Origin of the sequence: Streptomyces sp. NPDC014733, from assembly GCF_043083385.1 — a bacterium.
In the GTDB taxonomy this organism is placed as follows: domain Bacteria; phylum Actinomycetota; class Actinomycetes; order Streptomycetales; family Streptomycetaceae; genus Streptomyces.
In genome coordinates this window covers 138,139-852,810 of sequence record NZ_JBIBYO010000002.1, presented here as the reverse complement: position 1 = coordinate 852,810, position 714,672 = coordinate 138,139, and the positions used below count along the sequence as shown (strand labels likewise).

Genomic DNA, 714,672 nt, shown 5'->3' with positions numbered 1-714,672 from the left:
GCTTTCGCTTTCCGGCCTTTCCGACTCTATCAGATCCGTTTCTCGCCGTTTCCGGTCCGAATTCGTTTCCGATTACCCGTCGGAGGGGTTTGCCTCGGGCTGCTTACTTTCGTTTGCGGCGCCTTGGCGTGGTCACTACTTTAGCGGAATTCCTCGGTGACGCATAATCACGTCGCGGTGTGAAATTCGGGCATGCCGAAATTCGTCCCGGTGAGGAGTCGTGCAGTAGTGGTGTGCCGCGATGCGGCGGACGGCTGCCGTGGAGACCTGTCGGCTCGTGGCAACTCGAACAACTTACACGACCCCGTAGGCACCCCACGACCGGGGGTGCGTCCGCGGAGATCCGGGCCCTCCCGGACCGCCGGGCCCGCACCGCCCGGCCATCCGTACGCGTCCATACGTATCCGTACGCCTCCGTACGCATCCATACGTAAAGGAATCCGTGACGGCCTCGGGGAGAGCCGGTGTCAGCGTTCGCCGGCGACGTCCAGATCGGCGGTGCGCGGCTCCGCCGCGACCTCAGCGGCCCGCGGGCGGCGCCACGGATGGGCGATCGGATGGGACACCGCCCGCCACCACGGCTCCCCGGGCAGCTTTCCCCCCGGCTCGAACGGCTCGCCGGGGCGCGGGAAGGCCACCGCCTGGCCGACCTCCTCGGCCGCGTCCTTCGTCCACTCCGCGGGCTCCGCCCACGGGTGCGGGGCGAGATTGAAGGTGCCCCAGTGGATCGGCAGCAGCGCGCCGGCCGGGCCGCTTCCCTGGAGGTCGAGGTGGGCCTGGACCCCCTGGGCGGGAGTCATGTGGATGTCGGGCCATGCGCCGGGCAGTGGGGTGTGGTCCGGGTGGTTCCTGGGCCAGAATTCGCTGTACGCGCCGATCTGGACCATGGTCAGGTCGAACGGGCCGTGACGTTCACCGATCTCGGTGAAGCCGGGGAAATAGCCGGTGTCGCCGCTGTGGTGGATGCGGTGCTCGGGCCCGGCGACGGCCCAGGAGGCCCACAGGGTGTGCTGGAGTCCGCGCAGACCCCGGCCGCAGAAGTGCTGGGCGGGGGTGGCGGTGAGGGTCAGCTCGCCGACCCGGGTGGACTCGTGCCAGTCCAGCTCCGTGACGCGGGACGGCGGTACGCCCCAGAACTCCAGGTCGGCGCCGACGCCCAGGGGCACCACGAAGGCGGCTCCGGTGGCGGTGAGGGCCTGGATCGTTGCCATGTCGAGGTGGTCGTAGTGGTCGTGGGAGATCACCACGGCGTCGACGGGCTCCACCGCGGCCAGCTCGACGGGGGCCGGGTGGAGCCGCTTGGGACCGGCCCAGGCGAAGGGGGAACAGCGCTCGCCCCACACCGGGTCGAAGAGCAGCCGGTGACCGTCGATCTCGGCGAGCACGCTGGAATGCCCCATCCAGGTGACGCGTAGTCCGGTGCGCGGGGGCCCGGCGGTCTCCCCCGGGGCCGGGCGGTGCAGCGGTATCGGGGCGGCGGGGGCGCGGCGCAACCGTGCCTCACGGTTCAGCTGCGAGCGGGCCATCGGCAGTGCGGAGCCGCGCAGCAGCCGGCTGATCGGTGTCGGGTTGCGGAACTGACCGTCCACGAACTGCGGTGACCTGCGCATCCTGGCCAGTCGCTCGCCGGTGGGTGCGGCGCCGAAGCTCGCGGGGCGCAGCGCACGCCACGGCGTACGGCGGGGGCGGGGACCGGTCACGGAACCTCCAATGTCGGGCGGTCGCCACGTTGAACGGATCGAGCGGACCGCAGGTTCCGCCCCCGGCCCACCCAGGAGGCCGCGGCGCCCGGGCACTTCCACAGCCTCTCTCCGCGCCCGGGACGGCGCGACCTGCGGCCTCCTGTACGGTCCGGGTGGGGTGCGCGGTCCGGGTCCGGCGGGACGCACGCCGCGACCGGGCGTCAGACCTGGGCCCGGGGAGCCCGCCGGGCACCGCAGCCTCGCCTCGGACTCCCCTTCACCCGGATGTGGCCCCCGTCTCCGCCAGGTCCGCCCCGCTGAACTCCACGACCACCCGGTCCCTCACCGACTCGTACCCCAGCCGCTGGTACAGCGCGTTCGCGGTCGGGTTGGCGAGGTCGGCGAAGAGCAGGACCTCGTGGGCTCCGGTGTCGCGGGCCGTCCGGGACAGGGCCGCTGTCACGGCGCCTGCGTAGCCGCGGCCGCGGAGTCCGGGTGGGGTGTAGACGGGGGCGACGCGGGTGATGCCGTCGTCCGCGCCGGTGTGGGCGGCCATCGCCACGGGGCGTCCGGCGTCCTCCCAGAGCAGCACCCGGCCGTGCGCGATCCGGTCGTCGACCGTACGGGCGTCGCGCGGCGGGGCGACCCCGGCGTCGGCGGCGAAGGCGGCGAACCACTCCAGGACGAGGGCGCGGTCGGCGGTGGTGGCCGGGCGGGCGGCGCCCGGCGGGCCGGGGTGCGGGGGCACGAGCGTGCCGAGGCGGTGGAGGCGGCTGCGTTCGACGGTGTCGGCGGTGCCGCCGTGGTGGCGCAGCCAGGTGGCGGCGAAGGCGTCGACGGCCGTGTGGTCGCCGCCGACGCCCGGGACGGGCCGCCGCTCCCGGGTCAGGGTGTCGGCCAGGGCGCCCGCCGCCCGCGCGGACATGGCCGAGAGCAGCACCGGGCGCGGCGGTGTCCAGAGGAAGGCGGCGTCCACCTCGCCGCCCTCGTGCCTCCAGCCGTACCGGGGCGGTTGGTCGCCGTAGGTGTCGGCGCCGCTCGCGCGGACGGTCGCGGCGACGGAGAGGAGCATGGTGTGCTCGACCGGCCGTGCCCTCAGGAAGGCTCCGGCGGCCGCTTCGAAGGCGTCGGGGTCCGTGGTCGTGGTCCAGGTCATGCCCCAGTTTCCGGCAGGGGCCGCCCGTGGTGCACCGCATTTTCCGGGCCGTCCGCCGGGCCCGTACGGGTCGTCGCGTACGGGGTCAGACCCCTGCTCCCGTACGCCGGGCCGGCTCGGGTGCCGTCGGCGGGGCGGGCAGGGCGGGGCGGCGGGGCAGCAGGACGGTGCGGGCGGCTATCCGGGGGCCGAAGAGGCGGGGCAGCGGGGCGGTGAGGCAGAAGACGTCGCGGAAGGCGGCGCCGACGACCGGGTCGAGGGCCGCGCGGGCGGCCAGCCGGTCGAGGTACCACGCCGTCAGCCGCTCCCCGGCCGTCCGTTTCCCGTCGGCGTCGCGGAGGTAGGGCAGGTCGGCGCCGACCGCGGTGATCCACGCCGGGTCGGTGACGGCGGCGATCTCCCGCTGGACCGTGGCGGCGGTGTCCGGCAGCAGTCCGCCGGTGCGCTCCACGGTCTCGCGCAGCGCGTGGGCGCCCAGGGCGGCGACCGACATGCCCTGGCCGTAGACCGGGTTGAAGGTGCAGTGCGCGTCCCCGAGGACGAGGAAGCCCTGCGGTGAGGCGCCGGGACGCTCGTAGCGGCGACGGCGGTTGCGGGTGTCCTGGAAGCCGTGGACGGGGGTGAGCGGTTCGGCGTCGGAGACCAGGGAGTGGAGGTACGGGTCGCCGACGGTGGCGCAGAAGGCCAGGAACTCTGCCGGGTCCGTGGGCGGGTGGTCGCCGCGCATGCCGGCGAGGGTCAGCATCCAGATGCCGTCCTCGACGGGGAGGTAGCAGCCGCCGCGCGGGGAGCCCGGCCAGTTGGGGATGTTGACGCCGGTGTCCGGGGGGCCGGCGGGGCCGGGTCGGTACTGCCGGGTGGCGTAGCCGAGGCCGGTGTCGACGATCTCCTCCTGCGGGGCGGCCAGGCCCAGTTCGGCGTACCAGCGGGGGGCGCGGGAGCTGCGTCCGGAGGCGTCCACGACGAGGGCGGCGGTGAGGGTCCGCGGGGCGCCGCCGTCGCGTGGGCGGACGCGGACGCCGGTGACCCGCCCGGCGTCGCCGATGAGTCCGACGGCCTCGGTGGCCTCCCGTATCTCCACGTGGGTGGCGGAGTCCGCGAAGGCGGCCCGGGCCCGTTCGGTGACGACGGCGTCGAGCACCGGGCGGGTCACGCTGAGGGTGTGGTGGCGGCCTTCGTCGAACCGGCGCGGCCAGCCGGTGGGGGTGCGGGTGAGGATGTCGCGCGGCAGGTCGAGGCGGTGGGCGCCCGCCTCGGCGAGGGCGGTGCAACTGCCCGGCAGCAGGGCGTCCAGGGCGCGTTGGCCGCCGGTGAGCAGGATGTGGGTGTGGCGTGCCTGGGGGACGCCCTTGCGGAAGCCGCGGTGTTCGGGGTAGCGGTCGCGTTCGATGACGGTGACGGTGTCGGCGTGGCCGAGCAGGGCGGTGGCGGCGAGCATGCCGGCCAGCCCTCCGCCGATCACTATCGCGTCCCGTGCGCCGTCGGTGTGGTGCTGTTCCATTCCCGCTCCCCTCGGTCGGCCGCCGTCCGGCCGCCCGCCCCAAGTGATCAACTACGGTTCCGGAGGCCAGACTTCAACGCTCGCCACCCCTTGTCAACGCCTTCCCGGAGGCTGTCCCCGGCGGCGGCGCGGAGGGGCTCCGCCGTCGTCCGGCGCACCGTCGCACATGTTTTCCCCACCCTCGTCAGCCCTCCGGGATCCTGTACCTGACGCCCCGTTTTGCGGCATCTTGGGGCTACAATCCGGGCCTGCGGACGTGGCCTGTCCGCAGACCGCCGCCACCAGCCAGGGATGCGCCTGTGACACATCAGCCGGGAACCGAGCCCTACGACGTCCTGGTCGTCGGCGGATCGGGGGTGGACACCGTCGTACGGGTCCCCACCCTGCCGATCCCCGCGGCCGATTCCGTGCCGGTGCCGCCGGTCCTGGAGTACGCGGGCCACACCGGCACCGGTGTCGCCCTGGGCTGCGCCGCGCTCGGACTGCGCACCGGATTCCTCGACTTCATCGGTGACGATCCGCAGGGCACGCTGGTCCGGGAGCGGCTGGCCGGCACCGGTGTCGACTTCCGGCCGTTGATCTCTCCGCACGGCACCCGTCGTTCGGTGAACCTCGTCGCCCCGGACGGCCGCCGCACCTCGCTCCACGACGCCCGCGATCCGCTGGATCTGCGGATGCCGCCCGAGCACTACCTCCCCGCGCTGCGCCGGGCCCGGCACGTCCATCTGTCGATCACCCACTTCACGCGGTTCCTGTACGACGACATCGCCGCGCTGGGGCTGCCGGTCTCCACGGATCTGCACGACTGGGACGGACTCACCTGCCACCACAAGGAGTTCGCGTTCCGTTCCGACCTGGTGTTCCTGAGCACCGCGGGGGCGGGTGAGCGGATCGGGGCGGTGATGCGGGAGATCCTGCGGGAGGGCCGGGCGTCCGCGGTGGTCGCGACGGCGGGTGCCGGCGGCGCGTACCTGCTCACCCCGGAGGACCGCACCCCGCGTCATGTCCCGGCGGCCGTGCCGCCCGGCCCTGTGGTGGACAGCAACGGCGCCGGGGACGCGTTCACCAGCGGGTTCCTCCACGGGCATCTCGCCGGGCTGGAGTTCGGGGAGTGTGCGCGCCGGGGCGCGCTGGCCGGGGCGCACGCCTGTGTCGCGCACGGGACGCACACCGCGCCCCTGGACACGGAGGCTCTGGCGGCGGCCGCCGAGGAGCCACAGGCGGGGGCGGCGGACACCGTTCCGGTCTGAGCGCGGGGCCGTCGGCCGCCGCCCGCGCGTCAGTCCTTCCGGCCCATCCCCCCGTAGAAGATGGTGTTGTTCAGCTCCTCGGCGTCCGGGATCTCGCCGTCCGGGCGCCACAGCGGAACGCGGACGACACCGGGCTCCAGCAGCGTGAACGGGCCGAAGAGTTCGGTGATCCGGGCCCGGGAGCGGAGGTTGAGGGTGGCGGTGGCGTTCTTGTAGACGTTGACGACGCCGTCGCGGGCGGTGACGTCGACGCGTCCGCCGGGGTACTCCTCGTAGGGCTCCTCGGTGGCGTGCGAGAGCACGAGGTGGCTGCCGGCGGGCAGGGCGTCGGCGAGGGCGGTGACGACGGCCGCCGGGTCCTCGTCCTCGCGGACGAAGTGCAGCACCGCGAGGAGGAGGACGGCGACCGGGCGGTCGAAGTCGATGAGCCGCCGTACGGTCGGGTGTGCCAGGACGGCGCGGATGTCGCGGACGTCGCCGAGGACGAAGCCGGTGCGGTCGGCATCGGTCAGCCGGGCCCCGGCGTGGGTGGCGACGATCGGGTCGTTGTCGACGTAGACGACCCGGGTGTCCGGGGCGCTCGCGCGGGCCACCTCGTGGGTGTGGGGTGAGGTGGGGATGCCGGTGCCGAGGTCGAGGATCTGGCGGATGCCGCCGTCGACGAGGGTGCGGACCGCGCGGCCGAGGAACGCGCGGTTGGCGCGGGCGCTGAGCCGGACCTGCGGGTGAACCTCGATGACGCGGTCGGCGGCGATCCGGTCGACCTCGTAGTTGTCGCGGCCGCCGAGGTAGTAGTCGTACATCCGGGCCGGGTGCGGGGTGCCGGTGTCGATCTCCTCGGGGCGGAAGCCGCCGTGGCCGGTGCCGTCGGGCAGCGGCGGGTGCAGCGGCCCCCGGGCGATCTCGGCGTCGCTCATACCGTTCTCCGTTCGGGGTGGCGGTGCGGTCCGCCGGTCAGCAGGAAGTCGGCGTCACCGGCCTTGGCGCCCTCGATGAAGCTGACGATCTCGTGGTGGGTGTAGATCAGCGCGGGGCCGTCGGGGTCGGTGGACTGGCGCAGTGCGACGCGGCCGTCACCCAGTCTCATCGCCTCGACGCACTCGCCGCCGTTGCCGCCGCTCCAGGGCTTGTGCCAGCCGTCGGTGCCCAGTTCCTTGGCGGGCATGCCGTTGTAGATGCGTATGCGATCCATGGTTCAGATCTCCTTGCGAAAGCCACCCAGGATGTCCTCGGTGGCGTGTGCCGGTGCGGCCTGCGCACACATCCGGTCGAGGGCCTCCAGAAACTGCGAGACGTCGTTGCGCTGGTCGAAGTACTGGGCTCCGACGAGGCTCTCCGCGTACGCGATGTCCGGCAGCTCCGGAATCGGGAAGCGGAAGATGTGGAACGGTCCGTACATCGCGGGGTGCGGGCCCGCGGCGAACGGGATGATCTGCAGCCGGACGTTGGGCAGCGCGGTGGCCTCCGCGAGACGGGCGATCTGGTCGCGCATCACCTGCGGGTCGTCGCCGATCGGACGGCGCAGCACGGTTTCGTCCATGACCACCCAGAGCGTCGGCGCGTTCTCGCGGGTGAGCAGGGACTGCCGCTCCATGCGGAGGGCGACACAGCGGTCGATGTCGTCGGCGGCGGCGTGCGGCATCCCGGCGCGCAGCACCGCCCGTGCGTACTCCTCGGTCTGCAGCAGCCCGGGAACGTAGGCGGGCTGGTAGCCGCGGATGAGGGTGGCCTCGCTCTCCAGGCTGACGTAGGCGCTGAACCAGTCGGGCAGGACGTCGCGGAAGCGGTGCCACCAGCCGGGGCGGTTGGCCTCGCGGGCGAGGGAGACGAAGCCCGCAATCTCGGTGGGGTCGGTGATCCCGTAGGTGGCCAGCAGCTTCTCCACGTACGGGATCTTCAGGCCGACCTCGGCCTTCTCCATCCGCCGTACCGTCGCATGGGTGACGTCGAGGGCCTCGGCGGCCTGCTCGAAGGAGAGGCCGGCCTTCTCGCGCAGGTCCTGCAACCGTTTCCCGAGCACCACCCGCAGGACGGTCGGCGCCCCGCCCGACCGTGCTTCCACCACGTCCGATCCCTTCTGCCTGCTTCCGGGCAGCAGTGTGTCATGCCGTCAGTTACGCGAACAGACTGCATAATCCGATTCTGTAATTTGCAGATTGATCCTTGCCATCGATCGTCGGCATCGCACATAGTTGCGTAGTGGCTTCCTCCAGCAACGCCCCTTCGTTGGCGCCCCGCGGCTGTTCCGCCGGGCGCCGGGACGCGTTCCATCTGCCGGCGTGCCGCACCTCCGTCCCCGAGGCACGGCGGCGGGTCACCGCGCTGCTGCACGCCTGGGGCACCGCGCCCGGCGTCCGGGACGACGTGGAGCTGGTGGTCTGCGAGCTGTTCACCAACGCGCTGCGGCACACCGCCAGCCGGCGGGTCGGCTGCGAGCTGTCGCTGCACGCGGGGTACGTACGGATAGCCGTCACCGACGAGGGCGGCGCGGGCGCGTCGGCGCCGCGGGTCCGCCCGGGCAGCGTGGACAAGGAGTGCGGCCGCGGCCTCTTCCTGGTCGGCGCGCTCTCACGGAACTGGGGCACCCGGCCCGACGAGCACGGCGGCCGGGTGGTGTGGGCCGAGGTCGGGCGCCAGGGAGCCACCGGCTGACTCCGGGCGGCGCAGGCCCGGACACGGCGACGGCCCCGGATCCCGTCAAGGGATTCCGGGGCCGTCGCGCTTGCCCTGGAGCGGAACTAGAGCGGAAGCAGGTCCGGGCGCTTCGGCTCGACGTGGTCGCCGGAGGACTCGCCGCGCAGCCGGCGGCCGATCCAGGGCACCAGGTGTTCGCGCGCCCAGTGGATGTTGTCGCGGCGGGCGTCGGCGGCCGACCGTTCCGCCTCCGGGGGCCAGGGCTGGTCCGGGTCGGCCGGGACCTGGAGGCCGAGCACCTGACCGGCGCGGAGCGCGACGCGGGTGTGGCCGTCGGCGGACAGGTGCAGCCGGTCGTCGCTCCAGGCGCGCCGGTCCTGGACGGACTTGAGCGACCAGAGGTCGAGGACCGGGCAGCCGTGCCGGTCGGCGATGGCGCGGACGTGTGCGGTGTACGTCGCGATCTTGCCGCGCAGATGCTTCAGGACGGGGATGCCGCGGGTGTCGAAGCCGGTGCAGAGCAGGACCGTGCCGACGGTTTCGCGCAGCTCCGCGACGGCCGCCTCGTACCGCTCGGCGACGTCGTCCGGGTCGGAGCCGGGGCGCAGGATGTCGTTGCCGCCCGCGCAGAAGGTCACCAGCTCGGGGGCCAGCTCCTTGGCGCGGGGCACCTGCTCCTCGACGATCTGGTCCAGGAGCCGGCCGCGGACCGCGAGGTTGGCGTAGCGGAACTCCCCCTCCGCGCACTGGTCCGAGAGGAGAACCGCGAGGCGGTCCGCCCAACCGATGTACGCCCCGTCACGGCCCGGATCCCCGACTCCCTCGGTGAAGCTGTCCCCGACGGCTGCGTACGACCCGATGGCGCGCACGGCGCCGCTGCTGATGTTTTTCGAATCGTCTCCCACGTCAGGACATACTTCACCGTGAGAAGTGACCTACGCCACCGTAACCAGGGGTTGACGGGAGGTGATTAATGCCACCCGGTCAAATTCTCTTCAAGTTGGAATACACAACGATCGCCCGGTGTCGCCCGAGGAGGGCCCACCGTGTCGGTATCGGTCGGCTCCCGGCCCGGAAGCATCATTTCCCCACCATGGTTGCCTGCGGCACCCGTGTCGTATCGTCAGGGACGGCCACGTCTCGCCGGCGACCGCGCCGGCGACCGAACCGAGGAGCGCCCGTGACGCAGACGCCGCAGGTCCCACCGGCCGATTCCCCTCTCGTGGAGGTCCGCAACTTCCGCGACGTGGGCGGGCTGCCGACCGTGGACGGGCGGCGGGTGCGGACGGGACGGCTGTTCCGCAGCGGCCACCTCGCGCACGCGACCGACGCCGACGCCGCCTTCCTCGGCGGTCTCGGCCTCCACACCGTCTTCGACTTCCGCAACGCCGCGGACATCTCCCTCGAAGGCCCGGACGTCACGCTCCCCGGCGTGCGGAACGTCAACATCCCGCTGACCGACCCGGCCGACGGCGCGGAGTTCTGGACCATGGTCCGCGACGGCGCGCTGGACCAGCTGCGCCAGATACTCGGCGACGGCAAGGCAGCCGCACGGATGGCCAAGAGCTACCGCCACATCATCACCACCCGAACCGCCGACCACAGCCGGCTGCTGCACGCCCTCGCCGAGGACAGCACGCCCGCGCTGCTGCACTGCGCCGCCGGCAAGGACCGCGCCGGACTGTCGGTCGCCGTCACGCTGCTCGCCGTCGGCGTCGAACGGGACGCGATCGAGGCCGACTACCTCAAGTCCAACGACCCGCACCGGCGCTACAAGATCCGCCGCTCGGACAACTCCCCCGCCGCGATGTCCCCCGAGGTCATGGAGCTGCTGTCGCCGCTCTTCGGCGCCGACGCCGGCTACCTCGCGGCCGCCTACGACGCGATCGCCGCGACCTGGGGCTCGACCGATGCCTACCTCACCGAGGGCCTCGGCCTGACCCCGGCCGTCCGCGAGCGGCTGTGCGACCGGCTCCTGGAGGGCTGAGGCCCCACGCCCCGGCGTCCGCCCCCGGCCTCACACCGCCGGGTACGGATCGGGGTCGGTGACCCACCCGGCGACCGGCACCAGACCGCTCGCCCGGTGCACCGCCAGAAAGCCGAACGGCCGCGTGAAGCGCGCCGTCACCAGCCGGGAGCGGAGCGGCGGCGGCAGCGCCATGCCCGCCGCCCGCATCCCGATCGCGGTGACCGCCGCCGCCCGGAAGCCGAGCGGCCCGAACGTCGCCGTCGCGGTCTGCCGCGCCGCGGAGACCGCCAGCAGCCGCGTGGCCATCCCCGGGAAGTGCCCGGCCGACGCCCGCGCCGCCGCGCCGAGCCCGAACACCTCGGGCCACCGCAGCAGATCGTGATCGGCATCGACGGTCCACCGCGCGGTGCACACCTCGGTCAGCGGGCGGCCGTGCGGGGACGGCACCGAGGAGACGGCGAGCCCCGGCCCGTTCCCGTCCGCGCCGGGCGCCATCGGATACGCCCCGCCGAGCGCCGCCACGCCGTGCGCCAGCACCTCGCCGCCCGGCAGCCGCTCCGGGCCGAGCAGCAGATGGACGTCGAGGCCGTTCGTGCCGGCGACCCGGGCGTCGGTCAGCGGACCGTCCGGCGTGTGGTGCACCCGCAGCTGCGCGCCGTCCTCCGTGCGGCGGTACAGCTCCGTCAGCGTCCGCCCCGCCCACGGGCCCTCGACGACGCGCAGCGGGCGCTCGGCGAACGGTGTCTCCCAGGCGGTCCGCAGCAGCAGCGCGCTGGCCAGGACCAGCAGCGTCCCGGGGCCGACCGCCACCGGCATCCGTTCGATCATGCCGTCGGTGCCGCGCCGCGCCCAGTCGTCCAGCGCGGCGCGGTCGGCAGCCGCATCGCCGGTCAGCTCGCCGAGCGCGCCCTCCGGCAGCCGCGCGCACCACTCCGGGCGCAGCCCGGCGGAGCGGGCGGCCCACACCCCGGCGGCCGCGTCGGTGCCGTCCATCGCGTCCAGCGTGGCGAGCAGCGCGCGGGCCTCGTCCATCGCGTGCTCCGGGGCGGTACCCAGGGCGGCTGCCAGCTCCGTACGGGCCGGGCCCGCGGCCGGGGTGGTGAGCAGGGCGAGCAGCGGCCAGACCCCGGCCGCGGCCAGGACCGTGCCCCGCTCCCCCACGGCCGACCGCGCCCAGCGGGCCGTCATCGCGTTGACGGCCCGCACCGTGGCGTCCTCGCTCATCTCTCCCCCTCCTGTGGGCCGTCCCGTCAGCGGTGCGCGACCGCCTGCTTCACCAGCGTCCGGCCGAAGTCCCACATCAGGCCGGAGCCCGCGTGCGCCTCGTCCATGACGGCGGTGAACGCGTCGACGAACCGGTCCACCTCCCGCTCACCGATGATCAGCGGCGGGAGCAGCTTGATGACCTCCAGACGGTCGCCGGAGACCTGGGTGAGGATCCGGTGGCGCTGGAGCAGCGGCACCACGACCATCTGCGCGAACAGGCCCTTGCGGGCCGCCTGCAACATCGTCCAGCGACCGCGCAGCCCCAGCGACGCCGGCCGGCCGAACTCGATGCCGATCATCAGGCCCCGGCCCCGTACCTCGTGCAGCAGCTCGTACCGGTCGGTGAGCGCGGCCAGCCGGGTGCGCAGCAGATCGCCGGTGCGCCGGGCGTGGGCGACGAGCTGTTCGTCCTCCATCACGGCGAGGACCGCCAGACCCGCCGCCATCGCCTGGGCGTTGGCGCCGAAGCTGGCGGAGTGGACCAGCACCCGGTCCATGGACGAGTAGACCTTCTTGAAGATCCAGTCCTTGCCGAGCGTCGCGCCGACGGGCACGTACCCGCCGGACAGCGTCTTGGCTACGCAGACCAGGTCCGGCTCGACGCCCGCCTCGTGCTGGTAGGCGAAGAAGTCGCCGGTGCGGCCGAGGCCGGTCTGCACCTCGTCGGCGATCAGCAGGGCCTTGTGGCGGTGGAGCAGTTCCTGGGCGGCGGCGAGGAAGCCGGGCGGGGCCGGCAGTACGCCCTTGCCCTGGATCGGCTCGACGACCAGCGCCGCCACGTCCCCGCGGCGCACCTCGCGCTCCAGCGCCGCCAGATCGCCCAGCCCGATCGCGGTGTCCGGCAGCAGCGGGGCGAAGCCGTCGCGGAAGCCGTCCTCGCCGTTGACCGACAGCGAGCCGGTCGTCAGACCGTGGAAGGCGTGGGTGCAGTACAGGACGCGGGGTTTCCCGGTGGCGTAGCGGGCGAACTTCAGGGCGGTCTCGACGGCTTCGGTGCCGCTGTTGCCGAAGAACACCCGGTCCAGATGGGGTGTGTGGGACAGCAGCTTCTCGGCTAGCAGACCGGGCAGCGGCTGGCAGTCGAAGCGGGTGAGGTCCGCCAGCTGCGCGTCGAGGACGTCGTGGAGCGCCTGCCGGACGACCGGGTGGTGACGGCCCAGGCCCATCACGCCGAAGCCGGCGAGCATGTCGAGGTAGTCCTGCCCGTCGGCGTCCCAGAAGTACGCGCCCTCGGCCCGCTCGTAGACCTTGTCGAAGCCGAGGGTGTGCAGCATCCGCGGCAGTTGGTGGTTGAGATGGCGGCTGTGCAGGTCGTAGCGTTCGCCGCCGCGCTCGGCCAGCAGCGCGCCCAGATCGAAACCGGTCACCGGTGGCTCCCCTCCCCGTCTCGTCCCGCGGCCCGGGCGGTGCGCGCCCGGGCCGCTCCGGCGGGCGCGTCAGTCACGGTTGCCCGCGATGGTCTCGCGCGCGGCGCGCAACGACTCCTTGAGCGACCCCATGGTGGCCAGCACGGCGGTCGGCTCGTAGCCGCAGTGCGCCATGCAGTTGGCGCACCGCGGGTCCTTGCCGCGGCCGTACTTCTCCCAGTCGGTCTCCTCGATGAGCTCGCGGTACGTGGGGACGTAGCCGTCGCTCATCAGGTAGCAGGGGCGCTGCCAGCCGAAGAGGGAGTAGTTGGGGATCGCCCACGCGGTGCACGGGAAGTCCGCCTTGCCCTCCAGGAAGTCGAGGAAGAGCGGGCTGTGGTTGAGGCGCCAGCGGCTGCGGTTGCCCCCGGCGAACGCCTTCTTGAACAGCTCCCGGGTCTGCTCGACGCCGAGGAAGTGCTCCTGGTCGGGCGCCTTCTCGTACGCGTAGGCGGGCGACAGCATCATCTCGTCGACCTGGAGGTCGTCGTTGAGGAAGTTCAGCACCTCGATGATGGTCTGCGGGGTGTCGGTGTTGAAGAAGGTGGAGTTGGTGGTGACCCGGAAGCCGCGCCGCTTGGCCTCCTTGATGGCGGCCACCGCCTCGTCGAACACGCCCTCCTTCGCGACGGACTCGTCGTGGCGTTCGCGCATCCCGTCGATGTGCACCGCGAAGGCGAAGTACCGCGAGGGCGTGAACTTCTCCAGCTTCTTACGGAGCAGCATCGCGTTGGTGCAGAGGAAGACGTATTTCCGTTTGGCCACCAACTGGCGGACGATCTCGTCGATCTGCGGGTGCATCAGGGGCTCGCCGCCGGCGATGGAGACCATCGGGGCGCCGGACTCCAGCACCGCCCCCACCGCCTGCGCCACCGGCATCCGCTGCTTGAGGACGCCCGCGGGGTGCTGGATCTTTCCGCACCCCTCGCACTTGAGGTTGCAGGCGAACAGCGGCTCCAACTCGACGATCAGCGGAAACTTGTCGCGCCTCCGCATCTTCTGTTCAAAGAGATAGGTCCCGACCCGGATGGACTGGCGGAGCGGCATGGCCATCTGGCTCACCTCCAGGGGAGCAGCAAAGAACGGTGCCATTCGAAGAAAACAGGAAGGACGGACCGCAGGACGCGGAAGGCCGATATTCCTCCGCGCAGGGTCGCCAGGCGCAGCAGCTCATGTTCTGGAGCGTCCACGACCACCCGGACGGCCGCAACCGGGCGCTCGCCGGTCCGCCGCGCCGCGCCCAGCGTCGCGGCGGACTCCATGTCCACCGCGACCGCGCCCGCGGCGTGCAGCGCCGCCCGCTCCGCACCGCGCACCACGTGGTCGCTTCCCTGGAGCAGCCCGGTGTGGACGGTCAGTCCGCGCGAGCGCAGCGCCTCGGCCAGCGGGCCGCCGTGACAGATCACGTCGGCCGCGTCCGGTCGGTGGTCGCGGGTCCGCTCGGCCACCACCACGTCGCCGGGGCGCATGCCCGGGGCGAGCCCGGCGCAGAAGCCGCTGGCGATCACCGGGGAGTGCGCGGTGGCCGCGCCCGGGGCGAGCGCCCGTTCCATGGCGCGTTCGGCGGCGCCCGGCCCCATGCCGGTGCGCAGCGTGACACGGGCCCCGGCGGCGTCACGGCCCCCGCCGCGCAGCGCGAACCGCTCGATGCCGAGCGCACAGGCGACCAGCAGCGGCGGCGCGCCCTCAGGCGGGGGCCGTCCCGTCATCAGACCCCCAGCGGTGCGGCGGCCGGCCCGCCGCCCACGTAACGGCCCAGCGCCGTCAGCGGGAAGACCTGGCGGTACAGGTGGTAGTTGATGGAGAAGTCCCAGGGGAAGCCGGTGCCGGTGAAGTACGGCTCGTCCCAGGAACCGTCCGGCAACTGGGTGCCGGCCAGCCAGCGCACCCCGCGCCGGACCGCCTCGTTCTCCCGCTCCCCGGCGGCCAGCAGCGCCATCAGCGCCCACGCGGTCTGCGAGGCGGTGGAGGCGCCGCGGCCCGTCCAGGTCTCCTTGTCCTGGTACGAGCGCTGGTCCTCGCCCCAGCCGCCGTCGGTGTTCTGCACCCGCTCCAGCCAGGCGACGGCGCGCCGGACGGCCGGGTGCGAGCGGGGGATCCCGGCCGCGGCGAGGGCGGGCAGCACCGAGCCGGTGCCGTAGAGGTAGTTGGTGCCCCAGCGGCCGAACCAGGCGCCGCAGGGTTCCTGCTCGGCCAGCAGCCAGGCGAGGCCGCGGCGGGCGCGCGGATGGTCCGCGCGGCCGGTGTCGGCGAGCATCTCGACGACATGGGCGGTGACATCCGCCGACGGCGGGTCGATGACCTCGCCGAAGTCACAGAACGGCAGCCGGTTGGGGAACGGGCTGGTGTTGTCGGCGTCGAACGCGGCCCACGCGCCGTTCTTCGACTGCATCCCGGCGCTCCAGCGCACCCCGCGCGCCACGGCCTCCTCGATCCGGTGCGGTTCCGGGTGGTCGACCCGGCGCAGCGCGAGGACGACCTCGGCGGTGTCGTCGATGTCCGGGTAGTTGTCGTTCTCGAACTCGAAGCCCCAGCCGCCGGAGGCGAGACGCGGACGGCGGACGGCCCAGTCGCCGGGCCGGTCGATCTGCTCGGCGAGCATCCAGTCGGCGGCCCTGACCAGCGCGGGGTGGTCGGCGGGGAGTCCGGCGTCGGCGAGGGCGATGGTGGCCAGACAGGTGTCCCAGACCGGCGACTGGCACGCCTCGATCATCCGGGAGCCGTCCTCGCGCCACACCGCGAAGCGGTCGAGTGAGGCCAGGCCCGCCTTGAGGACCGGGTGGTCGAGGTCGTAGCCGAGCAGGTGCAGGGCGATGACGGAGTAGACGGCGGGCGGCTGGATGCCTCCCCAGCAGCCGTCGTTCTCCTGGCGTTCGATGATCCAGCGGGCCGCGGAGCGCATCGCGGCGGCGCGCACCGGGCGGACGGCGACCTTGTGGTAGAGGTGCAGCGCCTTGTCGAGGCGCTGGAAGAGGCCGTCCCAGCTGGTGGCCGGCGCGAGCGGGCGCGGCGGGTTGGGCACGGCCGGGTCGGTGTGCAGCTCGTCGAGGCCGAACGGCGCGGGGCGCACCGGGCGCTTGGCCGAGACGATGGTCAGCGGCACGATCGTCTGCCGCGCCCAGCACCCGAAGTCGTAGATGTTGAGCGGGAACCACTTCGGGAGGTGGATCAGCTCCGGCGGGAGTTCGGGGAGGTCCTCCCACTTCCACCAGCCGAAGAGGGACAGCCAGATGCGGGTGAAGACGCGGGACGCGGCGATCCCGCCGGCCTCGCGGACCCTCGCCGCGGCGCGGGCCATGTGCGGGGCGTCGGGGGCGTCCCCGGCGAGCCGCAGGGCGACATACGCCTCGATGGTGGCGGAGAGGTCGCCGGGCCCGCCGTGGAAGGTGGCCCAGGCGCCGTCCTCGCCCTGCTTGCCGCGGATGTACCGGGCGGCGGCCTCGGTGGTCCGCGCGTCCCTGATCCCCAGGAACTGCCGGAGCATCAGGTCCTCGGCGTCCATCGTGACGTTGGTCTCGAGGTCGCCCTTCCACCATCCGGCGGGGTCCTGGACGGAGAGGAGATATGCGGTGGCGCGCTCCGTCGCACGCCGGGCCTGCTGTGCGATGCCCGCCGGATCTCCGGTGGGACCGGCGGCATCACTGGCCGAGGGGGCCCGGGGCGGCAGGGCCCCGGTGCTTCCGTCGGTCGTCGCTGTCATGGCTTCCCCTTCTGCAGTGAACTGTGAAGCGTGCTCAGGGATTCCGTCGGCCGGCGCCCGGCTGGCACCGGCCGGCGACTGCGATCAGTTCGTGTCGATAGCGCTCATCTCTGTCGTACGACAACGAAGTCCGCGAGCGCGACGAGCTGCGCGCGGACCTTCTCCGGCATCTCGACCTCGTCGAGTGCGGCGATGGCCGTGGCGTGCTGGCGGCGGGCCTCCTGCGAGGTCCACTCCCGGCCCCCGGCCTCCTCGATCAGTGCGGCGCGGGAGGCGAACTCCTCCTCGGTGAAGTCGGCGATCTCGTCCTCGGACTTCTTCGCGTCGGCCGCCAGGATCTCGGCGAGCCGGCGCGAGGCCGGGCCGTCGGCGTCCAGCGCGGCGACGACCGGCAGCGACTTCTTGCGCTGACGCAGGTCGCTCCAGGTCTGCTTGCCGGTGGACTCCGGGTCGCCCCAGATGCCGAGCAGGTCGTCGACGGCCTGGAAGGCGAGGCCGAGGTGGTAGCCGTAGCGCTCCAGGGTGTCGGCGGTGCGGTCGTCGGCGCCGCCGAGCACCGCACCGATGGAGACGGCACAGGCCAGCAGCGCACCGGTCTTGTTGCCCTCCATCTCCAGACACTCCGCGACGGTGACCCGCTCGCGGTGCTCGTACGAGATGTCCTGCGCCTGACCGTCGATCAGCTTACGGGTGGCGGTGGTCAGACGGCGGGTGGCACGCCCGGCCTCGACGGTGCCGAGTTCCAGCAGCAGCTCGTTGGCGAGGGCGAAGAGCGCGTCGCCGACCAGGATCGCCTGGGCCGGGCCGTGCACCTTCCAGACCGTGTCGCGGTGGCGGCGCTGCTCGTCGCCGTCCATCAGGTCGTCGTGGAGCAACGAGAAGTTGTGCACCAGCTCGACGGCGACCGCGCCGGGGATGCCGACCTCCGGCGCCGCGCCCGCGGCCTCGGCGGACAGCAGGGAGAGCGCGGGGCGTACCGCCTTGCCGCCGTCGCCCGCCGAGGGGTGCCCCGCGGCGTCGATCCACCCGAAGTGGTAGGCGGCGACGGTGTCCATGGGAGGGGCGAGTCTGTCCACGGCGGCACGCAGCACGGGAGTGGCGAGCGTGCGCCCGCGCTCCAGCAGCGCGGTGACGCTCTCGGTGTCGATAGCTGGGGAAGCCGGGTTCACGGTTTCTCCTCTGTTTCCGATGCTCGTGCTCATGCGAGCGCTGGTGCGCGTTGTCATGCTGCCTCCCGGGGCAGCCGGCCCCGGGGGAAGCCGAGTTCGGTGAGCGCGTGACGCGCGGCCTCGTGACCGCTGCGCACAGCGCCTTCCATGGTCGCGGGCCACCCGGTGGCGGTCCACGCGCCGGCCAGGTACAGGCCGGGGGTACGGGTGCGGGCGGCGGGGCGGAGCCTGCCGACGCCCGGGGTGGGGGCGAACGTCGCGGTGCGTTCGCGGGTGACGAAGAAGTCGCGGACGCGGGCGCCGCGCGCCGCGGGCAGCAGCCGCTCCAGCTCCGGGAGGTAGCGGGCGCGCAGCTTGGCGACCGGCTGCCCGATCTCCTCCTGCGCGGCCGACTGGGACACCGCCAGATACTGGCAGCCCGCGCCCTCGGGGAGGGCGGCCAGGCCGGAGGTGTCGGTGCGGTCGAAGACCCACTGGACCGGCGAGCCGATCGCGGTGAAGAACGGGCGGCGCAGCACCTTGCGGTCGTAGACGACGTGGAGGTTGAGGATCGGCGCGGTGCCGATGCCGAGCAGCCGGTCCTGGTCGTCGAGGGTGCCCGCGGGGAGCAGCGCGTGGGTCTCCCGCTGCGGCAGCGCCGTGACGACGGTGTCGGCGTCGAGCACGTCGGTGGCGTCCGGCCCGTCGGCGACGGCGACCCGCCAGCCGGACTCCGTACGGGTGAGGCCGGTGGCGCGGGTGCGCAGCAGGACGCGGACCCCGGCCTTCTCCAGGGCGGTGCGGGAGAGGGTGTCGTGGACGTCGCCGAGCGGGACCCGGGCCCAGCCGATGTCGGCGGCGCCGCGCGCGGAGAGCAGCCCGGTCTTGAAGACCTTGGCGGCGAGTCCGAGGGAGGCGTCGGCGGCGGGGGCGTTGAGGGTGGCGACGCCGACGAGGTCCCACAGCGCCTCGACGGCGCGGGCCGACTGGCCGTGGCGCCGCAGCCAGCTGCCGAAGTCGACCGCGTCGAGCGCCGGGTCGTCGAGGTCGAGGCGCTGGAGCGCGAGGGTGGCGCGGACCACCGAGGCACGGTCGGCGGCGGTCAGGTGCGGGTAGCGGGCGAGGCTGCCCGCGAGGTGCAGCGGGACGGGCAGCGCGGTGCGCCGCAGCCGGCCGAGACGCATCCGGTCGGCGTCGAGGACGGGCACGTCCATCCGGTCCTGGAGCGGGACCAGGTCGGTGGCGCCGAGCCGGTCCAGGAAGGCGCTGTAGGCGGTGCAGCAGCGCAGGAAGACGTGCTGGCCGTTGTCGATGCTCAGCTCGCCGCCGCCGAACTCGCGGCGGAAGGAGAAGACCAGTCCGCCCAGGCGCGGGCGGCCCTCGACGAGGGTGACGCGTGCCCCGGCGTCGGCGAGCGCCAGCGCGGCCGCCGTACCGGCCAGCCCGCCGCCGACCACCACCGCGCCACCGGTACGCCCTGCTCCGGCTGTCATGTGTCCTCCCCCGTCGCCGACCACAGGGACGCCATGATCACCGGAAGGGTTGCCCCCGGTGCCGCGGGGCGCGTCGGCCGGGTCCCCGGGGAGCCGGGCCGTGCGGGGGTGCGGTCGTACATCAGCGCCTCCCGGTGGTGCGGCGGCCCGCCGCGCGGGCGTCCAGGCCGGACAGGCCGCGCACCGCGACGAACGCCTTCTCCCGGCCCGGCAGGGACACCCGGCCGCGGAGCACGGCCTCCGGGTTGTCGGCGATCCGGGTCAGCAGCCGGTGGTAGATCCCGGCCATCGCCGCGACGCAGGCGCCGCTGCGGCGGTCGAGCATCGGCAGCAGCCGGAAGCCCTCGGCGAAGAGCGCGCGGGCGCGGTTGGCCTCGAAGTGCACCAGACCGGCGAAGTCCGCGCCGGGCGGCGGTACCGGCGCGTCGAACCCGGCCGAGCAGCCGAACTTCGCGAGGTCCTCGGCGGGCAGGTAGGTACGGCCGTTGGCGGCGTCCTCGCGGACGTCGCGCAGGATGTTGGTGAGCTGCAGGGCGAGGCCGAGGGTGTCGGCGTACTCGGGGGCGCGCGCGGCGTCCGGCGCGCCGGGCACCGTGCCGAACACGCCGAGCGAGAGCCGGCCGATGGCCCCGGCGACGCAGCGGCAGTAGAGCTTCAGCTCGTCCCAGGTGCGGTAGGTCTCGCCGCGGACGTCCATCAGGACGCCGTCGATCAACTCGTCGAGCCCGACCAGGGGCAGCGGGAAGCGCCGGGCGGCGTCGGCGAGGGCGACGGCGACCGGGTCGGTGTCGTCCTCCTCGATCTCACCGTCCTTGATCCGGCCCAGCAGCGCCCGGGTGTGCTCCAGCCGGACGCGCTTGGCCTCCGGCTCCAGGGCGCCGTCGCCGATGTCGTCGACGCGGCGGGAGAAGGCGTACAGCGCCGACATGGCCTGCCGCTTGGCGGCCGGCAGCAGCCGGATGCCGTAGGCGAAGTTCCGGGCCTGGTGTCCGGTGACTGCCTCGCAGTAGCGGTATGCGGCGAGCACCGGCGCGGATGTCTGTGCGGTTTCCTCCACGGTCCGACTCACCCCTCTCTTCGCAATGTCGCCCCCACCGCGCGCAGCAGGCTGAGCTTGGTCGGCTTGGGCGGTCCGGGGAGTACGTCGTGGCCGGCGTCGGCGACGGCCTGCAGGGCGGCGCGCCCGCCGCCGACGAAGCCGGCGAGCAGCAGCCGCAGCCGGCCGTGGACGCTGCCCACCAGCGGGGCTCCGGCGTCCAGCAGCCGGTTGGCGCGGTCCGCCTCGTGGACGATCAGCGCGCGCACGGCGGGAGAGGCGTGCGGGGCGGCGAGGTCGGCCTCGGTGACGCCGAAGCGCTTCCGGTTCTCCTCGGGGAGGTAGATCCGGTCGCGGGCCAGGTCCTCGGCGACGTCCTGGAGGTGTTCGACGATCTGCAGCGCGGTGCAGATCTCGTCGGAGCGCCGGACGCGTTCGGGGCTGGTGGTGCCGGTGATGCCGAGGACGAGGCGGCCGACGGGGTTGGCGGACAGCTCGCAGTACGCGTCGAGGTCCGCGGTGGTCGCATAGCGCGAGATCCGCTGGTCCTGGCGGTTCGCCTCGATCAGGCCGAGGAAGGGCTCGGGGGTCAGTCCGCAGCGGCGGACGGTCGGGCCCAGGCGGCGCAGGAGCGGGTGGCGGGGGCCGGGGGCGCGGTCGCTGAAGACGCGGAAGAGGTCCGCCTCCAGGGCGTCGAGCAGCGCGAGGCGGTCGTCGGCCTGTTCGCGCTCCAGCCCGAGGAGGACGGCGTCGCCGCCGCCGGGGGCGAGGTCGCCGTCGCCGATGTCGTCGACCAGACGGGCGTAGCCGTAGACCGCCATGAGGTCGCCGCGCCAGGCGCGGGGCAGGAAGAAGGGCGCGACCGGGAAGTTCTCGTGAGCGGCCTGGTCGAGGACGGCGCGCGAGGGATCGTCCACCGGCCGGCCTGCGGGGGCCTGGGCCGTTTCTCGGCTCACCGAAGTCTGCCCGGCGCGTTTCGGAGCCGGAGCGGTCCAGTAGCCATTGCCGTCACGTCTCCCGTTCTACACCGCCAAGCCAAAACATCCCATTTCGGACACGCCACGCCCGACAGGACCGTTCCATGCTCACAAATGGCGAGCATTGCCCGACTTATACCACTTATTCTGATCAGTACCTGTACAGCTTACGCGGTAGATCTTCGCGACGGATGACCGGGTCCCGCACCTCCAGGGCCCGCCCGTCGGGGCACCGCAGGGGGCCCAACCCCCGTCCGGCCCGCGGAAGTTGACAGGCCCATGACGGCCGTCGGGCCCCCGCGAGCGGTCTCGCGGGGGCCCGGGCCGGAGGCGGACTACTTGCCCGACTCCTTTTCGTACGCCTTGATGACCTCGTCGGTCGGGCCGTCCATCAACAGCTCGCCCTTCTCCAGCCACAGCACCCGGTCGCAGGTGTCCCTGATCGACTTGTTGTTGTGGCTGACCAGGAAGACCGTACCGGCCTCCTTGCGCAGCTCACGGATGCGGGCCTCGGAGCGCTTCTGGAACTTGCGGTCGCCGGTGGCCAGCGCCTCGTCGATCATCAGCACGTCGTGGTCCTTCGCCGCCGCGATGGAGAACCGCAGCCGGGCCGCCATACCGGACGAGTACGTCCGCATCGGCAGCGAGATGAAGTCACCCTTCTCGTTGATCCCGGAGAAGTCGACGATGCCCTGGTAGCGGTCGCGGACCTGGTCGCGGGACATACCCATCGCCAGCCCGCCCAGCACCACGTTCTTCTCGCCGGTCAGGTCGTTCATCAGTGCCGCGTTCACGCCCAGCAGCGACGGCTGGCCGTCGGTGTAGACCTTGCCGCGCTCGGCCGGCAGGAGACCGGCGATCGCCCGCAGCAGCGTCGACTTGCCCGAGCCGTTGGAACCGATCAGCCCGATGGCCTCGCCGCGGTACGCGGTGAAGGTCACGCCCTTGACCGCGTGCACCTCGCGGACGCTGCCGCCCGGCTTGCGGCGGATGATCCGGTTGAGCGCCGCGGTGGCACTGCCCTTGCCGCTGCTGCCGCCGTAGACGCGGTAGACGATGTGCAGATCGTCGGCGATCACGGTGGGGGTGGCCGGGGCCGCCTGCGCGGTGGCGCCGGTGTCCTGCTGCTGCTCAGCCACGGCCGTAACGCTCCTCAGCCTTCCAGAAGTACACAAAGCCCAGGGCGCCGACGAGCAGCGCCCAGCCGAGGGCCAGCGCCCAGACGTGCGGCGGCAGATCGGCGTGGTTGAAACCGTGACCCAGCAGCGAGTACCGCATCAGGTCGATGTAGACCGACGCCGGGTTCGACGCCAGGAGGTTGATGAGCCACTCGGCGGCGTGCTTGTTCCGCAGCTGCTCGGTCAGGTTGTACATGACGCCGGACGCGTACATCCACGTCCGCATGATGAACGGCAGCAGCTGCGCCAGGTCCGGGGTCTTCGCGCCGGCGCGGGCCATGATCATGGCCAGACCGGTGTTGAAGACGTACTGGAGGACGAGCGTGGGGAACACCAGCAGCCACGAGAGCGACGGGTAGTGCCCGAACCCGAGCAGGACGATGACCAGCACGATCATCGAGAACAGCAGCTGCTGGAGCTGCTGGAGCGCGAACGAGATCGGCAGCGAGGCACGCGGGAAGTGCAGCGCGCGCACCAGCCCGAGGTTGCCGGAGATCGCCCGGACACCGGCCATCGCCGAGCTCTGGGTGAAGGTGAAGACGAAGACACCGGTCACCAGGAACGGGATGTACACGTCGTTCGTCATGCTGCCCCGGCCGCCCATGAGCAGACCGAAGATGAAGTAGTACACCAGCGCGTTGAGCAGCGGCGTCGCCACCTGCCAGACCTGGCCCAGCTTCGCCTGGCTGTACTGCGCGGTCAGCTTGGCGCTGGAGAAGGCGGCGATGAAGTGGCGCCGGTCCCACAGCTGCCGGACGTATTCGAACAGGCCGGGCCGGGCACCGCTCTGCGACAGCCCGTACTTCTGGGCCAGCTGGGCAGGGGTGAGCCCGTCGTCGGGGGATGGCGGGGCACTCATGGCGACCGCACTGTCGTGCGTGGTCTCGCTCACAGTTGACACTTTCGTCCTCAAGGTGCGCTGCCGGGGCCACGCCCCGGTTCGCGCCTGATGCTCTCAGATATTGAGCTTGTCAGATGACGGGAGGGCGACCCAGCCGGGTCAGGCGCCACACGGTACGCCACTTCATGGGCCGCCTGGGGCCGCAAGGGGTCGTCCAGCCCTCCTTGAAGCCCGCCAGCCAGACACGCAGCGCCGGCAGGGAGGGGCGCCGGGCCAGCGTCAGCAGGAACCAGACACCGAGATAGACCGGAACCAGCGGGACGGGCAGATTGCGCCGGGCCAGCCAGACGCGGTTGCGGGCCACCATCCGGTGGTAGACCGCGTGCCGGCTCGGCGCCATCGTCGGGTGGAGCAGCAGCATGTCCGCGCGGTAGTCGACCAGCCAGCCCGCGTCCAGCGCCCGCCAGGCCAGGTCGGTCTCCTCGTGCGCGTAGAAGAAGTCGTCGGGCAAGCCGCCGACCTGCGCGAACACCGCCGTGCGGGCCGCGTTGGCGCCGCCGAGGAAGGTGGTCACGCGCGAGGAGCGCATCGGGTCGGAGGCACGCAGCCGCGGGACGTGGCGGCGCTGGGTCTCCCCGGTGTCCGGGTCGGCGATCCGGAAGCTGATGATGCCCAGCTTCTCGTCCGCGGCGAACGCCTGACGGCACAGCTCGGCGGTGTCCGGCCGGGCCAGCAGCCCGTCGTCGTCGAGGAAGAGCAGGATGTCGACGTCGGTGCCGCCGGGGCCGAACGCCTCGATGCCGACGTTGCGGCCCGCCGGGATGCCGACGTTCTCCGGCAGCTCGACGGTGCGCACCGTCAGCCCGGGGACGTCCAGCTCGGGCAGGGGTGAGCCGTTGCCGACCACCACCACCTCGACCGGATCGCCCTCCTGCTTCGCGACCGAGTCCAGCAGCGCGCGCAGTTCCTCGGGGCGGTTGCCCATGGTGAGGACCACCGCGCCGACCGTCATCTTCTGAGGGGTCTTCGTCACTTGAGCCTGCTGGAAGCGAGGATGGACACGAGATGGAGCACGGTCTGGAGCAGCGCGATACCGGCGAGCACCGCGACGCCGAGCCGCGAGAAGAACAGATCGCCCCGGACGGAGTCCACGATCGCGAGGGCCAGGATCAGCAGGGACGCCTCGACGCCGAGGACCAGCCGGTGGAACTTGAGGGCCGCGGCGGCCTTGCGGGCCAGTGCCATGCCGGAGGAGCGCGGTTCGGACGCCGCCTCCTTGACCGGCGGCAGACCCTGCTGGTGCCGTGCCACGCCGACGAGGTCCGTCTCCGCCTTGATCAGGATCGCGCCGAGGGCGGCGAGGGTGCCGAGGAAGGCCCACAGCCAGTCGATGCGGCCGGTGCCCCACAGGTCGGCGGCGCGCAGGCCGAAGCCGACCAGGACCGCGGCGTCGCACAGATAGGCGGCGACACGGTCCAGGTAGACCCCGGACATCGAGTACTGCTTCTTCCAGCGGGCGATCTCACCGTCGACGCAGTCGAACAGCAGATACAGCTGGACCATCACCACGCCGAGCACGGCGCCCCAGATCCCCGGCACCAGCAGGGCCGGGGCGGCGAGGGCGCCGGCGACGGTCATCACGTAGGTCAGCTGGTTGGGCGTGACCTTCGTGTTCACCAGGTGCCGGTCGATGCGGAGGGAGACCTCGCGCATGTAGAGCCGGCCGGCCCAGTGCTCGCCGCTCCGCCGGTCCTTCACGCCCGGAGGGTGAACGACCGGCCGGAGCTCAGCTACGGATGGTTTTGGCATAGTCGGCGTATGCGTCCCTGATCTCGTCGGTGGACAGGTCCAGGTGTTCCAGGATGGTGTACCGGCCCGGCCGGGTCTTCGGGGCGAACTCGACGACCTGGACGAACTCCTCGTCCGTGAAGCCGATCTCGCCCGGCGTGACCGGCAGGCCGTGCCGCTGGAGCGCCTCGACCATCAGCGCGGACGTCTCCGCGTCGCCGCGCAGGTGGGTGGCGAAGGCGGCGCCGAGGCCGCACTGTTCGCCGTGGCTCGCCGCCCGCTTGGGGAAGAGGATGTCGAAGCCGTGGTTGATCTCGTGGCAGGCACCCGAGGCCGGCCGGCTGTCGCCCGCGACGGACATCGAGATGCCGGTGAGGACGAGGCCCTCGGCCAGCACCTGGAGGAAGTTGTCGTCGCCGACACCGCCGGGGTGGCGCAGCACGGCCTCGCCGGCCTGGCGCGCCATCGCGGCGGCCAGCCCGTCTATCGCCTCGCCGTTCTCCTGGTGGGCCAGCTCCCAGTCCGCGACCGCGGAGATGTTGGAGATGGCGTCACCGATGCCGGAGCGGACGAAGCGGACGGGCGCCTCGCGGATGATGTCGAGGTCGATGACGACGGCGATCGGGTTCGGCACCCCGTAGGAGCCGCGGCCCGCGTCGTTGTCGAGCGTGGCGACCGGCGAGCAGAGGCCGTCGTGCGACAGGTTCGTCGCGACGGCGACCAGCGGCAGGCCGATCCGCGCCGCGGCGTACTTCGCGCAGTCGATGATCTTGCCGCCGCCGAGGCCCACGACGGCGTCGTAGTGCCCCTTCTTCATGGCGTCGCCAAGCTTGATCGCGTCGTCGAGCGTGCCGCCGCCGACCTCGTACCAGTCCGCGCCGGGCAGCGCGGGGGACAGCCGCTCCCGCAGCCGGGCGCCCGAACCGCCGGAGATGGCGATCGCGAGCTTCCCGGATGCGGAGATGCGCTGATCGGCCAGGAGGCCCGCCAGGTCGTCCAGGGCGCCGGCGTTGATGTCGACGACGACCGGGGACGGAATGAGGCGGGTCAGTACTGGCATGCGATCTCACGGCCCTTCGCGAGGTCGTCGTGGTTGTCGATCTCGACCCACTTGACGTCGCCGATGGGGGCCACGTCGACCTGGAAGCCGCGGTTGACCAGCTCCTGGTAGCCGTCCTCGTAGTAGAGGTCGGGGTCCCGCTCGAAGGTGGTCTTGAGGGCGTCGGCCAGCTCGTCGGCGGCGGAGCCCTCGATGAGGGTGACGCCGATGTACTCGCCGGTCGCCTCGGCCGGGTCCATCAGCTTGGTGATCTTCTGGACGCCCTTGGCCGGGTCGGTGACGACCTTCATCTCCTCGTCGGCCAGCTGCTTGACGGTGTCCAGCGCGAGGATGATCTTCTGGCCGTTGCCGCGGGCGGCGAGCAGCGTCTTCTCGACGGAGACCGGGTGCACGGTGTCGCCGTTGGCGAGGATCACGTCGTGCTTGATGGCGTCACGGCCGCACCACAGGGAGTAGGCGTTGTTCCACTCCTCGGCCTTGTCGTTGTCGATCAGCGTCAGCTTGAGACCGTACTTCGCCTCCAGGGCGGCCTGGCGCTCGTAGACGGCTTCCTTCTTGTAGCCGACGATGATCGCGACCTCGGTCAGGCCGATCTCGGCGAAGTTGCCGAGCGTCAGGTCCAGGATGGTCGTGTCCCCATCAACCGGCACCAGAGCCTTGGGCAGGGTGTCGGTGTAGGGGCGCAGACGCCGTCCGGCGCCGGCGGCCAGCACGAGGCCGATCATGCGGGTTCTCCTTCATCGTGTACGGCGGGTGCGCCGGTCTTCGCGGCACGCACCCAGAAGCGGATGCTCTCGACGAGCACCAGCAGACCCAGCACGCCGGCGAGGACCGCGAGCGCGAGGGGGAAATCGGAGGGGGACAGCGCAGCGGCGAGGACGGTGACCACGAGAATCCGCCCCTCGCTGCCACCGGCGGCCCGCACCAGCCACCGCGGCGGCGCGCCGCTGCCGCCACGGATGCGGTAGACCGCGTCGTAGTGATGGTAGGCGACCGCCGCGACCAGCCCGAACGCCGCGGGCAGCGCGCCGTGCGCGCCGCTGCGGGCGGCGAGCACGAGGATCGTGACGTACTCGGCGACGCGCAGGAACGGCGGCACCAGCCAGTCCAGGGCGCCCTTGAGCGGACGGGCCACGGCGGCGCCGGTGAGCAGCGCGGCGCAGCAGGCCAGGCCGACGGTGAGCCAGGAGGCCGGGTGGTCCGCGAAGACCACCGCGACCAGCAGGACGGCGGCGGCGAGGAAGGCCATGGCCGGGGCGAGGAACGAGCCGGTGCGGCCGCGGCCGCGCATGGGGCGGGCGATCAGCTCGGCGACGGCGCCGGTATCGGCGAGGTCGGCCAGCGCACGGGCGGCGCGGTCGGTGCGCCGGGCCCGGCGGGTCAGCGAGCGCAGTACGCGTCCGGCGGTGGTGTAGCAGGCGGCCAGCGCGCAGCCGATGAGCAGGACGGAGAAGACGATGCGGGGCGTGGTGCAGGCGGTGAGCACGGCGATCAGCGCCCAGCGCTCACCGATCGGCAGCACGATCATCCGGCGCGCCCAGACCGTCCAGCCGACGCCGTCGAGCCGGTCGGAGAGGGCGGCGGTGGGGCTGGTGTTGGCCGTCGCGTCGTGGTTGGCCTCGTTGAACGAGAAGTCCACGACGTGCCGGCAGGTCTGGAGGATCATCGCGCCGAGCGCCAGCGCCCAGACGTCATCGCCGCCGCGGGCCGCGCCCAGCGCGAGACCGGCGTAGTAGGCGTACTCCTTGGCCCGGTCGAAGGTGGCGTCGAGCCAGGCGCCCATCGTCGAGTACTGCAGGGAGTAGCGGGCGAGCTGCCCGTCGGTGCAGTCGAGGACGAAGGAGAGGAGCAGCAGGACGCCGGCGGCGACGAAACCGCCGCGGGTGCCGGTGGCCGCGCAGCCCGCCGCGATCAGCGCGGTGAGCAGCGAGGCGGTGGTGACCTGGTTCGGGGTCAGACCGCGCCGGGCGCACCAGCGGGCGAGGTAGCGGGAGTACGGGCTGATGCAGTGCGTGGTGAAGAACCCGTCGCGGGACTTGACCGCGCTGCGCAGCCGGACCGCTTCCTCGTCGACCGCGGCGACGGCCTCCCGGGCCTCCTCGCGGGTGGCCGGGGTGAGCGGGACGGCGGCGACCAGGGTGCCGGGCTCGATGCGCTGGAGGCCGACGTCGGCGCGGTCCAGGGCGTCGGTCAGGGTGCCGGTGAGCACGTCGGTGAGGTGGGCGCTCCCGGCGCCGACCGGGATCCGGGCGGCGGCATGCTCCAGCGCGGCGCGGGCCGCGGGCTGCGCGGTGAGCGCGCCCTCGACGGCGGCGGCCGGGAAGCGGGGGTCGGTGAGCGCGAGGCGCAGGGTGTGCCGGTGGCCGACGAATCGGGGGTCCACGACGGCGATCCGCTCATGGGCGGGGACCGCGGCGATCAGCTCGGCCGCGGACGCGGGGTCCTGCGCCGTACGGATGTCGAAGCCCAGCGCGCGCAGATCGCCTTCGAGCGGCGACCCGGCGACCGGCGGACCGGTGAGGATGGCGGTCGACAGACGAACTCACTCCTTGAAAGCTGACAAGGCCGCGCCGTCCGGTCCGCATTCGGCACGGACTACCCGGGCAGTGGGCGCGGCACACCTCGCCCCGTGGGGCCGGTGGCACATCGGCAGAGGCTATCGGATGCGGGTTGAGGCCGTTCACCGCGGATTCACCGCACGATCGGGTGACCGACGGCTGCGCCTGCCGCGATCATCATGGTGGATCGGGCGGTGCCGGAACAACTGGCGCCCGGGGCGGCGGCACGATTCGGCGCCGGTTATGCGGGGGCTGGTCACGGGTGGTGCGGGTTGATCCGTGACGCGTCCGGCACTCCCGGGCCGATGCGCAGCTGCGCTGGTCACAGGCGTACGCCTGGCGCCGGCCGGGGCGCGCGGGCTGTGGACCTTCTCACGGGCCGGACGGAGCCGGACGACGCGCCGGGCGGCGCGGCACCCGGCACACCACCGCGCGGCGCCTGAACCGTGCCCGGCACCACGGTGGGGCAGACTTGGCGTCGAAGACCGACGACAAGGATGGGCATGCCGATCACACCTGCCAACGGACAGACCGCCGAGCACGCGGCGGTGAACGCGCCGGACGGTGCCGCCGGGCCGATCATGCTGGAGCTGGTCGACGAGGACGGCGCGACGATCGGCACCGCGGAGAAGCTCGCCGCCCATCAGGCCCCCGGTCAGCTGCACCGCGCGTTCTCGGTCTTCCTCTTCGACGAGCAGGGCCGGCTGCTGCTGCAGCGCCGGGCGCTGGAGAAGTACCACTCCCCCGGCGTGTGGTCCAACACCTGCTGCGGCCATCCGTACCCGGGCGAGCAGCCGTTCGCGGCGGCCGCGCGCCGCACGGCGGAGGAGCTGGGGCTGGCGCCGTCGCTGCTGGCCGAGGCGGGCACGGTGCGTTACAACCACCCGGACCCGGACTCCGGGCTGGTGGAGCAGGAGTACAACCACCTCTTCGTCGGTCTGGTGCGCCAGACGCCGGCGCCGGATCCGGCCGAGATCGGCGAGATCGCGTTCGTGACGCCGCAGGAGCTGGAGAAGCGGCACGCCGAGGATCCGTTCTCGGCGTGGTTCATGACCGTGCTGGATGCGGCGCGTCCGGCGGTGCGGGAGCTGACGGGCTCAGCGGCGGGCTGGTAGGCGGCGCGGCGGCCGGCCGGGCCGCCAGCGGGAACTCCACCCAGATGATCTTGCCGCCGCCGGGGGCCGGGGCGACGCCGCAGGCGCCCCCGGCCTCCGCGGTGACGGTCTTGACCAGCCACAGCCCCCGGCCGCCGAGGTCACCCGCGCCGGCTTCGAGCGCTTTCGGGCAGGAGGGGTGCAGGTCCGCGACGGCGAGGCGCAGCCGTCCGTGGCCGAGGTCGAGGTGGACCGCGACCTCCGCGGAGAAGCGGGCGGCGTGCCGGACGGCGTTGGTGACGAGTTCGGAGACGATCAGCAGCAGACCGTCGAGGGCGGCCGGGGCGAGGGGCACCCGCCCTTCGGTGAGCAGGTCCCGGACGGCGTGCCGGGTCCGGGGTACCGATGCCGTTTCGAGCGGTGCGGTGAAGCGCCAGGTGCCGTGGGAGGCGGGCGGCGCGGTCAGTTCCTCGGGGGATTCGGCGGGTGGTCCGGGAGGGGTCCTCACAGGTCGAGTGTGGGGACAGGGGCCGGTCCGGTCCGGCCTACTGAACGTAAGTCAGCATCAATCGACGCTTCCCGACCGATTCGGCGAGTTTTCCTTACTCGGATGACCGGTCCTGTCGCTTCTGCTTCTTCGTCAGGGAACTCCAGGGCGCGGTGGACGATCGTTCCGAGCCATTCGTGACGCCGTACCCCGCCGCTCCCGGCCCGCGGCGGCCCTCCTCGACCATGCCGACGATCCGGCGGCCGCCGAACCCCATCGCGAAGAGGCCGAGCCCGTCGAAGAGCAGCGCGAGGGAGATGAAGATGCCCAGCACATAGCGGCTGCTGTGCGGCCAGTCGGTGAGCACCAGGATGCCCAGCAGGAGGTCGAAGGCGCCCTGCACCAGCGTCCAGCCGAACTGCGGCCCTCGTACCACCACCCCGCCGACCAGCCGGAAGACGCCGCCGGTGAGGAAGAGCAACGCGGCGAACATGGTCAGCGCCGCCGCGGCCACATCGGGCCGGACGATCACCACGACACCGGCGGCGAGGTTCAGCGCCGCGACGATGACCGCCAGCCACACGAAGTTCGTCCCCCGCGACTGGAGGGCGTGCAGCAGCCCCACCGCGCCGCCGACCAGCAGCAGCCAGCCGAAGAGCAGCATCGAGGTGAGGGTGGCGACCCCGGCGTACACCAGACCCACCGCGCCCGCGACGACGAGGACGATGCCGAGCGCCATCAGCCGGCCGAAGCCGCGGCCCAGCTCGTCGGTGTGCCGCTGCTCGGGCGTACGGTCACGAGCGGATCTGCGGGTCATGGCCGCCTCCTCGAAATGCCTGATTCGTCCGTGTATACCGCGTTTCGGCGGAGGAGGCAGTGCGAACGGGCGACGACATACGGAAACGACGGAGGCCCGGTGCCATGAGCACCGGGCCTCCGTCATGAGTAGCGGGGACAGGATTTGAACCTGCGACCTCTGGGTTATGAGCCCAGCGAGCTACCGAGCTGCTCCACCCCGCGTCGGTTCGTCCCACCATACGGGCCGCCCGGCGCAGGGCCAAATCGGCGACCGGGGCCGCCCGGCCGCCGCGTCACACCGCCCGGTCGGTGACCGTCCCGGCGTCGACCTCGATCCGGCGGGTGGTGTGCACCGCGTCCAGCATCCGCCGGTCGTGCGTGACCAGCAGCAGCGTGCCGCCGTACGAGGCGAGCGCGGACTCCAGCTGCTCGATGGCCGGCAGGTCGAGGTGGTTGGTCGGCTCGTCCAGGACGAGGAGGTTGACGCCGCGGCCCTGGAGGAGGGCGAGGGCGGCGCGGGTCCGCTCCCCCGGCGACAGGGTGTCCGCCGGGCGCAGCACATGCGCCGCCTTCAACCCGAACTTCGCCAGCAGCGTCCGTACGTCGGCGGGGGCCATCTCCGGGACGGCGGCGCGGAAGGCGTCCATCAGCGGGGCATCGCCGAGGAAGAGGCCGCGTGCCTGGTCGACCTCGCCGACCACCACACCGGGGCCCAGCGCCGCCGCGCCCGCGGTCAGCGGCAGGCGGCCGAGGAGCGCGGCGAGCAGCGTCGACTTGCCGGAGCCGTTGGGGCCGGTGATCGCGACCCGGTCGCCCCAGTCGATCTGGAGGTCCACCGGGCCGAAGCGGAAGGTGCCGCGCTGCGCCTCGGCGCCGCGCAGGGTGGCGACGACGGCTCCGGCGCGGGGCGCGGCGGCGATCTCCATCCGCAGCTCCCACTCCTTGCGCGGCTCCTCGACGACGTCGAGCCGGTCGATCAGGCGCTGGGTCTGCTTCGCCTTGGCCGCCTGCTTCTCGGTGGCCTCCACCCGGCCCTTGCGGGCGATCTTGTCGTTGTCGGGAGCCTTGCGGCGGGCGTTGCGGACGCCCTTCGCCATCCAGTTGCGCTGGGTGTGCGCCCGGGTCTCCAGGGACGCCTTGGTCTCGGCGTACTCCTCGTACTCCTCACGGGCGTGGCGCCGGGCCCGCTCGCGCTCCTCCAGATACGAGGTGTAGCCGCCGCCGTAGGTGTTGACCTGCTGCTGGGCGAGGTCCAGTTCGACGACGGAGGTGACGGTGCGGGTCAGGAACTCGCGGTCGTGGCTGACCAGGACCGTGCCGGCGCGGAGACCGGAGACGAACTCCTCCAGGCGGCGCAGTCCGTCGAGGTCGAGGTCGTTGGTCGGCTCGTCGAGGAGGAAGACGTCGTAGCGGGAGAGGAGGAGCGAGGCGAGGGAGGCGCGGGCGGCCTGGCCGCCGGAGAGGGCGGTCATCGGGTGGTCGAGGCCGGTGGCCAGGCCCAGCTGGGCGCAGGTCTCCTCGGCGCGTTCGTCGAGGTCGGCGGCGCCGAGGGCGAGCCAGCGCTCCAGCGCGGTGGCGTACGCGTCGTCGGCGCCGGGGCGTTCGTCGACCAGCGCCTGGGTGGTGGCGTCGAGGTCGGCCTGGGCGCGGGCGACGCCGGTGCGGCGGGCGAGGAAGGCGCGGACCGACTCGCCGGGGCGCCGGTCGGGCTCCTGCGGGAGGTGGCCGACGGTGGCGGTGGGCGGGCTGAGGGCGAGTGTGCCCTGCTCCGGGGTGTCCAGACCGGCGAGCAGGCGCAGCAGCGTCGACTTGCCCGCGCCGTTGGCGCCCACGAGTCCGATCACCTCGCCGGGGGCGACGACCAGATCGAGGCCGGAGAAGAGGACGCGCTCACCGTGGCCGGCGGTGAGGTCTTTGGCGACGAGAGTGGCTGACATCAGACCGTCGATCGTAGCGGCCCGGCGACCGGCGGTCGCTCTAATATCCGGGCATGGAACCGGGCCTGGACACGCATGTCAGCGACGGCACAGCGACCGTCGTCCTCAGCAATCCCGCCAAGCGCAACGCGATGACGCCGCGGATGTGGCGGGAGCTGCCCCCGCTGCTGGCGCGGCTGGCCGCGGACGGCGCGGTGCGGTCACTGGTGCTGACCGGCGCGGGCGGGACGTTCTGTGCCGGTGCGGACATCGCCTCGCTGCGTGAGCACGCGGGCGAGGCGCAGCGGCTGGCGGTCGCGGCGGAGGAGGCGGTGGCGGCGTTCCCCCGGCCGACGCTGGCGGCGATACGGGGGCACTGCGTGGGCGGCGGCGCGCAGTTGGCGGCCGCCTGCGATCTGCGGTTCGCCGAGGAGGGCGCGGTGTTCGGGGTGACGCCTGCCAAGCTGGGCGTGGTCTATCCGGCGTCGGCCACCCGGCGGCTGGTGCGGCTGGTGGGCCTTTCGGCCGCCAAGTACCTGCTGTTCTCGGGTGAGTTGATCGACGGGGCGCGGGCCCTGCGGACCGGTCTGGTCGACGAGGTGTGCCCGGCGGGCGGGCTGGCGGCGCGGGTCGCGGAGTTCACCGCGGTGCTGGCGAGCCGGTCGCCGATGACGCAGGCGGCGGCGAAGGAGCTGGCCGACGGCGCCTGGGACGTCCCGCCGGAGGAGGCCGTCCGCCGGGCCGCGCACTGGGCGGCCCGGGCGCGGGCGAACGGTGACACGGCGGAGGGCGCCGCGGCTTTCCTGGAGCGGCGGAAGCCGCGGTTCGGGCCGGTGGGCTGAGCGGCCCCGCCGGGCGGTCCGTCCGCGGAGCACGCGAGCGGGCCGTCCGGCCGGGGCGGACCACGGAACGGACGCCGGGCCACCGAGCGGGCGCCGGGCACCGTTCGGCGGCGCGGAGCGCCTCGCCCGGTCAGGCCCGCAGAGCCCCGTGGCCGTGCGCCCCACATGGCCGGTGGCGCCCGCCCCGCGCGCCTCTCCACCACCGCCCTTTCCGCCATACCAACGGGTCGGTAACCTGCCGGGCATGACCTCTGCGACCACACCGGACCCGCGCGCCGGACGGCACTGCCACAACGTCGTCAACCCGTTCCACTCGACGCACTACTTCTCCCCCGACCTCGGCGACGAGCTGGCGAAGCTCGGGGTCGAGGACCGCAGCGCCGGGTACTTCGCCATCCGCTCCGCCGCCATGGGAGCGGTCGGCCCCGGCACGGTCACCGCGACGTTCTACAACTTCAGCCACGCCCTGGTCGCCCGGCACGTCCCCGCCGTCTGGGACACCGTCACCCCCGAGGCCGCCCTGGCGGCGCGGCTGCGGGCGGCCGACCGTACGCTGCGGCGGCTGCTCGGCGAGGAGACGCTGGCGTCTCCGGAGATGGCCGAGGCCGCGAAGCTGGCGCTGCGCGCCGCCGAGGCGGGCGGCCGCAGCGCCCGGCCGCTGTTCGCCGCCCACGCCGATCTGCCGGTGCCGGACGCCCCGCACCTGGCGTACTGGCACGCCGCGACGCTGCTGCGCGAACACCGCGGCGACTCCCACCTGATCGCGCTGCTCGACGCCGAACTGGACGGCCTGGAGGCGCTGGTCACCCACAACGCCGGCGGCCGCGGCATGAGCTATCTGGGCATCATGCGCACCCGCGGCTGGTCCGCTGAGGAGTGGTCCGCGGCGCAGGAGCGGCTGCGCGGGCGGGGACTGCTGGACGCCGACGGCGAGTTGACCGAGGCCGGGATACGGCTGCGCAAGGAGCTGGAGGACACCACCGACCGGCTGGACCGGGCGCCGTACGCGCACCTCGGCGCCGAGGGCGTGGCGCGGCTCACCGCGCTCGGCGGGGCGTTCACCCAGGCCGCGATGGCGGCGGGCGCGTTCCCCGCGGAGCTGTTCGGCCGGTGAGCCCCGGTGAGCCACTGCCCCGGGCCCACGCCCGTCCGCCGTTCCCGTACGGGGGCTCCGGGCGGGCGTGCGCCTTCTCACAACCCGGCGCTCCCGGCCGGGTGGTGCGACACCGCGACCGCCGAACCTGCACAATGCAGGCTCAAGCGAGCGCTGGAAGGCGGGTCTGGTTCAACGTGACGGCATCCACCGAGGTCATGGTGTCCATCGAAGCGAGGATCGCCGGGGAGCTCGGCGTCAAGGAGCGGCAGGTGAGCGCCGCGGTCGCGCTGCTGGACGGCGGCTCGACGGTCCCGTTCATCGCGCGCTACCGCAAGGAAGCCACCGAGATGCTCGACGACGCGCAGCTGCGCGCGCTGGAGGAGCGGCTGCGCTATCTGCGGGAGCTGGAGGAGCGGCGCACCGCGATCCTGGAATCCGTCCGCTCCCAGGGCAAGCTGGACGAGGCGCTGGAGGCGCGGATCCGGGGCGCGGAGTCCAAGGCGCGCCTGGAGGACATCTACCTCCCGTACAAGCCCAAGCGGCGGACGAAGGCGCAGATCGCGCGGGAGGCGGGGCTGGAGCCGCTCGCCGACGGGCTGCTGACGGACCCGTCGGTTGCGCCGCAGGCCGCCGCGGCGGCGTTCGTCTCCTCCGACAAGGGCGTCGCCGACCCCGCGGCGGCGCTGGAGGGCGCGCGGGCGATCCTCACCGAGCGGTTCAGCGAGGACGCGGACCTCATCGGTGAGCTGCGGGAACGGATGTGGTCGCGCGGCCGGGTCGGTGCGAAGGTGCGCGAGGGCAAGGAGGAGGCGGGCGCGAAGTTCGCCGACTACTTCGACTTCGCGGAGCCGTTCACCGAGCTGCCCTCGCACCGGGTGCTGGCGATGCTCCGCGGCGAGAAGGAGGAGATCCTCGACCTCGCGCTGGAGCCGGACACGGAGCCCGTCGAGGGCCGTACGTCGTACGAGCAGGCCATCGCCGCGAAGTTCGGCATCGCCGACCGCGGGCGGCCGGCCGACGGCTGGCTGCTGGACACCGTCCGCTGGGCCTGGCGCACCCGCGTCCTGGTCCACCTCGGCATCGATCTGCGGCTGCGGCTGCGGCAGGCGGCCGAGGACGAGGCGGTCCGGGTCTTCGCCTCCAACCTGCGCGATCTGCTGCTGGCGGCGCCCGCCGGGACGCGCGCGACGATGGGCCTCGACCCCGGTTTCCGTACCGGGGTGAAGGTGGCCGTGGTGGACGCGACCGGCAAGGTCGCCGCGACGGAGACGATCTACCCGCATGTGCCGCAGCAGAAGTGGGACGCGTCGCTGGCCACGCTGGCGCGGCTGGCGAAGGAGCACGGTGTCGAGCTGATCGCGATCGGCAACGGCACCGCCTCCCGCGAGACGGACAAGCTGGCCGCCGACCTGATCGCCGCGCAGCCGGAGCTGAAGCTGACGAAGGTGATGGTCTCCGAGGCGGGCGCGTCGGTGTACTCCGCCTCGGCGTTCGCCTCGCAGGAGCTGCCGGGGATGGATGTGTCGCTGCGCGGCGCGGTCTCGATCGCCCGGCGTCTCCAGGACCCGCTGGCCGAACTCGTCAAGATCGACCCGAAGTCGATCGGCGTCGGCCAGTACCAGCACGACCTGTCCGAGGTGAAGCTGTCGCGGTCGCTGGACGCGGTGGTCGAGGACTGTGTGAACGGCGTCGGCGTGGACGTCAACACCGCCTCCGCGCCGCTGCTCTCGCGGGTCTCCGGCATCAGCTCGGGCCTGGCCGAGAACATCGTGGCGCACCGCGACGCCAACGGCCCGTTCCGCTCCCGCAAGGCGCTCAAGGACGTGTCGCGGCTCGGCCCGAAGGCGTACGAGCAGTGCGCCGGCTTCCTGCGGATCCGCGGCGGCGACGACCCGCTGGACGCCTCCAGCGTGCACCCGGAGGCGTACCCGGTGGTGCGCCGGATGGCCTCCGCGGCGGGCGGCGCGGTGGGCACGCTGATCGGCAACACCACGGTGCTGCGGTCGCTGCGGCCGGCCGATTTCGTCGACGACTCGTTCGGTCTGCCGACCGTCGGCGACATCCTGCAGGAGCTGGAGAAGCCGGGCCGCGACCCGCGTCCGGAGTTCCGGACCGCGACGTTCAAGGACGGTGTGGAGAAGATCGGTGACCTCACGCCGGGGATGATCCTGGAGGGCGTGGTCACCAACGTCGCCGCGTTCGGCGCGTTCGTGGACGTCGGTGTCCACCAGGACGGTCTGGTGCATGTCTCCGCGCTGTCGAAGACGTTCGTCAAGGACCCGCGTGAGGTGGTCAAGCCCGGCGACATCGTGCGGGTCAAGGTCCTCGACGTCGACATCCCGCGCAAGCGGATCTCGCTGACCCTGCGGCTGGACGACGAGCCCGGGCGCGACGGGCGGACCGCGGGTGAGCGGCGCGGCGGCGGGGAGCGGCGCGACGGTCAGCGGCCGGACGGCCGGCGCTCCGGCGGGCGCGGCGGCGCGCCCCGGTCGGGCGGCGGGCGCGGCGGCGACCGCCGGGGCGGCCAGGGCCCCGCGCCCGCCAACGACGCGATGGCCGACGCGCTGCGCCGGGCCGGTCTGCTCGGCGGTGGCGGCGAGGGCGGCGGCAAGCGGCGCTGAGCCGGGCCGGGGCCACGGCCCCGGCGCACGGGAGCGGGGCTTCGCGGGGTTTCCCGCGGGGCACCGCTCCGCGTCGTGGCACCCGCGTACGGGGCCCGCTCCGCGGGGCACCGTCACGCCGGGTCCCGGCCGTGCGGCGCCGCTCAGAGCGCGCCCGTGTGGCCCCGCATCCGTTCCAGTTCGGCCGCGACGTCGGTGAGCGTGGCGCAGTCGGGGACGGGCGCGACCGGGCGGTCGGTCAGGTGCGGCAGCCGGTGGCCGGGCTCGGCCAGGGCGCCGGCCATCGCGGACAGCGCCTCGCCGAGCCGGGCCGCCTCCTCGGGGCTGGGACGCCGCGCCCCGTGGTCGATCCGGATCGCGGCGGCGGTCGCGGCGTCGACGATGCGTTCGGCGGCGGCGAGGATCGCGGGCCAGTCCGGGGTGCGGTCGCGGGCGGCGAGGAGTTCGGCGGCGGCGGTCTCGGCCGCCGTCCGGGCCTGGCCCAGGGCCCGGTAGGCGTGGCGGCGCAGCGCCAGCCGCTCGGCGGTGCTCCCGGCGCCGGGCCCGGCCGCCAGGACGTGCCGCAGATACGCCTCCGTGGCGCGCAGCGCCGCCACCGCGCGCTGCGCGATCCGGCGGCGCGGATCGGCCAGCCGCGGCAGATGCCCGACGACGAGGACGATGCCGCAGGCGATGGCGGTGTCCGCGATCCGCTCCCCCGCCGCCTGCGGGTCGCCGCCCACCCAGACGAACGCCAGCACCATGAAGGTGATCGCCGAGGTCTGGAGCGCGAAGTGGCGGGTGGCGAACGGCAGCACCGCGCCCCCGATCCCGGCGGCCAGCGCCGGCCACCAGGAGCCGGGCAGCACCGCGCTGCCCAGCGCGAAGACCAGGACGCCCGCGACGGTCCCGGCGAACCGGTTGACGGTCCGCGAGAACAGCGGGCCCAGATCGGGCTTGACCAGGAAGGTGGCGGTGGCCGGGAGCCAGTACCAGTGCACGGGGTGGAGCAGCAGCGCGACCGCCGTGCTGGCACCGATGCAGACGGCGACGCGCAGCCCGTAGTCCCGGGCCGCGGGGCCCAGCAGATCGCGGCCCCGCCGGGTACGCCGGTCCAGGAAGCCGCGGACCCGGCCGGGCAGAGCGCGCCACCGTCCCGCCGCGCGCGGGGACTCCGGGGCGGGCGGGCCGGCCGGCTCCGCGGGCCCGGGCGGCGCGGGGACCGTACCCGGCTCCGCCCCGTACGCCGCCGACGGCTCGGCGCGGGCGAAGACGACGGCCGCGGCCAGCAACGCGCGGTCGAAGGCGCCGCGGGCGGCCGAGCTGTTCGCGGGGGCGGAGAGGCGGCCGGGGGCCTGGCCGGTGCGGAGCGCGGCGGCGAACCGGCGGGGGCTCTCCGCGACCGCGGCGGGCAGCGGCCGGCCCTCCCACAGGAGCGCCACGCTCGCCTCACAGAGCGCGGCCGCCGCGGCGAACCGCTCGGCCAGCAGCGCCTCTTCGGTGCGGACCGCGCGGCGCAGCAGCCGGTCGGTGAGGCGGCGCAGCCGCAGCGCCTCGTCGGCCCGGTCCAGGGCCGATGTCAGGCGGCGGCGGGCCGGTTCCGCGCCCTCGCCGCCGACCGCGGCGAGCGCGTCGGCCAGCGCGTCGAAGACGGCGGCGACGGCGGCCCGCTCCCCGCCGAGCGGCCCCCCGGGCGGCCGCGGCGAGCGCAGCACCAGCCGCAACAGCAGCAGCCAGGCACACCCGGCGAGGACGTAGAGGCTCTTCGCCCAGGGTGAGCCGGGCAGCGGCATACCCGCGCCGAGGACGGCGGTGGCCAGCATCTGCACCCCGGCGGTCGAGCGGACCGGTCCGGCCACGCTCGCTGCGCCGGAGACGAAGGCGACGGCGCAGAGCGCGGGCACCGTCCACCACCCGGCGTGCGCGGACTGCAACGAGGCGCCGATCAGCGTGCCGAGGCCGCAGGCGAGGGCGGGCAGCCCGATGTGGACCATGCCGGTGCGCCGGGTGCCGGGCCGGTCGTTGACCCCGGCCATCATCGAACCGAGCCCGGTCAGGACGCCGGGCGCGGGATGGCCGGTGGCGATCCCGGCGCCGAGCAGCGGGCCCGCGCAGAGCGCGCCGCGGACGACGGCGGGCCACGGCACGGGCAGACGCTGCCAGCGGAACGGGTGGGCGAGCCAGACGGGAACGGCCCGCGGGGCGCGGGGCATGTGCCTCCTCAGTCGACGGATGACGAACACGATCCGAGGGGCGACATCGGCCGACGGTGCTGCTCTCCAGCCTAAGGTCTGCCCCGGACCTGCGACGTTCCCCCACCGCGCGCCGCCGTGCCGGGCGTCGTCCCGGCGCCCGGTCACCCGCTCGCGTAGGCCGTCCGTGGGCGGGCCCGCTCTCGCCCGTTCGAACGGCAGCCGATAGCGTCCAGACATGACGAGCGAGGCGAACGACATTCTGGTGATCGGTGGCGGTGTCATCGGTCTGACCTCGGCCATCACGCTGGCGGAGGGCGGGTACCGGGTGCGGCTGGTGAGCCGGGATCCGGCCGCCGACTCCACCTCCGCGGTGGCCGGCGGGCTGTGCTGGCCCTACCGCATCCGGCCCCACGCCCCGGCGGCGCGGTGGTCGCTGCGCGGCTTCGAGGTACTGGCACAGCTCGCCGAGCGGCCGCGGGAGACCGGGGCGCGGATGGTGGCCGGGACGATGACGGAGCCCGCGGCCCCCGGCGGACCGGACGCCGACGCCGATCCGTTCGCCGCCTGGTACTCCGCGGTGCCCGGTCTGCGCCGGGCCCGCCCCGACGAGGTGCCGGAGGGCCACACCGGCTGGCGGGCGCGGACCCCGCTGGTCGACATGCCGACGCATCTGCACTACCTGGAGCAGCGGTTGCGCGCCGCGGGCGGTGTGGTGGAGCGCGCCACGTTCACCTCACTCGCCGAGGCGGGCCAGGAGGCCGCGGTGGTGGTGAACTGCTCCGGCCTCGGCGCCCGCGAGCTGGTGCCGGACCCGCAGGTCCACCCGGTGCAGGGCCAGTTGGTCGTGGTGGCCGACCCGGGCATCGAGGAGTGGTACGTCTCCGCCGCCCCGGGCGCCACGGACACCACGTACGTCCTGCCGCAGCCCTACGGCGTGGTGGTCGGCGGCACCGCCCACGAGCACGCCTGGTCGACGGAGCCGGATCCGGCGGTGGCCGAGGCGATCGTGGCGCGCGCCGCCCACCGTTTCCCCGCGCTGGCCGGCGCCGAGATCCTGGCGCACCGGGTGGGCCTGCGCCCCGCCCGCGCCGCGGTCCGCCTGGAGGGCGAACGGCTGCCCGGCGGCGCCTGGTGCGTGCACAACTACGGCCACGGCGGCGCGGGCGTCACCGTGGCCTGGGGCTGCGCCGACGAGGTCGGACGGCTGGTGCGGGAGGCGCCGGTCGCGTGACGGGGGTGGCGTGGGCGCCGGGTCCGGCCCGGCGGTCACGCGGCGCACCGGGATCCGGGACCGCCCGACGGCACCGCCGCACCGCGCCCGTATGTCGTTCCTGTGTCATCTGAGGCCATGGACATGACGAGGGACAGGGGCGTACATAGGGTCGGAACGGTTCCACCACCCCTACGAGTTGGAGGACTCGGTGCGTCACAGACTCCTCGTCCCGGGCGCGGCCGCGCTCAGTCTGCTGCTGGCGATCCCGGCATCGGCGGCGAGCTTCACCCCCGGCGCGCCCGGTGCGGGCGACTCCTACTACCCGGAGAGCGGGAACGGCGGCTACGACGTCTCCCACTACGACCTGCGCCTGAAGTACCAGCCGAAGACGGACCTCCTGGAGGGCACGGCGACGTTGCTGGCCAAGACCACCCAGGACCTGTCCCGCTTCAACCTCGACTTCGCCCTGAAGGTCAGCGAGGTCCGCGTGGACGGCAAGAAGGCGGCGTTCACCACCTCGGGCGCCCATGAGCTGGAGATCACCCCGGCGGCACCGCTGGAACGCGGCAAGCAGATCAGCGTCGTGGTGCGGTACGCGGGCAAGCCCTCCGAGGTGAAGATCGACGGCTGGACCGCGTGGGCCCGTACGCCCGACGGCGGCGTGGCGGCGCAGGAGCCGGATTCCGCCGTGTGGTGGTACCCGAGCAACGACCACCCCACCGACAAGGCGACGTACGACATCTCCGTCTCGGTGCCGGACGGCACCCAGGCGATCAGCAACGGCGTGCTGGCCTCGCAGACCTCCAAGCTCGGCTGGACGCGCTACAACTGGCGCTCCGACAAGCCGCAGGCCACGTATCTGACGACGCTCGCCATCGGCAAGTTCGACATCACCACCGGCACCACCGAGGGCGGCGTGCCCGTCATCAACGCCGTCAGCAAGGACCTCGGCGCGAACGAGGGCGCCGCCCGCGCCAGCATCGAGCGCACCGCCGAGATCACCGGCTGGCTGGAGTCGGTCTACGGCCGCTACCCCTTCAACGCCGTCGGCGGCTACGTCCCGAATGTCCCGGCCGGATACGCGCTGGAGACCCAGACCCGCCCGTTCTACGGGAAGAAGGCGTTCGACCGCGGCGCCAACGTCTCCGTCGTCGTCCACGAGCTGGCGCACCAGTGGTACGGCGACAGCGTCTCGCTGAAGGACTGGAAGGACATCTGGATCAACGAGGGCTTCGCGGCGTACGCGCAGTGGCTCTGGTCCGAGAAGGAGGGCGAGGGCACCGCGCAGGAGCTGGCCGACTACGTCTACGACCAGCACCCGGCCGACGACCCGTTCTGGACCGTGAAGCCCGGCGACCCGGGCCCGGACAACCAGTTCGACGACGCCGTCTACGACCGCGGTGCGGTGGCCCTCCAGGCGCTCCGCAACAAGCTCGGCGACAAGGTCTTCTTCGGTCTGCTCAAATCGTGGCCGCAGGAGCACGCGTACGGCAACGCCTCCGTCGCCGACTTCGTGTCCTTCGCCGAGAAGAAGTCCGGCAAGCCGCTCGCGGACTTCTTCGACACCTGGCTGTTCCAGCAGTCCAAGCCGTCGGCGGGCGCGGCCCGGCAGGCCCTCGGCGCCCGCGGCGCGACCCCGGCGCCGCGCCCCGCGTCGTGGCCGAAGATCGCGGCCGCGCACGCCGCCCACCAGGGCTGAGCGCGGACGGCACGACAGGGGCCGGGGGCGCGCGGTGGTCGCGCCCCCGGCCCCGCCCCCCCGCGGGACGGGTCCGTCGCCGTCGGGGAACCCCGTGCACACCCAACGGTTACCAAGAGGTAACCGCGGCTGGTTGGATGGGCGGCTCCGGGTCATGTCCCCATCCCCCAGGGAGATTCCGTGTCGTACCTCTCGCCGCGCGTCCGCCGGTCCGCCGTGATCACCGCGGCGCTGACCGCCGCCGCCCTCGCCGCCACCGCACCCGGCGCCTCGGCCGCGGCGGCGCCCCCGCGCCTGAAGGTCCTCACGTACAACACGTTCCTGATGAGCAAGACGCTCTACCCCAACTGGGGCCAGGACCACCGCGCCCAGGCGATACCCGACGCGGACTTCTTCCGGGGCAACGACGTCGTGGTCCTGGAGGAGGCGTTCGACAACTCCTCCTCGGACGCCCTCAAGTCCCGGGCCGCCGCGGAGTATCCGTACCAGACCCCGGTGGTCGGCCGCACCAAGGACGGCTGGGACGCCACCGGCGGCGCCTACTCCGCGGTGACTCCGGAGGACGGCGGGGTGACGCTGCTGAGCAAGTGGCCCGTGCTCCGCAAGGAGCAGTACGTATACAAGGACGCCTGCGGCTCGGACGCCCTCTCCAACAAGGGCTTCGTCTACGCCGTCCTGGACGTGAACGGCACGAAAGTGCACGTGGTGGGCACCCACACCCAGTCGACGGACTCCGGCTGCAAGGCGGGCGAGGCGGCCGCGGACCGCGCCTCCCAGCTGACGGAGATGGACGCGTTCCTGGACGCCAAGAAGATCCCCGCCGACGAAGAGGTGATGGTCGCCGGCGACTTCAACATCGACTCCCGCTCCCCCGAGTACGACGCCCTCCTCACCAACGCGGACCTGGCACCCGCCGACAGCCGCACCGGCCACCCGTACTCCTTCGACACCCAGGAGAACTCGATCGCCAAGGACCGCTATCCGAACGACCCCCGCGAGGACCTGGACTACGTCCTCCACCGCAACGGCCACGCCCGACCGGCCGGCTGGAACAACACGGTCGTCAAGGAGGAGTCGGCCCCCTGGACCGTCTCCAGCTGGGGCACGCAGTACACGTACACCAACCTCTCCGACCACTATCCGCTGATCGGCGGCTGAGGCGGGGCCGGGCGCGGGCGAGTACGTCCACGTCCCGGCCCGCCGGCCGGTCCCGGGGAGGGAGAGAAGGCGCCTCCCCCCCGGGTCAGCCCTGCCCCGGAGCCTTGCGCTCCCACCACCGCCCGTCGCGGCCCGCCTGGCCTGAAGCAGGGCCACCGCGGCGCCCACGCGGGCTGCGGGGCCGTGCTACTTCGCCGTCTCGGCGTCCCGCTCCGCGGCGATGCGGCCGACCCGGCCGCGGACCGCGAACCAGCCGCCGGTCAGCGCCAGCGCGAGGACCGGGATCAGCATCACGGTCTGCCGGCCGACGCCGTCGTCGAACCACATCAGCACGATGACGCCGAGCAGGAACGCGATGGTCACCAGGTCCGTGACGGGCGTGCCGGGGAGCCGGAAGCGGGGCCGCTGGACCACGCCCTCCTTGGCGCGGCGCACGAAGACCATGTGGCAGACCATGATCGTGCACCAGGTGCTGATGATGCCGAGCGCCGCGATGTTCAGCACGATCTCGAACGCCTTGCCCGGGACGACGTAGTTCAGCACCACGCCGAGCACACAGACGGCGGAGGTGAGCATGATGCCGCCGAACGGGACCTGGTTGCGGTTCATGAGCCCGGCGAACTTCGGCGCGGAGCCCGCCATGGACATGGAGCGCAGGATGCGGCCGGTCGAGTAGAGGCCGGAGTTGAGGCTGGACATCGCGGCGGTGAGCACGACGAGGTTCATCACATCGCCGGCGGCCGGGACGCCGACGTTGGAGAGCACGGTCACGAAGGGGCTCTCCCCGCCGACGTACTTGTTCCACGGCAGCAGCAGCGTCAGCAGCAGCACCGAGCCGACGTAGAAGACGCCCACCCGCCACATGATCGAGTTGACCGCCTTGGGGACGATCTTCTCGGGCTCGCTGGTCTCACCGGCGGTGACGCCGACCAGCTCGACGGCGGAGTACGCGAAGACGACGCCCTGCAACACGATCACCACGGGCAGCAGACCGGTCGGGAAGAAGCCGCCGTTGTCGGAGAGGAGATGCAGGCCCGGGGTGTGGCCGCCCACCGGGTGCTGGGTGGCCAGCAGGAAGATGCCGATGAACATGAACACGACCAGCGCCGCGACCTTGATGATCGCGAACCAGAATTCCAGCTCACCGAAGATTTTGACCGAGATGAGGTTGACGGTGAGCACCACGGCGAGGGCGATCAACGCCATCACCCACTGCGGAATGTCGGTGAAAAGACTCCAGTAGTGGGTGTAGAGGGCGATCGCGGTGATGTCGGCGATACCGGTCGTGGACCAGTTGACGACATACATCCAGCCGGCGACGTAGGCACCCTTCTCGCCAAGGAATTCCCGGGCGTACGAGACGAACGAGCCGGACGACGGGCGGTGCACGACCAGCTCGCCGAGGGCACGGACGACGAAGAAGGCGAAGAGGCCGCAGACCGCGTAGGCGATGGCCAGCGCCGGTCCGGCGGAGTGGAGGCGACCGCCCGCGCCGAGGAAGAGCCCCGTTCCGATGGCCCCGCCGATGGCGATCATGTTGATGTGGCGGCTCTTGAGGCCCTTGCTGTATCCGGCATCCCCCGCGTCCTGCCGTCCGCCGCCGCCCCCACCCGGCGACTGCGGTACTTCTTCCGTAGTGGTCTCTGTACTCACTGGTGGTTCAACTCGCTTTCAGGCAGGCGCCGGGAACCGTGGCCGAATCCCACGGCTCGCACGAATGGCCGATGGCACACCTTCCCCGAACCCGGACCCCTCGTCTGTGGTGCAGATCACAGGGGTTATCAGCCAATCTGAAGTTCGGCCCGTTTGCCCACTGTTGCCCCCGCCGGGACATTTTGAAATCGCTGATCCGTACGCACTCGGATGAATTCCCGGCGATCTTCACGGGAAATGACGACGGACGGGCGCATCGCTCCCGAAACCACACCGAAGAGGCCGCGCGCGGCGCCGCGCGGATTCCGATGAGACGTTCGCGAGGTTTCACACTATTGGTGAGACAGCAATACTGTTCCGCATGGAAGAGTCCGCCACGGAGGCCGGAACCGAGCCCGGCACCGCCCTGACCGTCGACGAACTGGCCGCCCGCGCCGGCGTCACCGTCCGTACGATCCGCTTCTACGGCACCCGGGGACTGCTGCCGCCGCCGGAGATCGGCCCCCGCCGCGTCGGCCGCTACGGCCCCGGCCATCTCTCACGGCTGGCGCTGATCGAGGAGCTGCAGCACCAGGGCATGACGCTCTCCGCCATCGAGCGCTATCTGGAGCAGCTGCCGCCCGATCTGAGCGCCCAGGACCTGGCCATTCACCGGGCGCTGGTGGCGAGCTGGATCCCGGACACGGCGGAGGACACCACCCGTGAACAGCTGGAGCGCCGGGTAGGCCGGGAGCTGACCGAGGACGATCTGGACCGGCTGGCGGCGATGAGTGTGCTGGTCCGCACCGACACCCCGGACGTCTTCCAGGTCGATCCCGGGCTGCTGCATCTGGGCGTCCGGCTGCTGGACGTGCCGATCGCGCTGGAGACGATCCTGGCGGCGCGCACCGTCGTGCTGGAGCACTCCCGGTCGGCGGCGCGGGAACTGAGCCGGCTCTTCAAGGACGAGGTCTGGGAGCCGTACCGGGAGGCCGGCCCGGACGCCGAGGACGTCGCCCGGATCAAGTCCCTCTCCGCCCATATGCAGCCGTTGGTGGTGCAGGCGCTGGTCACCGCGTTCCAGCGCTCGATGAAGGAGGAACTGCGAGAGGCTTTCCAGGAGGGGTAGGTAGGCCGTTCGGAGGGTGGCGCGGCTCCCTTGGGGCCCAGGGCGGCCGTGGGGGCTCGGGGCGGCCGGGCTGTCGGGGCTCTGGGGGGCTCTCGGGGGCGAGCGGGGCTCGGGGTGGCCGGGGGGGGGCAGGTGGACGCGGGGCTTCCCGGCAGGCCGGGCTGTCGGGGCTCGGGGGCTGACCTGGTGCTTGCGGGCTCCGGTGCCTGCCGTGCGCGCGCGGGACCCGGGCACCTGTCCGGCACCGGGCGGGGCGAGGCTCGGACGGGTGTGGCAGCGACGGGCCGGGCGGGCGGCGAGGCCGGGCGCGGCAGCCGCGGAGTCGCCCCGCCGTGCCCGGTCCCGCCGCCCGTCCGGCCCTTTCGGTCAGGCGTCGCGGAAGGTCTCTCCCCTCTCCGCCTTCTCGACCAGCAGCGCGGGCGGTGCGAAGCGCTCGCCGTACGCCGCGGCCAGCTCCCGGGCGCGGGCCACGAAACCGGGCAGGCCACCCTCGTAACCGTTGATGTACTGGAGCACGCCGCCCGTCCAGCCGGGGAAGCCGATGCCGAGGAGGGAGCCGATGTTGGCGTCGGCGACCGAGGTCAGCACGGCTTCCTCCAAGCAGCGGACGGTGTCCAGCGCCTCGGAGAACAGCATCCGCTCCTGCATGTCGCGGAACGGGACGGCGGCGTCGGGCCGGGTGAAGTGCTCGCGCAGCCCGGGCCACAGGCCCGCGCGGCTGCCGTCCTCGGCGTAGTCGTAGAAACCGGCGCCGCCGCTGCGGCCGGTGCGGCCGAACTCGTCGACCATCCGGTCGACGACCGCGTCGGAGGGGTGCGGCGCCCAGGTGCCGCCGGCCGCCTCCGCGGCGCGCTGCGTCTCCCGGCGGATCTTGCGCGGCAGGGTCAGCGTCAGCTCGTCCATGAGGGAGAGCACCTTGGCCGGGTACCCGGCCTGGGCGGCGGCCTGTTCGACGGAGGCCGGGTCGAGACCCTCGCCGACCATCGCCACGCCCTCGTTGATGAACTGGCCGATGACCCGCGAGGTGAAGAAGCCCCGCGAGTCGTTGACCACGATCGGGGTCTTGCGGATCGTGCGGACCAGGTCGAAGGCGCGGGCCAGCGCCTCGTCTCCGGTGCGCTCCCCCTTGATGATCTCCACCAGCGGCATCTTGTCGACCGGCGAGAAGAAGTGCAGGCCGATGAAGTCGGCATCGCGCTGCACACCCTCGGCCAGCTGCGAGATCGGCAGCGTCGAGGTGTTGGAGCAGAGCAGCGCGTCGGGCGCCACGATGTGCTCGATCTCCTGGAAGACCTTGCGCTTGAGCGCGGCGTCCTCGAAGACCGCCTCGATCACGACGTCGCAGCCGGCGAGGTCCTGCGGGTCGGCGGTGGGGGTGATACGGGCGAGCAGCTCGTCCCGCTTGCGCTCGGTGGTGCGGCCCCGGGCCAGCGCCTTGGCGAGCAGCCCCTCGGAGTACGCCTTGCCCTTGGCGGCGGCCTCCGGCGAGACGTCCTTGAGGACGACCTGCAGCCCCGCCCGGGCACAGCTGTAGGCGATGCCCGCGCCCATCATCCCGGCGCCGAGGACGGCGACCTTCCCGACGGTGCGGGGCTCGATGTCCTTCGGGCGGCTGGCGCCGGAGTTGACGGCCTGGAGGTCGAAGAAGAACGCCTGGATCATGTTCTTCGAGATCTGGCCGGTGACCAGCTCGGTGAAGTACCGCGCCTCGATGGTCTGGGCGGTCTCGAAATCGACCTGGGAGCCCTCGACCGCGGCGGCGAGGATGTTGCGGGGCGCCGGGTAGGACGCGCCGTTGAGCTGCTTCTTGAGGTTGGCGGGGAACGCCGGGAGGTTGGCGGCGAACTTGGGCTGCGCGGGGGTGCCGCCCGGGATGCGGTACCCCTTGACATCCCAGGGCTGCTGGGATTCGGGGTGGGCGTCGATGAACGCGCGGGCCTTGGCGAGGAGTTCCTCGGGCGTGGCGGCGACATCGTGGATCAGCCCGGCGTCCCTGGCCCGTACGGCGTTGTACTGCGTGCCCTGGAGGAGGACCTTCAGCAGGGCGTCGGCGATGCCGAGGAGGCGGACGGTGCGGGTGACGCCGCCGCCCGCGGGCAGCAGGCCGAGGGTGACCTCCGGCAGGCCGATCTTGGTGGCGGGGGTGTCGAGGGCGATGCGGTGGTGGCAGGCGAGCGCGATCTCGTAGCCGCCGCCCAGGGCCGCGCCGTTGAGGGCGGCGACGACGGGCTTGCCGAGCGTCTCGATACGGCGCAGATCGCGCTTGATGCGCATGCCGGCGTCGAACGCCTGCTGGGCTCCTTCGGGGGTGACGGCGATCAGTTCGCGCAGGTCACCACCGGCGAAGAAGGTCTTCTTGGCGGAGGTGACGATGATGCCGCGGACGGTGTCCGCCTCGGCCTCCAGGCGGTCGGCGACCGCGCCGAGGGAGGTCTTGAAGGCATCGTTCATGGTGTTGGCGGACTGGCCGGGATCGTCCAGGACCAGGGTGACCACGCCGGTCTCGTCCTGCTCCCAGCGGATGGTCGACATCGCAGAGGTCTCGCTCACTGTGGATTCTCCGTAAGGGGTGGGACGGGCGGTCAGAGGCGCTCGATGACGGTGGCGATGCCCATGCCGCCGCCGACGCAGAGGGTGGCCAGGCCGTACCGCTTGTCCTGGCGCTCCAGTTCGTCGATGAGGGTGCCGACGAGCATGGCGCCGGTGGCGCCCAGCGGGTGGCCCATGGCGATGGCGCCGCCGTTGACGTTGATCTTGTCGAGGGAGAGCCCCATGTCGTCGGCGAAGCGCAGGACGACGGCGGCGAAGGCTTCGTTGATCTCGACGAGGTCGATGTCGTCGATGGTCAGTCCGGCCTTGGCGAGCGCCTTGCGGGCCGCGGGCGCGGGGCCGGTCAGCATGATCGTCGGGTCGGCGCCGGAGACCGCGGCGGCGGCGATCCGGGCGCGGGGCGTGAGGCCGTGGCGCTCGCCGACGGCGGCGTTGCCGATGGCGACCAGGGCGGAGCCGTCGACGATGCCGGAGGAGTTGCCCGCGTGGTGCACGTGGTCGATCTTCTCGACCCAGTGGTACTTCTGCAGCGCGACGGCGTCGAAACCGCCCGCGTCGCCGATCGTCGCGAAGGACGGCTTGAGACCGGCCAGCGACTCCGCGGTGGTGCCGGGGCGGAGGTGCTCGTCGCGGTCGAGGACGACCAGGCCGTTGCGGTCGCGCACCGGGACGACGGAGCGGTCGAAGCGGCCTTCCTTCCACGCCCGGGCGGCGCGTTCCTGGGAGAGCGCGGCGAAGGTGTCGACGTCGTGCCGGGTGAAGCCGCCGAGGGTGGCGATGAGGTCGGCGCCGACACCCTGCGGGACGAAGTCGGTCTCGAAGTTGGTCATCGGGTCCAGGTGCCAGGCGCCGCCGTCGGAGGCCATCGGCACCCGTGACATGGACTCGACGCCGCCGGCCAGCACCAGGTCCTCCCAGCCGGAGCGGACCTTGGCGGCGGCGAGGTTGACGGCTTCCAGGCCGGAGGCACAGAAGCGGTTCTCCTGGACTCCGGCCACGGTGTCGGGGAGTCCCGCGGCGATGGCCGCGATCTTGGCGATGTCGGCTCCCTGGTCGCCGATCGGGCTGACCACGCCGAGGACGATGTCGTCGATGGCGGCCGGGTCCAGCCCGGGGAAGCGGCGGCGCAGTTCGTGGATGAGACCGACGACGAGGTCGACGGGCTTGGTGCCGTGCAGGGCGCCGTTGGCCTTGCCGCGGCCGCGCGGGGTGCGGATCGCGTCGTACACGTACGCTTCGGTGCTCACGTCAAGCAGCCTTTCGGAAGAGGGAGAAGTCACGGCGGGGCGGGCCGGGCGGCGCCGGGTCAGCCGAGCAGGGAGCGGCCGATGATCTCTTTCATGATCTCCGTCGTCCCTCCGTAGATGGTCTGGATGCGGCCGTCGGTGTACGCCTTGGCCACCGGGAACTCGGCCATGTAGCCGTATCCGCCGTGGAGTTGCAGACAGCGGTCGGCGACGCGTTTGTGCAGTTCGGTGGCCCACCACTTGGCCATCGAGGCATGTACGGCGTCCAGCTCGCCGGCGGCGTGGTCGGCTGTGCAACGGTCCAGGAAGGCGCGGGTGACGGCGCATTCGGTGGCCATCTCGGCGATCTCGAAGCGGATGTGCTGGAGCCGGGCGAGGGGGCGGCCGAACGCCTCGCGCTCCTTGACGTACCGGGTGGTGATCTCCAACAGATGCTCGGCGCCCGCGATCGCGGCGACGGCGATGCCCATCCGCTCCTGTGCGAGGTGGGTCATCAGATGAAGGAAGGCGCCGTTCAGCTCGCCGAGGAGGTTCTCCTTGGGCACCCGGACGTCGTGGAAGAAGAGTTCCGCGGTGTCCTGGGCCTTCTGTCCGATCTTGTCGAGGTTGCGACCGCGCTCGAAGCCGTCCATGCCGCGCTCGACGACGAGCAGGCTCAGACCGTGGGCCCCGCCCTCGGGGGTGGTGCGGGCGACGACGATGACGAGGTCGGCGAGGATGCCGTTGGAGATGAAGGTCTTGGAACCGTTGAGGATCCAGTGGTCGCCGTGGTCGGTGGCGGAGGTGCGGATGCCCTGGAGGTCGGAGCCGGCGCCGGGCTCGGTCATCGCGATGGCGGTGATGATCTCGCCGCTGCAGAAGCCGGGCAGCCACCGGCGCTTCTGTTCGTCGGTGGCGAGGGTGGTGAGGTAAGGGCCGATGATGTCGTTGTGCAGTCCGACGGCGAGGCCCGGCGCTCCGGCGCGGGTGAACTCCTCGGCCAGCACGGCGCTGTAGCGGAAGTCGCTGTTGCCTCCGCCGCCGTACTCCTCGGGGACGGCCAGGCCCAGCAGGCCCTGCCGTCCGGCGGCCCGCCAGGCGTCCCGGCTGACGATGCCGTCCTGCTCCCACTGTGCGTAGTGCGGGGTGACCTCCTTGGCGAGGAAGGTGCGTACCGTCTCGCGGAAGGCTTCGTGGTCCGCGGTGAAGATCTGGCGCTTCATGGTGTGCTGGCCCTCCTGGGAGCCGGATTGCGGTGGGCGACGAAGGGGCGCGCGGCCGTCAGCGGGCCTCCCGCGTGCCGCTGCCGGGCTCCGGGGCGGGGTCCGTCGCGGTCGGTTCCGGGGTGGGCGGTCGAGCGTCCGGCGGGGCGGGGAGCAGCCCGGGGACGGCCCAGTCGCGGGCGATCTCCTCGGTGTCGGCGCCCGGTTGGGCGGGCGGGCGGCGGACGGCCGCGGGGGTGCGGGAGAACCGTGGCGCGGGGGCGGGCTGGGTGAGCCCTCCGTGGTCGAGGAAGGTGCCGCGGGCGGCCAGATGCGGGTGGTGGGGGGCCTCGCGGAGCGACAGCACCGGGGCGACGCAGGCGTCGGTGTCCTCGAAGACGGCGGTCCATTCGGCGCGGGTGCGGGATCTGAAGCGGGCGGCGATGGTGTCGCGCAGCGCGCCCCAGGAGGCGAGGTCGTCGCGTGCGGGCGCCTCTGCCTCGATGCCGAGCAGGCGGATGAACTCGGCGTAGAACCGCGGTTCCAGCGCGCCGACCGCCATGTGGCCGCCGTCCGCCGTCTCGTAGGTGCCGTAGAAGGGCGCGCCGCCGTCGAGGAGGTTGCTGCCGCGCCGGTCCTGCCAGCCGCCGCCGGCGAGCATGCCGTGGATCATCGAGGAGAGGTGGGCGGTGCCGTCGACGATGGCGGCGTCGACGACCTGCCCGCTGCCGCCGGGGGCGGTGGCGTGCCGGAGTGCGGCCAGGAGACCGATGACGAGGTAGAGCGAGCCGCCCGCGTAGTCGCCGAGAAGATTGGCGGGGACGGTGGGCGGGGCGTCGGGGGCGCCGATCATGCCGAGGGCGCCGGTGAGCGCGATGTAGGAGATGTCGTGTCCGGCAGTGTCGGCGAGCGGGCCCTGCTGGCCCCAGCCGGTCATCCGGCCGTAGACGAGCCGTGCGTTACGCGCCAGGCAGGCGTCCGGGCCGACGCCCAGGCGTTCGGCGACGCCGGGGCGGTACCCCTCGATGAGGATGTCGGCGCGCTCGGCCAGCTCCAGCACCCGCTCCGCGCCTTGGGGTGTCTTGAGGTCGATGACGACCGAACGTTTGTTGCGGTTGGTGAGGTCGTACGCCGGGTCGATGCCCAGTGCGGCGCCGCCGGGGCGGTCGACGCGTACGACGTCGGCGCCGAGGTCGGCGAGGGTCATGGCGGCGAAGGGGCAGGGGCCGATGCCTGCCAGCTCCACCACGCGCACCCCGCTGAGCGGGCCGTGGCCTGACTCCGTCATCACGCTCCTCGCGCACTGTGACACTTCTGATGTAACACTCGTGATGTTAAGAACGTGTTCCACTTTCCACAAGCCCCCTGGGCATCGCTTCCGCGCCCCTGGAACGGCAACGGCGGCGAGGCTCAACCGCCTTCGCCGCCACGGGTCTTGCGCGCTGCGCCGCGCGCCGCTATCCCCCGTCGAACCCGGCGATGGGCCACGGCAGGGCTATGCCGCGGTACGGCCCCGCCGCCCGGCCGCGCATCCACACTCCACGTGACTTCGCCATGCCGCCCTCCCCTTCCGTTCCGCCCGGCCCCGCCGGACGTGCCCGTCTCGCTGCGTTCCGGTCCTTCCGGCGCCTTCCGGGACGCTTCCGCCCCGCGTCGGCGCCCTCGTCCGACCTCGGCACCCACGCTAACGGCGACCACTGACAACGGCCGCGGAGCCGCTGTGCGGAGGCTCTCCCGGGAGGACAATGCAGGCATGTCTCACCTTCCTCTCGCCACGCCGCTGTTCGCCCTCCATCCGGGTCAGGGCCCGCGACAGTTCGCGGAGTTGGCGCTCGCGTTGCTGCTGTCGTCACTGATCGGGATGGAACGGGAGGCCCGGCAGAAGAGCGCCGGGCTACGGACCCATACGCTCGTCGGGGTCGGCAGTGCCCTCTTCATGGAGGTGTCGATCCACGGCTTCGGGGCGATGCTGGGCGTGGACGGCGTGGCGCTGGACCCTTCCCGCGTCGCCGCGCAGGTCGTCTCCGGCATCGGCTTCATCGGCGGCGGTCTGATCTTCGTGAAGAAGGACGCGGTCCGGGGCCTGACGACCGCCGCCACGATCTGGTTGACCTGCGCCATCGGTATGGCGTGTGGCGGCGGGCTGCCACTGCTGGCCCTCGGGGCGACGGCGGTGCACTTCCTGATCGTGCGCGGGTTCACGAAGGTGTCGGAGCGGATCGGCACCATGCCGTCGGCGGAACGGTTCGATCTGCGGCTGGCCTACCGCCCCCGGCGGGGGCTGCTGGGCGGGGTCCTGGAACTGTGCACCAGCAGCGACTTCGTCGTGTCCGACGTGCAGGTGGAGACCGGGCCTCCGGAGGGCGCCGTCTCCGCGGAGGTCCTGCTCCGGCTGGAAGGTACCGGGTCGGCGCTCGCCCTGGTGGAGGCGCTCGCCGACCTCGACGGGGTACGCGGGGTGCAACTGGGGCGGCAGGCGGACGCGACCGAGTGACGGCCGCCCCCCTCAGAGCAGTTCCGCCTCCTCCAGCAGACGGCGCACCGCATCGCGCGCGGCGCCGTCCAGCGGGATCTGCGGCGGCGCGGTGTCCGGGCAGCCGATGACGTCCAGGAGGTGCAGCGCCGCCTTGAGCGCCCCCAGGGCGGACGAGCCGCGCCCCATCGCCGTCGCGTCGCCGGCGTCGGTGAGCGCGAACAGCGCGGCGAGCCGGTCCTGTTCCGCGGCGGCGGCCCGCCAGTCCCCCGCGCGGGCGTGCTCGTAGAGTCGCACATAGGCCGCGGGGTCGACGTTGCCGAGCCCCGGGACGACGCCGTGCGCCCCGGCCAGCAGGGCTCCGTCGACGGAGAGTTCGCAGCCGGTGAGCACGGAGAACGGCCGGTCGAGAGCGGGCAGCCGCACCAGGAGGCGGCGCAGGGCGCCGGTGTTGCCGCTGCTGTCCTCGATCCCGTCCAGGACACCGTCCGCCGCCAGGTCGAGCACCGTGTCCACGGGGAGTTCGGCGGGGAGGGAGGCGGGGGCGTTGCAGGCGAAGAGCGGCAGGTCCACGGCGGCGCGGATGCGGCGGTAGTGGTCGGCGATCTCGGCCGGGTGGGTACGGGTGCAGAGGGGCGGGGTGGCCACGATGCCGTCGGCGCCCAGGGCCTGGGCGGTGCGGGCGTGGTCGAGGACGCGGCTGGTCGCCATGTCGAGGGCGCCGGCCAGTACGGGGAGCCGTCCGCGGGCCGCCGCGACGACGGTTTCGATGACGGTGCTGCGCCTGCCGTCCGACAGGCAGGCCGCCTCCCCGGTGGAGCCGAGCACGAACAGGGCGTTCACCCCGGCGTCGATGAGGCGCTCGGTCAGGGCGGCGAGTGAGTCGACGTCGACGCGACCGGACGCGGTGAGGGGCGTGCACACGGGCGGCACGACGCCCGTGAGTGGTGCGGGGAGGGGCATGCAGGTCCAGCCTTCTGCCGTACGGGGCCGGTGGCGCGGGTGCGCTGCGGGGCACACAGAGCGGTGGGGGCCCGTACCCATGCCGCCGTCCGGACATGGGACGTCCCATGTCATCGGTGAATGTGGACCAGGCCAGGCGGGGTGTCAAGACCGCGCGTCTCGGGGCACTTCCCCAACGGACGGGAAACAGAGGCCGGACTCCATGAGTACGGGGCCTCGCCAGGTCACCCGGAAGTGGCGGCCGTGCCCGCGAGTTCGGGGAAGACCGCCATATCTTCGGGCTCGCCGGGAAGAGGATTCCGGGCCCCTCGGGCGTCCCGCGGCCCCGCCGAACGGCCTGGCGGCTGGGCCGGAAATACGCCCCGGACGCGCCTGCCCCGGCCCAGCCTTGAGGGAGGCGGTTTCTCAGCCGGCGGCCAGGGCCCGGCGGCAGAGGGCGTCGGCCGCGCGGGTCGTCTCCGGGAGCCGGTACTTCGGCGCAAGCCGGAGCGTGTGTGCGCAGGCACCGTCGAGGCCGGTGCGGTGGCCCACGGAGACGAAGACGGGCTTGACGCCCTGTTGGGTGCGGACGGCCCGGCCCACCTCTTCCGTGGTGCCGTCGAGGTCGTCCAGGAGCGGCGAGGTCGCCCCGCGGCCGTCACCGGGGGCGTCGTAACGGAAGGTGAAGGGGTTCTTGGCGACGCCGATCGTGGGCAGGCCGGTCAGGACACCGAGGTGGCTGGCGAGGCCGAAGCGCCGCGGGTGCGCCCGGCCGTAGCCGTCGCACACCACCAGGCCGGGCGCCTGTGCAAGAGCGGCCAACGCGTCGACGACCGTCGGGATCTCCCGGAAGGCCAGCAGCCCCGGGACATAGGGGAAGGAGATCCGGCCGACCGCGGTGGCCTCGTCCACGACCTCCAGGGTGCGGGCGTCCAACGCGACGGCTGCGGCCGCGACGACGTCCCGCTCATCGTCGTACGCCACGTCGACACCGACGACGGTGCCCTCGAAGTCCGGCGGCGGGCCGGGCTCGTCGAGGCGTACATGACGCCGCAGCCGGTCCTGGACCGCGCGCGCCTCGGCCTCGTCGGTCGGCCAGTTCCGCAGTTCGTCATCGAGGGAGACGGGGCTGGTGGTGTCCATGATGACGCCACGGTACCGAACGGGCGGAGCAACGATCTCACCGCCGTCCGGACCGCCATGACCGGCGGTCCGGGTCGGCGTCCACGGGGTCAGCGCACCACCTCCGGGGCGGGCGCGGGGGCGGAGGGGCCGGTGGGCCAGCGGCCTCCGTTGCTCCAGTAGCTCTGGATGTCCTCCAGCGGGCGCCCCTTGGTCTCGGGTGCGGTGAAGGAGGCGAAGACCAGTGCGCCCAGCGCCAGTACGCCCAGCCCGGCGAAGGTCAAGGAGGCCCCGACCCAGGCCATCAGCGACGGGAAGAACTGCGCGATGAGGAGGTTGGCGACGAGATCGGCGGTGAGCATCACCGAGGCGCCGGTCGACCGGAGCTGTGCGGGGAACGCCTCGCTCGCGTAGACCCATATCAGCGAGCCGAAACCGAAGTTGAAGGCCGCGGTGAAGAGCAGAATCGCGCCGAAGCCGATCCAGGTCACGGCACCGTGCGGATCTCCCATGGCGAAGACGGTTGTGAGCACGGCGAGCATGACGACCATCGTGCCGATGCCGGTGAGCAGGACCACGCGGCGGCCCAGCCGGTCGATGATGAGTATCGCCAGCACGGTGGCGGCCAGCGAGGCGAGCTGGACGAACGAGGGCAGCAGGAAGTTCAGTCCGTTGCCGGTGAATCCCATCTGCGTGAAGATCTGCGGGCTGTAGTAGGTGACGGCGTTGATGCCGGTGATCTGGCAGAAGAAGCCGAGTCCGATGACGAAGACCGTGGCACGGACGTAGGGCTTGCGCAGCAGCGAGCGGGCGGAGCCGCCGCTCTCCGCGGTGAGCGCCGCACCGACCGCCGCCACCTCGGTGCGGGCGTCGACCTCCGGATCCGTCAGCGCCATGACCTCGACCGCGCGCTCGGTCCGGCCCTTGAGGACGTACCACCGGGGCGTGTCCGGAAGCCGGAACAGCGGAATCATGACCAGCGCCGCGGGGATCGCCGACGCCCCCAGCATCCAGCGCCAGTGACCACCGTCCGACAGGCCCCAGTTGACGAAGTACGTGATGACGATGCCGGTGACAGTCGCGACCTGGTAGGCGGCGACGGAGGCACCGCGGATGCGCGCGGGTGTCGATTCCGCGATGTACAGCGGGGCGGCGACGATCGATATGCCGATCGCGACCCCGAGCAAGAAGCGCACCGCGTCGAGCACGACGACATTGGGCGCGAGCGCGGAGAGCGTGACGAAGAGGGCGTACGAGCCCGCGACGATCAGCATCGCGGCCTTGCGGCCGAAGGCGTCCGCGAGCTTGCCTCCGAGGAGCGCACCCACGATGCAGCCACCCACGAGAATGCTGTTGACCAGGCCTTTTTCCGCCTCGGTGAGCTGGAAGTCCCGACTGAGGAACACCAGCGCGCCGGAGATACTGCCGGAGTCGTAGCCATAGATGACGCCGACGAAGGCCCCCGTCAGCGCGAAGAGCCGCCCCGTGCGGCGGGCCTTCCCGGGCGGTGGCGGCTGGGGCGTCCCGGAGAGCGTTGCAGTGGACATGGCGGGTCCTTCGCGCAGCGTGCCGACCTACTCATGACTGATCATGCAAGTATCGAAGTCCTTTCGCGCAACTGTCAACACTCCTCAGTGAACCTCGCCCGTCCGACATTCACCGCCCAAAAGGGCCAGTCGAGCGACATCACACCCCACACCCTTCGAACACTTCACTCGCACGAGGGATGGCCCGACCCACCCACCATGCGTAGAGTTGATTGCAACAGCCGAGAAGAACGCACTTTCACTCACTTTCCCGGCAGGCGATGAGTCGAGCAGTCCAATCCACCGTTCACGAAGGGTGTGCCATGAGCGAGACGTCCTACATGGAGCAGGAGCTGCGCAGTCAGCCGGAGACCTGGGCCGAGGCCGCCGGCATCGGCGCCGCGGGCGGCCCGCTGCCGGAGCCGGGCCGGCGGGTGGCGGTCGTCGGCTGCGGGACCTCCTGGTTCATGGCGCAGTCGTACGCCGCGCTCCGCGAGAGCTCCGGAGCCGGGGTCACCGACCCCTTCGCGGCCTCGGAGGCCTTTCTCGGTCATGCGCGCGACTACGACGCAGTGGTGGCGATCACCCGCTCCGGCACCACGACCGAGGTACTGCGCATCCTGGAGGCCGTCCAGGGGCGCATCCCGACAGTCACGATTCTGGGCGACCCGGACACCCCGGCGAAGGAACTCTCGGACGCGACCGTCACCCTTCCCTTCGCCGACGAACGCTCGGTGGTCCAGACCCGCTTCGCCACCACCGCCCTGACGTTGCTCCGCGCCCACCTGGGCGAGGACCTGACCGAGGCGATCAACGACGCGCATGACGCCCTCACCGCTCCGGTCGCACCGGAGTGGGTGGAAGCCGAGCAGTTCACCTTCCTGGGTACCGGATGGACCTACGGCCTGGCCAACGAAGCGGCCCTCAAAATGCGGGAGGCATCCCAGAGTTGGACGGAGTCCTACCCGGCGATGGAGTACCGCCACGGCCCGATCGCCATAGCCGCCCCCAACCGTGTGACCTGGCTCTTCGGCACCGCCCCGGCGGGCCTGGAGGCGGAGGTGACCCGCACCGGTGCCCGCTTCATCCGCCACGATCGCGACCCGCTCGCGGACCTGGTGCTGGTGCAGCGGGTGGCCCTGGAGCGGGCCCGCGCCCGGGGCCTGGACCCCGACAGTCCCCGCAGTCTCACCCGGTCCGTGATGCTCACCGTTCCGGCAGCCCGATAGGCAGCGCCCCACCCGACCTGTACACAAGGGAGTCAGCGTCCCATGCCTCTCGTTTCGACCTCCTCACTCATCGACGCCGCGCGGGTGAACGGCGTCGGCGCCGCGGCCTTCAACGTCATCCATCTGGAGACCGCCGAGGCGCTGGTCACCGCCGCCGAGCGCGCCGAGGCGCCACTCATCCTGCAGATCAGCGAGAACTGCATCCGGTACCACGGCAGTCTGCGCCCGATCGCTCTGGCCACCCTCGCGCTCGCTGAGGATTCATCCGCCGCCATCGCCGTCCATCTGGATCACCTCACCGACCCGGAATGGGTCCATGAGGGCGCGGCCGCCGGAGTGCGTTCCTTCATGGTGGACGCCTCGGCACTCCCCTACGACCAGAATGTCGCGACCACCGCCGCGCTCACCGCCTGGTGCCATGAGCTTGATGCCTTCGTCGAGGCGGAACTCGGCGAGGTCGGCGGGAAGGACGGCGTACACGCGCCCGGTGCGCGGACCGATCCGGACGAGGCACTGGCGTTCGTCGAGGCGACGGGCGTCGATGCGCTGGCGGTCGCCGTCGGCTCCTCCCATGCGATGCGGGAGCGGACAACGGTGCTGGACAAGGAGTTGATCTCCCGATTGCGGGAGACACTCCCGGTACCGCTGGTGCTGCATGGCTCATCCGGTGTGCCCGACGACGAGTTGCAGCGCGCCATCGCGGCCGGAATGACGAAGATCAACATCTCCACGCATCTGGTGTCGGTGTTCACCCGCTCCATACGGGAGACGCTGGGAGCCGATCCCCGGCTCATCGACTCGCGTAAGTACCTGAAGCCGGCCAGGGAGGAGGTGGCCAGGGAAGCCGCCAGATTGCTGGAGGTGGTGAACACGGCTCCCGACCTGCCCGAGCAGTACGTCGCGCAGGCGCCGGCGGCGCGGGGGTGAGCGACGGGAACGCGCAACCGCAGCGCGGCTAGGCTCGCCGCATGAAGCGCCATGAACGGATGAACGCACTGCTTGAGCTGCTCGGTGAACGGGGCCGGGTGGACGTCGAGGAGGCGGCGACCGCGCTGGAGGTCTCCGCCGCCACGATGCGGCGCGACATGGACGCACTCGCCGAGCAGCAGTTGCTGACCCGCACCCGGGGCGGGGCAGTGCTCAGCTCGGTGGCGTACGACCTGCCGATCCGCTACAAGCACGCGCATCGGTCCGAGGAGAAGGAGGCGGTGGCGCAGGCGGCGGCGCGGTTGGTCGAGCGCGGCGACGTGGTCGGTCTGAGCGGAGGCACCACCACCACGGCCATCGCCCGAGCGCTGGCCGTCCGCCCGGACTTCGCCGAAGCCGGTCCGCAACCCCATCTGACGATCGTCACCAACTCGCTCAACATCGCCAACGAGCTGGCGGTACGCCCCCAGATCAAGATCGTGCTGACCGGTGGCGTGGCGCACTCCCGCTCCTTCGAGCTGGTGGGCCCGTTCAGCGAATTGGTGCTCCAGCAGATCTCGGTGGATCTCGCGTTCATCGGCGCCAACGGGATGGACCCGGTGATGGGGGCGACGGTTCACGACGAGGCGGAGGCCCGGATCAACCATCTGATGGCCGAGCGGGCGCGGCGAGCGGTCGTCGTCGCCGACTCCTCGAAGATCGGCGAGCGCTGCTTCGCCCGGATCGGCGGGGCGGACGTGTTCGACACCTTCATCACGGACGGCGGCGCGCCAGAAGAGGCGCTACGGGAGTTCGCCGAACGCGGCCTGAAGGTCGTGACGGCGGGCACTGTCGACGCCGGGTGAGCTGCGGGGCCGGTGGCGGCCTGGTGGTGGGGGGCCAGGGTGGGGTGGGCCAGGTTCGCTCAGGACCGGGGTGGCCCGGCGGGAGGGGAGGGCGGGGCGGGGGGATGGTGCGGGGTTCCAGGTGGGCCGGTTGCCCGGTGTAGCCGGAATAGGGGCGGCGGGTGGCTGGAGCTGATAGCCGTTGTCGCGTGTGGAGAATGGAGAATGAGTGGACGAAGCGAGCTGAGCCCCGTTGGCGGGAGAAGTATCGCGGGCCTGATCCGGGGGAGAGTGTAGTGATGCGGAAGTTGCTGGTCACCGCGTTGGCCGCGGTGCTGTGCGGGGGCACGTTGAGCCTGACGACGGCGTCCGAGGCGGCCGCTGCCGGGCCGCCCGTGCAGTGCGTGAAGGTGCGGAAGTTCTACACGAAGGGCCATCAGCGGTATGTACGGCTGACGAATCTGTGCAGTCGGCGTCCGGCGTGTTACGTCATCGTGGTCCCGCATCATGCCGATCCTCGGGGGCGGCTCGCCAAAGGCGCGACGAAGAATGTGCGCTACGCCAAGACCAGTTCGGCGCGTGCTCTGTACGTGAAGAACGTGCGCTGCTGATCCGGGGAGCGGAGACCTGCGGCGGGCCGGGCGGATAGCCCACGCAGAGCGCCTGGTAGCCCGCCCGGGGCGCCTGGCCGGCTCGGAACCACAGGCCATCTGGTCAGCTGGACGGGCGGGGGGCTGCAGGAGTCGCCGGTGGGACGGCCTAGGCACTCCAGGCACCACTTCCGCCGCCCCTCAGATCTCAGCTACGCCTCGCCCCATATCCAGGCGTCCGGTCGGGATACGCGGTTCTGGTGCGGATGCACGCGTCTTGCCCGGCGGTACAGAGCCAGGCGCCCCGCTTCGCTTCCATCCGGCGGACGCCGTGCCGCCGCACGCACGCGCTCCCCTCACCTGTCAGGGGAGCTGAACGCGCCCTCCCCTGACAGGCAGGACAGCCGTACGGCCCGAGCACCTCGCACCACCACCCGCCTCCGGTCACCCGCCGCTCGCCGCTCGCCTCCCAGCAGGGGCTGAACACCGAACAGCAACGCATCAGCACCTGCACAATCAGCCACCCCGAGCCTGTCCTCCCTATTGGGCCGCGCCCGGCCGATACCCCAGGGCCGACCGATGGCTCGGCGCCGCCCACAGCAGCCGCCCTCCGCCTCCCAAAAGCCCCGGCCCGCCCCCGCCACCCCTACGTGATCCGCGGCATACCTTTTACGAGTAAAACACCTGTTAATCTTCTTGTATGGGTAAGCACGTCAAGGTGGGTGGGAAGCGTGGGGGCGGGGCGCTGTTGAGTGGGGTGCGGCCGTTGCCGGTGCGGAGTTCCGTGCGGTTGCGGCGGCCGGTGGACATCTGGCACAAGCCGGCGTTGAGCGCGGTGGTGGCGCTGGCGATCCCGGACTTCACGCTCCTCGCGCTGGGCCGGATGGACCTGGTGCTGTACACCTCGGCCGGGGCGATGTGCGCCCTCTACGGGCACGGTCTGCCGTATGCGGCGCGGGCCAGGACCCTGCCGTGGGTGGTGCTCGGCATGGTGGCGAGCCTGGGGGTGGCGCTGACGGCGGCGTCGTTGATCTCGTCGGCCGTGGTGCTGGTGGCGGTGGCCTCGGTGCTTGCCGCGGTGCACAAGGTGGTCTGCGATGCGACGCGGATCGGGCCGCCGGGGAATTTGATCTTCACCTTCATCGCGGCATCGGCGTTCTTCGTGCCGCAGCGGATCTCTGAGGTACCGCTCCACCTGGTGCTGGCGCTGGTGGCCGGAGCCGTGGCGTGGCTGGTCGGGATGGCGCCCGCCCTGGTACGGCCGCGGGGGCCGGAGCGGATCGCCACCGCTCGGGCGCTGGAGGCCGCGGCGGCGCAGCTGCGCGCCGAGGCGGCGGCCGGCGCCGAGGCGGCCGGGAGCGCCGTGGCGCGGGCGCGGCAGGCGACGGCGGCCGCGGTGAACGCCGCGTGGCACACGGTGTTCCTGGTTCCCGCGCGTACGCCTGCGAAGGCCGAGGCGCGGGCCGGTCTGGAGCGGCTGCTCATCCGGGCCGAGGCCGTGCTGAGCGGGGCGGCGGACGGGGAGGACGGTGCCGGCGCGCCCGTCGAGGCGGACCTGTTCGGGCAGTGGGCGCAGGAGGTCCGGGGCGGTGGGCCGCTTCCCGTGGTGGCGCTCACGCCGTCGCAGCAGGCGGAGCTGGCCGGCGTCGAGCTGGACCACCAGCAGGCGGAGCAGCGGGGCGCGTACCGAGTCGACCGGCCCCTCGTCTCCGCCGTGACCTGCGCTTCCCCTGACTACGGCCCGCGACGGCCGGCGCCCGGGCGGACGGGGGGATGGCGGACCTTGGGGGCCGCGTTCCGGAGCGGTTCGCCGTTGTTGCCGGTGGGGGTCCGGACCGCCGCGGGGTGTGCGCTGGCCGGGTGGGCGTCGATGGCGCTCGGGGTCGGGCATCCGTACTGGGCCGTCGTCACGGCGGCGTCGGTGTTCCAGGCGAACACGACGCTGTCCTGGCAGCGGGCGTTGCAGCGGTCGGTGGGGAATCTGCTGGGGCTGGTGGTGTTCGCCCTCCTGCTGCCCGTGATCCACACCGGTCATCTGGCGATGATCGCGCTGGCGCTGGTGTTCCAGTTCGGTGCGGAGGCGTGGATCACCCGGAACTACTGGCTGGGGTCGGTGTGCGTCACGCCCATGGCGTTGCTGCTGACGGAGTTCGGCAACCCGTTGCCGGCCCGGGTGCTCGTCGCCGACCGGTGGATCGACACGGTGGTGGGGGCCGCGCTGGGGCTGGTCTGCTGTGTGGTGGTCACCAATCGGCGGGCCGGTGACCGTATCGGCGCGGCGTTGGAGCGGACCGCTGCGGCGCAGCTCGCGGCCGGGCGGTTGCTCGCGGCGGACGCGGTCCCCGGCGCGGCGCACGCGCAGGAGACGGGCTGGGCGCGGGACCGGCTGGCAGGGGCGTTGGCCGAGTTGCGGGAGGCCGTCGAGGTGGCCTCGGGTGAGTGGTGGCAGCGGGCGTTGCCGGAGGAGCGGGTGGCCCGGGCCGAACAGCACGGTCACCGCACCCTGGCGCTGCTCGCGCGGCGCCTGTCCGGCACTGCGCCGTCCGTCCGCCCCGTGCCGGAACCGGCGGCCGCGGCAGGCACAATTGACGGCGTACGACGGTGATACGACGGTGAGCTGAACCGGGCCGACGCCGTACGAGGGCGAGAGGAGAGCCGGGTGGCCGAGGACATCGTCGCGGGGGTGCTGCGCCAGTGGCAGCAGGTGCACCCGGGGCTCGACACCGGCCCGATGGCGTTGATCGGGCGGCTCAACCGCTGTTCGGCGCTGTTGCAGCAGGCCGCCGACGCGCCGCTGCGGCGGGCCGGGCTGTCCCGCCCGGAGTTCGACATCCTGGGCACGCTGCGCCGGATGGACCGTGAGCTGACGCCGGGCCGGGTGGCGCGGGAGACGTTCGCGTCGGGCGCCGCGGTCACCAAGCGGCTGCGGCAGTTGGAGGCGCGCGGGCTGATCAGCCGCCGGGTGGACGACCGCGACCGCCGGGTCGCCCATCTCTCCCTCACCGACGAGGGCCGCGATCTGATCGACCGGATCCTGCCGGAACAGCTGGCGTACGAGGCGACGTTGCTCGGCGGGGTCGGTGAGCGCCGCCGCGACGAACTCTCCGAGGGGCTGGGCGAACTCCTCGTCGTCCTGGAAGGCCGCCTCGGCAGCCTGATGGATTGAGGGCGAGGTCCCGGGGCGCGGCAGACGTGTGGTGGCCGACGGTGACACATGCGGCCGTCGCGCCGTCCGCCGCCCCACCGTGGCCACCGCCCGCACGGTGACGGACCGGCCCCCGCCCCGCCCTACCGCTGCCGCTGCCGCTGCCGCTGCCGCTGCCGCGCGATCATTCCCCGCCCGGGGTGGCACCTCGGGCCGCGGTCACCCCGAGCAGTTCCACACCCACTTCGAGCCCGTCCAGTGCCAGCCGCAGCGGGAGGTGGACGACGGGCTGGGCGAGGCCGTGGGCTGCGTGAACGTGGGTGACGGGGTCGGCGTGGGTGTCGGGGTCGGTGTTTCCGTCGGGGTCGGCGTGGGGGTCGGGCTCGGGCTCGGTGAGGTCGTGGGCGTGGGCGTCGGACCCGGCGTCGTGGGGGTGCCGGACGGAGCCGTGGGGCCGGGTGTGGGCGGTGCGGTGGTGGGCGACGCGGACGGGGATTGCGACGCGGACGCGGACGGGGATTGTGACGGGGAGGGCGACGGTGCGGCCGGAGTACCCGGGGCGGGCGGTACCGCGGGCGGCGCCGGGGACGGCGCCTGCGGGCTGTGCGGCGGGGCGTCTGAGGAGGCCGGGGCGGCGGGCGTCCGCGGTGCGGCGGCTGCCGCCTGCGATCGGGCCTTCGGGGCGGGGGTGTCGTCGGTGAGGACGTATCCGGCGGCCATCGCGGCTCCGGCGACGGCGACGACCGCGACACCGGCGGCCGTCGCGGCGGCCGGGCCGGAGCGGATGCGCAGCAGTCGGCGCAGCGCACCGAGGACGCTGCCGGGGGCCGGGGTGGTGCCGGACGCGGCGGCGGCCGCTCCCGCACCGGCTCCGGCGCCGAGCAGCGGGAGCAGGAACTTCGCCGAGCCGCCGGCCAGGAACACCAGCAGTGCGGGGCCGGTGAGCGCGGGCAGGCGGTGGTTGGCGCGGGTGAGGAGGGCGAGCCGGTCGCGGCAGTCGGCGCAGTCCGGGAGGTGTGTGGCGATGCCGTCGGCCTGCCGGGCGGTGGCCTCGCCGCGCAGGTAGGCGGGCATCCGTTCCCAGTGGGTGCCGCAGGCGTCCGCCTCGGGGCTGCCGGGCAGTCCGCGCAGGAACGCCTGGCGCATGCCTTCCCTGGCGCGGTGGAGGAGGACGGCGGTGGCGCCCTTGCCCGCGCCGATGGCCTTGCCGACGGCTTCCAGCGGCTGGCCTTCGGCCTCGGCGAGCCAGAGCGCCTTCACCCAGCGGTGCGGGAGTTGGTCGAGGACGCGGGCGAGCTGGTCGACGTAGGCGACGCGCTGTGCGGGGTCCTCCGGCGGGGTGGCGCCGCCGACGGTGACGGTCTCGGGCCAGGCCTGGCCGTCCTCGGGGTCGCGGGGGACCTCGCGGGCGGCGTCCGATCCGGCGCTGGAGGCGAGGTGGCGGATGGTGGTCCGCAGATAGGCCGGGACGTTGTCGATGTGGTGGCCGCCGTTGATGCGGCGCCAGACGCGGAAGTGCGCCTCGGCGACGACGTCTTCGGCGAGCCAGGCGTTGGCGATCAGCGAGCGGGCGTAGCCGACCAGGCGCGGATGCTCCTGGGCGTACAGCTCGGTGTAGACGTCCACGGCGGAGGCGCCGGGTTCCTCGGGGGCGCCGGCCTGTGCGGGAACCGACACCGTGGGGGTGAGCCGGTCCTCGGGCCACGCGGGGTCCGCGGGGGCTTCAGACATGGGGGGCAACCTTCGGAGTTCGCCCCGGGGCGTGCGGTGGTGGCCGCGCGTTCCGGGGAGGGTCGGTCCGGGAGCTGGCCCGGAGGAGTTCGTCCACCTAGGAGCCTTGATTCTCCCATCTGTCGGGCCATGACCGGCACGTGGCTTTGGTGAAAGGCGTCACGGCGCGCTCCCGTGCGCCCCGTGTGAGGCGCGGCGCCCCGCCCGAAAGCGATAAGTATGGGTAATTCAGAGTGGATAAGGGTAGGTAGGGGAATTCGCGTGTTCAGTGCGGGCCGGGAGGCGCTCGCCCCGGAGGCCGCGTATCGACTTGACGCACCATCAGGGCGTTCGGTGGGCACCAAGCCCCCGTTGGCCGCCGTTGGTCACTCCCCCGCCTCCGCCGCCGCCTCGAAGAGTTGTCCCAGATGGAGATCGAGCAGGCGCAGCGCCTGTTCCCGGGTGTGGACCTCCAGGAGGAGGTAGGTGGAGAGGCCGTCGACGAGGCTGATGAGGAGCATCGCCTCGTCGTCCGTGGCGCGGGCGGGCGGGAGTTCACCGCGGTCGGCGGCGCGGCGGAGTTGCCCGGCGAAGAAGTCACGGAGGCGGGGGATGCCGTTCTTGGCCTCGGCGCGCAGGTCGGCGTCGTGGACGGCGCGGACGAAGTAGGCGGCGCCGACGAGGGCACCGGTGCGACTGCGGTCATCCAGCGGCAACATGCCGACCAGGCAGGTCCGGAGGACGTCGCGTGGGGTGGGCTCGCCGTCCAGGGCCTCGATGCGGTCGCGGATGCGGCGGTCGGCGAGGGCGTTGATGTGGCGGAGGGCGAAAGCCAGCATGTCGTCCTTGGTGCGGAAGTAGTGCTGCAACCGCCCGAGGGAGATGCCGGCTTCGGCGGCGACGTCGCGCAGTCCGGCGCCGCCCAGGCCGCGGGTGCTCGCGATCCGCCAGAGCGCCTCCGCGATCTCGCGTCGTCTGGCCTCGTGATCGACCTTCTTGGGCACGCCCTGCCTTCCGCCGTCGGGCCGGTCCCGGCCGACCCGTTTTTACAAGTCACTCGTACGGTATAACGTGACCGCGTCCAATACAGTTGACTTGCCAACGGGGGATCGCCATGCCCGGATCCGGAACCGCACCACCCCTTCCCGCCGTGCCGGCGCTGCGGCCGCCACGGCACCGCGTCGATCCGCGGGCGCGCCGCTGGTGGACGGTGCGGGCGCTGCTGACGGTGGGCGGCCCGGTGCTGCTGACCGCGGTGGCGCTCACGGTCTGCGCCCTGCTCTTCTTCCCGGGGGCGCTGCCGTGGCTGGGCCCCCTGCTGGCGGCAGCCGTCGCCCCGGCGCTCACCTTCGCCGCGCTGATGCCGCGGGTGCGGTACGCGGTGCACGCCTGGGAGTTGGGGGAGCGGGCGGTGTACGCGTCCGACGGCTGGTACCGGCAGCGGCGGCGGATCGCGCCGCTGTCGCGGGTGCAGACGGTCGACACCGTCCGGGGCCCGCTGGAGCGCCGGTTCGGGCTGGCGACGGTCACCGTCACCACCGCCTCGACCGCGGGCGACATCAGGATCCGCGGGCTGTCCGCGGCGGGGGCGGACGAGCTGGCGCGGCGGATCGGCGCGGCGGCACAGCTGGTTCCGGGGGATGCGGCATGACGCGCCCCACTCCCCCGGCCCGGGGCGGCGGGTGGCGCCGCACCCATCCGCGCACCCTCCTGGTGCACGCCACCTGGCCGCTGCCGCCGCTGGCCTCCCTCGCGGCGGCGGCCGTGGTCACCGGTGGGCGGATCCCGCCCGGCACCTGGATCGCGCTGGCCGCGCTCACCGTGTCGTTCGCCGTGGTCACCGCGGTGGGCGCGGTGCGGTGGGCGCGCACGGAGTTCCGGGTCACCGGCGCCGCGCTGGAGGTGCGGACGGGGGTGGTGACCCGGCGGCTGCACACCGTGCCGCTGGAGCGGATCCGTACCGTCGATCTCACCGCGACGCCCCTCCACCGGGTGCTGCGGCTCACCGCGTTGCGGGCCGGGACCGCGGGCGACGGGAGCGGCGTGCCGGCGCTGGACGCACTGCCGGTCGCCGAGGCCCGGCAGGTGCGGGGCGCGCTGCTCGCCCGGGCCTCGTCCGGGGCGGGGGCGGACGATCCGGTGCTGGCGCGCTTCTCGCCGCGCTGGTTGCGGTATGCGCCGCTGACGTTCTGGGTGGTCGGCGGGGTGCTGATCGCGGCCGGTACGGTCCACCGCGTGCTGCACGGCATGGGCGTCGACTTCTGGGAACTGGACGTCGTCCGGCGGGCGTTCGCGGCGTTCGGCACGGTGTCGCCGTGGCTGACGGTCCCCGCGGCGCTGCTCGTGCTGCTGGTCGCCGGGGCGGTCGGGGCGGTCGCGCTGTACGCGGAGAACTGGTGGGGTCTCCGCCTGGAGTGGGCCGACGGTGCGACGCTGCGGGTGCGGCGCGGCCTGTTCACCACGCGTACGGTCACGATCGACCGGGCCCGGCTGCGCGGGGTGCTGCTCCGGGAGCCGTTGCTGCTGCGAGCGGGCGGCGGGGCGTCGGTGCGGGCGGTGGCCGGCGGGCTCGGTGACCGCGACGAGAACCGCGCGCGCAGCGGACTGCTGCCGCCCGCGCCACGGGCGCTGGCGGTGCGGGTGGCCGGCGGGGCGCTGGGCGCGCCGTTCCCCGACGCTCCGCTGCCGGGGCGGGGCGTCCCGGGCACGCTGCTGCGCCATCCCCGGGCGGCGCTGCGCAGGCGGCGGCTGCGGGGGCTGGGGTGGGTGACGCTGCCGGGCACGGCGGCCCTGGCCGGCTGCGGGGTGACCTTCGCGCCGGCGCTGCTCGTGTGGGCGGGGGCGTACGCGGTGGTGTCGGCGGCGGCGGTGTGGTGGGCGGCGCGGGAGGCGTACCGGGCGCTCGGGCACGGGCTGTGCGGCGGCTCTCTCGTGGTGCGGTCGGGCGTGTTCAGCCGGGACACGCTGGCGTTGGAGCGGTCGGCGGTCGCGGCGTGGACGTTCTCCAGCACCCCGTTCGGCCGCCGGGCCGGGCTGACGACGCTGACCGCCGCGTTCGCCGCGGGCGAGGGGCGGCACCGGATCCCGGATCTGGCGGCGGCGCGGGCGCCGGGTTTCGCCGCGGCCGCCGCGCCGGGCATCGTCGAGGAGTTCCTGGTGGGGACGGCGGGAACGGGAGACCGCTGAGGGGCGGGACCGCGGCGAACCCCGGCGGCTACCCGCTTCTCCCCCGCCGATGCGCGCCATGACACAGATCACACCCCTTGTGCGTGCACGACCGGGGCCCGTCGTTCGTCCTAAGGGATGAGCGATGCCGTGAACCGACAGTTGTGAGGAGCCGCCGCGATGCCCGCCGCCATCGACCACGCCGTCCAGGTCCGCCTCCTCGCGACGGCCCCCGGGCCGCACACGGTCCCCGCCGTGCTGCGGTACCACCCCCGCGATCCGCTGGCGGTGCGGATGTCGTTCCCGCCGGAGATCTCCCTCGACGGGGCCGCGGTGGACTGGGCGTTCGCGCGGGAGCTGCTGGCCGAGGGCGTGCACTCCCCCGTCGGCCGGGGCGATGTGCGGGTGCGGCCGGCCGGTCCGGAGCGCACGGTCATGGAGTTCCACGCCGACGAGGGCGTGGCGATGGTGCAGCTGCGCACGACGGATGTACGGCGCTTCCTGGCCCGGTCGTACGCGGCGGTCCCGGCCGGTCAGGAGCCGACCCACCTCGATGTCGACCGTGGTCTGGCCGCACTCTTCGGCGCGGCCTGAGCGCCCGGCTTCCGCTCCCCCACGCGTCCCCGGCGGGCACCGTTCCGTGCCCGCCGGGGACGCCGTGTCAGTGCTGGGGGAAGCCGAAGCCGTAGCCCTGCTGCCGCAGCCACGGCAGCAGGTGGTCCAGCGCCTCGACGGTGCGGGAGCGGTCGCCGCCGCCGTCGTGGAAGAGGACGGTCGGACCGTTCGTCAGCTCGCTGCGGACTCTCGCCTCGATGGTGGCGACGGAGCCGCCCTCGAAGTCCTTGCTGTCGATGTTCCAGCCCAGCGGACGCATCCCGTGCTCGGCCGCGAGGGTACGGCTGTAGGGCGTGAACGCGCCGCCGGGCGCCCGGTAGTAGCGCACCGGCACGCCCGCGGCCTTCTCGATCATCTGCTGGGCGGGGAGGATCTGGTCCGACTGGTAGCGCTCGGGCCGGTGGTCCATACCGGTGTCGTGGCTGATGGTGTGGTCGCAGAGCCGGTGGCCGGCGGCGACGACCCGGCGGACGAGGTCGGGGTGGGCCGCGGCCTGCGGTCCGATCATGCAGAACACCGCCTTGACGTGGTGGCGTTCGAGGACGTCGAGGACCCTCGGGGTCCACACCGGGTCCGGGCCGTCGTCGATGGTGATGTTGAGGCTGCGGCCGGGGCGGTCGGAGGCGTGCACGATCGACGGGTCCACCGGGCGCTCGGTCGGGCGGTGCTCGGCCGACTGCGTCGCCTCGGGGGTGTCCGCCTCCGCGCTGCTGGGGCCGCCGGGCCAGGTCAGGGCGAGTGCCCCGGCGGCGCCGAGCGCCACCACCGTCGCGGTGACCGTCTTGAGAATGCCGCGCCCGCTCCCGAAGCGCCCCGCCCTGTTCATGCCGTCCCTCGCACCGTTTCGTGGGTCTGTCCGTGGTCTCGTACGGTCCGGGCGATTTCTGACTTCCGGCCGCACCCTCACAGATGCGAAGGAAACCGATCAGGATGCCTCTGTTACCGATCCATCATGAAAGTTCTTGATACTGAACCCATGCCACGTGTACTTCTGATCGAGGACGACGCCGCAGTACGGGACGGGGTGTCCCTCGCCCTGCGGCGGCGCGGCCACGACGTCGCGGCGGCGGGCAGCGGCGAGGAGGGACTCGATCTGCTGCCCGGCTTCCGGCCCGACATCGTCCTGCTCGACCTCATGCTGCCGGGCAAGGACGGCTTCGAGGTCTGCCGCCTGATCCGCACCGAGCGGCAGCTGCCGATCATCATGCTCACCGCACGCGGCGACGACCTCGACGTGGTCCTCGGCCTGGAGGCGGGCGCCGACGACTACATCGTCAAACCGGCCCGCGGCGAGGTCCTGGAGGCCCGCATACGGGCGGTGCTGCGCCGCACCGCGCCGCCCGCCGACGGTACGGCCGCCGTCGAGCCCGGCCCCGCGCCCGTCGAGTCGTACGGCGCGCTCGCCATCGACCGCGCCGGGCTCGTCGTCGCCAAGGACGGCCGGGACCTCGCGCTGGCGCCCTCCGAGATGAAGCTGCTGCTCTTCCTGTCGGCCACGCCCGGACAGGTCTTCAGCCGCCAGCAACTGCTGGAACACGTCTGGGAACACAGCTACCACGGCGACGCCCGGCTGGTGGACGCCTGTGTGATGCGGCTGCGGACGAAGATAGAGGACACCCCGCGCAGCCCCCGTTTCGTCCAGACCGTGCGCGGCTTCGGCTACCGCTTCGGCCCCCTGTGAGGCGCCGCCGGCTGCTGCCACCGGGACGGCTGCGGGGCCTGCGGGTCCGGCTGGTCGTGGCGTTCCTGCTGGTCGCCGCGGTCAGTGCGCTGACCACCGCCGGGCTGACGTACCGCGAGGCGCGCAACGCCATCCTGCAGCGCTCCCAGGACATGGCCGTCAACGACCTGCGCACCCAGATCAATTCGCTCGCCCCGGAGCTGACCGTGCCGCCCACCCGCACCGATCTGGAGGCCCTCCGCCTCCAGCTGGAGCGCTCCGGCACCTCCCGCGACTGGGACGTCCGGGTCCGCTACCGCGGCGTCCCCGGCGGCGACGACGCCCCGGCGGCCGGCCCGGTCCACCTCCCCGCCGAGCTGGAGAAGTCCGTCGAGCAGCGTCATGTCCCGGCGTTCCAGCGGGTGGTGCGCGACGGGGCTCCCTGGCTGCTGATCGGTATGCCGGTGCGCCAGTCCGACGGTGCGCCGTCCGCCCTGTCGGTCTACGCCCAGCTCCCGCTGAACGCCGAGGAGGCCAACGTCGAGGCGCTGGTCAGCGCGGCGCAGCGGGGTGCGCTGCCGGTGCTGGCGCTGTCGGTGCTGCCCGCGCTGCTCGCCGCGCGGGGTGTGCTGCGGCCGGTGCGGCGGCTGCGGCAGGCGGCCGGGCGGCTGGCCGAGGGCAAGCTCGACACCCGGCTGGAGGTCAAGGGCACCGACGAACTCGCCGGGCTCTCCCGGTCGTTCAACGACATGGCGGAGGAGCTGGAGGCGAGCGTGGCGGAGCTGCGGCGGCTGGAGGCCAACGCCCGCCGGTTCGCCGCGGACGTCTCACACGAGCTGCGCACCCCGCTCGCCGCGATGACCGCGGTCACCGACGTGCTCGACGAGGACGCGGCGGCGCTGGACCCGGACACCGCGTCCGCGGTCCGGCTGATCAGTCAGGAGACCGGGAAGCTGACGCGCATGGTGGAGGACCTGATGGAGGTCTCGCGGTTCGACGCGGGCGCCGCCGCCCTCCACCTCGACGAGGTGGACGTCGCCGAGACCGTCCGCAAGTCGCTCCAGGCCCGCGCCTGGCAGGACGAGGTCGGCGCGGAGCTGCCCGACGGCGTCCGCGCCCGCGTCGACCCGCGGCGGCTGGACGTCGTCGTCGCCAACCTCGTCGGCAACGCCCTGCACCACGGCGGCAGCCCCGTCCACGTCCGGCTGGAGGCCCCCGGGCCCGGCGCGGACCGGCTGTTGCTGGAGGTCCGCGACAGCGGCCCCGGCATCGACCCGCAGGTCCTGCCGCACGTCTTCGACCGCTTCTACAAGGCGGACTCCTCACGCGCCCGCTCCGAGGGCAGCGGTCTCGGCCTGGCCATCGCCCGGGAGAACGTCCGGCTGCACGGCGGCACCGTCCGCGCCGCCAACGCGCCCGGCGGCGGCGCGGTGTTCACCGTGGAGCTGCCGGTACGGCCGCCGGACGGTACCGGCGCGGACGGTTCCGACGCCCCGGCACCCGATGGCCCGGCACCCGAAGGCCCGGACGGGGACGCCTCCGCCGGACCGGCGCCGGGCCGTCCCGCCGGCTCCGCCCCGGACCCCCTCGGCAAGGAGGCCGCCGCATGAGCGCGCCCCGCCCCCGTACCACCCGGGTGCTGGCCACGACCGCGCTGGTCTGCGCCGCCGTGACCGTGCCGGCCGGCTGCGGTGTCGAGCCCAGCGATGTGATCGACGCGGGCGCCCCGGCCTCCGGGGTGCAGGCCCCGGGCCGCCCGGAGACCGGCGTCCAGCTGTTCTTCTACGGACCGGCCGGACTGCGCTCCGCGACCCGCCCGGCCAAAGCACCCGCCGACCCGCAGGCAGCCCTCGACCTGCTGCTCGGCGGACCCGACCACGCCGAACGGCAGCGCGGTCTCTCCAGCGCGCTGCCCGAGCTGTCCGGCCCGCTGCGGGCCCGTACGGGCCCGGGCCGGGTCGACATCGGGCTGCCCGTCCCCCCGCGGAAGCTGGACACCGCCGCCCTGAGCCAGCTGGTCTGCACGGCGGCCAACGCCGACGTCCCCGGCGGCCACCCGCCGTCCTCGGTACGGGTCACCCTGACCGGCTCCGGCTCCCGTGTCGGCCCGATGCTCTGCGGCGGCGACACCGCGCTGCCGGTGGTCCAGCCGTCCACGGTGCCGCCGCGCCCCTGAGTCCGCCGCCGGCCGCGGCGGGCGGGCTACCGTGGAGGGGCGCCCCCGCACGCGGCAGCGCGGCGCGGCGCGGTCCCGCAGGCCGGAATTCCCGCGAGAGGCATCCGATGACCGAGCGCAAACCCCCCGGCGTCGACTTCGAGTCCTGGATCGACAGGCAGATCCGCGAGGCGCAGGAGCGGGGTGACTTCGCCGGGCTGCCCGGCGTCGGCAAACCGCTTGCCGGTCTCGACAAGCCGTACGACGAACTGTGGTGGGTCAAGGAGAAGATGGCCCGCGAGGACCTCTCCTACCTGCCGCCGTCGCTCGCCCTGCGCAAGGAGGCCGAGGAGGCGGCGCGGGCGGCGGCCGACGCGCCGAGCGAGGCGGCGCTGCGCCGCATCCTGACCGCCGTCAACGAGAAGATCCGCGCGGCCCTGCGCGCCCCGCTCGAAGGACCGCCGCTGGGAATCGCCCCGTTCGACATCGAGGCCCGGGCCCGGCAATGGCGCCGGGAGCACGCCGGCTGAGGTGCGGCAGCAGGCGGCCGGAGCCGCCCCGAGGTGCTCCGACCGCCTGCCGGCGCGCCGTTCCACCCGCACGGATCAACGAGTTCAAGGTCACAGCGAGAGCCCCTGCTCCAGCTAACGGTCGTTCGCCTAGCCTGCTGCCATGACCGCCGAGTCCCCCGAACTCCCCCTGGCCGCCGCGTTCCCGGACGCCGATCGCGCGCAGTGGCAGCACCTCGTCGCGGGGGTGCTGCGCAAGTCGGGCGCCACCCCGGCGGCGGACGCCCCCGAGGACGCGCTCGCCACCGATCTGCCGGACGGCATCCGCGTCCGCCCCCTCTACACCGCCGACGACGCCCCGGCCGACGCCGACGCCGCGGGGCTCCCCGGCTTCCCGCCGTTCGTCCGGGGCAGCCGCCCCGAGGGCGCGACCGTCGCCGGATGGGACGTACGCCAGCGCCAGACCCACACCGACCCCGCCCTCGTCAACGAGGCGGCCCTGACCGACCTGGAGAACGGCGTCACCTCGCTGTGGCTGCGCGTCGGCGCGGGCGGCGTGCCTCTCGGTGCGCTGCCGCGGGCCCTGGTCGGCGTCCATCTGGACCTCGCCGCCGTCGCGCTCGACGCGGGCGAGGAGTTCGCCGCGGCTGCCGAGGCGCTGTTCGCGCTGGCCGCCGACGGCGGCGTGGCCCCGGCCGCCCTCACCGGCACGCTCGGCGCCGACCCGCTGGCGCTCGTCGCCCGCGGCGGCGACGCCACCGCGCTCGACGACCGGCTGGCGGCGGCCGCGTCGCTGGCCGAGCGGTGTGCCGCCCAGGCGCCCGGGCTGCGGGCGCTGACCGTCGACGCGCTGCCGTACCACGAGGCGGGCGGTTCAGCCGCCGAGGAGCTGGGGTGCTCCCTGGCCACCGGCGTCGCCTATCTGCGGGCGCTGACCGCCGCCGGCCTGGACATCGACACCGCCTGCGGTCAGCTGGAGTTCCGGTACGCGGCCTCCGCCGACCAGTTCCTGACCATCGCCACGCTGCGCGCCGCACGCCGCCTGTGGGCGCGGGTCGCCGAGGTCTGCGGCGCCTCGCCCGAGGCCCGGGCGCAGCGGCAGCACGCGGTGACGTCGCCGGTGATGATGACCCGCCGCGACCCGTGGGTGAACATGCTGCGCACCACCGTCGCCGGGCTGTCGGCCGGGGTCGGCGGTGCGGACGCGGTGACGGTGCTGCCGTTCGACGCGGCGCTCGGTCTGCCGGACGCGTTCGCCCGCCGGATCGCCCGCAACACCCAGGCGGTGCTGCTGGAGGAGTCGCATCTGTCGAAGGTGATCGACCCGGCCGGCGGCTCCTGGTACGTCGAGGAGCTGACGGACGAGCTGGCGCGCGCCGCCTGGGCGTGGTTCCAGGAGATCGAGGGCGCGGGCGGTCAGGCCGCCGCGCTCGGCTCCGGACTGATCGCCGGCCGGCTCGCGGCCACCTGGGAGCGCCGTTCCCGTGAGCTGGCGACCCGCCGCGAACCGATCACCGGTGTCAGCGAGTTCCCCCATCTGGCGGAGGCCCCGGTGCACCGCGAGGCCGCGCCGGTCCCGGCCGGGGGCGGGCTGCCCCGGGTGCGGCGGGATGATGCGTACGAGGCGCTGCGGGCCAGGTCGGACGCGCATCTGGCGGCCACCGGCGCCCGTCCGAAGGTGTTCCTGGCGGCGCTCGGTCCGGCCGCCGCGCACACCGCGCGGGTGACGTTCGCCGCCAACCTCTTCCAGGCGGGCGGGGTGGAGACGGTGCACGAGCCCGCGTCGGTGGACGCGGCGACGGTGGCCGCGGCCTTCACGGCGAGCGGTGCGCGGATCGCCTGCCTGTGCGGCAGCGACACGCTCTACGCGGAGCAGGCGGGCGAGGTCGCGGCGGCGCTGAAGGCGGCCGGTGCGGTGCGGGTGTATCTGGCGGGTGCGCCCGGTGCGCGACGCGAGGAGTTCGGGCAGGCCGGGGTGGACGCGTACGTCTTCACCGGCTGCGACGCGGCCGGGGTCCTCGCCTCGGCCCTGGAAGTCATGGAGGTGGCGTGATGGCCGGGACAGAGCGGCCGGGCATCCCGGATTTCAGCGGGGTGCCGCTGGACGGCGCGGCGGACGGCGCGGATCCGGCGCGGTGGGCCGAGGCCGTGGAGAAGGCCACCGGCGCGAGCGTCGCGGACCTGACGTGGGAGACGCCCGAGGGCATCGGCGTGAAGCCGCTCTACACCGACGCCGACCTCGACGGTGTGGACTTCCTGCGGACGTACCCGGGCATCACACCGTATCTGCGCGGCCCGTACCCGACGATGTACGTCAACCAGCCGTGGACCATCCGGCAGTACGCCGGTTTTTCCACCGCCGAGGAGTCCAACGCCTTCTACCGGCGCAACCTCGCGGCCGGTCAGAAGGGCCTGTCGGTCGCCTTCGACCTGCCCACCCACCGCGGCTACGACAGCGATCACCCGCGGGTGACGGGTGACGTCGGCATGGCGGGCGTGGCGATCGACTCGATCTACGACATGCGCCGGCTCTTCGAGGGCATCCCGCTCGACCGGATGACGGTGTCGATGACGATGAACGGCGCGGTGCTGCCCGTTCTCGCGCTGTACATCGTGGCCGCCGAGGAGCAGGGCGTGCCGCCCGAGAAGCTGGCCGGGACCATTCAGAACGACATCCTCAAGGAGTTCATGGTCCGCAACACCTACATCTATCCGCCGCAGCCGTCGATGCGGATCATCTCCGACATCTTCGCGTACACCTCGCAGAAGATGCCGCGGTACAACTCCATCTCGATCTCCGGGTACCACATCCAGGAGGCGGGGGCGACGGCCGATCTGGAGCTGGCGTACACGCTCGCCGACGGGGTGGAGTATCTGCGGGCCGGTATGGCGGCGGGGATGGACGTGGACGCGTTCGCGCCGCGGCTCTCCTTCTTCTGGGCGATCGGCATGAACTTCTTCATGGAGATCGCCAAGCTGCGGGCCGCCCGGCTGCTGTGGGCCAAGCTGGTGCAGCAGTTCGGGCCCGAGAACCCCAAGTCACTGTCGCTGCGCACCCATTCGCAGACGTCGGGCTGGTCGCTGACGGCGCAGGACGTCTTCAACAACGTGACGCGTACGTGTGTGGAGGCGATGGCGGCGACGCAGGGCCACACCCAGTCGCTGCACACCAACGCACTGGACGAGGCGCTGGCGCTGCCCACCGATTTCTCCGCGCGCATCGCCCGTAACACCCAGCTCTTCCTCCAGCAGGAGTCGGGGACCTGCCGGGTCATCGACCCGTGGGGCGGCAGTGCGTACGTCGAGAAGCTGACGCAGGATCTGGCGCGGCGGGCGTGGCAGCACATCGAGGAGGTGGAGGCGGCCGGCGGGATGGCGAAGGCGATCGACGCGGGCATCCCCAAGCTCCGGGTGGAGGAGGCGGCGGCCCGTACCCAGGCGCGGATCGACTCCGGGCGGCAGGCGCTGATCGGGGTGAACAAGTACCGGGTGGAGACCGACGAGGAGATCGAGGTCCTCAAGGTCGACAACTCCGCGGTCCGCGCCCAGCAGATCGAGAAGTTGAAGCGGCTGCGGGCCGAGCGGGACGAGGACGCCTGCCGGGCGGCGCTGCGGGCGCTGACCGACGCGGCGCGGTCCGGTCCCGGTGAGGGGCTGGAGGGCAATCTGCTGGCGCTGGCGGTGGACGCGGCGCGTGCGATGGCGACGGTCGGGGAGATCTCCGACGCCCTGGAGGAGGTCTACGGCCGTCACTCCGGTCAGATCCGTACGATCTCCGGTGTGTACCGAGACGAAGCGGGCCCCTCCTCCGGTGTCGGCCGCACCCGGGATCTGGTGGCCGAGTTCGAGCGCGCCGAGGGGCGCCGGCCGCGCATCCTGGTGGCCAAGATGGGGCAGGACGGCCATGACCGCGGCCAGAAGGTGATCGCCACGGCCTTCGCCGACCTGGGTTTCGACGTCGATGTCGGCCCGCTGTTCCAGACCCCGGCCGAGGTGGCGCGGCAGGCGGTGGAGGCCGATGTGCACATCGTCGGCGTGTCGTCGCTGGCGGCCGGCCATCTGACACTGGTGCCCGCGCTGCGCGAGGCGCTGGCGGCGGAGGGCCGGGAGGACATCACGGTCGTGGTGGGCGGGGTGATCCCCCCGCAGGATGTGCAGACGCTGCGGGACATGGGCGCGGCGGCGGTCTTCCCGCCCGGCACGGTCATCCCGGACGCCGCGTACGACCTGGTCCGGGACCTCGCGCGGGCCCTCGGCCACGAGCTGTGAGGCGCTGATGCCCGCGAGGATCGATGTCGAGCGGTACGCGGAGGGGGTCCGGGCGGGTTCCCGGGCCTGGATCGCGCGGGCCGTGACGCTGGTGGAGTCCAGCCGCGCCGACCACCGCGCGGCGGCCCAGCGGCTGCTCGTCGCGCTGCTGCCGTACTCGGGGGCGGCGCGGCGGGTGGGGATCAGCGGGGTGCCCGGGGTCGGCAAGTCGACGTTCATCGATGCGCTCGGCTCGCAGCTGACGGGCGCCGGGCACCGGGTCGCGGTGCTCGCCGTGGACCCGTCGTCGTCGCGTACCGGCGGTTCCATCCTGGGCGACAAGACCCGGATGGCGCGGCTGGCGACCGATCCGGCGGCGTTCGTCCGGCCCTCCCCCACGTCCGGGACGCTGGGCGGGGTGGCGCGGGCGACCCGCGAGTCGATCATCGTGATGGAGGCGGCGGGGTACGACGTCGTCCTGGTGGAGACGGTGGGCGTCGGGCAGTCCGAGACGACCGTCGCCGACATGGTCGACACGTTCGTGCTGCTGACGCTGGCGCGGACCGGCGATCAGCTCCAGGGCATCAAGAAGGGCGTCCTGGAGCTGGCGGATCTGGTCTCCGTCAACAAGGCCGACGGTCCGCACGAGCGGGACGCCCGCGCGGCGGCCCGGGAACTGTCCGGCGCGCTGCGTCTGTTGCAGCCGCCGGACGCCGCGTGGACGCCTCCGGTGCTCACCTGCAGCGCCCGTGAGGGTACGGGCCTCGTGGAGCTGTGGGAGCGCGTGGAGCAGCACCGTGCGCTGCTGGAGTCGACGGGTGCGCTCGCCGAGCGGCGCCGGGCGCAGCAGGTGGAGTGGGTGTGGACGATGGTCCGCGACCAGCTCGTGGACCGGCTGCGCCACGATCCGGAGGTGCGGCGGATCGCCCCGGACGTCGAGCGGGAGGTCCGTTCGGGCACGCTCACCGCGACGCTGGCCGCCGAACGTCTGCTGACAGCCTTCGGGCTCCCTCCCGAGGAACACTGAGGGGTGCGGCGTGGCGGTGCCCGGGCGGCCGGTGACCGGCCCGCCCGGGCACCGCCGTGTCCGGGGCGCCGCGCCGGAGTTTCCCGGCGCGCCCTGGGTGTCAGGGGCGGGGCGAGAGGGTGGCCCAGACGGTTTTGCCGGAGCTGTCCGGCAGCGTCCATCCCCAGGCGTCACTGAGCTGTTCGACGATGCTGAGACCGCGGCCGGACTCGGCGAGCGGATCGGCCGTGCCGATCACCGGGGCGCCCTCACCGCCGTCGGAGACCGCGCACATGACGCCGTCGTCGCGCCGGGTCAGGGCGAGCCAGGCGGGGGTGACGACGGGGCCCGCCACCCGGCCGCCGCCGGCTTCGCCCACGGCGTTGCGGACGCCGTAGCGCAGGGCGTTGCTGACGAGTTCGGAGACGATCAGGGCGGCGTCGTCGGTGAGGGCCGCGCATATCCGCCAGCCGCGGAGCGTGGCGAGGGTGAAGCGCCGGGCGTCGGCGACGGTGCGGGCGGAGGCGCTGAGCGCGCAGGCGGCGAAGGAGTCGGGGCCGGGCAGCCACCAGCCGTCGTCGTGCGCTCCGTTGCGCGGTGTTGCGTACACGGGCACTGCCGGATGTGTCGTCATCACGTCTCCGCGAAGGGGCGCTTCTGGTCTGGGCTGCACTGCTCGGGACAGCTAATATCCTCGTCAGCCGCCCCCCGCTGCAAGTGCATCTGCAATTACATCGGTAAGGACGGTCACGCAGGGGCTGGTTCACGCCATCGTGGACAACGGCCCGGGAACGGTAGGAGGCCGCGCCTCCAGCAAGGGAGCGACAGTGATGGAGACGGTGCCCAACGGCATTCAGTCGACCCGTATCGAGCGGGCCCAGTGGCGCAAGAGCCGCCGCAGCAACCCCAGCGGCAACTGCGTTGAGCTGGCGGTTCTTTCGGACGGCGGGGTCGCGGTGCGCAACTCCCGGCACGTCGGCGGACCGGCCCTGGTCTACACGCGCGACGAGATCGCGGCGTTCGTCCAGGGCGCCAAGGACGGCGACTTCGACGATCTGATCGGCCGCGGCTGACGCATATGTCGTCCGGATAATCGGTCCGCTGTACGTATCCTTTTCGCAGTGGGACACTTGGCGCTCGCCCAACCACCCAGGGGAGTCAGCATGACCGCCGCGCAGCCGAGCCGCGAACCCTCACTGCGCCACTACCTCGACAATCCGCGGGGCGGGCCGACGGTGCTGCGCATCGTCCTCGGCACCCAGCTGCGCCGGCTGCGGGAGGCCGCCGGCGTCTCCCGCGAAGCGGCGGGTGACGCGATCCGCGGCTCCCACGCCAAGATCAGCCGCCTGGAGCTGGGCCGGGTGAGCTGCAAGGAACGCGACATCTCCGATCTGCTGACGCTCTACGGCGTCACCGCCGAGGCGGATCGCGCCGACTTCCTCGCACTCGCCCGCCGCACCAGCACCCCGGGCTGGTGGCACCGGTACAGCGACGTACTGCCCAGCTGGTTCGAGACGCACATCGGCCTCGAAGAGGCGGCGTCGGTGATCCGGACGTACGAGGTGCAGTTCGTCCCGGGGCTGCTGCAGACCCCGGACTACGCCCGCTCGGTGGCCAGGCTCGGGCATCCGCGGGCGTCGCAGGAGGACATCGACCGGCGGGTGGCGCTGCGCGTGGAGCGCCAGAAGCTGCTGACGGCGCCGCACGCGCCCCGGTTGTGGGCGGTGATAGACGAGGCGTCGCTGCGGCGTCCGCTGGGCAGCCCGCAGGTCATGGCCGACCAGCTGCGTCATCTGCTGGAGATGGCGAAGCTGCCCAACGTCACGCTGCAGATCGCACCGTTCAGCCTCGGCGGACTCGCGGCGGCGGGTGGACCGATCACGATCCTGCGGTTCCTGGAGCCGGATCTGCCGGACATCGTCTATCTGGAGCAGCTGACCAGCGCGCTCTACCTGGACAAGCGCGACGACGTGGACCACTACCTCGCCGTCATGGACCGGCTGAGCGCCCAGGCCGAATCACCGCGCGGCTCGCTGACGATCCTGGAAAAGCTGCTGCACGAGCTGAGTTGAGCCCTCGCACGGCAGCACGGATGAGGGAGGCGGGGCCCGGCGGCCCCGCCTCCCTCATGTCTGCCGGGCGGATCAGTTCTTCCGTGCCACGCCGCCGTACTCGATCCACTCCAGCGTCGTCTGCTTCGGCCCCATGGTGCCGTCCGGCTTCCAGGTGGAGACCTCGACGAGACCCGGCTCCAGGATCTCCAGCCCCGCCAGGATCTCCTCCACCTCGCCGGCCCGGCGCACCCGCCCCCAGTTCCCCTGGGTGGAGGCCCGCATGAACTCCGTGACGAAGTCCCGGGTCGCCTGGTCCTCACTGACCAGGTGGCAGACCACCAGGAAGCTGCCGGGGCAGAGCTTCTCGGCGACGCGGGTTATCAGCGCCTTGGGGTCGTCCTCGTCCGGGATGCAGTGCAGGACGGAGACGAAGAGCGCGGCGACGGGCTGGTCGAAGTCGATGAGCCGCTCGACCTCGGGCCTGGCGAAGATCCCGTCGGTGTCGCGCATGTCCGCCTGGATCACGGCGGTGCGGTGGTCCTCCTCCAGCAGCGCCCGGCCGTGCGCGAGGACGATCGGGTCGTTGTCGACGTAGACGACCCGGGACTCCGGGTCGACCGCCTGGGCGACCTGATGGACGTTGTCCTGCGTCGGCAGGCCGGAGCCGTGGTCGATGAACTGGCGGATGCCCTGCTCCTGCGCGAGCCAGCGCACGGCCCGCTGCAGGAACCGGCGGTTGTTGATGGCCAGCGCCTTGGTGCTGGGCGCGACCCTGTCCAGCTCGTCGCACGCCTCCCGGTCGACGGAGTAGTTGTCCTTGCCGCCGAGGTAGTGGTCGTACATCCGGGCCACGCTCGGGATGCTGACATCGACGACCGTGGACAGCGGCTGGGGCTCTTGGCTCATGACTAACGTTCCCGTCGTTCGGCACCACCGGCATGGTTCGGCGACCGCCGTACGAACGGACGGCCGGGCCGGGCTCCCCCCAACATACCTACGGATGTGCGGTTGTTGCAGTTGGGAGCGGGTTTCGATTGCTCAGCACGCCTACGGAAGAGGGTATTTGACGGACCGTGGTGCAGCGGCGGGCGGCCGGGGCGGAACGGGCGGCGCCGCGCGGGCCGTACCGCCGCCCGGTGTGGCCGGGAATCGTCCCCCCGTTCGGGGGCGGGCCGCCGCCACGCCACTCGAGGGCGGCGGCCCGTTCCCTGTCCCGGCGTCACCCGTGCCGGGTGCGCCCCGCGGTACGGACCGGCCCCGCGCGGGGGCAACACCTGATCCGCACCGGCTCCCGGCGGCGCCCGGTCACCCGAAGACCGGCCGCCGCAGGAGGGAGCGCGCACCGGGCGCCTACCACTCCCGGCGCGTCCTACACCTGCCGTCTCCGGCCGGACGGCGCGGGGGCGCCGTGGCGGGGTCAGGCCCCGGGGATGTCGAAGTAGCGGTGGAGCCCGGCGGCGAGGGTCAGATCGCCGCCGGCCGCGATCTTGCGGGTGAGGAACATCGTCACCGGATTGCCGTTGCCGGAGACCAGCTTGAGGAAGGCGGCGTCCCCCATCACCAGGGTCAGCCGGGCATCGGCGGCCGACCGGCCCTCGGTGACCGTGCAGCGCCCGTCGGCGATGACGGTCTCGTACACCGCCTCGGACTCCCCGGTGATCCGCCACCGGATCAGCGCCCGCAGCTCCCCGGCGGCCGCCGGACGGAACTGCTCGCCCATCCGCCCGAAGATCTCCCCCAGCACCCGCGTGCGCAGCTCCCCGGTGGCGATCTCGGTGATCTGGCGAGAGCTGAGCCCCTTGACGATCCCGGCGAACTCCGCGGGGGTGACCCCCGCGAAGTCCAGCCCCGCCAACCGTTCCCGGACGTCGTCGGCCACGGAAAACTCCCTACCAATCGGTAAAATCCACTGATAAGCGAGGTTACGGGGCGGGGAGCGCCGCAGGCAACAACATCCCTGGTCACAGCGGGTGGCACGGTCGGCGGCCCGGGAACCGGCCGTCATCCTGGCGGCTTCTGTCATCCCACCCGCCACACCGGGTAGGCACTCCCCCATGACCACACAGATGCGCGAGCCGGAGCAGAGCGGCACACCGCCGCGGAACGGGCCGACCGTGGCGGACATGGTGAAGGCCAACGAGGCCAACTGGGACGCCCGCACCCCCGTCCACGTCGCCAGCGAGTTCTACGGACTGGACGGCTCCCGCACCGCCGAGGACTGGTTCGCCCCCTTCGAGTGGCAGGACCTGGGCGACCTGCGGGGCCGTGACCTCCTCCACCTCCAGTGCCACCTCGGCACCGAAACCGCCGCCTTCGCCGACCGCGGCGCCCGCGCCACCGGCCTCGACTTCTCGGCCGCCGCCCTCACCGAGGCGCGGCGGCTCGCTGCCGAGGGCGGCCGGGACCTCACCTTCGTCCACTCCGACGTGCACCGCGCACCCGAGGCCCTCGGCGACCGCCGCTTCGACGTGATCTACACCGGCAAGGGCGCCCTGTGCTACCTCCCCGACCTCACCGCCTGGGCCGGGATCATCGCCTCGCTGCTGCGCCCGGGCGGCATGCTCTACCTCGTCGAATTCCACCCGCTGCTCGACGCGCTCGGCCCCACCCCGACCCCCGACAACCAGGACCTGCTCCTGCGCCACGACTACCTCGCCGGACGCGGCCCGCTGCGGAGCGACAGCCCGCACACCTACACCGACGGTCCTGAGCTCGCGGACGCGCGGACGAGTTACGAATGGCGGCACGGGATCGGCGAGGTCGTCACGGCGGTGTCCGCCGCCGGGCTCCGCGTCGATGTGCTGCGGGAGACGGAACAGGCCCCGTGGAAGCGGTTCGACACGATGGTCCCCGGCGACAACGGCTGGTGGCGGCTGCCGCCCGACGAGCCGATCTTCCCGCTGCTCTACGCCCTGCGCGCCACCAAGGTCTGACGCCGTGCCGGGTCCGCGCGGGTGTGCGCGCCGGGCGTCCGGTGCCGCGCCCGGTCTACCGGCGGCGGTAGACCGAGCGCAGCACCGCCTCCTTGGCCGGTCCCTCGATCCGCCACTCCAGCTCCCAGGTGTCCGGCCCGGTCACGGTGAACGTCGCGGCGTAGCGGTCGGCGGCGCACGGATGGACGGTCCGCCAGAGCCCGGTCCGCAGATCGAGGTCGTGGAAGGGGCGGCCGTCGGCGAACTCCACCGCGGCCGTACCGTCCGGCCGGGGCCGCAGCCACAGCGTCCGGCCCGCCGGATGCACCGCGTCCGCCCAGGTCAGCTCGCCCTCCTCGACATGCAGCAGCGCACCGTCCACGCCCTCGGGCCGGAACTCCGCGATCCCCCGGAAGCTGCCCTCGGCCCCGGCCCGCATGTCGAGGACGCGCCGCTCGATGCTCCAGCGGCCGGTGAGGTAGGCCGCGACGTCGGGCACCGGGCGGCAGGGCCGGGCGGCGCAGAGCGGGACGGGCGGGGGCTGCGGACGGCCGCCGGGTGCGGTGGGCATGACCCGATTCTCCCCCGCCCGGCGCGCCGCCGTTCCCGTACGGGCGGCCGGCCGGCTCCCTTACGGGGCGTGAGCGGCGCCGGGTCCCGTCATTCCGGGGCGAAAGAGGCAGACGCGCCCCGTCCGCGGGCGGACCGCCCCGGGATGGACCGGCCGGGTGGCCCGGCACCCTTACGGGCTGTCGCCGCGACGCTCGGGGGAAAGCCCGGGGTGCCGTGCCGTGCGGAGCGGCACCGCCACGCCTACGCTCGGTACCGAGATCATCACCCGGGTGCGGATCGCCGGGCCGCGGTCCGCGGCGCCCGCACCCCGGCGGCAGGCGGCGCCTCGCCCACCGCCGGCCTGGTGCGACAACCGGAGACCGGAGGCATCCCCATGCCGGACCTGTTCATCGGCGGCCGCTGGACCACAGCGGCCGACGGCCGGCGGCGCGAGATCCGCTGCCCGGCGGACGGCACCCTGGTCGCGACAGTCGACGAAGGCGGCCCCAAGGACGCGGCCGCCGCCGTCGGCGCCGCCCGCGGCGCGTACGACGACGGGCCCTGGCCGCGCACGCCCGCCGCCGAGCGCGGCGCCCTGCTGCTGCGCGTCGCCGAACTGCTGGTGCGCGACACCGACGCACTGGCCCGCGCCGAATCGCTGGACACCGGAAAGCGGCTGGTCGAGAGCGTCTACGACATGGGCGACATCGCGAACTGCTTCCGCTACTTCGGCAACCTCGCGGCGTCCGGCGGCACCGACCGGGTGGTGGACACCGGGCAGCCGGGGATCGAAAGCGTCGTCCGCCACGAGCCGGTCGGTGTCTGCGCCCTGATCACCCCGTGGAACTACCCGCTGCTGCAGACGGCGTGGAAGGTCGCCCCCGCGCTCGCCGCCGGGAACACCTTCGTCCTGAAGCCCAGCGAGCTGACCCCGCACACCGCGATCCATCTGATGCGGCTGCTGGCCGAGGCGGGTCTGCCGGACGGCGCCGCCAACCTCACCCTGGGCACCGGCCCGCTCGTCGGCGCCCCGCTGACCGAGGACCCCCGGGTGGACCTGGTGTCCTTCACCGGGGGCCTGGTCACCGGGCGCCGGATCATGGCGGCGGCCGCCCCCACCGTCAAGAAGATCGCCCTGGAGCTGGGCGGCAAGAACCCGAACATCGTCTTCTCCGACGCCGAGTTCGACACCGCCGTCGACCATGCGCTGACCGCGGTCTTCCTCCACTCCGGCCAGGTCTGCTCGGCGGGCGCCCGGCTGCTCGTCCAGAACGGTCTGCACGACAGGTTCGTCGACGAGCTGGTGGCCCGCGCCCGGCGGATCCCGCTCGGCGGCCCCTTCGACGAGCATGCCCGCACCGGCCCGCTGATCTCCGCGGCGCACCGCGACAAGATCGCCGCGTATGTCCGGACGGGGCTGTCCGAGGGCGCCGTCCTGCGCTGCGGCGGCGGGCCACCGCAGGACCCGGCGCTGCGGGACGGCTTCTACTACCTGCCGACGGTGCTGGACGAATGCACCCCGGACATGTCGGTGATCCACGACGAGTCCTTCGGCCCGGTGCTGACCGTCGAGCGGTTCCGTGACGAGGACGAGGCGGTCCGGCTCGCCAACGACACGGTGTACGGCCTGGCCGGCGCGGTCTGGACGCAGGACGCCGAGAAGGCGCACCGGGTGGCGTCCCGGATGCGGGCCGGCACGGTCTGGATCAACGACTTCCATCCGTATGTTCCGCAGGCCGAGTGGGGTGGCATGAAGCAGTCCGGTGTCGGACGGGAACTGGGGCCCGCGGGCCTCGCCGAGTACCAGGAGGCCAAGCACGTGTGGCGGAACACCGCGCCCCGGCCGCAGAGGTGGTTCGAGTGAGCGAGGCGGGCTCGCCGTCCCCCGGCACCCGGGACGACGGTATGCAGGACGACGACGCTTCGCTGGCCGAGTTCGGCTACAAACCGGAGCTGAAGCGCACACTCGGCAATTTCCACACCTTCGCCGCCGGAATCAGCTACATCTCCATCCTCACCGGCACCTTCCAGCTGTTCTACTTCGGCATCACCCACGGCGGACCGGCGTACTGGTGGTCCTGGCCGATGGTGTTCTGCGGCCAGCTGATGGTCGCGCTCTGCTTCTGCGAGCTGGCCGCCCGCTATCCGGTGGCCGGGTCGATCTACAACTGGGCGAAGCGGATGGGCGGTCCGCACGTCGGCTGGCTCGGCGGCTGGATGATGCTCACCGCCACCATGGTGTCGCTGGCCGCGGTGGCGCTGGCCTACCAGGTGACGCTGCCGCAGATCTCGTCGTGGTTCCAGTTCATCGGCAACGGCAGCGGCCGGACCGACGCCGCGGCCAACGCCGTCCTGCTGGGCAGCATCCTCATCCTGTTCACCACGCTGGTGAACGCGTTCGGCGTCAAGCTGATGGCGCGGATCAACTCCGCGGGCGTCGCCATCGAGTTGATCGCCGCGATCGTGCTGATCATCCTGCTCGCCGCGCACATCACCCGCGGCCCGTCCGCGGTGACCAAGACCTTCGGCCTGGGCGCCGGCCAGAGCCTCGGATACTTCGGTGCCTTCCTGACCGCCTCGCTCGCCTCGGCGTACGTCATGTACGGCTTCGACACCGCGTCCTCGCTGGGCGAGGAGTCCAAGGACCCCGGCCGCAACGCCCCGCGTGCCATCCTGCGGGCCCTGACCGCGTCGTTCCTCATCGGCGGTCTGATCCTGCTCTTCGCCCTCCTCGCGGTGCCCGATCTGCACGCCAAGGAGCTGTCCGTGGACGGACTCCAGTACGTGGTCCTCTCCACGCTGGGTTCGACGGTCGGTCAGATCGTGCTGTGGTGCGTGGTCATCGCGATCACCGTCTGCGAACTGGCGGTCCACACCGCGGGCATCCGCCTCGCCTTCGCCATGGCCCGCGACAACAACCTGCCCGCCGCCTCCCTGCTGGCGAAGGTCAGCCCGCGGTTCCAGACGCCGGTACTGCCCGCGATCATCATCGGCCTGGTCGGCGTCGCGATCCTGCTGATCAACGTCAACCAACCGCAGATCTTCTCGGTGATCACCAGTATCGCGATCATCATGATCTACCTGGCCTATCTGATGGTCACCGTCCCGATGCTGGTCCAACGGCTCCGCGGCCGCTGGACCCCGGCCGAGGGCACCTTCTCGCTGGGCCGCTTCGGTCTCCCCGTCAACATCCTCGCCGTCCTGTGGGGCCTGGCGATGTCCCTCAATCTCGCCTGGCCCCGCGCCGCCGTCTACAACGCGACGGGCCCCCAGCACTGGTATCTGCGCTGGGGCGCCTTCCTCTTCATCGGCGTCGTCGCGGGCGGCGGCTTCCTCTACTACTGGTTCGTCCAACGCAAACGCACGGGGGTGCTGGAAGGACATGCCGCGGGGTCGTGAGCCCCGGGCCCGGTCGGGTGCGCACACCGTTCGGGCCGCGCACCCGACCGGAGGTGGTGGCGGCGCCCGGAGGCCGGACGCCGCCACCACGCGCCGTCAGGCCGGTGAGACGGCTGCCCCGCCGAGGTGCCGGGCGAAGAACCGGACCGCGCTGTCGGCCTCGAAACGGGGCATCTCCAGGTGCTTGCCCGCGTTGGCGTGCAGGGTCTTCTCCTGCGAGGCGAAGGCGTCGAACAGCGCCAGACCCGCCTCACGCGGGACGCGTTCGTCGTCCCACTGGAGGGCGAACTCGATCGGCACGGTGATCTGCTGCGCCTTCTCGATCAGGACGTCGGGCCAGGTGCAGGTGTAGACCGCGGCCGTGATCCGGGGCTCGGCCGCCACCAGCGGCACCCCGATCGCGGTGCCCAGGCCGATGCCGACGTAGCCCACCGGACCGTCGGCGCCGATCTCGGGAAGTTCCTGGAGCGCGTCCAGGGCCGCCTGCCACTCGGGGACTGCGGTCTCCGCCAGGCGGGCGTTGTACCGGACGACGACCGGGCCTTCCGGTTCACCCGCCGCCTGGGCCGTGCGCAGCGCGGCGATCTCGCGCTCGTCGTGGGCGCTGCGCGGCCGGTCGCCGTGGCCGGGCGCGTCGAGGACGGCGACATGGAAGCCGCAGCCGGTCACCAGGCGCTGGGCCCGGCCCGCCATCGCGGGATGCTTCTTGTGGTGGCCGCCGCCGTGGCCCATCAGGACCAGGGGCGCGCGATCGGCGCCGGACGCCGGTGACCAGAGAACTCCGGGGACGCCGCCCACGGTGAAGTCACGTTCGCGGATGCCGTTCGACGAGGAGTCGGCGGTGAAGTGCAGGGAGCGCATGAGGTGTGGCCTTTCGGGAGTGCCTGGTGATCGAGGCGCTCCCGGCGACACCTACGTCAATCGCCGGCCGTGACGGAAAGGGGGAGCACCCACGTCGATACTGCGTTCATGGGTCTCACCTCCTCGGGCGGTGTCACGGTCGAAAGACAAGCTAACACGCCGGTCATCGCCCTTTCCCCCGCCTTTTTCCCCGCCGCCGGTCGTCGAACACCGCCGGTCGTCGACCACTGCCGGGTGCGGGCCCGCACCGCGTGGGTGACGGCCGGGGCGTGCTGCGGCAGGCCCCGGCCGGCCGTCAGCCGAAGAACCTCTGCGCGGCGCGCACCCCGTCGGCGAGGGCTTCGACCTCGTCCGTCGTGTTGTAGACGTAGAAGCTCGCCCGGGTGGTCGCGGGGATCTTGTACCGCTGTGTGAGGGGGCGGGCGCAGTGATGCCCGACGCGGACCGCCACACCGTGCTCGTCCAGCACCTGGCCGACGTCGTGCGGATGGATGCCGTCGACGGTGAAGGCCACGGTGGCGCCGCGGTCCCGCAGTTCGGTGGGGCCGACGAGGCGCACGCCCGGGATCTCCGCCAGCAGTTCCAGGGCCCTGGCGGTCAGCTCCCTCTCGTGCCGCATCACACGCTCCATGCCCAGCGCGTTGAGATAGTCCACGGCCGCAGCCAGCCCGACGGCCTGGGTCGTCATGGGCACCCCGGCCTCGAACCGCTGCGGCGGCGGCAGATAGGTCGAGCGCTCCATCGTGACGTTCTCGATCATCGAACCGCCGGTCAGGAAGGGCGGCATGTCCGCCAGCAGCTCCCGACGGCCCCACAGCACGCCGATCCCGCTGGGGCCGAGCATCTTGTGCCCCGAGAAGGCCAGGAAGTCGACCCCCAGCCGGGAGACGTCGACCGGTCGGTGCGGCACCGACTGCGCGGCGTCCACCAGCACCAACGCGCCTACCTGATGGGCGCGTTCGGCGATCATCTCGACGGGGTTGAGGGTGCCGAGCACATTGGACTGGTGGGTGAGCGCGACCAGGGCGGTGTCGTCGGTGAGCAGGTCGTCGATCGTCGTGAGGTCGAGCCGGCCGTCGTCCGTCAGCGGGAACCACTCCAGTGTGGCCCCCGTCCGCCGTGCCAGTTCCTGCCAGGGCACGAGATTCGCGTGGTGCTCCATCTCGGTCACCACGATCTTGTCGCCGGCCGTGATCCAGCCGCCGTTGCCCAACGCGTACGCGACGAGGTTGATCCCCTCGGTGGCGTTCTTGGTGAAGACCACCTCGTCCTCGCCCGCGCCGATGAAGGCGGCGATGGACTCGCGGGCCGCCTCGTACGCCTCGGTGGCCTCCTCCGCCAGCTGATGGGCGCCCCGGTGGACCGCGGCGTTGTGCTGGAGGGAGAAGTCGCGTTCGGCGTCCAGCACCGGAAGCGGTTTCTGGGTCGTGGCCGCGGAGTCGAGGTAGATCAGCCGCGAGCCGCTTCGCAGCACGCGCTGAAGGATCGGGAAGTCCCGCCGGATCGTCTCGGTGTCGAGGCCGGCGGCGCTTGGCAAGGTACTCACTCACGCATCCCTTCGTGGCACTTGTCTCACGATGGTAGCGGGGATTCTCCGTTAGAAACGACGAGAGTGGGGCGGCGATCGCTGCGGTAGCCGCGGCGGACGACGATTGGCCGAGGCGACCCGGCCCTCCTCAATCGCCTTAGGCAGAGGTGTTGTTGACCCATCCCACTCGCCCTGACTGGGCGTCAGGCCCGCCTGCGCCTGCGGGCGCCCCCCATGACCGGCACCCCGCAGCCTCTTCCCCTCGGAGCTGCTCAACCGCCCCTGGAACGGGCAGAGACGGAGCCCAAGGCATCCGCCCGGGCGCCGGCTACCGGTCGCCGCCGCGTCCGGCGTAATGACGGGCGGCCCGGACGCGGTTGCCGCACCGGTCGGAGCACCAGCGCCGGGCCGCATGGGAGCGGAGGAACAGTCGGACGCAACCACGCGCGCCACAGCGGGCGAGCTTGCCCGCCTCGCCTCCGGACAGCAGGTCGACGCCGTCCTCCGCCAGCCGCGACAGCGCGGCGGCGACGGGGTCCGCGCCGGGGCGACGCTCCGCCACCACCAGGCCGACGCCGTCGGTCCAGTGGACCGTACGCACACCGGGAGCCTGCGCCAGTGCGGCGTTGACCGACTCCAGCGCCTCCGCTCCCGGGGCAGCCTCCTCGATAAGGGCCTCGAAGAGTGCGCGCAGCGCCTCGCGCAGTGCGCACAGGCGCGCCGACTCGGGCTCCCCGCAGGCCACTTCGGGAGCGAGCAGATCGCGGCCGACCAGCCATGCGCGGGCGGCACCGGCGTCCGACAGCTCGTCGAAGGGGCCGCTCGGCCGCGGGAACGCCGTGTTGATCAGGGCGAGCGACAGATGACTGTCCTCACCGGGGGCCACGGTGCGGGGCGGGGGATGTCGTCGGGCAGCGTCCACGACCTAACGGTATCACTCACAATTCGCCGTTACGTGGCACCCGCACCCACCTGACGCGGACGCCTCACCCTTCCTCAACAGGCCCTCGGCCGACGGGGCCGGTGCGCCCAGCGCCCCGCCTCGGGGTGCTCCCCCGCGAGCCGGCGGTACACCGACGCAACCGCTTTTCCGGTGCGCCGCACCTGCGCGACGGGCCCGGCCGGGCCTCAGGTCGACAGCGCGGCTCCGGGCGGGGCGGTGCGCTCCTCGCCCCGTTCGATGAGCCTGGTCGCGACGGCGGAGGAGAGCAGGCCGAGGACGAGGAAGCCCAGTCCGAAGAGGCTGAGCCGGTGCGCGCCCACCAGCGCGATGCCCGCCGCGCCGGTGAGACCGGACACGGAGACCGCGAGGTAGGTGGCCGCCGCGTTCAGGCCGATGGTCACGGTGGCGTGCGCCGGGTGGACGGTGATGAGCCGGTGCTGGAGCGGGACCAGCGAGGCCCAGCCGCACACGCCCCACACGAAGACGGCGACGACGGCGGCGGGCAGGTGGCGGTTGGTCAGCGGCATCAGTGCGAAGTCGATTCCGGCGACGGTCACCGCGGTGGCGATGATCCACCGGGGAGAGACCTTGTCGGTGAGGCGGCCCGCGCCGAGGTTGCCGGCGGTGGCGCCGAGCCCCCAGACGAAGAGCAGCCCGGCCAGGACCGTTCCGCTACCGCCCGTGGCCCGGTCGTAGGACTCGGCGACGTAGCTGTAGTTGGTGTAGAGGCCGGTGAAGACCAGCACGGTGGTCAGCAGGGTGAAGCCGATACGCGCGTCCTTGAGAGGCGCCAACCTCTTGCGCAGCCCGATCGCGGGCACCGGGGGCACGGCGGGCAGCAGGACGCCGATGCCGAGGGCCCCGAGCACCGCGAGCGCCGCGACGAACCACAGGGTGGCCTGCCAGGTGGCCTCACTGCCGATGACCGTGCCGAGGGGGGCGCCCAGTGCGGTGGCGCCGCTGAGGCCCGCCATCACGACGGCCAGCGCCCGGCCGCGCTTCTCGGGCGGCACCAGCGAGGCGGCGGTGGCACTGGCCGTCGGGGTGAACATGGCGGCCCCCAGACCGGCGACCGCCCGGCTCGCCAGCACCGGACCGTACGAGGGCAGTAAGGCGGTGAGGGCGTTGCCGAACGCCAGGAGGAGGAGGCCGCCCAGAAGGAGCCGTTTGCGCGGCCAGTGTGCGGTGGTCGCGGCCACGACGGGCGACAGCACCGCATAGGAAAAGGCGAAGACGGTGATCAGCATTCCGGCGGCGGAAATGGTCACACCGAGCGTATGGGCGATGTCGGGAAGAATTCCCGCGATGACAAAGCTGTCCGTCCCCACCGAGAACGTGCCCAGGGTGAGGATCAGCAGGCGGCGGTACATGATTCCTCGTTTCACACAGGGGCCTACAGTTTGATGCGCGTCATACTAGAGACGTCGATCTTCACACTGTCAAGACATAGTTTGATGAACGTCCAACAGAGCGTCCGGATACAATCGCGCCGTCCAGCAGGAAGGAGGCCCCGTGGCGCGTTACCTCACGGAACCGGATGCGGGCGACGCCACGTTCACCGATGTCATGCGCGCACTGGCGGACCCCGTACGGCTGCGCATGCTCACGGTGCTGGCCGACGGCGAGTACCACCCCTGCTGGCCGGAGGAGTTCCTGGTCGGCGTGCACAAGTCGACGCTGTCGCACCACTTCCGTGTGCTGCGCGAGGCGGGCATCACCAGGACGCGCCTGGAGGGACGCAACTACTTCGTCCAACTGCGCAAGGAGGAGGTGGACGCCCGGTTCCCCGGACTCCTGGACGCCGTCCTCAACGGCGCCCTCGAAGAGCCGGAACCGGCCGAGGACTGACCTCCCCGGCCCACCGCAGACCTCGGGAACGACACACGCCCGCCCCGGTCGGAGGCCGGGAGCGGGCGTCGATGTCCGGTGCGCGAAAATCGCACAGCCGGCGCGGCGAATAGTGTCGGCGCCATTTCACCTCGGGCGATTTCCTTCAGACGGTGAACGTGGTCGCGGCCGTGCCCGGATGACGATGCCGCGGCGAATTCCTCGCCCGGAACGGCCGGCCGTTCGATGCCGACGGGCGTCCTCGCCGTGGCACTCCGCTCGCGCGGCGGCTCCACAGACCGAAGTTGTCCCGGTACGCCCCGGAACTGGAGGCCCATTGACTCCCGCATCCCGGCATGCGAGGTTGACGCCGTCAACCTGATCGCACACCGGGAGGTCCCGCCAGTGGGAACACGCGACGCCCTGGTGCGGGCCGCCGCCGAACTGATGGACAGCGGCGGGCTGGAGGCGGTGACCCTGCGCGACGTGGGGCGGCGCGCCGGTGTCTCGCACAACGCGCCGTACAAGCACTTCGCCGGTAAGGAGGCCCTGCTGGCCGCCGTGGCGGCGCGCGAACTCACCTCCCGTGGCGCCGCGTTGCACGAGATCCTGGCCCATGGCAGCGCAGCGGGCGCAACGCTGCGCGCGGCGTTGCGCAGTTACGTGGACTGGGCCCTGGCCCGCCCGGTCCGCTTCAAGCTGATCTACGGCGCATGGTCGACGGGCACCCCGGAGCTGGAGGCCGCGGCGACGTCGACCCGCGCCCTGCTCACCCGGATCGTCGCCGGCGCGCAGGACGAGGGAGCCCTGCCCGAGGGGGAGCCGGAGCGGCTCACCGCCCTGCTGCTGGCCCTCGCCCACGGGGCGGTCGACCTGTCGCTGGCCGGGCATCTCTCCCCGCCGGGCACACGCCCGCTGACCGCCGCGGACATGGTGAACGACCTGCTGGAACGGCTCAAGAGCGCCGGCCCCACACCCGGCTGAGACCGGGACGCCGCACGCTCCGATCGCCCGCGCCACCCGTGCGCACACGCACCAGGCACCAGGCACCAGGCACCAGGCACCAGGCACCAGGCACCCCAACTCACCACCAGAGGAAGCCGTTTCATGACAGTCCAGGTGGACAACACCAATCCCCTTCCCCTCGGCATCCGGGGCGACCGGCTGACCGGCCGGCGGATCCTGGTCGTCGGCGCGTCGAGCGGCATCGGCGCCGCGGCGGTCCGGCGCTTCGCCGAGGAGGGCGCCTCGGTGGTCGCCATGGCGCGCCGGGAGGACCGGCTCGAAGCCCTGTGCAAGGAGGTCACCGCCGCGGGCGGCAACGCCTCCTACGTGACCGGCGATGTGACCTCCGAGGAGTCGGTGGCGGCGGGCGTGGACACCGTCGTACAGCGGCTCGGCGGCCTCGACGGCGCGTTCAACGTGGCCGGCGTCGGCGGCGCCGGGAAGCTGCACGAGATGGAGACGGCCGACTTCGACCGGGTGGTCGCGGTGAACCTCCGCGGCACGTTCCTGGCGATGAAGTACCAGATCAAGGCGATGCTGGAGAGCGGCGGCGGCGCCATCGTGAACACGTCCTCCATCGGCGGACTGGTCGCCGCCCCGGCGCTGCCCAGCTACGGCGCGACCAAGATGGCGGTCAACAGCCTCACCAAGAGCGCCGCGGTGGGCTACGCCGGCGACAACATCCGGGTGAACGCCATCGCCCCCGCCGCCACCCTCAGCGAGATGCTGGAGCGCTGGCTGACGACCGACGAGGCCAAGCGGAACATGGCGGCCCAGACCCCGCTCAACTTCATCGCCCTGCCGGACGACATGGCGCGGGTGGCGCTCTTCCTGCTCTCGGACGAGTCCCGCTGGATCACCGGCACCGTGCTCCCCGTCGACGGCGGCGCCTCGGCCACCTGACGCCCCGACCACGGTCACCGACCCGCTGACCGCACCACCCCCGAAAAACCAGAAAGACCCCAGATCAACTGGGGTCTTTCGTCGGTGTCCGAGGGGGGACTTGAACCCCCACGCCCGATAAAGGGCACTAGCACCTCAAGCTAGCGCGTCTGCCATTCCGCCACCCGGACCAGGTGGTCTTCGCGGGGTGTTCCCCGCGGCGACATGGACAACAATACCAAGGTTTCGGAGCGCCTTTCACCTGCGTATCCGCTGGACAGATCGGTGCGTAGCGAGGGATAGGGAACAAAGCGTGCGCAGGTGAGTGGTCGTCCCGTGCGGATCAGTCGCCCCAGGCGCCCCGGATGGCCCGGAAGTCCGGCCGTCACCCCTGACCGCGGGGTTTCCGTGTGCGCGGGGTGCGCATGACCAATCCTTGGCTCGATCACCACCCTTCTCCCCCTGGACAGCGGGCGGGCGATGCGGGATAACGGGTTCATACAGTATTCGTCGACTGTATGCAATCCACATCCGACCACGTCAGGGCCCGTCTGCGGGCGGTCCCATGAAGGGAAGCGATGCCCCATGCCCGAGGAAGCGCAGCACCTCATATCCGGCGGGCACCTGGTTGCGAAGGCGCTCAAGGCGGAGGGAGTGGACGTCGTCTACACCCTCTGCGGCGGGCACATCATCGACATCTACGACGGCTGCGTCGACGAGGGCATCGACGTCATCGACGTACGGCATGAGCAGGTCGCCGCGCACGCCGCCGACGGGTACGCACGGATCACCGGGAAGCCGGGGTGTGCGGTGGTCACCGCGGGGCCCGGGACGACGGATGCGGTCACCGGGGTCGCCAACGCCTTCCGGGCGGAGTCGCCGATGCTGCTCATCGGCGGGCAGGGGGCGAGCACCCAGCACAAGATGGGCTCGCTCCAGGACCTGCCGCACGTCGACATGATGGCGCCGATCACCAAGTTCGCCGCGACCGTGCCGGACACCGCGCGCGCCGCCGACATGGTCTCGATGGCGTTCCGCGAGTGCTACCACGGTGCGCCCGGGCCGTCGTTCCTGGAGATCCCGCGGGACGTGCTCGACGCCAAGGTGCCCCGGGAGCAGGCGCGGGTGCCGCAGCCCGGGCGGTACCGGGCCTCGACGCGGTCGCCGGGCGACCCGGACGATGTGCAGAAGCTGGCCGATCTGCTGGTACGGGCCGAGCGGCCGGCGATCCTGCTGGGCAGTCAGGTCTGGACGACGCGCGCCACCGATGCGGCCACCTCGCTGGTGCGGACGCTGAACATCCCGGCGTACATGAACGGCGCCGGACGCGGAACGCTGCCGCCCGGGGATCCGCACCACTTCCAGCTCTCGCGGCGGCACGCCTTCTCCCGGGCCGATGTGATCGTCATCGTCGGCACCCCGTTCGACTTCCGGATGGGGTACGGCAAGCGGCTGTCGCCGGACGCGACCGTCGTGCAGATCGATCTGGACTACCGCACCGTCGGCAAGAACCGCGATGTGGATCTGGGGATCGTGGGCGATGCGGGGCTGGTGCTCAGCGCCGTGGCCGAGGCCGCGTCCGGGCAGCCGGCGGGCGGCTCCGTACAGCGCAAGGAGTGGCTGGAGGAGCTGCGGGGCGTGGAGCGGGCGGCGCTGGAGAAGCGGTTGCCGCAGCTGCGCTCGGACGCGCACCCGATCCACCCGTACCGGCTGGTCAGCGAGATCAACGACTTTCTGACCGAGGACTCGGTCTACATCGGGGACGGCGGCGACATCGTCACCTTCTCCGGGCAGGTGGTGCAGCCGAAGGCGCCGGGGCACTGGATGGACCCGGGGCCACTGGGGACGCTCGGGGTCGGGGTGCCGTTCGTGATGGCGGCGAAGCAGGCGCGGCCGGAGAAGGAGGTCGTGGCGCTCTTCGGGGACGGCGCGTTCTCGCTGACCGGGTGGGACTTCGAGACGCTGGTCCGCTTCGACCTGCCGTTCGTCGGGATCGTCGGCAACAACTCCTCGATGAACCAGATCCGTTACGGGCAGCGCGCCAAGTACGGCGACGCGCGCGAGCGGGTCGGCAACACCCTCGGGGACGTCCCGTACGACCAGTTCGCGCGGATGCTCGGCGGTTACGGCGAGGAGGTGCGCGATCCGGCGCAGATCCGGCCGGCGCTGGAGCGGGCGCGGGAGAGCGGCAAGCCGTCGCTGATCAATGTGTGGGTGGACCCGGACGCGTACGCCCCCGGAACGATGAACCAGACGATGTACAAGTGAGGTGAACCCGTCGTGACCAAGGCACTTGAGGGCGTTCGCGTCCTCGACATGACGCATGTGCAGTCCGGGCCCTCCGCCACGCAGTTGCTGGCCTGGCTCGGTGCGGACGTGGTCAAGCTGGAGGCGACCGGTGGGGACATCACGCGGCGGCAGCTGCGCGATGTGCCGGACGCCGACTCCCTCTACTTCACGATGCTCAACTGCAACAAGCGGAGCATCACCCTCAACACCAAGAGCCCGCGCGGCAAGGAAATCCTCACGGAACTGATCGCCCGCAGCGACGTCCTGGTGGAGAACTTCGGCCCCGGCGCCGTCGACCGGATGGGATTCCCCTGGGAGCGCATCCAGGAGATCAACCCGCGGCTGGTCTACGCCTCCATCAAGGGCTTCGGCGACGGCCCGTACACCGCGTTCAAGGCGTACGAGGTGGTGGCCCAGGCAATGGGCGGGGCGATGGCGACGACCGGGTTCGAGGACGGCCCGCCGCTGGCGACCGGTGCACAGATCGGCGACTCGGGGACCGGTGTGCACTGCGTCGCCGGCATCCTCGCCGCGCTCTACCAGCGTGAACGCACCGGCCGGGGGCAGCGGGTGAACGTCGCGATGCAGCATGCGGTGCTGAACCTGTGCCGGGTCAAGCTCCGCGACCAGCAGCGGCTGGCGCACGGCGCGCTCGCCGAGTACCCGAACGACAGCTTCGGCGAGGAGGTGCCGCGCAGCGGCAACGCCAGCGGCGGCGGGCAGCCCGGCTGGGCGGTGCGGTGCGCGCCCGGCGGCCCGAACGACTACGTGTACGTGATCGTGCAGCCGGTCGGCTGGCGGCCGCTGACCGAGCTGATCGGGCGGCCGGAGCTGGCGGACGATCCGGAGTGGGCGACGCCGGAGGCGCGGCTGCCGAAGCTGGCGAAGATGTTCCAGCTGATCGAGGAGTGGAGCGCCACGCTGCCCAAATGGGAGGTGCTGGAGCGGCTCAACGCCCACAACATCCCGTGCGGTCCGGTGCTGTCGACCAAGGAGCTGATCGAGGACGCCTCGCTGGTCGCCGACGGGATGGTGGTGACCGTCGACCATCCCGAGCGCGGCGCGTTCACCACCGTCGGCTCGCCGCTGAAGCTGTCCGACTCCCCCGTCGAGATCGACCGTTCGCCGCTGCTGGGCGAGCACAACCAGGAGGTGTACGGCGGCGAGTTGGGGCTCGCCGACGAGGAACTGCGACTGCTCAAGGCGAACGGAGTGATCTGATGGCGGAGCACGGAGAACACCGGCCGCTCGACGGCCGGGCGGAGCTGGTACGGGCGGTGCTGGCGGCGGCGCGGGCCGAGGGGCGTACGGCGCTGACCGCGCCCGAGGGCCGGCGGGTGGCCGAGGCGTACGGCATCGCGACGCCGGCCGAGGGGCTGGCGGAGACCGTGGACGACGCGGTGGCGCTGGCCGACCGGATCGGCTTCCCGGTGGCGTTGAAGATCGTCTCGCCGGACATCGTGCACAAGACGGAGGCGGGCGGGGTGCGGACCGCGCTGGCGTCCGCCGCCGAGGTGCGCGCCGCCTACTGCGACATCGTCCGCGGCGCGCGGGCGCACTCCCCCGGGGCGCGGATCGACGGGGTGCTCGTCCAGGAGATGGTCTCCGGCGGCCAGGAGGTGATCGTCGGGGCGGTGACGGACCCGACGTTCGGGAAGGTGGTGGCGTTCGGGCTCGGCGGGGTGCTGGTGGAGGCGCTGGGCGACGTCACCTTCCGGTTGGCGCCCGCGGGCGAGGCGGACGCCGCGTCGATGCTGGATTCGATCCGGGCGGCCGAGGTGCTGCGCGGGGTGCGGGGCGCGCCGCCGGTGGACCGCGCGGCGCTGACCGAACTGATCGTGCGGACCTCCGAACTGGCCGCGGACTTCCCGGAGATCGCGGAGATCGACCTCAACCCGGTGTTCGCGTCGGCGGACGGGGTGCGCGCCGCGGATGTACGGATCCTGCTGGCGCAGGGCGCGCCGGCGCCGCGGCGGCGGCGTTCGCGGGAGGAGATCCTGACCGCGATGCGGCGGCTGATGCGGCCGCGGTCGGTCGCGGTGATCGGGGCGTCGGCGGAGTCCGGCAAGATCGGGAACTCGGTGATGCGCAACCTCGTCGACGGCGGTTTCCCCGGCGAGATCCATCCGGTGAACCCGAAGTCCGACGACATCCTGGGCCGTAAGGCGTACCGCTCGGTGGCGGAGGTGCCCGGTGAGGTCGATGTGGCGGTGTTCGCCATTCCGGCGCCGCTGGTGCCCGCGGCGCTGGAGGAGGCCGGCCGCAAGGGCATCCCGAACGCCGTGCTGATCCCGTCCGGCTTCGCCGAGACCGGTGAACACGCCCTCCAGGAGCGGCTGGTGGAGATCGGCGAGGAGTACGGCATCCGGCTGCTGGGGCCGAACATCTACGGCTACTACTCGACCTGGCAGGACCTCTGCGCCACCTTCTGCACGCCGTACGACGTGCGCGGCGGGACGGCGCTGACCTCGCAGTCCGGCGGGATCGGCATGGCGATCCTGGGGTTCGCGCGGGCCACCGGTACGGGCGTCTCGGCGATCGTCGGGCTCGGCAACAAGGCGGACGTCGACGAGGACGATCTGCTCACCTACTTCGCCGAGGACGAGCGCACCGACTGTGTGGCGATGCATCTGGAGGACCTGAAGGACGGCCGGGCGTTCGTGGCGGCGGCGCGGGCGACGGTGCCGCACAAGCCGGTGGTGGTGCTGAAGGCGGGCCGGACCGGCGCGGGCGCACGGGCCGCCGGTTCCCACACCGGGGCGCTGGCCGGGGACGACGCGGTCTACGACGACATCCTGCGGCAGGCGGGCGTGATCCGGGCGCCGGGGCTCGCGGAGATGCTGGACTACGCGCGAGCGCTGCCGGTGCTGCCCGCGCCCGCCGGGGACAACGTCGTGGTGATCACCGGTGCGGGCGGTTCGGGGGTGCTGCTGTCGGACGCGATCGTCGACAACGGGCTGCGGCTGATGGACATCCCCGCCGATCTCGACGCGGCGTTCCGGCGGTTCATCCCGCCGTTCGGGGCGGCCGGGAACCCGGTGGACATCACGGGCGGGGAGCCGCCGTCGACGTACGAGGCGACGATCCGGCTGGGCCTTGAGGACCCCCGCATCCATGCGCTGGTGCTCGGCTACTGGCACACCCTCGTCACCCCGCCGATGGTCTTCGCGGAGCTGACGGCGCGGCTGGTCGCGGAGTTCCGGGAGCGCGGGATCGAGAAGCCGGTGGTGGCGTCGCTGGCCGGGGACACCGAGGTCGAGGAGGCGTGCGCGTACCTCTTCGAGCGGGACGTCGTGGCGTATCCGTACACGACGGAGAAGCCGGTGGCGGTGCTCGGGGCGAAGTACCGCTGGGCGCGGGCCGCGGGGAAGCTGCCGTGAGAGCGGGCACGGGAACGTGCGGAGTGCGGACAGGGGGGAACTGACGGCATCCATGCGAGGGGCAGGCGACGGACGATGAGCACGGAGACGGAACGGGACGAGGGCAAGAACGAGGACGACAGGAACGGGGACGGCGGGAACTGCGGCGGGGCGGCCCGGCGGGCCGGGTACCGCAACGTCACGGACGGCAAGGGGCGGGTCTACCGGATCGGCGAGAGCGACCGGGATCTGCTGGGGCATTCGCGGAAGCTGATGGTGTATCTGCCGTGGATCGCGATGATGGCGATCAGCGTGTCGGAGTACGCGTACGGCTCCGCCGAGGACACGCTCTCGCGGGCGCACGGCTGGTCGCAGAGCGACACCTTCTGGATTCTGAGCGTCTGGGTGTTCTTCCAGGCCGGTATCGCCTTCCCGGCCGGGTGGTTACGGGAGCGGGGGGTGCTCACCGCGCGGCGGGCGATGTACCTCGGTTCGGTGCTGTGCCTGGTGGGCTTCGTGGCGCTGGCGCATCTGGAGAGCGTGGCGGCGGCGCTCGTCGGCTTCGGTGTGGTCGGCGGTCTCGGTTCGGGGCTGATCTACGCGACCTGCATCAACATGGTCGGCAAGTGGTTCCCGGAGCGACGGGGCGCGAAGACCGGCTTCGTCAACGGCGGCTTCGCGTACGGCGCACTGCCGTTCATCTTCCTCTTCAACTACGCCTTCGACACCTCCGACTACGACGAGGTGCTGGATTCCATCGGGGTGTACGTGCTGGTCGTGGTGGCGGTCTGCGCGTGGTTCTTCCGGGACCCGCCGCCGAATTGGTGGCCGGCGCACATCCCGCCGCCGACCGGGACGCCGGCGGGCGCGGCGCCGGCGGGCGACCGGCGGAGTACGGCGAGCCTGGCGAAGAACCCGCCCGCGGTACGGCAGTTCACCCCGGTGGAGGCGCTGCGCAGCGGGATGCTGCCGCTGATGTGGCTGTTGGTCGTGCTGACGGCCGGGGTGTCGATCTTCGGGATCTCGTTCCAGGTGGACTACGCGCGGGAGGTCGGCTTCGGCCCGCTGGTGGCGGCCTCGTCGATGGGCGTGATGTCCGTCGTCAACGGCGTCGGGCGGGCCGTCGTGGGATGGCTGTCGGACCTGTGGGGCCGCCGGACCACGCTGGTCGTCGTCATCGTCGTGCTGGGGCTGGCGCAGTTCGGGGTGATCTGGGCGGGGAACGTCCACAGCCAGTGGCTGTTCCTCGTCTTCGCGTTCCTCTCCGGCTTCGGCGGCGGCGCGTTCTACCCGTTGTTCGCGGCGCTGACCCCGGACTACTTCGGGGAGAACTACAACGCCACCAACTACGGGCTGGTCTACAGCGGCAAGCTGATCAGCGGGCTGTTCGGCGGCGGGCTCGGCTCGATGGTGGTGGGCGCCTGGGGGTACGACGGCGCCTATGCGCTGGCCGGCGGGGTCTCGCTGCTGGCGGCCGGGTGCGCGCTGCTGCTGCGGCAGCCGGGCCGGGAGCGGTCGCGGCCGGCGGCGGCCGGGGAGCGGGCGGTCAACCGTGAGCTGATCTGAGACACCCGGCGGGAGCGGGCGGGGCGGGCGGTGCCGGGGAGGCGCCGCCCGCTCCGGTCATCCGCCGGTGGGGGTGCCCGGCGCCTCGTGGGTGCCCTCGGCGATGGCGCGGTGGTGGCGGACCACCTCGCTGATGATGAAGTTGAGGAACTTCTCGGCGAACGCCGGGTCGAGCCGGGCGTCCGCGGCGAGCGTGCGCAGCCGCTCGATCTGGGCGGCCTCGCGGGCCGGGTCGGCGGGCGGCAGGCTGTGCCGGGCCTTCAACTCGCCGACCTGCTGGGTGCACTTGAACCGCTCGGCGAGCAGATGCACCAGCGCCGCGTCGAGGTTGTCGATGCTGCTGCGCAGGTAGAGCAGCCGCTCCCGGGCCGCCCGGTCGGAGACGGCCGCCGCCTCGCCGGCCTCGGGTGCGCTCTCCTCGCTCATACGTGTCTCGCCATTCGTCATCGGTGGTGCGTGATGGGGTGCAGATTACCGGTCCGCCGCGGCGCCGGTCAGGGGCGTCTCGGGGAGCGGAACGGGCGAGGCGGCCGGGGCGCGCCGGCGCTCAGGGGCGCCGTTCGTCCGGTCCGTCCCCGCGGGCCCGCTCGTGGTAGGTCCGGCGGGTGTGCTCGGTGTGGGCGCGCATCACGGCGGTGGCGCGGGCCTCGTCGCGGTCGGCGATGGCGGCGATCAGCTCGCGGTGCTCGATCCAGGACTGCGCGCCGCGCTGCCGGGCCACCGGGGTGTAGTACCAGCGCACCCGGCGGCCGACCTGTGCGGCCAGCTCGGCGAGGACGGCGTTGCCGGCCAGCTCCATCACCTTGGCGTGGAACGCGGCGTTGGCCGCCACCGCGCCGTCCACGTCGTCCTCGCGCACCGCGCGCTCACCGGTGACGCACAGCTCCTCCAGGGCGGCGATGCCCGGCGACCCGGTGTGCGCGGCGGCCAGCCGGGCGGCCTCGGCCTCCAGCAGCGTACGGACCGTCAGCAGCTGGTCGGCCTCCTCCTCGGTCGGCTCGTGGACGAACGCGCCCTGGGCGGGCCGCAGATCGACCCAGCCGTCGGTGTTCAGTCTCTGGAGCGCCTCGCGGACCGGCTGCCGGGAGACGCCGAGGTGCCCGGCGAGTTCGCTCTCCACCAGGTGGGCGCCGGGGCGCAGGGCGCGGGTGGTGATGAGTTCGAGCAGGGCCTCGTAGACCCGCTCGCGCAACGGGCCGGGCCGTTCGAGCTTCGGGACGGCTCCGTGCGGCAGTCCGCTGGACAGCATCGGGTCCCCCTTGGTGTGGTGGCCGGGGCGCGGCCCTCGGGGGCGGAACCGGACGGCCCGCCCATTGGCTATCGTCTACAGTTTACCGAGTACGTTGTACGGTTGTCCCCGTTCCGCCGCGCCCTCAACCGGCGACGGCACACCGGGGCGCCGTACGGCGGGTGGAGGCAGACATGGGACGGGTCACCGAACGGCGCCGCGTCATCCGCGTGCGGGACGGCTCCGTGGGGGCCCGGCCGGACACCCTGGTCGTCGAGGAACCGCTGGAGATCCGGCTCAACGGCAAGCCGCTGGCGATCACCATGCGCACCCCGGGCGACGACTTCGCGCTCGCGGCCGGTTTCCTCGTCAGTGAGGGCGTGTTGGCCTCCGCCGCGGAGCTGGCGAACATCGTCTACTGCGCCGGCGCCACCGACGACGGCGCCAACACCTACAACGTCGTCGACGTCCGCCTCGCGCCCGGCGTTCCGGTGCCGGACATCAGCCTGGAGCGGAACGTCTACACCTCGTCGTCGTGCGGGCTGTGCGGCAAGGCGAGCCTGGAGGCGGTGCGCACCACCGCGCGCTGGGCGCCGGACTCCGGCCCCGCGGTCCGTCTCACCCCGGAGCTGCTGAGCACCTTCCCCGACCGGCTGCGCGCCGCCCAGCGGGTCTTCGACCGCACGGGCGGGCTGCACGCGGCGGCGCTGTTCGCCCCGGACGGTGAACTGCTCGACGTACGCGAGGACGTCGGACGCCACAACGCCGTCGACAAGGTCGTCGGACGCGCGCTCCAGGACGACCGGCTGCCGCTGTCGTCCTGTGTGCTGATGGTCTCCGGCCGGGCCTCCTTCGAGCTGGCGCAGAAGGCCGTGATGGCCGGGATCCCGGCGCTCGCCGCCGTCTCCGCACCGTCCTCGCTCGCCGTGGACCTCGCCGCCGAGACGGGCCTGACGCTGGTCGGCTTCCTGCGCGGCAGCTCGATGAACGTCTACGCGGGCGCGCACCGCCTCGGTCTGGACGAGGCGGACACCGGGAGCTGAGCCGGGCGCCGGTCAGCCGCCCGCGGCCGGGCCGCCGGTGCCGTCGGAGGGCTGCACGATCCGGGTGAGCAGCGCGACCAGCTGTGCCCGCTCGGCGGGGGTCAGCGCCGCGGTCAGCTCGTCGTTGGCGCGGTCGCCGAGCCGCTGCGTACGGCGCAGGACGCGCCGCCCCGCCGCGGAGAGCTCGACGGCGTTCTTCCGGCGGTCCTCGGGGTCGGGCGTCCGCGTGACCAGCCCTTCCCGTTGCAGGTCGTTGACGACGGTGACCATGTCCTTCGGGTCGATGCCGACCCTGCGGCCCAGCTCCGCCTGGGAGATCGGACCGCTCTCGGCGACCGCGGAGAGCACCGCGTGGTGCATCATCCGCATGCCCTCGGTGGCGAGCGCCTCGGCGACCAGCCGGTGCCCACGGGCCGCGGCCCGCCCCAGCAACCAGCTCGGCAGCACACGGATACGGCGGGGGGCGTAGGGGGCGTCGGCCATGGGTCCACCGTAGCGCCGGTCCATGGGAATCCCCAACGAAAATCCGTTGGCCTCCCCCATGAATACGGCTACCGTTGGGGGCCCCAACGAATTCTTGGAGGTGTGAGCCCGTGCGCCGCATCCGTCACGACATCCACGGCGGCCCCGAGGTCCTGCGCGTCGAGGAGGCCGAACCGCCGGTGCCCGGCCCCGGCGAGCTGCTGGTGCGCACGGAGGCGATCGGCGTCACGCTGCCGACGGTGCGCCGGGTGCGCGGCGGCGCCCCGCTGCCCGGGCTCCCCGGTGACGAGGTCGCCGGGGAGGTCGTCGCGCTCGGCCCGGACGTCACCGGCTTCGCCGTCGGTGACCGGATCGCCTCCTTCGGCCTCCCGGGCGCCTACGCCGAACTCGCCCGCACCCCGGCCGCGTTCGCCTCCCGCCTTCCCGACGGGGTGAGCGCCGCGCAGGCCGTCGCACTGATCCGGGGCGGGCATGTGGCGCTGGCCGCGCTCGACACCGCGGCACCCCGGGGCGACGAGTCGGTGCTGATCACCGCGGCGGCGGGCGCCACCGGCCATCTCGCCGTCCAACTCGCCAAGGCACGGGGCGTACCGCGGGTGGTGGCCGCCGTCGGCACCCCGGAGAAAGCGGAGTTCGTCCGGGCACTCGGCGCCGACGAGGCCGTCGTCCACGGCCAGGAGTCCTGGGGCGCGCCGGTCGATGTCGTACTGGACGGCGCCGGCGGCGACCTGCTGCCGCGCGCGCTCGGCGCGCTGGCACCGGGCGGGCGGCTGATCCATTTCAGCTCCGGCGGCGGCACGCTCGCCGCGTACGACCTGCTGGCCGGGGCGAAGACCGTCACCGGGCTGACGATGCGCCACTTCGCCGCCACCCGGCCGGAGCGGTACGCGCACCACCGCGCACAGCTGTGGGAGTGGGCGTCGTCCGGGCGGCTGCGGGCCGTGATCCACGCCGAGCTGCCGCTCTCCGGCGCCGCGACGGCCCACCGCCTCATGGAGGCGCGGGCGAACCTCGGGAAGATCGTGCTGCGGCCGGACGCCGGTACGGCGCGGTAGCCGCCGGGGCGCGGCGCCGCCGGCATCCCGGCCTCCGGCCCCGGAGGGCCGCGGGCCGGACGGGTGAATCCGGCGGGGCCACGGGCGAACGGCCGCACCCTTCTTGTCGGGGTGTAGTGACGGCAGTACGTTCCGTCACACACGACATGGGACGTGGGATGTCCTGTGGATGACGCCGATGCCTCGAAGGGCAGGCCGGACCATGACGTCACTTCTCCGTGCACCCTCCCGCCCCCACCCGAGACCCCGGCGGCACCGCGCCGTCGCCGCCCTCACCGCCCTCGCCGCCCTGGCGCTCGCCCTGCTCCCCGCCGCCCCCGCGGGCGCCGCGGGGAGCGGCGCCGCACCGCCCGGCGGATTCGACCAACGGGTCCTGTTCAGCGCGGCCCAGGACCCGGGCTACGCCTGCTTCCGCATCCCGGCGGTCGTCCGCTCCGTCCGGGGCACCCTGCTCGCCTTCGCCGAGGGCCGGGCGCACGACTGCGGCGACGCCGGGGACATCGACCTCGTCCTCAAACGCTCCACCGACGGCGGCCGCACCTGGGGCCCGCTCCAGATCGTCAACGAGGGCGGCGGCGACACCCACGGCAATCCGGCGCCGGTCGTGGACCGCCGCACCGGCCGCATCGTCCTCGCCGAGACGTACAACAAGGGCCGGACCGACGGCCTCAGTTGCGCCACGCCCTGCAACCGCACCCCGCACCTCCAGTACAGCGACGACGACGGCGCCACCTGGTCGGCGCCGCGCGATCTGACCCGCGCGCTGCGCCCCGCCGGGTGGAACTCCTGGTACGCGACGGGGCCGGTGCACGGCATCCAGCTCACCCGGGGGCACCACGCCGGGCGGCTCGTCCTGTCGGTCAACGCCGAGAGCTACGCAGGCGGCCGGGTCACCGCCAACCACGCCGCGCTGGTCCACAGCGACGACGGCGGCGCCACCTGGCGCATCGGCGCCGTCGACACCTGGCCGGTCGCCCCCGACGGCACGTTCCGCCAGAAGCCCTCCGAGATGACGCTGCTGGAGCGCGCCGACGGGTCGGTCTACGTCAACGCCCGCGAGCAGGACGGCACCGACCTCGGCAACCGCACCGCGGCGGTCAGCCGCGACGGCGGCGCGTCCTTCACCCACCCGTTCCGCACCCTGCCCGGCTTCCTCGCACCGATGGTGCAGGCATCGGTGCTGCGGCTGCCCACCGCCGGGGGCGGCAGCCGCACCCTCCTCGCCGCCCCCGCCGACCCGGACCGCCGCCGCACCATGACGCTCCACTCCTCGTACGACGAGGGCCGCACCTGGGAGGCGGCCGACCGGGGCGCCCGCGTCACCGGCGACTGGTCCGGCTACTCCGACCTGGTCCCCGTCTCCCCCGGCGTGACCGGACTCTTCTACGAGGCGGGCGCCGCCGACGCCCGGGACGAGATGCGGTTCGCCCGCTTCACCGACGCCTGGCTCGGACCGCGCCGCGGCCCCGGCCCCACCACCCCGGACGGCGCACCCGGCGCCCGCCCGGCCACCGTCCTCGGCGGTGCCCGCACCACCTCCGGCGTCCTGGGCCGGGCACTGGCCTTCGACGGCACCGACGACGCCGTCGACGTCCCGTTCCGCACCTCGCTCCCGCTGGGCGACGCACCGTTCACCTGCGCCCTGTGGTTCCGCTACGACGCGACCGGCGGGGAGCAGCCGATGCTGTGGCTGGGCGGCTCCGGCAGCAGATCCCCGCAGGTCACCCTGGTCGGGGACCCGGCGCACGGCCGGATCACGGCGACGGTGACCACCGTGGCGGGCGCCGCGCCGCCGGTCACCACGGTGCTGTCGACGGCGGGCGCGTACCACGACGGCCGCTGGCATCTGCTGGCGCTGCGCCGCGGCGGCGGCCGGTTACGGCTGACGGTGGACGCCGCCGCGGCCACGGCAGCGCCGGACACCCCGGGGTCGGTCAGCCGCGGCACGGCCTTCGGCGTCCGCCTCGGCGCACGCCTCGACGGCCGCGCCCACTTCACCGGCGCCCTCGACGAGGTCGGCGTCTACCGCCGGGCGCTGTCCGACGCCGATCTGACCGCGCTGCGCACCCCGGGCCGCCCGCCGGCCGGGCCCGTCGTGCTCCGCCTCGGCCTGGACCGGGTGACGGGGCCCTGACGGGAGCGGCCCCGTGCGGCAGGGGCCGTCACCGGGACTCCCCGGCGCCCACCGGCTCGCCGTCACGGGCCGGCGCCGGGGCGTCCGCCGGGCCGGCCTCCCCGGGGGCGCCCTCCCCGGTTGCGTCTTCCCCGGAGACCTCCGCCTCCGCCCGCGCCGCGAACCGCTTCGCCAGCACCGCACAGACCATCAGCTGCATCTGGTGGAAGAGCATCAGCGGCAGCACCGCGAGACCGGCCTGGGCGCCGAAGAGGACGCTGGCCATGGGCAACCCGGCGGCCAGGCTCTTCTTCGACCCGGCGAAGGTGATCGCGATCCGGTCGGCCCGCCCGAAGCCCAGCTTCCGGGAGCCGTACGACGTCAGGGTCAGCATCACCGCGAGCAGCAGCCCGAGGACGCCCAGCAGGATCAGCAGGCGCAGCGGGGAGACCTGGTGCCAGATCCCGGCGGTCACCCCGGCGCTGAAGGCGCTGTAGACGACCAGCAGTATCGAGCCGCGGTCCACCAGGCCGAGAACCTTCTTGTGCCGGGTGAGGAAACCACCGATCCAGCGGCGCAGCACCTGACCGGCCAGGAACGGCAGCAGCAACTGGCAGACGATCGAGACCAGCGCCCCGCCCGAGACGCCGGGCCCTTCACCGTCCAGGAGGAGCGCGGCGAGCAGGGGGGTGACGACGATGCCGATGAGGGAGGAGAACGATCCGGCGCAGATCGCCGCCGCGACGTTGCCGCGCGCGATGGAGGTGAACGCGATGGACGACTGGATGGTCGACGGCACCAGGCACAGGAACAGCACGCCGGTGTACAGCCCGCCCGGCAGGACGTACGGCACCAGGCCGCGGGCGGCCAGGCCGAGCAGCGGGAAGAGCACGAATGTGCAGGCCAGGACGGTCAGATGGAGTCGCCAGTGGCGGAGTCCGGCCATCGCCTCGGCGGTCGAGAGGCGGGCGCCGTAGAGGAGGAAGAGGAAGGAGACGGCCCCGGTGGCGGCGCCGTCCGCGACGGTGGCGGCGGAGCCGGTTGCCGGGAGGAGCGCGGCCAGTCCGACGGTGGCGAGGAGCGCCAGGATGTATCCGTCCACGGGGAGCCAGGAGGGGAGGGCGAGGGCAGGGCGGCGCATGATCTCACTTCGGTCGGGGGCGGTACGGACGGCGGCATGGACGGTGCCCTCTCCAGAGTGCCGGTCCCCACGGATATCAGGAACCCCGTTCGCCACACTCACTGTGATGTCGGAACGTGATTACCATGGCCGCATACCGGCCCGTTCCGGCCACGCCGCTCCCCCTGGGCGCGGTCCCGCGGTGGCCGGACCACCGCCCACCCGAGGTGTCCCGTGTTCGATCCCGCGCAGTTGCGTACGTTCCTGACCGTCGCGCAGACCCTGAGCTTCACCCAGGCCGCGCACCGGATGGGGCTGCGGCAGTCCACCGTCAGCCAGCACGTACGGAAGCTGGAGGAGGCGGCCGGGCGGCGGCTGTTCGCACGCGACACGCACGGGGTGGAGCTGACCGAGGACGGCGAGGCGATGCTCGGCTTCGCCCGCACGATCCTGGAGGCGAACGAGCGCGCCGCCGGGTTCTTCACCGGGACGCGGCTGCGCGGACGGCTGCGGTTCGGCGCGTCCGAGGACTTCGTCCTGACCCGGCTGCCGGAGATCCTGGAGGGGTTCCGGCACGCCCACCCCGAGGTCGATCTGGAGCTGACCGTCGAACTGTCAGGAACCCTCCACGAACTTCTCGCCGCCGGGCGGCTCGACCTCGTCCTCGCCAAGCGGCGCCCCGAGGGGCCCGCGGGGCAGCTGGTGTGGCGGGACCGGCTGGTGTGGGTGGGCAGCGACCGGCTGCGGCTCGATCCGCACCGCCCGGTGCCGCTGGTGGCCTTCCCGCCGCCCGCGGTGACCCGCGCCCGGGCGCTGGAGTGCCTGGAGGAGCACGGGCGGGCCTGGCGCATCGCGTGCACCAGCGGGAGCCTCAACGGGCTGGTCGCCGCCGCCCGCGCCGGGCTCGGGGTGATGGCGCACACCCTCGGCATGATCCCGCCGGGCCTGGTGCGGATGGCGCCGCGCGCCGGGCTGCCGGAGCTGGGCGGGGTGGACTTCGTCCTGCTGCACGGGCGGCGCGCCTCCGCCGCCCGCGGGCCCGCGGAGGCGCTGGCCGGCGCGATCCTGGCCGGGGGCGACCGGCTCCAGCTGCCGTGACCGCCGGTGGGCCGGGCGCCGGATTTCCGCCGCGGACGGCCTGCGGATTCACCCTTCCGGTGCAGAGATTCGGTGCAGATACGGTCCCCAGGCGGTGATCGTTCCGCCGATGGGTGACCGGTACATGTCCACTCTTCCGGGGAGTGGTCCGTTTCCTCCGGATGGTCTGCGGGCGCCCGGCGCCGTCCGGAACCCGGCAAGGCCCTCCCACCGGGCGCGACCGTGGGGTACGGTCGCGGCCGTGTGAGGAGTACCACAAGGAGCTGGGTCAGTGCGCGAGTTCACCGTGGAGCCGTTGGCTACCGGGCCCCGGGTCGGTGGGCTGGCGGACACCGTTTTCGACCACGCCGCCCGTGACCCGGACCGGGCCGCGCTCGCCCGTAAGGACGACGACGGGCGCTGGATCGACGTCAGCGCCGCGCAGTTCCGGGACGAGGTCATGGCGCTGGCCAAGGGCCTGCTCGCCCAGGGCGTCCGCTTCGGCGACCGGGTCGGGATCATGTCGCGCACCCGCTACGAGTGGACCGTCTTCGACTTCGCCGTCTGGGCGATCGGCGGCCAGTCCGTACCGCTGTACCCGACCTCCTCCGCCGAGCAGGTCTTCTGGATGCTGCACAACGCGGGCGTGACGGCGTGTCTGGTGGAGCACGAGGACCATGCGATGACCGTCGGTTCGGTCATCGGCCGGCTGCCGCGGCTGCGCCGGCTGTGGCAGCTCGACGCGGACCCGGTCGCCGAACTGACCGCGGCGGGCGCACATCTCGACGACGACGTGGTGCACCGCCACCGGATGGCGGTCACCCCGGACGCCATCGCCACCGTCATCTACACCTCGGGCACCACCGGCCGCCCCAAGGGCTGCGTCCTGACCCACGCCAACTTCATGGCCGAGGCGGACAACGTCCTCGAACGGTACGACACCGCGTTCCACTCCCGCCCCGGCGACGAGGCGTCCACCCTGCTCTTCCTGCCGCTGTCGCACGTCTTCGGCCGGATGGTCGAGGTCGCCGCGCTCCGCGGCAAGGTGAAGCTGGCCCACCAGCCGGAGCTGAGCGCCCGCGCCCTCCTGCCCGACCTGCGCAGCTTCCGGCCGACCTTCGTCCTCGCGGTGCCCTACGTCTTCGAGAAGGTCTTCGCGGCGGCACGGCGGCAGGCGGAGGCCGAGGGGAAGGGAGGGCCGTTCGACAAGGCCGTCGATGTCGCGGTCCGCCACGCCGAGGCCATGGAGCACAAGGCGTTCGGCACCGGCTCCGGCCCCGGCGCCGCCCTGCGGATGCAGCACCAGTTCTTCGACAAGGTGGTCTACAGCAAGGTCCGTGAGGCGCTGGGCGGCCGGGTGCGGCACGCGATGTCCGGCGGCTCCCGGATGGAGCGCCGTCTGGGCCTGTTCTTCGCCGGGGCGGGGGTGCGGATCTTCGAGGGGTACGGCCTGACGGAGTCCACCGCCGCCGCGACCGCCAACCCGCCCGAGCGCACCCGGTTCGGCACGGTCGGCACGCCCATCCCCGGTACCACCGTCCATGTCGCGGACGACGGCGAGATCTGGCTGCGCGGCGGGCAGATCTTCCAGGGATACCTGGGCGACCCGCAGGGCTCCGGCGCCGTGCTGCACAACGGCTGGTTCGCCACCGGTGACCTCGGCGCCTTCGACGAGGACGGCTACCTGACGATCACCGGCCGCAAGAAGGAGGTGCTCGTCACCTCCGGCGGCAAGACGGTCTCGCCGGTGGTCCTGGAGGACCGGGTCCGGGCACACCCCCTGGTCGCGCAGTGCCTCGTGGTCGGCAACGACCGGCCGTTCGTCGCCGCGCTGGTGACGCTGGATCCGGAGGCCGTCACCCACTGGCTGACGATGCGTGGCAAACCGGACATGCGCCCCATGGAGCTGGTGCGCGACCCGGATCTGGAGTCGGAGATCCGGCGGGCCGTGGTCGCCGCCAACACGCTGGTGTCGAAGGCCGAGTCGATCCGTACGTTCCGGATACTGGCCCATCAGTTCAGCGAGGAGCAGGGGCTGCTGACGCCGTCGCTGAAGCTGAAGCGGAAGGCGATCGAGACGGCGTACGCGACCGAGGTGGAGGCGCTGTACCGGAGCTGAGCCGGATCACTACGCCACCCGGGTGGACCAGGGCGCTTTCTCCTTCCGCGCGGGAATGCGGAACGGCGGGTGGGCGTTGTCGTCCGTGGACATGCACGACGACGTAAGGATCGATTCCCCGTGAGCCAGGTCCCGACCATCACGCTCAACAACGGCGTCACGATGCCGCAGCTCGGATTCGGCGTCTGGCAGGTGCCGGACGACGAGGCGGCCGCCACCGTCGGCCACGCCCTGGAGGCCGGCTACCGCAGCATCGACACCGCAGCGATCTACGGCAACGAAGAGGGCACCGGCCGGGCGCTCGCCGCCTCCGGCATCCCCCGCGGCGACCTCTTCGTCACCACCAAGCTCTGGAACGCCGAGCAGGGCTACGACGCCACGCTGCGCGCCTTCGACGCCTCCCTCGACAAGCTCGGCCTGGAGTACGTCGACCTCTATCTGATCCACTGGCCGCTGCCGGCCAAGGACACCTACGTCGACACGTACCGCGCCTTCGAGAAGATCTACGCGGAGGGCCGCGCCCGCGCCATCGGCGTCTCCAACTTCCTCCCCGCCCACCTGGAGCGGCTGATCGGCGAGACGTCGGTCGTCCCGGCGGTCAACCAGATCGAGCTGCACCCGTACTTCCCGCAGGCCGAGTCCCGGGCGGCGCACGCCCGGCACCACATCGCGACGGAGGCGTGGTCGCCGCTGGGTCAGGGCAAGGACCTGCTGGCGGAGCCGGTGCTCGGCGAGATCGCGGCCAAGCACGGGGTGACGCCCGCCCAGGTGGTGCTGCGCTGGCACCTCCAGCTCGGCAACGTCGTCATCCCGAAGTCGGTGACGCCGGAGCGGATCGCCGCCAACATCGACGTCTTCGGCTTCACGCTGGACGACGCCGACCTCAAGGCCGTCGCCGGTCTCGACAACGGCACCCGGCTCGGCCCGGACCCGGCGACGTTCGACGTCGTCTGAGCCCGGCAGCACGGCGCGCCGCCGCCCCCGTCCGGTCGGGGCGGCGGCGCGCCGCGCTGCGGGCGGGGCTACGGCCGCGGGTTCGGCGGTTTGCGGTGATGGCCGCTGCCGGGTTCCTCCGCCGGGGCGGGGCGCGGCGGCGCGGGAGGTTCGATCTGGCGCACCAGTTGATGGAACGAGAGCAGGGCCGTGATCGGCGGCAGCCCGGCGACGCTGATGGCGGAGAGCGTCAGCGGGGCGTGCGCGACGCACAGCACGACGGCGAGCGCGGAGAAGAGGATCACCACGCACCACGAGTGCGCGACCCGGCGGCCGTTGGCGGAGGCGCGCAGGATGGCGAGGGAGGCCACCATCCAGGGGCCGTAGATCAGCAGCGGCCACAGGTCGGCGAGGCCGCCGGAAGCCCCCTGGGAAGCGAGGGCGCGCAGCGGCGCGTAGCAGACCATGGCGCCCAGCACGCTGATCATCACGGCGGTGAGGGCGGCGACGACGGCGCTGATCCGCCGCGCCCAGCGGCGCAGCCGGACGGCGCCGGCGCGGTGCGCCCCGGGCCGGTGCTGCCGGGTGCGGGCATGGCTGACGGCGGGTCCGGTGGGTGGTGGCGCCGGATATCCGTCCCCCGCGTGCGGGTCCTGGGGCGCCGGACCGTCGGTCTCCCACACCGGGACGTTCGCCCAGGCGACCGCGTCGAACCCGTAGGGGTCCGGCTGCGGTGCGAACAGCGGGATGTCCACCCGGGGGTCGGTGTCCCGGACCGCACGGGTGAAGGTGCCCTGGCTCGGCACGAATTCGTCGGTCTGCTGCGCCGGGATGTAGGTCTGGGTCTCGTGCACGTCATGTCTTTCGGGAGAAGGACCCGGCCGGGACGCGCGTGCCCCGCGGGCCCGCCCGCGGCGCAGCCGCCGGGGCGGGCCCGCAGGGGCGGGGCCGGGTCGGGTGATGGACGTGGTCGCAGGGGGACGTTCACGCGCGGCGCACGGGGCCGGGCCGCCCGGGGGCCGTGGTGCCGGGCACCGGGGGACGCCCGGGGGCCGTGGGGCGGCGCATGCGTATGCGCCGGGCGCGGACCGGCGTACGGCGGGCGGACGGTGGCCCCGCGCAGGCGGCGCGGCGGCCGGCGGGACGGCGGCCGGGCGGGCCGCCGGGTCCTTCGGCTCGGCGCGCGGCGGGGCCACCCGGCCGCGCGCGGTCACGGGCGCGTGCTGACGTCACGCCCGGTCCAACGAACAAACCGGCCAGTCGTACATGCTGCATTCGAGTGATGCGGAAGCACCCGTATTCGCGAACGGGTTCGGCCGTTCGGCCCAGTCTTCCGTGTCGCGCGTGGACCGTCCGGCCGAACGCCCGGCGGGAGCGGGCGCCGGGCGGTTCAGCGGCGGCAGCGGCGGCGGCGCCTGCGGCAACAGCCCCAGCGTGCGCCGGAGCCGAGCAGGCCCAGGCCGATGCCGAGCATCCAGGTGTCCTTGGCGAGCGGGATGCCGTTCTGGGTGGGGCGCAGGCTGCCGGGCTCGCGCATCCCGGGGGTGCGGAGGTAGAGACCGACGAGCCCGGCGGAGAACCCGGTGAGCGCGGCGCCGGCGAGGCGGCTCGGTACGACCGGGGCCAGCAGGGCGCTGCCGACGGCCACCTCCGACCAGGCCAGCAGCCGGACGAAGGCGCGTGGTTCGAGCTTCTCCAGGAACGGGTACGCGGTGCAGGCCATGCCGTGGATTCCGGCGGCGGTCTCGTCGTCGGCCTTCAGTTTGCCCAGACCGGAGTTGAGGATGAACGCGCCGGTGGCGAGGCGCGGGGCGACGTCACGTGGTTCGGGCGCCAGATGCATCGGAGCCTCCCTGGATCGGGTCCTCGGCCCCCCGAATGAGCTTAACCAGGGGGTACCGGGGCTGCCATGTCACCGGCGCCGGACCGCGTCCCCCAGGCCGGGCGGGGCGTTCCGGGCCGGCGGCTACCGGGCGCGGGCCGCGTGCACGGTCTGGGCGGCGAGCAGGAAGACGTCGGGGCGGCGGGCGAGCCCGGCCGGGTCGTCCGGGTCGAGGAGGCGGGTGACGGTGGCCAGGTCGTCGGGGGCCAGCTCGTCGCCGAACGCCTCGACGGCGCGGGTCAGCCCGGCGGCGACGTACGCGCGGCCGGCGGCGGACAGCGGGGCGGGCAGGTCGACGAGGAAGGTGCGGCTGTGCGGGGTGTCCAGGCCCGCGTCGGCGAGGAAGGCGGGCCAGTCCTCGACGGTGTCCGCGGCGCCGGGCAGCGCGGCCCGCATCCGCGCGAACCACTCCTCGGTCACCGCGTCCAGCCGCGCCTGGAGACCGGGGCGGCCCAGCCCGATGTCGCGGGGCAGGAATCGCTGCGGCAGCCCGCCCTCGGAGAGGGCCAGCACACCGCCGGGGCGCAGATGGCGGGCGAGCGTGGCGACGGCGCGCCGCTGGTCACCGACGTGGTGCAGGGTCCGGCTGGACCAGATGAGATCGGCGTCGCCGACCGGCCCGGTGGGGTGACCGCCGCCGTCCGGGGCCGCGGCGCCGTCCAGTCCGTCGGGGAGTTCGGCGCGGTGGGTGGTGACGCGGTCGGCGAGGCCGAGGGCGGCGGCGCGGGCGCGGGCGCGGTCCAGCAGCGCGGGGGTGGGGTCGACGGCGACGACCTCCGCCTCGGGGAAGGCGCGGGCCAGCAGGCAGGTGGCGACGCCCGGGCCGCTGCCGACGTCCAGGATGCGGCGTACGGGGGCGGCGGGCCGGCCGGTCTGCGGGGTGAGGAGGGTGCCCAGCCAGGCGGCGGCCTGTTCGAAGACGGCGGAGTGCAGTTCGGCACCGCTCTCCAGGAGCGGGCCCATCACCTCCCAGTCCATGTCGGCGTCGCCGTGGTGGTGTCCGGGGGCGTGCGCGCCATGGCCGTGCGCCGGGGTGTGCGGGCGGGCGTCGTCGTGAGTCATGGGGTGAGCCTGGACCGCTCCCCGTCCGGGGGCAAGCTTCGTTGCCGGTCCGGCAAGGCGGCCGGTGATCCGCAGGAGACGCCCTGGTGACGGCGGGTCGGGGCGGGCGCCGTAAGGTCGGGCGGGTGGGTACTCCGGTGTGGATGCCGCCGACGGACACCGAGCGGCGGCTGTGTGAGGCGACGGCGCGTGGCGACGTGATGGGTCAGGTCGCGGCCCTGGCGGGCGAGGATCTCTATCTGGTGGCGCCGCAGCCGGGTCAGGACCCGCTGCCGGTCTACGACGACCCGGTGGTCGGCGGGACGTGTCTGCCGGTGCTGACGCGGGGGATGCTGCCGCCGTGGCAGCCGCAGCAGTTCTTCGACCGGGTCTCGGTCGAAGAACTGGCGCAGGACTGGCCGAACGACAAGTGGCAGCTGGCGGTCAACCCGGGGACGCCGTCGGCCGCGTACCTCATGGCGACGCCCGCGCACCGGGCGTCCTGGCTCCAGGCGCGCGCCCACTTCGGCGTCCGCCCGGGCGGGCTGCTGACCACGCTCGCGACCGGGCCGCTGCACGGGCCACCGGCGCAGGGGCTGGCCTGCGGGGCGCCGCTGGCGGTGCACCACAGCGTGCCGTGGAACGAACTGGGCACCGTCTTCCTCGACCATGCCTCGGACGCGCAGACGCTGCGTGAGCAGTGGTCGGTGACGGATCCGGTCTCCTTTCAGGAGCGGCTGGAGCAGTTGCTCGGCGGCGGTTTCCTGCCCGCGGAGACCGAGGCGGCGCTCCGCGCCCGCCGGAACGGCGACGCCGCGGAACAGGAAGCGGCCGAGGTGCCGGAGCTGGTGACGCGGTACGAGGAGCGGTTCCGTACGGACGGGTTGCTGCCGGCGGACGGGCGCGTGGGGTCGGTGCTGGCGCTGGATCTCGCCCATGCGGTGAACCTCGTCCGCCGGGGTCTGGGGGCGCGGCTGTGCGCCCCGCCGCAGGCCGAGCAGGCGGTGCAGCGGGCCGGTGCGCTGGCCCGGGAGGCGTACGACTCCTGGGAGGCGTACGCGGCCGGGTACGCGCTGGGCCGGATGCTCGCCTTCGACAACGGCTGGTTCGGCGCCCCGTACGCGGAGGCGCTGCATGTGCACCGGGTGCTCACCCAGGATCCGGCGTCGCCGTGGCGGGGGTTGGCCTTCGCCTGACGGCGGGTGCGTCGGCGGCCCGGGGCGCGGCGGATGCGCCAGGGTGGGCACATGGATGTCGCGGTGTGTCTGTTCACGTCCGATCTGCGGGTGCACGACCAGCCGGTGCTGCGGGCCGCGGTGCGGGCCGCGACCCAGGTGGTGCCGCTGTTCGTCGTGGACTCGGGGGTGGCCGCCGCCGGTTTCGTGACGGCGAACCGTGCCGCGTTCCTGGCGGCGGCGCTGGCCGATCTGGACGCCCGACTGCGGTCCCGGGGCGGTCGGCTGATCCTCCGTACGGGGGAAGTCGTCGCGGAGACCTGCCGGGTGGCGGCGGAGTGCGGCGCCGGGGAGGTGCATCTCGCGGCGGGGGTGTCCGGGTACGCGGCGCGCCGGGAGCGGCGGTTGGCGGCTCGGCTGGCCGCCGAGGGGCGGCAGTTGGTGGTGCACGACGCGGTGATCACGGCGGTGCCGCCGGGGGCGGTGGTCCCGTCGGGCGGGTCGCGGGCGGGGACGGGAGCCGGTGCGGGGCCCGGATCGAGGCCGGGCCCGGGCACGCGGACGGGCCCCGGCAAGGACCATTTCGCCGTGTTCACGCCGTACTTCCGGCGGTGGCGGGCCGAGGGGACGCGTGCGGTGGTGGCCGCGCCGCGCACCGTCGCGGTGCCGGAGGGGGTGCGCTCGGCGGCGCTGCCCACCGGGGCGGAGCTGTGTCCCGGCGGCCGTCCGTCCCCGGCGCTGCCCGAGGGCGGCGAGACGGCCGGGCGGCGGCGCTTCGCGTCCTGGCGGCGCACCGGGCTGGCCGCCTACGAGGACCGGCACGACGATCTGCCGGGCGACGCCACCTCGCGCCTCTCCCCCTATCTGCACTTCGGCTGCGTCTCCCCGGTGGAGCTGGTCCGTACGGCGGCGGACCGGGACGACGCGGGGGCGCGCGCCTTCGTCCGGCAGCTGGCCTGGCGGGACTTCCACCACCAGGTGCTGGCGGCGCGTCCGGCGGCGGCGTGGCAGGAGTACCGCCCCCGCGGCGACCGCCGGCGGGGCGACGGCGCGGAGGCGGCGGCGTGGCGGGCGGGGCGGACCGGCTATCCGGTGGTCGACGCGGCGCTGCGGCAGTTGCGGCACGAGGGGTGGATGCACAACCGCGCCCGGCTGCTGGCCGCGAGCTTCCTGGCGAAGACGCTGTACGTGGACTGGCGGATCGGCGCCCGGCACTTCCTCGATCTGCTGGTGGACGGCGATCTCGCCGACAACCAGCTGAACTGGCAGTGGGCCGCGGGCACCGGCACCGACACCCGCCCCAACCGGGTCCTCAACCCGGTCGTCCAGGGTCGCCGCTTCGATCCGGAGGGCGTGTACGTGCGGCGCTGGGTCCCGGAGTTGGCGGGCCTGCCGGGCGCCGCCGTCCACCGCCCGTGGCTGCTGGACGACCGGGAGCGGGCCGCGGTGGACTACCCGGCGCCGGTGGTGGAACCGGACGAGGGGGCGGCCCGGTTCCGGCGGGCCCGGGGGCTGGCGTAGGAGCGGCGGACAGGGGGCTCGCGGCAGGTGCGCGCACCCCGGTGCGTACGCTTCGGGTGTCCCCTCCGAGCGCACGGACCGCGCGCTCCCGGTCCGCCGACCGGTCCCGGGGCGAACCGACCGAAAGCTGATGCCGTCGTGCGCCGCCCGTTCCGCCGCTCCGTGCCGCTGCTCGCCCTGCTGTGCGCGGTGACCGCCGTCCCCGGCTGCTCCCCCGCCGCCGACGGCCCGCCCGACGCCCGGCCCACGGCCGCGTCCCCCGCGCCCGGAAAGGTGCGGCTGCCGCCCGCCGACGCCGTCTTCGACTACCAGTTGGGCGGCGCGTACCCGCCGCGGGACGGCGTGCGGGTGGTCTCCCGCGACCGCACGGCGAAGCCGGCGGCGGGCCGCTACACCGTCTGTTACGTCAATGCGTTCCAGACCCAGCCCGGTGGGGCGGTCGGCTGGTGGCGGCGTCACCACCCGGATCTGCTGCTGCACGAGAAGGGCGACGACGGCCCGTTGGTGATCGACGAGGACTGGGACGAACCGCTGCTGGACGTGTCCACGCCCGCGAAGCGCACGGCCGCCGCCGAGGTCGTGGGCGGCTGGATCGACGGCTGCGCCACGGCGGGCTTCGACGCCGTGGAGGCCGACAACCTCGATTCGTACGAGCGCTCCGGCGGGCGGCTGGACGCGGATGACGCGGCGGCGTTCGCCCGGCTGCTGGCGCGGCGGGCCCATGCGCGGGGGCTGGCCTTCGCGCAGAAGAACACCGCCGATCTGCTGGACGAACGGTCCCGGATCGGCTTCGACTTCGCGGTGACCGAGGAGTGCGCCCGCTACCAGGAGTGCGACCGCTATCTTTCCGCCTACGACGGCCGGGTCCTCGACATCGAGTACCGCGCCCGGGACTTCACCACCGGCTGCCGCCGCTGGGGCGACCGCCTCTCCCTCACCCTGCGCGACCGCGACGTGCGGCCCGAGGGGGAGCCCGGGTACGTGTACCGGCACTGCTGACGGCGGTCCCCCAGGGGGCCGGGGCTCCGCCCCCTGACTCCTCGGGGTCCGGGCGCGCGGGGGCCGGCGGATGAGGTTGACTTCCACACAACAGTGGGCAGGCGAGAGGGGCGGGCGCGATGCCGGAAGTGTCCGGTGGGGCGGGCGGGACCGTGGCGTACAGGGCGGGTGCGGTCGCTGCGCTCCCGCGGAGCGGCAGGGTCCCCGCGTGGTGCGCGCCCGCCGTGCGGCCGGGCCCGGAGCGCGGCGTGGCTGCCGCGGATCCGGAGCGGTGGGCCCCGGACGGAGCAGGAGCGGGAACGAGGAGGACGGCGATGGAGCGCGCGGGACGCCGGTGGCGGGCGGTGCTGACGGCGGGTGCCGTGGTGCCGTGCTGTGCGGCGTTGACGGCGGCGGGGGCCGGGCGGCGACCCGGCCTGGCGGGGGTTCTCGCCGGGCTGCTCGACGGGGCGGTGTCCACGGTGCGGCTCACCGACGGATGGCTGGTGGCGGGCGGCGCGGTGGTCGCGCTGCTGGGCGTGGCGATGGTGGCGCTGGCGCTGGTGCCGGGCCGGCTGCGGGAGGGCTCCGGGGCGCGGCTGCTGCCCGGCGCGGACGCCGCCCTCGACCGGCGCGGGTTCGGCGCCCTGCTGCGGGACGCCACCTTGCGGGTGCCGGGCATCGCGCGGGCCCGGGTGCGGGTGCGGGGCCGTCGTGCCGTGGTCCGGGCGGTGCTGGTGTTCGGCGATCCGGCCGAGGCGCGGGCCGCGCTCACCGCGGAGCTGCGCGCCCTGCGCGACCGGCTGGGCCTGGTCCGGCCGCCGCGTCTGGTGATCCGGATCGCCCCCGCGTAGCGTCCGGCGCCGCCCACCGACGTACACCCCGATCACGTAAGGACGGACAGAGATGGCCGGGAGCGGTATCCGCCGCGGGCCGTACCGCACGCCGCCGGGTCTGCGCGGGAGGTCCGGGTGAGCGCCCCGGCCGCTCCGCGCCGCGGCCGGTCGCGGCGGGCACTGCCGACGGCGCGACAGTGGCGTACGGCGCTGCGCCGTACGCCACTGTCGGTGTGGCACGACGACGTGACGGACTGGGCGGCGAGCCTGACGTACTACTCCGTGCTGGCGCTGCTGCCCTCGACGATCGTGACGGTGTCGCTGATCGGGCTGGCCGATCCGCCGGCCACCGAGCAGCTGATCAACCACCTGACGTCGCTGGCCCCGGCCGACTCCGGCCCCACGCTGCGGCGGGCGCTGGTGGGCATGGCGCATCAGCGGACCGCCGCGTGGATGGTGGTCGGCGGTGCGCTGGTCAGCGCGGTCTGGTCGTCGTGCAGCTATCTCGCGGTGTTCCGGCGGGCGCTGCACGCCATGAACCGTACGAAGGACGACCGGCCGCCGTGGCGCAAGGCGCCGCGCATCCTGGCCACCGCGCTGCTGCTGATCGCGCTGCTCATCAGCTCGGCGGTGGCGCTGCTGGTGAGCGGGCCGGTCGCGACGGCGCTGGGCCGGGCGCTGGGGCTGGGCGAGGCCGGTGAGGAGACCTGGAACCTCCTCCAGTGGCCGCTGCTGTTGCTGCTGGCGGTGGTGTTGGTGATGGTCCTGTACCGCTCCGGGCCGCCGCCCTCACGCGGGGTGCCGCACGCCGTGCCGGGCGGGGTGGTCGCGGTGTTGATGTGGCTGGTCTCGTCGGCGGCGTTCACGTTCTACGCGTCGTACGTCGGTACCTTCAACCGGCTCTACGGCTCGCTGGCCGGGCCGGTGGTCTTCCTGATCTGGCTGTGGTTCTCCCACCTGTCGCTGCTCTCGGGCGCCCAGTTCAACGTGGAGCTGCGACGGGCGGGGTGGCAGGGGGACGGCGACGGCGCCTGCGGGGCCGGGCCGGAACCGGAGCCCGCGGCTGAGCCTGCGGAGCACGGGCCGACGCCGGAGCCCTCGGAGCACGGGCCCGGGCCGCGGTCGGGCCCCGGGCCGGAACCCGGCCCCGGCCCCGGCCCGTCCCCGGAGCCCCGGGTGCGGCCGGACGCCACGGTCCCGCGCCCCGGCCCCGGAGTCACCCGCCGGGCGGGCTGACGGCACCCTCCGTGGCGGCTCAGTCGGCCCCGTGCGCCGCGGCGACGGCCTCGATGCGGTGGGCCAGGCCGAAGTCGAGGGCGGTGATCCGGCCGCCGACGCTGTGGGTGTTCACGGCGATCGCGAGCCGGTTGTAGCCGAGGGTCAGGTCGGCGTGGTGGCCCAGCTCCTCCTGGATCTGGGCGATGTGGATGACCATCGCGGCGGCCGGGAAGTGGCCCGCGAAGTGGTAGCCGCGGCGCAGCAGGCCCTCGGAGACCGTCCAGCCCGGCAGTTCCCCGAGCCGTGCGGCGATGTCCTGGTCACTGAGCGGTTCCGGCTGGGGCATCCCGGTCCTCCCTCGTCGTCTGCCGGCGCGGCCGCTCCGCCCCGGGCGGGCCGGTACGGGTTTCCGTGCCCGTACCGGCTTCCAGCGTGGCACGCGGGCCCCGGCGGGCGCCCGGCGGCGGGGCCGGGCGTCCGGTCACGGCGTGGGGGCGTCCCCGGAGTGCGCCGGTACCGCCTCCGCGGCGTGCGGGCCGCGGCCCTTGCGCCGTGCGGCCATCCAGGCGTAGACGAGGATCCCGGCGAAGAGGAACAGCACGCCCTGGTAGATCGCGGCGTATCCGGCCCCGGCGACGAGCCAGAAGGTGAAGGCGAAGGCGGCGAGCGCCATGGCCAGGTCGCGGGCGAAGCGGCCCGGGCGGACCCGGTCGCGTTCGCCGATGAGCAGGAAGTAGATCTGCGCACCGGCGGCGAGGAGGTACGGGACGGTGGCCGAGAAGGTGGTGATGAGCACCAGGATCTCGAAGACGCCGCCGGAGCCCAGCAGGTAGTTGATCACCGTCAGGCCGCTGGCCAGCACCGCGGCGGCGAGCACGCCGAAGGTCGGCACCCCGCGCCGCTTGGTGAGGAAGGCGCGGGGGAAGAGACCGTCCTGCGCGGCGGCGTACGGGGACTGGGCGCTCATCAGCGTCCAGCCGTTGAGCGCGCCGACGATCGAGATGACGGCGGCGGCGGCGATGAGGGTGCCGCCCCAGTGGCCGCCGAACATCGCGTTGACCGCGTCCGAGAACGGCGCCTTGGAGTGGACCAGCCTGTCGTGGGAGACGGTGCCGAAGACGGCGACGGTGCCCAGCAGGTAGACGAGGGCGGCGCCGAGGGTGCCGAGGACCGTGGCACGGCCGACGTTGCGCCCCGGGTCGCGGACCTCGCCCGCGCTCATCGCCGCGGACTCCACGCCGACGTAGCTGTAGAGCAGGATCGCGGCGGCGGCCGACAGCCCGCCGAGGGTGCCGGTGGTGCCCTCGGTGAACGAGCCGAGGTTGTCCGGGTCGAAGAAGAACAGCCCGACGATCGCGATGAACAGCAGCGGGACGAACTTCAGGACCGTCGAGACCAGCTGCACGGCGCCGACGTAGCGGGTCCCGGCCAGGTTGGAGAGGGCCGGGAGCCACAGGGCGGCCAGCGCGATGACCAGGTCGGTGCCGCGCCCCGCGTGGCCGGGCAGCAGGACGTGGACGTAGCCGACGGCGGCGACCGCGAGGGCCGCGTTGCTGACCCAGGTGAGCGTCCAGTACGACCAGGCCGACAGGAACCCGGCGAAGTCGCCGAACGCCTCCCGGGCGTAGACGTAGGGCCCGCCGGTGTCCGGATGGCGGCGGGCCAGCTTGCCGAAGACCAGGGCGAGCGCGATCGCGCCGAGGGTGAGGACGCCGAAGGCGACGAGGCTGACGGTGCCGTACGGGGCGACGGACGCGGGGAGCAGGAAGATGCCGCCGCCGATGATGTTGCCCATCACCAGGCAGGTGGCGGTGGTGAGACCGAAGCGGCGGACCGGCGCGGAGGCGTCGGTGGCCGCACCCGTCCCGGGGTACCGCTCGTCGGGGCTGGGGTGCATGGAGTGGGTGTCTCTCGTCGTGCGGGGTGTCCGGTGTGCCGGACTGGTGCACATCGTCACCGGTTCGGGGCACGGCGCAAAATCGCCGCGAATGCTCCCGTCAACCGTTCGCCGGGACGGAGGATCTGCGGCCCGGCGGGTGGCGGACGGAAATCCCGTCACCCCGTCCGAACGGGTGTCTTCGCTGGTCCTGGGCGTGCGGGGTGGCCGGCGGGGGCCGTTCCCCGGGGAGCTCCGGCCGCCACACCCGCGACCCGCCCTCGGCCCCCTCCGCTGCCCCCGGCACCCGGGAACAGTCACGCTTCCCATCCTCTTGCATACCCCCCAGGGGTATGCAACTCTGAGGCGGAGACATACCCCGCAGGGGTATGCATCACGGAAAAGGAGTACCTCCATGTGCGGAGGCGCCTGCGAATGCGACACCACCACGAGCACGGCGAGCGGCCCGGCGGACACGGCCACCGGGGAACACGGCCTGGTCCGCTCGGTGCTGGAGGCCACGGCCGAGGCGGGCCCCGGCTCGGGCACGGCGCCCACCCGGGACTGGCGGCTGCGCGGCGAGTGGTTCGACGTGTGCAGCTGCGGACTCCCGTGCCCCTGCACCTTCGCCCAGGCGCCCACCCACGGGGACTGCCTGTTCACGCTGGCCTGGCAGGTGCACGAGGGACACTTCGGCGACACCGACCTGTCCGGACTCGGTGTGGTGGCCGTCGGCGAGTTCACCGGCAACATGTGGATCGGCGACCCCGACGCCACGATGTCGCTCATGTTCTACCTCGACGCCAAGGCCGACGCCGCCCAGCGCGAGGCGCTGGAACGCCTCTTCACCGGCAAGGAAGGCGGCTGGCCCGGCACGTTCGGGGCGCTCATCGGTGAGCTGCGCGGCATCGAGTACGCCCCGATCCGCTTCGAGGCCGCGGCCGATCTCGCGTACTGGGAAGCCGAGATCCCCGGCAAGGTCAAGGTCGGGGCCAAGGCCCTCACCGGCCCCACCGCCGACCCCGGCCGCCGCGTCCAGACCGTCAACGCCCCCGGCGCCGAGGTCGGCCCCGGCCAGGTCGCCACCTGGGGCGTGGTCCGCGACGACCACGCCACCGGGTTCGACTTCTCCCACCCCTACCGCGGCGGCTCCAGCAAGCACTTCCCCTTCGACTGGCGCCCCGCGTAGAGCTCCGGCCCGCCCGGGGCCCGGCGCCGGGCCCCGGCAGCGGGGGCTCCCGGAGCGGCGGCGGGCTCACGCCTCCCCGGCCACCCGGACGCCCCCGTCGGCCGGAACGCCCGCCGGGCGGGTCTCCGCCGCCTCGCGCAGCCAGCGGCGCAGGACCTGGTGGACCTCCGCGGCGCCGGTCAGGGGCGGGGCGCCGGCCGGGACCGGGGGTGAGAGCTCGGCGGGGGCCAGCAGGAACGGGCGGCTCTGGTCGCCGCCGAGACCGCCGTGCGAGCCGATCTGTTCCTCGAAGGCGTGGACCTCGCCGGTGGCCGGATCGTAGGCGGAGTTGACCATGATGTCGGCGACGTGCGGGAACCCGTCGGTGCGGCGCACCGCGTCGGCGGCGCCCGGACCGAACGGCGCGAGCGGGTCGGCACCGATGATCCGGCCGGTGTCGAGGTGGTGCTCGGCGCCCGCGCGCCCGAGGACCACCGCGCCGTGCTCCGCGGAGCGGATCAGCAGGAAGCCGATGCCGGGGTGGTTGGCGAGGGTGCCGAGCAGCGCCGGGTTGCGGCGGTCCAGCTCCTCGCGGGTGACCCGGCCGGGCATGTCCGGGAACGACACCAGGCCGAGGTTGCCGGAGGCCAGCACCACCGGCTGGGAGGTGGCGTGGCCGTCGGTGTCCTCGGGCCGGTGCAGGGCCACCCGCGCGGACTCCCGCGCCTCGGCGCCGCTGCGGGTACGCCGCACCCGGCGCGGCACCGGCAGCCCGCACCCGGCGCGTACCAGGTCGCCGAGGCTCAGCCCGTAGCGCTCCAGGAAGGTCTCGCCGGGGCTCTGGCCGTGGTCGGAGAGGAGCACGATGCGGTACGGGCGCGGGGCGTGCCGGGCGGCCTTGGCGAGGAGGGCGAGGGCCCGGTCGAGGCTGCGGAGCACCTGGTGGGTGTCGCGGTGGCGGGGGCCCGAGTGGTGGGCGACCTCGTCGTAGGCGACCAGGTCGGCGTAGACGGCGGTGCGTCCGGCGAGGAGGTCGCCGACGATCGCGGCGACCACCACATCGCGTTCGACGACGGTGGCGAAGGCGCGCAGCACGGGGTAGAGGCCGCCGCGCCCCACCCGCGGGTTCTCGCTCCGCAGCCGGCTGCGGAGCGCCTGGCCGGTCTCGCGGAGGAGTTCGGCGACGAAGGAGACGGCGGTGCGGGTGGCGTTGGCCGGGTCGGAGAAGTAGGCGAAGTATCCGGCGCGGGAGCGGGTGTCGCGGCCGCGGCGGGCGGCGACCGACATGACGAGGGCGACCTGGTCGGCACCGCCGCTGAAGAGGTTGCCGCGGCTGGCGCCGTCGTCGGCGAGCAGCCCGGGGTGGCCGGTGCGGGCCACCGCCCGGCGCTGGAGTTCGGCGGCGCTGCTCGGGCGGTTGCTGACGAGGGTGTGCCCGGTCTCCTTCTCGTACCAGCGGAAGGCGGGCAGGTCGTGGTTGGTGCCGTGCAGGATGCCGAGCTGACTGGCGCCGGTCTGGCTGGACCAGTCGGTGCGCCAGGGCGTGAGGTGGTGGCCGTCGGCGCGCCAGCGGGCCACCGTCGGCATCAGCCGCCGCTCGCCCTCGGTCGCGTCGCGGAGCAGGTCGTGGCCGACGCCGTCGAGCTGGACGAAGAGGGTGCCGGGGGTGCGGGGTGCGGCGGCCCCGGCGCGGCGGGCGCGGCGTCCGGCGAGCCGCACCAGCCGCCGGCGGTACGCCTCGTCGTTGCGGACGGCGAGGAAGGCGGAGGTGGCCGAGGAGGTCGCGGACATCGCCGCGGCGACGATCACCGCGGTCTCCAGGGCGACCTGGCCGCGCCCCTCCGGGAGCAGCCCGAGGGCGACGAGCAGCAGCGAGCCGTTGAGGAAGAAGACCAGCAGGCCCAGGACGAGGGCGGGGACCAGCAGAAACGCGCGGACCAGCAACGGCCAGACCAGCGCGCCGAGGAGGCCGAAGGCGCCGGCGCCGAGGACGGCGGTCAGCGCGGTGCGGGTGAGGCTGTCGCCGCCGGGCGACTGGAGGCGGAAGTCCGGCAGCACCGCGGCGAGCACCAGCAGGGTGAGGCTGGACACGGCCCAGACGGCGAGCACACGCAACACGGCGCCGCCGAAGGATCTCCACCGCCCGGTCACGGTCTCCCTCTCGCTCCTGATCCGCTCCCGGGCCGGCGGCACGGGCATCCGCTCCAGCGTGTCATATACGCGACGGTCTCCGACCTTGGCCCCGTGATGGGCGGGAATGGAAGGATGTGCTGCCTTCTGTCGTGTTGGCCCCGGGGCCGGGGACGGGCCGGGGATGAGGCAGGATCGACGGGCGGCGCGCGGGAGTCGGCCCGGCGCCGGGAGTCGGGAGGTCCGCGGTGGCGGTGGAGATCACCTGGTGGGGGCATGCCACCGCGACGATCGAGGATTCCGGGGTGCGGGTGCTCACCGATCCGCTCTTCGCCCGCCGCCTGGCGCATCTGCGGCGCCGCCGCGGCGCCCTGCCGCCGCCCGAGGCCGCCCGCGCCGATCTCGTCGTCGTCTCCCATCTGCACGCCGACCATCTCCACCCCGCCTCCCTCGCCCGGCTCGCGCCCGGCACCCGTGTGGTGGTGCCCCGGGGCGCGCCCGCCGCGGTGCCGGCCCTGCGCCGGGTCGCGCTCGCGCGCGGGCTGCGGCTGACGGAGGTGGTGCCCGGCGACACGGTCGCGGCGGACCCCGCGGGCGCGGTCACCGTCACCGCGGTCCCGGCCGCCCACGACGGACGGCGGCTGCCGTACGGGCCGCACCGCGTGCCCGCCCTGGGCTATGTCGTACGGGGCGCCGCGCGGACGTACTTCGCGGGCGACACCGGGCTGTACGACGCGATGGCGGAGGCGGTCGGGGCGTGTGAGGTGGCGTTGTTGCCGGTCGGCGGCTGGGGGCCGTTCCTGGGGAGCGGGCATCTGGACGCGCGGCGCGCGGCCCGGGCGGCGGCGCTGCTGGGTCCGGTGTGCGCGGTGCCGGTGCACTACGGCACGTACTGGCCGATCGGCCTCGACGCGGTGCGGCCGCACGAGTTCCATGCGCCGGGCCAGGAGTTCGAGCGGCAGGCCGCGCTGCTGGCGCCCGGGGTGCGGGTCCACCGGCCCGCGCACGGCGAACGGGTCCGGCCGGTGGTCACGCGATGACGCTCGCCGGGGTGGTGGCGGCCACGGTGCCGCCGGAGTCGACACAGCAGGCGGTGGGCTATCCCTCGCTCTTCCTGCTGGTGGTACTGGGATCGCTGGTGCCGGTGGTGCCGACGGGTGCGGTGGTCAGCTCGGCGGCGGTGGTCGCCTTCCACCACACCTCGCCCGTCGCCCTGCTCGGCGTCTTCGTGGTGGCGTCGGCCGCGGCGTTCCTCGGCGATCTGGGCCTCTACCGGCTCGGCGCCCGCGGGCTGCGCGCCGGGAGCGGTTCGCGGTGGCCGGAGCGGCTGCGCGACCGGGCGGCGCCCGAGCGGCTGGCCCGGGCTCAGGAGCAGCTGCGGACACACGGGGTGCTGGTGCTGACGGTGTCGCGGCTGGTGCCGGCCGGGCGGATCCCGGTGATGCTGGCGTGCCTGCTCTCGCGGATGCCGCTGCGCACCTTCGCCCGCGGCGACGCGCCCGCCTGCCTGGCCTGGACGGCGACGTACCAGCTGATCGGCCTGGCGGGCGGTTCACTGTTCGGCAGCCCGTGGCAGGGCGTGGCGGCGGCGGTGGCGCTGACGGTGCTGGTCGGTGCGGTCCCGGCACTGTGGCGGCGGGCGCGGGCCCGGGAGCCGCGCAGCCAGAGCTGAGGCGACGTCAGTCCTCGGGCAGGACGCGGGAGGCGCCGACCGGCAGGTCCCAGAGGTCCTCACGGGGCCGTCCGGTGGCCTGCCAGGCGGCGCGGACCCGGTGCAGCGGCTCCATCGGCGGCTCCCCGGAGAGCAGGAACGTCGACCAGTGCATGGGGGCCAGCGCCCGCGCACCGAGATCCCGGCAGGCGCGGACCGCCTCCTCGGGGTCGGTGTGCACCGGCCGCAGCATCCACCGCGGGTCGTACGCGCCGATCGGCAGCAGCGCCACGTCGATGCCCGGGTAGCGGCGGCCGATCTCCTCGAACCAGTGGCCGTAGCCGGTGTCCCCGGCGAAGTACACCCGGCGGCCGTCGGGCGCGGTGAGCAGCCAGCCGCCCCACAGGGTGCGGCAGGTGTCGAGGAGGGTGCGCTTGCTCCAGTGGTGCGCGGGGACGAAGTCGACGCGGACGGGGCCGCCGGGCGCGGGCAGTTCGACCGCCTCCCACCAGTCCAGCTCGGTGACGGCGGTGAAGCCGCGGCGCCGGGCCCAGGGCGCGAGGCCCGCCGGGAGCAGCAGCGGGGTGGTGCGCGGCAGCCGCTTGAGGGTGGGGGCGTCGAGGTGGTCGTAGTGGTTGTGGCTGATGACCACCGCGTCGATCGGCGGCAGATCCTCCCAGCGGACGCCGACGGGCGTGACCCGGGCGGGGGTGCCGAGGATCTTGCGGGACCAGACGGGGTCGGTCAGCACGGTCAGCCCGCCGATGCGGACGATCCAGCTGGCGTGTCCGGCCCAGGTGACGGCGACGGTGGCGGGCCCGGCGGCCGGCAGCGGTCCCGGCGCGAACGGCAGGTCCTGGATCTGCGCCAGCGTCTCCGGCGCGGGCCGCAGCTTGCCCTCCCGCGCGATCCGGGCCAGCGCCCGGACGCCGGGCAGCGGCGCGGTCAGCCGATCGGTGAAGTCCCGTGGCCAGGTACGGGGTTCACCCGGCGGCCGGGGTGCGGTGAGCGGTGGGGCGTCCGGGCGGACGGGTGCGACGGGGCGCCGGACGGCGGACCGGGCCACCGCGGACGGTCCCGGGGGCGCGGTCTGCGGGGACGCGGGGACGGAGCGCTCGGTCTGTTCGGTCATCGCGGGGCTCCCTTTCGGGCGGGGCGTCAGCCGGTGGTCAGGACGGTCAGTGCGTGGTCGAGCCGGGCCAGTGACGCGGCGACCGGGGTGGTGCGCAGCGGGTCGGGGGCGGCCAGGGCGGGGCGGCGGGCGTCCGGGTCGGGGCCGAGGAGCGCGTCGGTGCTCAGGCGGACGCGGAGCGCGCCGGGGTCGTCGCCGAAGCGGTGCCCGCCGCGCGCCGCCCACGGCGCCAGCTCCCGCTCCAGCGCCGCCGCGCCGGTGACCCCGGCGGCGGCCAGCGGGCGGCGCAGCGGTTCGAGGTCGGCGTAGAGATGGGTGCCGGAGTGTGGGGGGCGGCAGAGCGCCCCGGCGGCGGTGAGGACGCGGTAGAGGGCGGCGGCGAGGGTGCCGTGCAGCCGGGCCGCGGCCGCGGTACGGGCGCGGACCGCGGCCGGTTCGCCGAGTGCGTACCCGGTGGCGTCGGCGAGCGGCCCGGGCAGCGGGGGCGCCGCGGCGGTCAACGCGCCCAGGGCGGCGGCGTGCAGCGCGGCGCCGCGCTCGCCCGCGGGGAAACGCGCGACCCCGACCGGCCAGGACGCGGGCAGCAGGGTGGCCCGCAGATCGCTCAGCACCACGACGCCCGCGGGCAGCATCTCGGCGGGGCCGATCACCACGGTGTCGTGCGGATCGTGCAGCAGATCCCGGCGCGTCTCGTCGCTGACCACCCACATCCCCTCCCCCACGGCCGCCTCGCAGACCTCGTGCAGCTGCTCGGGCGGCGGGCAGGTCCCGGTCGGATCGTCGGCGACGGACAGCACCAGCACCCCGGGCTCCGCCCCCTCCATCCGCGCCCGCCGCACGGTCTCCAGAAACGCGAACGGGTCCGGTGCCCCGCCCGATTCGGCCGGTACGGGCGCCAGATGCACGGCCCGGCCGAGCAGCCGGGCGGGCGGCGCGTACCAGGCGGCGCAGGGCCGGGGCAGCACCACCGCGCCGCCCACCGCCGCGTACAGCGCCAGCAGCAGGGCGGGCGCGCCGGGGCCGACGAGCAGACGGTCGGGGGCGGCGGCCGGGCCGCGGCGGCCGGCGTACCCGGCGGCGGCGGCCCGCAGCTCCGGGGAGCCGCCGGACGGCTCCGGTCCGGCGCGTCCGGCCGCGGCGGCGAGGCGGTCGGCGAGCTCGGGGAGCACCGGGAGGCCGGACGGTTCCGGGGCGGGCTCCGGCCGCGGATCCGGGGCGGTCCGCTGCATCCGTACCTCCACAGTGCACACGACGGGACGGTGGGCCGCCCGACGGCCGGACGCGGCATCGGCCGTGCGCCGACCGGACGTCGGCCGCGCGGGTCGTTCGTGGGCCCATCACATGAATCAGGCCCCGCCCACCTTGGCAGATCCCGGGCCCCGGACACCCCCGACACGTCAAGGGAGCCCGCGCCCCGCCCGCCCGGCCGGACCCGACGACACCGTCACCATCCGAATGGGGCAACGGCGGGGCGGGCGTACGAGGCGGAGCGCCGGACCGGTGGGCGCGGGGCGGGCCGGCGGGCCGGGGGGGCGGCGGGATTCCGGGCGGGCGGGGTCCTGGCGGGACCGGGGCCGCCGGCGCCCGCCCCGGTCCCGCAGCCGGACCGCCTCCCTCAGCCGTCGCGGCCCGCCGCGTAACGGTGGATCACCACCCGCTCCCCCGGCCGCCACTCCTGTTCCTCGGTGGCGGTGCGGGTCCAGCCGTGGCGTTCGTACAGGGCGACGGCCGCGTGGTCGGTGGCCTTGACCTCCAGGACCGGTGGGCGGCCGTGGGTGAGCGCCGTGTCGTGGGCGGTGCGCAGCAGCAGGCCGCCGACGCCGTGCCCGCGGGCGGCGGGGTGGACGTAGAGGCGGCTGATCTCCGGGCCGCACAGGGCGGCGTGACCGACGATCACACCGGACCGCTCGGCCACCCAGGCGCCGGTGAGGCCGTCCGGGGTGAGCCAGCCCGCGGGGTCGGCGGGCCAGTGGTGGGGGTAGCCGCTGTGGCGGTGCACCTCGGCCAGCACCGCCGCGCAGGCGTCGAGGTCGGCGGCGTCACGGTTTCTGATCATCCGGGAAGAGAAGCACACCGGGGCCCGGCAGGCGCCCGGTTTTCGGCGACCGTCTTTGGCCGGGAGCGCCCGGGCGCGACGGGCCACCCGCCTTCCGGACCGCCCGGCCCGCACGGCCGAACGGCGGCCCCGCCCCGCCACGGCGGCGCCCGTTCCGGCAACCTCCCCGTATCGCGCCCCGCACCTGGGGTACAAGAGGCCGCATGCGCTCTCTCCTGTCCCGTGTGGACCGACGGCTCTTCGACACCATCGCCACGCGCGAGTGGCCCGGCGCGCAGCGGGTGCTGCCGCGGCTGACCCGCGGCGCGGACCACGGACTGCTCTGGCTGGGGCTCGCGGCCGGCGCCGCGACGCTCGGCGGCCGGCCGGCCCGCCGCGCCGCCGTCCGCGGCGTCGCCTCCCTCGCCGTGGCGTCCGCGACCGTCAACACCCTGGGCAAACGCTCCGTACGGCGGGCCCGCCCGCTGCTGGAGGCGGTGCCCGTCATACGCCGGCTGCGGCGCCAGCCCTTCACCTCGTCGTTCCCGTCCGGGCACGCGGCGTCCGCGGTCGCCTTCGCCACCGGGGTCGCGTTCGAGAACAAGTGGTGGGGGCTGGCGCTGGCGCCGCTCGCCGCGTCCGTGGCGTTCTCCCGCGTCTACACGGGGGTCCACTACCCCGGCGATGTGCTGGCGGGCGCCGCGCTCGGCGCCGGGGCCGCCTTCGCGGTGCGCGGCCTCGCCCCGACCCGGGCCCAACTGGCGCCACCGGCCCGGCCGCGCGCCGACGCGCCCGCGCTGCCCGGCGGCCGCGGGCTGTTCGTGGTGGCGAACCAGGGGTCGGGGCAGCGCGGCGAGACCCGCCCGGACCGGGCGCCGGAGGTGCACGGGGTGCTGCCCCGCGCCACGGTCGTCACCTGCGGCGGGACGGACGCCCCCGATCTGGACAAGGCGCTGGAGGAGGCCGCGGAGAGCGCCAAGCGGTGCGGTGGCGCGCTGGGCGTGCTCGGCGGCGACGGCACCGTCAACGCGGCGGCCGCCGTCGCGGTCCGGCACGGGCTGCCGCTGGCGGTCCTCCCCGGCGGCACCCACAACCACTTCGCCTACGACCTGGGCATCGAGACGCTCGGTGAGGCCGCGCGCGCCGTGGAGGACGGCGAGGCGGTCGCCGTCGACCTGGCGCGCTTCCACGCCGCGCCGCACCGCGAGGGGCAGCACTTCCTCAACACCTTCGCCATCGGCGCCTATCCGGAGCTGGTCCGGCTGCGGGAGCGCTGGGCGGGCACGATCGGCGCCTGGCCCGCGGGGGTGCTCGCCGCCTGGCACGTACTGCGGACCGCGACGCCGGTGTCCGCCGAGATCAACGGCCGCCGGATGGAGCTGTGGATGCTCTTCGTCGGCAACTGCGCCTACCGCGGCCTGGGGCTGACGCCCGTACGGCGCCACGATCTGGCCGACGGGGTCCTGGACGTGCGGGTGGTGCGGGCCGGACGGCTGGCCCGCACCCGGCTGCTGGTGGCGGCCCTGACCGGCACCCCGCGCTCCTCCCCCGTCCTCAAGGAGGCCCGGCTGCACAGCCTGCGGATCGGCGGCCTGCCGGACGGCACCGATCTGGCGTACGACGGCGAAGTCACCACCACACCGGGCCCGTTGACGCTGACGAAGGAGAACGAGGCGCTGACGGTCTACCGCCTGCTGCCCGCATCCTGAGATGCCTCTCTCGTGATGCGAGATGGCGGCGTACGGTGGATCCACCACGCCGCGAGGGCGCCCGCGTCGCCGCGGTGCGGGCGCCCCGGGGGCATCCGGGGCGGTCCGCGGCAGCGCGGAGCCGCCGCCCGACGCCGCGAAGGAGACCCGCATGCCACAGGAGACCGCCGTCTACACCCACGGCCACCACGAGTCCGTCCTGCGCTCGCACACCTGGCGCACCGCCGCCAACTCCGCCGCTTATCTGCTGGATTCGCTCCGCCCGCACATGAAGGTGCTGGACATCGGCTGCGGCCCCGGCACCATCACGGCCGATCTGGCCGCGCTGGTGCCGGACGGGCAGGTCACCGCCCTCGACCGGGCGCCCGGGATCCTGCAACAGGCCCGCGCCACCGTCGAGGACCGGGGCCTGACCAACGTCCGCTTCGCGGTCGGCGACGTCCACGCGCTGGACCACCCGGACGACACCTTCTGCGTGACCCACGCCCATCAGGTGCTCCAGCACGTCGGCGACCCCGTCCAGGCACTGCGGGAGATGCGCCGGGTGACCAGGCCCGGCGGCATCGTCGCCGTGCGCGACGCGGACTACGCGGCGATGACGTGGTACCCGGAGGTCCCCGGCATGGACGCCTGGCTGCACCTCTACGAGCGGGTGACGCGCGCCAACGGCGGGGAGCCGGACGCCGGCCGGCGTCTGCACGCCTGGGCGCGGCAGGCGGGCTTCGCCCCGGAGGCGGTCACCGCGACCGCCGGCACCTGGTGCTACCGCACCCCCGAGGAGCGTGCCTGGTGGAGCGGGCTCTGGGCGGACCGCACGGTCTCCTCGGGCTACGCGGAGCTGGCGGTGGACGGCGGCCACGCCACCCCGCGGGAGCTGACGGAGATCGCGGCGGCCTGGCGGGCGTGGGGCGCCGAGGAGGACGCCTGGTTCGCGGTGCTGCACGGCGAACTCCTCTGCCGGGTCTGACGCCCCGGGAGGCGCCGGCGCGGGCCGCCGCGCCCGCCCGGCCGATCTCCCCCGTCCGGCGATCGCGCACCGCCCACCTGCTCAACTACCCTGCCCCGTATGGACATTCTGGGGACCTCCTTGCGGGTGTGCGTCGGCGATCTGGACGCCGCCGTCGGTGTGTACGAGCGACTGACCGGGACCGAGGCCGTGCGCTTCCAGCGCGGCCCGGTGGCGGTCGCGGCGGTGGGCTGTTTCTTCCTCATGAGCGGGCCGGAGGCGGAGCTTTCGGTGCTGTCGAAGGTGACCGCGACGCTGGCCGTCAAGGATGTGGACGAGGCGGTGGCGGATCTGCGGGCGGTCGGCGCGGAGATCATCGCGGGCCCGCTGCCCACACCGATCGGCCGCAACCTCATCGCCCGCCACCCCGACGGCTCGATCTTCGAATACGTCGACCGGCAGGGCGGCTGACGCGCCGGGGGCGGACCGGCAGACGAGCGGACGAGACGGAGCAACGGACAGACGGACGGGCGGTGCGGCCCCGGCCCCTCGCGCCGACGGCCGCACCGCCCGCACGAGATCGCCCGTGCCCGCCGTCACCGCGAGGCCACCCGCGCGGCGCCGGCCCCCGGCCCGCCCTGCCGGCCTACGCCGCCCCCTCGCCTCACTCCTCTCACTCCCCCTCCCTCACCCCACCTCCAGAACGATCTTTCCGCGGACATGACCGGCCTGGCTCAGGCGAAAGGCGTCGGCCGCCTCGGAGAGCGGAAAGGTGGCCTCGACCGGGACCGTCAGCCGGCCGGCGTCCGCCAGCGCGGCGAGAGCCGTGAGATCGGCGCTGTCGGGCCGCACCCACACCAGGTGTCCGCCCCGGGCGGTCACCTCGCCGTCGACGATCGACGCCACCCGGGACCGGTCCTTGAGAAGCTCCTGTGAGACGGCCACCACTCCGCCGCCGACGAAGTCCAGCGCCGCGTCCACTCCGTCGGGCGCCAACTCCCGCACCCGCTCGGCGAGCCCGGGACCGTAGGCCACCGGTTCGGCGCCCAGGGAGCGGAGGAAGGGGTGGTTGCGCTCGCTCGCGGTGCCGATGACGCGGGCGCCCTCCGCCACGGCGATCTGCACGGCGAGCGAGCCGACACCGCCGGACGCCGCATGGACCAGCACCGTCTCACCGTGGCGCAGCCCGACCCGGCGGATCGACTGATAGGCGGTCAGCCCGGCGAGCGGCAGCCCCGCCGCCTGCTGCCGGCTGAGCGCCGCCGGGCGCCGGGCGAGGGTGCGCACCGGTGCGGCGACCAACTCGGCGTAGGTGCCGTGCTGGACGGCGTCCTTGCGGACATAGCCGATGACCTCGTCGCCGACCGCGAATTCGGTGGCGTCGGCGCCGACGCCCACCACCACTCCGGCCACGTCCCAGCCCGGGATGAGCGGGAAGTACGCGTCCATCATCGGATCGAGCGCACCGGCGACGACCTTCCAGTCGACGGGGTTGACCCCGGCGGCCCGCACGCGGACGAGGACGGAATCGGGGCCGACCTTGGGGTCGGGGCGGTCGGCGAGCGTGAGAACCTCGGGGCCGCCGTAACTGTTCGCGATGATTGCCTTCATATTCGTCACAACGAGTAACCATCCGAGAAGATTCCGTGTCCGGCTGGTCTCTCCGGAGGAATTTCCGGACGCCGCGGCGGACGGGGCGGCGGGGCCGGGGGCGTCCCGTCCGCCCGCCGCCGGGAAATTCGCGCGCGGCGCCGCCCCCGCCCGTCTACGCTGACCGCGCCTCCCGGCGGCGCCGGGGCGGTACGGATACGGGGCGGCCGGCGCCCCGCACCGCACGGAACACGGAAGTCGGGCCGATGGCAGCGCAGCACACCTACCGAGTGATCGTCCGCGGCAACTGGGACCGCCTGTCGGAGGCGTCCCGCGCCACCCTCCTCGCGGAGGTGGACGACCACGGGATGGCGCAGCTGCGGTTCACGCCCGAGGGGTCGCTGGTCTACGACACCGCGCTGGTGTCGTTCAGCTACCGCTACACCATCGTCTCGGACGCCGAGGACGGTGAGGAGATGGCCGCGGCGCTCGCCGAGGAGAAGGCGGAGGCGGCGCTGCGGGCGGCCGGGCACGGCTACCGCAATCTGCGCGCCAAGGCCACGGACATGGACACCATGAAGATCAACCGGAAGGGCCGCTGACGCCCGCAGGACGCCCCGCCGGCACACCTCGTCAGGACGCCTCGTCCTCCGGCACCATCTCGCTGGTGATCGCCCAGCGTTCGTGATCGCGCCAGGCGCCGTCGATGAAGAGGAAGTCCGGCGAGAACCCCTCCAGGCGGAAGCCGGCCCGGCTCACCAGCGCGAGGGACCGCTCGTTGCCGGGCTGGATGTTGGCCTCCAGGCGGTGCAGCCCGAGGTCGTCGAAGGCGTACCGCAGGACCAGCCGCAGGCCCTCGCTCATCAGGCCGCGTCCGGCGGCGTGCGCGAAGCCGCCGTAGCCGATCGCCCCGCAGCGGAAGGCGCCGTGGACGATGTTGTTGATCGTCAGATATCCGGCGATGCCCCCGCCGTCGCGTTCGCAGATCAGGAAGCCCTCGCGCAGCGGCTCACGGAGCTTGGCGGCGTACCCGGCGTAGGCGTCGTCGTCGGCCGGCGGCTGCAGCCACGGGTGGTGCAGCGCGACGCTCTCCCGTGCCCGGGCGGTGAACTCCGCGCAGTCGTCCGGGGTGAAGTGGCGGATGCCCACCCGGGGCCCCGTCGCGAGGTAATGATCAGCGGTCATCGGCCGATCCTACGGAGCCGCGGGCGCGTCCGGCCAGGCCCGTCCGGACCGTGGCCCGGCGGTCAGCCGTCGCGCCACCGGGGCGCGTCCGCACCGCACGGTCCGGGCGGGGTGGCCCAGTCCGTGGGCCCGCCGTCGAACATGACGGGCGGGGCCGCGTACCGCAGCCGTCCGACCGGGCTGTCGGTGCTCCGCAGATGGCGTTCCGGGTCGTACGAACCGTCGGCCGCGGGCCCGGGCGGGGTGTCCTGGGCCATGCCGTGCACCAGCCAGCGGGCGGTGCGGGCCAGCGACACCGTGGCGAGCTGGGCGCCGCCGGTCCCGGCCTGTTCGGTGAGGGAACGCAGCACCGCCGCGGCCAGCAGATAGCCCGTGCCGTGGTCGAGCGCCTGGGCGGGCAGGGCGCCGGGCGTGCCGTCGGCGTCCGCCTCGACGAGGGCGATGCCGGTGGCCACCTGGACCACACTGTCGAAGCCCCGGCGGCCGCCCCAGGGGCCGTCCTCGCCCCAGGCGGAGAGGCGGGCCAGGACCAGCCCCGGACGGCGTTCGGCCAGCGCCTCGGGGGCGAGACCGAAGCGGTCGAGGGAGCCGGGGCGGTAGCCGGTCACCACCACGTCCGCGGCGGACAGCAGCTCCTCGAAGACGGCCCGGTCGATGCGGGAGCCCAGGTCGAGGGAGGTGGAGCGCTTGCCGAACCCGGTGTCGTCGTGTGCGTCCTGGCTCTCCGGCAGCTGCGGCGCGTCGATCCGCAGCACATCGGCGCCGAGCAGCGCGAGCGTCCGGGTGGCGACCGGGCCGGCGATGACGCGGGTGAGGTCGAGGACGCGCAGCCCCGCGGCGGGCAGCAGCGGGTCGCCGGCGAGCGGCGGCAGGCGGCGCGGCGGGACGCTCGCGCCGAGGCGCTGGCGGGTGACGAGCGGATGGGTGGCGACGGTCGCGCCCTGGCCGTGGACGGCCCACTCCTGGGGCGTGCGGGCGGCGACGGCCAGCCCGCCCGCCGCGTAGACCGTCTCCTGGACCTCCTCGGCGCGCCGTCCGGCGAGTTCGGAGGCGACGTCGGTGACGTCGGCGGTGGCGGGCAGGCCGAGGGCGTGCAGCAGCCGTTCGCGGTGGTGCGGGTAGTTGGCGTGGGTGCGGACCCAGCCGTCGGCGGTGCGCCAGAAGCGGGAGAGCGGGGCGAAGCTGGACGGGGCGCGGCCGTCGATGCGCAGATGGCGTTCGCTGATGAAGGCGGTCGCCACCGCGCCCTCGTCGACGCGGACGGCGGGGACGGGGCGCCCGGTGCGGCGCGCGGTGAGTTCGGCGGCGGCCAGCGCGCAGCAGGCGACCGTGGCGCGGGCCAGCTCCCGCACCGGCAGCCGGGCGGGCAGCAGCCCTGGTGGTCCGGTGTACCGGATACGGTCCGTCAGCTCCGGGGCGCCGCCGAGCGCCGCCCATGCCTGCGCGGTTTTCCCGCCGTGTCGTTGCCCCATGGGCGCAGTCTGGCACCGCGTTCCGGGTCAGGGGTAGCCGGGGGCGGACGGTGACCGGAGCGCCGCGGTCGTGGTGGGGCGGGTGGGACGGCGGGGACGGCGCCGGGCCGGAGCCGGGAGCGCCCGCTCGGTGTCACGGGACGCGCCGCCCGGCGCCGCCGGGGCGGCGGTGCGGGCGGCGCGCGCGGTCCGCGGTGCGCGCCCCCGTCGCTACCGCACGCCCCCTTGAACGACGGGGAGTTCGAGGACTCCGGTGTCGCCGGGCGCGCTGGTGACCGTCACCGGCTTGATGCCGCGGTTGCCCTTGTACGCACCGTCGCTCGCGGCGACGGTGAACCGCAGCCGGTGGCCCGGGGCGTAGCGGTGGACGATGCCCGGCAGCTGGACGGTGAACGCCCGGGTGACGTCCGGCACCCGCACCGGCGCCACCAGGCGGTGCACCAGCGTCTGCGAGCCGTCCGGCGCGACGTCGTAGAGCTTGGCGAAGAGCACCAGCCGGTCGGCGGCGTCGGCGCTGTGCTGCGTCCGCTCGGCCTTGGGCGAGATCACCTTCAGTGTCGCCCGGGGGATGCCCGCGACGTCCAGCGGGCCGCCGGTGACCGGGGCGGACGTCCAGTCCAGGGCGGTACCGCGGATGTCGTACGGCGCGGGGTCGGCCATGCCCAGCACCCCGGCGAGGGAGCTCTCCGAATGGCTGGTGGGCACCAGCCAGTTGCGGTACTCGCGGCTGCCGCGGACCACCTTCGCGCGGCTGTCGACGAGCCTGCCGTCGCCGGAGAGGTAGAGCTTGTGCGCACCGCCCGCCGGGAAGGCGTCCGCGGTGCCGTAGGGGTCGCCGTCGGCGGCCCAGTCGCGGTAGTAGGCGAAGGCCGGGCCGGTGTCCGTGGCGGTGCGGTGGTGGAGGTAGCGGTCGAACCACGCCAGGATGCGGCGGCCGACGTAGCTGGTCTCCAGATTGCCCTTGCCCAGGTCGAGTTCGCCGGGTGCGGGCTTGTCCATGCCGCCGCTGTGGCCCCAGGACTGCCAGATCATCTTGGTGTCGGTGCCCTGGCCCTTGAGGGTGCGGTAGGTGGCGGTCGCCTCGTTGAGGTTGAAGAGGGTGTCGGCCTCGCCCTGGACGAGCAGGGTCGGCGCCTTGACCGACTTCAGATACGAGACCGGGGAGACGCCGCGCGCGTACTTCAGCATCTCGGCGGTGCGGTCGGCGGGGTAACGGCCGGAGTCCAGCAGCCGCTTGGTGCGGCAGGCGTCGGCGACGAAGTGCAGACAGCCCGCGCCGCCGGTCCGGGACGGGTCCAGGCTCGGGTGGAGCAGCCCTTGCGCCTCGCCTATCAGGAAGAACCCGCCGGTCCACTCCTTCTTGTACGCACCGGGGACCGGTCCGGTCACGCCGGCGGTGCGGCCCGCGTTGTTGGGGTCGAGGGAGTACGAGAGGTCGTTCCAGGTGATGAGGGGGACGAGCGCGTCGACGCGGTGGTCGACGGCGGCGGTGGCCAGCTGGATCGCGCCGCCGTAGGAGCCGCCGATCATTCCGACGCGCGGGTCCGGGGTGCCGTCGGCGGTGCGGTCCTTGGTGACGTAGTCGACGCGGGTGCCGTCGTCGGCGGCGCGGACCCCGGCGAGGAAGTCGACGAGCCGGCTCGCCGCCCGGCCGTCGATCTCCGGGTCGTCCAGCGAGATCGGGCAGCCGGATTTGCCGAAGCCCAGTCCGGAATAGGCGAGGGCGACGTAGCCGCGGGACGCGAACGCCTTGGCCGTCGCGGCGGTCGAGCCGTCGGACTTGCTGCCGCCGAAGCCGTTGGTGGTCATCACGGCGGGCGCCGGATGCGCCGCGTCGACGCCCGCGGGGCGGTAGAGGTCGGCGTCCACGGTGCAGGTGCGGTCGCCCGCGGGGACGGTGAGTTTCAGCGCGGTGGCGGTGTACGGAGCGGTGGACGCGGCGGTGGCCGGGGCGGCGAGGGCGAGCGGGGCGGTGAGCGCCGTGGCGGTCAGCACGGTCAGGGCGGTGCGGAGCGCGGGACGGGTGGCGCGGCGGTGCGTGGGGCGGAAGACGCTGGGCACGAGGACCTCCACGAGACATGCCGTACCCACCAGTCGGTACGGCGCGCTCATGCTCGGGGATGGTCAACAGGCGTGTCAACGGCGGGAACAGAGGAATCCGCGGGCACCCGGAAAGACGCCGCCGCACGCCCCCGTGTCCGCGGTCCGCGGGCCGCCCCCTCGGCGGGAGCGGCCCGGCGGCCGGAGGTCAGTGCCGCAGGTCGAGCGTCGTCAGATCCTGGCGGTCCACCCCGAACGCGTACGCGTACAGGGCGAGTTCGGACTCCAGGGCGCGGATCATGGTGTCGGCGCGGCGGAAGCCGTGGCCCTCGCCCTCGAAGGCGAGGTAGGCGTGGGGGATGCCGCGTCCGGCGACCTCGGTGAGGAAGCGGTCGCACTGCGCGGGCGGGCAGATGACGTCGTCCAGGCCCTGGAGCAGCAGGAACGGCGCCTTGATGTGGTCGGCGCGGTGCAGCGGCGAGCGGTCGCGGTAGCGGTCGGGGACCGCCGCGAGCGGGCCGATGAGGGACTCCAGGTACTGGGATTCGAAGTCGTGGGTCTCGCCGGTCGCCCAGCCCGCGAGGTCCAGGATCGGGTAGCTGATGGTGCCGCAGGCGTACAGGTCCGTGGTGGTGAGCGAGGCGGCGGTGGTCCAGCCGCCGGCGCTGCCGCCGCGGATGGCGAGCCGGGCGCGGTCGGCGGTGCCCTCGTCGGCCAGCGCCCGGGCGACGGCGGCGCAGTCCTCGACGTCGACCACGCCCCACTCGCCGCGCAGCCGTTCGCGGTACTCCCGGCCGTAGCCGGTGGAGCCGCCGTAGTTGACCTCGGCGACGCCGATGCCGCGGGAGGTGAAGTAGGCGATCTCCAGGTCGAGGACGAGCGGCGAGTGGCCGGTGGGACCGCCGTGGGCCCAGACGACGTACGGCGGGAGTTCCCCGTCCGGCGCGGTGTGGTCCGGGTTGTGCGGCGGGTAGAGGTGGGCGTGGACGTCGCGTCCGCCGGGCCCGGTGAAGGTACGGGCCTCGGGCCGCGGGTAGTAGGCCGGATCGACGGCGTCGGTGTGCTGGTGGGCGAGGACGCGGGCGCGACCGGTGCAGGTGTCGAGTTCGACGATCTCGTAGCCGGTGTGCGGACCGGCGGCGACGCCGATGACGCGGCTGCCGTGGACGGCGAGTGCGGGCGCCCACTCCGTCCAGGGGCCGGCGGTGTCGACGAGGTCGCCGCTGACCGGGTCGAGGATGCCGAGGGTGGTGGTGCCGTGACCGTGGAGGGTGGCGAGGGTGCCGCTCTCCAGGGGCAGGAACCACCGGGAGCCGATGTTCCACAGCGGGCCGCCGAACTCCTCCCGGCGGGCGGCGCACAGCCGCCGGGGCTCCTTGGCCCGGCCGTCGGCGATCTCGGCGCGGTACAGCTCCCACCAGCCCTCGCGGTCGGAGGCGAAGAGCAGGGCGCCGTCCGGGGACCATTCGATCTGTGCGACGGACTCGCCGCGCTCGCCGGGCGCGGGGACGTCGGGGCCGAGGTCGCCGAGTATCGGGCGGACGGCGGTGAACTCCCCGTCGGCGGTGGTGTCCGCGAGCATCACGAGGGTGCCGTCCCAGGGCATCCGGGGATGGTCCCAGGCGAGCCAGGCGGTGTGGCGGCCGTCGGGCGACCGGCGCGGGCCGGTGACGAAGCGGTGGCGGTCGTCGCTCAGCTCCCGGACGGCCGCGCGGTCCCCGGCGGCGGAGCCGTCGAGCGGGACGGCGGCGACGAGGCGGCGCACGTCGGTGGGCCCGTCGCCGGTGAACTCCTCCAGGACGCACCACACCTCGTCGCCGACGAGCACCGGGTCGGCCCAGCGCAGTCCGTCGCCGACGGGCGAGAGCGGGGTGAGGGGGCGGGGCGCCGCGTCGCGGTCGGGGGCGTAGGCGTAGAGACGCTGGTCGGCGAAGTGGCTGAAGACGACGAGCGGTCCGTGGTCGGTGACGGTGCCGGCCCAGGGCTGGCCGCCGTACTCGTGGACGCGGCTGCGGACGTTCCAGGGCGCGGGCAGCACGGATTCCTCCGTGCCGTCGGCGCGGCGGCGGACGAGCGCCCGGCGGCCGCCTTCGGCGGGGCGCGGCGCGGTCCACCAGACCTCGTCGCCGATCACGCCGACGAAGGCGGGGCGTCCGTCGTGGGCGGCGACGGCCTCGGCGTCCACGGGGGACGTCCAGGCTCCGTAGGGGGCCGTGGTCACCATGCGGGGTCTTCCTCCTTGTGCACCGGCGGGGCCGGGTCGTGGGTGCGCGGACGACGGGACGTGGCGGGCCCGCGCGGCCGGCCCCCGGGGCGGGGCACCGGCCGCGCGGCGGCGGTCAGGCGCGGAGCAGGAAGTGGTCCAGGACGCGGACGCCGAAGTGCAGGGCGTCGACCGGGACGCGTTCGTCCACGCCGTGGAAGAGCGCCTGGTAGTCGAAGCCCGGCGGGAGCTTGAGCGGGGAGAAGCCGTAGCCGGTGATGCCGAGCCGGGAGAACTGCTTGGCGTCGGTGCCGCCCGACATGCAGTACGGCACGACGTGGGCGTCCGGGTCGAAGCGCTCCAGGGCGGCGCGCATCCCCGCGAAGGCGGGCGAGTCGACGGGGGCCTGGAGGGCGACCTCGCCGTGGTCGACGGTCCAGTCGACGTCGGGGCCGGTGAGGCGGTCCAGCGTGGCGCGGAACTCGTCCTCGCCGCCGGGCACGACCCGGCCGTCGACCTGGGCGGCGGCGCTGCCGGGGATGACGTTGACCTTGTAACCGGCGTCCAGCATCGTCGGGTTGGCGCTGTTGCGGACGGTCGGCTCGACGAGGGCCGCGGCGGTGCCGAGGCGGGCGAGGAGGGCGTCGACGTCGAAGTCCGGTGCGTCCGGGTCGGCGTCGATGCCGTGCAGGGCGGCGAGTTCGCGGAGCGCGGCGCGGACGGTGGGGGTGAGGCGGACCGGCCAGCGGTGCTCGCCGATGCGGGTGATCGCGGCGGCGAGGCGGGTGACGGCGTTGGCGCGGTTGACCTTGGAGCCGTGTCCGGCGCGGCCGTGGGCGGTCAGCTTGAGCCAGGCGGTACCGCGCTCACCCGCGGCGACGGGGTAGAGGTGCAGCCCGGTGTCGGTGTGGAAGGAGAACGCGCCGGATTCGCTGATGCCCTCGGTGCAGCCCTCGAAGAGCGCGCCGTGCCGGTCGGCGAGGAAGCCCGAACCGTCCTCGGCGCTGGCCTCCTCGTCGGCGGTGAAAGCGAGGACGATGTCGCGGCGCGGGCGGACGCCGTCGCGGGCCCAGCGGCGGACGGTGGCGAGCACCATCGCGTCCATGTTCTTCATGTCGATGGCGCCCCGGCCCCAGACCACTCCGTCGCGGACCTCACCGGAGAAGGGGTGCACGGTCCAGTCGGCGGGCTCGGCGGGGACGACGTCGAGATGGCCGTGGACGAGGAGGGCGTCGGCCGACGGGTCGGTGCCCTCGATACGGGCGACGACGTTGGTGCGGCCCGCGGTCCGCTCCAGCAGCGTCGGTTCGAGCCCGGCCTCGGCGAGGGCCTCGGCGACGTACTCGGCGGCCGGGCGCTCCCGGCAGGCGCCGTCGCCGTGGTTGGTGGTGTCGATGCGGATCAGGTCCGAGGTGAAGTGGACGACCTCGTCGAGGGCCTTGTCGTCGACGGGCCCGTGGTTCTGCTCAGCCATACTGCTCCTCCACTGCGGACGAGGCGAGGGTGGTGACCGCCTTGAAACAGCGGATCGCTTCGTACATGTCGTCGCTGGTGTAGGCGACGCGGCGCTCCCCGCACCGCTCCACGCCCGGGACGCAGGAAGCGGCGCCGACCAGGTGCTCGGCGTCGAACTCCATCTCCACCCGGAACGGGCCGCCCCGCACGGGCTCGTGGCGGGCCGCCAGCGCGGTGGCCTCGCGGGCGGCCGCACGGATGTCGGCGGCGGTGCGGGCCGGGGGCCGGCAGACGGCGGCGTAGCGGGAGACGTAGTCCTTGACCGCGACGGTGCGGGCCTCGGGGGCGTATCCGCGGGCGTCCACGCAGGTGCGGTCGTCGCCGGTGACGAGGACGACGGGGACGCCGTACTCGGCGACGACGAGGGCGTTGAGGTACCCCTCGCTGGCGCGGGTGCCGTTGACCCAGACGCCGGTGAGGGAGTTGGCGAGGTAGGTGTGGGCGAGGACGCCCTCGGTGCCGGCGCCGGTGTGGTAGCCGATGAAGGCGATGCCGTCGACGTCGCCGTGCTGGACGCCCTCGACCATGCTCAGGGACTTGTGGCGGCCGGTGAGCATCTGGACGCGTTCGTCGAGCTGTTCCAGCAGGAGGTTCCGCATCGACCAGTGCGCCTCGTTGATCAGCACCTCGTCGGCGCCGCCGGCGAAGAACCCGGTGGCCGCGGCGTTGACGTCGGAGGTGAACAGCTGGCGGCAGCGCTCCCATTGGGGCGTGCCCGGCAGCACGTCGGCGGGCCAGGTGACGCCGGTGGCGCCCTCCATGTCCGCGCTGATGAGGATCTTCATGTGGTTGCGCCCTCTCGCCGGTCGGAAGCTGTCCGTGCCCGTCGTGGGGCCCGGCGGCCGTTCTTCCCCAAGAGGTACCGCCAGGTCCCGTGTTCGACCGGCCCATCCAAGCATCCTCGCCGTCCGGCCTGCGCCTCCCCTCCCCGTTCGGCGGCCGTCAGGCGCGCCGCACCCCGCGCCGCGGGCCGCCCTCGGCGCTCCTGACGGCGCGGTGCACCGGTACGCCGCGTGCGGGCGTCCGGCTCCCGGGGGCCGTTGTCGGCCACAAGGAAAACCGACCCGCAGGTCGGATACGTTGCGGGCCGGGCGGTGAACTTCGTATGAACACGGCACAGTTCATCCGGCGGCGTCGCAGGCCGGAGCCGTACCGGCGCGCGGAAGGCGGTGCGGGACGGCCGGATCGGCACGGATCATGGCTGCACACTTCACGTATTCTGTGAGAAGTTCAGAGGGTCCCTTGAGGTTGCCGGGCCGGACTGTGCGTCAAGCTCACGACGTGTCCGGCGCGCTTCCCGGGATGACCACCCGAGGCGGGAGCAGTTCACTGCCGACCGGGACCGGGGAACCCCACCCCCCGTCACCTTCCTGCGCCCCGCGCCGAGAAAACGCCACATACCGGCTGCACGAGTTCTGTGCCCGGTTCGTGCCCTGTCCGAGGAGGAGTGCCCGTTTTGCGAACGGCCCACCCGTCCACACCTCGCGCAGACGGCGGCCGCTCCGGCGGGGCGCACCCGCCTGCCGATGCGGACGCTCTGCTGCGCGGCGCGATGGAGCGCCACCGCCCCGCCCTGCTGCGCTACGCCGCCCGCCTGACCTCGGGCGACCCCTACCGCGCCGAGGACATCGTGCAGGAGACGTTCCTGCGCGCCTGGCTCGCCGCCGACCGCCTCGACCTCGCCGACGAGGACCTCCACGACCTCCGCGCCGCCGAAGAGCCCCACGGACCCGGCGCGTTCCGGGCGGGCGGGACCGGGTGCGTACCGCCGCCCGAGATCCGGGTGCCCGGCCCCCGTACGGACCACGAGGGCGACCGCCGGTGCGGCGGGCACGGAGAGGGCCCGCACCCGGACGCCGGGCGGGGCCGGTGCCGGGCCGACGGCGGACGGGGCACACCCCGGCTCGGGGCCTGGCTGTTCACCGTGGCGCACAACCTCGCCGTCGACGCACACCGCCGGGAGCGGGCCGTGCCGGTGGGCACGGCACCGGCCGAGGCGCTGGCCCGGCCGACGGGGACCGACCTGGCCGACGCCGTCGTGGACCGCCAGGTGATCACCCAGGCGCTGTGCCGGCTGAGCCCCGAACACCGCGACGCCCTCGTCCACGTCCATCTGCTGGACCGCTCCGGCGCCGAGGCCGCGCAGGCCATGGGCATACCGCGCGGCACCGTCAAGTCCCGTACGCATTACGCTCTGCTGGCGATGCGGCGGGAACTCGCCGCCCCGCCCAGGCCCACCGTCCCGCGCCCCCGGCTGCGGAACACGACCCCGAGGACCGCCACGAACGCACCGCCCCCGCACCCCGCCGACCGTACGACCGCGACGCCCCCTCCCTCCCCCGCCGAAAGCGCCGCCGCATGAGCCGTTCCGGCGATCCGTTCGCCTTCATCAGCGCCCATCAGAACCTCATCTTCACCGTCCTCGGCATGCTCGGGATGGTCCTGCTGCTCTTCTTCCTGATCCGGATCCCCGTCCAGCGGGCCGGCGGCTGGAAGGCGTCCAGGGAAGCGGTACGCCGTGAGGCCGCCGCCACCCTCCACGCCTTCGGCGCACCGCTGCGTGCGCTGCGCGCCCACCGCAAGGCGCTGCGGCTGCTGGTGCGCCATCTGAGGTCCCCGCACACCTGGCGCGACGCCGAGCGCGCCGTGACCGCCGCCCGGCAGGCGGCCGCGCCCGGCGCCGCCGCGGACCGCGCGCCGCGGCCGTACGCGGCGCTGGTCGACGGCGCCACCGTCACCGTGCTGTTCGCCGGGACCGCCGCGGACGCGCCCGGCGCCCCGTGGTCGCAGGACCCGGCGGACCCGCGCCGCTGGACGGTGCGGCGCGAGGACCTGCCGGCCGTCGCGCCGTCCCGGGACGACGGCCCGCCGCTGCTGGTCGCCGTCGGCGTCGTGGCGGGCCGCTGCGCCTTCCTCGACCTGGCGCCGGGGCCCGCCGTCACGGCGGTGGAGGGCGACGCCCGCACCGCCCCCGTCCTGGTCCGGGCGCTCACCGCGCAGCTCGACGCACGGCTGCCGGCGGGTCTGGTGACCGTCGCCGAGGGGGTCCACCCGCGGCACCCGGGCGCGCCGGTCCGCGAGGCGTACCGCGCCGCCCGGGAGACCGGGCCGCGGCACGGCATCGCGCCGGTGCTCGCCGCCGCCGAGCTGCCCGATCCGCTGCCCGACGACTTCGGGCACAGCCCCGACGGCCCGCCCCGGCTGCGGATCGTGGTGCCCGGCCGGCCCCGCGGCCACGCCCGGCGGCTGCTGACGGACCGCCACGGTCAGCTGCTGCTCACCGGCACCTCGCTGCTGACCTCGGCGGGCGCGTTGGGCCGGGCGCTGTCCCGGGTGCTGGCCGACCTGCCGCCGGTGCTGCCGCCGCCGCCCGCCGCGGGCACCGCCGACGGCCACCCGGACGCGCTGTTCGACGAGGACGACGAAGACGCTGCCGAGGCGACCGCGGCGGTCGGCAGCCGCGACCCGGCACCCGCCGCGCGGAGCGCCGCCACGGCGGAGGAACCGGCGGCCCCGGGCGCCTCCGCCCGCAGCGGTGCCGCCGGTGCGCCCGGCGTCTCCGCGCGCGCCACCGCGACCGACACCGCGGCGCAGGACGCCGCCGACGGATTTCCCGGTCAGGCCGCGCCCGCCGACCGGGTACAGGAAGCGCCCAGCGGCGCCGCCCGGCCCGCCGCGCGTTCCTGACCCGGCCCGCCGCACCGCCGGGCGGCCGCCACCCGGCGGCCGCCCGGCACGTCCTCGCCCCGTACCGCCCCTTTGACGGCACCGATCAGTGGGACCCCCGTGAAACTGACGCTCACCACCTCCGACGCCGGACGCCTGACGGACCATCTGCTCGATGTGCCCGAGCAGGCGACCGTCGCCGACCTCGCCGCCTCCCTGGCCCCGGCGCCGCCGGACACCGGCGACCCGCACTCGTCCCCCGCCCCGCCCCCGCAGGTCTACCTCGGTGACCGTGCGCTGGACGGCGCGCTGCCGCTGCGCGGCTCCGGCATCCGGGACGGCGCCGTTCTCGGTCTGGGCGCGCCGTGCGCCACGGACCACCCCTCCCGGGCGTGGAACCCGGCGCCGGGCGACCCCGTTCTCGTCGAGGTCCGGCACGTCGGCGGGCCCGGCGCGGGCCGGGTCTGGCGGCTCGGCGCCGGCAGCCACGAGATCGGCACCGCCCGCGGCTGCGCGCTGCGGCTGTCCGGCGGCGGCGCCCCCGACCACGGTGTCTGGCTCACCGTCGGCCCGGACGGCGAGGTGACGTACCTGCTGCCGGACGGTGCCGACGAGGACAGCTGCGGGCTGCGCAGTCTGACGCCCCCGCCGCCGGTGGACCCCGAGACGGGCACCCCGCTGACGGCGGAGGAACCGGCCGGGACCCGCGACGGCGGCACCGGCGGCCACTCGGTCGCGCCCGGCCCCGACGGACTGCCGCCGGCCGAGCCGCCGCGGCCGCCGGGCCACCGGCCGCCGCCGAGCGACGGCTCCGCGCAGTGGCCGGCCTTCGCCGATCTCTCCCTGGGCGAGCATCTGCTGCGGCTGGCGGCGCCGTTCCAGCCGGACGCGGCGGTGAACCCGTCGGCGGACGGCATGGCGGTGGAGTACAACCGCCCGCCGCGGATCGCCCCGCACCTGGACGCCGAGACGATGCGGATGCAGGGCCCGCCGTCGCGCCCCGGACCGCGCGCCTTCCCGCTGCTGTTCGTGCTGGCGCCGCTGATGATGGGCCTGATCATGATGGGCCTCTTCCGGTCCTTCTACTTCATGATCTTCATCTTCTTCAGCCCGATGATGGCGATCAGCAACTGGATCATCGGCCGCCGCACCGGCCGCAAGCAGTACGAGGAGTCGCTGCGCATCTACCGGCTGCGCCGCGCCTCCCTCGAACTGGAGCTGCGCGAGGCCGCCGTCGAGGAACGGCAGCTGCGGAACACCACCTTCCCCGACCCGGCGACGGTGCTGCTGACCGCCACCGGCCCGTCCGGCACCCTCTGGGAGCGGCGCCGCCGCGACCCTGACCGGCTCACCGTGCGGCTGGGCACGCTGACCCGCCCGTCACTGCGGCGGATCGAGGACCAGGCCCGGGACGCCAACCACCGCACCGTGCACTGGCGGCTCGCCGATGTGCCGTACGGGCTGGAGATGGCCGACCTCGGCGTCGTGGGCCTCGCCGGGCCCGGCGCCGTCACCCGCTCGATCGCCGCCTGGACGGTCGCCCAGAGCGCGGTGCTGCACAGCCCCCGCGATCTGCGCATCGTGGTCCTCACCGGCGACGAGAACGCCGAGGCCTGGTCGTGGGTGCGGTGGCTGCCGCATCTGGACACCGGCCGCGGCACCAGCGTCGTCGCGCTCGGCAACGACCCCGAGTCCACCGCGCACCGCATCAACGAACTCGTCGCCGACATCCAGGCCCGCACCGCGGCCGCCGCCTCCGCGCTCGGCCGCACCCTGCTGGACGAGCCGGACGTGCTGGTCATCGCGGACGGGGCGCGGCGGCTGCGTGACGTGCCCGGCATGGTGCAGGTCCTCAAGGCCGGACCGCCGGTGCACATCTACAGCCTCTGCGTGGACGAGCAGGAGCGGCTGCTGCCGGAGGAGTGCACCTCCGTCGTCACCGCGACCGGCAACCGCCTCGCGGTGCGCACCACCGGCTCGCCCAAGGTCAGCGGCGTCCGTGCGGACCTGGTGGACACCGCCTGGTGCGAGGAGGTCGCCCGGGCGCTCGCCCCGGTCCGGGACGTCACCCTCGACGGCGACTCGGGGCTGCCGGACGGCGTCAAGCTGCTCGGACTGATCGGCCAGGAGCCGCCGAACGTCGAGGCGCTGCTGCGGTCCTGGGAGAAGCGTCCCGCCTCCACGACGTTCGTGCTGGGCGCCGGGTACGACGGGCCGCTCCGGCTGGACCTGGTGCGCGACGGGCCGCACGGGCTGGTCGCCGGCACCACCGGCTCCGGCAAGTCCGAGCTGCTGCAGACCATGATCGCCTCGCTCGCCGCCGCCAACCGGCCCGACGAGCTGGCGTTCGTCCTCATCGACTACAAGGGCGGCAGCGCGTTCCGCGAGTGCGCCGAACTGCCGCACACCCTCGGTATGGTCACCGACCTCGACGGCCACCTCGTGCAGCGGGCGCTGGCCTCGCTCGACGCGGAGCTGCGCCGCCGTGAGCAGCTGCTCGCGGACGTCGAGGCCAAGGACCACGCCGACTACCGCGCCAAGCGGTCCCGGGACCGCGAACTGCCGGCGCTGCCGCGGCTGCTGATCGTCATCGACGAGTTCGCGACGCTGGTGCGCGAGGTGCCGGACTTCGTACCGGGCCTCATCAGCCTGGCGCAGCGCGGCCGTTCGCTCGGTCTGCATCTGATCCTCGCCACCCAGCGGCCCGGCGGTTCGGTCTCGACCGACATCAAGGCCAACACCAATCTGCGGATCGCGCTGCGGGTCACCGACAAGAGCGAGAGCCAGGACATCATCGACTCCGGCGACGCGGTGAGCATCTCCTCCGCGACGCCGGGCCGCGCCCTGGTGCGCCGCGGCGACCACGCGCCGACACCGTTCCAGACCGCCTGGGTGGGCGCCGCCCGCGCCGGTGCCGAGCCCGGTGCGGACGAGGAGCCCGCGCAGCCGGGCGACGTCACCGCCGCGGCCCGCAACGTCCGCGGGGTGGAGCTGTCCTGGAACCGGCTGGGCCGCCCGGTCGAGCTGTTCGACGAGGACGAGGACACCGGGGCGGCGGCCGCGGCGCCGGAGACCGCGACCGATCTGCTGGCCCTCGTCGAGACGATCCGCAAGGCGACCGCGGCGCTCCCGGACCACAGCGAGCAGGCCAGCCCGTGGCTGCCGGCGCTGCCGGACACCGTCACCCTCGACGACCTGCCCGAGGCCCCGCCGACCCCGCCCGGCCGTCCCGCGGCCGTGCCGTACGCGCTGCTCGACCTGCCGAGCCAACAGGAGCGCCGGGTCTGCTGCCTGGACTTCTCCACCTTCGGCCACCTCTACGTCGTGGGCGCGCCGCGCTCGGGCCGTACGCAGGTGCTGCGCACCCTCGCCGGGTCGGCGGCGCGCACGCTGTCCGCCGCCGATCTGCACCTGTACGCGATCGACGCGGCGGGCGGCGGGCTGTCGGCGCTGGAGGCGCTGCCGCACTGCGGTGCGGTGGTCTCGCGGTTCGACACCGAGCGGCTGGCGCGGCTGCTGGGCCGCCTCGTCCGGGAGCTGACCGCGCGCCAGGAGAAGATGTCGGCGCACGACTGCGCGAGCCTGACCGAACTGCGCGCCGCCCTGCCGGCCGCCGAGCGTCCGGCCCATCTGATGCTGCTGATCGACGGCTGGGACGGTATCTCCCAGATGCTCGACGAGTACGACGGCGGGCGGCTGTTCGAGGAGGTCACACGGTTGCTGCGGGAGGGTGCCGCGGCCGGCATCCACCTGGTGGCGTCCTCCGAGCGCGGGCTGCTCGGCGGGCGGCTCTCCGCGCACAACGACTTCCGGCTGCTGCTGCGCCAGTCGGACAAGGGGGACTACTACCTCGCGGGGATGTCGCCGAACCGGGTGCCGGGCCACATCCCGCCGGGCCGCGGCTGGCACACCCCGGCGGCCGTCGAGACGCAGATCGCGCTGCTGCCGACCGCCGGTGACGGTGCGGCGGGCCGGGGCAGCGCCGATCAGGCCGACGCGCTGCGGGAGATCGGCCGCCTGGCCACCGAGCGGGATGCCGCGCTCCCCGCCCAGCGGCGGCCGTTCCGGGTGGCGGAGATGCCGAAGCTCATCGGCTTCCAGGAGGCGATGGAGCAGGTCCCGGAGACGTCGCGCCGCCCGATGTGGGCGCTGCTGGGCATCGGCGGGGACGAGGTGCGGCCGCTGGGCTTCGACTTCCTCTCCGGCGGCGGCAGCTTCGCGGTCGTCGGCCCGCCCGGGTCGGGCCGCTCCACCACCCTCGCGGCGATGTCCGTCTCGCTGATCACCGGCGGTACGTCGCTGGTGGTGCTCGCCCCGCGCGAGTCGCCGCTGCGCAAGCTCGCCGACCACGGGCTGGCGCAGGTCATCACGGACACCGACCCGTCGGCGAACACCGTCGAGGAGGCGCTGCGCGCCGTCGGCGACAAGCCGGTGGTGGTGGTCGCCGACGACAGCGACCTGCTCGCCAGCTGCGGTGCGGACAAGGTGCTGCGGAAGATCGCCTCGTCGGGCCGCGACCGCAACCAGGGCATCCTGATCGGCGGTCCGTCGGAGGGGATGAGTTCGATGGGGTGGATCGGCATGGTCCGCCGCTCACGGCGCGGGCTGCTGCTCGGGGCGCGGGCGATCGGTGACGGCGACATCATCGGCGCGCGGATCAGCGCCGAGCACATCCGGACCCGGATGAACCCGGGCCGCGCCTGGACGGCGGGCCCGTCCGGCAGCGTGGTGCCGGTGCAGGTGCCGCTGACGGTCCTGGAGAGCTGACGTACCGCTCCCGGTACGCGGACGGGCCCGGCACCCACGGTGGGTGCCGGGCCCGTGCGCGTGGGGCCGTCAGCCCTTGGAGCTGCTGCGGACGCCGGCGGCGATCTGGCTGTCGGAGTCCGTCATCGACTTGACGATGTCGGTGAAGGACTGCGCGAACACCTTGATGTTCGCCGAGGACTCCTTCATCTGCTTGCTGAACGCCTGGTACGCCTCTTCGAGCGCCGGGCTGGACTGCTCGAAGACGAGACCGTCCTTGAGCAGCGCGCTCACCGTGTTCTCCAGATCGCCCAGCTCGTTGGCGATGTCGGTGAACTTGTTCTCCATGGTGTTGGCGACACGCTTGATGTCGTCGTAGTCGAGAAAGACGTCCTGCGCCATGTGTTCCTCCGGGAAATGCGGTCGGGTTGCGGGGTGCCGCGGGGCGGCGGGGCGTCAGCCGCTGGAGCGGATCTTGTTCGCCATCTCGTCGTCCATGTCCCGCATCGACTGGACGATCTTCTCGAACTGCTCCGCGAAGTCCTTGATGCTCTGCGTCGCGTCGGTCAGCGACTGCGTGAGCTTCTCGTAGGACTGCTGGAGGGCGGGGCTGGAGTTGTTGAACTTCAGCGTGGAGTTGAGCATCGTGTCGACCTCGTTCTTGGCCTCCGTCATCCGGGGCACAAGGGTGTTGTCGGCACTGTTCTTGAGAAGGTTCGAGACGCGCTCGATCTCCGCGAAGTCGAGGCTGATGTTGGCGGCCAAGATCTCTCCTTGGTGACGGGATGTCGTACGGGGGCTTCGGATCGCGGGGCGGGGCCCCGGGGGCGGACGGACGGCGCGCGGGGCGCGGCTCAGTCGTCCTTCTCCTTCCATTCGGCGCCGTCGCCGAAGGGGGAGGAGCGGGTGTAGGTCGTGGTCTCGTCGTCCGTGGTGACGGTCATGGTGCCGCTGCCGTCGTCGTTGATGACGTAGCGGCTGGTGGTCTCCGAACCGTCCGGCCCGGTCGTCACCGTGGTGTAGTCACGGGCGTCGAAGGTCTTGCCGTTCTTCAGGGTGATGGGTTGCGGCGCGGAGTCGTACGTCGTCTTGTTCGTGTACTTCTGCTCGTCGGCGCCGGAGCCGATCGTGACGGTGGACTCCTCGGTCATGACGTTGTTGTCGTCGTCGAGGGTCACCTTGACGTGGGTGCTGCCCGAGTCGGTGGTGATGGTCTTCTCGGTGGGCGGGGTGTCGCCGGGCCGCTCGCCCTCGGGGTGGTCGCCGGGCTGCGGGGGCACGTCCTTGTCGTTGTTGTACCGCTCGCACCAGGCGGGGGCGCCGTCGACGGCGGAACACACCTCGTTGATGTCGGCCTTGGGGTGCTCCTTGAAGTAGTCGGACGCGCCGATCTCCTTCAGGTAGTCGTTCCACGCCTTGGTGTCCTCGTCCCACTGGTCCCAGGCGGCCTTCTTGTGCTTCCAGTCGTCGAGGCCGAGGCTCGCGCCCATCACCCCGGCGCTGTCCGCCATGCCCGCGTCGACCTGGAAGTAGTTGTCGGACACCGACTCGAAGATGTCGGCGAGCTTGTTGAGGCCGTCCTTGGCGTCCTTCGCCCGGCTCGCCGAGCGGTGCGAGAAGGCGTACATCGCGGCGCCGAGGTCGCTGAAGCCCATGACGCTCCGGGCGTCGTCGGTCGACTCCGTCAGGGTCTTGAGCGCACCCTTGGCACCGCCGGAGTCGGCGGTGTCGGCCAGCTGACGCATCCGGGTCTGTACCTGGTTGAGCAGCTCGTAGTCGATGGAGAAGTCGGGCATGGGCACCTCTGGGGCCTGCGGCCGGGCGGCGGGAAGCAATACCTTGCACTCCTCCCACGCACGGGCCGGCCCGATGGTTCACCCCGAAGCGGAATTACCGCGCAGGACGGTGAACCTCCCGGGGCCGTGGTGCGTGTAATGCGTACAGGCCCTTCTCCCCGCCGGGCCGCCCGCCGGCGGACCCGGGCCCGAACTGCCCGCACCCCACCCTGCCGCGCCGCCCGCGGCAGCCGTCCAAGGAAGGCCGGTACGTCGTTGCCCCGCGAAACGGACTGGAGCGCCCTGGGCCTGGACTCGGACCCGACCCCGGGTGACGCGGCCAGGATCCGGGAGGTCATCGCGTCCCAGCAGGAGCTGGTCGATCTCGCCGACAAGATCGACGACGGGCTCACCGAGGTGAAGAACACCACGGACGGCGCCTTCGTCGGCAAGACCGGTGATGCGCTGCGCGAGGTCATCGACGGCAAACTGCGCAAGTTCGTCTCGACGTTCCGCGAGGCGCAGGAGGACGTGCAGAGCGCGCTGCGCACGTACCAGGCCGTCATGGAGGAGCAGCAGGGCCGGGCGGACGCCGCGCTCCAGCAGGCCAAGGGGCTGGCCGAGGACGACGAGGACGGCCGGGACTCGCTGAAATCGACGGCGAAGGACGCCGGGGACATCCAGAAGGAGGCGTCCAAGACGGCGGCGCGTGCGGTGCGCGCGGCCGGTGACAAGATCGCCTCGCCGATCGACGCCTGCGACGAGATCATGAAGGCGCTCAGCTGGCTGGCGATCATCCTGATCATCCCGGCGATCATCGTGGGCGGTCCGGTGGCGCTGTTCGCCGTCGCGCTGAACGTCGCCATCTTCATCAAGACCGCGGTGGACTTCGCCAACGGCGACGCCAGCGCGCTGGACCTGCTGCTGGCCGGACTCGGCATGATCGCGCCCAGCACCAAGGGCCTGCAGATCACCAAGGTGTTCCAGAGCCTGCGCGGGCTGGCCGCCAAGGGCATCAGCGGCGTCAAGACGGCGTTCAGCTCGTTCAAGAACGTCTTCACCGGGCGCAACATCCTCAACATGTCGCTGCATCTGTTCTTCGGCGCGAAGGACTTCGCGCGGGGTGCGGCGAGTTGGAGCCGGGGCCTGAACGGCCTGTGGACGCACACCCCGTTCACCAAGATCCCCGGCTTCGGCGGCCGGATCTTCACCGGCATGAACGGCACCTTCCACATCGTCACGCCGTTCAAGGCGCTGCCGCTGATGCTGCCCGCGGGCATCAACGGGCTGCACCTCGCCGGGGCGTTGGCGTACGGCGGGATGAAGGGCATCGGCAACGCGGCGAAGTGGATCGGCTCCGGGCTGGTCGCGGGCGGCAGGTCGGTGGTCAACGGGTTGTCCGGCTTCAAGGCGCTGCGGCTGATCCTGCCGGTGGACGCCGCCGAGATCCAGGCGCTGGGCATCGGCAAGGCGCTCAAGATCGGCTTCATCGACCGCGGTGTGTTCGGCAAGTACCGCTTCGGCGCGGTCGGTGCGGGCGGGCGGCTGCTGGGCGGCGCCGGTCCGATCAACCATCTCGCGGGCGCGGGCGGCGGTTCCGTCCCGTCGGTGCACATCGACCCGATCGGCGATCTCACGGTGATGCGGACCGGGAACTTCGCCGGTCCCGGATCGTTCTCGCCGTCGCTGTCGATGCACGGCGTGGGCGCCCCGCCGACGATGCACTTCGACGGTTCGATGGGCGGGCTGAGCACCCCGCATCTGTCGATGCCGAAGCTGGAGGGCATGGGCGCCGGGCTGCACGGCGGGATCTCGATGCCGTCGGTGCAGGGCCTGGGCGGACTGCACGGCGGGCTGAACCTGCCGTCGGTACAGGGGCTCGGCGGGCTCGACTCGTCGCTCGGCGGGCTGTCGAACCTCGGCCACTCCGGCGTGCTCGGCGAACTGCCGACCGCGGGCCCGGTCTCGCACCTCTCGCCGCAGGGCGGGCTGTCCGGCGTGACGGCGCCGGGCGGGGTGACCGGGCTGGGCGGGCACGGCCTGGGGTCGGTCTCCTCCGGGCACCTCAACGTCTCGCAGGGGCTGGGCGATCTGGGCGCCATCGGCTCGGGTGCGCGGATCGCGGACGTCCCGGCGCTGCGCTCCTTCGATCTGCCGTCGGTCTCGGCCTCGGTGCCGCACGGCTCGTCCGCGGGCCTGGTCGATCTCGGCCACGTCGAGACGCCGAGCGTGCCGGCGGTCGGCACCGTCGATCTGCACACCGGCTCCCTGACGCCGGGGGCGATGCCCACCGTCGGACACCTCGACATCCCGGCCACCGGGGCGCACACCCCGGTGCCTGCGCCGTCCGTCGGCCGTCTCGACCTGCCCGCGACGGGCACCACCGCCCCCGCGGTGACCGCGCCGGGCGAGATCCACCTCCCGGCCACCGGCTCGGTGACGCCGGGTCCGGTGCACGGGCTGCCCCACAGCGAGCTGCCGTCCGCCGCCGTCAACGCGGGCGCCGGGCGGATCGCGGACATCGGCGCGGGCCGCGGTATCGGCGCCGGGGTGGACGTCTCCGGCATCACCCCGCCGACCGTCGCCACGCACGGCGTCACCCCGCCGGTGACGGGCGCCCACGGCATCACGCCGCCGGCCGCCGCCACCCACGGCATCACCCCGCCGGGCACCGTCACGCACGGCATCACCCCGCCGGGCACCGTCACGCACGGCGTGGACGTGCCCGCGGCCGGGACCACCGGCGTCACCCCGCCGCCCGCCGCGCGTGGGGTGACGCCGCCGGCTGCCGGGGAGCACCTGGCCCCGCCGGCCGTGCGGCCGGGCGCCACCGCGCACGGCATCACCCCGCCGCCCGCCGCCGCGGCGCACCCCGAGGTGCCCGTGGTGGGCGGTCCGGTGCGCACCCCGCAGGGCGGGTTCGTCGGGGACCTCGGCGGGCCGGTCGGGCGGACCGTACCGGCGCCCGGCCACGGCGCGCTCGACGGACCGGGCGCCGTGCCGGGCCACGTGGAGGCCCCGGCCGCCGGGGCGGTGACCGCCGCGGTGCCGGAGCCGAAGCTGCCGGAGGTGCCCGGCGCCGGTACGCCCGGCCACGGCGCCACCGCGCCGGACGCCGCGGCCACGCCGGTGGTCGCGCACGGCGCGGGCGGTATCGATGTCCCGGGCGCCGGGGTCGTCCGCCCGGGCACCGGGCACATCGCCGTGCCGGACGCACCGCACGGCCGGACCGACGGCCTCGGCCTCGGCGGTCCGGACGGGGCCGGGACCGGCGGGAAGGGGAAGGGCAGGGCGCCCGATCCGTTCGCGCGCTGGAAGGACGAGTCGCTCGCCAAGATGGACGTGTTCCGCAGGCCGGGCGATCTCCCCGGCGACCTGGAGGCACGGCTGGGCGCCTGGGACCGGGTGCAACAGGCGCGGATCGACCATGCGGCGGCGGAGGGGCGGCTGGACGCGGTCGGCGGCCGGATCGACGGTCCGTCGTCCGGCCCGTCCGTCGGTGAGCAGGCGCTGGCCGACTTCCGCGCCACCGAGCAGGCGCTGGGCGACGCCGAGGACGCGTTCCGGGCGCACGGCATGGACCCGCACGACGTGACCCGGAAGCTGGACGCGCTGGATGCCGCGTCGCTGAAGGAGCGTCCGCGGCTCCTGGGCGGTGCGGTGCCGAGCAGCCGGTTCGAGCGGCCGCTGCCGGGCATCGAGGGCGCGGTGGTGAGCGCGCCGCGCGGCAAGGTCCCGGAGATCCTCGACGCCGGTGCCCTCGGGGACCGGCTGGTGGTCCACGGCGGCGCGGCCGACCGGGAGTTCACCGTCCAGCTGCTGGACGCGCCGGGCGGCAGCCCGGTCCGCGGCTGGCGCTACCAGCGCGGCTTCGGGCCGCTCGCCTTCAGCGGCGAGGACGTCGTCCTGCGCGGCGGTTTCTTCGACGGCGCCACCCTCCCCACCACCGCGAAGCCGACCGGGGCGGTCGCGGCGCCTCTCGGTTCGGACGGGCACACCTGGCTGGTGCGGATCGACGGGGACGAGATCACCATCGCCTCGCCCGCCGGACCGCAGACCTACCACTGGTCGGGCGCCTTCCGGGAGGGCCCGCCGCTCCCGGCGCCGCACACCGACCCGCCGCCGGCCGCCGCGGGCCTGACCGGCGACGCCGCCGCCAACTGGGGCAAGCTCGTCGACCTGGCCCGGGTGCATCTGGACGAGGCGGCCGTCAACAAGACGGTCGAGGCCATGATGAACAAGGTCATGGGCGGCGGTTTCACCGGCAAGCGCGGCTACGGCGGTTTCGTCGACCCCGAGGCGCTGGTCCGCGGCGACCTGGTCGGCCACACGAAGAACTTCCACGACGTCACCCAGGGCCTGCTGTTCAAGGGCGCCAACTCGCGGATCACCGTCTACCGCGGTGTCTCGATGGAACCGGCGGCCCAGACGGTGGACACCTTCATCGAGCGGCTGCCGATCTCGACGTCCAACACCTTCGAGTTCCAGCCGCAGTGGGCGAAGAACGGGGTGGTGAGCAACCGCGTCGTCTTCGAGATCGACGTCCCCGCCGACCACGGCAAGCTCGCCATGTCCTACCCGCCGCACTACGACCACGCCGGGGCGGGCGCGGCGCCGCCCAAGAGCGACCAGTGGGAGGTCACCCTCCCGCCGACGACACTGGTGCGTACCGGGCCCAACCGCATCGACCCCGCCAGCGGCCTGACGATCGTGCCGGTGCGGGCCGAGGCCATCGCGCCGGACGACTTCGCCAAGTTCATCGAGGAGGAGTGGTCCGGCTTCCCGTCGGGCACCGCCTTCGACGACTTCGGGCGCGCCTTCGAACCGGGCTCCGTCGGCCGCTGGGAGGGGCTGGAGGGCGCCGTCGCCCGCTCCGAGCTGAGCGAAAACGGCCTGGTGCGGACGGTCACCATCTCCAAGCCCGGCCACTCCGGCGATCTCACCCTCTCGATCACCCACCTGCCGGAGCAGGAATCCGTCCGTCTCACGTTCACCGACGCCGACGGCAAACTCCTCTCCGACCGGACCTTCGACCAGCAGCAGTTCCGCGGTCTCGGGCAGGACCTGCGGGGCGGGGTGCTGCACAACAACGAGGTGATGAAGCCGCTGCCGCTGCCCGACGGCTGGCACGGCTCCGCGGATGCGCAGGTGCCGCGCTCCCCCGGCGCCGCCGAGGCGCACGGTGCGCCGGGCCGGCTCCCGGACCCCGCCGTACACGCCTCCCGTCCCTCGGGCGCGGAGCTGGACGCGATCTGGGCACGGGAGTCCGACGCCCGGCTCGACGTCTTCCGCGGCCCCGGCGCCTCCGACGACGTGGTCGAGGCGCGGGTCGGCGCCTGGGGCGAGGTGCAGCGCGCGCAGCGGGAGTTCGACCGGGCACAGCTGGACTTCGATCTGCACGGCGGCCGCGGGGACGGCGGTTCGGGCGGCCCGACCGTCGGCGAGCAGGCCCGGATCGACCTCGATGCGGCGGCCAACCGGCTCGGCCACGCCCGGGACAGCTTCCGGCAGCTCGGCATGGACCCGGACACCGTCGCGCACGAGCTGCGCGCCCTGGACGACCTCTCGCTCGCCGACCGCCCGCGGCTGCTCGGCGGCGCACAGGCGAGCGGCCGGTTCGAGAAGGACCTGCCGGGGCTGGACGGGGTGGTGGTCCAGGCCCCGCGCCGCCAGGTGCCGACGCTCGCGGGCGCCGAGGAGTTCGGCGACCGGCTGGTCGTCCACGGCGGCGCCGCCGACACCCGGTTCAGCGTCCAGCTGCTGGACGCACCGGGCGGCAGCCCCGTCCGCACCTGGCACTACCAGCGCGGGCTGGGCCTCACCCTCGGCGGGGAGGACCTCGCGCTGCGCGGCGGGCCGCTCGACGGGCTCACGGTCGCGACGACGTCGAAGCTGGGGAAGTCCACGGCGGCACCGGTGGTGGACGCGGCGAGCGGGCACGCCTGGCCGGTGAGGATCGAGGACGGGCATGTCGTCGTCGCCTCGCCGTCCGGTCCGCAGCGCTATCTCTGGTCCGACGGCACGTTCCACGACGCCCCGCCGGTCCCCGCGCCGCACACCGGCGCGCCGCCCGCGGCCGCCGGTCTGACCGGGCGGTACGCGGAGAACTGGAACGCCCTCATCGACGTGGCCCGGCTGCACCTCGGGCGGGCCGACACCGACGGCACGGTCGCGGCGCTGATGCGGGACGTCATCGGCGGCTCGTTCACCTCCAAGCGCGGTTACGGCGGTTTCGTCATCCCGTCGAAGCTGGAGGACGGGGCGCTGCTGGCGAAGGTGGAGAACTTCCACCGCGTCACGCAGGACCTGCTGTTCGAGGGGCCCAACAAGGAGCTGACGGTCTACCGCGGCGTCTCCATGGACCCGGCGAGCCAGGCGGCCGACACCTTCACCGAACGCCTGCCGATCTCCACGTCCAACACCTTCGACTTCCAGCCGGAGTGGGCGAAGAACGGTGTGGTGAGCAACCGCGTCGTCTTCGAGATCCAGGTCCCGGCCGATCACGGCAAGCTCGCGATGGCGTACCCGCCGCACTTCGACCACGGCGCGAACCCGGCGCCGCGCAGCCCCGACCAGTGGGAGATCACCCTCGCCCCGACGACGCTGGTGCGTACCGGGCCGAGCCGGGTCGATCCGGGCAGCGGCCTGACGATCGTGCCGGTGCGCGCCGAGGCCATCGCGCCGGACGACTTCGCCGCCGTCATCAAGGCGGAGTGGCCGGGCCTGCCGTCGGGCACCGCCTTCGACGACTTCGGCCGCGCCTTCGACCAGCCCTCGATCGTCCGCTGGAGCGGCTTCGAGGACGTCACCGTGCGCCCCTCGCTCAGCGAGGACGGGCTGGTGAAGACCTTCACGGTCGGCAAGCCGGGGTACGCGGACGAGTTGACCGTCACTGTCACCCACAGCCCGCGGAGCAACAGCGTCGGGGTGACGTTCACCGGCCCCGGCGGCGAGAAGCTGCTCGACAAGAGCTGGAGCGGCACCGGCTTCACCCATATCGCCGCGGATCTGCGCGGCGGGGTGCTGCACAACGCGGAGGAGTTCAGCAACCTGCCGAAGCCGGGGAGTTGGGACCGCCCGCCCGGCGCGGCCGGCGACCTCCCCTCCGTGGGCGGCCTCCACCTGGACGACGCCCCCGCCGGTGGGCTCAGCGCCAAGGCCGCGGGCAAGCTCCCGGAGGGCACCGTCCCCTCCGTCCACGCCTCCCGCCCGACCGGCGCGGAGCTGGACGCGCTCTGGGCCCGGGAGTCCGAGGCCCGGCTCGACGTCTTCCGGCGCCCCGGCGACTCCGAGGACGCCGTCCGGGCCCGCGTCGACGCCTGGACGGAGGTCGAACGGGCGCAGAAGCAGCTGGACCGGGCGCGGTTCCACCTCGATGCCGAGGGCGGCAACGGCGCCGGTGGCTCCGACGGCTTCACCGTCGGCGAGCACGCGCGGCTCGGCCACGAGGCGGCGGTACAGCGCCTCGATCTCGCCAAGGACGCCTTCCGGGCGCACGGTATGGACCCGGACGCGGTCGGCGCCCGGCTGGACGATCTGCTGAGCGCCTCACTCAAGGAACGCCCGCGGCTGCCCGGTGGCAGCGGCGACGAGTTGGGGCCCCACCAAAAGGAGCTGCCGTTCGGCAAGGGCACGGTCGTCGAGGCGCCGCGCGGCGGAATGCCGCAGTTCCGCGGCGGGGACGACGCGGGCGGTCTGCTCGTGATGCACGCCGAGGACTTCAGCCCGCGGAACAAGCAGTTCCATGTCGATCTGCTGGACGCGCCGGGCGGCGCCACCGTCCGCACCTGGCACTACCGGGTCGGCTTCGGCAACCGGCTCACCCCGGCGGGCGAGGACATCGTCCTGCGCGGCGGTCCGCTCGACGGGTCCACCGTCACCACCACACCGCACCTCGACGGGCCCCGCCCGGCGCCGCTGACGGACCCGGCGGGTGGCCACGGCCTGCCGACGAAGGTCGAGGACGGCCACATCGTCGTCGCCACCTCCTCCGGACCGCAGCGCTATCTCTGGTCCGACGGCGCCTTCCACGACGCGCCGCCGGTCCCGGCGCCCCGCACCGACACCCCGCCGGCCGCGGCCGGGCTCAGCGGCGCAGCCGCCGAGAACTGGACCGCCCTGGTCGACGTCGCCCACCGCCACCTCGCCCGCGCGCAGGCCGACGGGGCGCTCGCCGCGCTGATGCGGGACGTCATCGGCGGCTCGTTCACCTCCAAGCGCGGCTACGGCGGCTTCCTCAAGCCAGGGGCGGCGGACGACAAGCTCCTGAACAGCGTGCGGAATTTCCACCGCGCCACGCAGGACCTGCTGTTCGAGGGGGCCGACAAGGAGCTGACGGTCTACCGCGGCGTCTCCATGGACCCGGCGAGCCAGTCGGCGCACACCTTCACCGAGCGGCTGCCGATCTCCACGTCCAACACCTTCGAGTTCCAGCACGAATGGGCCAAGGGCCTGGAGCTGGGCAACCGTGTCGTCTTCGAGATCCAGGTCCCGGCGGGCCACGGCAAGCTCGCCATGGCCTATCCGCCGCACTTCGACCACGTCGCCTCGGGTGCCCCGATCCCGCGCAGCCCCGACCAGTGGGAGATCACCCTCCCCCCGACGACGCTCATCCGCACCGGCCCCACGCGCGTCGAGAGCGGGCTGACCGTCGTGCCGGTGCGCGCCGAGGCGATCTCCCCGGACGACTTCGCCGCGGTCATGCGTCAGGAGTGGCCCGGACTGCCGTCGGGCGATGCGTTCGCCGACTTCGGCCGCGCCTTCGACCAGTCCTCCATCGTCCGGTGGCGGGGCTTCGAGGACGTCACCGTGCGCCCGTCGCTCAGCGAGGACGGGCTGGTGAAGACCTTCACCGTCAGCAAGCCCGGCTCCCCCGACGAACTGACCATCACTGTCACCCACCAGCCGGGCGACAACCGCGTCGGCCTCACCCTCACGGGCCCGGACGGCGCGAAGCTGATGGCGAAGAGCTGGAGCGGTACGGACTTCCGCGCCATCGCCGCGGACCTGCGCGGCGGCGTGCTGCACAACGCGGACGAGTTCACCAACCTGCCGAAGCCCGCCAGTTGGGAGCCCTCGCACAGCGCACCGTCCGCACCCGCGACCGGTGCCGTGGACGGCCTCACGCCGTCCACCGGCGGCCACCACCCGGGCGACGGCCCCGCCGGCGGCCTCAGCGCCAAGGCCGCGGGCAAGCTCCCGGAGGGCACCGTCCCCTCCGTCCACGCCTCCCGCCCGACCGGCGCGGAGCTGGACGCCGCGTGGGTGCGCGAGTCCGAGGCCCGGCTCGACGTCTTCCGGCGCCCCGGCGACTCCGAGGACGCCGTCCGGGCCCGCGTCGACGCCTGGACGGAGGTCGAACGGGCGCAGATCGACCTCGATCAGGCGCGGTTCCACCTCGACACGCAGGGCGGGCGCACCGACGGTTCCTCGCACGGCCCCAGCGTCGGCGAGCGGGCCCGCGCCGATCTGCACACCGCGCAGACCCGGTTCGACGAGGCCCGGGACGCGTTCCGGGCGCACGGCATGGACCCGGACACGGTCCGCACCCGGCTGGACGACCTCCTGGACGCCTCCCTCAAGGAACGCCCCCGGCTGGTGGGCGGCGCCGGACGCTCGACCCGGCCGGGCGAGTGGCACGAGATGCAGCCCCTGGACCAGGCCGGTGTCCCGGCCGTCCACACCCCGCCGCCGGCGCCGGCCGTGCACCAGGCGCCGCCGCCCGCCGCGCCGCCGCACGGCGCCCCGCCGCCGGGGGCGCCCGCGGGCACCGGCGCCCCGCGCGCGGTGTCGCTGCACACCCCGGAGGGGCTGACGCTCTACCGCACGGTGGTGGAGACGCCCCACGGCCCTGTCCTGCGGTTCGGCGACGGCACACCGGTGCCGGGCGCCCGCGTCGAGGCGTACGGCGACCACCTCCGCGTCTCCACGGCCCAGGGCCACCAGGTCTTCGACCGGCAGGGCGGTCACCTGCACGACCTGGTGCGGCTGACCGACGCGGACGGCGCGACGCGCTTCGTCCACCGGCCGCTCACCCGGCCCGGCGGCGCGGCGCCCGCCCCGTCCGGACCGCTGCACACCGCCGACGGCACCCCGCTGCCCGGCACCGACGTCGCCGTGCACGGCGACGGCTTCCGGGTGACCGACGGCACCGCGGTGCACGTCTTCGACGCCTCCGGCGCCTTCGAGTTCCGGGCGCTGCGCCTCCCGGACGCCCCTGGCGCCGCCGGGCAGTCGCTGCGGTCGTACGCGCACGGCGCGGTGGATGTCCTCGGCGCCGACCTCCGGCGGGCCGAGGGCTTCACCGCCCGCGCCCGGCCCGGCGGCGGCTTCCGGGTCGAGGACGGCGACGGCGGGTTCCGGCTGGTCGCCGCGGACGGCACGGTGACCCGTGTCGTCACCCCGGAGGGCACCACCTTCCACGTCGCGGACGGCGCCGGGAACCACCTGTACGACGCCGTGCGGCTCGCCGACGCGCCCGGCGGCCGGTTCCTGCGCGCGGGCTCCGACGAACTGCTCGACGCCCACCTCGACGCCACCGGCGTCCACGTCGTCCGGCAGCCCGGTGGCGGGTTCCGCGTCAACGGCTCCGGGCCGCTGCGCCGCGGCGAGTTCACCCTGTACCGGGCGGACGGCAGCCCGGAGAAGATGCGGATCAATGTCGTCCACCACGGCGCACCGCTCCCCGGCCACCATTTCGAGGTGGACTTCCCGGCGCCGCCCGCCGACCGCGCGGACGCCGCGAAGGCCACCTGGAAGCGGGTCGTGCCCGGCGCCGCGGAGCGGGCGGACGGTGCCACCGCGAGGTGGTTCGACTCCGGCACCGTCGGCGAGAAGGGCCTCGGCGAGGGCCGGGTGCAGCTGCTCAGCCACAGCGGCGCCGAGGTCTTCGAGCGGCGCCCGCTGCCCGGCGGCGGCCATCTGGACGCCCAGCGGCCCACCGGCGCCACCGGCTTCGCCCGCTTCGGCCACCAGCGCAGCGACTGGCAGGAGATCCTCGCCGACGGCACCGCCGGCCGCCACGGCCACCGCCACTTCGGCACCAGCGGCCGCAGTTGGTACGACATGGACGGCACCACCCGCGTACGGCACTGGCGGGAGAACCCCGACGGCGGCCATGTCCTCGCCGAACTGGACCGCAACCCGCTCACCCAGGGCCTGACCGGCCGCCCCACCACCTGGCACCGCTACGACGCCGAGTACCGGCACCTCGCCCAGGGCGAGCGGACGTGGAGCCCGGGGCGCGGCTGGACCGATACCCTGACCGACCCGCGGACCGGGCTCACCGAGACCGTCCACGAGCGGTTCGGGCGGCTGCACGCCGACAGCAACCGCCGGTACGTCCAGCGGGAGATGGCGGCCGACGGCACCCTGAAGCGGGACTGGGTCTCGCACTCCGCGCACGGCAAGGAGAACGCCGCGGGCACCACCTTGAAGGACGGCGGTTTCCTGGAGACCCACCGCCTCATGGAGCAGCGCCCGCCGTCGTGGGTCCGTCAGCTGCTCTCCTCCGTCGAGCACCGCACCTTCGCCGGGAAGGGCTGGCTCAGCGCCGACAACGGCTTCCAGGTGCACACCTGGAAGTCCACGCCGGCCGGTGCCGACGCGCCCGCGACGACCGGTGTGCGGCTGGTGGGCCGGGACGGCTCGACGCTCGACGTGGCCTCGGACGGCACCGTCGTCCGCGCCACCTCCACGCTCTCCGACGGCTCGAAGCTGACCGTCGGCGATGTGGAGCTGCCGGCCGGCGCCACCGCCCGGGACGGCTATCTGCCCTGGTCGGCAGGGGACGACGGGCTCAAGGGCCACCGCACCTTCCACCCCGACGACTTCACCGGCACCGGCGGCGGCGACCGCGGGCACGGCGGGCTCGTGTGGCAGGACCGCTACCGCCCCGGCGCGGCCGACGGCGACTGGTTCACACCGGGCGCCGGGGAGTGGCGCGTGGCGCGGGAGGGCTTCGCCGACGGCACCGTCGTGGAGTACCGCACCCCGCCCCGCGCCGCGGCCGACGACGCGGTGGCGGCCGGGCCCGGCGACGACTGGATCCGCACCGACCAGCACGGCGAGATCGTGGCGCGCCGCGACACCTGGCCGGGCGGCGACGGCGGCGCGGGCATCGAGGTCACCGCGGGCGGCCGCCCCGGCGCCGCAAAGATCACCTGGGAGGCGGGCGGCGAGTCCGGTGTCCGGGTCCAGTCGGCGGGCGGGGGCACCGGCCGGTACTGGGACGGCTCCTCGTACCAGGACTTCGACGCCGCGGGCCGGCTGATCCGCGATCACCGGGTGCTCGACGACGGCACGTTCGTCGACGCCTGGCGGGTGGCCGGACGCGACGGCGAGCCGCCGGTGTGGCACTGGAACAAGACCGGCAAGGACGGTCACATCCTGGAGTTCGGCGACGGTACCGGCGGCCGGATCCGCACCTGGACCGATGCCCGCGGCAACCCGCTGGACGACTGGCGCAAGGGCGCGCTGTGGCGCGACAGCGCCGGTGGCGACGTGGTCCAGGAGATCCCGCCGGTGCCGCGCTCCGGCTCGGCGTTCCAGGACCACTTCGGCGACCCGTCCCTCCGCGTCCGCGAGCACCGGGCGACACCGGACGCGGAGTACAAGGCAGGTGAGTGGCGGGAGTTCGACAACGGCGTGGCGGTGCGGACGCGTACCGCGCTGGACGACGGGACGTTCCTGGAGTCCGACGCGTGGAACAAGCAGTGGCGGCGCTACGGCGGCGCCGACGGCACCACGCTGCTGTCGGAGCGGACGATGGCCGGGTACGTCTGGGAGAAGGACAGCTTCGGCCGGATGACGCTGGCCGGCCGGGAGAACGACTTCCGCGGCTGGGCCGCCGAGTTCCGAGGCGGCAGCCGGATGCTGCGCGAGCCGAACCGCTTCGAGTGGTCGAAGACCGTGAACGGCGAATCGCTGTACACGCCGTTCGTCCAGAAGGCGGCGACGCAGGCGCTGGTGGAGTTCATCCAGGAGTTCACGCTCGACTTCACCGTCGGCCTGATCGTCAACGCCGTCGCGGCGGAGATCTCGGGACGGGAGTTCAGCTGGACGGACGTGGCCAAGGCGGCGTTCGGCGCGGCGGTCGGCTCCACCGTGAAGATCGGCGTGAGCGGGCTGCACAACATGGCCGGGCGCGGCGGCACCCTCAAGACCGGGATGAGCAACGTCGATTCCGGCAAACCGTTCGCCCGGCCCCCGGCCTCCGACGACACCTGGTCGACGGAGTGGGCGGGCAACGAGAAGGTCACCCGCTGGCGCGCCGGTACGTACGACTTCAGCGTCGGCATCGCCTCCGGTCTGGTCTCCGGTTTCGTCACCGGCGCCGCGAGCGCCGCGATCTTCGGGGTGTACGACGCCAACGGCAACCTCGTCCATCTCTCGGGGGCGGACGCGCTGCGCGAGGGCGGGCTCGGGATGGCGTCGGGGCTCGCGGGCGGCCTCACCTTCGGGGCGGGCAAGACACTGCTGCAGCAGTCGGCCGCGGGCAGGTTCTACCATCGGCAGGGCCTGGCGGACCTGTTCCTGGTGGGCGGCATCAGCAAGTTCGCCGACAAGATGTTCGGCGGGCTGGTCCTCACCCCCGCGCTGCGGGACGCCGATCCGCCGTGGTGGCGGCAGCCCGCCCCGGAGCAGCCCGGTCCCGCCCCGCACGACCCGCAGGAGAGCACGTCATGACGAACCCCGTGTACCGCGTCGCCGCCCGGGGGCGCGGTGCCCACCGGACGATCTCCGACGCGGTGGCGGCCGTCCCCGCGGGCGCGGTGATCGCCGTCGCGCCGGGCGCCTACCCGGAGAACGTCCGGCTGGAGCGCCGGGTGGTGCTCGTCCCCGAACAGGGGCCCGGCACCGTCGAGATCCGTCCGGCGCACGGCCCGGCGCTGAGCGTCGCCGCACCGGACTGCGCGGTACGGCAGCTGACGCTCCAGGGCACCGATCCGGCGGAGGCGCTGGTGCGGGTCGAGGACGCGGCCGGGCTGGTGCTGGAGGAGTGCGCGCTCAGCCACGGCCGGATCGAGGTGCTGGGCCGGCCCGACGCGCCGGAGGCGCCGGAGGCGCCGGAGGCGCCGGAGGCCGAACCGGCCGAGGAGGCCGCCCGGTTGGCGGCGCTGCACGGCGCGCTCGGCGCGGATCTGGTGGAGGATCTCCAGGATCCGACGACCGGCGGGGTGCTGCTGCTGCGCCGCACCCGGCTGCACGGCGCCCGCCATGCCGCGCTGCATGTCAGCGGCGACGGCCGGGCGCGCCTGGAGGACACCGTGATCACCTCGGTCGACGGCATCGGTGTGGTGCTGTCGGGCACCGCACGGGTGGTCGCCGACGGGCTGCGGATCACCGGGAGTTCGGGGTCGGCGCTGCGTGCCCGGGGCGCGACCCGGCTGGCGGTGCGCGCCGCCCGGCTGACCGGTCCGGGCCGTCATGGCCTGCTGGCACAGGACACCGCGCAGGTGCTGCTGGACGACTGTCTGGTGGAGGGCGCCGCGGGCTCCGGCGCGCAGGCCGAGCACGAGGCGCGGGTCGACATGACCGGCTGCCGCATCGCGACGCCGGGCGGCAGCGGCCTGGTCACCGGCGGCGGCGCCCGGCTGACCGCGCGGGACTGCCGGGTGGTGGCCCCGGCGGCCAACGGCGCGCTGGCGCTGGGCGACAGCGCGCTGGCCCTGGCGGACTGTGCGGTCTCCGGCAGCGGTTTCAGCGCGCTGCACCTGGGCGAGCGGGCCCGCGGTGAGCTGACCGGCTGCCGGATCACGGGCAGCGAGGAGCATGCGCTGGTCGTCACGGACGAGGCGCGGGTGCGTGCCGCGGACACCACGCTGAGCGACGCCGCGATGTGCGGGGTACAGGTGGCGGTGGCCGGTGCGGTGGCCCTGACCGGCTGCCGGATCACGGGCGGTGAGAGCGGCGTACGGCTGCTGTCGGCCGAGGAGTCGGAGCTGACGGAGAGCACGGTCGCCGGACAGCGCAAGGCCGGTGTGGAGCTGGGGCCGGGCGCGCGGGCGCGGCTGACCGGCACCCGGATCGCGGACGTCGGCAGCGCGGGCGTGACGGTCGCGGGCGGTGCCCGGCTGCGGATGGACGGCGGCGGGGTCTTCCGGGCCGGCGGCACCGCGCTGGTGCTGTGGAAGGACACCGACTGCGCGGTGACCGGCGTGCGCATCGACACCGCCGGGAAGAACGGCGTCCTCGTCGGCGACGACGCGTCCGGCACCTTCACGTACTGCGACATCCGCGCCACCGCCTTCCCCGCGCTGCACATCGGCGAGCGGGCCGAGCCGCGCTTCGTCCGCTGCCGGGTCTTCGACTGCGCCCAGGACCTGGGCACCGCCGAGGGCGCCGCCCCGGTGTTCGAGGACTGCACGGCGCACGGTGTGGAGCAGTCGGCGTTGCCGACCGCGACGGCCGCGGGCCCCGGCCCGGCGGCGCCCGCCCGGCCCGGCGCGTCCGGTCAGCCGCCCGGCCCGGCGTCCGGCGCCGGGCAGCCGGAGGAGACCGAGGAGCTGGCCGACGAGGGCGCGCCCGAGGCGGAGCCGGAGTCGCTGGAGGACCTGCTGACCGAGCTGGGCGAACTGGTCGGGCTGGAGCGGGTCAAGCGCGATGTCGGCGGCATGGTCAAGCTGATGCAGACGGTCCGGCGCCGCCGCGAGGCCGGGCTGCCGGCGCCGCCCCTCAGCCGCCATCTGGTCTTCGCGGGCAACCCCGGCACCGGTAAGACGACGGTGGCGCGCCTGTACGGCAGGTTGCTGAAGGCGCTGGGGCTGCTGGCCGTCGGGCATCTGGTGGAGGTGGACCGCTCCGCGCTGGTCGGTGAGTACGTCGGCCACACCGGTCCGAAGACCACCGAGGCGTTCAACCGGGCGCGCGGCGGGGTGCTCTTCATCGACGAGGCGTACTCGCTGGCCCCGGCCACCGCCGGGAACGACTTCGGTACGGAGGCCATCGCCACGCTGGTGAAGCTGATGGAGGACCAGCGCGACGAGGTCGTCGTCATCGCGGCGGGCTACCCCGACGACATGGACCGCTTCATCGGCTCCAACCCCGGTCTGTCCTCGCGGTTCTCCCGCACCCTGCTCTTCGAGGACTACAGCTCCGACGAGCTGGTGCACATCGTGGAGCACCACGCGGAGCGGCACGCGTACAAGCTGACCGACGAGGCGCGCCAGGCGCTGTCGGGCCACTTCGCGGCGATCCCGCGGACCGTCCGCTTCGGCAACGGCCGCACCGCGCGTCAGGTCTTCCAGGAGATGACCGAGCGGCAGGCGATGCGCGTCTCCGAGCTGGCGGCGCCGGACGCCGACGTCCTGATGCAGCTCTCCCCGCTCGATCTCCCGGAGAGCGCCCTCACCCTCTGAAGCCTTCCTCCCTCCCCGTCCGTTTCTACTCGGAGGTCCCCGTGCCACCGGACAACCCCCGTTCCCCCAACCCCCCGTCGAAGGAGCCGCCCGGCGGCTTCTCCCGTACGTTCGCCCGCGACCCGGGCCGGACCCGGATCGGGCTGCTGCCCGAGCGCCGGGTGTGGATCGCGCTCGGCTCGACCGTCGCGCTGGTCGCCGGAGCCGTGGTGCTCGGGCCGCTGGCCCAGCGCGGGCTGCAGATGAGCGCCGACGACACCCGGGTGGCCGCCGCCGCGGTGCCCACCCCGTCGCCCGAGGCGTCGAAGAAGGCCGAGCCGTCGCCGAGCGCGACGAAGAAGGCCGAGGCCACGGAGACGCCCGGCAGGAAGCACGACGACGCGCCCCCGGCCGGGCGGCCCGCGCGCCAGGCGCCCCCGCCGCACACCCAGGACACCCCGAACCCGCCGGCGCCTGGCCGGAACGGCGGGGTGGCTGCGGACCCGCCGTCCACGGGCGGGGCGAAGCAGCACCCGGCGCGGTCGCCGAAGGTCACCGGCCCGACCGGGACCATCACCGGGATGAACGGCATCTGCCTGGACGTCGCCAACGGCAACCGCGCCAACGGCACGCCCATCCAGGTCCACGACTGCAACGGCATGCCCGCCCAGCGCTGGACGATGGCGTCGGACGGCACGGTGCGCGCGTACGGCAAGTGCATGGACGTCGCGGACAACGCCACGTCGGACGGTTCGCTGATCCATCTGTGGGACTGCAACGGCCGTCCGTCGCAGCAGTGGATCTTCTCCGGCGCCCCGCACGACCTGGTGAATCTGCCGGCCAACAAGTGCCTGGACATCCGCGCCGCCAACGCCTCGAACGGCACGCGCGTCCAGATCGCCAACTGCTCGGGCAACCCGGCGCAGAAGTGGAGTGTGCCGACCTGATCCGGCCACCGGGCGGCACCGCCCGACGCACACCGGGCGCGGGGGCCCCTCCGCGCCCGGTGGCGTACGGCCCCCGGTCAACTCCCGTGTTTTTACGTGCTCTTGGCCGACCGGGGGTGGTTCGCTGGCCGGGCTCCGGGCCTTGCGGGGGTTCGTAGGGTGAGGGCGTGCCCAGACGCAGCGAACAGGCCGGGCCGGCGCGCGGTGGCCGCGCGGCGGGCCCCGCACCCGACGTCTTCGTCCCGCGCGGCGGTGTCAACGACGGCCCCCGCCACGACGATCCGGTGCCCCTGCACCGCCTCGATGTGCCCACGCCGCACCTCCTCCCCTTCGCGATCGGCTCGTTCGACACGATCGGCCCGCTCGCCCGCGCGAGCTTCCCGCACCGGCACTCGTTCCACGAGATCGCCTACGTCACCGGGGGCCGCGGCGCCCATGTCGTGGACCTGGTCCGGCGACCGCTGCGCCCCCCGGAGCTGAGCGTGATCGTGCCGGGGCAGGTCCATCACTGGGAGCAGGTGGCGCAGTTGCACGGCTGGGTCATCCTCTTCACCGAGGACTTCCTGCTGGCGCACCCGGGCGACCGGGACGCGCTGGCGACGCTCGGCGGCTGCCCGGGGCTGCGGGTGACGGCCGGTGCGGCGCCGCGGATCGCGTCGTTGGTGGCGGAGATGGTCCGGGAGCACGGCGAGCGGGCCGACGGCTTCACCTCGGTGCTCCAGGCGCAGCTGCACATCCTGATCGCCCAGGCGCTGCGGCTGCCCGGCGCGTCCGGCCCGGCGCCGGGCACCGGCCGGACGCCGCCACTGGCCCGGGAGTTCGCCGCCCTGCTGGCCCGCCCCGGCGCCGCGGGCCGCACGGTCCGCTCGTACGCCGAGGAGCTGGGCGTCTCGGTGGGCCATCTGACCGAGGTGGTCAAGCGGAGCACCGGGCGGACGCCGGGCGGTCTGATCCGGCACGCCCAGACGGTCGAGGCGAAGCGCCTGCTGTCCGGCAGCGGCCTGAGCGTGGCCCAGGTCGCCGCCCGGCTGGGCTTCGCCGACCCGGCCTACTTCTGCCGCTTCTTCCGCCGCGAGACCGGGGTGAGCCCCGGAGACTTCCGCCGCGCGACGAGCGGTACGGCGCGGGGCCGGGCCACCGGCGGCACGACGGCGCCGGAGGGCGCGGAGGCGTGACCCCGGCCGGGGGCCGGGCCGGTGGCGTCCGGAACGGAGCGGGGACACGGCGGGCCGCGGTCCGGGGGGACCGAGCTGCGGAATTCACCATGACCCCCGCGTCCAGTCCCTCGAACGCCCCGCGCCGTCTGCCCTACCGTCTGTCGTCATCGGCCCGCACCACATGGTCCGGACCATGTGGCGGGACGGCGGGGACGCCCGCCGCCCGCAGCGATCCGTTCCGTACGGCCCTCGCCGTCACCCCCACCGGACTCCCCTCTCCCCCACCCCTCTCCCCCAGGAGCGCGCGATGGAAGACGACCGCAGTCAGGACCTCCGGCCGGACGCCGCACCGGACGGTGGTGCCGACCGGCCCTCGCGTCCGATCAGCCGGAAGAACGTGCTCAGGGCCGCCGTCGCGGCCGTACCGGCGACGATGCTGCTCGGCGGGGTCGCGCTGGCCCGCGACCGCAAGCCGGCCGACGGCCCGCTCGCCCCGACGCCCTACTGCGACGACGGGGACGACCCGACGCCGCCGCAGATCGAGGGCCCGTACTTCAAGCCCAACTCCCCGCTGCGCGACTCACTCGTCGAGCCCGGCACCCAGGGCACACCGCTGACGGTGAGCGGCTTCGTCTTCGGGCTGTCCTGCACCCCGCTCGCCGACGTCCTGCTGGACTGGTGGCAGGCGGACGACGGCGGCGCCTACGACAACACCGGATTCCGTTTCCGGGGCCACCAGTTCACCGACGCACGCGGCGGGTTCACCCTGACGACGATCGTGCCGGGGCTCTACCCGGGCCGCACCCGCCACCTCCATGTGAAGGTCCAGGCACCGGGCGGCCCGATCCTCACCACGCAGCTCTACTTCCCGGGCGAGCCGCGCAACAACACCGACCCGATCTTCGACCCGGCGCTCCTGATGAACGTGCGGGACGCGGGCGACGGCAAGGAGGCGACGTTCGACTTCGCCCTCCAGGTGTCCGGGGCCGCACCCCGGCCACGCGGCTGACCCGCGGCGGCGTCCGGCCCGGACACCGCACGGAAACCGGCGGTGGGTTCCCGCGCCCTGCACGAGGCGCGGGAACCCACCGCCGGAGCGTGGTGCCCGGCGGGCCCGTGCGCGGGCCCGCCGGATCAGCGGCAGCGTACGCCGCCGGAAGCCGTGTCGCTCACTTCTCCGTCTCGGTGGCGAGATTGGCGAGAATCGCGTCGTAGATCCGGCCGAGGCCCTTGGGGGCGAAGGTCCGCTCGAAGAAGCCGCCGATACCGCCGGCGCCCTGCCAGGTGGTGGTGACGACGACCTTGGCCCGCTTCTCACCCGCCGGGGTGACCACCCAGGTGGTGACCATGGAGGAGTTGCGGTCCTTCTCGACGAGTTGCCCGTCGGTCGGCTCGTCGACCTCCAGCAGGCAGTCGCGGACCCGCTTGCTGGTCGCCTGGAGCTTCCAGTGCACCAGCGTGCCCTTGCCGTCGCCGCCCTCACGGACCTCGTACTCGCTGAACTGCTCGGGCAGCAGCTTGCCGCGGGTGCCGGTGTAGTCCGCGAGCGCGTCGAACACGTCCTCCGGGTCCGCAGCGATCTCCCGCTCGGTGACGGCCTCGACCTGACCCATGTGTGCTGTCCTCCACTTTTCGGCGCGGTCCTGCCCAGCGCGGTCCCGCGGTGCGCGCTCAGCCAACCATCCCGGGGCCACCCGCCCAAAATCCGCCGCAACCGAACCAATCAAACGAGCGCCCTCTTCCCCTGAACCGCCGAGGCGTAGGCACGGAACCCATGGATGCGCTCCTCCGGCGGCAAGCGGACTTGCCGAGCATGACCACCCCGCGCGCTTTCGTCTCCGAAACTCGTCCCGGGCCGGTAGACGTCGCGCCGCTCCCGGCGTACAGCGGACCGGCAAGCCCTCGCCGGCCCCTCCAGGTGTACGGCAGGGCAGGCAGGGATTGGGGCAAGAGGCGCATCAGCGAAACGTGAGAGAAGCGCCAGCTCCGAGCGGGAGGGTGACAGAAGGCGGGAGTGGATGTCCCCACCCGTCTTCCGCCCCGATGCTCCGGGGCATCGGAACACCACCGAAAGGCCGATCATGTTGAAGAAGGTGCAGGCGGCGCTGCTCGCCGCCACCGCAGTGGCCGGTATCGCCGTCTCCGCGGCTCCGGCGCAGGCCAGCGACTGCAAGGTGGCGGGGCTCCCTGTCATCTGCGAGTTCACCGTGGCCGGCTGGAAGTTCGACGACGGCGTGCGCCAGGAGTTCGCCATCAGCACCGACACGGCGATGTACACCCGATGGACCGACGGCAACGGCAACTGGGGCGGCTGGCAGTCCATGGGCGGCAGTTGGACGGGCCCCGCCCACCTCGGCAAGTACCAGCCCGACTCCCGGGCGCTCGACGTCAGCGCCCGGGGCACCGACGGCGAGATGTGGCACAACCAGCGTTCCATCGGCGGCAGTTGGAGCGGCTGGTGGAAGTAGGCCGCTGAATCACCATGAGGCGGCGGGAGCCGTCGGCCGCGCCGTGGCGCGCGGGCCGGCGGCTCCTGGCTCCATAGCTCCGGCCCCAAGTCCGCCCCGGAAAAACAAAAAGGCCCCCTGGCGGCTCGCCCCGCTCACCCTCCGCCTCCCACCGGACCACCGGACCACCGGGCCACCGGGCCACCGGGCCACCGGGCCACCGGGCCACCGGGCCACCGGAAAAGGACATGCCCCATCCGCCCGGACGCCCTACCGTCCCGGCATGACGAGAGAGCGCAGGGCGCCGGTGCGCGTCCGGGAGATGGGTGAGGGCGATGCCGAGGTGGTCGCCGCGGTGCGGGTACGTGGCTGGCAGGCGGCGTACGAGGGGCTGATGCCGCGGGCGTATCTGGACGCGCTGAGCATCCCGGAGCAGGCGGCGGCGCAGCGGGCCCGGCTGCGGCGGCGGTCGCCCGCGGTCCTCGATCTGGTGGCGGAGCGGGCGGGCACGGTCGTCGGCTGGGCGTGCGTGGGCCCCACACCGGACGGCCCGGGCCCCGCGCCCGCCCCCGTCGGCGAACTGTTCGCCCTGTACGTCACGCCGGAGCGGATCGGCACAGGAATCGGCCGCACCCTCATGACCGCCGCGCTGGAGCACGCCCGCAAGGCCGGATTCGGCGAGCTCCGCCTGTGGGTGGTGCGCGGTAACACCCGCGCCCGGCGGTTCTACGCACGCGCCGGTTTCACCCCGGACGGCACGGAACAGACGGACGAGATGGACGGTGTTCCCGTCCCTGAGCTGCGGTATCGGCGGATGTTGGGGTGAGGCGGCGGGGGGCGTCGTCTCATGCCTGGGCCGGTCGGCCCCCGGTCAAGCGCCCCTTCACGAGGTCCGTGCACGCTCACCGGCCAGCCCCGGGCGAAGCCGCGCCACCGGCTTTGCCCGGCTGTTCCGTTCACCCTCACCAAGACGCGACCGTTCCAACGGACACAGGCGCTACGTACGCCTACCGCATCTGGGGCAGCTACACGGCGGCCACACGGCAGACGTCATCGGAGGCAGATTTCCCCACCGCGAATGACCTTCTCAGTGCTCCATGTGCGGCCGCCGTCCCGGGACACGCGGAGCGTCAGCAACGACCGTGCCCCGGCCACCGGTGCGGCTCCGCTCTCCCGGGGGATCACTGATGCCTCCGCAAGTGCCGGTTCATGAGCACGTTGCCGTCGGCGACAGCCGACAGGTCACCCCGGCACGCGCCCGGGACCGTATGGCAGCCAGTTCGGCACACTGCCCGCACCCTCGACCGGGGCCGGTTCGCGGTCCATCCGTAGCGGCAGATCAACAGGGCGGGGGCAGTCCCCGATCGGCTTGGTTGTCATGCCACTCGACGCTAGAGACCCCTCCGACCAGCAGTAATGGCAGTCCTGCCCGCGCCCGGCGGTAAGTGCCACGAGGCGTTACACCGGCAGCCCCACGGCGTCGGCGAGAGCGCGCATTTCCCCGTGAGGGTCCGTCGTCCGGCCATGACGCGGCCGAGGATGTCACGGGCGTACCGCTTGGTTCGGCAGCCACTCCGGAGCGGCGTCGCGGACGCCCACCAACGTCTCGACCGCTTGCCGACAAGGACACACCGGAATCGCGGGCCAACTCGTGCTGTGTCTTGCCCCGTCGCTTGCGGACTTCCCTGAGCCGGTCGCCCAAGTTGGCAGGCATGAGCCGAGAGTACGCCCGCTCGTCACGCTCCCCCGGGCTCCCCGAGCCGCGCCAGCGCCGCCGCAGCCGCAGCCGCCAGCCGTGGGTGGCCCGTCGCCGTGGTCAGGGCGGGGACCGCGCGCCGGTCGCCGAGGGCGCCCAGGCCCTCGACGCAGGCCAGGGCGACGCGCCAGTACGGCGCGTGCGGGGCGGTCAGCCGTTCCAGGGTGGCGATCAGCGCCGGTACGGACTGCGGGGCCCGCAGTTCGGCCAGCAGCCGGACGGGGTGCAGGGCGTAGGCGGTGCGCAGCGGATTGGTGGCGAGGGCGGCGGCCGCGCGGGCGGTGCGTGGGTCGCCGAGCCGGGCCAGGGCGTGGGCGGCCGTGGCGCACCGCACCGGGTCGCGGTAGTTGAGCAGCAGGACCAGCGTCTCGAAGGCGCGGGTGTCGCCCGCGCAGCCGAGGACGAAGGCGGCGATCTCCCGGGCCCACAGCGGGCGCTCCACCGCGACCAGCACGGCGGCCAGTTCGTCGCGGGCGGCGGCGCTGCCGCGGCGGGCGAGGCCGAGCAGTCGCTCGTAGGCCGCCAGATCGTCGGCGGTGCGCAGCTCGGCACGCACCCGGTCCGTCAAATCGTGGAATTCTTCTTCCATTTGCCGCCCTCTCTCCCGCCGACCGGCCGATGGCTCCGCCGGGCCCGCCCGCTGTGGCCCGCGCCACGCTACAAGCCCCGCCCTACCCCTGGACCAGCGGTTACCCACCGGTTAACCTCGGGGAACGAGCAGCACCCCTGCTCCGGCGGCCTGGTGACGCAGCCGCCCGCAGTACGTCGATCCGGTGAGCACCACCCGGTCCGCACGCCCGGCCCGGTCTTTCACGCGACACCGTTACGGAGAGCACGGCACGGCCCCGGGACAGGGCCTGCCGTCCGCCTCTCCGCGCACCCGCACCTCGCCGCCCCGCACCGCCCGCGGTGTCCGGCCCGCCCCGGCGCGTACGCCTGCCGTGGTGAGCGCCGCACGCCGCCCGCGCCGCCGGGCGCAACTCCTCAGTCGTCACTCTCCCCCGTACGCGGGGGAACACCCTCGGGAGTCCCTCGATGGACCGTCAGTCCACCCCAGATCGCTCCTCCGACCTGTCCGGCGACACGCCGCCTCTGACGACCGTGGCCGTCATCGGCCTCGGCACGATGGGCAGCCAGATCGCCGAGATCCTCGCCCGCGCCGGGCGTGAGGTCATCGGCGTCGACACCGACGACGCCGCCGCCCGTACCGCCGCGGACGCCCTCGCCGCCGCCACCGCCCGCTCCGTCGAGCGCGGCCGGATCACCGAACGGGAGCGGCAGTCGGTCCTGGCGCGGTTCCGCACCTTCCCCGAGGTGCGGGCCGCCGCCGACGCCGACCTCGTCATCGAGGTGGTGCCCGAGGACCAGGCGCTCAAGCAGGAGGTGCTGGCCGCGCTGGACGCGGTGGTGCGCCCGGAAACGATCATCGCGACCGGCACCAACGCCCTCTCGGTGACGCGGCTCGCCGCCGACTCCCGGCACCCCGAGCGCGTTCTCGGGCTGCACTTCTTCAACCCGGCGCCGGCGATGAAGCTGGTCGAGGTGGTCTCCTCGGTGCTGACCGCGCCGACCGCCGTCGCCGCCGTCACCCAGCTCGCCCGCGACCTGGGCAAGGACCCGATCGCGGTGGGCGACCGGCCCGGCTTCGTCGCCGACGGCCTGCTCTTCGGTTACCTCAACCAGGCGGCCGCGATGTACGAGTCGCGGTACGCCGGGCGGGAGGACATCGACGCGGCGATGCGGCTGGGCTGCGGTCTGCCGATGGGCCCGCTGGCGCTGCTCGACCTGATCGGTGTGGACACCGCCCGCACCGTCCTGGAGGCGATGTACGCCGAATCCCACGACCGGCTGCACGCCCCCGCGCCGATCCTCGGCCAGCTCGCCGAGGCGGGGCTGACCGGCCGCAAGGCGGGCCGCGGTTTCTACACGTACGAGGCGCCGGGCTCGGCCACCGTCGTGCCGGACGCGCAGACCCCGGCGGGCGGCGGCGGGCGCGGCGCCGGGCGGCCGGTGCGCGCCGTCGGTGTCGCCGGGTCCGGGACGATGGCGTCCGGGATCGCCGAGGTCTTCGCGAAGGCGGGCTTCGATGTCGTACTGGCGGCCCGTAGCCAGGAGAAGGCGGAGCGGGCGGTGGCGCGGATCGCGAAGTCGCTGGGCCGCTCGGTGGAGAAGGGCCGGCTGACCGCCGGGGAGCGGGACGCCGCGCTGGCCGCGATCACACCCGCGGGCTCCCTGGACGCGCTGGCCGAGGTCGATCTCGCCGTCGAGGCGGTGGCCGAGGACCTGGCGGTCAAGCAGGAGCTGTTCGCCACCCTGGACGCGGTCTGCAAGCCGGGCGCGATCCTGGCGACCACCACCTCGTCGCTGCCGGTCATCGCCTGCGCCCGCGCCACGTCCCGGCCGCAGGACGTCATCGGGATGCACTTCTTCAACCCGGCGCCGGCGATGAAGCTGGTCGAGGTGGTGCGGACGGTGCTGACCGCCGACGAGGTGCACGCCACCGTCCGGGAGGTGTGCGCGGCGGCGCGCAAGCACGCGGTGGACTGCGGGGACCGCGCCGGGTTCATCGTGAACGCGCTGCTCTTCCCGTACCTCAACAACGCGGTGAAGATGGTGCAGGAGCACTACGCGACGCCGGACGACATCGACGCGGCGATGAAGCTGGGCGGCGGCTACCCGATGGGCCCGTTCGAGTTGCTGGACGTCGTCGGGCTCGATGTCTCGCTGGCGATCGAGAAGGTGCTGCACGCGGAGTTCCGCGATCCGGGGCTGGCTCCGGCGCCGCTCCTGGAGCACCTGGTCGCCGCGGGCTGCCTGGGCCGCAAGACCGGCCGCGGCTTCCGTGAGTACGCCCGGCGCTGACCGGGACCGGTGGGGCGGGCTGCTGGCGCCTTCGGGCGGTCCGCCCCAGGTCAGCGGGGAGCGGGTGGCACCGAATGCCACGGGCCGCGGGAATATGAAGTACCGTCCCCACATGTCCCAGCCCGCTCGTTCCCCGTCCCCCGACACCCCGGAGACCAGTACTCCCGGCGCCCGCCGCGCGGCGGCCCAGCGACTCAAGATGCGCCGCGAACTCTCGGCCGCGGCCATGGAGTTGTTCGCGACCAAGGGCTACGAGGCGACCACGGTCGACGAGATCGCGGCGGCCGCCGGTGTCGCCCGGCGGACGTTCTTCCGCCACTTCCGCTCCAAGGAAGAGGCGATCTTCCCCGACCACGACGACACCCTGGTGCGCGCCGCGGCGGTCCTCGACGCGGCGCCGGCGCACGAGAACCCGCTCGACACGGTCTGCCGCGGTATCAAGGAAGTCATGCGGATGTACGCGGCGTCCCCCGCGGTGTCCGTGGCCCGCTACCACCTGACCCGCGAGGTACCCACCCTCCGGGAGGCCGAGATCGCGTCGGTGGCCCGCTACGAGCGGCTGTTCACCCGCTATCTGCTGGGCCACTTCGACGAGGGCGCGCACCGCGAGGGCGACGACGATCCGCTGCTCGCCGAGGTCGCCGCGTCGGCGGTGGTCACCGCGCACAACCACGTGCTGCGGCGGTGGCTGCGGGCCGGCGCGCAGGGCGATGTGGAGACCCAGCTGGACCACGCCTTCGAGATCGTCCGGGAGACCTTCGGCACCGGTATCGGCGCGGGCCGTACCGACGCCGGCGAGAGCGCACCCGCGGCGGTCTCCCGCGAGGGCGAGGTGCTGGTCACGGTGGCGCGGACGGACGCCCCGCTGGACGAGGTCATGAGGACCATCGAGCGGGCGCTGAAGAAGCGCTGACCTTCCGGGCACCGCCCGCCCCCGCCCGGACACCGGGCCCGCTCCCCCGGCCCCCGGGATCCGACGCCGCCGCGCGTCCGGTCTGCGGGGGCCGCGGCATGTCCGGATCGCGGAGCGATCTGCGCGATCATCGCGCATCCGCCGCATGTGCAAGGCGCATCCACAGGGCCCGTTGATCGATCATCCATCGCCCGCGGGCCCCTTTGAACGATCATCGCTCAGATGTGAGGACTTTCTTTCATCTGAGAGAAATTTATGGCACTCAGTGTCTTGTTCACTGACACCCGGTGTCATACGTTGAGGGGGTCCGAGCGACCGGCACACACCCCACCCCGTGTGCCGGATGTCCCAACGGCCTTGTCAGGGCCGTCCGTTCGGGCGCCTGCGTCACAGGCACACCGCGCTCACCGGCGCCGACATCCGCGGACCCCTCATCCGCAGCCCGCACCACCCCCGACGTTCCCTCAAGCCGTTCTGAACGAGCTTCGCCGGAGGCACACCGTGAACGACATCCTGGACGCGATCCTCGCGCCCGACACCACCCGCGACGACTTCGCCGCCCTGCCCCTGCCCGAGTCCTACCGCGCGGTCACCGTCCACAAGGACGAGACCGAGATGTTCGCCGGACTCGCCACCCACGAGAAGGACCCGCGCAAGTCCCTGCACGTCGAGGACGTCCCGCTGCCCGAACTGGGCCCCGGCGAGGCGCTGGTCGCCGTCATGGCGTCCTCCGTGAACTACAACAGCGTCTGGACCTCGATCTTCGAGCCGCTGTCGACCTTCGGCTTCCTGGAGCGCTACGGCAAGCTCTCCCCGCTCGCCAAGCGCCACGACCTGCCGTACCACGTCATCGGCTCCGACCTGGCGGGCGTGGTACTGCGCACCGGCCCCGGCGTCAACTCCTGGCACCCCGGCGACGAGGTCGTCGCGCACTGCCTCTCCGTGGAGCTGGAGTCCTCCGACGGGCACAACGACACGATGCTCGACCCCGAGCAGCGGATCTGGGGCTTCGAGACCAACTTCGGCGGGCTCGCCGAGATCGCGCTGGTCAAGTCCAATCAGCTGATGCCGAAGCCGGACCACCTCAGCTGGGAGGAGGCCGCCGCCCCGGGCCTGGTCAACTCCACCGCCTACCGCCAGCTGGTCTCCCGCAACGGCGCCGGCATGAAGCAGGGCGACAACGTCCTCATCTGGGGCGCCAGCGGCGGGCTCGGCTCGTACGCCACCCAGTTCGCGCTGGCCGGCGGCGCCAACCCGATCTGCGTGGTGAGCAGCGCGGACAAGGCGGAGATCTGCCGGAAGATGGGCGCCGAGGCGATCATCGACCGCAAGGCCGAGGGCTACCGGTTCTGGAAGAACGAGCACGAGCAGGACCCGCGCGAGTGGAAGCGGTTCGGCAAGCGGATCCGCGAGCTGACCGGCGGCGAGGACGTCGACATCGTCTTCGAGCACCCGGGCCGCGAGACGTTCGGCGCCTCCGTCTACGTCACCCGCAAGGGCGGCACCATCGTCACCTGCGCCTCGACCTCGGGCTACCAGCACGAGTACGACAACCGCTACCTGTGGATGTCGCTGAAGCGGATCGTCGGCTCGCACTTCGCCAACTACCGCGAGGCGTGGGAGGCCAACCGCCTCATCGCCAAGGGCAAGATCCACCCGACGCTCTCCAAGGTGTACTCCCTCGACGACACCGGCCAGGCCGCGTACGACGTCCACCGCAACCTCCACCAGGGCAAGGTCGGCGTCCTCGCGCTCGCCCCCGAGGAGGGGCTGGGCGTCCGCGACACGGAGATGCGCGCCAAGCACCTCGACGCGATCAACCTCTTCCGCGACGCCTGAGCGCGCCTCCGGCCAGGCCGGAGCGCGCCGTCGCACTGTCCGAACCGATAGGCGGTTGCAGAACCATGACTGAGCGTCAGAAGGATCGTCCGTGGCTGATGCGGACCTACGCCGGGCACTCCACGGCCGAGGCGTCCAACGAGCTGTACCGGCGCAACCTCGCCAAGGGGCAGACCGGGCTGTCGGTCGCGTTCGACCTCCCGACGCAGACCGGATACGACCCCGACCACATCCTCGCCAGGGGTGAGGTCGGCCGGGTCGGCGTCCCGGTCTCCCACCTCGGCGACATGCGGCGGCTGTTCCAGGACATTCCGCTGGAGCAGATGAACACCTCGATGACCATCAACGCCACCGCGATGTGGCTGCTGGCGCTCTACCAGGTGGTCGCCGAGGAGCAGGGCGCGGACATCGGGCAGCTCCAGGGGACGACGCAGAACGACATCGTCAAGGAGTACCTGTCGCGGGGCACGCACGTCTTCCCGCCCGGGCCCTCCCTCCGGCTGACCACCGACATGATCGCGTACACGGTCAACCACATCCCGAAGTGGAACCCGATCAACATCTGCAGTTACCACCTGCAGGAGGCCGGGGCCACCCCCGTCCAGGAGATCGCGTACGCGCTGTCCACCGCCATCGCCGTGCTGGACGCGGTGTTCGCCTCCGGGCAGGTCCCGGAGGAGCGCAAGGGTGAGGTCGTCGCCCGTATCTCCTTCTTCGTCAACGCGGGCGTCCGCTTCGTCGAGGAGATGTGCAAGATGCGGGCGTTCGGCCGCCTGTGGGACACGATCACCCGCGAGCGGTACGGCATCGAGAACCCCAAGCAGCGCCGCTTCCGCTACGGCGTGCAGGTCAACTCGCTGGGCCTGACCGAGGCGCAGCCGGAGAACAACGTCCAGCGGATCGTCCTGGAGATGCTGGCGGTCACGCTGTCGAAGGACGCCCGCGCGCGGGCCGTCCAGCTCCCGGCGTGGAACGAGGCGCTGGGCCTGCCCCGCCCCTGGGACCAGCAGTGGTCACTCCGTATCCAGCAGGTCCTCGCCCACGAGAGCGATCTGCTGGAGTACGAGGACCTGTTCGCCGGGTCGCACGTGGTCGAGGCGAAGGTGGACGCGCTCGTCGCGGAGTGCCGGGCGGAGATCGACCGGATCCAGGAGATGGGCGGCGCGATGGCCGCCGTGGAGTCCGGCTACCTCAAGGCGCAGCTGGTCTCCTCGCACGCCGAGCGGCGGGCGCGGATCGAGTCCGGCGAGGAGAAGATCATCGGCGTCAACTGCTTCGAGTCCACCGAGCCGAACCCGCTCACCGCCGACCTGGACACCGCGGTCCAGACGGTCGACCCGGCCGTCGAGGCGCGCGTCGTGCGGGCACTCGCCGACTGGCGGGCCACCCGCGAGGAGCTGGCCGACCGCCAGGGACGCGGCGAGCCGTTCCACTTCCCGCGCGTCGAGCAGGCCCTGGACCTGCTCAAGGAGGCCGCGGCCGGCACGGAGAACCTCATGGAGGCCACCGTGGAGTGCGCCCGCGCCGGGGTCACCACCGGCGAGTGGGCGGGCGCGCTGCGGGAGGTGTTCGGGGAATTCCGGGCACCCACGGGCGTCTCCTCCGCTCCGCTGGCCGTCCCGGCGGAGGACGGCAGCCCGCTGGCCCTCGTCCGCGAGAAGGTCGCGAAGACCGCCGCCGATCTGGGCACCGGCAAGCTGCGGCTGCTGGTCGGCAAGCCCGGTCTGGACGGCCACAGCAACGGCGCCGAACAGATCGCGGTGCGCGCCCGCGACGCCGGTTTCGAGGTGGTCTACCAGGGCATCCGGCTCACGCCCGAGCAGATCGTCGCGGCGGCGGTCGCCGAGGACGTGCACTGTGTGGGCCTGTCGATCCTCTCCGGCTCCCACGCCGAGCTGGTCCCGGACGTCCTGGCGCGGCTGGCCCGCGCCGGCGCCGAGGAGCTGCCGGTCATCGTCGGCGGGATCATCCCGTCCGCCGACGCGGCCGCGCTGCGGGAGGCCGGGGTGGCCGCGGTGTTCACCCCGAAGGACTTCGGTATCACCGAGATCATCGGCCGTATCGTCGACGAGATCCGCACGGCGAACGGGCTCGCTCCTCTGGAGGTCCCCGCATGACCCCGGCGCGGGCCCGCGCCACCCGTACATCCCCGCCCGAAGCTCCGGAGGAGTGAGCACGATGCAGTTCGGCCGTACCTACGAAGAGTTCACCGTCGGCGACGTCTACAAGCACTGGCCGGGCAAGACGGTCACCGAGTACGACGACCACCTCTTCTGCCTGCTGACGATGAACCACCACCCGCTGCACATGGACGCCCACTACGCCGAGGAGACCACCGACTTCGGCAAGAACGTCGTCGTCGGCAACTACGTCTACTCGCTGCTGCTGGGCATGTCGGTGCCGGACGTCTCCGGGAAGGCGCTGGCCAACCTGGAGGTCGAATCGCTCAAGCACGTGGCGCCGACGTTCCACGGCGACACGCTCTACGGCGAGACGACGGTGCTCGACAAGACGCCGTCGCGCTCCAAGCCGGACCGCGGCATCGTCCAGGTCGAGACGAAGGGCTACAACCAGGACGGCACGCTGGTCTGCGTCTTCCGGCGCAAGGTCATGGTGCCGACCGCGGAGTACATCGCACAGCGCGGCGGCGAGCAGCCCGGCCGCCCCGAGCTGAAGGCCCCGGCGGCCCGGAAGGAGAAGTAGACATGTCCCGTCTCGCACAGACCGAGGGCCTGACCGACATCCAGCGGGAGATCCTCGCCACCGTCCGTGACTTCGTGGACAAGGAGATCATCCCCGTCGCCACGGAGCTGGAGCACCGCGACGCATACCCGACGCGGATCGTCGAGGGCCTCAAGGAACTGGGCGTCTTCGGGCTGATGATCCCCGAGGAGTACGGCGGCCTCGGCGAGTCCCTGCTCACCTACGCGCTGACGGTGGAGGAGATCGCCCGCGGCTGGATGAGCGTGTCGGGCATCATCAACACCCACTTCATCGTGGCGTACATGCTCAAGCAGCACGGCACGCAGGAGCAGAAGGAGTACTTCCTGCCCCGGATGGCGACGGGTGAGGTCCGCGGCGCCTTCTCGATGTCGGAACCGGCACTGGGCTCGGACGTCTCGGCGATCTCCTCCAAGGCGGTGCGCGACGGAGGGGGCGACTACCTCCTCACCGGCCAGAAGATGTGGCTGACCAACGGCGGCTCGTCGACCCTGGTCGCGGTGCTCTGCCGGACCGACGAGGGGCACCCCGAGGGCACCGCGCCGCACAAGTCCATGACGACCTTCCTGGTGGAGAAGGAAGCCGGCTTCGGCGAGGTCCGTCCCGGTCTGACCATTCCCGGCAAGATCGAGAAAATGGGCTACAAGGGGGTGGACACCACCGAAATGATCATGGACGGCCTGCGCATCCCGGCCGACCGGGTGCTCGGTGGTGAGAGCGGGCGTGGCTTCTATCACATGATGGACGGCGTCGAGGTCGGCCGGGTCAATGTCGCCGCGCGCGGCTGCGGCGTCGCCCGGCGCGCCTTCGAGCTGGGCGTCGACTACGCACAGCAGCGCCACACCTTCGGCAAGCCGATCGCACAGCACCAGGCCATTCAGTTCAAATTGGCAGAAATGGCGACAAAGGTCGAAGCGGCCCATGCGATGATGGTGAATGCTGCACGCAAAAAGGACTCGGGGCAGCGAAACGACCTCGAGGCCGGCATGGCGAAGTACCTGGCCTCCGAGTACTGCAAGGAGGTGGTGGAGGACGCATTCCGCATCCACGGTGGCTACGGCTTCTCGAAGGAGTACGAGATCGAGCGCCTCTACCGCGAGGCCCCGATGCTGCTGATCGGTGAAGGTACCGCCGAGATCCAGAAAATGATCATCGGTCGGCGGCTACTGGAGGAGTACCGAATCCAGGGGTGAAATTCCCTTTTGCCCGCATTTCATCTAGACGAAGATCACACCGCGTCATCCTTGTTCGGCCACGGATTGGCTCTGGCTCTTGGCCAGTTGCCGCTCGTAACCGATAGCATCCCCGGAAAGCCGCCGTCCCCCGTAACCACTACGCGGCATCCTCCGCTACGAAGGTCATCCATGCCCCACAGCCAATCCTCTGCACCACGCGGCCGCGTCCGCCTCGCGCGCGGAGCGTCGCCGTGGCTCCTCCCGACCGTGGCAACGGCAGCGGTCAGCCTGGCCCGCTCCCGTCGCTCGGGACGCTGGGCCGCCGTCGCCGTGCCCACCACCGCTCTCGCGGCGGGCATGCTGTGGTTCTTCCGCGACCCCGAGCGCGAGATCGCTCAGGGCCGTGTGATTTCCCCGGCCGACGGTGTGGTGCAGAGCATCATGCCGTGGAAGGACGGACGCACCCGCGTCGCGATCTTCATGAGCCCGCTGAACGTCCACGTCAACCGCGCGCCGCTGGCCGGCACCGTGACGTCCGTGGAGCACATCCCCGGCGGGTTCGTGCCGGCGTTCAACAAGGAGAGCGAGAACAACGAACGCGTCGTCTGGCATTTCGACACCGAGATCGGTGACGTCGAGATGGTCCAGATCGCCGGTGCGGTGGCCCGCCGCATCGTGCCTTACGTGCCGCAGGGCACCAAGGTGGAGCAGGGCGAACGCATCGGTCTGATCCGCTTCGGCTCCCGCGTCGACGTCTACCTCCCGGAAGGCGTCGAGGCGGCGGTCGAGGTCGGCCAGGCCACCACCGCGGGGGTGACTCGTCTTGACCGTGATTGATCCGGAAACCCAAGCCGGCTGGGCGCCCGAGAACGAGGAGGAGGGTGACGTCGACATCCCGCTGTCCACGCGGCTGTCGATAGCGGACACCCTCACCCTCGGCAACGCCATCTGCGGCTTCATGGCCGTCTACTTCACGACCACCGGCGTCCTCATCCCGCATCTGACGGGCATGGACGACGGCGGCATGGCGCGGCACAGCGCGGCGATGGCCGTGATCCTGATGCTGCTGGCGTCGGTCTTCGACCTCTTCGACGGACTCGTGGCGCGCAAGCTGCGGGCCTCCGCGATGGGCGCCGAGCTCGACAACCTCTCCGACCTGATCAGCTTCGGTCTCGCCCCCGCCTACTTCGTCGTCACCTGGGGCATGGTCGCGCAGGACGCGAACCAGCAGGTGTCGGTGGTGGCCGCGGTCGTGGTCCTGCTCGCCGTGGTGCTGCGGCTCGCGCGCTTCTCGTGCGTGCCGATGCGCGACGGAATGTTCCAGGGCATGCCCGGACCGTTCGGCGCGCTGACCGTCGTCGCCATCGTCCTGCTGGAGCTGCCGTTTCTGCCGACGCTGCTGGCGATCATCGGGGTGGCCTGGCTGATGGTGAGCCGGGTCGAGTACCCGAAGCCGCGTGGCCGTCTCGCCGTGGCGATGCTCAGCTGGATCGTGCTCAGCATGGGCATGCTCACCGCCTGGGCGCTGGACGCCCCGGCCGGCCAGCGGCTGCTGCAGACCGGCTGCGCCCTGCAGATCGTCCTCGGCGCGATGATCCCGCTCTTCGCGACGGCCCGGCGGGTGAACACCTTCCGCGACAACCGCCGCGAGGCCCGCGCAGCCCAGCTGCCGTAACCGCGCATCCGTACGACGAGAAGGAGCCCCGGGCGATCCGCCCGGGGCTCCTTCTCGTCGTGTGCGGTGCCCGGCTCAGCTCAGCAGATCGCGGGCGAGCTGCTCCGCGGCGCGCTCCAGCAGCGGGCCCGCCTGGGCCATGCAGCGCTCCGGGTCGCTCTCCAGGTCGGTCAGCGGATACGCCCGCCGGATCCCGGCGGCGGCCAGCGCCTCGGGGGTCAGCCGCAGCCGCCCGCAGACCGCGGCGACCTCCAGCCCGGCCGCCCGGGCCGCCGCGGCGACGCCGGCGGGCGCCTTGCCGTGCAGCGTCTGCTCGTCGAGCGAACCCTCGCCGGTGATCACGAAGGTCGCCCCGGCCAGCGCGGGCGCGAAGCCCAGCACCTCCAGCATCACGTCGATACCGGGCCGGAAGGTGGCGCCGAGACCGACCAGCGCGCCGTAGCCGATCCCGCCGGCCGCGCCCGCGCCGGGCGCCTGGGCGCACTCCGCGGCCCGGGCGCCGAGGGTCCGCTCCAGGACGGCGGCGTAGTGCGTGAGCGCCGCGTCCAGCTCCGCGACGTCGGCCGGGCTCGCGCCCTTCTGCGGGCCGTAGACCGCGGGTGCGCCCTTGGGGCCGGTGAGCGGGTTGTCGACATCGCTGGCGAGGACGATCTCCGTGGTGGCCAGCCGGGGGTCGAGGCCGGAGAGGTCGGCGGTGGCCAGGGAGCGCAGGGCGCCGCCGCCGGGGCCGACCGGGGCGCCGTCCGCGCCCAGGAGGCGGGCGCCGAGCGCCGCCAGCATGCCCGCGCCGCCGTCGGTGGTGGCGCTGCCGCCGACGCCGAAGACGATCGAGGTGGCCCCGGCGTCGAGCGCCGCCCGCAGCAGTTCACCGGTGCCGTACGTGGTCGCCGTCAGCGGGGCGAAGACGCCGGGCGGCAGATGCTGGAGGCCGGACGCCTCGGCCATCTCGACGACCGCGGTACCGTCCGTGCGCAGGGCGAAGGTCGCGGTGACCGGGGCGCCGGTGGGGCCGGTGACCCGCGCCTCGTGCCGGGTGAAGCCGGCCGCCAGCGCGGCGGCGACCGTGCCGTCCCCGCCGTCCGCGACCGGTACGGCCGTCACGCCGAGATCCGGGACGGCGCGGCGCAGGCCGGCCGTGACGTGCGCGGCGACCTCGACGGCCGTGAGGGAGCCCTTGAACTTGTCCGCGGCGATCAGCACCCGTGCCGCTGTCCTTGCTGCGTCCGCCATCGTGTTTCCCCTTGCTTTCGAACTGGCAGTCGCGCCGGTGCGACCCTATCCGGCGAAAGCCACCACGAACAGGGCTTCCTTCGGCGTCCGCGGCCCCGTACGAGGGGGCGTCTCTCCTATGCTCGCGGCCATGACGACGATGGATGAGGCGACCTATATCGCGAGCCTGCCGCGGGTGCTGTCCGGTGCCGGAACCGTCCTGCGGGACGCGGCGGGCCGGATCCTGCTGGTGGAGCCGGACTACCGGGACTGCTGGCTGCTGCCCGGCGGGACCGTCGAGTCGGACGCCGGGGAGTCCCCGCGCCAGGCCGCGCACCGGGAGACCGCCGAGGAGATCGGCCTGGACGTCGCGGTCGGCGCCCTGCTCGCCGTCGACTGGGTCCGCAGCCCCGGCTGGCCGCCCGTGGTCTCGTACCTCTTCGACGGCGGTGTTCTCGACGACGCGGCGCTCGCCTCGATCCGCCTCCAGGAGGACGAACTGCTGTCCTGGCGCATGGCCCCGTGGGAGGAGGCCGCCCGGCTGCTCGACCCCCCGTCGGCGCTACGGGTCCGGGCCGCGCTCGATGCGTTGGAACGGGGTACGGGCACGGTGGAGTTGGAGGACGGGCGGGTGCCGGGGAGGCGGATGACGGGGCTGAGGCCGGGGCGGGGCGGGGATCAACCCGCCGACGGGAAAAACCCGTTGAGCGCTCCTTGAGGCCGACCGTACGGTGCCCCCATGGTGCGATCACCACGGCTGGAGCTGCTCACCCCCGAGGACGTCGAGGCCGCCTGCGGGGCAAGGGGTACGGCTCGTTCGTTCCCCCTCCCCCGTGGCAAGGAGTCGTGATGGACAGGATCGCCGCACGTCTGGCCGAGGTGCCGGGGGTCGTCGGGGTGATGCTCGGCGGGAGCCGGGCGCGGGGGACGGAGCGGGCGGACTCCGACTGGGATCTGGGCGTGTACTACCGGGGCGAGGTGGACGTACCGGCCCTGGAGACGCTGGCGGCGGAGGTCGCCGGCGGGCCCGTCGAGGTGTTCCCGCCGGGGGCGTGGGGTGCGTGGGTCAACGGCGGGGCATGGTTGCCACCGGCCGGCGGCGGGGCGTCCGTGGACTGGATTCTGCGGGACGTGGACCGGGTGCGGCGGGTGTGGGAGGAGTGCCGCGAGGGGCGGTACGAGATCGGGGAACAGCTCGGGCACCCGCTCGGGTTCTGGTCCCCCGCCTACCCGGGTGAGGTCGCGCTGGGGCGCGTACTGGCCGATCCCTCCGGGGAGTTGACGGAGCTGCGGCGGACGGTGCGGGAGTACCCGGAGGCGCTGCGGACGGCGCTGTGCGGGCGGGCCGTGGGGGACGCGGAGTTCTCGGTGGCGATGGCCGCGAAGGCGCCCGGGCGCGGCGATGTGCTGCACGCGGCGCTCTGTCTGTCGCGGGCGGTCGGCGCCCTCGTCCAGGCGCTCCACGCGCACCACCGGGTCTGGTGCCTCAACGAGAAAGGCGCCCTCGCGGCGGCCGCGGCGCTGCCCGGCACGCCACCGGGGTTCGCCCGCGACGCCGCCGCGCTGCTCGGCGGCCTCGGCACCGAGGAGGAGCCGCTACGCCGGTCGCTGGAGCGGGCGCGGGAGCTGGTGGCGCGGGTGCGGGAGGCGGTGGGCGGGTAGCGCCCGGCCCCGTACCGCGCCGGGCGGGCGGGAACCGCCGGGCCCGGTGGCGCCCCGCCCCTTACGGGGAGCGGCCCCTGCGGGAGCGCCCCGTCACCCCACCTCGGCCACCGGGAAGAGCGCCCCGTCGCCGTCCTGCTCCGCGCGCTCGAACGCCAGCAGCCGGCGCTTGTTGTCGAGGCCGCCGCCGTAGCCGGTGAGGCTGCCGTCGGCGCCGATGACACGGTGGCAGGGGACGATGATGCTGACCGGGTTGCGGCCGTTGGCGAGGCCGACGGCGCGGGCCGCGGAGGGCGTGCCGAGGCGGTCGGCGAGCTGCCCGTAGGTCAGGGTCGTCCCGTACGGGATGGTGACCAGTTCGGCCCAGACGCGGCGTTGGAACGGGGTACCGCCCAGGTCGAGCGGGAGGTCGAAGACGGTCAGCTCGCCGCGGAAGTAGGCGTGCAGTTGCGCGGCGGTGGCGGCGAAGGGCGTTTCATCGGGGTCGGCGCGGCGGCCGAAGGTCTCCAGCGGCGGGCGGTGGCGGTGGTCGGTCATGTAGACGCCGCAGAGCGCGGGCCCGGTGGCGACGAGGGTGAGCGGGCCGACGGGCGTGGCGTCGAGGACGGTGTGGGCGCGGTCGGTGGGCGGGGGCGTGGTCATGGCGTGCCGTCTCAGTCGGTCGGAGTGGTGGTGCCGGGTGCGGTCGGGTACGGGGCGGGTGCGGGCCCGTGCGTCAGGCGGACGGGAGGATGTTGATCGGATGGTCCTCCGTCGCCCAGAGGTACTGGACGGCGTAGGCGCGCCAAGGGCTCCAGGCGGTGGCGTGGCGGATGAGGGCCGCGGGGGTGGCGGGCAGGCCGAGGGCGCCGGCGGCGCGGCGCAGGCCCAGGTCGGTGGGGGTGAAGGCGTCCGGGTCGCCGAGGGCGCGCATGGCGATGCATTCGACGGTCCAGGGGCCGACGCCGGGGAGTGCGGCGAGGCGGGCGCGGGCCTCGGCTCGGTCGCCGCCGGGGCCGAGATGGAGGGCGCCGTCGGCGAGGGCGGCGATCAGTCCGGTGAGGGTGGTGCGGCGGGTGCGGGGCATCGCCAGCTGGTCCGGGTCGAGTCCGGCGAGCGCCTGCGGGGTCGGGAAGAGGTGGGTGAGGCCGCCCTCGGGGTCGTCGACCGGCTCGCCGTGGGCGAGGACCAGCCGTCCGGCGTGGGTGCGGGCGGCGGCGGTGGAGACCTGCTGGCCGAGGACGGCGCGGACGGCGAACTCGTCGGCGTCAGCGGTGCGCGGCACGCGCCGCCCAGGGGCCGCGTCGACCAGCGGGGCCAGCACCGGGTCGCGGCGCAGCTGCCCGTCGACCGCCTGCGGGTCGGCATCCAGGTCGAGCATCCGGCGGCAGCGGGCGATGGCGCCGGTCAGGTCCCGCAGGTCGGTGAGGGAGAGGCGGCAGTCGATGTGGTCGGGGCGCGGGGTGAGCGCGGCGATGCCGTGGCCGTACGGGAGGCGGAGGGTGCGGCGGTAGGCGCCGTGGCGCCACTCCTCGACGCCGGGGACGGCGGTGGCCGCGAGGTGGCCGAAGAGGTTGTCGGGGCAGAGCGGGCGGCGGAAGGGCAGCCGCAGGGTGAGGGTGCCGGGCACCGTGGCGTGCGGGCCGGGGGCGGCGCGTTGCCGCAGGTCACCGGGGGCGAGCGCGAAGACCTCGCGGACCGTTTCGTTGAAGGTGCGGATGCTGGCGAACCCGGCGGCGAACGCCACCTCGGTCATCGGCAGCGCCGTCGTCTCGATCAGCAGCCGGGCGGTCTGCGCGCGCTGGGCGCGGGCCAGGGCGAGCGGTCCGGCGCCCAGTTCGGCGCGGAGTTGGCGCTCGATCTGGCGGGTGCTGTACCCGAGGTGGGCGGCGAGTCCGGGGACGCCTTCGCGGTCGACGACGCCGTCGGCGATCAGCCGCATGGCGCGGGCGGTGAGGTCGGCGCGTTCGTCCCACTGCGGGGAGCCGGGGGCGGCGTCGGGGCGGCACCGTTTGCAGGCGCGGAAACCGGCCTGCTGGGCCGCGGCGGCGCTCGGGTAGAAGCACATGTTCTGCGGTTTGGGCGGCACCGCGGGGCAGCTGGGGCGGCAGTAGATCCGGGTGGTGAGCACGGCGGTGAAGAACCGGCCGTCGAAGCGGGCGTCCTTGGACCGCACGGCGCGCAGACAGCTCTCGGTGTCGGTGTGCATGTCTCCAGGATTGCCCTCCGGGAGGCCCGGTGCTGGCGGAAATCCGACATCGGCGTGCGTCTGCCGGGGCGGATGCCGCGCCCTGGCCGCTGATGTCGGCGTCCGCCGCGCCCGGTCACGCCCTGTCGGCCGCCGCGAACCGGTCCAGCGCGCCGATGACCACGTCCCGGGTCGCCGCGCTGCCCTTGTGCCCGGCGTCCTCGATGACGGTCAGCTCGGCGCCGGGCCAGGCGCGGGCCAGCTCCCAGGCGGTCTCCAGCGGCGTACTGAGGTCGAGGCGGCCGTGGACGAGGACGCCGGGGATGCCCGCGAGGCGGCCCGCGTCGCGCAGCAGGGCGCCCTCCTCCAGCCAGGCGCCGTGCGAGAAGTAGTGGGCGCAGAGCCGTACCAGCGCCTGCCGCGCCGCGGAGGGGCGGCCGCCGTACACATCGGGCGCGCCGTGCGGCTCCAGGGAGAGCACCTTGTCCTCCCAGGCGCACCAGCGGGCCGCGGCCCGCTCCCGTACCGCCGGGTCGGGGTCGGACATCAGCGCGGCGTACGCGGTGAGCAGGTCCCCGTCGCGGTCGGTCGCCGGGACGCCCTCCCGGAAGCGTTGCCACTGCTCGGGGAAGAAACGGCCGGCGCCGCGGTAGAGCCAGTCGGTCTCGCGGCGGCGGGTGGTGGTGACGCCCGGGATGACGATCTCCGAGACGCGGGCGGGGTGCTGCTCGGCGTAGGCGAGGATCAGCGTGGAGCCCCAGGAGCCGCCGAAGAGCAGCCAGCGGTCGATGCCGAGGTGGGTGCGGAGCCGTTCCATGTCGGCGACGAGATGCGCGGTGGTGTTGGCGCGCAGGTCGGTCGTCGGGTCGGCGACGTGCGGGGTGGAGCGGCCGCAGCCGCGCTGGTCGAAGAGGACGATGCGGTAGCGCGCCGGGTCGAAGTTCCGGCGCACGCGCTCCGTGCAGCCCGAGCCCGGCCCGCCGTGCACGACGAGGGCGGGCTTGCCCTGCGGGTTGCCGCAGACCTCCCAGTACACGAGGTTGCCGTCGCCGACGTCCAGCATGCCCCGGTCGTACGGTTCGATCGGCGGGTACAGCTCGGCCATGGTGTCCCTTTCGTGGTCCGGTCGGTGCCCGGGAAGGGGCGGGTCAGGCGCCCGTGCCGCCGGGGCCCTTGTACGCGGTGTAGGCGGTGCCCAGTTCGGTGACGTCCACCGAGGCGTGCACCACCGTGCCGGGCGGCACCGTGGCGGTGTGGCGGCGCAGCACATGCAGTGCGGCGGCGCCCAGCGCCCGCTTGGCGCCCTCGGTGCGGCCCGGCAGTATCGCGAACTCCAGGTGGATCAGCGCCTGTCCGGGCCGGTCGTCGCCGATGACGGTCTCCTCGACGCGCTGGAAGCGGGTCCGGCAGCCGCCGACGGTGATGCCCTCGTCGGTCTCCGCCGCCGCCGTGTGCAGCTCCCGGGCGAAGGCCCGGCGGTCGAGGACGTCGTCCAGGGACGCGTCGTAGGAGACGAGGATCTGCGGCATGGGGAAACTCCTGATCGCGGTGCGGGCCCCGTAGACCCTGCCATACGGGGGTGGCGGGGCGGTACCGCGGCGCCCGGTGGCGGGCGGCACCGGGAAGCGTGCGCCGGCGCACGCCGTGGCCGGTCCGCGGCGCGGGCCCCGGGCAGCTCCGGCGCCGGGTCCGCGGCCGGGCCCGGCCGCTGCGGTGTCAGGCCGCCTGCGCGGCGAACGCCTCGTACGCCCGGTCGTCGAAGAGGACGAACCTGACCTCCTCGACCGCGGTCGGCGTGGCCCGGACGGTCGCCACCGCGATCCGCGCGGCGTCCGCCATCGGCCAGCCGTAGATCCCGGCGGACACCGCGGGGAACGCGACGGTCCGCGCGCCCAGTTCGTCGGCGACGCGCAGCGACTCCCGGTAGCAGGAGGCGAGCAGCGCGGACCGGTCCTCGTCCGGCGAGTGGCGGGGGCCGACGGTGTGGATCACCCAGCGCGCCGGCAACCGGCCCGCCGTGGTCGCGACCGCCCGGCCCGTCGGCAGCCCCCGCCCGTACTGCGACGCCCGCAGCTCACGGCAGGCGGCCAGCACCTCCGGCCCGCCCCGCCGGTGGATCGCGCCGTCCACTCCCCCGCCGCCCAGCAACGAGGAGTTGGCGGCGTTCACCACCGCGTCCACCCGCTGCTCGGTGATGTCACCCCGGACGAGCACCAGCCGGGGGCCGGAGGCGGGCGGGACCTGGGAGTCGTCGGATACGGCGTTCATGGGCGGGAGCCTAGGGGGTGTCGCGCCGCTCTCCGTGGACCAGGGCCCCGGACCCCGCTCGACACACCCCCGGGCGGCGCCGCGCGCGGGTTCCCGGACGACGGGGCGTCAGACCGACGGGCGGGAGCCGCCGGTCAGCGCCGCCAGAACAGATGGTGGGTGACGCCGCTGGGGCTCTCCACCTTCTCCAGGTGGAAGCGGTCGAGGAGTTCGTCGGGGCTCTCCCAGAGGCGTGCGCCGCGGTGCAGGTCGACGGGGGCGACGGCGATGTGCATCGTGTCGACGAGATCGGCGGCCAGGAACTCCCGGACGGTGGCGACTCCGCCGCCGAGGCGGACATCGCGCTCGCCCGCGGCTTCCTTCGCGCGGGCCAGCGCCTCGGCCGGGGTCGCGTCGAGGAAGTGGAAGGTGGTGTCGGCCAGGGTGAAGGACGGGCGCGGGTGGTGGGTGAGGACGAAGACCGGGGTGCGGAACGGCGGGGTCTCGCCCCACCAGCCCCGCCACTCGTCGTTCTCCCAAGGGCCGCGCTGGGGGCCGAACTTGTTGCGCCCCATGATCTCCGCCCCGATGTTGGTGGTGTGATCACGGGTGAAGTAGTCGTCCAGACCGCGGGTGCCTCCGGGGTCCGTGCGGTTCACCCAGCTCGCGGTGGCGCCCGCCCAGGAGAAGAAGGCGGCCGGGTCCGCATGGCCGAAGGGGCGTTCCAGGCTCTGCCCCTCGCCGGAGCCGAACCCGTCCCGCGACACACAGAAACACTGCACCCGCAACAGCTGTGACATGAGCCCTCCTCAAAGAGCCGGAGCCGACCCCGGCATCCGATTGCAAACAACAACCGGTGGTACCGTACTCCGCCATGGACACCCCGCAACCGGAATCGGCCGAACGGCTGCCCGTGCCGCCGGGAAAGTCGGGCTGCCCGATCAACCTCACCGTCGAGCTGCTCGGCGACCGGTGGAGCCTGATCGTGCTGCGGGACCTGATGTTCAGCGGCCACCGGCACTTCCGCGAACTGCTCACCCACTCCGTCGAGGGCATCGCGTCGAACATCCTCGCCGCCCGCCTCGCCAAGCTCACCGGCGCCGGGCTGCTGACCCGGCACGACGATCCGAGCCACCGGCAGAAGATCGAGTACCGGCTCACCGAGGCGGCCATCCAACTCGTCCCGGTCCTCACCCAGCTGGGCGCCTGGGGCGCCCGCTGGCTCCCCACCACACCGGAACTCTCCATCCGCGCCCAGCTCCTCGCGGCCGGCGGCCCCGAGCTGGGCGCACGCTTCATGGCCGAACTCCGCGCCACCCATCTGGAAGGCCACCCCCTCCCGGCCGACGGTGTCCTCGCCGAACTCACCCGGGCCTACGAACGCGTCGCCGCCCGGGGATAGGCGGAGGCGGTGCGAGCGACCGCCCCGGAGCACCGGGCGGGCGGCTCGGGCCGGGCCGTAGCCGGGCGCGCGCCTGCGGGCCGGGCCGGATCACGCCCCGGCCAGCAGGCGCGCCTCCTCCTGCGGGGTCAGGCCGTGGTCCAGGGGCGGTGCGCCGCGTTCGCGGTCCCAGGCGAGGACGTCGGCGAGGGTGGTCTCCAGCGGGGTCGCGGGCATTCCGGCCGCCCGCGCCCGCGCCGGGTCGCGCTGCTGGGTCGGCCACATCGGTGCGGGCCGGATCAGCGGCAGCGGCCGGGAGACCGCGTCGGCGGGCACCGGGACGAGGTCGACGCTGCTGCCCGCGACCCGCGCACAGGTGCGGATCAGCCCGGCCAGGGTGGTCGGCTCGGCCGGTCCCACGGCATGGAAGGCGCCGGGCCGGTCGTCCGTGAGCAGCCGTACGATCAGTCGGGCCAGGTCCCGCGAGTCGATCACCTGGACCGGCTGCTCCGGGTGCCCCGGGAGCGCCACCCGCCCGCCGCGCGCGGCCCGGCGCAGCCAGTAGGTGACGCCGTCCTGCACATCGTGCGGCCCCACGACCTTTCCCGGCCGGACCACCGTCGCCCGCGTCCCGTACCGGGCGAACACCGCGTCCTCGCACGCCACTTTGAGTGGTCCGTAGGTCTCCTCCGTCAGTTCCTCGGTGTCCCGGACGGGCGGTCGGCGCGGGGTGTCCTCGTCCGCCCCGGCGGCCACGCCCGTCCGGACGTACACGGCCTGGCTGGAGAGGAAGAGGTATCTGCCGACACGGTCGCCGAGCGCGTCCATGGCCTGGCCGACATGGCGCGGTACATACCCGCTGACGTCGACGACCGCGTCCCACCGCCCGTCCCGTAGAGCTGAGTAGTCGCCGGTGTCGCGGTCGCCCAGCCGCCGGGGGACTCCCGGGAACAGCTCGGGCCCCGTCCGGCCCCGGCCGAACAGCGTGACGTCCGCGCCCGCTCGGAGGGCGTCTGCCACGAAGGCCCGGCCCACGAATGAGGTACCGCCAAGGACAAGGATGCGCATGGCATCCGAAGGTAGCCGTATGCGCTCGGCGGGGAGCCCGGTCTCCCGGGGCGGGGCGGCACCGGTGTGGCACGCGGGCGGACCCCGTGGCGCTCAGGCGTCGTTCAGCGGGCGTCGCCGCGCAGATGGCGCCAGACGAAGCGGGCGGCGTGGTGGCCGGACATGCCGTGGACGCCCGGGCCGGGCGGGGTCGCCTGGGAGCAGAGGAAGACGGCGGGGTGCGCGGTGGCGTACGGGACGCGGGCGAGCTTGGGGCGGATCAGCAGACGCAGCCCCGCGGCCGAACCGGTGGCGGTGTCACCGCCGACGTAGTTGGCGTTGCGGGCGGCGAGTTGCGGCGGTCCGGCGACGGCGCGGGCCAGCACCAGATCGCGGAAACCGGGGGCGAACCGCTCGATCTGCCGCTCGACGACCTCGGTCGCGTCCCCCTCCCAGCCGTTGGGAACGTGCCCGTACGCCCAGAAGGTGTGCTTGCCCTCGGGGGCGCGGCCGGGGTCGACGATGCTGGGCTGAGTGGTGATCAGGAACGGGACGGTGGGGTCCGCGCCCCGGGAGGCGGCGTCGAGAGCGGCACCGATCTCGCCGCTGGTGGGGCCGATATGGACGGTCCCGGCGCGGCGGGCCGCCTCGGCGGTCCAGGGCACCGGGCCGGAGAGCGCGTAGTCGATCTTGAAGACGCTGGGGCCGTACCTGACGCCGCGGTAGGCGTTGCCCAGACCGGCGATACGGGCGAGCGCGGTGGGCGAGGTGTCGAAGACGTAGGCGCGGGCCGGGGGCAGATCGTCGAGCCGCTTGACCTCGAAGTCGGTGTGGACGGTGCCGCCGTGCTCACCCAGCAGTCCGGCGAGCGCGTCGGAGATCGCCTGGGAGCCGCCGCGCGCCACCGGCCAGCCGCGCTCGTGACCGGCGAGCGCGAACATCATGGCCAGGCCGCTGGTGCCGAAGCCGCCGAGCGGGGCCATGGCGTGGGCCGCGAGTCCGGCGAGCAGACCGCGGGCCTTCTCGTCGCGGAATCGGCGCTCCAGCAGCGTGACCGGCTGCATCGCGGTCAGCCCGAAGCGGGCGTACGTCACCGGGTCCTGCGGCAGCCCCAGCCACTGGGTGCGCAGGAAGTCCTGCGCCATCGTGTCCCACTTGCCGACGAACGGGGCGACGAGCCTGCGGTACGTACCGGCGTCGTGGGCGCCGAAGGAGCGGGCGGTCTCGGCGACGGAGCGGGCGAGCACCGCGGCCGTGCCGTCCGGGAAGGGGTGCGCCATCGGCAGGTCGGCGTGGAGCCATTCGAGGCCGTGGCGGGCGAGCGGCATCGCGCCGAACGCCGGGGAGCCGATGCCGAAGGGGTGCGCGGCGGAGCAGGGGTCGTGGTGGAAGCCGGGGAGGGTCAGCTCCTCGGTGCGGGCGCCGCCGCCGATGGTGCCGCGCGCCTCGAAGACCTCCACGGCCAGCCCGCGGCGGGCCAGTTCGACCGCTGCCGTCAGGCCGTTGGGCCCCGCGCCGATCACCACGGCATCGAGCATTCTCGGCACCTGTGCCACTCCCTCGTGTGCGGCCCCCGCCGCCGCGGGGGTCAGTTGGCGGCTGCCAGCAGTCCGAGGATACGCCGGGCCACCTCGGCGTCCCGTGCCGCGGTGAAGGGCAGGGCGTTGCCCCCGGCGAGCGCGAACGGCACCCCGGCGACGGTGGCGTCGGTGCCGCCCGTCTCCTGGACGAGGAGCAGTCCGGCGGCGTGGTCCCAGGCGTTCTCCCAGCTGAAGGCGGTCGCCGCTATCTCACCACGGGCGATGCGCAGATACTCCAGGCCGGCCGAGCCGCAGGGGCGCGGGGCGACACCCTCGGCGTCGAGGGCGCCGAGGACCCGCTTCTGGTCGTCGGTGGTGAAGTCGTAGTGGGAAATCGCGACTTCGAGGGCGGCACCGGGCACGGCCGGGTGTGGGACGAGCGGCGCGCCGTTCAGCGTGGCGCCGTGGCCATGGCGGGCGACCGCCATCAGGCCGAGGGCCGGCGCGTACGTCCAGGAGGCGAGCACCTCGCCGTGGTGGGCGAGGGCGACGAGGGTGGCGAAGCCGGGGTCGCCGTGGACGAACTGGCGGGTGCCGTCGACCGGGTCCACGATCCAGACGGGGGCGTCGCCGCTCAGCGCGTCGAGGACGGACGGGTCGGCGTGGACGGCTTCCTCGCCGACCACCACGGAACCGGGCAGCAGCGCGGCGAGGGCGGCGGTGAGCTGCTCCTCGGCGCGGCGGTCGGCGATGGTGACGAGGTCGTGCGGGCCGTTCTTCTCCACGACGTCCTCGGCGGCGAGCTGGCGGAAGCGCGGCAGGATCTCCTCGGCCGCGGCACGGCGTATCGCGTCCTCGACGGCGGCGGCTTCCTCGGGCGTCGGGACGGCGGCCTGCGGCCGGATGGCCGGGGCGGCGGTGTGGTGTGCGATATCTCCCGGATTGCGATTATCGACTGCTTCGATCATGTGTCCATCGAACCACGCCCCACTGACACAACAGCCGGACCCGAGGTGAATTCCGGGTGCCCCGCAGGCCACGGGCGGGTGCCGGGAACCGCCCGTGACCTGCGGGTTGCTCAGCGTCCGACCGCGTATCCCTGCATTCCGCGCGGGTTCGCGGCGGCCGAGAGCACCCCGGTCTCCGGATCGCGGGCCACGGCGCAGAGCCGCCCCTCCGACCAGGGGCCGCCGACGGTGACGTGGTGGCCGCGGCGGCGCAGTCCGTCGATGACGTCCGGGCCGATACGGGACTCGACGGTGACCGCGCCGGGCCTCATGGTGCGCGGGTGGAAGGAGCCGGGGAAGGAGTCGTTGTGCCAGTTCGGGGCGTCGATGGCGCCCTGGAGGTCGAGGCCGGAGCGGACCTGTTCGCGCAGCGCCACGGCGAGGAAGAAGTGGACCTGCCACTGGTCCTGCTGATCGCCGCCCGGGGTGCCGAACGCCATGACGGGTATGCCGTCGCGGAGCGCCATCGACGGCGTCAGCGTGGTGCGGGGGCGGCGCCCCGGGGTGAGACTGCCCGGCAGCCCCTCCTCCAGCCAGGTCATCTGGAGGCGGGTGCCGAGCGGGAAGCCGAGACCGGGGACGGCCGGGTTGGACTGGAGCCAGCCGCCGGAGGGGGTGGCGGAGACGAGGTTGCCCCAGCGGTCGGCGATGTCGAGGTGGCAGGTGTCGCCCCGGGTGGCGCCGTCCGGGCCGGTCACCGGGTCGGCGGCGGGCAGACCGGTGCCGACGGTCGGTTCGCCGGCGCCCGGGGACCAGCCGGCCCCGGCGGTCCCCGCGGCGGCGGCGAGGGCATGGCGGGCGAGGCGCGGGGCGCGGCCGGCGGGGCTGCCGGGCCGCAGCTCATGGCTGGCGGTGTCGGTGATCAGGGAGCGGCGGGCGGCGTTGTAGGTGTCGCCCAGGAGCGTGGCGACGGGGACCTCGGCGGCGTCGCCGTACCACGCCTCGCGGTCGGCCATCGCGAGTTTGCAGCCCTCGATCAGGGTGTGGACGTACGCGGCGCTCCCGTAGGGCGGCAGCGCGTCGGGCAGCAGGGCGAGTTGCTGAAGGAAGGCGGGGCCCTGCGACCAGGGGCCGGCCTTGGCGACGGTCCAGCCGTTCCAGTCGTGGGTGACCGGCGCCTCGTAGGTGGCGGCGTAGGCGGCGAGGTCGTCGCCGGTGAGGGTCCCCGCGTGGCGTTCGCCGGAGGTGTCCATGGCGGGGCGGGCGGCGAAGTCGGCGAGGGCGTCGGCGATGAAGCCCTCGCGCCAGATACGGCGGGCCGCGTCGATCTGCGTCTCACGGCCGGGCCCGGCGGCCTCCGCCTCGGCGGTCAGCCGCCGCCAGGTCGCGGCCAGCGGGCGGTTGCGGAGCAGCGCGCCCGGCGCGACGGGGCGGCCGTCGGGCAGATACAGCGCGGCGGAGGTGGTCCACTCGGTGGTGAACAGTTCGCGGACGGTGGCGACGGTCTCGCCGATCCGCTCGACGGCGGGGTGGCCGTGTTCGGCGTACCCGATGGCGTACCGCAGGACGTCGGTGAGGCGTTTGGTGCCGTGGTCGCGCAGGAGCAGCATCCAGGCGTCGAAGGCGCCGGGCACGGCGGCGGCGAGGGGGCCGGTGCCGGGTACCAGGTCGAGGCCGAGGCCGGTGTAGTGGGCGATGCTCGCCCCGGCGGGCGCGGGCCCCTGGCCGCACAGGACCTGCACGGGGCCGCCCGCCGGGGCGAGGAGGATCGGCACCTCACCGGCCGGGCCGTTGAGATGCGGTTCGACGACGTGCAGGACGAACCCGGCGGCGACCGCCGCGTCGAAGGCGTTGCCGCCGTCCTCCAGCACCGCCATGGCGGACTGCGACGCCAGCCAGTGGGTGGTGGCGGCCATCCCGAAGGTGCCTTGGAGGGTGGGGCGGGTGGTGAACACGGGCGGACTCCTCGGGGGACGCGGAGGGCCGCCGGGCCGGACGGACACACCGCCCCGGCGGATGATCGACTCGGCCAGCAGACCGTACGGGGCGCGCCGGACGCAATGGGGGGCGTGCCGGACAGCTCTGTGCGCCCCTGCCGGGCCCGGCGGTGATCACCTTGCGCCCGGGTACAGGACGGCGCGGCCCGGGCTCACGCGCCCGGACCCGGTCGCGGGGCCGGGACGCGGAACGCCCCGGCCCCGCCCCTCACAACTCCGCGTCGAGCGGCAGCCGGTGGACGCCCGGCAGGTACGCGTCCAGCTCGCCCGGGGTGAAGCGGGCCATGCCGACGACGTGCCAGAACTCGCCGGTGACCTCGCCCTCGTACTTGTAGCCGCCCTCGGGGGTCAGCGCCGCCCAGCCGCCGGAGACGCCGAGGAGCGTGGCGTGCGGGGTGGGCGGGCCGTCCGGCGCGGGGACGTTCCACAGGCGGACCGTGCCGTCCTCGCCGCCGCTGGCCAGGCGGGTGCCGTCGGGGCTGAAGGCGAGGGAGAAGATGCGCCCGGTGTGGCCGGTGAGGCGGGCGACACGGGTGCCGGTGCGGGCGTCCCAGAGGCAGATGACGCGGTCGTCACCGGCGGTGGCGAGCAGCGGCAGCCGGGGGTGGGCGGCGGCCGCCCAGAGACGGCCGTGGTGACCGGTCAGGACGTGGCGGGGGACGCCGTCGCGCCAGATGAGGGCGGTGCCGTCCCAGGAGGCGCTGGCCAGCCAGTCGCCGTCGGAGCCGAAGGTGACGGCGTAGACCCGGTCGGCATGGCCGTCGAGTTCGGCGGTCATCCGGCCGCTGTCCTGCTCCCAGAGGCGGACCCGTCCGTCGTCGCAGCCGGTGGCGAGCGCCGCGCCGTCACCGCGGAAGGCGATGGACCGCACCCGGCCCCGGTGGTCGGCGAGGGTGGCGATGTGGGCGCCGGTGGCGCGCCACCACAGGCGCACGGAGTCGTCGTCGTTGGCGGTGGCGAGCAGGGTGCCGTCGGCGCTGAACGCCTCGGCCCAGGTGTGGTCGGTCTCCACATCGATCTCGCGGAGATACTCGCCGGTCATGGCGTTCCAGAGGTAGACGTCGCCGTCGTTGCTGGCGGTGCCCAGGATCGGACCGGCGGGGCTGAAGACGCCGGAGATCAACCGGTCGCCGCGGCCGGTGAGTTCGGCGGTGCGGCGGCCGGTGCGGGCGTCCCACAGGCGGACTATGCCGTCGTTGCCGCTGGTGGCGAGGCGGGAGCCGTCGGCACTGAAGGCGACGGTGTTGACCCGGCGGCCGTGGCCGCGCAGGATCCGCTGGCCCTGGCCGGTGTCGGCGTCCCAGATCTGCGCCCCGCCGTCGTTGCCGACGGTCACCAGCTGGCTGCCCTGCGGGCGGAACCGGCAGGCCCAGGCGGAGCCGCGGTGCTCGACGGGCTGCTGCCGCAGCAGGCTGATGGCGCGGTGGCCGCCGCTGAGCGCGACCCGCCACAGCCGGACGGTGCCGTCGCTGTCACAGGCCGCCAGAAGCCGTCCGCCGTTGCCGAACATCACCTGGTAGACCGCGCCGGTGCACCGCTCCAGGGCGCCCGCGGGCGCGCCGACGACCGGGTCCCACAGCCGGACCTGGCCGTCGGTGTCCCCGCTGACCAGGAGGTTCCCCTCGGGGTGGAAGTCGAGGGTGTAGACCCGGCCGGTGTGGCCGGTGAAGGTGTGCAGCAACCGGCGCTCGGCGAGGTCCCAGACGCGGACCGTGCCCTGGCCACCGGCGCCGTGGTCGCCGGTGGCCAGCAGCGTGCCGTCGGGGCTGAACCGGGCCCGGAACACCGCGTGTTCATGGCCGTCGAGGGTGCCGGTGCACTCTCCCGTACGGGTGTCCCAGATGCGGAGGTTGGCGGCGGCGTCGCCGGTGACGAGAGTGCGGGCGTCGGCGCTGAAGACCGCGGTGTAGACGGGTGCGGCGTGGCCGGGCAGCTGCTGGAGCGGCTCGCCGGTGGCGGTGTCCCAGAGGGTGACCAGACCGTCCGCGTCACCGGTGGCGAGGAGGGTGCCGGCGTCGTCGAGGGAGACCGGCCAGACGCCGCCCGGGTGGATGTCCAGCCGGTGCAGCTGGCGCCCGGAGACCGGGTCCCACAGGCGGACGGTGCCGTCGGCGCCGCCGGTCGCCAGGACCCGGGAGCGGAACTTCACCGCGTACACCCGGCCTTCGTGGCCGTGCAGGGTGCGCAGTGCGCGCCCGGTGTCGGCGGCGCAGACCAGCACCCCGCCGTCCTCGCTGCCCACCGCGAGGAGTTCGCCCTCGGGGCTGTACGAGAGAGGTTCGGGCAGCCGGCTGGTGCGCATGTCGAAGCCGTACGGGACGCCGACGGCGGCGGGGCGGAAGCCGACCTCGACGGGCATACCGGGGGCGACGGAGGCGGTGCGCAGTTCGGGGGCGGCGCGGACCTGCGGGTCGATGAGCGGGTCGACGAGGGCCGCGCGGTGCCAGCGGCTGCGGGTCAGGACGGCGCCGCGCAGATCGGCGCGGGTCAGCCGGGCGCCGCGCAGATCGGCGCCGGTGACGTCGGCGCCGGAGAGGTCGGCGTGGTCGAGGCGGGCGCCGTTGAGGCGGGCGTCGCGCAGCACGGCGCCGGAGAGGTTGGCGCCGATGAGACGGGTGTCGGTGAGGTCGGCGCCGGTGAGGTCGACGCCGGAGAAGTCGCGTCCCGACAGGTCCTCGCCGGAGAGGCGGGCGGCGCGCAGATCGGCGCCGGCCGGGACGCGGAGCCGGTCGATGACGCGGACGGCGTTGGCGCGCGCCGCGTCGCTGACGCCGGGCCCGGGGGCGTTGAGGACGGTGCGGACCCAGGCGGTGGACAGGTCGTGGTCGGCGAGGTCGCAGAAGAACTCGACGGCCAGGGCGCTCAGCGGGCGGGCGGCGAGCAGGGCGCTGTCGCCGTCGGCGAGGCGGTCGGCGGCCTCGCGGGCGATGAGCCATTCGACGACGGAGCCGTGGATGAACTGGAACTGGCCGTCGTCGGTGCGGATCAGCAGGGATCCGGCGCCGATCGCCTGGGCGCTCTCCTGGGTGGTGAGGGTGGTCCCGGCGAGCCCCGAGAGGGCGGTGGCGACGGTGTCGGTCAGCTCGTCGAGGTGGAGGGCGCTGCGGCCGGTCTCCCACAGGCGGCGGGCGAGGGCGGTGACCGCGGCCCAGAGATGGTCGAGGGTGAGGCCGGGCGCGGCGCCGGGACCGCCCTGGCCGCGGCGCTCCTCGTGGGCGAGCCAGGCAGTGAAGACGTCCTCGTAGAGGCGGGCGGGGCTCAGGGCGCGGCCGGCGCCCGCGACGGCGTGCAGCTGGTCCGGGTCGAGGTCGGCGACGAAGCTCAGCAGCCGGGGGTTGGCGCACAGGGCGAGCAGGTCGGGGATGTTGCCGAGGAGTTCGAAGCGGCGGGCGGCGGTCTCCTCGTCGCCGTAGCGGTTGACGAGGTAGGCGCGGATCTGCTCGGGGACGAAGCCCTCGACGGCGAGGATGCGGCGCTGGGAGAGGAGCCCGACGCGCTCACCGAGCGCGGTGAGGACCTGGTCCTGGGACTTGAAGTGCTGGGTGCGGCTGCTGACCACGATCTTGGCGTTGTCGACGGCGGCGTTGAGGAGGACCTGGAGGTGGTCGGCGGCGCGGTCGTAGCTGACGCGGTTGACGAGTTCGTCGAAGCCGTCGAAGAGGAGGACGACGCGGCCCTGGCCGAGCATGTAGCGCAGGGCGCGCAGGTCGATGGTGTCGACGTCGTGGCCGGCGAGGTGGGCGGCGACGAGCCCTTCGAGGCTGTGGGCGCGGTCGAGGGTGTGCAGCGGGATGAGGATCGGGGTGAGGTGCGGCAGGCGTTCGGGGATGCGGCGGGCCAGCTCGCGCAGGGCGAAGGTCTTGCCGTGCCCGAAGTCGCCGAGGAGCAGCAGGAAGCGGCCGTGGTCGGTCTCCAGCAGCCGGAGCATCTCCTCGACAAGGTGGTCGCGCTCGTCGGCGTCGGGGCGTTCGGCGTCGCGGTAGCGCTGCGGGAGGTAGAGATCGGGGGCGTAGCGGTCGTCGTTGCCGAGCCGGGCGGTCTGGGCGGTGACGTAGGAGCGCAGGTCCAGCAGGCCCTGGAATTCGAGGAAGCTGCGGACGCGGATGCCGCGGCGCCCGGCGCGTTCGCGCAGCGACGGCTCGGGCGGCGGGCCATCGTGGACCAGTTCGGCGTCGGAGCCGGTGTCGGTGGCGTGCGCCTGGGCGAGGAAGCGGTCGAGTTCGGCGTCGGTGGGGGTGCCGGGGTGGACGGCGATGCGCTGCTGGCGGATGACGCCCTCGTCGCTCCAGGTGACCATGATCTGGGTGAGGTCGTCGGCGGTGGCGCGGGGGACGTCGCGCAGGCGGACGCCTTCCTGGCGGGCGCGGCAGACCTCCTTGACGCGTTCGGCGAGGGAGTCGGCGGGCTCGGTGACGGCGCGGTGGTCGGCGGGCGGCTCGGCGGTCGGCGGACCGGCGGGTTCACCGGCCGGGGCGAAGAGCCGGCGGGCGCCCTGCCAGCTGACCGGGAAGACGGTCGGTTCGGTGCCGCCCTCGCCGGTCCAGCGGGTGACGCCGTCGGCGGTGACGTGCAGCAGCTCGAACCCGGCGGGGGCGGCCGAACCGTACAGCGGCAGCGCGCCGTTCTGGAGCGGGAGGTGGTCGTGGGAGGGTTCGCCGCCGGTGGTGCGGGGGCCGCCGCTGGGGCCGTGCAGGACGAAGTGGAGGCGGGGCGCGGCGAGCCGGGTGAAGGTGTCGACGTCGCGGAGGATGCCGGGGCCGCCGGGGGCGTCCTGGGGGCGGCGGCGGCCGGTGAGCGGGTGGCGGAGCGCCCCGATGCGCAGCCAGCCCTCCTCCTCGTAGCCGCGCAGCGCCTCGGCGAACCAGGTGGCCTGGTCGCGGCCGAGGAAGCCGTACTGGTCCTCGGGGCGGTGGCTGGAGGCGATGGAGGAGTTGAACCCGGCGACGACGGTGTGGAGCTCGGGGACGGGGAAGAGGGTCCAGGGCTGGTCGCTGTCGAAGACGGTGTCCAGGCCCTCGTAGAGGCCGCGGAAGAGGCGGGTGTAGTGGCGCCACTTGGGCCAGTACGGGGGCTGCGGCGGGATCTCGTCCGCCTCGCAGGTGTGGAAGTAGCCGCGGCAGGCGGCCTGGCTGACGTCCTGGTTGCCGGGGAGGACGACGACGCGCTGCGGCGGCAGGTCGAGCTGGGAGCGCAGCCCGGTGAGGAAGCTGAGGGCCTGGTCGCATTCGCGGGGGCTGCCGGAGGCGGTGAGGTCGCCGGTGACGACGAGGAGGTCGGGCGAGGGCGCGCCGGCGTCCTTCAGCTCGACGAGGTCACCGCGGATCTCCCGGCGCAGCGCGTCCGGTTCGCGGCCGCGGCCGAAGTCGGGGCCGGCGAGGTGGAGGACCGTGAGCGCGCCCTGCTCGCGGGCCGGGCCGGGGGACTGCGGGTACTGCGGGGCGCGGGCCGGGCGGCGGCGTCCTGACCAGCCGGTGCGGCCGAGCGGGCGCTGCCGGTCGTCGCCCGCGGCGGCGGGCAGCTGGAAGGAGCCGGTGGCGGAGAGGGAGCCGGGGTAGCCGGGGCTGTGGCCGGGGCGGGCGTGGCCCTCGACGGCCTGGCCGACGCGGGTGAGGAGCATGCTCCGGGCGGTCGCGGGGTCGGTGACGCCGACGAGGTCGACGTAGGTGATGGTGGCGAGCAGCCCCTCGATGGGGATGTCCTCGACGCGGACGGTGAGCAGTTTGCGCTCGGGCTGCTCCGGTTCGGCGCGGAGTGCGGCCTGCCACTCCATACGGCCGTAGGTGGAGCGGCCGTAGTGGCCGGAGAGGACGGCGATGACGGCGACGGATTCGCTGACGCCGCGGTCCATGAAGTCGATGAAGTTGGTCCCGGCGACGAAGTCCCACGCCTGGATCACGGTGCGGTACCCGGCCTCCTCCAGGGTCCACGCGATCCAGGACGCCCATTGCTCGTCGGCGGGCGAATAGCTGATGAAGAAGTCCAAGTCACGTGTCCGGCCGAGCAGTTCCCCGTCTGTCACCATGGCCCCATCGTAGGAGGTCGGGGGTGGCGGGGCAGGCGGTTCGACGGGATCATCCGTGCGGACGGACGGCCGTGGGCGGGATCGGGCCGCGGTGGGCGGGCGCGCGGCGGGCCGCCGTCCGGGCGGCGCCGGGCTCCGGCGCGCGGGGCGGGGCGGCGGGCGCCGGAGCCTTCCGCCGGTGCCCTTGGTCCCCCCCTCTCCCCCGTCGTGTCCGGCCGTGTGTGCGACGCTGTCGGGCGTGCGCTTCCTCAAACGTCTGCATCCCCTGGACTGGCTCGCCGCCGGGCTGCTCGCCTGCGGTCTGATGTGTGTGGCCACGGGGCTGCTGCCGACCGCGCCGGCCGGGGAGGCGATGGCGCGCATCGGGCCGCTGCTGGCGTTCCTCGCCACGGTGATCGTGATGGCCGAGCTGACCGGCCGGGCCGAGGTCTTCGACGCGGTGGCGACCTGGGTGGCACGGACCGGCCGGGGCAGCTATCCGCGGCTCTTCGGGCTGTGTGTGGCCTTCGCCTCCGTCACCACCATCGCGCTGAACCTCGACACCACGGCGGTGCTGCTGACGCCGGTGATGCTGGCGCTGGCCGGCCGGGTCGGCATCGCGCCGGTGCCGCTGGCGATGACCACGGTCTGGCTGGCGAACACCGCGAGCCTGCTGCTGCCGGTGTCGAACCTCACCAACCTGCTGGCGTCGGACCGGGTCGGCCTCTCCCCCACACAGATGGCGGCGACGATGGGCCTGCCCCAGCTGGCCGCGATCGCCGTGACGACGGTGTGCCTGTGGGGCTTCTACTGGCGGCGCGGGCGGCGGGGCGCGGACGCGTACGTACCGCCCGAGCGGACGGCGCCGGCCGATCCGGTGCTGTTCCGGGTGTGTGCGCTGGCGTGTGCCGGGTTCCTGGTGGCGATCCTCGTCGCGGACGTGCCGCTGTGGTCGGCGTCGCTGACGACGATGCTGATCGTGGTCGTGGCGTTCGCCCTGCGGCGCCCGGCCGAGCTGCGGTGGGCGCTGGTGCCGTGGCGGCTGCTGGTGCTGGTGCCGGGGATGTTCCTGGTCGTCGAGACGGTCAACGCGCACGGGCTGCACACACTGCTGACCGCCGCGATCGGGCCGGACGGCGGTCTGCTCGGCATGCTCCGCTCGGCGGGCGTCGGCGCGGGGCTGTCCAACGTCCTCAACAATCTGCCGGTCTACATGGCGGGCGAGGCGGCGGTTCCGGTCGGCAACCACCACCAGCTGCTGGCGTTGCTGATCGGCACCAACGTCGGCCCCCTGGTCACCCCGTGGGCGTCGCTGGCGACGCTGCTGTGGTTCGAACGGTGCCGCGGCCAGGGCACCGCCATCCCGCTGCGGCGCTTCATGGGCACCGGCTTCGTCCTGGGCCTGACGGCGACGCTGGCGGCGACGGCGGCGCTGGCCGTGGGGTGAGGCGGGCGGGCGCCGGGCGCCGGCGACCGCCGTCGCCCCCGTCAGGCCGCCCGCGCCTCCCCGACCACGTCGAGCAGGTACGCCAGGGTGTCCGCGCGGGCGGCGACGAAGCAGCGGTCGGTGTCCGGGCCCGTGGCATCCACGGTGAAGGGGCCGCCGCTCAGGGTGCGGAACTCCACGCCCGTCTCGGCGGCCAGCAGCGCGCCGGCGGGGAAGTCGATGCCCTCCGCGCGGTAGCCGACGAAACCGTCGATCGCGCCGCGCGCCAGCATGGACCAGCCCAGCAGCGGTGCCCACAGCTGGAGCACCCGCCGGGCGCGGCGCTCCAGCCGGCCGCGGAGCCCGGCGGCCACCGGATCGGCCCGGCCCACCGCATGGCCCTGGGTCCAGGCCACCACCGGCCCGCTGCGCGGCAGCGCGCCGGACGGTCCGGGCAGCCGGTCGGGGCCGCAGGCGGCGCCCCCGCCGCGGACCGCCTGCCAGGTGTGGCCGGTGACCGGTTCGTGCACCACCCCGACGACGGGCGCACCGTCCACGCACAGTCCGATGCCGACGGCGTACGCGGTCAGGCCGATCGCGACGTTGTTGCTGCCGTCGAGCGGGTCCACCAGCCAGGTGCGGCGGCCGACGGCGTCGAGCAGACCGGCCTCCTCGGACAGGATCCGGTCGTGCGGGAAGTGGGTCTGGAGACGGGCGAGGATGATCTTCTCGGCGGCCAGGTCGAGGTCGGTGACGACATCGCCCTCGGCGTCCTTGACGCCCACCGCCCGCGCCACGCCGAAGCGGCCGCGCAGCAGGGCCCCGGCCTCCTCGGCGGCGGCGACGGCCACCCGCGTCTCGTGCGCGTACGGTGCGGTGTCCCGGTCACTCGCGCTGCTCGGCATGGATCCTCCTGAGTGCTGTGCGGACGGTCCGTTCGGTGTGTTCCGCGCCGCACAACCGGCGCACCGTGCGGTGGCCGCGGCCGTGCAGGGGGCCCAGGGAGAGGTCGGTGTGGCCGGGCAGCGACCGGCCGAGCACCAGCGTGGCGGCGGGCTCGTCGCGGGTGACGACGGTGGCGTGGAACTCACCGGCCGGCAGGCTGTACGTCTCCCCGCTGCCGCTGGCGGCGGCCGGGCCCGGCTCGCAGCGCACCAGGCGGGGGGTGGGGCGCAGTTCGTCGACGCCGGAGGGGGCGCTGATGACCTCGAAGATGCGGTGGGTGGGGGCGTGCGCGGCGTCCGTCACGGTGACCGGGAGGTTGCCGACCCGGCCGTAGAGGACGTAGCTGCGCAGCTCCCAGCTGTGGGCGTGCATGGGGGCGGCGGTGGGGTCGGGGCGGGCGCCGGTGCCGAAGAGGTGGACGCAGACGCCGTGGGCGCCGTCGCGGACCAGCGGCAGGCAGAGGAAGCCGAGCGGGTGGTGGACTGCGCGGAGCCGCCTTCTGCCGCGGGCGATGTCCTCCAGGACGTCGGCGATCCCGGCGCGCGGCGCCTCCCGCGGCGCGCCGGGCCGGAACAGTCGGTCGAGCGTGTCGTAGTCCATGAGCCGCGCCCGAGGCGTCTCACCTCCGGTAGGGGTCCTCGGCGTGCAGGGCCTTGTCGATGATCTCCGCGACGTCGGTGTCGCCGAAGACCGAGGGCAGCGGCAGCGCGACGTCGTCGAAGACCGCGCGGACCTCGTCGACGGTGGGTTCGTCGCTCAGCGGGGCGGCGTCGCGCAGGCTGAGGTGGACGGCCTGTTCGCGGCTCTGGTGCAGCTCGGTGACGTAGTAGTCGTAGAGCGGCCGGTCGCGGGGGACGAGGAGGTTGACGCGGTTGGGGTCGTCCTGCGTGATGATCAGGCAGGACTCGGAGAGATCGAAGCGGAGGGTGGGGACGCCGGAGGAGAGGTGGACGCTGATCTCCAGGGTGTCGAGCCGCTGGCGGTACCAGCAGGCGGCCAGGACCGTGGCGTACGCCTCCTTGCGGGTGCGGTCGACGGTCCAGGCGTGCGCCGTGTCGTCGTTGCGGCGGCGGGCGAAGGTCTGGCGGAAGCGGGCGTAGGCGGCGCAGGTGCGCTCGTCGGCCGGGTTGATGATGTCGATCTTGATGCTGAGCTGGGCGCGCTGGCGGGTGGCGGTCGCCACGCAGCGCGGCAGCGTCACGGCGCGCAGGTAGGTGCCGGTGCCGCCCTTGAAGGACCAGCGGTTGGTCTGGGCGCGGGCCCGCTCCAGGGCCTCGCCGACCTCGTCGCCCGACAGGGAGCGGACCATGGCGAGGTCCTCCAGGGCGCGGCGGGTGTCCGCGGACGCCTCCTCGATGTCGGACTTGCGGCGCAGCCGCTCCGTCATCGAGCCGACCGCGAGGGTGCCGAGCACCAGCAGCGTCGCGCCGGATGACACGTCGTCGCTGATGACGTCGCCGAAGACGTCCATCATTCCGATGGTCAGGCCGAGCCCCACGGCGATCAGCACATCGAGGTTTCTGATCACCCAGGCGACGCCGAACTCCACCCGCCCCACACGCTGCACCACGTCGTTCCCCCTCCCCGTTCCCCCGCATCGTAGGAGCTGGGGGACGGCTCTGGCCAGAGCTGCCAAGATCCCCCGGGGGCCGGGGAGTTGCCGCCGCGCGTCCGTGACCTGGTGCCGGGCGGCGCCGCCGGGCCGCGGCGGCGGCCCGGTCCGGCTGTCACCAGTCTCGGTTACGGTGGGGCAAACAGGACGGATCTCGGCCGGTGCGGCCGATGGCGGCGCGGAGGCGGCACGGTGCACGGCGAGTACAAGGTTCCCGGCGGCAAGCTCGTCGTGGTGGATCTGGACGTGGCGGGCGGCGTGCTGCGGCACGTCCGGGTCGCCGGGGACTTCTTCCTGGAGCCGGACGAGGCGATCGGCGCGATCGACAACGCGCTGGAGGGCGCCCCCGCCACCACGGACGCGGCGGGGCTCGCCGCCCGGATCACCGCGGCGCTGCCGAAGGACACGGTGATGTTCGGGCTGACGGCCGAGGGCGTCGCCATCGCCGTCCGCCGGGCGCTGGCGCAGGCCACCGAGTGGGGCGACTACGACTGGCAGCTCATCCACGACCAACCGCAGCCGCCCGCCCTCCACATGGCGCTCGACGAGGTCATCACGGCGGAGGTGGCGGCGGGCCGCCGGGCGCCGACGCTGCGGGTCTGGGAGTGGGACTCCCCCGCCGTGATCATCGGCAGCTTCCAGTCGCTGCGCAACGAGGTCGACGCCGAGGGCACCGCCCGCCACGGCGTCACGGTCGTACGCCGGATCTCCGGCGGCGGCGCGATGTTCGCCGAGCCGCAGAGCACCATCACGTACTCCCTGGCCGTCCCGGAGGCGCTGGTCTCCGGCCTGTCGTTCGCGGACAGCTACGCCTACCTCGACGACTGGGTCCTCGGCGCCCTCGGCGACATGGGCATCCGGGCGTGGTATCAGCCGCTCAACGACATCGCCACCGAGGTCGGCAAGGTCGCCGGCGCCGCGCAGAAGCGGATGGTCGGCCCGGACGGCGGGCCCGGCGCCGTGCTGCACCACGTCACCATGTCGTACGACATCGACGCGTCGAAGATGCTCGACGTGCTGCGCATCGGCAAGGAGAAGCTGTCCGACAAGGGGACGAAGAGCGCCAAGAAGCGGGTCGATCCGCTGCGGCGGCAGACGGGGCTGCCGCGCGAGGAGGTCATCGCGCGGATGATCGGCTCGTTCCGCGACCGGTACGGTCTGACCCGTGGCGCGGTCACCGACGCGGAGCTGGCGCGCGCCGAAGAGCTGGTGCGGACGAAGTTCGCCCACGAGGAGTGGACGGCGCGGGTGCCGTAGCGGCGGCCCGGGGCGGCCGTGGCGGCGTACGGCGGCCCGCGTCCGGTATCTGACGGGCCGTTTTGTTCTGGCGGCGAATCCTCCATACGATCCGTCGATGATCATAAGAAAGCGGCTGGCGGCCGGGGTGTGCGGCCTGCTCGCCACGGTGGCCGTCGGCCTGCTCCCCACACCCGCCGCGGCCGGTGAGCCGGACGCGAAGCCCACCCCCAGGGTCGAGCTGGTCCTCGACGTCAGCGGCTCCATGCGCGCCCGCGACCTCGACGGCCAGACCCGGATGGCGGCGGCGAAGACCGCCTTCAACGAGGTGCTGGACGCGGTGCCCGGCGATGTCGAGCTGGGCATCCGCACCCTCGGCGCCAACTACCCGGGCGAGAACCGCCAGGTCGGCTGCAAGGACACCAAGCTGCTCTACCCGGTCGGCCCGCTCGACCGGAACGACGCGAAGACCGCGGTCGCCACGCTGACGCCCACGGGCTGGACGCCGATCGGCCCGTCGCTGCTCGCCGCCGCCGACGACCTCAAGGGCGGCGACTCGGCCCGGATCGTCCTGATCACCGACGGTGAGGACACCTGCCAGCCGCTCGACCCCTGCGAGGTGGCCCGCGACATCGCCGCCAAGGGCATCCACCTCACCGTCGACACGCTCGGCCTGCTGCCGGACGCCAAGACCCGTAAGCAGCTCAGCTGCATCGCGGAGGCCACCGGCGGTACGTACACCTCCGTCCACCACACCGATCAGCTCCGCAAGCGGGTGCACCAGCTGGTGGACCGGGCGGCCGATCCGGTGGTGACGCCGGTGGCGACCGAGGGCGCCGCGGAGTGCGCGAAGGCGCCCGAGCTGAAGCCCGGTCTCTACAACGACCGGGAGCGCTTCGGCGAGCACCGCTGGTACCGCGTCGACGTCCGGCCCGGCCAGGAGCTGCGGGCCTCGGTCAGCGTCGGCGCCGACCGGGCCGTCGACAACGACTACGGCGTGCTGCTGCGGGCGGTGACCGTCCACGGCCGGGAGATCGTCCGTGGCTCCGAGGCGGGCGACGGCCGCACCGACGTCCTCTCCACCGGACTGCGCTACCCGAAGGCGGACGAGGACGCGCCGGACGGCAGCGAGACCCCGCCCGCCGAGACCGTCTGCCTCCAGGTCAGCAACTCCTTCTCCGCACCGGCGTCGGTCAAGCGGGAGCCGGGGCTCCCCGTCGAGCTGGCCGTCGACCTGGTGGACGCGCCGCGTGCCGCCGCCGACCCGGCCGCCTTCGGGCTGGGCCGCGGCTGGTGGCTGCTGGTCACCCTCGCCCTGGCCGGTCTGGTGGGCGGCCTCGTGTGGGGCTGGATCTCCCGCTGGCGCATCTCCGTCTGGAGGACCAACTGATGCGGACCCTGCGCACCCTGACGGCGGCGCTGCTCGCCGCCGGCTCCCTGTTCGCCGCGGCCGCACCGGCCGTCGCCGACGACCCGACGCCCACGGCCACCGACGGCTCCCCGAGCCCGGGGGCCGACGGCGAAGTGCCCGCGCCGACCGAGGCGGGCACGTCGTTCCGTACGGCCACCCTGATGCTGCCCGGCCAGCACGCGACCGCCGACGCCTCCACCGGCGACTACCTGTACTGGGCCGTCCCCCTCGACCAGGGGCAGGACGCGACGGTACGGGCGAAGGTGAAGCTGCCCGGGTCGGCCCGGCACGGCGAGGCCACCTGGCGGCTGGACGTGTACGACGGGCTGCGGCGGCGTCAGGCGTGCCGCTACGGCATGCAGGCGCGGACGGTGGCGGCCGACGCCACGTCGGTGGAGCTGGCCTGCACCCTGCGGACCGTCCGCGCCTGGGCGGAGCCGTGGTCCGACGATCCGCTGCCGGGCCGCTACTACCTGCGGCTGACCACCACCGAGCAGCCGCAGGAGGACCTGGGGCTGCCGGTGCGCGCCGAGATGACCGCGGACGTCGAGGACGCGGGCGGCGCCCATGCCGTGGACGGGTCGCTGGCCGCGCCGCTCGTCCCGGGGGCGACGGTCTCCGATGCGCGGGAAGAGACCGGTGACGACGGGGCGGACGGCGCCTCGGCGAGCCCGTCGACGGCCTCCGCGGCCCCGGCATCTGCGGCCGCCGAACCGGACGGGGGCTGGAGCTCCGGCTGGTGGTCCGACCGCTGGATCTGGACGGCGGCGGGCGGGGTCGCGGCGGCCCTGACGGGCATCGCCGGCTACCGGCTCACCGCCGGTCGCGGCCGCCCGTCCCGGGTGCCGCCGGGCGTCTGATCCGGCGGAGGTAGCGCCTCCCATGCCACGGGCCCGGCCGTCTCGGCCGGGCCCGTGGTGCGTCCGGGGGCGCCGCGGGCTCCGGGAGGCCGGCGCGCCCCGGCGGCTCGGCGGGGGCGTGCGCACGAGGCCCGGGCGCCCCCGCAGCCGGGCGCCCCCGCAGCCGGTCGGCGCCGCAGCCGGTCAGCCGGTCAGCCGGTCAGCGCCGGAATGATCTGCTCCCCGTACGCGTCGATGACCTCTTCCTTCGCGTCGTGCATGGCGTAGAGCGCGAACTGGTCGACGCCCAGCTCCCGCAGCCGTTGCAGCTTCTCGATGTGGGCCTCGGCCGGTCCGAGCAGGCAGAAGCGGTCGACGACGGCGTCCGGCACGAACGCGGTGTCGGGGTTTCCGGTCCGGCCGTGGTGGGAGTAGTCGTATCCGGCGCGCTTCTCGATGTACGCGGTCAGCTCCTCCGGTACGGCGCCGGAGTGCGCGCCGTACCGGGCGACGAGGTCGGCGACGTGGTTGCCGACCATCCCGCCGAACCAGCGGCACTGCTCCCGGGCGTGCGCGAGGTCGTCGCCGACGTAGGCGGGCGCGGCCACACAGACCGTCACCTCGGCCGGGTCGCGGCCCGCGTCCGCCGCCGCGTCGCGCACCGCCTTGACCATCCATTCGGTGAGATAGGGGTCGGCGAGCTGGAGGATGAAACCGTCGGCCAGCCGCCCGGCCATGGCCAGCGCCTTGGGGCCGTACGCGCCCATCCAGACGGGCAGCCGGCCGTCGCGTACCCAGGGGATGCGCAGCCGGTGGCCGCCGACGTCGGCCTCGCGGCCCTCGGCGAGGTCGCGGATCACGCCGATCGCGTCGGCCAGCCGGGCCAGGGTGTTGGGCGGCCGGCCCGCGACCCGCATCGCGGAGTCGCCGCGGCCGATGCCGCAGACGGTGCGGTTGCCGTACATGTCGTTGAGGGTGGCGAAGGTGGAGGCGGTGACCTCCGGGGTGCGGGTCGAGGGGTTGGTGACCATGGGGCCCACGACGAGCCGATCGGTGTGTTCCAGGATGCGGCTGTGGATGACGAACGGCTCCTGCCACAGGACGGCGGAGTCGAAGGTCCAGCCGTAGCGGAACCCCCTCCGCTCGGCCCGGCGCATCAGCTCCACCACGGACGATGCGGGCGGATCGGTCTGCAGAACGACTCCGAAGTCCACGCTGCGCTCCTTCTGTTCGGCGTACGGGCGGGCCCGGGAGCACCGGCCGGGCGGGGCCCGGCGGCCGTGCCACGACGGCACCGTGCGGAGCGGGTCCGCCGGGGCCGCCCGACGCGGACGGTGCCGGAATCCTTCCACACCGGGGCGTTTCGAACCCCGTACGACGCCACCCGCGGCCACCTGGCCGAGGACCTCCGGAGGCACGGGCCGTCCACCGCCAAGGACCGTTCCCTGCCCAGAGGTTGGACCTCCGGCGGGGGTTGTCCACAGGTCTTGCGGCGTTCGGCGCGGGTGTGGGTGAGTGGCCTCATGAACGGGAACCCCGAAACCCCGTCCGAGCGGCCCTTTCCGCCGCTCGGCGCCCCACTGCGCCGACCGCACCGGTGGTGGGGCCTGCTGCTGCGCCTGATCGGCTCGGCGCTGAACGTCGTCGCCGTGCTCGGCTTCATCGCGGCCGTCAGCCAGGTGGGCCGGGCGCGTTTCCCCGAGGATCTGCTCGGCACACCCGGGTGGCAGCGGCTGCTCATCGCCGCCGTGGCCTTCCTCGCGAGCACCGGCGCCACGGTGGCCGGGCCCTGGCTGCGGCGCCACGGGCGGCGCCACTGTGCCCGTGTACTGCGGACGGTGGAGGAGGCCCGCGGGGCGCCGTACGTGCTGTATCTGCGGCCGTTCGCGGCGGACCGGCCCGCCGCGTCCCTGCCGCCCCCGGCCGCCTGGCCGCGGTTCGTCAACCGCAGCGGTGAGCAGCTGACGACGGAGGAGAATCTCGCCCGGATGTTCCGGGCGTTCGGCCGGGTGATAGCCGTCGGCCGGCCGGAGGAGCAGCTGCCGCAGCCCGGCGCCGCCCGCCTCTACCTCCCGTGGGACGACTGGCAGCCGGTGGTCACCGCGCTCATCGACGACGCGCGGGCCGTCGTGCTGGGCACCGGCGTCGCCGAGGGCACCCTCTGGGAGTTGGAGCAGCTGATCCGGCGTCGCGCCCCGCACCACGTCCTGCTGCTGGTCTACTCGGACGAGGAGGAGTACGCCGCCTTCCGGGTCCGGGGCGACGCGATCCTCGCGCGGGCCCTGAGCGGCGGGGAGGAGACGCGGCCCGGCGGCGGGGAGGGTGCGACCGCTGCGGGCGCCGGTACCGCCACCGCCCCCGCCGGCGGTACCGGCACCGATGCCGGTACCGGGGCTCCCGGCCCGCCGCCCGTCTTCCCGGACTACCCGCCGCCGCGCCGTCCGGGGCAGGCCGGGGCCCCGCTGGTGCGGGGGGTCATCCACTTCGGCCCCGGCTGGACCCCGCACTTCACCCGGATCGACCCGACCGTGTTCGACGGCAGGCGGAAGCAGCGGGTCAAGGAGGCAGTCAGGACGCAGTGGCTGCCCGCCTACCGGCACGTCCTCGACGGCGTCCGCGCCGAGGAGGAGGCCGCCGACCGGCGGGACGCGACCGGTTGCCCGACCCTTGCCGACCTGGAGGAGCTGCTGCGGGCGGCGGAGCGGGAGGGAGGCGGCGTGGGCACACCGGCCGGTGACGCGGACCGGCCGGCGGCGGCCCGGGGCGGGGAGGCCGGAAGCCGGGGCGGGGAAGCGGACGCCCCGACGGACACCGTCCCGTCGGGCCCGGAAGGCACCCTGTTCCGCGTCGAGTTCACGCCCGGCGCGAGGATCCGGGCCGTCTCCCCCGCCGGGCCCAACGCACCGGCGCTCGATCCGCGCGGCCGTCTGGTCTCCGTCGCCGGGGCCGTCCGCGCCGCCGGGAAGGAGCTGCCGGAGGGTCCGGAGACCGCGGATGAGGGGCCGCTCGCGCTCGACATCCCGTACGAGTGGCTGCGCGCGCGGCTGCGCGAGGTGCGCGGGCGGGGCGCGGCCGGCACGGACACCGTCCGTCTCGATCTCGGTCCGACGGGCCGGTTGTACGGGCTGGCCGGCGCCCCGGCGGCGGACGGAGCGGCGCCGCCCGGCCCGGAGATACGGACCGGCTCCTGAGCGTCCCGACAGCCGGAGGTTGGCGCCGAACTCTCCCCTCCAGGAGGGAAGTTCGGCCACGATGACTGCATGGCAGGCATCGATGAAAACCTCTGGAACGCCGACATCGGCCCGTCGGACTACACCGGTGGAGAGGAGACCTACCAGGGCGCGGTGCTGGAGCAGTACAAGCTGTGTGTCGAGATGGCCGACCGGGTCAGTTCCCGGCGCAATCTCACCAACACCTTCTTCCTGACGCTCAACACCGCGGTCACCGCCGCCGCGGCGGCGGGCGGCGGCATCCACGGCTCCGCGTGGGTGCGGCTGGCCGGGCTGGTGATCCTGCTGACGCAGTGCCTGGCGTGGTTCATGACCATGCGGTCCTACCGCCAGCTCAACGCCGCCAAGTTCGCGGTGATCGGTGCGCTGGAGCGGAGACTCCCGGCGCTGGCGTACTCCGACGCGGAGTGGGTCGCGCTGGGCGAGGGCCGCGACTGGCGGCGGTATCTGCCGCTGACCTACGTGGAGCAGTGGGTGCCGCTGATCTTCGCCGCGGCCTACGCTGTAGGGTTCCTGGCCACTGTGGTGTAAGGCCAGGAGAGGCGAGGCGGAGTGCGGATGATCGCCGTGACCGGACACATGGATCTGGCCGAGGGGACGGAGCAGTTGCTGCGGGACGCGCTGCCCGCGCTGCTGGCGGAACTGACCGCCGGTGCGGACGGTCCGACGGGGCTCTCCTGCCTGGCCCCCGGCGCCGACTCGGTCTTCGCGGAGGCGGTGCTCGCCGCCGGGGGCGCCCTGGAGGTGATCCTGCCGTTCCACGACTACCGGAGTTCCCTCGCCGCCCCGGCCGTACGGGAGCGGTTCGACCGGCTGGTGGCGGCGGCGTCCGAGGTGACGGTGCTGCCCTACCCCGAGGCGAGCCTGGCGGCGTTCGAGGCCGCCAACTCCGCGCTGCTGAAGCAGGCGGACGCCCTGGTCGCGGTCTGGGACGGGCTGCCGCCCGCGCAGGGCGGCGGCACGGCCACCACCGTCGCCGAGGCCCGTGCGGCGGGGCTGCCGGTCCATGTGCTCTGGCCCGACGGCGCCCGCCGCGGCGCGGCGCGCTAGCCGAGCGGCGACGGCACCCACCGGGCCCCGGTTCGGCCGCCGCCGGCCGCATCGGCGGCGGCCCGTTCCGTACCGTTTCCGCTGACGGGAGGATCCGCCCGGCTCACGCCTTCCCGCCTCGGTGCCCGCCGCGCCCCAGCAGCAGCGTCGCGCCCGCCGCCGGGATCAGCCCGGCGGCCGCGAGCAGCATGCTCCACCGCATGCCGGTCAGGAAGGTGTCCGCGCCCGCCAGCAGTGCCCCGAAGACCGCCACCGCGATCGCTCCGCCGGTCTGGCGGGCGGTGTTGAGGACGGCGGAGGCGGTGCCCGCCCGGTCGCCGGGAACGGCGTCGAGCAGCATCGCTGTCAGGGCCGGGACCGTCAGTGCCCCGCCGAGGCCGACCGGCACCATCAGCGCGGCCACCACCCACACCCCGGTGTGCGGGCCGACGGTCAGCAGGGCCAGCAGTCCGGCCGCGCCGACGAGTTGCCCCGCCACCATCGGCGTCCGCGGGCCGAACCGGGCGGCCAGTTTCGCCGAGGCCAGGTTCACCACCGCGACCAGCGCCGTCATCGGGAGGAACAGCAGGCCCGCGTGGAGCACGGACTGCCCGCGTTCCTGCTGGAGGAAGAGGCTGAAGACGAACACCCCGCCGTAATAGGCCGCGTTGAGCATGAAGCCGACCGCCAGGGAGACCACCACCGTCCGCGAGCGGAACAGCGCCGGCGGCAGCATCGGGTGCGCGCCCTTGGCCTGGGTGACCCCGAAGGCGGTGGCCGCGGCCACCGCGACCAGCAGCGACGCCACCACGAGCGGCCGTCCGAAGCCCTGGTCGCCGCCCTCGATCACGCCGTACGTCAGGGCGCCCATCGCGAGGACCGCCGTCAGCTGCCCGGCCGTGTCCGTGCGGGCGGGCGTGCGCGGGGAGGCGGGTACGCGGGTGAGGAGGGCGAGCGCCAGCAGGCCCGCCGGGAGGTTGACGAAGAAGATCCACCGCCAGCCGACGGACGCGGTGAGCACCCCGCCGAGCACCGGCCCGGCCGCCACCGCGAGGGCGCCGCCCACCGTCCAGACGGCGACGGCCCGGGCCCGCTCCGCCCGGTCGGGGAAGCCCTGCCGGACCAGCGCCAGCGACGCCGGCATCATCACCGCCGCCGCACCGCCCTGCACCAGCCGGGCCGCCACCAGCACACCGGGGCCGGACGCCAGTCCGCACGCGGCCGAGGCCAGCCCGAAGAGCACCAGGCCGCCGCCGTACGCCCGCCGGGCCCCGACACGGTCGGCGAGGGCGCCCGCGGAGAGCATCAGGGCGGCGAAGGTCAGCGTGTAGCCGTCCACCACCCACTGCAGGCCGGACATGCCGCCGCCGAGGCTGCGGCCGATGTCGGGCAGGGCGACGGTGACGATCAGTGCGTCCAGCGAGATGAGGAAGAAGCCCAGCAGGGCGGCGCCGAGCACCGTACGGGATCCGCCCCGGGGGGTCTGCGGGGCCGGGCCGGTGGTGCGGGCGGCCCGGGAGGGGCCGGGCAGCGTGGTCATCAGGTCACTCCTGGGGTGTTCTCGAAAGGGTGGGGCCGGGGGCGGCCGGGGGAGGTGTCAGCCGGCGAAGTCGGTGGAGCGGGTGAGCGCTTCCCAGGTGCGGAGTTCGGCGCGGGCGCGGTCGAGGTGGCCGGTGAGGGCGTCGGCGGCGTCGTTGCCGAGGGGCAGCCGCAGCGGCGGTGCGTCGGCGTCCAGCGCGGTGAGGACGGCCGCCGCGGCCCGGGCCGGGTCGCCGGGCTCCCGGCCGCTCCCGCCCGGCAGCCCGGAGCGGACGGGACCCACCGTGTCCGCGTAGGCGTCCAGGACGGGGGCGGTCCGCAGCGCCCCGGCGCCGGCGAAACCGGTACGGAACGCGCCGGGTTCGACGATCAGCACCCGGATGCCGTGCGGGGCGACCTCGGCGGCCAGCGCTTCGGAGAGCCCTTCCAGGGCGAACTTGGTGGCGCAGTAGGCGCCGACCCCGGCGAACGCGAACCGTCCGCCCATGCTGGTCAGCTGGACGACGGCGCCCGAGCCGCGGCGTCGCATGTGCGGCAGTACGGCCCGGGTGAGCGCGGCCGGGCCGAAGAAGTGCAGGTCCATCAGGTCCCGCAGCTCCGCGTCGGAGGTCTCCTCGACCGCTCCGACCATGCCCCGGCCGGCGTTGTTGACCAGGACGTCGATCCGGCCGTGCCGGGCCGCCACGCCGTCGGCCGCGGCACGGACGGCCGTGAGGTCGGTGACGTCCAGCGGGAGCGCCTCGACCTGGTCCGGGTGCGCGGCGACCAGGTCGTCGAGGAGTGCGGTGCGGCGGGCGGCGGCGACCACGATGTCGCCCGCGGCCACCGCGGCCTCGGTGAGCGCCCGGCCGAATCCGCTGCTCGCCCCGGTGATCAGCCACACCTTGTTCATGTCGGTCCCCTCGTGCCGGTGGGCCGCCGTGTGTGGCGGTCCGTGCGGTAACCACCGTGCGCCGGGGGCCCGTTGCCCGTCCAAGACCCGCTGTGATAACCGATGGTTATGGATGTTCACGGACGGGACCTGCGGTACTTCACCGCGGTGGCGGAGGAACTGCACTTCACACGCGCGGCCGAGCGGCTGTACGTCTCGCAGCCCGCGCTGAGCAAGCAGATCAGGGCGCTGGAGAAGCAGGTGGGGGCGGCGCTGTTCGACCGCGACCGGCGCGAGGTGCGGCTGACCGCGGCCGGTGCGGCGCTGCTGCCGCACGCCCGGCGCATCGTCGCGGAGTGGGAGACGGCCCGGGAGACGGTGGCCCGCGTGGTGGCGGACCGGGCGGCCACCCTCGTCGTGGGGATGAGCACCAGCCCGGGGCGCGGGGGCGTGCTGCCGGCGATCCGCTCCCGCTTCACCGCCGCCTGCCCCGGCGCCCGTCTCACGCTGCGTCAGGCGTCCTGGGACGACCCGACCGCCGGGCTCGCCGACGGGACGTGCGACGTGGCGTTCGTCTGGCTGCCGCTGCCCGATCCGGACCGCTACCGGTGGACGGTGGTCGCCGAGGAACCCCGGCTGGTCGCCATGGCCGGCACCCATCCGCTCGCCCGGCGGGAGAGCCTCGACTTCACCGAGCTGCTGGACGAGCCGTTCCTCGCCCTGCCCGCCGGCGCCGGACCGCTGCGGGAGTACTGGCTCGCCACCGACGTCCGTGGCGGGCGGCCGGCCCGGATCGGCGCGGAGGTGGCGAGCACCGAGGAGACGTACGAGGCGCTCGTCGCGGGGCTGGGCGTGGTCCTGGTGGCGGCCGGGAACGCCCCGCTGATCAGCCTCGGCGGGGTCGTCACCCGTACGGTGCGGGGCGTCTCGCCCAGCCGCTTCGTGCTGGCCCGGCGCGCCGGCGACCGCCGCCCGCTGGTACGGGAGTACGTGCGGGCGGGTGAGCTGGCGACCGGTGCCGGGGGCTGAGCCGGGGCCCGGTGGGCCCGGTGCCCGGCGGATTCCGGGCGCCGGGCCCACCGGGGTGTCAGCTCAGCCGTTCCGCGGCGTACACCTCCATCGCGTCCCGCTGGTAGGCGGCCAGCCCCTCCGCGATGCGGTCGAAGTTGGCACGGAACCGGGGGTCGTCGGTGTAGGTCGCCGCCAGGCCGCGGTACGCCTGCGCGTTCGGCGTCCAAAAGCGGCAGATGCCGCGGTGGTGGGCGTCGGTCTCGGCCTGGACCGCGGGGTCGGTGACAGGGGTGCCGGCCACCATGAACTCCGCCATCCGGATCATCTGGGCCGTCGCCTCCCGCTGCCACCGCTCGGCGTCCTCGTCGGTCATCGCCTCGGTGGCGCGCCGCGACTGCTCCCACGCCTGCGGCCAGCGCTCGCGGACCTCGGCGTCCGTCTCCGGGTCGTGCTCGAAGCCCTCGAAGAGGTTCTCGGGCCGGTTGATGCCGTTCATGTCGGGGTGTTCCCTGCCTTCCTCCAGTGCGGCGAGGGTGCGGCCGACCGTGCCGGCCAGCGTCGTCAGCCGGTCCCGCTCCGCCAGCAGCCGGGTGTGGTGCTCGCGGAGCACGGCGACCCGGTCCGCGCGGCGCTCCAGCACCGCCCGGATCTCGCGCAGCGACAGGCCCAGCTCCCGCATCAGCAGGATCTGCTGGAGCCGCAGGAGTTCCGCCTCGCCGTAGCGGCGGTGGCCGTTGCTCCCCGTTCCGGCCGGCGGCAGCAGGCCGATGCCGTCGTAGTGCCGCAGCGTCCGGGACGTCACCCCGCTCATCCGGGCGACCTCGGCGATCGACCAGGTCATGGCGGTATCCCTTCCTCGCCGGGCCGGTCTCTCCGGCCCTGGTCACGACCGTAGGAGTTGACGCAACGGCAACCGCAAGCGGCGGTCAGCCCGCGTAGTGCCCCAGGCCCCTGGGCACGTAGACGCCGTGTCCGGCACGGCCCGTGTGGCGGCGGTTGTCGATCACCACGGTGCCACGGGAGAGCACCGTCTCGACCCGCCCGGTCACGCGCCGGCCCTCGTACGCGGAGTAGTCGACGTTCATGTGGTGGGTGCGGGCCGACAGGGTCTGTTCGGCGTGCGGGTCGTAGATGACGAGGTCGGCGTCGGAGCCGGGGGCGATGGTGCCCTTCTTGGGGTGGAGACCGAACATCCGGGCCGGGGCGGTGCAGGCGATCTCGATCCAGCGGCGGCGGTCGATGTGCCCGTCGACGACCGCCTGGTGGAGCAGGTCCATGCGGTTCTCGACGCCGGGCAACCCGTTGGGGATCTTCGAGAAGTCGCCGCGGCCCAGCTCCTTCTGGCCCGTGAAGCAGAACGGGCAGTGGTCGGTGGAGACCACCTGGAGGTCGTCGGTGCGCAGCGCCCGCCAGAGGGTCTCCTGGTGTTCGGCCGGGCGCAGCGGGGTGGAGCAGACGTACTTGGCGCCCTCGAAGTCCGGTTCGGCGAGGTTGTCGGTCGACAGAAAAAGGTACTGCGGGCAGGTCTCGCCGTAGACCGGCAGCCCCTCGTCGCGGGCGCGCACCAGCTCCGCGACGGCTTCGCGCGCCGAGACGTGCACGACGTAGACGGGGGCGCCCGCCACCTGCGCGAGCTTGATGACGCGGTGGGTCGCCTCGGCCTCCAGGAGCGCCTTGCGGACCTCGCCGTGGTGGCGCGGGTCCCGTTCGCCGCGGGCCAGGGCCTGTTCGACGAGGACGTCGATGGCGAGGCCGTTCTCCGCGTGGGTCATCACCAGGGCGCCGTTGTCGGCGGCGCGCTGCATGGCGCGCAGGATCTGCCCGTCGTCGGAGAGGAACACCCCGGGGTAGGCGGTGAAGAGCTTGAAGGAGCTGACGCCGGCTTCGACGAGGCGGTCCATCTCCTTCAGGGAGGCGGCATTCACATCGGACATGATCATGTGGAAGGCGTAGTCGATCGCGCAGACGCCGTCCGCCTTGGCGTGCCAGGTGTCGAGCCCCTCCTGGAGGGAGCCGCCCTTGGACTGGATGGCGAAGTCGACGAGGGTGGTGGTGCCGCCCCAGGCCGCGGCGAGGGTGCCGGTCTCGAAGGTGTCGGAGGCCCGGGTGCCGCCGAACGGCATCTCCATGTGGGTATGGGCGTCGACACCGCCGGGGATGACGTACTTCTGCGCGGCGTCGATGACGCGGTCGGCCTGCCAGTCGTGGCTGCCATGGGTGGCGAGTGCCACCACCCGGCCGCCCTCGACGAGGACATCGGCGTGGAGCTCGTCGGCAGCGGTGATCACCAGGCCGCCGGTAATGAGAGTGCGTGTCACGTCCGGTCTCCCTCACTGCGCCACGGTTGCGTGCCGTGCGGCGGGCGGCCCGGCGCGGACGGCCGCCCGTGCCGCGGACGGTGACCCGCGGCGGGCCGCCGTCCGCTTCCTTCCGTACGGGTGCCCGCGCGCGGCGGGGCGGGCCCGTGCGGCGCCGGTTCCCGGGCGGGAAGGAGACCGTAGAAGCATGGCAGCCGCGGGGGCAATACCGTGTCCGCCGCCCGCGCGGGGCGGCCGCGTGGCGCCGCCGGTCATCCGGCCGGTTGAACGGTGCGGCACACGGTGCGGCCGGGGAGGTATGGACCAAGAGGGGTGCGGGAGGCGCGGAATGGGCAGGTAACCGACGCCGCCGGGGGACGCCCCTCACCGCTCCGGGATGCGGAGGGCGGGGCCGCCGGGGAGGGCGCGGACGCCACACGGCACGGGCGGCAGGAGCGGACCGACACCGGGCAGAGAGGCGGCACTTCATGCAGTGGAGCACGCCGTGGGAGTTCTCCGACGACCGCGGACGTCTGGCGGTGGCCGGCGAACGGCCGTCGCGGATCATCGCGTACATCCAGGCCGGGGCGACGCTGTGGGATCACGGCGTCCGTCCGGTGGGGCTCTTCGGGTCGCAGCACGACGGGGCGGTGCCGGACCGGACGAAGAGCGGGGAGCTGCCCCGGGAGGGCATCCCGTATCTGGGCGCGGGGGCGGCGGTGCATCCGGACACCGTGCTGGGGGCGGCGCCGGATCTGGTGGTGGCCGTCACCTACGACGGTGCGGCGGTGTACGGCCTGGCGGCGAAGACGGCGCGGGAGGTGGAGGCGCACGTGCCGGTGGTGGCGCTGGGCGTGGGGCCCGGCCGGGGGCTGGCCGTGGTGCGGGAGCGGTTCGCGGCGCTCGCCGGGTCGCTGGGCGCGGGCGAGACGGCGGGCGCCGCGCTCGCGCTGGACGACGCGGAGGACGCGTTGCGCACGGCGGCGGGCGACGGGCCGCGGCCCCGGGTGCTCGCGCTGTCGGCGGCCGGTCCCGAGCAGGTGTATCTGGCGCGGCCGGGGGCCTGGCCGGATCTGCGGACGCTGCGGGAGCACGGGGTGGCGCTGCTGGAGCCGGCCGCCGGGCCCGGCGCGAACTGGGCGACGGCCACCTGGGCCGAGGTCGCGGCGCTCCGCCCGGACATCGTGCTGAGCGATGTCCGGGCCAACGCCGCGGCGCCGGAGTCGCTGCGCGGCGGCGCGCACTGGCAGGCGGTGGCGGCGTCGGCCCGGCTGGTCGGCTGGAACCCGGAGGCGCCGTGCAGCCGCCGGGCGCACGCGCGGTTCTTCCGTGAGGTGGCGGCGGCGATCCGCGGCGCGGCCGGGCGGTGACCCGGCGCGGGCCGCGGACGCCGGCCTACTCCGGCGGGGTCGGGGTGTCGTGGCTGCGGTACATCGCCTGGACGTCCAGCTCCAGCTTGACGGTGGGGCCGACGACGGCGATGCCGCGGGCGAGCATGGTGCGCCAGTTCAGGGTGTAGTCCTCGCGGTGCAGTTCGGCCTTGGCGAGCGCCGCGCAGCGCAGCTCCTGGCCGTAGCCGCCGTTGACGACGCCGAGGTAGGAGGTGTCGAGGGCGACGGTCCGGCTGACGCCGTGCATGCTCAGCGAACCCTGGAGCTGCCACTGCGAACCGCCGCGGTGCACGAAGCGGTTGCTGGAGAAGTGGATGTACGGGTAGTTCTCGACGTCCAGGAAGTCCGCGGAGCGCAGATGGTTGTCGCGGGTCCGGTTGCCGGTGGTGATGCTCGCCGCGTCGATCCGCACCTCGACGTGGGAGTGGGCCATGTCGGCGCCGACGCGGATACCGCCCTCGAAGCGGGTGAACCGGCCGTGCACGTTGGCCATGCCGACGTGGCGGGCGATGAAGCGGATCGCGGTGTGCGGCGGGTCGAAGAGCCAGGTGCCGGCGGTGGGCAGCTCCAGGGCGCGGGCCTCGGTGAGCCGCACCGGCTCGGGCTCCGCACCGTGTCCGGCCGTGACCTCGACGGTCTCCTGGTGGGGCTGGAGGGAGTCGACCGACACCATCAGGCTGTAGCGGCCGGGCGGCAGCGCCGCGGCGAACAGGCCGAACGGGTCGGTGGTGCCCTTGTGGACGACCTTGCGGCTGGTGACCGCGGTGACCGTGACGTCCGCGCCGTCGACCGGCTGCCCCGAGGGGTCGGTGACCGTACGGGCGAGACCGCCGGCGCCCACCGGCAGGGCCAGCCGGATGCCCGCTCCGCCGCGTGCGCGGCCGGACCGGCCACGCCGGAGGAGTGCGAAAGCCATGGTTGTGCAACCTTTCGTCGGCGTGCGGTGCCCGGCCGCGGGGCCGGCACCGGCATCCATGATCTTGGAACGTCCGGCGGGTGTCCGGGTGTCTCATTTCGAGACACCCGGGGCGGCGACGGCCGGTGTCCCGGGGCGCGGGCGGCGCCGCGACCGGTCGCCGCCGCGGTCGGCCCCAGTACGGTGGAGCGGTTGTGACTTGTACAGATTCCTTCCGTTCCGGGCCCGAGCCGACGCTGATCCGCGAGGCGCGGGCGCGGTTCCTGGCCGGGTGTCCACTGCCCGACGGGGTGCCCGAGCCGCTGGTCTCCGCCTGGCGCCGGGCCGTGTTCTTCGGCGTCCCGCACGATCTGGGCGCGGCCGCGGCGCCGCGCGCGCCGGGTGACGGGCCGCTGGCCGCGGCCGCCCGGCCGGTGCTGGAGCGGCTGGCCGGGGCGTTGGACGACGGGGAGCGGCGGGTGCTCGTCGCCGATGCGCGGTGCCGGGTGGTCTGCCGCGGCGGTCCGCCGTCGCCGGGGACGCTCCGCGACGATCTGTCGGAGGAGGTCGTGGGGCACAACAGCGCGGCGCTGGCGCTGCGGTACGGGCAGCGGTCCGAGACGCACGGCCCGGAGCACTTCCTCGACCTGTGGCAGGAGGTGTCGGCGGTGAGCGTGCCGGTGCGGCGGCCGGGCGCGGCGCGGGCGCTGGGCACGGTCACCCTCGTGCGCGGGCTGTGCGACGGAGGCGGCGGGCATCCGGACACGGCGCTGGCGGAGGCGGTGGCCGCGGCGGTCGAGGCGGAGTGGGCGGCGCGGGGGCCGCGGGAGCCGGAGCGGCGGTTGCTGGACGCGTTCGCGCGGGAGCGGGCGGCCGGGCGGGCGGTGCTCGCCTTCGACGGCCGCAGCCGGCTGGTGAGCGAGGCGGCGGCCGCGCTGCTGTCGCCGGAGGCGGTGGACGGGCTGGAGCGGCAGGCGGTGGCGCTGCTCGGGGCGGACGGTCCGGCGGGCCGCTGGGACGGGGAGCCGGTGGTGCGGTGGGGCGGCGCGGTCGCCGCGCGGCTGCGGGCGGTACGGGACTCCGGGGCGGTCACCGGGGCGCTCGCGGTGGTCGAGGAGGAGGCGGGCGGTGCGGGCCGGGAGCCCGGGGCGGACGCCGTTCCCTGTGTGCCGCCGGGGAGTTCGGCGGTCTGGCGGCACACCGTGGAGCGGGCCGTGGACCTGTTCTCCTGCCCGCGCCCGCTGCTGCTGACCGGGGAGCGCGGGACGGGCAAGTCGACGCTGGGCCGGGCGCTGCTGCGCGGCCCGGACGGCGCGGCGCAGCCGCTGACCGTCGATGCGGCGTGCGCGCCCGACGGGGAACTGGCGGCGCTGCGCCCGTATCCGGCGGCGGACGGCGGCGAGGGCCCGGCGCCGTTGCTGCTGCGGCACGTCGAGCGGTTGGGGCAGCGGGACGTGGCGGCGCTGGTGGCGCTGCTCGACGAGCGGCCGCGGCTGCCGCTGGTGGTCACCCACACCCCGGGCACCGAGGCCGGCCCGTGTCTCGCCCGGCTGCTCGACACCCTCGGGGCGCGGTCGGTGACGCTCCCTCCGCTGCGGGAGCGCCCGGAGGACCTGCCCGCCCTGCTGACCCGGCTGGCCCCGCCGCCGTCGCCCGGCCATCCGCCGCTGACCTGGACGCTGGAGGCGGTACGGGCGCTGGAGGCGCACCCCTGGCCGGGGAATGTCACCGAACTCGCCGCGCTGGTGCGGGAGGTGGCGCGGGGGCGGCGGTCCGCCGGGCCGGTGCGCCGCGAGGAGCTGCCGCGGTCCGTGCGCCGCCGGGCCGCCCCGCCGCCGGGCACCGTCGAGCGCGCCGAGCGGGAGACGATCCTGGCGGCGCTGCGTACCCACGGCGGCAACAAGGCGCGGGCCGCCGCCTCGCTCGGCATCGCACGGGCGACCCTGTACCGGAAGCTGCGCGGGTACGGGTGAGGCGCCGGGCGCGCGGGCGGCGCCCGGCACTCCGCCGCAGGCCGCCCGCGCGCCCGTCCGGCCCCCCTTGACGTTTTCTGGCAACAAACCTAACTTTCACGCGTTCCTCCCCACCCCACATCGGGAGACCCCATGAAACGCACCTCAACGCATCTGCTGTTATGGGCAGTTGCCCTGTTGGCCGGAGTCGGCCTGGTCGGCATCCGGACCGTCGCGAGCGCCGAGGGCGGCACTCCCCCGGGCGCCCCCGGGCCCACGACCGCCGCCCCGGCCGCCCCCTCGTCCGCGCCGCCCGCGCACCGCGCCGCACCCCTCTGGCGGGCCGACCCGGCCACCGGCACCAAGCCGTTCGAGGGCGTGGAGACCAAGCCCGGACAGGTCTCCGTCGTCGACGATCCGGCCGGGCGGTACGGGAAGACGTACGCGCTGCACACCTCGGGTCACAAGCTCGACGACGCCACGCGGGTCCGGGTCGAGACGCGCGGACAGCGCACCTCGGGCGGGCCGCTGCGCTTCGCGAAGGAGGGTGACGTCTTCTACATCGGCTGGCGCTCGATGTGGGGCCCGCTGCCCACCAGGAAGGGCGACTGGGTGACGCTGTGGCAGCTCAAGGACTACGGCTCCGGCGCCGCCACCCCGCCGCTGTCGCTGCGCGCCCGCGGTGACGGCACCGTCGACCTGGAGTACTGCGACCCGAAGCTGAAAACCACCACGCTGTGGCACACCGGCCTGAAGCTCAACTCCTGGCACTCGTTCGTCGTCGGTCTGAAGATCTCCAAGGATCCGGCGAAGGGCTGGGTGAAGCTGTGGCACAACGGTGCCGCCCAGAAGCTGGCGGGCAACGCCGCGCAGTACCGGGCGGCCACGCTGCGGGCCGGGTGGGTCACCGACAAGTGGGGCGTCTACCGCTCCGACGGCGTCACCGGCGCGGCCACCGCGTACCTCAACGACGCCGCGGTGGGCCGCGCGTACGGCGACGTCGCCCCCTGACGCCGTATCAGGCGGCGGGGAGACGGGCGCGGGCGTCGGCCAGCGCTCCGGCCAGCGCCTCCGCGCCCTCCTCCGCCTCGGCGACGTTCAGCGTCATCGGCGGGGCGATGCGCAGACACGCGCCGCCCCGGCCGCCCTTGCCGACGAGCAGTCCGCGCTCCCGGGCCGCCTCCACGACCAGCGAGGCGGCCTCGGCGGACGGTTCGCCGGTGCCGGGCCGGACCAGTTCCACGCCGATCATCAGGCCCCGCCCGCGCACCTCGCGGACGAGATCGCTCGTGGCGGCGACGGCCCGCAGCCGTTCGATGAGCAGCCCGCCGACCCGCCGGGCGTTGCCCTGGAGGTCGTGGTCGATCAGGTAGGTGAGGTTGGCGAGACCGGCGGCGGCGGTGACCGGGCTGCCGCCGAACGTCGAGATGGAGTGGGCGCTCATCGCGTCCATCACCTCGGCGCGGGCGACGACCCCGCCCAGGGACATGCCGTTGCCGAGGCCCTTGGCGAAGGTCAGCAGATCGGGCGGGCCGTTCCCGGCGTGCGCCTGCCAGCCCCAGAAGTGGTCGCCGGTGCGGCCCCAGCCGGTCTGCACCTCGTCGCTGATCCAGAGGATGCCGTGCCGGTCCAGCACCTCCCGGAAGGCAGCGTAGAGCCCGTCCGGCGGGGAGGTGAAGCCGCCGATGCCCTGGACCGGTTCGGCGATCAGCGCGGCGACGCCCCCGGCGGTCTGCGCCAGCACGTCCTCCAGGTCGGCGACGCACGCCGCGAGGTACTCGGCGTCGCCGAGCCCGGCGTACGGGCCGCGGCTGCGGACACCCCCGTGGACGTAGAGCGTCTGGAGCGGCGACAGGCTGGTCGGGGACCAGCTGGCGTTGCCGGTGACGGCGACGGTGGAGAAGGAGCGGCCGTGGTAGCTGTTGCGCATCGCCAGGATCTGGTTGGAGCGGCGGTACGCGGTGGCGAGCAGCAGCGCGGTGTCGTTGGCCTCGGTGCCCGAACTGGTGAAGAAGACCCGGGCGTCGGGGATGCCGGAGAGCGCGGCGATGCGTTCGGCCAGCTCCACCATGGGGCGGGAGAGGTAGAGCGTCGAGGTGTGCAGGATCCGGCCGGCCTGCGCGGTGACGGCGGCGGTGACCTCCGGCAGCGCGTGCGCCGTCATGGTGGTGAGGATGCCGCCGAAGAAGTCGAGGTAGCGATTGCCCTCGGCGTCCCAGACGTGGCGGCCCGCGCCGTGGGTCAGTTCCAGTGGCCGTTCGTAGTAGAGGTCGAGCCAGGAGGGCAGCACCGCGCGGTGGCGGGCGAGCAGCGCCCCGGGGGCGCCGTCGGCCGTCACGGGCGCACCAGCCCCTCGTACGCGTCGGGCCGGCGGTCGCGGTAGAACGCCCACTGCTGACGGACCTCGTCGATCAGCCCGAAGTCGAGGTCGCGGACGACGAGTTCCTCCTTGCCGTCGTCGGCGACGGCGCCGACGAACTGGCCGCGGGGGTCGACGAAGTAGCTGCTGCCGTAGAAGTCGTTGTCGCCGTACTCCTCGGTGCCGACGCGGTTGATGGCGGCGACGAAGTACTCGTTGGCGACGGCGGCGGCGGGCTGCTCCAGCTTCCAGAGATAGGCGGAGAGGCCGCGGGAGGTGGCGGAGGGGTTGTAGACGAGCTGGGCGCCGCCGAGGCCGAGCTGGCGCCAGCCCTCGGGGAAGTGGCGGTCGTAGCAGATGTAGACGCCGACCTTGCCGACGGCGGTGTCGAAGACCGGCCACCCGGCGTTGCCCGGCTTGAAGTAGTACTTCTCCCAGAACCCCTTGACCTGCGGGATGTGGTGTTTGCGGTAGATGCCGAGCACGGTGCCGTCGGCGTCGATGACGGCCGCGGTGTTGTAGTACACGCCGGACTGCTCGACCTCGAAGACGGGGGCGACGACGACCATGCCGGTCTCGCGGGCGAGGGCCCGCATCCGGGTGATCGTCGGGCCGTCCGGGACCGGCTCGGCCCAGCGGTAGTGCTCCGCTTCCTGCACCTGGCAGAAGTACGGGGCGTTGAAGACCTCCTGGAAGCCGATGATCTTCGCGCCCTGCCCGGCCGCCTCACGGGCGTGGGCCTCATGCTTCGCGATCATCGATTCGGTGTCGCCCGTCCAGGTCGCCTGGACCAGTGCGGCTCGCACAACATCGGCCATGAACAGCTCCTTTGTCGGCGCGTCAGGCTGCGGGCCACGCGGTCTCGGGCGGGCCCTGCGCGCGTGCAGGCGACCGTAAGCCCCGCCGCGTATCGGGGCAAGCCCCCCTCCGGTGCGTCGCGGGGCGCGCCCGGCACGGACGCGGCCACACCGCCCCCCCCCGGGAAGTCCGACAGGGAAACTTGCAAGTTTCCCTGTCGGACTTCTACGGTGGCGGCATGGACGACGCGCAGAACCCGGAGCCCGGACCGCTCGCCTCCGACCTCGCGGCGGCGGTCGGTCTGCTGATGCGTCATCTGCGGGCCGCGGCGCCGCTCGGCGGGGTGACCCCGACCCAGCGCGCGGTCCTGGCCCGCCTCGACCGGGACGGCCCGGCGACCACCGCGGCGCTGGCCCGCGCGGAGCTGGTCCGCCCGCAGTCGATGCGGCTGACGCTGGCGGCGCTGGAGGAGCACGGCGTCGTGGCGCGCACCCCGCATCCGACCGACGGGCGGCAGGTCGTCCTCTCCCTCACCGACGAGGGCCGGCGCCTGATCGGCGAGGCGCGGCAGGCCAAGCGGGACTGGCTGACCGACGCGCTCGCCGAGCGGCTGACCGACGAGGAGCGCCGCACCCTCGCCGAGGCGACGGCGCTGCTGCGCCGGGTGGCCGGCCCGTGAGCCGGACCCCGTCGGCCCCATGACTCCCCACGGCGCCCGCCCGTTGGCGCCGGCGCCACCGCACCCTTCTTCCCTGGAGACCTCATGTCCGTGACCACGCTCGACCCCACCGCCGCCCTCGTCGTGATCGACCTGCAGAAGGGCATCGCCGGGCTGCCCACCGTCCACCCCTCGGACGAGGTCATCGCCCGCTCCGCCCGGCTGGCCGCCGCGTTCCGCGCGCGGGAGCTGCCCGTGGTGCTGGTGAACGTCACCGGCGGAGCACCGGGCCGCACCGAGAGCGCCCGCGCGGGCGGCACGCCACCCGCCGACTGGGCCGAGCTGGTGCCCGAGCTGGACCGGCAGTCCGGCGACCTCCTCGTCACCAAGCAGGTGTGGGGCGCCTTCCACGCCACCGCCCTCGACCTGGAACTGCGCCGCCGCGGGGTGACGCAGGTGGTCCTCACCGGCATCGCCACCAGCATCGGCGTGGAGTCCACCGCCCGCGCCGCGTACGAGCACGGCTACCACGTCACCGTCGCCACCGACGCGGTGACCGACATGGACGAGGGGGCGCACCGCAACAGCCTGGAGAAGATCTTCCCGCGGCTCGGCGAGACCGGCACCACGGACGAGATCATCGCCCTGCTGGGCTGACACCTCCCGGGGGGTGTCTTTTCGCTCTTCGAGGGTCAGGTCGTGGCGTCCGGTGCCGTGCATCGCAAGGCGGAGCCCCGCCCTCGGACGGGGTGTCCGCGGGCGGGGCGACAACGCGGCGAGGTGCGGTACCGGGCGTCACGGCCCCGCGAAGAGCGGAGAGACACCTCCCGGCCCTCCGGCGCCGCCCGCCGCCCCCGCGGCCGGGCGGCGCTCGTGCCAGCGCAGGGCGTCCTGGAGCTGGGCGGTCAGCGACAGCAGCCGGGCGTCGCCGTCGGCGGGCCCCAGCAGCTGCGCGCCGAGCGGCAGTCCGCCCGCGGTGAAGCCGGCCGGGACGTTCACCGCCGGCCAGCCCAGGACGTTCCACGGCCAGGCGTACGGGCAGGCCGCGATCATGGCCTGATCGGTACGGCGGCCGTCGAGCCCGGCGAGGGCGCCGATCCGTAGCGGCGGGGTGGCGGTGGTCGGTGTCAGCAGCACGTCGTAGCGGCCGAACAGTGCGCCGATGCGGCGCCGTTGGCGGGGTTCGGCGGCGCGCGCCCGGCGCAGCGCCGGGCCGCTCAGCAGCCGCCCCATGCGGGCCGCGCCGCGGGTGCGCCGGTCCAGCAGCGCCGGGTCGGGCACCCGCGCCGCCCACTCCCGCACCCCGGCGGTGGCGCGCGGCACGAACGCCAGGCCGATCAGTCCGTAGTCCGGGTCGGCCTCCTCGACGAAGTGGCCGAGCCCGGCGAGCGTCCGGGCGACCGCGGTCACCGCGCGCCGGACGTCCGGGTGGAGCGGGGTGGCGGTGGCGGTGAACGGCGGCTTCCAGGAGAGTGCGACGCGCAGCCGGCCGGGGTCGCGGCGGACGGCCTCGCGGGCGGCGAGCGGCGGCGGCCGGTGCAGGTCGCCGGGGTGGCTGCCGCTCGCCGCGTCCAGCAGCAGCGCCGCGTCCTCGACGGTGCGGGTCAGCGGCCCGATACCGGTGATGCCCTGGAACGACTCGGCGTCCGGCCAGGTGGAGAAGGTGCCGCGCCGCGGTTTGACGCCGACCAGATGTGTCCAGGCGGCGGGGATACGGACCGAGCCCGCGCCGTCGGTGCCGAGCGCGGCGGGGACCAGACCCGCGGCGACGGCGGCGGCGCTGCCCCCGGAGGAGCCGCCCGGGGTGTGGTCGAGATGCCAGGGGTTGCGGGTGTCCCCGAAGGCCGGGCCCTCGGTGAACGGCCACTGGCCCAGCTCGCAGGCGTTGGTCTTGCCGACGACGATCGCCCCGGCCGCCCGCAGCCGCCGCACCACCTCGGCGTCGGCCGCCTTGACCGGGAACTCCCCGGCGCAGCCGAACGCGGTGGGCTCGCCCGCGACGTCCATGTCGTCCTTGACCGCCACCGGCACGCCGAGCAGCGGCAGCCGCTCCCCGGCCGCCAGCCTGCGGTCGGCGTCCGCGGCCTCCGCCTCGGCGGCCTCGGCCCGTAGCCGCCGGAAGGCGTTGACGGTGGGTGCGGAGGCCGCGATGCGGTCCAGGCAGCGGCGGACGAGGGCGGCGGACGTGACCTCGCCGCCGGCCAGCGCGGCGGCCTGTTCGGCGAGCCCTTCCGGCGGACCTCCGGCGCCGGGCGGGGCGGGACGGCTCTCGCGGCTCTCGTCGATGCTCACGGCGTGCGCCTCCCCGGGGCTGCGGCGATCGGCGGTCCCCGGGAGGCTATGCGGCAGGCGCCCGCCCGGCAACGACGCACCGTGGCGGGGCGCGTCGTCGCCGGGCGGGCGCGAGGGGTCCGGGCGCCAGGGCCCGGACCGGTGACGGCGGGCCGGCTACTTCTGGCTGACGACCATCGCCGAGCCGCCGCCACGCCGGACCTTCTCGGCCGCGGCGAGCCAGCGGCCGCCGGGCAGCGGCTGCACACCGGTCGCCGCGCCGATCTCCTCCACCTGGGTGAACTGGTGCCCTATGCCCTCCAGTTCGCTGCGGAGCGGACTGTTCCACAGTCCCGGCTCCAGCTCCGTCCTCGCCGCGTTGCGCTGGCTGGCGCGGGGCGCGGCGATGGCGTCGACCAGCGGCATCCCGCGGTCGAGGTGGTTGACGAGGGACTGCAGCACGGTGGTGATGATGGTCGCGCCGCCGGGCGAGCCGAGCGCCACGACGGGCTTGCCGTCCCGCAGCACGATCGTCGGCGAGATCGACGACCGCGGCCGCTTACCGGGACCGGGCAGGTTCGGGTCGTGCACGCCCGGGGTGATCGGCGTGAACGAGAAGTCGGTCAGCTCGTTGTTGAGCAGGAAGCCGCGGCCGGGGACGACGATGCCGCTGCCGCCGGTCTGCTCGATGGTGAGGGTGTAGGCGACGATGTTGCCCCACTTGTCGGCGACGGTGAGGTGGGTGGTGTTCTCCCCCTCGTACGTCGTCGGGGACGCCTTGCCGTAGCTGCCGCACGGCTCGGGGTGGCGCGGGTCACCGGGGGCGAGGGGGCTGGTGAGGACCGCGTCGTCCTTGATGAGGCAGCCGCGCGCATCGGCGAAGCGCTGCGAGGTCAACCCCTTCACCGGCACGTTCTCGAACTTCGGGTCACCGACCCAGCGGCCCCGGTCGGCGAAGGCGATCCGGCTGGCCTCGATGTAGCGGTGGAGGTACTGCGCCTCGCTCAGATGCTTGACGTCGCTGCGCTCCAGGATGTTGAGCGCCTCGCCGACGGTGGTGCCGCCGGACGAGGAGGGGCCCATGCCGTAGACGTCGAGCCCGCGGTAGCGGGTGCGGGTCGGGGCCTCGCCGAGCGCCTTGTAGTCCGCCAGGTCGCCCATCGTGAGGTCGCCGGAGCGGACCTTGCGGTCGGCGCCGGGGCGCACCGGGGGCTTGCGGACCGTGTTGACGACGTCGCGCCCCAGGTCACCGCGGTAGAGCGCGTCGACGCCGCGGCGGCTCAACTCGTCGTAGGTGCGGGCGAGGTCGGGGTTCTTCATGGTGGAGCCGACGACCGGCAGCTTGCCGCCGGGCAGGTAGAGGTCGGCGGTGGCGGGGAAGTCCCGGAACCGCGCCTCGTTCTGGGCGGTCTGCTTGCGGAACGTTTCGTCCACGGTGAAGCCGCGCGCCGCGAGGTCCCGGGCGGGCCGCAGCACCTGGCCGAGCGACCGGCTGCCCCACTTGCGCAGCGCGGTGTCCCAGGTGGCGGGCGTGCCGGGGGTGCCGACGCTGAGGCCGCTGGTGACGACCTCGTCGAACGGCAGCGGCTTGCCGTTCTCCTGGAAGAGGTCGGGCCCGGCGGTGCGCGGGGCGGTCTCCCGGCCGTCCAGGGTGCGCACGGTGCGGGACTTGGCGTTGTAGTAGACGAAGTAGCCGCCGCCGCCGACACCGGCGGAGTACGGCTCGGTGACGCCGAGGGCGGCGGCGGTGGCGACGGCCGCGTCGACCGCGTTGCCGCCCTTCTTCAGCACCGCGATACCGGCGGCCGAGGCGTCCTGGTCGACGCTGGAGACGGCGCCTCCGGAGCCGACGGCGACCGGGGTCTTGGCCGGGACGGGCGCGGGGTGCGGGGCGCCGGAGCCCGCCGTGGCGGGTTGGGCGACGGCCGGAACCGCCACCAGTGAACCGGCCAGGGTGGCCACGGCCCCCAGGACGGTGAGACGTCGGGCACGGGACATGGGTGGACTTCCTCCAAGCGCAGGGAACGCAGGTGGCGGGAGCCTACTCGTGGTGCTCGTGCCGTGACAGAGGGGTCCACCAGGCGATCTCCGCGGCGTCATCGCCGCACCATCTGCCGGGAACAACCGGAATGGTGACCGCGCCTCATCCGGTGCATCCGGCCACGCTTCCCCTCGTTCACGTCCCTTTCGAGCCACCACCCCGCGCCGGGCGGTGGCGCCTCAAAAGCGGGTCCCGGGACCTTGGCCGTCCGCGGACCCGGCGTCAGATACCGGCCAACCACACCGCGCGAACCGGGACGAGCGCGCACATCCCACCCGCCTCGCTCGAACACACACCCGGGCAGGGGTTACGCTCCCCCGCCATGAACGACTCCCTGCTCCTCCTGATCGTCGCCGTCGGTGCGCTCGTCGTCGGGGCGGCGGCCGGCTGGGCCGCCTCCTCGGCCGCCGCCCGCCGGACGCTCCACCGCACCCAGCGCTTCTTCGGCCTCCCGGAGGGCTCGGAGTGCGTCCTGGTCACCCACCGGGACAGCGCCTCCGCCCACGGCAGCATCCCGCGCCACGACGCGCTGGCCCTGCTCGGCCTCGCCGCGGTGGTCGAGAACTGCCGGGCCCACCCGGAGGTCGCCCCGCACGACACCGGGCTCCAGGGTTTCGGTGCACGTACGGAGTTCTGCGTCGGCGACCCGACGGCCCACCGCCGCCTCGCCGCACACCTCGCCTCCCTGCTGCCGGGCGTCGTGGTGCACCCGGGCGACGCGACCGGCGCCGACCGCGGGACGTTCACCATCGGCTCGACCACGTACCGCATGGAGCCGGGCGCGGTGGAGTACGTCCTGCTGGCCCGGCTGACGGCCGGGGAGGGCGGCCGCCCGGTCTTCCTGGCGGCCGGTCAGCGTCCGGTCACCCACCGGGCCGCGGTCCGCCATCTGGTCCGCAACCATCCGCAGCTGGCCCGCAAGCACGGCACCGACGGGCAGTTCTGCCTGCTGCTGAAGGTGGTCAATTCCCAGGCGTACGGGCCGGACGTGGTGGAGGTGGTCGCGGACGTGACCCGCACGGCGACCGCCCCCGTCGAGCCGCGGGGCCACCGCGCGTCGGCCTGAACACGGCGGGGCGCCCGTCCGGGGCGGGCCCCGGCCCGGAAACGGTGGGCGGCCGGGCGCCCCGCGAGCGCGCCCGAAGGGGCGGCGCGCACACCGTTCGCGACGGTCCCTCAGGGCGCGGGCCCGGCACCCGGCGGGCGGCCGTCGGCGCGCGCACCCGGGTGGGATCTGCCAAGCTCGTCAACATGATCGCCCGGATCCGTTCGACCGCCCAGCACTGGACCCGGGCGGTGCCCGTACTCGCCGTCGTCCTGCTGATCCTGGTCTGGGGCCGGTCGCTGCCGGGCCCGCTGGTCGGCCTGGTGACGCTCTTCCTGGCGGGTTCGGTGCTGGCCGCCGTGCACCATGCGGAGGTGATCGCCCACCGGGTCGGGGAGCCGTTCGGCTCGCTGGTGCTCGCGGTCGCGGTGACCATCATCGAAGTGGCGCTGATCGTCACTCTTATGGCCGACGGCGGCGACAAGAGCGCCGCACTGGCCCGGGACACCGTCTTCGCCGCCGTCATGATCACCTGTAACGGGATCGTCGGACTGTGTCTGCTGGTCGGCGCGTTGCGGCGACGGGTCGCGATCTTCAACCCGGAGGGCACCGGCGCGGCGCTGGCCACCGTCTCGACCCTGGCCGGGCTGAGCCTCGTCCTCCCGAGCTTCACCACCAGCGGTACCGGCGCGCAGTTCTCCACCCCGCAGCTGGTCTTCGCGGCGCTGGCGTCCCTGGTGCTGTACGGCCTGTTCGTGACGACGCAGACCGTGCGGCACCGCGACTACTTCCTCGCCCCGGTGACGGCGACGGGCGATGTGCTCGACGCGGACCACGCCGAGCCGCCGTCGCGGCGGACGGCGCTGATCAGCCTGGGGCATCTGGCACTGGCGCTGATCGCGGTGGTGGGTCTCGCGAAGGCGGTGTCCCCCGCGATCGAGTCGGGGGTGGCCGCGGCGGGGCTGCCGTCGTCCGTCGTCGGTGTGGTGATCGCGCTGCTGGTGCTGTTGCCGGAGACCATCGCGGCGGTCCGCGCGGCCCGCCGCGGCCGCATCCAGACCAGCCTCAACCTCGGCCTCGGCTCGGCGATGGCCAGCATCGGCCTGACCATCCCTGCGGTCGCCGCCGCGTCCGTGTGGCTGGCGGGCCCGCTGGAGCTGGGGCTCGGCCCGACCCATATGGTGCTGCTCGCGCTGACGGTCGCCGCGGGCACCCTCACCGTCATCCCCGGCCGCGCCACCCCGCTCCAGGGCGGCGTCCACCTCACCCTCTTCGCCGGGTACATCGTCCTGGCTCTGAGCCCCTGACCTGCGGCGACGCCCCTCCTGCCCGAGGGCCCCGGCCGCCCGGGCCTCTGGATGCCGCAGGCCCCGCCCCGCCGGCCCGCACGCCGCGCGCCCGTGGCGGCGGCATCATTCCCGTGATCACCGACCCCGTCGTGGGCCGGCTCGGCGCTGAAGATCGACTTCGGACGCGCCGTGACACTCGCCACGCCGCGCCCTTTTGAGGCCCTTTTCGGGCGGATCACCCCACCCGGTGGTTTATCGTTCAAACGGAGCGGGTGTCACTGCGCCGCCCGGGCCGCCGTCCCCCCGGCTGCCCGGAAGATCCGGCCGCCGACACCCGCGGGCCGGACGCCACGCGCGTCACCGGCCGCCCCGGCCGGATTCCCCCGTCCGGCCGGGGCTTCCCCTCTTCCCCGCGGCCCGGCACCCACCCACGGGACCGGCGTCGCTCCGGGGCCGCCCCTCTCGGCGCAGAGCGCACTCAGCGCAGATACGACGCCCCGTTCACGTCCAGTACCGTGCCCGAACTCCAGACGGCCTCCGGTGAGGCGAGATGGAGGACGGCGGCGGCGATCTCCGCGGGCTCGGCGACCCGGCCGAAGGGGCTCTGCGTACGTACGTCCTCGGTGAGCCGGTCGGCGACCCGTTCGGTGGCGACGAAGCCCGGCGCCACCGAGGCGACCGCGATGCCGTAGGGCGCCAGATGCACGGCGAGCGACTGCCCGAGGGCGTGCAGTGCGGCTTTGGTGGCGCCGTACGCCGGGTGGTCCGGCTCGCCCCGGTAGGCGCCGCGGGAGCCGATGTTGACGATGCGTCCGGACACCGCCCGGTCGATCATGTTCCGCGCGGCGCGGTGGCTGACGTGCGCGGCGCCGAGCAGATTGACGTCCACGATCTCCCGCCAGGCGCTCTGCCACGCGTCGAACGAGGTGGTGGCCGGCGGGTGCGGGCGGTTCACCGCCGCGTTGTTCACCAGGACGTCGACGCCGCCGAGCCCGTCGACGGCGGCGGCGACCACCGCGGCGGCGCCCTCCGGGGTGGCGAGGTCGCCGCGGACCAGCACATGGCCGCTGCCGTGCAGTCCGGCCAGGGCCTCCCGGGCCGCCTCCTCCCGCGCGCGGTAGTGCAGCGCCACCCGATCGCCGTGGGCGGCGAACCGCTCCGCGACCGCCCGCCCGATCCCGCGCGAGGCGCCGGTCACCAGCAACGCACGGCTCACCGGACACCTCCCGCGACCACACCGACGCGCACCGCGCAGCGGTGGGACGACGGCCGGACCAGGATCTCGTACCGCCGCCGGGAAGGCCGGCCGGACAGCTGCATGGACACGCTCCACCTCGCCGTTCTCCCCGCCGTGACCGCGGGGTTGACCGTCAGTGATCGTAAAGGATCACTCTCGGCCGCGGCCGGGCGGACCGGGCCCGACGAGGGACGCGACCCCCGGGCCGCCGCCGGGGAGCGGGTGCCACCGCCGCCGGGCCCGGGTCCGCGGACAGGCCCGGCGGCACGGCCGGTTCAGCGCGCCGCCTGCACCACCTTCTCCAGGTCCGCGGCGACCTGACCGACCTCCGGCAGGGCGAGCGCGGCGCGGTGCGCCCGGCGGACGCGGGTGGCGACGTCCCGGTCCGCCAGCAGCTCCTCGCAGGCGGTCGCGACGGCGTCCGGCGTGGTCTCGGTGACATGCCGGCCCAGGCCCAGGTCGGCCACGCGCGCGGCGTTGTGGGGCTGGTCGCCGAAGTTCGGCAGCACCGCCATCGGCGTACCCGTCCGGATCGCCTCACGGACGCTGTTGTAGCCGCCGTGGGTGACGAGCAGGTCGGCACATTCCAGCAGCAGCGGCTGGGCGAGGCGGTCGACGAGCCGGACGTGCGGGGCGGGCTCGATCCCGTCGAGCGGCACACCGCCGGTCGCCACGATCGCCGAACAGTGCAGCCGGGACAGCCCCTCGACGGTCGCCCGCAGCATCTCCGCCGGGTGCGTCATCCCGGGCGGCAGGCCGAGACCGCGCTCCTGGAGCCCGACGACCATGGGCAGCGCGGTGCCGGTGGCCGCGAACACCAGCGGCCGGTCCGCGGGGAGGTCGGTCACCCAGGACGGCAGCCCGTCGGTGCGGTCCACCAACGTGGTCTGCCGGTAGGCCCGTACGGGCACCGGGAAGCGGGCGAACGAGTACTCCTCGGGCAGATAGTCGAACCTGCCGAAGGGGACGGCCGACCCGGCGTCCTCCTGCTCGGGCAGGCCCACCTCCTGGCGCAGCCGGTTGAGGCTCGGCAGCAGCTGCGCCGGGTCGACCATGTTGACCAGCCCGGACGGGATCGGCAGCTGCGGGATGCCGAGCCGCTCGGCGAGCACGATCCCGGCCATGTCCATCCCGTCCCGGATGATCACGTCGGGACGGACCCGCGCCGCCAGCTCCGCCAGCACGTCGTACATCGCACGGGCGTGATCGCCGGTGAGCAGGGTCAGCACCAGCTGGATGTGCTCGTCTCCCGAGAGAGCGGTCTCCGGCTCCACGGCGGGTGCGGCGCCCGGGTCGGTCATGGGCAGCCTCGCCAGGCAGGGCTCGAGGGTGACGTCGTCGGCGTGGAAGACGGGTGCCATCTCGGGGGTCGCGGCGACGGTGACCGCGTGTCCGGCGCCGGCCAGCGCGCGGGCCAGCGGGAGCATGGCGCGGCCGTGGGACGGCGAACCGGTCGAGGTGCACAGAACACGCATGGCGGGGTTCCTCATTCTCTTGACGGTGGCCACGAACACCGCCGGTCGCCGTGGCCGCCGTCGCGCCGGACACCGCCGTGAACCGCGTCACGCGCACTCCCCCGACGCGGCCCGCACCCCCCACCGACCGACGCGTGATCGACGGTATGGAACGCCTGTTCAGCGCGTCAAAGCAGCTCAGCGCGGGCCACCGGGATTGAGCCACCCGCTCCGCGCCGCCCTCCCGACCCCGTCATCGAAATTGGTATCGGAGATGCCACTTCTGTACGGTGAGGACCGTGCGACTCACCAAGAGCACCGACATCGCCCTGCGCATCGCCATGCGCCTGGCGGTCATCGGCAACGGCGGCGACGCGCCGACCACCCGCGAGGTGGCCGCCGCGGTCGACGTCCCGTACACCCACGCGGCCAAGGTCGTCAGCAAGCTCCAGCACCTCGGCGCGGTCGAGGCGCGCCGGGGCCGCGGAGGCGGTCTGACCCTGACCGAGTCGGGGCGCACCGCCTCACTGGGGCGCCTGGTCCGGGAGCTGGAGGGCGTCCATGACGTCGTCGGCTGCGAGGACGGACCGGGCTGCCCGCTACGCGGCGGCTGCCGTCTGCGCGGCGCTCTGCGCACGGCCCAGGAGGCGTTCTACGCCTCCCTCGACCCCCTCACGATCGACGACCTGGTCCAGCCCCCGACCGGCCCTCTGCTGATCACCCTCTCCCCGCGACCACCGGACTGAGGGCGGCGCCGACCGCGACCGGGCACCCCGGCCGCACACCTCCGGGCGCCCCCGATCCCCCCCCGCCCGTACGCCCGTTACTGCCTCGCACCACCCCGACACCGGCCCGACCAACCGGCCTCGACCACCCCGACTCCCGTCACCACGACCTCTCCGGCACCTTCCGCACGAGCAAAAATACGCATCTCACATGCACATTTGAGTCGGCGGAGGCGCTCACCGACCAACCCCTCTCCCTCACCCGCCCCCTTCCTCCCTGTGGTTCCCCTCTGTCCCGCCCTCCCGAAAAGCAGGAGTCCTCCATGTTGTCGCCGAAATCGGCTGAGACCGTCCGCAGCACCCTGCCCGCCGTGGCCGCCGCCATCAGTGAGGTCACCCCGCTCTTCTACGAGAAGCTGTTCGCCGCCCACCCGGAGCTGCTGCGCGATCTGTTCAACCGCGCCCACCAGGCCGACGGCAGCCAGCGCGAGGCGCTCGCCGGGTCCATCGCGGCGTTCGCCACGCACCTCCTGGACCACCCCGACGAGCGGCCGGACGCCCTCCTCCACCGGATCGCGCACAAGCACGCCTCCCTCGGCGTCCGCGAGGAGCAGTACCCGATCGTCCGGAAGCACCTCTTCGCCGCGCTGGCCGAGGTGCTGGGCGACGCGGTGACCGAGGAGGTCGCCGCCGCCTGGGACGAGGTGTACTGGCTGATGGCGAACGGCCTGACGGCCGCCGAACGACGGCTGTACGCGGCGGCCGGCGCGGCGGACGGCGACACCTGGCGGACCTACCGGGTCGCCGGACGGGTGGCGGAGACCGAGGAGGTCGCGACCTTCTTCGTCCGGCCCGCCGACGACCGGCCGGTACCGCCGTCACTGCCCGGGCAGTACGCCTCCGTCCAGGTCGAACTGGCCGACGGGGCCCGTCAGATACGCCAGTACAGCCTCTCCGGGCAGCCGGACGGCGGGCTGCAGTTCTCGGTGAAGCGGGTACCCGGCCCGGGCGGCGCGGCGGGTGCCACGCACCCCGCGGGCGAGGTCTCCGGCCATCTGCACGACCATGTCCACGAGGGCGACACCTTGCGGGTGAGCGCGCCCTTCGGCGAGGTGGTGCTGGACGGGGGCGACCGGCCGCTGCTCTTCGCGACCGCGGGCATCGGCTGCACCCCCGCCATCGGCATGCTGTCCCATCTCGCCGCCGCGGGCTCCCCGCGCCGCATCATCGCCGCCCACGCCGACCGCACCCCCGCCACCCACGCCTTCCGCGACGACCTGCGCCATCTCGTCGACAAGCTGCCGAACGCCACGGCGGAGGTCTGGTACGAGCAGCCGGGGCCCGGGACGGCGGCGACAGCCCCGGACGCGCCGGACGCACCCGGCTCCGCCGACGGGCCGGCGCCGACCGTCCGGCAGGGGCGGATGGACCTCGGCGCGCTGGAGATCCCGCCCGGCACCATCGCCTACCTGTGCGGCCCGGTGCCGTTCATGAAGGCCGCCCGCGCCCAGCTGCTGGCCGCCGGCGTCGGCCCGGCCGACCTGCACTACGAGGTCTTCGGCCCCGACCTGGGACTCTGACCGACACACCGGCCCGGCCCGGACCCGCCTCACCCCGGCACCACCCCCAGCGCCAGCAGCGCCCGGTGCGGGAGGACGAGTCGCCCGTCCGGGCCGGTGAACGGGATTGCCAGGCGACGGAAGTGACGGGCGATCCGGTCGGCGACCTCGGGGCCCTGGCTGATCACGGTCTGCCCGATGGTGGCGACCCCGGCGGCCGGGCCCCGCCACCACTCCTCCGGGGTGGCGCGGTGGTTCCAGATGACGGACCGGCAGGCCACCCCGGTCAGCCCGGCGCCTCGCAGCAGCCCCGCCACACCCGGCACATCGCGCGGGAAGTCGTCCTCCGGCGCCAGCGCCGGAAAGCCGGCCGGCCGGGCGACCCCGGCCGCGGCGACGGCCCGGCCGAGGAGCGCCTGCCCGGGCGCGGCGGGCACCGCCCAGAGCGTGAGGGCGATACGGCCGCCGGGCCGCACCACCCGGCACAGTTCGGCGAGGGCCGCGCGAGGGCGCCCGACGTGGTTGAGGACGAAGTTGCCCGCCACCGTGTCGAACGCCCCGTCCGGGAAGGGCAGTCGGGGCAGCGCGGCCCGGTGGACCTCGGCGCCCCCGGCGGGCCCGGCGACCGCCGCGGTACGGCGGACCATGTCGGCCTCCGCGTCGACGGCGGTGACCCGCGCGCCGCGCGCCAGGGCCCTGGCCGTCACCGCGCCCGTACCGCAACCGACGTCCAGCAGCGCGCTCCCCGCCCGCACCCCTGCCGCGTCGAGCAGCAGCGGGACGGTGTGCGCGCAGAGCCGCCCGAACCCGGCCTCGTACGCCGCCGCCCGGCCCGCCCAGGCGCGGCGCTCCCCCAGGTCGAAGGGGGTTGGACCGTCCGCCGCGCCGTCGTCCGCGGCCGCGCGGTGGCCGATGCCGCCACCACCGCCGCCCTCTCCGGCCGCACGCTCATCGCCGCCCCGGCCGCACCGGCCCCCGCCCCCACCAGGGACACCATCGCCGCCGCGGACCTCGCCGTCACCGCGGGCGCCGTCGTCACCGCGGGCCTCCCGCCCCGTCGTCGCACTTCCCGATCGCTGCCGCCCCGTCATCAACGCCTCCCGATCGCTGTCGCCCTGTCACCGCGCCGCCCCTTCCACGCCGTCGGCCGCCCGCGCCCCCTCTCCCCCGCCCGACCCGGGCCTCCCTCGCCCGTCCCGGACGTTACCCACACGTAACCTACCAGTGGGTTACCGTCGGTAAGTCACGCACCGTACCCTCCTGTTCACCTCGCGCGCCGGGCGTCGCGTCCTGTCGGCAGGCGCTCGCGGGCGCCGCCCGAACCTCCGCACCGGAGGTGTCCGGGCCCTGCCGGACGGGCCTCGTCCGGCGGTACACCTCACGGTCTGGAGCAGAAGATGACGCCCTCCCGCACGGCGCTGCGCGCCGCGACCGCCGCCGTCTGTGCCGCAGTACTCGCCGCCACCACGCTCACCGCGGCCCCGGCGGCGGGCGCGGCCACCACCGCACGGGAGCGCGCCGCCGCGCCGTCCGTGCGGTTCGTCGACATCACCGGCGACGGCGGCGTCACGCTGAAGGCCAACGTCACCACCCCGCCGGACGCCGACGGCTCCCGCCGGTATCCGCTCGTGGTGCTGCCGACGAGCTGGGCGATGCCGCAGGTCGAGTATGTGGCGCAGGCGCAGAAGCTGGCCGCGGCGGGCTATGTCGTCATCGGCTACAACGTGCGCGGCTTCTGGCAGTCCGGCGGGGAGATCGAGACGGCCGGGCCGCGGGACGTGGCCGATGCCTCCAAGGTGATCGACTGGGCCCTTGCGCACACCCCCGCCGACCCGGCGAAGGTCGGCATGGGCGGGGTGTCCTACGGCGCCGGCATCAGCCTGCTGACCGCGGCGCAGGACAAGCGGGTGCGGGCGGTCACGGCGCTCAGCGGCTGGGCCGACCTCATCGACTCCATCTACAGCGGACGCACCCAGCATCTCCAGGCGACCGCGATGCTCGGCGCCTCGGGCGCGCTCACCGGGCGGCCCGGGCCCGAACTCCGCACCGTCCTCAAGGACTTCCTCGGCTCGGACCTCACCAAGGAGAAGTCCATGATCGCCTGGGGGAAGAAGCGCTCCCCCGCCGCCTTTCTCGACCGCATCAACGCCAACGGCGCGGCGATCATGCTCGGCAACGCCTGGGGCGACTCGCTCTTCCCGCCGAATCAGTACGCCGACTTCTTCGAAAAGCTGAAGGGGCCCAAGCGGCTGGAGTTCCGCCCCGGCGACCACGCCACGGCGGAGGGACTCGGGCTCTTCGGGCTGCCCAACGACACCTGGACGCACGCCCGGGAGTGGTTCGACCACTACCTCAAGGGCGCGGACAACGGCGTCGACCGCGCCGCGCCGGTGCAGCTCAAGCCCCGCTCCACGGGCGGGTACGAGGGCTACCGCAGCTGGCGGGAGGTGGCGTCCGGACAGCGGCGGATCGCGCTCGACGGCACCCATACGCTCCGCGCCGGTCTCGACTCCGGCGCCGACGGCGGGCTGATCTTCCTCTCCAGCATGCTGGACCAGTTCCTCCACCTGCCGCCCACCGCCTCGATCCCGCTGCTGCCCCGCTCGCTCGCCGCGGTCTGGCAGTCCGAGCCCTACCGCACCACCCAGCGCATCCGCGGGACGGCGACCCTGCACACCACGCTGACCGGCACGGCGGAGAGCGGTACCGCCGTCGCCTACCTCTACGACGTCGACGCGCTCGGCATCGGCAAGCTCGTCACACACGCGCCGTACACCTTCCACGGCAGGACGCCCGGCACCCCCTTCGGCATCGATCTGGAACTCTTCTCGACCGCGTACGACGTGCCCGCCGGGCACCGGCTCGCGGTGGTCGTGGACACCGCGGACCCGCTCTACATCGCGCACAACCCGCGCGGCGCGCGGCTCACCCTCTCCTCCCCGGCGTCCGACCCCTCGTCCCTCTCGGTGCCGGTCCACAACTGATCCGCTCACCGCCCCGCCCCCCGCGCAGCCCTGCCGCACCCGTCCGGCACGGTCATCACAGAACGTTACAAGCGACCACTGACAACGCCCTGACGCCACCCAACCGGCCCGGCATGGCCGGAAGTTGGCTGTCCGGGCGGGGAGGGCCGCCGTACCTTTGACGCCGTGACCGAAATCGAAATCTGGTCACGGCACGGACGGGGGTGCGGCGATGGAGCAGCCGGGGCGCGGGGAGCGGATTCTCCGGGTGGCGGGGGAACTCCTGGTGTCCTGGGGCTACCGCAGGGTGACCATCGACGAGATCGCCCACCGTGCCGGTGTCGGCAAAGGCACCGTCTACCTGCACTGGAAGACCAAGGACGCACTGCTGCTCGCGGTGCTCCTGGACAGCAAGAACGCCGCGCTCCGGCGGCAGTTGGCGCGGCAGCGGGAGTGTCCGCTGGAGACGCTGCCGAGCCGGATGGCGCGCGGCTACTTCCACGACTTCCTGACCAGCCCGGTACTGCGCGCGCTGCACACCGACGACACCAACGTCCTGGGCCGTCTCAACGACATCGCCACCGTGGAACTGGCCGATCTGATGGACCGCACCAACGACGCCGTCCTCCGCCATCTGGAGATCCTGCGTACCCACGGTCTGGTCCGCAACGATCTGGCCACCACCGACCAGCTGTACACGTTCACGGCCGTCCTCAGCGGTTTCTTCACCACCGAGGTGCTGCTCGACGGGCGCGCCCCGGAGACCGCCGAGAGCCGCGCCGACCTTCTCGCCCGCACACTGCGAGCCGCGCTGGAGACCCCGGCCGGCTCGGTCACCGACCCGGGCGACCTGCCCGGCGTCCGGGCAGCCGCAACCCTGGCCGCACCCGCGGTCATCGCGCTGTACGAACACGTCGCCCGGCTCAGCGCCGAGGAAATGCGCCGCCAGCTGCGCGATTGACTCCCGACCGGAGGAGAACACGATGTCTGCGAAGCCGTCCACCGACCCGACCGCGGTGCCCGCCGCCTTCGCCGCCCACGTCGGCAAGCATCCGGGCGAGCTGAACGTCATGGACCCCACGCTGCTGACGGACCCGTTCGGCGGCTACGGCGCGCTGCGCGAGCAGGGCCCGGTCGTCCGTGGGCGCTTCCTCGACGATTCGCCGATCTGGTTCGTCACCCGTTTCGACGAGGTCCGCGAGGTGCTGCGGGACCCGCGGTTCGCCAACGACCGTGCGCACGCCGGCGGCAGCGCCGAGGGGGAGGACCCGCTGACGCGGACGCTGAAGACGTTCGGCATCCCCGAGGGGACGGAGAAGTACCTCACGGACTCCATCCTCAACAAGGACGCGCCGGACCACTCCCGGCTGCGCCGCCTGGTCTCACGCGCCTTCACCGCACGCCGGATCAACGCGCTGCGGCCGCGGGTGGAGCAGATCACGGACGAGCTGCTGCGCCGTCTGCCCGAGCACGCCGAGGACGGGGTCGTCGACCTCATCGAGCACTTCACCTACCCGCTGCCGATCACCGTGATCTGCGAACTCGTCGGCATCCCGGAGGAGGACCGGGCGCAGTGGCGCTCCTGGGGCACCGACCTGGTCTCGATGGAGCCGGAGCGGCTGGGGCGCTCGCTGCCGCTGATGGTCGAGCACATCCACGAGCTGATCCGGCGCCGCCGCGCGGCGCTCACCGACGATCTGCTCAGCGATCTGATACGGGCGCAGGACGAGGACGGCGGCCGGCTCAGCGACATCGAGATGGTCACCATGGTGTTCACGCTGGTGCTGGCCGGCCACGAGACCACCGCCCATCTCATCGCCAACGGCACCGCCGCCCTGCTCACCCACCCCGACCAGCTGCGGCTGCTGCGTGAGGACCCGGAGCTGGCACCCCGCGCGGTGCACGAGCTGATGCGCTGGTGCGGCCCCGTCCAGGGCACCCAGCTGCGGTACGCGACCGAGGACGTCGAGATCGCCGGGGTGCGGATCGCCAAGGGCGACGCGGTCCAGCTCATCCTGGTCTCCGCCAACTTCGACCCGCGCCACTACGACGACCCCGACCGGCTGGACCTCACCCGCCACCCGGCGGGCCAGGCCGAGAACCACGTCGGTTTCGGCCACGGGATGCACTACTGCCTCGGCGCGACGCTGGCCAGGCAGGAGGGCGAGGTGGCGTTCGGCAGGCTGCTGGCGCACTACCCGGACCTGGCGCTGGCCGTCCCGCCCGAGGAGCTGGTGCGGCTGCCGCGCCCCGGCAACTGGCGGCTGACGGCGCTCCCGCTCCGTCTGGGCTGACCGGCCGCCCGGCGCCGTCGCGGTCTCACTCCCGCGGCGGCGCCGGGTGCTGTCCGGCGCCGGGCAGCAGCGTGCCCGGCTCCGGCGGCCCGACCTCGGCCGCCTCCACCTTGGGGTTGCGCCGCTGCCGCCGGGAGACCCAGGTGGCGAGGGCGGAGAGCAGCATGCACAGGCCGATGTAGATCGGCGAGATGATCATGACGACGGGGATGAACGGCAGGTCGTAGTCGAGGTTGGACGCGATGAGCTTGCCCGCGTGCAGGAACTCCTCGTACGTGATGAGGAAGCCCAGCGAGGTGTCCTTCAGCGCGACCACCAGCTGGCTGATGATGGTCGGCAGCATCGCCCGGACCGCCTGCGGGACGAGCACATGCGTCATGACCTGCGTCTTGCGCATCCCGAGCGCCTGCGCCGCCTCGCCCTGGCCGCGTTCGACGGCGTTCACGCCCGTACGGAAGACCTCGGCGAGCACCGAACCGTTGTAGAGGGTCAGCCCGCTGACCAGCGCGACCAGCGGTTCCGCCCGCAGCGCCACATAGACGAAGAAGATCATGACGAGGACCGGCATGGCGCGGAAGAACTCCACCAGCAGGGTGGACACCCAGCGCACCGCGCGGTGGTCGGAGAGCCGGCCGGACGCCAGCACCGCGCCGAGCGCCAGCGACAGCACCGCCGCGTAGGCGAACGCCTTGAGGGTGTTGCCCAGGCCCTTGAGCAGCAGTTCCTGGATTCCCTTGTAGAGGAAGGGCGACCACTTCGCGGCGGTGAACTGGCCGGTGTCGAAGAGGAGGTAGAGGATCCAGCCGATCAGGGCCAGCAGGACGGCGGTGGCGGCGATGCCGTAGACGCGGTGGCGGCGCCGGGTGTGCGGTCCGGGGACGTCGTAGAGGGCGGTGGTCATCGGTGGACTCCCCAGCGCTTCTCCAGCACGTTGAAGAGCGCGCTGATGGTCAGGGTCACGAGCAGATAGCCGACGGCGATCCAGACGAACGACCAGACGATGCTGTAGCCCAGCTCGTTGAGGGTCTTGTAGGTGCCGAGCAGTTCGACGACGCTGAACGATCCGGCGATGGCGGAGTTCTTGGCCAGCGCGATCAGGGTCGAGCCGATCGGCGGGATCACCGAGCGGAACGCCTGCGGCAGCACCACGTCGCCGAGGGCCTGCGGGAAGGTCATGCCGAGGCTGCGGGCCGCCTCGCCCTGCCCCTTCGGCACGGTGTTGATGCCCGCGCGGACCGCCTCGCAGATGAACGCCGAGGTGTAGCAGCCCAGCGCGAGGACGGCGAACAGCTGGAAGGGCAGCACCAGACCGAACCGCGGGAGCCCCAGCACCACCGCGAAGAACAACAGCGTCAGCGGGGTGTTGCGCAGCACCGTCACCCAGACCGTGCCGAAGACGCGGAGCGAGGCGACCGGCGCGACCCGGAACCCGGCCATCAGCAGGCCCAGGGCGAGCGCCAGCAGCGAGGCGTAGACGGTGAGTTCGACGGTGCCGAGGAGCCCCTTGCCGTAGAGCGAGAAGTTGTCGAGGAGAACGTTCATCGGTCGGTTCCTTCTCAGCCCGGGTAGCGGTCGATCGGCGGCGGCTTCGGCGCCGGCACCCCGGAGAGGCCCAGGGTCGCCTCGAACGCCCTCTTCCAGTCGCCGTTCCGCTGCCGGGCGGCGAGCGCGTCGTCGAGCGCCATCCGCAGCGCGGTGTCCTCGCGCGGCACGCCGATCCCGTAGGGCTCCTTCGAGAAGGGCTTGCCGACGACCTTCAGTTCGTGGGGCGCCTTCGCCGCGTAGCCCAGCAGGATCGCGTCGTCCGTGGTGACCGCGTCGACCTGGTAGGTGAGGAGGTTGTCGACGCAGATCGAGTAGGTGTCGTACGCGACGAGGATCGCATCGGGGTAGTCGGCCTTGATGCGCTGGTAGGGGGTGGAGCCGGCGGCCGAGCAGACCCGCTTCCCGGCCAGGTCCTGCGGGCCGCGGATGGTGTCCTCGTCGGCGCGGACCAGCAGCCCCTGCCCGGCCATGTAGTACGGCCCGGCGAAGCCGACCTGCTTCTTGCGCATCGCGTTGATGGTGTACGTGCCGACGTACATGTCGACCTGACCGTTCTGGAGGGCGGTCTCACGGTTGGCGGAGGCGATGGTCCGGAAGTCGATGGTGGCGGGGTCGAAGCCCAGGGAGGCGGACATCATCTTGGCGATCTCGATGTCGAAGCCGGAGTAGCGGCCGCTGGAAGGGTCGCGTTCGCCCAGGTAGGGCTGGTCCTCCTTGACGCCGATGACGAGGTGGCCGCGGCGTTCGGCCCGTCGCCAGGTGGGCGATTCGGGCAGCTTGAAGCCGGTGTTCACGGCGTAGTGCGGCAGTTGTTCGGCGCTCGGCCCCTTGGCGGGCGGGCTGCCCTCCCGCCCGCAGGCGGCAGCGGCGAGGGTGAGGAGAGCGCAGAGCAGCAGGGCGGTGAGGGTGCGGCCCGGGCGCCGGCGGTGGGAATTCGGCATCGTCGCGCCCCCGTTCAGTGCTTGAGGATCTTGGAGAGGAAGTCGCGGGCCCGTTCGCTGCGCGGCGCGGTGAAGAAGTCCTCGGGCGTGCGGTCCTCGATGATCCGGCCGTCGGCCATGAACACCACGCGGTTGGCGGCGGAGCGGGCGAAGCCCATCTCGTGGGTGACGACGACCATCGTCATGCCGTCCCGGGCGAGCTGCTGCATGACCTCCAGCACCTCGTTGATCATCTCCGGGTCCAGCGCCGACGTCGGCTCGTCGAACAGCATCACCTTGGGGTCCATGGCCAGCGCGCGGGCGATGGCCACCCGCTGCTGCTGACCGCCGGAGAGCTGGGCCGGGTACTTGTCGGCGTGTGCGGCGAGGCCGACGCGGTCCAGGAGTTCGCGGGCGCGCCGGGCGGCCTCGTCCTTCTTCTGCTTGCGGACCTTGACCGGGGCGAGCGTGATGTTGTCGAGGACGGTCTTGTGCGCGAAGAGGTTGAAGGACTGGAAGACCATGCCGACTTCGGCGCGGAGCCCGGCGAGCGCCCGTCCTTCCTCGGGCAGCGGGGTGCCGTCCAGGATGATGGTGCCCGACTCGATGGTCTCCAGGCGGTTGATGGTCCGGCAGAGCGTGGACTTCCCGGAGCCCGAGGGGCCGATGACGACCACCACCTCGCCGCGGCCGACGGTGAGGTCGATGTCCTGGAGGACATGGAGTTTCCCGTAGTACTTGTTGACCCCGCGCAGTTCGATCAGCGCCTCACCGGCCATGCAGTCTGCTCACTCTCATCCGTACAGCGGAGAGTGAGCAACTTACCGGGACATATCCGACAGTTCTCCGCTGACACGCACGGGCGCGGTGAGGAGAGTGGAATCGGCGGACGGGAGCGCGCCGGAGGCGGGGGCAGGGCCGGACCGCGGCCGGGCCCGCTCACCGACGGCGCCGTCTCACGGTGGCCGGGCGCACCGGCCGCCGGGACGCGGCCGGGCCGCCCGACCGGTCAGCTCTCCGCGACCTCCGCGTAGACCTGCGAGAGTTCCGGCGCCCCGTCGTCGGCCCACTCGTGGCCGGCGGCCGCCACATCGATCTCCCGGCCGGACGCCAGACACACCACCGGCTGCCCGTCCGGCCACACCCGCCACCGCGCACCGGGCACCGTGCGAACGAGGACGGTGCCGAGGTAGAGCCCCGCGTCGTTGCCGAGCCAGGGCAGCACCTCCGGGTCGTCCCGCCACACCGGCTGGAGCTGATCGAGCGCCTCCAACGACGCCGCGGAATCGTCCAGTTCGAGCCCGGCGTCACCGGCCTCGGCCCGGAGCAGCGTGCACTCGGACAGCAGCTCGGCGACGGCGTCGGGGTCCTCGCGCACCGCGTCCGCCGGCGACACCGCCGTACGGTGCGCGCCCGACCCCTTGCGCCACTTGTCCAGAAAATGCATGTTCATGGGGTGCAGGGTCCCACCCGTTCACCGGACCCGGCCACAGGCGCGCGGCAACCGCCGACCGCCGTTCGTCATCCCGACGCCCCCTTCCCTTCTCCCCCCTTTCACGGCGCTCCGGTCTGATCTGCCCGGTCCGGCAGCCGCCGCCTCTCACCGGAACGACCGTTTCATCAAGGGAAGTCCGCACCGTCCCGCCGCCCGCCGCCGTCCCGGGCGGGCGGCCCGGACCCCTCTCGCATTCCATGCCTCACGGAGGGAACGACCGATGCGCGTACGACATCTGTGCACCGCCCTGGCGCTGCTCACCGCCGCGGCGACACTGCCCACGGCCACAGCGGGCACGGCCGCCGCACAACAGGCCCCGAAGGCCCGGCCGTTGACGCATCTCTACGACAACACCGCGGTCGGCGGCGGTTCCAGACCCGGCGCCGCCGACTTCGACGGTGCGGGCAACGCCCTCTCCGCACCCGATCTGTCGGCGGCCGGCTGGACGCCGGGCCGCGCCCTGGACCTCGACGCCACCACCCTGACCTGGCCCCGCGCCACCGCGGGACGGCCCGACAACGTGGTGGCGAACGGTCAGACCATCTCCGTCCACGGCACGGGCGGCGCGCTGACCTTTCTGACCGCCGCGACCGGCACCGGCGCGGCCGCCACCGGGAGCGGCACGGTCCGCTACCGCGACGGCTCGCGGAGCAGCTACCGGCTGACCGCCCCCGACTGGCGTTCCGGCCCGACCGCCACCGCGGCGGTGGCGCTGCCGCACCTGGTCACCGGGCACGGCACCGTCGCCGGACCGGCCCGGTTGTACGCGGTGACCGTTCCGCTGCGGCCGGGGCGCGCCGTCGCCGCCGTCCGGCTGCCGCGGGCCACCGCCTCCGGCGCGGCGCTGCACGTGTTCGCGCTGGGGGTGCGCCGCGACGACCGCGGCTGGACGGGGAGTTGGGCGACCAGCACCTCCGGCTATGCGGCGGTCGGGCCGTGGCAGGACCGGACGCTGCGGCTGGTGGTGCACTCCGGCGCGGGCGGGCAGCGGGTGCGGGTGCGGTTCGCCAACACCTTCGCCGCCGCGCCCGTGACCCTCGGCGCCGCGAGCATCGCCGTGCGCGGTGAGGGCGCGGCGGCCGACGGCGCACCGCGGCGGCTGACCTTCCACGGCTCGCGCGGCGTGCGCGTCCCGGCCGGGGCGGAGGCGGTGAGCGATCCGCTCGGCTTCACCGTGCCCGCCGGGCGGGATCTGCTGGTCAGCATCCATCTGCCGGGGACGGTCACGGCGGCGCCGGTGCACCAGGAGGCGGCGCAGACCTCATACCTCAGCGCGTCCGGCGCGGGTGACCGCACCGCCGACCCGGGCAGCGGCGCCTTCCCCGAAACCCTCACCACCTGGCCGTTCCTCACCGGGGTGGACGTCACCGGCGGGCCCGGGTCGATCGTGACGCTGGGCGATTCGATCACCGACGGGGTCCGCTCCACCGGCGGCGCCAACCACCGCTGGCCCGACGTCCTCACCCGCCGCATCCAGCAGCAGCACACCCTCCCCCGCTACGGCGTCGTCAACCAGGGCATCTCCGCCAACCGCGTGGTCACCGACCGCTACACCGGCGACGGCGTCAGCACCGACATGGGCGGGGTGAGCGCCGGGCACCGGCTCCAGCGCGATGTGCTGGCGCAGACCTCGGCCCGTACCGTCGTGCTCTTCGAAGGCATCAACGATGTGCGGTGGGGCACCCCGGCACCGGAGGTGGTGGACGGACTCCGCGCGCTGGCCCGGCGGGCGCACGCCCACGGGCTGCGGGTCGTCGCGGCGACGCTCACGCCCTGCGAGGGCTACCAGGACTGCACCGCGGAGGTCGAGGCGCGGCGACAGGCGGTCAACGCGGCGCTGCGCGCGCACGGCGGGGCATTCGACGCAGTGCTGGACTTCGACGCCGTGGTCCGCGACCCGGCCCGTCCGCAGCGGATGCTCCCCGCCTACGACAGCGGCGACCATCTCCACCCCGGCGACGCGGGCCTCTCGGCGCTCGCCGCCTCGGTGGACCTGCGGAAGCTGGTCCCGGGCGAGGGGTGAGGCGCAGGGGGCGGCGGCGCGGGCCACCGGCCCGCACGCCGCCCCGGGCGGGGCCTCCCGGCGCCCGGCCCCGGCTCCGTCAGAGATCCAGATCGACCACGACCGGCGCGTGGTCGGACGCGCCCTTCCCCTTGCGCTCCTCGCGGTCCACATAGGCGTCCGACACCGCGCCCGCGAACGCGGCGTTGCCGTAGACGAGGTCGATACGCATCCCGCGGTTCTTCGGGAAGCCGAGGGCGCGGTAGTCCCAGAAGGTGAAGGGGCGGTCGTACTTGAGGGCGCGGGGCAGCACATCGCTCAGGCCCGTCTCCCGCAGGGTGGCCAGCGCCTCGCGCTCGGCGGGGGTGATGTGCGTCTGGCCGACGAACGCCGCCGGGTCCCACAGGTCCTCGTCGGTCGGCGCGACGTTGAAGTCACCGAGGACGGCGAACGGCCGGCCGCCCGCCGCGTCCTCGGTGACCGCCGTGCGCAGCGCCGCCAGCCACTCCAGCTTGTAGGCGTAGTGCGGGTGGTCGACCTCGCGGCCGTTGGGGACGTAGACCGACCAGGCGCGGAGCGGGCCGCAGGTGGCGGAGACGGCGCGGGGCTCCTGGGCGCCGTCGTACGCCGGGCCGCCGGGCAGACCGGAGACGACGTCCGTCAGGCCCACCCGGGAGACCAGCGCCACGCCGTTCCACCGGCCGGTGGCGGTGACCGCGGACTCGTATCCCAGCTCCTTCAGCTGGTCGGTGGGGAACTGCTCCGGGGAGCACTTGGTCTCCTGGATGCACAGCACGTCCGTGCCGGTGTTCTCCAGCCAGGCCAGCAGCCTCGGGAGGCGGGCGGTGATCGAGTTGACGTTCCAGGTCGCGATGCGCATGCCGGTAAACCTACAGCGCACCACCGACAACGGCCGCGGAGCGTCAGAGCGGGCCGGTGGCGGTGCCGGGGGCCAGCCGGCCGTGGTCGGTGGTGGTGAGATTGCCGATCAGGCCGTCGTAGATCGGCCGGGCGTGGTCGCGCAGCAGACTGTCGTGGATGTCGACGGCCCGGCGCGGCGCGACCGCGCGCACGTAGTCGATGACCTCGGACACCTTGTTCCAGGGCGCGTGCACCGGCAGCAGCAGCGTGTCCACCTGCCGCCCCTCGGGAACGGTGAGCGCGTCGCCGGGGTGGAAGACCGTCCCGTCGACGAGGTAGCCGGCGTTGGTGATCCGCGGGATGTCGGGGTGGATCACGGCGTGCCACTGGCCGTGGACCTCGATGTCGAATCCGGCGGCGGTGAAGGTGTCGCCCTCACCGACGGTGTGCACCCGGCCCGGGAACGCCGCCGACAGCTGTCCGGCGACGGACGCCGGCGCCCAGATCTCGGCGGCCGGGTCGGCCGCCATGCCCGCGCGCAGCCGCCCCTCGTCGAAGTGGTCGGGGTGCTCGTGGGTGACCAGCAGGGCCTCGGCCCCTACGGCCGCGTCCTGTTCGCTGAAGCCTCCGGGGTCGATGACGAGCACCCGCCCGTCCTTCTCCAGCCGGACACAGGAATGGGTCTTCTTCGTCAGTTCCATGGCAGCCATCCTGCCGCCCCGGCCCCGGCCGCGCCCGGGCTCACCCCTCCGGCGTGGTCTCCTCGCGGATCACCCGCTGGGCGACGGTGAAGGCGGCGTTCGCCGCCGGAACGCCGCAGTAGACGGCGGTGTGCAGCAGGATGTCCTTGATCTCGGTGGGCGTCAGGCCGTTGCGGAGCGCGGCGCGGGTGTGCGCGGCGATGTCGCCGTGGTGGCCGCCCGCGACCAGCGCGGTGAGCGTGATGATGCTGCGGGTGCGGCGGTCCAGGCCCGGCCGCGTCCAGGTCTCGCCCCACTCGTAGCGGGTCACCAGGTCCTGGAACTCGCCGGAGAACGCGTCGGTGGCCTCCTCGACCGCGTCGACGTGCGCATCGCCCAGCACCTCGCGGCGGACCTTCGCGCCGCGCTCGTACGCACTGCCGCGGACCGCCTCCGGCTGGGCGAGCCCCGCCTCGATGGCGGCGGGCGCGGCAGCCTGCGCGGCGGCCGCCAGCTGCGGCTTGGGCGCCGCCGCCCCGATGGCCGGCTGCCCGCCCGCGGACGGCTTGTCGTGCCAGGCGGTGCTGAAGTGCCGGATGAGGAGTTCGGTGACGGCCGCGGGCTGCTCGACCGGGGCGAGGTGGGACGTGCCTGGCACCAGCGCCAGGCTCGCGTCCGGGATGCCGGCGACCAGGCTGCGGGCGTCGGTGGTCGGCGTGGTCTGGTCCTCCGACCCGGCGACGACGAGGGTCGGCACCCCGACTCTGCCCAGCGACGATCTGACGTCGTACGAGGCCAGCGCCTCGCACGCGGCGATGTAGCAGCCCGGGTCGGTGGTGCGCACCATCTGTACGGCCCACTCGACGATGGCGGGCTGGGCGGCGGCGAACCCCGCGGTGAACCAGCGCTCGGGCGCGGTCCGGGCGATCGGGTCGAGGCCGTTGGTGCGGATGACCACCCCGCGCTGGCGCCAGGAGTCGGCGGTGCCGTACCGCGGTGAGGAGGAGACCAGGGCGAGCGAGGTGACGCGCTGCGGGCGGGTGAGCGCCAGCTGGGTGCCGATGGCGCCGCCCAGGGAACAGCCGCCGTACCCGAAACGGTCCACGCCGAGCGCGTCGAGGGTGGCGGCGACCCGGTCGGCCAGTTCGGCGACCGAGGAGGCGGGATAGGCGGGCGACCCGCCGTGACCGGGCAGATCGAAGCGGATGACCCGCCACTGCCGGGTCAGATCCGGGATCTGCCGGTCCCACATGTGCCACGTCGTCCCGAGCGAAGCGCCCAGGACGAGGACGGGGGCGTCGGCGGGGCCGTCGATGCGGTGCTGCAGGGTCTTCTCGCTCACCCGGCCACGCTACCCAGCACTGACGCGGTCCTGACACCCGGGTCAGAAACTCTGTGACGGAACCGGTGCACTCGCGCCCGTGCCGTGCCCGGCCCGTACGCGGCCGGTCACGCGCGCGTCACCTCAACGTCCGGAAGCGGCAGTGGAGATGGGAAACGCCGGGGTGGGACGGGGCGGAGCCGGCAGCTGCCGGACGGTGACGGCGGGGCCCGGTGGTACGTGGTCGCTGCCGCCGGCGCGCCCCGCCGGGGACGGGGGAACAGCTGGCGAAATCGGCGTGAACAGGCAGGAAACGGGGCCGGATCGGCCGTTGCGGGCAACGCGGTCAGCGTCTGGAGCGGGCGTGGAGGACGGCCGGGGAACGGCCATGGAGGGCGACCGGCAAGGGGCGTCCGGAGGCCGGGGGCCCGGCCCGGGCGGTGGCGGTCAGGCGGCGCCCGCCCGGGCGCCGCCGCCCGGGGCGTCGCCGCGCAGGACCGACCACCGGGCGCGCAGCAGGAGTTCGCCCGGTGGGACGCCGAGGTCGTCGGTGAGATGGCGGGCGGTGCGGTCGAAGACGGCCAGCGCCTCGGCCCGGCGGCCACCGTGGCGCAGGGCGCGCATCAGGAGGGCGGCGACCGGTTCGTTGAGCGGTTCCTCGGAGGCCAGGGTGGTGAGGGCGGCGACCGCGTCGGCGACCCGGCCGAGCCGCAGCAGCCATTCGGCGCGCCGCCGGGCCAGGGCGACCCGGCGTTCGGCGAGCCGCATCCGTTCCGTCTCGGCCAGCGGGCCCGGCAGTCCGGCCAGCGGTTCGCCGCGGAACAGCTCCAGCGACCGGGAGCCGTGCCGCACCGCCGTACGCAGGTCCCCGGCGCGGGCGGCCGTCGCGGCGGCCGTGGCCTCCTCCTCCATGTCCGCCACGTCCACCTCGGCCACGCCGTGGGCCAGCCCGTAGCCGTACCGGTCGCGGCGGATCACCGAGTCCGGGCAGGCGCCGAGCCGCAGGGGTTTGCGCAGCCGGTAGACGTAGACCGGTACGACGTCCGCGTCCGGTGACTCCAGTCCCCAGACGCCGTCCAGCAACTCCCGTCGGCTGACCGAGCGTCCGGACTTCAGCGCCAGCGCCGCGAGGACCGCCTGCTGGCGGACCGGGCCGACGTCGACGGGCCGCCCGGCGAGCCGGACCCGCAACGGGCCGAGCAGGGAGATCCGCAGCCGCGGGCCGGGGGCCGGGGCGGGCGGAAGGGCGGGGTCCGGTGCCGCCCGGTCCGGGCGCGGGCCGAGGCCGGGGACGACCAGGGCGCGGGCGGCGGTGTGGCCGAGGGCCGCGGTGCGGTCGCGCAGCCCCAATTTCCGCAGGATCGCTTCCAGTTGGGTGACCACCAGGTGGACGGGGAGGCCGAGGGCGTCGGCGATCCCGGTGTCGTCCAGGCCACGGCCGAGCGCGTGGAGCACCTCGCGTTCCCGGGCGGTGAGGGGCGTGGTGTGCGGGTGGTCCCGGTCGGTGGCCGGCGTCGGCATGTGGTGTCCCCGTTCCGTGGTGCGCTCGTCCGGCGCTTGCGGGCGCGCCGGTGGCCGGGGGTCACGGTGCCCCGGTGGAGGAACCGTGGACAGGACGCCGAGGCGGCCATATGTGGCCGGTGGCCGCGCTACAGTCCTCGACCTGCGAGGGGACACGTCATGTCAGGGGGAGGGAACGTCGGTTGTGGCCGGTGCGTTCGGCGAGGTGCTGCGGCGACTGCGGAGCCGTGCGGGGCTGACCCAGGAGGAGCTGGCGGAGCGCTCCGGGGTGAGCACCCGCACCATCCGCGGCCTGGAGACCGGTAGCCGCGTCAACCCGCGGATGACGACGGTGCAGGAGCTGGCCCGTGCGCTGCCGCTGGCCCCCGACGAGCGCGGGGAGTTGCTCCGGGCGGCGATGGGCGGCGGGGAGACGCGGGACACGGCCGCGCCGGGGGCGGCGCGGGACACGGCCGCGCCCGAGGCGACGCGAGGCGCGGGCCCGCCCCCGGGCGGAAGCCCGACCCCAGACGGAAGCCCGACCCCAGGCGGAAGCCCGACCCCAGACGGCAGCCCGACCCCTGGCGGAAGCCCGGCTCCGGGCGCGGACGCGTCTCCGGGTACCGCCGCTCCCCCGCCCGTCCCCGACCCGCTCGCCGACGCCGTCGAGCAGTTGGCGGCCGCCGTGGCCGCCCGCTGGCGCCGGGAAGAGGAGCAGCGGCAGATCCAGGACCCGTTCCCCCTGCCGCTCCGCTGGCGGGCAGCCGCCGAGGAGTTGGCCGATCACTGGGCCAACATCCGCCGTCTGCCACCCGGCGCCGCGGCCGGACCGCTGGCGCTGGACGGGCAGTTGGACGGCGTCGCGGCGCTGTACCGGCGGCTGCCGTCCGGGCGGCTGGTCGTGCTGGGGCGGTCCGGATCGGGCAAGACGGTGCTGGCGCTCCGGTTCGTCCTCGACCATCTCGCGTCGCGGACCGCCGCGGAACCGGTACCGGTGATCTTCAGCATCGGTGCGTGGAACCCGGCGGCCGTCCCCCTGCGGGACTGGCTGGCCGACCGGCTGACCCGCGACCACCCCGGCTACGCCGCCCGGGGGCCCGGCGGGACGACGCTGGCGGCCGCGCTGGTGGAGTCCGGGCGGGTGCTGCCCGTGCTGGACGGCTTCGACGAGATGGCCGCCGGGCTGCGCCGCCCCGCGCTGGAGGCCCTCAACGCCACCACCCTGCCGCTGCTGCTCACCAGCCGTCCCGCCGAGTACGCCGCCGCGGTCGCCGAGACCGATGTCCTCACCTCCGCCGCGGCGGTCGAGCTCACCGACCTCACCCTCGACGATCTGGCCGCCTATCTGCCCCGCACCACCCGCAAGCCCGGCCGCGCCCGGCCCGCCGCGAACGCCTGGGAGCCGGTGCTGGCCGCCCTGCGCGCGCGGCCCGCCTCGCCCCTCGCGGCCGTACTGGCCAACCCGCTGATGGTCGCGCTGGCCCGCGCCGTCTACAGCGACACCCCGGACCACGATCCGGCGGAGCTGCTGGACGGCGAGCGGTTCGGCGGCCCGGAGGCGCTGGAGGACCATCTCCTGGAGAGTTTTCTGCCCACCGTCTACCGCCGCCCGCCCCCGTCGGCGCCGGGCGCCCGGCCCCGCCGCGCCGTCGCCCCGGACCGCGCCCGGCACTGGCTCGGTCACCTCGCCCACCACCTCCACCGGCTGGAGACCCCCGACCTGGCGTGGTGGCGGCTGGGCGGCGGGCTGCGCCGCGGCCCCCGTACAGCGGTGACCGCGCTGGTGACGGGGGTGGTCATCGGTCTCGCCGACACCGTGCTGGCCGCCGCCGTCGGGGGCCCGTACCCGCTGGTGGACGGGGCGGTCGTGGGGGTGCTGGCCGGGGTGATGTTCGGGCTCGTCCACTGGCTCACCTTCGCGGTCCGGGACGTGCAGGTGGCGCCGTCCGCCGTCCGGCTGCGCCTTCGCGGCGGGGCGCCGCGCGGTACGGCCGGTCCCCGGCTGGCCGTCGGGACGCTGGGCGGCGCGGTCTTCGGTCTCGGCTACGGCGTGGCCGTCGGCCTGATGCACAGCCGCTTCCGCCTACCGGCCGGGCTGCGGGTCGCCGTCATCGACGGGCTCTTCTACGGACTGGTCTTCAGCGTCGCCGCCGGGCTGAGCTTCTGCCTGCTGAGCCTGGTGGAGAGCCCCCTGGATCTGCGCTCCGCCGCCCATCCGCAGGGCCTGCTCCGCGCCCACCGCGCGACGGTGCTGACCCGGCTCGCCGTGTGGGCGCCCCTCTTCGGGGCGCTGGTCGGGGGCGGTGCCGGGACGGCGGTCGGGCTGCTGCGCGGGGTGCTGGGACCCCTGCTGTGGAGTCCCGCCGCCGGGCTCGTGCTCGGCACCCTCAGCGGGGTGGGCGGCGCCCTGGGCTACGCGCTCGCGCTGACCGCCTGGGGGCAGTGGCTGGTGCTCGGCCGGTTCTGGCTGCCGCTGACCGGGCGGCTGCCGTGGGCCGTCACCACCTTTCTCGACGACGCCTACCGGCGCGGGGTGCTGCGGCAGTCGGGCGCGGTCTACCAGTTCCGCCACGCCCGCCTCCAGCACCATCTGGCGCAGGCCCACCGTGGGACGCCCGGCCGCGGCCCGCGGAGGTGAGGCGTCCGGGGCGGCCCCGGCGGCCGGAGGTCGCCCGGACGGTGCACCGCGGCCGCCCCACACCAGGCGCGGTACATCCGGTCCGTGCTCTTATGGAAGGGTCTGTACTTCGAGGTGAGCGCGTCGTTCGCGCGTTCCGGTGGCGGTGGGCAAGGGGCAGCCGGTGGCGCAGGAGCGGGAGGAGACGACGCCTGACGAGCCGGCCGACGCGCCGTATCTGTCACTGTTCAACCTGCCGCTCAGCTCGGATCTGGACCGCCTCGGCGAGCAGATGCACGATCTGGCCCGCGCCCAGCGCACCTTCCAGGGGCTGCTCGGGGCGGTGGTCAGCATCAGCAGCGAACTGGAGCTGCCGACCGTGCTGCGGCGGATCGTGCGCACCGCGATGGATCTGGTCGGCGCCCGCTACGGCGCCATGGGCGTCCTGGACGACAGCGGTGAGCACCTCGCCGAGTTCGTCCCGCTCGGCCTCACCGCACAGGAGCTGGCCGGTCTCTCCGGGGTGGAGCTGCCGCGGGGCCGCGGGCTGCTGGGGCACCTCATCCACCATCCGCAGCCCCTACGTGTGGACCGCATCTCCGCCCACCCGGTTTCGGCGGGTTTTCCGCCCGGGCACCCGCCGATGCGTTCCCTGCTCGGCGTCGCGGTCTCGGTACGCGGCCAGGTCTACGGCAACCTCTACCTCTCCGACCGGAAGGACGGGAAGCCGTTCGACCGGCACGACGAGGGCGTGATCCTGGCGCTCGCCGGGACCGCGGGGGTGGCGATCGAGAACGCCCGCCTGTACGACCAGGTCCGCAACAGCTCCGAACGGTTCCAACGGCTGCTGCTGCCGGAGCTGTTGGACCTGCGGCCGTTCGAGGCGGGCGCGATCTACCGGCCGGCGCGCACGCCCGGCCAGCTCGGCGGCGACTGGTACGACGCGGTGAAGCTGTCCGACGACTCGTGCATCGCGGTGATCGGCGATGTCGTCGGCCACGACCTGGAAGCGGCGGCGGCGATGTCGCAGACCCGCAACATGCTGCGGGCGCTGACGTTCGACGGCCGCACCCCGCCGAGCGCCGCGCTGACCCAGCTGGACCGCATCATGGACAAGACCGGCGGTCAGCTGCTCACCACGGCGTGCGTGGCCCGCCTCGACCCCGCCGACCGGGGCTGGCGGCTGCGGTGGAGCAGCGCCGGGCACCCGCCGCCCCTGGTGGTGCCGCCGGACGGCGCCGCGTACTACCTGGAGGCGGAGCCCGGACTGCCGCTCAGGGTGGACACCACCCGGCCCCGGCCCGACCACTGCCGCGTACTGCCGCCGGGCAGCACCGTCATCCTCTACACCGACGGGCTGATCGAACGCCACGACCGGCCGCTGACCGAGGGGATGCATGCGTTGGCGGCGCTCGCCCGACACCACGCCCGGGAGCCGGTCGACCAGCTCTGCCGCTCCCTCGCCGACCGTCACCCCAGCGACGGCCACGACGACATGGCGGCACTCATCCTGCGTACACCCGGTCCGTGAGCCGTCCGCCGGCCGCCCGGCCCGGTGTGGCCAGCGGCGCCATGGCGCTCGCGCCGAGCCTCGCGTGCGGGTCGCGCAGCAGGCCCAACTCGATGGCGGTGCGAGTGAGATCGGCCTTGTTGCCGACGTTGAGCTTGGCCCGGATGCGTTTGACGTAGGTGCTGACGGTGGCCTCGGACAGGCCCATCCGGCGGCCTATCTGGCCATGCGTCAGCCCTTCGGCGAGCAGCCGCAGCGCCTCCAGCTCGCGGCGGGCGAGCGAGCGCGGTTCGATGCCGCCGGGCTGCTCCAGCTCGGCGCGCAGCCGGGGCACGAGCGTGGCGGAGAGATGGAAGCCGCCGGTGACGACGGTACCGACGGCGCGCAGCAGCTCCTCGTCGTCCACCTGGTCGGTGACGCAGCCCAGCACCCCGGCGCGGACTGCGCCCAGCAGACGGTAGGGCTGGACGAAGCCGGAGATCAGGAGCACCGGGGCGCGGGCGACGAGGCGGTCGAGGACCCGCGCCGGCGGCTCCGTGCCCGTGTGGTCGTAGGCGGGCGGGCTGAAGAGGATGGCGTCGGGGGCGTCGGCACCCGGGAGGGACGGGAGGTCCTGCACGCGCTCCACCGAGGCCACCACCTCGATCCACGGAGCCCGGGAAAGCGCCCTTTCCAGACCGTACCGGACGAGATTTTGGCGCTCGACAATGACAATGCGCGCACAGCTGGACATGCGTATTCCTGTCGTCAGATCAACGCGTCGTTCCCCGGTCCCCCGAGCGGCACACTAGCGGAGAACCACGGCGATGCACCCCAACGTACCGTACCGATCGGACTGCTCCGATCGGCGGCAAGACGAACGGACCGGAAAATGCTCCGCCAGGGCATCACACAATCGCTCCGCGCGGCTCCGCAAGGCAAACCGTTCGAGGCGATTCGATTTTCTCCCGCAGACCTTTTCCGATTGCCGGTGAGCGGTATTCTGCCGCCTGTCCCTTACGGCAAGACAATTGGAGAGTACGTACGTGGCTGACCAGGAAAAGTCCCCGCAGCCCGCCGCCGAGACGTCGGGGCGCCTGCCGGAGGAGGACCGGCACGGCTTCGTCTCCGCGTTCGTGGGCGGTGTCCGCTCCGACGGTGAGCAGGGCAGGCCCGGCAAGCGGCTGGTGGCGATCGGCATCGCGGTCGTCGCCGCGCTGAGCCTCGGCGCCCTCGCCATCGGCGCACTCAGCAGCCCGGGTGAGAAGAAGAACCAGGCCGACAAGGTCGCCCCGGCGGGCGCCACCGCCAAGACCGACCACCACGAGAAGGGCCGGGAGTCCCGCACGGGCGACGCCGGGACCGGAGGCTCCGGGGCCGGCGGCACCGGCGGCGGCACCGGCGGCGGCGCGGGGCTCCAGGACCTCACCCCGGACGGGCAGCAGCACATACCCGCGCCGGACACCCCGGACGCGACGGGCTCCTCGCACACCCCGCCGAGCCCGAAGGCCACCGCCGGCGCCGATACCCGGAGCGGCAGCGGCACGTTCCGGGCCCGCAGCACCGCCCCGGCGTTCACCGCGCTCGCCGGGTACGGCTGCCCGTCCAGCCGGACCGCGGGGTTCTGGATGAAGGACCCCAACTTCAACCTGAAGCGGGAGGGCTGGGTCAAGTCCGGCACCGGCGGCTACAACGGCTCCGGCTGCACCGGCCGGTACGTCTCCCTGCCGATGTCGGGGTCGTCGACGAAGTACGACCCCAGCCAGTACGTGCTCTGGAAGTTCGACTACACCGCCAAGTTCAAGGGCGCCGCGACCTGCCGGCTGGCGGTGTTCATCCCGAACAACCCGAAGATCCTCTACGTCGGCGGCCACCCCGCCCGGTACGCGGTCTACGACGCCGACCGCAGCGGCGGCACCCCCGCCGCCGCCTTCGCCGTCGACCAGGTCAACAGCCGCGGGAAGTGGCTCTCGCAAGGGCCCTTCAAGGTCCGCAGCGGTCATGTGACGCTGCGGATGTTCAACACCGGCGTCGATCACACAGCGGCCACGCAGTACGCGCACGATGTCGCCGCGCCGGTCCAGCTGAGCTGCGCACCCGCGTAACCGGACGGGCCGGGCCCCTGCCGTTCCGTGAGGAATCGGCAGGGACCCGGCCCGCTGATGGCGGTACGCCTGTGTGCTCAGCCGTCCACGATGGGCTTCCCGGTCGGTCCGGGGAAGGCGGAAGCGTGGTCGGCATGGGCGTAGTAGGCGCCCGTCCGGTCCATCAGGACCATGTACCGGCCGACCAGCTCGATGGCGTTGGCGCACTCCATCAGCACGTTCTTCATGCTGGGGTACATGACGGGGCCGAACTTCTCGGCCGCCTGCCGCACGCCCGGGTCGTCCTTGATGACGGGGCCGAAGTCGTCGGGGTCGAAGAACGTCGGCTCGTGCGGGTTGCGCCGGTCCACGTACTGGTTCGGGCGCGGCTTGGGAATGGTGTCCTTGTAGGTCGCCTGCTCGCCGAAGACGGTGTGCGAGGCGTCGGCGGCGAGGACGAGCGACTTGAGGCTCTCGTACTGCGTGACCATGTCGGCGGAGGAGAGCCGCAGGAGGTCCATGCTGTCGGCGAGGGTGCCGACGTTGATGGTGAGGGCCGGGTGGGTGGGTGCCTTGGCCGGTGCCTTGTCGCCCCCGCCGCCGGTGGTCGCCGGCATCTCGGTGGTGATGACCGGCGTCGTCTGCCAGAGCATCGAGAGGGTGGGCGGCACCGCGGCGGTGGGGGGCGCCTCGCCGTCGCCCGACGTGTCCGAGCCGCCGCCACCGGAGTCGATGGGCACCCGGTGCGGACCGTACCGGGAGTCTTTCGGTTCCACTGCCACAGTTGCCCTTCCGCCATGATCACACCGGGTGGTATCCGGTTCTGTCCATCTCATCCAATGCGGGCACCCGGCAGACAGGTCCCCGTTCGGTGACACCGAAGTACCCCTGATCGGTGACGCGGGCAGGGTCGGAAGAGGGACCTGCATCGGGGTCATCCGTGCACATAAAGTCACCGCGTGGCCTCTCGCACCTTCACCCTCGACGAGTTCCGGATCGAACTCGACCGGCTCCGCGACACCATCGGCACGGTGGGCGGATGCACCACCGCCATCGAGGCGGACATCGCCGCCGTGAAAGAAGCCTTCCGGCAGGCCGAAGCCGTCTGGCAGTCCCCGTCCAGCACGACCTTCTCCGACCTCCAGCGCGAGTTCAGCGACCACATGGAGACGCTGGTCACACTGTTGCACGAGATGAAGCGGCGGATGCGGGCGGCGTACGACGTGTACCTCGAGGTCGAGACCAAGAACACGAAGAACTTCCACAAGTAGCACAAGGGGTGTCGTCCCGGTCTCCGGTGGGCCCGGGACGGCACCCCTTGTGCTTCAGACGTCCGCCGTGCCCTGCCGCACGGCGGGCGTCGGCGTCCGGACATCCCTCAGGGGGCCTGCCTGACCGTTGATGCGGCCGGGCGCTCCCGTGTACGGCCCAGGAGCAGCGGTGAGCCCCAGCAACGACCCCCAGCCACAGCCTCAGCCCGAACCCCCGGTCGTCTACGGCCAGGTGGGCGGCGCGCACCTCTCGATCCGCGTCGACGGCGAGGCGCTGCGGACCTACGGGGAGCAGATCGGCGGGCCCGACGGCGGCGGCGGTCTCGTGGAGGACCTCGGCAACGAGGTGGCCAAGATCTTCCATGCGCTCACCGACCTCCAGGTCGGCTGGGCGGGCAAGACCCAGGAGGAGGCCGGTGCCTTCTTCGCCCGCCTGGACGCCTGCATGACGAGCCTCTTCGGCAAGGGCGGCGACACCGAGAGCCAGGCGAACAGCGTGCTGGCGCGGGTCGCCTTCTCGCTGACTCTGGCGGGCAACAATTACCTGGCCGCGGAGGAGGCGTCCTATCAGGAGTTCGGCGCCTTCGCCTCTCAGCTCCTGTCGTGGGGAGGAGGGGGCGGCGGAAATCCGGAGAACGTCACCGACCCGACGAAGTCCGCGATCGGCGAGACATTCTGACCCCGCCGAATTCCCGCCTCCCCGCTATTCCCCGCTGATGCTCCGCTTGCGCTTTTCTTGCGTTTCGCTGACGTCCCGCTGATATTCCCAGTTCGCGCCTTGCCGCGGCACCCCGTTCCTCCCTTTCCTTTCCTCCTCCCCACCCAGGTGATGTCGCCATGTACGAGCCCGATACGACCATTACCGACAACATCTACGCCCTCGGCAACGCGTGGATCGACTTCGGCGACATGCTCTGGGAAAAGATGACCGCCATGGACGCCTCGGTCCAGGGCGTCACATGGACCGGCGACGCCCACGAGATCGCGATCACCTGGGCCTGGGGGGCGCTGCGGGAGGGCAAGTTCAAGCCCGCGGTCAGCCACGCCTGGGACATCGGCAACGCGATCAACGCGTACGGGGACTTCATCAAGGAGGTGCAGGCCAAGGAGTTGCACGCGGCGCGGATGCAGGCGATCAAGCTGATGCTCGTCACCCTGCTCCCGCTGCTCGCCGTCGTGGCCCTGGCGGTACTGCTGCCGCTGGGCACGATCCTGGCGGCGCTCACCTCGGTACTGGAGGCCATGGGCGTCGTCATGGAGGGCGTCGCCGTCGCCGCCGCCTACGCCGGCGCCATCGCGATCGACGTGATCTTGAACGTCGTGGTGCAGCTCGGCGCCGACATCGGCGCGCAGGCCCTCGCCGCCGCCGTCACCCACACCGACATGCCGGACTTCGGCAGCAAGGAGTGGTGGAAGCACGAGGCCCTCAACCTCGGGCTCGCCGGCGCGGGCAGCCTCATCGCCCCCGGTCTGAAGGGGCTGGGCGCGCTGCGGCGGGGGGTGGGCGATCTGACGCGCGGCCCGAAGCTGGCACCGCCGAAGTTCGACCCGAAGGTCGAGGCGCCGCCGATGGGCGGCGGCAAGGGCGCGGCCGGGTTCGACATGCCGAAGGGCACGGTCGCCCCGCCGTCGGGTATCGGTGCACCCACCAAGAACCTCGTCAACGACATTCCGCACGGCACCCTTCCGAACCGGGGCAACATCACGCCCCCGAAGGCGGACACGGTCCGCCCCGGCGGGGGGCTGCCCCGCACCGAGATCCCCCTGAACGCCGACCCCCACCCGTCGGTGGGCCCGCCCCGCGAGACCGGCGGAGGCGTCCCGCCCCGCAGCGAGGTCGTGCCGCCGAGCGGCCCCCGGCCCCAGGGCGAGGTGCCGCACCAGCCGACGGCCGGCCTCGACACCACGCACGGCCCGAACCTGTCGAAGACCGACCCGGCGTCCGCGCACGTCCCGACGGGCCGGAACGCCCCGCCCGCCAAGGGGACGCCGCTCCCCGAGGAACGGCCCGGCGGTGCACCCGCCCACCGTCCCGAGCAGAGCGGGCCGGGGACGACACCGCCGCAGAAGGACGCGCCGACGTCGTCGCGGACGGCGGACGAGCGCACCGAGGTGCCGCCCGTGACGCAGATGAACGAGCACGGCGCGGCCAACCCCGGCGCACCGGGCAAGGGCGTGCAGCACGTCGGGCAGGAGGGGCTGCAGAAGGTTCCGGGCAGGGCGCACCTGGAGGCCACGCCGCCCGGACGCCCCCTCGCGGGCGACGTCCCGAACCCCAAGGCCGACGCGCCGCACCAGCCGGTCCGCGACGCCCGGGCCGGTGACCTCACGCCCAGCGGCACCAAGGGGCAGGACGTCACCGGCAATCCCGGCAACGCCAAGGCCCAGGACCTCACCGGCACCCCCGGCAGCCCGAAGGCGCAGGACGTCACCGCGCCCGGGGCGAAGGACGCCAGGCTCGGCGCGGAGAACGGCAGGCCGCAGCAGGCGCCCCGGTCCGAGCCGCACCCCGCGGCCACCGAGGGGAAGGCGCCGACGGAGAAGTCCACGTCGGTGTCGCACACCGGGGACAAGGCGTCGTTCGAGAACAGGCCGGCCGGCGACCGCACCGCCACCGGCTCGTCCAAGGACCTGCCGACCAGGAGCGAAGGGAACGCCGCCGCCAAGAACGAAGCCACCGGCACCACCAGGAACAACGCCCGCACCGAGACCGGGCAGCCGCAGACCAAGGCGCCGGCCGAGCACCCGGAGAGCACCTCGGCGTCCTCCGCCGGCAAGGGCGACCGGACCCACGACGCCGCGGCCGGCAGCAGCCACTCCGGCGACCGCAGCCACCTCTCGCACGCCGCGGACGACGCCGTCCACCCCGGGCCCGGCCCCAAGGAAGGCGCCGGCCCCCTGTACGCGGACAGCGGTCCCGGTGCGGGCGCGGCCGGCCGGACGGAGCAGTCCGGCGCCGCCGCCGCGAAGGAGGCGCACGCCGCCAAGGAGAAGGCGTGGGCCGCCGAGAGCGACACCCTGAAGAAGAACACCGCCGAGAAGCTGTCCACCGCCGAACGGGCTCAGAAGCTCGCCTCGGACGAGCACTTCCACGAGGGCGGCCGAAAGCTCCAGGAGAAGTTCACGGACACCACCGGCTCGTCCAAGGCGCTCCGGTCGCTGGACGATGTGGAACGGCAGAAGGTCTTCGACGAGTTGGTGGGCGACGCCCGCACGAAGTTCGACGAACTCTTCGGGCCCTTCCGGGAGGGGCGCGACGTCCGCCCCGAGGCCCTCGCGAAGGCCGAGCAGCAGTGGCAGAAGGAGCTGGACAAGCTCGGGGACACCGTCCGGGGCCGCGCCCAACACCACAAGCTGCAGGTGAAGTTGGAAGCGAAGATCGAGACGAAGGTCGCCGAGGCCCGCAAGCAGTGGCGCGCCGAGGGCCATGAGCCGGACCTCATCGACCGGTCCGCCAAGGAGTACGAGGAGGGCCTGGGGCACGTCTCGAAGGCCACGTACGGCGAGCTGAAGACGAAGCCGCACTGGCAGGTGAGCGAGAAGGGCCGGCGGTTCGACCAGATGGCCGACCACCTGCGCAAGGGGCTGCCCGACCGGCTGGGCCGCGAGACCGAGTTCCACGCCACGGCCGGCAAGCACCTCGACGCCTGGCAGGAGTTCGGCGCCGGACTGAGCAACGAGGAGCGCACCGCGCTGCACGACCGCTACTCCCGCGGCACACGGGAGGCGTTCGTCGATCTGGTGGACAAGGAGGCAGCCAAGCTCCTCGCCGGCAAGCAGCGCATGCGGCCGTTCGCCCGGCTCACCGCCAAGGAGCAGCAGCTCGCCCACGACCTCGCGGTCAAGAAGTGGCCGCTGCGCGAGGAGGAGCTGATCAAGCGCCTGGACGCCGAGGTCCAGGCCGGCAAGGACCTCCGGCGCTTCATCGACGATCTGCCCTCCCGCCTGGACAAACACCTGCCGGACGGGCCGCACGCCACCGGCACCCGCGGGGAGCTGGCCGACAGCGTCCACGCCTCGCTGAAGCGCGACGCCGAGGCGCTCCTGGACGACCTGCGCGGCAAGCCGATGGAGACCGGCGCCAAGGAGATCGAGACGTTCACCCAGGACGGACTGGCGAAGCTCAACCGCAGCCTGGACGAGCGGTTCCGCTTCGAGAGCGGCGTCCAGGAGCGGTGGAACAGCCATCAGCGTTCCACCGGTGACCTCGGCGCGCCCGGCGAGCAGGTGCGCACCTGGCAGAACGACCTGCGCCACCAGGCGCTCGCCGAGGTCCGCAAGGACCTGGGCGCCGACTACTCCCCCACCCACGTCGACTCCGCGCTGACCAAGCTCGACTCGTCCCTCGCCGGCATCGACAAGGCGGCGACGGAGCTGCGGGCGGGCGCCGAGCGGCTGCCCGAGGCCACCGCCGGTGCGAGGGCGGCGTGGGACGAACTGGCCGCCGGGCACCCGGGATTGCAGGCGTCCACCGCGGACCGCATGTGGTCGGACTTCCACCACGACTGGATGTCCGGGCACGGCAAGATCTGGTCGGACGGTCAGCTGGACGGCATCCGCTGGCACGCCCCCGAGCGGGCCCCGGAGATCCCCTACGACGCCGCGCGGGCGGCGGAGCACCAGCAGGCCCGCAACCAGCTCCTGGACCACTACGAGACCGTCGTCGACCTGGCCGGGACGCAGGAGCAGCACCTGTCGCGGCTGACCGACGACGTGGAGCGCGCGGCCCTGGAGTGGCAGCCGCCGCACCAGCGGTTCGAGGCCGCGGCCCACACCGCGGAGCAGGCGGCCGGAGCGGCCAAGGACGCGGCCGGGGCGGCCCGGAAGGCGGCCACCGCGGCGAAGGAGGCCGCCGAGGCGCTGGAGCGGGTCGCCGGGAAGGGCGGCCGGGGCGGTGCCCTGCCCCCGAAGTCCCTCACCGCCGAGGAGCGGGCCGCGACGCCCGGCAGGGACACCGTCCCCGCCGGGGAGGAGTTCGGCGGGGCGCCGCACGGCGATGTCGCCAAGGTCCACGAGACGCGGGCCGCGGCCCGCACCGCCGATGACGCCGCGGCCGCGGCGCGGGACGCGGCCGCACACGCCGCGGACGCCACGAAGACGGCCCGGAAGACCGCCGACCGGATCCAGCCGGGCGGAAAGAACGCCGCCACCCCGTCGGCCGACGCACTGGCCGCCGCCCGGGACGCCGCCGCGCAGGCCCGCGAGGCCGCCGAGGCGGCGGAGCAGGCCGCCGCGCGGGCCCTGGACGCGGCGGGTGGCGCGGGCGACGCCGCGGCCGCCGCCCGGCGCGCCGCGGCCGCGGCGGAGGACTCGGGGGCCCACCACTTCCGCGATCTGATCGGCCGTGACAGGGCGTACGCGCCGGGCGCCGACGACATCAAGGCGGTGGTGGACGACGTCACCACCGATCTCCGGCGCGAGTTCGACCGGCTCACCGAGCTGCCCGAGCCGGGGTGGGCGAAGCACGTCGACGGCGACGCGCTGCACGGGTCCCTGTCCCGGTACCACCGGCAGCTCATCGACGAGCTGCCCACCCGCTTCGACCGGCGCTACCGCGACGGCGACTGGTACCCGACCGCCGACAAGGCCGTCGACGACCTGCTGGCGACCCCGGAGTTCCGCCGGGACCCGCTCCCCGACGACCTCGTCCGTACGGTCAAGGCCCGCTACGCCCAGGACCTGGCGGCGGCCCGGAAGGCGGGGGCGGACGGCGGCGCGGCCGGCGGCGTCCGCGAGCGGCTGGACTTCGCCCGTCAGGCGGAGCGGCAGATCGACGACCTGATGAAGCGGTACGACATCGGCGGCGACGCGGACCCCGCCGGACGGAATGCCGTCCGCGACGAGTGGCGGACCACCGCCCGTGGCCGGCTGCTGGACAGCTACGGCGATCTGCGGGAGCTGCACGCCGCGGGCGTGGAGGCGCGCGAGGCGTCCGACCTCGTGCTGAACGGTGCCGCCCGGAAGCTGGAGGAACATCTCCGCATCGAGCGGCAGCTGCCCGGGCTGCGGAAGAAGCTGGACGAGGTGGCGTTCCGGCACGACGCGGACGGTGCGGTGGCCGAGGCGGCCGGCCGGAGCCTGGAGAAGGACCTCAAGGCCGCGGTGGACGACGCGTTCGGCACGTACCACGCCGGGGCCAAGGGCGATCCGGACGCGGTCGGACGCGCGACGGGGCATGCCCGCAACGCCACGGCGACGATGACGGGCGAGCGAGCACTCGCCGGGCGGCTGCGCTACCACGAGGAGTTGGACGCCCGCCTCCGTGACCTGCGCTCGCAGGCGGACGGCAAGGATCTGCTCCTCGACCCGGTGACCGTCGAGCGGGTCCACGGCAAGCTCGCCGCGGAGCTGGAGGGGCTCGCCGACACCCACCTGGGCGGAATGCGCACCGGCCGCTCCCCGATGGAGGGCAGCGAGCTGGACCCGCGTTTCACGCGGTGGCGGGAGGACTCCCGGGCCGCTTTGGACCGCTTCGACGCCGAGGCTCGGATCGACGAGGCCCGGCAGTCGGCCACCCGGGAGGCGGGCGAGGTCTTCGAGACGAAGTTCGGCGACGGGCTGATCCACCACGTCCCGGCGAACGGCAAGTGGTCCGGCAGCGACGGCGTGGCCTCCGCCTTCCGGCGCGACTGGGTCGCCCTGGACGACCACTTCCGCCACCCCGGTGCCAGCGATCTGAAGAGTTGGCTGGACGTCGAGAAGAACAGCATCGACGACTTCCAGAAGGGCCTCGACCGGGCCCGGGCCCAGCGGGAGCAGCCGCACCCCGCGCCGGACCCGAAGGGACAGCAGCCGAAGGAGACCGCGCCCGCAGGCAGCCGCGACTCCGCGGACGTCCTCGCCGGCAAGGACGCCCCGCACGGCTCCGGCCGGGACCTGGCCGGGGAGCGTACAGCCCCGGAGCGCACCTTCCAGGACCGGACGCGTACCCCGGAGCACCCGCAGGACGGCCCCGGGGCGCAGCAGCAGATCGTCGAGGCCGGGCCGCAGGAGCGGAACGCCGGCCGGCACACCCGGGAGCAGGCCGCCGGGAATCAGGCCACCCAGGGGCGTTCCGCGCAGCGCCCCGGCCGCACCCGCGAGCAGGAGCCGGACGGCCCGAGGACCACCCACGGGTCGCCGGAGCCCCACACGGCCGGGGCGCCGGGCGCCGACCACGCCCAGCAGCAGATGCTCGTGCGGGAGAACCTGCCGCAGGACCGTGCGGAAGAGCTGCTCCGGCCCTGGGAGTACGGGGAGGAGCTGCACCGGCGGTCCTGGAAGTACTACGACTCCCACCTCCGCCCCGACCACTGGGACCGCAGGTTCGACGCCACCCGGCAGGCCGGCCGCCTCGACGAGGAATTCAGCAGCCACTTCGCCCGTGGCGTCCGGAACGGGCTGACCGAGACCGCGGCCGCCGAAGCCGCCGGGCGTGCGGTGGGCCCCGCCTACGAGCAGGCCCGTGCCGCCTGGCTGAAGGAGCAGGACCTGCGGTCGGAGGTGCGGGCGATGCTCCGGCAGGGCCCGCTGACGCCCCGCAGCGGCCCGGTCGACGGCTGGATCACGCAGAACGACCTCACCCGCGGCCTGCCCTACTGGGACGAGCGGGCCTCGACGTGGTACCGCGCCCAGCTCACGCGGCTGGAGGACGCGTACGTGGCGGCGCACACCGCACGGACCACCGACGGTGAGGTCCGGCAGACGCCGCAGGAGTGGAACCACACGGTCCGTGCCACCGCGCAGCGGCTGACCGCCCTCGCCGCCCCGATGGCCGCCCTCGTGGACCGGTTCACCGCGTACAGCGACTCCTACGACTTCGCGCCGCACGACGGGTGGAGCGCGGCGACCGACCACTGGTTCCGGACCGAGCAGCACCTCCACCGTGCGCAGGCGATCGAGGCGCTGGAGCGCGATCCGGGCGCCCTGGCCGAGGTGCGGAAGACGTACGCGGAGCAGATGGCGGTGGTCCGGCGCGGCGCCGAGCTCCGCGAGCACCCGGAGCTGCTCGACGGGGCGCCCGCCCCGTCCACGCCCGTCCCCGCGCACGCGGAGTCCGGTGACTGGCGGACGCCGGTCATGCACGAGGCCGAGCACACGCTCCGTACGGCCTACGAGGAACAGCTCGCCCGGGAGAGCGCCGATGCCGCGCACCGGCAGCAGCTGCGCGAGAGCGTCGAGGAGTGGGCGCGCGACGGCGGCCGCCCGCTGTCGCCGCAGCAGGCGGAGCAGCTGACCGACGAGGTGTCCCGCGTCCGCGAGGACGGCGCGTCCCCGGAGGAGCTGCGGGAGTCCGCCGAGGGCCGGATGGCCCTGGACACCGCGCGTGAGGCCGCCCGCGCACAGGGCCGCGCCGCCTTCGACCGCGCCGTGGGGTCCTGGAGCCGGTCGCTGTCCGCCCCCGGCGCCGCGGCCCCCGGCTTCGCGCTCGACGAGGAGCTGACCGCGCGGGTCGCGGCGGAGGAGTGGGAGCTGTTCGAGAAGCGGCTCGACGTCCACATCCGGGCGACGTTCGCCTCCCCCGCGGACGCCCGGGGCACCCGTCTGTCCGCCAACGTGCGGGCCGGGATGCAGCAGTTGCGCCGCCTGACCGCGGAACTCCCCGACGCCCTGGACCTGCGGGCCCTGCGGGTGTCGGAACGCGACCGCGCCACCCGGCAGTTCGACGCTGCCGTGTCGGCCTTCACCGACCACCCGACCGAGGAGCAGCGGGAGCTGCTCGCGTCGTTCGGGGCCCAGGGCACCGCCCTGTCCGAAGCCGGGCTCGACGCCCTGCGCGAGCGGCACCTCTCCGAGCTGGACTCGGCGTTCTCCCGGAATCTGCGGCCGGACACCGTCGCGGCGGCGCGCGGGGAGGACCCCGAGGCGCTGGCGCGGTGGCAGCGGGTGTACGAGGAGACGACGGCGGAGCTGCCGGCGCGGCTGGCGCGCCAGGCCGCCCGCGAGGCCGTCCTGACGCGGGCGCTCACGGACGTCACGGATGCCGCGGCGCTGCGGGGCGAGGGGGCGGACGCCGCCCGGGCGTTCCTCCGTCACTTCCCCGCGCTGACGCCCGAGCAGGCGCTCGCCGCCGCCGTGGCGACGGTGCAGCACGCCACCGCCGCCGCGGTCGACGCGGCGTTCCAGCGGGCCGTCACCGGCGACGCGGCCTCCTCGACCCGCGCGGACTGGGAGGCCACGTACGCCGGGCTGACCGGTGCGGACAGGCTCCAGCCGCGACTGGTGGCGGTCGCCGCCAAGGCATCGGCGCTCGCCGGGGCGCAGCCGGTGTTCGCGGAGGCGCTCGCGGAGTGGCGGGCCGCCAACCCCGGGCTCACGCTGACGGACGAGGCTGCCGAACGGACCGCGGCCGGATTCCGCGAGCGGGCGGCGGCCGACTTCGACGCGGCGTTCGCCGGGGTGCACTCCGGGCTCGCGGAGCTCTCCGGCGGTCTCGTGGAGTGGCAACTGCGGTTCGCGCGGCTGGAGGAGACCCTCGACGCCCACCTCCACTTCGAGGAGGAGGTCCCGGCCGCGCTGCGCGCCGCGGGCGCCGCGTTCGACGCCCTGGCCGGCCCGCACCCGCTCGACGAGGCCACCCGCGACGGCCTCAAGGCGCGGTTCACCGACGAGCTGATGTCCGCCTACCGCCGGGTGTGGGCACCGCACGACCTCGCGTCGTCCTGGCACCACGACGACACCGTCCCGACGTCCGCCGCGCAGCCCGGCTCCCCCGCCGTGGACGCCTTCGCGCCCGGGGAAGAGGCGTCCGGGGAGGACCGGACCGCATTCCAGGAGGAGGCCGGCGCCCCGCAGGAGGAGGCGCTGGGCCTGACCGTCCCGCACGTGGTGGCACCGGTGTCCGGGCTCGCGCGGCCGCTGACCCGTTCCCAGGCCGCCCAGGAGGAGCTGGCGGCGGCCGCGGACGCGGTACGGCGGGCCCGGGACGAGCGGCGGGAGGCACCCGGGCGCGTCCCGTCCCAGGAGCCGCCGGCGCAGGCGGAGCGGCGCTTCGCCGCGGCGCGGGCCGCGTGGCGGGCGGCGCTGACCGAGGAGGCGGCCGCGGCGCTGCCCGCGGTCCGCGAGGAAGCCGAGGCAGCGGAAGCACAGCTGCGGTCGGCGGCCGCGGCGTACCGGACGGCCCAGGACGGTCTGGCGACGGCCGACCGGGCGCACCGGCAGACGCGTGCGGTGCTGGGGAACAGGGTGTACGTCTACGCCGAGCTGCTGCGGGCCGGACAGCCCACGCCGGCGGCGGACCGGGCACCGGCCACGGACGCGCCGCGTCAGCGCCCCGCCGACGCGGACCTGGCGAAGGCGAAGGAGCGCCTGACGCAGGCTCAGGCCGCCGAGAAGTCGGCGGCGGCGCGGCTGCGGGAGGCCGGGCAGGAGGCGCAGCGGGCCCACCGGGCCCGGGCCGCCGCCGAGGAGAAGTCGGCGGCGGCCCGGCAGCGGCTGGACACCGCGGCGCGCCGCGCCGGGCTGTCCCCCGCGCCGGCGACCGCCCCGGCCACGGGACAGGTGGGCGGGTGGCTGCTGTCGCCCGCCGCCCAGTCCGCCGCCGCGGGCCACACGGACACGGCGCACCACCCGGTGACGGGGGCTCCGGTGCCGCCCGCCGAGGTGGAGCAGGCGCTGGAGACGGCCGAGGACCGTCTCGCCGCCGCGCTCGGCACGGCCGAGGAGTACGCGCGGGCGCAGTCGGACGTCGAGGCGCGGCTGCGGGAGTACGACGCGCTCGTCCGCTCCGACCGGCAGGCCCGGCGCGGGACGCGGCCCGCGGACCAGGCCGCCCTGGACGACCTGAACGCGGCCCTCACCGGGGCACGGGCCCGGCTCGACGCGGCCACGACGGTCCTGCGGGACGCGTGGATGCGCCGGGACCAGGCGGAGCGGGCGGCGTTCGCCCAGCTCACCACGGTGAAGGGGGCGCTCTCGGTCGGTGCCCTGTCGCCGCAGGCCCTCGGCGACGACGCCGCGCACGGCGTGCCCCCGCAGCAGTCCGTCCAGCCGCCCCAGGGCGTCGTTCCGGTCCCGGCGGGGGCCGGCGGCGCGGGGGCCCCCGCGCCCCTCACCGACCAGCAGTTCATCGCCGCCTTCACCGGTCACATGACCGCGCCGGTCATCGACGTGCCGGCGCTGTACGCGCTGGTGACCAGCCGGCCCCGGCCCGCCGACAGCTTCGCCCGCGACGACTTCGACCGCACGTTCCACCGCATGACCGGCTCCACGGTCTCCGCCGGCCTCACCTTCGTCGTGGGCCGCACGCTCACCCCGGCGGACGCCCTGCGGATCCTTGAGCACTTCTACGGACCTGCGGCGCAGGACGGCCGGTGGGACATCGATCTGCGCCATGTCGCCGAGGGGGTTCCGCTCCCGAAGCTGCCGCAGGTCGAGGCGTTCGCGTTGCGGCTCTTCCTCCTGATGATCAACCTCCTCTTCCCCCAGGCGCTGGACATGCTCCGGGGGCTGGGCCGGGATCTGCGCAAGATCTGGGCCGTCGAGGACGCCTTCGAGAAGCTGGACAGGCGCGGCCTGCGGGAACTCCTCGGCCTCGCCGGAACGTCCGTCCTCGAACCCACACAGCTCCGGCAGCAGATCGCCGACGTGCTCGGCGACGTCACCCGCACGACGCCCGTGTCCGAGGAGAGGGCACAGGAGTGGTACGACCGGCTGGCGACGCTGGAGTACCAGCATCCGCGGCAGGGGTCGCTCCCGCTGCCCCACCGGCACCCGGAGGACGGGTGCTACCTCCGCGCGCACATGATCACGATGCGGCTCCAGCAGTGGGACACCCGCGTCCACAAGATCATCGCCGCGCGCACCGGCCCGCAGCTGACCGTCCGTTCCGCGCACGCCGAGGGCGCCGCCGCCGCGCTCGGCACCCTGCCGGTGGCATGGGGGTACCACATCGCCGCGGCGATCCCCGTCCAGGAGACGCCGGACAGGATCACGCTGCGGGTGCTGGACCCCGCCCTGGAGCTGGGGCCGCTGACGGTCGACGCGTGGCTGAGCGCGATCGGGGTCGATCCGCAGGGCCCGCTGGAGCGGGTCACCGGATCGCTCCCCGCGGTGCGGGCCCACATCGGGGAGGACATGTACGAACACCCCGAACGGTGGTGGTGGTTCGGCGAGCGGGGAGCCCCCGCCCCCGGCCGCACCCTCGTGGTGGAGACCGAGGCGCACGCCTACGACTTCGGCGCCCTCATGCCGGACTACGCGGCGGAGCGTTCGCTGCGGGCGGCGGACGAGTTCCACCGGAAGGACGGGGTGGGAGTCCTCGAAAGCCACACGGTCCGGCACCTCGAGCGCACCCGCCTGCACGAGGCCCGGCAGGGCGTGCAGCGGCACCGCGCCGGAGTCGACGCACCGTCACCGGAGTGGGCCGCGCAGACCTACGCCGCCCTCACCCGCGACCGCCTGCTGCCCCGGCACAGCCCGCTGGCGCAGGAGCTCCGCAGGATGCTGCCGGCCGGCCATCCCGCCGCTCTCGGGGCCGACGCGGCGATCGAGCCCGCCACGGAGTTCTCGGACGCCGAGTTCTCCGACGCCGAGTTCTCCGACGCCGGGTACTCCGACGACGAGACCGCCGTCGGAGGACCCGCACCGGGCCTCGCCGCAACGGAGCACCACACCGCCCTCGATCCCGCCGCGCCCCCGGCGGGCCCCGGTGGCCGGCAGCCGCTCGCCCTCTCCGGCGTCCACGCGGCCGGTCAGGTCCCGCACGGCTCCGCCGCGACCTGGGACCTTCCCGCCCCCCGCCCCCAGGGCACCTCGCTGTCCCGTCCGGTGGCGGGCACCCCGTCCCGGACGATCGGCGGCTGGCTGCGGAACTCCGGCGCAGCCGCGCGGGAGGCGGAGCTGACCCGCCGGTTCGGCACGGTCATCGGTACCGGATCGGGTACCGGCTACCACTTCGGCCACGCGATGCTGGACCGGATCGAGCAGGTCCTCGGCGCCCTGCCGCGCCGCGACGTGGAGGAGAACCCGCAGCTGACGGCCGTCACCGGCGCAACCGGCACGGCCGTCAGCGGCTGGCGGCCCGGTGACCGGGCCATCCGGCTCACCCGTCCGTTCTCCCTGCCGTCGTGGCTGGACACCCGGTCCGCTCCCGGCGACGCCGCGCTGCGGTGGGTACGGGACCTCGTCACGGCCGGCGGCCACCAGGATCTGACCGCCGCCGACCTCCTCGCCCCCGCCGGGACGCCGCGCGGCAACCTCGTCGAGTGGGCCCTGCGGCACGAGGTGGGCCGCTCCGTCGACGCCCGGACGCGGTGGGCGCAGGAGCACGCCCACAAGCCGGAGTTCGGCGGCTGGCGGACGTACGGCGGCGAGGAGATCGCCGAGGTCGCCACGGCGTTCCTCGCCCTCGCGGGCATCACCGCGGCCACCTGCGCCCCGGGTGCCCGGACCTTCGACGCCCTGCTCTCCGAGGTGACGTCCCGGATCACGCCGACGGCGGGGACCGGGGGGCCGGACCCGCAGCGGATCGCACACCTCCCCGAGCAGCTCGCCGACGGTGACGCGGAGCTGTTCGGGAAGCTGACGGTCATGGTCACGCTCCTGCGGGACGCCATGACCGAGCCGTGGAAGCGGCCCGACGGCGGCGCGGGCCTGCCGGCACACGACGGACGCGTCCACCGGACGCACCCGGACACCGGCGCGTGGATCAGCTACTCCGCCGCCGCCCGCGCCCACGCGGTCTCCGCCTACCAGTTCGCGGCGCCCGGTGCGTGGTTCGCGGAGGCGTACGCCGCCTACCACGCCCCGCGGACGGCCAACCCGCCGCGGGAGCTGCTGCACCCGGACGTACAGGAGTGGTTCCGGCGCGAGGCCGAGCTGCCCGAACTCCACCTGGAACCCGTCGCGGACGGCGCCGAGGAAACGGACGTGGAGCTGACGACGTCGGACGGCACCCGGATCAAGGCGTCCGACATCGACAACCTCCTCATCGTCTCCCCCGGCTCCCTGCGGCCCGCCGGCCGGTCCTTCCACACCGCCGACGACGTGCGGGAGCGGCTGCTCAGCCACACCGACATCGACCTCACCAAGCCGCACTTCGCGCACTTCGACCCGGAGCAGCAGGTCCGCGTCCCGGACGGGAACGGCGGGCACACCGTCCGGCACACCGTGTCCGAGAGCGACCTCGACACCGTGCCCTGGCAGGCGGACGACCATCTGTACCTGGCGCTGCTGCACGGCGAGAAGGGCTGGCTGACCGTTCCGGTGAACGGCAGGCCCACCCGGGTGTCGGGCGCCTCCTTCGGCCCCGCGCTGCGGCGCCGCGGCAGCATCGTCGCGCTGAAGGAACGCGCCGGGAACAAGGCGTGGATCCTGCTGGCCGCCTGCGAGGCGGCGGCCACCGACGAAGCGGGCAATTCGGTCGCGCAGCAGATCGCGGACACCACCGGCATCAATGTCGTCGCGCCGACCACCAAGGTGGCCGCCACCCCGCACGTCAAGGAGTTCAGCTTCCTCCTCTACCACGACGCCCAGGGCAACCGCGGCGCGTGGCGGACCTTCACCCCGCGGAACACGGGGGCCGCGGCGGCGACGGCCGGGGCCCTGGTGCCCCCCGCCGTGCTCGACGTGCCCCGGCCGGTCCCCCCGTCCGAGCGGACACTGCCGCAGGACACCGCCGAGGAGACGCCGCGGCACGAGACCACGGCACCGGTCGACGGGACCACCCGCCGAGCGGTGCGGGACGGCGGCGTCCGGCCGGTGGCCGGCGGCCGGGGCCTGACGGCCGCCGGTGCGCGGCTGCCGCACTCCGGCCCGTGGGGCGAGCGGATCACGCGCAGCGTCCTGGATCCCCTGCGCGCCGCCGGCCTGACGGAGCTGTACGACGCGCTCCACCCCGTGGCACGGTTCGGCCCCGGCCGCACCGTCTCCCGGCTCATCGCCCTGCGCCGGCTGGTCGGCCTGGCCACGCGGGAGGCCGGGCATGCGCCGGACCGCCTGACGCCCGGGGTCCTCGACGGGCTCGTCCGGCAGGTCTTCCCCGGCGCCACGGCCGACGAGGCGAGCCGGCTGCTGCTCGTCACGGCCGCGCAGAGCGCCGTGCGGCGGCGGCCCCTCACCGTGGCGGGCCTCCGCCGGGCCGGGCGCCGTCTCCGGGCCGTCGGCGTCATCGACGTCGGTATGCCGCAGGCCCAGTCACCGACCGGCCCGGACCAGGTGCCGGGCGCGTCGGCGACCGGTCTGCCGCAGCCGTCGGCCCTCCTCGACCAGTGGCACACCCAGCGGTACCAGCAGGCCGCCGTGGCGCGCGGCGACGCGCCCCGGGCCGCCGTCGCGGAGATCGCCGGACAGCTCCGGTCGGCCGGGCGGGGCGCGGCGTCGCTGGTCCGCTTCGGCACCGCCCGCCCCCCGCTGCGCGCCGTCAACCTCGGCGACCGGGTGCTGTGGGCCGAGGCGGGCAGCTCCCTGTGGCGCGACGATCCCGCCCCGCTGCTCCCCGCCGGGCCGGTCACCGTCGACTCCGTCGACGTGGACGCCCACGGCAGGCTGCTCGTGGCGCCGTCCGGGCCGGTCGGGGACGCGGGCCTCTTCCCCGAGTTCCTGGCCGACCTCGACGCGCTCCGCGCCCTCGACGCCGCGGCCCCCTCGTCCGACGGCACCCTCCAGGACACCCGTGACCTCCTCCCCGCGGCGACCACGGACGCGGAGCACGACGAGGCCGACGAGGCCGACGGCCTGATCCAGGAAATCGTCCACCTCACCTACACGTTGCCCGCGGGCCCGGCGGCGGTGTCCGGTGACCGGAACGAGTCCGCCGGGACCGGTGACCGGACCGGCGGCGCACTGCACGGAGAGAACCCCTACGAGAGCGAAGAGAGCGACGACGAGAGCGCCATCTACGAGCTGTTCGAGTTCCCCGTGCTCGTCCCCGCCTCTCCCCCGGTCCGGACGGAGTACGAGTTCGCCGTCCCGGTGATCGAGGAGACCCGGACGTACGCCGAGCTGCACGTGACCTTCCCGGACGCGCCGGTGCCGCCGGTCGGATTCGGCGTCGAGCGGGTCGCCGGGCAGTCGGCGCAGTTCCCGCTCGGACTGTTCGGCTCCGTCGTCGCCTTCGGCGACATCCGCTTCGACGGCAGTGTCCTGCCCGGCGGCCCGCCCTCCGGCGTCCTCGGTGACCTGGTCGCCTCGCTGCTGCCGGCCGCGGAGGAGATCGGCGAGGCGCTCCACGGCCGTCTGGCGTCCTCGGTACGCGCCCAGCTCGGCGCGCATCTCGACCGGTTGGGGGCGAACAATCTCTCCCGGCGACTCGTCGACGGCGGTCTGACGCTCCTCGTGCCCGGCGGCTCCCACCGGGCCGAACACACCGTCCGCGTCCGGCTGACCGGTATCCACCGCCACCGCGCCACCCCCACCGCCTCGCCCTACCGGCCCTACGGCGAGAAGCTGATCGGCCCGCAGGAGGCGACCACCAACCGTTCGACGGGCAGTTCGGAGAACGCCGGTGCCTCCGTCGGCCTGAGCGCCGCCGTCAAGGTGCCGCTGGCGCCGGGCAACGTCCCGGTCACCCCCAAGGCGAGCGTCGGCCTGTCGTCGTCCCGCTCGTACGACCAGAGCCGCAGCACCAACGCGTACACCAACCCGTCGCTGGGCTACAGCGGCGAACTGGCGCACTTCACCTTCGCCGATGTCCGGCTGGAGGTCACCACGGCGGGCCCTGGGGTGCCGGTACAGGGCCGCACCCGCGCGGAGCAGGGCGCGCTGCTCGTCGCCTTCCCCACCGAACTGGTGGAGCCGGCCACGAACCGCACCGTCACGCCGTGGCACGCCACCCTTCCCACCGCCGCGCCCGACGCGCTGCGCCGCCGGTTCACCCAGGAAGTGCTGCGGTTCTTCTCCGTCGGGCAGCACATCGGCGGTCTCGGGGGCCTGCGCGACCAGCTGATCCACGCCTACCCGGCCGACGCCCGGCCCGGCAGCCCGCTCCACGAGTACCTGCACAACCGGCTCGGTGAACTGAGCGTCCTCAACGACCTCGCCCGCATCCTGAACGGCGGGATGACCCTGCCTCCGGTGCCGCTCAGCGGCGGCCGGGTGCTGCAGGGCGGGATGTCGGGGCAGGTGACCGGCGTCGAGCGGATCGGCGACGCGAGCGCCCTGCCGACCGTGCTCAACCTGCGCTGGCTGGAGCTCCAGGGCGCCTCCGCCACCACCGGCGGCGGCTTCTCCTTCACCGCCGGCGCCACCACCTCTGCGAGCACCGGTCTGCCCGCCTTCCAGTTCCCGGTGACGCTCGACGTCGGTACGTCCACGTCGTTCAGCTCCGCGGGCGACACCGGCGGCGGGCGCTGGCACAGCGCCCGCTTCAACGGCCGGAGCGTGCCGTTCCTGCTGACCGTCCGGCTGGAGGCCGGTGTGCGGCCACTCGGCGACGACCTCGGCCGGGAGTTCGCCGAGAACGTCGCGGCTGTCGTGCGGGTGCCCGAGGAGCTCGCCGACGCCTTCCAGGACGCGTTGCGCCGCATCGTGGACGACGAGAGCCTGGGCCTGCTGCCCCGCGCCCCGCTGCCGATCACGTACCCGCCGCAGACCGACGCCCCGGCACCGGTGATCCCGCACGAGCTGACGCAGCCGACGGGCAGTTCGGGGCTGTACGGCCCGGTCGGGCTGTCCGGACTGACGCGGCACGGGCACCACACGGACGTCCGGGAGCAGTTGCGCGAGCAGTTCCTGCACGAGCGGCGGTCCACGGGCGCGCCGGAGTGGACGGCCGCGGAACTGGTGGCCCTGGAGACGTTCCTGGACACCCATTTCCACACCCAGTCGCTGAGCACCCGCTTCACGGAGCTGTTCGGCGACCGGGACGCTTCCGTCGCCCCCGACGAGCAGGGGCTGCGCCGGACCTTCGTCCGGCCGCTGGCCGACGGGGAGACCGAGACGGTCCACTTCCAGGTGCGTGCCGAGCGGGTGCCCGTCGGGCCCGGGGAGGCCGTCGCACCGCTGTCCGCCGTCCATCTGGCGCAGGCCGGGTTCGACCTGTGGCCCAGCGCCATGCGGGACTTCGCCAACTCCCAGTCGCACAGCTCCGAGCTGACGCTGAGCGTGGGCGTGGCGAGCGGCTGGGGGCCCCACGTCGGCCATGGGAGCGACGTGAAGCTGTTCTCCCGCAGCCACACCGCCAAGCAGGGCCTGACGTCCTACGCGTACCTGCTGTCCGGCCTCAACTACGCGGGGCCCGCACACCAGTTGACGTACCGGGTGCGGCTCCTCACGTCCGTGACCGTACGGAAGGTTCCGGCGCCCGGTCTGACCGGCGCGGTGCACCGTCTGGTGCGCGCGCTGCGCCCCACGCCCTCCGGCAGTGCGGCGCAGCCCCTCCGAGCGGCAGCCCCGCCGCGGGTGATCGAGGCCGAGGCCCGCTGGCTGATCCCGGTGACCACACCGGTCCCGGCCGCGCAGGCGCCCGTCACCGAACCACCGGCGGACGGTGTCCCGGTCACCCTGACCCAGCACGACCGGGTGCTCGGCGTGTCCGGCACCGCCGCCCTGCGCAGGCGCGCCCTGGAACTGCTGACGGACCACGGCGTCCCCGCCCATCAGGCACGGATCCACCTGGAAACCGCCCTCACCCACGACCAGTTGGTGGCGGCGCTGCACACCGGCGCCGGTTCGGCGGCCACCCAGGTGGTCCTGGACGGGGCCCTGACCAACCGCCGGGTCCGGCTGCTCTTCCGTGCGGAGATCACCGACGTGGTGGACGCCGGCGAGCCGGTCACGCTGTCGACGATGGACCTCGCGGAGTACTCCGCGGGCTTCTCCGACGTGGGCGGCGTCACCACCCACCACCTCAACCACGCCCACTCCGCCACCTTCTCCGGTGGCTCGGGGGAGACGACGGGCGGGCTGGGGTACGGGCAGTCCTCCTCTCCGGGCAGGGGCCGCAGCCTCGCGGAGATCACCAACGTCTGCCCGGGCAGCTTCGTGGCGCGCGGCGCGCTGCCGCACCGTCCCCGCACCGGGCGGGTGGTGTGGCATCTGACGGTGCAGACCAAGAACGTCAACCGGTTCGGCGACTGGTCTCCGGCCGTCGAGAACGATCGGGTGGAGGTCGCGCAGGGCCTCACCTTCCTCACACCGCAGTGGCCGGCCGCCGACCCCGCCGAGGAGCGGACGGTCCCGGCCACCCTGCCGGTCACCGCACTGCCGCCGGCCTCGGTCAGCGAACGCTTCCTGCCGTCCGCCGACGAGCGGGACCTGGCGGAGGCCGAGGAGCACGGGGACGACCTGGAGAGCCCCGCCACCCTCACCCGGAAGGTGATGACGGAGGTCGGGGCGCTCCTGACCACCCACGCCAGGGCCGCCCTGGACTCCCAGTGGACGCCGCAGACCCCGGGCACGGCGCTGCCCGGCACCCTGGACACCGTCCTCACCCCGCGCACCCTGCACGCGATGGCCGACGCCATGGCCGGCGCCGGGATGGTGCTGCACACCACCGTGCCCGGTGCCGGACACACCACCCATCTGCAACTGGTGTTCCGCCTCCACCGTGACCCCGAAGGGCGGGGCGCGCACTTCACCCACCGGCTCACTCCCGGCACCGTCAGCCGTTACACGCAGTGGAACACCCGCCAGGAGATCGGGGTCAGCCGCAGCACGGCGAGGGGCCACTCCCTCAGCCCGGCGTTCTCGGGCGGCTCGGCGTCGCTGGGCCACTCCACGGGCACCTCGCAGAGCCTCAGCACGAGCGTCCTGACCCGCCGCCACGACGGGTACACCGTCTCCGGCACCCTGGCCACCTTCCGGCTGGACGGTGTGCTGGAGATCAGCCTGCGCCGGTCGGTGGTGCCGTCCCGGGGCGTCAACACCCTCAGTCTCGACCTGGCCCGGCAGACCGCCCGCGCCTTCCGGGCGATGAACCGGGGCGCCGTGCCCACAGGGCGGATCACGCTGCGCGAGGAGATCACCGTCCCGCTGGCGCAGCTGCCGGACCAGCTGCCCACCACGCGGCGGCCGCGGCCCGTCGTCACCCGCCTGCTCGCCCCGAGTCCGGACACCGACCTCGCGCACGCCCGCCGGTTCGCGATCAGCGCGTCCGAGCTGTCCCACAAGTCCGTGAGCGTGGTCTTCAACCCCGACGCGGTACGGCAGTTGTTCGATCAGGTGACGGCGGCGCTGCGGAACCACGGCGCGGGCCTCGGCGACCTGGTCGGCGACGGGCAGTTCTCGCAGGACGGCCTGCACCGCTACTTCGACCCGCACGTCCTCACCCGCCATGCGCTGCTCCACGGCCTCACCGGCACCCCGGCCACCGTCGGCCCGGCGCTGCGCGGACTGGGCGGCCCGTTCACCGACACCACCGGTGTCCTTGACATCGCCGTGCTGCCCGCCGCGCAGGGCGCGTCGCTCGGCTGGCACCCGGGGACGTCCGAGCGCAGCGACTACGGCTCCCAGAACAACGGGATGTCGTTCGGCACGAGCCAGGGGCAGAGCCTCTCGGCCGGCTGGGGCCAGGGCGTCCCGCTGGGCGAGGACGCGCAGGCTCCGGTCGCCACGGTGAGCGGCGCGCTGTCGCTCGGCCGCTCCGTCGGCCAGTCCGTCAGCAGCTCCGGCTGGGCGATGAGCCGCGTCGACGGCACGGCGCAGACCACTCTGTGGCACACCCATGACTTCACGGACGCCTACGTCAAGGTGGTGCTCCACGGCGCCAACGAGCGCGGCGCGCTCCGCTACGGGGGCGGAAGCCTCACCGCCGTCTTCCGGGTGTCGGCCCTGCTGGCCCTGCGGTACTCGCCGGAGGCCACCCTGCTGGGTCTCGGCGATGTGCGGCGCACCGCCCTCCACACGCCGTCCGGCCGTTTCGTGCCGCCGCGGAACGCGGCGGACCGGCAGGATCCCCTCCTCGTGGACCTGGTACGGGCCCAGCAGATCCCGGCCACCCCCGGCGTCCTGCTGTGGCGTGTCCAGGCGGTCGACGACACCAGTGTTCTCGCGTACGGCACGCGCCTGACGCGAGAGCAGTTCGAGGCGGCGTACGTCCGCGCCGAACTGGCCGCGGACCCGGCCACGGCGGCGTACACCGTGACGTGGGGGGAGACCGGTGCGGACGGTTACGTCCACGTCACCGCGCAGGCGCCCCCGGCAGAGGTGGCGGAGGTCCTCGACGACGAGGAACCGGACACCTCGGCGCGGACCGCCTCTCTCCAGGTGGCCGCCGCGCAGCCGGTGCGGAACCTCGCCGGCGCGCTGGCGCTGCCGGCGGACGCGTTGCCGGACCTCGTGGCGCTCACCGAGCAGCTGGGCAGTACGCCGTACGCGCTGCTGGGCCTGGGCCTGACCGGCCGCCCGGCCGCCGAACTGGTGCGACTGGCACGTGAGTTGGGCACCTTCCCGCTGATGGTGGCCGAGGTCGCGGACGCCTTCCGTGTCACCCCGCGGGAACTGCTGGCGTCCGGCGTGCGGGGGCGGACCGAGTTCGTTTCACGGATTCTGCGGTGGCCTCCCTTCCTCGGCACCGGCCCCGAGGCCGACCGCCGCCGGGCGGGCCGGGACCACGCGGTGCGGCGTGTGACGCGGACACTGTTCCTGGGCGGAACCGCAGCGGCACACGCCGCGGCGGAAGCCGTCTCGCAGGCACAGCGTGCGGAGGACCTCGCCGCCCTGCTCCGGCAGGTGTGGGGCCCTCTCGCCGAAGAGCAGCGCACCGCGTTCCTCACCCCCGCGCAGCGCGCCGCGTTCCTCGCGGGCGAGCCGGTGACGCTCACCGACGAGCAGCGCACCCGTCTGCCCCAGGGCACGCCGGGCACCGTCAGGTCCTGGATCGGCACGGAAGAGCAGCGCGGGCAGCGCCTCGACGCCGGGGAACTGGTGGACCTCGCCCGCGCTCTCGACCTCCCCGAAGAGTCGCGGCCCGCTCTGGCGGACCTCGCCGAACAGCTCGGTGCCGTACCGCGCGGCCTGCTCGACCTGGGCCTGACCGGCCAGGCGGCGGCGCACCTCGTGACGCTGACCCAGGCGCTGGGCGCCGTTCCGGTGGCGCTGCCCCGGATCGCGGAGATGTACCGCACGACTTTGCAGGAGCTGGTGGCGGCCGGCACGCGGGAACATGTCCGGCTGGCGTTCGAGGTCCTGAAGTGGCCCTCGATCCACGGTACCGACGCCGAGGCCGTCCGCCGCCGGACGGGCCTGGGCACCGCGGTCGACCAGGTGGTGCGGACGTTCCTCCTGGAGGGCCCCGAGGCGGTCCGCACGGCGGCGGAAGCCGCCACGCGGGCACAGCGTGCGGAAGACCTCCACGCCCTCCCCCGGCAGGTGCACGACCTGCTCACCGACGAGCAGCGCACCGCCTTCCTCGCCGGCGAACCCGTGACGTTCACCGACGAACAGCGCACCCGACTGCCCGACGGCACACCGGACACCCTCACGCCCTGGCTCGGCACCGAAGCCCGGCGCACCGATCGCCGCGAGGACGACGCCCGCGCACTCGCCGAAGAACTGCGCGTCGAGCAGAAGTGGGGGTTCAGCCTGCTGCACGTCGTCGACCTCCTCGGTCTGCCGGACGAACAGCGCGGCCTGCTCAACGTGTTCGAGGGCCACCTCCGGAGCCTCGTCAAGCAGGGTGACGCCCTCCGGCAGCGGGACCGGGACTTCGGCCTGCTGCTGGCGGAGCACGGCATCGACGTCCCCGCCCTGATCGCACCCGGCGGAACGGAAACCTCCCACGCCCTCGCCCTGCTCACCACGCTCGACACCTGGGGCACCGGCATCGAGGAGCTCCCCGAACTCGCCGAGTACCTCGCGGTCCACGACCCGCAGGCCCCCGAACTGCCCGAGAACAGCTACACCCACGCCACACCCGACCGGCGCCGCGCCCTGTGGCAGTACGCCACCGCACACCGCGACGCCCTCATCCCGGCCATCGACGCCTGGCGCACCGTCCAGGAACTGCGGATGGAGCTGGGGCTGACCCGGGAACGGTTCGACGCGCTCGACGACGCCGTCCGCCACCCCTGGTTCCGGGCCGGGGACCTGGTGGACCTCGCCCGCGGCCTCGATCTGCTCCACAGGTCACGGCCCCAGCTGGTCGATCTCGCCGAACAGCTCGGTGCCGTACCGCACGGCCTGCTCGACCTGGGCCTGACCGGCCAGGACGCGGTACGCCTCATCACGCTGGCCCAGGCGGTGGGCGGAGTGCCCCACGCGCTGCCCGAGGTCGCGCGGATGTACCGCACGACACCGCAGGAGCTGGTGGCGGCGGACGCGCAGGACCACATCTGGCTGGCGTTCCGGTACCTGAAGTGGCCCTCGATCCACGGTACCGACGCCCAGGCCGTCCGCCGCCGGACGCAGCTGAGCAACGCGGTCGACCAGGCGGTGAAGATGCTTCTCCTGGAGGGTCCCCCCGCGGTACGCGCGGCGGCGGCGGCCGCTTCGCGCCACCAGCGTGCCGAAGACCTCGCCGCCCTGCCCGCGCAGGTGCGGAACCGGCTCACCGACGAGCAGCGCACCGCGTTCCTCGCCGGCGGGACGGTGACGCTGACCGACGAGCAGCGCACCGGTCTGCCCGAGGGCACCCCGGACACCTTCACGCCCTGGCTCGGCACGGACGCCCAGCGCGCACAGCGCCGCGAGGACGACATCCGCGCACTCGCCGCAGAGCTGCACGTCGATCAGAGCTCGGGCGCCGGCCTCCTGCACCTCGCCGACCTCCTCGGTCTGACACCCGAACAGCACCCCCTGCTCGCCGTGTTCACGGGCCATCTCAAGAACCTCCCGGAGCAGGAGAGCGTCTTCCTCCGCCGGAGGGACCGGGACCTGGGCGTACTGCTGGCACAGCACGGCATCAGCCTCCCGGGCCTGATCGCGCCGGGCGGAACCGAAACCTCCCACGCCCTCGCCCTGCTCACCGCGCTCCGGACATGGGACGTCGGGATCGAGGAACTCCCCGCGCTCATCGAGGAACTCCCGGCAGTCGCCGACGACCTGGCGACGTGGGACCCTCAGGCACCCCAGCTGCCGGTGGACAGCTACGCCGAGGCAACACCCGAACAGCGCCGCGCGCTGTGGCGGTACGCCGCCGAGCACCGCGACGCCCTCGTCCCGGCCGTCGCCGCCTGGCGCACCGACCAGGCGCTGCAGCTGGAGCTGGCGCCGGAACGGCTCGCCGCCCTCAGCGACCCGGCCCGCCACCCCTGGTTCCACGTCCGGGAACTGGTGAACCTCGCCCACAAGCTCGACCTGCCCGAAGAGGCGCGGCCCCACCTGGTCGACCTCGCCGAACAGCTCCGTACCGTCCCGCACGGTCTGCGCGCCTTCGGCCTGACCGGCCAGGACGCGGCGCACCTCGTGGAGCTGGCCCGGGCAGTGGGCGCCATCCCGCTGGCGTTGTCCCAGGTGGCCACGGATTCCGCCCGCACGCCGCAGGAGCTGCTGGCCTCCGGCGAGCAGGGGCGGTTCCCGCTGGTCTCGCAGTTCCTGCGGTGGCCCGCGGTCCTCGGCCCCTACAACGACGCGGAGACCATCCGGCGCCGGGCCGGACAGGACCATGCGTTCCGCCAGGTGGCCAGGGCGCTGTTCGTCAACGGCCCGGCAGCGGCGCGCGAGGCGGCGGTGACCGCTTCACAGCACCAGCGTGCGCTGGACCTCGCCGCCCTGCCCCAGCAGGTGCAGCAGCTGTTCACCACCGAGCAGCGCACCGCGTTCCTCGCGGGTGAGGAGGTGACCCTCACCGGGGAACAAGCCGTCGCGTTCCACGCCGCCGCACCCATGAGGGTCACCGAGGACCGGGCCACCGCCCTCCTCGCCCGCCAACTCGTCCCCTTCACCCCCGAGCAGCGCGCCGCCTTCCGTGACGGCCGCTCCGTGACGCTCACCGACGCACAGCGCACCGCGCTCCTCAACAGCACCGTCATCACCCCCACCGACGAACAACGCGCCGCGCTCCTCGCCGGCGAACCCATGCGGCTCATCGACGAACGCCGGGCCGACGCCTCGACCCCACCGAGCACCGTCGCGTCCTGGATCGGCACGGAAACCCGGCGCCTCCAGCGCCCCACGGACTTCCGCAGGTCCCTCAACCAGATCGACCGCGAAGGCAGGGTGATCACCCCCGCCCCGCCCGCCGCCACCGGCGTCCGCCCGCCCGCCTACGACCACGTCTCCGGACTCCCCGACTACAGCCGGACCTCACCGCAGGCCGTCGCATCGGCCCTGATCCAGGAACACGGCGACACCCTCACGGGCTTCACCACCGAGGAGATCGTCCGCCTGGGCACCCTCCACCGCATGCTCGACATCCGGATGAGCGACCTCACCGACCTCGTCCGCGCCACCGGAGAAGTCCCCAGCCCCGAAACCTTCCAGGAATCCCTCGACGCCCTCGGACTCCGCAACAACCCCCGCGCCCTCTACCACGTCCTCACACACCGCCCCCTCCGTCTGGACACCCTCCACTCCCTCGCCGCACCGGAGGTGCTGCGGGACCTGTTCGCCCCTCTGGTCGACCGGCAGACCCAGGAGTCCGACCCGCAGGTGCAGGAGGTCGTGGAAGACCTCGGCGATCTCGCCGAGGCCCCCGCCCAGCAGGGACGGGTCTCCGGCATCCACTGGTCGGAACAGCCAGGGCTGCTCGACAGTGAAAGCGCCGCCCTCAAGCACTTCTTCCACGTCTTCGGCCTCACGGCCCCCGAGACGGTCGCGGAGTACGTCCATATCCTCCGGGATTTCGCCACCCTTGCGGGGGCTCGCGGGCCGCAGGACCGTGCCTGGCTGTTCCGGGCCCTGTCCGACCCCGCGTTCACCGGCCCCGGCAACGCCGCCGAGCGGCAGTGGACCGGACGGTGGCTCTCGCCAGTGCACCTGTTCCACCTGATGTCCTGGCACCCGTTCGACGAGATGCGCCACGAGGACTTCCCCGCCTTCCTCGAACGGATCGACAACGCGGTGAGCCACCGGGCGCTCATCATGCGGGGCGTCGACATCCGGCACGAGGTCCCGCTGGCCCCCGGCGGGCACGCGCTCATGGCGGCGCTGGAGGAGGAGGTCGCCTCCCGGGCGGGCCGCATCGGCAACACCGGGGGCAACCGCAGCGTCGAGCAGCACCAGCATCTGGCCGATCATGGCATCACGCTCGTGGACATCGCCGACTACGTCCACGAGGCCGGCGCGCACCCCGACCTGATCCATGCCCTCTACGAGTACAGCGCGAGCGTCCGGCGGCCCGTGGTGGACGACGTCCGCGCACTCGCCGCAGAGCTGCGTGTCGATCCTGCCGTGGCGGTCAACCTCCTGTACATCGCCGACACCCTCGGGCTCCAGGACGCACAGCGCCCTCTGCTCCACGCGTTCACGGACCACCTCCAGGACCTCGCGGAGCAGGGCGACACCCTTCTCGACTGGCGGGAGGAGGAATTCGAACCGCTGCTGGAGGAGCACGGTTTCAATCTCCTGGACCTGATCATGCGCAGCGGAGGCGAAGCGCCGCACATCGTCTCGCTGCTCACCGCGCTCCACGCCTGGGACGCCGGGTTCGACGAACTCACGTCATTCCTCGGATACCTGGCGGTGCACGACCCGCAGGCGCCCCCGCCGAGTTCCACAAGTTACGAGCCCGCAGCACCCTGGCGCATCCGGCAGCTGTGGGAGTACGCGGTCGCGCACCGCGACACCCTCACCCCGATCGTCCACGCCTGGCGCGCCCAGGAACTGGAAATATCCCAGGAACGGTTCGACGCGCTCCATGACGCGGCCTCCTGGTTCCACGCCCGGGAACTGGTCAACCTCACCCATCTCCTCGACCTCCCCCCTGCGGCACGGCCCCAGCTGGTCGATCTCGCCGAGCAGCTCCGTACCGTGCCCCGCACCCTGCTCACCTTGAACCTGACCGGCGAGGACGCGGCACACCTCGTGACCCTGGCGCTCGAAGTGCGCGCCGTTCCCCTGGCTCTGGCCCAGGTCGCGGAGGCGTACCGCACGACCCCGCAGGAGCTGGTGGCATCCGACGCTCAGCGGCGGGCCGGGCTCGCCTCCGGGATTCTCCGCTGGCCCCCGATCATCGGCACCGACCCCGAGGCCGAGCGTCGCCGGACGAGCCTGAACCACGCGCTCACCCGCGTGACCAGGGCCCTGTTCACGGAAGGGCCCGCAGCGGCGCACGCCGCGGCGGAAGCCGCCTCACGAGCGCAGCGCGCGGAAGACCTCGCCGCACTCCCCCCGCAGGTGCAGAACCTGCTCACCGAAGACCAGCGCGCCGCCTTCCTCGCCGGCAAGCCGGTGACCCTGACCGACGAGCAGCGCACCCGACTGCCCGACGGCGCACCCGACACCGTCGCCTCCTGGATCGGCACGGAGGACCGGCGCATACAGCGCCGCGTGGGCGGCACGCCCCGTGATCGGCGCGGCCACTCCGCCCCGGAGAACTCGGCGAACCAGGCAGGCGGCTCCGGAAGCCGCAGCACCACCACACCGCATCACCAAAACCCCGGGGAGAGCTCTGCCTCCACCCCGGCGCCGGCGGTGCACCCCACCCAGGAGCTGGTGGGCCTCGCCCATGCCCTCGGCCTCCCCGGAGAGTCGTGGCCCCAGCTGGTCGCCCTCGCCGAACAGCTCGGTGCCGTACCGCACGACCTGCGCGCCTTCGGCCTGACCGGGCAGGACGCGGCACGCCTCGTGTCCCTGGCCCAGGCGGTGGGCGGCGTACCCCGTGCACTGGCCGAGGTCGCCGCGGCCTGCAACATCACCCCGCAGGCCGTGCTGGCCTTCGGCGGGCAGGCACTGCCCCGGATGGCGTCCCAGTTCCTGCGCTGGCCCGCGGTCTTCGGCCGCTACAACGATGCCGAGGCCATGCGTCGCCGGGCGGGGCTGGGCAACGCGGTCGACTACGTGACGAGGGCACTGTTCCTCGGCGGCCTGACAGCGGCGAGCCAGACGGCGGCGGCCGTCTCGCACCATCAGCGTGCGGAGGACTTCGCCGCCCTGCCCCGGCAGGTGCAGCACCTGTTCACCGCCGAGCAGCGCACCGCGTTCCTGGCGGGCGAGGAGGTGACGCTCACCGAGGAACAGGCAGCCGCGTTCCGCGCCGCCGGTCCCGTAAGGCTCACCGAGAGCCAGGCCGCCACACTCCTCGCCCGCCAACTCGTCACGCTCACCGCCGACCAGCGCACCGCACTCCTCACCGGTCAACCCGTCACGTTCGCCGACGACCAGCGCACCGCACTCCTCGCCAGCCGCTCCTTGGCCCTCACCCATGGACAGCGCACCGCAGTCCTGACCGGCCGGCCCGTCACGTTCACCGAAGAGCAGCGCGCCTCCTACCTCGAAGCCGAATCCACCACGCTCACCCCCGCACAACGCACCGCGTTCCGCGACGGCCAGATCGTCACGCTCACCCCCGCGCAGCACACCGCGCTCCTCCACAGCGCCTTCGTCACACCGACCGACGAGCAGCGCGCCGCACTCCTTGCCGGCGAACCCATGACCCTCATCGACGAGCGGCGCAGCGCCTTCCGCGCGGGCGAACGCATCCGGCTCGCCGACGAGCACCGGACCGGCCCGACCCACCATGCGACGATCACCCTCGTGTCCTGGATCGGCACGGAGGACCGCCGCATGCAGCGCCATGTGGACCGCCGCACCCCCGTCGCCCAGTTCGACGAGGAAGGCGGGCTGATCGACCCGTCGGCGGCCGGCACCGGTCTCTTCCCGCCGCTCTACACCAGCATCGTCGAGCTGCCCGGATACAGCGTTGCTCCCCCTCCGGCACGGGATGACCTCGCGCCGCTGTCCGTATCCGGCGTGGTCGCGTCCGACCTGCGCCGGGAGCACGATGCCGTGCTCGCGGGCTTCACGACCGAGGAGGTGCTGCGCCTGGGCACCCTGCACCACATGCTCGACATCTCGATGAACGAGTTCGTCGCACTGGCCCGGGCCACGGGTGAGGTCCCGGATCCGGAGACGCTCCAGGAGTCGCTCGACGCCCTCGGGCTGAGCGACCACCCCCACGCCCTCCACCAGGTCCTCAGCCGCTTCCCCCTGCGGCTGGACACGCTCCATTCCCTCGCCGCACCAGAAGCGCTGAGGGTGCTGTTCGCCCCGCTGGCCGACCGGGAGATCCAGGAGCCCGAGCCGGAGGTGCAGCGGATCGTCGAAACGCTCGGCGCACTCGCCCAGGCGCCCGCCCGGCAGGGCAGGGCGTCCGGCATGCACTGGTCGGAACAGCCGGGACTGCTCGACGACGAACAAGCCGCCATCGAGCGCTTCTGTGCCGTCTTCGGCCTCCCCGACCCTGCGGAGCACTGGCAAACCCTCCGGGACTTCGCCGTCCTGGCGAGGGCCTACACGCCGCAGGACCGTGCCTGGCTGTTCCGGTCCCTGTCCGATCCCGCGTTCACCGGCCCCGGCAACGCCGCCGAGCGGCGGTGGACCGGACGATGGCTCTCGCCGCTGCACGTCTTCCACCTGATGTCCCGGCACCCGTTCGACGAGATGCGCCACGAGGACTTCCCCGCCTTCCTCGACCGGATCGACAACACCGCGGCCATCAGGGCAATCATGATGAGGGAAGAAATCCAGCAGGAGCTCCCGCTGCCCCCCGGCGGGGAGGAGCTGATGTCGGCGATCGAGGCGGAGATCGCCTCCCAGGCCGGCCAAATCGGCAACACCGGAGGCAACCGCAGCGCCGACGAGTACCAGGAACTCCTTGAGAACGACATCACGTTCGCGGAGATCGCCGACTACGTCCACGGCGCCGGGGCCCACACCGACCTGATCCACGCCCTCTACGAGTACAGCGCGAGCGTCGAACGGCCCGTGGTGGACGAGGTCCGCGCACTCGCCGAAGAGCTGCGCGTCGATCCCGGCGTGGCGTTCAACCTCCTGTACGTCGCCGACACCCTCGGCCTACGAGGCGAACAGCGCAACCTGCTCGAAGCGTTCAAGGACTACCTCCAAAACCTCGCGGAGCAGGGCGACACCCTCGTCGACTGGCGGGGTGAGGAATTCGAACCGCTGCTGAACGAGCTAGGTTTCGATGCCCTGGACGTGACCATGCGCGACGGCAACGAAGCCCCCCACGTCATCTCGCTGCTCACCGCGCTCCACGCATGGGACATCGGCTTCGACGAACTCGCTTCGTTCGTCCGGTACCTGGCGGTTCACGATCCGCAGGCACCCCCGCTGAGCCACGACGCCACAGAGGCCGGGCGGCTCCGTCAGCTGTGGGAATACGCCGTCGGGCGCCACGACGGCCTTCTCCCGGCCGTCGCCGCCTGGCGTGCCCAGGATCTGGGGCTGACACCGGAACGGTTCCGCGAACTCAGCGACGCGGCCCGCCACCCCTGGTTCCACGCCCGGAACCTGGTGGCCCTCGCCCACGTCCTCGACCTCTCCCCGGAGGCGCAGCCCCATCTGACCGACCTCGCCGCACAACTGCGTACCGTGCCCCGCACCCTGCTCGCCCTGGACCTGACCGGCGAGGACGCGGCACACCTCGTGCGTCTGGCACAGGAACTGGGCGCCGTTCCGACGGCTCTGGCCCAGGTCGCGGAGGCGTACCGGACGACTCCGCAGGAGCTGGTGGCATACAGCGCGCAGGAACGGGCCGGGCTCGCGTCCGGGATTCTGCGCTGGCCGCCGGTCATCGGCACCGACGCCGAGGCCGAGCGCCGCCGGACGCACCTGAACCACGCCATCGAGCGCGTGGCGAGGGCGCTGTTCCTGGAAGGACCCGAGGCGGCACATGCGGCGGCGGAGGCCGTGTCACGGGCGCAGCGTGCGGAGGACCTCGCCGCCCTGCCCCAGCAGGTACAAGACCTCCTCACCGAGGACCAGCGCACCGCCTTCCTCGCCGGCGAACCGCTGGCCCTGACCGATGCGCAGCGCGCCGCCCTGACCGGGGACACGTCGGACACCGTCGCCTCCTGGATCGGCACGGAGGACCGGCGGAAGCGGCGTCGCGTGGGCGGCACGCCCCACCACCGGCGCAGCAACTCCGCGCCGGAGAACTCGGCGAACCAGGCAGGCGGCTCCGGAAGCCGCAGCACCAGCGCACCGCACCAGAACTCCGGGGAGAGCTCCGCCTCCACCCGAACCCCGACCGCACACACCGCCCAGGATCTGCGGTTGGGCGTGGCACTGGGGCTGCCGCAGGAATGGTTCCTCGCACTCAGCGACCCGGCGCGCCACCCCTGGTTCCACGCCCGGGACCTGGTGGCCCTCGCCCACGACCTCGACCTCCCCCGAGAGGCACGGCCCCAACTGGTCGCCCTCGCCGAACAGACCGGTGGCGTACCGCACGACCTGCGCGACTTCGGGCTGACCGGCCAGGACGCGGAACACCTCGTGTCCCTGGCCCAGGCGGTGGGCGGGGTGCCCCGTGCGCTGGCCGAGATCGCCGCTGCCCTGGACGTCACCCCGCAGATCCTGGTGGCGTCCAGCACCCAGGATCTGGACTGGCTCGTGTCCCAGTACCTGCGGTGGCCCGCGGTGCTCGGCCCCCACAACGATGCCGAGACCAACCGTCGCCGGGCAGGGCGGAACCAGGCGGTCACCCAGGTGATGCGGGCACTGTTCGTCGACGGCCTGGCAGCGGCGCGCGGGGCCGCGGTGGCCGCGTCACAGGCACAGCGTGCGCAGGACCTCGCCGCCCTGCCGCGGCAGGTGCAGCACCTGTTCACCGCCGAGCAGCGCGCCGCGTTCCTGGCGGGCGAGGAGGTGACGCTCACCGAGGAACAGGGCACCGCGTACCTCGCCGCCGCACCCGTACGGCTCACCGAGGATCAGGCCACCGCGCTCCTCGCCCGCCGGGTCGTGACGCTCACCGACGAGCAGCGCACCGCATTCCTCGCCGGCGAGCCCGTCACGTTCGGCAACGAGCAGCGCCCCGCCCTCCTCAACAGCGCCTTCCCGCTCGCCCACGGACAGCGCGTCGCCCTCCTCACCGGCCGGCCCGTCACCTTCACCGAAGAGCAGCGCGCCGCCTTCCTGCACGCCGAACGCACGGTGCTCACCAACGACCAGCGCACCGCATTCCGCGACGGCCACCCTGTCACGCTCACCGACGCGCAGCGCACCGCGCTCCTCAACGGCACCCTCGTCACACCCACCGACGAGCAGCGCACCGCATTCCTCGCCGGTGAGCCCATGCGGCTCATCGACGAGCGGCGGGCCGGCCCGCCGAACGCGCCGGGCACCGTCGCGTCCTGGCTCGGCACGGAGGAGCGGCGCCTACAGCGCCCCATGGACTTCCGCAGGGCCTTCAGGGCCATCGACCGCGAAGGCAGGGTGATCAACGCGGTGCCGCCGGCCGCCACCGGTGCGCTCCCGTCGGCCTACGACGACGTCTCCGGGCTGCCCGACTACAGCCAAGCGTCACCGCAGGACGTCGCAACCGCCCTGATCCGGGAGCACGGCGACATCCTCACCGGCTTCACCCCCGAGGACGTCGTACGCCTGGGCACCTTGCACCGCATGCTCGACGTCCGGATGGCCGCCCTCGTCCCCCTCGTCCGCGCCACGGGCGAGGTCCCGTCCCCCGAAACCTTCCGGCAATCGCTCGACGCCCTCGGGCTGCGCAACAACCCCCATGCCCTCTACCAGGTGCTCAGGCACCGCCCCATGCGGCTGGACACGCTCCACTCCCTCGCCGCACCGGAAGTGCTGAGGATGATGTTCGGCCGACTGGTCGACCGGCGGACCCATGAGTCCGACCCGGAGGTGTGGAACGCCGTCGCCTTGCTCGACAGTCTCTCCGGGCGCCCCGCCCAGCAGGGGCGGATCTCCGGCATCCACTGGTCGGAACAGCCGGGGCTGCTCGACGACGAACAGGACGCCATCGAGATCTTCCTCCACATCTTCGGCCTCCAGGTCACCCCGGACCACGAGCGGCTGCTCAAGGATTTCGCCACCCTGGCGGGGGCTCGCGGGCCGCAGGACCGTGCCTGGCTGCTCCGGGCCCTGTCCGACCCCGCGTTCACCGGGCCGGGCCACGCCAACCGGCGGGCGTGGGCCGGACGGTGGCTCTCGCCGCTGCACGTGTTCCACCTGATGTCCTGGCACCCGTTCGACCAGATGCGCCACGAGGACTTCCCCGCCTTCCTCGACCGGGTCGACAACACCGCGGCCATCAGGGCGATCATGATGAGGGAAGAAATCCAGCAGGAGCTCCCGCTGCCCCCCGGCGGGACCGCGCTCATGGCGGCGCTGGAGAGCACCGTCGCCTCCCTGGCGGGCCGCATCGGCAACACCGGGGGCGGGCAGAGCGTCGAAAACTACCGGCGGATGGCAGCGCACCGCATCACGCTCGTGAGCACCGTCGACTACGTCCACCAGGTGGGCGCACCCGACGACCTGATGCACGCCCTCTACCAGTACGGCGTGCAGGTCGGACGGCCCGTGGTGGACGAGGTCCGCGCACTCGCCGAGGAGCTGCGCGTCGATCCTGCCCTGGCGCTCGGCCTGCTGCGCGTCTCCGGCATCCCCGGCCAACACGGCAACCATCACGCCCTGTTCGACGTGTTCAAGGACTACTTCCAGGCCCTCGCGGAGCAGGGCGGGGCCCTCATCCGCTGGAACTACCAGGACCTCGCGGATCTGCTGGTACAGCACGGCATCAACGGCCTGGCCCTGGGCACGGGCGACAGCGGCGAAGCCGCCCACGTCGCCTCGCTGCTCACCGCGCTCCAGGCATGGGACGTCGGTATCGAGGAGCTCCCGGAACTCGCCGCGTACCTGGCGGCCCACGTCCCGCAGGCACCCGGCCTGCCGGAGAACGGCTACCTTGAGGCACCACGCGAACAGCGTCGCGCACTGTGGCGGTACGCCGTCGTGCACCGCGACACCCTCGCCCCGGCCGTCGCCGCCTGGCGCGCCCGGGAACTGGGGCTGACACCGGAACGGTTCCGCGAACTCAGCGACGCGGCCCGCCACCCCTGGTTCCACGCCCGGGACCTGGTGAACCTCGCCCGCAAGCTCGGCCTGCCCCACGAGTCGCGACACCAACTCACCGCCCTCGCCGAGCAGTTGGCTTCCGTTCCCCACACCCTGCGTGCCGTACGCCTGACCGGCCGGGACGCGGCACACCTCGTGGCCCTGGCCCAGGAACTGGGCGGGGTTCCCCACGCACTACCCCAGGTCGCGGAGAGCCACCACACCACTGCGCAGGAGCTGATGGCGGCCGGTGCACGGGGACGCATCCGGCTGGCGCTCCAGATCCTGAAGTGGCCCGCGATCCATGGTGCCGACGCCGACCGACGCCGGACGAGCCTGGCAGACGCGGTCGACCAGGTGGCGAGGGCGCTCCTCCTGGAAGGCCCCGAGGCAGCACGCACAGCGGCGGAAGATGCCTCACGGGCGCAGCGTGCGGAAGACCTCGCCGCCCTGCCCCAGCAGGTGCGGGACCTGCTCACCGAAGAGCAGCGCACCGCCTACCTCACCGGCGAACCCGTCACCCTCACCGACGAGCAGCGCGACAGCCTGCCCGAAGACACACCGGACACCCTCACCCCCCGGATCGGCACCGAAGACCGGCGCGCACAGCGCCGCGAGGACGACGTCCGCGCACTCGCCGAAGGGCTGGACGTCGCTTCGGACCTGGCGTTCGGCCTGCTGCACGTCGTCGACCTCCTCGGCCTGCAAGGCGAACAGCACGACCTGCTCCACGTGTTCGGGGGCGCCTTCCACGACCGCGTGACGCACGGCGAGCCCGTCCTTCCCCGGAGGGACCTGGACTTCGGCGCGCTGCTGGCCGAGCACGGCATCAGCGTCCCCGACCTGATCACGCCCGACGGAACCGAAACCTCCCACGCCCTCGCCCTGCTCACCGCGCTCGACGCATGGGACGTCGGCATCGAGGAACTTCCCGAACTCGCCGCATACCTGGCAGTTCACGACGTACAAGCACCCCAGCTGCCGGAGCACAGCTACGCCGAAGCGACACCCGAACAGCGCCGCGCTCTGTGGCGGTACGCCACCGAGCGCCGCGACGCCCTCGCCCCGGCCGTCAACGCCTGGCGCGCCCGGGATCTGGGACTGACACCGGAACGATTCCAGGCACTCGACGACGCAGCGTCCTGGTTCAACCCCAGAGACCTGGTGCGCCTCGCCCACGACCTCGATCTGCCCGACGAGTCGCTGCCCCAACTGCTGGCCCTTGCCGAGCAGTTGGGATTCGTGCCGAACGCCCTGCGTGCCGTGCACCTGACCGGCCGGGACGCGGCACGCCTCGTGACCCTGGCCCAGGAACTGGGCGCCGTTCCGGTGGCGCTGCCCCAGGTCGCGGAGAGGTACCGCACGACTCCGCAGGAATTGCTGGCGGCGGGCGCGCACAGGTCCCTCTGGCTGGCGCTCCAGGTCCTGCAGTGGCCCCCGTTCCACGGTGCCGGCGCCGACCACCGGCGGACGAGCCTGGGCCCCGTGATCGACCAGGTGGCGAGGGCGCTCCTCCTGGAAGGCCCCGAGGCAGCACGCACAGCGGCGGAAGATGCCTCACGGGCGCAGCGTGCGGAAGACCTCGCCGCCCTGCCCCAGGAGGTGCGGGACCTGCTCACCGAAGAGCAGCGCACCGCCTACCTCACCGGCGAACCCGTCACCCTCACCGACGAGCAGCGCGACAGCCTGCCCGAAGACACACCGGACACCCTCACCCCCCGGATCGGCACCGAAGACCGGCGCGCACAGCGCCACACGCACGCCGTCCGCGCACTCGCCGAAGGGCTGCACGTCGACCCGGTATCGGCGGTCAGCCTGCTCCACATCGCCGACCTTCTCGGCCTGGAGGACGAACAGCATGACCTGCTCCACGTGTTCGAGGGCTACTTCCGCAACCGCCCGGAGCGCGACGAGCCTCTCCTCTACTGGAGCGGTCGGGGCTTCGGCGCGCTGCTGGCTCAGCACGGCATCGACGTCCGGGAACTGATCACGCACGGCGGAGCGGAGGCCTCCTCCATCACCTCGCTCCTCACCGCGCTGCACGTCTGGGACGCCGGTATCGCGGAGCTTCCGGAGCTCGTCACCTACCTGACGGTTCACGACTCTCAGGCGCCCGAGCTGCCGGAGGACGGCTACCTCGCGGCAACGCCCGAACAGCGCCGCGCGCTGTGGCAGTACGCCGCCGAGCACCGTGACGTCCTCGTCCCTGCCGCCGCTGCCTGGCACACCGCCAAGGCACTGAGCCTGGAGCTGGGGCTGCCCTGGCAACGGTTCGTCGCGCTCAGCGACGCGGCCCGCCACCCCTGGTTCCACGCCCGGAACCTGGTGGCCCTCGCCCGTGTCCTCGAGCTCCCCCAGGAGTCCGTACCCCACCTGGTCGACCTCACCGAACAGCTCCGTACCGTGCCGCAGGACCTGCTCGATCTGGGCCTGACCGGCCAGGACGCGGCGCACCTCGTGACCCTGGCCCAGGAACTGGGTGGCATCCCGCGGGCGTTGGTCCAGGTGGCGAGGGCTTACGGCCTCGCCCCGCAGGAGCTGGTGGCGGCCGACGAGCAGGAGCGGGCCTGGCTGGCGTCCCAGGTCCTGTGGTGGCCCTCGGTCTTCGGCCCCCATGGTCATGCCGAAACCGCCCGTCGCCGGGCGGGGCTGGACCACGCGGCCGGCCGGGTGGCGAGGGCACTGTTCCTCAACGGTCTGGCAGCGGCGCAGGACGTGGCGGCTGCCGCTTCGCGCCACCAACGTGCCGAAGACCTCGCCGCCCTGCCCCGGCAGATGCGGCACCTGCTCACCGAAGAGCAGCGCGCCGCCTACCTCACCGGCGAACCCGTGGCACTGACCGACGAGCAGCGCGACAGCCTGCCCGAGGGCACACCGGACACCCTCACGCCCTGGATCGGCCCGGCGCAGGAAGACCTTGCACCGTTGCCGGTCGTCGACGCTGTCGCGTCCGCCCTGCACCAGGGCGACCGCGAGGTGCTCAGGGACTTCACCGCCGGGCAGATCCTGCGCCTGGGCACCCTGCACGACATGCTGGACGTCCGGATCGGCGGCCTCGGCCGCCTTGTCCACCTCACCCGCATCACCGGCGAAGTCCCGGCCCCCGAGGCCCTCCGGGAATCACTCGACGCCCTCGGACTGAACGAGAACCCCCGCGCCCTCCACCAGGTCCTCAGCCGCTTCCCCCTGCGGCTGGACACGCTCCGCTCCCTCGCCGCACCGGAAGTGCTGAGGGACCTGTTCGCCCCTCTCGCCCACCGGGAGATCCAGGAGTCCGACCCGGAGATACGACGGATCGCCGCCGCGCTCGGCGAACTCGCCCGGGCCCCGGAGCACCAGGGCACGCTCTCCGGCCTCCACTGGTCGCTGCAGCCGGGGCTGCTGGACGACGAACAAGCCGCCATCGAGCACTTCCTGCACGTCTTCGGCCTCCCGGTCACCCCGGGCTACGGGCGGCTGCTCAAGAATTTCGCCGTCATCGCGCGGGCCTACACCCCGCAGGACCGGGCCTGGCTGTTCCGGGCCCTGTCCGACCCCGCGTTCACCGGCCCCGGCAACGCCGCCGAGCGGCAGTGGACCGGACCGTGGCTCTCGCCGCCGCAGGTGTTCCTCCTGATGGCGGAGCACCCGTTCGACGAGCTGCGGGGCAGGGACTTCCTCGACTTCGTCGACCTGATCGACACCACCGCTGCCCGCAGGGCGGTCACGCGGAGGATCGACATCCGCGACGAGTACCAGGTGGCCCCCGGCGGGCACGCGGTCACGGGGGTGATGGAGTGGGAGATCGCCTACCGGGCAGGCCGCATCGGCAATGCCGGGGGCGACCGGAACGTCGAGCACTACGACCGTCTGACCGACATCGGCATCACGCTCATCGACATCGCCGAGTACCTCCACGGGAGCGGTGCGCACAGCGACCTGATCCACGCCCTCTACGAGTACAGCGCGCGCGCCGAACGGCCCGTGATCGACGAGGTCAGCGCACTCGTCGAAGGGCTGCGCGTCACCCCGGCCGTGGCGTTCACCCTGGTGGAGATCGCTGACTCCCTCGACCTGCAGGGCGAACAGCGCGATCTGATCCGCGTGTTCGCGGGCCATCTCCAGGACCGCGAGGCGCGGGGCGACCAACTCCTCGGCTGGCAGCGTGAGCACTTCGCACCGCTGCTGGAGCAGCACGGCGTCGATCTCCAGCGGCTTGTTGCCGAATCCAGGCGAAGTGAACGCACCTTCGTCGTCCTGCTGCTCACCACGCTCCGCACCTGGGGCGTGGGGATCGAGGAACTTCCCACGCTCGCGGAATACGTGGCACAGACGGGGCGGCGAACGCCCCACCTGGTGAACGACAGCTACGGCAGCACGACGCTCCTGCAGCGCCGCAGGCTGTGGGTGTACGCCACCAGTCGCGCCGAGGCCCTCCTCCCGGCCATCGCCACCTGGCGCGCCAGGCAACTGGGACTGAGCCGGCAGCGGTTCGCCGAGCTCGACGACAGGCACCGGCACCCGTGGTTCCACGCCCGGGAGCTGGTGCGCCTCGCCCGCGACCTCGGCCTCCCCGAAGAGTCACGGCCCCACCTGGTGGACCTCGCCGAACAGGTGCAGCAGGTCCCCCGCGCCCTGCTCACCCTGGGCCTGACCGGCCGGGCGGCCGCCCACCTCGTGAGCGCGGCCCAGGCGCTGGGCGAGGTGCCCTACGCGCTGGCCGAGGTTGCGGAGGTCCACGGCCTCACTCCGCGGGAGCTGCTGGCGGGCGGCACGGGACAGCGGTTCGCACTCGCCTCCGCGATCCTGGCGTGGTCGTCCTCGACGCTCTCCGGCACCGACGAGGGGGCCGGCCGACGCCGGACGGCGCTGGGCGCCGCGCTCCGGCAGGTGGAGCGGGCGCTCTTCCTGGAGGGGCCGGCGGCGGCGCACGAGACGGCGGCGGCCGCGTCACGGGCACAGCGGGAGGACGACCTCGCCGCCCTCCCCGAGCAGGTGCGGAACCGGCTCACCGAGGGGCAGCGCGCCGCGTTCCTCGCCGGCGGGCCGGTGACGCTGACCGACCAGCAGCGGACCGGTCTGCCCCAGGGCTCACCGCACACCGTCAGGTCCTGGATCGACGAGGGGATGGACCGCGGCGGCGAGGGCACCTCGCTCCAGGGCGCGGTCACCGTGCCGGGACCGGAGCAGTTCGTGGTCCCGCCGGTGGCGGAGTTCACGCTGCTCCTGCCGCACCACGCCGCGGCGTCACCGCCGCAGACGCTCGCGCCGTCCGCGGCGCCGGCAACCGCGCCGCCGGTGACCGCACCGGCACCACAGGCCCTGTCCGCTCCCGAGGCGCAGGGCCTGGAGCCCGCGGCGGAGCAGGCGCCGGTCGTCCCGGCGCCGGCGCCGCTGCCGCTCGCCAACCTGGGCGCCGCGCCGGGACGCACCCCCGCCGGCCAGGACACCGCCCCGGCCGTTCCCGCCCCCCTGGTGCCGCTCGTCGTCGATCAGGAGCTGATCCACGGACGGCTCCTGGTCACCAGGTGGGCGCCGGCCGGAGCGACGGAAGGTGCCGGAGCTACGGAAGGTGCCGGAGCGGCGCTCGGCAGGATCCGCTACCGGATCGGCACCGTCGACGCCGAGGCGCTGACGGCGGAGAGCCCCGTCACGCCCCTGCTCGCGACGGGCGGCCGGGGCGACGGGCAGCCACCGCGGGTGCTGCACGCGAGCGGCGCGGTGTTCTGGGACGACTCCGACGCCCCGGACGTCGTCAGGGCGCTGGTGCGGCGGCTCGCGGCGCTCACCGCCGACGACGGCCTCGACCCCGGTGCCGACCTGGTGCTCGTCGAGACCGACGGGACGGTGCTGACCTCCGGGATGCTCACGGAGTACGGCTTCGCGCGCCTGGGCGAGAGCACACTGTGGCACCGCACCGGCGCCGAGCTGGTCGCCTCGATGACGGGCAGTCCCCGCCCGGCGAACCTGGTCGTCGAGAACTGCGAGTCGGCGCAGTAGCCGGGCGGGCCGGGGCGTTCCGCGGGGAGCGCCCCGGCCCGGTCCGTGGTCCCGCCGCCGTGCCGGGGCGGAGATCCCCCGAACAGGGACCTGGGCCGGTACCGGACCGGACCGCAGGATGGCCGGGGACCGCTGCCGTTGCCCCGTCCGTGGCCGCGGTGTGCCCGCGCGCACCGTTGCGGCCCGGTCCCCACCCATTCCACGCTTTCCGAGGAGCCCCTGCCATGGCCGACAGTCCGTCCTTCGACATCGCCGCGCTCACCCAGCGGATGCGCGACCTCCAGGGGAACCTCGCCGGCCTGGGCGGGCTGAAGGACAGCGAGATGACCGGGCACGCGCGCGGCGGTCTGGTGACCGCGAAGGTGGACTCCGACGGGATGCTGACCTCGCTGCGGGTGGACCCGTCGGTCCTCGACCCGGACGACCCGCAGTCCCTGGAGGACAGCGTCGTCACGGCGGTTGCCGCCGCCCAGACGGCGCTGCGGGAGATGCGCGCACAGCAGGTCGACGCGTTCACCGAGGGCATGCTGAGCCTGGCGGACGGCCTGCGCACCGAGAATCAGCAGCGCCGGGACTCCCCGCTCACCGATCCCCTCCTCGCCCGCGCCACCACCCCGCCCCCCGCTCCCGAGGGCGGACCGGCGGCGCGCTGAGGAGGAGTCCGGCGGGTGGCGGGGCACCCCGCCCCGCCGGACGCTCCACCGCCGGACGCTCCCTACGGCGCCGTCACCGCACCACGTCGAAGATGTTCAGCTGCAGCCCGTTCGCATACGTCGCGTGCTCGGTGAGCTTCAGCTTCCGGGTGGGCTTGTCGGTGGTGCTGAACAGACGCTTGCCGGCGCCGAGGAGCAGCGGGAAGACCAGCAGGTGGTAGCGGTCGATCAGCCCGGCGTCCGAGAGGTGGCGGTGGAGGGTGGCGCTGCCGTGGATGATGATCGGGCCGCCGTCGGTCTCCTTGAGGGCGGCGACCTCGTCGAGGGAACGCAGGATCGTGGTCTCGCCCCAGTTCGGCACCAGGGCGTCCTCGGTGAGGGTGGTGGAGACGACGTACTTGGGCATCGCGAGGTAGCCGGCGAAGTCCGCCACGTCCGGCCAGACGGGGCTGAACGCCTCGTAGCTGGCCCGGCCCAGCAACAGCGCGGTGGCCTCCTCCTGCTCCCGGCCCTTGATCTCATACGCCTCGGGCAGGAAGTCGACGTCGTTGAACGTCCATCCGGAGTTGCGGTAGCCGGGCTCGCCGCCGGGGGCTTCCACCACGCCGTCGAGCGAGATGAAGGCGGTGCTGATCAGCGTGCGCATCTGGGGTCCTCGGAGATCTGGGTGCGGCCGCCGTGGCGGTCACCGGGCCCGGGCCGGGCCCGGCGCCCCGACATGATCGCCTACCGGCCGGCCCCGGGAAACCCCTTCCGCCGCAGCGCCCCGTCGGCCTCAGCCGTCCGGAGCACGGGCGGCCCGGCGTGCCCGGCGGGCCGCGCCGCCGGTCAGAACGTGACGGTCGAGACCGTGTGCACCACCGGATGCCCCGGCTCGTCGAAGCTCACCGTGATCTGCTGCGAGGGCTGCGGCTTGTCGCGGTGTTCGCGCAGTCCGGCGAACTGGCCGTCGCCGGTGAAGTCCCAGCCGACCTGCGCCGCCTGCCGGGGCGTGATGGTGACCTCGCCCTTCTTGAGCGCGTCGGTGCTGGTGCCGATCGCCTTCAGATAGTGGGCCAGGCCCACGCCGTTGGTCCGGAACTGGACGTAGAGCGAGCTGGTGTCCCAGGAGTTCGTCTCGTAGTAGTAGACGGGCGTCGAACCGAGCGGCACCGGGACGTTGTAGATCTGCTGCTGCACCTTGGACGGGAAGGCGTTGGTCAGGCCCGTCGCGGCGGCCTCGGCCTCCTTCATCTCACCGCTGTCGCGGCTCTGCTCCGCGGAGATGACGATGTAGCCCGCGGGGATCGCGATCAGCAGGAAGACGATCACGGCCATCAGCCAGCGGGGCGTCTCCCGCCGCGGGGTGGCGGCGGGCGGCGGGGCGGCGGCGCCCGTGAGGTCCTGGGCGGTCATCGGCGGCCGGTCCGTTCGTAGCGTTCGTAGCGCTCCACCCGGCGGCGGTTGGCGCGCCGGAAGCGGCGGGCGACCAGCCGGGCGAGGTCCGCGGCGCCGACCATGCCGGCCTCCGGGCCCAGCTGCGCCTTGGCGATACGCGCCTCGGGGCGGTAGCCGCGGCCGGTGAGGGTGCGGCGGAAGGCGTCCGTGGCGGGGCCGATCAGCAGGTCGTCGGCGGCGCTGACGCCGCCGCCGATGACGAAGCAGGACGGGTCGAGGGCGGCGGCGAGGTTGGCGATGCCGACGCCCAGCCACTGGCCGATCTCGGCGAGCAGCTCGACGCACATCGCGTCGCCCTCCCGCGCCAGCTCGGTGATGAGCGGCCCGGTGATGTCGGGGACGTTGCCGCCCACCCGCTCGATGATGTTGTACGCGACCGGGGAGTCGGCGGCGGCCAGCTCCCGGGCCTCGCGGACCAGGGCGTTGCCGGAGCTGTACTGCTCCCAGCAGCCGCGGTTGCCGCACGGGCAGCGGTGCCCGCCGGGGACCACCTGCATATGGCCGAACTCGCCGGCCACCCCGTACTTACCGCGTTTGACCTGGCCGTCCTCCAGGATGGCGCCGCCGATGCCGGTGCCCAGCGTGATCATGACGAGGTGGTCCTCGCCGCGTCCGGCGCCGAACCGCCACTCCGCCCAGGCGGCGGTGTTGGCGTCGTTGTCGACCATGACGGGGACGGCGAGGCGGCCCGCGAGGCGGTCACGGAGCGGTTCGTTGCGCCAGTTCAGATGCGGGGCGAAGAGGACGTTGGAGCGGTCCGCGTCGACCCAGCCGGCGGCGCCGATGCCGACCGCGTGCACATCGTGGCGGTCGGAGAGGTCGAGGACCAGCTCGGTGATGGTGTCCTCGACGACCTTCGGGCTCTTGGACTTGTCCGGCGTCTCGGTACGGACCTGCTCCAGGATCGCCCCGTCGGCGTCGACGACGCCCGCCATGACCTTGGTGCCGCCGATGTCGATGCCGACGGTCGGTACCCGTGGTGCGGTCAGGTGCGAGCGGCGCTCGCGGGTCCCGGCGGTACGCAGCACGGTCGCCCGGGCGGGCCCCCTCGGGACGCGTTCACGGTACGTGCTCATCGGCCCACCTCGCCGTGGCTGCGGTGGTGGCCCGGTCGGCTGTGTGCGCGCAAGAGTCGTCTCGTCCCTGCGGGTCGGGAGGCCGGTCGGGCCTCGGTGTGCGGGCGGGGGTTCCGCCGGGGCTGCGGTGCGGGGGCCTTCCCTCCCGGCGTCGGGACCCCCGGGTGCACGGGTTTGGTGCGATTGTGCATCACCGGCCAGGTCCGGCGCACCGCGGCGTGGGGGCGCGGGCGCATGCGCCGCGCGCCCCCTGGCGCGCTCAGCCGGGGCGGTGGCCGCCGGGGAATTCCCCGGGCGCCTCGCGGGCCAGCTCGTGGCTGAGCTGCTCCAGCTCGCTGCCGCCCGCCATTTGGCGGGTCAGCTCCTCCAGCGAGATCTCCGACCGGGCGTGGCTGCCGGCCATCGCCCCGCGCTTGAGGAGGACGAAACGGTCGCCGACGAGGTAGGCGTGGTGCGGGTTGTGGGTGATCAACACCACGCCGAGCCCGGCGTCCCGGGCGGCCGCGACGTACTTCAGGACGACGCCGGACTGCTTGACGCCGAGCGCCGCCGTCGGCTCGTCCAGGACGAGGACCTTGGCACCGAAGTAGACGGCGCGGGCGATGGCGACGCACTGCCGCTCACCGCCGGAGAGGGTGCCGATGGGCTGGTCGACGTCGCGCAGGTCGATGCCCATCCGCAGCAGTTCGCTGCGGGTGGTCTCGCGCATGGTGCGCACGTCCAGGCGGCGGAACGGGCCGCGGCCCAGGGTCGGCTCGGAGCCGAGGAAGAAGTTCCGCCAGACCGGCATCAGCGGGACGACGGCGAGGTCCTGGTAGACGGTGGCGATGCCGCGGTCGAGGGCGTCGCGCGGGTTGACCAGGCGGGTCTCCTCCCCGTCGATCGTGAAGGTGCCCGCGTCGTGCTGGTGCAGCCCCGCGATGATCTTGATGAGGGTGGACTTGCCGGCGCCGTTGTCGCCGAGCACGCAGGTGATCTCCCCGGCGTGCACCTCCAGCGAGACGCCTTCCAGCGCCTTGACGTTGCCGTAGAACTTGCTGACACCGTCCAGCTCGACGAGCGCCGTCATACCTTCTCCTCCGCCCGTTTGCGCACCCATGCGTTCAGCAGTGTGGCGAGCAGCAGCATCGCCCCGAGGAAGAACTTGAACCAGTCCGGGTTCCACTGGGCGTAGACGATGCCCTTGCTGGTCATGCCGAAGATGAACGCGCCGACGGCGGAGCCGATCGCCGAGCCGTAACCGCCGGTCATCAGGCAGCCGCCGACGACCGCCGCGATGATGTAGAGGAACTCGTTGCCGACACCGTCGCCGGACTGGATCGCGTCGTACGAGAACAGCAGGTGCTGGCCGGAGACCCAGGCGGCGAGGGCGACGCCCATGTAGAGCCCGATCTTGGTCTTGACGACCGGGACGCCGACCGCGCGGGCCGCGTCGTCGCCGCCGCCCACCGCGAAGATCCAGTTGCCGACGCGGGTGCGCAGCAGGATCCAGGTGGCGACGGCGACCAGCACGATCCACCACAGGATGGTGATCTGGATGTCGACGCCGCCGAGCGTCAGATGCGAGGCGAAGACGGCGCGGGCGGAGCCGAAGCCCTCCATGTCGGCGATGGACTTCGTGGAGACGGTGCCGCTGATCAGCTTGGTGAAGCCGAGGTTGAGGCCGGTCAGCATGAAGAACGTGCCGAGCGTGATGATGAAGCTGGGCAGCTTCGTACGGGTCAGCAGAAAGCCGTTGAAGAACCCGATGGCGAGCGTGACCAGCAGCGACACCCCGACACCGACCCAGGTGTTCGCGGTCATCTGGTAGCTGAACATCGACGAGATCAGCGCCGAGCTGACCACCATCACACCGGCCGACAGATCGAACTCCCCGCCGATCATCAGCAGCGCGACGGGGACGGCCATGATGCCGATCGTCGACGACGCGTACAGCACGGTGGAGAGGCTGGACGCCCGCAGGAAGGGTTCGGCGACGAAGGCGAAGAAGGCGAAGACGGCGAGGGCGCCGACGACCGAGCCCAGCTCGGGGCGGCCCATCAGCCGGTGCAGCGGGGAGCGGCGCAGCAGCCGTTCGTCGCCGGCCGCCGCCTCCGCGGGCGGTGCCGGGGCGCTCTTTCCGGCCGGGCTCATCGGGTGCCCCGCTTCGTGTACTCCTGGAGCGCCGCGGCGTCCTTCTTGGTGATCACCTGCGGCCCGGTGAGCACGGGCTTGCCGCCGCCGAGCATGTCGGAGTTGTACTTGTACAGCCACAGCAGGTCGACGGCCTCGTACCCCTGGAGGTAGGGCTGCTGGTCGACGGCGAAGCCGAGGGAGCCGTCCTTGAGGCCGTCGGCGACCTGCGCGTTGAGGTCGAAGGTGTCGATCTCGGCCTTGCTGCCGGCCTGCTCCTTGGCCTTGACGGCGGTGGGCGCGAAGGGCGCACCGAGGGTGACGACCGCGTCGATCGACGGGTCGGCCTGGAGCTTGGACTCGATGGACGACTGCACGTCGGGCATGTTGGTGCCCTCGACGTACAGCTTCTGCATCTCGCCCTTGAAGGTCTTCTTCGTGCCCTCGCAGCGCTGCTCGTGGCCGACGTTGCCCTGTTCGTGCAGGACGCAGAGGGCCTTCTTGCGGCCGCGGTGGTTCAGCTCCTCGCCGACCGCCTCACCGGCGACCGTCTCGTCCTGCCCGATGTGGCTGAGCGCGCCGAACTTCTTCGAGTCCTCGGCGCCGGAGTTCACCGTGATCACCGGGATCCCGGCCTTCTCGGCCTTGGCCACGACGTCCTTCATGGCGTCGGGCTTGGCGAGGGTGACGATCAGGCCGTCGACCTTCTGGTCGATGTAGGACTGCACCAGCTGGCTCTGCCGCTGGGCCTCCTTGTCGTGGCCGTAGACGAACTTGATGTTGTCCTTGGCCGCGGCCTGCTGTGCGCCGTTCTGGACGATGTCCCAGAAGGTGTCGCCGTCCCCGGAGTGGGTGACCATCGCAAACGTCCACCTGGGGGTGTTCACCGCCGCCTTGCCGCCGGCGGCCTGCGCCGCCCGTGCGTCCTCGGCACGTTTGCCTCCGGTACTGCTGCACCCCGCGAGGGAGGCGCCGAGCACCGCAGCCAGCACGGCGCCCATGACGCGTACGCCTCTTCGAACCCTTGCCACGAGGTCTTGCCCTTCCGCCGATTGTCACGCTCTGTCGGGGAGTCGCCGCGCACCGTTCCCGGAACGCCGGCCCCAACCGACCAAGTATCCGTTACCTGCGATCTGTACCGGTTCGAGGGGTCTGGCGCCGGGCCGGCGGCGGTGGCTCCGGCCCGGGAGCGTAGCCGAGGAGCGGCCCCGGAGCGGGACCGCGGCGGAAGAACGGAGGCCCGGACGGCGCTCCGGCGGGGCGGGGCCGCGCCGGAGCGCCCGCTCCCCCCGTTGTGGACCGGATGTCCTCTGCCATAGCCTCCCCTGCCATGACGGCGACCGGTTCTTCCCCCGGCGGGCCCCGCAGCCCGGAGCGGCGCAAGCGCGAGGCGCTGGAACGGCTCGCACGCGACAACGACGTCTGGATCGCCACCGCCGACGCCACCGGCGAACCGTGCCTGGTCCCGCTGGCCTTCTGGTGGGACGGCGAATCGGTGTGGCTGGCCACCCGCGACACCAACCCGACGGGCCGCAATCTGTGCGCCTCGGGCCGGGCCCGGCTCGCCTTCGGCCACCCCCGGGACGTGGTCCTGGTCCACGGCACCGCCCGCATGCTGCCCCGCGGGGAAGTGCCGGCCGGGGTCGGCGACGCCTTCGCCGCCAAGGACGGCTGGGACCCCCGCCAGGACCACCCCTCGTACGTCTTCTTCCAGGTCACCCCGGACGTGATCCAGGCATGGGGCACGGTCCCCGAGATGACCGGCCGGACCCTGATGCGCGCCGGGAAGTGGCTGGTCTGACGGCTGCCGGCGCCCGGGCGGTACGTCCCCGCCCGGCGCTCCGTCCGCCCCGGATCACTTCATCCAGGCGTCCTCGTACTTCCGGTACGTCCCGTCGTGCGTCGCCAGGTGGACCCACTGGTTCACGTACGCGGTGAACTCGGCGTCGCCGCGCGGCAGGGCGTACGCCTTCTCGGAGAAGGTGAACGGCTGGTCGGGGTGGAGCGCGCACAGCTCCGGGTGGATCTTCGCCTGGTAGCGCGTCTCCCCCGCATCGGTCATCATCACATCGGCGCGACCGGCGATGATCTCGTCGAAGATCGTGGTGTTGTCCGGGTGCACGGTGATCTTCGCCTGCTTCAGCCGCGCCCGCGCGAACTCCTCGTTCGTCCCGCCCGGGTTGACGACCACCCGCGTCTCCGGCCGGTCGATCTGCTCCAGCGTCCCGTACTTCTCCTTGTCCGCACAGCGCACGATCGGCGTCTTGCCGTCCTCCCGGGTCGGCTCGCTGAACGCGACCTCGCGGGCGCGCGGCAACGTGATCGAGACCCCGCCCGCGGCGACATCGCACCGCCCCGCGGCGAGGTCCCCGACCAGCGAAGCCCACGTGCTCGCGACGTACCGGACCTTGGCGTCCAGGCTCTTCGCCAGGTCCTTCGCCATGTCGATGTCCACACCGCTGTACGCGCCGGTCTTCGGGTCCCGGTAGGTGTAGGGCCGGTAGTCCCCGGTGGTACAGACCCGCAGCACCCCGCGGCGCGGCACCGTATCCAGCAGCGAGCCGACCGGCTGCGGACGGTGCGCCCCCGCCGCGGTCGGCGCCGCACCGGGCGCCGGCGCGGGCGTGGCCGCGGACGGCGCGGCAGCGGTGACGGCAAGCAGCACGGCCAGGGCGGGAAGGACGACGGAACGCTTCATACGGCGGGCTCCTGACGGGGGATGAGGCCGGGGACAGGGGGCGGCGCGGACAGCGTGACAGAGGGGGCGCGGCGGGTGAAGGGGGTGATCGGTGGGTGGGACGGGGGCGGGGCGCCGGCCCCACGGGCGCGGCTCCCCCAAGTCCGCCGCACCGGGCCGCACTTGCCCGGCGATCGTTTCGCGAGAGACTGGCCCGACGATCACTTCGCGAGAGAGTGGGGAGAGTGCGATGCCGCAGCGGCTGGACGTGGTACTGACCAAGGCCGGACGGACCAAGATCCGGTACCCGGCCGACGTGCTGACCGACGACGGCACCCGGATCTCGGTCCTGGCCGCCTGGGCGGCGCCCGGCGTCCGCGACTTCGGCTTCGTCCGCTTCGAGCCCGGTGACGAGTTCACCGAGCACTACTGGCGCGACCGCTGGTACGCCGTCAAGGAGGTACGCGACGGCCGGGGCACGCTCAAGGGCTGGTACTGCGACATCACCCGCCCCGCCGTGGTCCGCGACGGCGCCCCGGGCCCCGCGGAGCTGGCGGTGGAGGACCTGGACCTCGATCTGTGGGTGTCGGCGGACGGCTCCCAGGTGCTCCGCCTGGACGAGGACGAGTTCGCGGCGAGCGGCCTCGCCGGCCGCGACCCGGACGCCGCCCGCCAGGCCCTCTCCGCCCTCGACGAGCTGGAACGGATCGCGAAGGAGGGCGGGCTGCCGACTCTGGTGGCCGGTTGACCGGCGCTCACCCGGCCACCCACTGGTGGCCGCGCTGGAGCGGCAGGGGTGCGTCGTCCGGACGTGAGCCGCCCGCCACCGGTCGCGGCGCCCGGACGCCCGCCGGGCCGGGCCGGGCCAGGCCCCGGCACGGCGAGCGCCCGGTCAAGTCGTCCCTCAGCACCGCCCCTCAGTGCTGTCCTCAGTACTCGTAGAACTCCATCGAGCCCTCCGGGGCCGGGGTGTCCGAGGCGGCTTCCGCGAGCCGGGACAGCAGGGCGGAGGCGCGCTTGGTCACGGTGTCGCGGTCGCCGTCCGAGAGGGCGGAGCCGAGACCGACGGCCGCCGCGCCCGCCGCGATCCACTCGGGGGCGCTCTCGACGCTCACCCCGCCCGCCGGGAGCAGCGGCGCCTGCGGCAGGGCGGCGCGGATCTCGCCGAGCCAGGACGGGCGGCGCTCCGCCGCGGGGAACACCTTGAGCGCATCGGCGCCCAACTCGAGGGCGCGGACCATCTCGGTCGGGGTGGCGACGCCGGGGAAGACGGGGACGCCGTAGCGGTGACCCGTACGGATCACCTCCTCGTCCAGGCTCGGCGAGGACAGGAAGCGGGCCCCGGCGTCGACCGCCATCCGGGCCGACACCGCGTCAAGGACCGTGCCGGCGCCGATGACCGCGTCCTCGCCCAGCTCGCGGGTGAGCGTGGTGACGGCCTCCAGCGCGAACGGTGTGGTCAGGGATATCTCCAAGGTGGTGACGCCCGCCGACAGCAGGGTGTCGGCGGTGGCGCTCGCCTCGTCGTACGTCGCGCTGCGCACGATGGCGAAGACCCGCTGCGCCAGCGCGGCCCGGGTGATCTCCCAGCGATACACGGCAGTTCGCCGCCCTTCCTCGTCCATGAACGACCGTGCCCACCCGGCCGCGGCCGGTACGGCAAACCTCCGCGCGCGGGCAACCCGCGACAGGTCGGAGCAATGCCGTCGATGCCCGGTCATTTCTTGATTCGACCGGAACGCTACCGGCAGCCACTGACAATTCTCCCGCGGGGGGCCACCGTACGTCCCTGAAGCGGCGACATCCCAGGGATCTTTCAGGGTTACCCGTGCGGCAACTCACCGCGACCGCCCTGACCTCGGGCATCGGCCCGCCACCCGCGCGCAGCCGCCCGGAACGGTTACAGGACGGGGACAGAAAGGGAAGGGGAGGCAGGGGAAACGGGGGCGGAAGGGGCGCCGCACCGGCCCGGCCGGGGGCCCGGACAACGCGAACGGTGGCCGGGATGCCCGCAGCATCCCGGCCACCGTCTGTGCCCGGTGGGTACCGGGCGCCGGCTCAGCAGCCGAAGTCGACGAGGTCGAAGGTCGCGTAGTGGTCGGAGGTGTAGTAGTCCTCCTGCGTCTTCTCACCGGTCACGATGCGCCGTGCACCGCGGTCCGGGGAGCCCGGGGTGACGACGGTGTACTCGTGGTAGTAGCCGGAGCTCTGCTTCGGCAGGATCCCCTCGCGGTTCGAGAAGACCGTGCCGTCCTTCGGGTAGGGGTAGGGCCCGCCCTTGGCGATCAGGTCGAGGGTGTCGTGGGCCTCGGCGGGCAGCTTGGACTGGCAGATCTTGCCGACGCTCGCCACCTGCACGTGCTGCGCGGACACCGCCGCGTGCGCCGTGGCGGCGCTCGGGGTGGCCGCGACGGCGGTGCCACCGAGGAGAAGGGCCGATGCGAGGGCGCCCGCGGCGCCGATCCGGGTGATCCGTGGGGGGATTCTCATGCCCCAAGCATGACGCGCGTAGACATGGCCCTGTCAATGCCAAGGAGCGGAAGTTTCCCGGCCGTTCACAAGGATCCCCCGAACGGCGCAACACGGTCACGCCCACGCCCCCTTGCGGTTCCCTACGCCCCCGAGGCGCCGTCACATCCACCCGACTCCCTTACACCGGGCCTGCGTTGCGACTCCCCGAACCGCCTGCCTGCCGTTCCCTCGCCACACCCTCGATCCGCCCACCGCTCCGTACGGGATCACCCCGGGAGCCGGCCGGAGCCCCGTACCGACCCCGGAGCGGCCGAGAGGAAGGGCGGGGAGAACGAGCCGGGAGAGTTTGCCTCTAAGGCAAAACTTTTGCCTCTGAGGTCAAGGCTGGCTATACCGGGTACATGACCGAGACCCCGCAGGACGCCCCCGCAGAGGCGGCGGAGCTGCCCACCGTCGCGCCCCGGCTGCGCGATCTGCGGCGCCGCAGCGGGCTGACGCTGGAGACGGCCGCCCGGCGGGTCGGGCTGTCGCCCGCGCATCTGTCCCGGCTGGAGACCAATCGCCGTCAGCCGTCGCTGCCGATGCTGCTCGCGCTGGCCCGCACGTACGGAACCACGGTATCCGACCTGCTGGGCGAGACCGCTCCGGAGCGGGATCCGATCATGCGGGCCGGACGGACCGAGCCGTCGGAGGCCGGGGGCTGGACGTACTGGACGGTCGGCGGCGCCGGCCGGGCCATGCAGGCGCTCCGGGTGCACGTACCGCAGCGGGCGCAGGGCGATCTGGTGCGGGTGCACCCGGGCGAGGAGTGGCTGTACGTCCTCACCGGGCAGCTGCGGCTGACGCTCGGCGAGGCGGTGCACCTGCTCGGCCCGGGGGACGCGGCGCACTTCGACTCGCTGGTCCCGCACCGCATCGCCGCGACCACCCGGGCCGGCGCCGAGATGCTCTTCGTCCACACCCTGCTGCAGAGCGGCGCCGCCGAGCTGTGCCTGGGGGACGACACCCCGCGCCGCGGCCTGTGAGACCGCCCACCGCCTTCGGTGCCGCGGAGCCGCCGCGCACCGCACCGCTTCGTGAGGGAAGGACGAACGCCGTGCCCGACCACTCCACCCCTGCCGTCCCCGGGACGCCCGGCGGCGCCGACGCCGTCGCACCGCCGCCCGCGAGCGAACGGAAGTACGTCGAGAACAAGCCGCCGCGCGGGCTCTACGTGCGGGTCTTCATCTACGTCGTGGCCACGCATGTGTTGCTGGCGTTCATGAGCGTGCTGGTCTTCGCCGCCAAGTCGCGCTGACGCCACCGGCGCGCCGGGGCCGCCGGGCGGGCCCGTGCGGGCGGTGCTCCCCCGGCGCTCCCGGCGCGTCGGCGGACGGCCCGGTGCCGGGCCCGCACGCTGGGGGCACACCCCTCGGCCGCCGGGCCGCGGCGCCGTGCACGGTGCGGCGCCGCGGGCGGCCGTCCCGTACCGGAGGAGAGCCCGCCATGGTCCGACCCGCCGACACCGCGCCCCGGCCGACCTCGGACGCCGTGCTCGACGCCGCCGTACGCGCCCTCGCCCCGGACTCCGGCGCGAACCGGACGGTGGAGCGGATCGCGGCCGGGCAGGCGCCGCGCGCGGTGTTCACGACGCTCGCGCTGGAGCAGCACCGGGTGATCACCTCGGACCGGCTCAGTTTCCGTCATCTGACGCACCGGACCGACGCCGATCCGCCGGTCGCCACCTTCTTCGAACTCCTCGCGGACGGCGAGACGGTCGCCCTGGAACGGCTGGCGGAGCTGAACGAGGCGCTGGGCATCGCCCCGTCCACGGTCGACGGCCACGAGCCGCGCCCCGGTTGCCAGGCGTACCCGTCGTACGTGGCGCGGCTGGCGCTCGGGGTGGAGCCGGTCGACGTGGTGATCGCGCTGACCGCGAACTTCGCCGCCTGGGGCGCGTACTGCGCCCGGGTGGGCCGGGCGGCGCGGGAGCACTACGGCCTCCCGGAGGCGGCGTGCGGGTTCTTCGACCTCTTCGCCGCGCCGTCGCCGGAGCTGGACCGGCGGGCCCTGACGGCGGTCGCGCACGGGCTGGAGACCGGCCAGGCCCGGCCGTTGGAGGCGCACCGGCACGGCCGGCTCCTCCAGGCGTACGAGCTGATGTTCTGGGACGCGCTGGAGGGGTGAGCGGCGCCCGGCCGCCGGTGCGGGCGGCCGGGCGGCGGTGGGTCAGCCCTGCCCGGGGCGGGTGAGGAGGGTGCCGGTGGGTGCGGCGAGGGTGGCGCCGTCGTTGATCTTGCGGCCGCGCAGCCAGGTGGAGCGCACCACGCCGTGCAGGGTCTTCCCGGCGTACGCGGTGATCTTGTTGCGGTGCTGGAGGGCGGCCGGGTCGACGGTGAACGTCTCGTCGGGTGCGAGGACCGCGAAGTCGGCGTCCCGGCCCGCCTCGATGGCGCCCTTCCGCCCGAGGCCGACCAGCGCGGCGGGGGCGGTGGACATCCAGCGGACCACGTCCTCCAGGGAGTGGCCGCGGGCACGGGCCGCCGTCCAGATGGCGGGCAGGCCGAGCTGGAGGGAGGAGATGCCGCCCCAGGCGGCGCCGAAGTCGGCGGTCTTGAGATCGGCGGTGGACGGCGAGTGGTCGGAGACGATGCAGTCGATCGTGCCGTCCGCCAGGCCCTGCCACAGCGCGTCCTGGTTGGCGCCCTCGCGGATCGGCGGGCAGCACTTGAACTCCGTGGCGCCGTCGGGGATCTCCTCGGCGGTCAGGGTCAGGAAGTGCGGGCAGGACTCGACGGTGATCCGGACGCCCTCGGCCTTGGCGGCGGCGATCAGCGGCAGCGCGTCGGCGGAGGAGAGGTGCAGGACGTGCACCCGGGCGTTCAGCCGCCGGGCGAGCGCGATCAGCGCGGCGACGGCGTCGTCCTCGCAGACGCGGGGGCGCGAGGCGAGGAAGTCGGCGTACCTCGGGCCGCTGGGCACGGGCGCCGCGTCCAGGTGGTGCGGGTCCTCGGCGTGCACGATCAGCAGGCCGCCGAAGCCGGCGATCTCCTCCAGGGCGAGGGCCAGCTGCTCCTGGTCCAGCTCGGGGAACTCGTCCACGCCGGAGGGAGACAGGAAGCACTTGAAGCCGAAGACCCCGGCGTCGTGGAGCGGGCGCAGGTCCTTGACGTTGCCGGGGATCGCGCCGCCCCAGAAGCCGACGTCGATGTGGGCCTTGGCCTCGGCCACCTCGCGCTTGGTGTCGAGGTGCGCGGTGGTGGTGGTCGGCGGGAGGCTGTTGAGGGGCATGTCCACGAGCGTGGTGATGCCGCCCGCGGCGGCCGCGCGGGTGGCGGTCCAGAAGCCCTCCCACTCGGTGCGCCCGGGATCGTTGACGTGGACGTGGGTGTCCACCAGGCCGGGCAGCAGGACGTCGTCGCCGAAGTCCTCGACCCGGGCGCCGTCCGGCACCGCGGCGTCGTGCGGCAGGACCGCCGTGATCGTCCCGCCGCTGACGGCGACGGACGCGGCGCGCATCCCCTCCGGGGTGATGACCCGCGCGCTGCGCAGCACCAGCTCTCCTTCGGACACCCGGTCCCCTCCTCGTCTCTCGTGCTCCGTGCCGCCGGTGATCGGCCGCGGGGCCGGGCGGCCGGGCCGCCCGTCGGCGCCCACCAGGTCTTCAACAGACTGTTGAAGGAGTTTTGCCGCCGGATCCGGGCCCGTCAAGACCCTTCCAGGCCCGGCGGACACCCCGGGGCCGCCCCGGCAGACACTCGCGACGGGAGGACGGAAACCCCTTCCCGCCACTGGCAGATTCCACGAAATGGATAATAAGTTTCGCGGAGCAGAACGTAGCCAGGGTCACCGGCCAGGTCAAGGGATCACGGACAGCGAGATCACCTGCCCGGCCGGCGCTCCGCGAGCGAGGCGCTGACCGGCGCGAACGACTGTGCGATACGCCGTGTGTCCGGGAAACGGGACCGGTAGGCTGCACCGGTCGGGCCCGGCGCCCGCACCAGCCGAGACCGACCCCTCCGCCCCGAAAGGAAAGCGACGTGCCGCCGTCCAGCGCCAGCACCTCCGCCGCCGATGCCAAGCCCGCGGGCGCGAGCGGCGGTGTCCAGTCCCTCGAGCGCGCCTTCGATCTGCTGGAGCGGATGGCCGACGCCGGGGGCGAGGTCGGCCTCAGCGAGCTGTCCGCCAGCAGCGGCCTCCCGCTGCCCACCATCCACCGCCTGATGCGCACCCTCGTGGCCTGCGGTTACGTCCGCCAGCAGCCCAACCGCCGGTATGCGCTGGGCCCCCGCCTGATCCGCCTCGGCGAGAGCGCCTCGCGGCTGCTCGGCACCTGGGCACGGCCGTTCCTGGCCCGGCTGGTCGAGGAGACCGGCGAGACCGCCAACATGGCGCTGCTCGACGGCGACGAGATCGTCTACGTCGCGCAGGTCCCCTCCCGGCATGCCGTGCGGATGTTCACCGAGGTCGGCCGGCGGGTCCTGCCGCACTCCACCGGCGTCGGCAAGGCGCTGCTCGCCGGGCACCCGCCGGAGGAGGTCCGGGCACTGCTCGGGCGGACCGGCATGCCCGCGGCGACGGAGAAGACGATCACCGACCCGGACACCTTCCTCGACGCGCTCGCCGAGGTCCGGCGCCTGGGCTACGCGGTCGACGACAACGAGCAGGAGATCGGCGTCCGCTGCTTCGCGGTACCGGTCCCCGACTCCCCCACCTCGGCGGCGATCTCCATCTCCGGACCGACCGGCCGGGTCACCGAGGCGTCGACGGAGAAGATCGTGCCGGTGCTCCAGGAGGTCGCCGCCCAGCTGTCGGTGGCCCTGGCCAACCAGACACCGGCCTGAGCGCTCCCGCATCCGCCACGGGGTACCGACGAGCAGGCGTCGCCCGCAGGTTCGGGGCGGCGCGGCACGCGTCCGGGCCGGCGCCCGCCCCTGGCCGGACCGCTCCGACCGGGCCGGCGCAAGGCGGAGCCCCTCCCGCGGACCGGGCGTCCAGGGGAGGGGCGACGGCACCGCGAGGTGCGGTGCCGGGTGCCACAGGCCCGCGAGGACCGGGGAGGCGCCCCCGGCCCTTGCGGGCCGCCGTCAGCGTGCGTCTTCTTCGGCGGGGCGGCGGCCCCAGGCGCTGACGATGAGCGGCCCGAAGCCGACCGTGTCGCCGTCGTGCCAGAGCCGGCTGAAGGCGTCGAGGTCATCCTGGGTGAGCAGCCCCTCGGCGAGCATCCGGGGGGCGAGCTGGGCGACCCACATCGCCCAGTCCGGCTGGCCGTGCTCGGCATCGGCCAGCAACGGCATCGACGCCGCCCGGATCCCGATGTCGGTCAGCCCTGCCGCGCGCAGCTGGCGCGGGACCTTCCGGCCGTAGGAGGCGTCGTAGGCGCTGCCCGCGTACAGCTTGTGACAGGCGGAGATGACGCGCTCGTGGGCCTCGGACGGGGGGTCGATGGTCAGCGCCGTGGACCAGTCGACGTCTTCGACGACCACCCAGCCCCCCGGCCGGGCCGCGGCCGCCATGGACCGCACCATCTCGGCCGGCTCGGGGAGATGCTCAAGGAGCAGCCGGGCGTGCACGAAGTCGAAACGGCCCTCGGGCAGCGGCTCGGCCGTCACGTCCATGGCGCGTACGGTGATCGGGCCGCCGGCCAGCGGTTCCAGGAAGCGGGTGTCGGCGTCGATCGCCAGCACCTCGCCCTCGGGCCCGACCCGTTCGGCGAGCATCCGCACGACGCTGCCGCTGCCCGCCCCGAGGTCCGCACAGCGCCAGCCGGGACCCACGCCCAGCCGGTCGCAGATCTCGGCGGTGCCCACGTTGTAGAAGACGGCCAGGTTTTCCAGGCGCTCGCGCTCGTCGGCCCACGCGGGGTCAATGATGTAGTTCATCGGACTGGATACCTCTCGGAGGATGATGGTGCCGTCCACGGCCGGCCCCGGGGGGCGCCGGTGTGCGCGGCGGGCTCCTCGGCAGCGCGGCCGAGATGGCGGGTTGACGGGGTGAACGAGGGTGCCGCGGCCCGCAGTTGACGGCGTGCGCGGGCGTGGCCGGAATCGGCACGGCAGGATGCGCGCGGCGGAGGGCCCTGGACCGGCGAACTCACGGAAACCCCCGTAGACGGCGGTCGTCCGCCACGGGTGCCTTCTCGGGCCCATCCGTCCGGTCGGCGCCCGCCGTCGCGTGGGCCCGTGAGACCTGAAATACGGCGGCGAATACTAAAGAGCGTCCATGGAAACCGCGCCTCCAAATTCCGCGCGGCACCACTTTCCGGTGCAACGGATGACGGGATGCGAATAAATAACCCGGCGGAATTCTTCACGGTGACCGAAGATCGCCGGGTTACAGGACACTTGATACAGCGAAGGCCGGACCGGATGCAACTGCCGACGGGCCCCTTCTCGCCCTTCTTCCCCTTCGCGGACACCAGCTTGACGCCGCCTCAGCCACTCGACCCGCGCAGCATTTCCGCAGGCCAGCTCGGCGAAACAAGCGGCCTGCCGACTCAGACGGGAACCCGTGGCCGAACTCCGGGACTTTAGCCCGCCTTTAGAATCGCTTCAGAAATCCACTTCGGCGTTGACACAAGCACCACTTCAGCCTTTTTCTTGCCCTGTATCCACCTCGTGGATGCAGGAATTGAATGCAGGCATCATCAGCGACTGGCGCCGGTCACACGTGGCCACCGATCCGGCTCACTCACCCCCTCCCGAACCGGCACCCTGCCCTCCCCTCTCACAGGAATCACCGGAGAACCCGCACCATGGAAATCACCCCGCAGGCAGGCAAGAAACTAGGCGTGACGGTCGAGGGCTTCGACCACACCACCGCGTCGGAGTCCGACGTCCAAGAGCTCATGCAGGCCGTGTACACCAGCAAGATCGCGGTCCTGAAGAACCAGCACCTGTCGACGGATGCCTTCCTCGAACTGAGCAAGCGACTGGGCCGGCCCGAGCGCTACTACGAGCCGATCTACCACCACCCGGACAACCCGGACATCTTCGTGTCCTCGAACATTCCGCAGGACGGCAAGCAGGTGGGCGTTCCCAAGACCGGCCATTTCTGGCACGCCGACTACCAGTTCATGCCCAACCCGTTCGGCATCACCCTCATCCACCCGCAGGTCGTGCCGGAGAAGAACCGCGGCACGTATTTCATCGACATGGGTGAGGCGTACCGCAGGCTGCCCGATGACCTGAAGGCGGCGGTGGCCGGCACCAAGGCCCGTCAGACCGTGCGCAAGTACTTCAAGATCCGCCCGGGGGACGTCTACCGACCGCTTTCGGAGATCGTCGCGGAGATCAAGCAGAAGACCCCGGACGTGCTGCACCCCACCACGTTCAGGCACCCCCTCACCGGTGAAACCGTTCTCTACATCAGTGAGGCCGCCACCATCGAGATCGAGGACGCGGACGGCAACCCCCTCGACGACAAGCTGCTGCGGCGGCTCTTCGAGGCCACCGGCCAGCTCGACGAGGAGATGCGCCATGAGCTCATCCACCTCCAGGAGTTCGTGGTGGGCGATCTGCTCATCTGGGACAACCGCAGCCTGATCCACCGCGCCCGGCACACCACGACGCCGGAGCCGACCGCCTCGCACCGCGTCACCGTGCACGACGCCCACAAGCTGTACGAGGAGGCGGCATGACCATGACCGCGATCAGCCACCCGACCGACCAGGAAATCCTTGACAAGGTGCTCCACCCCTACAAGGAGCACTGCAAGTACCTGAAGTCGGCCGAGGTCACCGCCGCCGACGGGGGTGTCTCCGCGCGATGCACGTTCTCGATCCCCGAGTCCTGCTACATCGATGACACCGGGCACCTCAACTCCGTCGAGGTCAACATCTGTTACAACCAGATGGCGTACTACACCGCAGCCGCGGCGGTCCGGTACGGACTGCTGGAGGAGTTCTCCGGCTGGACGATGGAGGACTACTGGAAGCGCCTGCTGCCCGACATGCTGATCACCCGGTTCCAGGCCAGGTTCCGACGCCCGGTCAGCCCTCGCGCGTTCGGCGGCGAGGTGGTGTTCAACCGGCTCCAGCGGCGGGCGTCCAGCGCCGGCGACCAGCTTCTGATGATCAACACCACGCACCGCTACTACGACGACGTCGGAGACGGCTGCGGCGGCGAGGTGACGCTCGCCCTCACCAACCTTCCCGACTGAAGCGTGCCGCACCGGGGCCGCGGTACGGCACACGGCGCGCCGCCCGGCCGTGACCGCGCCGTACCGCGAGCCCCGGAGGAGGCACCCTGCGCACCTCCTCCGGGCGGTGGCAGCCCTGCCGCCCGAGGCACGCGGCGGGCACCCTGAGGAACGGTCACCTCCGGGCCGGGGGTCTCAACGGCGCCTCAGCGGCGCCCCCGGCGGCCCGCCGAACCGTTCGACGCCCGCGCGGACGTCGGCCAGGGCGGGCGACAGGGCGCTGACGGACCCGACGGCACCGGCGATCAGCAGCAGCGAGCGGCGCAGCCGGGGCACCTCGGGCAGCCCTTCACGGACCATGGCGTCCAGCGCGGCCAGTTCGTCGTCGGCCACCGCGCGATCCGGTAACTCGTAGGACAGCAGGGCCAGTTCGCGGCGGAGCCGGGCCACCGCGGTGCGCAGTTCGTACCTCCGCGGATCGACCCCGGCCACGCCGGGGCATCCGCGCCCCCCTTGCCTCTGCTCCACGACGACGGCGTCCTCCGGGGAAGTTGAGCGTTCGACAATGCGGGACAGTTAACGCCACGGCGCACCGGATGCGCCATATGCGGGACACGATCCGTCAGGGCCCGTCACCCAGAGGGAGTGCGGCCAGGGGGATCCGGACCCGTTCGGCGGAGCGCGAGGGTCCCGCGCGCCGCCCGCCGCGCGCCGTCGCGCACGGCGCCCGGCCTGCGCAGTGCGCCCCGGAGAACCCTCCAGGCTTCCCCGTAGGGGCCGGGCCACACCTCCGCACATCTGCTCCCCCTCCCCGCCTTCCGCGTGAGCGTCCGGCGGGAGAGGCGTACGGGGTGCCGGGACGGAGCAGCATCCTTCCGGGCATATCCGGTATATCCCAGAATCGGAGAACGCGATGGACTCTCAACGCGACCCGTACAGCGACCCCGAGCCGGAGCACGGCCACGACACGGCCCCCGACCGGCGCCACACCAGCGTGGTCCAACTGATCTGCCGCGCCTACGGACTCGCGGACGTCTCGGAGATCACCGTCGAGCACATGCACCGCTACGTCACCGAGCGCCGCCTCGCGGAGCAGCGTACGCACGGTATCCGCGGCCCCCTGCGGCCGTGGATCCCCCGTCCGCGTACGGCGGGCGACGCGGGCTGACACCGGCGAACCGCCGGAAGCGGGAAGGTCCGCGCACGGGAGGAGCCGCGCACGGGAGGGGCCGGGCGCCGCGGGCCGCCGCGGCACCGGTGGGCGGCGCCCGGCCCCGGGGTGCGAGGTCATGGGGTATGCACTCCCCCATGACCTCGACACCGCACCCGTCCACTCCGGCACCGACCCCCGGGCGCCCGCCCCGCCCGGAGAGAGTGGCGGGACTGCTGCTCGCCGCCGGCTGCGGACGCCGGCTGGGCGGACACCCCAAGGCGTTGCTGGAGTTCCGCGGACGTCCACTGGTGGAGCATGCGGCGCGGGTGCTGCGGGCGGGGGGCTGCGGCCCCGTCCACCTCGTCCTGGGCGCCGCGGCGTCCGAGGTGCGGGCCCGCGCCGACCTCTCCGGCTACACCGTGCACACCAACCCCGACTGGGCCTCCGGCATGGGCTCCTCCCTGCGGACGGGCCTGACCGCGCTCGCCGGTTCGGGGTGCGGTGCGGCGCTCGTCATGCTGGTCGACCAGCCGGGCATCGGCCCGGAGGCGGTGGCACGGGTGGCCGCGGCGTACGACGGCCCGGAGGCGCTGGCGGCAGCCGCGTACGGGGGGCGCCGCGGGCATCCGGTGCTCTTCGGCGCGGACCGCTGGGCGGAGATCGCCGCGACCGCCGAAGGCGACCGCGGCGCCCGCGCCTACCTGCGCCACCACGACGCCGAACTGACCCTCGTCGAGTGCGCGGACATCGCGGCGGCGTACGACATCGACACCCCGGAGGATCTGCACCTCCTCGGGTGAACGGCGGCCGTGGACACGGGAGTTGGCGCGGACACGGGGTGACCCCGGCCGCACCCGGGGGGACGTCACCGCGGAGCTTTCAGGCAGAGCCCCGAATGCACGCACCCCTGCCGCGCCGGCCCCTTCAGGTTCCCTCCCTGAAACAAGCCGCCCCGCACCGCCCGCCGGCCCCGCTCCCGGCATGGCACCCGGAGCCATCACAGGGCCGCTTCTGTCGACCCGGAGAATCTCGACATCAACAAACGATTGAACTTCCGCGATAAGGAAACTAGTCTCCACTGGTCAGAAGCGCCCTGATCCCGAACGGCGCCCGCGACCGTACGTCCGACCCCGCGGCACTCCGTGCCGTGCGGCCTCCCGGCGGCCGCTCGGCACCGCCGCTGAATGGAGTGACAGCTCATGTCCGCACCAGCGCCGTCCCCGCTGGCCCTCGCCGATGTCGACCCCGCTCGCGTGCCCGCGCGTCAGGACGAGGTCCTCACCGACGCCGCGCTCGCCTTCCTGGCCGAGCTGCACCACCGGTTCACCCCGCGCCGTGACGAGCTGCTCGCCCGGCGCGCCGAGCGCCGCGCCGAGATCGCCCGGACCAGCACCCTGGACTTCCTGCCCGAGACCGCGCACATCCGCGCGGACGACAGCTGGCGGGTCGCCGAGGCGCCCGCCGCGCTCACCGACCGCCGGGTGGAGATCACCGGCCCGACCGACCGCAAGATGACCATCAACGCGCTGAACTCCGGCGCCAAGGTCTGGCTCGCCGACTTCGAGGACGCCTCCGCTCCCACCTGGGAGAACGTCATCGCCGGCCAGCTCAACCTCACCGACGCCTACGAGCGCCGCATCGACTTCACCGACCCGCGCTCGGGCAAGTCGTACGCCCTCAAGGACGCCGCGGAGCTGGCGACCGTCGTCATGCGGCCGCGCGGCTGGCACCTCGACGAGCGGCATCTGACGGTCGGCGGCAAGCCCGTCCCCGGTGCGCTGGTCGACTTCGGCCTGTACTTCTTCCGCAACGCCCAGCGGCTCCTCGACCTCGGCAAGGGCCCGTACTTCTACCTGCCGAAGACCGAGTCGCACCTGGAGGCCCGCCTCTGGAACGACATCTTCGTCTTCGCCCAGGACTACGTCGGCATCCCCCGGGGCACCGTCCGCGCCACGGTCCTCATCGAGACCATCACCGCCGCGTACGAGATGGACGAGATCCTCTACGAGCTGCGCGACCACGCCTCCGGACTGAACGCCGGCCGCTGGGACTACCTCTTCTCCATCGTCAAGAACTTCCGCGACGGCGGCGCCAAGTTCGTGCTGCCCGACCGCAACGCGGTGACGATGACCGCGCCGTTCATGCGCGCGTACACCGAGCTGCTCGTCCGCACCTGCCACAAGCGCGGTGCGCACGCCATCGGCGGGATGGCCGCGTTCATCCCCAACCGCCGCGACCCGGAGGCCAACGAGAAGGCGCTGGCGAAGGTGGCGAACGACAAGGACCGCGAGGCCGGGGACGGGTTCGACGGTTCCTGGGTCGCCCACCCCGACCTGGTGCCGATCGCCCGCGCCTCGTTCGACGCGGTCCTCGGCGACCGGCCGCACCAGAAGGAGCGGCTGCGCGAGGACGTCGACGTCAAGGCGGCGGACCTGATCGCCGTCGACTCCCTGGAGGCGAAGCCGACGTACCAGGGACTGGTCGACGCGGTGCAGGTCGGCACCCGCTACATCGAGGCGTGGCTGCGGGGCCTGGGCGCCGTCGCGATCTTCGGCCTGATGGAGGACGCGGCCACCGCCGAGATCTCCCGTTCGCAGATCTGGCAGTGGGTCGACGCGGGCGTCGTCTTCGAGGACGGCGACCACGCGGGCGAGAAGGTCACCGCCGAGCTGGTGCGCTCCGTCGCCGCCACCGCGCTGGCCGACATCCGGGCGGAGGCCGGCGAGGAGGCGTTCACCGCCGGCCGCTGGCAGCAGGCGCACGACCTGCTGCTCCAGGTCGCCCTCGACGCCGACTACGCCGACTTCCTGACCCTTCCGGCGTACGCGGTGCTGGAAGGCTGAGCCCGGCCCCCGGGGCACGCCCCCGGCCGCCGGCCCCGATCGCCCGCACCGGGCGGCGGGGCGGCGGCGGGCGCGGCGGGCGCCGAGTACCCTCTTCCGCATGCCGTCGCCTCCGCCCGAGCCCGTCCGCCACGGCGGCGGCGACGCGTCCCGGCCGGCGGGCCGTGCCTTATCGGGGGGACGGCGGACCGCCCACACCGCGCGGACCGTGCTTTTCGCGGCGCGTTCCGCGGTGGCGCTGCACCGTCTGCTCGACACCCTCCCGGTCTTCGCCGGTGACCACCGCATCACCCGTGTCTTCTCCCTCGTCCCCGGCTCGGACTTCTCCACCGACGCGCTCGCGGCGCTGGAGGCCGCCGGGGCCCGCACCGTCCCCTGGAGCGAGGCCCTCGGCACCACCTACGACCTGACGCTCGCCGCCAGCCCCAAGGGCGATCTGCACCGGCTGCGCGGGCCGCTCGCGCTGCTGCCGCACGGCGCCGGGTTCAACAAGTCGCTGCCCTCCGACGGTTCGGCCCGCGCGGCGTCCGGGCTCGACGCCGCCTATCTGGTGCGCGGCGGCACCCCGCTGGCCACGCTGCACGCCCTCGCCCACCCGGGGCAGATCGCCCGGCTCGCCACCCGGAGCCCGGAGGCCGCCGCCCGGGCCGCGGTCGTCGGCGATCCCACCCTGGACCGGCTGCTGGCCTCCCGGGGCCTGCGCGACCGCTACCGCGCCGCACTCGGCGCCGGCGGCCGCCGGTTGATCGCCCTCACCTCGACCTGGGGCCCGCGGTCGCTGCTCGCCCGGTACCCCGGGCTGCCCGCCCGCCTCGCCCGTGAACTGCCGCTGGACGAGTACCGGCTGGCACTGCTGCTCCATCCCAACGCGCACAGCAGCGCGGGCCGCCATGAACTCACCGAACGGCTCGCGCCCGCCCTCGCCGCCGGTCTGACGATGGCCGCGCCGTACGAGGAGTGGGCGTCGGTCCTGGTGGCGGCCGACGCCGTGCTGTGCGACCACGGGTCGACGGCGCTGTACGCGGCGGCGCTGGGCCGCCCGCTGCTGTCGGTGTGTGACGGCGGCGACGAGCTGATCCCCGGCACCCCGATGGACCGGCTCCTCGCGGCGGTCCCCGTCTTCGAGAAGCCCGGCGACATCGCCGAGGCGCTGCGTACGCACCGCGCCGAGCAGGTCACCGAAGCCGCCGCGGCGGCCTTCGCCGAACAGGGCAACGCCCTGCCCCACCTGCGCACCCGCCTCTACGCCTGCCTGGGCCTGACCCCGCCCACCACGCCGCTCGCGCCCCGGCTGCTGCCCGTACCGCGCGACGCCGCGCCCCTCCCGGCGGCCTGCGCGGTCCGCACCCGGGTGCACGGTACGGCGGTCACCGTGGTCCGCCACCCCGCGGCCGACGATCCCGAGGACCGCCCCGGTGACGACGGCCCCGACGCCCCCGCCGGACATCTCGCCGTGGAGGAGGACGCGGCCGGGGTCCCGCTGGCCCAGGGTGCGGGGCTGTTGTTCCGCCGCGCCCGGGGCGGCCCGGGCGACGCCCCGTGGACCGCGGCCGGCTGGATCGACGAGGCGCTCGCCGCGTACCCGGGGCGGCGCACCGTGGCCGCCGTTCTCGCCCCGTCCCTGTCGGTCGCGCGCCGCCGCGGCGGTCCCCTGCTGGCGGCGCGGACCGAACCGTACGAGGAGGCGGGGCGGATCGTCCGCCCGGACCAGGCGGCGGTGCTGTCCGCACTCCACGCCTGGCTCACCGCCGCCCCGGACGCCGCCGCGCCCGCGACACTGACCTGCACGATCGGGGAGCGTACGTACCGGGTCCGGGTGACGGAGGCGACGGCGGAGCAGGCGCGCCGGGAGCTGTGAGCCGGACGGAGCGGTGCGCCGGGGCGCTCCGGCGCTACGGCGGTGCTCCGGGGGCCGCGCTCCCGCTCTACTTCCTCGCGGATCCCTCCGCGCTGCGCGGGTACGGTGGCCGTTCGGCCCGGCCGGGGGAGTGAACCGGGCCGAACGGCAGTCCTCACCCTGATGCACGCAGCTGACGTTTCGCAGATGTCCCGCTGACGCCGTTCTGACGGCCGGATCGCGGCAGCTCCGCGCACCACCGGCCTGCCCTCGGCACACCGCTGACGCCGTCTCACGACGCCGGGGCCGCTCCGCCTTCCCGTGCCCGGATCGCCGCGGCCCGCTCCCGGTGCCCGGCCGCCGCCTGGGCGCTGCCGGCCTCCTCCTCCAGCTCGGCGAGGGCGTCGAGGACCCGCGCCTCCTCGAAGGTGGAGCCGCGCCGCCGGGCGGCGTCGAGCGCGGCCCCGAAGCGGTCCCGTGCGGTGTCGAGACGGCCCTGCCTGCGCTCCACCCGGCCCAGGGCGAAGACCGTACGGGCGGTCATCCGGTCGCGTCCCAGCTCCTGCGCCGCTGCGTACGCCGCGGCCAGCTCCGCCTCCGCGAGATCGAGTTCGCCGAGAGACTCGCGGGCCAGGCCCAGCTGGTAGGTGAGCAGCATGGCGCCGTAGGCGTTGCCGATCTCGCGGTGGATGGTGCGGGAGCGTACGTAGTCGGGGACGGCGTCGGCCCAGCGGCCGCTCTCCGCCCCGAGGCGGCCGCGGAACTCCAGGGCGGAGGCGTAGAGCTTGCGGTCCGCCTTCTCCTCCCCGAGCAGTTCGGCGCCGTGCACCGCCGCGGTCAGCTCCCGTCCGGCGTCGGCGAACCGGCGCTGCTCCCACAGCGGGCGGGCCAGTTGGCAGCGCATCCGGATCGTGGCCCGGAGGTTCTCGGCGCGCTGCGCGGCGTCCCGGCCGAGGGCGAAGGTCACCGCGGACTCGGCGCTGTGCGGATGGTCCAGCAGATGCGTCCACAGCGGTTCGCACAGCGCCCAGGCCAGGTCGTACCAGCCGGCGTCGTGGGCGATGCGGACGCAGGTGTGCAGGGCGCGCCGCTCGGCCGTCAGCCAGCGGTGGGCGACGGCCTTCCGCTCCGGCTCCGGCGCGGTGAGGTCCGCGTCGTCCGCACCGGGCACCGGCGGGGCGGCCGGGGCGAGGGTCAGGCGCTTGCCGGCGGCGCGTTCGTCGGCGCGCTGGGCCTGGCGCAGATACCAGCCGACGACGCGGCGCAGCCCGTCGGCGGTCTCCTGCGGGCTGCCCTCGTCGCGGGCGCGGCGCAGCGCATGGGCCCGGACCAGCGGGTGCATCCGCGGGCGCCGGACGGGCGGGCCGGCCGCGCCCTCCTCGGCGGGGTCGCACACCACGTCGACCAGTCCGGTGTCGGCCAGCTCCGCCAGCGCGTCCTCGGCGGCTTCCCGGCCGGTGCCCAGCAGCGCCGCCACGGCCGCCTCGGAGATCACCTCGCCCGCCTCCGCGGCGAGCAGCCGGTAGAGCTGCCGGGCCCGCGGGCCGAGGTCGCGGTAGGCGGCGTCCCATACGGGTTCGATGTCCGGCACGCCCTTCTCCCGCAGTTCGGTGGTGAGTCCGGCGAGCAGCCGCGGCCAGCCGCGGTGCCGGTGCCTGCGCACCCAGCGCCCGGCGACCCGCAGCGCCGCGGGCGATCCGGCGCACAGCCGGGCCAGCTCCGCGGCGGTGTCCGGCGCGGCGGACAGCTCGGGGTCGTGGACGATCCGCAGCAGCAGTTGTACGGCGTCGGCCTCCCGCAGCGGTTCGAGGGAGAGCTCCACCGCGGCGGCGTGCTCCAGGTCGTCCAGGCGCCGCGATCCGGCGAGGATGACCACGCTGCCCGCGGACGCCGGGAGGAGCGGTTCGGCCTCCGAGGCGTAGCGGACGTTGTCGATGACGACGACCAGCCGGCGGTGCTGGGTGCGGTCCCAGTACTGCGCGGCGCGCCCGGCGAACGTCGGCTCCACCCACTCGGGGGTCACGCCCAGATCGCGCAGCAGCCGGGCGAGCACATCGCTGAGGGAGACCCCGCCGTCGTGCCGCATGCCGTCGAGGTCGACGTAGAGGACGCCGTCCGGGTATCCCTCGCGCAGGGTCCGGGCGAGCCGGAAGCCGAGGGTGGTCTTGCCGACGCCGCGCAGTCCGCGGAGCGTGACGATCAGCGGGCGCTCGGCCTCGGGGCGCTCGCGCTCCCAGTCGCGTACGGCCCGCAGGACGAGGGCCTGTTCGTCGTCGCGGTCGGTGAAGTGGGGTACTTCCGGCGGTAACTGACAGGGCGGCCGGTGCGTGTGTGACTGGTGCACGTGCAGTTCCTGGACCGAACCGGCCTGGACCAGGCTGTTGACATGGGCCTGACCGCCCACGCTGTTCCGCGTCTCCTCGGCCATGCGTCAACTGTAGGTGGTGCGCCCTCGCGGCGTGCGGCACTTCGCGGGCCCGGGCGGGGAGCCGGTCCCCGAGCCCCGGGCGGGCGTCTTCGCCGGTGGCGGGTCCGCGCGGGGCGCCGGACCGCTCCCACCTCGCGCGCACTCCACCACAACTCCCTTGATCCGTAAGGGAATCGGCGTGCGCGGGGTGGTGCGCGACGCCTGTACGCGCCCCCTCAAGTCTGGTAGGAAAGCTTCCTAACGATTGGGGAACCCCCCACAGCCCACTCCGGAATCGGAGGATCGTATGCGCTCCCGGTCGATAGGGTCACGTGTGACCAAAATATCCACCCGCGTCATCCTCGGCGTGGCACTGCTCGCCGTTCCCGCGACCGCGGTCGCGGCAACGGCCATCCCGGGCGGCAAGTCGGATTCCGCCCCGCACACGGCCTCGCGCTCCGCTCATCCCTCGCGCGCGGCAACCGGGCTCGACGACCCGGCGAAGAAGGAAATCGCGATGAAGCTGGTCTCCAGCGCGGAGAACTCCTCGCTGGACTGGAAGGACCAGTACAAGTACATCGAGGACATCGGCGACGGCCGCGGCTACACCGCCGGCATCATCGGCTTCTGCTCCGGCACCCACGACATGCTCGAACTCGTCGAGCTGTACGCCAAGCGCAAGCCGGACAACATCCTCGCGAAGTACCTGCCGGCGCTGCGCAAGGTCGACGGGTCCGACTCCCACGAGGGGCTCGGCAACGCGTACGTGAAGGACTGGAAGACCGCGGCGAAGGACCCCGACTTCCAGAAGGCGCAGAACGACGAGCGGGACCGGGTGTACTTCAACCCGGCGGTCAAGCAGGGCAAGGCCGACAAGATCGGTGTGCTGGGGCAGTTCGCGTACTACGACGCGATCGTCATGCACGGCGACGGCGACGAGGACACCAGCTTCTCCAGCATCCGCGAGCGGGCCCTGAAGAAGGCGAAGCCGCCGTCGCAGGGCGGCGACGAGAAGAAGTACCTCAACGCGTTCCTGGACGCCCGGGTGTGGGCGATGCAGCAGGAGGAGGCGCACAGCGACACCAGCCGCGTCGACACCGCGCAGCGGGTCTTCCTCAAGGACGGCAATCTCGATCTGCACACGCCGTTGAAGTGGAAGGTCTACGGCGAGGACTTCCACATCGGCTGAGCCGGTGCGGGAGGGGGAAACCCCGAGGGGAAGCGGGTGGCGGCCCGCGGTGGATCCGGTCACGGCCGGGTCCGCCGCGGGCCGCCGGTGTGTTCAGCGGCGGTGGCCGGGGAGCCGGGGCACCTCGCCGGCGGTGCGGCGGGCGGGCTGCGGCGGGACGGTCGGGGCGGCGGGCGCCGGGGGCGCGGGAGCGGCGTCCGCCGGAGCCGGCGGCGGGGCTCCGGTGTCGTGGTCCTCGCTCCCGTCCGCCGGGTCCCCGGTGGCCGCCGGCCGGCCGCCGAGGTGGTTGAAGGCCAGGTTGAGGACGAGGGCGACCAGGGCGCCGGTGCTGATGCCGGAGTCCAGGACGACCAGCAGGTCCTTGGGGAAGGCGTGGTAGAAGTCCGGCGCGGCGATGGGGATCAGGCCGATGCCGACGGCGGCGGCGACGATCAGGCCGTTCTCCCCCTTCTCCAGCGCCGCCGTGGCGAGCGTCTGGATGCCGCTGGCGGCGACCGAGCCGAACAGCACGATGCCCGCGCCGCCCAGCACCGGCAGCGGCACCAGGGAGATCACCGAGGCGGCCACCGGGCACAGCCCGAGGAGCAGCAGGATCGCGCCGCTGGTCGCCACCACGAAGCGGCTGCGGACCTTCGTCATCGCGACCAGCCCGATGTTCTGGGCGAAGGCGCTGGTGGCGAAGCCGTTGAAGAGCGGGCTGAGGGCGGTGCCGAGGGTGTCGGCGCGCAGTCCGCCCTCGATGGTCCGCTCGTCGGCGGGCCGGCCGACGATCCGGCCGAGGGCGAGCATGTCAGCCGTCGACTCGGTCATGCAGACCAGCATCACGATGCACATCGACACGACGGCGGCGGCGTTGAACTGCGGTGCGCCGAAGTGGAACGGCGTCGGGAAGCCGACCGGGGCGGCGCCGGTGAGGGCGGAGAAGTCGGTGAGGCCGACCGGGATCGCCAGCAGGGTGCCGGCGATCAGCCCGAGCAGGATGGAGATCTGCCGCAGGAAGCCGCGCAGTACCCGCCGCAGCACCAGCACGATCACGAACGTCGCCGCCGCCATCGCGATGTTGGTGAGCGATCCGTGGTCGGGGGCCGACGCGTCGCCGCCCTGCGACCAGTTGAAGGCGACCGGCAGCAGGGAGACGCCGATGAGGGTGATGACGGTGCCGGTGACCACCGGTGGGAAGAAGCGGACCAGCTTGGAGAAGTAGGGGGCCAGGAGGAAGCCCAGCACCCCGGCGATGATGATCGCGCCGAAAATGACCGGCAGTGCGTGCTCCGGACCCTGGGCCTTGCCGATGGCGACCATCGGGGTGACCCCGGCGAACGACACCCCGTTGACGAAGGGCAGCCGGGCGCCGATCTTCCAGAAACCGAGGGTCTGCAGGAGGGTGGCGATGCCCGCGGTGAAGAGGCTGGCGCCCACCAGGAACGCCGTCCCGGTGGGGCTCAGCCCGCAGGCCGGCCCCACGATCATCGGCGGGGCGACCACCCCCGCGTACATGGCGGCCACGTGTTGCAGACCGCTGGTGAACATCTTGAGGGGCGGGAGGAGTTCGTCGACCGGATGCGTGCTCCGGTCCGACCCCGGCGTAGCGGCCACTGCGGGCCTCCTGTCGATTTCCGCGCGCTCCTGCGGGGAGCGGCGCTTTGCTGTCACGGAGGGAGTGGTGCGGGTTGGTGCGCGCGCTGCGGGGTGCCGGCGCGGTGGGGGGTACGGGAACGACCGCGCGGGTGGGCGGTGGGGCACGGGACGCCGGTGGGCGGGGAGCGGGGCGCGGCGGTGCGGTGCGGGTGGCGGGCACGGCCGTGGCGGGACGGTGGCCCGGCGGCCCGGGGACGCGGGGTGGGCCCCGCGTCCCCGGGGTCGGGCGCTCGCGGAGCCGCTGGGGTTCCGCGAGCCCGGCCGGGAGCCGTCCCTCCCGGCCGGGTTCGGTGGGTGGCGCCGTCGGTGTCCGGCGGCGCCACGGGTTCGGCGCCGGGTCAGTCCCCGGCGGCGATCCTGGTCAGGCGCCGCGCCTCGTCGCGGGCGGCGCGGGCGACGGTGTCCTCGTCGACGCGGGTGAGGTGACCGTCCTCGACGACCGGGCGGCCGCCCACGAGGGAGAGGGTCACCGGTGCCGCCGCGCCGAAGACCAGCGCGGTGACCGGGTCGGCGATGGAGGAGTGGGCGAGCCCGTCCAGCTTCCAGAGGACCAGGTCGGCGAGTTTGCCGGGCTCCAGCGAGCCGATTTCGGCGGCGCGGCCCAGCACCCGGGCGCCGCCGTGGGTGCCGAGCCGCAGCGCCTTGCGGGCGGTGAGCGCGGCCTCCTTGTGGGCGCCGAGGCGGTTGATGAGCAGGGCGTTGCGCAGTTCGGTGTGGAGTTCGCCGGACTCGTTGGAGGCGGTGCCGTCCACACCGAGGCCGACGGGGACACCGGCGGCGAGCATGTCGGGGATGCGGGCGATGCCGGCGGCGAGGCGGGCGTTGGACGACGGGCAGTGGGCGACGCCGGTGCCGCTGCGGGCGAAGGCGTCGATGTCGGCGTCGTTCATGTGGACGCAGTGGGCCATCCACACGTCCTCGCCGAGCCAGCCGGTGGTCTCGAAGTAGGCCGTCGGGCCCATGCCGAAAAGCTCGTGGCAGAACTTCTCCTCCTCCACCGTCTCCGAGCCGTGGGTGTGCATCCGTACGCCCTTACGGCGCGCCAACTCGGCGCTCTGCCGCAGGAGTTCGGTGGAGACGGAGAAGGGGGAGCAGGGGGCCGCGGCGAGGTGGACCAGGGAGCCGAAGGAGGCGTCGTGGTGGGTGTCGATCGCCTCCTCGGTGGCGAGCAGGGCGCCCTCGGTGGTCTCGACGGCGAAATCCGGGGGCAGCCCGCCGTCCTTCTCGCTGCGGTCCATCGAGCCTCGGGCGAGGGTGAGCCGGGCGCCGATCGCGGCGGCGGCCTCCAGCTCCGCGGCGACGAGGTCTCCGGCGTCGCGGGGGAAGACGTAGTGGTGGTCGCAGGCGGTGGTGACGCCGCCGCGGACCATCATGCCGAGGGAGCCCTGGGTGGCGGCGGCCAGCATCGGCGCGTCGATCCGGGCCCACGTCGGGTAGAGCGCGACCAGCCAGTCGAAGAGGTTGTGGTCGGTGGCCAGGCCGCGGGTGATCCACTGGTAGAAGTGATGGTGGGTGTTGACCAGCCCGGGGGTGACCAGGTGGCCGGTGCCGTCGATGCGGCGGGTGACGTGCGTGAGGCCCTCGGGAGCCGGGCCCGCGCCCACCGCCTCGATGACGTTGCCGGCGATCACAACGTGTCCGATGGGGTGGACGGTGTCGTGGGCGTCGACGGTCGCGACGGCGCAGTTCTCGATGACGAACCGCTCGGTCGCGCTGTCAGGGGATGCCGGTGCTGCCGGTGCTGTCATGGACTTCCTGCTTTCGCTACGGCGGGCGGGCACGGCAGGGCCCTAGGAGATTTGAGTGCCGGAGCCGGACGGGGCGGCTGACAGTACCGCCGTCCGTGAGGTGCTCCGGGTGCCGAGATGGTGGAAGAACAGGTTGAGCAGGACGGCGACCAGGGCTCCGGCGCTGATCCCGGAGCCGAGGACGGTCTGTGCCCAGGCGGGGAAATCGGCGTAGAAGGTCGGCGCGGCGAGCGGGATGATGCCGGCGCCGAGCGAGACGGCCACCAGGATGATGTTGGAGCTGTCGTCGAGCCCGGCTTCGGCGAGGGTGCGGATGCCGCTGACGGCGATCGAGCCGAAGAGGACGATGCCGGCGCCGCCGAGAACCGGCATCGGGACGAGCGAGACGACCGCGCCGAGGACGGGGAACGCTCCGAGGACGAGGAGGGTGCCGCCCGCGGCGGCGACCACGTAGCGGCTGCGGACGCGGGTGAGCGAGACGACGCCGACGTTCTGGGCGAAGGCGCTGGTGGCGAAGCCGCCGAAGAGCGGCCCCAGGAGGGTGGCGAGGCCGTCGGTGCGCAGACCGCGGGTGAGGGTGGCGCCGTCGCAGCGCCGGTCGCAGATCTCGCCGAGCGCGAGCATCCCGGCGGCGGATTCCGTCATCAGGACGAGCATCACGATGCAGAGCGAGAGGATCGCGGCGGGCTGGAACTCCGGCGGGCCGAACGCGAAGGGCGTGGGCAGCGCCGCGACGGGCGCCGAGCGCAGCCCGTCGAAGCTCGCCATGCCGAAGGGGATGGCCGCGAGGGTGCCGATGACCAGGCCGAGCAGCAGGGCGACCTGTTTGCCGAAGCCCTTGGCGAAGCGCTGGATGAGCAGGATCACCAGGAGGGTGAAGGCGGCGAGGGCGAGGTTCTTCATGTCGCCGAACCCGGGGGCGTTCTTGTCGCCGCCCTGGGCCCAGCCGACCGGTACCGGCATGAGGGTGACGCCGATGAGGGTGATGACCACGCCGGTGACCAGCGGCGGGAAGAAGCGGAGCAGTCTGCCGAAGAACGGTCCGACGGCGAGACAGAAGACTCCGGCGACCATCACCGCCCCGTAGATGGCGGGGAGTTGGTGGCCTTTGGCGGTGGTCTCCGCGATGGCGAGCATCGGGGTGATCCCGGCGGAGCTGGCGGCGTTGACGAAGGGCAGGCGGTTGCCGACGGCCTTGCGGATGCCGAGGGTCTGCAGGAGCGTGGCGCAGCCGGCGATCAGGAGGCCGGCGGCGATGAGGCGGGTGCGGCCGGCGGCGTCCAGCCCGACGGCCTGGCCGATGATGAGCGGCGGGGTGACGACGCCGGCGTACATGGCGGCGATGTGCTGGAGGGCGGCGGGAATCAGCCGCTTGGGCCCCGGCTTCTCGTCCACGGGGTGGACCGGTGGGGCGGGTTGGTGCCGGTCGTGCGGGAGCTGTGCCATGGGTGGGTCCCCTCAAGGATGCGCGGCCCCTCCCCCCTGGGCGTGGGGAGGGGACACTGGGGCGTGTCCGTGAAGTCCCGTCGGGCGGGGCTTCACGGACAGGCCCTGGGCACGGCGCTGCGTCCAAGCCGTCAGAGGTTGGTCAGATCCTGGGGGATCAGGGCTTCGACACCGTCGCGCAGAACAGTGGCTTCGATCAGGCCGTACGGGCGGTCCGCGGCGTAGTAGACGGCGCCGTCGGCGGCGTCGTTCTTGAGACCGAACGGCTCCAGGTCCACCTTGAAGTGGTGCTTGTTCGGGAGCGAGAAGCGGATCTCGTCGATCTCGGAACGGTTGTTGATGATGCGCGACCCCATCTGGTACAGGGTCTGCTGGAGCGAGAGGCTGTAGGTCTCCGCGAACGCCTCCAGCATGTGCTTCCGCACCTGGGCGTAGGAGCGCTCCCAGTGCGGCATCCGCTGGTCGTCGTCGGTCCAGTTGAACCGCCAGCGGCTGGAGACCTCGGTGGCGAGGATGCGGTCGTAGTCCTCCTTGAGCGTCGTGTACTTGTCCTTGATGTAGCCCCAGAACTCCGAGTGGGTGGAGTTCATGACGACGAGGTCCTTCAGGCCGGAGATGACCTGCCAGTGCTCACCGTCGTAGGTGATCTCGGTCAGGCGGGTCTCCTGGCCCTTGCGGACGAAGGAGTGCTTGACCTCGTCGGCGCCGATGAAGCGGGAGTTGCCGTCGGAGGTGGCGATCCGCTCCCAGGCGTACTCCTCGATGCGGATGCGGGCCCGCTTGATCGGCTCCTGGCTGGTGACGAAGTGGCGGGCGAGGTGGATGCCGAACTGCTCCGCCGATTCGATGCCGTGTTCCTTGGCGAAGGCGTACACCGTGTTCTTGGTGGTGTCGGTGGGGAGGCAGTTGGCGTTGGAGCCGGAGAGGTGGACCTCTTCGAGGTCGCCGGAGAGGGCGACGGAGACGTTGAGGTCCTTGATGTGGTGGGTGTCGCCGTCCCGGACGATCTTGACGACGCGGTTCTCCGCTTTGCCGTACTGGTTCTGGCCGAGCATCACAAGGCGGGGCGTGGCAGGGCGGTTGGCGGTCATGTCGGTGCTAGCTCCCTCGGTATACGGAGTAGCCGAACGGGTTGAGCAGCAGCGGTACGTGGTAGTGCTCGCCCGGCTTGACGGCGAAGGTGATCGCCACTTCCGGGAAGAAGGCACCGCTGTCCCTTACGCGGGGGGCGTCCTGCTGTTCCTCGGCTTGCTGACGGGTGCGGGACTCGAAGTACCCCTCGACGGCGAAGTCGAGACGTACGTGGGTGGTGCCCTCCGGCAGGGCCGGAAGGTCCTTGCAGCGTCCGTCGGCGTCGGTCGCGGAGGCGCCGTGGGCGCGCCAGTCGCCGTCGCGTCCTGCGCGCACGGCGAGCGTGAGGGCGACGCCCTCCGCGGGGCGGCCCACGCTGGTGTCCAGGATGTGCGTGGACACCGACGTCGGTGCGGCCGTCTCGCTGCTCATGCGGGGTCTCCTTCGGCGGTCTCCGTCATACGGTGCAGACGGATGCGGTTGATCTTGCCCAGCTCCGTCCGGACGATCTCGCGTTCCCGCTCCGGCGCGTTGCCGAGGCGTTCCCGGGCGGCGTCCCTCATCTGCTCCCCGGTGCGCCCGGAGGCGCAGATCAGGAAGGTGTGCCCGAACTTCTCCTGGTAGGCGAGGTTGAGGTCGAGCATCTCCTCCTTGAGCGCGGCGGAGGCCGAAGCCATGCCGCTCTGCTCGCGGGAGGAGGTGGGATCGCCGGGTGTCGGCCGGCCGATGGGCGGGTGCCCCGCCATCGCCTCCGCCAGGTCGTCCGCGGTCAGCTCCGCCATGGCGGCGTCGCTCGCCGCGTACAGGGCGTCGGTGGTGGCGTACGGGCGGCGGGCGGCGAGTGCGCTCCCCCAGGCCCTGCTGGTGCAGACCTCGTGCAGTGCGGCGAGTGCCGTACCGTCGTCGGCCGCGTTGAACCGGGCGAGGCCCGGGGTCGTACTCGAAGACACGGGAAGCCTCCGTGGCCTGATGCTGATGGCTCTGCTTGGCTGGGGAACAGCTAAGACCTCCGGCAACATCACGTCAACACTTTGTTGAAAAGTCGGTAACGCAAAAGCCGCCGCCCGGATTTTCCGGACGGCGGCAGGGGCCGATCGGCCGCCCTGGTGCGGCCGTTGGGGTTCAGTCCTCCCGCTTCGCGGCGTTCTCCCTGTTCAGGTAGTTGTAGACGGTGAAGCGGCTGACCCCCAGCGCCCCGGCTACGGTCTCCACGCCGTGGCGGACGGAGAAGGCGCCGCGGGTCTCCAGGATGCGGACGACGGACTGCTTGGCCTTACGGTCGAGATCGGCCAACGGCACGCCGTGGCGGCGCTCCAGCTCGGCCAGCAGATGGTCGAGCGATTCCGACAGGTGCGGCAGACGCACGGCGACCCGCGCCTCCCCCTCCCAGCTGAGGACGACATCGTCCCCCTGGGCGAGACCGGGGGCGACCATCTGCCCGCCCATCGCGTCGACCAGCGGTTTGACCGCCCGGACGAACGGGTGGTCCGCGGGGTCCGTCACCGGGCACCCTCCCCGGAGCCGGCGCCGTCCACCACGTTGACCTGGAGGGAGACGCGGGTGGCGCCCGCCTCCAGGGCGTCGCGCAGCAGGGCGGTCACCGTGTCGAGGACCCGTCCGGCGTCGCCCTCGGCGGTGTTGCCGAACGGGCCGACGTCGACGGCGTCCAGCCCGGCGCCCGTGACGACCTCGCGCGCCACCACCGCATGGGCGGGCGCCTCGTCGAGATCGAACGGTTCGGTCGTGAACTCCAGCTTCAATCGCACTACGCCCCCATGGCATCGCTCTGACCTGCGCGTGCTCTCAGACAGCTGCCTGAAAGGGCACATCCGGGGGACCTTTCCCCGCCGCCTGCCTCCTCGCCGGGCCCCGAAGGCCCGGCCGGCGCCGCGGCCACCGCTTCCCCGACCCGGGAAAGCGGTGGCCGCAGACGTTCGAGGTCATCGCGGCGTCGGTGTGCCCCGGACGCTCCGGGATGACCTTAACGGACTCCCCTGTGGCGACCGCGGGGGCGCGGAGACATGCCGCGGGGCATGGGGCCCGGTGCCCCGGTACGCCGCTTCACCGGTCCCGGCTCCCTCGTCACGCGGAGCCTCCTTCGGCCACGGGAGGGCCGAACGTCGCGAGGCTGCCGGCCAGTTGCCCGCCGGCGCGCCGACGGCCGCGCGGGAGAGGCACCGCATCAGTCCCGCCGGCCCGGTTCGGCCGCGCCGCGGCGGAGTTCTTCGTTGAGGCGCTGAGCCTCTTCGAGCTGGTCCTCGAGGATGACGATGCGGCAGGCCGCGTCGATCGGGGTGCCCTGGTCGACGAGTTCGCGGGCGCGGGCCGCGATGCGCAACTGGTAGCGGGAGTAGCGGCGGTGGCCCCCTGCGGAGCGCAGGGGGACGATGAGGCGCGCCTCGCCGACGGCCCGCAGGAAGGCCGGGGTGGAGCCGATCATCTCCGCCGCCCGGCCCATGGTGTAGGCGGGGTAGTCGTCGTCATCGAATTTGTCGGTGGCGCGCGGAGGGTTTTCTCGGGTCATCGAACCTCTTCGGGGAACGCGTTCATACCGGGCCAGGACCCGAGGATTTCCACACCATCTGCCGGGACCACGCTCCGGCCTGCCGCCTTCGCGCACACGCCCGAGGGGCGGCGGAGCGGGGGTCGCCGGGCGGGGAGCGGAGGCCGCCTTCCGGCCGGGCTCTGCGGTACCCGGCCGGGCCGGGGCCGTCTGCGGACGATCCTGATGACGCCTGCTCCTCGCCTTCTTTTCCTACGCTCTTCGGTGGTGACGCCGTGCAGTGACGGCCGGCACCCCATAAGGCCACCTTACTGATTTCGTCGGCTGCAAGAAAAATGCTGAGTATCCGAAACGGATATTTCTACCGTGACCGATGGAGGTTTCGGCCGCCGACCGGCGCGGGACCCGGCATCCCGCCGGAGCGGCGGGCCGTGCGGTCCGGGTGCCGGTGCGCGCACGGAAAGGGGTGGGCCCGCCCCGCGGGAGCGTGATGCCGGCCCGCCGGCGGATCGTGCGGGGCCCCGCACGGCCGTGCGGCGGTCACACCGGCCCCGGAGCCCGGCCCCGGGCGCCAAGCCGGCGGCTCCCCCATTTCCGGGTACTTCACCACACGCACCCGCCTCGAATATCTCATGCCGCAACTGCAGAAATGATTGGACGGCGCGGGAGGGGTTTTCCGCCCGGGAAAGCGTGCGGAGTCGTTTTGCTGTGCAGGCCCGCCGGTCACGTGCTAGCTTCGAAGCCAGTTGCAGTTGTGGTTCCCAAAGACTCAAGTGCGCTCGCCCTTTTTCCATCGGGCTGGAGCGCTTCAGTATTTTCCGGGTTGTTTCCGGACGGGGCAATCATCGCGGCGACACGGAGTCCGCAGGGTGCGGGCTCCGGGCACTGCCCCGAAGGAGAAATGACATGGCCAACGGCACCGTGAAGTGGTTCAACGCGGAAAAGGGCTTCGGCTTCATCGAGCAGGAGGGCGGCGGCGCCGACGTCTTCGCCCACTACTCGAACATCGCCACCCAGGGCTTCCGTGAGCTCCAGGAAGGCCAGAAGGTGACCTTCGACGTCACGCAGGGCCAGAAGGGCCCGCAGGCCGAGAACATCGTTCCCGCCTGACGCCTGCGCGTACGCCGAGCCGGGGCCCGCACCTTGGGTGCGCGCCCCGGCTCGGCGTTTTCCGCGCCCGCCCGGACACGGGCACGACCGCCGCGCGGTACCGCTCCCCGCCCCTGAAACGGCCGGGGCACGGCGCGGGACGGACAGAAATCCGGCCCGCTCCGCATCCGGCAACGGCATCACTTTTCTCCACGGCCGTGCCGGCCAATTCCCGAGGACCGGGCCGATATCGTTCCGCCCCGCCTCGTCTCAGCTTTTCCCGGTTCGTTCTGGCGATTCCCCGTGCGCGGCCCAGTGCCGTCAGGAATTCCTCGACGTGCCGCTTCGAGGAAGGTTCGCCATGAACCGCACAGCCCGCACGTACGACCGTTCCCGCCGCTTCGGCTCCGGCCGTGGCGCGTCCGGCCGCTCCGGCTTCTCCCACCAGGCGTCGAAGCGCGCCGGCGGCCACCGCCGTCCCGCCGCACCGCAGGGCGAATTCGCGCTGCCCGTGACGCACACCCCCGCCCTCCCCCCGGCCGAGTCCTTCGCCGAGCTGGACATGCCGTCCGAGCTGCTGGCATCGCTCACCGCTGAGGGAGTCACGGCCCCGTTCCCCATCCAGGCCGCCACGCTGCCGAACTCCCTGGCCGGGCGCGACGTCCTGGGCCGCGGACGCACCGGCTCCGGTAAGACGCTCGCCTTCGGCCTCGCGCTGCTGGCCCGCACGGCGGGCCGACGGGCCGAACCGCGGCAGCCACTGGCGCTGGTCCTGGTCCCCACCCGGGAGCTGGCGCAGCAGGTCACGGACGCGCTCACCCCGTACGCCCGGTCGCTGAAGCTGCGGCTGGCCACCGTCGTCGGCGGGATGTCGATCGGCCGGCAGGCCGGTGCGCTGCGGGGCGGCGCCGAGGTCGTGGTCGCGACACCGGGGCGCCTGAAGGACCTCATCGAGCGCGGCGACTGCCGTCTGGACCAGGTCGCCGTCACCGTGCTCGACGAGGCCGACCAGATGGCCGACATGGGCTTCATGCCGCAGGTCACCGCGCTGCTCGATCAGGTCGAGCCCAAGGGGCAGCGGATGCTCTTCTCGGCCACCTTGGACCGCAACGTCGACCTGCTGGTCCGGCGCTACCTGACCGACGCCGTCGTGCACTCCGTCGATCCCTCGGCGGGCGCGGTCACCACGATGGAGCACCACCTGCTCCAGGTGCACGGCGCGGACAAAAACGCCGTCGTCACGGAGATCGCCGCCCGCGAGGGCCGGTCGATCATGTTCCTGGACACCAAGCACGCCGTCGACAAGCTCACGAAGCACCTGCTCAACAGCGGTGTCCGGGCCGCGGCCCTGCACGGCGGGAAGTCCCAGCCGCAGCGCACCCGCACCCTGGCCCAGTTCAAGACCGGCGCCGTCACGCTGCTGGTGGCCACGAACGTCGCCGCCCGCGGCATCCACGTCGACGACCTCGACCTCGTCGTCAACGTGGATCCGCCCACCGATCACAAGGACTACCTGCACCGCGGCGGCCGCACCGCCCGCGCGGGCCGCTCCGGCAGTGTCGTCACGCTGGTGCTGCCCAACCAGCGCCGCGCGATGGATCGCATGATGGAGCACGCGGCCATCACCCCGAGCTCCACCCGGGTCCGCTCCGGCGAGGCCGAACTGAACCGGATCACCGGTGCGCAGGCCCCGTCGGGCATCCCCGTCACCATCGCGGCCCCGGTCGCCGAACCGGCCAGGCGCAGTGGCTCCGCCACCCGCAGCCGTCGTTCCCGCCCCGCCCGGGGCCGACGCTCCACGGGAGCCTCCCGGACCGCGGCACCCACGTCCCGCGGCCGGTCCGCCACCGACCGGGCCGCGTAACGGGCCCCGGGGCCCGGCGTCACCGCGGGAGGGCAGGCCGAAGCGTCATGGAGCTCCTCCCGGCAGTGGCACCCCGTGCCGTTCCGGCGGGCGTGGTGGCTCCGCGGCCACTCGCCCACGCCACGGCAGCGGACCGGCGGCGGCACGTCCGTCCGCCGGCCCCGCTCCCGGCCGCACCGGCACTCCGTCCGGCTTATTCCTCCGACCCTGTTGAGGCATCATGCGCTGTGTCATCGCCCGCTTCCCCTTCGACCTGATCAAGACCGAGGTGCAGGACGCGATGAAGGGCGTCACACCCGAACCGGTCACGGGAGACTCCGTGCTCATCGGCCGCCGCCACTACCCCGTCAAGCAGGTCGGCGAGGTCATCACCCGGCAGGACCGCCGCGACTTCACCGCCGGTGAGGTCACCCGCGCCCTGACCCGCCTCGGCTTCACCTGCCGGTCGGCCGCCGCCCCCGCCCCTCCGGCCCCCGCCACTCCGCTGGAGGCGGCCGCCGCCCTCCTGGGGAACCCGTCCCACAGCTGATGAGCGGGCGGCGCGACCGCCCGACGCGGTGATCTCGCGGCCGGAGCGGCCGTGTCGCCGCTGCGGCAGAGGAGTTGAACCGCCGCGCCCCGTTCCCGGGGCGCGGCGAAGGCCCAGGTCCAAGACCTGGGCCTTCGCCGTTCCGGGGCGGGCCCGCCGGACCCCGCAGCCGGCGGCCCGCCACCTGCCCGGTCGGCGGCAAGCGGCACCCGGATCCGTCGGCAGCCTTCCGGAGAGCGCCTCCGGCCGGTGCGGGAGCAAGGGCCTCAGCGCTCTACGCTCCCGCCGGCCAGAGGCGTTTTCCGTCGCCCCGACCGCCCGCCGGGGAGCCGGCTTCACGAAAGCGCAGGCCAGGGCGCATGAACGCCGTGCGCGCAGACCGGAGCCCAACCGGCAGGGCCCGGCCCGCCCTCACACGCCGCACACCCCACGCGGGCACCGCCGCCACCGGAAAATGCCCCGGCCCCCTCTTGACAGCCACCGAGACCGCCAGGCACTGTTCCGTTACGCAGAAAGCATATTCCACTATGCAGAATATTCGCCAGCATGCGACACGCCCTGACACCTCAGCCGGAAGGAGCGCCGGGCCTCATGGGATTCACGGACACACGCTTCAACGTCAACCTGTCGATCCTGTTCACCGAACTCCCGCTGCTGGAGCGCCCGGCGGCCGCGCGGGCCGCGGGGTTCACGGCGGTGGAGCTGTGGTGGCCGTGGACCGACGCTCCCGTCCCCGAGCAGCCGGAACTCGACGCCCTGCGGGACGCGTTGCGCGACGCGGGCACCGCCCTGACCGGCCTGAACTTCTACGCGGGGCAACTGCCGGGCCCGGACCGCGGCGCGCTGTCGCTGCCGGGTGAGGAGTCGGCGCGGTTCCGGGCGAACGTCCCGGTGGCGGTGGCGTTCGGCCGCTCGCTCGGCTGCACCACCTTCAACGCGCTCTACGGCAACCGCGTCGAGGGCGTCGACCCGGCCGAACAGGATGCGCTGGCGCTGGAGAACCTCGCGTTCGCGGCGCGGGCGGTCGGCGCGGACGGCACTCTGCTGATCGAGGCGCTGAACGCCCCCGAGTCGCCGCGCTGCCCGATCGTCTCCGCGCCGAAGGCGGTCGAGGTCGTTGACGCGGTGAACGCCGCGACCGGCCTGGGCAACGCCCGCTTCCTGATGGACCTCTACCACCTGTCCATGAACGGCGAGGACCTCGACGAGGTCATCGACCGCTACACGGGCCGCACCGCGCACGTGCAGATCGCCGACAACCCCGGCCGCGGCGCGCCCGGCACCGGCGATCTGGACCTCGCCGGGCTCCTCGCCCGGCTGCGGAAGAACGGCTACGACGGCTACGTCGGCCTGGAGTACAAGCCCGGCGACGGCCCCTCCGCGGGCGCGTTCGGCTGGCTGCCCGCGCCGCTGCGCGCCGCGCACTGACCGCCGCCGCCCCGCCCCCGCCGACTGTGAAAGAGGCTTCACGATGAGCAACCTTCCCAAGATCGCGTGGATCGGCCTCGGCATCATGGGCTCGCCCATGGCCGAGAACCTGATCAAGGCCGGTTACGAGGTGACCGGCTACACCCTGGAGGCCGACAAGCTCGACCGGCTGGCCGCGGCCGGCGGCACCGCCGCGGCGTCGATCGCCGAGGCGGTCCGCGAGGCCGACGTGGTGATCACGATGGTCCCGGCCTCCCCGCAGGTCGAGGCCATCGCGTACGGCCCGGACGGCATCCTGGAGAACGCCCGGCACGGCGCGCTGCTGATCGACATGTCCTCGATCACCCCGCGGACCAGCATCGATCTGGCCGCGAACGCCGCCGCCAAGGGCATCCGGGTGCTGGACGCCCCGGTCTCCGGCGGTGAGGCCGGGGCCGTCGAGGCGGTGCTGTCGATCATGGTCGGCGGCGAGCAGTCCGACTTCGACACCGCCAAGCCGCTCTTCGAGGCGCTGGGCAGGACGATCGTGCTGTGCGGGCCGCACGGCTCCGGGCAGACGGTCAAGGCGGCCAACCAGCTGATCGTCGCCGTCAACATCCAGGCGTGCGCGGAGGCCGTGGTCTTCCTGGAGAAGTCCGGCGTCGACCTCGGCGCGGCGCTCGACGTCCTCGGCGGCGGGCTGGCCGGGTCCACGGTCCTGGCGCGGAAGAAGGAGAACTTCAAGAACCGCGACTTCACCCCCGGCTTCCGGATCGATCTGCACCACAAGGACATGGGCATCGTCACCGACGCGGCCCGCAACGTCGGGGCGGCGCTGCCGGTCGGCGCGGTCGTTGCCAACCTCGTCGCCTCGCTGCGCGCCCAGGGCGACGGCGGGCTCGACCACTCCGCCCTGCTGCGCGGCGTGGAGCGGCTGTCCGGGCACGGCGCCGCCGTCTGATGGGCGGCGCGCCGCGGCGCGTCCCCGCGCTGCGCGGCGTGGTCCGCGCCCTGCGCCGGGCGGGCTGCGACACCGTCTTCGGCTGCCCCGGCGCCACCCTCGCCCCGCTGTACGCGGCGCTCGACGGACCCGGGATCACGCACCTCGCGGTCCGGCACGCGGAGAGCGCGCCGCACATGGCGATCGGCTGGTCCCGTGTCCGGGGCCGGGCGGCGCTCGCGGCGGTACCGGCCGGCACCGGCGCCGCCCGGGTGCTCCCGGCGCTGGGCGTGGCGCTGGCGGACGCGGTGCCGCTGGTGTGCGTCGTCGGTACCGGCCCCCCGGCCGGCCCGGGCACCGGGCCCGATCTGGTGCGCCTCGCCCGTCCGCTGGTGAAGTGGGCGGTCCGGGTCGAGCAGCCCGCCCGGCTGGCCTGGGCGTTCCGGGAGGCGCTGTGGACCGCGCGGGAGGGGAGCGCGGGCCCGGTGCTGATCGAGCTGCCGGCGGCGGTGGCCTCCGCCACGGTCCCGGCCGACGGGCCCGGCGACCGGCAGCACGCACCGCCAGGACCGCCCCGGCCCCCGGCGCCCCCCGCACATCCGCCGCTCCCCGCTCACCCGGAGATCGCCGGGTGGCTGGCGGACGGGGCGGAGACCTACCTGGTGGGGGCGGACGCCGCGGCGTATGCGGCGGCCGGGGGCGGGCGGTTGCGGGCGGTGGCCACCGCCGCCGGGCCCCCGGGCTGGGAGGTCCCCACCGCGCTCGGCGTCCGTGCGGCGCTGGACGCGGCGGGGCCGGCCGGCGCGGACGGCGCGGAGGTGGTCGCCCTGCTCGGCGATCCGCACGGCTTCCCGGCGCTCGCCGGGGAGTTGGCCCTCGCGGCGCACCGTGGCGCCCCGCTGGTGCTGCTGATGCCGCCGGACCGCGCCGGACTCCCGCCGGAGCCCGGTCCGGCCGGGCCCGGGGAGGACGCGTCCTTCACCGACCCGGTGAAGCTCGTCGCGGCCTACGGCTGCGCGGGCCGCACCGCGGACGGGCCCGGGGAGCTGCGCTCCGCGCTCGCCTGGGCCCGTAAGGAAGCGGTCTCCACCCGGCGGCCGGTCCTGGTCCGGGCCCGGTACGCCACGGCGCCCGCGGCCGGCGGGCCGCCCCGCACCGCCCGGCAGTGACCGGGCCCCGAGACTTCCGGACGGCGTCCGCGCCGACACCTGTCCTGTCGCGCCCAGGCGCGGCCGCCGTCCGGAACACCCCGTGCCGTACCGGCAGTTCTTTGCCCGCACTTGTTTCAACAAACTGTTGACGTTTGGTCGGGGCGGTTCCTACGCTCCCGACATGCGGAAGCCAACTTCCGCGCTCTCGTACGGAAGGTCATCATGACGAAGCCCACGCCGACCGCGCGCGTTCTCACCACGGAGTCCGGCGCCCCCGTCGCCGACAACCAGAACTCCTCCACCGCCGGCGTCGGCGGCCCGATCGTCCTCCAGGACCAGCATCTGCTGGAGAAGCTCGCGCGGTTCAACCGCGAGCGCATCCCGGAGCGCGTCGTGCACGCCCGGGGCTCCGGCGCCTACGGCCACTTCGAGGTGACCGATGATGTCACCGGCTTCACCAGCGCCGACTTCCTGAGCGCCGTCGGGAAGCGCACCGAGCTGTTCATCCGCTTCTCGACCGTCGCCGACAACCTCGGCGGGCCGGACGCGGCGCGCGACCCCCGCGGCTTCGCCGTGAAGTTCTACACCGAGGAGGGCAACTACGACCTCGTCGGCAACAACACCCCGGTCTTCTTCATCAAGGACCCGCTGAAGTTCCCGGACTTCATCCACTCGCAGAAGCGCGACCCGTTCACCGGCAAGCAGGAGCCGGACAACGTCTGGGACTTCTGGGCCCACGCCCCCGAGGCCACCCACCAGGTCACCTGGCTGATGGGCGACCGCGGCATCCCCGCGTCGTACCGCCACATGAACGGCTACGGCTCGCACACCTACCAGTGGACGAATGCCGAGGGCGAGTCCTTCTTCGTCAAGTACCACTTCAAGACGAACCAGGGCATCCGCTGCCTCAGCGCCGAACAGGGCGCCGAGCTGTCCGGCACCGACCCCAACAGCCACCAGACCGACCTGCTGCAGTCCATCGAGCGCGGCGTGTACCCGTCGTGGACGCTGTACGTGCAGCTCATGCCGGTGGCCGAGGCGGCGGACTACCGCTTCAACCCGTTCGACCTCACCAAGGTGTGGCCGCACAAGGACTACCCGCTCCAGCGGGTCGGCCGCATGGTGCTGGACCGCAACCCCGACAACGTCTTCGCCGAGGTCGAGCAGTCCGCCTTCTCGCCGAACAACTTCGTCCCCGGCATCGGCCCGTCGCCCGACAAGATGCTCCAGGGCCGCCTCTTCGCCTACGCCGACGCGCACCGCTACCGCCTGGGCGTCAACCACACCCAGCTGCCGGTGAACGCCCCGAAGGCGACCGTCGCCCGCAACTACGGGCGCGACGGCCTGATGGCCACCAACGGCTACGACCGGCATGCGAAGAACTACGAGCCCAACTCCTACGGCGGGCCCGTGCAGAGCGACCGGCCGCTCGCCGCGCCGCTCGCCGTCAACGGCCACGTAGGCACCCACGCGGCGCCCGCGCACACCAAGGATGACGACTTCATCCAGGCGGGTGAGCTGTACCGGCTGATGTCCGAGGACGAGAAGCAGCGCCTGATCGCCAACATCGCCGGCGGCCTCTCGCAGGTCGGCCGCGAGGACGTCATCGAGAAGAACCTCGCCCACTTCCACGCCGCCGACCCCGAGTACGGCGAGCGCGTCGAGGCGAAGGTCCGCGAACTGCGCGAGGACTGACGGGAGGTCAGCTTCCCCGCGCATCCGTACCGGCCGGTCCGCTGAGGGGTGGCCGGCCGGTACGGAAGGGAAGCGCGGCGCTCCGCGGCCCCCGGGGAGACCGGTGCGGTGGCAGCGCGCGCCCGGCAGGCGCGCCCTCCCCCGCCGCGGAGCCCGCCGCTCCCGCCCTTCCGCACGACCCACGAGCTCCGTCCGGCGCCGCGCTGTCCTGTCGCGCCCGAAACGCGCGTCGCCGGACGGGAACCACCCGCGCACGGCCCGGATCCGTACGGTCACGGATCCGGGCCGTCCGTGTGCCGACGGCGGCGCGCGGCGGACACGGTGCGCGCCCGCGTACGCGCCCCCTGCGCCCGGGCCAGGGCCCCGCGGAGGCCGTACGCTCCCCCGATGTCCCCGGCCGACCCGCGGCGATCGGCAGCGATCGGCGCGAATCAGTCCCCTGTCGGCCTGTTCGGGGGCACGATGGCAGAAATCAGCGGGCGTGCGGCGCCGGAAGACCGCCGCCCACCGATAGAACGCCAGGAGCGACCATGGCCGACAGCGTGCCGGTGCGGTGCCCCACGTGCCGCCGCGAGAACGCCTTCACCCCGCCGACCTTCCCCTGCGCGTGCGGAGCGCCGCTGACGGTGCCGGTGCTGCGCGGCGGCGTCCCCGTCGAGATCGTGCACCGCACCTGGCAGGGTTCCTGGGTGGCGGTGCGCTGCGAACTCTGCGGCCGCCAGGACGAGTGGCCTGCACCGGAGTCCGGCTGTGTCTGCGGCACGGTCGTCCGCATCCCGGTGGTGCCGGTCCCGCCCGCACCGCCGCACGGCGCCGCCCCCGGCAGCCGCGGTACGGCACCGGCGGCCCCGCCCCAGGTGCTGCGCCCGGCGTTCCGGCCGGTCACCATCCGCACCGCCCGCGACTGCGTCACCGCCGCCGCGCAGTATCTGAAGTGGCTGGGCTTCACCGACGTCCGCCGCACCCAGGAGCGGACGGCGTCCGGGGTGGATCTGCGGGGCACCGGTGTGGTGGCGCAGGTCGACCCGACGACGCGGTCCACGGCGCTGCGCGAGATCGAGTGCGTCTGGCTCAACGGCCTCCACGACTCGGCCATCGCCGTCTTCTTCTCCCTCGCCGGCTTCGCCCACGACGCCCGCTGCCGCGCCGACGACCTGCACATCCCGCTCTTCGTCATGGACCTGACGGGCACCCCGCAGCCGGTCAACGACGCCGCGGACGAGCTGATCCGCAACGGGGCGCAGGCGGGCGGGTGACGCGGGCCGTCCGCCCCGGTGCGTCCCCGTCCGGAATCCGGTTGCGTCGACGCGCCCGGTCGGCGCAGACTCCGCGGATGATCATCCGTCCGGCCCTTGAGACCGAACTGTCCGCCCTGCGCTACCTGGAGAGCGCCGCGGGCGCGCCCTTCCACGACATCGGCATGGCCTCCGTCGCGGAGGACGAACCGCCCGCACTCACCGTCCTCGCGGCGAGCCTGCGCGCCGGGCGGCTGCTCGTGGCGTACGAGGAGGGCGGGCCGGGCGACGGCCTCGCCGGGTATCTGATGTGGGAGCCGGTCGACGGCGCCACCCACATCGAGCAGGTGTCGGTGGCCCCCGCGTACGCCCACCGCCGTATCGGACAGGCGCTCATCGACCGGGCCGGAGCCGACGGCGGTGACCGCCCGCTGACCCTGACGACCTTCCGCGACGTGCCGTGGAACGCGCCCTACTACGCCCGCCTCGGCTTCCGCCCGCTCACCGACGCGGAGCTGACGCCCGGCCTGCGCGCGATCCGGGCGCACGAGGCGGAGCTGGGCCTGGACCGGTGGCCCCGGCTGTGCATGCGACGGGAGGCGGCCGGGTGACCGGCGACTGACGGCCACGGGGCGGGCCGGGGGCGGACGGCCGTCCGGCCGTGCCCGCCACCCGCCCCGGCACCCGTCCGGCACAATTGCCGCCGTGCCCGGCATAATTGCCGCCATGATCGACGCCCGGGCGCTGCGCGCCGTCTGCCTGGAACAGAACGGCGCGGGCGAGGAGTTCCCGTTCCCGCGCAGCCCTGATCTCTCCGTCTTCAAGGTCTGCGGCAAGATCTTCGCGCTGACGGATCTGACGGCCGATCCGCTCTCCGTCAGCCTCAAGTGCGACCCCGAGCTGGCGCCGCAACTGCGCGCCGCCCACCCGGAGATCATCCCCGGCTACCACCTCAACAAGCGGCACTGGAACACCGTCGCACTGACCGGTTCGCTCCCCGACCGGCTGGTGCGGGAGATGATCGAGGACTCCTACGACCTGGTCGTCGCGGGCCTGCCGCGCGCCGCGCGGCTGCGCCTCGACCGGGACCGGCCCCGCCGGGGCTGAGCGCCGCCCCGGAAGCGGCCCGGCGCCGCCCGCCGCTCAGGCCGTACGGTGCAGCCGCCACACCAGGTCCACCCGGGTCCCCGGCTCGCCCGTGGGCGACGGTGCGGGGCGCTCCACCGCCTCCCGGGTCACCACCCGCCAGGTCTCCGGCAGCGCGAGCTGCTCCAGGACGCCGTCGAGCGTCGGGAAGACCGCCTCGAAGGGGTGGTCGTGCTCGCCCTGCCAGGACGGCCAGCCGCCGTGCAGCACCAGCAGCAGCGTGCCGCCGGGGGCGACCGCCTCGGCGGCCAGCCGCAGCACACGGTCCTGGTCCAGCGCCACCGGCGATTGCAGGAACTCCGCGCTGACCAGGTCGTACGTCCCCTCCGGGAAGGTGACGCCCAGCTCGTGGCGCTGCCATGCGGTGCGCGCGGCGACGCCTGCTTCCGCGGCGTGGGCGGCCGCGCGCGCCAGCGCCGTCGCGGAGATGTCGACGCCGGTGACGCGCCAGCCGCGCCGGGCGAGCCAGACCGCGTCGGCGCCCTCCCCGCAGCCCAGCTCCAGGGCGGTGCCGGGCGGCAGCGCCTCGACCTCGCGGACCAGCAGCGGGTTGGGGTTGCCGCTCCAGAGCCGGTCGCTGTCGCGGTAGCGGTCCTCCCAGAAACGGGCCGGGTCGGTGGTCGGGGGCGTGGCGGACATGGCGCTCCTCGGGGGCTCGGCGGTCCGGCGCGCCGGGCGGGCGCACCGGCGGCCAGGATCGCGCCGGGTGCGGGGAGCGCCAAGGAAGGTTGCCGGAACGGCAAGACCGCCGGCGGCCCCGGCAGGCCCGCCGGCTACACCTCCTCCCCCTCCTCCGCCAGCCGCTCCCGCAGCTCGATCTTGCGGACCTTGCCGCTGACCGTCATCGGGAAGTCCTCGACCAGCTCCAGCCGGCTGGGGATCTTGAAGTGGGCGAGCCGGGCGCGGCAGTACGCGGTGAGTTCGTCGAGGGTGAGCGGGTCGGCGGCGTCGCGGAGGATGACGCAGGCGGCGATCGTCTCGCCGTACTTCGCGTCCGGGACGCCGACCACCTGGACGTCGGAGATCTTCGGGTGGCCGTGCAGGAACTCCTCGATCTCCCGCGGATAGACGTTCTCACCGCCGCGGATGATCATGTCCTTGATGCGGCCGACGATGCGGACGTAGTCGTCGTCGTTCATCACCGCCAGATCGCCGGTGTGCATCCAGCGCTCCGCGTCGATGACCTCCGCGGTGCGCTCAGGTTCCTCCCAGTAGCCGAGCATCACGCTGTAGCCGCGGGTGCACAGTTCGCCCGTCGCGCCGCGCGGCACGGTCTCGCCGGTCGCCGGGTCGACGACCTTGACCTCGATGTGCGGCAGCACCCGGCCCGCCGTCGCCGTACGGTGCTCCAGATCGTCGTCGCGGCGGGTCTGGGTGGAGACCGGGGAGGTCTCGGTCATGCCGTAGCAGATGGACACCTCCGCCATGTGCATCTCGGCGACCACCCGCTTCATGATCTCCTCCGGGCACGGCGAGCCCGCCATGATGCCGGTACGCAGCGACGTCAGGTCGTACGTCGCGAAGTCGGGGTGTGCCAGCTCGGCGATGAACATCGTGGGGACGCCGTAGAGCGAGGTGCAGCGTTCGTCCTGGACGGCGCGGAGCGTGGCGGTCGCCTCGAAGGAGGGCGCGGGGATGACGAGGCAGGCGCCGTGCGAGGTGGCTGCGAGGTTGCCCATCACCATGCCGAAGCAGTGGTAGAAGGGGACCGGCAGGCAGATCCGGTCGTGCTCGGTGTAGCCGACGGTCTCCCCCACCCAGAAACCGTTGTTGAGGATGTTGCGGTGGGAGAGGGTGGCGCCCTTGGGGAAGCCGGTGGTGCCGGAGGTGTACTGGATGTTGACCGGGTCGCCGGCCGACACCTCGGCGGCGCGCTCCGCCAGCCGCTCCCGGGGCACGGCGGCGCCGGACGCCAGCAGCTCGCCCCAGCCCGGGTCGCCGAGATGCACCACCTTGTCCAGCTCGGGGCAGTCGCCGCGCACCTCGGCGGCCATCGCCCGGTAGTCGCTGCTCTTGTGGCCGGTGGCGGCGACCAGCAGCCGGGTGCCGGACTGCCGCAGCACATAGCCGAGTTCGTGGGTCCGGTAGGCCGGGTTGACGTTGACGAGCACGGCGCCGATGCGGGCGGTGGCGTACTGGAGGAGCAGCCACTCGGGGCAGTTGGGCGACCAGATGCCGACCCGGTCGCCGTTGCCGATGCCGTGGGCGAGCAGCCCGAGCGCGACCTCGTCGACGTCGTGGTCCAGCTCCGCGTAGGTCCAGCGGCGCCCGGAGGGGATGTCGACCAGCGCCTCGCGGTCGCCGAACCGCGCGGCGGTGCGGGCGAGGTCGGCGCCGATGGTGCGGTGGATCAGCGGCCGGTCGGTGTCCCCTCGGGCGTAGGCGGCTGCCGTACCGTCCGGGGACGGTGCGGCCGCGGTCTCCGTGGCGGGTGGGGTCATCGGTGGTTCTCCTCCCGGTATTCGGCGCCGCCGTCGCCCTGCGCGGTGCGTTCGCGCAGCTCGATCCGGCGGATCTTGCCGGAGACGGTCTTGGGCAACTCGGCGAATTCCAGGCGCCGGATGCGCTTGTACGGGGCGAGCACGGCGCGGGAGTGGGCGAACAGCGCCTTGGCGGTCTCCGGACCCGGCGCCCACCCCTCGGCCAGCACGACGTACGCCTTGGGGACGGCGAGCCGCAGCGGATCGGGCGCCGGGACGACGGCCGCCTCGGCGACCGCCTCGTGCTCCAGGAGCGCGCTCTCCAGCTCGAACGGGGAGATCTTGTAGTCGGACGCCTTGAACACGTCGTCGGCACGGCCCACGTAGGTGATCCTGCCGTCGGCGTCGCGGGCGCCGATGTCGCCGGTGCGGTAGTAGCCGTCCGCCATCACCTCGGCGGTGCGCTCCGGGTCGCCGTGGTAGCAGGCCATCAGGCCGACCGGGGCCGAGGAGAGGGCCAGCGCGATCTCGCCCTCGTCGCCCGGGGCGCCGGTGACCGGGTCGAGCAGGACGACGTCGTAGCCGGGCGTGGGGCGGCCCATCGAGCCGGGCTTGACGGGCTGACCCGGTGTGTTGGCGACCTGCACGGCGGTCTCGGTCTGTCCGAAGCCGTCGCGGATGGTCACACCCCAGGCGGCGCGGACCTGCTCGATGATCTCCGGGTTGAGCGGTTCGCCGGCCGCGACGATCTCCCGGGGCGGGCGCGTGAGCGCCGACAGGTCGGCCTGGATGAGCATCCGCCAGACCGTCGGCGGTGCGCAGAAGCTGGTCACCCCGGCGCGGTCCATCTCGGCCATCAGCCGGCCCGCGTCGAAGCGGGTGTAGTTGTGGATGAAGACGGTCGCCTCGGCGTTCCACGGGGCGAAGAGATTGGACCAGGCGTGCTTGGCCCAGCCGGGTGACGAGATGTTCAGATGCACATCGCCGGGGCGCAGCCCGATCCAGTACATCGTCGCCAGATGCCCGACCGGGTACGAGGTGTGGGTGTGCTCGACGAGCTTGGGGCGGGCGGTGGTGCCGGAGGTGAAGTAGAGCATCAGCGAGTCGTCGGCCCGGGTCGGCCCGGTCGGCTCGAACGCCTCGGACGCCTCCCGCGCCTCCTCGTACGCCAGCCAGCCCTCGGGCGCGCCGCCGACCGCGATCCGGGTGTAGTCCCCGGGGACCTCGTCGAACTTGGCGGTGTCCTCGGCCCGGACGACGACGTAGCGGGCCTTGCCGCGGGTGATGCGGTCGGTGAGGTCGACGGGGCCGAGCAGCGGCGTCGCGGGGATCACCACGGCGCGCAGCTTCATCGCGGCGAGCGCGGTCTCCCACAGTTCGGCCTGGTTGCCGAGCATCACCACGATGCGGTCGCCGGGCCGTACGCCGTGGGCCGCGAGCCAGGAGGCGGCGCGGTCGGAGCGGCGGCGCATCGCGTCGAAGCTGATACGGGTCTCGGTGCCGTCCTCCTCGACGATGTGGAGGGCGGTGCGGTCGTTGCCGCGGGCGATGACGTCGAACCAGTCCAGCGCCCAGTTGAAGTGGGCCGGCCGGGGCCAGCGGAAGTGTGTGCGGGCGCCCTCGTAGTCGTTGCCGAAGCGCACCAGGAGGTCCCGGGCGGCCCGGAACTCCTCGGTCGCGTCCGGCGAGCGGCCCTGCTGCGTGCCGTCCCTGTCCGACATGTGTCCTCCTCATTGCCCCACGCCTGGTTGACATCGTGTAATCAGTGACGCATGTCTCACCACCCCCGTACGGGGGGAAGCGGAGGTTATGGGTGTACGGCGAGCCGGGGACGGACACGTCCGCAGACCTGGGGGCGGCTCTGGCGCGGTTGCGCCGCGGCAGCGGACTGCCGGTGGCGTTCGGCGGACTGCACGGCGGGAACGGACGCTACCGGCTCAGTTCGCTGGCCGGTACGGCGACCGCCGCGCTGCGCGGACTCGACATCCATCACGGCAACGGCGTCGGCGGCAAGGCGGTGGCGCTGCGCCGCCCGTTCACGGTGACCGACTACCACTCCTCCGCGGTGATCAGTCACGAGTACGACGCGGTGGTCGCCACCGAGGGGCTGCGGTCGGTGGTGGCGGTGCCGGTGGTCGTACGGCGGCGGGTGCGCGGGGTGCTGTACGGCGCGCTGCGCACCCCGGTGCGGCTCGGCGACGGCCCGCTGGCGGCGGTGATGGACGCGGCGCGGGAGCTGGAGGAGGCGCTGCTGCTCCAGGAAGAGGCGGCGCGGCTGCTGGCGGCGGCGCGGCAGCCGGCCGCCGATCCGGCGCGGTGGGAGGAGGTCCGCGAGGCCCACGGCGATCTGTGGACGCTGGCCCACCGGGTCGCCGATCCGCTGCTGCGCCAGGAGATGCTGAGGGCCTGCGGACGGCTCGCCGCCGCCTCCCCGGACCGCGCCGCGCCGCCCGGCGAGGCGCCCGCGCTGCCGGCACCGCGCGAGACACCGGCGCTGGCGCCGCGCGAGGTGGACGTCCTGGTGTGCATCGCGGCGGGCGCCGCCAACGCCGAGGTGGCGGAACGGCTGGGGCTGCGCCCGGAGACGGTCAAGAGCTATCTGCGGTCGGCGATGCGGAAGTTGGGCACCCACTCGCGGATGCAGGCGGTGATCGCGGCGCGGCGGGCGGGACTGTTGCCGTAGGCCGGTCGGGCGGGCGGCTCGCGGTCCGGACGGCTCCGCCGGGTCGGCGGCTGCTTCGGCGACCGCGGCCGCCCCCCGGAAACACCGTTGCCGCGCCCCCGCCCCGGCCGTCATCATCCCCGCATGATCGATGCCTCCGCGCTTGACGAGAAGCCCGTCCTGACCGGCGCCCGGATCCGGCTGGTGCCGCTGGACGCACGGCACGCCGCCGACTACCACGCCGCGACGCTGGACCCGGAGATACGACGGCTGACGGGTAGCCACCGCAACTTCACCCGGGAGGAGATCGAGAGGTGGTGCGCCGGTGCGGCGGCGCGGGCCGGGCGGCTGGATCTCGCCGTCGAGGACCGGGAGAGCGGCCGCTTCCTCGGGGACATCGCGCTGATAGACGTCGACCCGGACAACGGCCACGCCACCCTGCGGATCCTCCTGGTCGCCGGTGCCACCGACCGCGGGCTGGGCAGCGAGGCCGTCCGGCTGCTGCTCGGCCACGCCTTCGACCGCGTCCGGCTGCACCGCGTCCAGCTGGAGGTCTGGGACTTCAACCACCGCGCCCGACGCGCCTACGAGCGCTGCGGTTTCACGGTGGAGGGCCGGATGCGGCAGGCGCTGCGCTGGGACGGCGCCTGGCACGACGCCCTGGTGATGGCGGCGCTGCGGACGGAGTGGGCGGACGGCGCCGGACGGGCGGACGGCGCCGCAGCGGAGGCGGACGCCACCGGCTGAGCCGCCGCGGCGCCCGCCCCCGTGGCCGAGCGGTCCGCGTCAGGCGACCGAACCTATCCGCGGCGGCGGGTCCCGGTGGATGGGCGTGTGGGCGCCGGTGAGGGGGGTGCCGGTGCCGCCGCGGCGGTTGGCGACGATCTCCGCGGCGATGGACAGCGCGGTCTCCTCCGGGGTGCGGGCGCCGAGGTCGAGGCCGATCGGGGAGCGCAGCCGGTGCAGTTCCAGCTCCGTCAGCCCGGCCTCGCGCAGCCGCTCCAGGCGGTCGAGGTGGGTGCGGCGGGAGCCCATCGCGCCGACGTACGCCACCGGCAGCCGCAGCGCGCGCTCCAGCAGCGGGACGTCGAACTTGGCGTCGTGGGTGAGGACGCAGAGCACCGCGCGGGCGTCCAGCTCCTGGGAGTCGAGGTAGCGGTGCGGCCAGTCGACGACGATCTCGTCGGCGTCCGGGAAGCGGCCGGTGGTGGCGAAGACGGGCCGGGCGTCGCAGACCGTGACGTGGTAGCCGAGGAACTTGCCGACCCGCACCAGTGCGGCGGCGAAGTCGATCGCGCCGAAGACCAGCATCCGCGGCGCGGGCACCACGCTCTCCACCAGCAGCGTCACCGGCTCCCCGCACCGCGACCCGTCCGCGCCGATCTCGACGGTGGCGGTCCGCCCCACCTCCAGCAGCGCCCGGGTCTCGGCGACGGCGGTACGGTCCAGGTCGCTGTGGCCGCCGAGGGTGCCGGTGACGGCGCCGTCGGGGCGTACCAGCAGGGCGCGGCCCAGGAGGGCGGGCGGGCCCTGCACCACGCGGGTGAGCGCCGCCGCCTCGCCGTGGGCGGCGGCGTCCAGCGCCCCGGCGAGCGTGGCGGCGTCCGCCGTCCGCGCACCGTCCCGGGCGTCCGCGGCGTCCGCGGCGCGGACCGGGGTGACGAGGATGTCGATGGTGCCGCCGCAGGTCAGGCCCACGGCGAAGGCGTCCTCGTCGCTGTAGCCGAAGCTCTCGCGGACCGTCTCGCCGCTCGCCAGCGCCTCCTGGCACAGCTCGTAGACCGCGCCCTCCACACAGCCGCCGGAGACCGAGCCGACGGCCGTGCCGTCGGCGTCCACGGCGAGTGCGGCACCGGGGTGGCGCGGTGCGCTGCCGTGGGTGGCCACGACGGTGGCCACCGCGAAGTCGCGCCGCTGCTCGACCCACCGGTGCAGGTCGTCGGCGATGTCCAGCATCTCGTTCTCCTCAGGGACGGGGGCGGGCGGAGGCTACCTGACGCCGAGCCAGCTCTCGATCGGGTGGAGGGCGAAGTAGACGGTGAAGACCAGGGCCAGCGCCCACATGAAGCCCCCCACCTCACGCCATCTGCCCTGTGCCGCCCGGATGGCGGTGTAGGAGATGACGCCGGCGCCGACGCCCGCAGTTATCTGATAAGTGAACGGCATCAGGGCGACCGTGAGGAAGACCGGCACGGACGTCGCCCGGTCGCTCCAGTCGACATGGGCGGCCGCGCTCATCATCATCGCGCCGATGACGACGAGGGCGGCCGACGCGACCTGCGCCGGGACCAGTTGGGTGAGCGGGGTGAAGAACAGGCAGGCGGCGAAGAGCAGGCCGGTGACCACCGCCGACAGGCCCGTCCGGGCCCCCTCTCCGACGCCGCTCGCCGATTCGATGAAGACGGTCTGACCGGAGCTGCCGGTCACCCCGCCGATCGCGCCGCCGGCGCCGTCCACGAACAGGGCGCGGGACAGGCCCGGCATCCGTCCCTGCTCGTCGGCGAGGCGCGCCTCGGTGCCGACGCCGATGACGGTGGCCATCGCGTCGAAGAACCCGGCGAGCACCAGCGTGAAGACGATCATGCCGACGCCGAGGCCGCCCAGGGACTGCCAGCCGCCGAACTCGACGTGCCCGAAGAGCCCGAAGTCGGGTGCGGCGACGGCGCTGCCGTGCAGGGCGGGGGCGGCGCCCTGCCAGTCCTTGTCGGTCAGTCCGGCGATCTTGGTGACGGCGACGGACACCACGCTGCCGGCGACGATGCCGATGAGGAGGGCGCCGGGCACCTTACGGGCCTGGAGCATGAAGATCAGCAGCAGGGTGAGGCAGAAGAAGAGCACCGGCCAGCCGGAGAGGTTGCCGGTGAGTCCGAGGGTGAGCGGTCCGCCCTCGCCCTTGCCGACGAACCCTGCCTTGACCAGCCCGAGGAGGGCGACGAACATCCCGATGCCCATGGTGATGGCGTGCTTGAGGGCCTGCGGGATCGCGTTCATGACCCTCTCGCGGAGGCCGGTGACCACCAGCAGCATGATCACCGTGCCGTAGAGCACGCACATGCCCATCGCCTGCGGCCACGTCAGATGCGGGACGACCTGGGTGGTCAGCGCCGCCGAGACGTTGAGCCCGGCGGCGAGCGCGAGCGGCACCTTGCCGACGAAGCCCATCAGCAGGGTGCACAGCGCCGCGCCCAGCGCCGTCGCGGTGACCACCGCGGCGTGCGGCGGTGCGTGGCCGGCGACGTCGGGGGTGCCGAGGATCAGCGGGTTGAGCAGCAGGATGTAACACATCGCCATGAACGTCGTGACGCCGCCGCGTATTTCACGGGCGGGCGTCGAGCCGCGGTCGGAGATGTGGAAGTACCGGTCGAGCCACGCGCGTCCGGCGGGCAGCCGCGCGCCGCGGCCCGCGTCCTCCGCCGTCGTCGGTGGCCGGGTGGGCTGGTGGGTCATGGTGCCTGGCTCCCAGGTGCGGAAGGGAGCCCGCGCCGGGCGGGCTCCGGGACGGAACATCGGCTGCACGACCCGGGGGACGGCCCGAGACGGACGGGGCCGTCCGGCGCTGCGCGGACGGCGACCGGGCCGGGGTGCGGCGCACGCCCGGCCCGGTGGCTCAGGTGCCGGTGAGGTGTTCGGGGCGCACCGGCGTCTTGTTCAGTTCCAGGCCCGTCGCGTCACGGATGGCCGCGAGGACGGCCGGGGTGGACGAGAGGGTCGGGGCCTCGCCGACGCCGCGCAGCCCGTACGGGGCGGCACCGTCGGCGAGTTCGAGGACGTCGACCGGGAGGGTCGGGGTGTCCAGGATGGTGGGGATGAGGTAGTCGGTGAAGGAGGGGTTGCGGACCTTGGCGGTCTCCGGGTCGACGAGGATCTCCTCCATCACGGCGACACCCAGCCCCTGGGTGGTGCCGCCCTGGATCTGGCCGACCACCGACAGCGGGTTGAGCGCCTTGCCGACGTCCTGCGCGCAGGCCAGCTCGACGACCTTGACCAGACCGAGGGCGGTGTCCACCTCCACCACGGCGCGGTGGGCGGCGAAGGAGTACTGGACGTGGCCGTTGCCCTGGCCGGTGCGCAGGTCGAAGGGTTCGGTGGGCCGGTGCCGGAACTCCAGCTCCAGATCGACGGCCTCCTCCCCCAGGACGTCCGCGAGGTCCGCCAGCACCTCGCCGCCGTCGGTGACGACCTTGCCGCCCTCCAGCAGGAGTTCGGCCGTCGCCCACGCCGGGTGGTACGCGCCGAACCGCTCCCGGCCCAGCTGGAGCACCTTCTCCCGCACCGCCTCGCAGGTGTGCTTCACCGCGCCGCCGGTCATGTACGTCTGCCGGGAGGCGGAGGTGGAACCGGCCGAGCCGACCTGGGTGTCGGCGGGGTGGATCGTCACCTGCTGGACGCCCAGCTCGGTGCGGGCGATCTGCGCGTGGACGGTGACGCCGCCCTGACCGACCTCGGCCATCGCGGTGTGCACGGTGACGACCGGTTCGCCGCCGGCCGCCTCCAGCCGCACCCGGGCCGTCGAGTAGTCGTCGAACCCTTCGGAGAATCCGACGTTCTTGATGCCGACGGCGTAGCCGATGCCGCGCACCACGTCCTCGCCGTGGGTGGTGTTGGAGAGTCCGCCGGGCAGCGCCCGGATGTCGGCGCCCTCGGTGGTCTCCCACTGCTGCTCCGGCGGCAGCGGCAGCGCCTTGACGCGGCGCAGCAGTTCGGCGACGGGCGCCGGGGAGTCGACGGGCTGCCCGGTCGGCATGACCGAGCCCTGCTCCATGGCGTTGATCCGGCGGAACTCCACCGGGTCCATGCCGAGTTCCGCGGCGACCTTGTCCATCTGCGCCTCGTAGGCGAAGCACGCCTGGACGGCGCCGAAGCCGCGCATCGCGCCGCAGGGCGGGTTGTTGGAGTAGAGGGCGAGCGCCTCGATGTCCACGTCGTCGACGACGTACGGGCCGACGGCGAGGGAGGCGGCGTTGCCGACGACCGCCGGGGAGGAGGAGGCATAGGCGCCGCCGTCCAGGACGATGCGGCACCTGACGTGGGTGAGCTTGCCGTCCTTGGTGGCGCCGTGCTCGTAGTGGAGCTTGGCGGGGTGGCGGTGGACGTGGCCGAAGAAGGACTCGAAGCGGTTGTAGACGATCTTGACGGGTTTGCCGGTGCGGAGCGCCAGCAGACAGCCGTGGATCTGCATCGACAGGTCCTCGCGGCCGCCGAAGGCGCCGCCGACGCCGGAGAGCGTCATCCGGACCTTCTCCTCGGGCAGCCCGAGGACGGGGGCGATCTGCCGCAGGTCGGCGTGGAGCCACTGGGTGGCGACGTAGAGGTCGACGCCGCCGTCCTCGGCGGGCACCGCGAGCCCCGACTCCGGGCCGAGGAACGCCTGGTCCTGCATGCCGAAGACGTAGTCGCCGGTGACGACGACATCGGCCCGCCCGGCGGCGGCGTCCGCGTCGCCGCGGACGATCGGCTGGCGGTGGACGATGTTCGGGTGCGGAACGTGCGGGGCGTGGTGGTCGGTGCGGTGCTCGTGGACGAGCGGGGCGCCCTCGGCGGTCGCGGACGCCTCGTCGGTGACGACCGGCAGCTCCGCGTACTCGACCTTGATCTTGGCGGCGGCGCGGCGGGCGGTCTCCGGGTGGTCGGCGGCGACCAGCGCGACCGGCTCGCCGTGGTGGCGGACCCTGCCGTCGGCGAGGACCGGGGTGTCCTGGACCTCCAGGCCGTAGTGCTTGACCTCGGTGGGCAGGTCGTCGTAGGTGAGGACCGCGTACACACCGGGGGTCGCCAGCGCCTCGGAGGTGTCGAGGGAGACGATCTCGGCGTGCGCGACGGTGGAGCGCAGGGTGTGGCCCCAGAGCATGTCCTCGTGCCACATGTCGGAGGCGTACGCGAACTCGCCGGTGACCTTGAGGGTGCCGTCCGGGCGGAGCGTGGAGGTGCCGATACCGGCCGGGGCGGTGGAGCCCTGGGTGAGGCCGGTGGGGGTACGGGTGACGCCTGCCATGGTCAGGCCCCCTTCTCCGCGGTCGGGGTGGCGGCGCGGGCGGCGGCGAGGCGGACCGCGTCGAGGATCTTCTCGTAGCCGGTGCAGCGGCAGAGGTTGCCGGAGAGCGCCTCACGGATGTCGGCGTCGGAGGGCTCGGGGTGGCGCTCCAGGAGTTCGTCGGCGGCGACCAGCAGGCCGGGGGTGCAGAAGCCGCACTGGACGGCGCCGGCGTCGATGAACGCCTGCTGGACGGGGGCGAGTGGGGCATCCGTGCCGGGGGCGGGGCGCGCCTGCCAGCGGCGGGCGGCGTCGGGGTCGGTGCCGCAGACACCGGGAGCCCCCGGGGCGCAGCCGCGGCCGGCGCGCGCCGCGGCGAAGTCCGCCAGCCCCTCGACGGTGACGACCTCGCGGCCCTCGGCCTGTCCGGCGGCGACCAGGCAGGAGCAGACCGGCACGCCGTCCAGACGGACCGTGCAGGAACCGCATTCGCCCTGCTCACAGGCGTTCTTGGAGCCGGGCAGCCCCAGCCGCTCGCGCAGCACGTGGAGCAGGCTCTCGCCCTCCCAGACGTCGTCGGCCTGCTGGGGACGGCCGTTGACGGTGATGTTCACGCGCACTGTGCGCTCCTCTCCTGTCCGCGGTAGGACTCCCAGGTCCAGCCGAGGGTGCGGCGGGCCATCACGCCGACGGCGTGACGGCGGTAGGCGGCGCTGCCGCGGACGTCGTCGATGGGGTTGCAGGCACCGGCCGCGAGCTTCCCGAACTCCCGGGCCAGGGACGGCGGGAGCGGTCCGCCGGACTCCCACAGCCCGGCCTCGTCCAGCGCCGCGGCGAGGAACTCCTCGGCGGCGGTGGCGCGTACGGGGGTGGGGGCGGCGGAACCGATGCCGGTGCGCACGGTGCGGGTGGCGGGGTGGAGCGCCAGACCGAAGGCGCAGACCGCGATGACCATGGCGTTGCGGGTGCCGACCTTGGAGAACTGCTGGGGGCCGGTGGCCTTGGGGATGTGGACGGCGCGGATCAGCTCGTCCGGCTCCAGGGCGTTGCGTTTGACCCCGCGGTAGAAGTCGTCGATCGGGATCATCCGGCGGCCGCGTACCGACTCGGCCTCGACCTCGGCGCCGGAGGCCAGCAGCGCGGGGTGGGCGTCGCCCGCCGGGGAGGCGGTGCCGAGGTTGCCGCCGACGCCGCCGCGGTTGCGGATCTGCGGGGAGGCCACGGTGTGCGCGGCGAGCGCCAGCCCGGGCAGCTCGGTGCGGAGATTCTCCATGATCTCCGTGTACGGCACCGACGCCCCCAGGCGTACGGTCCGCTCCCCGGTCTCCCACTCCTCCAGGTCGCCGATGCGGTGGAGATCGAGCAGATACGCGGGGCGGCGGTGGTCGAAGTTGATCTCGACCATCACGTCGGTGCCGCCCGCGAGGGGTACCGCCGAGGGGTGCTCGGCCTTCGCGGCGAGCGCCTCCTCCCAGGTGGCGGGGCGAAGGAAGTCCATCACGGCTCTCTTCCAGGATTAGGGCGAAGTGGTGCGAAGTAGGGCAAAGTACGGGAATCTCACAGAAGACTCTCGCTCGCCACCCACGGTGGGGTTCCACCGGTCGCGCCGCCGGCGAGCAGTTCATGTCCTGTTCATGCCGTCCGTGCCAGTCAACGCGGCCCCGCGCCCCGGGGTGCAGTCACCGAAACCATGAAGCGGTTGGCTGGCCACACGGCATGTCTTGTAGATTCGAACGAAAGGCGGGGTCGGTACACCTCGCGGCATTCACGGCACCACCACACAGCACAGATCGGCGGGCGAGGTCATGCGGCTCCGCGCACTCCTGGACACGGCATCCCTGGGCCTGACCCTGCTCGGGGGCGAGGACGAGCTGGAGCGCTCGGTCCGCTCCATCATGACCACCGACCTGCGCGACCCCAGCCGCTACCTCTCCGGTGGCGAGCTGGTCCTGACCGGTCTGGCCTGGCGCCGCGAGCCGGGCGACGCCGAACGGTTCGTCCGCATCCTGGTCGCCGAGGGCGTCGCCGGGCTGGGCGCGGGCACCGCGGAGCTGGGCCCCGTCCCCGAGGACCTGGTCGAGGCCTGCGCCCGCCACCGGCTGCCGCTCTTCGCCGTCGCCGAGGCCGTCTCCTTCGCCTCCATCACCGAGTACGTCGTCCGGCAGGTCTCCGCCGAACGCGCCGGTGACCTCGCCGCCGTCGTCGACCGCCACCGCCGTCTGATGACCTCCGGCCCGGCGGGCGGCGGCCCGGACGTCGTCCTGGACCTCCTCGGCTCCGACCTCGACCTGCGCGCCTGGGTCCTCTCCCCCACCGGCCGGCAGATCGCCGGGTCGACCCTGACCGGCCAGGGCCCCGAGCTGCCCGAGGGCAGGGGCGCACGGCTGGCCGGTGCCCATCTGGCCGCCGCCCGCGAGGGCCGCCCCGGCCCCTGCCGCGTCACCCTCGACGACACCGCGTACGCCCTCTTCCCGGTACGCCAGGACGGCCGGGAGGAGGGGCGCGAGACGCTGCTGTCGGAGTGGCTGCTGGCCGTCGAGGCGGACATCGCGGACTGGCCCGCCGAACGGCTCGACCTGCTCCAGGGCGTCACCCAGCTGATCGCCGTCGAACGCGAACGGCGCGATGCCGCGCGCACGGTGCGGCGGCGGCTCGCCCAGGAGGTGCTGGAGCTGGTCCAGACGGGCGCCGCCTCCACCGAGATCGCGGCCCGGCTCCGGCTGGCCGCCCCGGTGCTGCTGCCCGGCACGGGCGGCGCACCGCACTGGCAGATCGTGGTGGCCCGCGTCGAGTGGGACGGCGACGAGGGCCCGGGCGGCCCGGTGGCGCAGGCCCTGCTGGAGGAGGTCCTCACGGCCCCCGGCACCTCCGGACCGGAGCCGTCCGACCGGATCGCCGTGGCACACACCGGCGACGAGGCGGTGGCGCTGGTGCCGCTGCCCGCCACCTCCGACGGTGACGGCGAGGGGCTGCGCGCCACCGCGCTGCTCGCCACCGCCGAGGAGCCGCTCGGCCGCGGGCTGGCCGACGACGGCCGTCTGACGGTCGGCGTCAGCGCGCCCGTGCACTCCGCCGACGGACTGCGCGGCGCCCTGGAGGAGGCCCGGCACGCCCGCCGGGTCGCCGCCGCCCGCCCCGGCCGGGTCTGCGCCGCCGGCCACGAGGAACTGGCCTCGCACGTCCTGCTGCTGCCGTTCGTCCCCGACGACGTACGACGCGCCTTCACCGCACGGCTGCTGGACCCGCTGCGCGACTACGACCGCCGCCACCGCGCCGAGCTGATCCCCACCCTGGAGGCGTTCCTGGACTGCGACGGGTCCTGGACCCGCTGCGCCGGGCGCCTGCATCTGCACGTCAACACCCTGCGCTACCGCGTGGGCCGCATCGAGCAGCTGACGGGCCGTGACCTCTCCCGCCTGGAGGACAAGCTCGACTTCTTCCTCGCGCTGCGGATGAGCTGAGGCCGGGCGGCCCGCCGCCACCGGATCAGTGGCGCCCCGGGCCGGGGCGCACGCCGGGGCGGGCGGGTGAGTACACCGGCGACGCCGTACGGGACAGGGCCGCGCGAGGGCCGCGGACGTGGCGCCGGGGCCGGCCGTGTCCGCCCCGCTCCCGGGCCCGTTCCGGGTACCACGATCGGGCGGTGTCAGGGCGGTGTGCGCCGGGTGCGCCGGGTGTGCGCCGGGCCCGGCGGCCCGGTGATCACCGGCCGTTCCCGGGAGCCGGAGCAGTTCCGGGCGTTTGTGAAAACTTTCACCCGAGCCCTTGGCCGCGCCACGGAATCCGTGCTGAGATGCGCCCACGGCTTCGGCCACGGCTTCCATTTCCAGCTCAATGGCGCGCTCGGGAGGGCAAGGTGGCGGATACCGCTATGCCGAAATCCGCGAAACCCGAGGGATCCCCGGACGCCACCGCGTCCCCCGTGTCCCCGCGATCCACGACTTCGGCAGCGGCCCGCCGGGCCCCCGCCCCACCCCCGGTCCCCGCGGCCCGGACACCCGGCGACGACCCGCTCGACCGCGCCGTGTGGCGGCTGCGCTCCCGTGGCTGCTGGGACGATGCCGCGGCGCTGCTGGAGCCGCACGCCGCCCGCAGCGCACCGGCCGCCCTGCACCGCGCCGCCCTCCTCGTGGAACGCTGTATGTACACCGCCGCGGGCTGGGCGGCGGCGGAGGACGCGCTGCGCGCCGCGGAGGCGCTCGCCGCCGACGACGCGGAGCGCGGCGGCGCGGCCTGCGAACGCGGCCATCTCGCCTACACCGCCACGGTGTTGGGCGTCCGCGACCGCGCCGACGAGGCCCGCTCCGCGCTCGGCCGGGCCGCGGCGCTCCTCGCCCCCGATGCGCCCGGACGGCCGCTGCTGGACTTCCGGCGCGGGCTGATGTCCGAGCATGTCGCGGACAGTCCGCAGGCCGCCCGCGCCGCCTATCGCCGGGCCCACGCCGGTGCCACCGCCGCCGGGGACGCCCTGCTCCTCTCCGCCACCTGGCGCCACCTCGCCGGACTCGCCCTGCGGGACGGCGAGATGACCGAGGCGCGGCACGGGTTCGCCGAATCGCTGCGGATCCGGGAGGAGTTGGGCTTCCTGGTCGGCACGGCGCCCGCGTTGGTCGCCCTGGCGGACGCGGCGCCGGAGGCCGACGCCGACCACCTGCTCACCGAGGCGGCCCGCCTGTTCCGCCTCATGGGCGGCCTCCCCACCTGGCTCACCGGGCGCTTCCCCCGCGCCCTGCTGGACGGGAACGACGAGGCGGACGGACCGGGCGGGGAGCCCGCGTGACGCCACGGTGACCACGGCTCCGGGGCGGGGCCGCTCCCGCCCCGGGCCCCGCACCCCGCGCCGGGGCAGGAACCCCGTCAACCCCTGGGCGTCGGCCATGCCCGTCCGCGCCCTCATCGGCCGAAAACCTACGGCGGCGGGGCCGGAACGGGCGCCGCGGCGGGCCGTCACACCCGCGCAGCCAGGGCATCTCGGCCGCGCCCTACGGTCGCCGCGGACGGCCCGAGCCCGGGCCGGAGCGCCGAAAATGGCCGCAAGTGACGGTGCCGCCCCGGGGTCCGGGCTGGATGCTGGTCCGGTCCCCCGCCGTTCGGCAGAGCTTTCAGGAGGCATCCGTGGCAACTGAAGCGCACCGCACCACCACCTCGTCCGACTGGGGCAAGGCTGATTTCGAGGCGATCTACAACTGCCCGGATCCACGCCGCTACTTCACGACGCTCCAGCCGCTCGACTACCAGATACCCCACCACGGCCAGGCGGTGTTCCGCGCCGCGGTCGACGCCCTGCACCGCCGGCGCACGGACCGACCGCCGTTGCGCGTCGTCGACCTGTGCTGCTCGTACGGCATCAACGCCGCGCTCCTCAACCACCAGCTGACCCTCACCGACCTCTACGACCGCTACACCGCCCCCGGTCCGGACGGCGGCGGGCGGGTGGCGGCCGACCGTGCGTATTTCGCCACCCTGCGCCGGGCCGACGCGGTCCATCTCACCGGGGTCGACGCGGCGGACCTGGCCGTCCGCTACGGCCGCGAGGCCGGGCTGCTGGACGCGGGCTTCGCGGAGAACCTGGAGACCGCGCCGCCCTCCCCCGCACTGCGCGCCGCGCTCGCCGGCACCGATCTGATCACCGTCACCGGCGGCGTCGGCTACATCACGGCCCGCACGTTCGGCCATCTCCTCGACTCGGTGACCGCGCCGCCGTGGATCGCCGCGTTCGTGCTGCGCACCGTCTCGTACGATCCGGTGTCCGATCTGCTGACGCGCGCCGGGCTGGTGACGGAGAAGCTGCCCGCCCGAACGTTTCGTCAGCGCCGGTTCGCGGACGACGGCGAGCGGCAGGCGGCCTTCACGGCGCTGGCGGCGCGCGCCCTGCCGACCGCCGGCAAGGAGGCCGACGGCTTCTACCACGCCGACCTCTACCTCTCCCGGCCCGCCGCCGATGTCGCGGCGCTCCCGCTGGAGAAGCTGGTGACGGACTGACCGCACCCCGTACGGGCGCCCGGCCGGTGCCGCCGGCCGGGCGCCTCAGAACCGGTGGCGGGCGGGCGAGAGATGGTCGCGGGCGAGACCTGCGGCGCGGTCCGCCTCGCCGGCGGCCAACGCGTCCACCAGCGCCTCGTGCTGCGCGGCGTCCGCCTGGAGGTCCGCCGGGCGCGGGCGGGGCCCGCCGGCCGGGCGGCGGGCCCGGCGCAGCAGATCGTCGACGACCGCGGCCAGCCGGCGGTTGCCGGTGAGGGTCATCAGCGCGTGGTGGAAGGCGCGGTCCGCCTCGGCGTACCCGACGCGGTCGCCCCGCGCAGCGGCGGCGACCCCGTCGGCGGCCAGCGCGCGCAGCGCCTCCCAGCGCTCCGGGCACGGCACCGCGCCCGCCAGCCGGACCACCGCCGGGATCTCCAGCATCGCCCGCACCTCCGCCACCTCGGCGAGGTCGCGGACGCTGTGCTCGGCGACCCGGAAGCCGCGGTTGGGCACCACCTCGACGGCGCCCTCGCCCGCGAGCTGCTGCATCGCCTCCCGGACCGGGGTCGCCGAGACGCCGAACCGCGCGCCGAGGGCGGGCGCGGAGTAGACCTGCCCCGGCGTCAGCTCCCCGGCGAGCAGCGACTGCCGCAGCGCGGCGAGGATCTGCGCGCGGACGGAGTGGCGGCGCGGCCGGACGACGGGCGGCGCGGCCTCCGGCCGGGGCCCGGCGGCGGCCGTCCCGGGGGCGGCGCGCTCCTGCCGGTCCGCGCCGGGGCCGGTCCGTCCGGGCCCGGTGCCGCTCCGGTCTGCGACGGGGCCGGCCTGGGCGGGCACCCGGGGGCGGGCCGCCGGTCCGTGGTCCGCTGTGGCCTGTTCCATGGGGGTGCCTCCTGACATCCCCCGAACTTTAGGCGCCGAGCGCGAAGGTTCCCAGCTCGCGCCCCACAGGTACGCTTCCGCTAAGGTAAGCCTTACCTGCTAACGATCGCGATTCGGTGGTCTCCGCATGCCCTCTGCCCTCGCCACGTCCGCCCGCACCTCCCCGCTCTCCGGCGCCTATGCGCGGCTGACCGAGGTCTTCCCCGCGCTGCGGGTCACCGAGGCGGACGCCGCGCTGCCGGAGGGCGACGGCTGGGTGACCGCCGCGTCCCTCGCGGCCGGAGGCGAGGCCCTGGAAACCTTTCTGACCTGGGACGACGAGCAGATCCAGCGGGACTACGGCACCCGCGGCCGACCCGACGTGGTGGCCTCCTTCGCGCTGCACCGCTACGCCTGGCCCGCCTGTCTGCTGATCACCGTGCCGTGGTTCCTGCACCGCCGGGTGCCGTCGCTGCCCGCCGCCGACGTCGCCTTCCGGCGCGACGAGGGCCGGATGGCGGTACGCGTTCGCTCGTTCGCCTGCCTTCCCGGGGACCCGGCGGCGGAGCTGCCCGGGGCGCGGGTGGTCCCCGACGAGGAGGCGTTGCGCGGTGCGGTGCGGGAGGCGGTGGCCGAGCATCTGGGGCCGGTACTGGACGGCTTCCGCGGCCGGATGCGGCGCGGCCCGCGCGCCCTGTGGGGCATGGCGTCCGACGAGATCGTCGAGGGGCTGTGGTACCTCGGGCATCTGCTGGGCGAGGAGCGGCGCGCCGTCGCCGAGCTGGCGCGGCTGCTGCCCGGCGCCACCGCCCCGTACGTCGGCTCCGCCGCGTTCCGCGAGCTGACCGGGCCGGACGGCGCGGCGCTGCCGACCCGGGACCGCGCCAGCTGCTGCATGTTCTACACGCTGCGCCCCGAGGACACCTGCGTCACCTGCCCCCGCACCTGCGACGCCGACCGTGTCGCCCGGCTGACCGCCGCCGGCTGAGCGCGGGTCAGCCGGCCGGCCGGGCCCGTACGGTGCGGCGCGCCGCGACGTACAGCAGCGCCACCACACCCAGCAGGGCGGCGCCGCGCGAGGCGTACAGCAGCGGCTGCGGGGCGTGCTCCGGGTTCACGGCGAAGGCGAGGGCGGCGTAGAGCAGCAGCGCGGCGGCGGCGACGGCCAGCCGGTGACGGCGGCCCCATGCCGGCCGGTGCGACCAGTGCGCGAGCAGCACCCCGAGGAGTGTCAGCGCGGCCACCGCGACGGTCACGCCGCGCCAGGCCCCCTGGTCGTTGAGGGTGACGAACGCGGCGAGCAGCACCAGCGCGGCGAGGCCCGCGCACCACGGCGGCGGGACGGTGCCGGCCGCCCGCGCGGTCCGCCGCGGCAGCGCGAACGCCGCGCCCACGGCCGCGGCCACCGCCACCCCGACGGCGACGAGCTGCCCGGGCCGCGCGTGGAAGTCCGGCAGGACGACGAGTTGCCAGGTGAAGAAGACCGCACCGGCCGCGTACACCACGGCGAGCGCCGCCGTCCCCTGCCACCCCAGCCAGGGGCGCCCGGCGCGGTCCGGTACGCAGGACTCGATCACGGCGACGGGTGCGCCGAAGCTCCAGACGACATGGCCGACGAGGAAGGTCAGCAGCTGACTCGCGTCGACATCCATGCCGGGCAGCGGGGTGGGCAGCGGGCCGTCGGCGAAGTCCCGGTGGTTGAAGAGCGATTGGTCGATCCAGCCCGCCTGGATCAACCCCGCCGCCGTGGCGAGCAGCAGCAGCGTCGGCCAGCCGCGGCCGGCGCGCCGGGTGAGGTCGCGGATCAGCACCGCGGGCGCACCGTAGATCGGCAGCACGAGCACCACGGCGACCAGCAGCTCGACGGGGCTGGTGAGCACGCCCTGATAGCCGATCAGGTACTCGGCGCAGAACGGCGAGAGCAGGAGGAGACCGGTGACCGGCGCGGCACGGCGCCACCACGGCCGCCGGGCGGACGGGGCGAGAACAGCAGGGTCTGAGGACACCCCGGCACATTAACAGAGCAGTCACTCTATTATTGAGGGGTGCGTACCGTGAACCCCGAAGTCCATGCCCGCCGCCGCGCCGCGATCGTCGAGGCGGCGGCCGCCGAGTTCGCCGCCCACGGCGTCGACGGCACCAGCACCGCGGCGGTCTGCCGCCGGGCCGGAATCGGCTCCGGCACCCTCTTCCACTACTTCGCCACCAAGCGGGAGCTGTTCCACGCGGTCTTCGCCGACGATCTGCCGCGGACGGCCCGGCGCTGCGCGGAGGCGCTGGCCGCACCCGATCCGGACACCGGTCTCGCCCTGCTCACCGGTCATCTCATCGACGAACTGACCGATCCGCTGGCCCCCGGCCTCGCCTCCGCCGCCCTCCTCCAGGCCAACCGCGACCCGGAGTTCGCCCGGCTGCTCGCCGCCCTCGACGCGCAGCTCCAGGAGGCGTTGACGACCCTGCTGGAGCGCCTGGCGGAGCGCCCCGGGCGCATCCTGCCGCTGCCCGCGCCGTCCGCCGCCCGCTGGATCCGCCATCTGATCGACGCCGCCCATCTCACCGCCGATCCCGCGGAACGCGGCACCACCACCGCCGAACTCCGCCTGATCCTGTCGTGGTTGACGGGCCACCGGGAAACCCCTCAGGGAAATCCCGGTGAATCGGTCACGGGCAACTCACCACTTGCGTAACGGCGTTACCGATACGTAAATCATTCGCCCGCCTTTTCCCGTTCCTTACCGGGAAGGGGCGGGGATTGGGCCGTTCGGGTCAGTCCGGCACCCGGTGGCGTGTGGCGAATGCGTGGGGCGCGTTCTGTGATGAGATGCGGCCGTGGGGTGTGAAGGGGAGCCGGGCCGCCCGCGCCATCCGGAGGAATACGGGGGACATCACCCGCATTCCGGAACGGCGTACCGGGCTCCGGGCACCCGCCCGTTCCGCCGCGGCACCCGACCCGCTCCGGTACGGACCTCATCCGTTCCGATGCGAGGAGAGCAAGGTGACCACTCTTCAGATCTCGGTTGTGGTGCCGTGCTTCAACGAGGCAGCTGTCATCGAGACGTTCCACACCGCTCTCGTCACCACCCTCGACCGCACCGGGGAACCCTTCGAGATCTGCTACGTGGACGACGGGAGCGCCGACGGCACCGGAGCGCTGCTGCGCACGCTCGCCGCGGCCGACCCCCGCGTGCGCTACACCTTCTTCAGCCGGAACTTCGGCAAGGAGGCCGCCATGCTCGCGGGGCTTCGCATGTCCCGCGGCCGGGCGGTGGTGCTGATGGACGCCGATCTCCAGCACCCGCCGGAGCTGATCCCGCGGATGGTCGCCCTCCAGCGGCACGGCTACGACCAGGTCGTCCCGCGGCGGGACCGGGCCGGCGACGCCCTGGTGCGCACCGCGCTCAGCCGCACCTACTACGCGCTGGTGCGCCGCTTCATGGACGTGGAACTCGTGGACGGCGCCGGGGATTTCCGGCTGCTGTCGCGGCGCGCGGTGGACAGCGTCCTGTCGCTGCCGGAGAACAACCGTTTCTCGAAAGGCATCTTCTCCTGGATCGGATTCGAGACGGTCACCTTCCGGTACCGCAATGCCGAACGCGCCGCCGGCTGTTCGAAATGGGGCAGCAGAAGGCTACTGAATTACGGTATCGACGGCCTCCTCTCGTTCAACAACCGCCCGCTGCGCCTCGCCATCTACGGCGGGCTCTGGGTTTTCCTCTCCGCTCTCGCCTACGCCCTGTGGGTCGTCGGCAATGTCGCGCTGAACGGTGCGAACGTACCGGGCTATGCCACACTGCTGACCGCCATCGTGGCGCTGAGCGGAATTCAGCTGGTCACACTCGGCGTCATCGGCGAATACGTGGGCCGCATTTACCACGAGGCGAAACGCCGACCGCCGTATGTCGTACGGGAGACCGACGCCGCTCCGGCGGCCGATCCGGTGCCCGTGGCCGTCCCGGCGGCGGTGACCGCGGCGCCGACCGGGCCGGAGCCCGCGCCGCGCCCGGCGCTGCGACTGCCGCGGCTCCCCCGGCAGTTCGCGGTGTTCGTGCTGATCGGCTTCGCCAACACCGCCGTCTACCTCGCCGTCTACGCCGCGCTCAACCGCACCCTCCCCTATCTCGCCGCGCACGTCCTGGGCTACGCGGTCAGCACGCTCGGGTCGTTCCTGCTCAACTCGCGTTTCACCTGCCACACCCGGCCCACCTGGCGGGGGCTTGCGCGCTATCCGCTGTCGAGCGTCTTCAACCTGGTGGCGTCCGGCGCGCTGCTCTACGTCGCGGTCAGCCGGTTCGGGATGGACCGGAACCTCGCCGCGCTAGCCGCCGGGTTCCTCGTCACCCCCGTCACCTTCCTGCTCGCCCGGTGGGCCATCATCTCCGGCGGCGCGGCGTCCGCTCCGCCGCGCCGGACGGCCGCACCGCTCGGGCGCCCGGCCGACCGGCCCGAAGCGGGCTGACCACCTCACGGACCGGCCGCCCGCGCGGGCGGCGACGTCGAAAGGCAGTACCGCCATGGCCGACCGCGCCACCGGCACCACCGTCCCCCGCGAACCGGGCCCGGCGCCGCGGCCGGCGCGGGAGCCCGGCACACCGGAGCCCGCCGCCCGGCCCGGTGGCCGCTGGGTGGCGCTGCTCGCCCTGGCGCCGCTGACGCTCCTCGCCGTCGCGTCGTGGTCGGGCCGCTGGGTGCGGCCGAGCGGCGACGAGTGGTGCTTCCTGCCGATGGTGCGCGACGGCGGCGTCTCCGCGCTGGTCGACACCTTCTACACCAAGGACAACGGGCGCGTCGTCAACGCCCTGCTGGTCGGCGCGTACGCGCGGTTCGACGTGGCGGGACACCAGTGGTTCCCGCTGCTCAGCGGCGTCCTGATGCTGGGAATCCTGTGGGCGGTGACGGCGGCGGCGCTGCGCCGGGCCGCCGTCACGGCGCCCGCCGGGACCGCGCCGCTCGTCGCCGCCGTCCTCACCGCGCTCTTCCTCTTCGCCTCCCGGAACACGTACAAGACGTTCTTCTGGCCCGCCGCGTCGGTGTCGCACACCCTGCCGCCGGTGCTGGCCTGCGCGGCGGCGCTGCCGCTGCTGCGGGCCAGGACGCGCACCGGGCGGCGGGCGGCCCTGGGCACCGTGTGGGTCGCGGGCGTCCTGACGGCGACGCTGTCGGAGGAGACCACCGTCGTCGCCGTGCTGGTGCTGACCGCCGCCCGGCTGCTGGCCGGGCGGATCGCCGGGGAGCGGATGCGGCCGTTCCTGCGGCGCTGGTGCGCGGCGGGTCTGGCGGGCGCGCTGGTCGGCGGGGTGCTGCTCTACACCTCGCCGGGGCTGCGGATCCGCCGCGAGCGGCACGATGCGGCGACCTCCCAGCTGTTCGCCCCGGACTCGCTGCTCGGCGCCCTGGAGGGTTTCGCCCGCATCCTCGGCATGCTGCTGACGAGCTGGCCCTATCTCGCCGCCGTCGCCGTCGGCGTGCTGCTCGCCCTGCTCACCCGGCCCACCGGCGACGGTCCGCCCCGCCCACCGCGCGGCGCCGCCGCGCCGGCCGTCGCCGGTGCCGTGGTCTTCCTGCTCTCCGGCTATCTGTGCACGCTGCTGGCGTATCCGGTCTTCGGCGGCCATGTGACGTCCTCGACCCGCATCTGGAACGACTTCGTCTTCCTCTACCTGGTGCTGCTCCTCGGCGCGGGCGTCCTGCTGGGCCGCGCGGTACGGCGACGGGTGCGGCGGACCGGTCCGCCGCTGGTGGCAGCCGCGGCGGTGTGTGCGGTGGTCTGCGCCGCACTGCTGGCCGGCCTGGCGCACCTCGACACCGCGATGCGGTCGCGGGCGCAGGCGTGGGAGCGGCAGGACCGGTCGCTGCGCGCCGCGGCGGCCGCCGGTGCGCGGACGGTGCCGTACACGCCGCTGGTCATCGCCCGGATGACGGAGCCGTTCGACGCGCACGGCACCCCGCGCTGGTCGGCGCCGTGCGTCGCGCGCTACTACCACGTCGACCACCTCACCCGCGGCACCCGGCAGCCCTGACCACGGTGCGGCCGCGGCCGACCGGGTGAACGCCGCGGCGCGCCGGTTTCCGTCCCCGGCCGTGGCGGGACGCTCAGTCCGCGGCCCGCCCCGCGGCGACCGCCAGGCACACCGGGAGGGCGCATGGCCGACGGACGCTGTCACCGCGAAGCACCCGGACGGCGCCCGCGCCCCGGCCCCTCGGCGATGACGGCGCTCCTGGTCCTCGCCCTGACCCTGACCGCCCTGCTGACGCCCACCGGCCCCGGCGCCACCGGCGATCCGGCGCAGGCCCGGGGCGGCGACCGGGCCGCGCCCTGCCGGCGGACGCTGGTGGGCGTCGCGCACGAGGACGACGACCTGCTCTTCGTCACCCCGCGGGTCCAGCAGCTGCTGTCCGCCCGCTGCCCGGTGCACACCGTCTATCTGACCACCGGCGACGCCGGCCACGCGGCGCCGCTCAACGGCTATGTCCTCGACCGCGAGCACGGCGTCCGCGCCGCCTACGCGCAGCTGGCCGGCGCCCCGAACGTCTGGCGGCGCGACGACCTCCCGGTGCGGGCGACGCGCATCCCGTCGTTCACGCTGGCCGGCCGGCCCGAGGTGCGGCTGACGTTCTTCGGCCTGCCGGACGGCTTCCCGTACGGCGAGGGCAGCGCCGCGCACCACCGGCAGAGCCTGCTGAAGCTCGTCCGCGGCGAAGAGCGCGTCCTGCGCTCGACCGACGGCACCCGCGCGTACACCGACAGCTCCCTGGTCGATGCGCTGTCCGTGCTGGCCGGGAAGGGGGCCACGGACGGTGTCCGGACGCTGGACTTCGACAACACGCGCTTCGGCGCCCCCGCCGACCCGCTCGCCGACCACAGCGACCACGCCGTCGCCGCCCGCTACTTCCGGCGGGCCGCCTTCGTCGTCCAGGACCACCCGGACGTCCGCGGGTACCTCGGCTATCCGCTGTCCACCCTGCCCGCCAACCTGACGCCGGAGCAGGCGGTCCGGAAGACGGACGGGTTCGACGCCTATCTGCGCGGCGTCACCTGCGTCCCGCTCCGCTGCCCCCAGCCGCATCCGAGGGGCCTGTACCGGGGGTGGCTGCGCCGGGAGTACCCGCGGACGCACCGGGAGCCACGGGGCGGCGAGATCATGTCGGGGATCGGCGGCACGGACCGGGGCGGCGCCGTGGAACGCTGCCTGGACGCGAGCGCCGCCCCGGCCGTCCGGACCCGGCCGTGCGACGGTTCCCCGGCCCAGTCGTGGCGGTTCGGCCCCGGCGGGCGGCTGCGGCCGGCGGCCGGGCGGCTGTGTCTGACGGCCGCCGCCGCACCGGGCCTCGCACCGTGCGACGGCCCACCGGGCCAGAGATGGTGGACCGACGACCGGGGCCGGATCGGCTCCGGCGACCGCTGCCTCCACCAGGACGACATGATCCGGCCCGCGCCCACGCTGCGCCTGGCCCCCTGCACGCCGTACCGCCCGGAACTCCTCTGGCGCCGCTGACCTCCGCCACACGGTCATCGAACACAACGCGGCGCTCCCCTACGGACGTTCGACGGACACGCCGACAAGAACAGGTCTCCTTGCACCCCTTGGCGTTCACTTGTCCCGAATCCCGGGAGGCGGGCGGCGACTTCCGTCAAGGTGGCGCGCGAAAACGCGTACCCCTACCCGAAGGATCCCCGAATGAGACTGACCGACACGGCACTGGACTGGCTGGTTCCGGGGGTGCTGCTGCTCGCCGGGGTGCTGACCGCCGGGGGTGTGCTGCTGTTCAGCAGGCGGGCGGCGAAGCGGCCGTCGTACGGCGAGGACTCCTGGGAGCGCAGCGAGGAGCGCCGCCGCCGCAAGGAGACCGTCTACGCCATGGCCTCCTACCTGCTGCTGTTCTGCTGTGCGGCGGTGGCCGCGGCGCTGTCCTTCCACGGGCTGGTCGGCTTCGGCAAGCAGAACCTCAACCTCTCCGGCGGCTGGGAGTACCTCGTCCCGTTCGGCCTCGACGGCGCGGCGATGTTCTGCTCCGTGCTCGCCGTGCGCGAGGCCAGCCACGGCGATGCGGCCCTCGGCTCGCGGATGCTGGTGTGGACGTTCGCCGGGGCCGCCGCGTGGTTCAACTGGGTGCACGCGCCGCGGGGCCTGGACCACGCGGGCGCGCCGCAGTTCTTCGCCGGGATGTCGCTGTCGGCGGCCGTCCTCTTCGACCGGGCGCTGAAGCAGACCCGGCGCGCGGCGCTGCGCGAGCAGGGGCTGGTTCCCCGGCCGCTGCCGCAGATCCGGGTGGTGCGGTGGCTGCGGGCACCGCGGGAGACGTTCGCCGCCTGGTCGCTGATGCTGCTGGAGGGCGTGCGCTCGCTGGACGAGGCGGTGGAGGAGGTCCGGGAGGACCGCCGGGAGAAGACGCGGCGCCGGATGCGCCGCCGCGACCAGGGGCGGATCGACCGCGCCCGGATCCGGGCGCTCAACCGGCAGCACCGGAGCCGGGGCCTGCGCCGGGCGGCTCGGCAGCTGCCGGTGGAGCCGTCCGGGACCCCGTCCGGTGCGCTGCCGGGGCCCGGCGCCGCCGGTGAGCCGCAGCCCGTCGGCGAGGCGCCGCAGCCGCCCGCGGGTGAGCAGCCGTCGCCGTCCCGCCCGGCACTGAAGGCCGTCAGCGGCGCCGAGGCCGACGCCGCCGGGGCGCGTCCGGGGACCGTCGATCTGACGGCGGAGGACGACACCCAGACGCTGCCGCGGCTGGACTCGCTGGAGGAGAAACTCGCCGAGATCGAGCGGCAGTTCGGCTGACGGGCCCGGCGGACCGCGCCGGAGCACCCGCCCCGTGGGCGCGCCTCAGGCCGGTTCGCCGCCCAGCTCGAACCAGACGCTCTTGCCGAGCCCGTGCGGCCGTACGCCCCAGGCGTCGGCGAGGGAGCGGACGAGGATCAGGCCCCGGCCGGAGGTGCCGTCGCCTGTCGGCGGGCGCGGCTCGGGGCGGGCGGAGGCGCAGTCCCGCACCTCGACCCGGAGCCGGTCGGTGACGGTGGCGGTGAGCAGCGCGCCGCCGGTGGTGTGCACGAGGGCGTTGGTCACCAGCTCGCTGACGAGCAGCGCAGCCGTGTCGCAGAGCCCTTCGGACGCCGGGCCGTCCCAGCGGTGCAGCAACTCCTGTAACGCGTGGCGCACTTCCGCGACCGCCCCCAGATCGGCGGGGCGGATTCTTCGTTCCAGCACTCCTGGCGCGCGGGCGACCACCGCGGTGCCCCGGCCCCCCTCGGCCGCCGCACCGTGTCGCTCGCCGTCCTCGCGCCGCACAGGCTGACGCATCTCTCCCCCGCCCCCCAGACGTCCCACCGGCTCTCTCGAACAGCCTCACGGAGATGCATGCCCACGGGGAAAGGCGACATGCTTCGACTTTCACAGGTCCACCCCACCGGGCGTCCGGCCACACGCGGAACGCCGCGATCCGGACATACGGCGTTCACCTCTTGCATGACACCACGTCACATACGGGGAATGTTGCGCAGGTTGGACCGTGCCATCTGAAGCATCCGCCCGACGCCGCCGTCCAGCACGATCTTCCCGGCGGAGAGCGCGAAGCCGGACACCATCTCGGCGCTGATCTTCGGCGGGATGGAGAGCGCGTTGGGGTCGGTGACGACATCGACCAGCGCGGGCCCCTTGTGCGCGAACGCCTCGCGCAGCGCGCCCCGCAGCTGTTTGGGCTTCTCCACCCGGATCCCGTGCGCACCGGCCGCCCGGGCGACCGCGGCCAAGTCCGGGTTGCGGTTGGTGGTCCCGTACGACGGCAGGCCCGCGACCAGCATCTCCAGCTCGACCATGCCGAGCGAGGAGTTGTTGAACAGCACCACCTTGACCGGCAGGTCGTACTGGACGAGCGTGAGGAAGTCGCCCATCAGCATCGTGAAACCGCCGTCGCCGGACATCGACACGACCTGCCGTCCCGGGTCGATGAACTGCGCGCCGATCGCCTGCGGCAGCGCGTTCGCCATCGAGCCGTGGGTGAACGAACCGATCACCCGGCGGCGGCCGTTGGGCGTCAGGTAGCGGGCGGCCCAGACGTTGCACATCCCGGTGTCGACGGTGAACACCGCGTCGTCGTCGGCCTCGTCGTCGAGGACGGAGGCGACGTACTCCGGGTGGATCGGGATGTGCTTCTCGACCTTGCGGGTGTACGCGCTGACCACGCCCTCCAGCGCGTCGGCGTGCTTTTTGAGCATCCGGTCGAGGAAGGCGCGCTGTGACTTGATCTGCACCTTGGGCGTCAGACAGCGCAGCGTCTCACGGACGTCGCCCCAGACACCGAGGGCCAGCTGCGAGCGGCGGCCGAGGTGTTCGGGCCGGACGTCGATCTGGACGATCTTCACATCGTCGGGGAGGAAGGCGTTGTACGGGAAGTCGGTGCCGAGCAGGATCAGCAGATCGCATTCGTGGGTCGCCTCGTACGCGGCGCCGTAGCCGAGCAGTCCGCTCATGCCGACGTCGTACGGGTTGTCGTACTGGATCCACTCCTTGCCGCGCAGGGCGTGGCCGACGGGTGCCTTGACGCGTTCGGCGAACTCCATCACCTCCGCGTGGGCGCCCGCGGTGCCGCTGCCGCAGAACAGGGTGATCTTGCCTGCCGCGTCGACGAGTTCGGCGAGCCGGTCGATCTCCGCGTCGCCGGGGCGGACCGACGGGCGGGCGGTGACCAGCGCGTGCTCGATGGCGCGGTCGGGCGCCGCCTCGGCCGCGATGTCGCCGGGCAGCGAGACGACGGAGACGCCGCTGCGGCCGACGGCGTGCTGGATGGCGGTCTGCAGGACCCGCGGCATCTGCTGCCGGCTGGAGATCATCTCGCTGTAGTGGCTGCACTCGGCGAACAGCCGGTCCGGGTGGGTCTCCTGGAAGTAGCCGGTGCCGATCTCACCGGCCGGGATGTGCGAGGCGAGCGCGAGGACCGGGGCCATCGAGCGGTGGGCGTCGAAGAGCCCGTTGATGAGGTGGAGGTTGCCGGGGCCGCAGGATCCGGCGCAGGCGGTGAGCTTGCCGGTGATCTGCGCCTCGGCGCCCGCGGCGAACGCGGCGGTCTCCTCGTGCCGCACCTGGATCCAGTCGATCGCCCGCGAGCGGCGGATCGCGTCGACGACGGGGTTGAGACTGTCGCCGACGACGCCGTACAGCCGTTGCACCCCGGCCCGGGCCAGGATGTCCACGAATTGCTCGGCCACGGTCTGCTTCGCCATGTCCCGTTCGCTCCTTCGCCGCCGTCGGTGGGCCGTCCCTCCCATGAACCCATGAGGCGCCGGGCTCCGCCTCCGCTGCCACCCGGGCGGACGGCGGCGGGGCGGCCCGGCGGGCGCGCGGGCCCCGGCCCCCGTGCGGCGCGCTACGTGTCCCACACCCCGACGGCCGTGCGGTCGCGGGCGTGGCCCTTGACCCGGACCTGGGCGGAGGAGAGGAAGGAGGTCAGGCCGGGCGGCTGCGGGCCGGAGAAGTCGGCGGCGAGGCGGTCGGCGAGGGCGGGTTCGTCGGCGAGCGGTTCGGCGAGCCCGGCGCTGCACAGCAGCAGGGCGTCACCGCGGTGCCCGGTGACGGTCGTGAAGAGGAACGGCGCGGGGCGCGGGGAGCCGTCCGCCTCCGCCCCCGGGCCGCCGGCCGGCGGTTCGAGGTCTTCCCAGACCCCGTCCCGCAGCCGCAGGAAGCCGCCCTCGCCGACACCGAAGAAGACCCGCGTCCGGCACGCCGGATCGGCGGGCAGCAGCAGACAGCGCACCGCGGCCGGTGCCGCCGGCACCCCGCCGGGCCCCGCGGTGCGCTCCCGCAGCTTGCCGTAGCCACGGTCGGCGAGCCGCTGGAGCCCGGAGCGCAGGGCGCTGCGGTGGTCCGTGCGCAGGTCCTCCGCCAATCGGGTGCCGCTGCGCGCCACGGCCCCGCCGATCCAGGCACAGGCGTCGTGCGCCGCCCGCGGGTCCCCGACGGCGGGCCCGGACGCGACGGCCGCCAGGATCAGGGTCTGCGCACCGCTCCCGAACCGCGCCAGCAGCAGCGCGTCCCGGCGCGGCGCCCCCCGGTAGCGCGCCGAGTCGCCCCGCTGCGACACGGCCCGCAACGTGAGCGAGCCGTACTGCGCCCCGTCCAGCACCGTGTCGGGCACCAACTCCCCCAGCGCCGCGGGATCGGCGACGGGCAGGGCGACGGGCTCGGCGGCGTAGGTGGGCGGACGGTCACCGATGAAGGAGAGGGGTGGCGCGGGCGCGGTCCCCGGGTCCGGCGGGGGTCCGGGGGTGCTTTCGGGGGCGGGGGCGGGGGCCGATTCGGCTTCGGGGGGCCGTGCGGCTTCGGCGGCCGGTTCGGACCGGGGCTCCGGGGAGGCTCCGGCGACCGGCTCGGGCTGAGGATCCGGGGCCGCTCCGGTGACCGGGGCGACGGCCGTGACCGGGGCGACGGCAGCGTCCGGTGCAGCGGCGGGGGCCGGTACGGCAGCGTCGTCGGCCGGTTCGGACCGGGACTCCGGGGCGGCTCCGGCGGCCGGTTCGGACCCGAGGTCCGGTACGGCGTCGAGGGAGTCGGGAAGCTCGGGCGCGGCGTCCCGTACGGCCGGGTGGGCAGGGTCGGCCAGGTCGGCGAGGTCGGCCGGGACCTCGGTGGGCTCCAACTCACCCGCCGCGACGGGCTCCCGCTCACCCGCCGCGACGGGCTCCCGCTCACCCGCGAGGGGCGGCGCTTCCGCCTCCGGCTTCGGCGCGTCGGCCGACGGTGCGGGCTCCGTGCGCGACGGCTCGCGCTCCGTGCGTGACGGCGGCGTCTCCTCCGGCAGCAAGGTCTCCGCAGCCGCGGTGGCCGACTCGGCCTCCGGCCCGCTCTCGGGCGCCGGTCCGCTCTCGGCCTCCGGCCCGCTCTCGGGCGCCGGTCCCGCCACGGCCTCCGGCGCGCCCCAGCCACCCGGTGCGTCCTCGGCGTCCGGCTGCGCCTCGGGGCGGGGCGCGGGCTCCGGGTCCGTCGGCTCCGGGGGCGCCGGAGCAACGGGCGGCGGTCCCTCCTGCGACGGTGCCGCCGGGGTCGCTGCCGCAGCCGTCGGTGGCCGCTCGTCGGGGAGCGGCCGTGGTCCGGGGGGTGTACGAACGCCCGCGTCGGGGCGGGCGGACGGCAGCTCCTCCGGGGGCAGCAATCCGGGCGGCAGGGTCCCGGAGCGGAACGGCCACGGCGGCGCGTCGGCGGCGGAGAGGCCGACCGGCAGTTCCTCCGGCGGCAGCAGCCCGGGCGGGAGCAGCCCGACAGCCGGCAGCGGGGCGGGGCGGGACACGTCGGCCGCCGGCTCGACCGGGAGCGGAGGTACCGGGTCCGGAGACACCGGGACGGCGGGCGACGGAACCGTGGCGCTCGCGGCTCCCCGGGCCGGGGGCAGCTCCCGGTCCGTCGCAGAGGAATCAGGAGGGGAGACGGGCGCGTCCGGGGGCGTCACGGAGGGGTAAGGGGGACGCGGGAACGCCGCGGCAGGGGCCGGGGGCCCCGCCGCCGGGCCCGGCACCGTCGGCCCCGCGGGACCGGTCAGGGCGCCCGGGACCCCCTGGCCGCTCGGGCCGCCCGGGGCACCCAGGGCGCTCGGTCCGCTCGGGCCGCCCGGGCCGCTCAGGCCGTCCGGCGCCCCCGGTGGCGCATGCAGCGCGCGGAGCGCCGATGCGACCCGTTCGTCCAAGGTGTCGGTGGCGCCGGACGGGCCGGTGTCGGCCGGTGCGGGGAGGAGCCGCCCCGGGGTGGCGGGGCCGTGGCCCGGATGGTCCCGGTCCGGACGGATGTCGCCGTAAAGCTGCCGCCACCAGTCGTCCTCCGGCCCGCGGCATGGTGCGCCCTGCTGGTTCATGCGCCGTATTGTCCACGCGCCGGCGGCGGGGAAACAGGGCGCGAAGATGTGTTCGCCCGGACGTTCCGCCGGACGGCCCACCCGGCCACCGGGCCCGCCCCGGCCGGGTCGCGGGGCGGCGCGGTGGGCGCGTACCACGGTGTGGGCCCGGCGTCCGGTGGGACCGGCCCGGGGAGCGCGTTCGGGTCACGTCCGGCAGGCTTGGGCCATGAGCGTGCGCAGCGTGCCGGAACGGGGGAGCGCCGTGGCGGAAGCGGCCGACCGGACCGGCGGGGGCGCCCCGTGAGCGGGTGGCAGCTGTTCGCCGTCGGGCTGGTGCTGCTGCTCGGGCTGTTCGGGGTGCTGGTGCCCGGCGTCCCCGGGACGCCGATCGTCTGGGCGGGCGTGCTGTGGTGGGCCATGACGGAGCAGACGTCGGTGGCATGGGCGGTACTGATCGCCGCCACCGCGCTGCTCCTGCTCCAGCAGGCGGTGAAGTTCCTGCTGCCGACGCGCAATCTGCGGGTGGCGGGGACCCCGTACCGCGTGCTGTTCCTCTCCGGTGCCGCCGGGATCGTCGGGTTCTTCGTGATTCCCGTGATCGGCGCCCCGCTCTGCGCCCTCGGCACGCACTACCTGCTGGAACGGGTCCGGCTCGGCAGCCACGGCGACGCCTGGGCCGCCACCCGTACGGCGATGCGGGCGGTCGGGCTGAGCGTGCTGGTGGAGCTGTTCGCGTGTCTGCTGGTGGTGGGGGCGTGGGCGGGTGCGGTGCTCGCGGGGTGAGGCGCGGGCCCGGCGGTCACCGGGCGGCGAGCGCCGGCAGGGCGAAGGCGCCGGGCGTGACCAGCCCCGCGTTCCACAGGTGGTGCAGGGCGTAGGCGCGCCACGGCCGCCATGCCTCGGGCGCGCCGTCCGGGCCCGCGTCGGGGTCGCCCAGGGCCCGCATCCGGAGGTGGCCGACGGCGTGGGCGCCGACACCGGGCAGCGTCCGCAGGACCCGTGCGGCCTCGGCGCGGTCGGCGCCGGCCCCCAGGTCGAGGGTGGTGTCGGTGAGCGCCGCGCACAGCGCCCGTACCGGGGCCGGGACCTCGGCGGAGAGGAGGGCGCCGGGTGCCGGGAACACATGGGTGAGGCCGCCGTCGGTGGCGTCCAGCGGCTCGCCGTGGGCGGCGACCAGCTCCGCGGCGCGCTCCGGGGGCCCGCCGAGCACGGTCCGTACGGCCAGTTCCTCGGGGTCGGCCGCGCCCGGTGACCGCAGCCCCGGGCGGGCGGCGACGAGCGGGCCGAGCAGCGGATCGCCGCCCAGCCGCTCGGCGACGGCGTACGGGTCGGCGTCCAGGTCGAAGAGGCGCCGCAGCCGCTGGACGGCGGTGGCCAGGTCGCGCGGGTCGGTCAGCCGCAGCCGGCACTCCAGCCAGCCGCCAGCCGGGGCCCGCTGCGGCTCGCCCGCGCGCGGGCGCCGGGCCGCGCCGCCGGGGGCCTCGTCGACCTCGGCGATGGCGGTGCCGTAGCTGAGCCGCAGGGTGCGCCGGTAGGTACGGCGGCCGCGCGGGCCGACCGTCTCCTCGATCCCGGGCACGGCGTCGGCCGCGAGGAAGTCGAAGAGCGCGGTGGCGGCGTACGGGCCGCGGTGGGCCAGGCGCAGCGGTATCCCGTGGGGCGCGGGGCCGTCCGCCGCGCGCCGGGTGCCGGAGCGGGCCGGGCCGCGCGGCGCGGCGGCGCGCAGTTCGCGCGGGGTGCCGGCGTAGATCTCCCGCATCGTGTCGTTGAACTGCCGGATGCTGGCGAACCCGGCGGCGAACGCCAGCTCCGTGACGGGCAGCTCGGTGGTCTGGAGCAGCACCCGCGCGGTGTGCGCGCGGCGCGCCCGGGCCAGCGCCACCGGGCCCGCGCCCAGCTCGGCGGTGAGTTGCCGCTGCACCTGGCGGGTGCTGTATCCGAGGCGGCGGGCGAGTCCGGCGACGCCCTCCCGGTCGACGACACCGTCGCCGATGAACCGCATGGCCCGGCCGACCAGGTCGGCCCGGACGTTCCACTCGGCGGAGCCCGGGGCGGCGTCCGGGCGGCAGCGGCGGCAGGCCCGGAAGCCGCCCGCCTGCGCGGCGGCGGCCGACGGGAAGAACCGGACGTGGGCGCGTTTCGGGGTGACCGCGGGACAGCTCGGCCGGCAGTAGATGCCGGTCGTCGTCACGGCGAAGAAGAACTCCCCGTCGAACCGCGCATCCCGGCTCGACACCGCCTCGTACCTGGTCTCGTCATCCCTCACAGGTCCCAGTGTGCGCCGCGCCCCGGCCTCGGACCGGCGGAAATCGGACGTGGGGTGCGGGTACCGCCGGGTGGGGCGGCGGCCGCCCCGGAGAGCGCGCGGGCCGGGGGAGGCGCAGCCGCCCGGCCGGCATTCCCCGGCTCCGGTGCGGTAAGTACCCGGCAGGGCACCGGAGTTCGCCCGGTGGCCGGGCATCGGGACCACGGTTACGGTATGGGCCCTCGCTCCTTCCGGGCTCCACCGCATTCCGGGCACCACCGTCACTCGATGAGGCGCCGTTCATGACCGAGCAACTGACACCGGAGAACCCCAGGTCCACGCGGTACCGGACCTATGTCGTGGCCCTCTGCACGGCCGCGTACGTGCTGTCGTTCGTCGACCGCCAGGCGCTGTCCCTGATGATCGAGCCCATAAAGCGCGATCTCAGCCTGACGGACACCCAGTTCAGCCTGTTGAGCGGGCTCGCGTTCTCGATCCTGTACGGGGTGATGGGGCTGCCCATCGCCACGCTGGCGGACCGCCGCTCCCGCCCCGTGATCATCTCCGTCGGCATCGCCCTGTGGAGCCTGGCCACCACGCTCTCCGGTCTCAGCAAGAGCTTCGCGCAGATGTTCCTGGCCCGGGTCGGCGTCGGGGTCGGGGAGGCGGCGCTGACGCCCTCCGCCTACTCGATGTTCAGCGACATGTTCCCCAAGGACCGGCTGGGCCGTGCCCTCGGCGTCTACGCGCTGGGCTCGTTCCTCGGGGGCAGCGCCGCCTTCTTCATCGGCGGGTACGTCATCGGCCTGGTCAAGGACGTCGACACGCTGTCGCTGCCGCTGGTCGGTGACGTCCACGCCTGGCAGTTGACCTTCTTCATCCTCGGTCTGCCCGGACTGCTGCTGGCGCTGCTGTTCTTCCTGACCGTCCGCGACCCGGCCCGGCACGGGCTGGCCCGGGACGCCTCGGGGGCCGTGCGGAAGGTGGCGCTGCGCGAGGCGTTCGCCTTCCTCCGCAGCCATGCGAAGACGTTCTCGTACCACGTCGTGGGCTTCTCCCTCTACGGGATGGTGCTCCTCGGCCTCATGTCGTGGGCGCCGGCCTTCTACATCCGTACGTTCGGGATGAACCCGACCGAGGTGGGGTACGCGCTGGGCGGTGTCGTGCTGGTGGCCAACGGCGCCGGGGTGCTCTTCGGCGGCTGGCTCGTCGACCGGCTCACCCACTGCGGCCACCCGGACGGGTCGATGCGGGCCGGAGTGATCGGCGCCGTCGGCATGACGCTCCCGGTCATCCTCTTCCCGCACGTCAGGCCGGTGTGGCTGTCCCTGGCGCTGCTCGCGGTCACCATGTTCTTCGGCTCGTTCGCGATGCCCGCGTCGACCGCCGCCATGCAGGTGCTCAGTCCGAACCAGGTGCGCGCCCAGGTGTCGGCGCTCTTCCTGCTGGTGTTGAGCCTGAGCGCGGTGGGCGGCGGCACCACGCTGGTCGCCCTGGTCACGGACGAGGTCCTCGGCTCCGAGGCGCGTATCGGTACCTCACTGTCGCTCGTGTACGGCATCGCCGCCGTCCTCAGCATCGGCCTGCTGTGGCTCGGCTGTGCGCCCTTCCGCCACAGCATGGCCCGTCAGGAGCGGCTGACCGCCCGGGAACCGCGGGACACGGTTCCGGACGGCGCGGTCGGCTGAGCCCGGTCCACCCCACCGAAGGGAACGGCACCCTCCATGGACCTCACCATTCTCGGCGGCGGCCACGGAGCCTTCGCCACGGCCGCCGCGCTCGCGGACGACGGCCACACCGTGCGCTGGTGGCGACGGGACGCCCCGGCCCTGGCCGCCCTCGGCGAGCGGGGCACCCTCGGGCTCCGGGACCACCGGGGTCCGCGGCGGATTCCGGTGGGCGCCCCGGCCCGGGCCGGGGCGATCCGGCCCGTGGCGGACCTCGCCGAGGCGGTGCACGGCGCCCGGCTCGTCGTCGTCCCGCTGCCGGCGACCGCGCACGAGGAACTGGCGCCCCGCCTGGCGCCGCTGCTCGGCGACGGGCAGGTGGTACTGCTGCCGCCCGGCACCTTCGGCACCTTCCTGTTCGCGAAGGCCCTGGCCGGTGCCGGGAACCGGGCGGAGGTCGCGTTCGCCGAGACCGGCACGCTGCCCTACCTCGCCCGCACCCACGGTCCGGACGAGGTGGTGGTCAGCGCGTACGCCACCCGGCTGCCCACCGGCGTCTTCCCCGCCCGGTCGGCCGGCGCCGCGTTCCGGGTGCTGCGCGAGGCGTACCCGGCGGTCGAACCGGTCGAGGACGGCCTGAGCGGTGCGCTCATGAACGCGGGGCCGGTGATCCATCCGCCGCTGATCCTCATGAACGCCGGCCCCCTGGAGCACTCCGCGTCCTGGGACATCCACCACGAGGGCACCCAACCGTCGATCCGGCGGGTGACCGACGCCCTGGACGCCGAACGGATCGCGGTGCGCGAGGCGTTGGCGTACCGCGCCCCGCACTTCCCGCTCGCCGACCACTACGCGACGGCGGGCGAGGAGTGGATGTACGGGCGCGCGGCCCACGGAAGGCTCGTCGACAGCGGCGACTGGCGGGAGCCGGTCGATCTGCTCCGCCACCGCTACCTGCGGGAGGACACCGGCCTCGGGCTGTCGTTCCTGGTCTCCGTGGGGAGGTGGGCGGGGTGCCGCACGCCCCTCGCGCAGGGCCTGTTGAGCATCGCCTCGGCCGTCACCGGTACCGATCTGTACGCCCGGGGCCGCACGCTGGAGTCGCTGGATCTCGCCGGACTGACCCGCCCCGCACTCAAGAAGCTGCTGTACGAAGGGTTCTCACTGTGACGGACACGGAGCACCTCCGCGTGGTCATCGTCGGCGCGGGCCGTATGGGGCAGGGCATCGCCCTCGCCTTCCTGGCCGCGGGGCGGGACGTGACGCTGGCGGACGTCAAGGAGACGGACGAGGACCGGGCGCCCTACCGGAAGGCCGCCGAGCGGAAGGTCCTGGACCGCCTGGCAGCCCGGAACGGTCAGCCCGCGCACGGGTCCGGGCGGACACCCCGGCTCACCGTGTGCGGCCGGGCTGCGGCCGCGGCCCCGCTCGCCGGGGCGGACGTGGTCTTCGAGGCGGTGCCCGAGGTCCTGGAGATCAAACGGTCCGTGCTGTCCTGGGTGGACGCCGCCGTGGCCGGTACGGCGGTCATCGCGTCCACCACCTCGACGTTCCTCGTCACGGACCTCGCCGAACTGGTCGGCGACGGCAGCCGCGTGGTCAACGCCCACTGGCTCAACCCCGCCGACCTCATGCCGCTGGTCGAGATCAGCCGCAGCGCGCGCACCGACCCCGGCCAGGTGGCCCGGCTGACCGCGCTGCTGCGGCACATCGGCAAGGTCCCGGTCGTCTGCGGGCCGACCGCCGGGTACATCGTCCCCCGGCTCCAGGCCCTCGTGATGAACGAGGCCGCGCGGATGGTCGAGGAGGGCGTCGCGAGCGCGGCCGACATCGATCAGGCGGTACGCGCCGGGCTCGGCCCCCGCTTCTCCGTGCTGGGCCCGCTCGAATTCATCGACTGGGGCGGCGGGGACATCCTGTACTACGCGTCGCGCTACCTCACCGCCGAACTGGGCGACCGCTTCCGGGCGCCCGCGGTGGTCGAGGAGAACATGACGGCCGGGCGGCGGGGGCTCCGGGACGGCACCGGCTTCTACCACTACGCGCCCGGGGACGTGCCCGCGTACCAGGCGGGCCGCATACGGGAATTCGAGGAACTCCTCCGCCTGCGCGCACCCGGACTCCGCGCCGCCGCCGCCTTCCCCGAACGGCCGGCCCCGCCGCCGGAGCAGGACTGAGCCGCACCCGGAAGCCCCCGGGGCACCGATGCCGCGCCCCGGGGGCCCGGGAGGAGCGGGTCAGCGCATGGAGAGGCCGCCGTTGGCGTCCCAGCAGGCGCCCGTGACCGTGTCCGCGTGCTCCGAGGACAGCAGGACCGCCATGTCCGCGATGAACTCCGGGCGTCCCAGCCGCCGCACCGGAATCGTGGCCTCGATCTGCGCCAGCTTCTCCGGGGCGACGGTACGCCGGACGACGGGCAGGTCCTGCGGGCCGGGCGAGATGGCGTTGACGGTCACGCCCCGGGGCGCCAGATCGCGGGCGAAGACCTTGGTGAGCGTGGCGACGCCGCCCTTCGCCGCGGCGTAGTGCGCTCCGGTCGCCGTGCCGCCGTTCTGTCCCGCGAGGGAGGCGATGTTGACGATGCGTCCGTAGCCGCGCTCCGCGAAGTACCGGCCGAACACCTGGCAGCCGTAGAACGTGCCGTTGAGGTTGGTGTCGACCACCCCGGAGAAGCTCTCCGGGGTGATCTCCATCAGATCCTCGACCTTGGAGTGCCCCGCGTTGTTCACCAGGACGTGCACGGCGCCCCACCGCTCGGTCAGCCGGTCACGCACGGCGACGAAGGCGTCCTTGTCGCGTACGTCCAGGGCCAGTCCGACGGCGCTCCCGCCGGTGGGGTCCAGCTCCTTCGCCGCGTCGGCAGCCGCGCCGGCGTCCAGATCGGTCAGCGCCACCCGGAAGCCCCGGGCGTGCAGCCGCCTCGCGATACAGCTGCCGAGTCCGCCCACCGCGCCCGTGACCAGGGCCACCTGCAGGGCGGGGGCGTCCGCGCCCGCCGTCCCGGGGCTCATCGCGTCACGTCCGGCAGCGGACGGCCGATGCGGGCCTCGATCTTCATGTAGCGCCACAGTCCGTACTCACCGACCTGGACGGTGCGGAAGAGGTTGCAGGCGTCGGCGACCGTGCGCCGGTCCGCGACGTCCGCGAGGACGTAGCAGGTCCACGGCCAGGAGTCGGACGGGCCGACCATGTGCTGGTCGTCGTCCATCGTGCCGAGCACCTCGACCCCCGGCATCTCGTGCAGCTGCCTGAGCATGGTCACGGTGCCGTCCCAGACGGGCTTCTGCTGCCCCGTCGGCAGATCGAAGAAGTTCTGGTTGACGCCGATACAGAAGAGGACGCGCAGGGGCGCGTCGGGGGTGGCGGACATGGTGGTGCCTTTCCGATGGGTGCGGGACAAGGGGCGGGGCGGAGCGCTCAGAGGAACCCGGGGAAGGGCCGGGCGCCCATGAGCACGGCCCCCGCGCCGTCGTACATGGTCTCCTGGAGGAAGGCGTGCTGCGGGACCACCGAGGCGTCCCGCAGATAGCGCTGCATGGGGCTGGCGTCGGCGATGGCACGGATTCCCGCGAGGTGGTAGGCGTCCCGTACCACCTCGAACGACGTCTTGGCGACGTGCGCCGCAGCGAGGCGCAGCAGACCGGTCTGCCGCTCGGTGGCCGGGTCGCCGCGCTCGACGGTCTGCCACACCTCCTCCGTGATGTCGTGGAAGAAGGCGCGGACCGACCGCAGTTGCGCCTCGGCCCGTCCGACGGAGATGCGGTACGAGGCGCGGTCCGCGGCGACCGGTCCGCCCGTGTAGCTCGCCCGTCCGCCCTCGGAGATCACCTGGTCGAGGGCGGCGCGGGCCACTCCGAGGCCCACCGCCGCCAGGACCTGCGCGGCGTAGGGGACCGTCGGATAGCGAAAGAGGGGCTCGTCGATCGTGGGCGGGCCGCCGCGGACGAACGTCCACTCCTCGGGGACCACGGCGCCGTCGACGACCAGATCGTGGCTGCCGGTGCCCCGCATGCCGATGACCTGCCAGTTCTCGGCGATCTCGACCTGCTCGGGCCGCAGCAGCGCGGTCAGCGGACGGCCCGCCCGGTCCTGGCCCGCCGTGATCCCCACGCCCAGCACGTCCGCGCCCAGACAGCCGCTGGCGAACTTCCAGCGTCCGGAGAGCCGGTAGCCGCCGGCGACCTGCTCGGCCGGCTGGACGGGGAAGAGACCGGCGGCGAAGACGACATCGGGGCCGTTCGCGTACAGCTCGGCCTGGGTGTCAGGCGGAAGCGCGGCGAGATACCCCACGGACGAGCCGAAGCTCGCCACCCAGCCGGCGGAGGCGTCGACGGCGGAGATCCGCTCGATGATCCGGAGGAACCGGCCCGGCGGTAGCGGTTCACCGCCGAACCGCTGTGGGGTGGCGGCGCGGTAGATCCCGGCTTTCTTGAATTCGGCGATCACGTCCCGGGGTACGTGCCGTTTCTCCTCGAATTCGGCGCGCCGCCGCGCGACCAGTTCAAGGACGCGCTCGAATTCCTCGCCGCTCGTCTTCTCCCCCGGAGCGGCAGCTGACGTGAGATTTTCCGGCGTGTGCGTCATGAAATATCCTCTGTCAACGGCCGGGCGACGTCTGCGTATCGCCTCTCCCACAAACTAGGTGCGGCCGGTGCCCGCCTCAATCGGGAATCGGCGGTGCGCCGTCGGGGATTTCCCTTACGGGAATACGCGGCGCGCCGGGCGACCGGACACGGCGTGCCCGCCGGTCCCCCGGCGGTCGTGTGCGTCACGGGGGCTCCGTTGCCAGCGGGAGCCGGAAGCGGAAGACCGTCCCGTGCGGGGTGTTCCCGGTGGCGTCGATCTCGCCGCCGTGCCGGGTGACGATGCGGTGGCTCAGGGCCAGTCCGATGCCGTGCCCGTGGCCCTTCGAGCTGAACGCACCGTCGAAGATCCGCTCCCGCTGCGCAGCGGACAGCCCGGTGCCGAGGTCCGCGACCCGGACCTCGGCGAAGTCGCCTTGCCGCACCGTCCGGACCTCCACCGTCCGCTGCTCGGCGGGCCAACGGGCCATCTCCTCGACGGCGTTGAACGCCAGGTTCATCACGACCTGGCCGATCAGCACCTTCTCGCAGTGGACCGGCAGCGGTTCGTCCGTCCGGTGCCACTCCCACGGCACCGCGTGCCGGCGGGCGTGCACCTCGATGAAGTAGGCGCAGTCGGCCACGATGTCGTGGAGGTCGGCGCGTTGCTGCGACTGTTCGAGCCGGACGACGTAGGCGCGGAGGCTCCGCAGGATCCGTGCGGCGCGGTCCAGTTGGCGGGTGGCGGCCTCCAGTCCCCAGCCGATCTGCTCGCCGGCGGCTCCCGCGGCGACGCGGCCGCGCACCCCGGCCACGAAGTTGTGCGCCGCGGCGATGGGCTGACCGACCTCGTGCGCGATGGCCATGGCCATGTCGCCCATGGCGTTGTACCGGGCGAGATGGTTGAGGTGCTGCACGGCGCGGCGGTGTTCCTCCTCCGCGCGCACCGTCGCCGTGATGTCGTGGAAGAGGAGCAGCAGCCCCCGCAGATCGTGCTGGATGTCGAGATACCGGCAGCGCACCGCGAACCAGCGGTCCGCCCCGTCCCGCGCACCGGAGACGGCCAGGCGGTAGCGCGTGTCGGCGGGGTGGCCGCCGGAGTGCGCGGTGGCGAGCACCTCGCGGAGCACGGCCGCCGAATCCGGCGCCAGAAGGGCCTCGAATGCGGATGTCTCCAGGGATTCCGGGGGCCGGCCGAGGAGCTTTCCGGCGGATTCGCTGGCGAACAGCACCCGTCCTCCGTCGTCGAGGACGACGATGCCCTCGTCGAGATGGCGCAGAAAGGCCTGCAGGCGGCCCTCGGTCCGGCTCAGGTCCCAGCGGGTGGCCTTCTCCTCCGCGATGTCGCGGAACTGCACCATCACGACCGGCCCGCGCGCCAGATCCACCCGCACGGCGCGCGCCTCGCTCCAGATCTCGTGCCCCGTCTTCGCGCGGTAGCACCACTCCATGACGCTGACGCCCTCGTCGACGGCGCGCTGGAGCCAGGCCACCCCGGTCTCCCGCCGGTAGGGGCGGGCGCGGGAGCTCATGTCGGGCGCCTTCAGCGGAAGCAGTTCGTCGAGGGTGAACCCGAGGGCGGCGCAGGCCGCCGGGTTGGCCCAGAGGATGTTCTTGGTCCGGGCGTCGTGGACCAGTACGCAGTGGTCGATGGCGGTGAACAGCCGCGCCACGTCGTCGGCGGCGAAGGCGGATACGTCACCGGGGTGGGCCGTCCGGCCGGGTCGGGGCGCCACGGCTCACACCGTGGTCTGGTCGAGCCCGCAGCGCATCATGTCGCCGATGAGCGAGCCGAGGGTGTCCGCCGAGGTCTTCTGCCTGATCCTGGCCCGGTGGGTGTCCACCGTCTTCAGGCTGATGCCGAGCCGCCTGGCGATCGTCTTGCTGGGCTCACCGGCGATGACCCGCCGGAGTATCTCGCCCTCGCGCGGGCTGAGCTGGCAGAGCCGTGCCTCGACCGCCTTGCGCGCGGCCCGGCGCGCATAGCGGTCGCCCGCCGTGCGCAGCGCTCCCTGGACGACGTCGAGCATGCGCTGGGGGTCGTACGGCTTCTCCAGGAAGTCCACCGCTCCCTGCTGGAGGGCGCGGACGGACATGGTGATGTCGCCGTGGGCCGACACGAACACGATGGGCAGCACGCACTCCCGCGAGTTGAGGAGTTCCTGGACCCGGAAGCCCCCGGTGCCGGGCATCCGGACGTCGAGGACGAGACAGGCGGGGCGCTCGGGGTCGAAGGCGGCCAGGAAGGCGTCCGCGTCGGTGAAGCACGCCGTGCGGATGTTCACCGACTCCAGGAGCCAGGCGAGGGAGACGCACAGCTGCTCGTCGTCGTCCAGCACATAGACGAGGTCGGCGGGGGCCGGGCCGTCCGCACCGGCCCCTTCCCCGTCGGTGTTCCGGTGGGGCGCAGTCGCGGCCATCGTTCCTCGCTTCCGGGCGGCTGGGTTCGGGCGGACACCGCACCGGCCACCGGGAACTCCGGCTCCCCGGCCCGGCGGCGGTACGGCGCCGGGGGCGGGAGCCCCGCGGTGGTGCGGTGCAGAACTCCCTCAATGTTTCACCCGGTCGCCTTTTCCGTAAGACCGTCTCCCGCGGCGGCGGAGGGGGCGGGCACGGGGTGGAAGCGGCGCCGGTGGTAGACGAGTCCGCCCTCGCCGTCCGGCCCGGGGAACACCTGGTCCACCTCGACGAATATCACCGTGTGCGAACCCCGTCCCACGGTCTTGGTGACGCGTCCGAGAAACGAGACGGCCGAGCCGCGCAGCACCGGCGCGGCGTGGGAGTGGTCCCACACCGCGCCGGTCGCGGTGAAACGCTGCTCGGCCGGTACCCGCCCGGCGAACGCCAGGGCGACGTCCTCGTGTTCCGTGCCGAGCACGTTGACGCAGAGGTGTGCGTTGGCGCGGAAGACGCCGTGGCTGCGGCTCGACCGGTTGATGCAGACGAGCAGGGTGGGCGGCGTGTCCGTGACGGAGCACACCGCGCTCACGGTGATCCCGGCGCGGCCGCCGGGACCGTCCGTGGTGACGATGTTGACCCCCGCGGAGAGATGCGTCATCGCCTCGCGGAAGCGCCGCTGTGCGGGGGTCAGTGGGGTGGGTTCCGCTGCCACCGTTCCTCCTGCCGGGCCTGGGGGGCTCCGGGTGCGCCCCGGATGTCTCGACGGTAGGGCGGCGGCGCTGCCCGGCGGTATCGAGACTTACTCCGGCGTCACTGAGGATTTCCCCTACGGGGCGGGCGCCGGACGGGCGCCAGGGCGGGTGCCGGGGCAGGCGCCGGGGCGGGACGGCCGCACCGTGCGCGACCGCCCCGCCCCGCCCGGGTCGCTATCCCCGCCGTCCGGTCCCCCTCTTGCGCGCCGACCTCTCGCGCCCCTCGGCCTGCTTCAGCCGCCACTCGCGGCGCATCTCCGCCCGGAGACGGACGTCGGTCTTCGCCACGATGCGGCGGTTCTCCCGTTGCAGCTTGCGGTAACTGTCCAGGCGGCGGACGGGCAGCCGGCCGTCCTCGACCGCGTCGCGCACCGCGCAGTCCGGCTCCGTGCCGTGCGCGCAGTCGGGGAAGCGGCACCGCGCGGCCAGCTCCTCGACGTCCGCGAACGTCCGGCTGAGTCCGCTCCCGGCGTCGTACAGGCCGACGCCCCGCAGCCCCGGGGTGTCGATCAGGACGCCACCGCCGGGCAGCGGCAGCAGATCGCGGGTCGTGGTGGTGTGCCGGCCCTTGCCGTCGCGGTCGCGGATGGCCTGCACCCGCTGTACGGGCCGTCCGGCGAGGACGTTGGCGAGGGTCGACTTACCGGCACCGGACCGGCCCAGCAGCACCGCGGTCCCGGCGGTGAGCGCGGCCGACAGCTCCGCCACGCCCTCCCCCGCCTCGGCGCTGACGGCCAGCACCGGCACGCCCGGCGCCGCGCCCTCGACATCGGCGACGAGCTGCGCCAGACACGCCCCGTCCGCCACGAGATCCGCCTTGGTCAGCGCCAGCAGCGGCTGCGCGCCGCTCTCCCAGGCGAGGGAGACGAACCGTTCGACGCGGTCCAGGTCGAGGGGTTCGGCGAGCGACACCGCGGTCACCGCGTGATCGACGTTGGCGGCGAGGATCTGCCCGTCCGACCGTTTCGACGACGCCGAGCGCACGAACGCGGTACGGCGCGGCAGCAACGCGCGTACCAGGCCGTCGAGTTGCGGCCCGACCCGGCCGTTCTCCAGGTCGATGACAGCCCAGTCGCCGGTGCACGGCACCCGCAGGGGGTCGCCGGTCGCCACCGGCGCGGTGTCCACGAGCACGGTCCGCACACCGGCGCCGTCCGGTACCACGGCGTCCACCCGGCCCCGGTCGACGCGGACGATACGGCCGGGGGTGAAGCCCTGTGCGGTGTAGGGCGCGAAGCTCTCCGCGAACCCGTCGTCCCAGCCGTACGCGGCGAGCGTCGGCGAGACGTCCGGGACGTGCGGCCCGGCCGGGGCAACGGAGGGGGCTGCGTCCGCGGAAGCCGCAGGAGAGGAAGAGGAGGGGGAGGAGGGGGAGAAGGGGGAGAAGGAGGAGAAAGAAGGGGACGAAGAGGAAGAGAGGGAAGACAAAGCAGGCCCTTCGTGCGGGCCACGGCTGGGCGCTGCGGCCCGGGTACGGGCGCGGGGCGCGAGATGACGGCGTCTGTCGCCGGTCGTGGGTCAGCCGGTGGCCACGGAGGTGGACGGTATGCGCTTCTGGAACGGGGCGATGCCCCTCGCAACGGCAGCCATCGGTCGCACCTCCCTCTTCACGCGCGACGAGGCCCCGTCGGCGTCGTCCGCAACGCCTCGACCGTAGCCCTCCGGCGCTCCCCCGCACCACCGGTTTTTCTCCGCGGCCGTTCACGGCGGGCGGCGCGCCGTGAACGGCCCCCTCACGGCAGCTCCCCCCGCCCCTCCGCCCCGCTCTCCCGTAGCGCCTCCAGCGCCAGGGCGCGTTGGCCGGGGTGGGCGTCGGCGCCGGGGAGGGTGAGGACGGTGCGGAACTGTTCGCGGGCCTCGGCGAGGCGGCCGGCGGCGGAGTAGGTGCGGCCCAGGCGGTAGCGGATGTCCATCTCCAGGCGGTCGCGGTGGGGTTCGGAGAGCGGGGAGAGGGTGCGGTGGCGGGCCAGTGCCTGGTGGTGGAGGGCGGTGGCGGCGGGGAGGTTGCCGGCGCCGTGTTCGGCGGAGCCCATACGGGTCAGGACGATCGCGTGCAGCAGCACATCGCCGGAGCGTTGTGCCAGGTCGGCGGCGTGCCGGTAGAGCGCACGGGCCTCGCCGAAGTGGCCCAGGTCCAGGTGGACGTCGGCGGTGGAGGCGAGGGTCTTGCCGATCATGCGGGGGCGGCCGTTGGCCTCGGCGTGGGTGAGGGCGGCGGTGTAGCAGGCGAGCGCCTGCGCGTGGCGGTGGCGGGTGTGGTGGAGGGCGCCGAGAACGCACAGGCCCATGGCGTTGAGCCAGTTGTCGCCCAGGCGGCGGGCGACGGCCAGGGCGGCGGTGAGGTGGACGAGGGCGTGGTCGGGGCGGCCCGCCTGGAGTTCGACGGTGCCCAACCCGCCGAGGGCCCGGGCCTGTTCGTACAGGTCCGGGTGGACGACGTCGCGTTGCAGCACCTCGGTGAACCAGGCGCGCCCCTGCTCGTGGCGGCCCTGGTAGACCTCGGTGATGCCCAGGCAGTTGCGGAGCGCGCCGGGCATCCGCGGGTCGCCGCACGCGTCGGCGTGGGCGAGCGCGGTGCGCAGTGCGCCGCGGCACTCGTGGTAGCGGCCCCGGCGGGCGAAGTAGTCGCTGAGCGCCTCGGCGATCCAGCACGCCTGGTCGGTCTCGCCGAGCGCCACGGCGTGGGTGACGACATCGGCGAGCTCGCCGCCCGCCGCGTCCAGCCAGCCGTCGGCGTCCTGCCAGCCGGTGAACGGGGCGTCGCCGGGCCGCGGCCCGGTGGGGAAACCGTCGGGGCCCCAATCACTGGTGAGGCGGCCCGCGTCGAGGTAGAGCCGCAGCCCGGCGGTGCGGGCCGTGGCGGACTCGCCGGGGCTCTCCGCCGCGAGGCGCCGGGCATGTGCCCGGACAAGGTCGTGCAGACGGTAGCGGCCGGGGCCCGGCTGGTGGAGCAGGCTGGCGTCGACCAGGCTCTCCAGCAGCCGTTCGGTCTCCTGGGGCGGCCGGTGCAGCATCGCCGCCGAGGTCAGAACGTCGAACTCGACGGTCGGGGCGAGCCCGAGCACCCGGAAGCCGCGCCGCTGCTCGGGGGCGAGATGGTCGTACGAGAGCCGGAACGCGGCCTCCACGCTGCGGTCGCCGGCGCGGAGTTCGCCCAGCCGCCGCTCGTCGCCGGCCATCCGCTCCACCAGGGAGGCGAGGGTCCAGGCGGGGCGGGTCTGGAGGCGGGCCCCGGCGATGCGCAGCGCGAGCGGGAGGCCGTCGCAGAGGCGGACCAGTTGGCGGGTGGCGGCCGGTTCGCGGTCGGCGCGGTCGGCGCCGACGAGGTCGCGGAGGAGGGCCAGCCCGTCGCCGCCGTCCAGCGGTTCGAGGGTGACGCGGCGGTCGGCGTCGAGCCCGGGGAGGCGCCGGCGGCCCGCCACGAGGACCGTGCTGCCGGGTCCGGCGGGCAGCAGCGGCCGTATCTGCGCGGCGTCGCGTACGTCGTCGAGGACGAGGAGCAGCCGCAGGGCGCCGGTCGCGGCGCGCCAGGCGGCGGTCAGGTCGTCGAGGTCCTCGGGGACCTCGCTGCCGGACGCGCCGACCGCGCGCAGCAGCCGCCGCAGCGCCCGCTGCGGGGCGAGGGGGCGGGCACCGGCGCTGTGGGTGCGCAGGTCGACGAAGAGGGAGCCGTCGGGGTGGCGGTGGCGGAGGGTCCGGGCGGTGTGCAGGACGAAGGCGGTCTTGCCGACGCCCGCGACGCCGTCGACGGCGAGGACGGCGACGCCCTCGGACGGCACCTCCTCGGTGAGCAGGGTGTGTGCGGCGTGCCGGCCGATGAGGCGGGCGGGGCCGGCGGGCAGGTCGTCGACGACGCGGCGGGGGCGTGGCGCCGGGACGGGCGGTGCGGCGCCGGGCGCGCGGGGGCCGCGCAGTTGTCCGTCGTCGCGGCGGAGCACCGCCTGGTGCACGCGGCGCAGCTCCTCGCCGGGGTCGATGCCGAGTTCGTCGCGGAGCCGGGTGCGCATCTCCTGGTGCACGGCGAGCGCCGCGGCCTGCCGTCCGGCGCCGTGGAGGGCGCGCATCCGCAGTGCGGCCAGCGCCTCGTCGTAGGGGTCGGCGGCGCAGAGCGCGGCGAGGCCGTCGAGGGTTTCGACGCACCGGTCGAGGTCGACCAGGCAGGCCAGCCGGTCGCGTAGGAGCGTGGAGCGGTGCCGGGCGAGGCGTTGCCGTTCGGCGTGGGCGAAGGGGCCGGGGAGGCCGGTCAGCGGTTCGTCGCCGAGGAGGGCCAGCGCGCGGCCGAAGCGGTCGGCGGCGGTGGCCGGGTCGCCGGCCCTCCAGGCGCGGTGGGCGGCGGCGGTGTGGGCGGCCAGCTCCGTGGTGTCGAGGCGGACGGCGGCGGTGCACAGGCGGTAGCCGCCGCGGTCGCTGCGGATCACCGAGTGCGTGAGAGGGGTGCCCGGCGGATCGAGGGCCTTGCGCAGCGGATAGACGTAGCTGGGCAGGACCCGGCGGCCGGAGGGTGGTGGCCGGTCGCCCCAGACGTCGTCGAGCAGTTGCTCATGGCTGACGCGGGTGTCCGGCCGCAGCGCCAGGGCGGCCAGTACCGCCCGCCGCCGTACCGGCCCCAGCTCCAGCGGCGTGCCGTCGCGCCAGGCCCGAACCGGCCCCAGTACCGCGATGCGCCGGCGTACGTCCCCGTCCGGTCCGAAGTCTCCGTCCACGTCCGTCCCCCTGTCGCCTCAACAGAATTTCATCGGCATTTCAGCACCCGCCGCAAGGGTGGGCGCGTCACCGCCGGTGCCACGGGGGACGCGGGGGACACGGGGGACCAACGGGGCCTGGGGGGAACGGCGATGGCGGGCAGCGGGCGCGACGCAGGGGGCGTGCGCCCGCTGTGGTGCGCCGGGTTCCGTCCCGGCGCGCTCCCGGGTCCCGGCGCACGGGTCACGTCCCCGGACTCCCCCGCTCCCCCGGGCGTACCGCCCGCGCGGCGGGCCGCGGTGGCGTACCCGAGCATCCCGCGGCACGCGCCCCGGCCGTGCCCCCTTCCGACCTGGAGGTCATGTTGAGCGAGCACCGCACGAGCCGACGGAACGTACTGAAGGCCGTCGGCGGGGTATCCGCCGCGCTGGCGCTCGGCGGGGCGGGGGTCCTGGCGGCCGCGGCTCCCGCCGGTGCGGCGCCGGGCGACGGCGCCGGGCTGCGCATCGTCGAGCGCGACGAGCACGACGCCCGGATGTGGTACTACCGCTTCGCGACCGACGCCATCGCCTGGCAGCCCGCCGTCAACGTCCTGCTGCCGGACGACTACCACACCGGCGAGCGCACCTACCCGGTCCTCTACCTCTTCCACGGCGGCGGCACCGACCAGGACTTCATGACCTGGGACCGGCTCGACATCCGCCGTCTGACCGCCGGGAAGCCGCTGATCGTCGTGATGCCCGACGGCGGCCACGCCGGGTGGTACTCCAACCCGGTCAGCTCCCACACCGGGCCCCGCAACTGGGAGACGTTCCACATGGCCCAGCTGATGCCGTGGGTCGAGGCGAACTTCCGGACGTACGCGGAGTACGACGGCCGGGCCGTCGGCGGGTTCTCGATGGGTGGCTTCGGCGCGCTGAAGTACGCGACGAAGTACCCGGACCGCTTCGCGTCGGTCAGTGCGCACTCGGGCCCGCCGAGCCTCCGCCGCGACCTGGGCGCCGTCGCCAACTGGGCGAACATCTCCGCCGCCGCGCTGGACCTGGCGGGCGGCACCATCTACGGCGCGCCGCTGTGGGACGAGGCGAAGGTCAGCGCCGACAACCCGATGGAGCACCTGGACAGCTTCCGCGGCAAGCGGGTCTTCCTGGTCGCCGGGACGAGCCCCAACCCCGTCGACCCGTTCGACGTCCTCAACGAGGTCGAGGTCCTGCGCGGCCAGCGGGAGTTCCGGGCCGCGCTGGACGGCGCCGGGATCCGGTACGAGGCGCACGAGGAGCCCGGCGGGCACTTCGTCCGTCCCGCGCGGGCACAGGACGACATCAACGGGATCGTCGCGCGGCTGAAGAAGGCGTGAGACGGCGGGGCGGCCGGTCCGGCGGGTCCGGCGGGTCCGGCCGCCCCGGAACTCCGCACCGTCCCGCCGGGCACCTGGTGGCGCGGAGGCACCGCGCCGTCGCCGAAGGGGCGGGTCCCCTACCGGGATGCGGCGGCGGGTGGCGCGGCGGTGAAGTAGCCGCTGGGGGTGGTGCCGAGGGTGCGGCGGAACATCGCGGTGAAGGCGCTGGGGGTGGCGTAGCCGAGGGCGCCGGCGACGGCGGTGACGGGCGTGCCGGCGGCCAGCAGGGTGACCGCGTGGAGCAGCCGGGCCTGCTGGACCCAGCGGGCGGGGCTCATGCCCGTCGCGGCGGTGAAGCGGCGGTGCAGTCCGCGGGGGCTGAGGTGGGCGTGGGCGGCGAGGTCGGCGGTGGACCAGCGCGCGCCCGGGTCGCGGCGGACCGCCGCGCAGACCTCGTCGAGCTGGGCGTCGCCGGGGGCGGGCAGGTGCAGTGCGGGGAGCGGTTCCGGGGCGAGCTGGAGCAGCAGCAGCCGCATCAGGGCGCCGTCGCGGCCGTCGGGGTCGTAGGCCACGGGGATGCGGGTGGCCTCGTCGATGAGTTCGCGCAGCAGCGGGGAGACGGGGACCACGGCGGGGTCGGCGGGGAGATGTCCGGCGGCGGCCGGGTCGATGTAGAGGGTGCGCATCGCGACCGCTCCGGCGCAGGTCATCGCGTGGGTGAGCCCGGCCGGGAGCCAGGCGGCGCGGGTGGCGGGGACGATCCAGCTGCCGTGCGCGGTGGTGACGGTGATCGCGCCGGTGGTGCCGTAGAGAAGTTGGTGACGGCGGTGGCGGTGCGGCGGGATGTGGTGGCCGTCGGGGAGGTCGCGGGCCATCGCGGCCAGCGGCCGGGGGACGTGCTGGTAGTCGTCCCGGTCCTCGCTCTTGCCGTACACGGTGCCGCCGCTCCTCTCCGCCCGGCGGGTGACGGCCCGCCGTACCGGCCGCTTCTCGACAGGGGACGGCCGGGGTTCGAAAGTATGCCGTCCGGCGGCGCCCTAGCGTCGGGGCTGTGCCGCATTCCACTTCTTCTGCCCAGGTCAGCGACGGTACGGCGGGCGCCCTGACGGCGCCCGGCGGCCGGTCGCCGGTGCCGTTGCTGGCGGTCGCCGCCGCCGTCACGGCCGCCAACGTCTACCTCAATCAGCCACTGCTGGACGCCGTGGCCCGCTCGTTCGGCGCCGGGGCCGGGACGCTCGGCGCGCTGCCGACCGTCACCCAGGCGGGGTACGCGGCGGGCATTCTGCTGCTGGTTCCGGCGGGTGACAGCCACGACCGGCGGCGGCTGATCCTCACGCTCGGATGGGGGTCGGCGGCGGCGCTCGCGGTGTGCGCGGTGGCGCCGACGGTGTGGTGCCTGCTGGTGGCGGGGTTCGCGCTGGGGGTGCTGTCACCGGTGCCGCAGCTGCTCACCCCGCTCGCGGTGGCGCTGGCGGACGCGTCGGGCGCGACGGGCCGCGGCCGGATCGTCGGCACGGTGCAGGGCGGGCTGCTCGTCGGGGTGCTGGCGTCGCGGGCGTATGCCGGGGCGCTGGCGGAGCTGGCGGGCTGGCGGACCGTGTACGGCGTCTCGTGTCTGCTGACGCTGGGGCTGATGGCGGTGTTGCGGCGGACGCTGCCGCAGATCCCGGTGGCCGCGCCCGCCACGGGCGCCGGCTACCGCGCCACGCTCGCCTCGCTCCCCCGGCTGTGGTGGCGGCCGGTGGTGCGGGTGGTGACGGTGTCGGGCGCGCTGGTGGGGGTGGCGTTCGGCGCGTTCTGGACGGCGCTGACGTTCCTGCTGGCGGACGGCCACGGGCTCGACCCGGCGCGGATCGGGTTGTTCGGGCTGGTGGCGGCGGCGAGCGCGGCGGCGTCGCCGGCCGCGGGGCGGCTGGCGGAGCGGTGGGGGCGGCGCGGGGCTACGGCGGCGCTGACCGGGCTGGTGGTCGTCGGATGGCTGGTGCTGCTGCCCGGGACCGGTTCGCTGTGGTGGGTGATCGCGGGCGTCGTCGTGCTGGACGTGGGGGTGTGGGGCGGGCAGGCGGCCACCCAGACGGTGCTGTTCCGCCTCGACGCGGCGCTCCACAACCGCCTCAACACCCTCTATTTCACACTGCGGTTCCTCGGCATCGCGGCCGGGTCGCTCTGCGGTGCGCTGGCCTGGGCGGCGGGCGGCTGGCCCGCGGTGGTGGCCACCGGGTGCGCCGCGGCGCTCGCCGGGCTGCTGGTCGGGCTGGTGCCGGTCCGGGACGCCGACCGGTGAGGATGCCGCCGGAGCCCGTACGGAGCGGGCTCCGGCGGCGCGCGGACGTCACGCCACCGCGCGCGGCGCCTCCGGGTAGAACTCGCGCGGGCGGCCCCGGCCGTCCCTGAGGCGGCCGAGGAGGCCCGCCGGGTACTCCAGGAGCCAGTAGCTGAGCCAGGCGACGGGCAGCGCCGCCGCGAGGACGATCAGCACGGCGAACGGGAAGCCCGCCTGCTGGGCCGGGAGCAGTCCGGCGCGGTGCAGTTGGAGCATGACCGGCTCGTGCCAGAGGAAGAGGCTGTAGCTGCACAGTCCGGTCAGGGTGAGCCACCGGCCCGTCAGGAAACGGTTCCAGACGGTGCGTCGGCGGATCCGCAGGGTGGCGAAGAGCAGCACCGCCCAGAGTGCGGAGGCCAGCGGGTGGTAGTAGGTGAAGGCCGCGTTCTCCGGGGCGGAGAGCAGCGAGAGGGCGTAGAGGGCGGCGAGTACCGCGGCCGTCAGCGGCAGGGCGACGGCGCGGCGCGGGCGGCCCCGCTCCCCCAGCGCCGTGGTCAGCACCGCGAGCCCCATCCCGGCGGCGAACCCGCCGAACCGCGCCGCCGGGCCGAAGTACACCACCCAGTCGGTGTGCGGGATGCCGAGTCCGTGGTGGGCGACGGCGATCCAGACCCACGGCAGGGCGTACAGCGCCGCGCAGCCCGCCGCGCACACCGCGATCCGGGCGCCGCGCCGCCGCAGCGGGCGGCAGGCGCGGACCGCGAGCGGCCCGAGGGCGACCAGCACCAGGTAGAAGCAGACCTCCAGCGACAGCGACCAGCTGGGGCCCAGCGTGTAGAAGATCCGCTGCTGGTCGAAGAGGTGCGTGAAGGTGAGGTGTTCGGCCAGGTCCCGCCAGTCGCCGGGCAGGTCAGGGTTGCGGGTGGCCCAGACGGTGAGGACGGCGAGGACGTACAGCGGCAGGATCCGCACGGCGCGGCGGAAGAGGAAGACCCGGGCGGTGCGGGTGGTGCCCCCGTCGATGGCGGCGCGGGCGTACGAGAGGGTCAGCAGGTACGCGGACATCACGAAGAACAGGTCGATGACCTCGAACGACAGGGCCGCGCCGAGCAGCGGCTGGTCGATCGGCGGATGGCTGCCGGCCGCGTCGTAGCGGTGGTACTGCTGCCAGACGTGGAAGAGGACGGTGCTCAGCGCCGCGAGGCCGCGCAGCCCGTCCAGGTCAGAGGTGCGCGGACGTCCGGTGGCGGCGTCCGGGGCGGCGGTGGTGGTGGTCATCGGCGGGCCGCCGCCCGGGACACGGCGCGCGGGGTGACCCGCCACTGGCGGTCGCCCAGCGCCTCCTTGAGGTGCGACTGGCGGGCCACGATGTTCTTGAAGTGGCTGTAGAGGACGGTCGAGGCGGCGAGGTAGAACCAGAACCACGGGGTGCGGCGGCGGATCTCCGGCACCGCGAGCCGCCGGGCGAAGAGCGCCTGCACCGGCCCCGCGGAGAGCGTCAGCAGGGTGGCGAGGACGCCGACCGGCACCGCCCAGTCCAGGTGCGTGGGGCCGCCCGCGCGCCAGCACGCGTAGAGCAGCACCGGCAGGATCTGGAGGGTCAGCCAGGGCTGCACCTCGCGCCAGCCGAGCAGCACGAACAGGCCGAGCTTCTGCCGTGCGGTGAAGACCGGGGAACGCAGCGCCCGCCAGAGGTGGGCGAGGGTGACCTGGAGCCAGCCCTGTGCCCAGCGGGTGCGCTGGTTCCACAGGGCGGTGGCGGTGGTGGGCGCCAGTTCGCGGGAGATCAGGGTGCGGTCGACGGCGAAGCGCGCGCCCTCGCCCAGGGCGCGGAGGGTTGCGTCGATGTCCTCGGTGAGCATCGAGCCGTGCATCCGGGTGCGGGCCAGCAGATCGGTGCGCCAGAAGCCGTTGGAGCCGCCGAAGAGCCCGAAGCCGTAGAGGCGGGCGCGTCCGGGGTGGCTGACCGCGTAGATCGCCTCGAACTCCACCGCGACGAGCCGGGCGATACGGGAGCTGTCGCCGTTGCGGATCACGCAGTGGCCCTGCACGACGTCGTAGCCGTTCGACAGCCAGTGCCAGGCGTCGCGGAAGGCGGTGGGCGCCGGGTGGTGGTCGGCGTCGAAGATGCCGACGAACTCGCCGCGCACCCGCGACACCGCGGCGTTGACGTTCTGCGCCTTGGAGGTGGACCCGGCGACCGGCAGCAGCACCAGCCGGGGATCGCGCCGGGCGATCTCCCGCAGGGTGTCCTCGACCGGCAGCGGATGCGGGGTGTTGTACGCGAGGACGATCTCCAGCTCGCCCGGGTACTCCAGCCGCAGGAACGACTCGACGGTCTCGACCAGCGTCGCCGCCTCGTTGGGCAGATACGCGGCGATGACGGCGCTGGCCGGCGGATAGGGCGTGCCGGGCCGCTCCGGCCGCGCGGGGGCGTCCAGCGAGAAGAGGCACTCGACGACGATGAGCAGCGCGGACAGCACCAGTCCGGCGACGACCACCCAGTACATCGCGGAGCCCAGCTCCCAGCCGAGCGCATGGGTCTGCCGGTAGAGGACGTACGGCACACCTACGCCGAGGAGCAGGGAGAGCGCCGGGGAGAGGGCGGAGAGCGGCGGGCGGAGCAGGGAGCCGAGGGTGCGGCGGGGGCGGCGGTGCTCGGCGCCGCGCATCCAGGCGGCGTGCCGTACGGGCCGCAGATCGCGGTGGCGCAGCGCCTCGGTGGCGGCGTCGGCGGCGAGGCGCGGGCCCCGGTCGGCGTCGGGGCAGGCGGTGAGCGGCAGCCAGCCGATGGCCGGGGTGAGGCGGACGTGTTCGTCGGCGACGACGAAGCGGGTCCCGGCGACGGTGGTGGCGAACCGCTCCAGCGCGCGGCGGGCGGTGTCCTCGTCGACGCCGGGCAGCAGCATCAGCAGCTGCCCGTCCTCGTCCCAGCCGAAGCGGTCGCAGGCGGCGCCGAGCCGTTCGGCGACCCCGGCGAGGCGTTCGGCCACCTCGCGGCGGACGCGCGGGCCGAGCCGGGTCTCCAGGGCGGCCATCTCGGCGACGGCGACGACGGCGAGCGCGCCGCCGCTGCGGCCGGCCTCGGGGCGCCGCAGTTCGCGATCGAGTTCGGCGCGGAAGTGGCGGTGCGAGTAGAGGCCGGTGCGCGGGTCGAGGAGGAGGTGTTCGACGGGGACGGGCACGCGGCGCAGTTTCGCCTCGATACGGGCGGCGAGTTCGGCCGGTGCGGAGGCTTCGGGGACGCAGTCGTCGGCGCCGTGGCGCAGGACGGCGGCGACATCCGCGGCGCCGACCACGATCAGCGGCAGGGCGCGCCCCGCGGGGGCGGTGCGGAGTTCGCGGACGAGGTCGAGCGCGGGGCGCGGGGCGGCGGGGCCGTCGCCGGGCGGCGCGGCGGGGTCGCCCGGGTCGAGGGCGACGACGGCGTCCGGCGGTGCCTGGCCGACGTGGTGGACGAGGCCGCCGGGCGGGGCGTGGCGGACGGTGTGGCCGGTGGCGGTCAGGGTGCGGGTGAGCCGGTCGCGGCGCGGCCCGGGGGCGCCGACGAGGAGGACATGGCCGGTGGTGTGGTGGGTGGGCGCGTCCGGTGGCGCCACGGCCCGGGGTTCGTCGGGCGGGGGCGCGCCGGCGCCTGCGGGCGGGGAGGTGGGTGCGGGGTGCGAGGTGAGCACCGGTGAGGGTCCTTTCGTGCCACGGTCGGGGCCGGGCCGGTGCGGGACCGGGGCGGTGTCCTCGGCGGGGCGTCCGGGTCGCGGGGCCACGCCGACGACACGCCTGCGGTCCGGCGGGCGGCCCGGTCCGGGTCAACTGCCGTGTCGCTGACGCGCGTTCACGGGCGGCGCGGCGCCTGCGGACGGGTCCGCGGGGCGCCGGGCCGGTGAGGGGCGGGTCTCACCCGCGCGGTCTCGCCCGGTGGCGTGGCGCGGTGCGGCAGGCGGCCGGGTGTCGCACCGCACCCGGCCTTCTTGTTGAATGCATGACAATCTTGGCGGCGCAGTGACGCCACCGGGGCACGGTGCTTCGGGGCGTGGGGCGCCCGGGCACCGCGGCCCGCCGCGCGCGGGCGCGGCTCGGCGGAATTCGCATGGACAGGTCCCATCCTGATCGGATCGTGGGGGGAGGACCGGAGGTGAGGCACCGGGTGCCCCTGCGGGCCCCTCGGCACCGCCAGCCTCACGGACCACTGTGACGCGCCGCCGTCGTCCACGTAACGCTCTTGTGACGCCGGGGTGTGGGGACGACCGGCACGCGGCCGACGACCGGGGGCGCGGCGCGGGCACCGGCAACTGACAGTGCAGGGGCGGGAGTTGCCCGTCGCGCGCACGAGCGGGCGAAGCGCCGCGGGGAGGGGGCGGGCACCCGGCGGACGTACACGGCGACGCGAGGCGCCCCCCGGCGGGCGCATGACGCCGGGCCCTCTCCGGCGCCACGGGAGTTGACCGTCCGCCGGGGGCCGGAAGCCCGGCCCCCGGCCCCGGCTCACCCCTCCCCGCGGGGCCCGTCCAGCAGCTCCGCGACGAGAGTGCGGACGTACCCGTCGTGCGTGGCGGGGAGCGAGAAGACGACGCGGAAGTAGAGCGGTGCGACGATCCGGTCCAGCACCCGCTCCAGGGACGGGGGCGCCTCACCGCGCTCCCGCGCCGCGTCGAGGACGGGACGGAAGCGCGCGCTGACGCGGTCCAGACATTCCCGCAGCCCGGCGTGGCGTTCGTCGAGGCCGGGGGCGACCTCGGCGCGGAAGAAGGCGATGCCGCCGGGCCGGGACAGCTCCGTCAGCGTCCAGGTCGCGCGGCGCTCCAGGTCGGTGCGGAGATCGCCGGCGAGCGGGGGCGCACCGGCATCGTCGCGGTGGCCGGCGACATCGGCCAGGAGCGCGGCGACGGACCCCCAACGACGGTAGAGCGTACTGGAGTTGACCCCGGCACGGCGGGCCACGGCAGGGAGGGTGACCCGGTCGGCGCCATGCTCGGCCACCAGCGCGACCGCGGCGTCGTGCACGGCGGCACGGACGCGGCCACTGCGGCCACCGGGCCGTTTCGTCGAGGCGTCAGCGTTCACCCCACCATGTTAAAGCAATGACTTGTGCGTTAGCGGGCGGCATGCCTACAGTCGCCCTAACGCAGAGATCTCTGCGTTAGGACTGCCGAAAGGGATCACCATGTCCACCGACGAAGCCGCCCTCGCCCTGGGGCACCGCTTCCACCAGGCCCTCACCGCCCGCGACTGGGACGGCATCCGGGCCCTGCTGCACCCCGACGCCACCTGGACCCTGCCCGGCGACAACACCGTCTCCGGCACCGCCGAGGGCGCCGACGCCGTGGTGGACCGCGCCCGGCTGATCGCCTCGTACGGCCTCGACTTCGCGCTGGAGCATGTCCTGGTCAGCAGGGAGAACGTGGCGCTCGCCCTGCACAACACCGCGCGCCGCGAGGACGCCGTGCTCGACGAGCATCTGGCCACGGTCTGCACGCTCCGCGACGGGCGGATCGCGCGGATCGAGACCTACCTCTCCGACGTGCCCGGGATGAACGCCTTCTTCGTCTGACGCCGGGACGCACGGTACGTCCGCGCGCCGCGGCCCGCCGCCCGGCTTGCGGGCCGCGGCGGCGCCGGGCAGACAATGGTCCGGCAGGGACGAAGACGGCTGAAGAGGGCAGAACGGAACGGAGGGGCCACGCCTCTGCACCCCGTCCTGCCCCGCACCGCCCGCCCACCGGACGATCGGAGAGGGCCGTGACCACGACACCACCCCCGCCCGGGCACGGGCCCCCGGACCCGGACGACGCCCGGGGCCCCGGGGAACCACACGGCCGCACACCGGCCGGCCGGCCGCCCGAGGGGTATCCGGCGGCGACCGGACGCCCGGTCCGGCCGGCCCGGCCCGCACCCTGGTGGCGCCGGACCGCCCGGCTCGCACTGCCCGCCGGGATCCTGACGGCCGGGCTGCTCCTGAGCGGTTTCCTCACCCACCCGTACCAGGGCGCACCCGCCGCCGCCCAGGCCCGCACCGGCCTGCTGCCGCTGCCGCTGCACGACCCGGGGCCCGACCCGTTCACCGCGTCGGTGGCCCACCGCACCGGCCCGCCGTCGCCGCACGCCGCCCCGCGCCGCCCGCAGACGGTCCGCGACCTGCCCGGATCGCTGCACGGCCTCTACGGCGGCAGGCGCACCACGGCCTCCTGCGACACCGGCCAGCTGATCCGGTACCTGTCGGCCGACCGGGCGCGGACCGCCGCGTTCGCCGACACCGAGGGCATCGAGGACTCCTCCGTCCCGCAGGCGGTACGTTCCCTCACCCCCGTCGAGCTGCGCTACGACACCCGGATCACCGCCCACGGCTTCCGCGACGGCGAGGCCACCAACTACCAGGCGGTGATGCAGGCCGGGACCGCCGTCCTCGTCGACGGCCACGGGGTGCCGCGGGTGCGCTGCGCGGGCGGCAACCCGCTGACCCCGCCGATCGAGCTGAAGAAGTCGCCGCCCGCCGAGGGCCGGGCATGGCCGGGATACGACCCGGAGCGCACCATCGCGGTGCGGCAGACGTCGGCGGAGGTGACCGAATTCGTCCTGGTCGACCCCACCACCGGGCACCAGTTCGTCCGGCCGGCCGGGACCACCGGGAACGCCGACCGTACGGCGCCGTGAGCACCGCCCGCCGGGCTCCGGCCGGACGCCGTGCGGACCGGGGACGGCGGCAGCATGATGGAGGGACCCGAAGTGAGCGTCGGCCGGACCGGACGGTGAGCAGGTGTCCGGGCGGGCCGGAAGAGGAGGACATCCGTGAGCGCTGACGACGAGGGAACGACCACCGAGCGGCCGAAGGACCTCTTCACCGGGGGCGAGCGACCGTTCGACGCGGAGGATCTGGTGCGGGCGTCGGGACGGGAACCGACCCCCGAGAACCTGGAATGGGCACGGCGTCTGATCGAGGAGAAAGGGGCCGCCGCCATGGAACGCTATCTGCCGTGAGCGGCGGCGACACGGACGTGCTCCGCGTCTCCCGGGCCACTGCGCCCCCGGGAGACGCGGAGCACCGCTGTACGGGGTCGTAAGGGGTGCGCCGGACACCCGAACACCGCTCACACGATCAGCTGTTCTCCCGTGATTCGGCACCGACACGGAGGCATTCCGGGCGTAATGTCCCCCTCGCGGCAATGGGCGTCATTGCGCGTCGAGAACAGGAGACCTCCCATGTCCATGAGCGGCACCCTCGCACGCGGCAAGAAGTTCGTCAGCACAGCGGGCGCGCTGGCCGCGGCCGCCGCCCTCTCCACCACGGTGCTCGCTGCGGCCCCGGCCCACGCGGCCGCCGTGCAGCCGAACGGCAAGGTCCTCTCGGCCACCGGCATGAAGGAGCGCCAGTACCCGAGCACGGACGCCCCCGTCACCGGCTACCAGCGCCAGGGCGCGCAGGTCGGGCTGCGCTGCAAGGTCCGTGCGCAGAACATCGGCGGGAACGACGTCTGGTACCTGCTGCGCGACCGTGCGAGCTGGGTGTCCGCCAAGTACGTCGCCAACTCCGGCCCGGTGCCGTTCTGCAAGGACGCGCAGCACCTCCGGCCGGCGGACGGCGCCGGGCACCAGAACGCCCGGGGCTGACCGCCCCCCCCACGAGGGAGCCCCGGCGTCCGGGCGGACGCCCGGGGCTCCCCGGCAGCGGCACGCTCATCCGCGGCACCCTCGCGGTGCGTCCGGGGCGGCATCCGGGACCGTACTCCCGGGTGCCGCCCCGGACGGGCCGCCCTCCCCGCGGGCGGCCCCGGCACGACCGCCGCCCGTTCCCCCGTCGGGCCCGCCGCCGTGCCCCCGGTACGTCCGCCCCCCGCGGCCGTCCGGGATCTGGCCGGGCCTTCTCCCCCGTGGCGCATCGGCGAAGGCCCGTACGAAGAGGCTGGCGGCGGCGGGTTGCCGTTCGCTGAACGTTGCGTCAACGGCCTTGTGGGGCAGGGGTGTCCGCGGTCAGTCGGCGGGGGTGCCGCCGACGCGCAGGGTGAGGTCGCGGGCGGTGCGGGCGACCTCCTCGGCCAGCCGGGCGCGCTGGGCGGCGTCCACCTCGGCCGCCGGGAAGGTCGTCGCCACCCCGGCGATCGGATGCGCCCCGTGGTCGAGGACCGGCGCCGCCACCGACGAGAACCCCGCGGTCACCTCGCCCTCCTCCGTCGCGTAACCGCGCCGCCGCACCTCGACGAGGAGCTGGTGCAGCGCGGACAGCGACCTCGGGCCGGTGCCGGTGCGCTCCACGAAGACCGACGGGTCCGGGAAGAGCGCCCGCACCTGCGCCCGGGCCAGCCGGGCCAGCATCGCCCGGCCACTGGCGGTCAGATGCGCCGGGAGCCGCACCCCCACCTCGGTCACCAGCGGCGGCCGCCCCAGGGCCCGTTCCTCGATGACGTAGATGACCTCGCGGCCGTGCAGCACCGCGAGGTGGGCGCTGTGGCCGGTGCGGTCCACCAGCCCGGCGAGCGGCACCCGGGCCAGCCGGGCCAGCGGCGCCTGGCGGCTGTAGCCGGAGCCGAGTTCGAAGGCGCTGACGCCGAGCCCGTAGCGGCGCTCGTCCGCCAGATGCACCACAAAGCCGTCGTGGACGAGCGTGTCGAGGAGGTGGTACGTCGTGGAGCGGGGCAGCCCCACGTCGCGGCTGATGGCGGCGGCCTGGACCGGGCCGACCTGCCGGGCGAGATAGCGCAGTACGGCCAGGACCTGGGCCGCCGCGGGCACGATGGACATGCGGTGACGCTACCGCCGTCTCGGTACCAAGACTCCCCGGCGGCGACCCAATGTCTTGGATCCCAGACACAAGAGCCGCGGCGGACATGGCGGAACCCTTGCCCCCCGGTGCTTCATGGAGGCATGAACCACGTTCTCGTTGACGTCGGCCCGCTCAGCGCCGACGATGTCGTTTCCGTCGCCCGCCACGGTGCCCCCGTGGAGATCTCGGCCGCGGCCCAGCAGGAGATCGGCCAGAGCCGCAAGGTCATCGAGGCGCTGGCCGACGACGTCACGCCGCACTACGGCGTCTCCACCGGCTTCGGCGCCCTCGCCACCCGCCACATCCCCACCGAGCTGCGCGCCCAGCTCCAGCGCAGCCTGGTCCGCTCACACGCCGCGGGCTCCGGCCCCGAGGTGGAGCGCGAGGTGATCCGCGCGCTGATGCTGCTGCGCCTGTCCACCCTCGCCACCGGCCGCACCGGCGTCCGGCTGGAGACGGCGCAGGCGTACGCGTCGTTGCTGAACGCGGGCATCACGCCCGTCGTGCGGGAATACGGTTCGCTCGGCTGCTCCGGCGACCTGGCGCCGCTCGCGCACTGCGCGCTGGCCGTCATGGGCGAGGGCGAGGTCCGCGACGCCGCGGGCGAGCTGCGGCCGGCCGGTGAGGCGCTGGCCGCCGCCGGCATCACCCCCGTGGTGCTCCAGGAGAAGGAGGGCCTGGCCCTCATCAACGGCACCGACGGCATGCTGGGCCAGCTCGTCCTCGCCCTGCACGACCTGCGGACGCTGCTGGCCACCGCCGACATCGGCGCGGCGATGAGCGTCGAGGGGCAGCTCGGCACCGACGCGGTGTTCGCCGCCGACCTCCAGGCGCTGCGCCCGCACCCGGGGCAGGCCGACAGCGCCGCCAACCTCCGCGCGGTGCTGGCCGGCTCCGCGATCGTGGCGAGCCACCGCGGCCCGGAGTGCACCCGGGTGCAGGACGCGTACTCGCTGCGCTGTTCGCCGCAGGTGCACGGCGCGGCGCGGGACACCGCCGCGCACGCCGCGCTGGTCGCCTCGCGGGAGCTGGCGAGCGCCGTCGACAACCCCGTCGTGACGCCCGACGGGCGGGTGGCGAGCAACGGCAACTTCCACGGTGCGCCGGTCGCCGCCGTCCTCGACTTCCTCGCCATCTCGGTCGCCGACGTCGCCTCGGTCGCCGAGCGCCGCACCGACCGTTTCCTGGACGTGGCGCGCAACCACGGGCTGAACGCCTTCCTCGCCGACGACCCCGGCGTGGACTCCGGCCACATGATCGCGCAGTACACCCAGGCGGCCATCGTCTCGGAGCTGAAGCGCCTCGCGGCGCCCGCGTCGGTCGACTCGATCCCCTCCAGCGCCATGCAGGAGGACCACGTCTCGATGGGCTGGTCCGCCGCGCGCAAGCTGCGCAAGGGCATCGACGGGCTCACCCGGGTCATCGCCGTGGAGCTGCTGACCGCCGCCCGCGCCCTGGACCTGCGCGCCCCGCTGACGCCGTCGCCGGCCACCGCCGCGGTCGTCGCCGGGCTCCGCCGCGACGTCGAAGGCCCGGGCACCGACCGCTACCTGGCCCCCGAGATCGAGGCCGCGGTCCGCTACGTCGCCTCCGGCGAGGCGCTGCGCGCCGCGGAGTCCGTCACCGGCCCGCTGCACTGACCTGCTCCTCCCCCGCTCTCCCCACTGAACGCACACCGATCTCTCCTCACGGAAAAGGACTCACCATGCACGGTGCACGACCGGTACGGGCCACCCGTGGCACGCAGCTGAGCACGCTGGGCTGGCAGCAGGAAGGCGCCCTGCGGATGCTCCAGAACAACCTGGACCCCGAGGTGGCGGAGCACCCGGACAACCTGGTCGTCTACGGCGGCACCGGTAAGGCCGCCCGCGACTGGCGCTCGTTCGACGCGATGGTCCGCACGCTGAAGACCCTCAAGCAGGACGAGACGATGCTCGTCCAGTCGGGCCGTCCGGTGGGCGTCATGCAGACCCACGAGTGGGCGCCGCGGGTGCTGCTCGCCAACTCCAACCTGGTCGGCGACTGGGCCAACTGGGAGGAGTTCCGCCGCCTGGAGCAGCTGGGCCTGACCATGTACGGCCAGATGACCGCCGGGTCGTGGATCTACATCGGCACCCAGGGCATCCTCCAGGGCACCTACGAGACGTTCGCCGCGGTCGCCGCGAAGAAGTTCCAGGGCACGCTGGCCGGGACGATCACCCTCACCGCCGGTCTCGGCGGCATGGGCGGCGCCCAGCCGCTGGCCGTGACGATGAACGACGGCGTCGCGATCTGCATCGACTGCGACCCGCGGGCCATCGAGCGGCGTATCGAGCACCGCTACCTCGATGTGCGGGCCGACAACCTGGAGCACGCGCTCCAGCTGGCGACCGAGGCCCGTGACCAGCGCAAGCCGCTCTCCATCGGTCTGCTGGGCAACGCCGCGGAGCTGCTGCCGCGGATGCTCGCCGAGGGCGCGCCGATCGACATCGTCACCGACCAGACCTCGGCCCACGACCCGCTGTCGTACCTCCCGGTCGGCGTCGACTTCGACGACATGAAGGACGCCGCCGCGAAGGACCCGGCGGGCTTCACCACCCGCTCCCGCGAGTCGATGGCCAAGCACGTCGAGGCCATGGTCGGCTTCATGGACGCCGGTGCCGAGGTCTTCGACTACGGCAACTCGATCCGCGGCGAGGCGCAGCTGGCCGGTTACGAGCGGGCGTTCGCCTTCCCCGGCTTCGTCCCGGCGTACATCCGTCCGCTGTTCTGCGAGGGCAAGGGCCCGTTCCGCTGGGCCGCGCTCTCGGGTGAGGCGTCGGACATCCACAAGACGGACAAGGCGATCCTCGACCTCTTCCCGGAGAACGAGTCGCTGCACCGCTGGATCAAGATGGCCGGTGAGCGGGTCCACTTCCAGGGCCTGCCCGCCCGTATCTGCTGGCTGGGCTACGGCGAGCGCGACAAGGCCGGTGAGCGCTTCAACGACATGGTCGCCTCGGGTGAGCTCCAGGCGCCGCTGGCCATCGGCCGTGACCACCTCGACTGCGGTTCGGTCGCCTCGCCGTACCGCGAGACCGAGGCGATGCTCGACGGTTCGGACGCCATCGCCGACTGGCCGCTGCTCAACGCCATGGTGAACGTCGCCTCCGGCGCGTCCTGGGTCTCCCTGCACCACGGCGGCGGCGTCGGCATGGGCCGCTCGCTCCACGCGGGCCAGGTCTGCGTCGCGGACGGTACGCCGCTGGCGGGCGAGAAGGTCCGCCGGGTGCTGACCAACGACCCGGGCATGGGCGTGATCCGGCACGTGGACGCCGGCTACGACATCGCCGAGACCGTCGCCACCGAGCGCCACGTCCGCGTCCCGATGCGGGAGGACGACGCCTCGGCGTGACCCTCGCGGTCGTCCATGACGCCCGCACGGCGCAGGTCTTTCCTGCGCCGTGCGGGCGTTCGGCGTGTGCGGTCCGCCCGCCCGCGCGTCCTCGTACGGGCCCGGGGCGGGCGGCGGCGCGGGGCGTGGGCGGTACGCCGTGCGGGGCGCGCGGGGCCGGGTGCCTGCACGGGGCCGGTACGGGCGCGGGCCGCCGCGCCGCGGCCTGCTCAGGGCGCGTACCGGACCGGTCGGGCCCTGGCGCCTCCCGGTCCGGCCCCCAGGGCCCGGCGCCCAGGGCCCGGCGCCCGCCGCCCGGCCCGGGCTCCCCCGGCCCGCTTCTCCCGGCCCGGCTTCCGGCCGCCCCCGGCCCCACGCAGGCCGCCGGAGCAGTCCCGGCAGGCCACAGCAGAAGGCCCCGCTCCACGCCTGGCACGTGGAGCGGGGCCTCGGGGAGCCCGGGTGAGACGCCGGGTGCGGCTACTCGGCGGCAGTGGGCGCGACGGAGGCGCGCGGCTGCGCCTCCGGGGCGTCCTCGGGCGCGGGTCCGGCCGCGGCTGCCGGGCCGGCGGGCGTGGCGGCGTCCGGCGTCAGCGCGCGGGCGGCCTCGCGCGGGCGGAGCCAGACGCGGTGGACGACGGCCAGCAGGGCGAGCCAGACGGCGCCGACGATCAGGGCGACGCGGGTGCTCGCGGAGAAGGCCAGCAGCACCGTCACCGCCGCCATGAAGACGACCGCGATGATCTGCCCGTAGGGCCAGAACGGTGCCGGGTAGTCGAGCGCCGCCTCCTCCTCGGGGCTCATCGAGCGGCGCGCCTTCATCTGCGTCAGCAGGATCATCAGCCAGACCCAGACGGTCGCGAAGGTCGCGATCGAGGAAATGATGAGGAAGATCTTGTCGGGAATCAGGTAATTGAGCAGAACGCCGAGGAGCAGCGCACCGATCATGATCGTGACGGTCATGACGGGCACCCCGCTGCGGGAAAGCTTCCGCATCACCTTCGGCGCCTGACCGCGCTCGGCCATTCCGTACATGATGCGGCCGGCCGCGAAAATGTCGCTGTTGATGGCGGAGAGCGCGGCGACCACCACGACGACGTTCAGGACGGTCGCGGCGGATTTGATGCCGAGGCCGACGAAGATCTGGACGAACGGGCTGCCGTCGGAGCCGACGTTCTCCCAGGAATTCAGCGACATGATGACCGCGAGGGTCAGGACGTAGAAGAGCACGATACGTACCGGAATGGAGTTGACCGCGCCCGGAATGGTCTTCTTCGGGTCCTCCGCCTCACCCGCGGTGACGCCGATGATCTCGGTGCCGCCGAAGGCGAACATCACCACGGCGAAGGAGAGGATGAAGCCGTGCGTGCCCTGGGCGAAGAATCCGCCGTGGGACCAGAGGTTGGAAATTCCGGTATGTGCGCCTCCGCCCCCCTTGAAGCCGATGACCAGCACCACAGCACCGGCGATGATCATCGCGACGATGGCGACGACCTTCACCAGCGACAGCCAGAACTCCATCTCCCCGAAGACCTTGACATGGAAGAGATTGAGCACACCGATGACGAGAATAGCGGCCAGCAACCAGATCCAGCGCGGTACATCGGGAAACCAGAAACCCATGTAGACGCCGAGGGCGGTGATGTCGGCGATACAGACGATGACCATTTCGAAGGCGTACGTCCAGCCGGTGGTGAATCCGGCGAGCGACCCGAGATGCCGGGTCGCGTACTCACCGAAGGAGCCCGCGCAAGGGTGGTGCACGGCCATCTCGCCGAGCGAGCGCAGCACCAGGAAAACCGCGGCGCCGCCGATGAGATAAGCGAGCAGAACGGCCGGGCCGCCCGCCTGGATCGCCTCGGACGATCCGTAGAAAAGGCCGGTGCCGATGGCGGAACCGAGCGCGATGAAACGTATGTGGCGCGACCGCAGGCCCCTGCGCAGTGTCGCTGTTTCGGTGGTCAAAGGATGCCCCTCCTCGGGGAATGGCACGTCCGTCCCTGACATACGGCGCGCGGCCCGGAACCTTCGTCCGCCGGCGCCCCTCGCAAGACCGCAAGAGCGCCTGTATATTCCTGTATAGACAGGCACGTCAAGAGGTGATCCGGTGCAGGAACAGGAGCGCGGGTCGAGCGCATCGCCCGCCGTCGGTCGGGCGTTGGACATCCTCGGCCACCTCGCCACGCGTCCCGGGCCGGTGCGTGCCGCCACGCTCGCCCGCGAGCTGGGAATTCCGTCATCCTCCGCCTACCACATCCTGGCGATCCTGATCGATCGCGGTTTCGTCGTCCATCTCCCGGAGGAGCGGGCGTACGGCCTGGGTGCCGCCGCCCTGGAGCTCGGTGCGGCACACCGCCGCCACGAACCCCTCGAACGTCTCGCCCGCCCCGTCGCGGGCGCCCTCGCCCGGCGGCTCGGACACCCCGTGCACCTGGGCGTGCTGCACGGCGCCGAGACGGTCTACCTGCTCAAGGAGCAGCCGCCCGCCCGGCGCCACGACACCGGCCGGACGCTGGTGACCGGCGTCGGCGTGCGCCTGCCGGCCCATCTGACCGCCACCGGCCGGGCGCTGCTCGCCCACTGCGCCGAGGCCCAGCTGCGTGCCGCCTTCCCGCGCCCCGGCGCACTCGTCACCCGGACCGGCAGGGGCCCGCGGTCACTGACCGAGCTGCGCGCGGAGCTGGAACGGGAACGGGCCCGCGGCTGGTCCGAGGAGACCGAACTGGTCGCCCCCGGTCTGCGCTCGATCGGCGTGGCCGCCTTCGACCACCTCGGGCGCCCGGTCGCCGCACTCTCCACCACCTGGTGCCGCCACCATCAGCCGCACGACGCGGAGCGGATCCGCGACGCCCTGCTGGGCGCGGCCGCCCGGCTGACCGCCGCCGTCTCCGGCCGCGCGCCGCACCGGCAGGCTTCCTGACCGTACCGTCACCCCCGAGCCGGACCGGAAGGGGCCCTTCCGGTCAGCGGGGGTCGAAGGTGCCCATCAGGCGGTAGCGCGAGCCGGGATGGAGCAGCCGCGCGACGCTCACCAGCGCCTCGCCCGACCACGTACGGCGCTGGATCAGCAGGCACGGCTCGGACGCCGCCACCCGCAGGATCCGGCACTCGTCCGCCGACGGCAGCACCGCCTCCACCACGTGCTCGCCCTTGCCCAGCGGCGCCACCTCGGACAGAAAAGTGAACGGGGTGCGCCGGGTGAAGTCCTGTTCCAGGTAGCCGGGGGCGAAGGCCGGGTTGACGTAGCGGTCCTCCAGCTGGATGGGGACGTCGTCCTCGAAGTGCACCACCTGGGAGTGGAACACCGGGGTGCCCTCGCCGATCCCGAAGCGGGCGCCGGTCTCCTGGCCCGCCGCCTCTTCGCGGACGAACCGCACCTCGGTGCGGTGACGGTGACCGCGCGCGCTCACCTCGTCGGCGATGTTGTGCACCTCGACCAGCGCCGAGCTGCCCTTGTGCAGCGCGACGAAACTGCCCACGCCCATGACGCGGCGGATCAGCCCCTGGGCGGCCAGCTCGCGCAGCGCGCGGTTGACCGTCATCCGGGACAGCCCCAGCGCCTCCACGAACCGGCTCTCCGACGGCAGGGCGTCGCCCTCGCGCCAGCGGCCGCTCATGATCTGCCCGGTCACCAGGTCCTTGACCCGCTGGTACGCGGGCGTCGCCCCGGACGCGGTCGCCGCGTACCGCCGGGCAAGCTCCGTCGCCTCCGCCGCCACGCCGTTTCCCGCCCTCGTCGTCGTCACTCGTCCCGCTCTGCCCGCATCCGTCCACCGGCGCGGGACCTCACCGCGCCACAGAGATTCTAGGGCGTTCGCGCACACCGTCTCGGATCCGAGGAGAACCGGCGCCCGCGCTGGCCCGCCGGGCGCGGCTCCGCTGTCATGGGCCCACCGGGCCGGGCAGTCCCGGTGAGCGAGGCGAAAGGGCGGACGATGACCGTGGACGTGGCGGCGCAGGCGTGGACCGGACGGAGCGACGGGGACGGCGACGACGTGCTGCGCTGGCACCACGTGACCACGCCGCTCACCGGCCCGGACGCGCCCCGGGACGCCGCGTTCGTCGGCTTCCGCAGCGACGAGGGCGTCCGCCGCAACCAGGGGCGGCCGGGTGCGGCCGGCGGCCCCGGGGCGCTGCGCTCCGCCCTCGCCTCGGTGGCGCTGCCCGCGCCGCTGCGCGCCGTCGACGCCGGGGACGTCGTGGTCGGCGACGGCGCGCTGGAGGACGGGCAGCGGCGGCTGGGCGAGACCGTCACCGCGCTGCTCGACGCGGGCGGTCCGGTGGCGGTCCTCGGCGGCGGCCACGAGGTGGCATACGGCACCTACCTCGGGGTGGCCGGAAGCCGGGCGATGCGGGCCGGGGCGCGGCTCGGGGTGCTCAACCTCGACGCCCACTTCGATCTGCGCGAGGCGCCGCGGCCCAGCTCGGGCACGCCGTTCCTCCAGATGGCGTGGGACGAGGAGCGCCAGGGGCGGCGCCTGGACTACCGGGTGCTGGGCATCAGCCGGCTGAGCAACACCGAACGGCTGTTCCGCACCGCGGACCGGCTCGGCGTGAGCTACCTGGAGGACACCGACTGCGGGCTGCTCTCGCTGGACCGCGTGGAGGCGTTCACCGGGGCGTTCCTCGACGCCTGCGACCTCGTCCACCTCAGCATCGACCTCGACGTGCTGCCCGCGGCGGCGGCGCCGGGCGTCAGCGCGCCCGCGGCGTACGGCGTGCCGATGGAGGTCGTGGAGCGGGTCGTCACGGCGGTGGCGGCGAGCGGGAAGCTGGCGGTGGTCGACGTCGCGGAGCTCAACCCGGACCTCGACATCGACGCCCGTACCGCCCGTGCCGGTGCCCGGCTGGTGCACCGCGCGCTCACCGGGACGCCGGAGGCGCACAAGCGGCGGCGCTGACCCGAGGACCGCCCCGTGTGCGGTGGCCCGCCGTGCGCGGGGCGCGGCGCCTCAGGCCCGCGCCGGTGCGGGCGCCGCGTCCGGTCCGGGCGCGGCCTCGGGCACGGGGCGCGGCGGTCGCGGCGCGGTCAGGGGCGCCTCGCGGGAAGCGGCGACGCGGCGGGTGAACCACACGACCTTGCCGTCGCCGGTGGGGCAGGTGCCCCAGCTGTCGCCGATCGCGGCGACAGCTGCCAGATCGCCGCCCCGGGCGCTGTCCAGCCGGGCCATCCGCGGGCCGCGGTCGGCGACCGAGACGGTCAGATGGCGGCCGCTCCAGCGGACCTCGACGGTGCACTCCGCCTCCGGGCCGGCGGTCCGCCGGACGTGGGCCAGCAGCTCGACCAGGCCGCGGCAGGCGGCCGGTATCTCCGCCGCCAGCCGCCAGTGGCGCAGATGCGCGGCCACGATGCGCCGGATCTGCGGCACCCGCTCCGCGGTGACCCGCAGCTGGGCGGCGTAGCGACGGGGGGCGGCAGCAGTCATGATCGTGGCTCCTTCACACGGCCCACCCCGGACGGGAACACGGAGGGTGAGCTTTCGTCACTGACGGGTGAAGGTCATCGTCGCCCGCCCGTCCGGCCCCCGCAACCGAAGCGCCGGCCGCTCAGGGCAGATGCGGCAGGACGGCGTCCGGGGTCAGCGGCAGGGTGCGCAGACGGACACCGAGGGCGTGGTGGACGGCGTTGCCGACCGCAGCGGCGGCGCCGACGATGCCGATCTCACCGATGCCCTTGCTGCCCATCGGGTTGAGGTGCGGATCCTCCTCGTCGAGCCAGTGCGCCTCGATCGTGTGGACGTCGGCGCAGACCGGCACGTGGTACGAGGCCAGGTCGCGTTCGGCGAAGCCGCCGGCGACGGGGTCCATGGTGCTGTGTTCGGTGAGCGCCATGCCGATGCCCATCGTCATCCCGCCGATGAACTGCGAGCGCGCGGTGCGGGGGTTGAGGATCCGTCCGGCCGCGAACATGCCGAGCATCCGGCGCACCCGTACCTCGCCGGTGACGGTGTCGACCTGCACCTCGGCGAAGTGTGCGCCGAACGCGTGCCGGGCGTAGGGCGATCCGGCGGCGATCTCCTCCCTGGTGTCCGCCACGACCGCCAACCCCTCCTCGGGCAGCGGCTGTTGACGGTTGTCCAGGTCCTCGCGCAGGGTGCGGCAGGCCTTGTGGACGGCCCAGCCCCAGGAGCTGGTGCCGGAGGAGCCGCCGGCCAGGAAGGCGTCGGGCAGATCGCTGCGGCCGATCTCGACGCGGACCCGCTCCTCCGGGGCGCCGAGCGCCTCGGCGGCGATCTGCCCGAGGACGGTCCGGGCGCCGGTGCCGAGGTCGGTGGCGTTGATCCGGATGCGGAAGCCGCCGTCGGGCGCGGCGAGCGCCTCGGCGGACGAGGGGAAGATCAGCACCGGGTAGGTGGCCGCGGCGACGCCGGTGCCCAGCAGCAGATCGCCCTCGCGCCGTACGCCGGGACGCGGGTCGCGGGGGCGCCAGCCGAAGCGGTCCGCGCCCTCCCGCAGCGCCTGCGCCAGGCCCCGGCTGCTGAAGGGGCGGCCGGTGTCCGGTTCGGCCGCCGGTTCGTTGCGCAGCCGCAGTTCGACGGGGTCGAGGTCGAGGAGGACGGCGAGTTCGTCCATCGCCGACTCCAGGGCGTACATGCCGGGTGCCTCGCCCGGGGCGCGCATCCACGACGGGCTCGGCACGTCCAGCGCCACCACGCGGTGCACGGTGCGGCTGTGCGGCGAGGTGTACATCACCCGGGCGGGGACCGCCGCCTGCTCGACGAACTCCTTGACCGTCGAGGTGTGGGTGACCACCTCGTGCGCCAGGGCGGTGAGCACCCCGTCCGCCCCGGCGCCCAGCCGCACCCGCTGGACGGTCGGCGCCCGGTGGCCCACCACGGCGGGCATCTCCCGCCGTGGCAGGGCGAGCGTGACGGGACGGCCGGTGACCTTCGCGGCCATCGCGGCGAGGACCGCCTGCGGGCGGAGGGTGCCCTTGGAGCCGAAGCCGCCGCCGATGTGTTCGGCGACGACCGTGACGTCCCGGCGGTCCCGCCCGAACAGCGCGGCGAGGTCGTCGCGCGCCTTGGTGGCCCCCTGGGTGGAGTCGTGGACGGTGAGATGGCCGCCGTTCCACCATGCGGTGGAGGCGTGCGGCTCCATGGGGTGGTTGTGCAGCGCGGTCAGGGTGTACGTGGTGTCGACGGTGACCAGTGCACCGGCGTACGCCGCGTCGAAGTCGCCGCGCTCGCGCGCCCCCGGGTGACCGCCGTTGACCTCCTTGGGCAGGTAGCGGTCCGGATGGTCCGCGGTGAGGGTGACGTCGTACTCCTCGGCGTCGTAGGTGACCCGGACGGCCTCGGCGGCGGCGCGGGCGGTTTCGAGACTGTCGGCCACGGCGAGCGCGACGTACCAGCCGCGGTGCGGGACGGCGGGCCCCTGGAGGACGGCGACGGCCGGGTCCTCGGCCTGCTCCAGGTGCGGCGCGTTCTCGTGGGTGAGGACGGCGAGGACCCCGGGCAGGGCGAGGGCGTCGGCGGTGTCGACGGCGGTGATCCGGCCGCGGGCGACGGTGGCGGGCACCGGCCAGGCGTGGGCGCGGTGCGGCGGGGCGTGCTCGGCGGCGTAGCGGGCGGCGCCGGTGACCTTGGCGCGGCCCTCGCGGCGGGCGGTGGCCGCCCCGAGCGGATGGCCGGGCGCCGCCGGGTGAACGGGCTGCGGATCGTGGCTCATGGGCGCGTCCTCACAGGGCGTGGGTACGGGGCGCCGCGCGGCGGGGCGCCCCGGCGGGTCAGCGGTGGCGGGCGGCGAGCCGGCCCAGGACGGAGACGGTCAGCCGCCGGGCCAGCTCCACCTTGAAGCCGTTGTCGCGCAGCGGGCGGGCGGCGGACAGTTCGGCGTCGGCGGCGCGGCCGAAGGAGTCGGCGGTGGCCGGTGCGCCGCGCAGCGCCTCCTCCGCGGCGGTGGCGCGCCAGGGCCGGTGCGCCAGGCCGCCGTAGGCGAGCGCCGCACGGTGCACCACGCCGTCGCGCACCTCCAGCAGCGCGGCGACGGAGACCAGCGCGAAGGCGTACGAGGCGCGGTCGCGGGCCTTGCGGTAGTGCCCGTGGGCCAGCGGCCGCGGCGGGGGCAGCCGCACCGCGGTGATCAGCTCGCCGGGCTCCAGGGTGGTGTCCCGCTCCGGTTGGTCGCCCGGCAGCCGGTGGAAGGCGGTGACCGGGACGGTGCGGTCGCCGTCCGGGCCGGTCACCTCGACGGCGGCGTCCAGCGCGGCGAGGGCGACGGCCAGATCGGAGGGGTGGGTGGCGACGCAGTGCGCGGAGTGCCCGAGGACGGCGAGATCGCGGTGGACGCCCTCGACGGCGGGGCAGCCGCTGCCCGGCTGCCGCTTGTTGCACGGCGCGGAGACGTCCTGGAAGTAGAGGCAGCGGGTGCGCTGGAGGAGGTTGCCGCCGGTGGTCGCTGCGTTGCGCAGCTGCCCCGAGGCGCCGGCCAGCAGCGCCTGGGAGAGCACCGGGTAACGCTCGCGGACGGCGGGCGCGGCGGCGAGGTCGCTGTTGCGGACGGTCGCGCCGATGCGCAGCCCGCCCTCGGGCAGCTCCTCGATCCGGTCCAGCGGCAGCCGCCCGACGTCGATGAGCAGATCGGGGCCGCACACCCCGAGCTTCATCAGGTCGACGAGGTTGGTGCCGCCACCGAGGAACGCGGCCCCGGGGTGCGCGGCCCGGGCGCCCACCGCCTCCTCGACGGTGGCCGGGCGCAGATAGGCGAAGGGTTTCACGACGCCTCCCCGGCTGCGTGCACGGAGACGGCGCCCAGGCCGTGGACGGTGTGCGGGACGGGCGGGGCGGCCGGGTGCGCGGTGGCGTCGCCGATCGCCTCGACGATGCGCGGATAGGCGCCGCACCGGCAGAGGTTGCCGCTCATCCGCTCCCGGATCTCCTCGGCGGTCAGCTCCACCGGGGCGCCCGGCGGCGCGGGGTCCGGTGTGACGTGGGAGGGATGCCCGTCGGCCGCCTCCTGGAGCATCCCGGCCGCCGAACAGAGCTGGCCGGGTGTGCAGTAGCCGCACTGGAACGCGTCCCGCTCGACGAAGGCGACCTGGAGCGGGTGCAGCCCCTCGGCGTCGGCGAGCCCCTCGACGGTGGTCAGGGCGCTGCCGTCCAGCGTGACGGCGAGCAGCAGACAGCTGTTGGCGCGCCAGCCGTCGACGAGGACGGTGCAGGCGCCGCACTGCCCGTGGTCGCAGCCCTTCTTCGTGCCGGTCAGCCCGAGGTGGTTGCGGAGCGCGTCCAGGGCGGTGGTGCGGTGGTCGAGGGTCAGCCGGTGCGGTACGCCGTTGACGTGCAGGGTGACCGTGGAGCGGGTGGCTCCGGGCGGCGGTCCCGCGGCGTCGGGAGGGGGTGCGGTGGACTCCACGCGCTCGCCTTTCGGGCTGGGCCGGGCGCCGCGGTACGCGGGCGCACGCGGCGGGTGGGGTGCGGTTGCGGGACGGTTCGGCGGGGCCGCGCGGCCGACGGACGGACCGGCGCTGCCGCCCCGCACCGGGCCGGACGCCCGTGCCCGGGCCGGGCCGCGTCCGCCCCTGGCGGTGCTCTCTGCCTATCAGGCGCGGTGGCCGCCCGCGCGTCGGCGCGGCCGTGCGGCGGGCGGCCTCGCCCGGCCGGTCCGGTGCCGTCCAGGTGACGGTCAGCGGTTCTCCAGCTGGAGCTGGACCTCCTGTTCCTGGTCGCCGGCGACGGTGCCGGTGACCCGTACGGCGAAGGCGGGGCGGAGGCTGTCCCGCAGCCGGGCGACCGCCCAGTAGCCGCCCTGGAGGCTGATGGAGACGGGCGCGGTCAGCCGCCTGGGGCCGGGCTCCGCCAGCAGCTCCGTGACGTCGAACGTCGAGGTCCACACGGTGGGGTGCGGACCGGCGACGGCGCACGGCACGTCGTCCGGCGCCCGGTCGCACGCGAAGGAGGTGCGCAGCGCGCTGAAGACGGCGTGCGCGTCCTCCGTCGGGCAGTCGGTGACCTCGACGACGACCTCGGCCTCCGGGTGGTACGCCGCCGGCCGCGGCGGGCGCTCACCGCCCTTCACCGGGCCCGGCTGCCCGGGCTGGTTCGCCTGCTGCGCGCTGTTCACGGCGGGCCTTCCTCTCGACGGGTGGGGCGACACCTTCCAGACTCGCCCGCGCGCCGGTCACATGCGACCGGAGCCGCCCGGCCCGCGCCGCGGACGGGTTCATTCCGCGGCGCCCCGGGGACACCTGCTACGGACGGGCGGCCCGCCGGGCACGGCACGGCGGGCCGCCCGCACGGCGCCCTCGCCCGCACCGCCCGCACCCCGCCCGGGAGGAACCATGCTCCGGCCCCCGCTCGACGGCTCCTGCGCGCCGGGCTTCGAGGGCGTCCGCACCGCCTTCGAGCGGAACTTCACCATCCACGGCGACCTCGGCGCGGCCGTCGCCGTGCTGCGGGACGGCGTCCCGGTCGTCGACCTGTGGGGCGGGTACGCGGACGCCGCCCGCACCCGCCGCTGGGAGCGGGACACCCTGGTCAACGTCTACTCCACCTCGAAGGGGATGACCGCGCTCTGCGCCCATCTCCTGGTGGACCGCGGCGAGTTGGACCTCGACGCGCCGGTGGCGCGGTACTGGCCGGAGTTCGCCCGGGGCGGCAAGGGCGGCCTGCCGGTCCGCTGGCTGCTGAGCCACCGCGCCGGACTGATCGCCCCGCGCACCCCGCTGCCGCTGCCAGCCGCGTACGACCACGACCGGGTGTGCGCGGCGCTCGCCGCGACGGAGCCGTGGTGGGAGCCGGGCACCGCCCAGGGCTACCACGCGGTGACGTTCGGCTATCTGGTCGCCGAGGTGGTCCGCCGGATCACCGGCCGCACGGCCGGGGCGTTCCTCCGTACGGAGATCGCCGAACCGCTGGGCGCCCGGGTCTTCCTCGGCACCCCGCCGGCCGAGCACCCGTCCTGCGCCGACATGGCCGGCATGCTCGACGCACGGCTCCTCGCCGAACGCCACCCCGGCGTCCCCCGCCCGCCCCTGGCCTCGCTCGACGCCCACCCGCTGGCCGCGACGGCCCTGAGCCTGCTCTCCGTCCCCACCGGCGACGTCAACAGCCCCGCCTACCGCAGCGCGGAGATCCCTGCGGGCAACGTCCACGCCTCCGCCCACGGCCTGGCCACGGTCTACGCCGCGCTGGGCGGCGGCGCCCTCGTCGCCCCCGGCACCCTGGCCGCCCTGCGCCGCCCCCAGGGCCGTCCCGGCGAACCGGATCTCGCGATGGGCCCCCTGGCGCCGCCCGGCACCGACATCCGCTGGGGCCTCGGCTACCTCCTCAACACCCAGGGCCGCGCGGGCCCCAACCCCCACGCCTTCGGCCACGGCGGCGCCGGTGGCTCCTACGCCTTCGCCGACCCGGAGAACCGCCTCGCCTACGCGTACGTGATGAACCGCTACGGAGGCGGCACCACCGGGGACGACCCGCGCCATGCGGGGCTGGTCGCGGCGGTCTACGAGGCGGTGGGGCGGGCGGCGGGGGCGCCGTTCCCGCGCTGAAGGCGGCAGCGCCGGGACCGCGGCGCCGCCCGCGCCCGGTCACCTCCGGAAGCTGTCCGGGTCCGCCGCCTCCCAGTCCCGGCGCCACGCGGACGGCGGCGCGGTCAGCAGCTGGCCGGGTTCGAGCCAGGTGTACAGCTCCCCGTACGACAGGACGGTGCGCGGGTCCAGCCGGCGGCGCAGCTGGTGCGGGGCGAGTTCGCCGGGGCTCCGGACGCCCATGGAGGCCATGATCTGCAGGGCGCTGCGCACCGTGGCCTCCTGGTAGCGGCGGACCCGCGCGGACTTGTCGGCCACGTCGAGCGCCCGGGTGCGCAGCGGGTCCTGGGTGGTGACCCCGACCGGGCAGGTGTTGGTGTGGCAGCGCTGGGCCTGGATGCACCCGAGGGCGAACATCATGGCCCGGGCCGCGTTGGTGTAGTCGGCGCCCTGGAGCAACCGTTTGACGAGGTCGGCGCCGGTGGCGACCTTGCCGCTCGCGCCGATCCTGACGCGGTCGCGCAGCCCGGTGCCGACCAGGGCGTTGTGGACGGTGATCAGCCCTTCGGTGAGCGGGGTTCCCAGATTGTCGGCGAATTCCAGCGGGGCCGCGCCGGTTCCGCCCTCGGCGCCGTCCACGACGACGAAGTCGGGGGTGATGTCCTCCTCCCGCATGGCCTTGCAGACCGCGAGGAATTCCCGCCGGGAGCCGACGCAGAGCTTGAACCCGGTGGGTTTGCCGTCCGCCAGCTCCCGCATCCGGGCGAGGAAGCGGACGAGTTCGCGGGGTGTGCCGAAGACCTGGTGGTAGGGCGGCGAGACGACGGTGCGGCCTTCGGGGACCCCGCGCACCCGGGCGATCTCGGCGTTCACCTTGCCGCCGGGCAGCACCCCGCCGAAACCGGGCTTGGCGCCCTGCGACAGTTTCAGCGACACGCATTTCACCTGGTCGTGCGCCGCCTTTTCGGCGAACTCCCGCTCATCGAAACCGCCTTGCGGGGTGCGGCAGCCGAAATAGCCGGTGCCGATCTCCCAGACCAGGTCACCGCCGTACCGCAGATGGTGTTCCGACAGCCCGCCCTCGCCGGTGTCATGCGCGAACCCGCCCTGTGCGGCGCCCCGGTTGAGCGCGAGGACCGCGTTGGCGGAGAGCGAGCCGAAACTCATCGCGGAGACGTTGAGGAGCGCCATGTCGTAGGGGCGGGTGCAGTCCGGTCCGCCGATCCGCACCACCGGCTTCTCCCGCGGTACGGGCTTCGGGGCCATCGACGGGACGAGGAATTCGTATCCGGCGAGGTAGACATCCCGTTCGGTGCCGAACGCCTCCTCTGCCTCGGTGCCTTTGGCGCGCTGGTAGACGATGCTGCGGACCTCGCGGTCGAAGGGACGGCCGTCGTAGTCCCGCTCGATGAAGTACTGCTGCATTTCCGGGCGGATGTACTCCAGCAGATAGCGCAGATGCCCCAGCAGCGGATAGTTGCGCAGCACCGAGTGCCTGCGCTGCACGAGGTCCCCCGCCCCGAGCAGCACGAGCGGCACCAGCAGTCCGGCCGGCACCCACCACCAGGGCGAGACGACCAGCGCCAGCGCCCCGCACACCAGCGCGGCCAGCACGGTCAGGACAACGCTCATCAGTCTGGACACCCGCCGAGTTAACCGCGTTCCGGGCACCGGACCGTGCAACGCCGCTCGGACAAGGCGCAGTCACATGATCCGCACGCCTGGGCCCGTGGCTCTCCCCGCCGCGGATGACGGCCCCGCGGAAGCCTCCGAGCTGGGGAAAGCCGCGTCCGGCGGGGTTGCGCCGGACCACACGTCCCCCAGCCGTGACAGGAAGCCGGGAACCGATTGCCGGTGCGAGTGGTCATATACAGGGCGCAGGTGCTCACAAGTGCGCATGTCTCCATACGCACTCCCCCGCACCATGAGTCGTGCACGACCTGAACATGACACATGTCAACCTGTGCTGCTCCTGCGGCACTTGGGACACGAAAGGTCTGCCGGATGAAGATCCGCCGCGCCCTGACGGCCGCCGCAGCGGCCGCCGTCTTAGCGCCCGCCACCGTACTGGCCGCACCCGCCGCCGCGTTCGCGGCCGAGCAGGTGTCCGGCACCGCCCCCCGCACGCCCGCCGCCCCCGGCGCCGGGACCGCCGGCGGCTCCGACGACGCGGGCCGGTCCTGCGCCTTCGAGTCCGACCAGTTACGGACGGCCGTCAAGGGGCTGCCGCACGAGCTGGCCGCGGGCGGCGCCTGGAGCACGTTCTCCCTGACGCTCACCAACACCACCGCCAAGCCCCTGACGAAGGTGCTGCCCTTCCTGCACCTGTCCTCCTCCGAGGCGGTCGACCGGCCGTACTGGGAGCTGGACACCGAGTACCACGACGCCAGGACGGGGAAGTGGAAGACCTTCCACGACGCCTCGCCCGAGGACCTGTTCGGCTTCTTCACGATCAAGCCGGGCAGCACCCTCACCCTCGAACTGCGCACCCGCGCGGTCAAGAACGCCAAGCCCGGCGCCGGCTACGCGCTCGCCGCCGGCGACTACCGCAACGACGACGGCTCCTGCGGTTCGGCCAAGGAAGCCTGGTACGACTTCACCCTCCTGCCCGCGGGCACGAAGCCGACCCGGCCCCCGTCCTCCGGGCCGGGCACACCGGGCGGCACGTCCGGACCCGGCCACGGCGCCACCTCCGGCGGCGGCACGGGCGGCGGCTCCGGTTCCTCCGGCGGCGGCACGGGCGGCGGCTCGGGTTCCTCCGGCGGCCCCGGCCCGCAGGGCGGCGGGCACCTCGCCACGACCGGCTCCGCCTCCGCGCTCCCGGTCGCCCTCGCCGGCGGCGCCGCACTGGCCGTCGGCGCGGGTGCGGTCGTCGCGGTACGCCGCCGGAAGGGCGCGGCCGGTCCGGGCGCCGCGGACGTCAGCGCGTAGCCACCCCGCCCCGAGCACCTGACCACCCGGGGATCCACGGGGCGCAGCGCCCGCGCCGGACGCGCACGCCCCGGGGTCCGAAGAACCAGGAATGAGATCTCCATGCACCTGCGCCGCACCCTGTCGGCCTCGGCCGCGACGGCCGCCCTGCTCCCGCTGACGCTGGCCGCCGCGCCCGCCTCCCAGGCGGCCCCCGCCGGGAAACTCCCGAGCTGCTCCGACGTCGGGAAGCCGCACGAAGAGCTCTTCGTGACCCGCACGTTCGGCGTCCCCCACACCGTCGCCCCCGGTGGCCCGTGGGCGACCTACACCGCCACGATCACCAACGTCTCGACGAAGGAACTGAAGCCGTTCCAGCTCACCGGCAGTGTGGGCAGCTACGTCTACAACGAGGGCGAGCGCGACCTGAGCCCGTACGCCGACCTCCAGTACCGGGACACCGCGCAGAGCGCCTGGAAGACGCTGCGGAACGCCGACGGCGACGCGGTCGGAGCCGTCCCCGGCCCGAAGACGCTGAAGCCCCGCGAGTCCGTCCATGTGCAACTGCGGTTCCGGCTGCACAAGGACCTGCCCCTGGACCAGACGTACGACGCGCACACCGGCCTCACCGGCACCTTCGTCGACCACTACAACGACACGGACTGCGCCGAGACCGGCGACGCCTTCGGCTCCTTCTCCCCCACCGAGGGCTGACCGGAGGCCGACATCCGAGCGGAGGGCCGCCGCCGTCAGGCCCGGCGGCGACGGCCCTCCGGGGTCGCCGCACCCGGCAGCACGCTCCCGCCCCCGCCCACGGGCCGCTACGCGCGGGAGTGATCCTCCGGCATTTACCCTCACCGCCCCCACCGCGCCATAATGGGTGGATAAGGCACAGGGTGCCTGGTATGCCACTCGATGAGGTCCCGCCGTTCGGACCGCGGGGCCGCGGAAGGATGTGGGTGGACATGGACCGCGAGGCCGAGACCGTTCACGAGGCGTATTCGTTCGTCTGTCTGCACTGCGGGCACGGATGGGAAGAGCGCTACGAGATCCGGCACACCACCGACCTCTCCGGCCGGCGCCGCGCCGTGTACTACTCCGGAGGGGCCCGCGTCCCCTCACCGCTGTCCCGGACCGAGTGCCCCGCGTGCAATCTCGGTCCCCTCCGCATCCTGCGTCCCGGGCGGGTGGAGTCGGCCCGGATGTTCCTGCCCTGACCCGCGGTCGGGGGCGGGCACCGCCACTGCGATTCGGTAACGGGGGGCATTCGAGGTAATTCGCCCGCCGACCAGTGCTTATGCTCAGCTCCGGTGGGGTGGGCCGGGCCGGGCCCGACGCCGCCCGTCCCATCCCTCGAACCGCCGGAGCACCCGTTGGCCGTGGACCACCCGAAGCCACCCCTGAGCGCCCGCGTGCTCGCCGCGCTCCCCTACGGCGTGATGGCCGTGGTCACCGCGGTCGATGTGACCGCCGGGCCCGGGGTCGGGTTCCTTCCCCTCGTCTCGCTGGGGCCGGCCTTCGCCGGTCTGGTCGGCGGCTGGCGCCGTACCGCCGTGGTCGGCTCGGCCGCGTTCCTGCTCTGCCTGGGACTGGGGATCTACGACGGGCTTTTCGAGGGGCGCCGGGGGCTGCCCGCGCTGCTGTCGGTGGCCGGGGTGACGGTCGCCGGTGTGGTGGCCGCGGTGATGCGCCAGCGGCGCGAGGCGGAGCTGGCGAACGTCCGCTCCATCGCGGAGGTCGCCCAGCGGGTCCTGCTGCGGCCGGTCCCGCGCGGCGCCGGCCCGCTGCGGATCGCCGTCTCGTACACCTCGGCGGTGGCCGAGGCGCGGATCGGCGGCGATCTGTACGAGGTCGTGACCTCCCCCGGCGGCGTACGGATCATCGTCGGCGACGTCCAGGGCAAGGGCCTGGAGGCGGTGGAGAGCGCCGCGGTGGTGCTGGGCGCGTTCCGGGAGGCGGCGCACGACGAGACCGATCTGACGGCGGTCGGCGCGCGGCTGGAGCGGGCGCTCGGCCGCCATCTGGGCGGCGAACGGTTCGTGACGGCGGTGCTCGCGGAGATCGGCGACGGGCCGTCCGCGACGCTGCTGAACTTCGGCCATCCGGCGCCGCTGGTGGTGCGCGCCGGGGGCGGGGTGGACTTCGCCGCGCCGCCCGAGCGCGCACTGCCGCTGGGCCTGGCGGCGTACGGCGACGAGGACGGCCCGAAGCCGCACACGGTGCCGTTCGCCGCCGGGGACCAGCTGCTCTTCTACACCGACGGGGTCACCGAGGCGCGGGACGGCGGGGGCCGGTTCTACCCGCTCGACGCGCGCGCGAGGCTGCTGAGGGACGAGGATCCCGAGGCGGCGCTGCGGGCGGTCCGGGAGGACGTCGTCGCGCACGCCGAGGGGCCGCTCCACGACGACGCGGCGATGCTGCTGGTCCGCTACCGGGAGGCGCCCGGCGAGGACCGCTGACGGTCAGCGGCGGCGCGGGTGGCGGTGGCGGCGGCGCGGCAGCCGGCCGCGGATCTCCTCGGGCGGCAGGAAGCGCGCCCACCGCTCGGGGTACTCGGCGGGCGGCAGCGGCTCGTCCGCGTCGTCCGCCCCGTCGTCATCATCGTCATCGTCAACGTCGTCGCCCTCGGCGGCGTGGTCCCCGTGGGCGGTCTCCTGGGCCGCGGCCGCGGCCGCCTCCGCCACCCGGCGTTCCTTCTCCGCGCGGGCCGCGGCCGTGGCCACCGAGGGCCAGACGCGGTCGATGGCGGCGTTCATCGCGGCGCCGACGAGGACCGCGAACGCCGAGACGCCGATCCACAGCAGCACCGCGACCGGCGCCGCCAGCGAACCGTAGATCGTCGGGCCCTCGACCGTCGCGGTGAGGTATATCCGCAGCAGGAAGCTGCCCAGCACCCACATCGCGAGGGCCACCACCGCGCCCGGGATGTCCTCCTGCCAGGGCGAGCGGACCGGCACCGACACGTGGTAGAGCGTGGTGAGGAAGGCCACCGACAGCAGCAGGACGACCGGCCAGTACAGCGCCCGGATGACGTCGGCGCTCGCCGGGAGCCAGTGCACCAGGGTGTCCGGGCCCACCACCATCAGCGGCAGCGCGACGACGCCGACGAGCAGCGCGGCGAGGTAGAGCACGAACGCCAGCAGCCGGGTCCGGACGATGCCGCGGCGGCCGTCCAGCCCGTACATGATCGTGATGGTGTCGACGAAGACGTTCACGGCGCGCGAGCCGGACCACAGGGCGAGGGCGAAGCCGAGGGAGATGACGTCCGGGCGGCGGCCGGTGAAGATGTCGTCGAGCAGCGGCCGGGCGATCTCGTTGACGCCCTGTGCGGAGAGGACGGCGGAGGAGGCGTGGAGGATCTGCTCGCGGATGCCGTCGATGGTGTCCCGGCCGATCCACGGCTCCGTGTAGCCGAGCAGACCGATGAGGCCGAGGAGCAGCGGGGGCAGCGACAGCAGGCAGAAGAAGGCCGCCTCGGCGGCGAGTCCGGTGACCCGGTACGTCATGCAGCTGTGGACGACGTCCTTGAGGAGCAGCCAGCCGAGCCGCCGTTTGGAGACATTGCGGTACAGGACCCTGGCCCTGGTCAGACGGCCCTCGGGCCGCTCGGTCGGTTCGCTCTCCGGCTGCACCCGCCCACCGTATCCGGGCGGCGCACGCGCCGCGGCGGAGCCCTGGCGGCTCCCGGCACGGCCTCAGGGCCGGGCGCCGGGCGGTGTGCCGCGGCGTTCGCGCAGCGCCGCCTCGATGACCACGTACAACTCCTCGTCCGGGACGTCGGGCCGGAAGCCGACGAGGACGCCCCGGGCCTCGTAGTAGCGGATCGCCCGGTGGGCGGCGCCGGCGCCGCCGGCCACCGTGCGCAGATGCACCATCAGATCGGCGCAGGCCAGCGCCGGGGGCGGGCCGCCCGCCGCGGTGAAGCGGGCGAGCAGGCCGGGCGCCGCGTCGACGACGTAACCGGTGGACGGCGGGTGCGGCGCCGCCGGGATGTCGGCGGCGGCGCGGCGCGGGACGCGGTAGTGCGCGGCCAGCCGGTCGGCGCGCGCCGCGCGCAGCGGTCCGTCGGCGCCGAGCACCACGACGCGCGGAGCCGCGGCGTTGCCGGCCACGTTCATGGCGCTCTCCCTCCCGCACCGGCGGGTGTGCCCCCACCGCGCCGGTACCCGGCGCGGCTCTTTCCGTTCCGCGGTCCTCCCGCCGCTGCGGTGGCACTCCGGGCAACGGTGCCCGGTGCGGTGGTGTTCCCGTACGGCAACGCCTCGCCGCCCGGAGTGGCGTGACGTTTCAGCAACGGTCCCGCACCCGCCGCACCGTGCCGTCGCGCCGGCCGTTCCCCGGTGTCCGGCCTCCCGCACGGGCACGGGGAGTGGGCGGCCGGCCGGAACCGCGGGGGACGGTGCCCCGCCGGCTGCCGGGAACACGTTCCCCGGGAACATCGGAGGTCACAATGGTTGCGCTCCGTTGCACCGGTCGGTGCAATGGGCTCTCCCGTTACGGCCTGCTCCGCAGGCCGTCAGCCGTCCGGCGGCACCACGGCCCGGACGGGAGGCCCGGCACGACGGAGAGTTGCGTGAGCGAGAGAACGACCGACGGCGACGTGGGCGCCCATGACACCCGCGCCACCGCGCGCCGCCTCGCCGCGCTCCGGGAGGCGACGCTCTCCGGCGACGGCACCGAGGCGCCGCGGGCCGTCATCGACGCGTCCTGGCGCCGGGTCCGCGGCTGCGGGGTCGACCCGGACCGCGACCGGCGCGAACGCCCGCTGAACGTCGCCGAGTTGGAGCACCGCAAGGCCACCTCGCCGCTCTCCGCGGTGCTGCCGGTGCTGCACGAGACGCTGCTGCCCGCCGCGGACGCCGCGCAGCAGATCATGGTCGTCACCGACGCCGACGGGCTGGTCCTGTGGCTGGAGGGGAGCGCGCCGGTCCGGCGGATGGCCGACCGGCACGGCTTCGACAAGGGCGCGGACTGGACGGAGCCGGTCGTCGGCACCAACGCCATCGGCACCGCGCTGGTGGCCCGGCGCCCCGTCCTGGTGCACAGCGCGGAGCACTTCGTCCGCTCGCACCACCAGTGGACGTGTGCCGCCGCGCCGCTGCACGATCCGCGCGACGGGCGGCTGCTGGGCACCGTCGACGTCAGCGGGCCGGCGCACGGGTTCCATCCGGCGACGCTCGCGCTGGTGTCGGCGGTGGCGAAGCTGGCCGAGGGGGAGCTGCGGGAGCGTCACCACGCGTCGGTGGAGCGGCTGCGGTCCTCGGCGGCGCCGGTACTGGCGCGGATCGGCGGGCAGGCGCTGGCCGTCGATCCGGACGGCTGGGTCGCGGGGGCGGTGGGGCTGGCGCCGCCGGACCGGGTGGCGCTGCCGAAGGCGCCGGAGCCGGGGCCGCTGTGGCTGCCGCGGCACGGCCTGTGCGCGCTGGAGCCGTTGCCGGGCGGCTGGCTGATCCGCATCGGCGGGGAGCGCACGCCGCAGCCGCGCCGGGCGCTGCTCGACCTCGCCGAACCCGGGCGCGCCGCGCTCACGGTCAGCGGTCCGGCGGGCAGTTGGACGCACGAGCTGAGCCCCCGCCACGCCGAGCTGCTGTTCCTGCTGGCCACCCACCCCGAGGGGCGGACCGCCGCGGAGCTGGCCCGGGACCTCTTCGGCGACGGCGGCCGCGCGGTCACCGTGCGCGCGGAACTCTCCCGCCTCCGCCGCCACCTCGCCGGGCTGCTGGCCCACCGCCCGTACCGCTTCGCCGACGGCATCGTCCCGGAGCTGCGGATGCCCCCGGATCCAGGTCAGTTGCTGCCGCACTCGGTGGCGCCGGGGGTGCGGGCGGCCCGGGGGGAGTCGCGGGACGCCTGACGGAACGGGCTCCGGCCGCCCCGGTATCCGGCCGTCAGGAATCCTCCGGGCCCGGCCCCGGGGCGGGCGGGGTGCCGGCGCCCAGCAGGGTGAGGAAGGCGGAGGCGGCGGGCGACGGCGGGAACCGGCTCCAGACGAGGCGTTCCACCCGTACCGGCCCGTCGGTGACCGGTACGGTCCGCAGACCGTGGAGTTCGGCGGCGAACGTCGCGGGCAACAGGGCGATGCCCAGTCCGTGGCGGATCATGGGGGCCATGAGTTCGACCCCGGACACCTCGAAGGCGACCTCACGCCGCAGGCCGAGCGCCGCGAACGCCCGGTCCGACTGGGCGCGGGCGGCGCTGCCGTCGGCGAAGTCCACGAAGGTCTCCTCGGCGAGGAGGCGGATGTCCACCGTGTCGCGCGGGGCCAGCGGGTGGTCCGGGGCGACGACCGCGACGTGCCGCGTCCGGGCGAGTTCCCGGTCGTGGACGCCCTGCGGCAGGAATCCGGGCCGGACGCCGAGGAGTGCCGCGTCCAGATGGCCGTCACGCACCCGCTCGACGAGCTGCTCGCTGGAGCCGGCCCGCAGGCTGATCCGTACCCGGGGGTGGCGCAGGCGGTAGTCCCGCAGCACCGCCGGGAGATCCACGGACGCCACGGCGGGGATCGATCCCACGGTCAGCGCGCCCCGTATCTCGCCGGTGACCGCCGCCACGTCCGCACGGGCCCGCTCGGCCGCCTCCAGAGCCCGGCGGGCGGCGGGCAGGAACGCCTCGCCGGCGGCGGTCAGCCGCACCCGGCGGCTGGTCCGCTCGAACAGCCGGGCCCCCAGTTCCCGCTCCAACCGGGCCACTTGGTGGCTGAGCGCGGACTGGACGACATGGCACCGCTCGGCGGCGCGGGTGAAGCCCCCGGTCTCCGCCACCGCGACGACGTAACGCATCTGCTGCAGGTCCATCGATCCATGATCGAACACGATGGATACCGATGACCAGCATGTGTTGGACCGATGGATGCCTGGTCGCCGATGCTGAGGACAACGGCGGCCCCCGGCGGACCACGGCGTTCGGCCTCCGGCCCGGACCGGGGGTCCGGGACCGCCGCCCCCCCCCTGCCGGCGCCCGGCGCCACGACCCCGCGGAGACAGCTATGCGCGTGATCGCTTTCGACCATCTCGTCCTCAACGTCGCCGACATCGAGCGCTCGCTCGGCTTCTACACCGGCCCGCTGGGGCTGGAGCCGGTGCGGGTGGCGGAGTGGCGGGCCGGCACGGCGCCCTTCCCTTCCGTGCGGGTGAGTCCGACCACGATCATCGACCTCGTCGAGGCGTCCGAAGAGAGCCCGCAGGGCTCCAACGTCGACCACATCTGCCTGGTGGTCGAGCCGCTCGACTGGCAGCAGGTCATCGACTCCGGCGTCTTCACCGTGCTGGACGGCCCCGGCGAGCGCTACGGCGCCCGGGGCACCGCCGCCTCCGTCTACGTGCGGGACCCGGACGGCAACACCGTCGAACTGCGCTGGTACCCGCAGGACGCCTGAGTCCGCCCGGGGCGGCCCGTCGGCCGTCCCCCCGGGACCCTGCCTGAAGGAGGCACGGGCCGGCGCGCGGGCAGCCGCCTGAAGACCCCGGCGCGCCCGGGGTGTCGCGCACCGCCCTCCCGGCCGCCTCCCCCGTTCGCCCTGTCCCGATCGCCCGTCGCGCCTCGCGTGCCTACGGTGCCGGGAGCGGAGGCGCGCGGCGGGTGGCGGAGGGAGTGCGATGAGCCTGATGGCGGGGTGGCCGGAGCGGCGCCCGGAGCCGGCGGCCCGGCGGCAGCGGCCCTGGGGTGCGCTGGCGCTGCTCGCGCTGACGGGGATCTTCCTGATCCGCACGGGGCTGCCGGACCGGCCGGGCGGCCCGCCACGGCCCGGCCCCACCCACGCCGCGCCCGCCGGCCCCGCACCGGCCGCGGCGCCGTTGCCGCGCTCCGTCCCCGACCGGGTGGTGATCCCGGCGCTCCAGGTGTCCGCCCCGGTGATCGCCCGCGGGCTGGACGCACACGGCGCGATCGAGGCGCCGCCGTCCGCCGACACCCGGGTCACCGGCTGGTACCGGGACGCCCCGACGCCCGGCGAACGCGGCACCGCCGTCCTCGTCGGGCACGTCGACAGCTACACCGGCCCGGCGGTCTTCTACGGTCTGGGCGGGCTGAAGCGGGGCGCCACCGTCGAGGTGCGGCGCCGCGACGGCCGCCGCGCGGTCTTCGCCGTCTACGCCGTGCGGACCTTCGCCAAGGACCGTTTCCCCGCCGAGCAGGTCTACGGTGCGACGGGCCGCCCCGAGCTGCGGCTGCTGACCTGCGGCGGCAGCTACCACGCGGGCTCCGGGTACGCCGGCAACGTCGTCGTCTTCGCCCGGCTCGTCGCGCCCCGGGGCGGGCATCCGGCGGCGGGGGCGCCGTGATTGGCTGCCGCCATGAGCAGCCTCACCGTCACCACCTGGTACCTCGAACAGACCGCGCCGGGCGATCTGGCGCCCGCCGCCGAGCCGCCCGCCGCGCAGGGCGTCCGTATCGTCCGGGCCGAGCGCCCGCTGCCGGAGTTCAGCCGGTTCCTCTACTCCGCCGTCGGCGGCGACATCCTGTGGACCGACCGGCTGGGGTGGTCGTACGCGCGGTGGGCGGAGTATCTGTCGCAGTCGGGCGTGGAGACCTGGGTGGCGTACGTGCACGGGACCCCGGCGGGCTTCATCGAGCTGGACGGCAGGTCCGACGGCGTCACCGAGATCGCCTACTTCGGTCTGATACCGGCTTTCCGCGGGCAGGGCGTCGGCGGCCATCTGCTGTCGTCCGGCACCGCGCGGGCGTGGGATCTGGGCGCGCGGTACGAGGGGCGGCCGCCGACGCGGCGGGTGTGGGTCCACACCTGCAGCAAGGACGGGCGCCATGCGCTGCGCAACTACGAGCGGCGGGGTTTCCGGCTGTACGACACCACCGTCGAGCAGGAGGCAGTGACCGGGACGCCGGGGCCGTGGCCGGGCGCCGGGGACACCGCGCTGCCGGCCTGGGAGGGTGCGCCCCGCCCGGTGTGACGGGGGTGCCGCGTACCGGGGCGCGCCGCTGTCCGCGTGCCCCGGTACGGCGGCTCCGTAGGGCACGATGAGCGCGTGACCAAGACCACAGCATCTCGCGATCCGGGACTATGCTGTCCAGATTTCGGACGATGGTGGACTGCCGCAAGAACGGCGTGCCACGCTGCGGTCATGTCTCGAACAGGAATTGCGTTGGTGAGCCGACTCCACGTCGACCTCGGCCGCCTGTCCAGCGCGATCTGTCCGGTGCGCTGACGCTGCATCGGCCAGGGGCCACCGCCCCGGCAGCACCGCCGGCACCACCGCACTTCCCCGCACCCGCCGTCCCCGTCGTCGCGGACGCTCCGAGACCCTTTCCCCTCCCCCTTTCACGACGCGCCGCCGCGCGCCGCTCCACCGCGTGTCCGCGCAGGTCACCGCGGGTTTTCCCGCGCCCTCCCGCCTCCCTTGAGCCGCCCCGAAGGACGTACACCCATGGCCGCCACCCCGGAACGCCCCGCAGCTGCCACGACCCGCCGCAAGGCCGGACGCCACCGCGGCGAGGGTCAGTGGGCCGCCGGTCACTTCACCCCGCTCAACGGCAACGAACAGTTCAAGAAGGACGACGACGGTCTCAATGTGCGGACACGCATTGAGACGATCTACGCCCAGCGCGGTTTCGACTCCATCGACCCCAACGACCTGCGCGGGCGGATGCGTTGGTGGGGCCTCTACACCCAGCGCCGCCCCGGGATCGACGGCGGCAAGACCGCGGTGCTGGAGCCGGAGGAACTGGACGACGAGTTCTTCATGCTGCGGGTACGCATCGACGGCGGTCGGCTGACCACCGATCAGCTGCGGGTGATCGGCGAGATCTCCCAGGAGTTCGCGCGCGGCACCGCCGACATCACCGACCGGCAGAACGTCCAGTTCCACTGGATCCGTATCGAGGACGTCCCGGAGATCTGGCGCCGCCTGGAGGGCGTGGGCCTGTCCACCACCGAGGCGTGCGGGGACACCCCGCGCGCCATCCTCGGCTCACCGGTCGCCGGGATCGCCGAGGACGAGATCATCGACGGCACGCCGGTCATCGAGGAGATCCACCGCCGGATCGTCGGCAACCCCGAATTCTCCAACCTGCCGCGGAAGTTCAAGACCGCGGTCTCCGGCTCCCCGCTGCTGGACGTCGCCCACGAGATCAACGACATCTCGCTGGTCGGCGTCGTCCACCCGGAGCTGGGCCCCGGCTTCGACGTCTGGGTCGGCGGCGGGCTCTCCACCAACCCCAAGCTCGGCGTGCGGCTCGGCGCCTGGGTCTCCGCCGAGGAGGCGGCCGAGGTCCACGAAGGCGTCATCTCGATCTTCCGCGACCACGGCTACCGCCGGCTGCGCACCCGCGCCCGCCTGAAGTTCCTCGTCGCCGACTGGGGCCCGGAGAAGTTCCGCCAGGTCCTGGAGGACGACTACCTGGGCCGCAAGCTGCACGACGGCCCGGCCCCCGCCGAGCCCGCGCAGCGCTGGCGCGACCACGTCGGGGTGCACCGCCAGAAGGACGGCAGGTTCTACGTCGGCTTCGCCCCGCGCGTCGGCCGGGTGGACGGCGCCACCCTCACCAAGATCGCCGAGGTGGCCGTGGCCCACGGCTCGGGCCGGGTGCGCACCACCGCCGAGCAGAAGATGCTCGTCCTCGACGTCACCGAGGACCGCGTCGACTCGCTCGTCGCCGGGCTGGAGGCGCTGGACCTGCGGGTCACCCCGTCGCCGTTCCGCCGTGGCACGATGGCCTGCACCGGCATCGAGTTCTGCAAGCTCGCCATCGTCGAGACCAAGGGCCGCGGCGCGTCGCTCATCGACGAACTGGAGCGCCGCCTGCCGGACTTCGACGAGCCGGTCACCATCAACCTCAACGGCTGCCCCAACGCCTGCGCCCGCATCCAGGTCGCGGACATCGGTCTCAAGGGCCAGCTGATGCTGGACGGCAACGGCGAGCAGGTCGAGGGCTACCAGGTGCACCTGGGCGGCGCGCTGGGCCTTTCGGCGGGCTTCGGCCGCAAGGTGCGCGGGCTGAAGGTCACCGCCGCCGAACTCCCCGACTACATCGAGCGGCTGCTCACCGCCTTCACCGAGCAGCGCACCGAGGGCGAGCGGTTCGCCCAGTGGGTGGGCCGCGCGGAAGAAGGTGCGCTGAAGTGAGCGAACGCGCCGCGCCGTTCCACTGCCCGTACTGCGGTGACGAGGACCTGCGCCCCTCCGAGACGCCCTCGGAACGGGGCACCGGTGCCGCCTGGGAGTGCCGCGCCTGCAACCGCGCCTTCCGGCTGAAGTTCCTCGGCCTGCTCACACAGGGCCTCGCCCCGTCCCCGTCCGACGGCTCCGCCGGAGGTGCCCCGTGACCACCGCGTCCGAACTCCCGCAGCTCGCCGAGCGCGCGGGCCGCGAACTGGAGGAGGCCGATCCGCTCGACATCCTCCGGTGGGCGGCCGACACCTTCGGGCCGCGCTTCTGCGTCACCTCCTCGATGGAGGACGCGGTCGTCGCCCACCTCGCCTCGCGCGTCGCGCCCGGCGTGGACGTCGTCTTCCTCGACACCGGCTACCACTTCCCCGAAACCCTCGGCACCCGCGACGCCGTCGCCGCGGTGATGGACGTCACCGTCCTCACGCTGACGCCCCGGCAGTCGGTGGCCGAGCAGGACGCCGAGTACGGCCCGAAGCTGCACGACCGCGACCCGGACCTGTGCTGCGCCCTGCGGAAGGTCAAGCCGCTGGAGGAGGGGCTGGCCGGGTACGACGCCTGGGCGACCGGGCTGCGCCGCGACGAGTCGCCGACCCGCGCCCACACCCCCGTCGTCGGCTGGGACGCCCGCCGCGGCAAGGTGAAGATCTCGCCGATCGCCCGCTGGACGCAGGCGGACGTCGATGCGTACGTCGCCGAGCACGGCGTGCTCACCAACCCGCTGCTCCAGGACGGCTACGCCTCCGTCGGCTGCGCCCCGTGCACCCGACGGATCCGCGCCGGTGAGGACGCGCGGGCCGGGCGCTGGGCCGGCAGCAACAAGACCGAGTGCGGACTGCACGGATGACACACCGACCACCTGCGTTTGCCGCAGCGGAAGTTGAGGAGATACCCATGACCGGCGCCACCGTGTGGCTGACGGGCCTGCCGAGCGCCGGCAAGACCACCCTCGCCCGTGCCCTCGCCGACCGGCTGCGCGCCGAGGGCCGCCGTGTCGAGGTCCTCGACGGCGACGAGATCCGCACCTTCCTCTCCGCCGGACTCGGCTTCAGCCGCGCCGACCGCGACACCAACGTCCGGCGCATCGGCTTCGTCGCCGAACTCCTCGCCCGCAACGGCGTCACCACGCTGGTACCGGTCATCGCCCCGTACGCCGACTCCCGCGCGGCGGTCCGCGAACGCCACCGGGCCGAGGGCACCCCGTATCTGGAGGTGCATGTCGCCACGCCCGTCGAGGTCTGCTCCGAGCGGGACGTCAAGGGGCTCTACGCCAAGCAGGCGGCCGGTGAGATCTCCGGACTGACCGGCGTCGACGACCCGTACGAGCAGCCCGAGGCGCCCGATCTGCGGATCGCCTCGCACACCCAGACCGTGCCGGAGTCCGCGGCGGCGCTGCACGCCCTGCTCACCGAACGGGGCCTGGCGTGAGCGCCCCCGAACCCGCCGCGGCGGCGCCGCCCCGGGCCGGGGCGCGCGGCGAAGGACAGCCCGACGAAAGGGGCAGCATGACCACGACCACCACCGCTGCCGCCGGGAGCACCGGCGGCACCGGCCCGTACGCGCTGTCGCACCTGGACGCCCTGGAGTCGGAGGCGGTCCACATCTTCCGCGAGGTGGCGGGCGAGTTCGAGCGGCCGGTGATCCTCTTCTCCGGCGGCAAGGACTCCATCGTCATGCTGCACCTGGCGCTGAAGGCGTTCGCCCCCGCGCCGGTGCCGTTCGCCCTGCTCCACGTGGACACCGGGCACAACTTCCCCGAGGTCATCGACTACCGCGACCGAGTGGTCGCCGAGCACCGGCTGCGGCTGCACATCGCCGCCGTCCAGGACTACATCGACCGCGGTGAGCTGCGCGAACGCCCCGACGGGCTGCGCAACCCGCTGCAGACCGTGCCGCTGCTCGACGGCATCACCGAGGGCCGCTTCGACGCGGTCTTCGGCGGGGGCCGGCGCGACGAGGAGAAGGCCCGCGCCAAGGAGCGCGTCTTCTCGCTCCGCGACGAGTTCGGCGGCTGGGACCCGCGCCGCCAGCGCCCCGAGCTGTGGCAGCTCTACAACGGCCGCCACTCCCCCGGCGAACACGTCCGCGTCTTCCCGCTGTCCAACTGGACCGAGCTGGACGTGTGGCAGTACATCGGCCGCGAGAAGATCGAACTGCCCGCCATCTACTACGCGCACGAGCGGGAGGTCTTCTCCCGTAACGGCATGTGGCTGTCGCCCGGCGGGTGGGGCGGCCTCAAGGACGGCGAGCGCCTGGAGACCCGGACGGTGCGCTACCGCACCGTCGGCGACATGTCCTGCACCGGCGCCGTCGACTCCGACGCCGCCACCATCGAGGCGGTCATCGCCGAGATCGCCGCCTCCCGCCTCACCGAGCGGGGCGCGACGCGGGCCGACGACAAGATGTCCGAGGCCGCCATGGAGGACCGCAAGCGCGAGGGGTACTTCTAGCCATGAGCACTGTTGTTGAGCACGAAGCGGCCTCGCTGCTGCGGTTCGCCACCGCCGGAAGCGTCGACGACGGCAAGTCCACGCTGGTCGGGCGGTTGCTGCACGACTCCAAGTCGGTCCTCGCCGACCAGCTCGAAGCCGTCGAGCGGGCCTCGCTGGGCCGCGGCCAGGAAGCGCCCGACCTGGCGCTGCTGACCGACGGGCTGCGCGCCGAGCGCGAGCAGGGCATCACCATCGACGTCGCCTACCGCTACTTCGCCACCCCGCGGCGCCGCTTCATCCTGGCCGACACCCCCGGGCACGTGCAGTACACCCGCAACATGGTCACCGGCGCCTCCACCGCCGAACTGGCCGTCGTCCTCGTCGACGCCCGCAACGGCGTGGTCGAGCAGACCCGCCGGCACGCCGCCGTCGCCGCCCTGCTGCGCGTCCCGCACGTCGTGCTGGCCGTCAACAAGATGGACCTGGTCGACTACGCCGAGCCGGTCTTCGCCGCCATCGCCGAGGAGTTCACGGCCTACGCGGCGTCGCTGGGCGTCCCGGAGGTCACCGCCATCCCGATCTCCGCGCTCGCCGGTGACAACGTGGTGTCCCCGTCGGCGCACATGGACTGGTACGGCGGCCCGACCGTCCTGGAGCACCTGGAGACCGTGCCCGTCGACACCGACCCGGCACACGACCCGGCCCGCTTCCCGGTCCAGTACGTCATCCGGCCGCAGACCGCCGACCACCCCGACTACCGCGGCTACGCAGGTCAGATGGCCTCCGGTGTGCTGCGCGTCGGCGATGCGGTGAGCGTGCTGCCGTCCGGCCGCACCTCCACCGTCACCGGCATCGACATGCTCGGCCGGGCCGTCGACGCCGCCTGGGCACCGCAGTCGGTCACCGTCACGCTCGCCGACGACCTCGACATCTCCCGCGGCGACCTGCTCGCCCCCGCGGCGGGCGCCCCGGCCGTCACCCAGGACGTCGAGGCGACGGTCTGCCATGTCGCCGACCGTCCGCTCACCGCCGGGCAGCGGGTGCTGCTCAAGCACACCACCCGCACCGTCAAGGCGATCGTCAAGGAGATCCCGTCGCGGCTGACGCTGGACGATCTTTCCCAGCACCCGGCGCCCGGCGAACTGGCGGCGAACGACATCGGCCGGGTCCGTATCCGTACCGCCGAACCACTGGCGCTGGACGCCTACGCCGACTCCCGCCGCACCGGCTCCTTCCTGCTGATCGACCCGTCGGACGGCACCACGCTGACCGCGGGCATGGCGGGCACCGCCTTCGCGGCGCAGGCGGCCGAGGAAGCCGCGGCCGACGACGAGGGCTGGGACTTCTGACCGTGCACCAGGACGTGTTCTCGACCTTCGCGAAGGAGGGCGGCCGCATCGGCAGCGGCGCCCTCGGCAGTGGGCAGGGCGGAGTCGGCCGATGTGTGAGCTGACGACGCACCACTCCGCCTGCCCGCTCACGCCCGTACGAAGACCCGTCGCACCGCCGGGCGCGCCCTAGAGGGGCGCGTACTGCCCCGGCCCTACGAGAGGAACGCCTCCCGTGCCTGCCGTTCGACCCCGCCATCCGGCGGCTGCCGCCCTCGCCCTGCTGCTGCTCGGGGCGGTCAGCGCCTGCGGCTACGGCTCCGAGGCCAGGAAGGACCCGGCGGCTCAGGTTGCCGCCAAGGGGCCGAAGACCGACGGCCTGGACACCGTCAAGATCGGCTTCTTCGGGAACGTCACCCACGCCACCCCGCTGATCGGCCTCCAGAAGGGTCTGTTCCAGAAGGAGTTGGGCGGCACGGCGGTGAAGCCGTCGGTCTTCAACGCGGGCCCCGCCGAGATCGAGGCGCTCAACTCCGGCGCCATCGACATCGGCTGGATCGGCCCCTCCCCCGCGATCAACGGCTACGCCAAGTCCCACGGCAAGAGCCTGAAGATCATCGGCGGCTCGGCCTCCGGCGGCGTCTCGCTCGTGGTCGACCCGAAGAAGATCAAGAGCCTCGACGACCTCAAGGGCAAGAAGATCGCCACCCCGCAGCTGGGCAACACCCAGGACGTGGCGCTCCTCAACTACCTGGCGGAGAAGGGCTACGACGTCGACGCCACCACCGGCAAGGGCGACGTCACCGTCCAGCGCACCGAGAACAAGGTGACGCCGACCGCCTTCCAGCAGGGCACCATCGACGCCGCCTGGGTGCCCGAGCCGACCGCCGCCAAGCTCGTCAGCATCGGCGGCAAGACGCTGCTGGACGAGAAGGACCTGTGGAAGGACGGCAAGTTCGTCATCACGAACGTGATCGTCTCGCAGAAATTCCTGGCCGAGCACCCCAAGGCCGTCGAGGCGGTGCTGCGCGCCTCCGTGCGGACCAACGCCTGGATCCGCTCGCACCCCGCCGAGGCGGTCAAGGCGCTCAACGACAAGCTCGCCGACCCGCAGATCTCCGGCAAGGCGCTGCCCGCCGACATCATCGGCCCGGCCTTCAAGAACACCGACGTCACCGACGACCCGCTGGCCGCCACGCTCCGGCTGGAGGCGGACCACGCCGTCAAGGCCGGTCTGCTCCAGAGGCCGGACCTCAAGGGCATCTACGACCTGCGGCTGCTGAACAAGGTTCTCAAGGCCGAAGGCAAGAAGCCCGTCGACGCCGCCGGTCTCGGCAACGACTGACGCCCGCCCCGCAGCACTCCAGGAGGTGACCCTGATGACGACCACCACCCTCACCCAGCGGCCGGCCACCACGGCGGACGCGGGCCCGGCGGCCTCGTACGCCGCGCGCATCGACCACGTCTCGAAGTCCTTCGGCCGCCCCGGCGCCCGCCAGCACGTACTCGACGACATCAGCATCGATGTCGCACCCGGCGAATTCGTCTGCCTGCTCGGCGCCTCGGGCTGCGGCAAGTCCACGCTGCTGAACCTGGTGGCCGGGCTCGACGCGCCGACGTCCGGCTCCATCGAGACGCCCGGCGGCCGCCCCGCGCTGATGTTCCAGGAGCACGCCCTCTTCCCCTGGCTGACCGCCGGACGCAACGTCGAACTGGCGCTGCGGCTGCGCGGGGTGCCGCGCGCGGAGCGCCGCGAGGAGACTGAACGCCTCCTCGAACTCGTCCGCCTCAAGGGCGCGTACGGCAAGCGCGTCCACGAACTCTCCGGCGGTATGCGCCAGCGCGTCGCGATGGCCCGGGCCCTCGCCCAGGACAGCCGGCTGCTGCTCATGGACGAGCCGTTCGCCGCGCTGGACGCCATCACCCGCGATGTGCTGCACGACGAGCTGACCCGCATCTGGCACACGTCGAACGACACCGCCTCCGGCTCCGGCGGGCTGTCGGTGCTCTTCGTCACCCACAACGTCCGTGAGGCGGTACGGCTCGCCGAGCGCGTCGTGCTGCTCTCCTCCCGCCCCGGCCGGGTGGCCCGGGAGTGGCGGGTCGGCATCGCCCAGCCGCGCCGCATCGAGGACGCCGCAGTCGCCGACCTCTCCGTCGAGATCACCGAACAGCTGCGTGGGGAGATCCGCCGCCATGGCCAGCACTGAGACCACCACCGGCCCCGCGGGGAACCCGCCGGGCGACACACCGGACGCCACGGCCGCCACGGCCGCGCCCACCGCTGCCGGCGCCGCGGCGACCACGGCCGGCGGCGCGGAACGGGACGGCACCGATCTGGCAGGGCTGGAGGCCGGACTCGACGCCCTGGAATCGTCCGTCGCCGCCCGGCAACCCTGGCTGCGTACGCTCGCATCGAAGGCGCTCCCTCCTGTCATCGCCGTCGTCATCGTGCTGGTGCTGTGGCAACTCGCCTACCACTTCGAGGTCAAGCCGCACTATCTGCTGCCGAGCCCCGTCGAGGTGGCCCGCTCCCTCCAGGAGAAGTGGCTGGAGGGCACGCTGCTGGGCTATGTGTGGACCAGCCTGTCCCGCGGTGCGCTCGGCTTCCTCGCCTCGGTGGTGCTCGGCACCGTGCTCGGGCTGATCGTGGCCCGCGTCAAAGCGGTGCGGGCCGCGATCGGTCCGATCCTCAGCGGGCTGCAGTCGCTGCCGTCGGTGGCGTGGGTCCCCGCCGCGATCATCTGGTTCGGCCTGAGCGACGCCACCATCTACGCGGTGGTCCTGCTCGGCGCCGTCCCGTCGATCGCCAACGGCCTGGTGGCCGGGGTCGACCAGATCTCCCCTCTCTATCTGCGGGCGGGCCGCACCATCGGCGCGACCGGCGTGGCCGGGGTGCGGCACGTCCTGCTGCCGGCCGCGCTGCCCGGCTACATCGCCGGACTCAAGCAGGGCTGGGCGTTCTCCTGGCGCTCCCTGATGGCCGCCGAACTCATCGTCAACGCCCCCGATCTGGGCACCGGCCTCGGCCAGCTCCTGGAGCAGGGCCGGGAGTTCCAGGACATGCCCTGGGTGCTCTCCGCGATCCTGCTGATCCTCGTCGTCGGTATCGGTATCGAGCTGCTGGTCTTCGCGCCGCTCGAACGGCGGGTGCTGCGCAGCCGCGGACTCCTGGTGAAGAGCTGACCCATGGACACCTCGCCCACCCTTCTCGTCGTCGCCCACGGCAGCCGCGACCCGCGGCACGCGGCCACCGTCTCCGCGCTCTGCGCACGGGTACGGGCGCTGCGGCCGGGGCTGCGCGTGGAGGTCGGGTATCTCGACTTCAACGCGCCGTCCGTACCCCGTGTGCTGGAACGGCTGGCCGCCGAGGGAGCGCGGGAGGTGGTGGCGCTGCCGCTGCTGCTCACCCGCGCCTTCCATGCGAAGTCGGACATCCCGGCGGCACTGCGGGAGGCCACGGCGCGCCTGCCGCGGCTGACCGTCCGCCAGGCCGAGGTCCTCGGCCCCTCTCCTCTGCTGACCGCCGCGTTGGAGCGGCGGCTGACCGAGGCCGGGCTGCGGCCCGGCGACCGCCGCGCGACCGGGATCGTCCTGGCCGCGGCGGGCTCCAGTGACCCGGAGGCGATCGCAGTGATCGCTGAAACCGCGCGGGAGTGGCGGCGCACCTCTGGTTGGTGTGCCGTGCGACCTGCGTTCGCCTCCGCATCTCTGCCCCGCACGGCCGACGCCGTGCGGGCCCTGCGGGCCGAGGGCGTCGCGCGCGTCGCGGTGGCCCCGTACGTCATCGCGCCCGGCTTCCTGCCGGACCGCATCGCCCGGGGTGCCCGGGAGGCGCGGGCCGATGTACTGGCACCGGTACTCGGCCCCGCCCCGGAGCTGGCCCGGCTCCTGCTGCACCGTTACGACGCATCGGCCACCGCCCCGGCCGGACGCCTGGGCCGGGGGGCGCTGATCGCCTGAGCTGCGCGTTTCCGGCCGGTGCCGGGCGGCGGGGCCGGGGTGTCGGCCCGCCCCTTCTCGTAGACCGTCAGCCCCTTCGACAGGCCGAGGGGCACCAGGAGCAGTTCGACGACGAGGGCTTTCCAGGCGTAGACGAGGTTGACCGCCTTGGTGGCGTAGACGCAGGGCAGGTCCCGCAGCACGGCGAGGGTGCGCAGTCCGCGGCGCCGGGCGGCGTAGAGGAGGGGCGGTGCGGTCAGGAGCAGGTCGGTCCCGGCCCACCAGCCGAAGGTGGCGGGCAGCGGCCGGTCGGTGAGGGCCGCCAGTGCGAACGGGGTCGCCCACCACAGCGGGGCGGTGACGATCTCGAAGACGGCGAGCACCACCCACAGCGCGAGCAGCGGTTTGTGCCGGATCAGCGCGCCGAGGTGGAGCCGGACGTTCTGGCAGAAGCCCGCCATCCACCGCCAGACCTGCTTACGGAGATAGGTGAGGTCTTCCGGATCGGCGGCGAGGGCCACCGCGTCGGAGACATAGACCGCCTTGCGTCCGGCGATCTGCTGGCTCCACGTGTAGTCCATGTCCTCCACGATGGTCCGCTCCGGGAAGCCGCCGAAGGCCATCAGGTCCACACGGCGGAAGACGGAGCAGCAACCGGAGCAGACCATGGGGCTGTTGGCACGCGCCTGGATGGGCCGGTGCCAGTGGAAGCCGAAGAGATATTCGGTGGAGCGGCCTCGCTCCCAGACGGTGCGGGTGTGGCGGGTGCGTACCGTGCCGGCGGCGACGGTGACGGACGGGTCGTCGAAGACCGGCAGCACCGTCTCGATGTAGTCGGGTGCGAGGACGGTGTCCGCGTCGACGGCGAGCACCAGATCGGTGGTGCAGTGCGGCAACGCGTAATTCTGCGCCCGGGCCTTGCTGCCGAGGTTCCCCGGCGGGCGCAGCACGGTGACGCCGTGTGCGGCGGCCACCTCGCCGGTGCGGTCGGTGGAGGCGTCGTCGACGACGAGGACGCGGTCAGGTGGCACCGTCTGCCGCGCCAGTGACGCCAGCGTGGCGGGCAGCCCCTCCTCCTCGTTGTGTGCGGGAACGATGACGGTGATGGTGTGCATGCCGAACTCCCCCTGCGGTGCGAAGTGCGCCGGCCACGAGCGTGAGCAGCCCGATCAGGCCGTAGACGAGTGTGCTGATGCCGATGAACGGCAGTCCTCCGTGCATGCGACCGAGAGTAGGGAGAGAACGCACGTCGCGGTTCCGGAGGCGCCCTCCTGTGGATAACTCCGCGGTGCGGCACGGCACTTCGACGCAACGACGCCGGCCGCCGCGCCCCGTGGGGGCGAGCGCGACGGCCGGCGTGTGGTGCTGGGGGGAGTCGGTTACTCGACGACCTTCAGCAGCTTGTTGGGCGTGCCCTCGCTGGGGTTCGAGATCTTGTCCGGCGTGGCGCCGTCCGTGAGGGCCTTGGCGACCTCGTCCGGCTTGGCGTCCGGGTGGGCGCCGAGGTAGACCGCGGCCGCGCCCACGACGTGCGGGGTGGCCATGGAGGTGCCGGAGATGGTGTTGGTGGCGTTGTCGTCGGTGTTCCAGTCCGAGGTGATGTCGGAGCCGGGGGCGTAGAGGTCGACGATGCTGCCGTAGTTGGAGAAGTCGGACTGCTCGTCCTTGTTGGTGCTGGAGGCGACCGTGATGGCCTCCTTCACCCGCGCCGGGGAGCCCTGCGAGGCGTCGGCCGACTCGTTGCCCGCCGCGACGGCGAAGGTCACGCCGGAGGCGATGGCCTTCTTGACGGCCGCGTCGAGCGCCTCGTCGGCGCCGCCGCCGAGCGACATGTTGGCGACGGAGGGGCCCTTGTGGTTCTTGGTCACCCAGTCGATACCGGCGACGACCTGCTCGGTGGTGCCGGAGCCCTGGTCGTCCAGCACGCGGACGGCGACGATCTTGGCCTTCTTGGCGACACCGTGGTCGGTGCCGGCGATGGTGCCCGCGACGTGCGTGCCGTGGCCGTTGCCGTCGTTGGCGTCGTTGTCGCCGTCGACCGCGTCGAAGCCGTAGGAGGCACGGCCGCCGAAGTCCTTGTGCGAGATGCGGACGCCGGTGTCGATGACGTAGGCGGTTGCGCCCTCACCCGCGGAGTCGGGGTAGGTGTACTTCTTGTCGCCCTGGGTGTCCGCCTGGTCGATGCGGTCCAGGCCCCACGACGGCGGGTTGTCCTGGGTGGCGTCGATGTGGAACTTCTTGTTCTGGACGACCTTGTCGACGGCCGGGTCGGCGGCGAGGCGCTTGGCCTCCTCGTCGCTCAGACCGGTGGCCGAGAAGCCGTTGAGGGCGGCGCTGTAGTTCCGCTTGACCTTGCCGCCGTACTTGGAGGCGAGGTCGTTGTGGGCGGTGGCGGACACCGAGGCGCTACCGACCGACTTCTTCAGCATGACGATGTAGCTGCCGTTGACGGCACCCTTGGCCTCGGCACCGTAAATCTTGCCTTCGGCCGGGGTCGCACCGGCGGTGACCGCGGTGACGGCGGCGATACCAGTGGCGGCTACGGCAGCGGCGATTGCCGTGACGAGCCGCTTCTTGCTGGAACGCTTGTGAGCCATAGCGAGGGTTTCTCCTCGTTCGTGGTGTGGGGGGAAAGCGTTGCGCAATGGCCCGGTTCAACAGGAAGTCCTGCACCGGGCTGGATCGAAACCCTGTCGGATTGACGAGTTCAATTCAAGGCCAGACGTGCCGTGTGAGATAAACAACAACCCTACATAAAGACAAAATCGGTCACAAGTGGACCAAAAGAAGCGGGTAGTTGAATATTAGAGCCTCAACGCCGTTTACATTTCGGCAATCTGCGGTTACAGACGGTGGATTGGCCGCTACCGAGGGGCTGTTGGCGTACGAGGCTCACGGAGCCGGTGGACCGACGGTCCGGCGGTCGGAGTGGCCGTCAGGCGGGTGCCCGTCGGGTGCGATTCGTCGGCAGTACGGCGCACGCGGTGCCGCGGAGGGGCGCATCCGGGGCGGGCCGCTGCGGCGCCGTCCGTCGCTCGCGGGGCCCGGGCGGACGCCGAGCCGGCCGCCGCGTTCGCCGTCGCGCCGTCTCCGTCCCGGCTCCTCCCCTCGCCGTCCCCGGGCCTGCCCGGCGGGCCCGGGACCCTCACCTGCGAAACTGGGCACGTCACGCCCGGCAGGAGGAATCACCATGAACGAACCGCGCCCCGGCGCCTTCACCGAGGCCCGCGCCCGCGCCGCGCTGGCGGCCGCCGGGCGACCCGACGCCGCCGCCGACGCCCGGCTGCTGTCGCTCGGCGAGAACGCCGTCTTCGCGCTCGGTGGGCGTGGACCCGTCATCCGGGTCGGCCGCAGCGCCGAACTCCTCGAACGCGCCGAGCGGGAGCTGGCCGTGGCCCGCTGGCTGGCGGAGGCCGGCATCCCCGCCGTCCGCGCCGCCGAGCCGCGGGCGCAGCTCGCCGACGGGCACCCCGTGACCTACTGGGAGCGGCTGCCGGACACCGTCCGCCCCGCCGGGCCCGCCGACCTCGCCGCGCTGCTGCGGCTGGTGCACGCGCTGCCGGAGCCGCCGTTCGCCCTGCCGCGACGTGAACTGCTCGGCGGCGTCGAGCGGTGGCTGCGGCTGGCCGGGGACGCCGTGTCGCCGCAGGACGCGGAGTATCTGCGCGGCCGCCGGGACGCCTTCGCGCTCGCCGCCACGGCGCTGGAGCCGCATCTGCCGCGCGGCCCCATCCACGGCGACGCGCTGCTCCGCAACGTCCATGTCGGGCCCGACGGGCCGGTCCTGGTCGACCTGGAGACCTTCTCCTCCGATCTGCGCGAACACGACCTCGTGGTGCTCGCCCTCAGCCGCGACCGCTACGGGCTGGCCGCCGAGGCGTACGACACCTTCGTCTCCGTCTACGGCTGGGACGTACGGGACTGGGAGGGGTGCGCGGTGCTGCGCGGCTCCCGGGAGACCGCCAGCTGCGCCTGGGTCTCCCAGCACGCGCCGGGCAACCCGGCGGCGCGCACGGAGTTCGCCCGGCGGATCGCCTCGCTGCGGGAGAAGGACACGACCGTGCGGTGGTATCCGTTCTGACGGCGCGCCGGGGCGGCGGGCGGGTCAGTCGCGCGATGCCTGGTGCGGGATGAGCGGCCAGGCACCCTCGACATTCGCCTCCGGCTTGCCCGAACGCCGCAGATACGCCTGGAAGTCGGCGGCCTGCTCCGCCGCCGCGCCCTCCTGAAGCGTGTGCAGCGCCTCCGGGGACGGCAGCGCGACGGCCGGATACCGCTCGCCTATCCGCCGGGCGACGCCCGCCGCGGCGACGGCGTCGGCGCCCGCCTCGTGCGCGCCGTCCAGCGGTACGCCGTAGTGGCCGCAGAGCGCCTGGAGGGCGCGCTTGCCCTTGCGGTAGCGGTCGACGTGGCGGTCCAGGACCAGCGGGTCGATGACCGGGGCGGGGGCGCGGCCCAGGCGCTCGGTCAGGGGCCGCACGCCGTGGCGGCGGCACTCCCGGTCCAGGAGCGAGAGGTCGTACCGGGCGTTCATCACCACCAGGGGTATCCCGGCGCCCAGGGCCTCGGCCAGGGCCGCGGTGATCTCCTCCACGGCGGTCTCCGGCGGGGCGCCGTGCTCGCGGACGTAGGCGGTGGACATGCCGTGGATCGCGGTGGCCTCCTCGGGCACCGGGACGCCCGGGTCGATCAGCCACGTCTGCCGGACCACGGTCGTGCCGTCGCCGTCCAGGCGGATCAGCGCGGCGGTCACGATGCGGTCCCGCTCGATGTCGGTGCCCGTGGTCTCCAGGTCGAAACCGGCCAACAGGTCCTGATGCCAGCTCATGGCGGGGCCTCCTTCGGTGGTGCGTCCCCCGTTGCTCCGCCACTCTCGCACGCGCCACTGACAACGCGACCGGCGCCCGCGAACGGAAGGGGGCGAAGCGGGCGGCGGGCCGCCGGGAGGGAGGCGGCGGACCCCGGCGCGGCGCACCGCGCCCGGACCGGCTCCGCCCCAGGTCAGGACACCGGCCGGGAGTCCGCCCACTCGCTCTCGAACTCCTCGCGGTACGTCTCGAAGAGCCCGGCCTCGCCCTCCCGGCCCGCGCCGCCCTGGCGGACCACGTCCCGGCCGCCGCCGCGCAGCACCAGCACCGGCGACTCCATGCCGCGGCTGCGGCGCAGATAGCTCTGGACGACGGCCAGCCCGTCGGGCCCGTCCCCGTCGACGAGGTAGGCGGTGAACCGCGGGGTCTCGTCGAAGACCTGGATCTCGAATGCCCCCGGGTCGCGCAGCCGTGCCCGCACCCGCCGCATGTGCAGGATGTTCATCTCGATGGAGCGGCTCATCTCGCCCTTCTTCAGCCCGATCTCGCGCTCCCGGCGGCGTACCGCGCTGCTCGCGGGGTTGAGGAAGAGCAGCCGGATCCGGCAGCCCGACTCGGCGAGGTGGACCAGGCGGCGGCCGGAGTAGTTCTGCACGAGGAGGTTGAGCCCGATGCCGACCGCGTCGAGGCGGCGGGCGCCGCCGAACAGATCCTCGGCGGGCAGCTGCCGCTGGAGCCGCACCCGGTCCGCGTGGACGCCGACGACATCGGCGTAGCGGTCGCCCACCAGGTCCTCGACGGCGTCGATGGGCAGCCGTCCGGAGGTGCGGGTGCCGCTGCCGGAGCCCAGGAGGTCCAGCAGCCGGGCGGAGGCGCGCTCCGCCTGGGCGAGGACGGTCTCCGACAGGGCGCGGTTGCGGGAGACGATGTTGCGGGCCACCTCCAGCTCGTCGAGGCCCAGCTCGACGTCGCGGCGGTCGTCGAAGTACGGCTCGAAGCAGGGCCAGTGCTGGACCATCAGCTCCCGCAGCTGCGGGAGGGTCAGGAAGCTGACGATGTTGTCGTCGGCGGGGTCGAGGAGGTAGCCCTTGCGGCGGCTGACCTCCCGGACGGCCACCGCGCGCTGGACCCACTCCTGACCGGCCGGCCCCGCGGCGGCGATCACCCATTCCTCGCCGTGCACCGGTTCGTAGATGGGGCGCAGCACCGCGGAGACCACGGCGCGCAGCCGCTGCTCGACGAGATTCAGCCAGATGTAGGCGCGACCGGCCCGGCGGGCACGGGTGCGCACCTCGCTCCAGGCTTCGGCGCCCCAGTCGAGTTCCGCGCCGATCTCCAGTGGCCGCGCCAGGGACACCGCGCCGGGCGGCGCGTCGACGGAGCCGCCCTCATGGCCCTCGTGACCCTCGTCACCAGGGGGCAACTCCAGCCCGCCGCTCACCTGCCACCGCCTTCCGAACCTCCGTGCCAACGATCAAGGCAGACTACTGCGGAGCGGGGAACGGTGCAGCAGGATGGGGCGACCCGTCCGTCAACTCCCCATGTCAGAGGTGGCCGTTGCGCCCCGAAATGCGGGGTGGACGTGAGCGGATTCATAGCCGTATCGCCCCCGGGCGGCTTCTCCGCGCCCTCGGGGCCCGGCCACGGGGGGCGCCCGGGAGCCGTTCTTCCGGAGGCCGTCGCGAGCCTTGTCCGCCGCAGGTCCGCGCCCTCGGCACGGCACCCGGGACGGCCGGCGCGGGGGCGCGTGGGGACGCGCGGTGACGCCGGGACGCGTGGGGCTCGAACGCCCGGCCGCCGGGTGATTGGCCGGGCCATTACTGGTGGACTCCGTCTGGATGAGCTAGCCGCTACCGCATCTGGCGTACGGGAGCTGGTCACCGGCCGCGGGCGGCGACGACACGACAGAAAGGTCCCACTAAGCTCGAAAATACCTGCTTTCCGGGGAAAGTCGTGGGATGTACCAGGTGTACGGGGTGGGCCGGGGAAGGATCCGAGGCGGTCCGCGGACGTGTGGCGTGGAGTGACCGCAGCCCCCGACGAGAAGGTGGAAGCCGACGCATGCAGGTCTGGCCGGGACAGACGTATCCGCTGGGTGCCACCTACGACGGCGCCGGCACCAACTTCGCGGTCTTCTCCGAGGCCGCCCGGCGCATCGAGCTGTGCCTGCTCCACGACGACGGGACGCAGACCTCCGTCGAACTGCGGGAGACCGACGCGTTCGTCCGCCACGCCTACCTCCCCGGGGTGATGCCGGGCCAGCGCTACGGCTTCCGGGTGCACGGCCCCCACGACCCGGCGCGCGGCCACCGCTGCAACCCCGCCAAGCTCCTCCTCGATCCCTACGCCCGCGCCCTGAGCGGCCGGATCGACTGGAACGAGGCCGTCTACGGCTACCACTTCGGCCGCCCCGAGTCCCGCAACGACCTGGACTCGGCGCCGCACACCATGGCGTCGGTGGTGGTCAACCCGTACTTCGACTGGGGCGACGACCGGTCGCCGCGCACCGCGTACCACGAGACGGTGCTCTACGAGGCGCACGTCAAGGGCCTCACCATGCGCCACCCGGACCTCCCCGAGGAGCTGCGCGGCACCTACGCGGCGCTGGCGCACCCGGCGGTCATCGAGCATCTGACGGGGCTGGGGGTGACCGCACTGGAGCTGATGCCGGTGCACCAGTTCGTCCACGACCACCGGCTGACCGACGCCGGGCTCGCCAACTACTGGGGCTACAACACCATCGGGTTCTTCGCCCCGCACAACGCCTACGCGTCCTGGGGCGACCGGGGGCAGCAGGTGCTGGAGTTCAAGTCGGCGGTACGGGCGCTGCACCGTGCCGGCATCGAGGTGATCCTCGACGTCGTCTACAACCACACCGCCGAGGGCAACCACCTGGGACCCACCCTCTCCTTCCGGGGGCTGGACAACGCCTCGTACTACCGGCTCGCCGAGGACCGGCGGCACTACACGGACACCACCGGCACCGGGAACTCCCTGCTGATGCGGAGCCCGCACGTCCTGCAGCTGGTGATGGACTCGCTGCGCTACTGGGTGCAGGAGATGCACGTCGACGGGTTCCGGTTCGATCTGGCGGCGACGCTGGCCCGGCAGTTCCACGAGGTGGACCGGTTGTCGTCCTTCTTCGACCTGGTGCACCAGGACCCGGTGGTCAGCCAGGTCAAGCTGATCGCGGAGCCCTGGGACCTCGGTGAGGGCGGCTACCAGGTGGGCAACTTCCCGCCGCTGTGGACGGAGTGGAACGGCAAGTACCGCGACACGGTGCGCGACCTGTGGCGGGGCGAGCCGCGCACCCTGGCGGAGTTCGCCTCCCGGCTGACCGGCTCCTCGGACCTCTACCAGGGCGACGGACGCCGCCCCATCGCCTCGGTGAACTTCGTGACCTGCCACGACGGCTTCACCCTGCACGACCTGGTGGCGTACGACGAGAAGCACAACGAGGCCAACGGCGAGGACAACCGCGACGGCGAGCGGTGCAACCGGTCGTGGAACTGCGGCACCGAGGGGCCGACGGACGACCCCGGCATCCGGGCGCTGCGGGCGCGCCAGATGCGGAACTTCATCGCCACCCTGATGCTGTCCCAGGGGGTGCCGATGCTGTCCCATGGTGACGAGTTCGGCCGCAGCCAGCGCGGCAACAACAACGCGTACTGCCAGGACAACGAGGTCTCCTGGGTACGCTGGCCGGCGCCGGAGGACACCGGGGAGCGTGAACTGCCGGCGTTCGTACAACGTCTGGTGCGGCTGCGGCGCGAGCACCCGGTGTTCCGCCGGCGGCGCTTCCTCCAGGGGCGGCCGGTCCCGGGGGCCGAGGACGCGCTGTCGGACATCGCGTGGTTCACCGCCGACGGGACGGAGATGGGGCCGGCCGACTGGGAGTCCGCACAGGCGAGGTCCCTGATGGTTTTCCTCAACGGCCGGGCGATCTCGGAGCCGGGCCCCCGGGGCGAGCCGATCGTGGACGACTCGTTCCTGCTGCTCTTCCACGCGCACCCCGAGGACCAGGAGTTCACCGTTCCGCCGCGCCACGGGCGGCAGTGGCGCGTCGCCGTCGACACCGCGCGGCCCCTCACCGCGGACGGCACGGACGGCCCCGGGGCCGTGGTGAAGGCCGGTGACCGCCTGACGCTGACCGGGCGCAGCCTGGTGGTCCTCCAGCGGCCCACGGAGCCGTGCGGGCCGGTGGGGCCCGCGTAGCGCCGGGCCGGGGGCGCGCCGCACGCCGGGCGGCGGCCCGCCGAGGCGCCCGCCCGGGGCGCGCGGCGTACGGTCCCGCGCCCCCGCGTCGTGCGGTTCGCCGGCGGCGCTCCCGGCGCGGCGGTCAGCGCTCCGTCAGGACGTAGTCCATGTTGCCGAAGCTGATGTGGTCACCGGGGCCCACCGGGACCTCGCCGACCACCCGGAGGCCGTTGACGCAGGTGCCGTTGGTCGAGCCGAGGTCGCGCAGCATCCAGCCGCTGCCCTCGCGGCGGAGTTCGGCGTGGTTGCGGGAGACCGTCTCGTGGTTGAGCCGCAGCCCGGCGCCGGGCGCCCGCCCTATGCTCAGCGGGATCGGCCCCGGCACCGGGAGCATCAGCTTCGGCAGCCGCTCCGTACGCCAGGCGCGGCGGATCCGCAGGTGGAACGCCGACACCCGGCCCACCACCCGCAACAGTGCGCCCTGTACCTTGCCGCGGCTCTCCAGATCGGCGGTGGCCAGGGAGAGTTCGGAATGCTGCTGCGCGGTGAGAACCAGCTCCAGCCGGCGCAGAAAGGTGTCCTGCGACAGCCGTCCCTCCGCGGCGCCCTCGCGCAGCAGATGCAGCGCACGTTCCCGGTCCGCGTCCGACGGGCGCGCCGGTCGGGCGGGGAAGTCGAGCGAAGTCATGCGCTGATTCTCCGGGGCGGGTGACCTGCTGTCCAGGCGAGGTACCCGTTCCGGCCGCCCCGGCGTGCGCACCTGACGTCGTACCGGGTCCGCCCCCGACGGCCGCGCGTACGGGGTTGCCGGGCTCGCCCCGGTACGGCCCCCGCGGGCAGCCCGGGGCAAGCCGGTACGGCGCGCCCGCCGGGCCCGACGGCGCACGGGGCGACCGGCGCGCCGGGGGCGGAGCCCGGCGGGCGGCGGCGCGCGCGGGCTCCCGCGCGCCCCCACCGTCGGCGGTGACGGAAACTGTCCCCATGCCCCTGCGTATCGCCGACCTGCTGGCCCGGGCGGACCTCGCGCTGTCCGCCGGTTACGACGTCCCTCCGCCGCTGCGGGAGCGCGCCATCGAGGCCGCGACCGTCTCCGACCTGCTGCGGCCCGGAAAGTGGCTGCAGGGCGGCGAGTTGCTGATGACCATCGGACTGCTGCTGCCGGACGACACGGACGGCTGCCGGGAGTACGTCCGCGACGTCGCCGGGGGCGGCGCCGCCTGTCTGGCGCTCGGCCTCGGGCACGACCTGCCGTACCGGGAAGCGCCCCGCCCGCTGGTCGACGCCGCGCGGGAGGCCGGGCTACCGCTGCTGACCGTCCCGGACGAGGTGCCGTTCATCGCCGTCACCAAGGCGGTCTTCGCAGCCCGGGCCGACGAGCGGCGCGCGGCGCTGCACCGGTCGTTCGCCACCCAGCGGCGGCTGACCGCCGCGGCGGTCGGCGGCGGACTGCCGACCGTGCTGCGGGAGTGGACCGCCGCCACCGGGGTGGGCGCCACCGTCCTCGACCCGCTGGGCCGCCCCCTGGCGACCGGCGCGGGCCCGGGAGACGACGTACCGCCCCCGGACGCGGCCCGCGACCTCATCGACCGGGTCGCCGCCCAAGGGCTGCGCACCAGCGCCACCAGCGCGGCCGACGGCCACCATCTGGAGGTGCAGCCGCTCGGCGCCCGGCGGCTGCGCGGCCTGCTGCTGCTCACCGGCCGCCCGGACGGCGCCGCCCGCGCCGTCGTCCCCGGCCTCGTCTCGCTGCTCTCGCTGGAGCTGGAGCGCCGGCATCTGCGGGACGAGCCGGAGCGCCGCCGCCGCTCGGCGCTGCTCACCGAACTCCTCGCCGACGCCGGGCCGACCGCCGAACGCACAGGTGACCTGCTGGTTTCGGCGGGCCTGACGGCCGGGCGGGTGCGGGGCGTCGCGGTCGAGGCGCCCGGCGGGCCGGACGGCGCGGCGCGGGCGGCGGCCGCCCAGGACCTCGCCGCCGATCTGGCGCTGGCCCTGCCCGGCGGCCTGGTGCGGGTCCGCGGCGGGGTGATCGAGGCGCTGGCCGCGGAGGAGGCCGATGTCCGCGAGGTGCTGGGGCGGTTCGCGCCGGGCCGTCCGGCCGGTATCGGGCCGGCCACCGCGCCCGTCTCCGCCCGGGTGTCGCTGCGCCAGGCCACCGGGCTGCTCGGCGTCAGCCGGGCCACCGGCGAACCGGCCGAGGCCCGCAGCTCCGGCACCAGCCGCCTGCTGCTGGACCTCGGCGACCGGCCGACGCTGCTCGGCTACGCCGACACCGTGCTGGGCCCGCTCGACCTGGACGACCACGGCGCGGAGCTGGTGGCGACGCTCACCGCGTGGCTGGAGACCGGCGGCGCCTGGGACGCCACCAGCCGCCGCCTCGGCGTCCACCGCCACACCGTCCGCAACCGCCTCGACAAGGCCATGGCCCTCACCGGCCGGCACCTCGACGACCCGGACGACCGCTTCGACCTCTGGCTCGCCACACGCATCCGCCGCGGCACCGCCCCGTAGCGCCCCGGCGGTCCCCCCCGGAACGGGAAGAAACCACCCCGCCCCGGGACGGCCGGACCGGCCCCGGAACACCGCCCGACCGGCCCCGGGAGCGCTCCGCCGGTCCGGGCCGACGCGCCCCGCCCGCACCGGGGGCCCCTTCCCTCCCCCCTCCCCCACGGTCTTTACTGCGCGGGTGACTTACGAGATCCGCGCCACGGGCCCGCTGCCCCACGCCCCCGACCGCCCCCGGCCCGCCGACGGCCCCGGCACGCCGGGCGACCGGCCCGGGAAACTCGTCGCCGTCAGCGACCTGCACGTCCGGTACGACGAGAACCGCGACATCGTCGAACAGCTGCGACCGGAGTCGGACGCGGACTGGCTGCTGGTCGCCGGGGACATCGGCGAGCAGGTAGCCGACATCCGCTGGGCCCTCGCCCTGCTCCGCGACCGCTTCGCCCAGGTGGTGTGGGTCCCCGGCAACCACGAGCTGTGGACCCCGCCCGACGACCCGGTACAGCTGCGCGGCGTCGCCCGCTACGAGCATCTGGTCGCCATCTGCCGGGAGTTGGGCGTCCTCACGCCCGAGGACCCGTACCCCGTCTGGGAGGGCGACGGCGGCCCCGCCGTCATCGCGCCGCTCTTCCTCCTCTACGACTACACGTTCCGGCCGCCGGGCACCCACGACAAGGACTCCGCGCTCGCCACCGCCCACGAGGCGGGCGTGATCTGCACCGACGAGTACCTGCTGCACCCGGATCCGTATCCGACCCGGGACGCCTGGTGCCGGGAGCGGCTCGCCCGCACCGAGGCGCGGCTGGCGGAGATCCCCGAGGAGCTGCCCACCGTCCTCGTCAACCACTTCCCGCTGGTCCGCGAGCCGCTGCGGCCGCTGCGCTACCCGGAGTTCTCCCTGTGGTGCGGCAGCGAGGCCACTGCCGACTGGCCGCGCCGCTTCCGCGCCCGGACCGTCGTCTACGGCCATCTGCACATCCCGCGCCTGCTGACCTGCGACGGCATCCCGCATCAGGAGGTGTCGCTGGGCTATCCGCGCGAATGGCGCCCGCGCGCGAAGGAGCCGGGCCGCCCGGTGCAGATCCTGCCGCCGGTCACCGCCGGGGTCCCGGCATGATCGAGAAGCTGCTGCCGCCGCCGATCGCGACCGCCGAGGCGTTCGAGGACCGGCCGCTGGACGAGATGTTCCCCGAGGAACGCGCGGCCGTGGCCCGCGCCGTCCCCTCCCGCCAGCGGGAGTTCGGCACCGTACGGGCCTGTGCCCGCGCGGCGCTCGCGACGTTCGGCGTCCCGCCGGCGCCGCTGGTGCCCGGGGCCGACCGGGCACCCCGGTGGCCGGAGGGGCTGGTCGGCGCGATGACGCACTGCACCGGCTACCGCGCCGCCGCCATCGCCCGCTCCACCGACGTCCGCTCCGTCGGCCTGGACGCGGAGCCCAACGAACCCGTCCGCGACCCCGGCGTCCTCGGCCTCATCACGCTGCCCGAGGAACGCGCCGCACTGCCCGCGCTGCAGGCGGCCCAGCCGGAGATCCACTGGGACCGGCTGATCTTCAGCGCCAAGGAGAGCGTCTACAAGGCGTGGTACCCGCTCACCGGCCGCTGGCTGGGCTTCGAGGACGCCGTCCTCACCCTCGACCCCACCGACGCGTCGTTCACCGCCCGGCTGCTGGTCGAGGGCCCCGAGATCGACGGGCAGCGGCTGACCACCTTCCACGGGGGCTGGCTGGTCGCCGACGGGCTGGTCGTGACGGCGGTGACCGTCGAACGCTGAGGCCGGGCCGGGCGCACTCCTCGGAGGCGCCCGGCCCGCACCCCGGGACGGTCAGTCCGCGTCCGGCGTCAGCCGCAGGGATATCGAGTTGATGCAGTACCGCTGGTCGGTCGGGGTCGGGTACCCCTCGCCCTCGAAGACATGGCCGAGGTGGGAGCCGCACTTCGCGCAGCGGACCTCGGTGCGGACCATGCCGTGCGAGCGGTCCTCGATCAGCTCGACCGCCGTGGAGTCCTTCGGGTCGTAGAAGGACGGCCAGCCGCAGTGGCTGGCGAACTTGGTGTCGGAGCGGAACAGCTCGGCGCCGCAGCCGCGGCAGGAGTAGACGCCCTCGGTGGTGGTGTCGGTGTACTCACCGACGAAGGCCGGCTCGGTGCCCGCCTGCCGCAGCACCTGGTACTCGCCGGGGCTCAGCTCGGCGCGCCACTGTTCATCGGGCTTGTCGATCTCGTACGGCATGGGATCTCCTCAGCTCAGCCGGCCAGGCGGGACAGGATCGCGGGGCCGAGGTCGGTGACGTCGCCCGCGCCCATGGTGAGAACAAGGTCACCGGCCTTCGCCATTCCGGCGACGGCGTCCGGGACGGCGGTGCGGTCGGCGACGGCGGTGACGTCGGCACCGGCGGCGCGCGCGGCGTCGACGATCAGGGCGCTGGTGATGCCGGCGATCGGGTCCTCGCGGGCCGGGTAGATGTCGAGGACGACGGAGGCGTCGGCGAGGGCGAGCGCCTGGCCCATCTCCTTGCCCAGCTCCTGGGTGCGGGAGAAGAGGTGCGGCTGGAAGACGACCAGGACGCGGGCGTCCTCGGCGGCGCCGCGGATGGCCTCCAGGTCGGCGGTCATCTCGGTGGGGTGGTGCGCGTAGGAGTCGATGACCTGCACACCGGCCGCCTCCCCCTTGAGCTGGAGGCGGCGCTTGACGCCGGTGTACGTGCCGAGCGCGGAGGCGAGGTTGTGCGGCGGCAGGCCCAGGGCGATCCCGGCGGCGAGGGCGGCGACGGCGTTGTGGGCGTAGTGGCTGCCGGGGACGGAGACGGTGAAGGTCAGGATCCGGCCGGTGGCCAGCGAGACGCTGACGTCGCTGGTCAGACCGCGCGGGTTGATCTTCAGGATGCGGACGTCGGCGTCCTTGGACTCGCCGTAGGTGACGACCTGGATGTCGGACTTCCCGGCGATCTTCGCGGTCAGCTCACGGGCGCCCGGGTGGTCCGCGGAGATCACCAGCGTGCCGCCGGGACGGATGCGGCCCACGAACGTCTCGAAGGACTCGTAGATCTCGTCCATCGAGGCGTAGTTGGCGTGGTGGTCCAGCTCGACGTTGAGGACGATGGCGACCTCGGGCGCGTACTTGTGGAAGCTGCGGTCGCTCTCGTCGGCCTCGGCGACGAAGATCTCGCCGGTGCCGTGCTCGGCGTTGGAGCCGGGGGCGTCGAGGTCGCCGCCGATGGCGTACGACGGCTTGAGGCCGAGCGAGGTCAGGGAGACGGCGAGCATGGAGGTGGTCGTCGTCTTGCCGTGGGTGCCGGCGACGGCGATCGGGCGGACGCCGTCCATCAGCGCGGCCAGCGCGTCGGAGCGGTGCACCACCGGGATGGAGCGCTCGCGGGCGGCGGCCAGCTCGGGGTTGTCGTCGCGGATCGCGGAGGAGACGACGACGGCGGTGGCGTCCGCGGCGAGGTGGCCGGCGGCGTGGCCGATGTGGACGGTGGCGCCCAGCTCGCGGAGGGCCGCGGCGGTCGCGGACTCCTTGGCGTCACTGCCCGCGACCCGGGCGCCGCGCTGCGCGAGGATCTTGGCGATGCCCGACATACCGGCTCCGCCGATGCCGATGAAGTGCGGTCGGTCCATCGAGGCTGGGATGGCGGCTGCCATGGGTGACTCCCTGATCGTCGCGGCTCTCGTGCTCCGGTCGATTCTCGCACCCGCCTCCGACAACGCGTGCCCGGCCGCTCCGCGCCACGGCGGCGGCCGGGCTCAGCGGCGGATCAGCCCGCGCGCCGTGGCGGCCGCCACCGCCGCCGTACGGGAGTCGACGCCGAGCTTGGCGTAGATGTGCACCAGGTGGGACTTGACGGTGGCCTGGCTGAGGAAGAGGCGCTTGCTGACCTCGGCGTTGGACAGGCCGTCGGCGACGAGCTGGAGCACCTCCGTCTCGCGGCGCGACAGGGCGACGGCGGGGTCGCGCATCCGGTCCATCAGGCGCAGCGCGACGGTCGGCGCGAGGGCCGACTTCCCGGCCGCCGCGGTGCGGACGGCGGCGGCCAGCTCTTCGGGCGGGGCGTCCTTGAGGAGGTAGCCGGTGGCGCCCGCCTCGATGGCGGCGAGGATGTCGGCGTCGGTGTCGTAGGTGGTCAGCACGAGGACGCGGGGGGCGCCGGGGCGGGCGGTGATGGCGGCGGTCGCCTGGGAGCCGCGCATCTCGCCGCCGAACCGGAGGTCCATCAGGACGACGTCGATGCCCGGCAGCGCGGCGAGGGTGACGGCCTCCTCGGCGGTGGAGACGTCGGCGACGACCGCGAAGCCCGGTTCGGTCTCCAGGACGGCGCGCAGTCCGGCCCGTACGACGGGGTGGTCGTCGGCGAGCAGCAGCCGGATCGGGGCAGGCTCGGTCACGGGGTGGTCTCCTCGCTGCGGTCCGGGGCGCCGGCGCCGCCGGGTGCGGGCGGCAGGGGCAGGGTGACGGCGACGGCGGTGCCCTCGCCGGGGGCGGATTCGACGGCGAGTGCGCCGTGCAGGGCGCGGGCGCGCGCCCGCATCGCGGCGAGGCCGAAGCCGGTGCCGTCGGCCGTGGGCGTCCCGGCGGGCGGCAGGGCACCGGGGTCGAACCCGGCGCCGTCGTCGACGACGTCCAGGGCGACCTCGGTGTCCATGTAGCTCAAGGTCAGCTCGGCGCGGCGGGCCCCGGCGTGCCGGACGGTGTTGGCCAGCGCGGACTGCGCGATGCGCAGCAGGGCGACCTCGTGCGGGGTGGGGAGTTCGGCGGGCGTCCCGGAGACATGGCAGTGCACGGCGAGGCCGGAGGCGCGGGCGGTGGTGGCGCAGAGCCGCTCCAGGGCGGCGGGCAGCGATCCGGCCTCCAGGTCGGGCGGGCTCAGTTCGCGGACGAAGCGGCGGGCCTCGGCGAGGTTGTCGACAGCGGTGGCCCGGGCGTGCACCACGTGGCCCAGTGCGGTCTCGGGGCGGGACGGCAGGGCGCGTTCGGCGGCCCGCAGCAGCAGCTGGATGCTGGACAGGCCCTGCGCCAGCGTGTCGTGGATCTCCCGGGCCAGGCGTTCGCGTTCGGCGAGCACCCCGGCGGCGTGCTCGGCGGCGGCCAGTTCGCTGCGGGTGGCGGTCAGCTCCTCGACGATCCGGCGGCGCTGTTCGCTCTCCCGGTAGAGGGCCTGGTAGCCGAGGACGACGGCGACCGCGACGGCGGCGCCCAGCACCGGCCCGATGACCGTGCCGACGCCCAGCGCCCCGGTGTGGCGGGCGAAACCGGCGACGGCGACGACCGTGGTGACGGCGACGGCGGGCAGTGCCCAGCGCGGCGCCAGCAGGTGCAGCTGGACGAAGTAGAGCGGGAAGGCGAGCCAGACGCCGTCCTGGGTGAGCACCAGCAGCACGACCCAGACGGCCGCCAGGAGCGTCAGCCACAGGGCCGCGCCACCGCTGCGCGGGCGGACGCCGGGCAGCAGCGGGCCCGCGACGTAGCAGCCGAGGAGGACGGCGGAGACGGCGATGACGGCGGGGGCGTGCGGATCGCCGTCGACGACGGCGCGGGCGGCGGCGAGCGCGAGCAGCGCCGCCACCATCAGGTGCAGGCAGCTGCGCAGCACCCGCACGGCGGGGGTCAGGGCGGGGTCGGTCACGGTTTCTCCAGATTAGGCATGGCGCCGGGGAGCGGCATCCATCGAAAGGTTGAGCGGCCGCCGCACCTTTCGATCCGGGGGAACCGCTCCCGGGCGCGATGCCCCGGGGCGCCCCGGGGCGGGACGGTGGAGCCATCCGCCGGGCAGTGGGCCCGGCCGCCGCGGAAAAAGAAGGACGGTGCCGTGTTCGTCGCCTGGAGGGATCTGAGATTCGCGAGGGGCCGGTTCGCCCTGATGGGCACGGTCATCGTGCTCATCACGGTGCTGGTCGGTCTGTTGTCGGGGCTGACGGCGGGCCTGGGCCGCGAGAACACCTCGGCGATCACCGCGCTCCCCGCCGATCACCTGGTGTTCTCGAAGCCCGCCGACGGCGGCACGGTGTCGTTCACCGACTCCCGGCTGTCGCGGAGGACCGTGGCGGACTGGTCCGCGGTGCCGGGCGTGGAGCGCGCCGAACCGCTGGGCATCGCCACCACCAAGGCCGAGGCGGGGCGGCACACCGCCGCCGTGTCGGTGTTCGGGGCCGGGCCCGGCTCGGCGCTCGTGCCCGGGGGCGCGCCGGTGGCCGGGCGCGCCGTGCTGTCGCGGAAGGCCGCCGACGAGCTGGGCCTGGCCCGCGGCGACCGGTTCACCCTCGGGGGGCGCACCGTGACGGTCGGCGCCGTGTCGGGCGCCGCGATGTACAGCCACACCCCGGTGGTCTGGACGACGCTGGACGAGTGGCGGGCGCTGCCCGGTGGCGGGGACGGGGCGACGGTGGTGGCGCTGACCGCGTCCGGCGCCGATCTGGCCGCCGCCGACACGAAGCTGGGCACCACGACGGTGACGCGGGAAGGCTCGCTCGCGGCCATCGGCTCGTACACCGCCGAGAACGGTTCCCTCCAGCTGATGCGCGGGTTCCTGTTCGTCATCTCGGCGCTGGTCATCGGCGCGTTCTTCACCGTCTGGACGATCCAGCGCAGCGGCGACGTGGCGGTGCTCAAGGCGCTCGGTGCGTCCACCGGGCTGCTGCTGAAGGACGCGCTCGGCCAGGCGGTCGTGCTGCTGGTCCTCGGGACGGGCCTGGGCGCCGCGGTCGTCGCCGGACTGGGCGCGGTCATCGGTACCGCGGTGCCGTTCGTCCTCACGCCGTCGACCGTGCTGCTGCCCGCGCTGATCATGATCGCGCTGGGAGCCGCCGGCGCCGCCCTCGCCATCCGCCGCATCACGTCCGTGGACCCGCTGACCGCCCTGGGAAGTGCCCGATGAGCCTCGAACTGACCGATGTCACGTTGACCTACCCGGACGGCGACGCCCGGCTGACCGCGCTGGACCGCGTCTCGCTGACCGTTCCGGCCGGATCCCTGACGGCGGTGATCGGGCCGTCGGGCTCGGGCAAGTCCAGTCTGCTGGCGGTGGCCGCGACGCTGATCACACCGGACAGCGGCCGGGTGGCGCTCGCCGGGCGGGACACCACCGGGCTGGGCCGCGCCGCGCTGACGGCGCTGCGCCGCACCACCGTCGGCACCGTCTTCCAGCAGCCGAACCTGCTGCCGTCGCTGACCGCCGCCGAACAGCTCCAGGTCATGGCCCACCTCGACGGCCGTCCGGCGCGCGCCGCGCGGCAGCGGGCGCGGGAGCTGCTGGCCGCCGTCGGGCTGGAGGGCGCGGCGGAGAAGCGGCCGCACCAGCTCTCCGGCGGTCAGCGTCAGCGCGTCAACATCGCGCGGGCGCTGATGAACGACCCGGCCGTCCTGCTGGTGGACGAGCCGACCAGCGCCCTCGACCATGCGCGCGGCGCGGCGGTGCTGGAGCTGCTGACCACACTCACCCACCGGCGCGGTACGGCGACGGTGCTGGTCACGCACGACCGGTCGCATCTGACGGCGGTCGACGCGGTCGTCGAGGTGGCGGACGGGCGGCTCACTCCTGCGTCCGGGGCGGATCTTCCGGGGCGTGCGAGAACAGTTTGAGGACCGGTACGCCGACCTTGTGGCGGGCGCGGGAGGCCCAGTCGCGGTGGAAGAACTCCTCCACGAAGTGGGGGGTGGTCAGCACGATCACCTCGTCCGCGCCCGTCTCGTCGACGATCTCGCGCAGCCGGTCCAGCGGATGCCGCTCGGCGACCTGCCCGGTGGCCTCGGCGCCGGTGGCGCGCAGCGCCGCGAGGGTGTGCGCCAGCGCGCGTTCGGCCGGTGCGTCCGCCGCGTCGCCCTCCGGCTCCTCGCCCTCGCGCACGGCGTCGTCGAACTCGCCCAGGGCGACGTCGTCGATGGCCCGCAGCAGCAGGTCCTGTGCGCCGCGCGGCTGCATGAGGACGACGAACGAGACCGGGTCGTCGCCGTGCAGCGTGGTGACGAAATCGACGTCGGCGGGCGTCAGAGGCTTCTCGATCATCAATACGCTCGTGAACACGACGGACGCCCTTCTTCTCTTCTCCCGGGCACCGCATGCCGCGGCACCCCACAGAAACCATCCTGCCCCCGCCGTCACACGGGGGTTCCGTTGGCTCTAAGTGTGCCCAAAGGAAGCTAAGCGGAACGGGTAATTCCGCTGATTGTCAGCTTCGACGGTATCGGGTGAACAGGAACCCGGCCTCCTCCAGGACGGACGCCAGGGCGAACCGCTCCGGAACGGCGACCGACGGGCCGCCCATGATCCGCGGCGCATCGCCCACCGCGACGACCGGTGCCAGCGACAGACACACCTCGTCCAGCACCCCGGCGGCGGCGAACTGCCCCAGCAGCGACGGCCCGCCCTCGGTCAGCAGCCGCCGGTGCCCCCGCGCGGCCAGCACCGCCGGGACCCGCGCCGGATCGACGCCCTGTCCCTCACCCGCGAACAGCACCTCCGCCCCGGCCGCCCGCGCCGCGGCCACCCGCTCCGCCGGGGCGCCGGCGCCGGTGACGACGAGCGTGGGCACCAGCGGCCCGGTGAACAGCGGCAGGGTGAAGTCCAGGCCCAGCCCGGCGGTCACCACGGCGACGGCGGGCGCCGGGCCCTGTCCGGCGGCGGCCCGGCGCGCGGCGAACGCCTCCCGGGCGCGGGCCGGCCGGTACCCCTCCTGACGAACCGTTTCCGCGCCGACCACCACCGCATCGGCGAGCGCCCGCAGCACCCCGAAGATCCGCATGTCGGCCGGGCTGGAGAGCGGCTGCGAACGGCCGCCGTGGTGCGCCGCCCCATCCAGCGAGGCCACCATGTTGGCGCGCAGCCAGCCCGGCCGGCCGGCGCGCAGCGGATCGTCCTCGGCCGGGTACGCGTAGGCGTCCGCCAGCTCGTCCAGCGCCCACTCGCGGTCGGCGGCGGCGTCCGGGCCGGGCGGCGCCACGGCCGGGTCCGGGCGGGTGGGGGCAGGGGCGGGGAGGGGGTACAGGCGTCGCATGGGCCGCAGTGTGACATGGCTCGCCCGGCGGCCCGCGCCCCACCACGGAGCGACTAGGCTGGAGCGCTGTGTCGTCTTCCCAGCCCTCGTCCTCTCCCTCCGCGCCGATAGCCGCATCGCCGGACGGCGCCGACGCCGCGCCCGCCGCGCTGGCCTCCCGCGCCCCGCACGTCCCCGCCGACCGGCTGGTCGCCGAGATGGTGCCGCCGCCGCGCTTCCAGGGCGCCCGCTTCGACACCTACATCCCGGACCCGAACCAGCCCAGCCAGGCCGAGGCCGTGACGGTGCTCGGCACCTTCGCCGCGGGCATCGGCGGCGGCGCCTCGGCCGTCGGCGGCAGGCGCCGCTGGTTCGCGAAGAAGCCCGCCGCCCCCAAGGGCCCGCGCGGCGTCTACCTGGACGGCGGCTACGGCGTCGGCAAGACCCACCTGCTGGCCTCCCTGTGGCACGCCACCGACGCCCCGCCCGAGCGCAAGGCGTTCGGCACCTTCGTCGAGCTGACCAACCTGGTCGGCGCGCTCGGCTTCCAGGAGACCGTCCGCACCCTCGGCGACCACCGCCTGCTGTGCATCGACGAGTTCGAGCTGGACGACCCCGGCGACACGGTGCTGGTCTCCAGTCTGCTGTCCCGGCTGGTGGAGTCCGGTGTGGCGCTGGCCGCGACCTCCAACACGCTGCCCGGCAAGCTCGGCGAGGGCCGCTTCGCCGCCGCCGACTTCCTCCGCGAGATCCAGGGCCTGAGCGCCCACTTCCGGCCGCTGCGCATCGACGGCGAGGACTACCGCCACCGCGGTCTGCCCGAGGCGCCCGCCCCGTACGACGACGAGACCGTCACCCGGACCGCGTACCGCACCCCGGGCGCCTCGCTCGACGACTTCCCCTCCCTTCTGGAGCATCTGTCGAAGGTGCACCCGAGCCGCTACGGCGCGATGTGCGACGGCATCCAGGCGGTCTGCCTCACCGATGTACAGGCCGTGCCGGACCAGTCGACCGCACTGCGCCTGGTGGTCCTCGCCGACCGGCTCTACGACCGTGAGGTGCCCGTGGTCACCTCCGGCAAGGCGTTCGACGAGCTGTTCAGCGAGGAGATGCTGCGCGGCGGCTACCGCAAGAAGTACTTCCGCGCGATCTCCCGCCTCACCGCCCTGGCCCGCGACGCGGGCCCGCTGGTCACCGGCGTGTAGCGCACCCACCGGCGGGGCGCCGTGCCCCGCCGGCGCCCCGCACCGGGACCGTCAGCCCCGGCGGGCGGCGAGGTGGCAGACGGCGGCCACCGCCGCGGCGGATATCGGTATCGCCGCGGCGAGCGGCAGCCACGGCATCGCCGCCGTACCGCTCACCGAGCCCGCCACCAGGCCCCGGACCACCGCGCCGGCCGGGGAGAGCGCCGGGACGACCAGCAGGACGCAGCCGAGCAGCCCGGCGCAGACCGGCCACGCGGTGCCGTGCAGCATCGGCCGGTTGCACACCGCCCCGACCGCGGTGCCCAGCAGCAGACAGACCACGGCGGCCGCCAGCCCGCAGGCCGTCGCCGGCAGCAGCGCCACGGTGACCTGGTGGTCGTTGGAGCGGGGATCGGAGAAGAGCGCGACGAACGCCGTCCCCGCGAGCGCGGGCGGCAGCGCGGCGAGGGCCGCCGTCACCACCGCCGCGAGATGCGCCCGCGCCGGGCCCGCCGCGGCGGCGACACAACTACGGGCGGCGGGCGGCTCGTTGGTCACACAGACCCGGGTCAGCCAGACCGTCAGCGGCAGCAGCGCCGCCGCGGCGAACCCGAAGGCGTCGAGCACCGGGCTGCCCGTCCCGACGCCGACGACCAGGAACCCGGCGTACAGCAGCATCGGCGGCAGCCAGCGGTGCGAGCCGGCCAGCAGGGCCGCCTGGTAGCGCAGCAGGGCGATCACCGGCGGCCTCCTTCCACGCCTGCCGGAGGGGTGACGGCGGGGAAGGCGGGGCTTGTCGTGGCCGGACCGGTCGTGCCGGAAGAGGCGGGTCCCGCGGAGGCCGGACCGGTCGTGACCGGGGAGGCGGAGCCCACCGGAGCGGCACCGGACCCCGCCGCCTCACCACCCGGCTCTCCCACCTCGGCTGCGTCGCCGCCCGGCGGCCGCTCCGGCGGTGGCTCCGCCGGGGCCGTCACCGTCCGGATGTGCCAGGGCGGACGGGCCGTCAGCAGGGCCCGCAGCAGCGCGTCGGAGGACGCGGCGGAGACCGTCAGCCGGACCGTGCCGTCCGGCTCCCGCACGCTCCCGGGCCGCCCCGGCAGCTCCTCGGGCAGCTCCGTACCGGCGCCGGGCGGCTCGGCGCGGACCGTCACCCGGGGCCCGGCCGCCGCGGGGCGGGCGGCCGCGTCCGCGGGCGGCGGCGCGGGGCGCAGCTGTCCGTCGGCGATGCGGTGACAGGCGTCTGCGGCACCGGCCAGCCGGCGGGGATCGTGGTCGACGAAGAGGACCGTCGCGCCGTCGGCCACCCGCTCGGCGACCGCGCGGTCCAACTCACCGCGGGCCGCGGTGTCCAGCCCCGTCCACGCCTCGTCCAGAACGAGCAACTCCGGTGCGGCGAGCAGCGCCTGGGCGACCGCCACCTTCTGGCTGGTGCCCTTCGACAGCGCGGACAGCGGCGTACCGGCATGCCCCGCGGCGCCGAACCGCTCCAGCCACACCCCGGCCGCCCGGGCCGCCGCCGGGCCGCGCAGTCCGTGCACCCGGCCCAGGTGGGTGAGGTACCCGAGGGCCGTGAACGGCAGTGCGGGCGGGAAGCGTTCGGGGACGTACGCGGTACGGGGCCGGCCGCGGATCCGGCCCGTGGTGGGCCGGTCGATCCCGGCGCACAGCCGCAGCAGGGTCGACTTCCCGCTGCCGTTGGCCCCCTCGATCCGTACCAGCGCGCGCTCCGGCAGATCGAGGTCCACCCCGCGCACCACCCACGGCCCGCGTACTCCGTACCTCCGGCCGACGCCGTCCAGTCGCATCTCTCCCCCTCGCGTCCCGTCCCCGTCCTCACCGTGCCAACGGCGACGGCCGCGGGACCGTTCCCCGGCCCCCGTCGCCCCATGGAGGCCCCGCCGGGACCGCGCCGATCGGGGCGCGGACCGCGTCGGAGCGGCTGGCACACTGGGCGGATGACCAGCACCGAAGCCCATGACTCCGCCGTCTCGACCGCGGTCGGGGCGCACCTGAGGAGCGCGGCGGAGCGGGACGCCTCGCCGCAGTTCGTCCTGCCGCTCGTCGTCCGCATCGAGCGGGCCGCTCCCCCGGCGCGCACCGACGCCCTGGAGACGGCCGCCCGCGCCGTGCTGGTGCTGCTCTCCGACGCCCGCGCCACCGGCGACGGCGAGTGGGCCGCGGCCGTCCGGGACTGGCAGGACGCCCGGATCCGCAAGGTGGTGCGCCGGGCGCGCGGCGCCGAGTGGCGGCGGGCCGAGGCGCTGCCGGGCATCACGGTGACCGGCGACCACGCCGAGGTCCGCGTCCATCCGCCGGTCCCGCTCGACGGCTGGCCCAAGGACCTGGCCCGCCTCCAGGTCTCCGGCACCGAACTGGACGACCCGGAGCCGCCGTCCGCGCCGCCCGCCGGGAATCCGGTGCTGTGGCTCAACCCGGGTGTGACGATGTCGGCGGGCAAGACCATGGCGCAGGCCGGGCACGGCGCACAGCTGGCCTGGTGGGAGCTGTCCGCACCGGAACGCGCGGCCTGGCGGGACGCCGGCTTCCCGCTGTCGGTACGGACCGCGCCGGCGGACGCCTGGGACGGACTGACCCGCAGCGGACTCCCGGTGGTGCACGACGCCGGCTTCACCGAGATCGCCCCCGGCCCGACCGTCGTGGCGGAGGGCGGCGATCCGTTCTGTCCGCTGCCCGGGGCGCGGCGGCCGTAGGCGCCGGCGGCAGGTCGCCGTGGCGGGGCGCGGGCAGGGTGTGCGGAACTCCGGGCCCCCTGCCGGTGGCCGGAACTCGACCCGTACCGTTATGGCGTGTTCACGTCTCTCCTCGGCTTCACCGCCGTCGCCGCGCTGCTGACCGTCTCGCCGGGGCCCGACTTCGCCGTCGTGCTGCGTACCGCGCTCGGTTCGGGGCGGCGGGCCGCGCTGTGCAGTGCCCTCGGTATCGCCGCCGGGTGCTTCGTCTGGGGGCTGGCCGGGGCGGTCGGGCTGACGGCGATGCTGTCCGCCTCCGAGGTGGCGTACGGGGTGCTGCGGGTGGCCGGGGCGCTGTATCTGATGTGGCTGGGCGTCCAGGCCCTGCGGACCGCGCGGCGCCGTCGCACCGCCCCGGGCGAGGCCGTCCCGTCCGCCGTCGAGGAGACGGCGGACGGCGTGGGCGCGGACGGGATCTCGCCGCTGCGGGCGTTCCGGACCGGGCTGCTGACCAACGTCCTCAACCCCAAGGTCGGCGTCGTCTACCTGTCGCTGCTGCCGCAGTTCATCCCGCACGGCGCACCGGTGGTGGCCACCACTCTGCTGCTGGTGGCGGTGCACGCCGTGCTCGGCGTGGTGTGGCTGGGCACCCTCGCCTGCGCCGTCCACCGGGCGCGCGCCTTCTTCCGGCGCCCCCGGGTGCGGCGGCGGCTGGATCAGGCCACCGGCGGGGTGCTGCTGGCCCTGGGCGCGGCCGCCGGGTTCGAGGCGGCCCGCTGACGGCGTACGGCCCGCGGCGCCGACCACGGCGGGGGCCGCGCAGGGAAGCTCAAATCCAGCTCTGAAACCGGTGCGCGCAGGGTTCGGCGGGCGGCACCGGGGCGAGGTACCGGTGAGTACAGCAGTGCGAGGGGGAGCACATGGAACGCCTGGGAACAGGCATCGGCTGGCGGCCGGAGATCGCCGCGGAGATCGCCGGGTCCGACGGTCCGGACTGGGTCGAGGTGGTGGCCGAGAACCTCTGCCCCGACCATCTGCCGCCGGCGCTCCAGGAAGTGCGCGCCCGCGGCCTGACGGTGGTACCGCACGGGGTGTCGCTGGGGCTGGGCGGCGCCGACCGGCCCGACCCGGGGCGGCTGACGGCGCTCGCCGACTGCGCGGTGGCGCTGGACGCGCCGCTGGTCACCGAGCACATCGCGTTCGTCCGGGCCGGGGGTCCGGCGACCGGTGCGCCCCTGCTGGAGGCGGGCCATCTGCTGCCGGTGCCGCGTACCCGTGACGCGCTCGACGTGCTCTGCGCCAACGTACGGATCGCCCAGGACGCGCTGCCGGTGCCGCTGGCGCTGGAGAACATCGCTGCGCTCCTCTCCTGGCCCGGTGAGGAGCTGACCGAGGGACAGTTCCTGACCGAACTGGTCGAGCGGACCGGTGTGCGGCTCCTCGTCGACGTCGCCAATCTGCACACCAACCACGTCAACCGGGGTGAGGATCCCGCCACCGTCCTGGACGCGCTGCCGCTGGAGGCACTCGCCTATGTGCACGTCGCGGGCGGCGTGGAGCGTGACGGCGTGTGGCACGACAGCCACGCCCATCCGGTGACCCGTCCGGTGCTGGACGTCCTCGCGGAGCTGTGCGCGCGGACGGTGCCGCCCGGGGTGCTGCTGGAGCGCGACGAGGACTTCCCGGAACCCGGTGAGCTGGCCGCGGAACTGACCGCGATCCGCGCGGTGCTGGAGGAGGCCCGCCATGACGCGGCGGTCTGACGGCGGACCGGACCACGGCCCGGCACGGACGGCGGCCGCCCGGGGCGCCCACGCCTCCGCACCGGGCGCCCACGAAGCGGCGCACGCCCCCCGGACCGCGGCCGCCCCGGACGCCACCGAGGCCGCCCGCGCCCGCCTGGCCCGTGCCCAGGAGGAGCTGCTGGCGGCGCTGGTCGCCGGGGCGCCGGTGCCCGAGGGGTTCGATCCGGTACGGCTGGAGGTGCAGCGGCGGGCGCTGGTCGCCAAGCGGGCCACGGTGGTCGCGAAGATCGCGCCCGAGCTGCCCGGGATCCTGGGGGCGGGCTACCGCCCGGCGTTCCTCGCCTACGCGCGCGGCCGCCCGCTGACCGGCGGCCACCGGCGCGACGCCCTGGACTTCGCCGCCCATCTGCTGGCGCAGGGGCGGCCGGACGACGCCGGGGCGCGGGCCCGGCTCGCGCGGTGGTGGCAGGACCGGGCGGGCCCCCGGCCGCCCCGCGGCGGGCCGTCGGCCCGGCTCCCCCGCTCCCCTTTGCTCTCCCGACTTCTGCGGGCCGTCCGGTCCGCCTCGCACCGGAGGTGACCGCGGTGTCCTTCATTCCGTGGGTGTACGTGATGGTGGCACTGTCCTCGGCCGGCCTCGTCGTGGCCACCGTCCGCGGGCGGCGGCCGGAGAAACGGATCCGGCTGGTGGACGCGCCCACCCACGACGTCTGGGAGATCGCGTTCCTGGGCGGCGGGCCCGCTCGCGTGGTGGACGCCGCCGTCGCCGCGCTGCACGAGGACGGCCGGGCGGCCGTCGGCGAACCCGGGGTGCTGACCGTGCTCCGCAACACCCCGCGCGACGCCGTGGAGGCGGCCGTGCTCAACGCCGTCGCGGCCACGCCCGGTGGCGCGCTGGCCGAGGTGCGGCGGCGCGCGATGACCGATCCGGCGGTCCAGGAGATCGGTGACCGGCTCGCCGCGCGCGGGCTGATGCGGCACCCCGCGCACGGGCGGCTCGCCCGGGTGTGGGCCGGTGTCCAGATGGCGGGCTCCGTGGTGCTGCTGCTCTGCGCCGTGCTGCTCACCGCCACCGGCCACCTCGACGCGGACCCGGTCGAGGTGCCCACCGTCGTGGCGATCGTGCCCGCGGTGGTCGTGGCGCTGGTCGTCGGCGGGATCTGCCGGCAGAGCGGCGGGCGGCGGCTGACGGAGGCGGGCCGGCTCGCGCTGCGGGCGGCCCAGGCAACCCACCATCCGCTCAGGGCCGCGGACGTGGCGGTTCCGGCGGCGCTGCTGGTCGCGATCGGCAGCGCCACGCTGCTCACGGACGAACTGCTGCGGGAGCAGCTGGCCCAGGCTCAGACCGCGATGGCCGGGAACGGCGCGTCGTCGTCCGGCGGCGGCACCTGGGTCGACCAGTCCTCCTCCCAGGCCGCCTGGTGCGGGACGTCCGGCGGCGGGTCGAGCTGCGGTGGCTCGCACCACCACGGCGGCGGTTCCTCGTGCGGCGGCTCGCACCACGGGGGGTCCTCCTGCGGCGGCGGGTCGTCGTGCAGCGGCGGTTCGTCGTGCAGCGGCGGCGGGTCCTCCTGCGGATCCTCGTGCGGCGGTTGAGCGCAGGGCGGGCGCGGCCCTGAGGGACCGGTTCCGGCCACGTCCCCGGGCCGCCCGCCCGGTTCCCACATCCTGAGATACGCCGTGGCGGCCGGACAGGCGTTCCCGTAGAAATTCAGCCATGGGGCTCCTCTTTCTCGCCGTCGCCGTGCTCGCCGCCGCCGTCGCCTGCCTCCGCGTCTGCCGCACCGCCCGCGCCCTGCCGCCGCAGCCGCCCCACCCGCCGGCCGTCCCGGAGCCCGGGCCACCGTGCGGACCGACGCTGTACGAGACGGCGTTCCTGGCCGGCGGACCGGACCGGGTCGCCGACGTCACCCTGGTGTCGATGGCGCGGCAACGCCGCCTCCTGCTGGCGCACACCGGCTGGGCCACGGTCGTCGACCCGGTCGGCCGGGACGCCGTCGAGTGCGCGGTCCTCGCCGCCATCGGCTCCGACGGGCAGCGCCGCATCCCGGCCATCCGCGACGGCCTCGCGTCGACGGAGGCGCTGAGGTCCCTGACGGCGCGGCTGGTGGCCGCCGGTCTCGCCCCGCAGGCCGACCCGTACGGCGGTCTCGGCGAGGCGCTGCGGCAGGTGCGGGCCGCGGCCCTCGTCGTGCTGCTGGCCGCCGCCGCGGCGGTCTGGCAGGCGCCGCCGGAGCGCCCCACCGGGCCGCTGCTCGGCTGGTTCGCGCTGCCGCTCGTCCTCACGGCCGGTACGTGGGCGATGGTGCGCGCCGAGTACCGCCCGGCCGCACGCTGGGCGACGGAGGCGGGCGCGGGCCGGCTGCGCCGCGCCGCCGGGCCCGGCCGCCCCGCGGCCTCCGGGGACGCGCTGACCGCCCTGGCGCTGCACGGTCCGCGGGTGCTCGACGACCCGGCCCTGCGCTCGGCCCTCCACTCATCCGGGGTATAGCGGGCAACACCGCGGCCCGGTGCTTTACTTCGCCGATCGCCGACCCAACCATCCCTTTCGTATGCACGTATGCGGCCGCGCGCGGGCCGCATACGTGCCGGGCACGACGAAGGGACGGTTCGTGAGAGCACTCGCGTTGTACGGAACCATCGGGTCGCTCCTCCTGGGCGCCCTCGCCGCCTCCCCGGCGGACGGCGCCACCCGCGCGCCCGACACGGCGCCCGCGCCCCTCGCGCGCCCCCTCACCTTCGGGCGCTGCGCCCCGGTCGAGAAGCTGCCGTCCGACGTCGAGTGCGCCGCGCTGACCGTGCCGCTCGACTACGGGCGCCCCCAGGGCAAGCAGATCAAGCTGACGGTCAGCCGGATCCGGGCCACCGCGCCCAAGGAGCGGCAGGGCGCCCTGATCTTCAACCCGGGCGGACCGGGCGGCTCCAGCATGGACTTCCCGCTCTACGGCTCGCTGCCCAAGTGGCGCCGCACCGCCCGCGCCTACGACTTCGTCGGCTACGCACCGCGCGGCGTCGGCCGGTCGGCGCCGCTGTCGTGCCAGGACCCGAAGGAGTTCGCGAAGGCCCCGACGGACAGCCAGGTGCACCCCACCGCCGCCTTCAAGCGCGAGAAGACCGCGCAGGCCGAGGCGTACGCCCGCGGCTGTGCCCGGAACGCCGGTGCCGACCTGCCCTTCTACAACTCCGTCAACAACGCCCGCGACCTCGACATGCTGCGCGCCGCGCTCGGTGAGCGGAAGCTGACGTTCATGGGCGCGTCCTACGGGACGTACTTCGGCGCCCTGTACGCCACGTTCTACCCCGGACACGTCCGCCGGATGATCTTCGACAGCGTCGTCGACCCGGACCCGCGGCAGATCTGGTACCGCAACAACCTCGCCCAGAACGTCGCGTTCCAGGGCCGCTGGCGCGACTGGCTGCGCTGGGTCGCCCGTCACCAGGACGCCTACCACCTGGGCACCACGGAGCAGGCCGTGCAGCAGGCGTACGACACCGCGCTCGCCCGGCTGCGGAGCCGTCCGGCGGGCGGCACGGTCGGGCCCGCGCAGCTCCAGTCGGCGTTCCTGAGCACCGGCTACAACGACGTCTACTGGCCGCGCCGGGCCCGGGCCCTGTCGGCGTATCTGCACGGCGACGACAAGCCGCTGCGGGACCAGGCGGCGCCCGACCCCGAGGACGCGGTCGCCGAGGAGAACAGCAACGCGGTCTACACCGCGGTCTCGTGCAACGACGCGGCCTGGCCGCGCGATCTGCGGACCTGGGACCGCGACAACGCCGAAGTGGCGCGGCGCGCACCGTTCGAGACCTGGGACAACGTCTGGATGAACCTGCCGTGCGCCTTCTGGCCGGACACCGCGCAGTCGGCCCGCGCCGGGCTGACCGCCGCGACCGGCCGGACCGCGGACCGCGCCGCGGCCGGCGCCCCAGGGACGGACGAGGTCGGCGAGGCCGCCCGGTACGCGGCGGCCGCCCGCGCGGCGCAGGCGCTGCCCGGACGCCACGGCCCGGTCGACATCCGGACGGCGCCCGGCGCGCTGCCGCCGGTCCTGCTGCTGGCCGCCGAGCGCGACGGCGCCACGCCCTACCCGGGCGCCCTGGCGCTCCAGGAGCGGCTGCCGGGCTCGTCGCTGGTCACCGAGAACGGCGCCGGCACCCACGGCGTCGCGTACGGCCCCAACTCCTGCGTGAACGCGCATGTGGAGGCGTATCTGCTGCACGGCACCGTTCCCGGGCACCGGGTGTACTGCGCGCCGCGCGCCGAACCGAAACCGGACGAGGCGAAGCCCGCCCCCAAGAAGGCCGGGAAGGGCGCGACCAGCCCCCTGTGACCCCACGGCACACGACGACGGCGGGCCGCCCCGGGTGGGGCGGCCCGCCGTCGTCGTGGTGCACGGACCGTACGCGGCCGGATCAGGCCAGACCGGCGACCAGTTCGGCGACCGGCTTGCGGCGGCCGGTGTAGAACGGCACCTCTTCGCGGACGTGGCGCCGCGCCTCGGAGCCGCGCAGGTGACGCATCAGGTCGACGATGCGGTACAGGTCGTCCGCCTCGAACGCCAGGATCCACTCGTAGTCGCCGAGCGAGAACGACGGCACGGTGTTGGCGCGGACGTCCGGGAAGCCGCGGGCCATCTTGCCGTGGTCGGCGAGCATCTTGCGGCGCTCGTCGTCGGGGAGGAGGTACCACTCGTAGGAGCGGACGAACGGGTAGACGCTGACGTAGTCGCGGGCGCGCTCGTCGGCGAGGAACGCCGGGATGTGCGACTTGTTGAACTCGGCGGGGCGGTGCAGCGCCATGTTGGACCACACCGGGGTGAGGGCGCGGCCCAGGCGGGTGCGGCGGAAGAGGTTGAACGCCTCCTGGAGGGCGTCCGAACTCTCCGAGTGCCACCAGATCATCACGTCGGCGTCGGCGCGCAGCCCGGAGACGTCGTAGGTGCCACGGACCACGACGTCCTTGGCGGCGAGCTGCGTGAACAGCTCATCGACCTCGTCGGCGTATCCGCTGCGGTCCTCGGGGAGGACGTCCCGCAGCCGGAAGACCGACCACAGGGTGTAGCGGATGGTGTCGTTGAGGTCCTTCGCCTTCTTGCCGGCGTTCTGCGCCCGGTCCGCGGCGGGGGTGGAAGCGTCTGTCATACCGTCCATTCTCACTCGCCTCCGGAGAAGTCCGGCGTCCGGGTCTCCAGGCCCGCCAGGATCTCGTCGGCGGCCCGCCGCGCCGACCCGATGCAGGCCGGGATGCCGACGCCGTCGTAGGCCGCACCGCACACCCGCAGCGCCCCGGGGAGCGCCGCGCGGATCCGGGCGACCCGGTCGGGGTGGCCGACGAAGTACTGCGGCAGCCCGCCCTCCCAGCGGGTGACGGTGGAGGCCACGGGGCGGGCGGCGAGGCCGACGGCGGCGCCGAGGTCGGCGAGCGAGATCTCCACCAGCTCGGCGTCGTCGCGGCCCAGCAGCGCCTCGTCGCCGTAGCGGCCCACGGAGGTGCGCAGCACGAACAGTTCCGGGTCGGCGTCGGCGATCCAGCCCCACTTGCGGCCGGCGAACGTCGACGCCTTGATGCGGTGGCCGTCCACGGGCGGGACGAGGAAGCCGCTGCCCTCCGGGATCCCCGCCACCTCGGCGCGGCGGAAGGCCATGGTGACCAGGGCCATCGAGGCGGAGTCGACGGTGTCCAGCTCGGTGGCGGCCGCCGGGCAGTCGTCCCGCAGCAGCCGCGCGGCGGGCCCGGCGGGCGCCGCCAGGACCACCGCGTCGGCCTCGATCGTGCGGTCGCCGGCCGCCACCCACCAGCCGTCGGCGCCGCGGCGGCGCAGCGCGCGGACGGGGGTGTGCAGCGCGATCTCGCCACCGGCGGCGCGCACCGCGTCCGCGACGGCGCCGGGCAGCGTCCCGATGCCGCCGTCGATGCCCATGAAGACCGGCCGGTCGGCGGGGAGGTCCCGGGCCGCCTCGGCGGCGCGCGCCTGGATACCGCGGACCCCGGCGACCAGCGACCGCTCGGCGCGGGCCGCCTCGAAGAGCTGCGGGACGGCGGCGCGCATCGAGATGCGGTAGGCGTCGCCCGCGTAGACGCCGCCGAGCAGCGGTTCGACGAGCCGGTCGACGACCTCGCGGCCGAGGCGCTCGGCGACGTACGCGCCGACCGCGACGTCCTCGCCGACCTCGGTGCGCGCCAGGTCCGCGTCGGCGGCGATGCGGTCGAGGCCCGCCGCCGAGATCACGCCGGAGGCGGCGAGCGGGGCGAGGTCTCCGGGGACGCCCATGACGTGGCCCTTGGGCATGGGGCGCAGCGCCCCGCGCGTCCAGAGGGTGGCGGAGGCGGTGGCGGGCGGCTGGAGGCGGTCGCCGAGGCCGACGGCGCGGGCCAGCTCCACGCCCTCGGGCCGCCGGGCCAGCATCGACTCGGCACCCAGGTCGACGGGGACGCCGGCGATCTCCCCGGCCCGCAGCTTGCCGCCGAGCCGTCCGGACGCCTCCAGGAGGGTCACGGTGGCGCCGCCTTCGAGGAGGCGGTGCGCCGCGGCGAGTCCGGCGATCCCGCCGCCGATGACGACCACATGGCGGCCGGCTGCCCGGCCCGTACTGGTGTGCGCTGCGCTCATGCCCCCACTCTCTCAGAGCGCTCCGCGGACGTTGGCCGAGGACCGCGTTGACAGCGTGCGGGGCCCGGCAAAGACTCGGGCGGGCGGCGGCCCGGCGCCCGCCCGCGCCGCTGCCGCCTCGCGCGCCCGCGTGCCCGGGCGACCCGGTCCCCGGCCCCGGCCCCGGACAGCCCCACACAGCGAGGACAGCCTTGATGACCGAGCACCGCGCACGGGACGTCTACGTCGTCGACGCCGTACGGACCCCGGTCGGCGGATACGGCGGGGCGCTGGCGGGCGTCCGCCCCGACGATCTCGCCGCCCACGTCCTGGGGGCTCTGGTGGCGCGCAGCCCGGAGCTGGATCCGGCGCTCATCGACGACGTCGTGCTGGGCGACGCGAACGGCGCCGGGGAGGACAACCGCAACGTCGCGCGGATGGCGGTGCTGCTGGCCGGGCTGCCGGACACGGTGCCCGGTGTGACGGTCAACCGGCTGTGCGGATCCGGGCTGGAGGCCGTCGTCCAGGCGGCCCGGGCCATCGCGCACGGCGACGCGCACGTGGCGGTGGCGGGCGGCGTGGAGTCGATGAGCCGGGCGCCGTACGTCCTCGCCAAACCGGACCGCGGCTTCCCGACCGGCAACCAGGAGCTGTACTCCACGACACTGGGCTGGCGGATGGTCAACCCGGGGATGCGGCCGGAGTGGACGGTCGCGCTGGGCGAGGGCGCGGAGAAGATCGCCGAGCTGCACGGGATCACCCGCGAGCAGCAGGACGTATTCGCGCTGGCCAGCCATCAGAAGGCGAGCCGCGCCTGGCGCACCGGGCAGTACGACGCGGAGGTGGTGCCGCTGCCCGGGACGGAGCCGGCGCGCGACGAGACGATCCGGGAGGCGCCCTCCCTGGAGGCGCTGTCCCGGCTGAAGCCGGTCTTCCGGCGCACCGGCGGGACGGTCACCGCCGGGAACTCCGCGCCGCTCAACGACGGGGCGGCGGCGCTGCTCCTCGCCGACGAGGAGGGGCTGCGGGCCACCGGCCGGGAGCCGCTGGCCCGGATCGGCGCGAGCGCGGTGACGGGTGTGGAGCCGCAGTTCTACGGGCTCGGTCCGGTCGGTGCGGTGCGGCGGGCGCTGGAGCGCGCCGGGCGCGGCTTCGGCGACCTGGCGGTCTTCGAGCTGAACGAGGCGTTCGCCGCACAGGCCCTGGGGTGCATCGGCCGCTGGCCGGAGCTGGACCCCACGCTGGTCAACCCGCGCGGCGGCGCCCTCGCGATCGGCCACCCGCTGGGGGCGTCGGGTGCGCGGCTGGCCGGTGCGGTGGCCCATCAGCTCGCGGCCCGCGGCTCCGGTACCGGCCTGGCGGCCCTGTGCATCGGGGTGGGGCAGGGGCTGGCGGTCGTCCTGGAGCGGTGAGGCGCTGCGCCGGGCTGTCCCCGGCGCAGCGCCCCCGGGGGTGGTCCCGGCGCAGCGCCCCCGGGTGGTCCCGGCGCCGCCCGCCCGCCGCGCTCCCCCGCCGTTGTCGGTGCCGGGCCGTAGCCTGGCTCATGACCTTGCCCGCGCTCGTCCGTGGGCGCCGTGGGCGAGCGCGGGCAAGGTCGTCAGTGGGCTCGCGCGGGCGTTTCCGCGGCGGGCAGGGCGGACGGCGTGAGGGGCTTCCATGGCGGAACGGCTCGTGGTCATCGGCGGCGACGCGGCGGGCATGTCCGCCGCCTCCCAGGCCCGGCGGCTGAAAGGCCCCGGCGAGCTGGCCATCACCGCGTTCGAGCGCGGCCACTTCACGTCGTACTCCGCGTGCGGCATCCCGTACTGGGTCGGCGGCACCGTCGACGGTCCCGCCGCGCTGATCGCCCGGACTCCCGAGGAGCACCGGGCGCGCGCCATCGATCTGCGGATGCGCACCGAGGTCACCGAGCTGGATCTGGAGCGCGGCCGGGTGCGGGCCAGGGCGCTGGACGACGGCGGGCGGGAGAGCTGGACGGAGTTCGACAAGCTGGTGCTGGCCACCGGTGCCCGGCCGCTGCGGCCGCCGCTGCCCGGTATCGAGGCGCGCGGGGTGCACGGCGTGCAGACCCTCGACGACGGCCGCGCCCTGCTCGGCACGCTCGCCGGCTCCCCGGGCCGCCGCGCCGTGGTGATCGGCGCCGGGTACATCGGCGTGGAGATGGCCGAGGCGCTGATCCACCACGGCTACGCGGTCACGGTGCTGGACCGTGGCGAGCAGCCGATGTCCACCCTCGATCCGGACATGGGCGCGCGGGTGCACGAGGCGATGTGCGGCCTGGGCATCGAGACGGTGCGCCGCGCCGTCGTCACCGCCGTCCTGACCGACGGCGCGGGGCGCGCCCGCGCGGTGGCCACCGAGGACGCGGAGTATCCGGCGGACGTGGTGGTGCTGGGGATGGGCGTCCGCCCGGAGACGACACTGGCCGCGGCCGCCGGACTGCCGCTCGGGCCGTCCGGCGGGCTGCTGACGGATCTGTCGATGCGGGTGCGCGGCCGGGAGAACATCTGGGCCGGCGGTGACTGCGTGGAGGTTCTCGACCTGGTCGCGGGCCACACCCGGCACATCGCGCTCGGTACCCACGCCAACAAACACGGCCAGGTCATCGGCGCCAACGTCGCGGGCGGCTACGCCACCTTCCCCGGGGTGGTGGGCACCGCCGTCAGCAAGGTCTGCGATCTGGAGATCGCCCGCACCGGCCTGCTGGAGCACCAGGCCCGCGCCGAGGGGCTGGAGTTCGTGACGGTGACCATCGAGTCGACCAACCACGCCGGGTACTACCCCGGCGCCCGGCCGATGCACGTGAAGATGCTCGCCGAGCGGCGTACCGGGCGGCTGCTGGGCGTGCAGATCGTCGGCCGGGAGGGGGCCGGGAAGCGGGTGGACATCGCGGCGGTCGCGCTGACCGCCGGGATGACGGTGGAGCAGATGACCATGCTCGACCTGGGCTACGCGCCGCCGTTCTCCCCGGTCTGGGATCCGGTGCTGGTCGCGGCCCGCAAGGCCACGGCGGCCGTCCGGGCCGCCGGGATGTGACGCCCGGCGGCCCGGCGCGGCTCAGCGCGCGGTCTGCGTGTGGACGTACTCGGCGAGGTGGGTCAGCGCGTCCGGGTCGGTGGTGGGCAGGACGCCGTGGCCGAGGTTGAAGATGTGGCCCTCAAGACCGGCGGCGGCGTCCAGCACCTCGCGCGCCTTGGTCTCGACCGCCTCGCGCGGGGCGAAGAGCACGGCCGGGTCGATGTTGCCCTGGAGTGCCTTGCCGGGGCCGACCCGGCGGGCCGCCTCGTCCAGCGGGATCCGCCAGTCGACGCCGACGACGTCCGCCCCGGCCTCGCCGAGCAGGCCCAGCAGCTCGCCGGTGCCGACGCCGAAGTGGATCCGCGGCACGCCGTGGTGCGCGACCGCCTCGAAGACCTTCGCGGAGGCGGGCATCACCGAGCGGCGGTAGTCGGCGGGGGAGAGCGCGCCGACCCAGGAGTCGAAGAGCTGCACGGCGCTCGCCCCGGCCTCGATCTGCACGTCGAGGAAGGCGGAGGTGATCACGGCGAGGCGGTCCAGCAGGTCGGCCCAGAGCTCCGGGTCGCCGTACATCAGCGCCTTGGTGTGCTCGTGGTTGCGCGACGGGCCGCCCTCGATCAGGTAGCTGGCGAGCGTGAACGGCGCACCGGCGAAGCCGATGAGCGGCGTGGACCCCAGCTCCTGGACGAGCATCCGCACCGCCTCGGTGACGTACGCGACGTCACCGGGCTCCAGCGGACGCAGCCGGTCCAGGTCGGCGCGGGTGCGGATCGGGTTCTCGACGACGGGGCCGACGCCCGGCTTGATGTCGAGGTCGATACCGATGGCCTTGAGCGGCACGACGATGTCGCTGTAGTAGACGGCGGCGTCGACATGGTGGCGGCGCACCGGCTGGAGGGTGATCTCCGTGACCAGCTCGGGCCGGGTGCAGGAGTCGAGCATCGCGATGCCCTCGCGGACCTTGCGGTACTCGGGCAGCGACCGCCCCGCCTGCCGCATGAACCACACAGGGGTGTGCGGCACCGGCTCGCGCCGGCAGGCCCTGAGGAAGGCCGAGTCGTACGTTCCGGTCTGCTGCTGGCCCGTCGGGCGGTCGTTGACGCTCACGGACGGAATCTTCGCATGCGGCGCCGGACACCTCCGAACGGGCGACGCGCGCACCGGGTGTCCTCCCCCTCCGCGGCGCCACTTCCGCCTACGCTTCCGGGCATGGCTGCGGCGTACGAACATCTCCCGGACAGCGCGGACGAGACCCCGATCCCCTTCCGGCGAGCGGTCGAGTCGCTCCGCGCGGCCCGGCTGCGTCCCGAGATCGAACTGGATGTGGTCCCGGCGCCGAAACGGCTCGCGCCGTACGCCGCCGCACTGGAGGCGACGGTGGTCGAGCGGGGCGCGGGGGCGGACGGCGAGGACGCGGATCTGGCGGACGGGCGGCTGGTGCTGCTGCACCAGCCCGCCGGGCACGAGGCGTGGCAGGGCACGTTCCGGGTGGTGACGCTGGCCCGCGCGGAGCTGGAGCCGGAGATGGGCGCCGATCCGCTGCTGCCGGAGGTCTCCTGGTCGTGGCTGACGGGCGCGCTGGACGCCCGCGGGGTGCGGTACGGCGAGGCGAGCGGGACGGTGACCCGGGCCTCGTCGCACCACTTCGGCGGCCTGGCGGCGCGGGAGCCCGCCACCCAGATCGAGATCCGCGCGTCGTGGACCCCGGCCGAGGGCCCCGGCGGTGTCCCCGACGCGGGCGCGCACCTGGCGGCCTGGTGCGATCTGCTGTGCCAGATCGCCGGGGTGCCCCCGGCGCCGCAGGAGTCCGGTCCGCGCGGCGGTGTGGTGCCGCTCCCCCAGCGCCGGGGGGCCCAGCCCCGCTGAGCGCTCCCGTGACGGGCGGCGGCGCCCCGGCAGGCCGTCTCCCACGACCGTCCGGTCACCGGACCGGGCACCCCGAGCGAGGGCGTCGCACCGCAACGGTGCGGCGCCCTCGTCCGGTCCGCGCCGCGCGATCGGCCTCGTCCTCACGGGTGGTGTGCGGGAACAGGCGCACCGTTGATCACCCCGGTGTTCACGTATGATCGCTCACGCATCCGATTTGTCCGAATTGACACTAACTAAATCGTGATCGATGCCTAAAGTCCCCTCGGATTGCTGCCGAAGAGGTCAGTGACCCTTCAGATACGGAACGTCCCGGCTCGCCCCTTGCAGCCGGTCGCAACCGTCCCGCCACTCCCCCAGGAGGCCCGGTGTCTGTTCTCCTCGAGCAACCTTCGAGCCTGGTCGCCTACCGCCCGAACAAGCCGACGGCCATGGTCGTCGTGGCCGACCCTCGCGTCCGCTCCACCGTCACCCGCCACCTGTGGGCCCTCGGGGTACGGGACGTGATCGAGGCGTCGTCGATCGCGGAGGCCCGCCCCCGGGTCGGCAACCCACGCGACATCTGCGTTGCCGACGTCCATCTTCCCGACGGCTCCGGCCTGACGCTGCTGTCCGAGACCCGCGCCGCGGGCTGGCCCAACGGCCTCGCGCTCTCCGCCGCCGACGACATCGGCGCGGTACGCAACGCCCTCGCGGGCGGGGTCAAGGGCTACGTCGTCACCGGCACCCGCACCAACCTCGGCCTCCCGGGCCGCCCGGGAGCCGCCCCGATCGGCGCCCACGCCGCCCGGATGCAGCGCCGCCCGCCGGGCGCCCCGGGCCACCCCGGCGGCTACCGCGAGCTGTCGGGCCGGGAGGTCGAGGTGCTGCGGCTGGTGGCGGAGGGCCAGTCCAACAAGGCGATCGGCGTCTCGATGGGGCTCTCCGCGCTGACCGTCAAGAGCCACCTCGCCCGGATCGCCCGCAAGCTCGGCACCGGCGACCGGGCCGGGATGGTGGCCGTGGCGCTGCGCACCGGCATCATCCACTGACCCGCACCCCGACACATCGCCCGCCGGGGGAACGTTCCCCTCGACGGGCGATGCGCATACACAGATACCCTTGACCGGTGACCGACGCCCAAAAGACCGCAGCAGACACTCCACTGCGAGCAGCCGGAGACTCGCCTCCGGATTCCCGACCGGCGCCGGAACCCCTGTTGGAGCCCCGTGAGGGCATCCCCCCGGTGACCGCCAGCGGTGACGCCCTCGCCGAGGTCGTCGCCGCCCTCGCGGCGGGCACCGGCCCCCTCGCCGTCGACGCCGAGCGTGCCTCGGGCTACCGCTACGGCCAGCGCGCCTACCTCGTCCAGCTGCGCCGCCAGGGCGCCGGCAGCGTCCTGATCGATCCGGTCGGCTGCCCGGACCTCGGCACGCTGGGCGCGGCCGTCGCCGACACCGAGTGGGTGCTGCACGCCGCCACCCAGGACCTGCCGTGCCTGCGCGACATAGGGATGGTGCCGACCCGGCTGTTCGACACGGAGCTGGCGGGCCGTCTCGCCGGTTTCGCGCGGGTGGGCCTGGGCGCGATGGTCGAGAACGTACTCGGCTTCGCGCTGGAGAAGGGCCACTCCGCCGTCGACTGGTCGACCCGTCCGCTCCCCGACCCGTGGCTGCGCTACGCCGCGCTCGACGTCGAGCTGCTGGTGGATCTGCGCGACGCGCTGGAGGAGGAGCTGGAGCAGCAGGGGAAGCTGGAGTGGGCCCGGCAGGAGTTCGCCGCCATCGCCGCCGCTCCCCCGGCCCCGCCGCGCAAAGATCCCTGGCGCCGCACCTCCGGGATGCACAAGGTGCGCCGCCGACGGCAGATGGCCGTCGTCCGCGAACTGTGGACGGCGCGTGACCGGGTCGCCCAGAAGCGCGACGTCTCCCCGGGCAAGGTGCTCGGCGACTCCGCGATCGTGGAGGCGGCGCTGCATCTGCCGCCGAACGCCCACGCCCTGGCCGCGCTGCCCGGCTTCGGGCACCGTATGGGCCGCCGTCAGCTGGAGCAGTGGCAGGCGGCCGTGGACCGGGCGCGGGCGCTGCCCGACAGCGAGCTGCCGCAGCCCGGCGCGCCGCTCAACGGCCCGCCGCCGCCCCGCGCCTGGGCGGACAAGGACCCGGTGGCCGCGGCGCGGCTCTCGGCGGCGCGTGCCGCGGTGACCGCGCTGGCGGAGGAGCTGAACCTCCCGCAGGAGAACCTGATCACGCCGGACACGGTGCGCCGGGTGTGCTGGGAGCCGCCCGCCGAGCCGACGGGGGACGCGGTCTCCGCCGTCCTGGCCGGGTACGGCGCGCGCCCCTGGCAGGTCCAGCTGGTCACGCCGCTGCTCACCCAGGCGCTGACCCAGCACAGCGGCTGACGGCAGCCCGCACCCCGGCGACCCGATGGGCGCGCCGGGGTGCGGGCGACCGCTCCGGTCCGTACGGCGCCGGGGCCGCCGACCGGTGCGCGGACGTCAGTCCTGGTCGGTGTGTTCCTTCAGGATCTTGTTGTCCTTGGCGTCGACGTCGAAGGTCGTCTTCTTCCAGTCGGAGGTCGAGACGACGTCCACCTTCCAGACCGGCTTGCCGTGGTCGGCGTTCTCCAGCTCGACCGCCGCGACCTTGCCGCTCTTCTTCGCCATCGCGGTCTTCGCGGCCATCGGCGCGGTGACCGTGGCGTCCCGCAGCCGCGTCGCCAGCGCCTTGCGGTCCTCGGCCTTCTGCTGCTCGGTGACCGGCTTGCCCGCCTTTCCGGTGACCGCGTCGACGCGGAGGGCGTGGGCGGTGCCGTCGGAGGTCGCCATCACCGTCTCCCACACGGGGTTGCCGCCGTCGCCGCCCTTCAGCTCGGTGGAGACGGGCTTGCTGTGCGGCACGGCGCCCGCCGCGGCGTTCAGCGCATGCTCGTAGTCGGCCTTGGTCTTCGCGAAGAGTTCCTTGCGCTCGCTCTGATCCTTGGTCAGATTCCGGCCGGGTGAGGCGTTCGGGGAGCCGCCCGGGGAGGTGGCCGCCGCCGGGGACGCCACCTCGGGGCTGTCCGGCGCGCCGCTCACGCTCTTGCCGCCGCTGCCGCAGCCCGCGAGGAGTGCGCCGGCGGCGGCGACCGCGCACACCGCTCCCAGCGTGCGGGGCCCCACGGGACGCCATCGACCGCGCACCACCAGATCCTTACGCTTTGTGTCCATAAGGGCACTTTATGTGCACCTTTGATTGATCACATCTCCACGGCGCCGCAACCCGCGCGATGTGACCTTCACCGCTCCGGGCGAGGGGGCTGTGCAGCGTGGTTACCCGTAAGTAGCATGTCGGGTGTGATGCGTCCCTCCGGGGGCGCCCCGCAGCAGTGCCATCCCGCACCTGGAGGAGAGCCAACGTGCCTCGTACCGCTAGGGACGTCGTCTTCGTCGACGGCGTCCGCACCCCGTTCGGCAAGGCGGGCCCGAAGGGCATCTACCACGAGACCCGCGCCGACGACCTGGTCGTCAAGTGCATCCGGGAGCTGCTGCGCCGCAACCCGGACCTGGACCCCGCGAAGATCGACGAGGTCGCGCTCGCGGCGACCACGCAGATCGGTGACCAGGGCCTGACCCTGGGCCGTACCGCCGGCATCCTGGCGGGCCTGCCGCAGTCGGTGCCCGGCTTCTCCATCGACCGCATGTGCGCCGGTGCGATGACCGCCGTCACCAGCATCGCCGGTGGCGTCTCCTTCGGTGCGTACGACATCGCCGTCGCCGGTGGCGTCGAGCACATGGGACGGCACCCCATGGGTGAGGGCGTCGACCCCAACCCGCGGTTCGTCAGCGAGAAGCTGGTCGACCAGTCGGCGCTGTTCATGGGCATGACGGCGGAGAACCTCCACGACCGGCTGCCGCACCTGACCAAGGAGCGCGCCGACGCCTACGCCGTCCGCAGCCAGGAGAAGGCCGCGAAGGCGTACGCCAACGGCCAGATCCAGGCCGACCTGGTGCCGATCTCCGTGCGCCGCACCAACGCCGAGGCGGGCGAGACCGGTTGGGGTCTGGCCACCGCCGACGAGCCGATGCGCCCGGGCACCACGCTGGAGAACCTCGCCGGGCTGAAGACGCCGTTCCGTCCGCACGGCCGGGTGACCGCGGGCAACGCCGCCGGTCTCAACGACGGTGCGACCGCCTCGCTGATCGCCGCCGAGGACGTGGCGCGCGAGCTGGGCCTGCCCGTCAAGATGCGGCTGGTCGACTTCGCCTTCGCGGGCGTGGAGCCGGAGGTCATGGGCATCGGCCCGGTCCCGGCGACGGAGAAGGCACTGGCCAAGGCCGGTCTGACCATCGACGACATCGGGCTGTTCGAGATCAACGAGGCGTTCGCCGTCCAGGTGCTCTCGCTGCTCGACCACTACGGCATCGCCGACGACGACCCGCGCGTCAACCAGTACGGCGGCGCCATCGCGTTCGGCCACCCGCTGGCCTCCTCCGGCGTCCGGCTGATGACGCAGCTGGCCCGCCAGTTCGAGGAGCAGCCGCACGTCCGCTACGGCATCACCACCATGTGCGTCGGCTTCGGCATGGGTGGCACCGTGATCTGGGAGAACCCGCACTGGAGCGGAGCGACTAATCGATGCAGCGAGGGGAACAAGTGACCAACACCGCAGAGCTTTTGAAGGGCGCGGCCGAACTCTTCCCCGACGAGGTCGTCACCCAGGCGCACGTGCGCCACCTCGACCTGCCGAAGGGGGCGGGCCGCTTCGCGCTCATCACGCTGGACAACGGCCTGGACCACACCAAGCCGACCACCTTCGGCCCGCAGTCGCTGGCCAACCTGAACACCGCGATCGACCAGGTCGAGAAGGAGGCGGCGGACGGCTCCGTCGTCGGTGTCGGGATCACCGGCAAGCCGTTCATCTTCGCCGTCGGCGCCGACCTCAAGGGCGTCGAGCTGCTGAAGCGCCACGAGGACGCGCTGGCCATCGGCAAGGGCGGCCACGACGTCTTCAAGCGGCTGTCGGGCCTGGCCGTGCCGACGTTCGCGTACTACAACGGCGCGGCGATGGGCGGCGGCGTCGAGGTCGGTCTGCACTGCTCGTACCGCACCGTCTCGAAGGCCGTACCTGCCTTCTCGCTGCCCGAGGTATTCCTCGGTCTCGTACCGGGCTGGGGCGGCTGCGTGCTGCTGCCGAACCTCATCGGCCCCGAGCGCGCCGTCTCGGTCGTCATCGAGAACTCGCTCAACCAGAACAAGCAGCTCAAGGGTCAGCAGGTCTTCGACCTCGGCATCGCGGACGCGCTGTTCGAAGGCGCGGACTTCCTGGAGCAGTCGCTGCTCTGGACCGCCTCGGTGCTGACCGGTGAGACCGAGGTGGCGCGCCCCGAACTGGACCGCGGCGCCGCCTGGGACGAGGCCGTCGCCCGCGGCAAGGCCATCGCCGACGGCAAGGTGCACGGCGCAGCCCCGGCCGCCTACCGCGCGCTGGACATCATCGCCGCCGCGAAGAACGGCGACCGTCAGCAGGGCTTCGACGCCGAGGACCAGGCGCTGGCCGACCTCATCATGGGCGGCGAGCTGCGCTCCGGTCTCTACGCGTTCAACCTGGTGCAGAAGCGCGCCAAGCGGCCCGCCGGCGCGCCGGACAAGAAGCTGGCCCGCCCGGTCACCAAGGTCGGTGTCGTCGGCGCCGGTCTGATGGCCTCGCAGCTGGCGCTGCTCTTCGCGCGCCGCCTGGAGGTCCCGGTCGTCCTCACCGACATCGACCAGGCCCGGATCGACAAGGGCGTCGCGTACGTCCACGGCGAGATCGACAAGCTGCTGCTCAAGGGCCGCGTCAACCAGGACAAGGCGAACCGCCTCAAGGGCCTGGTCAGCGGTCACCTCGACAAGGCCGCCGCCTTCGGCGACGCGGACTTCGTCATCGAGGCCGTCTTCGAGGAGATGGGCGTCAAGCAGCAGGTGTTCGCCGAGGTGGAGGCGGTCGTCCCGGCCCACGCGATCCTGGCGACCAACACCTCCTCGCTGTCGGTCACCGAGATGGCGTCGAAGCTGAAGAACCCCGAGCGGGTCGTGGGCTTCCACTTCTTCAACCCGGTCGCGATCCTGCCGCTGCTGGAGATCGTCCGCGCCGAGCAGACCGACGACGCGTCGCTGGCCACCGCCTTCGCCGTCGCCAAGTCGCTGAAGAAGACCGCGGTGTTGGTGAAGGACGCCCCGGCGTTCGTCGTCAACCGCATCCTGACCCGCTTCATGGGCGAGATCCAGAACGTCATCGACGAGGGCACGCCCGTCGCCGTGGCGGAGAAGGCCGTCGAGCCGCTGGGGCTGCCGATGTCGCCGCTGGTCCTGCTGGAGCTGGTCGGCCCGGCGATCGGTCTGCACGTCTCCGAGACGCTGCACGGCGCGTTCCCCGAGCGGTTCACCGTCTCGCCGAACCTCAAGGCCGTCGTCGAGGCCGGCAAGCGCGGCTTCTACGTCTACGATTCCGGCAAGCCGGAGCTGGACCCGGAGGTCGCCGCGCTGCTGAAGCAGGGCGACTCGGTGCTGACCGAGGAGCAGGTCCGCGACCGCGTGCTGGACGCCGTGGCGCAGGAGATCGGTCTGATGCTGGACGAGGATGTCGTCGCCGAGGCGCAGGACATCGACCTGTGCCTGATCACCGGCGCGGGCTGGCCCTTCCACCTGGGCGGCATCACCCCGTACCTGGACCGCGCGGGCGTCTCCGAGCGGGTGACGGGCAAGAAGTTCCTGGCCCCGGGCCTGGCGAGCGTGCCCGCGTAAGGCACCTGGCAGCACAGCGGCGCGGGTCGGCCCGGCGGAGCCGGCCCGCGCCGTCGTGCTGCCGTCCGTCCGGCGCATGACAGGGTGGAACCATGGATTCCTTGGTCATCGTCGATGCTGCGAACGTCGTCGGGTCGGTCCCGGACGGCTGGTGGCGCGATCGGCGCGGCGCCGCGGAGCGGCTGCGGGACGGACTGGCCGCGCACGCCGCCGCGGGCCTGCCCGGGTACGCCGAGCCGCCGCTGGAGCTGGTGTTGGTGGTCGAGGGCGCGGCGCGGGAGGTGGCGTCCGTCGACGGGGTGCGGGTGGAGTCCGCGCCCGGCAGCGGCGACGACCGGATGGTGGAGCTGGTGGCGGCCGAGGGCGCCGGGCGGGACTGCCTGGTGGTGACCGCCGACCGTGGACTGCGGGCCCGCGTCGAGGCGCTGGGCGCACGGGTGACGGGCCCGCGCGCGGTCCGCGACGCCCGGGGCGGCGGCCGCCGTCCGGGGGCCGCCGCGGACGGCTGAGCACGCACCCTCGCCCCCGACGCCACCGGCCCGCGGAGCAGTTGCCTGCCCGCTCTCAGCCGCCGCCCACCGCGCCCTTCTCGGCCGCCCGGCGGCCCTCCAGCCGGCTGTGCGTCCGGCCGTACGTGACGTAGACGATGATCCCGATGACCATCCAGGCGGCGAAGCGGAGCCAGGTCTCGGCGGGCAGGTTGAGCATCAGCCAGAGCGACGCCAGCACCGACAGCGCGGGGACCAGCGGCACCAGCGGGGTGCGGAAGGAGCGGGGCAGGTCGGGGCGGGAGCGGCGGAGCAGGACGACGCCGAGGGCGACGACGACGAAGGCGAAGAGCGTGCCGATGTTGACCAGTTCGGCGAGCTCGTTGATCGAGGTGAACCCGGCGACAACGGCGACGACCGCGCCCAGCAGGACCGTGGAGCGGTAGGGCGTGCCGAAGGTGGGGTGCACCCGGGAGAAGAACTGCGGCAGCAGCCCGTCGCGGCTCATCGCGAAGAACACCCGGCTCTGCCCCAGCAGCAGGATCATGCAGACCGAGGTGAGGCCGACCGCCGCGCCGAAGCTGATGATCCCGGCGTAGACGGGGTGGCCGACCGCCTTGAAGGCGTCGGCGAGCGGGGCGTCGGTCGACAGCTCGGTGTACTTCTGCATGCCGGTGACCACGACCGACACCGCGACGTAGAGGAAGGTGCAGATGGCGAGGGAGCCGAGGATGCCGCGGGGCACGTCGCGCTGCGGATGGCGGGTCTCCTCGGCGGCGGTGGCGACGATGTCGAAGCCGATGAAGGCGAAGAAGACGACCGCGGCGGCGGCGAAGATGCCCATGACGCCGTAGTTGGACGGCGTGAAGCCGAAGAGGAGCTGGGAGAGCGGGGCGGCGTAACCGCTTTCTCCCACGTGCGGGCGGGTGGGTGGCAGGAACGGGTGGTAGTTCTCCCCGCTGATGAAGAACGCCCCCGCGATGACGACGAGCAGCACCACCGTCACCTTGATCCCGACGATCATGTTCGTCACCCGCGACGAGAGCTTCATGCCGAGGACGAGGATGGCGGTCAGCGCCAGGACCAGGACGCAGGCGAGCAGGTCGAAGCCGAACATGCCGCCGTGGGTCCCGGACAGCTCCGCGGGCAGATGCCAGCCCGCGGAGTCCAGCAGCGAGCGGATGTAGCCGGACCAGCCGACCGCGACCACCGCACAGCCCAGCGCCAGCTCCAGGACCAGGTCCCAGCCGATGATCCAGGCGGGGAACTCGCCGAGCGAGGCGTAGGAGAAGGTGTAAGCGGACCCGGCGACCGGGACGGTGGAGGCGAACTCCGCGTAGCAGAGCGCGGCGAGGGCGCAGACCACGCCGGCGACGACGAAGGAGAGGGCGACCGCCGGACCCGCCTGCTCCTTCGCGATCTTGCCGGTGAGGACGAAGATGCCGGTGCCGATGACCACACCGACGCCGAAGACCGTCAGGTCCAGCGCCGACAGGGACTTCTTGAGCGCGTGCTCCGGCTCCTCGGTGTCCTGGATGGACTGCTCGACGCTCTTGGTCCGGAACACCCCGCGGTCGCGGCGTGTCCGGGCTCCTGGGCCCTGCTGTGTGCTCATGGGCGAACCTCCGCCTGGACGACCCTCACCACTCACCTGAACTGGCAGATTCTCTGCAATGCAGACAAATCGTCAGGGGTGGCGGGCCCCGGGTGGCGGCGATTCACCCTATGGAGCGCGGCGGCGGGCAAACGGATGGGCCGGTCGGCGCACCCGGAGGTGGCCGGCCGGCCCAGGACGTGCGAGGGGCGTCAGTCGCCCGCGACCTCCGCCGGACGCGGCGAACCCGCGGCGCTCGCCGACGCGCCCGCGAACCGGCCGTCCAGCTTCGCCACCAGGCCGGTGACCTGCCGGGCGATGTCCGGCGCGGTCAGCCCGATCTCGGCCATGACCTCCTTGCGGGAGGCGTGGTCGAGGAAGCGCTCGGGGATGCCGAAGTCGCGCAGCGGAAGGTCCACGTCCGCGTCCCGCAGCGCCTGCGCCACGGCCGCGCCGACACCGCCGGTGCGGATGTTGTCCTCGACGGTGACGACGACGCGGTGCTCGGCGGCGAGGCCGGGCAGCGCCGGGTCGACCGGCTTGACCCAGCGCGGGTCGACGACGGTGGAGGAGATGCCCTGCTTGTCGAGGAGGGCGGCGACCTCCAGGCACATCGGGGCGAGCGCACCGACCGAGACCAGCAGCACATCGGGGCGCCCGGCGACCGCCACCGGGGCGCGCAGCACGTCCATGCCGCCGACCGTGCCGACCGCCTCGACCGCCGGGCCGACCGCGCCCTTGGAGTAGCGCACCACCGTCGGCGCGTCATCGACCTCGACGGCCTCCCGCAACTGCGCGCGGACCTGGTCGGCGTCGCGCGGCGCGGCGATCCGCAGCCCGGGCACGATCTGGAGCAGTGACATGTCCCACATGCCGTTGTGGGAGGCGCCGTCGCTGCCGGTGACACCGGAGCGGTCCAGCACGAAGGTGACGCCGCACCTGTGCAGCGCGACGTCCATCAGCACCTGGTCGAAGGCGCGGTTGAGGAACGTCGCGTACAGCGCGAAGACCGGGTGCAGACCGCCGGTGGCCAGGCCGGCGGCGGAGACCGCGCCGTGCTGCTCGGCGATGCCGACGTCGTAGATCCGGTCGGGGAAGGCGGCGGCGAACTTCTTCAGGCCGACGGGCTGGAGCATCGCGGCGGTGATCGCGACGATGTCCTCGCGCTCGTGGCCGAGCTTGACCATCTCCTCGCCGAAGACGGAGGTCCAGTCGGCGCCGGACGCGGCGACCGGCAGGCCGGTGTCCGGGTGGATGACGCCGATGCCGTGGAAACGGTCCGCCTCGTCCTGCTCGGCGGGCTTGTAGCCGCGGCCCTTCTCCGTCAGGCAGTGGACGATGACGGGGCCGCCGAAGCGCTTGGCGCGCGTCAGCGCCGACTCCAGCGCCTCGAGGTCGTGGCCGTCGATCGGGCCGACGTACTTCAGGCCCAGGTCCTCGAACATGCCCTGCGGGGCGATGAAGTCCTTGAGGCCCTTCTTGGCGCCGTGCAGCGTCTCGTAGAGCGGCTTGCCGACGACCGGGGTGCGCTCCAGCAGGTCCTTGCCGCGGGCGAGGAACTTCTCGTACCCGTCGGTGGTGCGCAGCGTGGCGAGGTGGTCGGCGAGGCCGCCGATGGTCGGCGCGTAGGAGCGCTCGTTGTCGTTGACGACGATGACCAGCGGGCGGTCCTTGGCGACCGCGATGTTGTTGAGCGCTTCCCAGGCCATACCGCCGGTCAGCGCGCCGTCGCCGATCACCGCGACGACATGGTCGTCCTTGCCGCGGACCTGGTTGGCCTTGGCCAGGCCGTCGGCCCAGCCCAGGACCGTCGAGGCGTGGCTGTTCTCGATGACGTCGTGCTCGGACTCGGCGCGCGAGGGGTAGCCGGACAGGCCGCCCTTGGCACGCAGCCGGCCGAAGTCCTGGCGGCCGGTGAGCAGCTTGTGGACGTAGGACTGGTGTCCGGTGTCGAAGAGGACGCGGTCCTTCGGGGAGTCGAAGACCCGGTGCAGGGCGATGGTCAGCTCGACCACACCGAGGTTGGGGCCGAGGTGGCCGCCGGTCCGGGCGACGGCGTCGACGAGGAAGGTACGGATCTCCCCGGCGAGCTGTCCGAGCTGCTGCGGGGTGAGCCGGTCCAGGTCGCGTGGACCTTCGATACGGGTCAGCAACTCCCGTCCGTCTCCGGCCACCGCCCCGGCCTGGCGCGCTTCGCGCGGCACCTTCTGCACTGTGCCTCCCTGCTTGTCGTGCTTCGAAACTGGTCGAGGTTGCTGATCAGCCGAGTCTAATGTTCCGGCGTCCGCCGCGACCTTCGGGCCCGGCGATGTATGTCACTCGGGTGACCCGTGGGATTCGGCCGCCCGCCGCACATACGGCGGCCCCCACCGGAAGGTGCTGGTGGGGGCCGCTGCACACCGGTACGGGCCGGGTTCAGGTGCGTCCGGCGGTCTTCTGGGTCCGGCGGGAGAGCGAGTCGATGACGACCGCTGCGAGCAGCACCGCACCGGTGATCATGTACTGGATCTCACTCGCCATGCCGAGGAGGTTCAGACCCTGCTGAATCGACTGGATCACGAGCATGCCGAGCAGCGCCGACCAGATCTTGCCGCGGCCGCCGAAGAGGCTGGTGCCGCCGATGACCGCTGCGGCGATCACGTTCATCAGGGTGTTCCCGGCGCCGAGGTTCTTGGTGGCACCGCCGGAGAGGCTGGCGATGAAGAGGCCGCCGAAGGCCGCCAGCATGCCGGAGACCGCGAAGACCGTGATGCGGATCCGGTTGACGTTGATACCGGCACGGCGGGCCGCCTCCGCGTTGCCGCCGACCGCGAAGATCTGCCGCCCGTAGGAGGTGCGGCGCACCACGAAGTCCGCGAGGACGAGGACGGCGAGGAAGAGCACCAGGGCGAGCGGCAGCCCGCGGGCACCGGCCGGTTCGTTCAGGACGTAGGCGACGGCGAAGGCGAGGACCGCGACGACGCCGGTGCGCAGCGCGATCTCGCTCGCCGGGCGGGACGGCAGCGCCGCGGCCCGGCGGCGGCGCGCCTCCCACAGCAGCGATCCGGCGTACGCGAGGACGGCGACGAGGGCGAGGCCGTAGGCGGCCGCCTTGTCCTCGAAGTAGTAGCCGGTGAGGTTCTCCACCACGCTGCCCGAGGGCGTGTTGATGGAGCCCTCCTTGCCCATCAGCCAGATCTGCAGACCGCTCCAGCCGAGGAATCCGGCGAGCGTGACGACGAACGCGGGGACGCCGACCTTGGCGAAGAAGAAGCCGTGCAGGGTGCCGATGGCGGCGCCCGCCACGACGGCGAGCAGGACGGCGAGCCAGTCGCTGACGCCGTGGGTGACGCTCAGCACCGCCCACACCGCCGCGCCGACACCGGCGACCGAGCCGACGGAGAGGTCGATCTCGCCGAGCAGCAGCACGAAGACGATGCCGACGGCCATGATGCCGAGGCCGGAGGTGTAGACGCCGATGTTGGCGAGGCTGTCGGCGGAGAGGAAGGAGCTGTTCTTCAGCTGGAAGACGACGGCGATGACGATCAGCCCGACGACGACCGGCAGCGACCCCAGCTCACCGCCGCGCAGGCGGCGGGCGAACTCGTCCAGATAGCCGGCGAAGCCGCGCTCACGGACGAGGAGTCGGGGGTCGACGGCCGGGGCGGCGGGCGCCGCGGGGTCGGGCGCGGGGGCGTCCGCCGTCTTCTTGGTGAGGTCACTCATCGCGCCTCCTCCTTCCTGCCCTGCTCGGTACGGGCCCTGCGGCGGGTGACGGCGTTGTCCGAGGCGCCGGTGATGGCCGCGATGATCTCTTCGTGCGAGGTGGCGGCGACGTCGAAGACGCCGTTGTTGCGGCCCAGGCGGAGCACCGCGACCCGGTCGGCGACGGCCTGCACATCGGCCATGTTGTGGCTGATGAGGATGGTGCCGAGGTTCCGCTCCCGCAGCCGCTCCACGAGGTCGAGGACCTGCGCGGTCTGCTCGACGCCGAGCGCGGCGGTCGGCTCGTCGAGGATGACGACCTTCGGCTCGCCGATCAGCGCGCGGGCGATGGCGACGACCTGCCGCTGACCGCCGGAGAGCGCCGCGACCGGGATCCGGACGCTGGGGATGCGGATGGAGAGCGTGTCCAGCAGCTCCTTGGCCCGCTTCTCCATCGCGATCTCGTCCAGGACGCCCGCGCCGCGCAGCTCGTTGCCGAGGTAGAGGTTGGCGACGACGTCGAGGTTGTCGCAGAGCGCGAGGTCCTGGTAGACGGTGGCGACGCCCAGCTCCTGGGCGTCGTGCGGCTTGGTGATGCGGACCGGCGCGCCCTCCCACTCGATGGTGCCGTCGTCGACCGGGTGCACGCCCGAGATCGTCTTGACGAGGGTGGACTTGCCGGCGCCGTTGTCGCCGACCAGGGCGACCACCTCACCGGGGTGGATCTCCAGCGTGACGTCGGTGAGCGCCTGGACGGCGCCGAACCGCTTGGAGACCTTGCGCAACGCCAGCACGGGCGTAGCGGACACGGACATCATCTCCTTCGCCGCCTTCACAGGGGCGGGACGGTGGTGCGGGGCACCGGGTTGTGCGAGGGGGGTGGGGTACGGCGGGGCACCGGGACGCGCGGCCGGCGGCACGGGGCCGGTACGCGGCGCGGGGCCGGCGCGGCGGTCCGCCCGGGGCGCGGGGCCGGCGGCCGGTGCCGCCTCCCGCGCCCCGGGCGGAGCGGACGGCTACTTGATGCCGGCCTTCTCGCACGCCGCCTTCACATCGGCGGTGCAGAGCTGGCTCGCCTTGTAGACCTTGTCCTTGATGATCGTGTCCTTGACGTTGTCCGCCGTCACGACCTGGGCGTCGTAGAGCTTCGCCGGGATGCCCTTGACGTCGCCGCTGAGGCTGTCGACCTTGGTCGGCGTCAGCGCGTCGATCTTCTCGCCCTTGAGGAGCTTCACCGCGATCTCGGCGGTGGCGTCCGCCTGCGGCTTGATCTGCTTGTAGATGGTGAACGCCTGGTCGCCCTTGAGGACGCGCTGCAGACCCGCCAGTTCGGAGTCCTGGCCGCCGACCGGGACCTTGACGCCCTGCTGCTTGAGGGCGGTGATCACGCCGCCCGCCTCGCCGTCGTTGGCGGCGTAGACGCCCTGGAAGCCGTCCTTGCCGAGCGAGTCGACGGCCGCGCTCATCTTCTTGTTGGCCTCGTCCGACGACCAGTCCGGGATGTCCTGCTCGTAGACGATCTTCTTGACCTGCTTGTCGAGGACGGAGTGCGCGCCCTTCTTGAAGAACGGCGCGTTGGCGTCGGTCGGCGAGCCGTTGATCATCACGACGTTGCTGTTCTTCGCGTCGCTGCCGAGCGCCTTGACCAGCGCCTCGCCCTGGAGACGGCCGATCTTCTCGTTGTCGTAGGAGACGTACGCGGAGATCTCGCCCTCGGCCAGCCGGTCGTACGCGACGACCTTGACGCCCTTCTTGGCCGCCTGGTTGACCCACGACTTGGTGGCCTTGTAGTCGACCGGGTCCAGGATGATCACCTTGACGCCCTGGGTGATCAGCGCGTCGAACTGCTTCTTCTGGGTCTCGGTCTCCTGCGCCGCGTTGTTGTACTTGACCTCGCAGTCGGCGCAGAGCGCCTTGATCTTCGCCTCCATGAGCGGGCGGTCGAAGGTCTCGTAGCGGGTGGTCTTGTTCTCCGGCAGCAGCAGGCCGATGGTCTTGCCGTCCCCGCCCGCGGCCTTGTCGCCGTCGCCCGCCTTGCCGCAGGCGGCCACCGAGAGGGCCATCGAAACGGCGGCCGTGGCTATGACGGCGCGACGCGTCCAGACATTCATGTGAGCTTGCCTCCCTGACGAGGCCGCGTCCTTGCGGCCGAGGTGGCTGGAAGTCAACTCGGCCGCCAGCGGGCCGTCAAGGAGTAAATTCTTAACGAGATGACAACGGTGCCATACGTTAGGTGTCTGAAGTCAGGCGCGGCTCAGCCACGTTCCGGACACCGGGGCTTCTCAGGCGGACGCGGCGCCGTGGGCGGTCTGCGCACCGTCGAGCAGGGTGGCGTCGCCCATCTCGCTGAGCACCAGCGCGAGCGCCCCCAGCACCTCCGCGCGGCCGCCCAGCGTGCCGGGCACGATCCCCAACTGCCGTGCCGCGCTGGGGATCGCGTACCGCGACACCGACTCCCGGATCGGCCCGAGCACCAGCTCCCCCGCCTCCGCGAGATCGCCGCCGAGCACCACCCGGCTCGGGTTGAGCAGATTGCAGAGGTTGGCGACGCCGCTGCCCACGTGGCGGCCCACGTCCGCGATGACCCGGCGGCACCCGGGGTCGCCCTCGCGGGCCAGCTCCACCACACGCGCCATCGTCAGATCCGGGCCGTGGCCGGGCTGGAGCAGCGGCAGGACGTAGCGGGCGGCGGCGAACGTCTCCAGGCAGCCGCGGTTGCCGCAGCGGCAGACCGGCCCCGACTCGTCCAGCGTGATGTGGCCGATCTCGCCCGCCGTGCCGCCCGGCCCACGGTAGATCCGCCCGCCGATGACCAGTCCGGCGCCGACCCCGCTGGCCACCTTGATGTACGCCAGGTCGGCGGCGCCCCGCCCGGCGCCCCAGACCAGCTCGCCCAGGGCGCCGAGGTTGGCGTCGTTGTCGACGTGGACGGGGACGCCGAGGCGCCCGGACAGCTCCGCGCCCGGGTTGGTGCCCGTCCAGCCCGGCAGGATCGCGGTGGAGCCGAGGGTGCCCGATTCGACGTCGATGGGGCCCGGGACGCCGAGCCCGACACCGATGACCTTGTCCGGGGCGATGCCGGTCGCCTCGACGAGCCGGGCGACCAGCCGCTCGGCGCGGTCCAGCCCCTCGGCGGCGGAGGCGTCCACATCGATCGGCTCGGCGTCCTCGGCGAGCACCTGGTGGGCGAGGTTGCCGACCGCGACCCGCAGGTGGGAGTGGCCGAAATCGATGCCGACGACGATGCCGGCGTCGCCGGAGAGGGACACGCTGCGGGCCCGGCGGCCCCCGGCGGAGGTGGGTGTCACCTCGACGGTGCCGCCGTCCTTCAACTCACGAACGATATTCGAGACGGTGGCCGCGGACAGCCCCGTGCTCCGGGCGATCTCCGCCTGGGTGAGCGAGCCCGCCATACGCACCGCGCGCACGACCCGCTCCAGATTGGCCCGGTGCAGCGAGGACTGCGACCCCGGAGTCTCCATCGGCTCATCCACTCCCGCCTGAGGCGTGCGGCACGACGACCGCCCACCCGACCGGACCACACCAGCGGGGCCCGGCTTGTCTCCAACATGTGAATCTAAGCTGAGCCGTACGGATCACCTCTCGTCAAGTCCTCGACCGGAGGCGGAAGGGGCAGGGCGGTCGCTCGCGCCGGAGCGGACCGACGTCCCGGAGCGCCCCGGCGACGGCGGCGCGGGGCCGCCCGCAGGCGCTCGGGTCGCTCCGGCGCGCGAAACGCTCCGGGCAGCCGAAAGCCCCGCGCCCCGTGAAGGCGGCGCGGGGCGCTCGCGGCCCCGGCGGCTACTTGAGCGCGCCGGCGGTGAGACCGGCGACCACCTGCCGCTGGAAGATGATGTACGCCGCGAGCACCGGCAGCATCGCGATGGTCAGCCCGGCGAAGAGCCCGGACCAGTCACCCTTGTACCCCTGGCTGACCGCGAGCGCGACCAGTCCCTGGGTGAGCATCTTCTTGTGCGGGTCGCCGACGTTGAGCACCGTCGGCAGCAGGTACTGGTTCCACTGCCCCAGGAAGTTGAAGATGCCGACGCTGATCAGCCCCGGCTTCGCCATCGGCAGCATGACCTGGAAGAACGTACGGGTGTGGGAGGCGCCGTCGATGAGCGCCGCCTCCGCCACCGAGGTCGGCAGCGTCTTGAAGAACCCGCTGAGGAAGAAGACCGTGAACGGCAGCGAATACGCGATGTAGACGCATATCAGCCCGTGGTAGGTGTCCAGCAGCGCCATGTTCTTCATGACGAAGAAGAGCGGCACCAGCGCCAGGATCACCGGGAAGCCCATGCCGCCGACGAAGAGGAAGTAGACGAAGCGGTTGCCGGGGAAGTCGAAGCGGGCCAGCACATAGGCCGCCATCGAGCCGAGCACCATCGTGCCGATCAGTGAACCGCCCACCACGATCAGCGAGTTGAGGAAGTACTCGCCCATGTTCGCCTTCTCCCAGGCGCGCACCCAGTTGTCGGGGTGCAGCACCGAGGGCAGGCTCCAGGGCGAGCCGAAGATCTCCGCGTCGTCCTTGAAGGAGGAGACCACCGCCCACAGCAGCGGCATGGTGACCAGCAGGCCCCAGATCACCAGGACGCCGTGGGAGAAGACGTTCAGCACGCCGCCCTCGCCGCCACGGCGCCCCGCGCGGCCCGGCCCGCCCTTCGGTGCGGCGTGGCGGGCGGCGGGCTCGGTCTGCGCACTCATCAGAACTCCAGTCGCTCGCGCCGTCCCAGCCGCATGACGACAGCCGAGAAGACGAGGGTCACGATCAGCAGGGAGACGCCGATGGCGGTCGCATATCCGGCCTGACCGTCGCGGAAGGTCCGCTGGTAGACGTAGAGCGGCAGGACCTCGGTCGAGTAGTCGGGGCCGCCCGGGCCGACGCTCATGATCTGCACGAACGCGAAGGCGGAGACGTCCAGGGCGAGAATTCCCATGTAGATCCAGCCGGTCTGCACGGTGTCCCACAGCAGCGGCAGGGTGATCCGGAAGAACGTGTTCACGCGGTTCGCGCCGTCCAGCAGCGCGGCCTCGTAGAAGTCCTTGGGGATCGAACTCATCCCGGCCGAGAACAGCACCACGTAGAAACCGACATTGGCCCACACCATCGCACCCATGACGCACCACAGCGCGAGCTGCGGATCGCCCAGCCAGTCCGGCTGCACACCGTCGAGGCCGATGGCTCCGAGAAAGGAATTCAGGGCGCCGCTTTCCGGGTTGTACGCGAATTGGAAGAGCAGTGCGACGATCGGGACGGACAGCACCTGCGGGAAGAAGTAAATGATCTTGTAGACGCCGGATCCGCGCACTCCGCCGATGACCGCCTTCTTCCGGCGGCGGCCACCGACATTGAGCATGAAGGCGAAGAACAGTCCGAGACTGAGCGTGACCACGGGAAGCAGCAGCAACAGCGTCACACTGTTTCCCACCGCGGCCCAGAAGACGGAGTCGTGGAAGAGGCGTACGTAGTTGTCGAGGCCGACCATCCGCAGGTTCGGGCTCAGGCCCGTCCAGTCCGTGAGGGAGTAGTAGATGGCCTGTACGAAAGGTGAGATCACGAAGACCGCGTAAATCACCAGCGGAATGATCAGGAATCCCGCGATGAAACGGTATTTACCGTGCTGCATGGCTGCCGGTCCCGTTCTTGTGCTGCGGATGCTGCCGTTGGCTCGCTCCCCCCATGGGTCAGCGCTTGTACTTGGTGACGCTGGAGTCGGCGCGGGTGTCGTCCGCGTACTTCTGGATCTTTTTGATCGCCTCGTCGGGCGTCATCCGGCCGGCCATCATTTCGCCGATGGCGCCGACGCCGATCTTTTCCTTCTGCAGCGCGACGTACCAGTCCTGGAGCCGGGGGTTGAGGACGTTGTTGCCCGCCTTCTCCAGCACGGACTGCGCGGAGGCGAGCCCCGGCGGCAGCCGGACGCCGTCCGTGCCGCCGTTCAGCGAGGTCAGCGAGGAGACCTGCCGGATGAAGTTCCGCGCCGCCTTCTTGCCGAGCATGACGCGCAGCAGCTCCATGCCGCCCTCGGCGTTGTGCGCCTGCTTCGGGACGATGTACGGCTCGCCGCCGGACGCCCAGAGGGTGCCGAAGGGCATCTTGTCCGCGGCGGAGAGGCTGGACGGGGCGCCGACCGCGAGCTGGAAGTGCGGGTCCTGGGCGATCTGCTTGGCGGACTCGTTCTCCACCCAGGAGCCGTTGGGGATGAAGAGCGCCTTCCCCTCGGCCCAGGCGTTCTGCGACTGGAGGTGGTCGAGACCGGGCGAGCCCTTGAGGATGTAGCCCTTGCGGTACAGCTCGTAGTACGCCTCGAACGCCGCCTTGACCGCCGGGTCGTGCCAGGCGTTCGGCTCCAGGTTGTCGATCCGCCGCAGCACCTCCGGCCCACCGATCTTGCCGATGAAGGGGTAGAGGGAGAACGGGATGTAGTAGGGGTACTTACCCGGGTACGTCCACCCGGCTATCCCCTTCTTCTTGGCCTTCGCGCAGAGCGCGAGCATGTCGTCCCAGGTCTCGGGGTATTCCGCGTCGAGTTTCGCGAGATTACCTCTCGAATACCACACGCCGTAGACGGTGTACGCGTAGTAGAGAATCCAGGTTTCCTTGCCGCCGAACTGTCCCATTTCGACGACGCCGGGGCGCAGCGTGTCGCGTACCTTCTTGGACGGGTCGTCGATCGACGGGGCGTCGAGGAGGGCGTTGAGATCGGTCAGCTGGTCCTTGCTGACGAGGGTACCGAAATCCATCTGCTCGGCGCCGGAGTTGTCGACGAGGTCCGGCGGGTTGCCGCCGTTGAAACGCGGCTGCAGCGTCGACTGGATCTTCTGGGTGGAGGTCAGCTTTGCTTTTCCGGCGGCCTTCGGGAATGCCTTGGTGTACTCCGCCAGCGCGTTCTTCGCATAGGCGTCGCCGAAACCGCCGTCGAAGATCACGACGTCCAGACCCGCACTGTCGTTGACGGCGAGCGGGTTCTTCGCCGACTTGGTGCCCTTCGCCGCCTTGTCGCCGCCGCCACCGCCGGAGCTGGCGCAGGCGGAAAGGAAACTCATCGCGGGGAGCGCGACGATTCCCAGGGCCGCCGCCCGCTTGACCAGATCGCGCCGGTTGAATTCCGAGGTGGATCCCATGCTCAAGTCCTCGCCTTCTTCAGGACTCAGGCGGTGCACGAAACTCCCCGGCACCGCAGGTCGTCAGATGGAGCTGAGTGGTACGGGATGTGCGCCGGGTCTGCCGGGATACTGCGGGCATATTCGGCCACCCGCATTTCCCCCCGGATCCACGGCCGTTGACGGGCCGTTCGGACGCCGACAGGTATAGTCCACTTTCGGGTGACGGGGCAAGATCGAATGCGGTGTTCCTCACTCTCTTTCCCGAGTTGAGACCTGGTCGAACCGGCCGGGCGCACCCCGGCGCGCACCCTGCCGCACCACCGCGTACACCCCGGTCCGCACGCCGCCTCCGCCACTCTTGACACCCACCGGGCCGCCCTCCTTACTTGTCTCTACTCGCTCCAACTGACAACGATGTCAACCACGTTGAGAGGGTTCGCGTGCGGATCGGACACCGGCACACCCCGTTACGGACGCTCGCCCGCCCCACCGCGCTGGTGGCGGCCGCGCTGCTCACCGTCACCGCCTTCGGCCCGGCGGCCCAGGCCGGACCGCGCCAACCACCCGCTGCCTCAGGGCAGTTCAGCTCCTCCTTCGAGCCGGGGCAACCGGCGCCCGACTGGACCGACACCGCCGACCAGGACCCCGACGGCCACCCCAGGACGGACGGGGTCACTCCGCCCTCCGGCCCCGCCGCCCCGGGCATGGCCACCCGCACCGGCACCGGGCCCGACGCCACTCCGACCGCCAAGAACGGCGCCGGGTTCTCCGGCCGGCACGCCCTGGAATACGCCGGTACCCATACCGCGTCCGGCCGCGGCTACGCGTACAACAAGGTCTTCGCCGTCCACACGCCCGTCACCGCGGACACCACGCTCTCCTACAAGGTCTTCCCGGAGATGACGACGGCCGATCCGGAGTACCCGGCCACCCATGTCGCCGTGGATCTGGCCTTCACCGACGGCACCTACCTCAGCGAGCTGGGCGCCACCGACCAGTACGGGGCGCCCCTGACGCCGCGCGGCCAGGCCGGTGCGCGGATGCTCTACGTCAACCAGTGGAACGCACGCACCGCCCGCATCGGCACGGTCGCCGCCGGGAAGACCGTCGCCCGGATCCTCGTCGCGTACGACGCCCCGCGGGCCCCGCGCAAGGCCCCGGCCTTCCGCGGCTGGATCGACGACCTCACCCTCGGGCGGCAGGCGCCCGAGAAGCCGCGCGCCCATCTCTCCGACTACGTGCGGACCACCCGCGGCACCCTCTCCAGCGGCAGCTTCTCGCGCGGCAACACCTTCCCGGCGACCGCCGTCCCGAACGGCTTCACCTTCTGGACGCCGGTGACCGACGCGGGCTCCACGGACTGGCTCTACGAGTACGCCCGCAGGAACAACGCCGACAACCTCCCCACCCTCCAGGCGTTCGCGGCCAGCCACGAGCCCAGCCCCTGGATGGGCGACCGGCAGACGTTCCAGGTCATGCCGTCCACCGCGGCGGGCACCCCGGACGCCTCGCGCACCGCCCGCGCGCTGCCGTTCCATCACGAGAACGAGACGGCCCGGCCGCACTACTACGGCGTCACCTTCGACAACGGCCTCAGGGCGGAGATCGCCCCCACCGACCACGCCGCCCAGATGCGCTTCACCTTCCCCGGCGACGACGCGAACCTGATCTTCGACAACGTCAACAACAAGGGCGGCCTCACGCTCGACCCCGCCCACGGCGTGGTCAGCGGCTACTCCGACGTCAGGAGCGGCCTGTCCACCGGCGCCACCCGCCTCTTCGTCTACGGGACGTTCGACGCACCGGTCACCAAGGGCGGACGGCTCGGCGGGGGCGGCGGCAAGGACGTCACCGGCTATCTGCGGTTCGCGCCCGGCAAGGGCCGGACGGTGACGCTGCGGCTCGCCACCTCCCTGATCGGCACCGCCCAGGCGAAGGCCAACCTCGACCGGGAGATCCCCGCCGGGACGCCGTTCACCACCACCGAGCGCCGCGCCCAGGCGCAGTGGGACGGTCTGCTGGGCCGCATCGAGGTCGAGGGCGCCACCGCCGACCAGCTGACGACGCTCTACTCCAACCTCTACCGGATGTACCTCTACCCCAACTCCGGTTCGGAGCAGGTCGGTTCGCGCACCCGCTACGCCAGCCCGTTCTCCCCTCCCGTCGGCAAGGACACCCCGACCCGCACCGGCGCGAAGATCGTCGACGGCTCGGTCCACGTCAACAACGGCTTCTGGGACACCTACCGCACCGCCTGGCCCGCCTACGCGCTGCTCACCCCCGGCCGGGCCGGGAAGCTGGTCGACGGTTTCGTCCAGCAGTACAAGGACGGCGGCTGGACCTCGCGCTGGTCCTCCCCCGGCTACGCGGACCTGATGACGGGCACCAGCTCGGACGTGGCGTTCGCCGACGCCTACCTCAAGGGCGTGCGCTTCGACGCCGAGGCCGCGTACGACGCGGCGGTGAAGAACGCCACGGTGGCGCCGCCGCAGTCCGGGGTGGGCCGCAAGGGCATGACCACCTCACCGTTCCTCGGCTACACCTCGACCGACACCCGCGAGGGCCTGTCCTGGGCGCTGGAGGGCTATCTCAACGACTTCGGCATCGCCCGCATGGGACAGGCGCTGTACGCGAAGACCCACAAGCAGCGCTACCGGGAGGAGTCCGCCTACTTCCTCGGCCGGGCGCAGAACTACGTCCGCCTCTTCGACGACAAGGCCGGCTTCTTCCAGGGCCGCGACGCCAAGGGCGCCTGGCGGCTGCCGCCGGAGACGTTCGACCCGCGCGTCTGGGGCCACGACTACACCGAGACCAACGCCTGGACGTACGCCTTCCCCGCCCCGCAGGACACCCGGGGCCTCGCCAACCTCTACGGCGGCCGGGCGGGCCTCGCGAAGAAGCTCGACGCGTACTTCGCGACGCCGGAGACGGGGTCCAAGGAGTTCGCCGGCTCCTACGGCGACGTCATCCACGAGATGACCGAGGCGCGCGACACCCGTATGGGCATGTACGGCCACAGCAACCAGCCCTCGCACCACATCGCCTATCTCTACGACGCGGCAGGTGAGCCCTGGAAGACCCAGGCGAAGGTCCGCGAGGTGCTGTCCCGGCTCTACGTCGGCAGCGACATCGGCCAGGGCTACCCGGGTGACGAGGACAACGGCGAGATGTCCGCGTGGTACGTCTTCGGCGCCCTCGGCTTCTACCCGCTGGTGATGGGCGGGGGCGAGTACGCGGTCGGCTCCCCGCTCTTCACCAAGGCCACCGTCCATCTGGAGAACGGCCGCGACCTGGTGATCAACGCGCCCCGCAACAGCGCCCGGAACGTCTACGTCCAGGGGCTCCGCCTCAACGGCAAGCCGTGGACGTCCACCGCGCTGCCGCACGCCCTGCTCGCCCGCGGCGCCACCCTGGACTTCACCATGGGCGACCGCCCCTCCGCCTGGGGCACCGGCGAGGACGCCGCCCCGACCTCCCTCACCCACGACGACACGGTGCCCGCCCCGCCCGCGGACGTCACCGACCCGTCCACCGGCCCGCTCTTCGACAACACCTCCGCGACGGCGGCACCGTTCACCCCCACCCGTATCGACCTGGCCGAGGCCACTGAGGTCACCTCGTACACCCTCACCTCGGCCGACCGCGCCGCGGCGCCCGAGGGCTGGACCCTGGAGGGCTCCACGGACGGCATCTCCTGGAAACAGCTCGACCACCGCACCGGCGAGACCTTCCGCTGGGACCACCAGACCCGGGCGTTCGCCGTCCCCTCCGCCGTCCGGTACGCGCACTACCGGCTCGTCCCGGACGGCACCGGGACGCTGGCGGAGGTGGAGTTGCTGGGGTAGCCCCGGACATGCCGAAGGGCCGCACCCCGAGCGAGCGGGGTGCGGCCCTTCAGGCATTCCGGCCGTCAACCGGCCGGGCGTCCCGGATCAGCTGTTGATCAGCGAGCGCAGGACGTACTGCAGGATGCCGCCGTTGCGGTAGTAGTCCGCCTCGCCGGGGGTGTCGATGCGGACGACCGCGTCGAACTCCACGCCGGAGTCGGTGGTGACCTTGACCGTACGCGGGGTGGTGCCGTCGTTCAGCTCGGTGACGCCGGTGACCGAGAAGGTCTCCTCACCGGTCAGGCCCAGCGACTCGGCGGACGCGCCCTCGGGGAACTGCAGCGGCAGGACGCCCATGCCGATGAGGTTCGAGCGGTGGATGCGCTCGTACGACTCGGCGATGACGGCCTTGACGCCGAGGAGCGCGGTGCCCTTGGCGGCCCAGTCACGGGAGGAGCCGGAGCCGTACTCCTTGCCGGCCAGGATGACCAGCGGGGTACCGGCGGCCTGGTAGTTCTGCGACGCGTCGTAGATGAACGAGACCGGCGCGCCCTCCTGGGTGAAGTCGCGGGTGAAGCCGCCCTCGGTGCCCGGCGCGATCTGGTTGCGCAGGCGGATGTTGGCGAAGGTGCCACGGATCATGATCTCGTGGTTACCGCGGCGCGAGCCGTAGCTGTTGAAGTCGCGGCGCTCCACACCGTGCTCGGTGAGGTACTTGCCGGCCGGGGTGTCGGCCTTGATGGCGCCGGCGGGCGAGATGTGGTCGGTGGTGACCGAGTCGCCCAGCTTGGCGAGGACGCGGGCGCCCGCGATGTCGCTGACCGCCGACGGCTCCATGGCCATGCCCTCGAAGTACGGGGGCTTGCGGACGTAGGTCGACTCGCCGTCCCACTCGAAGGTGTCGCCGGTCGGGATCGGCAGGGCCTGCCACTGGGCGTCGCCCGCGAAGACGTCCTCGTAGGACTTGTTGAACATGTCCTCGCCGATGGCGTTCGCCACGACGTCGTTGACCTCGGCCTCGGTGGGCCAGATGTCCTTGAGGAAGACCGGCTTGCCGTCCTGGTCGGTGCCGAGCGCCTCCTCGGTGATGTTGATCTTCATCGAACCGGCCAGCGCGTACGCGACGACCAGCGGCGGGGACGCCAGGTAGTTCATCTTGACGTCGGGGTTGATCCGGCCCTCGAAGTTCCGGTTGCCGGAGAGGACCGAGGTGACCGCGAGGTCGTGGTCGTTGACGGCCTTGGAGACCTCTTCCGGCAGCGGGCCGGAGTTGCCGATGCAGGTGGTGCAGCCGTAGCCGACGAGGTTGAAGCCGACCTTGTCGAGGTACGGCGTCAGACCGGCCTTGTCGAAGTAGTCGGTGACGACCTTCGAGCCCGGGGCGAGGGTGGTCTTGACCCACGGCTTGCGGGTCAGGCCCTTCTCCACGGCCTTCTTCGCGACCAGCGCGGCGGCGACCATGACGTACGGGTTCGAGGTGTTGGTGCAGGAGGTGATGGCCGCGACCGTCACCGCACCGTGGTCGATCTCGTAGGTCGAGCCGTCGGGGGCGGTGACGGTGACCGGGTTCGAGGGGACGCCGTCCGAGGCGGCCGGGGCGTCGGAGGCCGGGAAGGACTCCTCGCCGGCCTCGTCGGCGGTGGCGACGTAGTTGCGGACGTCCAGCTTGAACTGCTCGGCGGCGTTGGCGAGGACGATGCGGTCCTGCGGACGCTTCGGGCCGGCGATCGACGGGACGACCGTGGAGAGGTCGAGCTCCAGCTTCTCGGAGAAGTCGGGCTCGGCGGCCGGGTCGAGCCAGAGGCCCTGCTCCTTGGCGTACGCCTCGACGAGCGCGACCTGCTGGGCGTCACGGCCGGTCAGACGCAGGTAGTTCAGGGTCTCGTCGTCGATCGGGAAGATCGCGGCGGTGGAGCCGAACTCCGGCGACATGTTGCCGATGGTGGCGCGGTTGGCCAGCGAGGTGGCGGCGACGCCCTCACCGTAGAACTCGACGAACTTGCCGACGACACCGTGCTTGCGCAGCATCTCGGTGATGGTCAGCACGAGGTCGGTGGCGGTGGTGCCGGCGGGCAGCTCACCGGTCAGCTTGAAGCCGACGACGCGCGGGATCAGCATGGAGACCGGCTGGCCGAGCATGGCGGCCTCGGCCTCGATGCCGCCGACGCCCCAGCCCAGGACGCCCAGGCCGTTGACCATCGTGGTGTGCGAGTCGGTGCCGACCAGGGTGTCGGGGTAGGCCTGACCGCCTCGGACCATGACGGTCCGGGCCAGCTTCTCGATGTTGACCTGGTGGACGATGCCGGTGCCCGGGGGGACGACCTTGAACTCGTCGAAGGCGGTCTGGCCCCAGCGCAGGAACTGGTAGCGCTCGCGGTTGCGGCCGTACTCCAGCTCGACGTTCTGGGCGAAGGCGTCGTTGGTGCCGAACTTGTCGGCGATGACGGAGTGGTCGATGACCAGCTCGGCCGGGGCCAGCGGGTTGATCTTCGCCGGGTCGCCGCCCAGCTCCTTGACGGCCTCACGCATGGTGGCGAGGTCGACGACGCAGGGGACGCCGGTGAAGTCCTGCATGATCACGCGGGCCGGCGTGAACTGGATCTCCTGGCTGGGCTGGGCCTGGGAGTCCCATCCGCCCAGCGCCCGGATGTGGTCGGCGGTGATGTTCGCGCCGTCCTCGGTGCGGAGCAGGTTCTCCAGCAGCACCTTCAGGCTGTAGGGCAGACGGGCGGAGCCCTCCACCTTGTCCAGCCGGAAGATCTCGTACGACTCGTCGCCCACCTGCAGCGTGCTGCGGGCGTCGAAGCTGTTCGCCGACACGACAGTCTCCTTCATGCATGAATTCGCGCGTACCACCGCATCCTGCCGTCGCAGGTCCGCACCGATCCGGTAAGGTAAGCCTTAGTTAGGCATGCCTCACTGGCGCGGCGGCGGTACGCCTCTGGGCAGATATCTCGATGTCGAGATAACTCTAGTACATCGCCGCGACCTGGTCATGCCCCGGCGGGGCCCGTTACCGCATCGCGCCTCCCGCCGCGACCACGAACGTAGGCCCGGGACCGGGCGTGCGCGCGCAGAAGGGGCTGTTCGGGTCGGGCCCCGGGAGCGCCCGCCGTACCGCACATCCGCCGGACAGGGGCGCGGCACGGGCGGTAGGTTCGGTCCGCCGCCCGGCCGGGTGCCGCACCCGCGGCGCGCCGGGGACGGGCCGGGAACGGGGGCACCCATGACCGTCGAACGGATCGATCCGCCGCGCACCGGCGGCGAGCGGGAGACGCTCCGCGCCTCTCTCGACTTCCACCGCGCCACGCTCGCCATGAAGTGCGCGGGCCTGACGGACGACCAGCTGCGCCGCCCGGCCAGTCCGCCCTCGACGCTCTCACTGCTCGGGCTGGTGCGGCACCTGGCCGAGGTGGAGCGGGCGTGGTTCCGGCGGGTGGTGGACGGCGAGGACGTCCCGCTGCTCTGGTCGCCGGAGGGCGACTTCCAGGCGGCGTACGAGGCGCGGGGCGCGACGCGGGCGGAGGCGTTCGCCGCCTGGGAGGCGGAGGTGGCGCACGCCCGCCGGATCGAGGCGGCGGCGCCCTCCCTCGACACCGCCTACCACGCGGCCCGGTGGGGCGAGGACGTGTCGCTGCGGACGGTGATGCTGCATCTGATCCACGAGTACGCGCGTCACAACGGCCACGCCGACCTCCTGCGCGAGGCCGTGGACGGGACCACCGGGGTCTGATCCCTAGCTCCCGTCGTACGGACAGGTCAGCGCGGAGCCAGACCCTGGCGCACCACGCCGACGATCTCGTCGTCGGTCAGCCCGAGCCGCCGCGCCTCGGCGATGAGACGGTCGGCCGCCTCGCCGAGGCGCGCCCGGGCCGGGGACGCGAGGCCGGTGACCACCGCGCCGCGGCCACGGCGGAGTTCGATCAGCCCCTCCTCCTTCAGGCGCTGGTAGCCGCGGAGGACGGTGTGGACGTTGACGCCGAGCGAGGCGGCCAGCTCCCGGCCGGCGGGCAGGCGCTCGCCCGCGCGGACCGAGCCGTCGGCGATGGCGCCGCGGACCGCGGCGGCGATCTGGTCACCGAGCGGTACGGCGGAGCGGGGGTCGACCCGGAACAGCACTCAGTCTCCTCGGTCCGGACGGGCGCGGTCGAGCAGGGTGTTGAGCAGCGCGGCGGCGGTCGCCGCGTCGTCGACCGTCACCACGAATTCCCGGCCGCTGCGCAGCCGCAGGACGATCCCCTCACCCGATCGGAGCACCAGCCCGCTGCGGTGTGCGCGGACGCGGTAGCCCCAGCCGCCGAACTCGGCGAAGGGTTCGACATTTCTGCAGGTGGCCTCGGTGACCCGGTCGAGGGGGATGCGGCGGAAAGCGTACGGCAGCAGCGCGGGCGCGAGGGCCAGCCCGCGCCCGTCGACGGTCACCCGCACCGAGGCCAGCACCCCGGCCGACGCGCCCGCCAGACCCAGCGCGACACCGGCGAACGGCCCGGCGACGAACCCGAGATACAGCCCGGCGCAGCAGGTGACCAGGCCGACGACGGCGAGCAGCGGGGAGCCGGCCGTACGGCTCCATCCGGCGCGCTCCTCCGCCGCCAGCGGCAGGCGCGGCGCGTCCTGCGGGCCGGACGGCTCCGGGCGCGGCCGCGGGCCCCCGAGCCACAGTCCGACGGCGCCCGCGAGCAGCCCGGCGGCGAGCGCCGGAAGCAACTGCCACAGCGGCAGCCGGGCCGCCTCGGCCCGCCCCGCACCGGCGTTGGCCAGCAGCGTCAGACAGGCCGGGACGGCGACGGCGGCGGCCAGGGCCCAGCCGGCGGCGAGCATCCAGGGCGCGGCCGGGGCCAGCCGCCGCACGCGGGCGAGGACAGCGCCGCCGATCCCCAGGACCAGCAACGCCAGGACGATGCCGAGAACGAACCCGTGGACCGAGGAGAAGCCGTTCGCGGCGCCGTCGGCACCGAAATGGGTGGCGAGCGGATCCGGCAACCGGTCGGCAGTCTGGTGATGGACGCCGACGACGACGGCGACCGCGACCAGGAAGGGGAACGCGGCGATCGCGACCCGCAGGGTGTCGGCCGGGGGACGGGTGAAGGGAGTGGCAGGGTTCATGTCAACCTCCAGTTATTCGCATAGTAGTAGAACAACTAGCGAAAATGAACACATCTCATATCTGAGATACGGTCATGTCATGGCAGACGACTACCTCGAACGCATCGGCCGGCTGATCCGTGACGCCCGACAGCACCGCGGTTGGACACAGACGCAGCTCGCCGACGCTCTCGGCACCAGCCAGAGCGCGGTCAACCGCATCGAACGCGGCAACCAGAACATCAGCCTTGAGATGATCGCCCGCATCGGCGAGGCCCTCGACAGCGAAATCGTGTCGCTCGGCTTCCCCGGACCGATGCATCTGCGCGTGGTCGGCGGCCGCCGGCTCTCCGGCTCCATCGCGGTGAAGACCAGCAAGAACGCCTGCGTTGCGCTGCTCTGTGCCGCACTCCTCAATGCGGGCCGCACCACCCTGCGCCGGGTCGCCCGGATCGAGGAGGTCTACCGCATCCTCGAAGTGCTCAACAGCATCGGCGTGCGCACCCGCTGGATCAACGACGGCAACGACCTGGAGATCGTGCCGCCCGCCGAACTGGACCTCGCCTCGATGGACACCGAGGCGGCCCGCCGCACCCGCAGCGTCATCATGTTCCTCGGCCCGCTGCTGCACCGCATGGACCACTTCCGGCTGCCGTACGCGGGCGGTTGCGACCTCGGCACCCGTACGGTCACCCCGCACATGACGGCGCTGCGCCACTTCGGGCTGGAGATCACCGCGACCGACGGTGTCTACCTCGCCGAGGTCGACCGCACCGTCACCCCGCGCCGCGCGATCGTCCTGACCGAACGCGGCGACACCGTCACCGAGAACGCGCTGCTGGCCGCCGCCCGCCACGACGGCACCACCGTCATCCGCAACGCCTCCTCCAACTACATGGTCCAGGACCTCTGCTTCTTCCTGGAGGAGCTGGGCGTACGGGTCGAGGGCGTCGGCACCACCACGCTCACCGTGCACGGCGTCGCCCACATCGACCGCACCGTCGACTACGCGCCCTCCGAGGACCCGGTCGAGGCGATGAGCCTGCTGGCCGCCGCCGTCGTCACCGAGTCCGAACTCACCATCCGGCGCGTCCCGGTGGAGTTCCTGGAGATCGAGCTGGCGGTCCTGGAGGAGATGGGCCTCGACCACGAGCGCAGCGCGGAGTACCCCGCCGACAACGGCCGCACCCGGCTGATCGACCTGACGGTGCGCCCGTCCAAACTCCAGGCGCCGCTGGACAAGATCCACCCGATGCCGTTCCCCGGCCTCAACATCGACAACGTCCCGTTCTTCGCGGCCATCGCCGCCGCCGCACAGGGCCAGACCCTCATCCACGACTGGGTCTACGACAACCGCGCCATCTACCTCACCGACCTCAACCGCCTCGGCGCTCAGGTCAAGTTGCTCGACCCGCACCGCGTCCTGGTCGACGGCTCCACCCGCTGGCGCGCGGCCGAGATGATGTGCCCCCCGGCCCTGCGCCCCGCCGTCGTCGTCCTCCTCGCCATGATGGCCGCCGAGGGCACCTCGGTCCTGCGCAACGTCTATGTCATCAACCGCGGCTACGAGGACCTGGCGGAACGCCTGAACTCGGTCGGGGCACAGATCGAGACGTTCCGGGACATCTGACGGTCTTCGGAAGCGGCGCCGCTGAACCCCTCCTGACCTACGCGCATGTGAGCCAGGAGGGGTTCGGCTCCGCCCGTGGGACTTCTCAGGGACATTTGGGCCGAGGCCGAGGGAGTATCGGCCTCTCGGGGCTGGGGGACGGATTGCCCAGCACTCCACGTGGTGGGTCATCGGGAAGATGCCGGCCTGGCCGCAGGCAGGCAAGCAGCAGGTCGGAGATGCTTTCGAGTCCCGGATGAGAGCCGCCGGGAGCCCGGAGTGTGTCCTTTCCCGTCCTGGTTCCCCGACATCTTCGGGCAGCGTCGAGCCGAGGCACGGGGCCGAGGGCGTTGCGGCTCGACCCGTGCCCGGTATCCCTCGGACTGTTGCCCAGAAGCCGGGATCACGCGGTTGCTTGGTGATCGATCCGCGGCGGACCTTGGTGCCGGACGCGCGGTGACGGGGCGTCAGCCCGGCCCAGGAGCACAGCGGGGCGGGGCCGCCGAAGCGTGTGACGTCGCCTGTCCCGGCGAACGGGCTTGTTGCACCGGGCCGGGTCTCGTCGGCCACGGGCCGCAACAGTACGGCTGTGTGTGACGGTCGTCCTGGCCGCGCAGGATGTGCGTACGGACGTCGGTGGGCGTGTGACCGGCCGCGGGCCGGCGGGCAGTAAGGGCCGTCAGCTCGTCGCACATGGCTGCCGAGCCGGCGCCGTTGGCGGAACTCCCGGGGGCAGCGGCCGGGCCGACCGCCGTCCCGTTCGGCACACGGGCCCGTCCGCGGCCCTGCCGCCCGACAGCCGGCCGGCCACCTCTCTATGCGCGGTGCCAGTTGAGCAGCAGTACGTCGGCCGCGGCGTGCAGGATCTCCGCCGCCACCCCGTCGCGCAGTTGCGTGGAGAGGCCGAGGAGGAAGCTGTGAATCATGGTGGTCACCGCGTCGACGTCGGTGCCGGCGTCGAGTTCTCCCGCGGCGACACCCCGCTCCACGCAGGCCCTGATGCGCACCCGGTCCGCCTCACGCCGTGCCGCGACAGCCGCGCACACCCCCACGTGTTCCTCCCCAGGCGCCCGCATCGTGCCGGACAGCGCGATGAGACAGCCGCTGGGGTGGGACGCGTCGGCCTGCATGTCGATCGAGCCGTGCAGCAGGCCGGCCATCGCCTCCCGCGGGCCGACCGTTTCGTCCTCGATGATGTCGAGGGTGCCGCCCGGCCCCTTCATGTAGTGCTCGACGACCCGCTTGAACAGCCCTTCCTTCGAGCCGAAGGCGCCGTACAGGCTCGCGGAGGACAGCCCGGTGGCGGCCCGTAGCTGCGCCAGCGAGGTCGCTTCGTAACCCTGCTCCCAGAACAGCAGCATCGCGGCCTCCAGTACGGCGTCCATGTCGAAGGCGCGGGGACGGCCGGCTGGCGGCATGGGGACCTCCTGCATCTGCGTGGGCGACGAGCGTTCCGGTACGGGGAGCGCTTCCCTGCCCCCATATTGGACCAACCGCTCCACAAAACGCCAAGCACCGGAGCAGCCGGACGCCGATGACGCACAGTGACCCTGATCACTCATGGATCAATCGATCCAAAATGACTTGACCGGCACGCCGGGCCGGGGCGAGCATTCCGGCATGATCGATCCAGAATTCAGGAAAGGCGGCACCGGCACCCGCCCCACGCTGAGCCGCGCGATGGTGCTGTTGCTGGCGGTGACGTGCGGCGCCGCGGTCGCGAACATCTACTACGCGCAACCGCTGCTACCCGTCGTCTCCGAGGCGCTGGGGGTCTCCGCGGGGGCCGGAGGTCTGATCGTCACCGCCTCGCAGATCGGCTACGCGCTCTCCCTCGCGCTGCTGGTGCCGTTGGGTGACGTACTGGAGCGGCGCCGACTGGTGAGCGGACTGCTCGCCCTGAGCGCCGTCGCCCTCCTCGGTGCGGCGGCCTCCCCCTCGCTTGGCGCGCTGTACGCCTCGGTCGCGCTGGTCGGAGTCACCTCCGCCGTGGCGCAGATCGTGGTGCCGATGGCCGCCTCGCTGGCCGCCGACCACGAACGCGGCGCGGTGGTGGGCACCGTCATGAGCGGCCTGCTCATCGGCATCATGCTCGCGCGGACGGTCGCCGGGGTGCTGGCCGAGTTCGGCGACTGGCGGCTGGTGTTCGTCTTCGCCGCGTCCGTCATGGTGGTGCTGGCGGTCACCCTGCGCCTGGTCCTGCCCCTCGTACCCCCGGCGGCGAAGACGCCCTACCCCCGGCTGCTGCACTCGGTGGCGACGCTGGTGCGCACCGAGTCGCTGCTGCGCAGGAGCATGGCGCTGGCCGCGGTCGGCATGGGCGCCTTCACGGTCCTGTGGACCGCCTCCTCGTTCCTGCTGGCCGGCCCCACCTACGGGTACGGTCCGGCGGTCATCGGCCTGTTCGGTCTGGTCGGGGTCGTCGGGGCCGCCGGCGCGTCGGTGGCGGGCCGCCTCGCGGACCGCGGTCGCGCCCGCCAGGTGACCACCGGCGGCCTGATCGTCCTGACGGGCAGCTGGGGCGTGCTCGTCCTCGCCGGCCGGGGAGGCCCGCTCGGCCTGGGCGCGCTGATGATCGGCATCGTGGCACTCAACCTGGCGCAGCAGGCGCTGCTGATCAGCCACCAGAGCGTCCTGTACCGCCGCGTCCCGCACGCACGCAGCCGGGTCACCACGGCCCTCATGGTGTCCGCCTTCGCCGGCAGCACCGTCGCATCCGCCCTGACGGCCGCCCTGTACCCGCTCGTGGGCTGGGCAGGGGTCTCCGGGCTCGGAGCGCTGATCGCGCTGGCCGGCCTCGCGATCTGGTCCCTGGAACTGCTCCGCCCCAGCCCCGCCGAACCGCTCGCGGGTCCTTCCGCGAACGAGAACGCCCACGCGGCCGGGTGGCCCGGGTCGGAGTCGCCTTCGGCATGGACGTCGTCGCCTGGAGCGCCCACCTCGACACCGGGCATGCGAGAGCGCTGGGCGTCACCCCCGTCAGCAGACGGGAGTTGCTGGCCACCTCGGACGTGGTGACGCTCCACGTCCGGCTCTCCCCCCGCACCACCGGCCTCATCGGCGCCGACGAACTCGCCCTCATGCGGCCGGACGCGCTGCTGGTCAACACCTCCCGGGCACCCGTCGTCGACGAGGAGGCGCTGCTGGCCGCGCTGCACGCCGGAACGCTGGGCGGAGCCGCCCTGGACGTCCACTTCACCGAGCCGCTGCCCGCCGGTTCGCCGTGGCGCAGCGCTCCGCGAACCGTTCTCACCCCGCACCTGGGCTACGTCACCACCGGCGCCTACGAGACCTTCTACCGCGACGCGCTCGGCGACATCCTGGCCTACGCCGCCGGCGAACCCGTCCGCGTACTCGCCCCGTGAGCGGACCACGCCCCACCACCGCCACGCCCGACCAAGGAAAGAGACAAACCATGACCACCAGCCGGCAGACCACCATCAGCGCGCAGAGCGCCACCGCCCGCCCACGGCCCGGTTCCGCCGACGCTTCGGGGGGCCGCATGCCACGCCTGTGGACGCGGACGCTGGGCGATCTCACCCTCACCTACGTTCCCGACGCGGGCGTCCACATGATCCCCACCCGGGTCTACCCCGCCTCCGCCGACGAGGACTGGACGGACCACGGTCCCCACATGACGGACGCGGGCCACCTGGCGATGGGATGCGGCGCGCTGCTCGTCGAGCGCCGTGGGAAGCGCCTGCTCCTGGACGCCGGCCACGGCCGCATCTCGGGCGAGGACCCGGAACACTTCCAGCACGGCTTCGACCACGTGCAGGCCCTTCCCGAGCACCTGGAACGCCTGGGCGTCGACCCGAGGAGGCTGGAGACGGTCGCCTTCACCCACCTGCACGACGACCACACGGGATGGGCCCGGCCGGACGCCGTCGACGACCCGCGCAGCCTGTTCCCCCACGCGCGCTGGATCGTCGGAGAAGGAGAACTCGAGGGCCTGAACACCGCCTCCGGCCCACGGCTCGCCGGACAGGGGGCGCGGACCACAGCCGTCGCCGACGGAACGGAGATCGCCGAGGGAGTACGCGCCTGGGCGCTGCCCGGACACACCACCGGGCACACGGCCTACATCCTCGACACCGGTGACGGCCGCCGGGTCGTGGCCTTCGGCGACGCCATGCACTCCCCCGTCCAGATCCAGCACCCCGACTGGCAGGTCGTCCTCGACCACGACCGTGCCCGGGCCGAGCACTCACGCCGCCGGCTCGTGCAGTTCCTGGCCCGGGACGACGTCTACGGATTCGGCGTGCACTTCGCCGACCAGCAACTCGGCACGGTCGACAGCACCGGCCACTGGCGCCCCTGGGACGACGAGAGGGACGAGCGGTGAGCTTCGGCGGCCTCGACGACGGGGGCGAACCGGAAGCCGCCGGTGGTCCTGGTCGTGGACCCGTTCCCGGAGCCGCACCGAGGTCTTCACGGCGTCGTCGAGGTAGTGGGTTTTGTCGACGGCGTTGCCGTTGGCCTTGGTGTTTCCTTCAGGGGCTGGCCGCGGTCGGTGTGGGCCCCCTCACTCGGCGGCCACGGTCGCCTGCCACGCGCCCGGGCGCTTGCCTGTGGCCCTGTGGAAGAACACCGAGAAGTTGGACGCGTCGGGGAAACCGAGCATGTCGGCGCAGCGGGCGGCGGTGAGGCGGTCGTGTGCGAGGAGCCGTTTGGCTTCCAGGGTGATCCGTTCGACGATGTACGCCTTCGCGGTGCGGCCGGTGGCCTGCTGCACCGCTCGCGAGAGGGTGCGGGGCGCGTATCCCAGCGCACGGGCGTAGTAGCCGGCGTCGTGGTGTTGCCGGAAGTGCGCTTCGACGCTGGAGCGGAACATCCGGAACGCCGGAGGGGTGAGGCGTGCTTCGGCGTGCGGTGGGTGCAGTCGGGTGATGAGCGCGGAGAGCAGGATTTCGGGCAGCTCTGTCCGGGAGTCACCGGGTGGGGCGGATGCTTCGAGGAGGAGATGGCTGCGCGCCGTGTCGACGAAGGGCCAGTCGGCGTCGGGGATGCTCCAGTGCGCGGCCGGGTCAGGGGAGGCGACCAGTTCCCGGGTGGCGTGGGTGACCGGCGCGGTCGGCACGAACAGCACGAGGTGCCCTGCCACGTCGGCGATGTCGTCCCACCGGTGCACGGCGCCGGGTGGAATCCACACCGCGGACCGGTCTTGGAGCGGGTGGTGGCGGAAATCGACGGTGACTGAGCCGGGTCCGGTGTCGATGACGGCGAGGACGTGGAAGTCGGCGCGCTGCGTGCCGCCGTCGTTCAGCTCGCGAAGGCGGCCGAACGTCATGGTCTCGACCGAGGCGGCGGGGCGTCCCGCAGGCTGGTAGGTCATGTGCCTGATCACGTTCACCTGTCCAGTTTTCGCCATCGGGTGACCAGTCACGCCAATGCCCCCTCCGGGTGCAGAAGTTTCAATGAATGCGCAGGGAAATCGCCCTGCGCATCGAGCGGGAAGAGTCATCATGGACACGACACAGCAGACGCTACTGCCCACTTACGACCATCGGCCCGGGACCGGACCGACTCTGGTGTTCCTGCACTATTGGGGCGGTTCCGCCCGCACCTGGGACCTCGTCGTCGACCGCCTGCCGGGCCGTGACGTGCTCACGGTCGACTTCCGCGGGTGGAGCCGGTCGAGCGCTCTGCCCGGTCCCTACACGCTCGGTCAGCTCGCCGACGACACGCTCGCCGTGCTCGCGGACGCGGGGGTCACCGACTACGTCCTGGTGGGGCATTCGATGGGCGGCAAGGTCGCGCAACTGGTCGCGGCCGCCCGGCCCGCCGGCCTGCGCGGCATGGTTCTCGTCGGCTCCGGCCCGGCGAAGCCTGCCGCACAGGTCACTCCCGAGTACCAGGAAGCCCTGTCGCACGCCTACGACTCCGCCGAGTCCGTGGCCGGGGCACGGGATCGCGTCCTCACCGCGACCGAACTGCCCGCGTCGGTCAAGGCGCAGATCGTGACCGACTCGCGGACCGTCACCGACGCCGCCCGCACCGAGTGGCCGCTGCACGGCATCGCCCAGGACATCACCGAACACACCCGCATGATCAGCGTGCCCGTTCTCGTCGTCGCCGGAGAAGACGACCAGGTGGAGCCCGTCGGCGTGCTCCGCGACAACCTGGTGCCCTACCTCTCCCACCCCGACTTCGTGGTGGTCCCCCACACCGGTCACCTGATCCCGCTGGAAGCCCCGGCCGGCCTCGTCGGCGCCCTCACCGCATTCGCGCCGGCGGCCTGACCGTCCCGCGGCCCGACGACGGGCTGCTCCCCTGATCACCCGCCCCACGGGGCCGGGACGGGCCCTGCCGCGTTGCACCGCAACCGACAGATCTGCTTGTACACCGGCCGCACAGCGGCCGGCACCGCATCGTGGACGACCGAGCCGGCCGCGCGGGGTTCCGGGGCAACGTGGTGATCGGCGTTCGTCACGCACCAGTCGCCTCCCCGTCTCACGCCCCCTACGGGCCCGGCGACCCCCTTCTCGTGACATCTCGCGGGAGGCCCTCAACTCGATGTTCCAGACCAAAGTCATCGCGATTCCCGTGCCCGGCAAGCATCCCGTCAACGCCTGCCTGCTGCGGGCCGACAACCGATCGTCGTCGACGTCGGAACACCACCCGGCAGCGCCCAGAGGCCGCGACACCTGAGGAAGGGAGGGGCCGGCAGCTGGTCGATGAACCACCCCGGCACCCCCGCCCCCCACCGAACTTACGAGAAGATCAGTAGTGTCGAACGGATGAGAGTGATGGACGGTAGGTGGCACGGGTGGTGCACCGATGCCGGGTTGCTCGTGCTGACATTTCTGCCCGCGCTTCTGTCGCAGCCGTACGTGGACGCCTCTGGACCGGCTTGGACGTCGCTGACGGTGTACGAGGCGGTCGGCGTGGTGGTCCTACTGCTGCGGCGGCGGCTGCCGGCCACCGCCTTCGTCGTAGGTTTCGGGGCTCTTCTGGCGGCACTGGTGTGGAGTGCGGGCGAGGGGGCCAAGCTGTCACCGCTGGTCTTCCTGCCGTCGGCGGTGCTGCTCTACAGCCTGGGCCATCACGGTGCGAGCTGGAGGCGGACGGTGTCGGCGGTGGCGGGCGTCGCCGTGCTGGGCGTGGCGGGTCTGTGGCTGAACCGGATGACGACCGATTCCAGTGACTTCCGGGGCGGTCTGGACGTCCTCGCCGCGCTGGCCCCGATGCCACTGGCCTGGGTAATGGGGTTCGCCGCACGGACGCGGCAGGCGCTGATGGCAGCGGCGGAGCAGCGGGCCGCCGACGCCCGCCGGGCGCAGGCTCTGGAGGCGGCGCAGGCCGCGCAGCGTGAGCGTTCGCGGATCGCCGGCGAGATGCACGATGTGGTCGCCCACTCGCTGACCCTGCTTGTCGTGCACGCGGAGACGTTGCGGGCCCGCGGTGGCGAGTTGCCCGACTGGGCCCGTGCCCAGGTCGACGGGCTGGCGGCGGCGGGCCGGCAGAGCGGCGGTGAGCTGCGGGATCTGCTGCGGATGCTGCGTGATCCCGCGGACGCGGCCCCGCTCCGGCCGGCGCCTGACCTCGCCGAACTGGACACGTTGCTGGACGGCCACCGTGCCACGGGAGGAACAGCCGAACTGACGATGGATCTCTCGCCGGAGGCTGTGCCGGGAGCGGTGCAGCTGGCGGGTTACCGTGTCGTGCAGGAGGCACTGGTCAACGCGCGTCGGCACGCGCCCGGGGCCCCTGTCCGGGTGACTGTCGCGTCAGTCGCGGGACAGCTGCGGTGCGAGGTGGTGAACGGTCCCGCCGCGCGGCGTGGCGCGGCCGATGCGGGCATCGGACTTGGTCTGGAGAGCATGGACCATCGCGTAGGTGCGCTGGGCGGCGATCTCACTGCAGGCCCGAGCGGCGACGGCGGCTTTCGCGTGGTGGCCACGATGCCGTTGGAGGGTGGCGGTGACTGAGCAGATCAGCGTGCTCGTCGTGGATGACGAGCCGGTCATCCGCGCCGGGCTGAGCGCCATCCTGGACAGCCAGGCGGACATCACCGTGGCGGGCACCGCCGACGACGGCGAGTACGCCGTCGAGGCGTGCGCACGGCTACGGCCGGATGTGCTGCTGATGGACGTCCGTATGCCGCGCCGCGACGGCCTGTGGGCACTGGCCGAGCTCCAGCGGCGTGGACTGACCGGGCCGGGGCGCAGCCAGGTGCTCATGCTGACAACGTTCGACCTGGACGAATACGTGGACGACGCGCTCGCCGCCGGGGCGTCCGGCTTTCTCTTGAAGAACAGTTCGTACGAGGAGCTGACCGGGGCCGTACGCGCCGCGGCGGCCGGCCACAGCACCCTGAGCCCCGCGGTGACCCGCCGGATCATCGAGGGCCATCTCCGTGGCCGGCGGCATCCCGGCGACCATGAGCTGGCGCGGCTGAGGACCCTTACCGGGCGCGAGACCGACGTGCTGCGTCTGATCCGCGACGGCCTGAGCAACGCCGAGATCGCCGACCGGCTCGTGCTGAGCCTGCACACGGTGAAGACACACGTCAGCCGTGTGCTCACGAAGACCGGCTGTCAGAGCAGGGCGCAGGCTGCGGTGCTGGCCAGGAACACCTTGTCCTGACCCGTCCCCGGCGGGCCGGACGGCGCGGCGCCGTCCACCATGGGGTCATTCCTTGGAGTGACCCGGTGTCGGAGGGAAGCCCTCCACCGAGCGATGTGCCAGGGGGGCGCCGCTGGCTGAATGGTCGCTGTGCGCGGAGCCTTCGAACGCCTTCAACGGGGTGAACGCCGGGTCCCTCCACGCACGGAGCAACTGCCACGCGCCGAAGGGAACTGCCATGTCCGCACCCACGCCGTCTCGCCGTCACCGAGTTCTTCGAGGGGCGCTGACCCTGGCGTTGGCCACCTGCCTGGGCGCGGTGTGCGTCAGCTGCTCGGACGACGGGCAAGACGCGGCCGAACCCATGGCCGGGCGGGATACGGCGGACACGGCGGCAGCCGGGCGCCTGAGCGTCCTCGCGCAGAAGGCGGCCGACGCCGGCTCCCTGGGCGTCATCGTCCGGATCGACCGCGGCGACGGGAAGCCTGTCGAGATCGCCCGCCAGGCCGCCTGGACGAAGAACGACCACCGCCTCGCCGTCGGCGACCGGTTCCGGGTCGGGTCCAACACCAAGACGCTCACCGCTACGCTCGTCCTGCAACAGGTCGCCGAGAAGAGGATCGGCCTCGACGACACGGTCGAGAAGTGGCTGCCCGGACTGGTCAAGGGCGGTGAGCACATCACCGTACGGATGCTGCTCACCCACACCAGCGGCCTGGGAGACTTCCTGCTGACACCCCAGTTCCTGCCCTCGCTCACCGGTCAGGAGCAGCGCACATGGAAGCCGGAGGAACTTCTCGCCGTCACTCCCGAGCAGGACCCGCCGACCGTGCCGGGCGAGAAATACTCTTACAGCAACGCCAACTACGAGGCTCTCGGGCTGATCTTGGAGAAGGCCACCGGGAGCAGCCTGGCAGAGCTGATCGAGCAGAAGATCACCAAGCCGCTCGGCATGAAGGACTCCTTTCTGGCCACGGACGCAGCCTGGCCCGCCGGGAAACGCCACGCGACCGGCTACGAGCCGGATGCCAAGCGATTGAAGGCCCTGCTTTCCGGGACCGTTAACCTGCCCGAGGGCGTCGGATTCGCCGGGTCCGAACGCCCCGGGGACAACATCGACACCGCCGCCATCGACCCGAGCTGGTCGTGGGCGGCAGGCGGTATGGTCTCCACCGCGCGGGACTGGCAGCGCTTCCTCACCGCGCTCATGTCCAGCCGGTTGCTGCCCGAGGCCCAGATGAAGCAGATGCGCACCACCGTGGCCGCCCCCGAGGAAGGCGGAGCGTACGGTCTGGGCCTGATGAAGGTGGACACGCCCTGCGGCACGGTCTGGGGGCACACCGGCGGCCTGCCCGGCTACTCCAGCGAGATCTACACCGACGCCACCGGCATCCGTAGCGTCGCGGTCTTCACCCTCACGAACTTCGGCATCAAGGAGAAGAAGGCCGCGACCGCGAACAAGGCCCTCGTCGACGCGGCCACCTGTCAGATGCTGGGCAACCCGCAGCCCTCGAACAGGACGACCGCATGACAGGCGCCGCCCCCTGCCCTGGAACGGGCGGTGCGGCTCCAAGGGAAGCGCAAACGCGGTCGCCCGCCCCAAGGAGCACCGATGCCGACGCCCCGCCGGCCCGGCCGGGCGGAAGAGGATCCGGGGTCACGGGGCCAGCCGGTCTCTTCCGGGACATCTGACAGCCTTCGGAAACAACACCGCTGAACCCCCCTGACCCGCGTGTACGCGAGCCAGGAGGGGTTCGTCAGCGCTTGTGGGACGTGCCTGGGACTGTGGATCGGGACCGAACGACTGCCGGTCTCTGCGGGCGGTTCCTGCTGGATCCCGGGCTGCCCGACATCGGCGGAATCGGCGTGTCCCGCACCCTGCGGGCCGGTGCACGAGCCTGCCGCCCCCTACCACTCCGAGCACGGCAAGCCCACGGCACAGGCTCAATCAGCCGGTGGCCTTCTGTGTGAATTCACTCGTGTACGTCTTCTCCAGGTCGATCGTGGCGTTCTTCAGGTTCGGGTTGAAGGACTTGAGCACGCGCTGCACCGTCGCGGGTCCATCGGCCGGCATCTTGCCGTCCTTGGTGAACATCGGCAGCGTGCTCTCGATCGCCTTGGCGTAGAGGCCCTCGCCGCCCTGCGCGTAATCGCTCGGCATCTTCGCCGCGATCTCCTTCGCGCTGTGCGTGGACATCCACTTGAGGGTGCGCACGAACGCGTTGGTGAGCTTCTGCACCGTGTCCTTGTGCCCGTCGACCCAGTCGGTGTTCATGTAGAGGCTGGAGGACGGGTACAGGCCGCCGAGCGCCTGCTTCGAGCCTTCGGGGGTGCGCATGTCGACGAGGACCTTGCCGATCTTCTTGTCGAGGATCTGCGCGACGGTCGGGTCGGTGGTCATGCCGCCGTCGACGGACCCCTTCTGCAGCGCGGAGATGAAGGTCTGGCCCGCGCCGACCGCAACGTTGCTGAACTTGTCCGTGGACACCCCGCCGTGGACGCCGAGGTACTTGGTGAGGAAGTCGGTGGACGAGCCGAGCCCGGTCACGCCGAGCTTCTTGCCCGCGAAGTCCTTCGGCGACTTCAGGCTGTCTGCCGCCTTGTTCGACACGATCTCGACCTCGCCGGGGGTCTGCGCGAGCTGGACCACGGACTCGACCTGCTTGCCCTTGGTCTGCAGGTCGAGGGTGTGGTCGTAGAAGCCGACGACGCCCTGGACGTTCCCGGCAACGAGGGAGGTGGTGGCGTCGATGCCGGCGGGCTCACTCAGCAACTCCACGTTGACGCCCTCGTCCTTGAAGTAGCCGAGGCGCTGGGACAGCATCGCGGGCAGGTAGATGACCTTGTCGATGCCTCCCACCATGATCTTGACCTTCGGCCCCTCGCCTCCCGAGCCGCCGCTGTCGGAGGCGTTGGAGGAGACCTGGTCGGCGCAGCCGCTGAGGGCGGCGAGCGCGGCCAGGGCCGCGGTGACGGTGGTGAGTTTGGCGGCAAGGGTGCGACGGGACATGTGCGGCTCCTGACGGCAGGGCGTGCGGTGGCGGGAGGATCTAGCGGGCTTCATCGGCGGCGGGCTTCCAGCGGAAGAGCTTGCGCTCCATGAAGGTGAGCAGGCCCTCGGCGAGCAGGGCGACGACGGCGAGGATGACCATCGCGGCGTAGACCCCGGCGGAGTTGAAGGTGCCCTGCGAGGCGGAGACGAGCAGGCCGATGCCCTTCGTCGCGCCGATGTACTCGCCGACGATGGCGCCGATCAGGGCGAAGCCGAAGCTGACGTGGAGGCTGGTGAAGATCCACGAGGTGGCGGCGGGGATGACGACCTGGAAGGTGACCTGCCGGTCGCGGGCGCCGAGGATGCGGGCGTTGTCGATGAGGTGGCGGTCCACCTCACGGGCGCCCTGGAAGGCGTTGAAGAAGACCGGGAAGAAGACGAGGACGACGGCGGAGGCGACCTTCGAGGCCGGTCCGAGGCCGAACCAGATGAGGAAGATCGGCGCGAGCACGATCCGCGGCAGCGCGTTGAGGACCTTGATGTACGGGCCCATGACGTCGGCCAGGAAGCGGACCCGGCCGAGCGCGATGCCGAGCACGACACCACCGATGACACCGACGACCCAGCCGAGCAGGGCCTCGTAGAGCGTGTACCAGATCTGTTCGAGCAGGGAGCCCTGCGGGGTGCCGTGCAGCGCCCATTGCTGGACCTGGTCCCAGATCTTCGAGGGCATCGAGAAGTTGAACGGGTCGATGATCCCGGCCCGCGAGAACCACTCCCACACACCGAGGACGAACACGAGCACGGCGACGCGGGACAGCAGGACGATGCCGCGGCGGCGGCGCGCGGCCCGGGCACGCTCCTCGGTACGGGCCGGCTTGGTGACGCCACCCGAGTCCGTCACGGTGGACGCAGCGGTGTCCGGTTCGGCGGTGATGTCAGGCGACATTCTGGGCACCCCTCTCGCGGGTGATACGGACTTCCTCGCCGAGCGACGACCAGATCTCCCGGTAGATCTCGACGAACCGGGGCTCCAGGCGGACCGCCTCGACGCGGCGCGGGCGCGGCAGGTCGATCGTGAAGATCTCCTTGACCGTGGCCGGCCCTGCGGTCATGACGACGACCTTGTCGGCGAGGGCGATGGACTCCTCCAGGTCGTGGGTGACGAAGACGACGGAGGATCCGGTGCCCGTCCACAGCTCCATCAGCTCGTCCGACATGAGAGCGCGGGTCTGGACGTCGAGCGCGGAGAACGGCTCGTCCATGAGCAGGATCGACGGGTCGTTGACGAAGGTGGCAGCCAGCGCGACGCGCTTGCGCTGGCCACCGGACAGCTGGTGCGGATAGCGGTCCTCGAACGCGCTCAGCCCGACGCGGGCCAGCCACTCCCGGGCCTTCTCCTTGGCCTCGGCCTTGGGGACGCCGCGGAAGCGGGGCCCGGCCATCACGTTGGACAGCACGGTCCGCCACGGGAACGTCGCATCCTGCTGGAAGACGAAGCCGACCCGCTCGTCGATGCCGCGCACCGGGGCGCCCGACAGCATCACCTCGCCGTCGGTCGGCTCCTCCAACCCGCTGACCAGGGTGAGGGTGGTGGACTTGCCGCAGCCGGTGGGGCCGACCACGGCGACGAACTCGCCCTGCTGGACGGTCAGGTCGAGATCGTGGACGGCGGTGTGAAAGGCGCCGGACGGCGTTCGGAATGCCTTGCGGACACCGCGCAGTTCGATGGCCGGGCTCGATGGGCTTGTCATGCCGGGGACGTTAGAAACAGCCGTGCGGGCTGGGAAGTTTTGGCCGACAACCACTGCCAGTTCCCGTAAAAGCAATTCTGCGCATTGTGCCGACCGCATCCGGGCCCGCTGCCGTCCAGGCTCTTCCCTGGCCGAAACAGCTGCGGTTACGGTGCGTTCACGCCGGCGAAACGTCCGGTCGCACGGGCGAGTTCCTGAAAGCAGGTGTCAGAAGTGGCCCGCTTGCGCATCGGCTGGCCGAGGCAGGTGTTCGCACAGGTGCTGATCGTGCAGTTGCTGATCACCACAGGCGTCTTGCTGTTGCTGACCGGCCTGTTCCTCCAGCCGCTCCGTACCCAGTTCGACGCCCAGGCCGAGCACGAAGCCCTGGCCATCGCCCAGACCACGGCGGTCGATCCGGAGATCGCCGCAGGTCTGCTGTCGGGCGCCCCCGATCCGACCGGGCCCGTGCAGCGGCAGACGGAGCGCACCCGGAAGGCGACGGGCGCCCTGTACATCGTGGTCATGGATCTGCGCGGGATCCGCTGGTCCCACACGGATGTGCAGCAGGTGGGCCACCGCGTGTCGACGGATCCGTCCACTCCGCTGCACGGTCACGTCGTCCTGGAGATCGACCGTGGCACCCTGGGCACGTCCGCGCGGGCCAAGGTCCCCCTGCGCGACAGGACGGGCGAGGTCATCGGGGCGGTGTCGGTCGGCATCGCCTACTCCGGCGTCCAAGAACGCCTTCTGGCCGCCCTGCCCGGACTGCTGCGCTACGCGGGCGCAGCCCTCGCGGTCGGCGCCGGCGCCGCGTTCCTCGTGGCCCGGACCCTGCGCAAGCGCACGCACGGGGTATCCGTCGCCGACATCGCGGCACTGCTGTCGGAACGGGAGGCGATGCTCCACGCGGTACGGGAGGGAGTCATCGCGCTCGACCAGCACGCACGCGTACGGCTGGTGAACGACGAGGCTTCCCGCCTGCTCGCGCTCGAGGAGGAAGCAGAAGGCCGGGATCTCAAGGAGGTCCTTCCGCCCGGACGCTCCCGCGACGTCCTCACCGGGCACGTCACCGGACGCGACCTGCTGACCGTACGCGAGAACCGTGTCCTCATCGCCAACCGGATGCCCACCCCCGACGGCGGCGCTGTCGTCACCCTGCGGGACCGCACCGAGGTCGAACTGCTGGGCCGCGAACTCGACTCCATCAAGGGCCTTCTGGACGCGCTGCGCGCCCAGGACCACGAGCACGCCAACCGCCTGCACACCGTCCTCGGCTACCTCGACCTGGACATGCCCGAGCGGGCCCGCGATTACGTCGCCGGCCTCACGCACGCCCGGCGCGCGTCGGCAGACAACATCGCGGAACGCATCCGGATCCCGATGGTCTCGGCTCTCCTGGTCGGGAAATCGGCCATCGCCGCCGAACGGAGCGTGACCTTGCGCCTGTCCGACCGCAGCCAGCTTCCCGCCCAGCTGATCGACGCCCGGGACGTCGTGACGGTGCTGGGCAATCTGATCGACAACGCACTCGATGTCGTCGGCGGTCAGGCCACCCGTCCCGCGGTGGAAGTCGAGGTCTTCGTCGAGGCCGACACGGTCGTGGCACGCGTCAGCGACAACGGTCCCGGAGTGCCCGTGGAACTGCGCGAGACCATCTTCGAAGAAGGATGGAGCACCAAGGAGTCCCCGCACCACCGCGGACGCGGACTCGGGCTGGCCATGGTGCGCAGCCTCGCCGAACGCTACGGCGGCACCGCCCGCGTCGCCGCCCGGGCCGGCGGCGGCGCCGTGTTCACCGTCACGTTCCCCGACATCGTCACGAGATCCGCAGCCCACACGCAGCCCACCCTGGCAGGAGACGCACCGTGATTGACGTCCTGGTGGTCGACGACGACTTCCACGTCGCGGAGATCAACGCCGCCTATGTCGACAAGACGGCCGGCTTTCACGTGGTGGGCACCGCCCACACCGCCCTGCACGCCATGCAGATGCTGGAGAGCCGGCACGTTGACCTGCTCCTGCTCGACCACTACCTCCCCGACCGGAACGGGCTGGACCTCGTGCGCCGGATGCGGCAGAAAGGCATGCGCAGCGACGTCATCATGGTGACTGCGGCGCAGGACGTCGAGGTCGTGGAAGCCGCTCTGCGCTACGGCGTGCTGCACTACCTCGTCAAACCGTTCACTCTGGACGGGCTGCGCTCCCGTCTGAAGAGCTACACCGAGTTGCGGCGCAGTTTGCAGGACGCCGGTGCGGGGACGAGCCCGGGGCAGCAACAGATCGACCGCATCTTCGGGGCCGTGCGCACGCCGGCGATCACTGCCGCGTCATCCGCCAAGGGCTGGTCGGGCCCCACCGTGGACCTGATCTGCCAGGTCATCGCCGAGGCCGATCACCCTCTGTCGGCACAGGACGTGGCGGCCCGCGCCGGTATCAGCCGCTCGACCGCCCATCGTTACCTGCGCTACCTCCAGGAGAACGGCTCACTCCAGCTCTCCCTGCGCTACGGCGACGCCGGCAGGCCCGAGCACCGATACGCCCGCGCGGCCACCGGACCGTGGGAGGACTGACCGGCGCCGCACGCGGCAGCGGCCCCGCGCCGTGGCGTGCGCAGTCGATCTTCTAGATCACCGTCGCCGGGTACGTCCACGACCACCCGCTCCGAACGGTCGTGGCGCCGGCCGGTGGCGGGCTCCCGGGGCAGGTGGCCGGCGCGGCGGGTCACAGCACGCCGGTACGCAGGGCGAAGGCCACGGCGTGGGTGCGGTTTCGCAGATTGTGGCGGGCCACCAGATCGTGGATGACGCTCTTGACCGTGCGCTCGGAGCGGCCGATCTTTTCGGCCACCTCTTTGGTGTTCAGACCGTCGGCGAGCAGTCCGAGCACCTCGACCTCTCTGGCCATCAGGCCCGCGACGTTGAGGCCGTGCGGTACCAGGGCGTTGTCCCGGAGCGCGTGGATCTGGCTGATCAGCCGCTGCTGCACGCCGTCGCCCGGTTTCGCGCGACCGGGCACGGCCGCCACGACGGCGCGCACCACGGCGTCGAAGCTGCTGTTGCGCCGGGGCAGCAGGCTGACCAGTCCGAGGCCGATCGCGCGCAGCATGGAGTGTTCCGGGAATTCATTGGCGACGAGTACGACGGGCAGCCGACGGCCGTTGCGGGCGCACTCGCGGCCCACGCGCTCCACCCTCGTCAGCATGGTCCCGGTCACTTCGTTGGCCAGCACCAGCAGCACGTCGGCGGCCCGGCAGTCCAGGGAACGCGGCGCTATCTCCTCGTACGACGTCAACCGCACAATGGCCCCCTCTTCCGTGATGGGGTCATCGGCGAGCACGGCTACGGCAATCGAAGTTCCCAAGGATTCCCCCTTGATGGGCACCCCGCACGATCGGGCCGCCCCTCCCGGGGGGAGCGGTCCGCTGCGCGGAGCCGTGTCATGCCGTACCGGAATGTGTCGTGCGTGCTTGACAGATTCCGGCAACCCCTCGCATGCACGGGTCATGTGGTCGGACCCAATGTAACCCAACCGGAATCCCGCATTCGGATAATCTGTTTTAAACCCTGTCTTGGGACGCCCCCTTCGGGGTGATTGTTTTCGGTCACCCGTTTCGGCGGTGGCGCCGAGCCCTGACACTCCCCGGCCCCGGCACCACCTCCCGGCGTATCACCGTCCGGCGAGCTCCTCGACCACCGGCGCAAAATCACGCATGGCCGATTCATGCACACTGATGTACGAAAAACCGAATCGATCGCGCCGCTCCAGGAGCTGGGACGTGATCTCCTTCACAGAACCGATCAGTACCGTGGGTGCGTCCGCCGCCCGCTCGGCCGTCAGGTGGGGCGTCCGGCGGCTCAGCGCCTCGGCCGCTTCCCGGCGGCGGGACGTCACCACCACCGCCTGGACCAGAATGTTGCGCTCGACGCCGGCGGCGCGCTCCCCGGCCGCTCGCTCGAAGCAGTCGACCCGTTCCGCGACCGCGGCGGCGTCCAGAAGCTCCAACGTACCCCGCCGCGCACCGGGTTTGAGGGCGGCGCCGGTGAACGCGACGATGTCGGCATGGCGCGCGGCCAGCCGCAGCACCCGGTCACCGTTGCCGCCGATCACCATGGGGGGCCGGAACGGGGGTTGGGTGTCGCCGAGTTCACGGGGATTGTCCAGCAATCGTGTCAATTCGACGACCGTCGCCTCCAGGCGGTTCACCCGGCTTCCGGCCGTACCCCAGTCCACGCCGGCCTTTTCGAACTCCGCGCGGACGTATCCGGTGCCCAGCCCCACGTCGAGCCGCCGGTCGGTGAGCCGGTCCGTCGTCATCACCTCACGGGCCAGCAGCACAGGGTTCCAGAAGGCGCTGTTGAGCACGAAGGGGGCCACCCGGATCCGCTCGGTCACCGAGGCGGCGGCGACCAGCGCGGGAAAGGGGGCCTGCACACCGAGGTGGTCCGGCACCGTGAGGACGTCGTAGCCGAGCGCTTCCGCGGCACGGCACTTTTCCGTCCATTCCCGGTGTCCCGTCGCGGAATTCAGGTTGACCCCGAACCGGAATACATTCATGAGTTCTCGTGGTTCCTTCCCGAGAGTTCAAGGGGCTGCGGAGTGAACACCGGCTGCGGGAGAAGCGCACCGAATTCATGGAGAACCGCGGAGATTTCATCCGCCAGTTCCCCGGCGGACACACCGCTGATGCGGTCGCCGCGATAGGCCAGCGAGCCCCGTAGCGTGGCGCCGTTTTCCGCGAAGGTGATGGTGAGCGGGAACTTACTGGTTTCCGTGCGCGCGGCGACGAAGTCCACCGGAGTCAGCTCGGCCGCCCCGAGCGTCCCCGACCAGCGGGTCAGGCTGACGCTGTTGAGCAGGACATCGACGTACGGGGTGTGCCCGCGGGAGCGCGCCGGCGCGAGGGCGCGCACCACGTCGTCGAACGGGGCCGCGCGGTGCTCGAAGGCCGCGAGGGCGTCCTCCCGGACGGCCCGCAGCAACGCGGCGAGTGACGTCTCGCGCGTGCAGCGGGAGCGCAGCACCAGCGTGTTCAGGCACGGTCCGATGACGTCCTGGAACCCGGCCTCGCCACGGCTCGCCACCGGGATGCCGAAGGTCAGGTCCTCCCGCCCGGTCCAGCGGTGCAGTGCCGCGGCGACCGCGGTGGCCTGGATGATGAAGGCCGAGGTCTTCTCGGCGCGCTGCACGGGCAGCAGCCGCCCGGCCAGGCCGGGCGCCAGCCGCAGCCCGAGGTTCCCCGGGGGCTCGGGGACGGGGGGTGCGCCGAGGTCCAGGGAGCTGGGGGCGTCCGCCAGCCGGTCCTGCCAGTACGCGAGGCCGGCCGGCGCCGGCGAGCCGTTCCGCTCGGCGGCCACCAGGTCGCGGTACTGGTGCGGGGGCGCCGGCGGCAGGGCCGCCTCCGGTGCGGCCGCCGCGTAACAGCGCTCCAGCTCCCGTACGAACAGCGGCACCGACTCGCCGTCGAGGACGAGGTGGTGGACGCAGATCGCGAGGACGTGGCGGTGCGGCGCCACCGTGAACAGCGCGGCGCGCAGCAGCCGTCCGCTGCGCGGCACCAGGTCGTGCGCGGTGTCGGCCGCCCAGCGCCGCAGCCTTGCCTCGCGCTCGGCCGCGCCGCACCGGGTGAGGTCGACATGCTCCACGTCGGGCGTCCACGCCTCGGTGACGTCCTGGTACAGGCGGCCGTCGCGGTCGACGAAGCGGGTGCGCAGGATCTCGTGCCGGGAGATCAGCAGGGCGAGTGCGCGGTGCAGCGCCGCCGGGTCCAGATCTCCCGTCACCTCCCAGGACAGCGGGACGTGATAGGTCGCGTGGACGGGGTCCAGGCGCTGGGCGAACCAGATGCTCTCCTGGAAGCCGGACGCCGGGAACGCCTCGCCGGGCGTGGGACGGGCCGCCGGGGCGTCCGCGGGCCGGGGCCGGGCGCGGTCATCGGCCGGGGCGGGGGTCCGGCGCGCGTCGATGGCCCGGACCAGCTCGCTGAAGCCGGGGTGGCTGAAGAGTTCCCGCAAGGACAGCTCGACGCCGAAGCGCCGGCTGATCCGGGTCAGGAGCGTGGTGGCGAGCAGGGAGTGCCCGCCCATCTCGAAGAAGGAGTCCTCGACCGAGGTCACCGGCGCGCCCAGGACCTGCTGCCAGATCTCGGCGAGTGCGGCGGCGGTGGGCGAGGTCAGGGAGATGACAGGCGTGCGGGCCACGGGAGTGGGTGCGGACGGTCCGTCCGGGCGCGGCCCGTCCGCGACCGCCGGCGCGGGTGCCGCGGGGCCGGGGGACGCGGGCGGGACGCCGAGCGCGGGCAGCGCGTCCCGGGCCTCGGCGAGGGTGCGGTGCGGGGCGTCGACCATGTCCGCCACGACGGCGAGATGGTCGCGGGCCAGTGAGGCGAGCAGATCCGCGCCCAGTGTGCCGTGCGGGTCCTTCCACAGCATGCGGCTGCCGCGGCCGTCCTCGACGAGCAGGGCGTTGAGCCGGTAGTCCGCCACATCGCCCAGGTCCAGGAGGCGCAGCTCGCCGTGTGCGTCCCCGCCGGTGAGTGCGATCCGGCTCACGTCGGCGCCGCGCCCGCCGGTGCCCTCGTGGTACCCGAACTGCGTGTACGAGAGGACCACCTGGTGGGTACGGTCCCGCTGGTCCGGCGCCGACAGGTCCGCGGCCCGCAGGATCGCGGGCAGCGGCAGCTCACCGTGGGCGGTGCCGGCGCGCACCTGGGCGCGCAGACCGGTCAGCAGCTCCGCGTAGGTGCGCGCGCCGGACAGCCGCTCGCGGTAGGGCAGGACGTTGACGAAGCAGCCGACCCGCTCGGCGAGGGCCGGACCGGGCCGTCCGTGGTAGGGCGCCGAGACGATGAGGTCGTCGGCGTCGGTGTGGCGGTGCAGGGTGACGAAGAGGGCGGCGAACATGACCGTGAAGTACGTGACGTCCAGTTCACGGGCCAGCTTCCGGGCGCGCCGGACCAGTTCGGGGTCGATGGCACAGGGCCGCTGGCGGTAGCCGGCCGGCTCGTCCCGTACGGGCAGCGGGCGGGCCGGGGCGGTGCCCGCGAGCGCGGTGCGCCAGTACGCGCGCAGCGGCGCGCCGTCGTCCCCGAGGGCCAGTTCCCACGAGCGCCGGGCGTGGGAGACGAGGGGGCCGGGGGCGTCCGGCCCGCCGAGCAGGTCTCCGGCGTAGGCACGGCGCAGGTCGTCGAGGAGCAGGGGGACCGAGGTGCCGTCCAGGATCAGGTGGTGGATGGTGAGCAGCACCACGGTGCGGTCCGCGCAGCGCAGCACCTCGGCGCGGGCCAGCGGGCCGCGGCTCAGGTCGAGGGGCCGGTGGGCGGCCAGGACGGCTTCGTCGGCGGTGGCGCCGACGGCATGGACCGCGAACGGGACGGGAGGCGCCCCGGCCCAGGTCAGACGGGTGCCGGTGGCGCCCTGTTCGACGCGGGCCCGCAGCATGGGGTGGCGGCGGGCCAGTTCGGTGACGGCCGCCCGCAGCCGCTCGGTGTCCAGGTCGCCGCTGACCTCCAGGGTCAGCGGGACGACGTGCGTCAGCGTCTCGGGGTCGCGCTGCCAGGCGATCCACATGGCCTCCTGTACGGCGGACAGGGGCAGGGCGTCGTGCGGCGCGGACCACCGGGTGCCACGGCCGTGGGGCCGGTTGCCGGTCGCGTCAGCCATGGGGCCTCCGGTGTGAGTCATGACACGTGTGCGGCGAGTGCGCGCTTGTCGGTCTTGCCCGAAGGGCTCAGCGGCAGTTCGGGCACGGGCACGAAGCGGCGCGGCACCATGTAGCCGGGCAGCGCCGCGGCGGCGCGGGCCGCCAGGCGTGCGCCCAGCTCCTCCTGGTCGGCGCCGGGCCCGGGGGTGTAGCAGGCCGCGAGCATGCGTTCACCGATCCGGCTGGTGACCGGCAGCACCACGAGGTCCCGGACGCCTTCGGTGGTGCGCAGCGCGGCCTCGATCTCGCCCGTCTCGATCCGGTAGCCGTTGATCTTCACCTGGTCATCGGCGCGTCCCGCGTACTCCCAGCTGCCGTCCGGCCGGGCGACGGCCAGATCGCCGCTGCGGTAGTAGCGCCGTGCCTCGCCGGTGCCCGCCACGTCGAGGAGGGGGTAGCGCTCGTCGGTCAGATCCGGACGGTTCAGGTAGCCGATCGCCAGCTGGTCACCGGCGAGGCAGAGTTCGCCGACCCTTCCCGGCGGGGTGGGGCCTCCCCACGCGTCGAGCAGCACCACCTCGAAGCCGTCGAGCGGGCGCCCGATGTTCAGCTCCGGGGCGGCGGCCGCGCCCGCGGGAGCCGGGGCGTCCGGGGCGGACGGGGCATCGGGGGCGTCCGTCGGCCGTGGGTCGATCTCGCTCTCCGGCAGCCTCCGGCAGGTGGCGAACACCGTCGTCTCGGTGATGCCGTACATGTTGAAGAACTCCGTACGGGTGCCGTGGAGCCGGCGCCATTCGCGGACGGCGTCCACGTCCACCGGCTCACCGCCGAAGATGACGTACCGCAGGGCCGTCGCGGGCCGCTCGGCGGTGTCCTCGGCACGGGCCACGGCCGAGCGGGACAGATAGCGGAACACCGAGGGCACCTGGTTGAGGACGGTGACGCGCTCGGACACCACGAGGTCGAGGGTCGCCTCGGGCGAACGGGCGACCTCGGCCGGCACCACGACCAGCTTGGCGCCGTGGGCCAGGGCGCCCCACATCTCCCAGACGGAGAAGTCGAAGCAGGGCGAGTGGAACAGCGTCCACACGTCGTCGCCGCGGAGCGCGAACACCCGGTCGCAGGCCGCCAGCAGCGCCGTGACGTTCCGGTGGGACACCTCGACGCCCTTGGGGTCGCCGCTCGACCCGGAGGTGTAGATGACGTAGGCGGGCATGTCCGGGGTGACCGTCACCCGGCCGCCCTCCAGGGGAGGCTGGGAGCGTACGGCGTCATCGACGGTGATGACGGTCGCGTCGGGCAACACCTCGGCCACGTCCTGGTCGCTCACCACCAGGTCCAGTGACGCGTCGCGTGCCATGTAGCGCACCCGGTCGTGCGGGTACGCGGGGTCCAGCGGTACATAGGCGCAGCCCGCCTTCATGACGGCGAGCACCGCGGCCACCACGTCGGCCCCGCGCCGCAGGTAGAGGCCGATCCGGGTGCCCGGCGCGGGATCGTGCCGCAGGAGGGCGGTGGCCAGACGGGCGGCCCGCTCGTCCAGCTGACGGTAGGTCAGGGTCTGCCGGCCGTCCGTCACGGCCTGCGCGTGGGGGGTACGCGCCGCCTGTTCCTCGAACAGCCGGTGCAGCGTCAGTTGTGCCAGCACGTGGGATCTCTTCCTCGTCAGGAACGCAGGCTCAGGGGGCGCAGGTCGGTCCACGCCGTATCGATGTGGGACAGGCAGACGGACTTGGGGCCCGTGACGCCCACGGATTCCCAGCCGGCCGGGGCCGGGCGGTCCGCCGGCCAGACGGAGTACTGGTCCTCGTGATTGCGGACCACGGTGTAGCGGCGGTCGTCATCGTCCTCAAACATGGGCAACGCGGTCCTCTCCTGTGTGAACGGTTCCCGTGCGGGGGTTTCCGGTGCGGCGTGTGCCGTGGTCCGGCAGGCCGGGCCGGGCGAGGGTGAGCAGCTGGGCGCGCATCCGGGTGAGCATGTCGGCGCCGTGCGGGCCGGTGAGGAAGAAATGGCCGCCGGGCAGGTGCCACGTCCGGAAGGCGCGCGCCGTGTGCCGGCCCCAGGCGGCGAGTTCGGATTCCGACACCAGGGCGTCGTCCGTGCCGCCGAACGCGCTGAGGGGGATGTCCAGCGGGGGCCGTTCGCGGTACGCGTAGGTGAAGTCCAGCTCGAAGTCGGCCCGCAGGGCGGGAAGTGCCAGCCGCCGGATGTCCGGCCGGGCCAGCACCCCCGCGGGCGTGCCGCCCAACCGGTCGAGAAAGGCGAGCAGTTCGTCGTCCGGCAGATCGTGGCAGGACACCTCCGCGCTGCCCAGATGGGGCGCCTTGTGCGCCGCGACGATCAGCGCGGCCACCGAGGTGTCCGGCAGCTCCCGCAGCCGCGCGGCCACCTCGTACGCGATCAGGGCGCCGAGGCTGTGGCCGAAGAGGACCACGGGGCGGTCGCACTCGGCGCGCAACACCTCGGTCAGGGCGTCGGCCAGCGGTTCCATCCGGCGAAACGCCGATTCCCGTAACCGCCCGCCGCGGCCCGGCAGCTGGACCGCGCAGATCTCCACCTCGTCGGGGAGCAGCGCCGACCACGGGTGGTACATGGACGCCGCGCTGCCCGCACCCGGCAGGCAGACCAGGCGCACCCGGGCGTCGGGGCGCGGCGGGAAGCGCAGCAGCCAGGGATTCTTCACCGGTCCTCCCGGGGTTCGGCGGGGGCGGCGGTGCGCCGCACATGGGCCGCGAGGTCGCGGACGGTGGGGTGGTGGAAGATGTCGCCGACGCGCAGGGACAGTCCGGCCTCCCGTGCCCGGTGCACCAGTTGGATGCTCTTGAGGGAGTCCCCGCCAAGGGCGAAGAAGTCCTCGGTGACATCGGTCCCCGGACGGTCGAGCACCTGGGACCAGATGCGCGCGAGCGCGCTTTCGACGTGGTCCGCGGGTGCCACGCGGTCGGTCGCGGGGGCCGGTGCGGGGGCGGCGGGCGCGGGCAGGGCGGCGCGGTCGACCTTGCCGCTCGCGTTGAGCGGGAGGCGGGGCAGCACGACGGTCCGCGAGGGGACCATGAACGCGGGCAGACAGGCGCGCAGCCGGCCGTCCACCGCGGCGACGAGGGCGTCGGGGTCCGGTGCCGGTCGGGAGCCGTCGGTTTCGTACGGTACGAGATACGCGGTGAGCCGTACCCCCGTGGCGCCGTCCGGGCGGGTGGCGACCACGACGGCGTCGCGGATGCCGGGGTGGGCGCGCAGCACGTTCTCGATCTCACCCGGCTCCACCCGGATACCCCGGATCTTGACCTGATGGTCGTTACGGCCCAGGAAATCCAGGCTCGCATCGGTCCGCCACCGCACCAGATCGCCCGTACGGTACAACCGCGCACCCGGCGCCCGGCTGAACGGATGCGGCACGAACCGGTCCGCGGTCAGCGCGGGCTGCCCCAGGTACCCCCGGGCCAACGCCACCCCGCCCAGGTACAGCTCACCGGGCACCCCCACCGGCACCGGCCGCAACTCCGCATCCAGCACATACACCTCGGCACCCGCGATCGGCCGCCCGATGGAGACCCGCGGATCGGGTGCCTCTCCCCCGGCGGCCTTCGGCGCGCACTCCTCCTCGGTCACCTCGATCGACGCCTCGGTGGGCCCGTACGCGTTGAACAGCCGGGCGGGCAGGCGCTCCAGACAGCGGTCGCGGGTGGCGCGGGGCAGCTCCTGGCCGCTGCAGAGCACCCGGCGCAGCGACGCACAGCGGTGCAGCCCGGGCTCTTCGAGGAAGGCGGTGAGCAGCGGCGGCACGAAGTGCACGGTGGTCACCCGCTCGCGTTCGATCACCTCGACGAGGTAGGTCGGGTCCCGGTGGCCGCCCGGCTCCGCCACGACGAGCGTGGCCCCCGCCGTCAGCGGCCACAGCAGCTCCCACAGGGAGACGTCGAAGGTGACGGGCGTCTTGTGCAGGACGCGGTCGGAGGCGTCCAGTCCGTGGGTGTCCTGGATGCCCTGGATGCGGTTGGCCAGTCCGCGGTGCGGGACACCCACCGCCTTCGGGGTGCCGGTGGATCCGGAGGTGTGGATGACGTACGCGAGATGGTCGGGGCCGACCCGGCCGGGGGCCATGGGCCGGTCCGGCCACCCGCCGTCCTCCCAGGGAAAGGTGTCCACGGCCGTGACGGGCACGCCCGCGTCGGCGAGGACGGGAGCCAGCTCCCGCGTGGTGAGGACATGGGCGGCGCCCGCGGCACGGAGCATCCGCACCAGCCGGGCCGGCGGGTCCTCGGGCGACAGCGGCAGATACGCGCTCCCACTGGCCATGACAGCCAGGACCGAGGTGACCAGGCCGGTGCCGCGGGGCAGGCAGACCGCGACGGGGGTGTCCGCCGCGGCGCCGTGTGCGGCCAGGTGCCACGCCAACTGACCCGTCCGGCACGCAAGTTGCGCGTAGCTGAGCCGCTCGTCCGCGAAGACCACGGCGGTGGCCCCGGGCGTACGCCGCGCCTGCCGGTCGACGGCCTCGTGCACCGGGCCGTCCCACGGGTGTGCCTGCGCGCTCCGGTTCCCCTGGCGCAGCAGCCGGTCCGTCTCCTGCTCGTCGGTGAGGGAGAACCGCGACAGCCGGGTCCCGGGGGCGTCCAGCGCGCTGCGCAGCAGGTGCTGGTACTGCCGCGCCAGGCGGCCTACCGTCTCCGCGTCGAAGAGTTCCGTGCGGTAGCGGAAGCAGCAGTCCGCGCCGCCGGTGCCGTCCGGGCCGGGCGCGTGGGGCCGGATCTCCAGCCAGAGGTCCGTGAAGGTCGTCCGCGGGTTCACCGGGAAGATGTCCGTCGCCAGCCCGGCCAGTTCGGGCGCGGAGAGCGGCTGCTGGAGCGCGAACATCGCCTGGAACAGCGGGTCGTGGCTGCGTGCGCGCTCGGGGCTCAGCTCCGTGACGATCCGGTCCAGCGGTACGTCCTGGCGAGGGAAGGCGTCCAGGGCGCTGCGCCGCACCCGGCGCAGCAGCTCCTCGAACGTCACCTCGCCGGACAGATCGATGCGCAGCGGCAGGGTGTTGACGAACATGCCGATCACGGGGGCGAGTTCGGGCCGGGCGCGGCCGGCGCTCGGGCTGCCGATGACCAGGTCCTCGGCGCCCGACAGGCGGGAGAGCTGGAGGGCGAACACCGCCAGCAGCAGCATGAACGGCGTGGCCTTGTGCCGTGCCGCGGCGGCCCGTACCGCCTGCCAGCTCTCGCGGCTCAGCGGCACGGTGTGCGTCGCGCCGTCGAAGCCCTGAACCGCGGGGCGGGGGAAGCTGGTGGGCAGCTCCAGCAGCGTCGGCGCCCCGTCCAGCCGGGTCCGCCAGTGGGCGAGCGCGGCCCGGGCCCCGGCGCCCTCCAGTGCGCCGCGCTGGCGGGCCGCGTACTCCCCGAACTGCAGCGGCACCGGCTCCAGGGCGGGATCGCGCCCGGCGGTGCGCGCCGCGTACAGCTCGGACAGCTCCGCGAAGAGCCGGTCCATGGACCAGCCGTCGCACACGGTGTGGTGGCAGATGACGGCGAGCACGTGGTCCTGCTGGTCCAGGCGCACCACACGGGTCCTGAGGAGGGGGCCCGTGGCGAGGTCGAAGGCCCGCTCGGTCTCCGTCTCGATGAGCGTCCGGGCCCGCTCGTCACGGTCTTCCCCCGGTTGCCGCGTCAGGTCGGTGACCGGGAGGTCGAGGGGGCGGCGGGGCATCACATGCTGCCGGGGCTCGCCTTCCCCGTCGGGCCGGAAGACCGTGCGCAGCGCCTCGTGCCGGTCCACGACGCGGTTCAGGGACCAGTGCAGCGCCTCGGTGTCCAGGGGCCCGCGCAGCCGGAGGGCGGCCACCAGGTTGTAGGCGCCGCTGCCCGAGTCGAGCTGGTCGAGGAACCACAGGCGCCGCTGGGCGAAGGACGCCGGGTGGGACGGGTGCGTGTCCGCCGCGCCGGTGGGCTCGGCCCCGGGAGCGGTCCGGTGCGTCATGCGAGGCTCCCTTCGACGATGCGGGCCAGGTCGCCGGCGGTCGGGTGGTCGAATACGTCGTCGAGCGAGAGCGCCACCCCGAACCGCGCCTCGACGAGGGAGAGCAGCTCGACGGCGGCGAGGGAGTCCCCGCCGTGTTCGAAGAAGTCCGGATCGGTGACGTCCTCGGGCGTGCCGAGCACCTGCCGGAAGAGCGCGAGCAGGGCCTGCCCGACCGGCTCGGGCGTGTCCGGCCCCGGCCGTTCCGTCTCCTCCGGGGCCGGGGCGACGGCCGTTTCCGAGGCGCGGGCCGTCTCGGAAACGGGCTCGGGCCGCACCAGATGGGGCCGCCGCTCGAAGGGGTAGGTGGGCAGCGGCACCCGGCTTCGGTCCGCTCCGGTGTGCAGGCGGTCCCAGTCGATCGTCGCGCCACCGCGCCACGCCCGGCCCACGGCGTCGAGCAGCACGGCGCGGGCGTCGGCCGCTCGCGGTGGTGTCCGCTCCGCAAGCTCCGTCCAGAAGCCCGGGTCGGCCGCCTCGGCCGGGCTCACCGGTGCGCCGGTGCCGGCATGGGTCCAGGGCATCTCGGGGGTGCGCCAGGCGGCCGCCCGGACCGCCTCCCGCAGCGGATCCGCGCCCCGCGCCGCCGCGCCGGCGATCCGCAGCGCGTCGGCGAGCGGCAGCGCCCCGGCGACGGCCGCGGCCACCAGGGCGCCCGGCCCCCGACCCGTGACGGACGCGGGGGCCACCCCCCAGTCCATGAGCGTGCGGGTCAGCGCGTAGGCGACGGTGAAGCGCGCCACTCGCTCCGGCTCCGGATCGGCCGTGACCGCCGCGTCCGCCGTCAGCAGCTGCCGTACCTCCCGGCCGAGCGGCGCGTTCAGCGCCCGGCAGCAGGCGTCGGCCGCGTCCCGGAAGGCCGGGAAGGACGCGTACAGCCCGCGGACGGAACCGGGCTCCCATGCGTCCGCTCCCGCGCACGTGAGGACGGCCGGTGTGCCGCCCGGCTCGTCCTCCGGCCGTACGGCGCTGTCCTCCGCCGCCGGTGCCGCGAGCGCCGCGAGGGCCTGGGCGCGGTCGGCGCAGACCAGGTGGCGGCGGTGGCCGAACGCGTGCCGGCCCAGCTGGAGGGTCCGGGCGACGGCGTCCAGCGGCAGTTCCGGGTGCCGGCGCAGATGCTCGGCCAGCCGCCCGGCCATCGTGTCCAGGGCGGTGGGCGTGCGGGCCGAGAGGACCAGGAGCTGCTCGGCGGGGGCGGGCGGCAGCGCGGCCGGTACGGCGTCCGGCGCCTCTTCCAGCACCACGTGCGCGTTGGTGCCGCCGATCCCGAAGGAGCTGACACCGGCCCGCCGCGGCAGCCTGCTGGTCTCCCACTTGCGGGTGCGGGTGGTGACGCCGAAGGGCGTGGCCCCGAAGTCGATCCGCGGGTTCGGCCCGGTGAAGTGCAAGGTGGCCGGGAGGGTGCGGTCCTCCAGCGCCAGGACGGTCTTGATGAGGCCCGCGACTCCGGCGGCGGTGTCGGTGTGCCCGATGTTCGTCTTGACCGAGCCCAGGGCCACGGGCCCTTCGGCGCCGGTGTCCCGCGCGGTGCGGTCGCCGGTGCCGTCCGCGCCGAACACCTGGGCCAGCGCGGTCACTTCGATGGGGTCGCCGACCGGTGTCCCCGTGCCGTGTGCCTCGATGTAGGAGATGTCGTCCGGGGACACCCCGGCCGCGAGCTGCGCCCGGCGGATGACCTCCGCCTGGCCGCGTACGCCGGGGGCCGTGTAGCCGGCGCGGTCGTGGCCGTCGTTGTTCACGGCCGAGCCGCGGATCACCGCGTGGATGTGGTCGCCGTCCTCGATCGCGTCCCGCAGCCGGCGCAGGACGACGACGCCGGCGCCGTCCCCGGCCACGATGCCCCGGGCGTCCTCGGAGAACGTCCGGCAGCGCCCGTCCGGTGACATGGTCCCGCCTTCCCGGTGCCAGTAGCCGGACCGGGGGGCCCGCAGCGTGACGCCGCCCGCCAGTGCCGTGTCGCACTCACCGGCCAGCAGCGCCAGGCTCGCCGTGTGCACCGCGACCAACGAGGTCGAGCACGCGGTCATGACTGCCACGCTCGGTCCGGTCAGGCCCAGGGCGTACGACACCCGGGTGCACAGGTGCTCGGGGTCGTTGGCGAGGCTGAGGGTGAGGTCGTCCACGCCCGGGAAGCGGTCGGTCCGGCCCCGAATCACCGAGGCGTAGCCGTTGCGTCCGGCGCCCGCGTACAGCCCGGTCGTGCCCGGGACCGCGAGCGGGTCGTATCCCGCCCGCTCCAGCGCTTCCCAGGCGCATTCCAGGAAGATCCGGTGCTGCGGGTTGAGCAGGTCGGCGTCGCGTTCCGAGAGGCCGAAGAACTCGGCGTCGAAGCCGCCGAGGTCCGCGACGGCACCGTGCTCGCGGACATAGCGCGGATCGGAGCAGCGCTCCGGGTCCTCGCCCCACTCCCGCAGCTCGTCCACGGTCAGGGTCCGGACGCCGTCGACGCCGGTCACCACGTTGTGCCAGAACTCTTCCGGCGTCACGGCTCCGGGGTAGCGGCAGGCCATGCCGACGACGGCGATACGGGTGTCGTCGGCCTCGTCGCCGTACGCGGCGCCTTCCGCCTCGGTGTGCTCGTTGAAGTGCTCGGCGGTCACTGTCGTTCAGCCCTTCCGTGAGAGGTCCGCGCCCGCATCGCCGTCAGCCGGGCCGCGCCGCGCCGACGGCGCTCGGCGCCGCCGTCCCCGTCGCCGGTACGGCCCGCGGGCCGGTCCTCGGCCGTGCTGCCCGGGGCGCCGGACAGCTGCCGGGCGAGGCCGGCGATGGTCGGGTACGCGTAGAGGTCGGCGATCCGCACCGGGGTGCCCAGTTCGGCGGTGAGCCGGTCGCGGACCGACGCCAGCAGCAGCGAATGGCCGCCCGCGTCGAAGAAGTTGTCGTCCGTCCCGAAGGACTCGTGGCCGAGCGCCCCCGCCCAGACGTCGCTGATCAGCTGCTCCAGTGGTGTCCTGGCGCGCCGGTGGGCGGTGGCGGGCGGCGGGGTGAGTTCCCGGGCGCCCTCGGCGAGCGCCGTGCGGTCGACCTTGCCGTTGGCGGTGAGCCGTACCGAGGGCAGGAGGAGATAGCGGCGCGGGTGCATGTGGCGGGGCAGGTGCCGGGTCATGTGGTCGTGGAGCGCGGCGAGGTCGGGGGCTCCGGACGGGTCGGCGGGCACCAGGTAGGCGGTGAGTTCGGGCTCCGCGGTGCCGTCCGGACTCTCGGCCGCCACGACGGCGTCGCGGATGCCGGGGTGGGCGCGCAGCACGTTCTCGATCTCACCCGGCTCCACCCGGATACCCCGGATCTTGACCTGATGGTCGTTACGGCCCAGGAAATCCAGGCTCGCATCCGTCCGCCACCGCACCAGATCGCCCGTACGGTACAACCGCGCACCCGGCGCCCGGCTGAACGGATGCGGCACGAACCGGTCCGCGGTCAGCGCGGGCTGCCCCAGATACCCCCGGGCCAACGCCACCCCGCCCAGGTACAGCTCACCGGGCACCCCCACCGGCACCGGCCGCAACTCCGCATCCAGCACATACACCTCGGTGCCGGTCACGGGCCGCCCGATGCCGGGCAGGGTGTCCCGCTCGCCGCCGCCGGCCGGGACCGTGCCCGAGGTGGCGACGACGGTGTTCTCCGTGGGGCCGTAGTTGTTGACCAGCCGGAAGGGCAGTGGGTGCCGGCCCGTTCCGTGCAGCCGGTCGCCACCGGTCAGCACCGACCGGAGGGCCGACGCGGCGGGCCAGGGCTCCCGGAGCATCCGTTCCAGGAGAGGCGTGGGCAGGAAGGCGCTGGTGATCCGGCGTTCGGTGAGCCAGGAGCGCAGCTCGGGCGGCGACAGGACGGTCTCGGCCGCGGGCACTTCCACGGTGGCGCCGGCGGTCAGGGCCGACCAGGTCTCCCAGACGGACGCGTCGAACCCGGGGGCGGCGATGAGGGTGGAGCGGTCACCCGGTCCGATGCCGAACTCCGCGCGGTGCCAGGCCACCAGGTTCGCCAGCGCGCGGTGTTCGACCAGCACGCCCTTGGGCCGTCCCGTCGATCCGGAGGTGTACATCACGTAGGCGAGATCACCGGGACCGGCGGACGCCGCGGGCGGGCCGTCCGGGGCGTCCGCCGCGTCCCGCAGGGAGCTGAGCGTCTCCACCCGCCCGTACTCCAGGCCCGCGCGGTGCTCCGGGCCGGTCAGCGCCAGCAGCGGACGGGCCTCGGCGAGGAGGGCGGTCAGCCGGGGCGCGGGATGCGCGGGGTCGAGCGACAGGTAGGCCGCGCCGCTCTTGAGGACGCCGAGCTGCGCGGTCACCAGGTCCGCGCCGCGCGGCAGGCAGGTCGCCACGAGGGTTCCCGGTCCCGCGCCCGCCGCGCGCAGCCCGGCCGCGACGCGGTCGGCCGCGCGGTCCAGTTCGGCGTAGGTCAAGGTGGCGTCGTCGCTGCGTACCGCCACGGCGTCCGGTTGGGCCCGCGCCTGCCGCTCGACGAGTTGGTCGACCCGCTCCCGCACGGCGCGCCCTGCCGCCCGCTCCGGGGCTCCGGCCCAGTCGGTGAGCAGCATCCGCTCCTCCTCGGCCCCGAGTACCGGCAGCCGCGACACCGGGGTGTCCGGATCGTCGAGGGCCGCGGACAGCAGGCGGAGGTAGCGGTCGCCGATCAGCTCGGCGCTGCGGCCGTCGAAGACGTCCGTCTGGTAGCCCACCCATGCCTCGGTGCGCTGCCGGTTGCCCGCCAGATGCAGCGCCAACTCGTACTTGGCCGTCCGCGTCGGGACCGGCAGCGGCGACGCGTCGAGACCGGGCAGCGCGGTGCCGTCGGCGGGCAGGTCCTCGTAGGTGACCACCGTCTGGAACAGCGGGTGGCGGGCGGTCGAGCGGTCCGGCTGCACCTCCTCGACCAGCAGCTGGAAGGGCAGGTCCTGGTATTCGTGCCCGGCGAGGATGGTGTCGCGCACCTGGTGCAGCAGCGCGCCGAAGGTGGTGTCCGCGGTGCAGCGGACGCGCACCGGCATCATGTTGACGAACAGCCCGACGGTGCCCTCGACCTCCATCTCCGTACGGCCGCTGACCGGTACGCCGATGACCAGGTCGGACGCGCAGGTCATCCGGGAGAGCAGGGCCGCGTAGCCGCTGAGCAGGGTGATGAAGCGGGTGACGCGGTGGCGGACGGCGACGGCGTCGACGCGTTCCGCCAGTTCGGACGGGACGGGGAAGACACGGCTGTCCCCCGCGAAGCTCGGTGCCGCGGGGTGCGGCCGGTCGGTCGGCAGGGCCAGTTCGAGCGGTGCGCCGGCGAGTTCGGCGCGCCAGTGGTCCAGTGCCTCATGGCGGCGGGGCCCCGCCAGGAGCCGTTGCTCGGCGGCGACGCAGTCGCGGTACGAGCGCGCCGGCGCGGCCTGCGGGTCGTCGTCGCCGGCCACCATGGCCGCGTACAGGACGGCCAGTTCCCGGTCGATGATGCCCATGGACCAGCCGTCGACGACGATGTGGTGGAAGGTGAGGACCAGCGCGTGGTCGTCCGGGGCCAGGCGGATGAGTTCCGCGCGCAGCACCGGGCCGTGCGCCAGGTCGAACGGCGCCAGCGCGGCGCGGGTCACCGCCTCGTCCAGCGCCGCGTCCCGCTCGGCCGCGGGCAGCGCGCTCAGATCGGTCAGCGGCAGCTCCACGCTCGCCTCGGCGGCGATCCGCAGCACCGGCGCGCCGGCCACGGTCGGGAAGGAGGCACGCAGCGCGTCGTGCCGCGCCACCAGCCGGTCGAGGGCCCGGCGCAGGGCGTCGGCGTCCAGCGCGCCGCGCAGCCGGGTGGCCCTGGGCACGTTGTACTCATTGCCGTCGGGCCGCAACTGCCAGAGGAACCACAGTCGTTGCTGGGCCGAGGACAGGGCCGTGTCCACGCTCATGCCCGTGCTCACGCCTGCGCACTTCCCTCGTATCCGCGGCACCGCAGGACGAACTCCGTGAGCTGCTCCACGGTGGGCCGCTCGAAGAACTCGCTCATCGGGACCTCGACGCGCAGCGACCGCTCGATACGGGAGATGATCTGCGAAGCCGTCAGCGAATGACCGCCCAGTTCGAAGAAGTTGTCGCGGTCGCCCAGCTTCTCGACGCGCAGCACCTGTCTCCAGATCTCGCCGATCGTGCGCCGCACGTCCTCGCCCGAGATCTGATCCGCCGGCCCGGACTCGGAAACCATGGCCACAAGACCCCTTCCGCCTGTGAAGGATGCGATGGTTTCCCGCCGTGATGCGTGAAACCTCTGTCCGCCCACAAGATGTAAGCCGCACCGGCCAGTTCCCACCATCACACCCGAAAGGGAAGCGCCCGCTGCACTGTCGGGCAGCGGCACGCTCACGCCCGCGGCGGAGCCGGAACGCAGGTGGTCGCCCTCCCTGGCTTGATCCCGTCGAAAGGCCCCGAACGGGTCAATCGGAGTCTCAAGTTCCTTATGCCGTACGGGCTCGGGGTTAACTGATCTTGAAATATGGCGACGGTGCCGGCACGCGGGGGAAGCCGGTCGCGGTGAGGAGTGTGTGACGTGGGCAGAAAGCTGCGGGGTCTTCGGGGCCGGTTGCGGTACTGGTTCGACGGGACGATGGACCGGGGGACGCCCGCGCTGATCGGCTGGCTGGCGCTCGCCTCGGTGGTGCTGATCGCGGCGGTGACCGTGCTGGTCGTGCTCTTCACCGACGAGGACACGGAGAAGAACGGCGGCTGGGCCGGTGTCGTCTGGATGAGTGTGCTGCGCACGCTCGACCCCGGCACGATGGGCGGGGACACCGGCGGGCCGGTCTTCCTCGGGCTGATGCTGACCGTGACGATCGGCGGGATCTTCATCGTCAGCGCCCTGATCGGTGTGCTGACGACGGGTCTTGAGGCCCGGATCGAGGAGCTGCGGCGCGGCAAGTCGCGGCTGGTCGAGCGCGGGCACACCGTGGTGCTGGGCTGGTCGGAGCAGGTCTTCACGGTGCTCGCGGAGCTGGTGGAGGCCAATCAGAGCGAGCGGCGCTCGTGTGTGGTGATCCTCGCCGACCGGGACAAGGTCAAGATGGAGGAGGAGATCCGCCGCCGGATCCCGGAGACCGGCCGGACGCGGGTGATCTGCCGCTCCGGGAGCCCGTTGCAGCGGCAGGACCTGGAGCTGGTGAGCCTGGACGCGGCCAAGTCCGTCATGGTGCTGCCGCCGGTCGGGGACGACAGCGACACCGAGGTCATCAAGGTGCTGCTGCTGCTCAACAGCCGGGTCTGGAAGCGGGAGCGGCCCAACATCGTGGCGGCGGTCCAGAATTCGCCGAATCTGGCGGCGGCGCGGCTGGCGGCCGGGGACTCCGCACTCGTCATCGACGCCGACGACATCGCCGTACGGCTGATCGTGCAGTCGCACCGGCAGTCCGGTCTGTCGACCGTCTTCAACGAGCTGCTCAGCTTCGAGGGCAACGAGATCTACCCGTACGCGGCGGGCCCCCTGGCGGGCGGCACGTACGGCGAGGCGCTCAACGGGTTCGAGCTGGGGATCCCCGTCGGGCTGCGCAGGGAGAACGGGGAGGTGCAGGTCAACCCGCCGATGGAGGCGGTGATCTCGGACGCGGACGAGATTCTGGTGATCGCGGAGGACGATCTGCTGATCCGGCGGGCGCAGACCCGGCCGGAGGTCGTCGAGGCGGCGATGACCACGGGGAGCGGCGGGGAGTCCACGCCCGACCACACACTCGTCATCGGCTGGAACTCCCGCGCCGCGAAGATCATCACGCTGCTCGACCGCCTGGTGGAGCCCGGTTCGGTGATCGATGTCGCGGCGACCCGCGAGCCCGCGGCGCTGCCCAGGGAGGGGCTGGAGAACCTCGCCGTCGGCTTCCGGCGCTGCGAGCCGACGCACCGGCCGTCGCTGGAGGCGCTGGGGCTCGACCGCTACCGGCACATCATCGTGCTGACCGACGACGACATCGGCTCCGACCGCGCCGACGACCGCACGCTGGTGACCCTGCTGCACCTGCGGGACATCGCGACCCGCACCGGCACCCCGTACTCGATCGTCACGGAGATGAACAGCGACGCCAACCGGGAGATCGCGCAGGTCACCAAGGCGGACGACTTCATCGTCAGCACCAAGATCATCAGCCTGCTGCTGACCCAACTCGTCGAGGACCGGAAGCTGTACGCCGTCTTCAGCGACCTCTTCGACCCCGAAGGTTCGGAGATCTATCTGAAGCCCGCCGGCGGCTACCTCGCGCCGGACACCCCGGCCACCTTCGCGACGGTCATCGAGGCGGCCCGGCGGCGCGGCGAGACCGCCATCGGCTACCGCCGCGCGAGCGAGAGCGACACCCCGCCCGCGTACGGCGTCGTCCTCAACCCGCCCAAGAACGCGCCGCTCTCGCTGCGGGCGGACGACGCGATCGTGGTGCTCGCCGAGACCGGGCGGATCTCCGCGCCGGTGCCCGCGGCCCGTACGGAGCCGGACCCGGAGGGCGTCGGGGCGAAGGCGCCCCGCGGCTGAGCCCGGACCTCGCCGCAGCGGCCCCGTTCCCGGCACACCCGGGGGCGGGGCCGCTCGCCATCACCCACATGGGTGACGGAGGGGCGGCCCGGGCCCGCGGGGGCCGTCGGGCCACAATCATGCGGGGGTGACTCCTGTGAATACTCCGGGCCGGCACCGGCCCCGTACCCCTGTCGTCGCCGGACTCGGCGCTCTCGCCCTGGTGTCCACGCTGACCACCGGGCCCGTCGCCCACGCCGCCCCGGCCCCCGCGGCCGGCGGCCGCGCCGCGGCTCCCGCGGTCCGTCCGATGACCGCGGCGGAGTGGGGAACCAACGCCTACCTGGCCTCCATCCGCCGCGACCCGCGTGCGCTGCGCTCCTTCTTCCAGCGCCTTCCCAAGGGCGGTGACCTGCACAACCATCTCTCCGGCGCGGTCACCCCCGAGTACCTCATCGGGCAGGCGGCCGAGGACGGGCTGTGCGTCGAGACCGCCACGATGACCGCCGTGCCCGCGCCGTGCGGGCCGGGCACCCGGCCCGCCGCCGACGCCCGCCGCGACCGCGCGTTCCACGACGCGATCGTGCGCGCCTGGTCCATGCAGGACTTCCCCGCGGACGGCAACGGCCACGACCACTTCTTCGACACCTTCGGCAAGTTCGGCGAGGTGACCTGGCGCCACCGCGGCAAGCAGCTGGCCCAGGTGGCCAACACCGCCGCCGCACAGCACCAGTTCTACGTCGAGACAATGGTCACGCCCGCGTCCGAGGAGGCGAAGAAGCTGGCCGACACGGTCGGCTGGGACGACGACTTCGCGGCGCTCCACCACAAGCTGGTGGCCGGTGGCAGGCTCGACGGCGTCGTCGCGGCGGCCCGGCGGGAGGCGGACGCCACGGATGACGAGTTCCGCGCCACCGCGCACTGCGGCACCACCCGCGCCGAGCCCGGGTGCCGCCTGCCCGTGCGCTGGATCTCCCAGGTCTCCCGGGGCAGCGCGCCGGAGCGGGTCTTCACCCAGATGGCCGTCGGGCTGCGGCTGGCCGAGCGCGACCGGCGCTTCGTCGCGATCAACCTCGTCCAGCCGGAGGACGGGGAGCGGGCGGTGCGGGACTACCGCCTGCAGATGCGCATGCTGAAGTATCTGCGCGGGGTCTACCCCCAGGCCCACGTCACGCTGCACGCCGGTGAGTTGTGGCCCGGGCTGGTCAAGCCGGAGGCGCTGAAGTTCCACATCCAGGAGGCGGTCGACGTCGCGCACGCCGACCGCATCGGCCACGGCGTGGACCTCGTCCACGAGGACGGCTGGCAGCGCACGGCCCGCACCATGGCCGCCCGGGAGACCGCCGTGGAGGTCCCGTTGACCAGCAACGCCCAGATCCTCGGCGTCCGCGGTGCGGACCATCCCTTCCGGACGTACCGCGCCTTCGGCGTGCCCGTCGTGCTGTCCACCGACGATCCGGGCATCAGCCGCACCGACATCAGTCACGAGTACGCCTACGCCGCCCGCACCTACGGCCTGTCGTATCCGGAGCTGAAGGACCTCGCCCGCGCGTCGTTGAGGTACGGCTTCCTGCCGGGGGCCGATCTGTGGCGGGGCAACCCCACCCGTGACGGCTACCGGACCGTCGACGCCTGCCGCGGGGTGCGGCCCGGCAGCCCCGCGCCGGGGCCGGAGTGCCGCCGGCTGCTCGACTCCAGCCCGAAGGCGGCCGCGGAGTGGCGTCAGGAGGGCGACTTCCAGCGGTTCGAGCGGTCTTTCGGCCACTGATCCTCGCTCTGTCGGGCGGCCGCCGGTTCCGGACCGGCGGCCGCCTTCGCGTTGCCGCCCCGGGCGGGTGAGCGGCGGGTGTGGGCGACGGGCCGGGAATCGGGCGGGATGCCGGATGTGCCGGCGGGGCGGCCGCGGAGCAGAAGCGGACGTATCCCCGGATCCCCGGCGCCCCACTTGCGTCTTTAGGTTTGCCTAACCTAATGTCACGACGCGTGTTGACGACCAAACCCCCTGCGACGGGGACCGGTTCGGGGTCCGCGCGGGCTTTGCCGGCGTTGGCGCGCCGGCTGCCGTGGGCGGCCGCCGGGCTCGCCGCGCTGGCTCTCTGCGCCGCCCTCAGCCTCGCCTGGGGCACCCGCTCCGTACCGCTGTCCACCGTGTGGGACGCCCTGACCGGCACCGCCCACGGCCGCGATGCGCTGGTGATCACCGGACTGCGGCTGCCGCGCACCCTGGTGGGGCTCGCGGTCGGCGCGGCGCTCGGCGTCGCCGGGGCCGTCGTCCAGGGCATCACCCGCAACCCCCTGGCCTCCCCCACCACCCTCGGCATCAACGCCGGTGCGGGCTTCGCCGTCGTCACCGCCATCTACGCCCTCCATCTCACCCGGCCCGGCCAGTACGTCTGGTTCGCCTTCGCGGGCGCCGCGGCCGCCGCGCTCTTCGCCCAGGCACTGGCCCGGCGCGCCGGGGACCTCGATCCCGTACGGCTCGCGCTCGGCGGCACGGTGCTCCAACTGGTGCTGCTGTCCTGGACGTCGACGGTGATGCTGGCGAGCCGCCGCACCCTGGACGAGGCGCGGTTCTGGCTCGCCGGATCGCTCGCGGAGCGGCCGCTGTCGGTACTGCTGCCGGTGCTGCCCACGCTGGTGATCGGTCTGGTCGTGGCGTTGGCGATCACCCCGGCGCTCAACGCGCTGGCGCTGGGCGACGATTCCGCGCAGGCGCTGGGGGTGCCGGTGGCGAAGATCCGGCTGGCCGGCGGGCTCGCGGTGGTGCTGCTGGCGGGCTCCGCCGTCGCCGTCGTCGGGCCGATCGCCTTCATCGGGCTGGCCGCGCCGCATCTGGTGCGGCAGCTGTTCGGCTCCGACCACCGGATGCTGGTGCCCGGCTGTCTGGTCGCCGGGCCGCTGCTGCTGCTCACCGCGGACATCCTCGGGCGTGTGGTGATCCGCCCGTCCGAACTCCAGGTCGGCATCGTCAGCGCCTTCCTGGGCGCACCGCTGCTCGCCCTGCTGGCCCGGAAGGCGGCACGGTGAGCGACGTACGCACTCTTCCGAAGGCTCCGCAGCGCCCGGCCGCCCGGCGGGCGCACGGGCCGCGGCGCACCCTGCTCCTGCTCGTCGTCGCCGCGGTGGTGCTGCTCGCACTGGCCGTCACCTCCGTGGCGGTCGGGGAGATCCCGCTGGGTCCGGTGGTGGCGCTCAAGGGGCTGCTCGGGCTGGGAAATCCGGCCGATGTGGTCGTGGTGCAGCAGTTCCGGGCGCCGCGGATGGCCGCGGCCGTCGTCGCCGGGCTCGGGCTGGCGGTCGCCGGGGCGCTGCTCCAGCGGCTGTTCCGCAACCCGCTGGCCTCACCGGACGTGATGGGCGTGACCGGCGGGGCGTCCTTCGGGGCGGTCGCGATGCTGGCCGCCGGTGCGCCGCAGGCGCTGATCCCGCCCGCGGCGCTGGGCGGCGGACTGCTGGCCGCCGTGCTGCTGGGCGCCTTCGCCTGGGGGTCGGGCGCCGGGGTGACCCGGCTGGTGCTGGTGGGCCTCGCCGTCCAGGCGGGTCTGTCGGCCGCGGTGAACTTCATGGTCGTCCGCTTCCCCACCGAACTGGCCGGGTCCGCGCTCCAGTGGACCACCGGCTCGGTCTACGGCCGGACCTGGGCCGAGGTCGGCGCCGCCGGCGGCGCGGTCGCCCTCGCGCTGGCCGTGGCGTTCGCGCAGCACCGGCGGCTGGCCGTCCTCGACCTCGGCGACGACTCGGCCGGGGCGCTGGGCCTCAGGACCTCCGCCGCCCGGCTCCAGATCCTGGTCACCGCCATCGCGCTGGCGTCGCTGGCGGCGGCGCTGACCGGCCCGGTCGCCTTCGTCGCGCTGGCCGTACCGCATCTGGTGCGGTTCCTGGCCGGGCCGCCGACCGCCGCGACGCTCGCCCTCACCGGCCTGGCCGGTGCCGTGCTGCTGCTCGCCTCCGACCTGGTGGCGCAGTACCTGCTGCCGGTCAGCGGGCTGCCGGTCGGGGTGGTCACCGCCACCCTGGGCGCGCCCTGGCTACTGGTGTTGATGATCCGTCAGAGCAGTTCCGTCCACAGGAGTGCCCGATGACCGCCGACCGGCTCGCCACCCACGGCCTCGATCTGCGCTACGGCGACCGGCTGGTCGTCGGCGGCCTCGACCTGGAGCTGCCGGGCGGCGCCGTCACCGCCGTCGTCGGGCCCAACGCCTGCGGGAAGTCCACCCTGTTGCGCGGGCTGACCCGGCTGCTCGCCCCGGCCGCCGGGACCGTCACCCTCGACGGCTCCGACATCCACCGGATGTCCGCGAAGGCGCTGGCGCTGCGCATGGGGCTGCTGCCGCAGCAGCCCGTCACGCCCGAGGCGATCACCGTCGAGGCGCTGGTCCGGCTCGGCCGCTATCCGCACCAGAAGCTGCTCAGCCCCTGGTCGGCGGCGGATCAGGCGGCGGTGGACGCGGCGCTGGCCCGCACCGGCACCGATGTGCTGCGCGACCAGAGCGTCGACCGGCTCTCCGGCGGGCAGCGCCAGCGCGCCTGGATCGCGCTGGCGCTCGCCCAGGACACCGATCTGCTGCTGCTCGACGAGCCGACCACCTTCCTGGACCTGCGCCATCAGCTCGACGTCCTCGACCTCGTCGCCGAACTGCACGCCGAGGCCGGCCGGACCGTGGTGATGGTCCTGCACGACCTGGGCCAGGCCGCCCGCTACGCCGACCATCTCGTCGTCCTCAAGGACGGCCACCTCGCCGCTTCCGGCGCCCCCGCCGACGTGCTGGACGCGGAGCTGGTCCGGTCGGTGTTCGGCGTGGAGTGCCGGGTGATCCCCGACCCGGAGACCGGCACCCCGCTGGTCGTCCCGCTGGGCCGGGCCGCCCGGCGCGCCGCCGTCACCGCCTGACCAGCCTGACCTGCCTGACCTGTCTCCCGTATCCCGTACACCGCCGACCGAGGAAGACCCCACCCATGGCCAACAGATCCGTACCGCGCGGCCGTCGCCGGTTCGCCGCCGCGCTGCTCGCCACCGTCCTGGGCACCGCCTCGCTCGCCGCGTGCGGCGGCGGCGCCGGTGACGCGGGGGCGAAGGACACCGCCGGCGGTGCCTTCCCCCGTACCGTCAAGACCGCGATGGGGGACGTGACGATCCCGTCGAAGCCGAAGCGGGTCGTGGTGCTGGACACCGGGGAGCTGGACGATGTCACGATGCTCGGCGTCGACCCGGTCGGTGCGGTCTCGCCGCACATGAAGACCGAGGGCGGCTTCCCGGACTACCTCAAGTCGGAGATCGGCGGCGTCACCGACGTCGGGCCGCTGCTCGAACCGAACCTGGAGAAGATCGCGAGCCTGCGGCCCGATCTGATCCTGTCGTCGAAGGTCCGCCACGAGAAGGTCTACGACAAGCTCAAGGCGCTCGCGCCGACCGTCCTCACCGAGACGACCGGCGGGCCCTGGAAGGCCAACCTCACGGTCCACGCCCGCGCGCTGGGCCTGGAGAAGAAGGCCGGCGCGGCGATGGCGAGCTACCAGGAGCGCGCCCGCCACCTGGGCGAGGCCATCCGGAAGAAGAACCACGGCACCATGCCGACCGCCTCGGTGGTCCGCTTCATCGCCGGGCCGACCCGCCTCTACCAGCGGTCGTCGTTCAGCGGTGTGGTCCTCGACGACATCGGGCTGAAGCGGCCCGCCTCGCAGAACTCCACCGACCCGGCGAAGACGATGACCGACGTCGGTCCGGAGGAGATCGACCGGGCCGACGCGGACCTGGTGTTCGTCACCGTCGCGGACGTGCCGGAGAAGACCCAGCGCAAGGACGTCACCTCCAACCCGGTCTGGAAGAGCCTGCCCGCCGTCAAACACCACCAGGTCTTCGAGGTGCCGGACGAGACCTGGATGTCCGGCATCGGCATCCAGGCGGCCGAGCACATGCTCGCCGACGTGGCGAAGGCCGCGGGCGTGCCGCTGCCCCCGAAGTGATCCACCGGGGCGGGCGGTTCACGTCCCCGGACCGCCCGCCCCGCTCCCTCCCCCGCACCGCCCCCGACCCCGAAGGGGTTCCCGCTCATGCGGATGTACCTGCTCGCCCGCAACCCCACCGACTCGGTCACGGACGGCTTCCTCCCCGCCGCCGCCGCGCTCGGCCTGGACCTCACCGTCCTGACCGACCACCCGGACGACCACCGGGCCGTCTGCCCCGGCGTCGAGGTCCTGGCCTGCGAGGTCACCGATGTCGCCACCGTCATCGGCCGGATCGCCACCCACCACCCGGCCGACGCCGTCTTCACCAACAGCGACCACCTCCAGACGCAGACCGCGCTGGCCGCCGCCTACTTCGGGCTGCCCGGCAAGGACTGGCGCGCCACGCTGCGCGCCAAGAACAAGGCCGAGCTCCGCCGCCACCTCGCCGCCCGCGGCGCCGACACCGTCCGCGCCGTCGAACTCCCCGCCGGGCAGGACCCGTCCGCCCTCGCCGGCGCCGCGCTCCCCCACCCGTGTGTCGTCAAACCGCGCGAGGGCGTGGCCAGCGAGGACGTGCTGCTGGCCCGGGACGCGGCCGAGCTGGTGGCGCATGCCACCGCGATCCGCGGCCGCCGCCCGGACGCCGCGCTGCTCGCCGAGGAGTTCCTGCCCGGGCAGCTCTGCACGCTGGAGACGCTGGGCGACGGCCACCGCCGTCACGTCCTGGGCGGTTTCCGCACCACCGTCTCCGCGCCGCCGGCCTTCATCGAGGAGCGGCACGACTTCACCGCCGCCCACCCCGAGCCGGTCACCGCGCAGGTACTGGCCCAACTCGACGCGCTGGGCGTCGGATTCGGCGCCTGTCACACCGAGTTCGTGGTGCACGAGGGCCGGGCCCGGCTCATCGAGGTGAACTACCGGGCCATCGGCGACCAGTGCGACCAGGCGCTCGCCGACGTCCTGGGCATCCCGCTCTTCGCCCACATCCTCCGCACCCACCTCGGCGAGCCGCTCCCCGCCGACCTCGGCGCCCGCACCGGCGGCGCCGCCCGCGTCGCCTACGCCCTCGCCGACCGCGCCGGGACCCTGACCGCCGCGCCCGCCGCCACCGACCGCACCGCCGACGGCGTCCGCCTCGCCTACCGCCCGCTGCGCGCCGTCGGCACCACCCGGCCGCACCACCGCACCAACCGCGACTACCTCGGCGTGGTCCGGGCCACCGGCGACGACCGGGACGCCGTCGTCCGGGCCGCCGACGCCTTCCTCGCCGACGGACGCTGGGAGATCACCGCGTGACCACCGCCACCACGACGGATACCGCCGGGGAAGCCGCCGACGAGGAAGGCGCGCTGCTGCTGCGGGTGCTGAGCGCGCTGCTGCGCGAGGACGTCGCCGGGCTGCGCACCCGCACCACCCCGCTGGAGCGGGCAGACGGCCGGTGGCTGCGGCTGCCCGCCGACGGCGCGGCCGCGGCGCTGCTGCTGCCGGTGGCCTGCGACGGGTACCAGAGCGCGGACGCCGCCCGGCTTCCGCTGCTGGTCCGGGAGGCCGACGGCGTCCGCCTCGACACCCTCGGCGCGGTGCTCGGCGCGCTGCGCGCCCACGCCGACCCGGTCGACCACGGCGGCCACGACGCCTTCGCCGAGGAGTGCCGGCAGACCCTCGCCGCCCTGCGGCTGCACACCCGCACCCGGCACGCGGTGGAGTCGGCGCTCACCGCGCGGTACGGCGCCGGTCCGGCACACTGGACGGGCCCCGCCGCGAGCCTGGCGTACGACACCCTCGCCGCCCGTCTGGACCACCCCGTCTACCCCACCTCCCGCGGCCGCTCCGGTCTGACCGAGGAGCATCTGCGGTCCTACGCTCCGGAGTTCCACCCGCGTTTCGCGCTGCGCTGGCTGGCGCTGCCCCGGGAGGCGGTGGACGTCGCGGGCGACCCGGGCGCGCTGTCCGGGTGTCTGCCGACGGCCGCCGCGGTGGGCCTGGGCGGCCTGGACGCCACCCATGTCGTGCTGCCCGTCCACCCGCTGAGCACCGGCGCCCCGCTGGTGGAAGCGGTGCGCGAGCGGTGTCTGACGGGCCGGGCCGTCCTCGCGGAGCGGCCGTTCCTCGATGTCGTCCCGACGCTGTCGATGCGGACGGTGGCGGTGGCCGACGACCCGCTGCTCCACCTCAAGCTCCCGCTGGCCACCGCCACGCTGGGCCTGCGCAACCGGCGCACCATCAAGCCCCGCACCCTCGTCGACGGCGCCGCCGGGCAGCACCTCCTCGACCAGGTCATCGCCCGCGAACCGCGCTTCGCCGGACGCGTCCTCCAGGCCGACGAGACGGTGTACGCACACGCCGGACACGAGATGCTGGCGGTGCTCTGCCGCCGCTACCCGGCCGGGCTCGACGACAGCTGCGTGGTGCCGCTGGCCGCCCTGCTCGCCCCGGCGCCCGGCGGCGGGTTCGTCCTCGACCATCTCGCCGACCGCTTCCACGACGGCGACCCGCTGGCCCTGCTCGACGCGGTCCTCGCCCTGCTCCTGGACTGGCAGGCCACCCTCTTCGGTTACGGCATCGCGCTGGAGTCCCACCAGCAGAACGTCTCGGTGGTGCTGGACCGGCCCGGCGGCGGGCCCACCCGGCTGCGGCTGCTCTTCAAGGACAACGACGCGCCGCGGCTGCACCCGGCCCGGATGCGGGAGCGGCTGGGCGCCGACGCCCCCGGCCTCGCCGACTTCGACGACCCGCGGATCTTCACCTACGACGACGCCGCCCTCGCCGCCGTCTTCACCACCATCACCGTCCATCTCTGCGCCGCCTCCGCCGCGTTCGGGCTGGCCCGCGCCGGCCGCGCCCCGCTGCCGCGCCTGCTGGACCTGGTACGCGACCGGCTGGCGGAGGCCGCCGACCGGCAGGGCACCGCGCCCGGCACGCCCGGGGCGGTGCTGCGGGCCCGGGTGCTGGACGCGCCGACGCTGCCGGTGAAGGCGATGGTCAGCGCCGGGACGCTGCTCTCCAAGGAGCGCTCCGGCGCCGCCGACATCAACAAGCACTACACCGACGGACCCAACTACCTGCTGCCCGGCGGTGGTTCCCGGTGACGCTCTCCGCACCGGCGCCCACCGCCCCGGCGCCCGCGCCCGCCCGGCCGGGCCGCCGCCAGGTCCACGCCGTGGCCGGGTGCTACTTCGTGGCGTCGTTCGCGGCGCTGGGCCTGCCGCCGTACCTCACCGCGATCCTGCCGGAGCTGGGCGAGGGCGCCGCCCGCTGGGCCGGGCTGCTCTACGTCGTGCCCACCGTCTTCGGCGCGCTGGGCGCCCCGCTGTGGGGCCGCCTCGCCGACCGGTACGGCCGCAAACGGCTGCTGCTGCGGGCACAGTTGGGGCTTGCCGCGGCGTTCCTGCTGGCCGGGTCCGCCGACTCGCTGGAGCTGTTCGCCACGGCGCTGGTCCTCCAGGGCGTGCTGGGCGGCACCTTCGCCGCGTCCAACGGCTACCTCGGCGCGACGCTCCAGGGCGCGGAGCTGTCCCGGGCGCTGACGCTGATGCAGGGCAGCGCCCGCGCCGCACTGGTCTGCGCGCCCGTCCTCGTCGGCGCGCTGACGCCGTGGCTCTCCCCGCACCGGCAGTACGCGCTGCTCGCCGTGTTGCCGCTGGCCGCCGCCGGGATGCTGGCGACGCTGCCGGAGCCGGCGCGCCGCACCGCACCGGCCGGCCCGCCTGACGGGAACGGCGGGGCCGGCGCCGCCGGGAGCCCCGCCCCCGCGGTCGCCTCCCCCGGTGCCCTCCGCTCCCTCTACGCCCTGGAGTTCGTCTTCGTCCTCTCGACGGTGATCTCCTTCCCCTATCTGCTCTCGCTCGTCGAGGAGCGGCTGCCGGGCACCGGACCGGTCACCTCCGGTGCGCTGTTCGCGCTGCCGCATCTGTGTTATCTGCTCGGCGCGGTGGCCGCGCACCGCTTCTGCCGCAGCCGCCCCCGCCTCGGCCTGGTGCTCGGCTTCGCCTGCATAGCCGCCGGGTCCGCCGGGCACGCCGCCGCCACCTCGCTCGCGGAGTTCGCCGCCGTACGGCTGGTGCTGGGCGCCGGGCTGACGCTGGGTCTGGTCGGCCTGTCGGTGCGGGCCGCCGACTGCGCCGCGGGCCGGGCGCCCGGCGGACTCTTCGGCTCCATCGAATTCTTCTCCAAGGCCGGCGCGGTCGCCGCCGGTCTGGCCGCCGCGGCCGGCAACGCCTGGTTCGGGCCGTCCGCGCCGCTGCTCATCGGCACCGCCCTCGCCCTGGCCACGGTGTTCGCCTGCGTCCTCCCCGTCATCCGCCGTCCCCGCCTCCGCAGGAGCCTGTGATGCCCCCGCTCACCAACCCCGCCGGTCCCACGACCGCGCCCGCCGCCCCCGGCGCCCTGCCCACCGCGGACCACGCCGCGGCCCACACCCTCCTCAACTGCCTGCTGCGCGAGGTCTCCGGGCCGGAGCACCAGACCGCCGTCGACCGCGGCCATCTCCTGCTCCGCCTGCCGCGCCGCGGGGTGCTGCTGCGGGTCGCGCTGCGCCGCACCTCGCTGCTGGGCGCGCACCGCTTCACCGGTCCGGTCACCGTCGAGGAGGGCGACGGCTGGCGAGAGATCGGCCCGCGGCGCCTGGCCGAGTACGTCCACACCGAGCTGGCGCTGCGCACCGGTGCCGACAACGACGAGTTCCTCGACCAGTTCGCCTCCGGCCACCGGGCGCTGGCCGCCGCCCTCGCGGCCCGGCCGCTGCCGCAGCCGCCGGTGCCCGCCGGGGCCCCGGAGTGGACCGGCGCCTACGTCGCCTCCGAACAGGCCCTCCTCTTCGGCCACCGCTTCCACCCGACCCCCAAGGCCCGCACCGGCGACCCGGCGGCCTGGCGGACGTACGCGCCGGAGACCGGCGGCCGCTTCGGGCTGCTGCACCTCGCCGTCCGCGAGGAGCTGATCGCCCAGGAGACCGCCGGCGACGGCGCCGCCGCCCCGCTGGACGCGCTCGCCGACGTCCCCGACGGTTACCGCCTGCTCCCCGCCCACCCCTGGCAGTACGCCCTGCTCCGCGACAACCCGGTGCTCCGCGCCGCCGTCGACCGCGGCGACCTCCGTGTCCTGGGCACCGGATCCACCCCGTTCACCGCGACCGCCTCGGTGCGCACCCTGCACGCCCCCGACACGTTCCTGAAGTTCAGCCTGAACGTGCGGATCACCAACTGCCTGCGGAAGAACGCCGCCTACGAACTGTCCGGCGCGGTCGCCCTCACCCGGCTGCTGGCGCCCGCCCTCGACGAGCTGGCGGCCCGCTTCCCCGGCAGCGCCGTGCTGCGCGAACCGGCCTACCGCAGCGTGGCGCTGCCCGGCCCGGACGGCACGCCGGACACCGCGCTCTTCGAGGGGTTCGGGGTGATCGTCCGCGAGGGACTGTCGCGACGGCTGCTGCCGGGCACCACCCCGCTGCTGGCCGGCGCCGTCGCCGACGAGTACCCGACGAGCCCGGCGCACCTCTCCCACCTGCCCGCCGGACGCGGCCCCGACGAGGCGCTGGCGTGGTGGGCCGCCTACCTCGACCTGCTGATCCCGCCGGTCCTCGCCGCCTACTTCGACCACGGGCTCGTCCTCGAACCGCATCTGCAGAACGTGCTGATCTGCGTGGACGGCGACGGTATGCCCGCGCAGGTCCTCTTCCGCGACCTGGAGGGCACCAAGCTCGTCCCCGAGCACCACCCCGACACCCTCGCCGCGCTGCCGCCCGAGGTCGCCGGTCCCCTGACGTACGACGCACAGCGCGGCTGGGACCGCGTCGTGTACTGCCTGCTCGTCAACCACGTCGCCGAACTCCTCGCCGCCCTCGCCGATCTGCACCCCGGTACCGAGGCGGCGCTGTGGGCGCGGGTCCGCGCCACGCTGGAGGCGCACGCCGAGCGGTACGGCTGCCCGCCGCGGCTGGCCGCGCTGCTGGCCGGCGTCCCGCTGCCCGCCAAGGCCAATCTGCTCACCCGCTGGGAGCGCAAGGCCGACCGGGACGCCGGGTACGTCCGGCTGCCCTCCCCCCTCGCCGAGTCCGTCCTGACCTCTGCCTGCACCACCCCCCGGAGCACCCCGTGACCGACCCCACCCCCGCCGTCCGCGCCCGCATCGCGGCGCTGGCGCCGGACGCACTGCCCGCCTACGTCTACGACCTGACGGCACTGGCCGCCCACGCCGCCCGGGTCCGGGCCGCCCTGCCGCCCCGCGTCGAGCTGTACTACGCGGCGAAGGCCAACCCGGAACCGCGGCTCCTCGCGGCGCTGCGCCCGTACGTCGACGGCTACGAGGTGGCGTCCGGCGGTGAACTCGCCCATGTGCACGGGGCGGTACCGCAGGCGCCGCTGGCCTTCGGCGGCCCCGGCAAGACGGCCGCGGAACTGGTCCGGGCGCTGGAGCTGGGCGTGGCGCGGTTCCATGTGGAGAGCGGCCACGAGCTGCGGATGCTCGGCGCGCTCGCGGCCCGGCACGCGCCGGGGCGGCGGATCGCGGTACTGCTGCGGTTCAACCTGCCGGTGGACGGCGACGTCCTGGACGGGGTGGAGCTGGCGATGGGCGGCCGCCCCACCCCGTTCGGCGCGGACCCCGCCGAGGCGGACGTCCTCGTGCGGGCGCTGACCGACGGCACGCTGCCGCAGCTGGAGCTGCGCGGCATCCACGCCCATCTGGCGAGCGGTCTGCGGGCGCCCGGGCAGCTGGCGGTGGCCACCGCGATCGTGACCTGGTCGACGGCGCTCGCCGCCCGGCACGGCTTCCCGCTCGCCGAGGTCGTCGTCGGCGGCGGCATGGCCGTCGACTACGGAGCGCCCGGGGAACGCTTCGACTGGACCGCGTACGGCGAGGGCCTGGCCCGGCTCGCGGCCGGCCACCCGGGGCTGACGCTGCGTATCGAACCGGGCCGCGCGCTGACCGCGTACTGCGGCTGGTACGCGACGGAGGTCCTGGACGTGAAGGCCGGCCACGGCGAGGAGTTCGCGGTGGTGCGCGGCGGCACCCACCATCTGCGCACCCCCGCGACGAAGGGCCACGACCAGCCCTGCACCGTGCTGCCGTCCGACGCACCGTGGCCGCACCCGTGGCCGCGGCCCGCCGCGCGGGGCGACCGGATCACCCTCACCGGCCAGTTGTGCACCCCGAAGGACCTGCTGGCCCGCGGGGTGGCGGCGCCGGGGCTGCGCGCCGGTGACCGGGTGGCGTTCGGCCTGGCCGGGGCGTACGCCTGGAACATCTCGCACCACGACTTCCTGATGCATCCTCACCCCGGCTTCCACTTCGTCGGCGCCGGCGGGGAGGTGTGAGGTGCTGCGCCCCAACGAGGTCAAGCGGAAGCTCGCGGCGGGCGAGGAGGTGCACGGCCTGTTCGGGGTGGTCCCCGACCCCGCGGTGACGGAGATGATCGGGCACGCCGGATACGACTTCGTCATCCTGGACACCGAGCACACCCTCGTCGGCCCGGAGCGGCTGGAGCATCTGATCCGGGCGGCCGAGACCTGCGGCCTCACCCCGTTCGTCCGGGTGCCCGAGGGCGATCCGGGCGCGGTGCTGCGGGCGCTCGACGCGGGCGCCATGGGCATCGTGGTGCCGCATGTGCGCACCCGCGCGGACATCGACGCGGCGGTTCGCGCCGCCCGCTACGCCCCCGAGGGCATGCGCTCCCTCAACGGCGGACGCGGCCCCGGCTACGGCGCCCTCCCGCTGCCCGAGTACCTCGCGGCGGCCAACGCCGCGGTCCTGGTGATCGCGCTGATCGAGGACGCCGAGGGGGTCGACGCCATCGACGCCGTCCTCACCGGCGGCGGCGTCGATCTCGTACTGCCCGGACCGGGCGACCTGTCGCAGTCGTACGGCGTGCCCTGGCAGGTGCGCCATCCGCGGGTCCGGGAGGCGGTCCGCACCCTCCGCGCGGCGTGCGCCCGGCACGGCGTGCCGTTCTGCGCGATGGCCACCACCGAGGAACGCCGCCGGGAGTGGCGGGCCGACGGCGTCACCGCCTTCGTCCTGGGCGAGGACCGCGACCTCTTCTCCCGGGCGCTGCGGGCCCACCGGGACGCGGCGGCGGGGTAGCGGCGCCCCGGCGTCACTCCGCCGCCGTCACCCCTGGCTCCCCTCAGGTGTCAGCACCACGAACTCCGCGCCCTCCGGGTCCGTGCAGACCGCGAGACGGCCGACTCCCTCGGCGTCCTCGGGGCCCATCCGGACGGCGCCGCCCCGCGCGGTGACGGCGGTGACCGTGGCGTCGCAGTCGGCGGAGCCGAACACCGGGTGCCAGTAGGCCGCGCCGCCGGTCCCGGACAATGCCTGGGCCGGGAGCTGCATGATGCCGCCCTGCATCCGCTCCTGCCCGGCGCCGCGCGGCGTCACCAGGGTGTAGGTGCTCTCGCCGCCACCGGGCAGCGGGATCTCCTGGGTGTGCCAGCCGAAGACCTTGCCGTAGAACTGCCGGGCGGCCGCCGTGTCGGTGGTGAACAGCTCCGTCCACTCCAGGCTGCCGGGGACGTCCGCCACCTCCAGGCCCGGGGCCGCACCGGGCTGCCAGACCGCGAACCGGCCGCCCTGCGGATCGGTGAGCTGGGCGTGCCATCCGTTGTCCCCGCCGACCGGCGACGGCGGGACCCGCACCTCGCCACCGGCCTCCCGCACCGCCCGTACCGTCTCCTCGGCGTCGGGCGTGTGGAAGTACACCGTCCAGGCCGCGGGGGCGCCCTCCTCCGCCGCCGGGCCGATCGCCGCCGCCACCTTCCCGTCCCGGCGGCAGACCGTGTACCCGCCGGGCTCCTGGCCGCCGAACGGCTCGGTGGTCCAGTCGAAGACCTCGCTGTAGAAGGCCGTCGACTTCCGGAGATCCGGGGTGCCGAGATCGAGCCAGCAGGGCGAGCCGGGCAGAAATTCGGTGGTGATCATGACTGTCCCTTTCACGAGGCACTCCCGATCCAGCGTGACACCCACCACCGACAGCCGCCGCCCGGCGCTCCGCCGCCCCGCGCCGCCAACGCCCGCCCCGACGGCACCGCCCGGCGCGGCAACGGCGCACGAAAGGCGCGGTCCGTCACCGCGTGCCCTCACTCGTCCGGGTGGTCCTGGCTCCGTCACTCCCCGCCGCTCCGGAGCTACGCGGCCCCGAGCGGCGCCCCGGGCGTCTCCCCCGGAAACGGCCCGGACCGTCGGCATCCGGCCCCCTCGGGGCGGCGCACCACGCCCCGGTCGGCAGCCGCATCAGGTGCCGCCCCCTGCGGCCGCACGCTCCTCGCGACGTCCCCGTCCGCCCGGCGGACCCCGGTCTGCCCTCTCCCCTCCTTACGGAGGACTGACCGGAGGCCCGCACGGCGGTCGCCGCCCGCCGCCGGCGAACGCGGCGGCGGACGGGTGGGCGTCCGGTTCGGCACCACGGCGCGACGGCCCGCCGCACGGCTCTGCGGCAGGCCGCGGTGACCGCGGGATCCGGTTCCCCCCGGAACGCCCCTCCTGCACCCGCCCCCCGGCGGGCATCGGTGCGGGCGCCCGTCCCCACGGACGCCCGTTCCCCCCATGGGCACCGCCCCCCGGCGGCAGCCCCTTCCCCCTCGATGACGGCACCCCCCGGCACCGGCACCGGACAGCGGCGCCCCCCGGCGCCGCTGCCCCGTCAGGGCCGACGGCCCTTCAGGTTCGTACCGCGGGCGCACCCGGCGCCCGCGCCGGTGTCACCGGCGGCGTCGCTGCGCCGCCAGCGCCGGAGCCGGCATCCGCCGCGGCCGGGCCGCGGCGATCACCGACACCACATCCTTGAACGAGCTGCACATCCGGGTACCGGCGACCGCCGCCAGCTCCCCGAACGTCCCGGCGCCGTAGGTGACGGCGACCGCCTCCATCCGCGCGGTCACCGCCATCCGCATGTCGCCGACGGTGTCGCCGACGTACGCGCTCTCCCAGGCGGCGACGCCGAGCCGCCCGGCGGCCCGCAGCACCATCTCCGGGTGCGGCTTGCCGCGGCGGACCATGTCCTGGCCGATGACCGGACCGACCAGCTCACGGATGCCCATGACGTCCAGCAGCGCCTCGGCGCCACGGGTCGACTTGGACGTCGCGACGGCCAGCTCCACACCGTGGGCGCGCAGCGCCGAGAGCCCGGCGGTTACACCCGGGAACAGCAACTGCGGGCCCAGGCACATGACATCGACGGCGAACTGCTCGCGGTAGCGGTTGATCGCGGCGAGCACCTGGGCGTCGTCCTCGGGCTTGCCCAGCAGCCGTCCGAACGCCTGGCCCGGAGGCTTGCCGACGGCGGCCGCGGCCTGCCGCGGGGTCACCGTACGGCCCTGCTCCGCGGCCACCTTGACGAGGAGTTTGGCGATGGCCGGGCGCGTATTGGCGAGGGTGCCGTCCAGATCGAAGACGGCAGCCTTGATCGTCTCGCTTCCGGCGGCCCGTACGCCTCTCACAGGACGTTCGCCGACTACCGCTGATACGCGCATGGCTGGAGACCTTTCCGGATTCCGATGGGTGCACTGGCTGGGGAGCGTGGCCGTCCGGCTGGTCCCGGTGGCCCGCGGTCGACGACGGGCGACGGCTGGGGAGGGTCCTCCGTGGCACACCGCTGTCCCGGTGCGGTGCGCCACCGCCGTGGCGGTCACCACGGAAGAGGAGGATCCCGTTTACCGCCTTCGCAGATTTAAAAACCGTCTGCGCTGTTTGTCAATGCACTCCCGTCCCAGAAGGCCCTCGCCCGCGTGATCCCAGGCCCCACACGGAAATCGTGGGCTCTTCAACCATTTTCCCGCGGCCGGTCGGGGGAACGATATGCGACGCCGCACACCCCATACCGGCCATTCCGGATCCTCATACAGAACCGCATGGTTGGTTTTCTCAGTAGACTGTCCTGCCAGCTCGCAGCCGTACTAGAGACGGGACGGACACCGTGCCCACGCAGCATCGCGCCATCCAGAGCCGCCAGGCGCTCATCCGCTCGGCCGCCGAGACCTTCCTGGAGAAAGGGGTGGCCGCGGCCGGGATGGTCGAGATCAGCCGGCGGGCCCGGCTGAGCAAGGGCGCGCTCTACTTCCACTTCACCTCCAAGGACGATCTGACCCTCGCGGTGCACGACACGGCGCTGAGCACCCTGCGGCGGATCGAGGAAGGGCTGATCCGCTCCCCGCAGCCGATCGGCACCGCCGTACAGGACTTCGCCGCGGAGCTGTTCCTGCGGGTGGAGAGCGACCCGGTGCTGCGCGCGGGGCTCCGCCTGCGCCCGGAGACCGCGCCGGGGCTGGAGATCACCTCCCTGGAGCGGCGCTGGTACGCGCTCTTCCTCGACAAGGCGATGACCGGCGGCGCCGGTGGCGCTTCGCGATCGGAAATCGAACCGCGCCGCACCGCACAGCTGTTGACGTCGGTCGTGGTGGGCCTGCTGCACCTCGGCTACGAAGACCCCTCCTGGTGGGCGGAGGCGGCGCTGGCCGACGTCTGGACGCTCCTCCCGAACGCCCCCGTGGCCGTCCCGGCCCCCGCCGCCGGCTGAGCCACCTGGCGCCCCGCACCCCGGGCGGCGCCCCCTGACCGGCCCGTCCCGTACGAGGCGTCGGCCCCGTCAGGCACCGGGTGGCGATGCATTTCCGCCAACCCCCCGGGGTGTTGGACATTTTCACCGTGCGTCAACCCGTCGTCCGGATCGGCGTCCGGCCCACCGGCGTACGCACCCTCCACCGCCTCGCCCGGGCGGCACGGCGACACCGCCGGTCCACGGCCCGCCGGTCGGGTCGCCTCTCCGCCGCGACGCCCTTCTCCCGTCTACGCGCCAGTAATTGCGCAGGTCCCGGGGGTGCGAGCCGACGCCTCGGCGACGAGGAAGCGCTCCTCGACGGGCGGGCCGGCGCACGGGGCGGAGCATCGGGCGCCGCGGTGAACGGCGAGGCGGGCGAGGGGGAACGGCGAGGGGCGCCCGGTGCGACGATTGCGCTCCGTGACGCACGGAACGGCGCCGATTCCCGGACCGTACCGAGCGGTTGGATCCTTATGATGCGGAACGAGACCCCCGCCACGTGCGACGGGCGCACTCGGGCACAACAACTCCACGAGAGCATACGGAGGGCGATCGGTGGTCAAGCAGGAACGCGCAGTGCGCACACGGCGTGCGGTCCTTGAGGCGGCGGCGCAGGTGATGGGCGTCCGCGGGTACGAGGCCGCGACGATGGCGGAGATCATCCAGCGGGCCGGTGTCACCAAGGGCGCGCTGTACTTCCACTTCTCCTCCAAGCACGCGCTGGCCCGTGCGGTGATCATGGAGCAGACCCAGCACTTCGACCAGAAGGTCAGCGACTCCCGGCTCCAGGACGCGATCGACTTCACGCATCAGGTGGCGGTGGCGCTGCGGGACGACCCGCTGCTCCAGGCCGGTACCCGTATCGCGCTGGAGACGACGTTCAGCGAGGAACCGCTGGTGCCGTACCAGGCATGGATCGACATCATCGTGAAGATGTTCTCGGACGCCAAGGAGAACGGCGAGCTGCTGCCGGGGGTCTCGCCCGAGGGGGCGGCGGAGTTCTTCGTCTCGTCGTACTTCGGTGTGCAGCTGTTCTCACTGGCGGCGAGCGACCGCACCGATCTGCCGGACCGGGTCACCACGTTGTGGAAGCACACCCTGCCGGGGCTCGCGACGGCGGGCGCGCTGAGCCACCTGGAGCCGCGCGGCAGCGAGGCGCGCGCCGCGGTCTGAGCCGGGAACCGGCAACCGCCCGCGGGGCGGCCCCGGCCCCCGCGGGTCAGCTCAGGGGCGCGGGCTCCGAGCGGTGCGCCTCCTCGGCGGACGGTGCGCCCTCCGCGTCCGGCGCCGTCTCCCCGGCACCCCCCAGGCGGGAGTGGCGCCGTCCGTAGCACGCGTAGACGATCGCGCCGACGACGAGAAATCCGCCGAACTCCAGCCAGGTCGCGCGGCCTGTGCCGTAGATCAGATAGAGGCTGAACGCGATGCCCAGGAGCGGGCTGAGCGGGAAGAGCGGGACCCGGAAGCAGCGGGCGAGACCGGGGCGGGTGCGGCGCAGCACCATCACGCTGACGTTCACCACCGCCATGATCGCCAGGGTGCCGATGGTGGTCAGGTTCATCACCACGTCCAGCGGGACGACGGCCGCGGGGACGGCGAAGACGACCGCGACGATCCAGGTGTTGGCGACCGGCGTGGCGGTGCGGGGCGAGATCCGGGCGAAGACCCTCGGGATCAAGCCATCACGCGACATCGACATCAGGATGCGGGTCTGGCCGTACATGACCGCCAGGACCACGGAGGCGATGGCGACGACCGCACCGAAGGCGATCACCCCGCCGCCGACGGCGGAGTGCGTGACGTGGTTGACGATCAGCGAGAGCGCGGCGGGCTTGTCGGCGACGTCCCCGGCGGAGAGCGCGCCGATGGCGCTGAGGGCGACCAGGCAGTACAGCACGGTGACCACGCCGATGCAGATCATGATCGCAAGCGGGATGTTCCGCCGCGGGTTCTTGACCTCCTCACCCGCCGTGGTGATCGCGTCGAAGCCGATGTACGAGAAGAACGCGACGGAGGCGCCGGAGGTGATGCCGGCGACGCCCTCGGGCGCGAACGGGGTGAGGTTGCCGTCGCGGAAGGCGGAGAGGGCGATGCCGCAGAAGAGCAGCAGCACCACGATCTTCAGGACGGCCATGGCGGCGGTGGCGCGGGCGCTCTCCCGGATGCCCCGCACCAGGAGCGTCGCGGCGAGCAGCATGACGACGACCGCCGGGATGTTGACGATGCCGCCGTCACCGGGCGGACTGGCCAGTGCGGCGGGCAGCTGCCAGCCGGTGAGGCTGCCGAGCAGTTCGTTGAGGTACTGCCCCCAGCCGACCGCGACCGCCGACACCGAGACGCCGTACTCCAGCAGCAGACACCAGCCGACGAGGAACGCGGTCCGCTCGCCGAGGGTGGCGTACGCGTAGGAGTACGAGCTGCCGGACACCGGTATCGCGCCGCCCAGCTCGGCGAAGGAGAAGGCGGTGAAGACGCAGGTCAGCGCGGCGAGCACAAAGGAGATGAGCACCGCGGGGCCGGCGTGGGCGACCGTGTCGGAGAGGCCGACGAAGATGCCGGTGCCGACGATGGCGCCGATGCCGAAGCAGACCACCTGGAAGAGCCCCATGCTGCGGGTGAGGCCGTTGCCGTCGAGGTCCGTACCCGATTCGGCGAGGAGCGCATCGGGGGACTTGATGCGCAGTCCGGGGCGGGCGGCGAGCGGTGCGCGCCGCGCCTGGGACGGGCGGGGGGATGCGGACGGGCGCATGGGGTGGTTCTCATCTCTGGTGGTGCGGGGCGCGCTGCCGGTGCTGGTCGAGTCCGGCGGGCGGAAACGGGGGGCGGCCGGTGGGCCGGAATCCCGTGAGCGCGGTCGATGGTAACCGCTATGACTGCATGATCGCCCATTTGTGCGTATGGGTATGCGGTGCGGGGTGCGCCGGGCGCACCCCGCGGGCGGCGGTCGTCAGCGGCCGAGGGTGGCGACGAGGACGGCCTTGATGGTGTGCATGCGGTTCTCCGCCTCGTCGAAGACGACGGAGTGCGGGGATTCGAAGACCTCGTCGGTGACCTCCAGCGAGGTCAGACCGTGGCGGGCGTGGATCTCCCGGCCGATCGCCGTGCCCAGGTCGTGGAAGGCGGGCAGGCAGTGCAGGAACTTCACGTCCGGCTTGCCGGTGGCCTGCAGCACGTCCATGGTCACGGCGTACGGGGCGAGCAGTGCGATCCGCTCGTCCCAGACCTCCTTGGGCTCGCCCATGGAGACCCAGACGTCGGTGGTCACGAAGTCGGCGCCGCGCACCCCCTCGGCCACGTCCTCGGTGAGCGTGATGCGGGCGCCGCTGGCCGCGGCGAGGGCGTGGGCCTGCGCGACGACCGCGTCGGACGGCCAGAGCAGCCGCGGGGCCACGATCCGGATGTCCATGCCGAGCAGGGCGCCGGTGACGAGGTAGGAGTTGCCCATGTTGTAGCGGGCGTCGCCGAGGTAGGCGAAGGCGGTGTCGCTCAGCGGGCGGCCGCCGCCGTGCTCGACGACGGTGAGGATGTCGGCGAGCATCTGGGTGGGGTGCCAGTCGTCGGTCAGGCCGTTGAAGACCGGGACCCCGGCGTGCGCGGCCAGTTCCTCGACGTCCGCCTGTGCGCTGCCCCGGAACTCGATGCCGTCGAACATCCGGCCGAGCACGCGCGCGGTGTCGCGGACGGATTCCTTGTGGCCCATCTGCGACGCGGAGGGATCGAGGTAGGTGGTCGAGCCCCCCTGATCGGCGGCGGCGACCTCGAAGGCGCAGCGGGTGCGGGTCGAGGTCTTCTCGAAGATGAGGGCGATGTTGCGGCCGCGCAGCCGCTGGGTCTCGGTCCCGGCACGCTTGGCGGCCTTCAGCTCGGCCGCCAGGTCGACCAGTCCGCGGAATTCCTCGGCGGTGAAGTCCAGCTCCTTGAGGAAGTGGCGGCCGGTGAGATCTATCGCCATGGTGACTCCTGGTTCACGGCATCGGGGCACGAGGGGTGTGTTTCGGACAACGAACCCTGGAAGTGTATACGAGACGCCGTATCACTATTCAGAGGTGGGATGCCGAAGCCGCCCCGGCGCGCCGTACGACGCCTCGCCCGGACCACTGTGCACGAGCCGGGAGCGGTCCGGGACACGGCCGGAACCGGGGCCGGGGACACGGACGGGGCCCGATCGGATACGCCGGAGCCCCCTCGGACGCCGCCCCGTGGTGGCCGGGCGGCGCCCCTCGTCCGGACCGCCTCAGGCCGTGCCCGGTATGGCGTCGCGCTCCACCGGACAGCTCATACAGCGCGGACCGCCCCGGCCACGGCCCAGTTCGCTGCCCGGGATGGTGATGACCTCGATGCCACGCTTGCGCAGGAAGGTGTTGGTCGTGACGTTTCTCTCGTAGGCGACCACCACGCCCGGCTCCACCGCGAGGACGTTGCAGCCGTCGTCCCACTGCTCCCGCTCGGCGGCGTGGACGTCCTGGGTGGCGGTGAGCACCCGGATGTCGCTCAGCCCGAGTGCCGCCGCCATCGCGCGGTGCATGTGCTCCGGGGGATGGTCGGTGACCTTGAGGTCGCCCTCGCCGCCGCCCGGCTCGATGGTGTACGAGCGGAGCATGCCGAGCCCCGCGTACTGCGTGAAGGTATCGCCGTCGATCATGGTCATGACCGTGTCGAGGTGCATGAAGGCGCGGCTCTTGGGCATGTCCAGCGCCACGATGGTGCGGGCCGATCCCGCGGCGAACAACCCTCTGGCCAGCATCTCGACGGCCTGCGGCGTGGTCCGCTCGCTCATCCCGATGAGCACCGCGCCGTTGCCGAGCACCAGGACGTCGCCGCCCTCGATGGTGGAGGGGTAGTCCGCCTGGCCCTGCGACCAGACGCGGAAGCCCTCGTCGCGGAAGAGCGGATGGTGGGCGTAGATCGCCTCGTAGTGCACCGTCTCGCGCTGCCGGGCCGGCCAGCGCATGGCGTTGACCGAGACCCCGTCGTAGACCCAGGCGGAGGTGTCGCGGGTGAAGAGGTGGTTGGGCAGCGGGCCCAGCAGGAAGTCGTCCAGCTCCATCACATGGAAGCGGACGGAGGTGGGCTCCGGGTGCCGCTCCAGGAACTCCCGCTTCGTCATGCCGCCGACCAGCGCCTCGACCAGCTCCTCGACCGGCAGCGCATCGAACGCGGCCCGCAGATGATCGGTGGCGAGCGGGCCGTACTCCTTCTCGTCGAAGACGCGGTCCAGGACCAGCTCGCGCGCGGCGGGCAGGGCGAGCGTCTCGGCCAGCAGATCGCCGAAGAGATGCACCGCCACCCCGCGGTCCCGCAGCACATCGGCGAATCCGTCGTGCTCCGCCCGCGCCCGGCGCACCCACAGCACGTCGTCGAAGAGGAGCGCGTCCTTGTTGGTCGGCGTCAGCCGCTTCAGCTCCAGATCGGGACGGTGCAGGATGACGCGGCGCAGCCGCCCGGCCTCGGAATCGACTTGGAATCCCATCTCTCCATCTTGGCCGCTTCCGCCCCGCGGGGAACGCGGCGGGCGCGATTCGGGGGAGAAGTGGGGGTACGGCTCGGGGGCGCGTCGGGGTGTTCCCCGATCCGGGGGCGGGGCGCGGCCGGACGTCCCGCAGGGGGCGCACCGGAGCCTCCACGCGCCGGGTGCCCGCGCCTCGCTCCACTCCCCGCGCCGTGCACCGCGTGCACGGCGGGCGGTGGCCTGCCCCTACACCCCGCGCCGCCGACCGGCCTCGGCCCCGCGCCCCGGCGCCCGTGCCCGCCCGATCGGTGTGCCGGTGAGGCGCCGCGGAGCCGGGGATCTTTTCAGTGGCGACGCCGCGAACGCCGCGCGGAAGCCGCCCCGAAAGGGCCGCGGCTCCGGCTCGCGCGGCGGCCGCGGACGGGCGGCGCGAGGCATCGCCCAGGCCCGTACGGCCGCCCGGGCCACCCCGTTCGCGGGGCTGCCCGCGGGCTCCCCCGTGGCCGGTTCCGTTCGCCTCGGGTTTCCTGCCGACGCCGCTCCCGCGCGGGTTCCGGAACGTCCCCGCCGGGCTTCGCCGGGCCGCCCGGCGGGATTCCGGTACGGCGGTCGAGCCCGTCGGCGCACCGCCGCCCGCCGTCGAACCGCCGTCAACATGGCGCCTCGCGCGCCGGGAAAACCCGCCCGGAGAGGCGTCAGGTTGACGACGATTACGGCAAAGCGCCATATGGGCGGCCTCGCTGAAACGCCCCTACGGCCCCGCTGCCCGCGCTCCGCACCGTCGCCCGGCGCACGGCGCACGGCCGCGCCGGAGCCCGCTCACCGGACCCGTTTCCCGGGCGACCGGCCGTTCCCGGAGGCTGGGCCCCCGAGACCCGGTCCGGAACGCACCGAGACAGCGCGAGGGCCGTCGGCCCGGTGGTCCTCCACCGGGCCGACGGCCCTCGCCGCCTCGCGGTCGCCGCGCACCGGATCACGGCCCGGCGCCGCGCCCGCGGGCTCAGCCGAGCTGCGACTGCACCTGGGCGGAGATCAGTTCCAGGTGGTCGAGGTCGTCCAGATCCAGGATCTGGAGATAGACGCGGGAAGCGCCGATCTCGGCGTACCGCCCGATCTTGTCGACGACCTCGGCGGGCGAACCGGCCAGGCCGTTGGCCTTCAGCTCGTCCGCCTCCCGCCCGATGGCCGCCGCACGGCGCGCCACCTCGGCGTCGTCCTTGCCGACGCAGGCGACGAGGGCGTTGGAGTACACCAGGTCGTCGCCCTTGCGTCCGGCCGCCTCCGCCGCCGCCCGCACCCGGCCGAACTGGCGCTCACTGTCCTGGAGGGAGGCGAACGGGATGTTGAACTCGTCGGCGTACTGCGCGGCGAGCCGCGGTGTGCGCGTCGCCCCGTGGCCGCCGATCAGCACCGGGACCTTGTGCTGGGCGGGCTTGGGCAGCGCGGGCGACTTGGTCAGCTGGTAGTGCGTGCCGTCGTAGGAGAACTCCTCGCCCGGCGCGGTGCCCCACAGGCCGGTGACGATCGCGAGCTGCTCCTCCAGCCTGGCGAACTTCTCCTTGGGGAAGGGGATGCCGTACGCCTTGTGCTCCTCCTCGAACCAGCCTGCTCCCAGGCCCAGTTCGACGCGGCCGCCGGACATCTGGTCGACCTGGGCGACCTGGATCGCCAGCACGCCGGGCAGCCGGAAGGTGCCGGCGGTCATCAGGGTGCCGAGGCGGATGCGCCGCGTCTCACGGGCGAGACCGGCCAGGGTGATCCAGGCGTCCGTCGGGCCGGGCAGACCGTCGGAGTTGCCCATCGCGAGGTAGTGGTCGGAGCGGAAGAAGGCGTCGAAGCCGAGGTCTTCGGTGGCCTTGGCGACGGTGAGAAGGGTGTCGTAGGAAGCCCCCTGCTGAGGCTCCGTGAAAATACGCAGATCCATGCCTCCATCCTGCACGCTGATCCCCCGTGGAACCGTCGCCGCGGACCGCGTGCCCCGGATCGAAGCGTCCGGTGAACGGAAGGAGCCATCGGCGAGGCCACAGGGGCGTTCCCCGGGGCACGGGCCTGCGGGAGGCGGGGCACATCGGGGAGCGCGGGTCCGGCGCCACCGGGAGGGAGCCTGCGAGATCGGCCCTGGGCAGGGCCGGGGCGAACGGCTGAGGGCATCGGCCCCCGGAAGGCCGGTACGGACAGCCGCCGGCGTCAGGGCCGCGAAGGGCCGGGGGAGCCGGCCGGTCCGCGCGCCGTGCCTCAGGCGAGATCGTGGTCGCGTACCTCCAGCTTTTCGAGTATTCCGGCTATCCGGTCACGCGATTCGTCCGCGGAGTCCATCACCTCGACGCAGGTCCAGTACATGCCCTCCTCGTCCGCCGTGCACACGATGCCCACCAGCACCTCGCAGACCTCCCGCAGCAGTCCGCTCAGGCCCGTCAACGCGGCTCTGGCGTCCTTCACTTCGGTCAGCCGGGCCGCCCGCAGGCCGCCCGCTCCCGTCACCGGGCACAGCAGTCCCCCGCTGAACCGCCCGCCCGCATCGCCCAAACCCCGTGCCCTGGACCGCGCTTCGTACGGACCGAAGATGGCGAGATGGCTCCCGACCGCCTCGGCCAGGGCTTGTGCCTGCCATGCCTCGACGACCACTTCGCGCACCGTGCTCGCCTCTGCCAGACCGCGCCGATTGGCCGCGATGATCCGCACCGCGTCCATGCGCGTTCCTCCCTCCGTCGTCATCTGTCTCACCTCACACTCTTTCACTACCCAGAGTGAGGGTGAACACCCAAAAACGCCAGGGGAATTCGCAAATCTGTGGACAACCAAGGCGGTGTGGAGAGATCGATAACTCCGGAGAGTGACCAACGGCGCGCCCGAGCCCCTCCGTTCACTTCCGTCACGGTCTCCCCCTCGCGCTCCGGCGCACCGTCGGAGCACCGTCGCCCCCTCGGACCCGGGCGGCACGGCGTTCCGTTCCGCCACGGCAGGCAGCGCGGTGCGCACGGGAGGCGACGGCCGGGGCCGGGGAAACGCCCGAAAGCGCCCCGTATGGGTGCCCGAATCGGCCACCTCCCCCGGCGGTGCGGGCGGCCGGCCCCGAGCAGGGCCGCCGCCCGCACCGCAACCGGGGCGCCGCCCGGCCCGCTCCCCGTTCCTGCCCGGTCGGCGGGCCCTCTCGGGGAACGGCGGGGAACCGCCGGCCGAAGCTCAGGAGGCGGAATCCGCCCCGCCGGGCCCGTCCGGCGCCCCGTCCGCCGTGCGGTCGCGGTCCGGCCGCGCGTCGCGTACCGCGGGGAAGCGGGATTCGTTGCGTTCGATCTTCGCCGCCAGGGCCGTCAGGGCGTCGATCCCCAGGGCCTCGCAGAACTGCAGCAGATAGGCGAGGACGTCCGCGACCTCGTCCTCCACCCGGCGCGCGGAGGACGGTTCGGACATCACCGCGGCCGACTGCTCAGGGGTCAGCCACTGGAAGATCTCGACCAGTTCGGCGGCCTCGACGCTGAGCGCCGCCGCCAGGTTCTTCGGGTTGTGGTACTGCTGCCAGTCCCGGGCGGCGGCGAAGGCGGCCAGTCGCCGCTGGAGGGTGTGGAGATCTTCACTCATGCCCCCAGGTGTAGCACCCGCACCCCGGGCAGTCCGTCGGCGGCCGCCGGATCCCGCACCGTCCCCAGGAGCCGCACCCGGCCGCGGTCCGCCATCCGCGCGGCCAGCGCCATCAGTTCGGCGGCCTGCCGGGCGTCCATGCAGCGGTCCGCGCCGTCCGCGACCACCGTCAGCTGCTGGCGGGCCTCCGGGATCTCCGCCACCGGGTCCATCGCCAGCGTCCGGGGCCCGGTGAGCAGCACCACCGCAAGGCCCAGGTAGCGCAATTCGCCGTCACCGAGACAGTCCAGGGGCATCTGCCCCAGGCGCCCCCGGTCGAGTACGGCCTGGAGGGCCGTCGGTCCGGCCGGCTCGTCCCGGAGCGCCACCGGGCCCGGCGCCGGCGCGGCACCGCTCCGCCCGTCGGCCGCCGTCCGCCGGTCCGGCTGCCGGGGCACGGCGCGCACCCCCTCGACCGGCTCCGGCCAGGCGGCCCGCACCGCCGTCAGCAGGCCGGTACGGCGCTGCGCGCGCTCGTCGGCCATCCGCTGCAGAACCGCCGCCAGGTTGTCGCAGGAGGACCGCAGCCGCGCCTCGTCCACCGCCTCGCCCTTGGCCGGCCGGGCCTCCGTCCGCTTCGCGGTGCCCGGCCGGACGGCGGTACGGCGCCCCCGGGGTGTCCGGACGTCCGCCGCTCCCCCGGGCCGGTCGGCGTCGGCGCACCCGGTGGCCCGCCGTTCGCCGCGGATCGCCTCCGGCCGCGGATCGCACCGGAACACCGACCTGAGCGCCACCACAACCTGTTCCGCGGCGGCCAGCACCAGGCGCTGACCTGCGGTCTTGCCCGCGACGCGGAGCGGTAGCAGCGGGGTGCCGAGACGGTCGTCGGGCAGCGGTGCGCGAGTGACGGGCGCCGCACCCGCGGTGTGCCAGGCGGCCTGTACGGCGCGGCGGGCCGGGTCCGTCAGGGCGGTGGTGAGAAGGGTGGCGCCGCCGCCGGTCAGCCGTTCCCCGGCGATCCGCAGGTCGGGCTCGGTCTGGACGGCCAGATCGAGGTGGACCGGCCCAGCCGGACCGTCGACGGTGCAGCCGATGCGGAACCCCCGGCGGCCCTGTTCGTCGGGGCGCGCGTCGGCCGGTACGCACGCCGGGGCGCCGCCGGGTACGGACGCCAGCGCATCGGCGAGCCGTTCCCCGGCGCCGAGCCGGGCGAGGATGCCGTACGCCTGGAGCGCCCCGGTCTTGCCGCTGCCGCTCGGGCCGGTGAGCAGGGTGACGGGGCTCAGCGGGAGGCTGACGCCGCGGTGGTTGCGGAAGGCGGAGAGACGTAACTCGGTGAGCGCGGGACGCGCGCTGTCGCTATGCATAGCTCGAAGCTATGCAGGGTCCCATGGGGCACCCGTCGGAGAACCGTTACATCGTCGGCTCTTCCTACGAATGAGGGACGCCGCCGACAGCCGGTTCCGCGACCTCCGTTCCCGGAGGCGCGAGCAGGAAGACATTGGTGTCGACGCGGTGCATTCCGCTGGCCAGCCCGAAGACGACGCCGCTGGAGAAATCCAGGATGCGCTTGGCGACATCCGCATCGGCGCTGCTGAGGTCCAGCAGTACGGGGATCTGCGCCATCAGGTACTCGGCGACCTCGCGGGCGTCCGCGAAAGTCTGCACCCGGATCACGACGAAACGGCGGCTCTCCTCGGTCGGATCGTCATCGGGGAGCGCACGGTGATCCGGCCAGGAAGGCCATTCACTCCCGCTACGCAGCGGGACGACCTCGGCCAGACCCTCCCACTGCTCATCGGTGGCATCGGGGCCGTTCACCGCTTCACCTCATTCGTGGGGGCACTGCCTGACGCAATATCCACTTCGACCAATTCCAGGGATAAACATACAAACACCGCCGGGTGCGGTACACATCGCACCACATCCGCGGCCCATCCTGCACCATCCACCCCGGCCGGAACCGACAGCCCGGGCGGTTTCCCGCGTCGGGATTGTGTGTGCCCGTTCATCCCCGCGCGCGGCGACCATTCCGGACGGCCCACCGTGCGCGTTCGCGCCCGAAAAGGGCGGCGGGGCACGGAAATCCGTTGGCGATCACCGCCGTTCGGCGGCGGCTTTCGCCGGAGGGGGCCGCCCCGAAGCTTTACTGCACATTGGTTGCAAGTAAAACTGACCCGCAGGAATGTGGAGAGGTACGCCCTACGGAAGAAAGCAGTGTCCATGCCCACCTCCCCGTCCCCCTCCGCGGCCGGCACCGCGCTCACCCGCCGTCAGCGCATCGCCCGCTCGATGACCCGCGCCGAGTGGGGCCGGATGGCGGGCATGGCCTCGTTCATCGTCGCCCTGCACGTCATCGGGTGGTTCACGCTGGTCGCCATCGTGGCGCCGGAACACTACAGCCTGGGCACCAAGACCTTCGGGATCGGCATCGGGGTCACCGCGTACACCCTGGGCATGCGTCACGCCTTCGACGCCGACCACATCGCCGCCATCGACAACACCACCCGCAAGCTCATGGGCGAGGGGAAGCGTCCGCTGTCGGTCGGCTTCTGGTTCTCACTGGGGCACTCCAGCGTCGTCTTCGCGCTGGCCTTCCTGCTCTCCCTCGGTGTGAAGACGCTCGCCGGGCCGGTGCGGGACGACAGTTCCCGGCTGCACGACATCACCGGGCTGATCGGCACCACCGTCTCCGGTGTCTTCCTCTACGTCATCGCCACGGTCAACCTCGTCATCCTCGTCGGCATCTGGCGGGTCTTCCGGCGGATGCGGGCCGGGTCGTTCGACGAGGACGCGCTGGAGGAGCAGCTCAACAACCGCGGGTTCATGAACCGCCTCCTCGGCCGCGTCATGAAGTCGATCACCAAGCCCTGGCAGATGTACCCGCTGGGTCTGCTCTTCGGTCTCGGCTTCGACACCGCGACCGAGATCGCGCTGCTGGTGCTCGCCGGGTCCGGCGCCGCCTCCGGGCTGCCCTGGTACGCCATCCTCTGCCTGCCGGTGCTGTTCGCGGCGGGGATGTCGCTGCTGGACACCATCGACGGTTCGTTCATGAACTTCGCCTACGGCTGGGCGTTCTCCAAGCCGGTCCGCAAGGTCTACTACAACCTCACCATCACCGGGCTCTCCGTCGCCGTCGCGCTGCTCATCGGCACCGTCGAACTGCTCGGCCTGCTCGCAGAGAAGCTCGATCTGCACGGCTTCTTCTGGGACTGGATCGCCGGGCTCGACCTCAACCTCGTCGGCTTCGTCATCGTGGGCCTCTTCTTCGCCACCTGGGTGGTCGCGCTCGCCGTCTGGAAGTTCGGCCGCATCGAGGAGAAGTGGACCGCCGGTCTGCGCTCCGGGGCCGTCCGGGAGGGCGCGCTCAGCTCGTCGGACTGAGGGCTGCCGCCGGATTCACCTCCGCTTCCTGGGGAACCGCCACCGGCCCGCCGGAACCGCCCGCCCGCCGTGCCGTGGCCGGGCCCCGGCGGACGGCCGGAGGCGCGCGGCCGGGCCGGGGCGGGACGCCCGGTCCGCGCGGCGAGGCAACGGCGTCACTTCTGCCAGCCGACCGTCTCCGGCAGCGGGCTGTGGAAAATCGTCGCGCCGACGTTGGCGAGCCCCTTCTTGACGCCGTACGTCGACGGGCCGCTGAACAGCGGCAGGAACGCGTACTGCGCCAGCGCCTTCCGCTCGACCTTGTTGACCGCCGTGGCCTGCTTGCCGAGGTCGGCGATGCCGGCGGTGGCGCGGATCTCCTTGTCGAGGGCGGGGGTGCCGGCGCCGGTGAGGTTGGAGTCGCGGTCCGCGCAGTAGAAGTCGCAGAGGTAGCGGGCGCCGAACGGGTCCATGGAGCGGTTGCCGGAGAGGATCAGGTCGAAGCGGCGCTCGTTGAGGATCTTCGCGAAGTCCGCGTCGTCGCCCTTCTTGATCACGAGATGGATGCCGGCGGGCTTCAGCATCGCGGCGAGGGCGCCCGCGGTGGCCTTGCCCAGCGGGTCGTCGCCGAGGAGGGTGTAGCCGATCTCCAGCTTCCTGCCGTTCTTGACGCGGATACCGTCCGGGCCCGGCTTCCAGCCCGCGGCGTCCAGGGTCTTGGCCGCCTGGCCGGGCGCGTGCTTCAGGACGGCCGCGACGTTGTCCTCGTACCCCTTCTGGAAGCTGTAGAGGACGGCCGAGCCGGGCAGTGGCTCCTTGTAGTCGAGGCCCTGGAACTGGATGCGGGCGATCTGCGGGCGGTCGACGGATTCGATGACGGCCTTGCGGACGGCCTCGTCGGCGAGGATCGGGGACCTGGTGTTGACGTTCAGGGAGTACTCGAAGGGGCTGCCGCCGCTGCGGATCTCCGTGCCGGTCAGGCCCTTGAGCTGCTTGAGGCTCTCCGCGTCGACGGCGGAGACGTAGTCGAGCTGGCCGTTCTTGAAGGCGTTGACCGCGGCCGTCGACTCCAGGTTGACGTAGACGCGCTTGTCGAGCTTGCCCTTCTTCCCCCACCACTTCGGGTTGCGGACGAAGGTGATGTCGCCGGAGTGGGTGTCCCAGCTGCCGACGGTGTACGGGCCGGCGCCCCACTCCGGGTGGGCCTTCTTCACGTACGCCTTGTTGAAGTTCCCGGGGGTGGCGGCCTTCGGGTGCAGGAAGGTGCTGAAGAGGGCGGGCCAGGCGGGGTTGACGCCCCGGAAGCGGATGACGGCCTGTTTGGCGTCCTTGCCACGCTCGACCGCGGTGATCCGGTCGTAGCCGTCCGTGGAGGCGGCGGCGAACTCCTTGCCGGAGCCGTTGTTTGCCTTCCAGGTGGCCTCGATCGTCCGCCAGTCGATGGGGGTGCCGTCGTTGAAGACGGCCTTCGGGTTGAGCGTGAGGACGACCTTCTGGTTCCCGCCGTCGACGGTGACCTCGACGTCGCTGTAGTAGTCGGGGTTGTAGCGGACCTCGCCCGCGGGTGAGTACGTGATCGCGTCGGCGTTGTACCAGCTCCAGACGCGGGCGGCGGTCAGCGTGGCGTTGACGTGGAACGGGTTGCCCTGGTCGTCGAAGGTGCCGGCGGTGGTGTAGGTGCCGCCGTCCTTGATCTTGTCGTAGGGCTGCGGGTTGTAGTCGACGGCGGCCGACGCGGTCCGGGGGCCGTCGGCGGTGTCCTTCGCGGCGGGCGCCTGGCAGGCGGTGGCGGCGACGGAGACGGCGGCGACGAGGGCGAGGGGCAGGACCAGTCTTGCGCGCATGACGGCAGGGTTCCTTCGTGTTCCGGGGGGGCGGGGGTGCGGGGTCAGACGGCGTGGCAGGCGGAGCGGTGGCCGGGGGCGCCGTCCACCTCGGCCGGGGCCGGGCGTTCGGTGCGGCAGCGGCGGCGCAGCTCCTCACCGGCGTGGCGGTACAGCGGGCAGCGGTCCACGAAGACACAGCCCGCGGGCAGCCGGCCGGCGCCGGACTGCTCGCCCTCCAGGACCAGCCGCTCGCGGGTGCGTTCGCGCTCCGGGTCGGGCACCGGGATCGCGGAGAGCAGCGCCCGGGTGTACGGGTGCCGGGGGTTGGCGAAGAGCGCTTCGGTGGGGCCGGTCTCGACGAGATGGCCGAGGTACATCACGGCGACGCGGTCGGAGAGGTAGCGGACCACACCCAGGTCGTGGGCGACGACGAGGGTGGCGAGGGAGAGTTCCCGCCGCAGCCGCGCCAGCAGGTTGATCACTCCGGCCTGTACGGAGACGTCGAGGGCGGAGAGCGGTTCGTCGAGGACGAGCAGCTTCGGTTCGGTGGCCAATGCCCGGGCGATGCCGATGCGTTGGCGCTGGCCGCCGGAGAGCGCGGCCGGGAAGCGGTCGCTCACCGCCTCGTCCAGGCCGACCAGGCGCAGCAGTTCGGGGACGCGGGTGCGGATCGTGGCCCGGTCGGCGCCGATGGCCTGGAGGGGTTCGGCGAGCAGATGGTGGACCGGCAGCCGCGGGTCGAGGGCGCCCAGCGGGTCCTGGAGGACGATCTGGACGTCCCGCCGCAGCTCCCGCACGCCCGCCCCGGCGCTCGCGACATCGGTCCCGGCGATCTCGATGCGGCCGCCCTCGGGCCGCTTCAGCCGCAGGATCTCCAGGAGGGTGGTGGTCTTGCCGCTGCCGGACTCGCCGACCAGGCCCAGGGTCTCCCCGGCGCGCAGCTCGAAGCTGACCCGGTTGACGGCGTGCACCGTGCCGACCCGGCGCCTGAGGACGGCACCCTTGGTGACGGGGAACGTCTTGACCAGGTCCTCGACGCGGAGCACCACCTCACCGGGCGCGGCGGGGCCCGCCGCGGGGCCGGGTGCGCCGTCCGGGGCGGGCCCGGCGGGGGCCGGCATCCCGTCGGCCACCTCACCGGCGCGCAGGCAGGCGGCCTGCCCGTGGCCGGGGACGTCGCGCAGTGCGGGGTCGGTGGTGCGGCAGGCGTCGACGGCGATGCGGCAACGGCTCGCGAAGGCGCAGCCGGGCGGCGGGCCGACGAGGGCGGGCGGCTCGCCGCCGATCGGGATCAGCGGGCGGCGCTCCCCGCTGTCCACGGTGGGGACGGCGGCGAGCAGCCCGGCGGTGTACGGCATCGCCGGCCGGTCGAAGAGCTCCCGGACGCCGGCCCGCTCCACGATGCGGCCCGCGTACATCACGGCGACGTCATCGGCGTGACCCGCGACGACGCCGAGGTCGTGGGTGATCAGGACGAGACCTGCGCCGGTCTCCCGCTGGGCCACCCGCAGCACGTCGAGGATCTGCGCCTGGACGGTGACGTCGAGGGCGGTGGTGGGTTCGTCGGCGATGAGGACGGAGGGGCGGTTGGCGATGGCCAGGGCGATGACGACGCGTTGGCGCATCCCGCCGGAGAACTCGTGCGGGAAGGAGCGGGCGCGCTCGCGCGGGTCGGGGATGCCGACGAGGTCGAGGAGTTCGACGGCGCGGTCCCAGGCGGCCCGTTTCGTCAGGCTCTGGTGGACGCGGAGCGCGTCGGAGAGCTGCCGGCCGACGGAGAAGATCGGGGTGAGCGCGGACAGCGGGTCCTGGAAGACCGTGCCGAGTTCGGCGCCGCGGACCGCGGAGAGCGCCTTGTCACCGAGTCCGACCAGGTCACGGCCTTTCAGCAGGACCTGTCCGGTGACCTCGGCGGTGGGCGGCAGCAGGCCCATGACGCCCATCGCGGTGGTCGATTTGCCGGAGCCGGATTCGCCGACGACGCCGAGGGTGCGGCCCGGCAGCAGATCGAAGGAGACGCCGCGGACCGCCTCGACGGTCCCGGCCTCGGAGGGGAAGGAGATCCGCAGGTCCCGTACGGAGAGCACGGGGGTGGTGGTGGGCTGCGGCGCCGGGCGGGTCAGGGTCGTCGTACGGGTCATCGTCGGCCTCCAGCGGCGCCGGTCACGGAGGCGGGGTCGAGGGCGTCGCGCAGTCCGTCGCCGATGAGGGTCATCGAGACGGTGAGCAGGACGACCAGCCCCGCGGGGAAGGCGAAGAGCCAGGGGGCGCTCGTGACGGTGCCCGCGCCGTCGGCGAGCATCGTGCCGAGGGAGACGTCCGGGGTCTGGACGCCGAACCCGAGGAAGGAGAGGGCGGTTTCGCTCAGGACGGTCGCCACGACGCCGAGCGTCAGATTGACGATCAGCAGCGAACCGAGGTTGGGGATCAGATGCCGCCGGATGATGCGTACCGCGCCGACCCCCATGAATTCCGCGGCCTTCACGTAGTCCCGCTCGCGCAGCGAGGTCGAGACGGACCAGATGACGCGGGCGGTGGACATCCAGCCGAAGACCGTCAGCACGACGATGAGCACCCGCCAGTCACCGGCGAGCCGGTGGGAGACCAGCGCGAGGATGAGGAAGGACGGGACGACCAGCAGGAAGTGGATGACGGCGAGCGTCACCCGCTCGATCCGGCCGCCGAAGTACGCGGCGCCGGAGCCGATGACCGCGGCGACGACGACGGTCAGCACGGAGACGCTGACAGCGATCACCAGGGACCGCTGGAGGCCGTGCACGGCGGAGGCGTAGACGTCGTTGCCGCCCTGGTTGGTGCCGAACCAGTGGACGGCGCCCGGCGGTTGGGTGAGCGCGGCGAAGTCGGTGTCGGCGTAGGTGTACGGGGTGAGCAGGCCGCCGCACGCGCTGAACAGCACCAGCAGGGCGAAGATCACGACGCCGGCGACGGCGAGCCGGTTGCGCAGGAAGCGTCGCAGGTAGAGGCGGCCGAGGCGGTGTGCGGGCGGTGCGGGGGCCGGGGCGCCGGTGCCGGTGGCGGCGCGGGTTTCCGTGGCGGTGGCCATCTCAGCTCACCCGGACTCTCGGGTCGAGGAAGACGGTGGCGATGTCCGCGAGGATCGCGCCGACCGCGGTGAGGGCCGCGGCGAAGGCGGCGGTGGCGACGGTGCCGTGCACATCGTTCTTGGCGATGGTCTGGAGGAAGTAGCGGCCCATGCCGTTCCAGCCGAAGATCGTCTCGGTGATGACGGCGCCGGTGAAGAGCGCCGGGATGCTGAACGCCACGGAGGTCGCCGTCGGGATCAGCGCGGTGCGCAGCGCGTGCCGGCGGATCGCCTGGGCGCGGGTGAGCCCGGTGGCGCGGGCGGTGCGGACGTAGTCGGCGTGGAGCGTGTCGAGCAGCAGCGACCGCTGGGTCAGGTGGTGGCCGACGTATCCCATCAGGGTCAGCGTCAGGGTCGGCAGGATCAGATGGAGGAGGCGGTCGCCGATCGTGGGGAGCAGCCCCTCGGTGTTCGGGGAGCTCTCCCCGGCGACGTAGAGGAAGTGCAGCCCGGCGTGTTCGTTGAGCCAGATGGCGACGGAGACCACGGCGAGGGCGGCGACGGACGTCGGGATGTTCAGCACCACGACGGAGACCACCTGGGAGACGCGGTCGGCCCAGCCGTACTGGCGCGATGCGGTGTGAACGCCCAGCGCGACGCCGAGCAGGACGGACAGGACGGTGGCGAGGGCGACCAGTTCGGCGCTGACCAGGGCGCGGTGGCCGATCTCGCCGTTGACGGCGACGCCCGTGGGGGACGTCCCCCAGTCGAAGTGGAGGACGACGGAGGTCAGCCAGTCCCACCACCGGTGCACCAGCGGCACCTGCGGGTCCAGGTTGTAGGGCGCGAGCGCCCGGTCGATCTGTTCCTCGGTGCGGACCGGCCGCAGGTCCCGGAAGTTGGCGCGCGGGTCGAGGAACCAACTCGCCAGGAAATAGGTGGCGTTGGTGGCGACCACGATCATCATCAGCCAGCCCGCGGCCTTACGCGTCACATGGCGCAGCACGCGCGCCACCTCCTGGGGCGGGCCGCGGGGGCGCCGGGTCTGCGGGATTTCTGCATGAGCCGTGGAGCTTTCCGGGAAACGGGACATGAACGACTTGCACAAACGTGCGAACGTCAGTCTTGTCCGCGCCCCTTCAGCGGCGCCAGGGATGGCATGGGGCCGCCATGAGAACGACATGCCGCTGTAGCAATCAACGGCATTCCCGGAATGTGCACGCGGTGCGCCTCGTGCGGATTTCGACCGGACGGGAAGGTACGCCGCTCCACCCGCTCCCCGGCCAATGCGTCCTTTCCCCGCGGAGTAACTCCGTTACGCGTAAGGGGTTCTGCTCGGGAAATACCCCGCCGGGATCGCGCGCCACGGAAAACCGGCGGCGCGGCTCCCTCCCGCCCCGCCGGTCACCAGGGCGGAACGTCAGCCCGCGGCGAGACCCGCGAGGATTTCGGCGGCGGGCTCCGGGTGGACGAGCCAGCGCAGATGACTTCCCGGGAGCGTATGGACGTCGAAGGGGTTACCGGGCGCGAGGGCGTCGCCTTCGCGGATCATCCGGTCCTGCATACCGAGCGGAATGGCGAGGTCCTCGGCCAGCCGCACATAGGACTTGGGAATGCGGCCCCAGGTCGCTTCCTGCGCGCAGTCGGCGGTGGTTCCGGCGTCGAGATTGTCGTCGGGCTGGAAGGTGTTCAGGAAGGTGCGGAATTCGTCGTCGGTGAGGTCGGCGCCGATGGTCTGCCGCAGCGCGGCGAGCGCCTCCGGGTCCGCGGTACGGAAATTGCAGCGGAGCAGACCGAGTTCCGCCGGATCACCGACCAGCGCCGTCGCCATGGCGCGCGGATCGACGTCCGCCATCTCCGGCTCGCCGTAGTACCCGGCGACGTCGAGGTCCACCGGGCACCACGCGGAGACGTAGACGAGGCGGTCGACGAGGTCGGGGCGGGCGTTGGCGACCGCGGTGAGGGTGATGCCGCCGCGGCTGTGGCCGACGAGCACGGTCGGGCCGTGCCGCTTCGCCCGCTCCAGGACGCCGATGACGCGGGCGACGGCGTCGGCGAGGGTGACGTCCTTGATGCCGCCCGGCTCCGCGGCGAGCGCGTCGAGGTCCTGCGGTGCCTGGTACGCGGCGGGGAAGGTCGCCTCGAAGCCGTGCCCCGGCAGGTCGACCGCGACGGAACGGTGCCCGAGAAGGCCGAGTTCGGCCTGGAGCGGCGCGAAGGAGAAGGAGGTGGCGAACGCCCCGTGGACGAGGACGAAGGTCGGAAGAGATCGCATGCCTCAGCGTCCAACGATCCGATCACGACGACAAGCGAAATTCCGATCACGGCGACAGGCGACATACGGGATGCGCTTCGGTCACGGTGGCGGTGCGGGGGGCGGGACGGCGAGCCGGGTACCGGCCCGGTGCGGCCCGCCCCCGGCACCGCGCACGGGCCGTCGGACGGCGACTGTTCCGCACCCCCATCCCATGCCTGTCGCCACCGCCCGCCTGTACTTCCGTGGCCGGGGCGCGGCCCGCCCTGCGAAGGCGAGGCGATCATGTGGCCGCGCGGAGTTGCGCCGGGGCCGGGTCGGTGTGCAACAGTGGACGTCCGGTCGGCCGGGCGCGCGTATGCGCTGCCGCCACCGGACCCCCCAACTTTCCACCCCGGCCCTCTCCGGTCGCGCCCGCGCGCGCCCGGGGCCCCCGGGGACACCGTCTTCCCACGTACCCGAGAGAGCTATGCAGGCAACGACACCCGCTCCCCGCACCACGGACCCGCTCGGTCAGGGTCTGGAGTCGCAGGCCGGTACCGCTCTGCTGCGCTTCGGCGTCGCGCGGCGGCGGCCGGCCGACCGGATCAGCTGGAGCGGCACCGGCGCCGCGGCCTGGCTCGACCGCGGACAGGTGATGAGCGTCGGGGACCCGGACGCCGCCGCCGGACTCGTGCTGCGCGCCGCGCACGGGCTGCCCGACCGGGTACGGGAGTTCACCGTGCCGCGCGGCTCCGACGTGCTGGTCGGCCGGCACCTCCCGGTGACCGACGCCGTCGAGTGGGTCTTCCGCTGGACGGAACAGGAGCCACCCCCGCACGCCGCGGAGGACCGGGTCCAGGCGCTGGACGCCACCCACCACGACGAGCTGCGCGCCTTTCTCGCCGAGCACAGCCCCGCCCACTCCACCGGCCCCGGCTCCGCCGACGTCCGCCTCTGGGCCGGTATCCGCGACGACGCCGGGCAGCTGGTGGCGTGCGGGGCGCTGAGCAGGCTGCGGGACAGCGGCGCACCGCTGATGGTCTCGGTCGCCACCGACGCGGCCCGCCGCGGTGAGGGCCTGGGCGCCGCGCTCACCTCCTGGCTGACCCGGCACGCGGTCCGCGGCGACGGCGTCTGCACCCTGTGGCAGCTCGGCGGCAACGCCCCCGCCGAGCGGCTCTACGACCGCCTCGGCTACCGCACCGGCGACCCCTGCGTGACGGCGCGGATCGCGCCCGCGCCGCCGCTGGCCGCCTGATCCGCCGACGCAGCTCCGGCGGGCCGGACCCGCTGATCCCGCCCGCCGGAGATGACCTAGAATCAGCGAATGATCTTTATTGTTGTGAAATTTCCGGTGAAGCCCGAATACGCCGAGGAGTGGCCGCAGCACGTGGCCGCGTTCACCGAGGCGACGCGCGCCGAGCCCGGCAACCTCTGGTTCGAGTGGTCCCGCAGCGTCGAGGACCCGCTGTCCTACACCCTCGTCGAGGCGTTCCAGGACGACGCCGCCGAGGCCCACGTCACCTCCGACCACTTCCGCGCCGGTCTGGAGACCATGCGCCCGATGCTGCGGCACACCCCCGAGATCGTGAGCACCGCGATCGAGGGCGCCACCGGCTGGAGCGCCATGGGCGAGCTGGTCATCGACTGACCGCCGGCCGTGTCACGGCCGCCGTACGGGGGACCCCGCTGGGCGGGCCGCAATCCGTACGGCGTCCGGGTCAGAACGGTTTCAGGGCACGGGCCAGGACCGGTACGCCGAGCTCCTGGTGCCCGCCGCTGGCCAGCATCCGGACCTCACCGCGGTCGCTGATCTCGGCGCGGACGATACCCGTCTCGTCCTCGTAGACGGGGAATCCGCCCGCTCCGGCGGCCGCGGTGCGCCGGACGACCACCACGTCGTCGGCGACCGCCGACGACTGGAACACCAGCTCAAACGCTTCCGGGTACTCCATGGCTGCCTCTTCGGCGATGCGCGATGCGTCTGGGACTTCCATGGTCTCGCACCCGGTGCCGCGGCGCCCGACGGGACGGCTCCGCCCCACCCCGGGGGGGGCACCGGACCGGCGCCCCGGGGCGCGCCCCCGTCTCGGTATCGTGGCGCCACATGGGGGACAACAGCACACTGTGGACCTTGGCCATCGCCGTGGTGACCGGCGGCACCGCGGTTCTCGCGAGCTGGGTGACCGGCCGCGGCAGCGCCCGCGCCGCGACCATCCAGGCGGAGACCGCCGCCCGTACGCAACGCGCCGAGCGGCTGCGCGAGAGCCGCCGCACCGCCTACCTCGACCTCATCGAGCAGGCCCACCGCATGGGCGAGCTGTACTGGGAGACCTCCGCCCTCCTGCGCCGCCCCGACTCCCCCGAGCGCCTCGAAACCCTCCGCGCACTGCACGACCGCGAGATCGCGGAGTACGCCCGCATCCGCCGCTGCGCCCGCATCGTCGAGCTGGAGGGCCCGCCCGAGGCCGCCGCCGCGGCCCTCGCCCTCCAGAAGGCGACCGGCCCCTTCTACACCGGCGTCACCGCCGAACTCGCCGGCGACCCCACCGGCCGCGACCGTCTGGACGCCGCCTACGCCCCCTTCTGGCAGTGCCTGGAACGCTTCGTGGACGCGGCGCGGACGGCGCACCAGCGGGAGTGAACCGGCAGGCCCGGACGGCAGGGATCACGCCCCGCCCGCCGGGTGCAGCCGGTCGAATTCACCGGCGAGCAGGCCCATCAGGACGAGATCCTGATGCCGTCCGCCGAGGAAGACGTGGTCCCGGAGGCGTCCCTCCTCGACGAAACCGAGCCCGCGGTGAAGCGCCAGGGACGCCGCGTTGTCCGCGAAGATCCGCACCTCGCACTTGTGGTGGCGCCGCTCGGCGAAGAAGAAACGCAGCAACAGCACCGCCGCCTCCCGCGCATACCCCTTGCGCCGGTGACCGGCCTCCAGCGTGATGCCGTACTCGAACCGTCCCGCATGCGGATCGGCGTACGACGCGCCGACGGCGCCGACCGCCTCCCCCGTGTCCAGGGCCTCGATCACCAGCCGGAAGCAGTCGTCGTCCCCGGTGGCGACGGCCTGCTCCCGCGCCCACACGCGGAAGCTCCCGGCGGAGCGCGGCGGACGCAGCACGTCGCCCGTCCGTTCCTCGTCGGCGGCGAAGCGCCGGAACGCGGCCCAATCGCCGGGCTCGATGCCGCGCAGCCGTACCCGCTGTCCGGTCCAGAAGGAAGTCATCCCGTATCCGACCACGGCGCGGCAAACGGGCCCAGCCCTTCGTCGGCCGAACCGGGACGGCAGAGCCTCCTACCCGTCCGGGCCCTCCCGGCGCGCCAGCAGCTCGCGGGCCGCGCGGGTGCGTGGATGCCAGGGGCCGTACGCCTGCTCGCAGGCCGCGGTGGCCTCCGTGGCCAGGCGGTCGGCGTCGGCGGGGGTGGGCTTCGGGGGTCTGCTGACGGTGGCGTCGAGGAAGCGGACGACGGGGGCGGGGAACATGCCCACGGCGCGGGTGCGGCCGGGGCCGTCCTCGGCCAGGCCGCGTATCGCCTCGTCGGCGAGTTCGGCGTGGGTGAGGCGGATGAGTGCGGCCGCGCGGGGGTGATCGCGCGCCAGGGCCTCGGCGTCACGGAAGGTCAGGGCGTCGTGGAGCAGGGACAGCGCCTCGGTCCACAGGCGCTGGCGGGCGCGCGAGCGGGCGCGGTGGAGCTGGGTGAGGATCCGCGCCGGGTGGGCGGCGCCCAGGACCCGCCAGTACAGCCCGGTGGCGGAGTGCAGCAACCGCTCGCTCTCCGCGTACCGGCGCCGCCCGTGCAGCGCCTCGGCGAGCACGGTCAGCACATCGGCGGCCTGCACCAGCGCATCGCCGTCGACGGTGGAGAGCTTGCCGGTGAAGGGTCCCTCGGCGTTCTCCCGCAGCAGTTCGCCCAGGGACGGACCGGTGTTTCCGGCCAGGGTCAGACCGCGGGCGGTCACCGCCGCGTCCGCGCGGGCCAGCACCGGCCGCAGCACCGCCTCGGCCTCGGCGTGGTCGCCGCAACGCACCCGGAGACGGCCGAGGGCCAGCGCGTCGGTGAGGCCGGCGCCCGCCGGGCAGGCCGCGATCCGCTCGGCGAACGGCAGCGCCGCCTCGTACGCACCGCACCGCTCGTAGCCGTCCCGCAGGCGCCGGGCCGCCGCGACGACCGGTGCGGACCCGGTGGCCCCGGAGCGCCACAGGAGGGTGCGGACGTGCGGTGCGCACAGCGGGAGTTCGGCGTCGTCGGCGCTGCGCAGGAGGGCGCGGTCCAGGAGCGCGGCGGCCCAGGCGTCGAGCGCGGGCCGCGCCGGGCCGCCGGGCCGGGCGACGGGCGGGCGCAGACAGCGGACCGGGGCGTGCGCCGTGCCCCGCGGCGCCATCGGTGCGGCCGCGGGCACCGCCTCCACGGCGAGCGCAGCGACCGCCTCGGCCACGGCCTCGGGCCCGGGTCCGGGGTCCGGCAGCGGCACGGCGGCCAGCGCCTGCGGGGCGAGGACGTGCACGGGCAGCGGCGCCTCGGCGAACCGGGCCAGCAGTTCCCCGGGTTCCGGCGGCGCTCCGGTGTCCCTCGCGTCCTCCGGCTCCTCCGCCCCGGGGCCCGGACCGGCGTAGGTGATGTGCAGGTCCCGGCCCGCCTGGTGGACGCGCCCGCCGTCACGCGCCTCGGCCCGGAAAGATCCTCCGTCGCCCATTCCCGCCCCCTGATGCTCCGCCGGTCCACCTCCAGGTTAGGGCGCACCGGTGACAGTCCATCCCGCGAACGCACCTTCCTGGAAAGGCTGCTGGACGCACGGCGCGGCGGCCCCCGTGGGGCGCCCGTTCCGCCGTCACCGCCCCTCAGGCTCCGGCGGCGTCCCGCCCCCCGGCGCCGGCATCCCGTCCAGCAGCTGTCCGAGGAGGCCCAGGACCAGTCCGCAGACCGCGTCCGGGTCGGCGCTCGCGAGGGGTTCACGGCCGACGACGACGCGCATGATGCCGATGCCCAGCAACCACGCCATGGCGAGGTCGGCACGCAGCGCCGCGTCCTCGGCGCCGGAGAGCGTGGCCAGCACGTCGACGTACTGCTCCCCCAGCGCCTTCACCGTCTCCGAGCCGTCCTCGGCGCCGCCGAGGGAGCGCAGATACACCGCGAGGGAACGGTCGTGGGGCTCCTTGCCGTGATGGGTGAGCATGCCGCGCAGCGTCGTCTCGAACAGCTTCTCCGGGGGTGTGGCCCGCAGCTGCTCCTGGCCGTTGTGCGCCATCACCTCCGTCAGCAAGGCGCTTTTCGAGCCGAAATACCGGAACAGCAACGCCTGGTTGGCGCCGGCCCGGTCCGCGATGTCCCGCACGGTCGCGGCGTCGTAACCGCGCTCGGCGAACAGATCGGCGGCGGCCTCCAGCAGCCTGCGGCGGGTGGCCCGGGCGTCTCTTCTCCGGGGTGAACCGGCCGGTACGTCGGCGGAGTTCGCCATGGTGCTCCTTTCCGGACGGCCCGTCAGGATAACGGCCGTAACCGGTCGTTGACCGTCCGCGGACCGGCGCCCTAACGTTTGTAAGCAGGTGCTTACACAAGGGAGGTCACCGTGACCACAGCTGAAACAGCACCCCTCTCCTATCCCTTCAACACCGCTGACAACCTGTCCCTCTCCGAGGCGTACGACGAGGCCCGCAACCGCCCCGGCCTGTTGCAGGTCCGCATGGCCTACGGGGAACCCGCCTGGCTGGTGACGCGGTACGCCGAAGCCCGCTTCGTCCTCGGTGACCAGCGCTTCAGTCGCGCGCTGGGGATCGAGCGCGACGAGCCGCGGCAGTCCGAGGGCAGTCGCAACAGCGGCATCCTGAGCATGGACCCACCCGAGCACACCCGGCTGCGCTCACTGGTGGCGAAGGCGTTCACCGTCCGCCAGGTGGAGAAACTCCGGCCACAGGTCAAGGAGTTGACCGGCCAGTTGCTCGACGAGCTGGAGGACGCGGGCCCGCCCGCCGACCTGGTGGACCGCTATGCGTTGCCGATTCCGGTCGCGGTCATCTGCCGGATGCTGGGCGTGCCCGTCGAGGACCGGCCGAAGTTCCGCGCCTGGAGCGATGCGGCGCTGTCGACCAGTTCGCTGACGGCGGCGGAGTTCGACGCCAACCGCGAGGAACTCCGCGCCTACATGGGGAAGTTGATCGAGGAGCACCGCAGGCATCCGCAGGACGACCTGATGACGGCGCTCATCGACGCGCGGGACGCCGGGGACCGCCTCTCCGAGCTGGAGCTGGTCGATCTCTGCATCGGCATCCTCGTCGCCGGGCACGAGACGACCGCGACGCAGATCCCCAATTTCGTCCTCACCCTGCTCGACCACCCCGAGGAGCTGGCCCGGCTGCGGGAACACCCGGAGCTGATGGCCGGTGCGGTGGAGGAGCTGCTGCGGTTCGTCCCGCTGGGCAGCGGCGCGGGCCAGCCGCGGTACGCCACCGAGGACATCGAGGTCGGCGGCACGCTGGTGCGGGCCGGTACGCCGGTGCTGGTCGCGGTGGGCGCCGCCAACCGCGACGCGCTCCGCTTCTCCTCCCCCGGCACCCTGGACTTCACCCGGACGGGCAACCAACACCTCGGTTTCGGCCACGGCGTCCACCACTGTCTGGGCGCGCCGCTGGCCCGGCTGGAGCTCCAGGAGGCGCTGGGTGCGCTGATCACCCGCTTCCCGGGGCTGCATGTCGCGGGCGATGTGCAGTGGAAGACCGAGATGCTGGTGCGCGGGCCGCGCGTGCTGCCGGTGGGGTGGTGAGCCGATGAGCCGACAGGTGGAGGTGGACCCGCTGCGCTGCATCGGCTCCGGCATCTGCGCCGGAACCGCCCCCGAGCTCTTCGTTCTCGACGGCCCCCGCTCCCGGCCGGTACGCGAGGAGATCGACGGGGACGACGAGCTGGTCCTGGACGCCGCGGACATGTGTCCGGCGATGGCGATCACCGTCCGGGAGAACGGCCGGGTGATCGCGCCCCGGGACTGACCGGGTCGCCCCGGCCCGGGGCGGCGGTCCCGGTGCACCTCCGGCCCTCGGAGGTGCACCGGGCGACCGCGCCCCCGAACGCCGCGCCGACGCCGTGCCGGGCGCCCGTCAGACGCCCGTCCGGCCGTCGATCCGCTCGCGGATGAGGTCGGCGTGGCCGCAGTGGCGGGCGTACTCCGCGATCAGGTGGGTGTGTATCCAGCGGAGGGTGACACGGGCCTCACCCAGGGAGCCGGTGTCGTCCAGGGAGCGGTCGGCGCAGGCGCGCCGGGCGTGCTCCACCTCGGCACGCCACAGCTCCAGCGCGTCCTCGTACGACGCCTGACCGGCGCCGTCGAATCCGCCGCTCATCCCGTCGGCACCGGCCGCGTCGGGGAACAGATCGGGGACGTCCTCCCCGGCGAGGACGCGGCGGAACCAGTGCCGCTCGACCTCCGCCAGATGCCGGACGAGGCCGACGAGGGTGAGCGGCGAGGGCGGCGCGGAGGCGGTGCGCAGCTGCTCCTCGCCGAGCCCCGCGCACTTGCCGACGAGGGTGGCGCGGTAGAAGTCGAGCCAGCTGGCCAGGGACGTCCGCTCATCGGCGTCCATCGGAGGGGTGACGCGTTCGGAAGTGCTCATGCCCGCATCGTGGCACGGGGGTCTGACAACGCGCGGGGGCTGTGGACAGCGGTGGCGGCGAGGGCGGGCGCGGGCTGCCGCGGCAGGCCCCCGGCGCCCCGGGCGCACGCGGCCGACCGCACCAGCACCCGCACCGAGCCGACCGCGCCCGCACCGAGCTGCCCGTCCGGCCCTCACCGCCCGCCCGCCGATAAATCCCGGTGCGGCCCGCTCCGGGCTGAGGTACCGTGCACGGGTCCTGTTGTCTCCGATAGAGGTGGACGTTGCGCATCTGAGGTCTGCGACCATCGCGCGGTACGGCCCTGCCGTACGCCTGTCACGCCGTGTCGGCACTCTGCCGCCCGTGACCTCGCGCGGATGCGACCTCGGTGCATGAAGCGTCCTCCCTTTGCCAGGACCGCACCCCTCCCTCCCCGGCCGGTCGCCGCGTGGTGCTCGCCTACGACGCCCCCGTTCCTGCGTGCAGACTGCGAGAAAACCATGTCCCGACCCCCCGCTCCGCAAGCCTCGGTGACCTGCTCCGGCGTGACGTTCCACTGGCCCGACGGCAGTACCGTCCTCGACCGGCTCTCCTTCGTCATCGGCCGGGGCCGCACCGGCCTCGTCGGCGACAACGGCACCGGGAAGTCCACGCTGCTGCGGCTGCTGGCCGGTCAACTGCGCCCCGCCGAGGGCACGGTGAGCGTCACCGGCACCCTCGGGTACCTGCCGCAGAACCTCACCCTCGACACCGGTCTGCGGGTCGAGGCCGCCCTCGGGATCGCCGACCGGCGGGCCGCGCTGCGCGCCATCGAGTCCGGCGACACCGACGAGGCGCACTTCACCACGCTCGGCGACGACTGGGACATCGAGGAGCGCGCCCTGGCGATGCTGGGCTCCCTGGGGCTCGGCTCGCTCGATCTCGACCGTACGGTCGGTGAGATGTCCGGCGGTGAGACCGTCCTGCTGCGGCTGGCCGCGCTGCTGCTGGACCGCCCCGACGTGCTGCTGCTGGACGAGCCGACCAACAACCTCGATGTGTTCGCGCGGCGGCGGCTCCACGAGGCCGTCGCCTCCTGGCGCTCCGGCGCGCTGATCGTGGTCAGCCACGACCGGGAGCTGCTGGAGCGGATGGACAGGATCGCCGAACTGCGTTCCACCGCCGTGACCTGGTACGGCGGCGGCTGGTCCACCTACCGGGAGGCCGTCGACGCCCAGCAGGACGCGGCGGCGCGGACGTTGCGCACCGCCGAGGCGGATGTCCGCAGGCAGCAGCGGGAGCTGGAGGAGAGCCGCGTCAAGGCGGCCCGGCGGCGTCGGCAGAGCGCCAAACTGGACGCCCAGCGGCGCGCCCCGCGCATCGTCGCCGGGGAACGCAAGCGCTCCGCCCAGGAGTCCGCCGACCGGGTCCGCGGCATCCACGAGGACCGCCTCCAGGAGGCGCGGGAGCGGCGCGAGGAGGCCGCGGACGCGATCCGGGACGACGCCGAGATCAGGGTGGACCTGCCGCACACGGCGGTGCCCGCGGGCCGCACGGTGCTCCGTCTGACGTCGCTGCGGCCGCGCCACGGCCTGCTGCGGGAGGGCGATCTGGAGGTGCGCGGACCGGAGCGCATCGCGCTGATCGGCCGGAACGGCGCCGGGAAGACGACGCTGCTGCGCACCCTGGCCGGGCAGGTGGAGCCGTTGTCCGGTGAGGCGCGGACGTTCGTCCCGCTGCGTTTCCTGCCGCAGCGCCTGGACATCCTGGACGACACCCTGAGCGTGGCGCGGAACGCGGCCCGTACGGCGCCCGGCGTCACCGACAACGCGCTGCGGTCGCAGCTGGCGCGGTTCCTGTTCAAGGGGGCCCGGGCGGAGGCGCTGGTGGGCACGTTGTCCGGCGGTGAGCGGTTCCGGGCCGCGCTCGCCGCGACGATGCTCGCCGCACCCGCACCGCAGCTGCTGATGCTGGACGAGCCGACCAACAACCTGGATCTGTCCGGGGTGCGGCAGCTGACCGCCGCGCTCGCGTCCTACCAGGGCGCGCTGGTGATCGCCGGGCACGATCTGCCGTTCCTGGAGTCCGTCGGCATCACCCGCTGGCTCTTCGTCGGCGAGACGCTGGAGGAGACCACGGTGGAGGAGGTGCGGGCCCTGTTGGACACGCCGGAGCCCGTGTAAGGGTGCCGGTGGCGTGGGGCGGCGAGCCGCCCGGCGGAGGGGCGCGGCCCGGCGGGCGTGCGCCCCTCCGGCGCCGTGCGCCCGCCCGGCGCCCGTCCCTGCCCCGCACGCCCCGTCCCGCGCGGCCGCCGCCGGTCGCGCCCCGCACCTCCGGAGGCCGTATTGGACACCGCCCCTCGCACCCGTGTCTCGGCGTACGCCGTGATCATCGCCGACGGGAAACTGCTGCTCACCCGGCTCTCGGCCGCCTCGCCGGTCTTCGCACCGGGGCTCTGGCATCTGCCGGGCGGCGGCATCGACCCGGGTGAGCAGCCGGCCGAGGCCCTGACGCGGGAGGTGTACGAGGAGACCGGCGGCACCGTGCGCGACGCCCGCCTGATCGGTGCGCGCACCTACACGGCGCGGCGGCACGGCATCGACTGGCACCTCGTGGGCCTCTTCCACACCGTCACGCTGCTGCCGGGCCCGTTGCGGGTCCGGGAGAGCGGCGGCAGCACCGCGGACGTGGCCTGGCACCCGCTGTCCGGTCTCGACGAGGCACGGCTGAGCCCCGCGGCCGTCGACGCGCTGACGCCGGCGATGCTGCGGCCGACCGGTGTCCGACCGCCCCTGAGCGGCCCCGTGGCACCGCGCCGCCCCGGCGCCGTCCGCCTCACCAGGTGACCGGCGGCGCGTGCACCCCGTACACCGAACCGTCGTGCTTGAACGAGAGGTCGTCGCGGTCGGCGGCCAGGCGCAGGGTGGGGACGCGCCGGTGGAGGGTGCTGTGGACGACCTGCAGCGCGATACGGGCCAGGGTCTGGCCGAGGCACTGGTGCACGCCGAAGCCGAAGGCGAGGTGGCGGCGGGAGTCGCGGGCGAGGTCGAGCCGGTCGGGGTCGGGGAAGACGTCCGGGTCGCGGTTGGCGAGGTCGTTGGCGAGGACGACGCCCTCGCCCGCCCGGAGGGTCTGTCCGGCGATCTCGATGTCCTCCAGGACGGCGCGGCGGCGCCCGCTGCGGGTGATGGTGAGGTACCGCAGCAGCTCCTCCACGGCCGAGGCGACGGCCTTCGGGTCGTCGGTGTCGCGCACCAGGGCGAGCTGGTCGGGGTTCTCCCGCAGGGCGAGGGTGCCCAGCGCGATCATGTTGGCGGTGGTCTCTTGCCCGGCGAGGAGCAGCAGAACGCCCGTCTCGGCGGCCTGCTCCCGGGTCAGCTCCCCCGCTTCGCCCCGCCGACCAGCCCGGACAGCAGGTCGGCGGGGCCGGCGGTTTTCCGGGCGAGCAGTCCGTCGAGGTAGCCCGTCAGGTGGGCGTGGGCGGCAGCCGGACCCGGGTGAGCGGCCCCTGCCGCTGCGCCTCCCGCAGCCCGGCGGCGGGTCGAGGGGGCATCCGGCCGCCCGGTCCATCGGGAAGGCGGGGACCTGGCCCGGGGTCGTGCCGTGCGGCGCTGCGGTACCGGTCATGTCTCGCTCCTCGTCGGCCCGCCCGGACGGGCCGGCGGCCGGCTCCGGTGTGGTACGTATCGGCGGTGCGGGGTGGGGCGTCGGGTGTACGGGAGGGCGGGCGGACCGGTGGGCCCGGCGCCCCCACGGGCCGGCGGCCGGATCGGTCACCCCGGAGGTGCATCCGGCGGGCGGTCCGCCCCGGGAACTCGCCGGGCGGACCGGGTCTCCCCGGGGAGGTCACCGCCGGAGCGCCCCGGGGGATGTCAGCCGGTCGGTGTCACCGGTGCGGTCCACAGGCCGGCGATGGCGTCGATCAGCCCGGTGGCCGTGGTGTGCCAACTGCTGCGCGCGGTGGCGGTGTGGTCGGCGAGGGCGCGTTCCCGTTCGGCGCAGGTGTGCACGATCAACTGCCGTGCCCTCGCTCCCCGTTCGAGCCCGGTCAGGCAATCCGATCGGCGCCGCTCAAATCAAGCAACTGACTTGAATTCGCGCTCCGTCGCCCCGGAGGCCGTGCCGTCGGCGGACCGTGCCGCACGGCGCCCGAGGGTGAGGACGAGCAGCGCGGCCACCGCGCCCACGGCGGTGAGCACCAGCCACGCCGGGCCGAACCCCGCACGGGTGACGAGCCATCCGAAGAGCATCGGCCCGCAGGCCCCGCCCAGTGAGACGCCCATCTGTGTGACGGCGGTGGCCCGCGCCGCCGCGGCCGGGAAGGAGACGCCCGCCACGTAGTGCAGCAGCCCGGCCCAGCCCCAGCCGCCGCCGAAGGCGAGCAGCGCCCCGGCGACGGTGACGGCGACGCCGCCGTCCAGGGCGAGCAGCGACGTACCGAGGGCGCCGGCGGCGAACAGCTGCCAGAGCAGGGCTCGCGGGGCGTAGCGGCCCCGGTCCACCACGACGCCCGCCGCGAGCCGGACGGCGATGTTCACGACGGAACCGGCGGCGGCCAGGAACCCGGCCGTGGAGAGCGCCAGCCCTCCGTGCGTCCCCGAAGCGATCAGGAACCCGCCCAGGGAGTTCCCGACCATGGCGCCGCACAGACCGGCCACCGCCAGCCCCACCAGCTGGGAGTTGAGCCGCAGCGGCGGCGCGGCGGCGCGGGCCGGGGCGGCGCCCCGCCCACCGCGCCGCAGACACAGTCCGAGGACGCCGTACAGCGCGCAGACCACGGCGGCGGACACGAACACCGCGCGCCAGCCGTACGGCACGGCGAGCGCCGGAACCGCGACGCTGCCCAGCAGGGTCGCCATGGGCACGGCCGCCTGCTTCAGCCCGAACGCGAAGCCCTGGACGCGGCGTGCGCAGCGCCGCATCAGCAGGGAGTTGGTGTGCGGCTGGCTGTAGCCGTAGACAAGGCCGCCGATCGCCGTCCCGGCCGCCAGCCCGGCGCCGCCCGCCCAGGCGCCGAGCGCCAGCCCCGCCGCCGTCGCACAACTCGCCACGCCCACCGTGGTCTCCGCCGAGACCGGCACCTCGACCTTGCGGCTCAGAAACGCGCCGAGCAGCGAGGCGAACCAGTACGCGGCCAGCAACAGCCCCGTATCGCCCGCATCCCAGCCCCGTTCACGATTGATCAACGTGCTGGTGGCGCCGACGAGGAAAAGCGGCATCGAGGTGAGCACGGTGACGAGGGCCACCCCCGCCGCCGTCCCCATCCCGGCGGGCCGTGAAGCCTCGGCGCCGTCCCGCTCGGGCACTGCTGTCGTCCGGCTCACGCCACTCTCCTGGCCTGGTGAGGAGGGGTACGGGTCCCGCAGTCACCTGCCGGGGACACCACGGGAAGTAAAGGGAGGAACGGGAAGAACGAGAAGGACAGGAAGGACAGGAAGGATGGTAAGGACAGGAATTACGGGTGCGGAAATTCCTTATGGAAGGGAGAGCGAAAGACGCCCAGGAATTTCCGGAAAGACAGACCCCGGAAGGAGGAATCCCTCCCCTTCCCGAATTCCGGAACCCGCTTCCCGCATCACCCTACCGAGCGCGAAAGGGGAGCGTAAATTACCGCTCGTCATGACGGATGCGCGGGAAGCATGGGTGACCGGAGAGGAACGCCGGCCGCACGGGAGTGGCCGCTGGCGAAGCCCTACGCCCCGGGGCGGTACCTCGCCGCCGCCACCGGGTTGACGACGGTCAGCGCCGCGCGGCGCGCCACCGGGGGACGGCGGGCGCGACACGGGCCCGCCGGTGGCCCGCGGACGGTGCGACGGCAGCGACGCACCGCCCGCGGGCCACTGGGGCGCGCCCGCCCGCGAACGCCCGGTTCCTCACGCCGTGTCGGACTCCGCGGCCCAGGTGCCGAGGGAGATCTCGGCGGTGATACCCGGCCCGAACCCGGCCATCAGCCCGCGGTCCCCTTCGAGGGCGGACCCCTCGTCGAAGAGCCGGGCCATGGCGTCCAGCACCACGGCGCTGGCGATGTTGCCGTACTCGGTGAGCGTGGCCCGGCTGAAGCGGAACGCACCGGGCGGTACGTCGAGGAAGTAGCTGAGGTCGTCGAGGATCCGGGGACCACCGGCGTGGATGATGTAGAAGTCCATCTTCCCGGCGTTCCAGTCGTTCTCCTCGGCGGCGGTGCACAGCGCCGGGGCGAGCGGCTCCATCGTGCCCGGCACCCGCTTGTCCAGCTGGAAGTGGAACCCGGTGGACTTGACCGCGTACGAGATCCACTCCTCGGTGTTGGGGATGATGTACGAGCTGTTGCGCTCCAGGCGGATGCCGGTACCGCCCTCGCCCCGCAGGACGGCCGCGGCGATGCCGTCGCCGAACAGCCCGTTGGACAGCAGCGATCCGACGCCCAGGTCGGTGGGCTGGTAGCACAGCGAGCAGAACTCGCAGGCGACGATGAGGACGTTGGCGTCGGGGTAGGCCGTGCAGAAGTCGTGGGCCCTGTTGACGGCCGCTCCGCCCGCGGCGCAGCCGAGTTGGGCGATCGGCAGCTGCCGCGTCTCCGGCCGGAACCCCATGGCGTTGATCAGCCAGGAGGTGGCCGGCGGCATCATGAAGCCGGTGCAGGAGACGTAGATGATCAAGTCGATCTGCTGCGGCTCCAGTTGGGCGTGGTCGAGCGCGCGCCGCACCACGGCGGGCACCCGTTCCTTGGTCTGCTCCTCGTACACGATGCTGCGGGCGTCCATGCCCGGGTGGCGGAGCGTCTCCTCGATCGGCTGGATGAGATGCCGCTTGCGTACTCCGGTGTGTTCGATCAGCCGGAGGACCAGGCCGAGTTGCGGATGGTCGGCATGCAACCGTTCCGCGAGTTCGAGTGTTTCCTCATTGGTGATGACATGCTCGGGTACTGCGATGGCCGGTTTGCAGAGAACCGCCATGGATCTCCTCCTAGCGGACGGTGCTCCACACGGCTGAGCCCAGCGGGGGGACGCGGGGTGGTCGCCGGCCGATGGCCGGCGCTGCGGCAGCGTATGCGCGGCAGGGCGCTCGGCGGGCCGCCGGCGTTGCGCGGCGCCGCGTCGTGCGTCCCCGGAAAGGGCGCTGACGGGCCGACCGTCGAAAGACCGCATTCTCGCCGTATGGGCAGATGGTGGTGCGCCACACCGTGGTTGGCCCTCGGCATTACGTTACGGCAGCCAGGTGACGCCCGCATGTCGGCCTACGGGGCCCGTCCCGCACGGGCAGAGCACGGTTCGCGGCGCCGTGCCGCGGGTCCTGACGCATCGCCCCGAGCACCCGGGAGGCGGGGCGGGGAGCTGCTCCGCCGGGTGCGGTCGCGGGTGCGGTGCGGTGGGGCGGCGTTCCGGGGCCGGTTCCCGTTCGGCGGCGCCCGGGGTGCGCACAGCGGTGCGGCCGGGCATCCTGTGGCCCGGCCGCACCACACGGCTCACCGTGACGTTCCGGCTCCCGGCCCGGCGGCGGGCCGCAAGGACGCACCCTCCGGGGCCGCCCCCGGCAGGGCGGCGCCCGTCCGGCCCGGAGGAAGGGCGCCGCTGCGGACGGGCGGTGCGGCCCGCCACCCCGGCGGGCCGCCGCTCACGCCCCGCTCACCAGGTGACGGGCAGGGTGAGCGGATAGCGCCAGATGGAGTTCTTGTTCCACTGCACCTCTTCGGCGGGCACCGCCAGCTTCAGCGCCGGGAAGCGCCTCATGAGCGTGGAGAGCGCCACCTCCAGCTCGGTGGCGGCGAGCGGCGCGCCGAGACAGTGGTGGCCGCCCCAGCCGAAGGTCATGTGGGACGGCCCGTTGCGCTCCAAATCCAGCTCGTCCGGGCGGTCGAACTTCCGCCCGTCCCGGTTGGCCGTCAGGTACGACACGTGCACGATGTCGCCCTTGCGGATCCGCACGCCGCTCAGCTCCACGTCCTCGACGGCGACGCGGGGAATGCCGACGCCCTTGCGGAAGGGGATGAAGCGCAGCAGCTCCTCCAGCGCCTGCGGGAACTTCTCCGGGTTGTCCCGGAGCATCGCCATCTCGTCGGGCCGCGTCAGGAGGGCGTAGGAGATGTTCCCGAGCTGGTAGGTGGTGGTGTCCTGGCCCGTGATGAGCAGGACCATCGCCATCACGGTCAGCTCGTCGTCGTTGAGCAGCTCGTCCCCGTCGCGGGCGGTGGCCAGCACGCTGATCAGGTCGTCGCCCGGGTTCGCCCGCCGCTGCGCGGTCAGTTTCGCGAAATAGGCCCGCAGATCGGCCTTGGAGCGGATGGCCGCTTCCTTGTTCTCGACGGTGACGTTCATCATCGTCCGGGCGTGCTTGCGCAGCTGCGCGCGGTCCCCCTCGGGGATGTCGAGGACCTCGCAGATGGTGGTCAGCGGCAGCGGCGCCGCGAGGTGCTCGAAGAGGTCGGCGGGCGCGCCGTGCTCCTCCATCCGGTCCAGCAGCTCGTCGACGACATGCTGCGTACGGACCCGCATCCGCTCCATGTGGCGCGGCGCGAACCCCTTCGAGATCAGGCTGCGCAGCCGGCTGCTGCCGGGCGGGTCCATCACGTTGATGGCCTCGTCCTGGACGATGGGCTCCGGCGTCATCCGCGGGAAGTCCCGGCCGACCACCGCCCGGCGGCTGAACCGCCGGTCGGTGGTGACGGTACGCACGTCGTCGTAGCCGGTGACCAGCCACGCCTCCCCCTCCCCATAGGGCAGCTGGATGCGGGAGACGGGCCCCTCGTTCTGCAGCGCTCTGAGCTGCGGGTCGAATTCGAGGGCCTCGGCATAGTCGAAGGGGCAGTTCCGCGTGGGAGGCACGGGGTCCATACGAAGCTCCAGGTACGGGATCGGACGGATGAGACGGGCACCGAAGGGGACGGACGCGCCCCTCGGGAGGCCGTCTGCGTGGCGTCGTTCACCCGTCGGGCGGCTCCACGGGTTCCGGTCGGCGACCACGAGGCGCGGCGGGATGAGCGACACGGCGCGCCGACGACCGACGACGGCACCGCGCACGGGCGTACCGCACCTCGCCTGCCGAACCCCGTGGACCGGTTCCGGCGTGGACGACAGGACCTAGGTACCCGATCACCTGCCGGCACACGCGCCGCATCCGGGCGATTGATCCGTTTGCTCCATGTATCGCGTGCCGCTCGGCGCACCGCACGCCCACCGCCCCGGCCGCCGGGCCCTGGAGATCGCGCGCCGAACGGGCCCGGACGGGGCCCCCTCAACCGGCCGGGACCTCCCCCACCGGGGCCTCCACCCGGGCCGCGTCCACCGCGCGGCGCAGGGTCCGGGCGAGCCCGACGGCGTCCGCCACGGCCCAGAAGTGGGTGAAGAACAGCCGGGGCGATTCGTCCAGGTGATGGTTGTGCAGTTCGACGAGGCGGATCCCGCCGCGGCGCAGCACCTCCAGGACGTCCTGGACCTCGTCCGCCGCCATGGCGAAGTCACCGGCGAGCGCCGCCCGGCCGCCGCCCACCGGCTGGAAGAGGAACGCGCAGGTCGACCCGAGCCCGGCGGGCAGCACCAGCGGACCGCTGCGCACCGTCTCCCGGCGGACGAACAGACACTTGAAAACCCCCTCCTCGACGGTCCCCTCGGTACCCAGCGCCTCCTCGATCCCCGCGATGTCCAGATCCATGGGGAGCGACGGCCCCGGCGGCGCCGGCGGTGGGGTACCGGTCCGGTCGAACCCGGCGCGCAGCCCGCGGGCGAGCGCCTCCGCGTCCCGGCCGTGCCCGTGCAGATGGACCCACCAGATGTCCGGGTACTGGGCGAGCAGATGCTTGTGGAGCGCGGTCAACGCGATCCCGTGTGCCTGCCATGCGTCGATCGCCCGCTGCATCTCCTCCTCGGTGACCACCACGTCGCCCATCGCCATCGCGCTTCCGTCGACGTACCGGACGAACGACACATGCGCCCCGAGCGCAAGCCCCGGCCGTACGAGAACCCCGTCGGAGATCACGCTCAGATCGCGCCGCGGAAAGCCCGTGTGATAGATCGCGCCCCGCAGCATGTTCCCGCCCCGCCCCAGCGCCCGCCCCACGCCGGCCCAGTCCGCCTCACCGGTCGGCACCGGCTCGATCCCCCGCCGCCCCGCCCCACCCGCCATCCCGCCGCCCCGCGCGGAAGCAGCTCCGGCCCCCGTCCCGACGGCCACCGGCGCCGCCACCACCGCGGCCAACAACCGCCGCCGCGAGGTGGACGCCCGCGGACAGGCGTCGTACGCACGGTCTCCAGCCCTCACTTCATCGCCTTTCATGACGGGATGAAATCATGGCGTAGTGGAGGAAAGCGGGCATTGGTTGTGGGGTGTCCCAGGCGGAGCGGGCGAGGCCGGTGGGCGGGGAGTACGGACTCGGGAGCCGAGGCGCAGCGAAGGTGCCACGCCCCGCGCAACCGGCCGGCGAGGATTTACACGGCCGCCTTCACCGGGAGCCCGACCCACCAAGATGTCGCGCAGGCGGAAAGCGCCATTCCGGGGACCGCCATAGCCGCCCTCTCCACGAGTCATCACCTCGGAGTCACGGGAAAGGGATTTCCGGCGCCTGGCGCCCGGTAACACAAGACCCACGGGCCTGCGGTGGAATGTGCCGGATGAGCCTCGCCGGCGCCTTACGAGCCGCCTCGCAGCCCGATCCTGGCGCCTACCCCGCCCTGCCCTAGAATTGGCGCCACCATCTCAGCGGCCCGACGGGCTTCCGCTCCGCACTCGTGGACCAGAAGGACATGCCCCCACCCGCACGAGCCACTTCGTGCTGCCTGGGGGCAAACTCTTGCTGTTCCGTGAGTCCGTGGCGTCACTGGCCCGCCGCACCCACGTCGAAGGACGGCTGGCGGAACTCCTGGCCGAGAACTTCGTCCACAGGCACGGCCACCGCCCCCGGCCCTCGGAGATCCGCTCCTGGAACCGCAGCATCCCCGTACTCGTCAACTCACTGATCGAAGCCGGTCTCGGCGACGTGGAAATGCTGCTGGAGTACGGTCTGCCCCTGACCAGCAAGCGCGCGGACGTGATATTGGCCGGCGTACACCCGGCCACCGGCGGCCCTTCCTACGTGGTCGTGGAACTCAAGCAGTGGAGCGAGGCACACCCGGAGGAAAGCGACCCCCTGCAATGCCGCATTGACGCATATCCGGCTCCGGTCCTCAATCCGATCGAACAAGTGCGTGGCTACTGCGACTACCTGGTGTCATTCAACGGCGCCCTGGAGCAGAGCCCGGAATCTGTCTCCGGGGTGGCTTTTCTGCACAACGCCACCGAATTCGGGGTGTCCGGGCTGCGCCAGGTCGCAGAGGACCAAAGGGGTCGGATGTTCACCGGAGAGCAGCGTGGCGCGTTTCTGGACTACTTGCGCGCGAAACTGGCGCCCAAGCCCGGTGCCACGGCAGCGGATGAGCTGCTGCAGGGCAAAGTACGGCCTTCCCGGCAATTGCTGGATGTCGCCGCCGAAGAAGTCCGCAGCCGCGAGCAGTTCGTGTTGCTGGACGAGCAGCGGTTGGCCTACGAGACCGTGATGTCGGCGGTCGGGGCGGCCCGGCGGTCCAACCACAAGCAGGTGGTCGTGGTGGCCGGCGGTCCGGGATCCGGAAAGAGCGTGATCGCCCTCTCCCTCCTCGGTGAGCTGTACCGGCGAGGTGTTCCGGCTCTGCACGCCACCGGCTCGCAGTCGTTCACCAAGACCATGCGCAAGGTGGCCGGGTCCCGGAAAACAGAAGTCCAGCGGCTTTTCCGCTACTTCAACAGTTTCATGGCAGCCGAGCCCAACGATCTCGACGTACTGCTCTGCGACGAGGCACACCGGCTCCGCAAGACCTCTGCCAACCGTTACACCAAGGCGGAACTGCGCACCGGCCGACCACAGGTGGCCGAGTTGATCGACGCTGCCCGTGTTCCCGTTTTCCTCCTCGATCAGCACCAAGTGGTGCGTCCGGGTGAGATGGGGACGGTGGACCAGATCCGCCGTGCAGCAGCCGCGCAAGGGTTGCACTGCACAGTCGTGGAGTTGGACGGTCAGTTCCGGTGTGGCGGCAGCGACGCATATCTGCGGTGGGTGACCAGCCTGCTGGGGCTGGAGGGCGACAGCGCCATCGAGTGGGAGCCGGACGGCAAAGTGCAGTTGCTGACCGCGAACAGTCCGCAGGAACTCGAGGGCTTCCTGAATGCCCGGCGGGATCAGGGCTACAGCGCGCGGATGTCGGCCGGCTACTGCTGGAGGTGGACGAAGAAGATCACGCCGGACATGACCGCCCTGCCCTCCGATGTCGTCATCGGCGACTGGGCGCGACCGTGGAACCTCTTCGGGGACCGTTCCCTGCTGGGTGCCCCGCCGGCGTCGCTCTGGGCCACCGACCCCGCAGGCTTCGGGCAGGTCGGGTGCGTGTACACCGCGCAGGGCTTCGAATACGACTGGTCCGGCGTGATCATGGGCCCCGACCTCGTCTGGCGGACCGACCGCTGGGTGATCGACCGGACCGCTTCCAAGGACCCCGCGTTCACCAGAGCGACCCCGGACACCGACATCGACCGCCTCGTCCGCAACACCTACAAGGTCCTGCTGACCCGGGGAATGATCGGGACGGTCATCTACTCCACCGATCAGGAAACCCGCGAGAAGCTCCGGTCCTTGATTCCACCGTCCGGCGGGGCGTAGCGACTCCGTTCCACGCCCTTCACCGACGGCGCCTCCCGGTGTGCTCCGTCTGCCGTGTGACCGACTCTGAACGGCTGACGGAGCCGATCACGCCCAACGCGCTGATGTATTAGTGTGGTTCGCGCTGCGCACCTTCCCGGAGGGTACGTCGGCGGCTGTTCACCACCGTTCCCCGGATGTGACTGACAAGTGGTTTCCCCGCGTCTTGCACGTGGGTGAGTGCGGATGCCCGGAAGGGCAAATCCCTGCCGCTTCCAGTTCCTACCGAGGAGTGGTGTCGCATGAACCCCGTTGCGTACAAGCCTGCACGTCGTAACTGGCTTCGCGAGATTCTGGTCGACGTCGCCGTGGGTGTCATCGCCAATGTGGTGATGACGGGCCTGACTGCGGCAGCGCGCCTGTTCTTCTGACAGGCAGGTGGCGGGCCCGGCGAGCCCGCCACCCCGCTTTCCCCGACCTGTGTCAGAAAAGCCGGAGATCCGGCTCCTGCGTTTTCCCCTTGTTCCGGTTCCTGCGGCGCTTTCCCCTCTCCCTCTTGGGACGGGGAAGATGCGGCACACGTGCTTCCGGCGGAAGATTTTCCCAGGTGGGGCGCAGGCCGTGGATCTGAAGCTCACCGACGAGTTCCTTCAGATAGGCCCGTGTCTCCGCGTCCGTGGAGTACAGCACGGTCGCACGGCTGGCCCGGGTCATCAGCACGTGGTAGGCATGGCGGATGAGCCGGGCGAATTCTTCGTCGTCAACACTGCCGGCTTTCACCTTCGGGTCGAATGATCCGGGCGCCGCGACGCGCTTGACACCCGACTCCGGGTCCTTGCGTTCCTTGCCCCTGCGGAACACCCACCGGTCGCCGCGGCGGACCATGTCCTCTCCCATGATCACGCCGCACCAATCCCATTCGAGGCCCTGCGCCGTGTAGACACAGCCGATCTGGTCGAGCCCCTTCTCGTGCACGGACCAGATCTTCGACGGCGGCGCGCCGTCCTCGCAGAAGGTCTCGCTGTACGCGTTCCACGCCCGGTGCCAGTCGCCGATACGGACATCAGCTTCCAGCCGCTTCTCCTTGCCGAGCGGCTTGGTCCAGGGCCAGCAGTAACCCGCGACCATCCGTGCGGATGCGCCGGCCAGGGCTTCGGTGCGGATGACGCGTTCCAGCTCCTCCGGGGTGTCCGCCACCTCGATGTGCATCAACCCGTCCGGGGTCCACCGCTCGGGCTCCTCGCCCGTCACCCCGAGGGCGGCACGTACCCAGCGGATGTAGGCGTCACTGCCGCCGCACCGGAACTGCTCCTGCAGGTCGTACTGGACGAGCTGGGCACCGTAGCGCCCCGCAGCGCCCTTGATCAGGTCGGTGGTGCCCACCTCGTTCGGCCGTACGGACTGGCCCTCGTCCAGGAAGAACACGGTCAGTCGGGAGGCGTCGAGAAGTTCGTCCACCTGTGGCTGCGTGCCCTGTTGTTCGGGCTTCCAGAAGCGGCTGGTCGAGCGGTCACGCAGGCGGTGTGCCTCGTCGCAGATCAGCACGTCCAGGGGCGGATCCGGTGGGGTGACGAAGCTGCTGAAGTAGGTGAAGGATTCCCGGAATTCCCGGTCGCCGTAGCCGACATGTTCTTGGAGCGCACCGTTGAACGCCCGGCTCCCGCTGGCGTATTTGACCGTCCGGCCCGCCGATTCCAGCTCCGCCTTGACCTGGAGGCCGATGGCGCTCTTGCCGGTGCCCGCGCCCCCTCTCACCAGGAATACCACGCGCCGGTCGTCCGGCACGAGGGCGGGACGCCGGTGGTCGGGAAGGACCTTGGAAGCCGCCTCCAGGATCTGGTCGGCGACCGTCTTCTGGCGCCCGCGCAAGGTGAAGACCGTGTCATCCCCGCGGGAACAGATCATGGCGTCGAGCAGCGGGGTATTGCGCAGCCCCATGCTCCGAAGCAGGATTTCGGCTGCGGAAGCGCCCCCTTCAGCGGCGAAGTTCCGCCGGAAATCGGCAAGCAGTTCTTCACGCTGATCTCCCGTGTAAACGCGGGCGTAGACTCCGGTGGGTGCATCCAGATCGGTCAGGGCCCGCACGGATTCCTGAGTGGCGTTGTGCAGATAGGCAAAGCCTCCACACTCGAATTCGATTCCGTTGAGGGGACCGCGCACTCCGGTGAATGCATCGTAGTATTCGCGTAGTTGAAGGGCAGGATGCTTCTTCGGCTCCTCGATGCCCGGGACGCGCACCTGCGTCATACCCGCGGCGGCACGTTCCAGCCTGGTCACCCTCGACCAGCGTTTCAGCTCGACGAGTTGGACGGAGAGCCGGTGCTCCTGCGGATGCTGACCGACGAGCACGACATCGATGAGCCGAGGGTCCCGCCGGCCTTCCTCGTCGAGCGTGGCGGCGCACTCGACGATCATCTCCACGTTTCCACGGCCGGACATCACCAGGTCGTTCGCGAGACTCACCAGGCTTTCCGCCCAGGCGGAACGCTCGGAGCCCGAGGCATCGCCGCCTCGGAAGTACCGCCATCGAGCGGCGAGATGCGGCACCATGCGGTCCCTGGAGTTCAGATCGAGGAGATCTTGAGCCGCCAACTTCAGCAGGAGCATGGACACGAGGTGGTTCCCCCTGGGCACGAGTGACTCGTGCGGGTGGGGGCATGTCCGCGTGGGGAAGCCCGTCGGGCCGCAACCGGTACCGGTGAGTTTAGAAGCCCCTCCGTGCCGATCGTCGTCGGGGCGGCTCCCGGTCTTGCAGCGGCCGCTCGGTCATCGTCGCGCCCGCACCGTGCCTACCTGCCCGCCGGCTTCCCGCCCGCCCCCTCCCGCCGCGCCACCCGCACCCCCACCATCCCGACCAGCAGCAGCACGGCGACCGTGCCGAGGGTGAAGGCTTCGAAGGTGGTGCGGGGGACGCCCCAGGTGGTGGCGAAGGCGTAGTCGAGGCCGAGGAGGGGTTCGAGGGTGCCGGGGAAGAGGGCGCACCAGGAGCCGAGCAGGATCCAGCCGTAGACCAGTGCTGCGCAGGTCATGAAGCCGCGGTGGCCGAAGGGGACGCGGTAGGGGCGGACCACGTCGGGGCGGCGGAGGCGGAGGAGGACGAGGGAGGGGACGATGATCAGGTAGGAGAGGAGCAGGGTGGTGACCGCCACGGTGAGGACGACGGCGAAGACCGCGCCCGCGTCGCCGCCCGCGAGTTGCATCGCCGTGAGCATGAACGCGGTGGCCACGATGCCGGAGAGCAGGTTGGTGCGGACGGGGGTGCCGAGGCGGGGGTGGAAGGCGCCGAGGGAGCGGGTGAAGAAGCCGCCGTCGGCGGCGGCCATCGCCTGCATCCGGTCGCTGACGATCATCCAGGCGCTGCCCTGGGTGAGCAGGGCGAAGACGAACATGACGGCGGTGAGCGTCAGCAGCGGCCCGGCCGCGGGGCCGTAGATGCCGAAGACCAGGCGGGCGCCCTCCATGAAGCCGCCGATGCCGGTGACCTGGCGGGCGGGGACGACGGCGAGGAGAGCGAGGACGGGCAGCAGGTAGCAGCAGACCGCGACGGTCGCGGAGCGGCCGAGGGCGGCGGGCACATCGCGCTGGGGGTCGTGCATCTCCTCTCCGGCGGCGTTGGGGGCCTCGAATCCGACGTAGGCGAAGAGCAGGATCGGCACCAGGGCGAGGAATCCGGCGGTCGTCGGGGTGAAGTGGGTGCCGGCCAGGCCCCGGAAGCCGTGTTCCAGGCCGTACAGCACGGCGGTCAGGGTGAACAGGGCGAGGGTGAGGACCTTCGTCGCGGCGCCGACGGTGGTGATCCATTTGCCGCGGCGCAGCGAGACGACGGCCGTGAGGATGGCGGTCCAGACGAAGAGCAGTTTGAAGGTGTAGTCGGCGACGGTGCCCGAGCCGAGGCGGAAGACGAAACCGTCCCAGGTCCGGGCGGCGAGGAAGACCAGCGAGCCGCCGAGCCAGATCGGGTTGGTCACCCAGTAGAAGAGGGTGGTGAGGGCGGCGGTCGAGCGGCCGAGGGCGAGTTTGACCCAGACGTACGGGCCGCCCTCCTGCGGGAACGCGGCGCCGGTCTCGGCGAACAGCAGGGCGTAGGGGACGAGGAAGAGCAGGGCGAGGGCCGCGGTCCAGGTGACGGCCTCGCCGCCGCCGGTGGCGATCTGACCGACGGTGTCGAAGGAGATGACCGCGGCGATGGCCATGGCGGTGATGTCGAGGCGCTTCAGGCTGCGCCGCAGGCCGGGCGTCGTGGTGTCGGGGGCGCGCGATGCGGTGGGCGGAGGAAGTGAGGACACGGGCAGTTCCTAAAGAAGAGCAGGCACGCGGGCGCGGAGGCGGGTGTGGCATCCGTGTCGGGGAGGCCCGGCGGGGTACCGGGCCTCCCGGGAGGGGTCAGGCGGCGCGGATCTCGCCGGTGGGGGTGGTGCGTTCGAGGACGCCGCGCAGCGCGGTGGCCACTTCCGCGGCCTCGGACTCGGTCATCACCAGCGGCGGGGACATCACCAGGCTGTGGGCGGAGTCGCGGACGATCACGCCGGTCTCGCGGCGGATGACGTCGTGCGGCATCCGGTCGGGGTGGAGCGGCAGGGGGGTGCGGGTGGCGCGGTCCTGGACCAGTTCGACGGCGAGCATCATGCCGACGGAGCGGATCTCGCCGACGGTCGGCAGCTCGCCGAGGTGCGCCTCCAGTTCGGCGTGGAGGAAGGCGCCCATGTTCGTGGCGCGGGCGAGCATGCCCTCCTTCTCGATGATGTCGAGGTTGGCGGTGGCGACGGCGGCGGCGACGGGGTGACCGTTGTAGGTGTAGCCCATGGGGAACCCGTGGTCGCGCAGGAGGGTCTCGGCGACGTGATCGCCCACCAGCAGCGCGCCGAGCGGGACGTAGCCGGAGGTGATGCCCTTGGCGGTGACGATGATGTCCGGGGTGACGCCGAAGTGCTGGGCGGCGAACCACTCCCCCATGCGGCCGTACGCGGTGACGACCTCGTCGAAGATGAGCAGGATGCCGTGGTGGTCGAGGACCTCGCGCACCCGGGGCCAGTAGTCGGACGGCGGGACGAGCATGCCGCCGACGCCCATGATGGGCTCGCCGATCATCGCGGCGATGTTCTCCGGGCCGATCTCCGCGATGCGCTCCTCCAGTTCGCGGATGAGGAAGTCGGTGGGGTCCTCGCCGCCGTAGAGGTCGGTGCGGTACGGCCACGGCGGCGTGAGGTGGGAGACGTGCGGCATCATCGGGGCGAAGCCCTCGTGGTAGAGGGGGAAGCCGGTGGCCGAGCCGCCGCCGTAGCCGATGCCGTGGTACGCCTTGCTGCGGGCGAGGATCCACGTCCGGTTGCTCTCGCCGCGGCGGTGGTGGTGGTAGCGGGCCATCTTGATGGCCGCCTCGTTGCCCTCCGAGCCGCCGGAGGTGAAGTAGACGTGGTTGAGGGGGTCGGGGGCGAGCGAGGCGAGGCGGGCGGCGAGTTCGATGGCCCGCTCGTTGGAGAACTCCCAGAAGCTGGTGAAGTACTCCAGCTTCCTCATCTGTTCGTGGGCGACGTCGGCCAGCTCGGTGCGGCCGTGGCCGATCTGGGCGAGCCAGAGGCCGCCGGTGGCGTCGAGGTAGCCGCGGCCCTCGGTGTCGGTGAGGCGGCAGCCGGAGCCGGAGGCCATGATGACGCGCTCGGCGGCGTCGCCCGGCAGGTAGGGGTGGATGATGTGAGCCCGGTCGAGGCGGGTGAGTCCGGCGGTGTCGGTGGTCATCGTGGGGCGTCCCTTGGTCGGTGCTGTCGGGTGGGGGCGGGGCGTGTCGGGCGCCCGCGCGGTCAGCCGTGGGAGATCCAGGTCGTCTTCAGGCCGGTGTACTTGTCGAAGGAGTGCAGGGAGAGGTCGCGGCCGTGGCCGGACTGCTTGAAGCCGCCGAACGGGGTGAACGGGGAGAGCGCGTCCACGGTGTTGACGGAGACGGTGCCCGCGCGCAGGGCGTCGGCGACGCGGTGGGCGCGGCCGAGGTCCGATGTCCACAGGGAGGCGGCGAGTCCGTAGGCGGAGTCGTTGGCGAGGCGGACCGCCTCGGCCTCGTCCGCGAAGGGCAGCACCGTCAGAACGGGGCCGAAGAGTTCGTCCCGGACGAGCGGGGCGTCGGGGCCGAGGCCGGTGACGACGGTGGGGTCGAGGTAGGCGCCGTCCCGGTCGGGCCGGGTGCCGCCGCAGACGAGCGTCCCGCCGGAGGACCGCACGGCGTCGAGGACCCGCTCCGCCTGGGCCTCGTCGACGAGCGGGCCGAGGCGGGTGGCGGGGTCGAGTGGGTCGCCCGGCTGCCATTCGCGGGCGTGGGCGGCGACGCGGGCCGTGAACTCCTCGGCCACGGACGCCTCGACCAGCAGGCGGGTGGTGGCGGAGCAGACCTGGCCGGCGTTGTAGACGAAGCCCCAGGCGGCGCGCTCCGCGGCGGCCGCCAGGTCGGCGTCGGCGAAAACCACGTCCGGGCTCTTGCCGCCGGCCTCGGGCCAGACCTGCTTCATGTTCGACTCGGCGGAGTAGGCAAGGAACCGCTTGGCGACAGCGGTGGAGCCGGTGAAGACCAGGGTGTCCACGTCCGGGTGGCGGCCGAGCGCCCGCCCGGTCGTCTCCCCCGGGCCCGGCACGACGTTCAGCACACCGTCGGGCAGCCCGGCCTCCGCGGCGAGTTCGGCGAGGAGCAGCGCGGAGAGCGGGGACTGTTCGGCCGGCTTCAGCACCACGCTGTTCCCCGCGGCCAGCGCGGGCGCCAGCTTCCAACTGGCGATGTCGAGCGGGAAATTCCAGGGCACCACGGCGCCGACGACGCCCAGCGGGGCGCGGCGTACGAGGGCGAGGTTGCCGGGCGGGGCCGGGGCGACCTCGTCGTAGAGCTTGTCGACGGCCTCGGCGTACCAGGCGAAGACGCCGGCCGCGCCGGGGACGTCGGTGCCGTAGGACTCGGCGATGGGCTTGCCCATGTCGAGGGTGTCGCAGAGCGCCAGGTCCGCGCCGTTCTCCTCGATGAGGCGGGCGAGGGCGAGCAGCACCCGCTTGCGCCGGTCGGGGGCGGTGCGGGACCAGCGGCCGTCCTCGAAGGAGGCGCGGGCGGCGGTCACGGCGCGGTCGACGTCGGCGGCGCCGCCGGCCGCCACATGGGTGGTGATCTCGCCGGTGGCGGGGTTCACGGTCGGGAGCCACCGGTCGCCGGTGGGGTCGGACCACTTCCCGTCGATGAACAGGCGGGTGCGGGGGGTGAATGCGGCGGCGCGTTGCCGCCAGTCGGCGTACGTCTGCATGCGGTGGCCTTCGATTGCGTCGTGGGACGTGGGCGAAGCGGTGGGCCGAGGTGGCTCCGACCGGGGCGGAGATGCCGTTCGAGACGGTGGGTGCGGCAGGGGGAAGGGCTCGGAAGGTGAGCGTCCGCACCGGTTTCTTTGAGTCGGAATTCAAACAATGGATGAACCGGCCGTCAATGCTCCGGGCAGGAACTTCTTGCACAGCCTGAGACGGGGGTCAGAGAATGAGCGGTATGAGGAAAGCCGGTAGACCACGCAACCAGACGGCACGCAGGCAGGCTCTCGTCTCAGCCGCGGGGCGGGCCATCGCGGAGCGCGGGCTGGAAGCCCTGCGCATCAAGGACATCGCGGACGCCGCGGGCGTCTCCCAGGGCTCGGTCCTGTACTACTACCCCGAGCTGAACGACCTCGTCCTGGAGGTGCACCGGGGCGCCGTGGAGGGCTATCTGACCTCCCGGCAGCGGGCCTACGACGAGGAACCGGCCGACGATCCCGCCGCCCGCTTCCGGGCCCTGCTGCACAGCGGACTGCCGGCCATGACGGACGATCCGGCCCACGGACTCCTCTACGAACTGCACCGGCGCGCCGGGCGCAGCCCGGGCCATGCCGAGCTGATGGCCTCGCTCTTCGCCCGGGAGGTCGCGCTCTACACCACCGCCCTGGAGGTGGGCGCCGCCAGCGGCGGCTTCACGCTGGCCGCGTCCGCGCAGGATCTGGCGCACGGGCTGGTGGCCCTGGAGGACGGCTACGGGCTGCACATCGTCAGCCGCAACGCCGCGCTCCACCCCGACCGTGCCCAGGAGTTGCTCCTCGCCCACGCCCGGGCGGTGACGGGGCGCGCCGACCTCTGAGCGTCCCTGCTCAGCCCTCGGCGGACCGGGGCGCGATGTCCCGCAGGACCTCCCTCACCGCCCGGACGCGGGCGGACCGGGTCACGCCGCCCACGGAGGCGAGCTGGACGGCGAGCGGCGGTCCGGCGTCGCGGAGCGGGAGCGCCGCGATCTCCCCGCCACCGTAGGTCTGGCGGGTCGCCGGACGCTGGTTGAGCACGGAGTAGCCGAGTCCGCGCGCCACCAGGGAGCGCACGGTCTCGTAGCTCCGGGTGCGGTAGCGGACGTCGGGGGCGGTGCCGGTGGCGGCCACCAGCGAGCGGAAGTAGTCGCGGCTGTGCGGCAGATCGAGGAGGACCAGCGGTTCGGCGGAGAGTTCGGACAGCTCCACGCCGTCCCGGTCGGCCAGCGGATGGGTGGCTGGGACGATCACATACGCCGGGGCGTGGGCGATGGTCTCGCAGTGCAGGTCGGGTTCGGCCGACAGGCCGAGGTCGTAGGTGAGGGCGAAGTCGATCCGGCCCGCCGTCAGCGCCTGGACGAGTTGGTCCGTCTCCGCCTCCACGACGTCGATCTCGATGCCCGGGTGGCGCCGGGTGCACTCGCTGAACAGCGGCGGCAGGTAGTAGGGAGCCAGCGTCACGAAGCAGCCGACGGTCACCGGACCGGAGAGCGACTCGCCGCTGCCCTGGGCCTCCCGTTCGACCTCGTGGGCGCGGCCCAGCAGCTCCCGGGCCTGCTGCCGGAGCCGTTCCCCCGCCGGGGTGAGCGTCAGGCTGCGGCCCCGGCGGCGGATGAACAGCTGCACCCGCAGGTCCCGCTCCAGGTTGTGGACGGCGGTGGAGACGGCGGACTGCGCGATGTGCAGCTCCGTCGACGCCTCCGTCATCGAACCGCGCTCGGCGGCCACCAGGAAGTAGCGGAGCTGAACGAGCGTGAAACCCACTGGTGACATCATCTGCGGCCCTCGGCTCCTGGTGATCCGGTCGGTGCCGACCTTATTGCGCGGCCGGTTCACGGCTCTCGACGGGCGCCGCCTCGGCCACATCCCCGGGGTGCAGCAGAGCGGAGCCGGCGGTCTCCCGCAGGGACATGGCTGCGACGAGACCTCCGGCGGCGAACACCATCAGGTACGGGCCGGGCACCAGGGTGCTGCCGGTCGCCGAGATGAGCACGGTCATCAGGTACGGCACCGTCCCGGCGAACAGCGCCGCGGTGATGTTGTAAGCGACGGAGAGGCCGCTCTGCCGGGTGCGGGTGGGGAAGATCTCCGCCGACCAGACCGCGTACGTCCCGAGGATCGCGGCCAGGATCACGCCGAGCGCCAGACCGGCGATCCACGTCCCGGCGAGTCCGGTGCGCATCAGCGAGAACGCCGGGGTGGCGAGGACCAGCAGGGCGGCGGTGGCCCCGACGAACACCGGCTTGCGGCCCACCCGGTCGGAGAGCAGCCCGAAGAGCGGCACCAGCACCAGGCCGAGCAGCGAGATCGCCGTGGCCAGCAGGGCGGCGCTGTCGGCCGGGTGCCCGAGGTGGTCGGTCTCGTAGGTGACGAGGTAGGTCAGCACCGCGTAGAACGGCACGTGCATGGCCGCCATCAGCCCCGCCGCCTGGAGCAGTTCCCGCTTGTGGTGGCGGAGCAGTTCGCGGGCGGGGCTGCGCGGGACGGAGCCGTTGGCCTCCAGCGTCCGGTACTCCGGGGTGTCCTCGATCTTGTTGCGGATGACGTAGCCGATGACGCCCAGCGGCGCGGAGACGAGGAAGGGGATCCGCCAGCCCCAGGAGGTGAGCTGGCCGGCGTCGAGCCCCGTCGACAGCAGCAGGAAGACGAACGACCCGGCGAGGAAGCCCAGCAGGGAGCCGACCTCCAGCCAGCTCACCCCGAAGCCGCGGCGCTTCCCGGGCGCGCTCTCGGCGAGGAAGCTGGCCGCACTGCCGAACTCGCCGCCCGCCGCGAACCCCTGGATCAGCCGCAGACCCACCAGGAGCAGCGGGGCGGCGATGCCGATCGAGGCGTAGCCGGGCAGCAGGCCGATGCACAGGGTCGCGCCGGACATCAGGAAGATGACCAGCGACAGGGTGCGTTTGCGGCCGATCCGGTCGCCGAGCGGCCCGAACACCAGGGCGCCGACCGGCCGGATGCCGAACGAGACGGCGAACACCCCGAACACGGCGAGCAGCCCGGTCGTGCTGTCCTCCGCCGGGAAGAACACGGTCGCGACGGTGCCGGCGAGATAGGCGTAGGCGGCCCAGTCGAACCAGTGCACGAACACGCCGATGGCTCCCGCGGCGACGCTCCTGCGCAGGTCGGCCACGTCGGTGGGCACCACTGCCTCGTTCTCTACGGTGCCGCTGTTACGGGTGCGCATGCGCGCCTCCTTGTGGGACGGGGAAAGGGGCCGGAAGCGGTGCGGGGTCGGCGGCGCGGGTTGCCCGGCGCGCCGCCGGCAGCCGGAGGACGGCGGGACCCGGCTCCGGGGGCCGGTGAGCGGCGCGCCGGGGGCGGCCACGGGAGCGTCATCGGTCCCGCGGCCGCCCCCGTCACCCCGCCGCTCCCCCGGCGGAGGCGGCCCGGTCCACGCCGGTCCAGGCCAGCGCGAGCGCCCCGTCGAGCAGGGCACGTCGGGCGGCCGGGCCCACGCAGTACGCGGCGAACTCGTGCTGGTGGTTGGTGGCAGGCAGCGAGCCGATGCCGATGTACGGGTGGATCGCCGGAACCACCTGCGAGACGTTGCCCATGTCGGTGGAAGCGCGGTTCATCCGCGCGGCCTGACCGGGCGGCGCGAACTCCCGACCCAGGGCGACGGCGTTGGCGCGGTAGTGGGCGAGCGCCGCCTCGTCCGCGCGGAACTCCGCGTACGGCTTGCTCTCCGGTTCGATCGCCAGCTCGCAGCCGGTCGCCAGGGCTCCGGCCTCGAAGGCGCGCAGGACGCGCGGCTCCAGCTCGGCGAGTTCGGCGAGCGTCTCCGCCCGTACGTACCACCGTCCGCTCGACCGCTCCGGGATGGCGTTCGGGGCGTCCCCGGCGTGTGTCACCACGCCGTGCACCCGGGCCGAGGGCGGGAGTTGCTGGCGGAGCAGACCGATCGCGACCTGCGCCACGGTGAAGGCGTCGGCCGCGTTCACCCCGGCCTCCGGATAGGCCGCGGCGTGCGCGGACTTCCCGGTGTACGCGACCTTGGAGTGGCTGACCGCGAACGGCCGGGCCTCGGCGACGTCGACCGGCGCCGGGTGCACCATCATCGCGAGGTCCACCCCGGCGAAGGCGCCGCGGTCCAGCATCTCGATCTTGCCGCCGCCGCCCTCCTCGGCCGGGGTGCCGTAGACCTCGACGGTGAGGCCCGCGTCATCGGCGACGGCGGCCAGACCGAGCGCGGCGCCCACCGAACTCGCCGCGATGAGGTTGTGCCCGCAGGCATGGCCGAGGCCGGGCAGCGCATCGTACTCGGCGCACAGCGCGACCCGGACCGGCCCGCTGCCGAACCGCGCGTGGAACGCGGTCTCCAGGCCCAGGTACGACGAGGTCACGTCGTAGCCCACCCGGTCGAGCAGTTCCGGCACGGTGGCCGCGGCCCGGTGTTCCTCCCAGGCGGTCTCCGGGTCGGCGTGCAGCCGCTCGGAGAGGCCGATCAGCTCCTCCGCCCGCCGGTCGACCGCCCGCCGGGCCGCCTCCTTCAGCGCACTCATCGCTGATCGCCCGGGACGCCGTACGAGGGGGAGGTGGCGGGGTCGAGGCCGCGGGTCACGTAGTCGTCCCGCTGCGGCAGCCACACGTCGAGGAGTTCGCCGAGCCGGTCCATGGGGTCGTCGGCCCAGTCCACCCGCAGGTCGGTGACGCGCCAGCCGACGTCCGCGACGACCGCCAGCCCAGCCGAGTGGACCGGCCCCGCCTCGCCGCCCGCGGCGACCGCGGCCCGCATGGCGGCGAGCAGCCGCTCCTCCAGTCCCCCACCGGCGGCGGCGTACGCGTCGATGAGCACGCTGGGGATGTGCGTACCGGAGAGCATGTTGCCGGCCGCCACCGCACCGTCCGCGGTGGCCGTGGCGTGGGTGCCCAGGGTCTGCGGACCGCTGAAGGCGTACCCGGGTCCGGAGCGGCCGAGGACGGTCAACTGCCGGTAGGCGATCGTCTGTGCGCTGCGCGCCGCGCCGGTCACCCCGGCCAGGGCCCGCTCCGCGTCGCCGTGCTCGGCGAGCGCGTCGAGCAGATCGGTGCCGAGTGTGGGGTCGGTGATGTTCTGCGAGGTCGCGGCGCCGACGCCGGGCCGCAGATGGACGACGCGGGCGGCGACGGCCGGGCTCGACGAGCTGGCCGCGATGCCGAACCGCTCGCCGTCCCGGACCACCAGGGAGAACGTCATGCCTGCACCTCCTTCGGGAGCACGGCGACCGCGTCGATCTCGCACAGCCACTCCGGGCGGGCGAGGGCGGAGACGACCAGCCCGGTGGAGATGGGGTGCACACCCTTGGTCCAGCGGCCGACGGTGCGGTAGACGGCCTCGCGGTAGCGCGGGTCGACGAGGTAGATCGTCAGCTTGACCAGGTGCTCCATACGGGCACCGGCCTCTTCGAGCAGCATCGCGATGTTGGCCATCGCCCGCTCGGCCTGCGCCTCGGCGTCGCCGATGCCCACCGACTCGCTCGTGTCGAGGTCCTGGCCGATCTGCCCCCGCACGTACACCGTGTCACCGGCGACGACGGCCTGGCAGAGGTCGTTGTCGAGGTTCTGTTCGGGATAGGTGTCACGGGTGTTGAACGGACGGATCCGGGTGTGCCCGCCGGCCACGATCGGGGCGTTCACCCGGCGGCCCCCGCCGGTCGGGGTCGTGGAGGTCATCGTCTGCTCCTCAGTGCTTTCCGGTCGCGGTCACGGCGCCGGGCCGGTCGGTCGGGTCGTACGCGAAGTAGCCCCGCTGGATCGCGATGTGGTCGGCGACGTACCGGGCGTCGTGCCAGACGCCCCAGATGAAGCTCGACCCGCGGCGGGAGAGCCAGGGCAGGCCCAGGAAGTAGACGCCGGGTTCGGACGAGATGCCCCGCCGCTGGTCCGGACGGCCCTGCTCGTCGAACGCGTCGGCATCGAGCCAGCTGTAATCGGTGGCGAAGCCCGTCGCCCAGACGATCGAGGTGACACCCGCCCCGGCCAGGTCGAGCTCCAGGCGGGGGCTGGTCACGCACTCCGGGTCGGCGCCGAGGACATGGGCCGCCGGCTCCTCGGGGAGGTCGAGCCCGTTGCGCTCGATGTACGCGTCGGCGGCGCGGAGGAACTCCAGGTACTTGCCGTCGCCGAGAGCGATGTTCGCCGCGAGATCCGGCGCGAAGCGCAGCACCCCCTCGTCGTACGAGGCGGTGAGGCCGACGAGTTCGATACCGGAGCCGGCCAGTTCCCGGAAGTCCACGGTGTGCCCGCCGCGGGCGCCGCTGACCGCGATGGTGACGTGCTCCGCCCCCTGCGGCGGCGTCTGCGCGTCCCAGATCCCGAGCACCCCCAGCCACCAGCAGAAGTCCCGCCCCCGGTACGAGCGGGGCGGCCGGTCGTGCGGCCCGACGGAGAGCAGGACCCGGCGCCCGGAGCGGCGCAGCTCATCGGCGATCTGCACCCCCGAGGACCCGGCCCCGACGACGAGTACCCCGCCCTCCGGCAGCTGCTCCGGGTTCCGGTACCCACTGGAGTGGATCTGCACGGGGACGGCGCCGTCGGGCACAATCGGCGGGATCACCGGCCGCTGGAACGGCCCGGTCGCGGCCACCACGAACCGCGCGTCGACGGTCCCCTCCGACGTCTCCACCCGGAAGCCGGGCCGGTCGGCGCGCTTGCGCACCGAGGTCACCTCGACCCCGCACCGGACCGGCGCGTCGATCTTCTCGGCGTACGCGACGAGGTACTCCGCGACCTGGTCCTTCGACGCGAAGGCGTCCGGAGCGACGTCGGGGAACTCCATCCCGGGAAACCGGTCGTGCCACGCGGGCCCGTTGGCGACCAGGGAGTCCCACCGCTCGGACCGCCACCGCTCGGCGATCCGCTCCCGTTCCAGAACCAGGTGCGGAATACCCTGGGCCCCCAGATGCTCACTCATCGCCACGCCCGCCTGGCCCGCCCCGACGACGACGACTTCGGTCTCTTCACTCGGCATGTGTGCCTCCACTCACGCGGGGGTCCACCCCGGTGCCGGATGGACTGCGCTGCTGCAGGAGCCATCCTTGGACGCACCCAATTACCTGTCCAACAGATGTTTTTGTTGCGAGTGATCTGATGCATAGATGGCCCACCCGAGGCGCGCTCCCGGGCCGTGGCCGTCGCGGGTGCGGAAAGGGCGCCCATGAACGAGATCCGGCGAGGTGACCTGCCGAGCCGTCGCCGCGCACTCCGAGCCACGGAATCAACGCTGTTCAACCCTCTCAACTCTTGCGAGACTCTGCGGAGTTGACGGACAGCCAGGCAGCTGCGGACCGGAAGACCGTCGGGCGGGTGTCCGAGGGCACGGGAAGCGGTGGCTCGGTGAGACGGAGAGGTGACTGCGGACATGGACGGCATCACGAGGAGACACCTGCTCCAGGCTGCCGCGGGCGCGGCGGCGGGCACCGCGGTGACCCCGGCCGCCGCGGCGGCCGCCCGGCCCGCCGTGCGCGTACCGGCCGCCGCCGATCGCCGGGTGCTCACCTACACGGCGGGCACCGGCGCGTCGGTGACGGCAAACCCCCGCGGCGGCGGGCTGATCGCCGAGGTCCAGGGAATTCTGTGGTCGGTGCCGGCCGACGGCGGCGAAGCCGTCCAACTGACCGACTGGCAGCTGGAGCCCACCCGCCCGGTCTTCTCCCCGGACGGTACGGCCGTCGCGTTCTGCGCCTACCGCGGCGGCGGCTTCCACCTGTGGACCATGGCGCCGGACGGCTCCGGGCTGCGGCAGCTCACCGACGGGCCGTGGGACGACCGCGGTGCCGCCTGGTCCCCCGACGGTACGAAGATCGCGTTCTCCTCCGAGCGCGGCGGCGACGCGGCGGCCGGCTCGTCGTACGGCATCTGGACCGTGGACGTCCGCAGCGGCGCCCTGACCCGGCTCACCGGCGGGGACGGGACGGAGGATTACGACCCGACCTGGTCGCACGACGGCCGCCAGGTGCTGTTCGTGCGGGCCGTCCGGGCCGAGCACGGCGACACCGACGGGGGCCGGTCCCTGGCCCGGGTACCGGCGCAGGGGGGTGCGGTCAGCACCGTCCTGGGCGATGCGGACGGCCCGCTCCTGTGCCCGGCGGTGTCACCGACCGGACGGCTCGCCCATCTCCGGCTGAGCGTGTCCGGCAGCGGTCCGACCGCGCTGGTGACCAGTTCGGCCCTGGTGGTGGACGGGAAAGTGGTCAGCGACGGCGAGGACGTGCTGGCCGCGCCGCCGCGCTGGCTGTCCGACGACCGGATCCTGTACGTCGCCGACGGGCAGTTCACCGTCCGGACGCTGAGCTCCAAAGCGGTGCGGCACCTCCCCTTCTCCGCCCGGCTGGCGGTGCAGGAGCCCGAGTACGCGGACAAGAAGTACGACTTCGACTCCACCGCGCCCCGGCCGGTGCGCGGCATCCATCTCCCGGCGCTCTCCCCCGACGGCGCCTCCGTGGCGTTCGTCGCCCTGGGGGCGCTCTGGGTGATGCCGATCGGCGGCCGCCCGCGCAAGCTGGTCAAGGCCGAGCCCGCGTACTACGCGCAGATGCCGTCCTGGGCACCGGACGGCCGCAGCGTCCTCTACGCGTACGACCGTGACGGCTTGTCCGCCATCCACCGCTACCACCTGGCCGACGACACGGACACCGTGCTCGCCACCGGAGGGCGGTTCAACCCCGCGCTCTCCCCGGACGGCACGCGACTGGCCTGCCAGGACAGCACCGGCGCCCTCCTGCTGTACGACCTCGCCGCCGGCACCTCCCGCACGCTCGCCACACCGCTGGGCGGCAACGGGCTGCCCGGACGCCCCAGTTGGTCCCCGGACGGACGCCGCCTCGCCCTCTGCGACCGCAACCGGCTCAACCAGCGCTTCCGGGAGGGCTACAACCTCATCCGGGTCATCGAGACGGAGACCGGCGCGTCCTCGTACCATCTGCCCGCCGCGCACCAGTCGATCTCCGACCGCTGCGACAGCGGCCCGGTGTGGTCCCCGGACGGCCGGTGGATGGCGCTCGTCCTGGAATCCGCGCTCTGGGTGCTGCCCGTCACCGCCGACGGCGCTCCGGCCGGTGCGCCGCGGCGGCTGACCGACGAGCACGCCGACCACCCCTCCTGGGCGGCCGACTCACGTACGCTGCTCTACCTGTCCGGCGGGGAGCTGCGGCTGATCGGGCGCGACGGCTCCGGCCGCCGCACCGTCCCGGTACCGCTGACCGGCCGCCGTGCGGTGCCGGCCCGCTCGGACGTGGTGCGGGTGCACGCCGGCCGGCTGTGGGACGGCACCGGGGACCACGTCCGGGAGGACGTCGACATCGTCGTCGCCGGCAACCGCATCACGGCCGTGGAACCGCACCGGCGCGGCGGCCGCGGCCGGACCGTCGACGCCTCCTCGTACACCGTCCTGCCGGGGCTGTGGGACGCGCACACCCACCCGTGGAACTACGTCTACGGTGGCCGGCAGGCAGCGCTCATGCTCGCCTACGGTGTCACCGCCAATGTCTCCCTCGGCGGCTTCGGCTACGAGGCGGTACGGCTGCGCGAGTCGCTCCGCGCCGGGACGGCCCTGGGGCCGCGGCTGTTCACCTGCGCGGAGCTGATCGACGGCGCCCGGGTCGCGTACAGCATGGGGCGCGCCCATCGCACCGCGGAAGGGGTACGCCGCACCCTGGACCGCACGGTCGCCCTCGACCACGACTTCGTCAAGACCTATGTGCGGGCCTCCGGTTCGGTCATGGCCGAGGCGGCGCACACCGCGCACGAGAAGCTCGGTGTGCGCTGCGGCAGCCACCTGTGCTACCCCGGCCACAACGCCGGTCAGGACCTCACCACCCACCTCCAGGCCACCCAGCGCCTGGAGTACGGGCACGCCACCTCCCCGCACGGCTACTCCTACCAGGACCTTCAGGAGCAGTACCGGGACGGCCACTACAAGATCATCGTCACCCCGTTCTCGGCGTTGCCGCTGCTCGGCGAGGACCCCTCACTGGCCGAGGACCCACGCGTCACCGAGCTGATGCCGCCCTGGGACACCGCCGTCGTGCGCGACGGCACCCGGACGCCGCCGACCGACGTCCAACTGCGCGGACTGGCCCGGGAGATCGGGACGTACCGCCGCATCGTGGAGAACGGCGGCACGCTCGCGCTGGGCACCGACGCGCCCCTCACGCCCGTCGGCCTCCATCTGCACGTGGGGCTGCGGGCCCTGCACCGGTACGGCTTCAGCACGGCCGACGCGTTGCGCAGCGCCACCGTCGTCCCGGCGCGGATGTTCGGGGTCGCCGCGGACCTGGGCACCGTCGAGCCCGGCAAGCTGGCCGATCTGACCATGGTCGACGGCGACCCGTTCACCGATTTCCGCTCGCTGGTCCGCACACCGATGGTGATGCGCGACGGGGTGGCGCACCGTCAGGCCGACCTCGTCGCCGCCTTCGGCAACGGCCCGGCGGCGCACACCACCGCCGAGCACGTCGACTGGCTGGCCACCGGCCGGGCGATCCGGCGCGACGCCTGCTGCCTGTAGGGGCTTCCCGGGCTCCGGCGGGCCGCGGCCCCGGCCGGTGCGGCCCCGCGGCTACACCCGCCCCGCTCCCTTCCCGGGGAGCGGGGCCTCGGGGCCCGCCCGGTCGGGCTCCGGAGGTGTCGGCGGTCCGGGGCGGACGGCGGCCTTCGGCGTCCCGGTGCCCAGCAAAGGGACCGCCATGCCGGTGGTGATCAGGGCCGTCAGCACCATCAGCGTGAACACCTGGTCGTCGATCACCCGCATCCGGCGGCCGACGTCCAGGATGACCAGCTCGGTCAGGCCCCGGGCGTTCATCAGGACACCGAGGCGGCGGGCCTCGTACCAGGGCAGGCCGAGGAGGCGGGCCGGTGCGGCGGCTCCGACGATCTTGCCGAGGCAGGCCACCAGGAGGATCAGTCCGCCCTCGGCCAGGCCCTCCGCCCCCAGGGCCGTCACGTCCACGGACAGCCCGGTGACGACGAAGAACACCGGCATGAGCAGCGTGCTGACTTCGGTGAACGGCTGCTTGGCCCGCTCGGCGCCCTCGCTGTGCCGGGGCATGACCAGGCCGACGGCGAAGGCGCCGAAGATGGCGTGGATGCCGATCCACGACGTGGCGTAGGAGGAGAGCAGCACCGCCGCGCTGATGAGGACGAACCGGCCCGGGGACGGTCCCTGGAGGGCCGACGGGGTGAGGATCCGGTGCAGGAGCGGGCGGACGACCAGCGCCATGACCAGTCCGTAGGCGACGGTCTCCGCCAGCACCCGCAGCAGCCGCGCGGGGCCTTCCGACTGGGCGGTGGCGATCACCAGGACCAGCATGCACCAGGCCAGGACGTCACCGATGGCCGCGCAGGCCATGGCCATCGCCCCGGTACGCGTGCCCTCCATGGCCCGGTCCTTCACGATGCGGGCGAGGACCGGGAACGCCGTGATGGACATCGCGGTGCCGATGTAGAGCATGTAGGTGACGGAGGAGACCCCGGGCCCCAGCGCCTCGGCGTGCCGGGAGAACGTCACCCCGGCGAGCGCGGCGCCCAGGGCGAACGGGAACAGTACGGAGGAGGCCGCCACCGCGGCGGTGGTGCCGCGCCGGCCGGTCAGCAGGGTGGAGTCGAGGGACCAGCCCGCGAGGAACATGAACAGGAGCAGACCGGGCTGGGCGATGGCGGACAGATAGGGGCGGGCATCCGCGGGGAACAGCAGGTCCGGCAGGTTCCCGGGGAACAGGCCGAGCAGACTGGGCCCGAGCGCGATACCGGCCAGGATCTCGCCGATCACCGGTGGTTGCCCCAGTCGCCGGCACAGCCTCGCCAGCACCGTGCCGACCACCAGGACGATGGCGACGTCGGCCATCACGACGGTCTCCAGCGGCACTGCGTGGGTCGTTCCTGCCATCTTGTCTCCTCACACTGCGGGCGCCTTCGGTCGCGGGGCCGGTGGTTCGGTCGCGGGGCCGGCGCTCCGGGCACACGGGGTCACGGGGCCGGGGCCGGGGCCGGCGGCAGCGGCGCCCGCCGGTCAGCGGTCGTTCGGGGGAAGGCCGTCGGCGGGGAGCAGCGCCCATGCGGCGAGGGTGGGCCGGTCCACCTTGCCGTTGCGGGTGAGCGGGAGCCGGTGGAGCAGGCGCAGGCCGTCCACGATCATGTGGCGGGGCAACTGCTCCGCGCAGTGCCGCTTGAGCTCCAGCAGGGTGGGCGGACGCTCACCGGCCCGCACCCCGAAGGCCACCAGCCGGGTGTCCATGCCCGTGCCCACGACCACCACGGCGGCCTCGGCGAGCGCGGGATGGCTGTGCAGCACGGCCTCGACCTCGCCCAGTTCCACCCGGAAGCCGCGCAGCTTGACCATCGTGTCGCGGCGCCCGAGGTACCGGTACCGGCCGTCGTCGAGGACCTGGACGAGGTCTCCCGTCCGGTACGGGCGGTCCCCCTGGGGTTCGTGGCCCCAGTAGCCGAGCATCACCGACGGGCCCCGTACGACGAGTTCGCCCTCTTCGCCGGGGCCGGCGCGGCGGCCGTCGTCGTGTTCGGCCCAGACCTCGTCACCCGAGCAGGCCCGGCCGATCGGGACCGGCGCGGTGTGGTCGGGCGGGAGGTCACCGACCTCCTGCCAGGTGCAGACGTTGGTCTCGGTGGGGCCGTAGAGATTGAGGAACCGGACCTTCGGCCACAGTGCGCGCAGTGCGCGCAGCTGGTTCACGGGGAAGGGCTCCCCGGCGAAGAGCAGCAGGCGCAGGGACGGCGCCCCGGTGGACAGCAGCTGCCCGGAACGCATCATGAGGACGAGTACGGAGGGCACCGAGTACCACACCGTGATCTCCCGCTCCACCAGGAAGTCCACCAACGCTCCCGGCGCGTAGGAGGCTTCCGGCGGAATCAGGTGCACGGAGGCACCGGCGCCGAACGCCACGTACAGGTCCAGGACGGACAGGTCGAAGTGGAACGGCGCGTGGTTGGCGAACCGGTCGGACGGCGCGGCGGCCAGTTCGCCCGCCGCCCATTCGACGAAGGCGAGCGCGTTGCGGTGGCTCAGGCAGACGCCCTTCGGCTCGCCGGTGGATCCCGAGGTGTAGAGGAGGTAGGCCGGGTCGTCCAAGGTAATGTCCGGCTCCGGCAGCGCCTCGGCGGACCGCGCCGCGGCGGTGGCCCAGGACGGCCCGGCGTCCCGCGCACCGGTGGACAGCACGACGGTGTCCGATCCGGCGGCGCGCAGGGCGGCGGTGCGCCGGGGCGTGGTGACGACCATCCGCGCATCACAGTCCGTCAGCAGCCGGGCGGCGCGGGCCGCCGGGATCAGCGGGTCGATCGGCACATAGGCCGCGCCCAGCCGCAGGACCCCCTGCATGGCGACGACCGCGTCCACCGACTTGTCGAGCCAGATGCCGACCCGGTCACCGGCCACCACGCCCAGGGCGGCCAGGGCCCGGCCGGCCCGGTCGGCGCCCGCGTCGAGTTCCGCGTAGCGGAGCTGCCCGTCGGGTGCGTGCACGGCCGGCGCTTCGGGGGTGCGGCGGGCCGCCGCCTTCACGAGGTGGTGCAGCATCACAGCCCCATCGCCTTCACCATCAGCTCGCGTTGCATGTCGGAGGTGCCGGAGAAGATCGTGCTGGGCAGCGCGTCGCGGAGCGCCTGCTCGATGCCGTTCTCGCTGAGCACTCCGGCACCGCCGAACAGCCGCAGCGCCTCCAGGTGGGTTTCCACGACGCTCTCGCTCGCCGCGAGCTTCGCCATGGCCACATCGAGGGCGGTCGCCGTGTTCCGGTCCCGCTTCCAGCAGGCGCGGTGGAGGAGCAGCCGGGCCGCCTCCAGACGCAGGTGGACATCGGCCAGCCGGTGCGAGACGGCCTGGTTGGACCCGATGGGGCGGCCGAACTGGTGGCGGCTGCCCGCCCGTTCGACGCACCGTTCCAGGGTCCGGCCGGCCGCGCCGAGGTAGGCGGCGAACAGGCAGGTGCGCTCCCAGCTCATGGAGCTCTGGAAGACCGCGGAGCCCGTCCCGGGGCGGCCGACCAGATGGCCGGCAGGCACCCGGCAGTGGTCGAGGGTCAACCGGCCGGCCGGGCAGCCGGCCGGGCCGAGCTTGTCGAATGCCGGGCCGGCCACCAGGCCCGGAGTGTCCCGCTCGACGACGAAGGCGCTGACGCCCAGGTGTCCGAACCGGGGGTCGGTCGTCGCGTAGACGAGGAAGAGATCGGCGACCGGGCCGTTGCTCACGAAGGACTTCTCCCCCGTGAGGAGGTACGCCCCGTCCGCCTGCCGCTCGGCGCGCGTCGTGACGGCGGTGACGTCGGAACCGGCCTCGTCCTCCGTGATGGCGTTCGCGCCGATCCACTCACCGGAGCACAGCCGGGGCAGCACCGCCGCCTTGAGTGCGGCGTCGCCGTGCTCGGCGATCGGCATCGCGCAGGCGAGCAGGTGCGCCATGGCGGCGAACACCAGGCCCATGTCCTGGCAGCTCCGGCCGAACGCCTCGGCGACCCGTGCGGTGGTCAGCGCGTCCAGGCCCGAACCGCCGTACTCGGCGGGGACCGAAAGGCCGAGAACTCCCAGCCCCGCGCACCTCTTCCAGTCCTCGTCGGTGAAAAAACCCTGCCGGGGTGGCCGGTCCCACTTCGCCACTTCATCGATCAATCGATCGTATGCGGTGTCCTGTTCCGGATTCCAGTCGAAATTCACGCGGCGATCCTATGGAGATCACGACCGACTCGTCTTCCCCTCTGCGAGCGAACCCGAATTCCTCCCGCAGTAGCATTCCACCTCCCCCCTGGTGCGGAGTCGGGGGGCGGTAACCGCTGTTGCCGACATGCACCAGAGCGGTCCGGTGATGAGCTCTCACCCGTACGACTCAGCCGTACGACGGAGGCGTACGGCGCTTTTCCGCCCAGTGGTTCATCAATCTCAGCACCACGGTGGAAGACGCGTTCCGCATCCCGTTGTTAGGTTCGCCGAGCGAAGCCACCACGAGGGAGACATCGATGGACTACGCCAAGACGTACCGGGCCCTGGAGACTTTCCTCAGGGACAAGGTTCTCCGGGGCGAGGAATCTGCCATCGAAGAAGACACCCCGCTTTTGGAGTGGGGAATCCTGACCTCGCTCACCACCATGGAACTTGTCGCCCACATCCAGCAGGAATTCGGCATCTCGATCCCGGTGGACCGGATGTTCGGAGACAACTTCAAGGACCTGCGGAGCATCACCCGGCTGGTCGTGGAGCTGGGCGGCGGTACGCCCGGAAGCGAGCCCCAGGAGACGGCAACGGCCCACGGGGCGTCCGAAGTTCAAGGCTGAAGCGAGACCGTCACACCCACACCGCGACGTCCGGCGAGAGAGGATTCCACCATGCCCGAGGTTGATTTCGACGTAGCGATAATCGGCGGTGGTCCCGCAGGTTCGACCACGGCGTCCTACCTGGCCAAGGCCGGGCTTTCCTGCGCCGTCTTCGAGGACGCGATATTCCCCCGCCCCCACGTGGGCGAGTCGCTGGTTCCGGCGACGACTCCGGTGCTCTCGGACATCGGGGCACTGCCGCTCGTCGAAGCGGCCGGCTTCCCCCGCAAGTACGGTGCGGCCTGGACCTCGGCCGCCCCCAGCAACATTCCCACGATGGGATTCAACGGGCTCTCCCACGGCTTCCGGGCGGCGGAGATCGAATTCAATGAACGCGATCAGCCCGGCGTACACCAGGAGTACACGTACCACGTCGATCGCGCGAAATTCGATCTGCTGCTCCTCCAGCACGCCCAGTCCCTGGGTGCGAACGTCTTCCAGGGCACCCGGGTCCGGAACGTCGATTTCTCCGGCCCGACGCCGCGGGTCACCCTGCGCATGGGAAAGTCGGACGTGCGGCTCTCGGCACGTATGGTCGTCGACGCCAGCGGGCGCAGCACACTCCTCGGGCGGAAACTCGACCTGAAGGTCCCGGACCCGGTCTTCAACCAGTACGCCATCCACACCTGGTTCGAGGGCCTTGACCGCACGGCGCTCTCCGCCGATTCCGAGCAGGCGGATTACATCTTCATCCATTTCCTGCCCATCACCGACACCTGGGTCTGGCAGATCCCCATCACCGACACCGTGACCAGTGTCGGCGTGGTGACGCAGAAGAAGAACTTCGCGAGTTCGAAGAGCGACCGGGAAGAGTTCTTCTGGGAGTGCGTGGGCAGCCGCCCGGAGCTGAAGGCCGCGCTGCGGGCGAGCGAGCGGGTCTCCTCCTTCAAGACGGAAGGGGACTACAGCTACGGCATGAAGGAGATCTGCGGCGACGGCTGGCTGCTGGTCGGCGATGCCGCCCGCTTCGTGGACCCGATCTTCTCCAGCGGGGTCAGCGTGGCCCTGAACAGCGCCCGGCTGGCCTCCGCCGACATCATCGCCGCCGCCCGGAAGGACTCCTTCGACAAGGCGCAGTTCACCCACTACGAGTCGACACTGCGACGGGGCGTGAAGAACTGGTACGAGTTCATCTCGATCTACTACCGGCTGAACATCCTGTTCACCGCGTTCGTCCAGGACCCGCGCTACCGGAACGACGTGCTGAAGCTGCTGCAGGGCGACGTGTACGACGACAGCGAGCCGAAGGCCCTGGAAGCCATGCGCCAGATCATCCGTCAGGTCGAGCAGGACCCGAGTCACCTCTGGCACCGGCATCTGGGCAGTCTGCGCTCGCCCAGCCTGGCCCCCATGTTCTGAGAACAGACCCCTAGGGTGAAGGAGCCCCCATGCAGAGGATAGTTCTGCCGAGCCAGGACATTCCGACCCACTGGTACAACGTCGTCGCCGACCTCCCCGCACCGCTGCCCAAGCCGCTGCACCCGGCGACCCTGGAAGAGCTGACGCCCGCGGATCTCGCGCCGCTGCTGCCGCAGGCCGTGATCGACCAGGAGTTCTCGCAGGAGCGGTGGATCGAGATCCCCGAGGAGGTCCGCGGCGTCTACGAGTCGTGGCGCCCGAGCCCCCTGTACCGGGCCGAGCGGCTCGAACGCGCGCTGGACACCCCGGCCCGCATCTACTACAAGTACGAGGGCGGCTCGCCTCCCGGTTCGCACAAGCCGAACACCGCGGTGCCGCAGGCGTTCTACAACGCCGCGGAAGGCGTCCGGCGGCTCACCACCGAGACCGGTGCCGGGCAGTGGGGCTCCGCCCTGTCCTTCGCCGGCAGCCTGTTCGGGCTGGACGTGACCGTCTACATGGTCCGGGCCTCCTACGACCACAAGCCCTACCGCCGCTCCCTCATGGAGATCTGGGGCGGCCAGGTCTTCCCTTCCCCCACCGACCGGACCCGGGCCGGCCGGGAGGCGCTGGCCAAGGAACCGGACTCCCCCGGCAGCCTCGGCATGGCCATCAGCGAGGCGGTCGAGGACGCCCTCGCCCATGACGACACCAAGTTCGCGCTGGGCTCGGCCATGAACCACGTGGTCCTGCACCAGACGGTGATCGGCCTGGAGGCCCGCAAGCAGCTGGAGATCGCCGGGAGCTACCCGGACGTGGTCGTCGGCTGTGTCGGCGGAGGCTCCAACTTCTCCGGGCTCTCCTTCCCCTTCCTGGCCGACCGCCTGTCCGGTGCCCGGCCGCACACCCGGTTCGTCGCCGCGGAACCCGCCGCCTGCCCGACGCTGACCCGCGGGACCTACGCCTACGACTACGCGGACTCCGCCGGGCTCTCCCCCGTCCTGCGGATGCACACCCTCGGCCACGAGTTCATCCCGGCCCCCATTCACGCCGGCGGCCTGCGCTTCCACGGGGACGCCCCCACCCTGTGCGCGCTCGTCGACTCCGGTCACATCGAGGCCCGGGCCCACGCCCAGAACGAGGTCTTCACCGAGGCCGTGCGGTTCGCCCGCAACGAGGGCTTCGTCATGGCCCCGGAGTCCAGCCACGCGGTACGCGGCGCGGTGGTCGAGGCGCTGGCCGCGCGCGAGGCCGGCGAGGAGCGCACCATCCTGTTCGGGCTGTCCGGACACGGCCACTTCGACATGGCGGCCTACGACGCGTTCCTGGCCGGGCGCATGGAGGACCTGGAGCTGCCCCAGACGGAGATCGAGGCGGCCCTGCAGAACCTGCCGACGCCGGCCACCCCGTAACGGCCCCCACGCCACCGGCCCGGCCGCCCCGCGGCCTGCCGCACGCCGCGCCCGCCCCTCACACAGCAAGGAGTCGTCGTATGTCCGATCCGGCGGACTGGGTGGACATCCACCACCACAGCTACTTCCCGGAGATCGTCGACCTCCTCGACCGGCACGGCATCCGCGAGATGGCCCCCGGTGTACCGGTGCCGTCGTGGACCAGGGAGCGGGCGCTGGACGTCATGGACGGGGCGGGGATCTCCGCCTCCGTCGCCTCCGTCCTGCTGCCCGATGCCGCCTTGCGCTCCCCGGTCCTCGACGCCCGGGGCCTGGCCCGCCGCACCAATGAACAGCTGGCCGCCCTGGTACGCGACCATCCGGGCCGCTTCGGCGGCCTGGCCTCGCTGCCGCTGCCCGACCTGGACGGCGCGCTCCAGGAGATCGAGTACGGCCTCGACGTCCTGGGCCTGGACGGGGTGGTCCTCAGCGCGAGCCTGGCCGACGGCACCTTTCTCGGGGATCCGCACCTCGACCCGCTGCTGCACGAGCTGAACCGGCGGCGGGCCACCGTCTTCCTCCACCCCAACCCTGCCTGCGGCTCCCACGGCGGCGGGGCGGCGGGGGCGGCGGCCATCCCGCCCGGGGTGCTGGACTTCGTCTTCGACACCACCCGTGCGGCAGTCAACCTGCTGTACGGCGGCGCGCTCGCCCGCTTCGCCGACCTGCGCGTGGTCCTGGCGCACGCGGGAGGCACCGTTCCCTATCTGAGCCTCCGGATCGACCTGGCCAAGCGCTGGATCCACACCGACCGGCCGCAGTTCGCGGCCCGGACCCCGCAGGACACCCGGGCCGCACTCGGACGCTTCTACTACGAGACCGCGCAGTCGGCGTCGCCGGAGGTGCTGAGCCTGCTCAAGGAGGTGGCCGGTGCCGACCGGATCCTCTTCGGCACCGACTACCCCTTCATCAAGGGCGACGCCGTCGACAGCTCCCTGGGCCTCGTGGACGCGTTCGCCGGATTCACCGGCGCCGAACGGCGCGCAGTGGCCTCCGGTACGGCCCGGGAGCTGATTCCGAGCCTGCGCGCCGCGGGGACGCGCTGACGCCGGGACGCCGCCGGCTCACCCCGCCCCGTCGCCGCGGGACTCCACCGGCGGCGGGGCGGCGGGGCGTCGCAGCACCATGCTGAACAGCAGCAGTTTCAGCACCGGACGCCCCTCGGCGTCGCGCATCACCCCTCTCTTCCGCAGCACCCCGCACTCGGGCCGGAACGGCGCGGGCGCGCTGTCCACCACGGTGAGGCGCCCGTGCAGCACCTCGCCCGGGCGGACCGGGCGCAGCCAGCGCAGATCGTCGACCCCGGGGGATCCGACGGCGGCGGAATCCAGCAGCAGGCTGTCCACGTAGAGCCGCATGAACAGGGAGGCGGTGTGCCAGCCGCTCGCGATCAATCCGCGGAAAGGGGACGCCTTCCCGGATTCCTCGTCTATGTGGTAGGGCTGGGGATCGAATTTCGTACCGAATTCGATGATGTCGGCCGCGGTGATCTCGCAGCTGCCCAACTCGTAGACGCTGCCCACCGGGAAGTCCTCGAAGTAGCGGGTGGATTCCCCGCCACCGTGGTGCGGATGCCCGGTCACGTCAACTCCTGGGGCGCCGCACTGCCGTTCGCCGCCCGGAACAGCAGACTGTCGCCGTCATCCGCCGCCGCGGTCGGCGCGGGCCGGTATCCGTTCTCGTACGAGTAGATGATGGCTTCCACGCGGTTCCGCAGTCCGAGCTTCCCCAGCATGCTGCGGACATGGCTTTTCACCGTGCTCTCGCCGATGGTGAGCCTGTCGGATATCTCGGCGTTGTTCATTCCGAGGGCGAGCAGCCGCATGACATCGAGCTCACGGCGGGTCAGCCCTGCCTTTTCCGTTCTCTCCGCCCACCGCCGGGAATCCCCGCCGATCCTCTCGCGCCGGCCGGTGTCCAGATCTCCGAGCGTCTGACCGGGGGCGATGAGGCGGTATCCGGCCGAGACCATCCGGATTCCCGAGACCAGTTCGTCGGAACTCGCCCGTTGCAGAAGGCATCCCGCCCGTCCCGCGCCCAGCGCGCCCAGCGGAACCTCCTCGGGCCTGTCGACGAGGGTGATCAGGCGGAGCATCCGCTCCGGGTGCGCCTCGGCGTCCCGGGCCAGCACCGATCCCAGCTCCTGCTCCGCGGTTCTGGCGCCGGCCACCACGACGTCGGGCGAGAGGGCCCGCCAGAGCCGCAAGGCGGTCTCGCTGTCGCCGGCTTCTCCCACCACCGTGATCTCCGGTCTGTTCCGCAGGATCGCCCGGAATCCGGCGCGCGCGAACTCCCGGTGGTCGAGCAGCAGGACCCGGGCCGGTAACTCCAAGGAATTCGAGGCGAGTTCCATGTTCTCAGGGCAGTACTCCACCGACATGTCTTCCCCCTCAGAAGAATGTGTCAATGCAGGAGAGCGCACCAGAATTCAGTCCCCGGACCGTTTATGATCACCGGCTCGCACAGAACGCACTCGCTCGGCCGCCGAGCCCCGGGATCTCCAGGGCCGCGCCGGATCCGGAACCACTCACCCGAACGCCGGACCGTTCGGGTCCGGGCGGGTTCCTCCCACCGGCCGACAAGGGGTGCACATCAGCCGTTCAGTCCGCCGCGAATTCAGACATCGACCGGTCAACTTCCCTGCCTTGCCCCACCGCCGGCAACTGGCGTCTCTTATATGCCTCTGGCACCATCCACGTCACATCCTTGCCGCTCGACACCTCCCACCGCAATCATGCCTCGCTGCATCGGCTTGTTTTCGTCCGCGGCCCCTCAACCGATTCACTCCGCAACTGTTCGAGTCGAGGTCGCAGGCGCCCGAACCAGCAACTGGACGCACCAATTCCGCGTACCGATCTGACCGATAATCATTCCTGTGCCGAAGGTGGCCCACCCGCCCCCCATCCATGCCCCCACGGGCATATCTCTCCTCCGCCAAGTCACCTCATCATGCTGCTGGTTGGAGAATTCGCAGGCCGGAGGCGCAGTAAGTACCATCGCCTCACCGGCCGGAGGGGCGGCCCCCGTCCTCTGTTGTCAGGGACGCGATCTCCGGCGTGTTTCCACGTTGAACAGTCAGTGATCACAGGAATATGGAGATGCTGTGCCGGAACCCATCGCGTGTGAATCGCCCGTCGAGGTCCTCAAAAGGTTAAGTGTCGACTTCTCTCTCCACGATCATGTGCCCATCCGCACCCGGACCGACATCGAGCGGGAACTCGGGCTGCCGGTGGACATGCTGCTGAAGACGATGGTCTTCCACACCGGGGAGGAATTCGTCCTGGCCGCGCTGCCGATCCGGCAGCGGGTGCACTACGGCCGCCTCGCCCGTGCCGTGGGGGTGTCCCGCGCGAAGCTGCGGCAGGCGGCACCGGAGGAACTGGAGGCGCTGGCCATGGAGCCGGGCGGGGCGAGCCCCGTGTGCGGCCGTTCCTCGGTCATCACCGTGTTCGACGAGTCCGTACGCGAGATGGACCGGGTCTACTGCGGCAGCGGCCGCGCCGACCAGACCGTGGAAGTCGACGCCCGGGAGCTGATGCGGCTGCTGGATCCGGTGATCACCTCGGTCGTCGCCGGCTGAGAGCCGCGGAGCCGGCGACGGCGCCCCTGTGCGGGAGGAGACGAAGGCCCGCACGGGGGCGCCGTGTCACGCCGAGGGACCGGTCCGGCCGGTCCTTTCGCGCCCGACGGGCTACTCCCGGTCGCCCTGATCGCTCGCGTACCGCCCCGGCGGGGAACCGGTCGCCGCATCGACCGGCGTGCCGTCCGGCACCCCGCGCGCCCCGCGCCCGTCCGTCCCGGTCTCCCGGTTCCGCCGGTCGGAGAACCGCGGCCTGCGGAGCCCGAGGCCGACGCCCACCGCCACCAGCAGGCTCCCCAGGAGCTGCGCGGCACCGAAGTACCCCGTACCGGCGAGCGGCGCGAGTACCGCGGCCGACACCGGGATGAGCCCGGCCAGCAGCGTGGCGCGCTCCGGCTGGAGCCGCCGCAGCCCCTCGTACCAGCACAGGAAGGCCACCACCGTGACCGCCACGACCAACCAGCCGAGCGCCACGGCCTCCTTGGCCGTCGGCATCCGCAACGCGGCCCCGCCGTCGACCACCACGGCCAGTACCGCGGCCTCGACCCCGGCGAAGGCACAGGCGTAGGTGGACACCAGGACCGGGCCGAGCTTGGGCAGCACCGGCATCGCCGCCAGCGAGAAGGCCACCTCACCGGCGAGCGCCAGCAACGAGTAGACCGACCCGGCGAGATCCGTCCGGCCGAACCCTTGGACGACGGCCGCCCCGACCACCACCAGCGCGGCACACACCAGCAGCCACGGCGAGATGCGCCGGCGCGCCAGGAGCGGCGTCACCAACGCCATCACCAGCGGGACGCAGCCCACCATCACGCCCACGACCGCCGGTTCCGCCGTACGCGAGGCCGCCAGTACCGCCAGGTTGAACCCCAGCAGTCCGGTGGCGCCCAACAGGGCCAGCCAGCCCATATCCCGCGGCGTGGGACGCGGACGAGAGGTCTCCCACGGCCGGGCCACGAACATGAGGACGACCGCGGCGAGGACATAGCGAAGCGCCTGGCCTCCCAGGAACGGATATCCCGTCAAAAGGCTTGAGAAAACAAATGAACTACCCACGAGAACGGATGCCGTGCCCGCAAGGACAGCGCCTGCCCGGGAAAAGTGCGACTCCATGGCGGCCACTATCTCCCAGCGTCACGACCGCAGCAATAGAATGTTGAGCCACGGCCCTGGCCGACATACTCCGTCCCTACGCGTAGTTCCGGTCGGTGCTCAAGCGGTGCGCGCGAGAATCCCTTCTTCCTTTTCCGATGCCACATCGGAACGCGCACCGGCTGAACGTCATTGCTCACCGCGAGAAGGGGTGGCGAGCCCCTATTCCGCCCACGCCGTCCTGCCCGGCCGGTCTCCCGCCCCCGGTTCGCGGACCGCCCCCGGGCGGGGAGGCGGCCGAGTGGCCGGTCCGGGGTCAGATACGGGTGGCGAGCGGCACGGACAGCTGCTTCAGCCAGGTGCCGTTGGCGATGTCACGCGCCTTGATGACGACGCGGTCGCGGTAGACGTCCACCTGGAGTCCCTGGTTGAAGCGGCCGGGGACGGTGTCCTCGCCGCCCTGGCCGTTGTCGGCGTAACCGGTCTGTACCGCACCGGTGTTGACCACCGAGAAGCCGTCGAGGTTGGCGGTGCCCGGCACGACCCGGCGCACGTACCAGTCGGACAGGGTCAGATCCCAGTGGGTGTGGCCGGTGAAGAGGAAGACGTCGCGGTGGCGTCCGAGGAGACCGAGAAGGCGGTCGGGCTGGAGGTAGTCGCTCCGGTAGAGCTTGTTGCGGGTGCCGGAGACCGTGTCGGGCAGCGGATGGTGACTGATCACCATGACGGGCTTCCGATGGCGCGCCCAGTACCGCAGGCGGTCCTCCAGCCATCGGAACTGCGCCTCGCTGAGCCACACCTCGTCCCACAGGGAGCTGTCGTGGTACTTCATGTAGCGCTCGGTGCCGAGGGTCAGGACGGGGATGCCGCCGAACGTCGTCTCCGCGAAGGTCCTGGACCGCTTGGCGAAGCGGTAGAAGCTGCGGAAGAGGGAGTCCTCGGTGGTGCCGTTGGGCCAGGTGTCCTGGGCGAGGGTGTCCGGGTCGGCCCACTTGGGGACGTAGAACTCGTGGTTGCCGATGGCCCAGGCGATCTCCCGCGGCTTCGGGCCCCGGTCCAGCGCCTGCCGCACATCGGCGTACTCGGCGTCGTAGCCGCGCGGGGTGATGTCCCCGGCGACGGCCAGGCCCGAGGAGTGCGGGTTGACGGCCTTGATGTCCTGGAGCGCCTGGGTGAAGTCGGCGAGGTCGCCCTGGATGTCGCTGAGGACGTTGAACGAAGTGACAAGCCGGCCACCACCGACGGCGGCCGGTGCGGCCTCGGCGGGTGCCTGGGCGAGGCCCCCGAGGGCCAGGGCTCCGGCGGTCGCGCTCAGCAGGGATCTGCGTTCCACGGGTCTTTCCTTCCGGCTGCCGCGCGGGAGCCGGAACGGCACCTGCGCGCGTGGGACTGGACCCGTTACCAGTAAGCGATCAAGCGGGCGGGCAGGTGAACGTAGTCCGACGTCCGGGCCGTGGGCGCGGTCGCCCCGCCGGACGTTCCCCGGAACACCTCACCCGGGCATCGTGCCCACGACAGAGTGGGCTGACGGCACCGCCCCGTTCCCAGCAGCCCGCTACGGAACCCGGGGAGAAGAGCATGGCGCAGCGGGATTCCGCAGCCGCGTAGAGCACGGGACGTGAGCCGCAGACGAAACCGGCCACGGCGTCCCGGTCGAGCACCGCGCGGCGCGCTTCCTCGGCGCCACGGGCGTTGTCCCGGTATCGGGACAACGCCCGCACCGCACCTGCGGGGCCTCAGCGAAGCCCCAGCTCAGGCCCCCTTGCCCGCCTTCTCCAGGATGGCCACGCACTCCACGTGGTGGGTCATCGGGAAGGCATCCGATCAGAGGGCACCTTGAGAAACTGCAGGTCAGGCAACACTTAACCCATCCCCTGGCACGCCTAGAAGGGGTGTCAGCGTCAAATGAGCGCCGCGGGTCCATGCTCCGCAACCCTGCGCCCCGGTCCTCCACCGTCCTATCGCGGGCCCATGTACGCGCACGGTCCAGGACCGCTCCGCGCGGAAGAGCAGAGCGAACTCCGGCAGGCCGAAGGCCCGACGGGGTCCCGACCCCAACCAGCTGCAGGCTGGCCCTCCGGGGCAGCTACACAGTCCGGGCCCACGGCATCGTCCACCGCCCGGGCCAAAGCCTCGACTTCACCGCCATCCACCCCGCAGACCTGGCGGACTTCACCGTGAACTCCTCCATGGTCTGAGCCAACTCGATCCCGCGTCCGAAGCGATGCACGTCTTCGACCGTATGGAACACGAGGTCGACCGCAACCACATCGCGCATTCCAGGAGCGCGGTTCAGCGACCGGTGTAGAGGAATCGCAGGTATCGCACGAGAGATAGCCTGCGCCAGTGTGCCTCAGCAGTCTCGGCAGCAGAGCTCAGCGCCGCATGGCGCGCACTGTTCTGCTGGAGCGTGACCGCGCGCCGGCTGAACTCCTGCCGCTGGTGACGGGCCCGGTCGCCAGCCAGGGCGTTCTCCCGGGTGAGCCGCGCCTGGCCGCTCTCCCGCTCCTTCTGTGCCTTCGTCCGTGAGGCTTCAGCTGCCGCGTCCACGGAGCGGAGTTCAGCGGCGAGGCGGGCGCGCCGGACCTCGATGCCCTGGTCGATCGACTGTCGTTCCTGTGCGGTGAGCACAGTGGGCTGACCGGCTTCGGCAGCGGCGACCAGTTGCCTGCGCCAGGCATCGAGCGCGGCGGCCTTGCCCTCACCGATACCCTGGACGTCGATACGGCGGCCGTTGCTGAGCACCAGTTCGGCGCCGACGCTGTTGTAGTGCGCGTTCCGCACGGCTCGGTATCCGGTGAAGTCGGCTGCGGTACGGATGCCCGCTGCCGCAAGCCGCGCGGCCAGTTTCGGCCCGATGCCGTGCGGCGGATTCTGGGCGATCAGCCGTCGTCCAAGACGCTCCCGCACGTAGGCGGACTGCCGGGCGGCAAGCGCCGTTCTCAGCGCCTTCCCTCGCTCCTCCGCAAGCCCAGCGATCTTCTTGTCCAGCTCCTGCCGCTTACGGACCCGGCGCTTCTCAATCTGTTGGAGCTCGCCGTAGTAGCTCGCGGTGAGCTTGCTCTGTGCGCGTGGGTGGTCCGCGGTGCGCTTCGTCTCTGCTGCGTCGAACTTCGCCCGCTCCTTTCGCAGCTTCGCCTCGGCCTTGACCGGGTCGTCGAGCTGGTCAAGTTCTGCTGTGAGCCCGGAGAGAACGGCCCATGCCTGAGCCCGCTCCGTGCGGCGGGCCCGCCCGAACACCGAGCACGCGACGGCGGCGAACACCGGGACTGCTGGACCGAGCGGGGCTGTCGAGAGGCCCACGACAAGCACCAGCGCGGTCATTGCCAGCATCAAAGGCCAGACGACGGCTACGGCGACATCCAGTGGCGTCCTGACCTGGAATCTGTCCGGTGAGGCGACCGATTGCGCGGGCTGCGTCGACGTCGCCTCAGAGGCGACGTGTCCCGCCATCCAGTCGGGCAGACCGCCCGCACCAGTGATGGCGGCATCGCTGTGAGTAGTGGTGTCCGTGTTCACCGTTGCGGCTGCGCGCTGCCTGGGCACGGCCAGGGTCAGCGGCGGCACCATGTCCAGGGGCTGGCACGCCAGGGTCCGCACCTGGTCGGCGAGTCCGCTCACCATACGGTCGGGATGAGTGAGCAGTGTCTGCAGTCGCGCCGAGCCGGCCGGGCTCGTGAAATCGTCCTCGGTGAGCAAGAGGAACTCGCCGCTGGGTTCGTGCAACCGGGACCACAGGGCCGGTTCGGAGGCGATCGCCTTCAACGAGAGGAAGATGACCCAGGCGGAGAACCGGTCAAGATCCACTCCGAAGTCATCGTTCCCCCGCAGGGGCGACTGATAGTTCCGGTGCCCTCGCTCGGTCCCGCCCAGGCCGGCCAGTGCCGGGACGTACATGCCGTCGTAGTCGACCAGCCGCAAGGTGTCGTCGCTCGCCACGAGCAGGTTGCCGTGCTGCAGATCGCCGTGGGCGATCTGGTGGTCCGCCAGGTCCCGGGTCAGTTCCTCGAACCGGTCGGCCAGGCGATCGACGGCGATCCGGTCCGCATGGTTGTCGTCGAGCCAGGAGGACAGGGTGACGGCCTCAGCCCACTCCATCTTGAGGACCGGGTAGCGTTCCCGCCCGACGCTGATGGCGTCGGGAAGGTACTCGAAGCCGAGGTTCCACGGCTGGGAGAGCTCCGCCGGATCGAGCAGGGCGAGTCGGGAGCTGATGGCCTCGTACCGGCGTTCCTGGTCCGGGACGTGACGGGTGAAGCACTTGACCGCGTACCGGCGGCCCGATGAGGGCGAGGTCAGGGAGAATACACTGGCGAAGGCGCCGGAGATGGGGCGCGGCAGGCCGAGCCCGGTCAACTCAGGCCGGGCGCCCTTGAGTTCCGGATGATGGAAGCACAGCTGGGTGTGCTGCAGGGCTTCCGCGTACTCGGCGCCGCTGGGGAACCGGCGCTGCGAACCGGTGGCCGGGCCCATGTTCACCGTCCCTCGAAATCGATCCGCACGAATGCCACGTCGTCGTTGCGCAACTGCTGGCTGTCCCGTAGCCCGTTCAGCCAGTTGTTGAAATCGTCCAGGTCGTCGGGCCCGGCGTACTCGAGAAGCTGGCCGACGGCGTCGGCCTGGTCCGGCGCCGACATGAGCCAAGCGGCCAGGGCATCCGTCATCAGGAGCAGGCGGTCTCCCGGGTGGCAGTTCCCTCCGGTGAATCTCGTCCGGTCGGCAAGGAGCGCGGCGTCACGGTTGCGGCTGCCGAAGAGATCAGGATTGGTGCCGAATTCCTCGACGGCCGACACCGGGAACGTCTGTATCAGCTGGTTGTCGCGCAGGTGGAACAGGCAGCTGTCCCCCAGCGCAGCGGCACGCCACCGCCAGGACGGTAGCGCTGCGCCGTCGTGAGGACCGCTCTCCGGGTCAACGCGCACCGTGAGCAGCGTCGCGTAGGCACCCTCCGCGAGCTTGGTGTGCTCGTACCACTTCAGTGGACGCTCTTCCGCCTGGCGAGCCAGTGTGTAGTCGGCCAGCCAGGGGTCCCACCGGGCCACCACGGACGCGGCGAACTGCTCGAAGGCAGTTCCGCCCGCCAGCGCGTCCGGCAGCGCCATGGCGTGTTCGGCCGCGGCGCGGGACAGCAATCTGGCCCAGTCCTTGGCCAGTGCGCTTTCCGTCGCTCCGTCGCAGACACCTGCCGCGAATGGCTCCCGCAGCATGTGATCGTGCGGATGCCCGGGAAGCACGGCGACGGCATCCTCGCATTCCGCTGCCGTGCTTCCTTTCTTGGGGGCCACCAGGTGCGTGACGTACACGCAGGAAGTGGAGGTCGTCACCGCAGTTCGGTGGCGCGGGTACCGATGTCGAGGAACTGGACGACCGTGGTGATGTCGGCGTTGTAGACGAAACCGCGAGTGGCCTCGCTGACCCGCTGCCCCTGCGAGGCCGCGTACGAGCGCATGTGGCTCGGCAGCGGGCTGGACATTCCGAACAAGGTCCGGGCATAGCTGTCCGGAAGGGTGTCCGCCGAGTCGGGGAACGCGGTCGGTGTGCCGCCTGCCGCGGACACGTGCAGGTTGAACAGCAGCGCCGCTCCGTCCGCTGTGGCGTGGGAGGTGAGGGCCTCGGCGGCCGCGGTGGGGTCGCCGTCGGTCGACTCGCCGTCCGTCAGGTTGATGACGATGGGCGGGAATCCGGCCGGATACCGCTCGGTCCAGCCAGCGACGAGTCCCTCCGCGTACTGCAACGCACGGTTCATCGGGGTCCCGCCGTGGGCGACCGGATCCATCCACAGAGGGAAGTTAACGGCGGTCTCCACCAGGCCGCCGGCACCGTCGGGGACCTTCTTGCTCCGCTCGTCGATGCGGGCCGGGTTGTCCGCCACCTCGCTCAGGGGGACGAGGTCCCGTCCTTCGAGCGGCCCCGCGAGCGCCGAGCCCACGGTGGCTCCGTAGCCGATGACCGCGACGTGGAAGTAGTCGCGTACGCCCTCTTCCTTCGCGCACTTGACGGAGAGTTCGGTGAGCAGGCGGTTGATGGCGTCAGCGACGACATCGGCCTTCTGCTGCGGTACTTCACCACCGATGGGATCGCTCATCGAGGTCGACTGGTCGACGAGGAAGATGATGCTCGCCGGGTTGGAGCGGCTGATCTCTGCTGTGTATGGCACGGTGAACTCCTGGCGGAATGCGAAGAAACCGGTCGTCGGAGAAGCTCGTACGACATGCCGACGCAGCGGTCTCCGGCGGGCGGGCCGGGAGACCGAGATCCCCTGGTCCGATGATAGGGACAGGCGTCGGCTGTCGCAGACGTATGGCGCTTCCCGGTCGTCCCGGTCCGTTCTGCAGCCCTGCCGGCCCCTCCCTGCACATTTCAGTTGTCGAGCCGGCCCACCACCCGTTCCGTCCGCCCGTCCCACACCTGCCAGGCAGGGATCCGCACACCGTTGGGCAGCAAGGCCGTTCGGCCGAGTGTGAGTCTCAGGTGACGTGCGGCCTCTGCGCCGGTGGACGCACCGTGGTCGAGTCGGATCCGAACGCTCTTTGAGCTGCGGCGGACGTCGAAGTCGTAGGGATAGCCGTCCAACGTGGCATTGCGGTCGATCAGGACTCCCGGAATCTCGTCCGTCAGCAGGTACTGCAGCCGGTCGCCGACGTCTTCGTCGGAATGTTCCGGGTGAACGCCGAGCGAAGGGAAGCCGTCCTTGGCCTCTGCCGCGTCGAGGAGTGCGTGCGGCATGCCGGGCCGGACCAACCAGAAGTCGCGGTCGCCGAACACGATGAGATGCGAACGGGCCCGTGTAATGGCCACGTTCCAGAGGTTGATCTCGCGGGAGAGCCAGTTGACCGCGCTCGGACGCATCCGGTCGGACGCGACGAGGGACAGGAGGATCACATCCTGCTGTCCTCCCTGGAAGGTGTGCACCGTCCCGACCCTGACCCGTGGTTCGTGCTGCCAGCGGCCGGCAATCAGGTCCTTCTGGGCCCGGAAAGGGGTGACGACACCTACGGTCGAACCGTGCGGAAGCCGCTTGAGCAGGCGCTCCACCGAGAGATGAACGCGGTCGGCCTCGTCCTGGTTCAGCCACGACCCGTTGTGGCCCCTGCGCGCTGTTCCCTTCACGTCGAGCCACTGCACGGCGTCGACTCCATCGATGCGCCGCAGCGACCGGGGGTCGGTGAGGACGGTCAGCCGGCCGCCGTAGCAGTGCCGGTTCACGATGCCGACGATGTCCGGGTGGCAGCGGAAGTGCTCGTCGAGCAGCAGCGTCTCCCCTGCCGCATGGGCAGCCGCATGGAAGGAGGAGTAGCGGCGGTGCTCGAGCCGGTGCTCGTCGAGCCAGCTCGCCCGCAGTCCTGCTCCCCGGTGCGCCTCCGCCTCCTGGCGTGGCTGCAGTGTGGTGATGTGCTGCAGCTGCATGGGGTCGCCGATCACCAGGGCGCGCCGGGCGCGGAAGAGCAGCGGCAGCACATCCGGTGCGGAGCACTGACTGGCTTCGTCCACGATGACCAGGTCGAAGAGGGCGGCCCGGTCCCGGAACCGCCGTGCGGACCGCGCGGTGACGGCCCAGCCCGGGACCTGCGGCAGGATGCGGTCCAGGGTCGACCACTGCCTCGGTGATCGGGCCCGCACAGCCTCGATGCGCTCGTGGATGGCAGCGCGGGCAGTCATCGCCTGCTCCGCCACCGACGACTGCAGCAATGCTGTCGCGGCCTCGCGGATTCGCCGGTCGGCATCCTGGAGCGTGGCGTGGAGCTGGGCGTCGTCGGGCGTCGCTTCGGCTGCGGTGCGCATCCGCCGCCAGTCGGCTTCCGCTTCGGCGAACATCAGCAGTTCGGCGAAGTCCTGACGGTCCGCGACCTGGACCGGCACAGGATCGAGCCTGCGCACGCACCGGCCGCGCAGCCATCCCCCGAAGATTCCGAGACGGGCGGCCGTACGGGCCCGGCGCAGCCACCGTCCCAGGGAGACGTCATCGCCCAGCGCGGTGGCGAGTGCCAGGGTGTCCTGGTGGTGCTTCTCCGCGTAGGCGGAACGCAGCCGGCCGAGGTCGGCGAGGTCCCGCTCCCGGCGGGCGATCTCTGCGAGCCGATGCCGCAGCGACTCCTGTGTCCGGAGATGATTCCGCAGTTCGCCCCGGTCCGTCTGGGAGGACTGCCGGGGCCGGACGCTGCGGGTGAGTTCCTCCAGTGTGCTCACCTCCTTGTCGACGACCGACTGCGCGCCTGTCCGCACGAGAAGCCCCGGGGCGAGTTCCTCGCACCGCTGCCATACCTCGTCCACCGCCTTGTTGTTGGTGGAGGCGACGAGCACGGTCTGTCCGGCCGCCCTGGCGGTGGCGACCGTGTTGACGATGAGCTGGCTCTTGCCTGTGCCGGGTGGTCCGGTGGCGACCGTGAGCCTGCGGACCATGGCGGCCCGGATGACGGCTTCCTGTCCTTCGTTGAGTTCCAGTGGCGCGACGATCTGTACGTCCTGTTCGGCGCTCGGATCCATTTCGCCCTGTGCGGTGAACGCTCCGAGTGCCGTGTCCGGGAACTGCCCGATGCTCCGCTGCAGCGTCATGTAGTCCTTCATCAGCTGCGCTGTGGCCGCGCTGTCCGACCGGGTCGCGTAGACGACCGCCACGTTGCGTGCGCCCTCATGTGCCGCGCGCAGCGAGCTGCCGTCGCCGAGGGCCCCGGGATCGAGGTGTTCAGTGTCGGGCAGCCCGAGTTCCTGCAGCAGGCTGCGCAGGTCGCGGATCATGTCCTCGCGGAATCCCGGCCGCCAGTTGGGCTGGTAGGCGGCGAGCAGTTCCCGGCCTTCGTCCTTACCCAGCCGGTTCAGGACGAGTTCGGGGTGCAGGACGATCGGTCCGGAAGGCGTGACGACGCTGCGCCCCTGTGGTCCACGTTCGACTTCGATCCGGCGCATGGCGAGCGGTGCGCACACCTGTCGTGTGCCGTCGTACAGCACGGCGACGGGGTACCCGTACCAGAGGTCGGCGCCGTCTTTCTGCGCCTGCTCGGCGAGGTCCACGACGCGCTGTGGTGCCTGCACACTGGATTCCGTGCCGGAGAGAAGGACTTCCTCCCCGGCCGGCCAGACCGTTCGCGGCGGATCGCTGCCCGCCAGCGGCAGCAGTTCGCCGGTGCGGCCCTCCACCTCCAGGCATTGCTGGTAATAGGACAGCAGCCGGGCCCATTCGGTCTCGGTGAAGGCGGAGTCGTCGTGTGCCGCCTCGGTGGGCTCGACCGGTGCCGGCGACTTGTCCCCCGCGGCGTCGGTCACTGCGGTGAGCCCGGCGGGCAGTGGCTTGAGTGCGGGGATCTGGCGGCCGGTGGCGGCGCGGGCGAGATAAATGTCGCCGGTCACGGACAGGGTGGACTGGGTCGGCGTCTGCCGACGGCCGTCCGGTGCTTTTCGCAGGTCCCGGCTGATGTGGCGGAACAGGTCGTTCGCGGAGATCTGCCCGTCGCCGTCCAGGTCCGCTCGTCCCGAATGCAGGCCTTCGACGATCGCCCGGGTGAACTGCGAAGGCTGGTCGGCATCCGTGGTGAACGCCTTCTCCCAGTGCTGGGAGGCGGTGATGACGTGTACTCCTCCGGCTTCGACCACCAACTTGGCGGCCGTCGCGGGTTCCCCCTTGCTGCGGAAGCCCTGCACCGCGCTGCCGCTGAAACAGCAGTCGAGCAGCAGCACCTTGCGGCGTGCCGCGCACTTCTCCACCTGGTCAATGACAAAGGCTGCTTCGAGGGCTGTCTGCCGCTCCCGCCCGGCCTCGGTGTCCGTCGTGACGAAGTACAGCTGACCGTCCTCGCGGTCGTACGCCCCGTGACCGCTGAGGTAGACCACCACCAGTTCATCGGGTTCCCGCGCGCTCAGGAACCCCTCGATGGCCTGCTTGATCGCCGCTTTCGGCGAGTCCTCGACCCGGGAGCACTTCTCGTACCCTCCGACGGCGGGCATCTCCAGTACCTGGCCCAGGAAGTGGATGTCCGCGCGCACCGAAGGCAGGGCGGGGTAGCTCACGTCCTGGTGGGTGGCGGTGCCCACGAGCAGGGCATGTTTTCTGCTCACCGCCCGGCTCCGGGGCCTGGGCCCGAACTGCCGTTATTGCCACCGTCCCGCAGCTTCCGGATCTCACGCCCGGAGACGCCGCCCTGGAACTCCGTGACCGTGCCGTCCGGGTGCAGGACGCGCACCTTGCGGCTCTTGCGGACTGCGACCCACGCCTTGATGGCGGTCCCGGCCAGCGTGAAGGATCCTCCCGTGAGAACGAGCACGACCTCGGGGGTCAGCAGCGCGGGCCCCTTCGAGCCCTCCACGTCGTGTGCTGGTTCCGGTGGGGCGAAGCGCACCTCGGTGTCGTCCAACCGGCGCAGAACGTCGCGGAGTTCTCGCGCCTCCAGTTCCGCGTGACGCGGGTCCGCCCCGGACACCTGAATCCGTACGGACTCGATCTGGCCTGTCATACTCCCCCTCGGGTCGTCAACTCACCTGCATATAAGGTGAGTTGTGATGCTCGCTGACGGGATGTCACCCTAGCGACTTTCTTGCACGCCAAGATCCGGGGCCTCGTTTCCCGCTCCACGCCCGCTCATCGGGAATCCGGAGGATCCGGTACAACGGCTCCCCCAGGTCGGCCCACCGCTCCAGCGCGTCTCGGTCGACCAGATGGATCCCGTAGCGCGGGCCACTGGCTCTCGCTGCTGTCGTGAACCCTCCGGTGGTGACGATCACAGCGAATTCGGCACCGTGGTCGTGGCGGTAGGTTCCATTGACCCGCTGGACGTCCTGGTCTCCGACCCTTCGATCCGGTCGCAGCCGCTTGCACTGCACGACCACTCGTCGTCGGGACCCGTCGACGACCAGTACGTCGGCTCCCTTGTCCCCGGCTCGGCCGACATGCTGCGCAGCCAGTCCGTCCCTGCGCAGCAGGGAGCAGACCGCCAGTTCGAACGCCGTGGGGTCCAGGGAATCGAGATGGGCCAGCGAATAGCGCACGGGCCCTGCGGCAAGCGCCGAGCGGCCGGCCCGCGCCATCAAGGCCGATCGCCCCGGCTTCAGTGCCAGCCCGACAGCTGCGGAAGCCAGCCCGAACCCGGTCCACACCGGCCACTGCTGGGCCACCTGCCACAGCCCGATGAGCCCTGCCATGCCTCCCAGCCCCCATGCCCACCAGGGAATCGCGGCCCACCCTCCTTGGCTGCGGCTGCGCCGCATCAGCCGGCTGCCCCGAAGAGCGTCCACACTCCGAAGGCCAGGCCGAACAGTGCGAGTCCCGCCAGGTCGGTGACCGTGACAAGGGTGAAGCCGTGATCCTGGCAACGGGCGAACAGCCCTTTTCGCCTGCGGCGGCAGGGCCGGTGGTACTGCGTCGGTCCACCGCAACGGGACACCAGCACGCATCCGCCTATGCCCAGTAACCCCACGACAAGCAGCACTGCTCCCCCGATCCCCGCTCAATCTCTTATACGTATCGGAGAGTCGCGCGTTCCGACCAGTACGTCTTCGGACGAACCGCAGGGCCCGCGTTCCGGCCTCTCGCCCACGCCCCTCACCTCCGCCGTCCCGCGCCGTCCGACAGTCCGGCCGGCGCCCCCTCCAGCCCTCTGGCCTGCCGTTGTATGGCCGCTGTCACTTCTGGACCGCTTGGTGTCAGTGTCACCGTCTAGGATTTCTTCCAGGGAATTCAGCCGGGCTGCCTGAGCCGCACCGGCAGGAATGCGACCGGCGGACACGCGCATGACACGTACATGAGCTGAGACGGGGCAGGAGCCACATGGAGGATGGCCGGTGGACGACGGTCACCGAGTCCGAGTTCGAGCACGAGCGCCGCGGCCTTGAGGCGATCCGCAGGCTCCTGCCGAACGAGGAGCCTTGGCGTGCCTGGTCGAACTTCACCTTCACGGCGAACAGCGGGCACGTCCGCGAGATCGACCTCATGGTCACCGCGCCGGCCGGTGTGTTCCTGGTCGAGCTGAAGGACTGGCACGGGTCGGTGAGCGGCGGCGGTAACAGCTGGGTGCAGACGACACCCGGCGGCACCCAGCGCCGGCACGGCAATCCGCTGCACCTGACCAATCAGAAGGCCAAGGAGCTGGCGGGCCTGATCGGGGACGTCGTGGGGCGTGGCCCCGGGCGGCCGAGGATCTGGGTGGGTGAGGCGGTCTGCTTCACCGACGACAGGTTCCGGGTGAACCTGGCGGGCGCCGACCTGAATGGCGTCTTCAAGATCAGGCAGCTGGTCGAAATGCTCGCCGTTCCGCCGGAAGATGCCCGGGGGCAGATGACCGCCGGGGTCTCGCGCCAAGTCGACGCGGCCCTCAAGCAGCTCGGCATCGCGTCCGTCCGCCGTCAGCACGAGGTGGGGTCGTATCTCCTGGAGACGAAGTCGTTCGACTCCGGTCCGACCTGGGCCGACTACCTGGGGCGTCACACCCAGTTGCACGATCTGGCGCGGGTGCGGGTCTTCCTCAGCGAGCGGGGCGCTTCGGACACCGAGCGCGCCTCGGTGGAGAAGGCCGCCGCGCGTGAGGCCACGGTACTCAGCCGGTTCCGGCACCCGGGCGTCGTCCAGCTGAAGAGCTACCTGCCGTCGGGGCATCCCGCAGGCCCGACGATTCTCTTCGACTACCACCCGGAGACCCTCAGACTCGACGACTACCTGGTGGAGCACGGCGAGCGCCTCAGCCTGCCCGGCCGTCTCGCGCTGGTCCGCCAGCTCGCCGAGACGCTCCGTTCCGCGCACTCCAACCGGCTCCACCACCGCATGCTGTCGGCGCACGCGGTGCACGTGATCCCGCGTAACCGCGGTCCGCGCGGACGCGAACTGGGCGAGGAGCAGCGCTGGCTGAGTCCCCGGCTGCAGATCGCAGACTGGCAGATCGCCTCCGGGCACAGCGCCAGCCGGGGCAAGCCGCTGACGCTGGCCACCTCCCATGTGTCCGGTCTGCACGTCTCCCAGCAGGCCGACCCGTATCTGGCCCCCGAGCTGCGGATCCCCAAGGCGGACCCGGTCCGGCTCGATGTGTACGGACTCGGCGTTCTCACGTATCTGCTCGTCACCGGGCAGGCGCCGGGTGCGACCCAGAGTGAGGTCCTGTCCCGTCTGGAGGCGGGCGAGACGCTCGCCCCGAGCGCGCTGGTGGACGGTCTCAACCCCGACATCGACGACCTGGTGGAGGCATCCACCGCGTACGAGCCGAACCGCCGCCTCTCCACGATCGACGACTTCCTGGAGATGCTGGAATTCGTCGAGGAGGCGTTCGCAGAGCAGGACACCACGGGTGGAGAGCCGACTGTCGGCGCTTCTCCGGCCCCGGAGGCCGGTGGAGAACAGACCGAGCCGGAGAAGGATCCGCTGGAAGCCGTGCCCGGTGATGTGTTCGCCGGGCGCTGGGAGATCGTGCGCCGTCTCGGTACGGGCTCGACGTCGCGGGCGTTCCTCGTCCGTGACCTGGCCGGTGAGCCCCGCCGCAGCGGCAGCCTGCCGGTAGCGGTGCTCAAGGTCGCGCTCAGCGAGGCGAAGCACGTGGTGCTCGACCGGGAGGCCGATGTCCTGGGCCGGATCCACCGGGATTCCAGCATCATCGCGCTGTACGAGCGGGAGCCGCTGACCCTCGCGGGCCGCAGGATGCTCGCCCTGGAGTACGTGGGCGACAGCCGCGCACTGGACACGGAGAGTACGGGCAAGGCCGCACGCAGACGCGAGGACACCGTCGCCCGTCAGCTGCGGGACTACGGCCGCCTCCGTATGGACCAGCTGGAGACGTACGGAAAATACCTCTTCGGCGCGGTGGAGCACCTGGAGGCGGAGGGCATCTGGCACAGGGACCTGAAGCCGGACAACATCGCGATTCGGATCCGTCCCAATGGCACCCGCCAGCTCGTGATGATCGACTTCTCGCTCGCCGGTTATCCCGCGAAGGAGATCGAGGCGGGTACCGAGGGCTATCTCGACCCCTTCGTCGGAATCATCACGCGCGGTTCGTACGACGGCCACGCCGAGCGGTACGCGCTGGCTGTCACACTGCACGAGATGGCGTCCCGCGAGCTGCCCCGCTGGGGCGACGGCTCGGTCACGCCCCGGCAGACCGATCCGAAGGAGTGGCCGTACCCGCAGCTGGCCGCCGACGCCTTCGACGACCCGGTACGGGACGGCCTGGTGGCCTTCTTCCGCAAGGCCCTGGCCCGGGACGTGAAGAACCGCTTCTCAGACCTGAAGCCGATGGAGCGCGCCTGGAACGCGATCTTCCTTGACGCCCAGCGGACGACAGCGCCGAGCTCCGGGCACGGCAACAAGGTGGTGGCGGTAGAAAGTGCTGCGCCGCAGATCGGCCAGGGCGACGACGACGCCTCGGCCGAGGAGATCCGCGACGAGCAGGCGGAGCGGGCCGACCGTTCCACCCCGCTGTCGGTGGCGGGCCTGACACTCGCAGCGCAGTCCCAGCTGTTCGACCTGGGCCTGAACACCGTGGGGGACGTGCTCGACTACTCGGTGCGGAAGTTCCTGACCGCGCCGGGCATGGGCGCACGGACCCGCACGGAGATCCAGAACCGGCAGAAGCAGTGGAACCTGCGACTCGGCAAGACACCGGCGCCGATGAGCAAGGAGGCGCTCAAGGCCGCCCGCGAGGAGGTCACCGAGCTGGAGAAGGCGGTCGCCGAATCGGTCGCGGCGGGCGGCGACACCGGGCCGGAGGTGCTGCGCTGGCTGAGTCTGGACGCCCTTGCGTCCCGACTGGTGCCGCGTCCGTCGGGCGGCAGCGCCCGTTCCAACGCGAAGGAGCGCGAGGCCGTCCGGCTGCTGCTCCGGCTTCCCAACGAGCGGGGCGAGCTGCCCGGGGGCCTTCCCTGGGTACGGCAGACGGACGTCGCCAAGGCCCTTGACCTCACGGTGGGCCGCATCCCGCAGATCGTGAAGAAATCGCGCGAGCGCTGGTACAACGATCCCGCGCTGAAGCTCCTGAGCGACGAACTGATCGACCTGGTCGCCGAGCGCGGCCGGGTCGTGCCGGTGCTCGAACTCGCCGATGCGCTGCTCGCCCAGCGGGGCAGCAAGGTCGCGAAGCGTCGGGACCGGCGTGCGCTGGCGCTGTCGCTGCTGCGTGCAGTGGTGGAGCGGGAGCAGTTCCGGGAGCAGTACGAGGAGACGCCGCCGCGGTTCCGCTACTTCCACGCCCGGCTGCCCAAGGGCGCCGACCCGGTGCTCGGACTGATCGTCATCGACGTCCGCGACGGAGAGGACAGTGACGACGGGGCCGACACCCCGACCCTGCCGGCCCTCCGGGAGTACGCGCTCAAGCTGGGTGCGCAGGCGGACGAGCTGGCGGGCCTGGAGTCCCTGCCGACGGCGAGTACGGTACTCACCAAGCTGGCCGCGGTGCGGCAGCCGCCGGGGGCGCTCGGCTGGGACGAGCGGCGGACGGCCGAGATTGCGGTCGCGGCTTCCCCGGGGGCCGCGCTCACGCCCCGCCTGGAGATCTATCCACGCGATCTGGATCTCGTACGTGCACTGCGGATCACGCAGGCCGGTGTGGTCGCTGTGCAGCCGGGTGTTGAGGAGGAGCGCCAGCCGGGGCTCACCGTCGACGCCCTGCACAAGCGGGTCGCGACCCGCTTCCCCGACCTGGGCGACGATCCCCTCGTCCCGCGCGAACTGCCGGTCGGCAGCGCGCTGGTGCGGTTGCTGAAGCAGGCCGGTTTCGAGCTGAAGCTGGCGACCCGCTACGACAAGACCCTCCGGCTCGTCCCGGATCGGCCCGCAGGGGAGTTCACCAGCGGCCTGACGTCCGCGAGCTGGGGCGTCGCGGCCTCAGCTGCGCGGCGGTCCGCGCCGACTCAGTACGACGCGGACGCGGCAGTCGCTGCGGCAGTGAAGGCCGAGCAGCGGCTCGTGCACTCGGCGGGGCAGGACGGGTTCCGGGTCCTGACCGTGCCCCACCAGGGTGCGGAGACGGCGGTACGACGGCTGGCCGGCGAGCCCTACGGGGCAGCAGTCGTATCGCTGACCGGGCTGTTCCTGGCCGAGCTGCGCGGCGTAATCGCCGAGGCGGCTCGGCCGACCTGGGAAACCGTCCTCAAGGCGGATGCCGCCGAGGCTGGCACGCGGCCTCACCAGCAGTTGCGGGTTCGTACGGACAAGGCGTGGGGGCGCGTCGAGCCGCTCCTCCGCGAGCGTCTGGCGGAGGGCGATGGTCCGCTGCTCCTCACCGACACGGCGGCGCTCGCCCGCTACGACGCGTTCGACCTCTTGGGCCGGCTCGCGGAAGAGTCCCGGCAGGGCGGCAGCCCGCTGTGGCTGCTCGTCGCCCAGTCCGACCCGGCGCGCGCGCCGAGGCTGGCCGGGCAGAGCGTTCCGTACCAGGCCGGGTTCGACGAGTGGATCGTCGTGCCGGACGCGTGGGTGGCGCGGAAACATCTCGCGCCGGATGCCGCCTGACGCACGGCGGATCGTCGCCCCTTCTCTCCTCTCTTCTCTTCTCGCCTTTTAGTCACAACTTCGGGAGTTGTTCGTGATCGACCGCAAGAGCCTCCTCAGCGACCTGCAGAAGCAGGTCAAGGCGGCAGAGACCGACCTGGACGCGCAGGTCAAGGCCGTTCCCGAGGTCGGGGTGCGGCTGCGCGGCGAGTACGACCAGGCGAAGAAGCTGGGGCGGACGGCGGCGACCTGGAACAGCTGGCTCGGGGAGCGGGTCACGCAGGTCGCGGTGGCGTGGGTGCTCGGCACGGTCTTCGTCCGGTTCAGCGAGGACAACCGGCTGATCGCGGAGCCGTACATCACGGCACCGGACGTGGCGGGGCGCGAGGTCGCCCAGGCGCGGTACGAGGAGTACATGGCGAAGGACGCCGATCCGACGTATCGCGGGTGGCTGGAGACGGCGTTCGCGGAGTTGGGCGCGGGGCAGGCGGGGCGGCTGCTGTTCGACCGGGACCACAATCCGCTGTACCAGATTCCGCTGTCGCACGACGGGGCGGGAGCGCTCCTTGCGTTCTGGCGGGAGCAGAAGGCTGCGGAGGCGGAGGACGGCTCCGGCAGCACGTCGGTGCTGGTTCACGACTTCACCGACCCGCTGAGCGAGGACGGCACGAAGGGGTGGGACACCCGGTTCCTGGGCGACCTGTACCAGGACCTGAGCGAGGCGGCGCGTAAGACGTACGCGCTGCTCCAAACCCCGGAGTTCGTGGAGGAGTTCATCCTCGACCGGACGATGACGCCAGCGGTGCGGGAGTTCGGCTTCGAAGAGCTGAAGATGATCGACCCGACCTGTGGGTCGGGGCACTTTGTGCTGGGGGCATTCCGGCGGCTGGTGCGGATGTGGGGCGAGGAGCGGCCGGAAGTCGGGGCGTACGAGCGGGTGCGGGCGGCGCTGGAGTCGGTGCACGGGGTGGACCTGAACCCGTTCGCGGTGGCGGTGGCGCGGTTCCGGCTGCTCGTTGCGGCGATGGCGGCGAGCGGGATGCGGACGTTTGCGGCGGCGCGAGAGTACGAGTGGCCGATCCAGCTGGCGGTGGGCGACTCGCTGATCAAGGACCGGCAGTTGGAGTTGCAGCTGGGGCTCGGGGAGGAGGGCGCGGCTGGCGATCCGCTGGCGGAGTTCTCGTACGCGACGGAGGACGTGCAGGAGTATCCGGGGATTCTGCAACAGGGGCGGTACCACGCGGTGGTGGGGAACCCGCCGTACATCACCGTCAAGGACAAGAAGCTCAACCAGCTATATCGGGAGCTGTACGACGCTTGCGCGGGGACGTATGCGCTGTCCGTGCCGTTCGCGCAGAGGTTCTTCGAGCTCGCCAAGCGGGGCGGGGGAGACGGGCGCGGCTACGGCATGGTCGGCCAGATCACGGCGAACTCCTTCATGAAGCGAGAGTTCGGAACGAAGCTGATCGAGGAGTTCTTCGCTCACAAGGTCGAGTTGACCGAGGTCATTGATACGTCGGGGGCATACATCCCGGGGCATGGGACGCCGACGGTGATCCTGGTGGGGCGGCCGATGGGGGGCTCAAATCGGCAGTCCTCGATACGAACCGTGCGGAGCGTACAGGGGGAGCCATCGGCACCAGAAAACCCGGAAGAGGGACTGGTCTGGCGTGCGATCGAGGACCAGATCGACCAGCCAGGAAGTGTCGGGCAGTGGGTTTCAGCGGACGACCTGGAGCGAGGTCAGCATTTCGGAAAGCATCCGTGGATCCTGGCTGACGGCGGTCTTGAGATGGTAGCGACGCTGAATGCGGCCTCCGCAACCAAGCTGAAGTCGGTAGTCGAAGAGATTGGCGCAGGCGCCGTCACACGTGAGGACGACGCCTACATGGTCGGAGCTGGAGCCTTGCGGCGCGCCAATATCACCGAGGCGCATGCGCGTGAGCTGGTCGATGGCGTCGCTGTTCGTGACTACCTCATCGACGGGGCCGAACTCTCCTTGTGGCCCTACGAAGAAGCAAACCTGGAAGCGGATGCCTCCGAGGAGGTAATTCGTTTCCTGTGGCCAATGCGAAGGTACCTGGTCGATCGAGTGGCTTTCGGGAAAACTCAAATTGAACGCGGCCTTCGCTGGTTCGAGTACTCCATGTTCTTTCGCCGCCGATACTCTCCGGCCGCAACGATTGGATTCGCTTTCGTTTCCACTCACAACCATTTTTCCCTAAACCGAGAGCCTCGTGTTTTCATCCGTAGCGCACCGGTACTGGTCCTCCCAGAAGGAGCAACGGACGAAGAGCATGTACAACTGCTGGGGCTGCTCAACAGCTCCACGGCCGGGTTCTGGCTCAAGATGGTGAGTCATGACAAGGGGATTCGCGGCGAAGGCGGCGGATTCACCAGCGACGACTGGGAGCGTTTCTACGAATTTACGGGAACCAAGCTCCAGGAATTCCCACTTCCTGTTGAGGATCCCACTGCTCTTTCCACCACTCTCAACACGCTGGCCCAACAGCTCTTCACCACAACCCCCGCCGCCCTCGCAGCCGAAGCCACCCCCACCGCCCCCGCCCTCCGCGACGCCGAAACCCGCTACGCCTCTACCCGCGCCCGCATGATCGCCCTCCAGGAAGAACTCGACTGGCAGGTCTACTCCCTCTACAACCTGCACTCCGAGGATCTCCGCCTGCCCGACTCCTCCGCCGTCCCCGAACTCGCCCTCGGCCAGCGCGCCTTCGAGATCGTGCTCGCCCGCCGGGTCAAAGCCGGCGAGGCAAGCGGCGAATGGTTCAAGCGGCACGGCTCCACCCCCATCACCGAGATCCCGTCCCGCTGGCCCGACGACTACCGCGCCCTCGTCCAGAAGCGCATCGACGTCATCGAGTCGAACCGTGCCATCGGCATGATCGAGCGCCCCGAGTACAAGCGGCGCTGGGCCACCGAGGGCTGGGACTCGATGCGGCAGAAGGCGCTGAAGTCCTGGTTGCTGGACCGCATCGAGGACCGCTCGTACTGGTTCGACGCGAACGGCAACCCCACCGTCACCACCCTCGCCCGCCTCACCGAAGCCCTCTCTGCCGACGAGGACTTCACCTCCGTCGCCGACCTCTACGCGCCCCGACAGGACCTCGCCAAGACCGTCCGCGACCTACTCTCCGAGGAGCACGTCCCGTTCGTTTCGGCCCTCCGGTACAAGCCCGCCGCGCTCAAGAAGCGGGCCGACTGGGAGCACGTCTGGGATCTCCAGCGCGAGGAGGACGCCGCGCCGGACGAGCCTGCCAAGCGGAAGATCCGGGAGCGGACGCCCGTACCGCCGAAGTACACGTCCGCGGACTTCCTCAAGCCCAGCTACTGGCGCGCCCGCGGCAAGCTCGACGTGCCCAAGGAGCGGTTCGTCTCGTACGGCACGGTGAACGCGCAGTCGCCCGAGCTGTACGGGTGGGCCGGCTGGGACCACCTGGAGCAGTCGCTTGCGCTCGCCTCGTACATCCAGACCACCGGTCTCGGCAGCGAGGAGATCGTGCCGTTCTTGGCCGGGCTCCTTGAGCTCCAGCCCTGGCTGGACCAGTGGTACGGCGAGTACGACGCCGAGTTCGGCGCCTCCCCCGCCGCCGAGATCCTCGCCTTCCGCCAGCAGAAGCAGGGCGAACTCGGCCTGACCGACGACACGTTGCGCGCCTGGCGACCCGCTCCCGCCACTCGCGCGAAGAAGGCCGCCGCCCCGAAGAAGAAGACGGCGGCCCCCGCAGAGTCCGACTGAGCAGTGCGTCTGTGAGGCGGCTGATCCGCCGCCTCACAGAAGACAGTCAGGAACCCGAACGTGCGCGGTGAAAGCCGCCCAGGCACCGGAGGCGACAGCAAACGAGTCGCGGCCAAGGTCCTTGGAGTCCCGGACGCGGACCGCTTCGGCGTCCAGCGCGACCTCGATGCAGTTGTCGCCTTCGCTTCCGCTGTAGCTGCTCTTGAACCAGTCCAGGTCTTCCGTGGTGCTCATAGCGCTCCTGGCATCTGTTCCAGCAAGCTCACCGTAGCCCGGCAAGCCAGGGCCTGGGAACGCAGCCTGCCATAGCGTTGAAAGAGAACGCTTACGTCGTTCGGAGCGGCGATCAGGCTGCTGGAGCGCTGGCCTTCGACGTAGCCGATCCACTGGTGGCCAGGCCGCTCGGCCAAGTACATCTGACCGTCGATGCCGGTGTGATCCTCCTGCCGAAGCGGCATCACCTGGATCTCCACGTTGCGTTGACTTCCAACGTCGAGTAGATGGTCGACGACGTTGCGAGTGTCCTCGACTCCTCCCAAGCGGCGTTCAAGGAGCGTTTGTTCGATGACAAAGCTGAAGGCGGTGTTCGGCCGCTGGGTGAGGAGTTGCTGACGGTCCAGCCGAGCGGCAACCTCGCGTTCCAGCTGCTCCTCAGTGACAGGCGGGAGCCTGCCGCCGAACACTGCGCGGATATATCCCTCCGGCTGCAACAACCCCGGAATCACCCGGCATTCATACGCGTACAGCGTGATTGCCTCCTCCTCGATCCCCGCCCATTGCAGGAACCAGGACGCCAGCCCGGCCTTCCTCCGCAGGCTCTTCGCCGCTGCCGCGAGGACCTTGCCCGCGACGGGCCCCAGCACTTCGGCCGTCCGGTCCGGAAGGTTCTCCGGAGGGAACCGCTTGCCCTGCTCGATCTTCGCGACGTACGCCGCCGAGTAGCGCACACGCGGTGCGAACTCCTCATGGGTTAGGCCGTCAGTCTCCCTCAGCGCCTTCAAGACGGCCCCGAACGTCTTGAAGGCTGGCGGACAGTTCGGGTTCACCACCCGCCGTCGTACTGCTGCCGCCCTGGTCCGCCGTCACCGCCGCCCCGCTTTCCGTGCCCCGCGTCGGTCAACCTGCCCATGGTTACGGGGAGTTACCCGCCCAGTCCAGGGCCTGAGCCAGTACAGATGGATCTGTATGGGTGCCGTTCCTGTCGGCACGGCAGGCACCGCCGGAAGGCTGGGCGTATGAAGGCATCACAGATCCAACCACCCCAGACCATCAGCGAGTTCACGCACGCCTTCCCTGCCACCCGACTCAGTGCGAGCCTCGCCCGCCGGGCCGCCGTGGCCCGGCTCGACGGCTGGGGCAGCCCGCCCGGCAGCCCGCTCTCCGACACCGTCGCCCTCCTCGTCGCCGATCTCGCGGCCAATGCCGCCCGCCACGACCGCGTACCGGGACGGAACTTCGAGCTACGCCTCCTCCATAAGCACGTGCGTACGACCGCGGTCGTACGCGTGGAAGTGTCCGACACCCACCCACGACGCCCCGACCCCACGACGGTCGCCATGGCCGACGCGGACGCCGACGGCGGCCGGGGACTCGCCCTCGTGGCGGCCGTCGCCGACGACTGGGGCGTCGAAAACCGCACCGGCCCGGCAAGACCGTATGGGGGCAGACCGGGCCGACCGGCCACCCGGACCCGAGCAAACCGGACCGCCCCTGACACCGGCATCGCTCACCGACGCCCGGCGGAAACTGGACTGCTCAGAGCAGCACGCGCTTGCCCTCAAGGAATCCCGCCAGCTCCGGCACCGGCAGAATCCGCACGCCCTTGCCTCCCTGGTCGAGAGCGGCACGGTAGGCGCACAGATCCCGCGGGGCGGACGTAACCACGACCGCCTCCGGGTGGCGTGCCGCGACGACGACCGCGAGCGCGTCCACCTCGTCGGGGCGCTTCCCGTCCGGCAGATCGGCCAGCGCGAGGAGCTGTCCGGCCCGCTTGGCGTCATCGGTCACCTGTCCGCCCTGGCACACGCCGCACGGCGGTGGCTCGACACTCCGGGTGCCGAAGACCACGCACTCCGGGATCAGCCTGGTCAGCGGTGTCCACCTCTTGGGCCGCCACGCCTGCGCGAGGACGGGCAGCGGGATCACCGGCGGGTGGCCCGGGCCGAGCAGCGCACGGTGCAGGAGGTGGGCCGGGCGGTCCTGCCGGTCGACGGCGATGAGCATTCCCGCGCCGTAGACGAACACCGGACGGTTCACGCGGCGGGATCCTCCGGCGCGGCCAACGCCTGGGCCATGCCGGCCCGTGCGGCCGCAACGTCCTCATCCGTGATGTCCACCACCGCGCCGGACGGCACCGGAGCGGCGTCCGTGGCCGCGATCGCGGCGTCCATGCTCGCGAACCGGCGCACCACGACCTCGTCCTCCGCCATATGCCGCCGCACCGCGGCCGTGACGTACGCCGAGACATCGAGGCCCAGCGCCGCGGAGGACTTCTTGACCGCCGCGTGCAGCACGGGGTCCATGCTGATGCTGAAACGCGTCTTCGTAGCCATACCCCAAACCGTAACACGCCGTGTTACGCGGTTGCCGTGAATCGCAGGGCCCACTGTCAGTACCGCCCTTTACGATTGATCGGGCAGCTCAGTTTCTGATCGAGCTGAAGGACCAGCCGGGCGAGGAGTATCAGAGACACCATGGCGTTCATGAGCAGGAACACCCCCCGCCCCGAGGGCCGGCCCCTTCTCCGCGAGCTGATCGACATCCCGGAGCGCGTGTCGACGTCCGACTTCGTGCTGAAGCTCGGCGAGGCCGTCACGCCAGAGGGCGCCGAGGCCGCCCTGCGGGACTACGTCGTCACCGACCGCCTGCGCGGCAACTTCGACGAGGCACTGGACCTGATCAAGTCGGCGCTCGACAGCCAGTCCTCCAAGGCTGCCTACCTGCACGGCTCGTTCGGTTCCGGTAAGTCGCACTTCATGGCGGTGCTCTACGCCCTGCTCTCCGGCCACCAGGCCGCCCGCACCAAGACGGGCCTCGACCCCGTCCGCGCCCGCCACTCCTGGCTGGACACGGGAGATCGCAAGTTCCTGCTCGTCCCGTACCACATGCTCGGCGCCAAGTCCCTTGAACAGCGCATTCTCGGCAAGTACGTGGAGCACGTACGCAAGGTGCACCCCGGCTGCGATCTGCCGCAGGTCTATCTGACCGACGGCCTCTTCGAGGACTTCGCCGCGCATCGCCGTGGCAGCGGCGACGACCGTGTGATCGCGCAGCTCGCCGAGGCCGACAGCGGCGAGGGCGACGAGTGGGGCGAGGCGTTCGCCTGGACCACCGAACTGCTCGACCGGGCCGTCGCCGCGCAGGAGGAGCACGAGAACACCAAGGGCTTCGACCTGGACAACCCGACCACCCCGCAGGAGCTGCGGGCCCGGCTCGTCCAAGACCTGACCAAGACCCTCTTCCCGTCCTTCGCCCGCAGCGCCTCGGAGAACGCCGACGGTTTCGTCTCCCTGGACAAGGGCCTCGGCATCATCGCCGCGCACGCCAAGTCTCTCGGCTACGACGGACTCGTCCTCTTCATGGACGAGCTGATCCTGTGGCTGGCCACCCTCATCCACGACCAGAAGGCGCTCGGCCGCGAGGCCGGCAAGGTCACCAACTTTGTGGAGGGCGCCGACGAGCGCCGCGCCATCCCCGTCGTCTCGTTCATCGCCCGCCAGCGTGACCTGCGCGAGCTGGTCGGCGAGGAGATGTCCGGCGCCGCCGAGGCCGCCGTGCAGGACACGCTGAAGCTCAACGGCGGCCGATACGACTCGATCGTCCTGGAGGACCGCAACCTGCCGACGATCGCGCAGGCCCGTCTGCTGCGTCCCGTCGACGACGAGGCCGAGGCGAAGGTCGCGGCGGCCTTCGACGAGGCCAAGAAGCTCGGCCCGGACGTCTGGCAGACCCTGCTCGGCCACAAGGACTCCACCACCGGCGCGGACGAGGACGCCTTCCGGCGCACCTACCCCTTCCCGCCGGCGTTCATGGACACCCTGGTGCACATCTCCGGGGCGCTGCAGCGCTCCCGCACCGGCCTGAAGCTGATGAGCCAACTCCTGGTCGACCACCGAGACGACTGGCGGCTCGGCCAGCTCGTACCGCTCGGCGATCTGTACCCGGCGATCGTCGGCGGCGGCGACAAGGCGTTCAGCGGCGAGACCAGCGTCCACTTCGAGGCGGCGGACAAGCTGTACCGCGAGAAGCTGCGCCCGTACCTGCTGAAGACCAACCAGGTCACCGAGGACGACGTGGAGACGTACAGGCGTCGTCCGGAGACGATCAACGACCCGCAGCTGAAGGCCCGTTGCCGGGACTTCACCGGTGACAGCCGACTGATCCAGACGCTGCTCCTCTCCGCGCTCGCGCCGAGCGTCCCCGCCCTGTCCGACCTGACCCTGGCCCGCCTCAACGCGCTCAACCACGGGTCCATCACCACCCGGATCGCCGGAACCGAGATCGGCCGCCTGGAGCAGAAGGCGAAGGAATGGGCGGCGACCTTCCCCGAGATCAAGGTCGCCGGCACCGGTCCCGGCGCGGTCGTCCGCCTCGAACTGACCGGCGTCGACCTCGACGCGGTGCTCGCCAACGCCCAGGTCCACAACAACCTGGGCAACCGCCGGACCAAGATGCGCACCCTGCTCAAGGAGGCGCTCGGCGTCACCGACGGGACTGGCGGATTCGACCCGTACGACACACTCGACCTGGTGTGGAAGGGCACCGAGCGGCAGGTCGAGGTGGTCTTCGGGAACGTCGCCGACGTCGACTCGCTCTCCGACGCGGCGCTGCGGCCCAGCCAGGAGGACGCCTGGCGGCTCGTCGTCGACTTCCCTTACGACGAGGGCGAGTTCGGGCCGATGGACGACCTCCAGCGACTGCGTACGCTGCGGGAGAAGACGGGCGGCGACTCGCGGACCCTGGCCTGGCTGCCCACTCATCTCACCGACGCCACCCGCGGCGACTTCGAACGTCTCGTCGTCATCGACAAGGCACTGTCCGACGAGGCCCGCTTCGACTCCGAGTTCGCGCGCAGTCTCAACGCCGACGACAAGGCCCGTGCCAAGGGCATGCTGCAGTCGCAGCGGGAGGTCCTCACCGAGCGGGTCCTGGGCGCGCTGAAGCAGGCGTACGGACTCGCGCAGAAGCAGGAAGGCGTCGTCGACCTCGGCTTCGGCAACCACCTGGAGGCCCAGCAGCAGGTGGCGGACCTGCAGCTACCGATCGGTGCACAGATGGACGACGCCGCACGTCAGCTGTCCGGGAAGCTGCTCGCCCACCAGTTCCCCGCCCACCCCGAGCTGGATCCGGAAGGCACCGGGAAGCCGCTGCGGGCCGCCGAGATCAAGACCGTCTTCGAGTACGTGCGCAAGGCCGCCGAGGACCGTGACGGGCAGGTGGAGGTCGAGTCCAAGGACCGCAAGGTCATGGCGCGGATCGCGGGCGGCCTCAAGCTCGGTGTGATGCAGGAGGCGTACTACCGGCAGTCCAACGCCTGGCTCGACCACTTCAACGCGCAGGCCCGGCGGGACGGAGTCGCCGAGCCGACCCTGGTCAAGCTTGCCGACTGGAGCGACCAGCCCGACCCGCGCGGCCTGCCCGAGCCGCTGCGTCGGCTGCTCGCCGCCGCGTACGCGGAGATGTCCGACCGCGTGTGGGTGCGCGGCGGGGTCGCGGTCGAGCCCGCACCGCTGCCGAGCGATCTGAAGCGTGACTACGCGCTGCGGGAGCAGCCGCTGCCCACCGAAGCGGACTGGGCGGAGGCCCGCAAGCGATACGAGACGGTGTTCGGCACGCCCGCACCGCAGTTGCGGCGTGGGCGAATCGTGAACCAGTTCGCCGGGGAGATCCGCAAGGCCGCGAAGGCGTTCGCCACCGATGCAGCACGCCTCGTCACGGAGCTGGAGAAGCACCGGGGGTTCCTGCACCTGGACGACGCCTCGCCCCGCCTCGTGCTCGCCCGGCGAGCCCAGGAGCTGGTGGACGCGGTGCGGGAGGAGAACCTCGGCGCCAAGGCTGTGGTGGACCGGCTGGCCGGCTTCGACCTCGGCGGGTTCACCGCGCACCGGTACAGCATGTCGCTGACCAGTGCCCGGACCGTGGCCGATGCGCTGCAGAACACCAGCTGGGGTGAACAGCTGGAGCTGGCCGACACGCTCGGCCGGGACGGTGCGGCAATCCTGGAGCGGGTGCGCGACGCCGCGGTCGGCGACCCCGGCGACTACCCCGACCTGCCGGCCGTACTGAAGAAGGGCAGCCGGGAGGTGATGGCACTGCTGCGGTCCCGGCAGAGTCCGCCGGTGGCCCCGCAGCAGTCCGCCGCCCCGGCACCCAGCTCCGACACGGTGCCCCTGGACGGCGGCTCCGCCCATCCGCAGGTGCTGCCGACGCCGCCGCCCGCACCGCGTGATCCGGCGCGCCCGGTGGCCCGCTCCGGTGGCGGTCGGACGACGGCCGCCCGGGCGGCTGCGGAGCTGCAGGCCGAGATCGCGGCACTTGCCGCGGCCCACCCCGACGCCACCGTCGAGGTCACCTGGAAGGTCGTCGACTGATGTCCGGCACGATCACCACCACGCCCGCCGCCGAGCCGGGGCCCGCAGCTGCGGGTCCCGCCCGGCTGTCCGTGAGCACAGTCCGCCAGTTCGTCGCGGCGCGCAGCAAGCTCTGCGACGGCGCGGTCCGCGTCATGCTGCTGCGGGCCGCCCCGCAGTGGGACGGGGCTGCCGTGCAGCCGACGGTGGGCGGGACGCAGGTGCGGGTGACTGTCGCGCCGTCCGTCCTCGCGGTGCACGAGCAGATCCTGGACCACCTGGAAGCGCAGGTCCCGCCGGAGCCGCGCGTCCTCGTCGTCCTCACCGGCCGGGAGAACACCGAGCTCGACCCCGGTCTGCTCGCCCGCGTCTACAGTCGCCGCATCAGGTCCGTCGACAACTGGGAGGTCGTGCAGGAGGCGTTCGGCGCGAGCGGCCTCGACACCCGCCTGCGCGGCGAGACCTGGGCGGCCGAGGCGCTCCTGGACGCGGCGGGCACCCGGGGCTGGCGCTCGATCGGCAGGGGCGTGCTCTCCCGCGACGAGGCCCTCAGCCGGCTGACCCGGCGGCGTCTCCGCCTCGACGACAGCAGCGGGGACACACCGGCGGGACGCGTCCTGCCGGGAGAGTCGGACCGGGTCGACCCCGTCGCCCTGTTCCGGTGGGCCCTCACCCCCGGCGGCCCGGACCTCCTGCGCGAACTGCGCGGACCGGAGAAGGCCGGCCTCGCCCACTTCCTCGCCGCACCCGAACAGGGCGGCTCCACGGGCAGGGTGATCACCGCCCTGGTCGATGCCGAGCACGGCCCCGACGCAGCTGCGTACGCAGTGGTCTGCGCCGCCCTGTGGGGACACGCGGAGGCCGACCACGACCTGTACCGCGCGCGCGGCCGGGCCGAACGGTGGCTCGGCGAGCAGCCGCCCGCCCAGGGCGACGAACTCGACCGGCTCCTGGCCTCCTTCGCCCGCAGCGGTGAGGCGTACGTACGCGATCTCGTCTACCGGGGCGAGCACCGTCTCGCCGACCCGGTGCTGGCCCGGGCCGCACAGCTGGTCGCCCAGTTCGGGGCGCAGGCAGCCGCCACCGCCAGTCCGCTCCTGCCCGCCGGGCTCGACGCCCGGTTCACCGCGGTCGGTCACGCGCTGACCGGCGGCTCCGCCGAGGCGGTCACAGACTCCGTCGCTGCGCTCCGCGCGCACGCTCTTGCCACCGGCGACGGCGAGACCCGGGCCCGGATCGAGCGGGTCCGGATGGCCGTACGGCTGCAACGGTGGCTGGCCGGGAACCCCTCGGACGAGATCGAGTCGGTGACCGACGGGACGGACCGCCAGATCCGCGAACTCGGCTGGGCCGACCGCGCCCTGGAACACCTGGAGGCGGGCGGCGACCCCGACTCCGTACTCGCCGCCGCGTACAGCCGGATCGGCGACCAGGTGCGGCGGACCCGCCGCACGCTCGACCACGCCTTCTGCGAACGGCTCGCGGTGTGGACGGCGGACGGCAGCTCCCCCGGTTCCCTGCTCACCGTCGAGTCCCTCCTGACGCGGGTCGTCGCACCGGTCGTCGCCGAGCCGGGGCGCCGGGTCCTGCTGCTGCTCCTGGACGGGATGAGCGCGGCCATAGCGGCCGAGCTGGGGCAGGAATTGCGCGAACAGTGGGCCGAGTTCGACCCGCTTCCCGTGGCTCACGGCGCACCGGTGCGGCGTGCCGTGGCCGCCGCGCTGCCCACACTCACCGCTGTCTCGCGCACCTCGCTCTTCACCGGAACCCTGATGAAGGGCGACCAGAACGACGAGAAGCGGCTCTTCCCTCAGCACTCCTGCTGGCAGGGTGCCCCGGCGGCCGTCTTCCACAAGGACGACCTGCGCGGCCCCGACACCGGCTCGCCCTTCTCCACCGCCCTCGGTGAGGCCCTCGCCGACGAGCGCATGCATGTCGCCGTCGTCCTCAACACCGTCGACGACCGGCTTGCCAAGGAACAGAAGCTCGGGGACGGCGCCTGGCGGACCAAGGAGGTCGGCGGTCTCGAGCCGCTGTTGCGGGCCGCGCGTGCGAACGGCATGACCGTGCTCCTGACCTCCGACCACGGCCATGTCATCGAAGGGCGGGGCAGCAAGCTCGACGCGCCCGCAGGCACTATCGGTTCAGCCCGCCACCGCGACCCCGGCGGCCCGGTCGCCTCCTCCGAGATCACACTGGCCGGGCCGCGGGTGGTCTGGCCGGAGCCCGGCTCGCGCATCGTCGCTCTGCGCGACCACGACGCCCGGTACACCGCCCTCAAGGCGGGCTACCACGGCGGTGCGACCCTTGCCGAATTCACCATCCCGCTGCTCGCCCTGCTGCCCTTCGGCACCGAACCACCGGAAGGATGGCGGGAGTTGGGCGATCCAGCTCCGCTGTGGTGGTCGGACGAGACGGGCATCGAGACGGAATCCGGCGCCGAGGCCGCCGCCTCGTCCGGCACCGCTGCCCCCGTCGCCACGCCGTCGCGTCCGCGCGCCAAGCAGTCCAGGAAGGCCGCCCCGCCCGTGGCGGAGGGAGTCATCGGTCTCTTCGGCGATGAGGAACTCGCCCCTCTCACGCCCCAGAAGCCCGCCGACCCCGCACCGGAGACCGAAGCCCCCTCCTTCCAGGCCCAGCCGCCTGCCGTCGCGCTCGTGGAACGGCTCGTCGCCACCGAGCTGTACGCGGCGCAGCTGGACCTGCTCGCCCGGAAGCCGCGGGACCCGTCCGTCCTGCCCAAGGCGCTGGTCGCCCTCGTCGAAGCGGGCACCCTGCCCATGACCGCCCTGGCCGAACGCGCGGGCCAGCCCGCCGGCCGCGCCCCCGGTTTCGCCGCGACCCTGGCCCAGCTCCTCAACTACGACGGCGCCCAGATCCTGGAGATCCTCCCCGACAACCGCACCCTGCGCCTGCACCGGGCCCAACTGATCGAACAGTTCGGACTGCATACCCCGTGAGCACGACGAACCGGATCCGTCCGCCGGTATTCCGGCGGTCCGGCAACCTCCCTGATGGGAGACTGTCCGGGTGAACGCGTTCGGATCCTCAGCCCCTCGTGCCGGTGCACCCGTCGGCGCCGTACGCCGCCGCGCCGTCGTGGACGCACTGCGGCGCGGCGCCGTCCCCGAGAGCGGCCTCGACCTGCTCGCCACCGGCCTGGGCCGCTTCGAGCAGGCGGTCGACGAGGAACTGGACACCGTCGCCGCCGGCGGCTCGGTGTTCAAAGCGGTGCGCGGTGAGTACGGCTCCGGCAAGACCTTCTTCACCCGCTGGCTCGGCGAGCGCGCCAAGCGGCGCACCTTCGCCGTGGCCGAGGTACAGGTGTCGGAGACCGAGACCCCGCTGCACAAGCTGGAGACGGTCTACCGACGGCTCACCGAACGCCTGACCACCGCGAGCTTCCCGCCCAGCGCCCTGCGGCCCGTAGCCGATGCCTGGTTCTACGCCCTTGAGGAGGACGCGCTCGCCGACGGCGCGGCCGAGAGCGAACTGCCGCAGGCCGTGGACCGACTGCTCACCGCCCGCCTGGCCGAGGTGTCCCGCCAGGCCCCCGCCTTCGCCACCGCCCTGCGCGGGTACAAGCAGTCCCTGGACGCCGGCGACGAGGCAACCGCCGCCGCGGTGATGGCCTGGCTCGGCGGCCAGCCGCACGTCGCCGCTGCCGCACGTCGCAGCGCAGGAGTCCGCGGCGACCTCGACCACTTCGGCGCCTTCGGCTTCCTGCAAGGCCTGCTGACCATGCTCAAGGACGCAGGGCACGCCGGGCTCGTCCTCGTCCTGGACGAGGTGGAGACGCTGCAGCGGGTCCGCTCCGACGCCCGCGACAAGGCCCTCAACGCCCTGCGCCAGCTCATCGACGAGGTACATTCCGGCCGCTTCCCCGGCCTCTACCTCGTCATCACCGGCACGCCCGCTTTCTACGACGGACAGCAGGGCGTCCAGCGTCTCGCCCCGCTCGCCCAGCGCCTGGCCACCGACTTCACCACCGACCCACGCTTCGACAACCCGCGTGCCGTGCAGATCCGGCTTCCCGGATTCACCGAGGAGTCCCTGACCGGTCTGGGCGCCACCATCCGTGACCTGTACGCGGACGGCGTCTCCTCCTCCGACTCCGCCGAGCGGGTCAAGCGGCTCGCCGACGACGCGTACCTTTCGGACCTGGCAAGGGCCATGGGCGGGGCGCTGGGCGGGAAAGTCGGAGTGGCACCGCGCCTGTACCTGAAGAAGCTGGTCGGGGACGTACTCGACCGGATCGATCAGTTCGACGACTTCGATCCGCGTACGCACTACAAACTGACCCTCGGCAGCGGCGATCTCACTGCCACCGAACGCAACCTCGCCGCGCCCCCGGCGGCCGCGTCGGCCGACGACCTCGATCTCGACCTCTGATCTGTCGCCTTCCCATCCCGTTCCCGGAAGACCAAGCGCAGGGAGCCGCCCACGTGCAGGACCAGCCGCCCGGCCCCGACCCGCTCGAACGCCTCGATCCGGTCGTCCTGCACCACATCGTCAACACTCTCGGATGGCCTGATCTGCGCCCCCTGCAGAAGGCCGCCGTGGAACCGCTGATGGACGGCGAGGACGCGATCCTGCTCGCGCCGACCGCGGGCGGGAAGACGGAAGCCGCCACCTTCCCCGTCCTATCCGCCATGCGGGAACAGCACTGGACCGGCACATCTGTCCTCTACCTGGCCCCACTCAAAGCCCTCCTCAACAACCTCGTCCACCGCGTCGACACCTACGCCCAGTGGCTCGGTCGCCGCGCCGGGCTCTGGCACGGCGACACCCCGGAGTCCGTACGGCGCCGTATCCGCACCGAGTCGCCCGACTTCCTGCTCACCACACCCGAGTCGCTCGAAGCGATGCTGATCAGTGTCAAGACCGACCACACGCACATGCTCGGCCGGGTCCGTGCCGTGATCATCGACGAGGTGCACGCTTTCGCGGGTGACGACCGTGGCTGGCACCTGCTTGCCGTGCTCGAACGGCTGGAGCGGCTGGCCGGTCACCGGATCCAGCGGATCGGGCTCTCCGCCACCGTCGGCAACCCGGACGCACTGCTGACGTGGCTGCAGGGGGCACGCCCCGCCGAACGCCCGGGACGGGTCGTCGCGCCCGGCATCACCCTTCCGGACACGGCCGGGGACACCCCGCTGCCGAGGCCCGCGGGAGACGTCGAACTCGACTACGTCGGCTCGCTCGCCAACGCCGCCAAGGTGATCTCCGCCCTGCACCGCGGCGAGAAGCGTCTGGTCTTCTGCGACTCCCGCAAGCAGGTCGAGGAACTCGGTGCGGCGCTCCGGGCCCGCGACGTCACCGTGTTCCTCTCGCACGCCTCGCTCTCCACCGATGAACGGGCCCGCTCCGAGCAGGCGTTCGCCGAGGCGCGCGACTGCGTCATCGTGTCCACCTCCACCCTGGAGCTCGGCATCGACGTCGGCGACCTCGACCGCGTCATCCAGATCGACTCCCCCGGCACCGTCGCCTCGTTCCTGCAGCGGATCGGCCGCACCGGCCGCCGCGCCGGCACCTCCCGCAACTGTCTCTTCCTCGCCACCCGGCCCGAGTCGTTGCTGCAGGCCGCCGGGCTGCTCACCCTCTGGGCCCGGGGCTGGGTCGAGCCCGTCACCCCGCCACCGTCACCCCGTCACCTCGTCGCCCAGCAGCTGCTCGCGCTCACCCTGCAGGAGCACCGCATCGGCAACCGGCTCTGGCCGGCCCGGTGGAACGGCCTCGCGCCCTTCGACCGGTCGGCCGCCCCGCTCCTGAAGCACCTGATCGACGAGGGCTTCCTGGACAGCGACGACGGCATGCTCTTCATCGGCCCCGAGGCCGAGAAGCACTTCGGCCGCCGCCACTTCATGGAACTCACCGCTTCCTTCACCGCGCCGCCCGAGTTCACCGTCCTCGCCGGGCGCACCGAGATCGGCACCACCGACCCCACCGTGCTCACCGAGGAACGCCCCGGCCCGCGCCGCCTGCTGCTTGCCGGGCGCAGTTGGCAGGTCACGTTCATCGACTGGGCCCGCCGCCGTGCCTTCGTCGAACCCGTCGAGGACGGCGGTGTGGCCATATGGCAGGGCAGCGAGGCCCGCGGCCTCTCGTTCGCTCTGACCCGCGCCATGCGCGACGTCCTCCTCGGAACCGACCCCGACGTCCGACTCACCCGCCGTGCCACCGCTTCCCTCGCCGAGCTGCGCACCGATCGCGCCCCTCACGAGGTCCACCCGGCCGGCACTCTCGTGGTCCGCGATGCCGATGCCACACGCTGGTGGACCTGGGCCGGCTACCGCGCCAATGCGACCCTCGCCGCCTCCCTCGGCAACCTCGCCGATCCCGTCCAACGGCCCTCCGACACCCATCTCCGCCTGCGCCAGGACCTCTCCCCCACCAACTGGAAATCCGCCCGCGCCGAACTCCCGGGCGCCCTCACTCTACCCACCGTCGACCCGCGCGCCGTCCGCGGCCTGAAGTTCTCGGCTGCCCTCCCGCCACGCGTGGCCACCGCCACACTGGCCGAACGTCTCGCCGACTTCGACGGGGCACTGGCCACGGCGCGAGAGCCGGTACGGCTCGAATGGGGGATGTGAACTCCGCTCCTGCCGACATGAGTTCCGCTGCCGCCCCAGTTCTCTTCGCCTCTCCTCCAGGCATCGCTGTCACCTCTGCCACGCCCGCCGGGCCTCGGCCGATGAGGCCCGGCAAGAACTCCTCCCGCGCATAGCCCGACCTAGGGCGTGTTTGAAATGGGGTCACAGGGACTGCCGTATCAAGGTGAGTTGGACGGTCGCTTCGTAGCGGACGGCGAGCTTGTCGTAGCGGGTCGCGACGCCGCGGGCCTGCTTGAGGAGCCGATCCGGCACTCGACCTTGTGTCTGGCCTTGTATTTCTCGCGGTCGAAGCTGGGTGGTCGGCCGCCCGTCGAGCCTCGGCGGAGGCAGTGTCCGGCCTGGTCGCGCTTCTCCGGGATGGTGTGCGGGATCTGCCGCCGACGCAGGTACTCGCGGATCTGGCGGGAGGAGTATGCCCGGTCGGCGAGCACGTGATCGGGCCGGACGCGGGGGCGGCCGCCAGCCTCCCGGGGCACCCGGATTCGGCTCATGACCTCGGTGAACTGGGGTGCGTCGCCGCGCTGTCCGCCGGTGACCACGACCGCGAGTACGTGTCCGGACGCGTCGGCGGCCAGGTGGAGCCTGGTACTCAGGCCGCCGCGCGAGCGGCCGAGACCGTGGTCGTTCGGCTCGGCCGCCAGGCCGTCCGCGTACGTCCCGCCTGGACAACGAGCCCCCTTTTGCGGGCTCCGGCGGCGTGCTGGTGGGCCCGGCAGACCGTCGAGTCCACGGACACCTCCCACTCGATGTGCCCGGCAACATCGGCCTTGACCTGCAACTTCTCCAGGATGCGGGCCCAGGTCCCGTCGATCTGCCAACGGCGGAAGACCGAGTACGCGGTCTCCCAAGGGCCATACCTCTCCGGTATATCCCGCCACGGCGAACCCGTCCTCGCCCGCCACCAGATCCCGTCGAAGACCTGCCTCCGATCCCGCGGCTTGCGCCCCATCACCGGCAACGGTGGCAACACCGCCTCCAGACGCAGCCACTGATCGTCCGCCAGATCTCCACGAGCCATCTCAAGATCGTTTCACGGCCTTAAGCCAGATCTCAAACACGCCCTAGCTGCGTCCTCGACGACAGCCACCAGATATGTGGCGGTCAGGGAGATCCGTTCCGCATGCGCGAGTTCGAGCATGGGGCCAGCTGCTCCTCCCGGGCTGCGACGGCCAGCAGGGCGTCGAATGCGTCGCAATCGTCGTAGGCGGACGGAAGCGCGGGCAGCGCCTCCTCGCCGAGTCTGCGGACCTGGCGCCGAGCCTGCCTCGTATACACGCGGCGCATCGGCCGCGTCACGGCCGAGGATCTGGTTCAACATCTGCAGTACGGGGCCCACGCCCACTGCAAGCCACCCGTGCCCACGTACGACCCCACCTGCAAGTCCGTCAGAACGAGCGTCATTTCAGCGTCAGGACTTCCAGGACACCCGTCCGCAGACCAGGCGACAATCAGCCACTGCGCCGGAAAAGCCGAGGCCAGAGCCCACAGAGCCAAGCCATCACGCCTCGAACTGTTTCCTTCAGGGAAAGACGTCGAATCTCAGCTCGCCCTCACAAAACTGCAGGTCAGCGCCCCTTCCCCGCCTTCTCCAGGATCGCCACGCACTCCACGGGGTGGGCCATCGGGAAGATGTCGCAAATCCAGGAAAGTGACATACCAGCAGGTCAGCTACCGTTTTCCGGTCTGCCGGAGGAGCCCCCGGGCACTCGGAGCGTCAAACGAGCGTCACGACTGGCTGGAGCAGCTACCTCGCTCCATTGCTTCGGCCATGTCTGCCAACAGGATGTCAGCCACCAGTTCCTCGACCACGGCGGTCCCGTGTTCGGCCATGGCACGGGTCAGCTCGGGGTCCCAGGGAGCCTTGGTGAGTCGGCCGGGCTCGGGGCCGTGCGGTGTGCGTGCGACCGCGGCCCGGTAGTCCGCCGCCGTCATGCGCCAGGGGCGGGCCGGCGTCTTGTCCAGAAGATAGGCGGCGACGCGGATGCCTTCGCCGTCGAAGTCACCGTGATAACGGAGGATGGCACCCTGATCCGCGAGAAGGCGGAGGAGGTGGATAGCCGCGCTGTTGGGCCAGCCTGATGTGCACACGAGCGGCGGACAGTCCGGGCCGAAGCGACGTACGGCCAGAGCCAGGATGCTGGGGTTCTCCACTGCGTGGACAACGGGTTCCCGGTCGGAGGCGAGGGTGAACTCGCCCGGGACCCGCAGCTGGGCGAGTGTCAGACTGACGGCCTGGCCAACCTCGGTGCATACACGGGCCACACGGGCGAGCGACCCTTCACCGGCCGGGCGTAGTCCACCGACGAGCACGGTGGCCGACAGGTCGTCGTCGGCAACGCCCGCGCGAGTCCACAGGGCGCGCCGCTCCGCCGCGGACTCCGGCACGGCGGTGTCGTGAAGAGTCGCCAGAGCACGAAGGACGAGTGTGGACAGGCGGGTGCCGCCGTCGAGTGCGTGGGAGTCGCCCTTCAGGACCCGGGCAGCGAAGACAGGCAGGGGCTCGGCCTGGGCCGGGAGTTCCGCGAGCACTGTCAACGCGTCTGCGAGCAGGTTTCGAGTCAGTTCCGGTGAGCCACCGACCATGCCGGTGGCTCGGCACGACGCGGTCCAGCTGGCAAGCGCGGGCTGGGCCCGCACGCTGGCATGGCTGTTCAACCATGCCCACAGCTCGGCACGTTCGTCTTCCTTGCGGCGTCGTTCTGTCGCGCGATCGTCGAGGGGGCCTACGAGTTCGGTGACGGTTTCACGCACCGAGAGGCCGGACAGCTCGGTGACGGCCTCTTCCAGACGGGCCAGCGAGACGGAGGGGTGCGGATCCGGCAGGCGGTCCAGCCCCAGAAGGTCGGCAAGAGCCTCGCGCTGAGCTTCGTCGAGCGGTCCGAGGCGCACCCGCGTGACAGGGTGACCGGAGGACAGTCGGCTGTGGACTGTGCGCCAGAGCGGGCGGAGCTCGGGACGGCGCAGGGTGCGTTCACCCGGGGCCAGTCCGGTGTGAGTCATCCCGCCTCCAAATCAGTGCCGTTCCAGACGAAGCGAGCGCTGGTGACAGCGTCATCGTCCCCGTCGGTGAGGAGTTGGTGGACAGCGATGCCAGGTAGTTCACCGTAGGTGCACCACTCGTGGTCGGAGGTGACCATGAGATCAAGGTCGAGTGCGGTGAGCAGGGCGAAGACCTGTCCGCGGTTGACCGCGTCCACGCCGACGAAGACCTCGTCGAGCAGGATGGGGCGGGGCGCCAGCGGCACGGCCTCGTAGTGGGCGGCGACCGCCGCGAACAATGGCAGGTGCAGGGCGATGGCCTTCTCTCCGCCGGAGAGTGCGCCGTGCAGCTTCTTGGTCAGCGGCTGCCAGCCGGTCCCGTTCGCCCGATCGAGGCGCACGGTGAAGCGGTGCCAGGCGGTGTAGTCGAGCACCTCGCCGAGTTGCTCCTCCCAGCTCGCGGCCGTGTCACTGCCCTTGGCCTCCTCGATACGAGCGCGGAAGAAGGCGTGCAGGGCTTCCCGGTCGGCCTCGTTGACCCGGCCGGGGTCCTTGAGCAGCAGCTGACGGGCGGTGCGCGTACCCTCCGGGAGATCCGGGCGGAAGTCCCAGACAAGCTGTATGGCGACGTTGGAGGCGGTACGAACCCGCTCCAGATGCCCATTCATGCGGTGGACGAGTTCGCCGGCCTGACGGATGCGGGCGGCGAGGTGACGGCGGATGTCGCCGGTGAGGATCTGGTCGAAGAGGCTCCGCTCGGCGGTGGTGATGTCGTCACCACTGCGGTCGCGTTCCTGGGTGAGCGTGATGAGCAGGCCCGTCGCCCCCACCCGCATACCGTCCAGGGTAGCGGTGAACAGCTGGATGTCGTCGTCGGGCTCCAGATCCAGGTCGGCACGGGCACCGAGACACTGACGTGCTTCGTGGACCGCTTCGGAAAGGCGGGTCGCGGCATCGCCCAGGTTGCGTGGGGCGTGCGGGATGCCGGGCCACTTCGCCGCCGTGGCACGGGCGGCCTCCAGAGTGGCCTTCGCGCCGTCTCCGGCATCGAGTTCCGGTGTGATTCCTGCATCCTCGGCCAGCCCCACCAGACACAGATGCCGGAACCGGTGCGCCGCATGGTCCCGGGCGGCGACGGCTCGCTCCCGTCGTTCGGCATCCTGACCACTGGTTGCTCGCAGACCTCCGATACGGCCTTCCAGCCGCAGGAGGAGATCGGCTGCCCGGCCGGCTCCCTCCCGACAGCTCCGCAGTTCGGCGCGCGCCTCGGCGACACGCGCGACGATCTGTCGGTAGTCCTCGCCAACAGTGACCTCCACCGCCTCCAGGCGCGCCTTCAGTCCCGCCGCCTCGGCTTCGGCGGAAGCGGCGTTCTCGGACTGCTCCTCGGCAGCTCGGCGCGAGCGGTCTGCCTGCGCAGTGGACTGACGTGCCCTGTCGGCGGCGGCGGTCGCGGTGAGACGGGCGTCCACCCAACTGTCGGCGGTGTCCCTGAACCTGTCGATGCCGGAGGAGAGCTCATGCAACCGGTCGCGATCAGTGGGCAGTCCATGTTCAGCCGCCCGACGGCTGAGCGTGCGTAGAGCGCCTGCCACCTTGGTCTCGCACCGGTCCAGATGGGCAGCCGCGTCGCGAACGGCATCGTCCCGGGCAGCCACCTTCTCCTCGGCTCGGTCCCAGTCACGCCGACAAGCGTCGAGTTCCCGGTGGTCGGGTCGAGCCGCGCGGTCTGCGTCCAGCCGGGCGCGGCGAGCGCCGAAGCCGTGCAGTTGGTCGTCGAGCGCGGCGAGGGAGGCGTTCGTCTCGCTGATGCGCTCAGCCAGTTCACCGATCCTGCGCTGCCGGGCCCGTTGCCGCGCGAGGGCACCGATGTAGGCGGGTTCCGGCTTGCTCCACGTCCCGGTGGCGAGCGCGAGACGCCAGGCGCCGTCGGCGGAGACGGCCGCGGGGTGATCGCCTGGCAGTGAGGTGCCGTACGCGACACCGGCGAGGATGCGGGTCACGGTGTCGACCGGGACGGGGATGTCCTCCTCGGGTTTCAGCACCTCCAGCAGACTGGGCCCCGAGGCGGTCACGGCCAGAGCCGCCTCGGCTCGGGTGTCGTGCCCCGGCAGGGCCATCCCGTCGCAGGGGCTGACCCAGGCATCCAGGAGGCCCGATGCCTCCAGTGCCGCCTCCACCGCGGCCTGCACGGCGAGCGGAACACCTTCGTGGAAGGCGACCAGTCGCCACAGGGGTGCGCCCGCCGTCGCAGTGCGGGCGGTGGTGCGGGTGGGAGGGGGCAAAGGCGGCAGGTCGGTCTCGTCGCTCAGCCGTCGGACTTCCTCCGCAAGTCGGCTCCGCTCGTCCCGCAGCTTCAGACGTGCCGCTCGCGCGGTGGCCTCCGCTGTGGCGATCTCTTGTTCCAGCGGGCGTGCGGCGGCTTCGACCAGTGCCGTCACCTCAGTCTCGGTCGCGGCTCCGGCCGCCAGTTCCCCGGCGTCGGCAATGCGCAGTTCCGCGCAGGCGCCGGCCCAGGCGAGCAGCCGTTCCGCCTGTACGGCAAGGGCACCGTCCCAGGCTTCGGATGCCTCGTCCCGCCGCTCGATCGTCTCCGCGAGTCGGCTACGGGCGTCCTCCAGCAGACTCTCGGCAACACCCCGGTCGCGTACCGCGCGAGCATGCTCGTCCATCGCATCGGTGACGAGGACAACCTGCCGGCGTCGGGCGGTGACCGCACCCCTCAGCAGCCTGCGGGCCTGTCGTGCCCCGTTCTCGTCCGTCGTGTGTGCACTGGCTGCACCCAAGGGCCGACGGCCACCGGCCTCGTGCCCCGGGCTGTCTACGAGGTCCCCCACGGAATCCGTGCCGAGAAGCGTCTTCACCTCATGATGGATCGACTCCATACCTGCCGCCCGGGCCGACCGACGTGCTTCCTCGGCGGCCTCGCGCGCGTGCTCGTCGAAGGTGCGGGCCCGGGACGCCGCCTCATCGGCGTGCCTCTGGTCCTCCTCCGCGCTGATCCGAGTGGCCTGCGCAGTGGCACGCTGACGCCCGGCGACGGCTGCCGCTTCTTCCGTGCGATGGCGGAGCCGGTCGAGTTCCTCGCCCTGCTTGTACGCGTCGCTCTCGCGCAGCCCCTCAATGGTCTCCTCCAGGGCGTGCGCGCGCAGTTCCTGTTCCTCGCGCCGGGCCTGAGCGGACTCCCTTTCTTCCAGCGCCTGTTCGAGTTCCTCGATGCTCTGGCGGGCGGCGCGGGTGAGGTCGTCCATCTCCGTGGTCGCCGAGATCAGCGCGGCCGAGCCGGCACGCAGGACACGTCGTGCGTAGGCGCGCTGCCGGGATGCGACGGTCTCTGCCGCTGTCACCTCGCCGTCGAGCCGTTCGAGGTGTTCGCGCTGGCGGTCCAGCCGCTCGAAGCCTTCGGCAAGTTCAGCGATCTCGCCTTCGCCCAGTGGGGGAAGGGCACGGGACAACAGGGTGGAGAGCAGGGACGGGTCGAGCCGTTCGGACAGTTTGGGCTGGCGCAACTGGAGCAGGGCGGACAACAGCGACTCATACCGCTGCTCCCCCATGCCGGCGAACAGTTCACGTCGTACGGCCGTGCGGTAGTCGGTGGCCGAGGCATGGACATCGCCGCAGTCGCGCACGGCCTCGACCAGCGCTGCGCGTGTCAGCGGCTGTCCCGCGTCGTTGACGAGGAGCAAGCCGGCGGGGTGGGAGATCCTGGAGCCGGTGGTGAAGTAGTCGGCATGTACCCCGCTCGTGTGCACGCTCGCCTGCAGACGCGCACCACAACCGAACCACCGCTCGGCGCCATCGTCGCCGGCGCGGCGGAACTCCATCCACACATACCCGACACGGGTCTTACCGGAGGCGCCTTCGCCGAGCAGGTTCCAGTGCATGGTGCGCTCCGAACCACCAAACGTGGACAGGCGGTTCGGGCGCAGGCTGGCGTCGAAGAGGAAGGGCAGCAGGAGCTCAAGGGCCTTGGACTTGCCCGAACCATTCTGGCCGCGGAGCAGCAGGCGACCCTGGTGGAAGGTGAAGGTCTCGTCGTAGTAGCGCCAGACGTTGAGGATGCCCGCGCGGTGCGGCTGCCAGCGGCTGCGGGCCGCATCCGCCGCCGTTTCCGGTGTCGCAGGCGACTCGGCGCACTCAGGCCGCCGTGGCACCGGAAGCTCTGTCACACTCACAGCTGATCTCCTTCTGCCGCAGCGCCACCGGAAACCACGGCGCCTGTCCTCTCGCGGTGGCTCATGTCCCGCCCCGATCCGAGCTCGTCGTCCGGATCCGGACTCGTCGTCTCCGTCAGGCGGTAGCGGTACGCGGCCGGGCATGCGACGACACGCCCCCTGGCCGCGCGGACGAGCCCGACATCACGCAGGACGCGTACCGCGTCGTCGGAAAGCCGGACCGCGCCGTCCTCGGACTGATACGCCTTTGCCCAGCGCGGAAAGCGGCGCAGCAGACCCGCTCCGGCCTCGGCAAGCTGTTCGGGCAGCATTCCGGCGGGCGTGGCACAGAGTGGCTCCAGAAGGAGCAGTGCGGCAACCCTGGCAGTGGAGGTGTCGTCAGGGAAGCGGACATCGGTGGCGATCCCATCCGGGTCCACGAGCAAAAAGCCCTCCGCGCGTTCCTCCAGGAGGAAGCCGGCCTGTTCGACCGAGCGACGCAGGATCTGACGCCCAGTCAGGGACGAGACGTAGGCCAGCTCGTCCTCGGCGAGGTCCGCCCGGTGCAGCACGGGGTCGTCGAAGAGGCGACGCAGCACCGAGTGGCGCAGCCTCAGATTGTTTTGTGCATCAGTGGCGGCGCCCTCGCTGTCCGACTCGCCAGCTGTCCCGTCAACGACCGCGCCGCCGTAGCGGCGCTCCCGCACCAGGCCGATGAGGAGCTCTTCGAACCGCGTGGGCACCTCGTCCGGGAGCACGGCGATTCGGGAGGCGCCGACGGGCGCGGCAGGCAACCGCAGCAGCAGGGTGGTGTCCACGCGGTAGAGGACCTTGGCGTCCGCGGACTCGACGTACGCCTCGGTCGTACCGTCCACCGCGCGCAGCACGTCGTACGACTCCAGCAGCTTCAGGACATCGACGAATGCCATCCGCTCCGGCTTGTGGACCGGGTCGAACGCGGCCAGTGCCCGGTCGGCCGCCGTGGCCTGCACGACACGGTCGGCGAGCATGCCGATGGTCGTCATCGGCATCGACAGCAACTCGGCCGCGGTCACGCACAGCAGCGCGTAACGCAGACGGTCGAACGGGGCCCGACCGGAACGGGCCCTGCGGGCCGGGCGGGAACCATCCGGGTGGGCGCGCACCTTGGTTAGGCGGGCGTAGCCTCGGCGAGGCTCCACCACCAGGCTCCAACCGCAGGTGTAGTCGAACCACTGGGCGAGCGACTCGCGACGGCGTCGCACCAGTTCGAAGCCAGTGGGGTCGGCGGTCTCGGTAAGCAGGGGGCGGGCCAGGAGGAGGCGGATGGCGCGGGCGACCTCCTCCCGTTCCGCGGAGGCCAGTTGGTTGGCGAGGGTGCTCATCCTGCGGCCCCCCGCGGCGTGGCGTGGAGGGCCGAGGAGACGCTCGCTCCACCCGCCGCTGTGATGTGGACGACGTAGTCCGGTCCGGTCAGTGAGCCCTTCGCGGTGTGCAGTACGGCGGTGCGCTCATCGGACGGCGGGGCCAGGGTGATCTCCACCCGGCCGTCTCCCGTCGTGGCGCGCCTCAAGCCGCTCGCGTCCGGCCGGGCGGCCAGGGCACGGCCGAACAGGTCGAGTAGACGGTCGAAGACAGCGGGATCCAACGTGCCGAAGGTGGACAGACGAACAGGCCCGTCTGTCTCCAGCACCTGCCAGGCGAGTGCGATTCCCGTTCGCTCCGCGCGAGCCCGCTCTGCACGCTCCGCCCTGACAGCCGCAACGTCCCGCACCTTCGCCGTGCGAGTGAACCGCTCCGTCCGTCCACTGGTCCGCAGCAGCGCCGACACCTCCACCGGCGGGGCCTCGGACCAGGAACGGGACGACGGGATCAGCTCGGGGTCGGTGTGGGCGAGATGAGCATGCCGGGCCGAACCGAGCCCGAAGGCCGCCGACCACAGCCGGTGCAGGTCCTCTTCCGCGGGGGCCGCCGCGAACCAGCGTGCCAGCTCCCGGAAGTCCTGCACGGCACTGGAGGAGCGGCGCCGCGACTCGTTGATCCGTTCCAGAACCTGCAAGAGCGAGACGATGGCTCGCCGGGCTATGTCGTGGAGTTGCTCGATCCGAGGCCGGGCCCCGTCGTCCGCCAGGAACCACGCACGCAGGCCCACCCAGCGCGCCCGCCTGCTCTCCAGCCAGTCGGCCGCGGGATCCTCACCGGCCACCGGCGGGAGCTCTGCCCCGCGCAGGGCACGCTCGCGCAGTACGGCAGTCCCCCGCTCCTCCACCCGGGCCACGGCAGCGGCGACCGCCTGCCCGCGCCGGTCGAGGTTGACCAGGAACTCCTGCAGATACACGACGGTGGCGGCCTTGACCTCGCGGAACACCTCCAGATCAGCGCCCTCGGCGCGCAGCAGGCGCTGCAGTTCACCGTTGAACGCCTTGGTGTTCTCCACCAGAGCGTCCAGATGCCCCTCCAGCTCCCGCAGAGTGCTGAAGATCCGCCGATCGGCCGACGCGGGTTCACCGGAGAGCAGGCACAGCTCGTCGAGTCGGTCGGCGATCGCCTCCAGCACGGCCGTCTGCAGCGCGCCCGTGGAGGCGAGAACCTCAAGCGCGTGCCGCACTCCGGCAAGAGCCGCCTCACCCCGGCGGGTCAGCGAATACTGCAGGTTGCGCCGTTCGTACTCCTCGGCCGTGCGGTAGTTCTCCGCGTGCTTGTGCACCACATCCAGGAGCTCCCACTGCACGAGCTTCCTGAGCGCCTCATACAGATCCTCATCCTCGACCGCCGCCACCCAGCCGACCCCGCGCAGCCGCTCTCGCACCGCGTCGAGCCCCAGCGCCGTCTCCAGGTGTTCACCGGCCACGCCGAAGACGTCCAGCACCGCCCCGTACAGATCGGACCTCTCCACCGTCGTGAACCGAAACATCTCCGGTGGAACCCTGCGCATGCCTGTCGCCCCTCCCCGTTGCCTCGATGGACGGCTTCCGGATCTCCACCGTAGAGGAAGGCACCGACATTCAGGGGCGAGTCATAGAACAGCGGATTCAACCGGGCAGTCTCGTGAGACGGGGTTTCAGGGATCTTGTCGTCTTCTGCAGGACGACTGCGTGGCGCCGGAATCTTGCTCCTCCGTACCAACCCTTGACAAACAGCGAAACAATCGAGACAGCTCGCCGACCAGCGCTTCTCCGGCGGGGCGGCCAACGAGCGCGCGATGCTCCAGTGGGCGGGACAGTCGGGAATCGACGTGCGTCACCGCGTACCCGAAGCTCGCCTTCCCACTGGGCGGCACGGTCAGGTCCGAGGCCGTCACCCGACGCAAACGTCCTCGGCCCGACATCCGCCCTCGGCCTGCCCGAGGAGCAGACCCTCGACACAGTCGCGGAGACCACAGACGCCATGGCCGGTTCCCGGTTCAGCTCCCAGCTCCCAGCTCGCAGCGGGACTTTTCCGTACCGGATTTCGTCACCGTGACGATCAACGGCCGGTTGCGTACGATCACAGCCCGTGCCCGTCAGCTCACGTCGTCGACCGTCAGGAGGTGGGGAACCAAGCTGACAGGCGCTTGGCAATGACTGGTACATCGACGTTGTCCTGCGCGACTTCCTCGACGAACGGGCCGGCGACGGAGACATGCGGCGGGACGGTACTGGCGCTGACGCCGTTGAACCGCAGGAAGACACGCATGGCGAGCCAGGCGGTGCGCTTGTTGCCGTCGATCAGCGCGTGATTGCGAGCAACGGAGTGCAGCAGCGCCGCCGCCTTCTCGTGCAGCGTGGGATATAGCTCGGACCCGAACACGTTGGTCCGGGGCCGCTCGATCGCCGATACGAGAAGTCCCATGTCACGCACGCTGTGCTCGGTACCGTTGACCGCGCGGGCGATGGCCAGGATCTCGTCGATCTGGACGTAGCGCACTTCGGTCACTTCAGGTAGTCCAAGATCTCTGCATCGCTGTCCATGAGTTCTGCGAGAACGTCCTCGACCTTCAACTCGGCCCGCTCCTGGGCGTCGCGAATGGCCTCAATGGCGAGTTCCTGCTTGCTGCGACCCTCCCGGCGAGCACGCTCAGTGAGCTTCGCGTCAAGATCGTCGGGGAGCCGGAGTGTCATCGCCATACGGGCATGATACCGGACCGGTATCAAGGCGGCGAGGTCATACACGCCACTCGGCCTCAGACCACGCCGCCACGCTCTGCGGCCCGTACGGGCCGCGCTCTCGGCTCCAAGAAGCGTGGGGCCTGGATGGCAACTTGCGCCGCCGCCGGGGAGGCGAAGCGGGACGCCCGTACCGGAGCCCCTGCCCCGTGCCGATGGAACCGGTCCGCAGGACCCCGGCCGGAGAGGTTCGGCAGGTCGAAGCGTCCGCTTCGAGCGTCAGGTGAGCGTCGAGAATCTCCGGACGAGACCTCGACGGCGTCCGCCGATGCAAGCGTCTCTCTCATGAATGCGCAGGTCAGAAAGGTTTCGCGGGCGATCCTTCCGCTCGAACCGCTGCACGGAGAGAAACAGGTCGAGCAATCCACCTGTGCCACAAAACCGCAGGTCAGACGCCCTTCCCCGCCTTCTCAAGGATCGCCACGCACTCCACATGGTGCGTCATCGGGAAGAGGTCGAACGCCTGCATCCGCCGCGGTACGTATCCCGCCTCGCGGAAGTACGCCAGGTCGCGGGCGAGGGCGGCGGGGTCGCAGGCGACGTAGGCGATGCGGCGGGGGGTGAGGGAGGCGAGGTGGGTGACGGTCTTGCGGCCGGCGCCGGCGCGGGGCGGGTCGAGGACGATGAGGTCGGCGGAGGTGATGCCGGTGCGCGGGAGGATCTGCTCGACCTTGCCGTGTTCGATGCGGACGCGGTCGAGGTCCTGGAGGTTGTGGCGGGCGTCCTCGGCGGCGCGCTTGCCGGATTCGATGCCGAGGACCGCGCCCTTCTCGCCGACGCGTTCGGCGAGGGCACCGGCGAAGAGGCCGACACCGCAGTAGAGGTCGAGGGCGGTGTCGCCCTTCTTCGGCATCAGGCCCCGCATGACGGCCTCGACGAGGACGTCGGCGGCCATGGGGTGGACCTGCCAGAAGCCGCCGTTGCCGACGCGCCAGGTGCGGTCGGCGGCGCGCTCGCGGACGAAGGGGCGGCCGTGGACGCGGTGGATGCCGCCGTCCTTCTCGTTGACGCGCAGCACCGAGACCGGCTTGTCCAGCTCGACGATCGGCAACCGGCCGCCGGGGCGCGGGGTGAGGACGACCTGGCGGTCGTGCGAGCCGGTGGCGGCGATGGCCTCGACGGTGGCGGTCTGCGGCCAGTCGCGCTTCTCGATGCCCAGCTCGGTGACGCCGGGGGCGGCGATCAGGCAGCGGTCGACGGGCTGCACCTCGTGGGAGCGGTGCTTGCGCAGACCGGCGTGGCCGTCGGCGTCGATCGCGTACTGGACGCGGGTGCGCCACGCCGGGACCTCGCCCTTGGCGACCTTGTCACCGGGGGCGGGGGCGACGGTGCCGTCCCAGCGGGCCTCCTCGGGCGTGAGGCCGGCCAGCCGCTCCAGCTGTTCGGTGATGACGGCGCCCTTGAGGCGGCGCTGCGCGCCGGGGGCGGCGTGCTGCCAGTCGCAGCCACCGCACCTGCCGGGGCCGGAGAACGGGCAGGGCGCCTCGACGCGGTCCTTGGACGGGGTGTGGATCTCCACGGCGTCGGCGCGCAGGAAGCGGGCGCCCTCGGCGCCCTCCGTGACACGGGCGGTGACGCGCTCGCCGGGCAGCGCGTGGCGGACGAAGAGGACCTGGCCCTCGTCGGTGCGGGCGATGCAGTGGCCGCCGTGGGCGACGGGGCCGACCTCGACCTCGTACTCCTCGCCGACCAGCGACTTCTCGGGTTCTGTCTGCATGGCGGGCGAAGCTCCAAAGGGTGGGACCGGCGCGGCGGGGCCGCGGCCGGGTACGGCGGACGACAGCCTTCGAGTCTACGTGCCGTGGCCCCGTGCCCCGTGCCGGGCGCATGGCGCGCGCCCGGCACGGCCCCCTCACTTGCGGGGTGCGGCCTTGTCCTTCTTCGGCTGGCTGACCGGGCCACGGCGGACGGCGCCCGGCGCGTTCCACTCGGCGCGGCGGCGGGCGCGCTTCTTGGCCGCCTCGGAGGAGTCCAGCTGCCAGGGGACGGAGGTGACCATGACGCCGGGGGTGAACAGCAGCCGGCCCTTGAGACGCAGCGCGGACTGGTTGTGGAGCAGGTGCTCGTACCAGTGGCCGACGACGTACTCCGGGATGTAGACGGAGACGACGTCGCGCGGCGATTCGCGGCGCAGCGACTTGACATGGTCGACGACGGGGCGGGTGATCTCGCGGTAGGGCGAGGCGAGGACCTTGAGGGGGACCTCGATGCCGCGCCGTTCCCACTCGGCGCGCAGCGCCTTCGTGTCGGCCTGGTCGACGTCGACGCTGACCGCCTCCAGGGTGTCGGAGCGCATCAGCTTGGCGTAGTTCAGGGCCCGCAGGGTCGGCTTGTGGACCTTGGAGACGAGGACGAGGGAGTGCACCCGGGAGGGGCGGACGATGTCGTCGTCGGGGGTGTCCTCGGCGGCGATCTCCTCGGAGACCCGGTCGTAGTGGCGGCGGATCGCGGTCATCGTGACGAAGAAGATGACCATGCCTAGGAGGGCCACCCACGCGCCGTGGGTGAACTTCGTCAGCAGCACGACGACGAGGACCAGACCGGTGAGGGTGGCGCCGAAGGCGTTGATCGCCCGGGAGCGGTGCATGCGGTTGCGGGCCGCCGGGGACTTCTCGGTGCGCAGATGGCGGTTCCAGTGCCGGACCATGCCGATCTGGCTGAGCGTGAAGGAGACGAAGACGCCGACGATGTACAGCTGGATCAGCCGGGTGGAGTCCGCGCCATAGATGTAGACGAGGACGGCGGCGGCGCCGGCGAGCAGCACGATGCCGTTGGAGAACGCGAGGCGGTCACCGCGGGTGTGCAGCTGGCGGGGCAGATAACGGTCCTGGGCGAGGATCGAGCCGAGCAGCGGGAAGCCGTTGTAGGCGGTGTTCGCGGCCAGGAAGAGGACCAGCGCGGTCGCCGCCGCGAGGATCACGAAGAGGAACGAGCCCTTGCCGAAGACCGCCTCGGCGACCTGCGAGATGACCGGGTTCTGGGTGTATCCGGAACCGACCGGGTGGCCGTGGTTCAGCAGGTCGGTGGCGGGCTTCTCCGCCATCTTCACGCCGGTGGTCATCGCCAGCGCGATGATGCCGCAGAACATCGTGACGGCCAGACCGCCCATGAGGGCGAGGGTGGCGGCGGCGTTCTTCGACTTGGGCTTGCGGAACGCCGGGACGCCGTTGGAGATCGCCTCGACGCCGGTGAGCGCCGCACAGCCGGAGGAGAAGGCACGCAGCAGCAGGAAGATCAGCGCGAAGCCGGCCAGTCCGCCGTTCTCGGCGTGGATGGTGTAGTCGGCGGTGGGCGCCTTCATGTCGTGGCCGAGGACCAGCCCGCGGAAGACGCCCCAGAGGATCATGAGGAAGACGCCGGCGACGAAGACATACGTCGGGATGGCGAAGAGCTTGCCCGACTCCTTGACGCCGCGCAGGTTCATCAAGGTCAGCAGGACGATGATGCCGATCGCGCAGAACGTCTTGTGCTCCACGACGAACGGGATCGCCGAGCCGAGGTTCTCGACACCGGAGGAGATGGAGACGGCGACGGTCAGGACGTAGTCGACCAGCAGCGCGCTGGCGACGGTCAGGCCCGCCTTGGGTCCGAGGTTGGTGGTGGCGACCTCGTAGTCACCACCGCCGCTCGGGTAGGCGTGCACGTTCTGCCGGTACGACGCGACGACGGTGAACATCAGCACCACGACGGCGAGCGCGATCCACGGGCTGAAGTGGTAGGCGGAGACGCCTGCCACGGACAGCACCAGCAGCACCTCGCCCGGGGCGTAGGCCACGGACGAGAGCGGGTCGGAGGCGAAGACGGGGAGGGCGATGCGCTTGGGGAGAAGGGTCTCACCGAGCTTGTCGCTGCGGAGTGCGCGCCCGATCAGGATGCGTTTGGGCACGTCGGTCAGTTTGGACACGCAGAGGATGCTAAGCCTTCATCCTGAGCGCGGCCCACCCGCCACCCGGCTCGCGGGAGCGGCGGGCGGCGGACGGCACAGCGCCCTTCCGCACCCTTCACCGGACGCGCACACCTCCCTCACGGGCCCGGACGGGGTCAGCCGGTGCGCCAGGTCCGCTTGATCTCGGCCCAGCGCCGGGCCTGCTCAGGGGTGAGGCGGCCACGCAGCTCGGCGAGCTTGAGGAGGTTGGCCTCGGCGCCGCCGGTGAGCGTCTGGGCCTCGGCGCGGTAGTGGTCGTCGAGCAGCGCCTCGGTTTCCGTGTCATTCATCACGGGCACCAGCCGGGCGGCGATCTTGTTGGTGTTGCGGTACGAGCCCTGGAGCAGGAACGGCGGCTCGGTGCGGGTGGCGTCGGCCTGCGCGGCGGAGTCGATGTAGGCGCGGTTGACGGCGAGGACGGTCTCCTGGACGCGCAGCAGGGTGCGCAGCACGGCGAGGATCTGCTCCAGCTCGGCGGGGGCGTAGGGGTGGACGAGCCGGTCGGCGTGGGCGGTGGGGTCGCGGCGGGCGAGGCGGACGAGCAGGTCGGTGTCGGCGCGGTCGCGGGTGGCGAGCGGGGCGAGATGCGGGTTGGCGGTCAGCGCGTTCTCGATGTGGGAGAGGGCGAACAGCGCCTCCTTCCCGGCGAGGACGTCGCCGAGGTGGTGCACGTCGGCGCGGTTGGCGAGCATGTCGGGCAGCCGGAAGCGGCGGCCGGACTCCGTGTAGGGGTTGCCGGCCATGCAGACCGCGAACCGCTTGCCGCGCAGGTCGTAGCTGCGGGCCTCGCCGTTCCAGACGCCTTCCATACGGCGCTGGGCGTCGCAGAGCGGGATGAACTTCTGGAGGAGTTCGGGCGAGGTGTGCTGGATGTCGTCGAGGTGGAGGAGGACGTTGCTGCCCATCTCCAGGGCGAAGGAGATCTTCTCGACCTCGCGGCGGGCGGCGGCGTCGGGGGCGGCGGCCGGGTCGAGGGAGGTGGTGTGCTGCCCGAGCGCGGGGCCGTCGACCTTGACGAGGACGAGACCGAGGCGGGCGGCGACGTACTCCAGCAGGGTCGTCTTGCCGTAGCCGGGCGGGGAGAGCAGGAGCAGCAGGCCCTGGCTGTCGGTGCGGCGGTCGTCGCCCGCGGTGCCGAGCTGGGTGGCGAGGTTGTCGCCGATGAGCGGCAGGTAGACCTCGTCGATGAGGCGGTTGCGGACGAAGGCGGGCATGACCTGGGGGCGGTAGGAGTCCAGGCGCAGCCGGCGGCGTTCGGCGTCGAGGAGCGCGGTGCGGTGGCGGGTGTAGGCGCGGTGCGCGGGGACGCGGTGGGTGCGGAAGGTGCGGGTGCGGTCGAGGAGTTCGTCGAGGCGGAGCGGGAGGGTGCCGTCGGTGAGGGCCGGGTGGCTGCCGAGGAGGCCGTCGACGGTGCAGGTGACCGGGGCGTCGACGGGGCGGCGGGGCAGGTCGGGGCCGCACAGTTCGATGGCGGCGGCCTCGGGGAGGTCGGCGCGCGGGGCACCGCGGTCGTCGGCGTAGCCGCCGAGCCAGGCGGTCACGAGCTGGTGGCGGGCGGCGAGGTCGTCGCCGAGGGCGGTGAGGTCCTCGGTGAACTCCTTGACGGCGGCGGAGCCGGGGCCGCCGAGGGCCTGGTGGAAGCCGGTGAGGAGGGTACGGGCGGCGGCGCCCGTGGCGAAGCGGGGGCTGCCGTCGGCCAGCTCCTCGAAGAGGTACGCGCCGGCCTCCTCGGCCGCGGCTCCGTCGGCGAACCCGCTCAGCCCGGAGGAGGTCAGGAAGGCGGTGGCGGCGCCGGTCAGTTCCGCGGCGAGGTCGGCGGGGCCGGCGCCGCGGCCGAAGCGGGCGCGGGCCCGGGCCAGGGAGTGGGCGCGGGTGGCCCAGGCGGTGCGGGCGGCGGGGTCGGTGCCGTGGTGCCAGAAGAGCTGGGCGGCGGCGCGGACCCGCGGGGTGAAGCGGAGCAGTCCGGCGTCGGCGCGCAGCCGCAGCAGCGCGTCGAGGACGGCGGTGGCGTCCAGGTCGTGGACGCCTCGGTCGTACCCCTCGTCGTACCGGGCCTGGGCGGCGGCGCGCACCAGGCCGGGCAGGGTGCCGTCGGCCCGCGCCGCGTACAGCGCCTCCAGGGTCAGGCCGTCGTGACCGGTCTCGGCGTGGGCGAGGAGGAGGGCGGCGAGGTGTTCGGCGCGGTAGACGGCCGGGGACTCGGAGGCGAGCGGCTGGTCGTGGAACTCCCGGTCGGCGGCGAGGCGGGCGTCGTCGGCCGGGGCGCGGTAGTCGGTGCCGGTGACGGCGAAGGCGAGGCCGTCGCCGTGCGGGACGAGGGTGAGGTCGAGGGGCTGGGTGTTGACGGCGAAGCGGTGGCGGCCCAGCCGCAGCGTGCCCTCGGGGTCGTAGAGGTCGGCGCGGTCGCGGAGCGCGCGGACGGCCTCCTGGCGGGCGGCGGCGAGGCGGCCCTCCAGCTCCCCGGCGCGTACCGGGTCGGCGAGGGTGCGCAGTTCGGCGGCGGTGGCGCGGACCTTCGCGACGAGCGGGTCGGTGGCGAAGTAGGCGTGGATGTCGTCGGCGGCGGCCAGTGCGCGGGCGCGGCGGGTAACGGTGGCGAGGACGCGGTCGGCGGATTCGGCGAGCCGGTCCGTGTGGCGGGCGCGGGCGTCGAGCTGGGCCTGTTTGCGGGCGGCGAACGCCTCGTGGATCTCGTCGCGCCGCTCCGCGATCCGGGCGAGGCGGGCGTCCTGGACGTCGTCGGGTCCGCCGTCGGGGCCGCCGAAGCGGGCTTCGAGGTCCTCGACCTGGAGGAGCAGCGCGGCGAGTTGGGTGTCGCACTCCTCCGGGGTGGCGGCGTCGGCGAGCGCCCCGGCGACGGACTGGCCGAGGAGGGCGAGGCGGGCGGCGAACTCCTCCTTGCCCTCGGCCTCGGCGAGGGTGCGGCGGCGGGCGTCGAGGGTGGCGCGGGCGCGGTTGACGGCGCCGAGGGCGTCGCCGATGCGGCCGAGGACGGCGGTGCGGACGGTGGTGTCGTCGAGGTCGAGGGTGGCGACGATCTCGGTGACGGTGCGCAGGCCGTCGGCGACCTCGTCGATCCGGGCGGTGAGGGCGGCGGCGTCGGCGACGGTGGCGAGGGCGGACGCCTCGTCGGTGAGGGCGGCGACGGTGCGGTGGGTGGTGGCGAAGGCGTCGTCGGCGGCGAGGAAGGCGACGGCGCGGCGGGCGGTGGCGGCAAGGTCGTCGGTGAGCCCGGCGGAGAGCGCGTCCAGCGCGGTGCGGTCGACGTAGCGGACCTCGCGCAGCGACTCCAGGCGGCCCTGGGCGCGGCGCAGCGCGGTGAGATGGCCGACCCAGGCGGCTGCCTCGTCGGGCTGCTCGCCGCGGACCCGGCGGACCAGCGCGGTGGTCTCGGTGGTGGCGCGCGCCAGCTGTGCGGCGGCGCTGTCGCGGAGTGCGGTGACCCGGGCGAACTCCTCGACGACCTGGCCGGCGGCCGCGCCGACGGCGGCGAGGGGCTCGGCGGGCGCTCCGAGGTCGGGGTCGGTGAGCCAGTGGTGGGTGTCGGCGGCGCGGGTGGCGGCCGCCGCGAGGGCGTCGAAGACGGCGGCGGACGGCTCCGTGCCGGTGGCCATCCGGGCCACGCCGAGCAGATCGGCGATGCCGGAGACCAGTTCGGCGTTGCCGATGCGGGCGAGCGGTCCGTCGCCCTGCGGGCGGGCGGCGGCGTGGGCGTCGGAGGTGAAGGGGGTCTGCCAGATCTGCAGCGGGTGGATGCGGGCCGCCTCGGTGCCCGCGTCCCGCAGCACGGCGAGGGTGCCGTCGTCGAAGAGGGCGTGACCGCGGCCGGTGAGCGGGGCGGCGGCCTCCTCGCGGATGACGTTGTAGGGCAGCAGCAGGGTGTGGCCGTCGGTGGGGCGGCGGAAGACGTAGAGGACGTCCTCGCCGTTGGGTGAGCGCACCGCGCGGGCGAACTCCAGGCCGTCGGCGGCGGTCCCGAAGAGCTTGGTGGCGCCGGTGGCGAGGTGGTAGCCGCCGGGGAAGACGAGGCCCTGCCCGTCGGGGAGGGTGCGGCAGGCCCGGCCCACGGCGTCGATGCGGCGGACGGCGCGGGTACGCGTGTGGTAGACGAGGCAGCGGACGGTTTCCTCGTTGTACGGGCGGATGCGCAGCAGGATCAGCGGGCCGGTGCGGGCGTGCTCGACCTCGGCGTCGGCGAGCGACTGCAGCGGTTCGTCGACGGGTTCGCTGTGGATGCCGTCCGGGGTGGTGGTGTCGTTCTCGGCCTTGAGGGTGAGGTGGCCGCCGGAGACGGAGACGTAGACGGCGCCTCGGACGTCGATGTGCGGGTGGCGTCCGGCGACATGGTCCTCGCGGGTGGCGGCGGTCCAGGTGACGTCGTGGGCGGGCGGGTCGGTGAGGTCGCGTTCGCCCTGGTCGTCGAGGTAGGCGGGGGTGCCGTCGGCGGCCACCCGCCAGCGCAGCACCCGCAGGTCGCCGGGGCGCTCACCGGTACGGAAGATGGCGAGCAACAGCGCGTCGGTGCGGCGCAGTTCCCGCAGCCGGGCCTGACGGTAGTAACGGTGCAGCTCGGCGAGGTCGCGGCGGAAGCGCGGGTCCTCCAGGAGGCCGGGCAGCGCGCCGGGGGCGGCCGGGGCGAGGGTGTCGCCGTCGCGGCGGTGGAGCGCAAAGATGTCATCGGGGCCGGGGTCGGTGACGGTGGCCGGCGGGTGGTGGCCGAAGAGCAGATGGCCGCCGACCTCGACGACGTCGCCGGGCAGACAGGGCGCGGCGCTCTCCAGCCGCCCGGTGGCCCGCAGTTCCAGCCCCGCGCCGCCGAACTCCTCGGTGCGGCGGGCGTTGAGGGCGCGGGCCCGCTCGGCCAGCTCCCCCGCGGCGGCCAGCAGCCGGTCGCGCAGCACCTCGTACGTGCCGTCGCCGGGCGAGGCGTCCGGCGTACGGTCCGCGGCGTCCATGGTCTGCTGCGCGCTGTCGGTGTTCACGTTCTGGCTCTCCCGGTTCTCTCCCGGTGGCCCGGCACCGCTTGCCGGGCCACCGGGCTGCTGACGTCGTACGGGGCGGACGGGGCGGGCCCGGCGGCGCGCCCCGTCCCCTGCTGCGTACGGGCTACGCGACCGGTGCCGCGGAGCCGTTGACGGCGGCGGGGCCGTCGGGGGCCGCGGCCGGCGCGGCGGCGAGACCGCCGAGGTCACCGAGGCGCAGGCCGTCCAGGCCGTTGGCGCGGACCGCGTCCAGCAGGCCCTGGAGCGGCGCGGCCTGCGGGCCGCCGCCCGCGATCAGCCGGCCGAGCGCCGCGGCGAGGGTGAGGTCACGCAGCCCGGAGGCGCCGAGTCCGCCGAGCATCGCGCCGAGGTCGCCGGTGAACGTCGAGTGCTCCTTGTCGAGCCAGGGCGCCGCGACGGTGCGGACCGTCTCGGACCGGTCGACGAGGGCGTCGAGCCCCTTGGCGGTGCCGATGGAGCCGACGAGCTTGTCGAAGAAGGCGCTCTCGCCGCCGACGATGTCGATCCGGGCGTTCTCCAGACCGGTGGCGAGCACCGTCGCCTGCGCCTCGGCGACCTGCCGCCGCACATCGAGGTCGGCCATCCGGATCTCCTTCTCCGCGGCGAGCCGCAGCCGGTACTCCTCGTGCTCACGGCTGGCGGCGTCCAGCGCGGCCATCGCCTGGGCCTTCTCGGTGAGCCCGGCGGCCTCCGCCTTCAGCTTCTCGCCGATGGCGACCGCGTCGGCGTGCGCCTGCGCGGTGGTGCCCTCCGCCTCGGCGAGCGCCTTGGCGCGGGCGCCGTCCGCCTCGGCCCGCAGCAGCGCCGCGGCGGCCTCGGCCTCGGCGCGCCCGGACCGCTCGATGACCTCGGCGTTCCGCTCGCGGACCTGCACCTCGGCGAGGCCGGCGGCCGCCGCCTCCGCCTGTGCGCCCTCGGCGAGCCGGATCTTGGCCTGGGCGTCCAGCTCGGCGGTCTTGTGCCGGGTCTCGGCGAGGGTGATCTCCTCGGCGGCGCGGTGGGTGGCGGCCGCCTCCGCCGCCTCGGCCGCCTTGATGTCCTTGACCAGCCGCTCCTGCGCCTCGGCCTCGGCCCGGATGATCAGCGACTGCCGCTCGCGCTCCGCCTCCTCGACGGTGCGCAGCTTCTTGATCTCCTCCTCCTGCGCGGCGACGGTCTTCTCCACGGCGATGCGCTCGCGGATGACGTCGGCGATCTCCCGCTTCTCCGCCTCGACCTCCTTGTCGGCGGCGATCCGGGTCAGCTGCGTCTCCCGCTCCCGGGCGATGACCTCCAGCAGGCGGTCCTTCTCGATGCGCTCGTTCTCGATGGCGACGATCCGCTCGCGGTTCTTGACCGCCACCACGATCTCCCGCTCGCGGTTCTCGTTCTGGATTCCGAGCGCCTCCTCCGTCTTGAGGTGCGCGGACTGCGCCCGCAGCCGCTCCTCGGCCTGCACCCGCGCCGTCTCTGCCTCCTCCCGCGCCCGGACGATCTCGATCTCCCGCTGCTGCTTGATCTCCGCGTCGGCCTGGCGCCGCTGGAGTTCGAGGACGGCCTCGCGGGCGTCGACGTTCTGCCGGGTGATCTCCTTCTCCTCGTTGCGCTGGTACTCGTTGGTGCGGACGTGCTCGATCGCCGTGAGTTCGGTGATCTTGCGGATGCCCTGCGCGTCGAGGATGTTGGCGGAGTCCAGCTGCGCCAGCGGCGTCTGTTCCAGGTAGTCGATGGCCGCGTCCTCCAGGCTGTAGCCGTTGAGGTCGGTGCCGATGACCGCGATGATCCGGTCCCGGAACTCGTCCCGCATCGTGTACAGGTCCTGGAAGTCCAGCTGCTTGCCGACGGTCTTGAGCGCCTCGGAGAACTTCGCGGCGAACAGCGCCTGGAGGGTGCTGTCGTGGCTGGCGCGCTCGGTGCCGATGGCCTGGGCGACCTTGACGACGTCCTCCTTCGTCTTGTTGACGCGGACGAAGAACGCGATCCGGATGTCGGCGCGGATGTTGTCCTTGCAGATCAGGCCCTCGTGTCCGGTGCGGCCGATCTCGATGGTCTTCACCGAGATGTCCATCACCTCGGCCTTGTGCAGCACCGGCAGCACCACCGCGCCGGTGAACGTCACCTCCACCTTGCGGTACTTGGAGACGATCAGCGCCTGGCCCTGGTGGACCTTGCGGTAGAGGCGGGTCACGGCGAAGACCGCGACCAGCACGATGAGGACGGCTACGGCGACTGCTACGCCGATTCCTATGGTGAGGGCATCCATCGATTAATCCCTGTGTCGATTCGGGAGGGTGACGACGCGCGGGGCCCGGCGCGCGGCATGCGGCGGCGCGCCCAAGGGCGGGCGGGGAGCGGTTACGGCCGTGCAGCCGCGGCTCAGACGACGGGTTTGTGCGGGTCCAGCGCGCCGTCGAAGGGCGCGACCCGGAAGAACTCGCCGTCGGCGTCGTAGGCGTAGATGAGGGCGGTGCTGCCCGCGACGAGTCCGCTCTCGTCGGTGCGGACCTGGACGACGGCGGTGGAGCCGTCGTCGGCGCGGACCTCCGCCTGACCGAAGTCGGCGGCGACGCGGCCGGTGCGTACGGTGCAGACACGGCCGATGAAGTCGTCGCGGGAGGCGACCTTCTCGGGCGGCAGCAGGCGGCGGGCGAGGCGCCCGGCGAGGCGGACCCCGGCCCAGGCCACCGCGAGAGCGGCGACCAGCGTGGCGGTGCGCGCGGGCCCCTCGGGCGTCAGCGCCGCACCGGCCAGGCACACCAGCCAGGCCAGGAGCATTCCGAGCGACAGCGATACCGTCACCGGCAGTCCGGCGCCGGCCGAGTCGTCAGTGCCGGCGTGGCCACCCTCACCCCCGTCGAGGATGTGCACGCCGACGCCGCCGACCAGGACCAGCAACCAGTACACGGCGATCACGGTCAGGGCGAAACTGAAGAGCGCTGCCGGAAAGGCCAGCGCGGCTCTCAGGAAATCGGCCATGATCGTGCCCCCGTTGTGCTGCCGATGGCGGTACCGCTGTCGATGTCCGCATCGTGGCAGCAGAAGGCCGCCGGGCACATTGCCGGTTTCCGGCAATCTTTATGCGTTCTTGATGACCTGTTATCGCCATGCGACGTGCCGGGCGCGCGGAGCGGCCCGGCACACCGTCACAGCGGATTCCCCGGCCAGCCCAGCACGCGGGCGCCCAGCGCCGCGGTCTCCAGGGTGAACCGCTGCAGCCCGTCGGCGGGGTCGTAGCCGGTCAGGAACTTGATGCGCTCCAGGCGGTACGAGAGGGTGCGTACGCTCACCGACAGCCGGCGGGCCGCCTCGGCGTTGACGTATCCGGCCGCGGCACACGCCGACAACGTCTCCAGCAGCGGTTCGGCGCCGCCGCGCGCCTCGGTCAGCGGGCCCAGGACGCTGCGGACGAGGTCGGCCATGGCGGCCCGGTCGCGCAGCAGCACCGGGAAGACCAGCAGGTCCGCGGCGCGCAGCACCGGTGCGGACAGCTCCAGTTGCTCCCCCAGCTCCAGGGTGCCGAGCGCCTCTTCGTAGGAGCGGACCACTCCCTGGGCGCCGGTGTGCGGGCGGCCGATGGCGACCCGCCGGGCGCCCTCGCGTCCGGCCGCCTCGCTGCGGGCGGCGGCCGCGAAGGCTTCCAGCAGGGCCGGTTCGGCGCTCGCCGCGATGCAGATCAGCCGCCCGTCCTTGGTGGTGATCAGCGCGTCCCGCTCGCCGAAGCGGCCGATCAGCTCGCGCTCCACACGTCCGGCGAGGGGATGGACGTCGTCGTACGGGCCGCTGCCCTCGGCGACCGCGACGGCGTGCGCACGGGCCAGCCGCAGGCCGAACCGCTCCGCGCGTTCGGCCAGCCGCCCCAGGTCGCTGCGTCCGTAGAGCAGATCGTCGATGAACTCGCGGCGGGCCGCCTCCTCCTCCCGCACCGCCAGCCGGGTCGCCCGCTCATGGCCCTCACCGAGCGCGGAGACCGTCGCCTCCACGGCGCCGAGCAAGGCGTCGCCGGTACGGGCGCGTTCGCCGACCCCGGCCGCCCGGGCGACGCCGGGGAGGGTGCCCCAGAGCCTGCGGGTCTCACCGAGGTAGAGGCCGACCAGCTCCCGCAGGCCGTACCCCGCCTCGGCGGCCCGCTCCCCCAGCTCGCGCAGGGCCTCCCGCTCGGGGCGCCCGAGCGCCCGGCCGGTGGCCGAGACCTCGCCGAGCAGGATGGCATAGCCGTCGAGGAAGGAGTCGGGTATCGCGGCGGGCGTACGGCGGCTCACCGGGTGCCGCCGCGCCGCGCGCCGGTGGCGTCGCCCCGTCCCTGCCGGCCCGGCGGCCGCTCTCCCCCGTACCGCTCCACCACGTCGCGCACTCCCCGCACCTTCCTTGCCGGATCCCGGACATCTCAGTGCCCTCAATCTTGCCGGATCCCGGAAGCGGCCGGGCGCCGGCCCAGCAGATCGCCGAGTCCTTCGCGGGTGGCGGCGAGGAGGACCCGGTCCTGCGGGCGCAGCACATAGGTGTCGCCGAGTTCATGGACGAGGCGGGCGGGTTCCCGCTCCGTGCCGTCCGGTTCGGCCGCCGCGGCGGTGTCCGGTCCGGAGTCGTCGGGCGCGGAGGTGTCCACCGCCAGCACCCGCAGCCGGCCGGGTCGCAGCACCTCGGCGACGGTGCGGCCGGACAGCTCCGGATGGCCGCGCGCCTCGACGCGGGCCACCAGCAGGACCCGGCGTTCGACGGGGATCGCGCCGATGATCTGACGGCCCATGAGCGCACCGGCGAAGGCGGGTGCCGCGAGGAAGGTGACGCTGCGGCTGCGGGTCAGCGCCCGCGGATGCGCGGCGCGCAGGGTGCGGTAGACGGCGGTGGCGAACCGGTCGTCGAACAGCCGCAGCGTCACCCGCAGCCGCGGGGTGAGCGAACGGGCGTAGAGCGCCGCCTCCAGATTGGTGGAGTCCACGCTGGTCAGGGCGAGCAGCGTGCGGGCCCGTTCGATCTTGGCGGCCTCCAGGACCCCCTCGTCGGTGACGTCGCCCAGCACGACCGGCACCCGCAGCCGGCGGGCGAGCGGGATGCCCCGCGCCTCCGGGTCGGCCTCCACGCACACCACCGGGATGCCCAGTTCGTGCAGCCGGGCCAGTACCCGGGTGCCGACCTTGCCCAGGCCCAGCAGGACGACATGGCCGGACAGTCCGCGCGGCGGGCGGCGCAGCGTGGCGGCGCTGCGGAACGTGCCGAGCGCCTCCAGCACCGCGGCGATCAGCACCGGAAGGAGCATCAGCCCGGTGAGCCCGGAGAGCAGTTGGAGGACCTTGCGGGCGAGCGGTTCGTCGACGGCCGGGTCGTTGATGGCGAACAGGTCCAGGAGCGAGAGGTAGACGGCGTGCAGCGGGGGTTCGCCGGTGGTGAGGGTGGAGGCGACGGCCAGCGCCAGCACCGCGCCGACGATCCCGGCGATCGACCAGCGCAGCCGGGCGGAGAAGAGCGAGCCGAGCGGGGCGCCGCGGCCGCGCAGCGCACGGGGCCGCACCTGACGGCCCCCGTAGGCGACGGTCTCCAGGACGACGCGGCTGCCGCCCGCCTCCCGGGCCACGGCGACGGCGCCTTCGCCGGGCAGCATCACCGGCCCGTCGTCGTCACCGCGGGACGCGCCCCGGTGACGGCCGGCGGGGTGGTCCGGGCGGTGGCCGTCGTCCGGGTCGTCGGCGGACGGTGACAGCAGCGCGAGGGTGCACAGCTGGGTGCCGCGGCCCGGCGCGTCGGGACCGCGCTCCACGGCGCGCAGCAGCAGCCCGTCCGCCTCGATGACCTTGCTGGTCCCGGCGACGGCGGTGGCCGCGAGGGCGGGCGCGACGGTGTCGGCGTCGGAGAGCACGGTGGTCGAGGCGTCGATCCACTCCGCGTCCGCCGGGTCGGCGTCCGTGGCGACCGTCGCCGCCTGGTCGAGCAGCGCCTCCACGTGCTGGCCGAGCTTGCGGTTGTAGAGCCGGATGACCAGCCGCAGCCGGGGGTTGAGGCGGCGGGCGCGCAGCGCCGCGTGGATGTTGGTCTCGTCGTCGTCGTAGACGAGCGCCAGCGCCTCCGCCCCGGGGACCCCCGCCTCGATCAGCGTCGCGTCGTCCGCCTCGGCCGACTCCAGGATCCGTACGGTCTCCTCGGGCGGCACGCCGCCGTCCGCGCCCGGTGCGTCCGCCGGCAGCAGCGAGGTGCGGGCCACCGCGGCGGTGACCCGGCCGAGCAGCGCGGAGGCCCGGCCCAGCCCGCGCAGCGACGGCGGGATCCGGGGGCGGTGCGGTTCGCGGGCGGACGGCATGACGAGGGTGACGCGTTCGCGGTAGACGTCGCGGAGTTCGGCGGCGATGCGGTGCGCGAGGGCGTCGTCGCCGCAGACCACCATGGCGGGTGACGCCGGGGGCGGCGGGGACGACGGTGCGGAGAGGTTCTGGTGCGGCAGGTTGGGCACCCGCGTAGCGTGCCTCATGATCACCGGACGGCGCACCCGGTCGCACGGGCTCCGGATCAGGCCCGTTCGGCGCGCGCCGGGACCGCACGGGGCGGGCGCCGGACGGCACGGGGCGGGCCGCACGGGGCGGCGGCGGGGCCGCACCCGGCCGCCGTCCCGAGCCGGTGAGCCCTCCCGCGCCGACGGGTTCGTACCGGCCGAGCCGTACGGGCCGGAGCGCGGGTCCGTACCCGACGGGCACCCCGGGCCGCGCGGCGCGAGGGACGGGCCGTAAGGTGCCGCACCGGCGTACGTCCGCGAGCGCCGCCAGGCATCCGGCATCTCGTATACCGCTTCGCTCGGTGGCGGTCGCCTCACCGACCGCGCACACCACCCTTCCGGGGCGCCGCGAGGCCCCGGGGATGCGGGCGGCACCGGCGTTGACGCTTAAGCTCGTCCCCGGGCGGCGCCGTACGCGGTGCGGCCCCTTGTTGCCCGGAAAGCGGAGAAAGAAGAGTGAGCAGGGTGTTCGTGCGGGTCGGCGGAGTGACCAGGACTGCGGGGTAGGTGGACGTGCACATCGTCATCATGGGATGCGGGCGGGTCGGTTCCGCGCTCGCCCAGACCCTGGAGAGCCAGGGCCACACCATCGCCGTCGTCGACCAGGACCCGACCGCGTTCCGCCGTCTCGGCTCGTCGTTCGGCGGCCGCCGGGTGACCGGCGTCGGCTTCGACCAGGACACGCTGCGCGAGGCCGGTATCGAGGAGGCGGGCGCGTTCGCCGCGGTCTCCAGCGGCGACAACTCCAACATCATCGCCGCCCGGGTGGCCCGCGAGATGTTCGGCGTCGAGAACGTCGCGGCCCGGATCTACGACCCGCGCCGCGCCGAGGTCTACCAGCGACTGGGCATCCCCACCGTCGCCACGGTCCGCTGGACCGCCGACCAGATGCTGCGGCGCCTGCTGCCGTCCGGCGCCGAGCCGCTGTGGCGCGATCCGAGCGGCGGGGTGCAACTCGCCGAGGTGCACACCTCCCCGTCCTGGGTCGGCCACAAGATCAGCAAGCTCCAGGAGGAGACCGGCGTCCGCGTCGCCTTCCTCACCCGTCTGGGCGAGGCGATGCTGCCGACCTCCCAGACCGTGCTGCAGGAAGGCGATCTGGTGCACGTCATGATGCGCACCGACGACGTCGAAACCGTCGAGGCGGCATTCGCCGAAGGTCCCGAGGAGGCCCACGCATGAGGGTCGCGATTGCCGGAGCCGGCGCGGTGGGCCGTTCCATCGCGGGTGAGCTGCTGGAGAACGGTCACGAGATCCTGCTCATCGACAAGGCGCCGACCGCCATCTCGGTCGAGCGGGTACCGCTCGCCGAATGGCTGCTGGCCGACGCCTGCGAGATCACCTCGCTCGACGAGGCGGCGCTGCAGCGCTGCAACGTCGTCATCGCGGCGACCGGCGACGACAAGGTCAACCTCGTCGTCTCGCTGCTCGCCAAGACCGAGTACGGCGTGCCGCGCGTCGTCGCCCGGGTCAACAACCCGAAGAACGAGTGGCTGTTCAACGAGGCGTGGGGCGTCGACGTCGCCGTCTCCACGCCGCGCCTGATGTCCGCCCTCGTCGAGGAGGCGGTGAGCGTCGGCGACCTCGTCCGGCTGCTGCGCTTCAGCCACGGCGACGCCAACCTCGTCGAGCTGACGCTGCCCCCGGAGGCGGCGCTGGCCGGCACCCGGGTCGGCGACGTGGACTGGCCCGAGGACACCTCGCTGGTCACCATCATCCGCGGCACCCGCGTCCTGACGCCCAACAAGGAGGACGCGCTGGAGGCCGGTGACGAGCTGCTGTTCGTCGCGGCGCAGTCGCGCGAGGAGCAGCTGGAGGACCTGCTGTCGGTCCGCCGCAAGGACGCCTGACCCAGACGCCCGCACCGACGGCGAAGGGCCCGGGAACCGTGGTGGTTCCCGGGCCCTTCGCCGTCACGGGGCGGCCGGTCGTGCGGCGCGCCGGCCGGTCAGCGGCGGTGACGCGGGCCGCCCGACGGCTCCCGCCGCCCGGTGGCCGCCGCGCGCTCGGCCTGCTCGGCCTTCTCCGCCTCCTCGGCCGCCTCCATCTCCGCGAACACATCGATGGGCGGCGGCGCCTTCGCCAGGAAGACCCAGGTCAGATAGACCGCCAGCAGGAACGGCGGGATCTTCAGCGCGATCAGGATCCAGCCCAGCTGCGTGGTGTCCGCCCACCAGTACAGCGGGAAGAGGATCGCGCACTTGGCGAAGAGGATCAGCCCCCACGCCCAGCTCGCCTTGGCGTACGCGGTCTTACGGCCGGGGTTGCGGGTGCGCCAGGAGAGGTTCTCCTTGAACACCGGGCCCAGGATCAGGCCGATCAGCGGCACCCCCGCCACCGTCGTGACCATGTACGCCAGCGACAGGCCCAGGGTGTAGAGCATGCCCGGCAGGTAGAAGTCCTTGGCGTTGCCGGTCATCATCGCGAAGACGACACCGAACGCGACGCCGAAGACGCCGCCGAGGGCGTGCTTGAGGGTGTCCTTGCGCGCCAGCCGCACCACGGCCAGCACCAGCGACACCGCCAGCGCCGCGAGCGCGGAGGACTTCAGGTCCTTGTTGACCGTGAAGATCGCGACGAACAGCAGGCCCGGCAGCACGGTCTCCACCATGCCCCGCACCCCGCCGAACGCCTCGAACAGCGCCGCCTCGGTGACGGCTCTGCTGTCCCCGTCCGGGCCCGTCGGCGCGCCGGGCGCCGCGCCGTCGGACGGCTCGGCGGGGTGCACCGCGGCGGGTGGGTGGTTCGGGGATGCGTCAGTGGTCGGTCGGTCGGTCGACGTCACCGGCTACTCCTGTCCGAGCGGTCGGAGTTCGTACTTCGGATTGAAGAGCACCCGGCGCCCGTGGCTCATCGAGACACGGCCCGAGGCGATGAGCTTGCGGCCCGGCTCTATGCCGACGATGGAGCGGCGGCCCAGCCACACCACGTCGAGGGCGGCCGAGCCGTCGAACAGCTCGGCCTCCAGCGCGGGCACCCCGGCGCGCGGCCGCAGCGTCACATGGCGCAACGTGCCGGTGACCTTCACGATCTGCCGGTCGTCGCAGTCGGATATCCGGGTACAGCCCGTCGCCTGCGTGTCCTCCCGCAGCTCGGCGGACTGCAACTCCTCCTCGGAGGAGGACAGCCTGTCGAGCATCCGGCGGAAGCGGCCGGCCGGCTTCTCGGATCGGGTCCCAGCACTCATGAACCCAGCGTACCGGTGCCCACCGACACCGCTCACGGCATGCACACACCCGTTCCCCCGCCGCCCGCCCGGGGCCGGACCGCCCTCGGCCCGGGTGTCCGCGGGCGGTGCGGCAACACCGCGAGAGGCGGCACCGGACCTCACGGCCCCCGCGGAGCGGAAAGAGACGCCCTACGGCTCGAAGCGGTACCCCATGCCCGGCTCCGTCACGAAGTGGCGCGGATGCGACGGGTCCGCCTCCAGCTTGCGGCGCAGCTGCGCCATGTAGACCCGCAGATAGTTGGTCTCCTTGCCGTACGACGGCCCCCAGACCTCCTGGAGCAACTGCTTCTGGCTCACCAGCCGGCCCGCGTTGCGCACCAGTACCTCCAGCAGATGCCACTCGGTGGGCGTCAGCCGGATGTCGCGGCCCCCGCGGTTGACCTTCTTCGCCGCGAGATCGACGGTGAAACCCGGCGTCTCGACGACCACGTCCGCCTCCGCGGGCCCCGTCGGCTCCGCCCGGCGCACCGCGGCCCGCAGCCGCGCCAGCAACTCGTCCATCCCGAACGGCTTGGTGACATAGTCGTCGGCGCCCGCGTCCAGCGCCTCGACCTTCTCGTCCGACGTCTGCCGGGCGGACAGCACCAGGATCGGCACCCGCGTCCAGCCCCGCAGCCCCTTGATCACCTCGACGCCGTCCATGTCCGGCAGGCCCAGGTCCAGCACCACGACATCGGGATGGCGGGCCGCGGCCAGCTTGAGGGCCGTGGCCCCGTCGGCTGCCGCGTCGACCTCGTACTTGCGCGCCTTCAGGTTGATCACGAGGGCCCGCACGATCTGCGGCTCGTCATCCACCACGAGCACCCGGTTCACTGACGTTCTCCTCGCGATGTCGGGACCCCGGGCACCCGGCCCGGGGAAAAGAAAGGGATACGGGCGGCGACGGCGCCGACCGGACGGTGCGGAACGGGGACGGTGCCCCTGGGCGAGCCGCGCCCCTCGGGCCGCCCGCCTCTCCCGCTCATGTGAAGGCCCCGGCCGTCGAGGACCGCGGCCCCGCGGAGGACGGCCGGTCCTCCGCCGCCCGCAGGGTGAGCACCATCGTCATCCCGCCGCCCGGGGTGTCCTCCGCGGCGAGCGTGCCGCCCATCGCCTCGGTGAAGCCGCGCGCCACGGCCAGCCCCAGCCCCACGCCCGCACCGCGCGGCGCGTCGCCGTACCGCTGGAACGGCTCGAAGATCCGGTCCTTCGCCTCGTCCGGCACGCCCGGCCCCCGGTCGACGATCCGCAGCTCCACCCGGTCGCCCAGCGCACTCGCCGCCACCAACGCCTGCGCCCCCTCGGGGCTGTACTTCACGGCGTTCTCCACCAGATTGGCGACCGCCCGCTCCAGCAGCCCCGGATCGACCGCGACGATCGGCAGCGCCTCCGGGATGTCCAGCGTCACGCTGCCGTCCGGCACGCCGCCCAACGCCATCGGCACCACCTCGTCCAGGTCGATCTCCCGGATCAGCGGGGTGACGGTGCCGGTCTGCAACCGCGACATGTCCAGCAGATTGCCCACCAGGTGATCGAGGCGGTCGGCGCCCGCCTCGATGCCCGCCAGCAGCTCCGCCTCGTCCTCCGGCGACCACGCCACGTCGTCGGAGCGCAGCGACGTCACCGACGCCTTGATCCCGGCCAGCGGGGTGCGCAGATCGTGGCTGACCGCGGCCAGCAGCGCCGTCCGGATGCGGTTGCCCTCCGCCAGCTCCCGGGCGCGCGCCGCCTCGCCCATCAGGCGCTGCCGGTCCAGGACGACGGCCGCCTGCGCGGCGAACGCCGCCAGCACCCGGCGGTCCTCGGCCGGCAGCACCCGGCCGCTCAGCGCCAGCGCCATGTGGTCACCGACCGGCATGTCGACATCTGCGTCCTCCGGGCGGCGCAGCGGCGCCCCCTTGGCCGGTTCGCCGACCTGCCCCGCGCACGTCCACGGATCGACGTCACTGTGCCGCTCCAGCAGCGCCACCGCGTCCATCGCGAACGTCTCCCGCACCCGCTCCAGCAGCGCGTCCAGGCTGGTCTCGCCACGCAGCACGCTGCCGGCCAGGAACGAGAGGATCTCCGACTCGGCCCGCAGCCGCGCCGCCTGCTGGGTGCGGCGCGCCGCCAGGTCCACCACCGATGCCACCGACACGGCCACCGCGAAGAAGATCACGATGGCGACGATGTTCTGCGGATCGCTGACCGTCAGCGTGTGCGTCGGTGGCGTGAAGTAGAAGTTCAGCAGCAACGACCCGACCGCCGCCGACGCCAGCGCCGGCAGCCGCCCGCCCAGCAGCGCGGCCATCACCGTCAGGAAGAGGAACAGCAGCACGTCGTTGGCGAGCCCGGGCCCGTCGTCGACGCGGTACAGCAACAGCGACAGCAGCATCGGCGCCACCACCCCGACCAGCCATCCGGCCACGATCCGGGCCCGCCCCAGCCGCGCACCACGCGCCACCGGCAGTCCACGGCCCTTCGCGACCTCTTCGTGCGTGACGATGTGGACATCGAGGTCCGGACCCGACTCCCGGGCGACCGTCGCCCCCACCCCCGGCCCGAACACGTACTGCCAGCTCTTGCGGCGGCTGGAGCCCAACACGATCTGCGTGGCGTTCACCCCCCGCGCGAACTCCAGCAGCGCCGCCGGGATGTCGTCCCCGATGACGTGATGGAACGTGCCCCCGAGGTCCTCCACCAGCGTGCGCTGCACGGCCAGTTGCTTCGGCGACGCGGAGGTCAGCCCGTCGCTGCGCGCGATGTAGACGGCGAGCACCTCGCTGCCCGACCCCTTGGTCGCCATCCGGGCGGCGCGGCGGATCAGCGTACGGCCCTCGGGGCCGCCGGTGAGGCCGACGACGATGCGTTCCCGCGCCTGCCATGTGCTCCGGATGGAGTGCTCGGCGCGGTACTGCTGGAGATACTCGTCCACCCGGTCGGCGACCCACAGCAGCGCCAGTTCACGCAGTGCCGTCAGGTTGCCGGGGCGGAAGTAGTTCGACAGTGCGGCGTCGACCTTGTCCGGCTGGTAGATGTTGCCGTGCGCCATACGGCGACGCAGCGCCTGTGGCGACATGTCGACAAGCTCCAGCTGTCCGGCGCGCCGCACCACCTCGTCCGGAACGGTCTCCTGCTGCCGGACGCCGGTTATCGACTCGACGACATCCCCGAGTGACTCCAGATGCTGGATGTTGACGGTCGAGATCACCTCGATGCCCGCCTCCAGCAGCTCCTCGATGTCCTGCCAGCGCTTCTCGTTGCGCGAACCGGGCACATTGGTGTGCGCCATCTCGTCGACCACCGCGACCGCGGGGCGCCGCGCGAGTACCGCGTCGACGTCCATCTCGGTGAAGGTGGCGCCGCGGTACTCCATCTCGCGGCGCGGCACCTGCTCCAGACCGTGCAGCATCACCTCGGTGCGCGGCCGGCCGTGCGCCTCGACGAACGCCACGACGACATCCGTACCGCGCTCCGCACGCCGGTGCGCCTCGGACAACATGGCGTAGGTCTTGCCGACGCCGGGCGCCGCACCGAGATATATCCGTAGCTTGCCGCGTGCCATGGCCTCATTGTCTTACGTCAAGCCCGCCCCCACCGGGCTGGGCCTGCACCCGACAGTACCCACCACCCACCCCCCGACGGCCCCCGGGAACGGGCCCGACGCCGGTTTTGACGGGACCCTGATGGGTGAGGCGGGCGTGTCGCGGGGGCCGCGTCATGGGTCCGGCCCAGCGGTGGGCCCGGGCGGAGTGCCGGGTGCGGGGCCGCTTACCGTCATGCCTCGACGTCAGGCCGGTGCCCCTGCCGGTGCGGAGAGATGGTGCGCCGCAGCCGGGCGTTTCGTACGAAGGCGAGGCGAGTGCGGGGGGGGCGGGAGCGCGGCGGCACGACGGTCGCGGGGTGCGCGTGGGACTGCGACTGCGACGGAACCGATCGCTCCGGGGAAGCGCCACACGTGCGCCAGGCCGCGAATGACGCCGCGCCGCACCACCCCGCCGCCTCACGCAGCGATCCGGGCACCGGCCACGCCGCCCACGGGGCCACGCGCTCGGCGGCGTCCACGCCCGCTCCCACGGAGGTCGGGCTCTGTCCCGCGGCCGCACGGAGACACGGGGACCCGCACGGAGCGACGCTGCCGCGGCCTCGGCCCAGCAACCGGCGAGCGGCCCGGCACCCGTGCCCGGATCTCTCCTGCCGATCGGCTCGAAGCACGGCGCCCTCGCCCTCGCCAACGCCAACGCCAACGGTGAGAAATCGCCTCCTCCGCTCCCTCAGGAAGGGACGAAGCGCTACGGCGCTCAGCTCAGCCAATGTCCGGGACGTGTCAACGTCGACGGAATCCGGGTCATGGCGTCCCCCTTTGCCGCGTTGAGCTGTGCCTGCGTGAGGAACAGACAATCGGTGAGGTCCGCGCCCCGCACATCGGCGTCGCGGAAGTCCGCCCCGATCACATCCGCCCTCCGCAGATCGGCGCCCGAAAGATCGGCGGCGATGAGATACGCCCCTCTGAGGACGGCGCCCCGCAACCGCGCCCCACGCAGCCGCGCACCGATCAGGTCGGCGCCACGGTGATTCTTCTTCCGCCCCGGCACCTCGGCACGCACCAGCTCGCTCGCCCGCAGCAGCAGGCCGTTGACCTGCTGTCGAATCGCCGGAACATCGGCCCCGGTGATCTCCTCCGCGCTGCCGCGCGTGACTCCGTCGAGATCGTCGAACGCCCGGCGCAACTCGCCCCGCACCGTTCGAGCCTGCGGCCACTCCAACGCCTCGGCCAGATAGCGCAGCAGCTCATGAAGCTGCCGCATGACGGGGAACACCTCGAACATCCGGCGGGCCGTCACAGGGTTCTCCCGCCAGTGCCGCCCGGCGAACGTCACCTGCGAGACCTTCTGCCCGGCACCGAAACAGTCGAAGACCGTGCATCCGGCAAAGCCACGCTCACGAAGCTGGTGGTGGATGCCGCAACGGAAGTCGTCCCGCAGATTGGCGCAGGGCGTGCCCGCTGCCTTGCCGACGGCGAAGTCGGACGAGGCATCGAACGGCAGGGCGACGCAGCACAGGCCGAAACACCTCGCACAGTCCGACCGCAAATCCGCAGCAGCGGCGTTCAGCACAGGCAGTTCACGCTTCTCGGGCACCGTCCGCCATCTCCCACCACACGAAAGGCGCCACCGATCGCCACGCCGAGAAGCGGCATTGTTTCCCAACCGCCGGGCCTCACGCCTCTGCTTTTCCTTCGGGCCCCACCCCCACCCCTTTCCCCCTCCCACCGCCACCGCCACCGAACGCGCAAGCACACCTCACAGGACCAGGCGCAGCAGGTCACGAGGCACTGGCCACGGACACAACCCACACCTCACAAGCGCGGGCACCGCCCCCGATCCACCAACTCACGCTCCCGCTCCACGCACGCACCGCAGTTCACGCCCGCTGCACGCCACTCCCCTGCCCCGCCCGGCAACCCCCGGTCGACGGCCACCTCGACACACCGCCAACGGGCCACGAACTCCCACTCCCCGGGCCCACCTGGCCAGATGCCGCCTACCGGTCTCCCCCTTGTTCGCCCGCCTTGATCACCCCGTCACTCAACTCAAGCACCCGATCCGCCAGACCGACGAGGTGCGGGTCGTGGGTCGCGACCAGCGCCGTCACCCCCTCGCTGCGGACCACGGCCCGCAGCAGCTCCATCACCTCTCTGCCGGTATCGGCGTCCAGTTGCCCGGTGGGCTCGTCCGCGATGAGGAGAGACGGCTGGTTGGCGAGCGCCCGGGCAATGGCGACGCGCTGCTGCTGCCCGCCGGAGAGTTCACCGGGACGCTGCTTCATGTGGCCGGCGAGCCCGACGAGGGACAACAGCAACGCCACCCGCTCCTCCCGCTCTCGCGACGGCATACGGCGCAGGCGTAGCGGAACCCCGACGTTCTCGGCCGCGCTGAGTATCGGTATCAGCCCGAACGTCTGGAAGACGAAGCCGATGCGATCACGCCGCATCTCCAGCAGACCGTTCTCGTCCAGGTCGGCCAGGGCCGTCCCGTCCACGGTGACCTGCCCCGCATCAGGGGTGTCGAGCCCGCCGACGAGGTTGAGGAGCGTGGTCTTCCCCGAACCTGACCGCCCGCGCAGGGCGACGAGTTCGCCTCTCGGCACTTCACAGGACAGCCCGCGCAGCGCGTGCACCGCTCCCGCGGCCCGGCCATAGCTCCGGTGCAGGTCCCGCACCACAACCATGGGCCGGTCCGATGTGTCGACCATGGTCCCCGCCCCCTCGGCAGTCACCGCCCCACCGCTCGGCCGCATATCACCGCGCCGCGCCGGCCCCTTACCGAACTTCCCTCGGCCACTCTGCTCGCCGCTCCCGCTCCCGACCGCCATGTCCACTCCCCCGTCCTCGTAATGCGCTCCCTGCGCATACACCGCTCAGTCCGTGCGCCAGCCGGGTCTTCCCCACCAGTCTCCCGGCGTCCGAGCTTTCACCGCCCACAGACCGCCCCGCGGCCCACGTCGCGCGGTGGTGCTCACCGACGGCGTCAGTATGCGTAGAGCCAGACCGACCGGACAACGCCTGTGGACAACTCACGCATCAGCCCGGATCAGGCACCGAGTCACCAGCCCCCTGGCGGTCCGACACCTCGCCGCACGGCTGCCGCACCTCACCCAAGCCGAGAGCCGCCCGGCCCAGGTCACCACACCCTCCCCTCCTACCCTTGACCCTGACACCGTGTGAGGCCGTGCACTGAGGGGCGTCATGTTCACCATCGGAGACTTCGCCCGGCACGGCCGCGTGTCCGTCCGCATGTTGCGTCATTACGACGCACTCGGGCTGCTGCGCCCCGCCCATGTCGACCCCGTCAACGGCTACCGCTTCTACGAGGCGGCCCAACTCGCCCGCCTCAACCGTGTCCTCGCACTGAAAGACCTCGGCTTCACGCTCCAACAGGTCCAAGAAATCCTCGACGAGACGGTGGGACCCGAGCAGTTGCGCGGGATGCTGCGGCTACGGCAGGCAGAGCTGGAGGCGGCCATGGCGGCGGCAGCGGCACGGCTGATACGCGTCGAGACGAGGCTCCGGTCGATCGAAAGCGAAGGACATATGAGCCCCGACGAGGTAGTGATCAAGCGCACTCCGCCGGTACGCGTCGCCGAACTCAGCGCCACGGCTGACAGCTTCGCGCCGGAAGCGATCGGTCCGGTCGTGGGACCGCTCTTCGACGAGCTGTGCCGCCGACTCGACCGCGCATCCGTGACACCCGCCGGCCCGTCGATCGCGTACTACGAAGCGGCCCCCGGCTCCGGAGAGGCGGTACTCGTCCACGCAGCGATTCCCGTCACGGCTACGCCCGGGGGCCCGCACGGGTTGACCGTCGTGGACCTGCCCGCGATCGAGAACGCGGCGACCATCGTGCACCGCGGCTCCATGGACGCCGTCCTCCCCACGGCCCAGACACTGGCCCACTGGATCGACGCGAACGGCTACCGCTCCGCCGGCTACGCCCGCGAGCTCTATCTCGCCTGTGACGACGACCCGGACCAATGGGTCACCGAACTCCAGGAGCCCTTTACCCGCCGCTGACCGCAACAGTGACAGTCACCTGACCGCCAACCGACATCAGAACATCCCCCAACACCAGCGACAGCGACACGGCGCAGTGACGCAGTGACGCAGTGACGCAGTGACGCAGTGACGCAGTGACGCAGTGACGCAGTGACGCAGTGACGCAGTGACGCAGTGACGCAGTGACGCAGTG

The 714,672-nt window shown here is 73.3% G+C and carries 532 protein-coding genes, 2 tRNA genes and 8 pseudogenes; 252 read left to right on the top strand and 290 right to left on the bottom strand.

What is annotated here, in order from left to right; genetic code table 11:
* Positions 1-467: 467 nt before the first annotated feature.
* The 3 genes from ACF1BH_RS08230 to ACF1BH_RS08220 form a co-directional block, all read right to left on the bottom strand.
* Entirely contained in the window at positions 468-1,700 is a 1,233-nt protein-coding gene (locus tag ACF1BH_RS08230) for an MBL fold metallo-hydrolase (protein WP_391641597.1), read from the bottom strand.
* Positions 1,701-1,959: 259 nt separating this feature from the next.
* Positions 1,960-2,838: a GNAT family N-acetyltransferase gene (locus tag ACF1BH_RS08225; protein WP_391641596.1), complete on the bottom strand. Its 879-nt coding sequence runs from the start codon at positions 2,836-2,838 to the stop codon at positions 1,960-1,962.
* 85 nt (positions 2,839-2,923) lie between these two features.
* Positions 2,924-4,339 carry an NAD(P)/FAD-dependent oxidoreductase gene (locus ACF1BH_RS08220; protein WP_391641595.1) on the bottom strand — a complete coding sequence of 472 codons (1,416 nt, stop codon included), beginning with the start codon at positions 4,337-4,339 and terminating at the stop codon, positions 2,924-2,926.
* Between the two features lie 299 nt (positions 4,340-4,638).
* Here ACF1BH_RS08220 and ACF1BH_RS08215 point away from each other — a divergent pair, with 299 nt between their 5' ends.
* Complete coding sequence (locus tag ACF1BH_RS08215; protein WP_391641594.1) at positions 4,639-5,589, top strand: carbohydrate kinase family protein; 951 nt, start codon at positions 4,639-4,641, stop codon at positions 5,587-5,589.
* 29 nt (positions 5,590-5,618) lie between these two features.
* On the opposite strand, the gene ACF1BH_RS08210 is transcribed toward ACF1BH_RS08215, so the two are convergent.
* From ACF1BH_RS08210 to ACF1BH_RS08200, 3 genes are read right to left on the bottom strand one after another with little or no spacing between them, the layout of a single operon-like run.
* A complete protein-coding gene (locus tag ACF1BH_RS08210; RefSeq protein WP_391641593.1) occupies positions 5,619-6,506 on the bottom strand; it encodes an SAM-dependent methyltransferase in 888 nt (295 codons plus the stop codon).
* Positions 6,503-6,781 carry a DUF397 domain-containing protein gene (locus ACF1BH_RS08205; protein ID WP_030287833.1) on the bottom strand — a complete coding sequence of 93 codons (279 nt, stop codon included), beginning with the start codon at positions 6,779-6,781 and terminating at the stop codon, positions 6,503-6,505. The genes ACF1BH_RS08210 and ACF1BH_RS08205 overlap by 4 nt, the downstream gene beginning before the upstream one ends.
* A 3-nt stretch (positions 6,782-6,784) precedes the next feature.
* The gene (locus ACF1BH_RS08200) at positions 6,785-7,654 is read right to left on the bottom strand and encodes a helix-turn-helix domain-containing protein (RefSeq protein WP_391641592.1); all 870 of its coding nucleotides are present in this window, start codon (positions 7,652-7,654) and stop codon (positions 6,785-6,787) included.
* Positions 7,655-7,788: 134 nt separating this feature from the next.
* On the opposite strand from ACF1BH_RS08200, the gene ACF1BH_RS08195 reads away from it, so the two are divergent.
* Positions 7,789-8,241: an ATP-binding protein gene (locus tag ACF1BH_RS08195; protein WP_391641591.1), complete on the top strand. Its 453-nt coding sequence runs from the start codon at positions 7,789-7,791 to the stop codon at positions 8,239-8,241.
* Between the two features lie 86 nt (positions 8,242-8,327).
* Here the strand turns inward: ACF1BH_RS08195 and ACF1BH_RS08190 are convergent, their stop codons facing one another.
* Positions 8,328-9,128 carry an SGNH/GDSL hydrolase family protein gene (locus tag ACF1BH_RS08190; protein ID WP_391641590.1) on the bottom strand — a complete coding sequence of 267 codons (801 nt, stop codon included), beginning with the start codon at positions 9,126-9,128 and terminating at the stop codon, positions 8,328-8,330.
* A 275-nt stretch (positions 9,129-9,403) separates the two neighbouring features.
* Here ACF1BH_RS08190 and ACF1BH_RS08185 point away from each other — a divergent pair, with 275 nt between their 5' ends.
* Complete coding sequence (locus tag ACF1BH_RS08185) at positions 9,404-10,210, top strand: tyrosine-protein phosphatase (RefSeq protein ID WP_391641589.1); 807 nt, start codon at positions 9,404-9,406, stop codon at positions 10,208-10,210.
* A 30-nt stretch (positions 10,211-10,240) separates the two neighbouring features.
* Here ACF1BH_RS08185 and ACF1BH_RS08180 read toward each other — a convergent pair whose 3' ends face one another.
* From ACF1BH_RS08180 to ACF1BH_RS08105, 16 genes are all read right to left on the bottom strand, one after another.
* Positions 10,241-11,416, bottom strand: a complete 1,176-nt coding sequence (locus ACF1BH_RS08180) for a serpin family protein (RefSeq protein ID WP_391641588.1) — start codon at positions 11,414-11,416, stop codon at positions 10,241-10,243.
* Positions 11,417-11,442: 26 nt separating this feature from the next.
* Positions 11,443-12,825, bottom strand: coding sequence for an aspartate aminotransferase family protein (locus tag ACF1BH_RS08175; protein WP_391641587.1), 1,383 nt, complete (start codon positions 12,823-12,825; stop codon positions 11,443-11,445).
* A 69-nt stretch (positions 12,826-12,894) separates the two neighbouring features.
* Entirely contained in the window at positions 12,895-13,917 is a 1,023-nt protein-coding gene (gene hpnH / locus ACF1BH_RS08170; RefSeq protein WP_391641586.1) for an adenosyl-hopene transferase HpnH, read from the bottom strand.
* 5 nt (positions 13,918-13,922) lie between these two features.
* The gene (locus tag ACF1BH_RS08165; protein ID WP_391641585.1) at positions 13,923-14,573 is read right to left on the bottom strand and encodes a 1-hydroxy-2-methyl-2-butenyl 4-diphosphate reductase; all 651 of its coding nucleotides are present in this window, start codon (positions 14,571-14,573) and stop codon (positions 13,923-13,925) included.
* Entirely contained in the window at positions 14,573-16,564 is a 1,992-nt protein-coding gene (gene shc, locus ACF1BH_RS08160; RefSeq protein ID WP_391641584.1) for a squalene--hopene cyclase, read from the bottom strand. Before shc ends, ACF1BH_RS08165 begins: the two co-directional genes overlap by 1 nt.
* Positions 16,565-16,668: 104 nt before the next feature.
* Positions 16,669-17,766, bottom strand: a complete 1,098-nt coding sequence (locus tag ACF1BH_RS08155; RefSeq protein WP_391641583.1) for a polyprenyl synthetase family protein — start codon at positions 17,764-17,766, stop codon at positions 16,669-16,671.
* A gap of 20 nt (positions 17,767-17,786) precedes the next feature.
* Positions 17,787-19,205, bottom strand: coding sequence for a hydroxysqualene dehydroxylase HpnE (hpnE, locus tag ACF1BH_RS08150; RefSeq protein ID WP_391641582.1), 1,419 nt, complete (start codon positions 19,203-19,205; stop codon positions 17,787-17,789).
* Between the two features lie 121 nt (positions 19,206-19,326).
* Positions 19,327-20,274, bottom strand: coding sequence for a presqualene diphosphate synthase HpnD (hpnD, locus tag ACF1BH_RS08145; protein WP_391641581.1), 948 nt, complete (start codon positions 20,272-20,274; stop codon positions 19,327-19,329).
* The gene (gene hpnC, locus ACF1BH_RS08140) at positions 20,271-21,158 is read right to left on the bottom strand and encodes a squalene synthase HpnC (RefSeq protein ID WP_391641580.1); all 888 of its coding nucleotides are present in this window, start codon (positions 21,156-21,158) and stop codon (positions 20,271-20,273) included. The genes hpnD and hpnC overlap by 4 nt, the downstream gene beginning before the upstream one ends.
* A gap of 395 nt (positions 21,159-21,553) precedes the next feature.
* Complete coding sequence (locus ACF1BH_RS08135; protein WP_391641579.1) at positions 21,554-22,357, bottom strand: ABC transporter ATP-binding protein; 804 nt, start codon at positions 22,355-22,357, stop codon at positions 21,554-21,556.
* Entirely contained in the window at positions 22,350-23,288 is a 939-nt protein-coding gene (locus ACF1BH_RS08130; RefSeq protein ID WP_391641578.1) for an ABC transporter permease, read from the bottom strand. The genes ACF1BH_RS08135 and ACF1BH_RS08130 overlap by 8 nt, the downstream gene beginning before the upstream one ends.
* A gap of 79 nt (positions 23,289-23,367) precedes the next feature.
* A complete protein-coding gene (locus tag ACF1BH_RS08125) occupies positions 23,368-24,249 on the bottom strand; it encodes a glycosyltransferase family 2 protein (RefSeq protein ID WP_391641628.1) in 882 nt (293 codons plus the stop codon).
* A gap of 17 nt (positions 24,250-24,266) precedes the next feature.
* Positions 24,267-25,046, bottom strand: coding sequence for a CDP-alcohol phosphatidyltransferase family protein (locus tag ACF1BH_RS08120; RefSeq protein WP_391641577.1), 780 nt, complete (start codon positions 25,044-25,046; stop codon positions 24,267-24,269).
* On the bottom strand, positions 25,024-26,085 hold the full coding sequence (locus tag ACF1BH_RS08115; protein WP_030287802.1) for an iron-containing alcohol dehydrogenase family protein: 1,062 nt from the start codon (positions 26,083-26,085) through the stop codon (positions 25,024-25,026). The genes ACF1BH_RS08120 and ACF1BH_RS08115 overlap by 23 nt, the downstream gene beginning before the upstream one ends.
* The gene (locus ACF1BH_RS08110; RefSeq protein ID WP_391641576.1) at positions 26,073-26,810 is read right to left on the bottom strand and encodes a sugar phosphate nucleotidyltransferase; all 738 of its coding nucleotides are present in this window, start codon (positions 26,808-26,810) and stop codon (positions 26,073-26,075) included. The genes ACF1BH_RS08115 and ACF1BH_RS08110 overlap by 13 nt, the downstream gene beginning before the upstream one ends.
* Complete coding sequence (locus ACF1BH_RS08105) at positions 26,807-28,477, bottom strand: DUF5941 domain-containing protein (protein ID WP_391641627.1); 1,671 nt, start codon at positions 28,475-28,477, stop codon at positions 26,807-26,809. Before ACF1BH_RS08105 ends, ACF1BH_RS08110 begins: the two co-directional genes overlap by 4 nt.
* Between ACF1BH_RS08105 and ACF1BH_RS08100 the strand changes: the two genes are divergently transcribed.
* Both ACF1BH_RS08100 and idi read left to right on the top strand, forming a co-directional pair.
* Positions 28,445-28,645: a hypothetical protein gene (locus tag ACF1BH_RS08100; protein ID WP_391641575.1), complete on the top strand. Its 201-nt coding sequence runs from the start codon at positions 28,445-28,447 to the stop codon at positions 28,643-28,645. The genes ACF1BH_RS08105 and ACF1BH_RS08100 overlap by 33 nt on opposite strands.
* Positions 28,646-29,146: 501 nt before the next feature.
* Positions 29,147-29,758, top strand: coding sequence for an isopentenyl-diphosphate Delta-isomerase (gene idi / locus ACF1BH_RS08095; protein WP_391641574.1), 612 nt, complete (start codon positions 29,147-29,149; stop codon positions 29,756-29,758).
* Here the strand turns inward: idi and ACF1BH_RS08090 are convergent.
* The 4 genes from ACF1BH_RS08090 to ACF1BH_RS08075 form a co-directional block, all read right to left on the bottom strand.
* Positions 29,691-30,245, bottom strand: coding sequence for an ATP-binding protein (locus ACF1BH_RS08090; RefSeq protein ID WP_391641573.1), 555 nt, complete (start codon positions 30,243-30,245; stop codon positions 29,691-29,693). The two genes, idi and ACF1BH_RS08090, sit on opposite strands and share 68 nt — an antisense overlap.
* Positions 30,246-30,339: 94 nt before the next feature.
* Positions 30,340-31,041 (bottom strand): HdeD family acid-resistance protein, encoded by a 702-nt coding sequence (locus ACF1BH_RS08085; RefSeq protein WP_391641572.1) that lies wholly within the window; start codon positions 31,039-31,041, stop codon positions 30,340-30,342.
* Between the two features lie 129 nt (positions 31,042-31,170).
* A tRNA-Met gene (locus ACF1BH_RS08080) sits at positions 31,171-31,244 on the bottom strand.
* Between the two features lie 71 nt (positions 31,245-31,315).
* Entirely contained in the window at positions 31,316-32,959 is a 1,644-nt protein-coding gene (locus ACF1BH_RS08075; protein ID WP_391641571.1) for an ABC-F family ATP-binding cassette domain-containing protein, read from the bottom strand.
* A 53-nt stretch (positions 32,960-33,012) separates the two neighbouring features.
* On the opposite strand from ACF1BH_RS08075, the gene ACF1BH_RS08070 reads away from it, so the two are divergent.
* From ACF1BH_RS08070 to ACF1BH_RS08060, 3 genes are all read left to right on the top strand, one after another.
* Positions 33,013-33,780, top strand: coding sequence for an enoyl-CoA hydratase/isomerase family protein (locus ACF1BH_RS08070; RefSeq protein WP_391641570.1), 768 nt, complete (start codon positions 33,013-33,015; stop codon positions 33,778-33,780).
* Between the two features lie 244 nt (positions 33,781-34,024).
* Positions 34,025-34,894, top strand: coding sequence for a hypothetical protein (locus ACF1BH_RS08065; RefSeq protein WP_391641569.1), 870 nt, complete (start codon positions 34,025-34,027; stop codon positions 34,892-34,894).
* 197 nt (positions 34,895-35,091) lie between these two features.
* Positions 35,092-37,497: a Tex family protein gene (locus ACF1BH_RS08060; RefSeq protein ID WP_391641626.1), complete on the top strand. Its 2,406-nt coding sequence runs from the start codon at positions 35,092-35,094 to the stop codon at positions 37,495-37,497.
* 143 nt (positions 37,498-37,640) lie between these two features.
* Here ACF1BH_RS08060 and ACF1BH_RS08055 read toward each other — a convergent pair whose 3' ends face one another.
* Positions 37,641-39,689, bottom strand: coding sequence for an FUSC family protein (locus ACF1BH_RS08055; RefSeq protein WP_391641568.1), 2,049 nt, complete (start codon positions 39,687-39,689; stop codon positions 37,641-37,643).
* A gap of 217 nt (positions 39,690-39,906) precedes the next feature.
* On the opposite strand from ACF1BH_RS08055, the gene ACF1BH_RS08050 reads away from it, so the two are divergent.
* From ACF1BH_RS08050 to sph, 3 genes are all read left to right on the top strand, one after another.
* Complete coding sequence (locus ACF1BH_RS08050) at positions 39,907-40,902, top strand: FAD-dependent oxidoreductase (RefSeq protein ID WP_391641567.1); 996 nt, start codon at positions 39,907-39,909, stop codon at positions 40,900-40,902.
* A gap of 190 nt (positions 40,903-41,092) precedes the next feature.
* Positions 41,093-42,583 (top strand): M1 family metallopeptidase, encoded by a 1,491-nt coding sequence (locus ACF1BH_RS08045; RefSeq protein ID WP_391641566.1) that lies wholly within the window; start codon positions 41,093-41,095, stop codon positions 42,581-42,583.
* A gap of 180 nt (positions 42,584-42,763) precedes the next feature.
* Entirely contained in the window at positions 42,764-43,741 is a 978-nt protein-coding gene (sph, locus tag ACF1BH_RS08040) for a sphingomyelin phosphodiesterase (RefSeq protein WP_391641565.1), read from the top strand.
* Between the two features lie 186 nt (positions 43,742-43,927).
* Here sph and ACF1BH_RS08035 read toward each other — a convergent pair whose 3' ends face one another.
* The gene (locus ACF1BH_RS08035) at positions 43,928-45,394 is read right to left on the bottom strand and encodes an amino acid permease (protein WP_391641564.1); all 1,467 of its coding nucleotides are present in this window, start codon (positions 45,392-45,394) and stop codon (positions 43,928-43,930) included.
* Between the two features lie 361 nt (positions 45,395-45,755).
* On the opposite strand from ACF1BH_RS08035, the gene ACF1BH_RS08030 reads away from it, so the two are divergent.
* The gene (locus tag ACF1BH_RS08030; protein ID WP_391641563.1) at positions 45,756-46,502 is read left to right on the top strand and encodes a MerR family transcriptional regulator; all 747 of its coding nucleotides are present in this window, start codon (positions 45,756-45,758) and stop codon (positions 46,500-46,502) included.
* Positions 46,503-46,868: 366 nt separating this feature from the next.
* Here the strand turns inward: ACF1BH_RS08030 and ACF1BH_RS08025 are convergent, their stop codons facing one another.
* From ACF1BH_RS08025 to ACF1BH_RS08010, 4 genes are read right to left on the bottom strand one after another with little or no spacing between them, the layout of a single operon-like run.
* Positions 46,869-49,034, bottom strand: coding sequence for a 3-hydroxyacyl-CoA dehydrogenase NAD-binding domain-containing protein (locus ACF1BH_RS08025; RefSeq protein WP_391641625.1), 2,166 nt, complete (start codon positions 49,032-49,034; stop codon positions 46,869-46,871).
* A gap of 50 nt (positions 49,035-49,084) precedes the next feature.
* A complete protein-coding gene (locus ACF1BH_RS08020) occupies positions 49,085-50,299 on the bottom strand; it encodes an acetyl-CoA C-acetyltransferase (RefSeq protein ID WP_391641562.1) in 1,215 nt (404 codons plus the stop codon).
* Positions 50,300-50,358: 59 nt separating this feature from the next.
* Positions 50,359-51,501, bottom strand: a complete 1,143-nt coding sequence (locus ACF1BH_RS08015) for an acyl-CoA dehydrogenase family protein (RefSeq protein WP_391641561.1) — start codon at positions 51,499-51,501, stop codon at positions 50,359-50,361.
* Between the two features lie 58 nt (positions 51,502-51,559).
* A complete protein-coding gene (locus tag ACF1BH_RS08010; RefSeq protein ID WP_391641560.1) occupies positions 51,560-52,768 on the bottom strand; it encodes a CoA transferase in 1,209 nt (402 codons plus the stop codon).
* Between the two features lie 465 nt (positions 52,769-53,233).
* Here ACF1BH_RS08010 and ACF1BH_RS08005 point away from each other — a divergent pair, with 465 nt between their 5' ends.
* Positions 53,234-53,974 carry an MgtC/SapB family protein gene (locus tag ACF1BH_RS08005; protein ID WP_391641559.1) on the top strand — a complete coding sequence of 247 codons (741 nt, stop codon included), beginning with the start codon at positions 53,234-53,236 and terminating at the stop codon, positions 53,972-53,974.
* A gap of 12 nt (positions 53,975-53,986) precedes the next feature.
* Here ACF1BH_RS08005 and ACF1BH_RS08000 read toward each other — a convergent pair whose 3' ends face one another.
* From ACF1BH_RS08000 to ACF1BH_RS07990, 3 genes are all read right to left on the bottom strand, one after another.
* Positions 53,987-54,916, bottom strand: coding sequence for a dihydrodipicolinate synthase family protein (locus ACF1BH_RS08000; RefSeq protein WP_391641558.1), 930 nt, complete (start codon positions 54,914-54,916; stop codon positions 53,987-53,989).
* 405 nt (positions 54,917-55,321) lie between these two features.
* Entirely contained in the window at positions 55,322-56,038 is a 717-nt protein-coding gene (locus tag ACF1BH_RS07995) for an endonuclease V (protein ID WP_391641557.1), read from the bottom strand.
* Positions 56,039-56,127: 89 nt separating this feature from the next.
* Positions 56,128-57,564: a sugar porter family MFS transporter gene (locus ACF1BH_RS07990; RefSeq protein ID WP_391641556.1), complete on the bottom strand. Its 1,437-nt coding sequence runs from the start codon at positions 57,562-57,564 to the stop codon at positions 56,128-56,130.
* A 302-nt stretch (positions 57,565-57,866) separates the two neighbouring features.
* Here ACF1BH_RS07990 and ACF1BH_RS07985 point away from each other — a divergent pair, with 302 nt between their 5' ends.
* The 6 genes from ACF1BH_RS07985 to ACF1BH_RS07960 all read left to right on the top strand — a co-directional run bounded on the left by ACF1BH_RS07985 (position 57,867) and on the right by ACF1BH_RS07960 (position 64,279).
* Positions 57,867-58,772: an SIS domain-containing protein gene (locus ACF1BH_RS07985; protein ID WP_391641555.1), complete on the top strand. Its 906-nt coding sequence runs from the start codon at positions 57,867-57,869 to the stop codon at positions 58,770-58,772.
* A 42-nt stretch (positions 58,773-58,814) separates the two neighbouring features.
* Positions 58,815-59,699: a ketose-bisphosphate aldolase gene (locus ACF1BH_RS07980; RefSeq protein ID WP_391641554.1), complete on the top strand. Its 885-nt coding sequence runs from the start codon at positions 58,815-58,817 to the stop codon at positions 59,697-59,699.
* A gap of 41 nt (positions 59,700-59,740) precedes the next feature.
* Positions 59,741-60,544, top strand: coding sequence for a DeoR/GlpR family DNA-binding transcription regulator (locus ACF1BH_RS07975; RefSeq protein WP_391641553.1), 804 nt, complete (start codon positions 59,741-59,743; stop codon positions 60,542-60,544).
* 278 nt (positions 60,545-60,822) lie between these two features.
* Positions 60,823-61,134, top strand: coding sequence for a hypothetical protein (locus ACF1BH_RS07970; protein WP_391641552.1), 312 nt, complete (start codon positions 60,823-60,825; stop codon positions 61,132-61,134).
* 679 nt (positions 61,135-61,813) lie between these two features.
* Positions 61,814-63,718, top strand: coding sequence for an FUSC family protein (locus ACF1BH_RS07965; protein ID WP_391641551.1), 1,905 nt, complete (start codon positions 61,814-61,816; stop codon positions 63,716-63,718).
* Between the two features lie 54 nt (positions 63,719-63,772).
* The gene (locus tag ACF1BH_RS07960; protein WP_391641550.1) at positions 63,773-64,279 is read left to right on the top strand and encodes a MarR family winged helix-turn-helix transcriptional regulator; all 507 of its coding nucleotides are present in this window, start codon (positions 63,773-63,775) and stop codon (positions 64,277-64,279) included.
* A gap of 198 nt (positions 64,280-64,477) precedes the next feature.
* Here the strand turns inward: ACF1BH_RS07960 and ACF1BH_RS07955 are convergent, their stop codons facing one another.
* Positions 64,478-65,989, bottom strand: a complete 1,512-nt coding sequence (locus ACF1BH_RS07955) for a sigma factor (protein WP_391641549.1) — start codon at positions 65,987-65,989, stop codon at positions 64,478-64,480.
* A 365-nt stretch (positions 65,990-66,354) separates the two neighbouring features.
* Positions 66,355-66,972, bottom strand: coding sequence for a TetR/AcrR family transcriptional regulator (locus tag ACF1BH_RS07950; protein ID WP_391641548.1), 618 nt, complete (start codon positions 66,970-66,972; stop codon positions 66,355-66,357).
* A gap of 110 nt (positions 66,973-67,082) precedes the next feature.
* Here ACF1BH_RS07950 and ACF1BH_RS07945 point away from each other — a divergent pair, with 110 nt between their 5' ends.
* The 3 genes from ACF1BH_RS07945 to ACF1BH_RS07935 all read left to right on the top strand — a co-directional run bounded on the left by ACF1BH_RS07945 (position 67,083) and on the right by ACF1BH_RS07935 (position 69,727).
* Entirely contained in the window at positions 67,083-67,619 is a 537-nt protein-coding gene (locus ACF1BH_RS07945; RefSeq protein WP_391641547.1) for a PH domain-containing protein, read from the top strand.
* Entirely contained in the window at positions 67,616-69,154 is a 1,539-nt protein-coding gene (locus tag ACF1BH_RS07940; RefSeq protein ID WP_391641546.1) for a PH domain-containing protein, read from the top strand. The genes ACF1BH_RS07945 and ACF1BH_RS07940 overlap by 4 nt, the downstream gene beginning before the upstream one ends.
* A 159-nt stretch (positions 69,155-69,313) precedes the next feature.
* A complete protein-coding gene (locus ACF1BH_RS07935; RefSeq protein WP_391641545.1) occupies positions 69,314-69,727 on the top strand; it encodes an SsgA family sporulation/cell division regulator in 414 nt (137 codons plus the stop codon).
* A 67-nt stretch (positions 69,728-69,794) separates the two neighbouring features.
* On the opposite strand, the gene ACF1BH_RS07930 is transcribed toward ACF1BH_RS07935, so the two are convergent.
* Positions 69,795-70,574, bottom strand: coding sequence for a polysaccharide deacetylase family protein (locus ACF1BH_RS07930; protein WP_391641544.1), 780 nt, complete (start codon positions 70,572-70,574; stop codon positions 69,795-69,797).
* Between the two features lie 150 nt (positions 70,575-70,724).
* Here ACF1BH_RS07930 and ACF1BH_RS07925 point away from each other — a divergent pair, with 150 nt between their 5' ends.
* The 7 genes from ACF1BH_RS07925 to meaB all read left to right on the top strand — a co-directional run bounded on the left by ACF1BH_RS07925 (position 70,725) and on the right by meaB (position 79,347).
* The gene (locus ACF1BH_RS07925) at positions 70,725-71,429 is read left to right on the top strand and encodes a response regulator (protein WP_391641543.1); all 705 of its coding nucleotides are present in this window, start codon (positions 70,725-70,727) and stop codon (positions 71,427-71,429) included.
* Positions 71,426-73,018 carry an ATP-binding protein gene (locus ACF1BH_RS07920; protein WP_391641542.1) on the top strand — a complete coding sequence of 531 codons (1,593 nt, stop codon included), beginning with the start codon at positions 71,426-71,428 and terminating at the stop codon, positions 73,016-73,018. Before ACF1BH_RS07925 ends, ACF1BH_RS07920 begins: the two co-directional genes overlap by 4 nt.
* Positions 73,015-73,584: a hypothetical protein gene (locus ACF1BH_RS07915; RefSeq protein WP_391641541.1), complete on the top strand. Its 570-nt coding sequence runs from the start codon at positions 73,015-73,017 to the stop codon at positions 73,582-73,584. The genes ACF1BH_RS07920 and ACF1BH_RS07915 overlap by 4 nt, the downstream gene beginning before the upstream one ends.
* A gap of 107 nt (positions 73,585-73,691) precedes the next feature.
* Positions 73,692-74,093, top strand: a complete 402-nt coding sequence (locus tag ACF1BH_RS07910; RefSeq protein WP_391641540.1) for a DUF1992 domain-containing protein — start codon at positions 73,692-73,694, stop codon at positions 74,091-74,093.
* Positions 74,094-74,235: 142 nt separating this feature from the next.
* Positions 74,236-76,125: a methylmalonyl-CoA mutase family protein gene (locus ACF1BH_RS07905; RefSeq protein ID WP_391641539.1), complete on the top strand. Its 1,890-nt coding sequence runs from the start codon at positions 74,236-74,238 to the stop codon at positions 76,123-76,125.
* On the top strand, positions 76,125-78,341 hold the full coding sequence (gene scpA, locus ACF1BH_RS07900; RefSeq protein WP_391641538.1) for a methylmalonyl-CoA mutase: 2,217 nt from the start codon (positions 76,125-76,127) through the stop codon (positions 78,339-78,341). The genes ACF1BH_RS07905 and scpA overlap by 1 nt, the downstream gene beginning before the upstream one ends.
* A 7-nt stretch (positions 78,342-78,348) precedes the next feature.
* Entirely contained in the window at positions 78,349-79,347 is a 999-nt protein-coding gene (gene meaB / locus ACF1BH_RS07895) for a methylmalonyl Co-A mutase-associated GTPase MeaB (RefSeq protein ID WP_391641537.1), read from the top strand.
* 100 nt (positions 79,348-79,447) lie between these two features.
* On the opposite strand, the gene ACF1BH_RS07890 is transcribed toward meaB, so the two are convergent.
* Positions 79,448-79,960, bottom strand: a complete 513-nt coding sequence (locus tag ACF1BH_RS07890) for an ATP-binding protein (protein WP_391641536.1) — start codon at positions 79,958-79,960, stop codon at positions 79,448-79,450.
* Positions 79,961-80,156: 196 nt separating this feature from the next.
* Between ACF1BH_RS07890 and ACF1BH_RS07885 the strand changes: the two genes are divergently transcribed.
* Both ACF1BH_RS07885 and ACF1BH_RS07880 read left to right on the top strand, forming a co-directional pair.
* Positions 80,157-80,399, top strand: coding sequence for a DUF397 domain-containing protein (locus ACF1BH_RS07885; protein WP_391641624.1), 243 nt, complete (start codon positions 80,157-80,159; stop codon positions 80,397-80,399).
* Between the two features lie 90 nt (positions 80,400-80,489).
* Positions 80,490-81,398, top strand: coding sequence for a helix-turn-helix domain-containing protein (locus ACF1BH_RS07880; protein WP_391641535.1), 909 nt, complete (start codon positions 80,490-80,492; stop codon positions 81,396-81,398).
* 72 nt (positions 81,399-81,470) lie between these two features.
* On the opposite strand, the gene ACF1BH_RS07875 is transcribed toward ACF1BH_RS07880, so the two are convergent.
* Positions 81,471-82,286 carry an SAM-dependent methyltransferase gene (locus ACF1BH_RS07875; protein ID WP_391641534.1) on the bottom strand — a complete coding sequence of 272 codons (816 nt, stop codon included), beginning with the start codon at positions 82,284-82,286 and terminating at the stop codon, positions 81,471-81,473.
* Between the two features lie 511 nt (positions 82,287-82,797).
* Entirely contained in the window at positions 82,798-83,259 is a 462-nt protein-coding gene (locus ACF1BH_RS07870) for an SCP2 sterol-binding domain-containing protein (protein ID WP_391641533.1), read from the bottom strand.
* A gap of 187 nt (positions 83,260-83,446) precedes the next feature.
* Here ACF1BH_RS07870 and ACF1BH_RS07865 point away from each other — a divergent pair, with 187 nt between their 5' ends.
* Entirely contained in the window at positions 83,447-84,313 is an 867-nt protein-coding gene (locus ACF1BH_RS07865) for a class I SAM-dependent methyltransferase (protein ID WP_391641623.1), read from the top strand.
* A gap of 55 nt (positions 84,314-84,368) precedes the next feature.
* Here the strand turns inward: ACF1BH_RS07865 and ACF1BH_RS07860 are convergent, their stop codons facing one another.
* Positions 84,369-84,863, bottom strand: a complete 495-nt coding sequence (locus tag ACF1BH_RS07860) for a DUF6314 family protein (protein ID WP_391641532.1) — start codon at positions 84,861-84,863, stop codon at positions 84,369-84,371.
* Positions 84,864-85,238: 375 nt separating this feature from the next.
* Here ACF1BH_RS07860 and ACF1BH_RS07855 point away from each other — a divergent pair, with 375 nt between their 5' ends.
* Together ACF1BH_RS07855 and ACF1BH_RS07850 are read left to right on the top strand one after the other, a co-directional pair.
* Entirely contained in the window at positions 85,239-86,708 is a 1,470-nt protein-coding gene (locus ACF1BH_RS07855) for an aldehyde dehydrogenase family protein (RefSeq protein WP_391641531.1), read from the top strand.
* A gap of 41 nt (positions 86,709-86,749) precedes the next feature.
* Positions 86,750-88,243: an APC family permease gene (locus tag ACF1BH_RS07850; protein WP_391641622.1), complete on the top strand. Its 1,494-nt coding sequence runs from the start codon at positions 86,750-86,752 to the stop codon at positions 88,241-88,243.
* A 96-nt stretch (positions 88,244-88,339) separates the two neighbouring features.
* Here the strand turns inward: ACF1BH_RS07850 and ACF1BH_RS07845 are convergent, their stop codons facing one another.
* The 4 genes from ACF1BH_RS07845 to ACF1BH_RS07830 all read right to left on the bottom strand — a co-directional run bounded on the left by ACF1BH_RS07845 (position 88,340) and on the right by ACF1BH_RS07830 (position 92,945).
* Complete coding sequence (locus ACF1BH_RS07845) at positions 88,340-89,104, bottom strand: alpha/beta hydrolase (RefSeq protein WP_391641530.1); 765 nt, start codon at positions 89,102-89,104, stop codon at positions 88,340-88,342.
* Between the two features lie 295 nt (positions 89,105-89,399).
* Positions 89,400-90,650: a cysteine desulfurase gene (locus ACF1BH_RS07840; RefSeq protein WP_391641529.1), complete on the bottom strand. Its 1,251-nt coding sequence runs from the start codon at positions 90,648-90,650 to the stop codon at positions 89,400-89,402.
* 310 nt (positions 90,651-90,960) lie between these two features.
* Positions 90,961-91,554, bottom strand: coding sequence for a CGNR zinc finger domain-containing protein (locus ACF1BH_RS07835; protein WP_391641528.1), 594 nt, complete (start codon positions 91,552-91,554; stop codon positions 90,961-90,963).
* A gap of 206 nt (positions 91,555-91,760) precedes the next feature.
* Positions 91,761-92,945, bottom strand: a complete 1,185-nt coding sequence (locus ACF1BH_RS07830; protein WP_391641527.1) for an MFS transporter — start codon at positions 92,943-92,945, stop codon at positions 91,761-91,763.
* Between the two features lie 142 nt (positions 92,946-93,087).
* Here ACF1BH_RS07830 and ACF1BH_RS07825 point away from each other — a divergent pair, with 142 nt between their 5' ends.
* From ACF1BH_RS07825 to ACF1BH_RS07815, 3 genes are all read left to right on the top strand, one after another.
* Positions 93,088-93,423: an ArsR/SmtB family transcription factor gene (locus ACF1BH_RS07825; protein ID WP_391641526.1), complete on the top strand. Its 336-nt coding sequence runs from the start codon at positions 93,088-93,090 to the stop codon at positions 93,421-93,423.
* Positions 93,424-93,807: 384 nt separating this feature from the next.
* A complete protein-coding gene (locus tag ACF1BH_RS07820) occupies positions 93,808-94,386 on the top strand; it encodes a TetR/AcrR family transcriptional regulator (RefSeq protein WP_391641525.1) in 579 nt (192 codons plus the stop codon).
* A 123-nt stretch (positions 94,387-94,509) separates the two neighbouring features.
* Complete coding sequence (locus ACF1BH_RS07815; RefSeq protein WP_391641524.1) at positions 94,510-95,310, top strand: SDR family NAD(P)-dependent oxidoreductase; 801 nt, start codon at positions 94,510-94,512, stop codon at positions 95,308-95,310.
* Between the two features lie 85 nt (positions 95,311-95,395).
* Here the strand turns inward: ACF1BH_RS07815 and ACF1BH_RS07810 are convergent.
* Positions 95,396-95,480: transfer RNA gene (locus ACF1BH_RS07810), tRNA-Leu, on the bottom strand.
* 394 nt (positions 95,481-95,874) lie between these two features.
* Here ACF1BH_RS07810 and ACF1BH_RS07805 point away from each other — a divergent pair.
* From ACF1BH_RS07805 to ACF1BH_RS07790, 4 genes are all read left to right on the top strand, one after another.
* Entirely contained in the window at positions 95,875-97,557 is a 1,683-nt protein-coding gene (locus tag ACF1BH_RS07805) for a thiamine pyrophosphate-binding protein (RefSeq protein ID WP_391641523.1), read from the top strand.
* A gap of 12 nt (positions 97,558-97,569) precedes the next feature.
* Positions 97,570-98,799 (top strand): formyl-CoA transferase, encoded by a 1,230-nt coding sequence (frc, locus tag ACF1BH_RS07800; RefSeq protein WP_391641522.1) that lies wholly within the window; start codon positions 97,570-97,572, stop codon positions 98,797-98,799.
* Positions 98,799-100,958: an acetate--CoA ligase family protein gene (locus tag ACF1BH_RS07795; RefSeq protein WP_391641521.1), complete on the top strand. Its 2,160-nt coding sequence runs from the start codon at positions 98,799-98,801 to the stop codon at positions 100,956-100,958. Before frc ends, ACF1BH_RS07795 begins: the two co-directional genes overlap by 1 nt.
* Before the next feature lie 75 nt (positions 100,959-101,033).
* Positions 101,034-102,503: an OFA family MFS transporter gene (locus ACF1BH_RS07790; RefSeq protein ID WP_391641520.1), complete on the top strand. Its 1,470-nt coding sequence runs from the start codon at positions 101,034-101,036 to the stop codon at positions 102,501-102,503.
* A 57-nt stretch (positions 102,504-102,560) separates the two neighbouring features.
* Here ACF1BH_RS07790 and ACF1BH_RS07785 read toward each other — a convergent pair whose 3' ends face one another.
* Together ACF1BH_RS07785 and ACF1BH_RS07780 are read right to left on the bottom strand one after the other, a co-directional pair.
* The gene (locus tag ACF1BH_RS07785; protein WP_391641621.1) at positions 102,561-102,929 is read right to left on the bottom strand and encodes a chorismate mutase; all 369 of its coding nucleotides are present in this window, start codon (positions 102,927-102,929) and stop codon (positions 102,561-102,563) included.
* 121 nt (positions 102,930-103,050) lie between these two features.
* Complete coding sequence (locus ACF1BH_RS07780) at positions 103,051-103,752, bottom strand: GntR family transcriptional regulator (RefSeq protein ID WP_391641519.1); 702 nt, start codon at positions 103,750-103,752, stop codon at positions 103,051-103,053.
* A 173-nt stretch (positions 103,753-103,925) separates the two neighbouring features.
* Between ACF1BH_RS07780 and fdhD the strand changes: the two genes are divergently transcribed.
* Entirely contained in the window at positions 103,926-104,774 is an 849-nt protein-coding gene (gene fdhD, locus ACF1BH_RS07775; protein WP_391641518.1) for a formate dehydrogenase accessory sulfurtransferase FdhD, read from the top strand.
* A 12-nt stretch (positions 104,775-104,786) separates the two neighbouring features.
* On the opposite strand, the gene ACF1BH_RS07770 is transcribed toward fdhD, so the two are convergent.
* Positions 104,787-105,257, bottom strand: coding sequence for a MarR family winged helix-turn-helix transcriptional regulator (locus ACF1BH_RS07770; RefSeq protein WP_391641517.1), 471 nt, complete (start codon positions 105,255-105,257; stop codon positions 104,787-104,789).
* Between the two features lie 110 nt (positions 105,258-105,367).
* On the opposite strand from ACF1BH_RS07770, the gene ACF1BH_RS07765 reads away from it, so the two are divergent.
* Together ACF1BH_RS07765 and ACF1BH_RS07760 are read left to right on the top strand one after the other, a co-directional pair.
* Positions 105,368-106,312 carry a zinc-binding alcohol dehydrogenase family protein gene (locus tag ACF1BH_RS07765; RefSeq protein WP_391641516.1) on the top strand — a complete coding sequence of 315 codons (945 nt, stop codon included), beginning with the start codon at positions 105,368-105,370 and terminating at the stop codon, positions 106,310-106,312.
* Positions 106,313-106,514: 202 nt separating this feature from the next.
* A complete protein-coding gene (locus tag ACF1BH_RS07760; RefSeq protein WP_391641515.1) occupies positions 106,515-108,446 on the top strand; it encodes an exo-alpha-sialidase in 1,932 nt (643 codons plus the stop codon).
* Positions 108,447-108,474: 28 nt separating this feature from the next.
* On the opposite strand, the gene ACF1BH_RS07755 is transcribed toward ACF1BH_RS07760, so the two are convergent.
* Positions 108,475-109,566 (bottom strand): bile acid:sodium symporter family protein, encoded by a 1,092-nt coding sequence (locus ACF1BH_RS07755; RefSeq protein WP_391641514.1) that lies wholly within the window; start codon positions 109,564-109,566, stop codon positions 108,475-108,477.
* Between the two features lie 213 nt (positions 109,567-109,779).
* Here ACF1BH_RS07755 and ACF1BH_RS07750 point away from each other — a divergent pair, with 213 nt between their 5' ends.
* The 3 genes from ACF1BH_RS07750 to ACF1BH_RS07740 all read left to right on the top strand — a co-directional run bounded on the left by ACF1BH_RS07750 (position 109,780) and on the right by ACF1BH_RS07740 (position 113,695).
* On the top strand, positions 109,780-110,643 hold the full coding sequence (locus ACF1BH_RS07750; protein ID WP_391641513.1) for a LysR substrate-binding domain-containing protein: 864 nt from the start codon (positions 109,780-109,782) through the stop codon (positions 110,641-110,643).
* Positions 110,644-110,914: 271 nt separating this feature from the next.
* Positions 110,915-112,741 carry an AMP-dependent synthetase/ligase gene (locus ACF1BH_RS07745; protein WP_391641512.1) on the top strand — a complete coding sequence of 609 codons (1,827 nt, stop codon included), beginning with the start codon at positions 110,915-110,917 and terminating at the stop codon, positions 112,739-112,741.
* 120 nt (positions 112,742-112,861) lie between these two features.
* On the top strand, positions 112,862-113,695 hold the full coding sequence (locus ACF1BH_RS07740; RefSeq protein WP_391641511.1) for an aldo/keto reductase: 834 nt from the start codon (positions 112,862-112,864) through the stop codon (positions 113,693-113,695).
* 68 nt (positions 113,696-113,763) lie between these two features.
* Here ACF1BH_RS07740 and ACF1BH_RS07735 read toward each other — a convergent pair whose 3' ends face one another.
* From ACF1BH_RS07735 to ACF1BH_RS07725, 3 genes are all read right to left on the bottom strand, one after another.
* Positions 113,764-114,528, bottom strand: a complete 765-nt coding sequence (locus ACF1BH_RS07735; RefSeq protein WP_391641510.1) for a DUF2637 domain-containing protein — start codon at positions 114,526-114,528, stop codon at positions 113,764-113,766.
* 536 nt (positions 114,529-115,064) lie between these two features.
* Entirely contained in the window at positions 115,065-115,517 is a 453-nt protein-coding gene (locus ACF1BH_RS07730) for a hypothetical protein (protein WP_391641509.1), read from the bottom strand.
* A 123-nt stretch (positions 115,518-115,640) separates the two neighbouring features.
* A complete protein-coding gene (locus tag ACF1BH_RS07725) occupies positions 115,641-116,618 on the bottom strand; it encodes a class I SAM-dependent methyltransferase (RefSeq protein WP_391641508.1) in 978 nt (325 codons plus the stop codon).
* Between the two features lie 125 nt (positions 116,619-116,743).
* Between ACF1BH_RS07725 and ACF1BH_RS07720 the strand changes: the two genes are divergently transcribed.
* The 5 genes from ACF1BH_RS07720 (at position 116,744) to ACF1BH_RS07700 (ending at position 122,343) form a co-directional block, all read left to right on the top strand.
* On the top strand, positions 116,744-117,793 hold the full coding sequence (locus ACF1BH_RS07720; protein WP_391641507.1) for a DUF1266 domain-containing protein: 1,050 nt from the start codon (positions 116,744-116,746) through the stop codon (positions 117,791-117,793).
* 51 nt (positions 117,794-117,844) lie between these two features.
* On the top strand, positions 117,845-119,293 hold the full coding sequence (locus ACF1BH_RS07715) for a cryptochrome/photolyase family protein (protein ID WP_391641506.1): 1,449 nt from the start codon (positions 117,845-117,847) through the stop codon (positions 119,291-119,293).
* A gap of 138 nt (positions 119,294-119,431) precedes the next feature.
* The gene (locus tag ACF1BH_RS07710; protein WP_391641505.1) at positions 119,432-120,292 is read left to right on the top strand and encodes an endo alpha-1,4 polygalactosaminidase; all 861 of its coding nucleotides are present in this window, start codon (positions 119,432-119,434) and stop codon (positions 120,290-120,292) included.
* A 314-nt stretch (positions 120,293-120,606) separates the two neighbouring features.
* On the top strand, positions 120,607-121,125 hold the full coding sequence (locus ACF1BH_RS07705; RefSeq protein ID WP_391641504.1) for a DUF6286 domain-containing protein: 519 nt from the start codon (positions 120,607-120,609) through the stop codon (positions 121,123-121,125).
* A 117-nt stretch (positions 121,126-121,242) separates the two neighbouring features.
* A complete protein-coding gene (locus tag ACF1BH_RS07700) occupies positions 121,243-122,343 on the top strand; it encodes a YihY/virulence factor BrkB family protein (RefSeq protein ID WP_391641503.1) in 1,101 nt (366 codons plus the stop codon).
* 19 nt (positions 122,344-122,362) lie between these two features.
* On the opposite strand, the gene ACF1BH_RS07695 is transcribed toward ACF1BH_RS07700, so the two are convergent.
* Positions 122,363-122,671 carry a 4a-hydroxytetrahydrobiopterin dehydratase gene (locus tag ACF1BH_RS07695; protein ID WP_391641502.1) on the bottom strand — a complete coding sequence of 103 codons (309 nt, stop codon included), beginning with the start codon at positions 122,669-122,671 and terminating at the stop codon, positions 122,363-122,365.
* A 135-nt stretch (positions 122,672-122,806) separates the two neighbouring features.
* The gene (locus tag ACF1BH_RS07690) at positions 122,807-124,222 is read right to left on the bottom strand and encodes an amino acid permease (RefSeq protein ID WP_391641501.1); all 1,416 of its coding nucleotides are present in this window, start codon (positions 124,220-124,222) and stop codon (positions 122,807-122,809) included.
* Positions 124,223-124,616: 394 nt separating this feature from the next.
* On the opposite strand from ACF1BH_RS07690, the gene ACF1BH_RS07685 reads away from it, so the two are divergent.
* On the top strand, positions 124,617-125,390 hold the full coding sequence (locus ACF1BH_RS07685) for a DUF1326 domain-containing protein (RefSeq protein ID WP_391641500.1): 774 nt from the start codon (positions 124,617-124,619) through the stop codon (positions 125,388-125,390).
* Between the two features lie 66 nt (positions 125,391-125,456).
* Here the strand turns inward: ACF1BH_RS07685 and ACF1BH_RS07680 are convergent, their stop codons facing one another.
* Positions 125,457-127,568, bottom strand: a complete 2,112-nt coding sequence (locus tag ACF1BH_RS07680; protein ID WP_391641499.1) for an alkaline phosphatase family protein — start codon at positions 127,566-127,568, stop codon at positions 125,457-125,459.
* Between the two features lie 179 nt (positions 127,569-127,747).
* Between ACF1BH_RS07680 and ACF1BH_RS07675 the strand changes: the two genes are divergently transcribed.
* Together ACF1BH_RS07675 and ACF1BH_RS07670 are read left to right on the top strand one after the other, a co-directional pair.
* On the top strand, positions 127,748-128,539 hold the full coding sequence (locus ACF1BH_RS07675; RefSeq protein WP_391641498.1) for an MBL fold metallo-hydrolase: 792 nt from the start codon (positions 127,748-127,750) through the stop codon (positions 128,537-128,539).
* Positions 128,536-129,171, top strand: coding sequence for a DedA family protein (locus ACF1BH_RS07670; protein ID WP_391641497.1), 636 nt, complete (start codon positions 128,536-128,538; stop codon positions 129,169-129,171). Before ACF1BH_RS07675 ends, ACF1BH_RS07670 begins: the two co-directional genes overlap by 4 nt.
* 7 nt (positions 129,172-129,178) lie before the next feature.
* Here ACF1BH_RS07670 and ACF1BH_RS07665 read toward each other — a convergent pair whose 3' ends face one another.
* The 3 genes from ACF1BH_RS07665 to ACF1BH_RS07655 form a co-directional block, all read right to left on the bottom strand.
* A complete protein-coding gene (locus ACF1BH_RS07665) occupies positions 129,179-130,282 on the bottom strand; it encodes an MBL fold metallo-hydrolase (protein ID WP_391641496.1) in 1,104 nt (367 codons plus the stop codon).
* A 26-nt stretch (positions 130,283-130,308) separates the two neighbouring features.
* Positions 130,309-131,511 carry an aminotransferase class I/II-fold pyridoxal phosphate-dependent enzyme gene (locus ACF1BH_RS07660; protein WP_391641620.1) on the bottom strand — a complete coding sequence of 401 codons (1,203 nt, stop codon included), beginning with the start codon at positions 131,509-131,511 and terminating at the stop codon, positions 130,309-130,311.
* A 386-nt stretch (positions 131,512-131,897) separates the two neighbouring features.
* Positions 131,898-132,338 carry a GNAT family N-acetyltransferase gene (locus ACF1BH_RS07655; RefSeq protein ID WP_391641495.1) on the bottom strand — a complete coding sequence of 147 codons (441 nt, stop codon included), beginning with the start codon at positions 132,336-132,338 and terminating at the stop codon, positions 131,898-131,900.
* A 203-nt stretch (positions 132,339-132,541) separates the two neighbouring features.
* On the opposite strand from ACF1BH_RS07655, the gene ACF1BH_RS07650 reads away from it, so the two are divergent.
* The 3 genes from ACF1BH_RS07650 to ACF1BH_RS07640 all read left to right on the top strand — a co-directional run bounded on the left by ACF1BH_RS07650 (position 132,542) and on the right by ACF1BH_RS07640 (position 135,443).
* Positions 132,542-134,026 (top strand): bifunctional phosphatase PAP2/diacylglycerol kinase family protein, encoded by a 1,485-nt coding sequence (locus tag ACF1BH_RS07650; RefSeq protein WP_391641494.1) that lies wholly within the window; start codon positions 132,542-132,544, stop codon positions 134,024-134,026.
* 151 nt (positions 134,027-134,177) lie between these two features.
* Complete coding sequence (locus ACF1BH_RS07645) at positions 134,178-134,993, top strand: methyltransferase domain-containing protein (RefSeq protein ID WP_391641493.1); 816 nt, start codon at positions 134,178-134,180, stop codon at positions 134,991-134,993.
* A gap of 99 nt (positions 134,994-135,092) precedes the next feature.
* Positions 135,093-135,443 (top strand): VOC family protein, encoded by a 351-nt coding sequence (locus ACF1BH_RS07640; RefSeq protein WP_391641492.1) that lies wholly within the window; start codon positions 135,093-135,095, stop codon positions 135,441-135,443.
* A 216-nt stretch (positions 135,444-135,659) separates the two neighbouring features.
* Here the strand turns inward: ACF1BH_RS07640 and ACF1BH_RS07635 are convergent, their stop codons facing one another.
* Entirely contained in the window at positions 135,660-136,583 is a 924-nt protein-coding gene (locus tag ACF1BH_RS07635) for an NADP-dependent oxidoreductase (protein WP_391641491.1), read from the bottom strand.
* Positions 136,584-136,828: 245 nt separating this feature from the next.
* Here ACF1BH_RS07635 and ACF1BH_RS07630 point away from each other — a divergent pair, with 245 nt between their 5' ends.
* Positions 136,829-137,164: a DUF6204 family protein gene (locus ACF1BH_RS07630; protein ID WP_391641490.1), complete on the top strand. Its 336-nt coding sequence runs from the start codon at positions 136,829-136,831 to the stop codon at positions 137,162-137,164.
* A gap of 31 nt (positions 137,165-137,195) precedes the next feature.
* Here the strand turns inward: ACF1BH_RS07630 and ACF1BH_RS07625 are convergent, their stop codons facing one another.
* The 6 genes from ACF1BH_RS07625 to ACF1BH_RS07600 all read right to left on the bottom strand — a co-directional run bounded on the left by ACF1BH_RS07625 (position 137,196) and on the right by ACF1BH_RS07600 (position 145,762).
* Positions 137,196-137,747, bottom strand: a complete 552-nt coding sequence (locus ACF1BH_RS07625; RefSeq protein ID WP_391641489.1) for a GNAT family N-acetyltransferase — start codon at positions 137,745-137,747, stop codon at positions 137,196-137,198.
* 62 nt (positions 137,748-137,809) lie between these two features.
* Entirely contained in the window at positions 137,810-139,219 is a 1,410-nt protein-coding gene (locus tag ACF1BH_RS07620) for a CoA transferase (RefSeq protein WP_391641488.1), read from the bottom strand.
* Between the two features lie 210 nt (positions 139,220-139,429).
* On the bottom strand, positions 139,430-141,331 hold the full coding sequence (locus ACF1BH_RS07615; protein WP_391641487.1) for a CocE/NonD family hydrolase: 1,902 nt from the start codon (positions 141,329-141,331) through the stop codon (positions 139,430-139,432).
* 136 nt (positions 141,332-141,467) lie between these two features.
* A complete protein-coding gene (locus tag ACF1BH_RS07610; RefSeq protein ID WP_391641486.1) occupies positions 141,468-143,483 on the bottom strand; it encodes a prolyl oligopeptidase family serine peptidase in 2,016 nt (671 codons plus the stop codon).
* Positions 143,484-143,598: 115 nt separating this feature from the next.
* Positions 143,599-144,936 (bottom strand): M20/M25/M40 family metallo-hydrolase, encoded by a 1,338-nt coding sequence (locus ACF1BH_RS07605; protein ID WP_391641485.1) that lies wholly within the window; start codon positions 144,934-144,936, stop codon positions 143,599-143,601.
* The gene (locus ACF1BH_RS07600; RefSeq protein WP_391641484.1) at positions 144,929-145,762 is read right to left on the bottom strand and encodes a M55 family metallopeptidase; all 834 of its coding nucleotides are present in this window, start codon (positions 145,760-145,762) and stop codon (positions 144,929-144,931) included. The genes ACF1BH_RS07605 and ACF1BH_RS07600 overlap by 8 nt, the downstream gene beginning before the upstream one ends.
* A gap of 671 nt (positions 145,763-146,433) precedes the next feature.
* Here ACF1BH_RS07600 and ACF1BH_RS07595 point away from each other — a divergent pair.
* From ACF1BH_RS07595 to ACF1BH_RS07585, 3 genes are all read left to right on the top strand, one after another.
* On the top strand, positions 146,434-147,339 hold the full coding sequence (locus tag ACF1BH_RS07595) for a sigma factor (RefSeq protein ID WP_391641483.1): 906 nt from the start codon (positions 146,434-146,436) through the stop codon (positions 147,337-147,339).
* Positions 147,336-148,664, top strand: coding sequence for a hypothetical protein (locus ACF1BH_RS07590; RefSeq protein WP_391641482.1), 1,329 nt, complete (start codon positions 147,336-147,338; stop codon positions 148,662-148,664). Before ACF1BH_RS07595 ends, ACF1BH_RS07590 begins: the two co-directional genes overlap by 4 nt.
* A gap of 99 nt (positions 148,665-148,763) precedes the next feature.
* The gene (locus tag ACF1BH_RS07585; RefSeq protein ID WP_391641481.1) at positions 148,764-153,410 is read left to right on the top strand and encodes an FtsK/SpoIIIE domain-containing protein; all 4,647 of its coding nucleotides are present in this window, start codon (positions 148,764-148,766) and stop codon (positions 153,408-153,410) included.
* A 69-nt stretch (positions 153,411-153,479) separates the two neighbouring features.
* Here ACF1BH_RS07585 and ACF1BH_RS07580 read toward each other — a convergent pair whose 3' ends face one another.
* The 3 genes from ACF1BH_RS07580 to ACF1BH_RS07570 form a co-directional block, all read right to left on the bottom strand.
* On the bottom strand, positions 153,480-153,791 hold the full coding sequence (locus ACF1BH_RS07580; RefSeq protein WP_391641480.1) for a hypothetical protein: 312 nt from the start codon (positions 153,789-153,791) through the stop codon (positions 153,480-153,482).
* 54 nt (positions 153,792-153,845) lie between these two features.
* Complete coding sequence (locus ACF1BH_RS07575) at positions 153,846-154,154, bottom strand: M3 family metallopeptidase (RefSeq protein ID WP_143940075.1); 309 nt, start codon at positions 154,152-154,154, stop codon at positions 153,846-153,848.
* Between the two features lie 89 nt (positions 154,155-154,243).
* A complete protein-coding gene (locus ACF1BH_RS07570) occupies positions 154,244-155,185 on the bottom strand; it encodes a serine/arginine repetitive matrix protein 2 (protein WP_391641479.1) in 942 nt (313 codons plus the stop codon).
* Between the two features lie 255 nt (positions 155,186-155,440).
* Here ACF1BH_RS07570 and ACF1BH_RS07565 point away from each other — a divergent pair, with 255 nt between their 5' ends.
* The 5 genes and pseudogenes from ACF1BH_RS07565 to ACF1BH_RS07545 form a co-directional block, all read left to right on the top strand.
* The gene (locus ACF1BH_RS07565) at positions 155,441-168,850 is read left to right on the top strand and encodes a hypothetical protein (protein WP_391641478.1); all 13,410 of its coding nucleotides are present in this window, start codon (positions 155,441-155,443) and stop codon (positions 168,848-168,850) included.
* The gene (locus tag ACF1BH_RS07560; protein ID WP_391641477.1) at positions 168,847-171,522 is read left to right on the top strand and encodes a right-handed parallel beta-helix repeat-containing protein; all 2,676 of its coding nucleotides are present in this window, start codon (positions 168,847-168,849) and stop codon (positions 171,520-171,522) included. Before ACF1BH_RS07565 ends, ACF1BH_RS07560 begins: the two co-directional genes overlap by 4 nt.
* A 41-nt stretch (positions 171,523-171,563) precedes the next feature.
* Positions 171,564-172,448 (top strand): ricin-type beta-trefoil lectin domain protein, encoded by an 885-nt coding sequence (locus tag ACF1BH_RS07555; RefSeq protein WP_391641476.1) that lies wholly within the window; start codon positions 171,564-171,566, stop codon positions 172,446-172,448.
* A gap of 290 nt (positions 172,449-172,738) precedes the next feature.
* Positions 172,739-173,623: a helix-turn-helix domain-containing protein gene (locus ACF1BH_RS07550; RefSeq protein WP_391641619.1), complete on the top strand. Its 885-nt coding sequence runs from the start codon at positions 172,739-172,741 to the stop codon at positions 173,621-173,623.
* A gap of 289 nt (positions 173,624-173,912) precedes the next feature.
* Positions 173,913-174,584, top strand: a pseudogene (locus ACF1BH_RS07545) (dioxygenase); the annotation flags it as partial.
* Between the two features lie 190 nt (positions 174,585-174,774).
* Here the strand turns inward: ACF1BH_RS07545 and ACF1BH_RS07540 are convergent.
* On the bottom strand, positions 174,775-175,218 hold the full coding sequence (locus ACF1BH_RS07540) for an SRPBCC family protein (RefSeq protein ID WP_030280444.1): 444 nt from the start codon (positions 175,216-175,218) through the stop codon (positions 174,775-174,777).
* A gap of 468 nt (positions 175,219-175,686) precedes the next feature.
* Between ACF1BH_RS07540 and ACF1BH_RS07535 the strand changes: the two genes are divergently transcribed.
* Together ACF1BH_RS07535 and ACF1BH_RS07530 are read left to right on the top strand one after the other, a co-directional pair.
* Positions 175,687-176,073 (top strand): hypothetical protein, encoded by a 387-nt coding sequence (locus tag ACF1BH_RS07535; protein WP_391641475.1) that lies wholly within the window; start codon positions 175,687-175,689, stop codon positions 176,071-176,073.
* Positions 176,074-176,335: 262 nt separating this feature from the next.
* A complete protein-coding gene (locus ACF1BH_RS07530; RefSeq protein WP_391641474.1) occupies positions 176,336-176,878 on the top strand; it encodes a GNAT family N-acetyltransferase in 543 nt (180 codons plus the stop codon).
* Positions 176,879-177,788: 910 nt separating this feature from the next.
* Here ACF1BH_RS07530 and ACF1BH_RS07525 read toward each other — a convergent pair.
* Positions 177,789-178,397, bottom strand: a complete 609-nt coding sequence (locus ACF1BH_RS07525) for a HEAT repeat domain-containing protein (RefSeq protein ID WP_391641473.1) — start codon at positions 178,395-178,397, stop codon at positions 177,789-177,791.
* Between the two features lie 446 nt (positions 178,398-178,843).
* Here ACF1BH_RS07525 and ACF1BH_RS07520 point away from each other — a divergent pair, with 446 nt between their 5' ends.
* The 8 genes from ACF1BH_RS07520 to pssA all read left to right on the top strand — a co-directional run bounded on the left by ACF1BH_RS07520 (position 178,844) and on the right by pssA (position 188,993).
* Positions 178,844-180,670, top strand: coding sequence for a 3-hydroxyacyl-CoA dehydrogenase family protein (locus tag ACF1BH_RS07520; protein ID WP_391641472.1), 1,827 nt, complete (start codon positions 178,844-178,846; stop codon positions 180,668-180,670).
* Positions 180,671-180,782: 112 nt separating this feature from the next.
* Complete coding sequence (locus ACF1BH_RS07515) at positions 180,783-181,583, top strand: TetR family transcriptional regulator (protein WP_391641471.1); 801 nt, start codon at positions 180,783-180,785, stop codon at positions 181,581-181,583.
* A gap of 501 nt (positions 181,584-182,084) precedes the next feature.
* The gene (gene ccrA / locus ACF1BH_RS07510; protein WP_391641470.1) at positions 182,085-183,422 is read left to right on the top strand and encodes a crotonyl-CoA carboxylase/reductase; all 1,338 of its coding nucleotides are present in this window, start codon (positions 182,085-182,087) and stop codon (positions 183,420-183,422) included.
* A gap of 65 nt (positions 183,423-183,487) precedes the next feature.
* Positions 183,488-185,539 (top strand): protein meaA, encoded by a 2,052-nt coding sequence (locus ACF1BH_RS07505; protein WP_391641469.1) that lies wholly within the window; start codon positions 183,488-183,490, stop codon positions 185,537-185,539.
* Positions 185,540-185,600: 61 nt separating this feature from the next.
* Positions 185,601-186,125: a MaoC family dehydratase gene (locus tag ACF1BH_RS07500; RefSeq protein WP_391641468.1), complete on the top strand. Its 525-nt coding sequence runs from the start codon at positions 185,601-185,603 to the stop codon at positions 186,123-186,125.
* 2 nt (positions 186,126-186,127) lie between these two features.
* Positions 186,128-187,336 (top strand): acyl-CoA dehydrogenase family protein, encoded by a 1,209-nt coding sequence (locus ACF1BH_RS07495; RefSeq protein ID WP_391641467.1) that lies wholly within the window; start codon positions 186,128-186,130, stop codon positions 187,334-187,336.
* 171 nt (positions 187,337-187,507) lie between these two features.
* On the top strand, positions 187,508-188,155 hold the full coding sequence (locus ACF1BH_RS07490; RefSeq protein ID WP_391641466.1) for a phosphatidylserine decarboxylase: 648 nt from the start codon (positions 187,508-187,510) through the stop codon (positions 188,153-188,155).
* A complete protein-coding gene (gene pssA, locus ACF1BH_RS07485) occupies positions 188,142-188,993 on the top strand; it encodes a CDP-diacylglycerol--serine O-phosphatidyltransferase (protein WP_391641465.1) in 852 nt (283 codons plus the stop codon). The genes ACF1BH_RS07490 and pssA overlap by 14 nt, the downstream gene beginning before the upstream one ends.
* A gap of 75 nt (positions 188,994-189,068) precedes the next feature.
* Here pssA and ACF1BH_RS07480 read toward each other — a convergent pair whose 3' ends face one another.
* Complete coding sequence (locus ACF1BH_RS07480; protein ID WP_391641464.1) at positions 189,069-190,223, bottom strand: glycerate kinase; 1,155 nt, start codon at positions 190,221-190,223, stop codon at positions 189,069-189,071.
* Positions 190,224-190,353: 130 nt separating this feature from the next.
* Between ACF1BH_RS07480 and ACF1BH_RS07475 the strand changes: the two genes are divergently transcribed.
* Positions 190,354-190,920, top strand: a complete 567-nt coding sequence (locus ACF1BH_RS07475) for an NUDIX domain-containing protein (RefSeq protein ID WP_391641463.1) — start codon at positions 190,354-190,356, stop codon at positions 190,918-190,920.
* Positions 190,921-191,051: 131 nt separating this feature from the next.
* Positions 191,052-191,864, top strand: a complete 813-nt coding sequence (locus tag ACF1BH_RS07470) for a DUF4037 domain-containing protein (protein WP_391641462.1) — start codon at positions 191,052-191,054, stop codon at positions 191,862-191,864.
* A 93-nt stretch (positions 191,865-191,957) separates the two neighbouring features.
* On the opposite strand, the gene ACF1BH_RS07465 is transcribed toward ACF1BH_RS07470, so the two are convergent.
* The 6 genes from ACF1BH_RS07465 to ACF1BH_RS07440 all read right to left on the bottom strand — a co-directional run bounded on the left by ACF1BH_RS07465 (position 191,958) and on the right by ACF1BH_RS07440 (position 197,078).
* Positions 191,958-192,506: a methylated-DNA--[protein]-cysteine S-methyltransferase gene (locus ACF1BH_RS07465; RefSeq protein ID WP_391641461.1), complete on the bottom strand. Its 549-nt coding sequence runs from the start codon at positions 192,504-192,506 to the stop codon at positions 191,958-191,960.
* A gap of 73 nt (positions 192,507-192,579) precedes the next feature.
* Positions 192,580-194,052, bottom strand: coding sequence for an AlkA N-terminal domain-containing protein (locus tag ACF1BH_RS07460; protein ID WP_391641460.1), 1,473 nt, complete (start codon positions 194,050-194,052; stop codon positions 192,580-192,582).
* A 115-nt stretch (positions 194,053-194,167) separates the two neighbouring features.
* Positions 194,168-195,136 carry a prolyl aminopeptidase gene (gene pip / locus ACF1BH_RS07455; RefSeq protein WP_391641459.1) on the bottom strand — a complete coding sequence of 323 codons (969 nt, stop codon included), beginning with the start codon at positions 195,134-195,136 and terminating at the stop codon, positions 194,168-194,170.
* 43 nt (positions 195,137-195,179) lie between these two features.
* Positions 195,180-195,560, bottom strand: a complete 381-nt coding sequence (locus ACF1BH_RS07450; RefSeq protein WP_391641458.1) for a 5-carboxymethyl-2-hydroxymuconate Delta-isomerase — start codon at positions 195,558-195,560, stop codon at positions 195,180-195,182.
* A 187-nt stretch (positions 195,561-195,747) separates the two neighbouring features.
* Entirely contained in the window at positions 195,748-196,299 is a 552-nt protein-coding gene (locus ACF1BH_RS07445) for an O-acetyl-ADP-ribose deacetylase (RefSeq protein ID WP_391641457.1), read from the bottom strand.
* Positions 196,300-196,433: 134 nt separating this feature from the next.
* Entirely contained in the window at positions 196,434-197,078 is a 645-nt protein-coding gene (locus tag ACF1BH_RS07440; RefSeq protein ID WP_391641456.1) for a dihydrofolate reductase family protein, read from the bottom strand.
* A 74-nt stretch (positions 197,079-197,152) separates the two neighbouring features.
* Here ACF1BH_RS07440 and ACF1BH_RS07435 point away from each other — a divergent pair, with 74 nt between their 5' ends.
* A complete protein-coding gene (locus ACF1BH_RS07435; protein WP_391641455.1) occupies positions 197,153-197,680 on the top strand; it encodes a winged helix-turn-helix transcriptional regulator in 528 nt (175 codons plus the stop codon).
* A 90-nt stretch (positions 197,681-197,770) separates the two neighbouring features.
* Here the strand turns inward: ACF1BH_RS07435 and ACF1BH_RS07430 are convergent, their stop codons facing one another.
* From ACF1BH_RS07430 to ACF1BH_RS07410, 5 genes are all read right to left on the bottom strand, one after another.
* The gene (locus tag ACF1BH_RS07430) at positions 197,771-198,727 is read right to left on the bottom strand and encodes an NAD-dependent epimerase/dehydratase family protein (RefSeq protein ID WP_391641454.1); all 957 of its coding nucleotides are present in this window, start codon (positions 198,725-198,727) and stop codon (positions 197,771-197,773) included.
* A 104-nt stretch (positions 198,728-198,831) separates the two neighbouring features.
* Entirely contained in the window at positions 198,832-200,244 is a 1,413-nt protein-coding gene (locus ACF1BH_RS07425) for a phytoene desaturase family protein (protein ID WP_391641453.1), read from the bottom strand.
* Between the two features lie 50 nt (positions 200,245-200,294).
* The gene (locus ACF1BH_RS07420; protein ID WP_391641452.1) at positions 200,295-201,194 is read right to left on the bottom strand and encodes an inositol monophosphatase family protein; all 900 of its coding nucleotides are present in this window, start codon (positions 201,192-201,194) and stop codon (positions 200,295-200,297) included.
* Between the two features lie 110 nt (positions 201,195-201,304).
* Positions 201,305-203,128, bottom strand: a complete 1,824-nt coding sequence (locus tag ACF1BH_RS07415) for a gamma-glutamyltransferase family protein (protein ID WP_391641451.1) — start codon at positions 203,126-203,128, stop codon at positions 201,305-201,307.
* Between the two features lie 250 nt (positions 203,129-203,378).
* The gene (locus tag ACF1BH_RS07410; protein WP_391641450.1) at positions 203,379-209,192 is read right to left on the bottom strand and encodes a TIR domain-containing protein; all 5,814 of its coding nucleotides are present in this window, start codon (positions 209,190-209,192) and stop codon (positions 203,379-203,381) included.
* 304 nt (positions 209,193-209,496) lie between these two features.
* On the opposite strand from ACF1BH_RS07410, the gene ACF1BH_RS07405 reads away from it, so the two are divergent.
* Positions 209,497-210,618 (top strand): SLC13 family permease, encoded by a 1,122-nt coding sequence (locus ACF1BH_RS07405; RefSeq protein ID WP_391641618.1) that lies wholly within the window; start codon positions 209,497-209,499, stop codon positions 210,616-210,618.
* Positions 210,619-210,659: 41 nt separating this feature from the next.
* On the opposite strand, the gene ACF1BH_RS07400 is transcribed toward ACF1BH_RS07405, so the two are convergent.
* Genes ACF1BH_RS07400 through ACF1BH_RS07390 form a run of 3 tightly spaced genes read right to left on the bottom strand, consistent with a single transcriptional unit; the run spans position 210,660 to position 213,112 of the window.
* Positions 210,660-211,502, bottom strand: a complete 843-nt coding sequence (locus tag ACF1BH_RS07400) for an inositol monophosphatase family protein (RefSeq protein ID WP_391641449.1) — start codon at positions 211,500-211,502, stop codon at positions 210,660-210,662.
* Positions 211,483-212,142 carry a hypothetical protein gene (locus tag ACF1BH_RS07395; RefSeq protein ID WP_391641448.1) on the bottom strand — a complete coding sequence of 220 codons (660 nt, stop codon included), beginning with the start codon at positions 212,140-212,142 and terminating at the stop codon, positions 211,483-211,485. The genes ACF1BH_RS07400 and ACF1BH_RS07395 overlap by 20 nt, the downstream gene beginning before the upstream one ends.
* 19 nt (positions 212,143-212,161) lie before the next feature.
* Positions 212,162-213,112, bottom strand: coding sequence for a hypothetical protein (locus ACF1BH_RS07390; RefSeq protein WP_391641447.1), 951 nt, complete (start codon positions 213,110-213,112; stop codon positions 212,162-212,164).
* A gap of 234 nt (positions 213,113-213,346) precedes the next feature.
* On the opposite strand from ACF1BH_RS07390, the gene ACF1BH_RS07385 reads away from it, so the two are divergent.
* The 3 genes from ACF1BH_RS07385 (at position 213,347) to ACF1BH_RS07375 (ending at position 216,661) form a co-directional block, all read left to right on the top strand.
* Entirely contained in the window at positions 213,347-214,411 is a 1,065-nt protein-coding gene (locus ACF1BH_RS07385) for a biotin/lipoate A/B protein ligase family protein (RefSeq protein ID WP_391641446.1), read from the top strand.
* A gap of 97 nt (positions 214,412-214,508) precedes the next feature.
* Complete coding sequence (locus ACF1BH_RS07380) at positions 214,509-215,780, top strand: VWA domain-containing protein (RefSeq protein ID WP_391641445.1); 1,272 nt, start codon at positions 214,509-214,511, stop codon at positions 215,778-215,780.
* The gene (locus tag ACF1BH_RS07375; RefSeq protein ID WP_391641617.1) at positions 215,780-216,661 is read left to right on the top strand and encodes a hypothetical protein; all 882 of its coding nucleotides are present in this window, start codon (positions 215,780-215,782) and stop codon (positions 216,659-216,661) included. Before ACF1BH_RS07380 ends, ACF1BH_RS07375 begins: the two co-directional genes overlap by 1 nt.
* A gap of 191 nt (positions 216,662-216,852) precedes the next feature.
* On the opposite strand, the gene ACF1BH_RS07370 is transcribed toward ACF1BH_RS07375, so the two are convergent.
* A complete protein-coding gene (locus ACF1BH_RS07370) occupies positions 216,853-217,854 on the bottom strand; it encodes a TIGR03842 family LLM class F420-dependent oxidoreductase (RefSeq protein ID WP_391641444.1) in 1,002 nt (333 codons plus the stop codon).
* 309 nt (positions 217,855-218,163) lie between these two features.
* Between ACF1BH_RS07370 and ACF1BH_RS07365 the strand changes: the two genes are divergently transcribed.
* From ACF1BH_RS07365 to ACF1BH_RS07355, 3 genes are all read left to right on the top strand, one after another.
* A complete protein-coding gene (locus ACF1BH_RS07365; RefSeq protein ID WP_391641443.1) occupies positions 218,164-219,831 on the top strand; it encodes a hypothetical protein in 1,668 nt (555 codons plus the stop codon).
* Positions 219,832-219,900: 69 nt separating this feature from the next.
* Complete coding sequence (locus ACF1BH_RS07360) at positions 219,901-220,401, top strand: hypothetical protein (RefSeq protein ID WP_391641442.1); 501 nt, start codon at positions 219,901-219,903, stop codon at positions 220,399-220,401.
* Positions 220,402-220,428: 27 nt separating this feature from the next.
* Positions 220,429-220,920 (top strand): hypothetical protein, encoded by a 492-nt coding sequence (locus ACF1BH_RS07355; protein ID WP_391641441.1) that lies wholly within the window; start codon positions 220,429-220,431, stop codon positions 220,918-220,920.
* Between the two features lie 103 nt (positions 220,921-221,023).
* On the opposite strand, the gene ACF1BH_RS07350 is transcribed toward ACF1BH_RS07355, so the two are convergent.
* A complete protein-coding gene (locus ACF1BH_RS07350; RefSeq protein ID WP_391641440.1) occupies positions 221,024-222,439 on the bottom strand; it encodes an MFS transporter in 1,416 nt (471 codons plus the stop codon).
* Positions 222,440-222,496: 57 nt separating this feature from the next.
* Positions 222,497-223,330 carry an oxidoreductase gene (locus ACF1BH_RS07345; protein ID WP_391641439.1) on the bottom strand — a complete coding sequence of 278 codons (834 nt, stop codon included), beginning with the start codon at positions 223,328-223,330 and terminating at the stop codon, positions 222,497-222,499.
* Between the two features lie 102 nt (positions 223,331-223,432).
* Between ACF1BH_RS07345 and ACF1BH_RS07340 the strand changes: the two genes are divergently transcribed.
* Entirely contained in the window at positions 223,433-224,338 is a 906-nt protein-coding gene (locus tag ACF1BH_RS07340; protein ID WP_391641438.1) for a LysR family transcriptional regulator, read from the top strand.
* Positions 224,339-224,396: 58 nt separating this feature from the next.
* On the opposite strand, the gene ACF1BH_RS07335 is transcribed toward ACF1BH_RS07340, so the two are convergent.
* Positions 224,397-225,161, bottom strand: a complete 765-nt coding sequence (locus ACF1BH_RS07335; RefSeq protein WP_391641437.1) for a MerR family transcriptional regulator — start codon at positions 225,159-225,161, stop codon at positions 224,397-224,399.
* 85 nt (positions 225,162-225,246) lie between these two features.
* Positions 225,247-226,638 (bottom strand): dihydropyrimidinase, encoded by a 1,392-nt coding sequence (gene hydA / locus ACF1BH_RS07330; RefSeq protein ID WP_391641436.1) that lies wholly within the window; start codon positions 226,636-226,638, stop codon positions 225,247-225,249.
* A 467-nt stretch (positions 226,639-227,105) separates the two neighbouring features.
* Here hydA and ACF1BH_RS07325 point away from each other — a divergent pair, with 467 nt between their 5' ends.
* Positions 227,106-227,987: an ABC transporter substrate-binding protein gene (locus ACF1BH_RS07325; RefSeq protein WP_391641435.1), complete on the top strand. Its 882-nt coding sequence runs from the start codon at positions 227,106-227,108 to the stop codon at positions 227,985-227,987.
* A gap of 25 nt (positions 227,988-228,012) precedes the next feature.
* Here the strand turns inward: ACF1BH_RS07325 and ACF1BH_RS07320 are convergent, their stop codons facing one another.
* The gene (locus ACF1BH_RS07320; protein ID WP_391641434.1) at positions 228,013-228,924 is read right to left on the bottom strand and encodes a YceI family protein; all 912 of its coding nucleotides are present in this window, start codon (positions 228,922-228,924) and stop codon (positions 228,013-228,015) included.
* Positions 228,925-229,118: 194 nt separating this feature from the next.
* Here ACF1BH_RS07320 and ACF1BH_RS07315 point away from each other — a divergent pair, with 194 nt between their 5' ends.
* Positions 229,119-230,876 (top strand): helix-turn-helix domain-containing protein, encoded by a 1,758-nt coding sequence (locus ACF1BH_RS07315; RefSeq protein ID WP_391641433.1) that lies wholly within the window; start codon positions 229,119-229,121, stop codon positions 230,874-230,876.
* A gap of 132 nt (positions 230,877-231,008) precedes the next feature.
* The gene (locus tag ACF1BH_RS07310; protein WP_391641432.1) at positions 231,009-231,866 is read left to right on the top strand and encodes a heparin lyase I family protein; all 858 of its coding nucleotides are present in this window, start codon (positions 231,009-231,011) and stop codon (positions 231,864-231,866) included.
* Positions 231,867-231,873: 7 nt separating this feature from the next.
* On the opposite strand, the gene ACF1BH_RS07305 is transcribed toward ACF1BH_RS07310, so the two are convergent.
* Together ACF1BH_RS07305 and ACF1BH_RS07300 are read right to left on the bottom strand one after the other, a co-directional pair.
* Positions 231,874-233,193 (bottom strand): aspartate aminotransferase family protein, encoded by a 1,320-nt coding sequence (locus tag ACF1BH_RS07305; protein WP_391641431.1) that lies wholly within the window; start codon positions 233,191-233,193, stop codon positions 231,874-231,876.
* On the bottom strand, positions 233,190-234,032 hold the full coding sequence (locus tag ACF1BH_RS07300) for a nitrilase-related carbon-nitrogen hydrolase (protein ID WP_391641430.1): 843 nt from the start codon (positions 234,030-234,032) through the stop codon (positions 233,190-233,192). Before ACF1BH_RS07300 ends, ACF1BH_RS07305 begins: the two co-directional genes overlap by 4 nt.
* A gap of 218 nt (positions 234,033-234,250) precedes the next feature.
* Here ACF1BH_RS07300 and ACF1BH_RS07295 point away from each other — a divergent pair, with 218 nt between their 5' ends.
* A complete protein-coding gene (locus tag ACF1BH_RS07295; protein WP_391641429.1) occupies positions 234,251-234,691 on the top strand; it encodes a MarR family winged helix-turn-helix transcriptional regulator in 441 nt (146 codons plus the stop codon).
* 84 nt (positions 234,692-234,775) lie between these two features.
* A complete protein-coding gene (locus ACF1BH_RS07290; protein ID WP_391641428.1) occupies positions 234,776-235,327 on the top strand; it encodes an isochorismatase family protein in 552 nt (183 codons plus the stop codon).
* A 138-nt stretch (positions 235,328-235,465) separates the two neighbouring features.
* On the opposite strand, the gene ACF1BH_RS07285 is transcribed toward ACF1BH_RS07290, so the two are convergent.
* Together ACF1BH_RS07285 and ggt are read right to left on the bottom strand one after the other, a co-directional pair.
* Positions 235,466-236,962 (bottom strand): amidase, encoded by a 1,497-nt coding sequence (locus tag ACF1BH_RS07285; RefSeq protein ID WP_391641427.1) that lies wholly within the window; start codon positions 236,960-236,962, stop codon positions 235,466-235,468.
* A 156-nt stretch (positions 236,963-237,118) separates the two neighbouring features.
* The gene (ggt, locus tag ACF1BH_RS07280) at positions 237,119-238,939 is read right to left on the bottom strand and encodes a gamma-glutamyltransferase (protein ID WP_391641426.1); all 1,821 of its coding nucleotides are present in this window, start codon (positions 238,937-238,939) and stop codon (positions 237,119-237,121) included.
* 365 nt (positions 238,940-239,304) lie between these two features.
* Between ggt and ACF1BH_RS07275 the strand changes: the two genes are divergently transcribed.
* Both ACF1BH_RS07275 and ACF1BH_RS07270 read left to right on the top strand, forming a co-directional pair.
* A complete protein-coding gene (locus ACF1BH_RS07275; RefSeq protein ID WP_391641425.1) occupies positions 239,305-240,048 on the top strand; it encodes a hypothetical protein in 744 nt (247 codons plus the stop codon).
* 185 nt (positions 240,049-240,233) lie between these two features.
* Complete coding sequence (locus ACF1BH_RS07270; RefSeq protein ID WP_391641424.1) at positions 240,234-241,334, top strand: calcium:proton antiporter; 1,101 nt, start codon at positions 240,234-240,236, stop codon at positions 241,332-241,334.
* Between the two features lie 460 nt (positions 241,335-241,794).
* Here the strand turns inward: ACF1BH_RS07270 and ACF1BH_RS07265 are convergent, their stop codons facing one another.
* Together ACF1BH_RS07265 and ACF1BH_RS07260 are read right to left on the bottom strand one after the other, a co-directional pair.
* Positions 241,795-242,532, bottom strand: a complete 738-nt coding sequence (locus ACF1BH_RS07265; protein WP_391641423.1) for an SDR family NAD(P)-dependent oxidoreductase — start codon at positions 242,530-242,532, stop codon at positions 241,795-241,797.
* A 296-nt stretch (positions 242,533-242,828) separates the two neighbouring features.
* Complete coding sequence (locus tag ACF1BH_RS07260; protein WP_391641422.1) at positions 242,829-244,028, bottom strand: glycosyltransferase; 1,200 nt, start codon at positions 244,026-244,028, stop codon at positions 242,829-242,831.
* Positions 244,029-244,306: 278 nt separating this feature from the next.
* Between ACF1BH_RS07260 and ACF1BH_RS07255 the strand changes: the two genes are divergently transcribed.
* Both ACF1BH_RS07255 and ACF1BH_RS07250 read left to right on the top strand, forming a co-directional pair.
* Positions 244,307-244,753 (top strand): RrF2 family transcriptional regulator, encoded by a 447-nt coding sequence (locus ACF1BH_RS07255; protein ID WP_391641421.1) that lies wholly within the window; start codon positions 244,307-244,309, stop codon positions 244,751-244,753.
* Between the two features lie 302 nt (positions 244,754-245,055).
* A complete protein-coding gene (locus tag ACF1BH_RS07250) occupies positions 245,056-246,312 on the top strand; it encodes a globin domain-containing protein (protein WP_391641420.1) in 1,257 nt (418 codons plus the stop codon).
* Positions 246,313-246,341: 29 nt separating this feature from the next.
* Here ACF1BH_RS07250 and ACF1BH_RS07245 read toward each other — a convergent pair whose 3' ends face one another.
* Positions 246,342-247,205 carry a class I SAM-dependent methyltransferase gene (locus tag ACF1BH_RS07245; RefSeq protein WP_391641616.1) on the bottom strand — a complete coding sequence of 288 codons (864 nt, stop codon included), beginning with the start codon at positions 247,203-247,205 and terminating at the stop codon, positions 246,342-246,344.
* Positions 247,206-247,688: 483 nt separating this feature from the next.
* Here ACF1BH_RS07245 and ACF1BH_RS07240 point away from each other — a divergent pair, with 483 nt between their 5' ends.
* The 3 genes from ACF1BH_RS07240 (at position 247,689) to ACF1BH_RS07230 (ending at position 251,548) form a co-directional block, all read left to right on the top strand.
* Positions 247,689-249,275 (top strand): alpha/beta fold hydrolase, encoded by a 1,587-nt coding sequence (locus ACF1BH_RS07240; protein ID WP_391641419.1) that lies wholly within the window; start codon positions 247,689-247,691, stop codon positions 249,273-249,275.
* 211 nt (positions 249,276-249,486) lie between these two features.
* Complete coding sequence (locus tag ACF1BH_RS07235) at positions 249,487-250,215, top strand: TetR/AcrR family transcriptional regulator (RefSeq protein ID WP_391641418.1); 729 nt, start codon at positions 249,487-249,489, stop codon at positions 250,213-250,215.
* Positions 250,216-250,237: 22 nt separating this feature from the next.
* Positions 250,238-251,548 (top strand): cytochrome P450, encoded by a 1,311-nt coding sequence (locus tag ACF1BH_RS07230; protein WP_391641417.1) that lies wholly within the window; start codon positions 250,238-250,240, stop codon positions 251,546-251,548.
* Between the two features lie 25 nt (positions 251,549-251,573).
* On the opposite strand, the gene ACF1BH_RS07225 is transcribed toward ACF1BH_RS07230, so the two are convergent.
* From ACF1BH_RS07225 to ACF1BH_RS07205, 5 genes are all read right to left on the bottom strand, one after another.
* Positions 251,574-252,449, bottom strand: a complete 876-nt coding sequence (locus ACF1BH_RS07225; protein WP_391641416.1) for an amino acid ABC transporter permease — start codon at positions 252,447-252,449, stop codon at positions 251,574-251,576.
* A complete protein-coding gene (locus ACF1BH_RS07220; RefSeq protein WP_391641415.1) occupies positions 252,446-253,090 on the bottom strand; it encodes an amino acid ABC transporter permease in 645 nt (214 codons plus the stop codon). The genes ACF1BH_RS07225 and ACF1BH_RS07220 overlap by 4 nt, the downstream gene beginning before the upstream one ends.
* 14 nt (positions 253,091-253,104) lie before the next feature.
* Positions 253,105-254,034: a glutamate ABC transporter substrate-binding protein gene (locus tag ACF1BH_RS07215; RefSeq protein ID WP_391641414.1), complete on the bottom strand. Its 930-nt coding sequence runs from the start codon at positions 254,032-254,034 to the stop codon at positions 253,105-253,107.
* A 14-nt stretch (positions 254,035-254,048) separates the two neighbouring features.
* Positions 254,049-254,792: an amino acid ABC transporter ATP-binding protein gene (locus ACF1BH_RS07210; RefSeq protein ID WP_391641413.1), complete on the bottom strand. Its 744-nt coding sequence runs from the start codon at positions 254,790-254,792 to the stop codon at positions 254,049-254,051.
* Positions 254,793-255,022: 230 nt separating this feature from the next.
* Positions 255,023-255,466 carry a DUF6278 family protein gene (locus tag ACF1BH_RS07205; RefSeq protein ID WP_391641412.1) on the bottom strand — a complete coding sequence of 148 codons (444 nt, stop codon included), beginning with the start codon at positions 255,464-255,466 and terminating at the stop codon, positions 255,023-255,025.
* Positions 255,467-255,728: 262 nt separating this feature from the next.
* Here ACF1BH_RS07205 and ACF1BH_RS07200 point away from each other — a divergent pair, with 262 nt between their 5' ends.
* Entirely contained in the window at positions 255,729-257,531 is a 1,803-nt protein-coding gene (locus tag ACF1BH_RS07200; protein WP_391641411.1) for an SGNH/GDSL hydrolase family protein, read from the top strand.
* 79 nt (positions 257,532-257,610) lie between these two features.
* On the opposite strand, the gene ACF1BH_RS07195 is transcribed toward ACF1BH_RS07200, so the two are convergent.
* From ACF1BH_RS07195 to ACF1BH_RS07180, 4 genes are all read right to left on the bottom strand, one after another.
* Complete coding sequence (locus ACF1BH_RS07195) at positions 257,611-258,390, bottom strand: exodeoxyribonuclease III (RefSeq protein ID WP_391641410.1); 780 nt, start codon at positions 258,388-258,390, stop codon at positions 257,611-257,613.
* 43 nt (positions 258,391-258,433) lie between these two features.
* Positions 258,434-259,072, bottom strand: coding sequence for an MBL fold metallo-hydrolase (locus ACF1BH_RS07190; protein ID WP_391641409.1), 639 nt, complete (start codon positions 259,070-259,072; stop codon positions 258,434-258,436).
* 40 nt (positions 259,073-259,112) lie between these two features.
* A complete protein-coding gene (locus tag ACF1BH_RS07185; protein ID WP_391641408.1) occupies positions 259,113-260,393 on the bottom strand; it encodes an alpha/beta fold hydrolase in 1,281 nt (426 codons plus the stop codon).
* A gap of 426 nt (positions 260,394-260,819) precedes the next feature.
* Entirely contained in the window at positions 260,820-261,893 is a 1,074-nt protein-coding gene (locus ACF1BH_RS07180; RefSeq protein WP_391641407.1) for a BTAD domain-containing putative transcriptional regulator, read from the bottom strand.
* Between the two features lie 184 nt (positions 261,894-262,077).
* Between ACF1BH_RS07180 and ACF1BH_RS07175 the strand changes: the two genes are divergently transcribed.
* On the top strand, positions 262,078-264,510 hold the full coding sequence (locus ACF1BH_RS07175; protein ID WP_391641406.1) for a helix-turn-helix domain-containing protein: 2,433 nt from the start codon (positions 262,078-262,080) through the stop codon (positions 264,508-264,510).
* Positions 264,511-264,781: 271 nt separating this feature from the next.
* On the top strand, positions 264,782-266,020 hold the full coding sequence (locus tag ACF1BH_RS07170) for a PP2C family protein-serine/threonine phosphatase (RefSeq protein ID WP_391641615.1): 1,239 nt from the start codon (positions 264,782-264,784) through the stop codon (positions 266,018-266,020).
* Here the strand turns inward: ACF1BH_RS07170 and ACF1BH_RS07165 are convergent.
* A complete protein-coding gene (locus ACF1BH_RS07165) occupies positions 265,995-266,627 on the bottom strand; it encodes a response regulator transcription factor (RefSeq protein ID WP_391641405.1) in 633 nt (210 codons plus the stop codon). The genes ACF1BH_RS07170 and ACF1BH_RS07165 overlap by 26 nt on opposite strands.
* A gap of 397 nt (positions 266,628-267,024) precedes the next feature.
* Here ACF1BH_RS07165 and ACF1BH_RS07160 point away from each other — a divergent pair, with 397 nt between their 5' ends.
* Entirely contained in the window at positions 267,025-268,083 is a 1,059-nt protein-coding gene (locus ACF1BH_RS07160) for a hypothetical protein (protein ID WP_391641404.1), read from the top strand.
* 77 nt (positions 268,084-268,160) lie between these two features.
* On the opposite strand, the gene ACF1BH_RS07155 is transcribed toward ACF1BH_RS07160, so the two are convergent.
* Entirely contained in the window at positions 268,161-268,802 is a 642-nt protein-coding gene (locus ACF1BH_RS07155) for a hypothetical protein (RefSeq protein ID WP_391641403.1), read from the bottom strand.
* Positions 268,803-269,021: 219 nt separating this feature from the next.
* Here ACF1BH_RS07155 and ACF1BH_RS07150 point away from each other — a divergent pair, with 219 nt between their 5' ends.
* From ACF1BH_RS07150 to ACF1BH_RS07135, 4 genes are all read left to right on the top strand, one after another.
* Positions 269,022-269,333 carry a WXG100 family type VII secretion target gene (locus ACF1BH_RS07150; RefSeq protein ID WP_391641402.1) on the top strand — a complete coding sequence of 104 codons (312 nt, stop codon included), beginning with the start codon at positions 269,022-269,024 and terminating at the stop codon, positions 269,331-269,333.
* A 169-nt stretch (positions 269,334-269,502) separates the two neighbouring features.
* Positions 269,503-270,012, top strand: coding sequence for a hypothetical protein (locus ACF1BH_RS07145; protein WP_391641401.1), 510 nt, complete (start codon positions 269,503-269,505; stop codon positions 270,010-270,012).
* 158 nt (positions 270,013-270,170) lie between these two features.
* On the top strand, positions 270,171-309,149 hold the full coding sequence (locus ACF1BH_RS07140) for a protein-glutamine glutaminase family protein (RefSeq protein ID WP_391641400.1): 38,979 nt from the start codon (positions 270,171-270,173) through the stop codon (positions 309,147-309,149).
* Between the two features lie 224 nt (positions 309,150-309,373).
* A complete protein-coding gene (locus ACF1BH_RS07135; RefSeq protein ID WP_391641399.1) occupies positions 309,374-309,802 on the top strand; it encodes a YbaB/EbfC family nucleoid-associated protein in 429 nt (142 codons plus the stop codon).
* Positions 309,803-309,875: 73 nt separating this feature from the next.
* On the opposite strand, the gene ACF1BH_RS07130 is transcribed toward ACF1BH_RS07135, so the two are convergent.
* The 6 genes from ACF1BH_RS07130 to ACF1BH_RS07105 all read right to left on the bottom strand — a co-directional run bounded on the left by ACF1BH_RS07130 (position 309,876) and on the right by ACF1BH_RS07105 (position 315,428).
* Positions 309,876-310,448: a dihydrofolate reductase family protein gene (locus tag ACF1BH_RS07130; protein WP_391641398.1), complete on the bottom strand. Its 573-nt coding sequence runs from the start codon at positions 310,446-310,448 to the stop codon at positions 309,876-309,878.
* 182 nt (positions 310,449-310,630) lie between these two features.
* Positions 310,631-311,197, bottom strand: a complete 567-nt coding sequence (locus ACF1BH_RS07125) for a hypothetical protein (RefSeq protein ID WP_391641397.1) — start codon at positions 311,195-311,197, stop codon at positions 310,631-310,633.
* Positions 311,194-312,315 carry an ROK family glucokinase gene (locus tag ACF1BH_RS07120; protein WP_391641396.1) on the bottom strand — a complete coding sequence of 374 codons (1,122 nt, stop codon included), beginning with the start codon at positions 312,313-312,315 and terminating at the stop codon, positions 311,194-311,196. Before ACF1BH_RS07120 ends, ACF1BH_RS07125 begins: the two co-directional genes overlap by 4 nt.
* Before the next feature lie 259 nt (positions 312,316-312,574).
* Positions 312,575-313,384 (bottom strand): ATP-binding cassette domain-containing protein, encoded by an 810-nt coding sequence (locus ACF1BH_RS07115; protein WP_391641395.1) that lies wholly within the window; start codon positions 313,382-313,384, stop codon positions 312,575-312,577.
* The gene (locus ACF1BH_RS07110; RefSeq protein ID WP_391641394.1) at positions 313,381-314,448 is read right to left on the bottom strand and encodes an ABC transporter permease; all 1,068 of its coding nucleotides are present in this window, start codon (positions 314,446-314,448) and stop codon (positions 313,381-313,383) included. The genes ACF1BH_RS07115 and ACF1BH_RS07110 overlap by 4 nt, the downstream gene beginning before the upstream one ends.
* Positions 314,445-315,428, bottom strand: coding sequence for a sugar ABC transporter substrate-binding protein (locus ACF1BH_RS07105; protein WP_391641393.1), 984 nt, complete (start codon positions 315,426-315,428; stop codon positions 314,445-314,447). Before ACF1BH_RS07105 ends, ACF1BH_RS07110 begins: the two co-directional genes overlap by 4 nt.
* A gap of 329 nt (positions 315,429-315,757) precedes the next feature.
* Here ACF1BH_RS07105 and ACF1BH_RS07100 point away from each other — a divergent pair, with 329 nt between their 5' ends.
* Positions 315,758-316,228 carry a pyridoxamine 5'-phosphate oxidase family protein gene (locus ACF1BH_RS07100; RefSeq protein ID WP_391641392.1) on the top strand — a complete coding sequence of 157 codons (471 nt, stop codon included), beginning with the start codon at positions 315,758-315,760 and terminating at the stop codon, positions 316,226-316,228.
* Positions 316,229-316,282: 54 nt separating this feature from the next.
* On the opposite strand, the gene ACF1BH_RS07095 is transcribed toward ACF1BH_RS07100, so the two are convergent.
* The gene (locus ACF1BH_RS07095; RefSeq protein WP_391641391.1) at positions 316,283-317,125 is read right to left on the bottom strand and encodes a transporter substrate-binding domain-containing protein; all 843 of its coding nucleotides are present in this window, start codon (positions 317,123-317,125) and stop codon (positions 316,283-316,285) included.
* A 229-nt stretch (positions 317,126-317,354) separates the two neighbouring features.
* Between ACF1BH_RS07095 and ACF1BH_RS07090 the strand changes: the two genes are divergently transcribed.
* Entirely contained in the window at positions 317,355-317,852 is a 498-nt protein-coding gene (locus tag ACF1BH_RS07090; protein ID WP_391641390.1) for a DUF402 domain-containing protein, read from the top strand.
* A gap of 181 nt (positions 317,853-318,033) precedes the next feature.
* Here the strand turns inward: ACF1BH_RS07090 and ACF1BH_RS07085 are convergent, their stop codons facing one another.
* On the bottom strand, positions 318,034-318,702 hold the full coding sequence (locus ACF1BH_RS07085) for a bifunctional 4-hydroxy-2-oxoglutarate aldolase/2-dehydro-3-deoxy-phosphogluconate aldolase (RefSeq protein WP_391641389.1): 669 nt from the start codon (positions 318,700-318,702) through the stop codon (positions 318,034-318,036).
* Between the two features lie 460 nt (positions 318,703-319,162).
* Positions 319,163-319,594 carry a ribonuclease gene (locus ACF1BH_RS07080; RefSeq protein WP_391641388.1) on the bottom strand — a complete coding sequence of 144 codons (432 nt, stop codon included), beginning with the start codon at positions 319,592-319,594 and terminating at the stop codon, positions 319,163-319,165.
* A gap of 383 nt (positions 319,595-319,977) precedes the next feature.
* Between ACF1BH_RS07080 and ACF1BH_RS07075 the strand changes: the two genes are divergently transcribed.
* From ACF1BH_RS07075 to ACF1BH_RS07065, 3 genes are all read left to right on the top strand, one after another.
* Positions 319,978-320,601 (top strand): helix-turn-helix domain-containing protein, encoded by a 624-nt coding sequence (locus ACF1BH_RS07075; RefSeq protein ID WP_391641387.1) that lies wholly within the window; start codon positions 319,978-319,980, stop codon positions 320,599-320,601.
* A gap of 71 nt (positions 320,602-320,672) precedes the next feature.
* Positions 320,673-320,873 carry a DUF6126 family protein gene (locus tag ACF1BH_RS07070; RefSeq protein ID WP_391641386.1) on the top strand — a complete coding sequence of 67 codons (201 nt, stop codon included), beginning with the start codon at positions 320,673-320,675 and terminating at the stop codon, positions 320,871-320,873.
* A gap of 188 nt (positions 320,874-321,061) precedes the next feature.
* Positions 321,062-321,742: a transcriptional regulator gene (locus ACF1BH_RS07065; protein WP_391641385.1), complete on the top strand. Its 681-nt coding sequence runs from the start codon at positions 321,062-321,064 to the stop codon at positions 321,740-321,742.
* Between the two features lie 42 nt (positions 321,743-321,784).
* On the opposite strand, the gene allB is transcribed toward ACF1BH_RS07065, so the two are convergent.
* Positions 321,785-323,128, bottom strand: a complete 1,344-nt coding sequence (gene allB, locus ACF1BH_RS07060; RefSeq protein ID WP_391641384.1) for an allantoinase AllB — start codon at positions 323,126-323,128, stop codon at positions 321,785-321,787.
* A 467-nt stretch (positions 323,129-323,595) separates the two neighbouring features.
* On the opposite strand from allB, the gene ACF1BH_RS07055 reads away from it, so the two are divergent.
* Positions 323,596-324,399 carry an IclR family transcriptional regulator gene (locus tag ACF1BH_RS07055; RefSeq protein ID WP_391641383.1) on the top strand — a complete coding sequence of 268 codons (804 nt, stop codon included), beginning with the start codon at positions 323,596-323,598 and terminating at the stop codon, positions 324,397-324,399.
* Between the two features lie 243 nt (positions 324,400-324,642).
* Here the strand turns inward: ACF1BH_RS07055 and ACF1BH_RS07050 are convergent, their stop codons facing one another.
* Positions 324,643-325,437 carry a methyltransferase domain-containing protein gene (locus ACF1BH_RS07050; RefSeq protein WP_391641382.1) on the bottom strand — a complete coding sequence of 265 codons (795 nt, stop codon included), beginning with the start codon at positions 325,435-325,437 and terminating at the stop codon, positions 324,643-324,645.
* 872 nt (positions 325,438-326,309) lie between these two features.
* On the opposite strand from ACF1BH_RS07050, the gene ACF1BH_RS07045 reads away from it, so the two are divergent.
* Complete coding sequence (locus tag ACF1BH_RS07045) at positions 326,310-327,194, top strand: TauD/TfdA dioxygenase family protein (RefSeq protein WP_391641381.1); 885 nt, start codon at positions 326,310-326,312, stop codon at positions 327,192-327,194.
* Positions 327,191-327,715 (top strand): FcoT family thioesterase, encoded by a 525-nt coding sequence (locus ACF1BH_RS07040; protein WP_391641380.1) that lies wholly within the window; start codon positions 327,191-327,193, stop codon positions 327,713-327,715. Before ACF1BH_RS07045 ends, ACF1BH_RS07040 begins: the two co-directional genes overlap by 4 nt.
* 174 nt (positions 327,716-327,889) lie before the next feature.
* On the opposite strand, the gene ACF1BH_RS07035 is transcribed toward ACF1BH_RS07040, so the two are convergent.
* Entirely contained in the window at positions 327,890-328,186 is a 297-nt protein-coding gene (locus tag ACF1BH_RS07035) for a DUF5955 family protein (protein WP_391641379.1), read from the bottom strand.
* A 421-nt stretch (positions 328,187-328,607) separates the two neighbouring features.
* On the opposite strand from ACF1BH_RS07035, the gene ACF1BH_RS07030 reads away from it, so the two are divergent.
* From ACF1BH_RS07030 to ACF1BH_RS07015, 4 genes are all read left to right on the top strand, one after another.
* The gene (locus ACF1BH_RS07030; protein WP_391641378.1) at positions 328,608-328,862 is read left to right on the top strand and encodes a hypothetical protein; all 255 of its coding nucleotides are present in this window, start codon (positions 328,608-328,610) and stop codon (positions 328,860-328,862) included.
* A gap of 206 nt (positions 328,863-329,068) precedes the next feature.
* Positions 329,069-329,647 (top strand): NTP transferase domain-containing protein, encoded by a 579-nt coding sequence (locus ACF1BH_RS07025; protein WP_391641614.1) that lies wholly within the window; start codon positions 329,069-329,071, stop codon positions 329,645-329,647.
* A gap of 399 nt (positions 329,648-330,046) precedes the next feature.
* Complete coding sequence (aceB, locus tag ACF1BH_RS07020) at positions 330,047-331,690, top strand: malate synthase A (protein WP_391641377.1); 1,644 nt, start codon at positions 330,047-330,049, stop codon at positions 331,688-331,690.
* Between the two features lie 208 nt (positions 331,691-331,898).
* On the top strand, positions 331,899-333,548 hold the full coding sequence (locus tag ACF1BH_RS07015) for a translation initiation factor 2 (RefSeq protein ID WP_391641376.1): 1,650 nt from the start codon (positions 331,899-331,901) through the stop codon (positions 333,546-333,548).
* A 271-nt stretch (positions 333,549-333,819) separates the two neighbouring features.
* Here ACF1BH_RS07015 and ACF1BH_RS07010 read toward each other — a convergent pair whose 3' ends face one another.
* Positions 333,820-335,955: a tetratricopeptide repeat protein gene (locus ACF1BH_RS07010; protein ID WP_391641375.1), complete on the bottom strand. Its 2,136-nt coding sequence runs from the start codon at positions 335,953-335,955 to the stop codon at positions 333,820-333,822.
* A gap of 286 nt (positions 335,956-336,241) precedes the next feature.
* On the opposite strand from ACF1BH_RS07010, the gene ACF1BH_RS07005 reads away from it, so the two are divergent.
* Entirely contained in the window at positions 336,242-337,123 is an 882-nt protein-coding gene (locus ACF1BH_RS07005; protein WP_391641374.1) for a chitosanase, read from the top strand.
* A 93-nt stretch (positions 337,124-337,216) separates the two neighbouring features.
* Here ACF1BH_RS07005 and ACF1BH_RS07000 read toward each other — a convergent pair whose 3' ends face one another.
* The 9 genes from ACF1BH_RS07000 to ACF1BH_RS06960 all read right to left on the bottom strand — a co-directional run bounded on the left by ACF1BH_RS07000 (position 337,217) and on the right by ACF1BH_RS06960 (position 345,550).
* Positions 337,217-338,719, bottom strand: a complete 1,503-nt coding sequence (locus ACF1BH_RS07000) for a nucleobase:cation symporter-2 family protein (protein ID WP_391641373.1) — start codon at positions 338,717-338,719, stop codon at positions 337,217-337,219.
* 380 nt (positions 338,720-339,099) lie between these two features.
* The gene (locus ACF1BH_RS06995) at positions 339,100-340,509 is read right to left on the bottom strand and encodes an 8-oxoguanine deaminase (RefSeq protein WP_391641372.1); all 1,410 of its coding nucleotides are present in this window, start codon (positions 340,507-340,509) and stop codon (positions 339,100-339,102) included.
* Positions 340,510-340,551: 42 nt separating this feature from the next.
* Positions 340,552-341,955: a nucleobase:cation symporter-2 family protein gene (locus tag ACF1BH_RS06990; RefSeq protein ID WP_391641371.1), complete on the bottom strand. Its 1,404-nt coding sequence runs from the start codon at positions 341,953-341,955 to the stop codon at positions 340,552-340,554.
* Positions 341,956-342,086: 131 nt separating this feature from the next.
* On the bottom strand, positions 342,087-343,046 hold the full coding sequence (gene pucL / locus ACF1BH_RS06985) for a factor-independent urate hydroxylase (RefSeq protein WP_391641370.1): 960 nt from the start codon (positions 343,044-343,046) through the stop codon (positions 342,087-342,089).
* A 7-nt stretch (positions 343,047-343,053) separates the two neighbouring features.
* The gene (gene uraH / locus ACF1BH_RS06980) at positions 343,054-343,458 is read right to left on the bottom strand and encodes a hydroxyisourate hydrolase (protein ID WP_391641369.1); all 405 of its coding nucleotides are present in this window, start codon (positions 343,456-343,458) and stop codon (positions 343,054-343,056) included.
* Positions 343,455-343,976 (bottom strand): 2-oxo-4-hydroxy-4-carboxy-5-ureidoimidazoline decarboxylase, encoded by a 522-nt coding sequence (gene uraD / locus ACF1BH_RS06975; RefSeq protein ID WP_391641368.1) that lies wholly within the window; start codon positions 343,974-343,976, stop codon positions 343,455-343,457. The genes uraH and uraD overlap by 4 nt, the downstream gene beginning before the upstream one ends.
* A 172-nt stretch (positions 343,977-344,148) precedes the next feature.
* A complete protein-coding gene (locus ACF1BH_RS06970; protein ID WP_391641367.1) occupies positions 344,149-344,529 on the bottom strand; it encodes a helix-turn-helix domain-containing protein in 381 nt (126 codons plus the stop codon).
* Positions 344,526-344,780, bottom strand: coding sequence for a hypothetical protein (locus ACF1BH_RS06965; RefSeq protein ID WP_030280231.1), 255 nt, complete (start codon positions 344,778-344,780; stop codon positions 344,526-344,528). The genes ACF1BH_RS06970 and ACF1BH_RS06965 overlap by 4 nt, the downstream gene beginning before the upstream one ends.
* A gap of 428 nt (positions 344,781-345,208) precedes the next feature.
* Positions 345,209-345,550 (bottom strand): MerR family transcriptional regulator, encoded by a 342-nt coding sequence (locus ACF1BH_RS06960; RefSeq protein ID WP_391641366.1) that lies wholly within the window; start codon positions 345,548-345,550, stop codon positions 345,209-345,211.
* A gap of 885 nt (positions 345,551-346,435) precedes the next feature.
* Between ACF1BH_RS06960 and ACF1BH_RS06955 the strand changes: the two genes are divergently transcribed.
* From ACF1BH_RS06955 to ACF1BH_RS06910, 10 genes are all read left to right on the top strand, one after another.
* Entirely contained in the window at positions 346,436-346,639 is a 204-nt protein-coding gene (locus ACF1BH_RS06955) for a cold-shock protein (RefSeq protein ID WP_030989011.1), read from the top strand.
* A 340-nt stretch (positions 346,640-346,979) separates the two neighbouring features.
* Positions 346,980-348,482 carry a DEAD/DEAH box helicase gene (locus ACF1BH_RS06950; RefSeq protein ID WP_391641365.1) on the top strand — a complete coding sequence of 501 codons (1,503 nt, stop codon included), beginning with the start codon at positions 346,980-346,982 and terminating at the stop codon, positions 348,480-348,482.
* A gap of 220 nt (positions 348,483-348,702) precedes the next feature.
* A complete protein-coding gene (locus tag ACF1BH_RS06945; RefSeq protein WP_391641364.1) occupies positions 348,703-349,011 on the top strand; it encodes an SCO5918 family protein in 309 nt (102 codons plus the stop codon).
* Between the two features lie 591 nt (positions 349,012-349,602).
* Positions 349,603-350,439: a TIM barrel protein gene (locus ACF1BH_RS06940; RefSeq protein ID WP_391641363.1), complete on the top strand. Its 837-nt coding sequence runs from the start codon at positions 349,603-349,605 to the stop codon at positions 350,437-350,439.
* Positions 350,440-350,482: 43 nt separating this feature from the next.
* A complete protein-coding gene (locus ACF1BH_RS06935; protein ID WP_391641362.1) occupies positions 350,483-351,379 on the top strand; it encodes a 2-hydroxy-3-oxopropionate reductase in 897 nt (298 codons plus the stop codon).
* The gene (locus ACF1BH_RS06930; RefSeq protein WP_391641361.1) at positions 351,379-352,527 is read left to right on the top strand and encodes a thiamine pyrophosphate-binding protein; all 1,149 of its coding nucleotides are present in this window, start codon (positions 351,379-351,381) and stop codon (positions 352,525-352,527) included. The genes ACF1BH_RS06935 and ACF1BH_RS06930 overlap by 1 nt, the downstream gene beginning before the upstream one ends.
* Before the next feature lie 204 nt (positions 352,528-352,731).
* Complete coding sequence (locus ACF1BH_RS06925; RefSeq protein ID WP_391641360.1) at positions 352,732-354,204, top strand: catalase; 1,473 nt, start codon at positions 352,732-352,734, stop codon at positions 354,202-354,204.
* A gap of 530 nt (positions 354,205-354,734) precedes the next feature.
* Positions 354,735-355,460 (top strand): hypothetical protein, encoded by a 726-nt coding sequence (locus ACF1BH_RS06920; protein ID WP_391641359.1) that lies wholly within the window; start codon positions 354,735-354,737, stop codon positions 355,458-355,460.
* A gap of 77 nt (positions 355,461-355,537) precedes the next feature.
* Positions 355,538-356,050: a GNAT family N-acetyltransferase gene (locus ACF1BH_RS06915; protein ID WP_391641358.1), complete on the top strand. Its 513-nt coding sequence runs from the start codon at positions 355,538-355,540 to the stop codon at positions 356,048-356,050.
* Between the two features lie 115 nt (positions 356,051-356,165).
* A complete protein-coding gene (locus ACF1BH_RS06910; RefSeq protein WP_391641613.1) occupies positions 356,166-356,546 on the top strand; it encodes an MmcQ/YjbR family DNA-binding protein in 381 nt (126 codons plus the stop codon).
* Between the two features lie 36 nt (positions 356,547-356,582).
* On the opposite strand, the gene ACF1BH_RS06905 is transcribed toward ACF1BH_RS06910, so the two are convergent.
* The 3 genes from ACF1BH_RS06905 to ACF1BH_RS06895 form a co-directional block, all read right to left on the bottom strand.
* Positions 356,583-357,224 carry a class I SAM-dependent methyltransferase gene (locus ACF1BH_RS06905; RefSeq protein ID WP_391641357.1) on the bottom strand — a complete coding sequence of 214 codons (642 nt, stop codon included), beginning with the start codon at positions 357,222-357,224 and terminating at the stop codon, positions 356,583-356,585.
* A gap of 134 nt (positions 357,225-357,358) precedes the next feature.
* Positions 357,359-359,026 (bottom strand): AMP-binding protein, encoded by a 1,668-nt coding sequence (locus tag ACF1BH_RS06900; protein WP_391641356.1) that lies wholly within the window; start codon positions 359,024-359,026, stop codon positions 357,359-357,361.
* Complete coding sequence (locus ACF1BH_RS06895) at positions 359,023-360,726, bottom strand: AMP-binding protein (protein WP_391641355.1); 1,704 nt, start codon at positions 360,724-360,726, stop codon at positions 359,023-359,025. Before ACF1BH_RS06895 ends, ACF1BH_RS06900 begins: the two co-directional genes overlap by 4 nt.
* 128 nt (positions 360,727-360,854) lie before the next feature.
* Between ACF1BH_RS06895 and ACF1BH_RS06890 the strand changes: the two genes are divergently transcribed.
* Both ACF1BH_RS06890 and ACF1BH_RS06885 read left to right on the top strand, forming a co-directional pair.
* Positions 360,855-361,688, top strand: a complete 834-nt coding sequence (locus ACF1BH_RS06890; protein WP_391641612.1) for a response regulator transcription factor — start codon at positions 360,855-360,857, stop codon at positions 361,686-361,688.
* A 123-nt stretch (positions 361,689-361,811) separates the two neighbouring features.
* Positions 361,812-362,414 carry a GNAT family N-acetyltransferase gene (locus ACF1BH_RS06885; RefSeq protein WP_391641354.1) on the top strand — a complete coding sequence of 201 codons (603 nt, stop codon included), beginning with the start codon at positions 361,812-361,814 and terminating at the stop codon, positions 362,412-362,414.
* 39 nt (positions 362,415-362,453) lie between these two features.
* Here the strand turns inward: ACF1BH_RS06885 and ACF1BH_RS06880 are convergent, their stop codons facing one another.
* The 5 genes from ACF1BH_RS06880 to ACF1BH_RS06860 all read right to left on the bottom strand — a co-directional run bounded on the left by ACF1BH_RS06880 (position 362,454) and on the right by ACF1BH_RS06860 (position 369,136).
* Positions 362,454-363,623, bottom strand: a complete 1,170-nt coding sequence (locus ACF1BH_RS06880; protein WP_391641353.1) for an XdhC family protein — start codon at positions 363,621-363,623, stop codon at positions 362,454-362,456.
* A 33-nt stretch (positions 363,624-363,656) separates the two neighbouring features.
* On the bottom strand, positions 363,657-365,114 hold the full coding sequence (locus ACF1BH_RS06875) for an NCS2 family permease (RefSeq protein WP_391641352.1): 1,458 nt from the start codon (positions 365,112-365,114) through the stop codon (positions 363,657-363,659).
* Between the two features lie 160 nt (positions 365,115-365,274).
* Positions 365,275-367,659, bottom strand: a complete 2,385-nt coding sequence (locus ACF1BH_RS06870) for a xanthine dehydrogenase family protein molybdopterin-binding subunit (RefSeq protein ID WP_391641351.1) — start codon at positions 367,657-367,659, stop codon at positions 365,275-365,277.
* A 2-nt stretch (positions 367,660-367,661) separates the two neighbouring features.
* Entirely contained in the window at positions 367,662-368,258 is a 597-nt protein-coding gene (locus tag ACF1BH_RS06865) for a (2Fe-2S)-binding protein (protein ID WP_391641350.1), read from the bottom strand.
* On the bottom strand, positions 368,249-369,136 hold the full coding sequence (locus tag ACF1BH_RS06860; protein WP_391641349.1) for an FAD binding domain-containing protein: 888 nt from the start codon (positions 369,134-369,136) through the stop codon (positions 368,249-368,251). Before ACF1BH_RS06860 ends, ACF1BH_RS06865 begins: the two co-directional genes overlap by 10 nt.
* 307 nt (positions 369,137-369,443) lie before the next feature.
* On the opposite strand from ACF1BH_RS06860, the gene ACF1BH_RS06855 reads away from it, so the two are divergent.
* The 3 genes from ACF1BH_RS06855 to ACF1BH_RS06845 all read left to right on the top strand — a co-directional run bounded on the left by ACF1BH_RS06855 (position 369,444) and on the right by ACF1BH_RS06845 (position 373,620).
* A complete protein-coding gene (locus tag ACF1BH_RS06855) occupies positions 369,444-371,099 on the top strand; it encodes a PucR family transcriptional regulator (protein ID WP_391641348.1) in 1,656 nt (551 codons plus the stop codon).
* 395 nt (positions 371,100-371,494) lie between these two features.
* Positions 371,495-372,418, top strand: a complete 924-nt coding sequence (locus ACF1BH_RS06850) for a hypothetical protein (RefSeq protein WP_391641347.1) — start codon at positions 371,495-371,497, stop codon at positions 372,416-372,418.
* Between the two features lie 335 nt (positions 372,419-372,753).
* Positions 372,754-373,620 carry a hypothetical protein gene (locus tag ACF1BH_RS06845; protein ID WP_391641346.1) on the top strand — a complete coding sequence of 289 codons (867 nt, stop codon included), beginning with the start codon at positions 372,754-372,756 and terminating at the stop codon, positions 373,618-373,620.
* Between the two features lie 45 nt (positions 373,621-373,665).
* Here the strand turns inward: ACF1BH_RS06845 and ACF1BH_RS06840 are convergent, their stop codons facing one another.
* Complete coding sequence (locus ACF1BH_RS06840; protein WP_391641345.1) at positions 373,666-374,481, bottom strand: GntR family transcriptional regulator; 816 nt, start codon at positions 374,479-374,481, stop codon at positions 373,666-373,668.
* Between the two features lie 127 nt (positions 374,482-374,608).
* On the opposite strand from ACF1BH_RS06840, the gene ACF1BH_RS06835 reads away from it, so the two are divergent.
* Positions 374,609-375,448, top strand: coding sequence for a (2Fe-2S)-binding protein (locus tag ACF1BH_RS06835; protein WP_391641344.1), 840 nt, complete (start codon positions 374,609-374,611; stop codon positions 375,446-375,448).
* Between the two features lie 7 nt (positions 375,449-375,455).
* Here the strand turns inward: ACF1BH_RS06835 and ACF1BH_RS06830 are convergent, their stop codons facing one another.
* Complete coding sequence (locus ACF1BH_RS06830; protein ID WP_391641343.1) at positions 375,456-376,466, bottom strand: hypothetical protein; 1,011 nt, start codon at positions 376,464-376,466, stop codon at positions 375,456-375,458.
* A gap of 48 nt (positions 376,467-376,514) precedes the next feature.
* On the opposite strand from ACF1BH_RS06830, the gene ACF1BH_RS06825 reads away from it, so the two are divergent.
* The 5 genes from ACF1BH_RS06825 (at position 376,515) to ACF1BH_RS06805 (ending at position 383,231) form a co-directional block, all read left to right on the top strand.
* Positions 376,515-377,147 carry a TetR/AcrR family transcriptional regulator gene (locus ACF1BH_RS06825; RefSeq protein WP_391641342.1) on the top strand — a complete coding sequence of 211 codons (633 nt, stop codon included), beginning with the start codon at positions 376,515-376,517 and terminating at the stop codon, positions 377,145-377,147.
* 308 nt (positions 377,148-377,455) lie between these two features.
* A complete protein-coding gene (locus ACF1BH_RS06820) occupies positions 377,456-378,916 on the top strand; it encodes a glycosyltransferase (RefSeq protein WP_391641341.1) in 1,461 nt (486 codons plus the stop codon).
* A 55-nt stretch (positions 378,917-378,971) separates the two neighbouring features.
* On the top strand, positions 378,972-380,477 hold the full coding sequence (locus ACF1BH_RS06815) for a DUF6056 family protein (RefSeq protein WP_391641340.1): 1,506 nt from the start codon (positions 378,972-378,974) through the stop codon (positions 380,475-380,477).
* 123 nt (positions 380,478-380,600) lie between these two features.
* Complete coding sequence (locus ACF1BH_RS06810; RefSeq protein ID WP_391641339.1) at positions 380,601-381,953, top strand: ricin-type beta-trefoil lectin domain protein; 1,353 nt, start codon at positions 380,601-380,603, stop codon at positions 381,951-381,953.
* Between the two features lie 183 nt (positions 381,954-382,136).
* Complete coding sequence (locus ACF1BH_RS06805) at positions 382,137-383,231, top strand: DUF2637 domain-containing protein (RefSeq protein WP_391641338.1); 1,095 nt, start codon at positions 382,137-382,139, stop codon at positions 383,229-383,231.
* A 45-nt stretch (positions 383,232-383,276) separates the two neighbouring features.
* On the opposite strand, the gene ACF1BH_RS06800 is transcribed toward ACF1BH_RS06805, so the two are convergent.
* From ACF1BH_RS06800 to ACF1BH_RS06790, 3 genes are all read right to left on the bottom strand, one after another.
* On the bottom strand, positions 383,277-383,750 hold the full coding sequence (locus ACF1BH_RS06800; protein WP_391641337.1) for an ATP-binding protein: 474 nt from the start codon (positions 383,748-383,750) through the stop codon (positions 383,277-383,279).
* A gap of 176 nt (positions 383,751-383,926) precedes the next feature.
* Positions 383,927-385,669 (bottom strand): pyruvate dehydrogenase, encoded by a 1,743-nt coding sequence (locus ACF1BH_RS06795; RefSeq protein WP_391641336.1) that lies wholly within the window; start codon positions 385,667-385,669, stop codon positions 383,927-383,929.
* A gap of 143 nt (positions 385,670-385,812) precedes the next feature.
* Complete coding sequence (locus tag ACF1BH_RS06790; RefSeq protein ID WP_391641335.1) at positions 385,813-387,729, bottom strand: protein phosphatase 2C domain-containing protein; 1,917 nt, start codon at positions 387,727-387,729, stop codon at positions 385,813-385,815.
* Between the two features lie 840 nt (positions 387,730-388,569).
* Here ACF1BH_RS06790 and ACF1BH_RS06785 point away from each other — a divergent pair.
* Entirely contained in the window at positions 388,570-389,052 is a 483-nt protein-coding gene (locus ACF1BH_RS06785) for a DUF456 domain-containing protein (protein WP_391641334.1), read from the top strand.
* A 16-nt stretch (positions 389,053-389,068) separates the two neighbouring features.
* Here ACF1BH_RS06785 and ACF1BH_RS06780 read toward each other — a convergent pair whose 3' ends face one another.
* Positions 389,069-390,535 (bottom strand): DNA-3-methyladenine glycosylase 2 family protein, encoded by a 1,467-nt coding sequence (locus tag ACF1BH_RS06780; protein WP_391641333.1) that lies wholly within the window; start codon positions 390,533-390,535, stop codon positions 389,069-389,071.
* 281 nt (positions 390,536-390,816) lie between these two features.
* Here ACF1BH_RS06780 and ACF1BH_RS06775 point away from each other — a divergent pair, with 281 nt between their 5' ends.
* From ACF1BH_RS06775 to ACF1BH_RS06765, 3 genes are read left to right on the top strand one after another with little or no spacing between them, the layout of a single operon-like run.
* Complete coding sequence (locus ACF1BH_RS06775; protein WP_391641332.1) at positions 390,817-392,202, top strand: MFS transporter; 1,386 nt, start codon at positions 390,817-390,819, stop codon at positions 392,200-392,202.
* A 36-nt stretch (positions 392,203-392,238) separates the two neighbouring features.
* Positions 392,239-393,351, top strand: coding sequence for an NAD/NADP octopine/nopaline dehydrogenase family protein (locus ACF1BH_RS06770; protein WP_391641331.1), 1,113 nt, complete (start codon positions 392,239-392,241; stop codon positions 393,349-393,351).
* On the top strand, positions 393,348-394,358 hold the full coding sequence (locus ACF1BH_RS06765) for a 3-hydroxybutyryl-CoA dehydrogenase (protein ID WP_391641330.1): 1,011 nt from the start codon (positions 393,348-393,350) through the stop codon (positions 394,356-394,358). Before ACF1BH_RS06770 ends, ACF1BH_RS06765 begins: the two co-directional genes overlap by 4 nt.
* A gap of 60 nt (positions 394,359-394,418) precedes the next feature.
* On the opposite strand, the gene ACF1BH_RS06760 is transcribed toward ACF1BH_RS06765, so the two are convergent.
* The 8 genes from ACF1BH_RS06760 to ACF1BH_RS06725 form a co-directional block, all read right to left on the bottom strand.
* A complete protein-coding gene (locus tag ACF1BH_RS06760; RefSeq protein WP_391641329.1) occupies positions 394,419-395,192 on the bottom strand; it encodes an SDR family NAD(P)-dependent oxidoreductase in 774 nt (257 codons plus the stop codon).
* Positions 395,189-395,551, bottom strand: coding sequence for a hypothetical protein (locus tag ACF1BH_RS06755; protein WP_391641328.1), 363 nt, complete (start codon positions 395,549-395,551; stop codon positions 395,189-395,191). The genes ACF1BH_RS06760 and ACF1BH_RS06755 overlap by 4 nt, the downstream gene beginning before the upstream one ends.
* Positions 395,552-395,598: 47 nt before the next feature.
* Entirely contained in the window at positions 395,599-396,765 is a 1,167-nt protein-coding gene (locus tag ACF1BH_RS06750) for an acyl-CoA dehydrogenase family protein (RefSeq protein ID WP_391641327.1), read from the bottom strand.
* A 184-nt stretch (positions 396,766-396,949) separates the two neighbouring features.
* The gene (locus ACF1BH_RS06745; protein WP_391641326.1) at positions 396,950-398,479 is read right to left on the bottom strand and encodes a PAS domain S-box protein; all 1,530 of its coding nucleotides are present in this window, start codon (positions 398,477-398,479) and stop codon (positions 396,950-396,952) included.
* 3 nt (positions 398,480-398,482) lie between these two features.
* Entirely contained in the window at positions 398,483-399,163 is a 681-nt protein-coding gene (locus tag ACF1BH_RS06740; RefSeq protein ID WP_391641325.1) for a response regulator transcription factor, read from the bottom strand.
* Between the two features lie 137 nt (positions 399,164-399,300).
* The gene (locus ACF1BH_RS06735; RefSeq protein ID WP_391641324.1) at positions 399,301-399,855 is read right to left on the bottom strand and encodes a flavin reductase; all 555 of its coding nucleotides are present in this window, start codon (positions 399,853-399,855) and stop codon (positions 399,301-399,303) included.
* A gap of 214 nt (positions 399,856-400,069) precedes the next feature.
* Positions 400,070-401,323 (bottom strand): ribosome small subunit-dependent GTPase A, encoded by a 1,254-nt coding sequence (gene rsgA, locus ACF1BH_RS06730; RefSeq protein WP_391641323.1) that lies wholly within the window; start codon positions 401,321-401,323, stop codon positions 400,070-400,072.
* A 305-nt stretch (positions 401,324-401,628) separates the two neighbouring features.
* Positions 401,629-404,598 (bottom strand): BTAD domain-containing putative transcriptional regulator, encoded by a 2,970-nt coding sequence (locus tag ACF1BH_RS06725; RefSeq protein ID WP_391641322.1) that lies wholly within the window; start codon positions 404,596-404,598, stop codon positions 401,629-401,631.
* Between the two features lie 341 nt (positions 404,599-404,939).
* Here ACF1BH_RS06725 and ACF1BH_RS06720 point away from each other — a divergent pair, with 341 nt between their 5' ends.
* Positions 404,940-405,935 (top strand): alpha/beta hydrolase, encoded by a 996-nt coding sequence (locus ACF1BH_RS06720; RefSeq protein WP_391641321.1) that lies wholly within the window; start codon positions 404,940-404,942, stop codon positions 405,933-405,935.
* Positions 405,936-406,054: 119 nt separating this feature from the next.
* On the opposite strand, the gene ACF1BH_RS06715 is transcribed toward ACF1BH_RS06720, so the two are convergent.
* Positions 406,055-406,852 (bottom strand): helix-turn-helix domain-containing protein, encoded by a 798-nt coding sequence (locus ACF1BH_RS06715; protein WP_391641320.1) that lies wholly within the window; start codon positions 406,850-406,852, stop codon positions 406,055-406,057.
* A 116-nt stretch (positions 406,853-406,968) separates the two neighbouring features.
* Here ACF1BH_RS06715 and ACF1BH_RS06710 point away from each other — a divergent pair, with 116 nt between their 5' ends.
* Positions 406,969-408,201: an MFS transporter gene (locus ACF1BH_RS06710; protein ID WP_391641319.1), complete on the top strand. Its 1,233-nt coding sequence runs from the start codon at positions 406,969-406,971 to the stop codon at positions 408,199-408,201.
* Positions 408,202-408,249: 48 nt separating this feature from the next.
* Here the strand turns inward: ACF1BH_RS06710 and ACF1BH_RS06705 are convergent, their stop codons facing one another.
* The 3 genes from ACF1BH_RS06705 to ACF1BH_RS06695 all read right to left on the bottom strand — a co-directional run bounded on the left by ACF1BH_RS06705 (position 408,250) and on the right by ACF1BH_RS06695 (position 413,241).
* Entirely contained in the window at positions 408,250-409,458 is a 1,209-nt protein-coding gene (locus tag ACF1BH_RS06705) for an acyltransferase family protein (protein WP_391641318.1), read from the bottom strand.
* A complete protein-coding gene (locus ACF1BH_RS06700; protein WP_391641317.1) occupies positions 409,455-411,854 on the bottom strand; it encodes a glycosyltransferase in 2,400 nt (799 codons plus the stop codon). The genes ACF1BH_RS06705 and ACF1BH_RS06700 overlap by 4 nt, the downstream gene beginning before the upstream one ends.
* A gap of 808 nt (positions 411,855-412,662) precedes the next feature.
* A complete protein-coding gene (locus ACF1BH_RS06695) occupies positions 412,663-413,241 on the bottom strand; it encodes a TetR/AcrR family transcriptional regulator (RefSeq protein WP_391641316.1) in 579 nt (192 codons plus the stop codon).
* Positions 413,242-413,341: 100 nt separating this feature from the next.
* On the opposite strand from ACF1BH_RS06695, the gene ACF1BH_RS06690 reads away from it, so the two are divergent.
* From ACF1BH_RS06690 to ACF1BH_RS06675, 4 genes are all read left to right on the top strand, one after another.
* Positions 413,342-413,728, top strand: a complete 387-nt coding sequence (locus ACF1BH_RS06690; protein WP_391641315.1) for a nuclear transport factor 2 family protein — start codon at positions 413,342-413,344, stop codon at positions 413,726-413,728.
* Positions 413,729-413,916: 188 nt separating this feature from the next.
* Positions 413,917-414,828, top strand: a complete 912-nt coding sequence (locus ACF1BH_RS06685; RefSeq protein ID WP_391641314.1) for a DUF6777 domain-containing protein — start codon at positions 413,917-413,919, stop codon at positions 414,826-414,828.
* A 135-nt stretch (positions 414,829-414,963) separates the two neighbouring features.
* Complete coding sequence (locus ACF1BH_RS06680; protein WP_391641313.1) at positions 414,964-415,152, top strand: hypothetical protein; 189 nt, start codon at positions 414,964-414,966, stop codon at positions 415,150-415,152.
* A 222-nt stretch (positions 415,153-415,374) separates the two neighbouring features.
* On the top strand, positions 415,375-415,782 hold the full coding sequence (locus ACF1BH_RS06675; RefSeq protein WP_391641312.1) for an SH3 domain-containing protein: 408 nt from the start codon (positions 415,375-415,377) through the stop codon (positions 415,780-415,782).
* Positions 415,783-416,142: 360 nt separating this feature from the next.
* On the opposite strand, the gene ACF1BH_RS06670 is transcribed toward ACF1BH_RS06675, so the two are convergent.
* Complete coding sequence (locus ACF1BH_RS06670; RefSeq protein ID WP_030280119.1) at positions 416,143-416,910, bottom strand: IclR family transcriptional regulator; 768 nt, start codon at positions 416,908-416,910, stop codon at positions 416,143-416,145.
* Positions 416,911-417,033: 123 nt separating this feature from the next.
* Here ACF1BH_RS06670 and hutH point away from each other — a divergent pair, with 123 nt between their 5' ends.
* Both hutH and hutU read left to right on the top strand, forming a co-directional pair.
* Positions 417,034-418,572 (top strand): histidine ammonia-lyase, encoded by a 1,539-nt coding sequence (hutH, locus tag ACF1BH_RS06665; RefSeq protein ID WP_391641311.1) that lies wholly within the window; start codon positions 417,034-417,036, stop codon positions 418,570-418,572.
* A 65-nt stretch (positions 418,573-418,637) separates the two neighbouring features.
* Entirely contained in the window at positions 418,638-420,305 is a 1,668-nt protein-coding gene (gene hutU / locus ACF1BH_RS06660; RefSeq protein WP_391641310.1) for a urocanate hydratase, read from the top strand.
* Positions 420,306-420,764: 459 nt separating this feature from the next.
* Here the strand turns inward: hutU and ACF1BH_RS06655 are convergent, their stop codons facing one another.
* Positions 420,765-422,249, bottom strand: a complete 1,485-nt coding sequence (locus ACF1BH_RS06655) for an amino acid permease (RefSeq protein ID WP_391641309.1) — start codon at positions 422,247-422,249, stop codon at positions 420,765-420,767.
* Between the two features lie 142 nt (positions 422,250-422,391).
* On the opposite strand from ACF1BH_RS06655, the gene ACF1BH_RS06650 reads away from it, so the two are divergent.
* A complete protein-coding gene (locus tag ACF1BH_RS06650) occupies positions 422,392-423,204 on the top strand; it encodes an IclR family transcriptional regulator (protein ID WP_391641308.1) in 813 nt (270 codons plus the stop codon).
* A 43-nt stretch (positions 423,205-423,247) separates the two neighbouring features.
* Here the strand turns inward: ACF1BH_RS06650 and hutC are convergent, their stop codons facing one another.
* Positions 423,248-424,030 (bottom strand): histidine utilization repressor, encoded by a 783-nt coding sequence (gene hutC / locus ACF1BH_RS06645; RefSeq protein WP_391641307.1) that lies wholly within the window; start codon positions 424,028-424,030, stop codon positions 423,248-423,250.
* A gap of 189 nt (positions 424,031-424,219) precedes the next feature.
* On the opposite strand from hutC, the gene hutG reads away from it, so the two are divergent.
* On the top strand, positions 424,220-425,185 hold the full coding sequence (gene hutG, locus ACF1BH_RS06640) for a formimidoylglutamase (protein ID WP_391641306.1): 966 nt from the start codon (positions 424,220-424,222) through the stop codon (positions 425,183-425,185).
* 51 nt (positions 425,186-425,236) lie between these two features.
* Here the strand turns inward: hutG and ACF1BH_RS06635 are convergent, their stop codons facing one another.
* From ACF1BH_RS06635 to ACF1BH_RS06615, 5 genes are all read right to left on the bottom strand, one after another.
* Positions 425,237-425,710 (bottom strand): ATP-binding protein, encoded by a 474-nt coding sequence (locus ACF1BH_RS06635; protein ID WP_391641305.1) that lies wholly within the window; start codon positions 425,708-425,710, stop codon positions 425,237-425,239.
* A 121-nt stretch (positions 425,711-425,831) separates the two neighbouring features.
* Entirely contained in the window at positions 425,832-427,955 is a 2,124-nt protein-coding gene (locus tag ACF1BH_RS06630; protein ID WP_391641304.1) for a xanthine dehydrogenase family protein molybdopterin-binding subunit, read from the bottom strand.
* A gap of 58 nt (positions 427,956-428,013) precedes the next feature.
* Positions 428,014-429,003: an FAD binding domain-containing protein gene (locus ACF1BH_RS06625; RefSeq protein ID WP_391641303.1), complete on the bottom strand. Its 990-nt coding sequence runs from the start codon at positions 429,001-429,003 to the stop codon at positions 428,014-428,016.
* A complete protein-coding gene (locus ACF1BH_RS06620; protein WP_391641302.1) occupies positions 429,000-429,641 on the bottom strand; it encodes a 2Fe-2S iron-sulfur cluster-binding protein in 642 nt (213 codons plus the stop codon). Before ACF1BH_RS06620 ends, ACF1BH_RS06625 begins: the two co-directional genes overlap by 4 nt.
* A gap of 270 nt (positions 429,642-429,911) precedes the next feature.
* The gene (locus tag ACF1BH_RS06615; RefSeq protein WP_391641301.1) at positions 429,912-430,349 is read right to left on the bottom strand and encodes a hypothetical protein; all 438 of its coding nucleotides are present in this window, start codon (positions 430,347-430,349) and stop codon (positions 429,912-429,914) included.
* Between the two features lie 217 nt (positions 430,350-430,566).
* Between ACF1BH_RS06615 and ACF1BH_RS06610 the strand changes: the two genes are divergently transcribed.
* Entirely contained in the window at positions 430,567-431,775 is a 1,209-nt protein-coding gene (locus tag ACF1BH_RS06610; RefSeq protein ID WP_391641300.1) for a serine hydrolase domain-containing protein, read from the top strand.
* Positions 431,776-431,814: 39 nt separating this feature from the next.
* On the opposite strand, the gene ACF1BH_RS06605 is transcribed toward ACF1BH_RS06610, so the two are convergent.
* Positions 431,815-433,386 (bottom strand): FMN-binding glutamate synthase family protein, encoded by a 1,572-nt coding sequence (locus tag ACF1BH_RS06605; RefSeq protein WP_391641299.1) that lies wholly within the window; start codon positions 433,384-433,386, stop codon positions 431,815-431,817.
* A gap of 372 nt (positions 433,387-433,758) precedes the next feature.
* Here ACF1BH_RS06605 and ACF1BH_RS06600 point away from each other — a divergent pair, with 372 nt between their 5' ends.
* The 4 genes from ACF1BH_RS06600 (at position 433,759) to ACF1BH_RS06585 (ending at position 437,123) form a co-directional block, all read left to right on the top strand.
* Positions 433,759-434,685 (top strand): LPXTG cell wall anchor domain-containing protein, encoded by a 927-nt coding sequence (locus tag ACF1BH_RS06600; RefSeq protein ID WP_391641298.1) that lies wholly within the window; start codon positions 433,759-433,761, stop codon positions 434,683-434,685.
* A 102-nt stretch (positions 434,686-434,787) separates the two neighbouring features.
* Entirely contained in the window at positions 434,788-435,378 is a 591-nt protein-coding gene (locus tag ACF1BH_RS06595; RefSeq protein ID WP_391641297.1) for a hypothetical protein, read from the top strand.
* A 251-nt stretch (positions 435,379-435,629) separates the two neighbouring features.
* On the top strand, positions 435,630-435,881 hold the full coding sequence (locus ACF1BH_RS06590) for a hypothetical protein (RefSeq protein WP_391641296.1): 252 nt from the start codon (positions 435,630-435,632) through the stop codon (positions 435,879-435,881).
* Positions 435,882-436,103: 222 nt separating this feature from the next.
* On the top strand, positions 436,104-437,123 hold the full coding sequence (locus ACF1BH_RS06585; protein ID WP_391641611.1) for a PP2C family protein-serine/threonine phosphatase: 1,020 nt from the start codon (positions 436,104-436,106) through the stop codon (positions 437,121-437,123).
* Between the two features lie 3 nt (positions 437,124-437,126).
* Here ACF1BH_RS06585 and ACF1BH_RS06580 read toward each other — a convergent pair whose 3' ends face one another.
* Together ACF1BH_RS06580 and ACF1BH_RS06575 are read right to left on the bottom strand one after the other, a co-directional pair.
* Positions 437,127-438,296: a YihY/virulence factor BrkB family protein gene (locus tag ACF1BH_RS06580; RefSeq protein ID WP_391641295.1), complete on the bottom strand. Its 1,170-nt coding sequence runs from the start codon at positions 438,294-438,296 to the stop codon at positions 437,127-437,129.
* A 63-nt stretch (positions 438,297-438,359) separates the two neighbouring features.
* Entirely contained in the window at positions 438,360-438,782 is a 423-nt protein-coding gene (locus tag ACF1BH_RS06575; RefSeq protein ID WP_391641294.1) for a hypothetical protein, read from the bottom strand.
* Positions 438,783-439,237: 455 nt separating this feature from the next.
* On the opposite strand from ACF1BH_RS06575, the gene ACF1BH_RS06570 reads away from it, so the two are divergent.
* A complete protein-coding gene (locus ACF1BH_RS06570; protein ID WP_391641293.1) occupies positions 439,238-440,518 on the top strand; it encodes a GAF domain-containing protein in 1,281 nt (426 codons plus the stop codon).
* A 34-nt stretch (positions 440,519-440,552) separates the two neighbouring features.
* On the opposite strand, the gene ACF1BH_RS06565 is transcribed toward ACF1BH_RS06570, so the two are convergent.
* Positions 440,553-441,458, bottom strand: coding sequence for a LysR family transcriptional regulator (locus tag ACF1BH_RS06565; RefSeq protein ID WP_391641292.1), 906 nt, complete (start codon positions 441,456-441,458; stop codon positions 440,553-440,555).
* A gap of 191 nt (positions 441,459-441,649) precedes the next feature.
* Between ACF1BH_RS06565 and ACF1BH_RS06560 the strand changes: the two genes are divergently transcribed.
* From ACF1BH_RS06560 to ACF1BH_RS06495, 14 genes are all read left to right on the top strand, one after another.
* Positions 441,650-442,039 carry a VOC family protein gene (locus ACF1BH_RS06560; protein ID WP_391641291.1) on the top strand — a complete coding sequence of 130 codons (390 nt, stop codon included), beginning with the start codon at positions 441,650-441,652 and terminating at the stop codon, positions 442,037-442,039.
* Positions 442,040-442,259: 220 nt separating this feature from the next.
* The gene (locus tag ACF1BH_RS06555; RefSeq protein ID WP_391641290.1) at positions 442,260-442,943 is read left to right on the top strand and encodes a class F sortase; all 684 of its coding nucleotides are present in this window, start codon (positions 442,260-442,262) and stop codon (positions 442,941-442,943) included.
* 12 nt (positions 442,944-442,955) lie between these two features.
* A complete protein-coding gene (locus tag ACF1BH_RS06550; RefSeq protein WP_391641289.1) occupies positions 442,956-443,570 on the top strand; it encodes a GNAT family N-acetyltransferase in 615 nt (204 codons plus the stop codon).
* Between the two features lie 171 nt (positions 443,571-443,741).
* Positions 443,742-443,825, top strand: a complete 84-nt coding sequence (locus tag ACF1BH_RS06545) for a putative leader peptide (RefSeq protein WP_391641610.1) — start codon at positions 443,742-443,744, stop codon at positions 443,823-443,825.
* A gap of 219 nt (positions 443,826-444,044) precedes the next feature.
* The gene (locus ACF1BH_RS06540; protein ID WP_391641288.1) at positions 444,045-445,742 is read left to right on the top strand and encodes a nitrite/sulfite reductase; all 1,698 of its coding nucleotides are present in this window, start codon (positions 444,045-444,047) and stop codon (positions 445,740-445,742) included.
* Complete coding sequence (locus ACF1BH_RS06535; protein WP_391641287.1) at positions 445,739-445,942, top strand: hypothetical protein; 204 nt, start codon at positions 445,739-445,741, stop codon at positions 445,940-445,942. Before ACF1BH_RS06540 ends, ACF1BH_RS06535 begins: the two co-directional genes overlap by 4 nt.
* Positions 445,939-446,631 carry a phosphoadenylyl-sulfate reductase gene (locus tag ACF1BH_RS06530; protein WP_391641286.1) on the top strand — a complete coding sequence of 231 codons (693 nt, stop codon included), beginning with the start codon at positions 445,939-445,941 and terminating at the stop codon, positions 446,629-446,631. The genes ACF1BH_RS06535 and ACF1BH_RS06530 overlap by 4 nt, the downstream gene beginning before the upstream one ends.
* Positions 446,632-446,678: 47 nt before the next feature.
* Positions 446,679-447,212, top strand: a complete 534-nt coding sequence (cysC, locus tag ACF1BH_RS06525; protein WP_391641285.1) for an adenylyl-sulfate kinase — start codon at positions 446,679-446,681, stop codon at positions 447,210-447,212.
* A gap of 77 nt (positions 447,213-447,289) precedes the next feature.
* Positions 447,290-448,234 carry a sulfate adenylyltransferase subunit CysD gene (gene cysD, locus ACF1BH_RS06520; RefSeq protein WP_391641284.1) on the top strand — a complete coding sequence of 315 codons (945 nt, stop codon included), beginning with the start codon at positions 447,290-447,292 and terminating at the stop codon, positions 448,232-448,234.
* 2 nt (positions 448,235-448,236) lie between these two features.
* Positions 448,237-449,565: a sulfate adenylyltransferase subunit 1 gene (locus ACF1BH_RS06515; RefSeq protein WP_391641283.1), complete on the top strand. Its 1,329-nt coding sequence runs from the start codon at positions 448,237-448,239 to the stop codon at positions 449,563-449,565.
* A gap of 214 nt (positions 449,566-449,779) precedes the next feature.
* Complete coding sequence (locus tag ACF1BH_RS06510; RefSeq protein WP_391641282.1) at positions 449,780-450,889, top strand: aliphatic sulfonate ABC transporter substrate-binding protein; 1,110 nt, start codon at positions 449,780-449,782, stop codon at positions 450,887-450,889.
* Positions 450,890-450,923: 34 nt separating this feature from the next.
* Positions 450,924-451,754: an ABC transporter ATP-binding protein gene (locus ACF1BH_RS06505; RefSeq protein WP_391641281.1), complete on the top strand. Its 831-nt coding sequence runs from the start codon at positions 450,924-450,926 to the stop codon at positions 451,752-451,754.
* The gene (locus tag ACF1BH_RS06500) at positions 451,741-452,730 is read left to right on the top strand and encodes an ABC transporter permease (protein WP_391641280.1); all 990 of its coding nucleotides are present in this window, start codon (positions 451,741-451,743) and stop codon (positions 452,728-452,730) included. Before ACF1BH_RS06505 ends, ACF1BH_RS06500 begins: the two co-directional genes overlap by 14 nt.
* A gap of 3 nt (positions 452,731-452,733) precedes the next feature.
* A complete protein-coding gene (locus ACF1BH_RS06495; protein WP_391641279.1) occupies positions 452,734-453,507 on the top strand; it encodes a sirohydrochlorin chelatase in 774 nt (257 codons plus the stop codon).
* On the opposite strand, the gene ACF1BH_RS06490 is transcribed toward ACF1BH_RS06495, so the two are convergent.
* Both ACF1BH_RS06490 and ACF1BH_RS06485 read right to left on the bottom strand, forming a co-directional pair.
* Complete coding sequence (locus ACF1BH_RS06490) at positions 453,447-454,601, bottom strand: glycosyltransferase family 2 protein (protein WP_391641278.1); 1,155 nt, start codon at positions 454,599-454,601, stop codon at positions 453,447-453,449. The two genes, ACF1BH_RS06495 and ACF1BH_RS06490, sit on opposite strands and share 61 nt — an antisense overlap.
* Before the next feature lie 264 nt (positions 454,602-454,865).
* Positions 454,866-456,083 (bottom strand): S8 family peptidase, encoded by a 1,218-nt coding sequence (locus ACF1BH_RS06485; protein WP_391641277.1) that lies wholly within the window; start codon positions 456,081-456,083, stop codon positions 454,866-454,868.
* Positions 456,084-456,676: 593 nt separating this feature from the next.
* Between ACF1BH_RS06485 and ACF1BH_RS06480 the strand changes: the two genes are divergently transcribed.
* A complete protein-coding gene (locus ACF1BH_RS06480; RefSeq protein WP_391641276.1) occupies positions 456,677-457,567 on the top strand; it encodes an aminoglycoside phosphotransferase family protein in 891 nt (296 codons plus the stop codon).
* A 24-nt stretch (positions 457,568-457,591) separates the two neighbouring features.
* Here the strand turns inward: ACF1BH_RS06480 and ACF1BH_RS06475 are convergent, their stop codons facing one another.
* The gene (locus tag ACF1BH_RS06475; RefSeq protein ID WP_391641275.1) at positions 457,592-458,314 is read right to left on the bottom strand and encodes an exonuclease domain-containing protein; all 723 of its coding nucleotides are present in this window, start codon (positions 458,312-458,314) and stop codon (positions 457,592-457,594) included.
* 173 nt (positions 458,315-458,487) lie between these two features.
* A complete protein-coding gene (locus tag ACF1BH_RS06470; protein ID WP_391641274.1) occupies positions 458,488-459,735 on the bottom strand; it encodes an SAV2148 family HEPN domain-containing protein in 1,248 nt (415 codons plus the stop codon).
* Between the two features lie 620 nt (positions 459,736-460,355).
* On the opposite strand from ACF1BH_RS06470, the gene glgX reads away from it, so the two are divergent.
* Positions 460,356-462,509, top strand: coding sequence for a glycogen debranching protein GlgX (gene glgX / locus ACF1BH_RS06465; protein ID WP_391641273.1), 2,154 nt, complete (start codon positions 460,356-460,358; stop codon positions 462,507-462,509).
* A 124-nt stretch (positions 462,510-462,633) separates the two neighbouring features.
* Here glgX and ACF1BH_RS06460 read toward each other — a convergent pair whose 3' ends face one another.
* Positions 462,634-463,179 (bottom strand): FHA domain-containing protein, encoded by a 546-nt coding sequence (locus ACF1BH_RS06460; protein ID WP_391641272.1) that lies wholly within the window; start codon positions 463,177-463,179, stop codon positions 462,634-462,636.
* Positions 463,180-463,472: 293 nt separating this feature from the next.
* Between ACF1BH_RS06460 and ACF1BH_RS06455 the strand changes: the two genes are divergently transcribed.
* The 3 genes from ACF1BH_RS06455 (at position 463,473) to ACF1BH_RS06445 (ending at position 466,769) form a co-directional block, all read left to right on the top strand.
* A complete protein-coding gene (locus ACF1BH_RS06455) occupies positions 463,473-465,002 on the top strand; it encodes a PucR family transcriptional regulator (RefSeq protein WP_391641271.1) in 1,530 nt (509 codons plus the stop codon).
* A gap of 175 nt (positions 465,003-465,177) precedes the next feature.
* Positions 465,178-466,113 carry a metallophosphoesterase family protein gene (locus ACF1BH_RS06450; protein WP_391641270.1) on the top strand — a complete coding sequence of 312 codons (936 nt, stop codon included), beginning with the start codon at positions 465,178-465,180 and terminating at the stop codon, positions 466,111-466,113.
* Complete coding sequence (locus ACF1BH_RS06445) at positions 466,110-466,769, top strand: 4'-phosphopantetheinyl transferase (RefSeq protein WP_391641269.1); 660 nt, start codon at positions 466,110-466,112, stop codon at positions 466,767-466,769. Before ACF1BH_RS06450 ends, ACF1BH_RS06445 begins: the two co-directional genes overlap by 4 nt.
* Positions 466,770-466,820: 51 nt before the next feature.
* Here the strand turns inward: ACF1BH_RS06445 and msrB are convergent, their stop codons facing one another.
* The 4 genes from msrB to ACF1BH_RS06425 all read right to left on the bottom strand — a co-directional run bounded on the left by msrB (position 466,821) and on the right by ACF1BH_RS06425 (position 470,562).
* Positions 466,821-467,228 (bottom strand): peptide-methionine (R)-S-oxide reductase MsrB, encoded by a 408-nt coding sequence (gene msrB, locus ACF1BH_RS06440; protein ID WP_391641268.1) that lies wholly within the window; start codon positions 467,226-467,228, stop codon positions 466,821-466,823.
* Between the two features lie 14 nt (positions 467,229-467,242).
* On the bottom strand, positions 467,243-468,640 hold the full coding sequence (gene murC, locus ACF1BH_RS06435) for a UDP-N-acetylmuramate--L-alanine ligase (RefSeq protein ID WP_391641267.1): 1,398 nt from the start codon (positions 468,638-468,640) through the stop codon (positions 467,243-467,245).
* 102 nt (positions 468,641-468,742) lie between these two features.
* Positions 468,743-469,381, bottom strand: a complete 639-nt coding sequence (locus ACF1BH_RS06430) for a response regulator (protein WP_391641266.1) — start codon at positions 469,379-469,381, stop codon at positions 468,743-468,745.
* Entirely contained in the window at positions 469,378-470,562 is a 1,185-nt protein-coding gene (locus ACF1BH_RS06425; protein WP_391641609.1) for a sensor histidine kinase, read from the bottom strand. Before ACF1BH_RS06425 ends, ACF1BH_RS06430 begins: the two co-directional genes overlap by 4 nt.
* A gap of 240 nt (positions 470,563-470,802) precedes the next feature.
* Here ACF1BH_RS06425 and ACF1BH_RS06420 point away from each other — a divergent pair, with 240 nt between their 5' ends.
* Together ACF1BH_RS06420 and ACF1BH_RS06415 are read left to right on the top strand one after the other, a co-directional pair.
* Positions 470,803-471,867 (top strand): ABC transporter permease, encoded by a 1,065-nt coding sequence (locus ACF1BH_RS06420; protein WP_391641265.1) that lies wholly within the window; start codon positions 470,803-470,805, stop codon positions 471,865-471,867.
* Complete coding sequence (locus tag ACF1BH_RS06415; protein WP_391641264.1) at positions 471,864-472,571, top strand: ABC transporter ATP-binding protein; 708 nt, start codon at positions 471,864-471,866, stop codon at positions 472,569-472,571. The genes ACF1BH_RS06420 and ACF1BH_RS06415 overlap by 4 nt, the downstream gene beginning before the upstream one ends.
* Here the strand turns inward: ACF1BH_RS06415 and ACF1BH_RS06410 are convergent.
* On the bottom strand, positions 472,522-472,995 hold the full coding sequence (locus ACF1BH_RS06410; protein ID WP_391641263.1) for an indole-3-glycerol phosphate synthase: 474 nt from the start codon (positions 472,993-472,995) through the stop codon (positions 472,522-472,524). The genes ACF1BH_RS06415 and ACF1BH_RS06410 overlap by 50 nt on opposite strands.
* 163 nt (positions 472,996-473,158) lie before the next feature.
* Positions 473,159-473,983, bottom strand: a complete 825-nt coding sequence (locus ACF1BH_RS06405) for a dihydrofolate reductase family protein (protein WP_391641262.1) — start codon at positions 473,981-473,983, stop codon at positions 473,159-473,161.
* A gap of 68 nt (positions 473,984-474,051) precedes the next feature.
* Here ACF1BH_RS06405 and zapE point away from each other — a divergent pair, with 68 nt between their 5' ends.
* Positions 474,052-475,167 carry a cell division protein ZapE gene (gene zapE / locus ACF1BH_RS06400; RefSeq protein WP_391641261.1) on the top strand — a complete coding sequence of 372 codons (1,116 nt, stop codon included), beginning with the start codon at positions 474,052-474,054 and terminating at the stop codon, positions 475,165-475,167.
* 51 nt (positions 475,168-475,218) lie between these two features.
* On the opposite strand, the gene ACF1BH_RS06395 is transcribed toward zapE, so the two are convergent.
* Both ACF1BH_RS06395 and ACF1BH_RS06390 read right to left on the bottom strand, forming a co-directional pair.
* Positions 475,219-475,887 carry an ABC transporter gene (locus ACF1BH_RS06395; protein WP_391641260.1) on the bottom strand — a complete coding sequence of 223 codons (669 nt, stop codon included), beginning with the start codon at positions 475,885-475,887 and terminating at the stop codon, positions 475,219-475,221.
* Entirely contained in the window at positions 475,884-476,954 is a 1,071-nt protein-coding gene (locus ACF1BH_RS06390; RefSeq protein WP_391641259.1) for an ATP-binding cassette domain-containing protein, read from the bottom strand. The genes ACF1BH_RS06395 and ACF1BH_RS06390 overlap by 4 nt, the downstream gene beginning before the upstream one ends.
* A gap of 150 nt (positions 476,955-477,104) precedes the next feature.
* Here ACF1BH_RS06390 and ACF1BH_RS06385 point away from each other — a divergent pair, with 150 nt between their 5' ends.
* From ACF1BH_RS06385 to ACF1BH_RS06360, 6 genes and pseudogenes are all read left to right on the top strand, one after another.
* Positions 477,105-477,860, top strand: coding sequence for a peptidyl-tRNA hydrolase (locus tag ACF1BH_RS06385; protein WP_391641258.1), 756 nt, complete (start codon positions 477,105-477,107; stop codon positions 477,858-477,860).
* Positions 477,861-477,956: 96 nt separating this feature from the next.
* Positions 477,957-478,619, top strand: coding sequence for a LysE family translocator (locus tag ACF1BH_RS06380; protein WP_391641257.1), 663 nt, complete (start codon positions 477,957-477,959; stop codon positions 478,617-478,619).
* A gap of 140 nt (positions 478,620-478,759) precedes the next feature.
* A pseudogene (locus tag ACF1BH_RS06375) lies at positions 478,760-480,164 on the top strand (DUF692 domain-containing protein).
* Positions 480,165-480,169: 5 nt separating this feature from the next.
* Positions 480,170-481,180 (top strand): TIGR04222 domain-containing membrane protein, encoded by a 1,011-nt coding sequence (locus ACF1BH_RS06370; protein WP_391641256.1) that lies wholly within the window; start codon positions 480,170-480,172, stop codon positions 481,178-481,180.
* Positions 481,181-481,301: 121 nt separating this feature from the next.
* Positions 481,302-482,075 (top strand): TIGR04222 domain-containing membrane protein, encoded by a 774-nt coding sequence (locus ACF1BH_RS06365; protein ID WP_391641255.1) that lies wholly within the window; start codon positions 481,302-481,304, stop codon positions 482,073-482,075.
* Positions 482,076-482,196: 121 nt separating this feature from the next.
* Complete coding sequence (locus ACF1BH_RS06360; RefSeq protein ID WP_391641254.1) at positions 482,197-483,912, top strand: alpha/beta hydrolase; 1,716 nt, start codon at positions 482,197-482,199, stop codon at positions 483,910-483,912.
* Between the two features lie 82 nt (positions 483,913-483,994).
* Here the strand turns inward: ACF1BH_RS06360 and hemQ are convergent, their stop codons facing one another.
* The gene (gene hemQ, locus ACF1BH_RS06355) at positions 483,995-484,732 is read right to left on the bottom strand and encodes a hydrogen peroxide-dependent heme synthase (RefSeq protein ID WP_391641253.1); all 738 of its coding nucleotides are present in this window, start codon (positions 484,730-484,732) and stop codon (positions 483,995-483,997) included.
* A gap of 2 nt (positions 484,733-484,734) precedes the next feature.
* Complete coding sequence (gene hemG / locus ACF1BH_RS06350) at positions 484,735-486,192, bottom strand: protoporphyrinogen oxidase (protein ID WP_391641252.1); 1,458 nt, start codon at positions 486,190-486,192, stop codon at positions 484,735-484,737.
* Positions 486,193-486,386: 194 nt separating this feature from the next.
* Here hemG and ACF1BH_RS06345 point away from each other — a divergent pair, with 194 nt between their 5' ends.
* Complete coding sequence (locus tag ACF1BH_RS06345; RefSeq protein ID WP_391641251.1) at positions 486,387-487,583, top strand: thiolase family protein; 1,197 nt, start codon at positions 486,387-486,389, stop codon at positions 487,581-487,583.
* A gap of 244 nt (positions 487,584-487,827) precedes the next feature.
* The gene (locus tag ACF1BH_RS06340; protein WP_391641250.1) at positions 487,828-489,207 is read left to right on the top strand and encodes an FAD-dependent oxidoreductase; all 1,380 of its coding nucleotides are present in this window, start codon (positions 487,828-487,830) and stop codon (positions 489,205-489,207) included.
* Between the two features lie 21 nt (positions 489,208-489,228).
* Here the strand turns inward: ACF1BH_RS06340 and hemE are convergent, their stop codons facing one another.
* Complete coding sequence (gene hemE / locus ACF1BH_RS06335) at positions 489,229-490,296, bottom strand: uroporphyrinogen decarboxylase (protein ID WP_391641249.1); 1,068 nt, start codon at positions 490,294-490,296, stop codon at positions 489,229-489,231.
* 102 nt (positions 490,297-490,398) lie between these two features.
* Between hemE and ACF1BH_RS06330 the strand changes: the two genes are divergently transcribed.
* The 3 genes from ACF1BH_RS06330 to ACF1BH_RS06320 all read left to right on the top strand — a co-directional run bounded on the left by ACF1BH_RS06330 (position 490,399) and on the right by ACF1BH_RS06320 (position 493,438).
* Positions 490,399-491,055, top strand: coding sequence for a DUF3000 domain-containing protein (locus tag ACF1BH_RS06330; RefSeq protein ID WP_391641248.1), 657 nt, complete (start codon positions 490,399-490,401; stop codon positions 491,053-491,055).
* A 368-nt stretch (positions 491,056-491,423) separates the two neighbouring features.
* A complete protein-coding gene (locus tag ACF1BH_RS06325; protein WP_030279967.1) occupies positions 491,424-492,086 on the top strand; it encodes a response regulator transcription factor in 663 nt (220 codons plus the stop codon).
* A 77-nt stretch (positions 492,087-492,163) separates the two neighbouring features.
* Entirely contained in the window at positions 492,164-493,438 is a 1,275-nt protein-coding gene (locus tag ACF1BH_RS06320) for an HRDC domain-containing protein (RefSeq protein ID WP_391641247.1), read from the top strand.
* Between the two features lie 96 nt (positions 493,439-493,534).
* Here ACF1BH_RS06320 and ACF1BH_RS06315 read toward each other — a convergent pair whose 3' ends face one another.
* Positions 493,535-494,245: a PepSY domain-containing protein gene (locus ACF1BH_RS06315; RefSeq protein ID WP_391641246.1), complete on the bottom strand. Its 711-nt coding sequence runs from the start codon at positions 494,243-494,245 to the stop codon at positions 493,535-493,537.
* A 188-nt stretch (positions 494,246-494,433) separates the two neighbouring features.
* On the opposite strand from ACF1BH_RS06315, the gene ACF1BH_RS06310 reads away from it, so the two are divergent.
* The 3 genes from ACF1BH_RS06310 to ACF1BH_RS06300 all read left to right on the top strand — a co-directional run bounded on the left by ACF1BH_RS06310 (position 494,434) and on the right by ACF1BH_RS06300 (position 498,310).
* A complete protein-coding gene (locus tag ACF1BH_RS06310; protein WP_391641245.1) occupies positions 494,434-495,675 on the top strand; it encodes a thiolase family protein in 1,242 nt (413 codons plus the stop codon).
* Positions 495,672-497,801, top strand: a complete 2,130-nt coding sequence (locus ACF1BH_RS06305; RefSeq protein ID WP_391641244.1) for a 3-hydroxyacyl-CoA dehydrogenase NAD-binding domain-containing protein — start codon at positions 495,672-495,674, stop codon at positions 497,799-497,801. The genes ACF1BH_RS06310 and ACF1BH_RS06305 overlap by 4 nt, the downstream gene beginning before the upstream one ends.
* Positions 497,802-497,893: 92 nt before the next feature.
* Positions 497,894-498,310 (top strand): NTP pyrophosphohydrolase, encoded by a 417-nt coding sequence (locus ACF1BH_RS06300; RefSeq protein ID WP_391641243.1) that lies wholly within the window; start codon positions 497,894-497,896, stop codon positions 498,308-498,310.
* Positions 498,311-498,365: 55 nt separating this feature from the next.
* Here the strand turns inward: ACF1BH_RS06300 and ACF1BH_RS06295 are convergent, their stop codons facing one another.
* The 9 genes from ACF1BH_RS06295 to ngcE all read right to left on the bottom strand — a co-directional run bounded on the left by ACF1BH_RS06295 (position 498,366) and on the right by ngcE (position 510,695).
* Positions 498,366-499,904: an amino acid permease gene (locus ACF1BH_RS06295; RefSeq protein ID WP_391641242.1), complete on the bottom strand. Its 1,539-nt coding sequence runs from the start codon at positions 499,902-499,904 to the stop codon at positions 498,366-498,368.
* A 191-nt stretch (positions 499,905-500,095) separates the two neighbouring features.
* Positions 500,096-502,096: a 1-deoxy-D-xylulose-5-phosphate synthase gene (gene dxs, locus ACF1BH_RS06290; protein WP_391641241.1), complete on the bottom strand. Its 2,001-nt coding sequence runs from the start codon at positions 502,094-502,096 to the stop codon at positions 500,096-500,098.
* 202 nt (positions 502,097-502,298) lie between these two features.
* Positions 502,299-503,588: a sugar ABC transporter permease gene (locus tag ACF1BH_RS06285; RefSeq protein ID WP_391641240.1), complete on the bottom strand. Its 1,290-nt coding sequence runs from the start codon at positions 503,586-503,588 to the stop codon at positions 502,299-502,301.
* A complete protein-coding gene (locus ACF1BH_RS06280) occupies positions 503,585-504,385 on the bottom strand; it encodes an ATP-binding cassette domain-containing protein (protein WP_391641239.1) in 801 nt (266 codons plus the stop codon). The genes ACF1BH_RS06285 and ACF1BH_RS06280 overlap by 4 nt, the downstream gene beginning before the upstream one ends.
* Positions 504,386-504,583: 198 nt before the next feature.
* A complete protein-coding gene (locus tag ACF1BH_RS06275; protein WP_391641238.1) occupies positions 504,584-505,678 on the bottom strand; it encodes a sugar ABC transporter substrate-binding protein in 1,095 nt (364 codons plus the stop codon).
* 171 nt (positions 505,679-505,849) lie between these two features.
* Positions 505,850-507,049, bottom strand: a complete 1,200-nt coding sequence (locus tag ACF1BH_RS06270; protein WP_391641237.1) for an ROK family protein — start codon at positions 507,047-507,049, stop codon at positions 505,850-505,852.
* A 319-nt stretch (positions 507,050-507,368) separates the two neighbouring features.
* Complete coding sequence (locus ACF1BH_RS06265; protein WP_391641236.1) at positions 507,369-508,274, bottom strand: carbohydrate ABC transporter permease; 906 nt, start codon at positions 508,272-508,274, stop codon at positions 507,369-507,371.
* A complete protein-coding gene (locus tag ACF1BH_RS06260; protein ID WP_391641235.1) occupies positions 508,274-509,197 on the bottom strand; it encodes a carbohydrate ABC transporter permease in 924 nt (307 codons plus the stop codon). The genes ACF1BH_RS06265 and ACF1BH_RS06260 overlap by 1 nt, the downstream gene beginning before the upstream one ends.
* A 58-nt stretch (positions 509,198-509,255) precedes the next feature.
* Positions 509,256-510,695 carry an N-acetylglucosamine/diacetylchitobiose ABC transporter substrate-binding protein gene (gene ngcE / locus ACF1BH_RS06255; RefSeq protein WP_391641234.1) on the bottom strand — a complete coding sequence of 480 codons (1,440 nt, stop codon included), beginning with the start codon at positions 510,693-510,695 and terminating at the stop codon, positions 509,256-509,258.
* A gap of 422 nt (positions 510,696-511,117) precedes the next feature.
* On the opposite strand from ngcE, the gene ACF1BH_RS06250 reads away from it, so the two are divergent.
* Positions 511,118-514,522 carry a GH92 family glycosyl hydrolase gene (locus ACF1BH_RS06250; protein WP_391641233.1) on the top strand — a complete coding sequence of 1,135 codons (3,405 nt, stop codon included), beginning with the start codon at positions 511,118-511,120 and terminating at the stop codon, positions 514,520-514,522.
* Positions 514,523-514,609: 87 nt separating this feature from the next.
* On the opposite strand, the gene acnA is transcribed toward ACF1BH_RS06250, so the two are convergent.
* Positions 514,610-517,324 (bottom strand): aconitate hydratase AcnA, encoded by a 2,715-nt coding sequence (gene acnA, locus ACF1BH_RS06245; protein ID WP_391641232.1) that lies wholly within the window; start codon positions 517,322-517,324, stop codon positions 514,610-514,612.
* 406 nt (positions 517,325-517,730) lie between these two features.
* On the opposite strand from acnA, the gene ACF1BH_RS06240 reads away from it, so the two are divergent.
* Positions 517,731-518,237, top strand: coding sequence for a DinB family protein (locus ACF1BH_RS06240; protein WP_391641231.1), 507 nt, complete (start codon positions 517,731-517,733; stop codon positions 518,235-518,237).
* Between the two features lie 26 nt (positions 518,238-518,263).
* Here ACF1BH_RS06240 and ACF1BH_RS06235 read toward each other — a convergent pair whose 3' ends face one another.
* Complete coding sequence (locus tag ACF1BH_RS06235) at positions 518,264-518,623, bottom strand: GntR family transcriptional regulator (RefSeq protein WP_391641230.1); 360 nt, start codon at positions 518,621-518,623, stop codon at positions 518,264-518,266.
* Complete coding sequence (locus tag ACF1BH_RS06230) at positions 518,624-519,610, bottom strand: DUF1648 domain-containing protein (protein ID WP_391641229.1); 987 nt, start codon at positions 519,608-519,610, stop codon at positions 518,624-518,626.
* A 79-nt stretch (positions 519,611-519,689) separates the two neighbouring features.
* On the opposite strand from ACF1BH_RS06230, the gene ACF1BH_RS06225 reads away from it, so the two are divergent.
* On the top strand, positions 519,690-521,219 hold the full coding sequence (locus tag ACF1BH_RS06225) for a helix-turn-helix domain-containing protein (protein ID WP_391641228.1): 1,530 nt from the start codon (positions 519,690-519,692) through the stop codon (positions 521,217-521,219).
* A gap of 402 nt (positions 521,220-521,621) precedes the next feature.
* On the opposite strand, the pseudogene ACF1BH_RS06220 reads toward ACF1BH_RS06225, so the two are convergent.
* Both ACF1BH_RS06220 and ACF1BH_RS06215 read right to left on the bottom strand, forming a co-directional pair.
* Positions 521,622-521,768 (bottom strand): annotated as a pseudogene (locus ACF1BH_RS06220) (transposase); the annotation flags it as partial.
* 245 nt (positions 521,769-522,013) lie between these two features.
* A complete protein-coding gene (locus ACF1BH_RS06215; protein ID WP_391641227.1) occupies positions 522,014-522,616 on the bottom strand; it encodes a TetR/AcrR family transcriptional regulator in 603 nt (200 codons plus the stop codon).
* 202 nt (positions 522,617-522,818) lie between these two features.
* On the opposite strand from ACF1BH_RS06215, the gene ACF1BH_RS06210 reads away from it, so the two are divergent.
* The 3 genes from ACF1BH_RS06210 to ACF1BH_RS06200 are packed head-to-tail and all read left to right on the top strand — an operon-like array spanning position 522,819 to position 525,543.
* Positions 522,819-524,216 (top strand): MFS transporter, encoded by a 1,398-nt coding sequence (locus tag ACF1BH_RS06210; protein WP_391641226.1) that lies wholly within the window; start codon positions 522,819-522,821, stop codon positions 524,214-524,216.
* The gene (locus tag ACF1BH_RS06205; RefSeq protein WP_391641225.1) at positions 524,111-524,563 is read left to right on the top strand and encodes an NAD(P)-dependent oxidoreductase; all 453 of its coding nucleotides are present in this window, start codon (positions 524,111-524,113) and stop codon (positions 524,561-524,563) included. Before ACF1BH_RS06210 ends, ACF1BH_RS06205 begins: the two co-directional genes overlap by 106 nt.
* A 50-nt stretch (positions 524,564-524,613) precedes the next feature.
* On the top strand, positions 524,614-525,543 hold the full coding sequence (locus ACF1BH_RS06200) for an MBL fold metallo-hydrolase (protein ID WP_391641224.1): 930 nt from the start codon (positions 524,614-524,616) through the stop codon (positions 525,541-525,543).
* A gap of 180 nt (positions 525,544-525,723) precedes the next feature.
* Here the strand turns inward: ACF1BH_RS06200 and ACF1BH_RS06195 are convergent, their stop codons facing one another.
* The gene (locus ACF1BH_RS06195; protein ID WP_391641223.1) at positions 525,724-526,551 is read right to left on the bottom strand and encodes a helix-turn-helix domain-containing protein; all 828 of its coding nucleotides are present in this window, start codon (positions 526,549-526,551) and stop codon (positions 525,724-525,726) included.
* 112 nt (positions 526,552-526,663) lie between these two features.
* Between ACF1BH_RS06195 and ACF1BH_RS06190 the strand changes: the two genes are divergently transcribed.
* The 5 genes from ACF1BH_RS06190 to ACF1BH_RS06170 all read left to right on the top strand — a co-directional run bounded on the left by ACF1BH_RS06190 (position 526,664) and on the right by ACF1BH_RS06170 (position 531,297).
* Positions 526,664-527,440, top strand: coding sequence for an alpha/beta fold hydrolase (locus tag ACF1BH_RS06190; protein ID WP_391641222.1), 777 nt, complete (start codon positions 526,664-526,666; stop codon positions 527,438-527,440).
* Between the two features lie 274 nt (positions 527,441-527,714).
* Complete coding sequence (locus ACF1BH_RS06185; RefSeq protein WP_391641221.1) at positions 527,715-527,849, top strand: hypothetical protein; 135 nt, start codon at positions 527,715-527,717, stop codon at positions 527,847-527,849.
* Between the two features lie 98 nt (positions 527,850-527,947).
* Positions 527,948-529,129 carry a sensor histidine kinase gene (locus ACF1BH_RS06180; protein WP_391641608.1) on the top strand — a complete coding sequence of 394 codons (1,182 nt, stop codon included), beginning with the start codon at positions 527,948-527,950 and terminating at the stop codon, positions 529,127-529,129.
* Complete coding sequence (locus ACF1BH_RS06175) at positions 529,116-529,787, top strand: response regulator (RefSeq protein WP_391641220.1); 672 nt, start codon at positions 529,116-529,118, stop codon at positions 529,785-529,787. Before ACF1BH_RS06180 ends, ACF1BH_RS06175 begins: the two co-directional genes overlap by 14 nt.
* A gap of 217 nt (positions 529,788-530,004) precedes the next feature.
* Positions 530,005-531,297, top strand: coding sequence for a serine hydrolase domain-containing protein (locus ACF1BH_RS06170; protein WP_391641219.1), 1,293 nt, complete (start codon positions 530,005-530,007; stop codon positions 531,295-531,297).
* Between the two features lie 417 nt (positions 531,298-531,714).
* Here the strand turns inward: ACF1BH_RS06170 and ACF1BH_RS06165 are convergent, their stop codons facing one another.
* The 3 genes from ACF1BH_RS06165 to ACF1BH_RS06155 are packed head-to-tail and all read right to left on the bottom strand — an operon-like array spanning position 531,715 to position 534,512.
* A complete protein-coding gene (locus ACF1BH_RS06165; protein ID WP_391641218.1) occupies positions 531,715-532,776 on the bottom strand; it encodes an ABC transporter substrate-binding protein in 1,062 nt (353 codons plus the stop codon).
* Between the two features lie 40 nt (positions 532,777-532,816).
* Positions 532,817-533,707 carry an ABC transporter permease gene (locus ACF1BH_RS06160; protein WP_391641217.1) on the bottom strand — a complete coding sequence of 297 codons (891 nt, stop codon included), beginning with the start codon at positions 533,705-533,707 and terminating at the stop codon, positions 532,817-532,819.
* Positions 533,697-534,512, bottom strand: coding sequence for an ABC transporter ATP-binding protein (locus tag ACF1BH_RS06155; protein ID WP_391641216.1), 816 nt, complete (start codon positions 534,510-534,512; stop codon positions 533,697-533,699). Before ACF1BH_RS06155 ends, ACF1BH_RS06160 begins: the two co-directional genes overlap by 11 nt.
* A 222-nt stretch (positions 534,513-534,734) precedes the next feature.
* On the opposite strand from ACF1BH_RS06155, the gene ACF1BH_RS06150 reads away from it, so the two are divergent.
* Together ACF1BH_RS06150 and ACF1BH_RS06145 are read left to right on the top strand one after the other, a co-directional pair.
* Positions 534,735-536,363 carry an ATP-binding protein gene (locus tag ACF1BH_RS06150; RefSeq protein WP_391641607.1) on the top strand — a complete coding sequence of 543 codons (1,629 nt, stop codon included), beginning with the start codon at positions 534,735-534,737 and terminating at the stop codon, positions 536,361-536,363.
* Complete coding sequence (locus ACF1BH_RS06145) at positions 536,360-537,064, top strand: response regulator (RefSeq protein WP_391641215.1); 705 nt, start codon at positions 536,360-536,362, stop codon at positions 537,062-537,064. The genes ACF1BH_RS06150 and ACF1BH_RS06145 overlap by 4 nt, the downstream gene beginning before the upstream one ends.
* A 151-nt stretch (positions 537,065-537,215) precedes the next feature.
* Here ACF1BH_RS06145 and ACF1BH_RS06140 read toward each other — a convergent pair whose 3' ends face one another.
* The 10 genes from ACF1BH_RS06140 to ACF1BH_RS06095 all read right to left on the bottom strand — a co-directional run bounded on the left by ACF1BH_RS06140 (position 537,216) and on the right by ACF1BH_RS06095 (position 554,303).
* On the bottom strand, positions 537,216-537,854 hold the full coding sequence (locus ACF1BH_RS06140; protein WP_391641214.1) for a LuxR C-terminal-related transcriptional regulator: 639 nt from the start codon (positions 537,852-537,854) through the stop codon (positions 537,216-537,218).
* A 306-nt stretch (positions 537,855-538,160) separates the two neighbouring features.
* The gene (locus ACF1BH_RS06135; RefSeq protein ID WP_391641213.1) at positions 538,161-539,048 is read right to left on the bottom strand and encodes a TIGR03621 family F420-dependent LLM class oxidoreductase; all 888 of its coding nucleotides are present in this window, start codon (positions 539,046-539,048) and stop codon (positions 538,161-538,163) included.
* Entirely contained in the window at positions 539,045-542,152 is a 3,108-nt protein-coding gene (locus ACF1BH_RS06130) for a condensation domain-containing protein (protein ID WP_391641212.1), read from the bottom strand. Before ACF1BH_RS06130 ends, ACF1BH_RS06135 begins: the two co-directional genes overlap by 4 nt.
* Positions 542,153-542,169: 17 nt before the next feature.
* Positions 542,170-543,780: an amino acid adenylation domain-containing protein gene (locus tag ACF1BH_RS06125; protein WP_391641211.1), complete on the bottom strand. Its 1,611-nt coding sequence runs from the start codon at positions 543,778-543,780 to the stop codon at positions 542,170-542,172.
* Positions 543,781-543,797: 17 nt separating this feature from the next.
* Entirely contained in the window at positions 543,798-543,989 is a 192-nt protein-coding gene (locus ACF1BH_RS06120; RefSeq protein WP_391641210.1) for an MbtH family protein, read from the bottom strand.
* The gene (locus tag ACF1BH_RS06115; protein ID WP_391641209.1) at positions 543,982-544,818 is read right to left on the bottom strand and encodes a thioesterase II family protein; all 837 of its coding nucleotides are present in this window, start codon (positions 544,816-544,818) and stop codon (positions 543,982-543,984) included. The genes ACF1BH_RS06120 and ACF1BH_RS06115 overlap by 8 nt, the downstream gene beginning before the upstream one ends.
* On the bottom strand, positions 544,815-548,096 hold the full coding sequence (locus ACF1BH_RS06110) for an amino acid adenylation domain-containing protein (protein ID WP_391641208.1): 3,282 nt from the start codon (positions 548,094-548,096) through the stop codon (positions 544,815-544,817). The genes ACF1BH_RS06115 and ACF1BH_RS06110 overlap by 4 nt, the downstream gene beginning before the upstream one ends.
* Positions 548,093-550,735 carry a type I polyketide synthase gene (locus ACF1BH_RS06105; protein ID WP_391641207.1) on the bottom strand — a complete coding sequence of 881 codons (2,643 nt, stop codon included), beginning with the start codon at positions 550,733-550,735 and terminating at the stop codon, positions 548,093-548,095. Before ACF1BH_RS06105 ends, ACF1BH_RS06110 begins: the two co-directional genes overlap by 4 nt.
* Complete coding sequence (locus ACF1BH_RS06100; protein WP_391641206.1) at positions 550,732-554,010, bottom strand: amino acid adenylation domain-containing protein; 3,279 nt, start codon at positions 554,008-554,010, stop codon at positions 550,732-550,734. The genes ACF1BH_RS06105 and ACF1BH_RS06100 overlap by 4 nt, the downstream gene beginning before the upstream one ends.
* An 8-nt stretch (positions 554,011-554,018) precedes the next feature.
* Positions 554,019-554,303, bottom strand: coding sequence for a phosphopantetheine-binding protein (locus tag ACF1BH_RS06095; RefSeq protein ID WP_391641205.1), 285 nt, complete (start codon positions 554,301-554,303; stop codon positions 554,019-554,021).
* 342 nt (positions 554,304-554,645) lie between these two features.
* Here ACF1BH_RS06095 and ACF1BH_RS06090 point away from each other — a divergent pair, with 342 nt between their 5' ends.
* The 12 genes from ACF1BH_RS06090 (at position 554,646) to ACF1BH_RS06035 (ending at position 570,605) form a co-directional block, all read left to right on the top strand.
* Positions 554,646-556,604, top strand: coding sequence for a potassium transporter TrkA (locus ACF1BH_RS06090; protein WP_391641204.1), 1,959 nt, complete (start codon positions 554,646-554,648; stop codon positions 556,602-556,604).
* A 127-nt stretch (positions 556,605-556,731) separates the two neighbouring features.
* Entirely contained in the window at positions 556,732-558,351 is a 1,620-nt protein-coding gene (locus ACF1BH_RS06085) for an adenosine deaminase (RefSeq protein ID WP_391641203.1), read from the top strand.
* 215 nt (positions 558,352-558,566) lie between these two features.
* On the top strand, positions 558,567-559,610 hold the full coding sequence (locus ACF1BH_RS06080; RefSeq protein ID WP_391641202.1) for a FecCD family ABC transporter permease: 1,044 nt from the start codon (positions 558,567-558,569) through the stop codon (positions 559,608-559,610).
* Positions 559,607-560,665: a FecCD family ABC transporter permease gene (locus ACF1BH_RS06075; RefSeq protein WP_391641201.1), complete on the top strand. Its 1,059-nt coding sequence runs from the start codon at positions 559,607-559,609 to the stop codon at positions 560,663-560,665. The genes ACF1BH_RS06080 and ACF1BH_RS06075 overlap by 4 nt, the downstream gene beginning before the upstream one ends.
* Complete coding sequence (locus ACF1BH_RS06070) at positions 560,662-561,474, top strand: ABC transporter ATP-binding protein (RefSeq protein ID WP_391641200.1); 813 nt, start codon at positions 560,662-560,664, stop codon at positions 561,472-561,474. Before ACF1BH_RS06075 ends, ACF1BH_RS06070 begins: the two co-directional genes overlap by 4 nt.
* Positions 561,475-561,539: 65 nt before the next feature.
* On the top strand, positions 561,540-562,547 hold the full coding sequence (locus tag ACF1BH_RS06065) for an ABC transporter substrate-binding protein (protein ID WP_391641199.1): 1,008 nt from the start codon (positions 561,540-561,542) through the stop codon (positions 562,545-562,547).
* A gap of 87 nt (positions 562,548-562,634) precedes the next feature.
* Positions 562,635-563,825, top strand: coding sequence for a siderophore biosynthesis protein (locus tag ACF1BH_RS06060; RefSeq protein WP_391641198.1), 1,191 nt, complete (start codon positions 562,635-562,637; stop codon positions 563,823-563,825).
* Positions 563,822-565,618 carry an IucA/IucC family protein gene (locus ACF1BH_RS06055; RefSeq protein WP_391641197.1) on the top strand — a complete coding sequence of 599 codons (1,797 nt, stop codon included), beginning with the start codon at positions 563,822-563,824 and terminating at the stop codon, positions 565,616-565,618. Before ACF1BH_RS06060 ends, ACF1BH_RS06055 begins: the two co-directional genes overlap by 4 nt.
* Positions 565,615-566,859: an MFS transporter gene (locus ACF1BH_RS06050; RefSeq protein WP_391641196.1), complete on the top strand. Its 1,245-nt coding sequence runs from the start codon at positions 565,615-565,617 to the stop codon at positions 566,857-566,859. The genes ACF1BH_RS06055 and ACF1BH_RS06050 overlap by 4 nt, the downstream gene beginning before the upstream one ends.
* Positions 566,859-568,622 (top strand): IucA/IucC family protein, encoded by a 1,764-nt coding sequence (locus ACF1BH_RS06045; RefSeq protein WP_391641195.1) that lies wholly within the window; start codon positions 566,859-566,861, stop codon positions 568,620-568,622. Before ACF1BH_RS06050 ends, ACF1BH_RS06045 begins: the two co-directional genes overlap by 1 nt.
* Positions 568,619-569,839, top strand: a complete 1,221-nt coding sequence (locus ACF1BH_RS06040; protein ID WP_391641194.1) for a type III PLP-dependent enzyme — start codon at positions 568,619-568,621, stop codon at positions 569,837-569,839. The genes ACF1BH_RS06045 and ACF1BH_RS06040 overlap by 4 nt, the downstream gene beginning before the upstream one ends.
* A gap of 1 nt (position 569,840) precedes the next feature.
* Positions 569,841-570,605, top strand: a complete 765-nt coding sequence (locus ACF1BH_RS06035) for an HpcH/HpaI aldolase/citrate lyase family protein (protein ID WP_391641193.1) — start codon at positions 569,841-569,843, stop codon at positions 570,603-570,605.
* 27 nt (positions 570,606-570,632) lie between these two features.
* Here ACF1BH_RS06035 and ACF1BH_RS06030 read toward each other — a convergent pair whose 3' ends face one another.
* Positions 570,633-571,442, bottom strand: a complete 810-nt coding sequence (locus tag ACF1BH_RS06030; RefSeq protein ID WP_391641192.1) for a VOC family protein — start codon at positions 571,440-571,442, stop codon at positions 570,633-570,635.
* A gap of 779 nt (positions 571,443-572,221) precedes the next feature.
* Positions 572,222-572,959 carry an HAD family hydrolase gene (locus ACF1BH_RS06025; protein ID WP_391641191.1) on the bottom strand — a complete coding sequence of 246 codons (738 nt, stop codon included), beginning with the start codon at positions 572,957-572,959 and terminating at the stop codon, positions 572,222-572,224.
* A gap of 476 nt (positions 572,960-573,435) precedes the next feature.
* Between ACF1BH_RS06025 and ACF1BH_RS06020 the strand changes: the two genes are divergently transcribed.
* Complete coding sequence (locus tag ACF1BH_RS06020; RefSeq protein ID WP_391641190.1) at positions 573,436-574,035, top strand: TetR family transcriptional regulator; 600 nt, start codon at positions 573,436-573,438, stop codon at positions 574,033-574,035.
* A 597-nt stretch (positions 574,036-574,632) separates the two neighbouring features.
* A complete protein-coding gene (locus tag ACF1BH_RS06015) occupies positions 574,633-575,229 on the top strand; it encodes a ScbR family autoregulator-binding transcription factor (protein ID WP_391641189.1) in 597 nt (198 codons plus the stop codon).
* 46 nt (positions 575,230-575,275) lie between these two features.
* Here the strand turns inward: ACF1BH_RS06015 and ACF1BH_RS06010 are convergent, their stop codons facing one another.
* The 8 genes from ACF1BH_RS06010 to ACF1BH_RS05975 form a co-directional block, all read right to left on the bottom strand.
* Positions 575,276-576,805 (bottom strand): amino acid permease, encoded by a 1,530-nt coding sequence (locus ACF1BH_RS06010; protein ID WP_391641188.1) that lies wholly within the window; start codon positions 576,803-576,805, stop codon positions 575,276-575,278.
* A 198-nt stretch (positions 576,806-577,003) separates the two neighbouring features.
* Positions 577,004-578,008 carry an ornithine carbamoyltransferase gene (argF, locus tag ACF1BH_RS06005; protein WP_391641187.1) on the bottom strand — a complete coding sequence of 335 codons (1,005 nt, stop codon included), beginning with the start codon at positions 578,006-578,008 and terminating at the stop codon, positions 577,004-577,006.
* 282 nt (positions 578,009-578,290) lie between these two features.
* Positions 578,291-579,526 (bottom strand): arginine deiminase, encoded by a 1,236-nt coding sequence (locus ACF1BH_RS06000; RefSeq protein ID WP_391641186.1) that lies wholly within the window; start codon positions 579,524-579,526, stop codon positions 578,291-578,293.
* A 979-nt stretch (positions 579,527-580,505) separates the two neighbouring features.
* Positions 580,506-581,429, bottom strand: coding sequence for an LLM class F420-dependent oxidoreductase (locus ACF1BH_RS05995; RefSeq protein WP_391641185.1), 924 nt, complete (start codon positions 581,427-581,429; stop codon positions 580,506-580,508).
* Positions 581,430-581,740: 311 nt separating this feature from the next.
* Positions 581,741-582,196, bottom strand: coding sequence for a DUF6099 family protein (locus ACF1BH_RS05990; protein ID WP_391641606.1), 456 nt, complete (start codon positions 582,194-582,196; stop codon positions 581,741-581,743).
* 492 nt (positions 582,197-582,688) lie between these two features.
* Positions 582,689-583,084 carry a nucleotide pyrophosphohydrolase gene (locus ACF1BH_RS05985; RefSeq protein WP_391641184.1) on the bottom strand — a complete coding sequence of 132 codons (396 nt, stop codon included), beginning with the start codon at positions 583,082-583,084 and terminating at the stop codon, positions 582,689-582,691.
* On the bottom strand, positions 583,081-584,430 hold the full coding sequence (locus ACF1BH_RS05980) for an AAA family ATPase (protein WP_391641183.1): 1,350 nt from the start codon (positions 584,428-584,430) through the stop codon (positions 583,081-583,083). Before ACF1BH_RS05980 ends, ACF1BH_RS05985 begins: the two co-directional genes overlap by 4 nt.
* A gap of 64 nt (positions 584,431-584,494) precedes the next feature.
* Positions 584,495-584,884 carry a cell division protein SepF gene (locus tag ACF1BH_RS05975; RefSeq protein ID WP_391641182.1) on the bottom strand — a complete coding sequence of 130 codons (390 nt, stop codon included), beginning with the start codon at positions 584,882-584,884 and terminating at the stop codon, positions 584,495-584,497.
* Positions 584,885-585,355: 471 nt separating this feature from the next.
* Between ACF1BH_RS05975 and ACF1BH_RS05970 the strand changes: the two genes are divergently transcribed.
* The gene (locus tag ACF1BH_RS05970; protein WP_391641605.1) at positions 585,356-586,447 is read left to right on the top strand and encodes a HoxN/HupN/NixA family nickel/cobalt transporter; all 1,092 of its coding nucleotides are present in this window, start codon (positions 585,356-585,358) and stop codon (positions 586,445-586,447) included.
* 155 nt (positions 586,448-586,602) lie between these two features.
* Here ACF1BH_RS05970 and ACF1BH_RS05965 read toward each other — a convergent pair whose 3' ends face one another.
* The 5 genes from ACF1BH_RS05965 to ACF1BH_RS05945 form a co-directional block, all read right to left on the bottom strand.
* Positions 586,603-588,270, bottom strand: a complete 1,668-nt coding sequence (locus ACF1BH_RS05965) for an ABC transporter family substrate-binding protein (RefSeq protein ID WP_391641181.1) — start codon at positions 588,268-588,270, stop codon at positions 586,603-586,605.
* A gap of 44 nt (positions 588,271-588,314) precedes the next feature.
* Positions 588,315-590,393 carry a dipeptide ABC transporter ATP-binding protein gene (locus ACF1BH_RS05960; RefSeq protein ID WP_391641180.1) on the bottom strand — a complete coding sequence of 693 codons (2,079 nt, stop codon included), beginning with the start codon at positions 590,391-590,393 and terminating at the stop codon, positions 588,315-588,317.
* Positions 590,390-591,316 carry an ABC transporter permease gene (locus ACF1BH_RS05955; protein ID WP_391641179.1) on the bottom strand — a complete coding sequence of 309 codons (927 nt, stop codon included), beginning with the start codon at positions 591,314-591,316 and terminating at the stop codon, positions 590,390-590,392. The genes ACF1BH_RS05960 and ACF1BH_RS05955 overlap by 4 nt, the downstream gene beginning before the upstream one ends.
* A gap of 1 nt (position 591,317) precedes the next feature.
* Positions 591,318-592,301, bottom strand: coding sequence for an ABC transporter permease (locus tag ACF1BH_RS05950; RefSeq protein ID WP_391641178.1), 984 nt, complete (start codon positions 592,299-592,301; stop codon positions 591,318-591,320).
* Positions 592,302-592,715: 414 nt separating this feature from the next.
* Positions 592,716-593,570, bottom strand: a complete 855-nt coding sequence (locus ACF1BH_RS05945) for an alpha/beta fold hydrolase (RefSeq protein ID WP_391641177.1) — start codon at positions 593,568-593,570, stop codon at positions 592,716-592,718.
* Positions 593,571-594,018: 448 nt separating this feature from the next.
* Here ACF1BH_RS05945 and ACF1BH_RS05940 point away from each other — a divergent pair, with 448 nt between their 5' ends.
* Both ACF1BH_RS05940 and ACF1BH_RS05935 read left to right on the top strand, forming a co-directional pair.
* Positions 594,019-594,789, top strand: a complete 771-nt coding sequence (locus ACF1BH_RS05940; protein WP_391641176.1) for a GNAT family N-acetyltransferase — start codon at positions 594,019-594,021, stop codon at positions 594,787-594,789.
* 69 nt (positions 594,790-594,858) lie between these two features.
* Complete coding sequence (locus ACF1BH_RS05935) at positions 594,859-595,182, top strand: putative quinol monooxygenase (RefSeq protein WP_391641175.1); 324 nt, start codon at positions 594,859-594,861, stop codon at positions 595,180-595,182.
* A 70-nt stretch (positions 595,183-595,252) separates the two neighbouring features.
* On the opposite strand, the gene ACF1BH_RS05930 is transcribed toward ACF1BH_RS05935, so the two are convergent.
* Positions 595,253-595,486 (bottom strand): DUF6296 family protein, encoded by a 234-nt coding sequence (locus ACF1BH_RS05930; protein ID WP_345085308.1) that lies wholly within the window; start codon positions 595,484-595,486, stop codon positions 595,253-595,255.
* Between the two features lie 152 nt (positions 595,487-595,638).
* Here ACF1BH_RS05930 and ACF1BH_RS05925 point away from each other — a divergent pair, with 152 nt between their 5' ends.
* Positions 595,639-596,175: a hypothetical protein gene (locus ACF1BH_RS05925; RefSeq protein ID WP_391641174.1), complete on the top strand. Its 537-nt coding sequence runs from the start codon at positions 595,639-595,641 to the stop codon at positions 596,173-596,175.
* Positions 596,176-596,199: 24 nt separating this feature from the next.
* Here the strand turns inward: ACF1BH_RS05925 and ACF1BH_RS05920 are convergent, their stop codons facing one another.
* The 3 genes from ACF1BH_RS05920 to ACF1BH_RS05910 all read right to left on the bottom strand — a co-directional run bounded on the left by ACF1BH_RS05920 (position 596,200) and on the right by ACF1BH_RS05910 (position 598,989).
* A complete protein-coding gene (locus ACF1BH_RS05920) occupies positions 596,200-596,757 on the bottom strand; it encodes a GNAT family N-acetyltransferase (RefSeq protein WP_391641173.1) in 558 nt (185 codons plus the stop codon).
* 69 nt (positions 596,758-596,826) lie between these two features.
* The gene (locus tag ACF1BH_RS05915) at positions 596,827-598,227 is read right to left on the bottom strand and encodes a tetratricopeptide repeat protein (protein ID WP_391641172.1); all 1,401 of its coding nucleotides are present in this window, start codon (positions 598,225-598,227) and stop codon (positions 596,827-596,829) included.
* Between the two features lie 135 nt (positions 598,228-598,362).
* Positions 598,363-598,989: a TetR family transcriptional regulator gene (locus ACF1BH_RS05910; RefSeq protein WP_391641171.1), complete on the bottom strand. Its 627-nt coding sequence runs from the start codon at positions 598,987-598,989 to the stop codon at positions 598,363-598,365.
* A 111-nt stretch (positions 598,990-599,100) separates the two neighbouring features.
* On the opposite strand from ACF1BH_RS05910, the gene ACF1BH_RS05905 reads away from it, so the two are divergent.
* Both ACF1BH_RS05905 and ACF1BH_RS05900 read left to right on the top strand, forming a co-directional pair.
* Positions 599,101-600,291 carry a cytochrome P450 gene (locus tag ACF1BH_RS05905; protein ID WP_391641170.1) on the top strand — a complete coding sequence of 397 codons (1,191 nt, stop codon included), beginning with the start codon at positions 599,101-599,103 and terminating at the stop codon, positions 600,289-600,291.
* Positions 600,292-600,295: 4 nt separating this feature from the next.
* A complete protein-coding gene (locus ACF1BH_RS05900) occupies positions 600,296-600,514 on the top strand; it encodes a ferredoxin (protein WP_391641169.1) in 219 nt (72 codons plus the stop codon).
* A gap of 108 nt (positions 600,515-600,622) precedes the next feature.
* Here the strand turns inward: ACF1BH_RS05900 and ACF1BH_RS05895 are convergent, their stop codons facing one another.
* On the bottom strand, positions 600,623-601,135 hold the full coding sequence (locus ACF1BH_RS05895) for a DinB family protein (RefSeq protein ID WP_391641168.1): 513 nt from the start codon (positions 601,133-601,135) through the stop codon (positions 600,623-600,625).
* A gap of 480 nt (positions 601,136-601,615) precedes the next feature.
* Here ACF1BH_RS05895 and ACF1BH_RS05890 point away from each other — a divergent pair, with 480 nt between their 5' ends.
* The gene (locus ACF1BH_RS05890; RefSeq protein ID WP_391641167.1) at positions 601,616-603,277 is read left to right on the top strand and encodes an ABC-F family ATP-binding cassette domain-containing protein; all 1,662 of its coding nucleotides are present in this window, start codon (positions 601,616-601,618) and stop codon (positions 603,275-603,277) included.
* Positions 603,278-603,439: 162 nt separating this feature from the next.
* Positions 603,440-603,940, top strand: a complete 501-nt coding sequence (locus ACF1BH_RS05885; RefSeq protein ID WP_391641166.1) for an NUDIX hydrolase — start codon at positions 603,440-603,442, stop codon at positions 603,938-603,940.
* Here ACF1BH_RS05885 and ACF1BH_RS05880 read toward each other — a convergent pair.
* The 6 genes and pseudogenes from ACF1BH_RS05880 to ACF1BH_RS05855 all read right to left on the bottom strand — a co-directional run.
* A pseudogene (locus ACF1BH_RS05880) lies at positions 603,930-604,582 on the bottom strand (cytochrome P450); the annotation flags it as partial. The gene ACF1BH_RS05885 and the pseudogene ACF1BH_RS05880 overlap by 11 nt on opposite strands.
* A gap of 384 nt (positions 604,583-604,966) precedes the next feature.
* Positions 604,967-605,134, bottom strand: a pseudogene (locus ACF1BH_RS05875) (TetR family transcriptional regulator); the annotation flags it as partial.
* A gap of 36 nt (positions 605,135-605,170) precedes the next feature.
* Positions 605,171-606,418 (bottom strand): MFS transporter, encoded by a 1,248-nt coding sequence (locus ACF1BH_RS05870; RefSeq protein ID WP_391641165.1) that lies wholly within the window; start codon positions 606,416-606,418, stop codon positions 605,171-605,173.
* 549 nt (positions 606,419-606,967) lie between these two features.
* Positions 606,968-608,029 (bottom strand): type III polyketide synthase, encoded by a 1,062-nt coding sequence (locus ACF1BH_RS05865; RefSeq protein ID WP_391641164.1) that lies wholly within the window; start codon positions 608,027-608,029, stop codon positions 606,968-606,970.
* Between the two features lie 669 nt (positions 608,030-608,698).
* Complete coding sequence (locus tag ACF1BH_RS05860) at positions 608,699-609,904, bottom strand: cytochrome P450 (RefSeq protein ID WP_391641163.1); 1,206 nt, start codon at positions 609,902-609,904, stop codon at positions 608,699-608,701.
* Positions 609,905-610,304: 400 nt separating this feature from the next.
* Positions 610,305-611,156, bottom strand: a complete 852-nt coding sequence (locus ACF1BH_RS05855) for a DUF1259 domain-containing protein (RefSeq protein ID WP_391641162.1) — start codon at positions 611,154-611,156, stop codon at positions 610,305-610,307.
* Between the two features lie 700 nt (positions 611,157-611,856).
* Between ACF1BH_RS05855 and ACF1BH_RS05850 the strand changes: the two genes are divergently transcribed.
* Together ACF1BH_RS05850 and ACF1BH_RS05845 are read left to right on the top strand one after the other, a co-directional pair.
* Positions 611,857-613,734 carry a DNA/RNA helicase domain-containing protein gene (locus tag ACF1BH_RS05850; RefSeq protein WP_391641161.1) on the top strand — a complete coding sequence of 626 codons (1,878 nt, stop codon included), beginning with the start codon at positions 611,857-611,859 and terminating at the stop codon, positions 613,732-613,734.
* A 281-nt stretch (positions 613,735-614,015) separates the two neighbouring features.
* A complete protein-coding gene (locus ACF1BH_RS05845; RefSeq protein ID WP_391641160.1) occupies positions 614,016-614,144 on the top strand; it encodes a DUF6408 family protein in 129 nt (42 codons plus the stop codon).
* A 52-nt stretch (positions 614,145-614,196) separates the two neighbouring features.
* On the opposite strand, the gene ACF1BH_RS05840 is transcribed toward ACF1BH_RS05845, so the two are convergent.
* From ACF1BH_RS05840 to ACF1BH_RS05825, 4 genes are all read right to left on the bottom strand, one after another.
* Positions 614,197-616,320, bottom strand: a complete 2,124-nt coding sequence (locus ACF1BH_RS05840) for a DUF2075 domain-containing protein (protein WP_391641604.1) — start codon at positions 616,318-616,320, stop codon at positions 614,197-614,199.
* Positions 616,321-616,502: 182 nt separating this feature from the next.
* Positions 616,503-617,999 carry an APC family permease gene (locus tag ACF1BH_RS05835; protein ID WP_391641159.1) on the bottom strand — a complete coding sequence of 499 codons (1,497 nt, stop codon included), beginning with the start codon at positions 617,997-617,999 and terminating at the stop codon, positions 616,503-616,505.
* Between the two features lie 97 nt (positions 618,000-618,096).
* Positions 618,097-619,449, bottom strand: coding sequence for an aspartate aminotransferase family protein (locus tag ACF1BH_RS05830; protein ID WP_391641158.1), 1,353 nt, complete (start codon positions 619,447-619,449; stop codon positions 618,097-618,099).
* Between the two features lie 62 nt (positions 619,450-619,511).
* Positions 619,512-620,984, bottom strand: a complete 1,473-nt coding sequence (locus tag ACF1BH_RS05825) for an aldehyde dehydrogenase (RefSeq protein WP_391641157.1) — start codon at positions 620,982-620,984, stop codon at positions 619,512-619,514.
* A 233-nt stretch (positions 620,985-621,217) separates the two neighbouring features.
* On the opposite strand from ACF1BH_RS05825, the gene ACF1BH_RS05820 reads away from it, so the two are divergent.
* Positions 621,218-621,835: a TetR/AcrR family transcriptional regulator gene (locus ACF1BH_RS05820; RefSeq protein ID WP_391641156.1), complete on the top strand. Its 618-nt coding sequence runs from the start codon at positions 621,218-621,220 to the stop codon at positions 621,833-621,835.
* A 10-nt stretch (positions 621,836-621,845) separates the two neighbouring features.
* Here the strand turns inward: ACF1BH_RS05820 and ACF1BH_RS05815 are convergent, their stop codons facing one another.
* The 6 genes from ACF1BH_RS05815 to ACF1BH_RS05790 form a co-directional block, all read right to left on the bottom strand.
* The gene (locus ACF1BH_RS05815) at positions 621,846-622,760 is read right to left on the bottom strand and encodes a LysR family transcriptional regulator (protein ID WP_391641155.1); all 915 of its coding nucleotides are present in this window, start codon (positions 622,758-622,760) and stop codon (positions 621,846-621,848) included.
* 52 nt (positions 622,761-622,812) lie between these two features.
* Positions 622,813-624,183 carry an MFS transporter gene (locus tag ACF1BH_RS05810; RefSeq protein ID WP_391641154.1) on the bottom strand — a complete coding sequence of 457 codons (1,371 nt, stop codon included), beginning with the start codon at positions 624,181-624,183 and terminating at the stop codon, positions 622,813-622,815.
* A 172-nt stretch (positions 624,184-624,355) separates the two neighbouring features.
* Positions 624,356-625,501, bottom strand: coding sequence for a M20 family metallopeptidase (locus ACF1BH_RS05805; protein WP_391641153.1), 1,146 nt, complete (start codon positions 625,499-625,501; stop codon positions 624,356-624,358).
* Positions 625,498-626,175: a DUF1028 domain-containing protein gene (locus tag ACF1BH_RS05800; protein WP_391641152.1), complete on the bottom strand. Its 678-nt coding sequence runs from the start codon at positions 626,173-626,175 to the stop codon at positions 625,498-625,500. The genes ACF1BH_RS05805 and ACF1BH_RS05800 overlap by 4 nt, the downstream gene beginning before the upstream one ends.
* The gene (locus ACF1BH_RS05795) at positions 626,172-626,651 is read right to left on the bottom strand and encodes a RidA family protein (protein ID WP_391641151.1); all 480 of its coding nucleotides are present in this window, start codon (positions 626,649-626,651) and stop codon (positions 626,172-626,174) included. Before ACF1BH_RS05795 ends, ACF1BH_RS05800 begins: the two co-directional genes overlap by 4 nt.
* 10 nt (positions 626,652-626,661) lie before the next feature.
* Positions 626,662-627,948 (bottom strand): flavin-containing monooxygenase, encoded by a 1,287-nt coding sequence (locus ACF1BH_RS05790; protein ID WP_391641150.1) that lies wholly within the window; start codon positions 627,946-627,948, stop codon positions 626,662-626,664.
* A gap of 390 nt (positions 627,949-628,338) precedes the next feature.
* Here ACF1BH_RS05790 and ACF1BH_RS05785 point away from each other — a divergent pair, with 390 nt between their 5' ends.
* Positions 628,339-631,485: an amidohydrolase family protein gene (locus tag ACF1BH_RS05785; RefSeq protein WP_391641149.1), complete on the top strand. Its 3,147-nt coding sequence runs from the start codon at positions 628,339-628,341 to the stop codon at positions 631,483-631,485.
* A gap of 51 nt (positions 631,486-631,536) precedes the next feature.
* Here ACF1BH_RS05785 and ACF1BH_RS05780 read toward each other — a convergent pair whose 3' ends face one another.
* The 3 genes from ACF1BH_RS05780 to ACF1BH_RS05770 form a co-directional block, all read right to left on the bottom strand.
* Entirely contained in the window at positions 631,537-632,862 is a 1,326-nt protein-coding gene (locus ACF1BH_RS05780) for a cation:proton antiporter (protein WP_391641148.1), read from the bottom strand.
* 123 nt (positions 632,863-632,985) lie between these two features.
* Entirely contained in the window at positions 632,986-634,509 is a 1,524-nt protein-coding gene (locus tag ACF1BH_RS05775) for an amino acid adenylation domain-containing protein (RefSeq protein WP_391641147.1), read from the bottom strand.
* Entirely contained in the window at positions 634,509-635,642 is a 1,134-nt protein-coding gene (locus ACF1BH_RS05770) for an acyl-CoA dehydrogenase family protein (RefSeq protein ID WP_391641146.1), read from the bottom strand. The genes ACF1BH_RS05775 and ACF1BH_RS05770 overlap by 1 nt, the downstream gene beginning before the upstream one ends.
* Positions 635,643-635,941: 299 nt before the next feature.
* On the opposite strand from ACF1BH_RS05770, the gene ACF1BH_RS05765 reads away from it, so the two are divergent.
* The 4 genes from ACF1BH_RS05765 to ACF1BH_RS05750 all read left to right on the top strand — a co-directional run bounded on the left by ACF1BH_RS05765 (position 635,942) and on the right by ACF1BH_RS05750 (position 640,130).
* Entirely contained in the window at positions 635,942-636,256 is a 315-nt protein-coding gene (locus tag ACF1BH_RS05765; RefSeq protein WP_391641145.1) for an acyl carrier protein, read from the top strand.
* A 51-nt stretch (positions 636,257-636,307) separates the two neighbouring features.
* Positions 636,308-637,654, top strand: a complete 1,347-nt coding sequence (locus ACF1BH_RS05760) for an NAD(P)/FAD-dependent oxidoreductase (protein ID WP_391641144.1) — start codon at positions 636,308-636,310, stop codon at positions 637,652-637,654.
* A 29-nt stretch (positions 637,655-637,683) separates the two neighbouring features.
* On the top strand, positions 637,684-639,045 hold the full coding sequence (locus ACF1BH_RS05755) for a TrpB-like pyridoxal phosphate-dependent enzyme (RefSeq protein WP_391641143.1): 1,362 nt from the start codon (positions 637,684-637,686) through the stop codon (positions 639,043-639,045).
* Between the two features lie 80 nt (positions 639,046-639,125).
* Complete coding sequence (locus ACF1BH_RS05750; RefSeq protein WP_391641142.1) at positions 639,126-640,130, top strand: amidohydrolase family protein; 1,005 nt, start codon at positions 639,126-639,128, stop codon at positions 640,128-640,130.
* Between the two features lie 18 nt (positions 640,131-640,148).
* On the opposite strand, the gene ACF1BH_RS05745 is transcribed toward ACF1BH_RS05750, so the two are convergent.
* Positions 640,149-640,667, bottom strand: a complete 519-nt coding sequence (locus ACF1BH_RS05745; protein ID WP_391641141.1) for a MaoC family dehydratase — start codon at positions 640,665-640,667, stop codon at positions 640,149-640,151.
* Entirely contained in the window at positions 640,664-641,464 is an 801-nt protein-coding gene (locus ACF1BH_RS05740) for a LuxR C-terminal-related transcriptional regulator (RefSeq protein WP_391641140.1), read from the bottom strand. Before ACF1BH_RS05740 ends, ACF1BH_RS05745 begins: the two co-directional genes overlap by 4 nt.
* A gap of 723 nt (positions 641,465-642,187) precedes the next feature.
* Here ACF1BH_RS05740 and ACF1BH_RS05735 point away from each other — a divergent pair.
* Entirely contained in the window at positions 642,188-642,664 is a 477-nt protein-coding gene (locus tag ACF1BH_RS05735) for an aminoacyl-tRNA deacylase (protein WP_391641139.1), read from the top strand.
* A gap of 111 nt (positions 642,665-642,775) precedes the next feature.
* Here the strand turns inward: ACF1BH_RS05735 and ACF1BH_RS05730 are convergent, their stop codons facing one another.
* The 8 genes from ACF1BH_RS05730 to ACF1BH_RS05695 form a co-directional block, all read right to left on the bottom strand.
* Complete coding sequence (locus ACF1BH_RS05730; protein WP_391641138.1) at positions 642,776-643,777, bottom strand: DMT family transporter; 1,002 nt, start codon at positions 643,775-643,777, stop codon at positions 642,776-642,778.
* Between the two features lie 295 nt (positions 643,778-644,072).
* Positions 644,073-645,089 (bottom strand): metallophosphoesterase family protein, encoded by a 1,017-nt coding sequence (locus tag ACF1BH_RS05725; RefSeq protein ID WP_391641137.1) that lies wholly within the window; start codon positions 645,087-645,089, stop codon positions 644,073-644,075.
* A gap of 959 nt (positions 645,090-646,048) precedes the next feature.
* A complete protein-coding gene (locus ACF1BH_RS05720) occupies positions 646,049-648,229 on the bottom strand; it encodes a hypothetical protein (RefSeq protein WP_391641136.1) in 2,181 nt (726 codons plus the stop codon).
* A gap of 2 nt (positions 648,230-648,231) precedes the next feature.
* Entirely contained in the window at positions 648,232-649,080 is an 849-nt protein-coding gene (locus ACF1BH_RS05715; RefSeq protein WP_391641135.1) for a hypothetical protein, read from the bottom strand.
* Positions 649,077-649,913, bottom strand: coding sequence for a vWA domain-containing protein (locus tag ACF1BH_RS05710; protein WP_391641134.1), 837 nt, complete (start codon positions 649,911-649,913; stop codon positions 649,077-649,079). Before ACF1BH_RS05710 ends, ACF1BH_RS05715 begins: the two co-directional genes overlap by 4 nt.
* Positions 649,914-650,116: 203 nt before the next feature.
* Complete coding sequence (locus tag ACF1BH_RS05705; RefSeq protein WP_391641133.1) at positions 650,117-653,806, bottom strand: AAA domain-containing protein; 3,690 nt, start codon at positions 653,804-653,806, stop codon at positions 650,117-650,119.
* Positions 653,803-654,201, bottom strand: a complete 399-nt coding sequence (locus ACF1BH_RS05700; protein ID WP_391641132.1) for a hypothetical protein — start codon at positions 654,199-654,201, stop codon at positions 653,803-653,805. Before ACF1BH_RS05700 ends, ACF1BH_RS05705 begins: the two co-directional genes overlap by 4 nt.
* Before the next feature lie 64 nt (positions 654,202-654,265).
* Positions 654,266-654,886 carry a restriction endonuclease gene (locus ACF1BH_RS05695; protein ID WP_391641131.1) on the bottom strand — a complete coding sequence of 207 codons (621 nt, stop codon included), beginning with the start codon at positions 654,884-654,886 and terminating at the stop codon, positions 654,266-654,268.
* Between the two features lie 625 nt (positions 654,887-655,511).
* Here ACF1BH_RS05695 and pglW point away from each other — a divergent pair.
* A complete protein-coding gene (gene pglW, locus ACF1BH_RS05690; RefSeq protein ID WP_391641130.1) occupies positions 655,512-660,173 on the top strand; it encodes a BREX system serine/threonine kinase PglW in 4,662 nt (1,553 codons plus the stop codon).
* 73 nt (positions 660,174-660,246) lie between these two features.
* Positions 660,247-663,909, top strand: a complete 3,663-nt coding sequence (pglX, locus tag ACF1BH_RS05685; RefSeq protein ID WP_391641129.1) for a BREX-2 system adenine-specific DNA-methyltransferase PglX — start codon at positions 660,247-660,249, stop codon at positions 663,907-663,909.
* A gap of 33 nt (positions 663,910-663,942) precedes the next feature.
* Here the strand turns inward: pglX and ACF1BH_RS05680 are convergent, their stop codons facing one another.
* Positions 663,943-664,143 (bottom strand): DUF397 domain-containing protein, encoded by a 201-nt coding sequence (locus ACF1BH_RS05680; protein ID WP_391641128.1) that lies wholly within the window; start codon positions 664,141-664,143, stop codon positions 663,943-663,945.
* Positions 664,140-664,995, bottom strand: a pseudogene (locus tag ACF1BH_RS05675) (Scr1 family TA system antitoxin-like transcriptional regulator). The gene ACF1BH_RS05680 and the pseudogene ACF1BH_RS05675 overlap by 4 nt, the downstream one beginning before the upstream one ends.
* 41 nt (positions 664,996-665,036) lie before the next feature.
* On the opposite strand from ACF1BH_RS05675, the pseudogene ACF1BH_RS05670 reads away from it, so the two are divergent.
* Positions 665,037-665,480, top strand: a pseudogene (locus ACF1BH_RS05670) (hypothetical protein); the annotation flags it as partial.
* Positions 665,481-665,664: 184 nt separating this feature from the next.
* Here the strand turns inward: ACF1BH_RS05670 and ACF1BH_RS05665 are convergent.
* Both ACF1BH_RS05665 and ACF1BH_RS05660 read right to left on the bottom strand, forming a co-directional pair.
* On the bottom strand, positions 665,665-666,165 hold the full coding sequence (locus ACF1BH_RS05665) for a hypothetical protein (protein WP_391641127.1): 501 nt from the start codon (positions 666,163-666,165) through the stop codon (positions 665,665-665,667).
* Positions 666,162-666,461: a hypothetical protein gene (locus tag ACF1BH_RS05660; protein ID WP_391641126.1), complete on the bottom strand. Its 300-nt coding sequence runs from the start codon at positions 666,459-666,461 to the stop codon at positions 666,162-666,164. The genes ACF1BH_RS05665 and ACF1BH_RS05660 overlap by 4 nt, the downstream gene beginning before the upstream one ends.
* Before the next feature lie 141 nt (positions 666,462-666,602).
* Between ACF1BH_RS05660 and ACF1BH_RS05655 the strand changes: the two genes are divergently transcribed.
* The 4 genes from ACF1BH_RS05655 to ACF1BH_RS05640 all read left to right on the top strand — a co-directional run bounded on the left by ACF1BH_RS05655 (position 666,603) and on the right by ACF1BH_RS05640 (position 677,071).
* Positions 666,603-670,499, top strand: a complete 3,897-nt coding sequence (locus tag ACF1BH_RS05655; RefSeq protein ID WP_391641125.1) for a phage resistance protein — start codon at positions 666,603-666,605, stop codon at positions 670,497-670,499.
* Positions 670,499-673,438, top strand: coding sequence for a BREX-2 system phosphatase PglZ (pglZ, locus tag ACF1BH_RS05650; protein ID WP_391641124.1), 2,940 nt, complete (start codon positions 670,499-670,501; stop codon positions 673,436-673,438). Before ACF1BH_RS05655 ends, pglZ begins: the two co-directional genes overlap by 1 nt.
* Positions 673,439-673,508: 70 nt before the next feature.
* Positions 673,509-674,870, top strand: coding sequence for a BREX system ATP-binding protein BrxD (gene brxD / locus ACF1BH_RS05645; protein WP_391641123.1), 1,362 nt, complete (start codon positions 673,509-673,511; stop codon positions 674,868-674,870).
* Positions 674,871-674,923: 53 nt separating this feature from the next.
* Positions 674,924-677,071: a DEAD/DEAH box helicase gene (locus tag ACF1BH_RS05640; RefSeq protein ID WP_391641122.1), complete on the top strand. Its 2,148-nt coding sequence runs from the start codon at positions 674,924-674,926 to the stop codon at positions 677,069-677,071.
* 162 nt (positions 677,072-677,233) lie between these two features.
* Here the strand turns inward: ACF1BH_RS05640 and ACF1BH_RS05635 are convergent.
* The 14 genes and pseudogenes from ACF1BH_RS05635 to ACF1BH_RS05570 form a co-directional block, all read right to left on the bottom strand.
* A pseudogene (locus tag ACF1BH_RS05635) lies at positions 677,234-678,110 on the bottom strand (IS5 family transposase).
* A 707-nt stretch (positions 678,111-678,817) separates the two neighbouring features.
* Complete coding sequence (locus ACF1BH_RS05630) at positions 678,818-680,092, bottom strand: TIGR02679 family protein (RefSeq protein WP_391641121.1); 1,275 nt, start codon at positions 680,090-680,092, stop codon at positions 678,818-678,820.
* A complete protein-coding gene (locus ACF1BH_RS05625) occupies positions 680,089-684,246 on the bottom strand; it encodes a TIGR02680 family protein (protein WP_391641120.1) in 4,158 nt (1,385 codons plus the stop codon). The genes ACF1BH_RS05630 and ACF1BH_RS05625 overlap by 4 nt, the downstream gene beginning before the upstream one ends.
* Positions 684,243-685,589, bottom strand: coding sequence for a TIGR02678 family protein (locus ACF1BH_RS05620; RefSeq protein WP_391641119.1), 1,347 nt, complete (start codon positions 685,587-685,589; stop codon positions 684,243-684,245). Before ACF1BH_RS05620 ends, ACF1BH_RS05625 begins: the two co-directional genes overlap by 4 nt.
* Complete coding sequence (locus ACF1BH_RS05615) at positions 685,586-687,139, bottom strand: TIGR02677 family protein (protein WP_391641118.1); 1,554 nt, start codon at positions 687,137-687,139, stop codon at positions 685,586-685,588. Before ACF1BH_RS05615 ends, ACF1BH_RS05620 begins: the two co-directional genes overlap by 4 nt.
* A 587-nt stretch (positions 687,140-687,726) precedes the next feature.
* Complete coding sequence (locus ACF1BH_RS05610; protein WP_391641117.1) at positions 687,727-688,119, bottom strand: type II toxin-antitoxin system death-on-curing family toxin; 393 nt, start codon at positions 688,117-688,119, stop codon at positions 687,727-687,729.
* A complete protein-coding gene (locus tag ACF1BH_RS05605; RefSeq protein WP_189531445.1) occupies positions 688,116-688,310 on the bottom strand; it encodes a ribbon-helix-helix protein, CopG family in 195 nt (64 codons plus the stop codon). The genes ACF1BH_RS05610 and ACF1BH_RS05605 overlap by 4 nt, the downstream gene beginning before the upstream one ends.
* Positions 688,311-688,737: 427 nt before the next feature.
* Positions 688,738-690,066, bottom strand: a complete 1,329-nt coding sequence (locus ACF1BH_RS05600; RefSeq protein WP_391641116.1) for a class I SAM-dependent RNA methyltransferase — start codon at positions 690,064-690,066, stop codon at positions 688,738-688,740.
* Positions 690,067-690,201: 135 nt separating this feature from the next.
* Entirely contained in the window at positions 690,202-692,253 is a 2,052-nt protein-coding gene (locus ACF1BH_RS05595) for an APC family permease (RefSeq protein ID WP_391641115.1), read from the bottom strand.
* 137 nt (positions 692,254-692,390) lie between these two features.
* Positions 692,391-697,229 (bottom strand): DNA repair ATPase, encoded by a 4,839-nt coding sequence (locus ACF1BH_RS05590; protein ID WP_391641603.1) that lies wholly within the window; start codon positions 697,227-697,229, stop codon positions 692,391-692,393.
* A gap of 151 nt (positions 697,230-697,380) precedes the next feature.
* Positions 697,381-699,519, bottom strand: a complete 2,139-nt coding sequence (locus ACF1BH_RS05585) for a flotillin family protein (protein ID WP_391641114.1) — start codon at positions 699,517-699,519, stop codon at positions 697,381-697,383.
* 113 nt (positions 699,520-699,632) lie between these two features.
* Positions 699,633-700,232: a hypothetical protein gene (locus tag ACF1BH_RS05580; protein ID WP_391641113.1), complete on the bottom strand. Its 600-nt coding sequence runs from the start codon at positions 700,230-700,232 to the stop codon at positions 699,633-699,635.
* A 167-nt stretch (positions 700,233-700,399) separates the two neighbouring features.
* Positions 700,400-701,515 carry a PucR family transcriptional regulator gene (locus ACF1BH_RS05575; protein WP_391641112.1) on the bottom strand — a complete coding sequence of 372 codons (1,116 nt, stop codon included), beginning with the start codon at positions 701,513-701,515 and terminating at the stop codon, positions 700,400-700,402.
* 134 nt (positions 701,516-701,649) lie between these two features.
* The gene (locus ACF1BH_RS05570; protein ID WP_391641602.1) at positions 701,650-703,632 is read right to left on the bottom strand and encodes an NAD-binding protein; all 1,983 of its coding nucleotides are present in this window, start codon (positions 703,630-703,632) and stop codon (positions 701,650-701,652) included.
* A 618-nt stretch (positions 703,633-704,250) separates the two neighbouring features.
* Between ACF1BH_RS05570 and ACF1BH_RS05565 the strand changes: the two genes are divergently transcribed.
* On the top strand, positions 704,251-704,919 hold the full coding sequence (locus ACF1BH_RS05565) for a TrkA family potassium uptake protein (RefSeq protein ID WP_345087011.1): 669 nt from the start codon (positions 704,251-704,253) through the stop codon (positions 704,917-704,919).
* Complete coding sequence (locus ACF1BH_RS05560) at positions 704,916-705,587, top strand: TrkA family potassium uptake protein (RefSeq protein ID WP_030285300.1); 672 nt, start codon at positions 704,916-704,918, stop codon at positions 705,585-705,587. Before ACF1BH_RS05565 ends, ACF1BH_RS05560 begins: the two co-directional genes overlap by 4 nt.
* A 98-nt stretch (positions 705,588-705,685) precedes the next feature.
* On the opposite strand, the gene ACF1BH_RS05555 is transcribed toward ACF1BH_RS05560, so the two are convergent.
* The 6 genes from ACF1BH_RS05555 to ACF1BH_RS05530 all read right to left on the bottom strand — a co-directional run bounded on the left by ACF1BH_RS05555 (position 705,686) and on the right by ACF1BH_RS05530 (position 713,179).
* Positions 705,686-706,522, bottom strand: coding sequence for a DUF3159 domain-containing protein (locus tag ACF1BH_RS05555; protein WP_391641111.1), 837 nt, complete (start codon positions 706,520-706,522; stop codon positions 705,686-705,688).
* 3 nt (positions 706,523-706,525) lie between these two features.
* On the bottom strand, positions 706,526-706,924 hold the full coding sequence (locus tag ACF1BH_RS05550; RefSeq protein WP_078654088.1) for an OB-fold nucleic acid binding domain-containing protein: 399 nt from the start codon (positions 706,922-706,924) through the stop codon (positions 706,526-706,528).
* Between the two features lie 171 nt (positions 706,925-707,095).
* Entirely contained in the window at positions 707,096-707,779 is a 684-nt protein-coding gene (locus ACF1BH_RS05545) for a response regulator (RefSeq protein ID WP_391641110.1), read from the bottom strand.
* 148 nt (positions 707,780-707,927) lie between these two features.
* Positions 707,928-710,489: a DUF4118 domain-containing protein gene (locus ACF1BH_RS05540; RefSeq protein WP_391641109.1), complete on the bottom strand. Its 2,562-nt coding sequence runs from the start codon at positions 710,487-710,489 to the stop codon at positions 707,928-707,930.
* A 736-nt stretch (positions 710,490-711,225) separates the two neighbouring features.
* The gene (locus tag ACF1BH_RS05535) at positions 711,226-712,065 is read right to left on the bottom strand and encodes a pentapeptide repeat-containing protein (RefSeq protein WP_391641108.1); all 840 of its coding nucleotides are present in this window, start codon (positions 712,063-712,065) and stop codon (positions 711,226-711,228) included.
* 403 nt (positions 712,066-712,468) lie between these two features.
* A complete protein-coding gene (locus tag ACF1BH_RS05530; RefSeq protein ID WP_391641107.1) occupies positions 712,469-713,179 on the bottom strand; it encodes an ABC transporter ATP-binding protein in 711 nt (236 codons plus the stop codon).
* Between the two features lie 493 nt (positions 713,180-713,672).
* On the opposite strand from ACF1BH_RS05530, the gene ACF1BH_RS05525 reads away from it, so the two are divergent.
* Positions 713,673-714,497, top strand: coding sequence for a MerR family transcriptional regulator (locus ACF1BH_RS05525; protein ID WP_391641106.1), 825 nt, complete (start codon positions 713,673-713,675; stop codon positions 714,495-714,497).
* The last annotated feature ends 175 nt before the right edge of the window (positions 714,498-714,672 follow it).

Excerpts from the sequence above, each read along its gene's own strand:
- ACF1BH_RS06130 (WP_391641212.1), bottom strand. The coding sequence starts at position 542,152 with ATGGCTGACGCGACCGGCAACCGGCCCCACGGCCGTGGCACCCGGTGG.
- ACF1BH_RS07570 (WP_391641479.1), bottom strand. The coding sequence starts at position 155,185 with ATGCCCGACTTCTCCATCGACTACGAGCTGCTCAACCAGGTACAGACC.
- ACF1BH_RS06445 (WP_391641269.1), top strand. The coding sequence starts at position 466,110 with ATGATCGAGAAGCTGCTGCCGCCGCCGATCGCGACCGCCGAGGCGTTC.
- ACF1BH_RS06720 (WP_391641321.1), top strand. The coding sequence starts at position 404,940 with ATGTTGAGCGAGCACCGCACGAGCCGACGGAACGTACTGAAGGCCGTC.
- ACF1BH_RS07215 (WP_391641414.1), bottom strand. The coding sequence starts at position 254,034 with ATGCCGAATTCCCACCGCCGGCGCCCGGGCCGCACCCTCACCGCCCTG.
- ACF1BH_RS05825 (WP_391641157.1), bottom strand. The coding sequence starts at position 620,984 with ATGCAGACGTACGCCGACTGGCGGCAACGCGCCGCCGCATTCACCCCC.
- ACF1BH_RS06065 (WP_391641199.1), top strand. The coding sequence starts at position 561,540 with ATGGCCAACAGATCCGTACCGCGCGGCCGTCGCCGGTTCGCCGCCGCG.
- ACF1BH_RS06805 (WP_391641338.1), top strand. The coding sequence starts at position 382,137 with ATGAGACTGACCGACACGGCACTGGACTGGCTGGTTCCGGGGGTGCTG.
- ACF1BH_RS07790 (WP_391641520.1), top strand. The coding sequence starts at position 101,034 with ATGAGCACGGAGACGGAACGGGACGAGGGCAAGAACGAGGACGACAGG.
- ACF1BH_RS05920 (WP_391641173.1), bottom strand. The coding sequence starts at position 596,757 with ATGACTTCCTTCTGGACCGGACAGCGGGTACGGCTGCGCGGCATCGAG.
- ACF1BH_RS07140 (WP_391641400.1), top strand. The coding sequence starts at position 270,171 with ATGTACGAGCCCGATACGACCATTACCGACAACATCTACGCCCTCGGC.
- ACF1BH_RS07655 (WP_391641495.1), bottom strand. The coding sequence starts at position 132,338 with ATGATCAGAAACCGTGACGCCGCCGACCTCGACGCCTGCGCGGCGGTG.
- ACF1BH_RS07220 (WP_391641415.1), bottom strand. The coding sequence starts at position 253,090 with ATGAACGTTCTCCTCGACAACTTCTCGCTCTACGGCAAGGGGCTCCTC.
- ACF1BH_RS06800 (WP_391641337.1), bottom strand. The coding sequence starts at position 383,750 with ATGCGTCAGCCTGTGCGGCGCGAGGACGGCGAGCGACACGGTGCGGCG.
- ACF1BH_RS07660 (WP_391641620.1), bottom strand. The coding sequence starts at position 131,511 with ATGCAGCGGACCGCCCCGGATCCGCGGCCGGAGCCCGCCCCGGAACCG.
- ACF1BH_RS05830 (WP_391641158.1), bottom strand. The coding sequence starts at position 619,449 with ATGACCACCGACACCGCCGGACTCACCCGCCTCGACCGGGCTCACATC.
- ACF1BH_RS05995 (WP_391641185.1), bottom strand. The coding sequence starts at position 581,429 with ATGGATCTGCGTATTTTCACGGAGCCTCAGCAGGGGGCTTCCTACGAC.
- ACF1BH_RS06775 (WP_391641332.1), top strand. The coding sequence starts at position 390,817 with ATGACCGAGCAACTGACACCGGAGAACCCCAGGTCCACGCGGTACCGG.
- ACF1BH_RS06505 (WP_391641281.1), top strand. The coding sequence starts at position 450,924 with ATGACGACCACCACCCTCACCCAGCGGCCGGCCACCACGGCGGACGCG.
- ACF1BH_RS07905 (WP_391641539.1), top strand. The coding sequence starts at position 74,236 with ATGACCGCCGAGTCCCCCGAACTCCCCCTGGCCGCCGCGTTCCCGGAC.
- ACF1BH_RS06705 (WP_391641318.1), bottom strand. The coding sequence starts at position 409,458 with ATGACCACCACCACCGCCGCCCCGGACGCCGCCACCGGACGTCCGCGC.
- ACF1BH_RS05760 (WP_391641144.1), top strand. The coding sequence starts at position 636,308 with ATGCCCGAGGTTGATTTCGACGTAGCGATAATCGGCGGTGGTCCCGCA.
- ACF1BH_RS06770 (WP_391641331.1), top strand. The coding sequence starts at position 392,239 with ATGGACCTCACCATTCTCGGCGGCGGCCACGGAGCCTTCGCCACGGCC.
- ACF1BH_RS08220 (WP_391641595.1), bottom strand. The coding sequence starts at position 4,339 with ATGGAACAGCACCACACCGACGGCGCACGGGACGCGATAGTGATCGGC.
- ACF1BH_RS05910 (WP_391641171.1), bottom strand. The coding sequence starts at position 598,989 with ATGGCGAACTCCGCCGACGTACCGGCCGGTTCACCCCGGAGAAGAGAC.
- ACF1BH_RS06485 (WP_391641277.1), bottom strand. The coding sequence starts at position 456,083 with ATGGCTCACAAGCGTTCCAGCAAGAAGCGGCTCGTCACGGCAATCGCC.
- msrB (WP_391641268.1), bottom strand. The coding sequence starts at position 467,228 with ATGCCGTACGAGATCGACAAGCCCGATGAACAGTGGCGCGCCGAGCTG.
- ACF1BH_RS08070 (WP_391641570.1), top strand. The coding sequence starts at position 33,013 with ATGGAACCGGGCCTGGACACGCATGTCAGCGACGGCACAGCGACCGTC.
- ACF1BH_RS05680 (WP_391641128.1), bottom strand. The coding sequence starts at position 664,143 with ATGAGCACCACGGAAGACCTGGACTGGTTCAAGAGCAGCTACAGCGGA.
- ACF1BH_RS06815 (WP_391641340.1), top strand. The coding sequence starts at position 378,972 with ATGGCCGACCGCGCCACCGGCACCACCGTCCCCCGCGAACCGGGCCCG.
- ACF1BH_RS07620 (WP_391641488.1), bottom strand. The coding sequence starts at position 139,219 with ATGGGGCAACGACACGGCGGGAAAACCGCGCAGGCATGGGCGGCGCTC.
- ACF1BH_RS06860 (WP_391641349.1), bottom strand. The coding sequence starts at position 369,136 with ATGGACTTCCTTCGCCCCGCCACCTGGGAGGAGGCGCTCGCCGCGAAG.
- ACF1BH_RS07650 (WP_391641494.1), top strand. The coding sequence starts at position 132,542 with ATGCGCTCTCTCCTGTCCCGTGTGGACCGACGGCTCTTCGACACCATC.
- ACF1BH_RS07520 (WP_391641472.1), top strand. The coding sequence starts at position 178,844 with ATGGACCGTCAGTCCACCCCAGATCGCTCCTCCGACCTGTCCGGCGAC.
- ACF1BH_RS05845 (WP_391641160.1), top strand. The coding sequence starts at position 614,016 with ATGAACCCCGTTGCGTACAAGCCTGCACGTCGTAACTGGCTTCGCGAG.
- ACF1BH_RS06180 (WP_391641608.1), top strand. The coding sequence starts at position 527,948 with ATGGACGGTAGGTGGCACGGGTGGTGCACCGATGCCGGGTTGCTCGTG.
- pglZ (WP_391641124.1), top strand. The coding sequence starts at position 670,499 with ATGTCCGGCACGATCACCACCACGCCCGCCGCCGAGCCGGGGCCCGCA.
- ACF1BH_RS07320 (WP_391641434.1), bottom strand. The coding sequence starts at position 228,924 with ATGGCTTTCGCACTCCTCCGGCGTGGCCGGTCCGGCCGCGCACGCGGC.
- ACF1BH_RS06000 (WP_391641186.1), bottom strand. The coding sequence starts at position 579,526 with ATGGGATTCCAAGTCGATTCCGAGGCCGGGCGGCTGCGCCGCGTCATC.
- ACF1BH_RS07360 (WP_391641442.1), top strand. The coding sequence starts at position 219,901 with ATGGCAGGCATCGATGAAAACCTCTGGAACGCCGACATCGGCCCGTCG.
- ACF1BH_RS08025 (WP_391641625.1), bottom strand. The coding sequence starts at position 49,034 with ATGTCGACCATCCGCTGGGAGCAGGACGAGACCGGCGTGGTCACCCTG.
- ACF1BH_RS06315 (WP_391641246.1), bottom strand. The coding sequence starts at position 494,245 with ATGGACACAAAGCGTAAGGATCTGGTGGTGCGCGGTCGATGGCGTCCC.
- ACF1BH_RS08010 (WP_391641560.1), bottom strand. The coding sequence starts at position 52,768 with ATGACGGAGTCAGGCCACGGCCCGCTCAGCGGGGTGCGCGTGGTGGAG.
- ACF1BH_RS07345 (WP_391641439.1), bottom strand. The coding sequence starts at position 223,330 with ATGAACAAGGTGTGGCTGATCACCGGGGCGAGCAGCGGATTCGGCCGG.
- ACF1BH_RS07230 (WP_391641417.1), top strand. The coding sequence starts at position 250,238 with ATGTCTGCGAAGCCGTCCACCGACCCGACCGCGGTGCCCGCCGCCTTC.
- ACF1BH_RS08075 (WP_391641571.1), bottom strand. The coding sequence starts at position 32,959 with ATGTCAGCCACTCTCGTCGCCAAAGACCTCACCGCCGGCCACGGTGAG.
- ACF1BH_RS07845 (WP_391641530.1), bottom strand. The coding sequence starts at position 89,104 with ATGCGCTCCCTGCACTTCACCGCCGACTCCTCGTCGAACGGCATCCGC.
- ACF1BH_RS06070 (WP_391641200.1), top strand. The coding sequence starts at position 560,662 with ATGACCGCCGACCGGCTCGCCACCCACGGCCTCGATCTGCGCTACGGC.
- hpnE (WP_391641582.1), bottom strand. The coding sequence starts at position 19,205 with ATGACAGCCGGAGCAGGGCGTACCGGTGGCGCGGTGGTGGTCGGCGGC.
- ACF1BH_RS06915 (WP_391641358.1), top strand. The coding sequence starts at position 355,538 with ATGATCATCCGTCCGGCCCTTGAGACCGAACTGTCCGCCCTGCGCTAC.
- ACF1BH_RS07365 (WP_391641443.1), top strand. The coding sequence starts at position 218,164 with ATGAACGGGAACCCCGAAACCCCGTCCGAGCGGCCCTTTCCGCCGCTC.
- ACF1BH_RS05805 (WP_391641153.1), bottom strand. The coding sequence starts at position 625,501 with ATGAGTGCGCTGAAGGAGGCGGCCCGGCGGGCGGTCGACCGGCGGGCG.
- ACF1BH_RS07340 (WP_391641438.1), top strand. The coding sequence starts at position 223,433 with ATGGTTATGGATGTTCACGGACGGGACCTGCGGTACTTCACCGCGGTG.
- ACF1BH_RS07105 (WP_391641393.1), bottom strand. The coding sequence starts at position 315,428 with ATGGGCGCCGTGCTGGCTGCGGTGCTCGGCGCCTCCCTCGCGGGGTGC.
- ACF1BH_RS07690 (WP_391641501.1), bottom strand. The coding sequence starts at position 124,222 with ATGCACCCCAGCCCCGACGAGCGGTACCCCGGGACGGGTGCGGCCACC.
- ACF1BH_RS07410 (WP_391641450.1), bottom strand. The coding sequence starts at position 209,192 with ATGGTGACAGACGGGGAACTGCTCGGCCGGACACGTGACTTGGACTTC.
- ACF1BH_RS07610 (WP_391641486.1), bottom strand. The coding sequence starts at position 143,483 with ATGGTGACCACGGCCCCCTACGGAGCCTGGACGTCCCCCGTGGACGCC.
- ACF1BH_RS07490 (WP_391641466.1), top strand. The coding sequence starts at position 187,508 with ATGCCCCACAGCCAATCCTCTGCACCACGCGGCCGCGTCCGCCTCGCG.
- ACF1BH_RS05925 (WP_391641174.1), top strand. The coding sequence starts at position 595,639 with ATGGGGGACAACAGCACACTGTGGACCTTGGCCATCGCCGTGGTGACC.
- pglW (WP_391641130.1), top strand. The coding sequence starts at position 655,512 with ATGGAGGATGGCCGGTGGACGACGGTCACCGAGTCCGAGTTCGAGCAC.
- ACF1BH_RS08060 (WP_391641626.1), top strand. The coding sequence starts at position 35,092 with ATGGTGTCCATCGAAGCGAGGATCGCCGGGGAGCTCGGCGTCAAGGAG.
- ACF1BH_RS06595 (WP_391641297.1), top strand. The coding sequence starts at position 434,788 with ATGCACCTGCGCCGCACCCTGTCGGCCTCGGCCGCGACGGCCGCCCTG.
- ACF1BH_RS07350 (WP_391641440.1), bottom strand. The coding sequence starts at position 222,439 with ATGACCACGCTGCCCGGCCCCTCCCGGGCCGCCCGCACCACCGGCCCG.
- ACF1BH_RS07530 (WP_391641474.1), top strand. The coding sequence starts at position 176,336 with ATGACGAGAGAGCGCAGGGCGCCGGTGCGCGTCCGGGAGATGGGTGAG.
- ACF1BH_RS07535 (WP_391641475.1), top strand. The coding sequence starts at position 175,687 with ATGTTGAAGAAGGTGCAGGCGGCGCTGCTCGCCGCCACCGCAGTGGCC.
- ACF1BH_RS08030 (WP_391641563.1), top strand. The coding sequence starts at position 45,756 with ATGGAAGAGTCCGCCACGGAGGCCGGAACCGAGCCCGGCACCGCCCTG.
- ACF1BH_RS07200 (WP_391641411.1), top strand. The coding sequence starts at position 255,729 with ATGCGCGTACGACATCTGTGCACCGCCCTGGCGCTGCTCACCGCCGCG.
- ACF1BH_RS07670 (WP_391641497.1), top strand. The coding sequence starts at position 128,536 with ATGACGCTCGCCGGGGTGGTGGCGGCCACGGTGCCGCCGGAGTCGACA.
- meaB (WP_391641537.1), top strand. The coding sequence starts at position 78,349 with ATGCCCGCGAGGATCGATGTCGAGCGGTACGCGGAGGGGGTCCGGGCG.
- ACF1BH_RS06170 (WP_391641219.1), top strand. The coding sequence starts at position 530,005 with ATGTCCGCACCCACGCCGTCTCGCCGTCACCGAGTTCTTCGAGGGGCG.
- ACF1BH_RS05570 (WP_391641602.1), bottom strand. The coding sequence starts at position 703,632 with ATGGTGGTCTGCGGCGACGACGCCCTCGCGCACCGCATCGCCGCCGAA.
- ACF1BH_RS05865 (WP_391641164.1), bottom strand. The coding sequence starts at position 608,029 with ATGGCGGTTCTCTGCAAACCGGCCATCGCAGTACCCGAGCATGTCATC.
- ACF1BH_RS06635 (WP_391641305.1), bottom strand. The coding sequence starts at position 425,710 with ATGACTGCTGCCGCCCCCCGTCGCTACGCCGCCCAGCTGCGGGTCACC.
- ACF1BH_RS07030 (WP_391641378.1), top strand. The coding sequence starts at position 328,608 with ATGGACTCTCAACGCGACCCGTACAGCGACCCCGAGCCGGAGCACGGC.
- ACF1BH_RS06810 (WP_391641339.1), top strand. The coding sequence starts at position 380,601 with ATGGCCGACGGACGCTGTCACCGCGAAGCACCCGGACGGCGCCCGCGC.
- ACF1BH_RS06210 (WP_391641226.1), top strand. The coding sequence starts at position 522,819 with ATGATCGATCCAGAATTCAGGAAAGGCGGCACCGGCACCCGCCCCACG.
- ACF1BH_RS06755 (WP_391641328.1), bottom strand. The coding sequence starts at position 395,551 with ATGTCCGCCACCCCCGACGCGCCCCTGCGCGTCCTCTTCTGTATCGGC.
- ACF1BH_RS07560 (WP_391641477.1), top strand. The coding sequence starts at position 168,847 with ATGACGAACCCCGTGTACCGCGTCGCCGCCCGGGGGCGCGGTGCCCAC.
- ACF1BH_RS07680 (WP_391641499.1), bottom strand. The coding sequence starts at position 127,568 with ATGCCCGTGCCGCCGGCCCGGGAGCGGATCAGGAGCGAGAGGGAGACC.
- ACF1BH_RS06945 (WP_391641364.1), top strand. The coding sequence starts at position 348,703 with ATGCGCTGTGTCATCGCCCGCTTCCCCTTCGACCTGATCAAGACCGAG.
- ACF1BH_RS06500 (WP_391641280.1), top strand. The coding sequence starts at position 451,741 with ATGGCCAGCACTGAGACCACCACCGGCCCCGCGGGGAACCCGCCGGGC.
- ACF1BH_RS08065 (WP_391641569.1), top strand. The coding sequence starts at position 34,025 with ATGACCTCTGCGACCACACCGGACCCGCGCGCCGGACGGCACTGCCAC.
- hutU (WP_391641310.1), top strand. The coding sequence starts at position 418,638 with ATGCACGGTGCACGACCGGTACGGGCCACCCGTGGCACGCAGCTGAGC.
- uraH (WP_391641369.1), bottom strand. The coding sequence starts at position 343,458 with ATGAGCAGCGAGACGGCCGCACCGACGTCGGTGTCCACGCACATCCTG.
- ACF1BH_RS08210 (WP_391641593.1), bottom strand. The coding sequence starts at position 6,506 with ATGAGCGACGCCGAGATCGCCCGGGGGCCGCTGCACCCGCCGCTGCCC.
- ACF1BH_RS06280 (WP_391641239.1), bottom strand. The coding sequence starts at position 504,385 with ATGATGTCCGTGTCCGCTACGCCCGTGCTGGCGTTGCGCAAGGTCTCC.
- ACF1BH_RS06295 (WP_391641242.1), bottom strand. The coding sequence starts at position 499,904 with ATGAGCACACAGCAGGGCCCAGGAGCCCGGACACGCCGCGACCGCGGG.
- ACF1BH_RS07850 (WP_391641622.1), top strand. The coding sequence starts at position 86,750 with ATGCAGGACGACGACGCTTCGCTGGCCGAGTTCGGCTACAAACCGGAG.
- cysC (WP_391641285.1), top strand. The coding sequence starts at position 446,679 with ATGACCGGCGCCACCGTGTGGCTGACGGGCCTGCCGAGCGCCGGCAAG.
- ACF1BH_RS06920 (WP_391641359.1), top strand. The coding sequence starts at position 354,735 with ATGGCCGACAGCGTGCCGGTGCGGTGCCCCACGTGCCGCCGCGAGAAC.
- ACF1BH_RS08180 (WP_391641588.1), bottom strand. The coding sequence starts at position 11,416 with ATGAGCGAGGACGCCACGGTGCGGGCCGTCAACGCGATGACGGCCCGC.
- ACF1BH_RS05540 (WP_391641109.1), bottom strand. The coding sequence starts at position 710,489 with ATGGCACGCGGCAAGCTACGGATATATCTCGGTGCGGCGCCCGGCGTC.
- ACF1BH_RS06540 (WP_391641288.1), top strand. The coding sequence starts at position 444,045 with ATGGCCGCCACCCCGGAACGCCCCGCAGCTGCCACGACCCGCCGCAAG.
- ACF1BH_RS07190 (WP_391641409.1), bottom strand. The coding sequence starts at position 259,072 with ATGGAACTGACGAAGAAGACCCATTCCTGTGTCCGGCTGGAGAAGGAC.
- ACF1BH_RS06225 (WP_391641228.1), top strand. The coding sequence starts at position 519,690 with ATGGCAGACGACTACCTCGAACGCATCGGCCGGCTGATCCGTGACGCC.
- shc (WP_391641584.1), bottom strand. The coding sequence starts at position 16,564 with ATGACAGCGACGACCGACGGAAGCACCGGGGCCCTGCCGCCCCGGGCC.
- ACF1BH_RS07395 (WP_391641448.1), bottom strand. The coding sequence starts at position 212,142 with ATGGACTACGACACGCTCGACCGACTGTTCCGGCCCGGCGCGCCGCGG.
- fdhD (WP_391641518.1), top strand. The coding sequence starts at position 103,926 with ATGGGACGGGTCACCGAACGGCGCCGCGTCATCCGCGTGCGGGACGGC.
- ACF1BH_RS07260 (WP_391641422.1), bottom strand. The coding sequence starts at position 244,028 with ATGCGTGTTCTGTGCACCTCGACCGGTTCGCCGTCCCACGGCCGCGCC.
- ACF1BH_RS05990 (WP_391641606.1), bottom strand. The coding sequence starts at position 582,196 with ATGGACGCGGTGCGGATCATCGCGGCCAATCGGCGCGGTCTGGCAGAG.
- ACF1BH_RS07100 (WP_391641392.1), top strand. The coding sequence starts at position 315,758 with ATGACGGCGACCGGTTCTTCCCCCGGCGGGCCCCGCAGCCCGGAGCGG.
- scpA (WP_391641538.1), top strand. The coding sequence starts at position 76,125 with ATGGCCGGGACAGAGCGGCCGGGCATCCCGGATTTCAGCGGGGTGCCG.
- ACF1BH_RS06490 (WP_391641278.1), bottom strand. The coding sequence starts at position 454,601 with ATGCACACCATCACCGTCATCGTTCCCGCACACAACGAGGAGGAGGGG.
- ACF1BH_RS07250 (WP_391641420.1), top strand. The coding sequence starts at position 245,056 with ATGTTGTCGCCGAAATCGGCTGAGACCGTCCGCAGCACCCTGCCCGCC.
- ACF1BH_RS05795 (WP_391641151.1), bottom strand. The coding sequence starts at position 626,651 with ATGACCTCCACGACCCCGACCGGCGGGGGCCGCCGGGTGAACGCCCCG.
- ACF1BH_RS06385 (WP_391641258.1), top strand. The coding sequence starts at position 477,105 with ATGACCAGCACCGAAGCCCATGACTCCGCCGTCTCGACCGCGGTCGGG.
- ACF1BH_RS06555 (WP_391641290.1), top strand. The coding sequence starts at position 442,260 with ATGAGCCTGATGGCGGGGTGGCCGGAGCGGCGCCCGGAGCCGGCGGCC.
- ACF1BH_RS07095 (WP_391641391.1), bottom strand. The coding sequence starts at position 317,125 with ATGAAGCGTTCCGTCGTCCTTCCCGCCCTGGCCGTGCTGCTTGCCGTC.
- ACF1BH_RS07270 (WP_391641424.1), top strand. The coding sequence starts at position 240,234 with ATGATCGCCCGGATCCGTTCGACCGCCCAGCACTGGACCCGGGCGGTG.
- ACF1BH_RS07645 (WP_391641493.1), top strand. The coding sequence starts at position 134,178 with ATGCCACAGGAGACCGCCGTCTACACCCACGGCCACCACGAGTCCGTC.
- ACF1BH_RS07780 (WP_391641519.1), bottom strand. The coding sequence starts at position 103,752 with ATGCTGTCCAGCGGACTGCCGCACGGAGCCGTCCCGAAGCTCGAACGG.
- ACF1BH_RS07130 (WP_391641398.1), bottom strand. The coding sequence starts at position 310,448 with ATGCGCACGCTGATCAGCACCGCCTTCATCTCGCTCGACGGCGTGGTG.
- ACF1BH_RS07460 (WP_391641460.1), bottom strand. The coding sequence starts at position 194,052 with ATGCACACCGACACCGAGAGCTGTCTGCGCGCCGTGCGGTCCAAGGAC.
- ACF1BH_RS06480 (WP_391641276.1), top strand. The coding sequence starts at position 456,677 with ATGAACGAACCGCGCCCCGGCGCCTTCACCGAGGCCCGCGCCCGCGCC.
- ACF1BH_RS08085 (WP_391641572.1), bottom strand. The coding sequence starts at position 31,041 with ATGACCCGCAGATCCGCTCGTGACCGTACGCCCGAGCAGCGGCACACC.
- ACF1BH_RS06550 (WP_391641289.1), top strand. The coding sequence starts at position 442,956 with ATGAGCAGCCTCACCGTCACCACCTGGTACCTCGAACAGACCGCGCCG.
- ACF1BH_RS07050 (WP_391641382.1), bottom strand. The coding sequence starts at position 325,437 with ATGAACTACATCATTGACCCCGCGTGGGCCGACGAGCGCGAGCGCCTG.
- ngcE (WP_391641234.1), bottom strand. The coding sequence starts at position 510,695 with ATGGGATCCACCTCGGAATTCAACCGGCGCGATCTGGTCAAGCGGGCG.
- argF (WP_391641187.1), bottom strand. The coding sequence starts at position 578,008 with ATGGCGATAGATCTCACCGGCCGCCACTTCCTCAAGGAGCTGGACTTC.
- ACF1BH_RS07770 (WP_391641517.1), bottom strand. The coding sequence starts at position 105,257 with ATGGCCGACGCCCCCTACGCCCCCCGCCGTATCCGTGTGCTGCCGAGC.
- ACF1BH_RS07125 (WP_391641397.1), bottom strand. The coding sequence starts at position 311,197 with ATGACCGCCCAGGACCTCACGGGCGCCGCCGCCCCGCCGCCCGCCGCC.
- ACF1BH_RS06390 (WP_391641259.1), bottom strand. The coding sequence starts at position 476,954 with ATGCGACTGGACGGCGTCGGCCGGAGGTACGGAGTACGCGGGCCGTGG.
- ACF1BH_RS07430 (WP_391641454.1), bottom strand. The coding sequence starts at position 198,727 with ATGCGCATCCTTGTCCTTGGCGGTACCTCATTCGTGGGCCGGGCCTTC.
- ACF1BH_RS07730 (WP_391641509.1), bottom strand. The coding sequence starts at position 115,517 with ATGCATCTGGCGCCCGAACCACGTGACGTCGCCCCGCGCCTCGCCACC.
- ACF1BH_RS07450 (WP_391641458.1), bottom strand. The coding sequence starts at position 195,560 with ATGCCGCAGATCCTCGTCTCCTACGACGCGTCCCTGGACGACGTCCTC.
- ACF1BH_RS07705 (WP_391641504.1), top strand. The coding sequence starts at position 120,607 with ATGGAGCGCGCGGGACGCCGGTGGCGGGCGGTGCTGACGGCGGGTGCC.
- ACF1BH_RS07325 (WP_391641435.1), top strand. The coding sequence starts at position 227,106 with ATGCAGTGGAGCACGCCGTGGGAGTTCTCCGACGACCGCGGACGTCTG.
- ACF1BH_RS08055 (WP_391641568.1), bottom strand. The coding sequence starts at position 39,689 with ATGCCCCGCGCCCCGCGGGCCGTTCCCGTCTGGCTCGCCCACCCGTTC.
- ACF1BH_RS06095 (WP_391641205.1), bottom strand. The coding sequence starts at position 554,303 with ATGGTTTCCGAGTCCGGGCCGGCGGATCAGATCTCGGGCGAGGACGTG.
- ACF1BH_RS06240 (WP_391641231.1), top strand. The coding sequence starts at position 517,731 with ATGACCGTCGAACGGATCGATCCGCCGCGCACCGGCGGCGAGCGGGAG.
- ACF1BH_RS06415 (WP_391641264.1), top strand. The coding sequence starts at position 471,864 with ATGAGCCTCGAACTGACCGATGTCACGTTGACCTACCCGGACGGCGAC.
- ACF1BH_RS05695 (WP_391641131.1), bottom strand. The coding sequence starts at position 654,886 with ATGGCAGGGCTCATCGGGCTGTGGCAGGTGGCCCAGCAGTGGCCGGTG.
- cysD (WP_391641284.1), top strand. The coding sequence starts at position 447,290 with ATGACCACGACCACCACCGCTGCCGCCGGGAGCACCGGCGGCACCGGC.
- ACF1BH_RS06900 (WP_391641356.1), bottom strand. The coding sequence starts at position 359,026 with ATGACCCCACCCGCCACGGAGACCGCGGCCGCACCGTCCCCGGACGGT.
- ACF1BH_RS06795 (WP_391641336.1), bottom strand. The coding sequence starts at position 385,669 with ATGGCGAAGCAGACCGTGGCCGAGCAATTCGTGGACATCCTGGCCCGG.
- ACF1BH_RS06455 (WP_391641271.1), top strand. The coding sequence starts at position 463,473 with ATGCCCCTGCGTATCGCCGACCTGCTGGCCCGGGCGGACCTCGCGCTG.
- ACF1BH_RS07465 (WP_391641461.1), bottom strand. The coding sequence starts at position 192,506 with ATGACCACGCCCCCGCCCACCGACCGCGCCCACACCGTCCTCGACGCC.
- ACF1BH_RS05960 (WP_391641180.1), bottom strand. The coding sequence starts at position 590,393 with ATGACCCGTACGACGACCCTGACCCGCCCGGCGCCGCAGCCCACCACC.
- ACF1BH_RS07875 (WP_391641534.1), bottom strand. The coding sequence starts at position 82,286 with ATGAGCCAAGAGCCCCAGCCGCTGTCCACGGTCGTCGATGTCAGCATC.
- ACF1BH_RS07475 (WP_391641463.1), top strand. The coding sequence starts at position 190,354 with ATGACGACGATGGATGAGGCGACCTATATCGCGAGCCTGCCGCGGGTG.
- ACF1BH_RS07605 (WP_391641485.1), bottom strand. The coding sequence starts at position 144,936 with ATGGCTGAGCAGAACCACGGGCCCGTCGACGACAAGGCCCTCGACGAG.
- ACF1BH_RS07120 (WP_391641396.1), bottom strand. The coding sequence starts at position 312,315 with ATGAGCACGTACCGTGAACGCGTCCCGAGGGGGCCCGCCCGGGCGACC.
- ACF1BH_RS07405 (WP_391641618.1), top strand. The coding sequence starts at position 209,497 with ATGTGTGTGGCCACGGGGCTGCTGCCGACCGCGCCGGCCGGGGAGGCG.
- ACF1BH_RS06275 (WP_391641238.1), bottom strand. The coding sequence starts at position 505,678 with ATGAATGTCTGGACGCGTCGCGCCGTCATAGCCACGGCCGCCGTTTCG.
- ACF1BH_RS06270 (WP_391641237.1), bottom strand. The coding sequence starts at position 507,049 with ATGGAGACTCCGGGGTCGCAGTCCTCGCTGCACCGGGCCAATCTGGAG.
- ACF1BH_RS08225 (WP_391641596.1), bottom strand. The coding sequence starts at position 2,838 with ATGACCTGGACCACGACCACGGACCCCGACGCCTTCGAAGCGGCCGCC.
- ACF1BH_RS07630 (WP_391641490.1), top strand. The coding sequence starts at position 136,829 with ATGGCAGCGCAGCACACCTACCGAGTGATCGTCCGCGGCAACTGGGAC.
- ACF1BH_RS07470 (WP_391641462.1), top strand. The coding sequence starts at position 191,052 with ATGGACAGGATCGCCGCACGTCTGGCCGAGGTGCCGGGGGTCGTCGGG.
- ACF1BH_RS05810 (WP_391641154.1), bottom strand. The coding sequence starts at position 624,183 with ATGCGCACCCGTAACAGCGGCACCGTAGAGAACGAGGCAGTGGTGCCC.
- ACF1BH_RS06855 (WP_391641348.1), top strand. The coding sequence starts at position 369,444 with ATGCGGCTCCGCGCACTCCTGGACACGGCATCCCTGGGCCTGACCCTG.
- ACF1BH_RS06230 (WP_391641229.1), bottom strand. The coding sequence starts at position 519,610 with ATGAACCCTGCCACTCCCTTCACCCGTCCCCCGGCCGACACCCTGCGG.
- ACF1BH_RS07045 (WP_391641381.1), top strand. The coding sequence starts at position 326,310 with ATGGAAATCACCCCGCAGGCAGGCAAGAAACTAGGCGTGACGGTCGAG.
- ACF1BH_RS05860 (WP_391641163.1), bottom strand. The coding sequence starts at position 609,904 with ATGGACCCCGTGCCTCCCACGCGGAACTGCCCCTTCGACTATGCCGAG.
- ACF1BH_RS06610 (WP_391641300.1), top strand. The coding sequence starts at position 430,567 with ATGCTCCGGCCCCCGCTCGACGGCTCCTGCGCGCCGGGCTTCGAGGGC.
- ACF1BH_RS05580 (WP_391641113.1), bottom strand. The coding sequence starts at position 700,232 with ATGGCCGATTTCCTGAGAGCCGCGCTGGCCTTTCCGGCAGCGCTCTTC.
- ACF1BH_RS05765 (WP_391641145.1), top strand. The coding sequence starts at position 635,942 with ATGGACTACGCCAAGACGTACCGGGCCCTGGAGACTTTCCTCAGGGAC.
- ACF1BH_RS07865 (WP_391641623.1), top strand. The coding sequence starts at position 83,447 with ATGCGCGAGCCGGAGCAGAGCGGCACACCGCCGCGGAACGGGCCGACC.
- pucL (WP_391641370.1), bottom strand. The coding sequence starts at position 343,046 with ATGACCGCCAACCGCCCTGCCACGCCCCGCCTTGTGATGCTCGGCCAG.
- ACF1BH_RS07225 (WP_391641416.1), bottom strand. The coding sequence starts at position 252,449 with ATGACCACCGCCCTCTACGACGTCCCCGGACCGCACACCCGGCGCCGC.
- ACF1BH_RS07625 (WP_391641489.1), bottom strand. The coding sequence starts at position 137,747 with ATGACCGCTGATCATTACCTCGCGACGGGGCCCCGGGTGGGCATCCGC.
- ACF1BH_RS06955 (WP_030989011.1), top strand. The coding sequence starts at position 346,436 with ATGGCCAACGGCACCGTGAAGTGGTTCAACGCGGAAAAGGGCTTCGGC.
- ACF1BH_RS07235 (WP_391641418.1), top strand. The coding sequence starts at position 249,487 with ATGGAGCAGCCGGGGCGCGGGGAGCGGATTCTCCGGGTGGCGGGGGAA.
- ACF1BH_RS06885 (WP_391641354.1), top strand. The coding sequence starts at position 361,812 with ATGATCGATGCCTCCGCGCTTGACGAGAAGCCCGTCCTGACCGGCGCC.
- ACF1BH_RS07635 (WP_391641491.1), bottom strand. The coding sequence starts at position 136,583 with ATGAAGGCAATCATCGCGAACAGTTACGGCGGCCCCGAGGTTCTCACG.
- ACF1BH_RS07420 (WP_391641452.1), bottom strand. The coding sequence starts at position 201,194 with ATGATCGAAGCAGTCGATAATCGCAATCCGGGAGATATCGCACACCAC.
- ACF1BH_RS07540 (WP_030280444.1), bottom strand. The coding sequence starts at position 175,218 with ATGGGTCAGGTCGAGGCCGTCACCGAGCGGGAGATCGCTGCGGACCCG.
- ACF1BH_RS07335 (WP_391641437.1), bottom strand. The coding sequence starts at position 225,161 with ATGACCTGGTCGATCGCCGAGGTCGCCCGGATGAGCGGGGTGACGTCC.
- ACF1BH_RS06670 (WP_030280119.1), bottom strand. The coding sequence starts at position 416,910 with ATGTCCATCGTGCCCGCGGCGGCCCAGGTCCTGGCCGTACTGCGCTAT.
- ACF1BH_RS06215 (WP_391641227.1), bottom strand. The coding sequence starts at position 522,616 with ATGCCGCCAGCCGGCCGTCCCCGCGCCTTCGACATGGACGCCGTACTG.
- ACF1BH_RS05935 (WP_391641175.1), top strand. The coding sequence starts at position 594,859 with ATGATCTTTATTGTTGTGAAATTTCCGGTGAAGCCCGAATACGCCGAG.
- ACF1BH_RS06205 (WP_391641225.1), top strand. The coding sequence starts at position 524,111 with ATGGACGTCGTCGCCTGGAGCGCCCACCTCGACACCGGGCATGCGAGA.
- ACF1BH_RS07135 (WP_391641399.1), top strand. The coding sequence starts at position 309,374 with ATGGCCGACAGTCCGTCCTTCGACATCGCCGCGCTCACCCAGCGGATG.
- ACF1BH_RS05785 (WP_391641149.1), top strand. The coding sequence starts at position 628,339 with ATGGACGGCATCACGAGGAGACACCTGCTCCAGGCTGCCGCGGGCGCG.
- ACF1BH_RS06895 (WP_391641355.1), bottom strand. The coding sequence starts at position 360,726 with ATGTCGGACAGGGACGGCACGCAGCAGGGCCGCTCGCCGGACGCGACC.
- ACF1BH_RS05660 (WP_391641126.1), bottom strand. The coding sequence starts at position 666,461 with ATGGCTACGAAGACGCGTTTCAGCATCAGCATGGACCCCGTGCTGCAC.
- idi (WP_391641574.1), top strand. The coding sequence starts at position 29,147 with ATGCCGATCACACCTGCCAACGGACAGACCGCCGAGCACGCGGCGGTG.
- ACF1BH_RS06565 (WP_391641292.1), bottom strand. The coding sequence starts at position 441,458 with ATGGACCTGCAGCAGATGCGTTACGTCGTCGCGGTGGCGGAGACCGGG.
- ACF1BH_RS06960 (WP_391641366.1), bottom strand. The coding sequence starts at position 345,550 with ATGACCCGAGAAAACCCTCCGCGCGCCACCGACAAATTCGATGACGAC.
- ACF1BH_RS05985 (WP_391641184.1), bottom strand. The coding sequence starts at position 583,084 with ATGAGTGAAGATCTCCACACCCTCCAGCGGCGACTGGCCGCCTTCGCC.
- ACF1BH_RS05940 (WP_391641176.1), top strand. The coding sequence starts at position 594,019 with ATGCAGGCAACGACACCCGCTCCCCGCACCACGGACCCGCTCGGTCAG.
- ACF1BH_RS07860 (WP_391641532.1), bottom strand. The coding sequence starts at position 84,863 with ATGCCCACCGCACCCGGCGGCCGTCCGCAGCCCCCGCCCGTCCCGCTC.
- ACF1BH_RS06925 (WP_391641360.1), top strand. The coding sequence starts at position 352,732 with ATGACGAAGCCCACGCCGACCGCGCGCGTTCTCACCACGGAGTCCGGC.
- ACF1BH_RS05915 (WP_391641172.1), bottom strand. The coding sequence starts at position 598,227 with ATGGGCGACGGAGGATCTTTCCGGGCCGAGGCGCGTGACGGCGGGCGC.
- ACF1BH_RS06995 (WP_391641372.1), bottom strand. The coding sequence starts at position 340,509 with ATGACAGCACCGGCAGCACCGGCATCCCCTGACAGCGCGACCGAGCGG.
- ACF1BH_RS06100 (WP_391641206.1), bottom strand. The coding sequence starts at position 554,010 with ATGAGCGTGGACACGGCCCTGTCCTCGGCCCAGCAACGACTGTGGTTC.
- ACF1BH_RS07115 (WP_391641395.1), bottom strand. The coding sequence starts at position 313,384 with ATGACGGCGCTCGTCGAGCTGGACGGTGTCAGCAAGTTCTACGGCAAC.
- ACF1BH_RS06930 (WP_391641361.1), top strand. The coding sequence starts at position 351,379 with ATGGGCGGCGCGCCGCGGCGCGTCCCCGCGCTGCGCGGCGTGGTCCGC.
- ACF1BH_RS05750 (WP_391641142.1), top strand. The coding sequence starts at position 639,126 with ATGTCCGATCCGGCGGACTGGGTGGACATCCACCACCACAGCTACTTC.
- ACF1BH_RS07640 (WP_391641492.1), top strand. The coding sequence starts at position 135,093 with ATGGACATTCTGGGGACCTCCTTGCGGGTGTGCGTCGGCGATCTGGAC.
- ACF1BH_RS07715 (WP_391641506.1), top strand. The coding sequence starts at position 117,845 with ATGGATGTCGCGGTGTGTCTGTTCACGTCCGATCTGCGGGTGCACGAC.
- ACF1BH_RS06600 (WP_391641298.1), top strand. The coding sequence starts at position 433,759 with ATGAAGATCCGCCGCGCCCTGACGGCCGCCGCAGCGGCCGCCGTCTTA.
- ACF1BH_RS08050 (WP_391641567.1), top strand. The coding sequence starts at position 39,907 with ATGACGAGCGAGGCGAACGACATTCTGGTGATCGGTGGCGGTGTCATC.
- ACF1BH_RS07205 (WP_391641412.1), bottom strand. The coding sequence starts at position 255,466 with ATGAACATGCATTTTCTGGACAAGTGGCGCAAGGGGTCGGGCGCGCAC.
- ACF1BH_RS07355 (WP_391641441.1), top strand. The coding sequence starts at position 220,429 with ATGATCGCCGTGACCGGACACATGGATCTGGCCGAGGGGACGGAGCAG.
- ACF1BH_RS07380 (WP_391641445.1), top strand. The coding sequence starts at position 214,509 with ATGATCATAAGAAAGCGGCTGGCGGCCGGGGTGTGCGGCCTGCTCGCC.
- ACF1BH_RS07880 (WP_391641535.1), top strand. The coding sequence starts at position 80,490 with ATGACCGCCGCGCAGCCGAGCCGCGAACCCTCACTGCGCCACTACCTC.
- ACF1BH_RS07310 (WP_391641432.1), top strand. The coding sequence starts at position 231,009 with ATGAAACGCACCTCAACGCATCTGCTGTTATGGGCAGTTGCCCTGTTG.
- hemQ (WP_391641253.1), bottom strand. The coding sequence starts at position 484,732 with ATGGACGGTATGACAGACGCTTCCACCCCCGCCGCGGACCGGGCGCAG.
- ACF1BH_RS06575 (WP_391641294.1), bottom strand. The coding sequence starts at position 438,782 with ATGAACGTGGCCGGCAACGCCGCGGCTCCGCGCGTCGTGGTGCTCGGC.
- ACF1BH_RS05730 (WP_391641138.1), bottom strand. The coding sequence starts at position 643,777 with ATGGAGTCGCACTTTTCCCGGGCAGGCGCTGTCCTTGCGGGCACGGCA.
- ACF1BH_RS05655 (WP_391641125.1), top strand. The coding sequence starts at position 666,603 with ATGGCGTTCATGAGCAGGAACACCCCCCGCCCCGAGGGCCGGCCCCTT.
- ACF1BH_RS05930 (WP_345085308.1), bottom strand. The coding sequence starts at position 595,486 with ATGGAGTACCCGGAAGCGTTTGAGCTGGTGTTCCAGTCGTCGGCGGTC.
- ACF1BH_RS07805 (WP_391641523.1), top strand. The coding sequence starts at position 95,875 with ATGCCCGAGGAAGCGCAGCACCTCATATCCGGCGGGCACCTGGTTGCG.
- ACF1BH_RS07515 (WP_391641471.1), top strand. The coding sequence starts at position 180,783 with ATGTCCCAGCCCGCTCGTTCCCCGTCCCCCGACACCCCGGAGACCAGT.
- ACF1BH_RS06045 (WP_391641195.1), top strand. The coding sequence starts at position 566,859 with ATGCCCCCGCTCACCAACCCCGCCGGTCCCACGACCGCGCCCGCCGCC.
- aceB (WP_391641377.1), top strand. The coding sequence starts at position 330,047 with ATGTCCGCACCAGCGCCGTCCCCGCTGGCCCTCGCCGATGTCGACCCC.
- ACF1BH_RS07885 (WP_391641624.1), top strand. The coding sequence starts at position 80,157 with ATGGAGACGGTGCCCAACGGCATTCAGTCGACCCGTATCGAGCGGGCC.
- ACF1BH_RS07005 (WP_391641374.1), top strand. The coding sequence starts at position 336,242 with ATGCGCTCCCGGTCGATAGGGTCACGTGTGACCAAAATATCCACCCGC.
- ACF1BH_RS05615 (WP_391641118.1), bottom strand. The coding sequence starts at position 687,139 with ATGCGCAGGGTTCCACCGGAGATGTTTCGGTTCACGACGGTGGAGAGG.
- ACF1BH_RS07525 (WP_391641473.1), bottom strand. The coding sequence starts at position 178,397 with ATGGAAGAAGAATTCCACGATTTGACGGACCGGGTGCGTGCCGAGCTG.
- ACF1BH_RS07945 (WP_391641547.1), top strand. The coding sequence starts at position 67,083 with ATGCCCGGATCCGGAACCGCACCACCCCTTCCCGCCGTGCCGGCGCTG.
- ACF1BH_RS06875 (WP_391641352.1), bottom strand. The coding sequence starts at position 365,114 with ATGACCCACCAGCCCACCCGGCCACCGACGACGGCGGAGGACGCGGGC.
- ACF1BH_RS07815 (WP_391641524.1), top strand. The coding sequence starts at position 94,510 with ATGACAGTCCAGGTGGACAACACCAATCCCCTTCCCCTCGGCATCCGG.
- ACF1BH_RS08005 (WP_391641559.1), top strand. The coding sequence starts at position 53,234 with ATGTCTCACCTTCCTCTCGCCACGCCGCTGTTCGCCCTCCATCCGGGT.
- ACF1BH_RS07495 (WP_391641467.1), top strand. The coding sequence starts at position 186,128 with ATGTCCCGTCTCGCACAGACCGAGGGCCTGACCGACATCCAGCGGGAG.
- ACF1BH_RS07940 (WP_391641546.1), top strand. The coding sequence starts at position 67,616 with ATGACGCGCCCCACTCCCCCGGCCCGGGGCGGCGGGTGGCGCCGCACC.
- ACF1BH_RS06160 (WP_391641217.1), bottom strand. The coding sequence starts at position 533,707 with ATGTCGCCTGACATCACCGCCGAACCGGACACCGCTGCGTCCACCGTG.
- ACF1BH_RS07830 (WP_391641527.1), bottom strand. The coding sequence starts at position 92,945 with ATGTACCGCCGCCTGCTGATCCTCACCCTGGGCACGTTCTCGGTGGGG.
- ACF1BH_RS05530 (WP_391641107.1), bottom strand. The coding sequence starts at position 713,179 with ATGGTCGACACATCGGACCGGCCCATGGTTGTGGTGCGGGACCTGCAC.
- ACF1BH_RS05840 (WP_391641604.1), bottom strand. The coding sequence starts at position 616,320 with ATGCTCCTGCTGAAGTTGGCGGCTCAAGATCTCCTCGATCTGAACTCC.
- ACF1BH_RS07725 (WP_391641508.1), bottom strand. The coding sequence starts at position 116,618 with ATGACTCACGACGACGCCCGCCCGCACACCCCGGCGCACGGCCATGGC.
- ACF1BH_RS05740 (WP_391641140.1), bottom strand. The coding sequence starts at position 641,464 with ATGTCGGTGGAGTACTGCCCTGAGAACATGGAACTCGCCTCGAATTCC.
- ACF1BH_RS07995 (WP_391641557.1), bottom strand. The coding sequence starts at position 56,038 with ATGGACACCACCAGCCCCGTCTCCCTCGATGACGAACTGCGGAACTGG.
- ACF1BH_RS05980 (WP_391641183.1), bottom strand. The coding sequence starts at position 584,430 with ATGCATAGCGACAGCGCGCGTCCCGCGCTCACCGAGTTACGTCTCTCC.
- ACF1BH_RS07965 (WP_391641551.1), top strand. The coding sequence starts at position 61,814 with ATGGGTAAGCACGTCAAGGTGGGTGGGAAGCGTGGGGGCGGGGCGCTG.
- ACF1BH_RS05955 (WP_391641179.1), bottom strand. The coding sequence starts at position 591,316 with ATGGCCACCGCCACGGAAACCCGCGCCGCCACCGGCACCGGCGCCCCG.
- ACF1BH_RS07935 (WP_391641545.1), top strand. The coding sequence starts at position 69,314 with ATGCCCGCCGCCATCGACCACGCCGTCCAGGTCCGCCTCCTCGCGACG.
- ACF1BH_RS07615 (WP_391641487.1), bottom strand. The coding sequence starts at position 141,331 with ATGAGCGCGCCGTACCGACTGGTGGGTACGGCATGTCTCGTGGAGGTC.
- hemG (WP_391641252.1), bottom strand. The coding sequence starts at position 486,192 with ATGAGCGCAGCGCACACCAGTACGGGCCGGGCAGCCGGCCGCCATGTG.
- glgX (WP_391641273.1), top strand. The coding sequence starts at position 460,356 with ATGCAGGTCTGGCCGGGACAGACGTATCCGCTGGGTGCCACCTACGAC.
- ACF1BH_RS06345 (WP_391641251.1), top strand. The coding sequence starts at position 486,387 with ATGACCGAGCACCGCGCACGGGACGTCTACGTCGTCGACGCCGTACGG.
- ACF1BH_RS05895 (WP_391641168.1), bottom strand. The coding sequence starts at position 601,135 with ATGAGCACTTCCGAACGCGTCACCCCTCCGATGGACGCCGATGAGCGG.
- ACF1BH_RS05700 (WP_391641132.1), bottom strand. The coding sequence starts at position 654,201 with ATGACAGGCCAGATCGAGTCCGTACGGATTCAGGTGTCCGGGGCGGAC.
- ACF1BH_RS08165 (WP_391641585.1), bottom strand. The coding sequence starts at position 14,573 with ATGACGGGACGGCCCCCGCCTGAGGGCGCGCCGCCGCTGCTGGTCGCC.
- ACF1BH_RS06935 (WP_391641362.1), top strand. The coding sequence starts at position 350,483 with ATGAGCAACCTTCCCAAGATCGCGTGGATCGGCCTCGGCATCATGGGC.
- ACF1BH_RS05890 (WP_391641167.1), top strand. The coding sequence starts at position 601,616 with ATGTCCCGACCCCCCGCTCCGCAAGCCTCGGTGACCTGCTCCGGCGTG.
- ACF1BH_RS05790 (WP_391641150.1), bottom strand. The coding sequence starts at position 627,948 with ATGCCGAGTGAAGAGACCGAAGTCGTCGTCGTCGGGGCGGGCCAGGCG.
- ACF1BH_RS05820 (WP_391641156.1), top strand. The coding sequence starts at position 621,218 with ATGAGGAAAGCCGGTAGACCACGCAACCAGACGGCACGCAGGCAGGCT.
- ACF1BH_RS06940 (WP_391641363.1), top strand. The coding sequence starts at position 349,603 with ATGGGATTCACGGACACACGCTTCAACGTCAACCTGTCGATCCTGTTC.
- ACF1BH_RS07480 (WP_391641464.1), bottom strand. The coding sequence starts at position 190,223 with ATGGCGGACGCAGCAAGGACAGCGGCACGGGTGCTGATCGCCGCGGAC.
- ACF1BH_RS06590 (WP_391641296.1), top strand. The coding sequence starts at position 435,630 with ATGGACCGCGAGGCCGAGACCGTTCACGAGGCGTATTCGTTCGTCTGT.
- ACF1BH_RS06545 (WP_391641610.1), top strand. The coding sequence starts at position 443,742 with ATGTCTCGAACAGGAATTGCGTTGGTGAGCCGACTCCACGTCGACCTC.
- ACF1BH_RS06475 (WP_391641275.1), bottom strand. The coding sequence starts at position 458,314 with ATGAGCTGGCATCAGGACCTGTTGGCCGGTTTCGACCTGGAGACCACG.
- ACF1BH_RS06605 (WP_391641299.1), bottom strand. The coding sequence starts at position 433,386 with ATGAGCGTTGTCCTGACCGTGCTGGCCGCGCTGGTGTGCGGGGCGCTG.
- ACF1BH_RS08115 (WP_030287802.1), bottom strand. The coding sequence starts at position 26,085 with ATGCCAGTACTGACCCGCCTCATTCCGTCCCCGGTCGTCGTCGACATC.
- ACF1BH_RS07925 (WP_391641543.1), top strand. The coding sequence starts at position 70,725 with ATGCCACGTGTACTTCTGATCGAGGACGACGCCGCAGTACGGGACGGG.
- ACF1BH_RS06515 (WP_391641283.1), top strand. The coding sequence starts at position 448,237 with ATGAGCACTGTTGTTGAGCACGAAGCGGCCTCGCTGCTGCGGTTCGCC.
- ACF1BH_RS05590 (WP_391641603.1), bottom strand. The coding sequence starts at position 697,229 with ATGGACGCCGCGGACCGTACGCCGGACGCCTCGCCCGGCGACGGCACG.
- ACF1BH_RS07065 (WP_391641385.1), top strand. The coding sequence starts at position 321,062 with ATGGTCCGACCCGCCGACACCGCGCCCCGGCCGACCTCGGACGCCGTG.
- ACF1BH_RS06340 (WP_391641250.1), top strand. The coding sequence starts at position 487,828 with ATGGCGGAACGGCTCGTGGTCATCGGCGGCGACGCGGCGGGCATGTCC.
- ACF1BH_RS05525 (WP_391641106.1), top strand. The coding sequence starts at position 713,673 with ATGTTCACCATCGGAGACTTCGCCCGGCACGGCCGCGTGTCCGTCCGC.
- ACF1BH_RS07210 (WP_391641413.1), bottom strand. The coding sequence starts at position 254,792 with ATGGCCGGTGAGGCGCTGATCGAACTGCGCGGGGTCAACAAGTACTAC.
- ACF1BH_RS06285 (WP_391641240.1), bottom strand. The coding sequence starts at position 503,588 with ATGAGTGACCTCACCAAGAAGACGGCGGACGCCCCCGCGCCCGACCCC.
- ACF1BH_RS05630 (WP_391641121.1), bottom strand. The coding sequence starts at position 680,092 with ATGACTCACACCGGACTGGCCCCGGGTGAACGCACCCTGCGCCGTCCC.
- ACF1BH_RS07975 (WP_391641553.1), top strand. The coding sequence starts at position 59,741 with ATGAAGCGCCATGAACGGATGAACGCACTGCTTGAGCTGCTCGGTGAA.
- ACF1BH_RS07855 (WP_391641531.1), top strand. The coding sequence starts at position 85,239 with ATGCCGGACCTGTTCATCGGCGGCCGCTGGACCACAGCGGCCGACGGC.
- ACF1BH_RS07760 (WP_391641515.1), top strand. The coding sequence starts at position 106,515 with ATGACGTCACTTCTCCGTGCACCCTCCCGCCCCCACCCGAGACCCCGG.
- ACF1BH_RS07580 (WP_391641480.1), bottom strand. The coding sequence starts at position 153,791 with ATGGCGCAGGACGTCTTTCTCGACTACGACGACATCAAGCGTGTCGCC.
- ACF1BH_RS07010 (WP_391641375.1), bottom strand. The coding sequence starts at position 335,955 with ATGGCCGAGGAGACGCGGAACAGCGTGGGCGGTCAGGCCCATGTCAAC.
- ACF1BH_RS05900 (WP_391641169.1), top strand. The coding sequence starts at position 600,296 with ATGAGCCGACAGGTGGAGGTGGACCCGCTGCGCTGCATCGGCTCCGGC.
- ACF1BH_RS08125 (WP_391641628.1), bottom strand. The coding sequence starts at position 24,249 with ATGACGGTCGGCGCGGTGGTCCTCACCATGGGCAACCGCCCCGAGGAA.
- ACF1BH_RS07695 (WP_391641502.1), bottom strand. The coding sequence starts at position 122,671 with ATGCCCCAGCCGGAACCGCTCAGTGACCAGGACATCGCCGCACGGCTC.
- ACF1BH_RS06260 (WP_391641235.1), bottom strand. The coding sequence starts at position 509,197 with ATGCAGCACGGTAAATACCGTTTCATCGCGGGATTCCTGATCATTCCG.
- ACF1BH_RS06190 (WP_391641222.1), top strand. The coding sequence starts at position 526,664 with ATGGACACGACACAGCAGACGCTACTGCCCACTTACGACCATCGGCCC.
- ACF1BH_RS06200 (WP_391641224.1), top strand. The coding sequence starts at position 524,614 with ATGACCACCAGCCGGCAGACCACCATCAGCGCGCAGAGCGCCACCGCC.
- ACF1BH_RS06030 (WP_391641192.1), bottom strand. The coding sequence starts at position 571,442 with ATGATCACCACCGAATTTCTGCCCGGCTCGCCCTGCTGGCTCGATCTC.
- ACF1BH_RS05600 (WP_391641116.1), bottom strand. The coding sequence starts at position 690,066 with ATGCAGACAGAACCCGAGAAGTCGCTGGTCGGCGAGGAGTACGAGGTC.
- ACF1BH_RS06870 (WP_391641351.1), bottom strand. The coding sequence starts at position 367,659 with ATGGCAGGCGTCACCCGTACCCCCACCGGCCTCACCCAGGGCTCCACC.
- ACF1BH_RS06880 (WP_391641353.1), bottom strand. The coding sequence starts at position 363,623 with ATGCTGGACATCGCCGACGACCTGCACCGGTGGGTCGAGCAGCGGCGC.
- ACF1BH_RS07985 (WP_391641555.1), top strand. The coding sequence starts at position 57,867 with ATGAGCGAGACGTCCTACATGGAGCAGGAGCTGCGCAGTCAGCCGGAG.
- ACF1BH_RS05945 (WP_391641177.1), bottom strand. The coding sequence starts at position 593,570 with ATGCGATCTCTTCCGACCTTCGTCCTCGTCCACGGGGCGTTCGCCACC.
- ACF1BH_RS05780 (WP_391641148.1), bottom strand. The coding sequence starts at position 632,862 with ATGGCAGGAACGACCCACGCAGTGCCGCTGGAGACCGTCGTGATGGCC.
- ACF1BH_RS06675 (WP_391641312.1), top strand. The coding sequence starts at position 415,375 with ATGTCCATGAGCGGCACCCTCGCACGCGGCAAGAAGTTCGTCAGCACA.
- ACF1BH_RS08120 (WP_391641577.1), bottom strand. The coding sequence starts at position 25,046 with ATGCCAAAACCATCCGTAGCTGAGCTCCGGCCGGTCGTTCACCCTCCG.
- ACF1BH_RS05550 (WP_078654088.1), bottom strand. The coding sequence starts at position 706,924 with ATGAGTGCTGGGACCCGATCCGAGAAGCCGGCCGGCCGCTTCCGCCGG.
- ACF1BH_RS06185 (WP_391641221.1), top strand. The coding sequence starts at position 527,715 with ATGTTCCAGACCAAAGTCATCGCGATTCCCGTGCCCGGCAAGCATCCC.
- ACF1BH_RS07980 (WP_391641554.1), top strand. The coding sequence starts at position 58,815 with ATGCCTCTCGTTTCGACCTCCTCACTCATCGACGCCGCGCGGGTGAAC.
- ACF1BH_RS05800 (WP_391641152.1), bottom strand. The coding sequence starts at position 626,175 with ATGACGTTCTCCCTGGTGGTCCGGGACGGCGAGCGGTTCGGCATCGCG.
- ACF1BH_RS07375 (WP_391641617.1), top strand. The coding sequence starts at position 215,780 with ATGCGGACCCTGCGCACCCTGACGGCGGCGCTGCTCGCCGCCGGCTCC.
- ACF1BH_RS07290 (WP_391641428.1), top strand. The coding sequence starts at position 234,776 with ATGTCCGTGACCACGCTCGACCCCACCGCCGCCCTCGTCGTGATCGAC.
- ACF1BH_RS06560 (WP_391641291.1), top strand. The coding sequence starts at position 441,650 with ATGCGCGTGATCGCTTTCGACCATCTCGTCCTCAACGTCGCCGACATC.
- ACF1BH_RS05775 (WP_391641147.1), bottom strand. The coding sequence starts at position 634,509 with ATGCTGCACCACCTCGTGAAGGCGGCGGCCCGCCGCACCCCCGAAGCG.
- ACF1BH_RS06750 (WP_391641327.1), bottom strand. The coding sequence starts at position 396,765 with ATGACGCACACGCCGGAAAATCTCACGTCAGCTGCCGCTCCGGGGGAG.
- ACF1BH_RS05560 (WP_030285300.1), top strand. The coding sequence starts at position 704,916 with ATGAGGGTCGCGATTGCCGGAGCCGGCGCGGTGGGCCGTTCCATCGCG.
- ACF1BH_RS07080 (WP_391641388.1), bottom strand. The coding sequence starts at position 319,594 with ATGAGAATCCCCCCACGGATCACCCGGATCGGCGCCGCGGGCGCCCTC.
- ACF1BH_RS07930 (WP_391641544.1), bottom strand. The coding sequence starts at position 70,574 with ATGAACAGGGCGGGGCGCTTCGGGAGCGGGCGCGGCATTCTCAAGACG.
- murC (WP_391641267.1), bottom strand. The coding sequence starts at position 468,640 with ATGGCAGCCGCCATCCCAGCCTCGATGGACCGACCGCACTTCATCGGC.
- ACF1BH_RS06495 (WP_391641279.1), top strand. The coding sequence starts at position 452,734 with ATGGACACCTCGCCCACCCTTCTCGTCGTCGCCCACGGCAGCCGCGAC.
- ACF1BH_RS07955 (WP_391641549.1), bottom strand. The coding sequence starts at position 65,989 with ATGTCTGAAGCCCCCGCGGACCCCGCGTGGCCCGAGGACCGGCTCACC.
- ACF1BH_RS06165 (WP_391641218.1), bottom strand. The coding sequence starts at position 532,776 with ATGTCCCGTCGCACCCTTGCCGCCAAACTCACCACCGTCACCGCGGCC.
- ACF1BH_RS06585 (WP_391641611.1), top strand. The coding sequence starts at position 436,104 with ATGGCCGTGGTCACCGCGGTCGATGTGACCGCCGGGCCCGGGGTCGGG.
- ACF1BH_RS06690 (WP_391641315.1), top strand. The coding sequence starts at position 413,342 with ATGTCCACCGACGAAGCCGCCCTCGCCCTGGGGCACCGCTTCCACCAG.
- ACF1BH_RS06630 (WP_391641304.1), bottom strand. The coding sequence starts at position 427,955 with ATGAGCCACGATCCGCAGCCCGTTCACCCGGCGGCGCCCGGCCATCCG.
- ACF1BH_RS07990 (WP_391641556.1), bottom strand. The coding sequence starts at position 57,564 with ATGTCCACTGCAACGCTCTCCGGGACGCCCCAGCCGCCACCGCCCGGG.
- ACF1BH_RS06060 (WP_391641198.1), top strand. The coding sequence starts at position 562,635 with ATGCGGATGTACCTGCTCGCCCGCAACCCCACCGACTCGGTCACGGAC.
- ACF1BH_RS06300 (WP_391641243.1), top strand. The coding sequence starts at position 497,894 with ATGGATTCCTTGGTCATCGTCGATGCTGCGAACGTCGTCGGGTCGGTC.
- ACF1BH_RS06950 (WP_391641365.1), top strand. The coding sequence starts at position 346,980 with ATGAACCGCACAGCCCGCACGTACGACCGTTCCCGCCGCTTCGGCTCC.
- ACF1BH_RS07795 (WP_391641521.1), top strand. The coding sequence starts at position 98,799 with ATGGCGGAGCACGGAGAACACCGGCCGCTCGACGGCCGGGCGGAGCTG.
- ACF1BH_RS07075 (WP_391641387.1), top strand. The coding sequence starts at position 319,978 with ATGACCGAGACCCCGCAGGACGCCCCCGCAGAGGCGGCGGAGCTGCCC.
- ACF1BH_RS06265 (WP_391641236.1), bottom strand. The coding sequence starts at position 508,274 with ATGAGTGCGCAGACCGAGCCCGCCGCCCGCCACGCCGCACCGAAGGGC.
- ACF1BH_RS06760 (WP_391641329.1), bottom strand. The coding sequence starts at position 395,192 with ATGAGCCCCGGGACGGCGGGCGCGGACGCCCCCGCCCTGCAGGTGGCC.
- ACF1BH_RS07300 (WP_391641430.1), bottom strand. The coding sequence starts at position 234,032 with ATGGCCGATGTTGTGCGAGCCGCACTGGTCCAGGCGACCTGGACGGGC.
- ACF1BH_RS07445 (WP_391641457.1), bottom strand. The coding sequence starts at position 196,299 with ATGAACGCCGTATCCGACGACTCCCAGGTCCCGCCCGCCTCCGGCCCC.
- ACF1BH_RS06155 (WP_391641216.1), bottom strand. The coding sequence starts at position 534,512 with ATGACAAGCCCATCGAGCCCGGCCATCGAACTGCGCGGTGTCCGCAAG.
- ACF1BH_RS06835 (WP_391641344.1), top strand. The coding sequence starts at position 374,609 with ATGCCCTCTGCCCTCGCCACGTCCGCCCGCACCTCCCCGCTCTCCGGC.
- ACF1BH_RS07090 (WP_391641390.1), top strand. The coding sequence starts at position 317,355 with ATGCCGCAGCGGCTGGACGTGGTACTGACCAAGGCCGGACGGACCAAG.
- hutG (WP_391641306.1), top strand. The coding sequence starts at position 424,220 with ATGACCGTGGACGTGGCGGCGCAGGCGTGGACCGGACGGAGCGACGGG.
- ACF1BH_RS08155 (WP_391641583.1), bottom strand. The coding sequence starts at position 17,766 with ATGAGCACGAGCATCGGAAACAGAGGAGAAACCGTGAACCCGGCTTCC.
- ACF1BH_RS05585 (WP_391641114.1), bottom strand. The coding sequence starts at position 699,519 with ATGGATGCCCTCACCATAGGAATCGGCGTAGCAGTCGCCGTAGCCGTC.
- ACF1BH_RS07910 (WP_391641540.1), top strand. The coding sequence starts at position 73,692 with ATGACCGAGCGCAAACCCCCCGGCGTCGACTTCGAGTCCTGGATCGAC.
- ACF1BH_RS06905 (WP_391641357.1), bottom strand. The coding sequence starts at position 357,224 with ATGTCCGCCACGCCCCCGACCACCGACCCGGCCCGTTTCTGGGAGGAC.
- hutH (WP_391641311.1), top strand. The coding sequence starts at position 417,034 with ATGAACCACGTTCTCGTTGACGTCGGCCCGCTCAGCGCCGACGATGTC.
- ACF1BH_RS06840 (WP_391641345.1), bottom strand. The coding sequence starts at position 374,481 with ATGGAACAGGCCACAGCGGACCACGGACCGGCGGCCCGCCCCCGGGTG.
- ACF1BH_RS06740 (WP_391641325.1), bottom strand. The coding sequence starts at position 399,163 with ATGGCCGCGACTGCGCCCCACCGGAACACCGACGGGGAAGGGGCCGGT.
- ACF1BH_RS08110 (WP_391641576.1), bottom strand. The coding sequence starts at position 26,810 with ATGATCGGCCTCGTGCTGGCCGCCGGCGCCGGACGGCGTCTGCGCCCC.
- hpnH (WP_391641586.1), bottom strand. The coding sequence starts at position 13,917 with ATGGCCATGCCGCTCCGCCAGTCCATCCGGGTCGGGACCTATCTCTTT.
- ACF1BH_RS05605 (WP_189531445.1), bottom strand. The coding sequence starts at position 688,310 with ATGGCGATGACACTCCGGCTCCCCGACGATCTTGACGCGAAGCTCACT.
- ACF1BH_RS07970 (WP_391641552.1), top strand. The coding sequence starts at position 60,823 with ATGCGGAAGTTGCTGGTCACCGCGTTGGCCGCGGTGCTGTGCGGGGGC.
- ACF1BH_RS07665 (WP_391641496.1), bottom strand. The coding sequence starts at position 130,282 with ATGACCGAACAGACCGAGCGCTCCGTCCCCGCGTCCCCGCAGACCGCG.
- ACF1BH_RS07240 (WP_391641419.1), top strand. The coding sequence starts at position 247,689 with ATGACGCCCTCCCGCACGGCGCTGCGCGCCGCGACCGCCGCCGTCTGT.
- ACF1BH_RS05720 (WP_391641136.1), bottom strand. The coding sequence starts at position 648,229 with ATGGGCCCGGCCACCGGTTCGCAGCGCCGGTTCCCCAGCGGCGCCGAG.
- ACF1BH_RS05970 (WP_391641605.1), top strand. The coding sequence starts at position 585,356 with ATGACCCGCGCCGAGTGGGGCCGGATGGCGGGCATGGCCTCGTTCATC.
- ACF1BH_RS07685 (WP_391641500.1), top strand. The coding sequence starts at position 124,617 with ATGTGCGGAGGCGCCTGCGAATGCGACACCACCACGAGCACGGCGAGC.
- ACF1BH_RS08000 (WP_391641558.1), bottom strand. The coding sequence starts at position 54,916 with ATGCCCCTCCCCGCACCACTCACGGGCGTCGTGCCGCCCGTGTGCACG.
- ACF1BH_RS07435 (WP_391641455.1), top strand. The coding sequence starts at position 197,153 with ATGGACACCCCGCAACCGGAATCGGCCGAACGGCTGCCCGTGCCGCCG.
- ACF1BH_RS07400 (WP_391641449.1), bottom strand. The coding sequence starts at position 211,502 with ATGCCGAGCAGCGCGAGTGACCGGGACACCGCACCGTACGCGCACGAG.
- ACF1BH_RS07110 (WP_391641394.1), bottom strand. The coding sequence starts at position 314,448 with ATGAGCCCGGCCGGAAAGAGCGCCCCGGCACCGCCCGCGGAGGCGGCG.
- ACF1BH_RS06120 (WP_391641210.1), bottom strand. The coding sequence starts at position 543,989 with ATGTTTGAGGACGATGACGACCGCCGCTACACCGTGGTCCGCAATCAC.
- ACF1BH_RS07785 (WP_391641621.1), bottom strand. The coding sequence starts at position 102,929 with ATGAGCGAGGAGAGCGCACCCGAGGCCGGCGAGGCGGCGGCCGTCTCC.
- ACF1BH_RS07890 (WP_391641536.1), bottom strand. The coding sequence starts at position 79,960 with ATGACGACACATCCGGCAGTGCCCGTGTACGCAACACCGCGCAACGGA.
- ACF1BH_RS05620 (WP_391641119.1), bottom strand. The coding sequence starts at position 685,589 with ATGAGCACCCTCGCCAACCAACTGGCCTCCGCGGAACGGGAGGAGGTC.
- ACF1BH_RS07755 (WP_391641514.1), bottom strand. The coding sequence starts at position 109,566 with ATGCGCCGCCCTGCCCTCGCCCTCCCCTCCTGGCTCCCCGTGGACGGA.
- ggt (WP_391641426.1), bottom strand. The coding sequence starts at position 238,939 with ATGTCCCGTGCCCGACGTCTCACCGTCCTGGGGGCCGTGGCCACCCTG.
- ACF1BH_RS07915 (WP_391641541.1), top strand. The coding sequence starts at position 73,015 with ATGAGCGCGCCCCGCCCCCGTACCACCCGGGTGCTGGCCACGACCGCG.
- ACF1BH_RS06990 (WP_391641371.1), bottom strand. The coding sequence starts at position 341,955 with ATGGCACAGCTCCCGCACGACCGGCACCAACCCGCCCCACCGGTCCAC.
- ACF1BH_RS06410 (WP_391641263.1), bottom strand. The coding sequence starts at position 472,995 with ATGATCGAGAAGCCTCTGACGCCCGCCGACGTCGATTTCGTCACCACG.
- ACF1BH_RS06110 (WP_391641208.1), bottom strand. The coding sequence starts at position 548,096 with ATGACGCACCGGACCGCTCCCGGGGCCGAGCCCACCGGCGCGGCGGAC.
- ACF1BH_RS07440 (WP_391641456.1), bottom strand. The coding sequence starts at position 197,078 with ATGTCACAGCTGTTGCGGGTGCAGTGTTTCTGTGTGTCGCGGGACGGG.
- ACF1BH_RS07180 (WP_391641407.1), bottom strand. The coding sequence starts at position 261,893 with ATGCCGACGCCGGCCACCGACCGGGACCACCCGCACACCACGCCCCTC.
- ACF1BH_RS07425 (WP_391641453.1), bottom strand. The coding sequence starts at position 200,244 with ATGCTCGATGCCGTGGTGATCGGCGCGGGGCCCAACGGCCTGACGGCA.
- ACF1BH_RS06405 (WP_391641262.1), bottom strand. The coding sequence starts at position 473,983 with ATGCGACGCCTGTACCCCCTCCCCGCCCCTGCCCCCACCCGCCCGGAC.
- ACF1BH_RS08015 (WP_391641561.1), bottom strand. The coding sequence starts at position 51,501 with ATGAAGCGCCAGATCTTCACCGCGGACCACGAAGCCTTCCGCGAGACG.
- pip (WP_391641459.1), bottom strand. The coding sequence starts at position 195,136 with ATGGCCGAGCTGTACCCGCCGATCGAACCGTACGACCGGGGCATGCTG.
- ACF1BH_RS05755 (WP_391641143.1), top strand. The coding sequence starts at position 637,684 with ATGCAGAGGATAGTTCTGCCGAGCCAGGACATTCCGACCCACTGGTAC.
- ACF1BH_RS07170 (WP_391641615.1), top strand. The coding sequence starts at position 264,782 with ATGCACGATCTGGCCCGCGCCCAGCGCACCTTCCAGGGGCTGCTCGGG.
- ACF1BH_RS06910 (WP_391641613.1), top strand. The coding sequence starts at position 356,166 with ATGATCGACGCCCGGGCGCTGCGCGCCGTCTGCCTGGAACAGAACGGC.
- ACF1BH_RS06330 (WP_391641248.1), top strand. The coding sequence starts at position 490,399 with ATGGCTGCGGCGTACGAACATCTCCCGGACAGCGCGGACGAGACCCCG.
- ACF1BH_RS07600 (WP_391641484.1), bottom strand. The coding sequence starts at position 145,762 with ATGAAGATCCTCATCAGCGCGGACATGGAGGGCGCCACCGGCGTCACC.
- ACF1BH_RS07295 (WP_391641429.1), top strand. The coding sequence starts at position 234,251 with ATGGACGACGCGCAGAACCCGGAGCCCGGACCGCTCGCCTCCGACCTC.
- ACF1BH_RS07505 (WP_391641469.1), top strand. The coding sequence starts at position 183,488 with ATGACTGAGCGTCAGAAGGATCGTCCGTGGCTGATGCGGACCTACGCC.
- ACF1BH_RS06135 (WP_391641213.1), bottom strand. The coding sequence starts at position 539,048 with ATGAATGTATTCCGGTTCGGGGTCAACCTGAATTCCGCGACGGGACAC.
- ACF1BH_RS06010 (WP_391641188.1), bottom strand. The coding sequence starts at position 576,805 with ATGCGCCCGTCCGCATCCCCCCGCCCGTCCCAGGCGCGGCGCGCACCG.
- ACF1BH_RS07590 (WP_391641482.1), top strand. The coding sequence starts at position 147,336 with ATGAGCCGTTCCGGCGATCCGTTCGCCTTCATCAGCGCCCATCAGAAC.
- ACF1BH_RS06425 (WP_391641609.1), bottom strand. The coding sequence starts at position 470,562 with ATGGTGGCGGCGCTGCTCGCGCTCGCCGCCGCCCGCGCCGTCGTCGAC.
- ACF1BH_RS06365 (WP_391641255.1), top strand. The coding sequence starts at position 481,302 with ATGGGGCTCCTCTTTCTCGCCGTCGCCGTGCTCGCCGCCGCCGTCGCC.
- ACF1BH_RS06460 (WP_391641272.1), bottom strand. The coding sequence starts at position 463,179 with ATGACTTCGCTCGACTTCCCCGCCCGACCGGCGCGCCCGTCGGACGCG.
- ACF1BH_RS07040 (WP_391641380.1), top strand. The coding sequence starts at position 327,191 with ATGACCATGACCGCGATCAGCCACCCGACCGACCAGGAAATCCTTGAC.
- ACF1BH_RS07275 (WP_391641425.1), top strand. The coding sequence starts at position 239,305 with ATGAACGACTCCCTGCTCCTCCTGATCGTCGCCGTCGGTGCGCTCGTC.
- ACF1BH_RS08205 (WP_030287833.1), bottom strand. The coding sequence starts at position 6,781 with ATGGATCGCATACGCATCTACAACGGCATGCCCGCCAAGGAACTGGGC.
- ACF1BH_RS05965 (WP_391641181.1), bottom strand. The coding sequence starts at position 588,270 with ATGCGCGCAAGACTGGTCCTGCCCCTCGCCCTCGTCGCCGCCGTCTCC.
- ACF1BH_RS07500 (WP_391641468.1), top strand. The coding sequence starts at position 185,601 with ATGCAGTTCGGCCGTACCTACGAAGAGTTCACCGTCGGCGACGTCTAC.
- ACF1BH_RS07195 (WP_391641410.1), bottom strand. The coding sequence starts at position 258,390 with ATGCGCATCGCGACCTGGAACGTCAACTCGATCACCGCCCGCCTCCCG.